Source organism: Chitinophaga sedimenti (genome assembly GCF_023156195.1).
In the GTDB taxonomy this organism is placed as follows: Bacteria; Bacteroidota; Bacteroidia; order Chitinophagales; family Chitinophagaceae; genus Chitinophaga; species Chitinophaga sedimenti.
Map to the genome: position 1 here is coordinate 1521100 of NZ_JAKUKA010000001.1, position 907801 is coordinate 2428900.

Annotated in this window: 1024 protein-coding genes, 6 tRNA genes, 1 other RNA gene, 54 pseudogenes and 2 riboswitches (1 of these 1087 cut by a window edge); of the genes and pseudogenes, 501 read left to right on the forward strand and 584 right to left on the reverse strand. The window is 50.7% G+C overall.

The window, feature by feature from the left end:
* Positions 1 to 1176, forward strand: partial view of an L-glutamate gamma-semialdehyde dehydrogenase gene (gene pruA / locus MKQ70_RS08635; RefSeq protein ID WP_248081177.1) — the 3' portion only. The gene continues 330 nt to the left of window position 1, outside the view; only the last 1176 of its 1506 coding nucleotides appear in the window; its start codon lies off the left edge, out of view; its stop codon occupies positions 1174 to 1176.
* 109 nt (positions 1177 to 1285) lie between these two features.
* Here the strand turns inward: pruA and MKQ70_RS08640 are convergent, their stop codons facing one another.
* Together MKQ70_RS08640 and MKQ70_RS08645 are read right to left on the reverse strand one after the other, a co-directional pair.
* Positions 1286 to 1858, reverse strand: a complete 573-nt coding sequence (locus MKQ70_RS08640; protein WP_248069955.1) for a peroxiredoxin — start codon at positions 1856 to 1858, stop codon at positions 1286 to 1288.
* 120 nt (positions 1859 to 1978) lie between these two features.
* The gene (locus tag MKQ70_RS08645) at positions 1979 to 2611 is read right to left on the reverse strand and encodes an outer membrane beta-barrel protein (protein WP_248069956.1); all 633 of its coding nucleotides are present in this window, start codon (positions 2609 to 2611) and stop codon (positions 1979 to 1981) included.
* A 180-nt stretch (positions 2612 to 2791) separates the two neighbouring features.
* Between MKQ70_RS08645 and pyrR the strand changes: the two genes are divergently transcribed.
* From pyrR to MKQ70_RS37975, 3 genes and pseudogenes are all read left to right on the forward strand, one after another.
* Entirely contained in the window at positions 2792 to 3334 is a 543-nt protein-coding gene (gene pyrR / locus MKQ70_RS08650) for a bifunctional pyr operon transcriptional regulator/uracil phosphoribosyltransferase PyrR (RefSeq protein WP_248069957.1), read from the forward strand.
* Between the two features lie 42 nt (positions 3335 to 3376).
* Positions 3377 to 3757 carry an aspartate carbamoyltransferase gene (locus tag MKQ70_RS37970; protein WP_282456272.1) on the forward strand — a complete coding sequence of 127 codons (381 nt, stop codon included), beginning with the start codon at positions 3377 to 3379 and terminating at the stop codon, positions 3755 to 3757.
* Positions 3754 to 4316, forward strand: a pseudogene (locus tag MKQ70_RS37975) (aspartate/ornithine carbamoyltransferase family protein). Before MKQ70_RS37970 ends, MKQ70_RS37975 begins: the two are co-directional and overlap by 4 nt.
* Before the next feature lie 90 nt (positions 4317 to 4406).
* Here the strand turns inward: MKQ70_RS37975 and MKQ70_RS08660 are convergent.
* Positions 4407 to 4664 (reverse strand): hypothetical protein, encoded by a 258-nt coding sequence (locus tag MKQ70_RS08660; protein ID WP_248069958.1) that lies wholly within the window; start codon positions 4662 to 4664, stop codon positions 4407 to 4409.
* Between the two features lie 191 nt (positions 4665 to 4855).
* Between MKQ70_RS08660 and MKQ70_RS08665 the strand changes: the two genes are divergently transcribed.
* The 6 genes from MKQ70_RS08665 (at position 4856) to MKQ70_RS08690 (ending at position 8625) form a co-directional block, all read left to right on the forward strand.
* Entirely contained in the window at positions 4856 to 6055 is a 1200-nt protein-coding gene (locus MKQ70_RS08665) for a DPP IV N-terminal domain-containing protein (RefSeq protein ID WP_248069959.1), read from the forward strand.
* Between the two features lie 47 nt (positions 6056 to 6102).
* Positions 6103 to 6393, forward strand: coding sequence for a hypothetical protein (locus MKQ70_RS08670; RefSeq protein WP_248069960.1), 291 nt, complete (start codon positions 6103 to 6105; stop codon positions 6391 to 6393).
* A gap of 44 nt (positions 6394 to 6437) precedes the next feature.
* Complete coding sequence (locus MKQ70_RS08675) at positions 6438 to 7040, forward strand: alpha/beta hydrolase family protein (RefSeq protein ID WP_248069961.1); 603 nt, start codon at positions 6438 to 6440, stop codon at positions 7038 to 7040.
* Between the two features lie 198 nt (positions 7041 to 7238).
* The gene (locus MKQ70_RS08680) at positions 7239 to 7490 is read left to right on the forward strand and encodes a hypothetical protein (protein ID WP_248069962.1); all 252 of its coding nucleotides are present in this window, start codon (positions 7239 to 7241) and stop codon (positions 7488 to 7490) included.
* A gap of 203 nt (positions 7491 to 7693) precedes the next feature.
* Positions 7694 to 8179: a hypothetical protein gene (locus MKQ70_RS08685; protein WP_248069963.1), complete on the forward strand. Its 486-nt coding sequence runs from the start codon at positions 7694 to 7696 to the stop codon at positions 8177 to 8179.
* Positions 8180 to 8220: 41 nt separating this feature from the next.
* Positions 8221 to 8625 (forward strand): hypothetical protein, encoded by a 405-nt coding sequence (locus tag MKQ70_RS08690; RefSeq protein WP_248069964.1) that lies wholly within the window; start codon positions 8221 to 8223, stop codon positions 8623 to 8625.
* On the opposite strand, the gene MKQ70_RS08695 is transcribed toward MKQ70_RS08690, so the two are convergent.
* Genes MKQ70_RS08695 through MKQ70_RS08705 form a run of 4 tightly spaced genes read right to left on the reverse strand, consistent with a single transcriptional unit; the run spans position 8597 to position 10779 of the window.
* A complete protein-coding gene (locus tag MKQ70_RS08695; protein ID WP_248069965.1) occupies positions 8597 to 9244 on the reverse strand; it encodes a VIT1/CCC1 transporter family protein in 648 nt (215 codons plus the stop codon). The genes MKQ70_RS08690 and MKQ70_RS08695 overlap by 29 nt on opposite strands.
* Before the next feature lie 4 nt (positions 9245 to 9248).
* Complete coding sequence (locus MKQ70_RS37985) at positions 9249 to 9431, reverse strand: hypothetical protein (RefSeq protein WP_308198970.1); 183 nt, start codon at positions 9429 to 9431, stop codon at positions 9249 to 9251.
* On the reverse strand, positions 9428 to 10483 hold the full coding sequence (gene rocD, locus MKQ70_RS08700) for an ornithine--oxo-acid transaminase (RefSeq protein WP_282456276.1): 1056 nt from the start codon (positions 10481 to 10483) through the stop codon (positions 9428 to 9430). The genes MKQ70_RS37985 and rocD overlap by 4 nt, the downstream gene beginning before the upstream one ends.
* A 32-nt stretch (positions 10484 to 10515) precedes the next feature.
* Positions 10516 to 10779, reverse strand: a complete 264-nt coding sequence (locus MKQ70_RS08705; RefSeq protein WP_248069966.1) for an acyl-CoA-binding protein — start codon at positions 10777 to 10779, stop codon at positions 10516 to 10518.
* A 153-nt stretch (positions 10780 to 10932) separates the two neighbouring features.
* Between MKQ70_RS08705 and MKQ70_RS43230 the strand changes: the two genes are divergently transcribed.
* The 4 genes from MKQ70_RS43230 (at position 10933) to MKQ70_RS08720 (ending at position 14120) form a co-directional block, all read left to right on the forward strand.
* Positions 10933 to 11448: a GTP-binding protein gene (locus MKQ70_RS43230; protein ID WP_282456278.1), complete on the forward strand. Its 516-nt coding sequence runs from the start codon at positions 10933 to 10935 to the stop codon at positions 11446 to 11448.
* Positions 11449 to 11453: 5 nt separating this feature from the next.
* A complete protein-coding gene (gene lepA, locus MKQ70_RS08710) occupies positions 11454 to 12719 on the forward strand; it encodes a translation elongation factor 4 (protein ID WP_308199436.1) in 1266 nt (421 codons plus the stop codon).
* Positions 12720 to 12742: 23 nt separating this feature from the next.
* A complete protein-coding gene (locus MKQ70_RS08715; protein WP_248069967.1) occupies positions 12743 to 13390 on the forward strand; it encodes a Dph6-related ATP pyrophosphatase in 648 nt (215 codons plus the stop codon).
* A 67-nt stretch (positions 13391 to 13457) separates the two neighbouring features.
* On the forward strand, positions 13458 to 14120 hold the full coding sequence (locus MKQ70_RS08720) for a hypothetical protein (protein WP_248069968.1): 663 nt from the start codon (positions 13458 to 13460) through the stop codon (positions 14118 to 14120).
* Positions 14121 to 14769: 649 nt separating this feature from the next.
* On the opposite strand, the gene MKQ70_RS41090 is transcribed toward MKQ70_RS08720, so the two are convergent.
* The 5 genes from MKQ70_RS41090 to manA are packed head-to-tail and all read right to left on the reverse strand — an operon-like array spanning position 14770 to position 16614.
* The gene (locus MKQ70_RS41090) at positions 14770 to 14970 is read right to left on the reverse strand and encodes a DUF6580 family putative transport protein (RefSeq protein WP_308199437.1); all 201 of its coding nucleotides are present in this window, start codon (positions 14968 to 14970) and stop codon (positions 14770 to 14772) included.
* Entirely contained in the window at positions 14877 to 15365 is a 489-nt protein-coding gene (locus MKQ70_RS08725) for a DUF6580 family putative transport protein (protein ID WP_248069969.1), read from the reverse strand. Before MKQ70_RS08725 ends, MKQ70_RS41090 begins: the two co-directional genes overlap by 94 nt.
* A 39-nt stretch (positions 15366 to 15404) precedes the next feature.
* The gene (locus MKQ70_RS08730) at positions 15405 to 15788 is read right to left on the reverse strand and encodes a cupin domain-containing protein (RefSeq protein WP_248069970.1); all 384 of its coding nucleotides are present in this window, start codon (positions 15786 to 15788) and stop codon (positions 15405 to 15407) included.
* Positions 15788 to 16057: a cupin domain-containing protein gene (locus MKQ70_RS08735; protein WP_248069971.1), complete on the reverse strand. Its 270-nt coding sequence runs from the start codon at positions 16055 to 16057 to the stop codon at positions 15788 to 15790. Before MKQ70_RS08735 ends, MKQ70_RS08730 begins: the two co-directional genes overlap by 1 nt.
* The gene (manA, locus tag MKQ70_RS08740) at positions 16057 to 16614 is read right to left on the reverse strand and encodes a mannose-6-phosphate isomerase, class I (RefSeq protein WP_248069972.1); all 558 of its coding nucleotides are present in this window, start codon (positions 16612 to 16614) and stop codon (positions 16057 to 16059) included. Before manA ends, MKQ70_RS08735 begins: the two co-directional genes overlap by 1 nt.
* A 53-nt stretch (positions 16615 to 16667) precedes the next feature.
* On the opposite strand from manA, the gene MKQ70_RS08745 reads away from it, so the two are divergent.
* From MKQ70_RS08745 to MKQ70_RS08755, 4 genes are all read left to right on the forward strand, one after another.
* The gene (locus MKQ70_RS08745; protein WP_248069973.1) at positions 16668 to 17027 is read left to right on the forward strand and encodes a YraN family protein; all 360 of its coding nucleotides are present in this window, start codon (positions 16668 to 16670) and stop codon (positions 17025 to 17027) included.
* 165 nt (positions 17028 to 17192) lie between these two features.
* Positions 17193 to 17534 (forward strand): hypothetical protein, encoded by a 342-nt coding sequence (locus tag MKQ70_RS08750; protein WP_248069974.1) that lies wholly within the window; start codon positions 17193 to 17195, stop codon positions 17532 to 17534.
* Positions 17535 to 17751: 217 nt separating this feature from the next.
* Positions 17752 to 17877, forward strand: a complete 126-nt coding sequence (locus MKQ70_RS38000; protein ID WP_282456283.1) for a hypothetical protein — start codon at positions 17752 to 17754, stop codon at positions 17875 to 17877.
* A 309-nt stretch (positions 17878 to 18186) separates the two neighbouring features.
* A complete protein-coding gene (locus MKQ70_RS08755) occupies positions 18187 to 18324 on the forward strand; it encodes a hypothetical protein (RefSeq protein WP_248069975.1) in 138 nt (45 codons plus the stop codon).
* A 53-nt stretch (positions 18325 to 18377) separates the two neighbouring features.
* Here the strand turns inward: MKQ70_RS08755 and purB are convergent, their stop codons facing one another.
* A complete protein-coding gene (gene purB / locus MKQ70_RS08760; RefSeq protein ID WP_248069976.1) occupies positions 18378 to 19715 on the reverse strand; it encodes an adenylosuccinate lyase in 1338 nt (445 codons plus the stop codon).
* A 108-nt stretch (positions 19716 to 19823) separates the two neighbouring features.
* Here purB and MKQ70_RS08765 point away from each other — a divergent pair, with 108 nt between their 5' ends.
* Entirely contained in the window at positions 19824 to 20561 is a 738-nt protein-coding gene (locus MKQ70_RS08765) for a menaquinone biosynthetic enzyme MqnA/MqnD family protein (protein WP_248069977.1), read from the forward strand.
* A gap of 64 nt (positions 20562 to 20625) precedes the next feature.
* Positions 20626 to 21282: an NADPH-dependent F420 reductase gene (locus MKQ70_RS08770; protein WP_248069978.1), complete on the forward strand. Its 657-nt coding sequence runs from the start codon at positions 20626 to 20628 to the stop codon at positions 21280 to 21282.
* A gap of 3 nt (positions 21283 to 21285) precedes the next feature.
* Here MKQ70_RS08770 and MKQ70_RS08775 read toward each other — a convergent pair whose 3' ends face one another.
* The 3 genes from MKQ70_RS08775 to MKQ70_RS08785 are packed head-to-tail and all read right to left on the reverse strand — an operon-like array spanning position 21286 to position 22915.
* Entirely contained in the window at positions 21286 to 22218 is a 933-nt protein-coding gene (locus tag MKQ70_RS08775; RefSeq protein WP_248069979.1) for a M1 family aminopeptidase, read from the reverse strand.
* Positions 22219 to 22253: 35 nt separating this feature from the next.
* Positions 22254 to 22583, reverse strand: coding sequence for a hypothetical protein (locus tag MKQ70_RS08780; protein WP_248069981.1), 330 nt, complete (start codon positions 22581 to 22583; stop codon positions 22254 to 22256).
* A gap of 50 nt (positions 22584 to 22633) precedes the next feature.
* Positions 22634 to 22915, reverse strand: a complete 282-nt coding sequence (locus tag MKQ70_RS08785; RefSeq protein ID WP_248069983.1) for a hypothetical protein — start codon at positions 22913 to 22915, stop codon at positions 22634 to 22636.
* A gap of 44 nt (positions 22916 to 22959) precedes the next feature.
* On the opposite strand from MKQ70_RS08785, the gene MKQ70_RS08790 reads away from it, so the two are divergent.
* The 10 genes from MKQ70_RS08790 (at position 22960) to MKQ70_RS08835 (ending at position 34733) form a co-directional block, all read left to right on the forward strand.
* The gene (locus MKQ70_RS08790) at positions 22960 to 24588 is read left to right on the forward strand and encodes an ABC transporter substrate-binding protein (protein ID WP_248069985.1); all 1629 of its coding nucleotides are present in this window, start codon (positions 22960 to 22962) and stop codon (positions 24586 to 24588) included.
* Positions 24589 to 24719: 131 nt separating this feature from the next.
* A complete protein-coding gene (locus MKQ70_RS08795; protein WP_248069987.1) occupies positions 24720 to 25469 on the forward strand; it encodes an acyl-CoA desaturase in 750 nt (249 codons plus the stop codon).
* A 109-nt stretch (positions 25470 to 25578) separates the two neighbouring features.
* Positions 25579 to 26610 carry a polysaccharide deacetylase family protein gene (locus tag MKQ70_RS08800; protein ID WP_248069989.1) on the forward strand — a complete coding sequence of 344 codons (1032 nt, stop codon included), beginning with the start codon at positions 25579 to 25581 and terminating at the stop codon, positions 26608 to 26610.
* Between the two features lie 302 nt (positions 26611 to 26912).
* Positions 26913 to 31499 carry a PKD domain-containing protein gene (locus MKQ70_RS08805; protein ID WP_248069991.1) on the forward strand — a complete coding sequence of 1529 codons (4587 nt, stop codon included), beginning with the start codon at positions 26913 to 26915 and terminating at the stop codon, positions 31497 to 31499.
* Entirely contained in the window at positions 31433 to 32425 is a 993-nt protein-coding gene (locus tag MKQ70_RS08810; RefSeq protein ID WP_248069993.1) for a PKD domain-containing protein, read from the forward strand. Before MKQ70_RS08805 ends, MKQ70_RS08810 begins: the two co-directional genes overlap by 67 nt.
* Entirely contained in the window at positions 32425 to 32721 is a 297-nt protein-coding gene (locus tag MKQ70_RS08815; protein ID WP_248069995.1) for a T9SS type A sorting domain-containing protein, read from the forward strand. The genes MKQ70_RS08810 and MKQ70_RS08815 overlap by 1 nt, the downstream gene beginning before the upstream one ends.
* A 253-nt stretch (positions 32722 to 32974) precedes the next feature.
* Positions 32975 to 33136 (forward strand): DUF1328 domain-containing protein, encoded by a 162-nt coding sequence (locus MKQ70_RS08820; RefSeq protein ID WP_244837831.1) that lies wholly within the window; start codon positions 32975 to 32977, stop codon positions 33134 to 33136.
* A gap of 103 nt (positions 33137 to 33239) precedes the next feature.
* The gene (locus tag MKQ70_RS08825; RefSeq protein WP_282456288.1) at positions 33240 to 33527 is read left to right on the forward strand and encodes an Rdx family protein; all 288 of its coding nucleotides are present in this window, start codon (positions 33240 to 33242) and stop codon (positions 33525 to 33527) included.
* Between the two features lie 47 nt (positions 33528 to 33574).
* Positions 33575 to 34351, forward strand: a complete 777-nt coding sequence (locus MKQ70_RS08830; protein ID WP_282456289.1) for a M90 family metallopeptidase — start codon at positions 33575 to 33577, stop codon at positions 34349 to 34351.
* 1 nt (position 34352) lies between these two features.
* A complete protein-coding gene (locus MKQ70_RS08835) occupies positions 34353 to 34733 on the forward strand; it encodes a VOC family protein (RefSeq protein WP_248070001.1) in 381 nt (126 codons plus the stop codon).
* Positions 34734 to 34907: 174 nt separating this feature from the next.
* On the opposite strand, the gene ygiD is transcribed toward MKQ70_RS08835, so the two are convergent.
* The 4 genes from ygiD to MKQ70_RS08850 form a co-directional block, all read right to left on the reverse strand.
* Positions 34908 to 35741, reverse strand: a complete 834-nt coding sequence (ygiD, locus tag MKQ70_RS08840; RefSeq protein WP_248070003.1) for a 4,5-DOPA-extradiol-dioxygenase — start codon at positions 35739 to 35741, stop codon at positions 34908 to 34910.
* A gap of 15 nt (positions 35742 to 35756) precedes the next feature.
* A complete protein-coding gene (locus tag MKQ70_RS38005; RefSeq protein ID WP_282456290.1) occupies positions 35757 to 36101 on the reverse strand; it encodes an NAD(P)-dependent oxidoreductase in 345 nt (114 codons plus the stop codon).
* Entirely contained in the window at positions 36098 to 36403 is a 306-nt protein-coding gene (locus tag MKQ70_RS38010) for an NAD(P)-dependent oxidoreductase (RefSeq protein ID WP_282456291.1), read from the reverse strand. Before MKQ70_RS38010 ends, MKQ70_RS38005 begins: the two co-directional genes overlap by 4 nt.
* A 68-nt stretch (positions 36404 to 36471) precedes the next feature.
* Positions 36472 to 36882, reverse strand: a complete 411-nt coding sequence (locus MKQ70_RS08850; RefSeq protein WP_248070006.1) for an Rrf2 family transcriptional regulator — start codon at positions 36880 to 36882, stop codon at positions 36472 to 36474.
* Positions 36883 to 37007: 125 nt separating this feature from the next.
* Here MKQ70_RS08850 and MKQ70_RS38015 point away from each other — a divergent pair, with 125 nt between their 5' ends.
* Positions 37008 to 37442, forward strand: a complete 435-nt coding sequence (locus tag MKQ70_RS38015) for an aldo/keto reductase (RefSeq protein WP_282456292.1) — start codon at positions 37008 to 37010, stop codon at positions 37440 to 37442.
* A complete protein-coding gene (locus MKQ70_RS38020; protein ID WP_308198972.1) occupies positions 37439 to 37987 on the forward strand; it encodes an aldo/keto reductase in 549 nt (182 codons plus the stop codon). Before MKQ70_RS38015 ends, MKQ70_RS38020 begins: the two co-directional genes overlap by 4 nt.
* A gap of 38 nt (positions 37988 to 38025) precedes the next feature.
* Here the strand turns inward: MKQ70_RS38020 and MKQ70_RS08860 are convergent, their stop codons facing one another.
* The 9 genes and pseudogenes from MKQ70_RS08860 to MKQ70_RS38025 form a co-directional block, all read right to left on the reverse strand.
* Positions 38026 to 38976 (reverse strand): NADP-dependent oxidoreductase, encoded by a 951-nt coding sequence (locus MKQ70_RS08860; protein ID WP_248070008.1) that lies wholly within the window; start codon positions 38974 to 38976, stop codon positions 38026 to 38028.
* 122 nt (positions 38977 to 39098) lie between these two features.
* Positions 39099 to 39437: a hypothetical protein gene (locus MKQ70_RS08865; RefSeq protein WP_248070010.1), complete on the reverse strand. Its 339-nt coding sequence runs from the start codon at positions 39435 to 39437 to the stop codon at positions 39099 to 39101.
* A gap of 290 nt (positions 39438 to 39727) precedes the next feature.
* Positions 39728 to 40435 (reverse strand): tetratricopeptide repeat protein, encoded by a 708-nt coding sequence (locus tag MKQ70_RS08870; protein ID WP_248070012.1) that lies wholly within the window; start codon positions 40433 to 40435, stop codon positions 39728 to 39730.
* An 8-nt stretch (positions 40436 to 40443) separates the two neighbouring features.
* Positions 40444 to 40983: a tetratricopeptide repeat protein gene (locus MKQ70_RS08875; RefSeq protein ID WP_248070015.1), complete on the reverse strand. Its 540-nt coding sequence runs from the start codon at positions 40981 to 40983 to the stop codon at positions 40444 to 40446.
* Between the two features lie 42 nt (positions 40984 to 41025).
* Entirely contained in the window at positions 41026 to 41307 is a 282-nt protein-coding gene (locus MKQ70_RS08880) for a DNA gyrase C-terminal beta-propeller domain-containing protein (RefSeq protein ID WP_248070017.1), read from the reverse strand.
* A 17-nt stretch (positions 41308 to 41324) separates the two neighbouring features.
* Positions 41325 to 41765 carry a DNA gyrase C-terminal beta-propeller domain-containing protein gene (locus MKQ70_RS08885; RefSeq protein ID WP_248070019.1) on the reverse strand — a complete coding sequence of 147 codons (441 nt, stop codon included), beginning with the start codon at positions 41763 to 41765 and terminating at the stop codon, positions 41325 to 41327.
* A gap of 85 nt (positions 41766 to 41850) precedes the next feature.
* The gene (locus tag MKQ70_RS08890) at positions 41851 to 42135 is read right to left on the reverse strand and encodes a DNA gyrase C-terminal beta-propeller domain-containing protein (RefSeq protein ID WP_248070021.1); all 285 of its coding nucleotides are present in this window, start codon (positions 42133 to 42135) and stop codon (positions 41851 to 41853) included.
* Positions 42096 to 43309, reverse strand: a pseudogene (locus MKQ70_RS08900) (DNA gyrase subunit A). The gene MKQ70_RS08890 and the pseudogene MKQ70_RS08900 overlap by 40 nt, the downstream one beginning before the upstream one ends.
* An 11-nt stretch (positions 43310 to 43320) precedes the next feature.
* Entirely contained in the window at positions 43321 to 43623 is a 303-nt protein-coding gene (locus MKQ70_RS38025; protein ID WP_282456296.1) for a DNA gyrase subunit A, read from the reverse strand.
* 382 nt (positions 43624 to 44005) lie between these two features.
* On the opposite strand from MKQ70_RS38025, the gene MKQ70_RS08905 reads away from it, so the two are divergent.
* The 3 genes from MKQ70_RS08905 (at position 44006) to MKQ70_RS08915 (ending at position 46734) form a co-directional block, all read left to right on the forward strand.
* Positions 44006 to 45331: a saccharopine dehydrogenase C-terminal domain-containing protein gene (locus MKQ70_RS08905; protein WP_248070025.1), complete on the forward strand. Its 1326-nt coding sequence runs from the start codon at positions 44006 to 44008 to the stop codon at positions 45329 to 45331.
* Between the two features lie 129 nt (positions 45332 to 45460).
* Complete coding sequence (locus MKQ70_RS08910; RefSeq protein WP_248070026.1) at positions 45461 to 45841, forward strand: hypothetical protein; 381 nt, start codon at positions 45461 to 45463, stop codon at positions 45839 to 45841.
* Positions 45842 to 45864: 23 nt separating this feature from the next.
* Complete coding sequence (locus MKQ70_RS08915) at positions 45865 to 46734, forward strand: IS3 family transposase (RefSeq protein WP_248081180.1); 870 nt, start codon at positions 45865 to 45867, stop codon at positions 46732 to 46734.
* Here the strand turns inward: MKQ70_RS08915 and MKQ70_RS08920 are convergent.
* The 6 genes and pseudogenes from MKQ70_RS08920 to pdhA form a co-directional block, all read right to left on the reverse strand.
* On the reverse strand, positions 46720 to 47403 hold the full coding sequence (locus MKQ70_RS08920; RefSeq protein WP_248070028.1) for a Sir2 family NAD-dependent protein deacetylase: 684 nt from the start codon (positions 47401 to 47403) through the stop codon (positions 46720 to 46722). The two genes, MKQ70_RS08915 and MKQ70_RS08920, sit on opposite strands and share 15 nt — an antisense overlap.
* Before the next feature lie 365 nt (positions 47404 to 47768).
* Complete coding sequence (locus MKQ70_RS08925) at positions 47769 to 48197, reverse strand: EVE domain-containing protein (protein ID WP_248070029.1); 429 nt, start codon at positions 48195 to 48197, stop codon at positions 47769 to 47771.
* Between the two features lie 17 nt (positions 48198 to 48214).
* A complete protein-coding gene (locus MKQ70_RS08930; RefSeq protein WP_248070031.1) occupies positions 48215 to 48934 on the reverse strand; it encodes a (Fe-S)-binding protein in 720 nt (239 codons plus the stop codon).
* 40 nt (positions 48935 to 48974) lie between these two features.
* Positions 48975 to 49478 (reverse strand): 6,7-dimethyl-8-ribityllumazine synthase, encoded by a 504-nt coding sequence (ribH, locus tag MKQ70_RS08935; protein WP_248070033.1) that lies wholly within the window; start codon positions 49476 to 49478, stop codon positions 48975 to 48977.
* A 56-nt stretch (positions 49479 to 49534) separates the two neighbouring features.
* On the reverse strand, positions 49535 to 50251 hold the full coding sequence (locus tag MKQ70_RS08940; protein WP_248070034.1) for a tetratricopeptide repeat protein: 717 nt from the start codon (positions 50249 to 50251) through the stop codon (positions 49535 to 49537).
* Between the two features lie 95 nt (positions 50252 to 50346).
* A pseudogene (pdhA, locus tag MKQ70_RS08945) lies at positions 50347 to 51290 on the reverse strand (pyruvate dehydrogenase (acetyl-transferring) E1 component subunit alpha).
* A 281-nt stretch (positions 51291 to 51571) separates the two neighbouring features.
* Between pdhA and recF the strand changes: the two are divergent.
* Positions 51572 to 52573, forward strand: a complete 1002-nt coding sequence (gene recF / locus MKQ70_RS08950; protein WP_248070036.1) for a DNA replication/repair protein RecF — start codon at positions 51572 to 51574, stop codon at positions 52571 to 52573.
* Positions 52574 to 52613: 40 nt separating this feature from the next.
* Positions 52614 to 52880: a DciA family protein gene (locus MKQ70_RS08955; protein WP_248070038.1), complete on the forward strand. Its 267-nt coding sequence runs from the start codon at positions 52614 to 52616 to the stop codon at positions 52878 to 52880.
* Between the two features lie 44 nt (positions 52881 to 52924).
* On the opposite strand, the gene MKQ70_RS08960 is transcribed toward MKQ70_RS08955, so the two are convergent.
* From MKQ70_RS08960 to MKQ70_RS08980, 6 genes are all read right to left on the reverse strand, one after another.
* Positions 52925 to 53233 carry a hypothetical protein gene (locus MKQ70_RS08960; protein WP_248070039.1) on the reverse strand — a complete coding sequence of 103 codons (309 nt, stop codon included), beginning with the start codon at positions 53231 to 53233 and terminating at the stop codon, positions 52925 to 52927.
* A 286-nt stretch (positions 53234 to 53519) separates the two neighbouring features.
* Positions 53520 to 53990, reverse strand: a complete 471-nt coding sequence (locus MKQ70_RS08965) for a DUF4252 domain-containing protein (RefSeq protein WP_248070041.1) — start codon at positions 53988 to 53990, stop codon at positions 53520 to 53522.
* Positions 53991 to 54112: 122 nt separating this feature from the next.
* Entirely contained in the window at positions 54113 to 54334 is a 222-nt protein-coding gene (locus tag MKQ70_RS38030) for a DUF4252 domain-containing protein (protein WP_282456299.1), read from the reverse strand.
* 7 nt (positions 54335 to 54341) lie between these two features.
* The gene (locus MKQ70_RS38035) at positions 54342 to 54635 is read right to left on the reverse strand and encodes a DUF4252 domain-containing protein (protein ID WP_282456300.1); all 294 of its coding nucleotides are present in this window, start codon (positions 54633 to 54635) and stop codon (positions 54342 to 54344) included.
* A gap of 52 nt (positions 54636 to 54687) precedes the next feature.
* Positions 54688 to 55191, reverse strand: a complete 504-nt coding sequence (locus MKQ70_RS08975) for a PG0215 family putative anti-sigma factor (protein WP_248070043.1) — start codon at positions 55189 to 55191, stop codon at positions 54688 to 54690.
* A 60-nt stretch (positions 55192 to 55251) separates the two neighbouring features.
* Complete coding sequence (locus MKQ70_RS08980; RefSeq protein ID WP_248070045.1) at positions 55252 to 55692, reverse strand: GFO_1088 family ECF-type sigma factor; 441 nt, start codon at positions 55690 to 55692, stop codon at positions 55252 to 55254.
* Positions 55693 to 55874: 182 nt separating this feature from the next.
* Between MKQ70_RS08980 and MKQ70_RS38040 the strand changes: the two genes are divergently transcribed.
* The 4 genes from MKQ70_RS38040 to MKQ70_RS08995 all read left to right on the forward strand — a co-directional run bounded on the left by MKQ70_RS38040 (position 55875) and on the right by MKQ70_RS08995 (position 59924).
* Entirely contained in the window at positions 55875 to 57041 is a 1167-nt protein-coding gene (locus MKQ70_RS38040) for a beta-L-arabinofuranosidase domain-containing protein (RefSeq protein ID WP_282456301.1), read from the forward strand.
* Positions 57041 to 57907 (forward strand): glycoside hydrolase family protein, encoded by an 867-nt coding sequence (locus MKQ70_RS38045; protein WP_282456302.1) that lies wholly within the window; start codon positions 57041 to 57043, stop codon positions 57905 to 57907. The genes MKQ70_RS38040 and MKQ70_RS38045 overlap by 1 nt, the downstream gene beginning before the upstream one ends.
* A gap of 209 nt (positions 57908 to 58116) precedes the next feature.
* Positions 58117 to 59064, forward strand: coding sequence for a hypothetical protein (locus MKQ70_RS08990; RefSeq protein WP_248070046.1), 948 nt, complete (start codon positions 58117 to 58119; stop codon positions 59062 to 59064).
* Positions 59058 to 59924: a T9SS type A sorting domain-containing protein gene (locus MKQ70_RS08995; protein WP_248070049.1), complete on the forward strand. Its 867-nt coding sequence runs from the start codon at positions 59058 to 59060 to the stop codon at positions 59922 to 59924. Before MKQ70_RS08990 ends, MKQ70_RS08995 begins: the two co-directional genes overlap by 7 nt.
* 151 nt (positions 59925 to 60075) lie before the next feature.
* Here the strand turns inward: MKQ70_RS08995 and MKQ70_RS09000 are convergent, their stop codons facing one another.
* The 5 genes and pseudogenes from MKQ70_RS09000 to MKQ70_RS09025 form a co-directional block, all read right to left on the reverse strand.
* Positions 60076 to 60744, reverse strand: a complete 669-nt coding sequence (locus tag MKQ70_RS09000) for an FAD-binding oxidoreductase (protein ID WP_248070051.1) — start codon at positions 60742 to 60744, stop codon at positions 60076 to 60078.
* Between the two features lie 10 nt (positions 60745 to 60754).
* Positions 60755 to 61334: pseudogene (locus MKQ70_RS09010) on the reverse strand (ABC transporter permease).
* Positions 61335 to 61441: 107 nt separating this feature from the next.
* Complete coding sequence (locus tag MKQ70_RS09015; RefSeq protein ID WP_248070054.1) at positions 61442 to 61807, reverse strand: ABC transporter permease family protein; 366 nt, start codon at positions 61805 to 61807, stop codon at positions 61442 to 61444.
* 6 nt (positions 61808 to 61813) lie between these two features.
* Positions 61814 to 62917, reverse strand: a complete 1104-nt coding sequence (locus MKQ70_RS09020) for a BT_3928 family protein (RefSeq protein ID WP_248070056.1) — start codon at positions 62915 to 62917, stop codon at positions 61814 to 61816.
* Positions 62918 to 62927: 10 nt separating this feature from the next.
* Positions 62928 to 63524, reverse strand: coding sequence for a DUF1599 domain-containing protein (locus tag MKQ70_RS09025; protein WP_248070058.1), 597 nt, complete (start codon positions 63522 to 63524; stop codon positions 62928 to 62930).
* A 109-nt stretch (positions 63525 to 63633) separates the two neighbouring features.
* Here MKQ70_RS09025 and folP point away from each other — a divergent pair, with 109 nt between their 5' ends.
* Entirely contained in the window at positions 63634 to 64479 is an 846-nt protein-coding gene (folP, locus tag MKQ70_RS09030; protein ID WP_248070060.1) for a dihydropteroate synthase, read from the forward strand.
* Between the two features lie 19 nt (positions 64480 to 64498).
* Positions 64499 to 65305 carry a diadenylate cyclase gene (locus MKQ70_RS09035; protein ID WP_248070062.1) on the forward strand — a complete coding sequence of 269 codons (807 nt, stop codon included), beginning with the start codon at positions 64499 to 64501 and terminating at the stop codon, positions 65303 to 65305.
* A 1-nt stretch (position 65306) separates the two neighbouring features.
* Here MKQ70_RS09035 and MKQ70_RS09040 read toward each other — a convergent pair whose 3' ends face one another.
* The 16 genes and pseudogenes from MKQ70_RS09040 to MKQ70_RS09110 form a co-directional block, all read right to left on the reverse strand.
* Positions 65307 to 66380 carry an acyltransferase family protein gene (locus MKQ70_RS09040; RefSeq protein WP_248070065.1) on the reverse strand — a complete coding sequence of 358 codons (1074 nt, stop codon included), beginning with the start codon at positions 66378 to 66380 and terminating at the stop codon, positions 65307 to 65309.
* A gap of 125 nt (positions 66381 to 66505) precedes the next feature.
* A pseudogene (locus MKQ70_RS09045) lies at positions 66506 to 67179 on the reverse strand (carbohydrate-binding family 9-like protein).
* Positions 67139 to 67897: a glucosamine-6-phosphate deaminase gene (locus MKQ70_RS09050; protein ID WP_248070066.1), complete on the reverse strand. Its 759-nt coding sequence runs from the start codon at positions 67895 to 67897 to the stop codon at positions 67139 to 67141. The pseudogene MKQ70_RS09045 and the gene MKQ70_RS09050 overlap by 41 nt, the downstream one beginning before the upstream one ends.
* A gap of 15 nt (positions 67898 to 67912) precedes the next feature.
* Positions 67913 to 69115 carry an N-acetylglucosamine-6-phosphate deacetylase gene (nagA, locus tag MKQ70_RS09055; RefSeq protein WP_248070068.1) on the reverse strand — a complete coding sequence of 401 codons (1203 nt, stop codon included), beginning with the start codon at positions 69113 to 69115 and terminating at the stop codon, positions 67913 to 67915.
* Entirely contained in the window at positions 69112 to 70407 is a 1296-nt protein-coding gene (locus MKQ70_RS09060) for a sugar MFS transporter (protein WP_248070070.1), read from the reverse strand. Before MKQ70_RS09060 ends, nagA begins: the two co-directional genes overlap by 4 nt.
* Positions 70391 to 71371 carry a glycoside hydrolase family 20 protein gene (locus MKQ70_RS09065; protein WP_248070072.1) on the reverse strand — a complete coding sequence of 327 codons (981 nt, stop codon included), beginning with the start codon at positions 71369 to 71371 and terminating at the stop codon, positions 70391 to 70393. The genes MKQ70_RS09060 and MKQ70_RS09065 overlap by 17 nt, the downstream gene beginning before the upstream one ends.
* Complete coding sequence (locus MKQ70_RS09070; protein ID WP_248070074.1) at positions 71308 to 72873, reverse strand: glycosyl hydrolase family 18 protein; 1566 nt, start codon at positions 72871 to 72873, stop codon at positions 71308 to 71310. The genes MKQ70_RS09065 and MKQ70_RS09070 overlap by 64 nt, the downstream gene beginning before the upstream one ends.
* A gap of 3 nt (positions 72874 to 72876) precedes the next feature.
* Positions 72877 to 74217, reverse strand: coding sequence for a glycosyl hydrolase family 18 protein (locus tag MKQ70_RS09075; RefSeq protein ID WP_248070076.1), 1341 nt, complete (start codon positions 74215 to 74217; stop codon positions 72877 to 72879).
* Between the two features lie 26 nt (positions 74218 to 74243).
* Positions 74244 to 74984: a SusD/RagB family nutrient-binding outer membrane lipoprotein gene (locus tag MKQ70_RS38050; protein WP_282456304.1), complete on the reverse strand. Its 741-nt coding sequence runs from the start codon at positions 74982 to 74984 to the stop codon at positions 74244 to 74246.
* Positions 74981 to 75826, reverse strand: a complete 846-nt coding sequence (locus MKQ70_RS38055; RefSeq protein ID WP_282456305.1) for a SusD/RagB family nutrient-binding outer membrane lipoprotein — start codon at positions 75824 to 75826, stop codon at positions 74981 to 74983. Before MKQ70_RS38055 ends, MKQ70_RS38050 begins: the two co-directional genes overlap by 4 nt.
* An 18-nt stretch (positions 75827 to 75844) precedes the next feature.
* Positions 75845 to 77770: a TonB-dependent receptor domain-containing protein gene (locus tag MKQ70_RS09085; RefSeq protein WP_248070078.1), complete on the reverse strand. Its 1926-nt coding sequence runs from the start codon at positions 77768 to 77770 to the stop codon at positions 75845 to 75847.
* On the reverse strand, positions 77748 to 79088 hold the full coding sequence (locus MKQ70_RS09090; RefSeq protein WP_248070080.1) for a TonB-dependent receptor plug domain-containing protein: 1341 nt from the start codon (positions 79086 to 79088) through the stop codon (positions 77748 to 77750). The genes MKQ70_RS09085 and MKQ70_RS09090 overlap by 23 nt, the downstream gene beginning before the upstream one ends.
* A gap of 359 nt (positions 79089 to 79447) precedes the next feature.
* Positions 79448 to 80512 (reverse strand): LacI family DNA-binding transcriptional regulator, encoded by a 1065-nt coding sequence (locus MKQ70_RS09095; RefSeq protein WP_248070082.1) that lies wholly within the window; start codon positions 80510 to 80512, stop codon positions 79448 to 79450.
* 112 nt (positions 80513 to 80624) lie between these two features.
* Positions 80625 to 81509 (reverse strand): FKBP-type peptidyl-prolyl cis-trans isomerase, encoded by an 885-nt coding sequence (locus MKQ70_RS09100; protein WP_248070084.1) that lies wholly within the window; start codon positions 81507 to 81509, stop codon positions 80625 to 80627.
* A gap of 29 nt (positions 81510 to 81538) precedes the next feature.
* Complete coding sequence (locus tag MKQ70_RS09105) at positions 81539 to 82069, reverse strand: DHH family phosphoesterase (protein ID WP_248070086.1); 531 nt, start codon at positions 82067 to 82069, stop codon at positions 81539 to 81541.
* Positions 81973 to 82494 carry a DHH family phosphoesterase gene (locus MKQ70_RS09110; protein WP_248070088.1) on the reverse strand — a complete coding sequence of 174 codons (522 nt, stop codon included), beginning with the start codon at positions 82492 to 82494 and terminating at the stop codon, positions 81973 to 81975. Before MKQ70_RS09110 ends, MKQ70_RS09105 begins: the two co-directional genes overlap by 97 nt.
* 246 nt (positions 82495 to 82740) lie before the next feature.
* On the opposite strand from MKQ70_RS09110, the gene MKQ70_RS09115 reads away from it, so the two are divergent.
* Positions 82741 to 83157 carry a nucleoside-diphosphate kinase gene (locus MKQ70_RS09115; RefSeq protein WP_248070090.1) on the forward strand — a complete coding sequence of 139 codons (417 nt, stop codon included), beginning with the start codon at positions 82741 to 82743 and terminating at the stop codon, positions 83155 to 83157.
* 65 nt (positions 83158 to 83222) lie between these two features.
* Here the strand turns inward: MKQ70_RS09115 and MKQ70_RS09120 are convergent, their stop codons facing one another.
* Genes MKQ70_RS09120 through MKQ70_RS09135 form a run of 4 tightly spaced genes read right to left on the reverse strand, consistent with a single transcriptional unit; the run spans position 83223 to position 86674 of the window.
* Positions 83223 to 83429: a biotin/lipoyl-containing protein gene (locus tag MKQ70_RS09120; RefSeq protein ID WP_248070091.1), complete on the reverse strand. Its 207-nt coding sequence runs from the start codon at positions 83427 to 83429 to the stop codon at positions 83223 to 83225.
* 17 nt (positions 83430 to 83446) lie between these two features.
* Entirely contained in the window at positions 83447 to 84895 is a 1449-nt protein-coding gene (locus MKQ70_RS09125) for a hydroxymethylglutaryl-CoA lyase-like TIM-barrel protein (protein WP_248070093.1), read from the reverse strand.
* Positions 84888 to 85472, reverse strand: coding sequence for a hypothetical protein (locus tag MKQ70_RS09130; protein ID WP_248070094.1), 585 nt, complete (start codon positions 85470 to 85472; stop codon positions 84888 to 84890). Before MKQ70_RS09130 ends, MKQ70_RS09125 begins: the two co-directional genes overlap by 8 nt.
* Positions 85469 to 86674 carry an ATP-binding protein gene (locus tag MKQ70_RS09135; protein ID WP_248070096.1) on the reverse strand — a complete coding sequence of 402 codons (1206 nt, stop codon included), beginning with the start codon at positions 86672 to 86674 and terminating at the stop codon, positions 85469 to 85471. The genes MKQ70_RS09130 and MKQ70_RS09135 overlap by 4 nt, the downstream gene beginning before the upstream one ends.
* A 254-nt stretch (positions 86675 to 86928) precedes the next feature.
* Between MKQ70_RS09135 and MKQ70_RS09140 the strand changes: the two genes are divergently transcribed.
* On the forward strand, positions 86929 to 87639 hold the full coding sequence (locus MKQ70_RS09140) for a tyrosine-type recombinase/integrase (RefSeq protein ID WP_282456308.1): 711 nt from the start codon (positions 86929 to 86931) through the stop codon (positions 87637 to 87639).
* A complete protein-coding gene (locus tag MKQ70_RS38060) occupies positions 87636 to 87824 on the forward strand; it encodes a tyrosine-type recombinase/integrase (RefSeq protein WP_308199438.1) in 189 nt (62 codons plus the stop codon). Before MKQ70_RS09140 ends, MKQ70_RS38060 begins: the two co-directional genes overlap by 4 nt.
* Positions 87825 to 87992: 168 nt before the next feature.
* Here MKQ70_RS38060 and MKQ70_RS09145 read toward each other — a convergent pair whose 3' ends face one another.
* The 14 genes and pseudogenes from MKQ70_RS09145 to MKQ70_RS09210 all read right to left on the reverse strand — a co-directional run bounded on the left by MKQ70_RS09145 (position 87993) and on the right by MKQ70_RS09210 (position 102607).
* A complete protein-coding gene (locus MKQ70_RS09145; protein ID WP_248070098.1) occupies positions 87993 to 88247 on the reverse strand; it encodes a DUF3858 domain-containing protein in 255 nt (84 codons plus the stop codon).
* A gap of 53 nt (positions 88248 to 88300) precedes the next feature.
* A complete protein-coding gene (locus MKQ70_RS09150; RefSeq protein ID WP_248070099.1) occupies positions 88301 to 89773 on the reverse strand; it encodes a DUF3857 domain-containing transglutaminase family protein in 1473 nt (490 codons plus the stop codon).
* Positions 89770 to 91629 carry a tetratricopeptide repeat protein gene (locus tag MKQ70_RS09155; RefSeq protein ID WP_248070100.1) on the reverse strand — a complete coding sequence of 620 codons (1860 nt, stop codon included), beginning with the start codon at positions 91627 to 91629 and terminating at the stop codon, positions 89770 to 89772. The genes MKQ70_RS09150 and MKQ70_RS09155 overlap by 4 nt, the downstream gene beginning before the upstream one ends.
* 154 nt (positions 91630 to 91783) lie before the next feature.
* On the reverse strand, positions 91784 to 92629 hold the full coding sequence (locus tag MKQ70_RS09160) for a DUF2911 domain-containing protein (protein ID WP_248070102.1): 846 nt from the start codon (positions 92627 to 92629) through the stop codon (positions 91784 to 91786).
* A 60-nt stretch (positions 92630 to 92689) separates the two neighbouring features.
* Positions 92690 to 93349 carry a response regulator transcription factor gene (locus tag MKQ70_RS09165; RefSeq protein ID WP_248070104.1) on the reverse strand — a complete coding sequence of 220 codons (660 nt, stop codon included), beginning with the start codon at positions 93347 to 93349 and terminating at the stop codon, positions 92690 to 92692.
* Between the two features lie 74 nt (positions 93350 to 93423).
* The gene (locus tag MKQ70_RS09170) at positions 93424 to 94155 is read right to left on the reverse strand and encodes a sensor histidine kinase (protein ID WP_248070106.1); all 732 of its coding nucleotides are present in this window, start codon (positions 94153 to 94155) and stop codon (positions 93424 to 93426) included.
* A complete protein-coding gene (locus MKQ70_RS09175) occupies positions 94152 to 94796 on the reverse strand; it encodes a hypothetical protein (protein ID WP_248070107.1) in 645 nt (214 codons plus the stop codon). Before MKQ70_RS09175 ends, MKQ70_RS09170 begins: the two co-directional genes overlap by 4 nt.
* 29 nt (positions 94797 to 94825) lie before the next feature.
* On the reverse strand, positions 94826 to 95122 hold the full coding sequence (locus MKQ70_RS09180) for a hypothetical protein (RefSeq protein ID WP_248070109.1): 297 nt from the start codon (positions 95120 to 95122) through the stop codon (positions 94826 to 94828).
* A gap of 1195 nt (positions 95123 to 96317) precedes the next feature.
* On the reverse strand, positions 96318 to 97919 hold the full coding sequence (locus MKQ70_RS09190; RefSeq protein WP_308198973.1) for a sodium:solute symporter family transporter: 1602 nt from the start codon (positions 97917 to 97919) through the stop codon (positions 96318 to 96320).
* A 20-nt stretch (positions 97920 to 97939) separates the two neighbouring features.
* On the reverse strand, positions 97940 to 98278 hold the full coding sequence (locus MKQ70_RS38065) for a sodium:solute symporter family transporter (RefSeq protein ID WP_282456309.1): 339 nt from the start codon (positions 98276 to 98278) through the stop codon (positions 97940 to 97942).
* 335 nt (positions 98279 to 98613) lie between these two features.
* Complete coding sequence (locus tag MKQ70_RS09195) at positions 98614 to 100386, reverse strand: hypothetical protein (RefSeq protein WP_248070112.1); 1773 nt, start codon at positions 100384 to 100386, stop codon at positions 98614 to 98616.
* Between the two features lie 225 nt (positions 100387 to 100611).
* A complete protein-coding gene (locus tag MKQ70_RS09200) occupies positions 100612 to 100995 on the reverse strand; it encodes a PIG-L family deacetylase (RefSeq protein ID WP_248070113.1) in 384 nt (127 codons plus the stop codon).
* Between the two features lie 137 nt (positions 100996 to 101132).
* A pseudogene (locus tag MKQ70_RS09205) lies at positions 101133 to 102235 on the reverse strand (serine hydrolase).
* Positions 102236 to 102244: 9 nt separating this feature from the next.
* Entirely contained in the window at positions 102245 to 102607 is a 363-nt protein-coding gene (locus tag MKQ70_RS09210; protein ID WP_443656938.1) for a DMT family protein, read from the reverse strand.
* Between the two features lie 117 nt (positions 102608 to 102724).
* On the opposite strand from MKQ70_RS09210, the gene MKQ70_RS09220 reads away from it, so the two are divergent.
* From MKQ70_RS09220 to MKQ70_RS09255, 8 genes are all read left to right on the forward strand, one after another.
* Entirely contained in the window at positions 102725 to 102943 is a 219-nt protein-coding gene (locus MKQ70_RS09220; protein WP_248070117.1) for a hypothetical protein, read from the forward strand.
* Positions 102943 to 103509, forward strand: coding sequence for a hypothetical protein (locus MKQ70_RS09225; RefSeq protein WP_248070119.1), 567 nt, complete (start codon positions 102943 to 102945; stop codon positions 103507 to 103509). Before MKQ70_RS09220 ends, MKQ70_RS09225 begins: the two co-directional genes overlap by 1 nt.
* 347 nt (positions 103510 to 103856) lie before the next feature.
* Positions 103857 to 105782, forward strand: a complete 1926-nt coding sequence (locus MKQ70_RS09230) for a SusC/RagA family TonB-linked outer membrane protein (protein ID WP_248070121.1) — start codon at positions 103857 to 103859, stop codon at positions 105780 to 105782.
* Complete coding sequence (locus tag MKQ70_RS09235) at positions 105779 to 106996, forward strand: SusC/RagA family TonB-linked outer membrane protein (RefSeq protein WP_372489948.1); 1218 nt, start codon at positions 105779 to 105781, stop codon at positions 106994 to 106996. The genes MKQ70_RS09230 and MKQ70_RS09235 overlap by 4 nt, the downstream gene beginning before the upstream one ends.
* 17 nt (positions 106997 to 107013) lie before the next feature.
* The gene (locus MKQ70_RS09240) at positions 107014 to 108456 is read left to right on the forward strand and encodes a RagB/SusD family nutrient uptake outer membrane protein (protein ID WP_248070122.1); all 1443 of its coding nucleotides are present in this window, start codon (positions 107014 to 107016) and stop codon (positions 108454 to 108456) included.
* A gap of 1 nt (position 108457) precedes the next feature.
* Positions 108458 to 108811 carry a DUF4369 domain-containing protein gene (locus MKQ70_RS09245; protein WP_248070124.1) on the forward strand — a complete coding sequence of 118 codons (354 nt, stop codon included), beginning with the start codon at positions 108458 to 108460 and terminating at the stop codon, positions 108809 to 108811.
* Complete coding sequence (locus MKQ70_RS09250; protein WP_248070126.1) at positions 108783 to 109553, forward strand: TlpA disulfide reductase family protein; 771 nt, start codon at positions 108783 to 108785, stop codon at positions 109551 to 109553. The genes MKQ70_RS09245 and MKQ70_RS09250 overlap by 29 nt, the downstream gene beginning before the upstream one ends.
* 209 nt (positions 109554 to 109762) lie before the next feature.
* Positions 109763 to 110509, forward strand: a complete 747-nt coding sequence (locus MKQ70_RS09255; RefSeq protein ID WP_248070128.1) for a hypothetical protein — start codon at positions 109763 to 109765, stop codon at positions 110507 to 110509.
* Positions 110510 to 111133: 624 nt separating this feature from the next.
* On the opposite strand, the gene MKQ70_RS09260 is transcribed toward MKQ70_RS09255, so the two are convergent.
* A complete protein-coding gene (locus MKQ70_RS09260) occupies positions 111134 to 112582 on the reverse strand; it encodes a DUF6600 domain-containing protein (protein WP_248070130.1) in 1449 nt (482 codons plus the stop codon).
* Positions 112583 to 112870: 288 nt separating this feature from the next.
* Here MKQ70_RS09260 and MKQ70_RS09265 point away from each other — a divergent pair, with 288 nt between their 5' ends.
* From MKQ70_RS09265 to MKQ70_RS38075, 5 genes are all read left to right on the forward strand, one after another.
* Positions 112871 to 113965, forward strand: a complete 1095-nt coding sequence (locus tag MKQ70_RS09265) for a hypothetical protein (protein WP_248070132.1) — start codon at positions 112871 to 112873, stop codon at positions 113963 to 113965.
* 168 nt (positions 113966 to 114133) lie between these two features.
* Positions 114134 to 115171, forward strand: a complete 1038-nt coding sequence (locus MKQ70_RS09270) for a sensor histidine kinase (protein ID WP_248070134.1) — start codon at positions 114134 to 114136, stop codon at positions 115169 to 115171.
* Between the two features lie 85 nt (positions 115172 to 115256).
* Entirely contained in the window at positions 115257 to 115868 is a 612-nt protein-coding gene (locus MKQ70_RS09275) for a LytR/AlgR family response regulator transcription factor (protein WP_248070136.1), read from the forward strand.
* 150 nt (positions 115869 to 116018) lie between these two features.
* Positions 116019 to 117521, forward strand: a complete 1503-nt coding sequence (locus MKQ70_RS38070; protein ID WP_308198977.1) for an outer membrane beta-barrel protein — start codon at positions 116019 to 116021, stop codon at positions 117519 to 117521.
* Positions 117464 to 118576, forward strand: a complete 1113-nt coding sequence (locus MKQ70_RS38075; protein ID WP_308199439.1) for an outer membrane beta-barrel family protein — start codon at positions 117464 to 117466, stop codon at positions 118574 to 118576. The genes MKQ70_RS38070 and MKQ70_RS38075 overlap by 58 nt, the downstream gene beginning before the upstream one ends.
* Here the strand turns inward: MKQ70_RS38075 and MKQ70_RS09285 are convergent.
* From MKQ70_RS09285 to MKQ70_RS42095, 3 genes and pseudogenes are all read right to left on the reverse strand, one after another.
* On the reverse strand, positions 118465 to 119160 hold the full coding sequence (locus MKQ70_RS09285) for a hypothetical protein (RefSeq protein ID WP_248070138.1): 696 nt from the start codon (positions 119158 to 119160) through the stop codon (positions 118465 to 118467). The two genes, MKQ70_RS38075 and MKQ70_RS09285, sit on opposite strands and share 112 nt — an antisense overlap.
* A gap of 156 nt (positions 119161 to 119316) precedes the next feature.
* The gene (locus tag MKQ70_RS09290) at positions 119317 to 120162 is read right to left on the reverse strand and encodes a dienelactone hydrolase family protein (RefSeq protein ID WP_248070140.1); all 846 of its coding nucleotides are present in this window, start codon (positions 120160 to 120162) and stop codon (positions 119317 to 119319) included.
* 60 nt (positions 120163 to 120222) lie between these two features.
* Positions 120223 to 121097 (reverse strand): annotated as a pseudogene (locus tag MKQ70_RS42095) (mechanosensitive ion channel family protein).
* Positions 121098 to 121246: 149 nt separating this feature from the next.
* Between MKQ70_RS42095 and MKQ70_RS09305 the strand changes: the two are divergent.
* Entirely contained in the window at positions 121247 to 121825 is a 579-nt protein-coding gene (locus tag MKQ70_RS09305; RefSeq protein ID WP_248070147.1) for a hypothetical protein, read from the forward strand.
* Complete coding sequence (locus MKQ70_RS09310; RefSeq protein ID WP_248070148.1) at positions 121822 to 122346, forward strand: FUSC family protein; 525 nt, start codon at positions 121822 to 121824, stop codon at positions 122344 to 122346. The genes MKQ70_RS09305 and MKQ70_RS09310 overlap by 4 nt, the downstream gene beginning before the upstream one ends.
* A 50-nt stretch (positions 122347 to 122396) precedes the next feature.
* Here the strand turns inward: MKQ70_RS09310 and MKQ70_RS09315 are convergent.
* From MKQ70_RS09315 to MKQ70_RS09330, 4 genes are all read right to left on the reverse strand, one after another.
* A tRNA-Arg gene (locus tag MKQ70_RS09315) sits at positions 122397 to 122470 on the reverse strand.
* A gap of 122 nt (positions 122471 to 122592) precedes the next feature.
* A tRNA-Arg gene (locus tag MKQ70_RS09320) sits at positions 122593 to 122666 on the reverse strand.
* A gap of 197 nt (positions 122667 to 122863) precedes the next feature.
* Entirely contained in the window at positions 122864 to 123616 is a 753-nt protein-coding gene (locus MKQ70_RS09325) for a Bax inhibitor-1/YccA family protein (protein WP_248070150.1), read from the reverse strand.
* Positions 123617 to 123897: 281 nt separating this feature from the next.
* Positions 123898 to 123971, reverse strand: a tRNA-Arg gene (locus tag MKQ70_RS09330).
* Between the two features lie 125 nt (positions 123972 to 124096).
* Here MKQ70_RS09330 and MKQ70_RS09335 point away from each other — a divergent pair.
* The 3 genes from MKQ70_RS09335 to MKQ70_RS09340 are packed head-to-tail and all read left to right on the forward strand — an operon-like array spanning position 124097 to position 125027.
* Positions 124097 to 124570, forward strand: a complete 474-nt coding sequence (locus MKQ70_RS09335) for a 23S rRNA (pseudouridine(1915)-N(3))-methyltransferase RlmH (protein WP_248070152.1) — start codon at positions 124097 to 124099, stop codon at positions 124568 to 124570.
* A gap of 41 nt (positions 124571 to 124611) precedes the next feature.
* Positions 124612 to 124821: a rhomboid family intramembrane serine protease gene (locus tag MKQ70_RS38080; protein ID WP_282456318.1), complete on the forward strand. Its 210-nt coding sequence runs from the start codon at positions 124612 to 124614 to the stop codon at positions 124819 to 124821.
* A gap of 14 nt (positions 124822 to 124835) precedes the next feature.
* Positions 124836 to 125027, forward strand: coding sequence for a hypothetical protein (locus MKQ70_RS09340; RefSeq protein ID WP_282456319.1), 192 nt, complete (start codon positions 124836 to 124838; stop codon positions 125025 to 125027).
* 213 nt (positions 125028 to 125240) lie between these two features.
* Here MKQ70_RS09340 and tilS (MKQ70_RS09345) read toward each other — a convergent pair whose 3' ends face one another.
* Genes tilS (MKQ70_RS09345) through MKQ70_RS09355 form a run of 3 tightly spaced genes read right to left on the reverse strand, consistent with a single transcriptional unit; the run spans position 125241 to position 126895 of the window.
* A complete protein-coding gene (tilS, locus tag MKQ70_RS09345; protein WP_248070154.1) occupies positions 125241 to 125858 on the reverse strand; it encodes a tRNA lysidine(34) synthetase TilS in 618 nt (205 codons plus the stop codon).
* Positions 125816 to 126568, reverse strand: coding sequence for a tRNA lysidine(34) synthetase TilS (tilS, locus tag MKQ70_RS09350; RefSeq protein WP_248070156.1), 753 nt, complete (start codon positions 126566 to 126568; stop codon positions 125816 to 125818). Before tilS (MKQ70_RS09350) ends, tilS (MKQ70_RS09345) begins: the two co-directional genes overlap by 43 nt.
* Before the next feature lie 15 nt (positions 126569 to 126583).
* A complete protein-coding gene (locus MKQ70_RS09355) occupies positions 126584 to 126895 on the reverse strand; it encodes a hypothetical protein (protein WP_248070158.1) in 312 nt (103 codons plus the stop codon).
* Positions 126896 to 126970: 75 nt separating this feature from the next.
* On the opposite strand from MKQ70_RS09355, the gene MKQ70_RS09360 reads away from it, so the two are divergent.
* The 6 genes from MKQ70_RS09360 (at position 126971) to MKQ70_RS09385 (ending at position 130163) form a co-directional block, all read left to right on the forward strand.
* A complete protein-coding gene (locus MKQ70_RS09360; protein WP_248070160.1) occupies positions 126971 to 127120 on the forward strand; it encodes a hypothetical protein in 150 nt (49 codons plus the stop codon).
* On the forward strand, positions 127090 to 127641 hold the full coding sequence (locus MKQ70_RS09365; RefSeq protein ID WP_248070162.1) for an electron transfer flavoprotein subunit beta/FixA family protein: 552 nt from the start codon (positions 127090 to 127092) through the stop codon (positions 127639 to 127641). Before MKQ70_RS09360 ends, MKQ70_RS09365 begins: the two co-directional genes overlap by 31 nt.
* A gap of 104 nt (positions 127642 to 127745) precedes the next feature.
* Positions 127746 to 128714: an electron transfer flavoprotein subunit alpha/FixB family protein gene (locus MKQ70_RS09370; protein WP_248070164.1), complete on the forward strand. Its 969-nt coding sequence runs from the start codon at positions 127746 to 127748 to the stop codon at positions 128712 to 128714.
* A gap of 201 nt (positions 128715 to 128915) precedes the next feature.
* Positions 128916 to 129449, forward strand: a complete 534-nt coding sequence (locus MKQ70_RS09375; protein WP_248070166.1) for a bifunctional nuclease family protein — start codon at positions 128916 to 128918, stop codon at positions 129447 to 129449.
* Between the two features lies 1 nt (position 129450).
* Positions 129451 to 129780, forward strand: a complete 330-nt coding sequence (locus MKQ70_RS09380) for a 4-(cytidine 5'-diphospho)-2-C-methyl-D-erythritol kinase (RefSeq protein ID WP_248070168.1) — start codon at positions 129451 to 129453, stop codon at positions 129778 to 129780.
* A complete protein-coding gene (locus MKQ70_RS09385; RefSeq protein ID WP_372490100.1) occupies positions 129723 to 130163 on the forward strand; it encodes a 4-(cytidine 5'-diphospho)-2-C-methyl-D-erythritol kinase in 441 nt (146 codons plus the stop codon). Before MKQ70_RS09380 ends, MKQ70_RS09385 begins: the two co-directional genes overlap by 58 nt.
* A 154-nt stretch (positions 130164 to 130317) precedes the next feature.
* Here the strand turns inward: MKQ70_RS09385 and rplT are convergent, their stop codons facing one another.
* Together rplT and rpmI are read right to left on the reverse strand one after the other, a co-directional pair.
* Positions 130318 to 130665 carry a 50S ribosomal protein L20 gene (gene rplT, locus MKQ70_RS09390; protein WP_248070172.1) on the reverse strand — a complete coding sequence of 116 codons (348 nt, stop codon included), beginning with the start codon at positions 130663 to 130665 and terminating at the stop codon, positions 130318 to 130320.
* Between the two features lie 38 nt (positions 130666 to 130703).
* The gene (gene rpmI / locus MKQ70_RS09395; protein ID WP_248070173.1) at positions 130704 to 130901 is read right to left on the reverse strand and encodes a 50S ribosomal protein L35; all 198 of its coding nucleotides are present in this window, start codon (positions 130899 to 130901) and stop codon (positions 130704 to 130706) included.
* Positions 130902 to 131469: 568 nt separating this feature from the next.
* Between rpmI and MKQ70_RS09400 the strand changes: the two genes are divergently transcribed.
* From MKQ70_RS09400 to MKQ70_RS09435, 8 genes are all read left to right on the forward strand, one after another.
* Positions 131470 to 133839: a hypothetical protein gene (locus MKQ70_RS09400; protein ID WP_248070175.1), complete on the forward strand. Its 2370-nt coding sequence runs from the start codon at positions 131470 to 131472 to the stop codon at positions 133837 to 133839.
* Entirely contained in the window at positions 133812 to 135674 is a 1863-nt protein-coding gene (locus MKQ70_RS09405) for a DUF8696 domain-containing protein (RefSeq protein WP_248070176.1), read from the forward strand. The genes MKQ70_RS09400 and MKQ70_RS09405 overlap by 28 nt, the downstream gene beginning before the upstream one ends.
* A gap of 5 nt (positions 135675 to 135679) precedes the next feature.
* Positions 135680 to 140899 carry an HYR-like domain-containing protein gene (locus tag MKQ70_RS09410; protein WP_248070178.1) on the forward strand — a complete coding sequence of 1740 codons (5220 nt, stop codon included), beginning with the start codon at positions 135680 to 135682 and terminating at the stop codon, positions 140897 to 140899.
* A gap of 130 nt (positions 140900 to 141029) precedes the next feature.
* On the forward strand, positions 141030 to 142307 hold the full coding sequence (locus MKQ70_RS09415; RefSeq protein WP_248070180.1) for an HYR-like domain-containing protein: 1278 nt from the start codon (positions 141030 to 141032) through the stop codon (positions 142305 to 142307).
* Positions 142304 to 144418, forward strand: a complete 2115-nt coding sequence (locus MKQ70_RS09420; protein ID WP_248070182.1) for an HYR-like domain-containing protein — start codon at positions 142304 to 142306, stop codon at positions 144416 to 144418. The genes MKQ70_RS09415 and MKQ70_RS09420 overlap by 4 nt, the downstream gene beginning before the upstream one ends.
* Before the next feature lie 28 nt (positions 144419 to 144446).
* Positions 144447 to 144824 carry a hypothetical protein gene (locus tag MKQ70_RS09425; RefSeq protein WP_248070183.1) on the forward strand — a complete coding sequence of 126 codons (378 nt, stop codon included), beginning with the start codon at positions 144447 to 144449 and terminating at the stop codon, positions 144822 to 144824.
* A 37-nt stretch (positions 144825 to 144861) separates the two neighbouring features.
* Positions 144862 to 145803 carry an HYR-like domain-containing protein gene (locus tag MKQ70_RS09430; protein WP_248070185.1) on the forward strand — a complete coding sequence of 314 codons (942 nt, stop codon included), beginning with the start codon at positions 144862 to 144864 and terminating at the stop codon, positions 145801 to 145803.
* A gap of 35 nt (positions 145804 to 145838) precedes the next feature.
* A complete protein-coding gene (locus tag MKQ70_RS09435; protein WP_248070186.1) occupies positions 145839 to 148217 on the forward strand; it encodes a T9SS type B sorting domain-containing protein in 2379 nt (792 codons plus the stop codon).
* A 92-nt stretch (positions 148218 to 148309) separates the two neighbouring features.
* On the opposite strand, the gene MKQ70_RS09440 is transcribed toward MKQ70_RS09435, so the two are convergent.
* From MKQ70_RS09440 to serA, 3 genes and pseudogenes are all read right to left on the reverse strand, one after another.
* Positions 148310 to 148822 carry a transposase gene (locus MKQ70_RS09440; protein ID WP_248070188.1) on the reverse strand — a complete coding sequence of 171 codons (513 nt, stop codon included), beginning with the start codon at positions 148820 to 148822 and terminating at the stop codon, positions 148310 to 148312.
* A gap of 161 nt (positions 148823 to 148983) precedes the next feature.
* Positions 148984 to 149280, reverse strand: coding sequence for a Rossmann-fold NAD(P)-binding domain-containing protein (locus MKQ70_RS43235; protein ID WP_443657917.1), 297 nt, complete (start codon positions 149278 to 149280; stop codon positions 148984 to 148986).
* 111 nt (positions 149281 to 149391) lie between these two features.
* A pseudogene (serA, locus tag MKQ70_RS42100) lies at positions 149392 to 150221 on the reverse strand (phosphoglycerate dehydrogenase); the annotation flags it as partial.
* A 341-nt stretch (positions 150222 to 150562) separates the two neighbouring features.
* On the opposite strand from serA, the gene MKQ70_RS09455 reads away from it, so the two are divergent.
* Entirely contained in the window at positions 150563 to 151699 is a 1137-nt protein-coding gene (locus MKQ70_RS09455) for a serine hydrolase domain-containing protein (RefSeq protein ID WP_248070193.1), read from the forward strand.
* Here MKQ70_RS09455 and MKQ70_RS09460 read toward each other — a convergent pair whose 3' ends face one another.
* Positions 151700 to 152680, reverse strand: a complete 981-nt coding sequence (locus MKQ70_RS09460) for a cation diffusion facilitator family transporter (RefSeq protein ID WP_248070195.1) — start codon at positions 152678 to 152680, stop codon at positions 151700 to 151702. It lies immediately after the preceding gene.
* Positions 152681 to 152761: 81 nt separating this feature from the next.
* Between MKQ70_RS09460 and MKQ70_RS09465 the strand changes: the two are divergent.
* Positions 152762 to 153282 (forward strand): annotated as a pseudogene (locus MKQ70_RS09465) (HEAT-like fold family protein).
* A gap of 54 nt (positions 153283 to 153336) precedes the next feature.
* Here MKQ70_RS09465 and infC read toward each other — a convergent pair.
* From infC to MKQ70_RS41100, 8 genes are all read right to left on the reverse strand, one after another.
* Positions 153337 to 154023, reverse strand: coding sequence for a translation initiation factor IF-3 (gene infC, locus MKQ70_RS09475; protein WP_308198978.1), 687 nt, complete (start codon positions 154021 to 154023; stop codon positions 153337 to 153339).
* A complete protein-coding gene (locus MKQ70_RS41095) occupies positions 153947 to 154156 on the reverse strand; it encodes a translation initiation factor (protein WP_308198979.1) in 210 nt (69 codons plus the stop codon). The genes infC and MKQ70_RS41095 overlap by 77 nt, the downstream gene beginning before the upstream one ends.
* A 61-nt stretch (positions 154157 to 154217) precedes the next feature.
* Positions 154218 to 155894 (reverse strand): threonine--tRNA ligase, encoded by a 1677-nt coding sequence (gene thrS, locus MKQ70_RS09485; RefSeq protein ID WP_248070200.1) that lies wholly within the window; start codon positions 155892 to 155894, stop codon positions 154218 to 154220.
* Positions 155891 to 156160, reverse strand: coding sequence for a TGS domain-containing protein (locus tag MKQ70_RS09490; protein WP_248070202.1), 270 nt, complete (start codon positions 156158 to 156160; stop codon positions 155891 to 155893). Before MKQ70_RS09490 ends, thrS begins: the two co-directional genes overlap by 4 nt.
* Positions 156161 to 156230: 70 nt before the next feature.
* Positions 156231 to 156620 carry a hypothetical protein gene (locus tag MKQ70_RS09495; protein ID WP_248070204.1) on the reverse strand — a complete coding sequence of 130 codons (390 nt, stop codon included), beginning with the start codon at positions 156618 to 156620 and terminating at the stop codon, positions 156231 to 156233.
* Positions 156595 to 157230, reverse strand: a complete 636-nt coding sequence (locus MKQ70_RS09500) for a TonB-dependent receptor (RefSeq protein ID WP_248070206.1) — start codon at positions 157228 to 157230, stop codon at positions 156595 to 156597. Before MKQ70_RS09500 ends, MKQ70_RS09495 begins: the two co-directional genes overlap by 26 nt.
* A gap of 2 nt (positions 157231 to 157232) precedes the next feature.
* Positions 157233 to 158615, reverse strand: coding sequence for a TonB-dependent receptor (locus MKQ70_RS09505; protein WP_248070208.1), 1383 nt, complete (start codon positions 158613 to 158615; stop codon positions 157233 to 157235).
* Positions 158616 to 158668: 53 nt separating this feature from the next.
* Entirely contained in the window at positions 158669 to 159355 is a 687-nt protein-coding gene (locus MKQ70_RS41100) for a DUF3347 domain-containing protein (protein WP_248070210.1), read from the reverse strand.
* A 588-nt stretch (positions 159356 to 159943) separates the two neighbouring features.
* Here MKQ70_RS41100 and MKQ70_RS09515 point away from each other — a divergent pair.
* The 9 genes from MKQ70_RS09515 to MKQ70_RS09555 all read left to right on the forward strand — a co-directional run bounded on the left by MKQ70_RS09515 (position 159944) and on the right by MKQ70_RS09555 (position 164606).
* Entirely contained in the window at positions 159944 to 160207 is a 264-nt protein-coding gene (locus MKQ70_RS09515) for a hypothetical protein (RefSeq protein ID WP_248081205.1), read from the forward strand.
* Positions 160101 to 160508: an ATP-binding cassette domain-containing protein gene (locus tag MKQ70_RS09520; protein WP_248070212.1), complete on the forward strand. Its 408-nt coding sequence runs from the start codon at positions 160101 to 160103 to the stop codon at positions 160506 to 160508. The genes MKQ70_RS09515 and MKQ70_RS09520 overlap by 107 nt, the downstream gene beginning before the upstream one ends.
* On the forward strand, positions 160502 to 160900 hold the full coding sequence (locus tag MKQ70_RS09525) for an ATP-binding cassette domain-containing protein (protein WP_248070214.1): 399 nt from the start codon (positions 160502 to 160504) through the stop codon (positions 160898 to 160900). Before MKQ70_RS09520 ends, MKQ70_RS09525 begins: the two co-directional genes overlap by 7 nt.
* Positions 160900 to 161724, forward strand: coding sequence for an ATP-binding cassette domain-containing protein (locus MKQ70_RS09530; RefSeq protein WP_248081208.1), 825 nt, complete (start codon positions 160900 to 160902; stop codon positions 161722 to 161724). Before MKQ70_RS09525 ends, MKQ70_RS09530 begins: the two co-directional genes overlap by 1 nt.
* Before the next feature lie 95 nt (positions 161725 to 161819).
* The gene (locus tag MKQ70_RS09535) at positions 161820 to 162506 is read left to right on the forward strand and encodes a response regulator transcription factor (protein WP_248070216.1); all 687 of its coding nucleotides are present in this window, start codon (positions 161820 to 161822) and stop codon (positions 162504 to 162506) included.
* Complete coding sequence (locus tag MKQ70_RS09540) at positions 162503 to 162877, forward strand: hypothetical protein (RefSeq protein ID WP_248070218.1); 375 nt, start codon at positions 162503 to 162505, stop codon at positions 162875 to 162877. Before MKQ70_RS09535 ends, MKQ70_RS09540 begins: the two co-directional genes overlap by 4 nt.
* 32 nt (positions 162878 to 162909) lie before the next feature.
* Positions 162910 to 163875 carry a HAMP domain-containing sensor histidine kinase gene (locus MKQ70_RS09545; protein ID WP_248070220.1) on the forward strand — a complete coding sequence of 322 codons (966 nt, stop codon included), beginning with the start codon at positions 162910 to 162912 and terminating at the stop codon, positions 163873 to 163875.
* A gap of 102 nt (positions 163876 to 163977) precedes the next feature.
* Entirely contained in the window at positions 163978 to 164364 is a 387-nt protein-coding gene (locus MKQ70_RS09550; protein WP_248070222.1) for a permuted SH3 domain-containing protein, read from the forward strand.
* 50 nt (positions 164365 to 164414) lie between these two features.
* Positions 164415 to 164606, forward strand: a complete 192-nt coding sequence (locus MKQ70_RS09555) for a hypothetical protein (protein WP_248070224.1) — start codon at positions 164415 to 164417, stop codon at positions 164604 to 164606.
* 139 nt (positions 164607 to 164745) lie between these two features.
* Here the strand turns inward: MKQ70_RS09555 and MKQ70_RS09560 are convergent, their stop codons facing one another.
* From MKQ70_RS09560 to MKQ70_RS09625, 14 genes and pseudogenes are all read right to left on the reverse strand, one after another.
* Positions 164746 to 165861, reverse strand: coding sequence for a hypothetical protein (locus MKQ70_RS09560; protein ID WP_248070226.1), 1116 nt, complete (start codon positions 165859 to 165861; stop codon positions 164746 to 164748).
* Between the two features lie 84 nt (positions 165862 to 165945).
* Positions 165946 to 166344, reverse strand: coding sequence for a hypothetical protein (locus MKQ70_RS09565; protein ID WP_248070228.1), 399 nt, complete (start codon positions 166342 to 166344; stop codon positions 165946 to 165948).
* 268 nt (positions 166345 to 166612) lie between these two features.
* Entirely contained in the window at positions 166613 to 166762 is a 150-nt protein-coding gene (locus tag MKQ70_RS09570; protein ID WP_248070229.1) for a hypothetical protein, read from the reverse strand.
* 163 nt (positions 166763 to 166925) lie between these two features.
* Positions 166926 to 167336 (reverse strand): TolC family protein, encoded by a 411-nt coding sequence (locus MKQ70_RS09575; RefSeq protein ID WP_504908231.1) that lies wholly within the window; start codon positions 167334 to 167336, stop codon positions 166926 to 166928.
* A 41-nt stretch (positions 167337 to 167377) separates the two neighbouring features.
* On the reverse strand, positions 167378 to 168265 hold the full coding sequence (locus tag MKQ70_RS09580) for a TolC family protein (protein WP_248070234.1): 888 nt from the start codon (positions 168263 to 168265) through the stop codon (positions 167378 to 167380).
* Positions 168266 to 168325: 60 nt separating this feature from the next.
* Entirely contained in the window at positions 168326 to 171466 is a 3141-nt protein-coding gene (locus MKQ70_RS09585; RefSeq protein WP_248070235.1) for an efflux RND transporter permease subunit, read from the reverse strand.
* A 25-nt stretch (positions 171467 to 171491) separates the two neighbouring features.
* Complete coding sequence (locus MKQ70_RS09590) at positions 171492 to 172598, reverse strand: efflux RND transporter periplasmic adaptor subunit (protein ID WP_248070237.1); 1107 nt, start codon at positions 172596 to 172598, stop codon at positions 171492 to 171494.
* Between the two features lie 92 nt (positions 172599 to 172690).
* The gene (locus MKQ70_RS09595; protein WP_248070239.1) at positions 172691 to 173074 is read right to left on the reverse strand and encodes a hypothetical protein; all 384 of its coding nucleotides are present in this window, start codon (positions 173072 to 173074) and stop codon (positions 172691 to 172693) included.
* Positions 173075 to 173262: 188 nt separating this feature from the next.
* Entirely contained in the window at positions 173263 to 174285 is a 1023-nt protein-coding gene (gene trhO, locus MKQ70_RS09600) for an oxygen-dependent tRNA uridine(34) hydroxylase TrhO (RefSeq protein ID WP_248070241.1), read from the reverse strand.
* 453 nt (positions 174286 to 174738) lie between these two features.
* A pseudogene (locus MKQ70_RS43725) lies at positions 174739 to 176156 on the reverse strand (DUF5686 family C-terminal domain-containing protein).
* Positions 176153 to 177247, reverse strand: a complete 1095-nt coding sequence (locus tag MKQ70_RS43730; protein ID WP_282456322.1) for a DUF5686 and carboxypeptidase regulatory-like domain-containing protein — start codon at positions 177245 to 177247, stop codon at positions 176153 to 176155. The pseudogene MKQ70_RS43725 and the gene MKQ70_RS43730 overlap by 4 nt, the downstream one beginning before the upstream one ends.
* A 31-nt stretch (positions 177248 to 177278) precedes the next feature.
* Entirely contained in the window at positions 177279 to 177647 is a 369-nt protein-coding gene (locus MKQ70_RS09615; protein ID WP_248070245.1) for a hypothetical protein, read from the reverse strand.
* A 95-nt stretch (positions 177648 to 177742) separates the two neighbouring features.
* Entirely contained in the window at positions 177743 to 178927 is a 1185-nt protein-coding gene (locus tag MKQ70_RS09620) for an O-succinylhomoserine sulfhydrylase (protein ID WP_248070247.1), read from the reverse strand.
* 1 nt (position 178928) lies between these two features.
* Positions 178929 to 179354: an OsmC family protein gene (locus MKQ70_RS09625; protein WP_248070249.1), complete on the reverse strand. Its 426-nt coding sequence runs from the start codon at positions 179352 to 179354 to the stop codon at positions 178929 to 178931.
* Positions 179355 to 179472: 118 nt separating this feature from the next.
* Between MKQ70_RS09625 and MKQ70_RS38105 the strand changes: the two genes are divergently transcribed.
* From MKQ70_RS38105 to MKQ70_RS09640, 4 genes are all read left to right on the forward strand, one after another.
* A complete protein-coding gene (locus tag MKQ70_RS38105) occupies positions 179473 to 179847 on the forward strand; it encodes a homoserine O-acetyltransferase family protein (RefSeq protein WP_282456323.1) in 375 nt (124 codons plus the stop codon).
* A 28-nt stretch (positions 179848 to 179875) separates the two neighbouring features.
* A complete protein-coding gene (locus MKQ70_RS09630; protein WP_282456325.1) occupies positions 179876 to 180490 on the forward strand; it encodes an alpha/beta fold hydrolase in 615 nt (204 codons plus the stop codon).
* A 130-nt stretch (positions 180491 to 180620) separates the two neighbouring features.
* Positions 180621 to 182903, forward strand: a complete 2283-nt coding sequence (locus MKQ70_RS09635) for a TonB-dependent receptor domain-containing protein (RefSeq protein ID WP_248070250.1) — start codon at positions 180621 to 180623, stop codon at positions 182901 to 182903.
* 119 nt (positions 182904 to 183022) lie between these two features.
* Positions 183023 to 183463: a TonB-dependent receptor domain-containing protein gene (locus MKQ70_RS09640; protein WP_248070252.1), complete on the forward strand. Its 441-nt coding sequence runs from the start codon at positions 183023 to 183025 to the stop codon at positions 183461 to 183463.
* 143 nt (positions 183464 to 183606) lie between these two features.
* On the opposite strand, the gene ychF is transcribed toward MKQ70_RS09640, so the two are convergent.
* On the reverse strand, positions 183607 to 184710 hold the full coding sequence (ychF, locus tag MKQ70_RS09645) for a redox-regulated ATPase YchF (protein WP_248070254.1): 1104 nt from the start codon (positions 184708 to 184710) through the stop codon (positions 183607 to 183609).
* Between the two features lie 114 nt (positions 184711 to 184824).
* Here ychF and MKQ70_RS09650 point away from each other — a divergent pair, with 114 nt between their 5' ends.
* Both MKQ70_RS09650 and MKQ70_RS09655 read left to right on the forward strand, forming a co-directional pair.
* Complete coding sequence (locus MKQ70_RS09650; RefSeq protein WP_248070256.1) at positions 184825 to 186054, forward strand: spore maturation protein; 1230 nt, start codon at positions 184825 to 184827, stop codon at positions 186052 to 186054.
* A gap of 21 nt (positions 186055 to 186075) precedes the next feature.
* Positions 186076 to 187353 carry a YeiH family protein gene (locus MKQ70_RS09655; protein ID WP_248070257.1) on the forward strand — a complete coding sequence of 426 codons (1278 nt, stop codon included), beginning with the start codon at positions 186076 to 186078 and terminating at the stop codon, positions 187351 to 187353.
* Positions 187354 to 187465: 112 nt separating this feature from the next.
* Here MKQ70_RS09655 and MKQ70_RS09660 read toward each other — a convergent pair whose 3' ends face one another.
* Both MKQ70_RS09660 and MKQ70_RS09665 read right to left on the reverse strand, forming a co-directional pair.
* Positions 187466 to 187774, reverse strand: a complete 309-nt coding sequence (locus MKQ70_RS09660) for a thiamine-binding protein (protein WP_248070259.1) — start codon at positions 187772 to 187774, stop codon at positions 187466 to 187468.
* Positions 187775 to 188020: 246 nt separating this feature from the next.
* Positions 188021 to 189394 (reverse strand): bifunctional GNAT family N-acetyltransferase/carbon-nitrogen hydrolase family protein, encoded by a 1374-nt coding sequence (locus MKQ70_RS09665; RefSeq protein ID WP_248070261.1) that lies wholly within the window; start codon positions 189392 to 189394, stop codon positions 188021 to 188023.
* A gap of 202 nt (positions 189395 to 189596) precedes the next feature.
* On the opposite strand from MKQ70_RS09665, the gene MKQ70_RS09670 reads away from it, so the two are divergent.
* Complete coding sequence (locus MKQ70_RS09670; RefSeq protein ID WP_248070262.1) at positions 189597 to 190052, forward strand: hypothetical protein; 456 nt, start codon at positions 189597 to 189599, stop codon at positions 190050 to 190052.
* 89 nt (positions 190053 to 190141) lie between these two features.
* On the opposite strand, the gene MKQ70_RS09675 is transcribed toward MKQ70_RS09670, so the two are convergent.
* From MKQ70_RS09675 to MKQ70_RS09705, 6 genes and pseudogenes are all read right to left on the reverse strand, one after another.
* Positions 190142 to 191392 (reverse strand): glycosyltransferase family 2 protein, encoded by a 1251-nt coding sequence (locus tag MKQ70_RS09675; RefSeq protein ID WP_248070264.1) that lies wholly within the window; start codon positions 191390 to 191392, stop codon positions 190142 to 190144.
* A complete protein-coding gene (locus MKQ70_RS09680) occupies positions 191350 to 192534 on the reverse strand; it encodes a glycosyltransferase family 4 protein (RefSeq protein WP_248070277.1) in 1185 nt (394 codons plus the stop codon). Before MKQ70_RS09680 ends, MKQ70_RS09675 begins: the two co-directional genes overlap by 43 nt.
* Positions 192534 to 193556: an NAD-dependent epimerase/dehydratase family protein gene (locus MKQ70_RS09685; protein WP_282456326.1), complete on the reverse strand. Its 1023-nt coding sequence runs from the start codon at positions 193554 to 193556 to the stop codon at positions 192534 to 192536. The genes MKQ70_RS09680 and MKQ70_RS09685 overlap by 1 nt, the downstream gene beginning before the upstream one ends.
* Before the next feature lie 13 nt (positions 193557 to 193569).
* On the reverse strand, positions 193570 to 194481 hold the full coding sequence (locus MKQ70_RS09690; RefSeq protein ID WP_248070283.1) for a glycosyltransferase family 2 protein: 912 nt from the start codon (positions 194479 to 194481) through the stop codon (positions 193570 to 193572).
* A gap of 63 nt (positions 194482 to 194544) precedes the next feature.
* A pseudogene (locus MKQ70_RS43735) lies at positions 194545 to 195536 on the reverse strand (sugar transferase).
* A gap of 205 nt (positions 195537 to 195741) precedes the next feature.
* Complete coding sequence (locus MKQ70_RS09705; protein WP_248070288.1) at positions 195742 to 196131, reverse strand: response regulator; 390 nt, start codon at positions 196129 to 196131, stop codon at positions 195742 to 195744.
* Positions 196132 to 196857: 726 nt separating this feature from the next.
* On the opposite strand from MKQ70_RS09705, the gene MKQ70_RS41115 reads away from it, so the two are divergent.
* From MKQ70_RS41115 to MKQ70_RS09795, 19 genes are all read left to right on the forward strand, one after another.
* Complete coding sequence (locus MKQ70_RS41115; RefSeq protein WP_248070290.1) at positions 196858 to 197118, forward strand: glycosyltransferase; 261 nt, start codon at positions 196858 to 196860, stop codon at positions 197116 to 197118.
* A 73-nt stretch (positions 197119 to 197191) separates the two neighbouring features.
* The gene (locus MKQ70_RS09715) at positions 197192 to 197881 is read left to right on the forward strand and encodes a glycosyltransferase family 2 protein (RefSeq protein ID WP_248070292.1); all 690 of its coding nucleotides are present in this window, start codon (positions 197192 to 197194) and stop codon (positions 197879 to 197881) included.
* Positions 197882 to 198185: 304 nt separating this feature from the next.
* Positions 198186 to 198704, forward strand: coding sequence for a class I SAM-dependent methyltransferase (locus tag MKQ70_RS09720; protein WP_248070294.1), 519 nt, complete (start codon positions 198186 to 198188; stop codon positions 198702 to 198704).
* A gap of 27 nt (positions 198705 to 198731) precedes the next feature.
* The gene (locus MKQ70_RS09725) at positions 198732 to 199937 is read left to right on the forward strand and encodes an acyltransferase family protein (RefSeq protein ID WP_248070296.1); all 1206 of its coding nucleotides are present in this window, start codon (positions 198732 to 198734) and stop codon (positions 199935 to 199937) included.
* A 435-nt stretch (positions 199938 to 200372) separates the two neighbouring features.
* Complete coding sequence (locus tag MKQ70_RS09730; RefSeq protein ID WP_248070298.1) at positions 200373 to 201125, forward strand: carboxylesterase family protein; 753 nt, start codon at positions 200373 to 200375, stop codon at positions 201123 to 201125.
* Complete coding sequence (locus MKQ70_RS09735; protein ID WP_248070300.1) at positions 201053 to 202225, forward strand: fibronectin type III domain-containing protein; 1173 nt, start codon at positions 201053 to 201055, stop codon at positions 202223 to 202225. Before MKQ70_RS09730 ends, MKQ70_RS09735 begins: the two co-directional genes overlap by 73 nt.
* On the forward strand, positions 202219 to 203514 hold the full coding sequence (locus MKQ70_RS09740) for a PA14 domain-containing protein (protein WP_248070301.1): 1296 nt from the start codon (positions 202219 to 202221) through the stop codon (positions 203512 to 203514). The genes MKQ70_RS09735 and MKQ70_RS09740 overlap by 7 nt, the downstream gene beginning before the upstream one ends.
* Positions 203406 to 207131, forward strand: a complete 3726-nt coding sequence (locus MKQ70_RS09745) for a fibronectin type III domain-containing protein (RefSeq protein WP_248070303.1) — start codon at positions 203406 to 203408, stop codon at positions 207129 to 207131. The genes MKQ70_RS09740 and MKQ70_RS09745 overlap by 109 nt, the downstream gene beginning before the upstream one ends.
* Before the next feature lie 93 nt (positions 207132 to 207224).
* Entirely contained in the window at positions 207225 to 208142 is a 918-nt protein-coding gene (locus tag MKQ70_RS09750) for a Wzz/FepE/Etk N-terminal domain-containing protein (protein WP_248070305.1), read from the forward strand.
* Positions 208082 to 209233: a hypothetical protein gene (locus tag MKQ70_RS09755; protein WP_248070306.1), complete on the forward strand. Its 1152-nt coding sequence runs from the start codon at positions 208082 to 208084 to the stop codon at positions 209231 to 209233. Before MKQ70_RS09750 ends, MKQ70_RS09755 begins: the two co-directional genes overlap by 61 nt.
* A 44-nt stretch (positions 209234 to 209277) precedes the next feature.
* Entirely contained in the window at positions 209278 to 209412 is a 135-nt protein-coding gene (locus MKQ70_RS38120; protein WP_282456329.1) for a hypothetical protein, read from the forward strand.
* Between the two features lie 23 nt (positions 209413 to 209435).
* Entirely contained in the window at positions 209436 to 210554 is a 1119-nt protein-coding gene (locus MKQ70_RS09760) for an acyltransferase family protein (protein WP_248070308.1), read from the forward strand.
* A gap of 3 nt (positions 210555 to 210557) precedes the next feature.
* Entirely contained in the window at positions 210558 to 211049 is a 492-nt protein-coding gene (locus MKQ70_RS09765) for a lipopolysaccharide biosynthesis protein (RefSeq protein WP_248070309.1), read from the forward strand.
* Positions 211049 to 211888 (forward strand): lipopolysaccharide biosynthesis protein, encoded by an 840-nt coding sequence (locus MKQ70_RS09770; RefSeq protein ID WP_248070310.1) that lies wholly within the window; start codon positions 211049 to 211051, stop codon positions 211886 to 211888. Before MKQ70_RS09765 ends, MKQ70_RS09770 begins: the two co-directional genes overlap by 1 nt.
* 13 nt (positions 211889 to 211901) lie before the next feature.
* Positions 211902 to 213131, forward strand: coding sequence for a glycosyltransferase (locus MKQ70_RS09775; protein WP_248070312.1), 1230 nt, complete (start codon positions 211902 to 211904; stop codon positions 213129 to 213131).
* 128 nt (positions 213132 to 213259) lie between these two features.
* Positions 213260 to 214789 (forward strand): O-antigen ligase family protein, encoded by a 1530-nt coding sequence (locus MKQ70_RS41120; protein WP_248070314.1) that lies wholly within the window; start codon positions 213260 to 213262, stop codon positions 214787 to 214789.
* A gap of 12 nt (positions 214790 to 214801) precedes the next feature.
* Positions 214802 to 215509, forward strand: a complete 708-nt coding sequence (locus MKQ70_RS09785) for a TolC family protein (protein ID WP_248070316.1) — start codon at positions 214802 to 214804, stop codon at positions 215507 to 215509.
* Between the two features lie 3 nt (positions 215510 to 215512).
* On the forward strand, positions 215513 to 216025 hold the full coding sequence (locus MKQ70_RS09790) for a hypothetical protein (protein WP_248070317.1): 513 nt from the start codon (positions 215513 to 215515) through the stop codon (positions 216023 to 216025).
* Positions 216007 to 216279 (forward strand): hypothetical protein, encoded by a 273-nt coding sequence (locus tag MKQ70_RS09795; protein WP_248070319.1) that lies wholly within the window; start codon positions 216007 to 216009, stop codon positions 216277 to 216279. Before MKQ70_RS09790 ends, MKQ70_RS09795 begins: the two co-directional genes overlap by 19 nt.
* 124 nt (positions 216280 to 216403) lie before the next feature.
* Here the strand turns inward: MKQ70_RS09795 and metK are convergent, their stop codons facing one another.
* Genes metK through MKQ70_RS09820 form a run of 5 tightly spaced genes read right to left on the reverse strand, consistent with a single transcriptional unit; the run spans position 216404 to position 219907 of the window.
* Positions 216404 to 217396, reverse strand: coding sequence for a methionine adenosyltransferase (gene metK, locus MKQ70_RS09800; protein WP_282457208.1), 993 nt, complete (start codon positions 217394 to 217396; stop codon positions 216404 to 216406).
* A complete protein-coding gene (locus tag MKQ70_RS43240; RefSeq protein WP_248070321.1) occupies positions 217342 to 217659 on the reverse strand; it encodes an S-adenosylmethionine synthetase N-terminal domain-containing protein in 318 nt (105 codons plus the stop codon). Before MKQ70_RS43240 ends, metK begins: the two co-directional genes overlap by 55 nt.
* Positions 217660 to 217680: 21 nt before the next feature.
* Positions 217681 to 218769 (reverse strand): DUF4270 family protein, encoded by a 1089-nt coding sequence (locus MKQ70_RS09810; RefSeq protein ID WP_248081217.1) that lies wholly within the window; start codon positions 218767 to 218769, stop codon positions 217681 to 217683.
* Positions 218703 to 219053, reverse strand: coding sequence for a hypothetical protein (locus MKQ70_RS09815; protein WP_248070323.1), 351 nt, complete (start codon positions 219051 to 219053; stop codon positions 218703 to 218705). Before MKQ70_RS09815 ends, MKQ70_RS09810 begins: the two co-directional genes overlap by 67 nt.
* 32 nt (positions 219054 to 219085) lie before the next feature.
* Positions 219086 to 219907 (reverse strand): glycogen/starch synthase, encoded by an 822-nt coding sequence (locus MKQ70_RS09820; protein WP_282456331.1) that lies wholly within the window; start codon positions 219905 to 219907, stop codon positions 219086 to 219088.
* Positions 219908 to 220016: 109 nt separating this feature from the next.
* Here MKQ70_RS09820 and panC point away from each other — a divergent pair.
* From panC to MKQ70_RS09870, 13 genes and pseudogenes are all read left to right on the forward strand, one after another.
* Positions 220017 to 220858 (forward strand): annotated as a pseudogene (gene panC, locus MKQ70_RS09825) (pantoate--beta-alanine ligase).
* 93 nt (positions 220859 to 220951) lie between these two features.
* Complete coding sequence (panD, locus tag MKQ70_RS09830) at positions 220952 to 221296, forward strand: aspartate 1-decarboxylase (protein ID WP_248070326.1); 345 nt, start codon at positions 220952 to 220954, stop codon at positions 221294 to 221296.
* A gap of 30 nt (positions 221297 to 221326) precedes the next feature.
* A complete protein-coding gene (locus tag MKQ70_RS09835; RefSeq protein ID WP_248070328.1) occupies positions 221327 to 222337 on the forward strand; it encodes a lysylphosphatidylglycerol synthase transmembrane domain-containing protein in 1011 nt (336 codons plus the stop codon).
* Between the two features lie 268 nt (positions 222338 to 222605).
* Positions 222606 to 224218, forward strand: a pseudogene (gene ppk1, locus MKQ70_RS09840) (polyphosphate kinase 1).
* A gap of 2 nt (positions 224219 to 224220) precedes the next feature.
* Positions 224221 to 224690 (forward strand): annotated as a pseudogene (locus MKQ70_RS09845) (phospholipase D-like domain-containing protein).
* Positions 224691 to 224715: 25 nt separating this feature from the next.
* On the forward strand, positions 224716 to 225603 hold the full coding sequence (locus MKQ70_RS09850; RefSeq protein ID WP_248070329.1) for a Ppx/GppA phosphatase family protein: 888 nt from the start codon (positions 224716 to 224718) through the stop codon (positions 225601 to 225603).
* A gap of 139 nt (positions 225604 to 225742) precedes the next feature.
* Positions 225743 to 226558 (forward strand): 3-methyl-2-oxobutanoate hydroxymethyltransferase, encoded by an 816-nt coding sequence (gene panB / locus MKQ70_RS09855; RefSeq protein WP_248070331.1) that lies wholly within the window; start codon positions 225743 to 225745, stop codon positions 226556 to 226558.
* Between the two features lie 98 nt (positions 226559 to 226656).
* Positions 226657 to 226959 carry a 2-oxoadipate dioxygenase/decarboxylase family protein gene (locus MKQ70_RS42105; RefSeq protein WP_372489950.1) on the forward strand — a complete coding sequence of 101 codons (303 nt, stop codon included), beginning with the start codon at positions 226657 to 226659 and terminating at the stop codon, positions 226957 to 226959.
* On the forward strand, positions 226952 to 227161 hold the full coding sequence (locus tag MKQ70_RS42110; RefSeq protein WP_372490176.1) for a hypothetical protein: 210 nt from the start codon (positions 226952 to 226954) through the stop codon (positions 227159 to 227161). Before MKQ70_RS42105 ends, MKQ70_RS42110 begins: the two co-directional genes overlap by 8 nt.
* Positions 227068 to 227346: a 2-oxoadipate dioxygenase/decarboxylase family protein gene (locus tag MKQ70_RS38135; RefSeq protein ID WP_308198981.1), complete on the forward strand. Its 279-nt coding sequence runs from the start codon at positions 227068 to 227070 to the stop codon at positions 227344 to 227346. The genes MKQ70_RS42110 and MKQ70_RS38135 overlap by 94 nt, the downstream gene beginning before the upstream one ends.
* On the forward strand, positions 227343 to 227543 hold the full coding sequence (locus tag MKQ70_RS38140) for a 2-oxoadipate dioxygenase/decarboxylase family protein (RefSeq protein ID WP_282456334.1): 201 nt from the start codon (positions 227343 to 227345) through the stop codon (positions 227541 to 227543). Before MKQ70_RS38135 ends, MKQ70_RS38140 begins: the two co-directional genes overlap by 4 nt.
* A 458-nt stretch (positions 227544 to 228001) precedes the next feature.
* On the forward strand, positions 228002 to 228406 hold the full coding sequence (locus tag MKQ70_RS09865) for an MBL fold metallo-hydrolase (RefSeq protein ID WP_248081220.1): 405 nt from the start codon (positions 228002 to 228004) through the stop codon (positions 228404 to 228406).
* A 23-nt stretch (positions 228407 to 228429) separates the two neighbouring features.
* Entirely contained in the window at positions 228430 to 228606 is a 177-nt protein-coding gene (locus tag MKQ70_RS09870; protein WP_248070332.1) for an MBL fold metallo-hydrolase, read from the forward strand.
* Here MKQ70_RS09870 and MKQ70_RS09875 read toward each other — a convergent pair.
* Both MKQ70_RS09875 and MKQ70_RS41125 read right to left on the reverse strand, forming a co-directional pair.
* On the reverse strand, positions 228603 to 229013 hold the full coding sequence (locus MKQ70_RS09875) for a DUF6691 family protein (RefSeq protein ID WP_248070334.1): 411 nt from the start codon (positions 229011 to 229013) through the stop codon (positions 228603 to 228605). The two genes, MKQ70_RS09870 and MKQ70_RS09875, sit on opposite strands and share 4 nt — an antisense overlap.
* A 1-nt stretch (position 229014) precedes the next feature.
* The gene (locus MKQ70_RS41125) at positions 229015 to 229290 is read right to left on the reverse strand and encodes a YeeE/YedE family protein (RefSeq protein WP_308198982.1); all 276 of its coding nucleotides are present in this window, start codon (positions 229288 to 229290) and stop codon (positions 229015 to 229017) included.
* Between the two features lie 356 nt (positions 229291 to 229646).
* On the opposite strand from MKQ70_RS41125, the gene amaB reads away from it, so the two are divergent.
* The 4 genes from amaB (at position 229647) to MKQ70_RS09900 (ending at position 233476) form a co-directional block, all read left to right on the forward strand.
* Positions 229647 to 231173 (forward strand): L-piperidine-6-carboxylate dehydrogenase, encoded by a 1527-nt coding sequence (amaB, locus tag MKQ70_RS09885; RefSeq protein WP_248070336.1) that lies wholly within the window; start codon positions 229647 to 229649, stop codon positions 231171 to 231173.
* Between the two features lie 619 nt (positions 231174 to 231792).
* Positions 231793 to 232158, forward strand: coding sequence for a S8/S53 family peptidase (locus MKQ70_RS09890; RefSeq protein ID WP_248070337.1), 366 nt, complete (start codon positions 231793 to 231795; stop codon positions 232156 to 232158).
* On the forward strand, positions 232155 to 232343 hold the full coding sequence (locus MKQ70_RS09895; RefSeq protein WP_248070339.1) for a hypothetical protein: 189 nt from the start codon (positions 232155 to 232157) through the stop codon (positions 232341 to 232343). Before MKQ70_RS09890 ends, MKQ70_RS09895 begins: the two co-directional genes overlap by 4 nt.
* A 95-nt stretch (positions 232344 to 232438) precedes the next feature.
* Positions 232439 to 233476 (forward strand): S8 family serine peptidase, encoded by a 1038-nt coding sequence (locus MKQ70_RS09900; RefSeq protein WP_248081223.1) that lies wholly within the window; start codon positions 232439 to 232441, stop codon positions 233474 to 233476.
* 94 nt (positions 233477 to 233570) lie between these two features.
* Here MKQ70_RS09900 and rnpB read toward each other — a convergent pair.
* The 12 genes and pseudogenes from rnpB to bioD form a co-directional block, all read right to left on the reverse strand.
* Positions 233571 to 233938: RNase P RNA component class A (gene rnpB / locus MKQ70_RS09905), an RNA gene on the reverse strand.
* Between the two features lie 18 nt (positions 233939 to 233956).
* Complete coding sequence (locus tag MKQ70_RS09910) at positions 233957 to 234184, reverse strand: Smr/MutS family protein (RefSeq protein WP_248070341.1); 228 nt, start codon at positions 234182 to 234184, stop codon at positions 233957 to 233959.
* A 71-nt stretch (positions 234185 to 234255) separates the two neighbouring features.
* Positions 234256 to 234966 carry a hypothetical protein gene (locus tag MKQ70_RS09915; RefSeq protein WP_248070343.1) on the reverse strand — a complete coding sequence of 237 codons (711 nt, stop codon included), beginning with the start codon at positions 234964 to 234966 and terminating at the stop codon, positions 234256 to 234258.
* A 110-nt stretch (positions 234967 to 235076) separates the two neighbouring features.
* Positions 235077 to 235526, reverse strand: coding sequence for a DoxX family protein (locus MKQ70_RS09920; RefSeq protein WP_248070344.1), 450 nt, complete (start codon positions 235524 to 235526; stop codon positions 235077 to 235079).
* Positions 235527 to 235604: 78 nt separating this feature from the next.
* Positions 235605 to 235790: an amino acid permease C-terminal domain-containing protein gene (locus tag MKQ70_RS09925; RefSeq protein ID WP_308199441.1), complete on the reverse strand. Its 186-nt coding sequence runs from the start codon at positions 235788 to 235790 to the stop codon at positions 235605 to 235607.
* Positions 235791 to 235946: 156 nt separating this feature from the next.
* A pseudogene (locus tag MKQ70_RS09930) lies at positions 235947 to 237121 on the reverse strand (amino acid permease); the annotation flags it as partial.
* Between the two features lie 261 nt (positions 237122 to 237382).
* Entirely contained in the window at positions 237383 to 237571 is a 189-nt protein-coding gene (locus tag MKQ70_RS09935) for a hypothetical protein (protein ID WP_308198984.1), read from the reverse strand.
* Entirely contained in the window at positions 237571 to 238344 is a 774-nt protein-coding gene (locus MKQ70_RS09940) for a polyprenyl synthetase family protein (RefSeq protein ID WP_248070346.1), read from the reverse strand. The genes MKQ70_RS09935 and MKQ70_RS09940 overlap by 1 nt, the downstream gene beginning before the upstream one ends.
* 76 nt (positions 238345 to 238420) lie before the next feature.
* On the reverse strand, positions 238421 to 240655 hold the full coding sequence (gene rnr, locus MKQ70_RS09945) for a ribonuclease R (RefSeq protein WP_308199442.1): 2235 nt from the start codon (positions 240653 to 240655) through the stop codon (positions 238421 to 238423).
* Positions 240656 to 240884: 229 nt separating this feature from the next.
* Positions 240885 to 241970 (reverse strand): tetraacyldisaccharide 4'-kinase, encoded by a 1086-nt coding sequence (gene lpxK / locus MKQ70_RS09950; RefSeq protein WP_248070347.1) that lies wholly within the window; start codon positions 241968 to 241970, stop codon positions 240885 to 240887.
* An 8-nt stretch (positions 241971 to 241978) separates the two neighbouring features.
* Entirely contained in the window at positions 241979 to 242563 is a 585-nt protein-coding gene (locus MKQ70_RS09955) for a 5-formyltetrahydrofolate cyclo-ligase (RefSeq protein WP_248070349.1), read from the reverse strand.
* Entirely contained in the window at positions 242560 to 243201 is a 642-nt protein-coding gene (bioD, locus tag MKQ70_RS09960) for a dethiobiotin synthase (protein ID WP_248070351.1), read from the reverse strand. Before bioD ends, MKQ70_RS09955 begins: the two co-directional genes overlap by 4 nt.
* A gap of 217 nt (positions 243202 to 243418) precedes the next feature.
* On the opposite strand from bioD, the pseudogene MKQ70_RS09965 reads away from it, so the two are divergent.
* From MKQ70_RS09965 to MKQ70_RS09980, 4 genes and pseudogenes are all read left to right on the forward strand, one after another.
* Positions 243419 to 244113, forward strand: a pseudogene (locus tag MKQ70_RS09965) (PLP-dependent cysteine synthase family protein); the annotation flags it as partial.
* A gap of 111 nt (positions 244114 to 244224) precedes the next feature.
* Positions 244225 to 244626 (forward strand): CBS domain-containing protein, encoded by a 402-nt coding sequence (locus tag MKQ70_RS09970; RefSeq protein ID WP_248081235.1) that lies wholly within the window; start codon positions 244225 to 244227, stop codon positions 244624 to 244626.
* A complete protein-coding gene (locus tag MKQ70_RS09975) occupies positions 244616 to 245401 on the forward strand; it encodes an ABC transporter substrate-binding protein (protein WP_248070354.1) in 786 nt (261 codons plus the stop codon). The genes MKQ70_RS09970 and MKQ70_RS09975 overlap by 11 nt, the downstream gene beginning before the upstream one ends.
* Positions 245402 to 245435: 34 nt before the next feature.
* Positions 245436 to 245882 carry a QcrA and Rieske domain-containing protein gene (locus MKQ70_RS09980; protein WP_248070356.1) on the forward strand — a complete coding sequence of 149 codons (447 nt, stop codon included), beginning with the start codon at positions 245436 to 245438 and terminating at the stop codon, positions 245880 to 245882.
* A gap of 71 nt (positions 245883 to 245953) precedes the next feature.
* Here MKQ70_RS09980 and MKQ70_RS09985 read toward each other — a convergent pair whose 3' ends face one another.
* The 5 genes from MKQ70_RS09985 to MKQ70_RS10005 form a co-directional block, all read right to left on the reverse strand.
* Positions 245954 to 246268 (reverse strand): ABC transporter permease, encoded by a 315-nt coding sequence (locus MKQ70_RS09985; RefSeq protein WP_248070358.1) that lies wholly within the window; start codon positions 246266 to 246268, stop codon positions 245954 to 245956.
* A complete protein-coding gene (locus MKQ70_RS09990; RefSeq protein WP_308199443.1) occupies positions 246265 to 247509 on the reverse strand; it encodes an FtsX-like permease family protein in 1245 nt (414 codons plus the stop codon). Before MKQ70_RS09990 ends, MKQ70_RS09985 begins: the two co-directional genes overlap by 4 nt.
* A complete protein-coding gene (locus tag MKQ70_RS09995) occupies positions 247449 to 248297 on the reverse strand; it encodes an ABC transporter permease (protein ID WP_248070360.1) in 849 nt (282 codons plus the stop codon). The genes MKQ70_RS09990 and MKQ70_RS09995 overlap by 61 nt, the downstream gene beginning before the upstream one ends.
* 152 nt (positions 248298 to 248449) lie before the next feature.
* Positions 248450 to 248953, reverse strand: a complete 504-nt coding sequence (locus tag MKQ70_RS10000) for a hypothetical protein (RefSeq protein ID WP_248070362.1) — start codon at positions 248951 to 248953, stop codon at positions 248450 to 248452.
* Between the two features lie 98 nt (positions 248954 to 249051).
* The gene (locus tag MKQ70_RS10005; RefSeq protein WP_248070364.1) at positions 249052 to 249525 is read right to left on the reverse strand and encodes a hypothetical protein; all 474 of its coding nucleotides are present in this window, start codon (positions 249523 to 249525) and stop codon (positions 249052 to 249054) included.
* A 137-nt stretch (positions 249526 to 249662) separates the two neighbouring features.
* Between MKQ70_RS10005 and fbaA the strand changes: the two genes are divergently transcribed.
* The 5 genes from fbaA (at position 249663) to MKQ70_RS10030 (ending at position 253959) form a co-directional block, all read left to right on the forward strand.
* Complete coding sequence (gene fbaA, locus MKQ70_RS10010) at positions 249663 to 250733, forward strand: class II fructose-bisphosphate aldolase (protein WP_248070365.1); 1071 nt, start codon at positions 249663 to 249665, stop codon at positions 250731 to 250733.
* Positions 250734 to 250939: 206 nt separating this feature from the next.
* The gene (accD, locus tag MKQ70_RS10015) at positions 250940 to 251743 is read left to right on the forward strand and encodes an acetyl-CoA carboxylase, carboxyltransferase subunit beta (protein ID WP_248070367.1); all 804 of its coding nucleotides are present in this window, start codon (positions 250940 to 250942) and stop codon (positions 251741 to 251743) included.
* A 48-nt stretch (positions 251744 to 251791) separates the two neighbouring features.
* Positions 251792 to 252283, forward strand: a complete 492-nt coding sequence (gene smpB, locus MKQ70_RS10020; RefSeq protein ID WP_248070369.1) for an SsrA-binding protein SmpB — start codon at positions 251792 to 251794, stop codon at positions 252281 to 252283.
* A gap of 173 nt (positions 252284 to 252456) precedes the next feature.
* Complete coding sequence (locus MKQ70_RS10025; protein WP_248070370.1) at positions 252457 to 253536, forward strand: tetratricopeptide repeat protein; 1080 nt, start codon at positions 252457 to 252459, stop codon at positions 253534 to 253536.
* An 18-nt stretch (positions 253537 to 253554) separates the two neighbouring features.
* Entirely contained in the window at positions 253555 to 253959 is a 405-nt protein-coding gene (locus MKQ70_RS10030; RefSeq protein WP_248070372.1) for an META domain-containing protein, read from the forward strand.
* Between the two features lie 56 nt (positions 253960 to 254015).
* On the opposite strand, the gene MKQ70_RS10035 is transcribed toward MKQ70_RS10030, so the two are convergent.
* The 5 genes and pseudogenes from MKQ70_RS10035 to MKQ70_RS10055 form a co-directional block, all read right to left on the reverse strand.
* The gene (locus MKQ70_RS10035; protein ID WP_248070373.1) at positions 254016 to 254945 is read right to left on the reverse strand and encodes a peptidase domain-containing ABC transporter; all 930 of its coding nucleotides are present in this window, start codon (positions 254943 to 254945) and stop codon (positions 254016 to 254018) included.
* A pseudogene (locus MKQ70_RS42115) lies at positions 254897 to 256221 on the reverse strand (peptidase domain-containing ABC transporter). Before MKQ70_RS42115 ends, MKQ70_RS10035 begins: the two are co-directional and overlap by 49 nt.
* A gap of 3 nt (positions 256222 to 256224) precedes the next feature.
* Positions 256225 to 256563, reverse strand: a complete 339-nt coding sequence (locus MKQ70_RS10045; RefSeq protein ID WP_248070375.1) for a beta-barrel domain-containing protein — start codon at positions 256561 to 256563, stop codon at positions 256225 to 256227.
* A 106-nt stretch (positions 256564 to 256669) separates the two neighbouring features.
* Positions 256670 to 257098: a hypothetical protein gene (locus MKQ70_RS10050; protein ID WP_248070377.1), complete on the reverse strand. Its 429-nt coding sequence runs from the start codon at positions 257096 to 257098 to the stop codon at positions 256670 to 256672.
* Positions 257056 to 257367 carry an HlyD family secretion protein gene (locus tag MKQ70_RS10055; protein ID WP_248070378.1) on the reverse strand — a complete coding sequence of 104 codons (312 nt, stop codon included), beginning with the start codon at positions 257365 to 257367 and terminating at the stop codon, positions 257056 to 257058. Before MKQ70_RS10055 ends, MKQ70_RS10050 begins: the two co-directional genes overlap by 43 nt.
* 143 nt (positions 257368 to 257510) lie before the next feature.
* Here MKQ70_RS10055 and MKQ70_RS10060 point away from each other — a divergent pair, with 143 nt between their 5' ends.
* The gene (locus MKQ70_RS10060) at positions 257511 to 258995 is read left to right on the forward strand and encodes a hypothetical protein (protein WP_248070380.1); all 1485 of its coding nucleotides are present in this window, start codon (positions 257511 to 257513) and stop codon (positions 258993 to 258995) included.
* A 537-nt stretch (positions 258996 to 259532) separates the two neighbouring features.
* Positions 259533 to 259736 (forward strand): cold-shock protein, encoded by a 204-nt coding sequence (locus MKQ70_RS10065; RefSeq protein WP_248070381.1) that lies wholly within the window; start codon positions 259533 to 259535, stop codon positions 259734 to 259736.
* A gap of 58 nt (positions 259737 to 259794) precedes the next feature.
* Here the strand turns inward: MKQ70_RS10065 and MKQ70_RS10070 are convergent, their stop codons facing one another.
* Positions 259795 to 260436, reverse strand: a complete 642-nt coding sequence (locus tag MKQ70_RS10070) for a response regulator (protein WP_248070384.1) — start codon at positions 260434 to 260436, stop codon at positions 259795 to 259797.
* Between the two features lie 251 nt (positions 260437 to 260687).
* Here MKQ70_RS10070 and MKQ70_RS10075 point away from each other — a divergent pair, with 251 nt between their 5' ends.
* Both MKQ70_RS10075 and MKQ70_RS10080 read left to right on the forward strand, forming a co-directional pair.
* Complete coding sequence (locus MKQ70_RS10075; protein WP_282456347.1) at positions 260688 to 263603, forward strand: SusC/RagA family TonB-linked outer membrane protein; 2916 nt, start codon at positions 260688 to 260690, stop codon at positions 263601 to 263603.
* A gap of 11 nt (positions 263604 to 263614) precedes the next feature.
* Positions 263615 to 264922 carry a RagB/SusD family nutrient uptake outer membrane protein gene (locus MKQ70_RS10080; protein ID WP_248070387.1) on the forward strand — a complete coding sequence of 436 codons (1308 nt, stop codon included), beginning with the start codon at positions 263615 to 263617 and terminating at the stop codon, positions 264920 to 264922.
* Positions 264923 to 264987: 65 nt separating this feature from the next.
* On the opposite strand, the gene MKQ70_RS10085 is transcribed toward MKQ70_RS10080, so the two are convergent.
* The 12 genes from MKQ70_RS10085 to MKQ70_RS10140 form a co-directional block, all read right to left on the reverse strand.
* On the reverse strand, positions 264988 to 265353 hold the full coding sequence (locus MKQ70_RS10085; RefSeq protein WP_248070388.1) for a hypothetical protein: 366 nt from the start codon (positions 265351 to 265353) through the stop codon (positions 264988 to 264990).
* A 515-nt stretch (positions 265354 to 265868) separates the two neighbouring features.
* Positions 265869 to 266078, reverse strand: coding sequence for a heavy-metal-associated domain-containing protein (locus MKQ70_RS10090; RefSeq protein ID WP_248070390.1), 210 nt, complete (start codon positions 266076 to 266078; stop codon positions 265869 to 265871).
* A complete protein-coding gene (locus MKQ70_RS10095; RefSeq protein WP_248070391.1) occupies positions 266075 to 266365 on the reverse strand; it encodes a hypothetical protein in 291 nt (96 codons plus the stop codon). Before MKQ70_RS10095 ends, MKQ70_RS10090 begins: the two co-directional genes overlap by 4 nt.
* Before the next feature lie 8 nt (positions 266366 to 266373).
* Positions 266374 to 267978, reverse strand: coding sequence for a copper-translocating P-type ATPase (locus MKQ70_RS10100; RefSeq protein ID WP_248070393.1), 1605 nt, complete (start codon positions 267976 to 267978; stop codon positions 266374 to 266376).
* 23 nt (positions 267979 to 268001) lie between these two features.
* Positions 268002 to 268280 (reverse strand): cation transporter, encoded by a 279-nt coding sequence (locus MKQ70_RS10105; RefSeq protein ID WP_248070394.1) that lies wholly within the window; start codon positions 268278 to 268280, stop codon positions 268002 to 268004.
* Positions 268281 to 268357: 77 nt separating this feature from the next.
* Positions 268358 to 268876, reverse strand: coding sequence for a helix-turn-helix domain-containing protein (locus tag MKQ70_RS10110; protein WP_248070396.1), 519 nt, complete (start codon positions 268874 to 268876; stop codon positions 268358 to 268360).
* Positions 268877 to 269006: 130 nt separating this feature from the next.
* The gene (locus MKQ70_RS10115; RefSeq protein WP_248070398.1) at positions 269007 to 270254 is read right to left on the reverse strand and encodes a thioredoxin family protein; all 1248 of its coding nucleotides are present in this window, start codon (positions 270252 to 270254) and stop codon (positions 269007 to 269009) included.
* Between the two features lie 217 nt (positions 270255 to 270471).
* Positions 270472 to 271062, reverse strand: coding sequence for a hypothetical protein (locus tag MKQ70_RS10120; RefSeq protein WP_248070399.1), 591 nt, complete (start codon positions 271060 to 271062; stop codon positions 270472 to 270474).
* Positions 271063 to 271118: 56 nt separating this feature from the next.
* Complete coding sequence (locus tag MKQ70_RS10125) at positions 271119 to 271691, reverse strand: tetratricopeptide repeat protein (RefSeq protein WP_248070401.1); 573 nt, start codon at positions 271689 to 271691, stop codon at positions 271119 to 271121.
* Positions 271692 to 271694: 3 nt separating this feature from the next.
* Positions 271695 to 272036, reverse strand: coding sequence for an ATP-binding protein (locus MKQ70_RS10130; protein WP_248070405.1), 342 nt, complete (start codon positions 272034 to 272036; stop codon positions 271695 to 271697).
* Positions 271970 to 272869: an AAA family ATPase gene (locus MKQ70_RS10135; protein ID WP_248070408.1), complete on the reverse strand. Its 900-nt coding sequence runs from the start codon at positions 272867 to 272869 to the stop codon at positions 271970 to 271972. The genes MKQ70_RS10130 and MKQ70_RS10135 overlap by 67 nt, the downstream gene beginning before the upstream one ends.
* 272 nt (positions 272870 to 273141) lie before the next feature.
* Positions 273142 to 273684: a hypothetical protein gene (locus MKQ70_RS10140; protein WP_248070412.1), complete on the reverse strand. Its 543-nt coding sequence runs from the start codon at positions 273682 to 273684 to the stop codon at positions 273142 to 273144.
* A gap of 284 nt (positions 273685 to 273968) precedes the next feature.
* Here MKQ70_RS10140 and MKQ70_RS10145 point away from each other — a divergent pair, with 284 nt between their 5' ends.
* The 7 genes from MKQ70_RS10145 to MKQ70_RS10175 are packed head-to-tail and all read left to right on the forward strand — an operon-like array spanning position 273969 to position 278634.
* Entirely contained in the window at positions 273969 to 274418 is a 450-nt protein-coding gene (locus tag MKQ70_RS10145; RefSeq protein ID WP_248070414.1) for a hypothetical protein, read from the forward strand.
* Positions 274400 to 274864, forward strand: coding sequence for a hypothetical protein (locus tag MKQ70_RS10150; RefSeq protein ID WP_248070417.1), 465 nt, complete (start codon positions 274400 to 274402; stop codon positions 274862 to 274864). Before MKQ70_RS10145 ends, MKQ70_RS10150 begins: the two co-directional genes overlap by 19 nt.
* A gap of 17 nt (positions 274865 to 274881) precedes the next feature.
* Positions 274882 to 276036 (forward strand): hypothetical protein, encoded by a 1155-nt coding sequence (locus MKQ70_RS10155; protein ID WP_248070419.1) that lies wholly within the window; start codon positions 274882 to 274884, stop codon positions 276034 to 276036.
* Entirely contained in the window at positions 275961 to 276815 is an 855-nt protein-coding gene (locus MKQ70_RS10160; protein ID WP_248070421.1) for a hypothetical protein, read from the forward strand. Before MKQ70_RS10155 ends, MKQ70_RS10160 begins: the two co-directional genes overlap by 76 nt.
* Positions 276758 to 277207 carry a hypothetical protein gene (locus MKQ70_RS10165; RefSeq protein WP_248070423.1) on the forward strand — a complete coding sequence of 150 codons (450 nt, stop codon included), beginning with the start codon at positions 276758 to 276760 and terminating at the stop codon, positions 277205 to 277207. The genes MKQ70_RS10160 and MKQ70_RS10165 overlap by 58 nt, the downstream gene beginning before the upstream one ends.
* Positions 277140 to 277700, forward strand: coding sequence for a hypothetical protein (locus MKQ70_RS10170; RefSeq protein WP_248070426.1), 561 nt, complete (start codon positions 277140 to 277142; stop codon positions 277698 to 277700). The genes MKQ70_RS10165 and MKQ70_RS10170 overlap by 68 nt, the downstream gene beginning before the upstream one ends.
* Positions 277701 to 277740: 40 nt before the next feature.
* The gene (locus MKQ70_RS10175) at positions 277741 to 278634 is read left to right on the forward strand and encodes an NAD(P)/FAD-dependent oxidoreductase (RefSeq protein WP_248070429.1); all 894 of its coding nucleotides are present in this window, start codon (positions 277741 to 277743) and stop codon (positions 278632 to 278634) included.
* Here MKQ70_RS10175 and MKQ70_RS10180 read toward each other — a convergent pair.
* The gene (locus tag MKQ70_RS10180; protein ID WP_248070431.1) at positions 278603 to 279034 is read right to left on the reverse strand and encodes an ExbD/TolR family protein; all 432 of its coding nucleotides are present in this window, start codon (positions 279032 to 279034) and stop codon (positions 278603 to 278605) included. The two genes, MKQ70_RS10175 and MKQ70_RS10180, sit on opposite strands and share 32 nt — an antisense overlap.
* A gap of 51 nt (positions 279035 to 279085) precedes the next feature.
* The gene (map, locus tag MKQ70_RS10185) at positions 279086 to 279850 is read right to left on the reverse strand and encodes a type I methionyl aminopeptidase (RefSeq protein ID WP_282456350.1); all 765 of its coding nucleotides are present in this window, start codon (positions 279848 to 279850) and stop codon (positions 279086 to 279088) included.
* 68 nt (positions 279851 to 279918) lie between these two features.
* Between map and MKQ70_RS10190 the strand changes: the two are divergent.
* The 5 genes and pseudogenes from MKQ70_RS10190 (at position 279919) to MKQ70_RS10210 (ending at position 286008) form a co-directional block, all read left to right on the forward strand.
* Positions 279919 to 280964, forward strand: a pseudogene (locus MKQ70_RS10190) (LLM class flavin-dependent oxidoreductase).
* Positions 280961 to 282196 (forward strand): voltage-gated chloride channel family protein, encoded by a 1236-nt coding sequence (locus MKQ70_RS10195; RefSeq protein WP_248070437.1) that lies wholly within the window; start codon positions 280961 to 280963, stop codon positions 282194 to 282196. The pseudogene MKQ70_RS10190 and the gene MKQ70_RS10195 overlap by 4 nt, the downstream one beginning before the upstream one ends.
* Before the next feature lie 71 nt (positions 282197 to 282267).
* Positions 282268 to 282960, forward strand: coding sequence for an HAD family hydrolase (locus MKQ70_RS10200; RefSeq protein WP_248070438.1), 693 nt, complete (start codon positions 282268 to 282270; stop codon positions 282958 to 282960).
* Between the two features lie 86 nt (positions 282961 to 283046).
* Positions 283047 to 284120 carry a DNA polymerase IV gene (gene dinB / locus MKQ70_RS10205; RefSeq protein WP_248070440.1) on the forward strand — a complete coding sequence of 358 codons (1074 nt, stop codon included), beginning with the start codon at positions 283047 to 283049 and terminating at the stop codon, positions 284118 to 284120.
* 545 nt (positions 284121 to 284665) lie between these two features.
* A pseudogene (locus MKQ70_RS10210) lies at positions 284666 to 286008 on the forward strand (O-acetylhomoserine aminocarboxypropyltransferase/cysteine synthase family protein).
* A 58-nt stretch (positions 286009 to 286066) separates the two neighbouring features.
* Here MKQ70_RS10210 and MKQ70_RS10215 read toward each other — a convergent pair.
* From MKQ70_RS10215 to MKQ70_RS10230, 4 genes are all read right to left on the reverse strand, one after another.
* The gene (locus MKQ70_RS10215; protein ID WP_248070442.1) at positions 286067 to 286873 is read right to left on the reverse strand and encodes a PAS domain-containing protein; all 807 of its coding nucleotides are present in this window, start codon (positions 286871 to 286873) and stop codon (positions 286067 to 286069) included.
* A 54-nt stretch (positions 286874 to 286927) separates the two neighbouring features.
* The gene (locus MKQ70_RS41130) at positions 286928 to 287374 is read right to left on the reverse strand and encodes an alpha/beta fold hydrolase (protein ID WP_248070444.1); all 447 of its coding nucleotides are present in this window, start codon (positions 287372 to 287374) and stop codon (positions 286928 to 286930) included.
* A 91-nt stretch (positions 287375 to 287465) separates the two neighbouring features.
* Positions 287466 to 287732 (reverse strand): alpha/beta fold hydrolase, encoded by a 267-nt coding sequence (locus MKQ70_RS10225; protein ID WP_248070445.1) that lies wholly within the window; start codon positions 287730 to 287732, stop codon positions 287466 to 287468.
* 224 nt (positions 287733 to 287956) lie between these two features.
* Complete coding sequence (locus MKQ70_RS10230) at positions 287957 to 288094, reverse strand: hypothetical protein (protein ID WP_248070447.1); 138 nt, start codon at positions 288092 to 288094, stop codon at positions 287957 to 287959.
* A gap of 224 nt (positions 288095 to 288318) precedes the next feature.
* Here MKQ70_RS10230 and MKQ70_RS10235 point away from each other — a divergent pair, with 224 nt between their 5' ends.
* On the forward strand, positions 288319 to 288795 hold the full coding sequence (locus MKQ70_RS10235; protein WP_248070449.1) for an SRPBCC family protein: 477 nt from the start codon (positions 288319 to 288321) through the stop codon (positions 288793 to 288795).
* Here the strand turns inward: MKQ70_RS10235 and MKQ70_RS10240 are convergent.
* From MKQ70_RS10240 to MKQ70_RS10270, 7 genes are all read right to left on the reverse strand, one after another.
* Positions 288784 to 289260, reverse strand: coding sequence for a hypothetical protein (locus tag MKQ70_RS10240; protein WP_248070450.1), 477 nt, complete (start codon positions 289258 to 289260; stop codon positions 288784 to 288786). The two genes, MKQ70_RS10235 and MKQ70_RS10240, sit on opposite strands and share 12 nt — an antisense overlap.
* Positions 289261 to 289366: 106 nt before the next feature.
* Positions 289367 to 289645: an SRPBCC domain-containing protein gene (locus tag MKQ70_RS10245; protein WP_248070452.1), complete on the reverse strand. Its 279-nt coding sequence runs from the start codon at positions 289643 to 289645 to the stop codon at positions 289367 to 289369.
* A gap of 9 nt (positions 289646 to 289654) precedes the next feature.
* On the reverse strand, positions 289655 to 290842 hold the full coding sequence (locus MKQ70_RS10250; protein WP_248070454.1) for an NRAMP family divalent metal transporter: 1188 nt from the start codon (positions 290840 to 290842) through the stop codon (positions 289655 to 289657).
* Entirely contained in the window at positions 290839 to 291579 is a 741-nt protein-coding gene (locus MKQ70_RS10255; RefSeq protein ID WP_248070456.1) for a 5-oxoprolinase subunit PxpA, read from the reverse strand. Before MKQ70_RS10255 ends, MKQ70_RS10250 begins: the two co-directional genes overlap by 4 nt.
* Complete coding sequence (locus MKQ70_RS10260; protein ID WP_248070458.1) at positions 291566 to 292558, reverse strand: 5-oxoprolinase subunit C family protein; 993 nt, start codon at positions 292556 to 292558, stop codon at positions 291566 to 291568. Before MKQ70_RS10260 ends, MKQ70_RS10255 begins: the two co-directional genes overlap by 14 nt.
* Entirely contained in the window at positions 292555 to 293268 is a 714-nt protein-coding gene (pxpB, locus tag MKQ70_RS10265) for a 5-oxoprolinase subunit PxpB (RefSeq protein ID WP_248070459.1), read from the reverse strand. The genes MKQ70_RS10260 and pxpB overlap by 4 nt, the downstream gene beginning before the upstream one ends.
* Positions 293269 to 293350: 82 nt before the next feature.
* The gene (locus tag MKQ70_RS10270) at positions 293351 to 294169 is read right to left on the reverse strand and encodes an N-acetylmuramoyl-L-alanine amidase (protein ID WP_248070461.1); all 819 of its coding nucleotides are present in this window, start codon (positions 294167 to 294169) and stop codon (positions 293351 to 293353) included.
* A gap of 50 nt (positions 294170 to 294219) precedes the next feature.
* On the opposite strand from MKQ70_RS10270, the gene MKQ70_RS10275 reads away from it, so the two are divergent.
* On the forward strand, positions 294220 to 294648 hold the full coding sequence (locus tag MKQ70_RS10275) for an SRPBCC family protein (RefSeq protein WP_248070462.1): 429 nt from the start codon (positions 294220 to 294222) through the stop codon (positions 294646 to 294648).
* Here the strand turns inward: MKQ70_RS10275 and MKQ70_RS10280 are convergent.
* From MKQ70_RS10280 to rhaT, 14 genes and pseudogenes are all read right to left on the reverse strand, one after another.
* Positions 294645 to 295211, reverse strand: a complete 567-nt coding sequence (locus MKQ70_RS10280; protein WP_248070464.1) for an HPP family protein — start codon at positions 295209 to 295211, stop codon at positions 294645 to 294647. The two genes, MKQ70_RS10275 and MKQ70_RS10280, sit on opposite strands and share 4 nt — an antisense overlap.
* A gap of 42 nt (positions 295212 to 295253) precedes the next feature.
* Entirely contained in the window at positions 295254 to 295709 is a 456-nt protein-coding gene (locus tag MKQ70_RS10285; protein WP_248070466.1) for a DUF4268 domain-containing protein, read from the reverse strand.
* 15 nt (positions 295710 to 295724) lie between these two features.
* The gene (locus MKQ70_RS10290) at positions 295725 to 297443 is read right to left on the reverse strand and encodes an alpha-L-rhamnosidase-related protein (RefSeq protein WP_248070468.1); all 1719 of its coding nucleotides are present in this window, start codon (positions 297441 to 297443) and stop codon (positions 295725 to 295727) included.
* Positions 297444 to 297467: 24 nt separating this feature from the next.
* The gene (locus tag MKQ70_RS38160) at positions 297468 to 297599 is read right to left on the reverse strand and encodes a hypothetical protein (RefSeq protein WP_282456355.1); all 132 of its coding nucleotides are present in this window, start codon (positions 297597 to 297599) and stop codon (positions 297468 to 297470) included.
* 5 nt (positions 297600 to 297604) lie between these two features.
* Positions 297605 to 297874 (reverse strand): glycosylhydrolase-like jelly roll fold domain-containing protein, encoded by a 270-nt coding sequence (locus MKQ70_RS10295; protein ID WP_248070470.1) that lies wholly within the window; start codon positions 297872 to 297874, stop codon positions 297605 to 297607.
* The gene (locus MKQ70_RS10300; RefSeq protein WP_248070471.1) at positions 297862 to 300714 is read right to left on the reverse strand and encodes a glycosyl hydrolase; all 2853 of its coding nucleotides are present in this window, start codon (positions 300712 to 300714) and stop codon (positions 297862 to 297864) included. Before MKQ70_RS10300 ends, MKQ70_RS10295 begins: the two co-directional genes overlap by 13 nt.
* A gap of 109 nt (positions 300715 to 300823) precedes the next feature.
* A complete protein-coding gene (locus MKQ70_RS10305; RefSeq protein WP_248070473.1) occupies positions 300824 to 301711 on the reverse strand; it encodes an FGGY-family carbohydrate kinase in 888 nt (295 codons plus the stop codon).
* Positions 301708 to 302139, reverse strand: a complete 432-nt coding sequence (locus MKQ70_RS10310; protein WP_248070475.1) for an acetate and sugar kinases/Hsc70/actin family protein — start codon at positions 302137 to 302139, stop codon at positions 301708 to 301710. The genes MKQ70_RS10305 and MKQ70_RS10310 overlap by 4 nt, the downstream gene beginning before the upstream one ends.
* An 83-nt stretch (positions 302140 to 302222) precedes the next feature.
* The gene (locus MKQ70_RS10315; RefSeq protein ID WP_248070477.1) at positions 302223 to 302864 is read right to left on the reverse strand and encodes a hypothetical protein; all 642 of its coding nucleotides are present in this window, start codon (positions 302862 to 302864) and stop codon (positions 302223 to 302225) included.
* 157 nt (positions 302865 to 303021) lie between these two features.
* Positions 303022 to 303495: a hypothetical protein gene (locus MKQ70_RS10320; protein ID WP_248070479.1), complete on the reverse strand. Its 474-nt coding sequence runs from the start codon at positions 303493 to 303495 to the stop codon at positions 303022 to 303024.
* A gap of 11 nt (positions 303496 to 303506) precedes the next feature.
* A complete protein-coding gene (rhaM, locus tag MKQ70_RS10325; protein ID WP_248070482.1) occupies positions 303507 to 303821 on the reverse strand; it encodes an L-rhamnose mutarotase in 315 nt (104 codons plus the stop codon).
* 17 nt (positions 303822 to 303838) lie between these two features.
* Positions 303839 to 305392: a bifunctional rhamnulose-1-phosphate aldolase/short-chain dehydrogenase gene (gene rhaD / locus MKQ70_RS10330; protein WP_248070484.1), complete on the reverse strand. Its 1554-nt coding sequence runs from the start codon at positions 305390 to 305392 to the stop codon at positions 303839 to 303841.
* The gene (locus MKQ70_RS10335) at positions 305302 to 305955 is read right to left on the reverse strand and encodes a class II aldolase/adducin family protein (protein WP_248070486.1); all 654 of its coding nucleotides are present in this window, start codon (positions 305953 to 305955) and stop codon (positions 305302 to 305304) included. Before MKQ70_RS10335 ends, rhaD begins: the two co-directional genes overlap by 91 nt.
* Before the next feature lie 18 nt (positions 305956 to 305973).
* Positions 305974 to 307061 (reverse strand): annotated as a pseudogene (gene rhaT, locus MKQ70_RS10340) (L-rhamnose/proton symporter RhaT).
* Positions 307062 to 307220: 159 nt separating this feature from the next.
* On the opposite strand from rhaT, the gene MKQ70_RS10350 reads away from it, so the two are divergent.
* Positions 307221 to 308255 carry a GntR family transcriptional regulator gene (locus tag MKQ70_RS10350; RefSeq protein WP_248070492.1) on the forward strand — a complete coding sequence of 345 codons (1035 nt, stop codon included), beginning with the start codon at positions 307221 to 307223 and terminating at the stop codon, positions 308253 to 308255.
* Between the two features lie 36 nt (positions 308256 to 308291).
* Here MKQ70_RS10350 and MKQ70_RS10355 read toward each other — a convergent pair whose 3' ends face one another.
* The gene (locus tag MKQ70_RS10355; protein WP_248070495.1) at positions 308292 to 310145 is read right to left on the reverse strand and encodes a glycoside hydrolase family 2 protein; all 1854 of its coding nucleotides are present in this window, start codon (positions 310143 to 310145) and stop codon (positions 308292 to 308294) included.
* 249 nt (positions 310146 to 310394) lie between these two features.
* Between MKQ70_RS10355 and MKQ70_RS10360 the strand changes: the two genes are divergently transcribed.
* A complete protein-coding gene (locus MKQ70_RS10360) occupies positions 310395 to 310775 on the forward strand; it encodes a DoxX family protein (protein ID WP_248070497.1) in 381 nt (126 codons plus the stop codon).
* Positions 310776 to 310870: 95 nt separating this feature from the next.
* Here the strand turns inward: MKQ70_RS10360 and MKQ70_RS10365 are convergent, their stop codons facing one another.
* The 5 genes and pseudogenes from MKQ70_RS10365 to MKQ70_RS42120 all read right to left on the reverse strand — a co-directional run.
* Entirely contained in the window at positions 310871 to 311698 is an 828-nt protein-coding gene (locus MKQ70_RS10365; RefSeq protein ID WP_248070499.1) for a 3-keto-disaccharide hydrolase, read from the reverse strand.
* Between the two features lie 71 nt (positions 311699 to 311769).
* Entirely contained in the window at positions 311770 to 311913 is a 144-nt protein-coding gene (locus tag MKQ70_RS10370; protein WP_248070501.1) for a hypothetical protein, read from the reverse strand.
* A complete protein-coding gene (locus tag MKQ70_RS10375; RefSeq protein WP_248070503.1) occupies positions 311910 to 312512 on the reverse strand; it encodes a metallophosphoesterase in 603 nt (200 codons plus the stop codon). Before MKQ70_RS10375 ends, MKQ70_RS10370 begins: the two co-directional genes overlap by 4 nt.
* Positions 312509 to 312682: an RNA 2'-phosphotransferase gene (locus MKQ70_RS10380; protein WP_248070505.1), complete on the reverse strand. Its 174-nt coding sequence runs from the start codon at positions 312680 to 312682 to the stop codon at positions 312509 to 312511. Before MKQ70_RS10380 ends, MKQ70_RS10375 begins: the two co-directional genes overlap by 4 nt.
* A gap of 79 nt (positions 312683 to 312761) precedes the next feature.
* Positions 312762 to 312833, reverse strand: a pseudogene (locus MKQ70_RS42120) (RNA 2'-phosphotransferase); the annotation flags it as partial.
* 223 nt (positions 312834 to 313056) lie between these two features.
* Here MKQ70_RS42120 and MKQ70_RS10385 point away from each other — a divergent pair.
* The gene (locus MKQ70_RS10385) at positions 313057 to 313230 is read left to right on the forward strand and encodes a hypothetical protein (RefSeq protein ID WP_248070507.1); all 174 of its coding nucleotides are present in this window, start codon (positions 313057 to 313059) and stop codon (positions 313228 to 313230) included.
* 105 nt (positions 313231 to 313335) lie between these two features.
* Here the strand turns inward: MKQ70_RS10385 and MKQ70_RS10390 are convergent, their stop codons facing one another.
* Positions 313336 to 313605 (reverse strand): hypothetical protein, encoded by a 270-nt coding sequence (locus MKQ70_RS10390; protein WP_248070509.1) that lies wholly within the window; start codon positions 313603 to 313605, stop codon positions 313336 to 313338.
* Between the two features lie 54 nt (positions 313606 to 313659).
* On the opposite strand from MKQ70_RS10390, the gene MKQ70_RS10395 reads away from it, so the two are divergent.
* Positions 313660 to 314427, forward strand: coding sequence for an MBL fold metallo-hydrolase (locus tag MKQ70_RS10395; protein ID WP_248070511.1), 768 nt, complete (start codon positions 313660 to 313662; stop codon positions 314425 to 314427).
* On the opposite strand, the gene MKQ70_RS10400 is transcribed toward MKQ70_RS10395, so the two are convergent.
* The 3 genes from MKQ70_RS10400 to MKQ70_RS10410 are packed head-to-tail and all read right to left on the reverse strand — an operon-like array spanning position 314420 to position 315508.
* Positions 314420 to 314596 carry a hypothetical protein gene (locus MKQ70_RS10400; protein WP_248070513.1) on the reverse strand — a complete coding sequence of 59 codons (177 nt, stop codon included), beginning with the start codon at positions 314594 to 314596 and terminating at the stop codon, positions 314420 to 314422. The two genes, MKQ70_RS10395 and MKQ70_RS10400, sit on opposite strands and share 8 nt — an antisense overlap.
* Positions 314597 to 314606: 10 nt before the next feature.
* Positions 314607 to 315008 (reverse strand): MCP four helix bundle domain-containing protein, encoded by a 402-nt coding sequence (locus tag MKQ70_RS10405; RefSeq protein ID WP_248070515.1) that lies wholly within the window; start codon positions 315006 to 315008, stop codon positions 314607 to 314609.
* Positions 315009 to 315043: 35 nt separating this feature from the next.
* Positions 315044 to 315508: a DinB family protein gene (locus tag MKQ70_RS10410; protein WP_248070517.1), complete on the reverse strand. Its 465-nt coding sequence runs from the start codon at positions 315506 to 315508 to the stop codon at positions 315044 to 315046.
* Between the two features lie 118 nt (positions 315509 to 315626).
* On the opposite strand from MKQ70_RS10410, the pseudogene MKQ70_RS38165 reads away from it, so the two are divergent.
* From MKQ70_RS38165 to MKQ70_RS10445, 8 genes and pseudogenes are all read left to right on the forward strand, one after another.
* A pseudogene (locus tag MKQ70_RS38165) lies at positions 315627 to 315845 on the forward strand (sulfatase-like hydrolase/transferase); the annotation flags it as partial.
* A gap of 131 nt (positions 315846 to 315976) precedes the next feature.
* Complete coding sequence (locus tag MKQ70_RS38170; RefSeq protein WP_308199444.1) at positions 315977 to 316588, forward strand: sulfatase-like hydrolase/transferase; 612 nt, start codon at positions 315977 to 315979, stop codon at positions 316586 to 316588.
* Positions 316589 to 316643: 55 nt separating this feature from the next.
* Positions 316644 to 316799, forward strand: a pseudogene (locus tag MKQ70_RS38175) (sulfatase/phosphatase domain-containing protein); the annotation flags it as partial.
* Positions 316800 to 316885: 86 nt separating this feature from the next.
* Positions 316886 to 317158 (forward strand): sulfatase/phosphatase domain-containing protein, encoded by a 273-nt coding sequence (locus tag MKQ70_RS10425; RefSeq protein ID WP_248070523.1) that lies wholly within the window; start codon positions 316886 to 316888, stop codon positions 317156 to 317158.
* 326 nt (positions 317159 to 317484) lie between these two features.
* Positions 317485 to 318822 carry a 7TM diverse intracellular signaling domain-containing protein gene (locus MKQ70_RS10430; RefSeq protein ID WP_282457220.1) on the forward strand — a complete coding sequence of 446 codons (1338 nt, stop codon included), beginning with the start codon at positions 317485 to 317487 and terminating at the stop codon, positions 318820 to 318822.
* A gap of 201 nt (positions 318823 to 319023) precedes the next feature.
* On the forward strand, positions 319024 to 319674 hold the full coding sequence (locus MKQ70_RS10435) for a response regulator (protein ID WP_248070527.1): 651 nt from the start codon (positions 319024 to 319026) through the stop codon (positions 319672 to 319674).
* A gap of 306 nt (positions 319675 to 319980) precedes the next feature.
* Complete coding sequence (locus tag MKQ70_RS10440; protein WP_248070529.1) at positions 319981 to 320907, forward strand: S41 family peptidase; 927 nt, start codon at positions 319981 to 319983, stop codon at positions 320905 to 320907.
* A complete protein-coding gene (locus MKQ70_RS10445; RefSeq protein ID WP_248070531.1) occupies positions 320837 to 321670 on the forward strand; it encodes a carboxypeptidase-like regulatory domain-containing protein in 834 nt (277 codons plus the stop codon). The genes MKQ70_RS10440 and MKQ70_RS10445 overlap by 71 nt, the downstream gene beginning before the upstream one ends.
* A 135-nt stretch (positions 321671 to 321805) precedes the next feature.
* Here MKQ70_RS10445 and MKQ70_RS10450 read toward each other — a convergent pair whose 3' ends face one another.
* Positions 321806 to 322672: a hypothetical protein gene (locus MKQ70_RS10450; protein WP_248070533.1), complete on the reverse strand. Its 867-nt coding sequence runs from the start codon at positions 322670 to 322672 to the stop codon at positions 321806 to 321808.
* A 261-nt stretch (positions 322673 to 322933) separates the two neighbouring features.
* Here MKQ70_RS10450 and MKQ70_RS43740 point away from each other — a divergent pair, with 261 nt between their 5' ends.
* Positions 322934 to 323755, forward strand: coding sequence for a J domain-containing protein (locus MKQ70_RS43740; protein ID WP_282457222.1), 822 nt, complete (start codon positions 322934 to 322936; stop codon positions 323753 to 323755).
* A 9-nt stretch (positions 323756 to 323764) separates the two neighbouring features.
* Entirely contained in the window at positions 323765 to 324058 is a 294-nt protein-coding gene (locus tag MKQ70_RS10465) for a chaperone modulator CbpM (protein WP_248070537.1), read from the forward strand.
* Here MKQ70_RS10465 and MKQ70_RS10470 read toward each other — a convergent pair.
* The gene (locus MKQ70_RS10470; protein WP_248070539.1) at positions 324055 to 325029 is read right to left on the reverse strand and encodes a 2-hydroxyacid dehydrogenase; all 975 of its coding nucleotides are present in this window, start codon (positions 325027 to 325029) and stop codon (positions 324055 to 324057) included. The genes MKQ70_RS10465 and MKQ70_RS10470 overlap by 4 nt on opposite strands.
* A gap of 146 nt (positions 325030 to 325175) precedes the next feature.
* On the opposite strand from MKQ70_RS10470, the gene MKQ70_RS10475 reads away from it, so the two are divergent.
* The gene (locus tag MKQ70_RS10475; RefSeq protein WP_248070541.1) at positions 325176 to 325808 is read left to right on the forward strand and encodes a hypothetical protein; all 633 of its coding nucleotides are present in this window, start codon (positions 325176 to 325178) and stop codon (positions 325806 to 325808) included.
* A 30-nt stretch (positions 325809 to 325838) separates the two neighbouring features.
* On the opposite strand, the pseudogene MKQ70_RS10480 reads toward MKQ70_RS10475, so the two are convergent.
* Positions 325839 to 326584: pseudogene (locus tag MKQ70_RS10480) on the reverse strand (YciE/YciF ferroxidase family protein).
* Between the two features lie 186 nt (positions 326585 to 326770).
* Between MKQ70_RS10480 and MKQ70_RS10490 the strand changes: the two are divergent.
* The 5 genes from MKQ70_RS10490 to MKQ70_RS10510 all read left to right on the forward strand — a co-directional run bounded on the left by MKQ70_RS10490 (position 326771) and on the right by MKQ70_RS10510 (position 330543).
* Complete coding sequence (locus MKQ70_RS10490) at positions 326771 to 326929, forward strand: hypothetical protein (RefSeq protein WP_248070545.1); 159 nt, start codon at positions 326771 to 326773, stop codon at positions 326927 to 326929.
* A gap of 295 nt (positions 326930 to 327224) precedes the next feature.
* Positions 327225 to 327560: a hypothetical protein gene (locus tag MKQ70_RS10495; RefSeq protein WP_248070547.1), complete on the forward strand. Its 336-nt coding sequence runs from the start codon at positions 327225 to 327227 to the stop codon at positions 327558 to 327560.
* 60 nt (positions 327561 to 327620) lie between these two features.
* Positions 327621 to 329024, forward strand: coding sequence for a multicopper oxidase domain-containing protein (locus MKQ70_RS10500; RefSeq protein WP_248070549.1), 1404 nt, complete (start codon positions 327621 to 327623; stop codon positions 329022 to 329024).
* The gene (locus MKQ70_RS10505) at positions 328970 to 329416 is read left to right on the forward strand and encodes a cupredoxin domain-containing protein (protein ID WP_248070551.1); all 447 of its coding nucleotides are present in this window, start codon (positions 328970 to 328972) and stop codon (positions 329414 to 329416) included. Before MKQ70_RS10500 ends, MKQ70_RS10505 begins: the two co-directional genes overlap by 55 nt.
* Positions 329365 to 330543 carry a multicopper oxidase domain-containing protein gene (locus MKQ70_RS10510; RefSeq protein WP_248070552.1) on the forward strand — a complete coding sequence of 393 codons (1179 nt, stop codon included), beginning with the start codon at positions 329365 to 329367 and terminating at the stop codon, positions 330541 to 330543. Before MKQ70_RS10505 ends, MKQ70_RS10510 begins: the two co-directional genes overlap by 52 nt.
* 378 nt (positions 330544 to 330921) lie before the next feature.
* On the opposite strand, the gene MKQ70_RS10515 is transcribed toward MKQ70_RS10510, so the two are convergent.
* From MKQ70_RS10515 to MKQ70_RS10525, 3 genes are read right to left on the reverse strand one after another with little or no spacing between them, the layout of a single operon-like run.
* The gene (locus tag MKQ70_RS10515) at positions 330922 to 331284 is read right to left on the reverse strand and encodes a hypothetical protein (protein ID WP_248070554.1); all 363 of its coding nucleotides are present in this window, start codon (positions 331282 to 331284) and stop codon (positions 330922 to 330924) included.
* Between the two features lie 41 nt (positions 331285 to 331325).
* Positions 331326 to 332003: a Gfo/Idh/MocA family protein gene (locus tag MKQ70_RS10520; RefSeq protein WP_248081244.1), complete on the reverse strand. Its 678-nt coding sequence runs from the start codon at positions 332001 to 332003 to the stop codon at positions 331326 to 331328.
* Positions 331885 to 332658, reverse strand: coding sequence for a hypothetical protein (locus MKQ70_RS10525; protein WP_248070556.1), 774 nt, complete (start codon positions 332656 to 332658; stop codon positions 331885 to 331887). The genes MKQ70_RS10520 and MKQ70_RS10525 overlap by 119 nt, the downstream gene beginning before the upstream one ends.
* A gap of 244 nt (positions 332659 to 332902) precedes the next feature.
* On the opposite strand from MKQ70_RS10525, the gene MKQ70_RS10530 reads away from it, so the two are divergent.
* The 5 genes from MKQ70_RS10530 to MKQ70_RS10550 are packed head-to-tail and all read left to right on the forward strand — an operon-like array spanning position 332903 to position 335772.
* Positions 332903 to 333436 carry a hypothetical protein gene (locus tag MKQ70_RS10530; RefSeq protein ID WP_248070558.1) on the forward strand — a complete coding sequence of 178 codons (534 nt, stop codon included), beginning with the start codon at positions 332903 to 332905 and terminating at the stop codon, positions 333434 to 333436.
* On the forward strand, positions 333402 to 334415 hold the full coding sequence (locus tag MKQ70_RS10535) for an LLM class flavin-dependent oxidoreductase (RefSeq protein WP_248070560.1): 1014 nt from the start codon (positions 333402 to 333404) through the stop codon (positions 334413 to 334415). The genes MKQ70_RS10530 and MKQ70_RS10535 overlap by 35 nt, the downstream gene beginning before the upstream one ends.
* 20 nt (positions 334416 to 334435) lie before the next feature.
* A complete protein-coding gene (locus MKQ70_RS10540; RefSeq protein WP_248070561.1) occupies positions 334436 to 334879 on the forward strand; it encodes an SRPBCC family protein in 444 nt (147 codons plus the stop codon).
* A 12-nt stretch (positions 334880 to 334891) separates the two neighbouring features.
* Complete coding sequence (locus MKQ70_RS10545) at positions 334892 to 335332, forward strand: hypothetical protein (protein ID WP_248070563.1); 441 nt, start codon at positions 334892 to 334894, stop codon at positions 335330 to 335332.
* Complete coding sequence (locus tag MKQ70_RS10550) at positions 335323 to 335772, forward strand: hypothetical protein (protein ID WP_248070565.1); 450 nt, start codon at positions 335323 to 335325, stop codon at positions 335770 to 335772. Before MKQ70_RS10545 ends, MKQ70_RS10550 begins: the two co-directional genes overlap by 10 nt.
* Before the next feature lie 94 nt (positions 335773 to 335866).
* On the opposite strand, the gene MKQ70_RS10555 is transcribed toward MKQ70_RS10550, so the two are convergent.
* Entirely contained in the window at positions 335867 to 336256 is a 390-nt protein-coding gene (locus tag MKQ70_RS10555) for a hypothetical protein (protein ID WP_248070567.1), read from the reverse strand.
* A 246-nt stretch (positions 336257 to 336502) separates the two neighbouring features.
* Between MKQ70_RS10555 and MKQ70_RS10560 the strand changes: the two are divergent.
* The 5 genes and pseudogenes from MKQ70_RS10560 to MKQ70_RS10580 all read left to right on the forward strand — a co-directional run.
* Positions 336503 to 337440 (forward strand): annotated as a pseudogene (locus MKQ70_RS10560) (SulP family inorganic anion transporter); the annotation flags it as partial.
* Positions 337441 to 337473: 33 nt separating this feature from the next.
* Complete coding sequence (locus MKQ70_RS10565) at positions 337474 to 337965, forward strand: STAS domain-containing protein (RefSeq protein WP_248081247.1); 492 nt, start codon at positions 337474 to 337476, stop codon at positions 337963 to 337965.
* A gap of 183 nt (positions 337966 to 338148) precedes the next feature.
* Positions 338149 to 338448 (forward strand): thioredoxin, encoded by a 300-nt coding sequence (trxA, locus tag MKQ70_RS10570; protein ID WP_248070569.1) that lies wholly within the window; start codon positions 338149 to 338151, stop codon positions 338446 to 338448.
* Positions 338449 to 338956: 508 nt separating this feature from the next.
* Positions 338957 to 339331 carry a hypothetical protein gene (locus MKQ70_RS10575; RefSeq protein ID WP_248070571.1) on the forward strand — a complete coding sequence of 125 codons (375 nt, stop codon included), beginning with the start codon at positions 338957 to 338959 and terminating at the stop codon, positions 339329 to 339331.
* Positions 339301 to 339693 (forward strand): helix-turn-helix transcriptional regulator, encoded by a 393-nt coding sequence (locus MKQ70_RS10580; protein WP_248070572.1) that lies wholly within the window; start codon positions 339301 to 339303, stop codon positions 339691 to 339693. Before MKQ70_RS10575 ends, MKQ70_RS10580 begins: the two co-directional genes overlap by 31 nt.
* Before the next feature lie 26 nt (positions 339694 to 339719).
* Here the strand turns inward: MKQ70_RS10580 and MKQ70_RS10585 are convergent, their stop codons facing one another.
* The 12 genes and pseudogenes from MKQ70_RS10585 to MKQ70_RS10645 form a co-directional block, all read right to left on the reverse strand.
* Complete coding sequence (locus tag MKQ70_RS10585) at positions 339720 to 340175, reverse strand: P-loop NTPase family protein (RefSeq protein WP_248070573.1); 456 nt, start codon at positions 340173 to 340175, stop codon at positions 339720 to 339722.
* On the reverse strand, positions 340165 to 340593 hold the full coding sequence (locus MKQ70_RS10590; RefSeq protein ID WP_248070574.1) for a hypothetical protein: 429 nt from the start codon (positions 340591 to 340593) through the stop codon (positions 340165 to 340167). The genes MKQ70_RS10585 and MKQ70_RS10590 overlap by 11 nt, the downstream gene beginning before the upstream one ends.
* Positions 340594 to 340988: 395 nt before the next feature.
* Positions 340989 to 341629: pseudogene (locus tag MKQ70_RS42125) on the reverse strand (acetyl-CoA hydrolase/transferase C-terminal domain-containing protein).
* Positions 341630 to 341721: 92 nt separating this feature from the next.
* On the reverse strand, positions 341722 to 342474 hold the full coding sequence (locus tag MKQ70_RS10605) for a sugar phosphate isomerase family (protein WP_248070577.1): 753 nt from the start codon (positions 342472 to 342474) through the stop codon (positions 341722 to 341724).
* 90 nt (positions 342475 to 342564) lie between these two features.
* Positions 342565 to 343536 (reverse strand): hypothetical protein, encoded by a 972-nt coding sequence (locus MKQ70_RS10610; RefSeq protein ID WP_248070578.1) that lies wholly within the window; start codon positions 343534 to 343536, stop codon positions 342565 to 342567.
* Complete coding sequence (locus MKQ70_RS10615) at positions 343514 to 343996, reverse strand: hypothetical protein (RefSeq protein WP_248070579.1); 483 nt, start codon at positions 343994 to 343996, stop codon at positions 343514 to 343516. Before MKQ70_RS10615 ends, MKQ70_RS10610 begins: the two co-directional genes overlap by 23 nt.
* A gap of 20 nt (positions 343997 to 344016) precedes the next feature.
* On the reverse strand, positions 344017 to 344304 hold the full coding sequence (locus MKQ70_RS10620; protein WP_248070580.1) for a LytR/AlgR family response regulator transcription factor: 288 nt from the start codon (positions 344302 to 344304) through the stop codon (positions 344017 to 344019).
* A gap of 70 nt (positions 344305 to 344374) precedes the next feature.
* Complete coding sequence (locus MKQ70_RS10625; RefSeq protein ID WP_248070581.1) at positions 344375 to 344725, reverse strand: LytR/AlgR family response regulator transcription factor; 351 nt, start codon at positions 344723 to 344725, stop codon at positions 344375 to 344377.
* Positions 344722 to 345705, reverse strand: coding sequence for a sensor histidine kinase (locus tag MKQ70_RS10630; RefSeq protein WP_248070582.1), 984 nt, complete (start codon positions 345703 to 345705; stop codon positions 344722 to 344724). Before MKQ70_RS10630 ends, MKQ70_RS10625 begins: the two co-directional genes overlap by 4 nt.
* Positions 345647 to 346099: a hypothetical protein gene (locus MKQ70_RS10635; protein ID WP_248070583.1), complete on the reverse strand. Its 453-nt coding sequence runs from the start codon at positions 346097 to 346099 to the stop codon at positions 345647 to 345649. Before MKQ70_RS10635 ends, MKQ70_RS10630 begins: the two co-directional genes overlap by 59 nt.
* A 104-nt stretch (positions 346100 to 346203) precedes the next feature.
* Entirely contained in the window at positions 346204 to 346416 is a 213-nt protein-coding gene (locus MKQ70_RS10640) for a hypothetical protein (protein WP_248070584.1), read from the reverse strand.
* Positions 346417 to 346423: 7 nt separating this feature from the next.
* Positions 346424 to 346777: a hypothetical protein gene (locus MKQ70_RS10645; protein WP_248070585.1), complete on the reverse strand. Its 354-nt coding sequence runs from the start codon at positions 346775 to 346777 to the stop codon at positions 346424 to 346426.
* Positions 346778 to 347235: 458 nt separating this feature from the next.
* On the opposite strand from MKQ70_RS10645, the gene MKQ70_RS10650 reads away from it, so the two are divergent.
* The 5 genes and pseudogenes from MKQ70_RS10650 to MKQ70_RS10670 all read left to right on the forward strand — a co-directional run bounded on the left by MKQ70_RS10650 (position 347236) and on the right by MKQ70_RS10670 (position 350812).
* Entirely contained in the window at positions 347236 to 347799 is a 564-nt protein-coding gene (locus MKQ70_RS10650; protein ID WP_248070586.1) for a carboxypeptidase-like regulatory domain-containing protein, read from the forward strand.
* Entirely contained in the window at positions 347793 to 348971 is a 1179-nt protein-coding gene (locus tag MKQ70_RS10655) for a TonB-dependent siderophore receptor (RefSeq protein ID WP_248070587.1), read from the forward strand. Before MKQ70_RS10650 ends, MKQ70_RS10655 begins: the two co-directional genes overlap by 7 nt.
* Positions 348938 to 349678, forward strand: a complete 741-nt coding sequence (locus tag MKQ70_RS10660) for a TonB-dependent siderophore receptor (RefSeq protein WP_248070588.1) — start codon at positions 348938 to 348940, stop codon at positions 349676 to 349678. The genes MKQ70_RS10655 and MKQ70_RS10660 overlap by 34 nt, the downstream gene beginning before the upstream one ends.
* Positions 349678 to 350609, forward strand: a pseudogene (locus MKQ70_RS10665) (PepSY-associated TM helix domain-containing protein). The gene MKQ70_RS10660 and the pseudogene MKQ70_RS10665 overlap by 1 nt, the downstream one beginning before the upstream one ends.
* On the forward strand, positions 350567 to 350812 hold the full coding sequence (locus MKQ70_RS10670; protein WP_308198989.1) for a PepSY domain-containing protein: 246 nt from the start codon (positions 350567 to 350569) through the stop codon (positions 350810 to 350812). Before MKQ70_RS10665 ends, MKQ70_RS10670 begins: the two are co-directional and overlap by 43 nt.
* 157 nt (positions 350813 to 350969) lie before the next feature.
* On the opposite strand, the gene MKQ70_RS10675 is transcribed toward MKQ70_RS10670, so the two are convergent.
* Complete coding sequence (locus tag MKQ70_RS10675) at positions 350970 to 351383, reverse strand: hypothetical protein (protein ID WP_248070590.1); 414 nt, start codon at positions 351381 to 351383, stop codon at positions 350970 to 350972.
* Between the two features lie 424 nt (positions 351384 to 351807).
* On the opposite strand from MKQ70_RS10675, the gene leuC reads away from it, so the two are divergent.
* The 8 genes from leuC to leuB are packed head-to-tail and all read left to right on the forward strand — an operon-like array spanning position 351808 to position 356355.
* Positions 351808 to 353106 (forward strand): 3-isopropylmalate dehydratase large subunit, encoded by a 1299-nt coding sequence (leuC, locus tag MKQ70_RS10680; protein ID WP_248070591.1) that lies wholly within the window; start codon positions 351808 to 351810, stop codon positions 353104 to 353106.
* A 37-nt stretch (positions 353107 to 353143) separates the two neighbouring features.
* Positions 353144 to 353740, forward strand: a complete 597-nt coding sequence (gene leuD, locus MKQ70_RS10685) for a 3-isopropylmalate dehydratase small subunit (protein ID WP_248070593.1) — start codon at positions 353144 to 353146, stop codon at positions 353738 to 353740.
* A gap of 14 nt (positions 353741 to 353754) precedes the next feature.
* The gene (locus tag MKQ70_RS38185) at positions 353755 to 354267 is read left to right on the forward strand and encodes a hydroxymethylglutaryl-CoA lyase-like TIM-barrel protein (RefSeq protein WP_282456361.1); all 513 of its coding nucleotides are present in this window, start codon (positions 353755 to 353757) and stop codon (positions 354265 to 354267) included.
* Positions 354207 to 354866, forward strand: a complete 660-nt coding sequence (locus tag MKQ70_RS38190; protein WP_282456362.1) for a LeuA family protein — start codon at positions 354207 to 354209, stop codon at positions 354864 to 354866. The genes MKQ70_RS38185 and MKQ70_RS38190 overlap by 61 nt, the downstream gene beginning before the upstream one ends.
* A 55-nt stretch (positions 354867 to 354921) precedes the next feature.
* Positions 354922 to 355170: an alpha-isopropylmalate synthase regulatory domain-containing protein gene (locus tag MKQ70_RS10695; RefSeq protein ID WP_248070595.1), complete on the forward strand. Its 249-nt coding sequence runs from the start codon at positions 354922 to 354924 to the stop codon at positions 355168 to 355170.
* The gene (locus MKQ70_RS38195) at positions 355167 to 355274 is read left to right on the forward strand and encodes a hypothetical protein (RefSeq protein ID WP_308198990.1); all 108 of its coding nucleotides are present in this window, start codon (positions 355167 to 355169) and stop codon (positions 355272 to 355274) included. Before MKQ70_RS10695 ends, MKQ70_RS38195 begins: the two co-directional genes overlap by 4 nt.
* 8 nt (positions 355275 to 355282) lie before the next feature.
* A complete protein-coding gene (locus MKQ70_RS43245; RefSeq protein ID WP_248070597.1) occupies positions 355283 to 355411 on the forward strand; it encodes an isocitrate/isopropylmalate family dehydrogenase in 129 nt (42 codons plus the stop codon).
* A 35-nt stretch (positions 355412 to 355446) separates the two neighbouring features.
* Positions 355447 to 356355 (forward strand): 3-isopropylmalate dehydrogenase, encoded by a 909-nt coding sequence (leuB, locus tag MKQ70_RS10705; RefSeq protein WP_248081250.1) that lies wholly within the window; start codon positions 355447 to 355449, stop codon positions 356353 to 356355.
* Between the two features lie 46 nt (positions 356356 to 356401).
* Here leuB and MKQ70_RS38200 read toward each other — a convergent pair whose 3' ends face one another.
* Entirely contained in the window at positions 356402 to 356707 is a 306-nt protein-coding gene (locus MKQ70_RS38200) for a ThuA domain-containing protein (protein WP_308198991.1), read from the reverse strand.
* Positions 356647 to 357144: a ThuA domain-containing protein gene (locus MKQ70_RS41145; protein WP_308198992.1), complete on the reverse strand. Its 498-nt coding sequence runs from the start codon at positions 357142 to 357144 to the stop codon at positions 356647 to 356649. The genes MKQ70_RS38200 and MKQ70_RS41145 overlap by 61 nt, the downstream gene beginning before the upstream one ends.
* Before the next feature lie 48 nt (positions 357145 to 357192).
* On the opposite strand from MKQ70_RS41145, the gene MKQ70_RS10715 reads away from it, so the two are divergent.
* Genes MKQ70_RS10715 through MKQ70_RS10720 form a run of 3 tightly spaced genes read left to right on the forward strand, consistent with a single transcriptional unit; the run spans position 357193 to position 358134 of the window.
* Positions 357193 to 357750, forward strand: coding sequence for a carboxylesterase family protein (locus tag MKQ70_RS10715; RefSeq protein ID WP_248070599.1), 558 nt, complete (start codon positions 357193 to 357195; stop codon positions 357748 to 357750).
* The gene (locus tag MKQ70_RS42130) at positions 357717 to 358004 is read left to right on the forward strand and encodes a hypothetical protein (protein WP_372489954.1); all 288 of its coding nucleotides are present in this window, start codon (positions 357717 to 357719) and stop codon (positions 358002 to 358004) included. The genes MKQ70_RS10715 and MKQ70_RS42130 overlap by 34 nt, the downstream gene beginning before the upstream one ends.
* The gene (locus tag MKQ70_RS10720; protein WP_248070601.1) at positions 357961 to 358134 is read left to right on the forward strand and encodes a hypothetical protein; all 174 of its coding nucleotides are present in this window, start codon (positions 357961 to 357963) and stop codon (positions 358132 to 358134) included. The genes MKQ70_RS42130 and MKQ70_RS10720 overlap by 44 nt, the downstream gene beginning before the upstream one ends.
* A gap of 40 nt (positions 358135 to 358174) precedes the next feature.
* Here the strand turns inward: MKQ70_RS10720 and MKQ70_RS10725 are convergent, their stop codons facing one another.
* From MKQ70_RS10725 to MKQ70_RS10740, 4 genes are read right to left on the reverse strand one after another with little or no spacing between them, the layout of a single operon-like run.
* Entirely contained in the window at positions 358175 to 358762 is a 588-nt protein-coding gene (locus MKQ70_RS10725; protein WP_248070603.1) for a hypothetical protein, read from the reverse strand.
* Entirely contained in the window at positions 358747 to 359382 is a 636-nt protein-coding gene (locus MKQ70_RS10730) for a hypothetical protein (protein ID WP_248070604.1), read from the reverse strand. Before MKQ70_RS10730 ends, MKQ70_RS10725 begins: the two co-directional genes overlap by 16 nt.
* Positions 359339 to 360778: a glycoside hydrolase family 2 protein gene (locus tag MKQ70_RS10735; protein WP_248070606.1), complete on the reverse strand. Its 1440-nt coding sequence runs from the start codon at positions 360776 to 360778 to the stop codon at positions 359339 to 359341. Before MKQ70_RS10735 ends, MKQ70_RS10730 begins: the two co-directional genes overlap by 44 nt.
* Before the next feature lie 54 nt (positions 360779 to 360832).
* Positions 360833 to 361057: a hypothetical protein gene (locus MKQ70_RS10740; RefSeq protein ID WP_248070607.1), complete on the reverse strand. Its 225-nt coding sequence runs from the start codon at positions 361055 to 361057 to the stop codon at positions 360833 to 360835.
* Positions 361058 to 361178: 121 nt separating this feature from the next.
* On the opposite strand from MKQ70_RS10740, the gene MKQ70_RS10745 reads away from it, so the two are divergent.
* The gene (locus MKQ70_RS10745; protein ID WP_248070609.1) at positions 361179 to 361568 is read left to right on the forward strand and encodes a hypothetical protein; all 390 of its coding nucleotides are present in this window, start codon (positions 361179 to 361181) and stop codon (positions 361566 to 361568) included.
* On the opposite strand, the gene MKQ70_RS10750 is transcribed toward MKQ70_RS10745, so the two are convergent.
* Genes MKQ70_RS10750 through MKQ70_RS10760 form a run of 3 tightly spaced genes read right to left on the reverse strand, consistent with a single transcriptional unit; the run spans position 361565 to position 363740 of the window.
* The gene (locus MKQ70_RS10750) at positions 361565 to 362344 is read right to left on the reverse strand and encodes a Crp/Fnr family transcriptional regulator (protein WP_248070611.1); all 780 of its coding nucleotides are present in this window, start codon (positions 362342 to 362344) and stop codon (positions 361565 to 361567) included. The genes MKQ70_RS10745 and MKQ70_RS10750 overlap by 4 nt on opposite strands.
* Entirely contained in the window at positions 362278 to 362622 is a 345-nt protein-coding gene (locus MKQ70_RS10755; protein WP_248070613.1) for a response regulator, read from the reverse strand. The genes MKQ70_RS10750 and MKQ70_RS10755 overlap by 67 nt, the downstream gene beginning before the upstream one ends.
* A 20-nt stretch (positions 362623 to 362642) precedes the next feature.
* Complete coding sequence (locus MKQ70_RS10760) at positions 362643 to 363740, reverse strand: sensor histidine kinase (RefSeq protein WP_248070614.1); 1098 nt, start codon at positions 363738 to 363740, stop codon at positions 362643 to 362645.
* Between the two features lie 596 nt (positions 363741 to 364336).
* Between MKQ70_RS10760 and MKQ70_RS10765 the strand changes: the two genes are divergently transcribed.
* Positions 364337 to 364867 (forward strand): CAP domain-containing protein, encoded by a 531-nt coding sequence (locus MKQ70_RS10765; protein WP_248070616.1) that lies wholly within the window; start codon positions 364337 to 364339, stop codon positions 364865 to 364867.
* Positions 364868 to 365789: 922 nt separating this feature from the next.
* The gene (locus MKQ70_RS10770) at positions 365790 to 367103 is read left to right on the forward strand and encodes a hemolysin family protein (protein ID WP_248070618.1); all 1314 of its coding nucleotides are present in this window, start codon (positions 365790 to 365792) and stop codon (positions 367101 to 367103) included.
* A gap of 54 nt (positions 367104 to 367157) precedes the next feature.
* Here MKQ70_RS10770 and MKQ70_RS10775 read toward each other — a convergent pair whose 3' ends face one another.
* The 6 genes from MKQ70_RS10775 to MKQ70_RS10800 all read right to left on the reverse strand — a co-directional run bounded on the left by MKQ70_RS10775 (position 367158) and on the right by MKQ70_RS10800 (position 371083).
* Positions 367158 to 368723: an alpha-L-arabinofuranosidase family protein gene (locus MKQ70_RS10775; protein WP_248070619.1), complete on the reverse strand. Its 1566-nt coding sequence runs from the start codon at positions 368721 to 368723 to the stop codon at positions 367158 to 367160.
* Entirely contained in the window at positions 368723 to 368983 is a 261-nt protein-coding gene (locus MKQ70_RS10780) for a hypothetical protein (RefSeq protein WP_248070621.1), read from the reverse strand. The genes MKQ70_RS10775 and MKQ70_RS10780 overlap by 1 nt, the downstream gene beginning before the upstream one ends.
* Positions 368947 to 369132 carry a hypothetical protein gene (locus MKQ70_RS10785; protein ID WP_248070623.1) on the reverse strand — a complete coding sequence of 62 codons (186 nt, stop codon included), beginning with the start codon at positions 369130 to 369132 and terminating at the stop codon, positions 368947 to 368949. The genes MKQ70_RS10780 and MKQ70_RS10785 overlap by 37 nt, the downstream gene beginning before the upstream one ends.
* Positions 369133 to 369548: 416 nt before the next feature.
* Positions 369549 to 370133, reverse strand: a complete 585-nt coding sequence (locus MKQ70_RS10790) for a DUF2071 domain-containing protein (protein WP_248070624.1) — start codon at positions 370131 to 370133, stop codon at positions 369549 to 369551.
* A gap of 15 nt (positions 370134 to 370148) precedes the next feature.
* On the reverse strand, positions 370149 to 370403 hold the full coding sequence (locus MKQ70_RS10795) for a zinc-binding dehydrogenase (protein WP_248070626.1): 255 nt from the start codon (positions 370401 to 370403) through the stop codon (positions 370149 to 370151).
* 11 nt (positions 370404 to 370414) lie between these two features.
* The gene (locus MKQ70_RS10800) at positions 370415 to 371083 is read right to left on the reverse strand and encodes an NADP-dependent oxidoreductase (protein WP_248070628.1); all 669 of its coding nucleotides are present in this window, start codon (positions 371081 to 371083) and stop codon (positions 370415 to 370417) included.
* A gap of 218 nt (positions 371084 to 371301) precedes the next feature.
* On the opposite strand from MKQ70_RS10800, the gene MKQ70_RS10805 reads away from it, so the two are divergent.
* A complete protein-coding gene (locus MKQ70_RS10805) occupies positions 371302 to 373416 on the forward strand; it encodes an ABC transporter permease (RefSeq protein ID WP_248070630.1) in 2115 nt (704 codons plus the stop codon).
* Complete coding sequence (locus tag MKQ70_RS10810) at positions 373416 to 373679, forward strand: ABC transporter permease (protein ID WP_248070632.1); 264 nt, start codon at positions 373416 to 373418, stop codon at positions 373677 to 373679. Before MKQ70_RS10805 ends, MKQ70_RS10810 begins: the two co-directional genes overlap by 1 nt.
* Positions 373680 to 373681: 2 nt before the next feature.
* Here the strand turns inward: MKQ70_RS10810 and MKQ70_RS10815 are convergent, their stop codons facing one another.
* The 3 genes from MKQ70_RS10815 to MKQ70_RS10825 all read right to left on the reverse strand — a co-directional run bounded on the left by MKQ70_RS10815 (position 373682) and on the right by MKQ70_RS10825 (position 375953).
* Positions 373682 to 374158 carry a DUF983 domain-containing protein gene (locus tag MKQ70_RS10815; protein ID WP_248070634.1) on the reverse strand — a complete coding sequence of 159 codons (477 nt, stop codon included), beginning with the start codon at positions 374156 to 374158 and terminating at the stop codon, positions 373682 to 373684.
* Positions 374159 to 374245: 87 nt separating this feature from the next.
* Positions 374246 to 375046, reverse strand: coding sequence for an AraC family transcriptional regulator (locus MKQ70_RS10820; RefSeq protein ID WP_248070636.1), 801 nt, complete (start codon positions 375044 to 375046; stop codon positions 374246 to 374248).
* Between the two features lie 151 nt (positions 375047 to 375197).
* Entirely contained in the window at positions 375198 to 375953 is a 756-nt protein-coding gene (locus MKQ70_RS10825; RefSeq protein WP_248070638.1) for a class I SAM-dependent methyltransferase, read from the reverse strand.
* Between the two features lie 270 nt (positions 375954 to 376223).
* Here MKQ70_RS10825 and MKQ70_RS10830 point away from each other — a divergent pair, with 270 nt between their 5' ends.
* Genes MKQ70_RS10830 through MKQ70_RS10840 form a run of 3 tightly spaced genes read left to right on the forward strand, consistent with a single transcriptional unit; the run spans position 376224 to position 379629 of the window.
* A complete protein-coding gene (locus MKQ70_RS10830) occupies positions 376224 to 377378 on the forward strand; it encodes a DUF7133 domain-containing protein (RefSeq protein ID WP_248070640.1) in 1155 nt (384 codons plus the stop codon).
* Complete coding sequence (locus MKQ70_RS10835; protein WP_248070642.1) at positions 377300 to 379183, forward strand: HEAT repeat domain-containing protein; 1884 nt, start codon at positions 377300 to 377302, stop codon at positions 379181 to 379183. The genes MKQ70_RS10830 and MKQ70_RS10835 overlap by 79 nt, the downstream gene beginning before the upstream one ends.
* Entirely contained in the window at positions 379183 to 379629 is a 447-nt protein-coding gene (locus MKQ70_RS10840; protein WP_248070643.1) for a c-type cytochrome, read from the forward strand. The genes MKQ70_RS10835 and MKQ70_RS10840 overlap by 1 nt, the downstream gene beginning before the upstream one ends.
* 52 nt (positions 379630 to 379681) lie before the next feature.
* On the opposite strand, the gene MKQ70_RS10845 is transcribed toward MKQ70_RS10840, so the two are convergent.
* From MKQ70_RS10845 to MKQ70_RS10855, 3 genes are all read right to left on the reverse strand, one after another.
* Positions 379682 to 379939: a hypothetical protein gene (locus tag MKQ70_RS10845; protein WP_248070645.1), complete on the reverse strand. Its 258-nt coding sequence runs from the start codon at positions 379937 to 379939 to the stop codon at positions 379682 to 379684.
* A gap of 119 nt (positions 379940 to 380058) precedes the next feature.
* The gene (locus tag MKQ70_RS10850) at positions 380059 to 380907 is read right to left on the reverse strand and encodes an alpha-amylase domain-containing protein (protein ID WP_248070646.1); all 849 of its coding nucleotides are present in this window, start codon (positions 380905 to 380907) and stop codon (positions 380059 to 380061) included.
* Positions 380858 to 381535 carry an alpha-amylase family glycosyl hydrolase gene (locus tag MKQ70_RS10855; protein ID WP_248070648.1) on the reverse strand — a complete coding sequence of 226 codons (678 nt, stop codon included), beginning with the start codon at positions 381533 to 381535 and terminating at the stop codon, positions 380858 to 380860. The genes MKQ70_RS10850 and MKQ70_RS10855 overlap by 50 nt, the downstream gene beginning before the upstream one ends.
* 276 nt (positions 381536 to 381811) lie before the next feature.
* Between MKQ70_RS10855 and MKQ70_RS10860 the strand changes: the two genes are divergently transcribed.
* Entirely contained in the window at positions 381812 to 382180 is a 369-nt protein-coding gene (locus tag MKQ70_RS10860; RefSeq protein WP_248070650.1) for a YccF domain-containing protein, read from the forward strand.
* Here the strand turns inward: MKQ70_RS10860 and MKQ70_RS10865 are convergent.
* Both MKQ70_RS10865 and MKQ70_RS10870 read right to left on the reverse strand, forming a co-directional pair.
* A complete protein-coding gene (locus tag MKQ70_RS10865; protein WP_248070652.1) occupies positions 382082 to 382834 on the reverse strand; it encodes a YceI family protein in 753 nt (250 codons plus the stop codon). The two genes, MKQ70_RS10860 and MKQ70_RS10865, sit on opposite strands and share 99 nt — an antisense overlap.
* A gap of 111 nt (positions 382835 to 382945) precedes the next feature.
* Positions 382946 to 383722, reverse strand: coding sequence for a glycoside hydrolase family 16 protein (locus MKQ70_RS10870; RefSeq protein ID WP_248070654.1), 777 nt, complete (start codon positions 383720 to 383722; stop codon positions 382946 to 382948).
* A 46-nt stretch (positions 383723 to 383768) separates the two neighbouring features.
* Between MKQ70_RS10870 and MKQ70_RS10875 the strand changes: the two genes are divergently transcribed.
* Complete coding sequence (locus tag MKQ70_RS10875; RefSeq protein ID WP_248070656.1) at positions 383769 to 384356, forward strand: 5'-methylthioadenosine/S-adenosylhomocysteine nucleosidase family protein; 588 nt, start codon at positions 383769 to 383771, stop codon at positions 384354 to 384356.
* A 40-nt stretch (positions 384357 to 384396) separates the two neighbouring features.
* On the opposite strand, the gene MKQ70_RS10880 is transcribed toward MKQ70_RS10875, so the two are convergent.
* Positions 384397 to 384924: a hypothetical protein gene (locus tag MKQ70_RS10880; RefSeq protein WP_248070658.1), complete on the reverse strand. Its 528-nt coding sequence runs from the start codon at positions 384922 to 384924 to the stop codon at positions 384397 to 384399.
* Positions 384925 to 384995: 71 nt separating this feature from the next.
* Between MKQ70_RS10880 and MKQ70_RS10885 the strand changes: the two genes are divergently transcribed.
* Positions 384996 to 385538, forward strand: coding sequence for an alpha/beta hydrolase (locus tag MKQ70_RS10885; RefSeq protein ID WP_248070660.1), 543 nt, complete (start codon positions 384996 to 384998; stop codon positions 385536 to 385538).
* Positions 385539 to 385555: 17 nt separating this feature from the next.
* Positions 385556 to 385798, forward strand: coding sequence for a hypothetical protein (locus tag MKQ70_RS10890; protein WP_248070661.1), 243 nt, complete (start codon positions 385556 to 385558; stop codon positions 385796 to 385798).
* A gap of 38 nt (positions 385799 to 385836) precedes the next feature.
* Here the strand turns inward: MKQ70_RS10890 and MKQ70_RS10895 are convergent, their stop codons facing one another.
* Both MKQ70_RS10895 and MKQ70_RS10900 read right to left on the reverse strand, forming a co-directional pair.
* Positions 385837 to 387186, reverse strand: coding sequence for a hypothetical protein (locus MKQ70_RS10895; protein ID WP_248070663.1), 1350 nt, complete (start codon positions 387184 to 387186; stop codon positions 385837 to 385839).
* Positions 387187 to 387266: 80 nt separating this feature from the next.
* A complete protein-coding gene (locus MKQ70_RS10900; protein WP_248070665.1) occupies positions 387267 to 388199 on the reverse strand; it encodes a hypothetical protein in 933 nt (310 codons plus the stop codon).
* Between the two features lie 81 nt (positions 388200 to 388280).
* Between MKQ70_RS10900 and MKQ70_RS10905 the strand changes: the two genes are divergently transcribed.
* The 8 genes from MKQ70_RS10905 to MKQ70_RS10940 all read left to right on the forward strand — a co-directional run bounded on the left by MKQ70_RS10905 (position 388281) and on the right by MKQ70_RS10940 (position 394831).
* Positions 388281 to 388862 (forward strand): pseudouridine synthase, encoded by a 582-nt coding sequence (locus MKQ70_RS10905; protein WP_248070667.1) that lies wholly within the window; start codon positions 388281 to 388283, stop codon positions 388860 to 388862.
* Complete coding sequence (locus MKQ70_RS10910; protein WP_248070668.1) at positions 388835 to 389020, forward strand: hypothetical protein; 186 nt, start codon at positions 388835 to 388837, stop codon at positions 389018 to 389020. The genes MKQ70_RS10905 and MKQ70_RS10910 overlap by 28 nt, the downstream gene beginning before the upstream one ends.
* A gap of 105 nt (positions 389021 to 389125) precedes the next feature.
* On the forward strand, positions 389126 to 389962 hold the full coding sequence (locus tag MKQ70_RS10915) for a universal stress protein (protein WP_248070670.1): 837 nt from the start codon (positions 389126 to 389128) through the stop codon (positions 389960 to 389962).
* A 5-nt stretch (positions 389963 to 389967) separates the two neighbouring features.
* Positions 389968 to 391920 carry a cation-translocating P-type ATPase gene (locus MKQ70_RS10920; RefSeq protein ID WP_248070672.1) on the forward strand — a complete coding sequence of 651 codons (1953 nt, stop codon included), beginning with the start codon at positions 389968 to 389970 and terminating at the stop codon, positions 391918 to 391920.
* A gap of 28 nt (positions 391921 to 391948) precedes the next feature.
* Positions 391949 to 392545, forward strand: a complete 597-nt coding sequence (locus tag MKQ70_RS10925) for a cation transporting ATPase C-terminal domain-containing protein (RefSeq protein ID WP_248070674.1) — start codon at positions 391949 to 391951, stop codon at positions 392543 to 392545.
* 34 nt (positions 392546 to 392579) lie between these two features.
* Positions 392580 to 393788 carry a GNAT family N-acetyltransferase gene (locus tag MKQ70_RS10930; RefSeq protein ID WP_248070676.1) on the forward strand — a complete coding sequence of 403 codons (1209 nt, stop codon included), beginning with the start codon at positions 392580 to 392582 and terminating at the stop codon, positions 393786 to 393788.
* Between the two features lie 66 nt (positions 393789 to 393854).
* Positions 393855 to 394295 carry a glycoside hydrolase family protein gene (locus MKQ70_RS10935; RefSeq protein ID WP_248070678.1) on the forward strand — a complete coding sequence of 147 codons (441 nt, stop codon included), beginning with the start codon at positions 393855 to 393857 and terminating at the stop codon, positions 394293 to 394295.
* Between the two features lie 74 nt (positions 394296 to 394369).
* A complete protein-coding gene (locus MKQ70_RS10940; RefSeq protein ID WP_248070680.1) occupies positions 394370 to 394831 on the forward strand; it encodes a glycoside hydrolase family protein in 462 nt (153 codons plus the stop codon).
* Here MKQ70_RS10940 and MKQ70_RS10945 read toward each other — a convergent pair.
* The 23 genes and pseudogenes from MKQ70_RS10945 to MKQ70_RS11050 all read right to left on the reverse strand — a co-directional run bounded on the left by MKQ70_RS10945 (position 394828) and on the right by MKQ70_RS11050 (position 412386).
* A complete protein-coding gene (locus MKQ70_RS10945; protein ID WP_248070682.1) occupies positions 394828 to 395136 on the reverse strand; it encodes a helix-turn-helix domain-containing protein in 309 nt (102 codons plus the stop codon). The genes MKQ70_RS10940 and MKQ70_RS10945 overlap by 4 nt on opposite strands.
* A 123-nt stretch (positions 395137 to 395259) precedes the next feature.
* On the reverse strand, positions 395260 to 396210 hold the full coding sequence (locus MKQ70_RS10950; protein ID WP_248070684.1) for a hypothetical protein: 951 nt from the start codon (positions 396208 to 396210) through the stop codon (positions 395260 to 395262).
* Positions 396211 to 396306: 96 nt separating this feature from the next.
* A complete protein-coding gene (locus MKQ70_RS10955; RefSeq protein ID WP_248070686.1) occupies positions 396307 to 397077 on the reverse strand; it encodes a carboxypeptidase-like regulatory domain-containing protein in 771 nt (256 codons plus the stop codon).
* Between the two features lie 63 nt (positions 397078 to 397140).
* Complete coding sequence (locus tag MKQ70_RS10960; RefSeq protein ID WP_282456368.1) at positions 397141 to 397872, reverse strand: iron-containing alcohol dehydrogenase; 732 nt, start codon at positions 397870 to 397872, stop codon at positions 397141 to 397143.
* Between the two features lies 1 nt (position 397873).
* Complete coding sequence (locus tag MKQ70_RS43250) at positions 397874 to 398035, reverse strand: iron-containing alcohol dehydrogenase (RefSeq protein ID WP_282456369.1); 162 nt, start codon at positions 398033 to 398035, stop codon at positions 397874 to 397876.
* Positions 398008 to 398205: a hypothetical protein gene (locus MKQ70_RS43255; RefSeq protein ID WP_504908322.1), complete on the reverse strand. Its 198-nt coding sequence runs from the start codon at positions 398203 to 398205 to the stop codon at positions 398008 to 398010. The genes MKQ70_RS43250 and MKQ70_RS43255 overlap by 28 nt, the downstream gene beginning before the upstream one ends.
* A gap of 137 nt (positions 398206 to 398342) precedes the next feature.
* Positions 398343 to 399122: an MFS transporter gene (locus MKQ70_RS10970; protein ID WP_248070688.1), complete on the reverse strand. Its 780-nt coding sequence runs from the start codon at positions 399120 to 399122 to the stop codon at positions 398343 to 398345.
* Between the two features lie 97 nt (positions 399123 to 399219).
* Positions 399220 to 399561 (reverse strand): annotated as a pseudogene (locus tag MKQ70_RS10975) (MFS transporter); the annotation flags it as partial.
* Positions 399562 to 399577: 16 nt separating this feature from the next.
* The gene (locus MKQ70_RS10980; protein WP_248070690.1) at positions 399578 to 400660 is read right to left on the reverse strand and encodes a galactose oxidase; all 1083 of its coding nucleotides are present in this window, start codon (positions 400658 to 400660) and stop codon (positions 399578 to 399580) included.
* Positions 400661 to 400662: 2 nt separating this feature from the next.
* Complete coding sequence (locus tag MKQ70_RS41150; RefSeq protein WP_248070692.1) at positions 400663 to 401736, reverse strand: LamG-like jellyroll fold domain-containing protein; 1074 nt, start codon at positions 401734 to 401736, stop codon at positions 400663 to 400665.
* Positions 401673 to 402173 (reverse strand): PKD domain-containing protein, encoded by a 501-nt coding sequence (locus MKQ70_RS10990; RefSeq protein ID WP_248070694.1) that lies wholly within the window; start codon positions 402171 to 402173, stop codon positions 401673 to 401675. The genes MKQ70_RS41150 and MKQ70_RS10990 overlap by 64 nt, the downstream gene beginning before the upstream one ends.
* A gap of 10 nt (positions 402174 to 402183) precedes the next feature.
* Positions 402184 to 403134: a dihydrodipicolinate synthase family protein gene (locus tag MKQ70_RS10995; RefSeq protein ID WP_248070696.1), complete on the reverse strand. Its 951-nt coding sequence runs from the start codon at positions 403132 to 403134 to the stop codon at positions 402184 to 402186.
* Between the two features lie 6 nt (positions 403135 to 403140).
* Positions 403141 to 404250: a sialidase family protein gene (locus MKQ70_RS11000; protein ID WP_248070698.1), complete on the reverse strand. Its 1110-nt coding sequence runs from the start codon at positions 404248 to 404250 to the stop codon at positions 403141 to 403143.
* A gap of 24 nt (positions 404251 to 404274) precedes the next feature.
* Entirely contained in the window at positions 404275 to 404835 is a 561-nt protein-coding gene (locus MKQ70_RS11005) for a sialidase family protein (protein ID WP_248070700.1), read from the reverse strand.
* Positions 404810 to 405406 (reverse strand): exo-alpha-sialidase, encoded by a 597-nt coding sequence (locus MKQ70_RS11010; protein ID WP_248070702.1) that lies wholly within the window; start codon positions 405404 to 405406, stop codon positions 404810 to 404812. Before MKQ70_RS11010 ends, MKQ70_RS11005 begins: the two co-directional genes overlap by 26 nt.
* A gap of 2 nt (positions 405407 to 405408) precedes the next feature.
* Positions 405409 to 406881 carry a RagB/SusD family nutrient uptake outer membrane protein gene (locus tag MKQ70_RS11015; protein ID WP_248070704.1) on the reverse strand — a complete coding sequence of 491 codons (1473 nt, stop codon included), beginning with the start codon at positions 406879 to 406881 and terminating at the stop codon, positions 405409 to 405411.
* A gap of 5 nt (positions 406882 to 406886) precedes the next feature.
* The gene (locus tag MKQ70_RS11020; RefSeq protein ID WP_248070706.1) at positions 406887 to 407441 is read right to left on the reverse strand and encodes a hypothetical protein; all 555 of its coding nucleotides are present in this window, start codon (positions 407439 to 407441) and stop codon (positions 406887 to 406889) included.
* Positions 407372 to 408934, reverse strand: a complete 1563-nt coding sequence (locus MKQ70_RS11025; RefSeq protein ID WP_248070707.1) for a SusC/RagA family TonB-linked outer membrane protein — start codon at positions 408932 to 408934, stop codon at positions 407372 to 407374. The genes MKQ70_RS11020 and MKQ70_RS11025 overlap by 70 nt, the downstream gene beginning before the upstream one ends.
* Complete coding sequence (locus MKQ70_RS11030; RefSeq protein WP_248070710.1) at positions 408928 to 410265, reverse strand: TonB-dependent receptor plug domain-containing protein; 1338 nt, start codon at positions 410263 to 410265, stop codon at positions 408928 to 408930. The genes MKQ70_RS11025 and MKQ70_RS11030 overlap by 7 nt, the downstream gene beginning before the upstream one ends.
* A 16-nt stretch (positions 410266 to 410281) precedes the next feature.
* Entirely contained in the window at positions 410282 to 410977 is a 696-nt protein-coding gene (locus tag MKQ70_RS11035; RefSeq protein WP_248070711.1) for a sialidase family protein, read from the reverse strand.
* Positions 410914 to 411375, reverse strand: a complete 462-nt coding sequence (locus tag MKQ70_RS11040) for a sialidase family protein (protein ID WP_248070713.1) — start codon at positions 411373 to 411375, stop codon at positions 410914 to 410916. Before MKQ70_RS11040 ends, MKQ70_RS11035 begins: the two co-directional genes overlap by 64 nt.
* A 325-nt stretch (positions 411376 to 411700) precedes the next feature.
* Positions 411701 to 412168, reverse strand: a complete 468-nt coding sequence (locus MKQ70_RS11045; RefSeq protein WP_248070715.1) for a FadR/GntR family transcriptional regulator — start codon at positions 412166 to 412168, stop codon at positions 411701 to 411703.
* Complete coding sequence (locus tag MKQ70_RS11050; RefSeq protein WP_248070717.1) at positions 412162 to 412386, reverse strand: FadR/GntR family transcriptional regulator; 225 nt, start codon at positions 412384 to 412386, stop codon at positions 412162 to 412164. The genes MKQ70_RS11045 and MKQ70_RS11050 overlap by 7 nt, the downstream gene beginning before the upstream one ends.
* A gap of 87 nt (positions 412387 to 412473) precedes the next feature.
* On the opposite strand from MKQ70_RS11050, the gene MKQ70_RS11055 reads away from it, so the two are divergent.
* The 6 genes from MKQ70_RS11055 to MKQ70_RS41155 all read left to right on the forward strand — a co-directional run bounded on the left by MKQ70_RS11055 (position 412474) and on the right by MKQ70_RS41155 (position 415477).
* Positions 412474 to 413046, forward strand: a complete 573-nt coding sequence (locus MKQ70_RS11055; protein WP_248070719.1) for a multiheme c-type cytochrome — start codon at positions 412474 to 412476, stop codon at positions 413044 to 413046.
* Positions 413043 to 413654: a hypothetical protein gene (locus MKQ70_RS11060; protein WP_248070721.1), complete on the forward strand. Its 612-nt coding sequence runs from the start codon at positions 413043 to 413045 to the stop codon at positions 413652 to 413654. Before MKQ70_RS11055 ends, MKQ70_RS11060 begins: the two co-directional genes overlap by 4 nt.
* 81 nt (positions 413655 to 413735) lie before the next feature.
* The gene (locus tag MKQ70_RS11065; RefSeq protein WP_248070723.1) at positions 413736 to 413972 is read left to right on the forward strand and encodes a YgaP family membrane protein; all 237 of its coding nucleotides are present in this window, start codon (positions 413736 to 413738) and stop codon (positions 413970 to 413972) included.
* Positions 413973 to 414108: 136 nt separating this feature from the next.
* Positions 414109 to 414393 carry a hypothetical protein gene (locus MKQ70_RS11070; protein WP_248070725.1) on the forward strand — a complete coding sequence of 95 codons (285 nt, stop codon included), beginning with the start codon at positions 414109 to 414111 and terminating at the stop codon, positions 414391 to 414393.
* A 14-nt stretch (positions 414394 to 414407) separates the two neighbouring features.
* Positions 414408 to 414548 (forward strand): hypothetical protein, encoded by a 141-nt coding sequence (locus MKQ70_RS11075; protein WP_248070727.1) that lies wholly within the window; start codon positions 414408 to 414410, stop codon positions 414546 to 414548.
* A complete protein-coding gene (locus MKQ70_RS41155; RefSeq protein ID WP_248070729.1) occupies positions 414545 to 415477 on the forward strand; it encodes a redoxin domain-containing protein in 933 nt (310 codons plus the stop codon). Before MKQ70_RS11075 ends, MKQ70_RS41155 begins: the two co-directional genes overlap by 4 nt.
* Before the next feature lie 50 nt (positions 415478 to 415527).
* Here the strand turns inward: MKQ70_RS41155 and MKQ70_RS11085 are convergent, their stop codons facing one another.
* Complete coding sequence (locus tag MKQ70_RS11085) at positions 415528 to 416370, reverse strand: VOC family protein (protein WP_248070730.1); 843 nt, start codon at positions 416368 to 416370, stop codon at positions 415528 to 415530.
* 142 nt (positions 416371 to 416512) lie between these two features.
* Here MKQ70_RS11085 and MKQ70_RS11090 point away from each other — a divergent pair, with 142 nt between their 5' ends.
* Both MKQ70_RS11090 and MKQ70_RS11095 read left to right on the forward strand, forming a co-directional pair.
* Positions 416513 to 416725 carry an FAD-dependent oxidoreductase gene (locus MKQ70_RS11090; protein WP_248070732.1) on the forward strand — a complete coding sequence of 71 codons (213 nt, stop codon included), beginning with the start codon at positions 416513 to 416515 and terminating at the stop codon, positions 416723 to 416725.
* Positions 416698 to 418299 carry an FAD-binding dehydrogenase gene (locus MKQ70_RS11095; RefSeq protein ID WP_248070734.1) on the forward strand — a complete coding sequence of 534 codons (1602 nt, stop codon included), beginning with the start codon at positions 416698 to 416700 and terminating at the stop codon, positions 418297 to 418299. Before MKQ70_RS11090 ends, MKQ70_RS11095 begins: the two co-directional genes overlap by 28 nt.
* Positions 418300 to 418457: 158 nt before the next feature.
* Here the strand turns inward: MKQ70_RS11095 and MKQ70_RS11100 are convergent, their stop codons facing one another.
* Positions 418458 to 419165 (reverse strand): alpha/beta fold hydrolase, encoded by a 708-nt coding sequence (locus MKQ70_RS11100; RefSeq protein WP_248070736.1) that lies wholly within the window; start codon positions 419163 to 419165, stop codon positions 418458 to 418460.
* A 104-nt stretch (positions 419166 to 419269) separates the two neighbouring features.
* Here MKQ70_RS11100 and MKQ70_RS11105 point away from each other — a divergent pair, with 104 nt between their 5' ends.
* The 5 genes from MKQ70_RS11105 to MKQ70_RS11125 all read left to right on the forward strand — a co-directional run bounded on the left by MKQ70_RS11105 (position 419270) and on the right by MKQ70_RS11125 (position 425282).
* A complete protein-coding gene (locus MKQ70_RS11105) occupies positions 419270 to 419653 on the forward strand; it encodes a hypothetical protein (protein ID WP_248070737.1) in 384 nt (127 codons plus the stop codon).
* 180 nt (positions 419654 to 419833) lie between these two features.
* Positions 419834 to 421891, forward strand: a complete 2058-nt coding sequence (locus MKQ70_RS38225; protein ID WP_282456372.1) for an efflux RND transporter permease subunit — start codon at positions 419834 to 419836, stop codon at positions 421889 to 421891.
* 17 nt (positions 421892 to 421908) lie between these two features.
* The gene (locus tag MKQ70_RS38230; protein WP_308198995.1) at positions 421909 to 424134 is read left to right on the forward strand and encodes an efflux RND transporter permease subunit; all 2226 of its coding nucleotides are present in this window, start codon (positions 421909 to 421911) and stop codon (positions 424132 to 424134) included.
* 18 nt (positions 424135 to 424152) lie between these two features.
* Positions 424153 to 424575 carry an efflux RND transporter periplasmic adaptor subunit gene (locus tag MKQ70_RS11120; protein ID WP_248070739.1) on the forward strand — a complete coding sequence of 141 codons (423 nt, stop codon included), beginning with the start codon at positions 424153 to 424155 and terminating at the stop codon, positions 424573 to 424575.
* Positions 424572 to 425282 (forward strand): efflux RND transporter periplasmic adaptor subunit, encoded by a 711-nt coding sequence (locus MKQ70_RS11125; protein WP_248081259.1) that lies wholly within the window; start codon positions 424572 to 424574, stop codon positions 425280 to 425282. The genes MKQ70_RS11120 and MKQ70_RS11125 overlap by 4 nt, the downstream gene beginning before the upstream one ends.
* Before the next feature lie 44 nt (positions 425283 to 425326).
* Here the strand turns inward: MKQ70_RS11125 and MKQ70_RS11130 are convergent, their stop codons facing one another.
* On the reverse strand, positions 425327 to 425977 hold the full coding sequence (locus MKQ70_RS11130) for a hypothetical protein (protein WP_248070741.1): 651 nt from the start codon (positions 425975 to 425977) through the stop codon (positions 425327 to 425329).
* A gap of 305 nt (positions 425978 to 426282) precedes the next feature.
* Between MKQ70_RS11130 and MKQ70_RS11135 the strand changes: the two genes are divergently transcribed.
* Positions 426283 to 426642: an alpha/beta fold hydrolase gene (locus MKQ70_RS11135; RefSeq protein WP_248070743.1), complete on the forward strand. Its 360-nt coding sequence runs from the start codon at positions 426283 to 426285 to the stop codon at positions 426640 to 426642.
* Positions 426603 to 427055, forward strand: a complete 453-nt coding sequence (locus MKQ70_RS11140; RefSeq protein WP_248070745.1) for an alpha/beta fold hydrolase — start codon at positions 426603 to 426605, stop codon at positions 427053 to 427055. The genes MKQ70_RS11135 and MKQ70_RS11140 overlap by 40 nt, the downstream gene beginning before the upstream one ends.
* A gap of 42 nt (positions 427056 to 427097) precedes the next feature.
* Here MKQ70_RS11140 and MKQ70_RS38235 read toward each other — a convergent pair whose 3' ends face one another.
* On the reverse strand, positions 427098 to 427391 hold the full coding sequence (locus MKQ70_RS38235; protein WP_282456373.1) for a DUF72 domain-containing protein: 294 nt from the start codon (positions 427389 to 427391) through the stop codon (positions 427098 to 427100).
* Between the two features lie 91 nt (positions 427392 to 427482).
* The gene (locus MKQ70_RS38240; protein ID WP_282456374.1) at positions 427483 to 427830 is read right to left on the reverse strand and encodes a DUF72 domain-containing protein; all 348 of its coding nucleotides are present in this window, start codon (positions 427828 to 427830) and stop codon (positions 427483 to 427485) included.
* Positions 427831 to 427990: 160 nt separating this feature from the next.
* Here MKQ70_RS38240 and MKQ70_RS11150 point away from each other — a divergent pair, with 160 nt between their 5' ends.
* The 6 genes from MKQ70_RS11150 to MKQ70_RS11175 all read left to right on the forward strand — a co-directional run bounded on the left by MKQ70_RS11150 (position 427991) and on the right by MKQ70_RS11175 (position 432238).
* Positions 427991 to 428692, forward strand: a complete 702-nt coding sequence (locus tag MKQ70_RS11150) for a M16 family metallopeptidase (RefSeq protein ID WP_248070747.1) — start codon at positions 427991 to 427993, stop codon at positions 428690 to 428692.
* Positions 428692 to 429315 carry an insulinase family protein gene (locus tag MKQ70_RS11155; RefSeq protein WP_248081263.1) on the forward strand — a complete coding sequence of 208 codons (624 nt, stop codon included), beginning with the start codon at positions 428692 to 428694 and terminating at the stop codon, positions 429313 to 429315. Before MKQ70_RS11150 ends, MKQ70_RS11155 begins: the two co-directional genes overlap by 1 nt.
* Before the next feature lie 56 nt (positions 429316 to 429371).
* The gene (locus MKQ70_RS11160; RefSeq protein ID WP_248070749.1) at positions 429372 to 429977 is read left to right on the forward strand and encodes a hypothetical protein; all 606 of its coding nucleotides are present in this window, start codon (positions 429372 to 429374) and stop codon (positions 429975 to 429977) included.
* Positions 429937 to 430815: a M16 family metallopeptidase gene (locus MKQ70_RS11165; protein ID WP_248070751.1), complete on the forward strand. Its 879-nt coding sequence runs from the start codon at positions 429937 to 429939 to the stop codon at positions 430813 to 430815. Before MKQ70_RS11160 ends, MKQ70_RS11165 begins: the two co-directional genes overlap by 41 nt.
* Before the next feature lie 104 nt (positions 430816 to 430919).
* The gene (locus MKQ70_RS11170) at positions 430920 to 431300 is read left to right on the forward strand and encodes a hypothetical protein (RefSeq protein ID WP_248070026.1); all 381 of its coding nucleotides are present in this window, start codon (positions 430920 to 430922) and stop codon (positions 431298 to 431300) included.
* Between the two features lie 23 nt (positions 431301 to 431323).
* Positions 431324 to 432238 (forward strand): IS3 family transposase, encoded by a 915-nt coding sequence (locus tag MKQ70_RS11175; protein ID WP_248081266.1) that lies wholly within the window; start codon positions 431324 to 431326, stop codon positions 432236 to 432238.
* Positions 432239 to 432244: 6 nt separating this feature from the next.
* On the opposite strand, the gene MKQ70_RS11180 is transcribed toward MKQ70_RS11175, so the two are convergent.
* The 5 genes from MKQ70_RS11180 to MKQ70_RS11200 form a co-directional block, all read right to left on the reverse strand.
* On the reverse strand, positions 432245 to 434374 hold the full coding sequence (locus tag MKQ70_RS11180) for a GH92 family glycosyl hydrolase (protein WP_248070753.1): 2130 nt from the start codon (positions 434372 to 434374) through the stop codon (positions 432245 to 432247).
* A 100-nt stretch (positions 434375 to 434474) separates the two neighbouring features.
* Positions 434475 to 435206 carry a DUF481 domain-containing protein gene (locus tag MKQ70_RS11185; RefSeq protein ID WP_248070755.1) on the reverse strand — a complete coding sequence of 244 codons (732 nt, stop codon included), beginning with the start codon at positions 435204 to 435206 and terminating at the stop codon, positions 434475 to 434477.
* 41 nt (positions 435207 to 435247) lie between these two features.
* Entirely contained in the window at positions 435248 to 436651 is a 1404-nt protein-coding gene (locus MKQ70_RS11190; RefSeq protein ID WP_308198997.1) for a prolyl oligopeptidase family serine peptidase, read from the reverse strand.
* Positions 436652 to 437508: 857 nt separating this feature from the next.
* Positions 437509 to 438918 carry an ROK family protein gene (locus tag MKQ70_RS11195; RefSeq protein ID WP_248070757.1) on the reverse strand — a complete coding sequence of 470 codons (1410 nt, stop codon included), beginning with the start codon at positions 438916 to 438918 and terminating at the stop codon, positions 437509 to 437511.
* A 551-nt stretch (positions 438919 to 439469) separates the two neighbouring features.
* Entirely contained in the window at positions 439470 to 439655 is a 186-nt protein-coding gene (locus MKQ70_RS11200) for a hypothetical protein (RefSeq protein WP_248070759.1), read from the reverse strand.
* Positions 439656 to 439687: 32 nt separating this feature from the next.
* Here MKQ70_RS11200 and MKQ70_RS11205 point away from each other — a divergent pair, with 32 nt between their 5' ends.
* The 12 genes from MKQ70_RS11205 (at position 439688) to MKQ70_RS11260 (ending at position 448498) form a co-directional block, all read left to right on the forward strand.
* Positions 439688 to 440089: an acyltransferase family protein gene (locus tag MKQ70_RS11205; RefSeq protein WP_248070761.1), complete on the forward strand. Its 402-nt coding sequence runs from the start codon at positions 439688 to 439690 to the stop codon at positions 440087 to 440089.
* Between the two features lie 8 nt (positions 440090 to 440097).
* Positions 440098 to 440436 (forward strand): hypothetical protein, encoded by a 339-nt coding sequence (locus tag MKQ70_RS11210; RefSeq protein ID WP_248070763.1) that lies wholly within the window; start codon positions 440098 to 440100, stop codon positions 440434 to 440436.
* A complete protein-coding gene (locus MKQ70_RS11215) occupies positions 440430 to 440858 on the forward strand; it encodes an acyltransferase family protein (protein WP_248081271.1) in 429 nt (142 codons plus the stop codon). The genes MKQ70_RS11210 and MKQ70_RS11215 overlap by 7 nt, the downstream gene beginning before the upstream one ends.
* Positions 440859 to 440920: 62 nt before the next feature.
* A complete protein-coding gene (locus MKQ70_RS11220) occupies positions 440921 to 441364 on the forward strand; it encodes a lipocalin-like domain-containing protein (RefSeq protein WP_248070765.1) in 444 nt (147 codons plus the stop codon).
* Between the two features lie 518 nt (positions 441365 to 441882).
* Positions 441883 to 442743, forward strand: coding sequence for a hypothetical protein (locus tag MKQ70_RS11225; RefSeq protein WP_248070766.1), 861 nt, complete (start codon positions 441883 to 441885; stop codon positions 442741 to 442743).
* Positions 442744 to 442832: 89 nt separating this feature from the next.
* Positions 442833 to 443102, forward strand: coding sequence for a hypothetical protein (locus MKQ70_RS11230; protein ID WP_248070768.1), 270 nt, complete (start codon positions 442833 to 442835; stop codon positions 443100 to 443102).
* A complete protein-coding gene (locus MKQ70_RS11235; RefSeq protein ID WP_248070770.1) occupies positions 443099 to 444007 on the forward strand; it encodes a hypothetical protein in 909 nt (302 codons plus the stop codon). The genes MKQ70_RS11230 and MKQ70_RS11235 overlap by 4 nt, the downstream gene beginning before the upstream one ends.
* Positions 443965 to 445215, forward strand: coding sequence for an Ig-like domain-containing protein (locus MKQ70_RS11240; RefSeq protein WP_248070772.1), 1251 nt, complete (start codon positions 443965 to 443967; stop codon positions 445213 to 445215). The genes MKQ70_RS11235 and MKQ70_RS11240 overlap by 43 nt, the downstream gene beginning before the upstream one ends.
* On the forward strand, positions 445212 to 445466 hold the full coding sequence (locus tag MKQ70_RS11245; protein ID WP_248070774.1) for an Ig-like domain-containing protein: 255 nt from the start codon (positions 445212 to 445214) through the stop codon (positions 445464 to 445466). Before MKQ70_RS11240 ends, MKQ70_RS11245 begins: the two co-directional genes overlap by 4 nt.
* The gene (locus MKQ70_RS11250; RefSeq protein WP_248070776.1) at positions 445424 to 446395 is read left to right on the forward strand and encodes a T9SS type B sorting domain-containing protein; all 972 of its coding nucleotides are present in this window, start codon (positions 445424 to 445426) and stop codon (positions 446393 to 446395) included. Before MKQ70_RS11245 ends, MKQ70_RS11250 begins: the two co-directional genes overlap by 43 nt.
* Positions 446396 to 446414: 19 nt before the next feature.
* Complete coding sequence (locus tag MKQ70_RS11255; protein ID WP_248070777.1) at positions 446415 to 447395, forward strand: PorP/SprF family type IX secretion system membrane protein; 981 nt, start codon at positions 446415 to 446417, stop codon at positions 447393 to 447395.
* A 122-nt stretch (positions 447396 to 447517) separates the two neighbouring features.
* A complete protein-coding gene (locus MKQ70_RS11260; RefSeq protein ID WP_248070778.1) occupies positions 447518 to 448498 on the forward strand; it encodes an aldo/keto reductase in 981 nt (326 codons plus the stop codon).
* 149 nt (positions 448499 to 448647) lie between these two features.
* On the opposite strand, the gene MKQ70_RS42140 is transcribed toward MKQ70_RS11260, so the two are convergent.
* Both MKQ70_RS42140 and MKQ70_RS11270 read right to left on the reverse strand, forming a co-directional pair.
* Positions 448648 to 448878, reverse strand: a complete 231-nt coding sequence (locus MKQ70_RS42140; protein ID WP_372490102.1) for an amidohydrolase family protein — start codon at positions 448876 to 448878, stop codon at positions 448648 to 448650.
* Between the two features lie 523 nt (positions 448879 to 449401).
* Complete coding sequence (locus MKQ70_RS11270; protein WP_248070780.1) at positions 449402 to 449980, reverse strand: amidohydrolase family protein; 579 nt, start codon at positions 449978 to 449980, stop codon at positions 449402 to 449404.
* A gap of 216 nt (positions 449981 to 450196) precedes the next feature.
* Between MKQ70_RS11270 and MKQ70_RS11275 the strand changes: the two genes are divergently transcribed.
* From MKQ70_RS11275 to MKQ70_RS11285, 3 genes are all read left to right on the forward strand, one after another.
* Positions 450197 to 451642: a Na+/H+ antiporter gene (locus MKQ70_RS11275; protein ID WP_248081273.1), complete on the forward strand. Its 1446-nt coding sequence runs from the start codon at positions 450197 to 450199 to the stop codon at positions 451640 to 451642.
* Between the two features lie 263 nt (positions 451643 to 451905).
* Positions 451906 to 453150 carry a Gfo/Idh/MocA family protein gene (locus MKQ70_RS11280; RefSeq protein WP_248070781.1) on the forward strand — a complete coding sequence of 415 codons (1245 nt, stop codon included), beginning with the start codon at positions 451906 to 451908 and terminating at the stop codon, positions 453148 to 453150.
* Positions 453102 to 453302, forward strand: a complete 201-nt coding sequence (locus tag MKQ70_RS11285; protein ID WP_248070782.1) for a hypothetical protein — start codon at positions 453102 to 453104, stop codon at positions 453300 to 453302. The genes MKQ70_RS11280 and MKQ70_RS11285 overlap by 49 nt, the downstream gene beginning before the upstream one ends.
* 123 nt (positions 453303 to 453425) lie before the next feature.
* On the opposite strand, the gene MKQ70_RS11290 is transcribed toward MKQ70_RS11285, so the two are convergent.
* The 9 genes from MKQ70_RS11290 to MKQ70_RS11330 all read right to left on the reverse strand — a co-directional run bounded on the left by MKQ70_RS11290 (position 453426) and on the right by MKQ70_RS11330 (position 458726).
* Positions 453426 to 454397 (reverse strand): SPFH domain-containing protein, encoded by a 972-nt coding sequence (locus MKQ70_RS11290; RefSeq protein WP_248070783.1) that lies wholly within the window; start codon positions 454395 to 454397, stop codon positions 453426 to 453428.
* A 1-nt stretch (position 454398) separates the two neighbouring features.
* The gene (locus MKQ70_RS11295; RefSeq protein ID WP_248070785.1) at positions 454399 to 454800 is read right to left on the reverse strand and encodes a hypothetical protein; all 402 of its coding nucleotides are present in this window, start codon (positions 454798 to 454800) and stop codon (positions 454399 to 454401) included.
* 163 nt (positions 454801 to 454963) lie between these two features.
* The gene (locus tag MKQ70_RS11300; RefSeq protein ID WP_248070787.1) at positions 454964 to 455455 is read right to left on the reverse strand and encodes a hypothetical protein; all 492 of its coding nucleotides are present in this window, start codon (positions 455453 to 455455) and stop codon (positions 454964 to 454966) included.
* A complete protein-coding gene (locus tag MKQ70_RS11305) occupies positions 455452 to 455679 on the reverse strand; it encodes a hypothetical protein (protein WP_248070789.1) in 228 nt (75 codons plus the stop codon). Before MKQ70_RS11305 ends, MKQ70_RS11300 begins: the two co-directional genes overlap by 4 nt.
* A gap of 12 nt (positions 455680 to 455691) precedes the next feature.
* A complete protein-coding gene (locus MKQ70_RS11310; protein WP_248070791.1) occupies positions 455692 to 455898 on the reverse strand; it encodes a hypothetical protein in 207 nt (68 codons plus the stop codon).
* A gap of 122 nt (positions 455899 to 456020) precedes the next feature.
* Complete coding sequence (locus tag MKQ70_RS11315) at positions 456021 to 456872, reverse strand: methylated-DNA--[protein]-cysteine S-methyltransferase (RefSeq protein WP_248070793.1); 852 nt, start codon at positions 456870 to 456872, stop codon at positions 456021 to 456023.
* A 64-nt stretch (positions 456873 to 456936) separates the two neighbouring features.
* Entirely contained in the window at positions 456937 to 457566 is a 630-nt protein-coding gene (locus tag MKQ70_RS11320) for a type III PLP-dependent enzyme domain-containing protein (RefSeq protein ID WP_248070795.1), read from the reverse strand.
* Positions 457530 to 458057: an alanine racemase gene (locus tag MKQ70_RS11325; protein ID WP_248070797.1), complete on the reverse strand. Its 528-nt coding sequence runs from the start codon at positions 458055 to 458057 to the stop codon at positions 457530 to 457532. Before MKQ70_RS11325 ends, MKQ70_RS11320 begins: the two co-directional genes overlap by 37 nt.
* Positions 458058 to 458099: 42 nt before the next feature.
* On the reverse strand, positions 458100 to 458726 hold the full coding sequence (locus MKQ70_RS11330; RefSeq protein ID WP_248070799.1) for an alpha-ketoglutarate-dependent dioxygenase AlkB family protein: 627 nt from the start codon (positions 458724 to 458726) through the stop codon (positions 458100 to 458102).
* A 209-nt stretch (positions 458727 to 458935) separates the two neighbouring features.
* Between MKQ70_RS11330 and MKQ70_RS11335 the strand changes: the two genes are divergently transcribed.
* On the forward strand, positions 458936 to 459172 hold the full coding sequence (locus MKQ70_RS11335; RefSeq protein WP_248070801.1) for a cupin domain-containing protein: 237 nt from the start codon (positions 458936 to 458938) through the stop codon (positions 459170 to 459172).
* Positions 459173 to 459206: 34 nt separating this feature from the next.
* Here MKQ70_RS11335 and MKQ70_RS11340 read toward each other — a convergent pair whose 3' ends face one another.
* From MKQ70_RS11340 to MKQ70_RS11355, 4 genes and pseudogenes are all read right to left on the reverse strand, one after another.
* Positions 459207 to 459554 (reverse strand): T9SS type A sorting domain-containing protein, encoded by a 348-nt coding sequence (locus MKQ70_RS11340; protein ID WP_248070803.1) that lies wholly within the window; start codon positions 459552 to 459554, stop codon positions 459207 to 459209.
* 24 nt (positions 459555 to 459578) lie between these two features.
* Positions 459579 to 461605, reverse strand: a pseudogene (locus MKQ70_RS41160) (cellulose binding domain-containing protein); the annotation flags it as partial.
* Complete coding sequence (locus tag MKQ70_RS11350) at positions 461596 to 463440, reverse strand: DUF6055 domain-containing protein (RefSeq protein WP_248070805.1); 1845 nt, start codon at positions 463438 to 463440, stop codon at positions 461596 to 461598. The gene MKQ70_RS11350 and the pseudogene MKQ70_RS41160, both read right to left, overlap by 10 nt.
* Before the next feature lie 89 nt (positions 463441 to 463529).
* Positions 463530 to 463940 (reverse strand): HAD family hydrolase, encoded by a 411-nt coding sequence (locus tag MKQ70_RS11355; RefSeq protein WP_248070807.1) that lies wholly within the window; start codon positions 463938 to 463940, stop codon positions 463530 to 463532.
* 244 nt (positions 463941 to 464184) lie between these two features.
* Here MKQ70_RS11355 and MKQ70_RS11360 point away from each other — a divergent pair, with 244 nt between their 5' ends.
* From MKQ70_RS11360 to MKQ70_RS11380, 5 genes are all read left to right on the forward strand, one after another.
* Entirely contained in the window at positions 464185 to 464502 is a 318-nt protein-coding gene (locus tag MKQ70_RS11360) for a response regulator (RefSeq protein WP_248070809.1), read from the forward strand.
* A 101-nt stretch (positions 464503 to 464603) separates the two neighbouring features.
* Entirely contained in the window at positions 464604 to 464891 is a 288-nt protein-coding gene (locus MKQ70_RS11365) for a winged helix-turn-helix domain-containing protein (protein WP_248070810.1), read from the forward strand.
* 62 nt (positions 464892 to 464953) lie between these two features.
* Entirely contained in the window at positions 464954 to 466360 is a 1407-nt protein-coding gene (locus MKQ70_RS11370; protein WP_248070812.1) for a sensor histidine kinase, read from the forward strand.
* A 1-nt stretch (position 466361) separates the two neighbouring features.
* On the forward strand, positions 466362 to 466796 hold the full coding sequence (locus MKQ70_RS11375) for an FAD-dependent oxidoreductase (protein WP_248070814.1): 435 nt from the start codon (positions 466362 to 466364) through the stop codon (positions 466794 to 466796).
* Positions 466793 to 467554: an FAD-dependent oxidoreductase gene (locus MKQ70_RS11380; RefSeq protein WP_248070816.1), complete on the forward strand. Its 762-nt coding sequence runs from the start codon at positions 466793 to 466795 to the stop codon at positions 467552 to 467554. The genes MKQ70_RS11375 and MKQ70_RS11380 overlap by 4 nt, the downstream gene beginning before the upstream one ends.
* 38 nt (positions 467555 to 467592) lie before the next feature.
* Here MKQ70_RS11380 and trhA read toward each other — a convergent pair whose 3' ends face one another.
* The 7 genes and pseudogenes from trhA to MKQ70_RS11420 all read right to left on the reverse strand — a co-directional run bounded on the left by trhA (position 467593) and on the right by MKQ70_RS11420 (position 479657).
* A complete protein-coding gene (gene trhA / locus MKQ70_RS11385; protein ID WP_248070818.1) occupies positions 467593 to 468234 on the reverse strand; it encodes a PAQR family membrane homeostasis protein TrhA in 642 nt (213 codons plus the stop codon).
* A 75-nt stretch (positions 468235 to 468309) separates the two neighbouring features.
* On the reverse strand, positions 468310 to 468960 hold the full coding sequence (locus MKQ70_RS11390; RefSeq protein ID WP_372489957.1) for a pectinesterase family protein: 651 nt from the start codon (positions 468958 to 468960) through the stop codon (positions 468310 to 468312).
* Positions 468957 to 469343, reverse strand: coding sequence for a pectinesterase family protein (locus MKQ70_RS11395; RefSeq protein ID WP_248070820.1), 387 nt, complete (start codon positions 469341 to 469343; stop codon positions 468957 to 468959). Before MKQ70_RS11395 ends, MKQ70_RS11390 begins: the two co-directional genes overlap by 4 nt.
* A gap of 68 nt (positions 469344 to 469411) precedes the next feature.
* Positions 469412 to 470484, reverse strand: a pseudogene (locus tag MKQ70_RS11400) (PorP/SprF family type IX secretion system membrane protein).
* Positions 470468 to 476179 carry an Ig-like domain-containing protein gene (locus tag MKQ70_RS11410; RefSeq protein ID WP_248070824.1) on the reverse strand — a complete coding sequence of 1904 codons (5712 nt, stop codon included), beginning with the start codon at positions 476177 to 476179 and terminating at the stop codon, positions 470468 to 470470. The pseudogene MKQ70_RS11400 and the gene MKQ70_RS11410 overlap by 17 nt, the downstream one beginning before the upstream one ends.
* A gap of 244 nt (positions 476180 to 476423) precedes the next feature.
* On the reverse strand, positions 476424 to 478802 hold the full coding sequence (locus MKQ70_RS11415) for an ABC transporter permease (RefSeq protein WP_248070826.1): 2379 nt from the start codon (positions 478800 to 478802) through the stop codon (positions 476424 to 476426).
* Between the two features lie 147 nt (positions 478803 to 478949).
* Positions 478950 to 479657 (reverse strand): Crp/Fnr family transcriptional regulator, encoded by a 708-nt coding sequence (locus MKQ70_RS11420; protein WP_248070828.1) that lies wholly within the window; start codon positions 479655 to 479657, stop codon positions 478950 to 478952.
* 248 nt (positions 479658 to 479905) lie between these two features.
* Here MKQ70_RS11420 and MKQ70_RS42145 point away from each other — a divergent pair, with 248 nt between their 5' ends.
* From MKQ70_RS42145 to MKQ70_RS11445, 5 genes are all read left to right on the forward strand, one after another.
* The gene (locus tag MKQ70_RS42145; RefSeq protein ID WP_372489959.1) at positions 479906 to 480406 is read left to right on the forward strand and encodes a methyltransferase domain-containing protein; all 501 of its coding nucleotides are present in this window, start codon (positions 479906 to 479908) and stop codon (positions 480404 to 480406) included.
* A gap of 73 nt (positions 480407 to 480479) precedes the next feature.
* Positions 480480 to 480947, forward strand: coding sequence for a methyltransferase domain-containing protein (locus MKQ70_RS11430; RefSeq protein ID WP_248070832.1), 468 nt, complete (start codon positions 480480 to 480482; stop codon positions 480945 to 480947).
* Positions 480948 to 480997: 50 nt separating this feature from the next.
* A complete protein-coding gene (locus tag MKQ70_RS11435) occupies positions 480998 to 481552 on the forward strand; it encodes a YoaK family protein (protein WP_248070834.1) in 555 nt (184 codons plus the stop codon).
* Between the two features lie 263 nt (positions 481553 to 481815).
* Positions 481816 to 482202, forward strand: coding sequence for a hypothetical protein (locus MKQ70_RS11440; protein ID WP_248070836.1), 387 nt, complete (start codon positions 481816 to 481818; stop codon positions 482200 to 482202).
* Positions 482129 to 482788, forward strand: coding sequence for a hypothetical protein (locus MKQ70_RS11445; protein ID WP_248070838.1), 660 nt, complete (start codon positions 482129 to 482131; stop codon positions 482786 to 482788). The genes MKQ70_RS11440 and MKQ70_RS11445 overlap by 74 nt, the downstream gene beginning before the upstream one ends.
* Before the next feature lie 170 nt (positions 482789 to 482958).
* On the opposite strand, the gene MKQ70_RS11450 is transcribed toward MKQ70_RS11445, so the two are convergent.
* On the reverse strand, positions 482959 to 483885 hold the full coding sequence (locus tag MKQ70_RS11450) for a helix-turn-helix domain-containing protein (protein ID WP_248070840.1): 927 nt from the start codon (positions 483883 to 483885) through the stop codon (positions 482959 to 482961).
* 112 nt (positions 483886 to 483997) lie between these two features.
* On the opposite strand from MKQ70_RS11450, the gene MKQ70_RS11455 reads away from it, so the two are divergent.
* Entirely contained in the window at positions 483998 to 485170 is a 1173-nt protein-coding gene (locus MKQ70_RS11455; RefSeq protein WP_248070842.1) for an FAD-dependent monooxygenase, read from the forward strand.
* Positions 485171 to 485197: 27 nt separating this feature from the next.
* Here the strand turns inward: MKQ70_RS11455 and MKQ70_RS41165 are convergent, their stop codons facing one another.
* The 3 genes from MKQ70_RS41165 to MKQ70_RS11470 all read right to left on the reverse strand — a co-directional run bounded on the left by MKQ70_RS41165 (position 485198) and on the right by MKQ70_RS11470 (position 486476).
* Positions 485198 to 485611, reverse strand: coding sequence for an SDR family NAD(P)-dependent oxidoreductase (locus MKQ70_RS41165; RefSeq protein WP_308199448.1), 414 nt, complete (start codon positions 485609 to 485611; stop codon positions 485198 to 485200).
* Positions 485526 to 485822 (reverse strand): SDR family NAD(P)-dependent oxidoreductase, encoded by a 297-nt coding sequence (locus tag MKQ70_RS11465; protein WP_248070846.1) that lies wholly within the window; start codon positions 485820 to 485822, stop codon positions 485526 to 485528. Before MKQ70_RS11465 ends, MKQ70_RS41165 begins: the two co-directional genes overlap by 86 nt.
* 177 nt (positions 485823 to 485999) lie before the next feature.
* The gene (locus MKQ70_RS11470; RefSeq protein ID WP_308199449.1) at positions 486000 to 486476 is read right to left on the reverse strand and encodes a Crp/Fnr family transcriptional regulator; all 477 of its coding nucleotides are present in this window, start codon (positions 486474 to 486476) and stop codon (positions 486000 to 486002) included.
* A gap of 281 nt (positions 486477 to 486757) precedes the next feature.
* Here MKQ70_RS11470 and MKQ70_RS11475 point away from each other — a divergent pair, with 281 nt between their 5' ends.
* The 13 genes from MKQ70_RS11475 (at position 486758) to MKQ70_RS11530 (ending at position 497994) form a co-directional block, all read left to right on the forward strand.
* Positions 486758 to 487348: a (2Fe-2S)-binding protein gene (locus MKQ70_RS11475; protein WP_248070848.1), complete on the forward strand. Its 591-nt coding sequence runs from the start codon at positions 486758 to 486760 to the stop codon at positions 487346 to 487348.
* Positions 487345 to 488175 (forward strand): FAD binding domain-containing protein, encoded by an 831-nt coding sequence (locus MKQ70_RS11480; RefSeq protein WP_248070851.1) that lies wholly within the window; start codon positions 487345 to 487347, stop codon positions 488173 to 488175. Before MKQ70_RS11475 ends, MKQ70_RS11480 begins: the two co-directional genes overlap by 4 nt.
* Positions 488176 to 488305: 130 nt before the next feature.
* On the forward strand, positions 488306 to 489556 hold the full coding sequence (locus tag MKQ70_RS38245) for a xanthine dehydrogenase family protein molybdopterin-binding subunit (RefSeq protein ID WP_282456382.1): 1251 nt from the start codon (positions 488306 to 488308) through the stop codon (positions 489554 to 489556).
* Positions 489553 to 490521, forward strand: a complete 969-nt coding sequence (locus tag MKQ70_RS38250) for a xanthine dehydrogenase family protein molybdopterin-binding subunit (protein WP_282456384.1) — start codon at positions 489553 to 489555, stop codon at positions 490519 to 490521. Before MKQ70_RS38245 ends, MKQ70_RS38250 begins: the two co-directional genes overlap by 4 nt.
* Before the next feature lie 114 nt (positions 490522 to 490635).
* Entirely contained in the window at positions 490636 to 491775 is a 1140-nt protein-coding gene (locus MKQ70_RS11490) for a cysteine desulfurase family protein (RefSeq protein ID WP_248070853.1), read from the forward strand.
* A 9-nt stretch (positions 491776 to 491784) separates the two neighbouring features.
* A complete protein-coding gene (locus MKQ70_RS11495; protein WP_248070855.1) occupies positions 491785 to 493452 on the forward strand; it encodes an XdhC family protein in 1668 nt (555 codons plus the stop codon).
* On the forward strand, positions 493445 to 493831 hold the full coding sequence (locus MKQ70_RS11500; protein WP_248070857.1) for a radical SAM protein: 387 nt from the start codon (positions 493445 to 493447) through the stop codon (positions 493829 to 493831). The genes MKQ70_RS11495 and MKQ70_RS11500 overlap by 8 nt, the downstream gene beginning before the upstream one ends.
* A gap of 59 nt (positions 493832 to 493890) precedes the next feature.
* A complete protein-coding gene (locus tag MKQ70_RS11505; RefSeq protein ID WP_248070860.1) occupies positions 493891 to 494136 on the forward strand; it encodes a GTP 3',8-cyclase MoaA family protein in 246 nt (81 codons plus the stop codon).
* Positions 494076 to 494426 carry a GTP 3',8-cyclase MoaA family protein gene (locus MKQ70_RS11510; RefSeq protein ID WP_248081288.1) on the forward strand — a complete coding sequence of 117 codons (351 nt, stop codon included), beginning with the start codon at positions 494076 to 494078 and terminating at the stop codon, positions 494424 to 494426. Before MKQ70_RS11505 ends, MKQ70_RS11510 begins: the two co-directional genes overlap by 61 nt.
* Positions 494427 to 494429: 3 nt before the next feature.
* On the forward strand, positions 494430 to 495617 hold the full coding sequence (locus MKQ70_RS11515) for a molybdopterin molybdotransferase MoeA (RefSeq protein WP_248070862.1): 1188 nt from the start codon (positions 494430 to 494432) through the stop codon (positions 495615 to 495617).
* Positions 495610 to 496350 (forward strand): sulfite exporter TauE/SafE family protein, encoded by a 741-nt coding sequence (locus tag MKQ70_RS11520; protein ID WP_248070864.1) that lies wholly within the window; start codon positions 495610 to 495612, stop codon positions 496348 to 496350. Before MKQ70_RS11515 ends, MKQ70_RS11520 begins: the two co-directional genes overlap by 8 nt.
* A gap of 77 nt (positions 496351 to 496427) precedes the next feature.
* Complete coding sequence (locus tag MKQ70_RS11525) at positions 496428 to 496919, forward strand: CinA family protein (RefSeq protein WP_248070866.1); 492 nt, start codon at positions 496428 to 496430, stop codon at positions 496917 to 496919.
* 178 nt (positions 496920 to 497097) lie between these two features.
* Positions 497098 to 497994: a LysR family transcriptional regulator gene (locus tag MKQ70_RS11530; RefSeq protein ID WP_248070868.1), complete on the forward strand. Its 897-nt coding sequence runs from the start codon at positions 497098 to 497100 to the stop codon at positions 497992 to 497994.
* 137 nt (positions 497995 to 498131) lie between these two features.
* Here the strand turns inward: MKQ70_RS11530 and MKQ70_RS11535 are convergent.
* A tRNA-Lys gene (locus tag MKQ70_RS11535) sits at positions 498132 to 498204 on the reverse strand.
* A 226-nt stretch (positions 498205 to 498430) separates the two neighbouring features.
* Between MKQ70_RS11535 and MKQ70_RS11540 the strand changes: the two genes are divergently transcribed.
* From MKQ70_RS11540 to MKQ70_RS11565, 6 genes and pseudogenes are all read left to right on the forward strand, one after another.
* The gene (locus tag MKQ70_RS11540) at positions 498431 to 499264 is read left to right on the forward strand and encodes an SAM hydrolase/SAM-dependent halogenase family protein (RefSeq protein ID WP_248070869.1); all 834 of its coding nucleotides are present in this window, start codon (positions 498431 to 498433) and stop codon (positions 499262 to 499264) included.
* A gap of 138 nt (positions 499265 to 499402) precedes the next feature.
* The gene (locus MKQ70_RS42150) at positions 499403 to 499600 is read left to right on the forward strand and encodes a putative quinol monooxygenase (protein ID WP_372490103.1); all 198 of its coding nucleotides are present in this window, start codon (positions 499403 to 499405) and stop codon (positions 499598 to 499600) included.
* A gap of 183 nt (positions 499601 to 499783) precedes the next feature.
* Positions 499784 to 500275 (forward strand): annotated as a pseudogene (locus MKQ70_RS43745) (glycosyltransferase family 117 protein); the annotation flags it as partial.
* 656 nt (positions 500276 to 500931) lie between these two features.
* Positions 500932 to 501492: a hypothetical protein gene (locus MKQ70_RS11550; protein ID WP_504908359.1), complete on the forward strand. Its 561-nt coding sequence runs from the start codon at positions 500932 to 500934 to the stop codon at positions 501490 to 501492.
* A 157-nt stretch (positions 501493 to 501649) separates the two neighbouring features.
* Positions 501650 to 502941, forward strand: a pseudogene (locus MKQ70_RS11560) (hypothetical protein).
* 267 nt (positions 502942 to 503208) lie between these two features.
* Positions 503209 to 504117, forward strand: a complete 909-nt coding sequence (locus MKQ70_RS11565; protein WP_248070879.1) for a hypothetical protein — start codon at positions 503209 to 503211, stop codon at positions 504115 to 504117.
* A gap of 52 nt (positions 504118 to 504169) precedes the next feature.
* On the opposite strand, the gene MKQ70_RS11570 is transcribed toward MKQ70_RS11565, so the two are convergent.
* From MKQ70_RS11570 to MKQ70_RS11635, 14 genes are all read right to left on the reverse strand, one after another.
* On the reverse strand, positions 504170 to 505012 hold the full coding sequence (locus tag MKQ70_RS11570; protein ID WP_248070881.1) for a sugar phosphate isomerase/epimerase family protein: 843 nt from the start codon (positions 505010 to 505012) through the stop codon (positions 504170 to 504172).
* A gap of 111 nt (positions 505013 to 505123) precedes the next feature.
* On the reverse strand, positions 505124 to 506317 hold the full coding sequence (locus MKQ70_RS11575) for a TlpA disulfide reductase family protein (protein ID WP_248070883.1): 1194 nt from the start codon (positions 506315 to 506317) through the stop codon (positions 505124 to 505126).
* Positions 506318 to 506349: 32 nt separating this feature from the next.
* Positions 506350 to 506508: a TlpA family protein disulfide reductase gene (locus MKQ70_RS11580; RefSeq protein ID WP_248070885.1), complete on the reverse strand. Its 159-nt coding sequence runs from the start codon at positions 506506 to 506508 to the stop codon at positions 506350 to 506352.
* A 5-nt stretch (positions 506509 to 506513) separates the two neighbouring features.
* Entirely contained in the window at positions 506514 to 506729 is a 216-nt protein-coding gene (locus MKQ70_RS11585) for a TlpA family protein disulfide reductase (RefSeq protein ID WP_248070887.1), read from the reverse strand.
* A 4-nt stretch (positions 506730 to 506733) separates the two neighbouring features.
* A complete protein-coding gene (locus tag MKQ70_RS11590; RefSeq protein ID WP_248070889.1) occupies positions 506734 to 507414 on the reverse strand; it encodes a DUF4369 domain-containing protein in 681 nt (226 codons plus the stop codon).
* 8 nt (positions 507415 to 507422) lie between these two features.
* Complete coding sequence (locus tag MKQ70_RS11595; protein WP_248070891.1) at positions 507423 to 508832, reverse strand: PKD-like family lipoprotein; 1410 nt, start codon at positions 508830 to 508832, stop codon at positions 507423 to 507425.
* A gap of 18 nt (positions 508833 to 508850) precedes the next feature.
* Complete coding sequence (locus tag MKQ70_RS11600) at positions 508851 to 509555, reverse strand: DUF4843 domain-containing protein (protein ID WP_248070893.1); 705 nt, start codon at positions 509553 to 509555, stop codon at positions 508851 to 508853.
* Between the two features lie 13 nt (positions 509556 to 509568).
* The gene (locus tag MKQ70_RS41170) at positions 509569 to 510897 is read right to left on the reverse strand and encodes a RagB/SusD family nutrient uptake outer membrane protein (protein WP_248070895.1); all 1329 of its coding nucleotides are present in this window, start codon (positions 510895 to 510897) and stop codon (positions 509569 to 509571) included.
* A 99-nt stretch (positions 510898 to 510996) separates the two neighbouring features.
* Positions 510997 to 512166 (reverse strand): SusC/RagA family TonB-linked outer membrane protein, encoded by a 1170-nt coding sequence (locus tag MKQ70_RS11610; protein ID WP_372489962.1) that lies wholly within the window; start codon positions 512164 to 512166, stop codon positions 510997 to 510999.
* Positions 512167 to 512393: 227 nt separating this feature from the next.
* Entirely contained in the window at positions 512394 to 512990 is a 597-nt protein-coding gene (locus tag MKQ70_RS11615; RefSeq protein ID WP_248070897.1) for a hypothetical protein, read from the reverse strand.
* Positions 512990 to 514405, reverse strand: coding sequence for a SusC/RagA family TonB-linked outer membrane protein (locus MKQ70_RS11620; protein WP_248070899.1), 1416 nt, complete (start codon positions 514403 to 514405; stop codon positions 512990 to 512992). The genes MKQ70_RS11615 and MKQ70_RS11620 overlap by 1 nt, the downstream gene beginning before the upstream one ends.
* 206 nt (positions 514406 to 514611) lie before the next feature.
* Entirely contained in the window at positions 514612 to 514983 is a 372-nt protein-coding gene (locus MKQ70_RS11625; protein ID WP_248070901.1) for a FecR domain-containing protein, read from the reverse strand.
* The gene (locus MKQ70_RS11630; protein ID WP_248070903.1) at positions 514980 to 515759 is read right to left on the reverse strand and encodes a FecR family protein; all 780 of its coding nucleotides are present in this window, start codon (positions 515757 to 515759) and stop codon (positions 514980 to 514982) included. The genes MKQ70_RS11625 and MKQ70_RS11630 overlap by 4 nt, the downstream gene beginning before the upstream one ends.
* A gap of 80 nt (positions 515760 to 515839) precedes the next feature.
* Positions 515840 to 516439 (reverse strand): RNA polymerase sigma factor, encoded by a 600-nt coding sequence (locus tag MKQ70_RS11635; RefSeq protein WP_248081294.1) that lies wholly within the window; start codon positions 516437 to 516439, stop codon positions 515840 to 515842.
* Positions 516440 to 516993: 554 nt separating this feature from the next.
* Here MKQ70_RS11635 and MKQ70_RS11640 point away from each other — a divergent pair.
* The 6 genes from MKQ70_RS11640 (at position 516994) to MKQ70_RS11665 (ending at position 520487) form a co-directional block, all read left to right on the forward strand.
* Positions 516994 to 517668: a vWA domain-containing protein gene (locus MKQ70_RS11640; protein WP_248070905.1), complete on the forward strand. Its 675-nt coding sequence runs from the start codon at positions 516994 to 516996 to the stop codon at positions 517666 to 517668.
* A gap of 23 nt (positions 517669 to 517691) precedes the next feature.
* Positions 517692 to 518396, forward strand: coding sequence for a magnesium chelatase ATPase subunit I (locus MKQ70_RS11645; RefSeq protein WP_248070907.1), 705 nt, complete (start codon positions 517692 to 517694; stop codon positions 518394 to 518396).
* The gene (locus tag MKQ70_RS11650) at positions 518327 to 518614 is read left to right on the forward strand and encodes a hypothetical protein (protein ID WP_248070909.1); all 288 of its coding nucleotides are present in this window, start codon (positions 518327 to 518329) and stop codon (positions 518612 to 518614) included. The genes MKQ70_RS11645 and MKQ70_RS11650 overlap by 70 nt, the downstream gene beginning before the upstream one ends.
* Entirely contained in the window at positions 518599 to 518970 is a 372-nt protein-coding gene (locus MKQ70_RS11655; RefSeq protein WP_248070911.1) for a hypothetical protein, read from the forward strand. The genes MKQ70_RS11650 and MKQ70_RS11655 overlap by 16 nt, the downstream gene beginning before the upstream one ends.
* The gene (locus tag MKQ70_RS11660) at positions 518931 to 519209 is read left to right on the forward strand and encodes a hypothetical protein (protein ID WP_248070913.1); all 279 of its coding nucleotides are present in this window, start codon (positions 518931 to 518933) and stop codon (positions 519207 to 519209) included. Before MKQ70_RS11655 ends, MKQ70_RS11660 begins: the two co-directional genes overlap by 40 nt.
* 180 nt (positions 519210 to 519389) lie before the next feature.
* Entirely contained in the window at positions 519390 to 520487 is a 1098-nt protein-coding gene (locus MKQ70_RS11665) for an AhpC/TSA family protein (protein WP_248070915.1), read from the forward strand.
* Positions 520488 to 520570: 83 nt separating this feature from the next.
* On the opposite strand, the gene MKQ70_RS11670 is transcribed toward MKQ70_RS11665, so the two are convergent.
* Positions 520571 to 521320: a carboxypeptidase-like regulatory domain-containing protein gene (locus MKQ70_RS11670; RefSeq protein WP_248070917.1), complete on the reverse strand. Its 750-nt coding sequence runs from the start codon at positions 521318 to 521320 to the stop codon at positions 520571 to 520573.
* A gap of 173 nt (positions 521321 to 521493) precedes the next feature.
* On the opposite strand from MKQ70_RS11670, the gene MKQ70_RS11675 reads away from it, so the two are divergent.
* The 3 genes from MKQ70_RS11675 (at position 521494) to MKQ70_RS11685 (ending at position 523329) form a co-directional block, all read left to right on the forward strand.
* A complete protein-coding gene (locus MKQ70_RS11675; protein ID WP_248070919.1) occupies positions 521494 to 522789 on the forward strand; it encodes a Gfo/Idh/MocA family protein in 1296 nt (431 codons plus the stop codon).
* 100 nt (positions 522790 to 522889) lie between these two features.
* Positions 522890 to 523060, forward strand: coding sequence for a hypothetical protein (locus tag MKQ70_RS11680; protein WP_248070921.1), 171 nt, complete (start codon positions 522890 to 522892; stop codon positions 523058 to 523060).
* Positions 523057 to 523329: a 3-keto-disaccharide hydrolase gene (locus MKQ70_RS11685; protein WP_248070923.1), complete on the forward strand. Its 273-nt coding sequence runs from the start codon at positions 523057 to 523059 to the stop codon at positions 523327 to 523329. The genes MKQ70_RS11680 and MKQ70_RS11685 overlap by 4 nt, the downstream gene beginning before the upstream one ends.
* Before the next feature lie 265 nt (positions 523330 to 523594).
* Here the strand turns inward: MKQ70_RS11685 and MKQ70_RS11690 are convergent, their stop codons facing one another.
* From MKQ70_RS11690 to MKQ70_RS41175, 35 genes and pseudogenes are all read right to left on the reverse strand, one after another.
* Positions 523595 to 524185 (reverse strand): S41 family peptidase, encoded by a 591-nt coding sequence (locus tag MKQ70_RS11690; protein WP_248070925.1) that lies wholly within the window; start codon positions 524183 to 524185, stop codon positions 523595 to 523597.
* 74 nt (positions 524186 to 524259) lie between these two features.
* On the reverse strand, positions 524260 to 525192 hold the full coding sequence (locus MKQ70_RS11695) for a TPR end-of-group domain-containing protein (RefSeq protein ID WP_248070927.1): 933 nt from the start codon (positions 525190 to 525192) through the stop codon (positions 524260 to 524262).
* Between the two features lie 72 nt (positions 525193 to 525264).
* Complete coding sequence (locus tag MKQ70_RS11700) at positions 525265 to 526437, reverse strand: MFS transporter (RefSeq protein ID WP_248070929.1); 1173 nt, start codon at positions 526435 to 526437, stop codon at positions 525265 to 525267.
* A gap of 110 nt (positions 526438 to 526547) precedes the next feature.
* Entirely contained in the window at positions 526548 to 527132 is a 585-nt protein-coding gene (locus MKQ70_RS11705; RefSeq protein ID WP_248070931.1) for a Crp/Fnr family transcriptional regulator, read from the reverse strand.
* Positions 527133 to 527147: 15 nt separating this feature from the next.
* Positions 527148 to 527552 carry an OmpA family protein gene (locus MKQ70_RS11710; protein ID WP_248070933.1) on the reverse strand — a complete coding sequence of 135 codons (405 nt, stop codon included), beginning with the start codon at positions 527550 to 527552 and terminating at the stop codon, positions 527148 to 527150.
* Positions 527553 to 527557: 5 nt separating this feature from the next.
* Positions 527558 to 528880 (reverse strand): hypothetical protein, encoded by a 1323-nt coding sequence (locus tag MKQ70_RS11715; RefSeq protein ID WP_248070935.1) that lies wholly within the window; start codon positions 528878 to 528880, stop codon positions 527558 to 527560.
* Positions 528786 to 529847, reverse strand: coding sequence for a PorP/SprF family type IX secretion system membrane protein (locus MKQ70_RS11720; RefSeq protein ID WP_248070937.1), 1062 nt, complete (start codon positions 529845 to 529847; stop codon positions 528786 to 528788). Before MKQ70_RS11720 ends, MKQ70_RS11715 begins: the two co-directional genes overlap by 95 nt.
* Position 529848: 1 nt before the next feature.
* The gene (locus MKQ70_RS11725; protein WP_248070940.1) at positions 529849 to 536373 is read right to left on the reverse strand and encodes an Ig-like domain-containing protein; all 6525 of its coding nucleotides are present in this window, start codon (positions 536371 to 536373) and stop codon (positions 529849 to 529851) included.
* Between the two features lie 182 nt (positions 536374 to 536555).
* Positions 536556 to 538028, reverse strand: coding sequence for an MBL fold metallo-hydrolase (locus MKQ70_RS11730; protein ID WP_248070941.1), 1473 nt, complete (start codon positions 538026 to 538028; stop codon positions 536556 to 536558).
* A gap of 536 nt (positions 538029 to 538564) precedes the next feature.
* Complete coding sequence (locus MKQ70_RS11735) at positions 538565 to 538834, reverse strand: DUF7710 domain-containing protein (protein ID WP_248081296.1); 270 nt, start codon at positions 538832 to 538834, stop codon at positions 538565 to 538567.
* 579 nt (positions 538835 to 539413) lie between these two features.
* The gene (locus tag MKQ70_RS11740; RefSeq protein ID WP_248070944.1) at positions 539414 to 540523 is read right to left on the reverse strand and encodes a redoxin domain-containing protein; all 1110 of its coding nucleotides are present in this window, start codon (positions 540521 to 540523) and stop codon (positions 539414 to 539416) included.
* Between the two features lie 17 nt (positions 540524 to 540540).
* Positions 540541 to 541959 carry a RagB/SusD family nutrient uptake outer membrane protein gene (locus MKQ70_RS11745; RefSeq protein ID WP_248070945.1) on the reverse strand — a complete coding sequence of 473 codons (1419 nt, stop codon included), beginning with the start codon at positions 541957 to 541959 and terminating at the stop codon, positions 540541 to 540543.
* Between the two features lie 24 nt (positions 541960 to 541983).
* Positions 541984 to 542895 carry a SusC/RagA family TonB-linked outer membrane protein gene (locus tag MKQ70_RS11750; RefSeq protein ID WP_248070947.1) on the reverse strand — a complete coding sequence of 304 codons (912 nt, stop codon included), beginning with the start codon at positions 542893 to 542895 and terminating at the stop codon, positions 541984 to 541986.
* Between the two features lie 11 nt (positions 542896 to 542906).
* Positions 542907 to 543350 (reverse strand): TonB-dependent receptor domain-containing protein, encoded by a 444-nt coding sequence (locus tag MKQ70_RS11755; protein WP_248070948.1) that lies wholly within the window; start codon positions 543348 to 543350, stop codon positions 542907 to 542909.
* Positions 543351 to 543376: 26 nt separating this feature from the next.
* Entirely contained in the window at positions 543377 to 544375 is a 999-nt protein-coding gene (locus tag MKQ70_RS11760; protein WP_248070949.1) for a hypothetical protein, read from the reverse strand.
* Positions 544345 to 545451, reverse strand: coding sequence for a SusC/RagA family TonB-linked outer membrane protein (locus MKQ70_RS11765; RefSeq protein WP_248070950.1), 1107 nt, complete (start codon positions 545449 to 545451; stop codon positions 544345 to 544347). Before MKQ70_RS11765 ends, MKQ70_RS11760 begins: the two co-directional genes overlap by 31 nt.
* A 231-nt stretch (positions 545452 to 545682) precedes the next feature.
* Positions 545683 to 545859 (reverse strand): DUF4974 domain-containing protein, encoded by a 177-nt coding sequence (locus MKQ70_RS11770; RefSeq protein ID WP_248070951.1) that lies wholly within the window; start codon positions 545857 to 545859, stop codon positions 545683 to 545685.
* Complete coding sequence (locus MKQ70_RS11775) at positions 545829 to 546356, reverse strand: FecR family protein (protein WP_248070952.1); 528 nt, start codon at positions 546354 to 546356, stop codon at positions 545829 to 545831. Before MKQ70_RS11775 ends, MKQ70_RS11770 begins: the two co-directional genes overlap by 31 nt.
* Positions 546347 to 546784: a hypothetical protein gene (locus MKQ70_RS11780; RefSeq protein WP_248070953.1), complete on the reverse strand. Its 438-nt coding sequence runs from the start codon at positions 546782 to 546784 to the stop codon at positions 546347 to 546349. Before MKQ70_RS11780 ends, MKQ70_RS11775 begins: the two co-directional genes overlap by 10 nt.
* A 107-nt stretch (positions 546785 to 546891) precedes the next feature.
* The gene (locus tag MKQ70_RS11785) at positions 546892 to 547455 is read right to left on the reverse strand and encodes an RNA polymerase sigma factor (RefSeq protein WP_248070954.1); all 564 of its coding nucleotides are present in this window, start codon (positions 547453 to 547455) and stop codon (positions 546892 to 546894) included.
* A 144-nt stretch (positions 547456 to 547599) separates the two neighbouring features.
* Positions 547600 to 547824: a TlpA family protein disulfide reductase gene (locus tag MKQ70_RS11790; protein ID WP_248070955.1), complete on the reverse strand. Its 225-nt coding sequence runs from the start codon at positions 547822 to 547824 to the stop codon at positions 547600 to 547602.
* The gene (locus MKQ70_RS11795; RefSeq protein WP_248070956.1) at positions 547776 to 548417 is read right to left on the reverse strand and encodes a TlpA disulfide reductase family protein; all 642 of its coding nucleotides are present in this window, start codon (positions 548415 to 548417) and stop codon (positions 547776 to 547778) included. Before MKQ70_RS11795 ends, MKQ70_RS11790 begins: the two co-directional genes overlap by 49 nt.
* Positions 548390 to 548800 carry a DUF4369 domain-containing protein gene (locus tag MKQ70_RS11800; protein ID WP_248070957.1) on the reverse strand — a complete coding sequence of 137 codons (411 nt, stop codon included), beginning with the start codon at positions 548798 to 548800 and terminating at the stop codon, positions 548390 to 548392. The genes MKQ70_RS11795 and MKQ70_RS11800 overlap by 28 nt, the downstream gene beginning before the upstream one ends.
* Positions 548801 to 549018: 218 nt before the next feature.
* Positions 549019 to 549747 carry a lycopene cyclase domain-containing protein gene (locus MKQ70_RS11805; RefSeq protein ID WP_248070958.1) on the reverse strand — a complete coding sequence of 243 codons (729 nt, stop codon included), beginning with the start codon at positions 549745 to 549747 and terminating at the stop codon, positions 549019 to 549021.
* Positions 549747 to 550202: a sterol desaturase family protein gene (locus MKQ70_RS11810; RefSeq protein WP_248070959.1), complete on the reverse strand. Its 456-nt coding sequence runs from the start codon at positions 550200 to 550202 to the stop codon at positions 549747 to 549749. The genes MKQ70_RS11805 and MKQ70_RS11810 overlap by 1 nt, the downstream gene beginning before the upstream one ends.
* Positions 550202 to 550474 (reverse strand): isoprenoid biosynthesis enzyme family protein, encoded by a 273-nt coding sequence (locus MKQ70_RS11815; protein ID WP_248070960.1) that lies wholly within the window; start codon positions 550472 to 550474, stop codon positions 550202 to 550204. The genes MKQ70_RS11810 and MKQ70_RS11815 overlap by 1 nt, the downstream gene beginning before the upstream one ends.
* The gene (locus tag MKQ70_RS11820; RefSeq protein WP_248070961.1) at positions 550432 to 551037 is read right to left on the reverse strand and encodes a phytoene/squalene synthase family protein; all 606 of its coding nucleotides are present in this window, start codon (positions 551035 to 551037) and stop codon (positions 550432 to 550434) included. The genes MKQ70_RS11815 and MKQ70_RS11820 overlap by 43 nt, the downstream gene beginning before the upstream one ends.
* A complete protein-coding gene (locus tag MKQ70_RS11825; protein WP_248070962.1) occupies positions 551021 to 551248 on the reverse strand; it encodes a hypothetical protein in 228 nt (75 codons plus the stop codon). Before MKQ70_RS11825 ends, MKQ70_RS11820 begins: the two co-directional genes overlap by 17 nt.
* A gap of 8 nt (positions 551249 to 551256) precedes the next feature.
* Positions 551257 to 551877, reverse strand: coding sequence for a phytoene desaturase family protein (locus MKQ70_RS11830; RefSeq protein ID WP_248070963.1), 621 nt, complete (start codon positions 551875 to 551877; stop codon positions 551257 to 551259).
* Between the two features lie 14 nt (positions 551878 to 551891).
* Positions 551892 to 552353, reverse strand: a complete 462-nt coding sequence (locus MKQ70_RS11835) for a phytoene desaturase family protein (RefSeq protein ID WP_248070964.1) — start codon at positions 552351 to 552353, stop codon at positions 551892 to 551894.
* On the reverse strand, positions 552257 to 552511 hold the full coding sequence (locus MKQ70_RS42160; RefSeq protein WP_372489965.1) for an FAD-dependent oxidoreductase: 255 nt from the start codon (positions 552509 to 552511) through the stop codon (positions 552257 to 552259). The genes MKQ70_RS11835 and MKQ70_RS42160 overlap by 97 nt, the downstream gene beginning before the upstream one ends.
* A 3-nt stretch (positions 552512 to 552514) precedes the next feature.
* Complete coding sequence (locus tag MKQ70_RS11840; RefSeq protein WP_372490105.1) at positions 552515 to 552817, reverse strand: MarR family winged helix-turn-helix transcriptional regulator; 303 nt, start codon at positions 552815 to 552817, stop codon at positions 552515 to 552517.
* The gene (locus MKQ70_RS11845) at positions 552730 to 553176 is read right to left on the reverse strand and encodes a DUF3922 domain-containing protein (protein WP_248070967.1); all 447 of its coding nucleotides are present in this window, start codon (positions 553174 to 553176) and stop codon (positions 552730 to 552732) included. The genes MKQ70_RS11840 and MKQ70_RS11845 overlap by 88 nt, the downstream gene beginning before the upstream one ends.
* 468 nt (positions 553177 to 553644) lie before the next feature.
* Positions 553645 to 554712, reverse strand: a pseudogene (locus MKQ70_RS11850) (transposase); the annotation flags it as partial.
* 270 nt (positions 554713 to 554982) lie between these two features.
* A complete protein-coding gene (locus MKQ70_RS41175; RefSeq protein ID WP_248070969.1) occupies positions 554983 to 555405 on the reverse strand; it encodes an RNA recognition motif domain-containing protein in 423 nt (140 codons plus the stop codon).
* A gap of 255 nt (positions 555406 to 555660) precedes the next feature.
* On the opposite strand from MKQ70_RS41175, the gene MKQ70_RS11860 reads away from it, so the two are divergent.
* On the forward strand, positions 555661 to 555981 hold the full coding sequence (locus MKQ70_RS11860; RefSeq protein WP_248070971.1) for a hypothetical protein: 321 nt from the start codon (positions 555661 to 555663) through the stop codon (positions 555979 to 555981).
* 93 nt (positions 555982 to 556074) lie between these two features.
* On the opposite strand, the gene MKQ70_RS11865 is transcribed toward MKQ70_RS11860, so the two are convergent.
* The 4 genes from MKQ70_RS11865 to MKQ70_RS11880 all read right to left on the reverse strand — a co-directional run bounded on the left by MKQ70_RS11865 (position 556075) and on the right by MKQ70_RS11880 (position 558506).
* A complete protein-coding gene (locus MKQ70_RS11865; RefSeq protein WP_248070974.1) occupies positions 556075 to 556377 on the reverse strand; it encodes a hypothetical protein in 303 nt (100 codons plus the stop codon).
* 16 nt (positions 556378 to 556393) lie between these two features.
* The gene (locus MKQ70_RS11870) at positions 556394 to 556669 is read right to left on the reverse strand and encodes a hypothetical protein (RefSeq protein WP_248070976.1); all 276 of its coding nucleotides are present in this window, start codon (positions 556667 to 556669) and stop codon (positions 556394 to 556396) included.
* A gap of 214 nt (positions 556670 to 556883) precedes the next feature.
* Positions 556884 to 557876, reverse strand: a complete 993-nt coding sequence (locus MKQ70_RS11875; protein ID WP_248070978.1) for an SDR family oxidoreductase — start codon at positions 557874 to 557876, stop codon at positions 556884 to 556886.
* A gap of 201 nt (positions 557877 to 558077) precedes the next feature.
* Positions 558078 to 558506, reverse strand: a complete 429-nt coding sequence (locus tag MKQ70_RS11880) for an SMI1/KNR4 family protein (protein ID WP_248070980.1) — start codon at positions 558504 to 558506, stop codon at positions 558078 to 558080.
* A gap of 414 nt (positions 558507 to 558920) precedes the next feature.
* Between MKQ70_RS11880 and MKQ70_RS11885 the strand changes: the two genes are divergently transcribed.
* The 10 genes and pseudogenes from MKQ70_RS11885 (at position 558921) to MKQ70_RS11925 (ending at position 571501) form a co-directional block, all read left to right on the forward strand.
* Positions 558921 to 559724, forward strand: coding sequence for a CHRD domain-containing protein (locus MKQ70_RS11885; RefSeq protein ID WP_248070982.1), 804 nt, complete (start codon positions 558921 to 558923; stop codon positions 559722 to 559724).
* A gap of 17 nt (positions 559725 to 559741) precedes the next feature.
* Complete coding sequence (locus tag MKQ70_RS11890; protein ID WP_248070984.1) at positions 559742 to 560206, forward strand: TonB-dependent receptor plug domain-containing protein; 465 nt, start codon at positions 559742 to 559744, stop codon at positions 560204 to 560206.
* Positions 560124 to 562445 carry a SusC/RagA family TonB-linked outer membrane protein gene (locus MKQ70_RS11895; RefSeq protein ID WP_248070987.1) on the forward strand — a complete coding sequence of 774 codons (2322 nt, stop codon included), beginning with the start codon at positions 560124 to 560126 and terminating at the stop codon, positions 562443 to 562445. The genes MKQ70_RS11890 and MKQ70_RS11895 overlap by 83 nt, the downstream gene beginning before the upstream one ends.
* Positions 562446 to 562602: 157 nt before the next feature.
* Positions 562603 to 564143: pseudogene (locus MKQ70_RS11900) on the forward strand (RagB/SusD family nutrient uptake outer membrane protein).
* Positions 564144 to 564155: 12 nt separating this feature from the next.
* Positions 564156 to 567257: a SusC/RagA family TonB-linked outer membrane protein gene (locus MKQ70_RS11905; protein ID WP_248070989.1), complete on the forward strand. Its 3102-nt coding sequence runs from the start codon at positions 564156 to 564158 to the stop codon at positions 567255 to 567257.
* A 141-nt stretch (positions 567258 to 567398) separates the two neighbouring features.
* Positions 567399 to 568766: a RagB/SusD family nutrient uptake outer membrane protein gene (locus MKQ70_RS11910; protein ID WP_504908385.1), complete on the forward strand. Its 1368-nt coding sequence runs from the start codon at positions 567399 to 567401 to the stop codon at positions 568764 to 568766.
* Positions 568763 to 569044 carry a RagB/SusD family nutrient uptake outer membrane protein gene (locus tag MKQ70_RS42165; protein ID WP_372489966.1) on the forward strand — a complete coding sequence of 94 codons (282 nt, stop codon included), beginning with the start codon at positions 568763 to 568765 and terminating at the stop codon, positions 569042 to 569044. Before MKQ70_RS11910 ends, MKQ70_RS42165 begins: the two co-directional genes overlap by 4 nt.
* Positions 569045 to 569142: 98 nt before the next feature.
* The gene (locus tag MKQ70_RS11915) at positions 569143 to 570744 is read left to right on the forward strand and encodes a hypothetical protein (RefSeq protein ID WP_248070991.1); all 1602 of its coding nucleotides are present in this window, start codon (positions 569143 to 569145) and stop codon (positions 570742 to 570744) included.
* An 11-nt stretch (positions 570745 to 570755) separates the two neighbouring features.
* Positions 570756 to 571295, forward strand: a complete 540-nt coding sequence (locus MKQ70_RS11920; protein WP_248070993.1) for a hypothetical protein — start codon at positions 570756 to 570758, stop codon at positions 571293 to 571295.
* Positions 571259 to 571501, forward strand: coding sequence for a hypothetical protein (locus MKQ70_RS11925; RefSeq protein WP_248070995.1), 243 nt, complete (start codon positions 571259 to 571261; stop codon positions 571499 to 571501). The genes MKQ70_RS11920 and MKQ70_RS11925 overlap by 37 nt, the downstream gene beginning before the upstream one ends.
* A gap of 484 nt (positions 571502 to 571985) precedes the next feature.
* Here the strand turns inward: MKQ70_RS11925 and MKQ70_RS11930 are convergent, their stop codons facing one another.
* The 4 genes from MKQ70_RS11930 to MKQ70_RS11945 all read right to left on the reverse strand — a co-directional run bounded on the left by MKQ70_RS11930 (position 571986) and on the right by MKQ70_RS11945 (position 575608).
* A complete protein-coding gene (locus MKQ70_RS11930; protein ID WP_248070997.1) occupies positions 571986 to 572669 on the reverse strand; it encodes a LytR/AlgR family response regulator transcription factor in 684 nt (227 codons plus the stop codon).
* Positions 572670 to 572838: 169 nt separating this feature from the next.
* A complete protein-coding gene (locus MKQ70_RS11935) occupies positions 572839 to 573330 on the reverse strand; it encodes a sensor histidine kinase (RefSeq protein ID WP_248070999.1) in 492 nt (163 codons plus the stop codon).
* Complete coding sequence (locus MKQ70_RS11940) at positions 573327 to 574415, reverse strand: two-component regulator propeller domain-containing protein (protein ID WP_248071001.1); 1089 nt, start codon at positions 574413 to 574415, stop codon at positions 573327 to 573329. Before MKQ70_RS11940 ends, MKQ70_RS11935 begins: the two co-directional genes overlap by 4 nt.
* Complete coding sequence (locus MKQ70_RS11945; RefSeq protein ID WP_248071003.1) at positions 574379 to 575608, reverse strand: ligand-binding sensor domain-containing protein; 1230 nt, start codon at positions 575606 to 575608, stop codon at positions 574379 to 574381. Before MKQ70_RS11945 ends, MKQ70_RS11940 begins: the two co-directional genes overlap by 37 nt.
* A 139-nt stretch (positions 575609 to 575747) precedes the next feature.
* On the opposite strand from MKQ70_RS11945, the gene MKQ70_RS11950 reads away from it, so the two are divergent.
* The 5 genes from MKQ70_RS11950 to MKQ70_RS11970 all read left to right on the forward strand — a co-directional run bounded on the left by MKQ70_RS11950 (position 575748) and on the right by MKQ70_RS11970 (position 579955).
* Positions 575748 to 576680 carry a DUF92 domain-containing protein gene (locus MKQ70_RS11950; RefSeq protein WP_248071005.1) on the forward strand — a complete coding sequence of 311 codons (933 nt, stop codon included), beginning with the start codon at positions 575748 to 575750 and terminating at the stop codon, positions 576678 to 576680.
* The gene (locus tag MKQ70_RS11955) at positions 576562 to 577323 is read left to right on the forward strand and encodes an SGNH/GDSL hydrolase family protein (protein WP_248071007.1); all 762 of its coding nucleotides are present in this window, start codon (positions 576562 to 576564) and stop codon (positions 577321 to 577323) included. The genes MKQ70_RS11950 and MKQ70_RS11955 overlap by 119 nt, the downstream gene beginning before the upstream one ends.
* Before the next feature lie 87 nt (positions 577324 to 577410).
* Positions 577411 to 578829 (forward strand): tetratricopeptide repeat protein, encoded by a 1419-nt coding sequence (locus tag MKQ70_RS11960; protein WP_248071009.1) that lies wholly within the window; start codon positions 577411 to 577413, stop codon positions 578827 to 578829.
* Positions 578826 to 579071, forward strand: coding sequence for a hypothetical protein (locus tag MKQ70_RS11965; protein WP_248071011.1), 246 nt, complete (start codon positions 578826 to 578828; stop codon positions 579069 to 579071). The genes MKQ70_RS11960 and MKQ70_RS11965 overlap by 4 nt, the downstream gene beginning before the upstream one ends.
* Positions 579056 to 579955, forward strand: coding sequence for a sensor histidine kinase (locus MKQ70_RS11970; RefSeq protein ID WP_248071013.1), 900 nt, complete (start codon positions 579056 to 579058; stop codon positions 579953 to 579955). The genes MKQ70_RS11965 and MKQ70_RS11970 overlap by 16 nt, the downstream gene beginning before the upstream one ends.
* Before the next feature lies 1 nt (position 579956).
* Here the strand turns inward: MKQ70_RS11970 and MKQ70_RS11975 are convergent, their stop codons facing one another.
* From MKQ70_RS11975 to MKQ70_RS12000, 7 genes are all read right to left on the reverse strand, one after another.
* Positions 579957 to 580421, reverse strand: a complete 465-nt coding sequence (locus MKQ70_RS11975) for a Gfo/Idh/MocA family protein (protein ID WP_248071016.1) — start codon at positions 580419 to 580421, stop codon at positions 579957 to 579959.
* Positions 580318 to 581052 carry a Gfo/Idh/MocA family protein gene (locus MKQ70_RS11980; protein ID WP_248071018.1) on the reverse strand — a complete coding sequence of 245 codons (735 nt, stop codon included), beginning with the start codon at positions 581050 to 581052 and terminating at the stop codon, positions 580318 to 580320. Before MKQ70_RS11980 ends, MKQ70_RS11975 begins: the two co-directional genes overlap by 104 nt.
* A 76-nt stretch (positions 581053 to 581128) precedes the next feature.
* Entirely contained in the window at positions 581129 to 581461 is a 333-nt protein-coding gene (locus MKQ70_RS11985; protein ID WP_248071020.1) for a hypothetical protein, read from the reverse strand.
* A 2-nt stretch (positions 581462 to 581463) separates the two neighbouring features.
* On the reverse strand, positions 581464 to 582861 hold the full coding sequence (locus tag MKQ70_RS11990; RefSeq protein WP_248071022.1) for a hypothetical protein: 1398 nt from the start codon (positions 582859 to 582861) through the stop codon (positions 581464 to 581466).
* A gap of 34 nt (positions 582862 to 582895) precedes the next feature.
* Positions 582896 to 583219 (reverse strand): hypothetical protein, encoded by a 324-nt coding sequence (locus MKQ70_RS11995; RefSeq protein ID WP_248071024.1) that lies wholly within the window; start codon positions 583217 to 583219, stop codon positions 582896 to 582898.
* Entirely contained in the window at positions 583207 to 583341 is a 135-nt protein-coding gene (locus MKQ70_RS38270; RefSeq protein ID WP_282456393.1) for a hypothetical protein, read from the reverse strand. Before MKQ70_RS38270 ends, MKQ70_RS11995 begins: the two co-directional genes overlap by 13 nt.
* A 50-nt stretch (positions 583342 to 583391) precedes the next feature.
* Entirely contained in the window at positions 583392 to 584894 is a 1503-nt protein-coding gene (locus tag MKQ70_RS12000) for a hypothetical protein (RefSeq protein ID WP_248071040.1), read from the reverse strand.
* 333 nt (positions 584895 to 585227) lie between these two features.
* Between MKQ70_RS12000 and MKQ70_RS12005 the strand changes: the two genes are divergently transcribed.
* The 6 genes from MKQ70_RS12005 to MKQ70_RS12030 all read left to right on the forward strand — a co-directional run bounded on the left by MKQ70_RS12005 (position 585228) and on the right by MKQ70_RS12030 (position 590866).
* Positions 585228 to 585824 carry a glycoside hydrolase family protein gene (locus MKQ70_RS12005; RefSeq protein WP_248071042.1) on the forward strand — a complete coding sequence of 199 codons (597 nt, stop codon included), beginning with the start codon at positions 585228 to 585230 and terminating at the stop codon, positions 585822 to 585824.
* Positions 585806 to 587350, forward strand: coding sequence for a family 43 glycosylhydrolase (locus MKQ70_RS41180; protein WP_248071044.1), 1545 nt, complete (start codon positions 585806 to 585808; stop codon positions 587348 to 587350). Before MKQ70_RS12005 ends, MKQ70_RS41180 begins: the two co-directional genes overlap by 19 nt.
* Positions 587351 to 587685: 335 nt before the next feature.
* Complete coding sequence (locus tag MKQ70_RS12015; protein WP_248071046.1) at positions 587686 to 588588, forward strand: hypothetical protein; 903 nt, start codon at positions 587686 to 587688, stop codon at positions 588586 to 588588.
* On the forward strand, positions 588567 to 589505 hold the full coding sequence (locus tag MKQ70_RS12020) for an alpha-L-arabinofuranosidase family protein (protein WP_248071048.1): 939 nt from the start codon (positions 588567 to 588569) through the stop codon (positions 589503 to 589505). Before MKQ70_RS12015 ends, MKQ70_RS12020 begins: the two co-directional genes overlap by 22 nt.
* Positions 589481 to 590020, forward strand: a complete 540-nt coding sequence (locus MKQ70_RS12025; RefSeq protein ID WP_248071050.1) for an alpha-L-arabinofuranosidase C-terminal domain-containing protein — start codon at positions 589481 to 589483, stop codon at positions 590018 to 590020. Before MKQ70_RS12020 ends, MKQ70_RS12025 begins: the two co-directional genes overlap by 25 nt.
* A gap of 570 nt (positions 590021 to 590590) precedes the next feature.
* Entirely contained in the window at positions 590591 to 590866 is a 276-nt protein-coding gene (locus MKQ70_RS12030; protein ID WP_248071052.1) for a hypothetical protein, read from the forward strand.
* Between the two features lie 36 nt (positions 590867 to 590902).
* Here MKQ70_RS12030 and MKQ70_RS12035 read toward each other — a convergent pair whose 3' ends face one another.
* From MKQ70_RS12035 to MKQ70_RS12100, 13 genes and pseudogenes are all read right to left on the reverse strand, one after another.
* A complete protein-coding gene (locus MKQ70_RS12035; protein WP_308199002.1) occupies positions 590903 to 591289 on the reverse strand; it encodes an MFS transporter in 387 nt (128 codons plus the stop codon).
* 29 nt (positions 591290 to 591318) lie between these two features.
* Positions 591319 to 592182, reverse strand: a complete 864-nt coding sequence (locus MKQ70_RS12040) for a TCR/Tet family MFS transporter (protein ID WP_248071062.1) — start codon at positions 592180 to 592182, stop codon at positions 591319 to 591321.
* A gap of 167 nt (positions 592183 to 592349) precedes the next feature.
* Positions 592350 to 594158 carry a glycoside hydrolase family 35 protein gene (locus MKQ70_RS12045; RefSeq protein WP_248071069.1) on the reverse strand — a complete coding sequence of 603 codons (1809 nt, stop codon included), beginning with the start codon at positions 594156 to 594158 and terminating at the stop codon, positions 592350 to 592352.
* Positions 594155 to 595647, reverse strand: a pseudogene (locus MKQ70_RS12050) (glycoside hydrolase). Before MKQ70_RS12050 ends, MKQ70_RS12045 begins: the two are co-directional and overlap by 4 nt.
* Before the next feature lie 63 nt (positions 595648 to 595710).
* Positions 595711 to 597414: a RagB/SusD family nutrient uptake outer membrane protein gene (locus MKQ70_RS12060; RefSeq protein ID WP_248071082.1), complete on the reverse strand. Its 1704-nt coding sequence runs from the start codon at positions 597412 to 597414 to the stop codon at positions 595711 to 595713.
* 17 nt (positions 597415 to 597431) lie between these two features.
* Positions 597432 to 598283, reverse strand: coding sequence for a SusC/RagA family TonB-linked outer membrane protein (locus MKQ70_RS12065; RefSeq protein WP_248071084.1), 852 nt, complete (start codon positions 598281 to 598283; stop codon positions 597432 to 597434).
* Positions 598284 to 598375: 92 nt separating this feature from the next.
* A complete protein-coding gene (locus MKQ70_RS12070) occupies positions 598376 to 600460 on the reverse strand; it encodes a SusC/RagA family TonB-linked outer membrane protein (RefSeq protein ID WP_248071086.1) in 2085 nt (694 codons plus the stop codon).
* Between the two features lie 264 nt (positions 600461 to 600724).
* Positions 600725 to 601084 carry a helix-turn-helix domain-containing protein gene (locus MKQ70_RS12075; RefSeq protein ID WP_248071088.1) on the reverse strand — a complete coding sequence of 120 codons (360 nt, stop codon included), beginning with the start codon at positions 601082 to 601084 and terminating at the stop codon, positions 600725 to 600727.
* Entirely contained in the window at positions 601000 to 601350 is a 351-nt protein-coding gene (locus tag MKQ70_RS12080; RefSeq protein ID WP_248071090.1) for a response regulator transcription factor, read from the reverse strand. Before MKQ70_RS12080 ends, MKQ70_RS12075 begins: the two co-directional genes overlap by 85 nt.
* The gene (locus tag MKQ70_RS41185; RefSeq protein WP_248071098.1) at positions 601232 to 602575 is read right to left on the reverse strand and encodes a hybrid sensor histidine kinase/response regulator; all 1344 of its coding nucleotides are present in this window, start codon (positions 602573 to 602575) and stop codon (positions 601232 to 601234) included. Before MKQ70_RS41185 ends, MKQ70_RS12080 begins: the two co-directional genes overlap by 119 nt.
* Complete coding sequence (locus MKQ70_RS12090) at positions 602545 to 604752, reverse strand: ligand-binding sensor domain-containing protein (RefSeq protein WP_248071101.1); 2208 nt, start codon at positions 604750 to 604752, stop codon at positions 602545 to 602547. The genes MKQ70_RS41185 and MKQ70_RS12090 overlap by 31 nt, the downstream gene beginning before the upstream one ends.
* 115 nt (positions 604753 to 604867) lie before the next feature.
* Complete coding sequence (locus MKQ70_RS12095; protein ID WP_248071103.1) at positions 604868 to 605923, reverse strand: sialidase family protein; 1056 nt, start codon at positions 605921 to 605923, stop codon at positions 604868 to 604870.
* Between the two features lie 58 nt (positions 605924 to 605981).
* Complete coding sequence (locus tag MKQ70_RS12100; RefSeq protein WP_248071106.1) at positions 605982 to 606719, reverse strand: SDR family oxidoreductase; 738 nt, start codon at positions 606717 to 606719, stop codon at positions 605982 to 605984.
* An 82-nt stretch (positions 606720 to 606801) separates the two neighbouring features.
* Here MKQ70_RS12100 and MKQ70_RS12105 point away from each other — a divergent pair, with 82 nt between their 5' ends.
* From MKQ70_RS12105 to MKQ70_RS12130, 7 genes are all read left to right on the forward strand, one after another.
* Complete coding sequence (locus MKQ70_RS12105) at positions 606802 to 607170, forward strand: winged helix-turn-helix transcriptional regulator (protein ID WP_248071108.1); 369 nt, start codon at positions 606802 to 606804, stop codon at positions 607168 to 607170.
* Between the two features lie 88 nt (positions 607171 to 607258).
* A complete protein-coding gene (locus tag MKQ70_RS12110) occupies positions 607259 to 607777 on the forward strand; it encodes a hypothetical protein (protein ID WP_248071110.1) in 519 nt (172 codons plus the stop codon).
* Positions 607764 to 608393 (forward strand): M64 family metallopeptidase, encoded by a 630-nt coding sequence (locus MKQ70_RS38285; protein ID WP_282456399.1) that lies wholly within the window; start codon positions 607764 to 607766, stop codon positions 608391 to 608393. Before MKQ70_RS12110 ends, MKQ70_RS38285 begins: the two co-directional genes overlap by 14 nt.
* Positions 608303 to 609115 carry a M64 family metallopeptidase gene (locus MKQ70_RS38290; protein WP_308199452.1) on the forward strand — a complete coding sequence of 271 codons (813 nt, stop codon included), beginning with the start codon at positions 608303 to 608305 and terminating at the stop codon, positions 609113 to 609115. Before MKQ70_RS38285 ends, MKQ70_RS38290 begins: the two co-directional genes overlap by 91 nt.
* On the forward strand, positions 609046 to 609411 hold the full coding sequence (locus MKQ70_RS12120; protein ID WP_248071113.1) for a hypothetical protein: 366 nt from the start codon (positions 609046 to 609048) through the stop codon (positions 609409 to 609411). The genes MKQ70_RS38290 and MKQ70_RS12120 overlap by 70 nt, the downstream gene beginning before the upstream one ends.
* A 39-nt stretch (positions 609412 to 609450) precedes the next feature.
* Positions 609451 to 609987: a GNAT family N-acetyltransferase gene (locus MKQ70_RS12125; protein WP_248071115.1), complete on the forward strand. Its 537-nt coding sequence runs from the start codon at positions 609451 to 609453 to the stop codon at positions 609985 to 609987.
* Positions 609988 to 609990: 3 nt separating this feature from the next.
* Positions 609991 to 610695, forward strand: coding sequence for an AAA family ATPase (locus tag MKQ70_RS12130; RefSeq protein WP_248071118.1), 705 nt, complete (start codon positions 609991 to 609993; stop codon positions 610693 to 610695).
* Positions 610696 to 610723: 28 nt separating this feature from the next.
* On the opposite strand, the gene MKQ70_RS12135 is transcribed toward MKQ70_RS12130, so the two are convergent.
* From MKQ70_RS12135 to MKQ70_RS12200, 14 genes are all read right to left on the reverse strand, one after another.
* Positions 610724 to 611044 (reverse strand): alpha/beta hydrolase family protein, encoded by a 321-nt coding sequence (locus tag MKQ70_RS12135; RefSeq protein ID WP_248071120.1) that lies wholly within the window; start codon positions 611042 to 611044, stop codon positions 610724 to 610726.
* Positions 611041 to 611733 carry an alpha/beta hydrolase family protein gene (locus MKQ70_RS12140; RefSeq protein WP_282457254.1) on the reverse strand — a complete coding sequence of 231 codons (693 nt, stop codon included), beginning with the start codon at positions 611731 to 611733 and terminating at the stop codon, positions 611041 to 611043. Before MKQ70_RS12140 ends, MKQ70_RS12135 begins: the two co-directional genes overlap by 4 nt.
* 277 nt (positions 611734 to 612010) lie before the next feature.
* Positions 612011 to 613360, reverse strand: a complete 1350-nt coding sequence (locus MKQ70_RS12145) for a TlpA disulfide reductase family protein (RefSeq protein WP_248071124.1) — start codon at positions 613358 to 613360, stop codon at positions 612011 to 612013.
* On the reverse strand, positions 613347 to 613754 hold the full coding sequence (locus tag MKQ70_RS12150; RefSeq protein ID WP_248071126.1) for a hypothetical protein: 408 nt from the start codon (positions 613752 to 613754) through the stop codon (positions 613347 to 613349). Before MKQ70_RS12150 ends, MKQ70_RS12145 begins: the two co-directional genes overlap by 14 nt.
* A gap of 29 nt (positions 613755 to 613783) precedes the next feature.
* Positions 613784 to 614221 (reverse strand): hypothetical protein, encoded by a 438-nt coding sequence (locus MKQ70_RS12155; RefSeq protein ID WP_248071128.1) that lies wholly within the window; start codon positions 614219 to 614221, stop codon positions 613784 to 613786.
* Positions 614218 to 614370 (reverse strand): hypothetical protein, encoded by a 153-nt coding sequence (locus MKQ70_RS12160; protein ID WP_248071130.1) that lies wholly within the window; start codon positions 614368 to 614370, stop codon positions 614218 to 614220. Before MKQ70_RS12160 ends, MKQ70_RS12155 begins: the two co-directional genes overlap by 4 nt.
* Positions 614336 to 615313, reverse strand: coding sequence for a PKD-like family lipoprotein (locus tag MKQ70_RS12165; RefSeq protein WP_248071132.1), 978 nt, complete (start codon positions 615311 to 615313; stop codon positions 614336 to 614338). The genes MKQ70_RS12160 and MKQ70_RS12165 overlap by 35 nt, the downstream gene beginning before the upstream one ends.
* Positions 615314 to 615341: 28 nt before the next feature.
* Positions 615342 to 616094, reverse strand: a complete 753-nt coding sequence (locus tag MKQ70_RS12170; protein WP_248071134.1) for a DUF4843 domain-containing protein — start codon at positions 616092 to 616094, stop codon at positions 615342 to 615344.
* A gap of 25 nt (positions 616095 to 616119) precedes the next feature.
* Complete coding sequence (locus MKQ70_RS12175) at positions 616120 to 617529, reverse strand: RagB/SusD family nutrient uptake outer membrane protein (protein ID WP_248071136.1); 1410 nt, start codon at positions 617527 to 617529, stop codon at positions 616120 to 616122.
* An 11-nt stretch (positions 617530 to 617540) separates the two neighbouring features.
* Positions 617541 to 620618 (reverse strand): SusC/RagA family TonB-linked outer membrane protein, encoded by a 3078-nt coding sequence (locus tag MKQ70_RS12180; protein ID WP_248071139.1) that lies wholly within the window; start codon positions 620616 to 620618, stop codon positions 617541 to 617543.
* Positions 620619 to 620679: 61 nt separating this feature from the next.
* Entirely contained in the window at positions 620680 to 620844 is a 165-nt protein-coding gene (locus tag MKQ70_RS12185) for a hypothetical protein (protein ID WP_248071148.1), read from the reverse strand.
* A gap of 243 nt (positions 620845 to 621087) precedes the next feature.
* The gene (locus MKQ70_RS12190; RefSeq protein ID WP_248071151.1) at positions 621088 to 622248 is read right to left on the reverse strand and encodes a FecR family protein; all 1161 of its coding nucleotides are present in this window, start codon (positions 622246 to 622248) and stop codon (positions 621088 to 621090) included.
* Between the two features lie 75 nt (positions 622249 to 622323).
* Entirely contained in the window at positions 622324 to 622680 is a 357-nt protein-coding gene (locus tag MKQ70_RS12195; protein WP_248071153.1) for an RNA polymerase sigma factor, read from the reverse strand.
* 5 nt (positions 622681 to 622685) lie between these two features.
* Positions 622686 to 623012: an RNA polymerase sigma factor gene (locus MKQ70_RS12200; protein WP_248071155.1), complete on the reverse strand. Its 327-nt coding sequence runs from the start codon at positions 623010 to 623012 to the stop codon at positions 622686 to 622688.
* Between the two features lie 70 nt (positions 623013 to 623082).
* Here MKQ70_RS12200 and MKQ70_RS12205 point away from each other — a divergent pair, with 70 nt between their 5' ends.
* The 19 genes and pseudogenes from MKQ70_RS12205 (at position 623083) to MKQ70_RS12290 (ending at position 638076) form a co-directional block, all read left to right on the forward strand.
* Entirely contained in the window at positions 623083 to 623433 is a 351-nt protein-coding gene (locus MKQ70_RS12205; RefSeq protein WP_248071157.1) for a hypothetical protein, read from the forward strand.
* A 115-nt stretch (positions 623434 to 623548) separates the two neighbouring features.
* The gene (locus MKQ70_RS12210; protein WP_248071159.1) at positions 623549 to 624265 is read left to right on the forward strand and encodes a CE1 family esterase; all 717 of its coding nucleotides are present in this window, start codon (positions 623549 to 623551) and stop codon (positions 624263 to 624265) included.
* Between the two features lie 224 nt (positions 624266 to 624489).
* On the forward strand, positions 624490 to 625152 hold the full coding sequence (locus MKQ70_RS12215; protein WP_248071161.1) for a helix-turn-helix domain-containing protein: 663 nt from the start codon (positions 624490 to 624492) through the stop codon (positions 625150 to 625152).
* 210 nt (positions 625153 to 625362) lie between these two features.
* Positions 625363 to 625629, forward strand: a complete 267-nt coding sequence (locus MKQ70_RS12220) for a hypothetical protein (RefSeq protein ID WP_248071162.1) — start codon at positions 625363 to 625365, stop codon at positions 625627 to 625629.
* A complete protein-coding gene (locus MKQ70_RS38295) occupies positions 625626 to 625760 on the forward strand; it encodes a hypothetical protein (RefSeq protein WP_282456407.1) in 135 nt (44 codons plus the stop codon). Before MKQ70_RS12220 ends, MKQ70_RS38295 begins: the two co-directional genes overlap by 4 nt.
* A 20-nt stretch (positions 625761 to 625780) precedes the next feature.
* Positions 625781 to 625999: a hypothetical protein gene (locus tag MKQ70_RS12225; RefSeq protein WP_248071164.1), complete on the forward strand. Its 219-nt coding sequence runs from the start codon at positions 625781 to 625783 to the stop codon at positions 625997 to 625999.
* A gap of 210 nt (positions 626000 to 626209) precedes the next feature.
* Positions 626210 to 627826 (forward strand): hypothetical protein, encoded by a 1617-nt coding sequence (locus MKQ70_RS12230; RefSeq protein ID WP_248071166.1) that lies wholly within the window; start codon positions 626210 to 626212, stop codon positions 627824 to 627826.
* A 16-nt stretch (positions 627827 to 627842) separates the two neighbouring features.
* Positions 627843 to 628502, forward strand: coding sequence for a mechanosensitive ion channel family protein (locus MKQ70_RS12235; RefSeq protein ID WP_248071168.1), 660 nt, complete (start codon positions 627843 to 627845; stop codon positions 628500 to 628502).
* Between the two features lie 51 nt (positions 628503 to 628553).
* A complete protein-coding gene (locus MKQ70_RS12240; RefSeq protein ID WP_248071170.1) occupies positions 628554 to 629066 on the forward strand; it encodes a hypothetical protein in 513 nt (170 codons plus the stop codon).
* Positions 629067 to 629297: 231 nt separating this feature from the next.
* Entirely contained in the window at positions 629298 to 629843 is a 546-nt protein-coding gene (locus MKQ70_RS12245; protein WP_248071188.1) for an RNA polymerase sigma factor, read from the forward strand.
* Positions 629844 to 629912: 69 nt separating this feature from the next.
* Positions 629913 to 631061 carry a FecR family protein gene (locus MKQ70_RS12250; RefSeq protein ID WP_248071190.1) on the forward strand — a complete coding sequence of 383 codons (1149 nt, stop codon included), beginning with the start codon at positions 629913 to 629915 and terminating at the stop codon, positions 631059 to 631061.
* 204 nt (positions 631062 to 631265) lie between these two features.
* Positions 631266 to 633056: a SusC/RagA family TonB-linked outer membrane protein gene (locus MKQ70_RS12255; RefSeq protein WP_248071191.1), complete on the forward strand. Its 1791-nt coding sequence runs from the start codon at positions 631266 to 631268 to the stop codon at positions 633054 to 633056.
* Between the two features lie 29 nt (positions 633057 to 633085).
* Positions 633086 to 633607: a hypothetical protein gene (locus MKQ70_RS12260; protein WP_248071193.1), complete on the forward strand. Its 522-nt coding sequence runs from the start codon at positions 633086 to 633088 to the stop codon at positions 633605 to 633607.
* Complete coding sequence (locus tag MKQ70_RS12265; protein ID WP_372489967.1) at positions 633598 to 633750, forward strand: hypothetical protein; 153 nt, start codon at positions 633598 to 633600, stop codon at positions 633748 to 633750. The genes MKQ70_RS12260 and MKQ70_RS12265 overlap by 10 nt, the downstream gene beginning before the upstream one ends.
* Positions 633750 to 634172, forward strand: a complete 423-nt coding sequence (locus tag MKQ70_RS12270) for a hypothetical protein (RefSeq protein ID WP_248071194.1) — start codon at positions 633750 to 633752, stop codon at positions 634170 to 634172. The genes MKQ70_RS12265 and MKQ70_RS12270 overlap by 1 nt, the downstream gene beginning before the upstream one ends.
* Positions 634084 to 634593: a hypothetical protein gene (locus MKQ70_RS12275; protein WP_248071196.1), complete on the forward strand. Its 510-nt coding sequence runs from the start codon at positions 634084 to 634086 to the stop codon at positions 634591 to 634593. Before MKQ70_RS12270 ends, MKQ70_RS12275 begins: the two co-directional genes overlap by 89 nt.
* 24 nt (positions 634594 to 634617) lie before the next feature.
* Positions 634618 to 636494: pseudogene (locus MKQ70_RS12280) on the forward strand (RagB/SusD family nutrient uptake outer membrane protein).
* Positions 636484 to 637305, forward strand: coding sequence for a hypothetical protein (locus MKQ70_RS12285; protein WP_248071199.1), 822 nt, complete (start codon positions 636484 to 636486; stop codon positions 637303 to 637305). Before MKQ70_RS12280 ends, MKQ70_RS12285 begins: the two are co-directional and overlap by 11 nt.
* Positions 637306 to 637422: 117 nt before the next feature.
* Positions 637423 to 638076 (forward strand): DUF1349 domain-containing protein, encoded by a 654-nt coding sequence (locus tag MKQ70_RS12290; RefSeq protein ID WP_248071201.1) that lies wholly within the window; start codon positions 637423 to 637425, stop codon positions 638074 to 638076.
* Between the two features lie 88 nt (positions 638077 to 638164).
* On the opposite strand, the gene MKQ70_RS12295 is transcribed toward MKQ70_RS12290, so the two are convergent.
* The 3 genes from MKQ70_RS12295 to MKQ70_RS12305 all read right to left on the reverse strand — a co-directional run bounded on the left by MKQ70_RS12295 (position 638165) and on the right by MKQ70_RS12305 (position 640472).
* Positions 638165 to 638668 carry a thioredoxin family protein gene (locus MKQ70_RS12295; RefSeq protein WP_248071202.1) on the reverse strand — a complete coding sequence of 168 codons (504 nt, stop codon included), beginning with the start codon at positions 638666 to 638668 and terminating at the stop codon, positions 638165 to 638167.
* 80 nt (positions 638669 to 638748) lie between these two features.
* The gene (locus tag MKQ70_RS12300) at positions 638749 to 639873 is read right to left on the reverse strand and encodes a cation:proton antiporter (protein WP_248071204.1); all 1125 of its coding nucleotides are present in this window, start codon (positions 639871 to 639873) and stop codon (positions 638749 to 638751) included.
* Between the two features lie 251 nt (positions 639874 to 640124).
* Positions 640125 to 640472, reverse strand: a complete 348-nt coding sequence (locus MKQ70_RS12305; RefSeq protein ID WP_282457255.1) for a response regulator — start codon at positions 640470 to 640472, stop codon at positions 640125 to 640127.
* 168 nt (positions 640473 to 640640) lie between these two features.
* On the opposite strand from MKQ70_RS12305, the gene MKQ70_RS12310 reads away from it, so the two are divergent.
* From MKQ70_RS12310 to MKQ70_RS12410, 23 genes are all read left to right on the forward strand, one after another.
* Positions 640641 to 640799, forward strand: a complete 159-nt coding sequence (locus tag MKQ70_RS12310; RefSeq protein WP_248071206.1) for a hypothetical protein — start codon at positions 640641 to 640643, stop codon at positions 640797 to 640799.
* A 74-nt stretch (positions 640800 to 640873) separates the two neighbouring features.
* Complete coding sequence (locus MKQ70_RS12315; RefSeq protein WP_248071208.1) at positions 640874 to 641203, forward strand: Crp/Fnr family transcriptional regulator; 330 nt, start codon at positions 640874 to 640876, stop codon at positions 641201 to 641203.
* Positions 641204 to 641274: 71 nt separating this feature from the next.
* Entirely contained in the window at positions 641275 to 641601 is a 327-nt protein-coding gene (locus MKQ70_RS12320) for a DMT family transporter (protein WP_248071210.1), read from the forward strand.
* 106 nt (positions 641602 to 641707) lie between these two features.
* Positions 641708 to 643951, forward strand: coding sequence for a CocE/NonD family hydrolase (locus tag MKQ70_RS12325; protein WP_248071212.1), 2244 nt, complete (start codon positions 641708 to 641710; stop codon positions 643949 to 643951).
* A 253-nt stretch (positions 643952 to 644204) separates the two neighbouring features.
* The gene (locus tag MKQ70_RS12330) at positions 644205 to 644486 is read left to right on the forward strand and encodes a hypothetical protein (protein ID WP_248071214.1); all 282 of its coding nucleotides are present in this window, start codon (positions 644205 to 644207) and stop codon (positions 644484 to 644486) included.
* Complete coding sequence (locus tag MKQ70_RS12335) at positions 644435 to 645001, forward strand: hypothetical protein (RefSeq protein WP_248071216.1); 567 nt, start codon at positions 644435 to 644437, stop codon at positions 644999 to 645001. The genes MKQ70_RS12330 and MKQ70_RS12335 overlap by 52 nt, the downstream gene beginning before the upstream one ends.
* Before the next feature lie 20 nt (positions 645002 to 645021).
* Positions 645022 to 645366, forward strand: coding sequence for a hypothetical protein (locus MKQ70_RS12340; protein WP_248071218.1), 345 nt, complete (start codon positions 645022 to 645024; stop codon positions 645364 to 645366).
* On the forward strand, positions 645314 to 646435 hold the full coding sequence (locus MKQ70_RS12345; RefSeq protein WP_248071221.1) for an autotransporter-associated beta strand repeat-containing protein: 1122 nt from the start codon (positions 645314 to 645316) through the stop codon (positions 646433 to 646435). The genes MKQ70_RS12340 and MKQ70_RS12345 overlap by 53 nt, the downstream gene beginning before the upstream one ends.
* Positions 646432 to 647766, forward strand: coding sequence for an autotransporter-associated beta strand repeat-containing protein (locus MKQ70_RS12350; RefSeq protein WP_248071224.1), 1335 nt, complete (start codon positions 646432 to 646434; stop codon positions 647764 to 647766). Before MKQ70_RS12345 ends, MKQ70_RS12350 begins: the two co-directional genes overlap by 4 nt.
* 65 nt (positions 647767 to 647831) lie before the next feature.
* On the forward strand, positions 647832 to 651137 hold the full coding sequence (locus tag MKQ70_RS41195; RefSeq protein ID WP_248071225.1) for a beta strand repeat-containing protein: 3306 nt from the start codon (positions 647832 to 647834) through the stop codon (positions 651135 to 651137).
* A gap of 116 nt (positions 651138 to 651253) precedes the next feature.
* Positions 651254 to 651832 carry a TetR/AcrR family transcriptional regulator gene (locus MKQ70_RS12360; protein ID WP_248071226.1) on the forward strand — a complete coding sequence of 193 codons (579 nt, stop codon included), beginning with the start codon at positions 651254 to 651256 and terminating at the stop codon, positions 651830 to 651832.
* A gap of 63 nt (positions 651833 to 651895) precedes the next feature.
* Entirely contained in the window at positions 651896 to 652426 is a 531-nt protein-coding gene (msrB, locus tag MKQ70_RS12365) for a peptide-methionine (R)-S-oxide reductase MsrB (RefSeq protein WP_248071229.1), read from the forward strand.
* Positions 652341 to 653366, forward strand: a complete 1026-nt coding sequence (locus tag MKQ70_RS12370; protein WP_248071230.1) for an LLM class flavin-dependent oxidoreductase — start codon at positions 652341 to 652343, stop codon at positions 653364 to 653366. Before msrB ends, MKQ70_RS12370 begins: the two co-directional genes overlap by 86 nt.
* A gap of 80 nt (positions 653367 to 653446) precedes the next feature.
* Positions 653447 to 653655: riboswitch (cobalamin riboswitch) on the forward strand.
* Positions 653656 to 653766: 111 nt separating this feature from the next.
* The gene (locus MKQ70_RS12375) at positions 653767 to 655041 is read left to right on the forward strand and encodes a TonB-dependent receptor (protein ID WP_248071232.1); all 1275 of its coding nucleotides are present in this window, start codon (positions 653767 to 653769) and stop codon (positions 655039 to 655041) included.
* Positions 655038 to 655283 (forward strand): TonB-dependent receptor domain-containing protein, encoded by a 246-nt coding sequence (locus tag MKQ70_RS38305; RefSeq protein ID WP_282457258.1) that lies wholly within the window; start codon positions 655038 to 655040, stop codon positions 655281 to 655283. The genes MKQ70_RS12375 and MKQ70_RS38305 overlap by 4 nt, the downstream gene beginning before the upstream one ends.
* Positions 655280 to 655810, forward strand: coding sequence for a TonB-dependent receptor domain-containing protein (locus MKQ70_RS12380; protein WP_308199003.1), 531 nt, complete (start codon positions 655280 to 655282; stop codon positions 655808 to 655810). The genes MKQ70_RS38305 and MKQ70_RS12380 overlap by 4 nt, the downstream gene beginning before the upstream one ends.
* Entirely contained in the window at positions 655807 to 656595 is a 789-nt protein-coding gene (locus MKQ70_RS12385; protein WP_248071233.1) for a YncE family protein, read from the forward strand. Before MKQ70_RS12380 ends, MKQ70_RS12385 begins: the two co-directional genes overlap by 4 nt.
* Entirely contained in the window at positions 656520 to 656948 is a 429-nt protein-coding gene (locus tag MKQ70_RS12390) for a YncE family protein (RefSeq protein WP_248071235.1), read from the forward strand. The genes MKQ70_RS12385 and MKQ70_RS12390 overlap by 76 nt, the downstream gene beginning before the upstream one ends.
* Before the next feature lie 21 nt (positions 656949 to 656969).
* The gene (locus MKQ70_RS12395; RefSeq protein WP_248071237.1) at positions 656970 to 658439 is read left to right on the forward strand and encodes a PKD-like domain-containing protein; all 1470 of its coding nucleotides are present in this window, start codon (positions 656970 to 656972) and stop codon (positions 658437 to 658439) included.
* 44 nt (positions 658440 to 658483) lie between these two features.
* Positions 658484 to 659302, forward strand: a complete 819-nt coding sequence (locus MKQ70_RS12400; RefSeq protein ID WP_248071239.1) for a DUF4465 domain-containing protein — start codon at positions 658484 to 658486, stop codon at positions 659300 to 659302.
* 26 nt (positions 659303 to 659328) lie between these two features.
* Positions 659329 to 659409 (forward strand): DUF4465 domain-containing protein, encoded by an 81-nt coding sequence (locus MKQ70_RS42170; RefSeq protein ID WP_372490109.1) that lies wholly within the window; start codon positions 659329 to 659331, stop codon positions 659407 to 659409.
* A 77-nt stretch (positions 659410 to 659486) separates the two neighbouring features.
* The gene (locus MKQ70_RS12405) at positions 659487 to 660458 is read left to right on the forward strand and encodes a hypothetical protein (RefSeq protein ID WP_248071241.1); all 972 of its coding nucleotides are present in this window, start codon (positions 659487 to 659489) and stop codon (positions 660456 to 660458) included.
* On the forward strand, positions 660391 to 660969 hold the full coding sequence (locus tag MKQ70_RS12410; RefSeq protein WP_248071243.1) for a hypothetical protein: 579 nt from the start codon (positions 660391 to 660393) through the stop codon (positions 660967 to 660969). Before MKQ70_RS12405 ends, MKQ70_RS12410 begins: the two co-directional genes overlap by 68 nt.
* A gap of 60 nt (positions 660970 to 661029) precedes the next feature.
* Here MKQ70_RS12410 and MKQ70_RS12415 read toward each other — a convergent pair whose 3' ends face one another.
* Positions 661030 to 661494 (reverse strand): Lrp/AsnC family transcriptional regulator, encoded by a 465-nt coding sequence (locus MKQ70_RS12415; RefSeq protein WP_248071245.1) that lies wholly within the window; start codon positions 661492 to 661494, stop codon positions 661030 to 661032.
* A gap of 145 nt (positions 661495 to 661639) precedes the next feature.
* Positions 661640 to 661842: riboswitch (cobalamin riboswitch) on the forward strand.
* A 25-nt stretch (positions 661843 to 661867) separates the two neighbouring features.
* Here MKQ70_RS12415 and metE point away from each other — a divergent pair.
* From metE to MKQ70_RS12430, 3 genes and pseudogenes are all read left to right on the forward strand, one after another.
* Positions 661868 to 664170: pseudogene (metE, locus tag MKQ70_RS12420) on the forward strand (5-methyltetrahydropteroyltriglutamate--homocysteine S-methyltransferase).
* A gap of 48 nt (positions 664171 to 664218) precedes the next feature.
* On the forward strand, positions 664219 to 665262 hold the full coding sequence (locus tag MKQ70_RS12425) for a methylenetetrahydrofolate reductase (protein WP_248071247.1): 1044 nt from the start codon (positions 664219 to 664221) through the stop codon (positions 665260 to 665262).
* A complete protein-coding gene (locus MKQ70_RS12430) occupies positions 665228 to 665644 on the forward strand; it encodes a 6-pyruvoyl trahydropterin synthase family protein (RefSeq protein ID WP_248071249.1) in 417 nt (138 codons plus the stop codon). The genes MKQ70_RS12425 and MKQ70_RS12430 overlap by 35 nt, the downstream gene beginning before the upstream one ends.
* 55 nt (positions 665645 to 665699) lie before the next feature.
* Here the strand turns inward: MKQ70_RS12430 and MKQ70_RS12435 are convergent, their stop codons facing one another.
* From MKQ70_RS12435 to MKQ70_RS38325, 4 genes and pseudogenes are all read right to left on the reverse strand, one after another.
* On the reverse strand, positions 665700 to 666080 hold the full coding sequence (locus MKQ70_RS12435) for a DUF779 domain-containing protein (RefSeq protein ID WP_248071251.1): 381 nt from the start codon (positions 666078 to 666080) through the stop codon (positions 665700 to 665702).
* 80 nt (positions 666081 to 666160) lie between these two features.
* A pseudogene (locus tag MKQ70_RS42175) lies at positions 666161 to 666708 on the reverse strand (aldehyde dehydrogenase family protein).
* A 46-nt stretch (positions 666709 to 666754) separates the two neighbouring features.
* Positions 666755 to 667171 carry an aldehyde dehydrogenase family protein gene (locus MKQ70_RS38320; RefSeq protein WP_282456413.1) on the reverse strand — a complete coding sequence of 139 codons (417 nt, stop codon included), beginning with the start codon at positions 667169 to 667171 and terminating at the stop codon, positions 666755 to 666757.
* Positions 667171 to 667710 carry an aldehyde dehydrogenase family protein gene (locus MKQ70_RS38325; RefSeq protein WP_282456415.1) on the reverse strand — a complete coding sequence of 180 codons (540 nt, stop codon included), beginning with the start codon at positions 667708 to 667710 and terminating at the stop codon, positions 667171 to 667173. The genes MKQ70_RS38320 and MKQ70_RS38325 overlap by 1 nt, the downstream gene beginning before the upstream one ends.
* Before the next feature lie 142 nt (positions 667711 to 667852).
* On the opposite strand from MKQ70_RS38325, the gene MKQ70_RS12445 reads away from it, so the two are divergent.
* Positions 667853 to 668338 (forward strand): AraC family transcriptional regulator N-terminal domain-containing protein, encoded by a 486-nt coding sequence (locus tag MKQ70_RS12445; RefSeq protein ID WP_248071253.1) that lies wholly within the window; start codon positions 667853 to 667855, stop codon positions 668336 to 668338.
* Positions 668272 to 668781 (forward strand): helix-turn-helix transcriptional regulator, encoded by a 510-nt coding sequence (locus MKQ70_RS12450; RefSeq protein WP_248071255.1) that lies wholly within the window; start codon positions 668272 to 668274, stop codon positions 668779 to 668781. The genes MKQ70_RS12445 and MKQ70_RS12450 overlap by 67 nt, the downstream gene beginning before the upstream one ends.
* 42 nt (positions 668782 to 668823) lie before the next feature.
* On the opposite strand, the gene MKQ70_RS12455 is transcribed toward MKQ70_RS12450, so the two are convergent.
* The 5 genes from MKQ70_RS12455 to MKQ70_RS12470 form a co-directional block, all read right to left on the reverse strand.
* Complete coding sequence (locus MKQ70_RS12455) at positions 668824 to 669750, reverse strand: transporter family protein (protein WP_248071258.1); 927 nt, start codon at positions 669748 to 669750, stop codon at positions 668824 to 668826.
* 10 nt (positions 669751 to 669760) lie between these two features.
* Entirely contained in the window at positions 669761 to 669901 is a 141-nt protein-coding gene (locus MKQ70_RS12460; protein ID WP_248071260.1) for a hypothetical protein, read from the reverse strand.
* The gene (locus MKQ70_RS38330) at positions 669877 to 670398 is read right to left on the reverse strand and encodes a cytochrome-c peroxidase (protein ID WP_308199007.1); all 522 of its coding nucleotides are present in this window, start codon (positions 670396 to 670398) and stop codon (positions 669877 to 669879) included. The genes MKQ70_RS12460 and MKQ70_RS38330 overlap by 25 nt, the downstream gene beginning before the upstream one ends.
* 64 nt (positions 670399 to 670462) lie before the next feature.
* Positions 670463 to 670786, reverse strand: a complete 324-nt coding sequence (locus tag MKQ70_RS38335) for a cytochrome-c peroxidase (protein ID WP_282456417.1) — start codon at positions 670784 to 670786, stop codon at positions 670463 to 670465.
* 5 nt (positions 670787 to 670791) lie between these two features.
* Positions 670792 to 671595, reverse strand: coding sequence for an MbnP family protein (locus MKQ70_RS12470; RefSeq protein WP_248071262.1), 804 nt, complete (start codon positions 671593 to 671595; stop codon positions 670792 to 670794).
* A 744-nt stretch (positions 671596 to 672339) separates the two neighbouring features.
* Between MKQ70_RS12470 and MKQ70_RS12475 the strand changes: the two genes are divergently transcribed.
* The 6 genes from MKQ70_RS12475 to MKQ70_RS12495 all read left to right on the forward strand — a co-directional run bounded on the left by MKQ70_RS12475 (position 672340) and on the right by MKQ70_RS12495 (position 679006).
* Positions 672340 to 674703, forward strand: a complete 2364-nt coding sequence (locus MKQ70_RS12475) for a TonB-dependent receptor (RefSeq protein WP_248071264.1) — start codon at positions 672340 to 672342, stop codon at positions 674701 to 674703.
* Positions 674704 to 674708: 5 nt separating this feature from the next.
* A complete protein-coding gene (locus MKQ70_RS12480) occupies positions 674709 to 675350 on the forward strand; it encodes a DUF4198 domain-containing protein (RefSeq protein ID WP_248071266.1) in 642 nt (213 codons plus the stop codon).
* 277 nt (positions 675351 to 675627) lie between these two features.
* Positions 675628 to 676527, forward strand: a complete 900-nt coding sequence (locus MKQ70_RS12485) for a GAF domain-containing protein (RefSeq protein WP_248071268.1) — start codon at positions 675628 to 675630, stop codon at positions 676525 to 676527.
* A 50-nt stretch (positions 676528 to 676577) separates the two neighbouring features.
* Positions 676578 to 676721 carry a hypothetical protein gene (locus MKQ70_RS42180; protein ID WP_372490111.1) on the forward strand — a complete coding sequence of 48 codons (144 nt, stop codon included), beginning with the start codon at positions 676578 to 676580 and terminating at the stop codon, positions 676719 to 676721.
* Between the two features lie 573 nt (positions 676722 to 677294).
* The gene (locus MKQ70_RS12490; protein WP_248071270.1) at positions 677295 to 677747 is read left to right on the forward strand and encodes a LexA family protein; all 453 of its coding nucleotides are present in this window, start codon (positions 677295 to 677297) and stop codon (positions 677745 to 677747) included.
* Entirely contained in the window at positions 677744 to 679006 is a 1263-nt protein-coding gene (locus MKQ70_RS12495) for a Y-family DNA polymerase (protein ID WP_248071281.1), read from the forward strand. The genes MKQ70_RS12490 and MKQ70_RS12495 overlap by 4 nt, the downstream gene beginning before the upstream one ends.
* A gap of 3 nt (positions 679007 to 679009) precedes the next feature.
* Here the strand turns inward: MKQ70_RS12495 and MKQ70_RS12500 are convergent, their stop codons facing one another.
* The 4 genes from MKQ70_RS12500 to MKQ70_RS12515 form a co-directional block, all read right to left on the reverse strand.
* On the reverse strand, positions 679010 to 679519 hold the full coding sequence (locus MKQ70_RS12500) for an exodeoxyribonuclease III (RefSeq protein WP_248071290.1): 510 nt from the start codon (positions 679517 to 679519) through the stop codon (positions 679010 to 679012).
* Positions 679520 to 679583: 64 nt separating this feature from the next.
* On the reverse strand, positions 679584 to 679823 hold the full coding sequence (locus MKQ70_RS12505) for an endonuclease/exonuclease/phosphatase family protein (protein WP_308199008.1): 240 nt from the start codon (positions 679821 to 679823) through the stop codon (positions 679584 to 679586).
* Between the two features lie 175 nt (positions 679824 to 679998).
* On the reverse strand, positions 679999 to 680976 hold the full coding sequence (locus tag MKQ70_RS12510) for a PDDEXK nuclease domain-containing protein (RefSeq protein ID WP_248071307.1): 978 nt from the start codon (positions 680974 to 680976) through the stop codon (positions 679999 to 680001).
* 59 nt (positions 680977 to 681035) lie between these two features.
* Positions 681036 to 681602, reverse strand: coding sequence for a hypothetical protein (locus MKQ70_RS12515; protein ID WP_248071309.1), 567 nt, complete (start codon positions 681600 to 681602; stop codon positions 681036 to 681038).
* A 177-nt stretch (positions 681603 to 681779) separates the two neighbouring features.
* On the opposite strand from MKQ70_RS12515, the gene MKQ70_RS12520 reads away from it, so the two are divergent.
* The 3 genes from MKQ70_RS12520 (at position 681780) to MKQ70_RS12530 (ending at position 683872) form a co-directional block, all read left to right on the forward strand.
* Entirely contained in the window at positions 681780 to 682484 is a 705-nt protein-coding gene (locus MKQ70_RS12520; RefSeq protein WP_248071311.1) for a hypothetical protein, read from the forward strand.
* Between the two features lie 705 nt (positions 682485 to 683189).
* Complete coding sequence (locus tag MKQ70_RS12525; RefSeq protein WP_248071313.1) at positions 683190 to 683567, forward strand: hypothetical protein; 378 nt, start codon at positions 683190 to 683192, stop codon at positions 683565 to 683567.
* Complete coding sequence (locus MKQ70_RS12530; RefSeq protein WP_248071322.1) at positions 683564 to 683872, forward strand: hypothetical protein; 309 nt, start codon at positions 683564 to 683566, stop codon at positions 683870 to 683872. Before MKQ70_RS12525 ends, MKQ70_RS12530 begins: the two co-directional genes overlap by 4 nt.
* Positions 683873 to 684224: 352 nt before the next feature.
* On the opposite strand, the gene MKQ70_RS12535 is transcribed toward MKQ70_RS12530, so the two are convergent.
* Genes MKQ70_RS12535 through MKQ70_RS12550 form a run of 4 tightly spaced genes read right to left on the reverse strand, consistent with a single transcriptional unit; the run spans position 684225 to position 685992 of the window.
* The gene (locus MKQ70_RS12535; protein ID WP_248071324.1) at positions 684225 to 684752 is read right to left on the reverse strand and encodes a hypothetical protein; all 528 of its coding nucleotides are present in this window, start codon (positions 684750 to 684752) and stop codon (positions 684225 to 684227) included.
* Complete coding sequence (locus MKQ70_RS12540) at positions 684749 to 684997, reverse strand: hypothetical protein (protein WP_248071326.1); 249 nt, start codon at positions 684995 to 684997, stop codon at positions 684749 to 684751. Before MKQ70_RS12540 ends, MKQ70_RS12535 begins: the two co-directional genes overlap by 4 nt.
* Positions 684994 to 685335, reverse strand: coding sequence for a hypothetical protein (locus tag MKQ70_RS12545; protein WP_248071328.1), 342 nt, complete (start codon positions 685333 to 685335; stop codon positions 684994 to 684996). The genes MKQ70_RS12540 and MKQ70_RS12545 overlap by 4 nt, the downstream gene beginning before the upstream one ends.
* 30 nt (positions 685336 to 685365) lie before the next feature.
* Positions 685366 to 685992, reverse strand: a complete 627-nt coding sequence (locus MKQ70_RS12550; RefSeq protein WP_248071330.1) for an Ig-like domain-containing protein — start codon at positions 685990 to 685992, stop codon at positions 685366 to 685368.
* A 325-nt stretch (positions 685993 to 686317) separates the two neighbouring features.
* Here MKQ70_RS12550 and MKQ70_RS12555 point away from each other — a divergent pair, with 325 nt between their 5' ends.
* A complete protein-coding gene (locus MKQ70_RS12555; protein WP_248071332.1) occupies positions 686318 to 686494 on the forward strand; it encodes a DUF3606 domain-containing protein in 177 nt (58 codons plus the stop codon).
* Between the two features lie 290 nt (positions 686495 to 686784).
* Here MKQ70_RS12555 and MKQ70_RS12560 read toward each other — a convergent pair whose 3' ends face one another.
* On the reverse strand, positions 686785 to 687009 hold the full coding sequence (locus MKQ70_RS12560; RefSeq protein WP_248071334.1) for a helix-turn-helix domain-containing protein: 225 nt from the start codon (positions 687007 to 687009) through the stop codon (positions 686785 to 686787).
* A 102-nt stretch (positions 687010 to 687111) separates the two neighbouring features.
* On the opposite strand from MKQ70_RS12560, the gene MKQ70_RS12565 reads away from it, so the two are divergent.
* Positions 687112 to 687300 (forward strand): hypothetical protein, encoded by a 189-nt coding sequence (locus MKQ70_RS12565; protein ID WP_248071336.1) that lies wholly within the window; start codon positions 687112 to 687114, stop codon positions 687298 to 687300.
* Positions 687301 to 687379: 79 nt separating this feature from the next.
* Here the strand turns inward: MKQ70_RS12565 and MKQ70_RS12570 are convergent, their stop codons facing one another.
* Entirely contained in the window at positions 687380 to 687946 is a 567-nt protein-coding gene (locus MKQ70_RS12570; RefSeq protein ID WP_308199010.1) for a Crp/Fnr family transcriptional regulator, read from the reverse strand.
* 833 nt (positions 687947 to 688779) lie between these two features.
* Here MKQ70_RS12570 and MKQ70_RS12575 point away from each other — a divergent pair.
* Both MKQ70_RS12575 and MKQ70_RS12580 read left to right on the forward strand, forming a co-directional pair.
* Positions 688780 to 689328 carry a hypothetical protein gene (locus tag MKQ70_RS12575; RefSeq protein WP_248071337.1) on the forward strand — a complete coding sequence of 183 codons (549 nt, stop codon included), beginning with the start codon at positions 688780 to 688782 and terminating at the stop codon, positions 689326 to 689328.
* A 185-nt stretch (positions 689329 to 689513) separates the two neighbouring features.
* A complete protein-coding gene (locus tag MKQ70_RS12580; protein ID WP_248071339.1) occupies positions 689514 to 690314 on the forward strand; it encodes a hypothetical protein in 801 nt (266 codons plus the stop codon).
* Positions 690315 to 691012: 698 nt separating this feature from the next.
* Here MKQ70_RS12580 and MKQ70_RS12585 read toward each other — a convergent pair.
* Positions 691013 to 693019 (reverse strand): NACHT domain-containing protein, encoded by a 2007-nt coding sequence (locus tag MKQ70_RS12585; protein ID WP_248071341.1) that lies wholly within the window; start codon positions 693017 to 693019, stop codon positions 691013 to 691015.
* Positions 693020 to 693030: 11 nt separating this feature from the next.
* Entirely contained in the window at positions 693031 to 693468 is a 438-nt protein-coding gene (locus tag MKQ70_RS12590; RefSeq protein WP_248071343.1) for a hypothetical protein, read from the reverse strand.
* A gap of 1273 nt (positions 693469 to 694741) precedes the next feature.
* Here MKQ70_RS12590 and MKQ70_RS12595 point away from each other — a divergent pair.
* From MKQ70_RS12595 to MKQ70_RS38345, 8 genes are all read left to right on the forward strand, one after another.
* Complete coding sequence (locus tag MKQ70_RS12595) at positions 694742 to 695158, forward strand: alpha/beta hydrolase (RefSeq protein ID WP_248071346.1); 417 nt, start codon at positions 694742 to 694744, stop codon at positions 695156 to 695158.
* A gap of 44 nt (positions 695159 to 695202) precedes the next feature.
* On the forward strand, positions 695203 to 695526 hold the full coding sequence (locus tag MKQ70_RS12600; protein WP_248071354.1) for an alpha/beta hydrolase: 324 nt from the start codon (positions 695203 to 695205) through the stop codon (positions 695524 to 695526).
* Entirely contained in the window at positions 695523 to 695750 is a 228-nt protein-coding gene (locus MKQ70_RS12605; RefSeq protein ID WP_248071357.1) for an alpha/beta hydrolase, read from the forward strand. The genes MKQ70_RS12600 and MKQ70_RS12605 overlap by 4 nt, the downstream gene beginning before the upstream one ends.
* Before the next feature lie 43 nt (positions 695751 to 695793).
* Positions 695794 to 696633 (forward strand): helix-turn-helix domain-containing protein, encoded by an 840-nt coding sequence (locus tag MKQ70_RS12610; RefSeq protein ID WP_248071358.1) that lies wholly within the window; start codon positions 695794 to 695796, stop codon positions 696631 to 696633.
* A gap of 42 nt (positions 696634 to 696675) precedes the next feature.
* Positions 696676 to 697086, forward strand: coding sequence for a (R)-mandelonitrile lyase (locus tag MKQ70_RS12615; protein WP_248071360.1), 411 nt, complete (start codon positions 696676 to 696678; stop codon positions 697084 to 697086).
* A 37-nt stretch (positions 697087 to 697123) separates the two neighbouring features.
* Entirely contained in the window at positions 697124 to 697693 is a 570-nt protein-coding gene (locus MKQ70_RS12620) for a Crp/Fnr family transcriptional regulator (RefSeq protein WP_248071362.1), read from the forward strand.
* Between the two features lie 73 nt (positions 697694 to 697766).
* Positions 697767 to 698360 (forward strand): adenylosuccinate synthetase, encoded by a 594-nt coding sequence (locus MKQ70_RS38340; RefSeq protein WP_282456426.1) that lies wholly within the window; start codon positions 697767 to 697769, stop codon positions 698358 to 698360.
* On the forward strand, positions 698354 to 698980 hold the full coding sequence (locus MKQ70_RS38345) for an adenylosuccinate synthetase (RefSeq protein WP_282456428.1): 627 nt from the start codon (positions 698354 to 698356) through the stop codon (positions 698978 to 698980). The genes MKQ70_RS38340 and MKQ70_RS38345 overlap by 7 nt, the downstream gene beginning before the upstream one ends.
* Positions 698981 to 699019: 39 nt before the next feature.
* Here MKQ70_RS38345 and MKQ70_RS38350 read toward each other — a convergent pair whose 3' ends face one another.
* The 10 genes and pseudogenes from MKQ70_RS38350 to MKQ70_RS12675 form a co-directional block, all read right to left on the reverse strand.
* Positions 699020 to 699220: a TolC family protein gene (locus MKQ70_RS38350; protein ID WP_308199011.1), complete on the reverse strand. Its 201-nt coding sequence runs from the start codon at positions 699218 to 699220 to the stop codon at positions 699020 to 699022.
* On the reverse strand, positions 699211 to 700401 hold the full coding sequence (locus MKQ70_RS12630) for a TolC family protein (RefSeq protein WP_282456430.1): 1191 nt from the start codon (positions 700399 to 700401) through the stop codon (positions 699211 to 699213). The genes MKQ70_RS38350 and MKQ70_RS12630 overlap by 10 nt, the downstream gene beginning before the upstream one ends.
* A gap of 48 nt (positions 700402 to 700449) precedes the next feature.
* Positions 700450 to 701733 carry an HlyD family secretion protein gene (locus tag MKQ70_RS12635; RefSeq protein ID WP_248081311.1) on the reverse strand — a complete coding sequence of 428 codons (1284 nt, stop codon included), beginning with the start codon at positions 701731 to 701733 and terminating at the stop codon, positions 700450 to 700452.
* Between the two features lie 69 nt (positions 701734 to 701802).
* Complete coding sequence (locus tag MKQ70_RS12640) at positions 701803 to 702132, reverse strand: hypothetical protein (protein ID WP_248071364.1); 330 nt, start codon at positions 702130 to 702132, stop codon at positions 701803 to 701805.
* Positions 702129 to 702809, reverse strand: a complete 681-nt coding sequence (locus tag MKQ70_RS12645) for an ATP-binding cassette domain-containing protein (RefSeq protein WP_248071367.1) — start codon at positions 702807 to 702809, stop codon at positions 702129 to 702131. The genes MKQ70_RS12640 and MKQ70_RS12645 overlap by 4 nt, the downstream gene beginning before the upstream one ends.
* A 75-nt stretch (positions 702810 to 702884) precedes the next feature.
* Positions 702885 to 703220: a hypothetical protein gene (locus tag MKQ70_RS12650; RefSeq protein ID WP_248071368.1), complete on the reverse strand. Its 336-nt coding sequence runs from the start codon at positions 703218 to 703220 to the stop codon at positions 702885 to 702887.
* A 70-nt stretch (positions 703221 to 703290) separates the two neighbouring features.
* Positions 703291 to 705141 carry a chloride channel protein gene (locus tag MKQ70_RS12655; RefSeq protein ID WP_248071370.1) on the reverse strand — a complete coding sequence of 617 codons (1851 nt, stop codon included), beginning with the start codon at positions 705139 to 705141 and terminating at the stop codon, positions 703291 to 703293.
* A 76-nt stretch (positions 705142 to 705217) separates the two neighbouring features.
* Positions 705218 to 706008 (reverse strand): annotated as a pseudogene (locus MKQ70_RS42185) (aldo/keto reductase).
* The gene (locus MKQ70_RS12670; RefSeq protein ID WP_248071378.1) at positions 705969 to 706190 is read right to left on the reverse strand and encodes a hypothetical protein; all 222 of its coding nucleotides are present in this window, start codon (positions 706188 to 706190) and stop codon (positions 705969 to 705971) included. The pseudogene MKQ70_RS42185 and the gene MKQ70_RS12670 overlap by 40 nt, the downstream one beginning before the upstream one ends.
* Positions 706191 to 706271: 81 nt before the next feature.
* Positions 706272 to 706841: a Crp/Fnr family transcriptional regulator gene (locus MKQ70_RS12675; protein WP_248071379.1), complete on the reverse strand. Its 570-nt coding sequence runs from the start codon at positions 706839 to 706841 to the stop codon at positions 706272 to 706274.
* 136 nt (positions 706842 to 706977) lie between these two features.
* Between MKQ70_RS12675 and MKQ70_RS12680 the strand changes: the two genes are divergently transcribed.
* Positions 706978 to 707790, forward strand: a complete 813-nt coding sequence (locus tag MKQ70_RS12680; RefSeq protein ID WP_248071381.1) for a hypothetical protein — start codon at positions 706978 to 706980, stop codon at positions 707788 to 707790.
* Positions 707791 to 707824: 34 nt separating this feature from the next.
* Here the strand turns inward: MKQ70_RS12680 and MKQ70_RS12685 are convergent, their stop codons facing one another.
* The 4 genes from MKQ70_RS12685 to MKQ70_RS12695 all read right to left on the reverse strand — a co-directional run bounded on the left by MKQ70_RS12685 (position 707825) and on the right by MKQ70_RS12695 (position 709129).
* Positions 707825 to 708250 carry a hypothetical protein gene (locus MKQ70_RS12685; protein ID WP_248071383.1) on the reverse strand — a complete coding sequence of 142 codons (426 nt, stop codon included), beginning with the start codon at positions 708248 to 708250 and terminating at the stop codon, positions 707825 to 707827.
* Between the two features lie 85 nt (positions 708251 to 708335).
* The gene (locus MKQ70_RS12690; RefSeq protein WP_248071385.1) at positions 708336 to 708833 is read right to left on the reverse strand and encodes an anthrone oxygenase family protein; all 498 of its coding nucleotides are present in this window, start codon (positions 708831 to 708833) and stop codon (positions 708336 to 708338) included.
* Between the two features lie 9 nt (positions 708834 to 708842).
* The gene (locus MKQ70_RS42190) at positions 708843 to 709034 is read right to left on the reverse strand and encodes a c-type cytochrome (protein ID WP_372489969.1); all 192 of its coding nucleotides are present in this window, start codon (positions 709032 to 709034) and stop codon (positions 708843 to 708845) included.
* Positions 708968 to 709129: a hypothetical protein gene (locus tag MKQ70_RS12695; RefSeq protein ID WP_248071388.1), complete on the reverse strand. Its 162-nt coding sequence runs from the start codon at positions 709127 to 709129 to the stop codon at positions 708968 to 708970. Before MKQ70_RS12695 ends, MKQ70_RS42190 begins: the two co-directional genes overlap by 67 nt.
* A 278-nt stretch (positions 709130 to 709407) precedes the next feature.
* Here MKQ70_RS12695 and MKQ70_RS38355 point away from each other — a divergent pair, with 278 nt between their 5' ends.
* Genes MKQ70_RS38355 through MKQ70_RS12705 form a run of 3 tightly spaced genes read left to right on the forward strand, consistent with a single transcriptional unit; the run spans position 709408 to position 710809 of the window.
* The gene (locus MKQ70_RS38355) at positions 709408 to 710178 is read left to right on the forward strand and encodes an alkaline phosphatase (protein WP_282456433.1); all 771 of its coding nucleotides are present in this window, start codon (positions 709408 to 709410) and stop codon (positions 710176 to 710178) included.
* Positions 710175 to 710483 (forward strand): alkaline phosphatase, encoded by a 309-nt coding sequence (locus tag MKQ70_RS38360; RefSeq protein WP_282456434.1) that lies wholly within the window; start codon positions 710175 to 710177, stop codon positions 710481 to 710483. The genes MKQ70_RS38355 and MKQ70_RS38360 overlap by 4 nt, the downstream gene beginning before the upstream one ends.
* Positions 710480 to 710809 carry a hypothetical protein gene (locus MKQ70_RS12705; protein ID WP_248071389.1) on the forward strand — a complete coding sequence of 110 codons (330 nt, stop codon included), beginning with the start codon at positions 710480 to 710482 and terminating at the stop codon, positions 710807 to 710809. Before MKQ70_RS38360 ends, MKQ70_RS12705 begins: the two co-directional genes overlap by 4 nt.
* On the opposite strand, the gene MKQ70_RS12710 is transcribed toward MKQ70_RS12705, so the two are convergent.
* The 8 genes from MKQ70_RS12710 to MKQ70_RS12745 all read right to left on the reverse strand — a co-directional run bounded on the left by MKQ70_RS12710 (position 710698) and on the right by MKQ70_RS12745 (position 718990).
* Entirely contained in the window at positions 710698 to 712236 is a 1539-nt protein-coding gene (locus MKQ70_RS12710) for a c-type cytochrome domain-containing protein (protein ID WP_248071391.1), read from the reverse strand. The genes MKQ70_RS12705 and MKQ70_RS12710 overlap by 112 nt on opposite strands.
* A 143-nt stretch (positions 712237 to 712379) precedes the next feature.
* Complete coding sequence (locus tag MKQ70_RS12715) at positions 712380 to 713186, reverse strand: sugar phosphate isomerase/epimerase family protein (protein WP_248071393.1); 807 nt, start codon at positions 713184 to 713186, stop codon at positions 712380 to 712382.
* Between the two features lie 15 nt (positions 713187 to 713201).
* On the reverse strand, positions 713202 to 714707 hold the full coding sequence (locus MKQ70_RS12720; protein WP_248071395.1) for a DUF1501 domain-containing protein: 1506 nt from the start codon (positions 714705 to 714707) through the stop codon (positions 713202 to 713204).
* Between the two features lie 7 nt (positions 714708 to 714714).
* Positions 714715 to 716256, reverse strand: a complete 1542-nt coding sequence (locus MKQ70_RS12725) for a DUF1553 domain-containing protein (protein WP_248071397.1) — start codon at positions 716254 to 716256, stop codon at positions 714715 to 714717.
* A gap of 59 nt (positions 716257 to 716315) precedes the next feature.
* Entirely contained in the window at positions 716316 to 717482 is a 1167-nt protein-coding gene (locus tag MKQ70_RS12730; protein WP_248071399.1) for a DUF1549 domain-containing protein, read from the reverse strand.
* Positions 717483 to 717596: 114 nt separating this feature from the next.
* Positions 717597 to 718235 carry a ligand-binding sensor domain-containing protein gene (locus MKQ70_RS12735; protein ID WP_248071400.1) on the reverse strand — a complete coding sequence of 213 codons (639 nt, stop codon included), beginning with the start codon at positions 718233 to 718235 and terminating at the stop codon, positions 717597 to 717599.
* Entirely contained in the window at positions 718166 to 718651 is a 486-nt protein-coding gene (locus MKQ70_RS12740; protein ID WP_248071409.1) for a hypothetical protein, read from the reverse strand. The genes MKQ70_RS12735 and MKQ70_RS12740 overlap by 70 nt, the downstream gene beginning before the upstream one ends.
* A gap of 265 nt (positions 718652 to 718916) precedes the next feature.
* Positions 718917 to 718990: transfer RNA gene (locus MKQ70_RS12745), tRNA-Cys, on the reverse strand.
* A 79-nt stretch (positions 718991 to 719069) separates the two neighbouring features.
* On the opposite strand from MKQ70_RS12745, the gene MKQ70_RS12750 reads away from it, so the two are divergent.
* From MKQ70_RS12750 to MKQ70_RS38370, 7 genes and pseudogenes are all read left to right on the forward strand, one after another.
* The gene (locus MKQ70_RS12750) at positions 719070 to 719948 is read left to right on the forward strand and encodes a nucleoside phosphorylase (RefSeq protein ID WP_248071410.1); all 879 of its coding nucleotides are present in this window, start codon (positions 719070 to 719072) and stop codon (positions 719946 to 719948) included.
* Positions 719949 to 720040: 92 nt separating this feature from the next.
* A pseudogene (locus MKQ70_RS12755) lies at positions 720041 to 721545 on the forward strand (family 78 glycoside hydrolase catalytic domain).
* A pseudogene (locus tag MKQ70_RS12760) lies at positions 721428 to 722299 on the forward strand (alpha-L-rhamnosidase-related protein); the annotation flags it as partial. The pseudogenes MKQ70_RS12755 and MKQ70_RS12760, both read left to right, overlap by 118 nt.
* A gap of 15 nt (positions 722300 to 722314) precedes the next feature.
* The gene (locus MKQ70_RS12765; RefSeq protein WP_248081314.1) at positions 722315 to 722704 is read left to right on the forward strand and encodes an alpha-L-rhamnosidase C-terminal domain-containing protein; all 390 of its coding nucleotides are present in this window, start codon (positions 722315 to 722317) and stop codon (positions 722702 to 722704) included.
* 46 nt (positions 722705 to 722750) lie between these two features.
* A complete protein-coding gene (gene dapF / locus MKQ70_RS12770; RefSeq protein ID WP_248071417.1) occupies positions 722751 to 723533 on the forward strand; it encodes a diaminopimelate epimerase in 783 nt (260 codons plus the stop codon).
* A gap of 156 nt (positions 723534 to 723689) precedes the next feature.
* Positions 723690 to 724079: a CorA family divalent cation transporter gene (locus MKQ70_RS38365; protein WP_282456436.1), complete on the forward strand. Its 390-nt coding sequence runs from the start codon at positions 723690 to 723692 to the stop codon at positions 724077 to 724079.
* Positions 724076 to 724627 carry a magnesium transporter CorA family protein gene (locus MKQ70_RS38370; RefSeq protein WP_282456437.1) on the forward strand — a complete coding sequence of 184 codons (552 nt, stop codon included), beginning with the start codon at positions 724076 to 724078 and terminating at the stop codon, positions 724625 to 724627. Before MKQ70_RS38365 ends, MKQ70_RS38370 begins: the two co-directional genes overlap by 4 nt.
* Here the strand turns inward: MKQ70_RS38370 and MKQ70_RS12780 are convergent.
* Genes MKQ70_RS12780 through MKQ70_RS12790 form a run of 3 tightly spaced genes read right to left on the reverse strand, consistent with a single transcriptional unit; the run spans position 724624 to position 726087 of the window.
* Positions 724624 to 725079, reverse strand: coding sequence for an NUDIX hydrolase (locus MKQ70_RS12780; protein ID WP_248071419.1), 456 nt, complete (start codon positions 725077 to 725079; stop codon positions 724624 to 724626). The two genes, MKQ70_RS38370 and MKQ70_RS12780, sit on opposite strands and share 4 nt — an antisense overlap.
* A 6-nt stretch (positions 725080 to 725085) precedes the next feature.
* The gene (locus tag MKQ70_RS12785) at positions 725086 to 725859 is read right to left on the reverse strand and encodes a queuosine precursor transporter (protein ID WP_248071420.1); all 774 of its coding nucleotides are present in this window, start codon (positions 725857 to 725859) and stop codon (positions 725086 to 725088) included.
* A gap of 9 nt (positions 725860 to 725868) precedes the next feature.
* A complete protein-coding gene (locus tag MKQ70_RS12790; RefSeq protein ID WP_248071423.1) occupies positions 725869 to 726087 on the reverse strand; it encodes a hypothetical protein in 219 nt (72 codons plus the stop codon).
* Between the two features lie 118 nt (positions 726088 to 726205).
* Here MKQ70_RS12790 and MKQ70_RS12795 point away from each other — a divergent pair, with 118 nt between their 5' ends.
* The 4 genes from MKQ70_RS12795 to MKQ70_RS12810 all read left to right on the forward strand — a co-directional run bounded on the left by MKQ70_RS12795 (position 726206) and on the right by MKQ70_RS12810 (position 729364).
* A complete protein-coding gene (locus tag MKQ70_RS12795) occupies positions 726206 to 726757 on the forward strand; it encodes a hypothetical protein (protein ID WP_248071427.1) in 552 nt (183 codons plus the stop codon).
* On the forward strand, positions 726715 to 727968 hold the full coding sequence (locus tag MKQ70_RS12800) for a hypothetical protein (protein WP_248071428.1): 1254 nt from the start codon (positions 726715 to 726717) through the stop codon (positions 727966 to 727968). The genes MKQ70_RS12795 and MKQ70_RS12800 overlap by 43 nt, the downstream gene beginning before the upstream one ends.
* Positions 727898 to 728701 carry a YfhO family protein gene (locus tag MKQ70_RS12805; RefSeq protein ID WP_248071430.1) on the forward strand — a complete coding sequence of 268 codons (804 nt, stop codon included), beginning with the start codon at positions 727898 to 727900 and terminating at the stop codon, positions 728699 to 728701. The genes MKQ70_RS12800 and MKQ70_RS12805 overlap by 71 nt, the downstream gene beginning before the upstream one ends.
* A 63-nt stretch (positions 728702 to 728764) precedes the next feature.
* A complete protein-coding gene (locus tag MKQ70_RS12810; RefSeq protein ID WP_248071432.1) occupies positions 728765 to 729364 on the forward strand; it encodes a hypothetical protein in 600 nt (199 codons plus the stop codon).
* A 100-nt stretch (positions 729365 to 729464) separates the two neighbouring features.
* Here the strand turns inward: MKQ70_RS12810 and MKQ70_RS12815 are convergent, their stop codons facing one another.
* Together MKQ70_RS12815 and MKQ70_RS12820 are read right to left on the reverse strand one after the other, a co-directional pair.
* Entirely contained in the window at positions 729465 to 730550 is a 1086-nt protein-coding gene (locus tag MKQ70_RS12815) for a hypothetical protein (protein WP_248071435.1), read from the reverse strand.
* Positions 730472 to 731008, reverse strand: a complete 537-nt coding sequence (locus MKQ70_RS12820; RefSeq protein ID WP_248071437.1) for a hypothetical protein — start codon at positions 731006 to 731008, stop codon at positions 730472 to 730474. Before MKQ70_RS12820 ends, MKQ70_RS12815 begins: the two co-directional genes overlap by 79 nt.
* A 40-nt stretch (positions 731009 to 731048) precedes the next feature.
* Between MKQ70_RS12820 and MKQ70_RS12825 the strand changes: the two genes are divergently transcribed.
* From MKQ70_RS12825 to MKQ70_RS12840, 4 genes are read left to right on the forward strand one after another with little or no spacing between them, the layout of a single operon-like run.
* Entirely contained in the window at positions 731049 to 731306 is a 258-nt protein-coding gene (locus tag MKQ70_RS12825; RefSeq protein ID WP_248071440.1) for a hypothetical protein, read from the forward strand.
* Entirely contained in the window at positions 731288 to 731605 is a 318-nt protein-coding gene (locus tag MKQ70_RS12830; protein WP_248071449.1) for a family 43 glycosylhydrolase, read from the forward strand. The genes MKQ70_RS12825 and MKQ70_RS12830 overlap by 19 nt, the downstream gene beginning before the upstream one ends.
* Positions 731602 to 731763, forward strand: a complete 162-nt coding sequence (locus tag MKQ70_RS12835; RefSeq protein ID WP_248071451.1) for a hypothetical protein — start codon at positions 731602 to 731604, stop codon at positions 731761 to 731763. The genes MKQ70_RS12830 and MKQ70_RS12835 overlap by 4 nt, the downstream gene beginning before the upstream one ends.
* Positions 731760 to 732032: a glycoside hydrolase family protein gene (locus tag MKQ70_RS12840; protein ID WP_248071454.1), complete on the forward strand. Its 273-nt coding sequence runs from the start codon at positions 731760 to 731762 to the stop codon at positions 732030 to 732032. The genes MKQ70_RS12835 and MKQ70_RS12840 overlap by 4 nt, the downstream gene beginning before the upstream one ends.
* Before the next feature lie 2 nt (positions 732033 to 732034).
* On the opposite strand, the gene MKQ70_RS12845 is transcribed toward MKQ70_RS12840, so the two are convergent.
* Positions 732035 to 732442: a tetratricopeptide repeat protein gene (locus tag MKQ70_RS12845; RefSeq protein ID WP_248071456.1), complete on the reverse strand. Its 408-nt coding sequence runs from the start codon at positions 732440 to 732442 to the stop codon at positions 732035 to 732037.
* A gap of 117 nt (positions 732443 to 732559) precedes the next feature.
* Here MKQ70_RS12845 and MKQ70_RS12850 point away from each other — a divergent pair, with 117 nt between their 5' ends.
* The 3 genes from MKQ70_RS12850 to MKQ70_RS12860 are packed head-to-tail and all read left to right on the forward strand — an operon-like array spanning position 732560 to position 734930.
* Complete coding sequence (locus tag MKQ70_RS12850; RefSeq protein ID WP_248071472.1) at positions 732560 to 733021, forward strand: PAS domain-containing protein; 462 nt, start codon at positions 732560 to 732562, stop codon at positions 733019 to 733021.
* Between the two features lie 41 nt (positions 733022 to 733062).
* A complete protein-coding gene (locus MKQ70_RS12855) occupies positions 733063 to 733869 on the forward strand; it encodes a PAS domain-containing protein (RefSeq protein ID WP_248071475.1) in 807 nt (268 codons plus the stop codon).
* Positions 733818 to 734930 (forward strand): sensor histidine kinase, encoded by a 1113-nt coding sequence (locus tag MKQ70_RS12860; RefSeq protein ID WP_248071477.1) that lies wholly within the window; start codon positions 733818 to 733820, stop codon positions 734928 to 734930. The genes MKQ70_RS12855 and MKQ70_RS12860 overlap by 52 nt, the downstream gene beginning before the upstream one ends.
* Here MKQ70_RS12860 and MKQ70_RS12865 read toward each other — a convergent pair whose 3' ends face one another.
* The 6 genes from MKQ70_RS12865 to MKQ70_RS12890 all read right to left on the reverse strand — a co-directional run bounded on the left by MKQ70_RS12865 (position 734931) and on the right by MKQ70_RS12890 (position 738856).
* Positions 734931 to 735848, reverse strand: a complete 918-nt coding sequence (locus MKQ70_RS12865; RefSeq protein WP_248071479.1) for a glycosyltransferase family 2 protein — start codon at positions 735846 to 735848, stop codon at positions 734931 to 734933. It lies immediately after the preceding gene.
* A gap of 13 nt (positions 735849 to 735861) precedes the next feature.
* Positions 735862 to 736464, reverse strand: coding sequence for a glycosyltransferase family 4 protein (locus tag MKQ70_RS12870; RefSeq protein WP_308199455.1), 603 nt, complete (start codon positions 736462 to 736464; stop codon positions 735862 to 735864).
* Positions 736425 to 736799, reverse strand: coding sequence for a hypothetical protein (locus tag MKQ70_RS12875; RefSeq protein ID WP_248071492.1), 375 nt, complete (start codon positions 736797 to 736799; stop codon positions 736425 to 736427). The genes MKQ70_RS12870 and MKQ70_RS12875 overlap by 40 nt, the downstream gene beginning before the upstream one ends.
* Before the next feature lie 73 nt (positions 736800 to 736872).
* A complete protein-coding gene (locus MKQ70_RS12880) occupies positions 736873 to 737031 on the reverse strand; it encodes a hypothetical protein (RefSeq protein WP_248071502.1) in 159 nt (52 codons plus the stop codon).
* A gap of 6 nt (positions 737032 to 737037) precedes the next feature.
* Positions 737038 to 737979 (reverse strand): glycosyltransferase family 2 protein, encoded by a 942-nt coding sequence (locus MKQ70_RS12885; protein ID WP_248071504.1) that lies wholly within the window; start codon positions 737977 to 737979, stop codon positions 737038 to 737040.
* A 73-nt stretch (positions 737980 to 738052) separates the two neighbouring features.
* On the reverse strand, positions 738053 to 738856 hold the full coding sequence (locus MKQ70_RS12890) for a glycosyltransferase (protein WP_248071506.1): 804 nt from the start codon (positions 738854 to 738856) through the stop codon (positions 738053 to 738055).
* A gap of 131 nt (positions 738857 to 738987) precedes the next feature.
* On the opposite strand from MKQ70_RS12890, the gene MKQ70_RS12895 reads away from it, so the two are divergent.
* The 3 genes from MKQ70_RS12895 to MKQ70_RS12905 are packed head-to-tail and all read left to right on the forward strand — an operon-like array spanning position 738988 to position 740459.
* Positions 738988 to 739731: a polysaccharide biosynthesis protein gene (locus MKQ70_RS12895; protein WP_248071509.1), complete on the forward strand. Its 744-nt coding sequence runs from the start codon at positions 738988 to 738990 to the stop codon at positions 739729 to 739731.
* A 31-nt stretch (positions 739732 to 739762) separates the two neighbouring features.
* Positions 739763 to 740224 carry a polysaccharide biosynthesis protein gene (locus MKQ70_RS12900; protein WP_248071511.1) on the forward strand — a complete coding sequence of 154 codons (462 nt, stop codon included), beginning with the start codon at positions 739763 to 739765 and terminating at the stop codon, positions 740222 to 740224.
* A gap of 37 nt (positions 740225 to 740261) precedes the next feature.
* Positions 740262 to 740459, forward strand: coding sequence for a hypothetical protein (locus tag MKQ70_RS12905; protein WP_248071513.1), 198 nt, complete (start codon positions 740262 to 740264; stop codon positions 740457 to 740459).
* 31 nt (positions 740460 to 740490) lie between these two features.
* Here the strand turns inward: MKQ70_RS12905 and MKQ70_RS12910 are convergent, their stop codons facing one another.
* From MKQ70_RS12910 to MKQ70_RS12970, 14 genes are all read right to left on the reverse strand, one after another.
* On the reverse strand, positions 740491 to 741726 hold the full coding sequence (locus tag MKQ70_RS12910) for a glycosyltransferase (RefSeq protein ID WP_248071525.1): 1236 nt from the start codon (positions 741724 to 741726) through the stop codon (positions 740491 to 740493).
* A gap of 1 nt (position 741727) precedes the next feature.
* The gene (locus MKQ70_RS12915; protein ID WP_248071534.1) at positions 741728 to 742321 is read right to left on the reverse strand and encodes a cephalosporin hydroxylase family protein; all 594 of its coding nucleotides are present in this window, start codon (positions 742319 to 742321) and stop codon (positions 741728 to 741730) included.
* Between the two features lie 132 nt (positions 742322 to 742453).
* Positions 742454 to 743311 carry an NAD-dependent epimerase/dehydratase family protein gene (locus MKQ70_RS12920; RefSeq protein ID WP_248071537.1) on the reverse strand — a complete coding sequence of 286 codons (858 nt, stop codon included), beginning with the start codon at positions 743309 to 743311 and terminating at the stop codon, positions 742454 to 742456.
* A complete protein-coding gene (locus MKQ70_RS12925; protein ID WP_248071540.1) occupies positions 743311 to 743952 on the reverse strand; it encodes a methyltransferase C-terminal domain-containing protein in 642 nt (213 codons plus the stop codon). The genes MKQ70_RS12920 and MKQ70_RS12925 overlap by 1 nt, the downstream gene beginning before the upstream one ends.
* Positions 743915 to 744382: a class I SAM-dependent methyltransferase gene (locus tag MKQ70_RS12930; protein WP_248071551.1), complete on the reverse strand. Its 468-nt coding sequence runs from the start codon at positions 744380 to 744382 to the stop codon at positions 743915 to 743917. Before MKQ70_RS12930 ends, MKQ70_RS12925 begins: the two co-directional genes overlap by 38 nt.
* A complete protein-coding gene (locus tag MKQ70_RS38375; protein WP_282456442.1) occupies positions 744382 to 744534 on the reverse strand; it encodes a class I SAM-dependent methyltransferase in 153 nt (50 codons plus the stop codon). Before MKQ70_RS38375 ends, MKQ70_RS12930 begins: the two co-directional genes overlap by 1 nt.
* 1 nt (position 744535) lies before the next feature.
* The gene (rfbC, locus tag MKQ70_RS12935) at positions 744536 to 745084 is read right to left on the reverse strand and encodes a dTDP-4-dehydrorhamnose 3,5-epimerase (protein WP_248071554.1); all 549 of its coding nucleotides are present in this window, start codon (positions 745082 to 745084) and stop codon (positions 744536 to 744538) included.
* Positions 745081 to 745464 (reverse strand): CDP-glucose 4,6-dehydratase, encoded by a 384-nt coding sequence (locus tag MKQ70_RS12940; protein WP_248071557.1) that lies wholly within the window; start codon positions 745462 to 745464, stop codon positions 745081 to 745083. The genes rfbC and MKQ70_RS12940 overlap by 4 nt, the downstream gene beginning before the upstream one ends.
* Before the next feature lie 109 nt (positions 745465 to 745573).
* The gene (locus MKQ70_RS12945; protein WP_248071560.1) at positions 745574 to 746104 is read right to left on the reverse strand and encodes a GDP-mannose 4,6-dehydratase; all 531 of its coding nucleotides are present in this window, start codon (positions 746102 to 746104) and stop codon (positions 745574 to 745576) included.
* 37 nt (positions 746105 to 746141) lie between these two features.
* Positions 746142 to 746918, reverse strand: a complete 777-nt coding sequence (gene rfbF / locus MKQ70_RS12950; protein WP_248071563.1) for a glucose-1-phosphate cytidylyltransferase — start codon at positions 746916 to 746918, stop codon at positions 746142 to 746144.
* Between the two features lie 55 nt (positions 746919 to 746973).
* Positions 746974 to 747360, reverse strand: a complete 387-nt coding sequence (locus MKQ70_RS12955; protein ID WP_248071566.1) for a C40 family peptidase — start codon at positions 747358 to 747360, stop codon at positions 746974 to 746976.
* Positions 747361 to 747534: 174 nt separating this feature from the next.
* On the reverse strand, positions 747535 to 747723 hold the full coding sequence (locus MKQ70_RS12960) for a hypothetical protein (RefSeq protein WP_248071570.1): 189 nt from the start codon (positions 747721 to 747723) through the stop codon (positions 747535 to 747537).
* A gap of 399 nt (positions 747724 to 748122) precedes the next feature.
* Positions 748123 to 748359: a hypothetical protein gene (locus tag MKQ70_RS12965; protein WP_248071573.1), complete on the reverse strand. Its 237-nt coding sequence runs from the start codon at positions 748357 to 748359 to the stop codon at positions 748123 to 748125.
* A 91-nt stretch (positions 748360 to 748450) separates the two neighbouring features.
* Positions 748451 to 749413 (reverse strand): aminotransferase class V-fold PLP-dependent enzyme, encoded by a 963-nt coding sequence (locus tag MKQ70_RS12970; RefSeq protein WP_248071587.1) that lies wholly within the window; start codon positions 749411 to 749413, stop codon positions 748451 to 748453.
* A 99-nt stretch (positions 749414 to 749512) separates the two neighbouring features.
* On the opposite strand from MKQ70_RS12970, the gene MKQ70_RS12975 reads away from it, so the two are divergent.
* From MKQ70_RS12975 to MKQ70_RS13010, 9 genes and pseudogenes are all read left to right on the forward strand, one after another.
* The gene (locus MKQ70_RS12975; protein ID WP_248071590.1) at positions 749513 to 749689 is read left to right on the forward strand and encodes a hypothetical protein; all 177 of its coding nucleotides are present in this window, start codon (positions 749513 to 749515) and stop codon (positions 749687 to 749689) included.
* Positions 749686 to 750153: a (4Fe-4S)-binding protein gene (locus MKQ70_RS12980; RefSeq protein ID WP_248071593.1), complete on the forward strand. Its 468-nt coding sequence runs from the start codon at positions 749686 to 749688 to the stop codon at positions 750151 to 750153. The genes MKQ70_RS12975 and MKQ70_RS12980 overlap by 4 nt, the downstream gene beginning before the upstream one ends.
* Before the next feature lie 209 nt (positions 750154 to 750362).
* Positions 750363 to 750959 carry an alpha-L-fucosidase gene (locus MKQ70_RS42195; protein ID WP_372489970.1) on the forward strand — a complete coding sequence of 199 codons (597 nt, stop codon included), beginning with the start codon at positions 750363 to 750365 and terminating at the stop codon, positions 750957 to 750959.
* Positions 750859 to 751524: an alpha-L-fucosidase gene (locus MKQ70_RS12985; protein ID WP_372489971.1), complete on the forward strand. Its 666-nt coding sequence runs from the start codon at positions 750859 to 750861 to the stop codon at positions 751522 to 751524. The genes MKQ70_RS42195 and MKQ70_RS12985 overlap by 101 nt, the downstream gene beginning before the upstream one ends.
* A complete protein-coding gene (locus MKQ70_RS12990) occupies positions 751451 to 751774 on the forward strand; it encodes a discoidin domain-containing protein (RefSeq protein WP_248071596.1) in 324 nt (107 codons plus the stop codon). The genes MKQ70_RS12985 and MKQ70_RS12990 overlap by 74 nt, the downstream gene beginning before the upstream one ends.
* Positions 751775 to 752042: 268 nt before the next feature.
* Entirely contained in the window at positions 752043 to 752531 is a 489-nt protein-coding gene (locus MKQ70_RS12995) for a PAS domain S-box protein (RefSeq protein ID WP_248071599.1), read from the forward strand.
* Positions 752522 to 752860, forward strand: a complete 339-nt coding sequence (locus MKQ70_RS13000; protein WP_248071603.1) for a PAS domain-containing protein — start codon at positions 752522 to 752524, stop codon at positions 752858 to 752860. Before MKQ70_RS12995 ends, MKQ70_RS13000 begins: the two co-directional genes overlap by 10 nt.
* Before the next feature lie 2 nt (positions 752861 to 752862).
* Positions 752863 to 753411 carry a PAS domain-containing protein gene (locus MKQ70_RS13005; protein ID WP_248071605.1) on the forward strand — a complete coding sequence of 183 codons (549 nt, stop codon included), beginning with the start codon at positions 752863 to 752865 and terminating at the stop codon, positions 753409 to 753411.
* 34 nt (positions 753412 to 753445) lie between these two features.
* A pseudogene (locus MKQ70_RS13010) lies at positions 753446 to 754003 on the forward strand (PAS domain-containing protein); the annotation flags it as partial.
* Here the strand turns inward: MKQ70_RS13010 and MKQ70_RS13015 are convergent.
* Positions 754000 to 754461, reverse strand: coding sequence for a hypothetical protein (locus tag MKQ70_RS13015; protein ID WP_248071607.1), 462 nt, complete (start codon positions 754459 to 754461; stop codon positions 754000 to 754002). The pseudogene MKQ70_RS13010 and the gene MKQ70_RS13015 overlap by 4 nt on opposite strands.
* 72 nt (positions 754462 to 754533) lie before the next feature.
* Between MKQ70_RS13015 and MKQ70_RS13020 the strand changes: the two genes are divergently transcribed.
* Positions 754534 to 755934, forward strand: coding sequence for an aminopeptidase P family protein (locus tag MKQ70_RS13020; RefSeq protein WP_248071609.1), 1401 nt, complete (start codon positions 754534 to 754536; stop codon positions 755932 to 755934).
* Between the two features lie 42 nt (positions 755935 to 755976).
* Here the strand turns inward: MKQ70_RS13020 and MKQ70_RS13025 are convergent, their stop codons facing one another.
* On the reverse strand, positions 755977 to 756336 hold the full coding sequence (locus MKQ70_RS13025) for a hypothetical protein (protein ID WP_248071612.1): 360 nt from the start codon (positions 756334 to 756336) through the stop codon (positions 755977 to 755979).
* A gap of 168 nt (positions 756337 to 756504) precedes the next feature.
* Positions 756505 to 756867 (reverse strand): hypothetical protein, encoded by a 363-nt coding sequence (locus MKQ70_RS13030; RefSeq protein WP_248071615.1) that lies wholly within the window; start codon positions 756865 to 756867, stop codon positions 756505 to 756507.
* 370 nt (positions 756868 to 757237) lie between these two features.
* Here MKQ70_RS13030 and MKQ70_RS13035 point away from each other — a divergent pair, with 370 nt between their 5' ends.
* Positions 757238 to 757402 (forward strand): hypothetical protein, encoded by a 165-nt coding sequence (locus MKQ70_RS13035; RefSeq protein WP_248071617.1) that lies wholly within the window; start codon positions 757238 to 757240, stop codon positions 757400 to 757402.
* A gap of 38 nt (positions 757403 to 757440) precedes the next feature.
* Entirely contained in the window at positions 757441 to 758178 is a 738-nt protein-coding gene (locus tag MKQ70_RS13040; RefSeq protein ID WP_282457271.1) for an MBL fold metallo-hydrolase, read from the forward strand.
* On the opposite strand, the gene MKQ70_RS13045 is transcribed toward MKQ70_RS13040, so the two are convergent.
* The 9 genes from MKQ70_RS13045 to MKQ70_RS13085 form a co-directional block, all read right to left on the reverse strand.
* Positions 758175 to 759335 (reverse strand): sensor histidine kinase, encoded by a 1161-nt coding sequence (locus tag MKQ70_RS13045; RefSeq protein ID WP_248071620.1) that lies wholly within the window; start codon positions 759333 to 759335, stop codon positions 758175 to 758177. The genes MKQ70_RS13040 and MKQ70_RS13045 overlap by 4 nt on opposite strands.
* A gap of 99 nt (positions 759336 to 759434) precedes the next feature.
* Positions 759435 to 760808 (reverse strand): sigma-54-dependent transcriptional regulator, encoded by a 1374-nt coding sequence (locus MKQ70_RS13050; RefSeq protein ID WP_248071622.1) that lies wholly within the window; start codon positions 760806 to 760808, stop codon positions 759435 to 759437.
* A 22-nt stretch (positions 760809 to 760830) separates the two neighbouring features.
* Positions 760831 to 761853 (reverse strand): FtsX-like permease family protein, encoded by a 1023-nt coding sequence (locus MKQ70_RS13055; RefSeq protein ID WP_248071625.1) that lies wholly within the window; start codon positions 761851 to 761853, stop codon positions 760831 to 760833.
* 188 nt (positions 761854 to 762041) lie between these two features.
* Positions 762042 to 762935 (reverse strand): ABC transporter permease, encoded by an 894-nt coding sequence (locus tag MKQ70_RS13060; protein WP_248071629.1) that lies wholly within the window; start codon positions 762933 to 762935, stop codon positions 762042 to 762044.
* A gap of 2 nt (positions 762936 to 762937) precedes the next feature.
* Positions 762938 to 763279 carry a hypothetical protein gene (locus tag MKQ70_RS13065; protein WP_248071630.1) on the reverse strand — a complete coding sequence of 114 codons (342 nt, stop codon included), beginning with the start codon at positions 763277 to 763279 and terminating at the stop codon, positions 762938 to 762940.
* Between the two features lie 23 nt (positions 763280 to 763302).
* Positions 763303 to 763968 (reverse strand): ABC transporter ATP-binding protein, encoded by a 666-nt coding sequence (locus MKQ70_RS13070; protein WP_248071633.1) that lies wholly within the window; start codon positions 763966 to 763968, stop codon positions 763303 to 763305.
* Between the two features lie 19 nt (positions 763969 to 763987).
* Positions 763988 to 765196, reverse strand: a complete 1209-nt coding sequence (locus tag MKQ70_RS13075; protein ID WP_248071645.1) for a TolC family protein — start codon at positions 765194 to 765196, stop codon at positions 763988 to 763990.
* On the reverse strand, positions 765136 to 765432 hold the full coding sequence (locus MKQ70_RS13080; RefSeq protein WP_248071647.1) for a hypothetical protein: 297 nt from the start codon (positions 765430 to 765432) through the stop codon (positions 765136 to 765138). The genes MKQ70_RS13075 and MKQ70_RS13080 overlap by 61 nt, the downstream gene beginning before the upstream one ends.
* Positions 765433 to 765436: 4 nt before the next feature.
* Positions 765437 to 766684: an efflux RND transporter periplasmic adaptor subunit gene (locus tag MKQ70_RS13085; RefSeq protein WP_248071649.1), complete on the reverse strand. Its 1248-nt coding sequence runs from the start codon at positions 766682 to 766684 to the stop codon at positions 765437 to 765439.
* A gap of 222 nt (positions 766685 to 766906) precedes the next feature.
* Between MKQ70_RS13085 and MKQ70_RS13090 the strand changes: the two genes are divergently transcribed.
* The 6 genes from MKQ70_RS13090 to MKQ70_RS13115 all read left to right on the forward strand — a co-directional run bounded on the left by MKQ70_RS13090 (position 766907) and on the right by MKQ70_RS13115 (position 769268).
* The gene (locus tag MKQ70_RS13090) at positions 766907 to 767437 is read left to right on the forward strand and encodes an SRPBCC family protein (protein WP_248071652.1); all 531 of its coding nucleotides are present in this window, start codon (positions 766907 to 766909) and stop codon (positions 767435 to 767437) included.
* 36 nt (positions 767438 to 767473) lie between these two features.
* Complete coding sequence (locus tag MKQ70_RS13095) at positions 767474 to 768163, forward strand: RHS repeat domain-containing protein (RefSeq protein ID WP_248071654.1); 690 nt, start codon at positions 767474 to 767476, stop codon at positions 768161 to 768163.
* The gene (locus MKQ70_RS13100) at positions 768160 to 768339 is read left to right on the forward strand and encodes a hypothetical protein (protein ID WP_248071657.1); all 180 of its coding nucleotides are present in this window, start codon (positions 768160 to 768162) and stop codon (positions 768337 to 768339) included. The genes MKQ70_RS13095 and MKQ70_RS13100 overlap by 4 nt, the downstream gene beginning before the upstream one ends.
* Before the next feature lie 175 nt (positions 768340 to 768514).
* Positions 768515 to 768952, forward strand: coding sequence for a hypothetical protein (locus tag MKQ70_RS13105; protein ID WP_248071659.1), 438 nt, complete (start codon positions 768515 to 768517; stop codon positions 768950 to 768952).
* A gap of 14 nt (positions 768953 to 768966) precedes the next feature.
* Positions 768967 to 769122: a hypothetical protein gene (locus MKQ70_RS13110; protein ID WP_248071667.1), complete on the forward strand. Its 156-nt coding sequence runs from the start codon at positions 768967 to 768969 to the stop codon at positions 769120 to 769122.
* A complete protein-coding gene (locus MKQ70_RS13115) occupies positions 769119 to 769268 on the forward strand; it encodes a hypothetical protein (RefSeq protein WP_248071670.1) in 150 nt (49 codons plus the stop codon). Before MKQ70_RS13110 ends, MKQ70_RS13115 begins: the two co-directional genes overlap by 4 nt.
* 312 nt (positions 769269 to 769580) lie before the next feature.
* Here the strand turns inward: MKQ70_RS13115 and MKQ70_RS13120 are convergent, their stop codons facing one another.
* A complete protein-coding gene (locus tag MKQ70_RS13120) occupies positions 769581 to 769721 on the reverse strand; it encodes a hypothetical protein (protein WP_248071672.1) in 141 nt (46 codons plus the stop codon).
* 49 nt (positions 769722 to 769770) lie between these two features.
* Here MKQ70_RS13120 and MKQ70_RS13125 point away from each other — a divergent pair, with 49 nt between their 5' ends.
* Together MKQ70_RS13125 and MKQ70_RS13130 are read left to right on the forward strand one after the other, a co-directional pair.
* Complete coding sequence (locus MKQ70_RS13125) at positions 769771 to 770574, forward strand: alpha/beta hydrolase (RefSeq protein ID WP_248071675.1); 804 nt, start codon at positions 769771 to 769773, stop codon at positions 770572 to 770574.
* 53 nt (positions 770575 to 770627) lie between these two features.
* Positions 770628 to 771149 (forward strand): GNAT family N-acetyltransferase, encoded by a 522-nt coding sequence (locus tag MKQ70_RS13130; protein ID WP_248071678.1) that lies wholly within the window; start codon positions 770628 to 770630, stop codon positions 771147 to 771149.
* A gap of 242 nt (positions 771150 to 771391) precedes the next feature.
* Here the strand turns inward: MKQ70_RS13130 and MKQ70_RS13135 are convergent, their stop codons facing one another.
* Both MKQ70_RS13135 and MKQ70_RS13140 read right to left on the reverse strand, forming a co-directional pair.
* Positions 771392 to 771589, reverse strand: coding sequence for a hypothetical protein (locus MKQ70_RS13135; RefSeq protein ID WP_248071689.1), 198 nt, complete (start codon positions 771587 to 771589; stop codon positions 771392 to 771394).
* A gap of 11 nt (positions 771590 to 771600) precedes the next feature.
* Positions 771601 to 772248, reverse strand: a complete 648-nt coding sequence (locus MKQ70_RS13140) for a nitroreductase family protein (RefSeq protein ID WP_248071692.1) — start codon at positions 772246 to 772248, stop codon at positions 771601 to 771603.
* 214 nt (positions 772249 to 772462) lie between these two features.
* On the opposite strand from MKQ70_RS13140, the gene MKQ70_RS13145 reads away from it, so the two are divergent.
* A complete protein-coding gene (locus tag MKQ70_RS13145) occupies positions 772463 to 772717 on the forward strand; it encodes a winged helix-turn-helix transcriptional regulator (protein ID WP_248071695.1) in 255 nt (84 codons plus the stop codon).
* Positions 772718 to 772761: 44 nt separating this feature from the next.
* Here the strand turns inward: MKQ70_RS13145 and MKQ70_RS13150 are convergent, their stop codons facing one another.
* The 4 genes and pseudogenes from MKQ70_RS13150 to MKQ70_RS13170 all read right to left on the reverse strand — a co-directional run bounded on the left by MKQ70_RS13150 (position 772762) and on the right by MKQ70_RS13170 (position 781456).
* Positions 772762 to 773748: a c-type cytochrome gene (locus MKQ70_RS13150; protein ID WP_248071698.1), complete on the reverse strand. Its 987-nt coding sequence runs from the start codon at positions 773746 to 773748 to the stop codon at positions 772762 to 772764.
* A gap of 162 nt (positions 773749 to 773910) precedes the next feature.
* Complete coding sequence (locus MKQ70_RS13155; RefSeq protein WP_248071700.1) at positions 773911 to 776724, reverse strand: DUF8487 domain-containing protein; 2814 nt, start codon at positions 776722 to 776724, stop codon at positions 773911 to 773913.
* 31 nt (positions 776725 to 776755) lie between these two features.
* Positions 776756 to 777996 (reverse strand): annotated as a pseudogene (locus MKQ70_RS13165) (sugar porter family MFS transporter).
* 121 nt (positions 777997 to 778117) lie between these two features.
* Complete coding sequence (locus tag MKQ70_RS13170; protein ID WP_248071707.1) at positions 778118 to 781456, reverse strand: DUF5107 domain-containing protein; 3339 nt, start codon at positions 781454 to 781456, stop codon at positions 778118 to 778120.
* 163 nt (positions 781457 to 781619) lie between these two features.
* Here MKQ70_RS13170 and MKQ70_RS41200 point away from each other — a divergent pair, with 163 nt between their 5' ends.
* Positions 781620 to 781946, forward strand: a complete 327-nt coding sequence (locus MKQ70_RS41200; RefSeq protein ID WP_248071710.1) for an AraC family ligand binding domain-containing protein — start codon at positions 781620 to 781622, stop codon at positions 781944 to 781946.
* The gene (locus tag MKQ70_RS41205; RefSeq protein WP_248071713.1) at positions 781934 to 782350 is read left to right on the forward strand and encodes an AraC family transcriptional regulator; all 417 of its coding nucleotides are present in this window, start codon (positions 781934 to 781936) and stop codon (positions 782348 to 782350) included. Before MKQ70_RS41200 ends, MKQ70_RS41205 begins: the two co-directional genes overlap by 13 nt.
* A 119-nt stretch (positions 782351 to 782469) precedes the next feature.
* Here MKQ70_RS41205 and MKQ70_RS13185 read toward each other — a convergent pair whose 3' ends face one another.
* Both MKQ70_RS13185 and MKQ70_RS13190 read right to left on the reverse strand, forming a co-directional pair.
* On the reverse strand, positions 782470 to 783189 hold the full coding sequence (locus MKQ70_RS13185) for a hypothetical protein (RefSeq protein ID WP_248071716.1): 720 nt from the start codon (positions 783187 to 783189) through the stop codon (positions 782470 to 782472).
* A gap of 57 nt (positions 783190 to 783246) precedes the next feature.
* Positions 783247 to 784140: an SDR family oxidoreductase gene (locus MKQ70_RS13190; RefSeq protein ID WP_248071733.1), complete on the reverse strand. Its 894-nt coding sequence runs from the start codon at positions 784138 to 784140 to the stop codon at positions 783247 to 783249.
* Between the two features lie 108 nt (positions 784141 to 784248).
* Here MKQ70_RS13190 and MKQ70_RS13195 point away from each other — a divergent pair, with 108 nt between their 5' ends.
* From MKQ70_RS13195 to MKQ70_RS13255, 13 genes and pseudogenes are all read left to right on the forward strand, one after another.
* Positions 784249 to 784827, forward strand: coding sequence for a Crp/Fnr family transcriptional regulator (locus MKQ70_RS13195; protein WP_248071736.1), 579 nt, complete (start codon positions 784249 to 784251; stop codon positions 784825 to 784827).
* Positions 784828 to 784883: 56 nt separating this feature from the next.
* On the forward strand, positions 784884 to 785840 hold the full coding sequence (locus tag MKQ70_RS13200; protein WP_248071746.1) for a glycoside hydrolase family 43 protein: 957 nt from the start codon (positions 784884 to 784886) through the stop codon (positions 785838 to 785840).
* Positions 785841 to 786010: 170 nt separating this feature from the next.
* Positions 786011 to 786421: a DUF1398 domain-containing protein gene (locus MKQ70_RS13205; protein WP_248071749.1), complete on the forward strand. Its 411-nt coding sequence runs from the start codon at positions 786011 to 786013 to the stop codon at positions 786419 to 786421.
* Entirely contained in the window at positions 786411 to 787163 is a 753-nt protein-coding gene (locus MKQ70_RS13210; protein WP_248071751.1) for a helix-turn-helix domain-containing protein, read from the forward strand. Before MKQ70_RS13205 ends, MKQ70_RS13210 begins: the two co-directional genes overlap by 11 nt.
* Before the next feature lie 433 nt (positions 787164 to 787596).
* Positions 787597 to 787890: a TetR/AcrR family transcriptional regulator gene (locus MKQ70_RS13215; RefSeq protein WP_248071754.1), complete on the forward strand. Its 294-nt coding sequence runs from the start codon at positions 787597 to 787599 to the stop codon at positions 787888 to 787890.
* Positions 787887 to 788333 carry a hypothetical protein gene (locus MKQ70_RS13220; RefSeq protein ID WP_248071757.1) on the forward strand — a complete coding sequence of 149 codons (447 nt, stop codon included), beginning with the start codon at positions 787887 to 787889 and terminating at the stop codon, positions 788331 to 788333. The genes MKQ70_RS13215 and MKQ70_RS13220 overlap by 4 nt, the downstream gene beginning before the upstream one ends.
* Before the next feature lie 190 nt (positions 788334 to 788523).
* Positions 788524 to 788844, forward strand: coding sequence for a DUF6660 family protein (locus MKQ70_RS13225; protein WP_248071760.1), 321 nt, complete (start codon positions 788524 to 788526; stop codon positions 788842 to 788844).
* Positions 788845 to 788994: 150 nt separating this feature from the next.
* Positions 788995 to 792041: pseudogene (locus MKQ70_RS13230) on the forward strand (efflux RND transporter permease subunit).
* Between the two features lie 23 nt (positions 792042 to 792064).
* Complete coding sequence (locus tag MKQ70_RS13235; RefSeq protein WP_248071762.1) at positions 792065 to 793324, forward strand: TolC family protein; 1260 nt, start codon at positions 792065 to 792067, stop codon at positions 793322 to 793324.
* A gap of 11 nt (positions 793325 to 793335) precedes the next feature.
* Positions 793336 to 794547 (forward strand): efflux RND transporter periplasmic adaptor subunit, encoded by a 1212-nt coding sequence (locus MKQ70_RS13240; RefSeq protein ID WP_248071765.1) that lies wholly within the window; start codon positions 793336 to 793338, stop codon positions 794545 to 794547.
* Between the two features lie 9 nt (positions 794548 to 794556).
* Positions 794557 to 794754, forward strand: a complete 198-nt coding sequence (locus MKQ70_RS13245; RefSeq protein ID WP_248071768.1) for a hypothetical protein — start codon at positions 794557 to 794559, stop codon at positions 794752 to 794754.
* Entirely contained in the window at positions 794751 to 795641 is an 891-nt protein-coding gene (locus MKQ70_RS13250) for an HAD-IC family P-type ATPase (RefSeq protein WP_248071771.1), read from the forward strand. Before MKQ70_RS13245 ends, MKQ70_RS13250 begins: the two co-directional genes overlap by 4 nt.
* Positions 795575 to 796522: a heavy metal translocating P-type ATPase gene (locus tag MKQ70_RS13255; protein ID WP_248071774.1), complete on the forward strand. Its 948-nt coding sequence runs from the start codon at positions 795575 to 795577 to the stop codon at positions 796520 to 796522. Before MKQ70_RS13250 ends, MKQ70_RS13255 begins: the two co-directional genes overlap by 67 nt.
* Before the next feature lie 164 nt (positions 796523 to 796686).
* Here the strand turns inward: MKQ70_RS13255 and MKQ70_RS13260 are convergent, their stop codons facing one another.
* Positions 796687 to 797025 (reverse strand): winged helix-turn-helix transcriptional regulator, encoded by a 339-nt coding sequence (locus MKQ70_RS13260; protein WP_248071777.1) that lies wholly within the window; start codon positions 797023 to 797025, stop codon positions 796687 to 796689.
* 78 nt (positions 797026 to 797103) lie between these two features.
* Between MKQ70_RS13260 and MKQ70_RS13265 the strand changes: the two genes are divergently transcribed.
* The 3 genes and pseudogenes from MKQ70_RS13265 (at position 797104) to MKQ70_RS43755 (ending at position 800775) form a co-directional block, all read left to right on the forward strand.
* Positions 797104 to 797280: a DoxX family protein gene (locus MKQ70_RS13265; protein WP_248071780.1), complete on the forward strand. Its 177-nt coding sequence runs from the start codon at positions 797104 to 797106 to the stop codon at positions 797278 to 797280.
* A gap of 274 nt (positions 797281 to 797554) precedes the next feature.
* A pseudogene (locus MKQ70_RS43750) lies at positions 797555 to 799731 on the forward strand (S41 family peptidase); the annotation flags it as partial.
* A gap of 75 nt (positions 799732 to 799806) precedes the next feature.
* Complete coding sequence (locus MKQ70_RS43755) at positions 799807 to 800775, forward strand: S41 family peptidase (RefSeq protein ID WP_504909735.1); 969 nt, start codon at positions 799807 to 799809, stop codon at positions 800773 to 800775.
* A gap of 42 nt (positions 800776 to 800817) precedes the next feature.
* Here the strand turns inward: MKQ70_RS43755 and MKQ70_RS13280 are convergent, their stop codons facing one another.
* Positions 800818 to 801183, reverse strand: coding sequence for a hypothetical protein (locus MKQ70_RS13280; RefSeq protein WP_248071796.1), 366 nt, complete (start codon positions 801181 to 801183; stop codon positions 800818 to 800820).
* A 441-nt stretch (positions 801184 to 801624) separates the two neighbouring features.
* Between MKQ70_RS13280 and MKQ70_RS13285 the strand changes: the two genes are divergently transcribed.
* Both MKQ70_RS13285 and MKQ70_RS13290 read left to right on the forward strand, forming a co-directional pair.
* Entirely contained in the window at positions 801625 to 802248 is a 624-nt protein-coding gene (locus MKQ70_RS13285) for an LLM class flavin-dependent oxidoreductase (RefSeq protein ID WP_248071799.1), read from the forward strand.
* 67 nt (positions 802249 to 802315) lie between these two features.
* Entirely contained in the window at positions 802316 to 802645 is a 330-nt protein-coding gene (locus MKQ70_RS13290; RefSeq protein ID WP_248071800.1) for a hypothetical protein, read from the forward strand.
* Between the two features lie 36 nt (positions 802646 to 802681).
* Here MKQ70_RS13290 and MKQ70_RS42200 read toward each other — a convergent pair.
* A pseudogene (locus tag MKQ70_RS42200) lies at positions 802682 to 804528 on the reverse strand (serine hydrolase domain-containing protein).
* On the opposite strand from MKQ70_RS42200, the gene MKQ70_RS13305 reads away from it, so the two are divergent.
* Positions 804415 to 805341: a helix-turn-helix domain-containing protein gene (locus MKQ70_RS13305; RefSeq protein WP_248071808.1), complete on the forward strand. Its 927-nt coding sequence runs from the start codon at positions 804415 to 804417 to the stop codon at positions 805339 to 805341. The pseudogene MKQ70_RS42200 and the gene MKQ70_RS13305 sit on opposite strands and share 114 nt — an antisense overlap.
* 14 nt (positions 805342 to 805355) lie before the next feature.
* The gene (locus MKQ70_RS13310) at positions 805356 to 805781 is read left to right on the forward strand and encodes a hypothetical protein (RefSeq protein WP_248071819.1); all 426 of its coding nucleotides are present in this window, start codon (positions 805356 to 805358) and stop codon (positions 805779 to 805781) included.
* 34 nt (positions 805782 to 805815) lie between these two features.
* On the opposite strand, the pseudogene MKQ70_RS13315 reads toward MKQ70_RS13310, so the two are convergent.
* From MKQ70_RS13315 to MKQ70_RS38400, 41 genes and pseudogenes are all read right to left on the reverse strand, one after another.
* A pseudogene (locus MKQ70_RS13315) lies at positions 805816 to 806406 on the reverse strand (DUF5005 domain-containing protein); the annotation flags it as partial.
* Between the two features lie 40 nt (positions 806407 to 806446).
* Entirely contained in the window at positions 806447 to 806998 is a 552-nt protein-coding gene (locus tag MKQ70_RS13320; protein WP_248071835.1) for a DUF5005 domain-containing protein, read from the reverse strand.
* Positions 806955 to 807215 (reverse strand): hypothetical protein, encoded by a 261-nt coding sequence (locus tag MKQ70_RS13325; RefSeq protein ID WP_248071841.1) that lies wholly within the window; start codon positions 807213 to 807215, stop codon positions 806955 to 806957. The genes MKQ70_RS13320 and MKQ70_RS13325 overlap by 44 nt, the downstream gene beginning before the upstream one ends.
* 6 nt (positions 807216 to 807221) lie before the next feature.
* Complete coding sequence (locus MKQ70_RS13330; protein ID WP_248071842.1) at positions 807222 to 809777, reverse strand: SusC/RagA family TonB-linked outer membrane protein; 2556 nt, start codon at positions 809775 to 809777, stop codon at positions 807222 to 807224.
* Positions 809774 to 810280, reverse strand: coding sequence for a carboxypeptidase-like regulatory domain-containing protein (locus MKQ70_RS13335; RefSeq protein ID WP_248071845.1), 507 nt, complete (start codon positions 810278 to 810280; stop codon positions 809774 to 809776). The genes MKQ70_RS13330 and MKQ70_RS13335 overlap by 4 nt, the downstream gene beginning before the upstream one ends.
* 33 nt (positions 810281 to 810313) lie before the next feature.
* Complete coding sequence (locus tag MKQ70_RS13340; RefSeq protein ID WP_248071847.1) at positions 810314 to 812014, reverse strand: RagB/SusD family nutrient uptake outer membrane protein; 1701 nt, start codon at positions 812012 to 812014, stop codon at positions 810314 to 810316.
* Positions 812015 to 812035: 21 nt separating this feature from the next.
* A complete protein-coding gene (locus tag MKQ70_RS13345; RefSeq protein ID WP_248071848.1) occupies positions 812036 to 812413 on the reverse strand; it encodes a TonB-dependent receptor in 378 nt (125 codons plus the stop codon).
* Positions 812361 to 814625, reverse strand: a complete 2265-nt coding sequence (locus MKQ70_RS13350; protein ID WP_248071850.1) for a SusC/RagA family TonB-linked outer membrane protein — start codon at positions 814623 to 814625, stop codon at positions 812361 to 812363. The genes MKQ70_RS13345 and MKQ70_RS13350 overlap by 53 nt, the downstream gene beginning before the upstream one ends.
* Positions 814595 to 815074 carry a carboxypeptidase regulatory-like domain-containing protein gene (locus MKQ70_RS13355; protein WP_248071852.1) on the reverse strand — a complete coding sequence of 160 codons (480 nt, stop codon included), beginning with the start codon at positions 815072 to 815074 and terminating at the stop codon, positions 814595 to 814597. Before MKQ70_RS13355 ends, MKQ70_RS13350 begins: the two co-directional genes overlap by 31 nt.
* Positions 815075 to 815136: 62 nt before the next feature.
* Entirely contained in the window at positions 815137 to 816096 is a 960-nt protein-coding gene (locus MKQ70_RS13360; protein WP_248071854.1) for a DUF4961 domain-containing protein, read from the reverse strand.
* A 20-nt stretch (positions 816097 to 816116) separates the two neighbouring features.
* Positions 816117 to 816557: a DUF5004 domain-containing protein gene (locus MKQ70_RS13365; protein ID WP_248071856.1), complete on the reverse strand. Its 441-nt coding sequence runs from the start codon at positions 816555 to 816557 to the stop codon at positions 816117 to 816119.
* An 11-nt stretch (positions 816558 to 816568) separates the two neighbouring features.
* Positions 816569 to 817819 (reverse strand): RagB/SusD family nutrient uptake outer membrane protein, encoded by a 1251-nt coding sequence (locus MKQ70_RS13370; protein ID WP_248071858.1) that lies wholly within the window; start codon positions 817817 to 817819, stop codon positions 816569 to 816571.
* Positions 817820 to 817836: 17 nt separating this feature from the next.
* Positions 817837 to 818238: a hypothetical protein gene (locus MKQ70_RS13375; protein WP_248071860.1), complete on the reverse strand. Its 402-nt coding sequence runs from the start codon at positions 818236 to 818238 to the stop codon at positions 817837 to 817839.
* Between the two features lie 198 nt (positions 818239 to 818436).
* Positions 818437 to 819404 (reverse strand): annotated as a pseudogene (locus MKQ70_RS42205) (glycoside hydrolase family 92 protein).
* A gap of 17 nt (positions 819405 to 819421) precedes the next feature.
* A complete protein-coding gene (locus MKQ70_RS13385) occupies positions 819422 to 820738 on the reverse strand; it encodes a GH92 family glycosyl hydrolase (protein WP_308199013.1) in 1317 nt (438 codons plus the stop codon).
* Positions 820739 to 820741: 3 nt separating this feature from the next.
* The gene (locus MKQ70_RS13390) at positions 820742 to 821446 is read right to left on the reverse strand and encodes a hypothetical protein (RefSeq protein ID WP_504909737.1); all 705 of its coding nucleotides are present in this window, start codon (positions 821444 to 821446) and stop codon (positions 820742 to 820744) included.
* Positions 821447 to 821537: 91 nt separating this feature from the next.
* Complete coding sequence (locus MKQ70_RS13395) at positions 821538 to 822110, reverse strand: GDSL-type esterase/lipase family protein (RefSeq protein ID WP_248071864.1); 573 nt, start codon at positions 822108 to 822110, stop codon at positions 821538 to 821540.
* A 10-nt stretch (positions 822111 to 822120) separates the two neighbouring features.
* On the reverse strand, positions 822121 to 823689 hold the full coding sequence (locus MKQ70_RS13400; RefSeq protein WP_248071866.1) for a glycoside hydrolase family 38 C-terminal domain-containing protein: 1569 nt from the start codon (positions 823687 to 823689) through the stop codon (positions 822121 to 822123).
* Between the two features lie 23 nt (positions 823690 to 823712).
* Positions 823713 to 824261, reverse strand: coding sequence for a hypothetical protein (locus MKQ70_RS13405; protein WP_248071868.1), 549 nt, complete (start codon positions 824259 to 824261; stop codon positions 823713 to 823715).
* On the reverse strand, positions 824258 to 824623 hold the full coding sequence (locus tag MKQ70_RS13410) for a hypothetical protein (protein WP_248071875.1): 366 nt from the start codon (positions 824621 to 824623) through the stop codon (positions 824258 to 824260). Before MKQ70_RS13410 ends, MKQ70_RS13405 begins: the two co-directional genes overlap by 4 nt.
* A 7-nt stretch (positions 824624 to 824630) precedes the next feature.
* Positions 824631 to 825083: a RagB/SusD family nutrient uptake outer membrane protein gene (locus MKQ70_RS13415; protein WP_308199458.1), complete on the reverse strand. Its 453-nt coding sequence runs from the start codon at positions 825081 to 825083 to the stop codon at positions 824631 to 824633.
* Positions 824975 to 825778 carry a RagB/SusD family nutrient uptake outer membrane protein gene (locus MKQ70_RS13420; RefSeq protein ID WP_248071882.1) on the reverse strand — a complete coding sequence of 268 codons (804 nt, stop codon included), beginning with the start codon at positions 825776 to 825778 and terminating at the stop codon, positions 824975 to 824977. The genes MKQ70_RS13415 and MKQ70_RS13420 overlap by 109 nt, the downstream gene beginning before the upstream one ends.
* Positions 825757 to 826131 (reverse strand): hypothetical protein, encoded by a 375-nt coding sequence (locus MKQ70_RS13425; protein ID WP_248071884.1) that lies wholly within the window; start codon positions 826129 to 826131, stop codon positions 825757 to 825759. Before MKQ70_RS13425 ends, MKQ70_RS13420 begins: the two co-directional genes overlap by 22 nt.
* Positions 826128 to 827702, reverse strand: a complete 1575-nt coding sequence (locus MKQ70_RS13430) for a SusC/RagA family TonB-linked outer membrane protein (RefSeq protein WP_248071886.1) — start codon at positions 827700 to 827702, stop codon at positions 826128 to 826130. Before MKQ70_RS13430 ends, MKQ70_RS13425 begins: the two co-directional genes overlap by 4 nt.
* Entirely contained in the window at positions 827686 to 827868 is a 183-nt protein-coding gene (locus tag MKQ70_RS13435; RefSeq protein ID WP_248071888.1) for a hypothetical protein, read from the reverse strand. Before MKQ70_RS13435 ends, MKQ70_RS13430 begins: the two co-directional genes overlap by 17 nt.
* Positions 827869 to 827870: 2 nt before the next feature.
* Positions 827871 to 828656, reverse strand: a complete 786-nt coding sequence (locus tag MKQ70_RS13440; protein WP_248071890.1) for a TonB-dependent receptor plug domain-containing protein — start codon at positions 828654 to 828656, stop codon at positions 827871 to 827873.
* Positions 828653 to 829441 carry a carboxypeptidase-like regulatory domain-containing protein gene (locus tag MKQ70_RS13445; protein WP_248071892.1) on the reverse strand — a complete coding sequence of 263 codons (789 nt, stop codon included), beginning with the start codon at positions 829439 to 829441 and terminating at the stop codon, positions 828653 to 828655. Before MKQ70_RS13445 ends, MKQ70_RS13440 begins: the two co-directional genes overlap by 4 nt.
* Before the next feature lie 119 nt (positions 829442 to 829560).
* Entirely contained in the window at positions 829561 to 829923 is a 363-nt protein-coding gene (locus MKQ70_RS13450; protein WP_248071899.1) for a FecR family protein, read from the reverse strand.
* The gene (locus tag MKQ70_RS13455) at positions 829898 to 830284 is read right to left on the reverse strand and encodes a FecR family protein (RefSeq protein ID WP_248071901.1); all 387 of its coding nucleotides are present in this window, start codon (positions 830282 to 830284) and stop codon (positions 829898 to 829900) included. The genes MKQ70_RS13450 and MKQ70_RS13455 overlap by 26 nt, the downstream gene beginning before the upstream one ends.
* A 174-nt stretch (positions 830285 to 830458) precedes the next feature.
* Complete coding sequence (locus MKQ70_RS13460) at positions 830459 to 831118, reverse strand: RNA polymerase sigma-70 factor (protein WP_248071903.1); 660 nt, start codon at positions 831116 to 831118, stop codon at positions 830459 to 830461.
* Positions 831119 to 831232: 114 nt separating this feature from the next.
* A complete protein-coding gene (locus MKQ70_RS13465) occupies positions 831233 to 833494 on the reverse strand; it encodes a GH92 family glycosyl hydrolase (RefSeq protein WP_248071910.1) in 2262 nt (753 codons plus the stop codon).
* A gap of 116 nt (positions 833495 to 833610) precedes the next feature.
* Positions 833611 to 834534, reverse strand: coding sequence for a c-type cytochrome (locus MKQ70_RS13470; RefSeq protein WP_248071918.1), 924 nt, complete (start codon positions 834532 to 834534; stop codon positions 833611 to 833613).
* On the reverse strand, positions 834531 to 835409 hold the full coding sequence (locus tag MKQ70_RS41210) for a PQQ-dependent sugar dehydrogenase (protein ID WP_308199014.1): 879 nt from the start codon (positions 835407 to 835409) through the stop codon (positions 834531 to 834533). Before MKQ70_RS41210 ends, MKQ70_RS13470 begins: the two co-directional genes overlap by 4 nt.
* Positions 835410 to 835510: 101 nt before the next feature.
* A pseudogene (locus MKQ70_RS13480) lies at positions 835511 to 835987 on the reverse strand (PQQ-dependent sugar dehydrogenase); the annotation flags it as partial.
* Positions 835988 to 836087: 100 nt separating this feature from the next.
* Positions 836088 to 836279, reverse strand: coding sequence for a hypothetical protein (locus tag MKQ70_RS13485; RefSeq protein ID WP_248071920.1), 192 nt, complete (start codon positions 836277 to 836279; stop codon positions 836088 to 836090).
* A 247-nt stretch (positions 836280 to 836526) separates the two neighbouring features.
* Positions 836527 to 837153 (reverse strand): hypothetical protein, encoded by a 627-nt coding sequence (locus MKQ70_RS13490; RefSeq protein ID WP_248071922.1) that lies wholly within the window; start codon positions 837151 to 837153, stop codon positions 836527 to 836529.
* Between the two features lie 268 nt (positions 837154 to 837421).
* Positions 837422 to 838561 (reverse strand): hypothetical protein, encoded by a 1140-nt coding sequence (locus MKQ70_RS13495; RefSeq protein ID WP_248071924.1) that lies wholly within the window; start codon positions 838559 to 838561, stop codon positions 837422 to 837424.
* Positions 838545 to 839609, reverse strand: coding sequence for a hypothetical protein (locus tag MKQ70_RS13500; protein WP_248071926.1), 1065 nt, complete (start codon positions 839607 to 839609; stop codon positions 838545 to 838547). The genes MKQ70_RS13495 and MKQ70_RS13500 overlap by 17 nt, the downstream gene beginning before the upstream one ends.
* A gap of 84 nt (positions 839610 to 839693) precedes the next feature.
* Entirely contained in the window at positions 839694 to 841151 is a 1458-nt protein-coding gene (locus tag MKQ70_RS13505) for a S8 family peptidase (protein ID WP_248071928.1), read from the reverse strand.
* Between the two features lie 273 nt (positions 841152 to 841424).
* Entirely contained in the window at positions 841425 to 841880 is a 456-nt protein-coding gene (locus MKQ70_RS13510) for a hypothetical protein (RefSeq protein ID WP_248071935.1), read from the reverse strand.
* 191 nt (positions 841881 to 842071) lie between these two features.
* Positions 842072 to 842194: a hypothetical protein gene (locus tag MKQ70_RS38400; RefSeq protein WP_282456462.1), complete on the reverse strand. Its 123-nt coding sequence runs from the start codon at positions 842192 to 842194 to the stop codon at positions 842072 to 842074.
* Positions 842195 to 842485: 291 nt separating this feature from the next.
* Between MKQ70_RS38400 and MKQ70_RS13515 the strand changes: the two genes are divergently transcribed.
* Positions 842486 to 842737 (forward strand): hypothetical protein, encoded by a 252-nt coding sequence (locus tag MKQ70_RS13515; protein WP_248071937.1) that lies wholly within the window; start codon positions 842486 to 842488, stop codon positions 842735 to 842737.
* A 501-nt stretch (positions 842738 to 843238) separates the two neighbouring features.
* Here MKQ70_RS13515 and MKQ70_RS13520 read toward each other — a convergent pair.
* The 16 genes and pseudogenes from MKQ70_RS13520 to MKQ70_RS13595 form a co-directional block, all read right to left on the reverse strand.
* Positions 843239 to 844453 (reverse strand): OmpA family protein, encoded by a 1215-nt coding sequence (locus MKQ70_RS13520; protein ID WP_248071939.1) that lies wholly within the window; start codon positions 844451 to 844453, stop codon positions 843239 to 843241.
* Complete coding sequence (locus MKQ70_RS13525; protein WP_248071942.1) at positions 844450 to 844737, reverse strand: hypothetical protein; 288 nt, start codon at positions 844735 to 844737, stop codon at positions 844450 to 844452. The genes MKQ70_RS13520 and MKQ70_RS13525 overlap by 4 nt, the downstream gene beginning before the upstream one ends.
* Positions 844710 to 845147 (reverse strand): tetratricopeptide repeat protein, encoded by a 438-nt coding sequence (locus tag MKQ70_RS13530; protein WP_248071944.1) that lies wholly within the window; start codon positions 845145 to 845147, stop codon positions 844710 to 844712. The genes MKQ70_RS13525 and MKQ70_RS13530 overlap by 28 nt, the downstream gene beginning before the upstream one ends.
* A gap of 10 nt (positions 845148 to 845157) precedes the next feature.
* Positions 845158 to 846119: pseudogene (locus MKQ70_RS42210) on the reverse strand (PorP/SprF family type IX secretion system membrane protein).
* Positions 846120 to 846156: 37 nt separating this feature from the next.
* Positions 846157 to 847299 (reverse strand): CLIPPER-2 domain-containing protein, encoded by a 1143-nt coding sequence (locus MKQ70_RS13545; RefSeq protein WP_248081336.1) that lies wholly within the window; start codon positions 847297 to 847299, stop codon positions 846157 to 846159.
* On the reverse strand, positions 847229 to 851806 hold the full coding sequence (locus tag MKQ70_RS13550) for a beta strand repeat-containing protein (protein WP_248071949.1): 4578 nt from the start codon (positions 851804 to 851806) through the stop codon (positions 847229 to 847231). Before MKQ70_RS13550 ends, MKQ70_RS13545 begins: the two co-directional genes overlap by 71 nt.
* Position 851807: 1 nt before the next feature.
* Positions 851808 to 853856, reverse strand: a complete 2049-nt coding sequence (locus MKQ70_RS13555; protein ID WP_248071951.1) for a beta strand repeat-containing protein — start codon at positions 853854 to 853856, stop codon at positions 851808 to 851810.
* On the reverse strand, positions 853762 to 856782 hold the full coding sequence (locus MKQ70_RS13560; protein ID WP_504909740.1) for a beta strand repeat-containing protein: 3021 nt from the start codon (positions 856780 to 856782) through the stop codon (positions 853762 to 853764). Before MKQ70_RS13560 ends, MKQ70_RS13555 begins: the two co-directional genes overlap by 95 nt.
* On the reverse strand, positions 856779 to 857120 hold the full coding sequence (locus tag MKQ70_RS43760; protein WP_504909742.1) for a DUF8696 domain-containing protein: 342 nt from the start codon (positions 857118 to 857120) through the stop codon (positions 856779 to 856781). The genes MKQ70_RS13560 and MKQ70_RS43760 overlap by 4 nt, the downstream gene beginning before the upstream one ends.
* Positions 857033 to 858733, reverse strand: coding sequence for a DUF8696 domain-containing protein (locus MKQ70_RS13565; RefSeq protein ID WP_248071955.1), 1701 nt, complete (start codon positions 858731 to 858733; stop codon positions 857033 to 857035). The genes MKQ70_RS43760 and MKQ70_RS13565 overlap by 88 nt, the downstream gene beginning before the upstream one ends.
* Before the next feature lie 29 nt (positions 858734 to 858762).
* Complete coding sequence (locus MKQ70_RS13570; protein ID WP_248071957.1) at positions 858763 to 859410, reverse strand: L-type lectin family protein; 648 nt, start codon at positions 859408 to 859410, stop codon at positions 858763 to 858765.
* A 954-nt stretch (positions 859411 to 860364) separates the two neighbouring features.
* Entirely contained in the window at positions 860365 to 860931 is a 567-nt protein-coding gene (locus tag MKQ70_RS13575; RefSeq protein WP_282456464.1) for a dihydrofolate reductase family protein, read from the reverse strand.
* Positions 860932 to 860954: 23 nt separating this feature from the next.
* The gene (locus MKQ70_RS13580; RefSeq protein WP_308199015.1) at positions 860955 to 861299 is read right to left on the reverse strand and encodes an SRPBCC domain-containing protein; all 345 of its coding nucleotides are present in this window, start codon (positions 861297 to 861299) and stop codon (positions 860955 to 860957) included.
* On the reverse strand, positions 861227 to 861400 hold the full coding sequence (locus MKQ70_RS13585; protein ID WP_308199016.1) for an SRPBCC domain-containing protein: 174 nt from the start codon (positions 861398 to 861400) through the stop codon (positions 861227 to 861229). Before MKQ70_RS13585 ends, MKQ70_RS13580 begins: the two co-directional genes overlap by 73 nt.
* Before the next feature lie 10 nt (positions 861401 to 861410).
* Positions 861411 to 861893 carry an SRPBCC family protein gene (locus MKQ70_RS13590; protein WP_248071963.1) on the reverse strand — a complete coding sequence of 161 codons (483 nt, stop codon included), beginning with the start codon at positions 861891 to 861893 and terminating at the stop codon, positions 861411 to 861413.
* Positions 861883 to 862215, reverse strand: coding sequence for an ArsR/SmtB family transcription factor (locus tag MKQ70_RS13595; RefSeq protein ID WP_248071965.1), 333 nt, complete (start codon positions 862213 to 862215; stop codon positions 861883 to 861885). The genes MKQ70_RS13590 and MKQ70_RS13595 overlap by 11 nt, the downstream gene beginning before the upstream one ends.
* Positions 862216 to 862324: 109 nt before the next feature.
* Here MKQ70_RS13595 and MKQ70_RS13600 point away from each other — a divergent pair, with 109 nt between their 5' ends.
* Complete coding sequence (locus MKQ70_RS13600; RefSeq protein WP_248071967.1) at positions 862325 to 862855, forward strand: GNAT family N-acetyltransferase; 531 nt, start codon at positions 862325 to 862327, stop codon at positions 862853 to 862855.
* 29 nt (positions 862856 to 862884) lie between these two features.
* Here MKQ70_RS13600 and MKQ70_RS13605 read toward each other — a convergent pair whose 3' ends face one another.
* Positions 862885 to 864267 (reverse strand): HAMP domain-containing sensor histidine kinase, encoded by a 1383-nt coding sequence (locus MKQ70_RS13605; protein WP_248071973.1) that lies wholly within the window; start codon positions 864265 to 864267, stop codon positions 862885 to 862887.
* Positions 864268 to 864284: 17 nt separating this feature from the next.
* On the reverse strand, positions 864285 to 864971 hold the full coding sequence (locus tag MKQ70_RS13610) for a response regulator transcription factor (RefSeq protein ID WP_248071975.1): 687 nt from the start codon (positions 864969 to 864971) through the stop codon (positions 864285 to 864287).
* A 127-nt stretch (positions 864972 to 865098) separates the two neighbouring features.
* On the opposite strand from MKQ70_RS13610, the gene MKQ70_RS13615 reads away from it, so the two are divergent.
* The 7 genes and pseudogenes from MKQ70_RS13615 (at position 865099) to MKQ70_RS13645 (ending at position 871274) form a co-directional block, all read left to right on the forward strand.
* Entirely contained in the window at positions 865099 to 865953 is an 855-nt protein-coding gene (locus tag MKQ70_RS13615; protein WP_248071977.1) for a universal stress protein, read from the forward strand.
* 62 nt (positions 865954 to 866015) lie between these two features.
* Positions 866016 to 866746, forward strand: a pseudogene (locus MKQ70_RS13620) (HAD family hydrolase).
* A 2-nt stretch (positions 866747 to 866748) separates the two neighbouring features.
* Positions 866749 to 866940 (forward strand): hypothetical protein, encoded by a 192-nt coding sequence (locus tag MKQ70_RS13625; RefSeq protein ID WP_248071979.1) that lies wholly within the window; start codon positions 866749 to 866751, stop codon positions 866938 to 866940.
* Positions 866941 to 866997: 57 nt separating this feature from the next.
* Positions 866998 to 868315, forward strand: a pseudogene (gene nhaA, locus MKQ70_RS13630) (Na+/H+ antiporter NhaA).
* A gap of 4 nt (positions 868316 to 868319) precedes the next feature.
* Positions 868320 to 869450: a TIGR00341 family protein gene (locus MKQ70_RS13635; RefSeq protein ID WP_248071981.1), complete on the forward strand. Its 1131-nt coding sequence runs from the start codon at positions 868320 to 868322 to the stop codon at positions 869448 to 869450.
* 17 nt (positions 869451 to 869467) lie between these two features.
* Positions 869468 to 869647 carry a DUF8492 domain-containing protein gene (locus MKQ70_RS13640; RefSeq protein ID WP_248071983.1) on the forward strand — a complete coding sequence of 60 codons (180 nt, stop codon included), beginning with the start codon at positions 869468 to 869470 and terminating at the stop codon, positions 869645 to 869647.
* A 130-nt stretch (positions 869648 to 869777) separates the two neighbouring features.
* Positions 869778 to 871274, forward strand: coding sequence for a serine hydrolase domain-containing protein (locus tag MKQ70_RS13645; RefSeq protein ID WP_248071985.1), 1497 nt, complete (start codon positions 869778 to 869780; stop codon positions 871272 to 871274).
* Positions 871275 to 871303: 29 nt separating this feature from the next.
* Here MKQ70_RS13645 and MKQ70_RS13650 read toward each other — a convergent pair whose 3' ends face one another.
* The 6 genes and pseudogenes from MKQ70_RS13650 to MKQ70_RS13670 all read right to left on the reverse strand — a co-directional run bounded on the left by MKQ70_RS13650 (position 871304) and on the right by MKQ70_RS13670 (position 874620).
* Positions 871304 to 871684: a DUF6691 family protein gene (locus MKQ70_RS13650; protein WP_308199459.1), complete on the reverse strand. Its 381-nt coding sequence runs from the start codon at positions 871682 to 871684 to the stop codon at positions 871304 to 871306.
* Between the two features lie 161 nt (positions 871685 to 871845).
* A pseudogene (locus MKQ70_RS41215) lies at positions 871846 to 872007 on the reverse strand (YeeE/YedE family protein); the annotation flags it as partial.
* 22 nt (positions 872008 to 872029) lie between these two features.
* Positions 872030 to 872440: a YeeE/YedE family protein gene (locus MKQ70_RS41220; RefSeq protein WP_308199019.1), complete on the reverse strand. Its 411-nt coding sequence runs from the start codon at positions 872438 to 872440 to the stop codon at positions 872030 to 872032.
* Positions 872441 to 872568: 128 nt separating this feature from the next.
* On the reverse strand, positions 872569 to 873912 hold the full coding sequence (locus tag MKQ70_RS13660) for an MBL fold metallo-hydrolase (RefSeq protein WP_248071989.1): 1344 nt from the start codon (positions 873910 to 873912) through the stop codon (positions 872569 to 872571).
* Positions 873913 to 873989: 77 nt separating this feature from the next.
* Complete coding sequence (locus MKQ70_RS13665; protein ID WP_248071991.1) at positions 873990 to 874292, reverse strand: Crp/Fnr family transcriptional regulator; 303 nt, start codon at positions 874290 to 874292, stop codon at positions 873990 to 873992.
* Positions 874293 to 874455: 163 nt separating this feature from the next.
* Positions 874456 to 874620: a hypothetical protein gene (locus MKQ70_RS13670; protein WP_248071993.1), complete on the reverse strand. Its 165-nt coding sequence runs from the start codon at positions 874618 to 874620 to the stop codon at positions 874456 to 874458.
* 167 nt (positions 874621 to 874787) lie between these two features.
* On the opposite strand from MKQ70_RS13670, the gene MKQ70_RS13675 reads away from it, so the two are divergent.
* The 3 genes from MKQ70_RS13675 (at position 874788) to MKQ70_RS13685 (ending at position 876556) form a co-directional block, all read left to right on the forward strand.
* On the forward strand, positions 874788 to 875120 hold the full coding sequence (locus tag MKQ70_RS13675; RefSeq protein WP_248072004.1) for a TSUP family transporter: 333 nt from the start codon (positions 874788 to 874790) through the stop codon (positions 875118 to 875120).
* Positions 875121 to 875229: 109 nt separating this feature from the next.
* A complete protein-coding gene (locus tag MKQ70_RS13680; RefSeq protein WP_248072005.1) occupies positions 875230 to 875589 on the forward strand; it encodes a sulfite exporter TauE/SafE family protein in 360 nt (119 codons plus the stop codon).
* A gap of 118 nt (positions 875590 to 875707) precedes the next feature.
* On the forward strand, positions 875708 to 876556 hold the full coding sequence (locus tag MKQ70_RS13685) for an SDR family oxidoreductase (protein WP_248072006.1): 849 nt from the start codon (positions 875708 to 875710) through the stop codon (positions 876554 to 876556).
* Here MKQ70_RS13685 and MKQ70_RS13690 read toward each other — a convergent pair.
* Both MKQ70_RS13690 and MKQ70_RS13695 read right to left on the reverse strand, forming a co-directional pair.
* Positions 876528 to 878003, reverse strand: a complete 1476-nt coding sequence (locus tag MKQ70_RS13690; RefSeq protein ID WP_248072007.1) for an aminotransferase-like domain-containing protein — start codon at positions 878001 to 878003, stop codon at positions 876528 to 876530. The genes MKQ70_RS13685 and MKQ70_RS13690 overlap by 29 nt on opposite strands.
* Positions 878004 to 878476: 473 nt before the next feature.
* Positions 878477 to 878550 (reverse strand) — tRNA-Pro (locus tag MKQ70_RS13695).
* A 198-nt stretch (positions 878551 to 878748) separates the two neighbouring features.
* Here MKQ70_RS13695 and MKQ70_RS13700 point away from each other — a divergent pair.
* From MKQ70_RS13700 to MKQ70_RS13710, 3 genes are all read left to right on the forward strand, one after another.
* Positions 878749 to 881016: a phosphocholine-specific phospholipase C gene (locus MKQ70_RS13700; RefSeq protein WP_248072008.1), complete on the forward strand. Its 2268-nt coding sequence runs from the start codon at positions 878749 to 878751 to the stop codon at positions 881014 to 881016.
* Positions 881017 to 881096: 80 nt separating this feature from the next.
* Entirely contained in the window at positions 881097 to 881261 is a 165-nt protein-coding gene (locus MKQ70_RS13705; protein WP_248081342.1) for a phospholipase domain-containing protein, read from the forward strand.
* 321 nt (positions 881262 to 881582) lie between these two features.
* Positions 881583 to 882299, forward strand: a complete 717-nt coding sequence (locus MKQ70_RS13710; RefSeq protein ID WP_248072009.1) for a lipopolysaccharide kinase InaA family protein — start codon at positions 881583 to 881585, stop codon at positions 882297 to 882299.
* A gap of 304 nt (positions 882300 to 882603) precedes the next feature.
* Here MKQ70_RS13710 and MKQ70_RS13715 read toward each other — a convergent pair whose 3' ends face one another.
* On the reverse strand, positions 882604 to 883323 hold the full coding sequence (locus MKQ70_RS13715) for a TVP38/TMEM64 family protein (protein WP_248072011.1): 720 nt from the start codon (positions 883321 to 883323) through the stop codon (positions 882604 to 882606).
* A gap of 87 nt (positions 883324 to 883410) precedes the next feature.
* Between MKQ70_RS13715 and MKQ70_RS13720 the strand changes: the two genes are divergently transcribed.
* Positions 883411 to 885174, forward strand: a complete 1764-nt coding sequence (locus MKQ70_RS13720; RefSeq protein ID WP_248072012.1) for an ABC transporter ATP-binding protein — start codon at positions 883411 to 883413, stop codon at positions 885172 to 885174.
* 181 nt (positions 885175 to 885355) lie between these two features.
* Here MKQ70_RS13720 and MKQ70_RS13725 read toward each other — a convergent pair whose 3' ends face one another.
* From MKQ70_RS13725 to MKQ70_RS13735, 3 genes are all read right to left on the reverse strand, one after another.
* Positions 885356 to 886189 (reverse strand): ROK family protein, encoded by an 834-nt coding sequence (locus tag MKQ70_RS13725; RefSeq protein WP_248072014.1) that lies wholly within the window; start codon positions 886187 to 886189, stop codon positions 885356 to 885358.
* Entirely contained in the window at positions 886114 to 886407 is a 294-nt protein-coding gene (locus tag MKQ70_RS13730) for a hypothetical protein (protein WP_248072015.1), read from the reverse strand. The genes MKQ70_RS13725 and MKQ70_RS13730 overlap by 76 nt, the downstream gene beginning before the upstream one ends.
* A 439-nt stretch (positions 886408 to 886846) precedes the next feature.
* On the reverse strand, positions 886847 to 887296 hold the full coding sequence (locus tag MKQ70_RS13735) for a hypothetical protein (protein ID WP_248072016.1): 450 nt from the start codon (positions 887294 to 887296) through the stop codon (positions 886847 to 886849).
* A gap of 84 nt (positions 887297 to 887380) precedes the next feature.
* On the opposite strand from MKQ70_RS13735, the gene MKQ70_RS13740 reads away from it, so the two are divergent.
* Positions 887381 to 887656: a hypothetical protein gene (locus MKQ70_RS13740; RefSeq protein WP_248072017.1), complete on the forward strand. Its 276-nt coding sequence runs from the start codon at positions 887381 to 887383 to the stop codon at positions 887654 to 887656.
* A 139-nt stretch (positions 887657 to 887795) separates the two neighbouring features.
* Here MKQ70_RS13740 and MKQ70_RS13745 read toward each other — a convergent pair whose 3' ends face one another.
* Positions 887796 to 888176, reverse strand: a complete 381-nt coding sequence (locus tag MKQ70_RS13745) for a winged helix-turn-helix transcriptional regulator (RefSeq protein ID WP_248072021.1) — start codon at positions 888174 to 888176, stop codon at positions 887796 to 887798.
* Between the two features lie 226 nt (positions 888177 to 888402).
* Here MKQ70_RS13745 and MKQ70_RS38405 point away from each other — a divergent pair, with 226 nt between their 5' ends.
* Positions 888403 to 888603, forward strand: a complete 201-nt coding sequence (locus MKQ70_RS38405; RefSeq protein ID WP_282456472.1) for an NAD(P)H-dependent oxidoreductase — start codon at positions 888403 to 888405, stop codon at positions 888601 to 888603.
* A 29-nt stretch (positions 888604 to 888632) separates the two neighbouring features.
* Positions 888633 to 888986: an FMN-dependent NADH-azoreductase gene (locus tag MKQ70_RS38410; RefSeq protein ID WP_308199020.1), complete on the forward strand. Its 354-nt coding sequence runs from the start codon at positions 888633 to 888635 to the stop codon at positions 888984 to 888986.
* 71 nt (positions 888987 to 889057) lie between these two features.
* Here MKQ70_RS38410 and MKQ70_RS13755 read toward each other — a convergent pair whose 3' ends face one another.
* From MKQ70_RS13755 to MKQ70_RS38415, 4 genes are all read right to left on the reverse strand, one after another.
* A complete protein-coding gene (locus tag MKQ70_RS13755) occupies positions 889058 to 889207 on the reverse strand; it encodes an alpha/beta fold hydrolase (RefSeq protein ID WP_248072022.1) in 150 nt (49 codons plus the stop codon).
* Positions 889177 to 890163 carry an epoxide hydrolase family protein gene (locus MKQ70_RS13760; RefSeq protein ID WP_248072023.1) on the reverse strand — a complete coding sequence of 329 codons (987 nt, stop codon included), beginning with the start codon at positions 890161 to 890163 and terminating at the stop codon, positions 889177 to 889179. Before MKQ70_RS13760 ends, MKQ70_RS13755 begins: the two co-directional genes overlap by 31 nt.
* 57 nt (positions 890164 to 890220) lie before the next feature.
* Positions 890221 to 891003, reverse strand: coding sequence for a YwqG family protein (locus MKQ70_RS13765; protein WP_248072027.1), 783 nt, complete (start codon positions 891001 to 891003; stop codon positions 890221 to 890223).
* A 351-nt stretch (positions 891004 to 891354) separates the two neighbouring features.
* Complete coding sequence (locus MKQ70_RS38415; protein ID WP_282456473.1) at positions 891355 to 891489, reverse strand: hypothetical protein; 135 nt, start codon at positions 891487 to 891489, stop codon at positions 891355 to 891357.
* 135 nt (positions 891490 to 891624) lie between these two features.
* Here MKQ70_RS38415 and MKQ70_RS13770 point away from each other — a divergent pair, with 135 nt between their 5' ends.
* From MKQ70_RS13770 to MKQ70_RS13805, 9 genes are all read left to right on the forward strand, one after another.
* Complete coding sequence (locus MKQ70_RS13770; RefSeq protein ID WP_248072029.1) at positions 891625 to 891972, forward strand: excinuclease ABC subunit UvrA; 348 nt, start codon at positions 891625 to 891627, stop codon at positions 891970 to 891972.
* Positions 891966 to 892154 carry a hypothetical protein gene (locus tag MKQ70_RS13775; protein WP_248072030.1) on the forward strand — a complete coding sequence of 63 codons (189 nt, stop codon included), beginning with the start codon at positions 891966 to 891968 and terminating at the stop codon, positions 892152 to 892154. Before MKQ70_RS13770 ends, MKQ70_RS13775 begins: the two co-directional genes overlap by 7 nt.
* A complete protein-coding gene (locus MKQ70_RS13780; RefSeq protein ID WP_248072032.1) occupies positions 892148 to 892537 on the forward strand; it encodes a P-loop NTPase family protein in 390 nt (129 codons plus the stop codon). The genes MKQ70_RS13775 and MKQ70_RS13780 overlap by 7 nt, the downstream gene beginning before the upstream one ends.
* Before the next feature lie 23 nt (positions 892538 to 892560).
* Complete coding sequence (locus MKQ70_RS13785; RefSeq protein ID WP_248072034.1) at positions 892561 to 892740, forward strand: hypothetical protein; 180 nt, start codon at positions 892561 to 892563, stop codon at positions 892738 to 892740.
* A complete protein-coding gene (locus tag MKQ70_RS13790) occupies positions 892734 to 893657 on the forward strand; it encodes an excinuclease ABC subunit UvrA (protein WP_248072036.1) in 924 nt (307 codons plus the stop codon). The genes MKQ70_RS13785 and MKQ70_RS13790 overlap by 7 nt, the downstream gene beginning before the upstream one ends.
* Before the next feature lie 168 nt (positions 893658 to 893825).
* The gene (locus MKQ70_RS13795; RefSeq protein WP_248072038.1) at positions 893826 to 896171 is read left to right on the forward strand and encodes a TlpA family protein disulfide reductase; all 2346 of its coding nucleotides are present in this window, start codon (positions 893826 to 893828) and stop codon (positions 896169 to 896171) included.
* A 316-nt stretch (positions 896172 to 896487) separates the two neighbouring features.
* Entirely contained in the window at positions 896488 to 896922 is a 435-nt protein-coding gene (locus MKQ70_RS13800; protein ID WP_282457297.1) for a gluconate 2-dehydrogenase subunit 3 family protein, read from the forward strand.
* The gene (locus MKQ70_RS41225) at positions 896907 to 897494 is read left to right on the forward strand and encodes an FAD-dependent oxidoreductase (RefSeq protein WP_308199022.1); all 588 of its coding nucleotides are present in this window, start codon (positions 896907 to 896909) and stop codon (positions 897492 to 897494) included. Before MKQ70_RS13800 ends, MKQ70_RS41225 begins: the two co-directional genes overlap by 16 nt.
* A 4-nt stretch (positions 897495 to 897498) precedes the next feature.
* Positions 897499 to 898611 carry a GMC oxidoreductase gene (locus MKQ70_RS13805; protein WP_308199023.1) on the forward strand — a complete coding sequence of 371 codons (1113 nt, stop codon included), beginning with the start codon at positions 897499 to 897501 and terminating at the stop codon, positions 898609 to 898611.
* Between the two features lie 64 nt (positions 898612 to 898675).
* On the opposite strand, the gene MKQ70_RS13810 is transcribed toward MKQ70_RS13805, so the two are convergent.
* The 6 genes from MKQ70_RS13810 to MKQ70_RS13835 form a co-directional block, all read right to left on the reverse strand.
* Complete coding sequence (locus tag MKQ70_RS13810; RefSeq protein WP_248072040.1) at positions 898676 to 899083, reverse strand: RNA recognition motif domain-containing protein; 408 nt, start codon at positions 899081 to 899083, stop codon at positions 898676 to 898678.
* 360 nt (positions 899084 to 899443) lie between these two features.
* Positions 899444 to 900640, reverse strand: a complete 1197-nt coding sequence (locus tag MKQ70_RS13815; protein WP_248072042.1) for a thioredoxin family protein — start codon at positions 900638 to 900640, stop codon at positions 899444 to 899446.
* Between the two features lie 92 nt (positions 900641 to 900732).
* A complete protein-coding gene (locus MKQ70_RS13820; protein WP_248072044.1) occupies positions 900733 to 900885 on the reverse strand; it encodes an ankyrin repeat domain-containing protein in 153 nt (50 codons plus the stop codon).
* On the reverse strand, positions 900885 to 901412 hold the full coding sequence (locus MKQ70_RS13825) for an ankyrin repeat domain-containing protein (RefSeq protein ID WP_248072046.1): 528 nt from the start codon (positions 901410 to 901412) through the stop codon (positions 900885 to 900887). Before MKQ70_RS13825 ends, MKQ70_RS13820 begins: the two co-directional genes overlap by 1 nt.
* A 65-nt stretch (positions 901413 to 901477) precedes the next feature.
* Positions 901478 to 902866, reverse strand: coding sequence for an outer membrane beta-barrel family protein (locus tag MKQ70_RS13830; protein WP_308199460.1), 1389 nt, complete (start codon positions 902864 to 902866; stop codon positions 901478 to 901480).
* Between the two features lie 2 nt (positions 902867 to 902868).
* Positions 902869 to 903909 (reverse strand): TonB-dependent receptor, encoded by a 1041-nt coding sequence (locus MKQ70_RS13835; RefSeq protein ID WP_248072047.1) that lies wholly within the window; start codon positions 903907 to 903909, stop codon positions 902869 to 902871.
* Positions 903910 to 904137: 228 nt separating this feature from the next.
* Between MKQ70_RS13835 and MKQ70_RS13840 the strand changes: the two genes are divergently transcribed.
* From MKQ70_RS13840 to MKQ70_RS42215, 7 genes and pseudogenes are all read left to right on the forward strand, one after another.
* Complete coding sequence (locus MKQ70_RS13840) at positions 904138 to 904644, forward strand: hypothetical protein (RefSeq protein WP_248072050.1); 507 nt, start codon at positions 904138 to 904140, stop codon at positions 904642 to 904644.
* A 44-nt stretch (positions 904645 to 904688) separates the two neighbouring features.
* Positions 904689 to 905252 (forward strand): sensor histidine kinase, encoded by a 564-nt coding sequence (locus MKQ70_RS13845; protein ID WP_372490112.1) that lies wholly within the window; start codon positions 904689 to 904691, stop codon positions 905250 to 905252.
* A gap of 40 nt (positions 905253 to 905292) precedes the next feature.
* Positions 905293 to 905960 (forward strand): annotated as a pseudogene (locus MKQ70_RS13850) (LytR/AlgR family response regulator transcription factor).
* Between the two features lie 169 nt (positions 905961 to 906129).
* On the forward strand, positions 906130 to 906351 hold the full coding sequence (locus MKQ70_RS13855; protein WP_248072052.1) for a hypothetical protein: 222 nt from the start codon (positions 906130 to 906132) through the stop codon (positions 906349 to 906351).
* Positions 906291 to 906689 (forward strand): sigma-70 family RNA polymerase sigma factor, encoded by a 399-nt coding sequence (locus tag MKQ70_RS13860; RefSeq protein WP_308199462.1) that lies wholly within the window; start codon positions 906291 to 906293, stop codon positions 906687 to 906689. Before MKQ70_RS13855 ends, MKQ70_RS13860 begins: the two co-directional genes overlap by 61 nt.
* A 60-nt stretch (positions 906690 to 906749) precedes the next feature.
* Positions 906750 to 907475 carry a FecR family protein gene (locus MKQ70_RS13865; RefSeq protein WP_248072053.1) on the forward strand — a complete coding sequence of 242 codons (726 nt, stop codon included), beginning with the start codon at positions 906750 to 906752 and terminating at the stop codon, positions 907473 to 907475.
* A gap of 38 nt (positions 907476 to 907513) precedes the next feature.
* The gene (locus MKQ70_RS42215; protein WP_372490113.1) at positions 907514 to 907666 is read left to right on the forward strand and encodes a hypothetical protein; all 153 of its coding nucleotides are present in this window, start codon (positions 907514 to 907516) and stop codon (positions 907664 to 907666) included.
* Positions 907667 to 907801 lie beyond the last annotated feature (135 nt).

The following is a 907801-nucleotide window of genomic DNA, read 5'->3' on the forward strand; positions in this document are numbered from 1 at the left end:
GTTCACTACCTCACCGAAATTTACCGCCAGCAGCCCATCAGCTCACCTGGTGTACATAACAGACTGGAGTACCGTCCCCTCGAAGGTTTCGTGCTGGCCGTTACGCCGTTCAACTTCACCGCCATTGCCGGTAACCTGCCTGCCTCTGCCGCCATGTGTGGTAACGTAGTGGTATGGAAACCTGCTAATACGCAGGTGTACTCTGCCAATATGATCATGAAGATCTTCATCGAAGCAGGCCTGCCTGCCGGTGTGATCAACCTGGTATATACAGACGGACCTACTGTAGGCGATGTTTGTTTCGCACATCCCGACTTTGCAGGTATTCACTTCACCGGCTCTACCGGCGTATTCCAGACCATGTGGAAGACGATCGGCAACAACATCCACAAGTACAAAACATATCCCCGCATCGTTGGTGAAACCGGCGGTAAGGACTTTGTACTGGCGCATAAATCCGCCGACGTAGATGTAGTAGCCACTGCACTGGCGCGCGGCGCGTTCGAGTACCGGGGACAGAAATGCTCCGCTGCATCCCGTGCATATTTGCCAAGCAACATTGCAGAAGCGGTGAAAACCAAGCTGGTAGCAGACCTGAAGAGCATGAAAAAAGGCACGACAGAAGACTTCTCCAACTTCGTGAACGCAGTAATCGATGAGCGCTCTTTCGATAAAATTGCGCAGTACATCGACAATGCGAAGAAAGATCCGAAAGCGAAGATCATCGCAGGCGGCAACTACGATAAAACAGAAGGCTTCTTCATCGAACCTACCGTAATTGAGACCACTGATCCGAAATACGTAACCATGTGCGAAGAGATCTTCGGCCCGGTGCTGACGATTTACGTGTACGATGCGGAACAATTCGATGAGATACTCAAAGTTGTAGACAGCACTTCCGAATACGCTCTCACAGGTTCTATCCTGGCGCAGGACCGTTACGCGGTAGAACTGGCCACCCGTAAACTGGTGAACGCTGCAGGTAACTTTTACATTAATGATAAACCGACAGGCGCGGTAGTAGGGCAGCAGCCATTTGGTGGCGCCCGAGCTTCCGGTACCAATGATAAAGCTGGTTCGGCCTTGAACCTGTATCGTTGGCTGAGCGCGCGCACCGTGAAGGAAACTTTGGTGCCGCCGACAGATTACCGTTATCCGTTCCTGAACGAGGCATAATATTGAATTGAAATTTTGGAAGAAAGGGTTGATGGCGTTGGCTGTCAGCCCTTTTTCTTTGCGTCTGTATAAAAAAATAAAGCCCGGATAACGTCCAGGCCTTACTCATTTATGTACTTAACATTGTTTTTCTATTCATCCGCCGTTGCACACTGCACCCACAACAACTTTCCTTAACCTTTTTAATCGCCTCCAGCGCCTCCGTCACATGCTTCGTTGCCTGTAACTGAGAGTTGAAAATGTGGATCACCTTTCCTTCTTTATTGATCACGTAAGTTACCCTGCCGGTCATGCCCAGTGACTTGGGAACACCAAACAGTTTGCGCACCTGGCCGCCTTCGTCGGCGAGCAGCGTAAACGGTAAGCGGTACTTATCGGCGAATTGTTTGTGCGAAGCCACGTCGTCGCTGCTGATGCCGATGACCTTTGCGCCCAGGTCGCTGAAGGCGGTAAAGGAATCGCGGAAAGAGCAGGCTTCTTTGGTACAGCCCGGCGTTTCATCTTTCGGATAAAAGTAAATAACGAGCGGACCTTTGCCCAGTTCTTCTTCCGGGAGAAATGTTTGTCCGTTTTGATCCTGCAATTGAAACGCAGGCACTTTGTCGCCTACCTTTAATTGTCCTTCCGTATTACCGGAACCGAAGAGTGAAAAACCAAGCATGGTGATGAAAAGCGTTTTCATGGTAAAAAATGTATGGTAAAGTTACCACAAAAAACGGGCTGGAAGCGGTAGTATAAAAGTTAAAAGCCCGGCAGATAACCGCCGGGCTTTTAAAAAAATCAGAGAAGGTGAGATGTTTACTTAGAATTTCAAGTTGATACCAAACTTGAAGTTGTCCAGGCCCATACGGTCACCAGCGATGCCGAAAGAGTTGGAAGTGGTTTTCACATCGGAGCCGTCAGCTTTACCTTGCTTGTAATCGTAACCGATCAGGTTACCGAAAGAACCTTGCAGGGAGATGTTGTCTTTGATGTGGAACAGGATACCGGGCTCATAGAAAGCGCCGAAACCAGTTGTTTTGTACTTTGATTCTACGCCACCGGCTTCAGAAGTTTCTGTACCGAAAGCGCCATAGATACCCAGGTCGCTGTAGATAGAGAACTTAGTCTGCCATAATGGAGTTTCCAGACGAACGAAAGGAGCTACGCTGAAATCGCTGGTTTTGTCGGTCGTAGTTGCGCCGGCAACAGTGGTTTCATCTTTAGAACCGGTATAGCCTAAACGAATACCGATAGCCAATTTAGGTTGGATGTAATGACCGAAGCGGAGATCGATGCCGTAGCCATTTGTTTTTTCTTCAGTTGCTTCGTTGTTTGTGGTAACGATGCCAGCAGAACCGCCCAGGAAATTAGCCTTGGATTGTGCTTTTGCGAATTGAGTCATACCGAGCAGGAACGCGCCCGCCATCATCATTTTGATCGTAACTTTTTTCATTTTCGTGTGATATGGTGATTAAATATGATGAGCAAAACTAATGTTTAGTTTGATACGAACAAGCGAAAAAATAATTTTTTGTTAATATGTAAAATGATAAATTATCGCGCGCTCGATAACTTTTATGTTTGTGGATGATTCAGCAGGAATTGTTATTTTTGACCTCTAAAACGAAAACTTTTGAAGACCATTTTGAGCGATAAACAACAGGCCATCACGATCGACAGGCTTTGTCATCAGCTTATCGAAAATCACTTTCCGTTTGATAATTCCGTTCTGATCGGGCTTCAGCCGAGAGGCATTTATTTGTCCGACAGGATTTATGATAACCTGAAAAAATTGTTACCCGGTACGGAGATCCCGTATGGTAAGCTGGATATTACTTTTTACCGCGACGACTTTAAACAGGGCAACGCGATACATGTGCCGAATGAAACCAATATTGATTTTTCTATAGAGAACAAACGCATCGTACTGATCGATGACGTGTTGTATACCGGTCGTACTACACGCTCGGCACTGGACGCCATGCTGGACTTCGGCCGGCCGTCTGCCGTAGAACTGCTGGTGCTCATCGACCGCCGTTTCAGCCGCCAGTTGCCGATACAGGCAGATTATACCGGCCGCACCATCGATGCATTTATTACGCAAAAGGTTAAGGTACTGTGGAAGGAACGTGACGGGAAGGATGAAGTGGTGTTGGAGAACGGCACTACGAATTAGATTTTCAGAATTTCATTTTCGCCTTTATATTTGCAAATTAGCATGTCATTATCAGTAAAACATCTACTCGGTATACGCGATCTGAAGCGTCAGGATATAGAAACTATTTTTCAAACTGCTGATCAATTCAAGGAAGTTTTACAACGGCCTATCAAGAAGGTTCCTACACTCCGGGACACTACCATCGTCAACGTTTTCTTCGAAAACTCTACCCGCACAAGGATTTCCTTTGAGCTGGCAGAAAAGCGCCTGGGCGCCGATGTAGTGAACTTCTCCGCATCAGGATCGTCTGTATCCAAAGGCGAAACCTTGATCGATACAGTGAATAACATCCTGTCCATGAAAGTGGATATGGTCGTTATGCGCCACTCCGCCAGCGGGGCGCCGCACTTCTGGCCAAACACATCGACGTACCGATCGTGAACGCCGGCGACGGCATCAACGAGCACCCTACGCAGGCGCTGCTCGACGCATTTTCCATCCGCGAAAGGTTAGGAGGGGTAGAAGGGAAGAAGGTCGCTATTTGCGGCGATATCATGCATTCCCGTGTAGCCTTGTCCAACATATACTGCCTGCGCAAATTGGGCGCCGAGGTAACCGTTGTTGGTCCGCCCACGCTCATTCCCAAACACTTAGCAGCTGCACTGGATGTAAACGTTACATATAACCTGCGCGAAGCCCTCAACTGGTGCGATGTGGCCAACGTACTGCGTATCCAGCTCGAAAGGCAGAACACCCCGCTGTTCAGTTCCTTACGCGAATATTCACTCGTGTATGGCGTTAACAGGGCATTGCTCGAAAGCCGGATAAAGAGATCGTGATTATGCACCCCGGTCCGATTAACAGGGGCGTAGAGTTAAGTTCCGATGCTGCAGACAGCGGACAGTCCATCATCCTGCAACAGGTGGAAAACGGCGTGGCCATTCGCATGGCAGCCCTTTACCTGCTAAGCGGCGGGACCGGTAAAAAGCTGGAAGCCTAAAACATTCCATCTCACTAAAATAGAAAACGGAGCAAGTCAACTCATTATAAGTTGTGTCTTGCTCCGTTTTCCTTATGTAGTAAATAATGTTTAGTTCACTTCGTCCTCGTCGCCACGCAAGGTGCATTCAATTTTACGTTTGATGGCTGCGCTGAATCCTTCCAGCTCGATGTTGGGACGCTCGTCGAGGCAGATGCGGATTTTACCGTCCTCGGTCATAAGCAGCTCTTCCATTGGTTCCAGTAACGCGAAAAGAAGGCGTTTGCCACTTTCGGCCAGCTGGTTCATTAATCGGTCTTCCAATTGAAAGAACTCCCGGTTCTTGTAAGAATAGGTTACCTGTACCATAGTTCCTTTTTTTTCTCAAATAGGATTTTATATTATTAATAGGATTTTAATAGATTCATAAAAATACGCAAAAAAATAAATTGACAAAATAATTGATTGGTTTTTTTATTAATGCGTATTGATGTGTTCCATCAACGGTCCGTGTAATTCGAGGAATTCCTTTATTTTTAAAGCTCATTATATAAACAGCTATGTATCTCTCCCGCTTTAACCTGACCCGTTATTTGTTGGCCATATGCTGCCTGTCGTCCGTCACTGCTGCTAAAGCGCAGTTGCCCGGAGAAGGCTTTAAATGGACCAAAGAAGGCCAGTCGTTCTACAGTCTCGAAGACAATGGCATTTACGCCATCAACTTAAAAGACCTTAGCAGTACTCCCTCCGTACCTTTTGCCGATTTGAAAGACGCCACCGGCAAACCGTTGCAGGTAAAAGACTTCAGCTTTTCGGAAGATGAAAAGCAGGTGCTGATTTTCGCCAATACCCGTAAGGTATGGCGCTATCATACCCGTGGCGACTACTGGCTGTACAACATAGCCACTAAAAAACTGCAGCAGCTGGGCAAAGGCAAACCCGAGGCCTCACTGATGTTCGCCAAGTTTTCGCCCGATGGTAAAAAGGTGGCTTACGTGAGCGACCGTAATATATACGTAGAAGATGTAACCACCGGTGCTATCCAGCCGTTAACTAAAGACGGCACCCGCCGTTTCATCAATGGTACGTTCGATTGGGTATATGAGGAAGAATTCGGTTGCCGCGACGGTTTCCGCTGGAGTCCGGATAGTAAGTCGATTGCTTTTTGGCAAATCGACGCGACCAAGATCCGCGACTTCTACATGATAAATAACACGGATTCCATTTACTCCCACATCGTACCGGTAGAGTACCCGAAAGTGGGGGAAAGTCCTTCGGCCTGCCGGGTGGGCGTGATCGACATCAACAGTAAAAAGATCACCTGGCTGCAGGTGCCCGGCGATGCGCAGCAACATTATATTCCGCGCATGGAATGGGTGCCCGGCAAAAACGAATTAATCCTGCAACAGCTGGATCGCAAGCAACAGGTGGGTAAAGTAATGCTGGCGCAGGCCGCCACCGGCAAAACCCAAACCATCTGGCAGGAACGCGACAGTGCCTGGCTCGACGTGAAAAGCCGTTGGGAAGATGATAAGATTTCCGGCTGGGACTGGCTACAGAACAATAAGTCGTTCCTATGGGTAAGCGAAAAAGACGGCTGGCGTCACCTTTACAGCATTTCTGCAGACGGCAAACAGGAAAAGCTGATCACCAAAGGAAACTACGATGTAATAAAAATTTCCCGCATCGACGAGGCGCATAATACGGTTTACTTCTGGCGTCGCCCGATAATGCCACGCAACAGTATTTATACAAGGTAAACCTGGATGGTACCGGTACGGCTCAACGCATTACCCCCGCAAACGAAGTGGGCAGCCACGATTACCAGGTAAGCCCTAACGGCGCATACGCCTATCATACTTTCCAGAACCACCAGCAACGTGAGCAGGGTGGGATTATCAGTCTGCCCGACCATAAAACGGTACGAAACCTCGGCAACAACGGCGGCAGCGCTGCCCGCAACATCACATTCTTCCAGGTGACTACCGCAGATGGCGTTACCATGGACGGCTGGATGGTAAAACCGGAGAACTTTGATTCCACCAAAAATACCCCGTCGTATTTTACGTATATGGCGAACCCGCCAGTGCAACCGTAACCGATACTTACGGTGCAGGCTATAATCGCCTGTATGCCGGTGATATGGCGAAAGATGGTTACATCTACATTTCCCTGGACAACCGTGGTACCCCCGCGCCAAAGGGCCGCGCATGGCGCAAGTCCATCTACCGCAAACTGGGTATCGTGAATGCACGCGACCAGGCGATGGGTGCTAAAGAAATCATGAAATGGTCGTTCGTAGACCCGACCCGCATCGCGGTATGGGGCTGGAGCGGCGGCGGTTCCATGACACTGAACCTGTTGTTCCAGTATCCCGAGATTTACAGCACCGGCATTGCTGTTGCCGCAGTTGGCAACCAGCTGACGTACGACAACATTTACCAGGAGCGTTACATGGGGCTTCCCCAGGAAAGCATGGAAGACTTTGTAAAAGGTTCTCCCATCACTTATGCTAAAAACCTGAAGGGCAAACTGTTGTACATCCATGGTACCGGTGATGATAACGTGCATTACCAGAATGCGGAGATGCTGATCAACGAGTTGGTTAAGAATGGTAAACAATTCCAGATGATGGCTTACCCGAACCGTACGCATAGCATTAATGAAGGGGCGGGTACGACGGGGCATTTGTCGCAGTTGTATACTAACTTTTTGAGGCAAAATTGTCCTCCGGGGGCGAAGTAATGAGCGGCAAGAATATATTACATGCATTGCTCGTGCTTTCCGTGTTACTGGCGATACCCGGCCTAATATTTTTTCGGAAACTCTTGCCAGAATGGTGGCTGTTACTGACGATGTTCGTTGTTGGGCTGGCTGCCATTCCTTTCATGCGCAAACCGTTAGCAAACCATTTGAACGTACATACAAAAGTTCTGGCAAGGCGTGTATAACGTATTTACTTTGGGAGGATTACCGGTATCGCGCTTCCTGATCATGAATTTCTTTTTCCGGGGAGAGGATATCAGGTTTGTGCGGGAGCCGATCATTTCGTACAATTCCAACATGGAGTCGGAGTTGGGGCGAAAAGGAATGCCGACTGGTTGGCAGACGGAGCGCTTTTTTGTGACGATTGAACTCGGGGGCGGACATTATGGCTGCCGCCGCGGGCTGTCGACAAGAGCGGCGACTATATAGATCTGGCCATTTCGCGGGGGCTGTTTGGTGTGGATGTTATCATTGAATTTTTATTTGGATACTGATACTAAAGGAAGACGGCATTGCTGTCTTCCTTTTTATATTGTTGACTCATGAGCAGCGAACAGCGCATAAGTAAAAGACATTTGGGGATGCGGCCGCCCGTTGCTCCGGCTCCAACGGGGCCCAAAGCAAAACGACAGATGGGCAACAGGACACTCATCATCACTTTCTTTATGGGCGCGTGGATTGCCTTAGTCACCACCGAATTGTTGGAGGCCACCATCATCCCTGTATCACTGGTGTTTGTCATATGGGCACTGGTTGGCCTTATAGGAACGTTATGCTTTCGAGGTAGAATTGACGGGAGACTTTGGGGACAGGTCGTGTATTACATTGCAGTACTTGGCAGTCCCATCGTTTATGCCGGTCTCGCGACCAATTACTACCTGGCGGACGAAAATGTTGTGACTACAATAGTACCCATTTCTGAAATACAACAACAGGGCCGGTCGAGCAGGGGACGTTGTGTGGAGCCCGCCGTCCGCATTAATTACCACGGTACTGAAAAGAGTTTTGCCTATCCCTGCGGTACCGACTTCACCGGCTACAAAAGTTTACGCATCACCGTTTCCCGCGGCTATTTTAACTATCCCATTATACGCGACTACGAATTAAGCAGCGAATAAATCGTAATGATCTATCTTTGTCCCCCAGAACAAACAGCATTATGTCGAAATTAAGTATTACCGGAGTTGCAGCAGCCATCATCGTGATAATCAGCGCCTTCTTTCCCTGGGTGACGATCGAAAGTAAGAACCTCGTATTCACAGGGCTGGATACCAAAGGCTCGTCATTCGGTGAACCTGCCGTGCTGAACATTGCTTTCTCTATCGCCTGTATGCTGTTCTTCTTCCGGAAACGTCCGGCTATCCTCGCCAATTTGTTCTGCGCCACCTTCCTCACCGCGTGGTCGTTCCGCAACATGCTACTGTTCTCCCGCTGCGAAATGGGCGAATGCCCCCACCGCGAAGCAGGATTGTTCCTGTCCGTAGGGGGAGCATTTCTTGTATTAATTTGTGTATTGTTCCAGAAAGTAAAAAGGCCTAAGCCAGGTTCCGGGCAGTGGAAATAATGTAAACGCCCAGTACTACGGCGCCGCCGATCAGCATATGACGGATCGCCATCGGGATGGGGCGTTGCTTTGTCATACGTGCTTTGATGTAGGCAAATACCAGCAGGGAGAGGAGCCCGCTCGTTAAGCCTGCCTGCGATGCATTTTCAAAATTTTCATCCGGGAAGAAAGGGAATAAGGGCAAAATGCCGCCGAGCAGGAAAAACACGCCCGTCAGTATTGCGCTGCGGAACGCGCTGGGTGGGTGATACGCTACTTCTTTTACTTCTTCCTTTACCAGCATATCTTCCCACTTTTTCTGGTCAGCCGCCATTTCTTCCCCGATATGGGTAATAACTTGCTCTGAAATGTCCAGCTTTTGCAATTTCTGTCGCTCATCGGCTGTGAGTACACCGTCTTCGTGGTCTGCCGCACCGCGGTTGGCGAAGAACGTGGTCACGATGAACAGGGCAGTGACCGCGGCAAGGATCACAAAGTGGATATAGTAGAAGTCCTGTACCGGCATCTTGTCGTACAGCAGCTGCGAGCTGAATAATATTACGAGGATGCCGTCCGGGAAACCCAGCAGGAAATCAGTTCTCCAGCCCGTGCTGCGGATAGCTTTGTCTTGTTTCGTCATTGGGTTAGTCTAATATTTCGAGGCTGCGTGCAATAATGCCCACGCATTCCTGCACTTGTGAAGCATTGATCGTTAAAGGCGGCGCAAAGCGGATCTTATCGCCATGCGTCGGTTTGGCCAGCAGGCCGTTTTCTTTTAAAGCAAGACACAAATCCCAGGCCGCATCTGCATGGTGGTGTTTTATCACGATGGCGTTGAGCAAACCTTTACCGCGCACCAGCGAAACGTGCGGGGACTGTATATCGCGGATGCCTGGCGGAGCAGTTCGCCCATGGTTACGGCGTTTTCCGCCATTTTCTCTTCCTTTAATACGCCCAGTGCGGTAATAGCTACTTTACAAGCGAGCGGATTACCACCGTAGGTAGAGCCATGTTCGCCCGGTTTAATGGTGAGCATGATCTCATCGTCTGCCAGCACAGCTGCTACCGGCAGCACACCACCGGAGAGGGCTTTACCCGGGATGAGGATATCGGGCCGGACGTTTTCATGATCGCAGGCCAGCATTTTACCGGTACGGGCAAGTCCCGTCTGGATCTCGTCGGCCATGAACAATACCTTTGCATCGCTGCAGTACTGGCGTGCTTTGCTGAGGAAACCTTCGTCGGGTACCACGACGCCTGCTTCACCCTGGATGGGCTCCACTAGGAAGCCGGCCACGTTTTTATCCTGTAAAGCCTTTTCCAGCGCCGGTAAATTATTATAAGGAATGATTTCATACCCCGGCATAAAAGGGCCGAACTGTGAGCGGGCGGCCGGATCGGTGCTGAAGGAAATTACGTTTAGCGTACGTCCGTGGAAGTTGTTGGCGCAGATGATGATCTTTGCCTGATTCTCCGGGATACCCTTTACCATGTACCCCCAGCGGCGGCAAAGTTTGAGGGCGGTTTCCACGGCTTCCACGCCGGTATTCATCGGCAGCACTTTATCGTACCCGAAGTAATCCGTTATATATCGTGCGTATTCACCCAGCATATCGCTGTGGAATGCGCGGGACGTAAGTGTGAGTTTCTGTGCCTGTAAAATAAGCGATTGTATGATCTTGGGATGGCAATGGCCCTGGTTGACGGCGGAGTAGCCGGACAGGAAATCGTAATAACGTTTGCCATCCACATCCCATAAAAAAACGCCTTCGCCCCGCTCCAACACCACCGGTAACGGGTGATAATTGTGGGCGCCATACTGTTCTTCGAGTGACAAATAATGCTGTGATCTTTCGCTGATCGTAAATCCCGGTACCATACTCCACAAAAGTAATGATTGTAAACAGAAAACTACGATTTGCCGCGGAGGCGGTCGATCAGCGCCACATATTCCTGCATGGCCGCCGTTTTATCCTTTCCTTTGAGCCCGGACCAGGCATCGTGTTTGGCGCGGGCCACGAAATCGAAGGGATTGGCGGGCGCTTCCACGTTTACATCGCCTTCTGTAGCCTGTTTATAAAGCGAGTAAATCTGTAAAAGGGTATCATTATCGGGTTTTTCCGCCAGGGTTTTACTGGCGGCTACGGCGGCTTCAAATTGTTCCTGCAGTTCCATGTTAACTTTTTATGATAAATGTAGCTAAATAGGGGAAATAGCCACTTGCCTCTTATTTAATAATAACAAAATTTAAATACCTTTGCGCTTTGAAAGAGGTTGTTTTAAGAAGATGTAAGAAAGCGTACTCTGAGCCGCCTCACTGTAACATTTATGAAGAATATCCGTAATTTTTGCATCATTGCGCATATCGACCATGGTAAAAGCACCTTGGCCGACCGTTTACTGGAGCACACCAAAACCATTTCGCAGCGCGATATGCAGGCGCAGGTATTGGACGATATGGACCTGGAGCGTGAAAAAGGCATTACTATCAAGAGCCACGCGATCCAGATGACCTATATCGTGGGCAAGGAGAAATATACCTTTAACCTGATTGACACTCCCGGTCACGTGGACTTCAGCTATGAAGTATCCCGTGCGCTGGCCGCCTGTGAAGGTGCGCTGCTGCTGGTAGACGCCGCGCAGGGTATCCAGGCGCAAACCATCTCCAACCTCTACCTGGCGCTCGATAACGACCTGGAAATCATCCCCGTTATCAACAAAATCGACATGGAAGGCGCCATGATCCCCGAAGTAAAGGACCAGATCATGGAGCTTATCGGTTGTAAGAAGAAGACATCCTGCTGGCGTCCGGCAAAACCGGTATCGGCATCGAAGAAATATTAGAGGCTATCGTAGCCCGCATTCCTGCACCTTCCGGCGATCCGGAAGCTCCGCTACAGGCGCTGCTGTTCGATAGCGTATTCAACTCTTTCCGTGGCATTATCGCTTACTTCCGCGTGTATAACGGCGTGATCAAGAAGGGCGATAAGATCAAATTTGTAAACACCGACCAGGAGTATGAAGCGGACGAGGTGGGCATCCTCAAACTGGGCCTCGAGCCGAAAGGTGAGGTATCTACCGGCGACGTGGGATACATCATTACCGGTATCAAAAACGCGAAGGAAGTGAAAGTGGGCGATACCATCACCCACGTGGCACGCCCCGGCGAAGGCATTAAAGGTTTTGAAGAGGTGAAGCCGATGGTATTCGCGGGTATCTTCCCCGTGGTGACCGATGACTTCGAGGAACTGCGCGAATGTATGGAGAAACTCCAGCTGAACGACGCCTCGCTCACCTTCGAGACAGAAACTTCCCAGGCACTGGGTTTCGGTTTCCGTTGCGGCTTCCTCGGTATGCTGCACATGGAGATCATCCGGGAACGACTCGAAAGGGAGTTTAACCAAACGGTGATCACTACCGTGCCGAACGTGAGCTTCGTAGCTTACGACTCCAAAGGCAAAAAGAGCATCGTGAACAACCCGTCAGAAATGCCGGACCCCACGAAAATGGACAAAATCGAAGAACCTTTTATCCGCGCGCAGATCATCACGCTGCCGGAATATATTGGTAACATTATGACGCTGTGCCTCGGTAAACGCGGTCTGCTCATTAACCAAAGCTACCTTACCACCACCCGTGTGGAACTCATCTTCGAAATGCCGCTGGCCGAAATCGTGTTCGACTTCTATGATAAACTGAAGTCTAACACCCGTGGTTACGCCTCGTTCGATTACCACCCGATCGACTACCGCGAGTCGGATATTGCTAAAATGGATATCCTGCTGAACGGCGAAAAAGTGGATGCCCTTAGCGCATTGATCCACCGCAGCCGTGCGAACGACTTCGGTCGTAAACTGGTGTCTAAACTGAAGGAACTGCTGCCCCGTCAACAGTTCATGATCGCGATCCAGGCTGCTATCGGCGCTAAGATCGTGGCCAGGGAAACCATCAGCGCGATGCGCAAAGACGTAACCGCAAAATGTTATGGCGGTGACATCTCCCGTAAACGTAAACTGCTGGAAAAACAGAAAGAAGGTAAGAAAAGAATGCGCCAGATCGGGTCCGTAGAGGTACCGCAGGAAGCGTTCCTCGCCGTACTGAAACTCGACGATTAACATTTAAACATATCGCCTCAAACATGAAAACACTTGTTTCGTGGAGCGGGGGCAAAGACAGTTGTTTTGCAATGATGCAAAGTATCGCAGCAGGCCATGTGCCTGCTGTGTTGCTTAATGTCATGAACGAAAATGGCCGTATCTCCCGTTCACATGCGCTTCCCGCCGCTATATTACAGCAACAGGCCGCCGCTATGGGGATTCCGATGCGCAACATCCCGTCTTCCTGGCAGGAATACGAAAAACATTTCGTGAATGCTTTGCAGGAGCTGAAAACCAACTATAACCTGGACGCCGCGGTGTTCGGCGACATTGACCTGCAGGCGCACCGCGACTGGGAAGAAATGGTATGCGCGAAAGCGGGCCTACAGGCGATATTGCCACTGTGGCAACAGGATAGAAAGGAACTGGTGATGCAAATGCTGGACGCCGGCATTAAAACGATGATCGTATCGTGCAACACCACTATGGGCCCGGACTTTCTGGGCAGGGTGATGGACAGGCAACTGGTAGCCGACCTGGAGGCGATTGGGGTGGATGTATGTGGCGAGAACGGGGAGTTTCATACGGTGGTGATGGATTGTCCCTTGTTTAGCGCGACGTTGGTGTTGCCGGGGTATGTGAAGGTGCAGCATGAGCAGTATCACTTTTTGCAGTGGGAGGATAAATAATATTAACTGCGTATATTCAATGCGTGCGGTTGCACGAAATTGTTAACCAATTAAATACCTATACATTATGATGACGAAACGAATTGTTTTGTTAACGGCTGGCTTGCTGGCGGGGGAAATTGCGTTTTCCCAATCGACGTATGTGCAAATAAATGACACACGGAATTACAGCAGCTCCCCGAATGAATATAACCAGGAAATACGGGGAGAGTTTAAGCTCCGGACAGCTATGGGAATTTCCGGCACGAGTCTGTTTGGCGGGCAATTAACCATCGCCCCCTGGGCCGACGTTTCCGGCAACAATATTCATCAGTTTGGCTTCATTGATGAGGGTTTATTTTATCGTCAGGGTACGCAAGGGGTAAACACCTTGCATCCATGGACTAAACTACTTACCAGCACGGGATTGCAGAACGTAAATGGTAAATTGTTCCTGTCACATGCTGACGACGATCTCCTGACCCTCCAGACCACTGAAACCAACAGCTGGGCCTACATGCAGTTCCTCGACCCCACAAAACGAACCGCCTATTTCGGCGTATCAACCGCGAACAACCTTGAGATTGCAAAAGAACACGGCGGCAACATTGCACTAGTGGGAGGCAACGTGGGGATTGGCACGCTCAATCCCATATATGAACTCTCTGTCGCCGGCACGGTAGGCGCCAAAAAGTCAAAGTCACCGCCACCGGCTGGCCCGATTACGTATTCAAAGACGACTACAAACTGATGGGCCTCTACGAACTTGAGCAGTTCGTTAAAAACATCATCACCTTCCGGAAATACCTGACGAACAGACTGTTGTAAAAGAAGGCGTCGACCTGGGAGACATTAACAAACAGTTACTGCAAAAGGTAGAAGAGCTATCCCTCTACCTGATTGAACACCAGAAAGAACTGGACAAACTGAAAGCGGCGAACGAGGGGTTACAGAAAGAAATTACCGAACTTAAGAGCCGTCTTTGATGGTTCAGTGATGGTTGGGTGATGGTTCAGTGTAGGTTCGGTACGCCTGTCACGTCCTTGTCACGTCCTAAGATAGGTTTACACCCTGGTAGATAATCCGAATTTAGGTTTTACACCCGCAGTTCGGTATGCCTGGCAGCATCCTGGCTGCTTCCTTCGCTGATCCTTCGCTCATCTTACGCTAAAACCTTTGCCACGGCCGATTGAACGTAGGATGAGCGAAGGATCAGCGAAAGATGTTGTTAGGATGTAGCTGCTGTATGGCCATTTATCAGCTTTCGTATGGGATAGGAAAGCCCTTGCACAGCCTTGAAAATGAACTAACATCGGCATTACAGTAGAATTACCTCGCATAAAATAGAAACAGCCCCTGCAGTTAATACCGCAGGGGCTGTTTTATATACAACAAACTTACTAGGCAAGTTGCTTGTCCGCTTCAGCGGGACGGCTAAACACCGGCTGCAGCAGCTCGTAAGCTGCGAACAGGAACGCGCTGTAAAATACATTGCTCATAATGGTGTTCAGGAAAAAGCTGCTGAACATGTTACCTTTCTGGTAGAACGGAATGGCAGCAGTGTAGCACTGTACCAGGCCGGCAGCCGTTTTCGGGTAAATATTCTCAAACGCCCGGTACCGAAGTTCGAGATCAGGAAAAACAGCAGGCCGGAACCGATGGCGGCGAGGAATACGCGCAAAGCGTTTACCTTCCTCATCTGGGTACCGATCCAGGTTACCAGCATGAAAGCGCCGTAGTTAAACGCCATGCCAATACCATAGAAGCCTTTGATGTTGGTGAACAGTTCAAGGAACAGGTCGCTCAGCAACATAGCGCCCAGGGGCACCAGGTAAGCCAGGCGTTTGTCTTTGATCACGATACCGGAAAACAGGGCGCTGGCGCCAATCGCGGTAAAGTTATAGATCGCCATGTGGTTGGTAATCAGTCGGCCGAGAGCGCTGATGAACACTAGGGCAGCAATCAATACTAAGTGGGATGCAGTTTCTTTCTTCATGTATAACAAGAATTCTATACAAATGTAGGTAAAAAACCTTTAGGCCGGAACGCCCGCCTTAAAGATAACGGTTGAGGCAGAAGCGGTTACGCTGTATTGCTCGCCAAATGCGACAAATGCGCACTGTCCTTTAACCAGCTCCAGCGTATCCGAACCTGCTACCGTAGCCGCGCCGCTCATCAGGATGAGGATCTCGGCGGCAGTGCTGGTATGCTGGTAGGTTTCGCCGGCAGCCAGTACAATACGGCTCACCTGGAAGTCGGGGGCAGGCGAGGGGTAGATAAACTCCGCCTTATCAGCGGCAGGCACTCCTTTTACAATTACAGGGTGTACGGCTTCGAAGCGGGTGTGCTTCAGCAGCTCGGGCACGTCGATGTGTTTCGGAGTAAGACCGCCACGCAGTACGTTGTCCGAGTTAGCCATCAGCTCCACGTTTTGTCCCTCGAGGTAAGCGTGCGGAATACCTGCGTCCGGAACACGGCATCGCCTTCCTGTACCTGCATAATATTAAAGAAGTAGATCGAGAAGATACCGCGATCGAGCCGGTCAAAGCCCGCCGGGTCGTTGGCTACCGCGCGGCCTGTCCAGAAGGCGGGATCGGATTTGGCGAGCGTACCAGCTTTGTAATCCGCCAGCGCCTTTTCAGCGAGCGGGCGCAGGATGGTGTTTACTTCCTCCTGCGGCATTTCCATTACCTTTTATATAAACCGAAATAACCTTCCTTTTCGAAGATGGGGGTGAGGAAATTAAATGCAGGCACATTGGCCAGCACCGCTGTTAACTTATCTTCCGGTAAAAAACCGTGCAGGAGCCAGAACTCACCAAGGGCCACCATGATTTCGGGCTTATGGTTTGCGTCCTTATAATTACGATTTGGCGCGTTTAATGGAATGCCTGCTTCATTTTCGCGGGCGAATCCTTTTTCTGCTTCCGACTTGGTGGGGTGCACCTGGATGGAGAGCATATCTTTAACGTCGAGAATTTTAAAGAGGTAAGGCAGCTCACCAAAACGCGATTGCGTAGCTGCGCCCAACACTTGTTGCGGATTGGCGGCTACGAGTTGGTCGAGCGTGGTATCACCGTTAGCAGTGGCGATTACGGAGGGTGCGCTCACGTGTGCGCCCATCCAGTATTCTGCGCTGGGCTGCCCGTTCGGCGTAATATTCAGTAATTGCGGAATGTAGTCGTATCCGCCCCAGGCATAATGTTGTACCTTTCCTTTTAATAAAAACAGCTTTTTGTTTTCCATGCCTGTCAAGTTTTTGTTCCGGGTAATTAAGGTTGTAAAAATAGAAAAAGAAGATGGCTTCTCATCATGAACTCGGTAAAAAAGGAGAGGAGATGGCAGCGGCCTTCCTGCGCGGAGCGGGCCATATCATCCTGCACACCAACTGGCGGAGTGGTAAAATGGAGATCGACATCGTATCGCGGCACGGGCAACTGATCATCTTTACAGAAGTAAAAACACGCAGTAATAGTTTATATGGCTGGCCCGAAGAAGCGGTGAGCGCACATAAACAACAAGTGCTGGAACGCGCTGCCGCACGCTACCTCGAGCAAATGAACGGCGGCGCTGACGATATCCGCTTCGATATTATTGCTATCACATTTGGTGAAAAACATCAATATGATATAACGCATTTGGTTGATGTATTCTCCTGACACAGAGATCATTATCAGACCTTAACATCCAGTTAACAATGAAAAGCATGTGAAATAATTGTAATTAAATTTTACCGCCATACATTTGTACTGTTATCGTTAATCATTCCTCTGCAAGAACCTTCAAACTGATCATTCAGTACTCATGACCCAAAAAAGGTTCTTATGATTATCTGGAATATACTCATTCTTGCATTGCACGCCACCGGCGAACCAAGCGTTTTGCATGCGCAAAAAGCAACGCCGCAAACGATGTTCGTGCAGCAGCGCGAAGCTCAGAAAGGCGCTTTAAGGCTGGAGTTGAAGTGTTTTGACCGGGAGGAAGGATTAGCGCAGGTAACCATTTTTGACGAAACGTATACACCACTGAGAATGATACCCGTGGCGCTTGAAGGAGAAATATGTTTGCACACTATACAGCTGCAAACGCTCAACCCCAAACTGGCGCGGTATTACCAGGTAAGTAAAGGAAACCAGTTGTCAGCAATTACGGAAATTAAAGATTAATACACGTCTTGTACATGCCCGCAGCGGCTTGATGTACGGAGCTTTCGAGAGTCATTTTACGTTTTTAGGGATTTAGCCGTCAAGATTGTTTTAACCGTTTTATTATTCATCAATTGGATGAATGCTGTCATACTATTTGCCAGTATTTATCACCGGCCGAACGTTTTAACATATACGCAATGACTGAAAGCCGGAGAACCCCTTTAAAATCAAATTTATGAACACATTCGTTACTTACTTCTTTTTAATCGTTGGTGCTATTTGGGTATACAGACTGTTGTCGTATTTCTACGGGAACGATGATACGAAAACATCTAAAAGCTACCGCGTAAAACGTTATTAATATTTTATACAAACGCAGCTGTTGCCGCTGAAATGCCCGGCACTGCTACGTATCACATCTTTTGAAGAGATCAGCAAGCACAACTATTCAGTCAATTTTGGTATATAGTTTGAATTATTGATTATCAGAGGTTCACCGTTCTAAGCAGTAGAGTGAATTTCCTTTTAGGTCAATTTTAATGTCATGTAACGCTGGTGTACTTACCGGCACGTTCGTACACCGGCGTTCATGAAACTCATGTGAATGTTCCCCATTTATTTTTTTGATACAAGGCTATATAGTTAGAAATGGAAAAAATCCAGGTCGCGTTTGACCTGGATTTTTTATGCAGCGATGCAGCAGTTGTTATGCTGTGATGGTAAAAGTAACGATCGCATTTTTATTTCCCGACATGGTGGTAAATCGTACAGCCGTATTGGAGGAGTAAAGAAAAAGCCGCTGAAGTGAGTGACACAACAGCGGCTGAATAGATAACTAAGTGTTAGCCCAATAAGTATTATTTAGAAGATGCCGGTGTAGTTGTGCGGCGTAATGGCTTTCAGTTCTTTTTTCAGCGAGGCACTGATCTTTAACCCATCGATGAATTTCGCGATCATTTTCTGGTCAATCGCTTCGCCGCCACGGGTCAGCTCTTTCAGCGCCTCGTAAGGGGATGGGTAGTTTTCGCGGCGCAGTACCGTCTGGATGGCTTCCGCTACCACGGCCCAGTTGGCGTCCAGGTCAGCTTTCAGTTTCGCTTCGTTCAAAATCAGTTTACCCATGCCTTTTTCGAGTGATTTCAACGCAAGCATGCTGTGGCTCAGCGGCACGCCTACGTTACGGAGTACGGTAGAATCGGTAAGGTCGCGCTGGAGGCGGGAAATCGGCAACTTCGCACTCAGGTGCTCGAACAGGGCGTTTGCCATGCCAAGGTTACCCTCTGCATTCTCGAAGTCGATCGGGTTCACCTTATGCGGCATCGCGGAGGAACCTACTTCATTCTTCTTGATTTTCTGTTTGAAGTAGTCCATCGAAATGTACGTCCACACGTCGCGGGCAAAGTCGATCAGGATATTGTTAATGCGCTTCAGCGTATCGAACTGGGCGGCGAGGTTGTCATAATGTTCGATCTGCGTGGTAAACTGCATGCGTTGCAGGCCCAGCGTAGTGTTTACGAACTTGTTGCCGAATTTCTCCCAGTTGATTTTCGGGAAAGCGATATTATGTGCGTTGAAGTTACCGGTAGCGCCGCCAAACTTAGCCGCGAACGGAATATCGCCCAACAGCTTCACTTGTCCCTCGAGGCGTTCCACGAACACCTTAATTTCCTTACCCAGCTTGGTCGGAGAGGCCGGCTGACCATGTGTACGCGCCAGCATCGGGATATTTTTCCAGTCGCTCGACATCTTTTTCAGGTGCAGCACCAGGTTGGAGAGGGCGGGGAGATAAACGTTCTCGATGGCTTCTTTCCAGAGGAGTGGGGTAGCGGTATTGTTTACGTCCTGCGAGGTAAGGCCAAAGTGTACCCATTCCAGTTTGTCTTCCAGTCCCAGGTTTTTCAGTTCATTTTTCAGGAAATACTCCACCGCCTTTACGTCGTGGTTGGTAATTTTCTCTGTATCCTTGATCAGCTGGGCGTTTTCTACCGTAAAGGACTGGTAAATATTGCGCAAAGCCGTAGCTTTTCCCTTGGGGAGCGTAAACAGTTTCTGATCGGCCAGGGCAATGAAGTACTCCACTTCCACGAGCACCCGGTAACGGATGAGCGCGAATTCAGAAAAATAGGGGGCCAGTTCTTCCAATTGTCCCCTGTAACGCCCGTCGATGGGGGAAATAGCTGTTAAGGCTTGTAATTGCATAAATATTGTTGTTCCGGTTTGTAGTGTATCCCGTTTTCGGTTCCGCAAAGGTATTTGAAAGCCGGGAACAGTAAATTAGTTATTTTTGCGGCCTCAAAATTACAGAAATTGGAACGGAAAGTAAAAGTAGCGGCAGTAAGTTATCTGAATACGAAGCCATTATTGTATGGTTTCAGGGATCATGAAGTAATGAAATCCACCGAACTGACGATGGACTACCCGGCGAAAATCGCGCGGCAGCTGATTGAGGGAGAGGTGGATATGGCGCTTGTACCGGTGGCCATTATTCCCCGTATGAAAGAGTATCATCTCATTTCTGACTATTGTATTGGCGCGGACGGGCCGGTGGCTTCGGTTTGCCTGTTTTCAGAGGTGCCTTTGCATGATATAAAACGTATTTACCTCGATTACCAGAGCCGTACATCGGTGGCACTGCTGAAGGTGCTGGTGGCAAATCACTGGAAGCTGGACATCGAATTTGTGGAAACGACCGGCGGTTATGAGCACCTGATTAAAGGTACGGACGCGGGTTTGGTGATTGGCGACAGGGCACTGGAGCAACGCTTGATCTCGCCGTTTATCTATGACCTGGCCGAGGCGTGGATGCATTTTACCAGCCTGCCTTTTGTATTTGCGACCTGGATCAGCAACAAGCCGCTGCCGGTGGAATATATCCAGCAGTTCAACAATGCGAACAGCATCGGGTTGAATAATATCCCTGCGGTGGTGGCGGAGAATAAATACCCGACTTACGATCTGACGTGGTATTATACGAAGAATATCAGTTATCCGTTTACCCCGGCGAAGCGGCAGGGGATGCAGCGGTTTTTGGGGTATTTGCGATAGAGATTTTTAAATCCCGGGCCTGCCACCCGGGATTTTTCGTAAATTCCATGTAAATCCTGTGAATATGAAAGTTGGAATTTTAGGCTCCGGCGTTGTTGGGCGTACGCTGGCAGGCGGACTTTCCCGTATAGGCAACCACGTAATGATCGGCACCCGCGACATCCAAAAGGAAGAATTACAGGCCTGGCGCGAGCAGGACAAAGAAAAACACAAGCTCGGCTCCTTCAAGGAAGCCAGTATCTTCGGCGAGCTCATTGTACTATGCACCCAGTGGACCGGCACCAAAAACGTGATCGAACAGGCCGGTATCTGGAATTTCAAAAACAAAGTGATCGTAGACGTTACTAATCCGCTGGACGGTAAAGGTCCGGACGAGAACGGGCGGGTCCATTTCGCGGCGCTTAACAGTGCTTCCGCGGGCGAGCAGGTGCAGGCCTGGCTGCCCGACTCCCACGTAGTGAAAGCCCTCAATTGCGTGGGTAACATTCATATGGTGGCGCCAAAGCTGGAAGAAGGCGCGCCTACGATGTTCATTGCCGGTAATGACGACCTCGCCAAAAAAGCCGTAACGGAAATCCTCAGCAAGCTGGGCTGGCAGGATGTTGCAGATATGGGTGGTATTGAGATTTCGCGGGATATAGAGGCGCTCTGCGTACTGTGGTACGCTTACGGCTTCCGCACCGGCAGCTGGACACACGCCTTCAAACTGCTGAAAAAATAAAGACTATTTCCCATTTTTTATGTTGATGTAAAAGTTTTTATCGACCGTAAACTTCGCGGGATCGCTGAGTTGCAGTTCCGATGTTTTCCATGTTTGCGCCGGATAAATGAACGAATATTGCCCGTCGCGCAGCGTTACTTTGAGCGGCATGTTAAACCCTTTCACATCCGATACCCAACGATACTTCAGTACTTTTCCTTCTATTTTGTATTCAAATTCCGGGATGGTGATCTTCGTTAAGTACTGCTCAAACACCCGGTCGAAATTCATGCGCGTTTGCCTGTTGATGTAATCCTGTACCTGCCTGCCGGTAACGGTTTTGTGATAAAACGTTTTGTTCAGCCCACGCAGCAGCTGGCGAAATTTTTCATCATCATTAATGATCTGGCGAATAGTGTGGATCATATTAGAGGCCTTGTAGTACATGTCGCCGCTACCTTCGTTGTTCACGCCATATTTACCGATGATGGGAATGTCGTTCGCCACGTTTTTACGGATGCCGCGTGCATATTCGTTGGCAGCTTCGAGGCCGTCTGCACACTGCGTGAAAATAACTTCCGAATAGTTGGTGAAACCTTCGTGCACCCACATATCCGCGATATCTTTCGTGGTGATATTATTGCCAAACCATTCATGGCCGGTTTCGTGGATAATGATGAAATCCCATTTTAACCCCCAGCCGGTACCAGACAAATCGCGGCCGCTGTAGCCCATCAAATATTTATTGCCATAGGCCACGGCACTCTGGTGCTCCATGCCCAGGTGCGGCGTTTCCACCAGTTTGTAACTGTCTTCATAAAAAGGATAAGGGCCGAACCAGTTTTCGAAACATTTCATCATGGGCTTTACTACTTCAAAATGTTTTTTCGCGCGGTTGAGGTTGTAGTCGATTACCCAGAAGCTCATGTCCAGCGGGCCTTTTTCGCCGTTGTACATGTCTTTGAATTCCGTATAATTTCCAATATTCAGTGCTACATCATAATTATTGATCGGATTACCGACGAACCAGTGGAACGTGCTGGTGCCGTCCGCATTGTCCTTTTGCTGCGCAGGCGGCCGTTAGATACGTCCGTAAGACCTTTCGGAACCGTTACAGTGATGCTCGTGCTGTCGGCTTCCTCGCTCTGGTGATCTTTATTGGGCCACCACACGCTCGCGCCCAGGCCCTGGCAGGCCGTGGCAATCCAGGGGCGGCCGAGAGAATCGCGGCTCCATTGTACGCCACCGTCCCAGGGGGCACGTACGGCTTTACGCGGCACACCATGAAAGTAAACGGCCAGCTGCTGAATTTTGCCGGTCAACTGCGGCTCCCGGAGTTTTACAAAAAATGCATTGCCCTCTCGGGTGAAGCTCAGTTTTTACCAAGTTGCACCACGCTATCGATCTGCATAGGTTGTTGCAGATCGATCTGCATAAGCTGATAGGGTCGCAGTACGCGGTAATGGATCACGTTTTTACCGGTAAGGGAGCTGTCGTGCGGCAACACCTTTACGTGCAGGTCGTAATGCGTAACATCCCACCAACTGCGATCCGCTGTGAGCGTGCCGCGGAGCGTATCCTGCCGGGTAAACTGCTGTGCTTCGGCGGATATTGCCGCTACTAAACCTGCCACTAACAAAACTATGCTTCGCATCTTCTATTGATTATTTTCGCCGAAAGATATTAATTTAACGGCAAATGAAACGTCAGGTATTAGCTGGTTCTATACAGATATTAGTCATGTTGCTGCTGGCCGGTTGCGGAGAAAAGCGGGGGAGCGACAAAATGGTGTTCCGCTACAATCAGCAGGAAGGTTTGCCGACCCTCGATCCCGCTTTTGCGAAAACGCAGGCCACTACCTGGGTGGCGCACCAGCTGTTTAACACGCTGGTGGAGCCGGACAGCCTTCTCAACATCGTGCCTTCGCTGGCGAAAAGCTGGGATGTTTCTCCTGATCGCCTTGTATATACCTTTCATTTACGGGATGATGTATACTTCCACGACAATGAAGTGTTCCCGAACGGGAAAGGCCGTAAAATGACGGCCGCCGATGTAGTGTACAGCTTTAAACGCGTCATGGATCCTGCCGTAGCCTCTACCGGCGCCTGGATCTTTAACGATAAAATCGACCCCGCTACAGGTTTCAAAGCTATTGATGATACTACCTTTCAGCTCACGTTGCAACATCCCTTTCACCCGATTATGGGTATCCTGAGCATGCAGTATTGCTCGATCGTTCCAAAGGAGGTGGTGGCGAAATATGGAAAAGACTTCCGCAAACATCCCTGTGGTACCGGGCCTTTCCGGTTTCATTTCTGGGATGAAGGGCAGGGGCTGGTGCTGCATCGCCATCCGAACTATTTTGAGAAAGACGAACAGGGGAACCGTTTACCGTATCTCGATGCGGTGCAGGTGAGTTTCGTGGACAGCAAAGGCACGGAGTTCCTCTTATTCCGCCAGCAGCAACTGGATTTCGTGAACGAGGTAGAGCCTTCCTTTAAAGACGAAGTGCTGACGAAAACAGGTAACCTGAAAAAAGAATGGGAGGGGAAGATCGTGCTGGAAAAACCTTCGTTCCTTAACACCGAGTATTTTGGTATTTTGATGGATACGGCGAATGCGCAGGCAAAAAGTTCGCCCTTGAAACACCGCCTGTTGCGGCAGGCCATCAACTACGGCATTGATCGCCGCAAGATGATGACCTATTTGCGTAACAGTCTCGGGAAGCCCGCTAACAGCGGATTTGTGCCCTATGGATTACCGTCGTTCGACGAAGTAAAGGTTCCGGGTTACGAGTTCAATCCGACTAAAGCGCTGGAGCTGCTGGCCCGCGCTGGTTATCCGAACGGGAAAGGGTTGCCGCCCATTAAATTGTTGTCCATCCCCAACTATTCGGATATGGCCAATTTCGTAGCTAACCAGCTGCAGGCACTGGGCATTCCGATACAGGTGGAAATAATTCAGAAGGGCACACTGATCGACCAGGTATCCAAGTCACAGGTGCCGTTTTTCCGCGGCAGCTGGATCGCCGACTACCCGGATGCGGAGAGCTATCTCGCTATGTTTTACAGTAAAAATCCCGCGCCGCCGAATTACACCCGTTATAATAACCCGGTGTTCGATAAACTATACGAACAGGCTATCCGCGAAAACAACGACAGCCTTCGTTACCAACTGTATCAGCAAATGGACCGCCTGTTAATAGCAGACGCGCCCATAGTACCGCTGTTTTACGACCAGGTGATGCACCTGCTGCAGCCAAATGTTAAAGGTTTGGTAAATAATGGATTGAATATGCTGGAGTTACGCCGCGTTAGCATACGGTAAGCCTTTCCTGTGGCGGATTCACATCAACCAATGGCAAAAAAGCGTGGCGCAACACGCAAATAGGGCCGTTTTGTTAGATCGATAAGCCGTACCTTTGCCCCTTCATTTTCTAAACATCGAATAGCGGACTAATGATTGCGATTCTGACTTTCCTGTGCGTGCACTGGTTTTTATCACTCTTCTTCCACACTTTTTTCCTCCACCGTTATGCATCTCACCAGATGTACACCACGAGTAAGGGCTGGGAGCGTTTCTTTTACTTTTGCACCTGGTTTTTCCAGGGATCATCTTACCTGATTCCGCGGGCTTATGGTACCATGCACCGCATGCACCACGAGTTCAGCGACACGGAACATGATCCGCATTCGCCGCACTTCTTCAAAGATGTTTGGTCTATGATGGTAACTACCCGTAAAATTTACAACGGCTTCGCTACCCGCACTACGGTTGTGGATGAGAAATTTACCGAAGATCCGCTGCCGGAATGGGATGCGCTGGACCGTTTCGGCGATCATAACATTACCCGCCTGGTATTTGCGCTGAGCTATGTGGCGTTTTACGTGGTGTTCGCGCCGCACTGGGCCTGGTTCCTGCTGCTGCCTATCCACTTCCTGATCGGGCCTGTACAAGGTGCGGTGGTGAACTGGTGCGGTCACAAATACGGTTACAGCAATTTTGATAATGGTGATAAATCTAAAAACACTTCTCCCTGGGGTATTTTGCTAATGGGTGAATTGTTCCAGAACAACCACCACAAATTTAAAGACAGTCCGAACTTTGCTAAAAAATGGTATGAGTTCGATCCTTCTTTTATGGTGATGAAAGTAATGCATGCCGTGGGCATCATTAAGCTAAAGCCTGTTCCGGTAAGAAGTCACTAAAATGATTTAAACAGACGTTAACGCTGCATAATGTTTTTCCGAAAATATTATGCAGCGTTTTTTTTGAGCCCCGCGGCCTTATTTTGCAACTTTAATCTGAGCAAACGCAATGAACCCCCTGAAGAAAGTCTACTACCAAGGCGTAAAAATGATGAATCTCGCGGTATTAAAAAAACTATACCGGGGACATATCATATTACCTTATCATCACCTGGTAAGCGATGGGGAAGTGCCGCATATCAAACACCTGTATCCCTGGAAAGGGACGAAAGCGTTTGAGGCGGACCTGGATTTTCTTGCGTCGAACTTCAAACCGATTTCCCTTCCCGACATATTGAGTTGTGTGCGGAACGGGCAGCCAATCCCGGACAACAGTTTCCTGCTTACCTTTGACGACGGGCTGCGGGAAGTTAAAGAAGTAATTGCCCCGATGTTGCTCAAAAAGGGTCTGCCTGCCGTATTTTTCCTGAATTCCGCTTTCGTTGATAACAAGGAAATGTATTATCATTTCAAGACCAGCTTATTGATAGATGCGCTTGAAAAGAACGCTTACAGTGATGCTGCGTTGGCCGAATTCCGCCGCATTCTGCAGGAGCCGGCTGGTAGTCCGGTAGAGGCATTGATCCGCCATCTTCACCGGATCAAATATGGTGACCGGGCAATTTGTGATAAGCTGGGGGAGACGCTGGGCATCTCTTTTACCGATTATCTGAAGAACGTACGCCCGTTTATAAATAGCGATGAAATACAATCACTTGTAAACCAGGGTTTTCATCTTGGCGGGCACAGTATAGATCATCCTTATTATCCGCCCTTGTCCCTGGAAGAGCAATTAAGACAAACCACGGGTTCGGTGGATTATGTGACCAACCGTTTTAACCTCGATTACAAAGTATTTGCGTTTCCCCATTACGATACGGGCGTTAGCAAGGCGTTTTTCGACACCTTGTTAAATGGCCCCAAACCTAAGCTGGATCTCATTTTCGGCACTTCCAACCACAAACAGGATATATCTCCGCGTATTCTTCACCGTTTTAACTGCGAACGACCTTCAGTGGGCATTGAAGAGCAGGTAAAAGGTATTTTGATGTACGGTATTTTGCACGCCTGGGCGGGCAAAAACAAGGTTGTACGAATTTAACTGCTCGCGCCCGCTTCCTCGCAGTAGAAATCCCTTTAATATTTAAAAATGCAGATGTGTGTTGTGACACACAAAAGACATTTTACAGATAAATTTAATGAGTGAAATAATTAATAGGATGATTAATATCATGTTATGAATATTAATATTCGATAAATTATATAAAAATTTATATTTGTTTTTCTACAAAAATTTGCACTTCTATGTTAACTTTGCAATAGTTCAAATTAGACCGAATAAAAGACGACAACAGTGGAAGTATAGGCTTGAACTTTTAACCATCATTAAAATTTTGACCTTTTGTGAAGAACCTACTGCAACTATTGCCAAAGGTACGTGCCGGTATCTTTTGCATGATCATGCTGCATATTCTGCAGCCGCGTGCCGCGATGGCGCAGGGAAGCCAGACTGCCATTAAAATCGGCAATACTGATGCCTGGTTACACTTGCCAGACGATTACAGCTCGACTACCGAGCGTTATCCACTTCTACTTTTCTTTCATGGTGTCGGAGAGGGGGACGGTCCGCTGACGGACGTGTTGAAAAATGGCTTGCCTAAGTTGATCGCCAATGGCGCCAAAATGCAATACACTGTCAATGGTAAGCTTTTTAAGTTCATTGTTGTATCGCCGCAGGCGAAAGGTGGATGGATGAACGCCGATAACCTTAACAGTGTATTGGAAGGCATCAAAAAGGCTTACCGTGTAGATGAAAGTCGTATCTACCTTACCGGGCTCAGTGCCGGTGGTTATGCCACCTGGAACTATCCGGCCGCCAAACCGGAGTACGCGAAAAAGATCGCTGCTATCGCGCCGGTATCTGCCGCGGGTATCGATTATGAATCTACGATCTGCAACATCGCCACATATGACGTGAAACTGCGTACCTATTGCGGTACGGGTGACCAGTTTTACTATCTGGTTGATAAGTATCTTACCCTGATCAATAATTGTAATCCGCCTGTGAAAGCCACTTCGGTAATTACACAGGGGGCAGGCCACTCCGGTTCGTACTGGGATCAGGCGTTTGCGACCGATAACAAGTATAATACGCCTAACATGTACGAATGGATGTTGCAATACGCCCGTACAGATGTAGGCACACCCACCAATACGCTGCCCACCGCCAACGCCGGCAGCGATGCAACAATCACCCTGCCTACCGCGACGGTTAGCCTGGACGGTTCGGCTTCAAAAGATGCAGATGGTACCATCGCTACATATTCCTGGACCAAAAAATCCGGTCCTGCTGTTGGCACAATCACGACTTCTAATGCTGCTAAAACAACTGTTACCGGCCTTACTACAGCCGGTACTTATGTTTTTACGCTAACCGTTAAAGATAACAGCGGCGGCACTGCCAGCGATGATGTAATCATCACGGTAAGAAGCGCCAGCAATACTGCCCCGGTAGCAAATGCGGGTGCTCCAATCACTATTACACTTCCTACGAGCTCTATAACACTTGATGGTTCGGCTTCCACAGATGCGGAAGGCGCTATCTCCAGTTATGCCTGGACAAAAATAAGCGGTGGCACGGCTGCTATCAGTACCGCCAACGCCGCTAAAACCACTGTAACCGGTCTGGCTGCAGGAACTTACACGTTCCAGCTGACCGTTACTGACGCGGGCGGATTGACTAACTCTTCCACCGTGACCGTAACGGTTAATGCTGCTGCCGCTACTGCACCGGTAGCGAAAGTGGCGAGCACCAGTATCAACATTAACCTGCCCACCACATCGGCTACATTGGATGGCAGCTCCTCTACGGGCGCTTCCAGTTATGCGTGGACAAAGGTGTCTGGTCCTACGGGCGGTACTATTACCGCTTCCGGTTCAGCTACCACGGGGGTAAGCGCCCTGCAGGCAGGTACTTACGTGTACAAACTCGTTGTCACCAATGCAGCCGGTACTTCCGAAGCAAATGTGACCGTGAATGTTGCAGCAGCACCTGCTCCCGGCGACTGTAACTGTAAACTGACCGTAACACCTAACGCGGAAGGCGGTGTTTGGATGGATCTGAGTGGTAAAGGCCTGCAACCCGGCGATACCATTTGTATTAAATCCGGTAAGTACACGTACATTGAATTCTTCAACGCAACTGGTTCTGCTCAAAAACCACTGGTGTTCATCAACTGCGGTGGTGTAGTGGAGTCCGGCGACGGTGGCGACCGCGGGTTCAGCTTCCGTAATGTGAAATACTTTAAGTTGACCGGTAGTGGTACCGGCGACAAATATGGCTTTAAAGCCAATGGCGGCAGCAAGTATATTCCGAGTGGTTTCTCTGCTGGTAAAGGTTGTACTGATTACGAAGTGGAGCGCCTCGAAATTACCAAAGCCGAAGCCGGCATGTTGTGTAAAATCAACCCGGATTGTGATCCCGAAACCTGGTACCCCAACTTCGCGATACGCAACCTGAAGTTCCACGACATCTGGATCCATGATGTATTGGGTGAGGGCATGTACATTGGTCACACTTCTCAAAGCGGCGTTACTATTACCTGTAACGGCACTACGATGAGTCAGCCGCCTCCCAGGATCTACAACTGCCAGGTATACAACGTTACTACGGACGGTACCGGTTGGGACGGTATCCAGGTTTCCGGTGTACCGGAAGGACTGGAAATCCACCATAACAAAATTTTGAATTACGGTATCGAAAATAAAGGCAGCCAACAGGCGGGCATTATCTTCGGTGGCGAAGGTGTGGGCAGCATTCACGACAACCTCGTCAGCAAAGGCACCGGTAACGGTATCCGGGTATTCGGCAGCACGCACATCGATGTATATAACAACGTAGTGAACGAAGCTGGTTACGATGGTACTACCGAAGGCCAGGACGCGATCTTCATCGACGATAAACCAACCCTGCAGCTGTACAAACCGATCCAGGTGTACGTGTTTAATAACACTGTGGTGAAGCCGAAACGTGCAGGTATCATGTTTTATAATTCTCAGGGTACTGTTGCAAAAGGCAACCTGTTTTATAATAACCTGATTGTGGCTCCCGGTAAAACTTACCTGGAAGTGGACAGGACAATCGATTATAAGGCCGCTAATAATATTAATGAGCCGGACATCAACAACGCTAAATTCGTAGCTGCAGGCGCCAACGACTTTCATCTCCTGGCTGGCTCTGTAGCCATCGATAAAGGTCAGGACGTTAGTGCCTATGGTGTAACCCGCGACTTTGACGGCACTGCCCGTCCTTACGGCGCAGCCTACGATGCAGGTGCGTTCGAGTTCACCGGCGGTACTGCCCCGGCTAATAAAGCGCCCACTTCCAATGCGGGTGCGGATATTACCGTGACCCTGCCAACTAACACCGCTTCCCTCGACGGTAGCGGTTCTACAGATAGTGATGGCAAGATTGCCACCTGGGCCTGGGTAAAGAAATCGGGGCCCGCAGCGGGCGGCGGTACAATTACCACTGCCAACGCAGCTAAAACGACGGTAACCGGCCTGGTAGAAGGTGTCTACACTTTCACCCTGACCGTAACCGACGACAAAGGCGCTACGCACAGCGATGACGTGATCGTAACCGTGAAAGCCGGCAATGTTGCTCCTGTGGCAAAAGCCGGTGCGGATGTAACCATCACCCTGCCGACTAATTCAGTGGCACTCGATGGCAGCACTTCTACCGATGCTGATGGTACTATCACCAAATATGCATGGGTGAAGAAGAGCGGTCCGACCGCCGGCACTATCGCCAGTGCGGCCACCGCTAAAACCAATGTGACCGGCCTGGTGGAAGGTACTTACACCTTTACACTGACCGTTACAGACGATAAAGGCGCCACTCATGCGGATGATGTAATCGTAACCGTGAAAGCCGCCGTAGCTAACGCAGCGCCGGTTGCCAGAGCGGGCAGCGATATGGCGATTACATTGCCAGCCAGCTCTGTATCGCTCGATGGTAGCGGCTCTACAGATAGCGATGGTACGATTGCAAAATATGCCTGGACCAAAGTAAATGGTCCGGCTGCCGGCACTATCGCCAGCGCAACAACTGCAAAAACAAGCGTAACTGGCCTGGTAGAAGGTACCTACACCTTCCGCCTGACTGTTACAGATGATAAAGGCGCTACTCATTCCGACGATGTTATTGTTACTGTAAATCCTGCCGGCGTTAATGCAGCACCGACCGCCAGAGCAGGTGATGATGTAACGATTGTACTGCCTGCCAACAGTGTATCACTGGACGGCGGTAACTCTTCCGACAGCGACGGCAGCATCGCCAGCTACGCCTGGACCAAAGTAAGCGGTCCGACCGGCGGCACAATTGCTTCACCGGCTGTGGTGAAAACCAATATCACCGGCCTCGTTGAAGGTACTTATGTTTACCGCCTGACCGTAACCGATGACAAAGGTGCTTCCCACTTCGACGAAGTAAGCATTATCGTAAAACCAGCAGTGGCTAACAATGCGCCGGTGGCAAGCGCAGGTAACGATATCACTATCACCCTGCCAGCTTCTTCCGCAGCACTGGACGCAAGCGGCTCTACCGACGCAGATGGCACCATTACCAAATATGCATGGGTGAAAGTATCAGGTCCCAGCGGCGGCGCCATTACCAATGCAGCTAATGCTAAAACGACTATCACCGGCCTGGTGGAAGGTACTTATGTATACGCAGTAACAGTGACTGACAATAGCGGGGCGACTGCTTCCGCGCAGGTAACAGTAATCGTGAAAACGGCTGCGGTTAATGTGAAGCCGATCGCGAACGCGGGCAGCGATATCACTATTACGCTGCCTTCCAATGCGGTTTCGCTGGATGGTTCTGCATCTTATGATACAGATGGTACTATCGCTTCTTACCAATGGAGAAAAACAAGCGGTCCTACAGCAGGAACTATTGCAAATACTTCATCTTCGGGACGAACGTGACTGGTTTGACGGAAGGTACCTATGTATTCACACTCACTGTAACCGACAACGGCGGTCTTACTGCCACTGCGAACGTTATCGTGATCGTGAATCCCGCGCCAAATAAACAACCGGTAGTATATGCAGGCCCGGATATCACTATCACCCTGCCTACTAATTCTGTAACACTGGACGCCAGCCTGTCTTACGATCCTGACGGCGCTATCGTGAGCTATTCCTGGAAGAAAACCAGTGGTCCGAGCGGTTATGCATTTGCCAATGGCAGCAGCGCCAAAACGCTGGTGACTAACCTGGTAGCAGGCACTTACATGTTTACTGTAACTGCTACAGATGATAAAGGCGCCACTAACTTCGACGATATCATTGTAACCGTACAGGCGATGAATAATGCAGCTCCGATCGCCAATGCTGGTCCGGATGTAAGCATTACCCTGCCCGCCGGCGAAACGCAGCTGAACGGCTCCGGTTCAATGGATACGGACGGTACCATCGTTTCTTACAAATGGACGCAGGTATATGGTGCGCCGGCTAATATCGCAAACAGCAATGCCGCTAACACTTCTGTAAGTGGCCTTACCGAAGGTGATTACATCTTTGAACTGAGTGTGGTGGACAACAACGGAGCATCTTCTTCAGATCGCGTAACCATTACGGTACAGGCAGAACCAAACGTTAAACCAGTTGCCAATGCCGGGGAAGACCGTACGATAACGCTGCCAAGGGCCAGCCTTGAGTTGAGTGGAGAAGCATCATACGACCCTGACGGTACGATTACCGCTTACAGCTGGAAGAAAATTTCCGGCCCGAATGCAGGTACGATCGTGGGCAACAATACTGCGAATCCGAACCTGGTTGGACTAGAGCCGGTACTTACCAATTCGAACTCACCGTTACAGATAACAAGTTCGCTACCGCGTCAGATGTAGTGAAAATAATCGTAAGGGCACCGGAAGATGAGCCTGTCAGGGTGCATATGTATCCGAACCCTGCGACAGATCACATCCGCGTGGAACTGAAGAATAAGAGCCAGGAATTGAAAAACGTGAGGATTTTTATTTTCAATTCGCATGGCCAGATAGTGAAAATGATTCGTGTTGGTGATACGAGCGGCGGCTGGTATCAGGATATTCAGCTGACCACCTTCGCAAGCGGAAGTTACTTCCTGAAAGTAGACGCAGATGGTCTGAGATACGTGAAAATGTTTATTAAAGCAGGGCACTAGCGAATAGTAGTCCCTAAGCAAATGCTTATAATTCCCAAGATGCATGGCCTTTGTCGCGGAAAGCGGCGAAGGCCTTCGCATTTTTTGTTGACAAAAAACATCATTCCTGTACAATGATTCCACGGTTTGAGGTGAGTGTAACTGTTTGATATTGTATGCATTAGAAGGAGGTGAGTGGTTTTGGAATGATCCTTGCAAATTCTGGTATAGACTATTAAACGTTCACATTGTTTCACCTTAAAACCTCATAATTATGTTACGTTGGGCAGTTATATTCTTTATCGTTGCGATCATTGCTGCGATATTTGGATTCGGTGGCATCGCCGCAGGCGCGGTTTCCATCGCTAAGATTTTATTCTTTGTGTTTGTAGTATTATTCCTTATCTCACTGATCTCCGGACTGGCTAGAAGATAAGTATAAAACAAATCGAGAAAGAAGGCTGTGCACGGCAACCCTGGTTGTCGTAGCGCAGCCTTCCGCTTTGCTAATACAATGGTTTAGACTTACATTTACAAGTATGAAACCAGGTATTACCATCTCATACTGTACTAAATGCCGCTGGATGCTGCGCGCTGCTTACATGGCGCAGGAACTCCTGACTACATTTGAAGAAGATATCAGTGGCGTAACCCTGAAGCCCGCTGAAATATCCGGCAGTTACCAAATATTCGTGAACGACGAAATGCTGTTCGATCGCAAGCGGGAGGGACGTTTCCCCGAAATTACAGAACTGAAACAGTTGGTACGTGATCGCGTGGCGCCGGACAAAAGTCTGGGCCATTCAGACCGTAAGAAGGATGCATAGCCAACGGGAGAGGGGCGCCTCCCCTGTTATAATTTTTATTTGAACCCATGGAGCCGAAGTATTTTTTAGCAGGTGTTGTTTTACTGATTTTATTCATTTTATGGAGAAGCCGTTCGCGTAAGGCAAAGCGAAAACAATTGGCTGTGCCTTCTAATTATGTAGCATTACTGGCGCAAACCGTTCCATACTACCAACGCCTCAGCGACCCGGAGAAGAGCCGTTTCGCGGCGAAGGTGAAAGAATTCCTGGAAACGATCAATATCGAAGGGATCCGAACTACCGTAGAACCGCTGGACAGCGTGCTGATCGCCGCCGCTGCAGTTATGCCGTCGTTCGGCTTTCCAAACTGGAAATATTTTAATCTGACAAACATCATTCTGTATCCGGGCGCTTTCGACGAAGAATATCGCCTGGATGGTGATCGCCGGCCTATCGCTGGCATGGTGGGCAGCGGCGCTTTAAACGGACAAATGTTACTGTCAAGGCCAGCCGTGCGTGCCGGTTTTTTTGACGGCCACGGCAAGCACAATACCGCTTTACACGAATTTGTTCACCTGCTGGATAAAGCAGACGGTATTGTAGACGGCGTTCCGGAGAAGTTTTTGCGACATACACAAACGGAAGAATGGGAACGGATTGTGCAGCATGAAATTCATCGCATCGAACAGGGCGACTCAGATATCAATCCTTACGGCGCCATGAATCATGGAGAATTCCTGGCCGTTTCGGCTGAATATTTTTTCCAGCAGCCGGAGCGCATGAAGGAAGAACACCCGGATTTATACCGGATGCTGTCGCTGATTTTTAATCAACAACTCGCATAATATGAGCAAAATTCCCGAAGGTCACCAGACCGTGATTCCGTACCTCATCCTGGACGGAGCCGCTAAATTCCCGGATTTCGTGAAGAACGTATTAGGTGCTGAAGAAAAACACCTGCATCGTCGTCCGGAGGACGATTCGAAGATCATGCATGGCGAAGTAAAAATCGGTACCGCGACCATCATGTTCGCGGACAGCACCGATCAATACAGCGCGCAAACCGCGGGGCTTTACATATACGTGGATGGCGTGGATGAAGTATATCGTAAGGCGCTGGCAGCCGGCGCCAGGTCTGTAATGGAAGTGAGTGACCAGTCTTACGGGCGTTCTGGTGGTGTGCTGGATCCTACAGGTGTTACCTGGTGGTTGACGGAAGTTATTTAAAGTTAATCTTTGCGCAAGTTCGATCACCTGGCGGATATTTTATGCTCCGAGTGCGTGAACATTTATTGGCAGCCATTGTTATATTCAAGCCTGCCAGCGTGCTTTTCAAGCGATAATCCCCCTTCTCCTCAAATTTACTATTTCCTCTTATAATTTATATTATGTTAAATAGTGTCATAGCCGGTCAATCTTCACCGAAGTCATGGTAAGCGAACCCATAACCGCTTTATCGTTAAAGATTTGTGCTTGTTCCCTGCTGTCCTGGAGCCCAAGCACGTACATCAGCGGGTAATAATGGTCAGGTGTCGGTATAGCGAATTTGGCAGCCTGCCCCATTTGGTCGTAATGAATCAGCGGCTGGTGATCGCCATTCGTGATCAGCTGTTTAAATTTCGTGTTCATTTCCAACGCCCAGTCAAAACCGTATTCGGGCGCATCCATCTTATCCCAGGCGATCATACGCAGGTTATGAACCATATTGCCACTGCCGATAATTAACACACCTTTTCTGCGGAGTGCCGCCAGTTCTTTCGCCAGTTGGTAATGATATTCTGCGGGTTTACTGTAGTCAATGCTCAGCTGCAAAACCGGGATATTCGCCTCCGGGTACATATGCCGCACCACCGTCCAGGTACCATGATCCAGGCCCCATTCGTGGTCAAGGTCCACATGCGTGCTTTTCACCATCAGGGATGTTTCCCTGGCCAGTTCAGGATCGCCCGGAGCAGGATATTGTACATCGAACAACGCCTGTGGAAAGCCGCCGAAGTCGTGAATCGTTTTTGGATGCGGCATGGCCGTAATCTTTGTGCCACGGGTGAGCCAGTGCGCGGAAATTACCAGCACCGCGGTGGGTTGCTCGATCTCCCCGCCCATGCGGCGCCAGCTTTGCGAAAACGTATTGTCCTCGATGCCATTCATCGGCGAGCCGTGACCAATGAACAGCAACGGCATTTGCGCCGTGCTGTCAAAGGTGTCGGTTATATTTTTAAACTCGTGTAGTTGCATGATGATAATGCAAAGTTAGTAAGCCGCGGTGAAACGTGCTTTAAGGAATTTTGGTTGTTCTATTTCGTCGGCCAGTACTACCGCTACATCTTCTGCAGAGAGAATGCTGCGGCCGTTTTCGTCGAACACTGGATTTTCGGTACCTACGCGGTATTTACCGGTACGGCCCGTTGTAACACTGTGGTTCATTTCAACAGCGGGACTAAAGAACGTCCAGTCTAATTCATTTTCTTTACGCAGTATATCCAGGTAATTGCGTGCACCGTTGGCGCCGGCATAGTATTCTTTTGGAAACTGCGGGGTATCTATTAGCTGGGTGTCGCCCACGTACAGGCTGCCTGCGCCGCCGATAACGATCAACCGTTTGACGCCGGCTTTTTTGTCGCCGCCTGGATGGCTTCGGAACCTTTAATGAACTCCTGCTCAATGTTGGGGTTCGTCCAGCCCGGGTTATACGAGCTCAGTACCACGTCGTGGCCTGCGAAGATCGCAGCAGCCGCGTCAACATCAAAAATATCAGCCTGCTGAATGGTCAGACCATCTTGTGCAGCCAGTTTGGTGGTATTACGGGCAATAGCGGTCACCAGGTGGCCCCTGTTCAGTAATTCTTTCAGCAGTTGGGTGCCTACGAAGCCGGTAGCTCCTATTAATGCAATTTTCATGATTTGTGTTTGTTACTGGTTTAACAATCTGTACTAAAAATTGTTACAGTTATGGTCAAAAAAATAGCTTAGTGAAACTGCCGTACAAAATCGGCAAGGGTCTTTTTGCCCAGGCTTTTCAGCAGCGACGCTTCCGCCTCGGCATACAGGGAATCAAGGTGTTCGTTAATCTGCCTGCCCACGGTGCACTCGGGGTTTGGCTCATTCCGGTTTTTACCCAACAGGGACCCGGGTTTCACCGCATCATAAATGTCCGACATCCTGATGCTGGTGGCCGGTTTGGCCAGGCTGCTTCCGCCGCCTTTGCCTTCCTTGCTTTCCACTAAACCATAATTACGCAGGCTGGCCAGTTCCTTCCGCACCAATACGGGATTAATGTTCATGCTGCCCGCAATGTAGTCAGACGGCACCAACTCCCCTTCCGCTTTGGCGAGCAGGGTTAAAATGTGAACTGATATGGCAAACCTGCCGTTATTCATACTGTAATATTTTTTTTTATTACAGAACAAAGGTACGGATATTTCTCATCCCGCCAAATTTTGACACAAGGATGGTACTAAATTTGTGCGATCAGCACGCATTTTCGGTCTAAATAAAAGAATCTATGGAAAAGAAAAAATTGGGAAACACGTCTCTCTCCTTTGCCCCGCTTGTGTTTGGTGGCAATGTATTTGGGTGGACGGCGGACGAAAAGAGATCTTTTGAATTGCTGGACGCCTTTGTGGCTAATGGTTTTACGTTTATCGACACGGCGGATGTTTATTCATACTGGGCAACCGGCAGCCAGGGCGGCGAATCGGAGACTATTATCGGCAAATGGCTGGCGCAACGTGGTAACCGCGATAAGGTAATTATTGCCACTAAAGTGGGCTCCAAGGCTGGCCCGGAACCGAAAGATCTATCGAAAAAGTACATCCTGCAAAAGGTAGAAGCATCTTTAAAACGGCTCCAGACGGATTATATCGATTTATACCAGTCTCATTATGATGATATGAGCACCCCGGTGGAAGAAACCCGGAAGCCTACGCCGAACTGGTGAAGGCGGGGAAGGTGCGTTTCATCGGGGCTTCCAATATGACGCCGGAACGACTGCTGCAGTCGCTGCAGGCCAGCGAACAACATGGCTATCCGCGTTACGAGAGTTTGCAGCCGCAATATAATCTTTACGAGCGCGAAGGATTCGAGAAGGCGTTTCAGCCCATCTGCCTGCAATATGGATTAGGGGTAATTCCTTATTACTCGCTGGCCAGCGGTTTCCTTACTGGTAAATATCGTACGGCGGCTGATCTTAACAAAAGTGTACGCGGACAGGGCCTCAAAAAGTACCTCGACGATCGCGGGTTACTTATTCTGGAAGCGCTGGATACGGTAGCGGCGCAATACAATGCCACACAGGCCCAGATCGCATTGGCGTGGCTGAATGCACAGCCGTCCATCGCCGCGCCGATCGCAAGCGCTACTTCCGTTCAGCAGTTGGAAGATCTGGCCGGGTTCGCATCCATTCGACTGGAAGACCGGGACCTGCGCCTGCTTAATGAAGCAAGCAGTTATGCTAAAAACGAAGATGTTGTAATAGGCTCCTGATAATAAAAAAGCGCCGCTGTATCCAGTGGCGCTTTCTATTATTGAATTAAGATAATCGTTTTTCCCTTCCCCTTTCCCATTCGGCTCTGCGCCACTGCGACCGGCGCTTCTTCCAGCGGAATGCGGCTTTCTACCGGAACGATGATCATGCCGCTGTCGATCATTGCCGTTAGTTCTTCCATGCACTGTACGGTGCCTTTCGTTTCGAAATTACCGCCGTGCAGCTTCATGTCTTTCAGGAAATAATCGTTCGTCACAAATTTGGTAGTGAGCGCTACTTTTCCTTTTTTCACCTGCCCGCTGAGCGCTTCGAACTTTGCTTTATCGTTCACCGTATCGATCAGCGCGTCAATCCCGCCAGGATGTAATTGTTTCAGCTGCTCGTCAATCGGCGCCTTCGTATAGTCGATCGTTTCTTTAGCGCCCAGCTCCTTCATGCGTGCCGCACCTTCCGCGGACGATACCGTGGCAATCACATGAATGCCTTTACTGGCGGCCACCTGCGTGGTAAATGAGCCAACACCACCCGTACCGCCAACGATCAACAACACCTGGTTTTTGCCAAGTTCAGATGCCTCCACTAATTGCAGCGCGGTCATGCCAGCAGTGGGCGCCGCAGCCGCATCGGCCAATGGGATATTTCGAGGCGCCAACGTTATTACAGACTTTTCAGGCACTGCTACATATTCCGCGTAAGCGCCCTCTCCCACTGGCTTATGTAGGAATTGCCCGTATACTTTGTCACCCTTTTTAAATCGCGTTACTTCGCCTCCTACGGCTTCCACGATACCCGAGCCATCGTTGCCCATGATCAGTGGAAACACATGCGGCATACTATCTTTCATAATGCCATCGGCCAGTTTCCAGTCGTACGGATTCACCGCTGCGGCGGTAATGCGGATCAAAACGTATCCCGGTTTCAGTTCTGGCCTGGGCAAATCCATTAATATGGGAGTATCGCCGAAATGTGCTACTGCTATGGCTTTCATCGTGCTAATGTTTTGGTTTTCAGGATATCGAATTTACAGAAAATTGAGCGATAAAAAGAATGGTTAACCATGGCATATACCACGATTAACCATTTTACACTATAACTACACACTAAAAACGTTTACTTCTTTTCTGTGTCACCTTTACGTGCTTTAGGACTGGCAGCGCCTGAACGTTGCGCATAGCCCTGTTCGCGGTTCTTTTCCCCGGTTACTGATCGCTCGCGACGATCTGTAACTTTGTTAGCACGCGATCTGCCACCCATACTTTTAACCGCTTCCCTGCGGTTGTGCATGATGTTCTCATCCAGGTCCTCATCTTCCTCATAATCTTCATCATATCCGCTTACAAAGTTATCATCAAAAGTTTCTTCGGAAGTTTTATTGCGATTACTTTCATCCTCCGGCGTCCAGCGGCTGGAGCGGGTTTGCTGTGGTATATGCCCGTGGTTCGTTGCCATAAAATAGGTTTTTTGATAGTTAATGAAATAGGTTAAACCGAAGGGGTATTTGTGAAGATAATCGTCAATTTCATGCCAAGTGCTGATGCTCAAAGCAGTAAAATATGTACTTCGTGTTGCTATTTAAAAAAGGGGGATGCACAAACAATTAGTAGCGAGCGATTTGTAGCCCGGCAGTAAGTAACGTATATAGGGTCGTTAAAATTGGAAACCTGGCATAACGGCGTGCGTAAACAAAAAGGGTGATGCATTTCTGCACCACCCTTCTGCGGAATTATTTTGACAACTGCTTACTGCAGTCCTTCCAGTTTCTTCTTTACTTCTGCAACTTTGTCGGTCTGGCTCTTAATCGCGTAGATTTTAGAGAGTGCAGTCAGACAGTTATAGTAAGTGTCTTTGTCGCCTTGCTCCAGGTTTGCAGCACCTTTAGCGGTGAAAACTGCATCAGCTTTCTCGAAGTAAGGGAGTGACTGGCCCATGAGGGCTTCCACTTTACCTTGCAGTTCTTTCGCTTTAGGACCGGTCTGTGATTTGCTGTCCAGTGCGTTCAGTTCTTTGTTGAACACAACCGCGCGGTTAAAGTACAGTGCACCCAGCTGGAAGTTAGCAGTAGCATCGTTAGCGTTCAGTTCCAGCGCTTTTTTGTAAGCTGCTTCTGCCTTATTCATCAGCTCATCGTAATTAGCTGGTTTGGGCAAATCGGAACCGTTTTCGCTGCGGGGATTCGCTACGTTATCAACACGGATGGCATAGTCGAGAGTCGCGTTGAAATCGGTAGGATTAGCGGCTACTTTCTTCTCGAGCATGTCCAGCAGTTCAGCAGTTTTACCGGTTTTGGAGTAATAGATCATCTCCATATCGTTAAAACGTTTGTCAGCAGGGAATGTCTTTTTCGCGTCTTCGATTGTTTTCAGCCAGTTCGCGTTATCACCTCTTTCTTCGTATTGCTGAGCAAGCAAAACGTACAGCGCTGGTTCTTTTTCAAACTTCAGGTCCACCGCCTTTTTCAGGAATGTGAATGCTTCGTCTTTTTACCAGCCTGCTGAGCGGCGTAACCGGTGTAAAATACCATGGAGGTATCCGTAGGGATATTGCCCGCCATGTTTTTAGAATTGTAGAAGGTAGAGATTTCCTGTGCTTTCTGGAAGTTTACAAAAGCGGAATCCCATTGCTGGCTGTTCAGGTTACCATAACCCGCATTACCTACAGTAGCATACACGTTAAACATGCGGCCGTTGATTTCCATCAACATGTCAGGCATTTTCGGATTTTTTTCGATCGCGGTTTTATATGCGTCGTAGGCAGTCAGCGCGTCGGCCAGACTTTTGTTCTGCGTAGCCAGTGCCTCGTAGATTTTGCCTTTTACATAAAAGGTTTTTGCATCATCTTTAGTTTTATCGTGCTGAAGAGCTGCTTCAATGTCTGCTTTGGCTTTGTCGTAATCCTTCTTTCCTAAATTTTCTTCTGCGCTGCTCACTTTTGCTTTTTGCGCCATTACGGTCGCTACGCTCGAGCAAAAGAGAAAAGACAACATAAGTTTTTTCATGTGGCTCAGGTTTTTAAATTATGATTAACATTGTTGAAGATGCTATTCTTCTGCAGGAGCGGCTTCTTCTTCCCCTTCTGCGCTGGCTTCGCCGCCTGCGGTGTTTTCCTCTCCGCTGGCAATTACTTCGCCTGCTGTACCTTCGGCGCCCTCGCCTTCCAACAGGTCTTCCGGTTGCTCTTCCTGCTCGTCAATCCTTGCTACCGCTGCAATTTCATCGCTTTCGTCCAGCCGGATCAAACGCACGCCCTGTGTGGCGCGGCCTGCTTCACGAATGTCTTTCACCGCCATGCGAATAGTAATACCGGATTTACAAGTGATCATCAGGTCGTCTTTCTCCGTTACGTCAGGATAGCGATCAGGCTGCCTGTTTTCTCCGTTACGCTAATGGTTTTCACCCCTTTACCGCCACGGTTCGTTACACGGTACTCTTCGATGTTAGTGCGTTTACCGAAACCTTTCTCAGAAACTACCAGTACAGTACGCGTTTCGTCCTCCTTATTAACACAAATCATACCAACAACCTCGTCGGCCTCATTGTCTACCTCGATACCACGCACGCCAATTGCGCCGCGGCCGGTTTCACGCACGGTTGTTTCAGGGAAACGGATGGCGCGGCCACTGCGGATAGCCATCATCATTTCCATATTACCATTCGTCAGCCGGGCATCCAGCAGCTGGTCGCCGTCGTTGATCGTAATGGCGTTAACACCGTTCTGGCGCGGACGGGAGAACTCTTCCACCAACGTTTTCTTAATGATACCGTTTTTAGTACACAGCAAGATGTAGTTGTTGTTGATGAAGTCCTTATCCGGAGGTCTTTGATATCGATGATCGTACGGATTTTATCATCGGAAGGCAGGGTAATCAGGTTCTGGATCGCACGACCTTTACCGGACTTCTCGCCTTCAGAATTTCGTACACTTTCAGCCAGTAACAGCGGCCTTTTTCTGTAAAGAAGAGCATGGTGTGGTGCGTAGAGGCTACGAACAGGTGTTCGATGTAATCCTCATCACGGGTTTTACCCCCGATGGCGCCACGGCCGCCGCGTTTCTGCTGGCGGTAATCATAAGCGGAAGTACGTTTGATGTAACCGAGGTGAGAAATGGTAATTACCACGTCTTCTTCCGCGATGATATCTTCAATACGCATTTCGCTGGCCGGTACTGGATCTCTGTTTTACGCTCGTCGCCGAAACGTTTCTTCACATCTTCCAGTTCGTCTTTGATGATCTGGAAACGCAGGCCTTCGTCGGCCAGGATATCTTTCAGGTGGCTGATCAGTTTCATGATCTCGTCATATTCTTCCCGGATCTTATCGCGCTCCATGCCTGTTAATCTCTGCAGACGCAGTTCCAGGATGGCTTTAGACTGGATTTCCGTTAGGCCGAAGTTGCTCATCAAACCTTCTTTCGCGATGTCCGGCGTAGCGGAGTTGCGGATCAGGGAGATCACTTCGTCCAGGTGGTCGAGGGCAATGAGGTAACCGGCTAAGATGTGTGCTTTTTCTCGGCCTCGCGCAGTTCGTAATTAGTTCTTCGCACCACTACTTCGTGACGGAATTCCACGAACTCGGAGATCATTTCTTTCAGGTTAAACACTTTCGGGCGGCCTTTCGACAGCGCTACGTTGTTAATACCGTAAGAGGTCTGTAATTCAGAGTATTTATACAGCTGGTTGATGATCACGTTCGGAATAGCCTCCCGTTTAAGATCAATTACCAGGCGCATACCTTCGCGGTCAGATTCATCGCGTACATCGGTGATGCCTTCGATGATTTTATCGTTGACCAGCTGCGCAATTTTCTGGTGCAGCACGGCCTTATTGATCTGGTACGGCAGTTCGTAAATTACCAGTCTTTCGCGACCGGCTTTCGTTGTTTCAGAAGTAATTTTACCTCTTACCACCACGCGGCCACGACCGGTTTCAAAACCTTGTTTAACACCGTCGAAACCGTAAATGATACCACCTGTCGGGAAGTCAGGCGCTTTTACATGTTTGATCAGTTCTTCGATGGTAATATCACGGTTATCGATATACGCAATACAGCCATCCACCACTTCGCTCAGGTTATGCGGCATGATGTTGGTGGCCATACCTACCGCGATACCGGAAGCACCGTTGATCAGCAGGTTAGGCACACGCGCAGGCAGCACGGTAGGCTCCTGCAGGGTATCGTCAAAGTTGAGGGAAAAGTCAACCGTTTCTTTATCGATGTCTTCCAGCATCGCTTCGGCCAACTTACGTAAACGCACCTCCGTATAACGCATGGCCGCCGGCATGTCACCATCCACCGAACCGAAGTTACCCTGGCCGTCTACCAGCATGTAACGCAAGCTCAGGGCTGCGCCATACGCACAATTGTATCGTAAATAGACGCATCGCCGTGAGGGTGGAACTTACCCATTACCTCACCCACGACACGCGCGGATTTTTTGTAGGGTTTGTTACTGTTGTTCCCCAGTTCGTTCATACCGAACAAAACGCGGCGGTGAACAGGTTTCAGCCCGTCTCGCACATCGGGTAAAGCGCGGCCAACGATCACCGACATAGAGTAGTCGATGTAGGCCGTTTTCATTTGTTCCTCGATATTGATCTGAACAATTCTACCTTCCTGTGGATTTTCCGTATTTTCTATCATTATTTTATTGGTTTACAGGTTTTTCAGCTGTAAATAAAGAAGAGCAAATATAACCTATTCATGCTGTATTAAACGTGGGTTTACCCCCAATGTTAATAAAATCTGGATACAATTTTCACCTCTTTTTTGACTTAAGATTGCAATTATCTAAAATTTTAATGATAAATTCGTATCATCTCCAGTTAATTTTCAATATGCGCATTAAGGTTAATGCGTTCGTATTCGCGGAACAGCAGCGGGAAAGTTTGTAACCATGTGAAAATCAATATTAAAATAGGCAAAAATATTTTAACATTGCAAAACGAAAACGGAGCGCCTTCCGAATGTATAGGTGTAGTAGTTGGACTTACATCGACAGTTTTTTTAACCATTTTCCTGAATTATGAAGCAAATTCTATTGTTTGGTGCCGGAAAATCAGCAACATGCCTTATTGATTACCTGCTCTCAAACGCGCCACGCCAGAAATGGCATGTGACAGTAGCGGACCATGACCTAACGTTGATCAAATCCAAGATAGGAAAATCTTACTATGCCACACCTGCGGCCCTCGACATCGAGGATGAAGCAGCCCGTCAAACGCTGGTAGCGGAATCGGACCTTGTTCTCTCGTTATTGCCGCCTGCCCTGCATATTATTGTTGCGCGCGACTGTCTCAAATTCGGCAAGCATCTTATCACCGCCTCTTACATCGACCCGGAAATCCGTAAGCTGGAAAAAGAGATCGAAGACGCGGGCCTCCTGTTCATGTATGAAATGGGCCTCGATCCCGGTATCGATCACATGTCTGCCATGAAACTCATTCATTCCATCGAGAAAAAGGGTGGGCAGATTTTCGCGTTTAAGTCTTACTGCGGCGGCCTCGTATCGCCGGAAAGCAACGATAATCCATGGAACTACAAAATTTCCTGGAACCCGCGCAACATCGTCATGGCTGGCAGCTCCGGCGCCGTGTATCGTGAAAAGGGCAAGGTAAAAGAAGTGCCTTATGAATCGCTGTTCGACCAGGTGAAAACCGTGATGATACCGGGCGTGGGCAAACTCGCCTATTACCCTAACCGCGACTCGCTCAATTATGTGGATACGTATAATCTCGAAAATATACCCACCTTCATGCGAGCCACATTGCGGTACCCGGATTTTCTCGAAGGCTGGAATGCGATCGTGAAACTCGGTCTCACCGAAGAAAACGCCCCTTTCAATACGGATAACATGACCTATTTCCGCTGGGCGGCGCAGCGCCTGCCGCTGGATAAACACCTGAGCAACGAAGAAAATATGGCCCGGTTCCTCGGTGTCAGCAGTAAATCTAAGCTCATCAGGCAGTTGAAATTCCTGGGTATTATGAACGGAGAAATGATTAACTTAGGTTTACAAACCAACGCCAGCCTGCTGCAGCATATCCTGGAGGAAAAGCTGAAAATGGAGCCTGCCGATAAGGACATGATCGTGATGCTCCATGAAATAGAGTTCGAGCGGCGGAATATGGCCACGAAATTGCACAGCTACATGATTGCACAGGGAGAAGATAGTTTGAGAACGGCCATGGCCAAAACGGTTGGTCTGCCCATGGGCATTCTTGCGAAACTGGTGTTAACGGAAAAGATAGAACTCAAAGGCCTTCACATACCAGTGATGCCCGAAATATACAACCCTGTTCTCCGTGAACTGGAAGATTACGATATCAGGTTCGAGGAGAGTTTTGAGTAGAAGATATTTTCCTATGACGAACTCTGTCCTGAGACAATGAACTATGAAATGAAAAGGCTGCCGGATAGGCAGCCTTTTTTATATAAGTGCTCCGTCCTGAAATAAGTTGACACTTAAAACGAACTTATTATGGGAAACAATGATTTCACTAGATTTAAGCGAACGCAGAAGAGTTATAGCTTAGCCTTTAAATTACAGGTAGTTGGTGAAATAGAACGAGGAGAGCTCAATTTTGACCAGGCTGATCGAAAGTATGGGATTCAGGGACATTGTACGATAGCAAATTGGTTTAAAAAACATAGTAACTTAGATTGGAAAGAACTTCCAACTATGTCTACACAAAAGACGCCTGAACAACGTATTAAAGAACTAGAAGCCCTTTTAGCCAGGGAGAAAGAAAAAGTTCATGTACTTAATACCGCTATTGATATAGCCAACGATATGCTGAAAACGGATATCCGAAAAAAGTATATGCCCGAACAGTCCAGCAAGCCCAAGCCCCGCTCTTAGGGGTAAATGGCGTATGTAAGCTGCTGGGATACAGCCGACAAGCCTACTACAAGCACAAAACTGATCGGGCTCACAGATATCAGGAGCTACGCCAGGTTAGGGAGATGGTGATGAAAACCAGGGCTGGTATGCCCAGATTGGGCACACGTAAGCTGTATAATTTAATTAAACCATGGCTGCATAAGGATTCAATTAAAATTGGGCGAGACGTTCTGTTTAAATTTTTGAAGGCAGAGCATTTATTGATCCGCCCTCGGAAGAGATATATTCAAACGACCAACTCAAAGCATTGGCTGCGAAAGTATCCAAACCTTACTAAATCAATGACTATCAATAAGCCAGAGCAGCTTTGGGTAACAGATATTACTTATTTGAAAACACTTGATGGAAATCTATACCTGAACATGATCACAGATGCTTATAGTCGTAAGATCGTTGGATACAGTATAAGTGATAATATGGAGGCGCTCACCATAGCCACGGCGTTAAAAATGGCGGTTGGAAATCGTATTTATAAGCATCCACTGGTGCATCATTCGGACAGAGGATTACAATATTGTAGTAAAGAGTACGTTAGAATTGCCCTCGCCAATAATATACAGATGAGTATGACCGAAAACGGCGATCCTTACGAGAATGCGCTCGCCGAAAGGATGAATAGAACGATAAAGGAGGAGTTTTTACTTGATGAACTAAGAGTAAACAGCTCCAATACTGTAAAAATGGTGCATGAGTCAATTGCTATATACAACAGCAAAAGACCACATCTATCTTTAAACTATCGAACGCCTGATAGTGTACATCAAAAAAATATCCCAGCCGCAAAAAGCAACTGGGATGATATTTTAACCGTCAACTTTTTCAGGACGATTCAAAGTCTACTTCGTCAATAATGTTATCAGCTCCCTCACTCCTTCCGTTGCCGGTTTTTCTATTTTATGTACGTTCACCAGGCCACTTACCGGCGGGATCTTTTTATCAATCACGAACTTGGGCGTTTCGTCCGAAACGAAATCTGTTAAGCCTGCCGCGGGATACACATTCAATGAAGTGCCGATCACCGCGAACACATCAGCCTGCGCAGCTACCTGTGCGGCCACTTCTATCATTGGCACTGCTTCTCCGAACCACACAATAAATGGCCGGTATTGCCCGCCATCCGGCGCCAGGTCGCCAAGACGAATATCATTAACGTACGGCACGGTTGTTATTTCATCATGTACGCTGCGCATTTTACAGATCTCGCCATGCAGGTGCAGCACATTGGTAGACCCTGCACGTTCGTGCAGGTCGTCGATATTTTGCGTGATAATGCGCACGTCGAAATGTTCTTCCAGTTCGGCTAAACCGACATGTGCGGCGTTGGGTTGTGCATTGCAAACGTCGTGGCGGCGCACGTTATAAAAGTCTAACACCAGTTGCGGGTTCTTGTTCCAGCCAACGGGCGACGCCACTTCATACACATCATGTCCTTCCCAGAGTCCATCACTGTCGCGGAAGGTTCGGAGGCCGCTTTCCGCGCTGATGCCGGCGCCTGTCAATACTACGAGTACGGGTTTCATAACCGTAATTTACCGTAAAAAATGACAATCACGCTGTCACCGTTTTATCTTTTTTAATCTTCTATAGATCCTCCGTCCGGCAAAGAAAACAGCCATCACGAGCAGCCATGCAGGCCATGCGGCTATTATGTCCAGCGCTACATCCAGTACGTTATTCCATCCCGTACGGAGTGATCGGCCCAGGTTCGTAAAGAAGCCCGGTGTAGGTCTGCCGGCGATGGTTTCATAAAAGTGAGGTTGATGGTGCTCATAACATCGCTATGGAAAAAGAAATCTCTTGTTCATAACGAATCGGTTTTGCCAGAGGATGTCCGTTCTGGATAAATTCCATAAAAAATGCCCGGCTGTATCACAACCGGGCATCCCTATCCAACTAAAGAAATATTATTGCATACCCCCATTTCGAGGATGGTGTTGAATTCGTCTTCCGTTACAGCACATACCGATAGTCTTCCCTGGCGGATGAGCGACAGGTTGGCGAGGCGTTTTTCGATCTTCATCTGCGCCAGTGTTACCGGCGTTTTGAATGGCTTGACCGGCTTCAGGTCTACCACCACCCAGTTGGCATCTTCGGTGGTCGGGTCCTGGTAATATTCCTTCGCTACCTTTGCGATCCCTACAATAGCCAGCCCTTCGTTGCTGTGGTAAAACAATACCTGGTCGCCTTTTTTCATGCCTTTCAGGTTGTTGCGCGCCTGGTAATTGCGAACGCCGTCCCAGAAGGTAACGCCGTCTTTCACGAATTGGTCCCAGGAGTATTTAAACGGTTCTGATTTAACAAGCCAGTAATTCATTGTACAAAGTTTTTGCATTACCACCCGCTGGCCAGCACATCGGCAATGTGCATGGTCTTGATGGCATGTCCATGTTTTTTGATATACCCTTCGAGGTGCATCAGGCAACTGAGGTCGGTGCTGATCAGGTAATCTGCCCCGGCATCAATGGCGTTCAGTACTTTCTGTTCGCCCATGCCCACCGATATCGGTTCAAATTTAACGGAGAAGGTGCCGCCGAAACCACAGCAGGTCTCACAATCGGTCATCTCCCGCAACTCCAGTCCCTTCACGCTTTCCAGCAGTTTACGCGGACCAGCCTTAATGCCGCATTCGCGTAGTGCGCCGCAGGCATCGTGGTAAGTGCCTACACCATTAAGTGTGGCGCCTATATCCGTTACGCCCAGCTTTTCGGTAAGGAACTCCGTGAATTCGAACAGGTTCTTTTTGAGCAGTTTTACATCATTGTGGGTAGCGGAGTTGTCGAACAACTTGCTGTAGTAGTTGCGCACAAAACCTGTGCACGAGCCACTGGGCGCCACGATGTAATCGTATGTACGAAAATCTTTTACAAATTTGGTGGCTACAGACCTGCATTCATCGCGGTAACCGGCATTAAATGCGGGTTGTCCGCAGCAGGTTTGTTCGGGGTTATAGTTTACGTTACAACCCAGTTTCTCCAGTACTTTCACCATGTTGAAGGCGGTTTCCGGGAAAAGCTGGTCCACGAAACATGGTATGAAGAGTTGTACGTTCATGGGCGGTTTGAGTCGGTTTTGTCCTGGTGTATAAGTAATACTAGCGATTATTCGCTAACTGGCGCTGGTAGGCGATCATTTTGAGGGCGGTAACTGCCGCTTCGTCGCCTTTGTGGCCATGTACGCCGCCGAGTCTTTCCTGCGCCTGTTCTACGTTATCAACGGTTAATACGCCAAAGATAACCGGCACGGGCAGTTCCAGGTTTAACTGAAGAATACCGTCGGTTACGGCTTTACAAACGTAGTCGAAGTGCGGGGTAGCGCCACGGATCACACATCCAAAGGCGATAATGGCGCTCGGTTGTTCGCCGGTACCACGCGTGTTTTCCCACAGTTGTTTGCAGGCAAAAGGCAGCTCAAAAGCGCCAGGCACCACGTATTTAGCCGTCTTTTTGATGTTATACCGGGCCAGGGTGCGCGTTGCGCCAGCCACCAGCTCGTTGGTCACGAAATCATTCCATTCCGTATAGATCATAACAACACTGGCACTCTCCAGTTGGAGAATGCCAGCATCATTCAGTACGCTTTGATTATGTATAGACATACCAGAAATTTCTTATCACTAAATCCTGCAACGGTTTGCACCGTTGCCTAAATCGCTTACTCCGTCACCACACCTAAACGAGCAAGGTATTTATCTACATTGCTGGCTTCGATAGACATGGGGTATTTTTCTTTGATCGTTTTATAGATCTGGATCGCTTCGTCTTTCTTATTGGATTTCTCCAGTGCAAGGCCTGCGCGCATCAGGTAAATCGGGCTGGTGAGCTCGTTGTTGTTGTAGTTACCAGCTTTTTTGTAGTATTCGATACCTTCGGCATCTTTGCCCAGTTCCATGAACGCATCACCGGTAATACCGTACGCCATAGACTGTACCAGGAGGTCGTTCGAGCTGAATTCTTTCAGCAGGTCGATGCCTTTCTGGAATTCGCCGAGCTTCACGTAAGACACGCCAGCCTGGTATTTGGCCAGGTTGCCTGCTTTAGTGCCGCCATATTTTTTGATTACGTCGAGCAGGCCATAAGCAGCACCGTCGCCGTTCAAAGCCAGACGGAAAGAATCCACGCGGAAATAGCGCTGCGCCTGGAATGCCATTTCACGGGCTTTAGATTCGTTCGGGCCTTTTACGAAACGGTTGTAGGCGAAAAATCCGCCAACTACTACTACCAGGGCCAGTACGCCGTAAGTAATTACTTTTTTGTTTTTCTGAAAGAAATCTTCCGCGTTATGCATAGACGCTTCAAGATCAAACTCCTTTGATTTCTTAGGACCCTGACCCGCACCTTGTGGCTGGATATCTGTTTTGTTCTCTACCATTGTAGATGTGTTAAATATTTCCGTGAGGATTGTTATAAATAAAAAGAAGGTTGACGAACGTCCATGCGAACACCGTCAACCTTGCTTTTATGGTATTAATCAACAATAAAAGGATAATCCTGCTGTACGTACACGTCTTTCAGTAATTCGTCGTCGGAAGGCCATGGAGATTCTTCCGCAAATGTTACGGATTCTTCCACCTCTGCTTTCACGCGCTCATTGATCGCTTCAATTTCTTCTTCTGTAGCCCATTTGTTCGCCTGGATCACTTTCAGCACCTGGGTAATCGGGTCCTGATCGCGATACTCTTCCAGTTCTTCTTTAGAACGGTATTTGGCAGGGTCGCTCATCGAGTGACCGCGGTAACGGTAAGTCTTGATCTCCGGGAGGGTCGGACCACCGTTTTCACGGGCGCGTTTCACCGCACGGTCAATGCCTTCGTGTACAGCTTCGCAGCTCATACCGTCGATAGAGTCGGCCGGCATTTCATACGCGTCTGCCAGTTTATAGATGTCCAGTACGTTAGAGGTACGTTCTACAGAAGTACCCATCGCGTAACGGTTGTTCTCACAAATAAAGATCACCGGGAGTTTCCACAGCATGGCCATGTTAAAGGTCTCATGCAGCATACCCTGACGGGCAGCACCATCGCCAAAGAAGCAAAGGGCTACGTTGTCGGTACCTTTGTATTGCTCAGCAAAAGCCAGACCTGCGCCTGTACCAATCTGTGCGCCTACGATACCGTGGCCGCCAAAAAGTTGTGCTCCAGTGAGAAGAAGTGCATACTACCACCCTTACCTTTCGAACAACCTGTTGCCTTACCATACAGTTCCGCCATACATGCCTTCGCAGAAATACCTTTAGCAATCGCCAGCGCGTGGTCGCGGTAAGCGGTGATAAATTTATCTTCCGGGCGGGTCGCTGTCATCGCGCCTGCAGCAATAGCTTCCTGGCCAATGTACAGGTGGCAGAAACCGCGTATCTTCTGCATACCGTATAACTGGCCGGATTTTTCCTCGAAACGACGCAGCAACAGCATCAATTCGTACCAGTATAAGTAAGTTTCCTTGGTGAATTTCGTCTTCACGTCCTTAACCTTTTTAGTTTGCACTAGTTTCTAAATTTGTCCGCAAATATAACAGGAAAATCCTAAAAATGTAATATGAATTACTATTCCTGTCAAATTATGCAAATTCGTCAAATTCAAGCACTTTTGCATATTGTTCATTTAAGCGCCGCTCATTTTGCTCCAGGTCAGGAAAATATCACTCGTACAGTTTAAGAACTACCCGCAACGTTTTCGGGTTCGAAAAGCGCATCGTGGGCATTACCGGGCGTAACGGCTCCGGTAAAACCAACCTGCTGGACGCCATATATTATCTCTGCTTTACCAAGAGCTATTTTTCCAGCACCGAAGCGCAGAACGTGCTGTACCACACCAACGGCTTCCGGCTCGAAGGGCAGCTGGAGCGCCCGGGAAAGGCAGATAAAGTAGTGTGCACTCTCAAAGACGGCAAAAAGGACGTGGCGCTGAACGACGACAGTTACGATAAGTTTTCCCGCCATATCGGTCAGTTTCCGGCCGTCATGATCGCGCCGGACGATGCCGAGATCATTCTCGGGGGCAGCGAAGAGCGCCGCCGGTGGCTGGATGCCCTGCTCTCGCAACTGCATCCCGGCTACCTGGAGCACCTTATCGCCTACCAGAAAGTACTGCTGCAGCGAAACGGCCTCCTCAAGGCCATTGCCGAAACCGGTCAGAACCAGGACGCCTTGCTCGAAATATTCGACGATCAGCTGGCCGAACATGGCGTACCCGTGTTCGAAGCCCGCCAGGCCTTCCTGGGGCCGTTCATTCCCCGCGTACAGGCGTTGTACGATTACCTGGCCGGCACCCACGAAGTGGTGGATATTAAATACCAGAGCCACCTGCTGGATGGCGACTTTCGCAGGCAACTCATTCATAACCAGTTAAAAGACAAGGCCCTGCAACGCACGTCGGCCGGTGTACACCGGGATGACCTGCAGTTTTTACTCAACGGCCACCCGATGAAATCCAGCGCTTCGCAAGGACAACGGAAAAGCTTCCTGTTCGCCCTCAAGCTGGCGCAATACGAGGTGATCCGGCAGTACAAGCAGTTTCCTCCCCTCCTGCTGCTCGACGATGTATTCGAGAAACTGGACCAGGACAGGGTGTCGCGCCTCATTAACCTGGTAAAGAGCGACGGATACGGACAGGTGTTTATTACCGACACGCATGCCGAGCGACTCCTCGCGGCATTTGGCGCCGATGGGGATATTATTCAGCTTATCCACATGTAAAAAAGCGTACTTTTGCTCCATGCGATATGGAGTTACTAGCATGGGCGACGCCCTCCGGGATTATCTGAACAAAAGCCGTCTTAAACCAAGACTGCTGGAGGTGAAAGTACAGGAAAACTGGGAGCAGCTCATGGGGAAAACCATCGCACGCTACACACAAAGCATCGCCCTTATCGACGGCAAACTCATTATCACTACCGCCGTAGGTCCCCTCAAACAGGAGCTGATGTATTCCAAAGACAAAATTCTCAAACTCGTCAACGAAATGCTGGAAGAACCGGCCATCAGGGAAGTAATTATTAAATAAGCCCCCTCTCCCAGGCCCCGCTGGTCGATCCCTCCTGGTTGATGCTATTTGTAATCCGCTCCCTCCTTTTTGTAGAATTCCTTCAGCATGGCCCGGTACAGTGGCCGTCCCGACGGCACCTTCAGCCTTAGCTGCGCTTCAAAACGCGTTTGGAGGTTGGCATAGCGCTCCTTTATCACCTGGTTCGCCAGCTTAAAAAAGTCTTCATTGTCCTCCTGCTTTTCGGTAGCGGGCTTTTCGCGTTTGCCTACCTTTTTGGAAACGACTGCCTTGCCATTATAGTTTCTCACTGTAAACTGATCGGCGATGGAGCCCGAAAGGGCCATTAATAATACGTTCGTGGAAATAGCCATAGAATATGAAAGGTTTAGGCATACTACGTTTATCCTTCGTTGATTGTTCGTTAACCGTTCGTTAAAGCTAGGTTTGCGAACCTAGCCCGAACCTACCTTGAACCTAGGATGAACCTAGGATGAACCTAGGATGCCTAAAGGAGGGTCTAATCCTGGAATAGGTTTACATACCATGTTAAATGATCCGGAAAGGTTGATATGAGTGATAATTGCGGCTGATGCCAATAAAAAAGCCCGACGCAGAAACGCCGGGCATACTTTATTATCATGATTGAAAAAAGTGTACTTAATCGAGATCTTTGAAGTACTTCGCGGCTTTAGCGAGGTCGTCCATGCTGATGCGGGTGTTAAGTGCTACCATGACCATTTCGGATTCCTCCTGTACAAGCATCACTACCTTGCCGAGTTTCTTTTCGCTGCCGCGGCTCATAATTTCCACGCGGGCGCCTTTGTCCCGCACTTCCATCAGGGGCTCAAAGCGTTTCTTAACGAGATCGGCTTTCAGTTGCGCCACATCTTCTGTAGCAATAGATGCACCTTCGATGGTGTGAATGCGGATCTTTTTGATTTTGCGCAGCAGGCGTTTTACCTGGCGACCCTCACCCTCGAAAGCGTTTTTACCGATGAACACGCCAGCCATACGTAAAGGCACAAAGCCGAGGCCGATGGTGAAGGTTTCGCCTTTACCCCAGTACGATTTACGGAAGTCGCGGAGCAGCGCGGATTGTGCGTTGGCAGTTTGGGTTACGAGCAGCATGCCGGCAAAAAGGGCGATACTGAAAGCAGTTAGTTTTTAAGCATACAGGAGGATTTTGGTAGAGCGCCGCAGTCCCTGTAGAATGGCGGTAATGCAGGAACCGCGGCGCTGTTGGATAAGGATTATTTCTTTTTAGGTGCTTTATCTACCTGGCTGAGTTTATCGAACCCGGAGATGTCCATGTCTTTCGCGATGTTGGAAATCTCGCTCAGGCTAATGTCGCCGGTGATGGTCAGGGCTACGAATTCGTCACCGCCTACCAGCATGATCAGTTCGGCTATATTGCCTTTTGAGTTTTCTTTCACCATGAATTTCAGGTTTGTTTCTTTATCCTTGATGGTCATGAGTTCTTCAAAATCCTTGGATAAAAGGAGTTTGCTTCCGGAATAAACGGTTCGCGTCTTTGCCTCCTTCGTTCACCAGGATTTTAAGGCCGGTAAGCTTTTTGGCAACGGTCATCACCTTTTTCGCATCGGGATCATTGGCGTCTATCTTGCTAAACATGGTAAACATTTTCGGCGTGATGTTGATCACCGTGAAGCTCTCGTCGTTGGCGTATTTCTGGTAAAATTTATCGATACTGCTCTGCGCCCACAAAGCTGTTGTGGCGAAGGTAAAGGCGAGCAGCATTACTATCTTTTTCATGTTGTTGCTGTTTAATTTTTAAAGTCTGATTTATATTGGTTCTAGAACGGCCTTAGTTGTCGCGTACTTTTTCAGTAGCCTCGTTGAAGTAAGCGAGTTTCTCCATCTGACGCGTGCCTTTGTTCATGTTTTTGGCGATGAGTTTCAGGGCGCGTTGTGTTTCCTCGAATGCTTTCTGCGGATCGTCGTACGTATCGGTGCGCAGGGCTACGGTTTCTTTTTTGGTTTCGAACTGCGAAATGGAATAACCTAAGCCGAAAGCCATGGTAATTACGGCAGCTACTTTCATCCAATCCTGCCAGAAGGGGCGGATAATTTTCGCTGTTTTAGTTTCTATGACCTGCTCTGTAAAGAGGCTTTCATCCAGTTCGGGCATGTCCAGCTCCATATTGGCGGCGGCATGGAAATACTGGAACATGGGAGCTGCCTCGCGGAGATCTTCGGGAAGTGCGTCCGTATGGGTGGCAAAGAACTGGCGCAGCTGCGCTTCTTCTTCTTCCGTTGTTTCGCAGGCCCAATATTTGGCCAGCAGGGCTCTTGTTTTATTGTAATCCATATACATGCATGTTTTGTAACTGTTCACGCACCGTCTTCCGTGCCCGGTGCAAATTCACTTTCACATCGTTGATATCAATTTCCGGATATCGGCAATTTCCTGGTAAGCATAACCGTCCATATCCCTTAGCTGGATGAGGGTACGGTATTTTTCAGGCAGCGACTGTATGACCTGATGAACTTTTTTCATCGTATCGCTTTGCTCCATCTTTGCATGCGGGTTCCGCGTGGCGGCCGGCAGTTCACGCACATGGTCCAGATCGTCCGCCGGTTGGAACTTCTTTGACTTCATGCGGTCCAGGGCCAGGTTGCGGGTGATGCGCATGCACCAGGCTTCGAGGTTTTGCAGTTCATTCATCCTTTCTTTATGGTGCCACACTTTCATCAACGCATCCTGGATGATGTCCTTAGCGTCTTCCTCATTGCCCAGCAGGCGGTAAGCAAAGCGGAGCAGCTTTGGCTTTACGGGCATTACCTGGGAAAGAAACAGTTCTAATGACATAGTACTAAGAAGACGACGGGTAAATTCGTTTGTTACAGAAATTAGTAACTTTTTTAAACTTTTTTAAAGAAGATTGATTTTTAAGGGGTTAGGTGGATTGGAAACCGCCGCTCATCCCAAAACCGTCGCCTTTTAAGCAGGCTGCCTATCTTCCTGTTACAAAAGAAAAAATTAACTAGCGCATGTTAAAGAACCTCCACGTGCTGCTGCTCCTTTGTGCATCATCTGTAAAAGCACAGCAGGTAAGCGTTGTAGACCGTCCAGCCAACAACACGGCGAACCGTTTTTACGTCACTAATAAAGCGCCGTTACAGGCGGAATATTTTACCAAACTCCCAGTGGCCAGTGTTAGCCCACGCGGATGGCTGCACCGGGCATTGGAAATGCAACGCGACGGTCTCACCGGCAACCTTGGTGAGATCAGCGTCTGGCTGTCTAAAACGGATAATGCCTGGCTGCATAAGGACGGCAAAGGCAAGTATGGCTGGGAGGAGCTTCCCTACTGGCTTAAAGGCTACGGCAACATCGGGTATGTGCTGAAAGATCCGAAGATGATCGCCGAAACGAAGTTCTGGCTCGAAGCGGTCTTAAAGAACCAGCGCGGGAACGGCGACTTTGGTCCCGATGTAGAAAAGGGCGCCGGCAAACGGGATCTGTGGACCAATATGCCAATGCTCTGGTGTTTACAGTCGTACTACGAATTCAGCAACGACAAACGCGTGCTGGACCTGATGAGCAAATACTTCAAATGGCAACTGAGCATCCCGGACGATAAGTTACTGGAAGATTACTGGGAAAACAGCCGCGGCGGGGATAATATCTATAGCATTTACTGGCTGTACAACCGCACCGGCGATAAGTTCCTGCTGGACCTGGCCACTAAAATAGACAGGAATACGGCGAACTGGCGTCAAAAGGACAACCTTCCCAACTGGCACAACGTTAACGTGGCCCAGTGTTTCAGGGAGCCGGCGCAATACGCGCAGCAGAGCGGTAAATCGGCCGACACCGACGCTACTTATAATAATTTTAAGTTGATGCGTTACATCTACGGCCAGGTACCCGGTGGGATGTTCGGCGCCGATGAAAATGCACGCAAAGGATACGACGATCCCCGCCAGGCCGTGGAAACCTGCGGACTGGTAGAGCAGATGACGTCCGACAACATGCTGCTCGCTATTACCGGTGATCCGTCCTGGGCGGACAATGCAGAGGATGTAGCGTTTAACACGTTCTCCGCCGCCTTTATGCCGGACTACCGCGCGCTCCGTTACCTCACCGCGCCGAATATGAGCATCAGTGATAGTAAGAATCATCATCCCGGCATTGATAATACCGGTCCTTTTTGATGATGAACCCTTTCAGCAGCCGTTGCTGCCAGCACAATCACGTAGCGGGCTGGGTATACTACTCCGAATATGCCTGGATGGCCACGCCGGATAACGGTCTTGCCGCACAGCTCTATTTTGATAATGAAGTAAAAGCCAAAGTGGGCAATGGCGCAGCAGTGAAGTTGTCACAAACCACGAAGTATCCTTTCGATGAAAATGTTGCGATAACACTCAGCACTGTCAAACCCGTCGCTTTCCCCTTGTACTTCCGTGTACCGGCATGGTGTGCGGCCCCTGAGCTGACGGTCAACGGTAAAAAGGTTACGCTTCCACCGGTAGCTAAAGGTTACATACGCGTACAGCAAACCTGGAAAACCGACGATAAGATCGCTCTTCGCTTCCCGATGACGCTGAGCGTACGCACCTGGGAGCGGAACAAAAACAGCATCAGCGTGAATTACGGGCCACTCACCTATTCGTTGCTCATTAAAGAAAATTATGTGCAGCAGGACAGCAAAGCCACCGCTATCGGCGACTCCCGTTGGCAAGATGGCGCGGATCCCGCGAAGTGGCCTTCGTTCGAGATCCTGCCTGCTTCCGACTGGAACTATGGTTTGATCGTAAACGCTGCGGATCCCGCCGCATCTTTTGAAGTAGTGCGTAAGTCATGGCCTGCGGATGATAATCCGTTTACGAATACGAATGCGCCGATCACCTTGAAAGCAAAAGGTAAAAAGATCCCATCGTGGGGCATTGATAAATACGGATTAACGGGCGTGTTGCCGCAGAGTCCTGTGAAAACGGAAGAAGCGGTGACCCCGCTGGTGTTGGTGCCTATGGGCGGGGCGCGGTTAAGGATATCGGCGTTCCCGGTTGTAATGTAAACTGATGGCCAAAGGGAGACGATAACCGTCTCCCTTTGGCTATAGACCATCTCACCCCACCACTGACCTCCCACCTCAGTGCATTCCCCAATTCGTGTTATTGCAATCGCCATCTGTAAAGGCTTCTTTTACACCCGGAAACCCCTCCGCCATCTTAACCCTTTTAAAATCCCCTGCATGAAAAGATCCTTACTCTTTATCTTTTTACATTGTTGTTTACCGTCACCGCGTTTGCCCAGCCTGCTGGTTATGTGCCCGGCACTCAAACGTGCTGGACCTTCAACGGCCGCGAGCATGGCTACTTTAAAGCGGCCGGCAATGGTGAAAGGCACATCCTGCTGTCGTTTACCGGCGACGGGCAATATGCCTGCTACGACTACACGGTGGAAGTGCCGCAGAAGCTGCTGGAAGACGGCGGCATTAACTGGGACGGCCGTACGGTACGCGCCCCTGGCGACACCATCATCTGGGAAGTGTTTACGATTCCCAACCCGGGCTGGAACTTCGCGAACGTACACACCGATATCAACTATTTTTTTGCCAATATTGCACCCATAGACACCTCCGAACACTGGCGGTTTCACACAGTGGGTTTCAGCGGCGGTGTGGGCCGGCAATGGGACTTTATCACCAATAACTGGAACCAGTACAGCCCGTATAGCCATATTATTTCAACAACGATCAATCAATCGACTACGTGGGTGGGTCGCCCCGATATTTACGCCGCCAGCGAAGGTAAACGCCACTGGATATGGCACGGTGCAGCCGATGTATGGCCCTGGACACCGCCCGCGGCTTCACAGGGGTTGTACGATAACCTGCGTGGCTATAAACACCTGACCTTCCAGGCCGGCACCGGGCACGATTCTCTTACGTGGGACAGCTGCATGTCGCTCGCCGGCAGGGATACTATGACCAACCGCTGGTTATGGATGGTACGCAAAGACACCGTTGTAACACCCCCTCCGGGCTGTGACTATGGCGGCGGTCCTGTGGGTTATGTGCCTGGCACCCAGGTTAACTGGCGCTTTAATGGCCGCGACCATGGCTATTTCCGGTCGGATGTATGTGGCGAACGACATGTGCTCATCGTATTCCAGGGGATGCGGCGTATGATAGCACCAATTATCAACTGGAATCACCGCAAAAGATGCTGAGAGACCTGGGGCTTAACTGGAACGGCAGTACGAATTCGCCCGATACGACCATATCATGGGAGATATTCGCGCTTCCTTATAACAGCGGCTACTGGCTGCCGGGGTATGCGGCAGACCTGGATCACTATTTCGCCAATACGGTTGGTCTTGATACCAGCGATCACAGCAAGTTTCACATTGCCGGCATCAGCGGTGGTGTGGGACGTATGTGGGGCTACATCATCAATGACCAGACGCATAATAGTCCTTACAGGAGTATATTCTCCACTACGATCAGTGTAGCGGGCAGCTGGTTTACAGACTACGCGCCCCTTACAGCGGCCAGCGCAAACGGCCGGCACTGGGTATGGCATGGGGCTTCGGATTCGAGCGGTACGAATCCGCCCATCGCCTCCCAATTCCTGTACGATGCACTCAGCGGCGACAAACGGCTCACGTTCCAGGCCGGCGCCGGGCATAACTACGTCACGGTTGATAGCTGCTTCAGCCTCGTTGGGACCGACAGCGCCACCAACCGCTGGATCTGGATGGTACAGGGCGGTACGGGCGGTAGTTTGCTCCGCGGCAGCGACCTGGCATATAAACCAGTAACACCGAAAGCGATTAAACCCATCAACCTGTACCCTAACCCGGTTAAAAACAAGTTGTATGTAGACTTGCGCGCCCTCCCGGCAGGCGCCTACTGCATTTCTATTACGGATATCAGCGGCAGAACGCACCGCACGATCAATGGCGTGAAGCCAGTGCTGTACGAAGCCGATGTATCAGGCCTTCATAAAGGCTTGTTCATCCTGCAGATCGAAGGCGGGGACGCCGCGAGCAGCGGAAATTCATCAAGGAATAATAGACGCTGTATATGAGAAAAATCGCGTCGCTCTACGGGGCGGCGCTTTTTTTTTTAATAAGCCATCATCAATAAAGTTGCCGAATTTATACGGGGCATCAATGGCGCGGGTGTTGCCCCGGAGATTGCCGCCAGTAAGGTAGGTTTTCATAGTCAGGTAGCCGCAGCTATTTTTCGAACACGAGCACTTCGGTTTTTGCGCCCAGTTCTTCGAGGTGTTTATTGATTTCAGCAATCATCGGGTCGGGACCGCATACATAAAAGTACTGGTCAAAGTCCGCCACATGCTGTTTTAAAAAGGTTTGATCGATCCGTGCATGGCCATAGCCGGTTTTCTCTTCTTTACTGAGGATGAAATGCGCCTCCGCGCCCAGCATGTCGCGCAGTTCATCTTCACAGATGACGTCTGCAGCAGTTTTATTGGCGAAGAACAAGGTGTTCCCCAGTAGTTTATCATCCTTTCGCAATTGTCTTAATATTGCTAGGAACGGCGTAATGCCTGCTCCACCGGCAATAAAATAGCCGCGGCCTTTATATGCTATCGCGCCCCATACATCATGAATAATCAGCTCGTCGCCTTCCGACAACTGGTGCAGTTGATGCGTTACGCCATCATGGTCATGGTAGCCCTTGATCGTAAATTCGAGGTAAGGATCGGTATTAAGCGAAGTAAACGTGAATGGTCGCCGCTCGTTCTCCCAGCCTGGTTTGTTGATGGCTACTTCGGTCGCCTGTCCGGGCGAAAAGGCATATCCTTCCGGCTTTTCGACCCGGAAGCGTTTAACGTCGTGTGTCACCGGGGTAACGGACTGCAGTTTTACAATGTGCTGTTCCATATGTAAGGTATTATGCCATTTTGATGCGTGGATCTACAATACTATACAATATATCTGCCAGAAGGTTGATAACCACGAAGATTCCCGCCGTAAACAGGACGGCGCCCATTACTACCGGGAAGTCAAATTTCTCCAGCGCGTCTACGGTTACTGCCAATGCCTTTCCACCCAAAGATGTACTCCACGAAAAACGCACCCGCCAGCAGTTCCGCGAACCAGCCGGTAATAGCGGTGATGACGGGGTTAAGGGCGTTGCGCAGGGCGTGTTTGTACAGGATCACGTTGCCCCGCAGGCCTTTGGCTTTGGCGGTACGGATGTAGTCCTGGCTTAATACGTCCAGCATAGCGCTGCGCGTGAGCTGTACGATAATGGCCAGCGGGCGGATGCCCAGCGTGATGGCAGGCAACACCAGGTTGCGGAGGTTGAGTATGCGGCCGGCGAAGGGATCAATGTCGTACAGGCTGCCGGTCATGTGCAGCCCCGTATAATCGGTGAGCACAAAGCCGAACACGTAGGCCAGTACAATGCCTGTAAAAAAGGAAGGGGCCGAAATACCGATCACACTGGCAAATACCGCGCTGGTATCCATCCAGGTGTTTTGTTTTACGGCTGATACAATACCGAGGAAGATACCAGCCAGTGTGGCGAACAGGATAGCGGCCAGCGCTAAGGTGAGTGTGCCGGGCAGCGCTTCGGTCAATATCTCCCACACATCTTTTTACCCTGGTAAGAGCGCCGCAGGTAGGGCGTTTTCAGCACAAAAATCCGGTCGCCGCCCATCTTAAAGAGCGTTACATAATTGAGGGCGCTTTCTGCTTCTGCCCTTTCGTGCACGGCCAGCGGGGAAAGATCGTTCAGGTACAACAGGAATTGCACCGGGAGCGGCTTGTCGAGGTGCAGCTCCCGGCGCACATTTTCCAGCGAGGCCACGTCCGCACGCTGTCCCAGGGTTAAACGGGCTGGGTCACCGGGCAATACGTTGAAAAGGAAGAAGACGACCATTACAACGCCCAGCAGCACCAGCAGTCCGTAAAAAAGTTTCCTGAGAATAAAGCGTACCATGTGTGATTAGTTCGCGCTGAAAGTTGGAATATCGTTATAGTGCCATTTCCCGGTGATCGTGCCTTTGTTCAGCTCCATCAGCGTAGGATTGGCGCGACCGGCCGTTTTGATCGTGGTGCCATCCATCTGCATAAAGGGGAAGGTAATGCCTCTTTCCTGTTTAAATTTCTCCACCGCTTCTTTGCTGGACGAAGTAACACCATAGATGTAAAAGCCTTTTGCCGCCGCGAGTTTCTCCAGGGATTTGATTTTATTTTCCCAGCCCGAACCCGCATCTTCCACATTCTTCACGAGGAACAGGTACACCGTGGTGCCTTCAGATAAAATTGCCTGTGTAAAGTCGCCGCCATCGAAATCTTTCAGGGCGAAGTCCTTGATCGGAGGAATCGCATTCCCCTTCTGTACCAGTTCGTCTTTACGATCTACATACTCCCAGGTGCTGTCCTGCCAGGGGTAATTATCCTCGGTAAACGATTGTTCTTTACCGTCTTTCTTGTAAATCAGTACGGTTTTATACACGTCCGGTTTGGCGCCGGCGGGAATTTTCATATTGTCCGGGATGTTGTTGCCCACTTTAAACGGCAGGCAGTCAACGATCGGCAGGTGTTTCAGCGTGTACCACTGGATGCCGAACGAGAAAACGGTTGCCAGGGCCAGGATGATCACAGATATCTTTGCACTGAATAACGGTTTGATCTGTTTGTTGTAAATGAAAATGACAACGATCATCACCGTGAGGATCACATCTTTCCAGAAACTTTCTTTCGCTTCCAGTTTGATACAGTCGCCAAAGCAGCCGCATTCTTTAATCAGCCCGCTGAACAGCGCAAAGCCGGTCAGGAAGGTGAAGAAGATAATCAATACCAATAACAAAGTGGAGAAGATGCGCATGCGGTAACCGACGAGTACCGCCACACCGGCGATGATTTCGAAGGCATTCATCAAAATTGAGAAGACGAGCGAGTAAGGCACCAGCCAGTACAGGTGCAGTACTTCAAAGAATTCGTCCATTTTGTAACTGAGTCCCAGTGGATCGTTGGCCTTGATGAGTCCCGAAAAAATAAACAGCACCCCAACGATAATTCTGAACAGGTTTAGGATAAGCTTCATGGTTGGATAGTTATAGTTTGCCGCCGGCCTCTCCCGCTTTGATGAGGGCGAAGATGGCGTAGTTTACAATGTCTACGAAGTTGGCGTCGATGCCTTCGGATATGATGGTTTTACCATCGTTGCGCAATATTTGTTTAATGCGCAGCAGTTTGGTCAGAATCAGGTCTACAAACGATTCCTGGCTCATATCGCGCCATGCTTCGCCGTAATCGTGATTCTTGGCTTCCATTACCCCGCGGATGAAATCGGCTTTAGCTTTGTACAACCGGGCTACTTCATCGGCAGGAATATCTGTATATGGATCATTGGGCAGCTCCATCTGGAGCAGTGCGATAATACCATAATTGACGATGGCCGCAAATTCGCCATCGATATGATCGTCTACTTTCTGTTTTCCGCCCAGCTCCCGGATGGTGCGGATGCGCTGCGCTTTGATAAAGATCTGGTCCACGATGGAAATCGGGCGTAATACACGCCAGGAAGTACCGTAGTCGCGGGCCTTTTTACGAATGTATCTTTGCAGGTGTTGACTACCTGCGCATATTGCGCTGCTGTATCCCGGGTCGTTTTTGTCAATGCTTTTTAGTTTGAAATAATTGCTAATCAATTACATTTGCGGCAATATTACGCCTGCATGATTTTCAAAAATACATCATTCAGGGACAAATCACACAGTATTCAGTATAATTGTGATAAGCGTTTAACTCGATCCGTACATGAAACACGCCATCAATTGCCGGGGCAAATTGCTCGACTTGTCCACGCCTGTGGTCATGGGCATTATGAATATAAATGAAGATTCTTTCTTTGCGGGCAGCCGCAGCCATGGTTTGCATGAGGTAAATGAGCGTGCGGGTAAACTGCTGGCGGAAGGTGCTGCTATACTGGACCTGGGCGGACAAAGCACCCGTCCCGGCGCCGTGCAGGTGAGCGAGGAGGAAGAGGCCAGCCGGGTTATACCGGCGATCCACGCCATCATTCATCACCATCCCGAAGCCATTATTTCGGTGGACACCTATTTCGCTTCCGTGGCCGAAAAGGCCGTACTGGCGGGCGCATCTATCGTAAACGATATTAGCGCCGGGGAGCTCGACAAACAGATGATCCCCACCGTGGCACGGCTGAACGTACCGTACGTGGCCATGCATATGAAAGGCCATCCCGAAACGATGCAAAAGGAAGCCCGTTATCACGATGTAGTGCAGGAAGTGCTGGATTACTTTATCCGGAAAATGGAAACGCTGCGGCAGGCCGGCATAAAAGATATGATCATCGACCCCGGTTTCGGCTTTGCCAAAAACATGGAACACAATTACCAGCTACTGAACGGCCTGCATGCCCCGGAAATGCTGGGCGCCCCCATCCTTGCGGGCGTGAGCCGCAAAGGAATGATTTATAAACTGCTGAACACGACCGCGGAAGAGGCGCTGAATGGCACTACCGTACTGCATACCCTGGCCCTGCAGCAGGGCGCGGCGATATTGCGCGCACACGACGTTAAGCCTGCCGCCGAAGTTATCAGGATCATGCAATATGCGGGCGCACATCGCTCGCGTGACTAAAATCTGTTACATTTACAATATGGACGTGATTAATTTCTGGGGATATAATTTTAGATGGCTGCATATACTGGATCTGCTGATTGTTATTTTCCTGATCGTACAACTCTACCGGCTGCTGAAAGGAAGCCTCGCTTTTAATATTTTCCTGGGACTGCTTTGCATATACGCTGCGTATTTTCTGGTTCGCGCGCTCAAAATGCCGATCCTTACCACGGTGTTGCAGAACTTTATCAACGTGGGACTGATCGCGATCATCATCATATTTCAGCCCGAAATCCGGAAGTTTTTACTGGTATTGGGTAAAAAAACGCCGCTGAGTAAAGACAGCTTCCTGACCAAACTTTTCCTGCCAGACAAGTTCAAGAGTTACAAGGAGGAGGAACATATCATCAATGAAATTATCACAGCCGTTGGCCACATGGCAGCGAGCCAGACCGGTGCGCTGATCGTGCTGGCCACTACCTATCGTGTTAAGTTCGATACCGCGTCCAGCATTCCGATCGACGGTAACGTAAGCGCTAAACTGATAGAAAGCATCTTCGAGAAAAATGCGCCGTTACACGATGGCGCCCTGATCATCGTGGGCAACAAGATACTGGCCGCCAAAGTGATCCTTCCCCTGTCTGAAAACCCCAACCTGCCTACCCGTATCGGCATGCGTCACCGTTCTGCGGTGGGCATCACCGAACATAGCGACAACCTGGCGATCTGTGTCTCTGAGGAGCGCGGAACGATTTCGTACGCGGAAGATGGTGTGTTAAGGCAGGATGTGTCGTTAGAAGAGCTGAAGGTGAAGTTGTATGAAACGTTGGTGGAGGGTTTGTAGCTTACACCTTCACGTAAAGTCCTTTTTTATCCATCCGCCACACGATCACCCACATCACTAACATATACAGCACCGCAAATGCCAGCGAAGCCATTTCCGGCGGCAACCAGCTGGTAAATACATACTTGTACAACGGCCCTTTCCAACGGAAAAGGCCAAGCAACACAACGACCACCCAGGCTACGATGTAGATAAACAGCGGATTTTTCCCGAATGCTTCAAAGAAATAGGTCCACCTTTTAAGGCCGCGGGGCCCTGTAATCCAGGCCAGTAAGGCGAGCAGCAGCAGGTCGTAGCCGGTGCAGTATACCACGTAACTACTCGTCCACAATGCTTTATTGATCGGGAAAATCGTTCCCCAGGCGGCGCCGGTCACCACCAGCAGCAAGCCACAGCCTCCCATGAGTAATAAGGCGCCCTTTTGCTGCAGGTACCGGCCCGACCAATACCCGGCAATCACGTTAACGATAGCGGGCAGCGTGCTGAGCAAACCCAAAGGATCAAACGGGAAATGATAATGCCTGTAAATATTCGCTTCGGGAAGGTACAGCCGGTCAATCCGGCCGATAACATTCCCCTCGAGCGTGTAGTCACCGAATTGCCAGAGTAGCCACCAATAGCCGAAGAGCAGCAGGGCTGTTACAGCTATCACCCCTTTTGGAGAAACATAACGGAGGAGGAGCGCCGCCACGCCATAACAAACGGCAATGCGCTGCAATACGCCCCAGAGGCGGGTAGCCAACAGATCTTTCCATACATACTGCCCATCAACATAACTGATAAAAGGAAACGCATTTAATAACAGGCCGATGAGAAATATGAGCAAACTGCGTTTACCTACTTTTATCAAAAATGCGGTATGCGATAATTGCCGGAGTTTACCCATGCCGAAGCTGAGTGCATTGCCCACCACGAACAGGAATGTGGGAAATACAAGATCTGTTGGCGTGCAGCCGTGCCAGTCCGAGTGCCTGAAAGGCGCGTAAATGGCGTTCCAGTCACCCGGCGTATTTACAACGATCATGAGCGCTACCGTCAGGCCGCGCAATACATCAAGAGCGAGATAGCGGTTCATATTTGAATTCGTGGATGATGATTGCTAAAGATAACCGGAGAACCTGGTCACGGTTCCTTTGGAGAAGTTAAACCCAGTGCCGCTGCCAGCAGTGTAAGGAACATTATTTTCATACAATATGTGGTTTAAAGAAAATTGATCTTCCCAAAATCCGCTTCCCGGTGAAAGTCCGGTATCGCCGCCCGCACAGGGCTCCAGGTAAGGAAGTGCGGCGCGGGAAGGTCATCGCCGCATTTGTAAAAATTAGCCCGGGCATGGTGGCCGCCGAGGTCTTCAATGGTGTGATAGCAAAACACGTTCACCGGGATCACCAGTGTTAATGTCCACTGGAACAGCTTCTCTCCTTCCCGGCTGCCGGTGCTGATCGTCGTGCTGCTGGTAACCAGCTCCGCTACCGCGCCCGGTAAGGGCGACCGCGCTTCCCGGTTACGGCCGTAGCCGGCTTTAAACCAGCCCAGGCAATTAAACTCCGGTTGTAGTAGTTACCGTCCTCGCCAAAGGCAATGAACAGCTCCACGCAACTGTCTTTATGAATATCCCCGTTCTGTGCCGCGGCCGCGGTAACATGGCTCTCGCTTATATAATACTTGAGCAGCAAGGCATCACCGCTATGCGCCAGTGTAAATGCGGCTTGCACCTTGTGTGCATACTGCGGCCATGGATTACAGGCGATGGGGACCGCCGGTAGTAAGTCCAGCTGCGTGCCCGCCGCCACTGGTGTGGGCTTATCCCCGAAAGGTACAAACGGAACTTCCATGTCAGGCGTTTTCGGGTTGAAGCAGGCTGGCGCTTTGCGCATCCAGGTATAAAATGGCAGCCGGGTGTTTTCTTAAGATGGTAGATGGATATTGCTCCACCACCGGTGCATGGATGGTATTACGTACCGCTTCTGCTTTCGTTGGGCCCGGTACCATGCAAAACAGGTAGTCCGCCTTCATCAGTGCCGGAATCGTTAATGTCAGCGCATGCGTGGGTACATCTGATAACTGCGCGAAACAGCCGTCGTTGACCTGTTGCTGCCGACAAACAGCGTCCAGTTCTACCGCTTTAATTAAGGCAGGATCGTTGAAGTCCGCTACCGGCGGATCATTGAAGGCGATGTGCCCGTTTTCGCCGATACCCATGCATACAATATCCGTCGGGTATTCGACCAGTAAGCGGGTGTACGCCTCCCGCGTGCTGCCATGGATATAATGTACCTTCCGGAAAGGCAATGCATCGAACAAACGCGTTTTCAAAAAATTGCCGAAAGCCTGCGGCGCATCGGCGGCCAGACCAATATACTCATCCATATGGAAAGCATTCACTCTTGTCCAGTCTATATCAGGCGCCTGTTGAAGCGCCGCCAGGAACTCGTTCTGTGATGGCGCCGCGGCAAAAATCATATTTACTTCTTCTTTCCGTGATAACAATTCCCGGAGGCGGGTAGCTGCCGCTGTAGCCGCGGCAGCGCCCATTTCACGCCGGTTGGCATAGATCATTACCTGTAAGGTCTCAGCATTAAACGTGTATGTCATTGAATAGTTTTTGTGTTAAACAGCCGCCAGGCTTTCGTCCGACAGGTAAACAATATTGCCGTTCACAATGGTGCCGTCAACTTCTATGTTGTCGTTAAAGATCACGATATCCGCATCTTTGCCTTTTACCAGCGAACCTTTATGGTCCTGCAAACGAAGGATGGATGCGGGTGTTTCGCTCATCATGCGCACGGCGTCGCGCAAGGGAATATCTGCCAGCCGGATCATATTGCGTACGAGGCGGTCTGCCGTGGCAACGCTTCCTGCAAAGGCGGTGCGGTCAGGCATCTTCGCCACACCGTCTTCCACGATTACCGGGGTGCCGTTCTTTAATCCACCTAAAATAGACGGGCCTTCCGGCATGGCTGCTGCCCGCATGGCGTCGGTGATCAATGCGGTGCGGTCGGCGCCCTTTATCTTGTAAACGAGTTTCAGCAAAGGCGCCGGCAGGTGAATGCCATCCGCGATGATCTCCACGGTCATGGCATCAATGAGGTAGGCACTTTCAATTACCCCTGCATAACGGAACGCATCGCGCCGCGACACACCGGACATACACGAGTAAAAATGCGTGGCGTGCGTGTAGCCCTTTTCGTAGGCCATCACCACTTCCTCATAAATCGCATCCGTATGCGCCAGGGCAGGTAGTATCTGGCGTTTGGTCAATGCCGCACCGAAATCCAGCGCGCCTTCCAGTTCGGGAGCGGCGCTCCAGCGTTTTATATGTTTGGAACGGGATAATATCTCGTAGTATTCTTCCGGGTCGGGATTACGGATATACCGGGGATCCTGTGCGCCGCGCTGATTTATGGAAAAATACGGGCCTTCAATGTGTAAGCCCACAAACTGTGCGCCTTCGGTATTCAGCGCGTCGGCGATTTCGTAGGTGTCCAGCGTATCCAGCAAATCCTGCCGTTCGCAGCTCAGCGTGGTGGGCATAAGTGCTGTAGTACCGTATGCGGCGTGGGTTTTCGCGATCGCGAGAAAGGCTTCCGGTGTATTGTCCATGAAGTCGTGGCCACCGCCGCCATGTACGTGCATATCGATAAAACCCGGTGCGATGTATTGTCCGCGGGCGTCAATTTCCCGGGCGCCGGGTATTTCGATGTTCCGGTCGCTCACCTCTGCTATTTTACCGTTGGTCACCACCAGGCAACCCTCGTTAATGGTGCGGTGTGGCGTGAGGATGGAGCCGTTGAATATTTTCAGGTATTTCATATTGCGGAATTTGTGCGGCGCCAGCTGCGAAGCCGGTACGCGTAAAAAGCATAAAAAATCAGGTAAGCATAACATGGCAGTAAAACCCAATAAGCTTCCCGCAAACCGTAATGATCGGCCCAATAGCCATATAGAAGCGGCATGATCGCATTACCGCAAAGTCCCATTACTAAAAGCGATGCCCCGGTTTTCAGGAACCGCCCGAGGCCGTCGAGCGCCAGCGGCCATACACCGGCCCAGATCATAGAGTTGGCGAACCCGAGCAGCACAATGCACCAAACGGATATGTCGGTACGATGCCCAAGAAATCCAACATCTCCCCTCACCGCCAATATTAACGCGCTGAGCATAGCGCCCAACACGGTACAGATGCGCAACGCATGCAGCTGCGAAAGCCATTTGGGAATGAAGGTGATGCCCAGCAGGTAGCCCACGATCGTAGCCGTCAATGTATAAGAGGGAAAGACTTTTGCCTCCAGGAATGGCATGCCCAACCCCGAAGCATAGTTTACAATGCTGTCTACCGCAATCACCTGCGAACCTACGTGAAAGAATATCGCAAATGCGCCCAGCACCAGGTGGGGAAAATCCAGCACACTTTGTTTAGTACCGTCCGTCGCCTCGTTGTCCGTATCAATTTCGGGTAAGGGTGAATTGGCCACCAGCACGCCCAGCAGGAATAACAGCACGGCTACGATTGCGTATGGTGTTACCACGCGGTGCGCCAGCTCATCGAGCGCTGTGAGCCGTTCCTGGTCGGGCATGCCGGCTAACTGCGCAAATAAACTTTTATCTGTCGGACGTGTAATGGCCGCTGCAAACAACAAGGGCGCAATAATGCCTGCTGCTTTATTACAGATGCCCATAATACTGAAGCGCTGCGCCGCCCGCTCTTTATCGCCCAAAATGGTGATATACGGATTCGCGGCCGTCTGCAAAATGGCCAGTCCCATCCCGATCGTGAATAAGCCGGCCAGGAACAAGGGATACAGGCGGTTCATGCCTGCCGGAATAAATATGAATGCGCCGAGCGACATGATCCAGAACCCCGTCATCATGCCCTTTCTGAAGCCGATGCGCTTCAGCAGTCGGGCTGCCGGCAATGACATCACCAGGTAGGCAATGTAAAAGGCAAAAGCGACCAGGTACGATTGGAAATTGTTCAACTCGCAGGCAATCTTGAAATACGGGATCAGGATGGCATTCACCCAGGTAACGAACCCGAAGATGAAGAACAATCCCGCCACGATGATGATCGAGATGGTAGCACTGCGTTTACTGAGCGCGTTCATGGCCAATCTTATTTTTAAGTTGATAATAGCGCATGTTACGCACCCGGTTTTCCTCCGCTATTTCCGCCGGATAGAGCCAACCCCTGTTCAATGCGGCAAAGCGTTTATTCAATACTTCGGGCTGCAGTGTACGCAACGCAGCCAATAATGCCGGGGCTTTGTCGCGCGTATAGTTGCTGTCGTTCAGCTGTATTTCCACCTGCATGCAACGGAGGTAAAACATACGGATATCGCTCATTAACTGGTAATGCGCATAAGCTGCTGCATTACGCAAAGGCTTTAATTGTTTTAATTCAGTATTGGAAAGTTGGGCACTGTCAATCAGCGCGTTAATGCTGCTGCCTTGCACTTGTCCCTGAACAACTTCGAGCGGGGCGCGTTTCAGCGCATTCCAGAAAACGGTAGCTTGTTGTGGTGTAAAGCCATATTGCCTGTTGGCATATTGCCGCACAAAATCGGCGATCACTATTCCCTCCTGCTGACGCAGGCTCGCAAAGTAAGCGGATACCAACATGTCGAAACCGCTGAGCGGGTACACGCGTCGTATCGCATACAGGTCTTCCGTTTCACTATGAGAATCTTTCACGCGGGAGTAGATGCCGCTGGTAGACCATGAGGTCATGATCATCCCCGTATAACCCAGCCTGCGCGCATCGGGAACAAAGCTGTGCAGGTTGTTAAAGTGCTTCTGCCAGTCGGTGAGGAAATAATTATCCTGCGCGCTTCGCAAGGCCGGAGCGCCCCATATTTCGAAGCCGCTTTCCATCAGTTTTTGATGGTCGCCGAAGCGGTCGAGCGACCAGCCATAGTTCCAGTCCACGAACACGGTTTCTTTGGGCAAACCTTCCAGCGCGTCCGGGTATTTGAGCGCGATATCCGCCCATACTACCGGTATCTTACCTAAACACACCACGGTTTCGCACAGCATTTTGATATAATCGCCATACAGCCGGCCTTTGCCCACGGCGGCCACTTTCTTTTTGATTCTTCGCCATGACCGAGCAGGTAGGTTTCATCGCCGCCAATGTGAAAGTATTTAGAGCGATGGGTGCTGATCATGTCTTTAAACAAATCGGTAAACAAGGCCTTACACTGCGCTTCGCGGATAGGATTCACCTGCGAAAAGTCTTCTTTGTCCTCGCGCAACTCCTTGTACCGCGGGTGCCGCAGGATATACTCTACATGCCCGAAGCTCTGTTGCAGGGGAATTACATCGATGCCGAGGCTATCGCAATACCGGACAAAACTGGTAATCTCCCCGCGCTGGTACGCATACCGGTTGGATATAACCGCATGTTTTTCGTATGGATAACTGGCTTCCCACTCCATCACGAGCGTATTGATGCCATTTTTGCTCAGCTCCAGTGCGAAGTTGCGCAGGGCCGGCATCGGCATCACCTGTATACGCAGATCGAGATGAAAACCTTTGATGCGGAAGTCATGTTGTGCGCGCCCCGGCAGAAATGCAAGGAGCAACACCGCCAGCAACAACAGTCGGCTATTTCTTCTTTTTGCATATGCTGTTTCATGAATTACTTTCAGTAGCGAGTTGTCGTCGCCGGTATCCGCCATTAAATGCCATATCATGATACCGCCACCGTTTTTTACGGCCAGTTCCGTCTTTTTACGGATGGTAGGTTTGCCGTTATAAAACACCGTTCCGCCGTTGCCCGGTAATGACACCTCATCGCGTTGCTCGGCACCCGGGAATTGAGCGATGATGTCTTTGTACACCATGGAGCGGAATAACCGGTTCGTGTCCGGCAAAGGGCCAAAACCATAACCATAGAACGGTACGCCGATCACGAGTTTGTCTTTCGACAGGCCGCGCTCCTTACGCCAGTACGAGAGGTGATCCTGCGCATACGACAAGGGAGAATGCTGCGTAGGGTCGGTCAGTCGCCAGGGGCCGGTTTTATCGTAAGCCATCATATTGATGAAATCGAAACTGTTCAGGGCTTTATCGGTGATACGTTTACGCGTATAATACGCCACCGCCGCTGTCAGCAGCATATTACGCTGCGTAAGTGCAAGTCTTAGTTCAGTGATAAAGCTTTCATAGTATTCGTCTATATCATCGCCTTCCAGGTCAATATCGATCCCGTCTAACTTATACTTATCGGCAAATGCGATGAAATTAGCCACCAGCTGCGGACGATAAGGCGCCGACAACAATTTATGATAATATGCCTGGCGGCTGCCGCCGCCGCAGGATAACAGTACTTTGATGTTCCGTGCGTGCGCGATGCGCACGACCGTATCCAGCGAAGCTATGTCGCGGAAATTGCCAAGGGTGTCCGGGTTGATGAACGCTACGTTCAGGTGGGTTACCTTGCCCAGGTCTATCGCCTGCATATCGCGGACCATGCTGCCCGTATTCCTGATGTAGCCCACCACTTTGAACTGGGCTTTCGCTGCCTGTACACACAGCGCTCCCGTCACCATCAATATAAAAGGAAATTTCATTGCTTATTTTAAAGAGTTAAATACCGCTGCGGTAAGAGAATTGTTGCCTTTTACGTCATAATCGCCGGCCCATATGTAGGCGCCCAGAAAGCCGTTCTGCTTGAGGAAAGCCGCTTTTTGTGTAACGAGCGGTACCCCGTTAAAGTATACGCCCTGCGAAATCGCCGCAAATTCTTTATCAAACGCCGTGGGCACCGCCGCCAGGATTGCGCTGTACGGCATGTACCCGTAGGATGTCCAGCTGAGGTTGTTCCCGGCTGCATCCAGCTGGTTGTAACGGAGCCCGAAAGCCGGAATACCGATTACCAGCTTGTTGGCGGGGAACTTCGCTTTCCACAGGTTAGCGCCTGTAACAAAATAATCATATCCGGACGGTTGTCCTAATGCTTTTCCGGGCCCTACATGGAGGCCGTCTTCAAAGGCGTGTACATTCAGCCAGTTGGCTGCGGCCAGGCTGCCATACCGGTCGTGGTACAGGTTGGTCGTAACAGTAACGGTCAGTATCGCATTGTCGCCCAGCGCCGCGCGCAGCTCGTTCAGCAACAGTGCCGTGGCCGCGCAGTTGGCGTTGATGATGGCCGCGGTGGTATTGATGTCGGTCATCATAATATCCACGCCATCCATTCTTTTAGCGGTGACGTAGGCTTTGATGGATTGTACAAGCGCCGCCCGTTTAGCCGCATCCGTGAGTACGGCGCCGAAGTTATTGCTGGAACTCACACTCCAGCCGTCGGCCGACAAAGCACCACTGATGCCGAGCAATACGGGAATGCCTTTCAGATGTGCACGACCAACGATTTCTTCTGCTTTCCGGTTCAGTTCTCCTTTTGAAATATCCATTGCGCCGGCGGCAGTGATAGTAGCCACTTTGTACGCCAGGTGCGTGGTAACGTCCCAGTTCACGTACTTATGACCGGCCGTATCGTTCAAATAGGCCATTACTACCGGACCGGCAGGTTTACGTTCGTACGTGTCGGGGATGACGAACACACGGCGGTTGCGGGTGGCTGTTTTGCCTTCCCAGCTGGCGTTTACACTAATGATATAATCGCCGCCCTGTGTGGGCGTAAATTCGTATGTTTCGCCCGTGGCCACTTCTTTATCGTTTACTTTCCAGGATAAGGAGGCCTTCCCTGCGGGCGAAAACTTCAACCCGGTAAAACTCATGGTTTGCCCGATGTTCAGGATGCGGATGCTGTCCGGATGCTCGGGGAACAGTGAGGCAAAATTGAAGATCCGTGGCGTAAATGGCCGGCCCTCCGCCTGTTCTTTGGCCTCGTCTTTCTCGCAACCCGTGCCCAAAAAAGCAAGGGCGATATATAGCAATAAGCTGATTTTTTTCATCTGATAAAAATTAAGTAGCTGGAAAATTATTCTTTGTCCCACCAAACACGTTTGGTCCAATCATCCTCGCCAATAACCGCAATGGCTTTTTGCACATTTGCCAGGTTCTGCTCTTTTTCAGACAATGGGTACTGGAACCTGCGCGGAATTGTCTTTACCGTAGATTCGTTGTTCGGCGCCGGCTGCAGCTGCGGATAACCGCTCCTGCGCCAGTTGGCGAACAACTCCGGGCCGTTCATCATCAATGCCAGCCACAGCTGCGTGTTGATCTGCTTCAGTTCCGTGCCGCCAGCCAGCGGGTTAGCTGTCAGGAAGCCGCTGATCTCACTGTCCGTTACTACGGGACCACCGGGATAAAGGCTCAGTTGTTTCATCGCAGCCTCTACGCCTTTTGCATAGTGCGAAGCAGCGTCCGGGCCTAACGTGAGGTTCAGCCGCACCGTAGCATCTGCCAGTAAAAATTCGGTTTCAGCATAAGTAAGATGGAAGAAAGGCGCGTTGTTCCGGATAAAACAGTTGTTCAACTCCGCTTTCAGGTCGCCATTGACGGCGCTGTAGTTCGTGCCGTTCGCCAGTTTGATCACCACCGGCCCTACCCAGTCTTCATACACATAACGACCCGGATTCACGCCCGTAAGTCCCACGGTAGTGGCGCGCACCTGCGCCGTAATATCTTCCCGTTCAAACATTTTCAGGGGCGAATTTTGGCGGTATACCCGTGGAATATGATTGATCCTCGGGTCGTTCGTATTCTTGAGCTCATTCAAAAAGTGCTCACCAGCTTTACACTTGCTGTTTGCTGATTAATGGCCACAGAAGCGGAATTACCACGCAGGTCGGAATAAGTGTTTTGTATGTCGAGGTGACGGGTCATGCAGATCTGGTTATTGTTGCTGATCAGGCCACCGTCCGCATTATACGCTTCTGTGATTTCTGTTTTCGCTCTTTCAGGATCGCGTTTGGCGATACGCAGGGCCAGGCGGATCCGCAGACTGTTCGCGAACCGTTTCCAGGAAGGCACATCTCCTTTATAGAAGATTTCTCCCGGTACCTTATCTTTCGCAGGATTCAACTGTGCCGACGCTGCTTTTAACTCCTTGAGGAAATCGTCATAAATGGCCTGTTGCGTATCATATTCAGGATACGTTTTCTGCGAGTAATACGCGGTGCCAGCCTGGAAGTAAGGAATATCGCCGTACAGGTCGGTGATCCTTGCAAACACATATACTTTCATGATGCGGCACATGGCATTCAGGTTGGTTTTGGTACTGTCGCCGTTTGTACGCTGCACAGCGTCCACGATGTTCACCACATCATTGGGATAGCTGTTTTCCCACATCACCCATAACCGCGTAGCGTCTTTGATATACATCGCGCCTACACGGGTGTAGTACGCCCCGCCGAGCTGCTGCATCATGGGGCAAAGTACAATGGCGTTCGTGCGCTCCTGTGTCGATAAATCTCCCGAAAACCACAGCTGCGTATAAATCAGCTGGTTGGCCGGGTTCATGGAGCTGGACTTCGTGGGATCGGTGTTCAGGTCACCGAAGTCGTTGCACGCGGTGGCTACGAAAGCCAGCAAAGCCAGTATATAATATCTTGTTTTCATCTTTTAAAATTGAAGTGATTAGAACCTGGCGTTGAGGTTAAGTCCCCAGCCTCTTCTCGATGGCAGCGAGCCATATTCCAGCCCCTGACCGTTACCGTTGTTATAGTTGGAATCCGGGTCCACGTTCGGCACATCTTTATACAAAATGAACGGGTTGCGGGCCACCAGTCCTACCGTAGCGTCTTTGATACCGATACGTTTGGTCAGCGTTTTATCCAGCCGGTAGGTCAACACGATCTCGCGCACCTTTACATAACTGGCTTTGTAGATGAAAGGCACCGCAATGCCATTACCATCCGCATAATACGTGTTCCAGTAAGCGGAAGGATCTACTGCGCGGGTGTTTTTGGTGTAAATGGGCTTACCATCCGCCTCGGTACCCGTTTGTACAACGCCCTGCGGTACGTAACCGCGCACCATGCCCATCGATTGCCATTCGCCGGGTGTTTTGCCGGCTGCTAAACGCTCTTCTTCAGACTGAATCCATTCTTCGCGGCCAGGTAACGTTTTTTTGCTGGAACCGCGGGTCACGGCGAACAGGTCGGTCATGGAGAAGAGATCGGCGCCGAACTTCATGTCGAATACCGCATTCAGGCTAAAGTTTTTGTAGGTAAAGCGATTGGTAACGCCGCCTGTCCAGTCGAATACACCTTTGCCCAATACTTTCCTGTCTGTCGTAGGAATCGCCGCCAGGTTAGTGGGATTTAAGATGATATTCCCTTCCGGATCGCGCTGATAATCGTATCCGAGTATCGCACCATAACGCTGGTTAGGCATGGCGGCCACCAGCAGGCCAAGCCAGCGTGCCTCTGACAAAGCGATGAAGGGCACGCCATCCACCAGCGATTTTACTTTATTGACGTTGCGCGCATAGTTGACGCTCAGGTTCCACTCGAAATCTTTCCGTTGGACAGGTGAACCCGCGAGTAATAATTCCACGCCCTGGTTAGTCACCATACCGGCATTAATGATTTGTTTATTATAACCGGAGGAGTACGGCGCCGGCACGATATTGATCTGGTCTCTCGACTGCGAACTATAATACGTTGCATCAAAGTTGATGCGGCCGTTAAAGAACTTCAGGTTAGCACCGGTTTCGAAAGAACGTGTGCGCGTAGGTTTGAGGTTGGTATTCGGCAGCGTTTTGGTGGAGAGCAACGCAGGCTGCACCCCGTCGAACGTCAGCGGGTACAGGCTGTAATACACGTCCAGCATATAAGGATCGGTATCGTTGCCCACTTCCGCGATCGACGCCCGGACTTTACCAAAACTCAGCCAGTTGCCCTGCATTTTAAATGCATCTGTAAACACGAAGCTGGCGGAGAGCGAAGGATAAGTATAGGTATTATTCGCTTTAGGCAAGGTGGAAGATGCGTCTGTACGCACGGTGGCATCGAGGTACAGGTAATCGCGGAAGCCGAAGGTGAACAGGCCGAATGCGGAACGTACCTCGCGGCGGATGTTGTTTTCTTCGATCGCTTTATCCTGGTAGCTGTTGATGCTCACCACATCGGTCACCGTCATATTTGTATAGGTGCCGGTGGTACCGCGGCGCGAACGTTTGTTCAGGCTGGCGCCGAGCCGGCCCGTAAACTTCAGTTGTTTGGCGAGATTATGGGTGAAGGTTGCCATGACATCTGCCTGTGTAGTCGCATAACGCTGATCCAGGGTATTCATCATGCCGGAAAGCGCCAGCGGCGTGGTACGCGGGCTGTACTTGTCATAATCCAGCAAAGTGATATCTGTGGATGCACGGGCCATAAGGCTGAGCCATTTGTTCACGGTATAGTTGGCGTTGAAGCCGCCGGTAAAGCGATCTTTATTCGTGACGTTCGACATTTCATACAGCACCCAGTAAGGGTTCAGCCGATACTGTCCACCGCCCCATTCTACGTAGTCGTTATTCGCGTTTTTGTACGTTTCACCGAAAATAGCCTGATCCACGTTGTTCGCCAGCCCATTGAAGTTTTGGCCGATGTTCGTGGGTGCATCGCCCAGACCGGCCCTGTTCTTTACCTTTTCTGTGAGATAAGTAACGCGGGCGTCGAAGTCCGGCGTTTGCCAAATTTGAACGTGAGCTTAGGGTGAAAGTATTTCTGCGGATGTCGCTGTTGGGCACAATGTCCTTGTACCGCAGATCTGCCGCCGAGAAACGGAAGCTGGAACGGTCGGTGGAGCCGGCCAATGACAGTGTGTTGTTAAATGAAGAACCGGTACGGAAGAAGTTAGCGAAGTTATCTTTTGCCGGGGCATATGGCCTTGTTTTACCGTCGAACGCGGTGTACTGGAGGTTCGGATCCAAACGCGGACCGAAGTTCGTAAACATCGTGTTCTGCGCCTGCTGCTGGTCCTGCGGCAACTGGCCGTTGGTACCCTGTCCGTATAAATATTGATAGCCGTCGCGTTTTGTCAGCTGGTTCTCAATAGTGGCGGTGGAGCTTAGTTCTACGCCCAATTCTTTGTTGCGCGAACCCTTTTTAGTGGTGATGAGGATTACCCCATTCGCAGCGCTGCTGCCGTACAATGCCGCAGCAGAAGGGCCTTTCAGCACGCTGATCTTTTCAATGTCGTCCGGGTTAATTGCAGAAATCGCATCACCCATATCCACGCCTGGATCGGCGGCGGTACCACCTGCATATTTGGTATTACCCACCTGCCCGTAATTTGAGTTGTCCATGGGAATACCATCGACCACATATAATGGTTGGTTGTTGCCGGTAATCGAAGTGTTACCGCGAATGATCACGCGCGAGGAGCCGGCCGGGCCGCCCGCCGTGGAATTGATGATCAGTCCGGGCACTTTACCGGCCAGGGAGTTGATCACGTTAGTTTCCTTCGCCTTATTAATATCGTCTCCATTCACTTCTGAAAAAGCATAACCGAGTTCTCTTTCTTCCCTTTTGATGCCGAGGGCCGTTACCACTACGTCTTTCAGGTTTTCGGTGTGCGTTTTTAAACTGATATTCACAGTTGTTTGCTGACTGCGGGCCGCGAAGCTGTGCGGTTCATAGCCCATCAGGCGTACGATGATGCTGTCGCCCTGGCTGGCGCGGATGGAATAGCCACCATCTGCATTGGTGACCGTAGCCGCCTTGCTTGTTTGATTGTAAATGGCGGCGCCGGGCACTTTGGAACCGTTTTCGTCGGTTACCAGCCCTTTTACCGTAAAGGTGGGCCGTCCCTGTGCGGTGGCGCATAACGGTACGCCGGCCAGCAGCATCATGTACAAATACAGACGCCGCAAGTGATGAATTGCGTTCATAAGTGTTAGTTTTTGGTCTGTCCCCACGCGTAAAAAATCGCAGGGCAATAGTTTAACGGCCGGGATATACCCGGATTTGATCGTGGTTTGGTTGAATTGTTATGCTATACTTGGTTGATATCAATCTTCTTTGCCGTTAACGTACACGATGGATGATCTAAAAAAGCGGTCCATATCCGCGCGATTCCCTATCACAGCGCCTGGGGAGCGCTTTACAACACTCTTCGTTAACGTACACGAAACGTGGTCTAAAAAAAAGAGAAACCTCATTTGTGCGTTTCTCGTTAACGTACACGAATATAAAAATTAAAATGAGAAGTTGTATACGTTCCTGAAAAAAAAATTATGCGGCAGGGGCATTAGTTCTTATAATTGAAACAGTTTTCTTTCGTGATGATATCGATGGGCATATACTGCTGCCGCTCAATGGTAGCGCCATGTACGAGGTAATTATACAATGCCATGATGCCTTTATGTCCCTGCTCCTGCGGTTTCTGGCAAATAAGGAAATCAATGATGCCCTGCCGTAGCGCTGTGATGTTATCTTGCAGAAAGTCGTAGCCGATCAGCCGGATGTCTGTTTTCCCGGTTTCTTCCAGGTAATGCGCCACGGTAGACACGCGTGAATTTGTTACGAAGATCACATCTGCGTGCGCATCGTCAAGGGCTTTGTGCAGCTTTGTTTTAACTGACTTATAGTCGGTTTTCCGGATGTCTGTTTTATCCAGCGTGATCGCTTTCGGATGTTCCTGGAAATATGCGCGGAAGCCTTCTTCTTTTCTCAGCAAATGGTGATGCAGGTCCAGTTCTTTCGAAATATTTACGATCAGCACCCGTTGTCCGGGGACGGTAATATAGTTGATGAGATGCGCTGCCAGGTAACCGCTCTGGTAAAGGTTCGGGCCAATATAACTGAGACTCTCCTCTCCTGCTATGTCAGAGTTGATAAATACAAAAGGCAGGTGTTGTGTTTTGCAGCGGGCGATAAAATCCAGCGATTCTTCTTCAAACATCGGCGCAAGCAAAACGCCCTGGTAGGTCGCTTTCAGGATGTCTTTGGTTTTAGCCGTAAAGCTGGACCGGTCGTTTTGGTCAAACAGGAATACATCCACTGTAACACCGTAATCCCGGATTTCCGCTGCCGCCTGTTTGATGCCATTGAGCGGCGCCTCCCAGTAGCCTGTTTCGCCGGATACGGCGGGAATAAGTACGGCTATACGAATCACTTTTTTGGAGGCCAGCCTGCGGGCCATCATATTGGGCTGGTAGTCGAGGTCTTTGATGATTTCCAGGATCCTGTTCCTGGTTTCGTCTGCAACGCCCGTCCGGTTGTTCAGTACCCTGTCTACCGTGCCTATCGACACATTTGCCCTTCGTGCGATCTCCTTTACGCCAACCAGCGTGGGTTCGTTCTTTTTTTGCATCCGACCAATTTTTCTTGTATAAATATCTTCATAATTCTATTTAAAAACAACAAAGGCTGCCTTCGTGTAAGAAGACAGCCTTCGTTGTTTATCTCAAAATTCGCTTTAATGCTTAGTGAGCAGGAGCTGGTGGCGGCGGCGGAGGCATTGCTGCTTCTGGCTTGCCAGGAATTACATCCAGCAGTTCAACAGTGAACGCGAGGATGGAGTTGCTCGGGATTGTGGGAGGGCTGCCCTGGAAACCGTATGCAATAGCAGACGGGATTACAAGTGTAGCTTTGCTGCCTTTTTTCAGGGCGGCAATACCTTCGTCCCAGCCTTTGATCACGAAACCGCGACCGATAGGGAAACGCAGGGGCTCCAGCGGCATACCGGGACGAATCGTAGAATCTACGTTAGAATCGAATTTAGTACCGTTCAGCAGGGTACCAGTGTAGTTTACTACAACGGTATCACCAGGCTGAGGCTGTGCGCCTGCACCTTCAGCTGTTACGGCCACGCTAACACCGGAAGCGGTTTTGCTGGTGGTAGTCAGGTTGTTGGATTTCAGGTAGGCATCGATTTCTTTTTGCTCTTTCGCGGTCTGACCAGCAACAGTGTATTTGCTTTCGATAACGAAGGAAACGCGGATTTTGTCACCTTTTTTGGCAAAAGGAGGCATCTGAGGCAGGGAGTCAACCGGCAGAATGAAGGTAGCGCTATCGCCCACTTTCAGTTCAGCCAGACCGTCCTGCAGGTCAAATTTATCCACTGATTTCTGGATAGGTAAGGGAACGGAGCCGCCCTGCATTTTGCGCGAATCGAAAATGATCGAGTCGTTCAGGCGGGTGTAAACGTACGCCATAGCAGTATCGCCAACTTTCAGCTGTTCGCCTTTGCCGGCAACGTCTACGGTATACTCAATGCCACCAGGAGTTTTCCTTTGCTTGGGAGCGCCACAGGCGGCCAGCAGCAGCACGCCGCATGACGCAGCAAGTACCAGGTTGTTCTTTTTCATTTGAAATTATTAGGTGAGTGTATTTAAAGTTATTGTAATGCTTCTTCGTTCTCGTTCATCGCATCAATGAAGCGCTGTACGGTTTTGTCCAGCGGATCAGGACTTCTGCCGCCGGCTGCGTTAAAGTGCCCACCGCCCTCAAAGTATTTGCGGGCAAATGTGTTCACGTCAAAGCCGCCTTTGGAGCGGAACGAAAGTTTCACTTCTACATTCCGGTCGATGATCAGCGCCGCTAATTTAATGCCTTGGATGGACAAAAGGAAATTAACGATGCCTTCGGTATCGCCGGTTTGCAGGTCAAATTTCCGCAAATCGCTGTAGGGAATGGCAATCATGGCCGTATTACACTCATAAAAAACTTCCATCCGGTTCAGCAGGCTGTTGCCCAGGAAGCGGAGGCGATTTTCAAGGAAATTATCATAAATCGCCTGGTGAATGAATTCATGCTTCAGTCCGCGGTCCATCAGATCGGCCACCATACGGTGTACACGGGCCGATGTGGAGGAGAAACGGAAAGATCCGGTGTCGGTGAGGGTGCCGGCGTAAATACATTCGGCCATGTCCGGTTAATGTATTTTTCCTCCCCCAGCTTGTACAGCATTTCATAGATCATTTGTGCGGTAGCGGCGGCGGTATTGTCGCTCACCCCGTACTCGAACTGGTCCTTCGGCTCCGGGTGATGGTCTACCAGGATGCGTATTGCCGGGCTCTTTTCAATCACCGGGGCCATATTTTTAGTACGGTCGATGTTGTTAAAGTCCAGGCAGAATATCAGTTCGGCCCCTTTCATGGCCTCCAGCGCTTTCTCGTTCGCCGATTCAAAATCGATCACCGTTTCACATCCGGGCATCCATTTCAGGAAGTCGGGATAGTTGGTGGGCGATATCACGGTCGCGTGGTGCCCTTTTTGCTGCAAATAGTGGAATAAGGCCAGGGACGAGCCCATAGCGTCTGCATCGGGTTTCTGATGCATGGTGATCACCACTTTTTGGGGCTTTCCAGCAAAGGTTTGATTTCCTCAATTGGCTTCATCAAAAACTATAATGTTATATTTTACAAGCTGTTAAAGCGCCTACCGGTTTATGGGAAAACGAAGTGCGAAGTTCATTATTTGGGGCAGAATTTCAAAATTTTTTACGGCGTCGAAAAAACTGGTTACTTTTGCGCCCTGACCGGGCGATTTTTGGCTGGGGCAGGCATTACTTAAACAAGGCAAATACGCAACAACAATATGAGTAACAGAACTTTTACAATGATTAAGCCGGATGCGGTTGCTAATGGCCACATCGGCGGCATCCTCGCCCAGATCAACGAAGCAGGTTTCCGCATCGTGGCAATGAAAATGCTCCGTCTTTCTACTGAAAAAGCGGGTGAATTCTACGCTGTACACAAAGAGCGTCCTTTCTACGGCGAACTGGTTGAGTTTATGAGCAGCGGTCACATTGTGGCGGCTATCCTGGAAAAAGACAACGCAGTAGAAGAATTCCGCAAACTGATCGGTGCTACCAACCCTGCTAACGCTGAGGAAGGCACCATCCGTAAAAAATACGCAGAATCTATCGGCCGCAACGCCGTTCACGGTTCTGACTCCGACGAAAATGCTGCGATCGAAGGCAACTTCTTCTTCAGCGGTCTGGAGAAATTCTAATCCGGAAAAGTTAAAGATGAATATTGGGGAGGCTTTTGGGCCTCCCCTTTTTGTTGCGCTGTCCGTCATTTATCCAACTCGACCACCAGGTCATCCTGGCTCACCATTGTCCCCTCCGGTAAATGGATCGCCTTCACCTTACAGGCCCGCGTCGCCGTTACGGTTGTTTCCATTTTCATCGCTTCTATAATGAACAGGGGCGTATTGTTTCCTACACTATCCCCCGTTTTTACCAGCAAACGGGAGAGTTTGCCCTGTAACGGCGCACCCACTTCATTTTCCGGGTTGTTTACTTTTTATTGCTCGCCACCAGCGACAGTACCGACCGGTCGCGTACCTGCACACTGCGGGCATAACCATTCAGTTCAAACACCACGGTGCGCATACCGTGTTCGTTGGCCGGCAGAATGTACACCAGTTTCACGTTGATGGTCTTACCCTTGCCCAGCGTTATAAGGATCTCCTCTCCCGGCTTCAGGCCATAAAAGAAGGCTGGTGTGGGAATTGCTTCCACGTTGCCGAACACCTGCGCGTGATGGTAGTATTCATCAAATACCTTGGGGAACATATGGTAGCTCAGGTAATCCACGAACTCCGCCAGCGGGTACTTCAGCTGGAAAGCCGCGAAGTCGCTGTCGAAGTCTACCGGTTGCAGGTGGTCGTTGGGTTTGCCTTTCAGCGGCGCCTCCCCTTTTAATACAATGCGTTGTAGTTTTTCCGGGAACCCGCCGAACGGTACACCGAGGTCGCCTTTAAAAAAGCCCTGCACCGAAGCCGGGAAAGCAATATGTTTCGTTTCATCCAGCACATCTTGCGCCGTCAGGTTGTTGGAGGTCATGAACAGGGCCATGTCTCCTACTACTTTGGAACTTGGTGTTACTTTCACGATATCGCCAAACAGCTGGTTCACCACCACATAATTGTGTTTAATGGTTTCGAGTTTGTCGCCCAGGCCCAGCGATTCCGCCTGCTGGCGAAGGTTGGAGTATTGTCCGCCGGGGATCTCATTCTCGTAAATCTGGGCCGTACCTGCCTTCATATCCGACTCAAAGGGATAATAGAACTCGCGCACGTCCTCCCAGTAATTGCTGTACTGGTTAAGGCTTTGCAGGTTCATTGGCTGGTAACGTTCATGGCCTTCGAGGATAGCTGCCATCGCGTTCAGGTTCGGCTGCGACGTGAGCCCGCTCAGTGAGGCAATGGCGCAATCCACCACGTTCACCCCGGCCTCAATGGCTTTCAGGTAAGTGGCCGCCTGCACCGACGCGGTATCATGCGTGTGCAATACGATCGGCAGTTGTACAGCATCTTTCAACGCAGCTACCAGCGTACTGGCCGCCTGTGGTTTCAGCAGCCCCGCCATATCTTTAATACAAAGCATATGCGCACCGGCGTCCTCCAATCGTTTGGCGAGGTCGGTGTAATACTGCAGGGTGTATTTACCGCGCCCCGGGTTACTGATATCCCCGGTATAACTGATGGCCGCCTGGGCAATCGCATTCGTCCGCTCCCTGATGAACCGGATGCTCGGCTCCATCGCCTCCACCCAGTTCAGCGAATCAAAAATCCGGAAGATATCTATCCCCGTCTCCGCTGCCTGCTCAATAAACTTCGCAACCAGGTTTTCGGGATACGCGGAATAGCCTACTGCATTAGCGCCGCGGAACAGCATCTGCAACAGCATATTGGGCATGGCTTTGCGCAGTTGCGCCAGCCGCCGCCACGGACATTCATGCAAAAAGCATCGACACATCAAACGTAGCGCCACCCCATACTTCCATGGAAAAGAGTTGCGGATTGCTTTTCGCATATCCCTCCGCCACGGCCATAATATCTTTCGTCCGCACCCTCGTAGCCAGCAGGCTCTGATGCGCGTCGCGGTAAGTAGTATCGGTAATGTATACTGGTTGCTCGTTTCTAAGCCACTGCGTAAACGCCTCCCGTCCCATTTGCTGCAATTTATTGCGGCTGCCTTCCGGCATGGGTTGCAGCGCATCGAAGTAAGGTACTTTGGGCGTGCGGAACTTTTTGTCCGGATCGGGGCTTTTAACATCCGGGTGCCCGTTCACCGTTACATCCGCCAGGTACATGAGCGTTTTGCTGGCCCGGTCGCGGATGGCGGATAGATTAAACAGCTCCGGGTGTTTTTCGATGAATGCCACGGTGCAGTTGCCTTTCCGGAAAGTATCATGGGTGATAACATTTTCCAGGAAACCGATATTGGTCTTCACGCCACGAATACGAAACTCTCGCAACGTGCGGTGGAGGCGGCTCGCAGCACCGGATAACGTTCTACCCCGCGCCGTCACTTTCACCAGCATCGAATCAAAAAAGGAGAGATTTTTACCCCGCTGTACGTACTGCCCTCGTCCAGCCGGATGCCGAAGCCGCCTGCGTTGCGGTAGGCGATCACAGTGCCGTAATCCGGTTTAAAGTTATTCTCCGGGTCTTCCGTCGTAATGCGGCATTGAATCGCAAAGCCCGTAAGGCTAACATCTTCCTGGCTCTTTAAGAATATCTCGGGATCGCTTAGCCGGTGGCCTGCGGCGATCAGCAATTGCGAACGTACAATGTCAATCCCGGTTACTTCTTCTGTAACCGTATGTTCCACCTGGATACGTGGGTTTACTTCTATGAAATACACCTTGTTTTCACGGTCTACCAGGAATTCCACGGTACCCACGTTGTTATATTTCACCTTGCGCGCCAGTTGCAGTGCATATTCATAAATCTCATTACGCGTTTGCTGCGGCAGGTTGGGCGATGGTGCAATCTCTACCACCTTCTGGAAGCGGCGTTGCACGGAGCAGTCGCGTTCGTAGAGATGAAGAATGTTGCCGTGGTTGTCGCCCATCAGCTGCACTTCAATGTGTTTGGGTTCCTGAATAAATTTTTCAATGAAGATGGTATCGTCTCCGAAGGCTTTACCCGCTTCGCTCCTGGCCTCCGTAAAGGATTTTTCCAGGTCGTTGACATTGCGCACCACGCGCATACCTCTTCCGCCGCCGCCGGCAGCGGCCTTCAGAATAACGGGTAACCCGATGCGCAAGGCTTCCTGTTTTACGGTTTCAATGTCCGATAACTTCACCTGGCTGTCTTCGATTAACGGCACACCTACAGCGCGCGCCAGTGTTTTAGCTGCGACCTTGTCGCCCAGCTGCGCCATCACTTCCGGGTCGGGACCAACGAATATGATCCCCTCTTCCCGGCAACGGCGCGCAAATTGTACGTTTTCGCTCAGGAACCCGTATCCCGGGTGAATCGCATCTACCTCCTGCATTTTGGCAAGATGGATGATGCCTTCAATATCCAGGTAAGGCTTTAGCGGATCGTCGTCCTTTCCGACCTGGTATGCTTCATCGGCCTTGTAGCGGTGCAGCGAATAACGATCTTCATACGTAAAAATGGCCACGGTACCGATTCTTAGTTCGGCTGCGGCGCGTAGTATGCGCACCGCGATTTCGCCCCGGTTGGCAACGAGTAGTTTCTTGATCTTTTTTGGCGTTACGTCTTGCATGACAAGTAGAAATTGGTGGGTGGTTGGTGTTCAATAAAAGTGGAATTCAGAAAAAATAACCGCGATGAAAATAGGGAAAGCTGTAATTATTTCCGCCGGCGGGCTGCAATAATTCGTGGTCATCTATCTAAAATAGCCGCATGGGATACGTTTTTGCAAGAATTTTAGCAAATCTTGCCGTTTAGCAAATTCATTAGCAACGTTGATTTTATTTTTCATTCGGTTGCATCGCTGCGATGCGTTATTTTGCATACATGTGGGAATCACACCTGAATGGATTTAAAGCCTACCTCCGCCTCGAACGCTCGCTGGCGGCCAATTCAATTGAAGCATACCTGCGGGATGTAGAGAAACTGACGCAATACCTGCTGTCCATCAACGAGCCACTGGCGCCGTCGCAGGTGGAGTTATCGCATTTGCAGGGCTGTGTGCAATGGGTCGCTTCGCTCGGCATGAGTGCCACATCGCAGGCCCGTATCATCTCCGGCATTAAAGGTTTCTATAAGTACTTGCTGTTGGAGGATATGATCCCGGCAGATCCCACGCAGCTGCTGGACGCGCCGAAAACCAGCCGCAAATTGCCGGATGTGCTCAGCTTCGAGGAAATTGAACAGCTCATCGCCCAGCTGGACCTGAGCAAACCCGAGGGTACCCGCAACAAAGCGATCATTGAAACTATGTACAGCTGCGGACTTCGTGTAAGTGAAGTCATCGGCCTGCGCATTTCGCACCTCTACGCCGAAGAGGGTTTTATCCGCGTAATCGGCAAGGGGGACAAAGAACGCCTCATTCCCATCGGCAGCGATGCGCTCCGCTATATCGATATCTATCTCAACAATGTTCGTATACACGTTCCTGTAAAAAAGGGACAGGAAGACATACTGTTCCTTAACCGTCGTGGCAGCGCCCTCACCCGCGTAATGATCTTTCTTGTGATCAAAGACCGGTACTCAAAGCCGGCATAAAAAAGGAGGTTTCACCGCACACTTTCCGTCATTCGTTCGCCACGCACCTGGTAGAAGGCGGGGCAGACCTGCGGGCCGTGCAGGAAATGCTGGGGCATGAAAGTATTACCACAACAGAAATTTATACGCACCTGGACAGGGAGTACCTGAGAGATACGCTGCACCGTTTCCATCCAAGGTTCTAAAAACAAAAAAGCCGCCCCGAATGGGACGGCTCCTGTTATTAAAGTAGTAAGATCATTTAAAGGAGATATACTTCTGTTCCGCAGTAATGATGTCATTGAAGAAACCTTCCATCATCGTGAACTCTTCGGCCGACAACTGCCTGGTACGGTCGGTATCAAACACCCGGGTCACACGCAGTTTATTTGCACCTTTTTTTTAAAGGTAAGGCTATAACGCATGTGCAGGAAGTTTTTCTCCACATTCGCCGGGATCTGCTCAAAGGTTTTTCCCGTTGGTAATGCTATTTCCAGTTCCGTGTTGTAACGGTCGGCTGTCTCGTAGTTCATATACTCAAACGGGAACTGGCGTTTTTCCTGTGTGAAGATATTTGCCGTTGCTACCTGTTCCAGTAATACCGGCTTCAGCATGCTGAAATCGCCCACGTTGATTACATCGTTCTTTACTGTGAAGTCAGCCGCCAGTTCTACAGTATCGTTCAGGTCTTCCGGTATTTAAAGCCGTAGTTGTTCACCACGATCTGATTCTTGAAATAAGAAGCTAAAGTTTGCTGGAGATTGTCTTTGGTTTCCTCTTTTGTTTTATTAAGGTAGCTGTAACGAAGATCAGCAGCCAGATCGCCATTACATTTAAGCGTCGTGCTCACCTGCAGGTCATTATTATTCAATGCTACTTTTATCACGCGGTTTTGCACGATCATGCGACGGCCGGTTGTAGGCAGTAACGTTACTTTTTCACCTTCTTTATATACATATGGAATATTCAGTACCTGTGCGTTTGACAGGCTGCGGGTCTGTGTATTGAATGGCAGTGTGTTGTCTGTCAGTTCCAGGAAGTGGTAATCATTGCCTGCTTTAAACCGAACAATACAATGGTTGAAGTCGATGGATGGCAGCATCATACTGTAAATTCCGTTATCGCGGGTGCTTACCAGCATCAGGTTGGCGTCCAGACCGGCCTTACGGGCGAAGGTCAGGAATAATGTAGATACGTCCTTGCAATCGCCCAGGCGTGTTTGCAGTGTTTTGCCGGCCCGTTGCGGCACGTATTCACTCTGGCGGAACGAAACAGAACTGTATTCGATGTTTGCTTCAATGAATGCATAAATTTTCTCCGCCTTCTGCATATCGCTCAGGCCCTGCACGCCGTCGGGGAAAATCTCTTTGTAAGCCTCATTAAGTTCAAAGTCTTCGCGGCTTTGTACGCGGGTAAGATCGCTGTACCATTCCGCGATAACGTCCCATGATTTCACGGTACTGAGGTGCAGTACCTTACTTACGTCCTGTATTGCCGGCATATAAGGCTCATCACGTATCGCAGGCTGGTTTTTCGCCACCCAGGAGTAGGTACGGAAGTCTTCCTTTTTACCTGTTGCCGGTTTAAAAGACTGGTCGTTCAATACCTCGTAGTACAGCGGTAATTTATCAGCGATCATGATATTGAAACGAGATTCCTGGGTGGGTACGGAAGAATTAAAATAGAATTTGTCCCAGTATTCCTGTCCCAGGCGGCCGGTCGAATAATTATCGATTTTGTAACTGTAGTACAGTACGTCGCCGGCCTCCAATTTTGTGTACACGATTTCGCTGCCTTCTGTGTCGGCCGGCACGCGGGAACCGTTTGGCTTGATCACTTCTGCTTTCAGGATTTTTACGTGCTGGTAATAGCTGTTGTACGGGATCGACATTTCCTTCCAAGCGTCGATACCATTTTTATTATTGATTTTCACAGCCGTACTACGAATCTGTTCGCTTGCGCCTTCGGCGTATACGATCACATTCCGCTCGTTCAATATATAATAGAAGCTATGGGCTGTGTCATAAGGTTTCTTTAGCGCCTCTTTTATCATAGCGTAGTAGTCAGTTTCCGGAAAATATTTAAACATATCCGGCTTTTGTTCCAACTCGCGGATGCGGCGGCGGTATTCGAAGCCACCTGAATAATAATTCAATGCGTTGCGATAATATGCCAGCGCATTCTCTTTATCGTTCTTCTGTACGTAACAGCTGGCAATGTCCGCGAGAGGTCCATCGTCGTAAGGACTGATACCCGCAGTAATATTGAGGTAGTGGATAGCGGAATCGTATTGTTGTTTGGAGAAAAATGTTGCACCAGGGCGGTATATGACTTTGGATCGTAGGGCGCCATGTTGATGATTTTCAGCATCTCGGCCTTGGCGGATTCATTATCGTTACGCTCCAGGTACTCTTCTACCACCATTTTATTAAGATCATGATAGTAGTTGTCTTTTAAAAAAGTGGTCAATATCCTTATGGTGGCTTCGGGATCTTTTGTTACGTATTTGCTGAAATTCGTCATCAGGCTAACGATGGCAGCATTGTCCGGCTCCTTTGTATATACATCCTTTACCATGAGGATGGTACTGTCTATTTTCCCTGTATGGGCCATCAGATTGATCCTGCGCAGGTCCAATAACAACGATCGGCCATTACGCGCTTCTAGGGTCTCGATAATGGAAAGCGCCTCGTCGTATTTCTTTTCCTCCTCCAACTTGGTGGCCTCAATGGTCATTACCCAATAGTTTTCGGGATCCGGGAGTTTTACGGCTTCTACCATTTCCGCGATGCGCGTTTGTTCGTAGTCCGGCGAAAGGCAATCTGCGTAAGAATTTATAATGAACGGATTTTCCGGGTACTTTCTGACCCATGTGTTCATCTGTGCCTTGGCTTTATCATATTGCTGGTTGCGCAGGTATACCTTGCTCAATAGCAGGTAGTTGGCCGGGTCTTTCGGAGTGGCAGCTATGCGGTCCAGGAAATATTTCTCCGCAAAGTGTGTCAGCTCAACCGGAGGGGTTGCGCTCAGGTCGGGCTTGTAAGGTTGTGGTTTCGGGTTGACCGTAATATTCGGGAGCGCCGTGAAATTGTCGTTTGTCAAACGGAGAATAAAATTGGGATAGCTCATTTCACTAGTGTACCCGATCTGCACCAGGATGCGGTTATAGCCTTGCCGCAGGTGGCATTTCACCGGGTAGGCATCCAGTTCTGTACGGCGTGCGTCCTGCTCGGCGATCACCAGTTTGTCGTTCACCCAGGCTTTAAAAGAGCCTGCGCCGCCCAGTGCCAACACGGCATCCTGCTCCACCGGGGAGTTCACAAAGGTTTGTGCGTAGCCAATTGCTGAACGCTGGGAGAACAGCGGCTGCAACACCACCCAGCCCTGGTTCGTTGAACGAAGTGGGGTAAACCAGTTCACCATGTTTTTGTTGCTCGATTTAAAACCCTCTGCAGATACCGGCGTACTAACTGGTGGGTAGTCTTTATCGAAGCCGCTGCCGGCAATATTGTCAAAGGGGCCTACAAATTGCCAGTTCTCAATGGCGCCGATATTCCTAAAATGATATTCAGCAGTATCGGGACGGTAAGCGCAAAGGTGGTGCATGGCTTTTGCGTAATTGGCGGCGGCCCGGATAGAACCGTGGTATTTTTCGCCGTTTGCCATAGCGGCCAGGTTTTCCAGTTGCTTGCCTTTCTTTTTACCATAATCGCCCATAATTGCATCCGAGAACCAAAATGCGTACAGGTAGGCATCGGCTTTGGTAAACTGGGTCAGGGGCGAAGCGTTTTTCCTCGCGTAATCGCCACCCCGGTACGCTTCCAGCGCCATGAGCATGGCGATTGCATTGTCTTTATTGTCGTTTGATTTAACCGCACTCCGGAACAGGTCGGCGGCTTTCTGCTGTTCATTTTTGAGCAGGGCAGCCCATGCTTTATCGTAATCACCGGCTAAAGTAAGCACGGGTAAACACAGCATGGCCAGCATCACAATGGTACTAATACGTTTCATAGCTACAGGGAAAGTTATTGAAAGTTAAACGGATGCAAGTTAGTATCGATTATTTAAAATTCAATCACATAAAATCGGGATATTTACATCAACAGCCGGAAACAAAGATGCCGCCCCGAACGGGACGGCATCTTATCTTCCTGGGAAAAACGTCTTATAAAGTCTTGATCAGCTTCTCGTTCAGCGCTACGTAATCAGCGTTGTTCGCAGCTTTAGCCAGTTCGATAGAGCGCTGTGCAGTTGCTTTCGCAGCGGCTTTGTCGCCCATTTTTGCCTGGATTTTCGCTTTCAGGTGTACCATGTAGAAAGGCTCTTTTGCCTCTTTGATGGCCTCATCAACCCAGGCCAACGCCTGTTTCAGGTCGCGGTTGTTGTCGAAGTAGTAGCTGGCGGCGGTCCAGTAGGGCTTTTTGTCGCCTTTCATCGCTTCAGCTATCTGCGCCATGATGGTAGCGTCCATAGTCGGTGCGGTAAAACGAACCGGCACGGCCACTTTGTCCCACATGATCACCATTTCCATGCTGGAAGCAGCTATTTTGTCGAAAGCGATCATGAATGACTCCACTTTAAAAGGCAAAGCCTGTGGTTTTACTTTTACGCGCACCACGTCGTCTTCCTGTTTATAGCCATTGTCGCCCCAGTTTTTAACGCCTTTGTTCAGCACAATTTCCCACTCATTTTTGTTGGGAATGGTGTACAGGGCATACTCACCGGCAGGCACTTTCACGCCTTCGATAGCCAATTCTTCGCCCAGCGTTACTTTCGTCGCGTTATTCGCACCGGTACGCCATACTTTACCATAAGGCACCAGATCGCCAAAAATAACGCGGTCTTTCGTCGCGGGACGGGAATACGCTACTTCTACAGAAGACAGCGCAAAATTTTGTTTAATCACTTGCGTAGGGCTGGCAGCCGGTGTTTTCACACCCTGAGCCAGGGCTGTAGCAGAGATGGCAACGCCAAATGCGGTTGCGCATACATAGGTGGACAGTTTGTTCATATAAGCAGGATTGATGTACGTATTCAGTGAAATACGCCGCAAATATACACGGATCCGGCGTTATTCGATCAACCCGTTGCGGAAGGCGTATAAAACCAGTCCCACGGTGTTCTTGACATTGATCTTTTCCAGGAGTTTCTGGCGGATGCCTTCCACCGTACGCGGGCTCAGGAAGATCTTTTCAGAGATTTCCTGCGTGGTCAGCTCACTGCAGATCATTTTTAGGACCTCCAGCTCGCGGTCGCCCAGCTGTATTTCGTTCTTAAAAGTAGGTTTGAACTGTTGTTTGTTCTTGTGCAATACCTTTTTGAGCAGGGCGAGGTTTACATTCTCATTAAAGTAAAACCCTTTCTCAAACGTGGTGCAGATGGCCTCGTATATTTCTTCTGGTTCGCTGTTCTTCAACAGGTAAGCATTAGCGCCGTTTTCCACGAGGTGTACAATGAAGTTATCGTCTTCATACATGGTGAGGATGATGACCTTTACTTCCGGGTATTTTTCTTTCACCTGTACCGTGGCCTGGATACCATCCAGCTTCGGCATTTTCAGGTCCATAAGTATTACATCTGGCAATTGCGTGGTCATAATATCGAGGAGGTGCTCCCCGTCTTCCGCTTCAAATACGACGTTTATGTTTTCGTATGGGGTGAGTGTGTTGATCACGCCACTACGGAAAATCTTATGATCATCGGCAATAGCTACTTTGATGGGTGGTAGCATATTGTGCGCTGTTTTTATAGAACCGGTTGAAAATTTTCCACCCTCACTTCCGCAACAGTGCCGGAGGGGCTTTTTTACAAAGTTGATATTTCCCCGATAATATTCAAGCGGCTTTCTATATTTTTTAATCCCAGACTGCCGGTTTTTTTACGCGATTCCTGTAAACTGTCTGTCAGCCTGCCGTTACCGTCATCCTCCACGGTTACCGTCAGCATACTGTTGGTGCTCTGGTAACTGATCAGGATGTTTTTGGCTTCGGCGTGTTTGATGATGTTGTTGATCAGCTCCTGTACGACGCGGTATATATTCAGCGCCTTTTCCCGGTCTACCGGAAACTCGCTGTTATCCCGCTGGAACCTTACGCTGATCGTTTTATTTTTGTTCATCAGGCTGGAAAAAGAGTCCAGTGCGTGGGCAAGTCCGAGGTTGTCGAGCGTTTGGGGGTGCAGGCTCTGGGAGATGAAACGCAACTGTTGAATAATGCCGTCTGTAAACTCTTTGGATTCCTTAATCAGCTCTACCTGGCCGTTCTGCGACTGTTGCTGCAGGTGGTTCAGGTTCAGTTTCAGGACAGATAATTGGGCGCCTACCTCATCGTGGAGGTCTTCCGCAATGCGTTTGCGCTCTGTTTCCTGGCCCTGGATCACGGCCACCAGGCGCTCTTTCTGCAACAGGAGGTCCTTATCCTTCAGGCTCAGCTTATACTGGATTACCTGTTTTTGCTGCATCACCACCATCACTACCACTACAATGCCGAGCGTAAGCATCACAACGGTGCCAATTAATATCAGTTCCGGGACGTTCATTTATTAGGGCGTTTAATCTTTAGAAAGCCAATATAAAAGAAAATAATCTCAATTACGCCGCCGGCATAGTTCAGGCTCATAGTCAGCGTTTTGGCCATGGTGCGCACTGCGGGGTCATCGGTGCGCTGGAGCAGGTTGTAGCTGAGCGTGAGAATGAACGAACAGCATAAATACACAAACAGGCCGGCGTTAAACCAGAAATTTGGGACGGTGTTAATAAACACGGCATTCTCTATCAGTTCTTCATCTTTCTGCAACTGCAGGAAAAAGATAACGCCATACACCAGGAGTACCAGGGTGCGGATAGAAGTGAAAATGGAGTTAAATGCTTTATGTCCCTCAACAAACATGATATCCGCCACAAATACGATACTGATGATGAGGGTCAGCATACGAACTACCTTCCGGATATTTAGCCCCTTGATCACGGTTGCGTAAAACATCGAAAGGATGTAGAACTGCAACAGGGTCATGGTATTCACAAAAATCATGTTATTGCCCCACACCTTACTCCATATTAATGATCCGCCGGCGAAGATGAAGCTGACCAGCAGGTAGTAGTAAATCCATTTTTCGTTACGGGCAAGGGATTTGAAGCGAAGAGTGAAGGGGATCAGAACCAGAAATTCGATCCCCAGCATAATGTAAAAAATAATAAAAGGAATGCTCACTAGTTGTCTGAGTTTAACGCGTTGTTAATTGCACAGTCGAGTGGGCAATACATACCTCCGTCAAGAATTTCGTCGGGCGCATCGCCTTTTTCGAAGCCCGCCTGGCTGGATGGAATAAGATCATTTCCGTGCTCGTCTACTGCTACAATAACGAATTTGTTGTCTGCTTTACCGTCACCGTCTACATCCAGGCCATAATAAATGCGCAGGCCAATTGCCTTTGGGTTGGACAGTAGTTTTTCCAGTTTGTTGGTACCAAAGAAAGCCGCGATGGAACTGCCTTCTTGTTTCTTCATGGCACGCTGCTCGTAGCGGAATGCCGCAGTGAATTTAGCACCTTTCTCAGGCTGATAAACTCGCCTGCATCTTTTGTGTACTTACTTTTACTCATGATAGTGTTGTTTAGAGTGGTTAGTTATAATGTCCGGTAAAATTATTATAAAATGTCATTTGTCAAAGCCCCGTTGGCCTTTCAGTATATATCTCCAACCTGCGGTTTATCGCAGTTATATAGTACTGTATTGGTTTTCATTGTATTAGAAGAATAATCAGATTGCGTATAAATACGCATATATCGTTCTAAAATGCGTATAACTACGTATTATGAAATATCGGTGGCTTAACGCTTGTTTCCGCTTCCGGAGTTTGCCACCTTTGTGTTACTGACGAAGATAGTAGGTTAATCAACCGGACTGGTATCGATCAATTGAAAGAAGGAATTTCCTTGCCTTTCTACCATGTTTGTTTCGCTGGTATCCTTATGCAGAGAAACGCTGTCCTACAGCGGGCAGCAATAGAAGTAAACGTTAATAAGGTCTGAAGTTGACCCCCATTTGTTGTTTCAAAATTTTTTTGACTATGAGTTACCTGTTAATCGGAAACGTCTCTGCCCTGATTTGCGATGAGTGCATCGAGCCATTGGCCTATGCCCGCCTCAGGATGTATCTACCCGTTACCCCAAGCCCCGCACACGAGTTGCAGGCGGCTCAGTTCCGTGGCCCCCGCGAGGTGTCCGAGGCTGAATTTATCCAGAAAGAAGAGCGCCTGCTCGCCACTACGGTGCTCGACGAGCGCGGTAATTTCTCCCTCAGCTGGGACGAAGTTCATCTAATTACCGAATCGCTGGAATTGGATATTGAGTTAGGCCGGGTGCCCGGACAACGCAATCCTGCCGGCTCGGTGAGGCGTTATCAGTTAAGCATACAAACGCACGCCTGGAAACGAGGTATCGACAAGCATGTTGCTGCCTTTGCATACGTGGTGCCCTCGCGCAGCTGGGCAGAAATGCGGGCGGATTTTGGCGCAGGTGTTATCACCGGCGCTGTAAGGCATCATGAAACATATGCTGCTATGGGCGGATTACGGGTGGAGGCTTACAATGCCCTTACCGACCGCATCGTAGGTTGGGGTAATACCAACGATCATGGCCGCTACAAGTTGTTCTTCCATATCGGCGGCCAACAGGCGCAAGCACCCGAAATTTATTTTAAGTTATATAGCAATGACCAACTCGTTTGGAGCGAAGATAAGGATGCGGCTTTCCAGCCCGAAAGGCAATGCATGGCTCCGTGTTCCCGCATGAATCTTTTTGTTAAACCCGCCAGCGAAAGCCGCAAGGCTCCCCGCTATATCAGTGGCTGGTTCAATGACCTGATGCATACTACGAAAACAAAGAAGCTTTACCAGGACCTGCACCTTATTGGTTGAGGTCCCGCCCATCGTTGGAAAGCCCCTGAATATCCAGAAAACAGCTACTCCCTCAGGTAGCTGTTTTTTATGTTGAAATAGTTGGAAGATAAATGCGAGTATGATGACGAGCAAACAGCCGATTACGTTCAGCCAGAGAAACGATACCACGTCCCACCTGTATACGGCAATAACAATTACTTCGGCCATCAGTGCGGCAAAGAAGGTCGCATCACCCTTCACATGTTTGAGCCAGAAGGCTACGAGGAAGATACCGAGGATGGTGCCGTAAAACAGCGACCCGAGGATATTCACCGCTTCGATCAGACTGCCCAGCCCCGTGGCAAACTGTGCCACCAGGATGCTGAACACGCCCCATATGAGCGTCCACATGCGCGATACTTTCAAATATTGAGCTTCGGTGCCGTTCGGGTTGATCATGCGCTGGTATACATCGATTACCGTAGTAGATGCCAGTGAGTTCAGCGCCGCCGCAATACTGCCCCAGGATGCGAGGAAGATGATCGCGATCAGCAGGCCCACCAGGCCTTTCGGCAAACTGTTCACCACAAAGTGAAGGAATACATAGTTTGTATCGTTGGTATCGGCCGCTGGATCTGCCTCCTTCACCAGTTCAAGCGTTTGTTTCCGCACTTTTTCGGCCTGGGTTTCCGTTTGCTGCAAGGCCTGTTGTGCCGTAGTAATAGCCGTCTCCTCTCCTGTTTTTAAAGCCTCCGACAATACCCGCACCTGTTTTGTTTTAACGTCGCCTAAAACGGCGTATTGCTGCTCGAGCTGTTGAATTGCCGGTCCCTGTTCCGTCTTGCGGACTTTGGCCAATTGTGCTTCGTTAAAGAACACCGGTGCTTTGAAGTATAAGTAAAACACGAATACCAGTGCGCCTATCAGCAGGATCAAAAACTGCATCGGCACTTTTACAAGGCCGTTCATCAGCAGTCCCAGCTTGCTTTCTGATTCGGTGCGCGCCGTCAGGTAGCGGCCTACCTGCGACTGGTCCGTACCGAAATACGATAGCGCCAGGAAGAAGCCCCCAATCAGGCCGCTCCATATGTTGTAACGGTCCTTAAAGTTAAATTCGGTGACGATCACGTTCAGCTTACCCATTTTACCGGAAACCTTCAGTGCATCGGTAAAGGCAATGCCGGCCGGCAGCAGGTGTATCACCATGGCGCCTGCCAGGAACATGCCGCCGAAGATGATTGCCAGTTGCAATGTTTGTGTATAGGAAACTGCCTTCGTGCCGCCAAACATCGTATAGATGATCAGCAGGCCGCCCATAAACAGGTTGGTCCAATAGATATTCCATCCCAACAAAGATGAAAGAATGATGGACGGTGCACAGATGCTGATGCCGGTCGATAAGCCGCGCTGGATCAGGAATAACACCGAGGTAATGGTACGGGTTTTCAGGTCGAAGCGCTGTTCCGGTATTCATATGCCGTGTATACGTTCAGTTTACGGAATATCGGCACAAACACCACACAAATCACGACCATGGCCAGTGGCAGTCCAAAGTAGTACTGCACAAAGCGCATCCCGTCCATATAGGCCTGTCCGGGTGCGGAAATAAACGTGACCGCGCTGGCCTGGGTACCCATGATCGATAGCAACACAATGTACCAGGGCATGCTGCGGCTGCCCATAAAATAATCGTCCATGTTCTGCTGGCCGCGGCTTTTCCATACGCCATACAGAATAATGATCACTAACGTGGCGGATAATACGATCCAGTCCGTAATGCTCATGCAAATGTTTTGGTGAAGAAATAAAATAGGATAACCTGGGTAATCAGCCAGGCGATTACCAATATATACCAATAACGCCACCGTTTAAAAAGCGGCGGCTTTTCGTTTTGCGTATTCATCGTGGTGTAAAAAGTTAGCTGCGTCGCTTAGAAATCAATCCCCCGCTGAGCAGGCCCAATGCCAGTCCGATCATTAAACCGATATGCACCCGTTTAATGCCAAACCCGATAACAAGACCGAGAATGATACAGACACCGGCCATAATGGAGAGCCTGGACCGTGGAACCTCTTGCTTCTGCGCCATTACTTAGTTTTATGTTGATTTGATATCAGGTTTACGAACAGCCTGTACGCGCCCGGTACGCCTGCCGGCAGTTCCCGGAAGAAAGCCAGGCTGGTATACACATACCGTCCTTTTCCGTATTCGGCCACGATCGTGGAGCCATCCAAAGGTTGCTCGCGCGGATCGGCCATGCGGAACAGTTTTTGTAACGATCATCTGCGTTGCTCGTGAAGTACAAACCGCGCTCCTGTACCCAGCCTTCAAAATCGGCCTTGCCGATCTTGTTCGGGAACTGCAGCAAAGGACTCGCCGGGTCTACAAAGCTCACCTCCGCATGTTCGTCCGTTACGCGGTCGCGCGACAGGCTGAAGGGATACGGGCCGAGGTTCGGCGTTACCAGTTGTCCGTTAGTGTTATACTGTACCAGCAGCGTACCGCCGTTCTTCACGTAGTTCATCAGGTTGTCCTGCCAGTAACGCAGGCGCTCCTGTGTATTGTAAGCGCGCACGCCGGTAATGATCGCGTCGTATTGCGATAACTGACCGCTCATGATTTCTTTTTCACCAAGGATGGTTACATCATAGCCCACCTGGCGTAACGATTCCGCCACCTTATCACCCCGCCCCGGGATGTATCCCAGTTTGCGGCCGTTGTACTTAAGGTTTACCGAAACCAGTCTTGCCTGCGCCTGTGGGAACAGGGTGATGGCTGGTATGTGGTCATACTGTATTTCGAGCATGCTTTGCGTGTATACTTTGCCATTGTAGTCCACCGCTACTTCCAGCGTGTCTGCCACATCGTGCCCGTTCATCTTTACCGGCGATACGCTGAACATCACTTCTGTTTCATCTCCCGCATTCTTCAGGCTGAAAGGCCTTGTTGCCGGTTCTGCGCGGAAACCAGCAGGCAGCGTAAGGCGTACGTTTCCGCTTACACCCGCTTTCATGCTTTTTACTTTCACCGGTATTTGCTGTGCTTCCGCTTTAGTATAGATATATACCTGGCTGGCCAGGGTAGCGATGATCGGCGGTGCGATCACCAGCGGCTGAAACACTTCGCCCTTAACAGGATCGGTATATTTGTAGATAAACGGCCTGTTCACCGTAATTTCCTGTCCGCCAACATTCAGTTTTACCACGGCGCTCAGCGGGTTAGGGTTGCCCGGATTGCCCACCAGCTGCTGCGTGGCAATGTTGTACATCCCGATCGGATGCGGCTTTTCCAGCCAGTATGGCTGTGTGATTGCGGTGGTATCCGCTAACGTGACTTCTTTGGTACGGGTCACCAGGTCGTTGTATTTTAATGCCTGGTTAATGTTGTCAGTTTCACCATTGTAGCCAATGCTCACCAGGTTTACCGGTGTATTGCTGCGTACAATTACCTGCACGTTGCTTTTGAAGGGTTGTCCCGGTGTAGTGATCGGGTTGGCGCTGTAAGCCTCCAGCCAGATGCCTGCGCACGCGAGGATCACCTGGTCGGTTTCTTTGAGCTTCTGCGTTTTCCAATACCCGTCCGGCAGGGCGAGTATCGCTTTTCTTACGCCAAGTAATCCGTTCACAGAGGCTGCCGGATTGGTGAGGTCATATGCTTTGATCACCGCGTTCAGCTGTGTGCCTACTGTTTCGCCGCCTTGAACACGCGACCAGGTGGTGTTGATGCCATCGAGCATGCTTTCTTTCGGTGTGTCGCCCTTGATGGTGGTAAAACTCTCGTTGGAACTGCCACGGGTAGCGGCTACACCAAAGCCCCTGGCTTTTATGCTGCGAGCGGCTTTCAGCGGCAATTTCGCCGTAACCCCGGCCCAGCAGGTAGCTGTAGTTGCCAATATCCAGGCGGTAATTATCGTCGCCCATGCCCATGAAACCGTTCCAGAGAACGCGTTTCACCTGCCAGGGTTTTACGTATTTAAGCTGTTCGGGAAATTGTTTGGGATCTGCCGCGGCTTCGTACGCTTCTGCGGCAATCATGGCGGAAGCGGTGTGGTGGCCATGTCCGGCGCGACTATCTGCCGGAAAACGGCATACGATCACATCGGGCTGAAAGTTGCGGATCACCCAAACGGCGTCGCCGAGGATCTTTTGCGGTCCCAGATGGTGAAGGTTTCCTCGGGGTTCTTGGAGAAGCCGAAGTCGTTGGCGCGGGTAAAGAATTGTTCGCCCCCGTCTATGCGGCGTGCCGCCAGCAGTTCCTGGGTGCGGATGAGGCCCAGCAATTCGGCCTGTTCGTTCCCTATAAGGTTTTGGCCACCATCGCCGCGGGTGAGCGACAGGTAACCGGTACGGTATAATTTCTCTTTGGCCAGCCAGGCGATCAGGCGGGTATTTTCATCGTCCGGGTGGGCTGCAAAATACAGCACGCTGCCCAGTGTATTGAGTTTAGCCAGCTGGAGGCGAATATCCGCCGCGTTCACCGGTACGGAAGATTGCGCTTTCACGGATAGGCGTCCTGCACATAGGAACAGGAGCAGTAATGGTAAGTATCTTTTTGAAACCATGTAATGAAGCTCTGCGTTTTACAAGGTTTCAAAAATAGGCATTATATCGACTTGCCTGCTACCATTTATCGAAAAAGCTACAGGCCGTACATAAAGCGCATCATTTCCGCCCCGATATTGGCTTGCTGGGAGCGGTTACACAGCACCGTTACGCCAAAACGTTCTACGGGATCAAACGCTACATAAGTAGCAAAGCCTCCTGTAGCCCCGGTATGCGTGTAATACTCGTGCCCAACGGGCCGGGCAATCAGCCAGCCCATGCCCACCGTCATGGTGCCATCGGTAAAGGTCTGCTCCCGGCAAAGCGCCATCGCTTTTGCCAGTTTAGCCGGCGCCGCCCCGATGTTCGCATCCACATACTTTACCATATCCGTGGCGGTAGAACGGATGCCGCCCATGCCCGCTATTTCTGGAAGTCCCAGGGCTGCGTGGGATAGCCCTCCACATTGTATCCCGCCGCAAAGCGCGATAACATGCCGGGTTTTAGTTCCACCGAAGTGCTGGTCATCTTCAATGGTTTGCAGATCTGTTTCCAGAGCAGTTGCTCGTACGTCTGGTCCTGGTGCAATCCAAGAATGGTACTCATCAGTCCCACCGCCAGGTTCGAATATTCATACTTCGCGCCCACCGCCCTCTCCGGCTTAAAGTGCTTCAGGAAAGTAAACAGCATATCGGTGGTATACAGCTCGTACGGATTGGCTGGATCGGCCATGATCAGCAGGTTACCCGGCAGCCGTGGCAGGCCCGAGCTGTGGTTGGTCAGGCTCAGCATCGTAATCGCCGTATCCCTGTACTTCAGCGGCGGAATGCTGTCCGGCAGGTACAGGTTCACCGGGTCTTCCCGGCGCATTTTCCTGGCGTTTACCTGTAAAGCAAATAAGGTGGCCGTAAAGGTTTTAGAGAGGGAGCCTATTTCGTACACGGTGTTACTGTCAGGCAGCTGGCCATTCTTTAACCTCGTTTCCCCATAATTGTAAAAATAGTGCCTGCCATGCCGCACTACACCGATCGATACACCGCCTACTACGTTCTTCTGGGCAAAGTAAGCGCGGGCCAGACTGTCCACCTTCAGGTCCTGCGGGGACTGCATGGGATTATCGGTCTTCAGTGTACTCTCCTGCGCCATAGCTGGCAAAGTTGCCAGCAGGAATAAGCCGGCGCAGTATCGAAAAAGGTGCATGGTGTCGTACTATTTTTTAAACATAAAGTAAACGGCGCCGAGCAACAGCCCAAAAGCGATCAGGTAATTCCAGCGCAGTGATTCTTTGAGGTAAAGTACGGCAAAAAAACAGAAAACAGTGAGCGTGATCACTTCCTGGATCATTTTCAGCTGGAAGCCGTTAATGCCCTCCTGGTAACCCAAACGGTTGGCTGGTACCGGAAACAGTATTCGAAAAAGGCAATGGCCCAACTCACGATGATAGCCTTCCATAAAGGGCTGTTGGCGTGTTTCAGGTGGCCGTACCAGGCAAAGGTCATAAAGATGTTGGATACGACTAAAAGCAAGATGGTGCGCATAAAAATAGCTGGTATTAGATGTAATGTCTGTCATCAAATGCAGTGCCGGACACCCCGGCTAAGTAGTACTACCTACTCATTAATATACGGATTCTACTAAAATATATGTTGATGACTGCCGCTACTTTTGTATCCAGGAAACCTCATCATCATGCATAAGAATATATTGTTTGGCAGCCTTACATTGCTGTTCCTCATCGCTATGGCCTGCACCAGGGTCGTTTGTCCGGAGCCGGATGAGCGCCCCTCCTGCCAGCTGGAATCTTCCCGCTTTTACTTTTTGACGGTACTTACTACACCGAAACTTATGCGTACAACGCGGCGGGCTACATTACCGGCATTACGGATACCCGGCAGGACGGCGGGTTGATGAGTCGCCAGGAATTTATTTATGAAGGCAACCGCCTGCTCGAACAACGCCTGTATGATAACGCTAACAAACACGTGGCCGGGTTTCATTTCTTCTACAATGCCGGTAAACTGCTGACGGAGTCTTATTATGAATTGAAGCCCGATACGGTACGGGTGATCGAAAGGACGTACGAGTACCATAACGGCAAGGTGTTACGCATCAATGAAAAGAACCTGAATGTGAACACTGCGAGTTATAACGTGTTCCAGCATTACGGCGACAATATCTCCCGGATAAAAACTTACAATGCCGCCAATGACGTGCTGACCGACGACGTAGAAATGCTGTACGATAATAAACCCAATCCTTTTTATAACGCTTACCCCGACCTGCCGGGACTGGTAAAGTCATCTTCCCCCAATAACGTGACAAAACTGATCGAGCACGTGCGGAACGGCCAGCCTGCCGGTACTGCGTTTATATCTACTTATAAATATAACGGCAACGGTTACCCTACAGAGCAACATACCGAATACGGAAGTAAGACGATTCATGAACAGTCTTTCACTTATAAATGCCGTTGATAGTCAGCCGAAAGTTAAATTTTCTTGATAACTTGATTAGCTGGCGTTTTTTGGAGATAATTATTATTTTTGTCCGCGTGCGGATTAATGGTAAGGTTGCCCCGCATGGCAGCCTTCTTTTTGTTTAACGTATTACGAGTAAATCCTATAGCGGCTAAGGCCCGTTCAACCATTAGATCACACTATTCATCCCGTTTGTGCCTGCTACTTTTTATTCACTGTATGCAAAGCTTACTCCGGAGATTTTTAATTCCACCGCAAATGGTTTGTGACCGATAAGTCCGTGTGCTGTTGTAGCCCGTTGCCATTGTTATCAATACCGGAAAAAAGACACTTATTTTAACTATATGGACAGGACTTCTACACAATGGGTCAAAACATTTATTTCATGTACTATCCCGTTAAGTCTGCTGGCGCCCTGCGCGTTGGTAAAGGCGGCTACGGTGGTGCCGGTACATATTGTGTTTTATGAAGACCTGGTAAAGGGAAAGGTAACCGACGAAAAGGGGCAGCCGCTGCCCGGTGTAACGGTAAGGCTGAAGTACAGCACCAAAGCCGTTCAGACCGACGCGGATGGTTACTTTGCGATCGCTGCCGAACCCGGGAAAAACACCCTGGTATTTTCTTTTATTGGTTTAAAGACACGGGAATTAACCATCACAGACGAACAGCTGAACAATGTAGTCTTAACCGCCGATCCTGCTAACCTGAGCGATGCGGTGGTGTTTGCCTATTATTCTCAGGAAAAAAGGAATGTTACCCAGGCCGTGGCTAAAATGACTGCGGACCAGCTGCGTACGCCCGCCAACAACTTCGACCAGCTCATGAGCGGCCGTATGGCGGGGTTGAATGTAACGAACAGCTCCGGGCTCGTGGGCGAAGCGCCTGTGGTGCGGGTAAGGGGCGCATCCTCTATTTCAGCCACTTCTTCCAGTTATCCTTTGGTGGTGATTGATGGGGTGCCTGTTATTACCGGCAACAGCGCGGGTTTGTTCACCTACAATCCGCTGAACGCGCTTTCTGCCATCAATCCGGCCGACATCGAAAGCATCCAGTTGTTGAAAGATGCGGCATCGGCAGCTATTTACGGTTCCCGCGCGGCAGCCGGTGTATTGCTGGTGACCACGAAAAGAGGTGTAAAGGGAGGCCAAATCAACTACGGCGCCGATCTCGGCATGGTGCAGCCCGGTAATGAGCTGACCGTACTCAATGCAGAACAATACAATACCACTATCAATAAGATGCGCGCCAATGCCGGTCAGGCTCCCCTGGCGGCTTACGGTACTAACGGCGACGGTAGTACACGCATCGTTGATACCGACTGGCAGGACGAATTGTACCACAAGGGTGTGGTTCAACAACACCAGCTGAGTTTCAGCGGGGGCTCCGATACCTACAATTATTACGGATCGGGCTCGGTATATCATTACGACAACTATCTCCGCAACAATGGCATGGACCGCGCCAGCGGACGCCTCAACGCATCTTCTAAAGTGAAAGAATGGCTTACGGCCGGCATCAATATGCAATTCTCCCGCAGCATGGTCAACGGCATCAGCCGTGTGGGTGGTACGCAGGTGAACTCGATTCCGCGTTCGTTTTTCACTTATTTCCCGAACGTGTGGACGCATAATGACGACGGTTCCTATTACCATGGCCGTGGTGGCAACAGTGCGCCTATAACGGCCGGCAACTTTCCCAACCCGCTGTCGGCGCTGGAAATGAACTATGAAAAGCTGGAAGTGCGAAAGTTCCTCGGCAGCATGTTCCTGGAAGCCAACCCTATGGCGGGCTTAACGCTTCGGACGCAATTCAATACCGATCTCACGAATAATACCGAGAACCACTATTGGCACCCGAAAACGAATGATGGCGTGCCTTTCAATGGTATCAGCAGTAATGCCTTCGGCAATTCGAATATCTGGTCGTGGTACAGTACCGCGCGTTACGAAACGTATATTGGCGAACATCACCTGAACGCGCTTGCCGGTGTGGAGTACACCCGCCGCAAGAACCGTTCGCTCCGGCCGTTTGCCTATGGTCAAAAAGAAGGTGCGTTTGACTATTTCTCGCCGGAGAACTTCACCACTTTCGGTGCCGGCGTGGCCTTGTTTGATTATAACGACGGACTGGCCTCTTACTTTGCCGGGCTGCAATACGACTTCCGGGGAAATACTTTGCAACGGCGAACTTCCGTGCAGATTATAACTCGGCGTTCATTGGCCGAAACAAACGCGGCCTCTTCCCCGCCCTTTCCGGCGGCTGGCGTTTGAGCCAGGAAGATTTCCTGAAAAGCAGCAAAGTGCTGAACGACCTGAAACTGCGCGCCAGTTATGGTTTAACGGGTAATGCCAACGTGGGTTACTTCCCTGCTTCGGCCACTTATCAATATTTATCTTATGCCGACTCCTCCGCCCTCAACATCAGCACGCCCGGTAATGCGGACCTGCGTTGGGAAAAGAGCCGTCAACTGAATATAGGCGCGGACGCGAGCTTGTGGAACGGTCTGCTGAACGTTACCACGGACTGGTTCGTAAAAAACAGTAAAGACCTGATTCTAACCAACCCGATCCTCAGCACTGTGGGCCTGCCGGGCAATAACATCCTGCAAAACATGGGACAGCTGCGTACGCAGGGCGTGGAGCTTACCGTACAGGCAACACCGGTAAAAAGTGGTAAATGGCGCTGGCAGTCGGACTGGAACATCAGTTATGTGAAAAACAAAGTGATCGCCACCAACGGAAAAGGTGATCAGATCAACGAGGGATATGGCCTGGCCAAACCCGGTGAAGAACTGGGCACTTATTACCTCCTGCGTTTTGCGGGTGTGGATGATGCCACCGGCCGCGCCATCTACCTGAATAAAGATGGCCAGCAGCGCATGTATAATCCCGCTGCAGGGGGCTCCTGGACCGATCCCGCGACTGGTCAGGCTGCAACGGGGGTGAGTGGTGCGGATAAAGTAGCCCTGTCCGGTAAAACACCTTATCCCAAACTGTATGGCGGCTTTTACAATACCGTTAGCTATGGCGGAATAGACCTGACGCTCGGTCTTCAATACGCATTCGATTTTTACGTGTACAACCAGACACTGGCGACATTGATGGATAATACGAACGCTTACAACAAATCGGCCGAAGTGCTGAAAAGCTGGAAGCAGGCAGGCCAACAGGCGGTGTATCCCGCTATGTACTGGGGCGATGCGGCCTCCTGGCAGGAATCGACGCAGTGGCTGGAGAAAGGCAACTTCGTACGCGTGCGCGAAATTACGCTCGGCTACAAACTGCCGGCACATGTATTACAACACGTAAAACTGGATCGGGTGAGGATTTACGCACAGGCGCAGAACCCTTTCCTGTTCACGAAGTACAAAGGCATGGACCCGGAAGCCAACGCCAACGGTAATGTGAATATCGGTATGGGCATCGACAGCTTCCGTCCGTTTATTGCAAAAACATTCATGGCAGGTATCCAAATCAGTTTATAAGAAAAGAGAAAAGACACATGAGAAAGATATGTTACTGGTTACCGGTGTTGTGTGTGCTGATGGCATCGTGCCATGATATGGTCACCGACATCGACCCGGAAAACCGCATTAATACCAACCAGGTGTTTTCGACCGCCGCCAACATGAACACCGCTGTGGTGGGCTGTTATAACTCCCTCCAGGCCGGCGATATGTTGCAGGCCCGCGCATTGGTGCTGGCCGATGTAATGGGAGAAGACCTGGTGAACCGAACCAACAACTTCGGCGATATTGCGCGCTACAATGCATTGTCTTCTAACACCATGGCCGCAAGAACCTGGCAGGCCGGTTACAAAGCGATCGCAGATGCCAACCGCGTGATAGACGGCATCAGTAAAAATGTGGACAAAACTACGCCCGAACAGGCGCAACGCTGGATGGCAGAGTGTAAGTTCGTACGCGCTATAGCCCACTTTTACCTCGTAAACCTATATGCGCAGTCGTATGGTTTTACTGCAGATGCCTCCCACCCTGGCATCCCGGTGATGACACAGGCATTTTACAGCAATGATCCCGCTGCCAATAAACCACGCAGCAGCGTGAAGCAGGTATACGACCAGATCATCACCGACCTGAAAGATGCGCTGGACACACTGCCATTGAGCAATAACACTCCTTACCAGAGTAAAACCCGCGCCACCAAAGCCGCAGCGGCCGCGATGTTATCGAGGGTGTATCTTTATAAAGATGATGTGGAGAACGCGAAGAACTATGCATGGGCAGTGATCAACAAACAGTATGGTGATTTTGGCCTGAATACCGAGCCTTCGCAATGCTACGGCGCGGGTAATTATCTTACTAAAGAATCGATCTTTTCAATACCCAGTAAAGCAGGCGACTTCGAGGTCGGTTACACGCTGACGGCTAACTACACCACGAATGTAGACCTGGGTGTGAGCCCCGATTTCCTGAATGTACTCACTAATCCCTGGCTGGCCGCTGATGATAAACGCCGCACACAGCTGATTGCGCTGCACCCGGTACAGCAGGTAATGGTATCCCTGAAATACCGCGACGTGGCGGACTGGGCGCCGGTCATCCGCTATGCGGAGGTGTTGCTTAACTACGCCGAAGCCGCTGCCAAAGCGCCGGGGACTGCCCCGCAGGAAGTACTTATCCGCCTGAACGAAGTCCGTAACCGCTCCCGCGTAAGCGCCCTGCCGTACACCAATATGCTGCTGGCCGATAAAACACAGTTGCTGAACGCCATTCTCGCCGAAAGGCGTATTGAACTCGCGTTCGAAGGGCACCGCATCTTCGACCTGAATCGTAATAAGCTGCGCATCACCGGTAAACGTGACTTCGATTATAATACCTTCCTGCCCGCACAGGATTATGGCGCAGATAAACGTATATTGCCTATACCGCTCGTCGAAATGGAAAGAAGCGGCGGTGTGCTTGAAAAAAATCCCGGTTATTAATATGAACAAATATTGGCTTTTACTGCTGATCCTCGGTGCACTGGGCTGCCAGCCCTTTAACCAGCGTGGCGCTAACCAGATGGTGAGCATCCGGGGAACCCTGGACGGTTTTGACACCGGCACTATGGTGCTGCTCAATCCCATGGACCGCAACGATGCCGGCGATGTGATCATTGTGGAAGGCGGCAAATTCAGCTGGACCGGTTACGCAGATAAAGCCAAACCCGTGTACCTCGTGATCCGCGATACGCCTTACGACAATGGTGTATACGTAATCCACGGAGCCCGGCGACATCCGCATCAAAGGTGCGCGTTCGGCAGACGGCATGGTAGAAATATCCGGTACGCGCAGTAATGACGAACTGAATGAACTGAATCATTATTTGCAGTCATACGCTAAACCGCTGGCCGGTTATGCCAACAAATACGCCCGTGCGCTGCAGGATAACAATCTCGATGAAATAGAACGCCTCACCAGTCTGCACCGGCAGGTGACGGCCACGCAGCAGGCCGCGCTGAACGAGTATATCGACAAGCACGGTAGCTCCCAGGCCACGCTGCTCGCCATGTTTAATCTCTATCGCCATAATCCTGACGGCGCCCTGCTCGAAAAGGTCTTCGCGAAACTATCGCCGGGGCTGCTGAAAGAACCGATGGGTGTAATGCTCCAGGGTGCGTTGAACGCTGCACAGCGTACTGCCGTTGGCTGCCACCTGCCCGACTTTCAGTTGAAAGATATAGCTGGAAAACCAGTAGCGATTTCGTCCCTCCGGGGCAAATACGTGCTGCTCGATTTCTGGGCCAGCTGGAGCCAACCTTGTCGAGCCGACCACAAGCGCCTCGCGCAAACATACGCGGCGTATAAAAACAAGGGACTCGAAATCCTGAGCGTTTCTGCAGATAAAGATCAAGACGCCTGGCAGCAGGCGATTTATAGCGAAGGTGCTGACTGGCTGCATGCTAACAACCGTGAAATCTATCGTTCGTATGCGATTTCCTCGCTTCCCATGAACTTCCTGATCGACAGGGAGGGCAAGATCGTTGCCCGTGGCATTCATGGAAAGGAGTTAGATCAATTCCTGGCGCAAACACTTTAATACTTCAGTAGTTTTCAGCGGCTGGCCGGGTATTCCGGTCAGCCGCTTTCGTTTTTGCGGCCGGCTTTTGTTCCGCTCCTCAGCCGCGGCGCACCGTCTATATGTTGACACTTATCTATTCGGTATTTATATGCATGTCGCAACACTTATTAACATCTGTCCGACCCATTTTTACGTATATTATAGGTTCATTAAAACATATAAAACACATGGCTATATTGACCTCTATCATAAAGTTTACCGGTGCTTTAGACAACCTCATCGGATACCAGGTTAACGGCAAAACAAGGGTACGTAGTCGTCCCCAGCAGGTGCGCCAAACCCTGAATACAAAGCGCGCCGCCAAAGATTTCGGCTCCGCCAGTCGCACAGCCGCCGTGCTGCGCCATGGCATCATCAAAGACATTACCGTTCGCGAGGACAATGAATTCGTGAATCGCCTTAATAAGGCCATGGTAGGCGTCATAAAAACCGACCTTGCCCGCCCGGCTGGCCGTCGCCGTGTTACCACCGGCAGCCTGCGTGCCCCGGAGGGCTTCCGCGTTAACAAGTATATGGATATCAATTGCGGGTATGCCGTACAACGTGTACACGATGGCAGTCTGCAGGTAACTATTACCCAGCCGCTCGCACAGTTCCGGGACAAAGTACAGCACATGCAATTCCGCGCCATCGCCGTTTACCCCGATTTCGAGCGCGGCAAAACCCTTCAAACCACCAGTGAAATCGTTGTCCTCAGCAAAGTACAGGCAAGCGACATCCGGGCTTTCTGTCTCACCATCCCTGCACCGCACCCGGGCGAAGCCATTGTACTGCTGGAAGCCATTGCCTGCACTATGGAAAAAGGACAGCCTGTCCATATGGGGTACCGTAATTACAACGCTGCCAATATCATTGCTATCGTGCCTGCCGCTAAAAAGAACGTCCCCGGCGTTTCGGCCTCCGGCTTCTTCTGAATCCCTGCGTTCCGTTGCGGCGCTTACGTCCGTTAAAGGCGCCAATCCCGGCTAAATTACGCGCTTAGTTCATAGGCTGTCTGAACCCTTCAGGCCGCCCGCCCCCGCATGCCTATACGGCCCCAAATGCCCGTTTCTCTTCTATTGGCCATCAAAATTGATGTTGGCGCGCACCTTTTACGGAGGTTGTCGCGCTTTTTTATGGATTTTGAGTGCGTCCGGGTTATATAGGGATTAAGTCCGCCTTAAGTCCGGGTCAACTCTGGTTACGGAGGCTTTATAGTGGCGCTATGGAGGCACCCCGTCCGTCATCATATGTTTGTAAGCGTTTGTTGACGAGACTCCCGAAGGCCGTCATCGTATGTTTGCAAACGTAGGCAGACGATATGCCCGAAGGTCGTCATTGCGACGCGCCAGCGAAGCAAACTTCCGCACCAGTCTTCGCTTTAGTGATTTGAGGCAACCAGAAATTACTGGTGCGAAGACTATACACCAGGGTTGCTTCGCTGGCGCGTCGCAATGACGGCTTTTTTATTGCTCGCATTATACATGAACTCCCCAACGCCAACAAAAAAGGCGACCAGGTTTCCCCGGCCGCCTTTCTATATTCAAGATCAAACAAAATTAGCTTTCACGTGTACCTCTCCGGCCACCACGATCACCAGAAGGTTGCGAGCGTTGCTGCGGTGCAGACCGTTCGAAGCTACGCTGTGGCGTAGACTGCCTGGGCGCCTCCATGGAGCGGGAACGTTCCTGCATCTGGCGCTGCTGTGGAGCCGGACGGCTTTCGCCACGGTCCATGCTGCGGCCATTCGGACGAGGGCTTTCGGTATTACCACGGTTCACGTTGCGGTCGGGAATGTTGCTGTTCCTTTCCGGGCGGGGACTTTCCGTACGGTTCCAGTTGCGTTCAGGACGGTTATTTTCCGTACGTGGCGTTTCTACGTTGCTGCGATCAGGCGTACGGTTCCAATTGCGTTCAGGACGGCTATTTTCCGTACGTGGCATTTCTGTACGATCCCAGTTGCGCTCCGGGCGACCGGGAAGGTTATTGCCATTCTCCGTACGTGGCGTTTCTGTGCGATTCCAGTTGCGATCCGGTCGAACGGGCAGGTTATTACCATTTCCAGTATTATTGCGATCGGGTGTACGGTCAAAACTCCTGTCGGGCACATTGCTATTCCTTTCGGGGAGATTGTTGCCATTACGTCCGGGCGTCCGCTCCGCTACACCATTCTCCCGCCCGTTGTTATTCCACTGGTTCTCAAAACTGCGCTGCGGCTGGCCATTCCTATTATCCGGCCGCGCACCATCCGCCCTGCTGAACACCCTCGTAGGTGCAGGCGCCGGTCTGGTGTTATTACCGCCAGCGTTGGAGTACTGCCTTACTTCCGGGCGGTACATCCTCACTTCGTTGCGGGCAATGCGGTCCTGGCCGGGACGCGCCTCGCTGCGGATAGGCGCAGGGGAAAGACTGCGGCCCGTGCTCCGGCGATACCAGCCCGCATCGGGACCATTAATATAGGTGCGGTTATTATAAACATAAGTATTGCGCACGATCACGGTATTGTTGTAATACACGTTGTTCTGGCGGAAAGGCATGCAATGGGAATAGTAAGATCGGTGTCCCAGCCACCTGGTCTCCGGGAACACCCAGTGACTCACTGGTATCACGGCATTAAACGATACGTTAATGCTTACACCAGGGGCCATCGGCGCCCATCCGGCCATACCGGCGTTGTTACGCCAGCTCACCCAGGCTGGTCCCCATTCGTAACCGGGTACCCATACCCAGCCATAAAACGGGTCCATGCGCCAGCGTCCATAGTGGAACGGCGCCCAACCCCAACGGTAATTAGATACCCAGGTCCAGCCATACGTGGTGTACGACCAGTTACCATTTGAGTAGTAGGGCCGGAAATCATCTCCGGCATTCGGTTGCCATACGTATCCATATTCCGGATCATCGATCCAGCGACCGTAAGGACTTAATTCATCATAAAATGTCTGGTAAGAGACCGGGCCGTCATCATAATAATCCTGCAATGGACTAGCGGTGGCTAAAGTGGGCATGGCAGCTATGAATATTCCCGCGAACAATGCGACTGCGAATACTTTTTCATAACTTTTGATTTAATCTCCCATAACCAGGAGTGCTGTTGTTTCCGTCTGTAATGCAAAACTGTTGCCAGATTTTAAAATGCAAGAACTTTGACCTTTTTAAACGCGGAATCCGTACTTTTATTGGGTGATTTAGCTGAATTACAGGTCGTTGTATTTTTTTAGCGAACGCAGCGCAAAATATCGCTGGTATGTTATAAATTTATTCTACCGAGTACGTGCTGACTTAAAAACTCAATTATGAACGTTGTTTGGTTTACCGCTATAGTGTTGATGCTGGCCATCCCTTCGTTGATCATGCTCTCTGCCTATGCCGGTTCATATATTGCGCCTTACTACCGTTTAAGGAACAAAGGATACACGCCGCCTGAAAGTTTCACCATTAACGTGGCGGGCTTTATGATTGGTTTGTTTTTCTCCGGTGTTTGCTTTGCTTTTGGCAAACATCATCTCTTTATCGGCGAAGATTTGCTTTTTCATATTTGTTTATGGCTGGTCGTTTTGCCCGTCATCAACTTCCTGTTTAGCTCGCTGTTTCCCGCGGGACGGAAAGGTTTTTCCATCCGCTGGCTGGCAGGGTTGCTGGTGGCTGTTATTGTCGCCATCGTCATGTTATATGTATACGTGTTCACGGAGCACGGGCTCAGCCGCGAAGCCATCGTTAAAGGCGCTATTGATATCAGCATCGGTGTGGCGGCGGTAGTGTATGCCTATTTTTCTGTACGCGCCCGCTTCCGCGAACGGCAGCGCCTCGAAAACGAGGTAAAGGTGCAGCCCGGTAATAAATATATCTTACTGATCCGTCCTTTTGCGATAGACCGGGACCCCTTTTTCCTGGGAAATATTTATAAGAATAAGGTATACAAACAGCTCGCCGGCGACGCCACTTATTTTATGCAGGATGGCGCTATCCGCGTGGTCGACTTCAAACAATTCTTTTCTAAAGCATTCAATAATTACATCTGCGCGGTAATGCCCGAACATACGCTTACACAGGCGGAAGTCGTGATCTGCTCCCCCGCCAAAACACCGCAGCAGATAGAAGACTTTAAAATACTGGCCGGCGGCGCCGCCTGTATTATCGCCATTCCAGGTAATATCGGCAAGTTGTCGCTCGAGTTGCAGATGATCCGTGAAAACGGCTGGCAGGAGAAGTTCTTCATCTTCACGAAACCCATCTACCAGAAACTGTACGCGCAGATCCTGCTGCCTTTGTTCCAATGGGTACTGGATGTAAAACCCGTACAGTGGGACCAGTTTGCCGCCAGGATGAAGCAATCCGGATACATGGTGCAGGAAATGGCGCCGGAACCCGGTACCATCCACGGGCTTTGACCGGCATATGCAGCAGCAGGTACTGGTATCTGGCGCCCGTAATCCCATGGGGTATGTAATGCCCGTGCTCGGTCGGCTCGGCCGCCACTGATCTGATTTCGTCGCATAAATACCGGATAACGCAGCTTTCCCCGTACAAACTGGGTGGTTCTTTATTAATTTTGGCGGATGAAACAACCCTGGTATTCGAAGCGATGGGCTAATATTTTATTGCACTGCCTGGCATGGGTGGTGCTCTTTTCCCTTCCTTACTTTCTGAAACCTTCCATGGACAAGCACCCGGAGCGGGAGCCCAACCGTGTGATCTGGGAAGTCTATTACATTCTCAATAACGTGGTGCTGATCGGCATTTTCTACTTTCACGCTTATGTATTGATCCCTTTTTTTATCTACAAAAAGAAATTCCCTCTATATGGCTTGATCATCGCCAGCACTCTTACCGGCCTGGTCGCCTTCCGCTGGCTGTTTCAAACCCAGGTGATCCGTAACGAGGACTTTGAACTGAACCCGACAGTGCTATTCAGCATTTTTATGTTGCTGTTCATCCTCGCTGCCAGCACGGCTTATATCATGATTAAAGAGAAGATGCGCGACGACCGGATCAAAAGCCAGACAGAAAATGAGACACTCAAAACAGAGCTGTCGTTTTTACGCTCGCAGGCCAGTCCGCACTTCATGTTCAATGTACTGAATAACATGGTGGCGCTGGCCCGTAAAAAGTCCGACCAGCTGGAACCTTCGTTGATCAAACTGTCGTCGCTCATGCGCTACATGTTATATGAAACGGACGAGGACCAGGTGCCGTTGGAGAAAGAAGCGGAGTACCTGCAAAGCTATATAGACCTGCAACGACAACGCTTCGGCCCGAATGTGAAGATCGATGTGAATCTGGATATTGAAGACGGCGCGTACGAAATAGAGCCGATGCTGCTGATCCCGTTTGTGGAGAATGCCTTCAAACATGGTACCGGCATGATCACGGAGGCGCATATCGAAATAAAGATGACATTGAAAAAGAATGTGCTGCATTTCCTGGTGGTGAACCGCTATGATCCCCGTTCGGTGGAGCTCAAAGATAAAACGTCGGGGATCGGGCTGACCAACGTAAAACGACGCCTGAACCTGCTGTACGCCAAAGATCACACCTTAACTATCGACCGGCAGAATGAACGTTTTGCTGTATCTTTAAATATAAACCTGCACTGATGTTACGTTGTATAGCTGTAGATGATGAACCGCTGGCCCTGGATCTCCGGAAGATAATATCAGCAAAGTACCTTACCTGAAACTGGTGGCGCGCTGCAATAACGCTTTTGAGGCGATGGAAGTAATTAAAAAGGAAACGGTGGACCTCGTATTGCTGGATATACAGATGCCCGGCTTAACCGGCCTGCAGTTTATCCAGAGCATGCCGGAGAAGCCGATGATCGTACTCATCACCGCTTATGAAAAGTATGCCCTGGAAGGTTTTAACCTGGATGTAACGGATTATCTCGTAAAACCCGTATCCCTGGAGCGCTTCGTAAAAGCCTGCAACAAGGCGTATGAATTGCATCTACTTAAAAAGAAAGATAAACACCCCGCCTCTCCCGATTTTTTCTTCGTGAATGCGGATTACAGCCTGTTAAAGGTAAACGTGGCAGATATCGTTTGGATCGAGGGCATGAGGGACTATATCAAAATACACTTGAAAAGCAGCAACAAGCCCATTGTAACACGCATGGGCATGAAGCATATCGAAGATCAGCTGTCGCCTGATAAGTTTATCCGGATTCACAAGTCGTATATCGTGTCCGTGTCGAGCATTACCGCCGTACGCAAAAACAGCGTGTTCATCGATACCCTGGAACTGCCTGTAAGCGATGCCTACAAGAGTGCCATTGACGACCTCACAGGGAAATAAAACCTTATTTCCCTTTCGTCGCATCATTTTTCCAGCCTGCCTCAATTCCCCCTTCACGCGCGAAACCCCGGCGTACTTTTGAGGTCTGAAATACAGACCAATGAAAAAATTACCGCCTTCTTAGCACTCCTTATTGCCCCTTACGCGCTTATGGCGCAGATGCCAGGCGGCGCAGGAAAGCAGGCCATGGCCAATATGGGCCATATTTACGGCAAACTCGTTGATAAAGATAATAAACCCGTTCCCTACGCTTCTGTCATGGTGATGCAAAGTCGTTTCGACACCGCTACTAAAAAGCAAAAGGACGTGCTTGTAAAAGGAATGGTAACCGAAATGAACGGCGACTTCAATTTTGAAGAACTGCCCATCATGGGCATTAAGGTGAAAGTATCGGCCTCCGGCTATAAAGCGTATGAGCAGGCTGTGACTTTCATCAACAGGCAGGCTGGCGCCCCTAAACCAGGCAGCATGCCTTCGTTCGACAAAGACCTCGGCAACATTAAACTGGAAGGCAGCGTAAGCCAGCTGAAAGGCGTGGAGGTAACCGCCAGCAAACCGATAATGACCCTGGATATAGATAAGAAGGTATTTAACGTGGAAAAGAACATCGTAAGTGCCGGTGGTACCGCGGTAGATGTAATGAAGAACGTGCCTTCCGTAAACGTGGATATCGACGGGAATGTATCGCTCCGCAACAGCGCTCCGCAGCTTTATGTGGATGGGCGTCCCACCACGCTTACGCTGGACCAGATCCCGGCCGATGCGATCGAAAGCGTGGAGGTAATCACGAATCCTTCTGCTAAATACGATGCTTCCGGTGGCGGTGCAGGCATTTTAAACATTGTACTGAAGAAGAATAAAAAGACCGGCTATAATGGTAACCTGCGTGCGGGTATCGATAAGCGTGGTGCGGTGAACGGCGGTGCAGACGTGAATCTCCGCCAGGATAAATTCAACTTCTCCGCCAGCTTTAATGCAAACCAGAATAAGAGCCGCACCACGGGATATACCGACCGTAATAACTTCAGCACCGAACCGGCTATCAACCTGCTGCAGAACAACTATAACCGCCAGAACGGCGCCTTCATGTTCGGCCGCGTAGGTGTCGATTACTTCCTTTCCAACCGCAGTACGATTTCGCTTTCCGGTGTAAAGGTGCATGGCGAGTTTAAACCCGACGACGAGAATGAAATTACGACCGACAGCCTGTTCGGCACCGGCACCCTGTCATCTTTCAGCCGCCGCTCCACAGAAGGCAAACGCGAATTCAACGCAAACGGCCTGGTGTTGGGCTTCAAGCAACTGTTTCCCCGCGAAGGTGAAGAGCTGACGGCCGATTTCAACTACTTCGGCGGTAAAAACGAAAACCGTTCTTTCTATAATACGGATTACTTCAACGGCGGTGCGAAAAGTGCCTACGAACTGCAACGCATCTTAGGCGACGGCAAAATGAGTAACATTACGATCCAGACTGACTACGTTCGCCCGATCGCCAAAACAGGTAAGCTGGAAACCGGTCTCCGGCGCAGCTACGTACAACCGAAAACAATAACTACAACTACATTTTTGACCAGAATGCCGATGAATACACGCTCATCCCCAGCACGAGCAGCAACTATAAGAACAACGACAATGTATATGCGGCTTACGTGAGCTTTTCTAATTCTATTGGCAAGTTCGGTTATAAAGTAGGACTGCGCGGCGAAAGTTCTGAATATAAAGGTGAACTGACGCAAACCGGTGAAAAGTTCAGCAACAGCTACCCGGTAAGCCTCTTCCCTTCCCTGTTCCTGAGCCAGAAACTAAATAAGGACCGGGAGCTGCAGTTGAGCTATACCCGCCGTGTAAACCGTCCGAACTTCTTCCAGCTGATCCCGTTTGCGGATTCTACCGACAGGTTGAATATCACCCGCGGTAATCCGAACCTGGTGCCGGAGTTTACTCAGTCGCTCGAAGCGTCTTACGCCAAAACATTTAACGCGAATCACAGCCTGTTGGGTTCTGTCTACTTTAAACACACGGACGATCTCATCACCAGTTACCTGGAAAAAGTAACCGATGATGCCACCGGTTCAGAAGCGCTGATCAACACCTTTACCAACGCGAATTCTTCTTATTCCTACGGTACGGAGTTAACGCTGATCAACAAGCTGACCAAGTGGTGGGATATCAGCACCAGCGTGAATCTCTACAACTCGAAAATCAATACAGATAATGTAAGCGGCTCTTCGCAGGATGCGATGTGGAGCATGTTCGGCAAGTTTAACAGCAACTTTAAACTGCCCGCTTCCTTCGATGTGCAGCTGTCGGCCACCTTCCAGTCGAAAACCAACCTGCCGATCAACAACAACCCGCGCGGGTTTGGCGGTCCCGGTATGAGCCAGGCGCAGACTGCTGCCCAGGGGTACATTAAAGCCTTTGGTGGCGTAGACCTGGCCGTGAAAAAGAGCTTCCTGAAAAACAATGCGCTATCCGCCACCTTAGCGGTAAGCGATATTTTCAGAACGATGAAAACGATCCAGTATTCCGAAAGTGAGTACTTCACACAGTACTACTCGCGCCTGCGCGATCCGCAGATGCTGCGCCTGACATTGGCTTACCGTTTTGGCAAAGTAGATATGTCGCTCTTTAAACGTAAGAGCCCAGGGCACCGGAAACAGTGGTATGGAAGGGATGCAGTAAACCGATTCAACATGACCAGTTTATAGATTGATATAAAGCGCCGCCCCGGATTGCCGGGGTGGCTTCCTTCAACAATGCTAAAGGATGATTGAAAAAGCCACCCCGGAAGGTGGCTTTTCTCGTTCGTTATGGCATCGGGAAAGAGCCGGAGTTGATGGTCGGCTGGTAAGCGCTGTTGATCGTAGTGGAACCGACGATTGCGCCGGAACTGGTTACTCTTTTTACAATCACCCGTGGTGCCGCTGTAATTCATGTAGATAGCGCCGCCGGTACCGGTTGAATAACTGGTCGTTGTGGGCGTGTAAGTGTAAGTAGTGGTATACGGACCATCTACCCAGGCGTACGTGCCGGCAAAGTGTGTTTGTGTTGCGCCCGTTACCACGTTGGTAGTGCCATAGTTTTCGTACGTAAACGTAGCGCTGACGCCGAGCGGGTAAAAGCCCCAAATGCCGTTACCGATCATTACGGTATTGGACCAGTAATAGCTCAGCGCAAACAGTTTTGCCTGCGGAGCGGCTACGGTGGATGGGATCGTCATGCTTTTTGCTTCATTCTTCAGGGATGTCATCATCAGGAGCGCTGCCGTCAGCAGCATCGGGATTCGTTTCATTGAGGGAAATTTCGGGTTAAAAGAAAATAACTATCCTTATAAAGATGGCGATAATACCGCAGTGACGCTTCGCCGATTTTGCCCGATTGTACCCGGTAATTGGCGAAATAAAAGGGCTGCACACCGGCAGCCCTTTTTATAAATGATGTTCCATGTTTAGAAAATACGACCGAAGAAGGTCTTCATATCTTTCCAGGAAGCCGTATCCGCCGCTGCATTGTAAGCAATGGGGATATTGAACTGCTGGCCTTTTTCGGTGGAGCCGGGATTGGTAAAGGCGTGCACAGCACCAGGGTACGCGATGAACTGGTAGTCGGCGCCGATAGAATCCAGGCCTTTCCTGAAGGCGGCAATCTCTTCCGGCGATACGAATTTATCGTCTGCGCCATGGCATACGAGGATTTTCGCTTTCAGTAGGTCTTTGTTGGCGGGAGCGCCGGCCAGGTTGCCGTGGAAGCTGACCACACCTTTAAGCGGAGCACCCAGTTTGGCTACGTTCAGTACTACCGCGCCACCGAAGCAATAGCCGATAGCTGCAATGCGGCTGGTGTCTGTTTGTTTGAATGACTTGATCACGGTCAGCGCCGCCTCAATGCGCGACTTCATCAGCGCTGGATTGGTGTAGAACTTACCGGCTTCGGCGCCAGCTTCTTTCGGCGTCGGCGCAATCAGTCCATTCCCGTACATGTCTACCGCGATAGCGATATACCCCAGTTCCGCCAGCTGACGCGCGCGGGTTTTGGGGTACTCGTTGAGCCCCCACCACTCGGGCACCACCAGTACGGCAGGGCGCGGAGTGGTAACGTTTTCGTTGTACACGACGTAGCCGACCAGTGTCGTTGTGTCGTCTTTGTAAGTCACCGTTTCTTCCTTCAATTTCACTTCTACGGGCGCTGTGGTGGCCGTAGTATCCTCACCGGTTTTGGCAGGCTGGTTGTTGCAGGCGGAGGCGCCCAACACCACGGCCGCCAGAGCAGTAAAAAGCAGGCGTTGTTTCTTCATGAATTTATAGGTTTATCGTTTTTACGTAAAATTCGGTGTTAGGGTTGGCACATCAGTGTTCTACTTCCTTTTTGTGATGGATAAAATCTCGGTCGTGATTGCGCGCTTCATCCGCCGCTCCATTTCTTTATCGTGCCGCGGAATCAGGAACTGCACTTTAAACCGGCACAGGTCTTTTTTGATCTCCAGCGTTTTTAAGGAAAAGCTGTTCGCCGTAATGTTGCTCGTAAACGGTTGCAGCGCATCTTTCAGTTGACTTTCCAGCTCTGAGGGAGTGGCGAAAAATTTCAGGTCCATCTCAAACTCGATCGTCATCTTCTTGATATTCTGTTTGCTCTGGTTAACGATCAGGGTATTAAAGATCATCGTATTGGGTACGATCACGATATCGTCATCATCGTTTTGCAAGACGACATTCACCAGCGTGATGTCCAGTATCTTTCCTGGAACTCCCCTACCTTGATCTGATCGCCCAGCGACAACTGATCGGAGAACATGATGATCAAACCATTGATGATATTGGTTATATACTCTTTAGATAATAAGGCGATGGCCGCCGCAACGATGGTAATGTTGGTGACGGTTACTCCAACACCTACCGCTACCCCTGCCAGTACAAATCCCCCGTTTAACACCGACGATACACGCTTTACGCCCAGCAGGAAGTTGTCGCGCTGTATGTTGGTGATATTATGCCTGCGGATGTACCAGGATCGGATAATGATTTGCATGAGGGAAATCACAATGTTACCGCCGAGAAAAACATACAGGCCGTGCATGAATCTTTCCACCACACGCAGTCTGTCCGCGAAATACTCCGGATAGTTTATGTTCGTATAAATCAGCGCGGCAAACATTAATACCTTTGCGATAAAAATAAGGCGCGCCCGCCGCTCCCGGAAAGCGTTTTCATTGGAGGATGGTCCGTTTACCATAATCTTTGGTCAACTACATTTAGTTAGATATACAGCAAAAATAGCCATTATAGCGACCATAGCCGCAATTTTCGTGCAGGAAAAAACAATACGCTAAGAAATGCTGCTTTTTTTTCTTTTAGGAAGATGGAATAACTTTGCCTGTTGATATGAAAACGAGTGTCCGCCAGATTTTGCTGCATGAAATGAAGTCCCTCTTTGAACTGAAGAAAACGGAACGCCTGTGGCATATTCCGGTGCTGGCTTCGCTGTGTGTGGGTATTCCTTTACTCGCGGGGTGGTACTTCGACCGGTTAGATTACGGCCTGCTGGCCTGTATGGGCGGACTCGTCATCCTTTATCTCAATAACGGCACGCTGGCGGAGCGTATGATTACACTGGTGGCCTGTTCTTTCGGTTTTATGGCATCTTACGCCATTGGCGTCAGTTTCAGCTTTAACTCCCTGCTGTCGGCTTTATTTATTGGTGTATTCGCTATGGGGGTACACTGGGTAACCAGTTATTTCCGGCTGCCGCCGCCCAATAGCTTTTTCTTTATCATGCTGGCGGCCATCGGCAGTTGTGCGCCGTTTCACCTGCATACCATCCCTACCCGGGTCGGGCTGATCGGCATGGGCACCATGTTCGCCTGTACGCTCGCGCTGTTTTACAGCATGTATATCACAAAGAAACTTCCCCCAAAAAGCCCGCACCACAATTACGGAAAGCACCTTACTCCGATACCGTGAAATCGCTCATCGTCGGGGCCTTCGCCGGCATATCGATACTGGTGCCGCACCTCATGGGGCTCGATAATCCTTATTGGGTGCCTATCTCGAGCATGGCAGTAATGCAGGGTGTGGACGTCCGCCATGTATGGCAGCGTACTTTTCAGCGGATATTAGGCACTTTCGCGGGCATGGGGCTCACCTGGCTGTTGCTGTTGCTACACCTGAACTCATTGGGGATCTGCCTGGCCATTCTCGTGCTGCAGTTCCTCGTGGAAATGCTGATCGTTCGCCACTACGCGCTCACCGTCTTCTTTATAACACCTATGACGGTATTTCTCGCCGAGGCCGGCAGCGCCATGACGCAGGATCCGCAAATGCTGATAGAGCTGCGTGTACTTGACATCGTTATCGGGAGCCTTATCGGCGCTGTGGGTGGCTGGTTTTTGCATCACCGGGAAATTCAGGAGCAAACGAGAAGAAGAATACGGATTACACGGTATGTGCTGTTGAATTTACGCGGGAAGATGCGATTGCATTAAGACCCTATCGAAATAAAAAAGGATGGTAGCGATACCATCCTTCTCTTTTGTGACTCTGTCAGGATTCAAACCTGAAACCTTCTGATCCGTAGTCAGATGCTCTATTCAATTGAGCTACAAAGCCATTCGTTATTTGTTTAACGGGATGCAAATGTACGTTTCTTTACACGTGAATTCCAAATATTTTTATCGATCTCTTCCAAATGAAAAAGGATGGCATTACTACCATCCTTTTTCTTTTTTCCGTGACTCTGTCAGGATTCAAACCTGAAACCTTCTGATCCGTAGTCAGATGCTCTATTCAATTGAGCTACAAAGCCATTCGTTAATTATTTAACGGAATGCAAATGTACGCTTCTTTCGCTATGACTTCCAAGTATTTTAAGCAATCATTTATTCAGACTGCTCCATCTTTTTAATAATCAATCACTTAGAATGGATCATGTGGATAAGTCTGTTCGGCTTAACCATAAAAAAGGGCGCCCAAAAGCGCCCTTTCCTGTATGAAATAATCTTACTAATCTCTTCTGCCTCCAAACAAACGGAGCAGGTGAATGAAGATGTTGATGAAATCAAGATACAAGCTTAAAGCGCCCATTACTGCCAGTTTACGCGTTTCATTAGCAGGTGTGCCTTCGTATTCCACACCTTCGCCGATGCGTTTGAGTTTCTGTACGTCGTACGCGGTCAGACCGGTAAATACCAGTACAGCGATCACGCTGATTACATAACCCATAGTATCGCTTTTCATGAACAGGTTGATGAGCATCGCCACCAGGATGCCGATCAGCGCCATCATCAGCAAACGGCCGAAGCTGGTGAGGTCTTTAGTGGTCGTGTATCCCATTACGGCCATTACACCAAACATAGCGGCGGCAGACAGGAAACAACCTATTACAGAGTTGGCGGTATAAGCGAGTAAGATAAAGCTGAAACTGATACCATTAATAGCGGCATACACTAGGAACAGGGTCGTAATGGCGGAAGCAGATAAGCGCTGGAAGCCAAAAGACATTAACATCACGAAACCGAGAGGTGCGAACATTACGATCCAGCCAAGCGGATTCATTTTGCCGGTGATGGTGTTAAACAGGTAAGCCAGTAAGTGCGTGTTGTTTGCGAACAGGATGGCGAATAATGACGAAACACCCAGGGCGACAAACATCCATGTAAATACATTAGCCATAAAGTTCTTTGCCAGGGAACCTGATCCGGCCGTGGCACTGTTCTGAATGGGATAAGTACGGGATTGCTGATTGTAGTTTTCCATAGTTTTTAAGACTTTGCTATAATGTAAATGTAAGTAAAGATGTGATTGCCAGCAAACGCCGCCGCTAATTCAGGTCGTTAAAAAAGATATAAAAAAGCCGGGCAGACGACACTGTCCGGCGTATACATGTGATCTGATGTAATTTTACACCATTTCCAATTTCGGTATTTGTGGTGATTTTTTGCATGCGGACGTGATTGAAATACAATCATTAACGGCCGCTTAACGGATTCTGCCGGAAAGAAAAAGGGACTGATTCATGAAGAACCAGTCCCTTTTTGTGACCCTGTCAGGATTCAAACCTGAAACCTTCTGATCCGTAGTCAGATGCTCTATTCAATTGAGCTACAAGGCCATTTTTGTGTCGAACGGGATGCAAATGTATGTAGATTTTTATTTCTGCAAATCTTTCGGGCAAAATTATTTCGGCTTCTTTTTAAGCGCTACTTTTGATGCTTCATTAAAAAAACGGGTAAACGCTTGAAAATACAGCTCTGGAGCATCGGGAAAGACAACGATGCCTATATCGCGGATGGCATCAAAATTTTTCAGAAAAGGTTGCAACATTACGTGGACTTCGAGATAAAACTCATTCCCACTGTGAAACAGGCAGCCAGTCTTGCTATTCCTGAACTGAAAAAGCAGGAAGGTAAAATGTTGCTCGATATGTTGCAACCCTCCGACTACCTGGTGGCCCTGTACGAGCGTGGCAAAACCATGACCACCCTGCAACTGTCCGACTTTTTACAGCAGCGCGCCAATGCCGGTACCCGTCAGGTGATCATCCTCATCGGCGGTGCTTTTGGTCTCGACGAACCGGTGCTCAAACGCGCGCAATTACAATTGTCGCTCTCTGCCCTCACCTTCCCGCACCAACTGGTACGGCTCATCGTCACAGAACAACTTTATCGTGCTTACTCCGTATTAAGCAACGAAAAATACCACCACGAATAATTCTATTTGCGTTACTTTAGCACTAACATCAGCGATTGTTTATGTCCGTTACTATTTCGATCATCGTTCTGACCTGTCTTGTTTCCATTACCGCTTTCCAGCGCCAGGACCAGCTTTACAAACTGGCAATGGTGCCGTACGACGTGAAGCATCACAAACAATATTACCGCCTGTTTACGAATGGTCTCGTACACGCAGATTACATGCACCTGCTGTTTAATATGCTGTCGCTTTATTTTTTTCGTCGGTAGAGGAAGTGTATGAAATGCGTTTCGGCAGCAAATATTATTTCCTGCTGATGTATGTTGGTGCACTGGTGGTATCCAGTTTACCCGCGCTTTTGAAGCACGGCGACAACCAGCATTACACCTCGCTGGGTGCGTCTGGTGGTGTAGCGGCGGTGATTTTTTCGGGGATCGTGTTTTTTCCTGGAGCGGCATTTCTTTCTTTTTATTGATGTTATCCGCTTTCCCGCGGTCATCTTCGGCTGCTTCTATGTTTGGCTTTCTATATACCTCGATCGCCGCGGTGGCAGCAACATTGCGCACGATGCGCATTATTGGGGCGCTATCTTCGGACTCCTCTTCCCTATTGCGGTAGAGCCGGTGATCGGCCTGGAATTTCTCAATACAATTCGTTACGACTTCCCGGGTATCAATAAATATATTGGTTAGGCGGGTTGCCATTCCAGCCGCAACAGGCGCTGCGTTTGCGGCGTCAGTTTAAAGCGGTCGTCGATACGCATGCCCACTATCCAGACAATCTTTTTGCCGCATTCCAGCACCCATGCATTTTCCTTTTGCGGGATAGAAAGTTTCTGGTCAATGAAAAAGCGCGATACCTTTTTCTTTTTCTGCATGCCCAGCGGGTAAAAATAATCACCTTTCTTCCAGCGGCGCAGCAGCAGCGGGAACTTAATGTGTTTTGCATCCAGGCAGGCGATGGTGGCATCCGTTGGCGGTTTAACGCCCGCCGCATCGAGGTGTTGCAGGGTAATGCGGGCACCTGGCATCAATACGGTTTCCTGTTCTTCAGCAATGATAAAGTGGGTAGATAAATCCGTTTGCTGCGGCGTAATGATCAGCCATTTCCGGTCGCGGTAAATGCGGTGTGTGGCGGTGGACAGGTATTTTCCCGGGGCACTGTTCAGCAGCTGCACCACCTGTTCTGCCTGCGCGGCGCTGCAGCCGAATGGTTTCAACAGTTCGTACGTGATGGTCTGCAATGGGCTTGACTTCTGCAGTTTTAATACCGGGATAAAATATTCTTCTCCCCTTTTCTCCAGCAATTTCTTCCGGTAGATGTCCGGGCTTCCTGGTACAATGTTTCGGCCTCGCGAAAGCGTTCAATGCTGCCGCCGATATTACGAATAGCTTCCGGATAGGCCTCTTCCAACTTCGGAATCACCTGGTGACGAAAGAAATTACGTGTGTACTTGTCTGTTAGGTTAGAACTATCTTCCACAAATCCTGTTTTTTTCTCTTGTTCATATTGGTTGATCTGCTCCCGCGTAGCGAAGAGTAACGGCCTGATAATATGACCATTTTTAGGCAAAATACCATGAAGCCCGGCGATACCCGTTCCCTTGGAAAGGTTCATCAGCACCGTTTCCACATTGTCGCCCAGGTGATGCGCGGTGGCAATGTAATCGAGGCCGAGCTGCATCCTCAGTTCTTCCAGCCAGCGGTAACGCAATTCGCGGGCAGCCACCTGGATCGATCGCTTATACGTTTGCGCGTACGCCTCCGTATCGAAATGCTGCACATGAAACGGCGCCTGTAAACGTTCAGCCAGCGTCCGTACAAAACCTTCGTCACGTATGGACTCTGCACCACGCAGCCCGAAGTTACAATGCGCTACACGGAACCGGAAACCGGCATCATAAAATAATTGCGCCATCACCGCGGAGTCACGGCCACCGCTAACAGCCAGTAATACCTGCTGGCCGTTGCTGAATAAATTTTCCCGGAGGATATAATCACGGAATGCTTCTTGCATAGCTGAGCGTTAAGATTAGTAGGCCAGGTCTTCGTAGGCCGACTGCAGTTCATTATAAGCGTGACGTTCGCCCGCGGCTTTGGCAATGGCCATCCCTTTTTCATAAATGGCCAGCGCCTGATCAGGTACGCCGGCACGTTCGAGCAACTTGCCGAGGTGGTAATAAGAACCGGTGTAGCCGGGCTCCTTATCCAGCAGTTCTTCAAATTCGCGGCGGGCCTGCCCATCGTCGGCGATTTTGATGTATTCCAGCGCCAGCGCGTGTTTCAGGAAGCTGTCGCCTGGCTCCTGCCGCAGCAAATCGGTTAATTGTTCTATTCTGCTCATATGCCTGTGATGAATGCTGAAAATCGATATATTTGTAAATACCGCATTTACCAAAACAAAACTAAGTTAAAGGTTATGAAGATTTTAGTATGTATTAGTAAAACCCCGGACACTACCGCAAAAATAGCTTTCACCGACAACAACACGAAATTCAGTGAAGCTGGCGTACAGTTCATCATCAATCCCTACGATGAATGGTATGCGCTGGTGCGTGCCCGGAACTGAAAGAAGCAACGGGCGGTACAGTTCACCTGATCACAGTTGGCGGCGCAGACACCGAGCCTATTATCCGTAAGGCGCTGGCGCTTGGCGGCGATGAGGCCTTCAGGGTAAACGCGGATAGCCATGACAGTTATTTTATTGCTGCGCAGATCGCAGACCACGCTAAGAAAGAAAATTATGACCTGATCCTTACCGGTAAAGAAACCATTGACTACAATGGCTCCAGCATCGGCGGTATGGTAGCCGAACTGCTCGATCTTCCCTATGTATCGATTGCGGCAAAACTGGATGTAAACGGCGGTACCGCTACCCTGAACCGCGAGATCGAAGGCGGCGAGGAAGTAGTGGAAGTAACATTGCCTGTGGTGGTAAGCGCACAAAAAGGTATGGCCGAAGCCCGTATTCCTAATATGAAAGGTATTATGGCGGCCCGCACCAAGCCGCTGAAAGTACTGGAACCCGCTGCGGCCGACACCCTCACCGCGGTAGTAGGCTTTGAGCTCCCCCTGCAAAAGCCGGTGTAAAACTGATCAGCCCCGACAACCCGGAGGAGCTGGTAAAACTGCTGCATGAGCAGGCCAAAGTACTCTAGGTTCCACGTTATCTCTCATCAGAAAAAGAAATTAGCATGTCTGTATTAATATTTGCGGATCAATTCGAAGGAAAAATAAAGAAGGCGGCCCTGGAGGCCGTGCAATACGGTTCAAAAGTTGCCGAACAACAGGGCACATCTGCCACCGCCGTTGTGCTGGGCGATGTGGATGCTGCCGAACTGGCAACACTGGGTAACTACGGCGCTGCAAAGGTATTACATGTGGCCGGTGCGAAATTTAATGACGCAGACGCAGGTGTAAGCGCCAAAATCGTAGCCGAGGCGGCCGCGAAAGAAGGATCCAAAGTAGTCGTATTTTCCCATAACTTCTCAGGTCGCGCCATTGCACCCCGTGTAGCGGCAAGGCTTAAAGCAGGTTTCGTTGCGGGCGCCATTGAGCTGCCCGACACCGCCTCCGGCTTTGTGGTGAAAAAGAATGTATTCTCCGGCAAGGCATTTGCGAAAGTGAATATCACCTCCGATGTAAAAGTTATTTCGGTGTTGCCGAACAGCTTTGCAGTGGAAGCCGGCAGTAACAGCGCCACAGTAGAGGCCTTCTCTCCTGCTGTAAGCGATGGGGACTTCAAAGTGAAAGTATTGAAGACCGAAACCATCAGCGGCGAGGTGCCGTTAACGGAGGCTGAGATCGTGGTAAGCGGCGGCCGTGGCCTTAAAGGTCCCGAAAACTGGGGACTGGTAGAGGATCTGGCTAAAGCGCTCGGTGCAGCTACCGCCTGTTCCCGCCCGGTGTCCGACTCCGATTGGCGTCCGCACCACGAGCACGTAGGACAAACCGGCCTCACTATCCGCCCGAACCTGTATATCGCGATCGGTATTTCCGGCGCTATCCAGCACCTGGCGGGTGTAAACGGCAGTAAAGTGATCGTGGTGATCAATAAAGATCCGGAAGCGCCGTTCTTTAAAGCGGCAGACTACGGTATCGTGGGTGATGCATTTGAAGTAGTGCCCAAGATCACCGAAGCGATCAGGAAGATAAAGGCTTGATAATTGAATATAAATATTGATAGTTACAGGCTACAAGTCTGTAACTATCAATTTGTCAAATGTTTTTTTAGAATATTTTTCTAACTTCACGTCTTGCGCTGATACTAACCGCAGCGCGCACGTATCTGACAGTATGAGAAAGATAGAATTGGAAATAGTTGCATTATCGCAAGCATTACCCAAACGCATTCGTACGCTGTAGTGTTGGGCGAAGTGAACGGATTGAGGCGCTTACCGATCGTGATTGGTGGTTTTGAAGCGCAGGCCATCGCTGTTGCCCTTGAAAAGATGCAGCCCAGCCGCCCTTTAACTCATGATCTCATGAAGAACTTCATGAATGCATTCTCCGTTGATTTGCATGAGGTTATTATCAGCAACCTGCAGGAAGGTATTTTCTATTCTAAATTAGTTTGCTCGAACAACGACGACACCATCGAAATTGACTCCCGCACATCCGACGCCCCGGCCCTGGCCGTACGTTTCGGTTGTCCGATTTATACTTACGAGAACATTCTTAACAGCGCCGGCATCCTGCTGGACGACCCCGCTGGTAAAAAGGCTACGAAAACTACCACCGGCCCCACTATCTCCGAACATGAAAAAGGCGTGGAAGACGATCTGAAGGCCATGAGCCTGGAAGATCTGAACCAGTTGCTGCAGGACGTACTGGAGCAGGAAGATTACATCCGCGCCATTGCCATCCGCGACGAGATCAATACGCGCAGAAGTAAATAATATGGTCGTTTTTCCGAATTGTAAGATCAACCTGGGATTGCATATCCTGCGTAAGCGGGCGGATGGATTCCACGACACGGAGACTATCTTCTACCCCCTTTCCCTGAGCGACGCACTGGAAATTGTGCAGGCTGACACCCTGCAATTTACCTGTAGCGGTATTTCGGTGCCCGGCAATACAGCGGATAACCTTTGTTTAAAAGCCTATCATCTCCTTAAAAGGAGTTTCCGCAGCTCCCGCCTGTTCACATTCACCTGCACAAGCATATCCCTATTGGCGCCGGTCTTGGCGGCGGTTCGTCTGATGCTGCATTCACCTTATTATTATTGAATCAGAAATTCCAATTAGGGATGGATGAGACGAAGCTGATTGGCTACGCGGCGGAACTGGGAAGCGATTGTGCATTTTTCATAAAGAATAAGGCTTGCCTGGCTACCGGCCGTGGCGAAATCCTTGAAGAAATTGACCTGGACCTGGGCGGCTATAGCTTCCTGTTGGTGCATCCGGGGATTCACGTACACACAGGCAGGGCTTTTGGGAAGATAACACCTTGTGAGCCAACCCATCCGCTGCGTAACCTTGACCTGCATGCTGTGGACGGCTGGAAGAATGTGCTGATAAATGATTTTGAGGCGGTTGTGTTTCCCGAGCACCCGGAAATTGCGGACATCAAAACGAAAATGTACGAGGGGGCGCGGTTTATGCTGCGATGAGTGGAAGCGGTTCCGCGGTGGTAGGGATCTTTCCGAAGCAAAAGCTGCCGGAAACAGTGTGGCCGGCTAACTATAAAATATTTGAACAACAATAGATAAAAAAATAACCGGCTCCTGTTAGAAGCCGGTTACAAGTATTCAGAAAGTTAAGGTATTATCCTTTTACGGAAGCTACCAAAGCTTTAAAGGTTTCTGGTTCGTTCATTGCCAAGTCAGCGAGCACTTTCCTGTTCAGGTCAATATGCTTTTCTGATAATTTATGGATAAACTGAGAGTAAGTGAGACCTTCTGCACGGGAAGCGGCGTTGATACGCGCGATCCACAGCTGGCGGTATTCTCTTTTCTTCAGTTTGCGGCCTACATAGCTATATGTCAGACCTTTCTCCAGAACGTTCTTGGCGACGGTGTATACGTTCTTTCTTTTACCGTAGAAGCCTTTAGCTTGCTTTAAAATTTTCTTTCTTCTTGCTCTTGACGCTACTGCGTTAACTGAACGAGGCATGATTACGACTTTTTAAAAAAGTGATGAATTTGAAAAGATTAGCGGAGAACGAGCATGCGTTTCACCAGGTTCAGGTTAGCATCATGAACCATGCTACCTCCCCTCAGGGAACGTTTTCTCTTGTTGCTTTTTTTAGTGAGCAAATGGCTTTTATAAGCATTTGCACGCTTGATTTTTCCGCTTCCCGTAACCTTGAAGGTTTTTTTCGCACGGGAGTGAGTTTTTACTTTCGGCATCTTACGTCAAATTTGGTCTGCAAAGGTAGGGAAATAATTAAGACTTTCATGACACAAAACAAAATATTTATTAACGTGCTCAACTGTGAATAATTTTTTTGTATCTTTTTAGCAGAATTAAGGAATTGGAAATCAGAGAATAGATGGTTTATAAACCTAATATTTGTAGTTTTTTGTCAGTTTGAGAGAAAAAATGCATTTTTGTATATCATATATTGTTATTAATTTTAATTTCAGATACACTGAATACCGATTCTTGATAAACCGATTACCGAACTTTGTAGGGAAAATAATTTATTAGCACCGAATACCGAACATTCTTAGATAAACCGAACAGAAAAAACCGAAGACCGAATCTGTGAGATAGATATTAAATACCGAACATCGAATATTTATATATATCCTAGATTACCGAACCGAATAAGACCGAAGACCTATGAAAACATTCTACACGACTGAAGTGTCAGCTGACAGGGCTGAATTTTCTCACGCATACAGCGGCTATGGCCAATGGGCGCTTTGCGGTTAACCGCAGAGGGTATCATTCTATTCACCTAACTGTTAGCACATGAGAAAATTTTTACTCCTATTGACCCTGCTTGCGTGCACCTTTTTGGGAGCGTCGGCGCAAAACAACGCGAGACTTACCGCGCCGCGAGATGTGTGTAAGAAGAATTTCGTGACGATGCATGCTTATCATAGCAACAACGCCTCGATCAATCGCGTTGAATGGTATATTACGCCTGTTGGCATGCCTACATTTACTATTACCACCAGCTCTACAGTTGGTGTAAATGGTTTACGGGCAATCCTCACCAGCGGGCGGTCCATTACCATAGATATGTTGCAGGACGTGGCTTACTATACCATTACAGCAAGAATCTTCAGGGACGCCACTACCACAAACTATACAAATACGGACCCCGTTCGTATTAATCTGTATGATTGTGAAATCACAGAATGTAAAGGCAGTTTCCAGTCTTCGTCGAACTTCAAAGAAACGTTCGGAACATTTACGGCTGGTGAAGGGCGACGTTGTATTGTGAACCCTCCTGCCCCGGCGCCCCAGATCATCAACTACAACTGTAACACAACATCGCCGCTCACGGATAACGACTACAACATCTACTGGAATACTAATGATGGCGGACGAACCGAATGGGCTTCCTCTACTGACCACACCGGCGATACCCGGGGTGGCATGTTGATTTGTAACTCGTCTTATGATGCCCGGCGTTTTTACCGCAAAGAAATAACAGGCTTGTGTCCCGGTGCAGTATATAACTTTACCGCCTGGTTCCAGAACCTTGATGGAAAGGGTGTATTGGAAAGCACTTGTCGTAATGATTATATTTATACTGGTGTAACATTTAATGTATACACCACTACCAACCTTACCACACCGATCGCCACGTTTAACACGTACGCAGTATCCGCGAACCTGGAGAACGACGCCTCCAAAAAATGGGTGAAATTCGGTGGCAGTATCCGCCTGGCTCCTGGCCAGGAAAGCCTGGTACTTACCATCGATAATAACTTCCCCGGTGGTTGTGGTAACGATATCGCGATTGACGATATCTCTTTTGAGTATTGTGCACCTAAAATTTTCTCATATATTGATGGTCTGAAGAGCGACAGAGATGCAATTTGTCAGGGCGCTCCTATCCGACTCACTTCCGAGATCGATCCGATTAACTACTTCCAGGACCCGCTGTACCAATGGCAACGCCAGAATGTGGCGACCAGTGTTTGGTCTCCGGTATCCGGCCCGGGATATACCGGCGAAAACACACCTACATTAAATATTGCCGCCGGCGTGCTCACCACGGTGGGCATTGAACGTTACAGGCTGATGATATATGAACGCGGTAACGAAAACGCCGCGAACTGTTATACGCCAGGTAACCAGGTAGAGCTAACGATCCTGGAAAAGCCCGTCATATCGTTTACGGCCCCCTTTATATGTTTGGGGCAAAAAACAACGCTACAGGTAAATCCGGGTACATACGATATCTATAATTTTACAGGACCCAACCTTATTGCGTTGGGCGGCCCCAATTATAACAGGATCGACGCCCAGCCCACCACTACTTCAGATTATATAGTGGAAGCGGTGGCTAACTATGGCAATGGTAAAACCTGTTCGTCGTACGATACGGCCACCCTGCGAGTCGATACGATGCCAAGGTTGAACCTTGGACCGGATACGGCCATTTGTGTGGGCAATACGATTACGCTGGACATGGGCTCCAGTAATGCGGCGTTTGATATGCGCTGGACCGGGGGCTCCATCGGCACCGTATTAGGACAATACCTGACGCTTACACCCACCGTGGCAGGTAATACAACGTACACGGCGGCGGTAAAAAACAACGCTTGTAACATCACTGACAACATTGTAGTAACAGCCATGAATCCGCCTACGGCGAAAATCTCGACTGCTTCACAATCGTTATGTGGCGCTACAGAATTAGCGATCGCTGCCAATAACCCGCCGACTAACCAACGTGGCACATGGTCATTTGTAGGTGATCCTCACGGCGCTACGTTCCTCAACGCCAATTCGTACAGCACAAGAGTGCAGAATCTGCCGGTGGGCGAAACCATCACAGTGCGCTGGACGGTAGGTTATACTGCTATTAGTGGTTGTGTGTCTTACGACCAGATCACTATCCGCAATGTAGCGCCTCCGAAAGCTGCCAACGCCGGACCTTCACAAACGGTATGCGGCATTAATACTATTACCCTGGCTGGCAATGCGCCTTCACCGAATGAATATGGTACCTGGTCCTCTTCGACAGCCGGCGTGACGTTCAGCAACGTAAATGATCCGAACGCAACGATGACCTACAGCGGTTCGTTGCCAGGACGGGCATTTCTGTTACCCGGAGATTGCGCGATACAGCCAACGTGTGTACCGCTACAACGGCAAGCGTAACGCATAATCTGCTGGCGGCTCCCAGCCTTACAGTAATTGCGGCGCGGGACACTTGTTCCACTACAGGTTTATTCCGCCTGCAGGTATCAGTAAGCGGCGCACCCGACCGTTACTCGATCACGGCCACGGGTGCTAACCCGATGCCCGGATTCGCGGACATCGTGGACCAGGTATTGGCTAACGGCACTACGCAGCTGCTCGTACCTTTTCCAAATACAGTTGATTCCGGTACCTACACCTTCCAGATGTCTGTAAGACATTCTGCAGGTTCAAATACTTCACCTTCTGTATGTACCTCTACCCAGAACTTTACCGTTCGGATCCTGAAACCTTCGCAGCTCGATTCTATCAGCCCATCGATGACTACGATCTGTAACGGCTCCAGTGCTACACTGATTGCCTACGGTTATAAATCACCGGGCGCAGTATGGAGATGGTACCGTTCTTCCTGTGGTGGTACGCTGGTAGCGACGGGTGACACAATTACAGTGGCGCCAACTGCTACGACTACCTATTATGTAAGAGCGGAAGCGGGTACCGCTTGTCCGGCCACTACATGTTTGACTGTTACAGTAAACGTGGATCCCATGCCGCTCAAGCCGTATGCTGGCGCGGACCAGGCGTTGTGTAACGCAACTGTGTTCACCACTGCAGCTACTTATACCAGCAGTGCGACTGCAGGTATCTGGTCACAGCCGGCTGGTGGTACTGCGGTGTTCACAAATCCGAATATTAATATTACTACAGTCACAGGCATTGCGCCGGGCACCTCTGCTACACTCATCTGGAGCGTAGTACGCGGCGCTTGTACCTCCCCTGCCGATACGGTTATCTTTACCAACCTTGCTCCAATCGCCAACAATACGATCGGCCCGAACCAGGTAATTTGTCTTGGCTCCCCTGCTGCCGCCATTGGCATGCCTGCCGGTTCGCCAACAGGTGGCAATGGTACCTATACCTACCAATGGTATTCTTCTCCAAATGGAGTGACCAGCTTTACCTTGATTTCGTCTGCGACCGGTGCGACCTACAATCCGGGTTCGATTACTACGACAACCTACTACCGTCGTGTGGTAACTTCTGGTTGTACAAGCACGAGCAACGTGGTACAGATCAAAGTAGCGAGAAACGCCCCGGTTGTGGCCAGCACGCCACCTGCGGTAACCGTTAACTGTGTGACTGGTACTGACTATACGACCAATTTTGGCACGCCAACCTTTACACATGCAGATAATATTCCGGTAACTGTCACCTATAGCGATGCTACTACCACCGCTGGTTGTAACAGCGTGATCACCCGTACCTGGAGAGCGACCGATTCCTGCGGAAGATATGTTGAAACTTCCCAGGCGGTAAATATCCAGGATACCACCAAACCTGTATTTAATGGCAGCAGACCTGCTGATGCGACCGTAGATTGTGACGCTATTCCTTTGCAGCCGGACATGACCGCTACTGATAACTGTAGTGTGGCTACCGTTACGAAGCACGAACGGACGCAGGCAATTGCCGGATCTGCCTGCGCATCTAACTACCAGATCATCCGTACCTGGATTGCAGCAGACGCCTGCGGCAACAGGGATTCTGTAGTACAGACCATCACTGTACAGGATACTACCAGGCCGACCTTTACGACTCCTGCTCCGGCAGATACGACCGTACAATGCAGCGCCATTCCTGCACAGCCTGACCTGACGGCAAGCGACAATTGTACACCTGCGGCCGGCATTGTGATTACTAAGAGAGAGCGGATTGAGCCTGCAACCGGCTCAACCTGCGCTAATAATTACACACTGGTGCGTACTGGATCGCACGTGACCTTTGCGGTAACGTAGATTCAGTGGTGCAGCGTCTCCATGTAATCGATACTACCCGACCTGTGTTTACCACTGCTGCTCCGGCCAACGTCATTGTAAACTGTGACGCCATTCCAACGCAGCCTGTTCTGACCGCAACCGACAACTGTAGCGCGCCGGCTAATATAACCGTGGTGGCTACCCAGCGCCGCGAAGAAGTAGCCGGTGGTTGTGCAAACACCTACCGCTTAGTGCGTGTGTGGACTGCAACCGACGAATGTGGTAATATTGATTCCGTTCGCCAGATCATCACTGTTCAGGATACTACCCTTCCTGTATTTACCACTGCTGCCCCAGCCGACGTTACCCTGAACTGTGACGTTCCCCTGCCAGCACAGCCTACACTGACCGCTACCGATAACTGTAGCGCGCCTGCGAATATCACTGTTGTAGCAACACAGCGCCGCGAAGACATCGCCGGTGCCTGCGCGAACAACTACCGCATCATCCGCGTATGGACTGCGACAGACGAATGTGGCAACACCGACTCTGTACGCCAGATCATCACCGTACAGGATACTACCCGTCCTGTGTTTACCACTGCTGCTCCTGCCGACGTTACTATGAACTGTGACGTTCCGCTGCCAGCTCAACCGACGCTGACCGCTACGGATAACTGTAGCACACCTGCCAACGTAACAGTTGTAGCAACGCAGCGTCGCGAAGACATCGCCGGTGCATGCGCTAACAACTACCGCATCATCCGTGTATGGACTGCGACCGACGAATGTGGCAACACCGACTCCGTACGCCAGATCATCACCGTACAGGATACTACCCGTCCGGTGTTCACTACCGCTGCTCCGGCTAACATCACTGTTGATTGTGATGCTGTTCTGCCCACTCAGCCGACGCTGACCGCTACTGACAATTGTAGCGTGCCTGCAAACGTGACTGTTGTTGCAACACAGCGTCGTGAAGATATCGTCGGTGCATGCGCTAATAACTATCGCATCATCCGCACCTGGATCGCGACCGACGAATGTGGCAACACTGACTCCGTACGCCAGATCATCACCGTGCAGGATACTACCCGTCCGGTGTTTACGACAGCCGCTCCGGCTAACGTTACCATGAACTGTGACGTTCCGCTGCCAGCTCAACCAACACTGACCGCTACCGATAACTGTAGCGCACCAGCCAACTTAACCGTGGTAGCAACACAGCGTCGTGAAGACATCGCTGGTGCTTGCGTAAACAACTACCGTATCATCCGCACCTGGATCGCGACCGACGAATGTGGCAACACCGACTCTGTACGCCAGATCATCACCGTGCAGGATACTACCCGTCCTACCTTTACCACCGCTGCTCCCGCAAACATCACTGTCAATTGTGATGCCGTGCTGCCTGCTCAGCCGACGTTGACCGCTACAGATAACTGTAGTGCACCTGCCAACGTAACGGTTGTAGCCACACAGCGTCGCGAGGACATTGCTGGTGCATGTGCCAATAACTACCTGATCATCCGCACCTGGATCGCCACCGACGAATGTGGTAATATGGACTCCGTGAGCCAGATCATCACCGTGCAGGATACTACCCGCCCTGTGTTTACCACTGCTGCTCCGGCTGACGTTACTATGAATTGTGACGTTCCCCTGCCAGCTCAACCAACGTTGACCGCTACCGACAATTGTAGCGCGCCTGCTAACGTAACAGTTGTAGCAACACAGCGCCGCGAAGACATCGCCGGTGCCTGCGCGAACAACTACCGTATCATCCGCGTATGGACTGCGACCGACGAATGTGGCAACATTGACTCTGTGCGGCAGATCATCACCGTACAGGACACTACCCGTCCGGTATTCACTACCGCTGCTCCGGCCAACGTTACTATGAACTGTGACGTTCCGCTGCCAGCGCAACCGACGCTGACCGCTACCGACAACTGCAGTGCACCTGCCAACGTAACAGTTGTAGCAACGCAGCGTCGCGAAGACATCGCCGGTGCCTGCGCTAACAACTACCGCATCATTCGTGTATGGACTGCGACCGACGAATGTGGCAACACCGACTCAGTACGCCAGATCATCACCGTGCAGGATACTACCCGTCCGGTGTTCACGACTGCTGCTCCGGTTAACATCACTGTCGATTGTGATGCTGTTCTGCCCACTCAGCCGACGCTGACCGCTACTGACAATTGTAGCGTGCCTGCAAACGTGACTGTTGTAGCCACACAGCGTCGTGAAGATATCGCCGGTGCATGCGCTAATAACTATCGCATCATCCGCACTTGGATCGCCACTGACGAATGTGGCAACACTGACTCCGTACGCCAGATCATCACTGTGCAGGATACTACCCGTCCGGTGTTTACGATAGCTGCTCCAGCTAACGTTACCATGAACTGTGACGTTCCGCTGCCAGCGCAACCAACATTGACCGCAACGGATAACTGTAGCGCACCTGCCAACGTAACCGTGGTAGCAACACAGCGTCGTGAGGATATACACGGTGCTTGTGTAAACAATTACCTGATCATCCGTACCTGGATCGCGACCGACGAATGTGGTAACACAGATTCTGTTCGCCAGATCATCACAGTGCAGGATACTACCCGTCCGGTGTTCACCACTACAGCCCCGGCCAACGTTACTATGAACTGTGACGTTCCGTTGCCAACACAGCCAACGCTCACCGCTACCGATAACTGTAGCGCGCCTGCCAACGTAACGGTTGTAGCTACACAACGTCGTGAGGACATTGCTGGTGCTTGTGTAAACAACTACCTGATCATCCGCACCTGGATCGCCACCGACGAATGTGGTAATATGGACTCAGTGAGCCAGGTCATCACCGTGCAGGATACTACCCGCCCTGTGTTTACCACTGCTGCTCCGGCTGACGTTACTATGAACTGTGACGTTCCGCTGCCTGCACAACCGACGCTGACCGCTACCGACAACTGTAGCGCGCCTGCTAACGTAACAGTTTTAGCAACACAGCGCCGCGAAGACATTGCCGGTGCATGCGCGAACAACTACCGTATCATCCGCGTATGGACTGCGACAGACGAATGTGGCAACACAGACTCTGTACGCCAGATCATCACCGTACAGGACACTACCCGTCCGGTATTCACTACCGCTGCTCCGGCCGACGTTACTATGAACTGTGACGTTCCGCTGCCAGCGCAACCGACGCTGACCGCTACCGACAACTGCAGTGCACCTGCCAACGTAACAGTTGTAGCAACGCAGCGTCGCGAAGACATCGCCGGTGCATGCGCTAATAACTACCGCATCATCCGTGTATGGACTGCGACCGACGAATGTGGCAACACCGACTCTGTGCGCCAGATCATCACGGTGCAGGATACTACCCGTCCGGTGTTCACGACTGCTGCTCCGGCTAACATCACTGTCGATTGTGATGCTGTTCTGCCCACTCAGCCGACGCTGACCGCTACTGACAATTGTAGCGTGCCTGCAAACGTGACTGTTGTTGCAACACAACGTCGCGAAGATATCGCCGGTGCATGCGCTAATAACTATCGCATCATCCGCACCTGGATCGCGACCGACGAATGTGGCAACACAGACTCTGTTCGCCAGATCATCACCGTTCAGGATACTACCCGTCCGGTGTTTACGACAGCTGCTCCGGCTAACGTTACCATGAACTGTGACGTTCCGCTGCCAGCTCAACCAACACTGACCGCTACCGATAACTGTAGCGCACCTGCCAACGTAACCGTGGTAGCAACTCAGCGTCGTGAGGATATACCTGGTGCTTGCGTAAACAACTACCGTATCATCCGCACCTGGATAGCGGCCGACGAATGTGGCAACACCGACTCTGTACGCCAGATCATCACCGTGCAGGATACTACCCGTCCGACCTTTACCACTTCTGCGCCTGCAAACATCACCGTGAATTGTGACGCTGTGCTGCCAACACAGCCAACGCTCACCGCTACAGATAACTGTAGTGCACCTGCCAACGTAACGGTTGTAGCCACACAACGTCGTGAGGACATTGCTGGTGCTTGTGTAAACAACTACCTGATCATCCGCACCTGGATCGCCACCGACGAATGTGGTAATATGGACTCTGTGAGCCAGGTCATCACCGTGCAGGATACTACCCGCCCTGTGTTTACCACTGCTGCTCCGGCTGACGTTACTATGAACTGTGACGTTCCGCTGCCAGCTCAACCAACACTGACCGCAACCGACAACTGTAGCGCGCCTGCCAACGTAACCGTAGTAGCAACACAGCGCCGCGAAGACATCGCCGGTGCCTGCGCAAACAACTACCGCATCATCCGCGTATGGACTGCGACAGACGAATGTGGCAACACAGACTCTGTGCGCCAGATCATCACCGTGCAGGATACTACCGGTCCGGTGTTCACGACCGCTGCTCCGGCCGACGTTACTATGAACTGTGACGTTCCACTGCCAGCACAACCAACATTGACCGCTACCGACAACTGCAGTGCGCCTGCCAACGTTACCGTTGTAGCAACACAACGCCGTGAAGACATCGCCGGTGCATGCGCAAACAACTACCGCATCATCCGCGTATGGACTGCGACAGACGAATGTGGCAATACCGACTCTGTACGCCAGATTATCACGGTACAGGACACTACCCGTCCGGTGTTCACTACCGCTGCTCCAGCTAACGTTACCATGAACTGTGACGTTCCGCTGCCAGCACAGCCGACGCTGACCGCTACCGACAACTGTAGCGCACCTGCTAACGTATCGGTTGTAGCAACACAACGTCGCGAAGACATCTCCGGTGCATGCGCTAATAACTACCGCATCATCCGCACCTGGATCGCCACAGATGAATGTGGTAATATGGACTCAGTGTACCAGATCATTACGGTACAGGATACTACCCGTCCGGTGTTCACTACCACCGCTCCGGCTGATATCACAGTAGATTGTGACGCAGTACTGCCGACTCAACCGACGCTGACCGCTACCGATAACTGTAGCGCACCAGCCAACGTAACCGTGGTAGCAACACAGCGTCGTGAAGACATCGCTGGTGCTTGCGTAAACAACTACCGTATCATCCGCACCTGGATCGCGACCGACGAATGTGGTAACACAGATTCTGTACGCCAGATTATCACCGTTCAGGATACTACCCGTCCGGTGTTCACTACCACCGCTCCGGCTGATATCACTGTAGACTGTGACGCAGTACTGCCGACTCAACCGACGCTGAGCTACCGATAACTGTAGCGCGCCTGCCAACGTAACGGTTGTAGCCACACAGCGTCGCGAGGATATTGCTGGTGCATGTGCCAATAACTACCTGATCATCCGCACCTGGATCGCCACCGACGAATGTGGTAATATGGACTCTGTGAGCCAGGTCATCACCGTGCAGGATACTACCCGCCCTGTGTTTACCACTGCTGCTCCGGCTGACGTTACTATGAATTGTGACGTTCCGCTGCCAGCTCAACCAACGCTGACCGCAACCGACAACTGTAGCGCGCCTGCTAACGTAACAGTTGTAGCAACACAGCGCCGCGAAGACATCGCCGGTGCATGCGCAAACAACTACCGCATCATCCGTGTATGGACTGCGACAGACGAATGTGGCAACACAGACTCTGTACGCCAGATCATCACCGTACAGGACACTACCCGTCCGGTGTTCACTACCACTGCTCCGGCCGACGTTACTATGAACTGTGACGTTCCGCTGCCAGCACAACCGACGCTGACCGCTACCGACAACTGTAGCGCACCTTCCAACGTAACAGTTGTATCAACACAACGCCGCGAAGACATCGCCGGTGCATGCGCTAATAACTACCGCATCATCCGTGTATGGACTGCGACAGACGAATGTGGCAATACCGACTCTGTACGCCAGATTATCACGGTACAGGACACTACCCGTCCGGTGTTCACTACCGCTGCTCCAGCTAACGTTACCATGAACTGTGACGTTCCGCTGCCAACACAGCCGACGCTGACCGCTACCGACAACTGTAGCGCACCTGCTAACGTATCGGTTGTAGCAACACAACGTCGCGAAGACATCTCCGGTGCATGCGCTAATAACTACCGCATCATCCGCACCTGGATCGCCACAGATGAATGTGGTAATATGGACTCAGTGTACCAGATCATTACGGTACAGGATACTACCCGTCCGGTGTTCACTACCACCGCTCCGGCTGATATCACAGTAGACTGTGACGCAGTACTGCCAACTCAACCAACGCTGACCGCTACCGATAACTGTAGCGTACCTGTCAACGTAACCGTGGTAGCAACACAGCGTCGTGAAGACATCGCTGGTGCTTGCGTAAACAACTACCTGATCATCCGTACCTGGATCGCGACCGACGAATGTGGCAACACCGACTCTGTACGCCAGATCATCACCGTGCAGGATACTACCCGTCCGACCTTTACCACCGCTGCTCCCGCAAACATCACTGTCAATTGTGATGCCGTGCTGCCTGCTCAGCCGACGTTGACCGCTACAGATAACTGTAGTGCACCTGCCAACGTAACGGTTGTAGCCACACAGCGTCGCGAGGACATTGCTGGTGCATGTGCCAATAACTACCTGATCATCCGCACTGGATCGCCACCGACGAATGTGGTAATATGGACTCCGTGAGCCAGATCATCACCGTGCAGGATACTACCCGCCCTGTGTTTACCACTGCTGCTCCGGCTGACGTTACTATGAATTGTGACGTTCCCCTGCCAGCTCAACCAACGTTGACCGCTACCGACAATTGTAGCGCGCCTGCTAACGTAACAGTTGTAGCAACACAGCGCCGCGAAGACATCGCCGGTGCCTGCGCGAACAACTACCGCATCATCCGCGTATGGACTGCGACAGACGAATGTGGCAACACCGACTCTGTGCGGCAGATCATCACCGTACAGGACACTACCCGTCCGGTATTCACTACCGCTGCTCCGGCCAACGTTACTATGAACTGTGACGTTCCGCTGCCAGCGCAACCGACGCTGACCGCTACCGACAACTGCAGTGCACCTGCCAACGTAACAGTTGTAGCAACGCAGCGTCGCGAAGACATCGCCGGTGCATGCGCTAACAACTACCGCATCATCCGTGTATGGACTGCGACCGACGAATGTGGCAACACCGACTCAGTACGCCAGATCATCACCGTACAGGATACTACCCGTCCGGTGTTCACTACCGCTGCTCCGGCTAACATCACTGTCGATTGTGATGCTGTTCTGCCCACTCAGCCGACGCTGACCGCTACTGACAATTGTAGCGTGCCTGCAAACGTGACTGTTGTTGCAACACAGCGTCGTGAAGACATCGCCGGTGCATGCGCTAATAACTACCGCATCATCCGTACCTGGATCGCCACCGACGAATGTGGTAATACGGACTCAGTGAGCCAGATCATCACCGTACAAGACACTACCCGCCCGGTGTTCACAACCGCCGCTCCGGCTGATATCACCGTAGACTGTGACGCAGTACTGCCGACTCAACCGACGCTGACCGCAACGGATAACTGTAGCGCACCTGCCAACGTAACCGTGGTAGCAACACAGCGTCGTGAAGACATCGCTGGTGCTTGCGTAAACAACTACCGTATCATCCGCACCTGGATCGCGACCGACGAATGTGGTAACACAGATTCTGTACGCCAGATCATCACCGTTCAGGATACTACCCGTCCGGTGTTCACCACTACAGCCCCGGCCAACGTTACTATGAACTGTGACGTTCCGTTGCCAACACAGCCAACGCTCACCGCTACCGATAACTGTAGCGCGCCTGCCAACGTAACGGTTGTAGCCACACAGCGTCGCGAGGACATTGCTGGCGCTTGTGTAAACAACTACCTGATCATCCGCACCTGGATCGCCACCGACCAATGTGGTAATATGGACTCAGTGAGCCAGATCATCACCGTGCAGGATACTACCCGCCCTGTGTTTACCACTGCTGCTCCGGCTGACGTTACTATGAACTGTGACGTTCCGCTGCCAGCACAACCAACGCTGACCGCTACCGATAACTGTAGCGCGCCCGCCAACGTAACCGTAGTAGCAACACAGCGCCGTGAAGACATCGCCGGTGCCTGCGCAAACAACTACCGCATCATCCGTGTATGGACTGCGACAGACGAATGTGGCAACACAGACTCTGTACGCCAGATCATCACCGTACAGGACACTACCCGTCCGGTGTTCACTACCGCTGCTCCGGCCGACGTTACTATGAACTGTGACGTTCCGCTGCCAGCACAACCGACGCTGACCGCTACGGATAACTGTAGCACACCTGCCAACGTTACCGTAGTAGCGACCCAACGCCGTGAGGATATTGCCGGTGCCTGCGCGAACAACTACCGCATCATCCGTGTATGGACTGCGACCGACGAATGTGGCAACACAGACTCTGTACGCCAGATCATCACGGTACAGGATACTACCCGTCCGGTGTTCACGACTGCTGCTCCGGCTAACATCACTGTCGATTGTGATGCTGTTCTGCCCACTCAGCCGACGCTGACCGCTACTGACAATTGTAGCGTGCCTGCAAACGTGACTGTTGTAGCCACACAGCGTCGTGAAGATATCGCCGGGGCATGCGCTAATAACTATCGCATCATCCGCACCTGGATCGCCACTGACGAATGTGGCAACACTGACTCCGTACGCCAGATCATCACTGTGCAGGATACTACCCGTCCAGTGTTCCACTGCCGCTCCGGCCGACATCACAGTTAATTGTGACGCAACGCTGCCTGTACAACCAATGCTGACTGCTACCGACAATTGTAGCGCACCGGCCAACCTGGTTGTAACAACCAGCGAACGCCGCGAAAACATAGCTGGCGCCTGCGCGAACAACTACCGTATCATCCGTATATGGACCGTAACAGACGAATGCGGCAACATGGATTCTGTACGCCAGATCATCACCGTACAGGATACCACCAGGCCAACATTCAATATGCCGGCACCGGCGAACATGACCGTGGATTGCGATAAGGTGCCTGTACAGGAAGATCTGACCGCTACCGACAACTGCGCCGGAAACGTAGTTGTTGTGAAAGACCAGCGTATCACACCGATCCCCTGGCCGTTGCGAAAACAACTACCTGATCGTACGCACCTGGACCGCGATCGATGAATGTAATAATACCACGACGATCACCCAGACAATTACAGTGATCGACACAACAAGACCGGTGTTTAATGTGGCCATTCCTGCCAACGTTACAGTGGATTGTAATGCAGTGCCTGCTCAGCCGACACTGACCGCAACCGACAACTGCAGCCCGGATAAGGTAACAGTTACCATGAACGAGCAGCGTGTTAATCAGCCTGGCGCTTGTGCCAACAACTACCAGCTGATCCGCACCTGGACTGCCACCGACATCTGTGGTAATGTAACAGTGGCAACGCAAACCATTACCGTACAGGACACAACAAGGCCGGTATTTACAAGCGTCACTCCTGCCAATGTAACCGTGGAATGCGATGCTGTTCCTGCTCAGCCCGACCTGTCTGCGACAGACATCTGCAGCCCCGGTGGTGTAACGGTAACGAAAGCTGAACAACGCATCGACCAGCCTGGCGCTTGTGCGAACAACTACCAGTTGATCCGCACCTGGACCGCCACCGATGAATGTGGCAACAGCACCACCGTAACACAAACCATTACTGTTCAGGATATGACGAAACCAAGATTCACGATGGCTATTCCAAGGGATACTACTGTGAACTGTGACGCCATCCCTGTACAGCCGACGCTGACCGCTACCGACAACTGTAGCGCGCCTGCGAACTTAATAGTTACCATGAACCAGCAGCGCGTAGACATCGCCGGTGCATGTGACAACAACTACCGTTTGTTACGTACCTGGACGGCTACTGACGAATGTGGTAACTTTACTACTGCCCTGCAGATCGTAACCGTACAGGATACCACCAAACCGGTATTCACCACGCCGATACCTGCAGACGTGACAGTGAATTGCGGTGCAGTACCAACACAGCCTGACCTGGCAGCTTCCGACAACTGTTCGCCGCTCAACCGCGTAACGGTAGTGAAAACGAACAGCGCGAAGAAATCAGCAACGCTGTATGCGCTGGCACTTACCGCCTGATCCGTACATGGACCGCCCTCGACCAGTGTGGTAACATGACCGTCGCGAAACAGATCGTAACCGTACAGGATACAACAAGGCCGGTGTTTACTTCTCCGATTATGAGGGATACTACGGTGAACTGTAACGAAGTGCCAACATGGCCTGTAGTTACCGCCACCGATAACTGTAACCCGAATGGCGTAACGATCACCACCAGCCAGACCAAACAGTTCCTCAGTGCTACCTGCAGCAACAACTACAGGTTGATCCGCAGGTGGACCGCAAAAGACGAATGTGGTAACACCGCTATCATGCAACAGATTATTACTGTTCAGGATACGACAAGGCCAACATTCTCGATCGCTGCACCAAGAGATACCATGGTGAACTGTGAGGCAGTTCCTGCCCTCCCGGTTGTAACTGCTACCGACAACTGCAGCGTAAACAGTAAAGTGAAACTGACGCAGACACAGGTAAGGGAAAATATTCCGAACTCGTGCAACTACCGGTTGATCCGCACCTGGACCGCTACGGACGAATGCGGCAACTACAGTACCATGCGCCAGGTAATCACAATACAGGATACAACAAGGCCAGTAATCGCAGCAGCTCCGGCTAATGTCACCGTGACCTGCCAGCAACCGATACCGGCAGCACAGGTACTGCGCGCCACCGACAACTGTGACGCCAGCTTCCCGAAAAACGCGATCATGACAACCGATCCGTTCGTAGCGGATATCTGTAACGGTTACACCATCACCAGAAGGTGGAATGTGACAGACGCCTGCGGTAACAGAGCCGAAGAGCGCGTACAGGTAATCACGATCATGCCGTGTCCGAAACCACAGCTGAAACCGAGCCTGCCACGCAACTGTTCGAACGATCCGTTCTTCAACATTGAAACAGTAAGTCCTGTGACCAACCCGACTTACATCCTGGTAGGTGTTACTCCTTCCAACGCCGTAAGAACACCGTTGTCGCAGACCAGCAACCGCTTCAACCTGAACGGCGCAACATCTGCATCCTTCATAGTAAGAGACGGTGTGACAGGTTGTGCTTCCGACACCATGACTTACCAGCTGAATTACATCCAGACACCGGTTGTAAACCTCGGCAAAGACACCAGCATCTGCGGTGGCAACGGTATAGTCCTCGATGCGGGCGCCAACAACTATAACAACATGATCCTCTGGAGCACAGGCGCGACCACTCAGCGTATCAGTGTTCAACAGGCAGGTACTTACTGGGTGCAGGTGACCAACGGCAGCTGCGTAGCCAGGGATACGATCAAAGTGGCCCTGATTCCGATGCCGCTCATTAATCTGCCGGATACGACTATCTGTCGCGGCCAGTCTGTAAGACTGAATGCCACTGTAACCGGAGCCACTTATCTCTGGAGCACAGGCGCTACCACACCATCCATCAATGTAAGTACACAGGAGCGCTTCTGGGTACGTGTGATGAAAAACGGTTGCATCACCATTGATACGGTGAACGTAACGGTCAATCCTCCGCCAGACATCACCCTCCGATCAGATACCACTATCTGCCCGGGTCAGTCAGTGGTACTGTCTGTAAGCTCTAATGCAAGCCGCATCCAATGGGTTACCGGTGAAACAGGCAACTCCATTGTAGTGAGCAAAGCCGGTAACTACTGGGTAGCTGTAACCAGGGACCAATGCGTGGTAAGAGATACCGTGATGGTGAAAATGAGGCAGCCGGTTAAATTCGAACTTGGACCAGACAGGATCATCTGCCCTGACGGTCGCTTCACGATCGACGCCCGTACAGCCGATGCCGCCACTTATCTCTGGAACGATGGTGACCGCAGCCCGATCAAGTCGATCGACAGAGCCGGAACCTACATCCTGAGCATTATGGACAAGTACTGTTACGATGTGAAATCAGACAGCATCAAGGTAAGAGTAGCCGGTGCACCGAAAGTAAGCCTGGGTAACGACACCATGATCTGCCGTGGCCTGACTTACACCATCAAGCCGAAATTGCTCGAAGATGCCACACACATACGCTGGAGCAATGGCCAGACAGGTCCAAGCATCAATGTAACCGAACCAGGTACCTACACGGTAACGGCTTACAACGATTGCGGCAGCACCACTGATGAAATCGTGGTTGACTTCATGGAATGTGAAAGCAAACCTGATATTCCAAATGCCTTCTCTCCGAACGGCGACGGACGAAATGACATCTTCCGCCCGGTAGTGAGAGGCCCGATGTACGACTACGAATTGCGCATCTTCAACCGTTGGGGTCAGATCGTGTTCATGTCGAAAGACCTCCACAAGGGATGGGATGGCACCTTTAAAGGCAAACCAGTAGACAACTCCACTTTTGTTTGGTGGATGAGTTATAAAAAGGTTCAGAACGGACCAGTATTTATACTGAAAGGCGAAGTAACCGTGATTCGCTAACCTGGTAAACAAAAACAAAATCTTCAACGGTTCTTTCACGGAGAGGTCGCCAACAAGGCGGCCTCTCTTTTTATCCGCTCCGCTCCTATGTATTACTTCACCCAATCGCGGTAGTGGCTGAGCATCGTGAATTGATCTCTGCCGCTTTGGTAATAAAAGCTGGAGGAATAGGCATAATCCGCGGCCGTTCTGCAAAGCCGCCAGCGTGCCGCCAAGGGATTGTTGTGCATCAGCTGCAGGTATTGTAACATTTCGGGCATGCTGTTTACTTGCGTGGTCCTTGCCGGTAATTCCCATATGCATCCATCCTCATTTTCTAATGGCACCACCTCATCCAGCAATAGCGGTTGCTCGCATCGCAACAAGGCATACAGGGCCCGCCCCGCGGATGCCAGTAAGCTATCCAATGCCGGACCGGGCTTCAGTTGTTCTATTAAAAGATGGAAGTGATCGGGCATTATGACATACCCGTAAATACGCAGCTGCTTGCGATCGTATAAAGATTGCATGTACCGGATTAACACGTGCTTGTTCTGATCGGCTGCAAAGATGGGCTGCCCGTTACGGACAGCTACCGTACAATAGTAGATTTTTCTCGTTTTCATGTGGTTAACAAACGTTTCTCAAATTTATTCATTCTACTCCGGACTTCCTCCCATGAAATAGTCAGTTTCGCTATAACTCTCTTCCAGTTTCGCTACAAGTATAACGACAAAAGGAGCGCCCATGGCACTCCTCCCGTCATCTTATTATTTTAAAAAAAAGTCTAGTACAGCAACCGCGTTTTAATGGTATGCGGCACTTCCTTCAGCAGTGCAAACGCTTCCTGCGACAGTTCCGAATCTACGTCCAAAACAACGTAACCAATAGCTTCGTTCGTTTTCAGGTACTGGCCAAGGATATTGATTTTGTTCTGGGACAAAGCAGTGTTTATGGCGGACAGTACACCCGGTACGTTCGCATGCACATGAAGGATACGATGCGTATTTTCTACTGCCGGAATGCTGATGGCCGGGATGGTATGTGAACCAAAGCTTGCGCCTTTTTCCAGGTAGTTCAGCATTTTTGCGCTCACGTCCAACCCGATATTAAACTGCGCCTCTTCTGTGCTGCCACCAATGTGCGGGGTGAGGATAACGTTAGGCAGTTTCTGCAGCGGCGTGCTGAATGCTGCACCGTTTTTCTCAGGCTCAACCGGGAATACGTCGATCGCGGCGCCGGATAGTTGTCCGCTCACCAGTGCATCTTTCAGGTCTTCCAGGTTCACCACTTCGCCGCGGGCGTAGTTGATGAAGATCGCGCCCTTTTGGCATATTGCAGGATCTCTTTATCGATCATGTTTTCGGTGCGCTGTGTAGACGGCACGTGCAGGGTAATAATATCTGACTTACCGAAGAGTTCCTTCAGCTGACGTTCCTGTACAGCGTTACCCAGCGGTAGCTTGGTCTCTACATCATAATAGATCACGTTCATGCCCATCCCTTCGGCGAGCACGCTTACCTGGCTGCCGATGTTGCCATAGCCCACGATTCCCAGGGTTTTACCACGCAGCTCGAAGCTTCCGGTGGCTTCTTTCTTCCAGATACCTTCGTGAGCGGCAGCATTTTTGTCCGGGATGCGGCGGATCAACATAATAGAAAGGCCGATCACCAGTTCGGCAACGGATCTTGTATTGGAGTAAGGTGCGTTGAATACCGCGACCCCCGACTTGGTGGCAGTTTTCAGGTCTACCTGGTTGGTACCGATGCAGAAACAACCAATGCCCTGTAATTTGTTAGCCGCTGCAAGTACAGCCGGCGTTACCTGCGTTTTCGAGCGGATGCCCAGCAGGTGTACGTCCTTGATCTCGCGCACCAGTTCTTCCTCACTCAGCGCGCCTGTCAATCTTTTTACGTTTGCATAGCCGGCATCCTTAAACTCGTTGGCTGCTGCCTCGCTAATGTTCTCCAGGAGTAAAATGTTAATCTTTTCCTTCGGATAACTGGTTATTTTACGTTCACTCATATTGAAAGGGTATCTTAATTTCAAAACGTCCAAAGCGCAAACCTACCAGAGTTTGCCGACAAATCAAATACCGGCCGCCGCAAATTCGATTTTCTCAAAAAAACGGGGCGACTTGGCTCATTTTTTGAATAAAATTTAGGATTCATATCTTAAAAATCCCTTAAAAAGCGGCTTACGATAGAATTTTATTTGGCAAAAGCAACGTCAGCTACTATTTTTAAGGATTTTATAACTAAACTGACCTACAGTATTTTATTCTGATGAAGCGCAAGCATGCAGCAATTGTAGTTTTAGCCATGTCTTTACCTGCATTCGTCCTGTTCACAGGATGCAGTAACAGTGTGGCACACAGGAAAGAGGCAAACAGTGCAAGTAATACACACGAAAATATTTATACACTTGGACTTTCTGAAGCAGCGAAGGATTCCATCCGCAACCTGCCCGCCAACAAGCGGATCAGTCGCGACATGGCAGTTGTGTATGCCGATAAGTTGAAGCGAAGCGGGTTTAATGGCGCTATTCTCCTTGCCCGCAAAGGTGTGGTGCTGTATGAACAATATAACGGCTTTGAAGATCTCAAATCCCGTTCGCCACTGACCGACAGCTCCACTTTCCAGCTGGCGTCCGTGTCCAAAACGTTTACGGGCATGGCGGTGATGCACCTGGTAGAAAAGGGGCAACTTTCGCTGGAAGACAGCCTCCAACATTTCTTTCCCGACTTACCATATAAAGGTATTACGGTACGCATGCTGCTCAACCACCGCAGCGGCCTGCCCAACTATCTCTATTTCTGTGACAGCCTCTGGCCCGATCGCAATAAACTCATGACAAATGGCGATGTGATCGGCCTGATGGTAAAGCATCGTCCGCGTATTCAGCATTTGCCAAATACACATTTCCAGTACTGTAACACGAATTACCTGCTACTCGCCTCTATCGTAGAAAAGGTGACCAGCGAGCGTTTCCCGGAGTTCATGCAGAAAACGTTTTTCCAGCCGCTGGAGATGTATGATACTTATGTGAATGACGGTACCGGTCCCAAACGCATGCACCAGACGGTTAGCCACGACTTCCGCGGTCGTCCCGAGCCCGATGTGAACTTCGACGGTGTGGTGGGTGATAAAGGTGTATACAGCACCGTACGTGATATGCTGAAATGGGACCAGGGTTTGTATTCCGGTAAACTGTTCAGTGATGCCACTTTGCAGGAGGCCTTCCGTCCCTACAGCAATGAAAAGCCCGGCATACGCAATTATGGCTTAGGCTGGCGCCTGATGGTATATCCGGATAGCACGCATAAAATTATTTACCATAATGGCTGGTGGCATGGCAACAACACGGTATTCTATCGTTTTGTGCAGGATTCGACGACGCTGGTGATTCTTGGAAATCGTTACAACCGTAATATCTATCACGCCGTAAAACCGATCCGCGACTTGCTCGGGCATGGCGATGGAGAAGAAGCCGGCGCTGAATAATTACTCACCGTGCTTTCTATTGGGAAGGACATTACTGCGGCTCCATTCTATTTTTTCTATAAAAGGATGACTGCGTACCGGGCATTGCAATAACTGGCAACAGGGGCAGCTGGCCGGTACGCAGGGATCTGTATGAATAAAGAACTCCGTTTCCCCGTTCTTCAATTCCGCGTTAATTACCTCATCTACCACTTTCATTTCGGCGTGCGCCTGGCTGAGTTCCAGGTAATAAGGCATGGTTATATGACAATCGATATGATAGTTGCTGCCGTACTGTTGTACCCGCATGTTGTGTACGTCGATCCACATCGGGCGGCGGTGTTCGGATAATACACCGATTACTTTATCTACCACCTTCATATCTGTTTCATCCATTAAACCAGATATCGATTTGCGTAATAACCTGTAACCATTATAAAGGATGAAGCTGCCCATCACGGTCGATGTAGCCGGATCTATCCAGGTCCAGCCGGTGAAGTGTATCAGCAACAACGCCACGATTAACGCAACGGAACTGTATACATCTGTCATGATGTGTTGCCCGTTACCCGTAAGCGTAATCGAGCCGGCACGTTTGCCCGCGAACAACAAATATCTGCCTAAAATAAGATTGGCAATGGTAGTGCCGCCGGTGATCCAAACACCGTGGTCCACATCTTCTATAGGCACTGCTGTAAAGAAATACTGGATGGCTTTAAACAGGATAAGACAACCTGCAATAAAGATCATGGCGCCTTCGAAACCGATGGAGAAAAACTCTACCTTGCCGTGGCCATAGGGATGGTTTTCGTCGCGGGGTTTACTCGTAAGGTAAATACTGTAACTTGCAAAAGCACCCGCCACTACATTGATGATCGACTCCAGCGCGTCGGAAAGGATCGCTACGGAATGTGTCATAAAATAAGCGGTGAACTTCGCGATAGTCAATACGAAACTGACTACCAGCGATAACAGGATCACACGGAATTCTCTTTTAAGCAAAAGCTAACAGGTTTAGTTTGACAAATATCCAGCAAATACGCCGATTATCGTGCCGGATTTGTGAAAATTTAATCCACAGTTATGGAGTTACGCAGTGCCATACTCGAAGAACATTCTAAAGAACAAACCCTGAAGATCGCGGCCTGGATTGGCGGCGACAAAAAGCGTTTTGCATCATTGGTAGCACTTTTTCTACAGGATGAATACCGGGTGGTACAACGCGCCGCATGGTCACTCCGCCATGTAGCAGAAAAACATCCAGCGCTGCTCCTGCCGCATCTTGATGCCATTGTAGAACGGCTCGGTGACAAGGATATACCGGTGGCGGTTAAACGAAACGTTATGGCCGTACTGCAAGGGATTCCCATCCCCGAAAACCTGCACGGCCCGGTTATGAATTATTGCTTCGATTTTCTCAGGACCCGGCAGAAACGATTGCTGTGAAATCGTTCTGCATGGCTATTCTCGGGCAGCTTGCCCAATCTTACCCTGAAATCAAGAATGAAATCATACTGGTGATAGAAGACCTGCTGGAACAAGGGGCCAGTCCGGGTATCCGCTCCCGCGCCGGCAAAACGCTGAAGGCTTTGGGAAAATTATAAAAACAGAAAGCCCGGAACTGAACGCTCCGGGCTTTACTAACATTATTTGACCGCTTAGTTGCTGCCTTCTGTGTTCGATTCTGCAGAGGGCGTTTCTGTAGCGGGTTTGTTTTTGTACTGAATGTTGATCGGCGGACGGCCGGCAGGCGTGATCTGCGTAGTACCGGGCTGCTGGGCAGACGGGGCAACTGCAGGACGCTCAGGTCTCTCGATTCTTTCCGGGCGGTCCGTTCTTTCAGGACGCTCGGGCCTTGGAGGTCTTTCGGTTTTTTCAGGCTTTTCAGCTTTTTCGCCGGATTTCTTCTTCGCGCTTTTCGGAGCGAAGATGGCGATCATCCTTTTACCTTCCATGAGCGGCATACCTTCAAGGGCACCTACTTCTGCGAGGCGCTCCGCGAATTTCAGCAGGATCAGCTCACCACGTTCTTTAAACATGATGGCACGACCTTTAAACTGAACGTATGTCTTTACTTTATTACCTTCCTTGAGGAATTTCTCAGCATGTTTAGCTTTGAAGTCGAAGTCATGATCGTCCGTATTTGGCGTAAAGCGAATTTCTTTCACTTCGCTTTTATGCGCGTTGGCTTTCATTTCCTTTTCCTTCTTCTTCTTCTCGTAAAGGAATTTATTGTAATCGATGATTCTGCATACGGGTGGGGCCGCATTAGGGGAGATTTCCACGAGGTCTAAACCCCTGGTCATCTGCCATGCGCTGCGCATCTTCTGTACGATATACGCCAACCTCCACGTTGTCACCTACCAATCGAACTTCAGGAACGCGGATCATCCTGTTGGTGCGATGTTCTTGTTGTTGTTCTCTTCTGAAGTTAGGGCCTTTACCCCGGTTAAAATTTGGCTTTGGTCTTTGTTGCATTAAGAATAATAAAAATTACTAAAATTAAATTTTACTGATCGATACGTAAATTACAACTTTCTTATTCAAAAGGTTTACGATTTATCACCTCATCGCCGATCAAATCGATGAAATTTTTAATCTCCATGGTTCCCAGGTCACCTTTCGCCTGACGACGAACTGCCACCACATTATCGGCAGCTTCCTTCTCGCCCAGCACCAGCATGTATGGAATCTTGGCCAGCTCGGCTTCCCGGATTTTCTTACCGATTTTTTCAGCACGGTCGTCAATCTCAGCGCGAATTTCGGATTTTTTCAGCAATTCTGCCACTTTTTCCGCATAAGCCTGACTCTTGTCACTGATTGGCAGGATCTTCACCTGCGTTGGAGCCAGCCACAGCGGGAACTTACCGGCTACGTGCTCAATCAGTACCGCGATGAAACGCTCCAGCGAACCAAATGGCGCCCTGTGAATCATTACCGGGCGGTGTTTGGCGTTATCGGCGCCAATATATTCCAGTTCAAAACGCTCCGGCAGGTTGTAATCTACCTGGATGGTACCCAGCTGCCATTTACGGCCAAGGGCATCCTTTACCATGAAATCAAGTTTCGGGCCATAGAATGCAGCTTCGCCATATTCTACCACCGTTGGCAGTCCTTTTTCCTGTGCACTTTCTATAATTGCCTGCTCAGCCAGGTTCCAGTTCTCATCGCTGCCGATGTACTTGGAACGGTCGTCCTTATCCCTGAGTGAGATCTGCGCAGTGTAGTCGGTAAAGCTCAGGCTTTTGAAAACGTACAGAACGAGATCAATTACTTTGATAAATTCTTCCTTTACCTGGTCGGGACGGCAGAACAGGTGCGCATCGTCCTGGGTAAATCCGCGTACGCGGGTCAGGCCATGCAACTCACCGTGCTGCTCGTAACGGTAAACCGTACCGAACTCGGCGAAGCGAACCGGCAAATCTTTATAGGACTTCGGAGACGCTTTGTAAATTTCGCAGTGGTGCGGACAGTTCATCGGTTTCAGCAGAAACTCCTCACCTTCTTCGGGTGTAGAGATCGGCTGGAAGCTGTCTTTACCATATTTCTCGTAGTGGCCGGAAGTTACGTAGAGCTGCTTGCTGCCAATGTGCGGCGTTACTACAGGCAGGTAGCCGCTTTCCAATTGCGCCTTTTGCAGAAACTGCTGTAAACGCTCGCGGAGCATAGCGCCTTTCGGCAACCACAGCGGCAGGCCCAAACCAACTTTCTCGGAGAAAGTAAACAGCTCCAGTTCTTTGCCCAGTTTGCGGTGGTCACGTTTCTTCGCTTCCTCCAGCAACAACATGTGCTCATCCAGTTCTTTCTGACTTGGGAACGTAATACCGTAGATGCGGGTAAGCATCTTGTTGTTCTCATTCCCCTGCCAGTAAGCACCGGCAATATTTGTCAGCTTGATAGCCTTGATAAAGCTCGTATTCGGGATGTGCGGGCCTTTACACAGATCGGTGAAACCGCCCTGGGTATAGAAGGTGATAGAACCATCCTGCAGTTTGTTGATCAGCTCCAGTTTATAGGGATCGCCTTTTTCGGTAAAATACTGGATAGCGTCTGCTTTAGACACATCTTTGCGAACGTATACGCTGCTGGTTTTCGCCAGTTCGTTCATCTTTACTTCCAGCTTTTTCAGGTCTTCCTCTCCTATCTGGCGGTCGCCCAGGTCCACATCGTAATAAAAACCTCCGTTCTCACTCGCGGGACCGGCACCAAATTTCACTCCAGGAAACAGTGCTTCGGGGCCTCGGCCAATAAGTGGGCCGAAGAGTGCCACAACGTGGACTTGCCATCTTTATCGTTCCACGTGAGGAGCTGCAACGTACTATCCGTCGTAATCGGGCGCGTGGCGTCGATCACCTCGCCGTTTACATTGGCTGATAATACTTTGCGCGCAAGTCCTTCACTGATCGACTTGGCAACGTCCAGCGCGGTAACGCCTGGTTCATACTGTCTGACTGCTCCATCCGGGAGTGTAATGTTGATCATATTAGTCTAAGATCTTCTTTATAAAATGCTTGCGAAGTTAAGCATTTGGGTGGAAATTAACCAGCAGTCACTAAAACTTAAAGTTCCAGGTAGCTGAAGGTAGTACCGGAAACAGCGAAACCTTGCGGCCCTTCACTTCCAGGTTGCCGCCGGACACACTCCCCTTCTGGTAAAAATACATGAAATACGGGTTCATCCTGCTGTAGACATTATAGATGGAAAAAGCCCAGCTGCTGCCCTGCACACGGTCGTTGAAACGCTTTCTTTTCGGGGTATAAATCGCGGAAAGGTCTAACCGGTGATACGGCTCCATCCGGTAAGAGTTTAACTTACCCATCTCCTGCCGCAGCACCCCTTCCACGAAATAAAACTTCTCCGGCAATGTAGTCGTATTTCCGGAGCCAAAGATGAATACCCCCGAAAAGCTCCAGCGCTTACTGAGGTCGTACGTACCTATCACAGCCCAGGTCGTGCCGGCGGTCGTACTTCGCCGGGAACTTATCGCCGTCGTTCAGGTCAGGAAACTTACGCCAGGTCCAGGCCAGGGTATATCCCAGCCAGCCGGTGAACTTGCCGTTGTTTTTCTTGAGGAATAATTCTGCTCCGTAAGCCCAGCCCTTGCCGAATACGAAATCTTCCTCCGGGTCGGATATCGACGGTGTATAACCCTCGCGGTATTCAACCTGGTTTTGCATCCGCTTGTAATATGCCTCTACCGACGCTTCGTAGTCGTTATCGGCAAAGTTCCTGAAATAGCCGGCGGAGTATTGCCAGGCGATCTGCGGTTTTACGAGGTAGGTGCTGGGTACCCATATGTCCGTGGGCAATGATGATCCGGAATTGGTCACCGGGTGAATGAACTGGTTGTTCCTCGTCACCGATGCTTTTATGCTGTTATTGTCGTTCAGGGCATAACGTACGATCAGGCGCGGCTCCGGCCATCCGTATGCCCGCACGGGCACGCCTTTCCCCCAATACGTACTGTCCAGCTTGTTGCCATCCTCATCGCGCTCGAAAGCCGTGTACGGTCCAATCTGCTGAAAACCACTGTAACGTAACCCTATATTCACTTTTAATTGCGGACTGATGTCCCAGTCATCTGGATGTACAATGCTGCTTCATGGGCAAATTTCTTATACGTATTGTCCGGGTTAAAAGTCGTGCTGTCCTGCGCGCCGGAAATTGATGAGGGGCGAAAAACGTGGTAAATATAATTACCGCCAAATTTCAAGTGATGCTTTGCAGTTACATAGTAATCAAGATCCAGCTTGGCATTCAGGTCGCGTATGCCCGACTTCATGCGAATGTCGAAATCGCTCTGCCTGCCGGAGAACTCGAACTTGTAATCGTTATAAATCAGCGAAGTATTGGCGAACAGTTTTTGCGAAAACACGTGGTTCCAGCGCAGCGTGGCAGTAGCATTGCCCCATGGGATGTGGGCATTAAACGCGCGCTCTTTATTGTTGAAGGTGAAAACATCCTGCCCCATATATGCGCTGAGGTACAGGCGGTCTTTATCCGAGAATTTATAATTCGCTTTAGCATTCAGGTCATAGAAGTAATATCCGGATCCATAAAAATCGCTTTTGGGAGATATAAAGGGTTTTGTGAGCAGATCAACATAAGTTCTTCTACCAGAGAACATAAAAGAGGACTTATCCTTTTGTATAGGTCCCTGGATAGACAGCCGGGATGCAATGGCGCCTAAACCGCCTTCCACCTCGAAGCCCTGATTGTTACCCTCTTTCATGTTCACGTCTACCACCGATGATAAACGCCCACCGTAACTGGCCGGCATCCCGCCTTTGATGAGGGTTACATCCTTAATCGCGTCAGCATTGAAGATAGAAAAGAAGCCGAACAGGTGACCGGTATTGTATACAGGCGCCTCGTCCAGCAAAATCAAATTCTGGTCGGGGCCACCACCGCGCACATAGAAACCGGCATTCCCCTCACCCGCCGCCTGTACGCCGGGCATCATTTGCATCACCTTTAAAATGTCTACTTCACCCATTAATGCGGGCAACTTCTTCATGTCGGCAGTGGACATGGAAATACGTCCCATGTCGGTACTGCGGATGTTCTCATCTTTCCGTTTACTAGTCACCACCACCTCCTTCGCCTGTATGGCGCCGGTGCTTAATGCCAGGTTTTTTGTGAGGTTTTTGTCCGGGGTGAGCGCCGTTTCCTGTGGCGTATATCCAAGGAAGGAATATACCAGTGTGTAGTCACCGGCAGGTAACGTAAGGGAGTAAAAGCCGTACGCGTTGGTTTGCACGCCGGTAAGCGTGCCTTTCACCATTACGTTGGCGCCGGGTATAGATTCTCCATTGCGGGCATCGGTGATATAACCGCTGATAGTGAAGCGGGCAACGGCTTGTCCTACGGCCTGCAAAGCGGTCGCGGTCAGCAGCAACAGGGTGAGGAATAAAATGGGTGCCCTCCGGTTAAACATATTTCGGGATTAAAGCATGTGCCTCCGTACAATTAAATCGTGGGCGGCCAGCACTACTGGTACCGCAGCGTATCGGTAACAGACACGCAGCTGCCATTCATGCTTTCGCCATAGTACGGGTTATGAATCTCGGTGTTAGGGCTCAGCCAGTAAGCGCCTTCACCCAGGGCCATAGAGCAGTAAATGCGGTAAATGGTATCGCTTTTAAGGCCGGTGGCTTTCACCATGTCAAACAGCATATCGGTAACCATGTGATAAGCCGCACGCTTCTTTTCTATGTCGGTTTCGCCCAGCAGACCGGTCAGTTCGGCGCTGATGCCGCCGGAAGCGGAGGTGACGATCGAGTAAATATTGGAATCGGAACGCAATACGTCGGCTGGCAGACTGTCAATATGCCGTTTGAAATCGAGGGCCGCATCGTTCACCTTCATATCATCCGCCGCCACGAGGTGTTGCGTAAGCGTATAATAGCTGTTCATGGCAATTTTCAGTGAATCATAGAATACGGCCGGGTAAGGCGCCTGGTAAGCGGCCTGCCGGGACGTATCGCCCGCTTCTGCAGGCTTTGCCTGCTGCTGACAGGCTGCCAAAGTCGTCATCCCCGCTAACGCCATCATTCCGAATAATTTCAATCGCATTTCCTTACGTTTCGGACAAAGATATATAATAAATTTATTGATGAGACGCACGTTTTCCCGCTTCCCATCCCCTTCGTGTTGCCCTACCTGTACTTTTTCCACACCGTTAAACGGTTCCGGCGGTAGCACAACCCCAAAACTGTAGCAAGCGACCGTCATGTAGCCCCAATCGGGATTATTATTTAGCAGGGTAAACCCTATTTCAGGACTAGATCCTGTAAACCTTTATACGGATTAACAACAACAGGTGTAACCTTAATCCGGATTATTAACCTGGGTGTAAACCGATTTCAGGATAAGACCGGACAAGACCATCTTGTCTTTAATGCATCCTAGGTTCATCCTAGGTTCATCCTAGGTTCAAACTAGGTTCAACCTAGGTTCGTAAACCTACTTTGAACCTAATATTAACGAAGTATAAACGAAAGATCAACGAAGTATCTTCAAAAGATGGCTCAAGAGTGCACAAGGGGTGAAGGGAGCGTCGCAACGGCGGCTAAATAGGAAAGTTACTGCCTGCTCCCCCTTGCGATGCCATTTCTAAATAGTAACTTTGGGCGTTTTTTTAACTATACGACGATATTATGCTGTTAGCATTACAGGATGTAACCTTTGATTTTGGAGCCAGGACCATCGTTCGGGACGCCTCCTCGGCACATTGTGCCCGGCGACCGTGTTGGGCTCATTGGTATGAACGGTACCGGTAAATCCACTCTTCTCAGAATTATCAATGGCGAATACTCTATTTCCGGCGGTAGCCTGAATAAAGCAAAGGGGCTGTCCCTCGGCTTCTTTAACCAGGACCTGCTCAGTTTCGAGTCCGACGACTCCATCCACGGAAGTAGGGATGACCGCGTTTGGCGAAGCCCTGCAGGTAGAAAAAGACCTGGAACGCCTGGTAGCCGAAATGGAACACAACGAAAGCGAAGCAATTCTCAACGAATACAGCGATAAACTTCACCTGTTCGAAACCCTCGACGGGTATAATATGCGCAACAAGTCAGCCCAGGTGCTTGAAGGCCTCGGTTTCAGCACAGCCGACCTGGAGCGTCCGTACAACCAGTTCTCGGGTGGATGGCGCATGCGTGTACTGCTGGCCCGGCTCATCCTGCAGCACCCCGACGTGCTCATGCTCGATGAACCGACGAACCACCTTGACCTCCCTTCCATCGAATGGCTGGAAAGATACCTTTCCACTTACGACGGCGCTGTCATCATCGTATCGCACGACCGTTACTTCTGGACAAGATGGTGAACAAGATCGTGGAGCTGTACCAGCAGGAACTGCATCACTATGCCGGCAATTACTCGGATTACGAAGTGGAGAAAGACATGCGCCGCGAGTTGCAGCAGCGGGCCTACGAAAACCAGCAGGACTATATTCGCCAGCAGGAACGGTTCGTAGAGCGCTTTAAGGCAAAAGCCTCCAAGGCAGCACAGGCACAGAGTATTATGAAGCGCCTCGATAAAATCGAGCGCATCGAGCAGGTAGATGGTGGCCCGTCCAAAATTCGCATCAACTTTTCTGTAGATAAACAACCTGGTAAAATCCTGCTCACGCTGAGCGATGTATCCAAGAACTTCGGTCAGCTCGAGGTACTAAAAATACCAGTGCGGAAATTAACCGTGGTGACAAGATTGCACTGATCGGTGCCAACGGCAAAGGTAAATCGACCTTGCTGCGCATTATCGCAGGCTCTGAACCCATCAGCGGCGAACGTATTCCCGGCCACAACGTGGTAACAAGCTTCTACGCCCAACACCAGCTGGAATCACTTAACCTGGATTACGAGATCCTGGACGAGTTGAAAACAAGCGGTAGCGGCCGTAGTGAGGTAGAACTCCGCTCCCTCCTGGGCTGCTTCCTGTTTAACGGCGACGACGTGTTTAAGAAAATCCGCATCCTCTCCGGTGGCGAAAAAGCCCGTGTAGCGCTGGCGAAAACGATCATCAGCCAGGCCAACTTCATGCTGCTGGATGAGCCCACGAACCACCTGGACATGCTGTCCGTTCAAATGCTCATCGATGCATTGAACAAATACGAGGGTAGCTTTGTACTTGTATCGCACGACCGTTACTTTGTAAGCCAGACGGCTAACAAGATATGGGAGATCGTGAACGGCGAAATCAAAGAGTTTAAAGGCACTTACGCCGAGTGGGAAGAATTTAAACGCCGCCAGGCACAGCGCGAACAACAGGCGCAGCAGCAGGCGGCAGCGGAGAAAAAGGCGGCAGCAGCGGTGGAAACCAAAAAGAAGGAAGCAGCACCTGCCCCCGTTAAGGGCGCCGGCGCAATAGATAAAGATGCGCAGAAGGAACTGCAGAAGCAGCAGAAACAATTCTCGCAGATAGAGTCCCAGCTGGCTAGCCTCAACACCCGTAAGGCGAAGCTGGAAGGCGAAATGGGGGATCCCGGTACTTATGCGGACCCTAAAAGTTCAAATCCTGTGAGGAAGAGTATGCGCAGGTGACGAAGGAACTCGACCGGGTGAACCAGCAATATGAGAAGGTGTTTGACGCCATCATGGAGCTGGAAGCCAAACTTGGAAACTAGAATTTACGTTCTATGCAGAAAATACTGGTAGTCGAAGATGAAGTGAAGGTGGCCAACGCGGTAAAAAAAGGACTGGAGGAAAACGGGTTTGAAGTGGAAGTGGCATATGATGGGCGGATGGGTAAAAGCCTGGCCGCCAGCCACAACTACGACCTCGTAATCCTCGATCTGAATTTACCGCATGCCAACGGATACGAATTATGTGAAGTCATCCGCAGCCGCAACGCCAAGGTGCCTATCATTATGCTGACCGCCCTGGGCGGCCTGGATGATAAAATGCAGGCCTTTGACACGGGCGCAGACGACTACCTGGTAAAACCGTTCGACTTCCGCGAATTGCTGGCCCGTATCCGCGTGTTCCTGAAACGGGTGGGTACGGAAGTAACCACCGGCGCAGGCACCCGCCTGGTGATCGCCGACCTGGAAATAGACCGCGAGAAAAAAGATGTGGTACGCGCCGGTAAAAAGATCATGCTCACCGCCAAGGAATACCAGTTGCTGGAATTCCCGGCGCTCAATAAAGGCAAGGTGATCTCCAAACTCACCATCGCCGAAAAAGTGTGGGATATTGACTTTGATACGGGCACCAACGTGATTGAGGTATATGTTAACTTCCTCCGTAAAAAAATAGACAAAGACTTCGACACGAAACTGCTGCACACCAAAACCGGTATGGGGTATTACCTCGCGGAAGAATGAAGATAAAGTTTAAAATAGCGCTTTACTATACGGTTTCCGCGACCGTATTGCTCATTACATTCGCGACCCTCGCCTATTACTTTTCTGTAAAAGAACGCCGCCAGGAGTTCCAGGACCGGTTGGAATACCGTGCGCGGTCTATAGCCAGCGTGCTGGACGAAGGAGCCCGGCTGGAAACCAACCTGCTCAAACGATTAGAGAAAAACTCCTTCCAGGACCTTCACCAGGAAAGCATTCTGGTATACAACCACAACGACGATATCGTATACTCCAGCGAATCCGACACGGCGATTAAAATCCAGATCGGCTTACTGAGTTACATCCGCCGCACCGGTATTTATCACTTTGAAAAAATGATACAGAAACGGTAGGTATCTACCACAACAAAGGGAAAGAGCCCATCGTGGTCATTGTTTCCGCGCTGGATAAATATGGGCATAGTTACCTGGGTAGTCTCCGCCAGATATTATTGGTCGAGCTCGGAGTAGCCCTGGTATTGCTGGTGGGTATCGGTTACTTCTTCGCGCGTAACATGATGCAGCCGGTAAACAGGCTGGTGAAAGAAGTGAATACCATCAACGCGAACAACCTGCAGGATAATCGTGTAACCGTTACCGGTAAAGATGAAATAGCCTCCCTGGGTGCGAACTTCAACACTATGCTGCAGCGTCTCAGCAACTCGTTTGACCTGCAGAAAAGCTTTGTCAGCAACGCCTCACACGAGCTACGTACGCCGCTGGCTTCCATCATCAGCCAGTTACAAGTATCCTTATCGCGCGTGCGCAGCACCGATGACTATGTTCAAACCCTCAATTCTGTATTAGAAGATGCAGAAAACCTCTCCGACCTTACTAACGGCTTGTTGCAACTGGCGCAATCGGACATGAACCAGCAGGCATCACTGTTCCGGGAAGTGCGCATCGACGAGCTGCTGCTGGAACTACCTAACCTGATCAACCTTAAACAAAAAGGCGCCGGACGGGTAGATATCCAGTTCCCGGAAATACCCGACAACGAGGATATGGTGACCTGCAGCGGGAATGAAAGTCTGCTGAAAGTACTGTTTCTCAACCTCGTAGATAACGCCTGCAAATTCGCCACAGACAATACGGCCCGGGTAACGATCCACACCGAGCGGCAGCAGATCGTGATCAGGGTGAGCGATAACGGCATCGGTATCCCATCTGCCGAAATAGGAAAGATATTTGAACCCTTTTACCGGGCGCAGAACGCCGCTGCAGTGCGCGGACATGGCCTGGGCCTCTCTATCTGCAAAAGAATAATAGCCATCCACCACGGCCAGATCTTCGTGGAATCGACCACGGGACACGGCACTGTGTTTGAAGTACGCCTTCCCTCCCTGGCTTAAAAGCGTCCGCTCCCATTTTAATTTCTTTTTAATGCGGCTTAAAGGCTCCTTTAATCTGCATGTCGCAACTTTGTATCAGCAACGAAGCAAAGCACTCGGGACATGAATAAAACGTTTACATACGCACTGGCCGGATTGATGGGATTGACCCTGTGGAGCGGTTGTAAACAACGGGTAACGGACGAAACAGTAAAAACAACATTTGTGCTGAGCGATACGATGCTAAGAACGGTGACGATTGACACGGCGAAGATGGCGTTGGCTCCGGACCTGGCGGGTGCACTTCCCGCCATCCCGGCCTGCGCGGTGATTACAGACGGCGACCGCAGTTTTGTAATGGTGTTCCGCGATAAGTTTAACGTAGCACGGCGCGAGGTAAAAGTGGCCACAACGCAGGACGGAACGGCTTACATCCACGCAGGACTGCAGGCAGGCGAAAAAGTAGTGTCGCGTAACCAGGCGCAGATCTATGAAGCTTTGCGGCCGTAAAACAACCAACCTTTATTTTCTATTTTCTAATAACAATAAAATTTTGAGTCATGAAAAACAGGATGATGTATGCCCTGGGCGTACTCGCAATTGCTGCGCTGAGTGTAGGAACTGTAAACGCTCAAACAGCTAAACCGGCTAAAAAAGCGCCGACAGAAAACACACAGAAAAAAGAAGCAAAAACAGTAAAACACCATCATAAAAAAGCGATGGCTGAAAAGAAAGGGCCCGCTAAGAAATAGCAAAAGTTTTAGTTCGCATATAGGTTGATAGAATGACATGCAGACCGGTATAATGCGAACAGTGTAACTGCATTTACCGGTTTCATGCGCAATCACTCCGCCCCGCTAGTACAAGAATGAACGCGGGGCGGATTCTTTTTTACTTACGCTGTTCGAGCAGCTTTACTTTCTCCTCCAAAGCAACTCTTGCTTTGTGCTCCTCGATTAGATACAGTGTCAGCTCTTCTACCTTTTCAAGTAGTTTCTTATTCATCTCTCCCACGTCGTGCCCCTGGGCCGTTATTTCCGCGGCAGTCGGGATGCCCGGTAAATGTTTTTCCTTGGTAAGAAACTGCGACAACTCCGGCAAAGATGGGCGTACATGTGCGGGCTCGAATACATAATCAGGCCAGCCGGTGGATGTTACTCTTACCTTTTGTGCGGTGATGGTACCGGCTACGGCCAGTTTAGATTGTGGAGATCCGGTGCCTATGCCCACATTACTTGTCCCTTGCATAGACATTATAACATTGCCGGGTGAAGTGGTATTGAGATATAACGTAGTATTTGAGCCGCTTGAGCTTGATTCGATATCCAGGTAACCTTCGTTGCTGCCACGGATCCTGCCGCCATTGGCGCCACCGAAGACCGTCCAGTGGTTGTAGGCGTTGCCTAATATCGCGGATACGTTTTGATTACCCACTGTTGTTGTCGACACCACATGCAGGGGTGCTGAAGGCGAGCCCACACCAATGCCTACCATGCCGGCAAAGGTATTTTGATAGTTCACTTGTTTGGTGGGCGCAGCAAAGGTAGCAGGCAATTCATCCACCGCAGTCCAGTTGTCGAATGCCGTCGAAGCCAGATTAAAACCTGCTTCATATGCTTTTACATGGAAACGTTGAAAATATACTTTCGAATCAATATAAATCACAACTTTCCCATTTTCCGATGCCAGGTACAACGGGGGTGTAAAGCCCCCGGCACTGGACACCCTGCTATTGATGAAGCCATTATCATAAACATAGTAGGTAAGCATCAGGTTGATGGTTACGCCTTCTGTCTGACCCGCTCCGAGGGCGTTATAGGCATAGCCTTCGATAATTATCGTGGGCATATGCGAACTATTCTCAAAAGGGAAGTTCGTTTTAATTTTTACGCCATGTGTGGGTGCGAAGTTGGCATAATAGTCCAGAACATCCCTATAACTCTGGGCAGATGCGGACGACAAACAAAAGGCACTAACGCCCACCAGGAATAGCAATTTCTTTAGCATAGAGGGATAATTTAAGAATCGGGTTAAACATTAATACGCTGTGCCAAAGAAAAGGAAGAAAACCGATAAGCGGAAATCTTTTTTCTATTCCAACTCGCCCAGAAACACCTTCACCACCTTCCGGTCATCATCCACCCACAATTGCAAGCCTGCAGGTTCAAAGCAGTACACCTCCTGCTCCGACCCGTCTGCAAATACAACATGTTCGAGTTCGTAATCAAAGCCTTTCATCAGCACCAAAGCTGTACTGATTTCCAGTCCAATGAGGCACATGCCGTGTAGTGAGCAATTATGCCGGCAGGCAATGCCTTTAATGATGCCGTCTTTTGTGTACAAAGAAGTAAATTCCTGGTCTATCGTGTAAATACCGTTATCGTCCGCGCACGGCGTGTACGTAATAACGCCGTACTTCTCCAGGTGCGGATAAAAGGAAGTGTTCAGGGAAAACGGGCCAATGCTGCCCGGCAGATTTAACTGATGCATGGGGTTTATTTTTTAGTTTGAACAATGAGCGGACCTATATTCGTGGTGGCAGCGCGGCCGGACTGGTACGCCAGTTTTAGTTGGATGTTGCCGCCCGGGAATAAAACGTACCGGCTGGCTGCAGGCGGGTTGTTCCGGCAGGCGCAAAGCAATAGCAGCAGCGCTGCCGGAAAGATCTTTCGGGGTGTCATAACGTTTTTTGATGCAAATAAATTTATCTGCACAAAGCGGGAAAGTGGAAATGGAGTGAATTGAGGAAACGGGTGGATCAGGCGGTGTAATAGCGTTTGAAGATGATCTTGAATACGATGTTCAGCATTACGGAAAAGCACGCCAGGGTGACAACGCGAAAGTAACCCGGCCAGGCGGGTTCGGCAAAATAGTTATCTGCCCTGGAAAGCAATACCACTACGGGCACCGTTAGCCTGATAATCTTGTATTGACTAAGTTTAGGATGCGCGGAACGGATTCCAACCCTACCCCATTTTTTAAAAGACAAATACCCGCGTCGATAAAAAGCAAGAGGAGCATTGAAAAATGCTCCCCGTTTTGTATATAGGTAAACAACTACGAACTAATTGTCAGCTGCCGCCCAGCGCGCGGTACAACGACACCAGTCCGCGGTATACGCCACGGCGGGTGTTTACCAGCGCCAGTTCGGCCTCCAGTACGCTTTTCTGCGCGGTAATTACTTCCAGGTATGAAGCATACCCCGTGCTATACAGGATGTTGGCCGTAGACACTGCCTGTTTCAGCATGTCTACTTCCCTCCTTTTTAATTGATATGTTTTTTGTTGATTATCCACTGCATTCATAGCTGTGGCTACCTCCTGGTAACTGTTCACTACCGTTTGCTGGTAATGGTAGAACGCCGTATACGCGCCGGCCTTGCTGATATTATAACCCGCTTTCAGTTGCCGCTGGTTAAATACCGGCGCGGTTAAACCGCCAACGATGCCCCAGGCCAGCGATGCCGGTGATTGGAACAACAAAGGCGCTTTAAACGAGTTGAAACCGACGAACGGCGAAATCGTCAGCGATGGAAAAAAGCTTTCCGCGCGGCCGCCACATCCAGTTTAGCGGCGCTCATTTCGCGCTCGGCCATCTGGACGTCCGGCCGGGCAAGGAGTTGCTGGGCAGAAATGCCTTGCATCACCGGCAGCGCCAGCGAATCTTTTCGGAAGCCGTTACGCGCCAGCTGCTGCGGCAGGCGCCCCAGTATAGCATTCAACTGAAATTCAATAGATGCTATATCCTGCTTTATGGCGAATTCCAGTGCCTGCGTGCTTAACAACTGTGCAGAGAATTGCTGCACGGCAAGTTCCGTTGCCCTGCCACCGGCTTTCTGAATGTTAACGGTAGCCACCGCAGACTCCTGCAACCGGACGTTACTGCGGATGATTTCCAGCTCGTAATCCAATGCGGTTAATTCATAGTACATGCCCGTTACCGCAGCTACCAGTTGCGTTTTCAGCAAACGGCGACCTTCTTCCGCGGCAAGCAGCCGCTGATACGCGGCTTTCTTGCGGGTTTTCAACTTACCCCATATGTCGGCTTCCCACGAACTCCGTAGCCCGGCGAAGTAATCGGGCGTCGGACCTGGAATCCGCTGGTCTTTGTTGATATTGGGCGACAAGTTCGTATCGAAATTGCCTACGCCATTAAGGGTGTATTCGCCATACTTCTCCACGCCGCCGCGCAGTTGCAAGTCCAGCGAAGGAAGGTTGGCATTGCGGGCCAGCATGAGCTGTGCCCTGGCAGCCTCGATCCGCTGGTTTGCCGCCAGCAGGTCGAAGTTATGGGCCATCACGGTATCGATCAGCGCCTGCAGGTGTTGATCATTGAACACGGTGCGCAGGTTATCGGGCCGGATGGTGTCTGATTTGCCATATACAGCTGGTGTGTGCACGGCCGCTGGCATGGTCAGGTGTTTTCTGTGCCGCAGGCGGCTATAAGTAAGGCGGCTGGTATCAGCCCATATTTATATAGTTTCATGTGTTTCGGTTTTGGTGGGAACAGATTTCATTTTCGTCATGGAAGCAAACAGCACATACAGTCCCGGGATCACTACCACGCCGAAAAGCGTACCTATCAGCATGCCGCCCGCAGCCGCCGTACCGATGGAACGGTTACCCATGGCGCCGGCGCCCGAAGCGATACACAGCGGAATCAAGCCCGCCACAAATGCGAACGACGTCATCAGGATCGGCCGTAAACGCGATGTAGCGCCTTCCTTCGCAGCCTGCAATACCGTTAAGCCCTGCTTGTTACGCAGTATCGCAAACTCAACGATGAGAATTGCATTTTTACCAAGCAGCCCCACCAGCATTACCAGCGATACCTGCGCGTAAATATTATTTTCCAGTCCGAGCAGTTTGAGGGAGAGGAAAGCACCGAATATACCAGCCGGCAACGACAACAGCACCGGCAGCGGCAGTAACAGGCTTTCATACTGCGCCGCAAGCAACAGGTACACGAACACGAGTACAATGATGAAAATATATATTGCCTGGTTGCCCGATAAAATCTGCTCGCGCGTCATGCCGCTCCACTCGTAACTGTAGCCCTGTGGCAGTGTTTGCGCGGCAGTTTCTTCCACCGCTTTAATGGCCTGGCTGCTGCTGTAACCCATGGCGGCGTCACCGTTGATCATGGCCGCCGTGTACATGTTGTAGCGTGTGAGTTGCTCGGGTCCAAACACCCGCTCCAATTTAATGAAGTCGTTGTACGGCACCATTTCACCATGATCGTTCTTTACGTGCAGCTGCAGCAGGTCTTCCGGCTTCTTACGGAAATGCGGATGCGCCTGTACCATCACTTTGTACATCTGCCCGAAACGAATAAAGTTAGAGGCATAAAAACTGCCCATCAATGTTTGCAGGTTGCTCATCGCATTATCGATGCTCACCCCTTTTTTGGCCGCCATGGCCTGGTCCACATGCACCATGTACTGCGGGAAGCTGGCATCGAAGCTGGTGAAGGCGCTGCCGATTTCAGGACGCTTCTTTAATGCTTCAATAAAGCGTTCTGTTTCATCGGCGGTACGTTTGGCATCACCCTCACCGGATTTGTCCAGCAAACGCAGTTCAAAGCCGCTGGAGTTACCGAAGCCCGGCACCGTTGGCGGCGGGAAGTACTCGATACTGGCGTCTGCGATGTGTTTGGTCTTTTCCTGCAATTGTGCAATGATATCGTTAACGGATGCTTTGCGATCGTCCCACGGCTTTAAGTTCACCATGCCCATGCCGTACGAGGCGCCCGCTACTTCGTTCAACAGGCTGTAACCTGCGAGTGTAGACACGGATTCCACTTCGGTAAGACTGTCTGCCACTTGTTGTATTTCCTTTAACACCTCTTCTGTGCGTTCTACGGTGGCGCCGGGCGGTGTGGTTACGTTCACGTAAATCATTCCTTGGTCCTCCGTGGGAATGAAGCCCGATGGCAAAATAGCGCTTACGCCCCAGGTGGCGGCGAAAAAGAAGATGAGTAAAGCCACTGTCAGCAAACGTCTGCCAGCCATCCAGCCAATCATCTTACCATATTTGCTTTCTGTTTTATTATACACCCGGTTAAAGCCATTAAAGAAACTTTGCAGGCCGCCTTTTTTCTTTTCAGGTTGATGTTTCAACATGATGGCGCACAGCGCAGGCGTCAGTGTTACGGCATTGATGCCCGAAATCACGATAGAGATGGCCAGTGTTAACGAGAACTGCCGGTAAAAGACGCCGACCGGTCCCGATAGAAACGCCACCGGTATAAATACGGCCGACATTACCAGCGTAATGGCTACCAATGCGCCGCTGATCTCCTTCATGGCCGCCAGCGTAGCCTCCATCGGCGGTAAATGTTCTTCGTGCATTTTTACATGCACGGCTTCGACGACGACAATCGCATTATCCACCACGATCCCGATGGCCAGTACTAATGCAAACAAAGTGAGCAGGTTAATGGAGAAGCCCATCATCTGCATAAAACACAGCGTACCGATCAGTGCCACCGGCACGGCCAGGGCGGGGATCAACGTGGAGCGGAAGTCCTGCAGGAATATAAATACCACGAGGAACACCAGCAGGAAAGCCTCGAACAGCGTTTTGATCACCTCGTGAATAGATGCATCCAGGAAGCGCGATACGTCGTAGTTAAAGTTGTACGTCATGCCCGGCGGGAAGCTGGTGGCTTTCATCTCCGCCATCTTTTCTTTTACGGCATTAATTACGTCCTGCGCATTGGAACCCGGTCTTTGCTTCAGCATGATAGATGCCGATGGCTTCCCGTCTGTTTTAGACACCATGCTATAGGTGAGCGAGCCGAATTCCACTTCCGCCAGGTCCTTCAGCAACAGAATGGATCCATCGCTGTTTGCACGCACCACGATATTTTCATACTGCTTCGGTTCAAAGAACTTACCGGTGTAACGCAACACGTACTGTTGCATATTCGGCTCCTTGTCGGAGCTCTCACCGGTCTTACCCGGCGCAGCTTCAATATTCTGCCTGCGGATGGCCTGTGTAATTTCATCGGCAGAAACATTGTAAGCGACCATGCGATCAGGTTTCAGCCAGATGCGCATTGCGTACTCCTTGGCACCCATGATCTCCGCACGACCAACACCGTTAATACGTTTGAGCTCCTGCAGCACATTTATGTCTGCGAAGTTGTAAATAAACTGCTCGTCCAGCGACGTATCATCGCTCATGACGTTTAGGTATAACAACATGCTGTTCACCTCTTTCTCGGTGGTTACCCCACTTTTAATTACTTCTTCCGGCAGCTCGTCAATGATCGTGGCTACGCGGTTCTGCACGTTTACCGCGGCCTGGTCGGGATCGGTGCCTACCTCAAAAAACACACTGATCACGGTAATACCGTCATTGCTGGAAACCGACGACATGTACGTCATGCCGGGCACACCATTGATGGCACGTTCCAGTGGCGTGGCTACGGCCTTTACACACACTTCGGCGTTGGCGCCGGTATATTTAGCGGTAACGGTAACAGAGGGCGGCACAATGTCCGGGAACTGGGTTACAGGCAACCGGAACAGCGCCAGCAGGCCCAAAAGGGTAATAATAAGGGAGATGACCAGTGATAACACCGGTCTTCTGATAAAAGTATCAAACATGTATTTGTGTTTAAGATGAAGGAAATTACAGGCGCAGCAAACTGTCCATCGGCACCATGCGTGGCTCTATGGACATGCCATCGCGGATATTACGCACGCCTTCGGAAACAACGCGGTCCCCGGGTTTTAAACCCGATTGCACGATGTAGAAATGTGCGATGCGCGTTTGCGGAATAAAGTTCCGCATCTGTACGCGATTGGCGCTGTCTACCACGAACACGTAATTTTTATCCTGCATCTCAAACACTGCTTTTTGCGGTACGATCAGGGCCCCGTCTATATCGCTGGAGAGCCGTATTTTCCCGCTGGAGCCATGCTTCAGCAGCTTCTTTGGGTTGTCGAATTTAGCCCGGAATGCGATGGAACCGGTACTTTCTTCAAATTCACCTTCTATGGTTTCGATGCGGCCTGGCATAGGATAGTCGCTGCCATCGGCCAATATCAGGTGTACCTGGTCGTATTGATGATTACTTTTGGTGTATTGGAGGTATTCACTTTCTGATACATTGAAATAGGCGTATACATTACGGATATCGGATATCGTGGTGAAGAGGGTTCCCTCGTCTACCAGGCTGCCTTTCTTCAACGGAATACGATCAATAATACCATTGAAAGGCGCGCGGACTTCTGTGTATTTCAATCGTGCTTCGGCGTTGGACAAAGTGGAGCGGGCTTCTTCTGTTTTCGCTTCTGCCGCGGCCAGCCGTGCTTTAGCGACTTCCAGTTCGGAGGGTGCTACGACTTTTTTATCGGCGAGCAATTTTACCCGCTCGGCTTCCAGTTCGGCAGCTTTAGCTTCCGCGATCACATTACTCAGCGCAGCTTTGGCGCGCGATAGTTCCGCCCTGTATTCGCCATCGCTGATGCTGAACAGCAATTGGCCTTTCTTCACTTCCCGGCCTTCATCTATGTGTATCTGGTCCAGGAAACCATTTACGCGGGCGCGGATTTCCACGTTCTGAACAGCCTGTATGTCCGCTACGTAATTACGGTATAATAAAGTGTCTTTAGCGACGAGTTGGGTTACAGGCAGGATTTTCGTTTCTTCCTTGGTTCGGCCGGCTTCCGCGTTACCGCAAGCGGCAAGGGACAGCACGCCGAGCGTGCTATATATCATTGAGTTCAAGCGCATAATCAATAAGTTTTCTCATTCCGTGTGCGAACGGAATGGTAAATAATCAGCCTGCTGCGTAGTTGTTTAGCCATCAGCATACTAGTATCATCCTAAAAAAACAAAAAAGAAATGCGTGGCTCAGAAAGGGGTTTGCCGGAAAAGAAACTGGTAGTAACCAGGTAAAAAGACCGTACGCGTGAGTATTCGCCGGTTTTATTTTCGGGTTGTAATTCGTTGCTGATATTGCTATACGGCAGTACATAAGCCAAACGCGGCGTCAGGTTGTACTGCTGGCAGAAAGGTGAAACATAGTAACGCGGCTTGATGCGCGGTGAACGTTTCAACTGCACCTTTTCCAGTACGATATCTATTTCTTCCTGGTGGTCCAGGTGAGCCGGTAAACTGAAATCTACCTCCAGAATAGGCTCGCCGGGTATATGAAATGAGGCCCACGCCGCCACCGAACCCGCTGTTAGCTGTACTAACAGCAGCATGGCGCAGAGTGCCCACTTATACCATATTTGCCGACGGAAATGCATGCGCCGCTAAATTACATCATCGATGCAAAAAAGCCAAGGGTTTAAGTATGAACGGTTCCGATTTTAACATCATTATAATAAAAATGCCGCCATGATCAGTAGCGGCATTTTTCTTTTTTATGTTGACGCGGATCACCGCTCATTCAGGCGTGGCCGCAGTCTTTGCTTCGATTTATTAAATGCAAGATGCCCCTTGTCAATGCCTTTACGCAGTTCCTGCTGTTCTTCTTCAGGAAGATTATACACATGCTGACATTCATCGCTGCAGGTGCCCCGTATTTCTCCGCGCACTTTTTGCATTGGATAAATAAAAGGTGACAACCATCGTTCGCGCAGTTGGTATGGTCATCGCAAGGTTCGCCACATTGGTGGCATTTACTGATGATCTCTTCGCCAATCCGCTCGCCCATGCGATCATCGAAGACAAAGTTTTTGCCTTTGAATTTATTCGGGAGGCCCTGCTCTTTCGCCTTGTTGCTATATTCTATAATACCACCTTCGAGGTGAAACACATTCTTAAAACCATTGTGCAGAAAGTACGCCGACGCTTTTTCGCAACGGATACCGCCGGTGCAATACATAATGATGTTCTGGTCCTTCTGGTCCTTCAGCATGTCCACCGCCATGGGTAACTGCTCGCGGAAAGTATCGGAAGGCACTTCCAGCGCATTGTCGAAATGGCCTACTTCAAATTCATAATGGTTACGCATGTCTACGATCACCGTGCCCGGTTGGGCCGACAAGTTGTTGAATGCTGCCGCGTCAAGGTACTGGCCGCGGTGCGTGATATCAAAAGTGGGATCCTCAATCCCGTCGGCCACAATTTTATCCCTTACTTTGATCTTGAGTACATAAAAAGACTTCCCATTGTCATCCACCGCAATATTCAGCCGGATACCGTTCAGGAAGTCGAAACCGTAAAGGAAAGTGCGGAATGCCTCCACATTATGCTCAGGTACGCTGATTTGGGCGTTGATGCCTTCGTGTGCCACGTAAATACGGCCAAATACGGCCAGGTTAAACAATCCCTCGTAAAGTTGGTCGCGAAACTGTTGCGGGTCGGTGATTTTCGCGTACTGGTAAAAAGAAATCGTAACGCGATTGAAAGTTTCGGCTGCCAGCCGTTGCTTCAGCAGGTCGGAAGATACTCTGTTGTGTAATGCCATAGTTGGAAATTTTAAGGACGTACGCCGGACGAACAAAATTTCTTTTTGCGTGTTATATAAAATGTTGGCCGCAAAGATACGAAAATCTCAGGATGGGGAAGTTTTCTACAACACGTTGTTTCAGATTAAAATTTTACTATATCTATTAAACCGTCACGACAAGCATACTTTACCGTTGGCATACTTTTGGACTTTTCAACAAGCAAGTAACCAAGTAACAATTAACCCTTAAAGTTGACGACTATGAACACATATGTAATTTACTTTTTCCTGGTAGTGACCGCTATTTGGTGTTATCGCCTCCTTGCCTATTTCTACGACCGTGACGAAAACAAGGGTAAAAGCTATCGCACCGCATACAGAAGAAGACTGAATCGATTTTAACCATATAATTGGCAAGCAAAGTAACAAGCCACCAGCGTTTCAGAAGAAGGTGGCTTTTTACTTTCCGCATCAATTATTGAACACGGCGCTCCCGAGGATGCCGCCGAATCCTACTCTCACCCCTACTCTCGTCGGCGCCTGCGTCTGGTAGCCGGCCACCACATCGACTCTTATAATCTTAAAGATATTTTCTAGTCCCGCGAACGCTTCCACATAATTGTTGTCGCTGTTCACGTAAAAGGCGTTTGCCCCACCCACCAGGTGCCACTTGAGCCGGTTAAACAGTGGAATTTTATTCGTGAGGAAGCCATTGAAGTGATGCTCCACGTTAACGGTGCCGTATAATCGCGCGTCGGTGCTGTACTGGTAATATGGCGCCAGCTGGAAGCTGTTGAGGTAATTGAAATTGTAGAAGGTTTGGTTGCCATTGAAGTGCTGCAAATCGGGTATACTCACCCTGTTCCGGTTCAGGAAGCCGCCGCCCGACAGGCGATAGCGCAGTTCACCGAATATCTTAAAGTTCATCTCGTCCGACATCGCGACTTTCCAGCGGTCATAATCTACGTGGCTGCCAAAGAGTGCAATTCCTTTATTATAGTTGATCTCGAACACAGGCGCCTTGGAGCCAATGGCCGAACGCCCGGTCGGGTATTCGATGAACCGTTGTCCCGGCTGGAAACGGAAGCTGCCCCCCACAACAACGCCTGATGTTTTACGAACGGCCTGCTGGCCAGTTCCTGCGGATGGTTGGGCAGGAATTGTTTGTCCTTATTCTCGAAAATCACGAAATCCGTGGTATTCTCGACCGGAAGGCGGTTTTCGTAACGCAGGTAGCTGCTCACCCGCATGGTATTGTCGAACCGCCGCGAGTAACGGAACTGCACGAACTGGCGCTCGTAAATCTTCATGTAGTTTTCCTTTAGCAGCAAGGTATACAGGCTGTTCGGCAGCGGCGTAATCGGGTTCTCGGGGTTAAATTGAGATACGCGTTGTCCGCCCGATAGTTGCCAGGTATTCCGCGAGTCGCTGTACTTCTTATGTTTTCCCTGCAACGTAAGTTCTGTCGCTACATTCAGGTGCGTGTTACTAAGGCCGTACCGGAACAGCGTGCTCCACGATAAGGAACGATCGTTCCGCAGACTAAAGTCCACACCAGGTTGCGCCTGTAATACCGGGCCTTCCACAGTGTTATATTCCAGTCCTTTAATCAACCCATTCATATAGATCGTGTGTGAGCCTACGCCACTGTCGCGGCGAAAATACACAGGTTGTGAAACACCTTCCCACAGCACACCCCAGATCTTCACCGGCCTACGGTGCTTGCGCAGTGAATCGATCCGCCAGTTACTTCTGGCAGAATCGCGTTCGGCCTTGGCGGTACTGTCTTTCACGACGAAGTCGCGTGCTTCCTCCTTTTCAAGCGGTACCGGACGAATGCTGTCCCAATAATTGATGCTGCGCTTTTCTGCGGCAGTATCATATTTCATGAACGTCTTATCAAAATACTTTTAGGGAACTTCGGGTTGAGATTGTAGTCAGAATACACGTTCACGAAATTACCCACCACATTAAACCCAAACTGCTTGATCGCCACATAAATAAACTGGTCTTTCGTCCGCCACACCTTTGGTGTTACAGGTACGTGCATCTGGCGGATGCGTAAGGTGTCCACGAGTTCCAGCTGGTAATCTTTGGTCAGTTCCAGGTCAGTACTGTGGATGCGCCAGTCGTCATCCGTAATAAATATATAGCCTGAGAATACCGGTTCCCGGAGGCGTTTGGGTATTACTTTAATTTTGTTGACAGTGATCCCATCTTCAATGAAACTACCTTCAAGCCTGTATTTGTAGTGCATCAACGCGGTTTCCGCAATCGGGGAAATAAAGCCCCGCGGGTTTACCTGCGAAATAATTGCCTCTACATTGTTATCATAAAAGTTGATGAATGCCGGAAAACTGACACCGAGGCCTCCCCCGCTTTGTCGCGCCGACACTACGTCCAGCTTCAACTTGTCTGGTTGTTTATAAGATATCTTAGTTACAGATTCGGATAAAAACACCACACCGCTGCCGGTGGAATCTACCCCGAGATCCCCCTTATCGATCTTTTGTCCAAGTATTCTTGTAGGTACGCCGCGCAGCTTGAAAAAGCCTTTAATATAAGCCTCGCAGGTATATTCCGTTACCTGCCGGCGATAGTAAGCACGTTTCTTAATCGCCTGCCGGATGATGGCATATGCGGGGTCTTCGCCGCCGGAGCGCACGACCACTTCTTTTACCTGCAAACTAACCGGCTGCATCACAAAATCAAGTTGCACATCGCTGCTGCCAACGGTCACGGGCTGTTCCTGCTTCTTAAAACCGAGGTACTGACACACCACGACCTGCGCGCCGGGATCGAGTTCAAACTGATATTGGCCTTGTGCGTTTGCGGTAGTGCCATTGGTCGTACCTTTTACCAAGACGGTGGCATAAGGAAGCGGGTTGCCCTTATCATCGGTCACCTTTCCGCGGATAACAGCCGCACGGGCAGTGAACATGGCAAGCAACAACAGTTGGGTCAGAAGAAATTTTGGCATGGATTGTAAATAATAAATGAAACGGCTGCACTTAAGCAGTGGCCGCGGTTTGCGCAGGTTTACGTTTGCGTAGCAGCGAAGCACTCAACGCCGCAAATCCTCCTACAAGCGCACCCGGAATACCTGTAACCAGGATCATCAGGTATGGATTTTTCACCTTCAGGATGAGATCGGCCATGCGCGTGGCAAGGATGTGATCATTTTGCATGTCGGTAATTAGCGCCATGGCAAAGTACAGGCAATACACCGCAAGAAACGCGCTGAGAAAGGCTTTCGCCGGCCGCAGACGGATCCAGATGCCTACCACGAATGCCACAATGGCTACCACCCACCAGTCGAGCACCAGGCCGAGTAAAGAGCTTAATATCACATTGAGTACGAAGGCGATCCAGAAACGCATTAGCTAATTGTTTAAACCAAGATAAAGAATTCCGGGAAACTAAAACGCCCCTTGCGCTTATTTTTGCAGGGGGCGTTTTTAATATCCATATCAACTTATGCTTTTTCCAAAGCCTGCTGAATATCGTTTTTGATGTCTTCCACGTGCTCCAGCCCGCAGGAAATGCGGATCATGCCCGGTGTGATGCCTACTTTCAGTCTTTCTTCTTCCGAAAGCTTGGCATGGGTGGTAGAAGATGGATGCGACACAATAGTGCGGCTGTCGCCCAGGTTGGCCGTCAACGAGCACATCTGGATCGCGTCCGGGAAGTTCCGGCCTTTTTGCAGGCCACCTTTGATCTCGAAGCAGAGCAACCCGCCACCGGCCGACATTTGTTTATTAGCGATGGCTTGCTGTGCATGGCTTTCGAGCATCGGGTACTTCACCCATTCCAGGTGTGGGTTACCTTGCAGGGTAGTCGCCAGGTCCAGCGCTGTCTGTGAATGGCGGGCCATACGAACGTGTAGGGTTTCCAGGCTTTTGCTCAGCACCCAGGCATTAAAAGGCGACATGGCAGGACCAGTGCTGCGGCAGAAAGTATGCACTTCCTTTACCAGTTCCCGGCGGCCGACTACGGCGCCACCCAATACGCGTCCCTGTCCGTCGATCCACTTGGTAGCGGAATGCGTAACAATGTCGGCGCCATGGAGGATGGGCTTTTGGAGGGCTGGTGTAGCAAAACAGTTGTCCACGTTCAGGATCACATTTTTGCTTTTGCAGATCTCCGCCACATAAGCGAGGTCAATGATATCGAGTCCCGGGTTGGAAGGCGTTTCCAGGAATACCATTTTAGTATTGGGCTGGATAGCAGCTTCCAGTGTATCGGGCTGATTGATATCGAAATAAGTATGCTGAATGCCCCATTTCGGGAGAAACTTTGTGATAACGGTGTGCGTAGAGCCGAAAATAGAGCTCGAAGACACGATATGGTCGCCCGCTTTCAGGAAAGCCATGAAGCTGGCGAATACCGCGCTCATACCCGAAGCAGTGCCGAACCCGGCCTCTGCGCCTTCCAGCGAAGCCAGTCTGGCCGCGAATTCATCAACGGTCGGATTGCTGAAACGGCTGTAGATATTGGCATCTGTTTCATCCGCAAACGCAGCACGCATATCTTCGGCGCTTTCGAAGGTAAAGCTGGAAGTCAGGAACATAGGCGTAGAATGCTCCATGTGCTGTGTTTGTGCGGCTCTTGTTCTGATGGCGTTGGTTTCCGGATGGTACTGTTGCTTTTCTATGTTCATCTTATTTAGCGGGAGAAACATTCACTTCCCATGTGAGTTTGGTTTTGGCGGTGCGCAAGGTTTCGGCTACGGAGCAGTATTTGTTCATAGACAGCTCCACCGCGCGTTGCGCTTTATCTGCATCGATATTACCTTCAAGGAAAAATTTGACATGGGCGTTTTCCCAAAGAGAAGGTTCTTTTCCCTTCTCGCGTTCTGCATCGATCTCTATTCTGAAGTCGGTAATTTCCTGGCGTTGCTTCTTGAGGATCATCACCACATCGATCGCGGAACAGCCGCCCAATCCCATGATGAGCATCTGCATCGGACGAATGCCATTGTTCTTTCCGCCGTTTTCAACAGAGGAATCCATTAAAACTTTGTGGCCGGTTTCGTCCACAGCTTCCATATTAAATCCGTCGTCAATTCTTTGTAATGAGATCTTCATAAACTGATAAGCTATATTTAATAATAACCCTCCAAAGATAACGAAGATTGCACAAAAGCAGAAACGCTGCTTGCCATAGTCATTATTCTTACTTAGGTTTGCGCAAAAATCACGGCCCTTGGCGCTTCAGACTTATCAATACGCACAACCCTTCGAACTGGAATCCGGACAGGTACTGCCGGAACTGGACATTGCTTACCATACTTATGGTACTTTAAATGCCGCCGGCGACAACGTGGTGTGGGTATGTCATGCGCTGACGGCGAATGCGGATGTGGCAGACTGGTGGGCAGGACTTATTGGCGAGTTCCGGGTGATCGATCCGGCAAAGTACTTTATCGTTTGCGCCAATATTATCGGTTCGTGTTACGGCAGTTCCGGCCCGCTTTCCATTAATCCGGCTACGGGAACGCCTTACTATTTTGACTTTCCGCAGGTTACCATCCGCGATATGGTGAAGGCGCACCGCTTGCTGCGGCAGCACGGGCATTGAAGAGATTCACCTGCTGATTGGCGGCTCTATGGGCGGTTACCAGGCCCTGGAATGGACGCTGGCCGAACCGGACCGCATCAAGCGCCTGATGCTGCTGGCTACCGGCTCGGCCGAAAGTGCCTGGGGCATTGCGGTACATACGGCACAGCGACTGTCTGTAGAAGCAGATCCCACCTGGAAAGATGCCACGCCCAACGCCGGTGCGGCGGGATTGAAGGCCGCCCGTGCCATCGGCATGCTGACCTACCGCAACTACCAAACCTTTGTGCGCACGCAAACCGAGCCGGACAAGGAAAAGACGGACAACTTCAAAGCCTCCTCCTATATCAACTACCAGGGCGATAAACTGGTAAAAAGATTCAACGCGCAAAGTTACTGGCTGCTGACTAAAGCAATGGATAGTCACAATATTGCGCGTGGCCGCGCAACGGACGCCGTTACCACCCTCGAAATCATTACCCAGCCTACACTTGTGATAGGCATTACCAGCGATATCCTTTGTCCGCCCGAGGAGCAGCGTTTCATGGGACAACACATTCCCAACGCAGCTTATCATGAAATCGATTCGCCTTATGGGCACGACGGTTTCCTGATCGAATTTGAGAAGATCGGTGCGATCCTGCAGCGTTGGTTAACACGCTAACATATATACATTTACGTTACAAAAAATCACACTAAAATTGCTCATCAGTTTCTTGGGCGAATGACTTTTTTGCTATATTTAGATAGACAATTTTCCACGTGTACAACCAATCACCAAAACCTACCTGTTTATGAAGAACATCCTGCATAAGGGCCCCTTGTTTACCCTTTTATTCCTGTTACTATGCGTCGTTGGCGCACAGGCGCAAAGCCAGTCCGTTCTTAAAGGTACGGTGACCGATAAAACATCTGGCGAGCCGATGCCGGGTGTAAGCGTATCTGTGAAAGGTGCGGCTGCCGGGGCGGTAACGAATGCCAGTGGCGCGTTTAGCATTACCACCAGTCGCAGTTTACCGCTAACGCTGGTTTTCAGCTCGGTGGGCTACAAAACGGAGGAACTGGTGGTAAGCAGCACGGGCGATATCAATATTTCCCTTACCTCCACCGAAATCCTGGGACAGGAAGTGGTGGTTTCGGCCAGCCGCGTATCGCAGAACATTCTTGAATCGCCGGTTTCTATTGAGCGCTTAAGTACGAAAGCGATCCGCGAAAGTCCTTCCATGAGTTTTTACGACGGACTGACTAAAATCAAGGGCGTGGAATCGAGCCAGCAAAGTTTCACCTTTAACTCGCTCACGACCCGTGGTTTTAATGCTAATGGCAACACCCGCTTTAACCAGTTTATTGATGGTATGGATAACCAGGCGCCCGGCCTGAACTTCGCGGTGGGCAACGTGGTAGGTATCAACGAGCTGGATGTGGAAAGTGTAGAGCTGTTACCAGGGGCATCTTCTGCGTTGTATGGCGCAGGCGGTACGAATGGTACTTTGCTGATGACGAGCAAAAACCCGTTTGACTACCGGGGACTGAGCCTGCAACTGAAAGGTGGTATTAACCATGTAAACGATAAAGGCGTGGGTGTTGGATTTATCCCGGACGTGGCAGCGCGGTATGCCAAAGCCTTTGGGAAGTTTGCATTTAAAGTGAACGTGTCGTACCTGCAGGCAGACGACTGGCGCGCCCGCGATTCCAGCAATATCGACCGCCTGAACCTGGTTAAAAAGCCGGGTAACTCGCATAGTGACGATCCTAATTACGATGGCATCAACAGTTATGGGGATGAGATTAATGCCAACATGCGCAGCGTGGCGAACAGTGTGATCACGCAGGGGACCGCGCAATATGTGGCACAATACACGCAGGCTACGGGAACGGCCCCTACCCAAACGCAGATCAATAACTTCCTGGCGACAAACGCTACGACCCAGCCATTTTACCTTGGCTTACAGAACGGGTTAATTCCTAATCAGAGCGTATCGCGGACAGGGTACCGGGAAAGCGATGTGGTAGATTATAGCGTGAAAAGCCTGCGCCTTAATGCGGCTGCGCATTACCGCTTTACGCCAAACCTGGAGTTGATCCTCCGGGGTAACTGGGGTAAGGGCACCAGCGTATACACCGGCTCCGACCGTTATTCTCTACGTAATTTCACCCTGGGTCAGTATAAGGCAGAACTAAAAGGGAAGAACTTCTTTGTACGCGGTTACACCACGCAGGAAAACTCGGGGGATGCATACAACGCAACGGCCCTGGCAACCTTCCTCAACGAAAGCTGGAAAGCCAGTACAAGCTGGTTCCCGCAGTATGTAGGCAACTTCGTCGGCGGTCGCTCGCAAGGCATGAGTGAGGCACAGGCACATGCGTTTGCCCGTTCACAAGCCAACGCCGGCCGCTTTGAGCCCGGGTCTGCCGCGTTCAACAACGCAAAAGATTCCCTTACAAAACGATACATAGGCTTTGGCACGGACCGCGGAGGTGCGAAGTTTAATGACCAGACAAACCTTTGGCACTACGAAGGCATGTACAACTTCTCCGACCTCGTGAAAGTAGTGGATGTACAGGTAGGCGCCAACTACCGCAAATATGCGCTTTCCTCGGACGGCACCATCTTCGACGATAAAGATCGCGACATCAACATTAACGAATATGGCGGCTTTGTACAGGTAGGTAAAAAGTTGGCGAAAGACCGTATTAAACTGTTAGGCTCTGTGCGTTATGATAAAAACGAAAACTTTGAAGGGCGCTTCACCCCACGCATCTCCGGCGTATTCACCGTGGCGCCGGAAAACAATATCCGCCTTTCGTTCCAGACGGGTTTCCGCAACCCGACTACGCAGAATCAGTACATTGACCTGCTGGTACGCGCAAACACTTACCTGATCGGTGGTTTGCCGGAACTGCTCACCAAGTACGACCTGTATCAAAACAAGGGGTATACCCAAACAAGCGTGCAGAAATTCAGCCAGACCGGCAACCCGGCCGACCTGCAACGTTATACCTTCAGCGACTTTAAACCAGAAAGTGTAAAGGCCTACGAAATCGGTTATCGCGGCCTGATCAGCAAAAACTGCTGATAGATGCCTATTATTATTACAACTCGTATGAAAACTTTGTTTCTACGCTCGTACTGCTGCAAACGCCGGACGGCGCACCAACAGGCTTAGCGACGGGTAACTATAAAGCCATTTCGACCGTGGTGAATAATCCGGGTGAAGTAACCACACAGGGCGCTGCGTTGGGGCTCGACTACGTGGAGAAAACCTGGACGTTCAGCACTAATGCTTCCTATAACACGATTTCCAAGGAACCTGAAGGACTGTACAGCGATTTCAACACCCCTAAGTGGCGCTTTAACGCCAGTGTGGCAAACAGCAATGTGTATAAGAACGTTGGCTTTAATGTGAGCTACCGCTGGCAGGATGCGTACTACTGGACATCTACCTTCGCATATGGTGATGTACCGGCATTCGGCACCATTGATGCGCAGATCAACTACAAAATACCGGCAGCCAAAGCGATCGTGAAAATCGGCGCGTCTAACCTGCTGAACCATTATTATATTACCTCATTCGGCAATCCGCAGATTGGTGGGGTATATTACGCGTCTATCACTTTTGACGGGCTTTTCCGCTAATCATACCTGACTATAAATAACGACGGCTTCCGGGATCACCGGCAGCCGTTTTATTTTGGATCTTCCTGAAATAGCCGACGGCCCCGGATTACCCGGGAGCCGTCTGTTTTTGTTGTAACCTCCATGATTGCTCACGAAGTTTCTTACACGTTGAACCGGAAGTGCATTACATCACCGTCGGCCACGATATATTCTTTACCCTCGATGCGCAGGCGGCCATTGTCGCGGGCGCTCGATTCGGAACCATATTTTACATAATCATCGTAGGCGATTACTTCCGCTTTGATGAAACCTTTTTCAAAATCAGTGTGGATCACGCTTGCCGCCTGTGGCGCTTTCCAGCCACGGTGAATAGTCCACGCGCGTACTTCTTGTACGCCTGCAGTAAAGTAAGTGATCAGCTGGAGCAGGTTGTAGGCAGAGTGGATCAGGCGATCAAGACCAGGTTCGGTCAGGTTGTACTCGGAAAGGAACAGTTCCTTGTCAGCCGGATCTTCCATTTCAGATATCTGTGCCTCGATGGTGTTGTTCATCACGATTACCACTGCATTCTCCGCTTTTACAGATGCCTGCAATGCCTCGGAGTATTTATTGCCGGTGAGCATAGAACCTTCGTCCACGTTCGCGACATACAGTACAGGTTTCTCCGTCAGCAGGAAAAGGTCGGCGATGGCGGTGCGCTCTTCTTTGCTGAGGCCCAATTCGCGGATATTTTTACCTTTTTCGAGATGGTCCTTACAGGTTTTAAGGATTTCGAATTCCACTTTTGCCTTGGGATCACCGCCGGTACGCGCCATTTTCTCTGTACGCGCGATTTTCTTTTCCACGCTTTCCAGGTCTTTCAGCTGCAGTTCTGTATCGATGATCTCCTTATCGCCAACGGGGTTGATGGCCCCCTCTTCGCGGAGAATGTTCTCGTCTTCGAAGCAACGGATTACGTGCACGATGGCATCTACCTCACGAATGTTCGCCAGGAATTTATTACCCAGCCCCTCGCCTTTGCTGGCGCCTTTTACAAGACCGGCGATGTCTACGAACTCAATGGTAGTAGGTACAACGCGCTCAGGGTTCACCAGTTCTGCCAGTTTTTTCAGACGGGGATCCGGAACGTCCACCAGGCCAACGTTGGGCTCGATGGTACAGAAACGGTAATTGCTTGCCTGTGCTTTTGCACTATTACTCACTGCATTGAACAACGTCGATTTGCCTACGTTCGGCAAACCAACTATACCTGCTTGTAACGCCATTTTTCGAAAAAATTTGCGCAAAGATAGGGTATACAATTGAGTAATGGTTGTTAAAATATTGATTATTTTGAGCGCTGGTAAGCAAATGCGTTACCTATTCGTAATTATTAGCATATGGTATTGAACTATGTATGGATCGCGTTTTTTGTTATTGCGTTCGTGGTCGCGGTTATCAAAGTAGCTATAACAGGAGATGTCGGGCTCTTCAGCCAGGTGACTTCCGGAATGTTCGACAGCGCTAAAACGAGCGTGGACATTGCGATCGGGCTCATCGGCATGATGACTATGTGGCTGGGTATTATGCGCGTGGGAGAGAAAGCAGGCATGATTGAAAGGTTTGCGCGTGCGGTTAGCCCGTTCTTTTCCGTGTTGTTCCCGGGCATTCCAAAGAAAGATCCGGCAATCGGGTCTGTGATGCTCAACTTCTCCGCCAATATGCTGGGCCTTGACAATGCTGCCACTCCCCTCGGTCTTAAAGCGATGCAGGAGCTGCAGGATCTCAATAAAGAAAAAGAAGTGGCCAGCGATGCGCAGATCATGTTCCCGGTACTGAATACTGCAGGCATTACCCTTATCCCAACTTCAGTGATGGCGATGCGTTTGGCCCAGGGCGCTGCGAATCCGGCTGACATTTTCATTCCAACGCTTATAGGTACCCTGATTTCTTTCATCTCCGGTATGATCGCCGTGGCGCTTTATCAACGCATCAACCTGTTCCGCCTGCCGGTACTGGTGTTTCTGTTGGTCGTAGGCGCCGTAATCTTCTTACTCGTGTATTGGGTTTCCATACTACCACGTGATAAGGTGGGACTGTACGTCGGCGGCGTAGGCGCATTTATCATTCTGGGTATTATCGTATGGTTCATTGTACAGGGCATGATCAAAAAGATCAATGTGTACGAAACATTTATCGATGGCGCGAAAGAAGGCTTCAAAGTGTCGGTGATGATCATTCCGTACCTCGTAGCTTTCCTCATTGGCATTAGTGCATTGCGTACCACCGGCTGCATGGATTACCTGACACAAGGTATCGGCTATGTGGTAGGCGCTATGGGGCTTAACATTGATTTCGTTCCTGCGTTACCGGTAGGTATCATGAAAACGTTCAGCGGCGGTGGCGCAAGAGCGGCCATGGTAGAAACGATGGAGCACTTCGGCGCCGACTCGTTCCAGGGGCGTCTGGGCATTATGCAAGGATCTACCGAGACAACTTTTTACGTATTGGCCGTTTATTTCGGCTCCGTAAATATCAAAAAGACACGTTATGCTGTAACCTGCGGACTGATCGCCGATGTTGTCGGGGTCGTTGGCGCGATTATTATCGGATACCTTTTCTTCCACTGATTTTAAAAACTGATCAACCAAATGTCGACTACGTCCATGAAACGTACACTGCATGAAGATTGGATAGCAGTAGTACTAGCAGCCCTTTCGCTGATTGTGATTTCAGCAGGCGTTAAACCAACCCTGCCCAAATTTGAATGGAGCGATGCTTCCAGCCTGATGGCCCAGCTTACCAACATCCAGAACTGGACGCACCTCGGCGTACTCTACATCTGGTTATGCGCGGCCCTGGCCATTACCCGGCTCCTCTCCTCGCAGCCTGCAGGCTATCATATGTACAGCGGCGCCCTGTTCCCGGTCATCGTCATGTTCGTCTCGCAGGTAATTACCGGCAACAAAGGCGTATCGGGCTTCGGCATCGAAATAGTGTTATTCAGCCTCCTGCTTGGTTTGTTTATCAGTAACGTATTAAAAGTGCCGGGATGGCTGAAACCCGCTATCCAAACGGAGTTGTATATTAAAACGGGGCTCGTGATCCTGGGCAGCACCATTATTTTCGGCGACATCATGAAAGCCGGCGCACTGGGCATCATTCAGTCCGTGGTGGTGGTATTCACCGTTTGGTACTTCTCTTTCTGGCTCTGTAAAAAATTAGGGTTGGATGATGAATTTCGTATGATGATTTCGAGTGCGGTATCGATCTGCGGTGTATCCGCCGCCATCGCCACTTCCGGTGCTATTGAAGGTGATAATAAAAAGCTCTCGCAGGTGATTTCGCTAGTACTCATCGTAGCGATTCCCATGATGCTGCTGATGCCGCCCATCGCACACTGGATGGGGATGTCGCCCGCAGTAACCGGCGCCTGGCTGGGTGGTACCATCGATACCTCAGGCGCGGTGGTAGCCGCAGGCACGCTCGCGGGAGAAGAAGCATTCAAGATCGCCACCATCGTGAAGTTCTCGCAGAACGTACTCCTCGGTCTCGCAGCGTTTGGCATCTCCGTATACTGGGCCTACACGAAGAAACAGGACAATGCACAGAAACCTGGCATACACACGATCTGGGAGCGCTTTCCCAAATTCGTACTCGGCTTCATCGTTGCTTCACTGATCTTCTCCTTCCTGGTGCCTGCTGCCACTTTTAAAGATCTGAAAGCACCGATAAAGGATCTGCAAACGTTCTTCTTCGCACTGGCTTTTGTCTGCATTGGTCTCGAAACGAAGTTCAAAGATATATTCGGCGCCGGTAACAGCCGTCCCGCACTGGCCTTCATCATTGCGCAGGTGTTCAATATCTTCTTTACCCTGATCATCGCCTACCTCGTGTTTGGCGGCTGGCTCGGTCTGGATATTAAATAAACTTAGCGAAGCTTAGCCAGCTTTTTTATCAACCGATATTGATAAAACATAAACGGCCTGTTTTACCATTTACAAATGATAAACAGGCCGTTATTATATCTAAAGTAAAATTTTAGGCAGAAGCTGCAGCGTCGTACTTCCCGGTCTTCTCTTCCATGGTCACATCGGCATCTTTCCGAACCTGCATTTTAATATATACCAACAGCTGGGAAGCGCCCGCTTTGAAGCACACTTCCTGCGTTTTTTTCACCACTTCCATCAGTTCCTCATAGGTTCCTTCCATTACGGTCTCAAATGGACACACCCGATACTTCACACCGGAGTCTTTAATTACTGCAATGGCTTCATCCACAACTGCATACACCTGCTCCGATGGTACGGAAGGAATGATCTGCAGCGCCAGGTTAATCGTCTTTGACATATTTGTGTTGTATTTACAATATTGAATTAAAATCGAGATTTGTTGATTTTGCACTTTTGTGTACTACGGACAGTATTTCACAAATCACACAGAAACGGGCCTTATTTCTTCTTGATGACAATTTCGTACAAATCGTTCCGTATATCTTTTAACGTTTGTACACTGCCATAGGTGTGTAGCTCTTTCAGCAGTACCAGGTCTACATCGGCGATCACGATCATCTCTGTATTGGGGTTGCATCGGCCTTCACCCCGTAACGGGGAAGGCAAAATCGGAGGGTGTGAAGATGGCAGATTGCGCATATTGCACGTCCATATTATTTACCCGCGGCAGGTTACCAACGCTGCCTGCAATCGCTACATAACACTCATTTTCGATGGCCCTGGCCTGTGCACAAAAACGTACACGGTTATAACCATTCTGCGTATCCGTCAAAAACGGTACGAAGAGTATTTGCATGCCTTGCTGCGCCAGCAATCTTGGCAGTTCCGGGAACTCCACATCGTAACAAATGACGATGCCTATCTTGCCGCAATCGGTATCGAATACCCGCACCTCGTTGCCGCCTTTCATCCCCCAGGCGTTTACCTCGTTGGGGGTAATATGCACTTTTGTATAGGACTCGTACGTACCGTCTCGGCGGCAGAGGTAAGATATGTTGTACAGTTGCTCGTCCACCACCACGGGCATGCTGCCGGTAATGATATTTACGTTGTAGGATACCGCGAAGCGGATAAACTCATTTTTCAACCGCTCTGTATACTTTGCCAGTCCGCGGATCGCGGCGGCCTGGTCCAGTTGGTTGAATTCAATCATCAGCGGCGCGTTGAACAACTCCGGGAATACTACGAAATCGGAGCCATAATCGCTCACGGCGTCCACGAAATACTCCACCTGTTGTATCAGCTCGTCTGCTCCCTCATAAGCGCGCATCTGCCATTGCACGAGGCCTATGCGTACGGTAGATTTGTTATACCGGATGGTATCCGCATCTTTCTCATAATAGATATTGTACCACTGCAGCAGTGTCGCAAAGCCTTTGGAGGCTTCGTCGGAAGGCAGATAATTGCGGAGGATCTTTTTAACGGTAAAATCGTTCGAGAACTGGAAGGTCAGCGTAGGATCATAGATTTCTTTATCCCGCACCTTTTCAATGTACTCACGGGGAGTAAGCCGTTCGGCGTACTTTTCGTAATTGGGAATACGTCCGCCGGAAACAATGCCCCGCAGGTTCAGCTGTTCGCACAACGACTTGCGGGTATCGTACAGCCGGCGCGCCAGGCGTTTACCGCGGTAGTCCGGGTGCACAAACACCTCGATTCCATACAGTACATCGCCCTTGGGATCGTGTGTATTAAACGTATAATACCCGGTAATTTGCTCGTAGGTATGTTCATCTCCGAACTTGCCGTAGTCCACGATGATACTGAGCGCGCAGCCCACGACCTTTTCGTTTACCGTTACTGCTATCTGCCCTTCCGGGAACAGCTTTATCAGGCGTTTAAGCGTTTCTTCACGCCAGTAGCTGCCCTGCATGTCCGGGTACGCCAGTTTCATTGATTCTTTGAGATCGAAGTAGTCTTCTGCGGTCAATTGACGGATTGCAACGGTTTCTGACATGGTTTATTATGTTTTGGCCCCTGAAAGTTACTGATATTTTCGTGTGATACGTTGGTATCGGGGAAATGCTTAAATTTATTATACCAATCGAAAAATCAAACCTGTTGTTGCTCATGAATTGTTCGTAATCAGACACACACGCCGACACAAATAATCGAGACAGAGAAGAGTCATTTTCTATTTGCTAAAGAATTTACATACGATGCTAGTAGCTACGAAAGCCTCTGCAGAACGCACGATGTTCTCTATGCCCAATACCAACGCAGAAAAAGCTTTGGACAAAAAACGGGCCGCCGTTATCAGGTCGCTCGTACAAGATCTTTTTATTCACCTTGCTCCCCCTGCAGAAATTGGCCGTTATATGGCTTACGAGTGTAAACCGGATTGCAGCGCATGTTTCTGCAAACGGGTAGAATTTGTGCGGGAAGAAACCGGCGCCTTCCTCAGGGCGTACCATTCGGGCCGCGTAAGTGTACAGCCCTATGCCGCCATCAGTGCGCTCCAGGACTGTGCGGCTTTTGCCCTGCCTTCGCAGGAGGAAATATACGGGATCGTTAGTGGAAACGCGGTGATGATGTATTTCCTGTTCGAGGTAAATTCTGAAAAGCTGGTGTCCTTCTGCACCGAGCAACAGGGGAAATATCTTTTCGCATTATAAATCGAGCGGAAGAAACCTACTTAAAATAGTAAAGGGAAAGATGCGAGCACCTCTCCCCTTACGTTGTTTCTATTTTCATCAAGGCAAGCCTATTTATTGAGGATTTCCTCGATGTACACCACTTTGGTATTGTTGGTGCGCAGGAAATCTTTGTTGGCATCCGTCACTTTCAGGAATGCCTTTACCTGGCGCAGCACAAAGAACGGCAGGTGGAACATCGCTTTAAATATCTGGCTGTCGCCGCTCATCACCATTACGATTGCAAAGAAAGTAATCACAAAGGTGACAATCGAAGCGAACCAGAATATGGCCCAGGGCAGACTGATAAACAGGTTGATCAACATAAACAAACCTGCTGTCCCCATCATCATAAATAACGGCGGACGGAAAAGGTTAATGCCGAAAAACGTGTTATTAAAATTAAAGCGCGATAAGCCATTCCACAGTACTTTTACGGCATACTCCATAGAGGTGAAATATGCATTGATCCACCGGGTACGTTGCTTTTGCAGCGCCGCGCCATCCTCGATTTTCTCATCGTATACAATGGCTTCTGTAGCATAAGCCAGCACGGGAACATTGTTCACGATGTCGGCCTGCATCTTTTTATCGAAGCCGCCCAGTTTGCTGAAGGTGCCGGGAAAATTCTGGTACAGGATAGTTCTGTATAACTCCACGTCCATCACGATACCAAGTCCCCAGATGTGCGACGACAGTCCCAGCTCCATGCGCATGAGGCGGTCAATAAAGTTGCAATACAGATTACCGGAAGCGTCCATGCGGGCATATAACGTATCGGTATTTTTGGGCAGCATGTTGGTTTGCACCACTTTGTACCCCTTATTGAAATATTTATTCACCACGCTCAGGTAATCCGGGTGTACCAGGTTATCGGAGTCAAAAATGATGAAAGCGTCGTGTTTGCGCGTAAAGTGTTCAATGCCCATGTCGATCGACTTGGTCTTGTTATTGAAAGGCTGCTCCGGCGCCAGCACGGTTACGCGCGGGTCGGGAAACATGGCTCTCAATTGCTCAACGGCTTCGGGTCTGCAGGCGTCTGCCACCGCATACACGCGGTAATTGCTATAATTCTGTTTGAGTAAAGAATCAATTAATGGCGGCACCAGCGTAAGGTCGGTGTGTGCACAAATAATTGCACCAAAATCGTAGGAGTGCTGTGCATTATTTTCACCACCCTTCTTCAGCGGAGAGTTGCTCCAGCCGAAGAGCTTTTTGATGCCGTAGATAATCAGCAGCACGGTAGGCAGCAGCACGAAGAATGCCAGTGCTACCTGCACTACGATAAAAATGTCATCCAGTATGTATAAAAGTGTATCCATGGTAGCCGGTTATTTCGGGGTGTTGAGCACCTCTGGTATAGGTCCTCAATTTTACGGGTCATGCTGTGGATGCTGTATCTTTCCAGGATAGTTTTGACAGCATTCTTCTGCAACATGGCGCGGAAAAACTTTTCTGTGTGCAGTTTTACGATGGCGTTGGCCAACATTTCTGCGCTGCGGGGCTCTATGAGCCATCCGTTCTCGAGATGTTTCACAATTTCCCTCGATCCATCCACGTTGGTGGCCACAACCGCCGTGCCCATGGCCATGGCTTCCAGCAACCCGATCGGCAAACCTTCCCATAAAGACGGCAGACAATAAATGTCGGTCGCCCGCAGGATGGCCGGCACATCGGCGCGGAATGGCTGGTACACGATCTTGTCGCTTACACCCAGTTGTTTCGCCAGTTCCATCATTTCCTCTTTCAGTTCACCGTCGCCTACTACGAGTAAGGTCAGATCCTGCGTTTCCTTCAGCGCTTCGGCAAAGCCCCGCACCATGGTCAAAGGATCTTTCTGTACGGTAATACGCGCAATATAGCTGATCAGCGTATGATGCTCCGGAATGCCAAGCTCCTCGCGGATATTGGGATATACGCCATCGGGATTAAACTTTACAGGATCAATACCATTATTGATCACCGTGGAGCTGAACCTGCCGAAATGTGTTACACCCGTGGCCTGGTTGGAGGCGGATACCGAAATATTATGATTTACCCGGTTAGTGATAAACCTTTCCGAATATACCCGCACCTTTTTCTGAACGAAAGGCTGGTCATCGTGAAACGACCAGCCATGAATAGTATAAACGATGGGCAGACCTAAAGCCTTTGTAGGGATCAGCAGATTACTGGCTGCACGTGAGCCGTGGGCATGCACTAAATCGATCTGCTCTTTGCGGAGCAGCGCCTTTACCTTTTGCCACTGGCGGATGTCGAACGCTTTTAACGAAGGGATCACGTAATTTTTGATGCCCATTTCGTTCAGCCGGGTAATCATGGGACCATCCGTGAAGGAAAGTACAACCGGTTCGAAGCGCGATTTGTCAAGTTGCTCTGTAAGCCCCAGTACATGCGTTTCGCCCCCGCCTACCAAACCCTGACGGATGGTCTGTAAAACTTTTATTTTCTTATGCGTAGCCATTATGCAGGCACTGCTTCGGTCTGTGGTGCTTTACGCTCCCATCCCTGCGGCAGTTTTTCATAAATCTCAATGTTTTCAAATTCCTTGCTCTTGCGGGCGCCCACCACTTTAGCCCAGGCAGCCATTTTAGCAATACCGTCAGCCAGTGTTACACCGCTGCCTTCGCCAAATACGCCGTGCGCTTTAGCATGGTCAGAGTAAGCGTGTACTACCTCGTTACGGGCAGCCAGGTATTTGATGTTAGGTTCAACACCAAAGTAACCGCTCACCACTTTCGCGAGTTCGTTTACGGTGTAAGGTTTATCCGCGCCAATGTTGAACACCTGGTTGTAAGCAGCAGGAATATCCACAGATTTCGCGATCGGAATAGCCACATCATCAATGTAAGAGAAAGCGCGTGTTTGTTCGCCGTCGCCGAAGATGGTGAGCTGCTGGCCCTGCATGATCTGGTTCATGAAGATACCGATTACGTTACGGTATTTGTCACCGATGTTCTGGTTTTCACCATACACGTTGTGGGGACGGAATACCACGTAATTCAGACCAAACATTTCGTGCGCCGCTTTCAGGTCCAGTTCTACCGCGTATTTAGAAACACCGTACGGATCTTCAGGCTGCGGCACCATGTCTTCGCGCATCGGCAGCTGGCCTGCGCCATATACTGCGATTGAGGAAGTAAACACGAAGCATTTTACTTTATGCTTGATTGACTCGTTGATCAGGTTAATGCTGCCAATGAGGTTATTATTATAGTTGAAACGGCGGATGAAGTGAGAGAGCCCCTCAGCTGCATAAGCCGCCAGGTGATATACGTAAGTGAATTTGTATTCAGCAAACAGGCTGGTCACCAGCTGATCGTCCACAACAGAACCCTGAACGAAGATAGCGCCTTCGGGGATGTGATCTTCAAAACCACCGCTCAGGTCGTCCAGTACAACTACTTTATGACCAGCAGCCAAACAATGTTTTACCACGTGAGATCCAATAAATCCGGCACCTCCGGTAACTAAAGATGTTATCATATCAATTCAATTTTTACGATACAGGTGAATAACTTGAGTTTGTCAGGTTCCAGAAAGTGCCTTTCAGGAACGACTTCAGGTGTTTAAATTGTCCTCTTACAGTATACTTCAGCACCGATTTCGGGAAAGTAAATGCTGTGAAGAACAGGGTGAAGGATGCCAGCTGCACCGGATTCGTGTTCCTGCGCATGTACAGTATCCTGTTGCGGGTGTGGTAGTACGCTTTGATGGCGCTTTCCTTACCCATGGTAATGGATTCTTTATGATAAATCAATCCATCGGCCACGTATTGTATTTTATAACCGGCGCGGATAATTCTCGCACTCCAGTCAGATTCTTCGTAGTAAATGAAGAACTTATCGGCGAACATGCCAACTTTCTCCAGCACTTCCCGCTTTACCAGCATCGCTGCGCCGTGTGCGCAGTTGGTAGGACCGGAAACGTTGTACTGTCCCTGGTCATCTTCATTGCTGCCTACTGCCGATTGCCTGCCTGTAAACAGGTTCATCGGGTTAAAGCCGGCATATTGAATGGTGTTGGGATGAGAAAAGTAGCGGATCTTTGGACAAGTAACGCCAATGGTAGGATCGTTTTCGAACGGCGCCAGCAAACGCTCCAGCAAATCGGGCGTTACCTCTGTGTCATTATTCACGATGAAAACGAAATCTCCTTTTGCATGACGCATGCCAAGGTTGTTGCCCCCTGTAAAGCCGAGGTTCTTTTCGCTGAGCAGGATTTTTACATTGGGGTAATTACCTGCTTCGATCTGCGCCGTAGGGTTCACTGTGGAGGCATTATCTACAACGATGGTCTCAAAGTTCTTGTAAGTCAGGTTTTTAGTTGACTCCGGGAACTCGCATGTGATACCAGTCTGGTTGTAGTTTAATGTGATCAGCGACACCAGCGGTTCTGAACGTAGTTTCATGATAGTATTCCTTGTGTTGTATTCGGTGTATTGGTGATTAATAGCGTCTTCTATTCGGTCAGGTTAAACGTTGTCTTTCTGAATCAATGCTTTCGGCGTTTGCGCCATAATCCACATATCGTACATGAAAGAGTATTTTTCAGCGTAGTCGATGTCCAGTCCAATACGCTCATCCACACTCATTTCCTTTTGTCCTCTTTTTTTGATCTGCCACAAACCGGTAAGCCCCGCAGGTGCATTAAAGCGACCAGCATAGGTATCGGTAGTCAAAGTTGCGGCTTCGTACAAAGGCAGTGGCCTGTTACCTACCAGCGACATATCCCCTTTGATAACATTCAGCAACTGTGGCAGTTCGTCCAGGCTGCTATTGCGCAAAAAGGCGCCCAGTTTGGTTACACGCGGGTCGTTGCTCAATTTAAAGAACACCGGACCGGCTGCATCTGTATTTTTAGTATCGTACTGGTTCAGGTGACTCAGTTCTTTTACCATTTTGTCCGCATCTGCACGCATGGTGCGGAATTTATAGAACTTAAATACCTTGTAGCGACTGCCGGCCCTTTTGAAATATAAAAGATGGGGCCCTTTGAATCTAATTTGATGGCAACGGCTATGACAGCAAGTACCGGGCTCAGCGCAACCAGCGCCGTACCGGCGGCAGTGATGTCTACAAGGCGTTTTAATAAGTAATTTACATCTTTCCCTTCGAACCAGTTACGGTTACCGTTTTTCGCATTTTCCGCCTTTGCGCTGAGTTGCCTGAACTTACGGGCGAACTGCAGTTTTAAGTTGAAGTCGGCCGCCGTAATACCCGGCGTAACGATATCATCGATACCGCCCAGGCGGGCATATTTCTGTTTTTCTTCTTTAGTCAGATTTTCTGCGTAAAGAAAGAACGGAATTTTACGGAAATGCTTGTTCTGTTGCAGGAATTGCAACAGGGACTCCAGTTCTGGGGCGGCCTGCTGCAGGTGACAAATGATATACGCGGGGGTAATGTTATTTTGCAACCTGTCCTTCAATACCTTCCTCGCATTCACCGCCGTAGTCGCAATCACTGTCTCTTCCTCCTGACGGGGAAGAAATGTTTTTGAAATGCACTGTCTCCAATGAAAAGTGCAAATCTCATCAAGCTGTCAGACGGAAGAGAAATCATTGTCGCCAGCGGTTTCCTCTTCTGGTCTTGTAGGTGTAATGGTACGTTATAAAGCATAAACAAACAGGGGTTTTACAATTAAACAATTACATGTTTCCGTTCCGAACTTAGGCAGTTACCACATCCGCGGCAGCATGTATATGTTTGTTAACAGATTCCAGCAACTTCATCGGATCAAAAGGCTTGCGCAGGAAGTCAGAAATTTTGTATTCCAGTTCATGGCCTCTCATCTCTTTCGTGTCCGAACCTGTGAGGACAATAACAGGAATATCATCATACAGCACATTTCCATTCAGGTATTTTACCAACTCCCATCCGTCTATGTTTGGCATTTGAATGTCTGTGATAATCAAGTCAGGTCTGTTACCTTTTGAAAGCCACATCATCGCCGTTAATCCATCCGGCGCCGAATATACTCTGTACTGTTTGCCAAGGATTGACTCCAGCAAAAAGCGAATTGGCGCGCTATCATCGATAATCAATATTGTCTTTTTCATCTTCTTCTTTTTTCCTAATTAAAAACTACTTGTTTCGAAAGGGGATAAACGTTTGTTGCGGCGCGGTAATACACAAAGCAACTACAACGGATCATCCAAATCCGATTTTTCCAGGATAAGGCCAGGATCGTTCCTGGCGCCTTTACCGTAAAACTTAGTAAAAGCCAGTTTTTTTATTAGGTTCCTCCAGGGGGCTAAATTATTATGGAACATTGCGTTCCAGGAAATTCAAAGGAAGATGGTCAGAAAGGATATATTATATTTAATTGACTGCGTAAAAATATTAACAAAACTTGAACTTTGCAAATGTTGTTAATCGAATTAACAAAAAGAACTTGCTTCTCTTCAAAATTACGTAGTTATACGCGGCCTCATGTCTTTTTCACTGACGCAAAATTATAATAAGTGTAATTTTCTAATATAATGGAATTCGTAAAGGGTTAAAAATTCCTCGTAAGTGGCCGGATTCGTCCGGTGAAAGATTAAAATTGGCGTGTAGACGTACCTTTTTCGTTGTATTTTATTCGAATTCTTGTTTATTTTGCCGTCCAATTAACCCCCTGTACGCTATTTATGACATTGGTTATTTTATTTACAATCAGTTTTTGCATCCTGTTTTATAATTATGTCGGATACGCCATCTTATTATATATACTGGTTAAACTGAAACGGCTTTTTAAGGGCAATCCCGCCCCACTCCCTCCGTTTGAGCCCGCCGTAACCCTTGTGGTGGCTGCTTACAACGAGGAAGACTTCATCCGTGAAAAAGTCGCTAATACCCTTGCCCTCGATTATCCCGCCGAAAAGCTGGACATTATATTTATTACCGATGGCAGCTCAGACCGCACGCCTGAAATTCTGGCCGGGTACCCGCGCATCCGCACCATGCACGAAAGTGAGCGACGCGGCAAAACCGCGGCGATCAACCGGGCGGTTTCCCAGGTGCGCACCCCTACGTCATTTTCTGCGATGCTAATACTTTGTTAAACGCTGAAGCGGTTAAAAATATCGTCAGGCACTATGCAGATCCCGGTACGGGTGGCGTGGCCGGCGAAAAAAGGTGGTAGCCGACGGTAACGCCAACGCAGCCTCTACCGAAGGAGTGTACTGGAAATACGAATCGCTGCTCAAGAAATGGGACGCAGACCTGTATTCTGTTGTAGGCGCGGCCGGCGAGCTGTTCTCTGTAAGAACGGATCTCTACGAAACCGTGGAGCCCGATGTAATACTGGATGACTTTATCATCTCGCTGCGCATCAACATGAAAGGTTACCGCATCGCCTATGCTCCCGACGCATTCGCCATGGAAGCACCTTCGGCCTCTATCACGGAAGAGCATAAACGCAAAGTCCGCATCAGCGCCGGTGGCTTCCAGTCTATCGTACGACTCAAAGCGCTGCTGAACTTTGTTAAATACCCTGTACTCTCGTTCCAATATGTATCGCACCGGGTGCTGCGCTGGACGTTGAGCCCTTTAAGTTTGCCCGTACTGCTCATCACTAATATTTTATTAGTATTTTACAGCGGAGGATGGTTCTGGCTGGCCTTCCTGATTGCGCAACTGGCTTTTTACGGCGCGGCGCTCACCGGGTACTTCCTCGCCGGACGCAATATTAAAAGCAAGCCTTTTTACATTCCTTTCTATTTCTTGTTTATGAACATCGCGGTGTTCCAAGGTTTCTTCCGATATCTCCGGAAAAACCAGTCCGCCGCCTGGGAAAGATCCAAACGATTGTCGACTGTCTCGTAAGCCAAGCCTACGTTTACCGCTTCCTTTATTTGTACCCCGTTAAAACAAGTGATTGCATGCACCCGAAACTGAAACAATTTCTGAAAAAAACTGCGCTGCCGGTATACCTGGAGCTGCGAGGCCTTTATTATAAAGGCGACAAATATTATTGTCCCTGTTGCAAGGGTAGCTTTAGGACCCTGTTGCCGGCAGGGTCCGACCAGCGGAAAATCCAGTGTCCCCGCTGCCGGTCCAATGAACGCGACCGCATGCTGTGGATGTACCTGGACAGGCACCCAGACTTCATTACCCCGGGGAAAAAAAAATGCTGCATATTGCACCTGAAGCCATGTTCTACGCCCGTTATAAAAAAATTAAGGGGCTCGATTACACGCCAGGCGATAAATTTGCGGATACTTTTGAAAGTACCTATCCCTCGGATACCCAGTGCATCGACATCACCAGCATGCCACAGATCGCGGACAATACTTATGACGTGATCCTTTGCTCGCACGTGCTGGAATATGTAGAGGAAGATTCAAAAGCGATGCGTGAAATGTTACGGGTGCTGAAACCCGGTGGCCGCGCGCTATTGCAGGTGCCGTTAAAGCCGGGAATGCCGGTCACGCATGAAGATCCCAGTATCACTTCGCCGGAAGAGCGGGCGGAAGTATTTGGCGATCCGGGCCACATTCGCTTTTACGGCGAAGATTACGCGGCTAAGCTGGAGGCGGCAGGTTGGAAAACCGACTTCCTGCCCATCACCGAATTATTTACCGACGAGGAGATCGAGCGGTGTGTATTAATAAAAACGGACGACTTCCATTTTGCTCATAAGGAGTAGGCGGTCGTACAAACCTATTTAAACTTCGTGCAAACTAACAACAGGATCTACGGCCTCGATTCGTTGAGAGCCATTGCCATGCTGCTCGGCATTGTGCTGCATGCCATTATCGCGTACAAAGTATACCCTAACGAAGGCTGGCCTTCAGACGATCAGCTGCATGCCTATGGCTTTGATGCGCTGTATCTCTTTATTCACTCGTTCCGGATGCAGCTGTTTTTCCTGGTAGCCGGCTTCTTTGCACGGATGTTGTACCTGAAAATCGGGGAACGTGCATTTTTTAAACACCGCTACAAGCGTATAGTCGTGCCATTTATAGCAAGCATGATCTTCATTTTACCGCTGTCCATCGCGCCATTCGTGTATTTCCAGCATTGCATTGCTGCTGGTGTGCCGCCGGCGGAGCGTTCGCAAGTATTCTGGCAGCATTTCCTGCGTTGGAACGGCATGGCGCACCTTTGGTTCCTGTATTACCTTATATTATATTATGTGGTAATGCTGGTGGTCTACCGTTTTAAAATGAGCGGAGGAGCTAAAACGTTCACGAATACACTAACGAGGAACTATGGCTCTCCCCTTCATGTTATTGTATACATATTGATCTTGGCGGCTATTCAGATCGCACTGTTCCGCACAGCCGAAGTAGAAGTATCAACCAGCATCTTCCCTAAACCGGGCCATTTCACTTACTATGGCTTCTTTTTCCTGCTGGGCGTAGTGTTGCACAGGCAAAGTGGCCGTTTATTTGAGCTGGCGCGTTACACGTGGCTGTATCTCGCTGCAGGTCTGGCTTTAACCGTAGTCGCGTTTAAATTACTTGTACTGGGACACGAAAACGTGGCGGCATTGTCGGGTTTGGCACTCATAGGTGTAAAGCTGGTAGTGGCGGCGCAAACTGTCTTCCTTACCTATGGCTTTATCGGTTTCTTCCTGAAGTACATGAACGTGCAGAACGGAACGATCAAGTATATATCGGATGCTTCGTTTTGGTTGTACCTCGTGCACCTGAGCATCGTGGGCGCTATGCAGATCGTATTCCTGGACACATCGGTGCCGGGCTGGCTCCGCCCCCTGGGGGTGCTGACCGTAACCACGCTGATCGCGATGGGCACTTATCAATGGTTTGTACGTTACAGCTTTATTGGCACCGCGTTGCATGGCCCGCGTGACCGCGCTGTAAAAAAGCGAGAATGCCGCGTAGATAGTTTACAATCAAGTAATCTTTGTAAATGATTTGTTAAGGAATGTAAAAGTTAAGAATTAACAAAAAATTGAATAACTTTGTGCACGATATATCAAAATGTGTAATCCGTAGACAGGCAAAAGGCCACCGTTCACCCGGCAAAAACGGGATTTCACGAAATATATCGAACAAATGTTCAATTATTGTAATTTGCGTCGTAATTTAGCGTAGTTAATTTAGAAGCATAGGTAAACGAATACACCGACGAGAACGCATTATTTCTAAAAATAACAGCATCGACCGCACTTATTTTTTCCATTCCTACCACAAGAACCACATAGAATTTTAGCTGCCAGCTGGCAGGTTAAAATCATTTCTTTTTGGCCATTCCCTTGAAAAGCTGCAATTGCAGTCTACTTCGCTATGCGTTGAACTGCAGGTGCGCGAATGAAAATGCTATTTATTCAAGGAGCCAATTAATAATTATGAAACAACTTTACCGCCTACTGCTTTCATTTGCACTGATCATTAGTGCATTCGTGGTTAAAGCGCAAACAGGAGTTCTCAACCCCAATGATCCCATCGTGGTCTACAATGCGGCCAGTCCCCCAACTCAACCTGCATGGGGAACGCTGGGCAAATGGGTTAAAACTAACCGTTTGAACTGGACCAGCACTTCCTTCAAAGCCTATATCTACAAGGGTATGGCCTTCAGGGTAAAATTCCCTAAATCCTACCAATATGGTGTGGTTGACGGAAAGAAATATCCTGTAATCATTTTCTTCCACGGTGTGGGTGAAAAAGGCACCATCTACGACAATGAATTCCAGTTGTACCATGGTGGCCAGGTTCACATGAACAAAGTGGATAATGGTGATTTTGACGGCTTCCTCATTTACCCCCAAAACACCGACGGTTTCTTCGGAGCCGGTCACTACTCCAACCTTGTAGAACTGATTAACAATTACTTCGTTCCCCAGGCGAAAGTTGATATCAACAGGATTTATGTTGAAGGTCTGTCTGGTGGCGGTAGTGCAACCTGGGAGATGATTATCGGTTACCCGAAAATTGTTGCCGGCGCGAGTCCTATCTCCGCGGCGTCTTTGTCTTTCAAAACTCCATCAACTCTTTTAAATGGACACCGATCTGGCAGTTCCAGGGTGGTTTGGATACCAATCCTGATCCCGGAACCGCTACGGAAGTATATAATGCTGCTGCCGCTGCCGGCGCAAACATGAAACTGACGATCTACCCTCAGAATGGTCACGATTCATGGAACAAAGCCTGGGCTGAAGCAGACTTCTTCCCCAATGTAAACAGGGCCAACAAAACAAATCCTTGGCCGCTGACAGGCAGAACTGAGTTCTGTCCTGGCGACGCTATTAACGTTACCCTCGGTCTGACCGCGGGCTTTGACGGTTATGAATGGCGTAAGAATGGCGTAGTAATTCCCGGTGCTACCGGCAATACATATGTTGCGACCAGCATTGGTACTTATGATGCGCGAATCAAACGTGGAACAGAGTGGTCTTACTACTCCCCTATTCCCGTTGTGATCAAAATCAAGACGCCTACTGTTCCTCCTGCTATCAAACTGGACGGTTTACAGAGCCGCGCAATCCCTTCTCCCGATGGCAAAACCAGTGTTACACTGTCTGTGCCTGCTACCTACGCTACTTACTCCTGGAAAAATGTTGCTAACAGCACTGTTTTAGGTACTACCAATAAACTGACTGTAAGCAATCCGGGTGCATATACCGTTAAAGTAACCGAACAATACGGTTGCTCCAGCGATTTCTCCGCTCCTTACACGGTGATCAACGCCGCCGGTGCTAATCCTCCGGCTGCTCCATCTAACGTGGCGGTACTGCCACTGTCTAAAACACAGCTGGAAGTAAACTGGGTGAAAAATCCCAATGCTCCGAATCCTGAAACTGGTTTCGAAGTTTACCGTGCGGCTACCGCTGGTGGTCCGTACACCCTCATCGACACCGTTGTGGCAAATACCACTTCCTACGTTGATGACAACCTGAACGCCAATACCAAATATTTCTATCTCGTAAGGGCGGTAAACGCTACTGCGGCTTCTGCAAACAGCAATGAAGGCAGCGGCACTACCCTGAACGATGAGGCTGCGCCAAGCGCTCCGTCCAACCTGACTATCTCCGGCAACGCTGGTAGTTTTATGGTGCTGACATGGGGTGCTTCCACAGATGATGTAGGCGTAACCAACTACGATATCTATGTAAATGGTACTAAATCTTATAGCGTAGCCGGCACGGCCACTACCGCCACGGTTTACAACCTGGTAAAGGTCAGCTTTACAACTTCGTGGTAAAAGCGCGCGACCTGACCGGTAATACTTCTCCGGCAAGTAACCAGGTATCTGCCCTGGCTTACCAGACAGGTGTTAAATGGAAGTACTACCCTGGTTCTACCACTTACAGCGCGGTTCCTGACTTTACTACACTGACACCTGCCGCTACCGGTATTTCCCCTCGTCCGGATGTTGCCATCGCAACCCAGGCCGACTACTTCGGAATTATGTGGGAAGGTTTCCTGAAAATACCAGTGGCTGGTAATTATACATTTGAAGTGGTGGCTGACGATGGCGTTAAGTTCGAACTGAACGGTGCAGTACTTGCTACCAGAACTACTAACGGTACGGCTGTTGTAACGGCTAATCTGCCTGCTGGTAACCTGCCACTGCGTATTTCCTACTTCGAGAACACCGGTAGCGCAAGCTTCAGGCTGTACTGGAGAAATACTGCCAGCGGTATCGGCAGCACCCGTCAGGAGATTCCTGTCACGCAATATGTAGAGAACGAAGCATCTGCCGGCACTGTTCCTGCTGCTCCTTCGCTGCTGAAAGCAACTGCTGTTGCCTACAACCAGATCGATCTGAACTGGGCGGATAACAGCAATAACGAAACCGGCTTCGAGATCTACCGCTCCAACTCTTACACTGGTACTTATACTACCATTGCAACCGTAGGTGCAGGCGTTACTACTTACGCTGATAAAGGGCTGACTGCTTCTACCGACTACTACTACAAAGTAAAAGCGATCAACGCTGCCGGTAGCTCTGCATTCAACACTACGGTTACTGGCCTGGATTACGAATACTATGAAGTGAGCACTGCTCCGACTGTAATGCCGGACTTTACGACCATGACGCCAAAAGCGACTGGTGTTGTGACGACTATCAATATGAACAACCGTCAGCGTACCACGAACTACCTGTTCCGTTACACTGGCCACATCAACATTGCTACCGCAAGCAGCAACTATATCTTCTACGTACAGGCAGATGACGGCGCACAGCTGTACATCGATGGTGTACGCTGGGTAGATAACCCGGTAGCTTACCGTGGTACGGAGCGTCAGGCGAATGTTCCGCTGACAGCGGGCCTGCACACAATTGAGCTGCGTTACTTCCGGGCGTCCAGCACGGCTACCCTGAACGTACGTTACTCTTCACCGAGCGGTCCTTCTATCTCTAAACAAACCCTGCCGCTATGTTCCAGGACGGTAAAGGGTATGCTAAAACCAAGGCGCTGCCTGCTGTTCCTGCAGCACCGGCTAACCTGGTTGCTACTGCAGCCTCTTCCACTTCCATTGGTTTAACATGGACTAACGGCGGTACAGACATCACCAGTTTTGAGCTGTACAGGTCTGTAAACAACAACGGCAACTTCAAACTGCATAAAACCATTACAGTGGATGGCGCATTGCCGACCAGCTACACCGATACGGCGCTGTTCTCCAATGTGACATACTTCTACAAGCTGCGTGCTAAAAACGCCGGCGGTGCTTCTGTTTATTCTGCTGAAGCCAGTGCAACCGCGCTGAACAATCCTCCGATAATTACCCAGCTGACCAATAAGCAAATCCACTATACTACGCCGCTGACACTGAATGTAACAGCTAGCAGCCCTGACAACCAGGTGCTGACCCTGTCTACAACCAACCTGCCGGCTTTCGCCACCTTCCAGAACAATGGCAACGGTACTGCTGTCATCAGCATCAACCCGACCCTGGGAAGCATTGGTACGTACAATAACATCAGCGTATCTGCAACCGACGAACACGGTGGTATTGCTACTACATCCTTCAGCCTGGTAGTTACCGACAACTACATTCCTGCCCTGGGTGCTATTGCCAACACGACGGTGAAAGGTGGTAATTCTGTTACTATTCCGTTGACAGTAACAGATGCAAACGCAAATGACGATATCGACTGGAGCGTGACCGGTCTGCCTTCCTTCGCAACTTTCAGCTACGACGGAAGATCAGCGACTATCACTGCTGCTACCTCTTACGCTAACGCCGGTACTTATACCATCACCGTAAATGTGAACGATGGTAAAGGCGGTACAGACAGCAAAACCTTCAACCTGACCGTAGGTCTGGCCAGCCCGAACAGTTCTATCTACGTGAACTTCAGTGATGGTGCAGCAAACGGCGTAGGTACAGGTTTCTGGAACAACGTAAGCAAAGTGCCTGCACAGAACGATGTGTGGAGCAACTTTAAAGACTCTACCGGTACTACTACCACTGTTGGTTTACAGATCATGACCGCATGGCAGAACCAGGGTAACGGTACTAACCTGTTAGGTGCTGTAACCGGCAACAACTCCGGTGTGTTCCCCGACAACGTAATGAGGTCTGCTTACTGGACCGGTACTGACCAGCAGACAATCAAGATCACTGGCCTGAACACAAGTGCTAACTACACTTACAAGTTCACCTTCTTTGGTAGCCGCGGCAGCGTTTCTGACAACAGGACCTCTACTTACACCATCGGCTCAACGACTGTAAGCCTGCAGGCCGCAAGCAACACGCAGAACACCGTAAACATCGCTGGTGTTGTTCCGAATGCCTCCGCCGAAGTGAGCATCAACCTGAAAAATGCTGCAGGTTCGAGCTACGCTTACCTGAACGCACTGGTAATTGAAGCGGTTTACGACGACCAGAGCGCACCTGCCAAACCCAATAACCTGGTAGCTGCTGAAGTAGCGACCGGTGTTAAACTGACCTGGCTGCCTGTTGCTTACAACGACAACGGTTATGAAGTGTACAAAGCTACCAGCCAGGCTGGTCCTTATACCCTGCTGAACCCGGGTGCAAACAATGCACACGCCAGCACTTATACAGATAATGCAGCCACCGGCGGCGCCCAGTACTATTACTTCGTAAAAGCGTACAACACTTATGGTGCAACCAATTCTGATACTGTAGGCATCTTAACTGCAAGCAAACCTCCAGTAATCACTGATCTGGAAAACATTAACATCAAAACCGGCCAGACCCAGAACATCGCTGTGAATGTGAAAGTGGATCCGGGTACCGTGGTTACACTGAGCGGCATCAACCTGCCTGCCTTTGCTACCCTTACCGATAACGGCAACGCTACCGGTAACCTGGCCCTGGCGCCTACTGCTACGCAGATCGGTACTTATAACAACGTGAAAATTGTTGCTGCTGACAACCAGGGCAACACTGATACCACTACCTTCAGCATCGCTGTAAAAGACAACTCTACGACTTCCATCTTCGTGAACTTCAACGAAGTATCACCTGCAGGAACGCCGTGGAACAACTACAACAGGGTGCCTGCTGTTAATGGTACGATCACGAACATGCTGGACGAAAACGGCACTGCTTCTGGTATCACCATCACCCAGCTGGATGCAATCGAAGGTGTTAATACCCTCGGTGCTACTACCGGCAGCAACAGCGGTGTATATCCTGACGGCGTAATGCAGTCTGCTTACTATGACGGATCCGGCGCTGCTAAACGCTTCAGACTGACCGGTCTGGCAACGGACAAAAAATACAACCTGGTATTCTTCGGCAGCCGCAGCGCGGTAACCGATAACAGGAACACCGATTACACCGTTGGTGCGCAAACAGTAACCCTGAATGCAGCCAGCAACACTGCCAACACGGTACAGCTGAACGGCCTGTCTCCGAACGCAGCGGGTGAAATTGAGTTCAGCTTCAAGAAAAACAGCGCAGCTGTATACGGCTACCTGAATGCCCTGGTTATCCAGTCTTATGTAGACAATGGCGTACCTCTGGCTCCGGGTAACCTGACCGGCACCAGCAAGTCTAAGACATCCATCGCCCTGCAGTGGCAGAACAAGGCCAGCGGCATTACCGCCACTGAAGTTTACCGTGCGGCAACTGTAGATGGTGCTTACAGCCTGATCACCACCATCAATGGCACCGGTACTACATATACCGATAATGGCCTGGCGGTTAACACGAAATACTACTATAAAGTAAGAAGCAAAGTAGGTTCTGTTTACTCAGATTACAGCAACCTGGCTAACGCCGCTACTTACGCTTACTCTATCTACATGAACTTCAACCGTGATAATCCGGCTGGTGCCCCCTGGAACAATACTAATAACGTTCCGCAGCTGAATGACAAATACCTGTTATTCAATGACGAAGGCAACAACTCAGGTATCACTGTAGCAGTAACACAGGACTTCAGCGGTGAGAATCCGTTCGGTATGATTACCGGCAACAATTCCGGTGTGTTCCCTGACAACGTTATCAGAAGCACCTGGTGGTTGGATATCGGTGTAACCGGTAAACTGAAAGTAAGCGGCCTGAATCTGTCACAATCTTATACCTTTGTATTCTTCGGCAGCCGCGATGGCGATGGCGACAGAACTACAGTGTACAAAGTGGGTGATAAGAGCGTATCTCTGAACTGTGCTAAGAACGTAAACAACACCGTTCAGATCGCAGACATCAGACCAGATGCAAACGGTGAAGCTGAAATCGCAATTTCCCTGGGTGCACAATCATCCTACGGTTACATCGGCGCCCTGGTAATCCACGGTTACGAAGCGAAAGACGAAGCAACTGCTCAAACTGTAAACGCCCGCACGGTTGCCGTGGCTAACACAGGTACTAACATCGTTGATTATGCGTTTAATAAGCGCGCTAAAGATGATCAACTGGAAGTTACCCAGGTATTCCCGAATCCGTTCCGAGATGCGGTTAACCTGAACCTCGACAACAGAGGCACCAGCAAGAAAGTTGCGGTAAGACTGTTCGATATGTCCGGCAGAGCGGTGTTTGGTAAAGCATTTGGTGAACTTGGCGTAGGCCGTCACAACCTGAGAGTAGAAGTTGGGAACAGCGCAGCTGCAACCGGCATGTACTTCCCGGAAGTAATCGCTGACGATAAATCAGTAAAAACTATTAAGCTCATCAAAAAATAAGTAAACATACCCGACTGAAAAAATCCGGTGACAAGCCGGATTTTTTCAGTTTTTATAAATTACAGTATTTCATACTTTGTCATTATTAGTAATATGGATCTGATTTATCTTATTAAATCGTTGTTGCGTAAGAAATGGGTGATTATCATCAGTACCGTTCTTGCTGTTTTGTTAGCCTTCGTTCTGACCATGAACGAAAAACGTTTATACCGCTCCGTAGCCCAGCTGGCTACCGGTTTTACCACAACCGATAAAGTAAAGCTGACCGACGAAGGGTTTAATATTTATGAGATTGATGTTAAGTTCAACAACGTAACGGAAGCCTTCAAGTCATCCAAGGTGTTAAGCATGTTGTCGTACAGTGTAATGCTGCACGACCTCGAAAATCCCACAAAAGCATTTCGCAAACTCAGCGCAGAAGAAAAGGAAAAAGAAGCGAAACTTGGTGTAAATATCGCCAGCGTAATCGCGATGTTGAAGGACAAATATACTTCCGAGAAACTCCTCAGCTCCTATAACCCGGACGAAAGGAAAGTACTGGAACTGATTAAACTGTACAAATACGACCTGGAAAGCATCCGCAAAATGCTGTATGTAGGCCGCGTACAACGTACCGATTACCTGGACGTGGAATATAATTCCAGCCACCCCGAACTGTCTGCCTACATGGTAAACCAGGGTTGCGCCGAGTTTTTACGTAACAACGAATCGTCCCGCACCCAACAGAACTCGCAGTCTATTGAAACATTGGCGAAGCTGGTAGATCAGAAAAGAGAAGTACTGGATGCGAAAATCGGTATGCTGCGCGCTAAGGGTGGTGTAGACGTATCGGTGGAAAGCACCAGCAAACTGACCCAGGTGAGCACATTCGAGGTGAAACTGGCCGACGAAAAAACCTGCTCAACTCTTCACAGCTTGGTCTGCAGGATGTTAACCGTGCCCTTGCTGAAATGGACCGCACCAACGCTACTACCGCAACTGCCCCAAGCACCGCCAGCGCTGACCTGGTGAGGATCAAGAATGAGCGTGACGCGGCGTATGCAGAGTACCAGAATAAAGGCTCCAACGATAAGGAACTATATAACAAATACGATCGCTTAAGAAAGGAATACCTGCAGAAAGCGAATTCACTTGGCAACCTAAGCTCCTCTCCCAGCTCCGGCGGTTTAACCAAAGCGCAATTGCAACAGAAGAAGGCGGAGCTGGAAATCCAGATTCGCACCTCTGAAAATAGCATTCGCGATCTCCAGAATAAAATCAACAGCCTGAACGCCGGCGTGTCGATCGCCGCTTCCCGCAGCGCGGATAATATGGCTATGCAGAAGGAGCTCGATCTCGCACAGACTGAGTACGAGAACGTAAAAAGCCGTTACGATGCCGCCATGAACAACAAAGTGGCGCCGATGGACGACTTCCGCCAGATCTTGTTCGGTCAGCCCGCGGTAGAGCCGGAGCCTTCCAAAAGGATCATCATCCTTGGTCTGGCTGGCATGACCATGTTCGTGTTCTGCTGTATCGCGATCATCTTCCTGGAGTATATTGACGTGTCGATTAAAACACCTTCGCAGTACCTGAAAGTAATCGAACTGAAGCTGCTGAGCGTAATTAATAAACTGAACCCGAAAAAAGGAGCTAACCTGGACGAAGTATTTGCCAGTGAAGATGCAAAGGATAAGAGCGGCAATACTTTCCGTGAGCATATCCGCAAGCTCCGCTACGAGATCGAGAAAAGCGGTCATAAGATATTTTTGATCACCAGCGCCCGGCCCGGCGAAGGTAAATCAACGATCATCAAGGCATTAGCGCACAGCTTCAGCCTGAGCAAAAAGAAAATACTGATCCCGGACACCAACTTCCCGAACAACACGCTGACAAAGGAATTTGAAGCAGCCGAAACACTGGAAGAGTATGCAGATGGCAATGCTGGCATTGAAAAACTGCGCAGGATTATCAGTAAAACCAACATCGAGCACGTGGACATCATCGGCTCCAAAGGCGGTAACTATACACCTGCGGAAGTGCTGGCGGATCAGAATGTGTTGCAGCAACTGCCTGTACTGGCAAGCGTGTACGACTACATCTTCTGGAAGGTCCGGCGTTAAATAACCGTGCCGATAGTAAGGAACTGCTCCGCTACGCGGATACGGTGATTTCCGTTGTATCTGCCCGTTCGACCATCAAACAAACAGATAAAGAAACAATTGCCTTTTTACAAGGTCTTAATGGTAAATATACCGGTGCTATACTGAACTACGTGGAGCTGGAGAACATTGATCTCTAGTCCGTACAACTTGCCGAAACCTGATGAAGCTCAAATTATTCAATACAGACATTGTTAACAGCTCCCGGCTCCCCTGGATCGACTATGCCCGTGGCATTGCGATCATGCTGGTATTATACCGTCACATTTACGAAGGTATATCCCGCGCCGGCCTGTCCGAGCAGAAGTTTGCTTACCTTGAACACGCGAACATTATTTTCTACAGCTTCCGTATGCCGCTGTTTTTCATCCTTTCCGGTATTTTTATCGGCAAGAGTCTAAAGAAAAGAAGTGTGCAACAGCTGGTGCAGAATAAATTCAGCACCCTGTTCTGGCCCTACATGGTGTGGTCGCTGATACAGGTTACCCTGCAATTGGTGCTGGCAAACTATGTGAACGCCGACCGTACGATCAACGACTATTGGTACATTTTTGTGTTCCCGCGCAGGATCGACCAGTTCTGGTACCTGTACGCACTGTTTAACGTATCGGTATTATACCTGATCACCCGCGAAAAGGTGAAGCTGAAAATATGGCACCAGTTAGCGTTGGGTACCGTGGCTTTCCTCTTTTCGAGCTGGTTATCGGTGCATAAAATAGATCTGGGTTTCGGATATGATCTGTTGCATTATTATGTGTTCTTCGCCATCGGTGATCTGATCTCGGATAAAATGCTGGATAAGAATATGTACGCCAAGTACGCATCACGGAAAACGTTCGCGGTCCTGTTGCCGGTATTTGTTATCGGGCAGTACTATTTCCTGGAAAAAAACCTGGAGAAGGGCGACTACGAATTCGTGGAGGCGTATCAACCTTTATTGTTTACGCTGATTGCAGTTTCCGGCTGCGCATTTATGGCGAACCTGGCGTTTATCCTGCAGAAATATAACGTGCTGAAAATCCTGCGTGTTATCGGTTATCATTCGCTGTACATTTATGTTTCGCACGTGTTGGTGGCCTCTGCCACCCGTGTAGCGCTGGTGAAGGCCGGTGTAACGTATGTGCCAGTGATGCTCGCCATCTGCCTGTTTTTCGCATTGGTAGTTCCGATCATTGTATATAATATCGCGATGCAGATCGGTGCCTGGTGGCTGTACAGCCTCGAGCGCCCCGCTCCCGCCAAAACATTATCATCCAACCCCCAAACCCAACAACCAGCTTAGGTCATGAGTGACAAGAAATACGCATATTGGCTACAGTCGGGCACCTACAGTGGCTTGCAAAAGCTGGCCGTAGTGGCGTTCGGCCTTGGCACCACTATGATGTTGACCCGGCATATGAGTAAACCCGAAATGGGCGTTTGGGCGCTCTTTCTCATATTCGTGGGGTATATCGAAACCATTCGTACGGCGCTTATTAAAAATGCGGTGATCAAGTTCCTGAACAGTTCCGAGAAAACGGACCATGTGTATGTGAACTCCGCCGCGCTTTGCCTTAATATTTTCATCACCGTGGCCATGGCAATTGCACTGGCCGCAGGTATTGCTCCCGTAGCCATCTTCCTGAAGGCCCCCGCCCTCGCGAACGTGATCTACTACTTTATTCCCGGTTTGCTCCTGCTTATTCCGTTCTCTCATTTCGAATGGGTACAGAATGCGAACGGCGACTTTAAAGGTGTATTCTGGGCTTACCTGGTTCGCCAGGGTTCTTCTTTTTAATGATCGCTATTGATTATTGGGTAGATGGGAAGGTTGAGTTGATGAACCTCATCTTCTATTACAACGCGGGAATTGTACTGGGTACCGGTATTTCCTACGTTTTCGCCCGCCGCTTCCTCACCCGCAAGTTTATGTACAATGCGGCATGGTTAGGCAAGATGTGGCACTTCGGTAAATATGTGTTCGCGACCAACGTGAGTTCCTCCGTATTCCGTAACACCGATCAGTTTGTGGTATCATCTGTTTATGGTTCCGGCGTAGTAGCGCTGTACAGCGTGTGTGTGCGTATCGCGAACCTGGTCGACGTGCCCTCCCAGGTATTGGGTGACATCCTGTTCCCGAAAAGTGCGGAAGTAATGCGCGAAGGCAATCTCGAAAGGGTGAAGTTCTTTTACGAAAAAGCCGTGGGCGTGGTGCTCGCGATCTGTATACCGGGCAGCTTGTTCATTATGTTCGTGCCGAAGTTCATACTCAGCATCATCAGTGGTGGCGAATATGTTGAAGCTGCATACCTGTTGCAGCTGACCATGGGTTATGGCCTGTTCCTGCCATTCATTAAACAATTCGGTACTATCATGGACTCTACCGGTTCACCGAAATTAAACTTCCCGGTAATGACGATTATTGCTGTGCTTAACATCGGCATCTGTACCGTGGCTGCATTACACTTCGGCCCGGCAGGCGCGGCTTACGGCACTATGACGTCCTACCTGATTTGTTTTATTATTACTTCCAGCATTTTGTATAAAAATTCAATGCCAGTATTGGCAATTGCTTCAAATACATGTTCCAGTTCTACCCGGAAGCATACCAGTTATTTCAACAGAAGTTTTTATTAAAATTGAAAGCAAGATGATAACAGGGAAAGACATAGTGGTAGTAGGAATGCAATCGTGGGATATTACGATCGGCAGCAACTGTAAAAACATTGCCTGGGAGCTGGCTAAACATAACCGCGTGTTGTATGTGAACCGCGCGCTGGACAGGATTTCCGCTATCCGCCTGAAGCATGAGCCGGATATCCAGAACCGTCTTAAAAGTTTGCGCGGCGAAACCGACGATATACAGCAGATCGCTCCCCAGTTATGGACACTGAATCCACGCACGCTGCTGGAGTCTGCCAACTGGATGCCTACGCCGTTCCTGTTCGACTTCGTTAATAAGCTGAATAATAAACGGATCGCGAAACAGGTCACAAAAGCTATGCAGCGTCTGGGTTTCGGAGACATCATCCTTTTTAATGATAATGACTTCTTCCGTAATTTCTACATGCAGGAACTGCTGCCCGGTGTAAAAAGTACGATTTACTATATTCGCGATAACCTGGTGAGCCAGCCGTATTTTTCCAAACAGGGTAAACGACTTGAGCCCATGCTGATGGCAAAGTCGGACCTCGTGGTGGCGAACTCTGCTTACCTGGCCGATTATGGACGGCAGCACAATCCCCGCTCCTACGATATTGGTCAGGGTTGCGAATTTGAATTATTCACCCAGGCCGGTACGCCTGTACGGCCAACTGAGCTTGAGGGTATCAAAGGCCCGATTATTGGTTATGTGGGAGCATTGCTCACCGCGCGCCTGGATATCGGTATCCTGGAACATATTGCTACTGCGCGGCCCGACTGGAGTATTGTGCTGGTGGGTCCGGAAGACGGGAACTTCCAGTCGAGCAGACTGCACCAGTTGCCGAATGTACATTTTACCGGAAGCAGACCAGGCAGCATGTTGCCCGCGTTTATACATTATTTCGATGTGTGTATTAATCCACAGGCACTAAACGACATGACCATCGGCAACTATCCACGTAAGGTGGACGAGTACCTGGCCATGGGCAAACCGGTGGTGGCTACCGAAACGGTGGCCATGCGCATGTTTGCCGGTCATACGTATCTTTGCAAAAATGCTGCGGAATATGTACAACAGATCGACAACATCCTTAATAATCCCGTTGCGGAAAGCGTGGTACGCGACAGGATTACCTTTGCACTGTCCCACACGTGGGAAAACAGCGTTGAGGCCATGAGTAAACATTATTTTGAACTGCCGGGCGTTGCAAAGCCAGCTACTGCCACGGCGCTGTAAAAACAATGGAATGAAAGCCGATAATCGATTCAGTGACGATACCATTCTTGAAATCATCGTAACACTATTCATCTTGTTCGTGATCGTGTTTATGGGTATCAAAATTTTATTCTTATAAACCGGATACTGTGCCACAATTAATCGGAAATAAGTCGCTCAGCGTCAAAGACCGGGTAAAAGAGTTGTTACGGCTGCAGGTCGTGATCAACAAACTGAACTCACCGCTGGGTTATATCATACTTGCTTTTGCCGCACTGGTGTTCACTTATGGCATTGCGAAAATAAACATACTTGTAGGGGTAGGCGTAATGGGACTGCTGATCGGCGGCGGCGCTGTGCTCATCTGCCTGTTCGATACCCGCATTGGCTTCTACATTGCTACCGCGGCCTCCTACTTCGTTTTCTACATGAACCGCATGATCGATGACGTGCTGCCTGTCGGCATTCTTATCGACATACTGATCGCCACTACTTTCGTTGGCATCTATTTCAGGAAGACGATTCTGAAGGGTAAATACTTTGCCGAATCAAAGAACCCGATCACTTACGCGTACGCGTTATACGCGTTGTTTCTTATCATCGAGGCGTTTAACCCGTCGATGTACTCCCTGGCCGGCTGGATCTTTACGTTCCGGAAGTTTCTCAACTTCCTGATGATCTATTTCATCTGCCTGCACATTTTCAACTCTTTCGACGATATTAAACTGTTCTTTAAAGTAATTCTCGCATTTTCCATATTGTCCGGTATATATGGCTGCTTCCAGGAATGGTATGGTTTGCTGCCATTTGAAGAGCATTGGGTAACGAGCGATCCGCATAAATACGCGCTGTATTTCCAGGGAGGTACCATGCGTAAGTTCTCCTTCCTGTCCGATCCTACCTCCTATGGTATCTTAATGGCGAATATGGTTATATTTGCGCTGATTATGGCTATGGGTCCGGTATCCAAAAGATACCGAAGAGTGTTGCTGATCGGGAGTTTGTTTATGGCCCTGGGAATGGCGTATTCCGGTACCCGTACCGCTTACGCCATGATGCCGGCGGGGATTGTGCTATATATTCTGATGACGATCACCAGTAAAAAGACACTGCTTTTTACCGTGATCTCGCTGATGCTGTTCGTGGTAATTATTTTCGGGCCTTTCCATAGTAACGGTACTATTAATCGTATACGTTCAACTTTTGAGTTCTCCGAAGACGAGTCATTTAACATCAGGGACGTAAACCGTCATTATATACAGCCTTATATCTACGCGCATCCGCTTGGTGGTGGACTCGCTACCTGCGGCGTGCAGGGCGAAGTGTACAACCCGGGGCATCCGCTGGCCGGTTTTCCGCCGGATAGTGGTTACCTGAAAAGCGCACTGGAAGTGGGTTGGATTGGTCTCGGCCTTACCTGTCTGTTGTATTTTATTATCATGCAGGTAGGTGTACGGAACTACTATCGGTGCCGCGACCCGGAAATAAGATATTACTATGTGGCGACCATTGCCACCACCTTTGCGATTATCGTGGCGCACTATGCGCAGGTAGCGATTGGCCAGATCCCGGGAGCCTTTTTATTTTATGGCTCGCTGGCGGTGATGGTAAAACTGCACACCTTCGATAAAACGAAGCAGAAAGAAGAACAAGAAGCAAGTATTTCAAACACCCAATAAACACTCGTTATTATGAAGAAGGTATCTGTTCTATTGTGCCTCGCAGTATGCTCATCCATGTACGTGCAGGCCCAGGTTCCGGCGCAGCCTAATACCTCGGCTAACACCGCCCCGGCTGCTGGTATCCGCGAACGCCTGGTAGAACTTGCTTTAAAGAATCCCGCTTTTAAAGAGATTGATGCTGCGAAAAGAAAAGCGCAGTACAGCGTGAAGAAAATAAAGGCAACCTGGCTGGACATGATTGTAGGTAGCGTGAACTTTAACGAAATTACCATCGGTAAAATCGACCGCACCCAATATGGTAACCTTTACTTCCCGCTTTGGAACGTTGGTATCAACGTGCCTTTGGGCGCCTTCTTCGGCAAACCCGCTGAAGCTAAAATGGCGAGAATGGATATCCTCGTAGCCGAAGCTAAAAGAGAACAGGTAGAGCTGAGCACCCGTGCGATGGTACTTACCCGCTACGAAGACTACCTGCTGAAGAAAGAATTGCTCCGCTTACAGAGCGAACTGACCGAAGACGACCTGGCGGCATTTACACAGGCAGAGCAGAAATTTACTACCGGTAGCATCGATTATGACGCATATAGTGCAGCCTCTAAGCGTTATAATACCGAGTTGGTTAAAAAAATCACCCTCGAAAGAGACGTTGCCGTTGCGGTAATTGACCTGGAAGAAATCATCGGCGTAAAGCTGGAGGAGGTGCTGGCGCAAAAATAAAGCATGAAGAGAAGGATAGCAGCTTTGCTGCTTTTGCTCCCCGTATTTGCGGCAGCGCAAAAGCACCAGCAAAAAGTGGATGTTCAACTAACGCCCTGGCACCATAACGGCGCCCTGGTGCAGTTGCCCGACGACTACGGTACCGGCAGCGCTACCTACCCGCTTATCCTTTTTATGCACGGTAAAAGCAAGTCTGGTACCGATATCAGTAAACTGGCCCTGGAAGGTATTCCCTACTGGCTGGATAAAGGCGCCCGCCTCGATGCCGTTAACCCGGCGGATGGTAAACTCTACAAGTTCATTGTCGTTTGCCCGCAGGCGTTGGAGTGGGGCCTCTCACCTACCCAGGTGAACGTTGTGCTGGACCAGGTAATTAAGCGTTACCGGGTAGATACTCCCGCATATATATTACCGGTTATAGCGCCGGCGGATGGGCTACCATTATGGCCCTCACCGAATCTGCCGCTATCAGCAAGCGTTTCGCTGCTGCGGTGCCCATGTCGCCATCCGCGATAGATGCCCCGAACGAGCGGCGGTTTGGCCTGCTGGCCGATGCCGGGATACATTGCTGGTACTTCGCTGGCGAGCAGGAAGAAAGCTTCCTGGAAAACGCCCAACGGTATACCGACAGCACCAACAAGTACGGGCCGGGTTTGGCTAAAATCACCGTTACGCCGAATAAACATTGTTGCTGGAAAGAGTTCTACGATCCCGCATTCCGGCAGGAAGGCATGAGTATATACGAATGGCTGTTACAATACCATAAATAAACGTGAAGCGCTCCGGCAATGGGGCGCTTTTTCTTTCAGCTAATCCATTCCATTCCCGTCAACCCAACTAACAAAAAAAGGCGCCCCATAAGGAACGCCTTTTCAATATTCAAAAAGCTATCAATTAGTTGATGTTAAAAGCAGCTTTTACTTTCTCTACATAGTCCAGTTTCTCCCAGGTAAACAGCTCCACGTCAACTTTCTTCTCGTTTCTTTTACCGGCGTTGAAAGTTTTGGTGATGGTTTTGCTTTCGCGGCCCATGTGACCGTAAGCAGCTGTTTCGCTATAAATCGGGTTGCGCAGTTTCAGGCGTTGTTCGATCGCGTAAGGACGCAGGTCGAAGATTTCTTCGATCTTGCGCGCAATTTCACCGTCTGACAGTTGCACTTTAGCAGTACCGTGTGTATTTACGAAAACACCGCAGGGTTTAGCTACACCGATAGCGTAAGATACCTGTACCAGTACTTCGTCTGCAACACCTGCAGCCACCAGGTTTTTAGCAATGTGGCGGGTAGCATAGGCAGCAGAACGGTCTACTTTGGAAGGATCTTTACCGGAGAATGCGCCACCGCCGTGTGCACCTTTACCACCATAAGTGTCTACGATGATTTTACGGCCGGTAAGACCGGTATCACCGTGAGGACCACCGATCACGAACTTGCCGGTCGGGTTGATGTGGTAAGTAATGTTGTCGTTAAACAGTGCCTGCAGCTCGGGCTTCAGGGTTGCTTTAACGCGCGGTACCAGTATGTTGATCATATCCTCTTTAATCTTCGCCAGCATAGAGTCGTCCTGACCGAAGTCGTCGTGCTGGGTAGAGATAACGATGGTGTCGATCCTTACAGGTACATTATCGTCAGAATACTCGATCGTTACCTGAGATTTAGCATCAGGACGCAGGTATTTGATTTCGTTATTTTCACGACGGAGAACAGCCAGTTCCAGCAGCAGTTTATGTGCCAGGTCCAGTGCCAGCGGCATGTAGTTTTCAGTTTCTTTGGTAGCATAGCCAAACATCATACCCTGGTCGCCTGCGCCCTGCTCTTCGGGGCTTTTGCGCTCTACACCCTGGTTGATATCGGGAGACTGTTCATGAATGGCAGAAAAATACCGCAGGAGTTAGCTTCGAACATATACTCACTTTTGGTATAGCCGATTTTGCGGATTACGTCGCGGGCGATATCCTGAACGTCCAGGTAGGCGTCGGATTTCACCTCGCCAGCCAATACCACCTGTCCGGTTGTTACCAGCGTTTCACAAGCAACTTTGGAAGTAGCGTCGTAAGCAAGGAAGTTATCGATCAGCGCATCAGAAATCTGGTCGGCTATTTTGTCCGGATGACCTTCTGATACAGACTCAGATGTAAATAAATACGGCATAAAAATCTCGAATTTGGCTTTTTAAAGTTGGGTGTAAATAATCCTTAATTTCATCTTTTGTGTGGAATGGTTACCGCCGCCCACCTTCACCCGGCGGGAATCGATATTAAGCGATGAAAGCGCTTCCAACCGCAATCCGTGGTTGGTGTCTTTGCTATCGAGCAATAACTGTAAATGCCGTGCAATATTAAATTTATATTGAACAACCTTCATGATGCCGAGGTCAGAAATGACCGTTCTTTGACCGCCAAAATACGAAAGATTGGGATTAGTTGGGTTGCCATAATCTACGAGTGCCTGCACACTATCGCCCGTTGCCGCCTGGTATTGGGCGAGCATCAGCCGGTCCGGCTCCACATAAATCGCGTCTTTAGACGGATCGCTGTTAAATACTACCTCCGTAATCGCCAGTTCCGCCTTATTGATCACGACTTTGGGGAAGTTCTCCAGTCCGGGGATCTTAATTTTTGCATAGATGCCGGGAGCTTCCTGCAAAAACAGCAGGCTGTCGCCCGCGGGATTATTGGTATTCAGGTATTGAGCGGCTTCGGAGCCGGTATGGTTGCGGGAAAAGTAGTTAGCATGCGCAGAGGCGTAACTGTCAAACGCAAAGCTGCTCACCAGTGAATCTTCCTCTGCCGACTTGTAATAAACTGAGAGTTTCGTGTTGGTGCTTGCCAGGTTCAGGTACAGCAGGCTGCGGCAAAGGGTATTGGTATCCGGCACCAGCGCAAGCCCTTTCAGGAACGCGCGGAACGTAGAATCGTTCTGGAACGCGCCCGAAGTTGTTTGTTGCAGCAGTTGGTTACCAAAGGCCGGGGTCAGCGCAATACGTAACGCCGGCGCCTGTTTCTGGCCATATACAATAACAGAGTCTTTCAGATTTCTTGGCACGATCGACGCACTACCGATAATCTGGCCATTATCAACGCCCAGTTTCTGGTAATAGCGATAGTTGGAGTCGATGCGGAACTGCGGTTCGTTCATACGGTATACATTGATGTTCAACGGCGCCATTGAGTCGCCGTAGTAACCATTGTAACCTACATACAGAATAACGGAATCCAGCGTTTGGCTGGTTCCGGAAAATGAGAAGTCGGAAGAAGGCAGGCTAACCTGCGTATATACCGTACCCGGGTACGGCCGAAGGTAGGATCGTCCGTGATGGCGCCAAGTACTGCTGTATAGTTGCCTGCACCGGTAAATACAGACGAATCTGTTTGCCAGATGTTGTTGGCAATGATATTCGTTATTGTGGTATCCTTTACATTCACATCGTCTGACCCGGGTATCAGGTCTGCCCCCAGAATGGTGGCTTTGTTACAGGCGGTGTAAGCGAAAAGTGCCGCCATAATGGCCACGGCTCCGCTAATATTCCTGAAATTGATCTTCACGCAATAATGTTTGAATAGGCTGTCCAGAAAAGTTATTTACCAAGCAATTGATTATAAAGTTGCAGATAATCTGCCAGATCTTCGTTGTCTTTCCTATATGGAACGATGATTTTACCTTTCTCAGCTTTCACCTCGTCTACAATCTTCTTATCGGACTTCTCACTGCCCAGTACCACCGCGTCGGCATATTTGGCAGCGCCTTTGCTCAGGGCGGAGTTGGTACCTTCTTTAAAAGGTTCCAGGTCCTTCTCTTTCACCAGGTTGTTGCTGATGGCCGCTTTCTTCAGGAAAGTAGCGCCCAGTTTCTCTTTAAATGTATTGGCTGTCAGCGAAAACACAGTTTTTGTGTTCGCAAATACGGGTTCCTTTTTATAAGCCGTTTTCAGGTACAAAGGCACTAAAGATGTCATCCAGCCACTGCAGTGAATAATGTCAGGAGGCCAGCCGAATTTCTTCACCGTTTCCAGTGCGCCCTTGCAGAAAAAGACCATGCGTGCGGCGTTGTCGTCGTAAAACTTCTCGTCTTCGTCCGCAAATACCGTCTTACGTTTAAAATAATCCTCGTTGTCCAGGAAATATACCTGCAAACGCGCATTAGGTAACGAAGCAACCTTAATGATCAGCGGGTAATCGTCCCCATCTATCACTATATTAATGCCAGACAGTCTCACCACCTCGTGCAAGCGGTGTCTCCTCTCATTGATGATCCCGAAACGGGGCATGATAACCCTTACTTCGAGGCCCGACTCATTGGATTTGATCGCCATCTTGTTTACTATAGCCGCATAATCAGTCAGATCCAGATAAGGCGACATCTCTTGGGCAATAAAAAGAATTCTTTTCTTTGTGGACATTTAATGCTGATTATTAATGCTGATGTTTTTAATTTGGCTTGCAAAACTACGAATTTTTTAGGTAAAAACGTCGTTTTGTCACTTTTAACATCCTTTTAAGTATAGGAATATGTACATTTTCAAGGAAATACGCAGGTTACAACAGTTTATCGAAGCAGAAAAAAAGGCAGGAAAACGAATTGGCTTCGTGCCCACCATGGGCGCCCTGCACGACGGACACATCTCCTCATCACCGCCGCCAGGGAGCAGTCCGACATCGTCGTTTGCAGCATTTTCGTAAATCCCACTCAGTTTAACGACCCAAAAGATTACGAAAAATATCCAATTACAATTAATGAAGATGTATCTAAGCTCACTGCGGCAGGAACCGACGTATTGTTTCTACCCAGTGCGGAGGAAATGTATCCCGAAGGTATTCATGGCGAACATCTTCACTATGACTTTGGCTACCTCGAAACCATTCTCGAAGGCGCCCACCGTCCCAATCACTTCCGTGGTGTAGGTATCATCGTCCATAAATTGCTCGACGCGGTACAGCCGCACGGATTGTTTATGGGGCAAAAAGACTTCCAGCAGTGCATGATCGTCAAAAAGCTCCCGGAACTCATACATAGTCCGGCCGAAATGGCCATTTGCCCTACCCGCCGCGAAAGCGACGGCCTGGCCATGAGCAGCCGTAACATGCGCCTGAATGCCAACGAGCGGCAGTTAGCCACCGCCATCTATAATCAACTTATCTATATAAAAGAAAATATACACAGCCTGCCGCTGGACGAACTCAAGCAAACAGCGATCGCCAACCTGGAGCAACAGGGGTTCGCGGTAGATTATGTCGAAGTGGCCGACGCCAATAACCTGCGCGTGGTCTCCGCCCCTGTTCCGGGCAGCATGGTCGCCGTTGCCGCCGCCAAACTCAACGAAGTGCGGCTGATTGACAACATGTTATTGTAACTTGCACAGAAAGGGAGCAGGCAGCGCAATCTGTGCTGCCCCTTGACTGGTATCTCAAATTTGTCCTACCTTTGCAAACATTCACGCGGAATTATGCAGATTGAAGTATTAAAATGTAAGATCCACAGGGCTGTTGTTACCGAAGCTAACTTGCAATACGTAGGCAGCATTACGATAGATGAAGACCTGATGGATGCCTCCACCCTCATCGAGTATGAAAAGGTGCAGGTGCTGAACGTTAATAACGGCGAACGCCTGGAAACCTATGTTATTAAAGGTAAAAGAGGTTCCGGCGTTATTTGTATGAACGGTCCTGCCGCAAGGCTGGTAGCTCCCGGCGATGTAGTGATCATTATTTCCTATGCCACCATGGACTTCGAGGAAGCCAAGAAATACACACCTATAGCCATTTTCCCGAAAGAAGGCAACAAGCTCTAGGCACCTTATTGAACATCTAAACCCGCATCCATGCCCAAATTGCTAAAGAACATCCTGCAATCGGCCTTTTTTTTGGGCATAGGCGTTTTACTGATATGGTGGGCATTGCGCCCGCTAACGCCAGAACAGCGGACAGACATCCGGAACGCTATTTTACAGGCCAACTACTGGCCTATTATTCCTGCTTTTATCATCGGCGTGTTCAGTCACCTGAGCCGAGCCATCCGCTGGAAGCTGCTGATGCAGCCCCTGGGCTACAAACCTAAAACCAGCACCACCTTTTACGCGGTCATGATCGGTTACATCGCCAACCTGGCGGTGCCTCGCCTGGGTGAAATCGCCCGTTGCGGCATACTGGCCCGTTACGAAAAAATCCCGGCCGATAAACTCATTGGCACCATGATCGCGGAACGTGCGGTAGACCTTATCTGCCTCATTCTGGTGATGGTAGCGACCGTGCTGGTACAGATAGATGTGGTGGGTAATTTCTTCTCTGAAAAGATATGGACCCCGCTGGCCAGCAGCTTTGCGAATGCGAATGGGTCTCAGCTGGCGTTTAAACTGGGCGTGGCAGCGATAGTGATTATCCTGATCGTCTTCCTGCTGAAACGGTTTGCGCGTTCAAAGGCCGCCATAAAAATGAAAGCGCTGCTCCGCGGCGTGATGGAAGGCATATTTTCCATTGCACGTATGGAGAACAAATGGAAATTCCTGTTCCACACGCTGCTCATATGGGTGTTGTACTTCAGCATGTTGTACTGCGCTTTTTATACGATGGAGTCGGCCAACAACCTGGGCGTAAAAGCCTGCCTGGCGCTCCTCTCCTTCGGCAGCATTGCGATGATCGTTACACCCGGCGGTATCGGCGCTTATCCCATCCTGACCCAGCAAACCCTGTTGCTGTACGGCATCAGCGAAACCGATGGTTATGCCTTCGGATGGATCGTTTGGGGTGCGCAAACGTTGTTAACCTGCGTGCTCGGCGTGTATTCACTGGTAGCGCTCACCATCCGCAAAAAACAGGGTACCGCAACAGCATAGAAAAATATTTTCACACTGTAAAGCCGCCACAGTGCGGCTTTTTCTTTAGATAGCGAGCTGTTAGTGGTTGTTAACCAATAACATCGTAACTTAATGTTCAGTTAACATTAGCTGCCTATCTTGTTTGATCGAACGTGTGTATTAACCGCTGGCAGCTCCTGTAAACGGACTGCTGGCCTAATTGAAAAAGGATATGACAGCACACAGCAAAGCTGTAGCTACCTGGCCAACAAAAGAGAAAAAGCATCTAACTAAAGGAAAAGAAAGCATGGCCGCGCAAAAGAAGAAAACCATCGTAAGAGATATCAGCTGGCTCTCGTTCAATGCCCGCGTACTGCAGGAAGCCGCCGACCCCACGGTGCCGCTTTATGAAAGAATCCGTTTTCTTGGTATCCACTCCAGCAACCTCGATGAATTTTTCAGGGTGCGCGTAGCGACCCTCAAACGTATGACCGCTATCGGTAAAACGCAGAAGATGCACCTCGAAGAGAACGCAGATGAGATCCTGGATGAGATACAGCGGACGGTTATTCACCAGCAACAGGAGTTTGCACGTGTGTGGAATGAAATAGAAGATCAACTGGAGAAAGAGAAGATACATCTCCGTACCGATAAACAATTGAATAAGGAGCAGCAACGCTTCGTACTGAATTATTTTAATGAGGAAGTACGTACCAATATCATCCCGCTGATGATAGAAAGTATCCCGCAGCTGCCTTATCTCCGTGATAAATCGATCTACCTCGCCTGCGTGCTGGCCCGTGAAGATGGCTCTGTGCGGCAAAAATTTGCGCTGATCGAGATACCCACGAACGTACTGCCGCGCTTTATCATCCTTCCTTCCAAAGAAGATGAGCACAATATTATCCTGTTGGAAGACGTGATCCGCTTTGCGCTCCCGAACATCTTCCATTATTTCGGCTTCGATAAGTTTGATTCCCATATCATTAAGGTAACGCGAGATGCAGAGCTGGATATCGATAACGACTTCTCCAACAACCTCATTCACCAGATAGAGAAAGGTATTAAGGCACGCCGCAAAGGTAAACCTGTGCGGTTCGTATACGACAAAGCCATTGATCCCCTGCTGCTCGAATACCTGATGCGCCGCCCGGGCTTGTCTAAAAAAGACAACCTGATTCCCGGCGCCCGTATTCATAACTTCAAGGATTTTATGGACTTCCCGGTATCTGTGTTCCCGAAGGCGCATACGCGCCGTAAGGGCTCCATGCACCCGCTGTTCGTAAACGCGCCGAGTGTAATGCACGTGATCCAGAAGCAGGATGTGATGATCCATACGCCCTACCAGAGCTTTGATACCATCATTGACCTGTTGCGCGAAGCGGCTATTGATCCGAACGTTACCACGATCAAAATCACCTCCTATCGCCTGGCGAGGAACTCCAAGATCGTGAACGCACTGGTAAATGCCGCACGCAACGGCAAGCAGGTGGTAGTAGTGATGGAACTCCGCGCCCGTTTCGATGAAGAGGCCAACCTCCGCTGGAAAACTAGGTTGGAAGAGGAAAACATTAAGGTACTGATCGGCGTGCCGGGCATGAAAGTGCACGCCAAGATATGTGTAATCAAAAACGTATTGGCAACAAAACGTTACAGGTGGGCTTTATCAGTACCGGGAACCTGAACGAGAATACCGCGCGTATTTACGGTGACCACTACCTGCTCACCGCCGACCGCGCCATATTGGCCGATGTAAACCGCATCTTCTCGTTCCTCGAAAGTCCCAAGCACGACATCAAATTCCTCACTGCCTGTAAGGTAATGCCGGTAAGCCCGGTGTCGATGCGCAAGAACTACATCCGGCTGATCGACAAGGAAATCAAAAATGCAAAAAAAAAAAGAAGGCGGAAATCATCCTGAAAATGAACTCATTATCTGATGATATCCTGATTAATAAATTATATGAGGCAGCTGCTGCCGGCGTTAACATCCGCATGGTGATACGCGGTATCTGTTGCGCCTACACGGAGAACAAGAAGTGGAAGAAGAACATTGAGGCCGTGAGCATTATTGATGAATACCGGAACATGCGCGCGTGTTCATTTTTCATAACGGGGGCGAACCGAAGGTCTACCTCTCCTCCTCCGACTGGATGGTGCGCAACCTCGACCACCGCGTGGAAGCAGCGGTGCCGGTAGAAGATCCGGAACTGAAGAAGGAACTGATCGATATCGTGAACATCCAGTTGCAGGGAAATGTGAAGGCGCGCATCCCGGATAACGAGCAAAAGAACGAGTATAAAAGGACGACCGGCAAGAAAGTACATGCCCAGGTAGAAATTTTCCGCTACCTGCACGAAAAAACGTATAATTTTGACGGGTTAAATAATTAATAGCTAAAGACGTGTTTTCTTATAAATGAAGCTGGCAGCAATTGATATAGGCTCCAACGCAGCAAGGCTCCTCATCTCGGAGGCCTCGCCCAAGGCGAACGGAGAAATGGACTTTACAAAGGTGAACCTCGTGCGCGTGCCGCTGCGACTGGGTATTGATGTATTTGCGCAGGGTGTTATTACCGACAAACGCGCCGATCACCTGGTGGACACCATTAAAGCCTATAAGCTGCTGCTCGGCGTGTACGAAGTAAAGTACCTGAAAGCCTGCGCCACCTCCGCTATGCGCGACGCCGCCAACGGCCAGGCCATCCTGACCCGGGTCCGCGAAGAAACTGGGATCGATATTCATATCATTACCGGCCAGGAAGAAGCCTCCTACATTTATGAGAACCACATCGCCGAGCATATGGATCCTACCAAGTCTTATTTATATGTGGATGTAGGCGGCGGCAGTACCGAACTGACTTACTTCTCCGGCAATACCATGGTATTCAAGGAATCATTTAACATCGGCACCATCCGGTTGCTGCAAAAGCAGGTGGCCGATAAGCAGTGGCAGGAGCTGAAAGACTTTATACGCGCCAAAGTACGTGGCAACGTAAAGGCGATCGGTTCCGGCGGCAACATCAATAAGATATTTTCCCTCTCTAAACGAAAAGAAGGCAAGCCATTGCCCCTCGAACTCCTGAAAGATTACTACAAGGAGTTTTCCAGTTTTACCGTTGAAGAACGCATACATGCCTACAATCTCCGCGAAGACCGCGCCGACGTGATTGTTCCTGCTTTGCAGATTTACGTGAACGTGATGCGTTGGGCTAATATCGATGAGATTTACGTACCGAAAATCGGGTTGGCCGATGGCCTCATACACGCGCTGTACAACGAGATTGTTGGCATTGTAAGTCGTTGAGCCGGCCTTTTTGCCGTTCCCAAAAAAATAAGGGCGTTTCTGGATTTATATTCCCACCTTTGTGCATTGCCCGCGAAGGCGGCATGGCCGTTTGTTCCACGTTGCCAGGCCAGGGCACATCACTAAAAACATTTGAATAATGTCTGTGAACAGAGAGATTAAGCGTGTTACCACGCACATCCTGCAAAAGATGAAGTTAGACGGAGAGAAGATATCCATGCTCACGGCCTATGATTTTTCCATGGCCCGCATTTTTGACGACGCAGGAATGGACATCTTACTGGTTGGCGACTCCGCCTCCAATGTAATGGCAGGTCACGAAACCACGCTGCCTATTACCCTCGACCAGATGATTTATCACGCCGCCTCGGTGGTACGCGCCATAAAACGCAGTTTCGTAGTGGTAGATCTCCCCTTCGGCTCTTACCAGGGCAACTCCAAAGAAGCCCTCAGCTCGGCGATCCGCATCATGAAGGAAACCGGCGCTCATGGCATTAAAATTGAAGGCGGTGAGGAGATCATCGAATCGGTAAAACGCATCATTTCCGCAGGCGTGCCGGTCATGGGACACCTCGGGTTAACACCACAGTCGATTTATAAGTTTGGCACCTATGCTGTAAGGGCCACCGAAGAAGCCGAAGCGCAGAAACTGATCGAAGATGCAAAACTGCTCCGGGAAGCAGGCTGTTTTGCCATCGTGCTGGAAAAGATCCCCGCCCTGCTGGCGAAGAAGGTAGCGGAAGAGTTACGTATCCCGATCATTGGCATCGGAGCCGGTAAATATGTAGATGGACAAGTGCTGGTGATGCACGATATGCTCGGCATCAATAAGGAATTTAAGCCCCGCTTCCTGCGCCAGTATTTAAACCTGTACGATACCATCCTCGGCGCCACAAAAAATTATATTAAAGATGTGAAAGCCAAAGACTTTCCCAACGACAAAGAACAATATTAAGCTCGTAAAGCCCGCTAAAAGCCGCGATGAACATGATTTCATCGCGGCTTTTGCTTTGAAGGAAATACTGTAAATTCGCCTAAACAGCAACACGTTATATGTCGACACTTGATATTGTTTTAGAAGGACTGATGTCGCGCTACAAAACCCGCGTGCCCGATGTGGCCGGCGTAATAGACGCGATGGTAAAAGACCATGTTATCAGCAACGGCGAAGAAATTGAAAACGACCATATTGCATTCCGGACGATGGGCGTGCCGCAGCTGGGTATACAGTCCCTGGAAAAGATATTTCTCCATTACGGCTACACGAAAAGGGATTATTATTTATTCTCCGAAAAGAAACTGGACGCCTACTGGTATGCCCCCGGAAGAAAGGTATCCACGCATCTTTGTGAGTGAACTCAGGGTAAAAGACCTGAGCCCCCGCGCCCAGGAAATCATCCGCAGCTACACCGACGAGGTGCCCTCCGACCCGGTTAACAACTGGACCTGGACAATGGCGCCGCCGTGGACCAGTTTCTCCATAGCGCCCTGTGGCGCACACCTACTCTTGCCGACTACAAAGAGCTGGCCGCAGAAAGTGAATATGCCGCCTGGGTGATCTATAACCGCTACTATTTAAACCATTTTACGGTCAGCGTACATAACCTGAAGCCTGGCTATAACACGGTGGCAGATTTCAATATTTTTCTCGAAAAGCACGGCTTTAAACTGAACGATTCGGGGGTAAGATCAAGACGAGCCCTGACGGCGGACTTTCCCAAAGCTCCACCGTTGCACGCATGATCGAGGCCGAATTTGCAGGTGGCGAAAAAGCAGCGATCGCGGGCTCTTATGTAGAGTTTGCGGAGCGGAGAATATTGCCGCAGTTTAAAGACCTGCCCGCTCATGAGGTGAAAAGGGCACACCGCCGCGAGGGTTTTGAGGCGAACAATGCCGATAAGATATTTGAGAGTACTTATGCGGCGCAAACGAGTAAGTAGCGTAGTCTAACATGTTGAATATTAATAAGGTCCTGCCGGTTGGCGGGACTTTTTGTTTATTGGCTGATTTAAATTCCGAAGTATTACTGTAAACCCATTTCAGGACGATTATCACTCGGGGATCTTTTATACATCCTAGGTTCATCCTAGGTTCAACCTAGGTTCAACCTAGGTTCGAGCTAGGTTCACGAACCTAGTTCCAACCTTGTATGTACGAAGGATAAACCTATTATAAACGAAGGATGCTTAAAAGCTCGTCGAAGGGTATACAAAAGAGTGCAGTGCGATCGGGTAAAATTCCTGTGCCAGGTCAACTATTGCGATAGAAATAACAAAGGGCGAAAGGGTTTATTACGTAACTTAACCGCACAAAATCATGAACTTATGAAGGTTACCTATTACGGGCACTCCTGTTTTTCTGTAAATGTGGGGGCAAAAACATCCTGTTCGATCCGTTTATTACACCTAACGAGCTTGCGAAACACATTAATGTGAACGAGGTGCCGGCCGATTACATCTTTGTGTCGCATGCACACTTTGACCACATCAACGATGCGGTAAATATTGCCCTGCGCACTAACGCCAAGGTGGTAGGTAACTGGGAGATCCATTCCTGGTTTAATAAAGGCGGCATCAGCAATACGCAGCCGATGAACCCGGGCGGTAAGTGGGGGTTTGAATTTGGTACGGTGCGTTGTGTGCCGGCGCATCACTCGAGCAGCTTCCCGGACGGGAGCTATGGTGGCGTGGCCAGCGGATTTGTATTCCAGACACCTGAAGGCAGCTTTTACTACACCGGCGATGCCGCGTTAAGCCTGGAAATGCAGCTGATCAAACGGTTCGGTAAACTGGACTTCTGGTAGCCCCCATCGGCGACCTGCTGACGATGGGCGCCGACGACGTGATAGAGCTGGCTAAATGGTTGGATGTGAAAGAAGTGTTGGGTGTACATTACGACACGTTTGGTCTCATTAAGATCGACCACGGGAAGGTAACGCAACAGTTCGAAGCCGCTGGTCTGCGCCTTCGCCTGCTCCCTGTCGGCGCTACGGAGAACTTCTAGTGCGGCAATTTGTTTTTCAGCAACCCGTACGTCCACGTGCCCAAGATGGCGCTGGCCAGGGTAACTAATACTACGGTGAAGCCGGCGCCTACCTGGGCAAACAAAGGTCCGGGGCAGGCGCCGGTAATAGCCCATCCGCATCCGAACAGGAGTCCGCCGAAGATGTTGCCTTTCGTGAACACTTTTACCGGGATAACCACTTCCTCGCCCGCGATGGTTTTAATGTTGTAGCGACGGATCAGCCAAACGGCGATCATACCGGTAACTACCGCGCAACCGATTACCCCGAACATATGAAACGACTGTAACCGGAACATTTCCTGAATCCGGAACCACGACATTACCTCTGCTTTAATCAGGATCAGGCCGAACAAAGCGCCGAGGACCAGGTATTTAATGTTTTTCATGCTATAACAGCTTTAAGAGGTAAGGAAGTGCCAGGTGCGTTACCGCGAAACCACCCGCCATAAAACAACAGGTAGCCACGAGCGACGGCCACTGCAACGTACTGAGTCCCATGATGGCATGTCCGGACGTGCAACCGCCGGCATACCTGGTGCCGAACCCAACCAGGAACCCGCCGAGTACAAAGAAGACCAGTCCAACCGGTGTAGTAACGTTACGCCAGTTGAAAATATCTTCCGGCAGCAGTTCGTCGAAGCGCGTAACGCCGAGCGCCTGCAACTGTTTAATGGTTGCGGGATTGAGCGCAACAGGTTCGTTATTGCTGAGAAACGTGACCGTAAGGAAGGCGCCGATGGTGATGCCCCCGACGAAAAAAGGTTCCAGCTTTCCTTGCGCCAGTCATATTTAAAGAATTCGATGTTCGCGGGAATACAGGCGGCACAGATGTGGCGCAGCGCAGACGAAATGCCGAAGGCCTTGTTACCGATCAGCAGCAGAGCCGGCACAATAAGCCCGATGAGTGGTCCTGCTATGTACCAGGGCCAGGGTTGTTTGATCCATTCCATGGCTTCCAAGTTAGTCATTTTCCCGATCCGCAGATTAATCTTAAGTTTGGGCCTTTAATTCCAGCGCATATGATCGACGTACTGAAGACATTTCACATTGACAAGCAACATAGTGGCGTTTCTACGGGTAAAGACTGGCTTCCGGGCGGCGGTGCAGCCATCACGGCAACCTCGCCGGTAGACGGCGCCACCCTTACGACCGTCACTTCCGCCTCCCGCGCGGATTACGACGCGGTAATCACCATAGCGCAGGAAGCATTCCTGTATTGGCGCAGCCTCCCCGCTCCCGCCCGTGGCGAAATCGTTCGGCAGATCGGCATGGCGTTACGCGAAAAGAAGGATGCTCTTGGCCGCCTGGTGAGTTATGAAATGGGTAAAAGCCTGCAGGAAGGCTGGGGTGAAGTACAGGAGATGATCGACATCTGTGACTTTGCGGTGGGACTGAGCCGCCAGTTACATGGATTGACCATGCATTCCGAACGCCCGGGTCACCGGATGTACGAGCAGTGGCATCCACTGGGCATTACCGGCATTATCAGCGCCTTCAACTTCCCGGTAGCGGTATGGAGCTGGAATTCCATGCTGGCATGGGTTTGTGGCGATGTATGCATATGGAAACCGTCTGAGAAAACACCTTTGACGGCGATAGCCTGCCAGCAGATTATCAGCGAAGTATTTGTGGCCAACAATGTGCCGGAAGGTGTGAGCTGCCCGGTAGTGGGCGGCCGCGATACCGGTGAGTGGCTGGCAAACGACACCCGCGTACCACTGGTATCGGCTACGGGCTCTACCCGCATGGGCAAGAGTGTAGGCGCAGCCGTAGGCGCCCGTTTGGGCAGGGCTTTGCTGGAACTTGGCGGTAACAATGCCATTATCATATCGGAACATGCAGACCTCGACATGTCGCTTATCGGCTGCGTATTTGGTGCGGTAGGTACGGCGGGACAACGGTGCACCAGCACGCGGAGGCTCATCATCCATGAGAAGGTGTATGACGCTTTTAAAGCCAAACTGGTAAAGGCTTACGGGCAACTGCGCATCGGCAATCCGCTGGACCAGCACAACCACGTGGGCCCGCTGATCGATACTGATGCCGTGAAAGCATATCTCGATGCTATTGAAAAAGTGACAGCAGAAGGTGGCCGGTTTATCGTGGAAGGCGGCGTGCTGAGCGGCGCGGGCTACGAAAGCGGCTGTTATGTGAAGCCCTGTATCGCAGAGGTAGAAAACCACTACGCCATTGTGCAGCATGAAACTTTCGCACCGATATTATATATCATGAAATATAGTAGCACCGAAGAGGCGATCGCTTTACAGAACGGCGTTCCGCAGGGGCTGTCGTCGGCTATCATGACACTGAACCTGCGGGAAGCGGAACAGTTTTTATCGGCAGCCGGGTCAGATTGCGGTATAGCAAATGTAAACATTGGCACCTCGGGTGCGGAGATCGGTGGCGCCTTCGGCGGCGAGAAGGAAACCGGCGGTGGCCGCGAAAGCGGATCGGATGCCTGGAAAGCGTACATGCGCAGGCAAACAAACACGATCAACTATTCGTCGAAATTGCCGCTGGCACAGGGGATTAAGTTTGATTTGTAATGCGTTAGAGAAGATATCTGCATAAAGTAGCGGGGTTGAAACCCCGCTATTTCGTTAAACGGAAACCATGCTTATGAGAAAGAATGCTAGGTCGCATCCTCTCTGGGTATAAATATTAAACTTTTTTCCGACAATTCATATTCAACTTTCGTGCTACTCCCAACCCATCATCCCCCATATTTGCCATTTATACCGCTATATGCACCCACTGCAATGATTTAACACCAGATTGAAAAGTTCAGTATAATCCGCTATCAGCGCGGCTTTCCGCTAAAGAAATGTTAAACTGCAAAGCGGTTGTTGAGAAATTCAGGAAATTTGCTTGTTGACGTTTTGAGCATCATAATGGCGGAAAAAAGCCAAAATAATTGTCTGCCCGACACGGTTTATCCATTTTAACTTACTCTTAGCAACGCATTTAGCGGCTGTTTACGTAAATGTAGAATGACGATACCGGTCCTGTTTGCGCATAATGATAAATGGCCGTACATCATTTTAAGTTATGACAACAGGATAAGAAAGTTTACCTTTCACCCTTTGTGCGTGGAGATAATGAATTGGCGTTTTTTTAACCAATTACGGTACTCAAATTGTAATCTTATAGGACAAATTGTTACACATGAATTTTTTTAGAGAGTTGACATTAGTGACGGGAACCGTGGTACTCGCAGCATTTACGACCGAAACAAAAGCACAGGGCACATCAGTGCCGCGCAACTGGCAGCTGCTGGATTACAGCAAAGACAGTGTTTATGGCGTAGGCGCGCAGAAAGCGTATGCCGAACTATTGAAAGGCAAAAAGAGCAAACCTGTACTGGTAGCAGTAATCGATTCCGGCGTAGACACTACGCACGAAGACCTCAAGGCCATTTTGTGGCGTAACCCCAAAGAAATTCCCGGTAATGGCATCGATGATGATGGTAATGGTTACGTAGACGATGTTTACGGCTGGAACTTTTGGGCGCTAAAGATGGCAGCAGTGTGAAAGAGGATAGCGACGAAGCATCCCGCGAGTACTACCGCCTGAAAAGCAAGTACATTAACCCGGATTCCGCCCTGGACCATAGCTCCAAGGAGTACGCGTACTGGGAAAAGCTGAAAGCGAAAACGCAGAAGCCGCCGGTAGACAAAGCACAATACAAAACCATGCTCAAGATCCGGAGAACCTGAAGAAGAGCGAGGACATCCTGAAAGAATACACGAAAACAGAAGATATCAGCCTGGCGCAGCTGGACACCATCCGCAGCAACAGCGATGATGTGCAGATGGCGAAGAGCTTCATGACCCGGCTGTTTAAAAGCATGGTTGGCGAGGAAAACGTATCGCTGAACGACTTCAAAGGTGAGCTGGAGCAATACATCGGTGAGCTGAAGAAGAACTCTGAAGCTGCCGTGAAACGCCCGGTAGATAAAAGGACACTGATCGTTGGCGACAACCTGAACGACATCAATGACCGCTTCTACGGCAACAACGACGTAATGGGCCAGTTTTCTTTCCACGGCACGCACGTATCCGGCATTATTGGCGCGGTGCGCGACAATGGCGTGGGAATGGACGGTGTTGCAGACAACGTACGCATCATGGCTGTAAAGGTGGTACCTGACGGCGATGAACGTGATAAGGATGTGGCATTGGGTATCCGTTATGCGGTAGACAATGGCGCACGTATCATCAACATGAGCTTTGGTAAAGGTTTTTCTCCAAACAAGGAGTGGGTAGATGACGCGATCAAATATGCGGAATCTAAAGGCGTACTGCTGGTACACGCAGCAGGTAACGACGGCGCTAATAATGATGAAGTAGACAACTTCCCGAACGATACATTTAAAGACGGCACTACGGCTAACAACGTCATCACTGTTGGCGCAATGGGCAATGGTAAAGGCGCACAGAAAGTTGCGGTATTCTCCAACTATGGTAAAAAGGAAGTAGACCTGTTCGCACCGGGTGTAAACATCTACTCTACCGTTCCTGGTGGTAATAAATACGGCAATGCGAGTGGTACAAGCATGGCTTCCCCTGTAGTTGCAGGTGTGGCAGCGTTGGTACTCTCCTACTATCCCGAACTGAGCGCACGTCAGCTGAAACAGATCCTGCAGAAATCTGCCACGCCAATTCCCGGTACGTCGCAGATGGTAAACAAACCTGGCACCAGCGGCGAAGAAGTGAGCTTTGCGGACCTGAGCGTAACAGGTGGCATGGTGAATGTGTATGATGCACTGAAACTGGCTGCTAAAACGAAAGGCGAGAACAAAGAGCCGAAAGCAAAGAAGTCGAAAGTGGCGCCTGTAAAGAAAGGTTAATCAGTTAGCATTTATAGTAAAGCCGCGCTGCTGTAGAAGTAGCGCGGCTTTTTAATGTCCAATAAAAAAGACCGCGAACGGTCTTTTAATGAAATAAAACTACAAACCTATAAGCCGGATTCTGTACTCCACTTGCGTAAAGCCGCTATCATTTATCTGCGACGCCAGTCACCTGGCGCCTGTATCTGCCTACCCTCGGTCATTGGACGAGCCGCCCTTAATAGACCGTATACATGGCATTTCAGCATGCAAGGTTTACCCCCGGTGACGGTTGCCCGCCACCGCCGTGGGCTCTTACCCCACTTTTTCACCCTTACCTCCGATTGCTCCGAGGCGGTCATTTTCTGTGGCACTATCTGTGAACGCCTTGCAGCGCCCCCACCCGTTAGGTGGTGCATTGCCCTTTGCTGTCCGGACTTTCCTTGCAACCCTTGCGGGATACACGATAGCGCGGTTTGTAGTTAAGGGTGCAAAAATAAGCTATTTAAAATAAATCTCTGTAGCGCCGTAACCATACAGCGGGTGGTACTGGTTAACGAAACTCTTCACCTCCGGCGTTACCTTAAGAATATCGTGCAGCTCTTCGCGCAGCTTGCCTTTACCAACGCCATGGATCGCCACCATGGAATGCTGGTGATGGGCAATGGCAATATCAAGCCAGTACTGGAATTCATTCAGCTGTATGGCCAGTATTTCCAGGTTGCTCATGCTTTTATAATCGGCGGTGAGCTTTTCGATGTGCAGGTCTACTTCGTACTTAGGTTCCTCCTTTTTGCCGGTTACCGCCTGGTAATTAACGGCGGAAATTCCCGTGGCCGGTGTTTAGCGCTTACCATCGGCTCATTGTCTTGACGCAGCGGATATTGCTCGAACAAGGGATAACTGATGGTAGCCTGTTCTTTCACCTTCAGCTCATTGAGTTGCAGGAATAACTGTTTCGCCTTTACCTTCCAGCCCTTACTGAAGCTGGCGGCCATTTTGGGATCGGCAGGTTTCAGGGAAAAGGTAAACTCGAAACGCGGCTGATCGTTCAGTTGTTCGAACAGCAGGTCTGCCAGGTAAAAGTGCTGGAAAGGATGCACCTCGTTTTTGATTTCCAGGTGCAGCTGGTTGCCCAGGAATATCTGGAAATGCACGTTGTAAGTACGTGCGGTTTCGTTGAGCAGGTGGTATTTAAGGATGCTAACCCGTTCATCGTAGCCGTCTGTGATCCATACGGGTAAAATAGACAGGAATACGCCGGTTTCTTCCCTGGTAACGGGAAAAGGTTTCTCTTTTTTGATTTCCTCCCCGCGCAGCGGTTTGGGCACATAAATATCTTTTTGTGCAGTAAAGCGATGGAAATAAGGGAAGTCGATCTGGTCGTAATATACGGGGAAGGTCACGCCTTTCACCTCCACCATCAGCATATCATTGCTCATGATGTCTACAACCTTTCCTTCCTCCTTGGAATGCAATATCAGGATGGTATCGCCTACAGAATACTTCATAAGTTAATTATCAATTTGAATAAGTACGGCGCAATATAGCCCTGTGCGTCAGGACACTTCGCATCCGGACGCGCAAATTAACAATTAACCGGCAGTCTGCCATCATTCCATCAAACCGTATCGGCCTTCTTTTCCGGATGGGTGGCCATGTAATGGTCCACGGAGATGGGGCCACTGCCTTCTACCATAAAGAAAAGAAGGGCGGCCAGCACCACCAGGGTGAGCCACAGGTCGGTGTGTACATTAAATAATGGAGTAGCGGACTGTATGAAGATAAGAGCGCCCAGCAATACCGGGATGTTAGCCAGTACAGCTACGCGGGTGAGTAATCCCATCGTAATGAGAATACCGCCGCAAAGGTGGGCAAAAACGATGTAATGCGCCAGCCACATCGACATTACCGAGAAGAACGGATTTTGCCGGATGGTGGCGTTCAGCTGATCTATATTACCGATGAACTGGATTCCTTTTGCGATGAGCAACAGGCCCAGCAGCATGCGAAAAGCATCTATCCAACGTGGATGATGGGACTGACCCCAACGGTCAATTCGTTGCAGCATGTTCATAATATATAGTTTAAGTTCAAAGAGCGCTTAACCTAATTTACGAAATTATCCGCAATAAACGCCGCTGCAGGATTACGCCTGTGCCTGCTGACGCGCCAGACGGCTGTTTCTGAAGCCATACAGGAAGTAAATCACCAGGCCGAAGCCCATCCATCCAAAAAACACGAACCAGCTTTTTACCGGTATCTCTATCATAAGGTACAGGCAGCAAAGCATGCCCATGATCGGGATCACGGACAGGTTGCGGACAATGGTCATAATGGTAATGATATACGCCAGGACCGGGAAGATGATGAAAAGGATCTCCTGGTGCGAATCCTGGGTAAGGTGAGCGAAGTTGTTGACGATTTTATCCCGAAAGAAATAGGTGAAAGCCGCCAGCAATACCGGCACAATAAAACGACCGTTTACATAAGGCAGATTAAAGCGTTTCCCTTCTTTGGATTCGAGTTTCGGTAAAAGCAATACACCGCCGCACACCAATACAAAGGCGAACAGGGTGCCGATACTGGTCAGATCGGTTACAATGCCGCTTTCGATGAACAGCGAAGGCACGGCCACGATAAAGCCGGTAACGATGGTGCTGAACGATGGTGTTTGGTATTTAGGATGCACTTTAGCAAAACGTTTGGGCAACAGGCCATCGCGGCTCATGCTCATCCAGATGCGCGGCTGCCCGATCTGGAACACCAGGATAACACTGGTAGCGGCAATTACGGCACTGATGGAAATTATATAGCCAATCCTGTTCATGTTGATTTTATCGAACACGAAGGCCAAAGGATCTTTTACGTTCGCAAACTCGGAGTAATGCACCATGCCGGTGATCACCAGCGTAACAATAATATAAATGATGGTGCAGATAACCAGGGAATAGATCATGCCGCGCGGCATATCGCGTTGTGGGTTACCACATTCCTCGGCCGTTGTAGAAATAGCGTCGAAACCAATGTAGGCAAAGAATACAGCAGACACGCCCTTCATGATGCCGGAAAAGCCATTCGGGGTGAACGGCGTCCAGTTACCGGTATCGATATAAAAACACCGATCGCGATAACGGCCAGGAGGATCACTATTTTCAGTCCAACCATGAAGTTGGCACTGCGTTTACTTTCTTTAATACCGATGTAAGCCAGGATCGTAATCAGTATGACGATAATGAATGCGGGCACATTTACCACCACATGCCAGTTGCCCAACATTGGGGCGGTGGTCCAGGCCAGGCCCTCGGTAGTTTGTCCCGCCGCTACTGCCGCATCGTACGCGTGTTGCGCCGTTTTAAAATCGGTGATCATCCAGGCGGGCAGGTGAATATTCATGCCCTGCAATACATTGTTGAAATAACTGCTCCAGGAAATGGCCACTACGATATTGCCGATCGAATATTCGAGAATCAGTGCCCAGCCGATAATCCAGGCAGTCAGTTCACCGAACGTTACGTAAGAATAAGTATAAGCGCTGCCAGCCACCGGCACGCGGGAGGCGAATTCGGCATAACAGAGCGCGGTAAAGCCGCATGTTACCGCTGTAATCAGGAAAAGGAATATTACGCCGGGACCGCCATCGTAGGCAGCCTGTCCAATCGTAGAAAAGATACCCGCGCCAATTACGGCGGCGATACCCATGAGCGTAAGGTCACGCACGCCGAGCACCTTGCTCAGCCCTTGTGAACCGTGGCTGTCGGACACACCTTCGTTGGCATCTTGTAAAATATTGGTCAGCGACTTTTTCCTGAAAAGCGAATTAGACATTAGGACTCAGTTACAGGTTGATGATGTTGATATTGTTGATAGGGCACTCGGGCCTGGCGTCAAATATAATAATAAAGTAAATACACTAGTATTGGCGGGTCAGCAGGAATTCTGCGAGCTCCTGTAACGGTTTTTACGTCCGCTCATTACGGCGATGTCTTCAAGATGGCGGAAAGCCTCCTCCATGAAGTGTTGTTTTTCCTTTTCAGCCCATTCGTCCACTTTACAATCGTGGAACAGTTCCAGCGTCTGCGGCACCTTGGTATTGTCATCCGCATTCAGGTCCATCAGTTTATCCAGCTGCTGGCGTTGGGCCGGTGTACATAGTTCGAGGGCCTTAAGCAGTAAAAATGTTTTTTTATTGATAAGGATGTCTCCCCCTGTTGTTTACCCACCTTATCCGGATTGCCGAACGCGTCGAGCAGGTCGTCCTGTATCTGGAAAGCGATGCCCACATTCTTCCCAAAACCGTAAATATGCCCCTGGTTGCCTTCGCTACCTCCGCCGATGATAGCGCCCATTTGCAGGCTGGCGGCCAGGAGTACGGAGGTTTTGAGCGCAATCATGTTTACATAATGCGCATAATTTACCTGGTCGGGGGCAGTAGTTTCCATGTCCATATCCAACTGCTGGCCTTCACAAACTTCGGTCGCGGCTTTGTTGAACACGGCGATTATTTTCTGCTTCTGTTTAGATTGAATCTTGTTAAGATAATCGTAGGCGTGAATGAGCATCACGTCGCCGGCCAGGATAGCGGTGGGTTCGTTATATTTGATATGCACGGTAGGCATGCCGCGGCGAAGCGGCGCCTTGTCCATGATATCGTCATGCACCAGCGTAAAGTTGTGGAATACTTCGATGGCATTGCCTGCCAGGAAGGCATCCGGGTGAATTTCCCCGAACAGTTCGTTGCCCATCAATGCCAGAACAGGGCGAACGCGTTTGCCGCCGAGACTCAGGATATACTGGGCCGGATCGTATAAAGAAGATGGCGTTTCCGGGAACTGACGTTTGCCGAACTGTTGCTCAAACTGCGCTGCTAACTCTTTAAATGAATGCATGTGGTCTTTAAAATTAAGTTACGGACCTGTGGTATACAGGTCCGTAAACTATGCAATTGCGTAATATCGTTTTCAATTATTTATCCGATTGCTTCTTCCGGGTCGCTGCTCTTTTCTCTGCCGCTTCTTTACTACTGCGACCAGGTTTAGGTTTCGGCTCTTTCGATGCTTTCTTTTTAGCCGGTTTCTTCGGCGCCGCCTGCTCATTCGGAATCACCCACTCACCCCAGGTATCCACTGCTTTGCCTTCAGGCGCACCCGGCTTTTCAGGTACTTCCCAATTGCTCCAGTCTTCAGTTGGCTTTTCTTTCTTCGGCCTGCGCTCCTGTGGTTGTTTTTCCACCCGTTTTTCCGGGCGACGACCGCCGCCGCCACGCTTATCGCCTGCATGTTGCCGCTGTTGCCCACCGCGCTTATCAGGCCGGCCTTTACGGCTATCTTCGGAACGCTGTTTCAGGCTGCTGCTGCCCCTTGCTACACCTTCTTCCACGAGGTCATAGTCCAGCTGGCGTTTGTCAAGATGTGCAGCCACTACCTGTATCTTCACTTTATCGCCAATGCGGTAACGCTTGCCGGTGTGCATGCCGATGAGCGCGTACTCACTTTCGGAATGACGGAACTCTTCGGACAGATTATGAATGCTCACGAGCCCTTCACACTTCGTATCCACAGTTTCGACCCAGAACCCGAAATGCGCCACACCGCTGATCACACCTTCGAACTCTTCGCCAATAAATTGCTGCATGTATTCCACCTGCTTGTATTTATTGGACGCGCGCTCTGCCTCCATGGCCTTACGCTCCATTTCAGAACTATGTTTACAACGTTTCTCGAGTGCCTTGTCGATCGTTACCTGGTCGGCCAGTACTTCCGCGAGGATGCGATGTACCAGCACATCGGGGTAACGGCGGATCGGTGAGGTGAAGTGGCAATAGAACTCGAAGCCCAGGCCGTAGTGGCCTATGTTATCGGTCGTGTAGGCCGCTTTCGCCATGGTACGGATGCCCAGTGTTTCCAGCACGTGTTGTTCGGGTTGACCGTGCGCTGCCTGCAGCATCTTGTTAAAAGATTCGGCAATACTTTCCGGCTCATGCAGGTTCAGCTTGTGGCCGAACTTGGACGCAAACATCGCAAACAGTTGCAGCTTTTCCTCGTCCGGTGTATCGTGCACACGGTACGGGAAAGGCACGGGCTGTTTGTTCACGGTTACTTTAGACACATGCTCGGCGACCGTACGGTTGGCCAGCAACATGAACTCTTCGATAAGCTGGTGCGCTTCTTTGCTTTCCTTTACCACAATACCAATCGGGTGCCCTTTTTCATCCAGTTTGAAGCGTACTTCCTGTGAACTGAAGTTGATCGCGCCATTTGCGAACCTTTTCGCACGCAGGCTTTGCGCCATTTTGTTCAGCGTCAGAATTTCCGCTTCATATTTACCGGCGCCGGTTTGATTTTCAATGATCTCCTGCACATCTTCATAAGTGAAGCGGTGATCGGAGTGAATGAGCGTACGGCCCAGCCAGTATTGCTTTACGGTTCCTTTTTCGTCAACCTGGAAAATAGCCGAAAAGGTAAATTTATCTTCATACGGCCGAAGCGAACACAGTTCGTTGGATATCTTTTCCGGCAACATGGGGAGCACCCTGTCCGGCAGGTACACGGAAGTAGCCCGTTTTTCGGCCTCCAGGTCCAGTTGCGTGCCCGTCTTCACATAATGGCTCACATCCGCAATATGCACGCCCACTTCAAAGCGGCCATTCTTCAACTTACGGAAAGAGATGGCATCATCGAAGTCTTTCGCATCCACCGGGTCGATCGTAAAGGTGAGGATATCGCGGAAGTCTTTACGTTTTGCCATTTCTTCCGGCTCCATTTCTTCTTTGATGTCCGCCAGTTCCTTCAGCACTTCAGCCGGGAAGCTGAGCGGGAAGCCCGCATCGATGAGAATTTCCTTCATCGCGAGGTCGTTGGCGTCACTGGCATCCAGTATTTCCAGGATTTCTCCTACCGGTTTGCGTGTTTTCTCGCCCCAGGCGACGATGCGCACTACGGCCTTATCACCGCTTTTGGCTTCGCCGAGCGAGTTGGCCGGGATATAAATATCCGGCACCATCGCGCCCTTGTCGGGAACGAGGAAGGCAAAGCCTTTGCTCACATCGAGCGTGCCGGTAAATTCAGACTTTTTACGTGTAAGGATTTCCGTGATAACACCTTCGGTACGGCCGCCATGGCCTTTACCCTGCTTAACTGCGGCTACGAGTACTTCGTCGCCATCCAGCGCGGTGTTCAGGTTCTTTTGCTTAACGAGTATATCTTTCTCCGGCCTTCAACGATCACGAAAGCCATGCCGGAGCGGGTGATTTCGATGGTTCCTTTGTAGGTTTTCCTTTGGCTGCCTTGCTTTTGGCCTTGCTGCTGTATCGGCTGTTCACTTTTCTGGCCTTTGCTGCCTTTTTTTTTTTTTTTTTAGTCATTTTAAGTCATTTTGTCCGCTGCAAATGCGGCGAACGTGTTGTTTGGGAGTCTTGCCCGCTGCGGTGCTAAGGGTACTCCTGGACCAGGGGAGCATCCGGGCCGCCGCCGGCTACATAATCAAAAATATAATTATTAAATGAATCTGCTTCATCGAACAGGAAGGAAATCTCTACGGGAAGTACAGCGATAGGGAGTTGCAACTCCCTGATATAATCGCGCAGCAGGTGGAGGCGTACTGCGTCTTTTTCAGTAGTGATAATGATCTTCGGGTTTCCTTCCGTTCTTTCCAGTTCCAGTTTCATTTTTTCAAGATCTTTCCTCGAATAATAATAATGATCTGGGAACGGAAGCAGGTACACTTTGCTGAAACGTTCCCGCAAATGTTGTACCAAAGGCTTGGGACGGGCAATTCCGCAGGCGACGAGCACATTTTCGCCGGCCGGGATATTTACCGGTTCGCCATCGAGCATATTGTATAATGCGCCGTAACGCAGCGTGGTAAAGAAAACCCGCTGGTGTTCCTGTGGATTGATCTCCCGCAGGAAACGCTCCTTTTCGGCCACTGCCAGATTAGCAGGGCATTTAGAAACGATGATCACATCTGCCCGCTGATACCCGCTTCTGCCCTCGCGCAAACGGCCGAACGGCACTACGTGATCGTGGGTAAAAGGCCGGCTGTACTCGGTGATCATGATATTTTTACCCGGTTTCACGGAACGATGCTGAAAGGCATCGTCCAATAAGATGGCCTGGACGTACGGCCGCTCCATCAGTAATTGCGGAATCGCCAGCATGCGCTCCTCTCCCACACATACACTGATGCCGGGAAACTTCTGGTGGAACTGCATGGGCTCATCGCCAATCTGCTCGGCAGTACTCTGACCATCCGCCAGGAAAAAACCTTTTGTTTTGCGGTTATATCCCCGGCTAAGCGTGGCAATGCGGAAATAATCTTTTAACAGGCGGATGAGATATTCTACATGTGGTGTTTTACCGGTACCACCTACGGAAAGATTACCTACAGCGATTACCGGTACGTCGAACTCAACGGCGGTCAGCATGCCTTTGTCGTACAGGCGGTTGCGCACCCACATGATGAGGCCGTAAAGGAGAGAAAAAGGATACAATAAAACGCTTAAATATCGCCACACAGGTGCAGTTATTTTGTTGTAAAGTGATAAATATGGTCCGGCGTCAGCACTATGTCCAGCGCCACGTCGCCATCGTACGTGTCTTCTATAACGGGCACCGGCTCAAAGAAACTGAGTCCCACCTTTTGCGCCGAGGGCCTGCATTGACTGAGAAAAAGGTCGTACATGCCCTTGCCGTATCCCACGCGGTGACCACGTTCATCAAACGCCAGCAACGGTACAAAGATAAGGTCTAACTGGTCGGGGGTAATCAGCCGTCCGTTTACCGGCTCCGGTATCCCAAAATGATTGGACGCGATCTCGGTACTTTCTTCCCAGAGATAGTGCAGCATTTCCCCGCTGCTCAGATCCGAACGGGAAATTACGAGGTGCAGCTGCGGCAGCGTTTCCCTTAACCACTGCACGATGCCGTAAGTATCGGCTTCGAGTTTACCGGAAATGGGCAGAAAAATATGAATGTATTGTACGTTGGTATAGTCCAGTTGTTTACACTGTTCCAGCAGCCGGGCGTTGAGCATGGTAGCCTTTTCGAGCGACATGGCAATACGCTGCTGCAGGTACTCCCTGCGGATGTCTTTCTTTAATGGGCTCATGCGGTTTCTTCCTTTTTATGTGGAAGGGCGGCACGTAACAATGCGGCCTGTTCCTTCACAAATTCCTTGTTTATGTTACCCGCCTGTGGAATACGGCCTAGCCGCGGAATACGGCTCCAGCGGATGATATCATCTTCGTTCGTATGCGCATCGCCGTTAAAGATCCAACCCAGCACGGGTATCCTGGCCTGCTGCAGCGCCATGGCGGTCAGTAAGCTGTGATTGATGCTGCCGAGATAGTTCTGCGATACGATGATCACGGAGGCATTCAGCTTTTGGATAAAGTCGATCGTAAACAGCTGGTCGTTCAGCGGTACCATCAATCCGCCCGCGCCTTCGATTACGAGCGGCCCTGTTTGCGACAAAGCCGCATGCCCCAGTAACACATCCTCCGAAATAGCAACTGACTCCGCTTTGGCGGCCAGGTGCGGAGAGGCGGGCAGCTGTAGGCGGTAGGCTTCGCTAAGGCAGGCGCCCGGACGCGAAATCAGCGATGCCACAGTTTGCGTGTCGGTTGTTTCCTCCAGGCCGGACTGTACCGGTTTCCAGTAGGCGGCGTCCAGCGCTTCTGTTACGCAGGCGGCCACCACGGTTTTACCGATACCGGTGCCAATGCCTGTTATAAAAATTCGCTGCATGTTCATTCGGGGCAAATATAATCTATAAAAGAACTTTCCCGTAAATTCGTTGGATAAGCGAAAAGGTTATGAAATACTGTGAAAACATACTCGAAACAATCGGACACACCCCACTGGTAAAATTGAATAGTGTAACGAAAACCCTCCCTTGCACCGTGCTGGCCAAGGTGGAGTTTTTAATCCAGGCAACTCTATCAAAGACCGCATGGCGGTACGTATGGTGGAGGAAGCGGAAAAGCAGGGGCTCCTGAAACCCGGCGGCACGCTGATTGAAGGCACCAGCGGCAATACAGGCATGGGACTCGCGCTGGCGGCGATCATTAAAGGATATCGCTGCATTTTTACCACTACGGATAAGCAATCCAAGGAGAAAGTAGACATCCTGAAAGCCGTAGGCGCGGAAGTGATCGTGTGCCCTACGAACGTAGAACCCGAAGATCCCCGTTCCTACTATTCTGTAGCAGCACGCCTGGCGAAAGAAGTACCGAACTCTTTTATGTGAACCAGTATGATAACCTGGCCAACCGCGATGCGCACTATGAGCAAACCGGGCCGGAGATCTGGGAGCAGACCGACGGCAAGGTGACGCATCTTGTTGTAGCTACGGGTACAGGCGGCACTGTAACTGGCGCCGGCAAATATTTAAAGGAAAAGAATCCCTCCATCCAGGTGTGGGCGATCGACAGTTATGGTTCTTTGTTAAAGAAATACCATGAAACGGGCGTATTAGACATGAGTGAGGTGTATCCTTACATCACCGAAGGTATTGGTGAGGACTTCGTTCCGCAGAACTACGACATGAGCGTGATCGATAAGTTCGAAAAGGTGACGGATAAAGATGGCGCAGTAATGGCCAGGCGCATCACCAAAGAAGAGGGCATTTTCGTGGGCTACTCCGCCGGATCAGCCGTCAGTGGATTGCTGCAGTTGAAAGATGAGCTGAAACCGGATGATGTGGTAGTGGTGATTTTCCACGACCATGGCAGCCGCTATGTAGGCAAAGTATATAACGACCAGTGGATGATGGAGCGGGGATTCCCGGACGTAAAAACCGTGAAGGACGTGGTGAATAGCCGCCGTAATGTGCCGCTCGTATCACTGAACCCCGATGAAAAAGTAAGCGAAGCGATCGGGAAAATGCGCAAATTCGATATTGAACACATTCCGGTATTGCAGCACAACGAAGTGGTGGGCGCCATCTCCGAGAGTGGTTTGTTCTCCCGCCTCATTGACCAGCCGGAACTGAAAGATGCAGCGGTGAAAGCCGTGATGCAAACAGCGTTCCCGGTGGTTGGCCTCGAAACGCCGATCGAAAAGCTGACCATCTATATCAATAAAGAAAACGGCGCCGTGCTTACGAAAGACGAAAGCGGCAACCATCATATTGTGACCAAATACGACATCATCCAGGCACTTGGAAAATAAATTATTTACAGACCAGCTGGGGCGGGAAGTCGCCATACCCTTTCCGCCCCGGCGTATTGTTTCGGTAGTGCCCTCGCAAACGGAACTGCTTTACCATCTTGGCTTAGCAGACGAAGTAACAGGCATCACGAAATTCTGCGTGCACCCGGACCATTGGTTCCGCAGCAAAACTCGTATTGGCGGCACCAAACAGCTGCATGTCGACCAGATCATCGCCTTGCAGCCGGACCTTATAATCGCTAATAAAGAGGAAAACGAAAAGTCGCAGATCGATGTGCTGATGGAGCATTGTCCCGTTTGGGTCAGCGACATACACACGCTGGAAAATGCGTGTGAGATGATAGTAAAGGTGGGAGAAATAACCGGCCGCGCAACACCGGCCCAGGAACTGGCCATGGAAATACAACAACGTTTCGCCTCCCTGCCCACACGACTCCTCCCCGTCCCAACGGCTTATTTCATTTGGCGCAATCCCTGGATGGTAGCGGCAAACGGCACGTTCATAGACCAGATGTTACAGTATTGCGGCTTCGAAAATATATTTAAAGATCGCCGTCGTTACCCCGAAGTGCAACTGCACGAGCTGCGGCACGCCCAATTAATATTACTTTCCTCCGAACCCTATCCGTTTAAAGCGCAACATATCGCGGAAATCCAGGAACAGGCGCCACAGGCGAGGATTGAGCTCGTTGATGGCGAAATGTTTTCCTGGTACGGCAGCCGGCTGCTTCAGTCGGTGGACTACTTCCTTTCGTTACAGGCAACCCTTCGGTAAAAGCCGCCGTAACCATTTCAAAACAAGGCAAATTATGGAAAGAAGGAAGTTTCTGACAGAAGTCAGTTTAACGTTCGCATTGGCATGTGCCGGCGGATTGGCGGCGTGCAGCAAGGGTGGTGATTCGGATAACAATCCGGGTGGTGGCGGAGGTGGCGGCACAACGAACCCAAAGCTCACCGTTAACCTGGCGAGCTCCCTGGCAAATCCAGGCGATTTTATGATCAGTGGCGGCGTAATTTTGATCCGCTTGGCTGCGGGCAATACACCGGCTTCATTTTCGGCGCTGACCAGTACCTGCACGCACCAGGGCTGCACCTTATCGACCTATAACAATGCTTCTTCCCAAATTGAATGTAATGCACCATGTGGCCATGGCAGCCGCTACAGCAACACCGGCGCGGTAGTAACAGGTCCGGCGACGGCTGCCCTGTCTAAGTACACGATCGAAATCAACGGTACTACCCTGACCGTGAAATAGCGTATTCCGGAAATCTGCTTATTAGTATTTATCCCTGAGCCGGCCGCGGGTTACGGCCGGCTTTGTTTTTATCAATCAGCTTTCAGACTTTTTACGGGATTCATTAATGCCGCTTTCAGCGCCTGGTGTGCAATAGTCAGCCCGGCAATCACAAATGTTACTACCAGCGTGGCAATGAATACGTCCGAGCTGATATTTACCCGGTAAGCAAAACTTCCCAGCCATCGGTTCATCAGCCAAAACGCCAGTGGCGCAGCAATGCAAAAAGCAATCACGATCAGCCAGATAAATTCCTTCCCAAGCAGCCCTAATATACTCGTCACAGACGCGCCCAACACCTTGCGCACCCCAATTTCCTTCGTGCGCTGCGCTGCGGAGAAAGTCACCAGACCATATAGACCCAGGCAGCCAATAAAGATCGCCAGCAGGGAAAAGATGCGGAAAGCGGTATATGTTTTTGCTCCTGCCGGTACAGGCTGGCAATATGATCGTCCAGGAATTCATAGGTGAACGCCGCTTGCGGGAATAACGTCGTCCAGGCCTTTTCGATACCGGCAATCTGCTGCTGCATATTTCTGCCGGACAACTTTACGCTTACCGACCGGAAAGCATCCGGGTTGTAAAACAACACGGCCGAACGGATTAACTTATGCCGGCTGCCCTGCTGAAAGTCTTTTACCACACCGTTGATCATCACGCTCATGCCACCAAGTTCGAACTGTTGCCCCAGGGCGGCCTCCGGCGTTTTGTGACCGAGTATCCGGGCCATGGTGGCATTGATGACCACCGGGCGCGTGGTATCTGTCCGCGGCGTTTGGCGCACCGGTTCGCCGGCTAACATTTTTAGCTGAAACATGTTGAAATAACGCTCGTCTACCATTTTCATGTCCACCACGTCATGCGCAGACATGAATTTATTCTGGAAAGAGGTGGCGGGACCACCGTACACCGGCGCTGCTACAGCGAAGCTGTAATCTTTAATGCCCGGCATGGCTGCCAGCTGCGCCGCGAACACGTCGCGCTTCCCGGCATCCGGTACTGGCAATGAAATCACGGCTTCTTTATCAAACCCCAAATTACCATTGCGAAAGAAATCCATCTGGTGCGTAACGACCAATGTACCGGCGATCATTACCTGCGAAATAACAAACTGCGTAACCACCAGGCTCTTTCGCAGCGACAGTCCGCCTGTACGCACAGCGCCTTTTAAACTGGTAGCAGCCTGGAAATTCGATTGCACGAATGCCGGATAAATACCTGCTAACAGTACCACCACTACCGTTAACAGTGCCAGTAATCCGATGACGTCGCTGCGGAACAATACATTGTCCGCGAGGCGCACATCGAGCCAGGCGGTGGCGGCGGGGAGGAATGCGGCCGTAAGGCCGATAGCCAGTACGACCGCTATCACCGTCACGATGCCGGTCTCCATTAGGAATTGTAATATCAGTTGCCAGCGACTGGAGCCCAGCGTTTTACGCACGCCCACCTCACGAGCGCGCTTTAAAGCCCGTGCCGTTGCCAGATTGATAAAGTTGATGCAGGCGGTCAGCAAAACGAAAATCGCTACGCCACCGAGCGCCAGGTAAGTAGTGCGCGAAACAGTCGGACTGAAATGATCGAACAAATAACGTTGATCGAAATGAATAGCGCGTAACGGTTGTAAAGGCAGGTTGGTGCGGGCGGCAATGTCTGCCCCCAATGTTCCGTTATAAAGCCTTTCATGCGGCTTTGCATCCTGGCAATATCATAGCCGGCAGGCGTTACAAAATATGAACGCGCACCCCGGATACTGAAAAACTGATCGTTTCTAAACTCTTTCGAGAGGCTCGCCATCGACAATAAAAACCGGAAAGGCATGTGTGTATTGGCCGGCGGATCGGCTACTACCCCGGTGATTTTAATGCCTTCATGGCCATCCATTACTATGGCTTTACCTATAGGGTCTGCGTCGCCGAAGTACTTCCGCGCCATGGAAGCAGTTAACACGATCGTCCCGGGGTCTTTCAGCGCAGTGCGTTTATCGCCGCGCAACCATTCGTAATCAAACACCTCGGTAAAATTAGAATCTACCGCCAGCATCAGTTTCTCCGCGTATGGGTGCTCGTTCACGCCCAGCGTAACGTTCGCTAAATAAATCACCATCGTGCCTTTTTCGATTTCCGGGAAATCCTTCATCAGCGCGGGCAACACTACGGTGGATACACTGGGATTAAAATCCAGTTCGTTGAGGGTGATGCGGTAAGTGCGGTCAGACTTTGTATGCCATGCATCGTAGGTCATTTCGTTTTTCACCACGAGGAAAATGGCGAGGCACGCGGCAATGCCGAGGCTCAATCCCGCGATATTAATCGCCGTATTCGATTTTTGCTTTACGACGGAGCGCCAGGCGGCTTTTAGATAGTTACGGAACATGCTGCTGGGTTTTGCAGGGCAGCCGCGAATACTATACCGCAAGCTATCTGCCTGAAAACCAATTCAACATATCGAGTTATTTGTCCATTATCGTAAAGGCGAACGTCCGTATGCGGACAGTTACATCCCGAAGGTCTTGTTCAGTGCCTTCACTACTTTTCCGGGGTCCTTTTGCCGGCAACCACCTGGTACGGGTATTCATCCACAAACTCAAGGCGTTTGCGTTCCGGGAGGCGGAACACGTTCATCTTATCGACGAACGCTTTTTCCTCCCGGCCATAAAACCGGATGTACTTGGTGTGCGTTACCGTTAATTCGAACATGGATTTCTTATGATTATGCACCAACCCAAAGCTCAGGGCGGCATCTTCGGTGAGTTCATTTTTATGTGGATAGAGTCCGGCCAGTGCCTCCATTTTTCCCATGGGCAGCGTGTGCACGGCTTCTTCTGTTCCATAATGACAACTGACACTGTCTGGCAGAAATTCTGTTAAAGAAATAAACAGCTGCCAGAGGCGGTCATTGTTGATGTTAATGCAGGCTTCGAACCGAAAGGGCAGCAATGGCGTGGCATTCGTTCTGATCAGAAATCCCTCTTCAATCTTTGCATGAGCCCTTCGCTCCATCAGCTCCTGACTGTCTGCACGGTGCGGCATATCGTCCGGGTGAGGTATTCTTATGGTAGGTGCAAGTATTAACATTGGCTAAAGATAGCCGTATTTAACCGCAGCACGAAAAAATACTGAGGTTAAATCTATCTCGGGTAACGCTCTACATGCCAGATTCTCAGGAGGCTATCACCATCAGACTTGCTTAGCTGCACGGCGGAATCGCCCGAGCGGCTGTACATGACACGGTGTGGCAGCAGGCTGTCGTAGTCGTACGAAAACACCAGGTATTCGTTAAAGCTGGAGTCTTTCAAATAATGTTCTACCCAATCTTCTTCATATACGATATTACCGGCCTGCACACGGATGCTTTTCAATTTACGGTACCCGGTATCGATCGAAAAAGTCGTGTCGGGCGTCATCCAGGTTTGGCCTGTAGCGGTACTGTCGGTGGTTTTCCAGCTCACGGGCAAGAGCATAATGCGGCGTTTGCCACGTTGCTTATTGAATTCGAGACCATAGTCAGGAGCAGGCGGGAACATGCGCTTCCACCAGGGTTTGCCATTGAAATACAGGAGTACGGCCAGTCCGGCGGCCAGTATCAATAAAACCGTTTTCATGTCTTAAGCAGCGATAAAGGAACATAAATATAACAGGAGCCGCTGTAAGCATATTTCAGCCGAAAATTTTATATACTAGAAATCTTCATCCGGATGCTTATATTTGCCATCCAGATTTTTAACCTAATCGGATTATTATGGGAAAATACACTTCCGGCGTATTATTCGGCGATGAGCTCGAAGCGCTTTACAATGATGCAAAAGACAAGGGATTTGCCATGCCCGCAGTGAACGTAGTGGGTACCAACTCTGTGAACGCAGTATTGGAAACCGCTGCAAAAGTGAATTCTCCGGTGATTATCCAGTTTTCTAACGGTGGTGCACAGTTCTTTGCCGGTAAAGGCATGCCGAACGACAAACTGCAGGCTAACATTGCCGGCGGCGTTTCGGGCGCTAAGCACGTACACGAGGTGGCTAAATATTATGGCGTTCCTGTAGTACTGCACACCGACCACGCGGCAAAAAAATGGCTGCCATGGATCGACGGTCTGCTGGACGCGGGCGAAGCTTTCAAAAAACAGACCGGCCAGCCGCTTTACAGCTCGCACATGCTGGACCTGTCTGAAGAGCCTATCCACGAGAATATCGAAATTTCCAAAGCTTACTTCGAAAGAATGAACAAGCTGGGAATGAGCATAGAAATTGAGCTGGGCGTTACCGGCGGTGAGGAAGACGGTGTGGACAACTCCGGCGTGGAGAACTCCCTGCTGTATACACAGCCCGAAGACGTAGCTTATGCATACGAAACACTGAGCCAGGTGGGCTCCCGCTTTACTGTGGCGGCGGCTTTCGGTAACGTGCATGGTGTATACAGCCCCGGCAACGTGGAGCTGCGTCCCGAAATCCTGAAAAACAGCCAGGACTACGTAAAAGAGAAATTCAAAACGGCTTCTGATAAACCGGTTTATTATGTGTTCCACGGTGGTTCCGGCTCTGCCAAACACCAGATCACAGAAAGCCTGGGTTACGGCGTAATCAAGATGAACCTCGATACCGATATGCAATGGGCATTCTGGGAAGGCGTACTGGGTTACTACAAAGCCAAAGAAGCATACCTGCAGGCCCAGCTCGGCAACCCGGAAGGCGCCGACAAGCCTAACAAAAAGTACTATGATCCGCGCGTTTGGCTGCGTAAAGGGGAAGAAACCTTTGTTGCCCGCCTGGAAGAAGCGTTCAAAGACCTGAACTGCATCAACCGCAACGCGTAATCAAAATATCTCTACCGGCCCCATGCAACCCGCTTGCATGGGGCTTTTTGATGACCCTTACCATCTGAAATAGTTGAAACCATACATATATAATTGCCTTTTAAGTAAATGTTTGGATTTTATTTCTGTAAGTTAGAAGTACGGGAAATGAATTTAATTGTATCTTGCACCACTATTCTTTAACCTAATAGCACACAAACTCAAGTATGAGCTGGTTTAAGCGGATCAAACAGGGCATTTCGACGTCAACGAGCGAGAAGAAAGAAGCACCGGACGGACTTTGGCACAAATGCCCGAACTGTAAAAAAACCGTTACTGTAAAGGACCTGAAGGAAAACCTGTACGTATGTGACAAGTGTAACTTTCACAACCGTATCAATTCAAAGGAATATTTCGAGATCATTTTTGATAACAATGAGTTCGAGGAGCTGTTCACCAATATCTATCCAAGAGATATGATGGGGTTCACCGACCTAAAACCATATGACGCCCGCCTCCGGGAAGCGCAGAAAAAAACCGGTTTGTCAGACGCTATGCGTGTGGGCGCCGGTAAGGTAAATGGTTACGGACTGGTGGTTTCCTGTATGGACTTCCAGTTTATCGGTGGTTCCATGGGCTCCGTGGTAGGTGAAAAAATCGCCCGTTCCATCGACTATGCCATTGCCAACAAAATGGGCCTGCTCATCATTTCAAAGTCAGGCGGCGCACGTATGATGGAAAGCGCGTTCTCGCTGATGCAAATGGCGAAAACCTCGGCTAAACTCACACAGCTGGCAGATGCCAAACTTCCTTACATTTCCCTGATGACCGATCCCACTACCGGCGGCGTTACCGCGTCGTACGCCATGCTGGGCGACATCAACACGGCCGAACCCGGCGCGCTGATCGGGTTTGCGGGTCCGAGGGTAATTAAGGAAACCATTAAAAAGACCTGCCGGCAGGCTTCCAGAGCGCGGAGTTCCTGCTTGACCATGGCTTTTTGGACTTTATTACAGACAGGAAAGAACTGAAGCAGCGTTTAGCTACCCTGCTGGAGCTCTTCTCAAAATAAAAAACTGATGAAAAGGTCCATGTATTACACATGGGCCTTTTCTTTTTCTTTCAAAATGGCAGAATTAAGGAACAGATCGGCATTTTTTGAATTCGCGATAGAAGATAAATTTATCGCCGGGATGGTATTGACCGGAACGGAGATTAAATCGATCAGGGGCAACAGGGTCAGTTTTAACGACAGCTTCTGCTACTTTTCCAAGGGCGAGTTGTACGTGAAGAGCCTGCACATTGCCGAATACGCATTCGGCACCCATGCCAACCATGATCCCTTACGCGAGCGCAAACTGCTGCTCACCAAAAGAGAGCTGCGAAAACTGGAAAACAAGATCAAGGAAAGAGGCTATTCGATCATTCCCCTCCGCATCTTTATGACCGATAAGGGCTATGCCAAAATGGAAATTGGTTTAGGTAAAGGTAAAAAGCTGCACGACAAGCGCGACTCTATCAAACAACGCGAAGCGGACCGCGAACTGCGCCGCAATTACAAAGATTTATAACCGCCCCGTAAATGCCGGGCTTCGAAGATAGATGCTAAACCAAGGGTAATATGCTGTTCATCGTCCCCAAGGCTAAAGAACTTACAAACCTACAACCTATGAAACGTAACGCCATTCACTATTTGTGCGTCCTGTTCCTCCTTTTTTGCTGCGCGTGCAAATCAGGCGAAAAAATGTTCAATCGTGGCCAATATGACGAAGCCGTGCGACTGTTCGTAAAGAAGCTGCAAAAACGTCCTAACGACGCCACTTCCCTACAGATGTTGCCCCAGGCTTACCAACACGCACAGGACGTAAGGGAAGGCCGGGTAAAAGGCTACATGGTATCCAGCGATGCGCTCAAATGGGAACGTATCCGCAACGAATACCGCGCTATGCAAAACCTGTATTATATTATACAGTCCTCCCCCGCCGCCATGCAGGTGGTAAAACCAAAAGATTATTCGGCTGCCATTACCGGTGCACAGGAAAATGCGGCCGAAGAAAGATATAATCGTGGCGTACAGCTTTTGTCGCAGGGCACAAAACCCGCCGCCAGGCAGGCATTCGCCGAGTTCGATGCTACGCTGGCGCTGGTACCCGGCTTCCGCGATGCACAAAAGCTCCGCGATGAAGCCTTCGCCGCCGGAACGATCTACGTGGCCATCAGCCAGCTGCAGATGCGCAATCCCTCGTTCCAGTTTACCGCCGACCAATTCCGCAATGTTTTGCTCAGCGACCTGCAACGACGCAACCTTGATCGATTTGTTTTGTTTATAGATGAAGCGACCGCCAGAAAAGAGAACCTCCGTCCAGACCACTACACGGAACTGATGTTCTACGATTTCGCGGTGGGACAGGTATACGTTGACCGCCTGCAACGCGAGGTGTCCAAAGAGGTAGTTGTGGGACAGACCAAAGAACGCGACACCACCGGTAAAATAATTAACAAAGACGTGTGGGGCATCGTTAAAGCAACGGTGTTTATTACGAAGAAAACCGTTACCTCCACCGGTATGATGGACTACCGGATTACTGAAGTGGACAACGGCCGCCTGTTACGCAGCAACCGCGTGCCCGGCCAGTATGTATGGCTGAACCAGTTCGGAACGTTTAAAGGCGACGAAAGGGCGCTGAGCGACGAAGATAAAAAGGCAATGACCGGCCGGGACATCCTGCCACCGCCGCCACAGATGCTGTTTACAGAGATGACGCGACCTATTTACGACCAGCTGGCAAGGGAATTGCAGTCGTACTACAGGAACATCTACTAAACCAAAACTGTAAAACATATGAGAACGATGCTTGTTGCGCTCGCAGCGCTGGCTTTCAGCAGTTGTGCTTCTTCCAAAAACGGAGCAGCGGCCGAGGCCGAACTGTATGGTAAGGAATGGAAACTGACCGAACTGAATGGCAAGCCGGTGAACGCCACCGCTGAAAGAATACCCACGATCAAGTTTGAAAAAGAAGGCGGCCGGGTATCCGGTTATGCAGGTTGCAACCGTATGATGGGAACTTTTACGGTCAATGGCGCGACGCTCAAGTTTTCGCCGTTAGCCGCTACCAAGATGGCCTGTATGGGTGATAATGTAGAAACGGAATACCTGTCCGCGCTCGCCAAAGTGAACGCCTTTGGCGTGGATGCCGGAATGTTGCAATTACAGGAAGGCGAGGCCATCATCGCTAAGTTTAAGTAACACATCAGATCCTATACACGAACCCCGGACGGTAAACCAGTCCGGGGTTTTTCGTGCTATATAAACAAGACTGGCTTATTTATCCTAATACGCCCCTGGTGGTGCTCCCACAGCCGCGAGTAAATAGCCTTCCGCGCCATCAGCTGGCTATGTGTACCTTCTTCCGCCATCATTCCTTCCTGCAACACCACAATTTTATCGGCATTCATCACTGTGCTTAACCGGTGTGCGATCACGATGATCGTTTTACCGCCGTCGCGGAGCGCCTGCATTGTGCGCTGCACATATTGGTCGCTTACAGGATCGAGCGACGATGTAGCTTCGTCGAGGATGAGGATATCGGGATTGCGGTAAATCGCCCGGGCAATAGCAAGGCGCTGACGTTGGCCACCGGACAGATTGGCGCCATGTTCGCCAAGCCGGGTATTAAATCCGTCGGGCAGTTTTTCGATGAACTCCAGTAAGCCAAGGTGCTGCGACACGAGTAAAGCGCGTTGCATATCCGGCTCATATTCGCCCACGGCAATATTTTCGAGAATGGTACCTGCAAAAAGGTCGATCTGCTGCGGCACGACGCTTACTCTCCTGCGCAAACTTTCATTTTCTATATACTTGATATCGAGATTACCAATGGAAATGTGCCCATCGCGTAGCGGATAAATGTTCTGCAATAAGGCCATCAGCGTCGATTTCCCGGAGCCGCTCTCTCCTACTACCGCTGTGATCTTCCCTTTTTCCATATGAAGATTAAAATTTTTAAACACTTCAGTACGACTCCCGTACCGGAACGACACATTGTGAAACATGATATTACCCACCATCTCCGGCGTCAGTACCACTTTGTTCGCCGTATCCTCCTGCTCCAGGTCCATGATCTCGAACAACCGGTCTGCCGCGATCAACGCGTCCTGCATGCTTTTGTTAGCGCTGATCAGGCTCATGGCAGGCCCCGTAAAGTAACCCAGGATCGCATAAAATGACAACAACTCCCCGGACTTAACTGCCGCTCAATGACAAATATTGATCCCGCCCATAATAACACCACTACGAATACACTGGTCGCAAAGCTGGCAGCATTGCCGATGTACAGGTTATTCAGCGTAGCGTAATAAATAGTTTTCAGCAGTTGTATAAATTTAGATTCCGTTTTCACGTTCGCATATTCCTCCAACCCGAAACGTTTGATGGTACCGGCAGAATTCAGCGATTCTACCAGTTGTCCGCCCAGTTCCGCACTATCTTCCATGAGTTTCCGCTGCATCTTTTTGTTCACCTGGTTGCTGATGCGATACACCACGTAATATACAGGCACGATGCCGAGCATGATCAACGCAAGTTTCCAGTAATACGTAAACATCAGGCAGAAGGAAAAGAACACTATAAATATATTGACGACAAGGCTTACCGCTACATCGTTCACGAATACACGAATCTTGCCGCATCATTGATACGCGAGGTAATTTCACCCACGCGCATGGTGTCAAAGAATTGTTGTGGCAGTTTGAGGAGATGTTTGTAGTACCCAAGAATCAGTTGCGCATCAATCTGCTGGCCGGTTTTAAGCGCAAACACACTTTTGAGGCTGCCGATATATAATTGTAATGCAAGGATGCCTAACATAACCACACCTAACAGGTTCAGCAGGTTGCGGTTCTCTTCTACCAGTACATTATCGACTATTTTCTGTACATAAATAGAGGTCGATAATCCGAGTATGGTATACAACATGGCGCCGAACACGGTTTGCGCCGTTACCGCGCGGTGCGGCTTCAGCAGGTACCAGAAGCGTTGCAGGTTGGAAGCCTTTTCATTACCGGGCTTGAAAGTTTCGCCGGGCAGCAGCAATACCAGTACGCCGGTCCACATCTGCTTAAAATCTTCCTGCTTTACTTTGTGCAATTCACCGTCCGATGGGTCCATTACCAGCACGTATTCTTTCGTTACCCGGTAAATGACCACGTAGTGATGCAGTACTCCTTTCAGCACCAGGTGCGCGATAGCAGGTTTAGGAATATTGGCCAGCGCCTCCCAGGGACCTTTAACGCCTTTCGCCTGGAAACCAAGCTTACCGGCAGCTTCAATCATGCCCATTACGTTGGTGCCCTTACCATCGGTATAGGCATACTGACGAATACGCGCAACAGGCATCTCCAGGTTATAATAGGAAGCCACCGAAGCCAGGCAGGCTGCTGCACAGTCGCTGATGTCGCGCTGCTTTACGAGCGCACTTTTCTTTACTTTTCTGATGGGTTGACGGTCCATGCGTTATCCTTTTCGGTTGTTGGGGTTAATCCAGTCGTCGGCTTTGTCATATAACAGCTGAAAAAGACTGCGTTTGGTGAGTATGAAACGGGCCTGCAATGTCATGCCCTTTTTGAGCTGGCCTTTTACGCCATGTGCTGTTTCCACAGCGGGACTGGCAAAAGCACAACGTACTTTAAATACGGGCTGATTGTCCATCATGGTGAAGTCATTGTCTACCGACAAGACCTTCCCCTGCACAAGTCCCCATTCATTATAATTAAACGCCTCTACCTGGAAACGCGCGGGCATACCGGCTTTCAGGTAGGCGATATCGCGCGGGGATACATAACATTCAGCCACTAAATTGGAGTCAGGGAAATAACGCCAAGCACCTCACCATTTTGTACGGTGCCGCCGGCATAGCGGCCGCTGAACTGCTGTAGGGTGCCGCTCACCGGGGCTTTGATCAAATTCCACTCCTGTTCTTTTTCCAACGCTTTCGTATCGGCCTGCAGGCGTCCGCTCTCCATGCGGAACTGCCCGAGTTCTTCCTGCCAGGCGCTGCGTTGTTGCTGAACCGTGGAATTATAGACGGCCTGTACCCTTTCGTACTCAAACTTTTTATCGTGCAGTTCTTTTGCGCCACTACCTTATCGGCATACAGCGTGTTGTAAATATCGAGGTCGTTCCGCAGTTTTTTTAACGTGGCCGCCTGCTCTGCCAGCGTTGCCTGGAACTTCTGGTACTGCTGCCGGTATAGCGCCGATTGCAGTCCGGCGCCACCGCCGGCGGCCAGGATGGTGAGGTCATGAATATATGCCTCGCGCTGACTGAGTTCATAACTTGCCTGTATTAAACGTCCTTTACTAACGTCTTCCTGAAGGCGCATGAGCACCTGTCCTTTTTTACGGCCTCGCCGTCGCGCACCAGCACTTCTTCAATAGTGCCCGCCACCATGGCGCGCAATTCGTTCTTTTCTGTAACAGGACGCACGAGTCCAGGCGCTTTTACAGAAACATCAACTTTAATAAAAGGAAGGGCCAGAATGGTGAGCAGTATGGCGAGCAATACAGTAACATAAATGACCTGCGTTCGTACCTGCACTTTTGGAAGCCAGGTATGCACGGAATTCTGCACTACTTCCACAGGAAAAAGCTGCGGCATTGGGAAGATGGTTTAAGCAAATGAATACATGCCGGTGGTTGGCCGGCTGGTTAAATACGATAACAATTCATTGCTTAAACGGTGTGATAGGCTTCGGCAATTTACAATTTAAATTGAAATTTTCAAGCAGTACCTTTAGGGAGATGATGAAACATGTTTTGCCCCTGCTGTTCCTGCTATCGGGCCTTAGCGCCGGTGCGCAGCTCCGGGAAATACCGCTTTCTCCCGACCGCTTTTACCAGGTGGTGAGCTCCACCAAAAGCACGGACGCCCTGATCGACGGCGACATCCGGACGCAACCGGAGCCGCAATACCACCTGCTGGCCTACCCCGCTGAAATACGGTACGAGTTTCCTGCGGAGATGGACGTCAGCATTGCGCAAATAAGGTTTTACGACGGCATGGGCACCGCAGAAGGCAAGCCCTTTAAGGTATACGTGATTTCGCCCGGCAACTGGAAGAAAACACTGATCGCCACGTTTACCGGCGATGCCTATAACGAATGGACGACCATCAACCTGAAAACACCGTTAAAAGCCCGGTACCTCGTGATCGAAAAAGGGATATTATTCCCGAATGAGATGCAATTACTGGGCGATTTTAAGCCCTACAGGGAGCAAAAATCGCCCGAACGCCCCAGGCGACCCTTCAGGAACTACACGGGCGTAAATGGCTTTGAATGGAACATTCTGAAAGATCCCGCGAATGAAAGTACGTTTGGTGAGATTGACGAGGCGAAATTTTCCCTGTTAAAGCCTTTTACGGCTTTCCGCCATTACATGGACTGGGAAAAACTGGAGCATACGCCGGGGAAGTATACATTCAGTCCCACCCGCTCGGGCGCATGGGATTACGACCGCATGTATGAAACCCTGCAACGCCACCACATCGAAGTACTGGCCTGTTTTAAAACGATCCCCAACTTCATCATCAATACCTATCCTGAAAAGGACCGCGATTACGGCAATGTGCCCGCACGTTTCGGTGCGGACCTGACCAAACCGGCAACATATATAGAACAAGGGCGCGCGGTGTTTCAATATGCCGCTCGTTATGGCAGCAACAAAAACGTAAATCCTGCATTGGTAAAAGTTGACTTTGCGCCGCAGTTCGGGCCCGGCACCCGGGCCAATGAGCGTAAAATTGGCTTAGGCTTGATCCGCTATATCGAATGCGACAACGAGCGCGACAAGTGGTGGGCGGGCCGCAAGGCTTACCAGACGGGGCGGGAATATGCCGCTAATCTCTCGGCCTTTTACGATGGCGATCAGGGACGGCTTGGACCCGGTGTCGGCGTTAAAGCAGCGGATTCCACTATCCGGTGGCCATCGGTGGTATCGCCGCAGCGGAACCCGATTACATCCGCGCTATTATCGACTGGTGTAAGGAGTTCCGCGGCGGACAGCTTTGCTTTGATATCATCAACTATCACCAATATGCCAATGACGCTGGCTCGGTGCAATATGGCGAATCCACCCGCGGGATGGCGCCGGAAACTGCCCGGCTGGGTAACATTGCCGACAAGTTCATTGACCTGTCATGGCGTTATGGAGGCAACCGGGAAATATGGGTCACCGAAACCGGGTACGACCTGCATCAGTCGTCCCCGCACCATGTTCCTGCGGTAGGTTCGCGCAGCATCCTGCAAACCCAGGCCGACTGGATATTGCGCACGGCGTTGCTGTATGCGCGTAAAGGTATTGACCGCATCTTCTACTACCAGCTATTTGATGACAACCCGGGACAGGATTGCCAGTTCTGCACCACGGGACTGGCCGACGAAGCGGCCCGGAAACGGCGCCCTGCACTGGACTTCCTGATGCAGGCCAACCACCTGATCGGCGATTATGTATATACAAAATCCGTAAGTGCCAATCCCGTTGCGGACCTGTACACCAAAGGCGAGCAACAGACTTATGTGCTGTATTCACCCACCGAATCAGGTAAGGAAACCCGCTTCGTGCTGGAAGTTCCCGAAAGTGTTAAAACGGTGACAATGTACCGGTTGGCTGAGGGGGAAGACCGGGCGCGGGAGGAGCATCTTGCGGTAACGAATGGTAAATTATCGTTAATCCTGACCGAAATTCCGGTATTTATTGCATTATAATTTGGTTCGACCACAGATAAAGCCTACATTCGCAAGCATAATTTTATAAATTTTAGAAATGAACACAAAAATCATCGGAACTGTAAAGTTCTTCAACGAGACAAAAGGCTTTGGCTTCATCAAACATGAAGATTCTAACAAAGAAACTTTTGTACATGTAACAGGCCTCGTTCACGAAATCCAGCAAGACGACCGCGTAGAGTTCGAAGTGCAGGAAGGTAGGAAAGGCGAGAACGCTGTTAACGTAAGGCGCATTGATTAAGGTTTAACTTTATCATACCTTTTTGAAGGCTGGTCTATATAGACCGGCCTTCTTTCTTTTACTTGATGAGTCCGCGCTTTAAAGCCTCCTTTACCAACCCCGCTGTATTCTTCACCCCCAGTTTCTGTACAATATTAAAACGGTGCGCCTCCACGGTTCGCAAACTGATGTACAATTCCTCCGCTATTTCGTGATTATTATATTCGGCCGCTATCAGCCTTAAAACATCCTTCTCCCGGTTCGTCAGCGGTATTTCATAACGACTGGTACGTTGCCCTGTAATTGCTTCATGTAATAATTTCTGCTGAATCTGTTCATCGAGAAATTGCTTACCGTCCATTACTTTATAAATCGCTTCGAGGATGGTTTTATGATCTGTGTTTTTAAGCAGGTAACCTGATGCACCGTTCCGGATCAGTTGCCGCACATAATGTGCATCATCGAGACTTGTCAGCACCATTACTTTTACCTGCGGAAATTGTTTTACGATGTTTCGGCATAACTCTACGCCCGATACATCTTGCAATTGAATATCCATCAATACAAGATCCGGTTGCGTATGTTGCAACGTTTCCATCAATGCAAGACCACTCGTTCCCGCAAACACGATCTCTAGTCCTGGAACCTCTCCCAGTCGCAGTCTTAAGCCATCTATTACTATGGGGTGATCATCTGCTAAAAATATTCTAACCGGCATCATATGGTGCAATTGTGGTTTCCTCTAAGTGTGGGGCAGTGCAATAATAGCTGATGCAGTAGTGATTCTAATACGTGTAAATACTTAGGTGTAAAAATAGGTGATCCATACAATATACCGCAAGCAGCGCTGCATAGTTTTGCATATGGAACTATGTATGAATATTGAACAATTCCGCCTGCTCATGAGACAAGTTAGACCCTTTATCTGAAGTGTAGCATTAGCTGTTTAAATCACCTTAAATCACAACCAAAATGAAAAAACTACTGCCTGGAGTGCTTGTCCTGCTATGCCTGACATTGTCCATTGCCCTGCACGCCCAGCAAAAAAAAAAAATCTCAGGTACAGTGACCGACAAGAACGGTGCTGTACTGCCCGGAGCAACTGTCACTGTCAATAAAGGCAAACAGGGCGCGGTCACCAATAGCGAAGGCAAATTTGAAATTGTTGCCCCCGACGACGGACTTGTTACGATTAACTTTACAGGCTACAAATCACAGACCGTGAAAGTAGGTGCTTCCGGCGAAGTGCAGGTTTCACTGGCTGAAGACGTAGCTAAATTAGATGAAGTGATTGTAACGGGACTTGCTACTTCTGTAAAGCGACGTAATGCCGCAAACGCAGTAGCTACTGTATCTTCCAAAGAACTTTCCGGCACCGCCCCCGCACAAACTTTTGATGCCGCATTAAGTGGTAAAATCACAGGCGCCAACATCAACGCCAACTCCGGCGCACCCGGTGGCGGCTTGTCGATCAAACTGCGTGGTGTAACTACTTTTTACGGCAATACAGATCCGCTGTTCGTGATCGACGGTGTAATTGTAAACAACCGCGCGGTATCCGGCGGCCTGAATGCAGTTACCGCGGCAGGCAGTAGCGGCGCGACCTCCGACCAGGACAATGCCGCGGGCAGGATTGCCGACATCAACCCGTCAGATATTGAAAATATTGAAATCCTGAAAGGCGCTTCCGCTTCAGCGATCTATGGCTCACAGGCAGCCGCGGGGGTGGTAGTTATCACTACTAAAAAGGGACGTGCGGGTAAAACGAAGTTTACCGTGAACCAGGACGCAGGTGTTGTGTCTGTCCGCAAATTGCTCGGCCAAAGAAAACTGACGGAAGAGCGTGTAGTCGCATCCCGTTGGCGGCTGGCAGACTACCAGGCAGCAGTTGCAGCGGGTAAAATATATGATTACGAGAAAGAAATGTACGGCAACGACGGTTTTACGCGTAACACCAACCTGAGCATGAGCGGTGGCAATGATAAAACGACTTTCATGCTTAGCGCCGGCATAAAAGACGAAGACGGTATTATTAAAAGGACCGGTTACGAAAATAACAGTGTCCGCACAAATATAGACCATCGCATCAGTGATAAAATAAAAGTTGGACTTACCTCCACCTATCTCCGCTCCTCTTCGGACCGTGGCTTAACCAATAACGATAACCGCGGCGCTACTTTCGGCGTGGCCTTATCATCAACACCATCGTTTGCACAATTGCACCCCGATGAAGGCGGCAATTATCCCGCTAACCCGTTCAGCGCTTCCAACCCGCTGGAAACGCGCGACAGGATGCAAAACAACGAACTGGTGAATCGCTTCATCGGCGGCATTAACCTGGAAGCTACGCTGCAACAGTCGCAGCGCTCTACCACCCGGTTTATCGCCCGTGGCGGTATCGACTACTACAACCTGAAAAGCTTTGTACTGTTCCCCTCCTCCCTGCAATTCCAGGCTATTACACGCGGCCAGAACATCCGTGGTAACGCCAATAACCTGTTCACCAACTGGTCCGGCTTCCTGGTAAATACGCTTTCAACAAAAAACAATCTCTCGTTTACCAGTACCGTTGGTCTGACGCACGAAACTGGTCAGTTTGACCAGATACTGAACGTGGCATCGCAACTGATCGGCGAGCAAACAAGTCTCGACCAGGCCGGCGCGGTGGATGTAACCCAGACCCGCACAAGCTTCCGGAACGATGGGGTGTTTTTACAGGAAGAGGTAGCGATTAAAGAATTTCTGAACCTTACCGCCGGCGTACGCTTCGACAAATCGACGAACAATGGTGATCACGATCAATACTACCTGTTCCCGAAAGCCAACATTGCCTGGAACATCACGAAAACAGGCAACTGGAGCAGTACTGTCATCAACGACCTGAAACTGCGTATCGCTTACGGCGAGGGTAACGGCTTACCTACTTTCAGCAGCCGTTTCACCAGCCTTATCGGCGCCAACATCGGCGGCAAGCCGGGCTCCGCGATCAATTATGTGCTGGGCGACAATGCGATTGAACCGGAACGGCAGACAGAGTTGGAAGGCGGTGTGGACGTAAGTTTCCTCGACGGTCGTATTTCGCTGGAAGCCACGTATTACAATAAGGTGATCCGTAACATGCTGCTGCAGGCAGAACCACTGGGCTCTACCGGCTTTTCTATAGAATGGATAAATGGCGGCAAATTGCAAAACCGCGGCCTGGAACTGGGTTTACGTACTATTCCTTTGAACAGGAAAAACATCCGCTGGGGATCCAACGTAAACTTCTGGTTTAACCGTTCCAAAGTGCTGGAGTTGAATGCCCCTCCCTTTGACCCTGGTGGATCTTTTGGTTCATCCTATGGCACCTTCTTTATAGAGGAAGGCAAAAGAGCTACGCAGATCATTGCTATTGTGGATGACGAAGGCACGGAAGCGAAAGTAGGCGATTCCGAACCCGACTTCCAGGCAAACTGGTCCAACGAACTGACACTGTTCAAAAACCTGAGCCTGCGTTTCCTGTTCCATTGGAAAAAAGGCGGCGACAACGTAAACCTGACGCAGACGCTGTATGACGGCGGCCGTGTGAGCCCGGATTATGACGACAAATCACCGGAAGCTGGCGTACCGTTAGGGCGTTACCGCCTGATTACACCGGCTTCTTACATACAGGACGCGAGCTACCTGCGTCTCCGTGAAATTGGCCTGTTTTACAAACTACCGGTTAAAATGAGGTATGTAGATGGAATTACAGTAGGTGCATCCGCCAACAACTATTTCACCTGGACTAAATACAAGGGCTACGATCCGGAAGTGTCCAACTTCGGTACAGGCTTTTCTACAGGCATTGATGTTACGCCCTACCCTGCCACCAAACGCCTGCAGTTCCACCTTGCCTTTAACTTCTAAACTGAACTGACATGAAAAAACTACTTACAATATCAATGTTTTGCGCGGCGGGTTTCCTGTCGGCCTGCAATAAAAATGAGATCACTAACCCTAACGCTCCTACGATGGACGAGATCGTGAAAAATCCCACGGTTTCTGAGCTGAACAACCTCGTAACGGGAACAGAAGCGGCGATGCGTCCGGACCTGGAGCTTTATATTGAATCGGTGGCGGTATTCGGCCGGGAAATCTATCGCTTTTCGGGTTCCGATGGCCGTTGGACCGCAGAAATGCTGGGACAGGGCGACCTTCCGCTGGACAACAAGTCGTTTTACGTAAACCGTCCGTGGATTTATCGTTACAGCGCCGTAAGAAATGCAATATTGCTCCAGGAGGGCACTAAGAATTCAAAATTTCTTGATACAGATGAGGCTAAGAATGGCTACTATGGCTTCGCGAAGACCATCATGGCGTATCAGCTCCTGCTCAACCTCAATCTGACGTACGACAACGGCATCCGCACCGATGTAAAGGACTACCGCAAGCTCGGCCCGATCGAAAAGCGCGCCGATGCGCTGGAAGACATTGCATTACTGCTGGACGAAGCCGACACGCACCTGGCGAATGCGGAGTTCCTTTTCGAATTATCCTCCGGTTTCGCCGGGCTGGATGATCCGGAAGGTTTCCGCAAGTTCAATCGTGCGCTGGCAGCACGCGTAGCCGCCTACCGTGAGAAATGGGGAGATGTGCAAACTTACCTGGCTGCGTCTTTCCTGGACCTGAACAATGAGCCGAACAAAGGCGCATACCACGTCTACTCCGCAGCATCCGGCGATGTGTTAAACCCGCTTTATGCGCCCAAAAACACCACCGGCGAAATTCGCCTGGTGCATCCATCTTACATTGCGGATATCGAAGCGAACGACGACCGTATCAACAAGGCGTCTAAACGCAATGCACCGGCCACCAGCGCTGACCTTACCAGCGAATACGACTACTGGCTGTATCCAACCGAATCGTCGCCCGTAGGCATCATTCGTAACGAGGAACTGGTATTACTGTACGCCGAAAGTAAAATTCAGCTCAACGAGCTGAACGAAGGCCGCGATGCCCTCAACCGCATCCGTACCTGGCATAACTTACCTGTTTACAGCGAAGCGATGACACAGCCCGCGCTGATCAACGAAATGCTGAAACAACGCCGCTTCTCGCTGTTTGGCGAAGGCCATCGCTGGATTGATATGCGGAGGTACGGACGCCTGAACACGTTGCCTATCGATCGCCCGAAAGACGATGTATGGACACAGTTACCACTGCCTTTTTCTGAAAGCAATAAATAGCGTTTTTGATCTATACCATAATAAAGGGCGGGCGTATCATGCGTCTGCCCTTTATTATGCTATCATCAGAGATAAATTTTGCCATCATCCTTCGAGCCGCGCACAAGTTGTTTTCCCTGCATATCCACGGCCGCCCCTAATTCGAGCAAAGGCCCGGAACCCAGGTACGGTGCAGTATCACCGGGGAGGATCAGTACAGTACAATGAATCTGCCGATCAAGCCAACGTAGTGATACAGGGCCGGCTACATCGCACATTTGTACATCGCCATTAGGAAAAGTGATCATGGTCTGGGAAACGACCGGCAGTTGAAGGGCTTCCTGCCAGGTCTCGTTCAGCGCCAGGGATTGCGCGCTGCGGTTCACGGCGATGGAAAGCTGCATTTCCTTATCTCCGTAAAACAGCCGTATATCGGCATAAATGCTGGTCATGAAAGTATGGATTACAGCAAAGATATTCAATTAATCGCTAATTGATGTTAAATCTGGCTAACCATAAATGTGATGTGGGAAGAGAAACAGCCGTTTTCATAACGTGGAAAATATATGAATAGGCTAAACGGCTTGTAATTAGATTAGCAAGATACGTGTTTATTATTTCTTAACCATCCTGTACTGTCTGTTTTTTTCAAAAAAATAATACCCGCTGCTTCCGCACCGCGTATTTATCTCATAAGTATTTGTAAATGAATAGATAACTTATCTTCGGATCGATGGGAAGGACTTGTAAAACGGGTTGCCCGGGGGCGATGGGATCCCTTACCACCAGGCTGCGGCAGGTAAGATTACTGAACACCGACGCCTCGCCGGGAACCAAACCAGGAGTGATGCGGTATGCCAGCATCCCGTTTCAGGCTGACCTGTCACCGTCAGTACCTGTACCCCTTGTTTAGTTCCGTTTTACTTGGCGGCAGTCCGGACCGGCGATAAAAATCGCCGGCTTCCTTTTACTGCTTTTCTGCTTTGTAACCCGCCTGTTCCACCGCAGCTATCACTGCATCCGGGTTTACCTGGTCTGCTTCCACGGTGAGTAATTTTGGTGTGGCGGTCAGATCTACTTTCCAGTGTTCCTCTCCCACTACTTTATCCAGGTGAGGTTTAATGGCCGCCACACAGCCGGAGCATTTAATATTCGTTTTGAATTTAACCGTTGTCATATTTGTTTCATTTTAAGTAAAAGACTATTGCTGACTACCGATACAGAGCTAAGCGCCATGGCGGCTCCCGCGATCATCGGGTCTAAAAGAAAACCGTTTACCGGGTACAATACGCCGGCCGCCAAAGGAATGCCAACCAGGTTGTAAATAAAGGCCCAAAAAAGGTTCTGGCGGATTGTGCGCACGGTTGCGCGCGACAACGCCAATGCCTTGGGAATACTGTTTAAGTCCGCCGTGATGAGCGTCATCTTCGCCACGTCCATAGCAATGTCGGAGCCCTTACCCATGGCGATACTTACATCGGCCTGCGCCAGCGCCGGCTGTCGTTGATGCCATCGCCCGCCATGGCCACTATTTTACCCTTTGCCTGTAAAGCCTTTATAAATGCGGCTTTACCGTCGGGTAATACTTCCGCTTCATACTGTATAATCCCGGTTTGTTTTGCCACAGCAGCAGCTGTAGCCGGATTATCCCCGGTAAGCATGTATACCTCGATACCCTGCGACTGCAACGCGGCAATGGCTTGCGGGGAACTCTCCTTCACTTTGTCGGCAATGGCAACAAGCGCCACTACGTTCCCGCTTTCCGCAAAATAGATTACCGTTTTGGCCTGCTCCTGCAGTTGGGCGGCCTGTCCCTTCACCGTTCCCGAAACGTTCACAAGCGCGCTGTTACCAGCGCTGTACGATGCCTGTCCGTACCGCGCCTCCACGCCCTGCCCTGTAATGCTCTTAAACCCAGACAGCTCCACTTTTTCCACGCCTTCGGCTTCCGGGTGTTTCACGATCGCGCCCGCCAAAGGATGCTCCGATGCTGCCTCAAGCGATAACAAAATGCTTTTATAGATTCGTTGATTCGTATCCGTCAAGAACACCATATCTGTCACTACCGGCCGGCCTTCTGTGATAGTGCCTGTTTTGTCCAGCACCACCGCATTTACCTTGCGGGCAGTCTCCAGACTTTCCGCATCCCGCACTAAAATATTATGCGAAGCGCCTTTGCCAACACCCACCATCACCGCGGTTGGCGTGGCCAGTCCCAATGCACAGGGACAAGCGATCACCAATACCGTAATAGCGGCCAGCAGCGCATGCGTAAGGGCATGTTCCCCGCCGAATATCATCCATGTAATAAAAGTTAACACCGCGATGCCGATCACGACCGGTACAAAGATGCCCGCGATCTTATCCGTGAGTTGCTGCACGGGAGCCTTACTTCCCTGCGCCTCCCGTACCATACGGATGATCTGCGACAATACCGTATCGGCGCCCACCTTTTCGGCGGCCATCCGGAAGCTGCCTTTCTGGTTAATCGTCCCTGCAAACACATGATCCCCGGTAGCTTTACCAGCCGGCACCGGTTCGCCGGTAATAGTACTCTCATCCACATAAGAATCACCAGAAACGAGCTGCCCGTCTACCGGTATCTGCTCACCCGGACGTACCAGCAGCACATCATTCACTTTTACCTGTGCAATAGGCATCTCCTTTGTTTGCCCATCGCTTTGCACAACCGTCACCGTTTTTGGCTGCAGGCCCATCAGCTTTTTGAGGGCGGACGAAGTATTCGATTTCGCGCGCTCTTCCATCAACTTACCTAAAGAAATAAAAGCAATAATCACCGCAGCCGCCTCGAAATACACGTGGGCATGTAAGCCGCGGCTATGCCAGTATTGAGGATATATCGTATTAAAAAGACTGAAGGCAAAAGCGATGCCTGTACTCAAAGCTACCAGCGTGTCCATATTCGCCTTTCCATGACGCGCCTGCTTCCATGCATTCACGAAAAAGCTCCGGCCCAGCCAAAGCACCACCGGGGCGCTCAGGGAAAGCATGATCCAGTTGGCGTAGGGCATATTCATGAAAAACATCCCGATCACCACTACAGGCGCGGCTAGCAAAATAGCCCATAACGTACGCTGCCTTAATGCCGGTATTGGCTTTGCTGCGCAGCTTCCTGCTTCTCTTCCCGCCCTTCTGTATCAATCAGTAAATCGTACCCGATGCTGCGCACCGCGCCCTGTAAAGCTTCGGGATTTGTTTGTGTTGTATCATAAGTAACCCACGCGCTTTGATTGGCGAAGTTCACACCCGCATCCTGCACGCCGGCCGAGGCTTTCAGCATGGACTCTACGCTAACCGCACAGGCGGCGCAGCTCATTTCCAGCACGGGAAACGTTTCTTTTATAAGGTGTTGGGCCATTGTTTCCTTGTTTTACACAAAGTTACAACCGGCTTTTGCGGGGCTTGTTATACTTATCGGCGTAAGTTGTATAAAATTCAGACTTTATCGAGGGGAATACGGGCCGGTTCGGCGCTCGCTTTGTACTGTGAAGGAGTTAGGCCGGTTACTTTCTTAAATTGCTGCGACAGGTGCTGCACGCTGCTGTAACCCAACTGGTCGGCGATCTCACTGAGCGATAACTGGCCGTAAGTCAGCAGTTCTTTTGCTCTTTCGATCCTTTGCTGGATCACGTATTTCTCTATTGTAATTCCCTCTGCCCCGGAAAACTGGCTGCTGAGGTAGTGATAATCCATATTGAGTTCATCGGCGAGAATCACCGACAGTTTTGTATTCATCACCTCTCCTTCGCTGCGATGTACCAGCCGGATAATGATGTTTTTGATCCGCTCGATCAGCGCACTGCGCCGGTCGTTCAGCAGCTCAAATCCCAGCGCGTCCATCCGCTTGCGGAACTCTGCCAGCTTTGCCGGGGCGGGCCGTCCGTTCAGCGATACATCACCCAGCTGCACGTCTTTGTATGCAATGCCCGTTTCGTCCAGCTGCTGCCTTACCACCAGGATGCAACGATCACAAACATATTTTTGATATGAAGATGTATCATTCCACAAATTTACGCATAATTCGCATACACGAAAAAGGGCGTTGCAAATGCAACACCCTGTATCACTAAAACATCGAAAATACTTACTCTTCGTTCATCACCATCGGGAATAACGGCATTTTGACTTTATAGTCTGTTTTGCCCGCCGCGATGGCTGCCGACAGATTATCTACCAGCTGTTTGTTCGCCGGCTTTTCGCCGCCCAGGACCAATGCCTTATCCAGCGATTGCTTCGCCAGGTCGTTTGCGCCAAGATAGTATTCCATGGACGCTCTCACGTATAACAGGCCCTGTTTCACCAGGCCGGATTTTTCTTTGTTGATTTCGGCATCCGTTAGCCACGCTCCCATACGCGCCAGCGCATCCCGCTGACTTTTAGCTGCCGGCAACGATTTCACGGCCAACTGCGCTTTCTCCATCACAGCATAATAACCGGCATCATTCACATAATCCACAAAGGCGTTTTCATCGCCGGCCGCACGATAGTAAGGCTCCTGGATGATCTTGCCAAAAATCCTCCATTCGTTTTCCGTATACACAGGCTTCACGTTCCTGATCAATGCGTCAAAACCAGCCTTATCTTTTTTAGCGCCCAGCTCTCCTGCACGCTGGCTTACTTTCTTATACACGGAAGTCGCTACCTGCCGCTGGCCATAATCATTCGCCAGCTGCTGCACATGATCAATAAAGTAATGCACGTATTTATCTTCCAGTAGTCCCATACCGCGTATCATCATTAAATAGCTTACTTCGGAAGAAAGATCCTGCTGCTGCGCCATCCAGTCGTTAATAAGCTTTTTGCGGTCTGGCGATTGGGCGGCCGGAGCTTTATCATACAGGTCGTTATACACTTGCGGATAGGTTAAGTTCATCGCCGTACTGAATTTCTTCACCTTCCCTGCTTTTCCATTGGCATCGATCTGCTTCAATGCTTCCGGGAACCGGCGGGCGCCGCTAAAACCAAGCCCCGATTCGATCAAACGGCCATCGGGCATAATGTACAGGTAGTGCGGAAAGCCGCTGGCGCCGTACTTGCGGCTCAGTTCTTTGCCGTCCTTTTCTTTATTGATATCCGATTTATAACAGATGAAATTTTTGTTCAGGTATTCCGCAACCTCTTTGTCCTTAAACGTTTCATCCTCCATACGTTTGCAGGGAATACAGCCTACGAAGTAGAGATCAACGAAGATGGGCTTATTTTCGGCCCTGGCCCTGGCCTGAACGGTTTTAAATTCACCCTGAATAAAATGTGCGCTATCCTTTTGCGCAGCCACGGTTAAGGGCATGAGGAGGCATAATGAGGCACGGAAGATCTTCTTGAATGCGGTCATAAAGTGTGTTGGTTTTGAAATTAAAATCAGCCCCGCCGGAGCGGTGCGCTGCATAGATCACGTTAATAGTAAAATAGATGGAAGCCTTTGGCTTACATAGATCACGTTGCAAAAATAAGGTTTGCCAGTATACGGCGTGTATTGTTTATCACCTGGAATATCCGCCGGTCATATAAAAGAAGCGGCATGCCCCGTCCGGGCATACCGCTTTTGAGAATTATCGTTCTTTTACCGCGATAAAATTTGCTACCCATTGATACCCGAAAGTAAGCAACATTGCGCCTACCAGGGGAATGGTGAATTCAGCGCCAGATGCCACTGTGAACAGCACGCCCACCAGTCCGCACAAAGCAATACCAATCGTCATGCCGCGTAATACCCAGCGGTTCTTCGACTTGTCCGGCGACTCCATAGTGGCCACGGGCAATGTCAGCATGGCGCAGGTAAGGCACAACGGCAGCAACCATGCGGCATCCAGGAAAGCGTACAACAACCCCGTCAGCACTGCGCCGCCGAGCAATATGCCCACGCCCTCTGCGATCTTCATTTCCTTTGGCGATAACAGGTAACGGCCATAAGCATTAAAGCGCAGGAAGAGGTTGCTCACCGGGCCTATCAGCCAGGTAGAGAGCACCAGGATGGTGATTGCCACGTATAATGGCGCACTGAACTGGCTGGCCAGGCGGCTTAAAAAGTATACACCGGCAATGATCCCGATCTGCATACGACCGCTTTGACGCGCCATAAAGAAATTATATTTCAGGAACATGCGGTAAATCCAGTACTTGGATTTGATGGCCTGCACCATGCCATTCCGCGCCCAATCGAGGTTAGGATCGAGTCGCAGGGCTTCGCGGAAATGGGTCAGCGCTTCATTGTGCTGCCCGGATTCCGGTATTTCCAGCCCATGTTTGCATGGGTGTAGGCATTCTCAGGATTCTTTTCCAGTGCGGTACGCAAACCGGAAAACGCATCTTCCCGCTGGTTCAGGTTGTACAGGGCATGCGAGCGCATGTTCAGGCACAGCTGATCTTCCGGGTCCAGCGACAAACCTTCTTCCGACTTGCGCAATGCCTCTGTAAAATTGCGCTGCAACAGCAGTATCTGGCTCCATACACCATAGTAATGCGGCATATGTGGATTCAGGGATACGGCTTCGGCGATCATCTCCCCCGCTTTTCGGTAATCCTTTTTATCGGCCAGGATTCGGGCCTTCAGGTAGAAAAAACGGTCGTCATTCGGTGAAATGGACTGCGCATTTTCGATCACCTCTTCGGCTTCCTTGTAGTCGTCTATCTGCAGATAGCATAACGCCAGCAGGTAGAGCGCTTCGGTATCGGTAGAATGCTCGTAGAGGTGTTGATGTAAAGTTTTGATCGCATCGGCATAACGACTTTGTTGTACAAGTATGCCGGCACGCTCTAATAAAGCTGACATGTCCTATTTCTTGATGTTGAGATACTTTAATACGTCGTCGTACAGTCCCGCTTCGTTGGAATACAGGGCGTAGTTGCGGGCGGCGTTGAACCATTCGCGCGTAGTGGCTTTGTGGTTTTTTACGGCCTTTGCCAGTTCTTTCTGGGTGATGGGCTGCGCGGTACCGGTTTCCAGTGCTTCCATGAGCTTTTCTTCTACCGCGACGTCGATCACACATTTAAGGTCTGCGCCCGAGAAGCCCTGCGATGCCTTGGCCAATGCGCCAAAGTCAACGTCCTTCACCGGCTTATCGCGCAGGTGGATGCGTAAAATATCTTCGCGGCCCTGCTGTTCGGGCGGCTCCACGAAAATAATACGATCGAAACGGCCCGGACGGCGAAACGCCGGGTCCAGTGCCAGGGCGCATTGGTAGCGCCGATGATCAATACGTTCTCATTGTCCGCCGCTATCCCGTCCATCTCCGATAAAAACTGGTTGATCAGGTGGCTGGCCCCGCTGTTGCGCATCGAGGTACGATTAGCGCCCAGCGCGTCCACTTCGTCGAAAAACAACACGCAGGGTTTATTCTGCCGCGCCATCTCGAACAGGGAATGCAGGTTCTTTTCACTGTTGCCCACCCACATATCCAATACGTCGTGAATGCCAACGTTAATGAATTCCGCGTTGATTTGTCCCGCCGTAGCTTTCGCCAGGTAGGTTTTGCCACAGCCCGGAGGACCGTACAACAAAATACCGCCACCGGCTTTCTTACCGTATGCCTTGAACATATCCGGGAACTGCAGTGGCTTTATAATTTTCAGGTCGATTTCCTTCTTTTCCCGTTCCATGCCGCCCACATCGGAGAAATTGATTTCGGGCTTTTCCAGCATAAATAAACGCTCGCCGGGTTCATCCTCGTCCGACTCGTCAGACATACCGCCCTGTGCGGAGCGGAACAGGCTGTCCAGGTTATCGTCGCGGAAACCGGGGTTGATCTGGAGCAGGTGTTGGTAAATATCCCGGGCTTCCGCCAGGTGATTTTCCTTTACAAGCGTGCGGCAGTGCAATAACAGGGCATCGAAATTGCCGGGATCCTGGTTTTCGAGTTGCTCCAGCACCACAACGGCGGCGGAGTATTTCTGCTGCTGGTAAAATGTGCGCGCCAGTCCCATCTGGGCGTCGCTATGATTGGGTTGCAATTCCAGTACTTTGCGGTATTGTTCCTCTGCCTGTACATATTCTCCCCCTGGAACAGGACCTGCGCCACGTGTAAACGCAACGGCACATTCTCCGGCGAAAACTGCAGGGCCTCCAAAAGCTGTTTGATCATTTCTGTTGACATCACTAATACTGTTCGGTTAAACTTATCAAATGTAATAATAGGGATTTCGCGGTAAATGTACGAAATAGCCGCTATCAAAAAAGAAGCCCCACCGTAGGGCAGGGCTTTGGTTAACAAGGGATGAAAGGCCTATTCGCCGGGCTGGAGGTATTCCGTAACAATACGGCCTACGCGGATATCACAACCGGCGGGCGCCGAATATTTCAGGGAAAACGTCCAGATGTTGTACCCGCAGGTAGTCAGGGGTTGAATTTCGGGTAGCCAGTAGCCGTTGATCTGCTTCTCGCAGCCCGACAGCTGGTATTCCACGTAGATGTTGTTGATGTTGGCATGACTCCAGGTTCCCATGCCCATCACCACTTTAAAACTGAAACAATGCCTGCCGCAGGCAGGGGCGGATAATTGCTGAAAAACGGGGATTTCTGCCGACAGTTGCCGGAACTTTTCCATGTGGATGCCCAGGCCTGTCTGAGCCTCCAAATTATCAATATATACATCGCCATATCCTTCGATCACGATCATTCCGCCCGCCTTTTTCGCGACGAGTTGTTGCGCGAATGTGGCAAAAGACCGCTCCCGGAGCGCGTTGCCAGACAATTCACCTACCTCGCAACTGAGGAATTCAGGGTTGCCGTCCATGGCGAAAACATTGTTGTTTATTCCCAATACCATGCTGTTACATCATTTTAAGCATCAAATTTGTAGAGATGCTACCCGCAATATGCTCCGGATACAGTTGCGGGGAACGCATGCTCAATCCCGGCGCCGGGCTATGGGCTTACGTTTGCATCTTCAATAGTTAACAATACAAAGATAAATGCGCACCACGCATTGAACATGTGTAGTAAAAATGTTGCCGCGCTAAACTATTGCAGTGGATTACCGTTAATAAGAAGTACATTTATAGCATCCTAAATACCAGCATCTTACATGACGTTATCACCCCGCCAGAAAAAGTGGATCAAAGGTTTTTAATCCTGCTGGGCATCCGCCTGGTGGTAGGACTGCTGCTTTATTACATCATAGAATATCGCTTCCGCGAAATCATCCGGGTGATCGTACATCGCGAGTCGAACGGGAAATATGATTTCGACGCCGACGATATCGATTTTTCCATCTGGAAGAAAAACATCCGGCTAAAAAACGCTGCTGTGATGGCTACCGACACCTCAAACGCCGTAACCCGCTACCAGGTTAAGATCCCGGAGGTATACCTGGCCATCAGCTCCTGGAAAGCGTTAATTTTTCACCGGCAGATATACGTTGACAGTCTTAGTATCCAGCTCCCCGACGTACAAACCATTGCCGCATCGCGGGCGGCACGAAAAAGTTCGGTGTCCTTACAAGCTTCGGAGATATTTAAGGTGATGCGCAATACGTTGGGCGATTGCACGTACGGCGGCTGAACCTGCACAACGGCGCGTTCAGTTACACCAGCTCACCCGGCCCGGCCTTCAACAGTAACAAGATCAACCTGAGCGCCAGCAACTTCGGCACACAGGATTCTACCGACCAACGATTCCTTTTTGCGGACGACATCGATCTCAGCATCACCGACCAGCGCTGGTTAATGTCAGGCGGATTGAAGGAAATACGGTTCAAAAAATTGCATTTTTCCAGCAGTAACCAATATTTCGAAGCCGATTCCTGCGCCATTATCACGGCGCCGGTGAACGGTAAGCCGGGCGTATCGCTCACGGTGGATAAGCTGTTGTTTAAGGGACACGACCTGGCTGCGATTTATGAAAGGGACGAACTGCTGCTGGATACGATCATCTGTCACCACCCGGTGGTAACCCTCTCCCCCGCGGCAAACGCGAACGGAACCGGCCCGATACCACGTCGTTCGTAAAACAGTCGATACAGCGGATGTTTAAAGGTATCAACTTAAAATATGTAGATGTGAGAGAAGGTCAGGTGCGGCTGGATTATGACTCTACCCGCGCTGCCAGCTACGCTACGGAACGCACGAGCCTGAAAATATACAATCTTAATATCCAACACGAAACACGCCCGCACATCACCACCGACAGTATTGACCTGCAGCTGAAAGGCGTTAGTTTTTATACGCCCGACAGCATGTATAAACTGACGATCGATGAATTTGCCTTAAACCGTAAAGACATCGTATTCAGTCATGCCGTGTTCGCCCCTACCGACAAGAACCACCAGGCTAAAGCACTTTCTTTTACCGCGCCACATCTGCGTTTGAATAACTTCAGCCTGGAAGACCTCATCATGAGCCGCCTGCGTGCCGACGAAGCGATATTGGAATCACCACAGATCAAATTCTATACGAATAATCGCTCACGAAAGTCCGTCGACAGCACACTGGATGTTTCCAGTCTTTACGAAACGCTGAATGGCGTAAGTGAGCTGATACAGGTGCACCGTTTCGATATCACGAAAGGCCGGGTTGAGTACCTGCCACTGGCCCGTGTGAGGGAAAAAGCGGTGATCGCCAACATCAATGCTAAAATACTCCTCAACCAGTTGCTGCGCAGCGACTCTCTTGTTAATATCAAGCAATCCATATTGCAACTGGACATTGACCGTATTGGCGTCGTGCTCCCCAAACTGGCTTTGCAGATCGGGGACCTCCGCATCAACGGGTTAACTGGTGTTACATTTATCAATTCGCTGGATGCGGACCTTGGTGAAAACATTCACCTGCGCGGTCAGCAACTGGCCTGGCGCAATCTTGACTGGGACGCTTTTCAGCAGGAAAACAATATTGTCGCGGATTCTATTTACATCAAACAACTCGCAATAGACCTCGGTCGTACCGCTACACGCAATAAGAAAAAGGCAATGCCGGTAATTCGGCTACGTAAAGCCCGGCTGGAACAGCTTTCGTTTGACGGAGTGATTGCCGCCAACACACAATTACAATTTGATGTGCGTCATTTGTATGTAGATGCACTTTCCTCCCAGAACCAATACCTGTTGTGGGACCGCGCCCGTGGCAACATCAGCAACATCCGCTTCAGGGAGAAAATGCAGGCATCACCGCCAGGCAGTTGATACTGGACACGCGTGCCGAAAACATATTGAGCGATATGCGTTTCAGGTCCGACAACATGACCATGTTGCTCCCGAGGCTGAGTTTTCATGGTGACCTCCGTTCTACCGGCGCACGCAGATTGCAGATCGTGGACATGCATGCACAATCGCCGGTGATTGACCTGAACAGCGGCCCATCAAATGGCAAACACAAAGACAAACCACTTCATATCCCTGTGGACCTGCTGCTTGACCGTGCGCGCATCAGTGCCGGACAACTACACTTCCACGGTCGCGACAGCCTTGAGTTACAGTCCCTGGTTAATATTGAACTACGGAAGCTGTCGGCCGACAGGAACGCCAAACACGCTTTACAATATGGATCGCTGACCATTGACCTTGGCACTTTACAACTTCAGGGGCACGAGATGACTGCAGATGCCGGCAATACCATGATCCGCCTGTCGAACGGCGTGATGCAACGCGACAAATCCCTACAAACAGACATCAGTGCCACCTGGCAACAGGCGCAGTTCCGGCTTGACAAAGCAGACAGCACGGCGCTGAATGTGGCGAACCTCTCCGGCGAAATCAATTACCCCGGCTTTCAACATTTGCCGGGGAAACCGATCAACTGGGCCGCTTTCTGGATAAAACCAACTTTAGCACGGGACCGGTCAACTGGCATAACCGTGAGCGGCATGCACGTGTTGAAGATGTGCGCTGGACAAAGCATGGCGAAGTGCTGGAGATTGACAGCCTCACGATGGCGCCGCATATGGAGAAGGCAGCCTACGTAGCTGCGCAGGCCTACCAGGTTCCCTACCTTGCTTTACAGACGCACCACCTTCAACTCGCGGGGCTGCGCGAACGCGACAGCATCTGGCAGGTGCGCAGAGTGACGGCGGACGGCGTTTTGCTGACCACGGCAAAGGATAAACGGAAACCCATGCCGGCTGGTGCTCACAAACCGATGTTAAGCGGGCTGTTTGGCAATATGAAGTTCCCGTTCCATGCAGATTCAATGCTGGTGCGTGATGCGTTGGTATTGACCGAAGAAACTTCTCCCAAAACGAAGATGACCAGCCACATCCCGGTGGAGCATATTAACGTGCTGGCGCGGAATGTGGGTAGCAGGCGGCCTGCGGGACAGGACAGCCTCATCCTGGGAGGCGCAGCTGCAATTATTTAACAACGAAGTGCGTAAACTCTATTATAACGAGTCGTACAGCGATTCGCTGGCCGGCTTTACCATGCAGGTAGCGGTGGCGCCGATGCACCTGCCGCACCTGACGAAGATGACAACGCCGCTGGCGGGCATCGGTGTGAGCAGAGGCGAAGCGGATACACTGTACTACCAGGTCCATGGCAACAAATACGCGGCAGTGGGCACGATGAATTTTGTGTATGATAAGTTGCGCATACGGATGCTGGCGCTACCCGACACGAGCAAAAACAACCTGGTACTGCGCCTTAAAAATTGGGCGGCCAACAGCCTGGTATTACGCAAGCATAACGAAAAGCCCGTGTTTATCTTTATCGATCGCGATCCGGACAAGATGTTCCTGAACTACTGGATCAAAAGCACCCTGCGTGGATTAATGGCCAGCGCTGGCCTTAAAAACAACAAAAAAGCATTCTTCCGCTGGGCCCGGAAAAATGAAGAATACAAATTACCTCAATAACATTTGCAACATTATTGCATTTTGTCTTATCTTTGGCATTATGCAACAATACGACGTGATTATCGTAGGCGGCAGTTATGCCGGCCTTTCCGGCGCCATGGCCCTTGGCCGCTCTCTGCGGACTACATTGGTCATAGATGGTGGCGATCCCTGTAATAAACAAACGCCCCATTCTCATAATTTCATTACCCATGATGGCGATACGCCCGCCGAAATTGCGCAACTGGCGCGGAAGCAGGTAGCGGCTTACCCTACCGTGAGCTTTCTGCAGGGCAATGTAACGGATGTAAAGCCCGGCTTTATTGTTACAACGGCCGACGGTCAGCAATTTCAGGCAAAGAAGCTATTATTCGCCACAGGCATCAGGGATATGATGCCCGATAACATTAAAGGCATTGCCGAGTGCTGGGGAATTACGGTGATCCATTGCCCCTACTGCCACGGTTACGAAGTGCGCGGGCAGGCAACCGGCATCATGGCCAACGGCGATATGGCTTTTGAATTCGCCAAACTGATCAACAACCTGACAAAAAAGCTGACCCTATTTACGAACGGCCCGAGCACCATCGATCCGGAAAAGGAAGCGAAGCTGAAAGCCCGTGGCATCCACATCAACCCGAAGGCAATAGCGGAAGTGGTACACGAGCAGGGAAAGATAAGCAGCATTGTGTTCAAAGACGGCAGCAGCGAGCCTTTGCAGGCACTGTATGCGAAACTGCCTTTTGAGCAGAAAACGAAGCTCCCGGAGCAGCTTGGCTGTTCTTTGGATGAGCACGGGTTTATTATAGTGGACGGATTTTCCAAGACGAATGTGCCGGGGATTTATGCGGCAGGGGATAATACCACGATGTTCCGCAGCGTGGCGAATGCTATAGCTATGGGCAACAAGGCCGGGGCGATGATTAATAAGGAGTTGGTGGATGATACATTTTAGCACTTACTATTAAGTCGACTTTATGCACGCCTGCGGCCTTTAGCGTTTGCATGACCTTGTGGATGTGCTTGAACGAAGTGCGTGCATCCGCCCTTATACAAAAACGGCTATTTTTCGACGCGTTCGCCAGCCAGGGATACAAATCCTGCGGGAGCGGCTTAAATGCCCGTTCATCGAGCGCGGGCTGCAACCAGCAGCGGCCATAGCGGTCAATGGAGATGTACATTTCATGAGCGCTTCCACCACCATGGCTTTGCGCCACCGCGTATTGAATATCGATGGTGCTAAGCGGCTTCCATTTGCTGCCCATCATCATAAACATTACTACAAGAAAGGCCATATCGGCCATAGGCGCCAGATCAATCTGTACTTGCCGTCTTATTAGAAGCGAGCGGGGCATCTTAAGAAACATTTTCCTTAAGATGCCCCGCTTCGTTATTTCCATATAAGTTTAGTTCCAGATGCCGTTACTTTCCGTCAGGATGATCGGCCTGCCGTCGGTTACCACGATCGTATGCTCATGTTGCGCCACGAAGCTGTTGTCGCGGGCCTTGAGCGTCCAGCCATCGGATTGCGTGTAGGCATAGCTGGCGTTGGTGGAAATGAAGGTTTCGATAGCCACCACACTGTTCTTCTTAAAACGTTCGCGGTTAAAGCGATCGTAGAAGCAGGCAATTTCATGCGGTTCTTCGTGCAGGGCGCGCCCTACACCATGTCCCGTCAGGTTTTTGATTACCCGGTAACCGGCTTTACGGGCCTCATTTTCGATGAGCCTGCCAATTTCGGCAATACGCACGCCACCGCGTATATGATGGATCGCTTTGTGCAAAATCAGCTTGGAAGTATCTACCAGTTTGCTGTGTTGATGAATATCCTCTCCCAGTATAAAAGAGCCGCCATTATCGGCCCAGAAACCGCCCAGCTCCGCAGAAACATCTACATTTATAAGGTCGCCTTCCTGCAAAATTGTTTTGTCGGAGGGCATGCCATGCGCAATTTCATTATTAACACTGATACACGTCCAGCCCGGAAAACCGTATGTTAACCTGGGCGCGGAGCGGGCGCCGTATTGTTGAAGCAGCGTGCCGCCGTATTCGTCGAGTTCTTTGGTAGTCATACCCGGACGGGCGTACGCGCGCATCTGGCTAAGGGTTTTTCCGACCGCATCGCTAATCTTCTGCATTCCCAGTAATTCTTCCTGCGTTGATATGGACATAAGCTAATGGATTAGGCTCCGAAGATAGTAAATATCCTCCTTTCCAGCTAAAGACCAGCGTAAGCGGAATGTTATTAAATTTACAACTGAAAACAGATACAGTGGGAAAGCATCAACTTAAACTCAGTGTTCTTGACCAGTCTATCGTCCGGAAAGGCGGCACGGCAAAACAGGCACTGGAAGAAACGATCATCACGGCGAAACGTGCGGAAGAATTAGGCTATCATCGCTTCTGGGTGTCGGAGCATCATGGCAGCAGCTCCATTGCGGGTTCTGCGCCGGAACTGTTAATGGTGAAGCTGGCCGACGAAACAACGTCTATCCGCATCGGGTCGGGCGGCATCATGTTACCGAATCACAGCGCGTTGAAGGTAGCGGAGAATTTCCGCATGCTCGAAACGCTTTTTCCCGGCCGCATTGACCTGGGAATGGGCCGTGCGCCGGGGGCGATCGTATTCATGCGGCGCTTCTCAATCCCTCTAACGACTTTGCGGAAAATAGTTACCTGGAACAGCTGGAGCACCTGCAACACTATTTCCGCGATTCCGCTAAAACACAATATGGACCCGTATTGGCCGTGCCACAGGCAGCAACTGTTCCCGCACAATGGATATTGAGCTCCAGCGGCGACAGTGCCCGCATTGCCGCCAGGTTTGGGATGGGATTGGCCATCGCAAAATTTATTAATGGTCAGGCCCCGCCAGAGATCGTTGATATATACCGCAACAAATTCAAAGGTTCTGAGCGCTTTCCGGAGCCGCATGCAATTTTGTCGATTACGGTGCTGTGTGGCGAAACGGAGCAGATAGCCCATGAGATGCGCGCGCAGACGGACTATCGTCTTTTACAATTTGAAAAAGGCAATTTTGAGCAGCCCGGTGGTTACGATTCGATTAAAGACGTGGTGTACTCGCCGGAAGAACAGGCACGTATCCGACATAACCGCCACCGCATGATCGCCGGCACGAAAGACCAGGTGAAAGAGCAGCTGCAGGCGCTTGCCGATGCGTTTGATGTAGACGAAATTGTAGTGGCCACGATGACATATTCTTTTGAACAACGCCTTCGCTCCTTTGAGTTGCTGGCAGAAGCATTTGACTTACCTACTTCATGAAAAAAGCCACTTCGTTACTTTTCCATCTTATAAAATGGACTTTACTATCCATTCCCATTGCAATGCTGGCCGGTTCGCTGGTCGCGCTTTTTCTCTGGCTGCTCGACGAAGCAACTACCCTTCGCCTGCAACAACCGTGGCTACTGTATCTGCTGCCATTAGCAGGCATTGGCATCCACTTCCTGTATAAGAAATCAGGTAAGAATGCGGAAGCCGGTAACAACCTGGTGCTTGAAGAAATACACCAGCCCGGCGCCGGTGTGCCCGCCCGTATGGCGCCTTTAGTATTGGCCACGACCGTCATCACCCACCTGTTCGGCGGCTCGGCGGGGCGTGAAGGTACTGCGGTACAAATTGGCGGCAGCATGGCCGACTGGCTCTCCCGCCTCATCAAACTGACCGCGGAAGACCGCCGTATTTTACTGATGTGCGGTATTGCCGCCGGCTTTGGTGCGGTATTCGGAACTCCACTGACCGGCGCGGTGTTCGCCATGGAAGTACTGGCCATTGGCGCCATGCGCTACGATGCACTGGTGCCATGTTTAGCGGCCAGCGTATTCGCCGATCTCGTTTGCTCCGAGTGGGGCATCCATCATACCCAATACCAGATTGCCACACCTTTTATCAAAGACCTCAGCCTGGCGGGCTTCCTGCTGCTCGGCAAAGTGATCATCGCAGGGGTAAGCTCAGGTCTCGCGGCGCGATTGTTTTCCATATCCATGCACACGGTGAAAAAACTGGCGGTCCAGTATATTCGTCCGGCCTGGCTAGCGCCGGGAGTTGGCGGCGTGATCGTAATTGCTTTATGCTGGGTTCTCGGCACGCGGGACTATATTGGCCTTGGCGTAACCGGCAACATCAGTATCACCGCGGCTTTCCATGAGGGCGGCGCGGAAACTTTCAGCTGGCTCTGGAAACTCATTTTCACCGTAATTACCCTCGCCATGGGTTTTAAAGGCGGTGAAGTAACACCCTTGTTTTTCATTGGCGCCACTTTAGGCAATACGATCGCTTTGCTGATGGGCGCCCCGGTAGATCTTTTTGCCGGCCTGTGTTTCATCGCCGTATTTGCCGGGGCGACCAACACCCCGATCGCCTGTACGTTGATGGGCGCGGAATTGTTCGGCACCCAGCACATCCTGTTCTTTGCAGTAGCCTGTTTTACCGCGTACTACTTTAGCGGACAGTCGGGCATTTACACCGCACAACGGACAGCACTGCCCAAACTGTAGCTTTCGTACTGCGGTGCGCAAACGAAAATGTTTACTATTTTTGTGAACCCCAATTTTAGAAAAGAACGATTATGATTAAAGTAATAGCATTCGACGCAGACGATACATTATGGGTAAATGAGCCCTACTTCCAGGAAACCGAATACAAATTATGCGCCCTGTTGGAGGACTATCTTCCGCATCACTCCATAGAACGCGAACTGTTGCAGACGGAGATCGCCAACCTGAAGCTGTATGGCTATGGGATCAAAGCATTTATCCTGTCAATGATCGAAACAGCGATCCGTGTGAGCGATGGCCGTGCACCCATTACCGTTGTGCAACAAATCATGGATTTTGGGAAGGAAATGCTGCAAAAGCCTGTAGAATTACTGGACGGCATTGAGGACACGCTTAAAGCACTGAAGGGCAATTACCGCCTGGTAGTAGCTACAAAGGGCGATCTGCTGGACCAGGAACGCAAATTGAAAAAGTCGGGCCTGGAGCATTATTTCCATCACATCGAAATCATGTCGGATAAACAGGAAGCCGATTACTTAAAACTGATCCGTCACCTCGATATTAAACCCGAAGAATTTCTCATGATCGGCAACTCGCTGAAGTCCGACGTACTGCCCGTACTGGGTATTGGCGGCCATGGGATCCATATCCCCTATCACATTACCTGGGAAATCGAACGGGTGGATGTGGTGGTAGAACACGAGAACTTCCGCTCCTGCGCAACGATTATGGAAGTTTTACCTTTACTCTCCGGCGTTTCGTAAAACGCCTGTCGATACGGCAAACTAAAGACCGGCGTTGAAATACACCGGTCTTTTTTATGCATCAAATGATTAGCTAACTTCGCGCTATGCATCGCAAGATCATCCATATTGACATGGACGCATTCTACGCCTCCGTAGAGCAGCGCGACAACCCGGAATACCGCGGCAAACCCATCGTGGTCGGTGGTTCGCCGGATGGCCGGGGCGGCGTGGTGGCGACGGCCAGTTATGAGGCGCGGAAGTTTGGTATCCGGTCGGCGATGCCTTCGAAAAGAGCGGTGCAGTTATGTCCACATGTTATTTTTGTGCGCCCGCGTTTTGCAGCCTACAAAGAAGTGTCGCAACAGGTACGCGAGATTTTCCGGCGTTACACCGATTTAATTGAGCCACTGTCGCTCGATGAAGCATATCTCGACGTGACAAAAAACAAGCGCAATATGACGTCCGCCATTGCGATCGCGCAGGAAATACGGGCGGCGATCAGGGAAGAGTTGCAGCTCACCGCTTCCGCCGGCGTTTCGATTAATAAATTCGTGGCGAAGATAGCGTCAGACATGAATAAGCCCGATGGGCTTACATTCATTGATCCTGCACAGATCGAAACCTTCATGGAGCAACTGCCGGTAGAAAAGTTCTTTGGCGTAGGCAAGGTGACGGCGGACAAAATGAACCGGATGCAGCTCTTCACCGGCGCGGATCTGAAGAAGCTGACCGAAGATGAATTATCGCGCTACTTCGGTAAAACAGGCCGCTTCTTTTTCCGCATCGTGCGGGGCATCGACGACCGCGAAGTACAGCCGCACCGCGAAACAAAGTCGCTCGGCGCCGAGGACACGTTCGCGTACGACTTAACGGACCAGGACGACATGAACGCCGAGCTGGACAAAATTGCCCGCACGGTGTTCGACCGCCTGCAACGTTATGGGCTAAAGGGCCGTACAGTCACCCTTAAAGTGAAGTACGCCGACTTCCGGCAGATCACGCGCAATCACTCCTTCTTCTCCCCCATTGGTGACCTGGACACGATCGCCGCAACCGCCAAAGACCTGTTGGCAAAAACGGGCCTGGAGGACGTCAAAATCCGCTTACTGGGCATTACCCTGTCCAACTTCGGAGAAGGCCCGTCTAAGCCGGAAACAGGCCAGTTATCGCTTTTTTAGGGGCGATCAGCACTCCTTCCCTGACCGGCTATCCGCTTTTCCTCATTAACAATCCACCGCTGTAAAGCCCGTAAATTGCCGGGATCGCCTGAGGCTGTAAAAACGCCCCGTTATGCCATTACACAAGTAATTGATCCTTATACGATTGTAAGAGGAAGGTAACTAACTGTAACTAAAATATAGCTAAATAGCGCTAAAACACTGGGGTTTCAGTTAGGTTTTAGTTACGATCCTGTTAGGATCGTCTTAGGATCCATGCACCGTCCTCCGGCGTTGTTCAGTCGGCACGCGGTGACCGGAGGTTTACCGGCTTTACCCCGATTCCATCCCCGCTTTTTAGCGCATTCACCACAATTTTCGACAGCATTTGGCACCACTTCCCTCACCGGGACATCCTGCGCCGGAATTTTCGGATAATGATCCTGTTGCCGGGTGCGGCTGAAAAAGATCCGTCTGCCGGCTAAAATAAAGGGATAAAAATTTGGTGGGGAAGTATTAGTCTACTAATTTGGTAGAATTACACAACTTTTATAAATTCCGTTAACATGTCTACACACCAGCTTCATTTTGACACCCTGCAGGTGCATGCGGGACAAAGCCCCGACCCAGCTACGAATTCACGTGCAGTGCCTATTTACCAGACCTCTTCTTACGTTTTCAACAGTTCGGAACATGCGGCCAACCTGTTCGGGCTGCGGGAATTCGGTAACATTTACACCCGTATCATGAACCCGACTACAGATGCCTTTGAAAAACGTATCGCGGCGCTGGAAGGCGGTGTGGGTGCGGTGGCTGTGGGATCTGGTCAGGCTTCGCAGTTCCCGGCGCTGCACAACCTGCTGCTGCCCGGCGACAATTTCGTGACCTCGTCACACCTGTATGGCGGATCGTACAACCAGTTTAAGGTGTCGTTTAAACGCATTGGCATAGAAGCGCGGTTCGTGGACGTTGATCAGCCGGAGAATTTTGAGAAGGCGATCGACGAAAACACCAGGGCCCTGTACCTGGAAGCCATTGGCAACCCCGGGTTCAGCATACCGGACTTCGAGAAAATAGCCGCTATTGCTAAAAAGCATGATATTCCACTGGTTGTGGATAATACCTTTGGCGCGGCGGGGTACTTGTTCCGCCCTTTCGATCACGGTGCGAACATCGTGGTAGAATCAGCCACCAAGTGGATCGGCGGACATGGCAACAGTATCGGCGGCGTGATTGTCGATGGTGGTAATTTCAATTGGGGCAACGGCAAGTTCCCGCAATTCACCTCGCCTGACGAAGCGTATCACGGCATGAAATTCTGGGAGATATTCGGCAGCCACAGTCCGTTTGGCAATATCGCATACATCATTCGTCTTCGTGTAACAGGTTTACGTACCTGGGGGCCGTCACTGAGCCCTTTCAACTCTTTCCTGTTCCTGCAGGGGTGGAAACACTTTCCCTGCGTGTGCAGCGTACCGTAGACAATGCACTGCTGTTGGCCAAATGGCTGGAGCAACACCCGGAAGTATCTTATGTGAATTACCCGGGATTGGAAAGCAGCAAGTATCATGATCTTGCGAAACGCTATCTGCGTAATGGTTTCGGCGGTGTATTATCATTTAAGGTGAAGGGTGGAAAAGCAGTAGCGGATGCCCTGGTAAATAACCTTACGCTGATCAGCCACCTTGCGAACGTGGGCGATGCGAAAACGCTGATCATTCATCCGGCAACGACAACGCACGAGCAGCTTACCGAGCAGGAGCAGGTATCTGCAGGTGTTGAGCCGGGACTGTTGCGTATTTCCTTGGGTATTGAGCATATTGACGACATTAAACATGACCTGTCGCAGGCATTTGACAAAGCGTTGTTAGGCGCGGTGAAAGAGAATGGAGTCGGGGCGGGCGTGTAAGCTTGTATAATATAGTCTTATTTTCAGTTCGCAATCGTGAGATTGCGAACTTTTTATTTCATTTCCTCAAACAACCACACATTCCCCTGCCCCCTCTCACCTCCAGCGGCAACAAGCACACCCTATATTTCGCGGGCTCCGGTCCGCCGACATTCCAGATCCAGTTTTCGGGCACCAGTTCCGGGTTGTTAAATATCTCGGCGGCCCGTTCGTTTACTTCGTCGCGGTTTACGAGGCGTGACCGTAATGCTCCCATGGCGTCAGATAATTCCGATGGGGCGTATTCGCCTGTGTGATGCAGGCCCAGCAGGCGTGCCGCTTTATGATTCACCCAGCCCGGCATGCCATTGCCGTCGATAAATATCACGGCCTGTGGAATAACTTCCAGGATGGCAGCGAAACGATCACCGGTACGCTGCAGTGTGTTATGCGAATAGCCCTGGTTCAGGATGTCGTTGATGCGCGATTGCGCCAGGGTCACGAAATCACGGAAGCTCTCGCTGAACTCCTGAGGTCCGCTCCACCCGAATATCATCAGCCGGTGTTTGCCATTACACTCAATAGGCATGATTACCGCGGATGACAACGCCAATAGCAGGTGATCGAATACATTATTTTGCGGGATATCGCGCCAGAACACCAGTTCATTGCGGTGCTTCTCCATGAAGCCATCGAGGCGGCTTGGATTAAAAGCTAAATCCTCCAGGAATGATGGTGTAGCATTTTTGATACGGGCAGTATAGCTGTCCTCCATCACGATCTGCAATGTAAGATAAGCCGAAGTATTACCCCGCAGTAAATCCAGCACAAAAGGTATAAACAAATCACAGTCGTTCGAAATATCCCACTTGCTGGTATGGTCCATAAATAAAACTGCCTTACGCTCCCAATTGCTCACAGTACGGTTTTAGGATGAAATCTAGATAAAGTCGATGATGCCTTTGGCTACCGCATCCGGTGCGCACATATGCGGGAAGTGACCATTGGCATCTACCACCACCAACCGGCTGTCCGGGATGTGTTGATGCAGGTAGTCTCCCACCTGTAGCGGTACCGCTACATCTTCCCGCGTTTGCATCACGAGCGTGGGTACTTTGGTTTTCCCCAATTCCGTGCGGTAGTCGGATTCAAATATCACTTTCGCCACAAACAGGGCAATATCCGGCCGAATATCTGCTAAACTTGCGCCAAACTCCTGCACCAGGTCCGGCCGGTCGGGTGCAGCCATTACCATCGCGGAAAAACCCGCAGTCCATGCTTTATAATTTGCGCGCATCGTTTCGTAGAGGCCATCCAGTGCTTCCTGGTTAAAGCCGCCGATATAATTCGCCGCTTCATCATTCAGGTAACGTGGACTCGCGCCCACCAATATCATTTTTTGAAAAATTCAGGATAACGAATAGCAGTCAGCAGCCCTACCATACCGTTCATCGAATGCCCTACGTAGATCACATTTCTCAACCCCAGTTCGCGGAAAATATCCACCAGGTCGAGTACATATCCCTGCAAAGAACTATATTTCGCAACATTGAATGCCGACAAATCAGACTTGCCACCCCCATATTATCATACAACACAATGCGGTAATCTTTCTCAAAGTGAGGAAGCATGTAGTTAAACGCCTCCTGGCTGGAACCAAATCCATGGCCGAATACAATCGTTTCGGCCGCATCGGGATTACCCACGATATTGATATTGTTTTTCTTGATCACATTAATGGACATACAGTAGGTTTGGGTGAACATTGGTACGCTAAAGTAAAACATCTTTCTAAAAGATGAAAAACAAAGAAGGCCTGCCCGCATAACGGGTAGACCTTCTTTCTTTATACACTACTGCCGCCTGAGGCGCAGTACTTGCATGTTTTCGCTATCGCGTATCCATAATCAGCTCATGGCGTGTTGCATGGAATGCTGCGCGTTCTTTTCTGCGCGACGGTAATGTTTGTTCATTTTTTGAATGCATTGCGGGCGTTATCTTTTACTTCGCCGATTGCTGTGTCTACACGATCGCGGTTACGCATGTACAAAATTACGCCTGCCGCGGCGGCACCTAATACTGAAGCAGTGATTAATATGTTTTTCATGGCTAATAAGTTTGTTTGATGAGTAAAAAACAAGCGGCATGCCAAACTGTGTGAAATACTTTTCGTCATACTACGGATGAGCCACATCAAACGCGCGCCTATCTGACTGATTTTCTTCTATTTACACCGATTTTCCCGTAAACAAAATAATCAATCCATTTTAACACTTCTTTAGAATGCGCCGCGAAAACTATTGAAAGCAGTAGTATATTGCGGATAAAATTATGCTCATTGTCACGTACATATCGTCTACACGCCCGTCAACACCTGCCCATTTCGCTTACCGAAGCGTGGGCGTTTTCAGTAATCCCGGCAACCTGGCTAAAATCACCCCGCCATCGATGCGTTTTGTGGTGACGAGTGGCACGTCTGCCGCACCTATTTACCCGGGACAGATCATTGAATACACGATCCGGCCGTTGCTGGGCATAAAGATGTACTGGATGACGGAGATCACGCACGTGAAAGACGGGGTGTACTTTGTGGACGAGCAACGGTTTGGCCCTTATAGCCTGTGGCATCATCAACACCATTTCAGGGAAGTAGCGGGCGGTGTGGAAATGACGGACATCGTCCATTACCGCATCCCCTATGGCTGGATCGGCGACCTGGCGAATGCCTTGTTTGTAGGCAGGCAATTGCGCGAAGTTTTTGCCTTCCGGAAAACAGCCGTAGAACAGCTTTTTCCTTTAAACAGATAACTTTTCCAGCTCGCGGCGATAATCATATTGGAGGTCTTCGTGCTGTCCGTCGATTAGTTTCCCGATCTTTTTCAGCTGCGACGCATACAAGCTCATAATAGCAACGCTGTCGCGCATACGAATACCGGACGTTTTCACCTTCCGGCAGAAATACAGCAACAGCTCTATTTCCGCTGGTTTGGAAGCCGCGTAGCGAATATGCTTATTGGTGATGCGCAATATCTTCCGGAGATTCTTTTTCACAAAATATAATCCGGCGGTGGAGAGTTGGGAGAATTCCTCATCCATCATCGCTTTCACGGATTCCACGTATTGTTGTTCATCGTGGGCTTCAAACAGCAGGTAGGTGAGTAACTCCTTGTTTTCCTGCTTGTGCTTGGACAGCCGCACGCACAACTCTACAAGCCGGGCGTGCGGTACTTCCTGCAATTCTTTCTTCAGTTCGTTGACCGTAGCGGTTTTCATTACTCCTATTCGGTATAAAAGTCGATAAGTGAGCCGAAATAGGCATCGTTCCAGCCTTCCACGATGTCGTCGTAAGCTTCATCGGGAATGTTGGTATGTTTCAGTTCTACAGAAGTTCCTTTTTATGTGGATGCAGGATGATGGTAACGATCGAAGGCACTTCCTGTTCGCCGAAATACCACTCCTGCACTACTTTACGATCGTCTTCAAACTCGATATTACGTCCCGCGATGCTATCATCCCAGAGCGAAAACTCGGAGCCTGGTTCGGTGCTCATGATCGCAGGCTCCCCGCTCCAGAGGCGGATCGTCGCCGGGTTTGTCAGCGCTTTGTACACGTCTTCCGGCGGTGCGGCCAGTATGAAGTAATTTTTGTAATCTTTCATAACGCAAAACTAATGAATCCAGCCCGATAACCAGCCCTTAATTGTAACACCGCATAGCCAGCCCATGACCAACACTACAGCCCAGCCGGACACCTGCATCCACACCGGGTGTTTGTATACGCTCCGGACAACCGGCCGCGAAGCTGCAATCAGCATAACCGCCAGGGCCACTGGCAGGATCAATCCGTTTAATGCCCCCGCCATTACCAGCAGTTTCACGGGATTACCGACGGCTGTAAATACCAGGGTAGAGAACACGATAAAGGCCGAGATCAGCCATTTCTCGTACCGGGCTATTATAGGATGGAACGTCTTCATAAAAGAAACCGATGTATAAGCGGCGCCTACTACAGATGTGATGGCCGCACTCCAAAGCACCACGCCGAAAAATCGGTACCCTACCTCTCCTGCCGCGTGACGGAAAACGTCTGCCGCGGGATTACCGGCATTCAACACCGCTCCGGCCGTCACAACGCCCAAAGCTGCCAGGAATAAAAGGGTGCGCATCAAACCGGTAATTAAAATACCGCTAACGGCCGCGCGACTCACTACCGGTAACGATTCCTTTCCGCTGATACCGGCATCCAGCAGACGGTGTGCGCCGGCGAAACTAATGTATCCACCTACCGTACCGCCTACCAGGGTAATAATAGAATTGGCATCGATTTTCGAGGGCCAAACACTTTGTTGCAATGCCTCGGTGACCGGCGGATGTGAACTGACTGCGACGTACAGGGTGAGTACGATCATCAGGATACCCAGCCAGCGGGCAAAATGGTCCATCATTTTACCGGCTTCCTTCATCCAGAAAATCACCAGCGCCAATATGCCGCTAAGGATGGCGCCGTAATTAACGGGCATGCCAGACAACACGTTCATCCCTAAACCGCAGCCGCCGATATTGGCGATGTTGAAGGCAAGGCCGCCTATCACTACCAAGCCAGCCAATACATACCCTAAACCCGGGAGTAAATTATTAGATAAATCCTGCGCCCGTGTACCCGTCACCGTTAACACGCGCCAGATATTCAGCTGCGCGCCAATATCCAGTAATATCGATACAAGTATCACGAAACCGAAAGCGGCGGCGAGTTGTTGTGTGAACACGGTGGTTTGCGTAATGAAACCCGGGCCGATGGCCGAGGTAGCCATCAGGAATATTGCGCCGCCAATGGCGGATGCAGGCTGCTTTTTCAAGGGTAGCGGATAATTAGTTGGTGTTGAATAAATGATTGGTTGATTCGTTTTGCAAATGCAGCGGCATGCTCGCCATCGCCATGCAAGCATACCGTTTCTGCCAAAATGGGCACCAGTTCTCCTGTAATGGCATATACCTTACCCGTGGTCACCATCTGTAATGCCTGTTCCAGTGCCAGTTCTTCGCTTTTGATCACGGCGCCGGGCATACTGCGCGGCGTAAGTGAACCATCTTCGAGGTACGTACGGTCGGCAAATACTTCGGAAGCCGTGCCTAGACCAGCGGCCCGGGCTTCACTTATGAGGAAACTGCCGCTCAAGCCAAAGAGCCGCAGTTCGGCGTCTACCTCTTTGATAGCGGCAGCAATGATTACGGACATGTCGCGGGAGGCGGCGGCCATATTATACAACGCGCCATGCGGTTTCACGTGTCGAAGTTTAGCGCCCTGTTCTCGGCAGATGTGCTGTAAGGCATACACCTGCTGCGTTACCAGGTCGAACAGCTCGTTGCCTTCCAGTTGCTGGTTAGTGCGGCCGAAATTAGCCTTATCATTAAACCCGGGATGTGCGCCTACCGCCACGTCGTATTGCATGGCCAGGTCTACTGTGCGGCGCATGGTATCTTCATCGCCGGCATGAAATCCGCAAGCGATATTCGCGCTGCTGATGAAAGGTATGATGGCGGCATCATTACCGATGCCTTCTCCCAGATCGCAATTCAGATCAATATAAGTCATATGCTTGCCTCCACTTTTCCAGTTGTAATTTACAGGCATTTTCGAGCAAATGCAAACGTTGCGTTTGTTCGTGGTGAGCTGCTATGGCATCATTCACGCTTACTAATGTAAAGCGTAACGGCTGCGCAGGGCGGTGTTGCGCCAGCGATGGAAGATCCGCCGCGATCACATGCCCGATACGCGGATAACCGCCCGTGGTTTGATGGTCTGCCGTCAGGATGATCATTTGTCCGTCGGGCATCAGCTGTATCGCGCCGCGTGTAACACCCGACGACAGCAACTCCCCTTCTTTATAATGCTTTAACGCCACGCCTTCGAGCCGGTAGCCCATGCGGTCGCAGTGCCTTGTACAATCGAAGCTGTGATTAAACAATTGCTCCTGTTCACTTAGCAGCGTGAATTCACTTCCCGCAGTGATGCGCAGTTCCGTTGTGACATACATGTTCTGCGTATAGATCATCCGGGGCAATACCTTGAAGTCTTTACGGTCGAGCAACTTTGCGTAGTTGGCTTTCTGCTTCAGCGGCAACATGTCGTTCTTTTGTAATGCACGTCCGTGAAACCCGCCGGCTCCTGCTTTTAAATGGGTGGAGTAGCTGCCCATCCAGGGTTCGAGATCAAAGCCGCCGCGTACGGCCATGTAACAACGCGCGCCGGACACCGGCCCCTTGAAATACAGCAACGCCTGCGCAGCTACCAGCACCGGTTTGTTTAGCGGCAATACCCGTCCGTCTATCATCGCGGTGAAATCACCGCCGGATAAGGCGATGATAGCGCCGGATTCGAACAGGAAAGAGGATGTGGGGAAGTGCATTTCCAGCACCCCTTCGCCCGCCGGGTTGCCAACGAGGGCATTGGCTGCACGTACCGCAATGCGGTCCATGGCGCCGCCGGGATTGATGCCCAGGTGCTGGTATCCGTACCGGCCGAGATCCTGGATAGTATCCATCAGGCCGGGTTGTAGTACACGTATGCTCACGATTGCTTTTTAAGTTGATCAAATTCCCTGGCTGAAATGGGCACAAAGGTCACTTCGTCACCGGGCTGGCAAAAACTTGCCGGTTCCCGCGCCGCGTCAAACATACGGAGGGGTGTTTGACCGATGATGTTCCAGCCGCCGGGTGATGCCAGCGGGTAAATACCGGTTTGTGCGCCTGCAATGCCGACGCTGCCTGCCGGTACGAGGGGCCGTGGTTTCGATAACCTTGGCGCCACCAGCTGTTCGGCTACCGTTCCCATATACGGAAAACCTGGCAAAAAGCCCAACATGTACACGGTATATGACCGGCCGGTGTGCAGCGCGATCAGTTCCTCCACGCTCATCTCCTTTTGCCCGGCCAGCGCGGTAATATCAAGCCCGTATGCAGGATCGTAACACACTGGTATGTCGATCTGCCGGGCCGGGGTGGCGGTAATATTTTCAGTGCCGGATAATAATGCCGGCACCTGCAGGCTTACCCAGCCGGCCACGTCTTTGTCCAATTCCGCGTAAATGTAAAGCGCATCGTAGACGATGGTTAGCGAGGCGTAGGCGGGAATCAGGTCCCTTACCCAGCGGGGCGAGAGCTGTTGCAGGCGACGGAAAGCAGCCATTACGGCCGCGTTCACAGCGGGATCTATCCGTTGGGGCCAGTTCAGCAATAATGCGTTTTCGCCTTGTTGTATAATGTCGTATCCTAATGGTTGCACAAATTAAAAATACGAAATTCCTTGCCCGCTTCCTTCGCATTACCATTTTTAATAGATCGACCGCGAATTGGCCGTAGAATAGTTATTGTGATTGCTTCATGATGCTGTACAATACTTTCCTTTCCGCCTCACTCATTTGCGCCCCCTTCGTGGAATCGCCGGGCATAAACTTGCGACGGAACGCCTCCACGGCGCCGGTGCTGTCCTGTACATTATACCCCACGATACGTAACGCGGTCAGCGTTTCGAAGCTGGCTGGCAATGAAACGGCCGTTGTATCGTACCAAAGTCCAAAACCTTTTTCTGCTAAAGATTGCCAGGGGAAATAGACACTGGGATCTACTTTACGGCGGGGCGCGATATCGCCATGGCCGATGAAGTTGGCAGTGGGAATGTTATAGCGATGCTTCAACGTATCGAGCAGCACGAGTAAACTACGCACCTGCATAGGCGCAAAGGGTTCATTACCATTATTATCGAGTTCTATCCCAATGGAAGCAGAATTAATGTCGGTCATATTGCCCCATTTCGACAGGCCGCCGTGCCAGGCGCGGAGATAATCATTCAACATATGATGAATGACGCCATCGCGGCAGATCACGTAATGCGCGCTTACCTGCGTACGCGTTACCGTAAAAGTTTTCAACGTTTGATCGCAGGAGTTTTGCGCGGTGTGATGAATGATCACGAAGTTTGGTTTCCGCAAATTAAAATTTACCGTACCCGCCCACCAATTGGGCTGGTTGAGTGAATCTACGGGCACGGGCGAAGGCTGATTGCGTAAGTCGGCCGCGAGTGTTTTGGCCTGCTGCCGGTAAGCTTTATTCGTCGCTTTATACGGCTGCGGGGCGCAACCGGCCATCAACAAAAGGACAAAAAAGAGGAGGTTTATTTTTCTCATAAGCTTAAATATAGCATGTTATTTGTGTTGTTGACAGCAAATCCATGTTTATGTCAAACAAATTCACTGCCAAAGCTGCTATTGCGATCAATGCCACGCCGGATAAAGTATGGGAGGCCCTCACCGACCCCGATATGATCCGAGAATACCTGTTTGGCACCAATACGATCACCGACTGGCAGAAAGGAAGTCCTATTACTTACAAAGGAGAATGGAAGGGACAACCGTATGAGGACAAAGGCACCATCGTCGATATCGTACCCGAAAAACGATTGCATACGACGTACTTCAGTGGCATGTCGGGCAAAGAAGACATCCCCGAAAACTATGCAAATGTGATTTACGAAATTTCCGAACAGCAGGGAAAAACGGTGCTTACCATCACGCAGGATAACAATGCGGACGAAGCGTCCCGCAAACACTCCGAAGAAAACTGGAACACGGTGCTGGAAGGCCTGAAACAATTAGTAGAGGCCTAACGACGCCGGAACATCGGTTTAGTGGGATAACTACGGTGTTTGGTCGCGTTGTTAGCGACAAGCGCTACGGCTAACAGGATCAGTACACCCGTAAGCACCGGGCTTAATACATATAAAAATCCCAGCGATTCAATTCTTGGCGTACCCATATTGGCGATCAGCGCAGTTGCACCGCCGGGTGGATGGAGCGTTTTTGTGATCTGCATTGCCACGATGGATAAGGCAACGGCCAAAGCCCCGCCCAACCACAATTCCGTAGGAAATATCTTATGACAGATGACGCCGATGAGCGCGCTGATCACATGTCCGCCGATTAAGTTACGCGGCTGCGCGAGCGGGCTGTTGATCACGCCATAGATCAATACAGACGAAGCGCCGAAGGAACCTATCAGGAACAGGTTTTCGTTGGCGATCAAATATTTACTGTTAATTAAACCGATGAGCGCAATGCCGACGAAGGCGCCAATGAACGTAATGATGTGCTCTCTGGTGTCTACTAATGTTTCCCGGTATAAAATATATTTTACTTTACGGTAACTCCGCTTCAGCTGTTTAACAGGCATGTTTTGGTGGCAAATTTGTATCCGGGCGCAAAGTTAAATAATCTACCGCTCAAATCCACCCTTTACCATGCTCCAGAACTCATCCAGCGCTATGATCCGCTGTTTAAGGAACGAAATTACCGCTCCCCACTGCGTTTGATCAAAGATGTTTGCGGGTTTCAACTCCTTTTGGATAAGGCTGACAGCCTGCCCGTATTCATTATTTGCCGCCTCGTTCCACGCCCACGTTTCGCCAAGCGTTTCATGCAAAAAAGACTGCAATTGCAGTAATTGCTGAAAATACCGGCTGCGTGTCGCCTCGTCCGGATGGTCGATGGCAATTGCGATTACAGCGGTTTTGGTATCTGCCTCCATGGTAAAACGGATATGTTTGATACCGGTTTTGTAATTGATCCAGTTGATCTTTTCGCCATCTGCGGAAAGTATGGGCGACATGTATTTTCCAAAGCTGGTCCAGAATGCCTGTCGCAGCTGCGATGCTTCTTGCCGGGTGTACATAGCCGGCAAATGTAGTTATTCTGTTACAATCTTCACCTGCGCAGGCCCCTTCACTTCCGTTTTCACTTTGCCATTCGCCTGTTTTACGTGCTTAATACGCACGATCCCGTACGGCGTGGGGTAAGTTCCCTCCGCGAAGCTGAGGCTGCCCAGATGGGGTTTTATTTTGATGATTTTGCATCCTGGCGCCGCCACCTGCACGCCCAGCACATGTTCCGTGAGCCAGGGCGCCGGGCCGGAAGCCCATCCGTGACATAAGCTGTGACGGAATCCTTTGTAACAATAAGCGCCATAGTCGCCATGGATATCTTTTTTACCGGCGGGCACCAGCTCATCGATACGTGCTGCGTTGGGCAGCCACTCCATGTTGAAGTCTTCCCAGAAGGTAGTGGCGCCCATATCGAGCATAGCGCCCCAATAGGTGCGGATGTCGTTCATAGCGCCTTCGTAATCGCCGGCCATGGCTTTGGCCTGCAGCATATAGTAGCCGTAGAACGTAGAGTAATTTTTAACCCCGCCTTTCGCAATGATATCACTGTTCATTTTGGCGGCAGGCGCTAACCCGGACAATGCCAGCAGTGCAGCGGCCTGTTTGGACTGGCCCGGATCGGGCCGATACTGGCGCAAACGGGCAGCGGCGGATTTACAGGCGGCGGCAGTAGCTTTATCGCCCAGTGTTTCACTGAGCGATGCACCGGCGTCCATGCTCATGAGCAAAAGCGCCTGCAAGCCGGCATGCACTGCCTGCGGATCGTTGCTGGATGGCCAATCGAGGAAACGGGTACCGTCCAGGTTCTCTTTGTTATCGCTTCCTATTTTTGTGATAAGGTGCGCCAAAAGACCCTTCAGGTAAGGAGCTTGTGCGCGCAGGTAATCCAGGTCGCCGCTGTATTGGTACCAGTCGCGCTGAATAATTACCCACCAGATAGAGTAAGAGCCAATCCCGTTCATGTAGTTCGGTAACGGGGTAATATCACGCGTCAGGTCAAGGCTGGCCGGCACGAGATCGGGCGCACCGAAAACCGCGTTGATGGTAGCTACTTCAGGGTGCATGTCGCCGAGCCATACCAGCCGGTCGCGTTTAATACCATCCCACAAAAACTCCTGCATATTCAGGTGCACGGTGTAAGCGGCCGTTTGCCATATTTGGTTGAGCCTTTCATCGCTGCAACGGAAGGAGCCCTGGTAAGGCAAATTCCTGTAAACGCTGATGGCGCGTGCCTCTTTGAGCGGCAGTACATCCACTTCATCGATCACATCTATCCGCACAAAACGAAAACCGGTATTGCCTACTTCTATCTTGCCATACGAAGGCACTTCCACGATCATATCGCGCATCGCATGATCATTGGTGGCGTTTTGTACCGGTTCTATTTCCGACATCGTTTCGCTCACGGATTCGCCGAAACGCACCCGCAATTTTACGGGCCTGTTTTGGGGCGAAGCACCGGCGACAAGTTGCAGGCCGCCGTGCAGCTCTTTCCCGTAATCCAATACGACAAAAGACCCCGGTGACATGCGGCAAAGCGGCAGGCCCGACAGATCGGCCTGGCCATTACCTGCCTGTTGCAGTTTGGCGATATTGGAAATTTTGCCCTGTTGGGTAATCACTTTTACGGGAGACAAATAACTGCGCGTGAGCGGCGACACCTCGCCCTTAGGCGGCTGTGCGGCCACCGCTAACAGAAAAAGAAAAAAGTAAGGAACAATAACGGGATGCGCTTCATAGTACAAGATACCCTTTAATTTGATAAACAGTTAGTAGGCGATGCTCTCCAGTTTTACAGGGCCGAGTAGTCCGGCCGGCTGATATTTACTATCGGGTTTATACGGGTTCGCGTTCAACCATGTTTTACGGTCCTTTTCCGGCAGGCGGCTATCGCCGATCAACCTGTTTACCCGGTGTTCACCACTTCCACTTCGAGGCGGTTCTGCCCTTTCTTCAATGCGGCCGTCACCTCTGTGCGATAGGGTGCGGTCCACACGGAGCCGACCGCTACCCCATTCAATTTTACTTTCGCCATGACCATTACCTTTCCCAGGTTGATGTAAGCCCTGCCCCGCGGCAGTTCACCAACCGAAAACGTTGTTGTGTATACCGCGTTGCCGGAATAGTTTCTCACAAGCGAATCGGCATGCTGGCTCCAGTCGGTCAGCGATACCATTTCAATTGTTTTCGCCGGCCTCGTTTTTCGCGTTCGAACTTCACATCCCACGGCTCGCGCAATTCCACCACCGTATTTGGTGTAGGGAAATTGCTGCCGCTTCTGCCGTTGCCGGTAGCGGGTTTACGGAAAACAATAAATGCGCTTTCGTATCCCTCCAGCTTCAGCGGTACCATGGTACTTTTGCCTACTGCCGTGAATTCGGGCAACGTGCGCATCGTTCCACTTACCGCATCCCACAACTCGGGCTGCAGTCCGCTTACACGAAATTCCGGGTAGATAAAAACAGTTTCATTTGTTTGGTTCGTGAGGAAATACACATCGCCTTCCACCGTACTGCGGTGAGCGTACAATACATCTTTATTTTTAAGCGACACATCCGGCTTCAGTTGAATTTCCGCCAACGCTTCTTCCATGCTCATATTATTGAGCAGCCAGCCATTGCCGTATTTGCGTTTCTTCAACGAACGGTCGCTGCCCCATAGCTGGTATGCCAGTTTGCCGATCTGCTGGTCCGCCTGCGGATAGTGTTGCAAACTTGGAGAACTTTTGGGCGCAGGGCCGTATACTACTGCTCCCTGTTCCACCAGCTTCGCTATTTTCTGCAACAGCTCGGGCCGCATGGTCGTTAACTCCGGCAATACGAGCATACGATAGCTCACGCCTTCGGGCAGTACCAGCCGGCCATTTTTTACATTAAGCCGATGCAGGATCACGTCTGCGTTAATATAGTCGTAGCCGTAACCTGTGGGTAATTCCGGCACGCGAACACCCGTCATCTTCGGCGCATCTTCCCCGATGAAATAGGCGATATCGTTTACCGGGCGTCCCTGTTGCAATAAGTAATTGCATCGGCGGATATAATCGATGAACGCTTTGCCCTGCGTAAACCAGGTATTATGCCGGTTAAATTCCGTTCCAAACCATGCGTTGATGCCGGGCTGCCGAACATCATCGGGTTGAGAAATAAATACGTGTAATAAGGTATTGTTGATGCCTTCTGTAAATGACCAGTCGCCGCGTTTCTTCAACAGCGCGGGATAGCGGGCGAACGTTTCGCCGCCGGCAGTGAAAGACTCCGCGGCCACGATGTTTTTGCCATAGGTGTGTGCGGAGGACGATGCGGCTTTACATTCAATATTACCCAACTCCCCTTCATTCCAGAATTCGCCGCCAATTTCATCGGCCTGTCCGCCATACTTTAAAAATTCCGACGGGAAGCCCCAGTGGCCGTAGTTTTCAAGCCACAACTTTAAGCCATCTTTATGCGCTTGTTGCCTTAATCCGCCTACGTACTCGTACGCCACACGATCGGCCACCAGCCGTCGCAGGTCCCAGAGGAAACGGTTGCTTTCGTCGGCGGAATGGACGATGCGGCCGGTGAGGACGGGCAGCCAGGGTTGCGGATCATAGCCGTATTGTTGTTTAAAGGCCTTCGCCATATCGTCGGTCCAGTTTTGCGAGCCGGTTTCGTAGCTGTCTGCCACCACCCACTTCCAGGCTTTACGTTCGGCGGCGGGAATGCTTTTCCGAATTTGCCCGATGAAAGCTTCATAGTGCTGTTGTACGGGAACGCGGTTTATCTTATCGACTTCGAGCCCGGTACCTTCGGGCACTGCCGGTGCGTTGGTCACCTGGGTCGGCAACATGCCATAACGGAGCACGAGCCATTGGCCGGACGGAGCATCCCAGTTTAAACGGCCATCCTTATCAACATAAGCAGAAATATTCTTTACCTGGTTTGGGTTGATGACCAGTACACTGTCTTCCGGCTCTGCCTGTTGCGGCCATTGGTACTCCTTCCACAATGGCAAAGGCGTCTGGAACATCTTGGCCAGCTGCTTATCCTCGAACCATTCTATACGCGGCGCGGACAGCAGCTTAAACTCCGCGAAGGCTGTATTTCCCGAATTCTTCATCACCAGCCGAAACCGTTTAGCCTTTACAGCGGGAAACGCAATGCTTACCGGGGCATAGGGTTTGAAGCCTACATTACGTGCGGGATTGGTGCGATCGAACGTAAACGAAGTAACACTATCATAACCTTTACCGTTCTGCACCTGCAGCACAAAGTCGGCCCTTGCTGGGCGTTGCGCGGGGTATATCAGGAGGCTGCGTGCCGTATAGGCCTTCTCCACATCGATATCGATGATAACAGGACTGTTGTTGTACACCACTTCAATGTCCACGCCTTCCGTGGTATTGCCATCCATTAAACCATTGATATTTTTGATGGTGGCGTTGGAGCTGAGTTTCACGTTGTGTGACGCAATTTCGCCACGGTCACCAACGGGTACGGGCACCGCCAGGGTCACTACATCCCGGAAATGTTCACCGGGCGCGGGGATCACGGTATCCACATGTGTGCCGCCCTTCACCTGCAGTTCACTGTACCCGAGGTATCGCATGGATTGCCCCGGTTGCACCCAGGGGCCGCCGCTCTGGCTCCAGCCAGGACTGTTAAAAAGGCCGATATCAATGCCCAGGCGGCCGGCATGCCGTATCGCCGTTTTCGTTATATCGTACCACTCTTTCGAGAAGATTTTTACTTTACCATACGCGATCTCGTTGGCGCCCAAACCGATGTTGCCAATAAAAGCCCGGCCGATACCCACTTCCGCCATGGCATCCAGGTCTTTCTTTACGCCTTCGGCTGAAATATTGTCGTTCATCCAGTACCAATAAACACTTGGCTTAACACTATCCGGCGGCGTTACGAAGGATTGCTGCAATACCGTAGTAGTGGCAAATTTTGCCGGAGAAGATCGCTGTGCGGAAATGGCCATGGGAAACACGAGGGTGCTGATGCAGCTTAGGGCGACAATATTACGGGCTCTCATCGGTACAGTTAAAATTTAAAATAATTCATAATATTACGATCTTTCACTGGTAATACAAAGAAAGCCGGTAAACACAGCGGCTTACCGGCTTTTTCATCTTCAACAGATACTAGATAGCCGCGTTATGGGCCATCGCGTAGTATTTTAATTCAATCAAGTCGTTCGGCAAGGCCTTTCGGTTCCAGTGATGGTGAATCGCCAGTGCGGCGCCCATGGCTGTCGCCTGCGCCATCGACGCGGCAAAGATCTCCATCTCGGGAAACATCAGGGCCAACATGTTCATATAAATGCTGTTTTTCGAAAACCCGCCATCCACAAAAATGCGTTTCACTTTTGTGCCCTGCAATACCAGCTGCGTAGAGGCAAACTGGGCATCGGCAATATCAAGCATCAACTGGTGATAGGCCTCTATATCAGAACTAAAAGCACTTAAATCACGGTCGCCAAATGCGGTGATACCTTTGCCTTTGCGCAATTGCTGCTTTTGTCCGCGCAGTTTTGCCATGATCGCCGGGTCGTAATCCACCGACCGGTAGCGAATGCTGGGCTGGTTAAAATATTCGCCGATCCGTTTTACCTGTTGTTCATGCTCGTACCCTGCGAACAGCCGCGAAGCCTTTACCGGGTTTCGCTGGAAGGTCATATAACACAGGCAGTCCTGCGCCAGTTCGGCTTCCGTGAGCGGCGAGTGGTTAAAAGGGTTCATGCTGATGCACCAGGTACCGGTAGAAATCAGTATAAACGGCTCATGGAAGTTTACCAGGTAAGGGATGAGCGCCGCCGAACTATCGTGGAGTCCCGCGCCGATCGAGTAATTGTTACCGGGAAATACCGCCGGCATCACTTCATTCGACGCCACGAGCGGCGCCATTTTGTCGAGCAGCCCTTCTTTACCGAGCCATTCATGATAATCGTTCCGCTGAAAATCCCAGAGGTTCGTATGGCAGCCAATGCTGGTAATATCCGCCACGGGTACGCCCGCCAGCAGGTAACTCATATACTGGGGCAGGTGCAGTGCATACTTGACGGATTCGCACAATGCGGGCCGTTCGTACTTAAGGCGGTACAACTGCATGCCGGAATTAAGGCTGTCCAGCACCGGCGAAGCCGTTTGGGCAGAAAAGCGGGCTTCTCCCCATAGGTATTATAAAACTGTTCTTTAAGCGCTGCCGGGTAAGCTTTCAGGTAGTTGTAAAGCGGCGTAAGCGGCCGGCCATCTTCATCAATATACACCAGGCTGGCGCCGTAGGTAGAAAAGTTGATAGCCTTTACCTCTATATCCTTTCTTTTAAAGACTTCCCTTAAAGAGTCGAATACCGACAACCGGAGGCTCTCGAGGTTTTCGCAGGGATCGCCGTCCTCGTCGGTGGTCTCCGTGAAACGGGCCGTACGTTCAAACACGATCTTATACTGCTCATCAAACAAGAACAGCTTTTTGTTGGTTTTGCCAACGTCGAATATTGCTATTACCGGGTTCCCTGGTCATTCCATCCAATCGCTTTGCGCGACTACAACCCTGTAGCCACCGTTTTCAAGCCTCTCTCTTTGATGAGGTGTTCCCTTACTTTTTCGCCCCTGAATACGCCCAGCGGGTTCAATGCACCGCCGGCACGCAAACGCGCTTCGGCCACCAGTGCCCGCACATCTGTACGGAACGCCTGTTGCAGCACTTCCTGCGCGGCCGCTACATCGTTGTTTTCCTGCGCGTCCTGCAGTTTTTTACGGTCTACCAGCAGCGCCTGCGCATAAGAGATCATAATGGCTTCTACTGATTGCAGCAGGTCTTCCAGCGGATCTTTCACGTTGTGCGATGCGTCGATCATCCAGCCAAGATCAGTAGCGTGGTTCATGCCGCGCGCGTCCATACCTTCCACCAGTTCGTTGAAGATCAGGAACAGCTGGTAAGGCTTGATAGCGCCTACTGTCAGGTCATCGTCGCCGTACTTGGAGTCGTTAAAATGGAAACCGCCCAGCTTCTCTTCCATCAGCAATAACGAAACGATCTGTTCGATGTTCACGTTCGGATGATGGTGGCCAAGATCTACAAGGGTGTAGGCTTTCGGGCCGAGTTTGCTGGCGTAGAGGAATGACTGTCCCCAGTCGCCCACGGTGGTGGAGTAAAAGTTAGGTTCAAAGGCTTTATACTCCACGAACATTTTCCAATCGTTGGGCAGCGCTTATAAATTTCCTGCAAACCGCTCAACGTATTTTGAAATGCCTGGCGGAAGTTCAGCTGTCCAGGAAAGCAGGAGCCGTCGGAAAGCCATACGGTCAGGGATTCGGAGCCCAGTTCCCGGCCATAATTGATCACTTCAATATTATGATCGATCGCCTGCTGGCGCACTTCTTTTTCACGTGCTGGAGCGAACCGAATTTATAACTATGTTTTTGATCCGTCTGGTCCTGGAACGTGTTGGAGTTCATGGCATCGAAACGAATGCCATGCTGCGCCGCCAGGGCTTTAATGTGTGATGCATTTTTAGGAATATCCCAGGGAATGTGCAGGGAAATGGCCCCACTGCTCTGGTTCAACTTATGCAGCAGGCCAATGTCTTCTATCTTTTCCTCCAGGCTGCGCGGCTCGCCTCCACCGGGAAACCTGCCGAAACGCGTGCCGCCGGTACCCAAAGCCCAGCTGGGAATGGCTACCTGGAACGCTGCCAGCTTATCGAGTATCGCTTCGATGTTTTTCACTTCTCCGGCGATGTAATCGAAAGCACGTTTGTGCGCGGCGGATTGTGCCTGGTTGTGCTCGTCTATCTTATACTTTTCTATTTCCATAACGCAAGAATTTACGGCATATAAAATACTTCTTTTAACGGAATTGATACAGGAGAATTATCCGGATTAGTGTCCATGATATCTGCCATGTATTTCCACCAGCGCTTCATAACAGCTTCCGCGGGAAGTTTGTCAAGCGCAGCCCTGTCTTCCACTTTTAACGTGGCAAACAGGATGTTCGTTTCTTCATCCAGGAAGATGGCGTAGTCGCAGATGCCTGCGGCCTTGAGCAGTCCATGCAACTCAGGCCACAGTTCATCGTGACGTTTTTTATATTCCTCCGCCATCCCGGCTTTGAGTTTCATTTTGTTGGATACGCGCTCCATAACGGGAATAAGTTGGTTTAGCGCACGAAGGCCATCGCCACGCCGCCGTCAACGTTCAACACGTTGCCGGTGGCCTTGTTCAGCAATCCGCCTACAAAAGCGAAACATGCATTGGCAATATCTTCGGGCAGGATGATTTCGTTCAGTAAAGTACGTTTAGCGTAGAATGCAGGTAACTCTTCCACCTTCACGCCATAAGCCTTGGCACGACCTTCGGCCCAGGCGCCGGCCCAGATCTTACTGTCGGAAATTACCGCGTCGGGGTTCACGGTGTTCACACGGATGTGGTCTTTGCCCAGCTCTGCTGCGTTCAGCCTGCTCAGGTGCAGTTGCGCCGCCTTTGCAGAGCCATAGCCCGCGTTATTCGGACCGGATACCAGTGCATTTTTGCTCACGATGTTCAGCACATCGCCGCCGATGCCCTGTTTGCGCATCACTTCCACGCCGCCTTGTGTCACGAGGAACTGACCTTTCACCAGCACATCATACAAAATATCCCAATCCTGTTCGGTATGTTCTTCAATCGGCTTGGAGATCGACAGCCCCGCACAGTTCACCACGATGTCGATACCGCCGAAGCTCAGCGCCGCAACATCATAGGCCTTTTTAATTGTTTGGGCAGACGTTACATCCAGCAGTGATGTGGCGTATACATCTTTGCCATACAATTTTTCGAATTCCGCTTTCGCGGTTTCCAGGCGTTGCTCATCGTTGTCATTAATGACTACCACGGCGCCTTCTTCCGCAAACTTTTTAGCAATCGCTTTACCGATACCGCCTGCGCTGCCTGTTACCAGTGCAATGCGGCCAGATAGGGCTTTCGGCTTGGGCATACGTTGGAGCTTGGCTTCTTCGAGCAGCCAGTATTCAATATTAAACGCTTCCTGGCGGGGCAGCGAAGTATACTCGGATACTGCTTCCGCACCTTTCATTACATTGATAGCATTGATATAAAACTCGCCGGCTACCCGCGCGGTCTGTTTATCCTTTGCGAAGGTGAACATGCCCACGCCCGGGTAAAGGATCACTACCGGGTTTGCATCGCGGACAGCAGGACTGTTCGGGTGCTTGCAGGCGTTGTAGTACGCCGTATACATATCGCGGTACGCATCGAACAGCGGTGCAATTTTTTCTTTAATTGCGGTTACGTTGCCCAGGTCTTCGCCGGGCGCCAGGTTAAGTACCAGCGGGCTGATTTTGGTGCGCAGGAAATGGTCCGGACAGCTGGTGCCCAAAGGCGCCAGGCGATCGAGATCTTTAGAATTGATGAATTCCAGGACCCGTTCGTCATCTGTAAAGTGGCCTACCATTTTCACCTGTGAAGAACAGTAACCGCGCAGTACCGGGGCAAGCGCCGCGGCCTGCGACAGGCGTTGTTCTTTTGGCAGCGACTGTATTTTAGCGCCGCCGAATACGGGGGCTTTTTTACCGATATTTTCCTGCAGGTACTCCGCACAACGCTCGATCACCTCCAGCGTGTTCATATAACTTTCGTACGCCGTGTCGCCCCAGGTAAAAAGTCCGTGAGAGCCGAGCATGATGCCGCGGATACCGGGGTTTTCGTCCGGCATTGCTTCAGCTTCAAACCAAGATCAAAGCCCGGTCTTTGCCATTCTACCCAGCCAATAGTGCCGCTGAACAGCTCCTGTGTTATCTTTTTGCCATCTTTCGCCGCTGCAATGGCAATGGCTGCATCCGGGTGCAGGTGGTCAATATGCTTAAAGGGGAGAAAACCATGAAGCGGCGTATCGATCGACGGTGCTTTGGAACTGAGGTCATAAATGCAATGGTTAAACAGCTCCACCATTTCATCTTCGTGCTCCACGCCACGATATACATTCTTTAAACTACGCAGGCGGTCTACATACAGCGCTGCCAGGCCGCTGCGCTTCAGCGTGCCCAGGTCGCCGCCTGAACCTTTTACCCACATCACTTCCGTGCTTTCGCCGGTAAGCGGATCTTTCGCCATCGCTTTGCAGGAAGTGTTGCCTCCACCATAGTTGGTGAGGCGCAGATCCGCGCCCAGCAGATTAGAGCGATAAATAAGCAACGCCACCTCGTCGCCCGCCATAGTAGCGGCCGTGGCTTCATCCCACAAATAACTTACGTGCTTGAATGTTGATGTAACGGACATTTTCTATTATTTAATTCGTTAATGACTTGTTGGTGAAGGTTTCAGGTAATTACCATAGCCTACGATCAATACAGAGGCGAGGATAACCAGGATACCGATAATGATGGTGGACTTCGTTCTTTTGCTGACGCCTTTCCATTCGTTCAGCGCCAGGCCCCAGGCATTGGCAATGAGAATGATGAAGGCCATGTGTAATATCCGGGAACTCGCGCCATTTCCCAGGCGGCTTTCGCCCATGCCGTAGAAGAAGAATTGCAGGAACCAGGTAGTGCCGGCCAGCGCGGAGAACAGGTAGTTTTTCGCCAGCGGCGTTTTACTGTTCGTATAATCGCCGAAGGTTTTATTGCGGGCGTTCAGGATCATGCACCAGATAAGGTTGGTGGTCAGTCCGCCCCATAACAATACAATATAGATGACGTTATTACGGTACAGGAACTCGCCCTCACCCGGATGCTGTGCTTTCCACAAATCATTGGCAACGGCTCCCATAGAGGAACCAGCTTCAATACCGAAACTGAAGCAGGCGCTCAATACACCGGAAATGATCGCTACGGCCAGCCCCAATCCTATTTTAAACTCCTGGCTGGCAGCCGATTCCTTCGCCAGGTCTTTGTCCTTCATAGCGCCGGCCTTACCGCAGATGACAATGCCGATTACACATACCAGCAGACCAAGCAGCACTAATTGTCCCCAGGTATTGGTAAACAGGTGCGAAATGGTGTCTTTACCGTCGGTTGGGAAAATATCATAGTACACGGAGGGAATGATAGACCCAAACACCGAACATAAACCAAGTATGATGGAACTGCCTAGCGACACCCCCAGGTAGCGTACGCCCAGCCCGTAGGTGAGCCCCCGATGCCCCATAACACACCCATGATGTAAGTCCACTTCAGTACAGAAAAATCTGTTGCGCTAATGATGTCGGCGAAATTCGGAATGGTTAAATACGCTGCGATCGGAGGAACAATCAACCAGGAGAACAGGCCCCCGATAATCCAGTAACTCTCCCAGCTCCAGCCTTTTACTTTCTTATAGGGAATGTAGAAACTTCCCGAGGCAAATCCCCCGATGAAGTGAAAAAAAATACCTAAAATGGCTTGCATCAGTCGTGGAAATTTAGTGGCTAGTGATTTTAATTTTTCTAAAAGTATAAAAACAGTGTTTTTCAACCGTCATGGACTGTCATGCCCCACGATTCCCCGGACTGGAAAAGATTTCACAATTATTTTAGTATCATTGTGCCAACGGCTAAGCGACTGAAAATGATGAAGCAACATCCCATATTCAAATATTTATCGATCGACGACTTTTCGGCCACGCCTAAGTATTACCAGCTGGCCAACTCAATCATCAAGGCGATTGCTGATAATAAGGTGCAGCAGGACGACGTGCTTCCTTCTATCAACGAGGTGAGTTATGTGTTCGAGATTTCGCGCGATACGGCCGAAAAGGCCTATAAATACCTGAAAGGGCTCGGCATCCTGGGATCGGTGCCGGGAAAGGGCTATTATGTGCAGAACGTCAGCCATGGACAACAGTACAAAATCCTCCTGCTTTTTAATAAACTGAGCGAGCACAAAAAGATCATTTACGATTCATTTGCCAGTACATTGGGCGAACATGCGGGGATCGACTTCTACATTTACAACAGTGACCTGGCGCTTTTTAAGAAGCTGTTGTCCAACAAACTGTCCGAGTATACCCACGTGGTGATTCTCCCCCACTTCCGTGAACGCTGGGATAACGTGGACGAGATCATCAACAGCGTGCCGAAAGACAAACTGATCCTGCTGGACAAACGCCTGAAAGGCGTGACCGGTGAATACGGCGGCGTGTACGAAAACTTCCAGGAAGATATTTATAACGCCTTGGAACAGGCGAAAGATAAACTGCAGAAATACCAGACCATCAAGATCATCTTCCCGGAAAACACCTATTACCCGGATGAGATCCGGCAGGGGTTCATACAGTTCTGCCAGAATTATGCCTTTAACTTTAAACTGGTGAGCGAAATAGAACATGAAGCGATTACTAAAGGCGATGTATATATCAACCTGAGAGAAAATGACTTAGTAGTGCTGATTGAGAAAGTGATTTCGCTGAACCTGGAGATCGGTAAAGACGTGGGCATTATTTCCTACAACGAAACCCCGTTAAAGAAGCTGATCCTGAATGGACTGAGCACTATTTCCACTGATTTTAAAATGATGGGGGAACTGGCGGCTAAGATGGTGCTGGATGGGAAAAAGGAACAGATAGAAGTGCCGTTTTATCTGACGATGCGGCCATCACTATAAAGCAAAAAGGCTGGTCACCGCGACCAGCCTTTTAGCTTATTTAATCACCACCAAAGATGGCGCATATAACTTACTATGCAACTTGAACAACGACGACTCGGGGTTCTTCATCACTTTCCTGTCGTACGTCATTAAACCATTAATCTCCACTTCCACGTCGGTTGTTTGCGTATATACCGCTGCAGAAAGCCCCTGTTTGATCAATGTTTCCAGCCTGTCTGTAAACGCGGAGTAACGCTTCAGCAAATCTTCCGGCGTTTTGAAGCTCTGGTAGCCCCAGTTGTTCTTCTGCTGCCAAACATGACCATCCACTGGCAGCCCGAGACCACCGAACTCACCCAGTACGATCGCACGGGTGTCGCCATATATGGCTGGATCCGGCATTGCTGGTTCCGGATAGTTATGCAGGTCGATAATGTGACCGGTGTTGTAGAAGTTACCACCGCTTGCGCTGTTGATCAGGCGGGAAGGGTCTTTCTTCATCGTCCATTCGGTAATTTCTACCGTTTTAAACTGGCCCCAGGCCTCGTTGAACGGCACCCATACCACGATAGACGGGAAGTTGTGCAGGGTATTCATGATGATCTCCCACTCTTTGCGGTAGTACCCTTCAGAAGCGGCATCGCGTTTCTGATCAGTGCCGCGGCCAACAATACCCGGACGAGGCTCCCAGCCATTACCAAGATCCCCGCTCGGCATGTCCTGCCAAACCAGCATGCCCATTTTATCGCAGTAGTAGTACCAACGTGCAGGCTCCACTTTAATGTGTTTACGGATCATGTTGAAGCCCATTTCTTTGGTCTTCTCGATGTCGTATTTCAGTGCAGCATCTGTGGGCGCGGTAAACAAACCGTCGGGCCACCATCCCTGGTCGAGCGGGCCGTATTGGAACACGAATTTATTATTCAGCAGCATCCGCTGGATGCCATTATTGTCTTTACCCATAGAGGATTTACGCATTGCGAAGTAGCTGGTGGCCTCATCGGTCACTTTGCCATTGCGCACCAGCGCGAATTTCAGGTCGTACAGGAATGGTGCGTCGGGCGACCATAACTTCGGGTTGGTGATTTTCAGGGTGGTGGTGCCATTGGCGTCCACTTCCTGTTCGGCTACCTTTTCGTTACCGTTAAACGCAGTAATGCGCACCTTATCGCCCGCTTTGGCGCCTTGCACGGTAGGCGTTACCGTCAGGCTCTGGGCGTCGATATCGGGCGTTTGTTTGCTGCCTGCGAGGTAAGCCTCGGGTACCGCTTCGATCCAAACCGTTTGCCAGATGCCGGTTACCGGTGTGTACCAGATGCCGTTAGGCTTTACTACCTGTTTGCCGCGAGGTTGCGTACCTTCGTCGGTGGGGTCCCATACTTTCAGGCTGATTTCCTGCGCGCCACTTTTCTTCAGCAGGGCCGTCACATCAAAACTGAACGGATCGAAGCCGCCTTCGTGGGTGCCGGCAGACTTACCATTTACGAATACCTCTGTTTGCCAGTCAACCGCGCCGAAGTGGAGTATGATGCGCTTACCTTTCATGTTGGAAGGCACCGTCAGCGAAGTCCGGTACCAAAGCAGGCTGTCTTTGCCTACATTGCGGCCCACGCCGGATAATGCGGATTCCACCGCGAAAGGCACCAGGATTTTACCCTGGTAGGCCGCCGGAGCATTATTAGTGCGGCCGGTAATGGCATAATCCCATAACCCGTTCAGATTTTTCCAGTTGGCGCGTACAAATTGCGGGCGCGGATATTCGGGTAACGGGGCAGATGGGTTTACCTGTTCGGCGAAAGTAGTCGCGATTTTTCCCGGCACCATCTTCCAGGGCGCCTGCTGCGCGAGGGCTATGCCACCCTGCATCATCAAAAGGGACAGCGATAACGTGAAAACTCTTTTCATCATTTACTAGTTTGTTAAATATTTAAGCTGCTAAAAATATCTAATAAATTGGCTTAAAGTACATTTTTTTACCAGTGGGAAATCTCCCATAAAAACTGCCGCCAGATTACCAAACGAAACCTTATCTTAGCAATAACAGAGATTTTAACCGCGCAATAAACACATCGGCTTTAACCCAATTTAGCTGCATACAATATTGTTTCTTATCTGAACCGGAAAACACAATTCCACAAAAAAACACCTGCAAGTTTCATGAACACAGCATTATGGATCGTACAAGCGTTTCTGGGCCTCTCCTTTACATTATCCGGGCTTCGCAAAATGGCGGAGAAAAAAATCAAATTAGCAGCGCAAATCCCCTGGACTGGCCGTTTTCCCGCCACCGCCGTAAAAGGCATCGGACTACTGGAGTTATTGGCCGGGATCGGGTTCATTCTCCCTCACCTGCTGGGCATTCAACCCCAACTTACGCCTATAACGGCGTTAACGGTTGCAGTAGCCATGTTATTGGCCACCATTTATCATCTTCGTTTTAAAGAGGGAAAATCAGCAGTGGTTAATGTTGTAATTCTACTGCTGGCGGGCTTTGTGGCCCTGGGGCGTAACGAGGAACAATATTTTAGTCAGCTTTAAATAAGCAATTAAGCCGCCGTTGTGTATTCACTTCGGCGGCTTTCTTTACTCGCCGCTTCCAGAAGGTGGTCCTCCCGGTGCGTATGAAACGCAGTTTATTTCTTCATTTTCCGCAACTTCTTTAACTTCCTGCCTAATTTCTTCTCATTGCCCATGTAGGACGAAAGATCATACACATCCACTTTGCGGTATTCCACGGGATGACTTTCGCTCTGCAGCGCAATATAACCTTCCGTCAGCGCCTTGCCATCCTGCTTTTGCGCGGGATCAAAATTGCTTACATTACCATCGCCGATCTGGGGATGCGTATATTGCAGTACGGTGTCGCCTTCCACGATATGCTGGATCAGCGAATCGCCAAGTACGAGCACTTCGCAGCGCACCCACTGGTCGCCGTTATAAGTTTTGGATGTAGAATTCACGCAATGCGAACGTTCCCGGGCGCCCTTGAGCACAATGTTCGTACCCGGTGTACACACGTTGGCGGTAGAACGTTCCTTGCCATCGCCGCCCAGCAGCTGCACTTCTATCGAAATCGGAAAATCCTGGTCTTTACCCATGGTATTGGCCGGCTGCGAATGGATCATCGCGCCGCTGTTCCGCCAGGCCCACCCCGGACCGCCAGCCACCTGTTCGCCGGTGAAACGGTATTCCATCACCAGCAGATAAGCGGAAAACTTCCGTTTGTGGAAAATATGGCCGTATTGTTCGTCGAATTTGGTGTAACCGTCGTACGACACTTTCATCACCCCGTTCTCTACGCGGAAAGTATTGCCAAAATTATCATTCAGCGCGTGGTTAGTGATTTTCACATCCCAGTCGTTCAGGTCTTTGCCGTTAAACAGGTGAACCGGCTTTTGCGCCATGGCCACAGTGCCAGTCAGTAATGTGCCGCATAACAGCAGCGAGGAAATATGCTTCATAAGAATTTTTCTATCCGGGTGAAGTTAATCGTTATAACGGGAAAATACAACCGGGCAGGACAAGCGGTGAGCTAAGCATTCCTTCCCTTCTCCCCGGGATACAGCTTCCACGCATAATCACTCTGGATCACCTTCTTCGTATGAATTTCCAACGCAGAAATCTTACCCATAAACGCCGCTCCCGTATCTACGTTCCATACGTTGCAACCTCTCATGGGTTTCTCTTTGCCGTAATTCGTCGTAGGCGTGTGACCAATGTAGATTTCGCGGTACATGGCCGGGCGTTTCGGGTAAAACATTGAGGTGGGGCGAAGGCGGGGGCTCGTCGCCGGGCTAACTCCCAAAGTGTACGGTCCCAGCTGAAGTTCGACGCCGCGCGTTCGGCATGGGGCCCGCGAAGGGAAGTGAAGCCCGCATGTACGAAAAGGCGGCCTTCCCCATCTTCATAAAAATTACGCATACGCCCGAAAAACGCGCTATGCAACGCTTTGTAGTCACTAGAAGTGCCAATATAACTGTCCAGCGTAACATGGCCACCCTGGAATACCCAGATATCGTCCGGTTTGCCGCCATTGAGCCATTCTTCACACCAGGCGTCATGGTTGCCTTTCATGAAGATGCAATTGCAATGCTGGTCCAGCTCCATAAGATAATCGATTACCTGGGCGGATTGCGACCAGCCATCTACGTAGTCACCCAGGAAAATGAGGCGGTCCTGTGGTAACGGTGCTATTCTTTCGATTAACTGCCGCAGCGCGATGAGTGCGCCATGTATATCACCAATCGCAAATATCCTTGCCTGTTGTTGCTTCATATCATTTTTTCGAGGAACATGGGCGGAACATTGCCGGTGAGCCACACGCCGTTTGCTGAAAGGTAAAACAAGTGTCCGTTCCGGGACATTTCTCCCGCTTTTACCTTCAGTACCGCGGCGGCGCCTCTCCTGCTCCCTACCTTTACGGCAGTTTCCAGATCCTGGCTCAAATGTACATGTTGCCGGGATTTTTTTCACAAGCCCTTCTTCCAAAATCGGATCAAGGAATTTATCAACCGTTCCATGGTAAAGGATTGCTGGCGGATTTGCGGGTTCAAAATTAAGGTCTACCGACAGCGAATGCCCCTGGTTGGCCCTGATTTTCGTTCAATCATAATGCCTTCCCGGACGCCGTAAATGTCTTCTTGGGCCTACAAACACCCAAACAGGCGGTGTAGGTCCTATTTTTTGTACTGCAAACGACCACGCAGACACTGTCTGCGACTTTGGGATCTTCGCCAATCTACAGCAAAGCCCCATAGCAACCAACCTCTACCTACGACATGGCACGGTTTCCGCACCATCACTATAAAAACTTACTATCATGAAAACGAATAATCAACAAAACACCCCCAACACCAAAGGCACCGGCAAACAACACCGTCCCGAAATCCGCGATAACCTCGACAGCCGTAAAAACGAGGAGCAGGATTTTAAAGGCGATGACCTTACCCACAACAAAAAAGAACACCGGAGCGAAAAACCGGGGAAGAAATAGCACTGTTGTAGAACGATTGCCTCGCGTAGAAGCAGGCGTGGCAATTAAAAAGGGCTGGTATTGGTTACCAGCCCTTTTTCGATTTAAACACTATCAAACTACCAACTATCTTTTTACGGGTTTCTTTTTAGAAATAACATCCTTCTTTTTCTTGTTGGGAACCACGATTTTAGCGGTGGTAGTGTCCGCCCTCTCTCTGCTGATGTCGCGGCTATAATCGTTTCCCAAATTCGGCCCGCCTTGTTCCAGCGCGCCCTGTCCGCCGATAGATCTGTCTCTGATTGCCATAACGGTCATTTTTAATGATGAAATAAGGTTTCCTCCTGTAAATAATCTAAAAACATGCCACGCAAAACCTTTAATTTGCAGCATCATATGGCTTTATTTGTAACATCATTAAATTCGGGGAGTAACGGAAACTGTTACTATGTGGGGAATAGCAGGGAGGCCATTCTCGTGGATGCGGGCATTTCCTGCCGCGAAACGGAGAAACGGATGACGCGGCTCGGGTTACAGATGAGCAAAGTAAAAGCCTTATTTATCTCCCACGAACATAGCGACCATATCCGTGGCGTGGCCGTGTTGGCGAGAAAGTTCCGGCTGCCGGTTTATATTACGCCGGAAACGTTGCGGCACGGACAACTGGACATATCACCCTCGCAGGTCCATACGTTTACTGCCGGCATTCCCATCCAAGTGGGCGACTTGCGGGTACACGCGTTCCCGAAACTGCACGACGCTATTGACCCCTACAGTTTTATGGTGACATTTAAAGACGTGCGGGTAGGTGTATTTACGGATTTGGGGGCTCCCTGCGAGCACTTGGTACATCATTTTAAACAATGCCATGCCGCCTTCCTGGAGGCAAACTACGACGAGGAAATGCTCGACAAGGGGCGCTATCCTTATTTCCTTAAAAACAGGATCCGTGGCGGCAAGGGGCACCTTTCCAACCGGCAGGCGCTGGACCTTTTCCTTACGCACCGGCCCGAATACATGAGTCACCTGTTCCTTTCCCATCTGTCCAAAGACAATAACAACCCCGAATTGGTACAGGCGCTGTTTAACGAGCATGCCGGCACTACCCGCATAGTGGTAGCTTCGCGGTATGAAGAAACGGCGGTTTACCACATACAACTCCCCTCCGCCGCACCTCTGGCACGCCCCGGCGTAACGGTACTCGAATTATTTAGTTAAGGATCGTTGGCGGCTGCTCTTTGAAGATGAGCGGCTGGTCGGAAATCAGCAACAGTATAATGGCCAGCATGCCCAGTACAATGAGCAGGGTAATTTCCAGCTGCGACGTAAGGGTAGATTCACTGGCGATACTCGCCGAATGGCGCTGTAATATTTTCCCTTCCGCCACCGGATATCATTCAGACTGTTAAGCGTTTGCAGTGTGGTGAGGAACGAGGCGTCGGTGTCGGCCACGCGATATGCCTGCCACTGTTGTTTAAAAGCGGCCCATTGCTTTTTTCTTCAGGAGTAAGATGCGTTAATTCGTACTCTTTAATCAGGTTGGTGATCGCTACATCATGCGCAGCGCGCGAATACGTAGCGTCTGCTGCCAGCAGGCGCTGCTGGTGCAGGTGGTTTGAAATGCCGTACAGGTACGTCGCCGGGAGTAACCGGTCTTTATAAATGGCCGCCACGGAGTGGTCCAGGTTGGAAATATGCCGCCGCTCCAGCACATTTTGCAACAGCACCAGCGCTATAATCATCACAAAAATGGCGCAAATCTTATAGCGCTTTCCCTTAACCCGCAGGAGCCAGTTCATATCATGGAATTTTAGTCTTCCATCAAGATACGAAATTATTTGTTGCGGAGCGTCCGCTTCAGTGCCATAATGTAACCCAGGTGCAGGCCCTCGTGCATATCCAGCATGGTCAGCACATCTTCCACTTTCTCTACGCCAATACCATATCGGTTCTGAAAAGTGTTATAGGTTTTGAACAAACCGGCGTTGTAATCCGACTCGCTCCTGTCTACGTGTTCGATCAACATCCGGCGAACATCGTTCATCAAAGCCTCATCCATAAAAGCTTCAGGCTTGGTGCCAGGTTTATAGCTGTCGATAAAGGCATCGTTTACCAGCGGGGTCTGATTACCATTGCGATACACGAGTAACTGCTGTGTAGCTACCAGGTGCGCCAGGTTCCAGGCGATGTTGTTGTTAAAGCCTTTCGGTACTTCATTCAGTTCGTCGATAGTCAGGTCGCTCACAAAATCGATAAGCCATACCCGAATTTTCTTCATTACTTCAAATTGTTTCTGCATCTGTTTTTTATTTTTGGGACGGGAAGATACAATTAGTGGAACGATTGATCACCGCCACCGGTGGAAATTAGCAGAAAACCTGTCTGAAAAGTAAAAGAAATTATCTTAATTGCCTTTTATGAAGATCATCACCCGCATCCTGAGCTTACTGCTTATACTGCCGGCTACCGTTTTCGCGCAGCAAAAGCCCAATGTGATATTTATTTTCTCGGACGATCACGCTTTCCAGGCCATCAGTGCATATGGCGGCAAACTCGCGAAAACACCGAACATCGACCGCATTGCACGTGAGGGCGCCATTTTTACCAATGCCTGCGTTACCAATTCTATCTGCGGTCCCAGTCGCGCTACGCTGCTGACGGGCAAATACAGCCATAAAAACGGCTATAAAGCCAACGAAGGCAAGTTCGATGTAAGTCAGCTGCTGTTCCCCGGCTACTGCAGCAAAACAATTACCAGACGGCCTGGATCGGCAAATGGCACCTGGGCAGCCTGCCCGATGGTTTCGACTATTGGCGGATACTTCCGGGACAGGGGGCCTACTTCAATCCCGATTTCATCGAAAAAGGCAACGACACCGCCCGCATCCCGGGGTATACAACCGATATCATCACCGATCAATCTGTAAACTGGCTGCAGCATCGCGATACCAGCAAGCCTTTTTTTTTCCTGGTAGTGGGCCACAAAGCCACCCACCGCGAATGGTTTCCGGACATACAGGATCTTGGCGCATACGACAACGTCAAATTCCCCCTCCCTCCTACTTTTTATGATGATTATAAAGGCCGTGTAGCCGCCGCCAACCAGGATATGACGGTAGACAAAACCATGCGCCTGGCGGAGGACCTGAAAGTGCATATCGACTGGCAACGCAAAACCGGCCTGTTCGGCCGGCTGTCCCCAGAACAACGCAGCGCCTACCAAATGTATTACGAAGGGAAGGTAAGCCGTGAGTTCGACTCCCTGAAGTTAAGTGGTAAAGCGCTCGTAGAATGGAAGTTCCAGCGTTATCTGAAAGACTATTTAGCCACGGCCAACTCGCTCGACCGCAACATCGGCCGGCTACTTGAATACGGATAAATCCGGCCTTGCCAAAAACACCGTAGTAGTATACGCTTCCGACCAGGGCTTCTATATGGGCGAACATGGCTGGTTCGATAAACGGTTTATGTATGAAGAATCATTCCGCACGCCGTTTATGATCCGCTATCCCGGCGTAATCAAGCCTGGTACGAAGGTAAACCAGCTGATGGCGAACATTGACTGGGCGCCGACGGTACTGGACATAGCCGGCGTAAAAGCACCCGCGGACATCCGGGGCCGCTCGTTCCTGCCACTGGTAAAAAACGGCTCAAAAATCCGGCCTGGCGTAATGCCGTGTATTATCACTACTACGAATACCCGCAACCACACCGCGTGTACCCACATTTCGGCGTGCGCACCGGCCAGTATACACTTATCCACTTTTATGGTGAAACGGACGCCTGGGAACTCTACGACCTTAAGAAAGATCCCACGCAGGTGAAGAACCTTTATGGTGATAAACAATATGCAGCCGTCATCGCAAGTCTGAAAAAGCAGCTGCGCGGGTTGATACAGGAGTACCAGGATGAGGAAGCGCTGCAACTGCTGAACGATTCTAAATCTTAAAAAAATAAGAAGTACTACCTATATCAATAATGCAGTCGGTCGCTATCTTTGGCGCATAATGAGAGCATTATTGATATCTTTATGGCTTGTAACGACCTGTTTGCGGGTAGCTGCACAGCAAATCACATTATCGGACACAGCTCAGCGCTATGCCGTCTCCTACCCTTTTTTCCTCGAAGATCGCGATGCTGCTTTACGTTTTGAAGAAGTGGCCGCGCAAAACAGCCCTTTATACAATCGAAGGATAAAACCCCGGATTTTCTCGGTAACTTTTCCAAAGCAATATGGTATCGCTTCGATGTTGACAATAACAGCACTTCCAAAGACTGGTACCGGAAGTGAAGGGCGGATTTATGAACCAGCTCACCGTTTACCAGGTGAGCGAAAGCGCCCGGGTGCGGTCACTTACCTTAACCGGCGATCAGCATTTCAGTACCAAACCAATACAATCCAGCAATCTCATTTTCCCCCTTGCACTTCCAAAGGGCACAAGGACTGTAATATATGTACGCGCCACTACCAAAACGCTGATCCGTACCTCGATGACCATCAGCACAATGCAAAAGCTGTATGAAGATAATGCGCGCATCTCTTATGGGGATGGCTTCTTTACAGCGGTTGCCGTGGCTTTGCTTTTATATAACCTCTTTGTCTATTTTTCCCTGCGCGAAAAAGTATATCTCTATTACATCGGCTATATTTCCACCGCTATCCTCCACACCAACCTGGCGGCGGGCCATGCCCAATTATTTTTGCCATGGCTGGATTGGCTGAATACAACGACCATACTGCCCGTCGTGTCCTTTTTCAGCATATTGTTCACGAATTCTTTTCTGCAGACACGGGAAAATGCGCCGCTGATCTATAAGATACGTTGGGGAGTTATTGCCCTGTGCGCCGTGCCACTGGCATTTTATGTTGCAGGCTGGTATGCCGCAGGCATCACTTTATCAGCTACCCTTATTTTCGCGCTTTTCTTTTACTGGATACTGGCGGCCGTTATCGCCCATAAAAAAGGATTTGCCCCCGCTATTTATTACCTTATTGGGTTTGGCGCCCTGGTGTTAATGAGTATCATATTTGAGTTTAAAATGAAAGGATGGCTGCCGGAAAGCTACTGGACAGAATCTTCGCTTTTCATAGGAGCGGCTATAGAAGCAGTCGTATTATCCTTTGCATTGGCCAGTAAATTCAATTTCTATAAAAAAGAGAAAGAGCGGCTGCAGGAACAGGCGTATCAGCAGGCGATCCATTTCTCCAGCGAGTTGATCAACATGCAGGAGGCGGAACGAAAAAGGATCGCATCTGAACTGCATGACAGCCTGGGTCAAAAGATGGTGCTGATAAAAAACAGGATATTGAGCATCTCTATGGCCGGCACTCCACCCGACGATTCGCTGGCCCAGCATGTAGCCGAGGCTATCCAGGAAATCAGGAATATTTCATACGCCCTAAGGCCTTACCAGCTGGATTTATTGGGACTTACCAGTTCCGTTAAAAGCCTGGTAGAAGAATGTTGCAACGCAGCCCAAATCGACTACAGTCTTCAGACCGATAATATTGATGCGTTCTTCAATAATGACGCAAGCATCAATGTTTACCGGATCATCCAGGAATGCCTGAATAATATTGTTAAACACGCTGCCGCAAAAACATCAGCGTAATACTAAAACACGAAAGCGGCTACATCAGCATAGCAATAAAAGATGATGGGATAGGTTTTGACCCCGGGAAACCATATGCCGGATTTGGGTTAAGAGGCATCAAGGAACGCCTGCTCATACTAAAGGGTACGATGTCTGTCGGTACTGGCGCCGCAGGTACAAAATTTGACTTCCTGATCCCCATCACAAAAGACCTAATTAATGAAAAGTGATAAGACACGAATACTGATCGCAGACGACCATCCCATATTCCTGAAAGGATTACAGGAGGTGATAGAAGATGCCGGCAACCTCCGGGTTATGTACAAAACTTATAACGGCACAGATGCCATCAACGTTGCGCTGGCGGGCGAGTTCGACATTGCCATCCTCGACATTGACATGCCCGGCGCAAATGGCTTGCAGGTAGCAGAAAGGATACTGGCGCAAAAGCCGGAGGTAGCTATTATCCTGCTAACAATGCATAAAGCAAAAGATGCTTTCTTAAAAGCGCTTGAAATTGGCGTTTCAGGGTATGTACTAAAGGAAAATGCGGTAGTAGATATCATTAACGCCATTGCCGCTGTTAGCCGGCATCAATCGTATATCAGCCCGGAAATGTCTTCTTTTCTGCTGAAAAACAAAAACCGCAACCGCCTGGACGCTGCCTCGCAACTGGAACAGCTAACCCAGTCTGAGAAAACGATACTGGAGAAAGTGGCGCTTTATAAGTCTACGAAGGAAATAGCGGACGAGTTGTATATCAGCGAGAAAACCGTTTCCAATCATCGTATGAATATTGCTAAGAAGTTGAACCTAAGCGGTAAAAACAGCTTGTTGCGCTTTGCGATTGAGAATATGGAGCACCTGTAAGTAAGCAATACTACCTATAAAATTAAGCTCCAACACCTATAGCAGTACCTGCCGGTCGCGCATAATTTTGTTGCATAAAATAAAGATATGCAACACCCCTTCCCAGACGCTGCCTCCCGACGCCTCCGGCAACTTCTTCCGCTTCATCTCACCGGATTGCTGCTTACAGCTTTTTTATACCTCCCGCAAACCGGATCCTGTCAGACAGCTGACTCCATACGCACGTATATCAAAGGTTGCCTGTCGGTACTAAAGAAACGGTCTTTATATGCTAATACTGTTAACTGGCCCGCCACGGAAAGAAAAGTGCTTGAAAACGCAAAAGGAGCCAAAACAAAAGCGGAGACTTTCGACGCGCTCAAAATCGCTTTTAATGCATTGGGCGACAAGCATGCCGCTTACCATCAATATAACGATTCGTACAAGCCTGGAAATACGGCATTAATGACCAGGTATTCGGATTCGATAAAGGCAGCCCGGACACGCGGCCCACGTATTGACCCGCAGCTGCTTGGCGACATCGCTTATTTTTCCGTACCATTTATGGGCGTTAATAAACAGGAACAGGTAGATGCATATGCCAACTGGCTGTATAGCGAAATCGTGAAACTGTCACAACATCGGCCCAGGGGATGGATCATTGATCTCCGGCTCAATGGCGGCGGAAACATAAAGCCTATGCTGGCCGGACTTGCGATGTTTTTCCGGGACGGCATTGTCAGTTATTATATTGATAAAGATGGAAAAGCCAGCGATGAATCATCTTTTCATCAGGGTAACTTCCTGGTCAACGGTAAAACGCCGGTCATCATCAAAAACAAAACTACTTCGATACCCGATGCGAAAGTGGCGGTATTGATCGGGCCGGGCACTGCCAGTTCCGGCGAAATCACCGCTGCTGTTTTCAGTCGCCGCCCCAATACATTGTTGCTCGGCGACAGCACGGCAGGCCTGGCTAATGCGACCAACGGATTTGTATTCAACGGTGGTAATACTTACTTCCTGATTTCCACGGCCCGCATTGCCGATCAGCACAAAAAAACATTTCCCGAAACAATACAACCTCATTCTTTCATCAAAGGCAATGATGCCTTTAACGATGTAACCAACGACGCCGCTGTAAAAAGGCAGTCGACTGGCTGCATCAATAATCAAATCAACAATGAAACAATTTTCAATTTGCATCTCCCTGCTATGGAGCACTTTAATGATGGCCTGCACAAAAGAAGGTAATCCAACGGACGCCGGCCAGCCCGCATCAAAGGCATATACAATCAGTGGTAGCGTAAAAGACGCGGCAGGAAACCCCATTAAGAATGCCGGGATAAGGATCGAAAATCCAAATGGCAACAATATTCACTATACCGCCAGCAGCGACGAGGCAGGTAAGTATAGTGCCGTGGTAAGTGCCATTGGCGGTTATAAAATTTATGCCTGGAAAGAAACCGAATTTGAGAATGAAACTTACCAGATAAGGCTGGGCATGGAAAAGGACAGCGACTACGATGCATTCAGCGTACCGCCAAGTGGCGTGACGAGGAACTTTGTGTGGAAATTAAGCAGCCGTATTCCCGACAGGGCGGTGAGCAAGGAAAATGGAACTGGTTATTTTGGCGGTACGATAAAATTTATCAATTACAGCTCCCTGACCGACCAGGTGCCCGCAGGCACAGCCATTACGATTAAGCTCGCACCAGTTGCCAATGCAAAATTCATTGACGGAACACCCGCCGCGGGTAAAGTAGTGGAGAAGTCTTTCACTATTAGAGATGGAGTTGGACAGGCCTACTACATAAACGATATTCCCGCAACCAAGTACAAAATCACAGCTTCGGCGGTGTTAAACGGCACTAACAAGGTGATAAAAATCGGACGCGGCAACCCGGATGTATTTTTTGCAGACGCGGAATATTATTTTAAGTCGGAAGGCGGTTCCGGATCATTCGAAAGCGGACTGGGTTCTCCCAACGAATATGCTTTTTATATATCTTTCTGAATGATAAGCGGTCAGGATCGCCCTATCGCTTTTAAAAGGCGCCTCCCGAAAAGAAGGCACGATGCCATCCGGTAAAATGCGGGCCGTTGAAGCCCGCATTTTCTATTTATAACTGTCCCCTGCCGATGCGCCAGATCACCACTTCCGGGAAACAGGCGCCGACTTTGGCATTCTTGTCTTTTTATCGTAAGTACAGTCGCACCAGAACGTTTTCATCGCATGCAACGTGTACGCATCCAGCCCGCGGGGCGTGGTTTTGACAGATCCTTTTTCGTTCATCAGCTCCCAGCCATATTGTGTAGTGGCCTTGCCACCCGAAATCACCGGGTGATTGTGGGTTTGATCGGACCAGTACACCAGCATTTTATCCGGCTCCCGGTGATCGACCGTAAGAATAGCAGCATGCGTGCCCGTACAAAGACTGATCGTAAATACGCTCCAGCCGCTCACGTTGCCGATCATGCCACGCAGTGTGAACCACAAACTGCCGTCGAGCTCGTAAGGATCTAAATAGCTTTTCATCGAATCTATCGGTACTATTTTCCGGCGATTGAGGCCGGAGAGACCCAATACCCGCGATTTGGATACAAGCCCCGAATCTTGTAGCTGTTGCATCAGCACATCGATACGGTTGGCGCGGCCAAACGCGTTAAACGCAGCATTGCGGCTGAACAGGCTGTCCGGGATCGCAGAGTCGTGATACAGCAGGTATTCTACCCCGGCACGCACAGTATTGATACACACCAGGCTGTAGGCTGGTGACCAGCGTTTAGTCTTCGGCTGCGCGGGTTTGGAAGCGTTATTGATCAGGAACGTTTTCATCCGCTCAATTTCTCCCGTGGTAAACACATCGTCGCGATACGGTGGCGGTGGTACGGAGTCGGCTTTTACGAGCGGTTTGCCAGCGTAAACCGCTTTCGGTGGTTCCTTCTTTTTGTTGACAGGTGGCTTTTTTTGCGCAAAGGCGGGCAAGGTAACGCACATCATTGCAAAAAGGGCCATGATCCTTCGAATTGGTAGCTGCATAGGTGTCATCTGGTGTATTAGCATCCGGTTTTCCGGCGGCAAATCTAATAAAATCTAACTGCAAGTGTGTCAGTTTTTGACCGACAAAAGAACGGTTTTTCGTAAATTCAGGATACGGCACTTTATTTGGACACGAAACTTTGTTAAACAACGAATTATGGCTTTTATAGATTACTACACCGTGTTGGGAGTCGATAAAAAAGCGAGTACAGACGATATCAAAAAGCATACCGCAAACTGGCGAGAAAGTATCACCCCGACCTCAATCCAAACGACAAAGAGGCAAAACTTAAATTTCAACAGATCAACGAGGCGAACGAAGTACTGAGTGATCCGGACAAGCGCAAAAAATACGACGAGTATGGCGAGCACTGGAAAAATGCGGAACAGTTTGAGCAGCAGCGCCAACAGCAGGGCAACCCGTACCAGCAATATACCTATAGCGGCGGTGGCGCCGAAAATTTCGATTTTGGAGACGGTGGTGGATTCTCCGACTTTTTTGAATCGCTGTTCGGCGGTGCCGCCCGTGGTGGCAGGCGCAGCCACACGCGGTTCCGGGGACAGGATGCCCAGGGCGAAGTGCACCTCAGTTTACGCGAGGCCGCGCAAACGCATCAACGCACCTTTACCATCAATAACCAGCAGGTGCGTATCACCATTCATGCCGGCGTGGCTAACGGGCAAAAAATCAAGCTGAAAGGTCACGGTACGCCCGGTGTAAACGGCGGTCCGGCCGGTGACCTGCTAATCACCTTTATTATTGAAGATGATCCGGTGTTTAAACGGGTGGGCGACGATTTGTACGCCACCGCCAACCTGGATCTTTATACGGCCGTCCTCGGCGGAGAAACGACTATTGATACGCTTGACGGGAAAATAAAACTGAAAGTTGCGCCCGAAACGCAAAACGGTGCTAAAATACGGCTGAAGGGAAAAGGCTTCCCGGTATACCGGCAAGAGGGCCAACATGGCGACCTCTATCTGACCTGGAACATTCAACTCCCGAAAAACCTGACGGAACAACAGAAGGAGCTGTTCAGGCAATTATCTCAATCTTAATTCCATCTTATGCAAGCAGATATGATATCCGTAACAGCGTACTGTGAAAAATACCATACCGCGCCCGATTTCATCGAAGCGCTGCGGCAAAACGGCCTGCTCACCATTACCATTATCGAAGCAGAACCCTGTATTCATTTCGATGACCTGCACGACCTGGAAATGTTCAGCAACTGGTATTACGACATGAATATCAATGTAGAAGGCATTGATGCGCTGATGAATATGCTGGAAAGAATGCGTAATCTGCAGCAGCAAGTGTCTACGTTGCAGGCACGTTTAAGTGTATACGAAAGACATTAGCTGTAGACTTCCGGGTTGACCGCATGCGGCAATGGCTCGGAATGTAGTCCCGCCACAACGTTTCGGGCAGCAATAAGTGCCATGGCCGTGCGGGTTTCTACCGTGGCGGAGCCGATATGCGGCAGCACCGCTACGGTGGGCATGGTGAGCAGCGGATTATCCGGCAACATGGGTTCCGGGTTGGTGACGTCAAGGCCGGCTCCCCAGATTATGCCGCTGTTGAGCGCGGATATGAGGTGTTGTTCGTTGTGTATTCCGCCACGGGCGGCGTTAATAAAAATGGCGGTAGACTTCATCTGCCGGAAGGCGTCCATGTTAAAACGCTCTTTTGTTTCCGGGGTAAGGGCGGCGTGTACGGAGAGTACATCACTGCGTTGCAGCAGTTCTTCAAAAGAAACATATTCCGCATCGTATTTCGCTTCCGCCTCTTCATTGTGATGGCGATTGTGGTAAATCACTTTCATATCATATACGGCGATACTTTTCCTGGCGAGCTCCATTCCTATCTTACCCAAGCCGAAAATGCCCAACGTTTTTCCCTGCAAAGAAATACCAAGATTGTCCATCGGCGCATTAAACCCCCATTCCCCGTTAATGATGCGGCGATGCATATAAAACGCCTTACGCGATACGGCCATCATCAATAAAAAGGCTGTTTCTGCCGTAGCGGCGCTCAGCACACCGGGCGTGTTACCGATGGGAATACCGTATTCCGATGCGGCATCCACATCTACATTGTCATATCCAACTGAATGTAAAGCAATTACTTTCAAATGATGGCAAACCTGCAGGAATTGCCGGTCTATTTTACTTTTTCCGGCAACGAGCAACGCATCGTAATGCATACAATGCCCTATCAGTTCTTCAGGTTCCAACTCTCTCCGCTCCTGCCATTGCGTTACGGCAACACCCGCTTCCTCCATTAATTGCACCGCCTCCGGGGCGATGTTCCTGGTAACAAATACTTTCATGCAACCGTATTTTCCGTGTGAATAGTCTTCTTTCAAGTTAGCACTTAATTGACTAGCATGGAGCAAAAATTATTCCCTGTAACCTTAATTTAATTTTAAATTAGCGCCATGCAAAAAGAAAAAAGATTCCTGGTTATATTACCTTGTTGCTGGCGTTGCTGACCGTCTGGCTGGTTGTTTATTTCGGTGCGGGGGCGTATCAGAAATATGCCGGGCGCAATCTGAACGCAGTAATTACCGGTGAGCCTTACAATTGCGGTACAAGGCCGCGATTGCCGGTGACAATAAAGGATACACCGCGACAAATGCGCATCAGCCGCCGTGCGTGTGCAGATGGTCGCTATACTGTGGGAAAAATTATACAGGTAAAATTACATCCCATCACCGGGGGCATCATGGACGATACAAGCATACCCGAAGTTTATTTGCTGGCAACTATTGTACTGATGGTACTGGCAGGCGTAAAAGAAAAAACTCCATCAATTTTTAACGGTTTGATGGGGTTACATGGCACAATGATTGTTTTCTATTCCAAAACGGAAATATATATGTCCCAGTTCACGATCACTCAGCAAAACGCTACCATTCCAGTTACTCAGGAAGATAAGGATTCCTTTATCGTTGAAATGCCTGATAAAACGCTGTACCTGATTGTGAAACAGGACAACGAAGGCGCTAATCACTGGTTTGAGGAAGGCAGCGATAATGAAACAGATGAAACGAAATCCATCGGTATAGCGATAGAGACAGCGCTCGCAGAAAGCGGCGCTACCTATTAGTTTTCAATCATTTAGATGAAAAAGAGCGATTTACTGCGGTGAATCGCTCTTTTTTATGTCCATTGGATAAAAAAGCGCCGGGGATGTCCCGGCGCTAATATCTGGTGTCTTATTTTTCTTCATCCTCGTCGTCTTCGTCATCGTCATCATCATCGAAGTCCTCGTCAGCGTCTTCCGGTCTTCATCCTCGTCCGCTGCTGCTACGTCGTCTTCGTCTTCCTCGTCGAGATCGTCTTCATCTTCCTCGTCATCTTCGTCTTCTTCCTCATCTTCATCCTGCTCATCACCGGAACCGGATTCCTGTTTAGCCTGCCAGTTAATGCTTCCTTCAGCGATTTCCGTCAGCAATACATCGGCGCTTTTCTCTTCTTCGAGAATTTCTGCGAGAATGCCGGCAGCATCTTCAAGGCCCATGACCTTAGCGAGTTGTACCAGGCTGCCGTAGGTAGCGATTTCGTAGTGCTCTACTTTCTGAGCGGCCACGATGATACCTGCATCGCGGGTGTTGGAACCTTTCTGGGTTTCCTCTACGATGGTTTGTGCTTCTTTAATCAAGCCTTCCATCGCTTCACATTTCTGTGCCTGAGGTTTTTACCGATGATAGCGAACACCTCTTCCAGGCGGTCGGCCTGACTTTGCGTTTCGCGGGTATGATCGGCGATAGCTGTTTTCAGTTCCTGGCTGGTTGCTTCCTTCTGTAATTTCGGGAGCGCTTTGGCCAGGTTCTTTTCCGCCCAATAGATATCCTTCAGCGAGTCGTGGAAGAATTTATCCAGTTGTTCGCTTTCTGTTCCATGTTTTACGGCCGCTTTTTTAGGAGCTGCTGCCTTTTTGGGCGCTACCGCCTTTTTAGCAGCGGCTTTTTTAGGCGCTACTGCCTTTTTAGCAGCGGCCTTTTTGGGTGCTGACGCTTTCTTAGCGGCCGCTTTTTTGGGGGCTACCGCCTTTTAGCGGCTGCTTTCTTGGGTACTGCTTTTTTGGCCGCGGCTTTTTTAGGTGCTGCAGCTTTCTTTGGCGCCGCTTTTTTAGCAGCCGCTTTTTTAGGTGCTACTGCCTTCTTTGCAGCGGCTTTTTTGGGTGCGGCCTTTTTGCTGCGGCCTTTTTTCCAGCTTGTTTTTTAGCTTTTGCCATAACTATTAGAATTTAGGGTAGTTGCAGATTGAGTTATGCAAGGATGACACAAAGCATATGCCATTACCACAAGCTGCCACAGGAAAGGGTTCAACATCTGCGCAAGTCCAAATATTGTAGAAATACTTTCCGCCCCCGGTCACAATGTGACGGCGGGAATTATATAACTGCATCCGTAAATTATATAACCTTTACCTCACCAAAAATCCGGAATTTCGGGCTTGATTACAATCTTTAAACCTTATCATCAGGTTAATATATTTTGATGCGACACCGCTGCTACATATGGTTACTGGGCTGCCTGGCGATACTGCTTTACGCAGCCGGGCCAGCTGCTGCCTGCGGGCACGGTCAACCCGCCACCATGGTAGCGCATCACCAACAAGAAGCAAAAAAGACTGCTGTAAAAAAGAGGTGCAACACCACAAACATGTGTGCAATGACGACTGCAAACATCAGGGCTGTCCCTGCATGAACGCCTGTCGCGCCAGCGCACCCGCAATGGCGGCGCACTGTTTTTACCAACCCCTGCTGTCGCCTGCGAAGGTGAACTGGCATTTCCCGCAGCCGGATCTTCCCAATGTGCACCTTGCCTACCGCGTTCCGCCTAAAATAGGTTGATGCCGGCTTGTATAGCCCATCGTGTGTCTATTTTATTCAACAATTCATCTTACTACAATCATGAAAAACATTACTATATGGATGGCAGCTGTGATGCTCGTCCTTTCTCAGCCCGTTTCCGCACAAAACCAGGAAACCACCACCGTAAAAATCAGCGGTAATTGCGACATGTGTAAGCAAACCATTGAGAACGCCGCCGGGAAAGGCGCCACTATCAACTGGAATGAGCATACCGGCACGGCCACTGTCCGTTACAATCCGAAAAAGACCAACCTGGATAATATCCTGAAACAAGTAGCCTATGCAGGATATGACAATGAGCTGTATCTCGCTCCCGCCGAAGCGTACAACAAGTTGCACGCCTGCTGCAAATATGAGCGCAGTAACGCGGTTACTGCTGCCCCTGCGGTGGAAAACACGGCCATCACCGCCACGGCTCCCCTTCAGGCCGTTTTAAATGCGTATTTCGCAGTCAAAGATGCGCTGGTTAAATCTGACGGTGTTGCAGCACAGGCCGCAGGCAAACAGCTGGCAGCTGCGCTGAACGGCATCGATGCACGGAAGCTCGAAGCCGGGGCCCAAACAGCCTGGAGCCAGGCCGAAAAAGGATTAAAAATGGCCGCGGCAACGGTTGGCGCTACCACCGACCTGGCGGCACAGCGCAAAACGCTCGCTGGCATAGCAGCACCAATGCGATTACTGGCACAGGCCGCCAAACCCGGCCAGCCCGTGTACCTTCAGCACTGTCCTATGTACGCCGATGGTAAAGGCGGCGACTGGCTGAGCCGGAGAAAGACATCAAAACCCTTTTTACGGCGCGCAGATGTTGAGCTGCGGCAGCACAAAAGCCACCATCGAATGAAAAAACTGATAACAGCCTTGCTGTTGCTGCTCGCCGCATTGCCCGCGGCGGCGCAACGCACGGTCACCTACCATCTATATGTAAAGGATACCATGGTGAATTACACCGGCAAATCGCGCATGGCTTATGCGGTAAACGGACAAATTCCCATGCCCGAACTGCATTTCACCGAGGGCGATACCGCAGAAGTATTCATTCACAACGAGCTGCATACCGAAACGTCTATCCATTGGCATGGCCTCATCCTGCCCAATGAACAGGACGGTGTGCCATACCTGACAACTGCGCCCATTAAGGCGCATACTGTACACCGGTACAAGTTTCCGCTGGTACAAAACGGTACGTACTGGTACCATTCCCACACCGCATTGCAGGAGCAGTCGGGTATGTATGGCGCATTTATCATCCATAAAAGGGAAAAGCCGGCTATGCCTGAATACACGCTGCTGCTCAGCGACTGGACCGATATGCACCCGCACCAGGTGGAACGCCGCCTGAAGGCGGCAACCGACTGGTTTTCCATCAAAAAAGGGCAATTGAAAAAGGTGTGGTGCAGAGCTACGCGGAAGCCATTGGCGCAGGGCACTTCGGCACGAAAGTGACCAATGAATGGAAGCGCATGGAAGCGATGGACGTAAGCGACGTGTACTACGACCGGTTTCATGCCAATGGCCGGGATGAAGTAAGTTTCGCTGACCTGAAAGCATTACAGAAAGTACGGCTCCGGGTGATTAACGGCAGTTCATCCACCTACTTCTGGCTGCACTATGCGGGCGGCAAAATCAAGGTTGTGGCCAATGACGGCATGGACGTGGAACCGGTACCTGTTGACCGCCTTATCATCGCTACTGCTGAAACCTACGACCTCGAAGTAACCGTGCCGGCAGACAGTACCGCGTTTGAGTTCTGGCTACGGCCGAAGACCGTACCCGCAGCACTTCCTTGTGGCTGGGCAACGGCATCCGGCAACTGGCACAGCCTTTACCACCCCTGAAGTATTTCGAAGGCATGAAGATGATGAATGGGATGATGAAAATGAACGGCAACCTGGACGACATGGGGATGCAGATGAGTTTACAGAAGATGGATATGAACACCGTCATGTACCAGGAACCGCTGACCGATCTCGTTACCCTGAATTACAGCATGCTGCGTTCTCCGGTAAAAACCACCCTGCCCGAAGCGACGGTGAAGGAATTGAAGTTTACGCTTACCGGCAACATGAACCGGTATGTATGGAGCATCAACAACCGCACGGTGTCGGAATCGGAAAAAATCGTCATCAAAAAGGGAGAAAATGTCAGGTTGATCCTTTACAACAACTCCATGATGCGCCACCCGATGCACCTGCATGGTCATTTCTTCCGTGTGCTGAACGGTCAGGGGGAATATGCGCCGCTAAAAAACACGCTGGATATCATGCCCATGGAGACCGATACGCTGGAGTTTGCCGGCACGGAGAGCGGCGATTGGTTTTTCCATTGCCATATCCTGTATCATATGATGTCGGGCATGGGAAGAATTTTTCAATATGAAGATTCGCCGCCCAATCCCGCCCAGCAAATGAAAAAGGTGTATGCAGACGACCGCATGTTCCATTTTATGGCGCAAAACGACTTTGCCAGCAACGGTAACGACGGCGAGGCTATGTTGCAAAATACCCGCTGGAACCTGCAGGCCGAATGGCGCCTGGGATACAATGATATGCACGGCTACGAGGTGGAAACGCATTTCGGCCGGTATATCGGGCCTATGCAACGCCTGCTGCCGTATGTGGGCATCGACTGGCGGTACCGCAAACTGGAACACGGCGATGTGGAGAAAAACCTTTTCGGGCAGATCAGTACAAAGAATGAACGCCGCGCACTATGCGCCGGTGTGCAGTATACGCTGCCGATGCTGGCCGTGCTGGATGCACGCATTGACACGGACGGGAAAGCACGTATTTCTTTGATGCGCGACGATGTGAGGATTACACCACGATTGCGCTTCGGATTTATGGTGAATACGGATAAGGAATATATGGGCGGCCTGCGATATGTGCTCACGTCGTTTATGGGCGTTTCGGCGCATTATGACAGCGATATGGGCTTTGGCGCGGGCATCACCCTTAATTATTAAACGGATAACCGCCTGTAACTCATGTTGCAGGCGGTTATTTATGAGGAATAAATGCATCACTTTTAAGAAAGATCACCCTTCAGCTGCCACCCGATGTATTAATTGGCAGGACTGTTGCGAGATCATTTATGTAACCGACATCCATTTATGAACCGTGCAAAATGATTTATTATGACAGATCCAAACACAAAGCCTGAAATAACACCACCGAACGAACCAGGTACACATCCGGGCGGTAGACCCGAAAATCCGGGTACTACCGGGAACCACCGATCAAGGAACCGCCACCGGCGCATATTCCGCAACCGGTACCACCGCAAATCCCCGATTTGCCGCCGAAGCCGGAGATCACACCGCCGCAACCCGGCTCCCCCTTCGTTAACGCAGGGTAACCGATTTACCGGTACGGGCCGCGGTTTTCGCGGCCTCTAATATTTCCACAACGATAAGATTTACGGCAAGTCCATACTGATCGTACTTTTCCAACTGCAACGATCCGTTTACCACCTGGGCAAGCACCGAAAACGGGTCCGTAAATGGTGCAGGACGGGCATCCAGGCGCAAAGGCATTTCTGTTTCGCCCTTGAGGCGGCGGCGAACCTGTACTTCGTTAACAGCGACCGCATAACCGGTAGCGCCGTATACTTCCATGTCTTTCCGCGAAAAGGGCCAGTTCCACGACGCCTGTATCACGCATTGCGACTGCGCATATTGTAATACGATCGTGGCTTCATCATCCACCTTAGGATAAATGTTTGGTTTATTCTGATGGGTCACCGCCGTTACGGACAGCGGCCGCTCCCCTTTAGCAGCCAGGTCATCAGGTTAGCGCCGTAACAACCGAAATCGAATAAGGCACCGGCCCCGTTTTTAGCAGGATCGGTGAGGATGTCCGGGAACTCCTGGCTACAACCGATCTCCTTCGGCCCCTGGTGACCGTCGTTCACCATTACCTTACGGATCGTACCTAATTTGCCGCTGTCTGCCAGCTGTTTTACATATTGATTACTGGCATACCACGATGTTTCGAAATTCGTGAGTACATGAATGCCGTGTTCCCGCGCAAGCGCTGCGATCTGTTGCGCATCTTGCACGGTAGTAGCCAAGGGTTTTTCTACCATCACATGTACCTTCCGGGATGCGCAGGCCTTTACCACGGCGAGGTGTTCACTGATCGCGCCGAACGCCGATACCGCCTGTGGCTTTGTAGCCTCCAGCATTTCCGCGAGGTTGGTATAAAATAACTTCTTATCAAGCTGGTATTGCCTCGCCACTTTATCGGCCAGTTGCTGGTTAGGTTCGTATATGCCTACCAGTTGCACATCTTTCTTGTCTTTGCGGTTAAAAACCCAGCCTACGTGACCGTGACTGAGGCCGGCGATGGCCAGGCGAAGCGGTGGCTGCGCCTGGGTGGCGATGCTCGTAAAAGCGAGCAGCAGGAGGAGGCGAAATTGCAGTATCATCCTTAAATATAGTGCAAATAAAAAGAAAGGGCGACCATTTGCCGGCAGCCCTTTCCCCATAAATTTCATCTATAAAATAAGACTGGCCCGATAACGATTGTTCGAACAGGTGGTTTGCAGGCGGAGTTGCCTGCGTTTGCACGTACCCGTTAATCCACGAACAACCCGAGGTCCTGGATAGTTTTCCAGAGGGCAGGCGACTGGTTTTCGCTGCATAAATACATGTAATAATCGTAACCGAAATGCACCCCCAGGTAGGCCGCCTCTCGCACAGCAGTTCGCACCAGATGCTTTCGCGCAGGATCAGCCGCACGATGGGCGCTACTTCTGCCGCCGGTACCAGCATGCCTTCCTGTAAAGCGGAAAAACGCGCGAGCTCCTCTTCGTTGAGATGATGTGCAGCCTCATGTTTCTCCAGGTTGTTGATACGGACGCGTTTGCAGCCAATGGCATCCGGGAACAACAATACGGCCAGTACATATTTATCTTCTGTTTCCTTATACTCTTCCAGCGTGAGTATGTGCCCGTTAAAGCTATATCCAATGTCGTAAAAGGAAGTCCACTCCGCCCGGCGATACCGCCCGGTATGTTCCCTGAAACGCGGATCATATTTGGTCACGCGTTGCGCGATGAGTTCCCAGGCCGCCGTCATATCAGAGCATTTGAGCGGTGTATATTGAATTGTGCTGCCTGCTCCGCAACCCATCCAGGTTGGAAATAAATGCTGTATACAGGAAGGCCATGTTCGTAAAAGCGTTCGCAGGTAGTCTGTTCCATTAGTCAGGTCGATATCAACAGGAGCCACGAAGATAACAGTAAACTATCATCCTGCCAACTGACTTAACTCATATCCTGGCCGCCGGACGCGCGTTAAATTGCCTTTAAATCGAACGACCATGACCATCTACATCGCCGAAGACGAAAAAATCTGCAATATCCAGCGCGCTTTCAATGACCAGTTTCCGCACCTGAAACTGGAATTCTACACACAGTTTTATGCCCATGGCGATAACTGCCAGGGCGCCTGCTGCCTGTCGCCCGAAACGCCGATCGAAGATATCCGGATGATGCACACCTTTGGCTGGGTAGACATTGGCAGTTTACGTACCGCCGCCGAAGTGGAGTACGATTTCCGGAAATGGCTGGGACTGAGCGTACAGGTATTCCAGTGTAAAGATGGCAGCTGGCTGGAAACTTCCCTGAACGACGACTGTACACTTGCACAACTGAATGCCGAGTGCCCTGGATGCGGCAAGGAAAGCGTACAGGCATTGATATACACCTACCAAATGTGGCGGACAGCTTCCTGCAGCCCGCCACTTTCCTTGAGTATACCACTCCACCGCATCCAAATCCCCCAAACTTCCCGACCTTTGCATCCTAAACCAACAGATTATGGAATTAGGCATCAGCACATTCGGGGAAATTAAAGCCGACAATAAAGCGGGTAATGCTCAAAACGCCAATCGCCGTGTACAGGAACTCATCGCGGAAGCGAAACTCGCCGACCAGGTGGGGCTCGACGTGTATGCATTGGGCGAGCATCACCGGCCCGATTATGTCATTTCCTCCCCGGAAGTCGTGCTGTCTGCCATCGCAGCCGTAACACAGCGTATCCGTCTCTCCAGCTCGGTGACCGTACTCAGCTCCGCCGATCCTGTGCGTACGTTCCAGAACTTTGCCTCCCTCGACCTGGTATCCAATGGCCGCGCAGAAATCATGGCCGGCAGAGGTTCGTTCATTGAATCGTTCCCGCTGTTTGGGTACGATTTGAAAGATTACGATACACTGTTTTCCGAAAAGCTGGAATTGCTCATGAAGATCAACGAGCAGGAAATCGTTTCCTGGAAAGGCAAACACCGCGCACCGATCGATAACCTGGGCGTATATCCCAGACCGTTACAACCGAAAATACCGATCTGGCTCGCTATCGGCGGCACACCTTCTTCCGCCGCAAGGGCCGGTTTCCTGAATCTTCCGCTCACGCTGGCGATACTGGGCGGCGATCCTGCCCAATACACGCCACTCATCAACATGTATAGAGATACCGCCCGTAAAGCGGGACATGATGTGGAAAAACTGCAACTGGCAGTCAATATGCACATGTACATCGCCGATACCTCCGAACAGGCGGCCAATGAATTTTGGCCCACCTATGAGCAGATGATGAACAAGATTGGCCGCGAAAGAGGCTGGTCACCCATCACCCGCCCGCAGTTTGAAATGATGCGCTCGCCCAATGGGCCCCTGCTGGTAGGCAGCCCCGAAGAGGTGATCGCTAAGATCGTTCGCTCGCACGGCATTTTCAAGAATACAAGGTACCTCGCCCAGATCATCGCCGGGGATATCCCGCACGAAAAATCCTGCATTCCATCGGGCTTTTCGGAACGAAAGTTGCACCCGCTATAAGGCAACAACTACCTTAAGCTATGGCAAACGATGTAACACATGTAACTATTGGTATTCAACGAAGTGCAAACGACGTTTACGATTTCCTTTCCGTTCCGCAGAACTTTCCAAAATGGGCGCCTGGCTTCTGCTTGTCGATAGAAGAAACCAACACCGACAACACCTGGAAAATACAAACCAGCAACGGTGAAGCGCATGTCGCTTTCGTGGAAAAAAACAAACTCGGTGTAGTGGACCACTACGTAACCATGAACAATGTAACGGTGTATGTGCCCCTGCGCGTGATAGCCCGTGGTTCCGGCAGCATCGTGGTATTTACGCTGTTCCGGCAGCCGGGTATGACCGACAGCGATTTCGAAGCCGATCGTACCGCTGTTGAAAAGACCTGCAGCAACTCAAATCACTGCTGGAAAAATAACGGCCGTTTACTATCTTTCCGCCCCGAAAGCAGTAAGGCCTCATGAAAAAAATTTTATATGCTCCCCCTGCTGGCCGTAATGGCCGGCGCGGGGTGTCAGCAACCGACCCACACCACTACCACCAGCGATACTGTCGTTAATGCCGCCTCAGATACTTCCTACCGGGAAGTTCCTCCTGAAGTAGCCACGCAACGACCACCCTCCACTAACATTGTAATGGAATTACGCCAGCGCGCGGATTCTATAAGACACGCACTATCATCTGCCACACCCGAACAAGCCGCCAAGATGTATCATATCTTTGCAGATGCCGCGATCCTGGCCATCAGGACCTTTCGGCCAATGAAAGCAAATGGCTTGACACGTATGTCAATTCCTGGTCGGAAGAAGCACAGGATTACCGTCCGGACGAAGCCACCCAGGCGCGTGTACGGTTACTGGCGCAAGCGGGTATCGAACCTTATTCTGTCGGGGAAGGTTATACAGAGTTGCAATTAAAGCCCAACTTCTATCAAAACTTATTCGGTCAGCAGCACCTGCCGGCTGACTATCAGCTTTACGTGAACATCAACGCCCATGAAGACTCTTCCCTCTTCCAGGCCGATGCCGGTATTATTGTTCCCTGGAGCGAAGCGGCACGTCGTGTTCAGGATTGGGATAACTTCTGCACTAAATATCCGGATTCAAAACTGGCCAAACAGGCACAGGAAAATTACACTTATTATATGGATTGCTTCCTGTTGGGCGAGGATAATACCCGCACGGTAGAAGACGGTCAACTTGTGCCGGAAGTGAAAGAGGCGTTCGAACAATATGTGGCCGAATATCCAGGCACGCGTGGAGGCAGGTTGGTTGCAGCGTTCCTGCAGTTGCTGGCCGAAACGAAAGATCGCGACCGGCTGAATGCGTGGGTACGTGAGCGGCTGGGTACTGAATAGTTTGCCGCAGCAATACCAGTGCGTAAGCATGCAGATATTTAAGTCTACAGGGGTTAACAAAAAACCGCGGCGCAGTGGCCGCGGTTTCGTCATATTACCGGCAGGATTTTTCTACTGTAACACTCTGGAACTCCTTTTCAGATCCATATTTTGCTAATGTCAGAAAGCTCGCGGTAGCGCCTGCGGAAAGTGATGTCACCGTGATGGGTGCAATCGTTTCATACTTAGAACCATCGGTGGTCGTAACGATCATTTTCAGGTTCACCACCGCATGTCCGTTCTCGATAGCGTAGTCCCTCGAAGAGGTATTCTTCACATCAAAAGTCAGGAATACCTGGTCGGTCTCATCACTCGGGTCGCGGTTGGTTTCGGTCAGCTGGAAACTATCCGCAAAACAAGCGGAACCGGGTTTGTCTTTGTCTTTGCTGCATGCGGAAAAGGATACGGCTAACGCTGCTAACGGCACAAATAACATTCTTTTCATAATCTGTATTGTTGGTTAAATAATCACGAATGGGCACAAACGCGCAAAGAATAATTGGTTAACGTATTCGGCTGCACGGTTTCTCGTTCTCCGCGATTTAACAATAACTATGCCATTTTGAAGTACCTTTGTGCCTTCATATTGTAAATACCGGCACCATTGAAAGCATATCTCAACCTGTTCGACTTCCGTCAACCAGTTAATTATAAGAACGAAACATTTGCAGGTCTCACAGTAGCCATGACCATGATCCCCGAATCACTGTCATTCGCTATCCTCGCAGGTTTTCCACCATTAACCGGGTTATATGCGGCCTTTATCATGGGACTGATCACCGCCATCTTTGGTGGACGGCCCGGACTTATTTCCGGCGGTGCGGGCGCTACGGTTATTGTGATTATGGCGCTTATGCGTTCGCACGGACTCGATTATGTATTTGCTGCCGTGGCACTGGCAGGCGTGTTCCAGATTGCGGTCGGATTATTCAAACTCGGGAAGTTCATTCGCCTCGTACCACAACCCGTGATGTACGGGTTTGTAAACGGCCTGGCGGTAATTATCTTCACCTCGCAGCTGGAGCAATTTAAATTTGCCGGCAGCTGGCTTACCGGCACACCACTGCTGATCATGGGCGGCCTCACTGTTCTTACCGTACTCATTGTATTATTCTTCCCGCGTGTGACCAAAGCCGTTCCGCCCTCACTCGCCGCTATCGTCATCGTATTCCTGCTCGTGTACTTTTTTCATATTGATACGAAAACCGTGAAGGACATTGCTTCTGTTAGTGGCGGCTTCCCTCCTTTTCATATTCCCTCCGTTCCCTTTAACCTGGCAACGTTAAAAGTAATTTTCCCGTACGGGCTGGTCATGGCCGCTGTCGGTCTCACCGAAGGCCTGCTTACGCTCAACCTGGTAGACGAGATCACCGGCACGCGCGGCAACGGTAACCGCGAGTCAATCGCCCAGGGCACGGCCAATATCCTCAACGGTTTTTCACCGGCATGGGCGGTTGCCCTATGATCGCACAAACGCTGGTAAACCTGTCTGCGGGCGCACGGGCCCGATTGTCGGGTATCATTGCTTCCCTGACCATCCTGCTCATTATCCTGGTGGGTGCACCTGTCATTGAGCGCGTACCAATGGCGGCGCTGACCGGTGTGATGTTCATGGTGGCGATTGGCACCTTTGAGTGGAGCAGTTTCCGCATCATCAAAAAGATGCCGAGGCATGATATTTTTGTGGGCATTCTCGTGGCGCTGATCACGATCGTGCTGCACAACCTCGCGCTGGCGGTACTGATCGGCGTTATCATATCCGCCCTGGTATTTGCCTGGGAAAGTGCACGCAACATCAGGGTGCATCAACACTGGACGGAGACCGGCAGTAAATACTACGAGATCAGCGGCCCCCTCTTTTTCGGCGCTGTCACCACCTTCCTGGAGCAGTTTGATGTTACGGGCGATCCCGACGAAGTGGTGATAGACTTTAAAGACAGCCGGGTGGCAGACATGTCGGCCATTGATGCACTGAATAAACTGACGGAGCGTTATGCTAAGGCGGGTAAAAAGCTGCACCTGAAACACCTGAGCAGCGATTGTATTGCCCTGTTACAGAATGCGGGCAGCGAAATCGATGTGAACATCGTAGACGATCCCACCTACCGGGTAGCCGTGGAAGGTGTTTCGTACAAAAAAAACGCGGGTAACTGAACAGAAACCCGCAATCCTTACCAAAATCTAAATGCCTGATGATCTTTAATAATGTTATATGGCGCGGCAACACCTGTAATGAGTGTGTTTCAGTGCTGCCGTCATAATAAAGACTAACAAAGAGGCTTTTAGGGTGAAAGGATTTCAGGCATTATTATTGGCGGATTTTAAAAAAATACTATCATGGCAGCCACATTTTCAGAAATCATACACAGCGACACCCCGGTACTGGTCGATTTTTTCGCTACCTGGTGCGGCCCCTGTAAGATGATGACGCCGATCCTCGAATCGCTGAAACAACAGATCGGCGACGAGGCTAAAATCATTAAAATAGACGTGGACAAAAACCCCGGTGTAGCGCAGGCTTACAACGTACAGGGCGTGCCCACGCTTATCCTCTTTAAACAGGGCCGCGTGTTATGGAGGCAGTCCGGCGTATTGCAGGCCAAACAGCTGGAGCAGGTCATCCGCCAGTTTGCCTGAGGCATTCACTCAGGCCCCAACAGCTACACCGCCGAAAAGGCGAAAAGTTGCTCAAAGGCAGGAAATAAATGAAGAGGGACAATCCGGATGGACTGTCCCTTTGTTACACTTTTTGGGGCTAAAAGGGCAATAGGCAAACCCTTCGTGTCATGACATTGGAGAAAGGCCGTATACGTTTCTGCCAACTTCTATCAAAAATCCGGGAATACTTACCAGGCAATCGTTCGGAGCGCTGCAGGCGAAAGGAAAACACGCCCGCAACACCCGCAAACGGAAGTTTTAACACAAAAACAGCGGAGACTAAACGCTGCCGGTAATTACTAAAGAACTTTTGGGGTTACGAGGCTCAAGCAATTGGATGTTTCGTCTTAATTGGTTTCAGTTACGATGTATGCTGTTAACTATCTGATTGCGAGAGCAAAAATAACTAATGAAAACACGTCGGTCAACTGCGTTATTACGCAGGTAGCCGATTTTTTTATAGTTTTATAGCCAAAACGTACCCGGAATGACCCCTGATCCAACTTTTGGCAAATATTCACAATCATTGATCACCGATATCCCGGCTGACCTCAACAGTCCCCAGGCGCAGCATTACCGCGCCACCATCCGTCGTTTCCCGGAAGAAGCGGTGTACATTTATTCGTTCAAGGAAAACCGGATGGTGTATGCCGACGGCTGGGAGGAGATTTTAGGCTATAAAGACGCCGAGGTGACCATGATGACCATAGTAACCATTACTTCGCCGGAATACGCCCCGTTTTCGCATGAACTGAACGACAAGGCGCTTATGTTTATCCAGTCCCGTACAAAAAACCTGGAAGAGTATAGCTTTACCATCGAGCTAAAAAAATGCATAAGAACGGCTTTCACGTGCCGCTGATCGTGAAGGTGGGCGTATTCAGTTCGGAAAATGGCAAGATGACTGCCATCATCGGGCGTTCGCAGGTTAATCACAGCCTTAAGTTCGGCAGCGTAATGCGGTATGCGGCGTATGGGCCGGATAAATCGAAGTTTGAAGAGGAATTGAACAAACAGTTATTCCGCTACCATGCTATTTCGGGTAAAGAAAAAGAAGCCCCGGCCATGGTGGCCAAGGGCTACTCGTTGAAAGAGGTCGCGGGGCTGTTTAAAGTGTCCCAATCGGCGATCGAAAAGCGTATCTTCCCCATGTATAAACGTTTCGACGTCAAGAACCTGACCCATCTGATCAGCTTTGCGTACGACAATCATATTTTACCCTGATAAAGTGGCGGTCGTCACCGCCATTTTTATGCCGATAAGTTTACAGAAAGAATGTTATCCTTCCCTACCCCGATCTTCTCCAGCATCTGCTCCCAGCGTTCTTCATCCTTTTCCTTCGGCACATTATTACCCAGCACCCATATCACGTTTTTAGATTTCAGGGCCAGCCGGTTATCCGGATTGTGGGCAAAGGTGTCCAGCATGTTCAGGAACACTTTCGGACTAATGAGGTCGGGTTCTATGGGGCTGCCGGGATTGATATCGTCGATTACCAGTACAGAGGCATTGCGCCAGTTCCAGAGCGCTTCGCCGCCGGTACTGCCTTTATCGAAAAACATACAGTATAATTTCATGGCAGTCAGGTAGGTCGCCGCATGCCGGCGGATCGACATTTCGGTGGCAATGCCCACGCTGAGCGTGGTTTTGCCGGAGCCCTTATCGCCGAATACCAGCAGGTGTTTGCCTTCCCCGTCATTCGCCATGAACTGCTGTACCGCGGTGCGGTTCGGATCGGAAATTCCCTGCTGCCACTGACTGAGGCGGAACTGGAAAGGATACTGCGGCGCCTGCAGGTACATCTTGGTCATATACCAATATGCGCAGGGATAAATGAGCAAAACCAGCAATACCAGCATAATAACCAGCGCACTGGTGGTGTAAGCGCAGCAAAGGCTGGCCATAAAGGCCCCAAAAGAAAAAAATGATGTCGGTCGCGGTATCGAAGGCGATGTTGCCCCATTGCGGCGCAAAGGTGTAACGGCTGCCCTGCGGCATGAACATACGTTTGCTGCTGGAGGGCTTTTTCAGCAGTAAAGGGCCGAGAAAGTTATAGGCTTCGAAAATAATCCATACGCAGGAAATGATGGCCGCTGACCATAAGGCAGCTTCTTCCTTCTCCATTTTTTTGGACAGAAAGATGAACAACAGGATCGTGGGTATAAAACCGAGCGAAAGATGCCCCAGTTGGTTAGCCAGCCAGGAATAAGTGAGCGTTACGCCACGATACGAATCCTTCCCGATAAGGTCGGCTTTGAGCTGCTTTATCACGGCTTTTCGCGGGATGGCGACACGGGCTACGTAATTAGCTTCCATGGATCAAATACGTGTTTTTGAGGTTGCGAATACAGTTGACAATAGTTGGGTAAATATAGCCATATTTCCCTACTTTCTATGCCGATCCTATATGGATCCTATATGCTTCCTATATGCCCCTCTACGCCTGGCGCGGGTTTCAGCGGACAAGCATATAGGAAGCATATAGGATCTATAGAGGATGTACCCGCCATCTCCAATCGCTATCCCTTCATCGTTCCCGACTTCCTTAGCCTGATATGCCAGCTAAATGCCTCCTCCAGCAGATGGGGTGTTTGCCCGCCACGTTCCGCACAGGCACGGTCGTAGTAATCCTGCAGCGCTTCGCGGTAGTCGGGGTGGGCGCAGTTCGCAATTACGGTGCGGGCACGCTCGCGGGGCGCCAGGCCGCGCAGGTCGGCAAGGCCATAGTCGGTCACAGGATGTCTACATCGTGTTCGTTGTGGTCTACGTGCGATACCATGGGCAATACATGGGAAATAGCATCGTTTTTAGACGCGGCCTGCGACACAAAGATGCTCAGGTAAGCGTTACGGGCAAAGTCGCCGGAGCCGCCAATACCGTTCATTAAGTGCGTACCGCCGATGTGGGTGGAATTCACATTTCCATATATGTCAAACTCTATCGCGGTATTGATCGAAATTACGCCTAAACGACGGATAACGCCGGGGGCGTTACTGATGTTCTGCGGGCGTAGTACGATCTTGTCGCGGTAGCGGTCGAGGTGCTTGAATACGCGGTCGTAACATTCGGCGGACACCGTAATCGACGAGCCGGACGCAAAGCGCAGTTTACCCGCGTCGATGAGGTCAAAGGTGCTGTCCTGCAACACTTCGGAGTACATGGTCAGGTCGTGGAACGGGCCGTGTTGGAAGCCGTTTAGTACAGCGTTGGCCACCTTGCCGATACCGGCCTGCAAGGGCAGTAAAGAGGCGCTTAAACGGCCGGCCGCCACTTCTTCTTCAAAAAACTTAAGGAGGTGACCGGCAATAGCAATGGTTTTCTCATCGGGGGCACAATGTCAGCAGGACTATCCTGCACGTTCGTGTATACGATCGCCGCCACCCTGGCTGGGTCAATAGGGATCGTGGTGCGGCCGATGCGGGCTTCCGGCACGTTTACCGGGATGCTCGTCCGGCGTGGATAATCTTCCGGTAAAAATATATCGTGAATACCCTGCACATCTTCCGACACCACGGTGTTTATTTCAATAATAAGCTGTTTCGCCATCGCCGCAAACGATACGGTATTGCCGACCGAAGTGGTCGGGACAATACTGCCGTCTTCTGTAATCAGCGCCGCTTCAATTACGGCAATGTCCAGCCGCGGAATATAGTGGTTATGCAGCAGTTCCACGGATTCGCTGAGGTGCTGATCGATAAACAATACGTCGCCGCTGTTGATGTGGCGCCGTAGCACAGGATCTGCCTGGAACGGCATACGTTTTTGTAAAGCATGGGCAGATGCCAGTTTCGCATCGGTATCCTGTCCCAGGGAAGCGCCGGTAATAAGCGTGATCTTAATATCTTCCGAAGCTGCGCGTTCCGCCAATGCCGCCAATACCGCCTTGCTGTCGCCGGATTTGGTGAAGCCGCTTGCTCCAACTACCATCCCATCTTTAAATAACCCCGCCGCCTGTGCTGCATCCATTACTTTATCCGCTAATCCCGTTGCTTTGATCCTGTTCATGCTTAAATCGTTTAAATAGTACGACAAAGTTACATCCGCGTTGTTTCAACCGCCATGACAATTGTCAATCCGCCACTGACTAAAATCAGTTTACAAATGATAGGTATAACACATCATCAGCCCCGTTGTGATATGCCGTGCCCGCACAATTTCTTCCCGGTCGCCCTGCAGGATATTGGACTCTTTGGGGTTCAGGAAGTTCACCGACTGCAGGTAGTTGTTCTGCATACCATAGGTAAACACCAGCCCGGCGCGTATGCTCGACTTCTTACCACCACGGTTGGCGCCTACCTGGAAGTGGAAGTTGTTCCAGGTAGCCGTGTAAGGTGTGCCGCCGGTTTCATCTTTAAAAAGGGATTTGTCGAAATAAGAAAAATCGGTGCGGCCGCTCAGGTATCCCGTATAACCCTTCACGACCGTAAAAGATGCCCCGACCGCCACGTTGGTCACGCTTTTACGGGCATCTTTTAAAAACAATAAACTGCTGGTATATTCATTATTGCTGCCTGTATCGGGCCGAATAAAATAATCGTTCCGGGGCGTAATGATGTTATATTCTTTGACCTTCGCAAAATGCTCCACGGCTACATATAACTGTGCGCGGGGCATCTGGTACAGGTATCCAAGGCCGATACTGAGCGGCGCTTTCCATTTTACCGGCAGCTTCTCCTGGCGGGTATTGGCGAGGAAACTTAAACGATCCTGTACGGTACTTAACACCAAATTACCGACAAGGTTATCGCTTACCAGCGTACCGGTACCACCAAGGTGAATCAGCGGCAGCGTGACAGCCAGTCCCAGGTGATGCCTGTCCCGGTCGTACGCCAGTCCAGGCCGCAGGTGCAGGCCAAAGTGGCGGTAATTGACCAGGTAACTGGCATCGGTACTCGCCAGGTTAAACGCCGTTGTCCCGGGATTGACGAATGCCCGGGCCACGTAGTCCTGGTTATACCGCTGTGCGTAAATATTCGTCTCTACTAACAAACCGGCCGACAAATGCGGGGATAGTTTGCGTGCGGACGCCAGTTGTATACGCGTTTCACTGGCGCGGTTTTCTTCCACCCACTGACCAACAAAAACTCCGTACCCGGACTATAGCTATCATCCAGTACCGGAACTTATCGTCCCGGCGCTGCGACACTTCGTACCGGATACCGGGCGTGTGCACCAATGCCCAGGCCACGGATAGTTTCAGCGGCTTAATATAGCGGCCGCCGGCCAGCATGTTCGGAACAGAGGCATTACTCCGCGATTTGAGATCGTACCCGCTACCTGCGCCATCTTTCAGATTAATTAACTGAGACTGGTATAACACGGCGTTCACAGAGATGCTGCTAATGCGTTCGCCCGCCAGTAGTGCCGGATTGTAGTAAAATACGCCGCTATCGCCGGTGGCGGCCAGCGTTGCGCCCGGAACGAAGAACCCGCCGGGACCGTATTGGCTGTTCCAATAGTGTGTGTCCTGGGCGGCCACCTTGGAACAGCAGGCCATTATTAACAACAATGAATAGATTCTCGACATGCACTAAAAGTAGGCATTAATTATGGTTTACGTTTAGGCGCGATCAAATCCTGCACCGATTCCCGGTAAGATGCGCCGACCGGGATATCTTTCTCCCCGATGCGGATGTAATTTCCTTCAATAAAAACGATCTGCTGCTTCGCAATCATGTAACTCTTATGCACCCGCAAAAAGTGGGAAGCCGGCAACTGTTCCTGCAAACTCTTTAAGGTATCGTTCACGAGGTAAGACGCCTGCCTGCACACCACCCTGGCATAATCGTCCAGCGCCTCGATGTACAGCACATCTTCCAGGTTTACGCGGTACACCTTTTTATCCGCCTTAATAAATATCGCCGGCAACGCCCCGGGCGGACGGGCTACCCGCGCGTCCAGCCGGTCAATGGCTTTGTTCGGCCTTCAGGAATCGTTCGAAAGAGAATGGCTTGAGGAGATAGTCTGCGGCATTCAGCTCAAAGCCCTCTACCGCATATTCGGGGTAAGCCGTGGTAAAGATGATACAGGGCGGCTGCACCAGCCCCTTCAGGAAACTGATGCCGGATAACCGCGGCAGGTTGATATCCAGGAACACGAGCGTCACCGGGTCCAGCGTCAGCTGCCGCTGCGCCTCCAGGGCATCGTTGCAAACAGCCGCCAGTTCAAGACTTGGATGCTCTTTAATATATTGCTCCAGCACCTGCCGCGCCAGGGGCTCGTCTTCTACGATCATACATTTGTATACCAGGCTCATAGTTCAATCTCAAGGATGATTACAAAATTATCTTCTTTGGATGCCACCGTCAACAGGTGCCGTTGCGGATACAGCAATTCCAGGCGGCGGCGCACATTTTGCAGCCCCAGGCCGCGATAGTCTTCGGGCTCTATATCATCCACGCTGCCTTGCGTGTTAGACAGCTCAAAGTGCAGGCGGCCGGGCTTCAGGGTAAGCACGCCTTTGATCTTTACCTGCCCCGTGTTGCCTTTGGCCCCGTGTTTGAAAGCATTTTCAAGGAACGTGATAAGCAGCATCGGCGGCACCAACTGCTCGTCCAGGTCGCCCTCCACCATCATCTTAACATCGAGTTCCTCGCCGGAACGGAGCTGCTGCAACGCCACATAACCGCGGATCATTTCCCACTCCTTCGCCAGCGGCACCAGTTCTTCACGGGTATCGTACAAGAAGTACCGCATCAGGTTGGAGAGGCGCAATACAGTATCGGGCAAACGGGTATCGCTGTTTAACGACATGGCGTAAATCCCGTTCAGGGTATTAAACAGGAAATGCGGGTTCAACTGCGATTTTAAGGCCTTCAGCTCCACCTGTACCAGCTGGTGTTGCAGCTCATTGGCCTTCGACCAGGACTTCGACAATTTCAGCAATGTACTCAGCCCGGTATATACCACGAAGAAAAGACTGATCTCCCACATCGAAAAATAAGAGATAAAGAAGTAATCCGGAAACAACCGGGCCGACCAGTCCTGGAAGAAGCGGTCGTTTATCCATACCGAGAGCGCGATCAACATGGCCAGCAGCAGTACATACAACAACCAGCGGCGTTTTTCGGCAAAAACGGGCAGCAGCCAGCGAAGGTGTATATATACCGCGGGCGCCAGCGTTAAATGGAAAAGGGCGGCATAAACATAGTCTACCTTCACGGCATGGCTCCCGGTTTTAAAGACCTGTACGAACGCGAAGTACGTACAGGTCCAGAATACCAGTGTTGCAACCATCTGAATACAGGATGAGCAAAGACTTTGTGCATCTGTTAGTTTTCTTTTGTAAGATGACGGGATCTGCCGCGAACAGGCGGTCGCTTTTCCCATATTTAACGATGAACTGCTGCATTTCTTCTGACGAAGCGGTAATAACAAAGCTGCCAAACAGTTCATCGTATTCATATCGCAGGTTCATGTTACCCGCCAGTAACTGCGACTTCACATAGTCGCCAGCCACCGGGCGCAGGCTAATGGTCGCATCGTCATTTATCGCCACCTTTGCCAGGGTATGGGTACTAAGGTGGTTCAGGGTAAAGCCGTAGTTGTCATCCCCTTTCGCATTCTTCACCCCGATGGGGAACAGGTCGCCATACAAATCGCCGCCGAGGCGAACCAGACGGAACATCATCAGATGGCGGACGCCGTTTTGCCAGAAAGAAAGCAAGTAAGATTTCGCCTCCATCAGGGAGTCATACTTTTCTTCGCTGCTGTGCGATTTATCAGGCAGGCCAGTCAGTTCCCGGCGAAAAATGGATTGCGACAATTCGGCGTACAGCGCACTTTTTTAAGCGGCTCTACCAGAAAATTGCCCTTTGGGCCATTCCACTCGCCGGCCACCCGGTCATCCGTCACCATTTTATCGAGCGTGGCGATGGGTTGCAGGCTTGTGGTATTGCAGGAAGCGGCGGACAATATGATAAAAGCGATTCCCAGTAAAATTTTCATCGCAGGATCAGTTTAAACGTTTATAATGAGAGACCGCTTCGAAAGCAGCATCCGTATCGCCATATTTCAGCACATACTGCTGCAGCTCGTCGGTGGAAGCGGTTAGCAAGAGGGAGCCACCGGTTTCTTGTTGCTCATGGCGGATGCGCAGCTTGTTCTTAGTGATCAGTTCCTCCACGAATTCACCATTGAGCGCGCGCATATCGAGCCCGCGGCGGTCCAGCTTTACTTTATACACGGTATGCGTGCGCAGGTAGTGGGCCATAAACAGCGAATTGAGGGGTTTCTGCTTCGGATGGACCATCGGGTAGAGGTCCAGGTAAGTATTTTTCCCGATTTTGAACAGGAATGCCAGGAACAACTGTTCCTCTTCCCATCCCCCATCTGCAATTCATAGGCTTTGGAAGACAGCTTTTTCAGCTCCTCCGGCAGCCCTTCAAAATTAGCTGCCGTAGCGCGGCTAAAGGTGAGCGTATCGTTTTCTTTGTCTACCCGCCAGCTGCCGAGCAGGTTTTCGTCAAAGCATACATCGCCCGGCTTAAAAGCGGGTGTAACGTGGTGAGGCAGCTGCTGATCGTCATGATCAACATTGCGAAACAGGTTAGAATGAGCGTTCTTTTCATGGTAAATGTTTATGCCTCAAAACTACCCGTAGCAGCAGGCCTCTTGAAATTTATTCGGTAAACATAGTGTTTTGTCCGGTGAAGCGCTCCCATGTTTTTCCGTATTGCGTAAATATAATTCCGGGTTCGAATACCATAAGCGGGCAGGCTGCTGTTCCTTTGCATCCTCAATCAATCTATAAACATCACCATCATTATGAGAATGCTCCTGCTGGCCATATTTGCCTTCTGCGCGCATGCCTTACAGGCACAAACCACCCTTAAAGGAACAGTGAAAGACCCGGATAACAACCTGGTGCCCGGCGCCAGCGTGATGATCAGCAAAACAAAAGTCACCGTCACCAATGAAAAAGGCGAATTCATATTTACCGGCCTCGCAGCCGGTAAGCAGGTAATTACCATCTCCTTCATGGGATTTGAAACCAGCACCCGCACCATCAGCCTGAAGGATGGTGAAACACGCGTGGTAAACGTAGCACTGGTATCGTCTGCCGAAACCCTGCAGCATGTAGAAATTACGGGCAGAAAGGAATCCGGTTATAAAAACACCAACTCCTTTATCGGCACCAAAACCGCGACACCGCTGAAGGATGTACCGCAGTCGGTGAGCTACGTAACAAAAGAGATGATCCAGGACCAGCAGGCTATGCGTATCGGCGACCTGGTTAAAAACATGAGCGGGATAAACCAGCATACCACTTACGATGACCTTGACATTCGCGGCTTCCGTACACAAAACAACAGCCGGTACAGATGGTAAACGGCCTGCGCACCATCACCGGCTTCTGGAAACAACCGCTTACCAACTACCTCGAGCGACTGGAAGTCATTAAAGGTCCGGCCTCTGCCCTGTTCGGCAACACCTCGCCCGGTGGCGTGATTAACAGGGTAACCAAAAAACCTCTTGCCGAAAGAAGGCAGAGCCTGAGCTTCAGCACCGGCAGCTTTAACGCTTTCCGAGGCTTGGCAGACTTCACCGGCCCGATGAACGAATCCAAAACACTGCTCTACCGCCTGAACCTGGGTTATGAAAATACCCAGAGCTTCCGCGACCTGCAGTTTGATAAGAACTTCGTGGTAGCCCCTTCTATCTCTTTTCTTCCGACAGAAAAGACGAAGATAAACCTGGACGTGGTATACAACCGCAGTAATAGCCGACTGGACCGCGGGCAGGCGGTATACGGCAACAATGACATCTACTCCGTACCCATTTCCAAAAGCCTGAATGCGGCGAACGACTACCTGAATGAAGACAACCTGATGATTACCACTTCATTTAACCACCAGTTTTCAAAGAAGCTGCAGTTCAACGTAGCCTATCTTAAAACCATCTGGGAAGAAGATTTATTAGAGCACCGCACGGCGAACGGCTATGCTAAAGACAGTGCCGGTGGCGAAATTCCTACCCTCGTAGAAATGCAGGTATTGATCCGCAAGCGTAAAGTGTTTGCAGACAACGTATCGGCTTACTTTACCTATGATGCGAATACCGGCCCCATTGCCCATAAAATATTAGTGGGATATGATTATGCGCAGAACAAAATGCCCTGGGGCGCTGCGCAGTCACAGGCCACTGGCTACAAGAACGCGGCTGGCACCGGCGCTTCGGCTTATAATGCTGCCCGTCCCGGCAACTACCAGTACACGACTGTAAATGGCATCAAAATGCCAGTACCCAACGTACCGCACTTCGACTTAACATCTGTAAGCCCGTACCAGCTTTTCGACATGAGCAAGTATACCTATGTAAAGAGCAGCTACGATCCTACTTACTATAACGCACAGGGGTATTACGTGCAGGACCAGCTTACCTTCGGCAAACTGCAGGCCTTGTTCGGGCTGCGTTACGACCGGTTCGATGAGCGTGTGAACTATTCAAAAAGACAGAGAAAAAGATCGTGCAGGATGCGATCATTCCAAGAGTGGGCTTAGTATATACCGTTGACAAACATGTTAACGTGTACGCTACCTATACCGAAGGATACAACCCGCAGACCACCGCTTCGATGAATAACCCGAATGCAGGCGGTCCCTTTGATCCGTTGCTGAGCAACCTGGTAGAAGCGGGCGCCAAAAGCGACTGGTTCAACGAACGCCTGTCTGTAACCCTGGCCGCTTACCGCATTGAGCTGAAGAATGTACTGTATAACGCTGGCGACGCTACCAACCCTGAACTGCTGCGCCCTATCGGCAAAGTGGAATCAAAAGGTATTGAACTGGACGTGAAAGGCCAGCTGTCTCCTAACTGGTACCTGACGGCGGCTTACGCCTACAACGACGCGCAGATCAAAGAGAGCAGCGACAAAACAGACCTGGGCCGCCAGAGCCCGGGCGCTCCCAAACACCAGGGCAGCCTTTGGAGCAAATACACGATTCCGGCCGGCGTATTAAAAGGACTGGGTATTGGCGCAGGCGCTAACTTCGTGACCGAAAGAAATGTGGATGGCAACAAAGTACAAACGTTACCTGGCTATGAAGTGGTAAACGGCGCGCTGTACTATAAAATCGACAAATTCCAGTTGCAGCTGAACATGAACAACCTGCTCAACAAAACCTACTGGATCGGCGGGTATGACTACCTCCGCCTGTTCCCGGGCGCACCGCGCAACTGGATGACCACTGTATCATACGTTTTTTAATGCTGAAGAAGATATTTGGACAACTACATTTATGGCTGGGGCTTTGCTCCGGCCTTGTAGTTTTAGTAGTGACGGTAACCGGCGCCATCATGGTATTTGAAGACGAACTGGAGCCATTGCTTTACTACAAGTTTTATCATGCGGAACAGGTACAGGCCGCACGATTGCCGCTCGACCGCCTGAAACAACAGGCCGAAACCGTGGCCCCGGTGGTAAATATCACCATGGAAACCGATGCGCCTGACCGCAATGTGGTGTTCTCCTGCCTGGAAAACAAAGTATTCACCCTGGTGGCCGTAGATCCTTACACTGGCAGGATCGCCGGACAAATGAAAGAGAAAGGCCGCTTCTTTGATGTGACGGAAGACCTGCACCGCAGGCTGTTAGCCGGCGATGTAGGCAAAGCCATTACCGGTGTAAGCTGCCTGATCTTTCTCTTTTAGTGCTCTCAGGCATTGTGCTTTGGTGGCCCAAAAAGTGGAAAGGATTAAAACAGCGCCTGCAGGTTAAAACCGGCGGCAGCACCAAACGAATGATCTGGGACCTGCATGCCGTAGGCGGCTTCTATGTACACCTGCTCGTATTTGCGATGGCCTTCACCGGCCTGACCTGGAGTTACCGCTGGTTTAACAATGGTATCTTTTTAGTGTTTGATGGCAAGCCGCAGCAGCGTAAGAATACCCCGGACAATGGCGTAATACAACTCCCCGGCGCCCATTTTTACGAAAACCTGTATAACGACGTCAACCGCGAACTCCCCTACCGCGGTGAGGTACGCCTCAATATCCCACTGGCCGACAGCCTTTCCATCACGGTCTCCAAACGCAACGACGAGGCATCGGTCGACAACGTTGTCGACTTCCTCTTTACGAGAAGGGCACCGGCAGGTTGCTGGAAAAACGTTTGTATAAGCACGAAACAACCGGCATGAAGGTGCGCAGGCTGGTACTGCCTGTCCACTCCGGCAGCATCTACGGCTGGCCTACCAAAATCGTGGCATTCGCCGGCTGCCTGTTCGCGGTGTCGCTGCCGGTAACGGGGTTCCTGGTTTGGTGGAACAGGAAAAAGAAGAAGCCGAAGGGGGCTGTACAGGAGGTGAAGGCCAGCGCCGATGGTTCAGTGGTGGTTGGGTGATGGTTCGGTGACGGTTCCGCACTGGTGACACGTCCTAAAATGGGTTTACAAGGCGGTGAAATTGCACGCTAATTCTACTGTAATTCTACTATAATGCTACCATCAGTGCTATGCAAGTCCATCCCTAAGGCATTCCCAGTGCACGGCGAAAGGCAGGTTATAGCTTCCGGCCGCGACGGTACAACACCGCCTCATGCATCACTTTATGCGCATCCACCAACCGCAACTGTATCCGCTCCGGTGCATGGTAACGGCTGGCCCAGGTATGGATGTCCATATACCGCCAATCCTTTCGTTTATAGATCCCCGAGGGGTAATACACGCGTTTATAGGAACCGAACACCCGCAGCGTGTCGGTATTGTCTATGATGAGCCGTCCTTTGTAATGGATATTTTCCTCAAGGGTATCTATCTGGAAGTAATAGGTATGCGAACTATCCTTACCCTCGAAGGCAGCCTGGCGGTAGCCGATGTATAATTGAGCATAGCCGCGGTCCAGCATGCTGCTGCCCCGAAAGCAGGCCGGCGAGATCAACACCAGGAAAACCACAACTAACGGATGCCGTTTCATACCATACTAATATAAGAAGTGTTTTCCACGGATGACATTCCCCTACATAAAAGGAGGCTATTTGTCATTATAATGTCACAATTAAAATCTAACCCTTGCAAGTTTAGCCCGCCTCGTGAAACACACCATCAACCTAATCTAATGCGTTGATTATAAAGTTTTTGCTAAGGCAACACCAGGCTTAAAACCATGCCGAAAGACTTGGTTTTCGCCTGAACGAACGCTACTTCGCATTAGAAAATTTTTGAAAAATGTGTGATCTTGTGGACAATATCTAAGGATTTAAGGGCAATATTATAAATTTATCAAAAATGAGCAGCAACGCACCCAGTACGTTATTTGACAAAGTATGGGATTCACACGTGGTGAGAAAGATTGAAGATGGGCCGGATGTGTTTTTATTGACCGGCATTTTATTCACGAAGTGACCAGCCCGGTGGCGTTCCTCGGACTGGAAAACCGCGGGCTTAAAGTGATGTTCCCGGAAAAAACCTTTGCCACGGCGGACCACAACACACCAACGATCAACCAGCACCTGCCGGTGCAGGACCCGCTTTCTGCCAACCAATTGAAAGCACTCGAAACCAACTCCGCGAAATACGGTATCTCCCATTGGGGGCTCGGTAATCCTAAGAACGGTATTGTGCACGTGGTAGGACCCGAAAACGGCATTACCCTCCCCGGTATGACGATCGTGTGCGGCGACTCCCACACCTCTACCCATGGCGCGTTTGGCGCGATCGCTTTTGGCATCGGCACCTCCGAAGTAGAGATGGTACTGTCGTCGCAGTGCATCATGCAACCCAAGCCTAAAAAGATGCGCCTGAATGTAAACGGCAAACTGGGCAAGGGCGTAACACCGAAAGACGTTGTACTCTATATTATTTCCCAACTCACCGCAGCAGGCGCCACCGGCTACTTCACGGAATTTGCCGGCGACGTGTTCCGCAACATGAGCATGGAAGGTCGCATGACCGTGTGCAACATGAGCATTGAGATGGGCGCCCGCGGTGGTATCATCGCCCCGGACGAAACTACCTTTGCGTATATAAAAGGCCGCGAAAAAGCACCGCAGGGTGAAGCATGGGACAAAGCGCTGGCCTACTGGAAAACACTGCAAACCGACGAGGGGGCTGTGTTTGACCAGGAGCATACTTATAATGCAGCCGACATTGAACCGATGATTACTTACGGTACCAACCCGGGCATGGGCATGGGTATTACCCAACACATTCCCATGGCGGCAGCAGCCGGCGGCAGCAAAGCCAGCTACGATAAATCGCTCGAGTACATGGGCTTCCATGAAGAAGAAGCGATGCTGGGCAAAAAGGTGGATTATGTTTTCATCGGCAGTTGTACGAACGGCCGCATCGAGGATTTCCGCGCATTCGCCTCTATTGTAAAAGGAAGGAAGAAAGCAGATCATATCACGGCATGGATCGTTCCCGGTTCGCACATCGTGGAACAGCAGATCAAGGACGAAGGCATCCTGGACATACTGACCAACGCTGGCTTCCAGTTACGCCAGCCCGGTTGCTCCGCGTGCCTGGCTATGAACGACGATAAGATTCCTGCCGGTAAGTACGCGGTGAGCACGAGCAACCGCAACTTCGAAGGCAGGCAGGGCCCCGGCGCCCGCACCCTGCTGGCAAGTCCCCTTGTAGCAGCAGCAGCAGCGGTAACCGGCGTTGTAACCGATCCGCGCGAACTCCTGGCCGACTAATTCCATCTACCTAAAACGACTAACGAGATTACAGATAATGGCTTACGATAAATTTACCGTACTTACCAGCTCGGCAGTGCCGATGCCCATCGAAAACGTGGACACCGACCAGATCATTCCCGCCCGCTTCCTGAAAGCAACAGAGCGTAAGGGCTTCGGCGACAACCTGTTCCGCGACTGGCGCTATAACGGCGACGATACGCCGAAACAGGACTTCGTTTTAAACAACCCGATATATACCGGCAAAATCCTTGTTGCCGGCAAAAATTTCGGCAGCGGCTCCAGCCGCGAACACGCCGCGTGGGCCATTTACGACTATGGCTTCCGCTGTGTGGTGTCGAGCTTTTTCGCAGACATCTTTAAGAATAACTCGTTGAACATCGGCATCCTGCCGGTAACGGTATCTCCCGCTTTCCTCGACCGCATTTTTACGGCGATTGAAGCTGATCCTAATGCACAACTGGAGGTGAACCTGCCCGGGCAGAAAATCACTATCCTGGCAACCGGCGAAAGCGAAAGCTTCGACATCAACAGTTATAAAAAACATAACCTGACCAATGGTTTCGACGATATCGATTACCTGCAGGCGATGAAAGACGAGATACAAACATTTGCTGCGAAAAGCATGTACTAACAACCAGAGAGATTATGCCAACGGCGCCACGTTATATAGAAATAATGGACACTACCCTGCGCGACGGCGAGCAGACGAGTGGTGTGAGCTTCTCCCCTTCCGAAAAGCTCACCATTGCTCAATTACTGCTCACCGAAGTAAAGGTAGACCGCATCGAGATTGCTTCGGCGCGCGTGTCCGACGGTGAGTTTGCTGCCGTAAAGGCCATTACCAAATGGGCCAAAGCCAATGGCTACCTGGACCGGGTAGAGGTGCTCACCTTTGTAGACGGCGATGTATCGGTACAATGGATGCAGAAAGCCGGCGCCAAAGTGATGAACCTGCTCACCAAAGGCTCACTTAATCATCTTACGCATCAACTTAAAAAGAAACCGGAGCAGCACTTTGCAGAAGTAGCCGCGGTCATTGCACTGGCCCGTAAAAAGGCCTGGAGTGTAATGTATACCTCGAAGACTGGAGCAATGGCATGCGGCACTCACGGGAATATGTATACGAATTTCTCGACTTCCTGCGGGACCAGCCCGTAAAGCGCATTATGCTGCCCGATACCCTCGGTGTGCTGATCCCTTCCGAAGTACAGGAATTCATTTCGGACATAGTGGCCCGCTATCCCAAACTGCACTTCGACTTTCACGCACACAACGACTACGACCTGGGTACCGCTAATGTACTGGAGGGTGTAAAAGCCGGCGCACACGGCCTGCACCTCACCATTAACGGGATGGGCGAAAGGGCCGGTAACGCACCACTGGCCAGCGCTATCGCCGTACTGAACGATTTTATGCCCGATGTAAAAACAGCGGTGGCAGAAAAATCATTGTACAGCGTAAGTAAACTCGTGGAAACCTTCTCCGGCTTCCGCATCCCCGCGAATAAACCAGTAGTGGGCGAAAATGTGTTTACGCAAACGGCCGGCATCCATGCCGACGGTGATAAAAAGAACAAGCTCTATTTCTCCGACCTGATGCCCGAACGCTTCGGTCGCCAGCGCAAATATGCACTGGGCAAAACCAGTGGCAAGGCCAACATCGAGAATAACCTGCACGCCCCGGGCATACAGCTTTCCGAAGCCGACCTGAAAAAGGTAACACAGAAAATCATAGAACTGGGCGACAAAAAGAAGTAGTAACGCAGGCCGATCTGCCCTACGTGATTTCCGATATCCGGATTCCAATACCATCGTGGAAAAGGTGAAGATCGAGGACTATGTGTTATCGCATTCCAAGAACCTGAAACCTTCTGCCACCGTGCGTATCGTGGTAGATGGCGAAGTGTTTGAAGAGCATGCGCAGGGCGATGGTCAGTACGATGCGTTCATGAATGCATTAAAACGCATCTACAAAAAGAAGAAGCAGGAATTACCCGGACTCAGCGACTACTCCGTACGGATTCCCCCGGTGGTAAAACTGATGCGCTTTGCGAAACGGTGATTACCTGGAACCATAAGGAGCGTGAGTTTAAGACCCGCGGCCTGGATAGCGACCAAACGGTATCCGCGATTAAGGCAACACAAAAAATGCTCAACCTGATTTAAACATAAGCATGGCAAGCAAACACATTTTAATTGTTCCAGGCGATGGCATTGGACAAGAAGTAACCGCAGTCGGTAAAAAAGTACTCGATAAAATAGCCGCTAAATTCGGCCACACTTTTACGACGACGAAGCCCTGATCGGGCACGTAGCCATAGAAGCAACCGGTACTCCCCTGCCGGATGAGTCGTTGGAAAAGATGCGCAAATCAGACGCCGTACTGTTCGGCGCTGTAGGCCATCCCAAATATGACAATGATCCTTCTGCCAAAGTACGCCCTGAACAAGGACTGCTGAAAATGCGCAAGGAACTCGGCTTGTACGCCAACCTGCGCCCCATCAAGCTGTTCGATGAACTGCTCGGCGCCTCCAGCATTAAGCCAGAGATCCTGAAAGGCGCGGACATCCTGTTTTTCCGCGAGCTGACGGGTGATATTTATTTTGGGGAGAAAGGCCGCAGGAATGACGGCGACACCGCTTACGACATTGCGGAGTATAGCCGCTACGAGGTAGAACGTATTGCACGCAAAGCCTTTGAAGCCGCCCGTACCCGCCGTAAAAAACTGTGTTCGGTAGATAAGGCCAATGTGATTGAAACCTCCCGCCTCTGGCGCGAAGTTGTGCAGAAAGTGGCGCTGGAATACCCGGACGTGGAAGTGGAACACCAGTTCGTAGACGCCACCGCTATGTTGCTGATTAAAGATCCGCGCCGTTTCGACGTGGTGGTAACCGCGAACCTGTTCGGCGACATCCTCACCGACGAAGCATCGCAGATCGCAGGCTCTATGGGCATGCTGGCCTCCGCTTCCATCGGTGACGGAACGGGCGTGTACGAACCTATTCACGGTTCCGCACATGACATTACCGGCAAGGGTGTGGCCAATCCGCTGGCTTCTATCCTGAGCGCCGCCCTCCTGCTCGATATCAGCTTCGGCATGAAGCCCGAATCAGCAGCAGTGATCAATGCCGTGGACAAGGTACTGAAAGCCGGCTTCCGCACCCGCGACATCGCGGACGCGACAACGCCCGCCGCCAATATCCCGGGCACGGACGCCATCGGAGAAGAAGTGTTGAAGTATATCTGATATGTTTTGTTTTTGGTCTGCGCGCATCCTTATGGGTGCGCGCTTTTTATTGTGCCGCCCAGAAGATAGCATTGCGAAAAAGGGTCTTGTAGGCAGCATTATCGAAAAGATCGGGCGAATGCCCCATGAAGATATACACGTTGCGGGCCTTGTATTTCGGGTTGGTCCAGATCACGGGATGATCCCCCATCTTCTTGTCTGATGCCGGCCGGTAGCTGTCTTCCTCTACGTTGGCCAACACGGTAACCTGCGGCCTTGGGCTTTTATCATAGGTATACCACTCCTCTGTTTTTATGTTGAAGGCTTTACTGATGTCTTTGAATAATGGATGCTCCGGCACTTCCACCCGCACCGTGCCCGATGCAAACGTAGCAATGTAATCCCTGAACCGGATCTCCCCATGAACCGGTAAAACCAGTCCCACAGCCCATAGCCGTCAAACTCGCCCAGCAAAGTAGCGTGATGAAATCCAATCCAGCCGCCACGCCCTTCATTGATATACTGTTCAAACGCCCGCGCCGCCTTATCCTTCCAGCCGTAAGGCGGATAATCCAGTTGAATGAAGAGGCGATACTTAGAGAGGTAAGCACTGTCGATGTTGGCTGTGTTGTGGATGTAGTCGATCACGAAGTTACTGTCGGCCGCCAGCTGATCGAGCCACATCTTTGCCGCGCCTGAGTAAGCAATGTGATGGCCGCTGCTTTCGGCCAGGGCAAGCACACGAAAGCGCGGTCCAGGTTTTACCGCGAACAGGCAACAACTGAGCAGGATGGATTTGAAAAGCATCATTTCAAGATAGAAAAATAGTTTTGTATATTCGATACAGAACCCTTCAACATGAAAAAGCTATTCCTTTCTATTGCCCCGCTGCTACTGCTGCAACTCGCCGTAAAGGCACAACAGACAGCCGAGAAATTCGTTATTGAAACCAAATATTTATTGGCCCTGCCGGAAGGCTATAGTGCCGACACCGCACAACGCTGGCCCCTGCTAATTTTCCTGCATGGCGCAGGCGAAACGGGCACCGATATCAATAAAGTAAAAGCACACGGTCCCGCCAAACTGATAGAAGCCGGTAAAAAATACCCGTTTATCGTGGTATCGCCGCAAACAAGTACCTATGGCTGGCAGCCCGACCAGGTGTACCAGCTGTTACTGAACCTCAAGAAGCAATACAGGGTAGACAACGACCGCATTTACCTTACCGGCCTTAGCATGGGCGGTTTTGGCACCTGGGCGCTTGCCATCAAACACCCCGAAGAATTTGCCGCCATCGCTCCTATCTGCGGCGGCGGAGACACGACGGATATCTGGAAGTTGCGCTACACCCCACCTGGTGTTTTCACGGGGCAAAAGATGATGTGGTCGCCATCGGTAACAGCGAAAAAATGGTAAACGCGCTCAAACGCTACAACAGCGCCGTAAAATTCACCGTTTATCCCGAAGCTAAACACGACAGCTGGACCGTAACGTACGACAACCCGGAGTTCTATTCTGGCTGCTGGCCCAACGTAAACATCGCTATCAGACCGTATCCGTGGACGCTAAAACATTATCCGGTTACAATGGCCGCTACACCAACGATAAAAAGACACCGTACAGGTAGTGGCAGAGGGCGCCAACCTGATCATCAAAGCGCCCGGTCATAATGTTCAACTGAAACCGGCGTCGAATACTTTGTTCTATTGGGACGAGAAAGTGCCGATGGATGTGGAGTTTACGAAGGCGGGCTTTGTGCTGCGGGCAGACCAGGTACAAAAGTTTCGGAGGGTGAAATAATATATTAAGACGGACGGGCCGTACCCGTCCGTCTTAACCACTACCGCACCTCCACAAACTTCTGCCCCACATTCCATCCCTCCACTTCCACCAGCGCTCCATCCTTCAAAGCCCCGCTGATTAACACCGTACGGCGTTCACCCGGCAGTACGGACACATAGTTATCACTGTAAAATACCGGCAACACCCGTTTCTTCGTTTGTGCATCGACGATAGACAGGCGATTGAAGAATGCGACGGGCCCATTTGCAGGCGCACTGATCGTAACGGCAATATCACTGCCCACTTTAACCGCCGTAACAGCTGGAGTGGCGGCGGGTATTTGCTGCAACCCACTGTGTGAGCCGTCCGCTGCAGGCAGCCAATATAGGTTTTCGTCCACCACTTCTTTGTTGGTGTTGATGAGTTTTAGCGAGAGGAACACACCCTCTTTCTCCCGGAGTTTATCCAGCCTTCTTTTTTCAGACAGATACTTTTGTACCGTTGTTGGCGGGGCTTCTACGAACACCTGCGTGAGCAGGCTATCCCGGCCGCTCATGGTATAGGTTTTCACTTCGAGCATCAGGTTGCGGGCGTAGGTAAAGCCGTTGTTGACGGACATGATCATACCATCTACCGGGTTGTACATGATGTGCAGCGGTTGACCGCCTTTACGCAGGCCGTACAGGCAGGCGTTGGGATCCGGTAGTAGTCATACATCTGGCCGCGCATGGCCGTCCACGGATTTTGTGTTTTCCATATGATCACGCCGGTGTACCAATCCCACATATGGGCACTGAAGCCCTCCATGAGCGCGCGATACTGATCGTAGTTTACCAGCTGCGCTTTGGTGGCCCAGTCTTCCAGGTCTTTTACTTTTCCATAAGGCTGAAGGTGCTCGTCGTAACCGATGTACTTATGATATTGCCACACCGAATCCAGCGGTTTACCCGGCGGCACCAGGCTTGCGGCGGGCAGGAAGCGTTCCAGGGAGCTATAATCCCCCACACCAACAGACCCCACTTCAGAATTAAAAGGAAAGGTACGGTGCTCCCAGAAGATTTCGGGACGTTGTATACCATATGGGCCATCGCCATTACCACCAATGGTGTTGTACGACATGCTGTCCGAGTTGGAATAGTCGAAGAAGTAGCGGGTACCGTCGAGCGCGGGGAGCAAACTGTCTTTCATCGCCGCCATGATATCGTCCGGCGGGGTTATTTCATTACCACCACACCAGTAGGCCAGCGATGCGTGGTTGCGCAGCATCTTTACCTGGGTCGGCCACCGAGGCCGGGAACAGGTTGTGGTCGTCCGGGTAGGCGCGGCGTGTCCACTGGTCTTCTTTTTTAGCAGGATCGAGCCAGCGGCCGTTACAGTCGCCGGACATCCAGAAGTCCTGGAATACGAGCAGGCCGTATTTGTCACAGGCGGCGTAAAACTCCGGCCGCTCCGTCAGACTGCCGCCCCAGATGCGTATCAGGTTCAGGTGCATGTCGCGGTGAAAACGAACTTCCGCATCATAACGCGCAGCGCTGAAACGGAACATGGCATCAGAAGCGATCCAGTTCCCTCCTTTGATGAAGATGCGCTGCCCGTTTACGCTGGTTTCCCGGCTATTGGTATGTGCATTCCAGTACGTTTGTATTTCGCGGACGCCAACCTGACTGTCGTCAGTGTCCAATACCTTACCGCCGGCAACAAATTGCAGTTGCAGCGGGTACAAATGCTGTGTGCCATAACCGGCAGGCCACCATAACTTTGGGTTTGCCAGTTGCAGGTCCGGCAATTGCACGGTAGTAACCGATTGGGGCGACAGGGTCACCTGCTTTACTACCTGCTTTCCACCTAAAGTATACCGCAGCTGCCCGGCAATGGCTTTATTACCGGCATTTTCCAGCTCCGCACTTACCTGCACCTGCGCCGGTTGCGTTTGCACACCGGGGAATCGTTTGCCCGGCACGCGGGTAATGATGTGCGGGTGCCGGATGCGCACCGCCCCCGTCCGTTCAATGAATACCTTGTCCCAGATGCCGGTGTTACGGTCGCGCATCGGCTGAATCCAATCCCAGCCAGCGGTATACTGCGGGCCTACATTTTTGGCGATGGTACCGTCTCCGCCCTGACCGCCGTTAGGATTACCCGGAACAGCCGGCGGATATACGATCACGGCCAGCCGGTTTTTACCGGTAGCAGAAAGCCAGGGCGTAATATTATAGGAATGCCGCAGGTAAGCGCCGTAGTGCCCGGAGCTGGTCAGCTTATGCCCGTTCAGGAAAACGTCGCAGCCATCGTTTACGCCACGGAAGTGCAGCCATACCTGTCCGTCGCCCCCGGGGCGCGCTTCCGTAAAGTCGTGTGCGAACCAATATGTGTAATGGGCATTGCCGGTGTGGTAGATGTCCGGGATACGCTCGTTGTTCATCCCATAAAACGGGTCGGGTACGCGGCCGTTATTCAGCAGCGAGGTTAGTACCGTTCCGGGCACGGTGGCCGGCATCCATTGTTGTAAAGGGTAGTCTGTACGCGACAAGGTTTCGCCGGGCACGTTCACGTCTTTGCTGGCGGCGCATTGCCAGCCGGTATTCAGTTCATATTGCGTTTGGGCGAAAGCGCCGCAGGCGGCCAGGAGCAACAGGCTGGCAGCGCCGATGATTTTCAGCATGACTTAGCGGATTTGGTTCACTGTCTTACCAAAATAGGAAACCCGCTACATAAATCATAAATATTTCATGACCTGCTCGCGGTAGCGTTCAAAATCCCGCTCGTTGGTGATCGTTTCGAATAAACTTTCGTTGCCCTGCCTGTCCTGCCGCACGAGCAATACGTTATCGCCGCCAATAATGGTACGGCGTGCCCTGTCCAGGATCATTTCCAGCTCCTGTACATCCTTAATGGTCTGTAATTCTTCTATCTTATTGACAATGATCGTATAATCCTGCATAATCGGGCGTTTCAACTGCTAAAATACACCTTCTACTAACCACATTCATCAAAAAGACTGACGACGGTCAGTATCCGGGCTCATGAATCCGGGTATTTTGCATTGGATAAAAAATAAGCTGGTGATAAAAGAACGGAACATACTAGACCTGATCGTGGAAACGACTGCCTGGAAGCAGATGATCCAGCAATTCGAGAACGACAATATTTACTTTAAAACGCGCCTTGCATCGGTACTTAGCGTAGGAAGGCACGATTTGCCGCTGGAGCAGTTCGAGCACTTCCAGAACCGTTTCCTGAAAATGGACGGACAGATTACGCTGCTCAAACACGAAGTACGCCAGCAACTGGAACAATTACAGCTTACAGCCAACGTCCAGGATAATGTCGAAGACCTCTCGCTCCTGCTGCAATCACAGCTGGGCAAGCGCATCGATCTGCTGGAGCAGCAGTTCGAGCTGCTGCTGCACGATTTCAGTTCCTATATTGATACGCATTTCCCCGAGCTTTAGTACAACAACCCCTCCAGCTTCTTCTGATTCAAAATCACAATTGCACCTTCCTGTATATCGATCAGCTTCTCTTCCCGGAAGTCGCCCAGTGTGCGGATCAGGGATTCGGTAGCCGTACCGGCGATGGTCGCCAGGTTATCGCGGCTGATATCGATGGAAAAGGCGCCTTCCCGCCCTGCGCCGTATTTGCGTGAGAGGTTCATCAGCGCTTCCGCTACCTTCTTTCTTAGTGAATTATAGGCTAATCCCAGCAACTGTTGCTCTTTAGTGGTTACATTGCCGGCCAGCATGCGCAGGAACTGCACCGCCACTTCATTATTACTGTTCAGGAGGTTTTCAAAGTCTTCGAGGGGAATAACCGCCAGTTCGGTTTCCTCGATGGCTTCGGCGGTATCCTTATACAGGCCGCCTTCCAGGAGGGCGATGTGCCCGAGGAAATCGCCCGTATTATACAACTCTACGACCAGCTCTTTGCCGTCGTCATTCCGTTTATAGGTCTTTACTTTTCCTTTTTGTACATAGTACAGGCGTTGCGGGCGATTTCCCTCGCTATAGATCACCTGTTTCTTCTTATACTTTTCTGTATTACGCCCTTCACGCAGGCTTTCCAGGGCATTTTTGCCACTCACTACATCAATCAGCTTGTTGAGCCCCTGTAAATCCGGGCTAAACTGCTCCTTTTTCAAGTCTGACTTCCGCAGCCTGCTTTCTACGGCATTAAGGAGGTCGGTGCCGGTGAACGGTTTGGTGATGTAATCGTCTGCACCGAGGTCCATACCCTTACGAAAATCCCCCTTTCGGACTTTGCGCTGAGGAAAATGAAGGGCGTGCCTTTCAGCTCTTCATTGCGCTGCATCATGTGTAATACGCCGTAACCATCGAGCACGGGCATCATTATATCACATACCACCAGGTCCGGGTGGTTTTTCATGGCCAGTTCCATGCCCTTTTTACCGTCGGGCGCGGTTAATACCTTATAACCGGCTAGTTCCAGTATTTCTTCCGTATTCTCTCTGATTTCCGCATTGTCTTCAATCAACAGGATCGTTTTCATCTTATGGTTCAGTTTATATTTTAAAACTCGCTTATAGGTGGAAATATGATGGTAAAGGTGGTGCCCACGTCGAGGGTGCTATCGCAGCTGATAACGCCTTTCATGAGCTCCGTGTACTTGGCCACGATGTGCAGTCCCAGCCCGGTGCCCTGTATATTACTTACGTTGGCCCCGCGGAAAAAGCGTTCGAACAGGTGTGCCTGGTCTTCCGCCGACATCCCGATACCGTTGTCCCGCACCTTCAGCGTAAGCCCGTAGGAGTCTGTGTGGGTAATTACCTCTATGACGGAGTGCTCTTTGGTGCTGAACTTAATGGCGTTACCGATCAGGTTTAATACGATGTGCCGGAGCAGTGTGGGGTCGAGCATTACATCGGGCCAGCCTTCGTGCTTGTACACCAGCTCCTGGTGTGGCTTTACAATGCCCTGCGCTTCCTGGATCATGGTTTTCACGTGCTCGCGCACATCGAACAGCACTGGCCGCACTACGATCTTTCCTTCTTCTATCTTCCCAAGAGAAAGGAAGTCATTTAAAATATCTGTCAGAAAACTAACCGAGGCTACTATCCGGTCCAGGTGCTTATGCCGCTTTTCCTGCTGATGTTCGGCGTCGTATTGCTTGGCCAGGAAGGCTGACGACAGGATGGTGCTGAGCGGCGTCCGGAACTCATGGGAGGCCATGGATACGAAACGCGACTTCAGTTCGCCCAGGTCCTTTTCCTTGTCCAGTGCCAGGGTGAGGGCATCGCGGGTAGTTTCCATGGCTTCCAGGGCGGCCTGGAGCTTCTGCGTGCGTTGTATGACCATCTGCTCAACATCCTTATTACCGGCATCTGCGATGGGAGTAGACAAGCGGATGAGTTCGTAGTCCTTACCTTCATACTGCATGCTGGCGCATTCGTAATGACTGTAAAAACTTTCCCCGGAAGCACTTTCCCATTTACGAAGACCGGTAGGCAGGGCCATGCTCACATCTCCCCTGAAGCCATTCTTATTGAGCAATGCCTCGGCATCTTCAATTGTATCCACCCCTAACATAGCAGCGCCTTTATCATTGAGATAAATCAGTTTTCCGCCCGGTACTTCCCGGATAGCCCCAAGGGCCGGCAGTTTCTGCATGGCGGTTCTAAAAACAGACAGTAAAAAATCATTATCGGGCGCAGTGTTCAAATAATACATACCAGCTTCGTGGGTAAGGTCTTTACAGGTTTAATCAGGGCCGTCAGGTACGGGAGCCGATACTCACTCCCTTGTCGCGAAAGCGCCTGTGGCAACCGCTTATTTCCGGCCGTGTGCCTTTGGCGGATTTGGGAAGCCTCACACAACGGGGTCGGTCAGAACGTTCTTCTTCGGGAAACAAGCTGCAAAATCAACGGTTGCCGTCTTTACTGTTGTCAAGTTAAGTAATAAAACTGCCTCTGCCAACACCATTTTTCAAACGGCCATTCGGAATACTGACTAACATACGTCAATGACTGACGGCGGTCAGCCATCCAAACCCTTTACCATGGCCGATTTTCAAAAACATACATCTTTTGTGGGAGGATGACACTCATCATTTTCGGTGATAGCCATCATTATTCACGGTACTGTGGCAATGTACCTTTGTTTCAGATTGATGATGCAGCGGGGTGATAAGAAAAACGAGATAACTGATACGGTGCCCGCCCTTCATCTTCCCAAAAAATCAAAATAGCTTAACCAGTAAAAACCTTATGAAAGCGAGCCTTAGTATAATAATCCCGGTGTTTTGCCTGCTGGCAGCCTGCACAAAGGAGCCACTGACAACAGTTAGCAAGCCGAACACCACTTCCGCACTGGGGCCCGATTCTATTTTTTCTTATACCAACACAATTAACAAGGACGTGCTCCTGGCGCTGGTCAACGATGCAAGAAACAAAGGCTGTAACTGCGGTGACAACGTAATGCCCGCCGTAGCGCCGGTGAAGTGGAGCCAACGGCTCGAAAAAGCAGCCTGGTTGCACAGTAAAGAGATGAGCGACAGCAACTATCTGAGTCATACCGGCAAAAACGGCAGCACGGCAGGGGACCGCATCAAAAGGATGGGCTATAACTGGAAAACTTACTGCGAAAACATTGCCCTTGGCTATCTAAGCGAAAAAGAAACAGTAGACGGATGGCTGAAGAGCCCCACCCACTGCAGAGCGCTGATGAACGCCAGCGTTACCGAAACCGGCATCGGCCGCTATGGTACGATCTGGACGCAGGAACTGGCAACACGATAAAGATTATTATATGCATAAATCTGAATGGAAAACAGTGAAACAGTCCCTATCCTATGAACCGTTGAACCTACAACTGTTTACGAGAGAAAAAAACGCCAACAGCGTAAGACGAAGTGAAGCTTGAGCTAATCAAACGCGAGTAAGAGAGGGCTATTCCCCTCACCTGTGAATGTACGAGAAACATGGTGGTGTATAATAAACGGGCCGGGTTAAGTGAAACTGGAGAATAAAAAAGATATGACATCCCGCCCGTTTATTTTAAAATGACTATTGCACATTAAAATAAGGGCCGTTGCGCAAACAAATCGATACAGTTTAATCATATCCGTGAGAATCCTATTTGCTTATATCTACTGAAAAAATTATTTAACAACAAAAACATTAAGAAATGAACCGCTACTTTTTTCACGCATATGACAGTGTTTTCAGGATTAAACCGACTTACGTTTTCTGTAAGTTCCGTCCGATGGTTTATCCCGTACCGGTGAACTATAACTAATTATTTATCCCTTTCCATAATCTGTGCCGAGATTACCTGTTTATTCCTTACCTGTGAGATGATATTATTGGGGTTAATGTTTAATGGTTAATGTTTGATGTGTCAACCAAAATCTAAATGCTTATTGAAACGTGTCATACATTTAAAATGGAGTTTACAACCATATCTTTTGAAAAACCTTTCCTATACCTAAAGTTATTACTTTTTCATAATCTATGCTTTTTTGGTTAATTAGGGGTAGAGCCGCCTGTTTCCAGGCGGCTTTTTTATTTGTACCGGGCCGCATACAGTGCCCCCATCCGGATCAATCAGTGCTTTGTCCAATACCTCGAAAGCATGGTCAACCAGCGCCCGCCATAACTTTTACCGCTGATGTGATAATATATTATTATTTTTGCCGTCATCTAAAGAACTAATTCTGAAATGACCTGGGACATATTACTCACCCTATTTCTCGTACTCCTGAATGGATTTTTTGTAGCCGCGGAATTTGCCATTGTGAAAGTGCGTACTTCACAAATTGAAGTAAACACAGGCCGTAACAAAACAGTATCCACTGTCGCTAAAAGCATTGTAAATAACCTCGATGGTTACCTGGCCGCCACACAGCTGGGTATTACGCTCGCTTCCCTCGGCTTAGGCTGGGTAGGCGAAGATGTGATGACCACCCTCATCATCAACCTGTTCGAGGTATTGGGCATGAACCTGGAACCTGCTGTTGCACACAAAGCTGCGTTACCGGTAGCGTTCCTCATGATTACCATCCTGCACATCGTATTCGGTGAACTGGCGCCTAAATCGCTGGCCATCCGTAAACCCGTGCCCACCACATTTGCAGTGGCGGTGCCGCTGAAAATATTCTTCATCGTGTTCCGTCCCTTTATCTGGGTGTTGAACGGTTTCGCTAATATTATTCTAAAAGCGATCGGCATTAAACCTGCCGGAGAGCATGGCGATATTCACTCAGAGGAAGAATTACGTGTAATCATTACCGAAAGTCACCAGGGCGGTGTGATCGAAGAAACAGAAAAAGCGCTGATCCAGAACGTGTTTAACCTGGCCGACCGCCACGTTTCGTCGCTGATGACGCCGCGTAACGAAATTATCTGGCTGGATGTCAACGACACGCCGGAGGAGAACATGAAAAAGGTACTCGAACGGAAACATACGATATACCCGCTGGCGAAAGGCGATATCGACAACGCGTTCGCGTTCGTCTATTCCAAAGATCTGCTTAGCGAGAACCTGGCAGAAAAGATTCAAAATCTGGAAGCCATCAGTAAAAAGCTGCTCGTGGTGACGCAATACAACCGCACCTACCAGATACTAGAGTTGTTTAAAAAGGAAAAGGTATACCAGGCAATGGTAGTCGACGAATTCGGCTCTATCAAAGGACTGGTAACCATCAACGACATCGTGGACGCACTTGTAGGCAATATTTCGTCAGAGACCAACGAATTTGAGTACGATGTGGTGCACAATGAAGATGGCAGCATGCTCGTTGACGCACAGATGCCGTTTATCGAATTCCTGGAATTACTGAATGTGGAACTGGACGCACAAAAAGCAAAGCTGACTCAAAGTTATGTAACGCTCGGCGGCTTCATCCTCGAAAAGCTGGGTAAAATACCGGACATCGGCGACAGTGTAAAACTCGGCGGCCTGCAGCTGAAAGTGATGCAGATGGACCAACTGCGCATCGCGAAGGTGCTGGTAACCGGTAAAATAAAACAGTAAATCATTCATATAAAAGGCCGACCTGAAGAGGCCGGCCTGTCGTGTTTTCTCTCCTTACTTTATACTTACACGATATAAATTAAACGAATTTGGCTCCATCGTTACATCGAGTTGCTTTCCCTTTATAGCGACGGAGGTAGTTTTAGGCGCCACCCGCCCGGGCATGTCAAAACTGTTCATATCCTGCAGCGAGTTGGCGGTCAATGTAGTGATCTCCACCCGGCCGGGGCTGATCCGTGCCCCTTCTATGTTCAATTTCCGCTGCACCTTTGTGCCGGATGCATTTACCACTTTCACAATAAGTGCGTGTTCTTTCTTATCCAACACTGCCGAGGCATAGAGGCTGTCCTGCCCTTTCAGCACGCTCCCCGCCTGCAATACCGGCACCACGTGTGTGCCTTTGTTTAAGGAGAACAACTGTTGTACGTAGTAATCCGGCGTACCGTAAGCCTGCAGGTTATTCACCCAGATGAGGTCGGGCGTCCACTGCCAGCCGTCGATGTGCGCGAACAACGGGGCATAAGAGGCCATCACTACTACACCCGCATTACGTTCCAGCCCAGTCATGAAGGCTGCTTCAGCGATGGCGGTTTTTAAGATATTACGGTTATGAATGCTTACCACCCTGTCGCTCTGCGCAGCATATTCCCCGGCAAATATTTTAGCACTGTTGCGGTCGTAATTATCGTATCTGCCGGCATTTTCCAGGAACCAGGCCGGTTGACGGTAATAGTGTTCGTCAATGATGTCCGCCTTCAAGCTGCGCAGCGATTGATCGAGAAAATCAAACCGTTCGCCGGCCGGATCGGTCCCTGCACTGCATACGAGTTTAAAATCCGGGTACTTTGCCTTGATCGCGTCGCGGAATAATTGCAAACGCTCGATGTATTGCGGCGCCCAGTTCTCATTACCTACGCCCATCATCTCCGGGTTAAACGGCTGCGGATGTCCCATTTTCGCCCTTACTGCACCCCATTCCGTAGCTGTGTCTCCGTTGGCAAATTCGATCAGATCGAGGGCATCCCGGATGTAAGGATCTAATTGATCCAGCGGCACCACCTCGCCCGTATTAAACTGGCAGGCCATGCCGCAGTTCAGGATCGGCAAAGGTGCTGCGCCGATATCTTCCGCCAACTGGAAATATTCAAAAAAACCAAGGCCGAACGTCTGGTAGTAGTCTGGCGTTAAGCGGTGTGCGAATTCCGTGTTCCAGCGGTTCACGATCAGCTGCCTGTCTTCAATCGCCCCAATTGTTTTCTTCCATTGATAACGCACGGAAAGGTCATGCCCTTCCACGATACAACCACCGGGAAACCGCAGAAAACCAGGTTTCATATCAGCCAGCAATTGCACCATATCGGCGCGCATGCCACCCGGGCGGCCCTTCCAGGTATCCGAGGGGAACAGCGAAATCATATCCAGGTCCACTGTACCCACGCCATCGAACCAGATGCCGAGTTTACCGCGCATCGTGCTGTCGTTGGCCGTGAAACTTACCGTCGCCTTCTTCCAGCTGTCGCCGGTTTCGGGCAGTTCCACCACGCCGTTGCCAATGATGCTGCTTCCGCCGCTGATCAGCTCAAGCCGAAGCTTAAGACCGGGTTCTGATTGCCGGTACATCACCGAAAAGTCGTACCGCAGGCCTTTTTGATACCCATCCCCCTGAAACCTTCATTCACCAGCCCCAGGGTTTCGGAGGCGCTTTGCTTAGTCACCCGCAGAAAACGGGGATTGGTCACGTTTTTATCCTGCCGGTTCAGCACGACGACCGCCCCCTCTTTCAGAGGCGCATGGTGTACGGTCCAGCCCATTAGCGGCTGGTAAAATTCGAAAGAACGGTTCTTCACCAGCTCTGCATATATACCGCCATCGGCGCCCATATTAATATCTTCGAAAAAACACCCCACATGGTAGGCGATACCGTGGAAATAATATTTCCTGCCTGTACCGTCAGTGTTTCAGGGGATTGAGCCGAGGCTACAGTCGTGGCAAACAACAGGCTCGCAATCGTTAGCTTTGTTTTCATCATCCTACTTCAGTTGATTCAAATCCGATGGTGTATCCGACTGCTTCCCGATCGCGCTATAGTGGCGCGAGCATACAGGAAGCAACTGCCGGCCAGTGTGGCCGGGATCGCCAGGGTAAGCACCTGCGACTGGACCTTCGGGATCGCGATTTTCGAGAAATAGAGTAATAAATTCATTCGGTTGGGTGAGAAATGAAGGAAATAGCGACGGCCATGAATATGTGCGCATTCAGTAGAACGCCGTGAAACAATCTGGCGTATCACCATCCGTTTATTTGCAGCCCAGGCAGGAGATTAGCGCAACCTGCCCATATCGTGCCACTCGTGCGGAACTTGCTTCATGAGCAGCGCATTATCAAACGACACGCTTCCTTTCGGAAACATGCTTTCATCTTCAAAGAAAGAAGACCGTACGGAGTTTACCGCCAGTGGCTGCACTTTCCAGAACGAGGTGCGCAACTGCATTCCTCAAACCTTTGCCCGTTGGGCGAATATCCAATGGAGCCCCGTTCAAAAAAGCAGGATACATCATCCAGCGAACCGAAAACGGAATCTGCATTTAACGTTGTCGCTTCTTCGGCATCCACAGCGATACGCGTATGGTCCGAACTCTGAAACGCTACCTGATACTTGCCACGCCCTTCCTTCACCTCAAATTTCGCCAGGTAATGCGTGCCGGGAAACACGCGCCCGCCCGCCCAGGTATTGAGTCGCAGCGAGGTATCGCGGCGGGGAATATATACCCCTTCTTTTATCACGCCATTTTCCTCCCACTCCACAGCAAAGCGGTGCGCGCCATTTTCGGATGAAATACCCATAAAGCCGGGAAAACCTTTCGGACGGATTTGTTTCAGGCGAATAAGGCAAACACCTACAATAGCCTTTCCTCTGTGTAACTTGGGCTGAAAAGGCGCAGGAATCAAGCGCGCTACGACTTCCGGGTCGGCGGCGAAGTTAACAAGCAGGCGGCGGTCGATGACACCGTGCAGTACAGGGAGCTTCATATCCCCAAGATACGGCTAAATTTCTATTGCGATCTTACCGGTCACGCTCCCATGCTCCAACATTTCATGCGCCAGCGCCATATTACTGAGTGGAAATATTTTCATCACGACAGGCCGCAAGTCACCAGCCTCTACAAACTGGCGGATCGTTTCCAGGTCATCCGCGCGCGGCTCTACCATGAACATGCGCATGCGGGCGCGCAACAGGTCTACCGCGGATGATAATACCTCTCCAAGATCTTCCGACGGCGGTTTCGTAGTCACAAGCACGCCATCCGGTGTTAGGCTTTTGTAACGTCCGATAAGGTCAGGCGTGCTGCAGTGTCGAATATTACGTCAAAACGGCCATCTTCGGGCAGTTGCTCTTTTTCGTAATCGATCACTTCATCGCATCCCAACTCGCCTGCCAACAACTTGTGGTGCGTACTACAGGTGCCGGTGACAATGGCGCCCATGTGTTTCGCCAGTTGTACGGCCATACACCCCACGCCGCCGGTGCAGCCATTGATCAGCACCCGTTGTCCAGCCTGCAGCTTACCCTCGCGGGTGAGGCCCTGCCACGCAGTTAGCGCCACTAACGGCATTGATGCCGCTTCCGTAAAGTTTATATTATTGGGTTTTAAAGCCGCATTGTTTTCGTCCACCACCACGTATTCCGCGTACGCATGTCCGGCCACGGCATTTTTAAATCCGAACACCTCATCGCCTGGCTTAAAACGGCTGCTTTTGGAGGCATTCACCACACCGGCAAAATCACTGCCGATAATATGCTCGCCAAATAAACCGCTGACCAGCTTCAGCGTACCACGCCGCACCATCGTATCTACCGGGTTTACCGACGAGGCATAGTTGTGTACCAGGATTTGTCCCTCCTGGATTTCGGGTACTTGCACTTCTTTTACTTCAAAATTTTCCGGGGCTCCATAATGCGCCAGCACTGCTGCTTTCATAATGCAGAATTTAGTTAAAACTCGGGTTACACGAAATGGATCACCAATAACGTGCCAGCACATCAAGATAAGATCTAAGTCGGCGGCTGCACTAATCCGGACAGCCGCCTGTACCGAAACCGAACATATTAATCATATCCCCATACATAAATAATTAAGATATTGCACCTGAATATCGTGGCACTGCTTTGGCAAACGACTCTTCAATACCTATCATTATGCTAAAGAACTACTTCAAGATCGCATGGCGCAACCTTACTAAAAACAAGGTGTATTCCGTTATTAATATTGCCGGATTTGCCGCTGGTATGGCGGTGGCGCTGCTGATCGCATTGTGGATCTGGGACGAGTTATCATTTAACAAGCACTTTAAAAACCATGATCGTATCGCGCAGGTGTTGCTTAGGGGTACAGCGGAGGGACAGGTATTCGTGAACACCTCGATGCCGGTACCACTAGGAGAAGAGCTGGCGCGCGACTATCCCGGCGAGTTCAAAACGGTAACGATGGTATGCGAAGGCAATCACACGCTTATTGCAGGTGACGAAAGACTGTCTACTTTCGGATCTTTTGTGAGCCCGGGTACTACTGACATGTTAAGCCTGGAAATGGTGGCAGGTTCACGGGAAGGACTGAAGGAAACATCTTCCATCCTGTTGAATGAAACCACTGCCCGCGCCTTATTTGGCAATAAAAGCGCGGTAGGTGAAATCATAAAGATAGATAACCGCATACCGGTAAAAGTAACGGGGGTCTTCAGGGACTTCCCTGCCAATACGGAGATGGCAGACAACCGGTATTTACTGCCCTGGGACCTCGCGCTTACGGAATGGAAGTGGATCAAAGACATAAAGGATTCCTGGGACTTCCATTCTTTTAATGCTTATGTGCAGCTGGCCGATAACGCAAGTTTTGAAACGGCACAAAAGCGGATCAAAGATGTTTACTTTAACCATCATCCTGAATTATCTGCCAATAAGCCCGAGCTGTTCCTCTTCCCGATGGACCGCTGGCATTTGTACAATAAGTTTGATAATGGCATCAGTGTGGCCGGACAAATGGTTTTCGTAAAACTTTTTGGGTTGATAGGCGGTTTTGTATTGCTGCTGGCCTGTATCAACTTTATGAACCTAAGCACTGCCCGTTCCGAAAAGCGTGCGCGGGAAGTGGGTATTCGTAAGGCAGTAGGTTCGCTCAGGGCCCAACTCGTGGGACAATTCTTCTCAGAATCTATTCTGGTGGCTTTATTAGCGCTCGTACTGGCATTGCTGCTCGCGCAATTATTCCTGCCGTGGTTCAATAAAGTGGCGTTAAAAGATATCAGCATCCAATGGAGCAGCCCGATGTTCTGGGCATTCTCCGTAGGTTTCAGCGTATTTGCTGGCATCATAGCAGGCAGCTACCCTGCCGCTTATTTATCTTCTTTCCAGCCTGTAAGGGTGTTAAAAGGCAGCTTCCGCGCAGGCCGCGCTGCTTCCACACCGCGTAAAATACTGGTGATATTGCAGTTCGTTGTATCGGTATTGCTCATCACCGGCACCATTACGGTTAACAGGCAAATCCAGTATGCGAAAGACCGGCCGGTTGGATATGAGCGGGCTGGCATCATTTCTACGCAAATGACCACACCGCAGATCTATGAGCACTATGAAGCGTTGCGAAATGACCTGATCGCCTCCGGCGCCGTAGTAGCCGTAAGCCAGTCTCAGGGCCCACTGACCGATATATGGTCTGGCACTTCCGACTTCACCTGGCCGGGAAAACCCGAAGGCGACATAAATTCACTTGCCGTCGTAAGCGCACGGAATGACCACGGCAAAGTGCTGAACTGGCAAATACTGGATGGCAGAACGTTTGATGGTGAAACTAACGCAGACTCCAACCGGGTAATTTTAAATGAAAGCGCAGTGAAAATCATGGGACTTAAAAATCCTGTCGGCACAACGATACGATGGGGTACAAAGCCGCTCGAAGTAATAGGCGTAGCGAAAGATATGATCATGCGTTCCCCGTATGATGCCGTGCCTCCGACGGTGTTTTATGTATTGATGGAACCCGGCAACTTCGTCAACCTCCGCATCAACCCCGCTATGGGCACCGCCGAAGCCTTGAAACGCATCTCGCCGATTTTTAAAACACATAACCCGGCCGCGCCATTTGAGTATTCATTTACCAGCGACGATTACGCCAAGAAGTTCATCATGGAAGAACGGATCAGTCAGTTAACAGGTTTCGTCACCTTGCTGGCAATCCTGATCAGTTGTCTTGGTTTGTTCGGCCTCGCGTCATATATGGCGGAACAACGCACTAAGAAATCGGCATCCGCAAGGTAATGGGTGCATCCGTACTCAATTTGTGGGGATTACTCTCCCGCGAATTCATGATCCTGGTGGTCATCTCCTGCCTGCTCGCCAGCCCCCTGGCCTGGTACGTGCTCCACAACTGGTTGCAGCGATTTGAGTACAGGATCAACATGTCATGGTGGATTTTCGTGTCGGCAGGACTTGGGGCCATGTTCCTTACGCTGATCACAGTGAGCACGCAAACGGTAAAGGCTGCGCTGTCGAACCCGGTGCGCAGCCTGCGGTCAGAATAAGTTTACCAGGCGTTACTCATGGCTTCGTTCGTGCGGTCGGTTTGTACGGGCGCACTGTTTTTCCAATCGGGATCATAGCCCACGAAAAACGCGATCCAGATAGCGCGTGCTAGCCGCATCAGTAAAGGTTGGAGGGAAATGAGCAGCACCGCGTTGGTAATGATCCAGTACAGGAAACGATTATCGTCCAGTCCCAACCCGATGGTAAACCACCAGAGGGCCAGCGTGCCCACGCTGATGGCAACAGACAATGCATAACTCACATAACCGGAGCCGTAAAAGAAACCTACCTCCAGTTCGAAGGGCTGATCGCAGACCGGGCAACGTTTGTGCATTTTCATCGTGCTTTTCAGGTGGTAGGGATTCTTATCTTCGAACATGTCGCCCTGGCGGCAGCGCGGACACTTGCAGGCAAAAATCTTAACAAAGCTTTCCCGTTTGGGGGCTTCAGCAGCCGCCATCTGTTTAATCTTTTCCATATTGATGAGATTTATCCGAGTAATTGTTTCCTGAACTCGTCAGGCGTTTGCCCGGTATATTTTTTAAAGAAGCGATTGAAATAAGAGTTATCCACGGAAGTTGAGATCGTACGCCACCTCCGTAACGGTCATCTGTGCATTTGCCAGCAGGCGTTTACTTTCCAGCAGTATGCGGTCGCGGATCAGCTCTCCTGCCGTTTTTCCAACTAAGTCCTGGCTAAGTGCGTTCAGGTGATTGGGTGTTACGTATAACAGGTCGGCGTATTCCTTTGGCAGCCGTAATGCCCGGTAATGCGTGTCGATCAGTTTGCGGAAACCTTTCAGCAATACCAGCTTCTGTTGCGGAACGGCATTGCTTTCTTTACCGGCCACCGCATCATCCACCACTAAAAACAATTGCAGCAGTAACACCCGCAACAAATCGCCGTAGTGGCGTTGGTCGTTCCCGCGTTGCAAAATCTGCTCAAACAGTCCACACACCTGCTCATATACCACCGGCGGCAATTGGTGTACACACTCCTCACTGGCACCGCTGAAAAATGCGAACCGGTCGAGGTACGCTGGGTTCTGCAGGAAAGGCTTTAAAAAGGCTTCCGTGAAATTTACGATGTACCCCTCCATCCGGCCCTCAAACGCCCATCCATGTACCTGGCCCGGCGCCATGAAGTACAGCTGGCCCGGTTGTACGGTAAACCTGGAGAAATCGATCGTATGCTCCCCTCCACCTCCGGTAAACAGCACCAGGTGATAAAAGGCATGTTTATGTGGAAAATGCAGGTGATCGAAGTGTTTGTGCAGGTAAGATGAAAACCGGTCGGCGAGGAACTCATCCCGGCCTTCGTCGCCAAGATTACAGATGTCGTATACCGGTATTTTTTCCTTTGCCATGATGATACAAAGGTACACGTAAACGACACCAAACGGGTGACATTATTTGGGGGTTTTATGGTACTATTTACTGATCTATAAAAAAAAGGGGCTCTAAAAGCAGACATCGATGTCACCGCATGGTGGTACCGCCACAGAAACGAACAGGTATTTACACTACGCCCAAATACAATTTAGTCGTATAGTTAAATTTCACAATCCGCTGCTCATTATATTTCTCGAAAATTTCCTCCAGCCTGTTCAGCATCGGCAGGTACAAGGGATGTTCTTCTGTTGGGGTATAGGAAGAAGATAACAGCCGCCCTTTTAAGCCTGCGTAGTCGAAGAACTGCGCGTTCCGGAAGGTCTGCTCCTCGAATTGACCGTTCTTAAAAAAGGAGGCCAGCTGCGCCGGACCGATATTGCGATGGTCCACTTCCACGTAATCCACGCCGTAACGCTTCAGCAGGTCTTCAAAAGCATTTTCAAATGCGCTGTCGGTAAGGCGTTCGTTCCAGATGAGCACCACCTTCGCTCCTTCGCGCCCGATGCGGCGGAATTCCGCCCTGGCAGCATCCCGGTTAAACCAGTGAAACGCCTGGCCCGCCAGAATCAAATCCACCGAAGCATCCGGCAGCGTCGTGTGCTCGGCCGAGCCGTTCACCACCGTAAACTGCGGATGATGATGCAGCTGCCGTTCCGCCGCGAGACGCATTTCCTTATTCGGCTCCACCCCGATCACCTGGTTGCCATGTTCCGGGAACAACAGCGATGAGATGCCGGTCCCCACGCCAATATCCGCCACGACCGTTTCTGACGTGAGCCCGGCATGTTCCGCCAGGTACGATATGATGGCCTCCGGGTAATGCGGACGGTACTTCACGTAATTGTCTACACGATTGGAAAAGCGTTCAGTGTTTTTCATCATCTTAAAATTACCGATAAAAAACGGATGCACGCCGTTAAATTAGCGCAAATAACAAGGCACGATCAACCTGCCCTTTCACATAAGCCCATATCCGAAACTCACCGGTGGGTGCCGCGCTTCCTGCAGACTGATCCTCCTTTTTTGCGAAACTTTATCTTAGGGATAAGGAAAAAAATGCTTGCCACCCATCAATAACCCTTCTTTTCCGGATTTTTTTATTATATCTTGATTGGCTGACAAATTGCTTGTTGCAGCAACTCCTTAATGAACATGAAAAAACTGATGGCAACGCCCGCTACAATGAAAAAACTACTTCCCGCCACCCTCCTGTTAGGTGCTATTGCCTGCCAGGACTCCGGACCGGCCGACAAACGCATCAAAGAGTACGACTCCTCCTTTACCGCTAAACTGGCCGATTCTATCCAGAACGCCGTTAAACCGGTATTGGCAGAGGGGCTTGAGATGAAACTCTGGGGCATCGATTCCCTTGTCATTTCGCCGATCGCAATCGATATCGACGACAAGGGGCGCCTGTACTACACCACTACCACCAGGCAAAACAACTCCGAATTCGATATCCGCGGGCACCGCGACTGGGAGATCCCGTCTATCAGCCTGCAAACCGTGGAAGACCGCCGCGCCTTCCTCCGGAAAGAGTTAAGTCCCGAAAACAGCGAGAAGAACCGCAGCTGGCTGAAGGACCTCAACGGCGACAGCTCCCATGACTGGCGCGATCTTACGATTGAAACGGAGCATGTATACCGTCTTGAAGACAAGAACAACGATGGCGTAGCCGATATGGCGCAGTTGGTGGTCGACGACTTCCACGATGAGGTAACCGACGTAGCAGGCGGCGTACTCGCCGATGGCGGTGACTTGTACGTAGCCGTAGCGCCCGACCTGTGGCGGATGAAAGATAAAAATGGCGATGGTATCGCTGATGATAAGAAATCTATTTCTACCGGTTACGCCGTACACGTTGGCTTCAGCGGCCATGGTATGTCTGGCGTGGAAATGGGTCCCGATGGCCGTATTTACTGGCAGATCGGGGATATTGGTTTTAATGGCAAAGGCCCTAATGGCGAAAAGTACGAACACCCGAACAGTGGTGTGGTAGTACGTTCTAACCCCGACGGCAGCGACTTTGAGGTATTCGCCTATGGTGTGCGCAATACCCACGAATTTGTGTTCGATGAGTATGCTAACCTGATCAGTGAAGACAATGACGGCGACCATCCCGGTGAAAAAGAGCGCCTCGTGTACATCGTAAATGGTTCCGACGCCGGCTGGCGCAGCAACTGGCAGTATGGTAAATACCGCGACGAAGACAACAATACTTATAAGGTATGGATGGACGAGAAAATGTACCTCCCCGCTGGGATGGTCAGGCGGCCTACATCACGCCCTGTATCGCGAACTATGTGAGCGGTCCCTGTGGCATGGTGTACAACCCCGGCACCGCACTCGGTCCCGAGTATAAAAACAATTTCTTTATTGCTGAATTCGTGGGTAACCCTTCCGGCTCCGGCGTGCATGCGTTTAAGTTAAATCCCAAAGGCGCTTCGTTCGACCTGGGCGAAAGCAAAAGGATCGTAAGCGGGATTTTGCCTACCGGTATGGACTTTGGTCCTGATGGCGCCCTCTACATCGCCGACTGGATCGATGGCTGGGATACGCACAACTACGGCCGCATCTGGAAAATGGATGTAAAAGGAGCCGCCGGTTCAGCTGCCCGCAAGGAAGTACAAAGCTTGCTGGCTGCCGACTTCGGCGATAAAAAAGTAGCCGATCTCGCCAACCTGCTGAAGCACGAAGACATGCGCATCCGCATGAAAGCACAGTTTGAGCTGGTGAAAAGAAAAGACAGCGACGTATTCAAAGCCGCACTGGCGCAGAAAACACACCAGCTGTCACGCGTGCACGGCATCTGGGGACTGGCGCAATTAGCCCGCCAGGACAAGAAACACGCCGAAGCACTGGTACCCGTACTGAGAGATGCCGATCCTGAAATCCGCGCGCAGGCTGCTAAATGGCTGGGGGACATTCGTTACGCAGAAGCAGGAGCTGCATTAATCCCTTTGTTGAAAGATACCGCTTCCCGTGCGCGCTTCTTTGCTGCTGAAGCATTGGGCCGAATGAAATACAAAGCAGGCGTACAACCGATCATCGCTATGCTGGAAGCCAACAATGATACCGATGCTTACCTGCGTCACGCGGGTGCGGCTGCACTGGCCAATATCCACGACGTAGCGCCGGTAGCGGCATTGTCTACACATCCTTCCCGCGCGCTGAGAATCGCAGCAGTAGTAGCATTAAGAAGAATGAGCGATCCCGCGGTAGCGAGGTTCCTGTCCGACACCTCGGAATTTATCGTAACCGAAGCCGCCCGTGCAATCAACGACGACCTGTCGATCCCCGAAGCATTACCTGCTTTGGCGGGCTTGCTGAATACCACCACCTTTAAGAACGAGCCGCTGGTTCGCCGTATCATCAGCGCTAACCTTCGCGTGGCCAAAGATGAGAACCTGCAAAACCTCGTGACATACGCACAACAAACCGCCAACCCCGCCCCTATGCGCGCCGAAGCTGTAGATGTGTTAAGCGTTTGGAGCAAACCATCTGTGCTCGACCGTGTAGACGGAAGGCTGCGTGGACCCGTTACCCGCGATGCCGCGCCGGTGGTTAACAAGGCCGCAACAGCGTTAACAGGTTTATTAAACGACAAGGAGATAGCCGTTAGACTGAGCGCTGCGAAAGCGATTCAGAAGATCAACATAAAAACTTCGGCAGATCAACTGCTGGCTACCTTAAAAGCAGACAAGGAACCTAAAGTGCGCATCGCTTCCCTGAAAGCGATCGTATCGTTACAGGCGCCTCAGGCGGAACAGGCCATCAGTACTGCTTTGGCGGATAAAGAGAAAGACGTGCGCGTGGCAGGCCTCGACCTGATGGAGAAAATGAGCATGTCGAAAGAAGTAATGGTGAAACTGCTGAACGATGTGATCGCGAACCGTACGATGGAAGAAAAACAAGCCGCCGTACTGGCTTTGGGCAAACTGCCTGTCGCCAATACCCAACAAAGCTTCGACGCCCTGCTGGCTAAAATGGCCGCCGGCACGCTGAGCCCTGACATCTACCGGAACTGGGCGAAGCCATCGACAGCTCCAAATCAGCACCGCTGGCCGCGAAATACAAAGAGATCAGCAGCAAGTTTTCTGAAGATGACCTGATGGCCTCTTACGCCAGCAGCCTCAATGGCGGCGATCCTAACCGCGGAAGGCGCATCTTCTTCCAGAACCAAAATGCACAATGTATGCGCTGCCACTCTTACGATGACAAAGGCGGTAACGCCGGCCCGCGCCTGAACGGCGTAGCAGGCCGCATTTCACGTGAGCAAATTCTGCAAGCGCTGATTAACCCGAGCGCACGGCTGGCCCCAGGTTTCGGCATGGTGAGCCTCGAACTGAAAGATGGGAAGAAGATCTTTGGTACCATTCAGAATGAAAGCAAAACAAGCATTACGGTGAAAGAAGGCAGTGATCCCGATAAGACGATTGCCGCAGCGGATATTAAATCCAAAAAATATGCGCTGTCGAGTATGCCGGATATGAAGACGTTATTGTCGAAGAAGGAGATTCGCGATGTAGTGAGTTTCCTGGCGACGTTGAAAGAGTAAAACAAAAGAAGCCAGCCCTTAAAGGCTGGCTTCTTCATATAATGGAGATATATCAGTTCCGGTTTGCGTGCATATAAGCTTCGTACGCTTCTTTGGTCCAGTGCTGATAGTCCTGCAGACTGATGCCCAACTTCTCATCGCGTTCTACTTCTTTATATGCGCGGCAATCCCAATACCCGTTCGCGAGTGAGCGAACATTATCCGATACGACTGCCGGCACACTTTCATAATCTGCCGGGTAGCTTTTATAATTACCAATTGCTAATTGCTGTACTTCTTTTCTAACGGCATCTTTGGTTATTCTAGACATGGTTCAAATATTTGGTTCATGACTAGTAGAACAAAAATGATTCCTGTAATGCCGGATGGCGGCTATTTTAAGATTTCTTTAAGAGAAACGATAAGGCAATGTTAAAGGCCCGGCAACACTTATTTTTTAACTGTCCACACACTCACGCCGCCTGCCGGGCACAAGAACGTACCCAAGCCGTTTTCATCTATCGTTACTTCCTCTTCCCGCTCCTGCAGCGCATCTGTGAACGTCATTCCTGCGTAACGCTGGCCTATCTCCATTGATTTGTGACCTTCCTCTCCGTTAGACAGAACCACTGCACATCCTTCGTGTTCCTCATTTCCTTCGCGCGTCCAGCCAATGCAGTTGGCATGATCGAAGTAATCTCGTTGCTGGCCGTATGCATTACCGCGGCGTAACTGCAACAGTTCCTGTATGTGTTTGCACTGTTCCGGGAAGATTTCATGATCGTTACCGTCCCGGCCCTTGTCTACATAATGCGCGCCATACACATCGGGGTAAAACAGGCAGGGATAACCGCCTTCGCGCAGCAGGATGATCGCATAGGCCAGCGGCTTGAACCATGCCTCTACCGGGGCCTCCAGCGCCTGCAACGGCTGCGTGTCGTGATTATCTACCACGGTTACCGCCAGTTCAGGTTTTGCCTGTACGAGGCTGTTATCGAGTATCGTACTCAGGTCGAAATCCTTGCCCTGTTGGGAGGCATGATGAAAATTGTGATGCAATGCGGCGTCAAATAGCGACATGCGGCCTTCCGTAGCTTCTATATAGCGGATGAGCAGGTGCAAATCGCCGGGCGCCCAGTATTCACCGATAGCAACGAGGTCGGGTTTTGTTTGCCGCTGGTAATCCAGCCATTCGTTATAAAATTTCGGGGAGATGTGTTTCACCGCGTCGAGGCGTACGCCGTCAACTTTAAACGTATCGAAATACCAGCGGCCCCATTTGTTGAGTTCTTCCAGCACAGCACTGTTGGAACTCGATATCGTCGAACATCAGGAAATCGTAATTACCCAGTTCATCGTCCACCATTTCTTCCCAGTCGTCGCCATACTCATTCATAATGCTGAAGATGCCGTCTTCCTGCAGGTCGGCCGCGTAATCCACGCCACTGAAACACATATGATCCCAGATGAAGTCGGAATACTTGCCCTTCCTGCCAGGGAAGGTGAATTTGGTGTAGGCATCTATCTCGAAAGGTTCGCTGGTAAACTCGTTGCGGTTATCGGGATTCACGCGGCGTACGGTCACCCTTTCTGTTTCGTCTGCCCCCGCCTTGTGGTTCAGTACAATGTCTGCGTACACCTGTATACCTTGCTGGTGACAGGCTTCTATGGCTTTTTCATATTGTTCGCGGGTGCCGTATTTAGTGCGCACCGTGCCTTTTTGGTCAAATTCCCCGAGGTCGTAGATATCGTAGGCGTCGTATCCCGCGCTGTTAGTACCTTCTTTGGCCTTATACGCCGGCGGGAACCATAGGGCGTTAATACCGGCTTCCGCGAGCTGTGGCGCATTGCGGGCGATGAGTTCCCATAGGTTATCTTCCGCCGTAATATACCAGTGGAAGTATTGCATCATTGTTCCGTTAATCATTGGGGATGTTTTTCCATCTACTTAACAAATTAAGGCCCAACCTGTTTTAACACGGCAATAAAAGCAGGCACAGCGGAAAAAACGCCACACTCCGTATATTGCCGCCGGAAATAGCGGAACATTCTGGTTTTTTTCGGCTGCGATCGGATTTTTTAATCCAAATTGTTTACTGCACAGCTTATCCTATATAAGTCCGGGATTTATCCATTTCCCTCTATTATTTACGCCGTTTCTGCCCTTGATACAGTCATTACCCGATATGTTGTATATTGTCGTATGAATCTCATCGGCAACCTTATCTGGCTTATTTTCGGCGGCTTTATTACCTGCATCGAGTATCTCGTATCAGGACTGCTGTTATGCCTCACCATCATTGGCATCCCATTCGGGCTGCAGTGTTTTAAAATCGCATTTTTTACCCTGCTGCCATTTGGCCGCCAGGTACGCGACGTACCGGGGCCAACGGGTTGTATTGCCACGGTGTTTAATATCATCTGGATTTTCTGCGGTGGTATCTGGATCGCGCTCACACACCTGTTCTTTGGGTTACTGCTGTGTGTGACGATTGTGGGGATTCCGTTCGGGTTGCAGCATTTTAAGTTGATGTCTTTGACGTTTGCGCCTTTTGGGAAGGAAATTTATTAAAAACGGGGCTGATGTACAAACCAGCCCCATTTTCATTTTACTTTTTGTTCCCTTCAATTGCAGTTCAATATCTATATCGTTCATAATCCGTTTATCGTCTGCCAGCGTATCAGCGGTAGCATACATCATTCCCCACTTCGTGCGATCTACTTTCAGCAGGGCCGCTAACGTCAGTTCGCCGTTCGCTACATTGATCTTTGCCGGGAAGCTGATCGGAAGTGTTTTTCCTACCATGGTAAGGTTACCGTTCACCGTGAAGTTGGCGCCATCTACCGCACCGGTAGCACCACCAGTATACGCTGCAATTTTGGTAATCTTAAAACGCAGGTCTGCATACTTCGCGATATCAAAAAAATCAGCGGTTTTCAGGTGATTAACCAATTCCGCTTTTAATTCCTCCGTAGGAAGGTTTAAGTTCTTGATCGTATTCAAGGGTAAAGAAAAAGTGCCGCCCATTACCTGGTCGTCTTTCACTTTCAGGGCAACGCTTTTTACGGCGATTTCTCCTTCATTAAAATAACCGGTTTTCAGATAGCCTTTCCATTCGGCGACAGACTGTTCGGCAACCAGTTCATAATCATCGCCTTCATCTTCTTTTTTGCAGCCCACGATCATCGCCAGGCCCAGTAACAACGCGCAATAGGTGTGTTTCATTTTTACTTGAGGTTTTATTGTGGCGCAAAGATAGAAGGGGATCATTTCGTACAGGCGTGCGAGGCATCGAAATGAGGGAATCGGTAGTTAAAGTGCCGGTAAGTTTTTATTCTATTGATAAACCCTCACATAATCCACCTCATACACAAACGGCAGATCATTATCATCCACCGGCCCCGGCCATCCGCCTTCGCGGCCCAGCGCAAGGTTTAGCAGCAAATAATACCGTTGCTGAAATATCTTCTTCACCTTTTCACTCTCCTGGCTGTAATCAAATGAGAAATACAGGTTATCGTCGTAATAGCAATCGATCTTCGCATCGCTCCACTCGATCGCATACACGTGAAATCCGTCCGCCGGCGCCACGTTCTTCTGCGTACCACCTTTCTGCTTGTGTTTGCCATCGTCGCCCTCCCAATGCATCGTACCATACACCGTTGTGGGCTCCTTACCTAAAAATTCCATGATATCGATCTCACCACATTCAGGCCAGCGCACAGCGCCATGATTGCTGCCGAGCATCCAGATAGCAGGCCACGAGCCTTTACCGGCGGGCAGTTTAGCGCGCACTTCCACGCGGCCGTACTGAAAATCGGCTTTGTCCTTTGTGATAATGCTGGCAGACGTGTACTTCGCGCCTTTATAATCTTCTTTTTTTGCTTCGATGCGCAGGTGACCGTTTTCCACGCGGGCATTTTCGGGACGATGACTGGTGTAATATTGCGGCTCTTTATTGCGTATAAAGCCTTGTTCATAGCTCCATTTCGTGGAATCGGGCAGACCGGTGTAATTGAACTCATCGCTCCACAACAGTTTGCGGCCGGCGTGTTTGCTGGCGGTACAGGCGGCCAGGCTGCAGCATGACAGTAATAGTATCAAGTATTTCATAGTTGCTTAAAATAGTAAAAATCCCGCGGTTTCTTATTTTTGCGGGATGATGAATGATATTATACGGGCAGCAGCTATTCCATCCCTCGATCCTTTATACGTGTTTGCACTGGAATCGGAAGCTGCCGGCGAGTTTGACGATTATCCCAAGTTGATTACCGGTATCGGCAAAGTGAGCGCCGCCTATCAGCTGACCAAAAGTATTCATACCCGGCGACCCGGACTCATCATAAACCTCGGTTCAGCAGGCAGTACGCGGTTCAAACGTGGCGAGGTGGTTTGCTGTAATACGTTTATCCAGCGCGATATGGATGTAACAGGACTCGGCTTCCCAAAATACGAAACGCCGCTATCCGGCTTTGGCCCCGTGCTGCAGTATGGTCTTCAGCTGGAAGGCGTGCAACAGGGTATCTGCGGCACAGGCGACAGCTTCGAAATGGCGCACAGCGTGGTCGAATATGATGTGCTGGACATGGAAGCCTATCCCCTGGCCCTGATTGCCAAACAGGAAAACATTCCCTTTCTCTGCTTAAAATATATTTCTGATGGTGCCGATGGTGGTGCGGCGGAAGAATGGACCATACAGGTGCACCTTGCGGCGGCAGCTCTCCGGAAAACATTGTCTGCGCTATAAACAAAACGCTCCGGCCATATTGACCGGAGCGTTCCTGTTATTATCGGATCTTTAAGATAGATTCAAATATCGGGGAAGGCACGTTGCCTTCATCCCATCCCTGCTGCAACCGGTACTGACCGCCGACGCGGCTCTCCAGGTACCAGGTAATGCCTTCCAACCCACGGCTTTGTGGCGGAATAGCCTGCGAAAGCTGGTCTGCCACTTCCTTCCATCGTGTATCTCTCAGTACGATCAATGTGTCGGCGACGATTACACCGTCCGGCCGCATTTCTTTGCGGTTCGCGTACACCACATCGTTGAACTTGTTGAGCCTTATCACCGTCAGGTTGGCCACGGCGGGCAACCAGGTGAGGCGAACGAAATCACCGTTTCCATTGTAACCGGCCAGGGACGGCTCCTTCATGGCGAACAATACACCGGAAGCCAGGTTCTTCCGGACGGAAGAGTCGTTTGGAAAATATACAGCTGCGCTGGTGGCGGGTTGCATCCTTTCTGTCACACGCACGCGGCTTTCTGAGCAGGCTGCGAGCAATAATACCAATCCTAATACTGGAAGTCGCTTCATTCCCCAAACTTATAAATATTTCTTCTCTAAATTGATATATTTGTTTCTCCACGTTCACACTTATTCGACCCATGAAACATTTCCCGATCGCAGCCGCCCTCGTCCTTCTTTTAGCTACGGACGCACATAGCCAGGAATTTAAGACCTACGCTTATAAAGACACCTTAAAGCTGGATGTTTTCACGCCTCCCGGCTTGCAACCTGGCGAACTAAGACCCGTGATGGTACTGTTTCACGGCGGCGGCTGGGTGCGCGGCACCCGTGACGTAATGTACCCGGAGTGCCGCTACTTCGTACAAAGGGGTTTCGTGACCATCACGGCCAGTTACAGTTTATTAAAACAGGGGGAAAGAGATAAGTCGATTTGCCTGCGGGATGTGAAGTCCGCCGTACGATGGGTATTGCAGCACGCGCAAGAGCTACATGCAGACAGCACCCAACTCGTTATGGGCGGAAGTTCCGCCGGTGGCCACCTTTCCAGTATGGCGGCGTTGGATACGAGCATTAACGCGATCGGTGAAACAACCATTCCCATTCGTCCCAAAGCATTGATCCTGCTTAATCCCGCATATGCCGCGACCGACCCGGTGGCGGTGGCGCCTTTGATAAGGTAAACAAACAGTCGCCTGCGGTGATCCAGTTCTTTGGCAGCGCCGATGAATGGAAATCCGGCGGCGATAAGTTCCGTGCTGTGCTGGACTCCGTTGGTGTACATAATGAATATTGGATTGCAGACGGTGGGCCACATACGTTCTACCGTCAAAAGGAATGGGCCGGCGAAACCATGTATAAAATGGATGCCTTTCTTGTATCGTTGGGGATATTAAAAAGCCCGGCGCCAAAGGCAGCCGGGCCGGAAAAGTATCATCATTGATTTCTGCCGCCACGCTGGGGCGCCGACCTCGCCGGCGCTCACTGCCTTTGTGGAGGAGGCGCGCTTCGCTGCGGCGTAGACTGCCGTTGCGCAGGTTGCGTACTCCTTTGCGGCATCGTTTGTCTGAAATTATCGTTGCGATTAGCCCCTCTTTCCCGGGAAGATTGCTGCCTGTCCAGGTCAGCGTTCCTGTTTTGTCCCGATGACTGCCACCGGCTATTGTTACGTTGATCCCAGCCGCCGTTGTTATTTCTTTGGTAGACGTTGCCGTCCGGGTCGGTAAGGACGTTATTGCTGTTGTTGTTAGGACGGGTAGCCGGACGTTGCGGGTTGGTACCCGGACGTGGTGTAGGATTCACCGGACGTGTAGGCGTAGTGCCCGGGACGCCGGGGCGTACGGGACGCGTATCATTACCAGGAGTGCCCGGACGAACAGGCGCAGTCCCCGGATTCGTTGGCCGCGTGTCATTACCCGGAGTACCCGGACGAACCGGCCGCGTGTCATTACCCGGAACACCCGGACGAACCGGCGAAGTCCCCGGCCGCACAATCCCCGGCCTAACATCCCGCGTATCCCTGATCCCCGCGGCACGATTGTAAATATTATTGCTATGCCCCCTGTTCACCGCCGCATAATTCGCACGCGCCGGCGCCGCATACATATTACGCGGACGATTCACCCGCACATTCGGACGCGTAGTACGAATAGGCGCACCCCGCCGGCCATAATAACCGCCATTCCAACCCCATGGCCGGTAAGGGGGCCGCCAGTAGGCAGGACCGCCAAACCATCCACCGTAATAAGGGTAACTGCCGCCCATATGGTACCAGCCAAAGTTGAACACCATGCCAAAGCTCATATTCCAGCCCGTCCATGGATTATAGCAAAAGCCAAATCCCCAGGTAACCGGTCGCGGGTAATAGTAACGGCGATACCACGGCCGGTAATACCACCCCGTGCCATATACGACCGTCGGCCCACTGATGTACGAACCCAGGTAACCAGGCGTATACCCCATATAAACATAATCCGGCGTGTAGTCATACACGTAAACATATTTCGTATTATAAGCGGGACTTTGCGGCGGAATGCGCTCCACATCGGTGGGGCGTTCGTTCGCTACCTCCCAGGGGCCGGTCGGCGTATTACTTACGAACCAGATCCCGTTATCTACCGCGAAATAGCGGCCGTCCGATGTTTGCAGTACTGTTACGTTCGCGTTCTCCGCAACCTGCAGGTTAGTATTGGCAATGGGCGAAAATTGCGGCGTACCATCGTAATGCACATCACACTGCGCGGTACGGCGGTCTACTTTCGCGGTTTGCGGCAATTGTGCATCCATCCGCGCCTCCTGCGCTTCCGTGGTACCTGCTACGCTAGCCAGCACCCCATCCTTTTCTGAACCCTGCGGTATCTTAGCAAAATCAGCCGGCAATTTATCGGCCGCAACGTACTGCCACGGCCCGCTCAGGTTAGGCGCACTGAACCAGCGGCCCGAAATAAGCGTGTACGTTCGCTGCGTCGTAATATCTTTAAAAATCTCATCAAGGGTATTATCAGCATATAAAGACCCGTACCGGCAACACTCTGGTAAGTAGCCGGTCCATCGGTCTGCAGCAGTTCCGCAGGTTTTGTACTGACCACGATTTCCGTTGGCTGCGTAGGCAGGTCGGAAGCCTGCAAATTCGCGTCCTCTTTCTCCCCCGCGCGCACCTCCCTGTCTAATTGGGAAAGAAAGGAAGGAAGCTTTTTCACATGCGCATACGGCCCCGTCGGGCTGCCGGCCGTATACCAGAAATTACTGGCGTACAGGTAATACTGTCGCGCCTTTGGATCCTTCACCACCAGGAAAGGCGTATTCACTACGCGGTCCAGCTTCAGGTTCTCGTCCTGCGATACCTGTGGCTCGCCGTCAAATAACACCAGTGTAGCAGCCTTGTCGCGGTAAAGAATATCCGGCGGTTCGTTATTAAGTCCGGCATCGTCGCGCTGTTCCTGTTGCAGCGTGGTAAGGAGCTGATCCAGTGATATTTCCATCTGCCATTTCGGTATTTCCTTTTCGATGAGCGCTGCAATGGCATTCACATCGGTTTGCCCGGTACTGTCCGCGAACCGCGCGTTGGTGATGTCCGGGCTTTCCAGCGTAGCCATCCGCGTATCCTTGTCCGTGTTCAACACCGCGTTAAACCAGATCGCACCGAACAAAGGCTCGGCCGTACCTGTTTTCTTCACAGACACTGCCGACCGGCCCGTTAATTGGTTGCCCTTCAGCGATTCCGGTTGTGGCTGGTAAATAGTAAGGCGGCCGCCATCAGACAACTTGATATCTTTAGGCCAGGTATTTTGCCCGCGCGCCAGCAGGGCGGGTAACAACAGCAGAAGGAGTAGGGTCTTTTTCATGATGTTCATTCCTTATTTGAACAATATTCCGGCCTAATAGTTCAGCCGGCTGTAATTTTAGTACATTTGCGCGGATTTCACATGGATAAAAGCATCAATAAATACATCGCCGAGACCGGCTTCTGCAGCAGACGGGAAGCGGATAAATACATTGAACAGGGCCGCGTGACCATCAATGATAACATCGCGTCCAAAGGCAACCGCGTGGAAGACGGCGATGTAGTGGAAGTTGACGGCGAGCCGCTGAAGAAGAAGTCGGCCCCGGTATATATCGCTCTTAACAAACCCAAGGGCATTACCTGTACCACTGATCTCAAAGACAAAACGAACATCATTGATTTCGTGAATTATAAGACCCGCGTATTCCCGATCGGGCGGCTGGATAAGCTGTCGGAAGGGCTCATCTTCCTGACCAATGATGGCGACATCGTGAATAAAGTGCTGCGGGCGGGCAATAAACACGAGAAAGAATACATCGTAACGGTAGATAAGCCCATCACGGTGGAATTCCTGAAGAATATGCGCGGCGGTGTACGCATTCTTAACACTGGACCAAACCCTGTTTCGTACAACAGGAAGGGACAGAAAGATTTCGTATTATCCTTACCCAGGGACTTAACCGCCAGATACGCCGCATGTGTGAGGCGCTGGATTATAAGGTGACCTCGCTGAAACGTACGCGCATCATGAACTTTACTTTAAAGGGACTGCAACCCGGCCACTGGCGGCACTTTACAAAAGACGAAGTAGCACAGATCAACGAGCTGGTAGCAAAGAGCAGCAAAACTGCCGACGGCGACCTGGGCGGGATGGACGAATAACAGCATACAGGCACAATTTATGAGCAGGATCATACCCCATATTAACGGCGCTCCTACCGTTATCTAACCCTCTTTTATTAAATTTGATAAAAATCAATCCATATTATGAAGAAAATCGCCGCCATATTTGATGGACTTAAGTTCTCCGAAAGTACCCTGCAGTATGCGATTGACATTGCGAAGGAACAGGCTTCTCACCTGACAGGCATCTTCCCTGACGATTTTATTTACAACAGTTTCAACATCAATAAACTGATTTCCGCCGGCGCCACTGCCGGTAAGATTGCGGAAATGGAGCAGCTGGACAAGCAGAAGCGCGACGAGGCCGCTGTTGCTTTCGGTAACGCAGCTACGAACGCGGGCCTGCCCTACAGCGTACACCGCGATAACAGCATTGCGATACAGGAAGTATTGCATGAAAGCATTTATGCTGACCTCATGGTCATCAATACTACCGAAACCTTTCAGCTGAAGGAACAGGCGCCACCGACGGACTTCATCCGCAGCCTTCTTAGCGAAGTGCAATGCCCGGTACTACTGGTACCCGCTGTCCACGTGCCTTTCAACAAAATTGTATTGTTATATGATGGCGAACCTTCTTCTGTTTTCGCGATCAAAATGTGTTGCTATTTACTGCCCTCGCTGCATCAGCTGCCCGTGCAGGTAATTTCCGTTAACGATCCCGGTGCGGGACTGCACCTCGATGATAATAAATTGATGCGTGAATTCCTCACGCTGCACTTCCCGCATGCTACCTACAAAGTGCTGGAAGGCCGGGTAGAGTCTACCATCCTCGAAGAACTGAAAGCACAGGGGCCTGGTGCACTGACGGTCCTTGGCGCGTACCGTCGCGGCATGGTATCCCGCTGGCTACGCGAAAGCATGGCCGATTTTTTGATGCGTGAACTAACGACACCCTTGTTTATTGCGCACAATAAATAGTATGTATGATGAACTGGCACCATTCGGATGTTGCCGCCGTAACCAGGGAACTGGGCACAGGCGACAAAGGACTTAGTACAGCTGAAGCCTTAAAACGACTGGAGCAATACGGCCCTAACGTACTGGAGAGTAAGGGGCGGAAAACTGCATGGTCCATCCTCCTGGCCCAGTTCAAAGACCTGATGATCATCATACTCGCCGCGGCCGCCGTTATCTCCGGCGTGGCCGGCGATCTCACCGACGCGATTATAATCATCGTTATCGTTATACTCAATGCCTTCGTGGGTTTCATACAGGAATACCGCGCCGAAAAAGCCATGGAAGCCTTGCAAAAGATGGCTGCTCCCAAGGCGCTGGTATTACGGGATGGAAAGGAAACACAGGTAGATGCGGACCAACTGGTGCCGGGCGATCTCGTGCTGCTCGAAGCCGGTGTAATCGTACCCGCCGACCTCCGGCTAACGGAAACGCATGCACTCCGCATAGAGGAAGCGGCCCTTACCGGCGAATCCGCCCCGGTTGATAAAACGGCGGAGGCATTAAAAGAAGAAGACCCGCCGTTTGGCGACCGGTTGAATATGGCCTACAAAAGCGCCATGGTCACAAAAGGCCGTGGAAGCGGTTTCGTAGTGGCCACAGGCATGAAAACAGAAGTTGGACGCATTGCCGAAATGTTACAGGGGAAAGAGGGCGAAACCCCATTACAGAAGCGCATGGCCGATTTCGGCCGCAAACTCTCCTACATCGTGATGGGTATTTGCGTGCTGCTCTTTGGTATCGGCATGTTACGCGGCGAAAATGCGATCACCATGCTTTTAACAGCTACTTCGCTGGCTGTTGCCGCCATTCCCGAAGCCCTGCCTGCACTGATCACCATCGCCCTCGCCAGGGGCGCTAAAAGGCTGGTCAAAAAGAATGCCCTCGTGCGTAAACTACCTGCCGTGGAAACACTCGGGTCAGTTAATTTCATTTGTACGGATAAAACAGGCACCCTCACGCAGAACCGCATGGAAGTCACGGCCGCAGAACCGGCCAGGCAAACGCCCGGGATAAATGATAACATCCCCCTCCTCTATCTCGCCATGGCCCTGAACCAGGATGCACGCAAAGATGATAAAGGCGAATGGACAGGCGATCCCACCGAAATAGCATTGATAAAATATGTCATCGATCAGTATGATGATGCGAAAGTGCAACAGCTACTCAGTAATTACAAACGCGTGGATGAATTGCCATTCGACTCCGACAGGAAGTTGATGAGTACTATTCATCGTTATGATGATAAATTTCTATTGATCACGAAAGGTGCTGCCGAAGCTGTAGCGCCCATCCTGAAAGACAAACAGGCGGCCGGAAAGATGAATAAAGACAGCAGTGATATGGCCGCGGAAGGCATGCGTGTGCTGGCCTATGGATATCGCATACTGGACAAACAACCGGCCGACGTGGCGGAAGACGAGCTGGAACGGGACCTTGAATATGCCGGCATCACCGGCATGATCGATCCGCCGAGAGAGGAAGTGAAAGCCGCCATTGCTGAATGTAAAACCGCCGGCATACAACCGGTCATGATTACCGGCGATCACCTGCAAACAGCGGCCGCTATTGGCCGCGATATCGGTTTATTATCAGAAAACGATGAAGTGATTGCAGGCGTAGACCTCGCTAAACTTAGTGATGAAGAACTGGACCAGCGGGTAGAAAAGATCAAGGTATATGCACGGGTTTCGCCGGAACAGAAGCTGAACATCGTTAAATCGCTGCAACGCACCGGGCACTATGCCGCCATGACAGGCGATGGCGTGAACGATGCGCCAAGCCTGCGTACAGCCAATATCGGCATCGCGATGGGCATCACGGGAACGGACGTAAGTAAAGAGGCCGCCCACATGATCCTGCTGGACGATAACTTCGCCACGATTGTACGCGCGGGTGAAAGAGGGCCGGCGCATCTATGACAACATCCGCAAATTTGTCAAGTACATTATGACCTGCAACGGCGCCGAGATCTGGACCTTCGTCCTGGCGCCAATTCTCGGGCTCCCCATTCCACTATTGCCCGTACATATCCTCTGGATCAACCTTGTAACCGACGGTCTTCCGGGATTGGCCCTCGCTGCGGAAAGTGCAGAACCCGACGTCATGAAAAGGCCTCCGGCCGATCCTGAAGAAAGCCTGTTTACCCGCGCCACCGGCATACACATTGTTTGGGTCGGATTACTGATGACGGCCGTTACTCTTGGCACCCAGGCATGGGCTATTCACATCGGCGACGCGCACTGGCAAACCATGGTATTCACCGTATTGTCTTTATCGCAGCTGGCGCACGTGATGGCCATTCGCAGCGATGTACTGATATTCAGACGCGGCCTGTTCTCCAACCTCCCGCTGGTAGGCGCAGTGTTGCTGACTTTCGGACTGCAGCTCCTCGTGATTTACCTTCCGGCCGCGCAGCACATTTTCAGAACGCAACCCTTAACCCTGGCCGAACTCGCTATCTGCATCGGTTTAGCCGGAGTGGTATTTCATGCGGTTGAATTTGAAAAACTACTCAAAAAAGGACGTATGCGAAAAGCGTATTAAGTCTTAACTTTAAGACAGCAAAATCTACCCCATTATGCCTGCGCAAACAGAACAACGCATCGCGGAAAACCATTACGAACTATATGCGCTGCACGCCCTCCTCAACGGCGGTGAAGTGCATGAGAAAGGCGGCTTGCGCTGGATTAACGCGGGCCCTGCGCACCACGGACAAATCATGTTTCCCACGATGGAAGACGACGCTGCCTCCGCCCTGCTGGACGAAATGATGGAGAGTTACCGCCGGCAGCCTGCGGATGGAATCGGTTGCTGGTCGTTATTGCCCGCACCGGAACACCTTGGCGCACGTTTGCTGGCCCGGGGCTTCCAACCCGGCTGGCAACCCTGCTGGATGTCAATGGCACTGGACAAAGCCCTCCCAGGGTTCAGTTTTCCCGAGGGGCTTTCTATTGAAGCAGATAACACTACTGATATTGAACCGCTGACCGACCTTCCTTATTCCGGCGGCAGTACCAAGATTACACCTGCTCTGATAAAGGCGTATCCGCAAAAAGCGCAACGTTTTCTTGCGAGGATGCATGGGGAGATCGTAGGTCAAAGTGCCCTGTTCTTCTCCGATGTGGCAGGCATTTATAATGTGGGCGTATTGCAGGCGTTCCGTGGCCGCGGACTTGGTAAAGCGCTAACCGCAGCGGCATGCCAGTACGCCCGCGAACAGGGTTACACACTCGCCACGCTCAATGCCTCCGATATGGGACAACCGATTTACGAGCAGATGGGCTTTAAGAAACTAGGTAATGGGATGACGTGGTGGATGAACGGAATGCGCGAAGTATCGCCACAGGAATCAGCATTTGCAGAAGCGGTGGCCTGCGGACATCTGGAGCGGCTGGGACATTTACCGCATGGCAACCTTGACCAGCCTATCGCCAACGGCATGAGCCTTATCGCGCTGGCGGCCTACTGCCACCAACCCGATGCAGCAGAATGGCTGGTGCATCACGGCGCCGCCTATACGGCGCTGGACGCCTGGGACCTGGGCTGGATCGAGCGCGCGGCAGATATGCTTACGCACAACCCGCAGGAAGTAAATCGCCTTTACGGCGAGTTCCGATATACCTTACTCCACATCGCCGCCCAGCGTAACGACGTAGGGCTCGCGCGGCTGGCCATCCAATTCCACCCCGATCTCACGATCCGTGACCGCTTCCACGACAGTACCGCGGCTGGCTGGGCAAACTTCTTCAAAAGAAGGGAAATAGCCGGGATTATTACGCAAAGCTGAAGTGTGCGACGCAACGAATGTTGATGAGCGGAAAGAAAGCTAATAAAATAAGCCGTAAATTCCGCTATGAAACAGTTCCTATTTGCCGCCGGCCTGCTGTTCTGCGCAGTGGCGGCCTTTGCACAACGCACGTCAATAGAACCCGGCGGCGAATGGCCCGACCAAAACGGCAATCACATACAGGCCCACGGTGGCGGCATTATCAAAATCGGCAAGAAGTATTACTGGTATGGCGAACAACGGCGCCAGGGACTGGATCGCGCCATGCGTTATGTTAGCTGCTACGAAAGTTCCGACCTCATGAACTGGAAATTCCTCGGCGATGCATTGCAACAAACTGATCCCGAAAATCTCGGTCCAAATTGGGTATTGGAGCGACCTAAGGTCTTTTATAATAAGAAGTCGAAACAATATGTGATGTATTTTCACCTCGACGATTCAAAATATAAGTTTGCGCGTGTAGGGGTAGCTGTTAGTAAAAACCGCAGGGCCCATTTAAATACGTAAAGAGCTTTCGCCCGCTGGAAAAGGAAAGCCGCGATATCGGCCAGTTTATCGATGACGATGGCACCCCATACCTGGTGTTTGAAAGTCGCCCTACGCGCGGCTTTTACATTGCCGGCTTATCTGCTGATTACATGGACGTAGTAAAAGAAGTGAGCTTTATCCAGTCACCATTGGAAGGTGGCGCCATCGTGCACTACAAAGGCCTGTATTACGCGATCGGTTCCGCGCTCACCGGCTGGAACCCCAATCCCAACAAATACGCCACTGCCCCGTCCCTCTCCGGCCCCTGGACAGAATTTAAGGATATTGCGCCACCAGCGACCAATACATATTCCTCTCAATCCACGATGCTGATAAAAGTGGAAGGCAGCAAAAGCACTACCGTTATCTATATGGGAGATCAGTGGAAACCACGTACGCAGTGGGATTCGCGTTACCTGTGGATGCCCGTGGAAATAGGCGATGGTAAACTCTGGCTCCCCGAACCTAAGCCCCGGAAGCTGAACATCAAAACCGGCGAGTGGCAAACGCTTTAGCCCAGCGACTTCCGGAATACTGATGGCGTTACGCCCGCATGCGCCTTAAAGAATTTTGTGAAGTTAGAGGTGTCAAAAGTAAGCTGCCGCGCAATGTCCGCAATCGTGCGCGTTTGATCGGCCAGCATACGGCGGGCCTCGGCTATTACTTTCGTTTCAAAATAGTAGCAGGGGCTGTTGCCGGTGAAGAGACGAATGGTATTACTCAGGTGCACCGGGTGAATGAACAGCTTTTGGGCCAGGTCCTTCACATGCATCATCTCATCCGCGCGGCCGGCCACGATATCGTCTACATGCTCATTCACGGCAGCAATGTAGGCCTCCGTGATTTCCTGCTGGCGGCTCAGATATTTTTAGGCAGTTTCATCGGGATTAAAATTAAGGAAAACGGCGGTATATACAGTTGGTATGTACCGCCGTTTGTGCTATTACTTAAACTTTAACCGCTTATTCTCCTCCTCCAGTTGCTGAACGCGCTTATTCATGTCGATCATATGCAGCGTGAGCTCCTCTATCTTCTGCAGCAGTTTTTTATTCATTTCTCCAAGGTCGATACCATCTACTTTAACTTCAGCAGCAGCAGGAATATCCGGCAGGTGTCGGTTATGTTTGATGTACTGCTCTACATCCTGAAGATTAGTCAAAACATAAGCAGTGTCAAACACATGATCAGCCCATGTTTCCTGCGACACTTTTATCTTGCGGGCGCCTATACTGCCATCTACGGCCAATTTATGAGTACCTGTGGTGAGCGTGCCAATGCCCACATTACCTTTCAGATAATTGGTACCAAGGCCGAGAAAATAGGCATTACCGGCATTCGTCATCCCGTCCTTATTGACGTCTGCAGGCGGCTGCGTCCTGTAAGTCAATGGCCCGATCGCACTATTGTTAGGGACCACTACCGGCAAAGCATTCTGTACGCCGTCGTAAACCAACGGTTCCGGATCGGCATTCGCCTGAAAGTAATATGTAGTGTTTCCTCTAAGCCATATAGCTATCCGGTAAGAGCCGTTATCCAATGAAATATCCTCCCAGCCTGCAATCATCAGACGTGTACCAGTATAAGGCACATGTTGCCTGGCGAAGCCGTCTATGAAAGCCGCGCCATTCCCCCAGTTACTTACATGAAATTTGAACTCGGAAATGAGACTACCGTGCCAGTCTCCGTTGAGATGTACATTAGAACGACCTATTTTAAGTTCGGTGGCTACGTTGTAGAACCAAGCCGCATCACGGAATGTGACTGGATAGAATTTATCTTCATCTCCCTGGACTGTAAACGAGCCGACGATCTGTGCAGAGACGCTCAAGCGGGTAAACAGGCATAACATAAATGCAAAAGCAATACGCAGTGTTCGCGCATAAATTAATTTCATCGGTATGATATTTAGTTATTGGGTATAATGATCTCGGGTCAACCTTTTATATGGTATAGGGATCAATTATTATCAAACTAAAAGTAGGAAATTTTTCTACTGATCAAACGGCGTATTTTTCCACATCGTCCGTACCGGCTGATCCTTCCGCCACACGCGCTGGAAATAAACCGACTGGTCTTTGATATACTTGTAATACTCGTATTCAGAAGGGAAAGAAAGCAACATCGTATAGGTGGGCCTGAAATGCACCATGAAAGAATCCAGCTCCGGCGACTTCATCCCGGTAAGCCGTTCTACCAGCCCTTTATTAAAGCGGTAGTCCACGTACTTATCGCGCTCTTCCCGTTCCAGGAAACGGCGGAAGGCTTCCATACGTTTCATCTTTTTAATGCTGAAGAGCAGGTCGAGGTTCACCCCCACACCATTGGGGCCGGAGGCGCTGGTCAGCCATTCCGGATCGTATTCAAAAACTTTACGGTATTCATTGCGGAAGGCAAGTGAATCCCGGCGATAGCTTTTCTTTTGCACCTCGAACGTCGGCAGCACGTGCATATCAATATGCAGGCTTACGTCAAAATTGCGCCGGTAGTTGATATCCTTCACGGCAAATTTGGGAGTGGCCTTTCCCTGGTAGGTGAAACTAAGGGAGTCTTCTGTAGACAGGCGGATATTATAACGTCCGGCCGAATCGGTCACAACACCACCGCCCGAAGCGTTTCGTACGCTTACGCCAGCTATGCCCGCGCGACCTGTCCGCTCGTACACCGTACCTTGTATCTGCACCTGCTGAGCCACTACGGCCAATCTGCACAGTAAAAACACGGTTAACAATACCGCTACCTGAAGAATTCTGGAAACACCCATTTCGTCACAATCTAACACAGGGCGCAAACATAAGCAAGCCACCCCCAAATATTAACAAATTCTTTAGTAGCTCATTTCCACGATTTTCGCCACATCTGCCGGCGCTAAATTGCGATGCTCGCCTAATCCCATCCAGCCCCTTTCAGTGAAACGCGCCGCAATTGTTTCGGCCGTACCTGCATAGTCACCAGTGTATTCAGACAACCGTGTCGCGATGTGCAACGAATGGAAGAACGCCTCTGTTTTGTCGATCGCGGCCAATGCTACAGTTTCATCATCGTCGCCGGTAATGTTCCATATTCTCCTGCCATATTGTGCGAGTTTCTCTTTTTTAGCAGCAAGGTTATAACGGTAATGGCTGGGCGCAATTACGGCCAATGTACGCGCATGGTCAATGCCATACAGGGCCGTCAGCTCATGCCCCATCATGTGTACGGCCCAGTCGCCCGGAACACCTTTCTGGATAAGACCATTAAGCGCCATGGTACAGCACCACATAAAGTTGCCGGCCGCTTCATAATCCGCCGGATCGGCCATTACGCGCGGTGCAATTTCTACAAGTGTCTGCATGATGCTTTCTGCGAAACGGTCCTGCAGGTAAAAGCCCACGGGATAAGTCATGTACTGCTCCAGCACGTGGGTGTACGCGTCGGTGATACCGTTTGCGATCTGGCGCTGCGGCACAGAGGCCACCACCTGCGGGTCCAGTATGGAGAACACTGGGAACAGGCCAGGGCCGCCCATAGACAACTTCTCTTTTGTTTCACGACGGGAAATCACGGAACCGGAATTCATTTCAGAACCGGTGGCCGGTAAGGTAAGCCGTACCGAACGGCAGCCCTTTTTCGCTGCGGAGGCGCTTGGACAGGATGTCCCATGGCTCACCGCCTTCGTATAGTGCGGCTGCGGCGAGAAATTTCACGCCGTCGATCACAGAGCCGCCACCAACGGCCAGCATATAAGTAATTTTTCCTTTTTGATGACCTGCAATGCCTCCAGCAATACTTCATATTCCGGGTTAGCCGGAATACCGTTGAATTCGAGCACATCAAAGTCTTTAAGCGCCGCCTTCACCTGCTCGTACACCCCATTCTTCTTGATGCTGCCACCGCCGTAGAGCATCAACACCCGGCATCTGCCGGTATTTCACCGGATAAAGCCGCAATCTGTCCCTTTCCGAAAAGAATCTTTGTCGGATTCCATAAATTAAAATTCTGCATGGCTATTACGTTTTAATTCGTAACAGCAAATGTAGGGCATTTGACTTATGTAAGGCAATCTGTCGTTTTCGGTCGCAGGAACACCAATAACATGCACACTGCGGCCAGTATCACTACAGACATCAGCGCAAAATCGCGCCCCAGGTGACCTGCGTCGGTCGATTTTCCCAGCAGGTCCGTAATAATCGCCCCGCTGAACACGCCGCCCATATTCATCAGCCCATAGGCCGTAGCGCGGTGACGGGGCGCTACAAACTGGCATAGGATCGGCATATTGTTCGCATCAAACATCCCGAAGCCAAACCCAAAACAGAAGGCCGACGCCACGAGGTAGGCCGTTGAATGGCCGATCCCCAACAGGAATAAAGCAGGCACCGTCAGCGAAAGTCCGATGGCACTGGTATACACGCGTCCTTTTACATTACGCTGCACCCACCGGTCCGACATAATTCCACCGGTGATAACGCCTATAAATGAGGATACTGCAATCGTGATTGTCGCAATCGGGCCGGCCTCGCTCATGGGCACGTCCGGGCTGCCTGAAAACAGCGTGGGCAGCCAGTTCTTGATGGCCCATCCCGGTATGCTCGGGATAGAGAAGTATAGCCAGATAATCCAGAACGGCAACAACGTCACCAGTGCGCGAAAGCCTTTGAACATTGGCTGTTTATCTTCCAGCGCCGGCGATGCCGAACGTTGTTCCTTTAAAAACACCATCAGCAGCGCGGCATATGCTACGCCAATAATGCCAAACCAGTGAAAGGTTGACTGCCACGAGTAGGCCGCCGCAATGGTAGCGCCAAAGCCGCCCAGCGCCTGGCCCATGTAAAGGCCCGTCATATGTATGCCCACGGCCAGGGGAGCGGGTACGTGGCGAATGATAATCCGCAATGAGTGATAATGCCGCCGGAATGTACAAAGCCTCGCTCACACCCATGATGGCGCGCAGCCAGTACAATTCATTAAAGCCGTTTGCATAGCCCATCAGCAGCGTTACCGCCGACCAAACGAACAAACTCCCTACGATCAGCCATTTACGGTTTACCCGGTCGGCAACCATGCCGGATACGGGCGACATCAACCCGTAAATCCACAGGAAAATCGCCATCAGGCGCCCGAAATTCGTAGCGCTCTCCAACTCCTGTATATCTGCCTGGATGGAAGGCCGCATCGTCGAAAGCATCTGCCTGTCAAGGTAATTGAGCAGTGCAACGCCCCATAACATGGCCACTACCAGCCAGGGATAATATTTCGAATTTTTCATCTTATCCAATATACCATTAATGTTGATAGGTTGCCGTCAGCACATTCGGCGTACGGGTACCAGGGCGTACTTCACCACCCGGGAAGACAAGCACACCGTTCCACAGCGCAAAAGCGGTGGTTACCGGCGACCAGATGCTATTATTAGGATGCTTAACAGCATCGATTTCTTTTCGGGTAAAGATGGTAGCAGCTTTCGACCACGCTCCTGTTGCTGTATCAAACGCCAGTACAGCAGCTGAAAAACCCGGATGCTTTTCTTTCAGCACCGCGGCGCTGTCCGCATCTTCTCCATCGTCGCCGCCAAATACGTGCAGTGTTTCACCGTTGCTCCAGGCCGGAGATGGGGCCGCTACAGTAGCTGCAGGTAACGGGGCTATAGCATGCCAGCCCGTTGTGGGATTGTACCGGTAAGCATCTTTCAGATAACTCCTTTTACCCTCCTGCAATTGTGCACCGCTGAAGAGATAAAAATCCCTGCCCAGGGCGCCGGCCACACTTAACATCCGTGAAGGCCCCGGCCATGCAGGCAGTTGCTCCCACGCATCCGGTTTACGCAGATCAAGCTTATAAAAATCATGACTGCTTTCCTGATCATCTGCGCGATGTAATCCACCGGCTACATAAATACAGCTGTCCACCATCGCACCGCAAGTGTTAGCCAACGTTGCAGGCAACGACGGCAAGGTGTCAACAGACAATACCCCCTCTGCCCACTTCAGGCGGAATACATCGCTGTAATGCCCATCCGCATTGCTCCCACCGATGCAGATCAATCCCGCTGCGGTAGATACGGACACTCCGTAGCCTAATGGCCGCGGTAATTGACCCGCTTCTTTCCACTGCCCGTCCGGCCGATCCAGTACAAATACTTTATCGTACCAGGTTTTCTTTCCGCCGTTCCAGGGCGTACCACCATTCGGAAAATTAGCGCCCCCAGCTACCAGCAGGGCATTGCCCGCCACCCCGGCAAAGGAACCGGCAAAACCGGTACTATCGGGGATGGCAGGCAATGTATTCCACTCAAACCTGGTACGGGCGCCAGGTACGCAACTTTGTATCATACCACTCATCAGTAATATATAAAGCAGTCGCTTCATGTCTATAAGTTAAACAAAGCCAGGATTTCCGCTTCCGTCAATGCTTTTCGATATACCAGCACATCATCGATGTTACCGGAGAAGAAATTCGAATTGGACGTAGCGCCTTCCTGGAAGCCTATTTTAAAATCCTGGTCATTGGATACAACCTTCAACCCCGTGGCCGTGGTGGATCCGCGCTTCGTACCATCGATATACACCGAGGTTACCAGCCCCTCACGCACACACACCACATGGTGCCAGCCGCCATCAGACAGTTTGCCGGTAGCGCTGCCCAGGTTTACAAACGCGGAACCGGTGCCGTCTTCCACATCAAAACGAGTGACCCGGTCGGTCGCGTTATCACCAATCCTGATCCAGGTCTGGTTATCATTCGTGCCGTTTTTACCAGACTCCTGCCAGATCATCATCCTGGAGGCAACGGCGGTTTTCACCCAGCAGGCCACCGTATAGTTACCCGCGCCGAAATTCATCGCAGCGTTATTCGCTGCAATCAAACCGGATGCACCGTTAAAGGAAGATGTGTTTCCAGTAAAGCCCAGGCGATCAGCCTCTCCGAAAGTTATGCCGCCGCCTACCGTGCTCGTCGCAATCGCATTCGGCCCAACATCAGTGATGCCGCCGTTAAAAGGGAAGAACGCGGCCAGTTCCGCCGCAGGCACGACCAACAGGTATCCATCTTTTACTTTTACAGATGAATTAAATGGATTCAACACCTTCAACGTCACTTTGTAACGGCCAACCGTATTGAGCTTCACGGTCGGGTTTCGTTCCGTAGAGGCATGAGTTTCCGGACCGGTGATGCTCCATTCCCATCCCGTTACATTGCCTACAGACAAATCTTTCAGGCTGATGCTGCCGCCCGCGTACGTAGCTCCCTGCACTGCCCCAAAATCCGCACTGATGGCGGCCGCATCGAGGATACGCACGAAATTGGTTTTGGTCACTTTGTCGGAATACTGCGGGTTGGAAGCAGTCAGCGTAACATTGTAATACCCGGTGTCCGTGAACTTCAGCGAAGGATGCTGTAACGTAGACTTAATCGTAGCCCCCCACTCACCGGCACAAATTCCCACTCCCAGCTTTTCGGTTTACCCGTACTGGTATCGCGGAACGCGACAGTTTCATTCGTAAAGTAAACGTCCGCCTTCTTCGAAAAATTCGCTTTTACGCGATTGTAATCGACTTTGATGTATTCGGTTTTAGTCAGCGTTTCGCTGTTAAATTTATTGGAGATTTCTAACGTTACGGAATACACGCCAGGCGTGTCATAACGAACGGTGGGACTGGATAACGCAGACGTGGCCAGCGACCCGCCGTTGAATGTCCACTTCCATTTGGTGACGTACCCGGCAGAAAAGTCTTTAAACCGGATACTGTCGCCGGCACTGATTTCCGTTCTGTCTCCTTCGAACACCACTTCTTTGATAGCAGCATCTGCGGAAGGCGCGTCCTCTTTATTGCACGCGAGAAAAGCCAGCAGGGATAAACCGAGGTAAAAGCATTTTTTCATGGTATTGAATTTATAAAGGCTGCCTGCTCGCGACCGCCCCGTTTCCGGGCGTAGCCGCCGCGCGCAGCACGGACGTGAAATTTATTTCATCGAGGTAAGCCCGGATCTCCTCCGCCTCTTTGTCGCCTAAGGTAGTCAGCGGTAACCGGCAGGGGCCCAGATCGGTGCCAAGAATTTTCATGATCGCTTTCTGGGCGGGAATGGGTGAATATTTCGGCAGACATTGAATCATTTTCACCGCTTGATACTGCATCTGTCGCGCTTCTTTGATTTTGCCTTCGCGGAAATATTCCATCACTTTGAGATACATCGGGGCAGCAAATGTATAAGTGCTGCCGATCGCACCTTCAGCCCCTACTGCCAGGGCAGGCAACAGCAACTCATCGTATCCGAAAAGGATATCGTATTTGCCGTCTTTATAGTTCAGGCAGGCCTGGTATTCATGGATCGTTGCAGCGGTATACTTAATACCCGCGAGGTTCGGAATTTTGTCCTCCGCCATGCGCAGGAAGTCCAGCGGGTCCACCGCTACACCGGTAATAACTGGAATGTGGTAGTAGTAAAACGGCGTAGCCGGCGCTGCTGCGGCGATCTGCACCATACAATCCACCAGGTTGCGGGCAGACGAAGGTTTAAAATAAAATGCCGCTACCGCCGAAATGGCGTCTGCACCGATCTTCTCCGCGTGCGCCGCCAGTTTGCGGGCTTCTGCGATCGATGGGTGGCCAACGTGCACCATCACAAGACAACGTTTGTTCACCGCTTTGACGTATGCCTCGGCAATCGTCATCCGCTCTTCTATTGTAAGATTGGGGCCTTCTCCGTTGGTGCCGCAAATAAATACGCCGCGCACACCATCTTTGATCAGTTTTTCTACCAATGCGGGTATTAATGAAAGGTTCAGTGAACCGTCTGCGTTGAATGTGCTGAATGTTGCAGCAATCAATCCTGTTATTCTCATGTTCTGTTATTTACTTAAGCTGGATATGTTAATCTTTTTCAGCACCAGGGTATAATTGAAGCCCTTATTGCCATTTGTATTCGTTTCGTACAGGCAGTACACACTCCCATCTTTTCCAACGGCGATATCGCTGTAACCGGCGGCACTCGTGTCTATCACGTGATTCACCGGCCAGGTGGCGCCATTGTCGAATGACAGTTTTGCACTGAGGTTTTTGCGGGGTGTTTTTTCGATGTTCCGGCTGTCGGGGTTGATAAAAAGCAATGCGGGCCTTCCTTTTACGGTAACGCTGGCAATCGGCGCCATGCAGGTGGGATCAAATAGTTCTTCTGCGAATCTTACTTCGCTCCAGCCGGAAATCCCATCCGCACTCGTGCTGAAAGCCCTTCTTTTAACGGCCGACGGGTTACGGATGCTCATGAGTACACGACCATCGGGCAATTCCACGGGCATACTTTCGTTAGGATTTGAAATGATAGCAGAACTATCCGCCACGATCTCGCCACGTTTCCAGGTTTTGCCGAGATCGTCGCTGTAAATAGTCGTAACGCAGGAAGGTGCATGGCTGCGGCGCGGCGTTAATTTACGGGAATCCGCCAACCATACAGGTGCGAGCAAACGGCCACTCTTCAATTGAATGCCATGGCCGGGGCCGGGCGCCAGCACTTTCCAATTATATTCGGGCTTGAACTGGTTGTATACGTCAGTAATTTCTACTACAGGCGACCAGCTTTTCCCCTCATCTTTGGAGAAAGTATAGAAGCCTCTCGCATAGTCTTTCTGGTAAAGCAGATGAATAGTACCTTCCGCGTCAACGATCGGCACGGGATTACCTACCGGCGCCTGTTTCATGCTATCGAGAATCTGCGTTTCGCTCCAGGTGCGGCCACCGTCGGTACTGCGCCGCAACGACAGGTGCATGTCCGCCCAATCGCTTGCGTTACCGATACGGGCTTCGCAAAAGGCCAGCAATGTATGCTTTGACGTTATGGCCAGGGCAGGAATGCGCATCGACGCATATATGCCGCCTGGCTCGAATACAACGCTGTAAGGACGGTCGTCGCCGCCACCGGACTGGCGGGCCGTATGGCAGCCCACACAGCCAATCATCAACATAAAAAGTAATTTCCTCATGCCCTGCTATTTGATATTTGCAATCGCCACTGCTTTAAACGCAATGCCGTTCGTATACTTTGCCACACCAGCCTCGTACAACAGTCCCACATGTGTGTCCGACAGCTGCACCAGGTCCGAATACCCCGCAGGGCCTTCGAATACGACATTCTTTTTATCCCATTTCACGCCATTATCAGTACTCATTTTCACGGTCATATTAGTACGGGTAACTGCGGCAGGATTGGAAAAGAACAGCCTGAAAGTACCGCCGATCGTGGTCGACAGCAAACTTCCCTGGCAAACGGGGTCTACCAGTTGCGTTTCGTTATAGGGCACGCCCCAGGTCAATCCACCATCGTTGCTCACGCTCGACATGCGCAGGTTTTCGTTGGCGCCCACACGCATGTTCAGCAGCAACTTACCGCCAGGCAATTCCGCTACCGTACTTTCGTTCGGGTTTACGCCCGCTACCGTTGGCACAACGCCGCCCAGTTTCCAGGTAGCGCCGGCATCATCGGAATAAATTACATGCGAATTACCACGCCTGCCGGATCCCACCTCAATGTAATCGCAGGGTGCGATCAAACGGCCGGATGCTGTTTGTATGCCGTGGCAGGGGCCTGTTGCATACCAGCCCCAACCCGCCTTTTAACACATCTGTTGTAATTTCTTTTACCGCATCCCAGTTCACGCCGTCGTTGACAGAAGCCGTCAGGTACACACGGCGGGTATCCTTACTGGTACCGGCATTGATCGTTCCAATCGCATCGTCGCCCTTATTCCAGGTCATCAACAAACTGATCTTGCCGGTATTGCGATCTACGATAGGAACGGGATTGCCGCAGGTATTCTCAGCATCACTCCATACCACGCTCAGTTTACTCCAGGTTTTGCCGGTATCCAGCGAGCGTTTCAGCACAAGGTCGATATCGCCTTCGTCTCCACAACCCGTTTTGCGGCCCTCCGCAAACGCGAGCAGCGTGCCGGATTTCGTCATCACGATAGCAGGTATGCGGAAGCAACTGTATCCGTCGCCTCCCTGTTGAAATACGTAGGATAATACCGAGCCAGGCGGCTCCAGTTTTGGATAAATACGCTCCGAATTTTGCGCGCTACAGGCGGCCAGTGAAAATAGTAAGGGAAGGAATCGTTTCATGATTAATAACCGTCGGTCTGGTCAATTTTTGGATTATTGGCAATTACAGTACTGTTTACGGGCCAGAACAGCGGGGTGGTTTTGCCCGCCAGGTTCGGCACATACTTGTACACATCGATCGTTCCGCCTTTATGGAACCGCACCAGGTCGAACCAGCGTTTGTTCTCGAAGTACAACTCACGCCCGCGCTCGTCCAGTATCTCCCGCTCAATGGCAGCTTTGGTATTTGCGCCGGCATAACGGCCCGTACCGGCGCGCAGGCGCACCGTATCCGGGTATTTCACGCTGTTGGGCAGGTCATTCAACGCGGCATACGCCTCCGCCTTCATCAGGAATACATCCGCGAGGCGGTATAAAATGAGATCATTATCCGGAATGCGGTCGTCGGAATACTTGGTACCCGGATACTTGGTAATCCGGGATATCTTCTGTACACCGGCCTGCAGTTCCACCACCCAGGTGTATGGAATGCGTTTGTCGGCGTTGTTGGTGAACAACGATTTCGATAAAGGGCTGATCTGGTAAGCACCCTGGCCATTTCCGGAAGACACGGCATAGGGAATCTTGTCAATATTTGAAGCGCCCTGCACGATCGACAGGAACGGCAGTGCATTCTTTGCATAGTTGCCGCCGGGCGTTTCATCTCTTTGGTAGTAAGCGGCCATCAGCACTTCTTTATTGGCTGAAGCGCGTGTGCCGGTTACGTTCGCGAAATCTTCATTCAGGCTTAGTCCTGTCATTTCGATCTCCCCGATGGTTGTAATCGCCTGTTGCAGGCTGGCGTCGCCACCCCCGGTAACTTTCGCGTTCCAGAGTAATGCGTCTGCCTTCAGCGCCTGCACCGACCCATATGCAAACCGATATTTGGACGGGTAGCTGTTACGGGCGAAATTATCCATGCTGGAATATTGTTCCAGCGCGGCATCCAGGTCGGCCAGCACCTGTTTCATTACATCAGCCGCCGGCGAGCGCGGCAAGAGCGGCACGTTTTCATCCACCACCGCCTGCAACATCAGTGGCGCATCGCCGATCACACGCGTCAGGTGAAAATAGAAGAACGCCCTCAGGGCCAGCGTTTCCGCGACAATTTTCTTCTTCAGGTCCGGGTTGGAGCTGAAGGGGAAGTCTTTTATTTTGTCCAGCAGCAGGTTACAGTGACCAATACCACGGTACCATTCCGCATAGTTCAATGCGCCGGAAGAGGGCGATAATGTGTGCGACCAGGCTACGGTAAAACGCGAGTTGGAGCCGGATACCAGTTCCTCACTGCGTTCCATGCCGTAGGTGTTGTTATTCACGAGGCTGCGCAACACAGAATATATACCCACTACGTTCGGTTCAAAGTCCCCTTCGTTTTTAAAGAACACTTGTTCGGTGATGCTGGATTGCGGGTCTACATCAAGGATCGCCTTACATCCGGCAACACCGAATGCAGCCATCGCCACAAATCCTATTTTTATCATCCATTGTTTCATAATCATCAGAATTTCAGGTTAGCGCCAAGTGAAAACTGCCGGGGCCTCGGATAGCCTCCGGGATCAAAACCACTGTAAATTTCCGGGTTCAGCCCTTTATAAGCGGTGAGGTAGCCCACGTTGTACACGCTGGCAAACAGGTTGAGGCCGGACGAACGGAACTTCTTCGTGATCTCCCGCGGTACATCATACGACAAAGTGATCTCGCGCAGCGCGAGGAAGTCGCCTTTTTCGTACATCACCGATACGTCCGAATTATAGCTGCTGTTATTGCCGAGTGTTGCCTGGCGCAGATAGTTCCGCTGTCCGAAGTCAGCATCCGCAAAAGAAAAACGCGCATACTTCTTACCCACGTCGCCCTGGTTTTTCCATACATTGGCACCTAATGCCTGCGACGGCGCACCTTCGTTAAACGCCCTTCCCTGCCCCATCGAACGGGCCAAAGCGCCATTACTGATAATATGCCCGATCGCGTAGTCGGCGTTAATTCTCAGGTTGAAGCCCTTATAATTAAAGCTGTTTTGCAAACCACCGATCTTATCGGGGTTGCGATAGCCCATAAACACTGGTCTTTCGCATCGATCACACCATCATTGTTCACATCTTCAAAAATGAAATCACCACCGCGTTTGCCTACGATAATCCCCTGTGGCGACGCGAGGTTGTCTTTGATACGGCTGTTCCATTCCGCAGCTTCGGCATCGGTAGAAAACACCCCGAGCACGTTGTAAGCCCAGATGCCGTAAGGACGTTCGCCTTCGGCCAAACCACCTGCCCGCACTTCTTTACCGGTTGTCTTATCATAGATGATGTCGCCACCCTGGCGGTTCTTTTCCCGTCCGTTATCGGGCAGCTGTGTAATCGTGGTGCGGTTAAATGCAAAGGAGAAGTTCACCGCCCAGTTGAAATCTTTAGTTTTCACCACATCGCCGCCCAAAGCGATTTCCACGCCACGGTTGCGCAACGCGCCGTTGTTGTAGGTAATGGAAGTAAAAGGCGACTCAGATGGCAACGGCTTCGACGTCAGCCTGTCTTTCGTTAGTTTATTATAAAAATCCACCGACAGGTTCAGCCTGTTTTTCAGGAAGGAAGCGTCCAAAGCAATATCCGTAGTGTAGGTAGATTCCCAGCGCAGTTGCTGGTTAGATAAACCGGAACGCAGGATGCCTGAATACAGCGCATAACTCACCGCGGAGTACTCGCCGTAGGTATCGGACAAACTCAGGCCACTCAGGCCCGCAGCACCCCAGCTACCGCGGATCTTCAGACCGCTGACAATGTTGTTCTGCGTCCAGAAGTCCTCCCGGTCGATGTTCCAGCCCGCTGATAAGGAGGGGAACAATGCGTATTTATTGTCCGGCGCAAAGTTCGAAAAACCGTCGTAACGCAGTGTACCGCCCAGCAGGTACCTGGTTTTATAGTCATAACTGAACTGACCAAACATACTGGCGGAGCGGGTTTCGCCCAGACTGGTAGCAAAATCGGCGACGTTGCTGAAAACCGAACCGTTAATGACCGTAGTTGTTGGCTCATTGATCGTGTAGATATAATCATTGGTCGCGCGCTGTGACCCCATATCTTTTATATGATTTTTATTCTGTGTAAAGTTCACACCACCTAACACCGTAAAACGATGATCCCTCGCTACGCTGAAGTCATATTGCAACACCGCATCCAGCATCAGCTGACGCGAGCTGTTGGTATAGTCATCTTTCCAGCGCTGCATGGACGGTTGCACCTCTTCTGCCGGCGTGGCTTTGCGCATAAACAGCTCGGTGTAGTCATCCACTACGTACGACAGCGACGGTTTAAAATGCAGCCCGTTGATGATGGTCCAATCCGCACCGGCGCGCGACACCAGGCGTTCTGTTTTGGTACGCATGTCGTCGTATTTCAACGTATGGAAACGGTTGCGCACTGTGTACAGCTCGCCGGGGGCCGGATTTCCATCATCTTTGTAAATGCGGATCAGCGGCGTAATGCGGATCGCCCTTACCAGGTCGTTCTGGTATGCATCTACATAGTTGGGCTGTACGTTCTGGAAGTTCAACATAAAATCCAGCCGCAGCTTGTCGGACGCCGGAAGCCAAAGTTGCCCAAAGCGTTTACACGTTTATATTTCGTACCTACCAGTACCCCTTTCTGATTGGTATATCCCATCGAAAAGTTGTAATCGGCTTTGTCTGTACCACCATTAATCGTGAAGTTATCCGTGTTGCTGACACCCGTATTCCAGAGTTGGTCCTGGTAGTGGTTATCAGCGTACAATAATTTGGTACCCGGATTAATAGGATCGTCCATCACGCGCCAGCCTTTTGCCAGCAGGTTGTCTACGTAACCCTGTCCTTCAACCGCCAGGATGTTATCGTACAATGCCGTGAGGTAGGTGCTTTTGCCGTACTCGCCGGGTTTAGTGAATACGCGCGTACCCGCAGAGAAACCACCATTATACAACAGGTTGTTTTTATCGATATTATCGGCGGTATTGGCAACGGTTATGCGCGCAAGCCGCAGGTATTCTTCTGCCGATAAATAATCATAATCCCGCGCCTGCGTTTCCCAGGTAGTGCGGTGGCTCAGTGTGATCGTTGACTTAGTATTGAGCGTTCCCTTTTTTGTTCTGATAACAATAACGCCATTCGCGCCACGTGCCCCGTAAATGGCGGTGGAAGCCGCATCTTTCATTACCTGCATCGATTCGATGTCTTCCGGATTGATATCGTTGATGGAGCGAAACACGCCATCTACCACGACCAGCGGGTTGCTGCCGTCGGAAGCACCGATCGCCGCGCCATTATTATTACCTAACCCCGATCCATACACGTTGGGCTTGGTACCGCCACGAATAATAATATTGTTGGCGCCGATACCGGGTTGTCCCTGTGAAATGGGAATGGACACACCAGCTACCTTTCCCTGCAAAGCCTGCACCGGGTTGGGGTTCGGGTTGTTCTTCAATTCCGCTACGTCCAGTTTGGAAATGGCGGCGGTGTTTTTCTTCGTTGTTTGTTCCGTGTAACCCACGATCAGCACTTCCCCCAACTGGGAAGAAGAAGCAGATAATTGCACGTTGAGCGTGGCCTGGTTGTTCACGGGGATTTCCCGGACGTTGTAATTCATCATCCTGAATACAAGCGTTTCATTGCCGGAAGCGAGTTTCAGCGTATAACGGCCGTCGGGCCCGGAGATCGTACCCACTGTGGGCTTCCCTTTCACGGAAACCGTTACGCCGATGAGCGCTTCCCGGCTGGAGGAGTCGCGCAGGCTGCCGGACACCGTAAAACCGGCATCCTGGCCATATCCTTCCTGTATGCCTAACAGGAGGAAGAGGCAGCAGCAAATTCTGAAAAAGGTCATTTGTGTCAGTTGATAAAGTTTACGCATGATGTTTCTGCATTAGTTAAGGTTCAGTACTCCCATTCAGCATCCATGGCAGGTTGAACTTGTGGAACTCTATTGATCTATGGCTGGTTTCATTATTACCGGTGTCTTCATTCGTTTCTATCAGCGCCCCTACATGATAGTCGGCGGTTTTAATCATACTCGTGTAACCGCCTTTACCCTGTGCCTGCGCCTGCTCCTCTGTAAGCCAGTCGAAAATACGGCGGCTGATGGGCCAGGATTGTCCGTCGTCGTAACTGATACGTACACGCATTTTACCACGGGTAGTGGTACTGGCAGAATTGAGGAACACAATACGATGCGGGGCATCGGTATTATAGCGGAGAATAGAAGCCTCGCATTTCGGGTCCAGCAACGTTTCGTCGGAACTGAACGCCGGGAAGCCACCTTCTATCGTACCGATCGAAACTCTCCTGCGCTTAGATAGTTCCCACTGGCTGCTTACCGGGCGATCGTTACGCATCAGGCGACCGTCCATTAATTCTACGATCGTGCCTTCGTCTGATCCCGTGGCGGAAGGAGCATACATCCAGGTGGCACCGTGGTCATCGCTGTAAATATTACGGCCTTTGGCGGGAATGATGATCCTCCCTGCATGTGCTCTTGCTGTCACAATGCCGATGCCCGGCCCTACGGCATCCCAGGTGTACCCCGGGGAAGTAAGGCGCTGGTACGGTCTTGCGGGGTGGACCAACTGGCCCCGTTATCGTCGCTATAACTTGAGTACACTTTCCGTTGTCCCCAGGCGGTTATCTGGCTGATGGCCGTTAATGCACCATCGTTCCAGTTCATAAATACCCAGATGCGGCCATTGGTACCCACCGAGGGATCATATACCGATGTGGGATTACCCCAGGTATCGTCGCCCGAAGCGGCGATCTCGCCCATCGCTGACCAGGTGGCGCCATTGTCGGTAGAGCGCTTGAATACGACATTGATATCGCCCCAGTCGCTGTTGTTCCAGCGGCGGCACTCGCAGATCGCGATGAGCGTGCCATTTTTGGTTTTTACGATCGAAGGGATACGGAAAGAGTGTTGCCCGGAAGCATTGCCTCCGTCAAATATTTTCTGGTAACTATGGGATTGCGCCACGGCCGTGGCTGCAGCTATTTCAATCGGGCAGCAATGTTTTCGATGCTGCCGGTTTTGTACAGTTTGAGAACAGGAATAGCGCTACCGCGAGCAGGGCGTAATTCCCTAACGATGGAACAGTGGAATTCATAAAGCGTTCTATTTAGTAGTTATGTTCTACATAATAAATGTAGACATGTTTCTTTAGAATACAAAACAATGATCGCTATTTTTTACCGTTTCGTTGATTATGAAATAGTTAAGTCCGCCATAGTAAAGGATTTCATGGGTATAAAATAAAAAAGTCCCGAAGCCGGGACTTTCTCAGCGGTCTCTTTATAAGATATTACTTCTTTTTCAAAGCGTTGATCCGGTCAAAATGCGGCTGCAAATGCGCGCGCATCCCCTCTCTAAAAGCCTCCGGCGTGCCTTTGCGTAATATTTTTACCAGGCCCTGGTGCGATACTTTACCTGCTACATACTTTTTGTTTTCCAGTTTCATTACGTAACCGAATATCGGCAGCAGCAGGTTCTGGAAGCGCTTCATCGTATCGTTCCCGGTCATTTCATATAACTTGCCGTGAAATGCAATTTCTGTATTAATACGGAAGTTGTTCCCCTTTACTTCCTGCGAAGCTATTTCCTCCAGCTCATCAAGATCTTCGGGTGTTTTATGGATATACAGTAAATCAGAAAGGCCCATTTCCAACGCCAGCCGCAATTCAAAGAGGTCCTGCAGGGTAGACTCATCCAGTATTTCGGGGTTCAGTACTTTCTCGAAAGTGCCGACGATATCGGGATTGGAAATCACCATGCCCATCTTCTTTTGCTCTCGATGATGCCAAGCATTTTGAAACGGCTCAAAGCCTCGCGCACTACGTTGCGGCTCACACCCAGCGCAGCAGCCAGTTCCAGTTCGGTAGGAAGGGGATCTCCGGGCTTAAAGGCTTCTCTTGCGAAATACTCTCTCAGGCTTTGTTCCACCTGTTCGGCCATAGATTTGGATGAAATGGGCTTTATACTGCTTACCATTGATTAAATCGTTTTGTACTACAATTAAACAAATGTAAGGATTAAATAGATATCTATTTTAAGTATATTTAGTGATATTCCACCTTCATGAACAAACGCCAACTCAGCGTCACCGCCAGTATCATTGCATCACTCATCCTGCTGTCGCAGTGTATCAGCCGGCCCGAAAAGCCTGCCGATCCGCGCGGCACCACCTTCGCAGCCGCTAATTCCTGTGTTGGTTGTCATGCCGCCATATATAATAGTTACGCGAATACTGCCCATGCGCACACTTCTGCCCTTGCCACTTCCGCTACGGTAAAAGGCCCGTTCACAGCGCCCGGCAACGAGTTCCATTTCGGCTCCGGCGCCACCGTACGCATGGAAGAAAAAGGCGGGAAGCTGGTGCAGGCCGCTTTTGCGAACGGCCAGCCACTCCAGGAACAGGCCTTCGATATCGTGATCGGTTCAGGCAGAAAGGCGCAGACTTCTTTATATTGGAAAGACGGGCAATACTTCCAATTACCCATATCCTGGTTCGTACCAGCCAATAGCTGGGCCAATAGTCCGGGCTTCCCGGCAGACCACCCGAAGTTCGATCGCATCATACCCAGCACCTGCTTCGGCTGCCATAGTTCCATGGTAGGTATTAAAGACGTAAAAGCCCGGGGCTCGAATTGAAAGAAACATTTGAACAAAACAAATTGATAGCGGGGATCGACTGCCAGCGTTGCCATGGTCCGGCAGCTGAGCATGTAGACTATCACACCAAACATCCAACAGAAAAAGAAGCACATGCCATACAAAAGGTGCGCGGGTTAAGCAGACAGCAGCAACTGGACATGTGCGCGCTTTGCCACTCCGGCCTTAAACCCATGCTGCAACCGGCTTTCAGGTTTAAACCCGGAGATGCCCTGGCCGACTTCCTCATGCCTACCGCCCCCTTCCCCGCCAAAAGCATGGACGTACACGGCAACCAATACCAGCTACTCAGTGCCAGCAAGTGTTTCAGCGGCAGCCAGCAGATGACCTGCGGTTCCTGTCACAATACACACACCAACGAAAGGGATAATATGCAGGTATTCTCGCAACGCTGCATGTCGTGCCACGCAGCCGGCAGCCCGGATTTCTGTACGCTCAAAAACGTTCCGGCTGCTACGCTCCAGCAAAACTGCATCGATTGCCATATGCCCGCGATGCCGTCCAGTGCGATTACTTTGCTCACCAATGGCCAACAAAGTCCAACGCCGGACTCGATCCGTACACACCTGATTGCCATCTATAAGTAAACACAATCAGTTTTTCCGCTGACGGCCATCATTTAAAGCGCCCAACCAGCCCGCTACCTTCGTATCATTAAATCCACCCACATGAAAAACAATCTCAGCAACATCGACCGGGGTATCCGGATTACTGCAGCACTTGGACTGATCGCGGTATATCTTTTTCACCCCAGCTTTCACTTATCGGACTTTGCCCTGCTCCTGCTGGGCCCGTCTTTATTGCTGAGCGGCCTCCGTGGTATTTGCCCGCTTTATGACATCACCGGCATCCGCAGTGTAAAGCCCGTCGCACAGCATGCTTTTTGCCGCCGAAACAAAAAGTAAGCTACTCCATCGGTCTGAAAGACTGCTCCGGATATCCATGATTGTGACCGGGCATCCCTGCTAAGGTGTTGTTTTTTAAAAGCAGCTTTCACATCTACCTGAAAAAATTTAATATAGCAGTACCAAAAAATCAACCATGAAAAGATTACTGGTACTGCCCATGATGGGAATTGCCTTCGCCTCCTTTGCACAGCAAAACCCCATGGCTGCACAGCTGGAAGCACTACAAAAAGAAAAAGACCCGGCGGCGCTGCAGCAAAAATTCAGGCACTGGGCAAAGGGTCGGAAGACGATTTACGCCTGCTCTACCTCTACTACTACTCGACAAAATCCAATGCACAACGCGACTCCATCGCACAGGTATCTGCGGAAAGATTCCCGGCCGGCAGCTTCGCTTTCCAGAAAGCGCAGGAAGCTGTAACAAAAGAAACCGACGTGGCGAAACAGCTGTCGATGTACAACGAGTTGCGCGCTAAATTCCCAAAATCGAATGTGGATATGGTAGCCGCCATGTTGGCCGACGGACAGATTCAGAAAAAAACCTGGAAGCAGCGACACCTTACCTCGAATATGTGAAGACGATCAACTACGTGAGCATCCTCGGGCGCTCCATGATGAATGTTGATAATGCCGCCGCCGATAAGTTCGTGAAAAAGCACATCGACGCGCTGAAAGATACTGCAACTACCCAGTCATACTATAGCCTGCTGAGCCTGTACAGCGAAATCCTTGTGAAAGGAAAGAAAAATGACCAGGCGTTAACATATGCCGAGCAGGCCTATACGAAATTGAACCGTAAAGATCCGGAACTGGAGAAAAACTATGCGGTATTACTCGCGCAAAAAGGCCGTTATGCAGACGCGGTTCCCGTGCTGGAGAAGCTCGTGGAAACCGGTCGTGCCAACGACGTGGTAAGGACCCAGCTGCGCACATCTTATAAGAAAACCAAAGTAAGCGACGGTGACGCGAAAATAGCGGCGCTGGACGCAAAATTCCTCGATAATATGAAGGAGGAAGTGGCTAAAAAGTTAATCAGCAAAACGGCGCCTGCATTCGAAGTAAAGGATATCACCGGCAAAACTGTATCGCTGGCCGACTTCAAAGGTAAAACCATCGTTATCGATTTCTGGGCAACCTGGTGCGGACCTTGTAAAAAATCATTCCCGGCCATGCAGCTGGCAGTGAATAAGTACAAGAACGACCCGAACGTAAAGTTCCTGTTCGTACACACCTGGGAGCGTGGCACCGAAACGCCGCAGAAAGACGCTGCCGACTACCCGGCACAAAACAAATATTCTTTCGACCTGTATATGGATACCAAAGACGAGAAAAGCCAGAAGAACCCTGCTGTATCAGCGTTTGAGGTGACAGGCATCCCGACTAAGTTCATCATCGACGGAAAGGGTAATATCCGCTTTAATGTAGTGGGCTTCTCCGGTGCGGGAGGCGATGAATCCGCTGCTACCGAGCTGGCCACCATGATCGAGATGGTTAAAGGCGCTTAATTTTTTTATGTTGATAGAAAGGCGGCCCGTCTGTGGCCGCCTTTCTTACTTTATGCGCTTGCTAATTCCGCAATGATCAGTTTTTTCATTTTAAAGAGCCGCTGCATCATGCGCTGCGCTCTTTCCGGATCGCGTAACCACTCGTGCAACGCCCGCGGAATAATTTGCCAGCTCACACCAAACCGGTCTACCAGCCAGCCGCAAGCCACTTCAAAACCACCGTTAGCTGTTAATTCGCTCCAGTAGCGGTCGATCTCCGCCTGGTCTTCACACTCCATTACGATGGATACCGCATCCACAAAATTGAAATTATGCGGACCAGTGCTGTCCATCGCCATCATCAAATATTGCTTGATGCTGAACTGCGCATGCTTTATGTATTCCGTTTTGTCTCCTTCCCCTTCCGCGTAATGAAGAATACCATTTATCCCGGACTGTGGGAACAGTTGGGTGTAAAAATCTATCGCGGCTTTCGCCTGCCCCACATGCGGACCGGTAAACATAAAGGTGGGACAAAACTTCTGTGGTACCTCACTTTCCCTGGCCGTCATCAATTGCCAGCTCACCCCGTATTTATCCTGCAACCAGCCGTATTTCGCACTCCATGGATAAGCGTCGAGCGCCATCATCACCGAGCCGCCCTCCGACAGCTTTGACCAGTAACGGTCTGTTTCTTCAGGTGTGCGGCTCGTTACCATAAAAGATATAGCTGGATTGGGGACCGTAGCTGGACCATCGTTCAGCAACATGAATGCCTGGCCGCTCAGGTGTAGTAATTTCACGATCGGTGAAGAAGATGCAACGACACCATCGCCGAATGCATCGAGATAAAAATCGGCAGCTTCATCAATTTTGCCTTTAATGGTGAGGCATGGATATACAACGTTATTCATATCGGTGGTGTTTTGTGTTACAAACTTACGACGCCCGTTAATGGCAAACAGGGGGTGAATGTGACAATCATGCGGTGCAATCCGACACATTGCGTTTTTCTCTTTATATTTAGAAAGACTGATTCCCAATAATCTTTCCACGATGTCGCAACCCTCCACCACCATCATTATCGGCGCAGGCCTGTCGGGACTGGTAGCCGCCTGTGAATTGATTGCCGCGGGCAAACGTGTAACGATATTAGACCAGGAAGGACCGCAAAACCTGGGCGGACAGGCCTTCTGGTCGTTCGGCGGACTTTTCCTCGTCAATTCCCCCTGCAACGCCGTATGGGTATCAAAGACAGTCTGGACTTAGCCATGCTCGACTGGATGGGCACTGCGTCGTTCGACCGGCCGGAAGATCACTGGCCCCGCAAGTGGGCCGAGGCGTACGTCACTTTTGCAGCGACCGAAAAGTACGAATGGTTGCGGGCGCGCGGGCTGCGTTTTTTTCCCGTGGTGGGGTGGGCAGAACGCGGTGGATATGGTGCAATCGGTCATGGCAACTCGGTACCGAGGTTTCACGTTACCTGGGGAACGGGGCCCGGCGTGGTGGAGCCTTTTGCCGCTATGGTAAAAGACGCCGTAAATAAAGGTTTGGCAGACCTCCGGTTCCGGCATCGCGTGGAAGACCTGGTCGTAGTAGATGGCGCAGTAACGCATGTAAAAGGCGTGATACTTGGGGATACACACGCAGAACGGGGCGCACATGAAGCAGCTGCGGTAACGGGGGATTTCAGTTTTGAAGCCAGGCAGGTAATTGTTACTTCAGGCGGCATCGGTGGTAATCACGACCTGGTAAGAAAAAACTGGCCATCGAGGCTCGGCGTGCCACCACGGCAAATGCTCAGCGGCGTACCGCAACACGTGGATGGCCGTATGTTGGGCATCACACAAAACGCCGGCGCCCGTATCATCAATCCAGATCGCATGTGGCATTACACGGAAGGCATTCGCAACTGGGCGCCCGTCTGGCAACGGCACGGCATCCGCATACTCCCCGGCCCCTCCTCCTTCTGGCTCGACGCCACCGGTCAACGCCTGCCTGCCCCGCTGTTCCCGGGCTTCGACACCTTAGGGACACTCGAATACCTGATGAAAACAGGCTATGATCATTCGTGGTTCATCCTCAACCAGAAAATAATCAAGAAAGAATTTGCCCTTTCGGGATCGGAACAAAACCCGGACCTGACCAATAAAGACTGGCGGCAGGTGGTAAAACGCGCCTTCGGCAAAGAAGCTACTGGTCCCGTAGAAGCTTTCAAAGCTAAAGGAGCGGACTTTATCGTCGCCAACAGCCTGTCCGAAATCGTGGACGGCATGAACCGCATTGCTGATGCCCCCTCACTAAGCCTGGCGCATATCTCCCAGCAACTGCAAGCCCGCGATGCGCAATTACAAAACAAATTCTGCAAAGACCCTCAACTGATGGCGATCCGCAATGCCCGGCAATACCTGGGCGACCGTCTAATCCGCACCGCGCCCATACATCCTATCCTGGAAGAAAGTCCGTTGATCGCGGTAAAGCTGCACATTCTTACCCGCAAATCACTGGGCGGACTGTCTACAGACCTCAACAGCCGGTGCTTAATACCTCCGGACAACCCATTGGTGGTCTTTATGCGGCCGGAGAAGCTGCCGGCTTCGGTGGCGGCGGCATGCACGGTTACCGGGCGCTGGAGGGCACTTTCCTCGGCGGTTGCATCTTCTCTGGCAGAGCCGCCGGGCGGGCAGCGGTGGCTACGGCACAAAAATAAGGCAACACTGCTGCCCAAAAATCTACCAATTGGTGGCGACGGGTTCAGCCGTTGGTGGCGACGGGTCATCCGGGTGGTGAACTGCCTTTACGCATCCTTCAACGACAGTAAGACGATCCTAACAGGATCGTAACTAACTGTAACTAACTTTGGCTGATTTACTGGTGATTCAGTTAGGTTTTAGTTACCATCCTGTTAGGATCGTCTTAGGATCTGGTAACTCGTTAGTTTAGACACAAAAGATAACCAACTCATAAACAATCAGATACAAATTTTTATTTGAATTCAGCATCATTCACGGCCTTCCATAGCAGTACAAAAGCGGACGATCAGGGTGCTGATTAAATCATAAGGCGCCTGCTCTATCGGATGCGGTGTACCGGGCAACACTGCGAACTGGGCAACCGGGAGGTGTTTATAAACGTTCACCGTTTCTTCCATCCCTGCCATTTTATCGCGGTCGCCTAACATCAGTAGCGACGGTGACTTCACATCCGCATAATCCCCCGGCTGCAACGGATTGTGCCGCCCCATTTCTTCCAGCATAAAGCGGGTGCGTTTCAGCACTTCTTTCCAATCGTTCGGTGCGTGTAATTGTGCCAGGGATGCAGCAAAGGCAGGAACCTTCGTTTCAATCACAACAGGGTCCAGCATTTTAAGCTCACGTGCGGCCACATCGGGGTCCCAGTGAAACTTAGCGCCGAGGGTAATAACGTTTCCCACCATGGCCGGGAAGTGCCGGGCGAGGTACATGGCTACATAGCCGCCCATACTGTAACCGAAAATGGCCGGGTGTCCGAGTCCTTTAGTGCGGATGTAATCACGTACTGCATCCGCGAAAAGTGCGATAGAGAAAGGTATTTCGGGGAATGGTGTGCCGCCGTGGCCGGGAAAATCAAGCGTATGCACATCAAACTTAACATTCAGTTGTTGCGCCAGGGGCTTCAGCTGCGCAGATGCGCCAACAGCGCCGTGCAGCAGTAGCAGCGGTGGTTTCATATACATGGAATTTAAGCAGTTGTACAAACATAACTAAAATTACGACCGCCACCTCTCATCAATAAATGCCCGCTTTAATGCCCGTTTTGGCTATCTTTGCACCGGTGGCAAAATTGTTCGCACATATATTGATGTTTACATTGCTGTTCAGCAGTGAGCCGTTCGTCGAGTTATTCCGCATACCGGCGCTGATCCGGCACTTCCGGGATCACCAGCAACGCGACGCAGGGATCAGCTTTACGGACTTCCTTGCCATGCATTATTGGGGTGATGACCTGAACGATAACGATGATGAACAAGACCGCACCCTTCCCTTCAAACACGATTCCATTTTAAGCGTACACCAGGCGCAGCTTACCCCGGCAGATATTCAACTGCCCGGGCCGGCCATTCCACCTGTAGTCAGGCTGTACGGCGTATACAAAGTATTTCACCCGGACGCTCAGCTCGAATCACTCTTCCACCCTCCCAAAAAAGCTTTGGCCTAATTACACCTGTTCAAACACAGGCTGCACCGGCACTTCCGCCGCTGTTATTTTTTTATTTTATGTTGATAGGGATGCACCGGCGTAATGCCGCCTGCTCACCGTTAAATTTTTAATTGCGTATGCTGAATAAGATTATCAGCTTCTCCGTCCGCAATAAACTCATTGTAGGCTTATTTGTGATTGCCCCTGGCCATCTGGGGCGCTTTTGAAGTTACCCGGCTCCCGATCGACGCGGTGCCGGACATTACCGACAACCAGGTGCAGGTACTCACCGTGTCGCCCTCCCTGGGCGCGCCGGACGTTGAACGACTCATCACCTTTCCTGTAGAACAAAGCTGCAGCAACATTCCCGGCCTCAAACAGATCCGCAGTTTCTCCCGCTTCGGATTGTCGCTGGTAACGATCGTTTTTGAAGACGAAACGGACCTGTACTGGGCGCGGCAACAAGTAGCCGAACGCCTGCAACAGGTAACGCGCGATATTCCCGAAGGCATCGGGGCGCCCGAAATGGCGCCGGTGTCCACGGGCCTCGGTGAAATTTATCAATACGTTGTACGCCCCGAAAAGGGCTACGAGGGGAAATACGATGCCATGGAACTGCGTACTATCCAGGACTGGATCGTACGTCGCCAGTTAATGGGCACACCCGGCGTGGCGGAAGTATCCAGCTTCGGCGGCAAACTGAAGCAATATGAAATCGCTGTGAAGCCCGAACAGCTGAAGGCTTACGGCATCACCATCGGCGAAATATTTAACGCGCTGGAGAAAAACAACCAGAACACCGGTGGCGCCTACATTGAAAAAGGGCCTACGGTTTTGTATATACGAAGTGAAGGGTTGACCACCAGCCTGGAAGACATTGGCAAAATCGTTGTCAAAAACACTTCGAACGGGCTGCCATTACTGGTCCGCGACGTAGCCGATGTACGTTACGGCGCTGCCATCCGTTACGGCGCCATGACCTATAACGCAGATGGTGAAGTAGCCGGTGCGGTGGTACTCATGCTGAAAGGCGAAAACTCCTCCGTCGTGGTAAAACGCGTGAAGGACAAGGTTGCCGAAATTCAAAAATCCCTACCGAAAGGCGTCGTCATAGAACCTTTCCTCGACCGTACCAAGATGGTAAACAATGCCATCGAAACCGTGAAGAACAATCTCATTGAAGGCGCGCTGATCGTGGTGTTCGTACTGGTATTTTTCCTTGGGAACGTTCGCGCCGGCCTGATCGTATCGTCGGTGATCCCGCTCTCCATGCTGTTTGCCATCATCCTGATGAATATGTTTGGTGTAGGCGGTAACTTGATGAGCCTTGGTGCGATCGACTTCGGACTGATCGTAGACGGCTCCGTCATCGTCGTGGAAGCGGTACTGCATCGTTTCTCCCATGCTAAAAAGTTCCGGTCGGCAGACAGGATCAGCGGTGCACAAATGGACGAAGAGGTAATGCAGGCAACGGGACACACGATTAACTCGGCCGTGTTCAGCCAGATCATCATCCTCATCGTGTACCTGCCGATCCTTTCGCTGCAGGGCATTGAAGGCAAAATGTTCAAACCGATGGCCTATACCATTGCGTTTGCAATACTCGGGGCGTTCATACTTTCCATCACGTACGTGCCGATGATGAATGCCCTGTTCCTCAACAAAAAACTGAATCACAAACCTACACTGGCCGATAAGATGACCATCTGGCTCGAACGCCGCTACCAGCCACTATTGCGCCGCGTAATGTTTTACCCGCTTAGTGTCATTAGCGCTACCATAGGCCTCTTTGTGGTAGCCGTATTACTGCTGATGGGCATGGGCGGTGAGTTCATCCCGCAGATCGAAGAGGGTGACTTTGCCGTGGAAACGAGGCTGCTCACGGGGAGCAACCTGAATAACACGATTAAGTATACCCAACAGGCCTCTAAAATCCTGCTGGAGAAATTTCCGGAGGTAGAAAAGGTGGTCACGAAAATAGGCAGCGCCGAAATCCCCACCGATCCTATGCCTTTCGAGGCGGGTGATATGATGGTAATCCTGAAGCCCAAGAAAGAATGGACTTCCGCAAAATCATTCCCCGAACTATCGGAGAAAATGACGGAGGAATTGCAAGCCGTTCCAGGCATCACCGTGGGCTTCCAGTTCCCGGTGCAGATGCGTTTCAATGAACTGATGACCGGCGCCCGCCAGGACGTGGTGTGTAAGATCTTTGGTGACGACCGGACTCACTGGCAGTTTACGCGCACCGGCTGACAGACGTCATCAAAACTGTGCCGGGCGCCATCAACATATATGAAGAAACCGTAACCGGCATGCCGCAGGTGGTGATACGTTACAACCGCGATGCCATGGCGCGTTACGGTATGAACGTGGAGGAAGTGAACCGCGTGATCAACACGGCTTTCGCCGGCCAAAGCGCGGGACAAGTGTTTGAAGGCGAGCGGCGCTTCGATCTCGTGGTGCGTGTGGCTAACGACAGCCGCAAAAGCGTAGACGATGTGCGTAATATGCTGATACCAACCCCCAACGGCGAACAGGTGCCGGTGTCTTTATTCGCCGATATCCGGGAGGAAGAAGGCGTAAACCAGGTACAACGCGAGAATACCCGTCGCCGTATCGTGATCGGGTTTAACGTCAGCGGACGCGATGTGCAAACAATCGTAACGGAGCTGCAGGCAAAAGTAGCGCAGCAACTGAAACTGCCTCCCGGCTACAACCTTGTTTACGGCGGCTCTTTCGAGAACATGAATGCTGCGAAAGAACGGCTGAGCATTGTAGTACCGGTGGCCCTGCTGATGATTTTCCTCTTATTATACTTTGCCTTCAACTCGGTAAAACAAGGATTGCTCATCTACACCGCCATTCCACTTTCGGCTATCGGCGGCATCGTGGCCCTGTGGGTACGCGACATGCCATTTAGTATATCCGCCGGCGTAGGATTTATCGCGTTATTCGGTGTGGCCGTATTGAACGGCATCCTGCTGGTATCGGAGTTTAACCGCTTACGCAAGCTGGGCTGGACCGACGAAAAGCGCATCGTTATACATGCCACCAAATCCAAGCTTCGCGCGGTATTGATGACAGCCCTCGTACCCTCGCTCGGCTTCATTCCCATGGCGATCAGCACCGGTGCGGGTGGCGCAGTACAAAAACCGCTGGCCACCGTGGTGATTGGCGGACTTATCGTTTCAACCATGCTTACTTTATTTGTGTTACCAATTCTTTATATCCTTTTTGAAAGAGGATTAAAATATTTCCGCCCGGTCAAAAAACTGGCAGCCCTGGCGTTCCTTTTATCCGTGGCCGGGCTCGCGAAAGCCCAAACACCTGTTACGATCACGGAGGCGCTGAAGATGGGCAATGCGCAGAACCAGCAACTCAAGGCAGCTGCGTTGAACGAACATTACTATAAGGCACTGGTGCGCTCTTCTTTTGAGCTGGATAACACAACCGCCACGTACGAACATGGCAAATTGAACAGCGCGTTCATCGACAATCGTTTCACGATCGGCCAGAGCATCCAGTTTCCAACGGTTTATAAACGCCAGCGGAAAGTGAATGAGCTGTCGCTCGATATCAGCCGGGGACAAACCAAACAGGCTACAGTGGAAGTACAGGCAGAAATTAAACGCGTGTTTTATGCACTGGTAGTACTGCAACAACGTGAAATCGCGTTAAAGCAGGCCGACAGCCTGTACGAAATATTTGTACAAAAAGCGGAGAATCGTTTACGCCTCGGCGAAAGCGACCTGCTGGAAAAAAGCACGGCACAAAATCAGCGCCTGCAAATACAGGCCCAGCTGAAAATGCTGCAACGCGATGCGGCCATTTTCCAGCGCCGCCTGCAATACCTGACCAATGCACCGGAAATACTGCGGCCTGTAGCAGACAGCCTCCTCTACCCTGCTGCTATGGCGACCGACAGTCTCCCGGCCGAAACACCGGCATTACAGGTGCAATCGGCCCTGCTATCGCAAAGCGAGGCCCATGTACAACTGGAAAGGAGCCGGCTGATGCCGTCTTTTTCGCTCGGTTACGCCAATGCATCCTTCTCCGGTTATCAAACCCTGCCGAATGGGACCGACAAACTGTTTTCGCGCAGCGACCGTTTCCAGTCGGGCATGATCGGTGTGGGCATCCCTGTTTTCCAGCATGCACAGCGGGCACGGATCAAAGCATCCGGTGTGCAGGTGCAACAGCGCCAGGTAGAGCTGGATGCCTTGCAGTCCCGTTTACGGGCGGACCTGTTGGCGGCGCAACAACGGTACAACTACAACCGTCAGCTGCTGGCCGATTATAACAATACTATGCTGCCAAACGCAGCGGCCATCATTGTAACGGCGAACAACCGCCTGCAAAGCGGCGATATCAGCTACCTGAACTGGGTACTGCTGGTGAACCAGGCCATCGACATCAAAAGTCAGTTCTATGATGTGGTGGAACAATACAACGAATCAATTTTTGACATAGAAAGCATTAATGGCGTTATCCGCTAATTAAAACAACTCAAGATCATGTACACAAGAATTATAAAAGCGGCTTTAACTTTAATCGTGTTCAGCGCCTGCGGCAGCAAAACCTCGCCCGGGGCGGCAGACAGTACACAGGCCGTGGTAGCAGCTGATATTATCAGCCTGAACGATGCGCAATTTAAAAACGCGGAAATCACTACCGGACCGGTGGATGCCAAGTCCGTAAACCGCGTATTAAAAGTAAACGGTACTATTGAAGCCCATACCGAAAACCGCCAAACGATCAGCTTCCCCCTGGGCGGTTATATTAAAACCAACAACCTGGTGCCGGGCATGCAGGTGAGCAAGGGCGCACTGCTGGCCACCATGGAGGATGCCTCTTTTATACAGTTGCAACAGGATTACCTGCTGAACAAAAGCAAACTCACTTACCGGAGGCCGATTACAATCGTCAACAGGAACTGAGCAAAACACAATCGAACAGCCAACGTACGTTTCAACAAGCGAAAGCCGATTTCGAAAGTGCGCGCGTAACCGACCGCGCACTGGCCGAAAAACTGCGCCTGCTGGGACTTCAACCGGAGAAATTAAACGAGAACAACATTACCCGCACGGTGAATATCTACGCGCCGATGTCGGGGTATATCAGTAAGGTAAACGTGAATCCGGGCAAATACGTAGCGCCTACCGACGAACTGTTCGAGATGGTAGATCCTTCGAAAGTGCACGTGAGCCTCACGGTGTTTGAGAATGACGCGGCGGCACTGAAGAAGGGCCAGCAGGTGCTTTGTACCGTAACGGGTCATAGCGACCCGCTCCCCGCTACTATCGAACTGGTGACGCCGGACCTGAATGAAAGTCGCGCCGTGGAAGTCCATTGCCATTTCGACAAACCCGTAAAAGGGCTGCTGCCAGGGGCTTTTGTAGCAGCACAGATCGTGCTGGCCAACCAGCAGGGTTACAGTCTGCCGGACGATGCCGTAGTAAAAGCGCAGGACCATTATTACATCTTCCTGGAGCAAAAGCCGCGCACCTACAAGATCATGGAGGTGCAAACCGGCAACTCACTGAACGGGGCAACGGAAATACTGACCCCGCTGCCGGCGAATACGAACGTGGTAACAGCGAATGCTTACACGTTGTATACGATGATGAAAAATACCGGAGAATAAGAAAAGGAAAAGGGCTTCGCGTTGGTGAAGCCCTTTTTATACCGTTATCCCGGGAAGGTCATTAGCCGCATAAACTTAATCACCAGTACCCGTGTAACACTTTTATCCGGATGCAATGCTTTGTACTTTTCTGTCAGGTCTTGTATAAAAGCCATGGACCCGGTTTTATCATTGATCGGCCTTTCCAGCTGGAAAACGTCTTCGTGACCGTCGGTGTCATACTTCATGGTCAATTTCAGGTTATCGTACGTGTACCTACCTGTACGGAAAGACAAATTATCGTGCACTTCCCTGAAAAAGCCCATTCCCGCCGAAAACTCTATAAGCTGCACTTTGCCAACGGGCTCCGGGGCAGCGGTCATCAGTTCTGCTTTCAGGCTGGTGGAGAAATCAGCATCGGCAGACTCCACGTACACTTCGGGCGGTATCGCGCTCATGCCGGGAGTACGGCGCCAAACACCTTCGAACATCCGTGCATTCACCTTTATAGTTGCCTTGCTGCGGCCAGGTGCGTATACATGAATGTTGGTGTGCCCCATCTGCTGGGTGGTAAATACGACCTTTTTGTTTTGGACTGTAAGCGATGGTACGATGCCGATGTTTTCCACTTCGGCAGAAAACGGCCCGTCACCGGCCTCCGTAATGTCGATCGCAAATTGTTCGCCTGCAAAGGATGAGGCCGAATACGTACTCAATTGTACCTTTTAGGTTCCTCTTTTTTACAGGAGGCCATCGTGGCCGTTGCAATAAGCAAGGTTAATCCGTAGTTGATGCGCATAGTAATGTGGGTTAAATGGTTTCCGTTCGCAAAATATGCCCCCGCCGGTAACTGTGCAAGCCAAATATCCTTATACTTATCCAGCGGCGCAAATCACCCGCAAAATGCCGGAATCGGCCCCCATAACGCTACCCGGCGATTATTATCTTTATGCGGACAAAAATAGAAAACATGCGCCGCGGATTCTTTATCTTGATAAAACTACTACTAATACCCTTTCTTATGCAAGCACAGCAGGGACAATACGCCCAGGTAAACGGGCTGAAACTTTACTACGAAACCTACGGCGACGGCTATCCGCTGGTGCTCGTACATGGTGGCGGATCTACGATCGGCACCAGCTTCGGCCATATTATTCCGGAACTGGCCCGGCAATACAAGGTCATTGCCCTTGAGATGCAGGCTCATGGGCATACCGCGGATATAGACCGCCCCCTGAGTTTTGAGCAGGATGCGGATGATGTGGCAGCCCTGCTGCAACAACTGCATATTTCCAAAGCGAATTTCCGGGCTTCAGTAACGGCGGCACTACCTGCCTGCAGGTGGGCATCCGGCACCCGCAACTGGTCAACAAACTGGTGATCGCCTCTGCCAATTACCGCCGCGACGGCATGCCTCCCGGCTTTTTCGACGGCATGGTACACGCCACGCTCGATATGATGCCCAAACCGTTACAGGGCGCTTTCCTGGCCATCAATCCGGATAAGAAGGCCCTGCAAACCATGTTTGAGCGTGATAAAGCCAGGATGATCGGGTTCAAAGACATACCGGACGAGGCGATTAAAGGCATTGCAGCCCCAACGCTGGTAATGACGGGCGACCAGGACGTAGTATCGCCGGAACATGCGGTACGGCTGTTTCGCACACTGCCGAAGGCGCAAATGGCGATTTTACCGGCTGGTCACGGAGACTATCTGGGTGAAATCATGGCGGAGCGGAAGGATAGTCCGGTGCCGTCGTTGGTGGCTGCGTTGATAAAGGATTTTCTGCGATAATGGATGTGAGGTAATGGCCCGTGCCCTGTAATGTGCGGGCCACTACTTAGCACGCACCAACGCGTTCAACGTCTGAAGATCCTTCACCGCATCCCCCATCGTATTGTTAAAATAGGCATACACCTCCCGCCCCTCCGCCATCCACCCGCGAATCCGTACCGCCTGTTCAGCCAAATGCTCCTTCGTATAGCCGCCCCGGTAATCCCCTACCGGCCCATGGAAGCGCAGGTATACGAACTTCGCCCCCTTGTTCACGGTGCTGTTGCGGGATTTCGGGATATCATGCAATACGACACTGCATCCATATTCATCCGCCAACTCGTATGTTTCCGCCATGTACCAGGATGGGTGCCTGAACTCCAGCGCTACCTTATACCCCCGCCTATCTCCTGCAACAGCGCCTCCAGCTGCCCGTATGCATCTACCGTTACCGACGGGGGAACTGCACCAGCATGCAACCGAGCTTATGCCCTGCCGGATCCACCACCGACAGAAACTTTTCGAGATCCGTTGGCTGGTAAGCCAGCTCCTTTACATGGGTAATTTCCTTCCACAGCTTGAAGGTAAAGCGGAAATCATCGGGCACAGATGCTGCCCAGCGCTTCACCGTGGCGGGCTGCGGCAATTTATAAAACGAGGCGTTCACCTCCGGGCTGTTAAACAGCGACGCATAATAGGTGAGCCGCGACTTATCGCGGTATTCGGGCGGAAATGCCTGCTTATTGGGTACGGGCAGAACTATGTTGCTCGTCCCTGACCAAAATCGTTCTTCCATGCCACTTCCCCGGTCAAAAATCCTTCCAGATCGCGGAATACGGCCGTTTATCCGCCTGCCCCTTTTCTGCTAATGTGATTAATGTTATATTTAGCGGCCGTTTCGTGCGCGAGGCGGGAAAACATCGGTTACAAAATCAAAAACAAACCATTCTACTCTTATGAGTAAAAAAATTCTCGTACTGGCCCTCATCGCAGGCGCCAGCTTCCAGCCAATTGCCGGGGCACAGCAGAAGAAGGCCCCCATTGCCGGCAGTGAGGTAATCCCCGTAGACCCTTCTGTTAAAATTGGTAAACTGTCTAACGGTCTCACTTACTACATCCGCAAAAACGCCGAGCCTAAAGACCGCGCTGTCCTGTACATGGTGGTTAAAGCGGGTTCTCTCATGGAAACCGACGCACAACAAGGTCTGGCGCACTTTGCAGAGCACATGTCCTTCAACGGCACCAAAGACTTCCCGAAAAATGAACTGATCAACTACCTGCAGAAAGCCGGTGTAAAGTTCGGCGCCGACCTGAACGCGTACACCAGCTTCGACCAGACCGTTTACCAGCTCCCGATCCCTACCGACAGCGCGGCCCTGTTCCACAATGGGTTTAAGATCCTTGCCAACTGGGCCGGTTATGTAAGCATGGAAGACGCTGAAATTGACGCGGAAAGAGGTGTGATCGTAGAAGAAGAACGCGCCCGTGGTAAAAATGCGCAATCCCGCATGCAGAAAGAGGTACTGCCCGTGTTGCTGAAAGGCTCCCGCCATGCCGACCGTTTGCCCATCGGCCAGCTGGACGTGATCCAGCACTTCAAAAAAGAAGAAATGCGCAATTTCTACAGGGACTGGTATCGCCCGAACCTCAGGCCGTGATGGCGGTAGGCGATTTCGATCCGGCAGCAGTAGAAAAGATGATCAAAGAGAACTTCGGTCCACTGAAGAACCCGGCCAATCCTAAACCGGCCCTGACTTACAGCCTGCCCGAAAATAAAACGCCGCTGTTCAAGCTGGTAACCGACGTGGAATTTCCTTACCATGTAGCCAACGTAATGATGCGCCATAAAGGCCACATCACCAAAACAGTGACGGATGCCCGCGAAAGCATGATAAACAACATGGTAAACAATATGCTGGCGGTTCGCATCAACGAACTGAAACAAAAAGGCACCGCACCGTTCCTGGAAGGTCAGTTCAGCTACGGCCCTTACCAGGGTGGTATGTTCCCGGACGTAGATGCCACCAGCATTCTCGCTGTTTCTAAGGGCCCCGAAGACCTCCTTACTGCACTGAAAGGCATGATGGTAGAAGTGGAAAGAATGGCGCAATTCGGCTTCACCGCTTCCGAACTGGACGTGATGAAAAAGAACATGGAGGCAGGTAATGAAAAGTCTTACCGCGAAAAGGACAAAGCACCTTCCAGCTCTTATGTTCAGGCTTACGTAAAAACTTCATCTACGGTTCCCCCATCGCTTCGGCCGACTACCGTTATGAGCTGAATAAAAAGCTACTGTCTTCCATCACTTTGGCAGACGTAAATGCAGCGGCTAAAAAAATGCTGAAACAGGAAAACATCGCGATCCTGCTACAGGCGCCGGAAAAAGACAAGGATAAAATGCCTACAGAAGCGCAGGTACTGGACGTGATCAAAAACTCCGGTAAAGGCGTAACAGCTTATGTAGACAATACCGTAAACAAACCACTGCTGGAAAAACAACCCGTAGCCGGTAAAGTAGTGAGCGAAGAAAAAATCGCCGGCATCGGTGTAACGAAATTGAAATTATCCAATGGCGTAACCGTATTGCTGAAACCTACTACCTTCAAAAATGACCAGATACTCATCAACTCCTTCGCTGCCGGCGGTACCTCCCTGGCAAACGACCAGGATGTAGAGGCGATCGGCTATGCAGGCAGCATCGGTGACGACGGTATCGGCGAATTCGACAATACCCAGCTGGGCAAACTGCTGGCGGGTTCTACGGCGAATATTTCTCCTTACATCGGCGAACTGCACCAGGGCTTTAGCGGCAGCACGTCGCCGAAAGACCCGAAACAGCCCTGCAACTGGTGTACGCATACTCGACCAACCCGCGTAAAGACGCCGCTTCTTTCAAAAGAACATGGACGACTACCGCGTAATGCTGCAAAGCAAAGGCGTTAGTCCCGAAGCAGCTTATAAAGACACGATGAATGCAGTATTCACTTCGTACGCTGCGCGTGAAAAAGCACCGACTGCGGCTGATATCGATAAAGTATCGCTGGACAAATCCCTGGCCTTCTACAAAGACCGTTTTGCGGATGCAAGCGGCGAAACCTTTGTACTGGTTGGCAACTTCGATATCGAACAAATTAAACCGCTGCTGGCCACTTACCTTGGTGGATTACCGGCCACCGGCAGGAACGAGCAGTACGTAGACCGTGGCGTTCGTCCTCTGTCCGGCAAAGTGGAAAAGATAGTAAAGAAAGGTATTGAAGACAAAGCCTCTGTGCAACTGGTGTTCCACGGTACCTTCGATTACTCTGTAGAAAACAACCTGCAGCTCACCGCCTTGAGCGACATCCTGGAATTCAAAGTACTAGAGCGTTTGCGCGAAAAAGAAAGCGGTGTGTATACGCCAAACGTAGGCGTTTCTTCTTCCAAACTGCCTACTCCTTACTACTCGCTCACCATCTCCTTTAACTGTGCTACCGCTAACGTAGACAAGCTGGTGGCGGCTGCGCTGGACGAAGTAGCGCTGTTGAAAAAGAACGGCGCAACGGCTACAGATGTAGAGAAATTTAAAGCGGAAAGCAAACGTAGCATGGAAGTAAGCCTGCGCGAAAACAACTACTGGCTGGGTTATATCGCCGGTAAATATCGCAATGGCGACGATCCGCTGAGCGTGTTAACGTTCAACGACCGCCTTGAACAAGTAACCCCTGCTTCTGTAAAAGAAGCCGCAGCAAAATACCTGAGCGGAACTAACTTCGTAAAAGGTGTCCCGGTGCCTGAAAAATAAACGATCGCATTGCACGATACGCAAAGGGCTGGCCACGTGATGGCCGGCCCTTTCTTTGCCTCTGCTCCGTCCTGAAATAAGTTGACACTTAAAACGAACTTATTATGGGAAACAATGATTTCACTAGATTTAAGCGAACGCAGAAGAGTTATAGCTTAGCCTTTAAATTACAGGTAGTTGGTGAAATAGAACGAGGAGAGCTCAATTTTGACCAGGCTGATCGAAAGTATGGGATTCAGGGACATTGTACGATAGCAAATTGGTTTAAAAAACATAGTAACTTAGATTGGAAAGAACTTCCAACTATGTCTACACAAAAGACGCCTGAACAACGTATTAAAGAACTAGAAGCCCTTTTAGCCAGGGAGAAAGAAAAAGTTCATGTACTTAATACCGCTATTGATATAGCCAACGATATGCTGAAAACGGATATCCGAAAAAAGTATATGCCCGAACAGTCCAGCAAGCCCAAGCCCCGCTCTTAGGGGTAAATGGCGTATGTAAGCTGCTGGGATACAGCCGACAAGCCTACTACAAGCACAAAACTGATCGGGCTCACAGATATCAGGAGCTACGCCAGGTTAGGGAGATGGTGATGAAAACCAGGGCTGGTATGCCCAGATTGGGCACACGTAAGCTGTATAATTTAATTAAACCATGGCTGCATAAGGATTCAATTAAAATTGGGCGAGACGTTCTGTTTAAATTTTTGAAGGCAGAGCATTTATTGATCCGCCCTCGGAAGAGATATATTCAAACGACCAACTCAAAGCATTGGCTGCGAAAGTATCCAAACCTTACTAAATCAATGACTATCAATAAGCCAGAGCAGCTTTGGGTAACAGATATTACTTATTTGAAAACACTTGATGGAAATCTATACCTGAACATGATCACAGATGCTTATAGTCGTAAGATCGTTGGATACAGTATAAGTGATAATATGGAGGCGCTCACCATAGCCACGGCGTTAAAAATGGCGGTTGGAAATCGTATTTATAAGCATCCACTGGTGCATCATTCGGACAGAGGATTACAATATTGTAGTAAAGAGTACGTTAGAATTGCCCTCGCCAATAATATACAGATGAGTATGACCGAAAACGGCGATCCTTACGAGAATGCGCTCGCCGAAAGGATGAATAGAACGATAAAGGAGGAGTTTTTACTTGATGAACTAAGAGTAAACAGCTCCAATACTGTAAAAATGGTGCATGAGTCAATTGCTATATACAACAGCAAAAGACCACATCTATCTTTAAACTATCGAACGCCTGATAGTGTACATCAAAAAAATATCCCAGCCGCAAAAAGCAACTGGGATGATATTTTAACCGTCAACTTTTTCAGGACGATTCACTCTACTACCCTCCCAAAAAAGAAAGAGGACCTGCATACTACAGACCCTCTTTCTTTTATATAACTAAATTTACTTCGTCGAAATATCGATCGTACCGCCGTTTTTAAATAAATCGTGCGATACGAAATATCCTTTCAACGGCGCGCCGTTCACTTTGATACCGGTCAGATTACGGCCCTTACCGGGTTTACGGATGGTGATCAGCTTGCCGCTGTTGGTTTTCCATTTCACTTCATCGAACAAGGGTACGGTTACCAGGTACTCCGGGTCGGTAGCAGAATAGGTATACAAACCCGCTGCACACAAGACGTACCAGGCAGACATCTCCCCTGCATCATCCATACCGCACAGCGCGATACCAGGATCACCGATGCCGTAAAGCGTGTTCAGGATCGTATCGATGATTTGCTGCGACTTCTCCGGTTTATCGATGAAGTAATAAGAGAACGGCGCCTCGTGATCGGGCTGGTTACCGTGGCAATATTGACCGATCATCGTTTCTACGTTACGGGCAATATGTTTCGGGTTCCAGGGTACTGTGAACAGGGAGTCGAGCTTGGACTCAAAACCTTTAGCGCCACCGTACAACGCCACCAGTCCCTTAGGATCGTGCGGGGCGTAGAACGATACCTGCCAGGCGTTCGCCTCCCGGTACATGTACTCGTAATAAGGGTACTGCGGATTAAATGGCGTGATCCAGTCGCCGTTTTCCAGGCGTCCGCGCATAAAGCGGGTGGAAGGATCAAACATGTTTTTATAATGCTGCGAACGCGCCATCAGGATACGGTAGTTCGCGGTATCACCTAATTTTTTAGCCAGCTGCGCCAGTGAATAATCATCATACGCATACTCCAGCGTTTTCGAAACACCTGCAGCCGCCTTGGTTTCCACATGCGGGTTCTTTACATCCGGATCGGATATAAATCCTTTTTCGATATATTCTTTGATATGCGGTCTTGCACCCGGGATGTTTGCATTACGCAGTAACAACTGGTAAGTTGCTTTCACATCAAACTGATCGATGCCGCGCAGGTATGCGCCCACGATGGACGACGCGCCGTGATCACCATGGAAGAAGGTAGGAATAAAACCTGTTTTATCCCCCACATCTTTCATGGATTTAATGACGTCCAGCGCCACCTGCGGCGATACCAGGCCAAGCAGCACGTCTTTGTTACGGTAAGTATCCCATAACGAAGGCTCTGTATAATAATTGAAATCTGCTTTCTGTACCTGCCGTTTGGCATCGGTATATTCCCCGTTTACATCACTGCGCAAAGCCGGCCACAGGAAAGAGCGATAGAGGCAGGAATAAAACATGCCTTTCTGTTTCTCTGTTCCGCCCGTTACCTGGATGCGCGACAACAGCTTCTCCCATTCCTGGTTAGCTGCCGAACGCACCGCTGCGAAGGATTTTTTACCGATCTCTTTGCCAAGGTTTTCCTTTGCGTTCGCAACGCTGACGAAAGACAAACCGATCTTTACTTCCACGGTACCAGTGCCTTCCGGCAGCACCGCCAGTGCATAACCGCTACGCTGGCCCGCTTCGTGGATGTCCAGTTTATTCACGGGCGTATTCAGCTCCGCATAAAAGTAGATTCGCTCTCCTGTCTGCTGAAACCCTTGCAGCACATTCGTTCCCACCTGTTCAATCTGCCAGTTGGATACACGGTTGTTGGCGCGGGCCAGGTCGAACAGGATCTGGCGGTCGTTTTTGTTTTTGTAAGTATATTGATGGTACCCGCAACGCAAGGTAGACGTGAGTTTAACGTCTACCTGGTAATCATCCAGGAACACCTGGTAATACCCGGGCGATGCACTTTCGCGCTCATGTGAAAAGTGGGAACCAAACTTTTCTCCCTTATTGGAAACCGGCAGCAACGGGATGTTACAGAGGTTCCAATGTCCTTTATTCGTATGGGTAAAACCGTAAATGATGTCATCTTCATATTCATACCCGGCGCCGGAACCGTATTCGGTCATCGGGCTCAATTGCACCATGGCATTGGGCAACGAACTGCCGGGAAAGGTCAGTCCCGCCCAGGAGCGCCATCCGTCGGGTAATTCATAACCAAGGATCTTGGGATCGGTCAGTGGTGCAGTGCCTACAAACGTGTTGACATATTTTGTGTACTGGGCCTTTACCGACGTGGTGGCGAGTAAAGACAATAATGCAAGACGTGAAAGTTGTTTCTTCATTAGCGACGTGTGATTTCCTTACCTGCCAAATGTAAACCGTTCTGCTCCCGAAGGTTAAAAAAATTACACCAACGGCTAAAATAATACCAGCTAATGGTTGCTAAAAGTATTTCTCCAGGGTGATCCCATAGTTGACCAACAGGTTTTCTCTACCTGTGCGGTTAATACGGTTATAATTCAACGCCGTTGTAATGGCCAGCCAGGAGCGAAGTTTCACTGACACCGAGTTCACGCTCTTCAGAATATAGTCGTCCCCTTTCAGCAACGACTGCTGCCAGAACTGCGAACCTTCGAGCACTACGATGTTGTGGATCGTGAATTTATACATTACCCGCAACGAATTACGCACGGTCTGGTATTTTTCAGGAATGGTATCGTCGCGGATCAGGTCACTGTATTCGAAGAGCGGCCCATCACTCACGTTTAACATCGCTGTAGGCGTACGCAATATATCGTACGCAACGCCTAACCCGGCCTGCGCGCGGTTGTTGACCTTCAGCGAATAGCTGCGGTCGTAAGTGGCCAGTCCCCAGTAGTAAAAGCGGCGATTAGTACGGTAGATATTAAAGTTGAGCCCTGCGCTCACGTCGTTGTTCGTCTGCGCACCATTTTGCGCGCCATATACGTAAGCCGCATCAGCATTCAGGGAGATTTTCTTTTTGCTCACTTTAAACGCCGCCACGTTATTTAACAGGTAAGCGCGGCCATCGTTCGTTTGGTTGATCGAGCCGGTGGAAGCATACTTCGCGTAATAATGCACAGAATCGGAGAACTGTGCAGCCGTAGTAAGACTGCACAGCACTCCGATCGCCAGTAAAAATATACGGATCATGTCCGCCAAAGGCACAATTAGCGTGCCTGAATTGTTGAATGTCAGTCGTTTGCCACCATTTCCGATGGGCTCAGCTGCCAGGCATGATCATAAAAACCAGCCAGCTTTACACCGGCAGCGCCTGTTTCCAGCATCTTCGCCGAATACACCATAAAATCAGCGAAACCACTGGCGCCTGCGAAGTATTGGTTTGCATAAGCGGCCTTCATGCCTTCTATGCCGCTGCCGGTAATCACACCTACAGATGCTACATCAGAGCCTTTCAGCGGCCATACGAAACTTGCACACAGGTCACCGCCGGTCCAGGTTTTACTGCCCGCCGTTACCTTGTTGCGCGACACCTGTATCGGGCAACCTGACAGAAACCGGCTCCATGCCTTGTTGGTACTGCTGTTGCCATAAATAATCACACCGCGGTCTTTATATTGCGCTGCGTTATATTCTTTATCCGCAATGATATCCACCGCACCATTGCCGCGATAGTACCAGGTTTCCGCATCATGACGAGCTTTGTTATAGCTCCATTCGTTCTCTGCCGCCGAACCGCCGGTGCTGTATACAAACACCATGCGGTGATTGAACGCATCTTTTAAAGTACCGTAACGGTGCGGCCCTTTCTCCGTCAACGCCGGAGCAGTGACTGTTTTGCCACCGAGCAGGTAAACCGGGCTTTTGCCTGCCGTATGCTGGCTTTCCACGCCATCGATCGTAACTTTCACGGTAGTGCCGGGTGTAAAGTCGCCAAGATCAAAGCGCAGCAGGCGTACGTTTTCGGTGGTACCTGTAATGGTGCCCGCTGCCAGGTTGCGCTGCAGGCGGATACGGCTATACTGCAAGGGGTGCAGTTGCTGTTGCACAGACGCCCAACGGTAAGCATCCGAAATACCCGGGCTCGCCGTCATAAAATCGATTTGATTCACAGCAGTATCTACTTTGCGCAAATGCCATTTAAAGAAGTCGAAGATCGGGTTCCAGTCGACGCTGATATCACCGAACCAGTGTTCACCGCCGGGATATTCGTAATAGCTGAAATCCGGGTGGAATTTACCGAGCGAATCGCGCATCTGGCGGGCGTAATTCACGGATACCGTTCTGTCGGCATCACCATGAAATACATACACGCCGAGTGGCTTATAGTTGGATACGAGCTTAGGCACATCACTCTGGTTGCCTGCACGCAGCAACATCTGCTCCATGGGCACTTCGCTGCTGTCCGGGATCAATCCATCCGCGGAACCATATCCTTTCAACGTGGGATAACCCGCGCTGGGAGCAATGGCCGCCCACTTATCCGGATAGGTGGCGCCGAGGAACCAGGTGCCATGTCCACCCATCGAGTGCCCTGTTAGGTACACGTGTTGCGGATCGGGCTGGAATTTTTCGCGGGCAATACCGAGTACTTCCAGGGGCGTCCAGACGGCCCCAGTCTTCCCAGTTAAAACCACGCGGGCGGCGGTTCGTAGCTGCTACGAGCGTACCCCATTCTTTGGGGCGATAAGCCCTGGCCTGTCCGATCGCTTCCACACCGGCGCCATGCACCGATAAAAATAGCGACTGACCGGGCTTGGGTCCACCGGCCTGCGGCGTTACCGCGTAATATTGTAAACTGCCATCTATCTGACTAATAAAAGTAGCGGCATACTGCGCGCCTTTGCCCACCGCTTCTACAGGGGCTGCTGCTTCGTCCAGCACACGGCCCTTCTCCAGCAGCGCCACCGTGCAGGATAACTTCCCCTCGCTCGTCACCGCACCGGCATCAAAATTAAACGGCACTTTACGTGTAGTCATCGGCGGTATTACAGGCACTTCCGACATCACGGTTTTGCCTTGTAAAACAGCCCGCAGCTGCAATCCTTTTAAAGACTTATTGGAACTGTTGATCACCACGATGGCGCCCTGCAACATACCCGCGCCGGGAACAACAGAAGGCATCGTTGGATCTTCCGTATTCAGCAGCACCGGTTTATTCGGGAAACTGAGGCTGGCGGTAATGAACACGCCCCTCACGTAAAACTCGTTCACGCCTTTTTTGAGCTGCACGGGAATATACAGCCAGCCGGAGCTATACGGATCACCAGCATGCGGTTCTCCATTCACATACACACCACTGTTGCCTTTAATGTTCAACAATGCCGTGCGGGCTTCGGATGATTCATACGTAAGATAAAAATATCCGCCCCTGCCGAAGTTGCCGCCACGCATCATACCGCGGCGGAATAAACGATTGGCACTGTCGGCCGTGACGGCCTGCCAGGATTGCCCTTCTGCAAACACAGCACCATCGGCGGGCCTGGCCAGTTTATTATTGTAAAGTTGTGCGGCCAGCAGGTCTGAATAAATTGCTTCTCTCCCATATCGTTGCGGACTGGATACCGCAAGGCCCTTCGTAAACTGGTAGGTTGACTGAGAAAAAGCCGGCAGCGTTGGTGCGGCCAGCAGCAATAACGCCCATCTGATAGTTTTCATAGATTGTAATGTTCCTCGTTTCATGTAAATGCGCGTACCTTTTTTGATTCAGCTTATATTCTTTTACCCTGTTTTCCATCACGAGTGCGACAGCGCCTATTAATTCCGCCTGGTATCCCAGCGTGGAGATAGCCAGCTGCGTATTGGCGGCGAGGCGCGGAATAGTATGTTCATTCAGCGCCTGTTGTACGGGAGCTTCCCATACCTTGCCTGCTGTAGTACCGCGGCCACTCAGCACAACCGATTGCGGATTCATTAAATGAATAAGAATAGCTACGGCTTTTCCAATATCATAAGCCGTTTGCGACAGCAATTCTACCACAAAACGATCGCCCCGGTGCGCGGCTTTCACGATCGCTTCCCAGTCTGCCTGCGAATGACCGGTAGAAAAATCGGCGCCCAGCGTGGATAAACGACCGGAGCGCAAACCATTGATCGCTTTTTCTATCACGACTAACAGCGACGCTTCCGTTTCGAGGCAACCACTTTTACCGCAACTGCACAATTTATTATTGTTGAATACCGGGATATGACTGAACTCTCCCGCAAACCCATCGTGACCGCGGAACAGTTCTCCGTTCAGGATCATGCCGAGACCGATGCCCCACCCGATATTGATCACCGTTACATTTTTCTTGTCGCGCGCAGCGCCGAAATGCAGTTCTGCCAGGGCAATCAGGCTGGAGTCGTTATCGATGTACACGGGCATGCCCAATTCATCGGTGAGGTATTCGGTAATCGTTTTAGACCCGGAGAAAGTAAAGGAGTAGTTGATACCGTTCTCAAAATCGACAAAGCCGGGCATCCCAATACCCGCGCCCACAATGCGTTCGCGTGGGATGCCAGCTTCAGCGACTACTTCTTTGATAGTATCTTTCAGTTGTATGATAGCTTCCGGGTTGTTGCTCAGGGGCAATTCCAGCTCGCGTACCGGCGCCACGGGACGATTGCCCATATCCAGCAACGCGATGCGGGTAAATACCTGGTCCATGGCAACAGACAGCACGTACATCGCATCCTGGCGGATAGCGTAGGTTACGGGTCTTCTGCCGCCGCTCGACGGGGCATAGCCCGATTCCACGATGGAGCCGTCGGATAGCAGATCGTCTATCACCTTCATTACGTGTGGGATGCTTTTGCCCATGCGGTCACTGAGGTCAGTAGTGGATAACTTCCCCGAAAAATAAAACTCCCGCAGGGCCAGTGCCCGGTAAAAATACTTATTGACCATATGCGCCCGATCCAATTCGATTTACAAATACAGTGGTTGGTGCGGACAAGTCTCCGGTGTACGGTAAAACCGCACGGAAACCGCCTTCCCGCGAAGGGGCATCAGATCAAGATGGAGGATGATGCAGCTATTCAATACACGACGATTACACATTGCAGTGCAATTTGCTCACTGTTAAAACTTACTTACCGGTTGAATAAAAGACTACCTGGCAACTTGCTGTTGCTTAATTTGTTTAAGGCGTACATTTTCCGCTGGTTGAGACGTTCAGCTTCAACTCAGCGTCTTTCACTGTTGAAGTTGCATAGCGTTCACTGTTAAACAAAGCTAAAACTTAAAATCCTTACGGTACGTTCACTGTTAAGACGAATGTAGGAAAATCTTTTAACAAAACTAAAAGAATTGCCGGCAGATTTACCCATTTTCCCGGGTTCAGCGGGGTTGTTGCGGAGGGAATTGGCGGGGGCTGCAAGAGAAGCGATAACGGGTTTTTCAGGCTGATGTGCGTCACCTTAAGCGACAATCAGCCTGAAAAATAAATATTTGAAGAACAATCCCGTCGTTTATTACTTTTCGTCCTCTTCCTCTTCAAGGTCGTCTTTATCCTCCTCATCTCCCGCTTCCGCGATGTTTTTCACGATAGAGGAAATGGGGCCTTCCATGTGTTCTTCTGGGTGTGCGCCCGTGGTGCCCGGATCGGGTTTTAAGGCGGAATCTTCTTCTTTCTTTTTAATTGGATCTTTGTCTGACATGGCTTTACGTTTCTAACTATACCCGGAAAACCGTGCCATATGGCGCCTTCGGGTATTACGCCCTGTACGGCGTGGAACCGGCGCAACAACCTGGCCCATGCATTTATTCCGCAGCACTTGCAGATCCGTTTTGGAGCGCTTATATTGCGGCTTTTAATTGTGATCACGTCATGGAACAGGCAGCGACCAACAGCATTACATCATCCGACCTTTTACGAACCAGACCGCATTACGAAATCCTTGACGGACTGCGTGGCGTAGCCGCCATCGTAGTAGTGATTTTCCATTTTATGGAAATCGTGTATACTGATCCCGCGACCAACTTTGCCGGGCATGGCTTCCTGGCGGTAGACTTTTTCTTTTGCCTCTCGGGTTTCGTGATTGCCTATGCGTATGATAGCCGCATGGAAAAAGTTGGATTTCTTCCTTTTTAAAATTAAGGTTGATACGCCTGCATCCGCTGGTGGTATTTGGCTCCGTATTGGGACTGCTGGCCTTTTTGTTCGATCCGTTTACACCGGTGCCTGCGGGTTATGACTTTTGGCAGATTACGTTGCTCTTCACCATGTCTGTATTACTGGCGCCCTGGCCAAGTATGGCGGAACGCTATTTCAACCTGTTCAGCTTTAATGCACCGGCCTGGAGCCTTTTCTGGGAATATGTGGCCAACCTGTTTTACGGCTGGTTCCTCTGGAAAACAGACCGGCGCGTATTGCTGGTCATCGCCGTTATAGCTGCCGGGGACTGGGTTACATCGCCGGAACGGCCGGCAACCTGGTAGGCGGCTGGAGTGGCGGCACCTTCTGGCATGGCGGTGCGCGCGTCGCGTATTCCTTTACAGCGGGCATGATTGTATACCGCTTTCAATGGATCATTCGCAACCGGCTTGGATTTGCAGGTGTAACGCTGTTACTGCTGGCGGGATTGATGATGCCTTACTTCCCAAACAACAACTGGGTGGAATGGGCCATCGTAGTATTATACTTCCCCCTGCTGGTAGGCCTGGGTGCCGGTGCGCGGCTGCATGAAAAGCTGCACAACATCTGTGTGTTTTCCGGTAAAATATCTTACCCGCTGTACATGACGCATTATTCGGTGATGTGGATATTCGGCGGTTATTACGCTGCGCACAAGCCCGGCACACCACAACTGGCACTCATCATCGGGATAGGATTGCTTATATTACTGGCAGTGGCCGGATAACGATGAAATTTTATGACGAACCTTTAAGAGCGTTCCTGAGAAAAAAGCAAAATAAATTCCACATGCATACAAAGCCCCTTTTCGCCGCCCTGCTGTTACTGGCAGCCTGCGCACCGCAACAACAAAAGCCTGCTATCGAAGGCACCTGGAAACTGATTTCCGGCACCGTGATCGAAAAGAACGATACAACGTTTACCGACTACACGGCCGGCAAATCGTTTATCAAGGTCATTAACGGCTCCCACTTTTCTTTTACAGGCCACGATCTGAATGGCGGTAAAGACAGCGCCACAGCGTTCTACGGGTCGGGCGCGGGCACTTACACGCTGCAAGACAGCAACTACACCGAACACCTCGAGTACTGCAATGACCGGCGTTGGGAAGGCAACAGCTTCCACTTCACCCTAACGATTAAAGGTGACACACTGATCCAGCAAGGCACTGAAAAAGTGGCGGGTACAGCCATTGACCGCTTGAATATTGAAAAATACATCAGGCTGAAATAAGGAAACACACCTGCCGGCATATGACAATCTCTATGGATCCTATATGCATCCTATATCCCCTACCACCACCAGCGCGGGGCGTAGCGAATGAGCATATAGGATCCATACCCCACAACAAAAGAAAAATCTCGTCACTCAAAACACTGACCACCGTCATTCTTTTTTAGTTAAGCACTCCTCACGATCCGCTGAAACTACTGTAACGACGCTACTTTCCGGTAACACAAAAGTTATCTTTTGCGCTGATGATGTGATATAGATTCGTCGTAACTTTGCATCGTCATTGAAACAATTAAGCATAAAACATATCCTGCGTTAAGCGAACCATGTAAAGGAAACCCAGGAATACACCGAGTTTACTGAGAAAGCACATTTCAATCGTACACATCCGTTCACCTGCCAAAAAATTCAGCAGCAATGCTGGAAAGGGAACGTTTTGCCTGGCCGAATTACCATAGACTATGAACCTTACTTCCATAAAACACCTACTTCTCACCTGCTTTGCGATACTGCCCGTAATGGCGCTCGCGCAAATGCCTGTAAGCCCTTGCGGCCCCTCCGGCGGTAAGCGCGCGGATGTGACCGGCATGGAAGTGAAATACAGTGCTTCGGGTACGCCCGCACCAGTATTCAGGATTCCTGACGGTGTGAAATCCGTATCAGTCTATATTTCCTCTGAAACGGGCCTTACTACGAACATAAGCGACTATGCACAGGGCGATGAGGATTTCATTACCGTGAACGCGATCATCGACGTGGAAACGGGTATGTCGTCCGGTTATGTGAATTATGCGAAGAACACCAATACCGATGGCTCCGGCACGAACGTGTACGGCTGGCGGAATGTGGCCGTGGGCAATTATATACCGGCGGCCGCCAAAATCGGCGATGCCACGCCGGACCTTAATAACGTGAAGTTTACGATCAGCGGCGGGGAACTGACCATACAGCAGAGCGCTACAGGCATTCATTCTTCTTATTACGTCCAATATTTATCTCCCTACACCAACTCTCTGAATCTCCCGGAACCGCAGGTAAAAGGGCTGCTGCATGGCGCCGCCACCGCTAACACCGACCTCGTGATGCCGATCCCGGCCGGCGCCAACATCATCTTTATTTCGGGCAAAGGCACTAATTCCAGCGCGGCCGATCTCAACACGCCTAACGGTACCGAAGAAGGTTATGCGAACCTGCGTTTCACCCTGGACCTCGACAAAGCGCAGACACATGGCTTTATTACCCTGGCTAACGGCGGCTCCGCGAACAGGCGTTCCACTTACGTAATCAACGGGCTCGACATTCACTATACTGGCGACCTCCGGGTTCCGGGGCGGTTACGGGTGATATCAGTGCTAAACTGGCTAATCCCGGCGCTGTAGGAATCTACAATCCGAAAATTTACGTTTCCGGCAATAACCTCATCATTAAACGCGACGCAGCATATGCACGCGATTTCGATGATGCTTATGTGGTTGAATTTTACAAACGCACCGGCCAGGGTATGACGGCCGAGTTCATCAACTCCGATATTAAGAGCGTGCCGAAAGGGCAAAGTTCCACAAACGGCGCCAGCCGTACGTTTTCGATCCCTCCCGGCACCAGCGCCATCTACCTTACAGAAACAGGAAACGCCGTTAACACCGACCGCGAGAGTAACGAAAACTCCCGGAAGCCTATGCGTACATCGATCTCACCAACGAAACCGCCACCGGCTACTTCTACCAGCAGGTTGGTTTGATGAATACCGAACGCCGCGACGATAACTTCGCGTTTACCGGCCTGCCGCTGAACAACAGCAGCGCCCGCAGTCACCGGAACACAGTGGGTTTTAAAGGCCTTTACAATTACGATATCACCTTCTCTCTGTCGGCTGATAAAAGCCAGCTGACAGTTACGACAAAGACCGCGCTGGCCAACCCGGACTACCAGCTCTTGCTTTCTACCGAATACTACGGTTCCAAACCCGATATCGCTTTTAACCCGGCCGGCGTTAAGTTCACCCGCATAGACAGCAGTCGCGTCGTAAAAGCGCTGGTAACGGTATGCAACCCCGGTTCCGGCAACAGTAATGCCGGTATGCCGGTTTCCCTTTACGCGGGTGATCCTACTCGAACAGATACTGCGAAACTGATGTATAGCGGCATTTTCCCGGCGGGCATCCGGGCGGGTGAGTGTAAGGAGTTTACGTTTGATATTGACCTCAGCCGTTTTGCGAGTATTAATAAAGAGATTACTATTATCGCGAATGACAATGGCGCCACAGCCGGCAGTCAGCCTTTTTCGCTGAACACCACGGGTACGCAGCACCCGCTGCACCAGGAGTGCTTTTATGACAATAATTTGCTGACGGTTACCACTGGTATTAACACCGCTCCCAGCCTTGGTGAACGTGGCGCATTCGAGTACCGCAACCTGTTTCATGCGGGTGACACCGCCGGTGTTGGCATTGTAGACAACGATCTGCAACTGATCGATCCGGACGGTGACAACATGGTCAGCGCGACCATTACGTTAACGAATACACCGGACGTGCAGCAGAAGGGTTATGCATTGCGGGTGATTTACCGGCCGGCATCAGCATTTCAGGCAATAACACAAACGTGGTACTACTGTCGGGCACGGCGCCGCAGGACGCATATGTAGCCGCCTTCAAACTGCTGAGGTACCGGAACGGTAATTTGTCGCCCGACACCTCGAAAAGACTGATCACCGTCATTGTTCACGATGGAACAGACGCCAGTAAGCCATCTGCAACGATTATAGACGTAGTGACCGCGCCGCAGGCAATGGCTGCAGGCAATACCCTTCATATCGCGGATAACAGCACTACCACCCGCGTAAGTGACGGTACAAGTTTCGGAAAAACGGCGGATAGCAGCATTACCCATACTTTCTCTTTTCACAACACCGGTACCGGTTTTCTCAGGTTGACGGGTGCACCTGTTATCGGTGTTACCGGCCAGGGGTTCAGCGTTACCGCACAACCCGCAGCTACAGAGTTGCGCAGCGGTGACAGTACTTCATTTAAGGTTACATTCGATCCCGCGGGACTGGCGGGTGGCGAATACTCCGCACAGATACAGGTATCGAATAATGATGCAGATACAGACCGCGCCGATTACACCTTCGCACTTTCCGCCAGCATCAATCACCTTCCGGTACTGGTAGATACGGCGGTAACGGGACTGGAAGACCAACTTCTACAATTTAAGACGGCTGACTTTACGAATGCCTACCATGATGCAGATGGCAATACCATGCATCATATCAAGATAAACAGTTTGCCGGAAAACGGCGTGCTGCAACTGAATAACGTACCGGTGGCGATTGGCGACAGCATCACCGCTACGCACCAACTGCAATTTATGCCTGCTGCCGATTGGAACGGTACAACTCAATTTTCATGGACGGCGACAGATGGTATTGATGAAGCAGCGCTGTCAGCTTACATGCATATTCGCATCCTGCCGGTGAATGACACGCCCGTTATCCGGGTACCTGCCCGCATAACGGCTATTGAAGCAGCTCCCGCCGCTATCAATAATATTACTTTTGCTGACATAGATGCGGCGGCTGGCAACATGACTGCCACCTTTACGATTGACCACGGTGCATTAGCTGCAACCGCTGATGAAAGCGTAATGATTAGCGGCACGACTACACGTGTGATCCTGAATGGCAGTTTACCTGCTATTAACCAGTATGTTTCAGCGGGCCACCTGACCTTTACATCTCCTAAACGCCAGCGGGCGGCCATTACCCTGCATGTGGCCATTAACGACAATGGCAACACAGGATTGGGCGGTGCTTTGCAGGATTGGGACTCCTGCGCATTGAAGTTACCCCGGTGAATGAAGCGCCTGTTGGACAAGGCGACATGCGCGTCACGAAAGAAAATGAACCGGTTAGCGGCTTTGTAACCGGCGCTGATGCCGATGGCGACACCCTCACGTTTACTAAAAACAGCGAACCGGCACATGGTTCCGTGATCGTTAAAACCGACGGCACTTATACTTACACTCCTGAAAAGATTATACCGGTGAAGATCGATTTACCATTGTGCTTAACGATGGCTATGGTGGCAGCGCGGTGGTTACCGTAAACATCACCGTAACACCAGCACCGGTAGCGCCTTTGGGCAGTATTAACCTGGTAAAGACCGGCAGCCTGCACGACGGCAACGGCATCATCACTTACTCTTTTACGATCACTAATACCGGCAACACGCCGCTGAACAATATTACCCTGACCGACGAACTGCTCGGTCTGCGTCAAACCCTCACTGCAAACCTGGAACCGGGTGGCACTGCAGTGGCTAACGCAACTTATCGCCTTACACAGCGCGACCGCGAGCGTGGGCAAGTGACCAATACCGCACTGGTAGCAGGCACCACACCGGGCGGCATCACTGTAACCGATACATCGGGCACGATCGCCGGCAACAACGAGCCTACCGTTACTACGATCATCGGCGTACCGCTGGCCGTGAACGACGAAGCACATACACGAGCGGCCACGCCGGTAAAAGTACCCGTACTCAACAACGACGATGCCCGGCAGTCACGTTTCAACACTGCAACGGTGCGCATCATCGCCGGCGCTGCACACGGCCGCATCACCACTAACGGCGACGGCACCGTGATATACACACCCGATAACGAGTACAGCGGCGAAGATCAATTCACTTACCGCGTGCAGGATGCCAATGGTATATTGACCAACGTGGCCACCGTACGCGTAACCGTAGTAGCCGGCGATCTTACTATTCCGAAACTATTTACGCCAAATGGCGACGGCACCAACGAGAAATTTGAAATACGGGGCCTGCATCAATATGCGGAAAATGAACTGATCCTGTTTAACCGCTGGGGCAACGAAGTATACCGCCAAAAAAACTACCAGAACACCTGGCGCGGCGATGGACTCAGCGAAGGCACCTATTACTACATTTTACGTATCAGAAAAGCCGGCGCATCCACCTGGGAAAGCCTGCAAGGTTACACTACCCTGCTCAGAAATCTTCAACAATAATCCTACGATAACGTTATATATGAAAAAGATTCTCGCACTCACCGTACTGTTTCTTCTCGCTGCCCGCGCCACCTTCGCGCAGCAGGACGCGCAATACAGCCAGTATATGTTTAACGGTATCTACATTAACCCGGCATACGCAGGTTATAAGGAAGTGCTGAACATCCATAGCTACTACCGCGCACAATGGACCGGTATGGAAGGCGCTCCGCGCAGCTTTTCTGTTGCGGTGGACGGTGTCACCAACGATGGTAATGTAGGTATGGGCGTGCAGGTATCCGGCGACAAACTGGGTGCACAAAGTACACAATCTGTGTATGCGAGCTACGCTTACCGCATCCGCCTGAATGAAGAAGGCACTTCGCGCCTGTCGTTAGGATTGAGCGGAGGACTGGTGCAGGCTGGCATTGACGGGAACCTGCTGAACACACTGGAACCGGAAACGCACGCACCTGTCGGTAAACAAACCTCCGTTGTACCGGATGCGCGCGCAGGTATTCATTATGCTAGCGAACGTTTTTTCGCGGGCCTCTCTGCAAGCAATATCCTGGCCTCCCGCATGAGCAAAGCGAAATTCGTAAACATTCCCCAGCCGAGAATGCACTTCTACCTGACGGGCGGGATGGTATTGCCCGTGAATGAAAATATCTACTTCCGTCCTTCTTTCCTGGTGAAGGATGATCCCGGAGGGCCGAGTAGCCTGGATATCAACGCCTTCCTTATTTTCCAGGATAAGATTTGGGTGGGTGGCTCCTATCGCTCCGGGGTTAAGTTATACGAAAAGCCCAACCTGCAGTTAAACATCAAATCCCAGAACGCAGCCGTAGCGGCCGTTGAAATATTCCCCCTGCCCGAACTCCGCATTGGTTATGCCTATGATTTTGCCGTAGGCGCCCTGCAAAGCTATAACAACGGCTCGCACGAGATATCCGTGGCTTTTTCGCTGTCGCAGGTAGCGGCAAAGGCAAAAGGGCTGGTAGCCTGTCCTAAATTCTTCTGATATACCGGTCGACCACCCAGTATGGCCGGCCTCCTGAAAAATGGAGGGATCTTTGCAGCCTACAACCGTCGCGCGAACTAAATTCCGTCGCGGCTGTTATTTTAACCGCAAAAAGGACGCAAATGATTTACAGGAAACTAGGAAATTCGCTCGAAGTATCTGCTATTGGACTGGGTTGTATGGGCATGAGTTACGCCTATGGCCCCGCAGGCGACAAAAAAGACATGATCGCCCTTCTTCACGCGGCCATTGACCGCGGTATTACCTTCTTCGACACCGCAGAGGTGTATGGCCCCTACCTCAACGAAGAACTGCTGGGCGAAGCCCTCGCCCCACACCGCGACAAAGTGGTGATCGCAACTAAATTCGGCATTGGCAATAAAGACGGTAAACAAACGACGGACAGTCGCCCCGAAACCATCCGCGCATCCGTGGAAGGATCGCTGCGCCGCTTGCGCACCGATTACATCGACCTTTATTACCAGCACCGGGTAGACACCATGGTACCTATCGAAGACGTGGCCGGCACGATCGGCGAGCTGGTACAGGAAGGTAAGATCAAATACTGGGGATTGTCCGAAGCAGGCGCCCACACCATTCGCCGCGCCCACGCCACCTGGCCCGTAACGGCCGTGCAAAGTGAATACTCCATCTGGTGGCGCCGCCCGGAAGAAGCGTTGTTGCCTGCACTGGAAGAACTGGGCATCGGGCTGGTGCCTTTCAGTCCCTTAGGAAGAGGATTTCTCACCGGCAGCCTTGGTAAAGACACGCAGTTTGCGGACAACGATTTCCGCAAGGCCCTGCCCCGCTTTACACCGGAAGCCATGGAAGCCAACCAGGCGCTCGTAGCGCTGATCCGCCAGGTAGCCTCGGAAAAACATGCTACCCCGGCGCAGATAGCGCTGGCATGGCTCCTGGCACAAAAATCCTGGATCGCACCGATTCCCGGCACCACTAAACTGTCGAGGCTCGAAGAGAACATCGGCGCGGTGAATATTGAATTATCATCCGATGAGATCATTAATATCAATGCCGCAGCAGAACGAATCGCTGTAGAAGGCGACCGTTACCCGGAGGAGCTGGAGCGGAACACGAACCTCTGATGTTTGATGAACGTGCATGCGAAAAACTTTCACTTTATCCACGGATGCCGTTTCCGCATTACACGACATCAACGCTTACCTGCAGTTGCTGAAGCTGGACGCACTGAAAAATAAAATAAAAAGCTGGGTATGACGCCCGGCTTTTTTGTTTACTGCAGCGGACCTTTACTTACCTCCACCCCTGCTTTATATACCGCGTAAATATTGCGTGTTTGCTTCACGTCTTTCGATGGATCGCCGTTTAAGATCAGCAGGTCGGCCGTTTTACCGGGAGCCAGGCTGCCAAAGCGATCGGATATCTGCAAAGCTTTTGCGGCATGTTGTGTACCGGCGGTGAGCGCCTGTAAGGGAGTGAGACCGGCACGGACGAGCAGTTCCAGCTCCGGTGTTCACTAAAACCCTGTGCCCGTATGGGCTGAGCACCGGAATCGGTGCCGAGTACTATGATCACGCCGGCATCAGCCAGGCGCTTTACGTTCTGTAACGCAATTTCAAATCCTTTGATATTCTTCGCGTAAGCCGGCGTCTGCCGCAGTTTTTCACGATATTCAGGACTGGTGATCATTTCATATACCCCCGGCTCCAGCGATGCTTTAAAAAACGGATCGTTAATCCATGCAGGTTCTTCGGCGTAGATAAATGCAAATTCATCGAGCGACAGCGTGGGGATGTACATGACGCCTGCTGCTTTGATCTGCTGCACCAATGCATCACTGATCACGGTATCGCGGATGCTGTGGGCGATTACATCGAGACCATTTGCGACAAGGCGGCCGGCATCGGCGGCGTAGTAGAGATGGGCAAATACCCGCAACTTGCGTTGGTGCGCTTCCGTGATGATCGCTTTATATACGGCACTGTCCATTTTGTTGACAGATCCACCGAAATCATCTACCCATATTTTTACCGCATCCGGCCGCATGCCGGCAAGAGTATCCATCTGTGCCGGCACCTGTGCGGCATCATTAGGCGGAATAACAGGTCCGCAAAACTGGCGGGCGGCGCTCCGCCGGTAACACCAAAGCCCAATGCGGCAGTGTGAATGCGCGGGCCGGGCAGCCACCCTTTGGCGGAAGAGTCACGCAGCCCCGTTTGGAACAGCAGCGGGCGATCGGTGCCAAGTACGAGTACATTGCCGATACCGTAGTCGCCATACTTCTTCAGCTGGGAGATAATATTATCGCGGGTGTAGTACGCTGGTTTGGCCGCTGTGCCTTTCACGAGGCCCAGGTGTACGTGGGCGCTGATCAGGGAGGGCATCACCGTTTTACCGCTCAGCGGCACCACTTTCAGGCCCGTGGTATCGAGCCCCTGCCCTATGGCTGCAATCGTATCGCCTTTGATGAGCACATCCATATGCCCGCGGGCGGGTCCACCCGTACCGTCGATCAGCGTTACGTCACGTAACAACAGTCCGTCGCCGGCCGTTGGTTGCTTGCAGGCTATGCACAGCACGACCGGCAGTATAATCCATATTCTCATGCGGATGATTTTGTCGCTTTTATAGCAAAAACCATGCATTTTCTTAAGCAATTCTTAAGGTTTATATCACCAAGATGCTTACTCATGGCCCGTCTCCACTTCCTTCTTTGCCCTGAATGCGCTATCTTTGCGGTTCACCAAAAAAACGACGGGTATTGATACAACAGCAACTCCTCCTGATTTTATCGCTTTTTTTTTGCCATGGCCATGCTATTTATGCTGAGCCAAAGATTGAAAATTTCTTACCCCATTTTCTTAGTAATAGGTGGATTGGGGATCAGTTTTATTCCTGGTATGCCACGGCTCAACGTAGACCCTAACCTCGTGTTCCTGATCTTTCTGCCGCCGCTGCTGTTTGAGGCTGCATGGCACTCCTCCTGGCACCAGTTATGGAAATGGCGCAGATCAGTACTGAGTTTGGGGTTCGGACTGGTATTGGTGACTTCACTGGCTATTGCTTATTTCTCTGTTAAAATCATCCCCGATTTCACGCTGGCGCTGGGCTTTCTGCTGGGCGGCATCATATCGCCCCCTGACGCGGTAGCGGCTACTTCTGTATTGAAGGGCATGGATGTACCCAAACGTGGCCTGACGATCCTGGAAGGTGAAAGTCTCGTGAACGACGCAGCTTCATTGACGGTATTCCGTTTTGCGATTGCTGCTATCCTCACCGGTAATTTTGTTTTCCAGAAAGCGGCGGTAGATTTCCTTGAACTGGCCGTAATGGGTGTTTTTGTAGGACTGCTCATTGCACACTTATTATATTGGGTATTACGCTACTGGGTACGCGCATCCAGCATTACTACACCGATTACGCTGATCGCGCCTTACCTGATGTATATCGTGGCGGAGCATTTTCACTGGTCGGGTGTACTGGCGGTGGTGAGCGGCGGTTTGTTCCTCTCCTTCCGATCCAGCGACTTCCTGAATTACCATACCCGCCTGCAAACGCAGGAAGTATGGACAACGGTGGGCTTCCTGCTGAACGGGTTCGTATTCATCCTCATCGGTCTGGAACTGCCGGTGATCGTGGAAGGACTGGAAGACTACTCCATGCAGGACGCGATCAAATACGCGCTGATCATCAGTGCGCTGGTCATCGTGATCCGTATAATACTCGTGTACATGTCGGCATTCATTCCACGCTGGCTGAGCCCCGCCATCCGTGCATCGGAAAAGAGTCCCGGCGCAAAACTGCCGTTCATTATCGGTTGGGCGGGCATGCGTGGCGTAGTATCACTGGCTTCCGCACTGGCCATCCCGTTAACGCTCGACGACCAGATGACTGCCTTCCCGCACCGTAACCTCATCCTGTTTATCACGTTCGTGGTGATATTGATTACGCTCGTATTCCAGGGCCTTACGCTGCCGTTCTTTATCAAATGGCTGAAAGTGGAGGAGGTAGACGAATACATCCCCGAAGAAGAGCAAATAGAGGCCATTCGCGTGGAGCTGGGTAAAACCGCGATCCAGTACCTGAACGCTAACTATGCGGTGGAAATGCAGCAATACGAAACGATCGGCCGCATCAAAGAACAGATAGAGCGCAGTGTGAATGCTTCCGAATCTTCTTTCCAGGAAGAAGACAAAAAGCAGGCGCTTAATAGCGTGCGCGGCCTGAACCGTAAAATCCTCCACGGAACTCGTTTCCCTGCGCCGTGACGAACTGGCGCGACTGCGACGGGAAGCTAACTACGACGAAGAGGTGCTGCGGCTCATCGAAAACAGCCTCGACCTCGACGAAGCACGGTTGAACAAAGCATAAACTTATCTACCCTGAAATAATACCGCTGGCAAAGAAGCACTTCTTTACCAGCGGTATTTTAGTTTAAAAGGAAGTTCTGTATCTTGTTCCGGGCCAGACCCGGGAAACCCTCGCCCTGCCTACTCTTAAACAGTATTAAATACCACGTCAAAAAATCAACATGATGTCTAACCAGGACAACCGTAGAAAATTCCTCAAACAAGTTGGTGCAACAGGCCTGCTGTCCGCCTTTGCTCCCCTGGCAACTTTAGCCGCACGCGAAAAAGCCGAACAACGGACTTTATTTTACGAACGCAAAATATCCAACGCAGATAAAATCCGTGTTGGAGTGATCGGCTTCGGAGTACAGGGCCACTTTGACCTGGCCACCGCGCTGAAAGTACCCGGCGTAGAACTGGCCGGCATTTGCGACCTGTATACCGGCCGTCTTGAAAATGCCCGCGAGCTGTATGGCAATGATCTTTATACCACCCGCGATTACCGCGAACTGCTGGCCCGTAAAGACATTGACGCGGTAATTATCGCTACCATGGACTGCTGGCATGCAAGAATGACCATCGATGCATTGAATGCGGGTAAGGCCGTGTATATCGAGAAGCCGATGGTGTACAAAATCAGCGAGGGACAATCCGTAATCGACGCTCAACGCAAAACAGGCAAGATATTACAGGTGGGCAGTCAGCGTGTGAGCAGCATCGGCCTGGCAAAAGCGAAGGAACTGCTGGCCGCCGGCGAAATCGGTAAACTTAACATGGTAAATGCGGCGTACGACCGCCAGAGCTCCATCGGCGCCTGGGAGTACACGATCCCGAAAGACGCCAGTGCGGACACAGTGGACTGGGACCGCTTTATCGCGGCTACCGGCAAAATGCCGTACGATCCAAAGAAATTCTTCTGGTGGCGGGCATATAAAGAAATTGGTACCGGTGTAGCGGGCGACCTGTTCGTACACCTGTTGAGCGGTACGCATTTCATAACCAACTCCAAAGGACCTAACACGATTTACAGCACCGGCCAGTTCAGTTACTGGAAAGACGGGCGTAACATGCCGGACGTGATGGCCGGCGTACTGCAATATGGCGACACACCCGAGCACCCGGCGTTCCAAATGACACTGCAGGTAAATTTTATCAGCGGTACCGGCGGACAGGAAGTGATCCGTCTCGTAGGTTCAGAGGGCGTGATCGAAGTGAAAGGCAGCAGCCTGCACATCACGCACAGCATTATGCCGGAAGCACCGGGCTTCGGTGGATATGATTCTGTATTTACCTTCCCGAAGAAAATGCAGGAAGAAATGAAGCGCGAACACGAAGCCAAGTGGACGGAAGCGCAGCGTAAGTCAAAGAAAAACCCGATGTGGACTTCAAAGCACCGGCGGGTTATAGCGATCACCTGGACCACTTAACGAATTTCTTTGATTCGGTGCGGACGGGCAAACTGGTAGTAGAAGATGCCACGTTTGGTTTCCGTGCGGCGGCGCCGGCGTTGGCTTGTAACGACAGTTATTTTTCCAAGAAAATTATTCGCTGGGATCCGGAGAAGATGAAATTGGTATAAAAAGATGAAGTGTGCGACGCAACGGACGCTTCATAGTAAAGAGAAAGCCGGGAACACATCGTCCCGGCTTTTTTTTGCCAAGATCTGTAATGAGCAGCGGATTTATTTGCCGAAGTTCCTGGCTTAAAGTTCTTTCATGATATCGGCTTTCTTCTGCTTGTATTCATCTTCATCGAGCAGGCCATCGTCGAACAGTTCCTTCAACGCTTTCAGGCGGTCTTTTACAGATGGCGCGGATGGCTGTTGTGCCAGCGGCGACACATTGAGCGCCGTGATCAGTTGCGCTGCCTGTCCGCCCTTGTTACGGGCAGCATCGCGCAAAGCCATCATTTGTTGCAGCTTTTCGAATGAAACGTCTGCCAGCTTTGCGGCCTTCGCATCTGCCTGCACATCCGAAATACCCGCGATACGTTTGTTCGTGTCCTCATCGAACGATGCGCCTTCGATTCGAAAATCAAGCAACTGGAAACCGAAAGATGCAAATTCTTTTTCCGTTTGCTCTTTGGCGTCCGCGGCAATCTTTTCCAGGTTGCTGTCTACTTCCGCATAAGAAAACCGGGCATTTGCCAGGTAATGGCTGATGGGTTGCCCGATGCGGGAGCATAACAGTTCCTGCAGTTCATACGCGTAATACGCCTCCTTTGCAGCTACAATACGCGTGAAGAAGGCTTCCGGCTGCGTGATCTTAATGGAAAAATTCCCGAAGGCCCGCAGGTTCACCGGGAAACCATACACCGGATCATTGTATGTGATCGGGATCCGTGTGCCCCAGCGAACATTTACAATGTCCGCCGCACGGTAAAACCACAGGCCTGTTTTATGATCACTCTCGAAAAAGTTCAATACCTTTTTGAGGTTCGTGAAAAACGGGTGGTTGTCCGTATCGAGGCTATATAACCCCGGCTCCGAAAACACACCCTTTATTTTACCTTCATACGCAAACATGCATCCCTGTCCCGGCTGCAACACCAGGCTGGACGCATTTTTCACTTCATCTCCGCTGCCCGTATATTTCCTGAACACCTCCCATTCTTCGGGGTTCTGCCAGGTAACAACCGCGCGGAACTGGTTTTTCGCCGCATCGAGTAGTCCCATACTAGAATTTTATATCGTCAGCAAGATTGGCTTTATGATCCGCGTAATAGGCTTCAAAATGATTTCTCCATTTGTCCTGCAACGCTGAGAAATATTGAAACTTCTCCGCGTAATCGGGTTTGGTGTGGTCGAGCAGGTCATTCTGGTAATTCATGTAGTGCATGTTCAACGCGCCCCACTGGCCGATTTTGATGCCATACGCTTCGAGAACGGAGATGGGATCAACGCCATGTCCGGCGGCTACCGACTGGTGCCAGAAGATTTGCTGGTAGGTTTCATAATCGGGGGCCAGGTGAAGCAGCTCTTCACCGCTGGCAGCAGTGGCTTTACCGGCAAAGCGGCCGGCTTTCGGGTTAGCGAACAATTCGCCATACTTGGTGGCGTAGTTCATGTCCTCGGTCATCAGTTCGCCGAGACGGGTGCCCCACTTTTCGTTGGTTTCATCCCATACTGGTTTTTCAAGTTCCGGATTTCCAGTATAGTGGTTTCAGGCATTCCCTGGGCCAGGTTTCCGCATGCAGCTGCATACTCTTCAAAAGATACTCCGTTAATTTTTTCCATGGTTTTTAAATTGACTGCTTTAGTTTTCGTTCAATATCCTGCTCGCGGGTAACGGCAGTATGGGGCAGTAATTTGATGCGCTCATCAAAGTACCGTTCGTAATATCTGCGTACAGCATGGTCGTAGCCGGTTTTTCCATCGCGATTGGCCCGCCGCATGGCGTCATGTTCCTCCAGTGCGTAGAGTGCCGCCATACTGTCGACCACATTCCAGCCGATCATGGCATATTTTGTATCCGGCTCAAAAGTATTCACTGCATTGCAAAAGCGGCAGCTGACATATTGAGCGCGGAAGAAATCCTTTTGTATTTCCAGCGGTGCGTTGCACTGGGTACAGGTGAAGTTGCGGTTAATGAGTGCAATCGCGTGGCGGTAGTACTTTTCGGACAGGCGGCCTTCTGCAATATAGTACCAGCGATCCATCCGGTCGTTCAACCCGTCGGCCAGGCGGTAACCTTTACCGGCTTCATCGGCCCACCAGGAGCCATGCGCCATCATTTGCGGGTATACCTGCTGTTGCCGGTGTCGTCGATCTTCCGGATCAACGATTCATACAGCTGGGTGCGTACGGCGGAGAGCATGCGCAGCGATGCAAAATAATCGTAGTCATTATCGTCGAGGCTTTCGAGCACGGCCTGTTCGCCCTGTTGCAGTGATTCGTCGAACCGGGCTTCTATTTTCCGGAGAAAACTGTCCCAGCGGGTTATCAATTCGGCTTTCATTATTGGTTTAAATTATGGGCGACGGTGTTTTATTTCCACTTTTACTTCCATGAATTTATGGCCGCAGTAGGCACAAATGGCAATATTGGTGCCAACCGGCCTGGGCGAGCCGCATTTTGGACAGGTAATGGTGGTTACCGCGGGCTCCTCTTTTGTACTTTCCCATTTCTTTTGGGTTTCCTTTGCTGTATCTGCTATCTTTTTAAATGGATTACTCATAAATGGTTTCCGATAATAGCAATGTACAAAAAATATGCGGATGGGTCGTGAATTGTGTGTTATGTTATTGCATGGTAGAATATAGTACCGGGCGAATGCCGCTGCGGTGAACAGTGTATTCATTAGGGTTGTAGCTGCATGCGGGCGGCCTCCCAGCCGATCAGCGCATTTTTACGGTCGGCGCCCCAGTGGTATTGTCCCACCTCCCCATTAGACTTAATCACACGGTGACAGGGTATCAGGAAGGCGACAGGGTTATTTCCCACGGCGGTCCCCACGGCCCTCGATGCGCCCTGGAAACCGGCATTACGGGCAAGATCGCCGTAGGTGGTAAGTCCACCTGCCGGCACCCGCAACAGCGTTTCCCATACTTTTATCTGGAAGGGCGTGCCTTTGAGATGTAATTTGATTTCGTCCAGGGCCGACCAGTCTTCCCCGAAGATAAACAGGGCATGTTGTTGTAATCGATCTACTACCTGCGTGAACGTTGCATTGGGAAAGGCCGCCCGTAAATCCACGAACGCCTGTTCCCGCCCGGCATCCGCGAACGCCATGTGGCAAACACCCTTATGCGTGGAAGCCACGATCAACAGGCCGAACGGACTCTCTGCAAAACTGTAATTGATGTTCAGCAGCTCGCCGCCGTTTTTAAATTCGCCTGGTGTCATGCCCTCTACTTTAATGAAGAGGTCGTGCAGGCGCCCCGTGCCGGAGAGGCCTGTCTCAAACGCCGTATCCGACAGCCTGGCGCCGGTATCCCTGAGCATGCGTTTCGCATGTTCTACCGTGAGGTATTGAAGAAACTGTTTCGGCGTTACCCCGGCCCAGTCATGGAACATTCGCTGGAAGTGAAAAGGACTCAGGTGTACGTGCGCCGCCGCATCTTCCAGCGTGGGCTGATCGGTATAATGCTTCCTGAAAAACGCGATAGCCTGTGCAATCCTGTCATAATCCAGCTGCTGTTGCGGTTTCATTGTTACTTGTTTTGATCTGCCACAAAATTAAAATGGGTACGGTTGCCCCAAAACCCGGTTATTGCTAAATATGGATCTTCCGGTCGCGCGCCACGACCTTCCATTCGTCTATCAGCTTACCTCCATCGGCGACCAGCGCCCGTTCGTAGAGCGCTACGGTCGGGCAGATGTGCACCGGCGCCCCGTACAACACATCTCCTACCTTAAAAGTCGAAGCATCTGCCACTTTTAATACCAGGTGCTCCTCGCTCTGCCGTACCGGCGTTGCTTCCGGCGCATTCAGGAAATAGACGCGCGGGAACGGATTTTCCGCCGCCACGGACTTATGCCCAAGATCAACACAAATCGTTGTTTCGTCGATAACCGACACCACCCGGGTGATCACCAACGCCGCGTAGTCGAACCCCAGGTCGGGCAAGGTTGTTTTGTAGCTGTGATCCCAAAACACGAAGGTGCCCGGACTACACTGCACGCCTTCCCTATGCAGGTGTGTGGGAAATGTGGGCGAGCCTCCCATAACCATCATCGGGCGGCGCCCTGTACGTTCGCGGATCGCTTCCGCCATCCGGTCTACCTTCACAAAACCTTCGTCACTCCGATGCTGACGCACCTGTGTATCGGTATCGCCGATCTGCCCGTCATACCCATGCAGGCCGATCATTTTAAGACTGGTAACGACGCTGCGTAATCCCACAACGACAGCGCTTCCTCACCAGGACGAATCCCCGTCCGGTCCATCCCGGTATTGAGATCGATCCAAAGGCGTATCTCCACCCGATGCGCTACCGCCAGGGCCGATAACTCCGCCGCCGTGGTTTTATTATCCACCAGGCAGGAGAATACCGTTCCCGTATACACTTTCATCAACCTAACAAAACGCTCCGCTTTAGGCCCTACCGGCTGATAAGCGAGCAACACATCCACGGCGCCCGACAGTCCCAGCATTTCTGCCTCGGCAATCGTGGCACATTTAAATTGCGTGATGCCTTCATCCATCATCATGCGGCAAACCTCGGCGATCTTATTGGTTTTCACATGTGGACGCAGGTTCGCGACATTACCCGCAAGTTGCTTTGCCAGGCGGATGTTTGCATGAATACGATCGTAATACAATACGAGCGCAGGGCTATCGATGGTGGCTATGTTGCGGAGCTGATACCAGGCAGCTTGGTGTTGGGCATTCATGCCCTAATGTTCGGGCTTTCGCGGGAGAAAAACAAACAATGCTTATACAGCCGTACTGTACACGGGTTTCGCCAGGTCCGAAACCCGGAAAGTCAGGTTGATGCGCGCGCCTATTTTACGGGCGGTTTTAGGCACATGATGCTCGTAATGATCCTGCATGGTTGCCCCCATCAGCAACAGGCTTCCGTGCGTGAGCGGAATATCGAGCTGCGGAAATTCCCTGCGGTCTTTATGCCGCACTTTAAACAACCGCGTTTCACCAAACGTTACCGAAGCAATGGCATGATGTTTACCATCCGCCGGCATCGTGTCGCTATGCCAGGATACGGAGTCATTACCATCGCGGTAATAGTTAAGCAATACGCGGTTAAATCCAATGCCGGTAGTGGCCTCTACCTTCGCTTTGATATCGAGCAGCGAAGCTGTCCACGGCAAGCCGTTTGCACCGCCGTAGTAAGCAGTTAAACGGGGATCCGGAATAATCTTATCATACATCTTGCGGGACCTTTGTTGCCGGGGTGTGCCGGTTAACAGTTCTTTAAAGTAGCGGTCGGACGCATCTCTTTTGTAAAACTGCTCCCACAACCGTAAATCGGCATCCGGCAGCGCATAGTCGGTATAGCGCTGTTTCCCCTCATCGAACAAGGCCGTTTCATCAAACAACAACATGCAGTAAAAATAGGAATAATTATCAAAATACTAAAAATATTAGCAAGCTATTTTAGACAAAAAACAGTTGTTATCTTCGTACGGACCATGAAAGCATACAGACTATTTACCACCGCAGATGGCGGCAGCGCGTTCGAAGAAGGCACGATTAACAGATTGCAGCATTTATCTTCCGAGTACTTTTTATCGCCGAAGACGCGCCGGAGCGCATGGCGTTCGACTGGCACCCCGCGCCGAAAAGGCAATACGTACTCACCCTTCGCGGCGTACTGGAATTTACGGTAACAGATGGCAGTACTTTTACACTCCGCCCCGGCGATGTGCTGATCGCAACAGATACTACGGGAACCGGGCATAAATGGCGCAGGACCAGCGAGGAAAGCTGGATGCGGGCTTACATTATACTGGAAGAAGGTACGGACGATGGATTTAAACCTTTATCATAAAAAATGGCCGCGTTTGTCACGCGGCCATTTTCATTTATCGCAAACGTAAGATTTTGATCGTCTGCACCTCTCCTCCCACATTCACTTTCAGATAACTCACTCCCGGCGCGCCCGGCAGCACAAACCGCTGCCGCTCGGCCGTGGAAGCCTTATCCACCTTCCTGATACTCCACACTTTGCCATTCGCGTCCGATAGCGTCAGCTCGATCGGTTTGCCCGATGCCCCACTGATCAGCACCTCTGCTTCATTACTGCTCACCGGGTTCTGCAACAGGCTCGCCTTCCAGCTACCGGTTTCCCGGGCAACCGCCGCCTGCCCAGCGGGTGTAACTGCCGATGGTGCTGCACCATATACCAGTTGATCTTTCAGGTACACGGTCACATGTGTATTTTCGGCCCATGCAATGCCCGGAAGTGCCGACCAGTCATCGGCCTGGTTAAAGTTAGACCAGTCCGTTTTAGCGATGCGCTGCTGCAGGTTCCCTGTGCTGCTAGCCGGGTAAATGCTGTCGCCACGCGTAAATGATAATTCAGGTAGTTATCGGCGCCGTTCAGCAGCACGTTTGGCTGACGGAACACGCCTTTCACCCAACTACTACCCATCGCCGCATAGTCAAGATAGTAGCGTAACGGACTAAGACCATCCGCTGTAAACCAGTACCGGATACGAAGATCCGCGTAGTTAAGCGGGGTGTTGCCTTCATTGTCGAGCTTCAGGTAGTGGGCAATCGTATTGGCATTGCTGCCCGATACTTTTGTCCAGACTTTCAACTGTTGCGTAACCGGTGCCGGTGCAGGCTCCTGTCCGCCGACCAGAACATTATTCTGATACACCGTGACGCGTTCATTTTTCGTGTATACATTTGTGTTAAGATAGGAATAGTCATTCGTCTTCGTGAAATCCGACCAGTCGCTTTTCGCCACGCGGGTTTGAATGGGGCCGGAATTGGAAGACAGGTAACCGGCTGTGCTGTCAAATGAATACTCTACATATCCCCATGCCTGTTCGTGCGGCACCGGCAATGCAACATAACGCATCTTCACTTTCGACGCACCCAATTGTGCATAATCCGTATACAGGTTCGTCATCGCCGCATAAGCCTCGGCAGTCAGCCAGTAACGGAAGCTGATGTCTTTATAAGGAATGGCCTCGGTTGTTTCGTTTTGCAACTGGAACTGGTTACGCAGCGTATTGTCCTGTACTTTCGCTGTATTACCGTCTTTAAAATGTACGCTAATGCGCGCCGCGGCAGGCACCGCGTAATAACCCCATGCCCTGAATTCCGGGATGCCCGTAGATTCCAGGTTATTCTTCATCAATACACGAATCTTACTTGTATTGATATTGTTCAGCAATACCACGTTAAACGTATCCTTCCGTAACGGCACATCCTGCAGGAACTGCCATGATTGTCCGTCCCAATATTGCAGGTAAGCGGTGGTAGGTGTGCGCACGCCGCCGCCGTCGTCGAACCAGTACAATTCGGCTTTATTCAATACACAGTTACCGGTCCATTCATACTGCACCCATTGCAGCGAATCCGGGCTGTACCAGTTGCCGTAAGCCCCATGGCTCTTATCACCGGAATTAACAGGTGTAAAGCCATCGTTCACCGCCGAAAGGCTTTCCCATGGCGACACGTAAGAAGTAGCTACCGCGGCCTGCATCGCGAGGTTCTCTACCGCCGTTGTGATCTTCAACACTTTGCTGTAAGGTACAGCCGCCACTACCTGCTTCAACCTGTAAAAACTATTGGCGCTGTTACTGGCGTGTGTAACCCGGTAGCTGTGCGCCATATTTTTGTTGACAGTAGCCACTTTGATGAAATGGATACTGTCCGTGCCATATTCCAGCTCGTACCGCTGCACCGAATCTTCCGAAAGCGTTTCCCATTGCAGCTGATTGACACCATCTGCCCTGCTGCCCGCAAACGACAACAACTGGTAACCCGGCGCCGGCAATGGTCCCGCTGCGCCGAATACACGCCATTCGATGATGCCGGTAGACTGCACACCATGCTTCATCGACAGGCGCACTTTATTGGTACGGATGCTGTTAAGCAACACTGTATTAAAAGCGTCTTTCTGTACCGGGATATTACCGATCGGCGCCCACGCGCTATCGTGCCAGTATTCGGCGTAAGCGGTATCCGGCGTGCGTACGCCACCGTTATCATCGAACCAATATACTTCCGTTTTATTCAGCAGATAGGCTTGTGGCCATTCATATTGTACCCATTGAAACGAATTGGGATTGTTCCAGTTACCGTAGACGCCATGTCCGCGGTCTCCAGAGCCGGACGGTGTATAACCGTCATTGATAGCTGCCAGCGACTCCCAGGGAGACACATAGGAGGTGGTCGCGGTAGCCGTGAGCGCCAGGTTCTGCACAAAGGAAGACGGCACGCACAACGGCGCTTCGCTCATCGCCATGGCGGCATTGGTAAACAGGCTATAATCCGGGTTGATATCAATATTGGATGGATCGCTGACGCCTTTGCCATCACATTCGCTCCGGCCATTGTTGTAATGCGGCGTTTGGAGATAAACACCTGCCGTACTGCAATTGCCGATTTCCGCATCGCCCCCACCACTACGTTGCCGCGGAGGGTTACTGCCCATTCCAGCGCGTTCTCCTTCGCGATCACATTACCGGATACAGCACACCAGCTAAGTATAGCATTATCTGTTACCTGCGCGCTGCCGCTGATCGTACCGCCAAACACCTGTGCATTTCCGCTCACCACCACATTGTCGGATAACGTGGCGTTTTCCACCCAGGCGTTACCTTCTACCCGCACGTTCCCGGAAAGATTTGCATTACCGCGCACTAGCGCTTTAGGCCCGACAAACACTGACGCCGCCACCGTTGCACTGCTGCTTACCCAGCCACCACCATTGGCGTGCACATGGCCCGCACCCCGGAACTCATCGCGAAATCCGGGCTGATATCCCTCGGGCACCGCATTCTGCACGTTGATTTCGTAGGGAAACCGCTTTATTTTATGAAAACCCGGCTCCCATACATACGTCGTATGCGAAACGGGAGCACCCGTAACCACCAGGTACAAATCGGTTTCGTCGGCATTCATTGCGAACGTCACCTCGGCTTCCGGGGCGGAATAAGAAGCGCTGTAGCGCGCGGTTGCGCCATCTGCCTTTACTGCCACAAAACCGTAACGCCAGCCGGCGCCAGCAGCTTCGGCATGGCCTTTAAACTTCACCTTCACGATGCGGTTGGCACAGGTGGGATGTAAGGGAATAATATTATAGCCATAATCCTGCGGTGCCTGGAAATCCGGCGACACATAGCGGTTCGATGAATCGTTGACGCGTTGCAGTAACGTATACTGCCGCCAGAGATAATGAGGCTCCGCACTTTTCAGTCGTTTACGTTCGGCACGGATAATATCGCCCGCGCCCAGCACCGTATAATCACCGATCACATCACGTTTGGCGTAATCATAAATAAAATCATTGAACTGGTTTTGCGTCCAGCCTTTCAGGCGGCGATAGGTCATCAGCGCATGTTCATTGGCCAGCGATTCGTGCCAGAGGCGGTTCACCATGCCCAGGCTATCTTGTTGCTGGATCGTGAGCAGCAGGTTAAAAGCGCAGTAGTGGTGGCGGGTAGACGCAAAATGATAACTGCGCGTGGCCATCCAGCGGGGCATGTCTTCCTTCACAAATTGCGGGTACATCTGCAAACGCATGAAGTTAGCATGCGTTTCCCAGAACGAGCCCGTGGGCTCTATGCGGAAACCGCCGGTGCGGTTACGGTCAATGTTGTTTTGTCCCTGTAGGGAGTGCGTGAGTTCATGACTTAATACTGCGCCGTCACGTACCGAATTCGGATGTACCCACATGGCGCCGATCACATCGTCGTACGAGCCGCCAAACGCCCATCCGGTGGGGCCGCCAGCCGGCCAGGTTTCGTTCATCACGATGATGATCTTGTACTTGCCAAGGTTCGTACTTGTATCATCCTTACAAAAATGAATATCATGAATAAACTTGTCGTAGATCTTCTCCAGCGTATCCAGTACATGCGCCGGTGTGAAACGCAGGTTCGGATCGCTGTAATTTTCGGGATGTTCGCCGACCACCGGTCCCCAGAAACAAACGAAGTTTTCCGACTGTACCGAGCGGCTGTTAGACCAGGTACTAAGCGCGGGATCGGTGGAAAATATCTTTGGAATGTATACTTGTTTTTGGGCAGACGCCTGTACAGACAAGCATAGCAATAGCATTGCGTAGAAATATCGCATCAGATAAAGGTTGATAAGGGTGATGCTAACGAAGATAACCGGTTAGCTCATCATTTACCTTACTGATATTAGCGCGTTGTTCCAGAAAGTTAACATGTTTGCATCAATGGCCAAGCTGCCGCAACGCCTCCAGGATTCCCCCGCGCCCGCAGCAGCGGCGCAAAAACAGGAGCACCGGCAAGCGCCTTCAGTAGTGCGGGCTCTCCGCCAGCCACCACAACACCGCGGTAGCCATACTGGTATAACGTAAGATCGGTGAGGCCATGCCCGGCCACCACTACCTTGTTAGCATCCGCACCCAGGTAACACAACAAACGCCGCAATGCGAGCCCTTTGCAGGCGCCGGTCGCCAGCCGGGGCAGCGTCCGCAGGAAAGGAATGGATGCCAGGTTTACGCCGTCGACGGTTGTAGCACCACCGTCGCAAATGATATAATCGGGCGAAGGCACCCGGTGCTCCCACATTACATGCTCTACCGTATGTAGATTACGGTCGCTCACATACACGAGCGCATATGCGGTGATTTGCCCAACATGTCGTACAATTCGGCTTTATCGCCGGTCTGGCCATCGACGAATGTATTTTCAAGATTTACTATTAAAAAGTATGCTTCATAGGCTGATATACAAACCTAATGACTGTATACAATAGCCTGGATTAGAATGCCATTAGAGTCTGACGAATGGAGGATACCTCGGATCGCCGGTAATCCGCTACTCTGCCGTATTAGAATTAGATTAGAAAATGTTAAAACACTACTGTCGCGCTATCACCAAGGATGCATATGTCGTAACTTTGCGCCGGCTTAAGGAACAGCACTACATCGATTTGAAAGAGAAGCACATTTTACTGGTAGAAGATGAATCCCGGATTGCGGAAATGCTCGCTACAGGCCTGCGTGAAAACGGTTATACCGTTACCGTGGCCGCCAATGCGGAGCAGGGTTACGAGCTGTACGGCGCCGGTAGTTTCGACCTGCTTTTGCTGGACGTGCACCTGCCCGGCATGAATGGTTACGAGTTCTGCAAACGAGTACGCACCGGAAATGAAAAATTCCGGTAATCCTGCTCACCGCGCTCGGCACGCTTCCCGATAAAATAGCTGGTTACGATGCCGGCGCCGACGACTACATTGTGAAGCCCTATGAGTTTTATGAATTGCTCATGAAAATTAAAGCTTTGCTCCGCCGCAGCGCTGCCGCCGGCAACGTACTGCGGGCGGGCGATCTGTTGCTGGACCTCGATACGCTCGAGGTGACACGGAACGGGCGCCGCATCAACCTGACGGCGAAAGAACTGCAACTGCTGGAATACCTGATGCGCAATAAAAACCGGGTAGTATCCAGGGCTGAGATTGCGATTAACGTATGGAATATAGATTTCGACACTAATACAAATGTCATCGATGTGTACATTAACTATGTGCGCAACAAGATTGATAAACCCTTTTAGAAAAGATGATCCACACCCAGGTGGGTGTTGGATACGTGTTAAAAGAGATATGAGGAAAAAAGATGAGCGCGATACCTGTGCGTCTGAAAATCACTATTGGCTTTACATTGTTGTTTACACTGATCCTGGGAAGCATTTGTTTGAGTATTGCCGGCGTGGCGTCGTTACTCAGGCGGGAAAATGTGCAAACCCGGCTACGCCACCGCGCCATTACCACGGTTAACCTGCTCAGCTATGACGGTCGCTTCGACCGCACCCTTATGCAGCACGTCGACTCGCTCACCACCTCGGTGCTGAAGCGGAAAACCATACAGGCATACAACCGGGACAATGAGCTGGTGTACTTTTACAGCGAGTTGCCGCAAGACAGCTTTCCCATTACGCCTGCGCTGCTCGCAGCTGCCCGTTCCAGGGAAAACGACTATTTCACCAGCGGCGAACGCGAAGCATTGGCATTTTGCAATACCAACGATGGGCTGCTCGTCCTCTGTGTTTGTAAGGACGAGTACGGACTGCAAAACCTTCGCAAACTGAATTACATCCTGTTTTTGGGCGTTATTGGCGGCGGGCTATTATCCTTTGCCGGCGGCTATCTATTTTCCGCCCGTCTGCTGAAACCGGTACGGGAAATAGCAAAGGAAGTAAAAGACATATCAGCCCGCAACCTGGACCGCCGCATCCCGGAGGGCCGGGCAAAAGACGAATGGCAATTATTATCTACTACCCTCAACGAGCTGCTCGACCGCCTGAAAGACAGTTTCGAACTGCAAAGAAGATTTGTCTCGAACGCTTCGCACGAATTGTCCACACCGCTCACCATAATATCCAGCCAGTTAGAAATCACGCTGCAACGCACGCGTACGGAAGAGGCTTACAAGGCGGCCATGACACAGGTATTGAAAGATGTGCGCTACATGAGAGGCCTGGTACAGACCTTACTGCAGTTCGCTACCGCTTCCGGCGATCCCGGCGGTTTGCACATCGATTTAATAAGAATAGATGAGATACTGATGCGGCTGCCCGGCGATTTACGCGCCAGGGATCCGAAGAACAAAGTCACCTTTCATTTTGATGAATTACCGGAAGACGATGAGCAGTTGTTGGTGCTGGGTAACGAAGAGCTCCTGTTTACCGCTATCGTAAACATCGTATCCAACGCCTGCCGCTACTCCGACGATCATCATGCCGAGGTTTCGCTGGGGCTGAAGGATGGGCGCTTCCTGGTCAGGGTGAAAGACAACGGTATCGGGATCGAGGACAAGGAGCTGCAACACATTTTCCGGCCATTTTACCGGATTCACCCCGAAAGCGACCGGAAGGGCTTTGGTCTGGGGCTCGCGCTCGCCAGCCGGATTATTTATTTACATAAGGGGGATATTACCGTTACATCCGCTCCTGGCGCGGGAACCACGTTTACGGTTACGCTGCCGGCGGGCAACCCCAACCAAGACTGCTTTAAAAAAGTGTAGCTTGGCGACTCATAAATTGCATGCACCAATGCTCACTATTCCTGCACACACAGCTATTATCGGCGGCGGCCCCGGTGGGCTAACGCTCGCCCGCCTGCTCCAGCAAAGGGGCTTCAACGTTACCGTATACGAGCGCGATGAAACACCCGATGCCCGGCAACAGGGCGCTACGCTTGATCTTCATGAAGATTCCGGTCTTAAAGCCTTGAAGGCAGCCGGTTTGATCGATGAATTCCTGAAACATTACCGCCCCGGTGCGGATAAGATCAAGGTGACGGATGAAACAGCCGCCGTACTGTTCAGCGACCACGACGAACCGGGCGAGGAAGATATCAGCAGCCCTTATTTCCGCCCGGAAATAGACCGGGGACCACTCCGCAACATCCTGGTTAATTCGCTGAAGCCGGTACCGTTCAATGGGACAGCCAGTTTATGACGATGGGAAAATCTGACGGTAAATGGCGCCTGCGTTTCAGGAACGGCAACATCGTGGATGCCGACCTGGTGATTGCCGCGGATGGTGCTAATTCTAAAATACGGCCACTGCTCTGCGATATCAAACCAATCTACTCCGGCATCACCATCGTGGAAGGCAATATTTATCATGCCGGTAAAAATGCGCCGATCCTGAACGAGATGGTGCAGGGTGGCAAAATCTTCGCGATGGGCGGGGAAAAATCAATTATCCTCAGCGCCAAAGGTGAAGGCAGCCTGTCATTCTATACGGGCACAAAGGAAGCGGCAGACTGGCTGACGACCTGCAGTATCAACTTTAATGACAAGAACAGTGTTTTGAACTGGTTCCGCGAGCGCTTCAGCGACTGGCCGGCACTGTGGGAGGAATTGTTTGCCAGCGATGAGATGTATATTATTCCCCGCCCGATGTTCCACTATCCTGCCGACCAAAGCTGGCCGGCGCAACCCGACCTCACCATGCTCGGCGACGCCGCCCACCGCATGCCGCCATATGCAGGCGAAGGCGTAAACATGGCCATGCTCGATGCGCTGGAACTGGCCGACAGTCTTGGTAATCCGGCTATGAACACCGTACATGAGGCCATTGCCGCTTATGAAGTGCAGATGCGCCAGCGCGCAGGGGAAGTAACTACGTTTACGTTGGAACAAACCGAATGGATACACGCATCAGGCGCTGCGCAAAAGATGGCGGCGATGTTTGCTGAACCGGGAGAATAAATTATATGGATAAGGGTGATAGCAGTGCTATCGCCCTTTTACATCGCCAGTAATACTGCTACGTAATGACACATCGCGCCGGCCAGCACGAACGAATGCCATACCGCATGCGCATATTTGCGGCGGTCGCGGAGGTAATAGTACACGCCGATGGAATACAACAGCCCACCAACCGCGATCATGATCATCACCGATAAGGGCACCGATTCAATGAAACGACGGCCACCCACCACCATGATCCAGCCCATGATCAAATACACGATCGTCGACAAGATGTTGAACCGCCCGGTGAACCACGATTTGACGACGGTGCCCACCAGTGCTAATCCCCATAAAATGGACAACAGCGTAATACCAAAAGCATTATTAAAATAAACCAGCAGGAACGGCGTATACGTGCCCGCGATGAGAAAGTATATACTGATATGATCAAGTATTTCGAACGTGCGCTTCACGACCGGGTCGCGGAGCAGGTGAAACACGGTAGAACAGGTGAAAAGCATCAGGAAACAAAAGCCATAGATGCCGGCGCCAATGATACCTGGCGTATTATGATGCGCGGTCGCAATGCCCGTTAATACCGGTAAACCGCTCAAACCAAACAAGATGCCGAGGCCATGAATCAAGCCGTTTACCGACTCCTGCTGATGCGTATAAGTGTATTCATTAAGTTTTTGCAAGGCAGACGATTTTGCTGCATCGAAGGTATCAATAAATACGCCTCGCGTCCGGCCATCATTCAATTTTAACAAATCTTAAGGAGCCGGTTCCCACCCGCTAAAAACCTGCTTCAGATGATAACGCCGCTGCTCCTTTTCCGACAAAACTTTTGACCACTTTGCCCGTGCCGCATTGGCGGCGCCGGCGCCCGTACTCCCTCCTTCGGCGTACAACACCGTCTTTTCATTTTCCGCATTGCCCCAGTTATGCCATCCTACGGGCAAAATATGTTTGCCCATCTCTGTGCGGATAAACACCGTTTTGGCATACGGCCGCCAGGGACGACCAAGATAAACGCTGGTTGCGCTGTCGGACACCAGTTTGCAATCCAGGAACACGTAACCATAGGCCTGCGCGGGATTGGTAGCGGCAGCAGTGATATAAGAGTTGGCAAGGCTTTTAATGATGCAGCGGTTAAACACGCAGGTAGCTTCCCCAAAAATAAAGTCTGTAGTACCCGCGATGAAGCAATCCACATAGTACTGCCGGCTGCCACCGGTTGCCGTATATACCGTATCCTGGTTGCCAAGCAGCCTGCAGTTGCGGATAATCGCCCGGTCGCCTTCCACATGCAGCGCTACCGCCTGCCCTACCCTGCCCGCCGTGTTCTCGATCGTCAGGTTCTCCGCTACGAAATCATCTCCCTGTACCAATACCGTGTAGGAAGTGTAGGTACTGAACTTCATGCGTCCCAGCGCATCACGCCCGCCCGGGTTTTCCTTCCCCGAATAGTCCGCGTTGGTGATGATGGTCTGTGCATCCTTCTCCCCAACAATTTCACTTTTTTCTTCCAGGTTGGAATGATGAGTTTTTCCTTGTAAACGCCCGGCCTGATATGGATCACCACCTGTACCTGCGACAAGTCCCGCACGGCATTCACCGCTTCCTGTATAGTTACATAATCACCGCTGCCATCCTGCGCCACCGTTAGCGATGCGGGATAGGGCGGAATATTCGTTTGTCCGCTGAGCCGCAGCTTTTGCTTCCAGGCCGTATCGGTGCTGGTTTGCTGCGCCTGTGCGGCCAACATCAACATAAAAGAGAAAAGGAATAATATGGACTTGCGCATAGTCTGCATATTTAACAATAAAACGGGTGGATTTTATGTAAAAGTGCGCAAACGTTCCCGGACACCCGTTACTTCCTGAACCGTGGACAAAACACTTGCCTCCTGTCACTCTGCCGCAAATTCAGGAACCCGCGATAAGACAACGTAAACTCCAGCCCGCCGCGGTATTGCGAGGCTACAGACAGTTTGTTAATGTTGATGTCGTAGCTCACTCCCATGGTAAACTGCCCCAGCTCGAACTGGATAACGGGCATAATGGCGTCGTTCATCCGGTACAATAGTCCGCCCGTTAGCACCTGCGATCCGTCTGCGAAAAAGTCGCGGCTGAACATCGCGCCGGCTTGAATGGCATGTATGCCGATCGGGTTAAACTTCTCACCTAACTGCTGAAAGTAATCACCGTAAAAAACAAAACGGTCGTATTCACTTAAAGGAGTAGATAAACCTGCGTTGAACGCAAACTTCCGGTTTAACGTGATTACCTGTCCATCGAAAAACCCCACCTGCGGCCTGCGGATATGAAAGAGCGCTGCTCCTACGAAGTAGTCGGTACCTTCTTTGATCGCACCGTTGTAACTAAGCCCTGTAGACAGGTCAAAGTAATTCACGCTGGTATTATTGAACACCTGTTGCGACGACGGGGCGATGCTGAAACTGCCGTTGCTGCCGGCGACGAACTGGTCGTTGAACTGCAGCTTCGTGGGATCGAAACGTTGTTGCATCAGGCCCCCATAAAGGCGAGCGACAAATAAGAATTCTTCTCCGAACTTAACGGTAAACTGTAGTTCAGCGCGGGCATGATCTGCGTGGTGCTGAATTCGGAAGTCCCGGCCATATCGCGCATCACCTGCAGCCCGATCGTGAAGTTATCGTCGGCCTTGATATTGGCGGGCAGCTTTACCTCCGAACTGAGGGCGAAGGTACGGTACGGCACAGTCACACTTTGCCACTGGTTGCGGTAAGAGGCGGTGAAGCGCAGGTCGCCCTCGAACACACCGGCCAATGCGGGATTACGCAATAGCGGCTGGTCGTAGAACTGTGAGAAGCCGACATCCTGCGCTATGGCGAGTTGCGCGGACAGGCAGCAGGTGCATAATACGAGTAAGTATCGCATATAATATTTTTTAGAACAACGTAACATTCCCCTTGTACGAATAAGGCACCCCGTTTTCGCAGACCACTTCTACCGTATACACATACACGCCAACATCGGCTTTGCGCCCTTTCACCATGCCATCCCAACCAAATTGCGGGCTATTCGGCGCAAAGTTGTTGCGTTCGTACATGAGTTGTCCCCAGCGGTTAAATACGCGGAACGACTTGATCGCACTGATCCCGGAGGCGCGTACCATTAAAATGCGATTTTCCGGCACATTACCGTTCGGCGCGAAAGCGTTAGGGATAAATACCTGCGAGTTTTTACAGAATACCCGTACACAAATATCATCGCTCGCACTGCAGCCGAAAACATTCGTCACGAGTACATTGTAACAGATATCATTTTTGATATGCGCCACTGGTGCGGAGCATACTGCGTCATTACAAGTAAGGTCCTGTGCAGGCGTCCATTTATAACTGGCGATAGGCAACACGCCGGGCGCACTGCTGTTCATGATCTGCGGCTCCAGCGGCAACAACGTTCCGGTTGGCAGTATCAGGGTATCCTGCGCGAATTTCACCACGGGATAATCACCGATGCGTATCGTGGTATCTGTCGAGACGGAACAACCCGTTTGCGGAGAAGTAACAGTAATCGTATAAATACCGGCATCCTGCAAGGTCACACGGTTGATTACGGCGTTGGCCGACTGCACCGGGAATCCGGCTGCAGGTCCTCTCCATTCATAAGTCAGGCCGGCATTTCCGGGAATGGCGCTGAATGCCTGTAAGGATAGTGCATCGCCCACACACAGCGGCGAGCGCGTAACAATCTGCGGCCTCGACGGCGCCTGGTTCACCTCCACGCGGAAGCTCGCCGGCAGCGATATACAATTATTCTGGATCGCATACACGACATACGTACCGGCATGCGACACCGCCGCTTGCGGGATCGTTACAACCGAATTACGCACCGTATCCGCTACGGGTCCGAAAGCCGGTCCGGCCCATACGTACGTAACATCGCCCGCTGTCTGACTGGCAGCAGAAAGTGCGGTTAAACGCAATGGCGTACCACTGCACACCGGCGGATTATAACCCGCTACCGGCGCGGCCGGCGGCGTCGGATCCCGCAATGTAAAAACATCAGGCAGCACCTGGGATATACAACCGCCGCTGGTCTCTACCCTGAAGTTGGAGTAAGTACCGGCGGTTAAAGGAATGATGATCCGTCCGCTGGCATTTGTAGTACCCGTAAACACTACCGGCACCGCGAACCTGTTGTAATGCACGGTTACCGGGAAGTTTGGCACAACGTTGTTGCCCAGGTCAACCACTTCCAGTGTTATATTTCCGGAAGGCACGCCACAAGCCGAAGGATGCGCGAACGTGGACCCTACGATACGCATGGTAGGATGCACGATGGCCTGTATCGGCGTTCTGGCGCTTTCGCAGCCATCCGCCGTATAATGACTTATATAATATGCGTACGTACCGGAAACCGCGGTATTCACCGTCGGTGCGCCGGGTAGCAGTACCATGGCCTGGCTGTACCAGCGTATAGTCGTGCCAGGTATAGGCGTAACGCTCAGCGTTTGCGGCGGCACGTCCATACAGAAATTGGCGGTGGTGGTGACCGGCGCCGGCACTACAGGCCTTACCAGTAAAGTAATATCAACGGGTGCACCGCCACAGGCAACCGGCGACGGGTTCACAGGCGTTACCCGCACGGTGATCGTCTGGTTCGTGGTACCTGTATTCGTAAACGATAAAGTAATCGAAGGCAAAGCGCCGCCGGTGTTGCCGGACAGCGAACCGTTCACGCCCGGCGGCAAGGCAGACACCAGTGTCCAGCTGTACGTCGTACCTGCAACGGTGGATGTAGGTACATACACCGCACTGCCGCCGGAACAGATAGCCTGGTTCGGCAGCGGGAAACTGATCACCGGGCTTTCCACGATCTGTAAAGTTGCCGTGGCTGTAAAGCCGGGACAGGGTGCATTGGGCGCGATCGCATAAGTAACGGTATAAGTGCCCGGCGTACTGGCCGCCGCATTAATGGCGCCCGTAGCAGCGTTGATCGACAAGCCTGCAGGTGCCGTATAAACGCCCCCGCTGTTACCCGTGCGGGTTACAGGCTGCAGCGCTGTCAGAGACTGGCAATATGGCGAACCCGGGTAAGCGATCGTTGCCACCGGTGCACTGGTAATGGTGACCGTGGTGGTAGCAATATAATTGGCGCAGGCGCCTGTACCCGGAGCGGTGTAACTAATGGTATACACGCCCGGCACGGCTCCTGCGGGTGTTATTTCTCCAGTTGTTGGGTTGATGGGTAATCCTGCCGGTGTTACGGTATACGTACCGCCAGGTGTGCCTGTTTGCGCAACCGCTACCGGCAGATTCGGCGTTGCCGGGGTATTGGCCACGTTACAAAGTATCGCTGGCGTGTAACTGATCGCAGCCGTTGGCGCAGCCGTGATCGTTACGGGGGCTGTTGTTGTGAAACCGGGACAGGGTGCGGAAACCGGGATATCGTATGTCACCGTGTAAGTACCGGGGGCACTGGTTGTGGCAGTAATCGCTCCGGTCGTTGCGTTAATAGACAAACCCGGCGCAGCGCTGAAAGTACCGCCCGTTGTACCAGTCAGGGTAACCTGCGTTACCGGGCTGTTGGAACAAAGTGCCGGGTAGTTGATCGTTGCTGCTGGCGCGGCCGTTACCGTAACCGTTGTGGTAGCGATGTAGTCCGCACAGGCGCCGGTTCCCGGAGCAGTGTAACGGATGGTATATACGCCTGGCGTAGCGCCAGCGGGTGTTATTTCTCCGGTTGTTGGGTTGATGGGCAATCCCGCCGGTGTTGCGGTATACGTGCCGCCAGCTGTGCCTGTTTGCACAACCGCTACCGGCGGATTGGCAGTGGCCACATTACAAAGTATAGCGGGCGTGTAACTGATCGTCGCCGTTGGCGCAGCCGTGATCGTCACGGATGCGGTGGTGGTAAAACCGGGGCAGGGCGCCGATACCGGGATATCATAGGTCACCGTGTAAGTGCCGGGCGTGCTGGTGGCGGCGGTAATAGCACCGGTTGTTGCATTGATAGACAAACCGGGTGTGGAACTGAACGTACCACCGGTGGTGCCGGACAGGGAAACCGCTGTCACCGGACTGTTGGAGCAAAGTCCCGGATAACTGATCGTTGCCGCGGGCGTACTGTTCACCGTAACCGTAGTCGTTGCCACGTAGTTCGCGCAGGCGCCTGTGCCGGGCGCAGTATAACTGATGGTATAGGTACCCGCTGTGGCGCCGGCAGGATTAAGCTCCCCGGTAACCGCGTCGATACTTAAACCGGTAGCGGGCGAAATGGCATAACTACCGCCAGGGGTACCCGTTCTTGTTACCGGCACCGGCGGATTGGAAGTGGCCACATTACATAGTGACGCCGGCGTATACACGATCGTGGCGGCAGGTGCGGCGGTAACCGTTACCTGCGCCGTGGTCACAAAACCCGGACAAGGCGCGGCTGCCGCAATCGTATACGTCACAGTATAAGTGCCGGGCGTACTGCCCGCCGGGGTAATCGTACCCGTTGCCGCATCGATCACCAGCCCGGTTGTTGAGGTATAAACGCCACCGGCGGAGCCTGTGCGCGTTACTGCCGCCGGTCCGCCCGCTGTACATAATCCGGGATAACTGATCGTCGCCGTGGGCCTGCTGCTCACCGTTACATTCGCGGTAGCCGTGTATACCGGGCAACCGCCGGCGGCAGGTATGCGATAGGTGATCGTATACGTCCCCGCGGTAGCGCCCACCGGATCAAGCGTGCCCGTGGCATCCATCGATAACCCGGATGGCGCGATACTGAACGTTCCTCCCGTGGTACCAGTGAAGGTGACCGGTACGGGCGGATTCGGATCTGTTGGTGTGGAAGGCATATTACACAGCAGGTTCGGCGTGTAACTCACGTTGGCGGATGGTGCAGCCGTCACGATCACATCAATCGCCGCACGCGGACTTTCGCCGCAACCGGTCGCCTGGCTCACATAGTAAGTTGTTGTTCCCGGCATTGCCGTAGCGGGTGTTGGCGCCGTTGGCGAGCCTGCACCGCCGGATGATCCGGTGTACCATAACAACCCGGAGCCCGGCGCAGTTAATGGCGGCGCCGCTGCGAACTGGCAATATTGTAAAGGCGTGGTCACTACCGGCGCCACGGGCAAAGGACTCACCGTTACCGTGATCGCTGCCCGCGGGCCTTCACAACCATTCACGGTCTGGCTCACGTAATAGATCGTACTGCCGACGGCCGCTGTAGAGGGCGTAGGCGCGGTATTGGAACCTCCGCCGACTGTCGGCCCGGAGTACCATGTTAAAACTGCACCTGTTGCTGTTAACGGCGTAGCGGTTTGGTTCAGGCAGAGCATCACGGGGGTGGTAACGCCGGGTGCTCCAGGTGGTGGGTTTACTGTTACCACCAGCGGTACGCGCACGCTTTCACATTGGTTGGGCAAGGTTTGCGTAACATAATAGGTAACCGTACCAGCCGTAGCCGTACCCGGTGTGGGTGCGGTGGTGCTGCCTGTACCGCCGGTCTGCGTTGTGTACCATCGCAGGTTGGTGCCATTAGCGGTAAGCGGTACTGCCAACGCGCCCCGGCAATAGTCCACTGGTGCGGTTGTAGGCGGTGGTGTTTGCGGTTGCACGACGACCTGTCTTGTAATCTGGTCATCGCCGCAACCTGTGTTACCTGCTACTAATGTAACGTTGTAAGTACCGGCAGTGGCGTAAGTATGACAGGGAGGGGTTTGACCGGTATAGGTAGTGCCATCGCCCAGGTCCCACGCATAATTCGTAGTCGTATTACAGTTGTTACCGGTATAACCCGCAATCGTTGTGTTAGAAAAACAAACCGGTGTGGTGATACAGGCGGGGGCCGGCGTAAAAGTGAAGTTCGCCTGCGGCTTGCGGCGGATGATAATCTGGTTAAGGGTATAAGTCGTTGTAAAACAGCCATTGATTGCCCGCAACGTGGCGGTAAAATCTGCTGTCGGACAGCTTGATATTGCGTAAGTATGCGAAAGCAGGTAGTCTGTATTCGTCGCATTCAATGGGTGCGGCAACGAGACACGCGGTGTGCCATCACCAAAATCAATTTCATAACGGGTGCCGGGAGAATTCGTAAACCAGTTGCCAATCCGGAACTGCACCGGAGCCGGCGCACAAAGTCCGGTTGTGGAAGACGTTGTCGTGAAGCTGGCCAGCGGGTTGGAACCGTTGTAGAATTGAATGTTACGAGTAACTGTACAGCCGTTCGCCGGCGTAATCGTCACGGCTATATTGAAGTATCCCTGTGTACTATAATTATGTGACAGCGTGGCGCCTGATGCCCAGTCGTTCGCCGTAAACGCCGCAGAGCCATCTCCCCAATCAATAGTATACTGGTTGCCTGTACCGGTTACCACAGAGGTATTTCGCACCTGCAGTACGTAAGTAGCCGTACCCGTACAACTGGAGAAGCCCTGTCCGCTGGCATCGTCGAGGTCCGGTCTCGGGCTCGGGTTCACCGTCAGGTTACCGGTACTGGTAGCGGTGCCTAAAGGCGTAGTCACCACGATCGGGCCACTGGTCGCGTTATTAGGTATGGTAACAATAATTTCATTCGGATTGCTGACCGAGTAGAGAGCTGTTAGCCCGTTAATTGTTACGCTGCTCGCGTTAGTAAAATCTGCACCTGAAATAGTCACAGCCCCCCTGGCAGGCGGTTGCCGGGGTAAAGGAGTTGATAACGGGGGCCTGGCCAAAGCTGAGTGCCGGTAAAACGAACAGCAACATCAGTAATATGAAAACTGCTCCCGGCGGCTGCAAACAAGCGCTCTTCTGCAAAGACGGCATATAATATTCGGTTAGGGATCCAAATCTGGAGTTACGACGAGTTACAATGATACAACATTTCCCCGAATGCCGTGTTATTGAGCCGTAAGATACTCCCTACTCCCCTAACGACTTTATAGGATTAACCAGCGCGGCTTTTACTGATTGCAGTCCTACCGTAATCAATGCCACCAGCACAATACTGCTTCCTGCTAAAGAATAAATCCACCACGGCATCGTAGCCCGCAGCGCGAAGTCCTGCAGCCATTGATGTTGCAACCAGATGGCCAGCGGAATGCCGATGAACATAGCGACGGTGGCTAGTTTCACATAGTCCTTTGCAAAAAGCCCTACGATACCGCCGGCACTGGCGCCCAGCACTTTCCGGATGCCGATCTCGCGGGTACGGCGGGCAATGCTGTGCGCAGTAAGGCCAAGTAAACCAAGACAAGTAATAACAACAGAGAAGATGGTGAACACAGATACGATCGTACCGAACTGCTGGTCCGCTTTATACTGACGATCATATTGCTGGTCAAGAAAGAAGTAATTAAACGCCCGGCCGGGTTGATGTTCATGCCAGATCTTTTCTACTGCGGCAATTGTCTCAGAGGCCTTATCTGTCTGAAGTTTAACAGCAATATACCTTGCATATCGGGATTGATTAACGAGGATCATCGGCAGCGCGGCATCCTTTACAGAACGTTGCGCAAAGTTCTTCATGATCCCTACTACGTTGCCCACACCGGGGTAAGAGATCTTCTGCCCAATTGCTTTCTCCGCAGACTCGAAACCCAATATCCGTAAGGCTTCTTCGTTGAGCATCACATCATGATCGCTGCCACCCGTTTCGTAAAAGTTATGGCCTGCAATAAGCCGGATGCCCATCAGCGGCACAAAATGAGCGTCTACCGCATAGGCATAAAAGTTATAACCATTTTCCGGCGCGCCCTGCCGGTGTACATTGCTGGTGGTGTTCATATCATCCATCTGCGCACCCGGCAGCGACAACGAACGCGCTACATCCTTCACCGCAGGCAGCGCCAACAGCGACTCGCGCATCGCAAGGTGGCGATTATACCGTGCAGAATCATTATCACCATTGTCAAGGTCTTTGACGACGAGCACCTGTTCCAGGTTCACCCCTTTATCCTGCGCCCGCATAAAATGCAGCTGCCGGTAAATCACCATGATAAAGGAAATCACAACCACGGCTACCGTAAACTGCCCTACTACCAATACTCTCCGCAATGCGCCACCTTTTACGCCCCCACGGCTGGTGCTCCTGGTAAGTACGGCCACCGGTTGCACCGTAGCCATCATAAAAGCGGGTTGCAGTCCGGAGAGGAGGCAATTGACTGTAAAGAGGATGCTACAGAGCCACCAGAAACCCGGCGCACCCAGCACCTGCATATTCATCGGTTTATTTACCAGTTGCAGGTAAACCGGGGTCAGTAACGCGACCAATAGCAATGCCGTTAAAAATGCCGCCAGGTTTACGATCACCGATTCTAATAAAAACTGCCGGATAAGCGTGGCGCGCGTAGCGCCCATCACCTTCCGTATACCCGCTTCCTTCCAGCGTTCCGAAGCACGGGCGGTAGTGAGATTAATATAGTTGATCGCGCCGATCAGCAGGATCAGCACCGCAATCACGAAAAGGAAGTTTACCGTATTAATATTGCCCGGCGGCTCGGGTTCGTAACTGCGTGTAGAATGAAGATGAATATCACTGATCGGCCCGGCGGTCATGATCTCGTTGCGCAGTTTTTCTTTCGACAAGTCACGCAATTTATTGTTGAAACCTGCGAGCGAGGCGCCATCCGCCAGTTCAACATAAGTATAGTTATTGTTGCTATTCCACTTATCGAGCCCCGGATCCGTTTGGGTGATAAATTGAAAGGGCAGCAGCATGTCGAATTTCAGGTGCGTATTCTCCGGGATGTCTTTAAAAACGCCCGTAATCGTCATCGGCGCACGTGCGATGGTGATCACCTGTCCCAGCGGGTCCTTTTGTCCGAACAGCCTTTCCGCCGTGGAAGCACTGATCACTGCTTCGTTCGGCCCACGCAGCACACTGCTTTTCTCCCCACGTACAAAATCAACATTAAACAGGGAAAAGTACTGCGAATCCGCCGCAAACACCCGGTCCACAATATACCCGGTTTCCCCTACTTTCACTTCCGTATTGCCCACGTGCTGCACGCGCGCATAGTTCTTCACCTCCGGGAAATCACGCAGGATACGCGGCCCCAGCACCGGGTATGTTTCGCAATCGGTCACCACGAACTCAGCGCCGTTGTACAGGTCTACGGTAATGCGATACAGGTGGTCTTTTTTCGTATGGATATCTTCATAACTATGCTCGAGGCGGACATAATGAATAATGAAGAGAAATACGGTCACGGCGAGTGCCAGTCCCCCGATATTCAGGAAGCTGTACGACTTGTCTTTCCAGAGATTTCTACAAGCGATCTTGATCTGGTTATAGAACATATGCGGAGTGTTACAGCAGGGCTTTCCGCAGGAATTAAGCCAGACACTAAGTAACTCACTATCAATATCCTTAGTTTAATAACCTGTCCGAATACGGACAGCCGATGTTCGGTGTTGAGCGCCTATACCTGGTCTGGTAGATCACATTTACTTATAGTTGGCCATTTTCACAAGTGCCACAACATCATGTATAATTATTTTGCGTCCCTGTGTTGACAAAATGCCCATTTCCTTAAACTCGCTTAACACCCTGACAATATTTTCGCGCGACGAACCCACGATATTGGCGAGATCCTCTCTGGACATGTTAATAGCACCCGCTCTCCCATCTACCGAGCTCTCTTTGTACTTTTCCCTCAACACCACCAGTTGAAGCGCCAATCGTTCCCTGACAGATCGCTGGGTCAATAGGGCCAGGTTGTTGACCATTACGGAGAACTCATGGCTCAATGTCTTAAGCAGCCGCCTCGTCAATACCGAAGATGTTGCCAGTACATCCAGAAAATCTTCTTTAGGAATAAAAGCGACAACGCTTGATTCGAGTGCAGCAGCAGAATCCTGGTACCTGCCCTCCTCCAGAAGTGCAGCTATACCAATTAGCTCGCCTGAATTGGCTACATAGATGATATGTTCTCCTGCATTTTCCGACGCTTTATATTTTTTTACGCGGCCTTTCTTGATATAAAAAATCCCTGAAGGATATCCTCCTTCCCGGAAAATCACTTCACCTTTGTCATAAACCTGTTCGCTTTGGTGCGCTGTGAGTAACGCGAGCTCCTCCTCCGGCAATCCCGCTAATATGGATTCACTTTTGAAATCCCATTTATCGATTGAAAAAATTCCGGTTATGCTCATACGGCCAAATATAGCCAATTATAAAGTGATAATTATCACGTTTCCCATTGATCTTACGATACGGCACCCCATGAAATTAGCTTCTACCTTTGCATCAAATCAGTCACATTAACAATGGAAAGTATCGAAGCGATAACACGTAAATCCCCTATCTCTGCCCAGAAACTGCTTCATCACCACTATCTTAAATCAGACGCAAACTTTGACACTATATACCCGCAACATATACAACTACTGGCTAAAAGACATTGGACCTCACTGGTAACTGCCAAATCCGCAGCGCGTTTTCTATCACCATCTGCCGGTTTGAAAATCCGGACATTGGCAGTGGCGTCGGCAAGTTTTGCCTTGCCGGCGCCTACCATCAACCGCAGGCAGCGTTTTATGGTATTGAGCAAAGGCAAGACTTAGTCGGGCATGCCCGCGATGCCGCAAATGCTTTGCAGCTTTCCAATGCTACATTTATCCATGGCAATTTTCAATCGGTCGACTTTCACCAGTACGATCACTTTTACTTCTACAATTCTTTCTATGAACATCTTGTTGAAGACGGGAAAATAGACCAGCATATACATTACTGTGGGTCCCTGTATTATCAATATCACCGTAACCTTTACCAAAAACTGGCGGACATGCCAATCGGGACAAGGTTAGCAACTTTGCATACGGACGATGAACACATTCCATCCTGCTACTGCGTTGTAGATACTAACCTGGGCGGACTTTTAAAATATTTAGTAAAGATCTGATCAAATGACATTAAACGCCATTTTTCAGCGGAATATCAGTATTAACCGGCTTTTTCCGCCAGGCCTGCAAAAATTGGATGAACTACATTGGTCACCAATCGACGTAATACGCCAGGCAAGCGATTTTCTCGTGCAGGGAGAAGCTGTAAATGTTCTCGACATTGGCAGCGGCTGTGGTAAGTTTTGCCTGGCGGCTGGCTACTACCAGCCCGGCGCTCACTTTTACGGTGTGGAACAGCGCGAGTGGCTCGTAAATGAAGCGGTAAAACTATCCGACAGGCTCGGTCTTAACAATGTGCATTTCATGCACAAGAACTTTACGCAACTGGACTTAAGGCAATACGATCATTTCTACTTCTTCAACTCCTTTTTCGAAAATTTATCGCAGGAAGACAAGATTGACGATACAATTGACTATTGTGACAACCTATACACCTATTACACTTACTATTTGTTTAAAGAATTAGAGCAGCTGCCCGCAGGCACGCGCATCGTCACCTACTGCAGCTGGGGGAAGAAATTCCTCCGGGCTACCGCCTAAAAGCCAGGCTTAACGAGGGAGTACTTAAATATTGGGAAAAAGAATAGCAGATGTTCAGACACGTGGGAGAAAAACGGCGCCCTTTACATAATATTAAACTGGCGATCTTACTGTCGTTCGTTGCAGGTATTGTAAACGTGACAGGGTTTTATGCTGTCGGTATTTTAACCACGAATGTCACCGGGCACTTTGCTTTTATTGCAGACGGTGCTATGGAGCGCGATTTTAGCAAATCACTTAACTTTTTATCCTACACGCTTTCATTTCTTTCCGGGGCATTTCTATCAAGTTTGCTTGCCGAATATTTTAACAGGAAACGGACTCAATCTGCGCATGCCCCGGTTATATGGATAGAAATATCGATCATTTCGTTCGTGGCTGTTTTCGGCACTTTGTTCAAGGACCATACCGCTTTACTCGCGAACCTGTTGCTGTTCGCCATGGGACTACAAAATGCGATCGTCTCCAGGATTTCCAACGCGGTGGTTCGCACAACGCACCTTACCGGCTTGTTTACCGACCTGGGAATTGAACTCGCGCAACTCGCTATCGGACAAACACCCGCCGACACACAAAAATCACTACTTCCATCCGTCTCCGCTTAACAATCATCACTTCCTTTTTTACCGGTTGTATTACCGGTGGGCTGGGTTACCGCATATTTAACTTTCACATTCTATTTTTAGCAGCAGCGGGTCTCATTATGGCGTTAACATTCAGGCCCATCCGGTACCGTATGGTACTACTCAAAAAAGCGGCGCTGATGGAAAGGCAATAAGACAATGACAGTGTATATGTGACAACACTTATTAACATCTTCGAACCCCTCAAATACCTATATTGAATACTCACTAAAACGAGTATACTGATGGCTAAAATGATCTCTCTTATTAAATTCAGCGGCGGCTTGGACGATATGATCGGCTACCGCGTAAAAGGCCAGATAAGGCTGCGCCGGAAGCCCGATAAAGTAAAGCAAACGTTGGCTACGAAACGGGCGGCAAAAGACTTTGGTTCAGCCAGTCGCACCTCCGCTATCCTGCGACATGGCATTGCAAAGGAAATCACACATTATCACGACGACTCTTTCCTGAACCGGCTGAACACGGCCATGATCGGCGTGGTGAAATCGGATATCGTGCGCCCGGCCGGCCGCCGCCAGGTAACAACCGGCAACCTGCATGCCCCTGGAAGGATTTCAGATCAACCAGTACCGCGGTATCCAGTGTGGCTACAGCGTACAACGACTGCATGACGGCAGTCTCCGGGTAACCGTTCACCAGCCCCTCGACCAATTCCACCACCAGGTGCATGACCTGCAGTTTCGCGCCATCGCTGTATTCCCTGATTTCCAGGGTGGTAACACCGCAGTTGCCAGCAGCGAAACGGTGCTCCTTAACGATGTACAGGCCAAAGGCATAACCGCCTTCTGCCTCACCATCCCGGCTACACAAGCCGGCGCCGCCGTCGTGATACTGGAAACTACTTCCTGTATTATCGAACACGGCAAACCGCTGCCAATGCGGAACCGTAAGCATAATGCGGCCGACATTATCGCGGTGGTACCTCCCGTTAAAGAGCAAGGCATCGCAACATCCGGCCTCCTGCCAAGGATACCGCGCTTCACACTGCCATCCCCGCCACACCGGCCAAAGGCGCTAATCCCGGCTAGTTTACCTGATGAATTTTATCGGCGGCCAGTAACGACGGCGGCCCGCTTTCCTATGCCCCGACCCCAAAAATACCCCGCCACCTCTCCAACCAAGCCGTTTCCCTGGCTTAAAATCCATCTGAATCTTCAAAATTCCTACCTGGCAACCGCCTACGTAAGACCCCGGTAATGCATTTTGTTCATTTTTTATCCCATCCGCATCACCTCCGGATCAAGTCCACCTTAAGTCCACGTCATGAACAGATACACCTGTTGTATACATGCCGTATATCCGTTTGATATCCCTTGGTTATACCGGTGTTTATCCAATAATACAGGTAGTGCAGGTGGGTAAGGTTTTTATAAACCTGAGCGCCACTTTTTGGGCTTTACGCCAAAATGCCGCTCAAATAACCTTCCGAAGTAGCTCAAATTGGTAAATCCTAATTGGTACCCGGCTTCCGATACCGACAAATGCTCCTGTTGCATCAGTCTTGCCGCTTCCTGTACGCGTAGAAACTGGTGATACTCATTAATGCCCTTCCCAAAAATCTGCTTAAAAAGCTTACGGAGTTTGAGCATATTCATGCCACTTATTTTCACGAGCTCACTTTGTGCAAATGCTTCGTCCAGCGAAGACGCAATCCTGTCCCGCACCCGATACACGGCTTCTATTTCATCACTGCGGAGGTGTTGCTGGGGAATTCCCTGCCTGTTTAATAAATTTTTAAACAAATAATAAAGCAGTTCCGGGGCCTTTAACTTGTAATAAGCTTCGGGAAGCGCCGTTGTCGATGCGGCATTGGCCACCTCGTTGACAACAGCCGACATTTCAGGCGATATAAACTCTTCGATGAACAGCGTTTTTTCTTCATTAAAGAGGTATTCAAATTTTTGCCGGCTCTTACCAATGAATCCTTTCAGATATGCAAGGTCTATGAGAATGGTAATCTGGCGGATGGTTATTCCCTTTGGAAAGATGATCTCACTTTCCAAATGTAAAGGACTTATCCGCACATGGGGTTGCTCCTGTAACAACCTGGCTCCTGGCAACGACTTACCCGGCGAATGGGCGACGATATTTTGAAAAGAAATCAGCAGCCCCCTCTCAATTAAATCAATCGATTTTCTCCTGTATGTAATTGTTTCCCTTGCCATTACAGCGCGAACCATTATCAACATTTCAGGAAGCAAATCAATCATCCGCACCTCATTTAATTGGAGCACATCCATGCTATCCTCGAAATCTGCAGCGGGGATGCCCATCTTGGCAGCCCAGTAAAGCATCTCTTTTTTCCATCATCAGGCATGTTTTCGGACTATTTTTACTTCTTTTCGGGCTATTTTACCCCTAAAAGTAACTATAGATTTGCAATGTAAACATTAGAAATTTATAGGCATGAAAAGAAATATTCTCATATCTGGTGGAGGCATTGCAGGGTTAACTGCCGCAAAGCTATTGTCGTCGCAAGGACATGATGTAACGGTGATCGACAAAGCTCCTTCCTTTACAAAGGCTGGTTTCCTGATTTCCCTGAAAAGCTTTGGCGTTAAAATTATGGACGAGCTTGGGATGACAGAGAACCTCCTGCACGAGTCGTCGCCATCAGAATATGCTGCTTTCATGGAAGCAAATGAACGGGTTATTCAAAAGATCAGCTATGAAGAGATGAATAAGAACACGGAACGTTCTGTCCTGATCAGCCGCGGCGGCCTTCATCATGTTTTATTCGAAAATATTAAAGATGAGGTAAAGGTACTGCTGAATACAACCATCAGCCAGGCGGTGCAACAAGGAGATACCACACGTGTTACATTGTCCGATGGCACAGCTGTCACGGCAGACCTGGTGATCATAGCGGAGGGTTTACGGTCTCCCACGAGGGAACAGTATTTTAAAAATTGTAAGCTGGAAGACTTCAATACTATTTACATGGGTGGCAAATTGAAATTTCTTCATGGATATACTGTTGGGTCGTTCAAAATTTACATCGATGTCAATAAGATGCTTTCTATTTACCCCATTGCACCGGATGAAATTGCCCTGCAATGCTATATCCAGGAAGCAGGAACATCATCAACAGGCAGGCCGAATGCTAATGAGCTGCTGGCAAATTCTTTCAAGGGATACAGCGAAGGAGTACAGGACTTGCTGAAACGCTTTATAGCAGAGGGATTGATGTTCGTGGACAAAATGGGGATGATAAATGCGCCTGACCTGGTAAATGGCCATCTTGTCTTACTGGGTGATGCTGGCTATTGCCCAACGGCGTTGTCCGGTATGGGGGCCTCACTTTCGATCTACGGTGCTAAAGCCCCGGCACACTTTATTAGTAAAACCCCTGAGAATTTAACATTAGCCTGCAAAAACTACAATACACTGATGCAGCCATTAATTCAGAAGTTCCAGGGAAATGCCAGAAAAAACGCCGCCTCTTTTATTCCCAAGAGTGAAGAGCGGCTGCACCAGTTCGTGCATGCTTTCAGATCTGCCTCCGATGACGATTTGCAAAAGATAATGACCGATCCGATTATATTGACTGAAGAACAACTAAGTTTCAAAATAGGCTAAAAGAGGTTGGCAAGCCAACCTCTTTTCTTACCAGGGAATTTCTCCTGTTTCAGGATTAGTTTCTTCACTAAAAAATTTGCCGGTCGGTCCATCATTATCCATCAGCGCGTATTTGAGTACCCTATTGGCCGCAACACTGACCTCGCCGCCATGAAAGAATGTAAAATCGGTTTTGGTAAGTCCCGGGCAAACGGCATTCACTTTAAAATTTGTACCGCGCAATTCATACGCTAATTGTATTGTGTACATGTTCAGGGCCGCTTTTGATATGGCGTATACGCCATACTTAGCATAGTTGTAAGCAGGCCATTCCGGATTACTTTGTAGTGAAAGCGAGCCAACGCTGGTGCTTACGTTAACGATTCTTGGCGCCGGGGATTTTGGAGCATATCCATGAAGGCTTGTGTAACATTCGCTGTGCCTGCCAGATTGGTTTTGAATGCATCCGGTATTCGTCGGTGGTGGCTGCCAGTACGGTGTAGGGATTACTTCCGCCGTTTATACCGGCATTGTTGATGAGTACATCCAACACCGAAACCTTGTTGCCTATTTCTTCCCGTGCTGTATGCACTGATCCGGGATCAGTAACATCCAGTTCTACCGCGGCGACATTTGAAAATCCGCTTTCATTCAGTTTCCTGACTGCCGCCAAACCATTATCTATATTACGGCTGCCAATGAATACAAAAATTCCTGCTCCAAAAGTTGCCTGGCAGTCTCAAAACCAATGCCTTTGTTTGCCCCCGTAATTAATGCTGTTTTCATATTTTTTTGATACAAAAATCAGTCATTAAAACCCGGCATCCTTTACCAAATGGTAAAAACAGCATCAGCGGATGTTTTTCCGGATTCTGCTGAGGGATTGTTGGGTTACGCCTAAATAGGAGGCGATGTATGACAATGGAATACGGTTGATCAGGGAGGGATAATTTTCCATGAATTCAAAGTACCTTGTGGTAGCGTCCTGCGAAATCACGGGGCCTTTCCTTGATTTCTGGTACATGCATAACTGCACCATTTTATTTTTAATATTGTCCCAACCTACGATAATATGAGAAAGTTCTTCCCAATCCTGCTTTGAAAATACAATAAGGCTGCAATCTGTAATGGCCTGCAGGTACTCGGAAGAGGCAGCATTCGCCTCGAAGTTGACATAGTCACACACCAGGCTGTTTTCGCTGATGAAACAACGGGTGATTTCTTCGCCTTTGTTGTTGTAATAGCAACCGCGGATAACGCCTGATACGACAAACCCAACCTGCCTTGGAATTTTCCCCGCCTCGGAAAAATAGTCCTCTTTTTTAATTGCAGGATTTGGCCCTTGCTGATTACAAGTTCGATTTGCTGCTTGTTAAGATTTCCGAATTGCAGTATATATGCTATCAGCTCGTCCATTTGTGCAAGTTAAAAATAATCCCCTTGGCTTATTTACCATTTGGTAAAAACAATGGCCTTCCAATACCCCCAAGACACAACTTTTTCAAAATGTTTGATTTACTTACCTATTAAATTGATTATCTTAATATCCAGGAAGCGGCATCTTTTAAATTTGTTGAACAACCACCAACTCCGATAAACATCGCGTCTATGAATGGCAAACAATCCTATAGCAGGCGTTTTTTCTTAAAAACGTCCGGCGCCCTGGCTGCATTGGCAGCTATTCCGGCTTCGGTCAAATCGCTGTATACAGAAGTCAGGAACTTCATCGTATCACCGCGGCAAACCATACCGTTATCGGTCACCATCAATAAAAAGGCCCTTAAGTTAACGGTAGACACCCGTACCACCCTGCTGGACCTGCTGCGCGAAAACCTGCAGCTTACCGGCACTAAAAAGGGCTGCGACCACGGACAATGCGGCGCCTGTACCGTACACCTCAATGGCGAACGGGTACTCAGCTGCCTGACGCTCGCCGCTACCCTGCCCGGAAAGGAAGTTACCACCATCGAAGGACTGGCCAACGGCGATCAGCTGCACCCGATGCAACAGGCTTTTATCGAGTGCGACGGTTTCCAGTGCGGGTATTGTACACCGGGACAAATCATGTCCGCGGTAGCTTGTGTGAACGAAGGTCATACGGGATCTGTGGCGGAAATCAAGGAATTCATGAGCGGCAACCTGTGCCGCTGCGGCGCATATAACGGTATTGTAGCATCTATTCAAAAAGTAGCGGGATGAAACCATTTAGCTTTTCCAAACCCGGCAGCCTGGCCAAACTAATGCAGGCCAGGAAAGATGCCGCACAATTCCTGGCAGGTGGCACCAACCTGGTGGACCTCATGAAGAAAAACATCGCGGCGCCCGGTGCACTGATAGACATCAGCACAGCACTGTCCGACAAGGTGGAACTGACCGGCGGCAAACTGCGCATTGGCGCCATGGTGCGTAATAGCGCTATTGCTACCAATGCGCAGGTGATATCGAAAGCACCGCTTGTCGCTAAAGCGGTACTCGCGGGCGCCTCACCACAGATACGGAACATGGCTTCTACAGGCGGCAATTTATTACAACGCACTCGCTGTCCGTACTTCTACGACGTAAGCACACCTTGCAATAAACGCCAGCCCGGCACGGGTTGCAGTGCCCTGCATGGCGAAAACCGCATGAGCGCGATCGTCGGGTATAACGATCAGTGCGTGGCCGTACATCCCTCCGACCTCTGCGTTGCCCTCGCCGCGCTGGACGCTACGGTAAACGTGACGAATGCACAGCAAAAGCAAATCGTCATTCCTTTTAAGGACTTTCATAAACTGCCCGATAATTCGCCCGACCGCGACAATCAACTGCCCGCGAATGCGATCATCACCTCGATCGACATACCGGACAACCCGTTTGCGCAGCATCACGCTTACGTGAAAATACGCGACCGTGATTCTTACGCCTTCGCATTGATCTCTGTGGCCGCGGCATTACATATACAAGGAGGCCGTATTGCAGATGTAAGGCTGGCTTCCGGCGGCGTGGCGCATAAGCCCGGCGCTGGCACGAAGCAGAGCAGTTCCTGAAGGGCAAAACGGCTACGGCAGAGAACTTCACCGCTGCAGCCGAACTGGCGTTGAAGGATACGCGGCCGCTCTCGAACAACGCCTTCAAACAACCGATGTTGAAGGGCGCGATAGCAACAGCACTGCAAAATTGTTTAACTGCTTAACATCCGATCATGCTTTTTTCAATACAAAAAAGAAGAAAGCCGCACCGCCGGAAGGCCGTGTGGAAGCTATAGACAAGGTTACCGGCGCAGGCAAGTACGCAGCGGAGTATAGCGTAGACAATGTTTGCTACGGAGTACTTGTCGGCAGCACCATTGCTGCAGGAAAGATCAACAAAATCAACCTGGAAAATGCCCGGCAGGTAGCCGGCGTCATCGATATTATCACCCACGAACACAAGCCACTGGTGCCAGGTATGGCCGATGAAGCCAAGATCCGCGAGTCTCGTTTCGGGTTACCGGTTTTTCATACAGACACCATCTATTTCCGCGAACAGCCGATCGCACTCGTCATCGCGCAAACGCTGGAAGATGCACAGTATGCGGCCTCGCTCGTTTCGGCAACATACACCGAAACACCCGCTAATGTGAGCTTTCCGGACGCACACCGGGAAAAGACGTTAAGCAGCGCCGGCCGCGAACGCGGCAGCCTCGATGCCTGGAGTAATGCACCACATGTGATTGAACAGGAATACAACATTGCCGCGGAAGTGCACAACCCGATGGAAATGCACGCCACCATTGCCCACTGGACCGCCGCAGACAGGTTAATGCTGTATGATAAGAACCAGGGCGTTATGAACGTGCAACGTACTTTTGCAAAACTCTTTAATATTCCTGAAAAGAATATAGAAGTGATGAGCGAATTTGTAGGCGGCGGCTTCGGCTCCGGCCTGCGTGTATGGCCGCATGCACTCGCGACCATCATGGCCGCCAAACAGGTGAACCGTCCGGTGAAAGTAGTATTAACCCGGCCGCAGATGTTTACCCTCGTGGGATATCGCCCTGCCGCCTGGCAAAAGATTAAGCTGGGCGCGGATAACAGCGGTAAGTTCCTCGGCCTGGTACACCAGGCAAAGAACGGCAGTTCCGTGTATGAAACATTCTCTGAAGGCATTACCCGCATTTCGCGGCTCGTGTATAATTTCGATAACCTCCGTACCGAAATGGCAGTTGTGCCCCTGAATCTCAGTACGCCCACCTGGATGCGCGGCCCCGGCGAATGTACCGGCGCGTTTGCACTGGAGAGCGCCATCGATGAACTGAGTTATAAAATGCAGCAGGACCCGGTAGCGCTGCGGTTGAAAAACTTCGCAATAGAAAAGGATCCCGAAAGCGGCAAGCCCCTGGTCGACCAACTTCATCAACGAAGCCCACGGAAAAAGGCGCGGCCATGATCAACTGGAAAGAACGGCCGCAACAACCGGGGCAGTTAACGGAAGGTGACTGGAAAATTGGTTACGGTGTGGGCGTAGGCATGTGGAACGCCGGCCGAGGCAATGCCAGCGCAGGCATCAGCATGCAGCCCGATGGTACGATCACCATCAAAACCGCGATGACCGACATTGGCACCGGTACCGGCACCGCCATGCAAAACATGACACATACGCATACCGGCATCGATAAAAGTAAGATCAGGGTGGAGCTTGGTCACTCGGACCTGCCATCCGCCGGCAGCCAGGGCGGCAGTACGGGCCTATCGTCCATCAGCGGCGCTGTAGCGGCTGTTTGTGATGCCCTGAAAGAGAAACTGGCAGCGTATGCCGGGTTTAAAGATGCCAGGGCTGCAGACGTACAGTTATCTGACAAAGGCGTTTCATTTAAAACACAGTTTGTCTCTTACGCTGATATCTTCTCCAAAAACAACCTCACCACCTTGGATGTACAGGCGAGTTCCTCACCCGGGCCGGAAAGGCAGCAATACGCGTTCTGCTCCTCTGCGGTTCATTTCATGCGGGTGAAGGTGCATAGCAAAACCGGCAAGGTAAAGATCGACAAAGCTATTTGTGTTGCGGACGGCGGGCTGATCGTAAACCAGCAACCCGCGGCCAACCAGATTTCCGGTGCGATCGTGGGCGGTATTGGCATGGCATTAATGGAGGAAGCGATTGCCGACAAAAAGCTGGGCAACATCGTGGGCGCCGACCTGGCAGGCTATCACTTTGCGGTGAACGCAGATGCGCCGGTGATCGAGGTGGTCTTTATCAACAAGCCCGACCCACATATTAATCCCAGTGCGGCAAAAGGTTTGGGCGAGGTAGGCATCATCGGGTCTGCTGCGGCCATTGCCAACGCGATTTATAACGCTACCGGCAAACGGCTGAGAGACTTGCCCATTACACCCGATAAAATATTACTGTAATACAACGGGCGACCGCCCCAACGGAAGATGCCGGCACCTTACATGCCGGCATTTTTTTGTAGCTTTAGACGGGAGGCTACGAGACCCGCGCTACTCATCAACAAGGAAAAAAGAATGAAAGCCACACCCATATATTTAGATTACAATGCCACCACACCCTGCGATCCAAGGGTGGTGGAAGCGATGCTGCCGTACTTCACCCAACATTTCGGGAATGCCGCCAGCGCCGATCATGTGTACGGATGGCAGTCGCGCGAGGCCGTAACGGACGCACGTTTGCAGGTGGCGGAACTTATCGGCGCCTCACCAAAACAAATCATCTTCACCTCCGGTGCAACAGAATCCATCAACCTGGCCCTTAAAGGCCTGGCGGAAAATTCGCCGGGCGGACATATCATCAGCTGTCAAACCGAGCACAAAGCGGTGCTGGACACGCTCACTTACCTTGAAATGCGCGGCTGCGACGTTACATTACTGGAAGTTGATACGGATGGCGCATTATCGCCCGCTGCCCTGGAAGCGGCCATCCGGCCCAATACTATTGCCATCGCATTGATGTACGCCAACAATGAAACCGGCGTTATTCATCCTGTACCGGAGTTTGCCGCTATTGCGCGCAGGCACGACATTCCGTTCCTGTGCGACGCTACACAGGCGGTGGGCAAGATCCCTGTAAATGTAACGTCGGACGGACCAGACCTGATGGCCTTTTCGGCACATAAAATCTATGGTCCGAAAGGGATCGGTGCGTTATACATCCGCAGTAAACGCCAGCTGTTGCAACCGCTGTTACACGGCGGTGCGCATGAAGGCGGTTTGCGCAGCGGTACGTTGAACACGCCGGGCATCATTGGTTTCGGGAAAGCTGCGGAGCTTTGCCAGGCAGAGCTCTCAGACGAACAGCAGCGCCTTGGCATGTTACGCGATCAACTGGAAGCAGCCCTGTTAGGACAACTACCCGGTGTAGTGATAAATGGCAAAGGCAGCCGCCTGCCGCAGGTGAGCAATGTACTGTTGCCACATCCGGACGTAGAGCATTTACTCTTATCATTGTCGGCACACCTGGCCGTAAGCCGAGGCAGCGCTTGCGCCAACCTGGTACAGCAGCCTTCACACGTGCTGAAGGCGATGGGATTGAGTGTGGAACAGGCGGCGCAGGCTGTACGCATCAGCCTGGGCCGGTTTACGACAGCAACGGAAGTGCAACAGGCGGCGCAACGGCTCGTTCAGGCGATCGCAACGCCAGTGGTTTAAACATATGCAATGAAAGAGATCAGGCAGATTATACAGGCATACGAAATGGCCACCGCACAGCAAAAACGCGCGGTACTGGCCACCGTGGTGCACATCGAAGGATCGGCCTACCGCGCCCCCGGCGCGCGCATGCTGATCACAGAAGACGGGATGCTCACCGGCGCAGTCAGCGGCGGCTGCCTCGAAGGTGATGTACTTCGCAAAGCGCTATTGGTGATGACCGGGGAACAACCGCTCCTCGTTACCTACGACACTTCAGACGAAGAAGATCATGTCATTGGCGTAAGCCTGGGCTGCAATGGCATCATCCGCATCCTGCTGGAGCCTTTGCCCGATGCGGACGATAACGCCATCGTATTATTGAAAGAAGCCGTGGCGGAGCGGTCGCCGGCAGTAGTGGTTACGTTTTTTGCAGAGAAGGATAAACTACATAGGCTGCAAGGCACCCGGCTTTGCTGGACGCAGCGCGGCTTACACGCCATAACGCCGCCAGTATCCGCGGTGGCAGCAGATATACAACTGGCTGTAACCCGCGGCACCTCCACCTTCGTGCAATATGCGGAAGGCTTTACTGCCTTTATCGAATACCTCGCTCCCGCTCCCGCCCTGGTGATCGCCGGTGCGGGCAACGATGTGATGCCGCTCGCCGGCATGGCCGAAATACTTGGCTGGAGCGTAACCCTCATCGACGGGCGGCCCGCCTATGCAAAACAACAACGGTTCCCGGGCTGCCAGGTATTGATAGCACAACCGGAGCAGGCATTGTCGAACCTAGCAATCGATGAAGATACGGCCATTGTACTGATGTCGCACAATTATCATTACGACAAAGCAGTACTGGAAGCAGCCGTAAAAACGGACGCACGGTACATTGGCATATTGGGGCCGCATAAGAAACGCGCACGTTTACTGGAAGAGCTGCCCCCGCTCTCCGCAGCACAGCTGGGCAAAATCTACGGTCCAACCGGCCTGGATATCGGCGCGGAAACGGCAGAGGAAATCGCCCTTTCCATCATCGCGGAAATCAAATCCGTATTCGCTGGCCGCCAGGGACAAGCATTACGTGATAAGCAGGGGCACATTCACATGCGGCATACGCAGTTTACACCATCGTTGCAGGAATATGCAGTGTTGGTGCTGGCCGCAGGCGCCTCGCGGCGACTGGGACAGGCAAAGCAACAACTGGCCTTTGAAGGTGAAACTTTACTGCAACGGGCTACCCGCACCGCGCTAAGCATTGGCGCGGCTACGACCGCCGTGATTACTTCCGAGGCTGCAACGCTGCCGGCAACGGTGATCGTAAACCATCAGCATGCAGAAGGGATGGCAAGTGCTATCCGCCTGGGTGTGGAACACACGGATAAATACCAATTCATCCTCGTGATGTTGTGTGACCAACCTTATGTAAACACGGCGCACCTGCTGCAACTCATAGCAGCACAGCAGGTTTCAGGCGCGCCCGTCGCGGCCAGTTTATACGCCGGGCGAAAGGGCGTACCCGCCCTGTTCCACCGGAGCCAGTTCGCCGCATTGCAGTCACTGCAAGGCGATACAGGCGCCAAACACTTAATTGAACAACTGGGCGATATGGTTACCAGCGTACCTTTCCCGGAAGGCGCTTTTGATATCGATACCCGGGAAGCTTATCAACAACTGATTAAGACGGAGCATGATTGAAGACGGCTACCATAGAGCACATAACTATCTCCGCATCTCGCTGACGGACCGGTGCAACCTGCGCTGCAGCTACTGCATGCCGGAGGAAGACTACGATTTCATGCCTGCCGGAAAGCTGATGCAGCCTGCGGAAATAGAAAGTATCAGCACAACATTCGTCTCACTCGGAGTAGATAAAATTAGATTAACGGGCGGCGAACCGCTGGCCCGCAACGACTTTCCCGAAATCCTGGAACGACTGGCCGCATTGCCGGTGGAGTTATCGCTCACCACTAATGCCACCCTCCTCCACCGTTACCTCGATGTGATGAAAACAGCCGGCCTACGCAAGCTGAATATCAGCCTGGACACACTTTCAGCGCCAACGTTTTTAAATTAACGCGCCGCGATAAGTTTACGCAAACATTGCAAAACATTCACGCCGCAATATCAGCGGGTATGCAGGTGAAGCTGAATGTCGTGGTGATGAAATCCGTCAACGACCACGAGTTGCCCGACTTTGTAGCGATGACGGCCGATGCGGATATCGAAGTACGGTTCATCGAATTCATGCCATTTACAGATAACCGGTGGTCGGCCGACAAAGTACTCCCTAAACAAGCGATCCTCGACCACATCGCGCAATATTACAATTTCAGTCCGCTGGAAGCCGCCCCCATTCAACAAGTCAGCCTTACCAGGTAGCAGGCCACCAGGGACGCTTCGCGATCATCAGTACGATGAGCGCCCCTTTCTGCGGCGACTGTAATCGCATGCGGCTCACCGCGGACGGTAAAATGAAAAACTGTCTCTTTTCGAAAGATGAAACGGATCTCTTAGCCGCATTACGTGCCGGCGAAGCGCTGGAACCGCTGATCCGCCGCAACATTCTCGGCAAGGCCGAAAAACTTGGCGGGCAGTTTGGCGACCAACCATTCGAAGCGCTGCACAGCGAAGCACTCATTAACAGAAGCATGATCAGTATTGGTGGATAAATTATGATAACAGTCAATGCCGCCAAAGCGATTTTGGCAGAACAGGATTTCCCACGTACGACCGTTCGGTTACCGTTACCGCTGGCTGTTGGCCGCGTATTAGCCGAAAACGTTTACGCCAGCTGCGACATCCCGGCCTTTAACCAGTCGTCGATGGACGGGTACGCGTTTAAATTCGCGGACTGGCAGGGCCAGGCGCTGCAACTTAATGGCGTATTGCCCGCTGGTCATGCTGAGCCAGCAAGCATCGGCGCAGGGCAGGCAGCGCGTATCTTCACCGGCGCGCCCTTACCGGAAGGCGCGGACACCGTGGTGATGCAGGAACAAACGAACGTTAGCGGCCAGCAATTACAGATACTGCAAAACGGTCTGAAAGCCGGCGACAATACACGCCCGCCCGGCAGCGAAATCCGAAAAGGTGAGCTGGCGATGGGGAAAGACCTGCCATTAACGCCTGCCGCTGCGGGGTTCCTGGCGGGGACAGGCTGCGCGGAAGTAAGCGTGTACAAGTCACCGTCTGTGGCGATCATTATCACCGGCGATGAATTGCAGCAGCCCGGGGTGCCGCTGCTGCCCGGACAAGTATACGAGGCTTCGTCGACTACGCTGCGCATGGCACTCGCGGAGATGGGCATTACCGACATCGCGCTTCACTTTACAAAAGATGACCCGGAAGCAACGCAGCATACATTGCACAACGCTTTAACAATGGCAGATGTTGTATTACTGACCGGTGGGGTGAGTGTGGGGGATTATGACTTTGTGGTGCAGGCGGCCGCGCGTTGCGGTGTACAACAACTGTTTCACCGCGTGCAGCAGCGCCCCGGCAAACCCTTATATGCTGGGCGGAAAGGCAACCAGCCGGTTTTTGGACTACCGGGCAATCCCTCTTCGGTGCTCACCTGCTTTTACCAGTATGTATGGCCTGTATTAAGGCGGCTTACCGGGCATAGTGACGAGCTGCGCACAACGCAGGCCGCTTTACGATCGTCTCACCAAAAGAACCATCCGCTTACCCATTTCTTAAAAGCATATTATAAAGATGGGAAAGTACAAATACTCAATGCCCAGGAATCTTACCGGATGCGGAGTTTCGCCGTAGCGAACTGCTTCGTGGCATTGGATGAAACGGCGAAGACCTACGAGGAAAATGACATTGTTAATATCTACCTGTTGCCAACTTATGAATGAACTGCTGATCCTTTGCCCTTTGTTGTTTGCAGTGGCTTTCCTTTATTCTTCTGTAGGACATGGGGGAGCAAGCGGCTACCTGGCGCTGATGGCGCTTTTCAGCGTAGCGCCGGAAGTGATGAAACCCACGGCATTATTACTGAACCTGTTCGTATCGCTCACCTCCTTTACCTTTTATTACCGGGAACAATACTTCAACAAGCGGCTGTTTATCCCGCTATCAATAGCCTCTGTCCCGATGGCCTTTGTGGGGGGCATGATGGCGATCCATTCGGAAGTATACCGGAAAATGCTGGGCGTATTTTTGCTCGTTCCTATCGCGCGTTTCCTGTTTTTCCGCGATATTGAGGTGGACCGGATGGCCAGGCCGCAAACAATATGGTTGCTGCTGATTGGCGGCGCTATCGGGCTATTATCGGGCATGCTGGGCATTGGCGGCGGCGTTATCCTCTCGCCGGTATTGCTGCTATTACGCTGGACGGATCAGAAACAGGCAGCGGCGATCAGTGCGCTGTTCATCTTCGTAAACTCATTATCCGGCCTGATTGGGCAGGTTACCAGGGGCATACACTTTAGTCCCGATATGGCGATATACGTAGTGGTGGCCTTCTTCGGCGGACTGCTCGGCTCCTATGCAGGTGCGATCCGTTTCCGGCAAACGACGATTAAAATACTGCTCGCCGGCGTGTTGGCAGTGGCGGCATTTAAACTGTTCCTCCCGAACTTAAACTAAAATAACCCTTATGGCTGTGTAGAACAACGTCTACAATGATACGGCATAATTATCGCGGGATATCTATTAAAAAATTAATGGCAGATTTTAATACGACACAATTAACAGCAATTGGCGAGCGGCTACAGCAGACGGAAGCGACCATCGCCGTAGCGGAAAGCGTGACGTCCGGCCTTATGCAGTATGCGTTTTCAAACATTCCAAAGGCGCTAAACTTCTACCATGGCGGCATTACCGCTTACAACCTGGCGCAGAAATTCAAACACACGGACGTAGAACCTGTACACGCTTCGGCGGTAGATTGCGTGTCGGCCAAGGTGGCGGCACAGATGGCACTCAACGTTTGCAAACACTTTTCCAGTCACTGGGGGATTGGTATTACCGGCTATAGCACGCCCACGCCTGCTTCAGGAGGTCGCATATTCGCTTACTACGCTATAGCATACGAGGGGGCCATTCGTGCTGAAAGCCTTATTGAGCCTACATTGACGGAAGCTACCGAAGTGCAGCAGGAGTACGTGAACACGGTAGTTGACAAACTATACCAACTACTCCATCCGCATGCTTAAATAACCCATCAACAGGAAGCCCGGGCGATCATTCGTCCGGGCTTTTTTGCATCCTAAATAGCTACCAGCAAGACTTCCAGGCAAAACAACCGCGCTTGTATGAAAGTACCTTATATACTTCTATTAATTTTTTTATGGTTTTTGATTTTTGTTATTAATATTTTAATAACTTTGCAGCATGGTAAACTTCGAGTGGTACAGAACATTTAAAGCAATCTATCAACAGGGTAATCTCACCAGGGCGGCGCAGGAGTTGATGATCTCACAACCGAATGTGAGCGTTCACCTGGCAGCACTGGAGAACTACACTGGCGGGCTTTTGTTTGAAAGATTACCAAGAAAGATGGTACCCACCGAATTGGGGAAACAATTGTACGCGCAGATCATTGGATCGGTAGAAAGTCTGGAGAAAACGGAATATGCGTTTACGAAGAATTTATTACAGAAAAAGACCGTTATAAGAATCGGTGTTCCGAAGGAATTTTTCCATGCCGTACTGGCCCCGAAACTGGCTAAAGCCACCTCAAAAATTGACGTGCAATTCGGCTCTAACAAAGAATTGATGCAGGAAATGGAAAAAGGAAACCTCGACTTCGTTATTGCCACCCAAAGGACGAACGAAGACAAACAGACGATTTATGAAAGTATACTGGAGGAGAATTTCGTGATCGTAGGCAGCGCGAATATCAAGACGGCAACCTTTAAAAGGTATTTAAAGGCCGGAGACCTGGAGCGCGCCGAGAAGTGGCTACTGGAGCAGGACTGGTATGCATATAGCAACAACCTGACATTCATCAGGAAGTTCTGGCTTACTAACTTCCGTAAAAGGCCGCTGGTAAATCCGAAGTATGTAATACCCGACCTGAACACCATCACACACGCGATCAGCAACGGAAACGGCATCAGCATTATTTCCGACTGTCTTTTAAAAGACTATATCGCGAACAAAACGGTCAAAGTGGTGTGGGAAGGAGATGAACCGGCAACGAACACACTCTACCTGGCGTACAACAAGAGCCAGACGGTCGCCAGGAAAATAGACGAAATAAAAGGACTGCTGAAGAATATTGCGTAATGCAACAATAAACGAAAGATGGAGTCTACGAATCACCAGATAAGCAACAGTAACCGACACCGATACAACGAAGTAGAAACAAAAGAGCCGGAAATGAGAAAAGGCTTCAGGAAAACCCCAAAGCCTTTTAGTTTCTGTGATCCCGCTGGGACTCGAACCCAGGGCCCATACATTAAAAGTGTATTGCTCTACCAACTGAGCTACGGAATCCTACACTTTCGCACCGCTTTTTCTCAATTGCGGAGTGCAAAAGTAGGAATTAATTTATTCCGTCCAATTTTTTTTTTGAAAAAATCAAGCTCGTTTAATCCACATTCGTTCTATCTGAATAAATAAACTAACGCTCAAATGCACGCTGTCCAAAGATTTGCACGTTCTTTGCACTCGAATCCCGAAATAATTTTTAAAGCAGAAAAAAGGAAAGCAACGCTCGAAAATGTCTGTAATAACACTCACATCTGATATCGGTTTACAGGATTACCTGGTAGCTGCCACAAAAGGCCAGCTGCTACAAACCTGTCCGGATGCGCGTGTGATGGATATTTCGCACCGTATCTCACCCTTTAACTTACCACAGGCAGTCTATATTTTTAAGAGTGCTTTTGAATATTATCCCGCAGGAACATTTCACATTGTGTTGATTAACCTGTTCGATAAGAAGCACGACCACATGCTGATTGCCAGGTACAAAGATCAATATATCTGTACGGCCGACAATGGTTTTATTACCATGATCGCAGGCAACCAGGCACAGGAGATTATCCGCATGCCGCTAGACCCCGCATTATCTAAAACCACGCTGAACGTCACTGCAGCATTTGCGGAAACCATCAGCAAAATGTGTAATGGCGCGCACTTGAGCGAGTTAGGCGAAAAGGCGGATGACATCATCGTAAAAAATAATCTGCAGCCGTTAACCGGCGATGATTATATCGAAGGACAAATTATTCATATCGACAATTTCGAAAACGTGATCGTCAATATTACCCGCGAACAATTTGAAGCACAGCGTAAAAACCGTCGCTTCGGCATCATGTTCCGCCGTAACGAAACGATCAACGCTATCAGCGAAACATACAGCGATGTACCGGAAGGCCAGAAGGTGGCAATGTTCAACTCGGCCGGATATCTCGAAATAGCTATCAACAAAGGCAACGCGGCCGGCTTATTTGGTCTGCAGGGCTTCAGTCGCGAGCAGCTGGTACAAAATGCTACCGCTTATCAGCAACTGGCGTACTACCAGACGGTGAGGATCGCGTTCGAGGAATAGACCATGCGCAGATACGCCGACACCAAAACTTATCTTCATGATCCTCCGTATTGTAAAAATGACCTTTCAGCCGGATAAAACTGCACAGTTTACCCGGCTGTTCAATTTGTAGCAATCGCAGATCCGGAACTTTCCGGGCTGCTCGCACTGGAACTCTGGAACCAGACCGACCTCCCCCACGTATATTTCACCTACAGTCATTGGGAAAGCCCCGAAGCCCTTGAGGCCTATCGCAAATCTGCACTTTTCCGGGAAACGTGGGCTGCCACCAAAATTTTATTTGCCGCCCCGCCGGAAGCCTGGTCGGTCCGCAAAGCCACCGCAGCAGAAGGCTAGGGAGCAGCTTGTTTACAAAAAAATATATTTATAAAAAGTTAAAACTGTAGTTAAGAGTTTCTTAATTGCTTAGTTTTTCTATTTTTGTCCGAATCTTAAATTAACCTTATGAATTTTAACAAGACCAATAACATAGTAGGTTGGGTCGTTTGTATCATTGCCTGCTCGGTCTATCTTATGACAATGGAAGCCACCGGCAGCTTGTGGGACTGCGGTGAGTTTATCTCTGCTGCCTACAAAGTTCAAGTTCCCCACCCTCCCGGCGCACCTTTATTTGTGTTGATTGGCCGCTTGTTCACTATTCCCTTCAAACCTTCTGAGGCCGCCCTGGGTGTAAACATTATGTCTGCCCTGTCCAGCGGCTTTACAATATTGTTCCTGTTCTGGACCATCACCCACTTTGCCCGCCGCCTCATGATCAAACCGGGAGAAACCATCTCCGGCGAGAAAATGGCCATAGTAATGGGCGCCGGTGTGGTAGGCGCGCTGGCTTACACGTTCTCTGATTCCTTCTGGTTTTCCGCCGTGGAAGGTGAGGTGTACGCCATGTCATCGCTCTTTACCGCCGTGGTTTTCTGGGCTATCCTGAAATGGGAGCACGAAGCCGATCAGAAATACGCCGACCGCTGGATCGTATTCATCGCTTACCTGATGGGCCTTTCCATCGGTGTACACTTATTAAACCTCCTCACCATTCCCGCGATGGTGATGGTATATTACTTTAAACGCGGTAAGGTAACCGGCTGGGGCACCTTCTGGGCCTTCGTGATCGGTTGTGTTATCACCGGCGCCGTGCAAAAGTTCGTGATCCAGGATACCATTAAAGTATCCGGCCTGATGGACGTATTCTTCGTGAATACGCTCGGCCTGCCGTTCTTCTCCGGTTTCACCTTCTACTTCGTGGCTATTGCCGCCATCATGATCTACGGCTACAAAAACCCGAAATTCGGCCTGTACGCCCCGCTGATCCTCGTGGCTTCCGTAGTGCTCATCCCTGCTTTCGCGGCGGGCGACAAAGGTATCATCCGCATTTTCCGCGTGCTCATAGCCGGTATCGTGATCATGATCCCTTACCTGTTGCGCGTATTCGACGTTAAAATAAATGCAGAAGGCCTGAAACACGCGGTAAGACTGACAACCTCGTCTATCATCTTCCTGCTGCTGGGTTATTCCACTTATGTTACCACCATGATCCGCTCTACGGCTAACCCGTCGGTAGACATGTATAACGTAGACAACCCGATTTCCCTCGTAGGTTACCTGGGTCGCGAGCAATATGGCGACTTCCCGCTGGTATACGGCCGGTATTCACCGCCACACCGACCGACTGGGTGGAAAAAGGCAACGTTTACGCCCGCGGCAACAACGGTAAATATGAAATTGCCGGTAAGAAAATGGAGCCCGTATACGCTTCCAGCGACAAAATGCTGTTCCCCCGCGTTTGGGACGCCAGCAATGACCAGGGTCACGCGGACTACTACCGCGCCTTCACGGGCCTGAAAGAGGGCGAAAAGCCTTCTTTCGTGGATAATATCGACTTCTTCCTCCGTTACCAGGTCAACTTTATGTACCTGCGTTACTTCGCCCGGAACTTCGTGGGTAAACAGAATGACACCCGGGGCTTCGGCAACGTTCGCGACGGTAACTGGATCAGCGGCATTGCGCCGATCGATAACTTCCTGTATGGCGACCAAAGCACCATGCCGGACAGCCTGAAAAATAACAAAGCACGTAATACCTTCTACTTCCTGCCGCTGATTCTTGGTCTGGTCGGCTTCTTCTACCATTACGCCCGCCACCGCAGGGATACCCCTGGTGGTGTCGCTCCTGTTCTTCTTTACGGGGCTGGCGATCGTAGTATACCTGAACCAGGCGGGCAACCAGCCGCGTGAACGTGACTACGCCTTCGTGGGCTCCTTCTACGCCTTTGCGATATGGATAGGCCTCGGGGTAATGGGCCTGTACGACTGGCTGATACGCAAAGCGAAGGCAGCCAAGCTGGCCGCTCCCGTTGCGATCATCGTGAGCCTGCTGGCGGCGCCGGTACTGATGGGTGCCCAGGGATGGGACGACCACGACCGCTCGCAGAAACTGCTGGCGCGCGACGTTGCGAAAGATTACCTCGAGTCCTGCGATAAAAACGCTATCCTCTTCACCGTGGGTGATAACGATACCTACCCGCTGTGGTACGCCCGGAAGTGGAAGGCATCCGGCCGGATATCCGCGTAATCAACCTCAGCCTGCTGGGTGTTGACTGGTATATCGAGCAGCAACGTAAAGCCGTAAACGAAAGCCCGGCCATCCCGATGAGCTGGACACCTGACAAATATCGTGGTGAAAACCGCAACTACATTCGTTTCTATGATGCAGGCATCTTCCCGCAGGATAAATTCTACAACCTGAAGGAAGTAATGAACTTCATGGGCTCCGACGACGACCGCTTCCGTGCAGGTACGCAGAATGGCGACAGGGTGAACTTCCTCCCTACCGACAAACTGTTTATCCCGGTTGATAAAGAAACCGTGCTGAAAAATGGTACCGTAGCGCCGGAAGACAGTGCGAAGATCGAAACTCAGCTGGGCTTTGTACTGAGCAAAAAGATCCTGTACAAAAACGACCTGGCCGTATATGACATCATCGCCACTAACGACTGGAAACGTCCGATCTACTTTACCTCTCCGACCGACCTCGGCCTGGGCGAATACCTCCGCGTAGACGGTCTGACTTACCGCCTGGTGCCGATCCGCAAACCTGCGAGCCAGGAATACCTGCCAGGCTTAACCGACCACGTAAACGTGCCGGTAGCTTACGACAACCTGATGAACAAGTTCGTATTTGGTAACGCCGATAAACCTGGCGTATACTTCGACGAACCGAACCGCCGTATGCTGCAGGGCATCCGCAACGCCTACACGAAAGTGGGTGTGGCGCTGGCTAAGGAAAGCGAAAAAGAAAAAGCGCTGAAGGTACTGAACCGCGCAGATTCTATGCTCGCTAACCCGAACTTCCCGTACGCGATGACTTCCCCGGGCAACGTACACAACATGTACTCCATGGAAGTAGCTTATGCTTACTACCTGGCAGGCGACCTGAAGAAAGGTAACGCTGTTAGTGCGGAAATAGAGAAAGACCTGAAACAGCAGATCGCCTACTACAGGGACTTGCCAGCTAACCGCATGACGAACGACCTGCAGGACGATGCCAATCGCGCACAGCAGTTCCTGGGCTACCTCGATGAGCTGAAAAGACAGTTCAACGGTCCGGCGCAGCAACCGCTCGAAGGCCAGGGTCAGTTTAACACTGGCGCAGGCGCACCGGCCGCTGATACAGGAAAAAAGTAATCGTTAATTTAAGATAAAGGAGAAGCGAAGGTCGAAAGGCCTTCGCTTTTTTTTGTATCTTCATCAGCATAAACAAAACCCTTTACCAAATGAAACTGTATGTTAACCTGCGGGCGCTGAAGCGCGCTGCATTCGTTACTTTATGCTGCTCCCCTTTTATCACGAAAGCCCAAAACACCTTTCCCACCACGACCGGGGAAATGCGGGAGTTGGCACGACAGCACCGATCACCGAATTCCGGTATCGGGTAACAGTAAACCGTTTTTAATGATTGCGCCGTTCAGCTATACCAGCTCCCCCACCGTACTCACTTCGCTTGGCGGCATCATCTTTAACCAGGAGAACATGGACAAATCTGCTGCTATACAGGGTGCGGTACCGGCAGGCTGGCATGTGCCCGGTATCCTGTTCAGTACTAAAACGTCCTGGGATATGCCCGGACCCGGTATGAAGGACTGGTACGACCGGATGTTCATCCATCCCGGTGGCGACGTGGGCATTGGCACCATAACACCCGGCGAAACTTTCAACTCAAACCAGGCGGGCTTTCCCAGTTATACGGCGGCAGACAGGGTATTGTCCGTAGCTTCTCCGAACTTACCGGTACTGGAGTTAAATCGCAGCAACACGACCGCTAACGGGGCAAAAATAGGCGCCATTTACTTTACCAACACCGCCAACCAGGGCGACGCACACCTGCAGGTGGCGGGCGTTTGGGCCGAGAATGTGAGCAACCCTGCCTATACCGGCGGCTCGGGAAGCAAACTGGTATTTATGACCAAGCAGTTAGGTGTTGGCACACAACATAAAATGACCTTCGATGAAACGGGCAACCTGAGCATTGGCACGTCTAACAGCAAAGGTTATAAACTGGCGGTAGATGGCACTGTGGGCGCACGTAAAGTAAAAGTATCGCAGGAAAGCTGGGCAGATTTCGTATTTGAACCGGGCTACCGCCTGCCTTCGTTGCCGGAGCTGGAACGCTATCTGCGTGAACACAAACACCTGCCAGACATTCCCTCCGCACAGGAAGTCAGCGAAAACGGCATCGATATTGGCGAGATGAACAAAGTACTCTTGCAAAAAGTGGAGGAACAGGCGTTATATATCATCGACCTGAATAAAAAACTGGAAGCCCTGACCGAACAAGTAAAGCAATTGCAGACAAGTCGTTAAAAGAAAGCGCCCCGGCGAAACCGGGGCGCTTTCCATGTATAAGAAGATAAAACTAGAGGGCTTTCACCATTTCCCGCCAGTTTTTCACGCTTTCCCGTACTTCGGGTACGCTATTTTCCCAGTGGTACTCATATTCGGCGGAGAATACACCTTTGAAACCTTGCTTTTTCAGCTCTTCCAGTACACCGCGTACATTGCTTACGCCGGTACCCCAGATAACGTCGTGCGCTTTAGGCGCCTTTTCGTTCAGGTCTTTGAAGTGCAGGCTGTGGATGTGACCGTTCAGTTTCTGGATACACTCAACAGGATCGAGGCCCGAGCGAACCCAGTGACCAATATCAGCGCAGGCGCCCATCAGCGGGCTGCGGCCTTTAATAGCAGCGAGCACGGTATCAGGATGCCAATACTGGCTTGGTTTCGGGTGGTCATGGATCGCGATTTTGATCTGGTATTTGTCGCAGAGGCCGGAAACAACGTCCAGATGCTCCTTGCGCGGCTCAGCGGTAATGATGCCAATGCCCATGCCTTTAGCAAATTTGAAGGTCTGCTCCCACTCTTCTGCGTTGCGGGGGCCAACCACACCAAACGCCACCGCCTGTATTTTATGCTTTTTCAGGAGGGCGAGCACTTGTTTCTGCGTCGCTTCGTCCATATTAACATTCACTTTGCCTTCGATACCACCGCCGATGTTCTGGCCAGGGTACATTTCCACGTAGCTCAATCCACAGGAATCCAGCTTGTTAAGTGCTTCCGCCAGGGTAAAGCGGTTGAAGGTGTAAGATTGTGCGCCGAGTTTCCAACCCAGCTTTTTGGATGCCTTATCCTGGGCCTGTAACGTGGATGGACTGGCCCACAGTGCGCCGGCCAGCGCCAGGGCCAATGTCAATTTTTTCATACCGATCATGATGTTTAGAACTACAAAATAGCAGCTTTGAAGGATTAATGCAACAAAAAAGCCCGCGCCGTGATGAACGGCAACGGGCTATAGGGGAACAAAGGTTGGTTTTTACAATCCTGTTTTACCATTAACCATGTCTACCATCGCCTTAATTTCAGGGACGGCCTCGTGTTCCGACACAAACCCGGTATTCTTGAAACGAATTATCCCGTTTTTATCGATAACGAATTTTGTAGGCAGTAATTCGACGTTAAAGGCTTCGGTAACTTCGTTTTTACCACTGGTTTCATTTGTGAGATCCATGTAAAGATCGAAACGGTAGTGTTTATTGCTGAGCAGGCGTTTGGCTTCATCGGTGGCGGTTTTACTGCGCTCGGAGGTGTGGATGAACATGAATACCACATTTGTATCCTTCGCGTAATAATCTACCGCGCGCTGCATGCCCGGAAACGATCCCACGCAGGGGATGCACCAGGTAGCCCAGAAGTCGAGGATCACGGTTTTGCCCCTAAGACTGGCCAGAGACACGGATTTCCCGTTTACGTTGGTCAGGTGAAAATCGGGCGCCGGCTGGTCCACTTTCATTTTGGACATCTTTTCTACTATGCGCTTTTGTTTTACAGCCACAGCGGAATCCAGTACCTGCTGAAAGCGGGCGTCATTGCCATACAGCTTTTTAACGCCGGCGAGGAAGTCTTTGCTCCGTTCTCCCGGCAGGAGCAGCAATTTGTTCGTTTCGGTCATCGCCTGTTCTTTATCGCCGGTAGCCATCAACGCGAGCGCATACATTTCACGTTGTTCCGTTTTCCTGGCGCCTGCAAGTTTTGCGGCCGCTTCTTTATAAGCGCCTTTTTTATAAAGGATCACGCCATATTGCGTAACGAAGTAAGGCGTATAATCCGTCGCGAACTGACCGCTTCCGTTACTGGCGGCCACTTTACCTTCTGCATAAGGTTTGACGAGTTTTTCAGCTTCGGCCAGCTTGTTCTGTTCCGTCAGCGCTGCCGCGATCTGTAGCAAGGCGTCGTCTTTCCAACGGCCTGCCGCCATTTTATCGCGCCAGCTATTGGCTTTGGCAAAATTACCCGCATGCGCGAACGTCTCCACCAGATGGGCCTGCGAATAAGTCAATAATTCAGCGGTATTAGGTGCGTGTTCACGCGTAGCCACACGTTCCATGGTGATGACAAGTGCCTCCATGCGCGCAGGTTCTGTTTCAGCTTTCACCGCGTTAAACAGGCCGGAGAAACTGGTATCCTGCTGCGCGAAGGTGCTGCCGGAGACGAGCAGGCCTGTTAACATTAATAGACATTTATTGCTTTTCATGTTGATATTTATATTTTGATGAGTTCCGCTAATTTATTGTGAAGCTGCTCGCCACGCAGGTTCCTGGCGAGGATGGTGCCATCCGGGCCGATCAGCAGGCAGCTGGGGATCGCGTGGATGCCGTAATAATCCAGCAATTCACTCTTCCGGTTATCCCGGTCGCGCAACTGCGTCAGGGCAGGCCGTCTTCTTTAACGGCCAGTTTCCATTTCTCCGCATCATCATCGATTGTGATGCTGAGCACAGTGAAGTTGTGATCCTTATATTTATTGTAGGCTTCCAATACGTTCGGGTTCTCCATCCGGCACGGCTTACACCAGCTGGCCCAGAAGTCGATCAGCACATACTTTCCACGATAGGATTCAATGGAAACCGGGACGCCATTCAAATCATTACGTGTAAAGGCGATAATTTTTTTCCCCGTTGGCCGAGCGTTTTGAGATAGCTATATTTTCGCTGAATTCTTTTCCCATTGCTGATGCTTTTATTCTTGGCGTGAGCATAGCATATAAATCCATTTGTTGCTGATGATCTTCCTGCATTTCCGTTAGCAGGAAAAGGCTGTAGTAACTGTCCGGATGCTTACGGATAAAGTCAACAGTGATCTTATGCCTCATCGCGGACGCTTCGCTCATAGCCATCTTCTGCACGGCTTTCGTATCATGCGTGGTATCTTCCGCCATTTCCGCATACCATTTCCTCATTCGCAACATCGAGGTGTCCCACTGGCGATCGAACTTCTCCCGGTCGTCCTGTGTGGGGGTACCCGCCAGCGAAAAGCTCTTCATATCCGATGCGTCGCCGGTGATCCTGAGTTCCCCGGGTTCCACCCAGGTGCCAAACCCGTAGCGGCCTATCATAATCGAGCGGCGGCCGGGTTCCTTATTTACTTTGATAACAGCAGCAAACTTCCCGTTTATTACCGGGATCGTGTCTGTGGTTGAATTCGTAGCCTTGTTACCCATTACGTACACCGGGCCGGTGAGTCCCTTCACTTCACCCGATATTTTTAATGTCTGGGCATGCAAACTGCCCGCGAGCAACATTGCACCCGCTATAAAAAATGGTTTCATGCTTTTAGTTATTTTGTCCGATAAACGAGTTGTACAATCTCACCGAAACCGGTGAACTTTTTCACATAGGTATTATTGACGAAATTGCCTGTATTGTCCAGGTCAAAGTAATATACTTCGCCCGCTGCGCCGTTATTAGTACCCACCACCAGGCGTTTGCTGCTGGATCGCAGCATTTCAAGGTCTTTCACCTCGTAGCCTGCCGGCAGTGTGTATATCAGTCTTGAGCTGTTAGCCAGCATATCGTACAGATAAATTTTATTGGCCGCCGCATAGTACATATGCTTCAACATACTCGACGTTGCGAACGCCGTAGCGGCAGCGATATCCGGGCTGCTCCCAATTTGCTGGTTCATGGCAGGCACACCCGCTGCCAGCGAGTATAAAAACCGGTTAACACCATCGGTCATCACCAAATAAAACTCGGCGGAACTGGAATTAAATGGCCCCAGGTCTGCCGCTATCATCGTTTTACCGGTATTTGACATGTCGAATGTAGCGCCCGTGGCGGTACCAGCAACCAGCAGTTCTCTTTCCAGGTAAGCGATCTGCATAAACCTTTTATATTTATTGTCATAAAAGTAGGTTGTATAATACGCGCTCGAGATTGGGTAAGGGAATAGTGTGTAGTCGCCGCTGAGCCTCGGTGAATAAGGACTTGTTACATCCATTGCGTAGAAGAGGGGGCCAAAACCAGCATACAACCCGTCGCTGTCCACGATGTACTGGTCGGCGAGCAGTTTGGTCAACCCATACCCTACTTTGGAATTAAACGACTTACCTTTCGGGAACATCGATGTGGTTGTACCGTTCTCAAACATATCGTTCGCCGTAAAACGATACGCGCCCTGGTCGGTAAAGAAGTAAATCAACGAAATGTCCCGTGCCAGGCCCGCTCCGACGCCAAGCACCCTGCCCGGATAATCTTTTTTATTGGCCGTGCCAATGGCATTCAGCATCAGCGTATCATCCGCACGGATAAACGACAGGCGAGCGTTTCCGTCTTTATTATTGGCCACTATCCAGCCCTCATAAAACGCGCCGTTCACGGTAAGTCCGTATTGTATTTGTGATACCACGCCTGTACTACCGTCTGTTACATCCAGTTGTACATAGTAAGTGCCTGGCGATAAGTTCACGACCGTTTTTAAATCTTTTTCGGTAGATAACTCAACGGCCTTTCCGGCGAGATAAGTACGCGGATATACGGTCCATTTGTAGTTCAACGTCGCGCCGGGCTTCGTCTGACGGATCTCCGTCACGATTCGCAAGGTATCGAACTGTGTAAGTGTAAATGAAGAATCTTTTGTTACTACCGATATTTTATTGATGTCGGTATGTTTGAAATCCTGCTCTTTCTGGCAAGCGAACAGCATTACCAGGGCGGATGCGAGGGCGATATATAATCTATTGCGCATAGTCAGCTTCATTTAATGTTAAAAAGTAACCCGGTTTCCTCTTTCATCAATCAGCGGCCCGTTTACGGCCTCATATGCCGCCAGTTCCGCGGCCAGTGTTACGGGCAAATTGTAATAACCGTCGTTACCGATCGCTTCGTAGGAAAAATCGGTCAATCCAGTTACCTGCATCATAAACCTGAACCTGGTCACGCTGAACGAGCCGAATGCGCCGGAAACATCGGACCAATACGAAGGCTCTACGAATTGATTGCTCACGTTCAGGATATATTGTTTAATGCTGACGGTACTGCCAATCTCAATACCCGTTGCACCCTGTACAAAATCCTGGTTGGGCGACATTTCCAGCACGATGCGGAAATTCTGCGTAGTCATTTCCGGCGAGTTAAGTAATACCACCGGGTATTGAACGGTGATGGCCCCGGCCGGCACGGTAAATTCAGGCAATATGTAATCTTTACCTTCGCGCGCATTAGTACCCGCCACTGCATGCACTTTCAGCTTCCGGTCGTACGTAGCCGCCGGGCCAAGGATGCGCATTCTCAGCATCACCGTGTCCTTTTGCTTCTGTGTTAACGAAAAAGCAAATGAATAAGTGAGCGAATCTTCTTCATATTCACCGCGGTAAAAAGCGATGCCATTGTCGCCGGAATAAGTTTCCACTTTATCCTTTTTGCAGGCTATGGCGAGCACGATCATGCTGAGTAATATCCAATATTTCATGGTCTACAGTTTTTTAGTTATAAGTGGGATTGTACTCCAGTTCTGCGTCCGGAATGGGCAATACATATTTCGACAGGGCTATATCCGCCGTCATGAACTGCATGCGTACAACTTTTTTCCGCTTATAGTAAAAGAATAATTGTCCCTCCGCATAAAATTCCTTCTGGTACTCCTTCGTCAGCTCGTTATTGAAAACAGTCTGGGTGATGGTCGTTACCGGCAGTTCTGCCAGTCCGCGATTTTTACGTACAACGTTCAGGAAAGCTGCACCTTCTGCAGGTGTTGCCGCGGCTTCTGCGAGGATATAATACATTTCAGACAATCTTATCACCGGCACCAGCTGGTCCAGCCTGACAGAATCCGGGGCGCCGGAAATAGGCGTAAAAGTTTGCCAGAACTTAGAAGGAAATGGCGCACCTCCGTCCTGTTCTATGCGATAAGCAAACCGGAAATCAGAGCTTCCGCCGGCGGATGTTTCGTACAAAGTCGCGAAGTTAGCTGCCGTACGGGTTAAGCGCATCGAAGTATTACCAAAAAACCGGAAATACTGGTTTTCAGCCCAATCTTTTACCGTACGTACACGAGCCCCAAACAACAATTCCGACTTGTATATTCTATCGCGCGAGCCAGCGGTGGCGCTGGCCATTGCGGGTATTACAAATGGAAATTTACCGGCATCCACCACTTCCTTTGCTGCTGCCGCAGCACCCGTTTTGTCACCGATGGTGATACGTACACGGGCTTCCAACCCTTTCACCGCGTAGTAGTTCATTTTGATGTTGCGGTTCGTGGAGCCTGTGATTACAGGATCAACGCCCTTCAGCAGTGCCGCCGCCTGATTTAAATCATTCAGCACCGAGTCTACCAGTTCTTTCGAAGTAGATGGCACTTTGGAATATTGGTCCGCCAGTGTTTTATAAGGAATAGCTTTGCTGTTCATGCCGGCGGAATACTCGGGACCAAACACGCGATACAGGTCGAAATGCAGCAGGGCGCGGATCGCCAGCGCCTCGCCGCGGATCATGGCGTACGACTTATCAGTAAGCACTGCTCGTTTGCGTGCCGTATTGATAATTACTTTATTGGCGCCGGCAATAGCGGTATAGGCCGTGCTCCACGTATTGTTCGTGTGGCCGATCACCTCCGAAGATGCATAATCCAGCAACCGCGTGCGAACGAGTGGTGCGCCGGTGGCGGATACCGCATAGTTCTGCGCCAGCGCGGACACGAAGCCCATGCTGAGGTTATCGCCGTAAAGGCCGCGCTGTGCCAGTTGCGAATACACGCCCGTTAAAGCCTGCTGAAAACCGATCTCCGATTCAAATATCTGGTCTTCAGACAAGCTGGATTTCGGCGATACGTCCGGTATTTTTACAGCCGGAAAAGGCCAGGGACGTCATGAATACGATAGATATAACGAGTTGCTTCATAATCATCATGTTTAAAAACCAGCCCTGATGGACAATGAATAAGTACGGGCGAAAGGATTGTCTGTACCGCGTTCGATTTCTATGGAACTCAGGCGGAACAGATCGTTGGTGATCGCCGTTAATTGCAGGCTCCGGAAGCCTAAGCGCTTCAGGACGCGGCTACGGTAAAAGTTGTAGCCGAACGAGGCGGATGTGAGCACCAGGTTATTATCATCCTGCACAAACCGCGAAGTCAGCTTCGTGGCCGGCGCTCCGGGACGGATACGCGTATATGGACTCACATCCCCGGGGCCCGACCAGCCCAGGTCATAAGCACGCCTGTCCACATTAAACCGTGGGTCTACAGACTCCACCCTGTTTATCAGGGTTTGATTGTACAATTGTCCGCCCGCCTGATAGTTGAAAATGAGGTTCATCTCAAATCCCTTCAGCAGCAACAAGTTGGTGCCGAAGTTGCCGTTCCACTTAGGCTGACTGATGCCCGTTGCCACCTTATCGGCCGCATTCCATGCATAGGTTTTGATACCATCTTTTGTCAGAAAAACTTCCGAGCCGGTGGCAGGGTCCACACCGAGCGACCTCACCGCATAAATGGTATTGATCGCCTCTCCTTCTTTCAACAACATATTGGGTACGACCTGATCTTCGTTATCGCCGTCCAGTTTATCATTAGACGCTTTCAGCTTATTGGAGATCTTTTTCAGGATATTTTTGTTCGAAAAACCGTTCACGTTCACTGACCACAGCAGGCCCTGCTGACGGTTTTCCAGAATCTTGAACCGCGCGGAAAATTCTACACCGGTGTTTTGAATCTCACCCAGGTTTTCAGAAAAACTGCTGAAACCAGCAGAGGGCGCAAGCGTGAGCTGCGTCAGCGCGTTTTTGGTATTCTCGCGGTATACATCAAAGCGGAGATCGAGGCGCTCTTTCCAGAGTACCGCGTCAATGCCTGCGTTAGCCTTGTATACGTTTTGCCAGCTGAGGAATTCGTTACCAAGACTGATCAGCGCGGCGCCTAACTCGCTATAGTAAGATGTGCCCACGCCAAAATTGTAACGCGATTGCGCACTGTACGCCGGAATATTCAATGATCCGGTAGATCCGTAGCTGCCGCGGAGCTTCAGCCTGTTAACGAAATTACTGCGGCGGAAAAATGCTTCATTATGGATATTCCAGCCCAAACCGGCAGACCAGAAATTACCAAAACGCTTATCCGTACCATATTGCGAAGAGCCGTCACGGCGGGCGGATACATCTGCCAGTAAACGATTATCGTAACTGTAACTGCCGCTGTAAACGAGCCCAACCCGGCGTACCGTGCTTTCATCGCCCGAAGGACGGCCATTCGTCTCGTATTGCGCGGCAAATAACAGGTTATCCAGCCGGTCGAACGGAAAACCCTGTGTAACTACCGGTAGTAGTTGCTGCTATTGCTCGAGAAGTTGAAACCGAGATTCGAAAAAAACTGGTGTTTCCCGCTGATCAGGTTCAGGTTTGCCGTAGTGAGACTTTCGTAGTTAAAGGAATTCTCGTTCCGCACCGTGTAACTACCCCGCTGCGCTACATCGGTCACATTTGTAAAACGGCTGTCCTGCGCAGAATAGAACTGGTCCCTGGAAGCGTTTTGTTTGTTGAGGCTGAAATTCGTTTCCATATAAAAGGCCGGCACGATCGTGTAGCGCATCTGGAAGTTATTAGATACACCGAAGTACTGGCTGCGATTAACGGAGTGCAGCGACACGTCGTACACCGGGTTGGTCTGCAGATAGCGGTAGCGCGAATTTTCATTCGTAATGTAAAAGTCTTCCAGCATTTGTTTGACCTGACCGTTCTGGTCGTACGGCGTCCAGTAGGGATTCATGGATACATATTCCGAAAAACTGCCCCAGGGCGATTCATTGGATTTATTCTGGAAAACACGCAGGGAGTTTTTAAACTGGAACTTCTTCAGCAGGTAATTCAGGTCGAATTGACCCGAATAATTATTGCGGTCCTGTTCCTTCATTACCCCCTTTTGCAAATCGGTGGACATTTGCAGGCCGTAACGCACTGACTGGTCGCCCCCTGCAGGTATACGGAAGTACGGTTGCTATAGCCGTTTTGAGTAGGCAGCGAGAGCCAATCAGTATTTGCGCCACTTTTCATGTCTGCATAACGCTTGTTATACAAAACATCCAGCCGGAATTTCGTGCCCGGATCTTCGGAGCTGTATAACCCTACACGCTGTTCAAATGCCAGCTTGTCCTGCGCATTCAGCAAGTTGTATACGGACAGGTCCGGTGTGGTAAAACGAAAATCGTTATTCACGGTCACCTGCATTTTACCGGCTTTCGGCGTTATCGTGGTGACTACCATTACGCCATTTGCACCACGCGAACCGTAGATAGCCGTGGCAGAAGCGTCTTTCAGCAGGGTGATACTGTTAATCAGGTTCATGTCCAGGTCTACGATACGTTGCAGCGTTACCTCGAAGCCGTCGAGGATAAACAGCGGTGCATTGGGATTGGCCGATAACTCCCCGCTCAGGTTCGGAAAAGAGTTGGCGCCACGCATCTGGATCTCCGGCAGCTGGTTGATATTGCCACCTGCTATATTATTCGGTACAATGCGGAACGATGGGTCGAGTGCGGATATAGCGGCAAATACATTATTGGCGCTGATCTTCTTCGCTTCCGCACCGGAAATCGTCTTGGAAGCGCCCGTAAAGTTATTGGCAGAACGCTGGAAAAGCCCTGTCACTACCACGGTTTCGATACTTTTAACCAGTCGTGCGAGTTTTACGGTAACACCACCGTCCTCGATACGGAACGTACTTTGGCCATTTCCTTCCGTTGCTTCAGGCTGGCCACTACCGTTGCGTACTTCAAGCGGCTCAGACGATACGGCATTTCCGCCTGCGAGGCGCAGCATAACAGGTGCATATCCAACAGCTGTGATCACAACGCGGGCATTCTCGTCGATATTATCCAGTTTAAACCGCCCTTTTGCATCGGCCATGACGCCACCGCTGGTACCAAATACGGCAACAGAAGCCCCGGGTATCGGCGCTCCTTCCAGGTCCGTTACGCGCCCTGAAATAGAGGCTTCCGGCGCCGCTGCAGGCGCGATCGGCTCTGCGCTCTTCATCTTCAGCGCGATGGTATTGTCATCTATCTCATAAGTAAAAGGAGAATCCTTTAACAGCTCATCGAGGAACTGTTTCAGCGGCATATTGCTCGCGGCAATAGATACACTGCGGCTTTCCACGGCCTTCTGGATCTCGCGGCTTTTAAAGAAAGTGTAGTAGCCGGTTTGTTGTTCAAGGGCATTCAGCGCCTTGCTGAGCGGCGCTTTCTTCGCCGAGTAAGTGACCGATTGCGCAAGTCCGGATGCGCTGACCTGCAATAGCGTAACGGTAAGCAGGAGAATCGTTAATCTCATTACCAGTAGAATTTGGTTGATAATTCGGCGCTCCGGCGGCCTATTGGCATAGCATACCCGGAAAACACCTGATCGATAAGGAGTTTTTGCATAATTTGCAATTGTTTGGTTGATAATAATTGAGCTCCGCGCTCTGTTGTTTGCCGAACTTTCAGCCGGGAGTGGGTCCAAGCACTTCCGGTTTTTTGTTACGTGTCTTTATTCATTTATTTCCTCGGGGAAAAAACCAGCTTCCTGCCTCCTTCCAGGCGGACGGTCAGTTCCGTATCGTCCATCATTTTTAATACCGTTTGCAAACTTGCCCTGCGGCTGATCTTACCCGCAAAAGGCGCCTGTTCCAGCATTTTATCGTATACCACTTCTATATCGTACCAGCGCTCCAGCTGTCGCGCTACTTCCTCCATGGTGGCGTTGTTAAAGTCGAATGCGCCGTTTTTCCAGGCAACCGCCTTGGTTACATCTGCCTCTTCTTTTATGTGGATAGCATCCGTTACCCTTGCCTGTTGTCCGGGCAGCAGCGTGGCCGCCAGCCTGCCTGTACGTACACTCACCTTACCCGATACCAGCGTCGCGATCACCGGGCTTCCTCTGCGTAGCCGTTAATGTTGAAGGCCGTGCCCAGCACCAGCACCTCTGTTTTCCCATTCACGGATACTTTAAATGGCTGTGCTTCATTAGCCGCCACTTCAAAATAAGCCTCGCCCGACAGCTCGACCCGGCGCTCTTTCCCGGCGAAGGTCACCGGGAAGCGCAGACTGGATCCCGCGTTCAGCCAGGTTTTGGTACCATCCGGCAGCGTCACACTGAACTGGCGTCCCCTGGGTGTAATAATACTGTTGTAAGCCACATCCACACTCCCATCGGCCTTTTCATAAGCCAGTTCGCCGTTGTTCAGCACCACGTTGGCGCCTGCCTGTGCGGCTACGGTGCCATTACCGGCGCTGTCCAGCACTACGCGCTGTCCGTTGGACAGTACCAGTACCGCGCCCTGCTGTCCCGCCGGCACATCGGCCAGTACAGCGGTTTCGGCGGCCGGAGTACCCGGTTTCACCGTAAAATGATAAATACCCCAGCCTGCCCCCAACAGCAACACGGCCGCAGCGGCCCACAAACGGCGCCACCGGACCACGCGCGGAGCGGGTGTAACCTGTTGCAGGATGTCCTGCAACACGGCTTCCTGCCGCGCGGGCTCCCAGGTATGGGCCTGGGATTGAAAATGATCCAACATGGCTGCCTGCACCAGGTGATCGAAATCGCCTGTGTTTACCGCAGCCGTAAACTGCGACAACTCGTCCGGCGTCATTTCATTGGACAAAAACTTATGCAACAACGTGTGAAAGTGGAAGGTATCCATAGTTACCGGGCCCTTTTAGGGCGTTATAACTATAAAGACAGCGGCCGGACAAAAAGTGGGTAATCAACCTGGAAAAAAAATTACACGGCCTTGTAAATAAGGAACATCAGGAGTAAGAGGTCGGTTTGTTCTATATGGTCGCCCACATACTGCCGCACCGAGCGGGTGGCAAGTTTCAGGTGAGTGCGTACGGTTTGGATGGAGAGGCCGAGCATTTCTGCAATTTCGGCATGAGCGATCCCTTCCTCCTTTGCCAGTTGGTAAATTTTACGCTGCTGGTCCGGCAGGGCGGCTACGGCGCTTTTAAAGATGCCCGCGTACTCTTTGGCAGCCAGGATGTTAATAGGCGTATGCGGATCGCCGGACGGCAATTGCTGCAACTGCAGCTGCCGCTCCAGTTGCCGGGCGCGGTCTTTAAAGATGTCGAAAATGATATTGCGGGAAAGGGTAAAAAGATAATCTGCCGGCTTTTCCATCGCGGGTAGTTTGGCCCGGTGTTCCCAGATGCGGATGAACACGACCTGTACGATTTCCTCGCACAGCGCCTGATCCCCTTTTGTAAATGCCAACGCGGTTTGATAAACGGCCGGGCTGTAGCTGGTATAAAAACTGGAAAACGCTTTTAAATCCCCGTCCGCAATCCGCCCTAAAAGCGCTGCCGCTATATTATCATCTTGCATGCTCAAACCACCTGCATTTGAGTCAAATGTATAAAAAAGACCTTGTTTTCACAAAAAGGGTCGAAATCAGCACAATAAATGCTTTGTATGCTTCCGGAAAATTAGTTGTAATTTAGTTAAGATATATAGGAGAGATTATGAGAGGTACAGCATTTTTAAATTCGATCCGACAGATGGGGCTAAACCGCCCTTTGAACGGCTACTAGAGACTTTTACCCAGCTTCTGACTTACACCAGTGGCGACGCCGCCGAAGCACTGCAATGGCTTACAGCTCTCGACAAAGAATACCAGCTTACCGATAAGGATTATGGCATCGGGGACTTTATCCAGGACCTGAAAGATAAGGGCTATCTGAAAGAAAGCGAGGAAACGGGGAATTCAAGATTACGTCCAAAGCCGAACAAACCATCCGCAAAAAGCCCTGGAAGAGATCTTCGGTCGCCTGAAACGCAGTAATACCGGCGATCACAACACCCGCAAATCGGGGCTGGGCGACGAGCAGAATGCAGAGACAAGACCCTTTGAATTTGGCGATGGCCTGGAGCAGATCGACGTGACCGCGTCTATCCGCAATGCGCAGATCAACCATGGCGTGGAAAGCTTTCACATCCGGCAGGACGACACGGAAGTACGGGAAACCGACTTCAAAACACAAACCTCCACCGCGCTGATGATCGACATTTCCCATTCCATGATCCTGTACGGCGAAGACCGCATCACACCGGCGAAAATGGTGGCCATGGCGCTGAGCGAACTGATTACCACCCGTTATCCGAAAGATACGCTGGATATCATCGTGTTCGGCAATGATGCCTGGCAGATAGAGATCAAAGACCTGCCGTATTTGCAGGTAGGCCCCTATCACACTAATACCGTAGCCGGACTGGAAATGGCTATGGACATCTTAAGGAGAAGGCGCAACCCGAATAAGCAGATCTTTATGATCACCGACGGGAAGCCTACTTGTTTAAAAGTGGGACGGCAGTATTACAAAAACAGCTTCGGGCTGGACAGGAAAATCCTGAACCGTACATTAAACCTGGCCGCACAATGCAAAAAGCTGAAGATCCCGATCACGACCTTTATGGTGGCAACGGATCCCTGGCTGCAACAGTTCGTAAAAGAATTCACGGAAACCAATAACGGCAAAGCCTTCTTTTCCGGCACCGATAAATTGGGACAATTCCTCTTCTACGACTTTGAAAACAACAAACGAAAGCTATTCTAATTAAACACAGGAGAAAAATCGAGATGGAGCATATCAAAACACTTGGCGAGTTAAAGAAGTCTGGCTACCAGCCCAAGAGCGTTAAAGAAGAGATCAGGCAGAACCTGATGTTAAAATTGAAGAAAAAGGAAAACTCGTTTCCCGGCATCGTAGGCTATGAAGATACGGTGATCCCCGATACGGAAAGGGCCCTCCTCTCCCGCCATAACATCCTGTTCCCGGGCCTCCGCGGCCAGGCGAAAACACGTATGGCGCGGCAAATGATCGAATTACTCGATGAATATATCCCCATAGTGGCCGGGTCTGAGGTGAACGATAGTCCCTTTGAACCGCTGTCGCGTTACGCCCGTGACCTCGTGGCCGAGATGGGCGATAAAACGCCCATCGAGTGGCTCAGCCGCGAAGCGCGTTATGGAGAGAAACTGGCTACGCCCGATGTATCGGTAGCCGATCTCATTGGCGACATCGACCCGATCAAAGCAGCAAACCTTAAACTAAGTTATGCGGATGAAAGGGTCATCCACTTCGGTATCATTCCCCGCTCTAACCGCGGCATCTTCGTGATCAACGAACTGCCCGATCTGCAGGCGCGCATCCGGTATCGCTGTTTAACATTTTACAGGAAGGTGATATCCAGATCCGTGGTTTTAAAGTGCGTATGCCACTTGATATCCTGTTCGTGTTTACCGCTAACCCGGAAGACTACACGAATCGCGGTGCGATCGTAACGCCGCTGAAAGACAGGATCGAAAGCCAGATCATCACCCACTACCCGAAGAATATCGAAAACTCTTTGCTGATTACCGAACAGGAAGCCCGCGTACACGACGAACAGAAAGACAAGGTAATTATGCCCGCACTCGTGAAGCGCCTGGTAGAACAGGTTGCTTTCGAAGCACGCAACAGCGAATTGGTTGATAAAAAAGTGGGGTGTCTGCACGTTTAACGATTGCCGCCTTTGAAAATGCCGTGAGCGCGGCGGAACGCAGGGCCCTCATCAACAATGAAAAAACTACGCATGTTCGTGTAACGGACCTGCTGGGCATTGTGCCGGCCATTACCGGTAAAATAGAACTGGTATATGAAGGCGAACAGGAAGGACCGCTGCAGGTAGCGGTGAATCTCGTGGATAAATCGATCCGCAGCGTGTTCGCACACTACTTCCCCAACCCGGATTCTTTTAAAAGAGAAAAGGCCAGGCCGATAACAATCCATACCGCACCATCGTACAATGGTTTGATGCCGGTAACGCAGTACACCTCATGCAGGACGCCACGGACAAGCAATACGAAGCCTCGCTGAAAAAAGTGACCGGCTTATCTGACCTCGTTACTTCCGTATTTCCGAAAGCGAATGCGAAAGAACAGTTTTTGTGGATGGAACTGGTGTTGCACGGATTAGCGGCGCACAGCCTGCTCAGCAAAAAAACAGTGGAAACCGAAACGCGTTTCTCCGACCTGCTGGGTACCATGATGAACTTTAACACCAGCAATGACCGCGACGTAGAAGAAGACGAAGATTCTTTTAATCTGAAGAGATAAGTAAACGGGCTGTCTCAACAGTAATTTTTACCCGGGATATCCGGGTATGTGGCGGAACCTTTTCCATGACCACAAATTACTGCTGATACGGCCCATTTTATTTGTTTTTATCAAACCTGCGCTACGATTACGAAATATTCGTAGATTTACGACTTATTCGTAAACAATCAATCGTTCCATATGCACAAAACAACCGTCAGCCTGTTCCTTGTCCTGCTCACGATATTTGCGGGGATAACGGATCTTGGTGCTCAATATAAGATAAAGCTCTCTGGCAGGCTGTTTAATGGTGCCGGAAGAACGTTATACTTATCTTCTACCCCCACTTTACCTAACCACGAAAAAGAAATACTGGACAGCGTGAAAGTGGATGGCCGGGACAGCTTTTTCCTGGCACGGGAAATTCCGTTCGCTGGTTACTACGCACTTTTTCTGCCGACACAGCGGGCATACATCGGATTTTACCCGGATACTACACCAGTTTATATCAAAGCAGATACGACCAGGATTTACCAGGCCACCATAAAAGGTAGCCGTGAGCAAGAATTAATGACGTTATTTGATGGTGCAAAACAGCATACGCAATCTGCGTTGGAAGCAGCCTTCAACAACTTAATGCAACTGGCCCGGCAAATACCGATGGATACGCCGCAGGTACGGTATTACCGACACCGCACGGATTCGCTGAATGAAAGGGTGCGCGCCATCACGGATAGTTTTATGAGGGCGCATCCGCAGTCGTACGTCACCCTGCAAATGCTCATCCCCAACGATCGCGACACTGCGGCTTTTGCGCTAGCCGATCAGTATATCCGCAATATGCCGGATAAGTATGTCCATAACCCGCTTTACCAGCGCGTGGTGAAGTTGCTCGCGGCATACAAATCTATTCGTACAGGCGTCATTGTGCCAGTAGTGGTACAGGCGGACACTACGCGGAAACAGATGATCAGTTCGAGCCAAATACTGAAGCAACACGACTACCTGCTGCTCGACTTCTGGGCGAGCTGGTGTGGCCCCTGCAGGGCCAATAACCCGGAGCTGAAGCTGCTATACGAGAAATATAAAGGCCCACGTTTTGAAATTGCCGGGGTATCGCTGGATAACAACCTGAAATTATGGAAAAAGGCCATCTTGGAGGAAGGCACGGTATGGCCGAATATGTCTGACCTCCGGGCTTTTCGAATAAGTACGCGCTGGAGTTCAATATTCAGGCGATTCCTGCCTACCTGCTGCTCGATAAGCAGGGAAGACTCGTCTTTAGAACGAATAAGATGAGCGAGTTAAAAGCGAAGCTGGAAGAATTGTTATAGCATTTAAAGAGGCTGCTTCACTGGTTAAGGAGCAGCCTCTTTCCTATTTTATTGTTCGAGGCACATAATGGCCGCAACATTATCACCGTACAAGGTTTCAGGTTCAAAATCGAGAATAAGATTAGCCGCAAATGGTTTTTGCTCGCCATACATATTTTTGAGTTTTACCGGGCGGTTGCCGTTAGGGCCTTTGTAGATGGCGGTGATCTCGTACCGGCCTAAAGGAATATCGCGCAGGTATCCGTAATCGATCGTATTGGGCGCGGTACATTTCTTCGTGAGCATGCTCCCTTCCGAACCATCGATCAACGCACCTTTTGGCGTAAGCGTAAACTCCAGCAAAGAAAAATCTTCGATCATGCTGGTAATATCTGTGTTGATACCAATGCTCGATCCGTAATAGCCCTCCATATCGCTGCCGCGTTTACCGGTGAGTGCCCATGTGAAGTTGCGGACAGCCCCTTCATTGCTGTACTCGTCATATGAATCCGGGCGAAGATCGAGCGTATAGGTTTTGCCATTATATGTTTTAGTGATCGTAGCGGAGGTGTGGTAAGTTCCCACGGTGGGGAGCTGTATTTTATAAGTACCATTGGCTGCGGTAACACCAGACGGATTGGTATTGCCGATCAGGGAGTTATTGGCGACCACTTTGGCCCCGGCGATGGCCTCTCCTTTGGCGGTTACAACTTTCCCGGTGGCGTAACCTTTCTGGCTGCCGCCATTGCCCGGCTCCTCTTCACTTTTACCGCAGGCGACCGACAAACAAATAAGGGATGATAGAATGATGCTTCTCATGGCGTTTTTGCAGCAAAGCTACAGCCGTGGAGCGGGCGCGAAAACCGGTATCGGCATACGACGGGGAGCGGTCGACAAACGACCGGCGGCACCTACGAACGCCGCTTATCAAATTATTAATCGTGTCAGAAAAACACTATATTGGTTTATTATTCCACAATAACTGATAAACCATGACACACTCCAGAAGACAATTCCTGTCTACAGCCTCGGTGCTGATGGCGGGAGCTGCTCTCCCCTCCGGCCTTCGCGGCATGCATCGCCTCGGGGCCGCAGATCAGCTGAATATAGGCGCTATCGGTATAAACGGTATGGGCTGGTCCGATCTTAGTTCCATTTTAAAAGTGCCAGGAGTAAACTGCTTAGGCATCTGTGACGTGGATAAGTCTGTCATCGACAAACGCCTTGGCGAACTCGATAAAAAAGGCCAGAAACCAACTGTGTACAATGACTACCGCAAGCTGCTGGAAAACAAAGATATTGACGCGGTGATCATCGGTACGCCGGACCATTGGCATTGCCTGCAGATGACCGATGCCGTAGCCGCCGGCAAACATGTATACGTAGAGAAGCCTATCGGCAACTCCATCGCGGAATGTAACGTGATGGTAGCGGCGCAGGAACGCAGCGGGAAGGCCGTACAGGTGGGCCAGTGGCAACGCAGCCAGAAACACTTTAACGACGCCATCGCTTTCGTTCACAGCGGCAAACTGGGACAGGTAAGGTTGGTGAAAGTTTGGGCATACATGGGCTGGATGAAACCGGTACCCGTACAACCGGACGGCACGCCGCCCGCTGGCGTGGACTACGCGCAGTGGCTGGGGCCGGCAGAGAAAAGGCCGTTTAACCCGAACCGCTTTCATTTTAACTTCCGCTGGTTCTGGGATTACGCGGGCGGACTGATGACCGACTGGGGCGTACACCTTATCGACTATGCGCTGTATGGCATGAAAGCGAAGTATCCGAAGTCTATCATGGCTTCCGGCGGTAAGTTCGCTTACAAGGACGATGCGGCCGAAACACCCGATACGCTGACCACTGTATACGAATTCGACGGTTTTAACATGCTGTGGGAGCACGCAACGGGAATTGATAATGGCCCGTATGGCAGAACGCATGGTATTGCCTTTATCGGCAACAACGGCACACTGGTGCTGGATCGTGGTGGTTGGGAGGTAATTCCCGAAAAGGGAAAAATGGAGGCCGTACCGTATAACAAATCCGTGGATAATGGGCTGGACCTGCATACCGCCAACTTTGTAGACGTGATCAAATCCGGTCGCCTGGCGGATCTGAAAACACCGATACAGACTGGCAGGTTAGTTGCGGTAAATGCGCAAATGGGCAATATTGCGTACAAAACAGGAAAAAAGTATATTGGGACGCTCAAAAGGAGCAATTTACCGATAAGGACGCCAATAAGTACGGCGGCCGGTTATCATAACGGTTATAAACTTCCAAAAATTTAACTTTTAAATAGATTACCACATCATGCAGAAAAAATTTTTGCTGGGCGCCGCACTTGCCTTGTTTTGTACAGCGGCCTTCGCACAAGAAAACAAAGCGAAAATGAAACCAGAGGACACTGAAGTATGGTCTCCCGTGCCGAGAAAGGTTACGCCGGGCACAAATAACAGCGCGCCTTCCGACGCGATCGTGTTGTTCGACGGTAAAAACCGGATGCCTGGACCAACGATAAAGGCGACAAAGCTCACTGGACTGTTGCCGATGGCGCGATGACCGTAACAAAAGGCGGCGGCATTAAAACCAAACAGCAATTCGGCAACTTCCAGCTGCATATCGAATGGCGCACGCCCTCTAAAGTAGTGGGTGAAGGCCAGGGCCGGGGCAACTCCGGCATCTTTATGCAGGAAACCTACGAACTGCAGGTACTGGACAGCTATGAGAGCAAAACCTACTCTAACGGCCAGGCCGGTTCATTTTATAAACAACGCATTCCGCTGGTAAACCCAACAAAAGGTCTGGTGAATGGCAGACCTACGATGTGATCTGGACAGCGCCTGTGTTTAACGCAGACGGCATCTGGTCAGCAAAGCGCGTGCGACAGTATTACTGAACGGCGTGCTGGTACAGAACAACGTAGAGCTGGACGGCCCTACCGAGTACATTGGTATTCCTAAGTACGTGGCACATGGCAAAAAGGCATTGCGTTGCAGGACCACGGCAACCCCGTGAGCTTCAGGAACATCTGGATCAGGGAACTGTAAGGATATTTTTTTCAGGAAGAGCGCCATTACCGGCGCTCTCTTTTTATTACTTCAGCGCTGCTATCGCCGCCTGTAACTCCGTATCCACCCCGTTTCGCAGGTCCTTCACTGTGGGCGCCACTACCTTATCCGGCAGAATACCCACACCGACAAACTCCGAACCATCCCCCAGCATATCACGTTTGGTACAAATGCGCGCCGAACCGTTTCCCGGCAGCTTAATGAACAATGGTTGCCCGGAGCTGCCACCGGTGGCTTCTCCTATCACCAATCCCCGCTTCATCGTTTTAAACGCAGCCGCGAAATCTTCCGCCGCGGAAAAAGTACGGGCACTGGTGAGTACGATCACCTGTCCCCCATAAGGCTTATCCGTATCGGGGCCCAGCGTACTGCGATTTATGCTCACCGGCTGCGGGCGGCCCCAGGCACGGTAAGTGGGTTTATAATCGCGGGTGTACGAAGTGTGGACGAGCATCGGCTCCTTCATTAAATACCGAAGAATAGCCCAGCCCACACCGGAATTGCCACCGCCATTATTACGCACGTCAAAAATGATCGCCTTCGCTTTAGATATTTCCGCATAGCCCGCTGCGAATGCTTTGGCGCAGGAATCGTTGCCAAATGTGTTCAGTGCCACGTACGCAATATTACCCGGCAGCAGGCGATATTCAAACGGCGGCACCTGCAACCTGGCACTGCGTATCGCGGGCTTTACACGATGAATGGTATGGGCTTTAACACCCCCTTTGCATCGCGCAGTTCCAGTTGAATGGGTGTATCTATATCACCTCCCAGCAGCGCATAATCATAACCCCGCGTGATCCTGTCCTGCTGCGTAGACGCGCTCTGGTACGGAATGACATCACGCATAGCATACTCCTTTACCGCCATGCCATTTACCTTCAGCACCTCCTGCCCTACGGCAATTCCCTGTCGTCTCAGCAACGAATCATACACGCCTACAACGACTACTTTATCTTCTACCAATCTTGTACGCACTAACGGCCTCGCATAACGGGCTTCCGTTAGCTCCGCGGGAAAATAAACATTGGTGTGCCCATCTTTCAGCTTTGCGCCAAATTCTTCCAGCAGCAGGTAATAGGCGTAGGTAGACGGGGCGGCCTTCACTTTCGGCAGCCAGGTAAGGTACAGCGAGTCCAGGTTCAGCGAAGGTACCAGGTCAAAATTGACGAAATTATACTTCACCTCCGACCATAGTTTGGACAGGCCGGCTACCTTCTCCTCTTCGCTGAGTGCGGGGCGGTAAGGCGTTTCCAGCTGGCCTGTTTCCCAGAATGTTTTCCTGTCAAAAAAGCGTGCTGACGATTTACCGCCACTGGCATTGTTCTTCGCCATCTTCATCATCTCCTGCCAGCGGGGATCGCTGTGCAGCGACAGCAAATCTTCATCCTTCTCCATGCTCTGCCAGTTATCATAACCATCTTCCAGCTCACGTTGCAGGAAATTAAACGCCAGCTGCGGTTTGCCGGCTAATGCGAAATAACAGGCAGTATTGTAAAGCGAGACTTCAAGCTGTCCGCCCTCCATTTTCGAGAGCAGGGATTGCGCGGGATCGGCTTGTTGGGCAGTCGCGCCGGCGGTGAACAGTACAATGACGAGGATTAAAACGGGTGCTAACTTCATGATAAAACGATTTCAATATAAAGACGCCGTTAGCACAAAAAAGTTGCAGGCGCTGCAAAATCTACCCCCGGGTTATATCGCGGCGGGTTTGGTCCCCGGGTAGATGGTGAACACATTAATGATCGCGGCAGCAGACAACAACACCATCAGCGAGGTAGCCCAGGGCCAGCCGCCAAACTGGTAGGCCTGAATCGCCAGGAAGGAACCCAGCGCGCCGCCGATGAAATAACTGGTCATATATACCGTATTAATGCGGCTGTTAGCCGTATGGTCCAGCGAATAGATGATCGCGATATTGGTTACCTGTGTGGCCTGCGCGCCCACATCCAGCAGTATCACGGTTACCCATACCGCAGCGGCCATGCCCGGCGATACTTTCAGTATGATCATGCTGACTAACGTTAAACCGGTAGAAAAAAGCAACGAACGATGTGGCGTGCCTTTATCCGCCAGCTTACCAAACACCGGTGCGATCAGCGCCCCCGCTGCGGCCAGCAAACCAAACAGCCCTATCTGCGATGTAGAATAGTGAAATGGTGCGGCGCTTAAATAAAACGTCAGCGTTACCCAGAAAGCGCTGAGCGTCCCAAAAGCCAGCATACCGGTAAACGCCGTCCTCCGCAGCATTGGAAACCGGCGGAATTGCGCCACGGTGGATTTCAATAAGCCGATGTACGTGCCGTTAAAACGTTCCGTCGATGACGGGAAATCCGCCTGCATCAGTAACGTCGTTACGAGCACCATAGCCGCCGAAAGCAGATACACGTACTGCCAGCCAAGCCAGTTGGTTATAAAGCCGCTGAATACCCGCGCCACAAGTATCCCTACCAGCAAACCGGTAAATATCTGCCCCACTATCTTTCCCCGGTTCTCTTTCACCAGGCTGGCCGCCATTGGCAATATCACCTGGGCCACTACCGAGAACACCCCGATGAGCAAACTGCCCGCGAAAATCGTGTATAAATTGGGCGCAAATGCCATGAGGAGCAGGGAAGCAATGAGTCCGGCCTGCAGATACAACACCAGCCGTTTGCGCTCTATCATATCTCCTACCGGTGTAAGAAAGAAAAGGCCGATGCCGTAACCAATCTGCGAGAGCACGGCGATACTGCCCGCTTTTTCGGCCGTAATGCCAAAGTGACCGCCGATGGCGCCCAGGATAGGCTGACTGTAATACACGTTGGCCACCGCGATACCGGAGGTTGCCGCCATAATGAGTACCTGTGTGCGTGTGAGTGTTTTCATTGTGCTGATATTTTCATTTTTACAACACAAAGTTGGCGCATAAAGCCCCTTCCTTCCAATGAACTGGTTTAGGAAATCTTCTTGAACTGGATTAACTTGTCGGGGGCCTGTTAAGATTTCAGGCGTTTATGGCGGAGTTTAGACAAGTACTCGGTAGTCATGCCCAGGTACGAAGCCAGTGCATATTGCGGTACTTTAGCCGCCACGTCGGGATAACGCTCCAGGAACATCTCATAACGCTGTTCCGCGGTTTTGGTGAGGTTGGTAATAACACGGCGCGCCATATGGGCCGCCGTCGTTTCCGCCAGGATGCGGAAATAGGTTTCATAAGCGTGACATTGCTGTTTTAAACGTTGCTCTGTCTCGTAGTCAATTTGCAGTACGATACTGTCTTCCAGCGCCATAATAAACATGGAAGCCGGTTGCTGGTAGATGTAACTATTGTAATCCGTAATCCACCAGTCATCAATTGCGAACTGGATGGTATGCTCCTGCCCTTCATCCCCGATCACGTAAGCGCGCAGGCAGCCCTGTACCACATAAAAGCGGTGCTTAGGCACAAATTCGGGCTGAACGATGAACTGGCGCTTCTTCACCCGTACCTGTCTGAAGGCCGTGAAAAATTCCGCCAGTTCAACTTCTGAAAAATGCGTCCGCCTGAGTATATGTTGCTGCAATTGACCGGTGGTGCTCATCGTACCGCCAATATATTACATTTTTACGATTTTAAATTCCGTGCGGCGGTTCTGCTGATGCTCCTTATCGGTACACACCACCCCGTTTGTACAACGGTTCAGCAACTGCGTTTCGCCATACCCCTTCGCCGTCATACGTTCCGCGGCAATGCCTTTCTTCACAAGATAAGCGACTACCGATTCGGCACGCTGCTGCGAGAGCTTCAGGTTATACGCGTCATTGCCGCGACTGTCGGTATGTGTTCCCAACTCGATGTAAATCTCCGGATGTGTTTCCATGAACGACACCAATTTATCCAATTCCGGCCGTGCGTCGTTTCTCACACTGGCTTTTGCATAATCGAAATAAATGTGCTGCAGCGGTATCGAAGCCCCGACAGCGAGCGTATGTTTTTCAAAGCCGGTCAGTTTTGCTGTCACCTTTTTTAAGGGCGGTGGCGGTGTTGGCGGAACCGGGCAGATAGGTGGTGGCGGTGGCGGCAGCTCCGGATACTCCACGGCGTATACATCGTCTTTGCCCGCCCCGCCTGGGCGGTTGGAGGACAAATAGGCGATCTCCCCCAGGGCCACAGTGCGCAGGCAAAATCATCGCGGGAAGAATTAACAGGTACGCCCATATTTTGCGGCACCGCCGCGCCGGGCGACAACCTCATGATATCCAGTCCACCCAAACCTATATACCCATCACTTGAAAAATAAAAGACACCGGAGGCCATGGCGGGCGTACGCTCATTACCCGGTGTATTCACGGCATTTACCGCTTCCGGTGCAGACCATGATCCATCTTCCTTGCGGACGCATTTGTAAATATCCATGCCCCCTTTTCCGCCCGGCATGTCTGAGGAAAAATAAAGCGTTTTACCATCGAAGGTGATAAAAGGATCACCCACTGAATAAAGATCCGGCTTGTTGTAAGCAAACGCCTGCGGCTTCCCCCAGCGGCCGGCCGCATCTTTCTTGCTGCTGAAAATCTCCAGCCGTATTGTGGTCATCCGTCCCGTCAACCGCGTGGATACATACGTACGCGCAAAAAACATTTCATCATCAAGCGAGAAACTGGCGGGACCAACATGATACCGCGTATCTGCCTCCAAAGGAAATTCTTTTACTTTTTCCGCTGTATTCTGATATAGCAGGTGCATATAGTTGTTGCCTGTCCAGCCATCCTCCCGCGTATCGGGCCGCCTATCGCGACCAAAACGCAGCAAGCCTTTGCGGGCCGCCAATTCATCCCCTACACCGCGATCGGATGCCAGTACTACCTGCCCGTCATATATCACCGGCGCCCAGTCGGATGCGGACGTATTCAGTTCTTTCACATTGCTCACCCGGTGTGCAGAAGGCTGCGTTACCCAAGCTTGCGCCGTATCACAACTGAGTATCCGGCTTTTTACATCCGCATTTCCCGCATACCTTTCGTATTGCTGCTTTGCTTCGGGGTACTTTGCATTGCGCCTTAATACATCGGCGTATTGCAACACCATGTCCGGCTTTGCCGCTTCTCCTTTGCTGGCAATGGCGTACCAGGCTTCGGCCTCCACATCATCAAGGTTCAGGCGGTAACAGTCGCCCAGCCTGCCTGCGGCATACCGTGTTGCCTTCTTCTTGTAGGCGCGTTCATATAAAACCGCTGCTTTCTTGTAATGGAAGCGGTTAAACTCCGTATCCGCTTCTCTTAATACATATTGTGCCTTTAAACCGGTAGCAAGTCCGATGAGGAGCACGCCGGTGACGATCAATTTCTTCATACCTTAAAATAAACGTGGCGTTACCATCCGCACATCGCGGCTGTAACGTAAAACCGATGGATATCTCGTGTGTGCCGCCGGCATAGCCGTTCAGCGGGCCTACGGTAAAATCATAGGCGTATCCTACGCGTAGTCCGGGCACCGGGAATATTTGCAGCGCGGCAACCGCGGCATTGCGGTAGTTCAGGTTCTTCTGCAAATAATCTTTCTGGTAGATTTTAACGCCGCTGCGATACGAGCCGCCGATCCAGATCAATTCTTTATACATCAGGAAAGAAGTCAGATCGAGGCTGGTGGGGCCGCCCAGGTCATCTTTCAGTAAGAACGATGGCTTGAGTTGCAAATCTTCGTTCAGGGGAAGTAACCCGCCCGCGGTTAAATAATAGTGCAACTTATGCTGCGGAAGAAAACCATCCTTATCCATGTTGATATATTGCACCACGAGGTTATCGAACGACAAACCCGCATAAAAGCGATTACTGGAAAAGTACACACCTGCCCGTGCATCGGGTACGATCCGGTTCTCCCGCCCCATGGGCATCTGCTGTTCCGGATCGTTGGTCGTAAACTGCGAGCCGTCAATGCCAACCTGCATCAGGCCTGCGCTCAGGCCGAGGGCCAGACGCGAAGAACCATCTTCATTTAACCGTAAGCGATAAGCATAACTGCCATAAGCGGCCAGCGTACTTTGCGCACCGAGTTTGTCGGCCGACACCTGCAGCCCCAGTCCAACATTGCCCTCATTGGCCGCAGCATCGGCCGCCAGTGAAAAACTGCGGGGAGCGCCGGGAATGTCGGTCCACTGGCTGCGGTAAAAAGCATGCACGTGCAATTGCTCCTTGTAACCGGCGTAGGCCGGATTAATATACAGCCCGTTAAACATGTACTGGCTGTACTGTACATCCTGCTGTGCGCGGGCGGCGAAGCCCATTACCAGCAACAATCCGGAGAAAAAAATCTTCTTCATATTAATGTTTGAAAGCCCTGATCAATGTAATGTATCCTTTCACCACTTCCCATTCGCTGCCCGCAGTTTTGCGGATGCGCAGCACGTAATAGTAGGTCCCTTCATTGAGCCCGTCGCCGCGCCATGCGTTGTTGTAGCGGCGCTGGCGGAACACCTCGTTGCCCCAGCGGTTCACGATCACGAGCTCATTATCTGCATACTGTTCGATGCCTTTGATCACCAGCATATCGTTTGCCCCATCGCCGTTCGGTGTAAACAGGTTGGGTACCGTTACATTGGTTGTACTTACCGATACCTTTACCGTGGCGGCATTTGTGTACACACCATAAGCATCTCTCACACGGTAGGAGAATACCTCTTCTCCATTAAAACCAGCATTCGGTGTATAAACAATGGTACCGTCGGCATTCACTTTCACATTACCATGCTGCGGCGCGTCCACGATTTCGACCGACTGGATATCAAAAGAAACCCCTCTGTCGTCATCATTATGCAGCAGGTTAACGATCACCGGCATGCCAGTACGGGTGCCTGTGCTATCGCTTACTGCAACCGGTGGCGGCGGTAAAATGGTGATCGTTGGCTCATCATTGGTTTCTGTCGTGCCGGAAATATCGGAGGAGCTGATGCCGCCTGGCCCGGTACCGAGTACCGTCGCTGTATTCGTTACCGATCCGGCGATGCGGTCGGCCAGTGTTACTGCGTAGATCGCAGTAGCCGTTACCGATGCGCCAGGTGCGAGACCTGTACCAACGGGGATCACGCGGTCGGTGATGCCGAGTTTTGCGTCCGTGTACGATACGTTCGTCAGTGCGATTGCCCCGGTATTTTTAACTGTGAAGATGTAGGTTACCTGGCTGCCTTCCAGCGAAGCTGTTTTCACCATGGAGATGCCTGGCGCACCGGCAGTTACCGTTATAACAACGGTTGCTGTGGCGGTGCCGCCGTTGCCATCGCTTACCGTTACCGTAAACTGGTCCGTGCCATGATAATCGGCATTCGGCGTATAAGTATACGTCCCATCTGTGTTCACTGTCACCGTACCATTAGTGGGATCGCTGGATTTGGTAAAGGTCAGCGGGTCGCCATCGGCATCGGTAGCGGTAACCGTACCTGTTGCTGGTGCGTTCTGCCCTATATTGATATTACTGTTTGTCACTACCGGCGCGTCGTTCACGGAATTAACCGTAACCGTTACCGTAATCGTGGTGGAGCCTCCGTTACCGTCTGTGATCGTTACATTAAACTGGTCCGTTCCGTGATAGTTCGGATCCGGCGTATAAGTGTAAGTTCCATCGTTGTTCACGACTACAGTGCCATGCGCAGGATCGGTCGCTTTCGTGAATGTCAGCGGGTCGTTATCCGCGTCTGTTGCAGTGAGCGTTCCGTTTACGGGCGCATCTTCATTAGTAGTATTGGTTTGATTGGAAGCTACAGGTACATCGTTTACCGAACTAACAGTAACCGTTACCGTAATCGTGGTGGTTCCACCGTTGCCGTCGCTCACTGTCACATTGAACTGATCTGTGCCATGATAGTCCGGATTGGGCGTATACGTGTAAGTACCATCACTATTCACGACTACAGTACCATGCGCTGGATCGGTCGCTTTTGTGAACGTCAGTAGATCGTTATCCGCGTCTGTTGCAGTAAGCGTACCATTTACAGGCGCATCCTCATTAGTAGTATTGGTTTGATTGGATGCTACCGGCACATCGTTTACGGAATTAACCGTAATCGTTATTGTAATTGTGATCGTTCCTCCGTTACCGTCGGTAATAGTTACATTAAATTGATCCGTTCCGTGATAGTTCGGATCCGGTGTATAGGTATAAGTACCATCGCTGTTCACAACTACCGAACCATGGGCAGGATCAGTAGCTTTCGTAAACGTCAGCGGATCGCTATCCGCATCTGTTGCTGTAATGGTACCATTTACAGGCGCATCCTCATTAGTAGTATTGATTTGATTGGAAGCTACCGGCACATCGTTTACTGAATTAACCGTAATTGTTATGGTAATAGTAACTGATCCTCCGTTACCATCAGTAATAGTTACATTAAACTGATCCGTTCCGTGATAGTTCGGATTGGGCGTGTAGGTGTAAGTGCCATCGCTGTTAACTACTACGGAGCCATTCGCGGGATCAGTAGCTTTTGTGAAAGTCAATGGATCGTTATCGGCGTCTGTTGCAGTGATCGTGCCGTTTACAGGCGCATCCTCGTTGGTCGTATTCGTTTGATCAGATGCCAACGGCGCGTCGTTTACGGAGCTAACCGTAATTGTTACCGTGATGGTGGTTGATCCGCCGTTACCGTCAGTAATCGTTACATCAAACTGATCCGTTCCGTGGTAGTCCGGATTCGGCGTATAGATGTAAGTGCCGTCGCTGTTAACTACCACCGAACCATTAGTGGGATCAGTCGCTTTCGTAAATGTGAGCGGATCGTTATCAACGTCTGTTGCTGTTATGGCACCGTTTACAGGCGTATCTTCACTAGTGGTATTGGTTTGATCAGATGCAACCGGCAAGTCGTTTACCGAATTTACCGTAATCGTCACTGTCAACGTAGTGCTACCGCCATTCCCATCGCTCACTGTCACGGTAAATTGGTCCGTACCATGATAATTGAGGTTCGGCGTATAGGTATAATCACCATTGGCGTCCACTGTCACAGTGCCATTAGTTGGATCGGTGGCCTTCGTGAACGTCAGCGGATCGTTTTCCACGTCTGTCGCCGTCAGTGTGCCGCTTACAGGCGTATCCTCATTAGTAGTGTTTGTTTGATTCGATCCCGTAGGCACATCGTTTACCGACAGGATGGTAACGTTCACTGTTGCAGTAGCAGTACCACCGTGGCCGTCGCTCACCGTTATGGTAAATTGGTCTGTGCCATGATAGTTTGATGCAGGTGTATAGGTATAAGTACCATCGCTGGCAACAGTCACGGAACCATGTGCGGGATCGGTGGCTTTTGCGTAAGCCAGCACATCGCCATCCGGATCAGTAGCCGTTACCGCACCGCTTACGGGGGTATCTTCATTGGTTGATTGGGTATCACCAGTCGCTACCGGCGCATCGTTCTCGGCAGTAATATTCAGGCTGATATTACGGTTCGCCTGCAATGCCCCACCGCTGCCGGTGTTGCCATTGTCATTGATATTAACCGTTACTGTTACCGTAGCCGCAGGAATATCTGCCGCCAGGTAAGTCAGTTTGTTCGCTGCGAGGAACGCGTTAAGGTCCGCCAGCGATCCGGTTAAGGTGCGGGACAAAGCAGTACCACCTACAGTAACCCCATCACCGGAAACCGCGCTGAAAGCGCCTTCCGTGGCAGTAAATGTGGCGGTCATGTTTCCTGTTCCGGCATCCTGGTCGGCGAAAGAAACACCGCTCATCGATACCGCTGTATTTTCATTTACGGCAATACTGGTCGGACCGGCTGCCGTCGGTGCATCATTCACCGCACTAACGGTGATGTTCATAGTAGCATCCGAGGCGGCGTAAGACGTACCATCGGAGGCCGTCCACCCGAAACTCGTGCTGCCGTTCCAGTTAGCCGTTGGTACAAAAGTAATATTTGCCAGATCTGCCGCTGCGACCACCTGTCCGGATGTAATCGCGACACTGCTCAGGTATAAAGTACCATTGGAAGGCAAACTGGTGATGCGAATCCTGTCCAGCGGCGTATTATCCACATCTGTATAATGACCGGTAAAATCAGTGGCGGCAAAGTTGAATGTCACATCTTCATCCGTTGACACCGTATGATTGCTCACGGCCGGTATATTGTTCGCCACGGCCGAAACCGCAAAGGTGTAGGTAGATAAGCCCGCATCCGGATCGTCGCTCACGATCGTTACGGTAGCGTTGTAGGTACCAAATACCGCAGGTGAGGTGAACCGCACCTGGAACGTGGTACTGGCGCCAGTGGCCAGCGAAGTGGCGGCAGGCTGGCTTGCAATCGAGAAGCCGGGGTCGCCGCTGATGGTCACTGCGCCGGTTAACGTCAGTGTGCCTTCGCCGATATTCGTGATGCTAAAGGTGTTAGTAGCCGAGGAGCTGCCGGTGATGATGCCGAATTGTGTACCATCCTGTGCGGCTACCGAGGTGCGGCCATCAGCAATGTTGTGCGTGTTGCCACTTACCGCGGTTTTTGGCGGAATCACAATAGCGATGGTCGCGGTAGCCGAGGGACCGTTCTCCGTTCCATCATTCATGGCGGCAGTAATGATCCTGCTGGTTTTATCGGGACTGGTACTGACGTTGTGATAACGGATCAATTTTAAAGCGTCTGCGTAGGCAGTCTGGCTTGCGATCCCGCTCAGCGTGATGGTACCGGTGTTATTACCTGCTGCAGATATGCCCGCCGGAAGTACACCCCTAATTTCAAGGTATTCGTAGCCTGCATTCAGGATATTGGTTAACGTGATCGTGGCCGAATGCATATTGGACCCGTCGGGATCTACCACGGTCAGGTCGGTATCCGCGATGCGCGTACCGGTGGGCGTAAGTCCCATCGTGTAAGTATCGCGGTAGTTGAGCGTGCCGCTGGCGCCTGAACTTTGGTCCGGGTCAAGGTTCACGACCGGACAGTTATTTAAACTGATCGTGCGCGTAAGCAGGTTATTATCATAATAACATTCGCGGTACAGGGAACCCTGGTTCACCAGCGATGCCAGCGTAAAAGGCGTTCCGACCGTGTGCCCCACGCCACCTGTCACGAAGCTGCCATTATCATTGATGATCATGGTCAGGTCCACATTCAGGTTGCTCAGCGCACTCATATCAATATCAAAATTGAATGCTTTACAATCACCAATGCTCAATGCATCATTGAAAGCGTCCACGTACAGCAATCGCGCCGTTGCGTCCACAGTAGGATTACCGGCATAAAAAGACACCGGCATGCCCCCGCTGCTGTTACCCGCGCCCGGGTTACAGATGCTCACATTGGCGCGCACCACGTTACACGATGTTTTGGTGAATGTTACGTTGCTGGCGCTAAAGGCGATATCCGGCCGCGCACCGTAATAGTCCGCCGATAGCAGGAACTGGTAATCGGTGCCCGCCAGGCCGGTTTTATTGGTAACCGTCAGCTGGCTTTTATCTGCCGATAACTGAAAGGATATATCGTAGGTATTGGGCCCTTTAAAACCCACGGTGTTCGTATGGTTCCGGGTGCTGGTATTATTCAACGGCACGCCTTTAAATGCGTAGTTATCGTCGCGCCGCGTGGCATCCGACAACCCTACCTGCTGATAAAAATACCCCGTGGCCGTACCTGCCGTTAAGTCGATATAGGCAAAACCCGCAAGACCATTTTCATTCTCCTCGCGATCTGTATTTACGGCATTACCCGTCTGATTGAAATAAATAAAATTAGTGCCGGAAGGGATCTTAAAAGTACGCGACACGCCGGCCGATCCGCTAAATCCCTTGGGAATGGCTGCCACTTCTGCATCAATGAACTCGGCGCTCATGCCCAGTCCTACCCGGCCATAAAACTCTACTACATAGGCATCGTCGAAATCGCGCGCATAATCCGCATCGCGCTTAATAATGAGATTGGAGCCGGACACATAGATTTCCGGATCGTAAATACCTACGGCGCCGGCAGCTACCCGTTTGGAGGCATAGTCGCCTGTAATATAGGGTAAGGTAGTGAGCCTGCCCGCCAGTGCTACCGGTTTATCATTGATCACATAAGTACTCCTGCGATCGACAGAACCACCGTTTGCCACCGTCACAAAACCATCGGTCACGCCGAGGTCCAGGTCGAATACAAAACGAAGGTTGGAATACCCTTCTTCCGTACCACTGTTGGTAAACAGGTCGGCCGCACTGGAGTTCGTGCCTTTCCCGGAAATAGAGATCACTTTCGTACCTGCGGGAATGGGGATGGACAAATCCGTAGCAGTGGCCCCGGTGCCGTGCAACAGTGCACGTACCTGTGGGTCCAGCGGGTTTAAAGAATTATTATAAGGCGATAAATACTCCACATAAAAAGAAGAGTGTGTGCCATTGGCCGCCTCTGTAATTGTGAGCGTATTACCGGTAATAGTGAAATTCACATTATTCAGATCGGGCGTGGCATCGCCGGTTTTCATGGCCACCGGAACATAAGCCCCCAGGGGCGCGTTCTTCCAGCCATACACGTTGGTGCCGGAGCCATTGGTATGCGTGCTTTTGGCCACGTTCACATAGCCGGAAGACGTACTGTTCGCGATATCAATAATGGCATTAATGGTGAGGAAGTCCTCATCGCCGGCCAGGTACTCATGGCTGGGACCGGGAATACCCGTTTCGGAACTCACGTACACCGCAATCGTTTTGGTGCCCGATGGAATAGTAAAACTAGGTGCGGCGCCCGATGGTGCACGATACTTCGTTTCGGCGCTGATAATGTCTGCGCGTTTACCACCTGCAGGACTACACGGACTGAATGGCAATTGGGCGATGGCTGCATAGGGAAACAGCGCCAGGATCATGCCCAGCAATGCCCGACTGAAAAACACTTTCATACGACAAATAGGATTTGGCGGCGATAACGACCGCATTTACACAGGATGCCTCTACATCAATAAACCAAGGAATAGGAATTTTCTCTAAACGCTTAAGAGTGTCTATTAATAGCTACATATCTCCATTTAAAATATTAATTACGTCCTAAAAACCAATGCAAAATAATAAAAAACAATTCATATTACATATTTTCTAATAAGAATTTATAAAAATATATCTCAGGGGTGTTATTGGGGCTTGTAATACATTCTGCCATCTGTGCCTCGCCGGAGCGACCAATAAATGAAGCCGGCCCCCTCCTGTTTTTTTTTTGCGCGATGAGCACCTTTTCACCATCTGTCCGAACGGTAATCATGCCATATACTGAAATTACCCTTTCGATTTTATAACGCAACTGGCTGATCTTAGCTTCAATTGCCGGCTTATCGGCCGGCGCGGTAGTTTTCAGTTCCTGGGTTAACAAATAAAGACTGGCAAGATCGGCATCTGTGATATCGCGCTTTTCTTTGGCAGACCGCGCCAGCTCTGTACTAAAGATCAGCGGACGAGCACCGCGGCTGTGTCGTCCGATAGCGCCCAGCGTATCGGGGCGCGGATGTACATACGTTTCATTATCGCCACTGGAAATAATCGTAGCCACGGGGTTAAAGAAGCTCAGGAAATCATCGATAAACTTGTGGCTGCCGTGGTGACAGGATTTTAAAATATCTACCTCAAAAACTTCTCTGCCTTTTGCAATCATATCTTCCCTATCTGCATCACTGACGTGCAGCGGATCGTAACCAGTATAATGCTGCGCGAGATATTCTTCCGACGCGTCGTTCAAATCGCCACCAAGCAGGATGCGCACGTCGCCGATACGTAGCTTTACAATGACGGAGTGACCGTTTTTCGTTTCGCCTTCACTGCCGAGGGACTTCAATACTTTTTCGCCGTTTCTTTCTTCCGTCACCGGGCCAAGTATTTGCAGAAATACTTCGTCCTGTTCGGTGTAGCCAGGTATTTCAGCACCAGCTTCCAACATATTGATGTCCTGCAGTCCCGCTTTATTAAGCGCATCAAAAATAAGATTAGGGTATATCTTCCGCCCTCTGTTCGCCGCGTTATTCAACAACCCCGCGACCTGTTCTTTCGTTTCGCACAAGCCCGTTACGTAACCATCTACCACCGGACCAATAGGATCGTCACCGGTGCGCTCCACGATACCGTTATGGTGGATATTACGGATGATAAAACGATTCGACTGCACAATGGGCAGGAAGCCCTGGTAATGGTCCGTATCGGAATGTGAGATGATCAGGTGTTCGATCGGGATCACTGCGTCATTATTGCGCAGATTGAAGCGCCAGTTCAGGAAGTGAAACATGTTTTGTCCCTTGCCGGCATCCACGAGGATGAATTTATCCTGCGGCGTAACGATGAAACAACCATCGCCCTGACCTACGTCCACGAAGTTGAGTTCGAGCAGCTGGTTAGCCTGGAGCTTGTCTTCGTGCACCCAGCCTTCGGCGCCACGGCAGCGGATCTTTCGGTATTCGCCCTGCTCTTCGAGGACGGTGCACCAGTCGCCCCACAGGGCTTTTTTGGTGATATCGCCGGTTCCGGGTGTGGTGCGGAGGGTGGCGTCGGGATAGGCGATGAACATTTTGGTCATTTGGATGGGGTTTTAATCAATTTAAGAAATTTAGTAACGCATTCAAAAGCTGATTGAAAAAATGATATTTAGTTAACGCTGACGTAAAAGTAGGGCAAACCAATGTCCCGGAAATTCACTGATTGGTGGCGACGGGTTTACCAGGTGGTGGGGACGGGTCTTGCGGGTGGTAAACTGTATATCGCCCTTTTTCGATCTTTATAAGATCCTAAGACGATCCTAACTGAATTGTAACTAACTGTAACTAACTTTTGCTGTTTTATAAGGGTTTCAGTATGGTTTTAGTTAGGATCCTGTTAGGATCCTCTTAGGATGTGGCCGTCTTCACAATATTTATCAATGCAAAACCAGATGGAACAATCGCGACCGTGCACCAGGCGTTTTCCAGTCCATTTAGCGGCGAGGGCGGCATAACAGCAGCTGGCAAATCAACGGGATCAACCTGCGATGCATAGGTACCGCCCCGAAAGTTCATAACAAATGTGTACTTGTTTATATTAGTCATTGACATAGAAAAATCAATTTAGGCCGTTCTTTTATTCTCTGGCTCCATTTTCATAATGAAAATGCTCCTGGCTTGCTGAAGTAAATTTGCCGATGAAAGACGACTGTAAATGTTCTTCCTTCTTTACAGAGAACAAATCATGCGCTATCGCCCATTCATAAACACCCATGTCGACCGGATACCTTGTCAAAACTCCTGTTAGTTTATTTTTGCTAATCCACTCCTCAGCTTTAGTTAAGGTAGAAAAAGCGCCACTTCCAAAACGGCTATTCTCTCCGTTGAAAATCCATATATAATCCATCTTCAAATCTAATAAAATGTCACGTTAAAATATGGGTAAGAAGGATGGTAAATCCCTCCTACCCGTTATATAGAAAACGCGTATTCAGATGCTTCATTTAAACCCAATATGTCAAAGAACTTCAGCCATCGCAGCGGCTTTTCCGCAACCTCCCAAAGCGTCATTCCGACGGTAAAACGGACTTCCCGACAGCAAAACGCAAAGATACGGCCGGCAAAAGCCGATCCGGGGAGAATGTAACGAAGGGTGCAAAACGTTGTAACGAAGGGTGCAAAACGATGGTACGAAGCGTGCATGTCACCCCTGAAACCCTTTACCAGTAAGGGGAAAAACTTGTATAAATTAATAAAATGTATCTATCTGAATGAAAAACAAATGATTATACACCTTGCATAGTGACAAAAGTTACTTCATGTAGGAAAGGTATATACATCCTATATGTATCCTATAACGGCCATCACCATGGTCGTGGATCACAGCGAATGAGCTTATAGGATCTATAGAAGATCCTTATAGGGTCTCCAAAAGGAAAAGCCGGCCACTAACGGCCGGCTCCCAAAAAATGAGGACAACAAACGACTATAATTTCTTCTTATACCCCGCCAGTTCCTTCTCGTAATCCGTCACGGTGTAATCGAGTATGGTACCTAACCACTTTCCTTCCTTCAAAGCCACTTTCGCATCGGCCAGTGCTTTTTCCTGCGCTTCTACGGCGGCTTTATAATCGCCGGCTTTGGCGTAGGTGCCTGCAAGGCTATGGTATACCAGCGGCGTTACAATACCGGGACTGGCCGCGGCATCTTTCAGCAAACCGGCAGCAAACAGGTAGGCTTCTTTAGACAAACCATCTTTCTGAGAAATAGACATTCCTACAGAAGAAGCGGCCCAGGACGCCTGTTTGATCCACACTTTGGCGAAAGCAATAGCGCTGTCTGCGCTTACGTGATCGAGCAGGGTGGTGAATTTCATATTGTTCAGTGCAGGTGCGTAAGTAGGCGCCTTGATGATACCAGAATCGATCATCCGCACCGCCAGCGCGTAGTCCTTCGCTTTAATAGCCTCGTTCACGGGATCAAAAGCCTTGCGAATTTCAGCAGTCTGCGCCTCGCTGGCTTTCTGCTTCCTGTCGAAATCGGCGCGTACACCGGCCATGTCGTATTTACCGGATAACACCAGCTGCATGGTAGAATCAAGTTTCATCGGATGACCGATCCACAGGATCTGGTCGTTTTTCACCACGAAAGTGCAGGGAATCCCATACTGACCGGCAGCCTTCATCCACTTTTCGCCCATGTGCTGATCGTTGTTGTCGGCGATCACGTTATATGACATCTTATCGCCGATGCTCGTCACAAAACGGCTTACTTCCGGCAGCGAAGATTCGTAGGGCTTCTCCCCTGTTTTCTCCCACACGTTTACGCCAATCACCGTGGCTTCTTTCTCATATTTTTTAGCAAGTTCTGACAAATGCGGCATCGCTGCTTTACAGGGGCCGCACCAGGTGGCCCAGAACTCCAGCACGTACAGTCGGTCTTTCTGGTATTCTTTTACCGGCGTACCTTTCAGCCATTTGGAATATTTCATCTCCGGCGCTTTATCGCCAATGTGCAGGGTTACCGGACCCTGGGCGCGCGAGATCGACGCGAAGCCGAATAACGCCAGGGCTAGTGTTTTAAGACGGGTATTCATTATGTTGATTTTTGATGTTATAAGCCATATCCTGTATTCTGTTTGCCGAACAGCGGGTTCAGGTCAAACTCCGTTTGCGGCACGGGGAAATAGTATTGTTGCGCCAGTGTGATTGTTGGGCGGATCACTTTCACCTGCTCGAACGGTAAACGCATCAGCGCCATCCATTCAATGCAGTCCTCGCCCGTCAGGTTGCGCAGTACTTCGTAATAGTTCTGCAACAACAGGTCGGCTGGTGTGTTCGCATTATCTACCGCGGAAAAGTCTGTCGCGCCGGCTTTGCCCATCACGGTTTTAATAAGCGTCTTCGCATCGGCCAGACTGCCACCGGAACGGATCAGCGCTTCGGCCTTCAGCAGGTATACTTCGGAAAGGCGCATCGCATAAGAGGTTTCGGTCAGTTGGGTGGTGGCCGTTCCGTACGCGATGTACTTCGTAAAATAGTAAGTATTCGGGCTGTAAGCCTGGTAAGGCGTTGTAGGCCCTACCATCCAGGTAGCGCGCGGATCGGCGCCTAACAGGTCTTTGAATGCCTTCGTTGCCACGAACAGGCTGGATTGCGCGGGATAGTAAGCCCGGCTCTGGATGTAATAGTACGCGGCCTGGTTCGGCTGCGGCTGCACGCCTAAAATCACTTCACTACTGGTCAGACCTTTGGCATAAAAGATGTCCTTCAGGTTGTTCTCCAGCACATACGGACTTCTCAACAGCACCATATCGGCGAGTTTTACGACTTCGGGATAATCAGCCGGCTGCGCCCTGTTTAACAGTAAACGCATCTTCAATACCATCGCCGCCCAACGGGTCGCGTAGTATTTCTGGTTGGTGGCCGGTGCATTGGCGATAGCGTAATCCAGGTCGCTGAGAATAAAGTCATACGTTTCTTTCACAGTGCTCCGTCTTTTCTGGATACCGCTCAGTGTTACAAACTTATCGCGCAGCAATACCCCGTTTTCGCTCGCGGCGTTATTCCATTCTGAAAAGAACATCAGCAGTTTAAAATGCCCGTAAGCCCGCAGGAACCGACTTTCGCCAAGGATCTCATTTTTACGCGCGCCGGTAAATGCCTGGTCAGGAACGGTGTTTACCGCATCAATGAGACCGTTCGCAGCGTTCAGCAGCAGGTACGATTCGCCCCATGCCTGCGCCGGATAGCCGGCATTTACGTTATCGTTCCGCTCATCGGCCACAGAACCTAAGCCATACCCCAGCATGCCGGTGAGCATACCGCCGGGTAAATGGTGCGCCGACCATAAAGTGATGTTATTCACGGTTACATTCGCAAAGCGGTAATACACGCCGTTTAAAGCCGTATTAGCGGTTTTCTGATCGGTGATGGCAGTTCCTTCTACCCTCGCGTTCGCGGGTGGTTCGCTGAGTTGTTTGTCGCAGGCGCACAGCATCACCAAAGTCGTATATAGCAAAATTCGTTTCATGGTCATTGGTTTAAGCGGTAATCATTAAAAGCCGATCCTGGCGCCGAAAGTGAACTGGCGCATCGACGGATAGGTAGCTGCGTCGGTGTAGCCACTGATAAGGCTATACGGATCGTTGCTCACTTCCGGATCCGGACCCGGGTACTTCGTGATCGCGAACAGGTTGGCGCCCGATACGTACAACATCGCCGTCCGCATGCGCATTTTCCGCAACAGCGCATCCGGCAGCTGGTAGTTGATCGAAATAGATTTCAGCTTGATATAAGACGCGTCGAATACAGCAGCGGAGGAAGTACCGGTACCATAAGTATTGGTTTCTCTCAGCAGCAACGCCGGACGATCGGCATTCGGATTTTCGGCACTGTAGCTATGCAACAGGATGCGGGTATTGCGGTTGGTACGGTCGCCCAGACCAAACGATTTCGTTTCGGGCAGGTACAGCAGGTCGCCGCCGGACGAGAACGTAAACAGGGCAATAAGGCTGAAGTTTTTATAGCTCACGGTATTCGTAATACCACCGTAAAACTTCGGCTGCGCGCTGCCTATCACATCTCTTTTGAAATAGCCCTTGTAATCACCGGTATCGATGAGGCCGTACATGGGATATCCCAGTGCGAGGTTTTCCAGCAGACCGAACTTCGCATATGCAGCATTCGTCTTATAGTCCGCCAGTTCCTTTTCCGTTTTGATGACACCTTTGTATTCGTAGCCGTAAATGAGGCCGATAGGCTCTCCCTCGCGCAGCACGGTATTACCGATATTGAGCGAACGCCAGAAAGGATTGGCATCGCCCACCTGGTTAGGGTTCTGGAGGTCTTCATTGATCTTCGCCACGTTGGAACGATTGCCGGAAATATTCACCGCCACATTCCAGGTAAAGTCTTTATTCCGGATCACATCCCCGCGCAGGTCTATTTCCAGGCCACGGTTGTGCATATCCGCCACATTTACCAGTGCAGAGTGTAACCGGAGCTGGTCGCCACGCTGTACGCCATCAGCAGGTCGGATGTATATTTATCGTAGTACCCGATGGCGCCGCGTAAACGCGATTTGAACAAGGCGAAATCGATACCTGCATCTTTCTGCAAGGTCGTTTCCCATTTAATCTGATCGTTACCCAGCTGCGTCGGTATCAACGCGTTCGTTCCGCCATAGGAACCTGGCGTGTACAACGTGTAAAACAGGTTGTTGCCCAGGTTCTGCGTACCGGTATACCCCGCGCTCACCCTGAATTTCAGCTCGTCCAGCCACTTCACTTTGTTCAGGAACGCTTCTTCATTCGCTCTCCAGGCTAAACCGAAAGACGGGAAATAGCTGGTACGGTTGCTCTTCGGAAATTTGGAAGATTCATCGGAACGCGCCGTTACGGTAAAGAGATATCTTTCTTTCAACGCATAATTCGCACGCAGGTAAAAGCTCAGTAAAGAACTCTGCGCCTCGCTGTTCTTCGGGGTAACGCCAAAGCTGCAGAGGATAAGCCATTCAGGAAATAATCATCCGGAAAACCCTGTCCGGACGCGGAAAACATCTCAGTATTGGATTGCTGCCAGGATGTACCCACCAATAAGTTCAGACGGTTATTATCATTGAACTGTTTATCCCAGGTAAGCGTGTTTTCGTAGAACATGTCGGTCTGCCGCGTATTCGCCTGCGTAGCAATACCGCCGGCAGAACTGGCGCCACCGCTGGTGACAGAGATCATCGCGGTAGAGGGCACATAGTTCAGCTGATGATAGTTGGAATAGTTCACAGACGCGGTGCTGCGGAACTTCAAGGATTTCAGCACATCGTATTCAAGCGATAATGAACCTAACATCAAAGAAGTCTTTGACCTGTTTCTACCTTGCAGCAACGCCATAGGATTCTGTATACCGCTGCTGGGCGTTACGCTGAAGGTCGCCTGATCGAACGATGTAGGCGATCCATCAGCATTGTAAGGCTTCAATGTAGGCGGCGCAAACAGCGCGGAGGCATAAATGCCGTTGGTCACGTTGTTCGTCGTTAACCCGAAATCCAGGTTGGTAATTACGCGCAGCTTTTGTGTAATCTCATTATCGAGGCTCACTTTACCGGAAATGCGGCTGAAGTCCGTCCCCAGCAACGTACCCGTTTGTTTATTGTAGGCCAGCGACGTGTAATAGCGCGATCCGGTACCGCCACCACGGATGCTCAGGTCCGCATTGTGCGTAACGCCGTTGCGGGTCACGAGGTCTACCCAGTCAGTATTAGCCGTGCCCAGGTAATCGGGGTTATTGATGATGGTAGTAGCGATGGCGTCGGCCGGTTTGCCCTGCTGTGCGCGTAAGGCATTCAGACTTTGCGCGCCTTTCAGCATCACCGCTTTATACTGGTCTGCGTTCAGCAATTGCTCTGTAATGGCATTGCTCACGCCGGCATAGTAGTTGGCTTCCAGCACCGGTTTTTCATTCTTCTTCCCTTTTTTGTGGTGATGATCACCACGCCGTTGGCCGCGCGCGATCCGTAAATCGCGGTGGCGGAAGCATCTTTTAAAATGTCGATGCTTTCAATATCGTTGATGTTTAAGCCGGCCAGTGTATTCAAACCGCGGGCATACGAAGAGCCCACCGACGTACTCATATAATTCGCATCGTTGCCCAGTCGTTCTACGGGGTTTACAAGATCCGCCGCCGCCTGTACGTAACGGTTCTGGATCGGCACCTGCACGCCGTCGATGATGTACAGCGGATCATTGCCACCGATGAGCGACGCACCGCCACGGATACGGATCCTGGCCATACCGCCCGGAGAACCGTCAGCCTGCATTACCTGCACACCAGCAGCTTTACCGGCTAGCGCCTGGTCAATGCTTACGAAAGGCGTGTTCTTTACTTCGTTTACATCTACGGAAGCCACGGAGCCTGTCAGGTCTTTCCTGCGGGAAGAGCCATAGCCCACCATCACCATTTCGGTCAAACTTTGTACCTGCCTTACCATTTTGATGACAATCGCGTTGTTGATGGACGATACCTTATGCGTTTGGGTCACATATCCCACGAAAGAAAAACTAAGCACCGCCCCAGTATTGACGTTGCCCAGTTCAAAGGCGCCATTATCCCCTGTTTGCGTGCCGTAAGTGCCATTCTGCACCGTCACCCCCTTCATGGGTTTACCTTCCTCATCGGTTACCACGCCGCGTACCGTTACTGCTGGCGCGGCCACCGCCGATACCGGATCCGCCGCTTTGCGCGACAACACGATCGTATTTCCCTTAATCAGATAATTCAATGGCTGGTCCTTCAATACCAGCGTTACAAATTCGCCGAGCGGCATATTCGCCACATCGACCGATACCGTATTTGCATTGGCAAGATCATCGCGGTTGGCGAAAAACTGGTAACCTGTTTGCTTTTTAACGACGGAGAACAATTGTTTCAGCGGGATGTTTTTTCCCGAGAGCGTGACCACCTGGGAAAATCCCGTGGCGTTCACCTGCAGAAAGGCCGCTGTTAATAAGATAGTGGTGAACTTCATGACCAGTAACGATTTAGAAATGGATGGCTGGTTTTGATGGCGAAGTAAGCCCGAAGATATTCGGCATAGCGCAGCCCGTAGGCCATGGCCCCAATACGCATTTTTTGCATAACTTGCAATTGATTTTGGTTGTTAAAATTGCCTGAACAGCGTTTCTGATGATCGAAATCCTACCGGGAGTGGGCTCAATCACTTCCGGTTTTTTTATTTATGCTGGTTGATTTATTTTCTTTAGTTCAATACGGTTAAAGTACGCCCCTGCAGGCGGAAACGCACGCCGGTCGTTTGGAGAAAGCTCAGCACATCCGTCAGGGGCACATCCCGGCTGATTTCCCCGATAAAATAGATTTCCGGCACTTCATCCTGGTACACTACTTCTATATCGTACCAGCGTTCCAGCTGGCGCATAACCTGTTGCAGACTTGCGTCCTCGAAGTTGAACAGCCCGTTTTCCAGGCCATGGCTTTGTCCAGGTCCGCTTTTTCCACGATGCTAACTTTGCCTTCCCGGTTGTTTAGCAAAGCCTGTTGTCCCGGTTGCAGCGTGACGTCCGCCACGCGCACTTTACCGTCGAGCAGCGTAGTCGCCATATTCAACTCGTCGGCATAGGCATTCACATTAAAGCGGGTGCCCAACACCTGTACAGTTGTCTTATTATCTACATTCACCAGGAACGGCTGTTGCGCCGATGCCGCTACTTCGAGGTAGGCTTCCCCGGTAATTTCCACTGTTCTTTCATTCCCCTTAAACGCTGTCGGGTAACGGATAGAGCTGGCAGCGTTCAGCCACACTTCGGTACCATCGGGCAGAGTTACATGAAACTGCCTGCCGCGGGGAGTAGACATGGTGTGGTACACCACTTCGTCGCCGTTGTTTTCGTACACCAGGCTGCCATTCACAACCATTGCACGCGCGCCGCCCTGTAAGGTGACCAGGCCGTTTTTATAGTATCCAGCAACACCTGCGTATTATCCGCGAGTGTAAGAATGGCGCCCTGTTTCCCCGGCAATACTTCCACTACCTGCTTTTCTTTAGCAGGATGGGCCACCTGTTGCCGCCAGCCGTATGCACCGGCAAACAATATGGCCACCACTGCTGCCGCCGCTGCTATACGAGGCCAGATGCGGCGAACCTTTGTTACCGGTTCGGCAGGATATTGCGCCAGGATACGCTGGCTCAGCTGCCGGCGTTGCCCGGGCGAAAATTCATCACCCGGCTCCAGTTGTTCCCATTGCTGTTGCAGCATATCGGGCAGCAGCGCGTCAAGATCGGGCGCAGCCGCGAGGGTGCGCAGTTCCTGTCGCTCTTCTTCCGTAAGCGTTCCATTAAACATGCGTTGGAATAATTCCCGTAAACGAGCAGCAGCTGCATCCATAATAAGCGTCTCTATCTATTCAGATCCTGGTTTCTTTAAAAGGGGTAGTTGGATGAGGAAGTTTTTTAAAAATATTTTTCCATAAGCAGGATATACAGCAATACCATGTGTGATTCTACATAACGGATAATAAATTGCCGCGCTGCCTGCAGGTGTTTTTTTACCGTTTCGCTGCTGATGCCCAGTTCCGTTGCGATCTCCATGTATGACAAGCCTTTCCGGCGGCTGAGCGTCCATACTTTTGCCTGTTGTGGCGGCAAACGGGTAATGGCCTCGTCGATCAGCGCAAGCGCAGGCTCGCGGTCCGGTTGTTCATCGCGCGTTTGTTCGTAAAACGCCTGCCAGGCGCCTTGCCGCGCATCTTCCTTTAACGCCTTTTGAAGCGCCTTGAGGGCAAAATTTTTAGATACAACAAAGAGGTATGCTTTAAAATGCTGTACGTTGCGCAGACTTTCACGATTCAGCCAGATGCGTACAAACGCATCCTGCACGGCTTCTTCGGCCAGCCAGCGATCGCCTGTAATGCGGAGCAGAAATGTATGGAGTAAGGGAGAATATTGATCAACAAGCAGCGTAAATGCGTTTTCGTCGCCTTTTGCTACCCGTTCCAGTAGCCCACTCTCTTCCATTATTAGGTTGGTTGACAATATTAATGCAGTTATCTCACTGAAGCATTAAATTAATCAAAATATAGGAAGGTGCAAGAGTGGTGCTTGATATTTTTTATTACTAATGGAAAAAGGCCCCACCGTTGGTGAAGCCTTTTATGCTATTTAAGATCCGAAGATCTCCGCCAGTTTCTTATCCATCGCCTCATCATTTTCTCCCCCACCGCCATAACGGCCAATGATTTTACCATTACCGTCGATCAGTATTTTGGTGGGCAGGGTATGAATGCCGAAGCTGTCGGAAATATCGTTGGTACGATCGAACTGTCCGTTTACCTGCTTCAGTCCGCGCAACACATGTTTCCATACCCCGATGCCATCCTGCTCCACTGCTTTTTCCAGTTTTCCGGTTTGCTGTCGTCATCAGAAACACCGATGATTTCAAATCCTTTGTCTTTATATTTTGCATAGAGCGACAACAGATGCTGGTTGCCTTTGCGGCAGGGCACGCACCAGGACGCCCAGAAATCTACCAGCACGTATTTACCTTTGTAATCAGACAGGCTGAGGGTGCCGCCTTTCAGCTCTTCCGAACTAAAATTGGTCGCGATGGCGCCGGGAGAACCTTTCTTCAGTTTATCGATTTCGTTTTTAATGGTTTTACCCGTGGAAGCAGACCTGATACTTTCCGGCAGCTTATCGTACCGCGCCTGCGCCTCTGCGGGTTTCATGCTGCTGATCATATACCGTAACATTTCGGCGGTGGCGAAGGAGGCCGGGTATTTGTCCATGAATTGTTTGTGTACGGCGCTCAACTCTTCGCGGATTGGATCGCCGGCATCTTTGGCGGCATTGGCGGCCTCTTTCATCTTTGCCAGCGTCGCTTCGTCCTTCCCTTCCTGGCGGGCTTTGATATAGGCCATATTGGCCTTATCGTAGGCTTCGTTATAAGGTTTCAGCCGTGCGATGACCGGGGCTTCCATCTTTTGCGCTTATTGATCTCGTCCTGTGCGGAAGAGCCGGTAAGCACGCCATCGCTGAAGTTATCATATTTAATGGCTACCCGCATTTTACCGGGCACCAGGTATGCCGACAAGTATTTCCGGTCCTGCATGGGCGCGTATTTGTCCATCAGCAGATAGGCGCTGGTAATGCCGTTCACTTCACCTGAAAAGCTGAATTTCCTGTCACGGATCAGGGCGCTGTCTATAACAGGCTTAGCGTCTTCCGTAGCAGCATAGTTCAAATAAATCCACGCGTCGGTTTTACCTTCTACTTTACCATCAAGGGTAAACGGGCCCTGTTGCGCTGCCAGCGGTGTAGCGGCGGCCAGCAATACGGGCAGTATAAACTGTTTATACGTCATTTTCTTCTTTTTTTCCGGTTGATATAAAAAACACCCCTACTAAGATAGATCCATCTTTTTTGTAAAAGGGGTAGTCGGTTAACACGATATTTCAAGAATATTTTCCGGCAGGACTATGGCCAATATACAAAGAAGCCGCACTCAGCGTACGGCTTCTTATTTTGACACGTAAGTAGTAAAAGCCACTGAAACCCATAAAGTACAGGGATGCGTTATGGCTATTCAGGATAGGTTATCGGTATTGCGGCAACACGCTTGTCGCGCAGCCGCTGAAAAAGTTTAAAGCAATAAATGTTCAGCAGAAATTGTGAATAGCCATACACCGCATCCTCGATGGGAATAGTAAGCATACGGATACCCAGAAATTCCTGCGGATTGTAGTTCACCACAGCGCCGTTCAGGCCTGTACCGGTTAATACCCCGTTTACCGCAAAGAAGCCCGGCATGAGCAGCAGGTAAACAAAGGAGGCTGCCCCGATCCAGGGCGCCTTCGTTATAAAGTGCAGGCTGCAAACGGTGCCAATTGTTACCAATGCCGTTACGAGCGTATACATCTGCTGATGATGCAACAGGGCGACTACGGCACATACTACACAGGTCATAAACACCAGCAGGTTGTTAAACGCGCTGGCCCACGACAGGTCAAAGAATTTATCCAGGCAGTGATAAGTGAATACGCAGGAAAAAGGAATGCAGATGAAAAACAACCACTCTTCTATTGGTAGTCCGGCCAGGCGCAGGCCGATCGTGTAGTCGTTATTAAACCACCACACGCCGTTGGCCGTAAACCAGACATCCCATAAAATAAAAGGGATACCTACCAGCACTGCTGCCTTCAGGAACGGGCCAAACTGGCGGTTAAACTGTATTCTTTCATCAAAAGAAAAAATAAAGCAGATTAACACCGCGGCCAGGTTGACGAACAGATATGTGTAGGAAGCCAGCATTATCTCTTTGAAAAATACATTTTAAAATACTTTACCGGTACCCATAAGAAGCCGAAGCACTCACCATGCTCCCTGCCCGTATGCCGGTGATGTTGTTTATGGGCCCTGCGGATGGCCAGCAGGTAAGGATTCTTTGTATCACGCAGCAATTTGATACGCTGGTGAATAAAGATGTCGTGTACGAAAAAGTAGGCCATGCCATAGAGAAAAATTCCCAGACCAATATAGAACAGGTAGTTAACACCCTGCTCCACACCAAAGTAGAGCAAAGCAATGGTAGGCAGGGCGAAGATCACGAAGAACAGGTCGTTCCGCTCGAAGTCGCCTTCATGGCTGTGATCGTGATGATCGCGGTGCAACACCCACAAAAAGCCGTGCATCACATAGCGGTGGATCAGCCAGGTAAGGCCTTCCATCAGAAAAAAGGTAACTATGACTGTTATCAGGTTCATCATTACAGCACCGCTATTTTATATTGAATATAACTGCTCATCATCAAAGATAACTTGTGTCCGTTTGGAATACGCACCCGTTCCTCCAGTATTCTCTTAGCAGATATTTTCCTGATTTTATGAAAGAGGGACAAATAGTAACGGTAAGCAAGGTACACCCCAAACCTGGACGATACCGGCAAACGATGAATACCGATCAGCGCTTCGCGGAACTCGCCCGCAATGTCCTCTTCTATGGCCGCCTTGATACCATTATCGAAGCGCCCCATGTCCACACCGGGAAAATACACCCTTCCCAGTACCGGTAATCATCTTTCAGATCGCGCAGGAAGTTGATCTTCTGAAAAGCGGAGCCCAGTTTCATGGCGTAGGGTTTCAATTCTTCATAAGCTACGTGATCCGCTTCAACAAATACCTTCAGGCACATCAGTCCCACTACTTCCGCCGAACCCAGGATATATTGTTTGTACCGGTCCGTATCGTAATCGGCCGGCGCCAGGTCCATGCGCATACTGTCCAGGAACTGACCGATCAGCGTGCGGTCTATCTGGTACCGGTTCACCGTTTCCTGGAACGATTGCAGGATGGGATTGAGGGAAATACCTTCGTCCAACGCCTGCCAGGTTTGCTGTTCCAGCCGGTCGAGCAGCACCTGTTTGTTGTAGGCATGAAAAGTATCCACGATCTCATCTGCCAGCCGAACGTACCCGTAAATGGCGTATATAGCGGGACGGATAGCCGAACTCAAGGCAAGAATGCCAAGTGAAAAACTGGTACTGTATTTTTTGGTAACGGCCCTGCTTACCTGCCGCGATAAATCATCAAATAGTGCTTTCATAAAGAACCGTTTTATGGGTACCTGCTTCCTTCGCGGCGATCTTACCGGAGATAATCGACGGCGGAACGCCGGGACCGGGAACGGTAAGCTGCCCTGTGTAATACAGGTTAGATAGTTTCTTGTTTCTGATTGCGGGTTTACCCACGGCTGTTTGCGATAAAGTATTCGCCAGTCCGTAAGCGTTGCCTTCGTAGGCATTATAATCGTTCATGAAATCGCTTACGCAGTAACTTCTTTATAGTCGACCTGCTGCATCAACCCGGTGCTGCCGGTATATTTCTCCAACCGCTCCATCATCTCCAGCAGATACCTTTCGCGCATTGCTTCGCTGTCGGCAATGCCGGTGGCCAGGGGCATCAGGAGGAAAAGATTCTCATGACCTTCCGGCGCAACACCCGGATCCGTTTTAGACGGGCAACAGGCATAGAACAGGGGTTTCCGCGGCCATTGCTTATGTTCGTAAATATCATCGATGTGGGCATCGAGCGGATTTTCGAAAAACAGCGTATGGTGCTTCAGGCCCGGGATGCGTGTTTTAAAACCCAGGTAGTAGATGAGGCACGATGGCGCAAACGTTCTCTTTTCCCAATATGTTTCAGCATAATTACGCAAGGACTGCGGCAACAGATTTTCCGTATGGTGATAATCGGAGGAGGCGATGACGGAATCGAAGTGTAGCTCCTCCCCGTTAATCAACAGCGAAGTCACCTTACCTCCGTTCGTATTGATCTGCTCCACCGGACTGTTAAAATGAAACCTGGCACCCTCCTTTTCCGCCACTGTTTTCATCGCCAACACCAACTGGTAAAAGCCTCCCATCGGGTACCAGGTTCCTAACACGTAACCTCCATAATTCATAAGGCTGTATAGGGCAGGAATTTTTTAGGCGATGCGCCGAGGAATATCACCGGAAATTCCATTAAGGTCGATAACTGCGGATGCTTGAAGTACCGGGCCACATAACTGCGGAAATTAGACAGGAGGTCCAGCCGCCACGCACTTGCTGCAATCTTCGGCGATACAAACTCCCACCAGGAATGACAGGGCTTTTGGACAAACTGCAGCATACCTACCTCGTACTTGTAGCGGGCAGCTTTCATGAATGCATCGAGCTGCTTTCCGGCGCCGGTTTCCAGCGTTTCGAACATCGTCCGCAAGGCCTTGTAGCCGCTGGGCACGGAGAGCGGGCCTTCTTCAAATACCATATCAAATTGCGGATCTAATGACACCAACTCGTAGAAGTCGCTGGCTTCGTATCCAAAGTCGCGGAAAAAACCGTTAATGATGTCGGGCATCCAATACCAGCTGGGCCCCATATCGAACGTATAACCATTATCCGTCGTAAACTGCCGGGCGCGGCCTCCGGGACTGTCGTTTTCTCAAACACATGCACTTCGTGCCCTGCCCTCGCCGCGTATGCCGCGGCAGACAGTCCCGATATGCCGGCTCCTATGATGGCTAATTTTTGCTTCAATGCCTAACTTTTTGCGGGTAAATATTCATTTACGACCATCTCCAGCAGGCTCCCGGGCTCCGCATTCCGCTGGAATATCGGACGGTGGAAATGGTCGAGCTTATTCAATAAAGTAATAAGCTCCATTTTCTCCTGGTGTGTAAGATCGCCGGTTACCACCTGTGTGGCAAGACGGATCTTTTCCATTTGCTGCTCCAGGTGCTGCATACCTTTTGCTGTTATGCTGATAATCTTGCTACGCTTGTCGGTTGCTGAATCGACCTGCTGCGCCCAGCCCTGTTGTATGAGGCGGTTAATAATCTGTATGCCCGCGGGTTTATCTGGACGTTCTTTTTGATCAACTCCATTTTGGTCATATCGCCGAAGGCCCGCAGATTGATGAGGTAGATAAATTCTTCCTGGGTGGAAAACTCAGAATCGTGGATCGCTGCTTTTGAATAGGTGCGGGCGTAACGGTTCATGTGCACAATAAGAGTATTGATAACGCTTTCGGGGCTTCTGCCCTTTTCCTTGCCCTCCCAATAGGGCTCCTTCTTCTCCTCCGCACCGCCATCACTCATCCACCGGCGAAAACCGGAAATATCGTTCGTATACGCCCTGTTCGCGCCTAGCAATTCAAATTCAGCGGCGAGGTCGATGAGGTCTTTAAGTAAGCTCGTGTTCATGATAGACAATCAATATTAGGATAAATATATACCAAATAAGCGAGAATAACAAAACATATTGTACAAAATATCTCTTTTTGTGTAAAATAATACTAATAAACCTGCATGTACTGTGCAGTATTTACATCCCTGAAACTTTTCTTTTAGAATGTCTATTAAAACCGGTAAAATATGTTTCCGTCGAATAAAAAATATAAATGTGAGGCTGATCTGGAACCATCGAATTCAGGCGGGTGAATCAGGCAATAAAAAGACCCGCGGTTTACGGAGGGCACTGAAAAAGTCTCTCTTTTATGAGCGGCCTTCAAGAAACGATCAGGTAAAAGCATGTTTTTACTTGATCGCTTCTTTTTTATAGAGAATCGACTTTGCGCTGAGTTTCCTGATAAATATCAAAGGGGCGGTATCTAGCGCTTAATTCCTGTTATTAAATCAGTTTTAGGATTCTTTTGAGGTTTACAGTGAATTATGTAGTGCTGACCTAATAGATACTGAGTAGGTCTTGGTCTTTGACCCGGGACTATAGCAATTTTCTTTCAACGGACAGACTTTACACTTTTCAACATCAAAATAATAAGTAGTCACCTGGTTGGTACCAACACCTTTTTCCCTTGTTGTGCTTTTCTGATTGCCGGTGTCCAGCCGGGCATGCGAACCTGTCAGCATCCTTATTGTAGTCGAACTTATCCTCATCTTTTCTAAAACCATGAGTGATGACAGGGTTTAGTTTGGCCACGATCTGAATATCCTGCTTGTTGGCCAATTCAAGATTATCCTTGCCCGAATAGGCTGCATCTCCAATAATAGCATCTACCTGGATTCCGTTTTGCTGGCTAAGTTCCAAGAGTTTGGGCAGCTCCGGACCATCTCCTTTTTCGCCCGAAGTAACTACCGCAGCTGTAATGATTCGTTCTTCAGTCATGGCCAGATGAGTTTTGTAACCAAAGAAGGTGTTGTCCACTGATTTGTGTCCGGTTCTAGCGTCCGCGTCTTTAGAGAGGATATAGTGTTGGCGTAAACGGCTTTTCTAAGTTGTTTAGACCGCTCCCGCAATACCTCAATTGCTGAATGGGGATTGGAGCGGGATAGAGAATGGGTGGAATCGACAATGATGGACCTGGAGCGAACAATCCCCTTTTCTATAGCAACAGACACCGTTTTGTTTATCAAAAGATTTAATAAATCGGTATCCTTTAAACGCAACTTCCGGAATTTGGTCAATGAGCTAGGGTTGATGACCTCCTCTTCAGGAGTCATATCCAGAAAATATTTGAAAGACATATCATAACGGGAGCGCTCAACCACATCTACATCAGAAACTGTATAAATTGTCTTAAGCAACAGATATTTGAACATTCTTATGGGACTCTCGGCGGTTCGTCCGTTATTAGGACAATATTTGTCCACCAGTTCATTATAGACAAAACTAAAATCTATCAGATCATTGATCCTGCGAAGGAGATTGTCCTGGGGGACTATTAAATTATACAGTCCCGAAAACTCACTCATTGGAATCTTTTGTTGTTGATCTAACATCGAAATAGATTTTAAAATCTATAAAGAAAAGGAGCAGATAACCGCGGTTATCTGCTCCTTTGGGCTACTTTGATAAAGGGACTTTTTCAGTACCCTCGGTTAAGCATCGTCGTTTTTTATAAATGGGCAATCAATAAAGATCGCACCAATCCAGTATTTAAGAGAATTCGCTGATGTAAGACTTAATAACGAAAGATAACACGCCGTTACTATACATAGCCATATCCAACATGTTATATTATATCATATCAGTTGAATGAAGCAACAGAGCTACCAACGCTCGCGGTACTCGGTACGTTCGCGACGCGGCTTTGCTTCGCTTACAACAATATTTCGATCACCGAGAACAGTGCCATTCAATTCGCTGATGGCTTTACGGCCACCTTCATTATTTTCCATTTCAACAAACGCATAGCCCTTACTTTCGTTTGTGAATTTGTCGGTCACTATATGTACGGAGGAAATGTTTCCGTATGGAGCAAAGTGTTTGGAAAGATTTGATGAGTTAACAGTCCTGCTGAGATTTGAAACGTAAATGTTCATAATAAAAAAATTAAAATTAAGTGTGAGGATATTTGAGTGCAAAGCAAAAAGAGAGGAAGTAACCAGTCGGGGAAAAGTTATAGCCAAGGAAAGTGCAGAATGCTCAAATGATGTCTGGCTAAAGATAGACTTAATAAATGGAATACGCACAATTTAATTTTTGCTGCTGCACTAGTTAACAAAACATTGTGACAACTGGTCGAATAGTCGATCGATATGCCGTTTAAAAAGGGTACCTTTACTATACAAGTCATTTCTATCAATTTAATGCCCTTTGATAAAATTGCCAGCGGTTGCTTACCTTATCAGTATCTTCCCCTTGTGTTGCTCAACCGCAATTAAAGAGTGGACCCAGACCGGCAAAGTAATAACAGTCATATAAATCACGAAATAATATGCCCTGCCATGAATGATCGCACTGCTCAGCTGAGCCGCTTGTTTGAACTGCACCGTGTCGATTTGCTGGAGAATAACAATATGGCTACCCGGCACTACCTAATGGCAACAGTAGCCCGTGCAAGTTCTCTTGTTTCACAATGTTCGATTAGAACCAGTATGTCAGACTTCTTCGAATGGCGGACACAATACCTTATTTTATCGGAGATATTTCGTTCACTGCAAAAAGACTTCGCCGAAAAGGACACCGCGAAAAATTACGACGCAACACTTCGTGTTATCGACGACTGCCTGGCGGCATTAAAACAGCGAATCGACCCGGCAAAGTAATATAACCGCAACACGCTACAGCGGATGTAGCGCACATAAAAAAGCCCCGCAGTTGGCTGCGAAGCGCTTTACAAAAACGGGTAAGCAATAATATCAGATCAGTCTTGTATCCAGGAAAAATTCGTTGATGTAAGCTTTTACGTTGCGCGACAGCGTACCGTGCAACATTGAACTGTCACTACTATGGCCATATCTGTCGAGCAGGTTACCGGCAATAGACTCCAGGCCCTTTTTAAGTGTGTAAGCGTACCGTTGCTGCTGCATCTGGAAGAAAGATTCATCATGCATCTTTTTCAATGGTTCGATGGCATCATGAAACCTGGAGCAGTAACTTGAAATGAGCTCACCCGCAGCGGCGTGAAACTCCTGTAATATTTTTTCAAAGGGTTGTTTCATAGAATCTGTATTTAAATTAATCCAATACGAGCACTTCCTCGTTCGTCTCCTTCTGGTACAAATGCAAAGGACTTCCATCGGGATGATCCGTTTGTACCCGGAGCAAAGTATGCTCATCACTGTACAGCGCGGTTTCCAGGTAAACCTGGCCTTCCTGCTCTCTCAGCGAAAATGGGACGCCTGACCTTCGGTCTACAAAGATAGACGCCTCCGAAAAGCGGACACGAGAGGCATTTGCCAGGTTATAAAAAATGCGGCTGCCTAGTAACCGATAAACTTCTGATAGGTTCATATCGTAGCTTTTACGTGACGAAATAGAGTTACCATTGTGCGCTACAACACTTGAGAGTAAGCAAAGAAAACGGTAGTAACCAGTCGGGAGAAGTTATTTCCAATGAAAGTGCAATAGGCTCAAATGCTATCCAGTTAAAGGTAGACTAAATTTAACGATATCTATCATTTATTTTATTGGTGGCTAACGGGCACTACGGTGGCAGGTTAAAAAATCAGGGCTGTCCGCCGCCGCCAGCTGCACCATAAATCTGCCCCGTGCTATAGCTTGCATCATTGGCCGCCAACTGCACGTAAATAGATGCCAGTTCCGCCGGCTGTCCCGGCCTGGCCAATGGCGTATCGCCGCCGAAATTCTCCAGCTTCTCCATAGTAGCGCCCCCGCTTACTTGCAGCGGTGTCCATATAGGCCCCGGCGCCACCCCATTTACACGGATACCTTTCGGCGCCAGTTGTTTAGCCAGCGATCTCACATAATTTGTGGTGGCCGCTTTAGTTTGCGCGTAATCATATAGTTCGGCCGAAGGATCAGTAGCCTGAACTGAAGTAGTTCCAATAATAGAAGCCCCTGGCTGAAGATGCGGCAGCGCCGCTTTGATGATCCAGAAAGGGGCATAAATGTTCGTTTTCATCGTGGCATCAAAATCCTCTGTGGTGATATCCGGGATAGATGCCTTTGTTTGCTGGCGGGCCGCGTTACATACAAGTATATCTAACCCACCCAGTCCCGCTACAGCTTTCGTGACCAATTCTTTGCAGAATGCTTCCGTACGGATATCGCCGGGAATCGCCACCGCTTTCCGGCCTGCTTTGCGGATGAGTGCTACCACCTCTTTTGCATCCGGCTCTTCATCGGGAAGATAATTGATGGCCACATCCGCGCCTTCCCGGGCATATGCGATGGCCGCCGCTCTGCCCATACCGGAATCGCCGCCGGTGATCAGCGCTTTTCTTCCGGCAAGCCTGCCACTGCCCTTATAGCTTGATTCGCCATGATCCGGGCGCGGCGTCATTTTTCCCGCAAGGCCGGGCCAGGGTTGCTGCTGCCGTTGGAACGGCGGCTTCGGATATTTTGTCAACGGATTATCGGGGGCAGATACGCCGCCCGTTGCGGCAGAAGCCGGTGATACTGCGATCGCCGGGGCGGCGGCTAATGTAGCCATAGCGCCCAGCGCTTTGCGCCGGTTCATTTTACTTGTGTCGATCATGGTCTTGTTCAGGTTAAGCGCTGCGTGATGATTATCGCAGCAGGTATCCATATCCCGCTAAAACAAGACCATATTGCTACAGCGGAGGCGCATGCGGGAAGAATACCCGTGGTACTCTTTTTGACGGACAGGCACAGCCATACATGAATAAGACAAATTATACACAACATGCGGATGCCATGCAGGATGCTTCCCCTCCGATTAATCGAACCACCCCATCCCCTTCTCCAACCTTCCTAAAAAGTCGGAAAACGTATTCCCGATCCAAAGGTGATAACGCTCATCCATATCTGCAAAAGGGGAAAGTACTATCTTATATCCCTGCGTGTCCTCCATATACACGATAGCAATAAATTCTCCACCGCCATTGCTGCCGATCATCAGCGTACGCGGCAGGCGCCGCTGCACCTCGTAACCCTCATTCGTTTCCAGCACCTCCTCCACATCCTCTAACCGCAGGTACTGCCCGCCGATCGCGCCTTCGAAACCGGCGTAGTGACGCAGGAAATTCAGGTAGTCGGCCGGCATCGGGAATCCTGCGGACCTTTTAAGGGATGCAAGGGCTTGGTCCGGATCCGTAGCGCGTTTTATGGCGCCCTGTTCATCCAGGATGTGTTCGTATGGGTACATAAGGGTAAGATACTGAAAAGAAATTATTCAGTACAACGTTACACCTTGCTCCCACGCTTAGATAACAACAGCACTTGTTAAAAATCTATTAATTTATTTCCGCAGACTCCTTATTTTGCGATCAATACAACAACCAATATATCGATCTATAATAAGAAGAAGAAGAAACACAATATTAAATAAGGCAGCTGCCTCCGGTCATTTAATCAACTGAAGAAACACAATATCAACCACCGGTTGCGTAAGGCTTGCCAGTTAAATTTTTAAGTATGAATACGGTTATGAAGTTCGTGATCTAAACAGGCATCGTCGTGCCCGTATGTGAAAGAAGACCATCCCACTACTATGTTACGGCTCACACTACCTGCAATCGATTACGGCTGCTGCTGCTCCGTCTAAAATCTGATCCATCATATGACATTACATTCTCTATTCCGGGCGATGAAAGCCGGGCCGGGCAAGTATTGCCTTGTACTGTCGGCACTCCTACTGGCAACAGCCTGTAAAAAAGATCCGACTTCCGAAGAATTCATCGTCAGGTTCTGGAACCTGGACCTCAAGGCCAGCAACATGGTGCCGGCCGTTACGGGGAAAGGCGATCACGCGGTATGCCTGCTCTATCTTTCCGACAACAAGGACCTGTATTATGATTTGTATTTCGATAGTTTAGGGCCCGCCGAATTACCGGGGCAAATCGCCATCTTCGCCGGCTCCCCAACCGTGAATGGCACGCAAATTCTCGCTTTCCCCAACGTGAATTACACGGGCGTTAAATCAAAAGGTAAGTTGAGGTTGACGCAAAGCCAGGCAGACAGTTTATCGACGCTGTCTACCTACCTCACCGTGGTATCGAAAAGCAGTCCGGGCGGCCTTGTACGCGGACAACTTGACAAAAAGATCGTATTTGCTGCGGATGTGGCCTTAACCGGCACTACCGCCGCTGCCGGTACGGCAATTCTCCGTGCAACGGAAGACAACATCCTTCATTATAATCTGAAAGTAACCGGCGTAGCGGGCGATGACCAGCTACAGGCCGCGCACATTCATAAGGGTACGGAAATATCGCTGGTACTGGCTACGGTCGATACGGCATACAATCGTCCTATGTCTGCCACCATCACTGCGGCTTACCTGACCACACTGAACAACGATGCGCTGCAGGTCGACGTGCATTCTAAAAACTTCGTGAACGGCCTGCTGAAAGGCATCATCCGCTAACCAAAACCTGATTCGTCATGACTATTACAAAGCAACGCGCATTGTTAGGACTGGCTGCCTGTTTGCAGGTGCTGCCAGCCTTTGCCGCCAACACCCCGGCCGATACCACATCGAACCCGGTACGGTTGTGGAACCGGACCATCCCCGCTACAGCAAACATCGCCAGCGTAGCCACCGGGTATAATGAAGACTTCCGTACCACACCGGTAGCCGATATTACCAATATTACCGCGGGCCGCCTGGCCGGACTGTACACCGTACAAAACTCCGGCCGCGCCGGTAACGACGCGTCCTCCTTTCAACTGCGTGGCAGAACACCAATGCTGGTGATCGATGGCGTCATCAGGAGCTTTACAAGTTTTAATCCTGCGGATGTGGAAAGTATCACTGTACTCAAAGATGCCCCTGGCTACCGCGATGTACGGAATGCGCGCCTCCAATGGCGTAGTGCTGGTAACCACGCGCGACCGCGGACCACGTGAGTTTGAGATCAATGCTTCTGCTCAATACGCTGTAACGGAGCAATTGAACACCCCGAAATTCGTGAACGCTTACGATTACGCCACGTTATACAACGAGGCTCAGCACAACGGCAATCCCACCGCTACACCACGCTTCTCCGCCGCGCAACTGCAGGCCTGGAAAGACCACACCAACGACGCCTATCTTGCGCCCGATGTAAACTGGTATAACACCGTGTACAAACCGCAAAGCAGCCAGCAACGCTACAGCCTGGACATTGCCGGCAACGCGAAAAGTTATCGTTACTACGCATCACTGGAACACTTCGGGCAGGACGGGAACTTCATCACCTCCGGCAAAAATTCTTATAATACCAATAACGATTACAAGCGGTATAACATCCGCACCAATGCAGAAATCGACTTTAATGAAAGCATTCGTTTAGGGCTCAACGTATTCGGTTCTATGGAAAATGCCACGGAACCAGGTCGTACCGCCAGCACCATCCTGAACGAAATTTATGCCACCTCCCCGGTATCATTCCCCGTGTTTAACAAAAATGGTTCGTACGGCGGCAGCTCCGTTTTTACGGCCAATCCCCACGCATCTGCTGTTAACTCCGGCTATCAGCAGACCAACCAGCGTACCGTGGCGGCAGACCTCAGCCTGCACCTGAAGCTCGATAAGCTGGTAAAAGGTATGTGGGTAAAAGGAATGGTATCCATGAATAACTGGTATACCGAAAACATCAACCGTTCCAAAACCTATGCGGTGTACCAGCTGACGGATACCGCCAATACGAAATACACGAAAGTAGGTACAGAAGGGCTGGTAACGGAAGGTACCACCACCGTACCATCGCAACTCCGGCAAAGTTATTACAACGTATTACTCGGATATGATAAGCAGTGGCAAAAGCACGCACTGTCTTTACTCGGCACCTACAACCTCGATAATTCCATTGCGTCGTTTACACAACTGGCGCAGGTGTACAAACACTTCGGGCTTACGGCTACCTACGACTGGAACAAAACCTACCTCTTCGAAGCCGGCATGACCTACGGCAGCCTGAACCGCTATGCACCCAGCCAACGTTGGGGATACCTGCCTTCTTTAGGCGCCGGCTGGATAATCAGCAACGAATCGTTCTATCACCTTCCGGCAGTAAGCTACCTGAAACTGCGGGCCAGCGCGGGACAAACAGCATGGGCCGACCCTTCCAACTACTTCCTGTACATGCAGAACTATGTGATCGGCAGCACCGGCTACAATGTGGGCGAAACAGCAGCAGGCGTATCCGGCGCATTGGAATCGGGTATCGCGAATACCGATATCACCTGGGAAAAAGCCTGGAAATACAATATAGGCCTGGATGCAGGATTGCTCAACAACGAACTGACCCTGAGCGTTGACTACTATCGTAATCGTTTTTACGACGTACTGCAACAACCACAGCGCGTATCCGGTATATTCGGCCAAACCTATCCGCTGGAAAACCTGCGGGAGATCCGCTACGCCGGTGTGGAAGCGAGTGTGGCATACGACCATACCACCAGCAGCAAATTGCGTTACTTCTTAAGAGGCAATATCGCGTTTTCGGGCAGCAGGCTACTCGCTGCAGATGAACCCGATTATCCGCACCCCTGGTTATACAGGACCGGCTCAGCGACCAGCCAGCAGTTTGGTTACGTAGCCAAGGGTTTTTATACGCAGGAAGACATTGCAGCCGGCATCCCCGGCTGGCAGGGCTACGCACCGGTGCCGGGCGATATCAGGTACGAAGACCTCAACAAAGACGGGGTGATCAACGCACTTGACATCCGCGCGATCGGCACCAACAAACCACTGGTTTTCTACGGCCTGAATGGCGGGTTCAGCTACAAAGGTTTCGATGTAACCATTTTGCTGCAGGGCGCTGCAAACCGCAAGATCGTTTTATCACCTTCAACGATGGCGGCCTTCAATAACAGTTACGGCAACGTACAGGAGTTCCACAAAAACCGCTGGACGGCCGCCACCGCCGAAAGCGCGAATTACCCGCGGCTGACCATCGGTTCCAACGTCAACAACGATGTGGCTTCTTCCTTCTGGTTACGTTCGGGCAACTACCTGCGACTGAAGAACGCGGAGATCGGGTACACACTAAAGGCCGGCTTCCTGCAACGCGCCAAAATACAGCAGCTGCGATTCTTTGCGAACGGCTACAACCTGCTTACGTTTAAAGCGATGGAGGAAGACTGGACCCCGAATCGGCATTGAACGTTTTCCGCAACCAGCGGATCATCAACGCCGGCCTATCTCTTAAACTGTAACTGAAAAAATTTCCACATGATCAGACAAACCTTCATATACGGCCTGCTGGCCACTGCGCTGATAAGCTGCCAGAAAAACCTGGTAGAAAAGGAGCCGCTGGAAAATGCGAACGAAGAACTCGTTTTCGACCGGCTGGATTCACTCGGGGTATACGCAGAGCAATTTCTCTATAACACTTACACCCATCTGCCCAAAGGTTATAACCGCGTTTCCGGCAACATCCTCGGATGCAGGTACCGACGATGCGTTGCCCAATGCCGCCAACGACGTGGTACAATACTTCTCCACCAGCCAGTGGACGCCCTTCAATCTCCCGGATAACAACTGGAATGACTTGTACAGCGGCATCCGTAAAGCCAACATCTTCCTTTCCAAAATCGACCGCGTACCGCTGAAAACACCCGGTCTTATGGACCAGTGGAAGGCAGAAGCCCGCGTGATCCGCGCGATGTGTTACTTCGAGCTCACCAAACGCTGGGGCGGCGTGCCGCTCATAGGCGACAAGGTATTCGAACGCACGGAGCAGATCAACCTTGGTCAATCGCACTATGACACTTGTGTAAACTACATTGTAAAGGAACTGAATGCCGCCACACCTGCCCTGCCGCCCAGCTACGCTACTGCGTACTATGGCCGTATCACACGCGGCGCTGCGATGGCTTTAAAGGCCCGAGTATTCCTGTATGCGGCCAGCCCGCTTAATAACCCGGACAACCTTCGCGCAAAGTGGGATTCCGCCGCCAATGCCGCCAAAGCAGTCATGGATACGAAAACATATGCGCTCACCGCTAACTTTAACGATGTGTTCGTCGTGCGCAAAAACACGGAGCTTATTCTCGGGTACATGTCTGCCCCCAACAGCACGGTGGAAGCCAACAACGGCCCGGTAGGCACACCACGGGGCGATAAGGGCAAAACCAATCCCACGCAGGAACTGGTAGATGAATTTGAAATGGTGACCGGTAAAATGATCAATGAAGCCGGTTCGGGTTACGATCCGAATAATCCATATGCGAACCGCGATCCGCGTTTAGCCGCCACTGTTTTCTACAACGGCATGAGCTGGTTAAGCCGCACGATCCAAACGTATGATGGCGGCATTGACCGTCCGGCCGGTTATGGCAATACCAATACCGGCGAAACGCGCACCGGTTATTACATGCGCAAGTTCCCGGGCACCGGAGGCGGCAGCAGCAGTTATGCGAATGCCGAGCACAACTTCCCCATCATCCGGTACGCAGCAATCTTACTGGACTATGCAGAGGCGAAAAACGAGAGCGATGGCCCCGTAGCGGAGGTATATGCCGCCATAGAACTCGTAAGGCAACGCGCTAAACTCAATCCTTATAAATTACCCTTGGGTCTCACGAAAGACCAGATGCGCACGCGCATTCGTCATGAAAGACGCGTGGAGCTGGCTTTGAAGAGCACCGCCACTGGGATATCCGTCGCTGGAAGATCGCGGAGAACGTGTTAAATGGCACGCTGCACGGCATGCAGATCAAGACCAATGGTACCGGCTTCACGTATACGGTAGTGCCTGCGCAGGTCGTAACGTTTAACGCCGGCCGCATGTACCGGTATCCCTTCCCTTACGCGGAAGTGATCTCCAACAAAAGCATCATCCAAAACACTAACTGGTAAATGAATCATACCATGAGAAATATTTTATTTGGACTCTGCTGCCTGCTATTCCTGCTGGCAACACTGCCCGCCGCCGCGCAAACGGAGACCATCATCAGGGGCAGCGTTACCGACGGCAAACAGCCCCTCCCCGGCGTTACCGTGGTGGAGAAAGGCATACCAACCAACGGGGCGACTACCGACGAAAAAGGCAGCTTTACACTCAAACTGCGGGGCACTTCTCAAACACTGACGGTGAGTTTTCTCGGCTACCTGAAACAGGAGGTATCTGTAGCCGGCAAAAGCGCCGTTAATATTACCCTGAAAGAAGATTACGCGGGACTGGAAGAAGTGGTGATCATTGGCTTCGGCGAGAAACCCAAGATTACCAACACCGGCGCGGTGAGCGCTATTACCGGCGTGGAACTGCGACAAAGCCCTTCCGCCAGCCTGCAGAACTCCCTCGCAGGCCGCCTGCCCGGTTTGTTCTCACAGCAGCGCAGCGGTCAGCCGGGAAGAGACGGCGCCTCCTTCCAGATACGTGGTATCAGCTCGTATACGAACGATAACAACCCGCTGATCATCGTGGATGATATCGAATTTACGTATAGCCAGGTCGCACAACTCGACCCGAATGAAGTGGAAAGTGTATCTATTCTCAAAGATGCCTCGACCACCGCGGTATACGGTATCCGCGGCGCAAACGGTGTGCTGGTCATTAAAACCCGCCGCGGTAAATCGGGTAAACCACAGCTGACAGTGCGTAATGAAACGGGGATACAAACACCTACCCGTCGCCCTGATATGAACGACGGGTATACCACCCTGCGCCTGTTGCAGGAGTATGAAACAACGCGCGGGCTTGATCCTACCGTCACCTACCCTACCTACTTCGCCGGCAACAACCTCGAATATTACAAGAATAATTCCGACCCGTACTATCATCCCAATGTTGACTGGTGGAATACGCTCATGCGCGATTACAGTTTGCAGGAACGGGTAAACTTCGATATTGCCGGCGGTTCCGACCTTATCAAATACTTTGTTTCCCTGGGTTATATCACACAGGGCGGTATTTATAAAGATTTTTCGAAAGACCAGGGTTATAACGGCAACTACTTTTACAACCGTTACAACTTCCGTTCAAACATTGATATTGATCCTACGAAAGATCTGCACATCCGCCTCGACCTGTCCGGTCGCTTCGGGGTTACGAACGAGCCGAATGATAAGTCGTGGAACGGCGGCGGTACTACGTTTCAGTATCTGTGGAATGGAGAGCTGAGCTCCTTCGGTTACCCGGTATACAACGAAAACGGTACCCTGGCCAGCAGTTCCGGCTCAGGCACCAAACCGAACCCGGTGGCTAACCTGATGTACAGCGGTTACCAGCGCACCTTCGATAACAACTTTAATCTCGTGGCCTCCGCCAAACAAAAGCTGGACATGATCACGAAGGGCCTATCGGTGAGCGGACTCGTATCGCTGGCGAGCGATTACAACTTCTTAACTACACTGACGCGCAGCAGTTCAGAAATACTCGTGTACTTCTGGGATGCACCGAGCAACAGTTACAAACCGGTGACCAACAACCTGTACCGCATGGGTAAACTAAGCCGCGGCGGCGGTTTCCGGAACTCCGAGCGGCGTTTGAATATACAGGCGGCATTGAACTACCAGCGTAGCTTTGGACCGCACAATGTATCAGCAATGCTGATGCTGAACCAGAATACCAATACCAAAAACGGCTGGGATGGCTCCTCCAGCGTGATTTCCGGGGTACCGAACAACTTCCGTGGCTTTACAAGCCGTTTGAGTTACGACTACCGGCAAAAGTACCTGATGGACATTAACCTCGGTTATAATGGCTCCGACAGGTTTATCAGCAGTAAAAAATATGGCTTGTTCCCTGCCGTAAGCGCGGGTTGGAACATCAGTGAGGAAAAGTTCTTTAAAGAAAAGGTATTATGGGCAGATGCCTTAAAAATACGCGCTTCTTACGGCCTGGTGGGCAGCGATAATATCGGCGCCTACAAATATTTGTACGAGCAGGTATACAACAGCGGTCAAACCGGCTACAACTTCGGCGAAACGCCCACAGCAGTCACCGGCATCACGGAAGGTGCGCTGGGCAACAACACCGTAACCTGGGAGAAAGAAAGAAAAGCGGATATCGGTATCGATGCGAAGTTCTTTAAAGGTAAGCTGGGTGTAACGGTCGATTACTTCGATCACTATCGTTACGATATTCTCACCACCCGCGCCACCATTTCAGAAATATTCGGGGTGGGCCTGCCGCCCGTAAACCTTGGCCGCGTATCGAACAAAGGATACGAGCTGGAGATGAATTACAACGGGGCCTTCAAGGCCATCCGCTACTTTGTTCGCGGCAATGTCAGTTACGCGAAAAACAAAGTAATCTACCGCGATGAACCCGTGCAGAAATATTCCTGGCTGGCGTTAACGGGTAAGTCTATCGGTCAGCAGTTCGGATATAAAGCCATCGGTTTTTACAAGGACATTGAAGATATCTACAATTCCCCAACCCTTACCACCGCCGTACCGCTTAAAAACCTGTTCCCCGGCGCTATCAAGCTGGCCGACCTGAACAAAGACGGCATCGTGGACCAGAACGACATGGGCGCGATGGGCGCTAACCAGCCTACCTATACAGCGGGACTGAGTTTGGGCATCTCCTGGAAAGGAATCGATGTAAGTACTTTATTCCAGGGCGCATTTGATTATGTGATCAACATGAGCCGCGGCTCTATTGCATATGCAAGACCGGAGCGTGTATCGGTACCGTACAATCTCGGTCGCTGGACTCCCGGCGCCACCGACGTGGTTTACCCTTCGCTGGCGGGCGGTACGACCAACGGTCAAACCTCCACTTACTGGTACCGCAGCGGCGATTACATCCGCTGGAAAAACTTCGAGGTGGGTTATGCCATTCCCGCTTCCAGGTTGAAGCGCTTCGGCTTACGCGACGCCCGCGTATATGCAAACGGGTATAACATGGGCCTCGCCTACACCGCGCTGCCGGTATTCATAGATCCTGAATCTGCGGTAAGCGCCTCCGCCGGTGAATACCCGCAGCAGAAAGTATTTAACCTGGGCATCCAGGTGGGGCTGTAATTACATTTAACTCATTGCTTAAACACAGTATATGATCAAAACTGCTTTTCCGATCATCGCCTTTGCCGCGCTGCTGCTTTCGTCCTGCGCCAAAAAGATTTCCTGGATTCCAGGCAGACAGAAAGCCTGACCGAAGACATCGTGTTTTCGGACAGCGCGCAAACCATGCAGTTCCTGAATAACTCGTATGCCTTTACGGGCCAGGACCTCGTACATTACCGCTACAACTACATCACGTCCGGCGTGGGCAACGACCTCGCATGCATGGAAGATTTAACCACGCACTCCGTATCATTTTACAGCGATCCGCAGGCATCGTTCATTACCGCGGCATCCACCACTAAAAATCATCATAGTAAAAACTACTACGGCGTGTTTTATAAAAGGATCCGCGCCCTTAATCTCTTCATGAGAAAGGTAAAGGATGCCCCGCTGACGGAAGGCACCAAAATCAAAACGGCGGCCGAGGCGCGCTTCCTGCGTGCGTTCTACTATGCACAACTGGTACGTTACTGGGGCGGTGTAAAGATCGTGGGCGACACGCTGTACAACATCACCGACGATGTAAAAGTGGTCCGCAATACGTTTAAGGAATGTATCGACTATATCGCGGAAGAATGCGATAAGGCTATGTTAGACCTCCCGAATGCTTCAGAACAACTGCCTTCAGAATACGGGCATATCACCAAAGGGATGTGTGCGGCGTTAAAAGCGCGTATGCTGCTGCATGCGGCCAGTCCACTATACAATGGCAACCCGATTGTTACCAGCGGCGCGCTGGCCCCGCTGGTTGCGTACTCCACCACCTACGACGCCAACCTGTGGAAGAAGGCGGCCGATGCCTGCAAAGCGGTGATGGACATGAACCAGTACAGTCTTTATGAAGATAATGTGACCCGCCCCGGCCACGGCTTCTGGAAGGTATTTCTTATTCGCAAGAACAGCGAGTACATCTATCCCTATATGATCGCGAATAATACCTTCTTCGAAACGTATCGTTTCCCGGTATCGCGCAACGCCGCGGGTGGTTACAGCAATCCATCGCAGAACCTGGTGGAAGCCTTTGGCATGGCCAATGGTAAATCCATCGCCGATCCTGCCTCGGGGTACAATGCCGCGAAGCCTTACGAGGGACGCGATCCGCGTTTTTATTATTCCATCATTTATAATGGCTCACTGGTATATTCCAGCAGCACTAAAAAGATGGAGCCGGTAGATATCTATAAAACTGCTTCCACCGGGGTGCTGACGTACGACGGTGTACAGAGCTACCGCACCAAAACGGGCTACTATGCCCGTAAAATGGCCAATGACTCCACTGGTACATCCGCCAGTCAGCAGCGTGTACTGCCCATTATCCGCTACGCGGAAATGATATTAGGCTACGCGGAAGCACTGAACGAATTCAGCGGCCCCACATCGGACGTGTACAACCACGTGATCGCGATCCGTCGCAGGGCGGGTATTCAGCCGGGGCTGATAATTTGTACGGCCTCAAAGCCGGTATGAGCAAGGAAGAAATGCGTACGGTCATCCGTAATGAGTTCGAGGTGGAATTTGCATACGAAGGCCACTGGTACTACGACACCCGCCGGTGGCGCACCGCCGAGGTAACGGAGAATGTGCCCATCCGCGGTATGATGATCCTCAAACAGAACGACGGCAGCTTTACTTATACCAACGTAACGGCGCTGAACGCAGTGTTTAAGGAAAAGATGTATTTCTGCCCGTTTACGGAAGATGAGGTAAATAAGAGCAGTACCCTCATCCAGAACCCGGGCTGGTAATATTTTTGTTGATCTATGTTCAGAAAGGCCGTGGCATTTGCTACGGCTTTTTTATATCTTGTTTCGATGAAAACCCACGTTCTCGCGTTTTTATATTGATGTTATGCGGACAGGCGGCCTCCGGGCAACGGTCCTCGCCCGTTATCGACAGCATGGTGGTAAGTTTCGGCGAAAAGAGCCAGGTGCGCGGTTTACCTGCGGTCTACCTGCACCTCGACAAAACCATCTACGTACGCAATGAACACATCTGGTTTACGGCCTATCTCCTCAACGGCTCGCCTGAAACCGAACAAACGCTGTACGTGGCCCTCACCGATCCCATGAAAAAGGAAGTGTTGGTACAATCGCGTTTCGTGATGAGTAAATACATGGGACAGGGCTACCTGATGGTGCCCGACAGTTTGGAAAGCGGGGAATACCGGTTAGTGGCCTATACGAGCAGTTACCTTAAAAGTCAGCAACAGGAGGTATTTCAGCAGGCGATCAGCATCCGCGCGCCGGACAAAAGCCGGATCATCGTGAATGATTTAAGCGGTCCGGTACAAACAGGGCAACCGCTTTCGCTTAAATATAAAGTCACCAATTACGAACAAAAGCCTGCCGATAAAGAGCCGCTGATCTACCGGTTATACGACGGCAACCACCTGCTCGATTCCGGCCGCAAGCAAACGGACATATGGGGTGAAGTGCAGCTGAAACTGCCACCGGCACCGGATAGTACCCGGGAGCTGGTGATGGATATCAACACCAGTTACAAAAAAGAGCCACGCAACATCCGTATTCCCCTGCAGGTACGGACACCGCTACGGGTACGCTGGTTTGCAGAAGGCGGCTCCATGGTGGCTTATCGCCGCAGCCGTATGGCATTTGAAATCTCCGAGAACGGCAGGGCCCTGTCGGCCCAGGGTGAATTACTCGCTGCCGGATTGCCCGTAGCGGCCTTCCGCTCTAACACGGCCGGCCGCGGCTGGCTCTATTTTGTACCCATGCCCGGCGTTGAATACAGCCTGAAGCTGCTCGACAGGAAAGAAGCGATACCCGTAACACTGCCGGATATTCTCCCGGACGGCTACACGCTATCCGTCGAAAACGCCCTACCGGAAGATGCACTGGATGTTACGATTCACACCCCGGATAACGACAGCAGCTGCTTCGTAGCGCTGCATAATTATCACGATATCTACTTTTCCGGCGCTATCCTTCTACCGCGCCACCAGGCCCGTATTCGCCTGCCGATGCACGAGGTGCCACGGGGACTGGTTACCCTCACCTTGTTTTCGGGCAGCGGTGAACCGGTGGCGGAAAGGGCGATCCTGGCGCATAACAGCCAGCGGTTGCAGGTGAACATCACCACTGACTCGGCCCAGTATCACACCCGGTCTAAAGTAAAAGTGAAAGTAAAAGTAACCAACAGCAAAGGTGAGCCTGTACGGGGCATGCTATCGGCCGGGCTGGCACTCGACAAACGCGTAGACACCTTCCGTTTCCGCGATATTGACCGCTATTATTACTTTGAACAACACCTCCCCTCACCCGCGATATTACCCGGCTTCCGGTTTTTCGACGATGAGCGGCAGCTGGAAGAATTGCTGCTCACCAAATGCTGGACGCGTTATCGTAAAGATGCGCCCCCTTACCACCATCTGTCATTTATGAAGAAGACCTCCACGGCCAGTTGCTGCTCAATCATAAGCCAGTAAAGAAACCAGGTGTGCTGCTGCTCATTGGTACCGGAAAGGCGGGCATGATCTCCACCGACTCAAGCGGCAGGTTTACGATCCCTGTAGAACAGTTGCGCGCGCCGGCAGACAGCCGCATTGCCATCAGCGCTGTAGGCGGACAAAAACGTACCGAGTTACAGGACTATACCGTGGAGCTGAACGATCCTCCGTACGATACGCTGAACCGCGCGCTCACAGGTATCTACATACCTTATCAACCTTTGCCGGAAGACATCTTATCGGCAGATGAAAAAATAAAAATGAAAACAATGCTGAAGGAGGTGGTGGTAAAATCGCGCAACGACGATCACTTCGGGGAATTCCGCAGCCAGAACTGTAATGACTGGGTGTGCCAATACAACATTCTCAATTGCAGCAACCACCCTTACGGCAGTAAACCGCAAAGTGGCGCCACCTATAATTACCGAGGCCAGCCGGTGGTGTACCGCGCCTGTAAAGAAGACAGCATTGCGGCTACCGGCTTCATGAAAAAGTGGACGGCATCTGGTACAGCAAGGAGTTTTACGTAGCCGATTACAGCACCAACAACGCCCCCGACCCGGAAATGTTTACCACGGTGTACTGGAACCACGGAGCCATGATCCATGATAACGGGGAAGTGGAATTCAGTTTTTATACCAACGACCTTACTGGCCGCTTTTGCTTTATCATAGAAGGGTTCACCGACCAGGGGCTCATGAGTGGGCGCGCCTGGTTCAAGGTAGCGAACGAATGACAAAGGCCCCGCCAGAAGGCGCGGCCACGTTGCGTCAGTGAATTTAATTCATTTGAGAGCACTAATAAATACATTGGCCTGCCTGAAAAGCGCCGGCCTTTCGATAGTTTGTAAGCGAAGATTAAAAAACTTACTTCAAGCGAATATTTAGATATAGGAAAAAATACACAATCCTTGAAAAACTGTATTCTAAGATCATGCCCCCACCCTGAAAGTTCAAGCGGATGAATGCCGGACGCCGATCTTTCAAAGATGCCGGGCACTAAAACCATTTTAATAAAACAAGGGGGAGCCGTGATGTAACAAACAAAACGGTCTAACCTTTAAGACCGTAGGTCAACATTGGATAAAAATAATTCGTTTATATGTGAGCATAGGTAACCTGATTGACTACCGTAAAAATATAGCAGTGGAATTGGTTTTCCAGCGCAAATTGGCAGCTGTTACCGTTTACTTTATAAACGCGTCGAAATGGAAATAGCTGTTACTTTAAACGGGCGAGAAATTCTGCTTTCTTACGAACAGACACCTCCAGCACTTTACCATCCGTCATTTCCACGTAGCCGCCTTTACCGTTGTGGTATTTGCGGATGTGATTAAGATTTACGAGATGCGAGTCGTGGATGCGGCAGAAGATATCGGCGGGCAACTGCGATTCAAATTCCTTTAAACTGCCCGAAACGAGGAGGCTGCCTCCCTTCTGAAAACCAAAGCGTGTATATGCCCCTTCTGCGCTGCAATACAGGATTTCTTCGAATGCATACAGGGTAAGACCATCCTTTTCGCGCAGGGCGATTTTGCCCAGTGTTTTCTCTGCACGCAGCTGCGGCAGCAAATCATTCAGGCGTTGACCAATATCCTGTTCGCGGATACGCTTAGCCGCCTTGCTCACTGCCTGGCGCAGATCGTCAATTTCCACGGGCTTCAGGATGTAATCGAGGGCATTGTATTTGAAACCTTTGATGGCATAGTGATCGTGCGCGGTAACAAATATCACTTCGAAGTCCACGGGTTTCAGGCTATCGAGCAGATCGAAAGCACTATCCGGTGCAATTTCTATGTCCAGAAACACGAGTTGCGGGCGCAGGGTCCTGATAACACCGGCCGCCTCTTCCAGTGTTTCCGCTTTACCTGCCACGGTTACTTCCGGGCAGTATTGAATCAGCATTTTTTTAGCAGCGATAAGTTTCTTGGTTCATCATCCACTAATACGCATTTAATCATCATAACGTCTTTTAATAGTTCAACCCGTGATCAAAGGGTAACGCACCTCTACGGCCGTTCCGCTTTCTCCCGGCAAATCATTCACTATAATTCCGATACTGGAAGATATCGATTTATTCATCATATTGATACGCTCTCTCGTAATCCTGGTGCCCCAGGACACGTGTCCGCCCGGCCGGCTGCCGGTAACGTTTCTGTACCCCATTATCAGTAACGGTACAAACGATCATGCGCTGCTCCAACCGGAATGCCACCGTAATCATTCCTTCCCTGTCGCGCAAATGGCGGATACCATGCTGTACGGCGTTCTCCACCAGGGGCTGCAGTACCATCCCCGGCCACAGCGCCTCCTCGGTATTAATTTGCGGATCTACAGTAATGGCAAAGTTGAACCGTTGGTCGAAGCGCATCTGTTCCAGCTCTAGGTAGGTGCGCAAATAACGCACCTCGTCCTGCACCGTAATATTGGGCTGCATGCTCATATCCAGCGTTTGCCGGATGAGGCGGGCAAAACGGCTGAGGTAGCGGTTCGCGCTCTCCATATCCTGGTCGATGATGAACTCCTGTACCGCGTTGAGGCTGTTAAAAATAAAGTGCGGGTTCATCTGCGCGCGCAGGGCCTTTGCTCTAACTCCTGCAGCTGCCGGGCAACCATTCTTTCCGCATTTTCCTTTTTGCGGCGGATGCCCAGCCGCCAGTAAATTAGTGCCCAAGTAAGCGCAATGAGCACCGCAGCGGCCAGCGGCACAAACCAGATACTTTGCCAGAAAGGCGTCTTCACGGTCAGCGGTATGGTCAGCACCGCGCTCTTCAGGCCGAAACGGTTTACGGCGTACAATTCCAGGTGATATGCGCCGGGCGGCAGCGAGATCAGGTCCAGCGACGTTTGCCGGCTCTGCCGCCACGCGCTGTCCTGTTCGCGCAAACGATAATAATAGGTAATATCCCCATCACTTTTATAAGATAACGCGGCATATTCTAGATGAATGCTGTTATTGGCATAATTAAGCAGCGGCAGGTTGGCGGGATCGGCTTTGCGGCCGTTGATGCTAACTTCGAGCAAGCGCAGGTCGCAGCGGGAATAGGGATCACTGAGGTTCCGGTTAAAGTAGGTGATGCCTTCTTGCGTGCCTGCATAGATCGTATCACCATCTACCAGGATACTATTAACGATGTCGGAGGCCAGCCCGTCGGCCTGTGTATACCGCGTTACATGGAGCTGCGAGCCGCCGAGCACCACCCGGTTCATACCTTTGTCCGTACCTACCCACAATAACGAATCCGACACTTCAATACAGCGCACATTACTGCTCGTTAGTCCGTCGGCCTGCGCAATATGGCGGACGATACGGTTGCCCCGCATACCAATCAGCCCGTTATCGGTGGCCACCCACATGGTGCCTGCATTATCTTCCTTGATATCGCGCACACTGCCCTGGAGCAGCCGGCTGGTATCGGCGAAACTGAATACCTTATTACCTGGCTGTACGAGTACCGACAAACCGTTCAATGCGCCATAGTAAACACTGTCGTTCCGGCAGAATACCGCAGAGGCCCGCACGTGCCCGATACGTTCGCTGATGCCGGTCATGTTATGCACGTCCATGATCCGGATCCCGTTGGAGCCGGCTACCACAGCCTCTCGTTCATTCTTCATCGATACAAACTTGGTGGCATTATCGCCCACCATGTACCGCATCGGCGCATTTCCTTTTTCACGAATACACGCAACCCCGCGCACATCAGCAGCACATCGCGCCAGCTGTCGACAAAGGTGACCGGCATATTGATCGAAATATCGTCCGTGATCTCGAACCCGCCATCGATCGGCCGCAGGCGGAAGTACCCGACGTCCGTACCAACGTGAATTGCGCCGCCTTGTTTCGCAAGTCCATATACAGAGATCTTTTGGTTATTCGGCGTGGTTTTAAGCACATTCTGGAAACGATCGGAGCTGATGCGGTAAACGCCGTCGTTCAACGTGGAGATCCAAATATTCCCTTCGCGGTCGCGGAGTATATTGCTTACATTTTTATCGGGCAGATAGGTGGTGACGTTCCTGCGGGTGAGAATATTAAACAACACGCTGCCGCGACTGGTATTCAGCAGGATCAGCGAATCGTTGAACCGCTCGGCCGTATTGATGGCCGGTGACGTTACCAGGTAATCCAGGTTATATTTTTTAGCATGTATCCGGTACTGACCGGAACTTTCCACGTAACAGAACAAATCATCGTCCATGATCACTTGTCCGCCCGACACCACCGACCCATAGGGCAGTTTGTACACTTCGCGGAACCGGCCCTTCGAGTATTCCAGGATGCTCCAGCGGTACATCAACCAGGTTTTATCGGCCGTTGTCACCGCCAGTTTCGTCATCGCACCGCCCGTTGTGGTCATGTTAGTGAGGTACTGTACTTTATCATCCGGCGTAATAAGGAACACGTTGGACATGTCCATCAACATTACTTCCCCTTTCTTATTTTCCTCGATGCAGAAAACAAAACCTTCGAGGTACAACTTCTTCAGCAGACTATCGTTTCGCTGGGTATGGATGTAGCCATCCTGGTAGTAACAAATGGCATGTTTGTAAGGCATCAGCCAAACGCGTCCTTTGGAATCGCAGTAGATGCGGATGACCTCATTGTTGGGCAGCCCGTCTTTAGTAGTAAAATTCCTGAAACGTGTACCATCGAACCGGCTGACACCGGTTTCCGTGGCAAACCAGATAAAGCCCTCTTTGTCCTGTACCATGCTGTACACAACCGGCCCAACCAGGCCATCGCGCTCATTGTAGTGCCGGTAGTTAAACTCCTGCCCGGCGGTGGGTTGCAGCATCACAATAAGCAAACAGAAACAGGATAACAATGCTTTCAGTGGCATCCGGAGGGATATATGATAAGTTAGTTTTAGTCGTGAAGATATTAACTGGGTTGTTAAAATTAACGAAAAATTTAGTGGAAGATGTTGGAAGGGGTTGATTAGCTTTACGCGGCATATGGAATTATTGACATTAATGTTCATGCTGATCGGCCTGTTTGTGCTTTCCATCATAATGGTGGAAAAGGTATGCAATAAAGTATTCCGCGTGCTTACCAAAACCGCTGTAGTGGCGGCATTGCTGGTGGGTTTCGCGGTACTGGCCGGTATCACGCCGGGCTTTGTTTTACTGCTGGCGTTTTTTGTTATGGGCGTTTGGGCTACCGGCCACGGGAAAACGAAGAAGAAACAAGGCCCCTCGCAGCCGCGTACGGCGGGACAAGTATTTGCCAATGGGGGTGTAGCAGGGCTGATGGGCGTGCTGTCTTTCTACTTTGCAGTATTGAGCGGGGGCGATGCATTTCCCTTTTTGATAGCCGCCGCGGGCAGCCTTTCCGCAGCCACTGCCGATACCCTTTCGTCGGAGCTGGGTATGGTATACGGGCGGCGATTTTACAACATTCTCAACTTCAAATCCTCTCCGCCAGGACCGGATGGCGTGATCAGCCTGGAAGGCACGCTGCTGGGCGCCGCCGGTGCGCTGGTCATAGCGGTGCTTACCTATGCCTGCACGATGGGCTGGTGGGGCATGGCAGATGCCCGCATTATATGGGTAGTAACAGTGGCTGGCATCGCCGGTACCCTGATCGATTCCCTGCTCGGCGCCACCCTGGAACGTCGCGGCCTGCTTGGCAACGACGCGGTTAACTTCCTGAACCGCCGGCGGCGCATTAATAGCCTGGTACCTGTACTAACCTTTTATTATCTTAGGCACAAATCTGTTCCCGATGAAAAAACTGTTCTGGCTCCTTTTGCTGCCCCTCATGGCTTTTCTACCTCGAAAAGAAAAAACCTGGGTGGCTATCGGCGACAGCATTACCTACCTGAACGACCATCCCGACGAAACCGGCAACCGCATCACCAAAGGATACCTGAGCCTTATTACCGAGCGCCTGCCCGGCCTGCGTTACATTAACCAGGGTCATAACGGGTGGACGGCCGTACGCATTGCAAAGGAGTTTGACCAGCTGAAAGTACCGGCCGCCGATGTATATACGATCTTCCTCGGCACGAACGACTGGTGGTCCGGCCAGCCTATCGGCACGTTTCAGGACTATAAAGACAGTACCGGGACTACAACGGTATACGGCGCTTTCCGCACGATCGTGGGCAAATTGCGCGCCCTGCAGCCCCATGCGCCTATTATTCTCATTACGCCCATGCAGCGCGTGGATTTCGTGTATATCAACAATCCAAAAAACAACGCACGGGGTTCGTACCGCGATAAAAAGGGACAAACCCTGGCCCATGTGGTGGCTGCCATCGACAGTATCGGCAGATATGAACACTGTAAAGTGGTGGACCTGTACCACCAGCGCGGCCTGCAATTGCCGCAGCTGGTGCATTTCAAACGCCTGAAAGACAGTGCCACCGGGCAATACCGCAATTACCCCTACCCCGCCTTTATCGGCTTGCCTTACAACCCGGATACCGACGAGTACCCCTACCCCGAAGCGGCCATCGCGGCTACCTACGACGGCCTACACCCGTCCGACAAGGGTTATAAAATAATTGCAGACGCCCTGTACAGGCAGATCCGGCATATATACAAGCATTAAGGGGATTTTGTCAACCGTAAATCCGTCGTTACCGTATCTTTGGGGCGAAATCAACACACGCCATCCTGCGGCCCCAAGTGAACAATTATGAGGAAAACGACACTTATTATCATCGCCATACTTTGGGGAATCGGTCCTGCTATTGCGCAGGACAAGCTCCTTCAGGACCTTACTAACAGCAAAACCGCCAAAGACAGGGCTACGGCCCTTATCAACCTTGGTGAATATTACCGCGCCAAACCCGGTGAGGACAAAGCGGACCTCGACAAAGCGATGCAGTATGCGCGGCAGGCGCTCGAGGTGTCCAATGATCCAACCGTCACTACGGACGCCTGGCTCACCATCGTTCGCACCATGTCGGAAATGGGGCGGTTACCGGAGATGTATGCATCGCTCGCGGGGTTGAATGACCGGCCAGCGTTACAGGCAAAGGTGATGGCTGAAATGGCCTGGCAATATACCCACCTGCCCGGGGAAGAAAAAGAAGACCTCGACCATGCAGAAAAACTTTGCGAGGCATCGCTCCAGGCGGCGCGGCGCTTACAACGGAAGGACCTGGTGGAAGAAGCCTCCACCCTCAAAGCGATGATTGCCACCGAGCGGTATGACTTTCCGAAGGCCAACCAGCTGGCAGAAGCACTGACGCCCAAGAACAAAATATGGGTGTACCGCGTAAACGCACAGGGATACGCCAATAACATGGACGCTCCGGGACATATAGATTCCTCCCTGTTCTATCTTGAAAAAGCTATTTGTACTGCTGCCGACGCGGGCTTGCCCGACTATGAACGCAGCGCCGTGGATTATGCCAATAAATTCGCCTACTGGCGTCCCAACGACCTGCACTTCGACCGCATGTTCGAGCACCTGCTCACTGTTTACAGCACGCAAAATTATCCGCACAAACACTTCATATACGACGCCCTCCGCCAGCTGCATACCATCCGCGGCAACAAGGATAAAGAAATGTACTATGCCCAGGAGGCGCTCCGGGAAATGCACAAGCACAAAGATTACTTTATGGGCGTGCATTATTACATGAATTTAGGCAATATTTACAAAGCCCTCAGCGAGCACCAGCTGGCCTACGACAACTATCAGCAGGCGCTGAAATATTCCATGAACAACCGGGTAAATGTATACCCAGCAACGGAAGCCATTACGCAGGCCCTTCGCAAAATGCACAAGTACCGCGAAGCCCTGGACATCGTACAACACCTTGAAAAAGAATTACCACCACAGCAGCCGCATTTCAAAAATTCGCTGAACAGGATGCTCCTGAATATTTACCGCGACATGCGTGACTACGACAAGGCCGAACCCTATGGTCGCGCTGTGGTAGCAGCTACGCCCAAAGGCACACCGGAATACTATACCGCACTTTCGCAGCTGGGACAGTTGTACGTAGAATCGCAGCAGTATGAAAAAGCAAAACCGTTGCTGGACCAGGTGGCCGCTTATCCCCTGCCCCCGCGATCACTGTACGCGGTCATTTCCATTTCATGATGTTTAAGGTGGATTCTGCCATGGGTAATTACCTCTCGGCCATCGACCACCTCATGATGAACAAACAACTGGATGATTCGATGCTTACCGCGCAAAAGATGCGGCAGGTGGAAGAGTATAAAGTAAAATACGAAACCGAAAAAAGGACCGCGAACTGCTGCAACAGCAACAGGCCATTCTTCAATGGCAGCAATTATCGCTGCTGCATCAGAAAGATATGGACAGCGTGCGCTGGAAATTGATCGTGGAAGAAAACATGCAGCAACGAACGCGCAACCAGGCAGCAACTTCCGCCGCCAACCTGCGGCTGGCGCAGCAGGACATGGAACTGTTACGGAAGGACAAAGAACTGGCCACCACCTTTACGAACGGCACTATTTCCGTCATCGTGCTACTCTTGCTGGTACTGGCCTTAATCGTGAATTCCTACTTTTCGAAGCAGCGGAAGAACAAAGAGATCAGCCAGAAAAATGCGAAACTGGAACACCTCGTTAAAGAAAAAGAATGGCTGCTGCAGGAAGTACATCACCGCGTAAAAAACAACCTGCAAACCGTTGTAAGCCTGCTGGAATCGCAGTCTGGCTATTTAAACGAAGCCACGGAAGCCATTACAGAGAGCCGCAACCGCGTATATGCCATGTCGCTCATCCACCAGAAATTATACCGCACCACGAATGTGTCTACGATCAATATGGCGGCGTATTTACCGGAACTGGTAGAACACCTGCGCAGCAGTTTTGCCTCAACGCATATCTATTTTGATGTGCAGGTTTCACCGGTGGAGGTAGACGTTTCACAGGCTATTCCTTTAGGATTGATCCTGAATGAAACGATTACCAACTGCCTCAAATACGCATTTCCTCATCCGCGCCCCGACAGCCGCATACGGGTGTGGCTGCAACCGCTGGCCTCCAGAGAAGTGGAACTGCTGATCGCCGACAATGGCGTCGGCATTCCGGCTACCGGCGCGGGCAAAGGATTAGGATTAAAATTGATTCACGGGCTGGCCGATGAAATTGATGGCAACTTATCGATTACCAACGATCAGGGTGCTTGTGTAAGATTGGTGTTTACGCCGACGCTGCAGCTGCAACTGGAACGCGTGGCGGCGGGACAGCTGGTTTAGCTCACTTCAACATCACCTTCTTGCCCGTTCTCACCGCGTCATAAATCGCATCAATAATCTTCAGGTCGCGCAGTCCCTCCTCGCCATCTACCGGCACTATCGGCTGCCTGCCTTCCAATATGATGCCGGCCATCTCGTCCATCTGCACGGTTTGATGCGTGGTATGTGGCTGAGTTAACTCGCCCTTGTTGGTGCGGCCTTTGATCGGACCATAACCTGTAGACGGCTGCATTTCGGCAAATCCTTTATCTCCATTGAGGAAGAAACGATCGAGGTTGTTCATCGCGTAAGTAGACAAACACGAAGCGACCGCGCCTGACGGGAAGCCCATCTGGAACTGGATCGTTTCGTCTACCCCCTCCTTAAATTTCACCGGATCGGTTTTGGTTTCCTGCGCGGTGATCCAGGTGGGCTCCTCGCCTACCATGTAACGCGCGCCGTTGATGGCATAGATGCCAATATCCATCAGCGAACCGCCGCCGGCCAGTTGTTTGTTCAGCCGCCATTGTGTGGGATCGCCGATACGGAAGCCGCATAGGCCCCTGGAAGAACTGGATTTTACCTAACTCACCGCTTTTACGCATGCGGATCACTTCCAGCGTTTTAGGCTCAAAGTGCATGCGGTAGCCTACCAACAACTTTACGCCCGCCTTTTTACAGGCGGCCACCATTTCGGCGCCTTCTTTGGCGTTAAGGGCCATCGGCTTTTCACAGATCACGTGTTTGCCGGCAGCGGCGGCCTGCAATACTTGTTTGTGGTGCAGGGCATTAGGCGTAGTGATGTACACCGCATCGATGTCCGGGTTATTTTTAATGTTGTAGAAGCTCTCGTAATTGTAGCAATTCTTCTCCGGTATGCCGTATTTACTCCGCCAATCGATCAGCTTGGCCGGTGTACCGCTGATCGCACCTACCAGCTTTGCTTTCGTGCAGCTTTTCATGGCCTCGGCCACCCGGGTGGCATAACCGCCCAGCCCCATAAGGGCTACGCGCAACACTGGCCCATCGTAGGGTTGCTGGTGTACAGCCCAGGCAGGTAGGGGCAACAAGATAGCGGAGGCAGCCATTTTCTGAAGGAAGTCGCGGCGGGTGTTCATGACGTGTAGTTTATGTTTAATACTACAAAAATTCCTCCATAAAAAGAAGGCTGCCCGTTCGGACAGCTTTCCCTTTTTAGTTTCTTCTTATTCTGAATGTCGCGCTCACCGGGGTTGTATTGGTTGAATCGCTCACCGTTCCGGCGAACCGACCTTCTATGAAGCCGCCTGTGGCTGCGTCGTAACGGGTTACGGTAACGGGCATATTATTAGTGCTCCAGCTTTTACGGTCTTCCTGGTAATAGAAGGCACCGGAGAAGTCGCCCGTTTTACCGGGCTGCCCGTTGATAAACAGCTGCATGGAAGAAGTTGTATTAAACGCATACACATAACTGGCGTTCGCGTCGGTCGACAATGAAATACTGTCGCCAGGCGGCATCAGCATAATACGATCGGCGCCGAAGGTCATATCTATATACTGTTCCGCACTTTCGGCGCACACGGAAATTTCACCGGCATCCGGTCATTGCCGTTTACTTCAAATTCCAGTGCTTCAGAGATCATCTTTTTATCAGCATCGTCCGCAACGATCGTGGCCATCGCTGGACCGCTGGTACAACGGGCCACCATGATGGAGAACCGGCCGTTGCTCACATTCGCGCGATAAACGAAGGCATCTACCTTAAGGGTGACGCTGCCGCGCTGTACGGCCTGCCGTTCGCAGTTTAACACGGTGCCCGATACCCTGATCATGGAATAACCCGCGTGCATCGAAATTTCGCCCAGGTCGGTATCGAAAAACAGCGGGTTGATTTCCTGCGCATAAACAAGATCGCCGCACTTATTATATACGTTGAGTGCCAGTTTCTGATTGGCGGGTACCAACCCTTCGATAATACCGTCGCCGGAAGTGTAACCGCTGCCGGAAATATTGTTATTACCCAATGCCGTGGTGATGGTTACGCGGGCATTAGCCAGCGGGGCATCTTCCGCGAACAGTCGGGCTTTCAATTTTACTACTTTGAAAGGCGCATCACAGTTCCAGAAAGAAAAGTGGGTAAGCACCCCAACATACTCGTCCTCCATTTTCACCGCCCTGCCTTCTTCTTTCCAAAGGCCGGTCGTTTCATTAAAACTCCACAGCGCAATGTCTGCCGGCGCATGCACCTTCAGTGTTTGCGGAACAGGCATCCGCCAGGTGGCGGTGATACCGGGCGCCAGTTGCAGCTTTTCGCCGCTAACGCTGTACAGTTCCGCACCTACCATCCCGAAGGACTGCAGGCCCATCTCCTTATTATGTTTATCAATACCCCGCAACGTGCCCGGCATGATGTCGTAAAAGTTGTCCATATCCGGGTGGATGGCTGCGGCATATACAACAACAGTACCTTTATAGGGCTGTTTGGTAATTTCATTGATGATCGCATTTGGGGCAAACTGGATGGAGCCACCATCGTTCGGCATGTTCACAATGCCGCCGGCCGCTACATCGAACGTACCGGTAACGGTCTTTTTGACCAGCTCTAAAGCCGTATTGTTATTATCGCCGGTTTGCAGCATCAGGGTTTTGTAACCTGTAAAGAATCCTTCCTTTTCTACCTTGATAAGACCCGCTGTGCGGTCGAGGGTAACATCGCTGAAATAGAAGTTGCCATCCACATCAGTAGTGGTGGTTGCGCCACCAGCCGTAACCGTAGCACCGCCGACGGGCACCTTTTCGCCGTCGGTAACCCGGCCGCTTACGGATGCACGAATATTATCGACAATATGTTCCCCGGTGGGCTCCAGCGAGGTTTCTGCCTTACGGCAGCTATAGTATACTACAACTGTCAATACGAACAGGAGGGGCAGCAGTCTTGAAAGTTTCATGGTATAAGGTGGCTTGCTGTACAAAAGTACATTTTTATTTTGCTTTTAGTTGGTCCAGTAAGGCCTTCAGTTCTCTTACTTTTTGCGGGTATTGGGCACTCACGTCTTTTCGTTCCCCTATATCCGTTTTTAGCTGATATGATAACCCGTTCTCCGAGTTGCCCGTTTCCGTACCCGTCAGCTTTTGCACGGCGGGGCCTTTAGTCGGCTCAATATATTTCCAGTCGGCGCTAACGATGGCCAAAGCTCCACCCTGCTGCACCAGCGTGCTCCTGCCATTCTTCCAGCGCCCCAGCAAAGCGTCCAGCTGGTCTTCACTATCCAGCGTTTCTCCGGCCGGCAGTTTCACGCCCAGCATGCATGCAAACGAAAGTCGCCGCAGCCGAGATCATCGGTGAAAATAAAGATCACATTCGGGCGCTGCGCCTGTGCACGGACTACCGATGGCGTAAGGAACAGGGCCCATATCAGTTTTTTCATGACGTTGGGATTGATACAACAAAAATACGCATTGCCGCTTCATCCCGTCCCTAAAATGATGGACGGCAGGCTACTGGTTTTCCAACGCCAGCCAGCTGCCGCTTCACCCCTTCCACGTCGCTCAGCGGCGCGGCAATCCACGAGGTGATGCGGCCATGATCGATCACGATGTATTGGGGAACGGGAAGTTTGATGGAACCGGTGCCGCTTTTTTCAGGCGTATATTGTTTGGAGAACTCGCTCATCAGGTTATAAGTCGCGTCGAAGTGCTGCCCGTCGAGTTTAAAGAATCCGATCATCTTTTCGAGGTTGCCAGGTACGCCATGCCCGTTTACATTCAGGTACGCCAGCTCCACCCCTTTCTCTTTCAGCAGTGTACGCGATTCGTCGATATAGGCCAATGCCTGGTGACAGGTGGCGTCGTCCAGGTTCCACACCACGATGTAGGCAGCAGTATCGTTAAATTGCTTTTCCAGCTGTGTTATCCCGTCCAAAAAGCTGTAGCGTTTAGATGCAGGCGCTTTTTCCGCTACGTTGATATTTGTTTCCGGGTGCCGGAGTGCTTTTACAGCGTTGGCCACATAGGGCTTCAGCGCACTTCGGGGATACGTTTTTTCGAAGTAATCCCAGGCCGATAAAATTACCGGTGCCTGGTCCGTGGCTGTCGACTGCGAGATTTCCCAGGCCAACATGTATTCCTTCATCGAAGGTTCCGCAAAATACTTCTCGATATTCACCAAACGCCGCTTCAACAGCGCTACTCCGGAGGTATCCACATCCGGGTTCAACCCCTCTTTATATTGAAAAAAATCTTCGTAATAATAATGCAGCACGTTGGCGCAATACGTCCGGTAGTATGGAGATACACGATTCTTCGGGAAGTTCACGTTGCATTGGTACAACATATCCTTCCACTGGTTCTCCATACGAAAGACCGCCACTTCATTATATTTTCCATTACGGATGTCCGTCGTCAGCGCCCGGCTTTCGCGCGATACGATCAGCGACATGACCGCCGCCCTGAAAACGACAGCGAGCCGGTCAGCACAATCATAAAAGCCGGCGTCTATCTTACCTTTCTTAAGTAATTTCTTAAAAATATCTATTTGTTCTTCCTGTTCCCGCTCCAGTTTGCGCACGATGTAAGTCCACCCCCGGCCCGTGCGTTGCAGGATATCCGCCTTGCCGGCCACTGTATTGCGATAAATCGACTGCAACGCCATCTGGCCTTCTGCGTCTTCCGCTGCTATGGCCAGCGGCCTTCCACGCATGTAAGTGATGCGGTAACTTTGCCCCGGCCGCACGTACAATTTCACGACGTCACGGTAGGTTTCGAATTGCATGATACCCGGCGTGGCAACGTCATTCGGGATCATAAACTGGTGATTGGCGTCCAGTGGCATGCGGATGCGGGCAGCCCAAAAAGAAATACCGTCCACAGGAGGAATGACGGTAACAGGCGTACTTTGTATATCACTAACGAAAACAATGGTGGCATGCTGGCCCAGCATGGACACCGGAAACAACAGCAGCAACAGGCAAAACAATTTCATATAGCGGGCGGATGATTTTGAAGCGGGCAAAATTACATGGCGGATGGAATTTTACGTGGGCTTAATAATAAATAATACAGCTGTCTACACGGATTCCAAAGCCAATAATGTAAAGATAGCGAATTGAGCTGCTGTTTCAGCGGTGGAGTACTTGAATAGTGCCTGCCGTTAAATACCCGGATTACGGCTACGGACCACCGACATGTGTCCAAAACGCGCACGTCCTAAAATATTGCAATCCCCTCGCCGAACAGCCGTTCTTCATTTTAATTGTCAATTAAACACTTTTTTATGTATTTTGTCCACTCCTTAAAACCGTTGAACAATTCCGTTATGAAGAAAAGATGGATTCTCCTGTCGTGTTGCATGGGCATCAGCCTTCTTTCACAGGCGCAGAAAAACCGGCAGGCTCCCTACACGGCCTATTTATTTACCTATTTTACAGGCAATGACGAATCTGTACGCTTTGCCCTGAGCAACGACGGCTACCACTACAAGGCGCTCAACAACAACCGCCCCGTATTGGGCTCGGACACCATCAGCGCTACCGGCGGCGTACGTGACCCGCACATCCTGCGGAGGGCCGACGGCAAAGGGTTTTACATGGTGGCTACAGACATGCACACCGCGAAAAACGGCTGGGGACCTAATAAGGCCATTGTACTGATGCAATCGGGCAATCTCACCGACTGGAAAACGCACTCCATCAACATCGCTGAATCGTACCCGCAATATGCCGCGGCAGACCGTGTATGGGCGCCGCAAACGATCTTTGATCCCGCCACCGGTAAATACATGGTGTACTGGTCTATGCGGCTGGGTGCGCAGGACAGCGACAAGATCTACTACGCTTACGCCAATAAAGACTTTTCGGCCCTGGCATCCACGCCACAGGTGCTTTTGCACCGCCAGTGGGTACAGTCTGCATAGATGCGGATATCATCCCGAAAGGTGGAAAATATCACTTGTTTTTTAAACACGCCGGTGGTGATAAAAACGGTATCAAAAAAGCAGTGTCAAATAAGCTGACAAGTGGTTATGTGTTCCAGGACAAAACATTGGAGCAAACGGCCGATGAGGTGGAAGGTTCCGGTATTTTTCCCTTGAATAATTCCGCTGATTATATCCTGATGTATGATGTATATCGCAACGGCCGCTACGAATTTGCGCGCAGCAGCGACCTGGAACATTTTACGGCCATCAATGCGGATATTTCAATGGACTTTAAGCCGCGCCATGGTACCGTAATGCCGGTAACCGCAGCGGAAGCAGCGGCGCTTACCCGCAAGTGGCTCAGCCCGGAACAAGTAATGCTGTCCGCCGATGCGCCGGGTGTTAAGCAGATCAATAAAAACATTGATACGGCCAACAACACATTGGTACTGCAACTAAAGCCGGGCTACGATCCTGCGCAGCTGAAACCGGTGTTTGGAAAGTTCCCGAATACGACCGTGAAACCGGCAGGGAAGAATAAATACACCATCAACATGGCAGGCGCCAGGCCCTTTACGTTTACGGTAAAAGCCATGGAAACACACAACCCGGTACTGGACGGCTACTATGCCGACCCGGACGTGATGTATTCCGAAAAGACCGGTAAGTACTACATCTACCCTACCAGCGATGGATTCGACAACTGGTCGGGCACGTACTTCAAAGTATTTTCTTCGCCCGATCTCGTACACTGGACCGACGAAGGCAAAATCATCCAGCTGGGCACCGACGTAACCTGGGCCAACCGCAATGCCTGGGCGCCCTGCATCGAAGAGAAGAAAGTAAATGGTCAGTATAAATACTACTACTATTTTACGGCGGCGCAAAAGATCGGCGTAGCGGTAGCGGACAGTCCCACCGGACCTTTCAAGGACTCGGGCAGGCCCCTGATCGATAAACGTCCGGAGGGCATCAAAGGAGGCCAGGAAATTGATCCCGATGTATTCACCGATCCGAAAAGCGGCAAGAGCTACCTCTACTGGGGCAACGGCTACCTCGCAGCGGCGGAGCTGGCGGAGGATATGATCTCACTGGTACCCGGCACCACTAAAATCATTACGCCCGACCGGACTTTCCGCGAAGGCACCAATGTATTTTTCCGCAATGGCAAATACTATTTCACCTGGTCGGAAAACGATACCCGCGATGCGGATTACCGGGTGCGATATGGCTTTGCAGATGCGCCTGATGGTAAAATTACCGTTCCGGAAAACAACCTCGTAATCGCCAAGGACCCCGCGGCGGGTATTTATGGAACCGGGCACCACGCAGTGTTACAGGTGCCGGGGAAAGACGAATGGTATATCGTATACCATCGCTTCAACTACCCGAACGGCATCAACATGGGCAGTGCCGCGGGTTACAACCGCGAAGTGTGCATAGACCGGATGACGTTCGACGCACAGGGCAACATCATCACCGTAACGCCCACACACGCAGGTATTGCACCTGTAACCCGCTAAACGACGAGACGAATTTGTCTGCCGGCGCCAGGCCGTGTTTTTAAGGTGATGCACACGGGCCTTACAGCGAAACGCAGGGTTTACACATGAACTGTTAAGCGCATCAACATGAAAAAAAAATTTCTACTGATAGGTATAGCCGGCTTACACGCGCTGCCAACGCAGGCGCATAACGAGCCCGACTCCGTTTACCTTTTTCCTACGCTACTACGAAAAACAACAACCATAACGGTCTTCACTTCGCCTGGAGCCGCGATGGCAAAGCCTGGCAGCCCATCGGCAACGAGTATGCCTTTGTAAAAAGTGATTATGGCCGATGGGGCGCGGAAAAGCGCATGCTGGACCCGTACGTATTGCAAACACCCGATGGACAATGGCATGCCGTATGGGCTTTAAATGAGCGGGAAAAGCTATTTGCCGCCGCTTCTTCGCCCGACCTGGTATACTGGGGCAGGCAGACGTATCATGCCGTAGAACAGGGCGATAATGTGCAACAACCTGTTTTACGTTACGACGGGGGATTTAAGGTATTGTATAAAAGCAGGAACGGGCAATACTACCAGGCCGGCAGCAACGACCTGAAAACATATGCCGCCGCAATGGCGCTGCCTGCCGATGATTACAACAACCAAAGCATCCAGGTGGAACTGCCGGGCGGCAAAGCCACCGGCCAGCAACACAAAGTAGCCTGGGAGGTAGTGGACAAGCTGCTCAAAAGTGTAGACCTGGGCCAGTACAAAGCTGCCAAATACGGCGAGCATACCGGCCAGGACGCGCAACGCTTCGCAGGCCTGCAACCTTTGAAGGCGACCATCCGCCTGCAACCGGGAAAAACAGTGCCTATCAGCAGGTTATTGACGGGGGTTTTCTTTGAAGACCTGAACTACGCAGCCGATGGCGGCCTGTACGCAGAACTCGTACAGAACCGCGATTTCGAATATGCTTTAAGTGATAAGGAATACCGCGACCCCAAATGGAACAGCCGCCATTCGTGGTCGCTGAGCGGCGAGGGCGCTACATTTGAAATCGACAGTTTACAACCGATACATGCCAACAACCCGCATTACGCCGTGCTGCAGTCTGCGCAAACCGGCGCCAGGCTGGTAAATACGGGCTTCGATGGCATCGTGGTGAGAAAGGGGGCGAAATATAATTTTTCAGTATTTACCAAAGGAAACGGCAAACTGGCTGTGAAACTGGTGAACAGCAGGGACAGGTGCTGGCGCGCGGTACGGTAAATGCCGGCGCGAACTGGAAGAAAAGCCAGCTCGTATTAACAGCCTCCGCGGCTGCCACGGATGCGCGGCTGGAACTGCAACCCTTGCAGGCCGGTCGTTTACAGCTGGACATGGTTTCTTTGTTCCCACAGCAAACGTTTAAGAACCAGCCTAACGGCCTTCGCGCCGATCTGGCACAAACGATTGCCGATATTCACCCCCGTTTCGTACGCTTCCCGGGCGGTTGCGTGGCGCACGGCGACGGACTGCACAACATCTATCAATGGAAAAATACCGTGGGTCCGCTCGAAAGCCGCGTGCCACAACGTAACCTCTGGGGTTACCATCAATCGGCCGGACTGGGTTATTTCGAATACTTCCGTTACTGTGAAGACATTGGCGCGGAACCTTTACCAGTACTCGCTGCCGGCGTACCCTGCCAGAACTCCGGCAACCACCCGGCGCTTTTTGGCGGCCAGCAGGGCGGCATCCCGATGAAAGATATGGACGCTTACATCCAGGATATGCTGGACCTCGTGGAGTATGCGAACGGCCCGGTAACGAGCAAATGGGGTAAAGTACGCGCGGCAGCGGGGCATCCGAAACCGTTTAACCTAAAGTATATTGGTATTGGTAACGAAGACCTGATCTCTGATGTTTTCGCGCAACGTTATACCATGATGATCAATGCCATGCGCAAACATCACCCGGAGATTACGATCATCGGCACGGTGGGTCCCTTCTCCGAAGGAACAGATTATGTTGAAGGCTGGAAACTCGCAGACAGCCTGAAGGTGGCGATGGTGGATGAACACTACTACCAGCCACCGGGCTGGTTCATCCACAACCAGATTATTACGACCGCTATGACCGTTCGAAATCAAAAGTGTACCTGGGTGAATATGCAGCGCACTTGCCGGGAAGGCCCAGTAACATAGAAACGGCACTGGCAGAAGCCCTGTATCTCACCACCCTGGAGCGTAACGGCGATGTAGTGCACATGGCCTCCTACGCGCCACTGCTGGCTAAAGAAGGGCATACACAGTGGCACCCTGACCTTATCTATTTTGACAACAGTACTGTAAAGCCCACTGTGGGCTACTATGTACAGCAGTTGTACGGTCAGCATGCCGGCACTACTTACCTCGGCGGCGATATCGACATCAGCAGCAACCAGGATGCGGTGAAGAAGCGTGTAGCGTTTTCTATCGTGCGGGACGATCCATCGAAAGACGTGATAGTGAAACTGGTAAACCTGCTACCGGTAGCGGTGAATACCAACGTTGACCTGGGGGACATCAGCGTATCGGGTAAAGCTGTGAAGACGGTACTGCAGGGCAAACCGGACGATAAAAATGCGAAACCGGAGCAGTCGGAAATCACTGCAAACAAGCAATTTGACACGGCGTTACCACCCTATTCTTTTACCGTGATACGCCTTCAAACATTATAAAAATAAATGGTCGCGGCAATTTCCCCGCGACCATTCATTTTTAACATTTGCCTGCGTAGCAAAGGGCTGCAACCGACGTTTGCGACGGCCGGACCTGGTGGGGCGCCATCGCAGGCCGCAAAACATACGATAAACCCCGCTAAAAAGATTCCTTTTAAAAAAAAAAAACCTCGCCCCGATATGGTCCCTATGTGCCCAACCAGTCGTTTTTAATACGAATCCGCCCCTAACCATACCACCCATGTATAACCTGACCAAATTAACCTGTTTGCTCTTCCTGCTGCTATCGGCCCTGGCCTGTAGTAAGGAGACAAGGCGCGAAACTCCCGGAGCAGGCGAACCAATCTACATCTACCCGGTAAAAAACCCGGAAGATTACCTCTATAACGTGGACCAGCTCGGTCAGCGTCGCAACGCCGATGGTTTTGAGCCCATCCAAATGCCTAACCTCGCACCTATTCCGAAGCTCGACAGTCTCATTTTTGAAGCACTGGTGGCAGATACAACGTCGTTTGAATCGATACGCCCCCTTACTACCTGCAGGCTATTACCAGTACCAATGCGAAAGTGGTGGGCGCTACCTGTTACCTCGAAGTGGGCATCGTGGCCGATACCTCCCGCAAGTTTCCCAATGGTGCGCTTGTTAAATTGAAGAACGCGCCGGTGAATGCGATATCGTTTAATGAAGACACGCTACCCAATACAAGTGGCGCCTATAAATTCTATTTGCAGGAGAAGTGGGATTACGAGCAGCGGTCCTTCGGGGATAACGTCGTCGTATTCGGGCATGTGCGCAATAACGTCGTTACCTGTTACGCCATGGTGTATACGGATTATTTCTTTTAGATAAAGAAAGCCGGAGCAAACGCCCCGGCTTTCTTGTTAATGCATGGGCATCTCACCTACCGTGCCTGCACCTTCAATTACTTCTTTTAATTCCGGATGCTCCTTCTTTTCTCTATTGAATACTTTCCAGACGATCACGATGCTGAGCAGCATGCAAACGGCGCCGATCATAAAGTGGATGCCGGGGAAATGGAACGGGGCTTTTGCAGAAGTAAAGTACGTAAAGCTGCCATTCATCATTGGCGGGCCAATGGCCGCAGTAATACTCATCAGGCTGGTGAGTGAACCTTGCAATTCGCCCTGCTGGTTTGGCTTTACATGTCCTGCGATCACTGACTGCAAAGCCGGGCCACATATACCTCCCAGGCAATAAGGGATGAGGAAAGCGAACATCATCCAGCTTTGAGAGGCGATGCCAAACAACGCCAGTCCTACGGTGTAGAGTCCCAGGCCTATATAAATGCTTTTTCATTACCGATTCTTGGATTCACCACGCGGGTAAGGCCAGCCTGCACGGCGCCCACCAGCACGCCCACTACGGTAAGCGAGTAACCTATTATTTCAGGGCTCCATTTAAAGCGGTATTCCGTGTAAAAGTTCCAGTTCCCCTGTACAGACTGTCCGCCGAGATAGATCAGAAAGAACGCGAATGCAAGTCCGCCGATTTCGGGGTGCTGTCTTAGGAAGGCCAGCGTTCCCAGCGGGTTAGCACGTTTCCATTCAAAGGCGCGGCGCTTGTCCTTATCCAGCGATTCGGGCAGGACAAAATAACCATACAAACAGTTTAACACGCATAAAACAGCCGCAGCATAAAATGGCGCACGGATACCCAGTTTCGAGATCAATCCGCCCAAAGCCGGGCCTAATACGAAGCCAAGACCGAAAGCCGCGCCGATCATACCGAAGTTTTTCGCACGGGAAATTTCATCTGTGCTGATATCCGCGATATACGCGGAGGCCGCCGTAAAACTGGCGCCGGTAAAACCTGCAATAATGCGACCTACGAACAACCAGGCGTAACTAGGCGCCAGGGCCAGGATGACGTAGTCGATGCCGAAGCCCAACAGCGACAACAACAGTACCGGCCGGCGTCCATAGCGGTCGCTCAGGTTACCGATGATGGGTGCGCACAGGAATTGCATGCCTGCAAATGCCATCAACAACCATCCGCCATAAGTGCTGGCCTCGTTCACGGGCACACCGGTCAGTTCGGAAATGAGGTTGGCCATTACCGGAATGATCAGTCCCCACCCCATCACATCGATGAGCAGTGTAACAAAGATGAACCCCAGGGCAGCGCTCCTGTTTTTTATCATAAAAGTGAGTTTTGAAGCAACAAACTTATAACGAATAAACAGGAAAAGGAAGGGGTAATTATGACAATATGGGGGCGGATTCCGCCGTTAAAATGCAAAAGGGAGAAGTAAATACCTCTCCCGTCTTTTTTCTACTAGAATTGTATTTAAAGTGAATGGATCTCAGTTTATTGCAGTACGTCCAATATTGGTGTGGTGCGACTGCGCAGCAGTTCCTGTTCCGGCTTCAGCAATTCGAGCACCACAATTTCATTCGTTCCCTTCTTCAGCCATTCCGCCGGCACGTACAGGCTTTGCTGCGGCCCGATGGACCAGTATCTTCCCAGATGATGACCGTTCACCCACACGCAACCTTTGCCCCAGTCGGTCATATCAAGGTAAGTATCGGCAGTAGTATTGATATTAAAAGTCGCGCGCTTCAGCGCGGGAGCGTTCTTTCCGCCGGCCTTCGCGGACGCTTTGCCAGGATCCGTGTAAGGCAGCGGGTACATCTGCCAGCCTTTCAGCTCCTGTCCCGCGAACGTTACTTTTTGTGTAATGCCCTTTTCATTTTTAAGCAGATTAGGGCCAAAGTTGATGCGGCCCATGTTCTCTACCAGCACGTCGATCCTTACTTCTCCCGTGGGCAGTTTCACTGCCGGGCTGTCTTCTTTCTTTCTTCTGTCGAGCACCCCCACACGTTCGCCATTTACGAATACGATGCCGAAATCGCGCAGCTCCTTTATCGATAATACCCCTTCGCGGCCGCCCTTCGTTTTGGTGCGGTAGAGCACAAACCCGTAAGGCTGTTTCAATGCTTCGAACGTCATCGGGCGTTCGGCGTTGCGCGGCGCGGGTAATAAAGAAAACATCGATCCGGTGTTCTTAAATTGAATATCCGGCAATGTCATGGTGGGCTTGGCGGCCGGTACTTCCGGGAGCCTTTGTCCCGCAGGCAGGTGCTTCGCAATTACCTGGCGGAAGGCCATGAATTTCGGCGTGGCGTTGCCTGCCTCGTCAAGCGGCGCGTCGTAATCGTAACTACTGATCTGCGGCTCGTAAAAGCTGGTGTCATAACAGTTGGCGCCGTTCATATAACCACGCGTGGTACCGCCATGAAACATATACATGTTTATCGACAAACCGGCGCCCAGCAATGTATCGAGCCTGGCAGTGTAATTCTCCGCCGGCACGCGGTGATGCTTTTCGCCCCACCAGTCGAACCACGCAGGATACCACTCCGCCACGAAAAACGGACCTTTTCCATGATGATATTCGCGCACGAGCGTTTTCACCCGCTCCGGACTATCCAATCCGTTTACCGCGGGCAGAAAACCGGGCAGGTAACCCTTCGCTACGTCCTTCGCGGGATCGCAGGTGTAGAGCAGTCCGTCGAAACCTGCGTCGCGGAACATCTTTTCGTTGATGCGCAGGTATTCCTTATCGGAACCATAGGAACCATATTCATTTTCGATCTGCACCATCACCACATTACCGCCATGTGTTACCAGGTATGGCGCCAGTTGTTTGCCTACTTCCTGTATGTATTTCCGGTACGCGGCGAGGTATTGCGCCTCGGTACTGCGCACTTTTAATCCCTTCTGATTTTGCAGCCAGTAAGGGTATCCGCCAAATTCCCACTCCGCACATACATATGGACTTGGCCGCAGCGTTACCCACAACCCTTCTTCCTGCGCCATTTTTACGAAAGCGGCGATATCATGATTGCCCTTAAAATCGTACACGCCCTGTTGCGGTTCATGTACGTTCCAGAACACGTAGGTACCTATGGTGTTCAATCCCATGGCCTTGGCCATCTGCATGCGCTGCCGCCAGGCTTCCCGGGGCACGCGGGGGTAGTGGATCTCTCCGGAAATCATCTGAAAGGGTTTTCCATCCAGCAAAAAATGCTCATCGCCATAGGCGAACGTATGCTTTTGCTGCGCCTGGCCAGAAAGGTAGCACAGCAGCGCAAAAGCGATCAACCATCTTTTCATCTTGCTATTTTAGAATTGTCCAGTAAGAGGGTTACAATACTTTCGGGCTGTATTTGCACCGGCCCGTTCACTACCGCTTTCGCGAGGCGCTGGCCGGCACTGGTCGTGTAGGTGGTTACCCGTGTACCGGCATCAATCGTAGCGGCCGACTTTTCCAGATTCACGATCACCGCTACGGTTTGTTTCGTTTTTTTATCTTTCCAGGCCGATACTAACAACTTATCGCCCGCACCTGTGATAGTGGCCTCCACGCGCTGCATGCCGGGGCGAACGAAACGGCTGTAGTTGCCAAAGGCCCATAACATTTTACTGTCCTGCAACCAGCCGCCGGTTTTGCTTTTCTCGATGTAAATCAAGCCATCTTTATAGTCATAGGGAGAGATGGCCAGCCACCATTGCCAGGCAGTAGCGTTGCCCGCCACCAAATCCGTGTGGACCGTGCGTGCCAGGTACAATGCGGACGTGATACCCGTATCGCGCCGGCTGCCATTGATCTCACCTTCGTTATCACCAAGGATGCAATATTCCGATTGCCAGAATGCCAGTCCCTTTATAGCCGACACACGCTCGGCCACCTGCTCGCGCAGCGCTACGCCTTTATCATAAGGCGCCGTGCTGAAGTAACTGTGTGCCGCCGCCACCTTTGCCACCTGCGGTAAATTGGCGATGTAGTTGGCTCCCGGTGTGAATAAATCGTTGATCTGGTTACCACGGCCGGGTTTGTCGCTATCCTCCAGTAAATACTTAATATGACCGGCTTCCGGTACAATTATTTTTGTGCTGACGCGTCTTGCCTTTAACTGCGCTGCAAATGCTTTTACCAGGCCGCTTATCTCCCGGTTCAGGAATGGAGAGCCTTCCTGTCCGCCATCACTCCAGTCCCACTGCGGCTCATTGACCGGCGCCACAAAATCAAAACTGACCCCGGTTGTTTTATGTAATCCCTCCAGGGCATCTACTGCATAAACCGCCATCGCGTTGTACTGCGCGCTATCGATATTACACAGCCTTTTGTCTGCAAAAGCCTTATGATTTTTAGTCAGGTGTACGGGCGGGCTGTTAAAGAAAGCCGGGAAGTACGGCACGCCGCGCCGTTTCGCCGCCTGCAGGAACCATTGCTGTCCTGCCTGTCGACGCCAGTTGTACGTACCGTTTGAATCGAGTAATGATTCCGCACGCCGCCATTCATCTCGGATACCGCTTTCGCGGCCCTGCTGGGTGCTACCGGCGCCAAGATTAAAACGCCACATCGTCAGGCCATGCCTTTGGGCTGGCCACTTGCAGTCGTATCGGTGCTGAAAAGCCAATCGGCCAGCTGGTTGCGTTGCTCGTCCGGCCAAAGCCCGGCAAACTGGCACGCCCACGCATCCGATGCCCCAAAATCATGCAACACCTGGTAAGTTTTCTTTTCGTTCACCAACAACTTAAGCGGGGCCTGCGCCCGCAGAAAACCGGGTAACAGGCAGGCAGCCAGTAAGATCCGAATCATATCCGCATAAAGGATTTAGAAAAAACATCCTGCCGCGACCACAACGGCAGGATGCAAAAACGATTAATAGTCTTCGTTCTGTTTCAATTTATTGGAAGATGCCAGTATTTCCGCACGAGGAATAGGCAGCCAGTAATGTTTTTTCAGGAAGCTGCGGCCGTCCAGCGCCACTTTGGTGGTATACGTGAAGGTATTACCAACTTTGTTGATCGTGATACCGTTGGCAGGCTTGTTCTCCGTTACGTCCGCGATCATCCAACGTCTTACATCATAAAAGCGGAATTCTTCAAATGCCAGTTCTACCCTTCTTTCATAACGCACGGCATCGCGCAGCTGCGACTGGCTGGTACCAGCGGCAATGGCCGGCATATTTACACCAGTACGGGCGCGTACCAGGTTCAATGCCGCGCGGGCCGATAAGGTGGCACCTGCAGGCACTACGTCCGGGCCATATGCCTCGTTCGCCGCTTCTGCATAGTTGAGCAGCACCTCTGCATAACGCATGTAAATCCAGGGCTGGAAACCCGCATTGCCCCAAGGGTTTTGCAGCGGATATGCATCGTTCATGAACTTTTTCAAATAGTAACCGGTTTTGGAAGTATTCCAGTTATCGGTACCATCCTTACTGTCTTTACCACCGGGCGTAAAGGTTTCCACGGTAGAACCGCGATAGCTTGCACCGTTGTACAAAATAGTATAATAAAAACGCGGATCACGGCCCACATATGGATTGGCAGCGCTATAACCGGAGGTGGGATCAGTAATGGGTTTGCCGGTAGCAGCCATGGCGTAATCGTCCACCAGGTTCTGCAAGGGCAGGTTACCGCCCCAGCCGCCGTAACCATTCGGCCCGTTCGCAATTTCAAGGTGCGTATGGTTCGCGTTCCTGGTATACAGGCGGGCAAAAATGATTTCCGGGTTGCCTTCAGTGGCCGGGAACATTTTATCATAACCACCCTGGAAAATGCTGTACTGGTTCAGGCCAATCACCGCCTGTGCGGCGTCTGCGGCAGCTGCCCAGGTGTTGGTGTTGTAAAGCGGACTTGCGCCGTACAAGAGCAACCGTGCCTTCAGGGCCAGTGCCGCACCTTTCGTAGCGCGACCTAGCGCCCAGTTGGAGCCGTTGGTGGCGGGCAGCAAAGCTGCGGCCTGGTCCAGTTGTGCTACGGTGTAATCAATGCTTTCTTTTAAGGTGGCGCGGGTGAACAGCGAGTCATTCTGCAGGTTATCGCTCAGCTCCAGCACGCGGTCGCCCATCAATACCACACCGCCGTAGTTCCGGATCAGGTCGTGATAACGGAACGCGCGGATGAATTGCAGCTCGCCTTTCAGCCACTGGCGGTGCGGTTCGCTGATCGTCAGCTGCGCCAGTCCATTCAGTGCAAAGTTCACCTCGCGGATGCTGCGGTAACTGCGTGGCCAGATCGTGCCTGCCATGCCCACGTTTTCAGGGGCCAGCTGTCCTTTCTGGATCAGCCAGGTATTATCATCATTATTATAGATAGATTCATCTGTTATGGAACTCCACATGCTGTACTCAAACCCGCGACCAAAGCCAGGGTCGGTACCGTCACCTTCTTTGTCCTGCAAACGCGCGCCGATATAACGGTTCACTACATACGCCTCAAACACGAGGGAATCGGACAGTAATATGTTCTGTTCAAATTTATCCGTCGGCTTTACCTCCGGGAAGTCCCGGTTACACGACATATAGAGCGTGGATGTTGCCAGCAGGCAGGCGGAATATATTAAGGTTCTGATTTTCATTTTTTTTCTTTTTTCGGTTAGAAACTCACGTTAACGCCTACGTTAATAATCTTCTGCTGCGGATAAAACTGACCGCTGCCGCTGTTGCCTTCCGGATCGTAATCCTTCACTTTCGTGATGGTGAACAGGTTAAAGGCGTTTACATACAGGCGGGCGGATTGCATATGCAGCAAAGACAGCTTAGATGCCGGCAGCGTATAGCCAAGCTCAATGTTTTTCAAACGCAGGAACGATGCATTGTCCAGCCAGAAAGTATTGTTGTACAAACCACCATTAATGGAAGAAGAAGCGCGTGTATCTACCCTTGGATAAGAGCCATTGGTATTGGTCGGGCTCCAGCGGTTGTCGGCCCACGAGCTGTAGAAGTTGCCCACCGTTCCGGATTCCGGCAGCACATACTGGCTTACTTTCGCCTGTCCCGCAAATACTGCCGACAGGTCAAAATCGCCATAGCCGAAGTTCAACATAGCGCCGTAAGTGATTAACGGGATGTTGCCATACTGGCTGCGCACCTGGTCATCGGCGGTAATCTGTCCGTCTTTGTTGTAGTCCTCGTAAATGAGGTCACCGGGTTGCGCGCCGTTCAGGTGCGGTGTTTTATCGATCTCCTCCTGCGTACGATAAATACCGATGGCTCGGTACAGCAGGTAAGTATTCAGCGGATTACCGGTCTGGCGCTGATAAGGCAATACACCGGGCGCTTCGTCTATAAATTCGATATTGCTTTTTGCGTAAGTAAAGTTACCGCTTGCGCCGTAGCTGAATTTGCCCATACGTTTGTTATAACCCAATGTGGCCTCCACACCCTTGCTGCTTACTTTACCAATATTCTCGCTCGGTACCAGCGGATCGGCCCCAAAAGGATTCACGATACCGGATACGAATGGAATAGAAGCATTACGGGTGGCAAGAATGTCGGAACGTTGTTGTTTGAACCAGATGAATTCGAAATTAAGGCCATTCAGCAGCGCGCCCTCAATAGCGATATCTGTTTTACGCGCTTTTCCCAGGTAATCTGACTATTCGCGAGTTTGGTAAGGTCCAGGCCCGGAACGATCACCGGACCGTTGCTGGAATTCACCACGAACTGGTTCTTTAAAGAATAGTTGGTGAAATACTGGAACAGGCCCACATTATCGTTACCCAACGTACCGAAAGACGCACGCAGTTTCAGGTCGTTGATGAACGAAACATCCTTCATGAAGTTCTCCTTGGATATGCGCCAGCCTACAGATGCAGACGGGAAGTAGCCATACCGGTTGCCGTCGGGGAAGGTAGACGAGCCATCGATACGCATCTGCACTTCCGCGAGGTATTTCTCATCATAGTCGTAGGCCAGTTTGCCGAAGTAACTCTTGCGGGTAAAGTTGTAGCTGCTGCCGCTGTTATCACGGTCTGTAGCAGCTGTACCGCCCTGCGACAGTTCCGGCGTAAGGATGCTCAGGTAATTGATGCGGGACGCCGCAAAGTTCTCGCGCGCAATCTTGCTTTGCTCGTAACCAATGAACGTATTCAGGTGGTGTACGCCAAAATCGCGCTGGTAGTTGATTTTAATATTGTAAGTGGCCTGCGCCAGGTTCTGCTGGTTTTCGTTGAGGGTGGCCGCATTGTTGTTGCCGCCCACGATGCGGGAATCGTAGTTGGTGGTCGTTTTGTTGTAAGCGTACAGCAAGTACGGTGTAGAAAATGCCTTACCAAATGACCAGGATTTATCGAATGCTGCAAATCCGTCTACCGAAAGCCCTTTTACAGCTGCAATGTTATAGCTGCCTTTTAAGATGCCATTGAATACCTGCGTCGGGTTGTTATTAATGCCACCCGCGTCGGTCGCCATCATTACCGGGTTGCTGCCCTCGATACCGTTGGAAGGCAGGCCATTCGGGTAACGCGCCGGGATCGTGGGGTATGCCCTGTAAATAGAGCGGAAGATATCGCCTGCACCCGAAATCGGGTACTTGCGGTCTTCCTGGCGACCCGAGAGGTAAAGGCTCACTTTAAAATCCTTGGTGATATTCGCGTCGATGTTCGAGCGGAAATTGTATTGCTTGTATTTGGTTGCACCTTCTTTGTACAGGCCGTCCTGGTACAACATGCCGGCCGACAGGTAATACCGCACATTATCAGTACCACCCGCTACCGAAACATTTGCCTGGTTCTGCAAGGCCGTTTTCTTCAGCGTTTCTTTGGTCCAGTCGGTATTCGGATAGTTGATCGGATCGCTGCCATCACCAAATTTCGCGATTTCCTCTGCCGTATACTGCTGGTTCATGCCGCCGGCCTTATTATTATAATAGGCAATTTCGTTGGCAATTGTTGCGTAGGTGGCGGCATCCGCCATCTTAGGCAGCCGGGTCGGGGAAGAAAAGCCCCGGTTAAAGCTGGCGTTGATAACGGGCTTACCGGTCTTGCCTCTTTTGGTTGTAACGAGGATAACACCGTTTGCCGCACGGCTACCGTAAATAGCGGCCGAAGCGTCTTTCAGTACAGATACGCTTTCGATATCGTTCGGGTTCAGCCTTTCGAGGCCGCCCACTTGTCCCGGCACACCGTCTACCACGATGAGCACGTCGTTGTTGCCGGTCGTAGCCAAACCGCGGATCGTAAACGAGGAACCATCATACCCGGGCTCACCGCCACGGTTGTTGATCACGATACCGGAAAAGCGGCCCGCGAGGGAGTTGGACACGTTCGCAGCCGGGCTCTTCACGAGATCGGCTCCCTTCACCTGGGAAATGGAGCCAGTGAGGGTGGCTTTACGCTGCGCGTTATAACCTACCACCACCACTTCGCTCAGTTTGGCATCTTCCGTTTCCATGGTCACGGTCATGTTGGCCGTGGCAGGCAGTTCCTGCGTAACGAAACCGATATAAGTGAAAACGAGGGTGGCATTAGCCGGTGCATTCAGGGTAAATTTACCGTTTGCGTCCGTCAGTGCCCCGGTAGATGTGCCCTTTACACCCACAGAAACGCCGGGTAATGGTCCTTCTGTGGAACGTACAGTACCGGAAACGGACTGCTGGGCCCATACAGGGGAACACATCAGCATAAATAAAGGAAGAAACAGGAGCCGTTGATAATTCGTGCACGCACGAAAGGCTTGTAGTAATTTTTTCATAATTACACGCGGAATTTGATTTGTTAGACTATTGCAGTTGACGCCGGTTCACTATCGGCTTTTTTCTCATGTTCTACGGCTAAGGTAAGACTGGTATGGGGGTAAAATGGTGGACAAGCTATTAAAAAATGGGGGTAAATTGCTTACCGCTCACTTTTAATTTTCTTCTTTCATATTGACAAACAGCAGTTTAGATCATTTATCCCCTTCCGGCCGCAACAGGTTCAGGTCAAGATTAAAGGAAGGGCGATACTTTTTAATGTAGGCCGATGGTGTTAAACCAAACAGTTTCACGAACTGCTCCCGGAAATACCGCACGTCGGCGATACCTACCTGGAAAGCGGCCTGGTTCACATTCATATTTTCGCGCAGCATTAACACGGCCGCACGGCGGATGCGGATCGACCGGATAAAGGCATTCGGCGATTGTCCCGATACATGTTTAATGCGGGAGTAGACGGTAGACCGGCTCATGCCCATCGATTTACAGAACTTCTGGATGGTGAAGTCCTCCGTATCGAGGTTGGCCTCCACCGCCTGGATGGCCTGTTGCAAAAACTCCGGTACGCTGCCGGCACCTTCACACTGGATTGCTGTAGCGTAATACTATCGAAAAAGAATTGCTGGACGAGGTTCCGGTTTTTCAGGATGGTCTCTACCCGCGCCTGGAGCAATTGGCTGTCGAACGGTTTGGTCATGTAATCATCTGCGCCCCCTGCTACCCCTTCGAGCCGGCTGTCGGCCGAGGAGGCCGCGGTAAGCAAAATCACGGGAATGTGACCTAATACCGGCGAGGCCTTTACCTGCCGGCAAAGCTGCACGCCATCCATGCCCTCCATATTTACATCGCTGATGATCAGATCGGGCAGCTGGCTGCCTGCCACGGGCAAACCCTTCCGAACCATCGGCTGCCGTCAGCACGTAATATTTATCCCCGAAAAGCCGCAGCAGGTATTCGCGTATTTCGCGGTCGTCGTCAATAATCAATATCGATTTCCGGTCGGTCACGATTTCGGAGGCCGTGCGACCGTCTTCGGGCAACCCGCGTTCCGGTGCTGGTGCAGGAATATCTTCCGCCAGTTCCAGCAGCAAACTGGCGGCCGGCGGTGTATGTAGGTTGGCCATCGTTTCGCCCGTTGTGCGCGGCAGCAACATCGAAAAGCGGGAGCCGGCGCCGGGTTTGCTATCCACCGAAATAATTCCCTTATGCCCCTCAACGAAATGCTTCACGAGGTAAAGGCCGATACCAAAGCCGCTTTTCCGGCTCGATCCGCCGCCTGCGCGACTGAACTTATCGAATATGCTATCGCGGTCTGCCTCCGCAATACCACAACCCGAATCGCTGACGGCGATGGAAACATATCCAGTCCCCGCTTCCTGCAACTCGAGGCCAATGGCTCCTCCGTCCGGCGTAAACTTGAAGGCGTTCGATAACAAATTAAACAATGCGATCTCTATCTTTTCATAATCTGCCTCCACCGGCACTTCCCCGGCCGGCGAACGGAACTGGTAGTCGATCTGCCGCGCCGCCGCCTGCTGAATAAAACACTGGTATACCTCATCACACAAACCGATAATATTGAACCGCGATACCTTCAGCGCGTCCGCGCCCGAATCGGCCTGCCGGAACAATAGCAACTGATCCACCAGGCTAAGTAGGCGCCGCGCATTGCGATAGGCCACTTTGAGGTCCAGGTCGGGATTTTGGTCCAGCCGGTGCTTCAGCGGATTAATAATTAACGATAACGGCGTCCGGAATTCATGCGACACGTTCGTGAAGAAACTCATTTTACGTTCGGCATGCTCCTTTTCCTGCTGGTTTTGCAGGTGCGCCAGCTGAATTTCGTATTTCAGGCGCTCCTGCCTGCGGGTGTATTTCACATAAGAAAAGATACTGCCGAACACCAACGCCGCGTATAGTATGTAGGCCCACCAGCTGCGGTACCAGGGTGGCAATACCGTTACGCGCAACAGCGTCGTTTCCGGTCCCCAGCCAATACCCGGCCGCGACACTTTTACCTTAAACAGGTAGTCGCCCTCCTGCAAACGGGTGTACCCCGCACTACGATTGTTCTCTGGAAGTTCCAGCTCTTATCCCAACCTTCCAGCATACTTGCATACTTGATTTTATCGGCCCCGGAATAATCCAGCGCTACAAAATCGAGCGACAACACTGCCTGGTCAAAAGGCAGGGTGATATGCGTAATCATTTCCTGGTCACGGTCAGCAATGTACTCCGGCAGCGATTCTATCGGACGATTGTTTACTTTCAGGCTGTTGAGGAAAACCGGCGGGGTTAGCTTCTCGGTCGCCACGCTATCGGGATTAAACAAGTTGAAGCCGTTAATGCCGCCAAATACAAATTCCCCGGACCGTAAGGCCAGCGCACCATTAAAGCTGAACTGGTTACTCTGTAATCCATCTTGCTGCGAATACAGATCTATCGCTTTGGTAGCAGGATTAAAACGTGCGAGACCGGAATAAGTACTGAGCCAGAGGTTGCCGGCGCGATCTTCCAGCACCCGTAATATCGTATTACTGGGCAGCCCGTCTACCGTCGTAAACTGTTTGAACTTGCCCGTAGCGCGATCGAAGAGCAGCAAACCGCCGCCCTGTGTGCCCAGCCAGAAAGCTCCTTCGCGGGTTTCGCGGATGCAGCGTACCGGGTAGTGAATAGCGTATACTTTGTGTTGCTTATGTTTGGTGTCGATGCGTACCAGCGAATTGTAGGTGCCGCCCCAGAGCACGCCCTGGTTATCTTCCGCGATGCTTTGCAGGTTAACGATGTCGGGGCCGAATAACTCGAACCGTTGCGCTGCGGGGTTGAAGCGGTACAGGCAGCCATCGTTGGAAGCGCTCGCCCAGAGCGTTTTTTCACGGTCCTCGTAAACGATCCAGGCGTTATTTTCTTCGCGCTGCGTATTGGGATTGAATAACGTAAACCGCTCGAACTGCTGCCGGCCATGTTTTAACCTGCTTACACCGCCCAACCAGGTAGAGATCCAGATATCGCCCTGCGCATCTTTTGCCAGGTTAGTAATAAAGTTGCTGCTGACAGATGCGGTATTCTTCGGGTCATACCGATACTCCGTATAAGTATTATCCTGGCGGTTCCATTTGCGCAAACCCGCACCATCAGTACCGATAAACAGATTATCTCCATCTTCACAAAAAGAAAGAATAAAATTTTCCGCGATGCGCGTGTCTTTACCGGTATAACGCACCAATTGAAAAGCGCCGCTACCGGGATCGATCACATTCAGTCCACCGCGCAAGGTACCGATCCATTTACGGTTTTCGCGGTCGACATACATTGCATACACCGCGTTACTGCTGATCTGCGCCGAATTGGGATCGGCGCGGAAAGGCCGGGCCATCGCATCGCCGGGCGCTATCTGATAAACGCCGGCGCCATCACAACCGATCCACAGCACCTGTTGCTGATCATAGGCAATGCTGATCACCGGGCTTTTCACGGGCATAAAACTTTCGGTCAGCAGTTTAGTTGCCGGATCATATAATACGAGGTCCGTGTCTGTGCCCATCCAGATGCGGCCTTTATTATCCGGGCGCAGGCAGTTTACCTGCCGGATGCTGCCCATCTCCATGATCAGCTCCTGTTTTCGCACATCATACCTAAAGAGGCCCGCATCTTCCACGAACACCCAAATCGTATGGCGCTGCCGATCATATTCTACCGCATGTACATGATAGTTGCCCCCGCGGCCCGGCAGCGATATCTGTTTACCACCTTCATGGCGATCAAACACGATCAATCCGCTTCGTTGCGAGCCTACCATCACTGTATTGTCATCAATGGCCCGGATCGCGGAAATCTCGCCTAACAGCGGACCTTTCTGTCCTTTCACATTCACGTAAGCAGGCAGCGAAAAATGCCCGGTGCGCGGATCAAATACATTTAACCCGTTTTGTGTGCCCACCCAAACGCGACGCAGGCTGTCGCCTTCGATGCTGTATACGTTGTTGGTCGACAATGAAGTACTGTCGCCAATGATATTGCGGTAATTCCGGAAGGTGTAACCATCGTAGCGGTTAAGGCCGTCGTAGGTACCTATCCACATGAACCCATGTGTATCCTGGAAAATCGTGGTCACTGCATTATTAGAAAGCCCCTGCTGTATGCCCAGGTAGCGTACGGGCAGGCCAGCCACGCTGATCAGCGCGATGCTCATAAACGTGGCAAATAAAATAACTTTTCGCATTACAGATGTTTGGCTGTACAAAATCGCTCTCCCACCATGAAAATTAGGACTTTTTAGGCGAACAAAAAAGGCCGTACGTAATGTGCGGCCATGGAACATGTTACAATACAACCAGTTATTGCGCGGTTAGTATAACATGTTTAATGTTCTTACGATCATACGTGTACGTGATATGTACTTTTCCATCTTTGGCAAGGATAATGGCGGGGTAACTGAATTCAGCGCCCGGTTTGTTTTCGAGGTTGGCCACATCCGTCCAGGTTTGTCCGTCGCGCGAAACGGCGACGTTGAGGACGGAGCGACCTTCACTCCATTCTTTGCTGGGTTTGTCGGGATTGTACACGATCATCTGCCAGCCATTGCGCAACGTAATGGCATCGGTGCCGGAGTTGGGGTTGATCAGCGATGTAGGTGACACAGCGCCCCAGGTAAGCCCTTTATCGTTCGACCACGACTGCATGACGGATCCCTGTTTACTGCGGCAAAGCAGTTGCAGGCGGCCATCGGCATATTGCAGTACACTGGGCTGAATAATATCGTATTTACCTGCCGTATCCACAGGAACCAGCTGCCAGCTGGCGCCGCCGTCGGTAGAGCGTTCAATGAAAGCTCGCCAGGCCTTGTCTGTTTCTTTACTGGACGGACTGATAATAACACCATCCGCCAGTTGCAACGGTTTATTTTTGACAGGCCCTAAAATTCCATCCGGCAGCCGTTTGGCGGGCGACCACGACTTCCCGTTATCGGTGGATACCTGTTCCATTCCCCACCAGTCGCGCGGGTTGGGGCCTACTTTATAGTACAGGTGTAATACTTTCTTTTGATCGAGAAACAACACCGGGTTCCAGCAGGGATGCCGCATGCTGTCGGATGCAATTGCTATGGGTGCAGACCATACGCCTTTTATGGACGTACTGGCCCATATCTGCACGTCTTTATTGCCTTCGTGGGCGCCACCGAACCAGGCAGCCATGAATTTACCGGGAGCATATTCTACGATGGTGGAAGCATGGCACTGCGCAAAAGGCGCTTTATCGAAAATGAGCTCGGCCTGCGATTGTTTCCAGGACGCCTGGCTGAATGCGAAGAACGACTGCATCAACAGCAGCAGAAAAAAAGTGGCTTCATCTTGTAAGATAAGGAAAAAAGTTGCGACTAATAATAGCAGCAACTCTTTACTTTATGACAACACGTTTGCTCCTGTTATTGCTATTGATATGGTTGGCGTTTTACAGCGACAGTCCTCCATCGGCGAGAAACTCAGCACCGGTAATAAAGCCCGCGGCGTCCGAGCAGAGATAAGCGACAAGGCTCGCAATTTCCTGCGGCGGCGCAATACGGTGCAACGGAATACGCTCAATGAGTGCGTCGTACAATTGTGTCATCTGCGCATCGTCAAGCCCGGTCTTTTTCATAATCGGGGTTGCTGTAGGGCCCGGGCTTACCGCATTTACACGGATGTTGCGGGGTGCGAGTTCCTGTGCGGCAATCTTCATCACCTTATTTAACGCCGCCTTACTCGCGGAATACACGGAGGATTGTGCACCATTCATCGTGGCCGTGTTCGACGACAGGAATACTACCGATGCGCCATCCGCCAGTAACGGGATAAATTTCGACAGAGTGAAATAGGCACCCTTAAAATTGATATTCATCATCTCATCGAAAAACTGTTCCGTCACCTCCGCTATCGGTCCCATACCGGCCACCCCGGCATTAACGAACAGTATATCTACTTTCCCGTGACGTTGGCCAACTTCCGCCACAAGGTTGTCTGTATCTTTGAGCTTTGACTGATCGGCCAGTATACCGTGCACCCCCAGTTCCGCGGCAGCTTTCTCCAGGTTGGCAGGTGTTCTGCCGGTAATGATCACCTGCGCGCCGCGGGCTTTAAGCTCGAGAGCTGTTGCATAGCCGATTCCGCTCGTGCCGCCGGTTACAACGGCGGTCTTTCCACTTAATTCCATATGATGATATTTAACGTTTACCCGACAAAAGTACCGGCAAAGTGGTATAACTTTGTAACCAGTATAACGCATGATACCAGGTATGGCAAAAACAAAAAACACGCTTTCCTCTCCGAGAAACCCCGCTGAAGAAGTGCAGGCATTACAGGACACGATCTACGTGATCGGCGGCAAGTGGAAGTTGCCGATCATCAACTCCATCTGCAACGGCAACCGGCGTTTCAGGGAAATAGAACGCAGCATTCCGGGCATTACCCGGCGCATGCTATCGCGCGAGCTGAAAGAAATGGAACTGAACGGCCTGATCAGGCGGCTGGATGACCCTGACTTCCCGGCGAAAGTGGAATATGAAGCCACCACCTACTGTAAATCTTTCGCGGACATAATTCTCGCGATGATCGACTGGGGAAAAAAACATCGTGCCCGGGTAAAGCAGCAACTGAGGGCATAACACAATGCACAATCGCCGTATACAACCGGCCAATTGCGGTGAATCAGAAACATCGTAAAAAAGACTAATTTTGACCAACGCCCCACGTATGTTTAAACACGTCGCCCCCATATTATTATTCCTCGCATTACTGGCGATTAGCTGCCAGGCTGTCCGCAACGGCGCCGGCAGACGCCTGACCGCGGACCAGCTGCATATCGCGGAAGATCCGGCCGCTGCGGGGAAAATCATCTTTCTTACTTACCAGGTACGCTACGACAGCATGGCTAAAACTTACCATTTCCGCCTGCAGCAGAAGCAATTTGCAAATGGCCTGTTAAGCCCCGACATGCTGGCTGAAAAGCCGGCGCCGCAACAACATTACTTTAATTGTGAAATAACCGGCGACGCAGGAAAACAATATGTGCAGGTGCAGGACCCATTGAACCAGGAAGTGGAATACCCCGGCGAACCTAATAACGACGCGGCCCTTACCCGCACCGTCATCCGCGCTGCCGAAGGCGAAATGACGATCCGCTTTCAACATCAACCTGGTCTGAAAACACTAATTATTCAGTCCCCAAACAGCCAACAACAGCTAAAAACAATCTACCATGCTAAGTTTTAAACCGTTACGCTTACTGTTCCTCCTGCTGCTGCCAGCGTACGGATTCTCGCAAACCTTCCCGGTGTCTACGATCCAGCAGACCGGCGATAAAAGTAAACGCATCAATTTCGTATTTGTGGGTGATGGTTATACCTCCGCACAACTCAGCACCTATATTAACAATGCCACCTCGGTAAAAAACGCGCTGATGGCGGCCGTACCATTTTCTACGTACAGCGCGTTTTTCAACGTGTTCGCCATAGAAGTCCCATCGGCACAATCGGGCGCTAAACACCCGGGTACCGCGGCAGATGAATCGTCTTCCGGCGGACAGCCCGTCGCTAATCCCAGCACGTATTTCAATTCCACCTTTGATTTTAACAGTATACACCGGCTCATTTACCAGGCGAACGTTACACCTATCACCAACGTACTGGCCACCAATGTACCGGAGTACACGCAAGGCATTGTGCTCTCGAACTCCCCTACTATGGCGGCGCGGGTGGCACGTATGCTACGTCTACCATCCACACTTCAGCTGCGGAAATCGCGATCCATGAAATTGGTCATTCTTTCGGCGGACTGGCCGACGAATATTGGGCCGGCGCAGGATACGCGGGCGAAAAAGCAAATATGACGGCTACAAGCAATCCCGCTACGGTAAAATGGAAAAACTGGGTAGGCATTAACAATATCGGGGTGTACGCTTATGGCGGCTCGGCGCCGGCGTCCGACTGGTACAGACCGCACCAGAGCTGCCGGATGCAGTATCTCGGCAATGCCTTTTGCTCCGTTTGCGTCGAAGCGCTGATCAGCAAAATCCATTCGAAAGTAAACATGATCGATAGTTACACCCCGCTATCCACCGCATTTACGATCATGGGAACCAGCCCGCGACCGTTTACCATCAGGAAACTGCAAACGACCAATAACAGCGTGAGCGTACAATGGTTTCTGAACAATACACCATTGGCTGTTACCGACAGCATTACTATTCCTTACACGTCTTTTGTATCGGGTACCAATACGGTGAAAGCGGTGGTGACCGATGCTACCGGCTTGTCTAAATCGTACCTGCCCGCCGCCGGCTACACCCGTACCATTAGCTGGACGGTGGAGAAAATGGCGGGACTGCTGCCGTTTGAGGGCTTTACTTCGCTGGGTGTAAATAAACTGAAGTGGGAGAAAGATTCTATTAACCAGGCGGCGGTGAACTACATCCGGAATACAGCCTCGACGGCCGGTTATACCATCGGCTGGCGCTGCTGCCGGCCGGACAGCGGAGTTTTATGGACAAACACCTTCACGCACCGCAGACGTGGTACCGGCTGCATGCTACCGATGCAGACGGCAAAGTGATACAGTCGGCGAACATCCAACTAAAAAACCCTTTAACGAAATTTAACTACAAAGTATACCAGGACGCTGCCAGTCACCACTACCGCTTCGTATACGAAGGTGATGCAGCCGCGGGCGCCCGGGGCAAAATAGTAGTATATAACGCCGCGGGCGCGCAGATATTGCGCCGCGACCTCGGTCGTATCAGCAGATCGCAGCAATACGAATTCGATTTGAGCGGGCAACCTGCCGGCATTTATTATCTCGGCATCGATATCGACGGCATGGTGTACACGGCGGAGTTGCTGGCCAACTAGCTTTCTTCTTTATCGTATATTCGACCCAAACACTTGTCTATGCCCACATTCTCGATACAAACACCCCTCGAAAACGAAAAAGCCCTCCTCCTCCCCTTGCAGGAATCAGATTTCGATTTGTTGTACGCAGTCGCCGCCGATCCCGCCGTATGGGCCCAGCATCCTAACAAAGACCGCTGGCAACGGGAGGTGTTCCGCACATTTTTCGATGGCGCCATGCATAGCCGTGGAGCGTTTAAGATCATCGATAAAGCGACGGGCGAGGTGGCCGGCAGTACCCGTTTTTACGACTACGACGAAAAGAACAACAGCATCCTGATCGGCTATACCTTTTACGGTACAAGGTTCTGGGGTAAGGGCATGAATCCTTCCGTAAAAAAACTGATGCTGGATTACATTTTTCAATATGTAGATATCGTGTATTTCCACATCGGCGAGCACAACCTGCGTTCACAGATCGCGATCTCCCGCCTGGGAGCCCAAAAGGTAAATGAAGTGAACGTGGCCTATTACGGAGAACCCGAAAAGCTCAATTTCGTGTACGAAATTCGTAGATTTGCCGCGCACAAGGACTAAGCAATGAACGTAACCAACCTTACCATCCGGGACCAGGAAAAGATTTCGCTGGACGATATCCAGTTCAGCCGTGAGAACAGAGCCATACTGGACCAGGTATTGCGGGAGCACCGCCACGTAGCGGAACTGAAGAAATACAACCTACCGGTTGATAACAAAATACTGCTGCACGGCCACTCCGGCTGCGGCAAAACTACCACCGCGAAAGCAATCGCCACTGTTTTAGGCAAGAATATCGTGATCGTAAACCTCAGCACGCTGGTATCGTCCCGTTTGGGTGAAACCGCGCAAAACCTGCAGCTGTTGTTCGAAAAAGCCATCCGCGAAAAGGCGGTCCTGTTCCTCGACGAATTCGATCATATCGGCAAAATGCGTGTTACAGACGATAAAGACTCCGGCGAAATCCGCCGTTTAGTAAATACGTTGATCCAGCAGATCGACTATCTCCCCTCAGATACCCTGCTGATCTGCGCCACCAATTACCCCGAACTGATCGATGGCGCACTGCTGCGCCGTTTCCAACTGAAATTGAAATACGACATGCCCGGCGTCGTGGAGCTGGACGCTTATTACGATAAACGCCTCGCGCAATTTCCGGCCCACCTGACGGGAATTGAACGGCAGTATGGCATTTCTTACGCCGAAGCCCGGGATTACGTCAATACGGCTATGAAAACGCGGATTCTCGACGAACTGGACGCCGAATAGAAAAGGCCGCTATGACAGCGGCCCTCTCCTACAAAAAGCGTTTCATCCAATCCCGCATGGCCTGCCAGGCCTCCGGGGCAAAGACCTCCGGAAGACTTGCACTCTCCTCGCGGGTGCAGGTAATACAATGCTGGAACAGGTGATTGAGTCCCGGCAAAACTTTCACTGTTACCTGTTTTCCGCCATAGCGGCGGATATTCTCCAGGTTCTCTTTATAAGGCACCATCACATCCTTGTCGCCATTCAGCGCCAGGAAAGGTACCCTGATCTTTTTCAGCAACGGCACAGGATCGTAGCGCAGGTGATACTGATACCATGCGCCCATTGCCTGGCTCACATAAGATGTCACAAAAATCGCATGTGGTCGTGTTCTCCGGGTTTATCTTTCGCGAAAGCACTGTCGTCCGCATGTTTCCATGCCGCGTACGTGGCGTTCAGCTTGTCCGCCAGTTGGGGCGTATAAGCGTAACGATAAGCTGTATCAAACATCCGGAGATTAATTGTTTTGTGGCGGTTCTTATCGTAGTCGGGAATTTTCGCCGATTCAATAATGCCGATGTTCTGCAATTTCAACGCCTGCAAGCCATCCGTAGCCAATCCGGCGAGCGTGACTACAAAATCAACTTCTTTAGATTTGGCAGCCGCAATGATCGCGGCGGCGCCGCCCTCGCTGTGGCCGACCAGTCCGGCTTTGGTAACGCCGGGCTGTTGTTTCAGGTACGCCAGCGCCGCCAGTGCATCATCCGCAAAATCGCCGGTAGTAGCCGTTTCATATACACCGTTCGTTTGACCGGTACCCCGATCGTCAACACGGAGTACGGCATAACCCAGTTGCGACAGGGAGTCTGCCAGCGCTTTAAACATAGGTTTGCCGGCCATGGTGCCGTCTCGATCCTGTTTCCCGGTGCCAGACACCAATACTACGCCGGGGTAATGTTGCTTACCTGCCGGCACCGTAAGTGTAGCGCCGAAACGGATGGTGTCGCGGGTAAAGAAAACCGAGTCGCTGCGGGAGGAAAGTACGGCTAAAAGCGCCAGGTACGAGGGTTCTCATTAACAAAAACACGAAAAAATGCGTTTGATCATCCTTCCTTCTTTAACAATTCAATGATGTAGCTGATCTCATCGGCCAGTGCGCTCGGGCTGCCGAAGTAACCGTTGGACGTCCAGCGGATCTGGCCTTTGCCGTCAATGATGATTTTAGCGGGAATGCCGGAGAAATGCAGCTCCTTCGCATACTGGCTGTACGTTTTATCAAGGCGGCCGTTAGTGTTCTTAGCGTCGTACAGTACGTTCAGGTTGTAGTTATTTTCTTTCAGGAATGATTTGATTTCCTCCTTGTAATTGGGCTTGGTTTCCTGCGTGGCGATAAAAAGAAGTTAACGTTTTTATCGTTCGCATATTTGTTTACTGCCATCTGCATGCCTGGCAGCGCCGCTTTACACGGACCGCACCAGGTAGCCCAGAAATCGAGCACCACGATATTTCCTTTCAATTTTGCGAGATCGGCCGAACCGCCTTTCAGCTGCTCCAGTTTGAACATCGGCGCATCCTGGCGGATCATCTGTTCGCGGATATGCGCCTGTTGCGCCGATAACGTTTCGGCACTTTTCAGACTATCGAAATAGGCATCAAAACCTTTATCGCTTTTGTTCTTTTTGATGTATTCTTTCTTCAGCAGGGCAATCGTTTCCGGTGTAGCCTTGTTCATAGCTACTGCATTCTCCACGATCTGCATCGCATCATTATGACGGCCGTTGTTTTCCAGCAACGTAGCATAAAGTCCCATGAAATCGGCGCTATTGCTCCCTTTGTGGCTTTTTACCTTCTCCATCCATACCAGCGCGGTTTTATCGTCGCCTTTGCGGTGCAGCAGGGAGGCGTGACCCATGAAAGCAGGCAGCGCGTAATCCAGCAGGTGATCTTTCCACTGCGACTCGCTGTAGATCCTGCTTTCATTGCCATCTTTACGATTGGTGCGCTTTTCAATCTCCTCTACCAGCAATTTGGAATAAGGAAAAATGAAGTCCAGCGTCACTTCGCCGTGGCTTTCCGCACCCAGTACCAGCAGGCGATGAAATTCGGTAAGCCCAACGAACGGGGATACCGGCGCCATTTCATAAAGAATATCATAGTTCTTTTTACCTACCTGCTCGTATACCACGCCACGGAAGGCTTTATCGTACCACATGCGATCTTCTTCGCTGTTTACATTCTTAAACTTCTCGTAAGGGAATTTGGCGATAAACGCTTTCCACTGTACGATGGTTTTCTGCGCGGGAGCCGCCGTGTAAAAAGCTTTCAATGCTTTATCGCGGGCCGTAACGCCATCCGGGAACTTAGCGATGATGATATTGTTTATAGAATCGGCCTTCGCATAATTACCCGCGAGCTCACGGTAAGCAGCACTTACGGCGCGTAATTCGGCTTCCGTAACGTCGGGTAAACTGGTGATGAATTTAATTTCGCGTGGCAGGATCGTGTCCATTTTAGCGGGATCTTCGGCTTTCAGGATGCGCATAGCCGGGAGGAAAATCGTGCGGCGGCTTTGCGGAAAGTTTTTCAATTCCTGGTTCATCCAGAATACACCTACATTATTGGCGATGATGGCCGATTCGTCAACAATATCCGGCATTTCGCGGCGGAGCGCTTTAGTGCGCAGCATACCCCATGCAGCATAAGACGTCGGCAACTGTCGGCCCTGGCGGTCGGATGTCAGGGGCATAGGTAACACGTCCGCCCTTATCGGTTTTGCCGTTCGCGCTAAAGTTGTTCACCATCAGTACTGCGTCTGCCGGAATGAGCAATTTACCTACCCAACCGCTGTCATTCATCTTCATTGGCACGTCGTAAGCATTCCAGGCATTGTCCTGGTAAAAGTATGCTACGCCCGTTACCGGCGCCAATCCGCGCAGCACGGTACTGTCCGGGTTATAAAAGATCGTCACGGAATCGCCCGCCACCGGGTGATCCGGTGTTACAATGTATGGCCTCTGGGCAACCGCCAGCCCCGTTGTAAGGGCCAGCAGCGCCGATAAGGCAAAGCCTTTCTTGTTCATCTGGTGTGGTTATTTTATGGTTTCCCTGATTAATAGGTACCCGAGCCGCGGTTCTTTGCGCTCACGTCATATATTTTGCCGAAGCCGGTGAATATGTTTTTAGGGGTGGCGGTAATATCACCGCTCACGCCATTGAAAGCCATTTCATATAAACGCCCTTGTGTACCGTCCCAGGTGGCAATGTAGAGCAGGCGGCCTTCTACTGCGCTCAGGTTGAAGTTGGGCCTTGGTTTGTAAAGCTTCATCGCGGTGATGGTTTCGTTCGCCGGTAACGCATCGAATACCACTTTCGCGGTGTTGGTACCTTGGTAGTCGTATGCATAGATCTTACGGTCCGTGGCGTAAATATCAACATACCCCAGTTCGCTGGCCTGGAAAAACTTTGCAGCGGCGATGTCGGGGAGATTGGTCATGTTATAGGCGCCAATCACCATATTGCCATCGTCGGCTTTGTTGAAGTTGCTCACATATAACCAGTACCCATTACCCGTACGATCTTTGAAAAAGAGTGCGTATTCAGCAGGTAACCGCGGTCCATGTACAGCATGTCCTTACCCACATTGCGGTGATCGAATGACATATTAGCGCCTACGATCGGTGCTTTGAAATCGATCATACTGCCAGCTACCGAAGCAGGGTGAATGAAGCGGCCGTTCTTTATCGTATACCACGGCTACCATACCGGAAGCACTGGCGTTAGCAAGGTAAGGCGCCAGTTCATAATCGCCGGGTACCGGCGCGCTGAACAAGGCGTCCACTTCGTAGGTTGTCGTGTATACGTGCAGTTTACCCGCGTTGATCAGGGCGCTGTACGAGTTATTGAGGAACATGAACGTTTCCGGTGCAACCACGGCATCGGAGCGGCGATAGAAGGACTTATCCTCTCTCAGTAAAGAGAAATCCGAGCCGCTTACCCGCGAAATGTGTTTATCGCTGCCCAGCATAATCCAGTTCTGCGTACTGCCTGTACGTCTTTCCTGTGCTACAAAGCGGGGTACACCCGGCAGCTTAGCCCCTGTAGACGCGGCATACAGACCACGCAACCTGCGCGGACTAATACCACTGAGCGGCACCGCATCTGCCGTAATTAAAAAGTCTACATCGGAAGAATCGGCCGTGCCGTGCAGTACCATTACCCCATACTCGATACCCACAGATACCACCACGGTGAATATCATATTAGATTTGAGCTGATTCACCGTATCTGTAACGATCAGTTCCAGGCGGTACTCTCCCACGGTTTCGGTTACCGGCGCGGTTAAATGCAGCTGCTCCGACAAAGTGCGCGCAGGTTTGGTCGGCGCTGTGCTGCCGGTGGTCAGCGGGTACATGATCCATTTATATTTCAGGGCGGTCATGTTTCCACCCTCATAAGTAATTTTCGGGTTGATGTCGAGCATGCCGTAACGCTCTACATACCTGGCCCCACCGATGCCCGCCGTATCAATAGCAGCGATGTTCACCGTTGAATAATCGTAATTGCCGAGATCCTTCTTGCAGGCGTTAAAAACAAACGCTGCACCCAGAGTGGCTATGATATAAGCTATTTTCAATTTCATTTTTTACACTTGAAGTTTGAAACATACCCTAAAGCGGGAAAGTAACCAGCTGGCCACGTTCGTCCGTTAATGCCGGTTGATGCGTGGCGTTGTAAGCATTGAGCGCGGTCTTTAGCAGCGCGTTGATATCCAGCATACCGGCGTTGGTATATTCGCCCGGCGCAGGCGGAATACGACCGCTCTGTTGCAGCGGGAAATTATCAACACCCGTCACAGAGATGATGAAACGCCATTTCACCGTGCTGTACGTACCGAAGTAGTAAGACAAGCCGATCAGCGCGTCCCAGTTGGAGGGCTTCACCACGTTATCGCTCCAGCTGATAGTGATAACGCTATCCTCACCCACACCGCGTTTAAAATCTTTCGTATCCGCAATGCCCAGGTTCAGGTTTACAGCGCTGTCTTTGATATCGTCCGTACGGAACAACACCACCGGGATATAACCAAAAAGCGAATCCGCTTTTACCGAGCCATCTATCAATTCAAAGTGTTTGCCTTCAATGGCAGTGGAACCTTTCGCGATCACGCGGCCACGCACCACGCGGTCCATGGCCGATTTTTCACCCATGATCTTCACTTTTACAAGAAAAGTATCTTTCGTTACCGCCAGCGGCTGTGTAACGAACGTAAAAGATTTATAAGTGATGCGGGTTTGTGCGAGGTCGGCGGCGCGTTCAAAAAAGTACACGCGCGGCTCATCGCTGTAAGCGCCTATTTCCTTTTGGCAGGCGCCCAACAGCAGTACCGTCAGGAACAATAAAGCCAGTTGTATATGTTTCATTTTTTCCTTTTTTAAGTTGACAGAATTATTTGCCATTGCCATATTCTACTTCATTATCGGGCAGCGGCAGCACATATACCGAATTATCGGCCGTTACACCACCGATCTGCGGCAGGTTCAGGCGTTTGTAATAGTAGAACAGCTGGCCTTCGCAGTACAGGTCTTTACGGTACTCCTTAAAGATCTCGTTCTGAAATTGCGTTTCCGTCATGGTCGGCTGCAGATCCGCGCTGACGTTGCGGGCCCGGCGCACCGTATTCAGGTAACCAACTGCCGCGGACATATCCGTTGCTTTCAGACACTCGGCCGCGATGTAATACATCTCTGATATCCTGATAACAGGCATCTTGTTCATAGAACTGGCCAGGCCCGTTGCCTGCATCAGCTTCGTGCTGTAGCGGATATTGGTGGAGGCATTGTCCAGCAAAGTAATTTTCGCATAGCGATAATCGGCCGTGCTTTCGTACACCTGCTGGAACTCTGCGTCGTTGTTTTTGGTGAGCAGGTTGGTCGCCAGCGGTGTAAAGTAATTGGTGGAAATATTAAGCATATCCGCCTTGAACAGCGCAAAAACCAGTTCTTCTGTAAATACTTTATTCCCATTATCCATTTCAAAGTCCGGCGTGAACGTAAACACCGCCGATTCAATCACCTCTTTCGCCGCCGCCAGGGCCTTCTCATTGTCGCCGGCATACAGGTAAACACGCGCCTGCAAAGCCTTCACCGCGAAGTAATTGAACTTGTAATAACGATCACGCAGGTAAGTGGTAACGGTCGTGGTGCTGCCGGGCACGATCGGATCAACGGGTTTCAGGGCGGCAGCCGCCACATCCAGGTCCGCCTGTATCTTTGTCAGCATCTCCGCTACGGTTAAACGAGGCAATGCATCCACGGTCAGCGCATCCATATAAGGAATAGCCTTCGTCGTATTGCCGCCTGCAGCGGCCGGTGAGGCGCCGAACAAACGCAGCAGGTCAAAGTGCATAAAAGCGCGCAGGGCATGCGCTTCGCCATTGATGATGCTGTAATTGACGCCGCGGAACAGCTTTCTATCGGCACGGCCAAGGTTGGCGATCAGGTTGTTATCGTTGGCCAGGGCCTTGTACATACCCTTGTAAATACCGTCGGTTTTGGCGCGTACGGCCACGTTCGTATACTGGTACAGCGATGCGTAGTAGTACTCGTGAAAAGTACTGGTAAAGCGGGTATGCTGTTTGCCGAGCACGTCTACAAGGCCATAGCTCAGTTCTTTACCGTACAGGGCATCGGCGTTCAGGCCCAGGTACACGCCGGTGAGCGCATCCATAAAACCCTGTTCATCTTTGAAAGCCACTTCGGCATCTATCTGTGTTTTAGGCTTCACGTCCGGGAAGTCTTTGCAGGAACTCAGCAACACCACCGGCAGGGCCCATAATAATATGCGATTCATTCTCATGACTAATACGCTTAAAAGGTTACTTGTAAAGAACCGGAAATCGTCCTGGCATAGGGATAATCCAGACCCCGTTCTGTTTTAACAGTGCTGATACGCGCCAGGTCGTTCAGGTTCAGCATGAAGTTCACGCGGCTGGCGTGCATTTTCTGCACCCAACGCATGTTGCTGAAGTCATACCCGAGACTAACAGAAGAGAACAGCAGCTCGTTCATATCCTGCACAAAGCGGGATGTAGGCCGGGTATCGGTCCTGTCGGCCATATCTTTATACAGCGCCTTGTCGCCCGGCTGTTTCCAGCGATCGGTAAGGGCGCGTATATCCACATTGTAGTTATAATCCGCATTCTCCACACGGTTTACCAAAGTTGAATTGTATTGCTGTCCGCCTGCTTTAAAGCTAAATGCGAAGTTGGCCGAGAAACCTTTATGCAGCAGGTTAGCACCAAATGTACCATTGTACAGCGGGTTACTGTCGCCGCCTACGATGTAGTCCGAGGCAGACCATACATAACTGAGCGTACCATCTTTCTTCACATAAATTTCTTTACCATTCGCCGGGTCGATGCCCCTGCTCGGCACCACCCAGATCGCAGACATGGACTGTCCTGGCTCAAAGCGGGTGGAGGGTTTGCGATTTTGCGTATTACCGGTAGTGGTACCGCTCTTATCATTATCCGCGTCCTGGTTCAGCTGTTGCAGGGAATTGGACACTTTGCGGATGCGGTTCGTATTGTGCGCCACGTTCGCGAACAGGTTCAGCGTAGTGCGGGTGCGGCTGTCTGACAGTACACGTACATTCACGCCAGCCTGGAAACCTTTGTTACGCGATTCTCCCACGTTCGATTTGTACGTATCGAAACCGTTGGAAGGTGCGATGATCATATCGCTCAGCAGGTTCTTCGTATCCCTGACATAGTAGTCGAAACGAATGCTCAGGATATTAAAGAGCATCACATCAGCCCCGATATTATTATCCTTCACCTGTTGCCACTGGAGGTACGGATTGGGCAGCGCCAGCAGGTCCAGTCCCATATCACCGTTGTATGTACGGTCGGTCAGGTATTGATAAGTAGCGAGTGACTGGTAAGAGTTGAAATTCTGCGTACCGGTGGTACCAATGCTACCACGAAGTTTCAGCATGTTCACAAAACCCAGGTCTTTTATAAACTGCTCCCTATGCAGGTTCCAGCCCGCACCTATTGACCAGAACAGGCCCCAGCGCTTATCTGCGCCGAACTGCGAACTGGCGTTGCCGCGGTAGGAGAAGTCTGCCAGGTATTTTTCATCATAAGAATAGCTGATAGCGGAAGTAAGCGCGATAGAGCGGCTGGTGTTTTCCGTACCACTTGCCTTCGTACCATCTTTATACCGGCGGCCGAAAGAGATATCGTCCATCTTATCGTTCGGGAAGCCGACCATGGTCATACCATTAGTATTACTTACCTGCTGATTCACTGTATACGCACCATTCACGTATATGTTGTGCTTACCCACATTGAAGAAGTAGTTGGCTAGCAGGTCGCCGTTAACGGTATTCTGCTGCCCGTTCGAAATAGTGTATTCGCCGCGGTCCAGGTAGGCATCGGTGTTCGGCAGCACATTCGCATACATGGAATGATTGGCCGGGGTGAACTTCTGCAGCTGGTTATCCTGTTTCGTAATACCCACACGGGCCGTTACGCGCAGGTTGCGGGCAATATCCCAATCGGTATAAAAGTTCTCGATAATCTGGAAGTACGTTGTATAATCTTTGGAGTTCAGCGAACCATCGTACAACGGGTTGCCTACGGCGCCATTGTTGTACGTCATGATATAATTGCCGTTCTCGTCCTTCATTCTCCAGTAAGGATTCAGGCGCGCTACGTTGCCGAAGCTACCGTACGGCGAGTTATCCGACCGGTTTTTATCCACTGTTAAACTGTTGCGGAACTGGAAGTTCTTCTTCCGGTAGATCAGGTTGATGCCGCCGGACACGGTATTCCTGTCCGACCCCTTCATCACGCCGGCTACGTTATTATAGTTCATGTTGGCAGAATAACGGAAACCGTCGCTGCCACCTTCGAGGTTGAGGCCGTGGCGCTGACCGATGCCATTGCGCAACGGCTGCGACAACCAATAGGTATTTACGCCTTCGAGCGCCGCCTGCAGATTTGCGCTGTATTCTCTCAACAACTGCGCTTCCGTGGCCGGGAAAACCGAGGAATACTTGCCGGACAGCACTTCCGCCTGGATTTTCTGCATGCTGTTCGTCAGCTTGTAGCTTGTTAAATCCGGTGCTTCCACGTCCAGGCTACCGGTGTACGACAGGCGCAATTGCCCGGCTGCCGGCGGTTTGGTTTCGATCACCACCACCCCGTTACCGGCTTTGGATCCGTAGATCGCCTTTGCAGACGCGTCTTTCAGGATGGTGATGCTCTGCACCAGGTTCATGTTCATGTCGTTAACTTTCTCCAGCGTGGTTTCAAAACCATCGAGGATAAACAGCGGCATATTAGGATTGGTCGTATAATCACCTTTCAGGTCCGGGAAGCCGGTTTGGCCGCGGAGCTGTATCTCCGGCAAACGGTTCGGGTTGGAGCCTGCATCAATATTGTCTACAATTTGAAAGGACGGATCCAGGATGGCCAAAGCTTTCAGCACATTCTGGTTGGTTACCGCGCGTAATTCTTCTTTAGAAAAAGTCGACACCGCACCCGTAAAGCTCTCCCGTTTGCGGTTAAACATACCGGTACTGATCACCACCTCACCGATTTCCGCCATAGCGGTTTCCATGACGATGGTAATGTTGTCGCTGTTCTTCACCTTCACCGCTTTCAGTTTGAATCCGATGCCCGTAATACTAAGCTCTACCGGACCTTCTTTATCGGCGCGGATGGAGAACATACCCGATGCGTTGGTGATCACCCCGATTTTGGTACCAATGATCATCACCGTCATGCCGGGCAGCGGCTCACCTTTGTCGTTGGTCACCTTACCGGTAATTTCCAACGGCGGAGCGGCCGGTTGCGGCTGCGGAGCGGGTAATTCCTTCTTCTTAATGATCACTACCTTATCAACAATCGAAAAGGTGAGTGACTTCTCTTTTAACAAAGTTTCCAGGGCAGCCGCCAGTGGCGTTGCACGGATATTGACGTCCAGTTTCCCGGCTGTTTCAGGTCTTCGTCGGTAAAAAGAAATTAAACCCGGTCTGTTTTTTCATCTCTGAAAACACATCTCTCAGCGGCATTTTCTTTCCCCGTACGCTCACATTCTGCGCTGAAGTGCTGGCGCTAACGTGCAACGCGGTCGTCAGTAATAACACAAAGGATAATTTCATGATCCTCCAGATTTTGGCTGGCATGGCGTTCCCATGCTCTTTGTTTTTGCACAAAGCAGTGAAATACATAAATTTGTTCTGGTTGAAGAATTGTGAAAACAACGATAACGTTCATCATCCAAACAAACCGGGGTGTTCGCAGCACTTCCGGTTTATTTTTTTATGGGATGAAACTAACCGGCATTAACTCGTAAACATTGCATAATAGCCGTTTTAAATGGTGAAGAATAGTACTTTGGTTGATTATCGATCTACTGTTATTTGATTTCCTTCTATAGTAAAGCGTACGTTCCCGGTAGCTTCCAGGATTTTAAACACCTGTGATACGTTAACATTTCTCGGAATGGTGCCGCTGAACTTCTTGACCGGTACATTGGTATATTCCACTTCCACATCGTACCAGCGGGCTAATTGCCGCATGATCGTGCGGATGTCTGCCCCGGCGAAATAGAAATTGCCGTTTTTCCAGGCCATTACGGCTTCCGCATCCGCCTCTTTCACCTCTATCCGACCGCTCTGCCGATGCAAACGGGCTTCCTGTCCCGGCCGCAGCACGGCATCTGCTACCTGCACTTTACCGCTCAGCAACGTTGTATGGATAACGGATTCGTCGGCATAGGCATTCACGTTAAAGTTCGTGCCGAGTACACGGATTTCCGGTCCGGATACGACCTGTACGAAAAAAGGATGTTCCGCCTGGTCCTGTATTTCGAAATACACTTCGCCTGTAACCTCTACCCTGCGCTCGTTACCATGAAAGGTAACCGGGTAACGCAGTGAAGACGCGGCATTCAACCAGGCCTTTGACCCGTCGGGCAATACCACGCGGTACTGGCGGCCCTTCGGCGTAGTGATGGTATTAAACTGTATTTCGCCGCCACCTGTTGCCCCTGCATTGTATTCCAGCTGGCCATTTTTCACTACCAGCTGTGTACCGTTCTGCACTGCTACTACAGCATTACCGAGACTGTCGAGCACCACCTGTCGGCCATTGGCGAGGGTGAGGATAGCGCCTTCCCTGCCCGGCTCAGCATCGCTGATCGTATCATTTTGAACAATGCCTATGGTATTATGCTGCACTGGTTGGCGAAGCAGGTAAAAGCCTGCGCCTACGCCAAGTACCACGGCTGCGGCAGCCCACCAGCGGCGGTTATTCCGCATCGGGCGAATGATGGCTTCTTCACGAGGCAAGGCGGTAATATCACTGAACATAGCATCCGCGGCAGCCTCGCTTTGCAGTGTATGCGGTGCGATATGGCCGAAACGCTCGTCCATCAACGCTTTCACCTGGGGCTCCAGGGCAGGATCGGTCAAAAGCGACCACAATTCCTGCTTTTCGGCAGCACTCAGCTTATCATTATTCATGTAAGCCGCATACAAATATTCCAGTCGGTTCCCGGTCATACAATTACATTTTCGGCAGGGTAGTTATAAGATAGACGCACGAAAAAGACAGGCAAGTAGTCTGATTTCAAAAAATCAGAAAAAAATAGCCCAGACGCCCAACAGCAGCATATATAAATTATTTCCTAATGTTTCGCGGAGGTGTGCGAGAACCTTCTTCAGGTGGTAGTTCACGGTGTATTCAGTGATGCCGAGCGCGGCTGCAATGTCTTTATATTGCATGTTTTCTTCGCGGCTCATGCGAAAAATAGTGCGTTGCTGGTCGGTAAGCGCGGAAAGGGCCTGGTGGAGCAGGCGGCGGACTTCTCCATAATCCACGACCTGGCTGGTAGTATCCTGGCCTTCTTCGGGCAGTGCGGAGGCGTAATCGTCCAGCAGCTCCCGCTGGTGTTTTACTTTACGGAAGTAAGAATATGTGAGATTACGCGTCACCGTTCTCAACCACGGCTCAAAAGCCGGATCTCAGCGAGTTTGTCGCCGGCCATCCATATTTTAATGAAAACCTCCTGTGTGATCTCGTCGGCGAGCGCCTCGGTACGGAGATGAGCGTAGGCAAAGCCAAATACCGTTTGCCGATATTGGTCAAAAAGATGCCGGAACGCCGCACCATCCCCTGCAGCCACTTGTAGCAACAGTTCCCGTTCACTTATCATAGCATCTTTCAAGAATGAAAATTCGTATTGTTCCGCCATAAAAATAACGAAAACTTTAAACACGTGGCGGCACAAGGTCAATTTACGGTTATAGCTGCTTAATTCCGGCAAATCCCATCGGTATATGAATACCTATCTTTCCGTAGTAACCCGATTTTTCCACATTAAACCCTCAAATCGCATGAAAAACAAATTGCTAAGATTGCTCATGCCCCTCACCATCCTCGCTGTTGTAACAGTTTGCTGTATCAGAACTAGCCAGGCCCGGCTGGTAAATACACAGTATTGCGCCACCATGTATGCAGGTCCCCACGGTTATGTAAAGGTGAAGTTTATTCATACCTCGGCCGGCCAGAACTACATTGTGAGCGCCACCGACATGCAGGACAACCCACTTATGTATGTATCGGGCACCTTGCCTTCGGTAGACCCGATGGTCACCTCGGTGTTCTGGGGCTCCATTTCCTACACGGAAAACGGTGTCAGCAAAACCGGCGAGGGAAGTTTGTACACTTTCCCCTGCACACATTAATGTATTTACGACAGCCCGGTCCGCACCGGGCTTTTTTTGCCTCGTTAAACCTATGTACGTTCCGCCCGTCTATCAACGCATGCTACACTCATTCCGCCTCTTACCTTTACTTCTTATGTTGATGGCCTGCTCCGCCGAAGGCCAGATCATTCCGAAGAACACGCAGGTGCTGCAATTCACCGTAAACGGGCAAACCCGCGAAGCGTTGGTATACATCCCGGCCAACGCCCAAAACGAACCCACACCGGTAATATTCGCGTTTCATGGCCACGGCGGAACGATGCGCAACATGTATTATACCCGCCGGTTCGATACCTTATGGAGGAAAGCGATTTTTGTTTGTCCGCAGGGACTGAACACACCCGGACTGCTCACCGACCCGGAGGGTAAACGCAGCGGCTGGCATATGGAAACGGACAGCAGCAATATTGACTTACAATTTTTCGATGTGATGTTGCGGCAGCTCAAAACGAATTACCATATCGACCCGACAAGAATTTATGCTACCGGCCACTCCAATGGCGGCGGCTTCACCTATTTGTTATGGGCTACGAGGGGCGACAACTTTGCCGCCATGGCGCCTACCGCCAGCGCGGCCGGACGGTTAAACACACTGCTCCGCCCCAAACCCGCCCTGCACGCACTGGGTACGAAAGACCCGCTGGTGCTGCCCGCCATGCAACGGCGCACCTGCGATTACGTGCGCGAAATGAACCAGTGTGCGGCGACCGGGCAAGCCGTTGCGGAATACACCACGCTGTACCCTTCCGATACGGGCAATCCCTTTATCCTGTACGAACATCCCGGGGGCACAATTATCCCGCGGCGGTAAACAACATCATTATCCATTTCTTTCAACAGCAACAGCGGCAATAATTAAAAAAGATGGTTATTTTCGGGCGGACATTCAACCATGCGATATACCACCTACCCCGTTTGCCGCGAACTGGCGCCGTACGTCCGCTACTGCTGGAGTTATGATGCAGCACGCAGGCACGATTTCACCGTGCATGTGCGGTCTTTGCGGATAAGTACCCGCGCCTGATTTACCAGGACATGGATCATTTTGCGCCGATCCGTAACGAGCAGGCGTACATCATGCCGATGTGTTTCCTGAGCGGTATCGACACCCGTCCCACCGACGCCTACTGGACCAGCTCCTGGTCGCACTTCGGGGTCAGTTTTTACTCGCATGCCATGCCATTGTTCTTTGGCATTTCTGCCGAAGCTATTACTAACTTAATGCCCGACCTTACCTGGATCGATAAAACCACGCTGCCCGAACAATTACGCAGCGCGGCCAGTCACCGCCAACGTGTGAAACTGGTATCGGGCTACCTGCTGGAAAAACTCAGCAAACGCCGTCCGGACACGGTTATACAGGAAATATTTTCGCGCCGGCATGATTTCGATGCCTGGCTGTTATCGAAACAACATCGCTTGTCGGAGCGCCAGCTGCAACGCCGTTTTAAACACAACACGGGCATTTCCTTCGCAAAGTTTAACAGGATACTGCGTTTCGAAAAGGCCTTATCGCGCCTCAGCGCCGCGCGTTACGGCGATCTTACCCAACTGGCCTACGAATTGGGATATGCGGACCAGGCTCATTTCATCAAAGACTTCTCCGAATTCGCAGGCATCACTCCCTATACTTTTGTGCAGCAGGAAAACCTGGGTGGCGAAAGTTCTTCCTTTATTTATGCTGCCGATGAGGCGTAATCGTTGTCGTTTTTTTACAATTCTGCCCCTTGCGTTTATGCTAGTTTTGGGGCAGTATTAAATCATTTGTATGACGAGAAAACTGTTTCTGACGGCGGCCATTGCAGCATTACCTTTATTGTTTGGCGCCTGTAAAAAGACAAAGACAACAAACCTGGCGGATCCCGCGAAGTAAAGTACGAACTAACCGGTAACTACAGCGGCAAACTAATGGTTAGTTACACTAACGCCGGCGGCGCCCAGCAGATCGAAACCGATGTCACCCTGCCCTGGAGCAAAAGTGTAACCGTAGCCGGCAGCGGCATTACGCCTGTTGGTCTGCTGGCAACCAGCATGACTACAGGCTTCGGCGCACCCGGACAGGCCGTTAGCGGAAAAATTATTGTCGGCAGCTCGACCAAAGCCAATGCCACGGTAAATACCACTGCGCAGGGCTATATGTCGTTCGGGCCGTTGCATCACAACCTTGGCCAATGAGTAAACAAACACTGATCATCAGGTGGACAACCGCCATCATTCTGCTGGCACATAGTATTCCAGGTATGCTGAACGGCGGCGTTAACGCCTTCGGCAACGAGTACTGGCAAAAGTCGGGTTTGGATCGATAGGGTTATTTGTTGCATGGACAGTGAAATTATCGCACATCGTTTGTGCGGCTGCGTTAGCCGCCAACCGATGGATATTGTACCCGGCTGCTGTCACTATTCTTATTTTGATAGTGGGTATTGTGATGGTGCATGCGGCAGCCGGCTGGTTTGTTGTAGGCGGAGGGAGTAACGGGATCGAGTTTAACCTGTTGCTGATCGCCGTACTTGCACAGATCATCCGAAATTCCTGGAAACAGTGATCAATAAAGGCCGCCCGGTGCGGTCTTTTTGATGCCCGGGAAAATTCCATAAAAAGGGGTAACTTAACTTGCATTAACTGTAGTCGTTTTCCCCTTATGATGGTCCGCTTTCTTACTATATGCTTTCTATTTTGCACGATCTGCACACGGGCATTGGGCCAGTCAAACGACTCCGCGCAGCTTGCGGCCGACACGACGCCATTAAATTTCGTGCAGCGTCTACAACGTTTCGGCAAAGAAGAAACGGTAAAAAGCAGGGAAACAGTAGCCGCTAACAAGGCAGCCAGCACCCAGCGCTTCCTGCTGAACGAAATCCGCAAAACTGTACTGGAGGCTAAACTTTATCTTCAGAAAGGACTAGATACCACCGCTATTGCCCGTGAAGTAGAAGAAGCCCGTCGCGATATGCAAACCGCCCGCGAAGGCATCCTCACCGATCCCGGGCCCTTTCAAACCCTGCGCGACCTTAAAGTGTCGGCTATCATCCTCTCGCAATTGCTGCTGCATATGGAGCAGCAGCGCCGGCAGCTGGACAACTACACGAACCAGCTGATGAAATACCGCGAAACTATCGACTCCCTCACCGGGCACGATGAGCTCCTCGCCTTCCCGAACGATTCCGTAGCGCTCGTCAAATACCTTACAAAAATAGTGGTGATCGGGAAAGACGCCAGTCCCGTAGACAGTGGCATTAAACAATCTTTGTTTAGTGTCCAGGATCTGCAAACCAAAGTAGACCTGATCGAATATGAACTGAACGCAAATATTGAACAGGTGAATAACCTGCGCAGGTCGCTGGCCTCCACGACTTTTGACAGGGAGTTGCCGGCCCAGCGGACATCCTTTTCCCGGGTCTTTGCTTTCTCCTGGAAAAAAGATAAACTGGCCCTGCGCCACTACCTGGCGTATAATTACATGTGGATACTCCTGCTACTGCTCGGTATTTTCACATCCTGGCGGTTCCTGACCACACTGAGGGCGAGGGTGTCGGATAAAGAGGCGAACGAACTGGTAGTGCGCCGCCCTTTGCTGTCGGCCATCATCATCATCACCAGCCTGTTCCAGTTCTTTCTCCCCGACCCGCCGTTCCTGGTGAACCTGCTGTTCTGGGCCGTTCCGGCCATTTGCCTCATATTTGTTTTTGCAGGACATATCTCAGCGTTCTGGCTGCGGTTCTGGATCATTATTGTAGTACTGTTCCTGTTGGCTTCCGCAGACAACCTGCTGCTGCAGGCTTCGGACACCGAACGGAAGATCATTGCCATATTGGCCGCCCTGGGAACGATCTGCGGCGCATTTCACCTGGTGCCCCGCTGGCGGCCGGTGCTGCGCGAGCCGCGCATCGTTTACTTTATCCTCTTCCTGACACTGATGGAAGCCGCTTCCCTTGTGTTTAACATTGGCGGGCGCTATAACCTGGCGAAGATTTTTATGACCTGCGGGTACTTCGGCATGGTGCTGGCCATTTTATTTTTGTGGACGGCGAGATTGATCAACGAAGGTCTGGCAGTAGCATCAGCGGTATATAAGCAACCTGACAAACACCTGTTCTTTATCAACTTCGAACGCGTAGGCGGCCGCGCACCGTCGATCCTGTACGCAGCGCTGATAGCCGGCTGGTTTGTGCTGGTCGCGCGTAACTTCTATATTTACACCCGCATATCGTCGCCCATTGTATCGTTTATCCGCGAGCAGCGAACTATTGGAGAATATACCTTTTCCATACAGGGCATGCTGATCTTTCTAACCATCCTGGCCTGCTCTATGTTCCTTTCCAGGTTGATATCTTTTTGCCTCCGACGAGCACCGTGCTTCCAATACGGATAACAACAACCGTTTATCGTTGGGCAGCTGGCTATTATTAGTACGCATCATCGTTATCAGCTCCGGCCTGTTCCTCGCCGTAGCGGCGGCCGGCATTCCACTGGACCGCATCACCATCATAGTCGGCGCATTGGGTGTGGGTATTGGCCTGGGTTTACAGGGGTTGGTGAGCAACCTGGTCAGCGGGCTGATCCCGGCCTTCGAAAAACCCGTGAATGTAGGCGATGTAATCGAAATAAACGGTGCAGTGGGCACCATGAAATCCATCGGGTTCCGCAGCAGTACGATCGTACTGACCAACGGCAGTGTAAATGTGGTGCCGAACAGCGATATACTGAACCACTCGCTGCTCAACTGGAGTATGGGTAAGCGCCAGGTAAGGTCGAGCATCGTCGTGGGCGTAGCCTATGGCACCGACCTGGAAAAAGTACATCGCTTACTTACCGGCGTCCTGGCCGCGGACGATCATATCTTAAAAGACCCGGCCCCGCTGGTGGTAGCCAAAGCATTCGGGGAAAGCTCCATCGATTTTGAACTGTACTTCTGGGTAACCTCCCTGCGGGAAACGTTCGCCACCAAAAGCAGGGTACTGATCGCTGTAGACAAGGCTTTACGCGAGGCGGGGATCACTATTCCGTTTCCGCAGCGGGATGTACATTTCTTTAAAGAAGAAGAATAATGTAACTTTTCGGGGAGGCAGTGCGTTTCACAGGCATAAAAACCCATACTAATGCGTTCCACTCTCCCACTTTTGGCCTTTCTATTACTATTTACCGCCTGTAACAAGGAAGACTTTGCCCACGAAAATGCATATGAAAAAAGCTACAAAGCATGGCTTTCGTTTAAAGCTGAAAGCAACAACGCTTATACCTATACGGTAACCAGCGCTTCTATATTTGGCTTTTCGTCGGCCACCGCCATCACCGTTAAAAACGGGGTTGTCACGGCACGCACATACGTTGCTAAGGGTCGCGACACGAATGGCCAGTTGCAAACCACCTTCGAATATACCGAGGATGCCGCCACACTCAACACCAATGAGAGAGGCGGCGCTTGCATTACACTGGACGAAGTATATGCGGAAGCCAAAAAGGTGTACCTGGTTAAAAAGAAGGACCGCGTCAACTACTTTGAGACAACCAACAACGGGATGATTTCTTTTGTCGGCCAGTCTGTTGGCAGCGCGTGCGTGGACGATTGCGTAAACGGCATCAGAATTTCAACCATCACCAAACTAAATTAATGTGATTGAACTGCTGCATAAAATAGTAAAGCTGGGAATTAAGCCCGGCCTTTACTAAAATCAACCCATCTTGATAAGCTAAATAACCCATCTGCGCAAAATCCTGTCATAACCGGCTAAATTTTGTAAACCAGCATATCCGTTTGTCTCCTAAATTAGTAGCGGCAATTTATCAACCAACCCAACCCGGATCAACTGGCAGCTATTCCACTATACAACGAACGCGACCTGTTGCAGGCCGTAGCAAATGGAGATGAAATCGCTTTTCGCATGTTGTACGATCAGCATCGCGACCGCATATATTCCATTGCCCGGAAACTGCTCGATGCTCCTACAGAGGCTAAAGACGCCCTGCAGGAGATCTTTGTCCGCATTTGGCTGCACCGCGAAAAATTGCGCGATGTGCAGCAATTCTCCTCGTATATTAACACGATCACCCGCAATCACCTGCTCAATCTTTTACGCAAACAGGTAAATGGCAAAGCGATGGTAGCAGAAATGACCATTCGCAGTGAAGCGCCGGAAAATGTAAATCCCATGGAAACCCGGGAACTACGGGAAGCCATATACGGCGCGGTTAACCAGCTGCCGCCGCAACAAAAAAAGGTATTTGAGCTCAGCCGCATGGAAGGATTACGCCTCGAAGAAATTGCCGAGCACATGCAAATCTCCCGCGAAACCGTTAAAAAGCACCTGGCCCAGGCAAACTTCAACTTGCGCACCAGCCTGAAAGCCAATGCCAGCGTACTGTTCATCATTATATTCCCGCATCTTTAAAAAGTTTTGGCTTAACTACCCCTATTTTCCTTTTCGCGTGTCTGATATAGCAGGAGGCCTTATACCGGCATGAATAAACGCATCGATTTTCTCTTTTCCAGATACCTTGCCCGGACCTGTACGCCGGAAGAGTTGCAGGAGTTATCACAGTTGCTCGCCGATCCGGCGAACGAAGTCCGTTTCCGTGCACTGATAGACGCGGAAATAGAAGCGGGTATGCCGCTGGAACAGCTGCCTGCCGGCGAAGCCGAACAGGTGTTCCGGGAAGTATTGCAGTCACGCCAGCCACGCCAATACAAGCGCTGGTGGCTAGCTGCCGCCTGTCTCCTGCTGCTGGCCGTACCGGCTACCCTGTTGTTGCAACGTTCTCCTTCCGCCACCATTACACCACAAGCCGCCGCAAAGCCTATCACACCGGGCAGCGAGGGCGCCATTTTAACGTTGGGCAACGGGCAGTCTGTACTGCTGGACAGCACCCGGCATGGGTTAATATCCGTTCAGGGCGGCAGTAACGTTACCCTGCAAAAGGGTACACTTGCCTACACGAACAATACCGGCAAGGCCAGTGTGCAGTATAATAAACTGGAAACACCGCGGGGCAGGCAGTTCCGGATCACGCTGTCCGACGGCACTATCGCCTGGCTGAACGCCGCCTCGTCGCTCCGCTACCCTACCGGGTTTAACGGCAACAGCCGCGAGGTGGAAATCACTGGCGAAGCCTATTTCGAAGTAGCGGCAGCATACGATGCCCAGCATCGGAAAATACCCTTCATCGTAAAAATCAATGAACAGACAAGTGTGGAGGTGCTCGGTACACATTTTAACATCAATGCCTACGATGATGAGGAGAGCATCCGCACAACCCTGCTCGAAGGGTCTGTAAACATTCATAATAACGGGAAAGAAGCCTTATTGAAACCGGGGCAACAGGCGCGCATACACGATCATATCAAAATCGTGGAAAACGCAGACGTGGCGCAGGCGGTAGCCTGGAAAAACGGCATGTTCCACTTCTCCGGGCGTACCGGCATTGCGGAAGTCATGCGGCAGATAGCCCGCTGGTACGATGTGGAAGTGAAATATGAAAAGGGTGTGCCAGACCTGGTATTCAGCGGCAAAATGCAGCGCAACTTGAATCTGGACCAGGTATTAAAAGGCCTGTCCTCTATGGACGTACATTTTAAAACAGAAGGGCGAACACTGACCGTAAGTCCCTAGCAAACGTAAACTGAATACGGGAGCCGGCATAAAAAACCGCCACGGATCGCACCCGTAGCGGCAAGTATCTGGCTGCTCCTTAATATATCAGCGTGTAAACTGCTATTTATTTGATCAACCAAAAATTGCTACGAAAGTATGAAAATTAATGCTTTTTGTAAAGGCCACCCTATGCCCGGCCGATTTACGCTAATCCTACGTTGTATGAAGCTTACCGCCATCGCGCTCCTTGCCTTTTGTTTGCAGGTGAGCGCCGTTGTAAAATCGCAGACCATCACCATTAAACTGGTGAAACAACCCGTAGAATCCGCGTTTGCTGCCATTGAAAAGCAAACCGGCTACGTCATGCTCTACAATCCGGACCTCCTGAAACAAACAGCGCCGGTCACTATTTCAGCCGCCAACATGCCGCTGGAACAGTTCCTGCGCAAATTACTCGACGACAGCGCACTCAACTACAGTATAGAAGATAAAACGATTTTCATCCGCCGCGGTAAAGTACAGGCTGCGGAGAAAGCCGCTGCAGCTGCCGATGCACCCGCGTTTGCGACCGTTACCGGTCATGTAACCGACTCCGCGGGCGGACCGTTACCCGGTATTACCGTAGCCGTAAAAGGCACAAAAGTGGGCACTGTTACCGATCCTGCCGGTAAATTCACCATTGAGGCCAATGCCGGTGATATCCTCCTGGTATCGGCTATCGGCTTTCTGCCGCGCGAGGTGGAAGCCACGCCGGGCAAAGCGATGTCCATCATGTTGCTCGTTGACAAAACCAACCTGAACGAGGTGGTGATCGTGGCTTATGGTAAACAGAAAAAGATCAGCGTGACAGGCGCTATTGCTACGGTAGGCACTAAAGAACTCACACAAAGTCCGGTAGCGAACCTGAGTAACGCACTGGCAGGCCGCCTGCCCGGCCTTATCACCCTGCAAAACAGCGGTGAGCCGGGCTACGATGGTACCGCCCTCTGGATCCGCGGTATGGCTACGTTTACCGGTAGCCAGTCGCCACTGGTGCTGGTAGATGGCGTGGAGCGCTCCTTCGGCAGCATCGACGCCAACGAAGTGGAAAATATTTCCATCCTGAAAGATGCGTCTTCCACGGCTGTATTTGGAGTAAGGGGCGCAAACGGCGTGGTGCTCGTTACTACCCGTCGCGGCGCATCCGGTAAACCACATATTAACTTCACCGCGCAAACCGGCTCCCAGTCGCCCACCAGGCTGCCCGAGTACCTCGACAGCTACGACGCTCTGAGCCTGTATAAAGTTGGGCTGATTAACGACAACCAGAACTCCGCCATGTACACCGATGAGTACCTGAACAAGTTCCGCGACCGCAGCATGCCGGCCTACGAATATCTGTACCCTAATGTAAACTGGCTCGAAGAAATGTTGAAGAAACATTCGCAGATGTCGCAGGCTAACCTGAACGTAAGTGGCGGCAACCAGACCGTGAAATACTTCGTGTCAATGTCGTACCTGAAACAGGACGGTTTGTATAAGTTCGAAGACCAGATCAAGGACTATAATATCCAGGCGCGTTCCAACCGGTATAACTTCCGTTCGAACATCGATATCAACATTACCAAAGATCTTTCGATGGAACTGAACCTCGGTGAAATCGTGCGCGACAACAACTACCCGCCCGTGGGTGCCGGTGCATTGTTCGCAGGCATGCAGTCTATTTCACCCTGGTTGTACCCGCTGAAAAACCCCGACGGTTCAATCTCCGCCCTGCCCGCGAAGGCTTACAATCCATACGGACAGCTGACCGCAGGCGGTTACCAGCGTAACTTCGAAAATACTTTACAGGCTACTGCAGGTTTTAAACTCAACCTGCCCTGGATCGTAGAAGGCCTGAGCGCCCGCGCCAGGCTGTCGTTCGACTCCTACGGCTTCCGCAACGTTCGCCGCACCAAAGCATATTACACCTACCAATACGCCCTGGGCAACGACCAGAAACAGATCTTACGAAAGGCACCTACATCAAGGTAGGTGATGGTGTAAACACCCTTAGCTACGATGTGAGCGCGAACAGCAACCGTCGCATGCAGTTGGAATCGTACTTAAACTATAACCGCGTATTCGGCGGCAAACACGATGTGAGCGCGATGTTGCTGTACCAGCAGCAAAGTTACTTCGATGCAGTAGGCAGCGGTAACGCAATTGGTGGTTTGCCCTATAAATACAACGGTTACATCGGCCGTGTGGCATACGCATACAAATCGAAATACTTTACAGAGTTCAACTTCGGTTACAATGGTTCCGAGAACTTCCCAGAGGGCAGGCGTTACGACTTCTTCCCCTCCTTTTCACTTGCATGGGTGCTCAGCGAAGAAGACTTCCTGAGAGACCGGGTATCGGCCTTAAACCTGCTGAAACTGCGCGCTTCGGGCGGTTTAGTGGGTAACGATAAAATCGGTGGCCGCCGCTTCCTGTACCAGAGCACTGGACGCTGGGCGCAGCTGGTTATACGTTTGGCCGCAACCGCGATGGCGTTTGGTTTGGCGGTGCTACCGAAGATCAGAACGGCAATATGGACGTAACCTGGGAACGTGCACAGAAATACAACGTAGGCTTAGACCTCGGTCTGTGGCAGGATGCAATCACCTTTACCGGCGACGTGTTTTACGAGCGCAGGACCAACATCTGGCCAATCCCGGCACCATACCGGCTGCACTGGGGGTAGTGAACCTGCCGCTGGTAAACCTTGGAGAAGTGGAAAACAAAGGGTTTGAAGTGGAAATGCAACATAAAAAGAACTTCAAAAACTTTAACTACTTCGTAAAAGGCAACTTCTCCTTCGCCCGCAACAAGATCATTGCGATGGACGAACCCTACCTGAAAGGCCGCGAATACTTTATGCGCACCGGCCGCAGCGTGAACGACCAGTACGCGCTGATCGCCACGGGCTTGTTCGCCAGTCAGGCCGATATTGATAAAAGCCCTGACCAGAGCGCATTTGGCGTAATGCAGCCAGGTGATATCAAATACAAGGATATGAATGGCGACGGCAAAATCGATGAGCTGGACAGGGCTTACCTCGGCAAACCTTCTGTTCCTGAAAAGATCCCTGGGCTTCTCCTTTGGACTGGGCTACAAGGGCTTTGACCTCGGTGTGTTGTTACAGGGGGCATTCGGTGGCAACGTATGGATTACCGGCCCGGCTATATGGCCCTTCTCCGGCGATGGGGGCATCCTTGCCGACATTAAAGGCAATTACTGGACGCCGGATAACCTGAACGCCAAGTACCCGAGGATTTCCTATGCCAACAACGCAAACAACTACCAAACATCTTCCTTCTGGCTACTGAACACCAACTACCTGCGTTTAAAGAACGTGGAAATTGGTTACACCCTGCCGCAAAGCCTGGTGAAGAGAGCCAAGCTGGGTAATGTACGCGCGTTCGTGAACGGCATCAACCTCGTTACCTGGGACCACCTGAAAATCTTTGATCCCGAAATGCCGAATGATTCCCGTAACTATCCGCAACAACGTGTGATCAACGCGGGTATTACTATAGGACTGTAATGTGTAACAATTAAAAGGTAAACAATGAAATTCAACATAAAGAAACTGGCCAGCTGTGCGTTATTTCTCGCCACCCTTTCGTCCTGCACCAAGTACCTGGACGTAGTGCCGAACGAGCTGGTAACCGATGAACAGATCTGGAGCAACATCAACAACTCCAACGCCGCGCTGGCCCACCTGTATTCGCTGCTGCCCAACAACCTGGGCGACGGCACCACGTTGAACGAAATTACTGCTGCCTCCGACGAATGCTTTCACCATTGGGGCGCGGGCTACTGGTCGCTAAAATATAATACCGGTGCATGGAACGCCGCAGACAACCCGTTCGGCGAATGGTCTTACCAGTACCAGAACATCCGTAAAGCGAATCTCTTTTTAGAGAATATTGATAAAGTACCGATCCCGGGCGACCAGGTATCTTACTACGCGGCGCGTATTCCGCATTACAAGGCAGAATCCCGTTTCCTGAGAGCGCTGTATTATTTCCAGCTCTTTAAAGAATTCGGCGCGGTGCCCCTATTCACCAAATCACTGTCTATCACCGACCGCGAAAGCACTACGGCGCCGCGTAATTCGGTGGATGAGGTGGTAAACTTCATCGTATCGGAGTGTGAAGAGATTGCCCCGCAACTGCTGGAGCACCATCCGGATGCCGACCTCGGGCGCGCCAACCGCGGCGCGGCTTATGCCCTGGCAGCCCGTACACTGCTGTACGCGGCCAGCCCTTTATTTAATGGCAACCCGCTGTACAAAGACATCGCGAACAAAGACGGCAAAAAGCTGTTCAGCCAGGCATATGACCGGGAGAAATGGAAAAAGGCGGCCGATGCGGCTAAACGCGTAATGGAACTCGACGGCTACACCATTTACCGCGGTATTGCAAATGATCCTATTAACAGTTATGCGCAGCAATTCTATACCCGCGACTGGCGAGAAACGATCCTGCCTAAACTGAACGCCAACACGAAAATGATCGACCTAGAGCTGTTTCCATTTGGCGGCCCATGGGGCGGATGGGGCAAATACAGTCCTACGCAGGAACTGGTAGACGCATACGAAACTAAAACCGGCTACCCGATCAACGAACCCGGCTCCGGTTACACGACCGAAGGCTTTTACAGCGCCTGGGTATGGGGCGCCGGCGGTACCAACGAGTGGGTGTGGCTGGACAATGTATCCAACCGCTTTAAAGACCGCGATCCTCGTTTTTATGCCACGATCACTTACCAGAACAGCAAATTTGCACCGGTAAGAACGAACAATACGCCGGTAAGGCTGGCCTGGTGGGGTGGCAACAACGGCTATTCGCAGGCATGGCCTAAAAGCTCCGGCACATTTACTGTGAGCGGCTACAACGTGCGCAAATGGTGCGATCCCAAAGTTGATCCGACCAACTGGTGGGCTTCTCCCGATGCACAGCGCAGCGATCCCCTGTTCCGCGTAACAGAGTTTTACCTCGCTTATGCAGAAGCCCTCAACGAATACAATGGCGGCCCGAACGCCGACGCTTTTGCCGCTATCAATGCCGTGCGTACCCGTGTAGATATGCCGGGGCTTCCGGTAATCCCTTCGGATAATACTGTAGAAGGTTTCCGCAAAGAGTGCAGAACGAAAAGCGCGTAGAGTTTGCGTTTGAAGGACATCGCTTCTGGGATGTAAGAAGATGGATGATTGCGAAGCAAACCGACAACGGCATCGTACATGGCCTGAACTCCCGCCCGACTGTAGCGGAACTGCAGGCGACAGGACTGGATGTAAACAGTGAGGCCGCAGGCCTGGCTGTGTTCTACAAAGTAGTGCCGATGCAAACGCGCGTATTTACAGACAGGCATTACCTGATGCCTATCCCTCAGCGGGAAATGGACGTAAACCCAAATATGGTACAGAATTATGGCTGGTAAACAGATCAGAATAAAAACCTTCCTGCTGCTGTCGGCCCTCGCGGCCCTCAGCTGCGGCAAGGATTCGCCCGCACAAATGAAGCCGCCAGTGCGCCGCTCCGTTGTACCCACCACCGAAGCCCGTATGTTTGGCATCGACACGAACTACTACGAAAAGTATGTCAGCCTTTCCGATGGCGCCGACAGCATTCCCGTTGTGGCAGCAGCGAAAGTAAGCGACGAAGCAATAGAGAAAGCGCGCATCGTTTGCAGGGTATTGACGACCACCCTGCCTAAAGGCGCCCTGTCTGAGTTACGCCGCCAACGCGTGTACCTGGCGATTTTTGGCAATACGGAATACCCGGACGCGCTCCCAGGCTGGCCTGCAGGCATCGATGCCAAAAGATATGGCGGCGGATTTGGCCCTGCGCCCAACTACCGCGCCTGCGGCGTACATGAGGGCGACATTCTGCGCAACCAGTACGATCGCTATAAAACCGAAAACATCGTGGTGCACGAGTTCGGGCATGCGATAAAAAACTATGCGCTGGAGTTGCTGATACCCGGCTTTAAGAAAAGGGTGCAAACCCTGTACGAAACGGCCACCGCATCGGGCAAGTGGGCAAATACCTACGCCGGCTCCAACGCCGATGAATACTGGGCGGAGTGCGTACAGAGCTACTTCGACCTGAATGCCCCCGGTCCAGTTAATGGCGACGGCATCCATAACAATATATATACCCGCAGTGCGCTGCAGTCGTACGATCCGGAGATGTACGCGCTGCTGGAAGAAGTTTATAACGGTATCACGCTGCCTAAAGGCGATTGGTAGCGGATTTACTCGATGTTGTAGTGCATATAAGGCTGGCCTTTACAGGCCGGCCTTTTCTTTACGCCCGCCATGCCTTAACTTGCGCGCCATTGGAAATCATTAACACCCATCATCAACATGAAAAGAATAATAACGGCCTTCCTCTGCCTGGCCATGGCCAAAGGCGCAGGTGCGCAGACTTTAGACAAAATGCAATGGTTTAATGAACCGGCGAAGTGGGATATCAACAGCAATGTGCTCAACATGTTCGTGACCCCGCAAAGCGACTACTGGCGTATATCGCACTATGGCTTTACGGTGGACGACGCTCCGTTTTTATACACTACCTACGGCGGCGAGTTTGAAGCAAAAGTGAAGATTACCGGCGAGTACAAGGCCCGCTTCGACCAGATGGGACTAATGTTAAGAATCGATAAAGAAAATTATATCAAGGCAGGCATCGAGTTCGTGGACGGCAAATACAACCTGAGCACCGTGGTAACCCATCACACGTCGGACTGGAGCGTGATCACGCTGGATAAAGCCATACCGTTTGTATGGATCAAAGCCGTACGCAGACTGGACGCGGTAGAAATCTTTTATTCTTTTGATGACAAGACTTACACCATGATGCGCAACGCGCACCTGCAGGATAACACCCCGGTAATGGTAGGACTGATGGCCGCCTGTCCCGATGGCGCCGGTTTTAACGCAAAATTCGAACAGTTCAGTGTAAAACACCTTCCCGACCAGCGCAGGCTGGAATGGCTGAAGAACAACGCGAACAAATAATAGAAAGCCCTGCGGGGCTTTTTTTTATTGCATAATGTTACGCAGCAATGCCGACAGTTCCTGTTGAATGGCATGTGCCTTATCATTGTTATACCAGGTCTGGATCTGCACATTCACGATATCGAAAGGAACTTTCTCCTCCGCGAGTTTTTGATACAATACGGCACTGCGCGGGGCGTGGTCCCCAGGTGGCCAGGTCGTGGCCCTGAGCATCGCGGATAATCAGTTTGGGAATCGATTTGCCGCCATTGGTCAGGTATTGATTGATGCGGAAAGGCTCGCTGTCGCGCAGTTCATACGTTACATTGATCAGCGGATTAAGCGCCGCGGCCTTTTGCAGAAAAGGCACATTGTGGGCTGCATCGCCACACCAGGGTTCCGTGATAATGATCCATTGCTGCGCCGTGGTAATATTGGCCACTGCGGCTTTGAGCTCGTTGGTAAGATTGTCGGGCTTTAACCAGCGCTGCATGCGGGTCCAGTTTAACCTGGTGTATTCAATGTAGGCCGGCTTGTCGTAAGGCGCTACCTGTTCGTCGTCGCGCCGGCTGATAATGGTGCTGAAATAGCTGCTATACTCCTCAAAAGTCATCTTAAAATGGTTTCCTTTTAAACATTCACCATACCAAATGTACGACAAAAGGAATTGGCGCTATGGTTACCTGGAGGATACTACGCTGCTTCTTCCCGCACGCTCCTGCGCACAATTCCCGGCAGCAGCAGTCCCTGCCCGATAATGGTGATCAATACCACCACGATCGTAATGTAAATGATTACATTTTTCATCGGCACGCCGCCTTTTCCGGTTACATGCGGCAAACCAATAGCGATGGCAAGCGAAATAATGCCCCGCATACCGGACCAGCTGATGATGAGGCTGTCCTGTAAACTTAACAATATACTTTCCGGGATAGCCCTCGGGGTATTTTTCAACTTAGGATGATGGAACGCGCGGTGTAAGCGATTCCTGTTCAGAAACACGTTCCAGGTGCGGATTACCAGTGCCGCAAAAGTGAGTACAAAAGCGTAGGCGGCGTATATGAGCAACTGACTTCCGCTGAGTTCCTCCACGATTACCGGCACTTCCAGCCCGATCAAAATAAAAATGAGCCCGTTCAGCATGAAGGTGATCATTTCCCAAACCGCGTCCGATTGTGCCTTCAGCGCCTCCGGGAACTTAAATGCACTTAACCGCGACATGCTGAAACCCAGTGTTACCACTGCGATAACACCCGAGGTATGAAACCGTTCCGCCACGAGGTAGGTCACGAAAGGCGCGAGTACCAAAAGGCTGAGTACCGCTACCGCATTGTCGCGGAACGTCCGCAGCAGTATACCTAACATCTTCGCGATCATAAACCCGATAGCAAATCCGCCGGCCAGCAGGATGACGAACGTAAGCGGCGCATTCCACCACACGAACGCCGTACCCGTTACCGACAGGATAGCGAAACGGTAGGCTACCAGCGCCGAAGCGTCATTGATCAGGCTTTCTCCCTCCAGAATCGTGGTCGTAAGTGACGACAGTTTTAAGCCCTTGGTAATGCCCAGCGCCGCCACGGCGTCAGTAGGAGCGAGTATCGCACCCAGTACAAAAGCCAGCGGCCATGTCATCGCGGGAATGAGATAGTAGGCAATGGTCGCCAATCCGGCCGTAGTCACAAACACCAGTGTAATTGCCAGCGACGAAATGGTGCCCAGGTTCGCTCTAAACTCCTGCAGGGGTATCTTAAACGATGCATCATAGAGCAGCGGCGGCAGGAACAGCAGGAAAATGATTTCCGAATCGATTTCCATGGCGGGCATCCCGGAACAAAACCGATACCGATACCGGCCAGGATCAGCACGATCGGCACGGAAATCTTCATATTTTCGGCGATAGCGCTGATCACGATCATCAGTCCCAGCAGCACAAGGATAATAGTATAGTTCTCCATAAGATTCTTAGTAAAGGCGTTCTCCGCATCACGACGATCCCTGCACTCCTTCCACGGGCGAAGGGATAAAACTCGTCATTTTTTTGCATATGAAGAAACCTTTTACCGCTATCATGTGTGCGCGGGCAGCAGCTTATCGATCGTGTAATATAACTGTTGCAGGGGAAAAGGCTTCTGAAGCACGGCATCGGCGTAACATTCATCTATGGAGCGCAACGAATAACATTGCGCCGTAAACAGGATCACCGGAATTCTGCATCGGTCAATGTTAACCTTTATCTGCCTGCAGAGGTCGCGGCCGTCGTAGCACCCCAGCGCGATATCCATCAATAAAAGGTCGGGGTTGTGTTTGAGGAGGTATTGATTTAACATATACGGCTCCGCCAGCATGATAACTTCCAGCCCCCTGCGCAGCAGCGCGATGGACAGCGATTCAAGGATGTCATGATTATCATCCAGATTAAAATTTTACGCATCGGGATGTGCAGAATTGGAGTGTTCGGAAAACGGTTGACAGCTACACAAATGTAAGGTAGGTCTTATTGCGCGTATCTTAAGCGGGCCGGACTTACAAAAAACATTTTACTTGATAAAAATGTACCTTCATGTAATATAGTGACACTTTTAATGGAAATTGACCAGATTCTTGATAACATCTTTTGCATGCCCGATCCCTCCAGGCTTGCGCTCAAAAACTGCATTACAGAAGTCAGTTTTCCAAAGGGCCAGGTACTGATCAAAGCGAACCGGATAGAAAAGCACATCTATTTCCTGAAAAAGGAATAGCCCGTGCTTACGCAAACAGCGCGGGTAACGAGATTACCTTCTGGTTCGGCGACGAGGGCCAGGGGGTTATTTCCATGAGGAGTTACGTTGATAATAAAAAAGGGTATGAAGACGTACAGCTGCTCGAAGACAGTGACCTCTACAAATTAGACCTTGCCGACCTGAGGGCACTCTTCGAAGTAAACATCGATATCGCCAACTGGGGCCGGAAGTTCGTAGAACAGGAACTCATCAAAGTAGAAGAACGCCTCATCTCGCGACAGTTCAAAACCGCCCGCGAACGTTACCTCGACCTTCTCAAAGATCACCCCAACCTGCTCCAGCGCGTTCAACTGGGCCACATTGCTTCCTACCTGGGCATTACGCAGGTAAGCCTCAGCCGTATCCGCGCCGACATCCGCTAACTGCTTTTTTATCAATTGTTAAATTCTATCCGCGTCCGAAAGCCGACCTTTGTGTAAAATTAAGGTTAGCTATGAATTGGATTATTTTAATGGTGGCGGGCTTATTCGAAGTAGCATTCGCTTTCTGTTTGGGTAAAGCGAAAGTTACCACAGGCACAGCAATGTACGGCTGGTATGGCGGCTTTTTAATCGCCCTTACCGTTAGCATGCTGCTGCTCATGAAAGCCACGCAAACGCTCCCAATAGGCACTGCTTACGCGGTATGGACAGGCATTGGCGCGGTTGGCACGGCGCTGCTGGGCATACTGGTTTTTAAGGAGCCGGCAACGTTTCTGAGGTTATTGTTCCTGTTTACGTTGATCGGATCTATTGTTGGGTTAAAGGCGGTTTCGCATTAGGATATAGCAATCGGCGGGCGTCATTATGTGCTGACGCCCACAACCCCACTTGCACCAACCAACCTTTTTACGGATATTGCCCCCGAAACAATTCCACGGATAACCCATGATACGCTTCCTCCTGCTATGCCTCCTCTCTTTCACCACGATCCCGACCATCGCCCAACGCGTATACCTGCCCTGTAAAAACACCAACGACTCCGCGGCGATAAAAGCCCCGGCAAAACAACTGCTCGGACAAATCGGCGACCATCCCGCACGCACCAGCCTGCGCGCACTGGCCGGACAGTATAACGAAAGTCTCGAAAGTCTCGAGCAGCTGCGTGCAAACTTCGCAAAGGAAAAAGGACTGCGTACAGACGATGCCGCCGGTTACCTGAACATCTTCGAGATCTACAACCATATCAAAATCATGCAGGCAGATGGCGATAGCCGGTCAGACCTTGCCTTGTTTAACTGGTCGTTTCCGATTGTGATGGCTAACTTTACAGGCGAGGCACTGCAACTGGCCACAGCCCCTTACCAGCAAACGGTGGCCGACCTGGAAAAAGAATGGAAAAATGAACAGGAAAAGATTTGTGCGCTGAAGAGCGATTCCGTACCCCTGGCCATGGCCATCAGCTTTTGCGAGGCTTATACTAAACAAGTCGTGTACAAACCCTTCCTGGCTGCCGGCAAAAACCTGCTGCGCATGCTGGATAACAATAACTTCATTATCCTGGACAGTGTGATGATCACCATGCGCGATGGGGAAAAACTGGCGGCGGTGATTGTCCGGAGTAAAGAGGATACTGCGCCCCGTCCGGTGATCCTGAAAGCCAATATTTATGCCTCCACGGACCAGGTGCAACAACTAAAGGAGATCGTGGCGAACGGTTATGCTGCCATGATGTTGAACACCCGCGGCAAGTACGTAAGCTCGGCCGATATAGAGCCCTGGGAACACGACGCAAAGGACATTTACGATGCGCTCGACTGGCTCAGCAAACAATCCTGGTGCAACGGCAAAGTGGGCATGTACGGCGGCAGCTACGTAGGCTTCACGCAATGGGCTGCGGCGAAATATATGCACCCGGTACTTAAAACAATCGTACCGCAGGTTGCCGCCGCTCCGGGGATCGACTTCCCCCTGTACAACGGTGTTTACTCCACCTACATGCTGCGCTGGCTGCGCAACGTCACCAACAACCGTTTAACCGACTGGCCCGACTTTTTTAACACTGCTTACTGGAACAGTGTATTCGGCAAATGGTACAGCTCCGGCACAGCCTTCGAAAAACTCGACAGCATCGATGGCCGGCCCGGCAAGGTATTCCAGCGGTGGGTGCAACATCCCTCCTACGACGCCTACTGGCAAAGTATGATCCCCTACGGGCAGGAATTCGCAAAAATCAATATCCCTGTATTAACGATTGCAGGCTATTTTGATGGCGAACAACCGTGCAGTTTGTACTATGTAAAAGAACATTACAAATGGCTCCCGGATGCCAATCATTATTTACTGATCGGCCCCTACGACCATACCGGCGCGCAGGGCACGCCTTCGCCGCAGATTGCTGGGTACAAAATAGACGAAGCAGCTAAAATCGATATCAACCAGCTCGTGTTCGATTGGTTCGATTATACCCTGAAAGACAAGGCCCGCCCCACTATACTAAAAGATAAGATCAATTACCAGCTGATGGGCAAAAATACCTGGCAACATCGTCCTAGTTTATCGACTACCAGTAATGACACGCTTACATTCTTCCTTTCGGGCAAAAAGAAAGGCCGCTTCCGGGAACTGGCAACGACCCCACAAAACAATGCCGCTTCGCAGCAAGTCTCTTTCTCGCGGCGGGAACAACCGAAAGCCGATACGTCATCGGCTTATAGCATGATCTCCGACTCCCTTACCTGGACCACCGGCATATACTATTTATCCGCGCCCACCACGGAAGACTTTAACATCACCGGCGCTTTTACAGCACAACTGTCCGTCATCATCAATAAAAAAGATGTGGATGTAGCCATATCACTGTACCAGCAACAACCCGACGGCAAATTCTTCCCGCTCGCCGGCGCCATGCAGCGGGGCAGTTACGCGAAGGACCGTAGCCAGCGCATGTTACTGCAACCTGGTGTGCCGCAGACGATACCGGTAACAGGCTTCTTTACCAGCAAATACATCCAAAAGGGCAGCCGGCTGGTCATAGCGGTAGACGTTGTAAAAGGTCAACACGCAGAGATTAATTACGGCACAGGTAAACCCGTCGCTACGGAGACCATGGCGGATGCAAAAGAACCGCTATTGATACAATGGCTTGGCGCCAGTAAGATCCGGATACCGGTGGAAAAACCGGGACGTTAAGCTACCGGCCGGATGGTTCGACAGCGATCGCCTCCGGAAACCGCTTCCGCTTAATCGATAATGCTCCAAAACCCAATACTGTACTGCATATCAGCAGGATGGTACATGACAGTATTCCGCCCGCATCTTCCTAAATTAAGCTACCAAATCTATAACACGTTATAAAAACGCCCCGTCCCGGACACACCCGGAACGGGACCAGGAAGAGCATTGCCCTGCACGATTAAAAATCATCACGTTATTATTTAATTCCATGGAAAAATTGTACAAATTCAGGCAGCGATACCTGCCGCTATTAACACTCGTCTTTGCTACGCTATCCGCCATACCGCTCAAAGCCCAAACACTGGCTTTCCCCGGTGCCGAAGGTTTTGGCAGGTTTGCCACCGGCGGACGAACCGGTACGGTGTACCACGTGACCAACCTGAACGACGCCGGTGCCGGCTCGCTGCGCGACGCGGTGAGAGCGCGCCGAACAGGATCGTGGTATTCGATGTGGCCGGGGTCATCCGGATCACCTCCCGTATCGTGGTAGCGCGTAATATTTATATTGCGGGACAAACAGCACCCGGTGAAGGCATTACGGTATACGGCAATGGCTGGAGCTTCTCCGGGGCCGATAACACCATTTGCCGGTACATGCGCATCCGCATGGGTATCGTCGGCGACGCCGGCAAAGACGCCAATGGTCTGGCCGATGGGCAAAACATCATCTTCGACCATTGTTCCATATCCTGGGGCAGGGACGAAACATTTTCCATCAACGCGGCCACAGCTAAAAACATTACGATACAGAACAGTATTATGTCGCAGGGACTGCTCACCCACTCTGCCGGCGGTTTAATGCAGGTAGATAGTGTGACGCTGTACCGGAACCTGTATGCAGACAACAGCACCCGCAATAACAAGATCAAAGGCATCAACCAGTATGTGAACAATATCGTTTACAACTGGAAAGACGGGGCATACATCATGGGGGTGAATCGGAAGGCCACTCTTACGCCAATGCGGTCAACAATGTTTTTATACAGGGGCCGGCGAAAGGTGTAGCGCCTTTCAATCTCGGTAACATGAATTATCATATTTATGCATCCGGAAACATCCATGACAACAACCGCGATGGTGTGTTTAATCCGTATGTTATTCCACCCAACGAATATGTAGGGCCACCTGACTTTCAGAGCAGTCCTTATCCCTATCCCGTCCTGCCTACGGCGCCCGCAAACGAATTAGTAAACATCCTGCTGCCGGTGGTAGGCGCCAGTTTGCCTTACCGCGATTACGCCGATTACTATGTGGTAAATGAAGTAAAGTCTTTTGGCAAAAAAGGAGAATTCATTGCCAATGAAAACATCCTTCCCTTTGGCGCACCCAACACGGAGTCTCTGGACCGGCAACACCCGCATCGACACTGACAACGATGGTATGCCGGATGCATGGGAAAGAGCCAACGGCACTAATCCTGCAGTGGACGATGCCATGGTGATCAGTAGCTCCGGTTATACAAATATTGAACGTTACGTCAACAGCATTACGATTGATAACTCGCAGCCTTACCTGCGCGCGCCAATGAAACTGAAACAGGACTCCGCCACGCAAAACACCGTGTACATTTCCTGGCTCGATTATACGGAGCAGGAGCAGGGATACGTGGTAGAACGTATGGTGAATGGTGTATGGCAGCAAACCGGCACTACGGGCATCAACGAAAACTACTTCGCCGTTACCGGCCTGCAACCGGAAGAAACCGATACCTTCCGCGTGAAAGCATTTAATGCGGCCGGCGCATCGGGTTACTCCAATGAATTTATCGCCAAAGCGAAACCGGTGGAAGTACCGGTATTAAACCCGGCTACATTTGCGGCTGCCTTAACCTGGACGGGCGCCGTCAGCCAGGAATGGGACCTTACGACGAAGAACTGGCGCGATAGTGCCAATACCCCGCTGTCGTTTACAGACAGCAGCAGTGTGGCCTTTAACGGCGCAGGCAGCACCATTCACGTGGCGGCACCCGTGGCTGCGGGTGATGTGTTGGTGAACAGCGATGCCGATTACAGTTTCTCCGGCGAGGGTTACATCACCGGCACAAAGTCGGTGAACAAGTCGGGCAGCGGCGTACTGTCACTGCTGACGAAGAACACCTACACCGGTGCTACCGTACTACATAGCGGCGCCATCGAACTTAATACCCTCGCAAACGGTGGCGCCGCAAGCGCTATCGGCGCATCGGCGAATTACGGCTTTAACTGGGTGTGGAAAGGCGGCAGCTGGTTGTATACCGGCCCAAGCGTAGCTACCGACAGGCACGCCGTAATCGACAACAGCACCGGGTTCAATGTCAGCAATCCAGCCAGTACCGTAACGTTTAACGGCATCCTGTCAGGCGATGGCGGCCTTATTAAAGCGGGACCGGGAAAACTGATTCTGAAGATGGCCAACCCTTATGCCGGCGAAACCGTGGTGACGGGCGGTATCCGGAAGTGAATCCACTCAGCAGCGCTACGCTTGAAGGCAATATCATCGACAATAACCGGGGCATTGGCACTTCCAATATCCTTCGTTTGCATAACGGCATCTACCGCACCGCGAACGGCAGCAACAGCGTGTATGAAAACTACCCGCTGCAATTGTATGTGGACGACAGCACCGTCAACGGTTTTGAACCTTACCGGCTGGCCAACCTGTCGATGACGGTACACGGCGGTGGTACACTGAACTACACCATTCCTTACCTGCGTGAAATTATCCAGGGCGACTGGAGCGATTTTACCGGTACGCTAGTGGCCTATGGCATCAATACAGAAGAAGCTTACAGCCTACTGGCCCTCGATAACAATACCGGCTTCCCGAACAACCGGGTCGTTACCACCGGCAATACTAAAATTGCGGCTTACAGTAATGAACAGGTGTTTGCGATCGGCGGCTTATCCGGTAATGCAGGCACTTTCCTCTCCTGCGGCGGCACAAAAACGCCGAGCTTCGGCAATGGTATTACCACTTATATTGTAGGCGGCGCCGGCACCGATGAAACCTTTAATGGCATCATCAACAACCACCTTTATGGCTATGCTTCCGAAGGCAGCGGCACCACAACGATCATCAAAACAGGCGCGGGATTATGGCGGCTGAATGCCAACAACTCCTACGCAGGTCCTACGACCATTGAAGAGGGAAAAATGATCTTCAACGGCAACAACACCGGCATCGGTAAAATCACTGTACAGGAAGGCGCGATACTCGCAGGTAAAGGATCCGTGGCCGCCGCGGTGGCGGTAGCCGGCATACTGGAACCGGGCGACAGCTCCATCGGTACTTTCACCCTGAAAGATAACCTTACGCTGGAGGCGACGGCGATCACAAGCATCGATATCGACAAAACAAATAACACCTCGGATGTGGTGAACATTGCGAAAGACGCGACCTATGGCGGCACGCTGAAACTCAATGTCACAGGCACACCCGCTTCGGGCGACAAATTCAAAATATTCAATGTTACCGGTGCGGTACAGGGCACGATCACACAGTTTGATCCTGCCGTACCCGGCCCCGGATTATTGTGGGTGTTTAAACCTGCCCTCGGCGAGCTGGCGGTGCAAAGCCCCAACTTTGTAGAAGCGCCTTCGAACCTCAGCTTACATGCACCGGTAGCGCCTGCGGGCACACCCAGCATGATTAGTTGCAGTTGGGCAGATAACTCCGGTAACGAAGATTATTTCATCCTTGAAAGAAGTATTGATAATGTCACTTTTACTGACATTGCCCACCCGGCCGCCAATGCCACTTCGTTTAACGATGGGGGCTGCAGGCCGGCGTAAAATACTACTACCGAATTAAAGCCTGTAGCGCCCTCAGCGAATCGGCGTACAGTGCGGTGGCCTCTGTGACCACACCCGCCGCAGGCACCCTCCCTTCGGCAACAAACACCCCATCGCCGTTAAATGGTGCAGGCAATGTTATGCTGAATAGCACACTCGCCTTCAGCTGGAATGGCAACTATGCCGATACCTATGAAGTATACCTCGGCACCGATAGCAACAACCTGGTAAAACTCGCCGATGTCCCCGCGGCTAACGCCACTTTTACACCGGCTGACCTGGAGCCCAATACAACCTACTACTGGCGCATCGATGCGAAGAACAGCAATGGCGCCACCACCGGCACCGCCTGGAGTTTCCGTACCGCCAACATTCCTAAAACAGTAGCGGGCGACTATCGTTCGGCTGCCAGTGGCAACTGGGGCACCTCCTCCGTGGCCACCGCCATTTGGGAAACCTACGATGGCACTAACTGGAACAGCACGGCGACACCACCATCCGGCGCCGCACCAACGGTGACGATCAGAACAGGCCATACCGTATCGCTGAACGCAACGACTGCGGTAAACAACCTGGTGATAGAAAGCAGCGGCGCCTTGATTTCCGGTACGAGCGATGGCGGCAGCGGCACACCCGCCGCCGGGAACCTCCGCGTGATCAGCAGCATCAACAACTTCGGTACCGTGGGCTCCAGCGCTACTTCGGCCAACCGCGTCAACTTCGAAGGATACCGCGCGAATGGCAACATTTACCTGACCGGCACCAACACCTTCTACCTGAATACCTTTACCGTTAACGGGCAGGCGAAAACAGTAGAAGTAGTAATAGATGCCAACCTGAACCTCGCCAGTTACCTGCGCGCCAATTATTCCACCGCCACTACCCTGCCCTGGACCGCCGATTCGCAGAATGATGATAACATCACGATCACGATCAATGAAGGCAAAACCGTGACGATGGGCAGCTCCGGCTACTTGCAGGCAGGCAGCAGTCCAACCACCAACACGATCGGTGAATACGGCAATTATACCTTTAACATCAACGGTACGCTGGACATGCGTGCTACCGGCACTTCCTGTGTAGTAGGCCATGCCACGCTGGCGAATACCACTACCATTAATGTAAATGGCAGGTGGTTGATGGGCAATGCCATTCGTTTTATCACGTCAGCCGCTACCCCCACCGTGGGTAAAGTAGTGCTCAACATCGGCGACCAGGGTATTGCGGATGCGGGGATGAGAACGATCGGCTCCAGCAATACCGCGACCAATATCGTGGCGACCAACAGCAACTTTGCACAACCCGTTTTCTTCAATATTGAAGGAAGTGGCCAATTGAAAACAAGGGTCGCCAACAGTACGGTAACGTACCAGGTGGGCGCGGGGAACGTGTATAGCCCGGTTAGATTAACCAATGCGGGCACCGCCGATGTGATTGGCGTAGGGGTAAAAGCAGCCGTTGACTTACCGGTGACAGACAGCAGCAGGATCGTGAACAGACAATACAGCATTACGCCGGCAACAGCAGGCGTCACCAATCTTACCGCCGCATTCGGCTGGTTGCCTGTTAGTCAGGCCACTAACTTCAGTATGGCGGGTACACTGGTACAGGGGCGCTACGACAATAACAGCTGGACAGAATCCTCCGCTACCATTTCGGGAGCAGGTACGCTGGCCAGTCCATACTACGCCACCGCGGCAGGGCATACCGCCTTCGGCAGCTTTGTAGTAGGCCAATCCGGCGCGGTGAAAGATATAGAACCACCTGTGGCTAAAGCAAAAGACGTAACGGTTACGCTGGGGCTGGACGGCACCGCGTCCATTACCGCAGAACAAGTAAACGATGGTTCATCCGACAACAGCGGACAATTTACACTGGCCGTTACTCCGTCGCAGTTCACAATGGCTAATGTAGATACCGTTACCCTAACGGTGACAGATGCCACGGGCAATACCGCGATCGCGAAAGCCCCGGTTACCGTGAATAAACGGACCGCAACGATCAGGTACAGCGGCGACAGCACCGGACAATATTCCCATCAGCAGGCGCTGGCTGCAATACTTACCGATAAAGAAACCGGCACCGTACTACCCGGCAAAACCATTCATTTCGACCTGGGCAACCAGGCCGTTCCTGCGATGACGGATGCCAGCGGCAAAGCGGCGGCAAGCCTTGCGATTAACCAGGCGCCGGGTGCTTATATCCTGAAGCCGGTATTCGACGGCGATGCATTGTTCCTTACCGCTGCCGACAGTACCGCGTTCACTATTCTGCCTGAAGATGCAAGAATACACTATACGGGCAGCACGTTCGCCAGCACAGGTACCGTTACCTTAAGCGCAACCGTCCGCGACTTTACACCGGGCGGTGATATAGCAAATGCCACCGTTACCTTTATTGACCGTACGACCAACACTGCGATCGCTACCGTGCCGGTTACACCAGCGGGTACCGCGACCTACAACTGGCCGGTGAACCTGGGCGCAGCAAGTGCGAAAGAATTCACGATTGGAATGATAGCAGGCGGTTACTACCAGCGTAACGCATCGGAAGAAAACACGATCGTTACCGTAGCGCAGTCCGTGAATGGCCTCGTGAGCGGCGGCGGTTACCTTGTTCTGAACCGTGCTGCGGGCACCAAAGCCGGCGATGCAGGCAGCACCAACAACTTTGGCTTCCATGTGAAATACAACACCCGCAGCAGAAGCCTCGAAGGCAGCTTTAATACGATTATCCGCAAAACGGAAGCGAACGGATTACGCGTGTACCAGGTGAAAGGCAACACGCCTACCCTGTTAACGGCCACCCCGGCCTTTGGCCCGATACCGGCGAAATCGCTCTTTACCGGCAAGGCGAGCATCCATGACATCACCAACCCGGCGGCCCCGGTATTGGTAGAGGATAACGCCATTATGTTCGTGGAAATGAGCGATCGCGGTACAAGCGGCGACGCCATTGCGCTATCGGTACGGAACAGGTACGGGAGCTTATGGTTTGCGAGCAACTGGTACGCCATCCTGAATGTAGAACAGGCACTCGCCGGCGGCAATGTAAGTGTGAACAGCAAACTTCCGTTACTGCTGGCAACATTGTCCGTAATTCCAGAGCAAACTGCTGTCAGCGGACAACTGAGCGTAACACTGGCGCCCAATCCAACGGTTAATCATACCAACGCCATCGTGAAGGCCGATCCTGCGAAGGGCGCCATCTACATTAACGTGTATGACATCACCGGCAACCTCGTGGAAACCAGGAGAGCGGAACCGACCAGTTCGAATATCGAGATCGGCAGGGCTTACAAAGCCGGGCTGTATATCGTGGTCGTAACCCAGGGCGGGGCACAGCAAACCGTGAAGTTGATCAAACAGTAAAACCAGCAAACAGAAAACCAGCAGCCGCCTCCCACCAGGGGCGGCTGCACTCATTTAAGCACATTCTGAATCATTTGTTTCAAAATGCGTATATTTGCATTTTAACGCAGATCACTATGCCGCGGAACGTCGCATTTAACGAAGAGCAGGCTATTCAATATGCCATGGAAGTATTCTGGGAGAAGGGTTACAACGGCACCTCGTTGCGCGACCTCACCGATGCCATGAAAATCAATAGCAGCAGCCTGTACAACACGATCGGCGACAAACAGGAGCTATTTGTACGGTGCATCCGGCATTATACGGAACTCCGGAATAAAGACCTCCAGCGGCGTATTAAAAGCAATGCTTCTCCCCTCCAGATATTAATTCAGTATATAAACGATGCCGTAACACTCATCACCAGTAAGGCCAACAGCTGCATGGCGGTAAAAACGGCGTTCGAGGTTGCTAATAAAGATGTAAGGATCAAAGAAATACTCAAGCTGGATGGCGAAAATACCTACCGCTTTTTGTGCTTATTGATCAACAGCGCCATCCGCCAGAAAGAAATATCGGATACCGAAAACCCGGAGTTGCTGGCCGACTACCTCATGAGCATGCTCACCGGATGGTACGAATCTTATATCGTTCATAAGGATGCGGATAAGATCCGGAATATGGCACAGTATTTTATCCATCAACTATCGAAGTAAAAAAATTTGACTCGTTTTGAAACAATCATTTCAGTATATAGTGATCACACAAAATAGTTTATCATGTTAAAATGGACGGATGTTGTAGGGTTTGCCAGCAAAGGCAATCCGAAACCTGATAAAAAGGTGGTAAAAACAGCGGACGAGTGGCAGCAAGTGCTGACGCCCGACCAATTCAAAATAACACGTTTGCATGGCACGGAAAGGGCGCACAGCTCCGATATGTGCTCCCGTTTCGAACCGGGAAAATATGCCTGCGTTTGTTGCGGCACCTTGCTGTTCGACGGCAGCGAGAAATATGAAAGCGGCACCGGCTGGCCTTCCTTCACGCAGCCTATCACCGAAAATGCAGTGGCTTATCATAAAGACGAAAGCTACGGCATGGTGCGGATAGAAGCCCTCTGTAACACCTGCGATGCCCACCTGGGGCACGTGTTCCCGGACGGACCGGCGCCCAGTGGATTAAGATATTGTATGAACGCACTGGCGTTAAAAAAGAAGAGCACTAATGGAAACAACGAAAAAGAACGTCGCCTGGTCACTCCTCGAACTGGCGACGATACCACAAGGCGTTACCATCGAGGAAACGCTTAAACATAGCGTAGACCTCGCGCAAAAAGCGGAGCAACTGGGCTACCGCCGCTTCTGGCTGGCGGAGCACCATAACTTCGTGCACATCGCCAGCGTGGCTACGCCGGTACTCATCGGCCACATCGCCGGCAATACGAAAAGCATCCGGGTAGGCTCCGGCGGCGTGATGCTGCCCAATCACTCCCCGCTGATCGTGTCGGAGCAATTCGGCACACTCGGCCGGCTGTTCCCCAACCGGATAGACCTGGGACTAGGCAGGGCGCCCGGCACCGACCAGGTAACCGCGCACGCCATCCGCAGCGACCGGATGAAAGCCGTACACAATTTCCCCGGGGAGATTGAACAGATACAACAATACTTTTCAAAGGATAACAGCGCGTCGCAGGTACGGTCCGTGCTGTCCGAAGGCACCAACGTACCGCTGTACATTTTAGGCTCCAGCCTGGACAGTGCACACCTGGCGGCAAAGATGGGCCTCCCCTATGCCTTTGCCAGCCACTTCGCCACCGGCATGTTCCTGCAGGCCATCGATACCTACCGCAGAGAGTTCCGTCCGTCGGCCGCACTGGACAAACCATACATCATCGCCGGCGTGAACGTGATCGCCGCCGATACGGAGGAAGAGGCGCAGCACAACTTCACCTCACTGGTAAAGATGATGCTGGGCGTATTCACTGGCAAAAGCGAGCCATTGCAGCCCCCCGCCGAATTAACACCAGAGCTGCGCCGCGTGCTGCAGGACCCGATGTTCCGGGACCTGTTAAGGTATTGTTTCGTGGGCACTAAGGAGCAGGTAGCGGACAGTCTTGACAAGTTCCTCGAAGATACGGGTGTGGATGAATTGATGGTGGTGACAAACGCGTACGATCATCAGTTCAGGCTACGGTCTTTTGAGATATTGGCGGAAGTGATGAAGGAAAGACATGAACTGACGAAAGCCTGATCATAATATATTTATAAAGAGCAGCTGCACCGCTATATGGTGCAGCTGCTTTTTTATGCACGGACCTTAAATATTTATTGTACTTTCGCCCCGCAATTGGTTCCTAACACCATGTTCAATCGTGTTAGGAATAATAGGGAATCAGGTGCAAATCCTGAGCAGACCCGCTACTGTAAGTTCTATACAACGCTTTAGCAATCTAATTGCCACTGTCCCGACGAAACAAGGGATGGGAAGGCAGCTAAAAGCGAGAACAAGCCAGGAGACCTGCCAATGCAGATAGTTTTAAAGCTTTCGGGAATAAGGCTTTGAATAGACTTACACTGATTCATTTCAGGATTTATTTGTTTTTGGTAAAGACTTCCCGTCAGCTATCCGAGGAATTCAACTATTGATGTTTATGTCCAACCCATTAAAGGCGTTACTGGTAACGTTTTTAACTTTTATTGCCCATCACCTGCACGCACAGGATACGGTCAGTAACGTGAAGACGCTTCGCGGTGTAACTATTTTTAAATCCGTTTATAAAGAAGTGATCCCTTCGCAGAAGCTGTCCGGCGACAACCTGAAAAGTTTGAACAGCTTTTCAGTAGCCGATGCTATCCGTTATTTCGCGGGCGTACAGGTAAAGGATTACGGCGGCATCGGCGGCCTTAAAACCGTGGACATGCGCAGTATGGGTACCAACCACATGGGCGTATTCTACGACGGCATCCAGCTCGGCAACGCACAAAACGGACAAATAGACCTTGGTAAGTTTTCGATGGATAATATCGAATCTATCTCCGTCTATAACGGGCAGAAGAGTGAGATCTTCCAGCCCGCCAGGGATTACGGCTCCTCCGGCACGATTTATCTGCGCAGCCGCAAACCGGTATTCGACTCTTTAAAAACCACCCACTTCAAAGGCGTCTTTAAAACCGGTTCGTTCGATCTGATCAACCCTTCTCTCCTGTTCGAGCAAAAGCTCACCAAGAATATCAACGCTTCCTTCAGCAGTGAATATGTAAAGTCTTCGGGCCGTTACCCGTTCCGTTACAAGCGCGTATTTCATGAATCCGGCAACACTGCCTGGGACACAACCGCCATCCGCAAGAACGGCGACATCAGCGGACTGCGACTTGAGGGCGGCCTATACGGCAACATCGATCGTGGTGTATGGAACGCGAAAGCATACTTCTATGATTCAGAAAGAGGCATCCCCGGCGCCATCGTGAACAACGTATGGAAACGCTCGCAACGCCAGTGGGACCGCAACTTCTTTGTGCAGGGATCTTTCCAGAAAAATATCCTGACAGGCTACGATCTGCAGGTAAACGCCAAGTACGCCAACGATTACATGCGTTACCTGAACCCGGACACCACGCTGATGTACATCGATAATAACTTCCATCAGCAGGAATGGTACGGATCTGTAGCGAACAAATACAGCATTACTAAAAAGATCGACATTAACCTGTCTACCGACTTCCAATACAATACGCTTAGTTCCAACCTCGACGGCTTTGTGTTTCCTGAGCGCTTCACGTCACTGGTGGCATTGGCGGGCGCGGCAGACTTTGGCGCCATAAAAATGCAGGCCAGTGTGCTGGGCACTTTTATCAAAGAACGGGTGGCCAGGGGCAACACCGCTGCCGGAGATTCAGCGGTGGCGGCGCCAGCAAAAATGAACTGACGCCGGCATTCTTTTTCTCTTACAAACCGTTGCCTAAAGCGGACTTCAACCTGCGGGCTTTTTATAAGAACATCTTCCGGATGCCCACCTTTAACGACCTGTATTACACGGATATCGGGAACATCAGCCTGCAACCGGAATACACGCACCAATACAACGTAGGTTTCCAGTATAAAAAGCACATCCCAAAGGCATCTGGCGCGAGTGGCAACTGCAATCTGATTTTTACTTCAACCAGGTGACGAATAAAATCGTCGCCGTACCCAAAGGCAGCGGCATGTACCGCTGGATGATGATGAACATCGGCACCGTGGAGATCAAAGGTATGGATGTAGTGACCGATCATTCCTTTGTGCTGCCCGCCGATGTGATCGTGAATCTCCGCGCCGCTTACACTTACCAGCTCGCGCAGGACTTTACAACACGTAAAAACCCGGAGCTGCAAAAGATTACCTACGGCGGACAGATACCGTATATCCCCTGGCATAGCGGTTCTATCATCTCGGGCATCCTGTATAAATCCTGGCGGCTGAACTACAGCTTCATATATGTCGGCGAGCGGTATCATAACTCCGCTAACATCCCCGAAAACTATGAGCAGCCATGGTATACCACCGACTTGTCGGCCTCCAAAGAAATTCAACTTAAAAAATGCCGCTTTAAAATATCGGGAGAAGTGAATAATGTACTGGACCAGGATTACGAAGTGGTGCTAAACTACCCGATGCCCAAGCGAAATTATAAACTCATTTTATCCATTGAATTATGAGAAAGTACCTGACAGGCTTTTTAGTGCTGCTATTGTTCTCCTGCCGGAAAGATGTGGCGGTATTCATCAATGAAGATACTTCGCTGGACTCAGCCGCACAAAACGGTTACGCCGGCTTTTACCTGCTGAACGAAGGCAATATGGGCAGCAATAAAAGCACCCTTGACTATTTCGACTATACCAAAGGCGAATACAAACGGAACATCTACGCGGCCTACAACCCCACCGTCCCCAAAGAGCTGGGCGACGTGGGCAACGATATCGCCATCTACGGCAGCAGGCTTTATGCCGTGATTAATGCATCGAATAAGGTAGAAGTAATGGATGCAAGAACGGCGAAAAGAATCGGCCAGGTCGAAATTCCCAACTGCCGGTATATTAAGTTCGATAAAGGATTTGCGTACATCACGTCTTACGCGGGGCCTATTGAAATCAACCCAAATTATGCGCAGAAAGGATATGTCGCGAAAGTGGACACCGCCACGCTGGCCATTACAGATAAATGCATAGTAGGCTATCAACCCGACAATCTTGACATATCGAACGGCAACATCTATGTAGCCAACTCCGGCGGCTACATGGGCGCCGGCAACACCGAAAAATACGAGCGTACCGTTTCGGTCATCAGCCTCGCCACTTTTAAAGAGAACAAACGGATCGACGTGGCCTATAACCTGCACCATGTAAAGGCAGATAAACGCGGTGATCTTTGGGTAACCTCCAGGGGGATTATAAACAACTTCCCTCCCGGCTTTACTTCATCGATAAAGACCTGCAGGCGGTAACGGACACCCTGCCCATCGCCGTCAGCAATTATTACCTCGATGGCGACTCGCTTTACGTATACAGCACCGAATGGAGTTACATCACCTACTCCAATGTAATCAGCTATGGCATTGTGAACACCCGCACACGTGAGATCGTGACCCGCGCCTTTATTACCGACGGAACCGACAAAGAGATCGAGATCCCATATGGAATTATGGTACACCCCGTGACGAAGGATATTTATGTGACCGACGCAGGCAACTACGTGTCACCCGGCATGTTGTACTGCTTTTCCAAAGAAGGAAAAAAGAAATGGAGCGTCCGTACCGGCGACATACCCGCACATTTTGCATTATTACCCAAACTATAGGACGATTCGAAAACAAACCACATGAAAAAATTCATCTTTCTGGCCCTGCTCGCCGGCGTTATTTTCGCTGCTTCCTCCTGCCGTAAAGAGCTGTACAATGCGCCCGACATTTCCGGTGTTGGAGAAGACACCGTTACCCTGAACATCGGTGATAAACTGGTACTGGCGCCCAATGTGACCAACACGAAAGGCAACAGCTACTCCTGGTGGATCAATGGCAAAAAAGCCGCGGCAGGCCAGCTTAACTATACATTTGAAGCTACCGAAGCCGGTAATTTCGATGTGGCGTTTAAAGTCAATAACAAAGGCGGCGCAGCCGAACAAACGTTCAAAATATTCGTGGAATCACCGATCACCCTGGCCCTTGCCGATCAGCTGGCAGTGTCTATGTCGAACGTGCTGGATATTAAACCCACCATTACCGGCCCCGATCGTGACGACTACACCTATGTATGGTCGCTCGGCGATTCGGTCATCGGCAAACAACGCGACCTCGCTTTCATTTACCCCGAAGCCGGCACTTTCCAGCTGACACTGCGTGCTGCCGCAGGCAAACAAACCACCACGATCACCCGGCCCATCACGGTAAATGCGGCCACCTATGTGAAGAACGCCTACACCCTGCTGGAATACCTGCCGGCGCCCTGTAAAGGCCATAACTGGTCCGTAATCGGCTATGCAGATTCCTGGAAATATGGTGTGGAGTTCCCGCTTTCTTACAATGATTACCTGGCTAAATCGACCCAATTACGTAAAGAGAACGCCGCTAACGGCCTCGTACTCGGTTCCTGGGGCGGATCAGCCACCTTTAAGTTTGATCATACGGTCGTAAATGCCGCCGGTAAACCCGACCTGGAAATGACCGCTATTTATTCCCGCCTCGATATTCCGGCCGTATATGTAGCCTATGACCGTAACAAAAACGGCAAACCGGATGCGGATGAATGGTACGAAATCAAAAACGAGGATTATGGCATCGAAGACTTACCGGATTACCAGGTCACTTACAGCGCCGGCAGACTGGAAACGGATGGCAGAAGGATCTACAACTATTTCAACTGGGCAGATAACCAGGAAACCCCGGGGCAGGGCGAGGTACAATATGTTAAAGTGCTTACCAGCTCCATGACCATCGCCAATGTCATGTCTACCAAAGGCTTCTTTCCCGGTTACTACATGCCCGATACGGCCTCCAAAAAAATGGTGCTGATGGACGGATGGGCAAGCACTTTCACGCGTAAAGGAAAACGCATCAGCAGGAACGTTTCCGGCGCGGTGCAGTTCCAGCAGAAATTGAATATTGATATCGATATGGCCGTAAATACCAAAGGTGAGTTCGTGCACTTACCGGGCATCGATTTTATTAAAGTCCAGAAAGTAGTATATCCGTTCCAGCTGGATACCGGTGTAGGTATCGTAAAAGACTGGAACATGGAAGAAGGCAGGATCACGCAGGTATTCGGCATCCTGGACAGGCACTTAAAAAACTAAAAGCCGGGCAACCCCAATATTTGTTTAACTCAAAACATGAACGCATGAAAAACACATTTTTCCGTAAACCCCTGGTAGTAGCGATCACCTTTCTTGTTGCAGCAACAGCCTGTACCAAGCAGGGCGACGTACTGCCAGCAAAACTGAACAGCGAAGATGGAAAGAGTTCCGTCAACAAACTGTTATCGTCGTATACCATCGACTTTGAAGGAATCAGCAGCACGTACATGGCCGGCAACACCTCCTATGGCGACAACTGTTATTCTACCTGGGGCGGCACCCAGATTGCGCCCTATGTACATACCCCAACCAACCTCCGGTTCGCCATCAAAGGCGCCGGTGGCAGTTCCCCGGTTGAATTCTGGGACGGTGGTTTTGTAGTGTCTGACTGGAACTATAAGGCCAATATTCCGGGCACCAGCGGTGACTGGTGGTACTCCTACTTGAACCAATGCAGCGTTTATTCCGGCACCAGCGGCGCTAAAAACGGCGGTGCAGATGGCAGCAGCAACTTTGCCGTCATGTTTGGTTACGTAGATGACTACAACTACACCTATGCCACCCGCCCAACACTTGATTTTACGTCGGGCAGCGGGGAGATCTCCGGTATGAAAGTATGCCTCTCTTCGTACACCTACGGGGTGATCATGAATGGTAACTCCTTCGGCAGTATCGGCAGCGGTACCCCATTGTCCGCCGTGCAGGGAGGAAACGGCTTCTTAACCTTACAGGCATATGGTTTCAACGGCAGCACGCCTACGAATGGCGGTCTCCCCGTAGAAATCGACCTGGCCAGGTACCTTGGCGGCTCCGCAGTTGCGGGTCCTTTAACCTCTGGACTTATTTCGATTTATCTGCTTTAGGAACGGTTACCCGTGTTGAGTTCAACATCTCCGGTAACGACGCCGGCGACTACGGCCTTAATACACCCGCTTACGTGTGTATCGACGACGTGGAAGTAGCGTTATAGTCAACATGCCCGGCTTTTTTAAAACATCATCAATCCGATAAAATGAATATTTCATACAAACGCCTCGCTTACCTCACTTGTATAGCTCTATTGGTCACCGCCTGCGGAAAAAGGACGCCGAACTGCCGGAACCCGCACCTGTTATTGCCGGTGTTGAAGCCGAATATTATGTAGTGGTAAAAGAGGTCCTGCAACTGAAACCTGCTGTTGAAAATCGCGTAGACTCCATCGTATGGACACTGGACGGCAAAAGAGTAGCCAACGCCCCGGAATACGCCTTTGCCGCACCTGCCACGCCAGGCAGCTACCACCTCGTGATCTTGGCCTATAACAAAGGCAATATTGCTCAAAAAGTAATACAGATCACCACCGGTCAATACATCAACTGGTCGGCCACCACCAATACGGTCCTGAAGATTAACGCTTCATCGAAATTTGCGAATACCACCGGCATCAGTTGGGAAATGGTGTCGGCGCCATCTACGCTGTACCGGTTAGCGGATTCCAGTTCTTTCGCCCTGTTCACCACCGTAGAAAAAGGCACCTACAAACTGAAAGTCTACGCCGGCAACCTGGTAGATACGCTGCTGGTGACCGTGCGCCAGCCCGAAAAGGCCGCATCTCCTTACATCTCCCAGGTATTTGATTACCTGCCCGCCCCCGGCCAGTTTGTAAACGAACTGCCTAAGTATGTGGCGGGAGATACCCGCGAAACCATGATCGCTAAAGTGACGAAAGACCTGGTAGGCGAAGACGCTAATACCATTACTTTAGGTGGATGGGGCGGCTACGTCGTGATCGGGTTCGATCACACCATCGCCAACATTGCCGGCCGCCGCGACTTCCGCATTCACGGCAACGCCTTTGGCGCAACCGCCAACCCACGCCCTAATGCACCCTTTGGTGGCAGCTGTGAGCCTGGCATCGTGATGGTAGCGTACGATAAAAACAAAAACGGACAACCGGACGAAGATGAGTGGTATGAAATTAAAGGCAGCGCCAATTTCCGCAGAAGGCGAAGCCTGGTACGCGGCCGCTGTTGCCGTTAAAAACGATGTGCGCACGTTCCGTAATTACGAAATGACGTATCACCGTCCCACAACGGAAACGCCAGACGGTACTCCTGAAAACAGTGTAAGCATTAAAGATTATATCAGGTGGAGCGACAACCAGGGGCAGGAAGGCTTTAAAATGAAAAACACTTTCCACACGCAAACCTACTACCCTGCCTGGATCACCGATTCAAAAATCACCTATAAAGGCATCCGCCTCGCCAGGAATGGCATTGAAGAAAGCGGATCGGGTAGCTACTATGTACTGTACGGATTTAAATACGGGTATGTAGACAACTATCCTAACGCACACGACAACGCGGGCATCGACATCGACTGGGCGATCGATAAAAACGGTAATAAAGTTAACCTGCCCGGTATCGATTTTGTGAAAGTGTATAATGGCGTAGACCAGGAAAATGGCTGGCTGGGCGAAGCCTCCACAGAAATGAGTCGCGGCGAAGACCTGCACCTGCTTGGACTTAATATTCCGACGATCATTCCATAAATTCTTTTATAACCATCTCCCTGACCTGTTGGTTGCCCGGCATACGGGCAACCTTTTTTATTAAAAGTTGATGTTGTAAGTGTTCTTGTTCTCACACATCACGAATGTACTGTGCGTACTGCCAATACTCGTTACTGACCCCAGTTTATTGAATACAAAGTCCTGGTAATGCTTCATGTCTTTCGCATATACTTTCAGCAGAAAATCATAGTCCCCGGAAATATTGTAACACTCCACTACCTCCGGCAGCTTCATAATATCCGTTACGAACTTATGCCCGATGCTTTTATCATGATGCTTCAATTTGATATTACAAAACACGATCAGCCCGTAATTCAGCTTCTCCGCATCGATGAGCGCAATGTACCCTTTGATGTAACCACCGGCCTCTAACCGTTTTATCCTTTCAAAAACCGGTGAGGGCGACAGGTTCACTTTGGCTGCGAGGTCTTTGGTGGTAATTTTTGCATCGGCCTTCAACAGCCTTAATAATTGTAGGTCCGTTTGGTCCAGTACGTCGTCCATAGAATAATTTCCTTTTAAGCGGTCTTAATTCAACATAAAACCGCTGATTTATCTGCCAAATGTATTAAAAACATGTTTTCCAACCGAACTTTTGTTCTTTTTTAGCTAATTATATCCTATTTAATAGCTTTGTGCAGAATTTATACTTCGTTTAACCGGAAGCGGTTTTCCTGCCCTCAACAGGCGGGAGATTAAAAGGGAACCATGTGTGAATCGTGGACTGTCGCGCAACTGTAAGTAACATACCTGGGTTTTAGCTGGCGAATGCCCACTGCCCCGAGCAATCGGGATGGGAAGGGCGGCTGAAACGTTACAAGTCAGGAGACCTGCCCCTCCCCGGAAAATCCCATTATTCATCAAATCAGTATCGAAGATGCTTACACAAAACCTTGGCTACCCGCGAATTGGTGGTCAACGACAATTAAAGAAAGCCTGCGAATCCTATTGGGCAGGCACCATCAGCCTGGAAGACCTGCACCAGGCAGCCCGCAACATCCGGGAAGAAAACTGGCAAACCCAACTGGATGCCGGCATTGACCTCATCCCCTGTAACGACTTCAGTTATTACGACCGGTACTGGATACCAGCCTGCTGCTGGGTGTTATCCCGCAACGGTATGCGCCGGTAGCCGGTGTAGAAGGCAATAGCGAAATAGACCTGTATTTTGCCATGGCAAGGGGTTATCAGCGGGATGGACTGGATATTACCGCCATGGAAATGACCAAGTGGATGGATACCAACTACCACTACATTGTACCGGAATTTACCGCCAGGCAATCTTTTAAGATACAGTCAGAGAAAGTATTTAACGAATACACCGCCGCACGGAAAATCCTCGGCGAAAAAGCCAAACCGGTGCTGACAGGCCCGGTGAGCTACCTGCTGATCGGTAAAGAAAAGGAAGCCGGCTTCGACCGCATTGACCTCATCACTTCATTGGTGCCCGTATACGCAGACATCATTAAACGCCTGCAACAACAGGGCGCACAGTGGATACAGCTGGACGAACCCTGCCTCGCGCTGGATTTGTCTGCCAAAGAAAAAGCAGCATTTGAATACGCCTACCGCGCTATCGCCGAACAGGTGAACGGGGTGAAACTGCTGGTGGCTACTTACTTCGAAGGCCTGCTGGACAATACGCAATTAGCGGTAAACCTGCCGGTAACTGCCCTGCATATCGACCTGGTGCGTGCGCCGGAACAGCTGGACGAAGTACTCGCGCTCATGCCTGCTACCCTGCAGCTTTCACTGGGTGTCATCGACGGTCGTAATGTATGGAAAAACGATTATGAAAAATCGCTCGCCCATATCCATAAAGCAGCAGCCAAGCTGGGCAGCGACCGCGTGATCATTGCCCCTTCCTGTTCGCTGTTGCACAGTCCTATCGACCTGGACGGCGAAACCGCCATCGATCCCGAAATCAAAAACTGGATGGCCTTCGCCAAACAGAAACTACAGGAAGTAGCGGAACTGAAACAGATCGTTGCCGGCAACCAGGCATTACTGGACGCCAACAAACAGGCGATCAACAGCAGGCGGACCTCGCAGAAAGTACACAAACAGGCGGTAAAAGACCGTGTAGCCGCTACCACCGATGCTGACGCGACCCGTAAGAGCGCTTTCCCGGTACGCCAGCAACTGCACCGCGAGCGTTTTAACCTCCCTGCGTTCCCGACAACGACCATCGGTTCCTTCCCGCAGACAGATGATATCCGCCAGCTGCGTGCAAAGTTCAAAAAAGGTGACCTCACACTTGCGCAATACGAAAAAGCCATCGAAGATGCTACCATTGAAGTAATCCGCTGGCAGGAGGAACTGGGTCTTGATGTACTGGTGCATGGCGAGTTTGAACGTAACGACATGGTGGAATACTTCGGCGAACAACTCGATGGTTTCCTGTTTACGAAAAACGGATGGGTACAGAGCTATGGCAGCCGCTGCGTGAAACCGCCGGTGATTTTTGGCGATGTAAGCCGTCCGCAGGACATGACCGTACGCTGGATCACTTTTGCTGCGCAGCAAACCAGGAAACAAATGAAAGGCATGCTCACCGGCCCGGTAACGATCCTGCAATGGTCGTTCGTGCGCGATGACCAGCCGCGTGATGTGACCACTAACCAGATTGCCCTCGCCATCCGTGATGAAGTGGTAGCCCTGGAAAAAGCCGGCATTGGCATCATACAGATTGATGAAGCGGCGATCCGGGAAGGGCTGCCCCTCCGTAAAGCCAAACGCGCGCACTACCCGGATTGGGCCGTAAAAGCCTTTCGTGTAACCGCCAGCGGGGTGCAGGACAACACACAGATCCACACACACATGTGTTACAGCGAGTTTAACGACATCATTGAACACATTGCCGCCATGGATGCCGATGTGATCACCATCGAAACCTCGCGTTCACAAATGGAGCTGCTGCATGCCTTTGCGCATTTCGACTACCCGAACGAGATCGGGCCCGGCGTGTATGACATTCACTCGCCACGCGTGCCCGGCAAGGACGAAATGGTATCGCTGCTCACCAAAGCAGCCGACCTGTTACCCGCGCAAAACCTTTGGGTAAACCCGGATTGCGGCCTTAAAACCCGCAAATGGCCCGAAACCAAAGCTGCCCTGGAAAACATGGTGCAGGCCGCGAAAGCTGCACGTGAACTGATCAGCGTAGCCGGAATTGCATAAAAATCATACCCGATACTGGCTGCGGTCATATTAAAGTCCGCAGCCTTTTTGTATACTTGCGCCGCCAATGATGGCGCCAACACTTTAAAACAGCTTATGTTCCCGGAGAAAATCAGGTCCGGACAATCCGGGATTTTAACATACGGCATTACCCCTCCCAAGGCTACCACCATGCCTGAACGGGTAGCTGAAATTGCCGGAAGAACACTGCAACGGCTTGTGCCGCTCGATATAGATGCGCTGATCGTGTACGATGTGCAGGACGAATCTGCCCGCACCTCCGCCGAAAGGCCGTTCCCTTTTTTAAATGCCCCGGATCCTTACGAGTTCGCGAGCCAACACCTGCAGGCATTAGACATACCGAAAATCATTTACCGCCCTGCGGGAAAGTTTACCCAGGAAGAATTAGCGGCATGGTTACAAGGCGTGGCAGCGGCCAACTTTCACCCGGTGTTCGTTGGTATTCCCGCTCCCGATTACCCGGTAAAAACAAGTTTACCCGAGGCTTACCAACTCTGGAAAAAACATGAGGCAACTTCCGTAATGGGGGCTGTCACCATTCCTGAAAGACATGCGGTACTGCACGACGAAGACAAACGCATCCTGGACAAAGCGGCCAGCGGCGTTTCCTATTTCGTATCGCAATGCGTGTTCAACCTGGATTACGCGAAGAAAGTGGTGGAAGACCTGTGCAATACCTGCCGGGAACAACAAATAACACCGCCTACTATCATATTCACCCTCACCGCCTGCGGTTCGGAGAAGACATTACACTTCATGGAATGGCTGGGCATTCATATACCCGAAGCCATCAAAGCAGACCTGAAGAACGCAGACAACATGCTGGACAGCTCCGTAAAACTGTGCCTCGACATCGCGGAGGAACTGGCCACCTTCTGTGCCGCGCAATGCATGCCGTTTGGTTTCAACATCGAAAGTGTGGCCATCCGGAAAGATGAAATAGAAGCATCGATCTATATGGTAAATGAAATAAGCGATATGCTCGCAGCAAAAGGCATCAGGCAGGCAATAGCTCTTAACGAAGATAAAACGAATCATGCTGACCTTTCTTACCCGCAAAGAACGATTTAACGCCGCACACCGGATGTACCGGCAGGACCTAACCGAAGCCGAAAACTTTGAACTGTTCGGCAAATGCGCCAATCCCAATTACCACGGCCACAACTACGAACTGTTTGTGACGGTAAAGGGCGAGGTGAACGACGACCGCCCATACATCATCGACCTCAAGCTGTTAAAGGTGATCATCAATGAGCTGATTATTGATAAACTGGACCACATGAATCTCAACCTGGACGTGGATTTCATGGCCGGTAAAATGGCTTCTACGGAACTGCTTTGCATCGAGATCTTCAAACAACTGAAAGGGCCGCTCGAGGCTTACGAGGGGGTAATTTTACATTCGGTACGGCTGGCGGAAACGGAGAACAACAGTGCGGAGTGCTTTGGATAAATGACAAAACCTGCGACGGGCGCAGGTTTTATATTGATCCTCCGGATCCCTCCGTTCACTCGTTCCTTTTTACAGGTTCCAGTTTCTCCAATTCCGCGTCCGTAAAAAGCCGGTAGTGCACTTTGAAGGTTTTGCCCAGCGGTGTTTCCAGCGAAAAACCACCGGGGCCGAAGCCATCTACTACGTCGAGTGTAAAGTGCGCATACTTCCAGTACTCGAACAGGTCCCTGTCTATCCAGAACTCGAAGCCCCTGATGGTACCAATACAGGCATCATTCATCCGCGGAAAAAATCCGCCCTTTTCAAAACACTGCGGCTGCGTACCTTCACAACACCCGCCTGCCTGGTAAAACATCAGCTCACCATGTTGTTCTGAAAGCGTATCGATCACGGCCAGCGCTTCTTTCGTTGCATCCAATCTTTTTACGGCTGTCATTACTGCTATCATTAAGTGTCTATAGTAAAAACCGCAAAGACCGGCGACGCCGGGTCTTTGCGGCTCACCTGTGCTACCTGTTAGAAAAATCCGAGCTTTTGCTTACTATAGGATATGAGCATGTTTTTCGTTTGACGATAATGCCCCAGCATCATCTTGTGATTTTCCCTGCCGATACCGGACTGTTTGTAGCCGCCAAATGGCGCGCCCGCCGGGTAAGCGTGGTAATTATTCACCCACACCCTGCCAGCCTGTATAGCACGCGGAACGCGGTACAGCTCATGCGCATCACGGGTCCATACGCCGGCGCCGAGGCCATACATCGTATCGTTCGCCAGCTCAATGGCTTCTTCCACGGTTTTGAAAGTAGTCACGGCCAGTACGGGGCCAAAGATCTCCTCTGGAAGATGCGCATTTTGTTGTGTCCCTTAAACAAAGTGGGTTGAATATAGTAGCCGGTTTCCAGGTCGCCTCCCAGGTGGTTCTCATCACCGCCTACAAGCACTTCCGCACCTTCTTCTTTACCCAGTTTCAGGTAAGACATGATCTTATCCTTCTGAATTTTAGAAGCCTGCGCGCCCATCATCACCGTTGGATCCAGCGGGTTGCCGGTTTTAATCTTCTTCACCCGGTCAATTACCTTCGCAATGAACTTTTCGTAAATATCTTCTGGATCAGCAAACGCGAAGGACAGGTGCAGATCTCACCCTGGTTAAGGGCAAATAATACCGCGCCTTCGATTGCTTTGTCCGGTATTCATCATCCGCATCCATGACCGAATTAAAGAAGATATTGGGCGACTTGCCGCCCAGCTCTAACGTAACCGGGATGATGTTTTCCGTAGCGTACTGCATCACCAGGCGGCCCGTAGCCGTAGACCCCGTAAACGCCGCTTTCGCTACTTTCGGATTGGTGACCAGTGCTCGCCCCACTTCTGCCCCAAAACCATTCACGATATTGATCACACCGGCAGGGATAAGATCTTCGATGAGTTCCATCAACACCATAATAGAAACCGGCGTGCTTTCTGCGGGTTTCAAGACTACCGTATTTCCGGCAGCCAGTGCCGGTGCGAGTTTCCATACCGCCATCAGGATCGGGAAGTTCCAGGGAATGATTTGCCCAATGACACCCGGGGTTCCTGGATGACCAGCGAAACCGTGTCTTTATCCAGTTCCGTGGCGCCGCCTTCTTCAGCTCTTATCACCCCTGCAAAATAGCGGAAGTGGTCGATGGCAAGTGGCAGGTCCGCGTTCAATGTTTCACGGATAGCCTTACCGTTATCAATCGTTTCCACCGTCGCCAGCTTTTGCAGGTTTTCCTCCAGCCGGTCCGCCACCTTATTTAATATGATACTGCGCTCTGTAGCAGAAGTGTGCTTCCATGTTTTGAAGGCTTCTGCCGCGGCGTCTACAGCCAGGGCAATATCCTCCTTACCGGAATGCGCCACTTTTGTAAAAACTTTTCCATCAATGGGAGAAACGACGTCGAAATATTTCCCTCCCGCAGGCCCTGTCCATTTACCACCGATGAAGTTGTCATACCTGTCTTTAAAAGACGGGCGGGCAAATCCATCATTTTTGGGTACTATTTTGTCACTTTTCTTAGCACTTGCTGATATTTCTGCCATAATTTTATGTTTTATTTCACATAAAGCTATCGTAATTTAGAAGAGAGGAATAGCAGGATAGTGCAGAAAAATAGCAGAATAATCGCATAGAAAAACTACTGATCGTTCCACGCATTCACCAAAACTTTTAAACCGGTGCGTTATGAGAAAGAAGTCACTGTTGGCACCTTTGAAATTAAGGTCTATTAAAGATTTGAATTCCCTGGTAGAAAATAAGAAGAGCTATACCTACAATAACTGCGAACTGGATATTTACGAAACACATACGGCCACCCAAAATGTTTCGCTGAAGTTTTCCAACTTCGCTTTTACCGGCATGATCCGCGGGAAGAAAGAATTGAGGATTGCCAACAAAACCGACAAATTCGAATACCTGCCTGGCGAAAGCCTGGTCATGTTGCCCGGCGAAGAAATGATCATCGATTTCCCGGAGGCCGACACCCATCCATCGCAGTGCATAGCCTTGTCGATCGATAACAGTTTTATCAAAAGCACGGTGGACTACCTCAATGGTAATTTCCCTAAAATAGATACCGATTCCGAGTGGAAATTCTCGGACGAGTGTTTTTCCTGTTCAACAGCCCTTCGCTGTCCGCGGCCACGAACAACATCCTGCGCATTGCCATAGAGAACAACAGCGCAAAAGACTACATGACCGATCTTGCCTTAAAAGAGTTGCTGATCCGGATCATGCAAACACAGGCGCGGAAATACTTTGAAACGAATTTTTTGAAAGACAAAAGCGTTAACCGTTTTGCGGCGATCGTGGACTATATCAGGAACAACCTCCGGGAAAAAATATCCATGGAAGGTCTCGCCAAACAGGCGTACATGAGTAAATCCAATTTCTTCCGGGCGTTTAAACAGGAGTTTGGCATCTCGCCCAACAACTTTATCCTGCAGGAAAGGATCGGGCAAGCCAAATCGCTGCTGCGCCACCAGTTACCCGTGACAGAAGCGGCCTACCAGACCGGCTTTTCAGACGCCAATTACTTTATTAAGGCGTTTAAAGACGTGGAAGGCGTTACGCCGAAACACTACCAGCGGGAGTTGTTGCTGAAAAAGAATTAGGCGCCGCCCCCTTATGACCGGATAATGAAACCATATATGGCTCTAAAACAAATAGGTTACATGCACCATTGCCCGGTTCCCGGCCTTCACCCGAAGGCCGGCCAGCTCCTGCGATAACACCGGCTGAAAGTTGGCGCCCGCCGAGAAGGTAGCGAACGTAGCTTCCAGTCCCACGGTGCCCATCAGCGAATAACCACCCGACACATCTACCTTAAACCGCTCGTCTTCCCGGTCTTTCTCCGCCGCCTCGTATAACACACCGGCATTCGGCGCAAGACTTACCTGCGGGGCTACGCGGAACTTATAATAGCCGAGCAGGTTAGCGGTAAACTTATTGCCGTAACGATAATCATACTGATTTGCCGTATTGAGCTTGTAACTCACATTGGTGTTGATGCCGGCGTCCATCAGCCGCACGTCGTACATGGCGTTTAGTGTAAAGTCGAGACTGGCAGTACCCAGCTGGAAGTTGTTCGGCGTCTCCTCGTTCACTTTACGCTCGGCAGGTTCATATTTACCCGTAGGCAACTTAACGCCACCACCGATCCAGAGCGATTGTACCAGCAGTTTGCTATTGCGCGTGGTCAGTGAATTGTCCAGCAGCCGGTAATAACCAACTACTGCCACGTCGCCGATACCGGCCTTCCGCATCGTTTCGCCCTGGTTTTCGCGGGCATTAAAATTGAAGGGAACAAAGCCCAGCACCCGGAAGCGCTTACCGATGTTCCAGCCGCCCCATGCTTCGGCAGTCTGGTAGGTTTCATCGGTGGTGAGGTACGAAGTAGTACCACCGGGACCCAGGTGTGAGCGCAGGGTTTTATATTGATAACGAATACCGCCGAAGCGCTTTTTAAAGTCCGGCAGCAGGCCGATATAGTAGCTGCCCACACCGCAACCGCAAATATCGCAGGCACGCACTTCATAAAGGCCTGTCAGCAGGCAGATCAGCAGGATTACAATTTTCTTCATCACGTCACTTTTACTGCGCCTGTTCGGAAAAGCGCTTATCGGTTATAAAATCTTTATCGTTCAGGGTGTTCAGGAAACGGAGCAGCTGGCCGCGTTCTATTGTACTTAACGCAATGCCATTGGGTCTTAGCAGCGGATCGAGCGTAGGCATATCCTGCACTCGCCGGTATAATGGTCCAGCACGGCATCCAGGTTCAGCAGGCGGCCATCGTGCATATAAGGAGCAGTGTACGCCAGGTTGCGCAGGCTTGGTACCTTAAACCGGTACTTGTCGGCCGGGTTCAGCGTAGCGGTGTAGCGGCCCTCGTCGCCATTGTAACCTATTCCGATGCCGTTGTTGCGGAACGAATGATCGGTAAACAATGGCTCTGTATGGCAACTGCTGCATTTATTTTTGAAGATGACATAACCCGCCTGCTCATCGGCCGTAAACACCGGCCCTTGTTTCCGCATCACGGAGTCGTATTTCGCATTCGCGCTTACCAACATTACCATGAACTGCGACAGGGCCTTCATCATACGCGGACCGGTGACTTCCGGCGTACCAAAGGCTTTCTTAAAAAGCCCGGGATACTGCGGATGGGCGCGCAGTTTAGCCAGCACGCCCTCCATCGTTTCGTCCATTTCTACCGGGTTGGTAATGGGCACAATGGGTTGCAGTCGAGGTCGAACACCCCACCATCCCACATGAAAGTAGGGCTCCAGGCCAGGTTCATGATGGGGGCGAATTGCGGCTGCCCAGCCGGTCGTCGATGCCGTGGCTCACATCATGGCCATGGTGGGTGAATGCGGATGTTTGTATGTGGCAATCGCCGCAGGAAATCGTGTTGTTCCGCGACAAACGCGCTTCATAAAACAACTTCCTTCCCAGCTCAAACCCGGCCTTTGTGATATCATTATTCTCCAGTTTGTATACCGGCGCAGGGAAGTTGTCCGTCTGCCGGAAGCCGAGAAAACCGATGATATCGTCCGCCTTACTGCAGCCATAAATGGCCACAGTAAGTATTGCGGTAACGAATAGGGTACGATGTTTCATAAGCCTTAATTCTCGGTGTGATCGTGTGAAAACATTGCCATGTAATTTTTGCTGACCAGCGTACTGTAGTCGCTGAACATCACGGTAGGATTAGCGGCTATGCTCACCGTGGTGGCGCCGTTAAAGAGCTTCATCACATCGGTCATAATATGAATGTTCGCTTCCCTGCCGGTACGCACCCTGGCAATACCGCCGGCATTCAGGTCGATGCTGATGGTTTTGATATTATTCAAGGTGGGTGCACTGTACCCGCCGAAGCCGCCAATGTGATAACGGTACTTATTTTGTCCGCTCGGGTCCGGTGGCGCGGCGGCAGACAAACCTTCCATCTTAAAGAAGATGTAACCGCTGTTCCAGCCCCAGTACATGCCATCGTCCATACCGGAAGAAGGATCCAGTACACCGGCACGTTTGCTGATGTCCATCGTGCTGCGCAAACTATCTACCCCCAGCACAAAAGTGAGGGTGGCATAATCACCTTCCGGCACGCGCATTTTAAGGAACTGCGAAGCAGGATCGGCTTCGTTTACCAGGAAGTAACTACTATCCTGCGGCACGACAAACTCCACACCGGCAGTCGTTTTCACGCGGATGTTAGAAATGTAATATTGCAACTTTGAAATACTGAATTGCTCGCCGGCTGCATTAGTGTAGGTGCCGGTATTCAGCTGGAGATTTTTATTCCCCACGATATTATCGAACTGGATAGATAAGGTGGCCTTTTCGCCGGATGGCGCGGGGTCTTCGTTCTTTGAACAAGCCATCAGCGTGGAGGTGATGGCGAACAACACAATAACTGCGTACTTCATATCTTTTGTCGTTAATAATGAAATGAGTGATAAGGGCAATAGCATGCCCGCCGCGTGCAGGGCACGCGAATAATGCAATGAATAAATGAAAGGTAAACGACTCCTCTTCGGGCCTAACAGCACCGTTCAGCGCAAAGCACGGCCTGTTCGTCCGGAAACGAAATCAAAAAAGAAAGAAATCAGTAGAGCAATACTTACGCAGCGGGCGGGTGAAACACGGATTGTGCCTGGTCTACAGGCATGCCGATGGAAATGGGGAGGATATAATTTTTGTCTACTACCTTAAAGGCGGCAGCGATATGATTGGCAGCCGCGTGAGCGGGATAAAAGATCTCACTTTTGCTCTCCGCTTTACGTTCAGGATTTTCCTGTTCTTTACGCTGCTCGTCCTTCAGCTTTTAGAGAGCTGACAGTGGCCATTACACTGCAATTGCGGCTTATCCCTGTTTTCACAAAGATTTTGGGCGATGTAAGACTGATTGATGTAAAACGCCGCAGTGACCACATAACGGCTGAACATCTGGGTGCACCAGATGAGCAGGAGAAATACCGTTATACATTGTCTGATCATATGTGATAGCGTTTCGGCAGCGAAATTACTGTAAAATGTCAGTTTTAAACGGATGCAAGCAACAAATATTTACGGGGAAGTAAAATGATATAAGTCAGGTTCCTGCTTTTATTATCGTTTCCCGGTTGTTATATTTGCCGCCAGCGCAGAAACAACACTTCTATCAACAACTTATGCGAATTTCATTTTTATTGCTCCTCCTGCTGAGCATCATGGCGCCATCGTTTGCCCAACAACCAAACGGCGCGCTTACAGGAACTATCGTATCTTACCAGGAAGAGGCCCTTGCCGGCGTCACTGTACGACTGCAAAACACCAACCATGCTGCTGCCACTAATACGGCAGGACACTTCATCATCCGTAACATCCCGGCCGGCACGTACACCGTCATCGTATCCAGCGTGGGTTACTCCGCCCAACGACAAAATATCCGCATCGAGGCCGGCAAAACCGCTTCGCTGAACGTACAGTTATCGGAGGACCAGCAACGCCTGGTAGACGTGGTGATTACCGGCAAACAAAATAACTACCGCCAGCCATTATCTTCCATTGGCACCCGTACCGATGCCCCGTTAATCGAAACGCCACAATCGGCGCAGGTGCTCGGTCAGCAGGTGATCAAAGACCGGCAGGCGGTTACGCTAAATGAGATGACGCCACTCATGACGGGTGTAAAGCCCAACAACGGCATGGGCGCTTACACCCTGCGCGGCTTTACCGGTTATAACCATTTCGACGGCAGCTTTATCAGCTTTAACGGCATCCGCGGCAACCTGTACCAGTGGAGCCAGGCGCCGCTATTATACAATATCGAAAAGATAGAAGTATTGCGCGGTCCCGCATCTGTATTGTACAGCGAGGGTATCCCGGGTGGCATGATCAACTTTGTGACGCTGAAGCCGCTGGTCGAAAATCACTTCTCTTTTGACGCCAGTTACGGCAGCTGGAACTTCATGCGCTTTGCAGCAGATGCCACGGGCGCTATTACGAAAGATAAAAAGCTGTTATACCGCCTTATTGCCGGCTACGACCGCAGCAACAGCTTCCGTGACCAGCAGAAAACAGAAAACTTCTTCATCGCCCCTTCCCTCACCTACCGCTTTTCGCCTAAAACAGCACTGGCTTTGGAAGTGAATTATGCGAAACAAAATACAGTGCACCAATACGACCGCGGCGCGTTTGTAAAAGCGCTGCCCGACGGCACGTACGATTTCGATTACTACCCCGATAACCTGACGGTGCAAAGTCCGACCGACTTTGGCCACACCAACAATACTTCGGCCAGCCTGGTATTTAACCATCGCATAAATAATAACCTATCGTTCACGATCGCCCAACGCGCGATCGATAGCCGCATGCACTTCGCCGACCATGGCGTAAGCGGCGCGATCCGCAATGACTCTATCAGTCGCAGTTACCAAATATGGGACTATGCCCAATTCAGCTGGCAAACAACGGCATACGCGAATTACAAAATAAACACCGGCGGCATCAAACATAACATCCTTGCAGGTATCGACTATAACAATTACGGCTGGTCCAAAAACGACTACCGTAACTCACCGAGCACCCGTATCTATATACTGAAACCAGATTACAGTAATGATGTACCTGCTGCCGATCCGGCCGTTGATTATTACGATGACAACAAGCAAAACAACCAGTTACTGGGCGGTTACCTCCAGGACCAGGTAAGCATCGGCGAAAAGCTGAAAGTGTTATTATCGATCCGTTACGACGATTTCCGCATGAAGCAAACCCCTTTATCCGACCGCGACGACCTGCAGGGCGACACCTCCGATGCACATGCATGGATGCCGCGCGTAGGCGCCGTGTATATGATACAGCCGAACATCTCCGTGTATGGCACTTACAACAAATCGTTCAACCCGCAGCGCTCGAACTCCGCCGGTTCCGGTGGCCCTTTCCCGCCGCGGGCTTCCACGCAGTTTGAAGTGGGTTATAAAGGCGATTTCTTCCGGGAGGCGCTATCGACCACGGTAGCATTGTATACCATCAAATACAGTAACATCCTTGCGGCCGATCCTACGCCGGAAAACCCGAACAGGCAATCCGTGGTGGACGGCACCCGCAGCCGTGGCGTGGAACTTACCGTACAGGGTAACATTAAAGACCTGAGCATTATTGCCGGTTATGCCTACAATGAACACCGGCTGACGTCCGACAATACGATCGGCAAAAAGAACTTCCGCTATGCCAATGCCCCCGATCACATCGCGAATGCATGGTTGAAGTATAATTTCTCCCGCACGCGTTTAAAAGGGCTGGGTATCGGTTTTGGCGGCCGTTATGTAAGCGACCAGGTGGGCAATCTCGCCACACAAAATTTTGTGATCCCGGCATCCTTTGTACTGGACGCCGCCATCAATTACAAAATTGGCCGTTTTAACCTGCAGGCCAACATTAACAACATCACTAACACCCGTTACTTTAACGGTGGCCTTTCGCGCGTAACCATCGCGTCACTGGGCAATCCGTTCAACTTCCGGACAGGCATCACTTACAGCATCAACTAACCAATATGAGAAAGATTACCTTACTGGCCGCCATCATCTGTATCAGCGCTGCGGCATTCGCGCACGAATTCTGGCTGCAGCCGCTGAAGTTCTGGCTGAAAACCAATGAAGCGACCAACATCAGCATCCTGGTGGGCGAAGATTACCAGGGCGAAAAGTCGGATTGGTCTAAATACAAGATCCAGCAACTGAAACACTATTCCAAAACCGGTGTGGAAGACTATACCAGCCACCTTTCGGCTGCCGACAAATCCATTATTGAAGCGCGCTTTCCGAAAGCCGGCAATCACCTGATCGCCTTTAACAACTCGAACAAGTTTATTGAGCTGGAAGCGGCAAAATTCAACGAATACCTGGAAACCGAAGGACTGGGTTACATTGCAGCCCTTCGCAAAGAAAAAGGCATCAGCGACAAACCGGGTCGCGAAGTATATCAACGTTGCGTGAAAACATTGTTTAAAGTAGGCGGTAAAACGGACAGCACGTTTAAGATCAACACCGGCATGCGCCTCGAACTGATTCCCCGGCAGAACCCCTATACCATTAAGGATGGCGAAACCATTACCATGCAGGTACTGTTCGACAACCAACCGGTCAAAGGCGCGCTGGTACTGGCCTGGAATGTGGTGAACGAAAAACAGCGGTAACGAAATATACCAGTAATGAGGCCGGCGAGGTCACATTCCCCGTTACATTAACCGGCCGCTGGATGATCAGCAGCGTGCACATGGTACCCCATACTAACGCGGAAGAGGCTGACTGGCAGAGCTATTGGGGCAGTTATACCTTTGGATACTATTAAACGATTTGAAAGTTGCTACCAAAGCGGCGGTTGAAAAGACCCGCCGCTTTTTTATGCCGGCAAATTCGCCTACCTTAGCGGCTGCTGGTCCGGGCGTATCCCGGACTTTTATAACCCCGCGTATGAACGAAGAGATAGAAACAAACCTGGCCGCCGAGGTGGCCAGTGTGCAGGAAATTGACATTATACCGGCAATACTTGAAATAGTGTGCAAGGCCACGGGCCTGCGCTTTTCAGCAGTGGCCCGTGTTACGGAAGACCGCTGGATAGCCTGCGCCGTACGTGATGAAATAGCATTTGGCCTGCTACCCGGCGGCGAACTGGAAATTCGCTCCACGATCTGTAACGAGATCCGCGACCACGGACAACCGGTTGTGATCGATAATGTTTCGGAGGACGCCGATTTCTGCAACCACCATACGCCTAAACAATACGGCTTTCAAAGCTACATCTCCATTCCCATTTTCCGGAAGAACGGGGCTTTCTTTGGCACCCTTTGCGCGCTCGACCCGCTTCCCATGCCGTTGAAGTCCACGAAAATGGAAACGTTGTTCACACTGTTTGCCGACCTGATATCGTACCACACGGATACGCAGGATCGTGTACGACAGAAAAATGCCATGCTGCAAATCGTACAGCACAAACTGGACGATTCCCTGGATGATATCCGGCAACTGAACAAGATTAGCAACCACGCTTTGCAGGAGCCGTTGCGCAAGTTGATGTTTTATTCGGATATGTTACTCACCGATCAGTCGGCCTCCGAAGAAACCAGGCAGTTCGCCCGCAAAATCAACTCGCTGGCTAACAACTTCGCCACCATGATCCGGGAGTTAGCACACTATTCAATGCTTGGCGGCACAATAACCGACTTTAACAGCGTAGACCTGAATACGGTACTTGCCGCCGCCTTACATCGTTTACAACCGAACATACAGGCGAAAAAAGCCATCATTTATACAGATGTGCTGCCTACCGTTCCCGGTATTGCGCCGCAGCTGAACCAGCTTTTTACTACCTGATCGATAACGCCATCCGTTTCTCCACCGCTGATCAGCCGCCGATCCTACATATCTCCGTTGAGGCGGTGACCGAAGCCGACAAGCTCCGCCCCGAGGCTCTACCCAACAGCTATTGTAAGATTAGTATACAGGATAACGGCATTGGCATGAATGCCAAATATCTTCACCAGATATTCGACCTTTTTCTACCTTAAACCCGCGTGAACAGTTTCCCGGCATAGGCATGGGGCTGTCGCAGGCGGCGAAAAAAAGATCATGCGTAATCACAATGGTATGATTACAGTAGTTTCTACGGAGGGTAAGGGATCCACCTTTTCTCTTATTTTCCCGGTAGATAGTTTACAGAACTAAAATGTAGGTGGAGGGGCGTTGAGAGCTGCGTGCAGGGGTCGGTCAGCATGCATATAAGCCAGTTGTAGCCTCCATCAAATGCCGCTACCCACTATTTCCACCAGATCCTTCGAGGTATCTATTTTGACAAACAAAGCCCAGGCATACTTTTTATCAACGATACAATACTCGCGCAACGATTCTATTGATGACAGATACATTGCTTTCCTCAATGCGGGGAATTTACAATCATATACACGAAGGTTTCCGGTCGCCGGAACTTATTAAGTCGATTTTTTCCTTCCAATACATAGATGTAATTATCCAGGTTTGAAATCCTTAACCACCGATTTGACTATTTTCCCCCTTACTCCCGGTTGAAAACTTTTTTCAAAAAACTAACATCTTTAGCTAATATTGCTAAATAAATTAGTTTTATGAGTGAGAATGAAAAAGTGCGTACTGTACATCTGTACAGCATAAAAGACACGCCCTGCACTGTAACCGCCCTTAACACAAAGGTAAAAGCCGGCTTCCCTTCACCGGCTGCTGACTACCTCGAAGAAGACATCAACCTTGCGGAGCATCTGCGCCTTACGTCACCCAATATGTACCTTATGCAGGTCGATGGGGACTCCATGGCGGACGCCTACCTGCCGCACGGTTCCTACATCGTGGTAGAAAGAGGACGAAAGGCGCATTCACAGGAAATAGTTGTTGCCGTGTACAATGGCGGCTTTACCGTAAAACGATTTGTGAAATCGGCCTCCGGTTACCTGCTGTACTCCGCAAATGCGATGTATGAACCCATTGTAGTGAAAGGAGATGACGAACTGGAAATATGGGGCGTTGTAACACGCGTCATCATTGACCCGAACCGTGGTGTATGATTGCCCTTGTAGACTGCAATAACTTCTACGCCAGTTGCGAACGACTGTTCGATCCACGCTTAAAAGGGAAACCAGTAGTGGTGCTCAGCAATAACGACGGATGTGTGATCGCACGGTCTGACGAAGCCAAAGCGCTCGGTATAGAAATGGGGACACCAGCATTCCAGGTGGAAACCTTACTCGTTACCCATGGCGTGGAGGTATTTTCCAGCAATTATACACTATACGGCAGCCTTTCTAACAGGGTGATGCGGGTGCTCGGGGAATTTACGCCATCTGTGGAACTCTACAGTATCGACGAAGCCTTCCTGGATTTCTCAGGATTTAGGCATTTCGATCTCTACCAGGTCGGGCAACAGATCAGGCATCGTGCAAAAGCCGTGGGTATCCCTGTATCCGTAGGCATGGCTCCTACCAAGACCCTTGCAAAGATGGCCAACCGTTATGCGAAAAAACATCAACGGGAAATGGGCGTCCATGTACTGGACAGCCAGCTATTAGTGGATGAGGCATTACGGGCCACCGAGATTGGCGATGTGTGGGGCATTGGAAAACAATACCGTCACCTCTTGTTTAAACAGGGAATTGCCACGGCATACGACTTCACCCGATTACCGGAGGCCTGGGTACTTAAGAATATGACCGTCGTCGGTCAGCGCATGTGGCGCGAGTTGCACGGGATTCCCTGCATCGACTTGGAAGAACTGCCAGCGGATAAGAAGAATATCAGCGTGTCCCGCTCGTTCCCAGAGCTACTGACTGAAAAGTCAATCATCCGGGAAGCATTATCTAACTACACAGTAATGGCCGCTAAAAAACTGCGGGCGCAGGAAAGTTGCACACGCACCATGTCCGTCTTCCTTCAAACCAACAACTTCCGTACAAAGGATCCGCAGTATTTTAAGTCTGTGAACGTCCAACTACCAGTGCCTACCAGCAATACGGCGGAGCTGCTCCACTACGCCGCTTATGGGTTGGACAGGATATGGCGGGATGGATATCGCTTCAAAAAAGTGGGGGTTATTTTACACGACCTGCAACCGGGCAACCAGGTGCAGGCAGGATTGTTCGATAACGCGGACCGGCCTAAATCCGATACGTTGATGAAGGCCTTGGACCTGATCAATAGTAGATTTGGCGGAAAGCAGGTGGTAAAGTTTGCGGCCCAAGGCACCAGCAGAAAGTGGAAATTAAAGCAGGAACGCCTTTCGCCGTTTTATACTACGCGTATCAGCGACGTATTAAAAATTACGATATAGTGGCTACTTCAGCGTGATCCATGCCGGTGCATGATCACTGGCCCCCTCCCATCCACGAACGTGCGCATCCACGCCCCCTTTCTTCAACCGCTCCACCAAATGCGGACTCAATAAAAAATGATCGAGGCGAAGACCGGCATTGCGCTCATAAGCGTGCCGTAAATAGTCCCAAAAGGTATAAATGCGCTTATCCGGATACAAATAGCGGAGCGCGTCTGTCCAGCCCTGTTTCAGCAGCCGTGCATACGCGCTCCGCGATTCCTTTCGAAAAAGCGCATTGTCAATATACTTTTCCGGTTTGTACACATCAAGCTCGGTAGGCATCACATTGAAGTCTCCCACCAGCATAACAGGCACATCGTAAGCCTGTAGCTTCTTTGCGTGCGCCGCCAACCTTTTAAACCATTTTAGTTTATACTGGAACTTATCACCGGGATAGGGATTTCCATTCGGCAGATATAAGCAGGCAACCACCATTTGCCCAACGATCGCTTCAATATAACGACTGTGCATATCACTAGGATCACCGGGTAAAGCGCGCCTCACTTCCGGATAGCTAAGCCACGGGAGAGGATAGCTACGCCATTCCAACTTTTCTGGCCATGCCAGATGGCGGAATAACCCGCCTCAGCAAGCGCCGACTCGGGAAAACGGGTGCCGGTGTTTTGATCTCTTGCAAACATACAATATCCGGCTTCGTGTCCTTCAGCCACTGCAACAATAACGGCAACCGGCCATTAATCCCATTTATGTTATACGTTGCTACTTTCAACATCAAGTATTGCTCTTTCTTGATTAAGATCAAAATCTGCACCATTATCCTGCCGATTCGACGGCTGATAAAAGATGAAGGGCAGCCGCCGTCCTCCCTCCACACTCCGGAGTATGAAGAACAGGACTAGCGGCTCCCTTCTATATATTGAATAGAAAGACAACGCCCACTTTTTTAACCAATATGTCAAAGAACTAACTACAGTACGTTCAGGGATCTTTTATCCCATCACATTAGCGCGTGAACGAACGTCCTGCTCCAACACAGCCTTTAAATCATCTTCCGACGGTAATACCAGACTGTAACTGGATGCGAATAAATGCTTACTTTCTTCCAGCACACTGTACTTTACAATGGTCTGGTCTTTTTCTTTACACAGGATGATGCCGATGGTCGGCTGATCATCCGGGCGTCGCTTTAAATCCTCGAACATCCGCACATACATGTCCATCTGCCCGATATCCTGGTGCGTGAGTTCCGTTACTTTCAGATCGATGAGTACGAAACACTTCAGGATATAGTGATAAAAAACGAGATCGATATAAAACTGTTTCGTTTCTGTTTTGATACGGTACTGGCGGGCCACGAAACAAAAGCCGGTACCGAGTTCGAGCAAAAAAGACTGGATATTCGCAATGATAGCTGACTCGATATCGCTTTCTGAATAAATGGCGGGGTCGTCCAGCCCGAGAAATTCCAGTATATACGGATCTCTCACTATGTCTTCCGGCGCTCCTGGTTCGGCTGGCAAACTTCCAGCTACTAATAACCGCTCAAAATGCTTTGTGGAAATGTTTCTTTCCAGCTGCCTCGAGCTCCGGGAGTTATCTACGGCGGCACGCGCGTAATACGCACGTGCGGTACCATCGTCCACGCGAAGCAGTATACGGTAATGCGTCCAACTTAATTCGGGACGCAGTGCGTCCCGAAATGGAAACGCCTGATAAAACTGGCGGATACGGCGAAGCTCTCGTTCATCGAATCCTTTACCGAATGCTTTTGTCAGCTGTTCGGCGAGCTGCTGCAACAAGGCGGCTCCATAATCGGCCCGGTCTGCACCCTTCTGCTCCTCCTCCACTATCCGCTTGCCAATTCCCCAGTAGGCGTGCACCATGGCCACATTTACCGCGCGACACGCAGCGTTACGGGCAGTATGGAGCAGTTGCTTTATATCTGAAACAAATGTTTTACTGAGCATAAACAAAGAGGTTGATAAAAAATACCGGGGCGCATAAACGCCCCGGCTGATGATTCCGATTATTGCAGTACTACTTCCTGCGAAGTCTCATTGCCCGGCATATCGGTAGCCGTTGCTACGAGGCGACAGCCTGCGGGAGTCGCGTTTGCCACGGTAGACACGTAGCGCCAGTTGCCAGCTTCGGCATCTTCCACAGCAGCGCCGCTTTCGATCACATCTCCGGCAGCACTGAAGATTTCTACCTGCACACTGGTTACACGGCCGTTGTCACGGGCATCCACAATAATGGGAGTTCCTACTTCGCCAGAGTAACCTGTCGTATCGATTACGTCAATTTCCGGCGCCTTCATGTAATCGGCGTGCGCCATGTTATAGGCAGTATTGCCGCCAATCCTAATAGATTCATAAAATGGAAGAAGTGCCGCGTTTCTGATGGCCTTGTATCCATAGGCAGCTGCCGCTTTAAAACGGTTAATTGCTGCAAGCTGCTTCTCTGATGGCGGGCCACTCCTTTTAGGTGCGTTTTTACAGATTACTTCTTTACCATTAATGTTACGTACAGTCACCTGGTCGCTAAACTTACCACTGGTGCCTGAACTGATTGCATTGAAACCTTTTCTGATCATAGAATTTTACTTTTTGGGTGAATAATTATAATGCAAATATGGGGGTCAAAAATGCCGTTTGCCATATCATTTTGTCGCAAAAAGAGTCATTTTCTCGCAAAGTGATTTTGTTAATTTTTTGGTTAGACGCGGCCGCTTCGTTAATTTTAAAAGGCTAGGCCAATCAAATCATCGTCTATGAACTATAAGAATGTTATCAGCCTAACTCAGTTATACTCAGAAAGTTTCGAAGAAATAAAAACTATCATCCAACAGGACAAAGACCAATTAATTGTGGGATCGAATGTGACTGAACTACTAGAGTATTATTCAGATCGAATTCCGTTTGAACCTGTTGAACTAGATCCTGTTAAAAGTCCCGAGATAGAATTTGACACGGAGACACGACTAATTCGCGCGGATCAAAGAGAATGGGGCTATCAAAATGAAGGAGATATCAATTATGAATATGAATTTGCCAAAGTGACTATTCCAATTAAGCGTTATGAAAAAATACATCAACTAATTAAATACCGTGGCTCGTCATTTTCCCTGAGTTGGTCGCCAAGTGAAGCCAATTGGACACCAACGAAGATCACTGTTAAAGTATATATCAAAGGTTATAATCTTCATAAAAGCGACGACCAGATTAAAAACGATATAGACTTCCAAATTCGCCAAGTCAAATTATGGATTGAGAATATAAATAATAGCATCTCGATTGAAAATGAGAGAATACTTGCACAAATACACGAATTCATTGTCCACCGGCAGCAAAAACTTCAGAATGACAAATCGAAACACGCATCTCTTGCACGTCAAATAGATATCCCATTAAAAGTCCGAGAAGATGAAGCCACGAAGAGAATTCAACTAGATACGAAGCCGTTAGTAAAAAAATAAAGCCAACTCCCTCGGTTCGGGAGGACTATCAACTGGACAGAAAGAAAGTGCTGGATATTATACAACTATTGGATAACCAAGGACGGCAATTTGAGAAAACGCCAAAAACTTATCGTAGTTTTGGAGAGGAAGATCTAAGAAATGTGCTATTAGTATCTCTTAACGCAGTTTTTGAGGGAAAGGCTACGGGCGAGACATTTATACAAAAAGGAAAATCTGACATCTACTTGAACATAGACAAAGGCAATATACTTGTATGTGAATGTAAAATATGGGGTGGCGGAAAGAAATACGGAGAAACAATAGATCAACTTATAAGATATTTGACATGGAGACAAAACTATGGCATTATCATAACATTCATACAAAACAAAAGTTCAACCGCAATACTGAAAGCTACGGCAGATGCTATTAAGTCCCACCATAGTTACACGGGGAATTACACGTCGCTTAACCAAACTCACTTTAAATCGGATCACGTTTTACCAAATGACGACCAAAAATCAGTCGAATTCCACCACCTTTTTATAATCTCTACTACGAATAGGGAGAAACATCAAGTTTTCTTCCATCTGGCGTCACTCAAAAACTGCGTATCGATTTTTGTTAATTTTTTGGTGAAGTGAATATGCTTATCTAATTTTAGACTGCTTGCTTACACCGTTTATCGTCTCGGGATTTTTCCTAACCCGAAACGAATACACCATGATTTTCGAATTTTCCACGTCCCCGGAGACACCGACGGTTACCATTAATTATCCCGCTCGGCATGACTTTTCCCAGATGATTCATCTCAATCCTGTAAATGAAAGCCGGCAAGGGAACAATCGTCTTTTGCAGCAACAGGAATACGCCATTTACAGCACTATCACCAAACATCATTTTCTGATACAGCAGGACGCGAAACTCTGTATGCGTAGCGATGTTCCGCTCATCAACCTTTTTACACGCTTAAAGGGCGGGCCAGCGTTTACCATGAACAACTCGGCATTATCCACCTGGACGAAGGCTATTACTTTCTGTATTACTTACCGGCTGGTGAACACCCCGTTCAAATCACAACCAGCGACTGCGTTACGATGAAGGTGGAAATAGATATGAAGATGCTTGCTACCTTAAAAGACCAGCATCCTTACCTGGCTCAATTTCACAAACATTCGCAGCATACACCTACCGTTGGCTGGCGCCTGCCGCGGATGCCTACATGTGGCGAAGGAAAGAGATTGCTAAAGAACATCACGAATAGCAAACTAGAACATGTAAAACGCGCGATGTTCATGCACCGAAGCGTAGCCATGCTGCTGGCGCTTTACATCGACGACCTGTCGCGAACCAACCAGGATGCTACCCCCGTTATATTTTCAATGAAGACGAAATGGCCCGGCTGAGGGCAATGGTCGAAGTGTTGGGCACTGCCAAATACCGTAAGTTCAGTGCCAGGAAGGTGGCCCGCATATTCGGTTTCTCTTATTGCAAGGCTGTAGAAGGAATAAGGTGGATATGCAATGGAAAGGATATCCGAACCATCACAAATGAAAGAATTGCAGACGAAATAGCCCAAAGGTTGATAGAAACGAATGACACGCTGGAGCAAATTGCTGTTGATCTGGACCTGGGGGAAACATCTAACGTCCGGCGGTCTTTCCTTCGCGTAAAGGGTATTAGTCCAGCTGAATACAGAAAAAAAAATCGCCGGGACCAAAACTAGTCCCGGCTTGTTATTATTATACCAAAACAACGTTATGAAACAAAAACCTTACGCGTTACATTACCCGGCAGGTCGGCAGCCGTCACCACTGCCGTACACATTTTAAAACCCGTATCGCGATTACTGAAGCGGTAGCGCCACCAGGGAAGATGATCGGCTATCACTGCCGGGCCGCCCTCCAACAAGCGCCCCTCTTTATCATATACCTGCACGTTCACGGCTACTACCATCACATCATCTTCTGCCCACACATGCAGGCTTGCGGGGCCTCCCTGTATTTTCCTAATAACCGGCGCGTGATAGAAATCTGATACTGCCTTTTTGTACGCAGACACCTTATTATTGCAAAGCCGCTGGTAGATGGCACGGATATCAAGATCCTGCAAGATTGTCTTAGCGAAGACAGCTGCTTTCGCGACAGTGCGAATCAGCAGAGGCTGGTCATCCACAAGGGGTAACACCGCATGCAGCGGTAGCTCGCATACCTCCAGTCTACCATTGGGTGTACGACTTACACCTTTAATACTTTCATGTCGTGGGTCAGGAGCGGAAAACATCATACAGTAGTCTTTTGAGGGTCAGCAATAAGATGCATTTCAGCCCCCACCATGTTACAGGCCATGTCTGCGGCATACACTTCTATACGCCCGCCCATCCACTTTACATTGCGGCGCTGAGTCGTATAAGTAAAAAACAAATCGTCCCCTATTATTGATGCCTCACCTTTCTCTACCAGCCTGCCGCTTCCATTGTAGATGTGGACTAACACATGCTTTACAATAAAATCGTCCTCTACGTCTATCATAATCTTCTCCTCCATCTGACCGCTATAATCAGCGACGATATTATTAAATCTCGGGGTTGATTATAGTCTGCCACGATCCGGTCATATAGCGTACCTCCTGCGGGGACCGTAGCAAAATACAAACGGCTTAGTTCGCGGAAATCCGGTCGCAGCACCATGCGTGCATACAACGATGCCTTCTGGTAGCGGAAGTGAAGACGGGGTTTGCGTTCCCGCTTCAACAAATCTTCGCCGTGTGGCCGGAAATCCAATACTTGTAGCTGGCCGTCGGCTTTCTTAAAAAGTACCTTTTTGGAAACAATGTTCCTGGTAATAAAACTTGTAACAACAGTTCTCATAAACGAAAATTTAGGATATGGAAAAAGAAACTATCCGTTGGGGAGGAAAGAACTTTCGCCAGCGATCATATCGCTAACCGAATTAAAACTAACAGCAGGCGGGTACAATACACTTTCACCTTCCAGCACCACTTCTCTTACCGCTTCATTGCCCGGCTGATCTTTTGCAGACACTACTATCCGGCAGCCATCCAGCTGCTGCTTACCGGGTACGTATGACCAGGTTGAATCATCCTGCTGCGTAGCCTGTCCGCCTTCCACCAGCTCACCATTGCGTTTGTAGATTTGCACCTTTACACCTGCTACCTTAAAGTTGTCCGTAGCCGTTACCGTGATACCACTGTCCCCTATTTCCACATTGTGGATCACGGGCGCCTGCAGGTAGTCGGCTATCGCGAGGTTATGTACGTTCAATGAGCCATGCAGCCCCGCCTTATAAATAGCATGCAAAGCAGGCGATTTACGCACCTTCGCTGACCATAGCGCAGCATCCCGGAAGTTCGCTTTCGTACGCTCCTGGGCCTCCGTGCCCTTGCCAGGGCGTTTGCGTGGGGCCTTCGCGATAATCTGCTTACCGTAGCGGAAATACACCACTACCTGTTTACCGAATTTGCCGCGGGCGCCGGTGGATATTGCGTTGAACGACTGCTGGATCATTTGCTTTTTTACAAAGATGAGGGGGCAATAGGCGTTTTGCCATATCATTTTGTCGCAAAAAAGAGTCAATTTGTCGCAAACTGCGGTCTGGATGGTTCAGTGATGGTTCAGCGTGGGTTCGGTGATGGTAGGATACCGATAGCAGGCCCATAATTTATTGACATAAGTCAATGTTATTGTATTGAAAAAGTCTTTGATTTGCAAACAGAAAATATGATCCCCGATTGCTTAAGACATACCGCAGACAGTAAACGAATTACAAGCAAGCCCTGAATTTAGCCTTTCGATCAAGCAATGTTTATTACTAACACCAAAAATCCATCTTATGGCAGACGATCTTAAAAACACCGGGAAACAAGACGATATCCGCATCAACGTAAACCAGTCGTGGGAATTGAAAGACTGGTGTCAGAAGCTAGGTGTAACGCCCGATCAATTGAGAGAGGCCGTGAAGGCCGTTGGGCCGTTGGCAAAGAATGTGAAGGCGTACTTTGCGCGTTGATCTGGCACGTAAAGCTATCGGAATGAAGTCTTATCGGTATCGATGTACAGCATGTTAGAGCGGGGCCGTAGTACACCTGAAACTATCTTCCCGGCGGCCAGTACCGCGAATATTGTATAGGGGGTTGAAACGCCGGGGCGAATAAAAAAGGTGACAAATATCTATACTCAAGAGCCGGGTAGTCTTACCTGGCTAATCATTCACTTACATCCGATAGTGCCGACTAAAAATAATTGGTTATTGGAGAAAAGATAAAAAGCCGGGTATTCCTGCCCGGTTATATACTTCGTTTAATAATCTACCAGTACCTTCAGTTTAACCCCTAATGCAAAGGCTAACTTATTTAGCGTTGTATAAGACAGATTTATCTGCCCTTTTTCAATTTTACTGATATCGCTTTGATCAATGCCGGAAAGCCTCGCCAAATGCCCCTGTGTCAAACCACTCTTCTTTCTGTGCGTTCGAATATTTTCACCCAATGGCGCTAAGATCTCTATGTCCGTTTTATCAACCATTTAAGACGAATTTTATAACAAAATAAATAGGGCTTAAAGCCCTTATTTTAGAAAATATCAGTAAATTTGAGTGTAATGTTTTTCTGACCAAAACGCTCTACTATGGCCAATTTCGTTAACCCGAAAACTGCTTCCAAAAACACTGCAGCATACATTGCAGATTTCTTTGAATGCTATCCTGCTCCACAACATGCCAAGCATAAACTTTGGGAACTGCTGATCGCAGCAATGGGTAGTCAACATGCGGACATGTGGGATGGTGATCAACGAGCAGATATGCTTTTTTCATAGAACAATGCAATAATATCTTCGATGCCGTCTATGAGGCTAATGGACGGCAATGAGGGTTAAAAGTACAGAAATATTTGTATTAAATATTGGATCGAATTCTGCTCAGCGTCTCCTCACTGATACCCAGGTACGAGGCAATGTGCTTCGCAGCAGCTCTATTAATGATTTCGGGCTGGCTATTTAACAAGAACAAATACCTGTCGCGCGCCTTTTCTTTTCGGAGGTTAAAAAGCCGTTCTTCGCTTAGTATGTAATACTTAGTGGTCAGGACACGCCCGATTATATTGAATTCCATGAAGTTACGGTAGATAAACTGAAGTTCGTCATAGCTGATCCCATGAACAATGGTGTCTTCCAGCGCCACGATAGTATCCTGGCTAGGCACCTGTAGATAAAAGCTTTCCGCTGAAATTATCACATCATCCTCCTTCATAAACCAGGAAGTTACACTGCGTTCGTTTTTTTCATAATAGCAATGAAGCAGGCCCTTTTCTATGAAATAAACATACCTGCATACCCGACCGCGTTGCAGCAACACGGATCTTTTTGGAAGCTGTTTAGTAACAAGTATTGATCGCAGGTGTTCCTCGAGCTCAGGGGACATTGGGTGAATACTGTTCAACATACTGAATAGTCGGTCGCACATAATAAGGGGTTTAATTGATTGGGACTTTTAAATGATTTAAAATTGGACATGTGTTAACTGACTCAGAGGGCTATTGAAAAGAACTCGGCTCGCCACACATAAACGGACAATATATCTTCAGCCTTTCTACTGCGTCGGGTAGGTACATAGCGTATGGTTTCGTGGAATTGCTGCAAGCCTATACTAGAGACTGTGCAAAAATTAAAGGCCGCAATATAAAGACAGAAAACATTTGAGGTGAGGGCGAATAACGTCATTCACAATCAGTTAACAAATTTGCGCACTATGAGACGAGTGTTAATTTATAGACGTTAGAGGACAAGCATTACTATAAAGGCCGCAGTATACCACTGCGGCCTCGTCCTTTATTGTGCCGACATAGACCGGCGCAATAAACCACATTAGCTCCGTTGGCCTGGACATTCAAGAATAGAAGCTGCCACTACCATCCTTCCTGTAGATAAGGCAAACGGTTCAATTTCTACATGCAGAGATAAAAGAAAAAACAGTAATGACAAAGGCAAACTGATTCCTCATAAGCAAAAAAAAGAATGTAAAAATTGCAAATTTGAATGTTTGCTCTCATCCCAAGAAACGACTAAACGTATTAAATACATCTATAAATGTACCTACCACACGTTTTAGACAATATCACTAAGCATTTTTAAAATTTCTTGATTTTTGTCAAAAAATGCTATTCATAAAAACAGTTGATTTGCATTCAGAACGAGCATAAAATTCATTTCCCCCAATTTCATAAGACATCCCTTCCGAAACGGTGAGAGCTCCATAAAAGAGGGAATTACCCTATAACTGATACCAAAAAGAACGAAATGAAGACAACTAAACACCGGGTGATAGTCAAACTGCTTGTTAGTATGCTTATACTCCTGACGGCGTGCTGGTCTTCCTGCCAAAAACAATCTAATGACAGCCCCGCCGAGTTACCAGGAACGCTTTCCTTTGTTGATACCACCCAAATAACAGACGGCACTGTAAGGCAATTTGCACGAGCAATTCTAAAACAAAACCGTCAACTTAAATTCCTGGAATACTTTGTTCAGGAAAATGGCGTACCGATATGGGAGCAGTCCATAAGAACTCAGAATAAGGACAAAGCAATGCTTTTCGTTCCTTTCGTTAAAAAGGGCAGTAGGTATATAACAGGTTTTATAAAAGGAGTAAAAGTACCGGACGGAAATTTTCACTTTGAAATTTACCGTGTGGACCTTATGACTGCTTACGTTAATTCACCGAAGAAGCGGGAATTGGAACCGGCGATGATCCGCGCACTATTCAACCATTTCAATAATGCAGTTTTCGAGCAGCCCATGCCCTTTTTAAAAAGATATCTGCACAGCAGGCATTTGCATACGACATAAAGCTCAACAACCCGATCCAACCTAACGCGAAGACAAATGGCAAGTTATACTTACAGTATAAAAAACCGCCAATTATAAATGCGAGCATAGAATGCGTTGAAATTTACGAAGAATACGAGGTCTGGAACGATCCGGACGGCGATGAAGATCCGTGTGACTGCAGTGGAAATGAAGAATTTTGGTATATGGCCGTTGACATCAGGGTTCACTGCTACCAGACTGGCGGTGGCGGCGGTGGTGGAACTGGCGGCAATGATCCTTACGAATATTGGTATGATTGGGAGTGCGAATGTAACAGGAGGTTCGGCGGAACCTGGTGGATTGGCGACGACCCGTCATATGAGGCCTATGATGTTTGGGTTGCCCCACCAGAGGACGGCCGAACATCTATCAACCTCAATAACTACCTGCAAAACTTCGACCATACCGCCGGCAGTACTTACAAAATCACCTTAGCCGTGGATCAGCCCACACCGGGCAGCAGGACGGTGTACACCATTGAAACAAACCCTCTTGTACCTAGAGAAAGAAGCTCAAATTCAAGAGTAGATATAGGGCATGCATTTCTTACGATAGAACAAACCAAGCCTAACGGGACAATTGTAAAGCGATCTTTAGGTTTTTACCCCGACGCCATTGTTTTTCCCAAAAAGCCGCAAGGTGACGGGGTATTCTATAATGACGAGCAGCAGTATTTTGACGTGAGTTTAACTACAACACTCAGCGAAAGCAATTTCTTCGCCGTCATCAACTATCTGAAATCGCATGCTACAGAGAAGTATAATCTTAATACTAAAAACTGTGTCTCGAAATGCGTGGAGGCGCTGAACTCGGTGGGGCTTAACATTCCGGAGACCGAAGGTGAATGGCCGTTCGGCGCTGGCATGAATCCTGGTGACCTGGGAGAAGATATAAGGGGAATGATATTAGGCCCCAGCCAAACCAGAAACCTTTCTGGCGGAACGGCACCGCCAAATCAAAACTAGCACGACATTGATAAATTCCTTAAATTGAATAAATAACTGTTATGAGAAATCTTCTATTTTCAATGAGCGCAGCCGCTATTGTAATATTTACATTTATTTCCTGCGCTCAGCCAGCTAAAAAGCTGAAGTCTATAATGCTGTACAATACTACCCCGTTAAACAAGCATGCCAGAGACGTTAAAAAAGTGAATTAGCGGTATATCCGAAAAAGGAGATAACTGATACAGCTATACTTAACGTAGTGGGTAACGCGGAGGCGGCGAAGGAAATGGTGATTTGGAAAGGGTATTTGATTGCCGAGTTCTTTTATAGCGACGGGAGTTCTAAGCTGGTGGAAGTTAGTAGGTTTGGGGGATTTTATTATATGGATGGGGAGACATATGTTCCTGTCGATGGGGATGCAAACAGTAGTTGGAAGCTAGAAGTAGGTGACCTTATTAATAACCATCCGTATAAATAGTACAAACTAATTTTTGTATCCATACTTTTATGCAAGGATCCGATGTAAATAATTAAGGCCATTCAGATCGGCAAGATCCGAATGGCCTTTGGTAATATCGAAACTGACTATTTGCTAGGCAGCAGATCGTGCAAGATCACAGTAGCAAGATTTTAATCCTCACGCCGAAATCTCATCATCCCTAGTATATACTTATGGTGTTAGAACCACTCAACATTTAATCAATACTGCCTCTGTGCTAGCTCGTCTTCTTTACCAGAGAGGTGGAACCGATAGCTCTTTGCTCTTGGATTTTTATATTGAGAAGCGCGCAAATTTGTTGCTTCCTCTCGATCGCGACATCGTACATATGTAGATAATCAACCACGAGATTTTGTATTGTTGCAAAAGCTAGAGGATTTTTCTCGTTTTGAATCTTTAACTGTTCTAGCTGTTGATATGGAAAGCCGTCAAAATGAGCCAATTCAATCCCTAACTTAGCCAACTTATAAGAATTATTTGGATATCGTTCTATCAATTCTTGGAAAGTTTTAGACAACTTCTCACTGCCAATTGAATTAATTATATTCTTTAAAACTCCGAAAGTTGATGTAGCGCAAAGCGTGAAAATAAAATTTTTAGTAATGTTTTGTATATCTAATTTATTCAGTTTCTCGCGTATGAAACGTTTATGAATGAGTGACTTAACATGATCAACAATATCCAGTTCACTGTTCTTCACCATTTTGAAATGATGGCCCAAGGTTCTTAAGCCGAGACCAAAGGTTTCTTCAGCAAGGCGTAATTTATCCTTCCCGACGATTTCTCCCCAATTTTTCTTGGTTATCAGACCGATTATAGATATCGTCCTCATCGCTTTGGTTAGCAAAGCAAGAGTATTTATTGAGTTAACATCCTCATTTAAATCATAATCCACATCTTCTTTACGATTTGTCTCAAACTCACGCTCAATTTTATCCAATGCCTCCTGTTCCAGGAGATCCTCATCACGTGCTTCATCAACATCAATGTTCTGATAAACCAATTCCGGCAGGGTCGATTGTAAATCATTTATAAAGTTTACATCATCTTCCAGTAGTGCCATATCATCCTCGGAAAAAATCAACTTAGCTTTCTCAAGTAGCTTCTCAATTATGTAAGGATTCTTTGACTGGTGTGTTAAAAAAAGGATTATGTTTGAATATTCATCTCTATACATTCGCTCAGCCATTCGATCTATCAACTCTTTAACGTGTGCATCGTCAATATTATCTGAAAAATACTTCGCTACAAAAAAATAGTAAATGTACTTATACGTTACCGATATGCTCCGCTCCTTTGATGGCTTGAAGATACGCCCCTTCACAAGTACATCAAAAACTGTAACAGGATTTAATTTACCAAGTGAATATTTTTCTTCGTGGTGAGCAAGAAATTTCTTAAACCCTTCAAATTCGACTGGTTGAAATCTTATCTTTTCCGAGAACAGAAAATAGCAATATTCCTTACACAAGCCCAAATAGAATCCCAAATCCTCCGGATCAGATAAGGACTTTTTCAGATAGCTCTTTATCAGCATTTCGTAATAATACGCGTGCAGATTATTTTGCGTCGATTCCTGCTGTCCTGTTTCCATAGCCTGCAGTATCGAAAGAATATAAATCGGATAGGCAGGAATCAAGTTCTTTCCAATAATAGAAGATATGTTTTCAGAAGCGATATCAACTGCACGCAAGAACTCATTCTTCTCCCCATTATCTAAATACTCTTTGCCCAACCGGTACCATTTTATAATCATATCATTACGAAGCTTCGGGCCAAATTCAGTTAGCAAATATCTATCAAACAATTCAAATGGATCCACTATCCGATTATGCGAGTCCGTAAAAGAATCAAACTGCATAAGCTCATCGCCACATATGATAATATATTCAAACAACTTCGCGAGATTATGGATTAATGCTGGCTTTCCAGTGGTGTATTTAAACTTATGTAAGTCGTCAACCAAAAGAACAATCTTAGTGAAATCGATTTGATCAAAGCGACCGTCAAGCTCGTCATATTGAGCTGAGAATTGCTTTATTATAAGATGCTTCAGTTTTTCCAAAGTAACGTCTGATATTTGCGCCCCTGATATATATACAGGAAAATATCCATTATTATAGAACTTCTTATAGGCTGATTTTATAAGGGCTGTTTTGCCTGAACTATCTGCTCCATAAATAACCTTTTTTAATGATTGGACTCCATCATCTATATGCAGCACTTCAGCCGAGTTTACATACTTGTGAAATTTTTGCTTTTTTTTTCGTTACGTATCGTAATGTCGTTTAATGTAGGCGGTATATATATGTCGGAAAGAAGAATTTCATCGATACTACTGTGTATGAAAGTTGCTCCAGGATTCTCCAAGTCATTCCAAAAGTCTCTTTTAACCTGAAAAAGCTTTGTTTTCAACTTCTTATTCTTTTCGATTAATTTATCCATTTGGGATTTCCTGACGTAAACACCATCATGATTGTAGCCATAATTTTGAATCGACAACTCTAAAGAATTGAGATTAACATTTATGACATTAAAGTTGCTGGCATGCATCAAATTTGAATCTTGCAGTACTCCGGCTTCAATATGAACAGTTTCATAATCCTTTCCAAGATCGGAGAATACAGAAACTCGCTCTTGGTGTTCATGGCCCGTTATTACGACATCGGACATCTTGGTAAGCGCTTCCCGGAAGACTTTAGAGTTTTCGGGGTTTGCCAATTAAAAGGGTGATGTACGATCGAAAAACTCAAAACATTATCAACATTTGGCACTGAGTCCTCAAGGTAATCAATAGGAAAACCCATAGTACCTATGTTTTCGTGAAGCGCTGAATGCCATGCGGAATTGAAACAATTAAATTTTATGACTTTTTCACCAACCTTGAACGTTTCAATCTTGAGTAGTTTATTGTCAAAAACAATATCGCTACGATTTTTCTTAGGCTTGATAAAATCAAAAAGTTCGTCAGGGGTTCACAACATATTTCGATTGAATTTTCATCTAAATCACCGAACCCGTTCTGGGAGAAGTTACGAAGAAGAACAGACCTTATTTTCTCCTTCGACTGATCGAAATAGCAGTCATGATTTCCAGGAACGAACACAAAAAGGGTTGCTGTTTGCAGTAATCCTCGATTAGCTTGTACAATTCGTTAAAAATTTTCTTAGCTACACTGTACTCCTCAACTTTTCCTGAAAAGGCGATATCGCCGCTGACCAGTATGAAAATCGCCTCCTTCCCTATCAACTCATTTTTTACAGCTTCAAAAAGTTTGGGAATCCTACTTGAAATTACATTTTTGCGACTTTGAGGTGTATGTCGCTGAGGTGCAGAATTGAAATTTCCATTACGTGTTTAACAAAAGGTTTATTAACAATAGTTGTCATTAAAGTTACTTCGATGGCAGGCAGACCTGATCCAAATAACTATAGGGATAGTGGTTTACTTAAGATGGTTAAAACTAATTGGAGAGACGCCATTCTAACATTAGGCAGCTTAATCGAACAAACGTAATTAAGCAAAATAAGATTTTTTATCGACATTTCATTACAGAATTTGCATTCCAGCCGCTTTTCCGCCAGCGCCATCATTTTTGCTCATTTACGCTATAAATAGTTTTTGATTGCGTTTTTCGATGAAAGCAATTGATAAACAACAACCATATAAAGTAAACAAATACAAATGCAACTATTAGTCAGCGTTTTATATTATAGCTAACGCCATTGTAACTTATACATTTCCCTGTGGCAATCAATAACCTGAACCTGAATTTTCGCCGCTACCGCAATAAGAAAAATGCAAATGGCGGTTCGCGAAAAGTCCCTTCTCTTATTTTTTTCAGATCATCCAGGTTTGAAAACCTTAACCATCCGTTTGATTATCGTTAACACCCCCCTCCTCCCCCACCCGACCTTTGTACCAGCCAAAAAACAATACTTCAGTCATGAAAAGACTAATCACTTACATCGCCGCGTCCCTGCTACTCCTCGGACACGCCAATGCACAAAAACCAACAGATATGGAATATTACACCTTCCAGCTAAGCGATAAAGTCACCCGCCAGAAAGTAACCTTCACCAACCGTTACGGCATTACGCTATCCGGCGACCTGTACCTCCCCAAAAACAAAGGCACACAACTCCTAGAAGCCACGGCGATCAGCGGCCCATTCGGCGCCGTAAAAGAGCAATCCTCCGGCCTGTACGCACAGCAAATGGCGGAACGCGGCTTTGCCACCCTCGCCTTCGACCCCTCCTTCACCGGCGAAAGTGGTGGAACGCCCCGTAATGTAGCCTCCCCGATATCAACACGGAAGATTTCAGTGCGGCGGTTGACTTCACGGGCTTACAGGCAGCGGTAGACAGAAACCACATCGGCATTATCGGCATCTGCGGTTACGGCGGCATGGGCTTAAACGCCGCAGCCGTAGACAAACGCGTGAAAGCCGTGGCCACAACCAGCATGTACGATATGTCCCGCGTAATGGCGAAAGGACTGAACGACAGCCAAACGCCGGAACAACGGCAGGCAGCACTGCAACAGATGAGCGAGCAGCGTTGGAAAGATGCCGCGGCTCCCGGCCCCCGCATTCTGCCCCAAACGCTCGAGGGCAATACCAACCCAGTTACAGCGGAGTTTTTCGACTATTACCGTACGCCGCGTGGCTTTCATAAAAACTCACCTAATTCAACCGGTTCTGGACAGCCACCATGCCCTTGTCTTTTATGAACATGCCCTTGCTGAGCTACATTAAGGAGATTGCCCCGAGGCCAATATTGCTGATTGCCGGGGAAGACGCGCACTCCCGCTACTTCAGCGAAGACATCTATAAAGCAGCGGCCGAACCAAAGGAGCTCATGATCATTCCAAACGCGAATCACGTGGATTTATACGACAGGATGAACATCATTGCTTTCGATAAGCTGGAAGCGTTCTTCAGGAAGAATTTATAAAAAAGAGGCGCATCCTCCGCATTGATTTCCTTAACTTTAGTATATGAACCGCAACAACACCTCCCGGTCAGTTTCCGAATACAACAACAACCTTAAGCTAAAGGGTTTCAACGCCTTTCAGATCGAGGGCGACGGCCAGGCGACGAGGATATATAGCCGGAAAGATTTTTATAAGATCTGCCTCACAACCGGGAAAAGCAGGATCCATTATGCCGACCGGAGTTATGAAATGGACGGCACCATCCTGTTCTTCGGCAACCCGCATATTCCCTACTCCTGGGAAACGATATCTTCCAGTTATGTAGGGTACACCTGCCTGTTTTCGGAGGAATTTTTTAAACAGTCGGAGCGGTCAGAAAGCCTGCAGCAATCGCCGTTCTTCAAGATCGGCGGCACACCTATTCTGCATATCGATGAAACACAACGGGCATTCCTCAACTCGTTGTTCATTAAAATGATAGAGGAACAGCAAACAGATTATACGTATAAGGACGAATTGATCCACAACTATATTAACCTGATCATTCACGAATCGCTGAAACTGCAGCCCTCCGAGCACTACGACAAACACACCAACGCATCGTCGCGCATCACCGCCGTATTCCTGGAATTGCTGGAACGCCAGTTCCCCATCGAAACGGCAGATCATCCGCTGACGCTGAGAAGTGCACAGGACTATGCGCGGGAGTTGTCCGTACACGTAAACTACTTAAACCGCGCGGTAAAGGATACCACCGGCAAATCCACCACCGCACACATTTCGGAGCGCATCATTGCGGAGGCTAAAGCATTGCTGCACCATACGGAATGGAACATTGCGGACATAGCCTATGCGCTCGGTTATGAGTATCCGACCTATTTCAACAACTTCTTCAAAAGATAACGGGTACCAATCCCAAATCGCTGCGGGCTTAAATCATCACATATGGAAATTACAAGAACAGGCACCAAACCCTCCGTAAAAGGACCAGCCGACTGGTTCACCGGCAACGTACGCATCGACACTTTATTCGATCCCAATGGCACCCGACGTGCCGCGGCCGCCAGCGTCACGTTTGAACCGGGAGCACGCACCGCCTGGCATACGCATCCGCTCGGACAAACGATCATCATCACCGCGGGTTGTGGATTGGTACAACGCGAAGGCGGCCCGGTAGAAAAGGTGTATCCCGGCGATATCGTCTGGTTCGAGGCCAATGAAAAACACTGGCACGGCGCCACGCCCACGAACGGCATGACGCATATTGCCACACAGGAAAACCTCAACGGCAAAGTGGTAGACTGGCTGGAACAGGTGAGTGAGGAGGAATACGGGGCCGTTCTTCTTGCCAAATGACAAGCCCACTTCCGCCAGATCTCCCTACCTTCGCCCCATGAATGACCTGATCCAATACCTCCGGCAGTACGGTCGCCTCACGCAGGAACAATGCGGCTTGATCATTGCAAAGGCCCAACCCGCCAATGTAAAGAAAGGCGCCTACTTCTCCGAAGCCGGCAGGGTATCCCGCCGTATCGGGTTCGTAACGGACGGGGTATTCAGGGTCTGTTATTATGACCGGCACGGCGCCGACTTCACCCGCTACTTTATTTACGAACACCGCTTCGTCGCCGATATGAGCAGCTTTATGGACGAGCTGCCCTCTGCGGAGTACATAGAAGCCGTAACAGACGCCACCGTGCTGGAATTTTCCCGGGAAGACTTTACGGCACTGGCCAACGACATTCCCGAGTGGACAGACATCTTCGCTAAAATCACTTCCTCCGTACTCGAAAACAAAATGAAAGCCGCCGGAAATATGCTGGTACAGGATGCGCAAAGCCGTTACCTGCATTTCCTCGAGCATTACCCCGGCCTGGCGAACCGCATTCCGCAAACCATGCTGGCCTCCTACCTGGGCATTACCGCCACTTCCCTCAGCCGCATCCGCAAATCCATCCGTTAAATCGTTTCTTGCCATTTGGCAACTGGTATTCCATCCACCTGGAAGAAATTTGCAGTACAGAACAAAAACAAACATGGCTGCAGATATTTTATTGGGCCTCCAGTGGGGCGACGAAGGAAAAGGAAAAATAGTAGATGTACTCAGCGCCAACTACGACCTCATTGCGCGTTTCCAGGGCGGCCCTAACGCCGGGCACACACTCGTGTTCGAAGGACAAAAATTCGTACTCAATACCTTACCATCGGGTATTTTTTTAGAGGGGGTGATGAACCTTATCGGCAACGGCGTAGTGATTGATCCTATCGCGCTAAAGGGAGAAATTATCCGGCTGCGCGATGCCGGTTACGACCTGTTGGCAAAAGGTAACCTGCTGATCGCGAAACGCGCACACCTTATTCTACCCACGCATAAACTGCTGGATGCGGCGATGGAAAACGCTATGGGCGACGATAAGATAGGCACCACCGGTAAGGGCATTGGCCCGGCTTATACCGATAAGGTAGGCAGAAAAGGGCTGCGGATGGGCGACAAAGACCTGTCCGACAAATACCGCAAGCTGACAGATGAACACATCGACCAGTTGCAAAAGCAATACGGCATCACAGCAACGCCGGATGATGATGCTTTTTCGAAGCCATTGCCTTCCTGCATCAATTCCCTTTGGTAGATGCGGAACTTGTAGTGAACGACTACCTGCAAAAAGGTAAAAAGGTATTGGCAGAAGGCGCCCAGGGCTCACTGCTCGACGTTGATTTCGGCTCCTATCCTTTTGTAACATCGTCCAATACGACTTCCGCAGGCGCCTGTAGCGGCTTAGGCATCGCCCCGCAACAGATCGGCGAGGTAATTGGCATCATGAAGGCCTATTGCACCCGCGTGGGCGGTGGCCCTTTCCCGACGGAACAGGAGAACGAGATGGGCGAATTGCTGCGCCGGAAAGGACAAGAATTTGGCGCGGTAAGCGGCCGGCCGCGACGTACCGGCTGGCTGGATTTACCCGCCTTAAAATATGCGATGATGCTGAACGGCGTTACGCAACTGGTCATCACCAAGGCGGACGTGCTGGCCGGGATCGATAAGTTACTGGTCTGCACCCATTATGAAGAAGGAGATTACCTGCCCTACGATCACACCGGCACACCGGTGTATAAAGAGTTTGAGGGATGGCAGGATGAGCAGGAAGAAAACCTGTGGGCATATGTCCGCTTCATAGAAGCCGCCTTGGGCGTACCGGTGAAGTACTTGTCGGTAGGGCCGGACAGGAAACAAACGATTTTTCTTAATTAAGCAAGAAAGGCCGGATCGTGATCCGGCCTCCCATTCGTCTTACATTCTTGTTCCTGCCTTATAATAGAGCTCAGCTAACGCTTTTTGATATCCCGAAATCATCTCTTCCCGTTTAATCTTCATATCGATCAACTTCGATTCGCGGGTGTTGATGAGAAACAACGTACTCTCTCCCAGGTCGAATTTTGCGGCTTCACCGTTTAACAACAACTCCTGGTTAGCGATACTTTTCACCTGCACCGACAGCTGCCGGGCATAAGCATCCGGTGGTTGTAACTCGCCATTACGGCCGTTCTGATCTCCCGGTTCGATTGCTGCAGATCGTATTGTTGTTCCAGCTGTTTGATCTTTACTTCTTTTAATTTCCCCCGTTCTGCCCGCAGGAAAATCGGGAGGGCGAATTCAATCCCCACTTTATAATTATCCATCCCTAAATCGTAGTAGGGCGGTACGTAGCCGCTGAAATCGCGGCGGGTCGTGAGTAAGGATCCACCTACGTTTAACTTGGGCTTCAGCATCTCCGCCCGGTAAGCACGCTCTATCGCCAGCTGCTCCCCTTTCGTACGCAGCTTCAGGATTTCCGGATGATGCTCGTTCGCGAAAATCAGCAGTGTGTCCAGCACCTGCTGCGAAGGCTTTTCCTGCAACTGTGCGGTGGGCTGCGGACGCGCCGTTTCCGGCAGTTCCAGCGGTTGCTGCTTATCGTTCCACAAATGGTTGGATAAGGTTAACCGCGCATTCTGCAAATCCATTTTCATTTTATCGTACTGGATCAACCTGTCCTGCACCGTGATGGCCGCTTCTACCGAATCGATCGTAGCCTTATCGCCCAGGAGGGTTTGCCGGCTGATGGCCTTGAAGCGGGTTTGCGCCAGCTCCACCCCTTCGCTGATCAGCTGAAACTGGTGGTACGCGAAATACCAGTTCCAGTAATCTTTTGCAATACCATACCAGATGGCGTTGATTTCCTTCACCCGTTCCGCTTCGGCATAGTTCACCATTACTTTCGCCTGCATTAATGTATTACGGCGCGAATCGATGAAGAAGCCCTGCCCGAGCGGAATGCTGATGCCGATACCAGATACGCCTACACTTGGTGTATATTTTTCCGGGTTGAGGTAATCCCCCGCGCCCCGGTCGTGCGTTACTTTAAGGTCGGCGCCGGCCACCCATATGGGCACCTTCAGTTCGCTGGTCCACCGGTTATAGTAATCCGTACCGCCGAATACCTTCTGATCAAAGCCCGCTTTCAGCGAGGGATCAAAATAGCCGAGCGATTGCATCACGTTGGCCCTGGCCGATTCGCTGAGTAAGGCAGCCTGTTTCACCACCGGGTGATTGCGGAAAACGATTTCCTGCAAATCGCGTAAGAAAAAGTAATCGGCCGTATCTTCCCCCGGTTGCGCATAGCTATATTGCAAACCGGTGAGACATATAATTAATGATGATGAGTCGTTTCATGGTCCTCCTTATTTAGCCTTGCCTGCATCCCCTTTAGGTTCCCTTTCCAGGCTAGGCGGGAACCCGTTCAATTGTCGCCATATTTCGTACCATACCGGCACGGAGTTCAGGATCACGCGGCCGTGTACACCCGACCCCTGCCGGAGCTGTATCGGCCATGGTTCGTCGTTGGCGGGCACTGGCGTCATTTGCTTCACCAGTACGCGGTAAGTGCCGTTGGCGCTCGCCATGCGGTCGATCGAAAACACTTTACCGGCAAAGGTGCCTACCGCTACCGATGGCCAGCCGGAGAACTGCACCGATGGCCAGCCCTCGAACTGCAGGCGCACCTCGCTCTGGTCAAGGATCAGCGGCACATCCATCGCGTCTACATAAATTTCGGCGGCTACCAATGGGTCTTTCGGTTGCAGGGTGGCTACGGACTCCCCATCTTTAATATTTTCACCGATACCGGCTTTCAGTGTTTTCACCACGTACCCGTCCTGCGGTGCGCGCACGATATATAATCCACGGCGCACATCAATGTTCGCGATCTCGTTACGCAGCTTGGCGATATCGCCCTGCGCAGATGCCTGTCCCGATAAGGCAGAGCCCATCTCCGACTGTGCTTTCGCCAGTGACTCACGGTATTTGGCGCGGATGTTATCCAGCTCGATCTGCGCATTCAGCAAGGCCTGTCTTGCGTTGTTCAGTTTATTCTCCTGCGCGATCAGCTTCGCATGATCGTTCTGCACGTTCAGGCGGCGGGTCTCGATATCTGTCAGTGAAAACAGCCCATCTTTGAAACCCTGCTCGTAACGCTCCAGGCGCGCCTGGCTAACGCGGTAGAACTGTTGCACCGCCACCAGGTCGGCGCTGTCGCTTTGCACGTAGTTAACGCTCTGTTTTACCTTATTCTCTGCTGCGATCAGCTGGAAGTTCAGTCCGCGGTTCATCGCTTCGATCTGGGCCTGGGTAGCGCGCATCTTCTGGCGGGCGGCCGCTTCACTCCCCTGTTTGGCCGATAACTGCTCCTGCAAACGCATCGGCAGTTCCGGATCAAAATACGACTGGCTGATTTCAGAAATGACAAGGATGGTATCCCCCTTTTTCACTTCCTGTCCCTCGCTCACATACCAGCGCTCTATGCGCCCGCCGATCTGGTTCTGCACCGTTTGCGGGCGGTCTTGCGGACGAAGCGCCGTTACCGTACCTCTGCCGGGAATGGTTTGCCGCCAGGGCATAAACAGCACGCCGAGCGAAAACACGAACACCATTAGCATGATGCGTTCGAACAGCAACACTTTCCGCACCCGCAACAGGGAGGTGCTGGTTTTTCGCCAAGATGCTCCCAGTTTGCCTGGTGATTGATCTCATGATGATTAGCCATGGTGTACCTCCTCTTCTTCCTGTAAATCCATATCGGTTACTACCGCCAGCTTTTCGGCACTGGTCACCATATCGAAAATGGTACCCATACCCGTCATCAGTTTCTCCACCGCGTAGCTGATCTGCACCACGATTACTTCCGCCGCCACGAACTGACCGAAGGTCATCTGGCGATCGATTACGAAGAAAGCGCCCATTACCAGCAGTGCCCCCATCAGGATGGCGCGGATCACGATGGCGCTGGCGAAAAGTTTTCTCAGCACGCGGAAGTGATTTGTTCTTGCCTGTACGTATTTAGCGGCAATTTCGTCGGTCATGCTCATGGCTTCCGCCATTTTCTCTTTATTCCCCGGTACTCGTCCAGGTTCGCCGCCACATTCTCCAGGTACGCTACCACACGGTATTTTTGCCCGGACTCCGCGATGCTCGTTTTAACGCCTTCCTTATAATACAACGCTACGATCAGCGTGAGTACGATCACGATGAAAATCCCGAAAGCGATATACACCGGGTGGTAAAAGGACAATAAGATCGCACTGAAAAAGATCAATACCGCGGCCGAAACGATTTCCACCACCAGTTTGGTCAGTCCTTTCTGGATGGTCAGAATATCGAAGAAACGGTTCACCAGTTCCGGCGGATACTCGCCGGTGAGCGCCGACTTCTTGATACGTGGCAAGCGGTAGGCAAACTCCAGCGAGGTACGGGCGAAGATCTTCTGCTCCACCAGCTCTACCAGCGTTAACTGCCCGATGAGCAGGAGTCCGCCGATAACGATAGCGAACAACACTACGGCAATAAGAATATAAGTGGAGCTATACATGGAACCATTGCTCAACAGGTTGAAAATGGCCGTTGTACCTAAAGGCAGTGTAAGCCCCAGTAAACCGATCAAAAAAGCGTAAAGAAAAATATAATTAATAGTGGCCCGTTCGTAATGAAGAATGCCCACCAATCGCTGCCAGGGACGCAATGCCGGCGTACCATGTGTTACTCCCATGATTTCACATTAAATGAATACTGCAATAAATTTTTAAACGAAACGCGCACCGGGACAATTTACCGGGCATAAGGCTCAGGCGAATTCAGGCGGTTCTATAGGAACAGGAATCAGCGGCGCGGTAATAATGGCTAAAAGATACACCCTGTTGTGGGCTTCTGTGGCCGTTCGCAGATGAGAGAATGGATGTGCGCCGGGCACATCGTAATACATCATTTTTTTATCTGGTCTTCCGGATTTGTCTTCTTTAGCGCTCTTATCCTTTTCAGCAGCAAACTTATCTTCCATTTCGATGGACGCCATACACCATTTGCCCGCAACGCATAACCCTGCCCTTAAGCCGAAGCCCGCGCACAGTGCGATACTGAACAAATAAACAATAATGCTATGTCTGAAAAATGCTGTTTTCACGTTACAAAGATGTAACGCTCAGGTTAGAAAGGTGTAAGAATGCAGTAAGAATGCGGATAAAATTGCAAATTTACTCGGTCGCCGAATATTCCTGCATCAGCAAACGGTATTCCGTCAGGATGTCCGACTTGGACAGGAAGCCCATCATACGCCCTTCTTTGACCACGGGCAAATGCCAGGACTGGGTTTCATCGAACTTGCGCACCACATCTGTGATGCTATCGCTCATATTGATTTCCCCTATGGGCGCTTTCATAATTTGCTGCGCAGTGATCGTATCATACATTTCGGTATCGAACATTACGGGGCGCAGCTCGTCGAGCGAAATCAGTCCTTTTAATTCCTTTTCGGTGGACATAACCGCCAACCGGTCGAACGGCGCTGTCCTTACCAGGTGTACCAGCTTGCGCAGCGACGTATCCGGCGTAACATGCGCAAATTCCAGGTCTATCAGCTTTTCGAACTGCACGGCCGACAGGATGTTCTTATCCGTTTCGCGGGTAAAGATCTTCCCCTCATCTGCCATGTGCTTGATTTCCGGCCAGATCGGCGAAAACCACTTGGCCATCAGGAACGAAGCGCTTGACACGATCATCAGCGGGATGAAGAGGTCGTACCCGGAGCTGGATTCTGCGATCAGGAAAATAGCGGTCAGCGGCGCATACATTACACCGCTCATCACGCCCGCCATACCCACAATTACCAGGTTGGTCACCGGCACATGCAGACCTATCAAGTTACAAATGGCCGCGAAAAAATACCCGAGGAACGCACCCGCGAACAGTGAAGGAGCAAAGTTACCGCCGTTACCGCCACTCTGTATGGTAATAGAGGTCGCCAGCGCTTTAAGCAGCAACACGCAACCGACAAAGATCATGACCATCCACTCCTCCAGCCTGAAGTAAGCGAGGAAGCTCCCCTGGATCATACGCTCCACATGCCCTTCAGCCAATTGTTTAATATTAGTATACCCTTCTCCATACAACGGTGGCATCAGCACACACAGTACCGAAACGATGGCGCCGCCCAATATCGCTTTACGCAACAGCGACCATTTTCGCTTTTTAAAGAAATGCTCGATACGGCCGGAAATTACCACGAAGTACCGGGCGTACAGGCCGCTGAGGATACCCAGCGCCAGGTAGTAAGGCACATTCCTGTAATTAAATGGCGTTTGTGACTGGAAATGAAATAATACTTCTTCCTGTAAGATGATTTTAGAAATAAGACTCCCGCACACCGCCGCGATGATCAGGGGCAGAAAATCGGAGAAAATGACACCGGTAAGCAGTATTTCGAAGGCGAACATCATACCCGCGATCGGGGCGTTGAAGGCAGACGCAATGCCCGCGGTAGCACCGGCGGCCAGCAGTAATGTGCGCTCTTTATAGTGCAGCTCATACACTTGCGCGTAATTAGAGCCGATAGCGGCGCCGGTAACGGCGATGGGGCTCTCCAACCCGGCAGAACCACCAAGCCCCACCGTAATGGCGCTCTGGATGATCTGCGAATACATTTTCACCTTGGGCACCAGGCTGCTGTTCTGGGCGATCTCGTATAAAATAGCCGGAATGCCTTTGCGTGATTGCCCCTGGAAGAAGGTGACCACCACGACAGTGGTCAGCACGATGCCCAGGAACGGGAACAGTGCGAGGAAAATCAGCTGGGTGCTGATATGCACCTTATGCGTAATAAAAAAGTGGATATAATGGACCAGCATTTTGAGCAACACGCCAGCCAGGCCGGCGCCACAGCCGACCAGGATACCGGACAGCATCAAGAACTGGGTACGGGTTAATTTACTGTGTAACCAGTGGATCACCAGTTCATAACTCCGCACCTTTCTGAAACTGAAATCGCGGAAAGCACGGCTGAATTTGTAAAAAGCCCGGCGTTTCCTGATTTTGTTAAAATCGCCCATCCGGTAAAAATAAGGGATAATGCGGCCACGAACAAACTTTACAATGGATGAGCGGTAGCAGTTGCCGTTCTATATCCTACTTCCTTTCCGCCGCATCCCGCAGCTGCGCCGGGTAACGTTCGCCCGATATTTTAATCGTTGCCAAGGCGGCATGGATCTCAGTTAAATCATCTTTGGACAGGACAATATTTACTGCGCCGATGTTTTCCTGCAAACGGTGCAGTTTTGATGTACCGGGTATAGGTACGATGAATGGCTGCTGCGCCAGTAACCAGGCCAAAGCCACCTGTGCCGGTGTTGCATTTTTCTCTTTGGCGATGGATACCACCAAATCGACCAGTGCCTGATTCGCTTCCCTGTTTTCTTTGCTGAAACGCGGCAACATATTCCTGGTATCGGCTTTGTCTAATTCGACATCCGCATTGATGGTGCCTGTCAAAAACCCCTTTCCCAGCGGACTAAAGGGAACTAAACCGATGCCCAGCGCTTCCAATGTAGGAATAATGTCCCGTTCAGGTTCACGATAGAACATGGAGTATTCGCTTTGCAAAGCAGCAACCGGTAAAACCGCATGCGCTTTTTAATGGTGTCGGCATTGGCTTCCGACAGCCCAAAGTACCGGACTTTCCCCTCCCGGACCAAATCTTTTACGGCGCCGGCAACATCTTCAATAGGAACGTTGGGGTCGGGCCTGTGCTGGTAAAACAAATCGATCACATCGGTTCTCAGCCTTTTTAGAGATGCTTCCGCTACGGCTTTGATATTCTCCGGACGGCTGTCTAACCCCTGTCTTATATCCCCGTTTTTTAACCCGAACTTTGTGGCCACTACAACATTTTTACGAAAGGGTTCCAACGCTTCACCCACCAATAATTCATTTTCGCCGTAACCTTGTGCAGTATCAAAAAGGTAATACCATATGCAACTGCCGAACGGATCAATTGTATACTTTCCTCTTTTGTTGGTGCATTGGGAAAACTCAGTCCCATTGCCCCGAAGCCCAATGCAGAAACCTCCAGGCCACTATTCCCTAATTTTCGTTTATTCATTTTTATTGATTTTAAATCTTATTGGAACAAAGTTGGCCCAATAAAAAATGAAATCATTTGCCAAATGGCAAAAAAGCTATGTTAGCGTATATTTTTCCTGATCCTGCTTAATGAAGATTGGGTAATTCCCAGGTAGGAAGCGATATATGACAGGGGAACACGGTTGACCAAAGTGGGAAATTTCCGGATAAAATCGAGGTAACGTTCGGTGCCGTCTTGCGAAACTAATTCGCTTCTCCTCGAAACTTTTTCACTGTGGTGTGTAGCCACCACCTTTTGAACGAGATGATCCCATCCAGTAATGGTGTCCGAAATTTCTTTCCAATCCTGTTTCGTAAAAGTCACCAATTTACAATCCGTTACTGCACACAAATATTCGGAAGGCGTATACGCTTCATCAACTGTACTTCCCGATAAAACCAGGTGATTTTCGTCGATGAAATACCTTGTAATTTCTTCACCTTTGTTGTTGTGGTAAAACACACGAATCACGCCCGCTATAAGAAAACCGATCTGCTTCACCGGCTTTCCCGCTTCCCAGTAAAAGTCATCTTTGCAAAGTTCCAGTTCTTCGCCCTTGCTGCTGATGAGCGCAATTTGAGGTTCGTTTAAATTGCCAAACTGTAAGAGGTATTTAATAAATTGGTCCATTTTGCAAAGTTAAAAATTATCGTTGGGTTCGAAGGACCCCGGATTTCTCAACCGGAAATAACATTGGGTTAATACGGCATGCAAGCACGGCATTTCTACCGTATATTTGGTAACCATTCACTTAAAAATGCATTGTATGAAACGTTTGATGACGACCCTGATCTTTATGATTTGCGCCCTTCCCCTCTTTTCCCAGGACAAGTCCGATGTTATCCTCAAACTCAATGGCGACCAGCTAAAGGGTAAAGTATTGGAAATGAATGAAGACGCGGTTAAATTCACCTACACCGGCGAAACGCTGGTCTATAACATTAAAAAGTCGGAAATCCTGAAAATTACCTTTGCCTCCGGTCGGGAGGAAGTGATTACCAAACCGGGGCGCACCGATGCTGCCGTTCCGGCTGCGGCCCCCGGCGCTGTTGCTATTGCCCCGGAAGATCACCGCAATAAGATCGGCATCCTGCCATTCTCGTTCATCCGCGACGGACAAGCAACCGCTGATCCGCTGGCAGACCGGGCACAGGCGGAGTGTTACGCGCAACTGAGCAAACATGCGGGACTAAACACCATTCTCGATCCCCGCACCACCAATGCCCTGTTATTAAAGGCCGGTGTGAACAAAGACAATATCAAGAGCTTTAGCATGGATGACATCTGTAACATCATGGGCGTGGAATACGTGGTAGATGCACTGGTAACGGTAGATAAAACCACGCAGACCTACCAGTCAAACACTTATGGCAACAATACTACTAAGACAGATCCGAAAAACCCGAATAAAACCACCGACCGCGGAAGCAGTTCTACCTATTCGACCAACACACAGGCTTATAAAAGCGTGGTATTGCTGAATGTGTACAACGATAAAGGCGCCAGTGTTTTTCACAGGAACGGCAATCGTTCTTTAATACAGATGATGCCTATAAGAATGCATTGGAGTATTTACTGAAGCGAACCCCATCTATCATAAATAGGCGGCATGCCTACACCAATTGTGCTTTTCGGGTAGACACAAAATCTACGAACTGCTGCAGACTTTCGGCGGAAAAACCATCCTTGCTGCCGATAGCGAAATCCTTTTTCCCCGGGGCGCTGATCCTGATCATGGACAAGGACGAGGCGCCATGATCAAGCGCCTTCACGTGCTGCAGTACCAGGTCGTTCAGGGGATAATCAGATTCGGATTTGAACAACCAGCGATAGCGGGTAACCACCAGCAGGTCGCCGTGTACATCAATACGTTCCGTGTAGGGCTGCGCGATGATGATACACCAGATTGCCGGGACAATCGCCGTGGTGTAAACAACACCTTCTTGCAGGGTTATGAGCGATAACGCCGCACAGGCAGCGAGCAACAGGGTGTACCGGGTGATGTGGCCGGTATAACTTCTTTCGTTCTTCAGATACATACTTTGGGTCTGCTAATAATCAACGCCTGTGTTGGGGCAAACGTCGCTGCGGTTCCAAAATAGTAATTGTTTGGCGATATTCCAATCATACCTCCCGCCACCAGCAGGCGGCTACCATCAGCAATAACACCACGAACGCGGCCACCGTGCGTACCTGGTTAAAACGGTTCCAGCTGGCTTCGAAGTGGCGGCGAAAAGTGGCAAGGTCTTCCGAAGCAGCGCCGGCTAACTGAAACTTATCAAGCGACTCATTTAAGGGCACATTCCCCGCGGCGGTTACGCCGAACACGCCGACCAGGTAAACCGCTGCAGCCGCGAGCACCAGCATGAACCGCAGCGATACCGGACGGTTGAAAGAGAGCCACGCGGAGGCAGGCAGCAGGAACACGCAGCCAATGAACGCGATGAAGAACACCGGGTTCAGGATAGCCCTGTTCATACCCTGCATGGCTTCTATAAAAGCCCGGTCGGATATGCGGGCCAGCCCCGGCATCACGGAAATGGACCATGCATAAAACAGGCCGGCCATGAGGGCACTTAAGATAGTAGTGATGAATAGTACAATGTTGGAGAAGGTAGGCATAACATAAATTTAACTGTTCCGTAAAGTTTTAATGTAGTTCATAAGGGTATTGATATCGCCGGCGCTGAGCCGCCTGGCAAATGCAGGCATGACACCTTTTCCGCGGGTGATTTGCCGGATAATTAAGGTATCGGCTAACCCGCTGCGTTGCAGGTCGCTCGCGCCAAAACGTCTGCGTGCGCCGTTGTCGCCATGACACACGGCGCAATGTTTGCTGTAGAGGAGCCTGCCCGGTTCTGGCTGCGGGCAATGGCCGGCAGCAGTACGATGAACAGGCTGTATAGATACTTTTTCATTGTTCAGCATTTAACACAAAGTAACAGCTGCCGCAGCGGGACAAATAGAACGAAACCGACAATTTGTGCTACCTTAGACCGATTGTATAACCCGGTAAACCATATGTAACGGAAATGGATGCACTATTGAATGCCTTAAAGACCAATAAGATAAATTATTTTCCATTTAATGCGATCCCGGTCATCATCATGGCCGGGATTCTTTTGCTTAACAATATCATAATACACTGCTTCATGATCCGCGTATAATTTTGCAGCAACATTTCAACATCAGACACATGAGAAGAAAAGTTTTCCGTAACGGTGGGCTGGGCCTCTTTGCAGCTCCTTTCCTGGGACCGCTGGGCGCCATGGCTGCCGCTACCGGCGAAAAAAAAAAAGCTAAAGGCGGTTCCGCTAAGAATATCATTTTTATGGTGAGCGACGGCATGAGCACCGGTACATTAAACATGGCCGACATGCTGCTGCAACGCAAAGAAGGCCGCCGTACCAACTGGTTATCATTATACGAAACCGGCCAGGGCACCCGCGCGCTGATGGACACTGCATCAGCCAGTTCACTGGTAACCGATTCTGCCGCGGCCAGCTCCTCCTGGGGCGGTGGTGTAAGGGTGCCGAACGGCAGCATTAACGTGGGCGCCAATGGACAAGCCTACCAGCCTATTCTTCAGAAGTTTAAAGCCGCGGGCAAATCCGTCGGCTGCGTAACAACAGTGCCCATCACGCACGCCACTCCCGCAGGCTTTTGTGTAAACAGCCGATCCCGCGGCGACCAGGAAGAAATTGCCGTGCAATACACGGAGCTGAAGTTCGATGTGATGATGGGTGGCGGTAACGAGTTTTTCGACGCCGCCAAAAGAAAGGACAAACGCGACGTATACGCCGATTTCGTGTCGGCCGGGTACGAAGTAGTTAAGACAGGCACCGCGATGGAGCAGGTATCCGCATCTTCCCAAAAACCTTTACTGGCCGTATTCAGCGACAATGGTCTGCCCTACACCCCGGACGCTAACAATGATAAAAAGACATTCCTTCCCTGGCGCAGATGACCAGCAAGGCCATTGCACAACTGAACCGCAATAAAAGAGGGTTCGTGATGCAGGTAGAAGGTGGTAAGGTCGACTGGGCCGCACATTCCAACGATGCGGGCGCCCTGTTGTACGACCAGCTGGCGTTCGATGAAGCAGTAGGGGTAGCGCTGGAATTCGCGAAGAAAGACGGCAGCACCCTGGTGATCATCACCACGGACCACGGCAACGCCAATCCGGGCCTTTTTACAGCAATAAAGCCAATGCAGGTTTTGATAAAATACAGGCGTTTAAACACACGAACGAGTGGATCCTGTCTGGCATGAAAGGCAATATGAGCGCCGCGCAGGTGATCGAGCGCATGGAAGCGGCGCATGGCTACGCAATTAAAAGCGAGGAAGCCACATCGTTGCTGGAGCATTTCCGCAAAACGGACGAAGGTGGATTGTACAATACGACGAACCTCCCGTACCGGCAGCTGGCTATGATCCAGCAAAATTATGTACCTATTGGCTGGGGGAGCATGGACCACTCCGGGGACTACGTAGAGCTGGCCATGTTTGGACCGGGATCGGGGCTTTTAAAGCCGTTCGTGAAGAACTTTGAGTTACACAACCTGATGCTGAAAGCAGCGGGCGTAACGGTGAAATAAATATGAACACGGAACCGGTTGCGGGAGCAGCCGGTTCTACTTTTCCGGGGTCTTGTATACTCCGTCGTATCACCAGTTAGTGTCGGCACGTTGTATCCCCCTGTGTCAATGGTCGCTTTCGGAAAGGCCGCTTTTAACGTGGCATAGGAATTTTTATCAACGGCAGATTGATAAATATAAACGTCCTGTAACGTCTTAATATCCTTCAATTGCAGCAACCCTTTGGCCGTAACCGGTGTGCCAACCAGGTGAAGTGTTTGCAGGTTGGGCAGTTGCTTCAGCTGGGCCAACCCTTCATCGGTGATCTTCGTGTTGCTCAGGTCGAGCCGGGTAATCGTTTTGCATTGGGCAATAGTGGCCAACATAGCATCATTCACCGGTTGGTTCCTGAGTTTTAACCACACCAGCTGTTTTTTAACGGGCAGCAGCAATTCCATATCTGCTGCTTTCAAATCCTGTACGGTCACAAAATTCGCCATCAGGTAATGGCTGTTTTGTGCCACGGGCAATACCACCACTCCTCTATCGCTTAACTTTTCTACTGCGCCTGCATCTGCCTTTGTAACAGCATCTTCAGGGAGCTGTGGTTTTGCTTTTGGTGCACCGGGCGCTGCTGACTGCAGGCTCAATAATACCGGCTTTATTTTCTCTGTTGGGCTCAGGTCTTTTACCTTTTTATCGTACGACAAACCTGCATTGATCCACCAATGCAGCAGGGCCACTTCTTTCTCCGTCAGCTGCGGCTTTTCCTTTGGCGGCATGTGGTCTTCATGCTGTTTGGGCAGTAGTACCCTTTTGATCAACTCACTTTCCTCCGCATTACCCGTGACTACCACGGCCCCCTGCTTTCCCCCTTTGCCGATCCATTCGGCCCCGTCGAGCCGCAGCCCGCCTTTTTGTTTGGCCGCATTGTGGCAACTGTAGCATTTCTCCTCCAGGATCGGCTGAACAACATCGGTATACAACACAGCTTCCTGCACATTGGCGATGGGCTTGCGCTCCTTTTTTTCTACAGTAGCCGAAACAGACTTAGTAAGATAATCAGCACCGTGCGTCAGTGAACCGCCGGAGTGCCCGGTGATGAAAAGTAACATTGTCATTAACCCCATCACCCACTTCACGGCGTTGCTTTTTCTCGTATGAAGAAAGTAAGCCACGATGGCCACGGCAGCTACTGCAAAGCCCATCCACTTATGCGTGCTCACCATATCGGTGTCATAGTCTCCGCTGATCGATAACAAATAACCCGTAACGCAGGAAGCGACCGCGCTCAACATGCCGAGTAACAAGGCGATAGAGACAGCCTGCTGTGTTGCTTTGTATTTTTCACGCAGCGATAGTACGTAGAACACTGCTGCAATTAACAGGATACCGATGGGCAGGTGCACCAGCACGGGATGGAAACGACCCAAAAACGTCAATAACATAACTATTTAACTATCTGTTTATTCATATCGTTTCCTCAGCATGTTCATCATGTGCACATTAATGGCCCACTGGTCGGCCAGCGGCTGGCGGGTATAGGGCAACGTGGGCATGTAATTCGGCGGACCAAACTCCGTTAAGATGGTCAGTTGTTCCCCGTTTTTCTTTTTCGTTCCACCACCTTATCCCACCACGCCAGGTGTTGCTTCACGGCATTATCCCATTCCGGTGCACGCGGGTCATTTACCTGCGGCCCCTGCTCATGGCCTACGCGGGAGTGTATGTGCCCTACTCTTGCCAGGGCCAGATCCACCGTTTCCTTTTGATCGCCCAGCAGACTCTCATGCACATTACACCAATGCGATATATCGAGTGTTAAACGCAGTTCCGGGTTCTTTTCCATAAACTGCCGGGCGATATGGGCGGCGAACAACATTCTGCCGCGATGTGTTTCATGATACACCGGGATGCCGGTTTCCCGGCGCTTCTGCGTGGTATAGGCGATGAACTGCTGGTTCTGCTCAAACGTAAAATAATCCTTTCCGGAATGACAATTGATGTACAGGGGCTTCTGAATCGTATTGCCGGCGGCCGCATCCAGGTTCTTTTTAAACGTGGCAAGATGCTCCTGCCAGTTACTTTGTGATCCACCACATAAAAACCCTACCTGGAGGTTGTGTTTACGTAATGCGGCGAACAATTCCTCCTGTGCTTTTTTGTCTTCCGTCCACCATACTTCAATACCGTCATACCCTTCTTTTTTTGCCGCGGCACAGAATTCGTCCTGGCTGCCACGGAATCCCCAATTGGTTTGCATGAACAGCAACCTGAATTTATCGTTAGCGGGGAAAAGTGGCTTTTCCGCTTCCGCGATGGACGCGTAAGGCGTAAGCAAAGCAGCAGCGGTGGCTGAGGTAGCAGATTTAATAAAATTGCGGCGATTTTGGTTCATTGCGATGATCGGTTGTTATACAAGAATATCTGTCATTACTTTTCCGCCAACGTCGGTCAGGCGGAAGGGTCGTCCCTGGAATTCATACGTAAATTTCTCATGGTCGAAACCCAGCTGATTCAGGATGGTGGCCTGTATATCAAAGGCATCTGTTTTGCCGCTGGTGATGCTGTACCCGATTTCATCCGTTTCGCCGTAGGTAGTGCCGCCCTTTACGCCACCACCTGCCATCCACATGCTGAAGGCTTCTGCATGGTGATCCCGGCCCTTAAACGGCATCTCTTTTCCGTCACGATTTTCCTGCATGGGTGTACGGCCAAACTCGCCGCCCCATATCACCAGTGTTTCGTCTAACAATCCTCGTTGTTTCAGATCAAGGATCAATGCCGTCATCGCCTTATCAACCTGCCTGCATTTGTTGACCAGGCCAATATCAACCGCGGTATCGGCCCCGGTACCATGAGAATCCCAGCCCCAGTCGAACAGCTGTACAAACCGCACTCCTTTCTCTACCAGCTTACGCGCAAGCAATACATTGTTGGCGAAACTTCCTTTGCCCGGCTGTGCGCCATACATCTCCCGGATATATTCAGGTTCGTCATTAATATTCATCACTTCCGGAACAGAGATCTGCATCTTATAAGCCATCTCATACTGTGAAATACGCGACAGAATTTCCGGATCATTAAACTCCTTATACTGTTCCTGGTTTACCTTATTAATCGCATCGATAGAAGCTTTCCGCAAATCCCGGTCAATGCCTTTCGGATCATTGATGAACAGAACAGGATCGCCTTCGCTGCGGCATTGCACGCCCTGGTACACACTTGGTAAAAATCCACTTCCCCACACGCTTTTACCGGCATCGGGATTATTACCGCCGGACGTCAGCACCACGAAGCCAGGCAGGTTCTGGTTCTCCGTACCCAAACCATACGTCACCCACGAGCCAATACTTGGCCGGCCTAACCTCGCGCTGCCGGTATGCATCAGCAACTGTGCAGGCGCATGGTTGAACTGATCGGTCGTAACCGATTTTATGATCGAAACATCATCGACGATAGAAGAAAAATGCGGCAGGTAATCGCTCACCCACAACCCACTGTTGCCATGCTGTTTGAAGTTCGCCTGTGGCCCCAACATTTTAGGCACACCCCGGATGAACGCAAACTTCTTTCCCTCGAGTAACGACGGCGGACAATCCTGCCCGTTCAGCTTTGCCAGCTCGGGGTAGTCGAACAACTCCAGTTGCGACGGCGCGCCTGCCATGTGCAGGTAAATAACAGACCTTGCTTTGGCGGGAAAAAACGGCATGCGCGGCGCCAGGGGATGCGCGGCATCGAACGCCGGGGGCGAAGTCATACCCATATTATTACCGCAACTGCCAAGCAACGAACCCAGCGCCAGTGCGCCAAACCCCATGGCGCTTTCTTTCAGAAAATGCCTGCGGGTACAGAACTGCAACTCCTTTTGCCTGGCTTCCGCAGCTAAACGTTCGTTGTGTAATTCTTTCTGCGTCATAGTGAAACTAATTCTTTGTTATCCATTCGTCCAGGTTCAGCATGGCATTCATCACAACGACCATGGCTGCTGTTTCCGGATTATTATGTTGATCGTCCTCGCCGATCACTTCCGTGGCTTTCTGCTTATCTGCAGTAAATACCTGCAGGGATTGCCTGTAAAGACCGTTCAGCGCCTTTAATTTCTCCTCACTAATAGGCTTATACATCATTTGCTGATAGCCTTTTTTTATCTGCTGCCCTGCATCCGTGATGCCTCCTTTCTTTAACTCATAGGCAAAGTTCCTGGCCATTACCAGGTAAGAAGAATCGTTTAATGTCACCAGCGCCTGCAACGGGGTGTTGGTATTAATACGACGCGCCACACACACGTTCCGCGCCGCGCCATCAAACATCATCATCGCCGGATAAGGCGCGCTGCGTTTCCAGTACGTGTATAAAGCACGGCGATACTTATCCTCTCCTTCGCTTATCCGCCATGACTCCCCGTTATAAGGCGTAAGCCAGATACCGGCAGGCTGATAAGGCATGACGCTTCTGCCAAACATTTTGGGACTTAACAATCCACTCACGGCCAATGCCTGGTCGCGCAACTGCTCGGCAGACAACCGCACCCGTGGCCCCCTGGCATACCATTTATTTGATGGATCTTTTTCAATCACCTCCGGTGAAGCAATGGAGGACTGCCGGTAAGTGGATGACAGCACTATCTCCCGGATCAATGTTTTTAAGCTCCAGTTATACCGATGCATCAGCTGCCGGGATAAATAGTCGAGCAATTGCCGGTGGGTGGGCGGAATACCCTGCGTGCCAAGATCTTCCAGGGTTTCAGCCAAACCATGGCCAAACAACTGTTCCCAGATGCGGTTAACAATAGTGCGGGATACCAGCGGGTTCTTTTTATCCGTCAGCCACATCGCCAATCCTAACCGGTTCGACGGCGCCCCCGACGGCATGGGATTTAATGTTGCCGGCACCCCGGGTTTCACTTCGGCGCCTTTCACCATCCAGTTGCCACGTTCAAACACATTAGACGTGCGCAACAGGTCACTCGGCCCATCGACCATGATCGGGGTGGAAGTATATTGAGAAGAACTCACGAGGTCGAAATACTGCTGCCTGGCGGAATCGTAACCGGGTTCACCGCTACCAGGGAACGCCTGCGTGAAATGGAACCAGCTGAAATCAGCCCCATTCTCCTCCGCTGTTTTAAGATTTGGATTTTTATACTTAAACCATAGATCATGTACACCTGCTTCGACAGGAATCGTTACCGTGGCAACATTCCAGCCCTTCGTCACTTTCAGCGGAATGCTTGTGAACAGTGGTCCGTTCAGACTATCGAGATGAATGCTCCACATCCCTCCTTCCTGCCGGGTTGCATACCGGAACATAAGTTGGTCTTTTGTGCGCAGGTCTACCTTCTTAATACGGGCGCTTCCATTATTTCTCAGGGAAAGCCACTTCGTATCGGCCAATGCACTGTTTACAAATTCATCGCATACCACAGAATTGATGGCCGGTTGCCCGGTTTTAACAAAACGGATCAACTCTGCCTTCTTTTCTTTTGATACATGTAATTGCAGCCATTCACTGAGCTTTTGAAACTTTACACTATCTGCGCTTTTGTACTCCCGCAGGACGGGATATTCCTCGTAAGTATCTTCATCCCGTGTATTGTTAAAAAAGCCATGAACTGGTAATATTCCTCATGCCTGAAAGGATCATAGGGATGACTGTGACATTGTACGCAGGCAAACGTAGTACCCATCAATGTTTCCCAGGTGGTATTTACCCTATCCATGACGGCTGCGGTGCGGTATTCCTCGTTATCGGTACCACCTTCATCATTCGTCATGGTATTGCGATGAAAAGCAGTCGCGATATATTGCGCGTCGGTAGGATCTGCCAGCAGATCGCCCGCCACCTGCTCCAATAAAAAGGTGTTGTAGGGCTTATCTTCATTAAATGATTGGATCAGCCAGTCACGGTACCGCCAGATGGAGCGGTAGCCATCGCGCTCGTATCCCTTTGTATCGGCATAACGCGCGAGGTCCAGCCACATCGACGTCCATCGTTCGCCATATTGCGGTGAGGCCAGCAAACTATCCACCAATCGCTCGTATGCCCCGGCATCCTGGTCGTTCAAAAACTGCTGCGCCAACTTTTCTGAAGGAGGCAGCCCGGTAATATCCAGGCTGGCGCGGCGCAACAAAGTGGCTTTATCAGCCTCAGGAGCAGTTGTCAGCTTTTGCTCCCTCAGTTTATCATAAACAAAATAATCAATATCACTCCGCACCCAGTCATTGGACTTTGCCGGCAATAAACCTAACAAACGCCGCTCCCCTTTGGGTATTTCCTGTTCTTCAACGGCCGCATACGCCCAGTGCGTCCCCCACTTTGCCCCCTGTTTTATCCACGCCCGTAACACCGCTATTTCCTCTTCCGCAAGCGGATGTTCTTTATAAGGCATGCGCTCCTCCTCATCTTTCAATGTTAAACGCCGGATCATTTCACTTCCATCGGGATCGCCGGGAATAATGGCGGGCTTGCCGCTTTTCGTTTCGGCCAACGCCTCCTCCCTGAATAACAGGCTGAAACCACCCTGCTTCTTTACCCCACCATGGCAGGAAATACATTTCTTATTGATAATGGGTTTAACATCCGTATTATAATCGATATGCCTGTCGCCGTGGAGGAAAAACGGGACAATACCGAGCAGTACCAGCAACGAGGCCGTAATCAGAAAATTTCTTTTGCGCAAAAAGTTCGGCATGATAACGATGGCTGACGTTAGTTGTGGAATTTATGTGTCGATAAATATAATATGGGGTTGGACGTTATTGTGGATTTTTTGAGGAAAAAGGTGGACAATCTTACTTTTTGGGCGCTATGGTTTAAACTTTTCAAATGTCTTTCCATTGAATTTATATGCCCCATTTTCGTGTGTTCCAAGCCAAAGACCGCCATTATTGTCTTTGTAAATGCTGAATAAAGTAATGTCTTTTGAGTTGTCCTTAACGGTATAGTGCGTAATTTTTGCGCCGTCATATTTCCAAACTCCATCACGATACGTTACAAACCACAAATTATCCCCGTTGTCTTTTACCGTTGAAAGAAATTCATTTAGACCGCCTGTATTTTTCCCATCTAAACTGCCTATGCTTTCGTGTCTTGTATAAAATTTGTTGCTTCTTAAAGTTGTGCTGTCGTAAATACTATACCGTTTTTCCGTATTGAACCAAAAGTCACCGTTCTTGTCCTCCGTCATTGAACGCACTCCATTCGCCCCTTCATTGCGAAATTCTGTCACATCCTCTTCTGTAATCCAATCGAATTTTTTCCCATCATAACGACACACCCCAACCGGATTTGTGCCAAACCAGATGTTGCCTTTTCTGTCTTTATAAATGCTATAAACATCAAAAGGATTGTCAAGTCCTGGCGGCTTGGGGAGTGTCAATTCATAAAAGGTATTTCCATCAAAGCGGTAAACTTTCTGTTTCGCTTGATAGGCATTTTTAGCCACAATTCATTCGCTTCAAGTTTCCATTCATTACTTGGGGTGGCTATCATATTGGTGAATGATTTTCCGTCAAACTTTGTTATTGTCGAATTTAGGGTCATACCTGCGAAATATATATTGCCCGAGTTATCCTCTTTTATATCATCAACTCTGTCGCTATATAAACCGTGTTTTGTTGTATAATTAATCAACGTTTTACCGTCATATTTGTACACTCCTGTTTTCCAACTACCAAACCAATATATATTTTTCTTATCCTGGTAAACCACCATAATACTGCTTCCAAGTTCTTTTACAGTGTCACCTTTTGCATTTATTTCTTTTAAATGGACAGCATGATTCTTCGAATTAGAAGCCTGCCCATTGCACGAAGCCAAAATGGGTATGATACTAAAAATGAGGAGTATTGTTAATTTCATTGCCGTTTGTTTATGCTTAGGACTGTATTCTACAGAATAACCGATAACTCCGGGCCTCTCCCTGCTATTTATCCTATCTTTAGGAAAACCTCTTTATGCAGGCAATGGCCGTAGTTAATCTTTTTTAAATGCTTCCGTAAAACTATGGTAAAACAAAATAGTCCAAAAAGTGTCGCAAATGTCAACTAATGACAAAACTGGAATCGCCCGAAACTCGCTACAGAAAAGAAAAAGCCGCTACTGGAGCGGCTTTCGAAAAACATATTGGAGGTCCGAAGCGGATTCGAACCGCTGTACGAGCTTTTGCAGAGCTCTGCCTAGCCACTCGGCCATCGAACCATCTTTGTGTTTTGTGGGATTGCAAAAGTAGTAAATTCTAGATATTTGCCAAATCTAATTGCAAATAAATCAAAAAAATATGGAACAAATAGCCGAATCCGAACTGATACTAAATAGCAGGGGCGCCCTCTACCATCTCGATCTCCTGCCCGAAGAACTCGCCACCACCATTATCACGGTAGGCGACCCGGACAGGGTGCGCGCCGTGAGCAAACATTTCGATAAGGTGGAGTTACTGCGGCAACATCGTGAATTTGTCACGCATACCGGCTATATCGGCAATAAACGCATTTCCGTGGTATCTACGGGCATTGGCACCGACAATATCGACATTGTGTTCAACGAACTCGATGCACTGGCAAATATCGACTTAAAAACGCGTACCGTGAAAGAGCACCCGGTAAGCCTGGATATTATCCGGCTGGGCACCTCCGGTTCGCTGCAGGCGGATATTCCGGTAGACAGCTTCGTGGTGTCCACCCACGGGCTGGGACTGGACAACCTCCTCCCCTTTTATGTATACGAAAATACCCGGGAAGAGCGTGATATGCTGGAATCGTTCGCCACCGACGTGACATTGGTGGAAGGCTCCGTGAACCCTTACCTGGTAGCGGCGTCCGAACGGTTATCGGCCGAATTCACCAACGGGTTCCACAAAGGTATCACCGTTACCTGTCCCGGCTTTTATGCACCGCAGGGCCGCGTGCTGCGTGGCGCGCTCGCCAATCCGCAGCTGATCGACGACCTTACCTCCTTTGGCTACGACGCGCACCGCATCACCAACTTTGAAATGGAAACTTCCGGTATTTACGGCATGGGGCGCGTATTCGGGCATCATTGCCTGTCCATCAGCGCCATCGTGGCCAACCGTATTGCGAAGGAATTCAGTAAGGACGGCGGTGCGGCGGTAGAGCGACTGATCGCGGAAGCTCTGCAGATCATTGCAGTCATCCCATAAATCATTGGGCACTTTTTACTGATTTTTTCATTGACTATGATTGGACTATCTCGGGAAAGCTATTATATTAAAGCTCCCATTAATCCAATGTTATGAAAAAGACAGTCCTTTTGTTGATCTCCACCGTCCTTTCGGTGGCGGCCCTGGCCCAGTTGAAAGTAACGGCGCTCCGTACAGAAAACCTCGTGAACCCCGTGGGGCTGGACGAGCAGCAACCTGCATTCAGCTGGCAGCTGGTATCCGGCAAACGCAATACGCTGCAAACCGCGTATGAGCTGAAGATCAATAATCAGAGTACCGGTAAAGTAACTTCCGATCAGTCGGTCCACGTACGTTACAGCGGCGCTCCCCTGCAACCAGGCACGCGTTACAGCTGGCAGGTGCGGGTGTGGGACAACAAAGGGCAGGCATCGGCCTGGAGCGCTCCTGCCTATTGGCAAACAGGCCTGATGAAGGCGGCTAATTGGAAAGCGGACTGGATTACGCCCGGGTTCGCGGAAGACAGTCTGCGCGCCTCTCCTATCTTCCGTAAAAGTTTTAAGGCAGATAAAAAGATAAAATCCGCCACCGCGTATATTACCGCACACGGCATTTACGAAGCGCACATTAATGGCAAACGAGTAGGCGATGCATACTTCACGCCGGGCTGGACCAAATACCAGAAACGGCTGCAGTACCAGGCGTACGATGTAACACCGCTCGTACAACAGGGCGCCAATGCTGTTGGCGTGGCGCTGGGCAGCGGCTGGTACCGAGGCAATATTGGCTGGCATACGAATGTGTGGGGCAAGGACATTGCTTTATTATTCCAGTTAGATATTACCTATACAGATGGCAGTACTGCCAGTATTTTATCGGACGACAGCTGGAAATCAGCCACCGGGGCCATTCGCTATGCGGAGTTATATCATGGCGAAACCTACGACGCGCGACTGGACAAAAAAGGCTGGACGCAGGCAGCGTACGATGATGCCGGTTGGTCAGGCGTGCGCAAAGAGAACTTTTTGAAAGATATATTACTGGCCACTTACAACGAGCCGGTAAAAAAACATGAAACGATCAAACCTGTCGGGGTGATTCACACGCCCAAAGGCGAGCTGGTACTCGACTTCGGTCAGAACCTCGCCGGCTGGGTCGTGATCAAAGCGAAAGGCATGAGCGGGGATAAAATTGAAGTATCGCATGCGGAAGTGCTGGACAAGGCCGGCAACTTCTACACAGAAAACCTGCGGGAAGCGAAAGCCCGCGACACCTACATCTGGGCGGCGACAACGAAGAAATACTGGAGCCGCACTTTACCTGGCACGGGTTCCGTTACATTAAACTGGAAGGCTACCCCGGCGATATTAAACCGGAAAATTTTACAGCGGTGGCACTTTACTCCGCGATGCCGGAAACGGGCAGCTTTACGAGTTCACATCCCCTGCTGAACCAATTGCAGCGAAACATCGAATGGGGGCTTCGCGGCAACTTCTGGACGTGCCGACAGATTGCCCGCAGCGCGACGAGCGCCTGGGCTGGACGGGCGACGCACAGGTATTCTTCCGCACCGCTTCATTCCTGCGCGGCGTCGATAACTTCTTTTCCAAATGGATGAAAGACGTGGCTGCCGAGCAGGAGCCCAACGGCAGCGTACCGAAAGTGATTCCCAATATGATCGGTTCAGAACAGGGCGGATCCGGCTGGAGCGACGCCGCTACGATCATTCCCTGGAACATGTACATTGCTTATGGCGACAAACAAATCCTCGAAGATCAATACCCTTCCATGAAAGCGTGGGTGGATTATATAACCGCCCAAAGTCCCGATCATTTATGGAAGACAGGCCACCATTACGGCGACTGGCTGTTCTACAGCCTGAACAACGACGTATTCGGCAGATCTGCCATCACCGACAGGTACCTGATCGCGCAATGTTTCTACGCCAATTCTGTACAAATGATGATCAATACCGCGAAGGTATTGGGCAAAACTGCCGATGCCACTGCTTACACCGAGCTGCTGGCAAAAATCAAAATAGCTTTCGTGAACGAATACACGACGCCCAACGGCGCTACCGTGAGTAATACCCAAACATCCTATACACTGGCTTTACAGTTCGACCTGTTGCCCGAACGCCTGCGCACGCAGGCGGCAGACAGGCTTGTGGCGAACATCAAACAATACGGCAATCATATTACCACCGGCTTTTTAGGCACACCTTACCTTTGCCATGTGCTGAGCCGTTTTGGTCACACCGATATGGCTTATACCCTGCTGCTGCAGGAAACTTATCCCTCCTGGCTGTATCCCGTAAAAAAGGCGCCACCACGATCTGGGAGCGCTGGGATGGCATTAAGCCCGATGGCAGTTTTGAAGAGGCTTCCATGAACTCATTTAACCACTATGCCTACGGCGCCATCGGCGACTGGATGTACCGGGTAATGGTAGGCATCGATACGGAAGATGATGCGCCGGGTTACCGGAAAATCACGATCAAACCACATATTGGCGGCGGATTAACACAGGCCGCGGCCAGCTACCAGACCAATTACGGGAAACTGACTTCCGGCTGGAAGATCTTGGACGGGCAATTATTGATGGATGTGGAGATACCGGCGAATACGACGGCAACGGTGTATGTACCCGGTAACGCGACGGTAACCGAAGGCGGCAAGGCGCTTTCGTCCGATGTGCAGATGATCGGGGTAAAGGATGGGTATACCGTATTAAAGGTGGGATCAGGGGATTATCATTTCGCCACCGCCGCAAAATAGTCCACCTATTGCTTTTCCGCTTCCACATCGTAATTTTACCCTTGATATGAACATTCACTTTTATAAATACCGGGGAACCGGCAACGACTTCGTGATCATGGACAACCGTACCGGCGCCTACAACGAACTAACCACCGAACAGGTACACTTCCTCTGCGACCGCCGCTTTGGCGTGGGCGGAGATGGCCTCATGCTGCTGAACAACCATCCCGGCTATGACTTCGAAATGAAGTATTACAACGCCGATGGCAAACCTGGCAGCATGTGCGGTAACGGCGGCCGCTGTCTTACTGCATTTGCCAAACAAATGGGCATTCCTGGTGAAAAAGTGAGTTTCATTGCTTCCGATGGCCCCCACGAAGCTATTTTCCGTGAAAACGGCTGGGTAGAACTGAAAATGCAGGACGTGAGCTGGGTAGAAGCCGGCCCCATGTATTTTTACCTGAACACGGGGTCGCCCCACTTCGTAAAGCCAGTAGCCGATGTACAGGCAGTGGACGTTTTCGGGGAAGGTCGCGGCATCCGCTATAATGAGCGCTTCGCAGCGGTGGGCACCAACGTAAACTTCGTACAGCAGCTGGATAAAGGCATTTTCGTTCGTACTTACGAACGGGGTGTGGAGGACGAAACCTTCTCCTGCGGTACCGGCGTAACTGCCGCCGCCCTCACCGCCGCCGGCCCTGAGCTGAAGGAATATGTGATCCCGGTACAAACGCTGGGCGGACCGCTGGAAGTACGCTTCACCAAATCGGACGAACGCGCATTCCACGACATCTGGCTCTGCGGGCCCGCTACGCTGGTGTTCGAGGGTGATATCAAAATACAATAGAAATTATTTCTATATAACGAAGCCAGTCGCCGATATACGGGGCTGGCTTTTATCATTTTTGCTGAAAACCAGCCAGTTACCATATCAATATTAAAATCTGATGAATTTACGCCCCGAAGGGCATTGCTAAAGGTAATTCCCTACCTTTGCGCCCGAATGATCCAGTATTTCAAAAATGTTGACGCAAAAACGATAGAAATCCGGGAGGCCGAAAACGGCGCCTGGGTGAATATTACCCCGCCCCTTAAACAGGCGGAGTTTGAACAGCTGTCCGAGGAACTGGACATTCCCCTCGACTTCCTTACCGACTCCCTCGACATCGACGAACGGAGCCGCTTTGAACTGGAGGACAATGTAAAACTGATCGTTATCAAAACCCCTACGGAAAACAATTCCATCAACGAAAGCGACAGTTATTACATCACGATCCCGATCGTGATCATCCTCACCCACAACCAGATTTTAACGGTTAATTCATTCGATAACGCGGCGATCAAAAAATTCCTGACCACCTTTCACAACCGTCATCCTGAAAGAAAAATATGATGGTGCTGAAGATCTGCGAAAAGGTGATCATGAACTTCCAGGACTACCTGAAGGAAATTAACCAGCGCCGCAACCTGTTGGAACAACGTCTTTACGACTCTAACCGGAACGAGGAACTGCTCGCCCTCATGCGCATCCAGAAAAGCCTGGTGTACTTCGTTACCGCCCTGCGCAGCAACGAACTGCTGCTCATGAAGCTGGAACGTACCAACTTCACGGGACTGAATGAAGATGAAAAAGAGTTCCTGAGCGACCTGGTGGTAGAAACTTCACAGGCGTTGGAGATGGCGAACATCTACACCAACATCCTCAGCAGCACCATGGATGCTTTTGCGAGCATCATTTCCAATAACCTCAACCTCGTGATGAAGCGCCTCACGTCCATCACGATCGTACTTACTTTCCCGGTACTCGTAGCCAGTGTTTATGGCATGAACGTGGAAATTCCCTACCAGCACTCTCCGCATGCCTTCTACATCCCGGTCATTCTTTCGGTCATTATTTCCGTGGTAATGAGCTGGTATTTTATGAAGAAGAAGTGGTTCTAGTCGTATTTCTTTTTAACAATTTCCGCTACTACTTTATCGATGGGCAACGTCACCGTATCCGAGGAGAAATCGTGCCAGTCCACCCAGCGCACCCCTTCCAGCTGGATGGTTTTATCGTCGGGAATCTCGTAATCGAACGGCTTGGCGCCGAAGCGGCAGGTAAAGGGAGAAGTGGGTTTTACAAGATAGTAGATCGATAATATCTGGGAGGAATTATCAAAAGCATTTTTCTGGTAGAAGTCTGTCGTATAAATGTGTTCCACTACTTCAATGTCCTGGTCCAGCTCCTCTTTCCATTCGCGTATCATGCAGTCGATCGTGCCTTCGCCTATTTCAAGCCCGCCGCCGGGAAACTTGGTATAATAGCCGCCACGGATGTACTCATCGCTTACCAGCACCTGCTTTTGCTCGTTGAGCATCAGTCCGTAAACTCTTACATTGATATACGTCATACTAAACTATTTATCCATTGCAGCCGCTTTCATTTGCGCTGCCGTTTCTTTACCAAGGTATTTTTCGATGGGCTTCTCGATCCAGTACAACACCGGTGTTAACAGCACCGCCACGGTAAACTTATAGGCGTAGTTCACGCACATCACCGTGATCAGTTGCGGCCAGGTCCAGTTGCCAAACAGTTTAAACGCTACATACAACACAATGAAACTATCCACCAGCTGCGATATTACCGTGGATCCGGTTGCCCGCAGCCACAGGTGCTTTTCGCCCGTTTTCTGTTTGATCTTATGAAATACCGTTACATCCACGATCTGCGCCACAAGGAACGCGGTAATGCTACCAATGATGATACCCATTCCCTGTCCGAACACCGCGGAAAATGCGTGTTGAAAGTTGGGTACACCTTCCGCCGTTTTGCTAACCACCCACCAGTCCGCCGGCGGCGTACCGATCGATATGTAAAACATAAGGAAGGCGTAGGATATGAGCGCCACGGCCACCCAGGAAATCATCTTCACGGCCTTTTTACCGTAATACTCGTTCACGATGTCCGTCATCACAAACTCGAGCGGCCATAACAGCACGCCGCAGGTAAGACTGAACGACAGGCCGCTTTGTCCCATCAATGTAAACGTGTGTACGGGTAATCCCAGCCAGGCTTCCAGCACAAATATCTTTCCGCCGATAGATTCGGCAATGAGGGCGTTAGCCACGAAAAAGCAGGCGAAGAAAACGAACAGCCGCGTTGGTTTATGCTTAATGATATCGGCGATCATGTGACTTATCTAGTAAAATTGAAGGAGCAAAATAAGAAGATTCAATACAAATATAACAGGATGTACCTCGTGCCAGCGGAACTTTTTGGCCAGCAAGCCGATGATAACGATCAGCAACGTTGCAATATTGATATAAGGAGCGACGAGGAATCCCAGTACAGCGGCGCTTTTCGTAAGGCTGCCGAGTGATTCGGCGTAGTTGGTGCGTTGTACGATAAAGCAAAACAAGAAGCAGAGATTGCAAATAAATGTAAACTTTAACAGGAATCGTACCCAGCGCATATTGAAATTTCGGATAAATTACAGTTATTTTGGTTCTTTAAAAAACTAAACCTAAAAAACAGCGATGAAGCAGAACTGGCTGAAATCAATTTTACCGCATCTATATGCGATCCTGATCTTCCTTGTTATTTCTCTCGCCTTCAGCAGTCCTGTACTGGACGGCCGGGAGTTGCGCCAGAGCGATAACATCAGCTGGAAGGCCAGCAGCGAAGAAGCCAGGGCTTACCACGACAGCACCGGCATTCGTCCCCTTTGGACGAACAGCGTGTTCGGTGGCATGCCCACGTACCAGACCTACCTGATGTCCGACAACTACACCGCGTACATTCAGCCACTGGCCACGTTGTTCCTGCCCAAACCCATGAACTTCCTCATGCTTGCCATGTTGGGCTTTTACTTCCTCTTAAACGTGATGGGCTTCAGGCATTGGGTGAACGTGATTGGCGCGGTCGCCTTCGGGTTATCGTCCAACAGCCTCATATTCATTGCGACCGGGCACGATACGAAAACCTTATCCATCGCCTATTTCGCTTTCGTATTGGGGGTATCCTGCTCGCTTATAAAGGCCGGCTGTTGCTGGGCGCCATCATCACCTGTATCAGCTTGTGCTTGTTGATTATCAACGGTCACTATCAAATTGTATATTATCTTCTGCTGACGGTAGTCGTACTGGGTATCGGTTACCTCGTACATGCCATTAAAACCAAAACTGTCGGCAACTATATAAAGACGACCGCGGTACTGATGGTGGCGGCGGGGTTATCGATACTGCCTTCTACCGTAAGTTTGTGGACCACCTACGAATACACGAAGTTCTCTATCCGCGGTGAGGCAACCGGTCTTACGAAAGAAGGTCAGGCCGGACAGGCAGCGCCGAAAGACAAAGGCCTCGACAAAGAATATGCCTTTGCACGGAGCCAGGGTCCTTTTGAAACACTCACGATTATTGTACCTAACCTGTACGGCGGTTCTTCCAGCGAAAACGCGGGTGGCGACAAATCGAAAACGTATGATGCGTTACGCCAGGTAGGCGCTAATCCCGAAATGGCGCAGCAGGTAGCCGAAAACGCACCGCTGTACTGGGGTCCGCAGCCATTTACGGAAGGCCCCGTTTACTTCGGCGCAGGACTGCTGCTGCTGTTCGTGCTTTCGCTGCTCATCATCAAAGACTGGCAAAAATGGTGGATACTGGCCGCCATCCTGCTCGGCATATTCATGGCATGGGGTAAACACTTCTCTATGCTCAACTACTTCCTGTTCGATTACCTGCCGTTCTACAACAAGTTCCGCGCTCCCTCCACCTCGCTGGTGATACCGCAGGTACTGGTGCCATTGCTGGCTTGCTGGGCATTGAACGAAGTGGTAACAGGCAGCCTCAGTAAAGATGTGCTGATGAAACAGCTGAAAAAGGCGGTATACATTACCGGTGGTGTGGTAGTGGGCATTCTCCTCCTCTCCTACGCGGGCATGTCGTATGGCAAAGGGGAAGCTGACCGCGCAACATCAACCTACATGCAGATGACCGGCGGCAACCAACAGGTGGTGGATGTACTGATGAAGGCTACCATTGAAGACAGGGCTTCCGTATTAAGGGCGGATGCTTTGCGCTCGCTGGTGTTTATCCTCCTTGTAGCTGTGTTTATCTGGCTGCTGCTGAAAGACCGCATTAAACTGGGTGTTTTCTTTTTGCTGACGGGCGCTGCCATTGGTCTTGACATGTTCCTTATCGGGCACCGCTACCTGAACAAATCGAACTTTGAAACTGCTGAATTACGCGAATATATTTGCGCCCAGTGCGATAGACCAGGAAATCAAAAGAGATCCTGATCCGTATTACCGCGTGCTTAACATGACCAGCCAGGAAGGCCCTTTCAATGATGGTCTCACCTCTTATCATCATAAGTCCGTAGGTGGTTACTCCGCAGCGAAACTGATGATTTACCAGGACCTGATCGAACGGCAGATTTCCCGGCAAAACATGCATGTGCTGGACATGCTGAACACCAAGTACATCATCTTCCGGGATCAGCAAACCGGCAAACCAACCTACCAGCGTAATCCGACTGCGCTCGGTAACGCCTGGTTTGTGAGCAGCGTGGCCTGGGCAGCGAACCCGGATGCAGAAATGGCGATCATCGACCATTTTAACCCGGCCGATACCGCAGTGATCAACCGTAAATTCGAAGGCAGCCTGAAAGGTTACAACTTTGGTAAAGATTCCGCCAGCTACATCAAACTGACGAAATACGGCCTGAATACACTGGAATATCAAAGCTCGAACAGCAAAGACGGCCTGGCCGTTTTCTCCGAGATCTACTACCCTAAAGGCTGGAACATTTATATCGACGGCAAACCCGGCGAGATCGTTACAGCAGATTACGTGCTGCGCGCGGCGAAAGTGCCTGCCGGTACCCATAAAATTGAAATGAAGTTTGAACCGACCGCCTATTACACCGGTAACGCCATTTCCAAATGGTCGTCTATCGTAATGATCCTCGTGTTCGTCCTGGCCATCGTGCTGGAAGTACGCAGGAACAAAGGAACCGCGGCTACGGCTTAATATGGCTGAATAAAATAGTAAAGGCGGGACAACTGTTCCGCCTTTTTCATCTAAACCTTGTTCATGGCACTACAAGACTGGCTGCAACAGCTATGCGAAACAGAAACGCCGGACGACAGTATTATCGCCTTCTACTTTGGCATCTCGGAATACGCGGGCGGCGGATATGGTATTTGTTTAACGGGCTCCGAACGTTTTGTTGCGGACGATGAAGATTGGGCGAAGGACGACGACTATCATCCTGAAGAAAGATGGTTTGATCTTACAGACGAAGAGTACAACGACCTTGGCTGGGAAGCCGTGTTGGAAAAGATCATCGCGGAGCTGCGGGATTTCTCGGAATCGGAGGCATTCAAAGCATCCTTTTTCGCCCGCGCGGAGGCGGTGGCGACCGGGTTTGCCGGGGGATTTGATCATCATCAACCGATAACTGCTTTAACGCTGCTCCCGCAAAGAGCAGCGTTTTACTTTACAAAGAACTCAAACCGCCCCACGCCCAAATCCCCGCTCCCATCCAGTCCTTCCGCCACACCTACGAACTTTCCGCGGATATCGGAGCTGAAGAACCTGATCTCCGCCTCGCCGTTTTCATTCGTAATGATAGCGGGATGCCAGTACAGTGTATTACGTGTATCCATCAGCGTTTTATCTTCCCTGTCATAATCGGGCGCGTAAAACTGCCGGCCCGTATAAAAACCCGGTGTTACGGCCATCTTAAACTTCTTCATCAGTTCTTCCTCCGTATACCTGGGATATTTGTACGTCACCTGCCGCATATCGTTAGCACCATAAGAAAACGGGTGACTGAACACTGGCTTCTCCGTGGCTCTGTGAGTTCCCAATACGAAACACCTTCTTCCGGCTTGGTACCACTGCCGCAGGCCGGACAATTGAGTCCCCCGCATACGCCCACGAAATCTGTATTGCCCTCGAAACGCGCGATGCTGTCCAGGTAACCCAGGTATTTATCACTAAAACCGCGGCCTTTGGACTGTATCTGCACACCCTGCAGCGTTCTGCCGTATTGCATAAGGTTCGTATCCGCCCGCGAATCCGCCGCTATAAGTGCCTTTTCTCCTAACTGGTAGATGGGCTTGCCCGCCGCCGCAATTGCCTTAAACGGCTGGGCGATCTGCACTTTATATTCCTTGTCCGAGAAATACCGCACGAAGAAGCGCCGCCCCATGGCAAGGTGCTCGGGTGTCAGATAAAATACACCTTCATTATTGGTGGCGGCAAACTGCGATATGCTTTTGTTATAGTTAAAAACGAGCAGCGACAAGGATTTCGGATCTTTACGCGATAGTGGCGTCACCGTCCCTCTCAGGCTGTCACTCAGTACGGGCATCGTTTTATTAAGATCGACCTCGCCCGTAAGTTGCGTTTCCTCGTAGTAATAGCCGGCAATATCCCGCGCGTTCGCTGCATTTAGGAACAAGTGATCTGTTACCCGCAGGGTCAGTGCAGCAGGCACCGGCTTCCCATCGGCGTCCGTGGTTTTTATGCGGACAGATATGGCTGCTTTAACACCATATTCCTTTTTTACTTCAGTGAACGAAATATGTAACCGGCGCTCCGGGTGCGCATTGAACCAGGTGCTGGTAAGCGGGCGCAATTGTGCGTCGTACAACGTGGCTTCGGCCATGCCTGCCGGCATTTCTTTAATGGGGACGGTTACCCGCAGGCTGTCTTTGAGCATACCGGACGCGATGGACTGCAACAGGCCACGTGTTTGTACCCGAAGGTATATTTGTTGTGGCTGCGCGGTTTTCAACTCGAAGGTGACACTGTCTTCAGTAAGACTGCATACCTGTAAATCGGCACTCCCCTTTGCCGGTACAGCGGACATTGCCTTGCCCCCGCCAGGGGCTTTGTGGCAATGGTGATGGGCGCAGCGGCGTAAAAGTACTTACGGCCAAAAAATGAGTGCGCGGAATATCCTTTCAGCAGGTAATCGCCATTAGAAAGCGTGTCTGGCAGGTAAATGTGCCCGGACGATAAACCTCCTTCGATCGGGTACATTTCCTGCCATATCGTACTATCATTATCACGGCGGCTGAGTTGGACGTATAAGATCTTATCCAGTCCGGATAATGTAAACGCCTGCGCGTGCAATACGAATGCGCTGAACCACAGATCCTCGCCGGGCATATACACATCTTTATTACACCTGAGGTAGATAGCCGTTTCGCCGGCTTTCGGCGCGTACATGCGCATGCGGGCGGCCAGGCTGTCGGTTAACGGCTGTTGCGCGAAACAGGTGGTGCTGATGAGCAGGCAACCAATTACGTAGAAGAGATGTTTCATGGACGAAAGTAAAATACAAAATAATCACTAACTTAAACCCATGCGAAAACATTGGAATATCCTTACCGGCTGCCTGTTGCTCACCACGTTTTTATCCGCGCAGCAGCCTGTTAAAACCGTTCCGTTAGATTCCATCCGTCTTAGCGATCCGTACATCCTGGCCGACAAAAAAACACGCCGATATTACATGACCGGCACCGGCGGCATGTTGTGGACCAGCCCCGACCTGAAACTGTGGACAGGCCCGCATAAAGTGGCGCAAACCGACAGCACTTCTGGATGGGCCCGCGGCCGATGATCTGGGCAGCCGAAATTCATCCCTACAAAAACAAATACTACTACTTCGCCACGTTCACGAACCGCGGTGTAAAAATAGACACCGTAAAAGGAAATGTGATCGAACGCCGCGCCTCGCACGTACTGGTCAGTAATAATCCCGGCGGACCTTATGTCCCCATGAAAGACCCGGTTTACCTGCCTGCAGACAAACCCACGCTGGACGGCACATTTTGGATAGATAAAGATGGCAAACCTTATATGGTGTACTGCTACGAATGGCTGCAAAACCTCGACGGCACCATCGAAAAATACAATTGAAACCCGACCTCAGCGGAACTGTCGGCGAAGGCAAACTCCTGTTCCGCGCCAGCGAAGCGCCCCGGAGCCGGGAGAAAGATGAAAACGGGAAAGACGTACCCAACAAGGTTACTGACGGCCCTTTCCTGTTTGTAACCGGTACCGGCCGCCGGGCATGATATGGACCAGCTGGATTTACGACGTATACACGCAGGGCGTGGTATATTCGAAAAGCGGCACGCTGGACGGCCCTCGGATCCAGGAACCGGCGCCTATAACCCCGCCAAACTTTGGCCATGGTATGTTATTCCACACGTTCGAAGGAAAGCTGCTGATGTCTGTACACAGCCACAGGGAAGCGAATGGCAGGACCATCAGGATCCCGAAATTGTTTGAAGCCAACCTGGACGGCGACAAACTGGAAATAGGAAAACCGTATCAACCTTAAACTTATTTCTTACTGGATTTAATACGCGAAGTCACCACTTCGCGCCGCTTTTTCCAGGTGGTGACCTGGCTGCTCTCCAGTGTTTCTTTTCCTTTCTGGTCCAGCAAACCCAAACTCGTCATCAGCTGTTTTGCGAGCCGGGCTTGTTTTTTATTTTGATTCAGCCATTCGCGCCGGCTGCGCTGGCTGTCATCAAGGTGCGCCTTGATCGCTGCATCTATTACCGTTAATTCTTTCCGGTATTCCTTTTCGCGGCGGTACAGGACCATCAGGCGGTGATAGGCCACATCGTCCATCGGATCCAGTTTCAGGGATCGCTGGTAATAGTCGATAGCCTGTTTCACATCGCTGTCCTGTTCGGCCTGTTTCGCGAGGCGATGAAGTTCCAGTAAAGAATAACGCGCTGCCATGGTAAATTTTCAGGTATACGTACAACTGTCATGCCGTACTGGGCCTCACTTTGTGGCCATATTTCCACACCTGTCGGAAGTGATTATTTCTCTTTTCTTAGTACATTTCCATTACATATGAAATTTCAGTTTCCACAAGGGCACGAAAGCGCGTTTTATTTTCCGGGAGAAGCAGTAATGGCTGAAATCATCAGCACCTATGACTGGTCGGCGACCCTACTTGGCGCTGCTGCAACCTGGCCGCAAGGCCTGCGCAACGCCGTTTCCCTCTGCTTACACAGTCCCTCCCCCATGATGGTATTATGGGGAGCAGCGCTCGTTCAAATTTACAACCGTGCCTTTACGCCCCTGTTGGCCGATAAGCATCCCGTTGCCATGGGTAAACCCTGCAGGCACACCTGGCCGGAACTCTGTGACGACGGTGCACCGATGGTGAAAAAGGTCATGTCCGAAGGACAGTCCGTTTACATACAGGAACAGCTTGTAGTGATCAATAACGAGCAGCAATATTATACCTTCTCCTGCATCCCCCTTTTTGATGAAACTAATCCAGGCACGCCCCCATTGGCGCGATGGTGATGGCCAACAATGTAACTGCCGAAGTCGCCTCCAAAAAACGGATGAACGATAGCGAAACAAGGTTGAAAGCGTTGGTTTCAGCGGCTGCCGGTGTAGTATATCATTTGAGCGCCGACTGGAAAGTAATGCAGCACCTGGAAGGCCGCGGCTTTCTGCCGGATGCCCGGGAGCCCATGATAGACTGGCTTTCGAAATATGTACCGTCATTTGAACAGCCCCGCGTTCAGGCCGCGATAGACGCCGCAATGCACAATAAATCGGTGTTTGAACTGGAACACCAGGTTCTGCTGATCGATGGTACGATCGGCTGGACTTTCTCCCGCGCCATTCCTATTTTTGATGATAAGGGGGCAGTAACCTCCTGGCTCGGCGCGGCCAGCGACATCACGGCACGCAAACATGCGGAGGAGGACGCAGCCAGCCGCAAGAGCATGCTGGAGGCGATTACCGGCGCCACGCCCGACCTTGTGTACGTATTCGATCTCGACTATACGTTTTCCTACGCTAATAAAGCCCTGCTCACCATGTGGGGGCTTAGTTGGGAGGAGTCTATGGGAAAACGCCTGCTGGAAGTAGGTTACGAGCCCTGGCACGCCGAAATGCACGAGCGGGAGATCGATGAGGTCGTACGCACGAAGAAAATGATCCGCGGCGAAGTATCGTTCCCGCACGCGGAACTCGGCCGGCGTATTTATGACTACATCTTCGCGCCAGTGTTCGATGCGGAAGGCAACGTTACCATGATTGCCGGCACCACCCGCGATATCTCCGACCTGAAAAAGCGGAGGAAGCACTCATGCACAGCGAAGAACAATTTAGGAGCCTTACCCAGTCGCTGCCCCAGCTGATATGGACGACGCGGATGGATGGCTATTGCGATTTCTTCAACAAAAAATGGTATGACTACACCGGCGCCACGCCCGAATCTTCGTTCGGCGACGGATGGGCCCAATATATTCATGAGGATCAGCGGAACGGCCTGTACGCCTCCTGGCGCAACAGCCTCGAAACCGGTGCGCCCGTCGCCAACGAATTCCAGCTGAAAGGTAAAGACGGCGCCTACAGGTGGTTTAACGTACTTGGCAACCCCATCAGGGATGAAGAAAGAAAAATACTAAGATGGGTAGGCGCGCTCACCAATATCGATGAGCACAGGGAGAGCAAAGAACGGCTGGAGAAAGTAGTGCAGGACCGTACCCGCGAATTAATGCGTTCCAACGAAGACCTGCAGCAATTCGCACACGTAGCCTCCCACGACCTCAAAGAGCCGTTACGTAAAATAAAGTTTTATGTAGACCGCCTGCAACACGATGCCGACACCCATTTATCCACGCAGGGCCAGGCGTCCCTCGGCAAAATCGTCGCTTCCGCGGAAAGAATGTCTTCCATGATCGAGGGCGTGCTCTCCTACTCCTCCACCTCCGCAATACAGGCGCCGATGGGTATTGTAGACCTTAACAACGTGCTGCATGATATTACGACAGAGCTGGAGATCATCATGCAGCAAAAAGGGGCAACTGTGAGTTACCACGAGTTACCGGTAGTGGAAGGCGCCGAAGTGTTACTCTATCAACTGTTCTATAACCTGGTCTTCAACTCCCTCAAATTCGCCCGCAAAGGCACGCCGCCTGTTATACAGGTAGATAGCAGCATCGAAGTAATTAATGGGCAGCAGATGGCGAAAACCGTGGTGCGTGATAATGGGATCGGGTTTGCCGAACAGTATGCGGGCAGCATCTTCCATACCTTTACCCGCCTGAATTCCAAGGACCGGTACGAAGGCACGGGACTTGGGTTATCGCTTTGTAAAAAGATCGTGGAAAGGCATCACGGGCAAATTGAAGCCAGCGGCGAAGAAAATGTGGGGGCGACCTTTACAATATGGTTGCCATTGAAGCAGCAGGCGTAGTTAAAACCACAACCGCGCCTTCGTTTCCTTCAAATACGCCCTCGTATCCGCGGGCAGGGTGGTGCCTTTTTCACTCGACGGAATCTGTAATACCAGCTTCCATCCCTGCCACCAGCCTTTGAAATCCCATTTCGTCTTCTTGAGATATTCTAAAGACCACATCAGGGAGGTAGTGCCGAAGTACAACAGGGGCAGGTAACGATACACTACTTTCGCTTTATTTACCCACAACATCCGCATTTTATCCGCATGCGGCGTACGCCCTTTCGGTGATTCGTTGTGCATCACGACCACAGCGGAATTGTACGCAATGGCATACCCTTCGTTCAGTGCGCGATAACAAAGGTCATATTCTTCCATACCATAGAAAAAGTCGGCCGGATAAGGGCCGGTACGGTCGTACACTTCCTTTTTGATAGCGTGGCCACAACCGATAAAGTAGGAAGCGAGGAATTTATCTTTGTGCTTATATTCTTCGAAACGTTTGTGGGGAAACGCGTTCTGCTGCAGTTGTCCCGTGCTCGCATACAACACTTTAAAGCTAAGGATACCCACGGGACGTGTTTGTCCATAGTTATCTTCAAAAGCTTTTTGTATTTGTAACAGCGCATCATGATCGCGGAAATACGCGTCATCGTCCAGTGTAATGATGATGGGCGATTTAACCAGTGCGATAGCGTAATTGCGGCCACGGGCGACGCCCAGGTTTTCGGGCGCGTTCTCATATTGGAACGGCACTCCCGGCGTAGCGGCAATGAAGTCCGTTACCGGCTTGTAATCCTCCGTGGAGGCGTTATTTACAATGATCACACTTTCCAGCAATGTAGAAGCGCCTTGCTGTCCGGCGATGTTCTTCAGGAGGAACAGCGTATCGTCCGGGCGGTTATAAGTAATGATGATGATCGATAACGGTTTCACGATGGCATGTTGTTTAGGTCAGTAATGCACGGTAAGCGCCGGCAAAGGCGTTCATTCCGAAATGTGCGCGGGCATAGGTGATGTTATTATCGCGGAAACGTTGTTGCAGCGCAGGATCTGTGGCAAGGCGTTGCAGCGCTTCATAAGTATGTTCCAAAATATCGGCCTCCCCGATCAGCAGCCCGTTTTCTTCATGCTTCACATGAAAGGGAATATCCCCCACCCCGGTGGACACGATGGAGAGCCCACGCGCCATAGCCTCCATCACTACCATAGGAAAGCCTTCATAGGCCGATAACAGCACCAGCGCATGATGCTCCCGGTAAATACGGTCCATCTCCGCAGGATCACTTTTCTCGCCCAAAAATACGCCATATCCCTGCAAGGCTTCCGGTATAGCGGGTTTCACATTACCCATGTAGGTCATTTGCCCCGTACCGCTTTCCTGTAGCCACCTGGCGACTTCCGCGACCAGGTGCACGCGCTTCTGTTCAATATCCCCGCGGCCTACGTACAGGCATTTCAGCCCCGGGCTCTGTACGAGCGAGGTAGTATCTTCCGGCAGCTGTATGCCGTTTATAATAAGTTGTATCTTATCGATATAAGAAGAAGGAATACTATATTTTTATACAGCCGGATATGCGCATCGATCGCGTCCTGGCTGATCATCACGGTAGTATCGTAAAATGGCAGGAACGGGATGCGGATGTACGAAAAGCTGCACAACAGGTGAATCAATTCTACCTGTTTAATGTTTTTGTTGAGGTGGGGCGACAGCTTATATCCAAAGTTACATTGTCCGTTAAACACCTTCGGTACCTTGCGCTGGCTATTGACGTAGTGCGCTACGATGCCCCGGCACACAAAGTTCTGCCAGTATTTGAACTTATTATCCGTATAAGTGGAAATCTCTCTCAGGGTGATATTGGAGCCCTTGAAGAAAGGCAACATCGCTTCGCTCTTCGATTTCCTGGTAAAAAGATGATGATCTTCTTATCGGGAAACTGCTGCACCACGTCGCTGTTTACCTTCTCCGCCCCACCCACATGGTAAAAGGGGAAGAAAAGAACAGGTCATATTCCTCCGCCAGCGGGTGTTTTTTCGCATACTGCTTTCCCCACCAGGCGAACGGGAAAATAAAGATCGCCTCTATCCATCTTTTTAAAATCAACAATCGATACATATCCGCTTATTTGCGTGGCCGGCCTATAAAGCTCAGCCCGACGAGTATTTTGTTCAGCGCGCCTATTTTAAGCATTTTAAAAGAAAATGGCCGCTGGCTTTTTAAGATATACTTTACCACAGCGGGTGTATTACCCTGCATACCGGCTTCCACCAGTTCCCTTTCCTCCCGCACTTCCAGGTTGCGCATCAGTCGCCAGAAGAAGTCGTACACATAAGGACTTTGCAGCGCTTCCTCCCCTACTTTGTGCAACAGGTAAAAGTATTCGGGAATTTCTACGGTACGCACGCCGTGGCACGATTTGGTGAGTTGCAGATCACTGATGCCAATGTTCACCAGCACCTCGTCGATGTACACGAACCCAGGTTTATGGCGTAACAGGTTGATATAAAAATCAACATCCACCAACCATTGCAGGCGTACATCGTAGCGGTACAACTTATTATTACGGTGCATCACCGCGCTGGGCGGACCAATAAAATTCTTTTGGAAAAGATGCACGGGGTCCTGTTTCAGCAACTGCCGGTAAAAGGAACTGCAATGCACTTCATTCACCTTGCCTTCGTGATCGATGAAACATTCGCGGAAAGCGGAGAACACGAAATCCGCATCCGGATTCTCATCCAGCGCATCGGCCATTTTGCGCACGGCATTGGGGCGGGTGAACCAGTCATCGTCGTGCATGATTTTAATGTACCGGCCATTTGCCTTATCGTAACACACGTTCCAGTTGGCGGGCATCCCGGCAGCGGGCTGGTTGCGGTAGTATTGCAATGGCAGGCTGTCTGCATACGCCTTTACGAGTTGCTCCACGGCGTCGTCCGGACTATCATCCGTCACAATCACTTCCCAGTCCGTGTAGTCCTGCGCCACGAGCGAATCGAGTACCCTTTGCAGGTACTGCACGTTTTTATAGGCGGGTATGCAAATCGATACTTTTACTGTCATGCTTTTTTCCTGAATCGCGCGAAAGAAATATTAGTCAGCAACAGGGCGATGTACGGCCAGTTCCCCGGGTTGTTCAGGCTTTCGTATAATTAAGCCAGGCCATTTTTGCGGACAGCGATACCTTTTCCCGGCGCAAACGCAGCATCCAGCTGCGGGCGATGAGTTGTTCGGGATCAGGCTCTGCCGGAGCTTCCACGGCTGTGGGCAAGGGTACTTTATTTACATTTTTATGGAAGTGGATCGCTTCCAATACCCACTCGTCCGCAAACCGGCCGTAGGAATGATGCACCATATCAATATCATACACCACGGCTATTTTATATTTTTGAGCGATGCGCAGACTGATGTCCACATCGTAAAAATGGAATCCATTCAATCCCCCTTCATCAAAATTAAATTCCTGCCATACCTTTTTACGCATGCCCATAAACACCCCTTCCAATACTTTTACCGGGATGATATTTTCATTGGCAAGATGCGCCGGACGTATCGCTACCTGCTCCGTGCCACCACCGGGCAGCAGCTGGCGTATATAACAGCAGTCGGCCGACTTCAAATTGCTGGCCCAGCCAGAAAGCGTGCGGCTCTTATAGCGGCTGCCGGCGATACCTGTCATACCAAGCGACTGATCTTCGAAATGTTGCAATACCTTTTTACCCCATTCCGGCGTAAGCAGGTCGAGGTCGTCGTGCATGAAGCAGAGAATATCGTATTGAGCGGCGCTGGCGCTGCGGTTGTAAGCGCGGCGGATACCTATCTTTTCGTCGGCGTTATTGGTAGCGATGATTTCAAAGGGCACACCGATGGAGGCTGCAACTTTCTGCTTGATTACTTCCAGTTTATCCGGGTAACCGGAGCAAATGATGACGGATATCATGATCGTGCCGTTCTTTTCGAAGGTTAGCCGGCAAAATACAACTTTTCCGCCACATGGCGGTTTCCGTGTATTTAAGGAAACAACGGTTATATTTGTCCAATTTTAGTACAAACACGGCAGTAAAATCAGTAATGGGAACGATTGGCAAACAAAGTATTACGGCATCTATCATCACTTACATCGGTTTCGCGATCGGTGGTCTTACCACCATCCTGTTCCTGAACAGTAAGTTCTTTTCCGCCGAGCAGTATGGCCTTACCCGCGTGCTGTTCGACATTGCCTATACGCTGTTTGGCCTGGCCAACCTGGGCACTGTTTCTATCTTATATCGATTTTACCCCTATTACCGCGACCGCCTGCCCAATGAACGCCGCGACCTGTTCGGCCGCATGCTGATCGTAGCGATCATCGGCTTTGTGGTGGTGGCCATTGCCCTATTCCTGTTTAAAGGATTATTCATCCAGAAGTTCCAGGGCAAATCTCCGCTGCTGGTGGATTATTACTACTTAATATTTCCTTTTACCTTTTTCTTCCTGATTTTCTCCCTGCTGGAAGCACAGGCCTGGAACGAGCGCGCCGCCGTAGCCACCACTTTCTTCAAAGAGCTGGCGTTACGTTTCTTCACACTGCTGGGCATGGTGCTTTTCCTCGTAGGCTGGATCTCCTTCGACCAGTTCATGCTGTTTTTCAGCTGCCTGTTCGGCCTGCTGGCACTGGGACTGTACCTCTACCTGAAACGCAAACGGGGTATGGTGATCACCATTGAAAAGAGCATCGTTACGCGCCGGATGTGGAAGAAGATGATCCCCTACGGCGTATTCGTGCTGCTGATCACTTTTTGCAGCATCTGGGCAAAACCTTCGATACGATTTTGATCAGTAGTAAAAAGATACCGCCGCCGCGGGCGTGTTCACGTTTATCACCTACCTCACCTCGCTGATGGAAGCCCCGCAACGCGGGCTCATCGCCGCTTCCATACCGGTAATTGCACAGGCGTGGAAAGATAAGGACATGGGCCGCATCAGCCGCATTTACCAGAAGTCGGCCATCAACATGCTGCTCTTCTCCGGTTTCCTGTACGCGCTGGTAGCATTAAACTTCCGCAACGCCTTCGCTATTTTTCCTTTCCTGAACAAAGAATTCCTGGCCGGCGAAAGCGTGTTCCTTATCCTCGGCTTATCTAAAGTAGTGGAACTGGGCACCGGCGTTAACTCGCAGATCATCGTGACCTCACGCTACTGGCGTTTCGACTTCATTTCGAACGTCTTGCTGGTGATGTTACTGCTCCCCCTGAACTATCTCCTCATCAGCAAATACGACCTGGACGGCGTGGCCCCTGGCTACGCTCATCGCCTATCTCGTATTTAACCTGGTACGGTTCGTCTTTATCTATGTCAAGTTCCGTATGCAACCCTTCAGCTGGAGAACGTTGGCGGGTACCGGTGTAATGGTAACGGCATTTTGCGTGGCGCACTTCCTCGTGCATCATTCCTCACCGCTGGTGGAAATGATCCTGCAGAGCGGGGTGTTCGTTGTGGGCGCTGCGGTGTTCCTGGTGTGGTTCAGGGTGTCGGAGGATGTGAACGGGGGATTGATAAAATGATGAGAAAGTGGATGGGGAAAGTGTAGTCACTTTACCCCTTCAACTTCGGAAATACATTCGCCTTCAAATACAAATACCTCAACCCCTGCTGCACCTTGCTCACATACTGCTGCAAAGCACCTTTTAGCTCAAAACGGGTACCCAGCTGCATCGAAGCCGCCACATTACAGGCATCAAACACATTATTGATCTTCAGTCCTGTCGTATCGAGATAAATGGTTTCGCTGACCGGCGAGTATTTATGCTTCACCGGGATGTTCAGCAAAGGCTGATGCGGGTTCGCGGCCACGGTGGATTCAGCGAAAGGCAGCAGGTTATTCCGGCGGCCGATCTCCAGCAAGGTGTCCATCGTTTCGCGATATTTTAAATCGCTTTCGGTGGAAGCTACTTCCTGTGCTGTTTCGGTAATAATCTTTTCGATAGATAGTTTAGGGAAGCCCGGCACTTTCTCGTGCACCTGCAGCATCGCTTCCGCAATGGCCATATTGATGGTTTTAGAGAACACCAGCTGCGGATGGAACGGGATGTTATCACTATTGCTTTGCAGGTCGTTGATCGCCTTTTGGTCAATAGCGGAGTTGATCGTCGCGTAACCGGTGCTGTGCTTCGAGGTGGCATTCAGGCTCAGCGGGTAGTGCAGGCGCAGGTATTGATCTACCGTTGCGGCCACGGCGCCGCCGGAAAAGAAGTCCGGGATGCGGGAGTGGTAAAACTGTCCGCCGAACTTTTCTTTTAAGCCATTGATTACATCGATGCTGATAAAGCCGCCATAGAGGCTTGGAAACTGGATGGTGCTGACGATGTTCTGGGTATTGAACACGCGGGCCACTTCTTCCCTGGCATTTACCAGCCGGTAGTAGTTGCCCATCGGCACCATGAAGTGCGGCGACAGGCCCGGCCAGTTGTAATTGCCAAAGCGCCAGCCGATGGCGGGCACCTTGTACTTGTTCAGCAGCATCGCGGCATGCGATAACGCGCCGGGTAACAGGCCGTCATCGTCGCCCAGGATGCTCACATATCCTTCTTTTACATGAGCCAGCGCAAACTCCCAGTGGCGGGCCATAGACAGGCGCTTACCCGGATTGATGTACGTGATGCGCGGATCGTTAAAAGCGGCCACCACTTCGGCGGTGTTGTCCGTGCTGGCATTATCACTTACGATAATCGAGAAATTACCGTAATCCTGGCTGGTAACCGTTTTTAACGTCCAGTATAAAGTATCGGGCCGTTCTATGGTGGGAACGATCACCGTCAGTTTAGGCTGCATCTTATTTCACTCTTTTCAGGTAACCCTGTGGGGCCACGCTGATCAATAATTTATTGTCGATCTGCTTGTCAATCTCAAACTGGTCGTTTCCTTTCAGGAACTCGTGTACAGCGGTGAGCGGGTTGTCGCCGGGACCCCACGGACGGTTAGCCACGTAGTTATCGGGCAGGAACTCCACGATGGTATCGAAACAAACCATGTAGCTGCCTTTCGTTACAAATGGCGCATACATATTCAGTTCGTGCAGTACGTGTTCATGCGTATGGTTGCTGTCGAGGGCCACCAGTACGGTTTGTTTGCCTTTGGCATATTCACCGGCCTGCGCCACGATCTCCGGATCGATAGCAGAACCCTGTATCATCTTGATTCTTTTAGCCATCGGGTGTTTCTCTATCTCGGCACGGTTGTGCGCGCGGATGTCGATATCGATGCCCAGTACCTCGCCTTTGCCGATCAGCTCCATGATGGAAGCGTAATAGATCAGTGAACCACCGTGCGCAATGCCGGTTTCGATGATCAGATCGGGTTGCAGGTTCCAGATCAGTTCCTGCATGGCGATCATATCCTGCGGATACTGGATGATGGGCCGGCCCATCCAGGAAAAGTTGTAAGAATACTGTGACTTGTTGGACGCGGTGTTAAACGCTTCCGCTGCACTTTTCAGTTCTTCATTATGTTCGAACGAAGCGATGCGGTCTGCTCTTTCTGGACAAAGGCTTTTATTGGATCATTCATTGTTTAGAATGGTTTTTAGTTTTGTTGATTCGCCCCAGAACTCCATGGGTTCATAATCGGGGTATGGGTAATGACCCAATACCAGTTCTATATGTTTATTGGCGCTAGCCAGATAATCCAGCACCAGTTGTTTTACGGTAACCGGTTCGCCGCTGCAACAGTTAATAATGCCTGTCACCGCCCACTGCCCCGCGATTTTCACGATGTATTCCGCCACGGTAGTCACCGGCAGGTAATCGCGCACCTGCATGCCGCCACTCATCTCGAAACTGGCCTTCCCCTCTTCCAACGCCCGCTCCAGTTGCGACAATAACGATTTAGGATGTTGTCCTTTGCCATACATGTAAAACAACCGCACCCAGCGGAAGGTAAACGGCTGCTGCTTTTGCAACTCCGTCATAAACTTGCGCAATGTGTCCTTCGCAAGCGCGTAGGGATTATCCGGGCGGGCATCGTCGCTTTCTTTCAAAGCGCCGGTTTGCATGCCGTATTCGAAACAGGTACCGGTAATGGTAATATCTTTCAGCCCGTTGGTGACCAGGTTTTTCAACAACTGGTAATGGCGGGGCAAATTATCTTCGAAATGAAAAAGCGACTTGTAATTTGGTAAACCTTCCCAGGCCAGGTGCACCAGCAGATCGGGCTGACCAAAATACCGGAAGTAATCTACGGCCGGATCAAATTCCTCCAAGCGGAAAGGCACATACTGTACGCGGTTAAACCAGGCCATGGACGCAGCCTTTTCCGCACCGGCAGAAGTGGCGATCACTTCATATCCGTTTGCGAGCAGCTGCTCCACTACATACTGACCAATGAAGCCGGTGGCTCCTGTTACCAGTGCCTTTTTCATCAGGATACGCGCACGTTCGGAATAGGCACCACGAACTGGCCGCCCCATTCCCGGATGTACGACAATTGATTTTTAATCTCCGCTTCCAGGTTCCATGGCAGGATGATCACAAAATCCGGGCGCTCCGCTTTCAGGTGCGCTTCGTTCATGATCGGAATATGGCTCGCCGGCATAAACTTGTTCTGCTTAGCAGGATTTGCATCCACCACGAAGTCGATCAGGTCGGCCTTCACACCACAATAGTTCAGGAGCGTATTGCCTTTGGCAGCAGCGCCGTAAGCAGCTACTTTCTTGCCTGCTTTCTTTTGCTCCACCAGGAACTGCAACAGGTCTAATTTCACCTGTAATGCTTTTTGCTGAAAGTTATGATAGTATTCCAAACGCGTGATGCCGCGTTCTTCTTCTTTCTTCAATAAGGCCGCTACATTCGGGGTAATTTCTTTAGATGCATCCCCTTTATGTTTTGCATAAATGCGCAAAGAGCCGCCATGCGTAGGCAGTTCCTCTACATCGAACATCTCTAAACCGGCGGCTTCAAATATCTGTTTCACGGTGTAGAACGACAGATAAGAGAAGTGTTCGTGGTAGATGGTATCGAACTGGTTATTGTCTACCAGCTGCATCAGGTGCGGGAATTCCATGGTAATTACCCCCTTGTTTCAGCGCGATCTGCATGCCCTGTACAAAGTCATTAATGTCCGGAACGTGCGCCAGTACGTTGTTGCCAAGCAACAGGTCCGCCTGGATACATTTCGCTGCCAGGTCTTTTGCAAACGCTACCCCGAAGAACTGCTGTACGGTTTCGATCCCTTTTTCGATCGCCACTTTAGCAGTGCTGGCCGTAGGTTCCACGCCCAGTACAGGTACGTTTTTCTCTTTAAAATATTGCAGCAGGTAGCCGTCGTTCGACGCAATTTCAATCACTTTCGACGATTCGTTAAACCCGAAGCGGCCGATCATGGTTTCCGTATACTTCTTTGCATGCGCCAGCCAGGTGGTGCTGAACGAAGAGAAATACGCGTAGTCATTGTTAAACAGCGCATCCGATTTCTGGTATTCATCTACCTGCACTAAAAAGCAGTGATGGCACAGGAATACTTTAACGGATAATAAGCCTCGGGCTCGTTGAGCTCCTCCGCTTTCAAATATGAATTCGACGCCGGTGAATTCACCAGGTCTATAAACACATGCTTCAGTTCATTTTTGCAAAACCTGCATTGCATATCAGATGCCTTTGAAATTGTTAGTCAGATATTCATGTTTCTCGTCCCGCTCCGAAATATCGGCCACTGCCAGCGGCCATTGAATGTTCAGCATCGGATCGTTGTACCGGAGGCCACCTTCATGACCCGGTGTATAAAATTCGCTGTGATGATACAGTAATTCGCAATCGTCTGTCAGCGTCTGAAACCCATGGGCAAAGCCTTCCGGGATGTACAGCATGCGACGGTTGGCTGCAGATAATTCCGTCCCAAAAGCCTGCAGAAAGGTGGCTGAACCTTCGCGCAGGTCTACGATCACGTCAAATACTGCGCCGCTGATGCAGCGTACCATTTTTATCTCTTTAAAAGGAGGATATTGAAAGTGTAAACCGCGCAGGCTCCCCTTTTTGCGGGTGAACGAATGATTGAGCTGCAACCACTCTTTCGTATGACCAATCGCTGCAAATTCGTTTTTGCAATACGTGCGGGCAAACCAACCACGGTGATCTTCGAATGCATTCAGCGAAACGACGTACGCGCCTTTTAAGGGAGTGGGTTCAAACTGCATCATCCGCCGTATGCTTTGATCTGTTGTAAAGTATATTCCAGGCGGCTGTCGGCGGGTTGCTTGTACCATTCCACCGTCCACTCAATGGCCTCGGCAGCCGTTAAGCGCGGCGCCCATTCGAGTTCGTCCATGGCGCGGGAAATATCCAGCTTCAGCAAAGTGGCTTCATGCAGCTGCCCCGGCTGCGAAGCATCCAGCCACGAGCCTTCGCCCCATACGCTGATCGCCTGTTCTACCAGCTCCTGCACCGTTAAGTGATCCGATGGCACAGGGCCAATGTTATATGGCCTGCTGAACGTTTCCGGTGCTTTGCTTAACAAAGCGCCCAGCAACAGGTACGCACCCAACGGCTCCAGTACGTGCTGCCAGGGCCTTACCGCCACCGGGTTACGGACCGATATGGGTTCGCCTTTCGCCGGGCACGGATGATATCCGGAACAATGCGGTCGACACTCCAGTCGCCCCCGATTACATTACCGGCGCGGGCGCTGGCTAATGCTTTACCGTGTTCGGCGATCTTACCGGGATGAAAAAAGAATTGCGGAAAGAACTAACGACCAGCTCTGCACAGGCCTTGCTGGCGCTATACGGATCATAACCGCCCAGGGTATCTGTTTCGTGGTAAAGGATGTCTTTCTCCTTATTATCGTACACCTTATCGGTGGTAATCACCACGATCACACACTTTCCCGGCAGTTTAGACGCGGCTTCCAGCACATTGGCCGTACCGGTTACGTTCACATCGAACGTTTCGGCGGGCATCGCGTAGGAGCGGCGCACCAGCGGCTGCGCAGCAAGATGAAAGATATAATCGGGCTGAAAAGATCCGATGGTATCGAACAAAGTAGCACGATCGCGGATATCCGCAATCACGTCCGGGGTTTTCAGCCGGGGCTGTATGGCCTGGTACACGCCATCGCCATACTCCGGCGCCAGTGCATAACCTTTTACCACCGCGCCCAACGAATCGAGCCAGGCGGTCAGCCAGCTGCCTTTAAAACCGGTGTGCCCGGTTACCAGCACTTTTTATCCTTATAAAAGGAAGGAAAGTCCCTGTAACTTACCATACTTTCCACTTTGCTTTGTTGCTCTGCCACATGGACTCCAGCTCGATTTTATCGCGCAGTGCGTCCATGCATTTCCAGAAACCATTGTGTTTAAAGGCCATCAGCTGTTTGTCGTTCGACAAACGCTCCATCGGCGTATCTTCCCACATCATGTCGTCCTGGTTGCCTTCGAGGTAATTGAAGATTTCCGGGCGCAGCACAAAGAAACCGCCATTGATATAATGACCGTCGCCTTTGGGTTTTTCTTTAAACGTATGTACAGTGCCATCACTGCCCAGCTCCATACCGCCAAAGCGGGCTTCGGGCTGAATAGCAGTAACCGTCGCTATTTTATTATGTGATTCGTGGAAGGCAAGCAGCTGGCTCAGATTAATGTCCGATACGCCGTCGCCATAAGTAAGCATGAAGTCCTCGTTGCCAACATACTGCTGCACCCTTTTGAGTCTGCCCGCGGTTTTGGTATTTAAACCGGTATCCACGAGGGTTACCTTAAAAGACTCGGTATTGGTGAAATGCACATCTACTTTATTGCTGGTTAAGTCGATGGTCACATCGCTGTTATGCAAAAAGTAGTGCATGAAGTATTCTTTGATCACGTATCCTTTATAACCCAGGCAAATAATAAAGTCATTAAAACCGTAGTGGGAATAGAGCTTCATGATATGCCACAGGATAGGCTTACCGCCGATTTCGACCATGGGTTTGGGGCGGGCGTCTGTTTCCTCGGCAATCCTGGTTCCAAGGCCACCGGCGAATATTACAACTTTCATTTTTTGCTTATCTGTTATAAATTAGGTGCGTAAAGATATAGTATTTCGTTACAATTTAATTGATCCTTCCCCCGCCGATAAAGTACTTTTTCCAGTAATCCTCGTTCAGGTCGCTGATCATGACCCCTGAGCTCACGGAAGCGTGTACAAAGCGGTCATTTTCAAGATATACCCCTACGTGCGATACACTTTTACGGTTTATTTTGAAGAAGACAAGATCACCGTACTGCAGTTCTCTCCTGGACAGGCGGCGTGACTGCGCATACAAATCGGCCGAATTGCCGTAGTTGATGGCCGACTTGAATACCTCGAGGAGCATATTGGTGGCAAAGTGCGAGCAGTCGATCCCGCTACGGGTATTACCGCCAAGACGATAGGGCGTACCCCACCACTCTTCTATGAAACCGAACAGTTTTGCATTGGTCACGTCTTCCACGGCCACATCGAGCAGCTGGGCGTATTTGAACTGCCAGCTGGCAGCCCTTTCGATCTCGGTGCCCGTATTACGGTCGTTCCACTCCTGGAGCGCGCATTACGGCCGTTATAACGATGCTCGGAGGTTTTAGCATCCCGCGAGATAGCGATGTCATCTATAAATGTAACCTTGTTCTGATGATCAGCCGTTTTTTCCGCCCGCGGCTTCGTGGAAGACGCGGTTTTCTTCGCCGTATTGCAGGAAGCCAGCGCCAGCAGGCAAAACGGCAACTGTATTAAAATATTCCCCTTTCTCTTCTTCATTTTCAGGCGACATGGTTTTTCTAAAAGTGTGCAAAATAAAAAAATTACCGATAATGAGAGGGATCAACAGTATACAAATGATATTTTTTTTGAAGCCGTGGCGGTAGAGAAGTAACTTTCCGGGGTGGACCGTAGTATGGCGGAGCCGGTTAAAGGCCAGAACGGATGGTTCAGTGATGGTTGGGTGATGGTTCAGTGGTGGTTCGGTAAGCCTGTCACGTCCTAAAACAGGTTGACACCCAGGTTAGCTAATCCGTATTAACAGGATCCTTACTGGATCCTTCGCTGATCCTTCGCTCATCCTAGGCTAAAACCGCTTCCACGGCCGATTGAACGTAGGATGAGCGAAGGATCAGCGAAGGATGGTCTTAAGATGGTGTTAGGAGCCTCATGCGTAGACCATCAGATGAGCTTGTCACCGGGAATTAAACACCTTCTTCCGTGCAGGCCCTGACCAAACGCCGCCTTACCCCTTCCCCGCCATATCCCGCAGCACACTAACCAGCTTATCCAGGTCGGCGAGCCGCGTGTATACATGCGGCGTTACCCGCACACAATGCATATTCTCCCGGCTCACGCTCACCGTATGAATGCGCGCCGCCTCAAACAGCCGTTTATCTACCTCGGCCGGCGTAAACCCGTTTACCGACACCCCGGCAATAGCACAGCTAAAAGCAGGCTTCAGGGAGGTATGCAGTTTCACCCCGGAATGGCCCGGGCTTTTTCGGCCCAGTAGTTTTTCAGGTACCGGATGCGGTCTTCTTTCCGCTTCGGACCGATGGCGTTGTGAAAGTTTACCGCCTCGCCAATGGCCTGCTCAATGGCAAAGCTGCGGGTACCCAGTGTTTCAAATTTGCGGATATTGCCACTGCGTGGCTCGTCGTTACACAAAAGCGGCCAAATGTTGGCGATCTTATCTTTTTTATCCACAACAAACCACTGCCTACGGGGGCCGATAGAAATTTATGTAGACTTGTACCGAAGTAATCGCAGTGGAGATCGGGGATCTTGAAGTCCAGCAAACCGAAGCTGTGCGCACCGTCAACCAGCACCTCAATGCCCCGGCTGTGCGCCATATCGGCCAGTTTGCGAACGGGCATGATTTGTCCCACCCAGTTAATCAGGTGGGTAATATGCAGCAGTTTCGTTTGCGGCGTAATAGCATCCGAAAAGGCCTTTACAATGGCATCCTCGTCTTCCGAAGGAAAATCAAAGGAAAGCTGTTTATAATGAATGCCTTCCCGCAACTGGCGCTGCTTCCAGGCATTGATCATATTGGGATAATCCTGTACCGTACCGATCACCTCGTCGCCACGCTGTAAGGGCAGGCCGAATATCACGGTATTTAATGCCTCTGTGGCATTGCGGTTAATGGCAATTTCTTCCGGATCCGCACCCGCCAGTGCCGCCAGTTGCTGCCGGAGCGGTTCACGGCCCTTGTCCATAATGCGCCACATGTAAAAACTGGGGCCCTGGCTGGCCTGGGCGTTATATACATCCAGCGCCTTTTGTACCGATAGCGGCTGCGGGCTTACCCCGCCGTTATTGAGGATGATGACGTCGCCTTTGTTCGCCGTGTAACTGTCCTGCACCGTTGCCCAATAAGCCTCGTTCTCCGCATCGGGCACCCTACTGTTTAACAAACGTTGCGCATCAGCAAAGCTTTGTGCATGCAACAGGTTAAACAGGCTATTGGCGGAAAAGGCGCTGGCGGCCATCAGGGCTGACTTACTGAGAAAGGAGCGGCGGGACGACATAGGTATTCTTTTAGGTAAGCACAATATAACAAAAAAGGCAGCAACTAAGCTGCGCCCTTATACGTTAATTAAGAAGATAAAGCAGCTAAACCACAGACTATGCAGTACAAATTAGACAAACCCGTTCATGGTGAAAACGGTGTAGAGAAATATCAATGTACAATTGAATGGCGCAATGGCAGCTTTATTGCCGACGAGCCGGTAAAAAGTGGCGGTAAAGACCGGGGCCCGATCCCTACACCCTGCTTCTCTCCTCCCTGGCCTCGTGTACAATGATCACACTGCGCATGTACGTGGAGCGCAAAGGTTGGAACGTTCCGCATATCATCGTTAATACCAACCTATGGCAGGAAAAGAAAGAGGAGGTCATGAAAACGATCATCGACAGGGACCTCCAATTCCCCGGCGCGGAGCTGGATGCCGTGCAGAAAGACCGGCTGCTGGAAATCGCGAAGGCCTGCCCGATCTCCAAAATACTGGAAGGACAAATTAACGTGCGCTCCTTTGTATTGCATGAAGAAGATATCGAAGAAAAAATTAAATACAGCAACAACGACATTACCGTTCTCTGGAAACCCTCATTCTGCAAGCATTCCGCCCGTTGCGTAAGCCAGCTGCCCGAAGTTTTCGATGTAAAGGCGCGGCCATGGATCAACATAGAAGGCGCCGCGACCGAACGGATTATTGAACAAGTAAACCGCTGTCCGACCGGTGCACTTACCTACCTTAAAAAAGCCTAAAAAAACCGCGTTTTCTTCAACCTGAAATGGATGAACGGTATTGGAATTTACAATCTTAAATGAATTGTAAATGGCATAAAAAAATATCTTTATATTTTGATGGAAGTATGCCTTCAAATGCCCTAAATTCGGCCTTTCAAGCCGATTCGTACAATTGTGCGAAGTTATAAAAACGGCCATTCATCAACTGAAAAAGCGAACGTTTTTCAATGAAAAGAAAAGTCAACTTTAGCGTATGGGCGGCAATCTTTGCAGGCATATTTTCTATGTCCGGCAACACCGCCTCAGCACAAAGCATCAGCGCGGAACAACTGCGCAAAGACCAGCAGGATTTTGTGAATCTCGGGTTTGGTATGTTCATTCACTATGGTATTGCCACTTATGTAGATGACGACTGGGCAGATCCCGATGCACCGGCATCGCTCTTCAACCCTAAGAAACTGGATGCGGACCAGTGGGCAAAAGCGGCTAAAACGGCCAATATGACCTATGGCTGCTTAACCACCAAACACCACAGCGGTTTCCCGATATGGGATACCAAAACCACTTCGTACAATGTGATGAACAGTCCGCTGAAACGCGATGTGGTAAAGGAATACGCGGATGCCTTCCGTAAAAACGGGCTGAAGGTAATGCTCTATTATTCTATCCACGGACACGCACCACAAACTGCGCCCGGGCCAGATCACGAAAGCGCATATCGAAATGGTAAAAGAACAGCTGCGCGAGCTGCTGACCAACTACGGAGAAATTTCCGCCATGATCATCGACGGCTGGGACGCCCCATGGTCAAGGATCTCTTATGATGATGTGCCTTTCGAGGAAATCTACCAGCTGATCAAGTCCATCCAGCCACGTTGCCTGGTAATGGACCTGAATGCGGCGAAATACCCTGCGGAAGCACTGTACTACACCGATATTAAATCGTACGAGCAGGGCGCGGGTCAACACATCTCTAAAGAAACCAATAAACTGCCTGCCCTTTCCTGCCTGCCGTTGCAGAGCAACTGGTTCTGGAAAACCAGCATGCCGCGCCAGCGCCTGAAAAGCGTAGACGAACTGGTAAATAAAAACCTGATCCCTTTCAACCAGGCGTATTGCAACTTCATCCTGAACGTAGCGCCTAACCGCGACGGACAGTTCGATGAAAACGCGCTGAACGCACTGAAAGAAATTGGCAAACTGTATAAGAAACCTGCTACCCTGCCGGCTTTCCCGGAAGCAGCCGCGCCGATCATTTCACACAACAAAGCGATTCGCCCCTGCCAACTCCAGCTGGAGCAACGACTACGCGATCATGGACTTTGCGAACGACGACCGTTTCCATACGGCCTGGAACAGCAATCCGAACGTAAAACAGCCCTGGTTTGAAGTAGAGCTGAGCGGTGATAAAGGCGTGAATATGATCACCATTTATGAAGAAAACCAGCGCATCACCAAATACCGTCTCGAATACAGCGTAAACGGCGTTTGGAAAACACTGCTCAACAGCACCGATACCGGCCGCGTAAAGATCCACCGCTTTAACCGCGTGTGGGCCGATAAAGTACGGATCGTGATCGAGTCATATAAAGACACGCCATCCATCAACGAATTTGCGGTATACGACGAACGTCGATAATAGCAATCACATCTGCATAAAAAAGGGGAAGCTTCAGACACAGCTTCCCCTTTTTCTATTATTAATTGCTGGAACGCTTTTTGCATTGTTTATTCAGACTCAGCCCCTCACCGCCGAAGCATTAAGAATCGTTTAACAAAAATCGGTACAGATGCTATTGTACAGATTAGGATTTTATGCTAAAATTGAACGTTCCTATCGATAAAGCAGCAAACAGTAACTCGCATCTGACTTTAACACGGATACACATTGTTTTTAAAACCACGCTATGATTGACTTAGTTTCGCCTACGAGAATTGTGATCGTGTACGTTATTCTTGGATTGTTATGGATATACTTTTCTGACACCATCCTGTTGTACATTTTCAGCGACCCCAGCGTCGATTACCTGACGCATGCGCAGCATTACAAGGGAGCGGCTTTTGTGCTGCTTACGGGTGTTGTGCTCCGCTGGGTACTCAAGCAGTACTGGTACCGCCTGCGGGCCACCGAAACCGCCTACAGCCGCATGTTCGAGACCAGCCCCCAACCAATGTGGATCTTCGACCGACGCAACTACCAGTTCCCGGAAGTGAACGATGCCGCCCTGTACGCTTACGGCTATTCCCGCGAAGAATTTCTGAACCTGACGATTTTCGACATTCGTCCCACCGAAGACATACAACGCGTCATGACCAGCCATGTAACCACGAAAGAGGGCTATCATAAAAGCGGCACCTGGCGGCATGTAAAAAGGACCGTTCCATCATGTACGTGAATGTGCAGGCATATGGCACGCAGTTTCGCGGTAAGGATGCGGAAGTGGTGTGCGTGTGGGACGTAACCGACAAGCACCGGGCCGACCAGGCATTGCGCCAGCAGACAGGTGTATTATCTACAATTATAAACAGTACCCAGGACCTCATATGGTCGGTGAATAAACAAAAGCGCTTCCTCGCATTTAATGAATCGTTTTCGAAAGCACTGGCCGACATTACCGATAAAATCATTGAAGTAGGCGACGATCAACCGGTAATAGAGGGCGAGGCGCAATACAATAAATGGCAGCAATTGTACGACCGTGCCCCGGAGGGCGAAAAATTGTGATCATGGAGGAGCGTGACATCGCCGGGCAGGGACAGGTATTTACAGAAACAACTTTTAACCCGATCTTCGAGGACAAAGAAGTAATCGGCGTAGCCTGCTTCGCCCGCGACGTAACAGCCGCCAAGCGACAGCAGGACCAGCTTAAAAAAGCCCCGGAACGCTACGACCTCGTTACCCTGGCCACCAGCGATGCTATCTGGGACTGGGATCTGCCGGCCGATACAATAACCTGGAATGACAACGTACAGCTCATTTTCGGTTACAAGTACCTGATCGACGATGCGGCGCATTGGAAAGAACACCTGCACCCGGATGACGCCCAAAATGTTATTGATTCCGTAGAAGCAGCCATTCGCGAAGGCCGCAATAACTGGTCGGGCGAATTCCGCTTTAAGACCGGCCCGAACGAATACCGATACGTGGTAGCCCGCAGCTACATCATGAAAAATGAGCAGGGGCGACCGATTCGTATGATCGGCTCCATGCGCGATATCCAGCAACGCAAAATACAGGAAGAAGAAATCCGCAAACTCTCCCTCGTAGCCAGTTAACAGCCAGCCCCGTAATTATCCGGACGCCAGGGGACAAATAGAATGGGTCAATAAAAGCTTTGAGCTCCTCTCCGGGTATACGCTGGAGGAAGTGTTGGGACAAAAGCCACAAGCATTTCTGCATGGCCCGGATACCGACCCCAATACGGAGCAATACATCTCAAAAAGTATTGAAGTAGGGCAGCATTGTAAAACGGAGGTGTTAAACTACAGCCAGTCGGGCGATCCTTACTGGGTACTTGCGGATATTACGCCGGTGGTCAATGACGAGGGAAAAGTGGAGAAAGTGATATCGATACAAACCAATATCACCGAACAGAAAAAATTTGAGCAGCAACTGGCCGACACAAACCGCCATCTCATGGAGGTGGCCTATATCAGCTCGCACCGCCTGCGCCGGCCGGTGGCGTCATTATTGGGCGTGGTCGCACTTATAGACCGGGTAAACATGGCCAATCCCGAAAACAAGCAACTGATCGAGTTTATCGAAAAACTCACCAATGAAATGGACGTCATGCTGCACGAGCTGGCAGATAAATGTAACCAGATTTACCTGTACAGCCAGCCCGCTGATGTAGAAAATGAAAATTAGTTAGGGGTAAAGTCGCGCGGTTTCTCGAGCAGGGCGGGCAGGTCAAAGAAGCGGACCTTTGAGATATCGTCGCCCTCGGCGTTGATGAACATGACATCTACCTGGTAAATATCTTCAGGCGTTTGTCCCTTCTGCTGGTATTTGCAATTGCAGATGAACTGCGTAAACTCCTCGTTCGGCGTTATGGCAATAAACAGGGTGGCGCCGGCTTTCATGGCCTTCTTCATTTCCCTGGAAGCATTCCGCAGTGTGGTTTTCAGCTCCGGATGGGCCTTTACACTATCTGCCTGGATCATATCCATCGCCTTTTTGATTTTGCCCTTTTCCAGCAACACGATGAAGTTGGTGGAGATGTCCACCTTTTGCTGCATCGCCTCTATCTGGCCGAATGACTGTCCTGCGAAAAACAAGGCGGCCAATACCGCCAGCAGATGCTTCATATACCTGTTCATGCTCATGAAGGTAGCGAATATTGTTAATTGCCACGTATTTTCTAAATTTGGCCGGGTTTCACTATTAAAAAGAGACAAATGCATTTTAAACTGTTCGACAAAGCAATTTATAAACAGCGAAGGGAGATTTTGAGGAGCAACATCGGCAGCGGCCTGGTGTTATTGATGGGCAACGAATACAGCAGCATGAACTATAAGGATAATGTGTTCCCGTTCCGGCAAGACAGCACGTTCCTTTATTACTTCGGACTGGATAAAGACGGCCTGGCTGGCATGATCGACGCGGATTCCGGCGAGGAGATCATCTTCGGCAACGAATTGAGCATCGACGATATCATCTGGACCGGCCCCCTGCCTACCGTTCGCGAAATGGCGGCAGAAGTGGCGGTGCAGAAAACCGAACCCTATACACAGGTAGCCAATTACGTACAACAGGCACTGAAAGCCGGTCGTACTGTACATATTTTAAAACCTTACCGTCCAGAGAATAAAATTAAACTGGCCGGCTGGTTTGGCATAAACGTAACGGAGGTAGACAGCAAAGTGTCTGTTAAACTGATTAAAGCCGTTGTGGCGCAACGTTCGCACAAAGCAGCGGAGGAAGTAGCGGAGATAGAGAAAGCTGTTTCTATCAGCGTGGATATGCACCTGGCGGCGATCCGGCAAACGCGCCCCGGTATGAAGGAGTTTGAAGTAGCGGCGAAAGTGGAGGAAGTGGCGCTGGCCGCCAACGGCCGCCTCGCCTACCCTACCATCCTGAGCATCGATGGCGAAGTACTACATAATCACTACCACGGCAACACGATTGCCGACGGAGACATGGTACTGGTAGATGCCGGCGCGGAAAATGACATGCACTACGCAGGCGATCTTACCCGTACCTTTCCCGGTGGCAAACAATTCACCAGCCGCCAGGCCGACGTATACAACGCCGTACTGGGCTCCATGGACCATGCCATCAGCCTGTTGAAACCCGGCACTACCTACCTGGAAATACACCGCCAGGCCTGTATAAAACTGCTGGAGGGACTCAAAGACATTGGCCTGGTAAAGGGCAACCCGGAAGAAGCGGTAGCAGCGGGCGCGCACACCCTGTTTTTCCAATGCGGCCTGGGACACATGATGGGGCTGGACGTGCACGATATGGAAGACCTGGGCGAACAATACCTCGGTTACACCGATACGCTCATCAAACGCACCGACTTTGGCTGGAAATCACTGCGACTGGGACGTGAACTGCAGGAAGGTTTTGTATTGACGGTGGAGCCGGGTGTATACATCATCCCCGAACTCATTGACCGCTGGAAGGCGGAAAACAAACTGGAACAGTTCATCAACTATACTACATTAGAACAATACCGCGACTTTGGCGGCATCCGCATCGAGGACAACTTCCTTATAACGGCCGATGGCCATCGTTTGCTGGGTAAATACCTGCCTAAAACATTGAAAGAAATCGAGGCATTACGTAACTACTAAGCATAGAAAAAAGCTGCGGACGAACATCCGCAGCTTTTTTATTTAATAGATCGTGAGTAAAGAAGTATTGGTGATCTCCACGTTAAACGTAGCGTACCCCTGGCTGGTGGTGATCGATTGTCCCGCCAGTGTAAACGTACGCGAGCCCGGTGCGGAAGTGTACACATTAAACGTGTAGTAACCCGCCGTGAGGGGACCATAAGAAGACCCTGCGCTCGGCGACAGCGTGGCGCTGAAGGAAGTGGGGCCATAGGCATACAGGGAGCCGCTGTAAGGAACCGTATTTGCCACGTTGAGACCAATGCTGAACACCTTAAAAGATGCGTTCTGACTGGCTTCTGAGCGGTGCAGCGGCACTGCGGCCAGCAGGACGATGATTGCTGCTACTAATAACTTCTTCATAACAATGCATGTTTAATGTAAAATAAGTGCTTTACCTGCGGCCGGTGTGCGGCCACGTTGTGCAAAAAAGCTGCGGGTTATATAGCCCGCAGCTTTTTATGTTGATGGCGGGAGCATAACTTCCACGGCTATTCTTCCGGTGAAAATACCCCGGCGCCCCCGACATCATTAATAAATAGTGAGGAAAGACGTGTAAGAGATATTCACGTTAAACGTGGCATATCCCTGGTCTGTCGTTACAGATTGCCCGTTGAGTGTAAACGTATGCGTACCCGGGGCAGAGGTGTACACATTAAACGTATAATAACCTGCGGTAAGTGGCCCGTACGACGTAGCGGAACCGGGGCCCAGCGAAGCGCTGAATGATGTTGGACCGTATGCGTAAAGCGCACCGTTGTAAGTGGTACTGTTCAGCACATTAAGACCGATACTGTCGAACACTTTCACAACCGGGGCCTGGCTGGCTTCCGTGTACTGCAGGGGTAACGCGGCCAGCAGGGCGATGATCAAGGATAATAATAATTTTCTCATAACGATGTACATTTTTGGTTAACTAAGAATAAAGCCGGTGGAAAGGGGGTGAATACACTGTAAGATAACTTGTATGACTGCGGCCAGGTTGCACCATCCCTGGACAATCTTTCGGTCATCCTTCGACGTTGTTCGGTCGGGACGCGGTTTTCACCCACTTTCACCGAAGGATGACCGAAGGATCACCGAGGGATCATCGAAGGATTATAGCCCTTTCCCCGGTTTCACCCCCACTTTTAAGCGCATTCACCACAATTTCCGACTGCATTCACCACCACTTCCTTTTTTAGCAGCCTGCTGCCGGTTACTTTTGTTTATATTGCCGATAATGAAGCATAGCAATCTCCTTTATAATCAAACACTTTCGTTCATGCCGCTGCCCTTTGCGTGGAAAGGCAATACACTCGATGCCCGCGGCCGCTTCGTCAACCGCGAACATCCTTTCAACGACTCGTTCTGGCAGGTGTTGAAGTGGCAAACCATGCGTAACCCGCAAAAACAGGAAAAGCTGAGCGACACCGGCGGTTGCCCGTAACAACGCACGAAAACCTGTTGGGAGATAGGGATTGCATCATGTGGCTGGGGCATGCATCGTTTTACATACGGCTCGCAGGGTTTGCCATGTTGATTGATCCGGTGTTGTTCAATGTTTCCTTTATGAAGCGCCGGGCTCCCGTGCCCGTTCCGGTTGCTTCGCTACGGCAGGTTGATTATATTCTGATCTCGCACGACCACCGCGACCACTGCGATGCCGCCAGCCTGAAAGTATTATCGCAGCAAAACCCGGACGCCACTTACCTGACAGGACTGCGGATGAAAACGCTGCTGCACGGGCTAACGGGCAGCAACCGCATCCAGGAGGCAGGCTGGTACCAGCAATACCGGACCCCGGAAGCCATCAATATCTATTACCTGCCTACCCGTCATTGGTCGCGCCGCGGCCTGGGCGATACGAATAAACGCCTCTGGGGCGGATTTGTCATACAGGGAGCGGGTAAAACGATCTACTTTGGCGGAGATTCAGGGATGGGCAGCCACTTTGCCGAGGTGGGGCAACTGTTTCCGCAGATCGATTACGCGTTGATCGGCATTGGCGCCTATAAGCCGGAGTTTTTCATGTCGCAGGCCCACCTCTCTCCTACCGATGCCGTAACGGCCTTTAACGACACCCACGCCAAACACATGATCCCCATGCATTACGGCACCTTCGACCTGTCGGACGAGCCATTGGGCGACCCCTTACGCGTATTGCAGCAAACAGGCGCGGAAGGCGTAATACCCGTGGGCCCTGGTGAAATGGTGTGGCTTTAATGATGTAGTTTGATAGCAAAGCGGGTATCGCCGGGGCGGACCGTTCTTAACGTAAACGTATATCCGTGGTTTAAGAGAATTTCACGCACCAGCGTAAGACCGATACCCTGTCCGTCTTTTTTGGTGCTGTAAAAGGGCGTAAACAGCTGTTCCGCGGCCTCGGGGGTAATGCCAGCACCATTGTCAGCAATAACCAGGTCACCCTGCGCGGGATCAGTAGTGATCGTAATGAGACCGTCGCCATTTACCGCTTCTATACTGTTTTTAAAGATATTGATCAGCGCCTGTTCCAGCTGCTGCTCATCGGCGCGCACTATCCATTCGCGCGGCGGCAGTGCCAGTTGTATAACCGCCTGCTTTTCACCTGCCTTCGTTTCCATCAACCGCGAAACATTCCGTAGTACCTGGTGCATATCGACCGGGCGTTTATCGGGAACGGGCAGTTTCACGAGGTCGGCAAAGTTGCGCATAAAAATATTCAGGTTTTGATTGCGGCCCATGGCCACTTCCATTGCTTCGCGCAGTTGCGGATACAGGCTATCGGCCTTCAGCGCGGAGCCTATGATAGAGTTTACCGGCCCCACCGTATTATTCACTTCATGCGCCATCATACGGATCACCTTTTCATACACCTTCTTTTCCGCAGCCAGAATTTCAGCCGTCAGCTCTTCTATCATCACAAAGTGGCGTGGAAAACCACGATCCATGAAATGAGATTTCTGCAGTTTATAGGTACTGACGCCATTGAGCGAAATAGTGCGCGCGCTGCCCGACTGTAGTTGTGTAATGTACTGAAACACCGGGTGCGTCGCCGCTTTACCCTCGTCGAACTCTTTAAGTTCCAGCAGTTGCAGGGCTTTGGGATTAATCTGCTGCACCGCCCCGTTATAATCCAGGATAATAATGCCGGTAGGCGATGTATTCACGAGCTTTTCCAGGAAAAAGTGTTGCTCCTGCTGCTGCACGCGCTCTGACCGCAACTGGTCGATCATCTGGTTGTACACGTCGATCAGCTGGTCCATTTCATGTTTACCGGTATGTACGAACTTCACATTAAAGTCGCGGTCGCGGATCGCGTCCACGCCCTGCATCAATGTTTTAAGCGGCTGTAACAGCGCGCGGTACAACCGCCAGGCAATAAACAAAGAGAACAGCACCAGTATTTCAGAAGCGATAAAAAAAACGGGCTTATCATGAAACACGGTGTAACTGAGCCAGAGGCCCAGTCCGTGAATATGGCCACAAACAGGATATACTTAGTCCGAAGTTTCATCGTACGGAATATTATATTTCTCCAACCGCCTGTACAGCGCGCTGCGCGTTAATCCCAGCGAAGCAGCTGCCCTGGCCACCCGGTGCTGGTGAAAAAGCATCGCTCTTTTAATCATTTCTATTTCCAGCTCTTCCAACGTTACCGCCCCTACGCCGGGTAACTGCAAATGCCCCGTTTTCACCGGTGACAATTCCAGCTGTGATTGAAAATCGCTCACATCCAGCTGGTCCCCGCGACTAACAAGGATGGTGCGTTCCACCAAGTTCTTTAACTGGCGGATATTACCGGGCAGCGACAACTGCTGCAACCACTTCGTGGCCGATGGTGTTACGCGTATGCCTGGGCGCTGGTAAATCTCCTTTAGATTATTGATAAAACTGTTCACCAGCAGCGGTATGTCTTTCGGGCGCTCGCGAAGCGCAGGCAATTTTATAGTGATCAGGTTGATGCGGTAAAGCAGGTCTTCCCGGAAAGTACCGGCAGCTACCATATCGTGCAGATTCTTGTTGGTAGCGCACACCACGCGTACATCCGTCGTTTTCGTGCGACTGCTGCCCAGCACTTCGTAGGTGCGGTCTTGCAACACACGCAGCAATTTCACCTGGCTGCCGGCATCGAGGTCGCCTATCTCATCAAGAAAAATGGTGCCTTTATTAGCTAACTCGAAGCGGCCTATCCTGTCGTAACGCGCGTCGGTAAAGGCGCCGCGGAGGTGACCAAACATTTCACTTTCGAACAGGCTGGTGGAAATACCGCCCAGGTTCACTTTCACGAAGGATTTGTGACGGCGCTGGCTATTCTGGTGAATGGCTTCCGCGATCAGTTCTTTACCGGTACCGCTTTCGCCCATGATCAGTACGGAGGCATCTGTTTGCGCCACGCGGCCGATCGTTTCCAGGATCTGCAGCATGGAAGGATCTTCGCCGATGATCTGTTGAAAATTATACTGCTCGTCCAGTTGACGGCGCGTCCCCTTTACGGGCTTGCTGGTGCGCAGATCGAGCAGGGTGCGGATACTTTGCAGCAGGCTGTCGTTGCTCCAGGGCTTGGTCACGAAATCACTAGCGCCCAGTTTCATGCCCTGCACGGCCAGCGCAATACTGCCCCAGCCGGTGATGAGGATGATGGGCACCTCTGTATTCAGGCGTCGCAGCTTTTCGAGCAACTGCATGCCTTCGCGGCCCGATGTATCCAGCGAAAAATTAAGGTCGAGTAAAATAAGCGACGGCGGTGTTTCCGCCACCAACCGCAACGCCTCCTCAGGCGTATCAGCGGCGGCAGCGGCAAATCCCTCCTGCTGCAATAACAACAGCAGGGACGTGCGCACCGCAATATCATCATCAATAATTAATATCATGCTATCGTAAAAGTAAGATTATTTAGTCTTCATGTAAAGCCACTGCCGGGTAAATGGCCGCCGCCTCGCGGCCGGGGTAGAGGGCGCAAAGGAATACCAGTACATAAATAAACAATACAGCCAACAGCATACCAGTCACGTAGATTCCCGGCAACATTCCGAATACGTGTAGTAAAGGGAATTGCACGGCAAAAAACAGCGCCAGCAATACGGCAATCGTGGTGAGCACCAGCGTTTCGCCGAGTATCTGTTTCGACACATCACCGGCAGTTGCCCCAATAGCGCGTCGCAGGCCTATTTCCTGCCGGCGGCGGTTAATGTTATACCACAACACGCCAAATAGTCCAAGCGCCACGTTAATAACCAAAAAAGCAGCAACCACTCCGGCGGTCACGAGTGGAATCGCCATTTCCCGGTTCTTGCGGGCCAGCTGATCGGGCAGGCGCCCGATTTCGATGGTAGCGCCCTTCATAAGGGAGGTGAGACGGTCGTGTACCCGGGACTCGAAACCTGCGTCTACCGAAGGATCTACACGAACGAGCATCATACCCGTCCAACCATAAAACCCTGTATCCGCCCGTTGATAAATGCCTGGTTTCGGCGTACTGTAATCACCTTCATGTTTAATATCCTTTACTACGCCTACTATCACCCGGCTGTCCTGTTCACCACCCCATTTTAATTCCTTGCCTAACGCATCGCCGAGGGGAAATATTTGTTCTTCCAGACTTTCGTTGATCACTACCGCGCGCCGCTTGCCGGCAGCATCCTGTTCGGAATACCAGCGTCCTTTCACCATCTCCAATTGCAACACCTGCCGCAAATCGTCGTCCGTCTGATAGTCCATCGACGTATATTTCTTGCCATCATACTCAAAACCGGTACCATTCATGCTGTTGGAGTAAGGCGTATTATAGCCCATATATGCAACACCGCGCACGCCCGGCATGGCTGTCAACTGGCTTTTAACCCCTTTCAGGATCAGCATCAATGAATCGGCGCGCGACGTACCGGCCTGGTGATTCGAAAAGTTGATGCTCCACACATTTTTATGTTCGAAGTTGCGGGGATGTGCATAGTTCCGGTAGTAAAATACACCCGCCGAAAAATACCGAACACCACCAGGTAGGCTACCATTATTTCAAGTATCAGCAAAAAATGCTGTCCTTTTTTATTCCAAATCAGTTTAAAAAAATGACTGACCATTGTGTAAATTTTTAAGTTGAACAGATTTTAAACCGCCTTCAATGCCCGCACCACCTGCATCCCGGACATACGCCAGGCCGGGTATACGCCGGACAGGAGACCAAACACCAGGCAAATGATCAGGCTGATGAACAATACTTTCAGGTTGAGTGTAAGGTGGGCGTGCGGAATAAAACCATTTGTATTGAATATCCGGATAGCGGCCCATGATAGCAGCAGGCCGATGAAGCCGCCGATAAAAGTGAGAATCAGGTTTTCAATGACGAATTGTAAGGCGAGTACATTTGATGAGGCGCCAAAGGCTTTACGGACGCCTATTTCAGACGAGCGTTCCATGATGCGGCTGGCGTTTACGTTCACCAGGTTGAGCGTTGGCAGCAGCATGAAGAGGAACAGGCAGCTGTAAAGAATGAGCATCATTCTCGCATAACCGTCCCCGCCCGATTTGGAGCGAAATATGTTACGGCTTACACCTGCCAGATAAGTATCTGCGTTCACTGTCACCTTGCTCATATCTCCCTCGCCGGGAATCTTAGCGGCCATCGCATCAAACTCCCGTCTCATTTCCGGCACTTCCGCCTTAGACCGGGCCACCAGCGCCAATATAAAGCCACCATGAAGACGCGTGGATTTCAGGTCGTTTTTACCTACGGTAAAAGGCAGGTACAAATCGCCCAATGTAAACCGGTCGGATCCCGGGGCATCCTTTACAACACCGATTACGCGGTATTGCTCGTTATCGGCCACCAGGTATTTACCCACCACATTGCCAACGTCGCCAAAGTATCGTTCTTTCAGGTTTTGCGAAATAACGGCCACCTTTTCACTGTTATCAATTTCCTTTTGCCCAAAAGCTTTTCCTTCCAAGAACTGGAAATCGAAGGCCCTCCAGAAATCTGCATTGGTGTGTTTGACGCCCATGCCTACCTTTTACCCTCCAGGTAGGTGTTGAAATTACCACCTTCGGTCGTCATTACCTTGAACTCAGGCCTGGTCAGTTTGTCGATGTAAGTTTTTACGAAGTGGTAACTTACCGGACTACTGTTCATCCAGCCTTTGTCCGGATTTTCAAGTTGTATCCGGTCTACATACAGCGTACGGGCACGTTTGGTGTCCGGGTATCCCGGATCGGTGGTAAAATCGTACAGCGACGTGAGTGCCATCAGGATGGTCAGCGTAAGACTGATACCGAACAGGCTGATGAACGTGAAGAACTTCCGCCGCTTCAGCACTGCAATGGCTATTTTGAAATAATTTTTCAGCATGATAATAATTTAAACAGATGAGATCATTGAACCTGTGCACCGTCGAACAGCCTTACCAGCCGGTGAGTACGACGGGCCATTTGCTCGTCGTGCGTAACCATCACGATGGTGGTTCCTTCGTTTTTGTTCAGGTGCAGCAGGATGTCCATCACTTCATTACCCATGGCGCTGTCCAGGTTACCGGTGGGTTCATCGGCCAGGATAATGCTGGGTTTACCAACAATGGCGCGGGCAATCGCTACACGCTGTTTTTGCCCGCCCGAAAGCTGGGTGGGAAAGTGTTTGAGGCGGTTGCTGAGTCCCACTTTAGTAAGCGCCTCGGTCGACAGCCGTTTACGATCGCCGGCGGAGCCTTTACGATACAAGAGCGGCAGCTCCACATTATCGAGCACCCGCAGGTCGTTGATCAGGTGATAACTCTGGAAAATGAACCCGATATGCCGATTGCGGAAATGCGCAAGATCCTTGTCGTTCAACTTTTTCGTGGTCTCGTTGCCGATGCGCACTTCGCCCCGGGACGGCGCATCGAGCAGTCCCATAATATTAAGCAGGGTGCTTTTACCGCAACCTGAAGGACCCATGATGGACAGAAACTCGCCGGGGGCCACGTCGAGGTTAATCTGGCTCAGGGCCTGTGTTTCTACCGTATCGGTACGGTATACTTTTTCGATGTTTTGAAGCTGGATCATATCAAGGTGTTAAAATGGTTTACTGATAGGTGATTTTCTCATTTTTCTCAAAATCGTATAGCGATAAATAACGCAATTCGTAATAAGCGCCCCAGAAATCACCCAGGGCTGTAATATAATCTCTTTTTGCCTGGTCCTTTTCCTGGAAGGCAATACTGAGATCGGTAATGCTCAGGTCCCCCAGTGAATAGCGGCTGTTGGCGATCTGGTATTTTTCAGATGCAATAGCATCCGCTGCAGCGCTCAATTTCACCTGTTGCTTCATCATATCGAACAGCGTAACCTGCGTGGTCACAAGATGCGAGAAGGTTTGCTTGTCCTGCTCCACCTCGTAGCGCGCAAGTTTTAAATTCGCTTCCGCTGTTCTTGTGCGGGAGCGTGAGCGGCCCCAGTCGAGCACGGGAATCGTAAACTGCAACTGTACCAGCTGCTGGTTCTGCGGCGACTTATATACATTTTTGATATCGGTGGCGCTGTTGGAGAAACCCAGGTTGGCGGTGAGCAGCGCGTTGAGCCCGTTATTACCGCGGGCCTGCGCCACGTCGCGCTCCGCCTCTACTACCTTGCGGATGAAGGCGATGGCGTCTGCATTGTTCTTATACGCCTGTTCCAGTACCTGTTGGGCCGTTACCTCCATAACAATATCGGCTGGCGGCAGTTCAAGCGATACTTTGCCAGGCTGCTGCAAACCGGTGTAAGAGCGCAGGTTCAGCGTAGCGATTTCCATTTCGCGGGCGGCGGCGCCAAGCGATTTTTCCGCTTTCAGGTGCTCGAGTTGCAGTTGAAGCATTTCATTACGGGAAACCTTTCCCAGCGCGAACTTCTCGTCCGCAATGGCCTGTAGCCGTTTGGTATTGGCCAGGTTCGTTTCCGCAATCTGGTAATTCACCTGCGATTTGAGCAGTGCGAAGAAATACATGCTCGCCTTTACCGCTACCTCCTCCATATCGGAAATAAACTGCTGGCGGCTCTCCTGGTATTTGAGCGGCTCTATCTTTTTATCCCACTTCAATTTATTAAACTGGAATAAGGGCTGCTGGTAACCCAGCGTGTATGGAACAGCATTATACAGCGTGTTATTTCGATCAAAATCGTCGAAGCGCTGTAGTTCGGTAGCGCCATAAATGGTACCGCCCGTAGCCGTAATCCCCTGGCGGAAGGAGAGGTTCAGCGAAGAATTATTATTGTGAATGGGCTGAAAGAGTACGGTACCATTGGGCTGCAGCACTGGCTGTACGTTTTCTGAAAGCCGGGCAATGATCCTTCGAGCTGTAGCTGGGGCGCGTAGTTGGAACGGTACGTGCGCCACTCCCAGTACTTGGTTTCCTTGACAGTAGCGGCCTGTTTGGAGGCGATAGACCCTTCTTTGGCCATGTGCACCACGGTCGCCAGGCTTAACCGCAGGGTGTCCTGGGCAACGGCGGGCGTGGCGGATAATATCAATATAAAGTATAAATAGCGCATAAACTCAGGGGATCAGGGTGATTTCTCGGGTGTTTTTAAAATCGCTCATATCGGATACGATCACCGTTTCGCCGGCGCGCACATTGTCTTTCAGCTCCACGTAATCGAAGTTGCTGAGTCCAAGCGACACCTGCCGGCGCACGGCTTTATCGCCCTGCACCACGAATAACTGCGCTGATTTACCCGGCCCGAAAGCCGCGCCGTTGGTTACGCGTAAAACCTGGCGGTGCGCATCAGTTACGACGAACACGTCTACCTTTAAATTAGGGCGGAGTAAACCCGTGTCTCTGTCGGCCAGGCGCACATCGAAGTTGACGAGGCCATTACGAACGGCGGGATAGATGCTCGCTATATCGCCCCTCAGCTGTTTATCGTTGATGCGCACGATCACGGGCATGCCACTACGCAGCTTATCCAGATAACTGTCTGCAATACTGCCACTGATCTTAAAACTGCTCAGGTCTGCAATGCGCACCAGCTCCACCCCTTCTCCCACCGAGGCGCCCACGTTGCGGTTCACCCAGGTAACCACGCCATTGCGGGTGGCGCTTACATTGGCCATGTCGCGCTTGCGGCCCAGCTCCTGCAGTTCATGCTGCTGCATGGCCACTTCCAGTTCAGATTCGCGGATCTCTACCTGCATGCTCTGCTGCTTGCTGCGTATCTCGTTCTCGAGTTGCGTTTTCTCCAGTTGGGCCACCCTCAGGTTCATTTCGGCCTGCTCCACACTTTCGCGGGTGCCGCCGCCTGCCTTAAAGAGACGTTTGGTGTTTTCTACTTCGGCGGTCAGGCTGTTGATACGAAGCTGTTTAATATCATTGCTGGATTTCAGGTCGAAATAACTTTTATCGAGTTCCAGCTTTAATTTGCGCAGGTTGTTCTGTTTTGATTCGAGCATGAAGCGCCCTTTGTCGTACGCGGCCTGCACCAGGGCTTTATCGAGTTGCAGCACGGGCTGTCCGGCCTGCACCGTAGCGCCGGCGTCGATCAATACAGAACGGATAGCGGAACTAACGGGACTGGTGATCACTTCTTCGAACTCGGGTAACACTTCGCCGGAGGCGGTGATGGTATTTTCCACGTCGCCGGTTTCTACGATGGCGGTAATGATGTTGCTTTTACGGAGACTCGATTTAAAAAAATATCGGGTGGTAAAGATGCCGGCCGCTATCACGACAACGATCGCGGTAGTGACGAGGATCCACTTCCTCTTGTTGCTGGCATTTACTTCGGCGGAAATTTCCCTGTCCATTTTTTGATTTTGACAGTAGGCGTTGCAATACGGATACCAGACTTAAAAAACACAAAATCAACACCTTATCAAAAAACGAAAAGAAAAAAGCGTCCGATTCCGGACAAAAGTTCCGCTATCGGGAAGATTGTCGCAAACGCCCCCTGATAATGTCGTAACTGATGACCTGAAAAGCCGCCCGGCCGAAATATATTTGCAGTATCAAACCTAAAACCTACAAACATGAAAATCTTAAAATGGATCCTGATCATTATCGCCGTACTGATTATCGTTCCCTGCCTGCTGGCGCTGTTTATGAAAAAAGATTACAGCATTACCAAAGAAGTGGTGATCAACAAGCCCAAACAACAGGTGTTTGACTATGTAAAGTACTTGAAGAACCAGAACAAATTCAACAAATGGGTACTGAGCGACCCGGCAGTGGTAATTACCGACCGCGGTGCAGACGGTACGGTGGGTTACGTGCAGACCTGGGACAGCAAGGCGATGTCCAGCAAAGGCGAGCAGGAAATCAAAAACATCGTGGAAGGTGAAACGATCGACTGCGACCTGCGCTTCGAAAAACCATTTGCGGGACTATCACCTACCACCATGCGCACCGACGCAGTGTCTGATAATCAGACGAAAGTGACCTGGACCTTCAATGGCCGCATGCCTTACCCGATGAACGTGATCCGTCCGTTAGCGGAAAGTAAGATGTCGGATGACCTGGGAGAAAGCCTGGACTTGCTGAAGAAGCAGTTGGAACAATAGGAAAAATTTCCTATATTCAACTACCTTTATAGTCCTATGAAAAGAAAAGCCTACTTACTGATCCTCCTTTTCGTGCCTTTATATTTCAGTTGCAAAAAGGCATATCACAAAGATTGGAAATTCCAGGTATGCAGCAGCATTGCCAGGAGCGATCAACAACCCGCGCTGGACCGTTTGCACGATTTTAAGGGCGAGCCCAAACGGGCTACCGACAGCATTTTCGGCACTTACCTGAGCGAAACAACGGTGAATGATACCGTGGTAAACGAGTATCTTTTTTCCAAAGGCCAGATCAAACGCGTAAATACCCTGATAGAGGGTTCGAAAATGAGTATGCGGATGGAATATGATGGCAACGGTAATATTAAAGCGCTGGAGTCGAACCCGGATGGCAGCAAAAGCGAATTTACATACGACGATGCAGGCAGACCGGCGAGCCATTCCTACTCCCTTGCTCAGGGCAAAACGGAAAAACACGGTATCAATACTTTGAGGGCAACGACAGCCTTTACATTTTTCATGAAGGCCGCGGTACCGAAAAAATCTATCTCACCGAAACCGATACCGTTATGGCGGTGGTACGTGATTTTGAAAGCGAAGGGCTCCTGCTTTCCCGCAAGATGGAATTTTACGACAAGAAGAGCCGCCTGGTGCAAACCCATTACTTCCGCCAGGATAAACTCTACCTGCGTACAAAATACGTTTTTGACAACCAGGGCAACGTGATCTTCCGTTTGAGCGAGCGCGAGGCGGCGGCCGAAAGCGAAAGGCTGCTGGCAGAGCGGGGCAGCTCGTACCGGTATGAATACAATTACGACCCACAGGGCAACTGGATACAGAAAATAAGTCGCCAGCTGGACGGCAACTGGACCAGCACAGAAACACGGAAAATTGAATATTGAGGATTCCCGGAAAAACGATATATTCGCAGACGTTTTTTCACAAAACACCCAAAAGCTCCAATTGCTTACGTCTGAAAATATAAAGTAGACCCAAAAACCTCAATATTCATCTGTTACCGTGATACCTGATTTATTAAATTCCAGCGAGCGGGATAGGCGCTACTATAGCACAGCTTTGCGTAGCATATCCCGGAAAACGATTACCGCCAGGCGGGCGGCGAAAGATCTTGGTACAGCCGGCCATGCTGCGCGTACAATTTACTCGGCCATTTCGGAGGTGATCGAAACCTCTTATGACCCGGATTTCCAGCACCGTTTACTGGCTGCGCTGCAAGGCGTGATAGCTGCTGATAGAACCCGTAAGTCTGGCGAAAAAGTCATACTGCCGCAACACCTGAAGCAACTCAAAAAGCTCCGCGTATTCAATCCTGCCGGTATTACCGTAAAAACAAAAGTAAAACGCAACCGTGGCGGCTCCATACAGGTGCAGATCGCGCAGCCTGCACGGCAGGCACCGGCAGCGATTAACTATATTGAGTTCCGCGCCGTGGCGGTGATGCCTAACTTACGACATGGCTATTGCCGTACAATGATCTCCTCCCCTTTATATTGAGCAAGAGCGAAGCAATGCCCGAGCTCACCCTCGACCTGCCCTCACAGGCGGTACGGGCATGCCTGGTGATCCTGGAAGCCAAGGCATACAAGCTCCGCGACGGCAACCTGGTACCCGTAGCCTACCAGGCGCATAATGCGGCCGATGTGATCGCAGTGCTGCCCCCATGAAGAAAATAGCGCGCAGAAAGGCGAAGAAGGTGAAGGTGTCGGAGAAGACTGCGGCGTACTGGACGTATGTAATGCAGCGGAAAGATTTTGGGGGATGCAGGAGAACTGATTCAACCTGGAAGAAAATGGAAAGGCTGGCTGCGTAGGCTGGCCATTTTTATTTGGAGTGATGCGGTTGCAGAAGCTGGCTTTGTTTCGCTGTTCCGACAGCCATCATAAAAAAGGGCTGCAGAAGCAGCCCTTATAGGTTTTTCATTAAGACATGGTTAAAAGAATGTAAATATCGCTAGTCTAATTTCTGTCGCAGAATTAGCAAGAACCTTGCCATATTTTTATCTTGATGGCCTGTTCACTATCAACAAATCCTTCGGGTCTTTCCCGGTTTATTACCAGGTTGGTCCAGACCCGGTATCCGCACCTTCCAGGTTTGCCATGCTGGCATTGGATTGCGCCGTCAGCTAGCTGACAAACGTGGCATGGCGGCCATAAAAGCTGAGCAACGCACCGGCCGTATGCCGGTAAGACAGCTTGCCGGCCACACAATGCTCCGCCTGCAATTTATTCCGCAGGTAATCATTTAGTTGCAATGTGATATCCATAGCCGTAAATTAAGGGAATTTTATTTTCTTTGTTACAAACAGCATCCACATGAAAATCCGCATACTGATCGTATTACTCTGTTGCTATATTACTTCGCAGGCCCAGGATACGCTTCGTTATCAACAAAAAAACGACCTGCCCTACCGTACCGGCAACCAAACGGCGTACATGAAAGAGCGCTGTAAACTGGATATCTACTATCCACAGAACGCGCGTAATGTGCCGGTGATCGTATGGTTTCACGGCGGCGGCATCACCGGTGGCAGCAAGTCTATCCCGAAAGAACTGAAACAGCAGAACATGATCATCATTGCGGCCAACTACCGGCTGCACCCGCAGGCTAAATGCCCGGAGTACATCGACGACGCGGCTGCAGCAGTGGCCTGGGCGTTTAACCATGCCCGTGAGTATGGTGGAGACACCGCCCGCATTTACGTTTCCGGTCATTCCGCCGGCGGTTATCTCGCCGAAATGATTGGCCTGGATAAATCGTACCTAAAGCCTTATAAAATAGATGCCGACCGCATCGCAGCCCTGTTCCCGTTCAGCGGGCAGGCGATCACGCACTTCACCGTGCGTAAAGAACAAAACATTGCCGAACTGCAACCCACGATAGACCGTTATGCTCCACTATTCCATGTGCGTGCCGACGCGCCCCCGCTGTACCTTTACACCGGCGACCGCGAACTGGAATTACTGGGACGTTACGAAGAAAACGCTTACCTGGCGCGGATGATGAAGCTGGCCGGTCATAAAAACACGTTCCTGTACGAGTTGGACGGGTACGGGCACGGGGATATGCCGATCGGGGCGTTTCATTTGATGTTGCAGGCGATTAAAGGGAAGAAGTAAAATGGGATCGCCCATTTTTGCCTATCTTCCTTCCCGTTAAATGCTCGTGCCCCATGATCGAATTCAGAACCGCCCGGCCGCAAGATGCCGCATCTATTGCGAAAATACATGCTCATAACTGGCAAACCACTTACCGTGGTATTTACAGCGATACTTTTCTTGATAACGATGTGACTACTGAACGCGCCACCGCCTGGCGACAACGCCTCGAATCACCCGCGCCTAACCAGGTGATCACCGTTGCGCTGCTGGATGGTGAGGTGTCCGGTTTCGCCTGCCTGTTCCCGGAACACGACCCGGTGTACGGTGCGCTGCTCGACAACCTGCATGTTGCCGCCGAAGCACGCGGAACAGGGATCGGCAAACAGCTCATGGGTAAATGCGCCGGGGCCATTGTTGCCCGATCGGCGCGGCATAATATGTATTTGTGGGTGTATGTAAAAAATGTCAACGCCATTGCCGTATACGACCGGTTGGGAGGCATGAACGCGGGCACTGAGCCGCAGCATCATGTAGACGGATCTGTTGCGGATGCTTACCGCTACGTCTGGCAGGACGCATCCATCCTATTATAAAGATAAAGCGCCACATCTTCCGATGTGGCGCTTTATCTATCTTATCCTTGCGCGAAGCGAGGCTTCGGGCTGTATCCTGCGTAAAGGTTTGCCGCGTGAAAACAACCAGGTGACCCAGCCGTGTTCGTAACCGCCTTCCAGCGTACAATGATAATACTTGTTGCCGGAGCGCTTCAGGCAAAATACCGGATCAGGCGCCAGGAACTGGTAGAAGTGGCCACTCCGGCGGTAATGACCACGCGTTACCGTCGTATCCGCCGTTCTTCCCGGAAATCGGTGCGAACAAAACCGCTGTCTCCGTAAAAGCGGATGTAGGTTGTATATTCCTGCATCCTGCCGTCCTTCACTACATTGTTCCTTTGCGTATAAATCTTCTCCTGCGCCTTTCCGGTTTGTATGCCGGCCGATAAGAGCAGCAGGAAACATAACATTCGCTGCATAGACGGCAATATTACGGAAAAACGGGCTTACACATATTGTACGAACGCTTCTTTCGGCGTGCGCACTTTTTCTTGTCGACAAGCCAGTCGTTCGCGGTATCACGGTAACCGAGGGCGAGGATCAGCACGCTGGTGAGTCCCTGCGCTTTCAGGCCCAGCAGTTCATCGAGCTGCGGCGGCAGAAAACCTTCCATAGGCGTGGCATCTACCTGCTGTTCCGCGGCGGCCGCGATGGCCAGTCCGAACGATATATAAGCCTGGCGGGCAGCGTGCTGCGCGTGCCACTGCTGACCAAGCGGCTCATAAAGTGACCACAGGCGCTCCTTGTAAGCATTCACCATTTCCTGGTCCGAATTGGGGCGTTGCGAAATCATTTCATTAAAAACAGTATCGATACGCTCCCGGGTATACCCATCCCAAGATGCGAATACCAGCAGGTGAGACGCTTCTACGATCTGCGGTTGATCGTAAGCGATCGGTTTTATCTTTTCCTGTAATGCTTTATCGTTTACGACAAAAATCCGGTAGGGCTGCATGCCGGAAGACGACGGCGCCAGGCGGGCGGCCTCAAGGATGTAATCTAATTTATCCTGCGGCACTACGTCGCCATTCATTTTCTTGGTGGCGTAACGCCAGCCAAGATGCTGCAATAGACTCATGTTCAACTCATTTATTTCCACAAAAATATCCTACCTTTACTATACAAAAGATATTACTATCCTGCCAGATAGTACTATCCTAGAAGATAGTATATGAACAGTAAGCCACTTGCAGCCGCAAAAACTGCGGCATATCGGGCGATTGCTCCCAGGCACTACTTGCTATCCAGGACGCGATTAACATCCGGAAGGCAGATGGAAAGTGCAGATCATCGTGTCCTTATTCTACGGACCCAAACGTTTTAAAGAGATATCCCGCGATTTACCGGGTATTACGGATAAGATGTTATCCAAGGAGCTGAAGGATTTAGAAGCCAACCTGCTGCTGAAACGTACCGTACAGGAGAGTTTTCCGCCACGGGTGGATTATGCGCTGACCGATCACGGGCAGACGCTGAAACAACTGATCGCGGAATTAGGGTTGTGGGGATCCAAACATCGTAAGCATGTGATGAAGAAAGCGGTTTAACAATAACAATCGTAAAAAAGCCGCCCGATGGGCGGCTTCTCCTTTTATTTTGACGGCGTATTCAGCGCAAATCGTTCCACCTTATTATCCAAAGGCTTCACCGACTGCAAGTACGCGTAAATCGCTTCAAGATCGGATGTTTTCATGCCCGCGTACATCGACCAGGGCATCGGTGTATTCAACTCGCCGGGTTTCAGCTGCCGTGGTGCGTAACCGCTGTCTGTATACATTTTGAACCGCTGCACGAACATATCTTTCGACCAGCTGCCGATACCGTTTGCTTTATCGAACGTGATATTGGGTGAGCGCACAATACCTGCCGGCTGTGCGAATTCCATTCCGCCACCAAATTCCGTACCCGGGATCACCTTTCCTTTATCGGTCTGGCTGTGACAGTCTACACATCCGCTGGCATTGATCAGGTATTTGCCATAGGCTACCTGGTCGCTTTCGGCAGGACGTTTGGTGAATGCTGCTTTCGCGGGCATCGTGTTAATCAGGACATTCACCGGGAAATCTGCTTTAGAGCGTGGAATCTCGTTCACCACGGGCTCCAGCGTACGCAGGTAAGCAATAACGTCCATAATGTCTTCCTGGTCCATCTGACCAAAGCGATGATAGCCCATCACCGGGAACAACGCATGACCATCCTTGCTCACACCTGTGGTAACCGCACGGAAGATCTCTCCGTCTGTCCAGCCGGATAAGGCATGCGGCGTGATGTTCGGCGCATAAAAGTCGCCCGGAAAACCCATCTGCTTGTTAAATACTTCACCACCGCCGCCTATGCCCTTTTCCACCATGGGGCCGGCGTAACGCGACCAGTCGCGCGTACTATGACAATCCATACACACCGCCACGTGATGTGCGAGGTAACGTCCGTTCGCAATACGTTCCGGGGTGTTTTTCAGGGTAATTTCCGGTGCGGGACCAACGTTTGGAAGCGCCGTTTTCACATAAACGCCAACGCCTGCAACACCGAGAATGAGCACTAATACGATAATACCAATGACCTTAAATACTTTTTTCATGTTGTGTTTTTTGGGGAAGGCGGGGTAGCCGTTCCGGGATATAGGGAGCAAAATTAGCCGGCCGTGCAGCATAAATATTGAAAAAAGCGACAACTTTCATAACGCAATAAAAAAGCCGCACCACTACAGTGCAGCCCTTTTCTTTCGTTTGATGTATATAACTTATTGATACAAAGCCCTTACCGGCGCAGCGTCCAGGGTTACCGCCGGGTTAAAACCCGCGCCATTCATGTACGTCAGCAGGCTGTGGTACAATTGCCTTGCCCCCGGTCGGTTCTCCAGGTCGTGTGTAAAATCTATCGAGGTCACCACCAGCTTACCTTTCCCCACCTTACCCTCAAACAACAAACCGAGTTTACGGGCTTCAAACCAGGTATCGATCAGTTGTACCGTAGGTTTCAGTGTAGCCGGGAAATCGCGGAGGCGCATGGGTTGTGCAGTATGCAAAATATCCCACCACTGCCAGTTGCTATGGTATTCGGTAGGAAACCTGGCGAAGGCCGCATGTTTCGGATCGCAGAGAATGCCAAGCGTATGCGGCGCCTGGTAGGTTGTCCATTCCGTATTCCAGAAAACCGTAGACATGGCGGTCGGTATTTCGGCGCCCATGCCTTTCGCTACTTTGCCATTAATATTGAGCAGTACTTTAGCGCCCGCCTGCAATTGCTGTAACACGGCATCACTCAATTCATTCACTACAATGATATCTTTTGCCGGTGCAGTCGTTACTTCCGCAGGATACACCCAAAGATCCCAGTCATTCACGCCCAATCCTTTTACCGTTACTTCGAGGTTCAGCTTTTGGGCGGTGTTGATACCGGCAAGATTAAACGAAATACTAGCTGCCGGGTTATCGTTGCGCAGTTCCAGGTCTGCTCTGCTGTTACCGCTGGCCAGTACCTTTTTATGTTGATCGCGGATGCGCCAGCTGATAGCCGCCTGCTTAACCGGTTCGCGGCCGTAGTGCGAAATCTGCAAACCGGCCGTCAGCGCTTCATTGTTCTTAAATACGAACTTCGGCAGCAACGCCAAAGGCACTGTAGCGGAGGCGAAGCGGTGATACTCCGCCGGCGTGCAATATGGTTTGCTGTTCCAGAACGGGTCCAGTACCCCCACGAGTGCGGAACCCTGTCCCGGGAAATCATGCAGATCGAGCAGCTGGTAACCCGCGTACCCCGTGCGCATACCGGCCTCTATGTCCGCCTTATAACACAGCACCTGCAACTTACCGGACGCCATGAGAAAATCCCGCTCCTGCCCCTGCAAATGCTCTTTCTTCATAAAATCGCGGAAGATCTCAAAGTTGCGCGCCTGCAATAAGCCCGTGTATTTCTTTATCTCAGAAAAATCGGGATACACGCACCATTGGCCTATTTCATGCGCAACTACGGGCAGGCGTTTACCGGTATTCCTGTGGATCTGCTCCATTTTATCGCTGAAATTGTACCTGCTGTTCGGCGCCTTGGCATTGATCACACTATTTACCCCCTCGCCCCATGCCTGTATGCGCGGGTCAGGCGATACATGATAGTCATTCACCGGCAACGCAGGCCAGCCGGAACCAGCGGTGTACAGGAAACGATTATCGCGTTCCTGCCAGTACTTCACCCAATGCGCCAGGTAAGGATCGCGCGCTTTGCCGCCTGCCGGTTCATTTCCGTGAATCAACATGCAAAAGGAAGGGTGATTACCGTAAGCGTCCACGATGCGTTGCGCCTCCCGGTATAGGTAGCCGTCGATCGAAGCGCCATCTCCTACCCTCGCCCAGGCATCAACTTCGATAGAGAAGTACACGCCATAACGGTCGCCTGCCACGAACGCGGCTTCCGGCGGACACCAGGAATGAAAACGCAGGTGATTGAGGCCATGCGCTTTAATGATGCGGCAAATGCGGCCCCAGGCAGCCGTATCGGTGGGCGGATATCCCGTGAGCGGGAAAATCGCACACTCCAATGTGCCACGCAGGAAAATTGGATGACCGTTGATCGTTAGTTTATCTGCTGTTGTACCAATGCTGCGCATACCGTATTGCACCTTCTTCACGTTCTTTCCCATCGCGGATTGCAGGGTTACTGCCATCTCGTATAAAGCGGGATTGAATTCATCCCAGCTATTGAAAGATGCTCCCATGGGGTAATTCAGTTCCAACAGACTATCACCTGCCTGCAACGCCTGTTTTACCGGCGCTATTGCAGTGCCCTTACCCAGTGGCTTCGCGGCCAGCAATAATTGCTGTCCTGCCACCGCCGGACGCGCCAGCTTAACGCTCACCCGAACCTGTTTACCCGCAAGGTCGGGATACAACTGCACCTGTTTGATGAAATCTTTCTCCTTTACTTCCAGCAGCATATCGCCCGCAATACCGTTCCAGGTACCCTGGGTCTGATCGCTGGCGCTGTGCGCGTTAATGCCTACTTCTGTGAGATAACGGTTATCTACACGCACCGTTAACCGGTGTTTGCCCGGCGTCAGGCGACTGAGATCGTATACATGCGCCGTAGCCAAGCTGCTATCTGCGCCCACATACTGTCCGTCTGCATACACCGTAGTGCCCCAATGGCAGCGCTCAAGTTTTAGCTCGATGTGTTTATTGCGCCAACCTTCCGGGATGTTGATATCCTTTTGAAACCACACCGGGCCTACGTAATACTTCTTTGGCGTAAGCCAGAAAGGAAATTTGAAGTTATCATCAGGGTAATAAGGCTTGTATTTATCCTGCTGCAGGAAACGTTCGGTACCTCTTTCGCCGATCCAGGGTGTTCTTATGGAGGGATCATCACCGAAACCCTGTGACTGAACAGCACCGGGCAATTTCACCGGTTCAGTAAATGTTTGCAGCGACCAGCGTTGCCGCATCCCCTCATCATTACGATCCAACCGGATCTGCCATTCGCCAGCCAGTGAAATTTTATCCTGTGCGGAAATCCGCATCGCCATTGCCAATGCGATGAGCGCCAGGCTGAAGTGTTTGTTCATATTGAATGCCATTAGTTATATAACATGGAAATTAATGCCTGATGACCTCGCCCAGTTGTTCGAGCGTTTGGCCTTTTGTTTCTTTTACCCGGCGCTTTACAAAAAAGAACCCAAGCAAACAGATGGCCCCGTACATGTAAAACGGCCCGTATGCACCGAGCACCGTGGACAAAATCGGGAACGTAAACACCAGCACGAAATTGGCGAGCCATAAGGAAACAATCGCTACGGAAGATGCCTGCCCGCGGATATGGTTCGGGAATATTTCAGAGATGATGACCCAGGTAACCGGCGCCAGCGACGTGGCATACAGCGCGATGGCAATCAATACAACGATTGACACGGCCCCTGCGGGCGCTTTTGTTTGCAGTAGAAAAGAGAGGACGAAATAGGTGATGGTCAATCCCAATGAGCCGGCCAGCATCAATGGCCTGCGACCGAGTTTATCTACCTGCCACATGGCTACCAGTGTAAAAGAAGATTCACAACACCGATGGCCACTGTTTCGAACAGCTGCCTGTCGAGGTTAGCCCCCACCGCTTCAAAAATAGTAGAGGTATAATTGAATACTACATTGATTCCGCATAACTGCTGAAACACTGCGAGCGTAATACCGATCATCACCGCAGGCCTTACACTGCGCTCGAACACTTCCGCAAAAGCAGTTCTCTCCCGAACAGGCGACTGGCGGAGGATCACGGCAGACGTTTCCTCCGCAAAGCTGTCGCCGCCGATCTTACGCAGGATCTTTTCGCCCTGCTCCTTTTTACCGGCTGCCAATAACCAGCGCGGACTTTCAGGCAGCCAGCAAACACCGGCGAAGAACAGCAGCGAAGGCAGTGCGCCCATGCCGAACATCCAGCGCCATGCCTCATCACCATTACCTGCAAGGCGGTAGTTCACAAGATTCGTAACGAGTATACCCAATACGATGGTCAGTTGATTGATCGCCACATTACGGCCCCGCGCATGCGCCGGCGATACCTCCGCAATGTACATGGGACTAAGAATAGACGCCATGCCCACACCAATGCCCGCGGCAAAACGCATGCAGATAAAGATCGTTAAATTCCCCGCGAACGCCATACCCAACGACGACACCGCGAATATCAGCGCCGCCAGGAGCAGTCCGGGCTTGCGACCACGTTTGTCTGCCAGCCGGCCTGCCAGCAGGCATCCAGCTACACAACCCAGGGCAAGCGAGCCGGTAAGAAAACCTTCCCACCATGGCGTAAGGCCGAAGGCCGTCCGTAAAAAGGCAGGGCGCCGGATATCACCGCGAAATCGAAACCAAACAAATACCCGCCGAGGGCAGAGATGAAAGAGATCCCGATGATATAGGCATGATTATAAGAATGCTTCGCAGCCTGATTCATAACGAAAAATTAGTGGATTAATTTACGGATTCAATATCGATTTTTCGCAGCAGCTGCCGATGCAACAAAGCGCCGGAATGATGCGCGTCTATGCTCAGCACCCTATCAAACAATGTCGCCGCCTGTGCGTTATGCTGCGACTGCCCTGTAAGCGCCAGCCCCAGGTACCCGAGCGCCGCCATGTACAGGCAATGCAAACGGTTCTTCAGGTCAAGATCTGCATCGAACACCAGCAAATCCGGCAACGACACGGCGAAATAATCAATTTCAATATGATCATGCTGATGCTGCTCACTGAAATCGATAAGCCTGAACACTTTTTCTGCCCGGCTTTGCTCACCTAACCGCGCCCAGGCCAGTCCGCGGTACAGTATTTTATCCGGCTGCGGATCATTATAAAATATAGCCTGTACCGGCGCTGTACTACCTTCGGCCGCCTTTGCCCACCACTGGCGGGCTTCTTTGTCATTACCGGCGAGGGATAATGCTTCGGCGCGTAAAAAGAACAGGTCATTTTCCGGCGCGCCGTATAACTTACCTTCTCCAAGGTTATGCGGAAATCGCTCGGCTAACGCCAGTTCACCAAGCGCTGCTTCCGCATCTCCCGTAGCGATGTGTTGCCGCGCCAGTTCAAGATGGGCAACCAGGTACTGGCCCGTTACCTTACCTTCCCCACCTTCCCATGGATGAAAGACGTGGGAAGCCAGTGCGGACGCAGCTTCCTGGTAACGGCCCAGTTGATTCAGCAAGGTTACGTACTCAAGGTACAATTCATCGCGGTGCACCACCAAGTCCATGTATTCGTCGAGGTGATCGAGGCGTTTCTGTGCGGATCTATTTACCTTCTTATACAACTGGTCAAGCTCCATCAGTACGCGCGCATCCGTATCGTCCAGCTGGAAAGCTTTCTCCATCAAGGCCAGCGCATTTGACGGATGATGCCGTTTGTTATACATGGCCAGCGACAAATTACGATAAACGGTTGCAAAGTCGGCCCCGAGCGCAATGGACTCCTCCCAACAATGTACTGCGTCGTCAGACAGGCGTTTATCGTACCAAAGGTTGCCGAGATAGTACCAGGTCTTGGGATGCGGCAATACGCTCAGCACGTATTGCAGCGCCAACGCATCTTCCACCCGATGCGGGAAGCAATATTCATGGGAGCATTTGTGCCCCGCCTCCGCGAACTCCTTTGCCTGTGCAATCTCGCCCTGTTTACCCGCTATCCAGGCCAGGTAATAGTAACACAGTGGCGATACCTTCGCCGTGTGTTGCATGTGCAGTTGCAGTAAGCCGGAAGCCTCATCCAGCATACCTGCATACACGTAATCCAATGCATATTCGAGCATGGTATGCATCCAGTTGCGCGAACGTTGCAGCAGCAAATCCAGGCTGGAAGTGTTATTATCGATCAGGTGCTGCTCGTACAGGCAACCGTAATTGAACGGGTCCAGCTCCAGTGAAACGCGTCCCCATTCAGCTGCAGCTGCCGCACGACCCGCTTTACGCAGTATTGCCGCTTTCAGATGGCGGGCGGTATGACTGTGCCAGTTACGCACGAGTGATTGTTCTGCCAGCTGCAACGCCTCGTCCCACTGCAGCCTGCCGGCCGCAATACGCGCCAGGTTCAGGAACCCGGCATGCTGCCAGGCCTGGCTCCAGGTAGCTTTATAAAATGCATCATATGCTTCGTTCGTTTTATCTTGTAACAGCAGCGCCCATCCGAGGTTATAGTAACATTCGCTGTCGTAAGGATTCGGATTGCGGTAAGTGGCGGTGGCAATGGCTTTATGCAGGTAGGGCGTAGCCAGGTCTGGCCGGGCTTTACGCAGGAACAGCAGACCCATAGCGTTACTACAGCGGATATCCCCCGGATCGCGGCGAAGCGCTTCCTCGTAATAATCGGCAGCATTGTATGTTGCATGGCGGTACTGTTCGATATGCTGGCCCGTTAAAAATAACTGTTCGTTCAGCTCCACCTCCGCCGGCTTCCTGGCGGCTACTGCTGCCGGGGGCAATTCCTTTTCCCCCGGCGGTTGCGCGTTATAAGCTACCAGCAGGCGGCCGCTTTGCAGGTCGCGTACTTCTACCAGCAATGCATTTACATCTACCGCGTGTGGCCAGGGAAATTCCTTTACGAAAGGCATATCCGGTGCGCCCTGGACGGTGGTGCAGTACAGCACTTCCGCACCGGAACGCAGTTGCACTTCCACTTCTCCATAAAAAGAGGTAAAATGTATGCGAATGATGCCGCCCGTCTCATTGGCCTCCAGCCCTACCGCGGCTTCTTTCGTAGCATTCTTCACTACGCCCACCTCCCGGTACGGCATAAAATATTGCACAAATTCCTTTTGCTCGAAAGGTTGAATCCAGGAGAAATCGGGCTGATTATCAGTAAATACGCCGGTCATCAGCTCAATATATGGCCCGTCTTCGTCTGTAAGATTACGGTCCCATGCCTGGCCAAATTCACCATGGCCCCAGGTCCATTGCTTTTTACCGGGAGATACATGATGGTCCGCCACGTGCAGCAAACCGCCGCCGCTATCATGCTCATAACCACCGATGAAGTCGTAATCCGACGAGCCTGCCATGTAGGAAGTGGGCACCGGGATATTGCAGTAACGCGAGATATCGGTACCCGGTGCATAATCCACTTTATAATACGTGCCTTTTGCAATGGGAAACGACGATACATCGCGGCGTCCATGATCAAACACGGCATATACATCCGGTGGAAATATAGATTGATAGTAGTCGTTCACCTTCACGGCCGGATTGGCCCACCAGAGGAAAGTTTGAGGGAATGGCGTACGGTTATACAATTTGGCCGTTATTTCCAGGTACGCTTTTCCGGGATACAACGTAAAACCAGCCATCCCCTTTGTTCTGAAAATCAGTTCCACCTCATTCACCCAACAGGTAACACTGCCATTTTCATTTTCAATAATCGTAAAATCCACAGGATCGAATGTACTGGGGCGATGGTGTTGGGGCCAGTTAAATTCAATACCGCCTGATATCCACGGGCCGGTAAGACCTACCAGCGCCGGCTTTATCACCTGGTTGTAGTAAACGAAATGGCGTTCCTTCACCTTATCGTAAGCCATCTGGATACGGCCGCCGAGTTGCGGCAGGACCATGATCTTCAGGTATTCATTTTCGAGAAAAACGGCGGTGTAGGACTGGTCCGTTTTTTCATCCATGATTTTATCGATCACGGGGTGGGGATATACTACACCGCTGCTGCCCTGGTATACGCGCTTCTCGAGGAACATCGGGTTCCTGTCAGGCTGGCCGACAGGATACGTAGGAATGACCACCTCTTCCGTCCATATTTTAACGTGCGAATTCATGATTCGTAGATTATTATTGATCGTACAAAAAAACTTTTTTAACTTTAAAAGGCAGCGACTATATGACTAATCTTGTGGACTTTCTTATTATTACGCTTTAAAAAACACACGTTATCTTGAAAGCACAGCGAAAAAAGACGGCTTCCAGGGCCAGAAGGCAATCGTGATCCCGCGTGCGGTGTTGCAGACCAAGTGTGCCAATCATCCCCTGATCAATCAATTACACATCACGGACATCGGCTATTACCCGAAGGCGCGCTACCATTACCGCGAAAGAAGCACCGGTGCGGAACAGCATATATTGATCTATTGCCAGGAAGGCGCGGGCAGTTTTACTTTGCAGCAACGGGCATACGAAATATCGGCGGGTGACTTCTTCATCATTCCCGCTAAGTCGCGCCACACCTACAAAGCGGATGCAGATAATCCCTGGACTATTTACTGGACGCACTTAAAGGCGCTGCGGCAGACGACTGGGTGCAGCAATTAATGCAATACCTCGACGGTCCCAAAGGCTTTGTGCCCGATCGTGAAAAAACAGTGATGCTGTTTGCCGAAATTTACGCCCAACTGGAAATGGGCTATAGTGTGGATCATCTCATGCACAGTAACATGTGCCTTTGGCATTATCTGTCCTGTTTCATCTACCAGGATAAAAGTAACAGTCGCGGCAACGCAGTCCTGGCAGACACTACGGATGCCGCTATCGACTTCATGAAAAAGAACGTGGACCAGAACCTTACCCTGGAGCAGATTTCGCAGGCGGTTAACTTCTCCCCTTCGCACTTTTCCTTACTATTCCGCAAGAAAACAGGCTTTTCGCCGATAGAATACTTTAATCATTTAAAGATGCAGCACGCCTGCCAGTACCTCCTTTTACCGGCCAACGCGTAAAAGAGATCGCACTGGCCGTGGGCATCTCCGACCAACATTACTTCTCCCGGATATTCAAAAACGATGGGCGTATCGCCGCAGGATTACCGGCTGAAACGCACGGCGGAAGCGGGTAAAAACTAATGACGGGAAGAAACATATAAATAAATGCCGCCGGCGATCAGCGCGAGCAGTATCCAGACGAAGATCTCTACCTGCAGCTCCTTTTTTCTTTCATACTGATAAGAAGCGGCATTGATAAAAAACGTGGTAAACAGCTGCGGATCGATGCGCAGGTCAGGACGATAGCTGCGGATACCTTGCAGGAACGCTGCAATCAGCTCACCACGATTGGCATAAAAAATAGCGGCGACATGCGTGCCACGAAAATTACTGGTGTGCGCTTTCTTTACCCCCTTTTCCCACCACACGACCAGGTCGGCGCTGATGCGCGCGCCATTCACTATCCCTGACGTTGTACGTTTACCGATATCATATACCAGTTCGTAGCGGCTGACGCCGGCAACCGGATTAGCGGCAAACTGCTTCCAGGGCAGTTCTTTAATGATCTTTTTAGAAAAACGATTGTAATAGTGCAGTCCTTGTGCATCAATAATCAGGTCCGTATAGCGGGCCCCTTTCAGGAAGAGCAGGTAAAAACAAACAAATATTACTGCGGCAATAACGGGAAGGAACAAACGTAATAACATAGGCTCATCTTCTTCCATTACCAGCAACCATATAGCACCTGCGAACAACCCGGCAGCAGCCAGCAGCAACAATATGACCACCAGTGCCATAGCAATGCTGAATAATGGCGCCGGACGGGAAGATACAGGCGTGAACGTGGGTGTATTCATGCCGCGAATATACACAACGAAAACAGGAGGACGAAGCCTTTCGTCCTCCTGCCTACATTAACCGAAATAAGCATCGCTGTCGAGGTCCGCGATGAGCCCGGGTCCCGAAGGACTCCAACCCAGCCATTCGCGGGTAAGTTTGCCTGAAGAAGGCACATCCAGCGAAAAGAAATGGCCGAGGAAGCCGAAATGGTCTGCCGCTTCAGCCGCTGCTTTAGAAACGACCGGCAGGTTTAAACGACGCCCGATCACTTCCACAATCTCGCGGGTCGGCACTCCTTCTTCACCTACCGCGTGGTACGTGGTACCGGCCAGCCCTTTTTCCAATGCGAGCCTGTATAAGCGCGCCGCATCGGAACGGTGCACCGCGGGCCATACATTACGCCCGTCTTCCACGTAAGCCGCTTCGCCTTTTTCACGGGCAATGTTGATGAGCCAGGGAACAAAACCATGATCTCCGGCGCCGTGTACCGAAGGCGGGAGGCGTATCAACATGGCGCGTACCCCCTTTTCGGTAAAGGTGCGGGTAAGCACTTCGGAGAACGAACGCACTGAGCCTGCGCCTTCCGTTTTACCAGCATCCAGTTCAGTACCGGTTTTGCCGGGAGCTACGGCCGCGGTGGCCGAAGTAACGATCAATGGCCGGCCGGAACCCGCCATTGCTTCTCCCATTGCGGTTATCGCCTGCCTGTCTACCTCCCCGGCTGCGGCATGCCGCGAAAAATCATGGATGAAGGCCGTGTGAATCACCCCATCGGTGACAGCGACGGCCCTTTGCAGGCTGTCGGTGTCTTCGAGGGAGCCTTCATGCACGCTGGCCCCGGCAGCGGCAAGCGCTTTTGCGGCATCTTCCGACCGGGCCAGTCCCAACACGGAATGCCCGTTTTGCAATAATTCCTGTACGATGGCGGACCCGACGAAGCCGGACGCCCCTGTTACAAATACACGCATAGTATTCATTTTCTACAAAATTCGGTCGAACCCGCCCCGTCAACAAGGTCATTTGACACAATTTTCCTGTACGGGGACTGTTTGTATAAAAGCCCTACCTTTACGGATATGTTGGAGCATTTCATTGCATACATGCGGGAATCGGGCGGTTTTAACGAGCAGGACCTGAAGAACATAGCGGAACAATCCACACCCCGGAAAATGCGCCGCCGGCAGTTGCTGCTGCAGGAGGGCGAGGTGTGCCGGTATAAAATCTTTGTCGTAAAAGGCCTGCTTCGCACTTATCGCCTCAAGGACGATGGATCGGAATACATCATGAAGTTCGCCCCCGAAAACAGCTGGCTGACCGATCCGGACAGCTTTCACCGGCAAACGCCGTCGCTGTTTTATATTGATGCGCTGGAAGAGGCCGAGGTGGTACTATGGACAAAAGACAACTTCGTGCACCTCTGCACCACGATCCCGGCCCTGAAAGCCTATTCAGATAAGGTGATCAACCGCAGTACAAGTGAAAGCCAGCAACGTATCCTCATGAATATCAGCTATACATCGGAAGAAAAATACGAAGCCTTCATGGCCGCCTACCCGGACATTTTACGAAGGGTGCCGCTGCACATGGTTGCCTCGTACCTGGGCGTATCCCGGGAAACACTGAGCAGGATCAGGCATGCGCGGATGCGGCAATAACCCGCTCTTACAATTTTGTTATGGCTCCAGCGGTAATTTCCCTATCTTCCGCACCTATGAAATTGCATCAGTACATTTTCCACGCCATGCTGCTGGCCGTGAGCCTCAAAAGCACTGCGCAGCAAGCCTCCGTTTTCCTTGCGGATCCCACTATTTTCCAGGACAAAGGAAAGTACTACCTCTATGGCACCAGCAGCGAGCGGGGCTTCCATGTATACGAATCCTCCGATCTTAAAACATGGACACAACCCCAGGATACAGCGCGCCGTTTTGCCTTGAAGCGTGGCGAATCCTTTGGTAAAGGCGGCTTCTGGGCGCCGCAGGTATTCAGGAACAAAGGCGATTACTATATGGCCTATACCGCCGATGAGCAGATCGCCATTGCAAAAGGACCCGGCCCGCTTGGCCCCTTCAAACAGACTACCCTGAAAGCCCTCAGCGGCACCGGCCGGCAGATAGACCCCTTCATCTTTTTCGATAAAAGCGGCAAGGTGTACCTCTATCATGTGAAACTGCAGAACGGCAACCGCATCTTCGTTACAGAAATGAAGCCCGACCTGTCTGATATTATCCCGGGAACAGAAAAAGAATGCATATCGGCATCTGACAAATGGGAAGACACTGAGAACGCGAAATGGCCGGTAACGGAAGGTCCGACCGTGATTTTACATAAAAAGACGTACTACCTGATTTACTCCGCTAACGACTTCCGCAGCAAAGACTACGCGGTAGGCTATGCTACTTCTACCTCCCCTGTGGGCCCCTGGAAAAAATACGAGGGCAACCCGATCATCAGCCGCCAAACCGTTGGCCATAACGGCTCCGGCCACGGCGACGTGTTTATGGACCAGATGCGCCAGATGCATTACGTGGTGCACACCCATAACTCCGACACCCGCGTATCGCCCAGGGCTACCGCTACTGTGAAGCTGGATTTCAAACCAGGCAAGGATGGTGTGGATGTACTGGAAGCCGATGGCAAATCATTCGAGTGGCTGCAGCGCGCCAAATGATGGAATTTATCGGGCAGTCTTGTTCACAGCATCCCATATGTAATATCAATACCAGTGAGAGATTCAGCGAACGGCATATAAGGTCCACAAAAACGGCCGTACCTGTATAAATCAACGATTTTTTACAATCCGGGCAACTGATATTCATCGACCTTTGTGAAAAAAAAGAGATGTTTACCGTAGCACAAATTCATGCAGCGCACGACAAAGTAAAAAGCGGCGCGGACTTCCCGGCCTATATCGGTGAGATCAAAACGCTCGGCGTTACCGGCTTTGCCACCTGGGTAAAGGATAGCCATACCGAATACTTTGGCGCCAACGACTACCGGACGCAGTCCGCTCCCATGTATGCAACGCTCACAATTGCGGACAACCCGGACGCTACCGGCTTCGAAGCACGCCTGAAAGCGCATCAGCAGGGAACTACCGACTACCTTACTTTTTGCCGTGACTGCGCGGAAACAGGCATAGAAAAATGGATCGTGGACCTGTCGGCCATGACCTGCATTTACTACGATAAAAAAGGAAATGAAGTGCTCGTGGAAACCATACCTTTGGTATCCGATCAACATGAAATTTGATGCTTACATACCATGCGAGCGGCTGCGCCCCTACATTAAACAATTTGTAGTGTCGGAGAACGATGCGGCGGCAGCATACAAAGTATTTCCGTCTACCGGTATGGTCATCGGCTTTCAATACCGCGGACAGCTCGCCACAGAACATGGCCAACTGGCTTCCGCAGGCATCACCGGCATGTCGGACAGCTATAAAGTCTTTCGCAACTCCGCGCACACCGGTACCGTACTCATTTACTTCACCGAAACAGGATTTACCCATTTCGCGGCGCACCCGGCACATACGTTATTTGGATTAAGTCTTTCCCTGGACCATATCTTTGACCGCCACGCCGTACAGGAAGTAGAAGAAAAACTGGCGGAAGCTGGCACAGACCGGCTGCGGATCAAAGTAACAGAACAATTTCTGCTATCCAGGCTGAAAGATATTGCAACAGATAAACTGGTGATGCAGGCTGTGCAGCTTATTTATCAATCCAACGGAAATATCAGGATCAAAGAAATCAGCGAACGGTTGTTTATCAGCCAAAGCCCGCTGGAAATGCGCTTCCGGAAAGTGGTGGGCGCCACGCCTAAAAAATTTGCATCGATCGTAAGATTTAATGCCGTGCTAAAAGACTTGAACCACGCGAAAACACTCACGGAGATCTGCTATGCGCACCAGTTTTTTGACCAGGCACACTTTATCAAGGATTTCAGGCAGTTTACGGGAGATACGCCAGAGAATTTTAAGCGGTTCCTGTAGCTCCCACAGGCCAGGAGCCCGGTGATCTTCCTTACAAAATCATCCGGCCGCCCTGTTCCCCGGGACTTCCAGTTAGTAGGCTGCGGCAAACAGGGTGATCGTATAAGGATCTGAGTGGCGGAAGGAGGGTAACAGCCCAATGCCGTTACCTTTTCGCCGCACGCCTGCAACTGAAAAACGTTCAGAAAAGGGTTAACATGAATGGAACAACGATGATGTTTGCCTGATTTATAAATGGAAGTTCAATGGAGGAAGAGCAATCAGTAGATAATTTACATGGTTGGTATTCAGTTCTGATGCAAAGGTAACGGGCTTCTTCCGGACCACCAAAAATAATCCACACAGATGAGGGATAATATGAAGCAGCTTGCTAAAACCGCCATGGTTTGCGGATCTACTTAAAAAATCGCAACTTGCAGCAAAGTGAACAAAGATGCCAAGAAAAGTAACAGACGGCCCCATCAGAAATAAAGAGCGGACCCGGCAAAGAGTTATAGATGCCCTGGGCAACATCGTGATAAAAGATGGTTTCTCCAACCTCAACATCAGTAAAATTGCGGAACAGGCGCAGGTAGACCGCAAAGTGATATACGACTACTTTGGCGGACTCGATGGTGTAATCAAAGAATACCTCGATACCAAAGACTACTGGAAAGTGGTGGCGGACAATATGCCGTCTATCCGGAGCATAGCAAAGCCGATCACGGCAAATCCGCAGCCAATATGATCCTGGAGCAGCAGTTCGACAGTCTTATGTCCAACGAAGAAATGCGCCGTATCGTCACCTGGGACCTCACCGATAATGTTGAATCGCTGCAGGTGATGGGGCAAAAACGCGAAGACATCGGCGAACAGCTGTTTACGCAGCTTACCGACGAGCATTTCAAAAACAAGACCACCGATATCCGCGCCGTTACCGCCATTCTCGTGAGCAGCGTTTACTACCTCACCCTGCACGCCAAAATGAACGGCAGCACGTTCTGCGGCATCGACATCAGAGAACAGGAAGGAGAAATGAAAATAAAAAAGCACTCCGGCAGATTATCGACTGGGCTTATGCGCAGCCATAACGCTATTTGGAAGAAAGCCACACACCACAAACCTATCCAACGGCGCATATGCATCTCTGCATCGCGGACTTTTCACCGTGCCCGAATAAACGCGCTGTGAAAGGAAGAGTAAGTAGCCTGAAAGCAGGACGACCAGCCTCATAATGCTAAATACAGGTCAAATTGCAACCGTTATGCAAAGATTCTTAACACTGTTAAAAGCTGCTATTGTCGCGGATTTAACCTTGACAAGCGCCCGTTAACGCCTCCTTATCATGTTCCCCGTTATTAAAAAGGGTTATATTTGCGTCATGCGATTCAGTGCTGTCATATTCATGCTCGTTATCCTGATGCAGGTATTAATACCCTGCTCGGACAGCTTTGCGCTGGCGGCTGATCAATTGCAGACGGAACAGCAAATATCTTCTTCCCACGACGACACCCATAACGACATCGATCAATGTGGCCCGTTCTGCGAATGCGCCTGCTGCGCCTGTCCAACCGTAGTACAACATGCGGTTGACTATACTTTCGTAGAAACTACCTACAAACAACGATACACCGTTTACACCCAATCCGAGAAGTTAGGCGTATCCGCCGCTATCTGGCAGCCTCCCCGGCATGTTGCTTAATCTCCCTTTATTTTCTTTTTTATTCATTTGATGCGATGGCTATGACGGCTTACTGTCATATCCCGCAACGCATATAAACTGTACATCAAACTTTTGTCTGATGTGCGGCCTCGTATGCAGCGTTGCCATGCTCTATCCCTGTAAAGCAACATGTTAAATAAGATCATTCAGTTTTCCATAAAAAATAAGCTGATCATCGGGCTATTCACGCTCGGACTGATCATCTGGGGAATCTACTCCCTAAAGAAACTGCCCATCGACGCAGTTCCCGACATCACCAACAACCAGGTGCAGATCATCACCCTGTCGCCCTCGCTGGCCGCACAGGAAGTCGAGCGACTGATCTCCTTCCCGGTGGAACAGGTGATGTCTACCATCCCCGAAATTCAGCAGGTGCGCTCTATTTCCCGCTTCGGCCTGTCGGTAGTCACCATTGTTTTTCATGACGATGTGGATATTTACTGGGCGCGCCAGCAGGTAAATGAAAAACTGGCCGAAGCAAAGAATAATATTCCCGCGGACCTTGGCAACCCGGAAATATCTCCTATCTCTACAGGTCTGGGCGAAATATACCAATACGTCATTCACCCTAAACCGGGATATGAACAACAATATGGTGCCCGGGAGTTGCGCTCCATACAGGACTGGATCGTACGCCGGCAGCTGCTGGGTACACCCGGTGTAGCGGAAGTGAACAGCTTCGGCGGACTGTTAAAGCAATATGAGATCGGGCTCGACCCCGACAAACTGCGCAGTTACGACCTGAGTATTACGGATGTATTTACCGCGCTGGAAAACAACAACCGTAATGCGGGCGGCGCTTACATCGATAAAAAGCCCAATGCCTACTTTATCCGCACAGAGGGCCTGGTAGGCAACATCGACGATATTAATAAAATTGTAGTCAAGAACAGCCAGACCGGTACGCCGGTACTGATCCGCGATGTAGCCACCGTCGAAATCGGCCACTCGATCCGTTACGGCGCGTTGACCCGCACCACGAGGGAAAGCAGCGGCGAAGCAGTGGGCGGTATTGTCATGATGCTGAAAGGCGCCAATGCCAACCAGGTAGTAAAAGAGGTTAAATCCAGGATCGACCGCATCAGCAAAACCCTGCCCGAAGGTGTGGTCGTAGAGGCCTTCCTGGACCGCAGCGCGTTGGTAGACCGCGCCATTGGCACAGTCGCCAAAAACCTGGTAGAAGGTGCATTGATCGTGATCTTCGTATTGGTATTGTTCCTCGGTAACCTGCGCGCAGGACTGATCGTGGCTTCGGTGATTCCCCTGGCCATGTTGTTCGCTATTGCGATGATGAACCTCTTTGGTGTGTCGGGTAACCTCATGAGCCTTGGTGCCATTGACTTTGGCCTTATCGTCGACGGTGCGGTGATTATCGTCGAAGCTACCATGCACCATCTTGGCATGCGCAATGCAGGCAAACTCACACAGGCGGAAATGGATGACGAAGTATACGACTCCGCGGTAAAGATCCGTTCTGCCGCCGCCTTCGGCGAAATCATCATCCTTATCGTATACCTGCCCATCCTCGCGCTGACAGGCATCGAAGGCAAGATGTTCCGTCCCATGGCGCAAACCGTATCGTTCGCGATCCTCGGCGCATTTATACTGTCTATGACCTACGTGCCCATGGTATCGGCACTGTTCCTTAGCAAAAACACCACCCACCAACGGAATTTTTCCGACCGGATGATGGACTTCTTTCACAAACATTATTTGCCCGTCATTAAAGGCGCTTTAAAAAGGCGTATGCTCGTTACGTTTACAGCGGTGGGACTGCTGGCGGTGAGCATCTTTGCCTTTTCACGCATGGGCGGTGAGTTCATCCCCAACCTGGAAGAAGGCGACTTCGCGGTGGAAACGAGGCTGTTGACCGGGAGTTCGTTGATGCAAACGGTAGATAAGGTGAACCAGGCATCCGATATCCTCGTTAAGAAATTCCCGGAGGTAAAAGAAGTAGTAGGTAAGATAGGCGCCGCCGAAATTCCAACCGACCCCATGCCGATGGAAGCCTGTGATCTTACTATTATACTGAAAGATAAAGATGAATGGGTATCGGCCAGCACCCGCGAAGCACTCACAGAGAAGATGAGTGAAGCACTGAAACAGGTGCCGGGTGTCAGCTTCGGCTTCTCACAACCCATACAACTGCGCTCCAACGAATTGATCTCCGGGGTCAGGCAGGATATCGGTATAAAAATCTTTGGAGATGACCTGGAAGTGCTGACCGACTTATCTAAAAAAATCGGCGGCATCGTGTCGCAGGTAGATGGCGCCAGAGACCTGTACCTGGAACAGGCGGAAGGTTTGCCGCAGATCGTGGTGCACATCAACCGCGACCGCATAGCGCAATATGGCTTAAGCGTGGAAACCGTGAACCAGGCAGTAAACGCGGCTTTCGCCGGTCAGTCGGCCGGACTGGTATACGAAGGCGAACAACGGTACGACATGGTGGTGCGCCTTTCACAACAAAACCGGCAGGGAATTGATGACGTAAAGAATATTTACATCACCTCTCCTACAGGCATCCGGTACCGCTGGAACAGCTGGCCGATGTATCGTTCAAACTCGGCCCCAACCAGATACAACGCGAGGATACCAAACGCAGGATCATCGTGGGACTGAACGTGCGCGGGCGTGACATCCAGAGCGTGGTAACGCAGATACAGGACAAAATCGAAAAGCAGGTCAAACTACCTGCAGGCTATTACATTACTTACGGCGGACAGTTCGAAAACCTGAAAGCAGCGACTGCACGCCTGTCGATCGCCGTACCGGTAGCGCTCGCGCTGATACTGCTATTATTGTATTTCACATTCGGATCTATGAAACAATCTTTCCTGATATTCACCGCTATCCCCATGGCAGCCATCGGTGGCATCTTTGCCCTTATACTGCGCGGTATGCCCTTTAGCATTTCCGCCGGCGTAGGTTTCATTGCGCTATTCGGCGTAGCGGTATTGAACGGCATCGTACTCATCACCGAGTTCAACCGGTTGAAAAAACAAAACAAATATTCGCTGGATGAAATTGTATTAAAAGGAACGGCGTTACGGTTACGTCCCGTACTAATGACGGCCACCGTAGCCTCACTCGGCTTTTTGCCGATGGCGCTTTCTACCGCGGCCGGTGCAGAAGTACAGAAGCCGCTGGCCACCGTAGTCATTGGGGGCTGCTGACCTCTACCATTCTTACCCTGATCGTGTTGCCAGTATTGTATACCTACTTCGAAAAATGGAAACCTAAAGTACCAGCGCTGGTAGTGCTGCCGATAGCATTACTATTATCCACCGGCGCCAAAGCACAACAGATAAGCATGGAAACAGCGGTGGAAACGGCACTGCGTAACAATCCCGGCATCAAATCGTCCAACCTGCAAATTAGCCGTGAGCAAACACTCAAGGGCACTGCGGCTGATATAGGTAAAACGAATGTGGGGGTGCAATACGGTCAATTTAACAGCATCAGGAACGATAACAATATCAATATCTCACAAAGCATTCCTTACCCGGGTGTGTTCCGTAACCGCAGCCAATTATCGGACGCCCGTATCGAAGGCGCGAAAAAGAACCTGGCGGCGGATAAAAATGAACTCACTTACCAGGTAAGAAGCGCTTACGGACAACTGTCATATTTCTTCGCGTTGCAGACCCTTTACCAGCAGCAGGACTCTATTTTCGGCAGCTTCCAAAAAGCAGCGGGTCTGCGCTATCAAACGGGCGAAAGCAACCTGCTGGAAGCTACTACCGCGGAAACGCAGTACAACGAGGTGCGTAACCAGATGGAGAAAAACCGGGCAGACATTCGCGCCTACACCGCCGAATTACAACGGCTGCTTAATACCAGCGAAGCACTATCACCCGACCCCGATTTTGTCGCGGAAGTCTACCTGCCGGATAGCGCAACATTGACCAACCCGCTGATCGCCTTGCAAAAGCAACAGGTGGCCATTGCCGACAAAACGGTCCGGCTGGAACGGTCCCTGTCCGGCCCCGACTTTACACTGGGCTATTTTAACCAGTCGCTCATCGGCACGCAGAATGTAAACGGTACCGATGTATACTATGGTGGTGGAAAACGCTTCCAGGGCGTGCAGGCGGGTATTGCCCTGCCGATTTTCTTCAAACCCTTTTCCTCCAGGATAAAAGCGGCGACTATCGACAAACAAGTAGCGGAAACCCAGCTCAATCTATCTGAAGTAAACCTTAAAGGGGCATTTAGTACGGCTTACCAGGAATTACTGAAGAACATGCGCAGCATGCAGTACTACGAAAAAAACGCGCTCCCAAATGCTGCACTGCTGCTGAAACAGGCGCAGGTAGCATTTCAGAATGGGGAAATTGGCTATGTAGAATACCTGCAAAGCCTGCGTACTTCGTCTGATCTGCGCTTTGGCTACCTACAGTCCATCAATCAATATAACCAATCTGTTTACCGCCTTAAATACCTTGCTGGCTTATAAACTGTAACAACATGAAGAAGTTCACTATTTACATACTGATGGCCGCTGCGAGCCTGCTGGCGGCCTGCAACAATAAGCAACCCGCCGGGGAAGCAACAGCGGAAGCACATGCCGAAAATGAGAACATCGTTGAAGTAACGGCCGCCCAATACCAGGCCATCGGCATAAAAATGGGCTCTCCCGAAATGAAAGCCATCAGCGGTTTGCTGAAGGTGAACGGTTACATCGATGTGCCCCCGCAAAACCTCGTGAGTGTAACCACCCAGATGGGCGGCATCGTAAAATCGACCCCGCTGCTCCAAGGCAGCACGGTGAAGAAAGGGCAGGTCATTGCGGTGTTGGAAAACCAGGACTACGTACAATTACAGCAGGACTACCTCGAAAGCAAAAGTCAGCTGGAACTGACCGATGCCGAATACCAGCGGCAGCAAACGCTGGCGGCACAAAATGTGAATTCACAAAAAATATTACAGCAGGCTAAAGCACAATACCAGGTAGCGCAGGCCCGCGAAAGCGCACTGCGCCAGCGCCTGCAGCTGATCAACATCAATGCGGCGCAATTAACGCCGGCCAATATCCGCAGCCAGGTAAACGTATATTCACCGGTTGCCGGCTATGTAACCAAAGTGAACGTGAATGGCGGGAAATTTGTTAACCCCAACGATGTGATGTTCGAAATCGTGGACGGCACCGACCTGCACGTGGAACTGAACGTGTTCGAGAAAGATGCCGCCACCGTGAAACCGGGACAGCGCGTACGCTACACCCTCGCAGGCGAAACCACGGAGCGGATCGCCAAAGTAGACCTGGTAGGCCGGGAAATAAGACCCGATAAAACGGTGACGGTGCACGCTATTGCCGTGAGCAGCGAAGCCTTTTTACCTGGCACTTACCTCAAAGCCCTCGTTGAAACCGGCGAAACCATGGCCCTTACCTTACCGGAAAGCGCGATCGTGGACTTCGGCGGCAGGAAATACATCTTTGTAGCTGCGGACGCCCCGGCACATGCGCACAAAGACGGTGAAACACATATCGAAAGCGAAGCGGACAAAACGCAGTCGTATTATTATGAAATGATCCCCGTTACCACTGGTAATGCTGATGGCGGATATGTACAGGTGACGCTGCCCGGGAACAAAAACTATAACGAAAAAGTAGTCCTTACCGGCACTTACGATCTTTTGTCTACATTAAAGAACAGCGAAGAGCACGCAGGACATTAAAAAATAACTATGGAAACAACACATCACAAAGAGGATGGCCATAACCATGCACATGGCGGCATTTTCGGAACGAATACGGAATTGATTTTCTCGCTGATCTGCGGCGGTTTGCTCGGCATTGGATACTTTATGCCGGCACCAACCAGCCTTATGCTTTTCATAGCGGCCTATTTTTTGGTGGTTTCTTTACGGCCAAAGAGGCCGTGACCACGGTGGTGAAGGGCGGTTTTGAAATAGACTTCCTGATGCTGGTCGCCGCTATTGGCGCTGCCATACTCGGTTCCTGGGCCGAAGGCGCCCTGCTGCTGTTCCTGTTCAGCCTGGGCCATGCACTGGAACACTACGCCATGGGTAAGGCCCGCAAATCGATAGCAGCCCTGGCGAATCTCGCCCCTCCTACCGCGCTGGTGTTACGCAACGGGCAAACCAGCGAAGTGGGCATAGCGGAGCTGGTAATAGGCGATATCATCCTGGTAAAGCCCAACACCAAAATCCCCGCAGACGGCGTAGTGGTAAAAGGTACAGGCAGCGTAAACCAGGCGCCGATTACCGGCGAGAGTGTGCCGGTGGAGAAAACGGCTGTGCCGCATGCCAACATCGACTATAGCAAAGAGGCGAAGATAGATGCCAGATACCGGGTGTTTGCAGGTACGATCAATGGCGCATCTGCCCTCGAAATAAAAGTAATAAGGGAAGCACAGGACTCTACCATTTCGCGGCTGATAAAAATGGTGAATGAGGCGGAACAACAAAAATCACCTACACAGCTATTCACCGATAAGTTCGAGAAAATATTCGTCCCGGCAGTACTGATATTGGTAGGATTACTTTGCCTCGCGTTCTTAGTCATCGATGAACCGTTCAGCAAGAGCTTTTACAGGGCCATGGCGGTATTAGTAGCGGCCAGTCCCTGCGCACTGGCTATTTCCACCCCCAGCGCTGTACTGAGCGGCGTGGCACGTGCAGCACGTGCCGGTGTACTCATCAAAGGAGGCGGCCCGCTGGAAGACTGGGCTCACTCGGCGCTATGGCCTTCGATAAAACAGGCACGCTTACCGAAGGCAAGCCCCAACTCACCAACGTTATTCCTTTAAACAGTATGGACGAAACCGGCCTGCTTACAATAGCCGTAGCCGTGGAACAACAGAGCGATCATCCATTGGCGCAAGCCATTGTAAATGGTGCGAAGGAAAGGATCAAAGACGCACCGATACCGGCTGCCACCGACGTAAAAGGTATCGTTGGCCGCGGTGTTTCCGCAACGATCGCCGGCAAACAAATACGCATTGGCAACAAAGCGCTATTCGACCACATCCCGGACACCTTATCGCAGCAGGTCAGCGAGCTTGAAAAGCACGGCAACACGTCAATGCTGGTTCAATCCAACAACGACTTTATCGGCATTCTCGCTTTGATGGATGTGCCGCGCGCCGAAGCGGCGCCTACCCTTAAAGCCTTATCTGAACTGGGCATCCGCCGCATGATCATGCTTACCGGCGACAATCAGCAGGTAGCGGAAGCAGTCGCTAAACAGATCGGCATCACCGATCCGATGGGCGGCCTCATGCCCGAGGAAAAGGTAAAGGCCATGGAAGAATTGCAACGGACCGAAAAAGCCGTAGCCATGGTGGGCGACGGTGTAAACGATGCACCCGCCATGGCCAAAAGCACCGTAGGCATTGCCATGGGTGCAGCCGGCTCCGACGTGGCACTGGAAACCGCCGACATTGCACTCATGGGCGACAAGCTGGAGGGCCTGCCCTTCGCGATCGGACTAAGCCGCAAAGCAAAACGGATCATTCGCCAGAACCTCTGGATCAGCCTCGGCATGGTGGCTGTACTAATACCGCTGACAATATTGGGCATCGCGTCTATGGGCCCGGCAGTGATGGCGCATGAAGGATCTACGCTGGTGGTGGTGTTTAATGCGTTGCGGTTGCTGGTGTATAAAAAGGAGGGCGGTCAACGATTGTGATCGCAATAACTCGACCTTAGCGCTATCGTTTCCTGCTGCGGCACCGGCCGGGGATTATACCGAAAATTTCACTAACGAACATTGCGCGATACCTGTTTACCAGCAGGGAGGCGTTGAGCAGGGCGCGGGTGATGTTTACGAAGAAATTTGGGTCTTCGATGTGATTACTTCCCTATCACCTCCTTGCGATGTGCCGCTCCCCACAGCTGCAACGTTTCCAGTACCTTTTCCAGCGATCTCCCATGTTCGGTAAGCGCATACTCCACTGTTGGCGGAAAGCTGTCGATCACTTCCCTGGTCACCAGTTTGTTAGCCTCCAACAACTTCAGCTCGCGCGACAATGTTTTATCCGTAATCCCCTTCACGTCACGGGCAATTTGGGTGAAACGCTTAGGCCCCGCTGAAAGCGAAAACAATATCAACAATTTCCATCTTCCTTCCATCGTTTCCAGCGCATCTTTGATGAAAAGGGCGCTTGCGGGACATGTGCCGTCTGTCAACATAATCAAAATATTTAGCCCGTTACTATCCGAGCAGGAAGTGAGGTCCGGGTGCGCAGCAAATATAACTAGGTTTGCCGTATGAGAAACGTACTACTTTGGATCGCGCAGGCCATACTGGCGGCACTGTTAACCTGGGCAGCCGTGATGAAATTATTTCAATCGCCTGCGCAGCTGGCAGCAATGTGGCCCTGGGCCGCAGAAGTACCGGTGGCATTGGTGAAGTTCACCGGCATCGTAGACCTGACCGGGGACTAGGCCTGGTACTGCCCGGAATACTGCGGCTGAAAAACGGGTGGACGGCGGCAGCGGCTTTTGGCATTGTGCTATTGATGATATGTGCCGGGGTGTTTCATGCGATGCGTGGGGAAGCCATCGGGTTCAACGCGTTTATGGCGTTAGTCGCCGCGGGTATTGGCTGGGGGCGGCTACGCAGATGATGCAACCGGGCTTTTATCAAAATTGCAAAAAATCCTGTATTTTCATCGAAACCCTCCCATCTATGCCCCGGAGGTGTTAAAAGCACATGCTCATGAAGAAAATACTAACCTGCGTCCTCTTATTCGGAGGCACCCTCTCCTTAAAAGCACAACAGGAGGCCCGGCTACTACGCTTCCCTACCGTTCACGGCAACCAGGTGGCCTTTACGTACGCCGGCGACCTTTACGTGGTGGCATCAACAGGCGGCGTGGCCCGGCGCATTACCAGCCATCCCGGTTACGAAATGTTTGCCCGCTTCAGCCATGACGGGAAGTCGATTGCCTTTACCGGGCAATATGACGGGAATACGGAAGTATTTGTTATACCGGCTACCGGCGGTGAACCGAAACGGATCACGTACACGCCTACACTCGGCCGCGATGATGTGGCAGACCGCATGGGACCCAACAACATCGTTATGGGCTGGACGCCGGATGATAAAAGCGTGATCTACCGCGGTCGCGGTACCTCTTTCAATCCATTTAAAGGAAAAGTGTACCTGGCGCCATTAAACGGCGACCTTAGCCAGAATTGCCCTTCTCCGTTGCCTCCTGGCTTTCTTATAATGCCGATGGCTCCAAAATAGCGATGAACCGCGTATTCCGCGAGTTCCGTACCTGGAAGAACTACCGCGGCGGTATGGCAGATGATATCTGGCTGGTAGATGCAAAATCCGGCAACACCGAAAACATCACCAATAACCCGGCACAGGATATTTATCCCATGTATCACGGCGACAAGATTTACTTCGTAAGTGAGCGCGATAAAACCGCGAACATTTTTGTATATGACACTAAATCCAAACAAACGCAGAAGGTAACCGACTTTAAAGAGTTCGATGTAAAGTTCCCTTCTTTGGGCGATCATGCGATCGTGTTCGAGAATGGTGGCTATATCTACCTGCTCGATCTTGCCAGTGGACAGAGCAAAAAGTTAAGCATCACCCTGGCGGAAGACCCGGCCTCCGGCCGTTCCAAACAGGTAGATGCGGCGGAATACGTGTACAGTTCTGATCTTTCTCCCGATGGCAAACGCGCGGTATTCAGCGCCCGCGGCGATGTATTTACTGTGCCGGCTAAATCCGGCGTAACGCGCAACCTTACACAATCCAGCGCGGCACACGACCGCAACGTGGGCTGGAGCCCTGATGGAAAGTGGATCAGTTATGTTTCCGACCGCTCCGGCGAAGATGAGCTGTACATCCGGGAACAGGGCGGCACGCAACAAGCGAAGCAGCTGACCAAAGGCGGCGGCGCTTATAAGTTCAATCCCATATGGAGCCCGGACAGCAAATACCTGCTGTTCGGCGATCGCGCACAGAATCTTTATATCGTGGAGGTAGCCTCCGGCAACCGCACATTGGTAACACACTCCGACGATGGCGGCATTGGCGCTTACTCGTTCGGGCCGGACAGTAAATGGATCGCCTTTACCGCACCGGGTAAAGCACGCGAGTTCAGCGTGATCAAGTTATATAACATCGATACTAAAAAAATAATAACGGTGACCGACACCTGGTACGACAGCGACGGCGCGAAGTTCAGTCCCGACGGTAAACTGCTGTACTTTGTATCGCAGCGCGACTTCAATCCTACGTATAGTCAAACCGAATGGAACCATGCCTACACGGACATGGCCCGCCCGTACTTCGTGCGCCTGAGCGCAGCTTATAAATCACCACTCGCCGATAAGGATGACGAAGTGAACGAAAAGGCCGACACCACCTCGAAAAAAGGCGGAAAAACAGTAGTGGTAGATGAAGCCGGCCTGGCCGACCGTATCGAAAGCCTGCCTGTATCGCCCGGCTCCTACGGCGGACTTGTGCCCATTGAAGATGGTGTGTATTACTTTACCGCCGGCCGCGGTGCAAGAGGACTCAAGTTCTTTAGTCTGACCGATCTGAAAGAAACAGAAATAGGCACCTTTGGCGGATATAGTATCACACCGGATGCGAAGAAAATCCTCTTCCGCACCGGCAACGATTTCTTTATTGAAAGCCTCGGCAAATCAAAGATCACACCCACCAATAAAGTAGACCTCTCCGGCTTAAAACTCCGCGTAGACCTGAAAGCCGAATGGAAACAGATTTACGATGAAAGCTGGCGCCAGATGCGCGATTACTTCTATGATCCAAACATGCATGGCGTAAACTGGAAAGCGATGCACGACAAATACGCGCCGCTCCTCCCCTACGTGAATCACCGCGACGACCTTACTTACCTGATCGGTGAACTCATCGGGGAACTTAGAGTGGGCCATGCGTATGTCAACAGTGGCGACAGACCTCCAGTCGACCGTATTCAAATGGGACTGCTTGGCGCCAGGTTCAGCCGCGACAAGAGTGGGTTCTATCGTATCGATAGCATCCTCTCCGGCGAAAGCTGGAACAAAACCATGGTATCGCCTTTACGTGCGCAGGGACTCAACGTGAGAGCAGGCAATTACATCATCTCGATCAACGGCACGTCTATGAAGTCAGTGGCCAACCTGTACGAGCCCTTAGCCGGCAAAGCAGGCCAGCTGATCGAGATCGAGGTAAACAGCACACCGTCGGCCAGCGGCGCCAGGAAAATACTTGTAAAGCCGGTTGCCGACGAGGCACAGCTTTACTATCATGAGTGGGTACAGCAGAACGTTGCGAAAGTAACCGCGGCCAGTGGCGGCAGGATCGGTTATGTACATATTCCCGACATGGGTGTGGAAGGGCTGAACCAGTTCGCACGCTACTTCTATCCGCAGCTGGACAAAGAAGCGCTCATCATCGACGACCGCGGTAATGGCGGTGGCAATGTATCGCCGATGATCATCGAGCGGTTGTTACGCCAACCTGGCCTCGGTACGATGTGGCGCAACAGCAAAACAGCATCGATCAAACCGGATGCGCATGTAGGTCCCAAAGTCTGCCTGATCGACCAGTATTCTGCTTCGGACGGCGACCTGTTCCCATGGCAGTTCAAATACCATAAAATAGGCCCGCTGATCGGCCAGCGCACCTGGGGTGGCGTAGTAGGCATCAGCGGTTCATTGCCCTTTATCGATGGTGGTGACATGCGGAAACCGGAGTTCGCGCATTTCGCGGCAGATGGCTCTTCGTTCATCATTGAAGGCGAAGGTGTGCATCCCGACATTGAAGTGATTAATGATCCCTACAATGAGTACAAGGGCATTGATACGCAGTTGGCAGAAGGCATCAAAGTATTGCTGGAAAAATTGAAAGCAGGTGGCCCTACGGGCGTGCCGAAAATTCCGGCTTTCCCGGATAAGTCTAAATAAAGAAAAAGGCCCGGTTAACGGGCCTTTTTTCTTTATATCATCTTAATTCCGGTAGTAATTCAACAACAACACGCCATGCCCATAACTATCCAGTGTAAAATCCCCCGTCTTCAATACATTCCCGTCTTTATTCAGGATCGAGATCGTATACGTTGCGCCCGGCACACCGTCGCTCACGCTGGCGGAAAAACCGGCGCCTGAGATGTTTTTATGCAGCGTCACCGTCTTCTCCCATGGTGGTGTCACGTCCTCTTCATACTCAATATCATCCGGCACCTCCGTCATGTTCGGGTCGGTCATCGTTGGCGTATACTGCACCTGTACAATGGACGTGGCGGGTCCTGTGAGTTTATAGGTGTACGTATAACCGGGTGCATTACCGCCGCCTTTGGAGCAACTAATCAGCACGGTCGTGGCTAATAAAAAAATTGATGTGAGGATTTTTACTTTCATAGCGATGCAGGGCGGCAAATACCATACCACGCTGCATGATAAGAAAGGGGAGCGCGCGGGAACGCTCCCCTTTCGATATATATTAAACCAATAATGTCAAAGAACGTAAGCGCCGGCAATTATCTTACGACAGTACACCGGAACTAATGCAAATATCAGGTTGAAACCTCCCTTTCAGCATATCACTTTATCGCAAAAAAGAGTCAATTTGTCGCAAAGATGGTGGTGAAAAATGCGTTTTGCCATATCCTTTTCGGTTAAAAGAGAGTCAGGTTCTGTCAGCTTGAAAATCGACGGTTCTGTACCGGTATCTTGCTATCCTGCAGGTAACCACAGCAGGCCGTTCCGCCAGCCATATAATGGTTATCTTTGCAAATAGAAAAGGAGACGAGACGTATGAAGAAAATAGGATTCTTATCATTCGGACATTGGTCGAACCACCCGGCATACAGGGCCCGAACGGCGGCCGATACGCTGCTTCAGTCTATTGACCTGGCAGTGGCGGCGGAAGAAATCGGTGTAGATGGCGCTTATTTCCGTGTGCATCACTTTGCTGCACAGTTGGCATCCCCTTTCCCGTTGCTTTCCGCTATCGGCGCAAAAACAAAAAGCATTGAGATAGGTACCGGTGTGATCGACATGCGCTACGAAAATCCGCTGTACATGGTGGAAGACGCCGGCGCAGCCGACCTCATTTCGGGCGGACGATTACAATTAGGCATCAGCAGGGGATCGCCCGAGCAGGTGATTGATGGCTGGCGTTATTTCGGATATGAGCCGGAAGCAGGGGAAACGGACGCGGACATGGGCCGCAAAAAGGCCTTAACATTCCTCCAGCACTGGAAGGAAAAGGCTTTGCAGAACCCAATCCTTACCCGATGTTCCCGAACCCTCCGGGACTATTACGACTGGAACCGCACTCCAAAGGATTACGCGATCGTATCTGGTGGGGCGCTGCATCCAATGCAACCGCGGTATGGGCCGCCGAAAACGGCATGCTGCTGCAAAGTTCTACCCTGAAGTTCGATGAGAATGGCAAACCATTCCACATTCAACAGGCAGAACAGATCCGGGCATACAAAGAAGCGTGGAAAAAGCAGGTCACCAGCGCGAGCCGCGGGTATCGGTGAGCCGTTCCATCTTTGCGCTGACCACCCAGCAGGACAGGCAGTACTTTGGGCAAGACAGGAGTAAATCTGATAAGTTCGGCATGATCGAACCGGAAAAACGTGCTGTTTTCGGAAGAAGTTATGTAGGCGAACCCGATGAACTGATCAAGGAACTCGCGAAGGACGAAGCGATCCAGGAAGCGGACACCGTGTTATTAACGATACCGAATACACTGGGCGTTGATTACAATGTGCACATCCTTGAAGATATCGTAAAGCATGTGGCGCCGGGATTAGGCTGGCGTTAAGCATAAAAAAACCGCGCGTGCTGCGCGGTTTTTTTATTATATCTTTTCAAACTGTAGTTCCCAAACCCGCGAATGCACCAGTTTAAACCCTCCCTTGTTAAACTCAAGCACCAGCCCATTATCCAGTCCAAACACCCCATCTTTGAAGCGCGACATCACAAACCGCTCCTTCCCGATCACCACTATTAGCTTACCTTCGCCGACCAGCACCTGGTAACGCGCATCTATCTCCGAATTATAATACGTACCCGCATAAGAAGCGGCAAGACGGCTATCCAGTGCGGCCACCTTCGCTGTACGCTTAAATGCAATACGCTGCCCATCCTGCAAAATATCGAACGCAGCGGCTTTTTCTGTAGCCGCAGACGTGAAGGCGAACTTCACCTCCGGGGCGCCATCGATCTCAAATATGGAATCGCTGACAGCCACGATCCGGTATTTCTCACTATTCCACAACTGTTCTGCCATTAGATTACCATCCTCTACGCTTAACTCAATATTCAGTAAACTGTCCGACGCCGCAGCATAAATACCGGTATAATGCAACGTATCTATGGCTACTACCGGGGCAGCTACAGCAGCATCGGCTATTGGTTGCTTAGGATACAATAGCCCGTAGATAGCTCTAAAAACCATACGTCCGCTAACATGATCATTATTGCTCAACACAACGATATCCAACCCTTTAGCGGGGAAATGATACATACCGCTGTGATACCCGGCGACATCACCGCCGTGGGTAATCACGTCCTCCGTAATATGCAGACCACCGCCGTAATTCGTCATCTCGCCATTGTTAAGTACTCCCGGGGTAAGCATCTTCTTCCACACCGCGGCGCCGAGCACTTGTTGCTTGTCCATTTCCCTGAACCAGGGACGAAAATCGGTCACCATACTGTACACGTTGCCCTGCCCCACCACGCTGTTTTTCGTGTTGGCCACCACAAAACCGTTACCCGATGACACATACCCCTGCGCCTTGCCCGCAACTTTGTGTGTACGCGAGACCTGTGTATGGTTCATCTTTAAAGGTTTAAAAATATTGGCGGCAGCAAATGCCGGCAGGTCCTGGCCGCTCACCTTTTGTACGATGCGGGCCAGCAGGAAATAACCGGAATTAGAATAGTTCTCTGGCTGCCCGGCGTAAAGTTCAATGATTGCTGGCGGACGAGCATTTTATATACTGTGCTATCATCATAAGCACTATTGTCAATCATATCCCGCAACCAGATCAGCGCGATATAATCTTTGATGCCGCTCTGGTGATGTATTAAGTGATCGATCGTAATGCTGTCTGCATAAGCAGGAAAATCGGGGAAGTACTTAGACAGCTTATCGCTGGTGCTCAACTTACCACGTTGTTCCAATAAGTAGATGCTGGCGGCGGTAAACTGTTTGCCCATAGAGGCAATATTAAAGGGTGTTGCAATGGTGTTTTTTCTTTTGGAAGACAGATCGGCTAAACCGTAACCGCGGGCAAACATCAATTTATCATGCTGCCAGATGCCGGCGGCAAAACCCGGTTCTCCCGGCTTCACTATTTTCCCCAATACACTGTCGAGCTGGGTCGGCCGAATGACCTGTGCCCTGGCCATGTTGCTAATGAAGAATGCTGTAAACAGCAGTAGATTGCTAAGCTGGCGGTTCATCAAATTAAGCGCTTTAAAGCCGTGAATGTACGGATTTTCGCGCTCCGGTATCGCAGGGAAATGTACCTTAGCAGTAAATGATCGTCGACTATAAGAAAATTGACCTGTTCGGAAAAATCCGTGCTGCAAAAGATAGTACTGGAGCCGCCATTTGAATTTACGTTCCCGGTGGCGCCACAAGCCTGCTTTTTGTATATGTTGGGCGGGCAGGTAAACTATCAGTCCGGCGATCATCACATCAACCTGTCCAACAACCATTCCCTGTTGCTCAACTGCGTTAATTCAGGCAACCAGCTGCAACATTCGGACAGTAACAAGGGAGAAATCGTTATCGTCACCTTCCACCCCGATACCCTGAAGAAGATTTATGGAAAAGAACTTCCTTTACTCCTTCAGTCCGACAATATTACCCCGCAGCGATCAGGCGAAAAAATAAACAACGACTTCCTGATCCATAAATACATCGAAGGACTGCTCTTCTATTTCGAAAACCCTGCATTGATCAACGATGAAATATTGGTATTAAAACTGAAAGAAATCATCCTGCTGCTGGCGCAAACGCAAAACGCCGCCACCATACGGGCAATACTATCGCAACTGTTTTCGGCCACTACTTATACTTTTCAACAGATTATCGAAGCTAACCTGTTCTACCAGCTGAATGTAGACGAGCTCGCGGCAAAAACGAACCTGAGCGCTTCTTCCTTTAAACGGCAATTTAAGAAGCTGTATAATGACTCACCCGCCAACTATATCAAAACAAAGCGGCTGGAAAGGGCGGCAGACATGTTGCGGCTGTCGGACGAGCGCATTACCGATATTGCCTTTACCTGCGGCTTTAACGACTGGCTAATTTTACCAAAAGCTTTCACGATAAATACGGAATTACCCCCACGCAATACCGCACGCGCTGACCCAAATTGCCAAATAATCGACCCAACGGACAAAACGATCCTGCCATTAGTACGGCAATTTTGTGGTACTAAAAACATGCAAACATGGCATTATCGAACCTGGGAATTTTCCATACAGCTATTGGGGTTGTAGCAATTGTCGCGGCAGTGACCTCCTACGTCAAAAACGGCAAAATCGACCTTCGCCAGCTTAGTGGCAAAATCTACTTTTACCTCACGGTCGTCACCTCGCTAACGGCTTTGGGATTATCTAAACTCGGCGGATTTAACGCGGGACACGTGTTCGCGCTGTTCATTGTAGTACTGGTGGCAGTGGCCTTTTATCTCCATAACAGGAAGCAGGGAAACAACCGGGCACGGTTGATAGAGAACTTCCTGCTATCCTTCAGCTTTTTCCTGTCGCTTGTACCAACGGTGAATGAAACGTTCACCCGCGTGCCGGTGGGTCATCCATTAGCCCAGGCACCCACGGACGCCATCATTGCACAAACGCTGCTCGCGCTTTTCGTGGTATTTGTCATAGGCTCCGTTTATCAGTTCCGGATGCAGCGGAAGGTGAACCGGTCGGTGTGATGCAAAAAGGCCCGGGATTTACCCGGGCCTGCAGTTATTTCCAATTGAATACTCTCACAAAATACGGCCGGTAACGATCCGCGCTGCCCGGTTTGTTGAAGTTGCTCGCAAAATCAACCGGGTTGATGTTGTAGGAGATCACCAGCTCCCCTTCCCTGCTCAACGCATGATGCACAAATGCATTGTACGTAATGATATCGCCGGAATACTGCTCCGGGATCTTATACAACGTGCGCTTATTCGACCACGGCCCCACCGGCGAACTGCTTTCCATGATGTAAATATCTCGGCCGAAAATCTGCTCCTGCCATACCAGGTAATATTTCCCATCTTTAAAAAACACGTTCGGCTGGGTAATTTCTTCGGCAACCGTGTGTTTCGCAGGCGTGTTAGTCCAACCCGACGGGCCATAGTATTCCCAGGCAGCTTTCATGTCGTGGCCCTGTACGCGGGCCACATACATGTAAGAAGTCAGGAAGCCGCCTTCCGTCGCGTACAGGTAGGTATAGCCGTCGTTGCCTTTCATAAGTCCCGCACTATAGTTAGCCAGCAGGTCTTTATCCTTGATCAGGGTTTTCAGCTGTAACGAAGGCAATTCATAAATGGCCAGATCGGTGCTCACGTGTACAAAGTCCCGGTACCGGCGCCCGTTTTACGAACGTGACTTAACAACACCCGAGTTCACCGTTGTGTACCTGCGCAGCGCCCGGCCAGTACCAGTCCTCGTCCTCCGCCGCATTGCCGTATTTGATCCAGGTCTGGCTTTGATTGCCACTACCCGGGTTCAGTTGTACAAAACTTTGCAGCGATTTATTCAGCTGCACGTTCGCCGCGTTCCGCAACATCACATTATTCGTGCGATTACGATCGGCACTAACCTGTCCGAAAAAGCTGTCCTGAAACGACCAGAAAAGCCGGCCGTCTGGCAATTCTACGGAGTAACAACCGTCGCCGCCGTTCCAGTGCTGGTAACGGGTGAGGTATTGGTTATAATCCAGGTCGCTGTACACGGTAACGCGCGGATCCCACTGGCCGTTATTGGCGAGCATTTGCAGCCGTGGCCCCTCCTGTTGGGGACCTTTCTGTAAAATCCGTACGTACCAGTTTTTAGCGAGGCCCGACTCGGACGTAACGGTGTAAGTATACCGCCCGCCATTAGCTGCAAAGTCCACCTTAACACCCGGCGCCGGCAATACCTTCGCGCCTTTTGAGACCATTACTTTTGGACTGATGGCGCTGAGGTCCGGTCATTGTCGGCCCAGATGGTAACGGTGCCGGAATCTGCGTTGGCCGTAAGGGTATCTTCCCCAGTTGTCCTTCCGGCAGGCGGAACGATAAGATGGCCCGCTCCCGGCTCTGGTGGCCTTCCAGCGGATCATCGCTACAGGCGCTCAGCAGCAGTGCCGCAAATATTACAGTAATCATGCTGTTCATAAGCCATTATTTAAATCCAATCTGGATACCGAGGTTAAGCACCCGCTGGTTGATGTATGCATCACCGGCGCTGTTGCTCGACACTTCAGGGTCCTGCTGGTACTTATCGTAGTTCGTCCAGGTAAATAAGTTATAGGCGCTCAGGTATAAGCGTGCATTGTTGATGCGTTGCGGCAGCCAGTTGCTCGGCAGCTGGTAACCCAGGTCTACGGTTTTTAAGCGCACGTACCGCGCATCTATCAACCAGAAATCAGACATATAGGTGCGGGCGCTGTTAACCGTCGTGGGATTGCTCGTAAGCCTCGGAAACTGTGCATTAGCCGCGTTCTCCGGCGTCCAGCGTTCCTGGTGTATCGGCTGGAACTGGCTCTGGAAGGTTTCAATCCCCGTTCCGATTACGCTGAAGCTGTAGCCAAACGATCCCTGGAAAAGCAGGTTGGCGCTGAAGCCTTTATAGTTGGCGCCGAGCGTAAGGCCCAATACCGTATTGGCAAGATTCGGCTTACCAATGGGACCGCGGTCACTATTATCAATAATACCATCGCCATTGATGTCGCGGTACTTAAGGTCACCCGCCTGGATAGGATATTCGCTCAGCGGCGTGGCCGGTTTATCATGCGCATTTGCCTGTATCTTCGCTACATCTTCAGGCGTGTAGTAGCCTATGAAAGTATATCCAAAAGGTTGGTCGATAGGCCGGCCGGTTTCACGCAACCAGGGATAGGCCGGCTGTGCTTCATCACGGAACAGTACTTTATTCTTGAAGTGCTGGAATACCAGTCCCGCGTTAAAGTTCAGGCGGCGCACGCTGCCGCGGTAGTTGATCTGCCCGTCAAAGCCCTTGTTGCTCGTTTTAGCCACGTTGGTAGGACTATATCCAATACCAATCATCGTAGGTACCGAACCTTTGCGCACCAGCTGATCGAAACGCACATCATGGAAGTAATCGACCGTGAACGACAGCTTATCGTTATACAGGTTTACATCCAGCCCCACATCGAACTTGCGCGCCTTTTCCCAGGTTACATTAGGCGTACCCAGGTCGCCTTCTATGATAGAACCTGTCTGCGTATGGTTTTCGCCAAAAGAATAGCCGCTGCCTTCGAAGTATTCCTGGCGGAACAGGTACCGATTCGCATCTGTTACATCGGAGCCCACCACGCCGTACGATGCTCTTAATTTTAATAGTTTGATATAAGATGATTCTTTCAGGAAAGGCTCCTGCGAAATTGCCCAACCTACCCCCACAGCAGGGAAGAAACCATTACGCTTATCGGCCTGGAACCTGTCGGAGCCGTTGTAAGCACCGTTGAAGTCGAGCAGGTATTTTTGCTGATAGTTATATCCCGCCTTAAAAGAGAACCCGCGGAAGTTAGCCGGGATGTCCGACTTAAAAGAATAACTCTGCCTGTTGAACAATAACAACCCATTCAGGTTATGATCGCCAAATGCGCGATCGTAACTGAGGAACGCCTGTATATTCACATTACGGCTATACAGGTCGGTGTTGCCGGTTACCCGGTAGGCCTGCAAACGGTAGTTACCACGTGGGTCCAGCAGGTACGAGCCATCTGCCGGGTTGTAGTAAAAGGAAGGCGGTTCCTCGGGACGGAACAGGTTACGCGAATATTGTTCGATACCCGCATAAGCCACGCGCCCGGTGAGGGTAAGGCCTTTGGTGAGGAACGACAGGTCCTGCGTACCACCGAACAACACGTTAAAATCGGCGCGGTTGCTGCGGCTGTAGCCACCATTGGCCAGTCTAGCATTGATAGTAGGCAGTGCATCCTTTGTATCCCGCGCAAAAGAGTAAGAGCCGTCCGGGTTGATAAACGGCGCCGAATACGGATGTATCTTCTCAAAGTTGTATACTTCGGACACTACGTTGGCCGACCGCGGCTGGTTAATGTTACCAAAACGCGTGGTCACATCGAGGCGCAGCGTGAGGCTTTTGGACACGCGCATATCGAGATTGGAACGGAAATTATACCGGCGGAAAAAGTAGTTCGTATTCACCTCGTTCCTGGGATCGGAAAAATCCTTCACTAACCCGTTCTGCGACAGGAAACCGCCGGACATAAAGTATTTCACGGCATCGGTACCACCCGATACATCTACGTTAGTATTCGTCTGGTAAGCATGCTTTTTGAATACTGCATCGTACCAGTTCACGTCCGGATGCCCGTACGGGTCGCTCCCGTCTTTGAAAAGCCGCAGGTCCTCGTCAGTGAACTGCGGTTGCAGACCGTCGTTGCGGTAGGCCTCGTTGACAAGCAGCGCGGTTTCGTACGCGTCGAGGAACTTCGGGGTGCGCACCGGCGATTGCTGCCCGGACTCTACGCGCACGTTCACCTGTGGCCTGCCACTTTTGCCGCGGCGGGTGGTCACCACCAGCACACCGTTGGCGCCTTTAATGCCGTAGATGGCGGTGGTGGACGCGTCTTTCAGGATAGATATGCTTTCAATTTCGTTTACGTTGATTTGCTGCAGCTGGTCGTAGGAATACTCGATATCGTCTACGATGATCAGCGGACGGTTACCGGCGGAATTCAACGAACTCACACCACGTATAAAAAGTCGGACGCATCCCTGCCCGGCTGACCGGAACGCTGCTGCGACACGAATCCGGGCAGCTTGCCCATCAGCGCATTCTGTACGTTGGCGGTAGGCACATTCCGGATTTCAGCGCCACTCACCGCACTCACGGCGCCGGTGTTGGTAATACGTTTGGTGGCGTTAAATCCTACCACCACCACTTCATCCAGTCCCTGCGAAGAAGGCTGCAATACGATATCCACGCTGGATTTTCCGGCCACGTCCAGTTCCTGCGCCGTAAAGCCGATCAGTTTGACGATGATGGTATGGCTACTGCCCTTCAGCGTTAATTTAAAACGGCCGCTGGGATCGGCAATCACCCCATTTGCAGGCTGCCCCTTTTCTACCACCGAAGCGCCGGGAAGCGCACCGTTGATGTCTTTCACGGTACCGCTGATGGTGGGCTGCTGTGCGTGCAATGCCGCGGGGATACCCGCCAGCAGTAATACAAATAATAAAAATTGTTTCATATCAAAAGGTGTTGATATTGTCATACGTTAAGGTTACCATCCGGGATTCTGGCGCATGTGATCATTTTTCACGACCTCGCCGTATGGAATGGGATACAGGTACATTTTAGGCGCCGTAAACACCGACCGCGTTAGCGGCACGCGCGTGTAGGTAAACCCGTTACCGTCCAGCAGGATGCTCATACCGGTAAGCGGCTTCGCAAATACCGACTGTGCTATTTTCCAGCGGCGGATATCCCAGTAACGGTGCTCTTCGAATGCCAATTCTATGCGCCGCTCCGTACGGATCACTTCCCGCATTTCGTCGGTCGTCATATTAGCTTTGAGACCATAACTACCATCCGTACCTGCCGTAATTCCGGCACGGGCGCGCAGATCGCGGAGCACCTGGTAAACTTCCGCGGTAGCGCCACGGTATTCATTCTCCGCTTCCGCGAAGTTGAGCAGCACTTCCGCATAACGCAGGATGATCCAGTCGTGGCTCGTATTCGCATATTGCGAGGCGTTCTCAAAATTGCCCATGAACTTGCGCATGTAATACGATGTTTTACTGCCCGGTTCCACCCCGCCCGGTTTACTCGCGCCACCTTCATACGCCTGAATATCGGTATTCAGCCAGCGTGCACCATTGTAAAAAATGCTGGCCGTAAAACGCGGATCCCTGCCAGCATACGGGTTGGTAGCGCTATAACCGGAGTTAGGATCGGTAATCGGCAGCCCGTTCGCCATGGGAAATGCATCGACCAGTTCCTGTGTCGGGTTGGTACGGCCACGGGAAATTACCGGTAATCCTACCGGGCTGTTATTCGTTTCAATATCGGTATTGTTATTACCCTGCCGGAAGAAAATAACCTCGCCATTGTTCTGGGTAATGAATACATTCTTAAAATTCGGTACCAGCGCAAACCTGCCTTCACTGATCAATTCCCTGGCTGCATCGGCGGCCAGTTTCCAACGATTTTTATCATAGTTCGTGTAACCGGTCAGGTTATTGGTGGGGTCGATGTTCTGCCCGTTAAAGAGGGGACTGGCGGCATACAACAACACCCGGGCTTTGAGTGCCTGTGCGGCGCCGCGTGTCGCGCGGTGACTGTGCAGCTCCGGCGCTGTTACCGGGTTGGTGCGCAAGCTGTCTTTAATGGCCTCACATTCCGCTACAATGTAGTTCACACAGGCTTCAAAGCTGCCCCGCGGCACCTGTACGTTCTCTCCTAATGCCCGCACGGTATCGCCCATTAGTGGAATGCCCCCATAACGTTTCAATAACTCAAAATAGAAGAGGGCGCGAATGAAGCGCGCTTCCGCTTTCCAGGCATAACGAACCGATTTGCCGTTCTCCAGCTTTTCCTTTACCGGCGACACATCAATGTTAGACACGAACAGGCTGGCGGCCCGGATGGCTGCATACGCGTTATTCCAGGGTGTTTCCTCGGCAATCGTAGCGGCCGATGTATAAGCGCCGGTGGCCAGCTGTCCGGCTACGGAAGTGCCCGTAAGGCCCGATACCGCATCGTCCGATGCTGCATCGAGTAAATCGCCGCCCACACGGTTATAACCGGTGGGAAGCGTTGCATAAATGCTGTTCAGGAATTTATTGGCGTAAGTACCCAGGGAATCATCCCGGTCAAACACATATTCAATCGTCACTTCTTCCAAAGGCACTTTCTCATAATCTTTGTTGCAGGCAGTTGCCAGTCCGCCAGCCAGTAATATCCATATGCCAAGTTTCTTCATGTTATAGTATTTAAAGGCTGACTAAAATTTCAGGTTGATGCCCATGTTAACTACGCGCTGAATGGGATATGCCCCCACACCTACTTCCGGGTCCACGAAGTCGTACGCAGCATGCGTGAACAGGTTTTGCGCATTCGCAAATACTTTTACGCTGCCGAGGTGCAGGCGTTGCATCCAGGTGTAAGGAAGATTATACGCCACATGCAGGTTCTTCACCCGGAAGTAACTGCCGTCGCGCATCCAGAAAGAAGATGCCACTTTATTATAGTTATAGTTGGCGTCGGCGGTCAGGCGCGGATAGGTAGCGGTATTAGCGGTTTCAGGCGTCCAGCGGCCGGTGATCTGCTCATAGGCCTGGCCGTACGTAAAATTCGCGAACTGAAAACCGGCTTCTGGCAAAGTTGGCTACATAGTTTGTCCTGTTTTCCACACCTTGCAACAGCACGCTGGCCTCCAGTCCCTTCCAGGAAAAGCCGACCGTAACACCGTAATAGATGCGTGGTTTATGCGTGCCGATAGGCGCTTCATCAAACTGGTCGATCACGCCATCGCCATTGAGGTCTTTGTAACGGATATCACCGGGCAAAGGTTTGTAACCGGCAATCACTGCACTGCCCCTCGCTTCTTCGGCCGACTGGAAAAAACCATCGGCTACGTAACCGAACGGCATACCTACCGGCTGACCGGTACGCTTATTCCATGCATAATCGCGGCGCTGCTCATCCATGTATATCACTTTCGTTTGTTCCACGCTACCATTGGCAGTGATGAAGTAATTAAAAGCGTTGATGCGGCCCTGGTACGTCAGCGTTAGCTCACCACCCTCATAAAGATTGGTACCGATGTTTTCGGCAGGATAGCCCGCCCCAACCAGTGCGATGCTTTTGCCCCTTACCTGTAACAGGTCTTCATAACGATCGTGGTAGTAATCAGCTGTTACTTGCAGGCGGCCGTTGAAGAAAGCCGCATCTACACCTGCATCCAGTTTGCGGGCATTTTCCCAGGAGATATTAGGGTTCGCTAAGGCATTTTCCCGGAAGCCGGATGCCGGTGAACGTACCGTTCCCTGTTCATATATTCCCCCGCCTACACCGTTATTCTCGCTGAAGCCCTGTCGCCAGATATAGTACCCCGAATTATCAATACCATTACCGGTATGCCCGTAAGTACCCCGCAGCTTCAGCTGTTGCAGCCAGTTGCCGGCGCCACGCATAAACTGCTCGGCAGCGATATCCCAGCCTGCCCCAATGGCAAAGAAGGTACCCCACTGGCGATCGGGCCGGTAGCGATTAAACCCGCTCCTGTTTAAAGCACCATCGACGAAGTAACGGCCGCCATAGTTGTACGACGCCTTGCCGGAAATATTAGTCGAGCGGCCGGGCAAATCGTAGTTAAACAATGTTTGGCGCTGATCGGCCAGCAACATCGCTGTTACACCATGATCACCGAACTGGCGGTCGTAGTTCAGCGATACCTGCCCGAAGAGATATTGCGCATTGAAGACGGAAATAAAGCTATTACGCTGCGATATCGCCTTTCCAGCCCTGCCGTACAGGGTATCACCCTGTGTTACCACCATGCGGTACACCAGTTCCTGTTTGCTGCGATCAATCGCATTAGCCGACTGTATCGCAATATTACCCGCACCGCGGAGCGACAATCCTTTTATCCAGTCGCCCAGGTTGTAACGCAGGCTGATATTTGCCATTACGTCTTTCGAGTTATCCTGTATATAACCGCTGTTAATCGCCTGCGACAACAGGTTATTATCGAGATTGGAAGTGCCTGCCCAGCTGCCATTCAGGTTACGTACCGGGTAAGCATTATTGGGAAGCGCCAGCAGGGTGTTTAAGATGCCCGACATCCCCGCGCCGGGCTGCGTACCTTCCTGCAGGCGGCCGAATAACTGCAGGCCTACGCCAAAGTTTTCGGTTACGTCCACGTCCAGGTCGGCATTCACGAGGTAACGTTTCAGCCGCGCATTGGTATTATAGTTCGCGCCGGGTGAGGAACGGAACATTCCCTGTTGATCTGTATAATTCAGCGATACCGAGTAACGCGCTACATTGCCGCCACCGTTGATGTTCAGGTTATAGCGGGACAGCGGTGCATTGCTGCGCAGTATTTCATCGTACCAGTTTACATTTGGGTGCGTGTAGGGACTGCTGTTATTGCGATAAGCGTCGAAGTCGGCCTCCTTATACAGGGGTTCTTTACCGTCGTTCATCAGCGCTTCGTTCAGCAGGTAGGCATATTGCCAGGAGGGCAACGGCTTCGGCATTTTCAGCGACTCCTGCACACCTGTTTGTGCAGTCAGCGAAAGGCGCGGTTTGCCGGCACGGGCACGTTTGGTGGTGACCAGCAATACGCCGCGTGAGCTGCGCTGGCCGAGTAAAATGGTCGACATGGCATCCTTCAGTACCGAAATCGATTCAATATTCTCCGGGTCGATCGAAAACACTTCGCGCTGCACACCGTCCACGATCACGACCGGCGTTTGGCCACGCAGGCTCAGCCCGATCTCTGTATTATCGCTGCTCTCGCGGGCGCCCGGCTTGGGAATATTACCCACGAAGATGTCTACGTCAAAATTATCCGCAGTAGCCGGCATGCGAAAGCCGCTGTACTGCTGCGTATACAACCCCGCCAGGCGGCCCGGTAACGCGTAAGCGTATAAAGTGCCGGGGTAGTTGATAATTGGCCCGAATAAACGGTGCCAATGGCGCCGGTAATGCTTTTAGGCGCTGCCTGTCCATACAACACGGGAATCGTTGCCGGTGCGGGAATAAACACATCCTCCAGGCGAATGTTCAGCGGCCTTTTAGGATCAATCACCTGCTCCAAAGTCTGGTAACCAGTTGCCGCAATCATCACGGCGCCGGTAGTGGCAGGTAATTGGAAACTGCCGGTAGCGTCTGAACGGCTGGTATCGCGCTGCCCCTTTACATACACCTGCGCGCCGGCGACAGGCTGACCGTATTGGTCGCTTACCCTCCCCTGCAAACCGCCCTGTTGCTGGGCGCTTGCGGGCAGGGCGGCAGTTGCCGGCAAACCAACCACCAGGTAGAAAAATATCGTTTGATGTAGTTGTTAAACATCGTATCAGTTTTAAGAACAGGGAATTACTGGCATTTGAAAGTAAACACGAACGGACTGGCGGTATTGCCGTACCCTACACGGATGTTGCCGGTGGCGTCTGTAAAGAAGTACTCTATTTTAGTGAGCGTTTTACCATCCGGTACGTTAAAGAAAGCCCTGGGCCAGATGGTAAGCGCCGAGCGGTTGCCGGTATAAGGCCGCAACTGCGAAGCCGGCGTTTGTACGCAGGTTTCGAGCACCTGTCCGTCGGCAGTATACGCTTTGGCGCAGCAATAAATGTCCGCTACCGCATTCAGGGGTGTTTGCACCACCTGCGGATCAAAGCTGAGGGTAATCAGGTCATTATCGGTAGCCAGACCGGGCGTAACTGCACCGATCTGCGGGTTGCAGAAGTCGATTACGTCGCCTGTTCCGCCCACTTCAAAACAGCTTTTGAACTGGCACTTGTATACATTGTTGGTGCCGAATACATCACTGAGGCCTTCGCTGCTGGTGCCCAGGAAATAGCCTGTCTTAAAGCGGGTAGGATCGGCGCCTGCTTTGGTCACGATCTTCACATCTATATTTTGCTTTACGCCCTGGGCTACATTATAAGTTTGTTCGGTCCAGAACACCACCCACTCGAGTTCGTCGGGCCGGTAGTTGCCGCCCATGCCGAAACGGGCTTTCAGCGCAGCAGGCCAGGGCTGGCCTTTATCGCCGATTACCGAAGCCGGTACCGGCACCATTTTACCACTACCGAAAGAAGTGGTCGTGAATGTTACGGTAGAATTAGCCGTGGCTTCCCAGCCGCGCGGCGCGAGGAAACCGATAATGAGCCGCACATTAGAACGGCCGCCATCTGCCACATCGATGCGCGTGTGCATGGTGAAAGTAATATCTGTACCTGCCTGTGCGCCGGTGGGCTCGTCTACTCCCTCCAGGAATACACAACCGGCCAGCAGCGCCAAGAACAGGAATAAAGCGTAAGTATATTTTTTCATAACGTAATGCGGTTGTGCGGTTAGGGATTTACTTTTTCCAGCGTGTACACATAGGTGTTAGCGGTGCAACCGGGACTGAACGTGAACACCAGGTTACGTTTGCCATTCACCACCGGGTACGTAAAGCTGCTGCGTAAAGGCTGCGCCGATCCATTTTCACTGAAACGGATGTGGAACGGGTACTTTGGATCGTTCAGTTCGTAGGCGCCGTTTTTAGTCACCACGAAGGGCATGGGATGCTCTATCGTATATTGCTTATTAGCATCAAAGTGAAGCCGGAACTGTGAAAAGTCGGTATACGTAGTGATGTCGATACCATTGCGCACCGCTTTGGTTATACGCCAGGCGCCGGCAATGTCTTTCACCGGTTCCTCCACGAGCATGTCCTGCTGCGTGCAGCCGCAAAACAATAACGTAAGCAGGGCGCCCAGAATAACGGTTCTTGTTAAAGAGAAGATCATAACGTGCTGATTTACCAGGAAGGATTTTGTTTGAGTTCAGGAGATTTGGCAGTTTCGCTCTGCGGAATAGCCCATAAATACATGGCCGGGCGGAAGTTGTGTTTTCGTACAGGGAAAATCGTATACGTTACATTCGCTCCATTGCGGCGTACTTCCATACCGGTCATCTGTTTGTTTTCAGTTTCCGCTGCTATTTTCCAGCGGCGTACATCCCAGAAGCGGTGGCCTTCAAAGCCCAGTTCCACTCTTCTTTCCGCCTGGATGGCCGCCCTCATCTGCGTTTGCGTTAAGTTGGCAGGCAGCTCATACGGCATAAGACCAGCGCGCTTTCTCACCAACGCAACTGCATCATACACTTCCTTCACCGGCCCGTCGAATTCGTTGGCGGCTTCCGCATAATTGAGTAATACTTCGGCGTAGCGCATCAAAGGAAAACAACGATCGGAACCATGGATATTATTGGCAGAGATGTTATCGTCCAGCATTTTGCGGGTGTAGTAACCCGTAGGAGTACCGGCGCGAACAGCGTCCTGGCTTACACCGCGGCCATCCGGACCGAGGTAAATATTTACCGCCTGCTGCAGGCCATTATTCTGGATCAGCAACGACTGATCGCGGATTACCGAATGTGCCAGACGCGGATCGCGGTTGGTATAGGGCTGCGCAGCATTATATCCCGACGCCGGATCCGTGATGGGCAGGCCATTCGCCATGCCAAAAGCGTCTACAAATTCCTGGTAAGGAAAGGCTCCTACCGCGCCATTACGCGAAGGCGGTTGCCAGGCTTTTTCCAGTTCGATATTGCGGCCCTGCATGCGGGCTAAAATATATTCGCTGTTCACCCGCAGGGTAAACACCTTATAAAATCCATAACCGCGGGCGGTAGCGTTATCTTCATACAACGCATACGCCTGCGTGGTCATTACCGCCGCTGCTGCGTCCCTGGCCAGCTTCCAGCGGTCGGCCGAAAAATCGGTGTAGCCCGTAACCGGATTGCCGGGTTCGATATTACCACCGTTGAACTGCGGACTGGCCGCAAACAATAACACGCGGGCCTTAAGGGCCAACGCGGCGCCGCCGCTTGCCCGGCCATAATCTTCCCTCAAACGCGTAAACGGCAGCGTGGCCGCCACCGCATCACATTCGGAGGTGATATATTGTACGCACTCCGCGTACGTATTGCGGGTGCCGGGTATCTTATCTGTCAGTGAAAACACCGTATCGCCCACCAGCGGAATGCCGCCATAGTGTTTCAGCAACACCGCGTAATACCATGCCCTCAGAAACCTGGCCTCCCCGCCATTACCGTGCGTATATGATTGGGAATAGGTGACGTGGGAAGATGTTTCAGCAACAGGTTTACGCGGCGGATATTGGCATAGGAGGTATTCCATGCGTCCGCGCTGATAATGGCCGGATTGACCGTACCCGTTGCGAACTGCACGGAAGTGGTAATAAACGCCGCCTTCTGCGCCTCCGCCTCATCACAGGCTGCATCCAGGCCGCCATTCCCGAAACGGGTGGCACTTTCGGCAAAACCGATGTCATTGTAAATCTGGGTGAGGAAACCCACGGTGCGGGCACTGTCCGCAAACACCGTTTGTTCGTTCAGGTTGGTTGTTTCCGTTTCGTCCAGGAAACTTTTTTGCCGCAGGCCTGCATCAGCAGTACGCCAACGCACAGGTATACAGGTATAGCGAACGTGGTTCTGATTTTCATATCATTAACGTGGTGAATTGTTCCGCTTTGGTGATAAAATGTACTGTTCATGCAGGAAAGTAACAGCCGCCCTCATGCGGCTGGCACTTCTGCATATTTGATCTCTATGAAAAATGACACCTGTGAAAATGACTACCGCCACTCTCCTTGTAAATATTTATCACTTTCCCCATTGTTTGTTGGGAGTAGCCCCCATTTCCAGCTCCAGCGTGCCGCCGGCGGCGATGCTGGAATGGTCAATATAGCTGTGGGTATAAGGTTTGCCGTTCAGCCAGGCCCGCTGGATATACACGTTACGTGCACTGTTGTTCCGGGTCTTCACCGTGAACCGGGCGCCAGCGGCATAAGCCGTATCCAGTTGAAAGCGGATGCTGTTAAATACCGGGCTGGTAATTTCGTACCGGGTGCTGCCCGGGCACACCGGGTGCAGTCCGCTGGCCGCCAGTACATACCAGGCCGACATCTGCCCCACGTCTTCATTCCCCACTAACCCCTCCACCGCATTGCGGTAGGCGCGGGCACAAATTTCACGGGTGTAGCGCTGGGTCAGCCAGGGAGCCCCAGGCGGTTAAACAGGAAAGGCACGTGGTGCACCGGTTCATTGGCGTGGTTGTAATAATCATTCCACATCATATGCTCCGGCGTTTTATCAAAGAAAGTAGTAAGCTCCTGCAATACTTTCTGCTGCCCGCCCATCAGGGTGGTCATGCCCGGCACATCATGCGGCACAAACCAGCCCTGCTGATAAGGGCTGCTCTCAATTGTTCCGTACCCCTGCTTCATGCGGCCTTCTGCCGGCCAGGGAAGCCAGGCGCCGTCGTCGCCGCGCGGCCGGAACCAGCCTTTTTCCGCATCAAATACCTTACGGTAATTGGAACTGCGGGCCGTGTATCGTTTTGAGTCGTTTGTATGGCCGAGTGCTGTCGCCAGCTGCGCCATACACCAGTCGAAGTACGCATACTCAAGGGTTAATGACACACTGAGTCCGCCCGGTGTATACCCCTTATCGCCGTTCCCGAATTGCTCCACGGTGTTTTTAGCATAGGCATAAGCCCCGGGCACATCAAAACGGCGAATGCCTTTGGCGTAGGCGTCGGCGATCACCGACACGGCGGGATTACCGATCATGCAACCGCTGTAGGCATTCAGCAGTTCCCAGCGTTCCGGTACCGGCGGCCGCTTTCATCGGCCAGCGTCACGAGCGAATTAATCATGTCGTTCACCACACCCGGGTTAATAATCGTTTGTAAAGGCATCTGGCTGCGAAATACATCCCAGCCGCTAAAAATCGTGCGCTTATTGAAACCGGCCGCCTGGTGCACCTTTCCATCACCGCCAATATAACGGCCGTCCACGTCCGAGAACTGGCGCGGATCAATCATGGTATGATACAAGGCGGTATAGAATACCGTCTTTTCTTCTTCTAAACCGCCTTCAATGGTGGCTTTAGCCAATGCCGTGTTCCAGGAATGAAATGCCTGCGCCTTCACCCGGTCGAACGACCAGTCACTAATTTCCTTCTCCAGGTTGGCTTTCGCGCCGTCGATACTGACAAAGGAAATACCTGCTTTCAACATCACCACTTCGCCCTCCGTAGTAGCGAAGTCCGTATAAAAACCAAGATGTTTGCCTGCCTTTTCCTTTACACCGGGTGTTATGGCAGCAGCGGCTACGCGGGCCTGGTACCTTTCATGCTGCACCTCTTCGCGCTGCCGTTTCCAGTCGTCGGGAATATCGGCACTCCATACACCATGACTGGTAAACGGTTTGCTGAACTGCGCGTAGAAAAAAACCATGTAATCGGCCTTGCCATCGCCGTTGCCCCAGCCGCCACCATCGGGAGTACATTTCATATAACCGGCGATTGTATGATCGTCGATTACCTTCACTTCCTGCCAGGTGGACGTACCACCCACCCTGCGGGCGAGATCTACCTGTATGCGTGATTGCTGGTGAGCCGGGAACGTAAACCGCATGATGCCGCTATGCGGGGCGGCCGTCATTTCCGCCAGTATATTATTTTCTGTCAGCCTTACCCGGTAATAACCAGCACTGGCCTTTTCGGATGCCTTATCATAGGCGGAACGATAGCCGGTTTCCGGATGGTCTGCCTGCCCGGCACTGGTTTGCAGGCCCGCAGCCGGCATTACCAGGAAGTTGCCCAGGTCTCCATACCAACCGATACCACTCATTTGCGTAAAAGCAAAGCCTTCGATGCTGGTGTGTTCGTAACTGTAACCGGAACCGTTATCGCCGCCGGTAACGGTATTCGGGCTCAGTTGCACCATGCCGAACGGTGTGGCGGCGCCCGGAAATGTTTTACCGAGTCCGTGGTAAATACCGGCCGCACCTTCGCTGGTGCTGGCGCCGATAAACGGGTTTACATATGCCGCAGGCTCCTGCGCGGTGGCCGGTGCTTGTTGCAGGACCGCCGCCATGGTTATCAAGGGTAGATATTTCACGTGCTATATTTTTACGATCTCCAGTTTGTGTGTAACCGGTTTGTTCACTTTATAAATCAAATCAGTAATCGTATTGATTTCCTGCTGCCAGACATCCCGCAATTCCTTGTACATCGCCGTTTCATAATTTTCTTCATGATAGCGGAGCATACCATCTGTTTTGGCTGCCTGCCGTACACTGTCGAGCGCCGCTGCATTATCCTGCTGCCGCATTTGTTTCTTATCAAAGTAGTTGCCCTGTATCCAGAAGTAACGGCGTAAACGGGCTTCCACTTCCGCCCTGCGCAAATTGAGCTGCATCACCGACATGGCCTGGTTCCGCTGCGGTGTTTCCAGCAACGCCAGGTTGATCCCCTGTTGCCATGCAGCCGCCGGCCACACCCCTATCTGCCGCCCGTCGATCTTTAATGCGTAGTTGCCCTGCAAACCCGACACGCGTAATACCTCCCGATTAAACTCTTCGGTAAAAGGGATCCATTGCAATGCATCCGCCTGCCGCTGCGGGTTGCCCCAGATGCGCGCCACCGTATCTACCGGGAAGGGCAGTGATTGCGCGAGGTATTGTAAACGGATAGCGCCCGGGGTCACCTGTAATTGTTGCACGCTGCAATTTTCCTGGCTGCGCAGTTTTTTGCCCGCCGCATCAATATCTACTACAGCTACCGGTTTGCCGGAAAGCCCCTGTGCTTTCAGGAATTCCGCCGCCATCACCGGTGTCCCGCATTACCGGGATGCACACGATCGCTGCCGATCAATGTAAAGGCCGAATCCTTTTGTTGCAACCGGAGATTTAAAGCAGTCATGGGCCGGAACAGGTCCACAAACTCCCGGCATTCCGTTGGGCCGCGGCCTGTTGAAACTTCGCTACTTCTTCAATCGCCGCCTGTTTACCCTTAAACACCGCTCCACCGATCTTCGCCGTTTCATCATATGGCGGCGACGACATCAGTATTTTCCGCAGGGAGGGTAATTGCAGCAGCCGCGATTCTATCTGTTTATAACTCTTTTCGGAAGCGGCGATGCGCTGCCTGGCCTTTTCGGCGGCATTGTCTTCGTTAAACTCAAAATACCCCGTATCGTTCATGCCAAAAGTGAGCACCATGACGCTGGGCTTTTTAGCAAGAATATCATATTCAAGACGGCGGTAAATATCCGCGGACCTGTCGCCGCCAACACCGCCGTTCATGATCACGAGCCGGCGGCCGGGAAAATGGGTCATGTAATAGAGATATACATAAGACACATAAGCGCCGGCCTCTGTAATACTGTTACCAACGAAAACAACGCGGTCATTTTGCTGGAAAGGCTTTACCTGCGCCTGCGTATGCAGGGCGGCAGCGCAAAGTCCCAAGGAATAGATCCATTTTTTCATGTCGTGGTATTTAAGAGTTTACCTGTACGTTTTTAAGCCGCAACGTGCGTACGCCAAATGGCGGCGCGGAGAAGCGGATATTTGTCATTCCTTTTCGCCGAATACATTTCAGTGCCTGCTGCCGTTGCCCGTCGAGCTCCTCGATCATAGCGGCCTGCACCGCGCCATTCCATTGCAAGGTTTGCTCACGATGCCCACCCGCGGCGTTGTATAACCGGATCAGTACATCCGTACCATCCATCATCATGGCGGTTACCTGCCAGCCCTGGCGCTGTAATAAGAAGAAACTATGCGCAGCCGGCGCACTGGCCCTCACTACTTTCAACGGTTCACTCCAGCGCGCTTCTTCCCTGCTGATACCTGCCTGCTGCCAGTTGCCGGCATGCGGCAGGATGGCGTACTGCATCACAGTAGGCCCATCTACCCCGTATTGCATGCCCCACAAAGCGCGGCCTGCATACTGCAGCGTAAGCCCCGGCGGATAATTTTCGCCATGCACGTAACTGCTTGTATGGTCGCTGAAGATGGTCATGCCGGCGTTATTACCGGCATCGGTTATATCTATCCAATGCAGGATGATGTTATTCCTGATGCTGTCCCAGCGGGAGAAAAATGTGTTCGACAGGCGGCTTTCCGTTACATCGAACGGCGCATCTTTCGTGATACGCTGTCCCTTGAGCTGCACCGGGAACAACAGTTGCAGTTTACAGCTATCGTTGTAAAAAGCCTTTCGCGGATCTTCCACTACATATCCTGTTTGCTGTGAGTAAGCGCCAAGCGAGGGTTGCCCCTGCCAGTCGATCCGCACCTGCATATCTATACGCCGTTCACCGTTGGCTAAGGTGATTTGTTGTGTAAATGGATGGCCTGCGAACGTTCCTTTAATCTCCACACAGCTGCGGTTACTACCCTGCGACGTAATTGTTACCACAGCCGCGGTATCCATGCTGGAACGCCAGGCGGCGGCATCGTAATCGTATCCGCGCAACTCATTAAAGCCGCGTGTATCCGCTGTGTCTACCAATTGCCGCCCGCCCTGTTGCAGCAGCTTCAGGCTGGTGATCACACCACCGCGTGCAGGATCTATTTCCAGTTCGTATAAGTCTGTACGAAACTGGTGGCGGCCATTCACCAATACCCGGTGCTGATGATCCGCCGATGCAGGGGCATTACCCACTTGGAGCCGGTAAGTACTGAAGCCCATGGCGGGTGTTTGCGCAAGCCACCAGAGGGTACTATCGCCCTGCCGCGAAAGCAGTGCAGGGGTGCCATCAGCATCCGTGATACGCAACTGCGGGCTGACCGGGAACGGCACACGCACCCATTCTCTACGAGGCGCCGCGGTAGTATTCACCACCCGCAAATAAGGCTGCGCGGAGCGTGTATCATCGAACAAACTGTCCGACACCTCATTCGCAACGCCCGTCCACGCCCGCACCTGGTCTGCCCAGGTAGCGCGCTTCCGCACGCGGTTGTACGGCACGATCCAGCTGTCGTGATGCTGGGCGAGCAACAGGTTGCTCCAGGCCACCTCCAACGCCTGTTGCGGCCATGGGGTTCCATCTAACAGGTATCGCATGGTGGCGTATTTCTCAGCAGCTACTAAATTATTTTCCGCCTGCCGTACCTGTTGTGCAATGCGCTGCAATACCGGGCACCCCACACCAGGCTCACCTGGATATCTTCCTGCGAAAGCGGCCATACCGTAGCTTTCGCGGGATCGGCGATGCGGCCGATGTAATCGCGCCAGGTAACGTACCGGGCCTTGTCCTGCAACCAGGGACCATTACGCCAGCCGGCATCCTGCAGGCACATGCCCACCGGGTTGGTAATACCAGCCGCCAATGCGGAATTGATGTAAGCCGCATTGTTACTCCAGCCCGTTGTTTGCCAGGTAGAACGTGGTTCCAGTGCTTCAGAGGCGTAACGCGGCACGGTGAGTATACGGGTACCGTCGGGGCCCTGCCATTGCACGAGTTCACCGCCAAAGGGACGCGTATATCCGCCCCAGCAGGTATTAGGATTTTTAAGCGAAGCATATTTGAACCCGAAGGAGCGCAGCAGTTGCGGCAGCGCGCTGGTAAAGCAGGGCTCTTCCGAAGCATAAGTATCGAACACGATCTCCGGGAAATGCGTCCGCAATTTCTTCATCCCATAATGCAGCTGCCGGATGATGCTCTCCCCGGATATATTAAAAGATAAGCCTGCCCGTATGCCGGGTTTACATATTCGATGCGGCCGCTGGCCGACTGGTCGGCAAACAGGCGTTTAAACGTTTCGTAGGCCGCCGGTTCGCGCAGGCGCACCGTGTCCCAGGTCTCGGGCTCAATCTCCAACCCTATTTTCCACGCGGGATGACGCTGCAGCTGATCCACGATGAACTGCGTGTAACCGGCAGGGTAATGACCGTAAATACCACCATGGTACCCATCCACAAAGTAATGTTGCTGGGCAAACGATGCCCTTACCGGCAGTATGAGTATTACTGCCAGCCATACAAATCGAAATCTCATATCGTTGTTATAATGCCAGGTCCGGGTTCTTCAGAACTTCTGCTAATGGCAATGGAAACTGAAAATCTGCTTCTTCAAATGCACGGAGGTGATTGGGCGCTTTATAACCCGGCAAACTGACCAGTGTGCCGGTAGTTACATCCAATGCCTGCCGGGTGCGCAACATATCGTACCAGGTCTGGAACTCGAAACAAAGTTCCCAGAAACGCTCTTTCAATACCTGTTCCGCAGTAATGGCCACTGGTTGCGTTGCTGTTGCGAATGCGCGCTTACGCACACGATAGTACGCATCAACCGCTGCCGCATCTGTGGTACTGCCACCGTCGGCCCGCGCCCGGGCTTCCGCACAAATCAACAGCACATCGGCATACCGCAACAGCGGGAAGTTAGCGCCTGAACGGCCCGATACTTCCGCCGCATCATCCCAGAACTTGTAGATGTAAGGCGCAGGAAAAACGATCGTATCGTTGGGCTGCCCGTACCGGGCGTAACGCGTATAAAAAAGGCACGTTCCTGTTTACGCGCATCGGCGCGATCATAACTGTCGTAAAATGCCTGCATTGGCGCCATCGCCCCACCATAGCCGGGCTGAATGGATACCGGCAACACCGGGTACGGCAGATACGCGCCGTGAATATTACTCGGTGCGGCCGTTGTATGCCGCTGCAACATCAGGATATGCTCTCCGCTGTTACGATTCGCGGGATTACGTAACCCTGCATAATCTTCAAACAGTGTAAAAGAGCCGTTGCCGATTACTTCCAGCGACTTTTCGTAAGCCAGCTGGTAATAGGGTGTCCCCTTCTGCAAAGGATAACCTGCCATGGTGATATAGACTTTTGCCAGTAGGGCTTTCACCGCACCCATATTCACCCGCCCCGAAATATCAGTCCATGGCAATCCGCTCTGCTCCGCCAGCAGCAGGTCTTTCACGATCTGCTCATACACGGCTGCTTTGGGCGAGCGTTTTATCCTTACATTATTAAAATCCTTTGTCGGCAACAGTTTCAACGGCACATCACCAAACAAACGCACCGCCTGAAAGTAATACCAGGCACGCAGAAAATGTACTTCACCGAGGTAGCGCTTTTTAGTCACTTCATCCACCACCATCGTAGCACCTACATTTTCGATCACACTGTTGCAATTCTCCACCGGGTAATACGTGGCATTCCACCAGTTTTGCAACCGTGAATTAGCAGGATCCGGTGTTGCAGTTTCAGGAACTGGTCGTCTTCCGCACCCGAGGGCCTTGGCCGCCTGCTATAGCCGGTCATATACTCCAGCGCGTACACCGGACTAACGGCCACGCCTATATTCACTTCAAACGGTCTCGCCAGCCCGTCATAAGTGCCGTTCACCGCCGCCTGCACCTGTTCCGGCGTTTTATAGAAGTTACCCGGGTCCAGTGCCCCGGCAGGGGCTTCCTCCAGGAACTTGCTGCACGACATGGTCGTGAGCAGCAGCAACAGGCTTATCCAATACCGTATCTCTTTCACGTTGATCAAAAGGCGATGTTTAAGGTCAGCGATAAGGTTTTTGCTTTTGGATATTGATAGAGGTCCACGCCCTGGTTAAAGTCGCCGTCGAACGACGAGGCCTCCGGGTCGTATCCCCTGTATTTTGTCAACAATAAAAAGTTTTCAGCGCTCAGCGTAATAGTAGCCAGCTGGAAGCGGTTGCGCTTCAGGAACGTTTCCGGCAGCCGGTAGCCCAATGCCACATTCCGCAGCCGCAGGAACGTGCCTTTCTCTACGTTATAACTATCTATCTCACTGTCGAACCCGTCGGCCGGCAGTCGCAGCGCCGGCTGCATGGTTTGCTGATGCGCGGGCGTCCAGGCATTGCTCACCGGGCGATAAGTGTTGGTCACCGGTGCGGCCGATTCCATGATCAGGCGGGTGAGGTTGGCAAGACTATGCCCATAAATCACCTGCACATCTACCCCGAGTGAAAAACCTTTATAAGTAAAACGCTGCGCCAGTGCCGCTTCAAACTTCGGCATGCCGTTGCCCAACACGGTACGGTCGTTGGCATCTTTTGCATTGTTCTTATTCAGATCGGCATACTTTACATCGCCGGGCTGTTTGCCATACACCGCCGCCTGCGCGGCTTCATGCGTGCCCCAGGTACCCAGCCGCAGGTAACCGTAAAACTCATTCAGTGGCCTGCCGGCCATAATCCGTCCGCCCCATGGGTACATAATATCGCCGTTAAGCGACAGCACCTGCGAACGGTTCATCGAATAAATCAAGGACGCGTTCCAGGAAAAATCGCGGTGGCGGACTACCCCGCCGGTGAGCGATAACTCCACGCCCCTGTTGCGGATAGCGCCAATGTTATCATAGGCGCCTTCATAACCGGTGGTCGCGGGTAGCAACTTATAATACAGCAGGTCTTTGGTCACCCGGTTATATACATCGCCCGTGAACTGTATGCGCCCTTCGAGTAATGAAGCATCAATGCCCACATTCAGCTGGTGCGCCTTTTCCCATTTCAGGTTTTTATTCCCGATAGCGGCCAGTGTTACCGATGGCGCGAGCTGACCGTTAAACACCACCTGGCTGCTGTTCAGGCGGTCGCGCGTTACATAATCCGCGATATCCGCATTACCCACGATGCCATAACTGCCGCGCAACTTAAGATCGTTGATCAGTTGCACGTCTGGGAAAAACGGCTCGCCGGAAATACGCCATGCACCGGAAAAACTTGGAAAATATCCATACACGTTCCGCGCACCAAAACGCGATGCCCCATCCATCCGGAACGAAAACCCGGCGAGGTAGCGATTGTCATAATTATAGTGGAAGCGCGTATAATAAGCGTTCATCGTACTGCGCCCGGAACCCGACACGGGCCGTTGCGGCACCAGTCCGGATTGCAGGCTGTTATACGCGAAGAAGTCATCAAAGAACCCTTCTGCGCCTGCCGTAGTTTGCTGGCTGGCAAAGTAATACCAGCTGGCGCCTGCGACGGCGGTCAACTTGTGCCGGCCGAAGTCACCGTTCCAGGTGAGATAATCTTCGGACGTCCACGAAGCGGAATTACCGTGCCCCTGGTGGCTACCCCTGTTGCACATCCGAGTACCCGCGGATGTCGCGCCCGGCATAATACAGGCTGTAACTGGCGCCCGTTTGTCCGCTGACAGCAGCGGTGAGCTGCAAGCGCGGGCTCAGCCGCATCGTTGCCTGCAGGTTGCCCATGGTGTAAGTACGGCCTGCGATCGACTGTACCTCGTTCATCAACCTCACCGGGTTTTCGGACTCTTCCGCACCCGGATAATCTCTTTACGGGAATACGTACCATCCGCATAACGCACGGGCAGGAAGGGCAAAAATTCGTATACCTGCCGCACGGCGTTGAGGCCGAATGTATTGATATCAACGTTATTCTGTTTAAAGGCCCCACTGTTCAATATCGCCTGCACATGCAGCCAGTTGTTCACGTCCCAGCCCACGTTCACGAAGCCATTGACCTGCCGTGAATAACTGTTCAGCAGGATTCCCTGCTGTTCATTATAAGACAGGTTCACCAGGGACGTAATCCCCTCTTTTGCGGCGGCAAACGACAAGGCATGCTCGTGCGATATCGCGGGACGGCTGGCCTCGTCCTGCCAATCCGTATGATACTTAGGCGATCCGTCTGCATTAAACAGTTCCTGCTTGCGCGGGAAGTTGTTCGCCGCATCGAGATGCGGCGCGGTACGGCCGGGCAGGTATGTATACTGGCGGCGGAACATATCAAGCGATTCTTCTGCGCTCATCAGGTCTATTTTCCTGGCGAGCGTACCCACACTGAGCGTATTGCGGAACGTGAGTCCCGGGCTGTTTTTCTTTCCTTTTTTAGTGGTGACAACGATCACCCCGTTCGCGCCGCGTGCGCCGTAAATGGCGGACGCCGCGGCATCTTTCAGCACATCGACCGAGGCCACGATGTTCGGGTCAATGATCATCGGATCGGCGCCCACAATGCCGTCGATCACGTACAACGGGGCGTTGTAGGCGTTGATAGACCCGGTACCGCGAATCTTCACGATCGGGTTGCCCCGGGTTTACCGGAGTTCATCATCACACTTACACCCGCTACGCGGCCGGCAAGTCCCTGCATCACATTCATATTCGACGGCCTGTTTTTCAGGTCTTCTCCTTTTACGTTACCGATAGCGGTGGTCAGGTTTTCCTTGCTGGAAGTGCCATAACCGATGACCACCACTTCACGGAGGGCAGCCTGTTTGGGCTGCATCCGCACATATAACAAACCAGTAGTGCCTACCGGCGTTTCCTGTTCATAATAACCGATCAGCGAAAACCGCAACGTATCGCCGGCACCGCCTTCGAGGCTGAACCGGCCTGCTTCATCCGTTACCACGGCAAGCTGCGCCGCTTTCATTCCCACCGTTACGCCGGGTAATGGCTTATTCTGCAAATCCGTCACACGGCCGGCCAGCAATTGTTTGCCGGTACCCATATCTTCTTTCCGGGTGATGAGAATATTGCGGCCCCGCAATTCATATTGCAGGCTGGCGGGCAATAACGCTAACACCGCTTCTACTGATAGTTTCTTTTTTATCGTGATGCGACCGCCGCTGCTCACTTCATTCGGATTATACACAAACCGGAAGGGCGTGGCGGCTTCCACCTGTTCAAACACTTTATCGAAAGTTTCATTCGCTACCCGGATGTCGACCATGGACGCACGGAGTACAGCGGTGGATGGTTGCTGGGCGCTGGCCGGCAGGTACAGGCAACAGCAAGCCAGTACCAGGCAGATCATCCACCCGGCCCTCACCTGCAGCCACTCTGCGAGTTGTCCATTCATATCCTGCAATTTCACGCCATCCGGCCGTATCATTTACTTTTTGCGGGCCTTCCATACCAGGTATTCATTTTTGCCCGGTCCCCGTTGATATTTAAAACCATATATATCGCACAGCATGTCTATCGCACCTGCCAGCGTTGTTTTTCATCGAAACTGGCGGTGAGCAGCGCATTCGCTACCTCATTGTCCTGGAAGCGTATTTGTGCATCATACCGGCGCTCCAGCTTTTTAGCGATATCGCGGAACAGCATGCGCTTAAATACCAGTTGTCCCTGCCGCCAGGCCATTACATCGCCGGCTTCGGTCATTAATGTCGTGACCATGTTTTCTGCCGGCACAAATATGGCCTGCTGTCCGGCCACGAGCGCCTGTTGTGTCAGCTGGCTGTTGCCTACTGCCACCTTTCCGCCTGCAACCGTCACCGTTACCTTTTCCGCGGGCGTGTAGGCATCGATGTTAAAACTGGTGCCCAGTACCTTCACGTCGAGCGCACCCGCATGTACTACGAATGCCCCCGGCGCCGGCGGTAGTTACATCAAAAGCACCTTCGCCCTGCAACCACACCTCGCGGCCATCCGCGGCGTAAGTTAACTTACTATTGAAGTTGAGCCATACGGTGGAACTATCCGGCAACATCACTTTCTTTATACTGCCTTTGCCGGCTGCCACGCTGGCCAGTGTTTCACTTTGCTGCATCACCGGCGCCTGCTGCCTTGTAGCCAGCAAGGCGGCGCCTGCGAGCAATACCACGGCGGCTGCCGCGGCCCACCAGTAACGTGCGGGCCGTTTGCTTACCCTTAAAGACGGTTGTGCCTCAATATCCCGGCTGATGCGCAGGAACATTAACTGTTCCAGTACTGCACGCTCCTCCGCGCTTAACCCGCTGGTAAGCGCGGGCTGGCCCTCGAACGATGCGTACCATTCGTCTACCTCGCGCGTTTCCGCCTCGGAGGCTGTGCCCTCGAGTATTTGCTCAATAATTCTTTTAACCGGGTATTATTCATTGTTTGATTCGCTCTAACATATTGACACCTGAAAAGGATTACACCGCCACTGCCGTTTAAAAAAGTCGCGGTGATGAAACCACCTGCTGATCGAGATCAGTCCCCACAAAATCATCAAATGATACTCCTTCAGGTGTGACCGGAGGATCTTTAACGCTTTCACCATATGCTTTTCCACCGTGTTTACAGAAATCCCCATGCGTTCGGCAATGTGCTGGTACGACAGGTGTTCTTTCCGGCTGAGAAAAAATACCTCGCGGCATTTTTCGGGCATGCTGGCGCACGACGCTTCAATTTGCCGTTGCAGTTCTTTCAGTTGCAGGGTACTGGCCGCATCGGGTTGAAAAGCGTTGGCCTCCCGGGAAAGATGTTGCTGGTAAGTATCGCGTACAAGCTGCGAGCGGATGGTATTCAGCACCCGGTTCTTCAGCGCGGTGTGCAGGTAAGCACGCAGACTGGTCGTAAGGGTAATTGTTTCGCGCTTCATATACAGGTGTACCAGCAGCCCCTGCACCAGCTCCATCGCCGCCTCCTGCGCTTTCACGCGTTTATAGGCGGCATCCAGCAACTCCTGCCAGTACCGCTTGTAAATTTCTTCAAACGCTGCCTTATGCCCCTGTTTTACCAGCAGGAACAACTCTTCGTCTACATACGTGGATAATGCTTTTTGCATCGCGAAAACCTCAAAACTTCCGCTAAAATTAATCGTTTGTGCAAAATTTCCTAAAAACTGGTGCAATTTTATCGTCGGGTTGTTTACGTGCGTGTGTCGGGCGGCAACCGGTAATTATGGACGGCTGAGCGAAAACGGCTGGTCCGCAACTGCCAGTCCGCGACCGGTAGCTGGTTTATTGCCCATTTCCAGCACCAGCTTTCCACCTGCCGTGATATCGCTGTGTTTGATAAAATGATGCGTATACGTTTTACCGTTAAGCGTGGCCGCCTGGATGTATACATTTTCCGGGCTGTTGTTACGTGCCTCTACCACGAAGCTGTTACCATTTTCTAACTGCAGCGTGGCTTTCTGAAACAACGGGCTGCCGATCACGTATTCGTCGGTACCGGGACATACACTATAAAAGCCCAACGCGCTGATCACGTACCAGGAAGACATCTGCCCCTGGTCTTCATCGCCCGGAAATCCATGTTCACCGGCGTTGTACAACTTGGCCATCACCTCCCGCACCCGCTGCTGCGTTTTCCAGGGCTGCCCTGCATAGTTGTACAGGTATGCCGCATGTTGTACCGGCTGGTTGCCGTGTGCATACTGGCCCATCCCGGCCTTCACCATTTCTGTCATCTCATGGATCATCTGCTTATAATACCCCACGTTCACCGTAGGCGGCGTGGTGAAAAGCGAATCCAGTTTCTCCGTAAAACGCTGCTCCCCGCCCATGAGGCGAATCAATCCTTTTACATCATGAAACACTGACCATTGCCAGTGCCGGGCATTACCTTCTGTATAAGGCCCGCCCCATTCAAACGGGTCGAAAGGTTCCAGCCATTTACCATCAATGCCGCGGCCGCGCATAAAGCCGGTAACACTATCGTATTGATTGAGGTAGTTCCGCATGCTGCGGGCAAATGTTTGTTCGTAAAAAGTATGCCCGGTGAGCTTCGCCAGCTGGTAACCGCAAAAATCATCGTACGCATATTCCAGCGTTTGCGAGGTACTGCCGTGCGATTCGGGGAAACTTACGTAGCCGAGCTGGTAGTATTCTTTCCATCCTGCCCTGCCGTTAGCACCACCCCAGGGGCCTTTGTTCATCGCCTCGTGAAAGTAAGCTGCCAGCGCCTTTCCGGGATCGAAACTTCGGATGCCTTTTACCCAGGCATCGGTAAGCAGCGATATAGCATGATTACCGAGCATGCCCCCGGTTTCTCCGGGGAACGACCAGGCAGGCAACCAACCGCATTGCTGCTGCGCATCCGGGAGGGCCTGCATGTAGCGGCCCGTCATCGTGGGATGTAAGATAGTATTCAGCGGAAACTGCGCCCGGAAAGTATCCCAGAAGCCATTATCCGTGTACATGTAACCGCTATGTACCTTGCCGTCGTACGGACTGAAGTAGTACGGCTTCCCCTCTGTATTATATTCGAAAAACTGGTGGGAGAAAAGATTGGCGCGGAACAGGCAGGAATAAAACGTTTCGAGGTCCTGCTGCGAACCACCTTCCACGCGCACGCGGTTGAATAAGGTATTCCACACTTTATTGGCTGCCGCGCGCGTTTGCGCAAAACTTTTGTAGCCGCCCAGCTCCCGTTGCAGCGTATGTTCGGCCTGTTCCGCACTGATGTAGGAAGAAGCCACCCGCGCCTCTACCTTCGCACCGGGACGGAACGACACAAAAGCGCCCGCGCCAGGTGCCTGCATGGTATCGTTGCCATTGAGGCGGCGGTTGTGCACATTTTCCCAGGTACCGAGCGACTCAAAAGGCTGATCGAACACGATCACAAAATAATTCCTGAAGTTGGCGGGAATAAAACGGCCATTGGTTACATAACCGGTGATCTTCCGCTCCGCGGGATAAATCTGCACACCGCTTAGCGCATTATAACCATCGAGCACAATATGCGCGGGCAGTCTTGCAGGAAACGTAAACCGCAGGTGCGCGCCTCTTTCGGTGGGCGTCATTTCAGTAGTCATGTGGTTATCGAACGTGACCTTGTAATAATCCGGCCGGGCAATTTCACGGCTATGACTAAAGCTGGCCGCGCGTTCGTCTTCCTGCGTTTTTAACTCGCCTGCCACCGGCATGAGACTGAACACGGCGTAATCGCCCACCCAGGGGCTGCACTGGTGCACCTGCTGAAATCCGCGGATCGTGGTCGCCTTATACTGGTATTTCCATCCGTCGCCGTTTTTACCGGTTTGCGGTGACCAGGCATGCATACCAAAAGGCAGTGAAGTAGTGGGATAAGTATTCCCATAACTGAGGGCGTATTCGGAGTTGGTACCCTGTAAAGTGTTGGCATAGGCTACGAGGTCCTTTTGCTGTGCAGATGCGGGTAATGTGGCCACCAGCAGGGCGATGATCAGTTCCTTCATGACGTGTACGACTGCACCTTTATGGCACGGCCCGAATGATGACACGCAAATGAAGCGTTACCGCCATCAACCCGAAAAAAAAATTGCCGGCGTAACTGGTGCGCCGGCAATTTTAATTACTTATTATTTACAGTGATAGAGGCCACCCGCCCTCGTGCTGATGCAAACACCACGTACACATCCTGCGGACCACTGACCGGTTGCAGGTTCACCGTTACCGTTTCTTCGCCAGCGGCGGTTTTCGCCTGCCCTATCACCTGTCCGTCCGGGGCGCCTAACCTTAACTCAACTGCATCTGGACCAGCCCCGCCACTACCGCTCACGGTAATACTTTTAATGTCGGTCAGGTCCGTTTGTTTAAACATCGCCCATGCTTTCGCCGCTTTAATGGCCGCCGCAGATTTGTTACGATTAAACTCGAGCCCGTTAGTGCTGTCGGCTTCCGCGATCGGGCGATTGGGATGACGCAATACCAGGATGCTTTCCGCCCATTGTGCAGGCACCGCGTTCGCGCCTTTATCCTTGTACGCGGCACGGAAAATATAGGAACCTTTGTTCGTTTGTCCGGGCTTTTCCGTAGTGGTATAAGTACCTGTTACCGGCAGGTTCTTTTGCGCAGGCTTTTTCTCATTCACACTCAGGATGTATTTCACAAGTGCATCCACCTGCGTGGTGCTCATCGTTGTATGTGCGGGCATCATCGCATCGCCCCAAACGCCTGATCCGCCGTTGATCACCTTTTTAGTGAGGCGTGCACCTGCCGATTTATCGTTCTTATACTTCTCTGCAATCTTCATGAAAGAGGGTCCGAGCGATACCGCATTCATGGCGTGACAGGCATTACAGTCGGTCTTCTTCAGCAATGCCTTAGCAGCAGCATGTTCGGCCGAGGCATCGAACCGCTGCTGGTTTTGCGCGATCACGGTCATATCATATCCTTCAGAAAGATAATTGATAGATACCGATACCATGGCGGGCAGGATGCGCTTGTTGGCAAGGCTTCCATCTTCTTTATCCGATACACTTACCGCATACTTCACCGTATTGCCGGGAAAAAGAAGCTCGTATTGCCCTGTGTAAAATTCATCTTCACTTCGGGCACGGCGTTACCCGCTGCTATTTCTACCGACTTGCTGTTTTTAGCACCTGCTGCGTCGGTCACGGTCAGGCTGGCTTTATATACGCCGGGCGTGGTGAGCGACAGCTCCGGATTGGCCTCCTTAAACGTTTTTACCAGCGCTCCATTGCGCGTAATTTTCCAATCGTAGCGCAAACTATCACCATCAGCATCCGTAGTGCCGGCGGCAGACAGCTTTGTTTTCAGGGGCAATGGTCCGGCCGTTTTATCGGCCGCCACCTGCACTACCGGTTTGCGGTTGCCGCCATTGTATTCTATTTTGATGAGTTCTGCTTCAGGATTGTCTTTGAAGTAACCGTTACCATATTCGAGGATGTACAATGCACCGTCAGGGCCAAACTTCATATCGATAGGGCCGCGCAGCACCATGTCGGGCAGGAAGCGCTCCATCGATACCAGTTTGCCGTTATCATCGAGCGTAACAGAAAGCATCCAACCCCTTACCCAATCCGTAATGAGCCACTTGCCTTCGTAGTAAGCGGGGAACAGACTTTTCGCATCCTTCTTAAAATCGCTGCGGTGAAAAATAGGGCCACCTACCGCACTACGGCCACCACTGCCCATTTCCGGGAACTCTTCGCTGGCCGCGTAAGGGTACCAGATAAGCGGGTGCTCCGTAGGCGGCAGTTCAATAAGTCCTGTATTATTAGGCGAGTGGTTCACGGGTTTTACCGAATCCCACCAGGCGCCCGATTCTTTTGTGGCGAAGTTATAATAGCGGTAAGCATCCCTGCCGTTGAAATAGGGCCAGCCATAGTTGCCAGCGCGTTTGGCCATGTTAAACTCATCGTACGAGCGTGGCCCGCGTAAGTCCGAGGAGTTAGAGCCATCGGGCCCCACCTCGCCCCAGAACAGCCAGCCGGTTTTACTGTCGATCGTTAATCGCCGGGATTACGGTTACCCATGGTATAAATCTCGGGACGTGTTTTCGCAGTGCCTTCCGGGAACAGGTTACCCGCGGGAATGGTATAACTGCCATTGGCTTCGGGGTGGATGCGGAGGATCTTACCCCGAAGATCGTTCGTGTTACTGGACGACTTCTGCGCATCGCGCGGACTTTCACCAGGCCGTTCATCGATCGGCGTAAAGCCGTCGGAGGAACGGGAGAAAGTATTGTCGCCTGTACTGAGATATAAATTAGCGGCCTTATCGAATACCATACCACCGCCTACATGGCAGCACTCTTCGCGCTGCACGGGCACTTCCAGTATGATTTTTTCTGTAGCCATGTTCAATTTGCCGCCCAGCCAGGTGAAGCGGGACAGGCGGTTTACCGACACGGCTTTCGGCGAATAATACACATACATCCAGTGATTGGTGGCATAATTTGGATCCAGGATCACGCCCTGCATGCCGTCTTCTCCTTCGGAGCGCTCGCCCTTTTACTGACATATTCGCGGCTCACGTTAAATTCCGCGATCACCTGCATTTTCCCCGTGGCGGGATGGTACAGTTTCAATTTTCCTTTTCTTTCGGCGTACAACACGCGGCCGTCGTCCAGCACTGGAACTGCATGGGCTCTTCGAGTTTTTGTTGCAGCACTACTTTTGTAAAGCGGTTCTCATCCGGTTTAACCGCATCCCGGGCACGCACGACGTGGACTGCTGCGAGGAGCATGAACGTGGCCAGATACTTCGATGTTCTCATGTAAAGACGTTTATATATTTCCCTGCTTTCATCCGGTACAGGTAACAAAATAGTGATTCATCCGCGAATATCAGCGGATTGTTACCAATGGTAGACACGCAAGCGGGGCGGCACCGCCATTCAGCGGCACGGAATTCCTGCGTTATGAAGTAAAAGGGAGCCACCGGGACATACGGGTGGCTCCCCACTATCGATCTTTACCAATATGTCAAATAACCAGCTGCCCCTTTTTACCGGGCAATGCGTATCATAATCTCAGCCGTACCGTGGTGGCTGCGACCACCACATCCCCATCAGCAGCCACATCAACCGCCGGAGGATACACTACACTTTCCCCCGCGATGACCATCTCCTTCACCGCTTCATTCCCCGGCAGGTCTTTAGCAGATACCACGATCCGGCAGCCATCCAGGTGCTGCTTACCGGGCACATACCGCCAGGCATCACGGTCCTCCGGCGCGGCTTTGCCACTTTCAACAAGCTGCCCGTTGCGGTTATAAACCCGCACGGTAACACTGGCCACTTTAAAGTTGTCCGTAGCCGTTACCACGATGCCGCTGTCTCCTATCTCCACCCCGTGAATGACAGGCGCCTGCAGGAAATCGGCGATCGCCAGGTTATGTACATTCAGGCCGCCGTACAAACCCTGCTTGTATACCGCGTGCAGTTGTGCGCTTTTACGCACCTTCGCCGACCAGTGCGCCCCTTCCCGGAAACACGCTTTGGTGCGCTCCTGACCGTGCGTACCCCTCCCGGGCCGCTTACGTGGTGCCTTGGCGATAATCTGCTTACCATAACGATAGTACACGACCACCTGCTTGCCGAACTGCCCGCGGGCGCCACTGGAGATGGCGTTAAAACCTTGCTGGATCATATGAAAAGTTTATACAAAGATGTGGTCCAAAACTGCGTTTAGCCATATCATTTTGTCGCAAAAAAGAGTCAATTTGTTGCAAAAATGGGGATCAAAAATGCGGTTTGCCATATCACTTTTGGTTAAAAAAGCGTCACTTTGTGTCAAAGTGTTAAGTGATATAGAGCAGCCGGATGGTTCCGTGATGGTTGGCTGAGGGTTCAGTGAAGGTTCAGTAATATTGTAATAGTGTGACCGGTTTTAAGTGCCCTATTGGTAAAGCCATAAGTTACCGGTCCGATTTATATAAATGCATAACAATAGGATACAGCTTTCCGTGCATTTCCTGGGGGCAATTTAGCGTCAACGAACTGCCGTCCGCGGGATGGCGGACCGTGACTGCATTTGCTTCCACAAGGAGCGCCGACGCCGGCACACGCGCTTTCACCAGTTTCACCAGTTGCTGATAGGCAGCTGTGCGATCAGACGGATCACTAAAGTCGCGGTAATATAGATAAACAAAAGTCAGCTTGTCGTTTTTGAAGGTGATTAGTCCTACAGGCGAAGTAATATCCTTCTCCTGCTTTTTGCTGAGCGAATAACTGATCTCGGTACCATTGTAGGCAACACTTCTATATTTCTTCTTAAAAAACCATGCGGTCAGTTCGGGATTTTGCTTTGCGAAGCTGGCCTCGGACATGCCCATCCGGAAATGGTACGCATTAGCAACGCTGTCTATAAACGCGCTTATCCGGTTGGCCGCCGCCATCTTCTCCTGTTCATTTCTTTTGATATGCTGCGCTGCCGCCATACTATAAATAGAAGCAGGATATTTTTGAATGAACGCCGCCGGGGTCAGCCTCATGTCGCTTCGCTGTGCGGCAATTTCCGCTGCGGAAATCAATCCTTTTGCTTTTTGCATATCCGGGCATATCTCGTACAACTTATTGGAAAAATGGCCTAGCTGGCCATCCTTGCAGAATAAATCAACACTCTCCCGAACTACTACACTCTTCTCTCTCCCATTTTCTATTAACCGGGTATTAACCTTAAAACCTTTGACGAAGTGCAGCCTGACCAATATTACCCCTTCGCTGAATTCTTCCCATGTAATGCCTCTTACTTTAGAAAGATCGATTCCCTCGGTGAGTGTAAGTACATCCCTTCCCTCAAAGCTCTTATAATATGCCTCCGTAGCCAGCTGGTTATAAAAAGTTATCCGGAAACTGCTTTCAGTAAAGCCAAACTCATATTGCGTACCCCGCTCCGTGTAAGACAGCTTATCTGCGCCCATCTGGAAACTGCTGATGGCTTTGGAATAGGCATCCAGCGATTCGTAGCTTAAATTTTGCGACTGTAGCGGGCAAACAATTGCCAACAGTATAATTAGAAGAGAAAGATGTTTCATTTGATTATCTGTGAATGTCATCAGATTCCAGTTTACCCTCGTTGGTGATATAATAAATCGTCGTATTTTCGCGATCGTTCAGTATTTCAACGAACGCCCTGTAGGTAGATTTATCTCTCAGCTTTTTCTTATCTAAATAAGTACCACCTACCGTCCAGCCAATCTCGACATATTTTCTTCCGCCGCGTGTCTGCAAAGGCACCTGGTAAAACTGCTTCGTTTTATAATTATAAAACCGACAATTTTTAAACTGGTAGGAGGCTGGCGGATAACTTCCGGGGATAAAAACCGCCCCGTCCAGTAAAATAAAATAGTCGTCTGAAAAGTGCAGGATCGTAGAAATATTGTCGTCATTCAGCAATCTTTTCCCGTTAGCATCCACCAGGTCGGAAATCACGTGATCGTCAGCTGTTTTATTCAACACAACGATGCCGACGCCGGGCGGAAATTTATTGGGATTTCCCTGCGGAAAATAAGACGCGCTCTTCACGCCTACACATACCCTGAACTCATCATTATCCAGTATCCGCTGATTGTTCAGGACGAAGTAATTAATATCGCTGTACAATTTATAAATACGGTTATTCCGCTCGGGGAAGTCAACCGGAAAGGTCATCGAGCCCACACTCTGATTATCGGAATCTCCTTCATCATAGAAATAACCCGGCAGCCTGTTTCCGGCAGTACTACCGGCAGCGGCGGCAGTGGTATTTCCTTTGCTGGCAGACATCGTTACCGCCACTTCTGTAACGCCCTTGTCGGCGTCCCGCTTCCTTTTCAGTTCGGCTTCCAATGCCCGCTGTTTGGCGAGATTTTCAGCGGCAATGGCAGCGTTCTTTACATCCTCCCGCCGCTTGTTCTCCGCTTTCCTGGCAATGTCTTCTTTCTCATCTTCCAGATCGCAGGCAGGGCACTGGGTATGGCCCTCCCGGTTGATGTTTTTACCGCGAGGGCTATTCTTCGCATACCTGCAAAATGAACCGGGAGTGGTAACATGTGATTGTGCGGAAACACCACTAATCATGAAAACTAGCAGCAAAACGGTGAGCAAGAACCCAATTCTATTCATAGGTGATGGTTGAGGGAACCGAAATATAGCGATTTATTTTTAAAAGCAAGCGGGCTGACGATTACCGCCAGCCCGCTCATTTTTTTACAAAGCTTGAATAGCCGTTCCCACATTTGGCAATGGCCCGATGTGCCCGCCGGTGCCCTGGGCTGTTCCCGTATTGATCAATAGCGTTCTCATGGCAGCCGGTGTAAGTACGGTGCCATATTGCGCCTTATGCCAGCTTTGTATGGCCACTACTGCAGAAGCCACAATCGGCGTAGCGGAGGAAGTACCGGAAAAGTCGCTCGTATAACCGGCATTGACGCCGCCGTTATAAAGGCTCGTATAGCCCGTGCTGGCTACCGTCCAGTCGCCCCAGCCCTGCACATGTACCTTACTGCCGTAGGTAGAGAAACTGGCCTTATTACGGCCCACCCTTGTACCGGCGCCCACGATGATGGCGCCATTATCGCCGCGGTTGCGATACGCCGTATAAAATGACGCATCGAGGTCCTGGTTACCATTACCGGCGGCAGCTACAATGATAATGCCTGCCTGCGTAGCCGTTTTCGTGATATCCCACACGGCCTGGTTATAATCGGCAGGTACGTAGTTGCCACCCTGTCCGCCGGTTTGCATTTCATACAAAAACACATCACCAGCCCGCAGGCGCAGCAGTCCCGTGGCGATGCCGCTTGCACGGCCATTTACGCGTTCCGAAATAACATAGGTGGAATCGGCGCCATGCACCATGCCCGTCATCCCAAAAGTGTTAGGTTTGGCAACGAGAATACCTACCACGGCCGTACCATGGTCTTTGTACTGATCGTCCGGCGGCGGCAGTATCTCCAATGTTCTCGCACCCGCAAAATCTTCATGGTTCTTATTGTAACCCCATTCAATATCTGCAATGCGAACACCGGCGCCTGTAACCCCCAGCGACCAGGCATATTCAATGTTTACCCCGCGCGCATTCGTTACGCCAGGTACAACATCGTACCGATAAGTCTGGTAACTGGTGAAATCCGGCGTGGCTGGCGGCGGCGGCGGCATCAGCGGCTCCAGTGCCGCGTATTCCACGATGTCCAGCGCTTCATAAGCACGCGCCAGGTTCAGTACCTCGCTGCCAGGCAAATCGGGCGCTTCTTTTACATATGCCATGCCGCGAAAACGCTGGCGGTCGAATTCGTTTTTAGCAACCGGTGCTACCCTGCCTTGCTGCATGGCCTGCCGTTCATTGGACGAAAAAGGGAACACCTGCTGATAAGTGAAGTCATGTATCCCCTTTCCGGCTACACGCAAATTACCGGCCACAGACGAACTACGGGCATTGGCAAACAACGGTTGGCCGGACTTAATATCCAGGACTTCTTCCGGTTTGAACTTCACGACCAGCCGGTAACGGTCTACACCGGGCAACAAATGATTCTGGCCTTTAAGGCCCTGCGCCTGGGTTAAAGCTGTTTCCTGGTCAGGGATTTCCTTTTCTTCCTTACCAGATTTAGAGCAGGCAAAAAGTGTCATAGATAGTGCTACGACCAGATAAATCTTTGTACGCATGATTGTTGATTTTGGTAATATAGATTGTTTCAGAAATGGTTAACGATCTGTGGTAATACAAACAATTCCTCCGGTTAACACAACATTAAAAAAGATTCGGTTCTTCACGTTGGAATGATAGCATGAAGTTATAACATGGCGGCGTTTTTTACCTACCCTGCGATTGTCCTTTCATTTACGGAAATTATCATGCACCGCGGTATTTGCGCGGAGATGAAAAAGCTGTGTTCACTTGACGTGAACTGTTGGGAGATAACAAAAACGCGTCTATCTTCAGGAGTTGCTAAACTGCGTATCCGCATTCGACACATTGAACACGGCCATCGAAATCACAGTGGCGAGCTGCTGGCGAAGACGCTCGGTTTCATAAAGGCTCCTGCGGCGGCCGCCCGGTCCGTCTGTTGACAAAAAGCAGGCGATCTGCGTACATACATCTCTTTCGCTGGTATACCCCTCCAGCGCATCAACGGCACTATCCACAACGCGTTTTGGCGACATGAAATCGTATTGCCCGCAATCGCGCCGGTTAAACCGGCCAATAAAAATGCGGGCGTAGCTTTCATTAAACCAAACAAAGGTGGGATACTCCCGCGTAGCCTCCTCCTGCGAAGGGCCGCAATATTTAACAAGCACGCCGATCTCCAGCAAAACCTGGTTAACGTAGTAGTATTCGTTCTGGCCTTTTTCTCCCAAAACCGTAATACAAGAAGTGTGTGTCCTGGTTCTCATATATTCAAAACTGACAAATGACTAATTAGCTGCCGCCACGGACAAACCGTAATAGTGTTGCAAAAACACTTCCGCATCCTTTAATGCGTCGGCTAAATCGGCCCTGGCGGGAACCGGACCATAATGCTCTATTATCTCAAACTGGAAAACGCCCCCGTCGAACCGGAAGTAAGCAAACCATGCGGGCGCTGTTACTTTTTGATAAATCCGGATGGGAGATCATTATCCTGTTGCTGCGGACGAATGGGTGCATCGTAACAAACCATAAATGCGGGAACCTTCCCCTTAAACGTGGTAAAAATTGGTTGGTGCATAAAAACCTGTTTTGGTGTAATAACGTGAAAAACATAACCGGGTAAAACAATAAATGAAAACGTATCGGCTGGTTAGGCAAATTTAGAGACCGCGAAGTTAATGAAAGCCCTTTCATCAAAAAAAAAAATAATTGTATAAAAGCCGGGAAACTATTAAGCGTATTTTAAACGCCATCCTACTTTATTATTAAATGACCCTATATTAGCTGCATGATGCATCAGATTCAATATGTCGCCAATTTCGGGGAGCTTGTTACCACACCATTTGCAGGTGTAGTAAACGCCATGTGCTTGAAGCGTGCGCTAACGGGTGATTTTTCGGAGATCGTAAACAAAGTAGCGCTCGACGGCAACATTACGACCATTGAACCGGCGGAACTTCACGCACTTCAGTTGACTGAACAGGGCCAGCTTGCGCGTGATATGCTGTTACAGGACTTCAAGTTATTGGAAGACCACGGCGCATCACCCGTTCTCAATGTGATCAAACACTATGAACAGGATGATTCTTTTTCCCGACTGATGTATACTCCTTTCATGTAGACCGCTCCCCGGTCCCTACCGACACATTTTTGTGCACTTACTTCGGGGATGCGAGCGATATACTGCCGAATGCGCAGGGCACGCAGAAAATACTGATCCCGGAAATACGGGAAGCGCTTAGAAAGCTGTATGATGGGCCACCAGCAGGCTTCGACACCTTTTTAAGTGAAAACTTTTTGACCTGCATTACCAGGCAGCACCGGATGCGCGCCCGATCAATTTAGGAACGGGGAATCTTTGGCGGCTGGCGGTCGATCACCCGGAAAGTAAAGTACCGCCTTGCCTGCATCGGGCGCCAAGGGAAAGTTCTGGCTACCGGTTGTTGATGATCTGTTAAACCTCATCTCTCCGTACCTGTTGCGCAGCGGTTGCAGCGCACCGCAAAACGTAGCCGGATAAAAATAATAACCCCGGTGTAAACCGGGGCTCCCATAGGCACCGTCGCTGCACTTTGCTATCAACGACGGCTGAAAGGGATTAGGATGATGGTCGAAAAAAGCGCTACTGTTTCGTTACCCAAAACTCCGCACGGCGGTTCTGTTGATGTTCTTCTTCGGTACAAGTCACGCCATTGGCACATTTATTTAGGAGCCGCGTTTCCCCGTAACCGACGGGGTTCAGGCGGGCGCGGTCGATTCCTTTAGATACGAGGTAGGTGACGATCGATTCCGCCCGTTGCTGCGACAGGCGCAGGTTGTAGGCATCATCACCCCGGCTGTCCGTATGTGAAGCCACCGCGATGCTGACGGATGGAAAAGTGTTTAAAAATGCCACCAGTTCGTCGAGCGAAGCACGGTCCTCATCGCGGAACGTGGAGTCCTTATAATCGTAATGAATATTGATGCGGAAACGCCGGTTAGGCTCTACTTTCACGAGTTTGGCCGGCGTACTGCTGCCATCTTCGTTCACCTGCTGCAAGCCCGCCACGCGCCCCTGTTCCAGTAGTTGCACTTCATACTTTTGCTGCTTCTTCAGTGGCAGGAGGAAGTCGCCGTTAGCATCCGATGTGGTTTGCAGCGGGGCCTCCTTCACGACCACCCGGGCATTGGCAATCGAATTCCCCTGCGCATCCACTACCTGGCTGCGATACACATAATTATCGTCTGGCGGCGGAGGCGGCGTATATGCCCGGTAAATGTCATCGGCACCCAAACCGTTATAGCGGTTGGAACTGAACCAGGCCACCCCCGCGCTGTCCGATGGCGTGTAATTCAAATCGTCCTGCGGTGAGTTGATGGGATAACCGAGGTTCACGATACTGTCGTGCCGCAGGCGGAAAATATCCAGCCCTCCAATACCGGGATGCCCGTCACTGGCGAAGTATAACGTTTGGCCGGACAGGGCCACCGGCGTTCGTTCGTTGCCGGCGGTATTGGCTGCCCGCAGGTTTTGCGGGGTGTCCCATCCGCCGTCTGTACGCCGGTTTACGGCATACAAATCCATACCACCTGCACCGCCCGGGTAATTGGCACTAAAATACAAGGTGCGCCCGTCGTCGCTTATAAATGGATCTGTAGCGGCATACATTGGTTTGTTAAAGGGCAGTGCTGCCGGCTTGGACCAACGGCCAGCCGAGTCCAGTTCACTGAAGTAAAGCCCGGTGTATACCACGGTTTTTTTCGGCTTTTTGGGCGCATTTTCCGGCACGGGTGTAAAAGCAAAATATACCTGCCGGCCGTCCGCTGAAAAAGAGCAGGGACCAATATGATAAGTCACCGCGTCAATATCCTGTGCAGTGAAGGGCGCAAAAAATGCGCGCTGTCACCTGGCGACGAGGTATACAATCGCTGATAACCCAGGCCCGTCCACGGAAAACGCGACCTGTCGGGAAGGTCTGCCACATCAAATTTCAAGAAGTGACGTTTGCCTTTGTCCACCAGGTCGTTTGGCCTGTCGGACACCCAGATGGGCCCACCACCGCGGGAACTCAGCCCCCAGTCGGCCGCGGAAGAATTCCATGCAACCATATTGGTCACCTGCGTATTAGTGGAATCCGCCATCCGGTGCGCGCTGAATCACAGGAAGTAATCCATGCGCGGACCAACGCAGCATTTGCGGTGGTATCTGATGCGGCAAACGCTTCGTATTGCTGTCGCGCCTCGTTAAATTTGCCGTTACTTTGCAGCGCTTTGGCGTAATATAAACGGTGTTGCGGCCTGTTGCCCGGCAGGGTTACTGTAATGCCATACCAGTGCTCCGCCTGCTGGTAATTGTTGTTCAGCCGGTAGCTATCCCCCAGCCGCTCCGCTGCGTGCAAGCTGATTTTCTGCCGGTATGCCCGTTCGTATAGCGGAATCGCATCTGCAAACTTGTATTGGTTGTAGAGCAAATCTGCCTTTTTCAAAATGTATTGCCCGTATCCTTGCAGGCCGGCCAGCAATAATACCAGGATGCTGTAAATTCTTCTCATACCAGATGTTTTAAAATACCCTGGGGGAAGTCACCGCAACCGCCCTCTTTTTAAATGTATATCCAATGGAGATTTCGTGCGTACCACCGCTGTAGCCTTCCAGCGGTCCCACTGCAATGTCGTAGGCATAACCAACGCGCAGTCCTTTTACAGGAAACAGCTGTATGGCCGCCACCGCGGCGTTGCGATAGGTGAGCGACGGCTGCAGATAATCTTTTTCGTAAAGTTTTACGCCGGTGCGGTAGGCGCCGCCAAGCCATATCAGGTCTTTGAATATAAAGAACAGGTTCAGGTCGAGCGACGTAGGCCCGGCCATATCATCCTTCAGTAAAAATGAAGGTTTCATTTGCACCTGTTCACTTAGCGGTACGAGCGCGCCAGCTGTCAGGTAAGCATGCAGTTTAGCCTGCGGCAGGAAAAACCGCTCCATATCAACATATTGCGCAACCAGATTATCTACAGAAGCGCCTACATAAAAATGATCATCGGAATAAAACACGCCGGCGCGCGCATCGGGTACAACTTTGGTTTGCAGGCCGGTAGGCATGCCCGGCTCCATTTCGCCGGCTTCCAACTTGGACCCGTCGAGGCCAAGTTGTACTACCCCACACTTAACCCAATGGCAAGTCGTCCGCTGCCATCGGGTTTTGTCTTGATGCGATAGGCGTAACTCGCATAACCGCCTAAACTTTTCTGCGCCCCCATTTCGTCGCCGCTCAGCTGAAATGCCAGGCCCACATTGCCATTGTTCGCAATGGCATCCACCGCTACCGAAAAACTTTGCGGCGCGCCGGGAAAGCCTGTCCATTGCGAGCGGTAAAACGCATGCAGGTTCAGTTCTTCCTTGTACCCGGCGTAGGCGGGATTGATGTAAATGCCATTAAACATATATTGGCTGTATTGGGAGCTTTGCTGCGCACTCGCAGCAAAGCCCAACCATATTAAACATCCTGTCAGAATTATCTTTTTCATGGTGTTTACAATTATTGGTTTAATGTTCTGATCACTGTTACGTATCCTTTGATAACTTCCCACTGGCTATTGCTGCTTTTTTCACCCGCAGCAAATAGTAATAGGTACCCTCGTGCAGCTTCAGCGCCTCCCAGTTCTGCTGGTAGTTCCGTTGCCGGTACACTTCATTACCCCACCGGTTTACAATGATCAATTCATTTTCTACATATTGATTTAATCCCGCAATCACGAAGCGGTCGTTACGTCCGTCACCGTTAGGGGTAAATACAGTCGGCGCTTTAATGCCTGTAAATGTTACCGCGATATTCACCTTCGCTTCATTTGTATAGAAGCCGAATGCATCTTTCACGCGATAAGTAAGACTGTCTGCACCCACATAACCCACTGCCGGCGTGTACGTAATCGTGCCGTCCTGATTAAGGATCACCGTACCATGTTGCGGTTGCGTTACTACTTGCACGCTTTGCAGGTCAAAAGTGGAACTGATCGGATCATCGTTCAGCAACACGTTGATGGTGACCGGATTGTTAGCGTTGGTAGTAACCGCGTCATTGACGGCCACAGGTGCGTTGGGTACCTGGGTCACAGTGGCATCATCGTTGTCGTTGCTGCTGCCCGACACATCAGATACGCCGCCGCCATTAGGATTTTGAGCATTTACGGTGGCCGTGTTGGTAACGCTACCCAGCGTGCGGTCGTCTGCCGTAACAGTGTAAATTTCGGTGGCTGTGGCCGTTGCGCCAGGCGCCAGGCCGCCTGTTACTTCCAACGCTTTGTCTGTAATACCAAGTTTCGCGTCGCTGTACGTAAGTTGACTCAGCGTTACGTTACCGGTATTGGTAATGGTGAAGGTGTAAGTAATGGTGTTGCCACTAAATACGCCGGTTTTCACCATTGCCACCGCAGCTGTCGATGTAATGACCGTCACCGTAGGCTCATCATTATCCGCCGCCGTGCCCGATACGTCTGTCACCGTAGCGCCTGCCGGGGCAGCCGCAGACACGTTCGCAGAATTCGTCACCATGCCTTTGTCGCGGTCTGCCTGCGTTATCGTATAGTCATAAATGTCGGTCACCGAAGCCCCAGGCGCTATATTGCCGCTAAGGGTTTTATTCAGACCGATGACCGGATCCGCCAGTACCACGTTGCTCAGGGTCACATTGCCGCTGTTGGTTACCACAAACGTATAGGTGATGGAGTTGCCGCCATTCGACAATGTGCCTGTTTTCACCAGGTTGATGAGCGCCGTGGGCGTTATCACGCTGGTCGTGGAGTCGTTGGGCGTTGGTAGCCGGATCATCCGACCCTGCGAGGCTTACCGCGTTGCCCTGTGGATCCACCGCGCTTACACTGGCCTGGTTGCGGTAAATACCGCGGTCTACATCTGCCTGCGTAAGTGTATGCGTAGCTGTTATATTGGCGCTTGCGCCCGGCGCAAGATTCGCTATGGTGGCCGGCGTAATAGATCCTGCGTCTGCACCGGCGTCGGCGACAACGAAGTTGCTCAGCGTTACGTTGCCCACATTTTTAAGCACCAGCTCGTAATTAATGACATCGCCCGCTTTAGCGCCGGTGTTGGTCGCCGCTTTGGTGAGTGTGATTGCTCCCGCGGATTGCAACACCAGGATGGTGGAGTCATTGTTGCCTGCAGTGGTGCCGGAAATATCCCGGGTAGCCTCGCCAATGGCCGGGCTTGCGTTCACCGATGCGCTATTCGCTACGCGGCCGGCGTCCACATCGGCCTGTGTTAATATGTGCTCTCCTGTTAGCGTAGCGCTGTCGCCCGGCGCCAGTGTTGTAACCGGGCTGCCTGTAACCACTGCGTTCGCATCGCTGACGATCACATTGTTCAAGGTTACATTACCGGTGTTAGCCACCACAAAGGCATACTTCACAATTTCTCCCACTGCCGCCCGCGCCGGCGCCACTGTTTTTACCAGCGTTACCGATGGCGTTGGTGTAATGAGGGTCACCGTCGGCTCATCGTCATCTGCCGTATTACCCGACACATCGCTTACTCCTGAGCGATCAGGCGCACGGGCATCAACGTTCGCGCTGTTCGTTACGCGACCAGCATCTACATCCGCCTGGGTAACAGTATGTGCAGCAGTTACGGTCACCGATGCACCAGGTGCAATACCAGATATTGTAGCAGGTGTAATGCTGCCTGCGTCGGCCCCATCGTCTGCTACGACGATGTCGGTTAACGGTGCGGTACCGGTGTTGGTCAACAGCAGGTTGTAAGTGATCACATCTCCTGCTTTCGTTACGGTATTAGTGGCCGTTTTCACCATTGTGATCAGCGACCGGTAAATGGCCGTGGTAGCGGTAGAGGAATCTGCCACAGCACTGCTTTCCGATGGACTGGCCACCGCCGTATTCACCAGGTCTCCGCTGAAGGTTTCAGGAACATTGCCCGTTACGCGGATGGTAACGGTATTGCCATCGCCTGCCGGAATATCCGCCGTAAGGTTAATGTTACCGCTTCCACTTGGTGTGGACACCGTGGCCGCGCCATTGCTGCCGGCTTCCCAGGTAACATCTGTCAGTACCGCGGGCACCACATCGCTGATGGCCATATTTTGTGCATCGCCGGTGCCGGTATTGCCTACAGTGATCAAATAACTGATGGCATTGCCCGAACGCAGCGTGGCCGGCGCCGACTTGCTGATGCTTACGATGGGCACCCTGCTTACAATAGTTTGTACGGGGGCAGACGGAACAACAACGTTATCTTCGGCTGCGGTTACGTCGGCCATGTTCGACAACGTTCCTTCATAAGCCGGTGATACCACACCGGAAATATTAATCAGTATGTAGCTGGTATCATCTGCCGGTATATTCGCCGTTACGGCTACACTACTGCCTGATCCGCTGCTGCCGGAACCAACCACCGCATTACCCTGTGCCACTGCCGTCCATTGCGGGTTCACCACCTGTGCCGGTATAACGTCGGTGATGACTGCGTCGAGCGCCGTACTCGGCCCCTGGTTGCTCACCATAATCTGGTAATTGATGATATCGCCTGCATTGATCCGCGCCGGACCACTCTTATTGATCACCAGGTTAACCGATGGTGATACCAGTGTAGATACTGTATCCTGTGCTTCAGGAATACCGTCTTCCGAAGGCGTAGCCAACGCGGTATTGCTGATCACTCCGCGGAACAGTGGATCGATGGTGCCGGTGATGGTGACATCAATGGCGCCGCCGGCAGGTACATTACCGGTAAGCTGCATATTATTGCCGGTACCGGTCTGCCCCGTTACGATCGTTGCGCCGCCGGCAACTGTTGCGTTCCATTCCACGTTCCTGATCTCGGCCGGTACCACGTCCGATAATTGCGTATTGAGTGCGTCTGAAGGTCCTACGTTGCTGAGCTGCAGCGTGTAGGTTATCTGTTCGCCGCTGGCAGCGGTCGAAGGCGCCGATTTTAATAAACGCAATTGTGGTGTTTTCTTGATGACAGTAATTACTTCCGCACTGGAATCCGCTTCCTGGCCAGGCTCTATCGGTGTTACCACCGCTATGTTCCGCAGGTCGTCGAGTGTGTTCGACGCCACGATGCCGGTCACGGTGATCAGTAAGCGTCCGCCATTAGGAATATTGGCAGTTACCGATAAGTTATTGCCGCTGCCGGTACCGCCAGCCGTTACCACCGCGCCATTGCCTTCTGTAGTGATCCAGGCCACGTTTTCGATACTGCCAGGTATGTCATCTGTAATGACGCTACCCGTTGTATTGCTCGGTCCCGAATTGGTAACCTCCAGTGTATAAGTAATAGGTAAGCCCGCGCTTAATGTATCGATCGCCGATTTGGTCATCTCAAGGCTAACGCGTTTGGTGACCACCGTGGTTACCAGCGGCGAAAGAGCAGGTAACGCAGCGCCAACGGCGGCCCCGGCCTGGTTGTCGATGTTACCGGCAAAGTCCGGATTGATAATACCTGTTATCACAAAGGTTACATTCGCGCCGGCGGGGATGTCGGCCACCGCCGCCAGGTTGTTCACGCTGCCTGTACCGCCCGAACTTATCGTAGCGCCATTGGCCGCTGTGCCCGTCCAGTTTACATTGGTTATTGCCGCATTGACAGCGTCCGTAATATTAACACTGTAAGCATCACTCGGACCATTATTGGTTACGTTGACCGTGAACGATATAGGCTCGCCGGCATTTGCCACAGCAGGCGCTGTTTTCGTAATCACGATATCAGGGCGTAACACCACACCTGTTGTAATTTCCGATACGTTGTTCGACGGGTTGTAGTCGGTGATGCCGGATGGCAGTGTGACGCTGGCCGAGTTCAAAATATTCGTGTTCGGCAGGCTCGACGGAAGCGTACCGCGTATCGTCAGCGTAATGTAGTTATCCTGCCCTGCCGGTATATCACCGGTTATGTTGATGTTGTTACCCGTGCCACTGGTGGCGCCGGTTACCGCGGCTGTGCCGCTGGCTGTGGCTTCCCAGGTCACATTCGAGGTAAAGCTGTACACGTTATCCAGTATCTGCAGGCCCTGCACATCCACATTACCATTGTTGAATACATTCACCGTGTAGGTAATGTCTTCTCCGGCAGCGAGGGTTTGGGGCCCCGCTTTCAATATGGCGATGTCGGTGGAGCGGTTCACGCTCGTAGTCACCGAGCTTTGTTTCACTTCGCCCGCAGTTACCACTGCCCTGTTGGTAAAGTTGCTCGCCGCTCCTGGCAATATCACGCCCTGGATCGTCAACAGGATGGAGTTACCCGTACCTGCCGGTATATCCGCATTCGTAGCTATCAGGTTGCCTGAACCAGACGTTGGTGCACTGGAAAGAATTCCCGCCGCCCCATTCGCCACGGCCTGCCACGAGGTGACCTGCACATCAGGCGGCACGGTATCCTGGATCAGCGCATCTGTTATATTTCCCAAACCGGTATTTTTAACCAGGATGGTGTATGTCACATGGTCTCCCACGTTCGCATTCGCCGGTCCGGATTTGGATACCAGGAAGGTGGCCGAGTTATCGATACGGGTCGTTATTTGTGAAGTATTGTTAGCCGCTTCCGGATCGGTGATACCTGAAGCCACTGCCACGCTGGCGCTGTTAGTAACTGTATTACCGGTTTGCAGCGCAGGGTCCACCTCTCCCACAATGGTAATTTCCACGCTGCCTGCCTGCGCCGGCAAATCAGCCGTAAGCGATACATTGCCTGTACCGGATGGCGCCGATACGGTAGCACCGCCGGACGCTACAGCTGTCCAGCTTTGCGCAGTTATGCCCGCAGGCATGTTGTCGGTAATCGAGGTTGCAGGCGCACTGCTCGGGCCATCATTCGTCACGCGAAGCACATACACGACCTGGTCACCCGCGCGGCCGTCGGCCGGACCCGATTTCACTACGCGCACATTTGCCGTACGGCCAATAGCGCTGCGAATTGTATCGGAAGCAGGGCTCGGATCGGTAACGCCCACCGGCGGTGTAGCCTGCGCGGTGTTTACCAGCGTGCCGGCCGCCAGGTCCGGATCAACTTTAGCGTTTAACGTGATGATTACTTTATCTGCGCCACCTGCCTTCATACTGGTAGTGAGGCTTACATTGCCGGTGCCGCTGGTCGTGCTTGCAGTGGCGCCGCCAGCAGTTACTACCGTCCAGGTGGCGTCGCTGATACCCGCCGGCAGGTTGTCTGTAATCACGGCATCTACCACATCACTGGGGCCCCTGGTTGTCCACGGTCAGTACATAAGTGGCGACTTGGCCGGCAGACAGGCTGCCGGGGCCGGTTTTAGAGATGCGCAGGTTGGACTGGCGCGTTACCGTCGTCACAGCATCGTTCGAATTCACTACCGGGTTGCCGGTTTCAGCCGGGGTTACTGTCGCGGTATTTAACACCGAAGAATTGGTGTAAGACGCGATGAGTGTGCCGGTAATATGCACCACCACGGTGCTGCTGTTGCCGGCCGGTATGTCGGCTGTTACCGACACCTGGTTGCCTGTACCACTTGTTCCCGTCGTGATAGCCGCGTCACCGGACGCTTCGGCCGTCCAGCTCACATTTGCGATATCGGCTGCCACGTTGTCCTGGATCAATGCACCCACGGCATTGCTTGGGCCGTTATTGGTTACTGTCAGCGTATAGTGAATGATCTCGCCCGCATTCATCGTTGGTGGCGCAGATTTGGACATTACCAGGCCGCTCCGGTTACTGATGATCGTTTCAACCATGTTAGAACTCACAGCGACACCGGTTTCCGCAGGTGTAGCGGTAGCGGTATTGCTGATCGTTGTATTCAGCTGCGATGCAGGCACCGTGCCGGTAACCGTTATGCGGATGCTGTTGCCGATGCCAGCCAGCAGGTTGCCGGTCACATTTACATCGCCCGTGCCACTGGCTGTGGTCACCGATGAGGTGCCATTCGCTACGGCTGTCCAGCTTACATTGGTAAGTACCGGCGAAATCACATCGCTGATCGCAATACCGTCGGCATTAGATGGCCCGCTGTTCACCGCTTCGATCACATAAGTAATTGTTTGCCCGGCATTAATCGTAGCCGGACCGGTTTTGATCAGGCTGACGTTCGGCGTTTTGCTGATATTGGTCACTACCGCACCGGAACGTTTAACCACCGCACCTGCTTCTGCAGGTGTGACGGTGGCAATGTTAGACACCGTACCGGTTGCCGATGCGTCCAGTGTACCCGTTACTGTTATAACAGCCTCGGCCATCGCAGCACCGGGTATATCGGCAGTAACGCTGATATTATTGCCGGCGCCGGTAGCCCCCGCGCTGATCAACGCACCGTTGCTGGCGGTGGCGGTCCAGGTAACGTTTTGAATATTCGCCGCCACCGTATCTGTAATAACGGCGGCATTCGCGTTGGCGGTGGAAGTATTATTCACCCTGATGGTATAAGTAACCACCTGGCCGGCGCTGATCGTCGCCGGACCGGTTTTCTGAATAGCCAGTACCGGTATTTTACTGATCGCGGTGGATACGGAAGAAGAAGTGGCCGTAGTGCCGCTTTCTGCCGGTGTAACGGTGGCCTGGTTGGTCAGCGTGCCGTTGAACGCGCCGCTTACTTTGCCGCTGATGGTCACCGTAACTTTATTGCCGCTGCCCGCCGGAATACTGGCGTTAAGCGCTACATTACTGCCCGAGCCGCTGGCTCCGCTGTTAATTACTGCCGTACCGGTAGCTACCGCGCTCCAGGTTACGTTGCTCACCTGCCCTGGTACTGCGTCGCTGATGGCGGCGTTGACTGCGTCGGACAGGCTGCCGTTCGTTATTTCCACTACATAGGTAATGTTAGCACCCGCCAGCAGCGCGGCCGGACCATTCTTCGTAATGGTCAGCGCCGGCGTGCGATTGGCGGTAGTCGTCACCTGCGATTGAGGTGCAGGACTGTTGCTCTCTGTAGGTGTAGCGGTGGCGGTATTTGTGATGCTGCCATTCAGCGCAGGATTCACTTTCCCGGTTATCGTAAGAATGACTTTGTTGCCAGCACCGGCAGGTATGTTTGCCGTGGTCTGTACACTGGAACCCGTGCCGCTGCCACCGGATAAGATGGTGGCGCTGCCCTGTACAGTACTGGTCCAGCTCGGGTTCTGTATAGACGCTGGAATCACGTCTGCAATTACCGCGCTCACCGCGTTGCTGGGACCGTCATTGCCCACGGTAATCGTGTAGGTGATATTGTTGCCGGACACGATTGTAGCCGGGCCACTCTTCGCAATCGTCAGGCCGGATTTTGCACTCACGATGGTGGTAGCCGCGGCGGACGTTACAGGCGTTACGCCTGCTTCCGCCGGTAACCGTCGCAGTATTACTGATCGACCCTAATACTTCAGGATTAATGCTGCCGGTTATATTGATTTGAATAGTACTGTTGGCGTTAAAGCTTCCGGTCACGCTTACATTGTTGCCGCTGCCTGTAGCGCCGGCCGTAATAGTGGCCGTACCGTCAGTTACCTGGGTCGTCCAGGTAACGTTGCTAAGGGTTGCAGGTACCACGTCCGTAATAACCGAATTGGTACTATTGGATGGGCCGGTATTGCGTACCGTCACCACGTAATTGATGTTATTGCCCGCAGTAGCGGTGGCCGGTGCGGTTTTACTGATCGTGAATACCGGACGGCTGCTGATCGTAGTGACCGCGTTTGCACTCACCGGCGTACTGCCGGTTTCTGCGGGAGTAGCGGTGGCGGTATTATTGAGGCTGCCGGTGAACCCTGGCGCAACCGTACCGGTAATATTCACAATCGCTTTGTGTGCAGCACCTGCAGGCACATTGGCTGTTACGGCAACATTGTTGCCCGAGCCGGTACCGCCGGCCGTAATGGTGGCGGCGCCCTGCGTTTGGGTGGTCCAGGTAACATTGGTAAGCGTAGCCGCTACCACATCTGCGATCTGCACACCAGTGGCGTTGCTCGGCCCATTATTTCCAACTTCCACCCGGTAACTGATTTGTTCGCCGGCCGATGCGCCCGATGGCGCCGATTTAGCAATCACTACCCCGGAGGTGCTGGTCACGCTCGACGTGATCGATGAATTGCTGCCCGTACCCTGTGGTTCAGCCGGGGCAACGGCAGCAGTATTCGATATATTACCGGTGGCGCCGGGATTAACCGTTCCAGTAACAGTAACAGTGATACTATTGCCTGCGCCTGCTGCGATACTTCCATTCACGGCAACATTATTTCCGCTGCCTGATGCACCTGTCAATACAGAAGCTGTTCCAGCCGCTGTGGCTGTCCAGGTAACGTTGGTAATGGCCGCATCTACCACGTCGCTAATGGCGGCATTTACGGCGTCACTGCTGCCGGTGTTCACTATATTCAGCGTGTAAGTTACCGTCGACCCTGCGGTGAGTGTCGAGGCGCCGGTTTTAGTAATCTGAAGCGCCGGTTTTGCTATGATAGGTGTAGTAATGGTGTTACTGTTATTGGTGCTCACGGGGTCTGTAAAGCCAGATGCCCCCGAGATTGTTGCTGTATTGGCCAGCGTGCCGGTGGCGGATGCACGTACGGTCCCGGCAATCGCAATCGTCATGCTCTGCCCGGGCGACAGTGTGATCCCCGTTAAATTGCCGTTCGTGCTGTTATAGGTGCCGCTGCTCGCGGTATAAGTCGATGGAATAAAGTTCGCAGGCAACACATCCGTAACAGTGAATGCATTCGCGGGCAGTATCGCAGAAGGTCCGCTGTTAGATACGGTCAGTGTATAGGTAAGCGGCTCGCCTGCCACAGCGTTCGACAGCGAAGCTGATTTCACGATGCCGAGGTCTGCCTGCCTGCTAATAGTGGTATTGTCGGACGCCGTATTGTTGGTCGTTACATTGTCGGTCGTGCCCGCTGGTGCAGTCACCGTAACGGAGTTGGTAAGACTGCCACTGGCGGTGGCGGCTACGGTACCTGTAATGGTTAAGGTGGCCGACTGTCCTGTCGCGAGCGTCAACCCGGTCCAGTTGCCGGTACCAGCGGTGTAAGTGCCGGCAGAAGGCGTATAGGTTGTTGCGGTAAAACCAGATGGAAGCGTGGCCACCAGGTTCACTACATCTGCCGCCAATAAACTGCCCGGCCCGGCATTGGTGAGTGTAGCCGTATATGTTAGTGTATTACCAGCAATAACCGGTTTCGGCGAGGCGGTCAGGGTTACACCCAGGTTCATCACGCGCGAAATAGTCGTATTGTCGGTTGCACTATTATTGGTAAGATCGGGATCGTTGACGGTCGCAGGCACCGCTACAGTAGCCGTGTTTAACAATGACCCCGTGGCGTTGGCCGCAAGCGCGCCTGCGATAGTGAGTGTCGCACTTTGTCCCGACGCAAGCGTTAATCCTGTCCAGCGGTGGGTAGCGCTGCTAAAAACACCCGCCGAAGGCGTATAGGTAGATGCAGTAAATCCGTTGGGAAGATTCTCCGTCACATCAAAAGTATCCGTAGCGATTAAGTCGCTGGGCCCATTATTCCGCAACGTCAGTGTGTATGTCAGCGCCTGGCCGGCTACAGCTGGTTTAGGAGAGGCAGCTTTACCAAGCTGTATGTCGATGGACCGTACCGGTGTGACACTGCTCAACGTGGAGGTGTTATTAGCAGGCGTTTCATCAGTTTCCGCGCCGGTTACCGTTGCTGTATTACCGTAGTTCGATTGATTCGGCAGTACGCGGGCGGTAATCGTTAATGTTTGCGTGGTGCCATTTGACACGTTACCCACCGTCCATTGGTTGGTACTGCTGTTATAACTTCCGGAAGATGCGCTCACAAAACTGTAGCCCGCCTGTAGCGCGTTGGTAACGGAAACACCGGTTGCATCTGTTGGACCGTTATTCTTCACACTCAGTGTGAAGGTCACATTTTCGCCCACTACCGGGTTTGTTTTACTAACTGTTTGCGTTATCTGAACGTCCGACTTCCCGGAATAAGTTACGGTCACATCACTGGTCGATGCCGCACAGGGCGCATTGGAGATGGTCCAGCGCAGGGTGGAGGAAGTATTGGCCGCAATGGTCACTGTAGATGTTGGCGAGTTTGGCGCGCCAATGGTACCTGTGCCGCTAACGAGCGACCAGGTGCCTGTACCCGCCGTTGGCACGTTACCTGCCAGCGTAAAGGTCCCCGAATTATATTGTGTGATGTTGGAACCTGCCACCGACGCAGTAGGAGGTTGATTCACCGTTACAGTCACCGTATCTGCCAGGGTAGATGTACAAACAGAAGTACCGGATGTAGAGACGGCGAACCGGCGGTAGGCGGTAGTGACAGCAGGCGTGCCTCCCGGTGCATAGGTAGCACCTGTTTGTCCGCTGATAGCTGTCCGGTGGTGCCATTCGTCGAACTTTCCCAGCGATAAGTGATCGTGCCGGAGCCGCTGCCGGCAGTGGTGGATGTAAACCCTACAGGTGAAGAGCCAACACAAATTGTTTGATCGCCGGTAATTATACCCGGCGTGGGATCACTCTGAACGGTAACGAGTATGGGGGCGTGTTCGCGGAACAGGCCTTTCCACTCAAAGTGGAGGTATATACCCTCCGGAAATACGTGCTTTGTGTCAGCGCAGGAGGGCTATACGTAACCGCTGTGGCGCCGGAAATGTTCGTCCAGTTGGAACCATCGGTCGACGACTGCCGGGAATAAGAGGCTGTACCGGAACCACCGGCACCCGCCGTGATGGAGGTAAGTGCTGCAGGGGTGCCGGCGCGGCAGATAGTCTGTGCTGTCCCGATCGTACCTGGCGATACCGCCGATTGTGTGGTAACGGCAATAGTGGTCAACGGACTCTCGCAGGAGCCGTTCGTTTGCGATACGTAGTAATTGATTGTACCCGCTACTGATGTTGCCGGCGTTGGCGCATTTACAGATGATACGCTGGTGGGGGTGCTGTACCATAGTAACGTGTTTCCGGCCGACGGCGTAGCAGTAAGTGCTGTTGCCGCCTCCCCAAGACAATAGGCCCGGCTCGTGACAGCTGTTGGCGCGGCCGATCGTACCTGTATAAAATCAGCATCACTATTGTTGTTGCGATTCGCCGTCAACTCAATATTTTGATCAGAAACATTCACATAAAATACCCAGGCACGGTCGGTATAGCTGGGAGTGCCCGCAGGTGCAGTCAACGTATACCTGAAGGGCGGAGTACTGGCGGAGGAATTCAATGGCTGCGTGTAAGTAACCGCAAAGGCCCTGGTACCATTAGGTAAGTTGGTCAAATTGGGCGAGTTCCAGCCCGCATTGGCCGCAAAAGCGATATTATAAGTTGAGGGGAACGTATCGCGTAGCAGTATCCGGTTGTTGTTCGTAGTAACCGTCGGTAAAGTACCCACGTTTTGCACGATAATTTCAAAAGTATTACCGGAAGTATTTAGACAAGGATCCGTAACCGTTTTAGTAAGGGTAACATCTATGTCTTCCGCCAATACCGGGGTGCTGGCAGTAGTAACGTTGTTGTCCAGGTCGGGATCCGAAATATCGGTAGGCGTTATACTGGCATTATTGTTTAACTGGTTACCGTCCGGCACCGAATTAAGTGTGCCCGTGATAGTTATTTTTGCAGTTGTATTGGCCGCGATGTTCAGGCTGCCCGTTATCTTATTTTCTGTGGAAGAAGATCCTGCCGTGGTGCCTGCATTGAAGCCGTTGGTGGTCACATTCGTAATAGTAAATGCGCTTAGCGGAACCATGTTTCCATTTGCATCGGTTAAGCTATCGCGAAACAGCACATTGGTAAGCGGAACAGGGTTATCGTTCACCACATCTAACGTATAGGAGATCGTATTAGAGCCGGCCACCGTACGTAATACATCCACATTTGCGCGGGAAGAAATACGAATATTGCCCGGCGTGGTTACCAGCACATTGCGGATCTCGTGATTGTTCCGGGCGTTACCGGTGGAAGCTGCAAAACCAACTTTCATTTGTGCAGGTGGCGGAGAAGCAGGATCCGTATTAAAAGTCATCAGATCGATAAAATTGCCCGTGGGAGTTTTCTTCCAACGCACTGTCACCGAATATTGGTTAGGCGTGGCAGTAGGTTTTATGTCTATTTGCACACGACGGTAAAATGTAGCATCCGTTGGGCGGGTGGAGGTAATAGTATTATAGTCCACCTCGTTTTCATTAAGATTACCCACGGTGGTCATGATATTACCTACCGTATTTCCAGCCAGCGTTACCCCTGTGATGTAAGGATTAGACGCGGCGCGATCGGATTTTGTAGCCCCCTTACAGAAATGGAGTTGGGGCGTATGTAGGGATAACTACCGGGATAAGGCCCCTGGTTGATACTGGGGTCAAGGGCGTTAATACCGGTACCCCTTCCCTCCTGCGCAGTGGCGAAATTTCCAAATTCATCAATCGCAATACCCAGGTAACCGCCAGACAAACCATTGGTACCCGTATTGGACGCATACCCCAGCGAGCCACCGTATGCACCCAGTGAGAAAGAGGATACATTAGCATCAAACAGGAAGACGGTGAAACCATCAGCACCTCCCAGTCCATCCGACGTGCTGCGCCACGACTTATAGTCAAATTCTATAAGCGTACCCAGTGAAGAGGGAAACGATTTGTTCACATATGCGTATCCTTTAGACGAGCCACTTGAACCGGTAAGTCGCAACCATCCCTGGTTTACCGGATCTGTTCCATTGGAAGAAGTGAGGAAGGCCGCGTCGCCAAATACGATGGCACTTTGCGGAGCACTGCCCTTAAAACTTTCCGTAATGGTAAATTGGGCTTTCAGTTTGCTGCTCCATATAGAAAGCAGCGCGATGAGGAAGACAAAAAGTCTCCGGTTGGTAAATTTAACGATCATCATCACAGGACAAGATTGGATTAATAAAAAAATATATGGTCACCACCGCTTTCTTGATGAAATGCAGCGTCATTGTTTCTTCAGAAAACAAGCTGGAATGCTGTACATACTAACGTTACCGGGCAAACGATTCCACTACCGCGTTTTCACGCGGATTCTAAAACACCATTGTAAGGCGTACGTTAGAAAGTAAACAGCACAACATCCCCTGAAGCCGTTGCCAGCTTCTTATCACACATTATAAGGAGGGTAAAAAAGTCAGACACCGATGATCAGTACCATCTGGTGCACGTCTTGAATTAACAGCGGATCATTGCTAAGATCCTTGTTGCTTGAGGGTTTAGGCTGAAATGCATTTACGAACGGCACTGATCATGGATCACATTACAAACACAATAAAAAATAAAAAGTGGACGGTTTTTCACTTTCGATTTTCAACGATGATCAATGCAAAAAAACTGATGAGCTTTTATTAAGAAAGTACAAACTTTGGTTTCCTATGTGTCTTCAACTTTAACAAACCTTTCGACAGTAACGTGGTGGGTTACACTAATACCATTCATTAATTAATATAAAAATACAAAAAGTAATTATCAAAAACAAAAGATAGACGATTTTTTTTTTCTGATTTTATAAATTGAATGTCTAAACGACATCATTTATTGTTGTGCTTGCAAAGCTAATACAGTCCTTAATTTGCGGGGACAGCTATAAATAATTTTATTACGTACCGAATAGAATGTTATGATACTATTTCCAGAAAATTATCGCGCCGGGTGCTGTAAATCGATAATAAAGATGGGGAGGCTTCACGCATAAAGTCGAGTTGCAGGTCGAAAACAGACAGCGTCAAAGATGTGTTTGAACAACTGGTGACTGATCCGCGGTTCGATGCCCTATTTGATTGCGTAGCGTGGTATATGAGCGATGACATTCTGTATCGTGAAGTGTAAGTAGTTATACCACGATATAATTCAATTCTGTTACGCCCGAAGTAAATGGTCGTGTAGTCAACAATTTAAGCTTAACCTTATCTGCAACATGCTTAAACAGCGGAATACCTTGTCCCAGTAAGATCGGATTAACAAATAGCCAGTATCCGTCAATCAAGTTCCGTTGCATCAGGGAGTGTGTTGCTCCCGGGCTGCCGAAAACCAGGATATCTTCCCCTTCTTGTTGCCTGATTTCATTTATGCGGTCTGTAATGTTGTCGCTGATCACTTCTGTGTTGATTAAACCGGCTTTAGGCAATGTGTTAGACAGCACGATCTTTCGAACGTTTTTATACCATGCCGAATGTTCAATATCGTGCCTGCTCGCATTGGGCTTGTCCGCTGCCGTTGGCCAGTAACTTTCCATCATCTGATACGTTACACGTCCGTACAAAGCAGTATCGCCTTTCCCTATCCGTTTTCCAACGTGGTCAAATATTTCCTGATCCACTTTTATCCAGTCCATTTCTCCGTTCAGGCCCGCCATAAACCCATCGAGGGATACATGCGCAAATGAAATAACTTTCCTCATTTTAGTGATTATTATTACTATTATTAATTTTTCATACCATTGACATAAGACACCAGGCGATCCATGTTTTGTTGTTGCCCGATATCTGCTTTGTGTTCTCTGATCAGAAAATCTTTTAGCTCCGCCGTCTCAATCATCATACTCCAGTCGATGACAGTCTTATTGCCAAGTGATTCGAAAAGAATAGTTGCGATGAATCCCGGAACAAAATGCTCGTAGACAATCTTCCTGCAAAAAATAATCTCTCTGAACACACTTTTATAAGCGTATTCGGTTCCATCGGGGTCATGCATCGTCATTTCCCAAAGCCCCCTTCCCGAAAATCCATCTGGTGCACCGTGTTCCTGTAGCCCACAGGCCCCCACCACTTCGCCAGGTGTTCAGGCTTCGTGCAAGCCTCCCACACTAATTCAACGGGCGCATTTAACGTTCTTGTTATGCGCATTTCCCGGCTTTTTTCACTTTGCATACTTAACGATCTATTTAAGAAGTTTTTCAAGTTTTTTAAATGAAGCCGTCCATCCGCTACGCATAACTGCTTTCATTTCCAGGAAGGTGCTCCTTTCAGTTTCAGACGCCTCTCCAAAAATTTCCCACTTCACCGTTACTCCGGTCCGGCCTTCCGCTTCTTTCCCGAAGTGTACGGTTGTTAAAAGATAGTCGGGGTAAGTGGCCGAGAAAGGAGCTTTGACAAAACGACCTTTTTTATCGCAGAAATGCTGAATATATATTAAGTGTGATGCAGGGTTGATGATTTTGTAACTAAGCTGCCCGTACTTTTTTAATCCGTCGTTCGTGCTCATCTCCCATCGTGCACTCCCTCCTTCTCTTACATCGGCTGATACAAAGGTCATGCGTGCACCATCCGGTCCCAACCACTTTGAAAGCCTGTCAGGACGGACCCACATGTTGAATACCGTTGGCAGATCAGCTTTGAAAACATGTTTAATTTCAAATGACACCTCCCCTTCTTGGCATTTCCCTTAAATAGTTCTCCAGGTTATCGAAGTTGCTTTCCATAGACCGTTTGAACTGCTCCAACCAATGCTCTATCTCGTCCAGCTTATCCGGGTTCAGGTGATAGTATATTTCCCGCCTACCGGGCTCCTGCGTCACTAATTCACATTCCGTCAGAATTTGAATGTGCTTTGAAATCGTTTGCCGCGAAGAGTTGAAATGATTGGCGATGGCTCCGGGTGTTAATGCCCCGGCAGCCAACAGACTTAGGATCGCCCGCCTGGTAGGATCCGCTATTGCCTGGTAAATATCACGCCTGGTCTTCATAATGCAGCCATTTGACTGCAAATATATGCAGTTATTTGACTGCGCAAATATTTTTTTTTCCTAAAGGTGTCCGGGCATCAGGTATATTTAGCACTACAAATCTCTTAACATGCCAGGCAGAAATTTTACCCCCTTCCCCATTTTACAAACAGGAAGACTTACCCTGCGACAACTGCAGTGCAATGATGCTCATGAAGTACTGGCATTACGCTCCAACCCGGACGTAAATCAATACCTTGATAGAAATAGCAGCAAATCGATTGAAGATGCACAATCTTTCATTCAGCTTGTTACAGAGAATATCCAAAGAAAAAATTCTATTTATTGGGCAATAACGCTGACCAATGTGAACACACTCATCGGCACGATTTGTTTATTCAACTTCTCTGGCGACAATGCAAAAGGAGAAATCGGATATGAATTATTGCCTGACTTTCACCGGCAAGGGATAATGCAGGAAGCGGCTTCGAAAGTAATTGACTTCGGGGCGCAACACATCGGCTTACGTGAAATAGCAGCGTATACTCATCCTGAAAACCACGCTTCAACAAGATTGCTGAAGAAGCTTCATTTCAAGACAAAAAGCACTGATGAGGCAGATGTTATACTGTTCTATCTCGCTATTGAAGATAGACATTAAGCAATTAGAAGAAGTTGACAGAAGACCCTTTACAGGATATCGTTTGCCGGCAGCGTAACCGTGAACGTAGTGCCGGCGCCCGGGATGGAATCGACAGTAATATCACCTTTGTGTAATTTAATGATACGCGTAGCCAGCGCTAACCCCAGGCCGAAACCTTTGGCGCCGGTTTCCTGCTCGATCCGGTAAAAGGGTTGAAAAATGCGTTCAATTTCTGCGGCGTCGATACCAATACCGCGATCCTTTACCTGGATAACAAACTGCGCGCCTGTAACGTGCAGTGATACCACGGCATGGTGATCGGGAGAATACTTGCAGGCATTAGATACCAGATTGATGATCGCTGTTAATAATAATGTTTCATTTCCGAGTACCAGCAGCTGCGCTTCATCTTCCGGCAAGGTGCCAAAATCCAGCGATACGCTGTGCTGTGGATCCCTTGCCGGCACTTCGCCAGGTAGCTGCATCAGCACTTCATCAATCCGTACCGGACCAATTTGCAATCCACCCGGATTACCCGAAGCGGTAGCAAACTGCAACAACGTTTGCACCAGCGAATTCATATGCTGTACATCTTTGAGAATTTGTGCCATAGCTTCGCGATAGGCCGCCTCTGTACGGTCGCGCTGCAAATATATTTCCAGCTGGCTCGAAATAAGTGTAAGTGGCGTAGACAATTCATGTGAGGCGTTGGCGATAAACCGCCGTTGCAGTTCGAAGCTGTCCTTCAGGCGGTCCAGTAACTCGTTGAGCGTTGTTGCCAACAGGCGCCACTCGTCTTTCGCCTCCCCTGCAGGGATACGACGATCCAGATTATGAGCGGATATTTCTTTTACTTCATTGGCGATACGCTTCACGGGCTTCAACAATCCGGCTGAAAAGTAGTATCCGCCGGCAAAAGCCAGCATTACGCCGCCGATATAGCTGAAAACAAGTATCGACATCAACTTTTCCAGTTGCTGGCGCCCATCTTCATCCCCTCCTACCGATACCAGTACAATGCCATTGGACTGCGAGAGATCCGAGTAGGCGATGGCTTCTCTTTCCCCATCTGTAAAATAATGACGGCCATATCGCCGGGCGGCATCCAGCACGGCTGGTGTAACGACAATGCTGTCGCCGATGGCATCTGCATAAGCGTAGTCCAGCACATTGGCCTTATTATATACCTGCACAGCTTTCCGTTTCAACGCCATCGTGGTAAGCGAGTCGATCCGGTGCATTAAAACTTTGTCAATGGTGGCGTCGTGGGTCAGCATCCGGTCGGTAGTGATGGAACGATTGACCAGCCGCGTTTTTACAGCCTCCAGCCGGGCCAGGGAGGAGAAATAATAAATCGAAAGACAAACGATGCCCAACAGCAGGGCAAATAACCCGGTAATAAAGGCGGTGATACGTAAACGAATAGGCATGACGATACAAGTAGTGGTTAGTCCTTCAACACATATCCCAGGCCTACCTGGGTATGAATCATTTTCTCCTGGAAAGGCTTATCTACTTTATTACGCAGATAATTGATATAAACATCAATAATATTGGTGCTTGTATCAAAGTTGATACTCCATACATTGACTGCAATGTCGGCTCTTGATACCACACGATTTTTATTACGCAGCAGATATTCGAGCAATTGCAGTTCTTTCGCCGTGAGGTAAATATCCCGGCCGTCGCGCTTCACCTCCCGGGTATCCAGGTTCATCACCAGGTCGCCCGCGCGCAACAGATTACCCGAAGCGTTACTGGTGCCGCCGCTACGCCGAAGCAATGCCCGTATCTTCATCAACAGCTCGCGAAACTCAAACGGCTTAGGCAGATAGTCGTCCGCCCCCGCATCGTATCCTTCTATTTTATCGTCCAGGCTATTGAGCGCCGTTAGCATGATAATGGGCGTTTTTTCGTCCGCGCTGCGTACGCGTTTGCAGAAATCATAGCCATTCATGCCAGGAAGGTTAATATCCAGTATCAGCAGGTCGAACCCACCGCCATCGTACAACCTGTAGCCCAGCTTACCGTCGTATGCCACGCCCACCTCGTAACCGTTTTCCCGCAGCCCGAAACTCAACATGTCCGCAATGCGCGCCTCATCTTCTACCAAAAGAATGCGATTTGTGTCCATAGTATCAATATTAACGTAACGCCGCTGCAATGTACGATTAATGCCGGCTTTTGCGGACAAATGAGATTCTAATGTTATTCTAATGTGGCCTTAATGCCGCTCTAAGACGGTTCACGGACATTTGCGGATGGCTGTATCATTTCGCAACATACTGGTACCCGTGGACTTTTCGGTCAACACCGAAACTGCGGTAGCCCGCGCGTTAGCGCTGGCGCCTCCGGAAGGCTGTACGATCCACCTGCTGCATATTCACCGTATTGGTGCGGGGCACTTTTTAGGGAGAATCAGGCAGTTTTTCAAAGGCATATCATGGAAACAAATAAACACTTCCATCCGTCGTGCCGAGCTGAAACTGATTGAACTTAAACATCTTATTGAAAAGCAGGCGGAGAACGTGCAGGTGCAGGTGGAGGTTCTCCACGGGCGACCGGTAGAAGATGTTATCATTCGAAAAGCAATAGACCTGAAGGCCGACCTGGTTGTGTTGGGAAAACAGTCCCAGCACACCGCATTGCCGCAATTGAACACGGTGGTCCCCAGCCACATCGCACAGGCGGCGGGTGTGCCGGTATTAACAGCGAAGCCTGGTGCGCGCAACAATACCTTACAAACGGTGGTAATGCCGGTAAGCAACCGCTTTCCGACGAATAAACTGGCATTGATAGGGGCCCTCCGGCAGGCATGCCAGCTGCAGATTCAACTTGTCATCTTTGCGGACCACGATACAGACAGGCCTTTTCCACGGCAGTCACTGCTGGCTATTTTCAAAATCCTGAAGGGGCAAGCCGGCGGTAAAGTTAATTATGTAGTGCTCCACGGCCCTAATAAGGCGAAGGCCCTGCTTGATTACAGCCGCAGTGTGGAAGCGGATATGGTATTGGTAGACCCCGGGACCGAAACAAGTATTATGGGATGGTCGAACCGCCACTTATCCGATATGTTACCGCCACATTCCAAAACGATGGTGCTGGCCGTTAGATAAGACAACTTCCTGCACCCGATTATTTTAAACTCAGCCCTTATGGGCCTCAACAGTAACTCATGATGCTATTAGCAACCGATTTGGATGGTACTTTTCTGGCAGGAGCCGGAGAACAACGGCAGCGGCTGTATGCAATGCTTCGCAAGCGAGCCGACATTCAGCTGGTGTTCGTTACCGGACGCAGCCTGGCCTCTGTAAAAGCACTGTTGCAAGACCTTGCCATCCCTACACCCTCTTATGTAATTTGTGACGTAGGCGCCACCATTGTGAATGGCTGGAGCCTGCAACCCGTACTGCCGCTACAGGCATTAATCTCCGCAGTATGGCCCGGCGCGGATGTGGTGCGAAATCAATTGCGCGGCGTACCCGGACTGGTTTACCAGGATGTGCCCCAGGAACGCCGTTGCTCCTTTTTCCTTAAAGATGAAAACCTGGTCCCTGTGATTGAAGAACAGCTGGCGGGGCTCTCCTGCGACGTATTATATTCGGCAGGAAAATACCGGATGTATTGCCCGCCGGCGTGAATAAGGGTACCTCCCTATCCCGCCTCGTAGACCTGCTGGGCGCGGATCCGGCCAGTGTACTCGTTGCCGGCGATACGCTGAACGATCTTGCCATGTATGCCTGCGGATTTAAGGGCGTGGTCGTGGGGAACAGCGAAACCGGACTGGTGGCCGCTACCTCACAAACGTCGCAGGTCTATCATGCAGAAAAAGAAGGGGCGGAAGGCATCTTAGAGGCGATGGCATTTTTCGCCCTGCCCGAACGCAAAAGTGAACTCGTTAATTGTTAGTTGTGGAGGATTTAAAAAAGTTACCATTTGTGACATTGGTCGACATGTTGGCTAATCATACCGAACGAGTAATGCACTTACTCAAAGAAGGAATTACAGGCAAAGATTATGACGCCGGAAAAGCGATGATCAAGTTATTAACGGCGGAAATCGAGCGCCGGAACAAAAAAAGAGAAAGGCGGACTAAGCGATAATTGACGCGCGTACTCATTATTTGTCTATATTCCCGTGCAATCACGTAAGCACTACCCATGGCTTTAACACCAATAGAGAAATTATTACGGCCGGTTAATAAATTTATTCACCGGGAGTTTACCGGCGGCATCGTATTGTTCGTGAGTGTGATCGTAGCGATAATTATCGCAAATTCGCCCTGGGCAATTTATTCCCATCATTTCTGGGAAACGACCGTTAGCGTCGACTTTGGAGGCAACGGCCTGCACGAACCGCTGCATGTTTGGATCAACGACGGACTCATGGCGCTGTTCTTCTTTGTAATCGGCCTGGAATTAAAACGCGAATTCATGGCCGGTGAGCTATCCAGCCCAAGGAAAGCGATGCTGCCAATGGTAGCTGCGCTTGGGGGATGCTGGTGCCGGCAGGAATTTACTTGCTGTTTAATGCCGGCAGGATGTCTGCCACGGGCTGGGGCATACCTATGGCGACAGACATTGCTTTTGCGCTCGCGTTGCTTTCCCTGGCAGGGCGTCATATTCCCGCATCCATCAAGGTTTTTTGGCCGCACTGGCGGTTGCCGACGACCTGGGTGCTGTACTCGTAATTGCCTTCTTTTACACCTCGCATATTGCAGTAGCTCCATTGATGATCGGCGCGTTGCTACTACTGGTATTACTTGCAGGAAACCTCTCAGGTATCCGGCATGTATTATTCTACCTGTTACTGGGCATCGCCGTATGGGTGTGCTTCCTGTTCTCAGGGGTGCATGCTACCATCGCCGGAGTGCTGGTTGCTTTCACAATACCTGCCCGGACAAAGATCAATGAAGAAGAATACGCTACTTCGGTAAAATCCAACATCGGCCATTTTGAGCAGGCCATACCACACTTTGGTGCGCTGATTAGCCCGGAGCAACTGCATCATATAGAGCGTATCAAACAATTGAGTCTGGACGCTGAGACACCACTGCAAAAAATCGAGCACTCGCTACACCCCTGGGTAGCGTTTCTGATCATGCCGCTATTTGCACTTGCCAATGCCGGCATGCAAATAGATGCAGGCTTTTTCTCCGAAATATTGAACCCTGTCAGCGCTGGCATATTCGTAGGCCTGGTGGCAGGAAAATTCATAGGGGTACTTTTATTCACCTGGTTGATGATCAGGAGCGGAATAGCCACCATGCCCCTTGGGGGCAACTGGCGACACATCGTTGGCGTGGCATTGCTGGCGGGTGTGGGCTTTACGATGTCGTTATTCGTAACCGGCCTTGCCTTCCACTCACCGGCGCTGATAGACGAAGCCAAATATGGCATCCTGCTTGCTTCTATCGTAGCCGGCACTGCAGGCATCCCGGTACTACGAACCGGACGTACCGCCACGGTGTTATCTTAATGTTATGAAAGAAAAGCAACAAAACCGCGTGTGGCGCATGCTTCGCTTTATTGTGAGCCGCCGTTTCAACCTGCACCTAGACAAAGCAGATGAACAATCAATCATAAAGGACATCACATGGAACACCGAATTTAAGGGCGCCAACCTGTGGACGCTGATATTCGCGATTTTTATCGCTTCCATCGGACTAAATGTGAATTCAACCGCCGTTATTATCGGCGCGATGCTTATTTCTCCCCTTATGGGCCCTATCATGGGCGTTGGGCTCGGGATTGGCATCAATGATTTCGCACTGGTTAAAAAGGGCTTTCGGAACTTATTCTTCGCCACGATTACCAGCGTAGCTACTTCTACCCTGTACTTCATGGTCACGCCCCTCCATGAGGCGCAAAGCGAATTGCTTGCACGCACAACGCCGACCGTATGGGACGTATTCATTGCTTTTCTTGGTGGACTTGCCGGCATTGTAGCGGCTACAAGGAAGGAGAAAAATAACGTCATCCCCGGTGTGGCCATTGCGACCGCTCTTATGCCGCCATTATGCACAGCGGGTTATGGAATCGCTTCCGGCAATATCTATTACCTGTTAGGCGCCTTCTACCTGTATTTTATTAACAGCGTGTTTATCTGTTTCAGCACCATCCTGATGGTCAGGTTTCTGCGCTTCAGGAAAAAATACTTTGAAGATAAAGGCTATGAAAAGAAAGTATCACGATACATATTCATAATCATTACGATTACACTGTTACCCAGCATCTACATGGCATACAGGATCGTCAACAAAAGCATTTTTGTTAACAACGCGCAGCGGTTCGTGAAAGAACAATTCCAGTTCCGCAATACGCAGGTGGTAAGTAAAAACTTCCTGTTTAACGGCCGTGAGGGCAATATTGAATTGCTTTTAATCGGGCACGAAATCCCCAACCATGTAATCGACTCTATCCGGAACGAAATGCCAAATTATAACCTGGGCCATTCGCAACTCATCGTCCGGCAGGGATTAAATGCCAAACAGGAAGTGGACCTGATGCAAATTAAGGCCAGCATCCGGAAGATGTGTTCAGCAGGGATTCCCTTGCTAACATGGCTGACAGTGATACGGTACGCCAGTTACCGGATTTGCGTCTTGAATTAAAGGCATTATTCCCCGAAATGGCCTCCTATTCGATCGCCCCGGTTCAGGTACGTACAATCGACAGCATTCGCATCGACAGTATTACAATGGTCGTGGCCGATTTCAGAAGGCGACCATCTGTGGCAGACAGGCGCCGGCTGCAGGATTGGTTGAAGCAGCGGCTGAAAGTCGATACGGTAAGCCTCGTCGTTCCTTAATATCTCACGTAGTGTCGTTATGCCGCCGCTGCCCTATTCGAGTTAATGGCAATGCACGGTCAACTTATCAAAACATAAATCTAGGAATTTTTTCGTACCTTTGTTTCATCACGTCAAAACGCCACGTCAGATGAAACTATTTGCATCCATTTTAACCGCTTGTGTATTCAGCACTCCGCTTCTTGCACAGCTTCCAGAAACCCGCATAGACAGCACCCTGCAAGCCCTTTACAAGCAACATGAAATAGCCGGTAACGTGCTGATCGCCGAAAAGGGAAAGACAGTGTATACCCGTTCGTTAGGCTACGCCGACCGCGCCAGGGGCATTGTTCCAGATGCGCAAACATCCTTCCAGCTGGCTTCCCTGTCCAAAACATTTACCGCTATCGCCATTCTTCAACTTAAAGAGAAAGGCAAATTACAGTTGGATGAACCTGCAAAAAAATACCTTCCCGCATTTAAATATGAAGGCATCACCATCCGGCAACTGTTAAGTCATACCTCGGGGCTAAACGACCTGCAGATGTTCGAAGCACCCTACATGGCCGATACCTCCGGGGTGTTTACGATTGCTGACCTGGTGCCGGTTATCAACACGGCGGAAAACAGCATTGTGTTTGCTCCCGGGGAAAAATGGAAGTATTCTAATAGCGGTTTCGGGCTTCTGGCGTTAATCGTAGAAAAAGTAAGCGGGATGCCGTTTCAAAACTATCTGGCCAAAAACATTTTTAGACCTGCCGGAATGATGCACAGTTATGTAAACACGCCGCTGATCGCCGTGAACGATGCACACCGCGCTAAAGTGTATGATTACCTGAATTATGCACCATGGATATGGCAAAAAGCAGACTCCCTGCCACAAAACCGTGTAGAATACCATAACTTGATGGGACTGATGGGACATAGCAACATCATCAGCACGACCGGCGACCTATTGTTGTACGACCGTGCTCTTTACAGTCATAAACTGCTGAAACAAGCCACCCTGCAGGAAGCCTTCCAACCCGCACGCCTCAATAATGGTCAGCTGGCACAAACCGGCTGGGCAAATAATGAATGCTATTACGGCCTGGGCTGGTGCATATTAAAAGATAGCAGTCAGGGTAAAGTGGTGTTTCATGCTGGCGGGATGGCCGGCGCCGTGACCATCATGCTGCGCAATATCACTAAAGACCAAACGGTGATCATGCTTAATAATGTGACCCACCGTGGCACACACGAAGTTGGCGTTAACCTGTTGCGACTATTAAATGGCAGGGAGCCTGCTCAAAGTAAAAAGTCGCTGGCTACACTGTTTGCACGTACAATGATCACTAAAAATCCTGATGCGGCACTGGCGCAATTCAACACACACAAGACCGATACTGCGCACTATTATTTGAATGAAAGAGAGATGAACATACTCGGGCTCCAAATGTTCTACAACGGGTATGCCGTGGAGGGTATGGAAGTACTGCGCCTGAATACCCTGTTGTTTCCCGGCAGTGCTAACGTGTATGACAGTTATGCGGGGGCGTTAAAAAGTAGTGGAAAGGTGGAAGAGGCCCGGATGACGTGCCTTAAGACGTTAGCGTTAGCCCCGGGGCATGCCGGGGCGAAAAAGATGCTGATGGAACTGGATCAGTAGCGGAAAACGGTCGAAGTCATAGCGTCCCATCAATGAGGCAGCTTTTCCCTGAAATACCCATACGTCCAAGTGCCTGCGATGGCGCTCAGTAATACAACTGCTACTACCAGCGCGCCAGTACCGATTTGTGCAAACAGCGGGCCTGGACAAGCACCCGTGAGCGCCCAGCCAAGACCGAAGATCAGTCCGCCATAGATCTGCCCTTTATTAAACTTCTTGGGATGAAACGCGATCTTTTCGCCATGAATGGTCCTGATGTTGAATTTCTTGATCAGCCATACCGAGATGATGCCTACCACCACGGCCGTACCGATCACGCCATACATGTGAAAACTTTGCAGCCGGAACATTTCCTGTATGCGGTACCAGCTGATGATCTCCGCTTTTATGAATACGACGCCAAAAAGCAGCCCGACAGCCGGTACTTGAAATTATACCACCATGGATGTTGCCTTTGCGATTCGTTGATGCAGATCGTATCAAGAGAACGGACTTCAAAATCAGTATTTGCCGGTTGCGTTTTTACAAATGGTGTGGCTGTTTCCATAATTATCTACGAGTTAAAGGAAAATTACAAATGAAGAATAAAAGGCAGTAACAGGTTGGCCATGATGAATCCGCCCACCATAAACATGACGGTAGCCACCAGGGAAGGCCATTGCAAATCGCTCAATCCCATGATGGCATGGCCCGAAGTACAGCCTCCGGCATAGCGGGTGCCGAAACCAACGAGGAAACCGCCCCCACCAACATGATCAGCCCGCGCAAGGTAAACAGGCTATCCCGGAGAAAAGCTCTTTAGGGAGTAAACTGCTGCGATCTGTAATGCCGTATCGTGCCAGCTCCTGCGCCAGCGCGGGGTTTACCGCCACCGGGTTTGGGTTGGGGATCAATAGCACGGTTAATAAGGCGCCGGCCAAAATGCCCCCCACAAAAAAGAAGTTCCATATCTCTTTTTTCCAGTCATACTGGAAAAACTTTATTCCCGCCGGGAAACAGGCTGCGCAGGCATGCCGCAGATTGGCAGAAATGCCAAAGTGCTTGTTGCCAAGGATCAGCAAAGCTGGCACAATTAGTCCGATCAGCCCCCTGCGACATACCAGGGCCAGGGTTGTTGTAATACCTGAAGCATTCAATACATTTTTAGTTTGCAAACTTATTATCACTGGCAGCGTTTAACAGTGACTTTGGTCACTTAGTTTCAGTGATATGGGAGATCTTCCCGCTGCTACCTATTGCGAGTTCACTACCGGATTTCCTTCCTGTATCCATTTATTCATGCCTGCTGAGAAATTTAATACGTTTTTATATCCTTTTGAGCAAGCAACGAATAACCTATTGCGGCCCTATCGCCTCCCTGGCAGTGAATAACCACCTTTTTATCCCTGCTGATCCTGTCGATATTTTGAGGAAGGTAGCCTACAAATACATGGTCTGCTCCCTTTATATGGCCGGCCTGGTATTCCGTAGCGCCACGCAGGTCTACCACCTGTATGCCATTGTTGTAATAAAGATCCTTAAACTCCTCCAGGGAGATCACCGGCTCCTGGTCCAGCTGACCGCCGGCTGCCGTCCAGGCTTCCACGGACGGGATATATCCGTAGATGTTATCCAGTCCTATGCGCATGAGTTTCCGCGTGAGGTCATCCAGGTGAGCGGGATCTGCTACCAGGATAAAAGGCGTGTCGTAGTCAAGGAACCAACCGGCCCAGGTATTGAAGGAATTGTTACCCTGTATATTAATGCTGCCGGGAATGTACCCTTTCGCAAAAGCCGCCTTATCACGGGTATCGATGAGCTTGTATCCTTTTGCCTGCGCGGCCTTCAACTCCTCTATGGTCAACTTTTTAACAGCAGGCACTTCGGTAAGCAGCGGCCTGTTCACCTTATTCAGCCTTTTCATCATCGCAAAATACTTTGGCGGTTCCGGCTGATCAGCCAACAAGTATTGTACAAAACCGGCTTCATCCTGCTGGAAGCGGAATGCCCAGTTCCTCAACATTTCATAACCGGTAGTGGTAGATGGTACCGCACCGAGAGCTTTTCCGCAAGCAGATCCTGCGCCATGTCCCGGCCATACCTGTACATGCGGTGGCAAGGCACTGAATTTTTTAAGCGAAGTATACATATGATGGGCGCCTGCTTCCTGTGTACCTTTCAGACCGGCAGCCTTTTCCAAAAGGTCCGGCCGGCCGATATCTCCAACGAACACAAAGTCGCCGGTAAACAGCATCACAGGCTCATCACTGGCTGGCTTGTCCCTTAATAAAAAGCTGATGCTTTCCGGGGTATGACCAGGAGTGTGCAACACTTCAAATTCCAGGTTGCCCAGTTTGATGATACTGCCATCTTTCAGTCCCACATGGTTAAATTCATATTGCCAGTCCGGGCCGCCTTCATCGGAGAGATACATAGCGGCGCCGGTAAGGGCTGCCAGTTCGCGAGAACCTGCCAGGAAGTCGGCATGGATATGGGTTTCCAGAATATGGGTAATTTTCATTTTCTGCTCCTGTGCGATTTGCAGGTAAGTATCCACATCTCTTTTAGCATCGATAACGGCAGCGACGCCTGCCTTTTGACAACCAATAAAATAACTGCCCTGTGCCAGGCTCTTATCATAAATGTGCTGAAAATACATAGTGCTTTGTTTTTCTGTTTCCACAAAGTTGAAAGCTATCTCGTTCCCTATCGGTGACGCATGTCACACAGCCGATCTTATGACTTGATCCATTCGAAGGAGTTGCGGTGTATGATCACCCATCCGTTCTTCTCCATCTTTTTCATCAACCGGCTGATCACTTCGCGGGATGAGTTGAGGTCGGAGGCGATCTCCTGGTGGGTTAGCCTGATATGCCGCCCCATTCTTTTTACCTGTCCTTCGATATACGATTCCAGGCGTTGATCCATATTCCTGAAGGCTATATCATTGATCGTATAAAGCAGTTCTTCATACCGCGCTCTCCAGCCTTTGATGATGAAGTGCTGCCAGCCTTTGTATTTCCCGAGCCATTCATCCATGTATTGAAAGGGAATGGCGAGTGCAGTGACGTTTGTAAGCGTCTTCGCCAGTACTGGCTATTTTCCTGGCGGTATGCACATAACATGGAAACCGAACATGCTTCCCCGGGTTCAATGTCGTACATAAAGAACTCATTGCCCTCTTCATCTTCCTGGTAAATCTTTACGACCCCTCCAGTATCAACATGGCAGACCGGATGGATTGGCCTTTACGTAACATGACGGTTCCGGCAGGCAACTGGCGTATTTCTCCATGCTGCTCCATTTCTTCGTACAATTCCTCCTCAAGTCCCGGAAATAAATGGCGGATTGAATATTGTTCTCCCATATCATTAAATTACAAATTAAAAACGGTCAACAGAAAGATACCGCTCCCCTGGCATTTTTAGGTGACAACGGTCACATATAAATTTTTATGAAGGAATAAAGCGTTTGCGTGACTAAAATCACCGTCCGTGGAAACCGGGTATAGCACCTTTACCCGAAATAACCATCATGCATTTACTCGGGTACATTGCTTCATTATTGATCGGCATATCGCTGGGACTGATCGGCGGAGGAGGTTCGATATTGACCATGCCGGTCATGGTTTACCTGTTCGGCGTATCTCCTGTAACGGCCACTTCCTATTCCTTGTTTGTGGTCGGCTCTACCAGCCTGGTAGGCGCAGCCCAGCAATATAAACAGGGAACGGTCAACATCCGTATGGCGCTGCTATTCGCCGCAACCTCCGTGGCTGCCGTTTTCTCACCCGCAAGTGGCTGGTACCAGCCATCCCCGAGCATATCGGCAGCATATATGGGTTTTCCATTACAGAAAGCTGGCTGACAATGGTGTTGTTTGCCAGCCTGATGTTGGTGTCCGCTATTTTTATGATGCGCAACAACAATGCTCCGGGCGCCACTGTAACGGCGGAAAAAAGATAAATATCGGTAAGTTGATCTTCTACGGCACAGGTATCGGGCTGGTAACAGGCTTGCTGGGCGCCGGCGGAGGTTTCCTGCTCATTCCCGCATTGGTACTACTGCTTCACCTGCCTATGAAAGAGGCGGTAGGCACCTCCCTGCTTATCATCGCCCTGAACTCATTGATAGGGTTTACAGGCAACCTGCACGACAAGGGAATGGATTGGCAGTTACTGCTGACTGTAACAGCATTGGCCGTTGCAGGAATCCTGTTGGGCAGCTACCTGAATAAGAAAATACCTGCCGGCAAACTGAAAAAGGCCTTTGGATGGTTTGTGCTGGTTATGGGCATTTATATCCTGGTGAGGGAAATCGCGGGCATGCCCGACTAGGTGTCTGGACTGCCATGAAAATGATTGCTGGATGGTCATGCGATTTTAATTAATCCATTACTTTGTCGAGAATTAAATCCTGTTAGGACTATCTCAGTATTTTAAAAGTATTTCAATCATGAAAGTTTTAGTAATCGGAGGAACCGGCCTCATTGGAAAAGATGTATGTGTAAAATTGCAAAATGCTGGTCACGAGGTAATTGTAGGATCACCAAGCCGGGGTGTTGATATCCTGACCGGCGAAGGCCTGGAAGAAGCGCTGGCGGGAACAGCCGTTGTGATAGATCTGTCCAATTCCCAATCTCCGGATGGAGAAACCGCTTTACACTTTTTCGGTACTGCGGGCAAAAACCTGGTAGCAGCGGAGAAAATTGCAAACGTTAAACATCATCTTATACTTTCTATTGTTGGCGTTCCCCTTGCTCAGCATATAGGTTATTTACAGGCTAAGAAGCTGCAGGAAGACACTATCGCAACATCCGGCATTCCTTATACCATCATTCGTTCGACGCAATTCCATGAACATATTTCGACGATAATCGACGTTCAGAGTGAAGGCAAAGCGGTACACGTTTCGACAGTCGATTACCAACCGATCGCCGTTGCAGATGTTGTAAGCTATGTTGTTAAATTTGCCCTGGAAGAACCGAAAAATGGGATTGTTGAGATAGCCGGTCCCGATCGTGGCCGGATGAACGAATTTGTAAAAAGTTACCTCGACGAAAAGCCTGAAGAAAAAGTAGTAGTAGCCAACGATGACAATAAATATATGTTCTTCGAGATACCAAGAGGTTTGCTGGTGCCTGCAGGAGATTTTCACCCGGGGAAATCAGGTTTGATGACTGGAAAAAGTCCTCATAAACCCGATGACTGTGGCCAGTATAGGGCAACGGGATCAATTTCGCCCTGCTGCCCTATACCTTGCCCCGCGGCCAGACTCACCTGCACTCCTTCAGCGCCCCGATAAATTTTTGCATTTCTGCTGTATTCAGGGAAGCGAATCCGAGCCTTATCCCATTGACGTTTTCGTTGTATCGGTATAGGCTGCCTTCGTTCATGAAAATACCCTTTTCTGCTAACCGACTGGCAAGATCAGGAATTGAATACGCCGGGGGAAACGTGGCCCAAACAGCCATGCCGCCAGCCGGCGTGTTAAAATGAATGAGGTCCCCCACGGAGGAATTAAGCATGTCGCAGAAAATATCCCGCCGTTCTTTATACAACTTCACCGATCTCCGTAAATGTCTCTGCATTTCACCGGTGTTAAAAAAATGCGCGACAGCTTCCTCAAACAACACGTCACCGCGGATTTCCACCATCTGTTTGAACATGGAAGCCTGCCGTATGAAATCATCCCCTGCAACCAGGTACCCCAACCTGACCGTAGGTGCTAATGTCTTCGAGATAGAACCAATATAAATTACATAACCGCCATGGTCTGCGCTGGCTAAAGGTAGTATTGGAGCATTTTCATAATGAAAATCATAATCATAATCGTCCTCAATAACCGGAAGACGGTACGTTCGAATAATATCCAAAAGTTTAATTCTTCTTTCTTTACTGAGGGTGACGGTTGTGGGGTGATGATGGTGAGGAATAATGTATAACAGATCAGGGGGCGACTTTTTGCAGAGGCGCTCAATTTCGTCGACATCAATTCCATTCTCATCCACTTTTACCTTGATCAGTTTCGCACCCATCTGTTCAAAAAGCCTATCGGCAAGAATGTAATTTAAATCACCGACGACGACCGTACTCCCGGGACGCAGGATCAAGCTTGCCGCTATAAAGATCGCCAGCTGGGCCCCATGGGTAACGAGCACATGACTGGGGTCGAGATGGAGTGCCCTCGTTTTAGCAAGAAAATGAGATAATTCGGTTCTCAAAGCCATACTTCCGGCGGCACTATCGTTCAAAAGCCTGCCATGGAGGTAAACTCTTTTAGACAAGAACCGGTAACGGTCATAAATCGAGTCCAATGGCGCCAGCCTCACATCGGGATAGCCGTCATTCATCATCAATTGGTGAGCACTCAATGTTCTTTTGGAAACCCGCCAGGAAGCGACTTTCTTATAGAAACTATTATATTCCTCGCCACCGGGCCTTTTGACTGCCGGGGCCTCGAAGGGCTTTGGACGTACCACCGGGAGCTGTTGGGCAACAAAATTCCCCTTTCGTTCTATAACTTCTATCCATCCTTCAACCTGGAGCTCTTCATAGGCAGACACCACCGTTGTGCGGTTAATTTTCAACAGTGATGCCATGTCGCGGCTGGCAGGCAATTGATATCCCGGTTTTAATTTCTCATTTACTATTAGCAGGACAATGCCTTCCGCTACCTGCTTAAAAACGGGAACAGCGGATTGCCTGTTAATTTCAATCAAATTACTGTATGGTAATAACTGTACTCCCATGGTGAATAAGGATATAATCGACACTAGGTTTAAAGGTATAATTTTACGACTTTTTGCTACGCGGAGGTGAACTTGAGAGGGGGAACATATCAATACGGGCAATAGTTTTGAAACGATAAAGGGACAACAGTATACCATTAAGGAATTTTCGGGAGATGATAAGCTGAAAACCATCACTGTCCAAATCATCCGTGGCCAGGACGACAACGGGAACGATATCATCGACGTTTATCATGGCGATTTTGTGGATGCGGGGAGTCCGAACAGGCAGCGAATTATTTATACGGATAAATACGGGCGTCAAATGGTCGTATCTGTGGCGACGCAGTAGTTTTATTTGACAACCAAAATGCTACCGGTTTTATACCCAAAAAAGTGTTTAGAGCATTCTTGCGTGCTGCGGCGTGTCGGATTCTTGGATAACAGCAAAGAAAAAGCCTTAAAACCTTTTACTGTAAAGGTTTTAAGGCTTGTCGGGATGACTGGATTCGAACCAGCGGCCTCTTCGTCCCGAACGAAGCGCGCTACCGGGCTGCGCTACATCCCGTACGGGGTTGCAAATGTAGCAAACCAACCGATAATTCAAAAATATTTCTGCACCATATTATGTAATTGTCAACTCCACCCCTACGCAACCGTTGACCACCGTCTGAAAACCGTCCATCAAATCGCTCCCAAACCACCGTAACTACTAATTACGCAAAGCCGTACATTGCCTCCCTATAATCCAAGAAAAACACGTCATATGAGTGATTCCAGAAGGGAATTCCTGAAAAAATCCATGCTCCTATCCGGCGCAGCCGGGCTTTCTTCCGTGCTGCCTGCATCCATCCAACGGGCCTTTGCCATTGATCCGGCACCCGGCAGTACATTTCTCGATGCAGAACATGTGGTGATCCTCATGCAGGAAAACCGCTCGTTTGACCACTGCTTCGGCACACTGCAAGGGGTTCGCGGTTTTAATGATCCGCGCGCGATCAGCCTGCCCGACAAAAAGCCGGTATGGCTCCAAACTAACGAAAAGGGCGAAACCTACGCACCTTTCCGGCTGGATATGATGGACACTAAAATCACCTGGATGGGCTCCCTGCCCCACTCCCGCGCCAGCCAGGTAGATGCTTACAACGAGGGCAAGTACGACAATTGGCTCATCGCAAAGCGGCCGGGCAATAAAATGTACGCGTCCATGCCGTTGACGCTGGGCTATTACACGCGCGAAGACCTGCCCTTCAACTACGCGATGGCAGACGCTTTCACCGTGTGCGACCAGAACTTCTGCTCGGCTATGACCAGCACCACGCCCAACCGCTCGTTCTTCTGGACAGGCAAAATCACGCATCAGTGGGACGGTATCGAAAAAGCGCATATCCGTAACGACGACTTCAGTTATGCCAAACTCGACTGGGGCACCTTCCCGGAGCAGCTGGAGAAAAACGGGATCGACTGGAAATTTTATCAGAACGAGATCAGCTGCGGTGGCGGATGGAAAGGCGAAGAGCGGGCATGGCTGGCCAACTTTGGTTGTAACCTGCTGGAGTTCTTCGCGCCCTACCATGTAAAATTCAGCGAACGATATATTGCGAGCCTGCAGGCGCAGGTGGATACGCTGCCCGACGAGATCAATAAACTGCAGGAAGAAAGCCCTTCTTCGGAAGATGCCGCCGCCAAAAATAAAACAGCCGTAGCGAAGAAACAGGCGGCGCTGGACAATGCCCGCGCCGAACTGGCCAAGTGGAACAAGGATGCCTACGGCAAACTTACCGAGGCACAGAAAAAACTGAATGAACGAGCGTTTGTGGTGAACTCCGGCGACGCTGGTTACCGCTCGGTAACTACCATGAAATACAAAGACGGCGGCAAGGCGCGCGAAGTAACCGTACCTTCCGGCGACATCCTGCACCAGTTCCGCAAAGACGTAAACGAAGGCAAACTGCCCACCGTATCCTGGCTGGCAGGCCCGCAAAACTTCTCCGATCACCCGAGCGCCCCCTGGTACGGCGCATACTACGTATCGGAAGTACTCGATATCCTCACTAAAAATCCGGAGGTATGGAAAAAAACGATCTTCATTGTTACCTATGATGAAAATGACGGCTACTACGACCACGTACCGCCGTTCTCTATCCCGGATAACAACAAACCCGGTACCGGTAAAGTATCCGCAGGTATCGATACCGAAGTGGAACACGTGCGCCTGGCGAATGAACTGAAACAAGGCGTACCAGAGAAGCAGGCCCGCGAGGCCCCTATTGGCCTGGGCTTCCGGGTGCCAATGTTGATCGCTTCCCCCTGGAGCCGCGGTGGCAAAGTGTGCTCGCAGGTGTTTGAGCATACCTCTACCCTCCAGTTCCTGGAAACATTTGTCAATAAGAAATACGATAAGAACATCCATTGCGATAATATCAGCGCGTGGAGAAGGGCTATCAGCGGCGACCTGACCGCGGCCTTCAGTCCGTTCGACGGTAGCAGCCCCAAACCACTGCCGTTCCTGGACCGTGATAAATTTGTGCAGGACATTTACAACGCGAAGTTCAAGGCCGAGCCGGCCGGCTTCAGCGCGTTGGGAGATGACGAGATCCAGGCGGCGATTAAAGATCCCTCTGCGATCAAAGCGCGGCAGGAAAAAGGCACGCGCCCATCTGCCGCCCTGCCCTACGAACTGTATGCCAATGGTCAGTGGAATAAAGAGCAGCAGGCGTTTACCATCAACATGGCTGCCGGCATGCAACTGTTCGGCGAAAAGGCTGTAGGGGCGCCGCTCACTGTGTATGCGCCGCAAAGTTTTACTGATGAAGATGGCCGCACCGATGTTTGCCGCAACTGGTCGTTTGCCGTTAAAAAGGGCGACACACTCGACTACAGCTGGCCGGTGAAAGGATTCGAGCATGGTAAATATCATCTGCGCCTGCATGGCCCCAATGGCTTTTTCCGCGAGTTTAAGGGTACCGCCAAAGATCCTGTGCTCGACCTGCGCTGCGAGTATCCGCCGGATGTAAAAAGGTCGCAGGCGTAAGCCTGAAGCTGCATGCTGGCGAGGCGCTAACGATTACTGTTAACGATAATGCATACGGACAAAAAGAGTTATCCCGCAACCTGGCGAAAGGAGTAACAGAAACGGTGAACCTGCCTTTGTCTAAAAGTTCCGGCTGGTACGACTTCACCGTTCGTATCAAAGGCGCCCAAACTTTCGAGCAACGTTTTGCCGGGCACGTGGAAAATGGGCTGGAATCCCGGACCGATCCGCAAATGAGCGCATAACATATGATCGACATAAAAAAGAAGCGGCCTGCAGGAAACGGTCGCTTCTTTTTTTTTTTTGCCTAATTCAGATTTTCTACAGATTTTTGTACGATAATACCTGCGAACACACATTTAGCTAGCCTGCAATTGATCTACACTCCTGTATTTTAACCTACTTCTGTTGTCATAATGTTTAACAAATTGCTCTTCCGCAAGGAGAAGCGATGGATATTTTTTAACGGAGGTAATAGCAAGGCAATGAGTATACATATAGAAATAGCGCCTAAGTATGAGTTTTTGAGAAGTTATGTTGAGGACATACCGGTTAAGTTTAATTCGATGGGAGCTGTTGTGCATAAAGCGCGTAACGTGATTCGTGTAGACATTGCACGGAACACGAAACTCGTGATTAAGTCGTACCGACAGATTTACCTGTTTAACCAGTTTGTGTACGCCAATGTGTTGCCCTCCAAAGCAAAACGAGCCTTTCATTACGCGGGAAAGTTGATCAGCAAAGGGTTTCGCACACCCGAACCCGTGGCCTACATTGAGTGTGTAGACAATGGACGGATGACGGACAGTTATTTTATTTGCACATACACCGATTATCAGCCTTTAAAAACAATACTGGAACTGCCACAGGATGAGGCCCGAAGGGTAATCGACCAATTTGCGACCTATACCGCATCATTACATCAGCAGCATATTTATCATAAAGATTTTTCTATCGGCAATATTCTTTTCAAGTATAACGGGCATGAATATACTTTTTCACTGGTGGATAATAACCGGATGAACTTCCGGCAGGGCTCCTTTGCCGACCGTATGAAAAACCTCCGGCGCCTGGACCTCCCGCTGCCTATGCTCGCCTACTACGGCCAGCAGTATGCAAAAGCGACGGGCGAAAATGAACTGTTCACGCTCACCGCCATGCTGAATTACCGCAAAAAACGCATGTTGTTCCGTTACTGGAAAGGCCAGCTGAAACACTTCTTGCTTCGGTTTCTAACCATCCATCGACCTGTTTTGAGATTAGAACAAAAAAAAGCAGGATGAATATCCTGCTAATGAACGCGTCAATTAAATAAGGGACCGTATCCCTGAATTACACCTAGTAAAAAGAGGTAAGGTAAAGGATATACGAAACATGATAGTCCGCACAAAGCGTACGGATATTACGTTTGGGTCATAGTAAAGGGAAAATAAAAAGTAAGATTATGTTCCTATAAAGAGGGTCTACATTACTATATACAGTTCGGGTTCGGTTTATCTTTATTGAGGAAATACTCTTAAGTCATTCAGATAACGACAAAGATATGGTGAGGAGACCATATCATCCCGAAAAAAAATATTCACATTCTTACTGTCCGCTTTGCTTCTGCTTTATGTGCTTGTTTCTGATAATAATGTAAATGATGAGCGCCACTACCGAAAATCCTGCGATCCACAACAGCGCCCGCTCAATACGACCACCATTCCCGAAGATGGCCAGCAACACGACCAGTGGCGTAATACCGGCCATAGTGGCCAGGATAAATCTTTTGTAACGCATCCGCAGAAAACCGGCGACGATACCGAGGGCATCATTGGAGATAGACGCCAGACGGGTGATGATAATAGCGGGTACCCCATAAAGCTTTAAATACTTCGCAATGGTATCCTGCGCCTTGGGACTGATTAACTTCCGCACCACGCCCGGCCCGAGATAGCGGCCAATGGCATAACCGAAAGACGAAGAGGCAAATACACCGGTCAGTGAAATGACCGACCCCCAGATTGGTCCGTACGCGGTGATAGCGATAATCATGACCAGGATGTTAGGGATCACGATCAGGAACATTTGCACCACCATCACCAGTACCAGCACTATAGGTCCGGCCATGCCAAATTCGGCCACCCAGTCGCGGATAAGGTCTTTATCTTTACTGGTGAGAATTTCCACCGCTTCGTTTACCCATTCCTTAAAGGAAGGAATGAGAAAATAAATGCCGGCCAGTGTCGCCAGTACGCCCACCGCAATAAAAAAGGGCAGTTTACTTTCCCGGGCCTCTACGTGGGTAACAACAGGTTGCTTGGTCATACCGTCACCTTCACAATTTACATACCATGAGCCCGGTGTTTGTTATTTTTATAGTACCGGCCCCAAACTTGCCGGACCTGCCTCCATATGAAGACGCTCTGGAAATATTTTAAAGAACAGCAATGGCGCGTAGTGCTGGCACTTGTACTGGCGGGCGTCGCGCAGCTGTTAAGCCTGGTGGATCCGATCATTTTCGGGAAGATCATCGACGATTATGCCACTAAACCTGTAAGCAGCAACGAACAGGACCTGGTGCGCGGGGTTATGTACTGGCTGGGTATTGCCATTGGCATTGCCATACTGGCGCGGATAGCGCGGGCGTTCCAGGATTTTGTGACGCGGCAGGCAGTACAGACCTTCGGTATGCAGATTTTCAACGACGGCCTGAAACAAACGCTGCGCCTGTCGTTCCAGGAATTTGAAGAACAGCGCAGCGGCGAAACGTTATCTGTGCTGCAAAAAGTAAAGATAGATACGGAGCGGTTCATCAACGCCTTTATCAACGTACTCTTTTCTTCGGTAGTGGGGATCGGATTCCTCATCTGGTACTCGATTACCAAAAACTGGATGCTGGTCCCCGTGTTTGTAATCGGCATCCCGGTACTTGGCTCCCTCACCGGCCTGCTAAGTAAAAAAATAAAAACAGTGCAGCGGAGCATTAACAAAGAGACGAATAAGATGTCGGGGGTAATTACGGAATCGCTGCGAAACATAGAACTGGTAAAGAGCCTGGGACTTACATTCCCGGAGATTCGTCGCCTGAAAGAGCAAACCCGAAAGATTTACGACCTGGAAATGTTGAAGACCCGGCGCGTACGCACACTTTCGTTTTTGCAAGGCACCACGCTCAACCTGTTACGGCAATCTATTTTATTCATTTTATTATGGCTGATATTCCGTCATGTGCTCAGCACCGGGGAACTGATCGCCATGCAATTTATTTCTACTTCTATCTTCGGCCCGCTGCAGGACCTGGGCAATATTATCCTTAGCTACCGCGAGGTGGAAGCGTCGGTACATAACTTTGACCAGCTGATGCAAAAGCCAGTGGAACGGCGGCCTGATGAACCGGTAGCAACCGGACCCTTAAAGGAAATCGAGTTCGACGGAGTAGTATTCCGCCATAAAACTGCGCACATAAATGCGATAGATGGGGTGAGTTTTGACGTAACCGCCGGACAAACCATCGCTTTCGTTGGTCCGTCGGGTTCCGGGAAATCAACCCTGGTCAAACTCCTCGTAGGGCTGTACCGCCCCGTATCAGGCAACATCCGCTTCAACGGCGTAGCCGCGAGTGATATCCGTTATAATGAGCTGCGCCGGCAGATCGGCTTTGTAACGCAGGACACGCAACTGTTTGCGGGCACGATCAAAGAAAACCTGCTCTTCGTAAAAGCCGATGCCACGGATGCGGAAATCCTTCACGCGCTGGACAAAGCCTCCTGTACCGGCCTGCTCGCCCGTTCCGCCAACGGCATCGACACGATATTAGGCGAAGGCGGCATGAAGCTGTCGGGCGGCGAGAAACAGCGCATCTCGATTGCCCGGGCCCTGCTTCGTAATCCGCGCCTGCTCATTTTCGACGAGGCCACTTCCGCCCTGGATTCGCTGACAGAAGATGATATTACCAACACGATCCGCGAAGTATCGGCCAGCCGCGAAAGGATTACGATATTAATCGCACACCGCCTCTCGACCATCATGCATGCCGATGTAATTTATGTACTGGAGAAAGGAAAGATTTCGGAAACGGGGCACCACAGCGCATTATTGGAGCAGAAGGGATTGTACTACGCCATGTGGCGGCAGCAGGTCGGCGAACGCCGGAGCGATGGGGTGAGATTGAAATAAATAGGGCTGCCGTTGACAGGCAGCCCTCACTGTTTTTCAAGCCGAAAATTCAAAGCAGAAGAAAAAAGCACCCCGTTCGGCCACTATATCCTGGTGCGAAGTTTTACTAACAAAGATTAGATTGACAATGAGTCCCCCATGCCGGTTCACCGGCGTATTACATTCGTGAAATTGTTTCTTATTAACGATTTTGACCTTTCCGCAGAAATTTTTTCTCATCAAAGTGTTCCATCACCAGCGCAGCGGCGCCGAGACGCTCTGCATCGTAACCTAAAGGTGAAATCATGATCTCGATATTCTCTGCTATTTTCGGGATACAATGCTCGTTCAGCGCCTGTTGAATCGGCGCCATCCACAGTCTGCCTGCGAGTGCTCCTCTTCCGCTGAGAACGATCAGTCCCGGGTTTAGAATATGTATCAGTATTGCCACGCCGCGACCAATGTGGTAAGCGGCCTGCGACACCAGTTCTACCGCGTATTTGTCGCCTTTTACAGCAGCATCCATTATCTTCTTAAACGTTTCTTCAAGGTTGTCGAGCGACAGGCCCTTCATTTGCGTAGTGCGCCCCTCACGAATGCCGGCAATCGCTTTTTCGGCGATGACGGACAGGGAGGTTTCTGTTTCCAGGCAGCCCATCTTCCCACAATTACAAATTTTGTTATTGGTGAAAAGCGGAATGTGACTGAACTCTCCGGCAAATCCACTTTCTCCGCGGAACAGGCTGCCATTCAGCACCATGCCCAAACCTATACCCCAGCCAATATTCACGACCATGGCATTCTGCCGGTTGCGCACACCGCCAAGCCGAAGTTCTGCGAGGGCAATGAGGCTCGAGTCATTATCAATCAACACGGGAAGCCCCGTCAGCAATTCGAGATATTCCGTAATATTACCCTGGCCAGCGTCGAGGAAGGAATAGTTCACCCCTTTCGTTACATCTACGAAACCCGGCATACCAATACCGATACCGGCAATGCGGTCTTTTTCGATACCCGATCCGCGGATAAAATCCACCGGTGTTTACCCAACTCCTGCAATGCGTCCGGCGTAGCGGACAAGTCCAGCGCAATCTGTTGCTGCTCGCCCACAAACTGGTTGTGCATATCCGGGATACCCATGCGGGTGACGAATTGATCCATCGCCACGGAAATAATATGCATGATATCCGGCTTCAGCGAATAGATCTGCGGACGGCGCCCACCGGTAGAAGTAGCATATCCGGACTCTACCACCTTCCCGTTTTCTACCAGCTCATAGAGGGCTTTAGAGGTATGCGGGAGGCTTTTTTCAGTAAGAACACTTAAATCTGCGCAAGACAGTTCCTTACTGAAGTATAGGTGCTTGATAAGCGATTTCTTATATAGAATCTGCCGGTCGGACAATTAAAAACTGGATTTAAAGATGTGATGAGATTGCATGCGCCAGGCTCTCAGTATCGTGGTATTTTCTTCTCACAAACAAGCGTTGTTATCATTCATCTCTTGAATAAAAGTAGGCAAACTTCTTTAAATTATGCAAGAAGTTTTGAGAAAAATTTAATTAGTTAGATATAATTATCAAAAAAGAGCATAAGAAATGGGATCAACGTTAATATTTCATCAGCATATGGAAAATAATACGACAGGAGCGCGGCCACCCACGCTCCTGCTCAATTGCTAGTGTTAATAACGATTATTTACGGTCAGAAACACGCTCCAACAGCCGGATAGCTGCCGCGGCGGCAAGACTGCCCGCCATATATAAGCCTACGGTAAGCGCTTTTGTGGTAAGCGTGCGACTGGTATGTTTGCTGTTGAGGGCAGTATGTTGCGGCACACAGACAGCAGCAACACCCGCGGCCGCGCCCAGCAGACCCGCTCGCAGGAACAGGTTCTTTTTACTCCCCGCAGCCGCGAGGCTGAAGTACATACCGTTACTGATGATATCGCCGGCCAGTGTAACATCGTGTAAATTATCGTCGCCGACGGATTTAAGTGGTGTTTTCGACAGACCCTTTGCCAACGCCTGCATACCGAGAAGATCAAGTCGCGGAGCTTTATGCGCGACATTGCGTGTTAATTCATGTAGTGCTGTAAGCACGCAGGCGCCTATCACTCCGCCTGCCATAGCGGCTCCTTTCATAAGAATGATTTTCTTTCATAGAAACAAATACCATTCCATGGGCGCTGGCTTATTTATTGATATGGTATACATAAACCACATCTTATGATGACCCGGCAGATTACCGTCAACTTACATGGCAACCTGGTAATGGCGGACTTACAAGTAGAAAAAGCAGCGAATGGCGTTGTGTACTATATAGTAGCTAACAAAAATTTTTCAGGTCAGATACCCGACCAGTTCCCGATTGTTGTTAACGAAGCGCATGAACCGGAGTACGATAAACAGGCGTTATCGGAAGAAGGACTTTATATTGTATTACAGATCTGGAATGAGATAAGGGCCTTGCCGGCGCAATTTAAGGGCGGAGAGATTTCATAAAGAAAGGTATAATGGCCGAACGGGCTATACGCATGTTGGTGCCTGATCGCAGAGATCTTATCCGCTGCTTACCGGCAGTGATGATTTGATAGGCATCACGTTCACCCGATCGTCTGCATTCATGTTATTACCCCTTCATTCACGAAGGAGTAAATTGGTATTGCCTGATCCGCTTACGATGCATCGTACCCCATGCATTCAACGCGAGGAAAACGTCGGATAAGGTATCACTGTACGGCGTTAACTCATATTCAACTACCGCTGGTTTCGTCTGCAATGTACGGCGCTTCACAAAGCCATTCAGCTCCAGCTCCTTCAATTCGTTCGACAACACCCTTGCTGAAATCCCGCGCACCCTGCGCTGCAACTCGTTAAACCGTAACGGCGCATCGCTCAGCGAGGCAATGATGCGCAACTTCCACTTGCCACCGATCACGTACAACGCATCATCGATAGCAGAAAGGCTGTTAACGCACTCCTGGCTGTCTACTCTTATTTTTCTTGCTAATTCACTTTGCATGCTGCATATTTTAACTTACCGGAAGGTTAGCACTAACCTTTGGTTTAGTTTGATGTTTTGACCGACTGTTGTCGATAGTTTTGTTGTGTTATTTACAACCGGCGTATCTCCACCGCAAATTTACTACTTAACGGCCAATGCGGCCGCTAACCTAAAGGTAAGCACTTTGGGAAGGGATGCCGTTTGCATCAAACTAAAAACAAAAAAATGAAACGGATATTACAGATTGTTTTCAGCCCCGCGCGGCGCGGCATCGTACAGCAACCAGCTCGGACAAGCCATCGTTGACCAGTTACTGGCCGCCCATCCGGGCAGTACTGTGCAAACCATTGACTTGTCGGAACAGCATTATCCGCACCTGAGCGCGGCACAGTTAAATTCTTTTTCACGCCGGAAGAAGCCCGCACCAGTGAGCATCACGACCTGAGCCGCCACTCCGACGAAGCAGCGGCAGCGGTGCTGGCGGCCGACATCCTCGTTATCTGCACCCCTGTCTGGAATTTCAATATCCCTTCTGCGTTAAAGGCCTGGCTGGACCATATTATTCGCTCGGGTATTACATTCCGGTACGGAACAGATGGGCCTGTCGGACTGGTGCAAAATAAAAAGGCCTACATCGCACTGGCTTCCGGCGGCGTGCTATCCGAAGAGCCTTATACAGCGTTCGATTTTGCCGTTCCTTATCTTAAAGCGGTACTTGCCTTTATCGGGCTTACGGATGTGAGTGTCGTACGGGTAGAAGGAACCGCTATTCCGGGCTTGCAGGAAACTGCATTGGAGAACGCAATTAGCAGCATCTACATAGGTTGATAAGAGAACAGCCGCCGAAGTGAGTTGCACAACGGCGGCTGAATATTATCCATGGGCTGATGGAAGCCCGCTTAAAGCCTGAATTGCTCGTAATCGTCGAAAAACGCACATACCTCCCGCGCCCATAAATCCGGTTCTTCCAGCGCCGCAAAATGGCCGCCTTTCGGCATCACGGTATAGCGCTGCACATTCACCATCCGCTGCGCGAATTCGCGCGGCACCGGGCTTCGCCGGGGAATACCGCCACTGCTGTGGGGGTGGACACCCGCCGCATTGACTGCGACATGCCCGCCTGCGCCCGCACCATGTAAGAGCGGATCGACGAGTTGATCGTTTGCGTCACCCAGTAAATCATGATATTGGTAAGCAGCTCGTCTTTCGAAAAACAGTTTTCGATATTGCCACGGCAATCACTCCACGTATAAAACTTCTCGATGATCCACGATGCAAGTCCCACGGGCGAATCATTGAGCGCATACCCCAGCGTCTGAGGTTTGGTGGAATGCTCCATCATGTAAGCACCCTCCTTCTGTATCCACTCCTGGATAAACTTCATAAACTGTTGTTCGGAAGGCGAGTATTCACCCGGATCCTCCTGTCCGCTGGGATAACCCACATCCGTCAGGAAAATAGCGCGTACAGCATTTGGGTACATATTTGCCAACGCTTTGGTGACGCCCGTCCCCATATCGCCCCCTGCTGCGAAAAACGATTGGTAACCAAGTGCGCTCATCAGTTTTATCCAGATATCAGCAGTCTCTTCATCATTCAGCGCTATTTTATCCGAAAAACCGAATCCTGGCAGCGATGGCACGATCACATCGAAACCAGCCTCGGCCAGCAGGGGAATCACTTTATAAAAACGATAGAAGCTGTCGGGCCAGCCGTGGCTCAGCAACAGCGGCTTATCGCCGGTAGTTACGTGTACGAAATGAATCTTTACGCCTTCTATATCTGCATGATACTGCGGAAATGTGTTAAGGATAGCCTCATGAGCACGCCAGTCGTAGCTTTCGAGCCAGTATTGCGATAATTCGCGGAGGTATTGCGGATTGGTGCCATAGTTCCACCCGGCGGCGCGGGGTTCATCCGTCCAGCGTGTATTTTTTAATCGATGTGTAAGATCATCTATGTCGCTTTGAGGGACATCTATCCTGAAAGGCGTTACCTGGTACATGGTTCCGTTTTAAAGGTTAAACAAATTGGGTACGGAAACCTTTACAAACTTTATGCCTCACCAGGTATCAGGATAGTATACCACTTTTGAGAAATCGCGGGCCGCCAGTTGCTGTGGATGGATGAAGAAACGATGCATACCCTCGTCGCCATCCTCTTTATCCACGCGTATTTGCAGCAGCGGCACATAACCTTCGAGCAACGGTTCGTGACAACGTGGGTCTTCACTCATGAAAGACGCGTAGCCACCCAGTTTATGGCCGCTCCGTACCAGGTTTTCGTGGATAAATTCCAACAACTGCGCTTTTTCAGCAGGATGATGTGCAGCAAAAGCCTCCGCGTCAAAGTGATGGGGGTTAGTCAGCGAATCGCCGATGCCCATATAATCGGTTTGTAGCGTGAACGACAATAGCTGTGGCGTTTTTATAGGGCGCGATGCATCTGTAAACAAATGCTCCGGTGACCACACCGATGTGGCCATTTCTTTCGGTTCGAAATACAGTACTTTAATAGATGGCGCGGTCGGTTCTTCATCAAAATGGTCCAGGTCGTTATCCATAGAAATGTAAAACTGTAACAGTCCTTCGCCCGGAAAGCCCGGCAATGCAGGCATTTGCGCGAAATTAAACTGTGCCAGCGGGAACAAATATTCGCCGGCATCATCTCTGGGATAGTCGTAACCTTGAGGCAGGACGGGAACATGCCCGAACTTGTTTCCATCCAGGGCTGCCACCCCGGGTTGCGTACTGATAACGAGCGAGGGAAGGCCAGCAGCTTTTACGTGCGACCAATAAGCGGCCAACTGTGCCGGCACTACCAGTCCATCATCCAACGTAGTCATTTCTAAAGGGGTTGCTTTTTCAAGCGGTTAAACAATACCATGGATCATTAATTTGACATTCAATTTACTAAAAATACCCGCAGCAGTCTGCCATTTCTTCTTCCCTCCCGCCGGGGCATAATCTTTGTGGGCGCTCCGCATGCAACAACCACAAAAGCCCGGGTATGTGCAGGTGAAAGGCGCCCGGGAACACAATCTTAAGAATGTAGACCTGTCGATTCCCCGCGATGCGCTGGTAGTGTTTACGGGCGTGTCGGGTTCCGGCAAATCTTCACTGGCCTTCGGCACCCTTTACGCCGAAGCTCAGCGCAGGTACCTGGAATCTGTTTCACCCTACGCCCGCCGCCTGTTTCACCAGATGGCCGTGCCCGAAGTGGATGAAATAGACGGACTTCCACCGGCCGTAGCCCTGCAACAACAAAGGGGCGCACCGACCACCCGCTCGTCTGTCGGCAGTGTGACCACGCTCTCCAACCTGTTGCGCATGTTATATTCAAGAGCAGGCGACTACCCGAAAGGACAATCCATCATCTATGCGGAAGCTTTTTCGCCCAATACGCCCGAAGGCGCCTGTCCCCGCTGCCATGGACTCGGCCGCATCTACGATGTGACCGAAAAAGCATGGTGCCGGATGATAGTCTTACGATACGCGAACGCGCCGTTGCCGCATGGCCCACCGCATGGCACGGACAAAACCTCCGCGACATCCTCATCACCATGGGCTATGATGTGGACCGTCCCTGGAAACAGTTGCCGAAAAAGGAACGCGAATGGATTCTGTTTACGGAAGATCAGCCTTCGGTGCCCGTATATCCGGGCTACACGCATGAAGAAGTGCAACGTGCTATTAAACGCAAGGAAGCACCCAGTTACATGGGTACCTTTACCAGCGCGCGCCGGCACATCATGCACACTTTCGCCAATACGCAAAGTCCGTTGATGAAAAAAGGGCGCAGCAATATATGTTGAGCAGCGATTGCCCGGTATGTAACGGCAAACGCCTGAAGCGCGAATCGCTGTCCGTGAAGTTTGCAGGATACGATATCGCTGAAATATCCGCCCTGCCGCTCGCGCAGATATACGAGTTGATTCTTCCTTTTGCAAAGGGAGACATCAAAAAGATCCTACGCACCCCGAAAAGGCCATGGTAGCGCAACGCATCGGGGAAGACGTGGCCGCCCGCATCAACGTATTATTAAAACTCGGTCTCGGTTATTTATCACCCGAACGCAGTACGCCTACGCTTTCGCCGGGTGAACTGCAGCGCCTTCGACTCGCCACACAGGTGCGCTCCAATTTGTTTGGCGTGGTATATGTGCTGGACGAACCCTCTGCCGGCCTGCATCCCGCCGACACGCAGGCGCTGCTTGAAGCACTGGATGGGCTTAAAGCAGCCGGCAACTCTTTGTTCGTCGTGGAACACGACCTCGATGTGGTACGTCATGCCGACTGGATCGTTGACGTAGGGCCGAATGCCGGCGAAAAGGGCGGTGAGATCCTGTATAGCGGTCCTCCCGGGGTCTCACAAAAGTAAAAGATTCGATTACCCGCAAATACTTGTTTCGCGAACAGTTGCTTCCAGCTTCCGCACAACGCGAGCCTTCGGGCTGGCTGAAGTTGGAAGGCGTGAGCCGGAACAACCTGCATCAGCTGGACGTGCAGTTTCCGCTCGGCGTATTTACAGCGGTAACGGGCGTGTCCGGTTCCGGTAAATCAAGCCTGGTAAGCCGGTGTTGATAGAACTGGTATCTGCACAACTGGGACAAACCATAGCAACAGACGATGAACAGGCCGACCTGATGGAAAAACGTCCCACCACGACAGGCGGACGTATAGCCTCCGGCATGAATACGATTAAAAGGCTGGTGCAGGTAGATCAGAAACCGATTGGCAGAACGCCGCGTTCGAATCTCGCTACTTATACGGGGCTATTCGATCATGTCCGTAAGTTATTTGCGGAAACGCCGGTCGCCAGGCAACGTAAATACGACGCCGGCCGCTTTTCGTTTAACGTGGCGAAGGGCCGCTGCCCGCATTGCGAAGGCGAAGGCTTCGTGATGGTAGAACTGTTGTTCCTGCCGAGCGTATACAGCCCCTGTCCTACTTGTGGCGGAAAACGGTATAATGATAAAACGCTTGAAGTCACTTATAAAGGCAAAAACATCGCGGAAGTATTGGGCATGAATGTGGATACCGCTATGGCGTTTTTCGCGGACGACACGGCCGTACACCGCTCGCTGACCGTATTGCACGAGGTGGGCCTCGGTTACCTGCGCCTGGGACAGCCCGCCACAGAGCTTTCCGGCGGCGAAGCGCAACGTATTAAACTGGCGACAGAACTGCAGCGTGTAGGCCGGGGCAACACGTTATATGTGCTGGATGAACCCACAACGGGTCTGCATCCTTCTGATACGGATAAATTGATCGCACAGCTCAATGGCCTCGTGGAAGCCGGCAATACGGTGATCGTGGTGGAACATAATATGCGCGTGGTAGCCGGCGCCGACTGGGTCATGGATATTGGTCCCGGCGCAGGTGAAAAGGGCGGAAAGGTAATTGCACAGGGGCGGCCGGAAGAAATAGCAAAACATAAGGAGAGCAAAACCGCGCCATATTTACATCAATTTCTCCATCATAAAAAATCCGGCCGTTAAGCCGGATTTTTCTTTATTTCTGCGCCAGTCGCCACTTCTGTGGGAACCACAGGGCTTTTTCCTTATTTGTCACCAACGGCATACAAGATATATTTTCAGCAAGATAACCGAAACCCTCGCTTTTCCTGGAAAATAACTTTAGCTTTCGCCAAAGTTAATCCGACGCCAATGTCTAAAAATGCCCTTCTTCTATTCTTCTCTTTAGCAGGATGTACGACTGTCCGTGCGCAGCAATTCGTTGCGAAGGCAGGTAACGATCTGTACTACAAAATGACCGAAACGCTGGACTTCCAGGAAAAAATCACTCATTCCGGCATCTGGCGCATACAGGTGAAAGCCGCTACGGATACGAGCCTGCTGCTGAACCTTACCTTACTTGAATACCAGCGCGAAAACTGGAGTAAAATTAATACTTCGGTAAACGAGTGGCTGCCCATCAACTCGACCAAAGACGTACAGCAGCTGGCCATCCTTCAAAAACCGTTCGACTTCCGGTTGAGCATCAGCCATGCTCCGGAGCAGGCAGAGATCGACAAGATCATGCGGGAGGCAATGGCCAGGTGGCAGATCATTCCGAACCATGCAGAAAGTCTGATAAAATCGGCCCAGTCTATCCTCGGGCAATATATCTTCATCACGTTTCCGCGGCTACCACGACCATTGCAGGAAATGAGCGGCACCATGACCACCGCCGACAGCACCACGGTGGAGGTTGTAGCCAAAGATGAACATACTATCCAATTAAAAACCAGGGCGAAAAACACGCCTAATGCAACGGCCCTTTTAAAACTGCAACTCAGCACCGGCATGCCGGTTTCGGGAGAGTTCAGGATGGATGCTTCCAATACCAGTGTTGGAACGTTTGCCCAAACCGCCACGATCGCGCTGATACCCGCACCCAAAGGCGCTATCGCCCGTGTGGATGAAATGCTTGTGGATGCATCCGTGAAGGGCGGATCTTTTAGTACGGCACTGCGCACCGGCCCCGAAGTAGATGCGGCGTTGCTGGAGAAGTACATAGGGGAATATGACCCGGCGATCGGCAAAAATACTGGATACCAGGTGGCCAAAATCACTCTGCTGCAGTCGTCGAACATGAAAGACAAATACGCGCGTTACAATGCCGCTTTGCGCCTGATCCCGAACGACGCGCTCACCAACACCCACCTGTTCAATAAAGCGCAGGAGCTAAAAGACACTGATCCGGAAGGCACGTACGACGTGATTAAATATATGAGCAAGGACAAACGCAGTTACCGCGAATGGATACAGCAATCTTTTGCACAAAACTTTACGCCGATGTTAGATACCCTGGGCGCTATCGCTTCCTGGAAAGAACACGGCGTATCTGAACCGGAAATCGCTAAATTTTTGTACCAGGCGCGCAACAGCCGCGCTTCGGCACAAAAACTCATCGCCCTGCTCGAAAAGGATAAGAACGATGTGATCCGCGACGAAATATACCCGTTGTACTTGTGGAATGAAGCGAAACAGCATCCGAACGACAAAGCCCTGCTGGCCAAAAACGCTTCACAACTGGAAAAATTCGGCAGCAAAAAAACAACCGGCAACCCGCATCGCTACGCACTGCTTCTGTACAAACAAATGCAGGAAACCGGCATGCGGCAGGAAGCCTCGCAACTGCTCGATCGTGAAATCACCCGCATGGAAAAACGCGCGCTCGACACGGCCGACAAGCAACGCTTCGCGGATCAAAACATGTTGGCCTATGCTTATAAACTGAAAAGTGAATCGGTTACGGGCGACCAGGAAAAGATGAAATACCTGGCCAAAGCGGCGCTTTATTCACCCAAAACCAACACAGAAAAAGCATACGACTCCTTCTACGATCGTGTGTTATTAAATTCAAAAGAAAGCTACCGTAGCGAGTTTGCCGATGCATTGCTGAAAAACGGCAATACGGTGGAAGCAATGAAAATACTCTCCGACCAATTGTATACCGATCCTACGATGCTTGGTGAGGTACAGCAATCGTTTAATAAACATCTTCCTGAAAAAGACTTCTACGACTTCTTACACCAGGTAGTCATGAAAAGCTGGAAAAGCGTACCCGCGTTTACGTTAAAGACACCTAATGGCGACGCCACTTACGCGCTGGGCGATTATAAAGGCAAATGGTTGCTGCTGGACTTCTGGGGCACCTGGTGTGCTCCCTGCCGACAGGAACTGCCGGAGCTTAACAAATTCTCCCAGGAGATTAAGCACCGCAGCGATGTCGCATTCTTATCCATTGCCTGCCACGACCAGCCCGACGCTGTAATCAGTTTCATGAAGGAAAAGCAATATCAGTTTACAGCCGTGATGTCCGACAACGTGGTGGAAAAGAATTACGAGGTAAGAGGCTATCCTTCCAAATACTTGATCAGTCCGGAGGGCGTGATGCTGGAGCTGTCATATGGCACCGACTGGCAGCGGGTGGTAAAAGACTTCCTGAACGTGAAGCCCAAAGAGGCAGGCGATAAAACGAAACTGCAGAACAAGAAAGAAATATAAACGAGCCCTTGCATACAAGCCGCTTCCAACCATGGAGCGGCTTTCTTTTTTTTTTAATAAGTACAAATTCCCCGAATAGTGTTAAATTTACAATAACTCGCTTGCTCAACACATTCTATTTACGCTACACCCTTGAAACCCTGATTAAATCGTAAGCAATCATTAAACCCCGCCACATGACCAGAAGGAATGTAATTGCGCGGATGACATTTTCCGGCGCCGGCCTGCTAGCCCTTTTGGCGGTTATAAGTGGTCGGAACGTTACATACAGCCAGACATCGCTTACCTGCACGTCAACAAACCCCTCATCTCCGCGCTGGCAGAAACGATTATTCCCCGCACCGATCTCCCGGGAGCTACCGATGCCGGCGTAGCAGATTACATCCTGCTCATCATGGAAGATTGTTGTAATGAGAAGAATCAACAACGCTTCATCAACGGCCTGAAAGACGTGCAGAAAGACAGCTGGTCACAGTTTGGGAAAGCGTACGAACATTGCACTGCCCACCAGCAGGAGCAACTATTGAGAGATTATGCGCAGGACGCCAGTCACGCTAAAGGCTTGCTGGCCCGTATCAGGGACCGCCTGGCGGGTAAACCGTTCTTTTATTTGTTGAAGGAATATACCGTGGAGGGGTACTGCACTTCTGAAGCCGGCGCTACACAGGCGCTTGCCTATTTGTATATTCCCGGACATTATGACCCATGCACCATACTGGCGCCCGACCAACATTCATGGGCGATCAATTAACGATCATGAACACATTCAATACTTACGATGCTATTGTTGTCGGCTCAGGCATCAGCGGCGGTTGGGCCGCGCGGGAACTGTGCGAACAGGGTTTAAAAACCCTCGTGCTCGAACGCGGGAAAAATGTAGAGCATGTGAAAGATTACACCACCGCGGGCATGCACACATGGGACTTTAAACACCGGTTGCAGCTCACCCGTGCAAACAAAGCCATTAACCATGCCCACCGCTTTATTTCCGACGAATCCACGATGCAATTCTTTGTAAACGAAAAAGATCATCCATACGAAAGCCAGCACCCCTTTAACTGGATACGCGGTTACCAGGTAGGCGGTCGGTCGCTCACCTGGGGCCGGCAGTGTTACCGCATGAGTGATCTTGATTTTGAAGCAAATATCCGCGAGGGCATTGGGGTAGACTGGCCCATCAGGTACAGAGACCTTGCACCATGGTACGATTACGTGGAAACGTATATTGGGATCAGCGGCGCACCCGAACAACTGCCTCATTTGCCGGATAGTATATTTCTGCCACCGATGGAAATGAATTGCCACGGAACAACACTTCAGTGAACAGTTGCGCAGGCACTACACCGACCGAATTGCCACCATTGCGAGGGTAGCAAACCTTACAAAAGGCTGGAACGGCCGCGGACCATGTCAATATCGGAACCTGTGTAGCCGCGGCTGCCCGTATGGCGGGTATTTCAGCAGCAATGCCGCCACATTGCCGGCGGCCCGGGCCACCGGTAACCTGACCCTGCTCACAGATACCATTGTGCAGGAAGTATTATACGACGATGCTGCGCAACGGGCCGCCGGCGTACGTGTAATTGATGCACACACGAAAAAACGTACCGATTACCACGCAAAAGTGATATTCCTGAACGCTTCGACGATTAACACTGCGGCTATTCTCCTGCAATCCGTCAGCAAACGCTTTCCCGACGGCATGGGAAACGATAGCGGTCAGCTGGGCCGTAACTTGATGGATCATTTTACAGGCACAGGCGCATCAGCTACTTTCGGCGGTTTTAAAGACAAATATTATTATGGGCGCCGGCCAGCCGGTATTTATATACCGCGTTTCCGCAACCTCCCGGGACAACCGGCCCATCCGAAATATGTGCGGGGCTATGGGCTACAGGGCCATGGTGAACGTGCAGGATGGCGGGAACAGATGGCAAACATACCGGGATTTGGCGCCCGCTTCAAAACGCAGTTATTAAAGCCCGGCCCCTGGCAGATATGGCTGGGCGGCTGGGGCGAAACATTACCCTATGCACACAACCGCATCACCTTACAGCACGAAAAAACCGACCAGTGGGGACTGCCCCTGGTGAATATCAATTTTGAGTATGGGTTAAACGAAATGCAGATGCGGAAAGACATACTCCATAGTGTGCAGGAAATACTGGAGGTAACCGGCTTCAAAAACATACGCACTTACGACCATTTAGATCCCGGCGGATCAGCAGTGCACGAAATGGGCACGGCACGTATGGGCCATGATCCGCAAACCTCCGTACTAAATGGTCACAATCAGTTGCACGCGGTTAAAAATGTATTTGTAACTGATGGTAGCTGCATGACTTCTTCGGGCTCAGTGAATCCCTCGCTCACCTATATGGCCTTAACAGCCGGGGCCTGCAGTTATGCCATGGAATTACTGAAGAAGGGGGAATTGTAATTGATAAAAAAACGGAGCGCTGCATGGCAACGCTCCGTTTTCAATTATATCTATTTGGTATCTTTTAGTTATTACCAGCGATTGTAGCCACCGCCACCACCGTCACCGCCACGGTTGTAACCACCACCGCCGCCACCGCCGCGATTGAAGCCACCGCCGCCGCCGCCACGGTTAAATCCGCCGCCACCACCGCGGTTAAATCCGCCGCCGCCGCGATTATCACGTCTTGGAGCCGGGGTTTGGCCTCGCTTACCACCATGGCCTTACCATTCATATCGAAACCCTGAGACGCATTGATGGCTTCCACCGCTTCTTCGTCATTCGGCATTTCAATAAAAGCAAAACCTTTGCTGCGGCCGGAGAATTTATCAGTAACCAGTTTTACCTCGGTCACCAATCCGTACTGCGCAAAGTGCATGGTGAGATCTACAGTATCTACGCTAAAATCAAGGTTTTCAACATAAATATTCATTCGTCAAATTTTTTAAGTGTTATAAACAGCTGAACGGTTGGCCTTGGAAATATCCGGTCCGGATTACGTAACGATGTATTTCTTTGACTTATTATTCAAAAACGGGATAAAAATACTGAGATTAAGCGATAACGGAAGGTGGGATTAACTAGCTAGTAAACCGGCCCTTATGACGAATTGCTATGAACTCAACTACTTTTTGTAACCAAAGGTAGCTTTTTCCCGGTTTTTCAGGCATTTTTTCCTATCCGGGATTATTTTAACAAGAAATGCCCGGCGGCGGGCGGCAACGGGGCCGCCTGACTGCCAGGCATTTAGTATGTTTTGTCCCCGGTACCTACCAGGTCTTCTCCCCTTTCTTCATCTTTTCAAGCGTAACCGGTACTCGGGCCCGCCATCGGCTTTCGCCGCCTCCTCCTGTATTTTAATTGCCTCCGCCTTTTTACCCATCTTATACAGCAGGTTGGCGTAAGTGTCCGGGAACTGCGGCTGCCGCACCGGCTTCAACGACTCTTTAGACCAGGCCAACGCCGCTTCCAGGCAGGCTTTATCGTCGCAGTGCTGGAATACACTCCAGGCAAATTCGTTCAGGTCGAACTCCCTGACGCTCGAGCGGTACTTCGCCAGATGCTGATTCGTAGCATCACGAAAGGCCGGCCAGTCCTTCTGTTGCAGGGCATAAAACATCCGGGACGACGACAACAGCTCCCCGGCAATATCAGCATAGTCGGTCTTCAGCGCCGCGGCGGCCTTGTCCCATTGCGGCTCTTTGACGCCTTCGGGATACAGCGCCGGTTGCAACACCTTAGAGGTCACGATTTGTTTTACCAGCGCCGCGCTCTGTGGACGGCCCAGGATGCTGTCTACCACCGCGCCCTGCTCCCGTAATATCTTAAAACCGGGGTCGGCCGGACTGGAAGTAGCACTGATCAGCAACTGCAAAGTCGGCTTGTTCAACAGATCGGGCTGCGTTTTCAGGTAGGCGCCAACTACTTCAGAGGCATTTTTACTATCATAGCTGCCCAATGCAGATTTGGCAAGTCTTAACAGGAAGGCCGTATCCCTATCCCCCGCGTGAAAACGCTTCAGCTGCGTATAGTAATGCTGGGCAGGGTCGATAGCAGCTTTTCCTTTTTCTATAAACACTTCTGCGGGAGACGAACCCACCGCGCGGTGCACAATTTCCCCATCAGGACTAAAGAAAAGATAGGTAGGATAAGCGCGAACGTTGTAGTCGGCGCCCAGTTTCTTTGCATCCTCGTACCAGCCCTTTACCAGGTCGTTGTCGTCCTTGGTCTGGTCCATCTGCACCTTTACATTTATGTAATTGGCGTTGTAAAACCCGCCCACCGTTTCCAGGGGAAAAATATCTTTACTCATGATTTTGCAGGGGCCGCACCAGGTGGTAAAGGCATCTACAAAAATGAATTTGTTTTCGGCTTTGGCCTTTGCCTTTACTTCCTCCCAGCTGGCGGCATGCGTAAACTGCATCCCCTTTTCTTGGGCGAAAACGGCGCCATTGATCAGCAATAGCATGGCTAACAGACGTGTCTTCATCGTAGTGGTGGTTTAAAGTAAAAGATGTTGGGTTAAGGTGTACTGGCTAACGACATACTGAATATACGAAATTCCCCGGCGGTACGGAGTTTTTATTGAAGAATGGCCAGCAGGCTTTTACGTCCGTTAGCGCGGGCCCAGGTGAGGGGTGTTTCTTTTGCTTCATTTTGATGATGAATATCAGCGCCGTGTCGTAGTAACAACTGCACCTGTTCGGGTGCATACCGTCGTTTGATGGCCGTCATTAATACCGTATCGCCGATACATCGGCCCTGTTCACGTTGGCGCCATGTTGCAGGAACCATTCCGCTACTGCAAAACGTTTCCAGCGATAGGCGGAGGTAAAAGGCGTTTCAAACCCATGCGGATCTTCGAGCGGTGCGCCATGTTTATGAAACAGGGCAGCGGCTTCCATATCATCGTTCCAGGCGATGGCGAACATGCAGTGATCAGGTGTGGCGCCATGTTCGAGGAGCCAGGTATACAGAGTTTTGTTGCGGCCACGGGTATAAGCATACCACAACGGCGTAGCCGGAAAATTACAACGCTCGTCCGGGATGTTATGAATACTGTTAATGTCCATTCCTTTTTGCAGTAACAACTGTAATAATTGCAGGCCCGCATCTGAAGCCGTGGTTTTGGCGCCGCACAGGAAATGCAAAGCATTGCGACCGTCTTTTCCGGTACTGTGCAGCAATGCAGGCGACTTGTCCAGTAAAGCGGCAACCGTAACAACATCATGCGCTTTAACGGCTTTCAGGAATGTATTCATCAACCTAAGTTACTGCTTCTTTTCATACTACGTGGCGAACTATGTACGGCCGGCCCCTGAGCACATCACTGTTGCCGCACCCGGCCACGCTCATCCCCGGCAGCCTCTCTCGGCTTCTTTTGTGCGCCCCCGAAGCTGCGGGTGTAGGTCAGTTTCGCAAGCGTCGCCTGCGTATGTTCCGGGTAAATGAAAATATCATTATCCAGCCCGTACGCCTCGCGTGTTAGTTTACCGAACAGGCTGTTATTGCGGTTCTGGCGAAAAACATCCGTTACAATGAGGTTAAAACTCCCGTGGTTGCTGCCCAGATCCTTCCTGAGACCGGCGTTCATAAGTCCCCGGCCACGAACTTCAATGGTACCGTAGTAATGGCGGGACGTATACCAGCCGGAAAGCTCCGCACTAAAGCCGGCCGGCAATATAAATACCTCTGAAAAATTGAGCGTCAACATTGGGTAAGTTTTGGTGACAGGCATTTCTGTAAACGTGATCCGTAATTGCTTCACGCCACCCCAAAGGGTGTAATTCATGTTCCACCATGACCGGGGCTTAAACGGCAGCACCGCCTGCAAAGCTGCATAACCTTCATAGGCCAGGTTCTGCGGCGTAAAATATGCCAGCGTTTTATCCGGCCCATACACCGCCTGCGAATACACAATGGGCCTGCGCGTATAATTCGTCAATGCACTAAACGCGTAGCCATTATAGTTATACCCGAATTTCAACAGGTGGCTGATCGTGTTACGCAGTCGCGGATTACCGGAAAATACGGATACCGGGTCGTTGTAACTGAGGTAAGATGACAGGTCGTTATAAGAAGGACGGCTGATGCGCTGCGTATAACTCAGCAACCAGTCGGTTTTATCATTCACCTGCCGGGTAAAAGCAATATTGGGAAAAAAGTTGCCCTGGTTACGCGCCACCGGCGGCTCCTTTCCATCGGCGCTGCGTATGCGGCCACCTACATATTCGTACCGGCCACCAAAAGTCAAACTTGTTTTCGGGTTGATGGTCGCCGCCATGGAAATCCATACTGCCCCGATCCCTTCGCGCATACTGTACCGGGAAGATACCGCCCGATTGGCCCACTCACCATCCACAAGGCTGTACAGCGCCGAACGACTGTCGCTGCTGCTATAGGTACCTTTTATCCCGGCTTCCAGCTTTAATTGCCCAGGTAATGGGCGCGTGTATTTCAGCGTCAGCACCCCGAGCTGGATAATCGTAGCGCCCTCACCGCGATGCTCCGGCGCCTGCAGACTATCGTCCCGGATGACTGCCGGCTGATCGTTGCGGCCGAAGTAAGCATTACTCATGCGCGACGGATTGTATTGACGGTAACGCAGGTAGTCGGCGCTGAGCCCCAACTGGCCACCACCGGCGAAGGTGCGGTCGAGGTAAGTAGAAAGTACCCCGTTGCGCCAGCGGTTAAGGTTATTCGCAGCCGTAGTCACTATTAACAGCGAGTCCGGCGGAAGGATGTATTCACCACGACTGCGAATGCGGGTGTTCGACTGGTTCTGACTGAGTTGCAGGCTGCCGCCGGCCGACCACTTATCGTTCGGCCGGATATCAGCGCCCAGCGTGAGGGTATGGTCTTGATACAAGGGCTGGCCGTTGCTCCGGAAATCGTTGTAAGTATCCGCCGCCAGCATCGGGGAGCATGGTATCCGTTAACAGTCATGCGATAGTAATCGTGATTGCGGTTGTAAGTATAATTTGCGTACAGGTCATATTTATCTTTGCTGTACGATATGCCCGCATTGGCCGAGGCCTTCTCTCCTTTTCCGTAACCGGCTGTCAGTCCCAGGTTACCACTGAGACCGGGCGTTTTATTCTTCTTAAGTACGATGTTGATCAACCCGCCCGTTCCCTCTGCGTCGTAACCTGCGGGCGGCGCGTCCAGCAATTCTATCTGCGCCACATCATCGGCCCGCAGACTGTTTAGATAAGCGAGCAGCTGTGCCGGCGCCATGCGCTGCAGTTTACCGTTAATCATCACCATTACGCCCTGGCTGTTTAGCGTAACGGCGTTGGTGCGCCAGTCGACCAGTATGCCAGGCATCCGCTCCAGGACTTCCAGCAAGGTGCTGCCCTTTGTAAGTACGCTGCTTTGCACATTCACCACCAATCCGCCAGGCTCCTGGCGAAAAAGGGGTTTGGCGGCGCTTACCTGTACTTCGTCCAGCAAGGTGGCGGACTGTAGTATCACATCGCCCATATCCAGCGTATCGCGCAGCTCAAACATCGGCGAATGCCAGGTTTGAAAGCCGGTAAAACTGCACTGCAGCAGGTAGCGGCCTGCGAAAGCCGGGAGGTGAAAACGGCCGGCAGTATCGGTAACAGCGGCTTTGATAAGGCCCGAATCCGTAGCGCGGTATAATAATACATTGGCGGCAGGCAGCGCTTCTCCCGAAAGAGAAATTACACGGCCACGTACCTGCGGGAAAGCCGGAGAAAACGAGCAGCATAAACAAACGAGGAAAAGCAGTTTCATGGCGAGGTATTTACGGGCAAAGGAAACGGCCTGCCACTACAATTCGCAGGTTGTGTGACCAATGCCCGAAAATAATTGCTCAACGACAAACAAACGGCTTTTACGCCTGCCGCACAGCCTTTTCATGTTAAAAATGCGGGTTGTCAATTTATAGCGTCCTTTCATATACCAGCACTACCGGTTAGTCCCGATTTTGCGTACCTTCAGGATGCACGAAAGCCCCGCTACATGAAAGCATCCGGTAATTGGCTGATCCGGTACAAACTGTACCACATTCCCTTCTGGTTCCTGTACAATTACACCTGGTGGGTAATTGCATGGGGACATCCTTACGAAGCCGCCAAAGCAATATTTACCACGCCTTTTGCGCTGAAGTTCTTGTTTTATATGGTGTTGCAGGGACTGGCCGCCAGCTTTAACCTGTACTATCTTATTCCCCGTTTCCTGGAAAAAGGAAAAATCACACTGTACTTCACTTTGCTGGCGATTACCATTGCCATAACAGCGCTTTGTATTACACCCGGATATTACCTCAGCGCTTACTTAAACGGGCAAACCATTGCCGACGCCTATGGTAAGGAAAATGAAAACTTCCTGCACCTGGTCAGCGGTGGCCCACTTTCCTCCACGATCGCTATTATGACATTGGCCATGAGCATCAAACTGGGAAAAAATGGCTGCAAACCCAACGCAGGCAACAGCTGCTGGAAAAGGAAAAACTGGAAACGGAACTAAAATTTCTCCGTTATCAGTCGAACCCGCATTTCTTATTTAACACCATCAATTCTATTTTCTTTTTGATCCATAAAAACCCGCACATGGCCTCCGCCTCGCTGGCAAAGTTTTCGGAGATGCTGCGCTACCAGTTGTATGAGTGCAATGACAAACAGATCCTGCTGGAGAAAGAGATCGGCTACCTTCACAATTTTATCGAACTGGAAAAACTGAGGCAGGATGAAGATGTAACGGTACACTGTGACATGCAACCACCCGCGCATCCTTGGCTGATAGCGCCTTTCATCCTGATGACCTTCGTGGAAAATGCTTTCAAACATGTATCCAGGCATGCGAACCATCCGAACCATATTGATATACGGCTGCATACAGCAGATGACCAGTTGCATTTCGCGGTGAGTAATAGTAGCGGCGGCGGCCTGTCCGGCCAGGTGCTCCATTACGGCGGCATCGGACTGCGGAATGTAAAGCGCCGCCTCGACCTGCTCTACCCCGATCAATACGAATTAAACATCACACAAACGCCCGACCGCTTCGATGTATCGCTGACGATGCAGTTGGAAGCTGCGGTCACCACATCCACCGTAAATTACCTGCACCATGCTTAGTTGCATTATTGTGGACGATGAGCCACTGGCCCGCGAAGGTATGGCCAACTATGTACGCGAGACCGGCTTCCTGCAACTGGCCGGCGCCTGTGGCGATCCGCTGGCGCTTATGCAGCTGCTGGATACGCAACCCGTCGACTTACTATTTCTCGATATACAAATGCCGAAAATGAGCGGCATCGACTTCCTGAAAATCACCCCCAATCCACCGATGGTGATTATCACTACCGCTTACCCGAGCTTTGCGCTGGAAGGGTTTCAACTGAATGTGCTGGATTATTTACTGAAGCCCATTACGTTCGACAGGTTCCTGAAATCGGCCGCCAAAGCCAAAGATTATCATCAGCTACGGAACAAACCGGCAGGCGCTTCGGACCACTTCTTCATTAAATGCGGCAGTAAATACGAGAAGATTTATTTTGATGACATTCTTTATGTGGAGGGCATGCAGAATTACGTGACGATCCACACGACGAAGGGCAAATACATCACCCTGTTATATTTAAAAACCTGGAGCAAAACCTCGATAGACAGGCATTTATCCGGGTTCATAAGTCGTTTATCGCCGCCATTGGCAAGATTGACAGCATCGAGGGGAGCGATATTCATATTGGCGGGCATCGCGTGCCAATGAGCCGCAATTACCGCGAGCAGGTCATCGAAAAAGTGGTGGCTAATAAATTATGGGACAAGATCAGGTTTTCCTAGCTTTCAATTCCGCGGCTTACCCAACGTTGCCATCCTTGAATATGCTAATCGTGCCCCGTTTTGCATAACGATAAATTAATCCTAATTTAACCACCTGAAACAGGCCGTTCGAATACTTTTACACGGTTAATTCAGCGAGGCCTGTCAACCACGCCCGGACAGTAAGTTTATGAATACCAAGGTAATTGCACGTTATACAGAGGAAGAGCTGGTGACCTTGCTGCGGCAGGGTGACACCACGGCCTTTTCCTACGTGTACCAACAATACGCCGCCCCCTCTTTCACGCTGCCTTTGCCGTACTCAAACACCGCGAGGCCTGCGAAGACATTATCCGGGAACTGTTTACCAACCTTTGGATCAAACGCGCGCAACTGGACATCCGCCAGTTAAAGCCATATTTGTACGCCGCGGTGCGTAACAATGTACTGATGGTGATCCGCAGCGGGAAAGTAAACGTGGATATGGAAGAGCTGGCGCAACTCGTGGAAACCAGCGGCGCGGCAGATGAGGTCATGCAAAAGGACCTTCGCCGGCAGATCGACCACGAAGTGAGCCAGCTTCCGCCCAAATGCCGCACTATTTTTATGATGAGCCGGGAAGAAGAGCTATCCCATAAAGAAATAGCCAGCCAGCTGAAAATCTCCACTAAAACTGTTGAAAACCAGGTCACAATTGCACTTAAACGCCTTAAGTCCTCCCTTGGCGACGTACTCTTTTTCCTCCTCTAATTTTTTTTTCGCTCCTTTTGGGGGATTCCCTTATTCCCTGCATCTTAATGTATATCACCGATGAAACGCAAACAACGCACAGCAAAAGAAGAGCAACGGCTGGAAGAACTATTAGGCCGCTATTTCGACCAGGCCGCCCGTAAAGGCGCGCCGGACAGCGGGGCGTTTGACAGCGACAAGGTGTACGACACCGTGCAGCGCAACATTGCTTGGCACAGACAGCGCCGCAACCTGATATGGGCAGCAGCGGGTTTAACAGCAGTGCTTTGCACCATGGCTTCGCTTTTCTGGCACCCGGCCCCGAAACCGGTACTGGCCATGCGTGAATTAAAAACCGGCGCCGGGCAGGTAAAGCAGGTAAAACTGGAAGACGGATCGATCGTGTGGCTCAATGCTGGCAGCCGCCTCCAATACCCAGAACATTTCGGACAAGACAACAGGCAAATACAGATAGCGGGCGAAGCGTATGTAGAAGTAACGGCGGACAGTAAACGCCCCTTTGAAGTGATTACTGGTAACGTGTGTACAAAAGTATTGGGTACCGCCTTTAATATTACGGCCTACCCCGAACAACGGCTAACAGAAGTAACCGTGATCAGCGGAAAGGTAAGCCTGCAGGCCGTTAACGACAACAAACAACCCGGTACCGTAGTAGGACCGGACCAGCAGGCGGTGTATGCTGCAGACGGACAGCGGATCGCTTTTCATGAGCATGTAGCAGCGGCGGCAAGCCTCCGGTGGAAAGAACGAAGGCTTGTATTTACCGGTAAAAACTATCGCAGGTAGTAGCGGCCGTAGAGCGCTGGTATGGCATAAAAATACAACTGGGCAGCGCCCTGTCGGACTGCACGATTTCTGCCGACTTCACCGGCGAACCTGCCGAACAGGTACTGCAGGTACTCGCACAACTTGCGAATGGCGCAGTGCAGCGGCAGGACAGCGTATACCAGCTCACGGGTAAAGGATGTGGTTATTAATCAACTAAGCAACATAAAAATGGGAAGGCCCCAAATGGCCATTTAACTAGAACACTTTTTCCACAAAAAAACTTAACTGTTTCAAAACATGCATCGAACTCTGACTGTAAAAAGTGGAGCGAAACCTCTATTGCC

What these genes read in the sequence shown, in the direction of transcription:
- MKQ70_RS08640 (WP_248069955.1), bottom strand. Translation starts at nt 1,858, where the DNA reads ATGAAAACGCTTTTCATCACCATGCTTGGTTTTTCACTCTTCGGTTCC.
- MKQ70_RS08645 (WP_248069956.1), bottom strand. Translation starts at nt 2,611, where the DNA reads ATGAAAAAAGTTACGATCAAAATGATGATGGCGGGCGCGTTCCTGCTC.
- MKQ70_RS37970 (WP_282456272.1), top strand. Translation starts at nt 3,377, where the DNA reads ATGTCATTATCAGTAAAACATCTACTCGGTATACGCGATCTGAAGCGT.
- MKQ70_RS08660 (WP_248069958.1), bottom strand. Translation starts at nt 4,664, where the DNA reads ATGGTACAGGTAACCTATTCTTACAAGAACCGGGAGTTCTTTCAATTG.
- MKQ70_RS08665 (WP_248069959.1), top strand. Translation starts at nt 4,856, where the DNA reads ATGTATCTCTCCCGCTTTAACCTGACCCGTTATTTGTTGGCCATATGC.
- MKQ70_RS08675 (WP_248069961.1), top strand. Translation starts at nt 6,438, where the DNA reads ATGGCGAAAGATGGTTACATCTACATTTCCCTGGACAACCGTGGTACC.
- MKQ70_RS08685 (WP_248069963.1), top strand. Translation starts at nt 7,694, where the DNA reads ATGGGCAACAGGACACTCATCATCACTTTCTTTATGGGCGCGTGGATT.
- MKQ70_RS08690 (WP_248069964.1), top strand. Translation starts at nt 8,221, where the DNA reads ATGTCGAAATTAAGTATTACCGGAGTTGCAGCAGCCATCATCGTGATA.
- MKQ70_RS08695 (WP_248069965.1), bottom strand. Translation starts at nt 9,244, where the DNA reads ATGACGAAACAAGACAAAGCTATCCGCAGCACGGGCTGGAGAACTGAT.
- rocD (WP_282456276.1), bottom strand. Translation starts at nt 10,483, where the DNA reads ATGGTACCGGGATTTACGATCAGCGAAAGATCACAGCATTATTTGTCA.
- MKQ70_RS08705 (WP_248069966.1), bottom strand. Translation starts at nt 10,779, where the DNA reads ATGGAACTGCAGGAACAATTTGAAGCCGCCGTAGCCGCCAGTAAAACC.
- MKQ70_RS43230 (WP_282456278.1), top strand. Translation starts at nt 10,933, where the DNA reads ATGAAGAATATCCGTAATTTTTGCATCATTGCGCATATCGACCATGGT.
- MKQ70_RS08715 (WP_248069967.1), top strand. Translation starts at nt 12,743, where the DNA reads ATGAAAACACTTGTTTCGTGGAGCGGGGGCAAAGACAGTTGTTTTGCA.
- MKQ70_RS08720 (WP_248069968.1), top strand. Translation starts at nt 13,458, where the DNA reads ATGATGACGAAACGAATTGTTTTGTTAACGGCTGGCTTGCTGGCGGGG.
- MKQ70_RS08725 (WP_248069969.1), bottom strand. Translation starts at nt 15,365, where the DNA reads ATGAAGAAAGAAACTGCATCCCACTTAGTATTGATTGCTGCCCTAGTG.
- MKQ70_RS08730 (WP_248069970.1), bottom strand. Translation starts at nt 15,788, where the DNA reads ATGGCTAACTCGGACAACGTACTGCGTGGCGGTCTTACTCCGAAACAC.
- MKQ70_RS08735 (WP_248069971.1), bottom strand. Translation starts at nt 16,057, where the DNA reads ATGGAAATGCCGCAGGAGGAAGTAAACACCATCCTGCGCCCGCTCGCT.
- manA (WP_248069972.1), bottom strand. Translation starts at nt 16,614, where the DNA reads ATGGAAAACAAAAAGCTGTTTTTATTAAAAGGAAAGGTACAACATTAT.
- MKQ70_RS08745 (WP_248069973.1), top strand. Translation starts at nt 16,668, where the DNA reads ATGGCTTCTCATCATGAACTCGGTAAAAAAGGAGAGGAGATGGCAGCG.
- MKQ70_RS08750 (WP_248069974.1), top strand. Translation starts at nt 17,193, where the DNA reads ATGATTATCTGGAATATACTCATTCTTGCATTGCACGCCACCGGCGAA.
- MKQ70_RS38000 (WP_282456283.1), top strand. Translation starts at nt 17,752, where the DNA reads ATGAACACATTCGTTACTTACTTCTTTTTAATCGTTGGTGCTATTTGG.
- purB (WP_248069976.1), bottom strand. Translation starts at nt 19,715, where the DNA reads ATGCAATTACAAGCCTTAACAGCTATTTCCCCCATCGACGGGCGTTAC.
- MKQ70_RS08770 (WP_248069978.1), top strand. Translation starts at nt 20,626, where the DNA reads ATGAAAGTTGGAATTTTAGGCTCCGGCGTTGTTGGGCGTACGCTGGCA.
- MKQ70_RS08775 (WP_248069979.1), bottom strand. Translation starts at nt 22,218, where the DNA reads ATGTACAACGGCGAAAAAGGCCCGCTGGACATGAGCTTCTGGGTAATC.
- MKQ70_RS08785 (WP_248069983.1), bottom strand. Translation starts at nt 22,915, where the DNA reads ATGCGAAGCATAGTTTTGTTAGTGGCAGGTTTAGTAGCGGCAATATCC.
- MKQ70_RS08790 (WP_248069985.1), top strand. Translation starts at nt 22,960, where the DNA reads ATGAAACGTCAGGTATTAGCTGGTTCTATACAGATATTAGTCATGTTG.
- MKQ70_RS08795 (WP_248069987.1), top strand. Translation starts at nt 24,720, where the DNA reads ATGATTGCGATTCTGACTTTCCTGTGCGTGCACTGGTTTTTATCACTC.
- MKQ70_RS08800 (WP_248069989.1), top strand. Translation starts at nt 25,579, where the DNA reads ATGAACCCCCTGAAGAAAGTCTACTACCAAGGCGTAAAAATGATGAAT.
- MKQ70_RS08810 (WP_248069993.1), top strand. Translation starts at nt 31,433, where the DNA reads ATGGAGAAAAACAAGCGGTCCTACAGCAGGAACTATTGCAAATACTTC.
- MKQ70_RS08820 (WP_244837831.1), top strand. Translation starts at nt 32,975, where the DNA reads ATGTTACGTTGGGCAGTTATATTCTTTATCGTTGCGATCATTGCTGCG.
- MKQ70_RS08825 (WP_282456288.1), top strand. Translation starts at nt 33,240, where the DNA reads ATGAAACCAGGTATTACCATCTCATACTGTACTAAATGCCGCTGGATG.
- MKQ70_RS08830 (WP_282456289.1), top strand. Translation starts at nt 33,575, where the DNA reads ATGGAGCCGAAGTATTTTTTAGCAGGTGTTGTTTTACTGATTTTATTC.
- MKQ70_RS08835 (WP_248070001.1), top strand. Translation starts at nt 34,353, where the DNA reads ATGAGCAAAATTCCCGAAGGTCACCAGACCGTGATTCCGTACCTCATC.
- ygiD (WP_248070003.1), bottom strand. Translation starts at nt 35,741, where the DNA reads ATGCAACTACACGAGTTTAAAAATATAACCGACACCTTTGACAGCACG.
- MKQ70_RS38010 (WP_282456291.1), bottom strand. Translation starts at nt 36,403, where the DNA reads ATGAAAATTGCATTAATAGGAGCTACCGGCTTCGTAGGCACCCAACTG.
- MKQ70_RS08850 (WP_248070006.1), bottom strand. Translation starts at nt 36,882, where the DNA reads ATGAATAACGGCAGGTTTGCCATATCAGTTCACATTTTAACCCTGCTC.
- MKQ70_RS38015 (WP_282456292.1), top strand. Translation starts at nt 37,008, where the DNA reads ATGGAAAAGAAAAAATTGGGAAACACGTCTCTCTCCTTTGCCCCGCTT.
- MKQ70_RS08860 (WP_248070008.1), bottom strand. Translation starts at nt 38,976, where the DNA reads ATGAAAGCCATAGCAGTAGCACATTTCGGCGATACTCCCATATTAATG.
- MKQ70_RS08865 (WP_248070010.1), bottom strand. Translation starts at nt 39,437, where the DNA reads ATGGCAACGAACCACGGGCATATACCACAGCAAACCCGCTCCAGCCGC.
- MKQ70_RS08875 (WP_248070015.1), bottom strand. Translation starts at nt 40,983, where the DNA reads ATGAAAAAACTTATGTTGTCTTTTCTCTTTTGCTCGAGCGTAGCGACC.
- MKQ70_RS08880 (WP_248070017.1), bottom strand. Translation starts at nt 41,307, where the DNA reads ATGATCACTTGTAAATCCGGTATTACTATTCGCATGGCGGTGAAAGAC.
- MKQ70_RS08890 (WP_248070021.1), bottom strand. Translation starts at nt 42,135, where the DNA reads ATGCGTATTGAAGATATCATCGCGGAAGAAGACGTGGTAATTACCATT.
- MKQ70_RS38025 (WP_282456296.1), bottom strand. Translation starts at nt 43,623, where the DNA reads ATGATAGAAAATACGGAAAATCCACAGGAAGGTAGAATTGTTCAGATC.
- MKQ70_RS08905 (WP_248070025.1), top strand. Translation starts at nt 44,006, where the DNA reads ATGAAGCAAATTCTATTGTTTGGTGCCGGAAAATCAGCAACATGCCTT.
- MKQ70_RS08910 (WP_248070026.1), top strand. Translation starts at nt 45,461, where the DNA reads ATGGGAAACAATGATTTCACTAGATTTAAGCGAACGCAGAAGAGTTAT.
- MKQ70_RS08920 (WP_248070028.1), bottom strand. Translation starts at nt 47,403, where the DNA reads ATGAAACCCGTACTCGTAGTATTGACAGGCGCCGGCATCAGCGCGGAA.
- MKQ70_RS08925 (WP_248070029.1), bottom strand. Translation starts at nt 48,197, where the DNA reads ATGAATTACTGGCTTGTTAAATCAGAACCGTTTAAATACTCCTGGGAC.
- MKQ70_RS08930 (WP_248070031.1), bottom strand. Translation starts at nt 48,934, where the DNA reads ATGAACGTACAACTCTTCATACCATGTTTCGTGGACCAGCTTTTCCCG.
- ribH (WP_248070033.1), bottom strand. Translation starts at nt 49,478, where the DNA reads ATGTCTATACATAATCAAAGCGTACTGAATGATGCTGGCATTCTCCAA.
- MKQ70_RS08940 (WP_248070034.1), bottom strand. Translation starts at nt 50,251, where the DNA reads ATGGTAGAGAACAAAACAGATATCCAGCCACAAGGTGCGGGTCAGGGT.
- MKQ70_RS08955 (WP_248070038.1), top strand. Translation starts at nt 52,614, where the DNA reads ATGGGCGACGCCCTCCGGGATTATCTGAACAAAAGCCGTCTTAAACCA.
- MKQ70_RS08960 (WP_248070039.1), bottom strand. Translation starts at nt 53,233, where the DNA reads ATGGCTATTTCCACGAACGTATTATTAATGGCCCTTTCGGGCTCCATC.
- MKQ70_RS08965 (WP_248070041.1), bottom strand. Translation starts at nt 53,990, where the DNA reads ATGCTGCTCGTAACCCAAACTGCCAACGCACAATCCGCGCTGCTCCGC.
- MKQ70_RS38030 (WP_282456299.1), bottom strand. Translation starts at nt 54,334, where the DNA reads ATGACCATCAAGGATAAAGAAACAAACCTGAAATTCATGGTGAAAGAA.
- MKQ70_RS38035 (WP_282456300.1), bottom strand. Translation starts at nt 54,635, where the DNA reads ATGAAAAAGATAGTAATGCTGCTCGCCTTTACCTTCGCCACAACAGCT.
- MKQ70_RS08975 (WP_248070043.1), bottom strand. Translation starts at nt 55,191, where the DNA reads ATGGATTACAATAAAACAAGAGCCCTGCTGGCCAAATATTGGGCCTGC.
- MKQ70_RS08980 (WP_248070045.1), bottom strand. Translation starts at nt 55,692, where the DNA reads ATGTCATTAGAACTGTTTCTTTCCCAGGTAATGCCCGTAAAGCCAAAG.
- MKQ70_RS38040 (WP_282456301.1), top strand. Translation starts at nt 55,875, where the DNA reads ATGTTAAAGAACCTCCACGTGCTGCTGCTCCTTTGTGCATCATCTGTA.
- MKQ70_RS38045 (WP_282456302.1), top strand. Translation starts at nt 57,041, where the DNA reads ATGATGAACCCTTTCAGCAGCCGTTGCTGCCAGCACAATCACGTAGCG.
- MKQ70_RS08995 (WP_248070049.1), top strand. Translation starts at nt 59,058, where the DNA reads ATGCTGAGAGACCTGGGGCTTAACTGGAACGGCAGTACGAATTCGCCC.
- MKQ70_RS09000 (WP_248070051.1), bottom strand. Translation starts at nt 60,744, where the DNA reads ATGGAACAGCACATTGTAAAACTGCAGTCCGTTACCCCGGTGACACAC.
- MKQ70_RS09015 (WP_248070054.1), bottom strand. Translation starts at nt 61,807, where the DNA reads ATGGTACGCTTTATTCTCAGGAAACTTTTTTACGGACTGCTGGTGCTG.
- MKQ70_RS09020 (WP_248070056.1), bottom strand. Translation starts at nt 62,917, where the DNA reads ATGAAGCTTATCCTAAACCTGTTCAGAATTATCGTTGGGGTGCTGTTT.
- folP (WP_248070060.1), top strand. Translation starts at nt 63,634, where the DNA reads ATGAAACACGCCATCAATTGCCGGGGCAAATTGCTCGACTTGTCCACG.
- MKQ70_RS09035 (WP_248070062.1), top strand. Translation starts at nt 64,499, where the DNA reads ATGGACGTGATTAATTTCTGGGGATATAATTTTAGATGGCTGCATATA.
- MKQ70_RS09040 (WP_248070065.1), bottom strand. Translation starts at nt 66,380, where the DNA reads ATGAACCGCTATCTCGCTCTTGATGTATTGCGCGGCCTGACGGTAGCG.
- MKQ70_RS09050 (WP_248070066.1), bottom strand. Translation starts at nt 67,897, where the DNA reads ATGACATACACGTTTAATGCTGAGACCTTACAGGTAATGATCTATGCC.
- nagA (WP_248070068.1), bottom strand. Translation starts at nt 69,115, where the DNA reads ATGAAATACCTGAAAATATTCAACGGCTCCATCCTCACGCCACACCGC.
- MKQ70_RS09060 (WP_248070070.1), bottom strand. Translation starts at nt 70,407, where the DNA reads ATGAACGCGCTCAGTAAACGCAGTGCTACCATCTCGATCATCATCGTG.
- MKQ70_RS09070 (WP_248070074.1), bottom strand. Translation starts at nt 72,873, where the DNA reads ATGAAATTTCCTTTTATATTGATGGTGACGGGAGCGCTGTGTGTACAG.
- MKQ70_RS09075 (WP_248070076.1), bottom strand. Translation starts at nt 74,217, where the DNA reads ATGAAAAAAATCAGCTTATTGCTATATATCGCCCTTGCTTTTTTGGGC.
- MKQ70_RS38055 (WP_282456305.1), bottom strand. Translation starts at nt 75,826, where the DNA reads ATGAAAACAAGATATTATATACTGGCTTTGCTGGCTTTCGTAGCCACC.
- MKQ70_RS09090 (WP_248070080.1), bottom strand. Translation starts at nt 79,088, where the DNA reads ATGAACGCAATTCATCACTTGCGGCGTCTGTATTTGTACATGATGCTG.
- MKQ70_RS09095 (WP_248070082.1), bottom strand. Translation starts at nt 80,512, where the DNA reads ATGCAAAAAAAGAACGAACCCACGCTGGTTGGCGTAAAGGAGATCGCA.
- MKQ70_RS09100 (WP_248070084.1), bottom strand. Translation starts at nt 81,509, where the DNA reads ATGAAAAAGAACAACCTGGTACTTGCTGCGTCATGCGGCGTGCTGCTG.
- MKQ70_RS09105 (WP_248070086.1), bottom strand. Translation starts at nt 82,069, where the DNA reads ATGGCCGAATGTATTTACGCCGGCACCCTCACCGACACCGGATCTTTC.
- MKQ70_RS09115 (WP_248070090.1), top strand. Translation starts at nt 82,741, where the DNA reads ATGAGTAACAGAACTTTTACAATGATTAAGCCGGATGCGGTTGCTAAT.
- MKQ70_RS09135 (WP_248070096.1), bottom strand. Translation starts at nt 86,674, where the DNA reads ATGCAAGACGTAACGCCAAAAAAGATCAAGAAACTACTCGTTGCCAAC.
- MKQ70_RS09140 (WP_282456308.1), top strand. Translation starts at nt 86,929, where the DNA reads ATGTGGGAATCACACCTGAATGGATTTAAAGCCTACCTCCGCCTCGAA.
- MKQ70_RS09155 (WP_248070100.1), bottom strand. Translation starts at nt 91,629, where the DNA reads ATGAAACGTATTAGTACCATTGTGATGCTGGCCATGCTGTGTTTACCC.
- MKQ70_RS09160 (WP_248070102.1), bottom strand. Translation starts at nt 92,629, where the DNA reads ATGAACAAACTGTCCACCTATGTATGCGCAACCGCATTTGGCGTTGCC.
- MKQ70_RS09165 (WP_248070104.1), bottom strand. Translation starts at nt 93,349, where the DNA reads ATGCTACCACCCATCAAAGTAGCTATTGCCGATGATCATAAGATTTTC.
- MKQ70_RS09170 (WP_248070106.1), bottom strand. Translation starts at nt 94,155, where the DNA reads ATGAACGTCCCGGAACTGATATTAATTGGCACCGTTGTGATGCTTACG.
- MKQ70_RS09175 (WP_248070107.1), bottom strand. Translation starts at nt 94,796, where the DNA reads ATGCTGGGGATCGAATTTCTGGTTCTGATCCCCTTCACTCTTCGCTTC.
- MKQ70_RS09180 (WP_248070109.1), bottom strand. Translation starts at nt 95,122, where the DNA reads ATGAAGAAACAAGAAGGCAGTTCCATCGCGGCTTTCTTTGGTACCAAC.
- MKQ70_RS38065 (WP_282456309.1), bottom strand. Translation starts at nt 98,278, where the DNA reads ATGAGCATTACGGACTGGATCGTATTATCCGCCACGTTAGTGATCATT.
- MKQ70_RS09210 (WP_443656938.1), bottom strand. Translation starts at nt 102,607, where the DNA reads ATGACAGACATTACATCTAATACCAGCTATTTTTATGCGCACCATCTT.
- MKQ70_RS09220 (WP_248070117.1), top strand. Translation starts at nt 102,725, where the DNA reads ATGCATAAGAATATATTGTTTGGCAGCCTTACATTGCTGTTCCTCATC.
- MKQ70_RS09225 (WP_248070119.1), top strand. Translation starts at nt 102,943, where the DNA reads ATGAGTCGCCAGGAATTTATTTATGAAGGCAACCGCCTGCTCGAACAA.
- MKQ70_RS09230 (WP_248070121.1), top strand. Translation starts at nt 103,857, where the DNA reads ATGGACAGGACTTCTACACAATGGGTCAAAACATTTATTTCATGTACT.
- MKQ70_RS09240 (WP_248070122.1), top strand. Translation starts at nt 107,014, where the DNA reads ATGAGAAAGATATGTTACTGGTTACCGGTGTTGTGTGTGCTGATGGCA.
- MKQ70_RS09245 (WP_248070124.1), top strand. Translation starts at nt 108,458, where the DNA reads ATGAACAAATATTGGCTTTTACTGCTGATCCTCGGTGCACTGGGCTGC.
- MKQ70_RS09250 (WP_248070126.1), top strand. Translation starts at nt 108,783, where the DNA reads ATGGTAGAAATATCCGGTACGCGCAGTAATGACGAACTGAATGAACTG.
- MKQ70_RS09255 (WP_248070128.1), top strand. Translation starts at nt 109,763, where the DNA reads ATGGCTATATTGACCTCTATCATAAAGTTTACCGGTGCTTTAGACAAC.
- MKQ70_RS09260 (WP_248070130.1), bottom strand. Translation starts at nt 112,582, where the DNA reads ATGCCCACTTTAGCCACCGCTAGTCCATTGCAGGATTATTATGATGAC.
- MKQ70_RS09265 (WP_248070132.1), top strand. Translation starts at nt 112,871, where the DNA reads ATGAACGTTGTTTGGTTTACCGCTATAGTGTTGATGCTGGCCATCCCT.
- MKQ70_RS09270 (WP_248070134.1), top strand. Translation starts at nt 114,134, where the DNA reads ATGAAACAACCCTGGTATTCGAAGCGATGGGCTAATATTTTATTGCAC.
- MKQ70_RS38070 (WP_308198977.1), top strand. Translation starts at nt 116,019, where the DNA reads ATGGCGCAGATGCCAGGCGGCGCAGGAAAGCAGGCCATGGCCAATATG.
- MKQ70_RS09285 (WP_248070138.1), bottom strand. Translation starts at nt 119,160, where the DNA reads ATGAAACGAATCCCGATGCTGCTGACGGCAGCGCTCCTGATGATGACA.
- MKQ70_RS09290 (WP_248070140.1), bottom strand. Translation starts at nt 120,162, where the DNA reads ATGAAGAAACAACGCCTGCTTTTTACTGCTCTGGCGGCCGTGGTGTTG.
- MKQ70_RS09305 (WP_248070147.1), top strand. Translation starts at nt 121,247, where the DNA reads ATGAAAACGAGTGTCCGCCAGATTTTGCTGCATGAAATGAAGTCCCTC.
- MKQ70_RS09325 (WP_248070150.1), bottom strand. Translation starts at nt 123,616, where the DNA reads ATGGAAAACTACAATCAGCAATCCCGTACTTATCCCATTCAGAACAGT.
- MKQ70_RS38080 (WP_282456318.1), top strand. Translation starts at nt 124,612, where the DNA reads ATGTCCGTTACTATTTCGATCATCGTTCTGACCTGTCTTGTTTCCATT.
- MKQ70_RS09340 (WP_282456319.1), top strand. Translation starts at nt 124,836, where the DNA reads ATGCGTTTCGGCAGCAAATATTATTTCCTGCTGATGTATGTTGGTGCA.
- tilS (WP_248070156.1), bottom strand. Translation starts at nt 126,568, where the DNA reads ATGCAAGAAGCATTCCGTGATTATATCCTCCGGGAAAATTTATTCAGC.
- MKQ70_RS09355 (WP_248070158.1), bottom strand. Translation starts at nt 126,895, where the DNA reads ATGAGCAGAATAGAACAATTAACCGATTTGCTGCGGCAGGAGCCAGGC.
- MKQ70_RS09360 (WP_248070160.1), top strand. Translation starts at nt 126,971, where the DNA reads ATGAAGATTTTAGTATGTATTAGTAAAACCCCGGACACTACCGCAAAA.
- MKQ70_RS09365 (WP_248070162.1), top strand. Translation starts at nt 127,090, where the DNA reads ATGGTATGCGCTGGTGCGTGCCCGGAACTGAAAGAAGCAACGGGCGGT.
- MKQ70_RS09370 (WP_248070164.1), top strand. Translation starts at nt 127,746, where the DNA reads ATGTCTGTATTAATATTTGCGGATCAATTCGAAGGAAAAATAAAGAAG.
- MKQ70_RS09380 (WP_248070168.1), top strand. Translation starts at nt 129,451, where the DNA reads ATGGTCGTTTTTCCGAATTGTAAGATCAACCTGGGATTGCATATCCTG.
- rplT (WP_248070172.1), bottom strand. Translation starts at nt 130,665, where the DNA reads ATGCCTCGTTCAGTTAACGCAGTAGCGTCAAGAGCAAGAAGAAAGAAA.
- rpmI (WP_248070173.1), bottom strand. Translation starts at nt 130,901, where the DNA reads ATGCCGAAAGTAAAAACTCACTCCCGTGCGAAAAAAACCTTCAAGGTT.
- MKQ70_RS09400 (WP_248070175.1), top strand. Translation starts at nt 131,470, where the DNA reads ATGAGAAAATTTTTACTCCTATTGACCCTGCTTGCGTGCACCTTTTTG.
- MKQ70_RS09425 (WP_248070183.1), top strand. Translation starts at nt 144,447, where the DNA reads ATGCTGACTGCTACCGACAATTGTAGCGCACCGGCCAACCTGGTTGTA.
- MKQ70_RS09435 (WP_248070186.1), top strand. Translation starts at nt 145,839, where the DNA reads ATGACCGTCGCGAAACAGATCGTAACCGTACAGGATACAACAAGGCCG.
- MKQ70_RS09440 (WP_248070188.1), bottom strand. Translation starts at nt 148,822, where the DNA reads ATGAAAACGAGAAAAATCTACTATTGTACGGTAGCTGTCCGTAACGGG.
- MKQ70_RS43235 (WP_443657917.1), bottom strand. Translation starts at nt 149,280, where the DNA reads ATGCTGAACTACCTGGAAAAAGGCGCAAGCTTTGGTTCACATACCATC.
- MKQ70_RS41095 (WP_308198979.1), bottom strand. Translation starts at nt 154,156, where the DNA reads ATGCAACAAAGACCAAAGCCAAATTTTAACCGGGGTAAAGGCCCTAAC.
- MKQ70_RS09490 (WP_248070202.1), bottom strand. Translation starts at nt 156,160, where the DNA reads ATGATCAACATTACACTCCCGGATGGAGCAGTCAGACAGTATGAACCA.
- MKQ70_RS09505 (WP_248070208.1), bottom strand. Translation starts at nt 158,615, where the DNA reads ATGTTTAACCGGAGGGCACCCATTTTATTCCTCACCCTGTTGCTGCTG.
- MKQ70_RS09515 (WP_248081205.1), top strand. Translation starts at nt 159,944, where the DNA reads ATGAACGGTACCGGTAAATCCACTCTTCTCAGAATTATCAATGGCGAA.
- MKQ70_RS09520 (WP_248070212.1), top strand. Translation starts at nt 160,101, where the DNA reads ATGACCGCGTTTGGCGAAGCCCTGCAGGTAGAAAAAGACCTGGAACGC.
- MKQ70_RS09525 (WP_248070214.1), top strand. Translation starts at nt 160,502, where the DNA reads ATGGTGAACAAGATCGTGGAGCTGTACCAGCAGGAACTGCATCACTAT.
- MKQ70_RS09535 (WP_248070216.1), top strand. Translation starts at nt 161,820, where the DNA reads ATGCAGAAAATACTGGTAGTCGAAGATGAAGTGAAGGTGGCCAACGCG.
- MKQ70_RS09540 (WP_248070218.1), top strand. Translation starts at nt 162,503, where the DNA reads ATGAAGATAAAGTTTAAAATAGCGCTTTACTATACGGTTTCCGCGACC.
- MKQ70_RS09550 (WP_248070222.1), top strand. Translation starts at nt 163,978, where the DNA reads ATGAATAAAACGTTTACATACGCACTGGCCGGATTGATGGGATTGACC.
- MKQ70_RS09555 (WP_248070224.1), top strand. Translation starts at nt 164,415, where the DNA reads ATGAAAAACAGGATGATGTATGCCCTGGGCGTACTCGCAATTGCTGCG.
- MKQ70_RS09560 (WP_248070226.1), bottom strand. Translation starts at nt 165,861, where the DNA reads ATGCTAAAGAAATTGCTATTCCTGGTGGGCGTTAGTGCCTTTTGTTTG.
- MKQ70_RS09565 (WP_248070228.1), bottom strand. Translation starts at nt 166,344, where the DNA reads ATGCATCAGTTAAATCTGCCGGGCAGCATTGGCCCGTTTTCCCTGAAC.
- MKQ70_RS09580 (WP_248070234.1), bottom strand. Translation starts at nt 168,265, where the DNA reads ATGCCAGCGGCCGTGCACACACCAGCTGTATATGGCAAATCAGACACC.
- MKQ70_RS09585 (WP_248070235.1), bottom strand. Translation starts at nt 171,466, where the DNA reads ATGTTTGATACTTTTATCAGAAGACCGGTGTTATCACTGGTCATCTCC.
- MKQ70_RS09590 (WP_248070237.1), bottom strand. Translation starts at nt 172,598, where the DNA reads ATGCGCTTGAACTCAATGATATATAGCACGCTCGGCGTGCTGTCCCTT.
- MKQ70_RS09595 (WP_248070239.1), bottom strand. Translation starts at nt 173,074, where the DNA reads ATGCTGCTGTTAGTACAGCTAACAGCGGGTTCGGTGGCGGCGTGGGCC.
- trhO (WP_248070241.1), bottom strand. Translation starts at nt 174,285, where the DNA reads ATGGCATTACACAACAGAGTATCTTCCGACCTGCTGAAGCAACGGCTG.
- MKQ70_RS43730 (WP_282456322.1), bottom strand. Translation starts at nt 177,247, where the DNA reads ATGCCAAAATTTCTTCTGACCCAACTGTTGTTGCTTGCCATGTTCACT.
- MKQ70_RS09615 (WP_248070245.1), bottom strand. Translation starts at nt 177,647, where the DNA reads ATGCGTTTCTGGATCGCCTTCGTACTCAATGTGATATTAAGCTCTTTA.
- MKQ70_RS09620 (WP_248070247.1), bottom strand. Translation starts at nt 178,927, where the DNA reads ATGAACATAGAAAAGCAACAGTACCATCCGGAAACCAACGCCATCAGA.
- MKQ70_RS09625 (WP_248070249.1), bottom strand. Translation starts at nt 179,354, where the DNA reads ATGAAGATCTCATTACAAAGAATTGACGACGGATTTAATATGGAAGCT.
- MKQ70_RS09630 (WP_282456325.1), top strand. Translation starts at nt 179,876, where the DNA reads ATGGGCGGTTACCAGGCCCTGGAATGGACGCTGGCCGAACCGGACCGC.
- MKQ70_RS09635 (WP_248070250.1), top strand. Translation starts at nt 180,621, where the DNA reads ATGAAGAACATCCTGCATAAGGGCCCCTTGTTTACCCTTTTATTCCTG.
- ychF (WP_248070254.1), bottom strand. Translation starts at nt 184,710, where the DNA reads ATGGCGTTACAAGCAGGTATAGTTGGTTTGCCGAACGTAGGCAAATCG.
- MKQ70_RS09650 (WP_248070256.1), top strand. Translation starts at nt 184,825, where the DNA reads ATGGTATTGAACTATGTATGGATCGCGTTTTTTGTTATTGCGTTCGTG.
- MKQ70_RS09655 (WP_248070257.1), top strand. Translation starts at nt 186,076, where the DNA reads ATGTCGACTACGTCCATGAAACGTACACTGCATGAAGATTGGATAGCA.
- MKQ70_RS09660 (WP_248070259.1), bottom strand. Translation starts at nt 187,774, where the DNA reads ATGTCAAAGACGATTAACCTGGCGCTGCAGATCATTCCTTCCGTACCA.
- MKQ70_RS09665 (WP_248070261.1), bottom strand. Translation starts at nt 189,394, where the DNA reads ATGTCAGAAACCGTTGCAATCCGTCAATTGACCGCAGAAGACTACTTC.
- MKQ70_RS09670 (WP_248070262.1), top strand. Translation starts at nt 189,597, where the DNA reads ATGCTAGTAGCTACGAAAGCCTCTGCAGAACGCACGATGTTCTCTATG.
- MKQ70_RS09675 (WP_248070264.1), bottom strand. Translation starts at nt 191,392, where the DNA reads ATGGATACACTTTTATACATACTGGATGACATTTTTATCGTAGTGCAG.
- MKQ70_RS09680 (WP_248070277.1), bottom strand. Translation starts at nt 192,534, where the DNA reads ATGGCTACGCATAAGAAAATAAAAGTTTTACAGACCATCCGTCAGGGT.
- MKQ70_RS09685 (WP_282456326.1), bottom strand. Translation starts at nt 193,556, where the DNA reads ATGATAACATCTTTAGTTACCGGAGGTGCCGGATTTATTGGATCTCAC.
- MKQ70_RS09690 (WP_248070283.1), bottom strand. Translation starts at nt 194,481, where the DNA reads ATGAAACTACGTTCAGAACCGCTGGTGTCGCTGATCACATTAAACTAC.
- MKQ70_RS09705 (WP_248070288.1), bottom strand. Translation starts at nt 196,131, where the DNA reads ATGAAAAAGACAATATTGATTATCGATGATAGCGCGCCAATTCGCTTT.
- MKQ70_RS09720 (WP_248070294.1), top strand. Translation starts at nt 198,186, where the DNA reads ATGCTGCATATTGCACCTGAAGCCATGTTCTACGCCCGTTATAAAAAA.
- MKQ70_RS09730 (WP_248070298.1), top strand. Translation starts at nt 200,373, where the DNA reads ATGAAACAACTTTACCGCCTACTGCTTTCATTTGCACTGATCATTAGT.
- MKQ70_RS09745 (WP_248070303.1), top strand. Translation starts at nt 203,406, where the DNA reads ATGTTCCAGGACGGTAAAGGGTATGCTAAAACCAAGGCGCTGCCTGCT.
- MKQ70_RS09750 (WP_248070305.1), top strand. Translation starts at nt 207,225, where the DNA reads ATGGATCTGATTTATCTTATTAAATCGTTGTTGCGTAAGAAATGGGTG.
- MKQ70_RS09755 (WP_248070306.1), top strand. Translation starts at nt 208,082, where the DNA reads ATGGACCGCACCAACGCTACTACCGCAACTGCCCCAAGCACCGCCAGC.
- MKQ70_RS09760 (WP_248070308.1), top strand. Translation starts at nt 209,436, where the DNA reads ATGAAGCTCAAATTATTCAATACAGACATTGTTAACAGCTCCCGGCTC.
- MKQ70_RS09765 (WP_248070309.1), top strand. Translation starts at nt 210,558, where the DNA reads ATGAGTGACAAGAAATACGCATATTGGCTACAGTCGGGCACCTACAGT.
- MKQ70_RS09770 (WP_248070310.1), top strand. Translation starts at nt 211,049, where the DNA reads ATGATCGCTATTGATTATTGGGTAGATGGGAAGGTTGAGTTGATGAAC.
- MKQ70_RS09775 (WP_248070312.1), top strand. Translation starts at nt 211,902, where the DNA reads ATGATAACAGGGAAAGACATAGTGGTAGTAGGAATGCAATCGTGGGAT.
- MKQ70_RS09785 (WP_248070316.1), top strand. Translation starts at nt 214,802, where the DNA reads ATGAAGAAGGTATCTGTTCTATTGTGCCTCGCAGTATGCTCATCCATG.
- MKQ70_RS09790 (WP_248070317.1), top strand. Translation starts at nt 215,513, where the DNA reads ATGAAGAGAAGGATAGCAGCTTTGCTGCTTTTGCTCCCCGTATTTGCG.
- MKQ70_RS09795 (WP_248070319.1), top strand. Translation starts at nt 216,007, where the DNA reads ATGTCGCCATCCGCGATAGATGCCCCGAACGAGCGGCGGTTTGGCCTG.
- MKQ70_RS43240 (WP_248070321.1), bottom strand. Translation starts at nt 217,659, where the DNA reads ATGCCGTATTTATTTACATCTGAGTCTGTATCAGAAGGTCATCCGGAC.
- MKQ70_RS09820 (WP_282456331.1), bottom strand. Translation starts at nt 219,907, where the DNA reads ATGTCCACAAAGAAAAGAATTCTTTTTATTGCCCAAGAGATGTCGCCT.
- panD (WP_248070326.1), top strand. Translation starts at nt 220,952, where the DNA reads ATGCAGATTGAAGTATTAAAATGTAAGATCCACAGGGCTGTTGTTACC.
- MKQ70_RS09835 (WP_248070328.1), top strand. Translation starts at nt 221,327, where the DNA reads ATGCCCAAATTGCTAAAGAACATCCTGCAATCGGCCTTTTTTTTGGGC.
- MKQ70_RS09850 (WP_248070329.1), top strand. Translation starts at nt 224,716, where the DNA reads ATGAAGCTGGCAGCAATTGATATAGGCTCCAACGCAGCAAGGCTCCTC.
- panB (WP_248070331.1), top strand. Translation starts at nt 225,743, where the DNA reads ATGTCTGTGAACAGAGAGATTAAGCGTGTTACCACGCACATCCTGCAA.
- MKQ70_RS42105 (WP_372489950.1), top strand. Translation starts at nt 226,657, where the DNA reads ATGTCGACACTTGATATTGTTTTAGAAGGACTGATGTCGCGCTACAAA.
- MKQ70_RS38140 (WP_282456334.1), top strand. Translation starts at nt 227,343, where the DNA reads ATGATCGAGGCCGAATTTGCAGGTGGCGAAAAAGCAGCGATCGCGGGC.
- MKQ70_RS09870 (WP_248070332.1), top strand. Translation starts at nt 228,430, where the DNA reads ATGGGCGCCGACGACGTGATAGAGCTGGCTAAATGGTTGGATGTGAAA.
- MKQ70_RS09875 (WP_248070334.1), bottom strand. Translation starts at nt 229,013, where the DNA reads ATGAAAAACATTAAATACCTGGTCCTCGGCGCTTTGTTCGGCCTGATC.
- amaB (WP_248070336.1), top strand. Translation starts at nt 229,647, where the DNA reads ATGATCGACGTACTGAAGACATTTCACATTGACAAGCAACATAGTGGC.
- MKQ70_RS09890 (WP_248070337.1), top strand. Translation starts at nt 231,793, where the DNA reads ATGAATTTTTTTAGAGAGTTGACATTAGTGACGGGAACCGTGGTACTC.
- MKQ70_RS09900 (WP_248081223.1), top strand. Translation starts at nt 232,439, where the DNA reads ATGGCGAAGAGCTTCATGACCCGGCTGTTTAAAAGCATGGTTGGCGAG.
- MKQ70_RS09910 (WP_248070341.1), bottom strand. Translation starts at nt 234,184, where the DNA reads ATGAGCAACCTGGAAATACTGGCCATACAGCTGAATGAATTCCAGTAC.
- MKQ70_RS09915 (WP_248070343.1), bottom strand. Translation starts at nt 234,966, where the DNA reads ATGAAGTATTCTGTAGGCGATACCATCCTGATATTGCATTCCAAGGAG.
- MKQ70_RS09920 (WP_248070344.1), bottom strand. Translation starts at nt 235,526, where the DNA reads ATGCTGCAACGAATTGACCGTTGGGGTCAGTCCCATCATCCACGTTGG.
- MKQ70_RS09925 (WP_308199441.1), bottom strand. Translation starts at nt 235,790, where the DNA reads ATGACCATTGTCCGCAACCTGTCCGTGATCCCGATCATGGGCATGCTT.
- MKQ70_RS09935 (WP_308198984.1), bottom strand. Translation starts at nt 237,571, where the DNA reads ATGGACCTGAATGCGGATGACAATACCAAGGTGCCGCAGACGCTGGAA.
- MKQ70_RS09940 (WP_248070346.1), bottom strand. Translation starts at nt 238,344, where the DNA reads ATGCATTCATTTAAAGAGTTAGCAGCGCAGTTTGAGCAACAGTTCGGC.
- MKQ70_RS09955 (WP_248070349.1), bottom strand. Translation starts at nt 242,563, where the DNA reads ATGAGCCCATTAAAGAAAGACATCCGCAGGGAGTACCTGCAGCAGCGT.
- bioD (WP_248070351.1), bottom strand. Translation starts at nt 243,201, where the DNA reads ATGCAGCGAATTTTTATAACAGGCATTGGCACCGGTATCGGTAAAACC.
- MKQ70_RS09970 (WP_248081235.1), top strand. Translation starts at nt 244,225, where the DNA reads ATGGAGCGGGGATTCCCGGACGTAAAAACCGTGAAGGACGTGGTGAAT.
- MKQ70_RS09980 (WP_248070356.1), top strand. Translation starts at nt 245,436, where the DNA reads ATGGAAAGAAGGAAGTTTCTGACAGAAGTCAGTTTAACGTTCGCATTG.
- MKQ70_RS09995 (WP_248070360.1), bottom strand. Translation starts at nt 248,297, where the DNA reads ATGTTCCGTAACTATCTAAAAGCCGCCTGGCGCTCCGTCGTAAAGCAA.
- MKQ70_RS10000 (WP_248070362.1), bottom strand. Translation starts at nt 248,953, where the DNA reads ATGCCGCACCGTGCAGACAGTCAGGAGCTGATGGAGCGAAGGGCTCAT.
- MKQ70_RS10005 (WP_248070364.1), bottom strand. Translation starts at nt 249,525, where the DNA reads ATGAAAACGGTTTTATTGATACTGGCCGCCGGACTGGCCGTACTCCTG.
- fbaA (WP_248070365.1), top strand. Translation starts at nt 249,663, where the DNA reads ATGGGAAAATACACTTCCGGCGTATTATTCGGCGATGAGCTCGAAGCG.
- accD (WP_248070367.1), top strand. Translation starts at nt 250,940, where the DNA reads ATGAGCTGGTTTAAGCGGATCAAACAGGGCATTTCGACGTCAACGAGC.
- smpB (WP_248070369.1), top strand. Translation starts at nt 251,792, where the DNA reads ATGAAAAGGTCCATGTATTACACATGGGCCTTTTCTTTTTCTTTCAAA.
- MKQ70_RS10025 (WP_248070370.1), top strand. Translation starts at nt 252,457, where the DNA reads ATGTTCAATCGTGGCCAATATGACGAAGCCGTGCGACTGTTCGTAAAG.
- MKQ70_RS10030 (WP_248070372.1), top strand. Translation starts at nt 253,555, where the DNA reads ATGAGAACGATGCTTGTTGCGCTCGCAGCGCTGGCTTTCAGCAGTTGT.
- MKQ70_RS10055 (WP_248070378.1), bottom strand. Translation starts at nt 257,367, where the DNA reads ATGCCGCAGCTTTTTCCTGTGGAAGTAGTGCAGAATTCCGTGCATACC.
- MKQ70_RS10060 (WP_248070380.1), top strand. Translation starts at nt 257,511, where the DNA reads ATGATGAAACATGTTTTGCCCCTGCTGTTCCTGCTATCGGGCCTTAGC.
- MKQ70_RS10065 (WP_248070381.1), top strand. Translation starts at nt 259,533, where the DNA reads ATGAACACAAAAATCATCGGAACTGTAAAGTTCTTCAACGAGACAAAA.
- MKQ70_RS10070 (WP_248070384.1), bottom strand. Translation starts at nt 260,436, where the DNA reads ATGATGCCGGTTAGAATATTTTTAGCAGATGATCACCCCATAGTAATA.
- MKQ70_RS10075 (WP_282456347.1), top strand. Translation starts at nt 260,688, where the DNA reads ATGAAAAAACTACTGCCTGGAGTGCTTGTCCTGCTATGCCTGACATTG.
- MKQ70_RS10080 (WP_248070387.1), top strand. Translation starts at nt 263,615, where the DNA reads ATGAAAAAACTACTTACAATATCAATGTTTTGCGCGGCGGGTTTCCTG.
- MKQ70_RS10085 (WP_248070388.1), bottom strand. Translation starts at nt 265,353, where the DNA reads ATGACCAGCATTTATGCCGATATACGGCTGTTTTACGGAGATAAGGAA.
- MKQ70_RS10090 (WP_248070390.1), bottom strand. Translation starts at nt 266,078, where the DNA reads ATGACAACGGTTAAATTCAAAACGAATATTAAATGCTCCGGCTGTGTG.
- MKQ70_RS10095 (WP_248070391.1), bottom strand. Translation starts at nt 266,365, where the DNA reads ATGGGTAAGGGCTCCGACATTGCTATGGACGTGGCGAAGATGACGCTC.
- MKQ70_RS10105 (WP_248070394.1), bottom strand. Translation starts at nt 268,280, where the DNA reads ATGGCCCAACACCTTATAAAAGAAACGTTTCCCGTGCTGGAAATGAGC.
- MKQ70_RS10115 (WP_248070398.1), bottom strand. Translation starts at nt 270,254, where the DNA reads ATGACCGCATTCAAGAAGATCTTCCGTGCCTCATTATGCCTCCTCATG.
- MKQ70_RS10120 (WP_248070399.1), bottom strand. Translation starts at nt 271,062, where the DNA reads ATGGTGCAGGCCATCAAATCCAAGTACTGGATTTACCGCATGTTCCTG.
- MKQ70_RS10125 (WP_248070401.1), bottom strand. Translation starts at nt 271,691, where the DNA reads ATGTCAGCTTTATTAGAGCGTGCCGGCATACTTGTACAACAAAGTCGT.
- MKQ70_RS10140 (WP_248070412.1), bottom strand. Translation starts at nt 273,684, where the DNA reads ATGGTATTGGGAATAAACAACAATGTTTTCGCCATGGACGGCAACCCT.
- MKQ70_RS10155 (WP_248070419.1), top strand. Translation starts at nt 274,882, where the DNA reads ATGTTTAAAGGTATCAACTTAAAATATGTAGATGTGAGAGAAGGTCAG.
- MKQ70_RS10170 (WP_248070426.1), top strand. Translation starts at nt 277,140, where the DNA reads ATGTGGGTAGCAGGCGGCCTGCGGGACAGGACAGCCTCATCCTGGGAG.
- MKQ70_RS10175 (WP_248070429.1), top strand. Translation starts at nt 277,741, where the DNA reads ATGCAACAATACGACGTGATTATCGTAGGCGGCAGTTATGCCGGCCTT.
- MKQ70_RS10180 (WP_248070431.1), bottom strand. Translation starts at nt 279,034, where the DNA reads ATGCCCCGCTCGCTTCTAATAAGACGGCAAGTACAGATTGATCTGGCG.
- map (WP_282456350.1), bottom strand. Translation starts at nt 279,850, where the DNA reads ATGTCCATATCAACGCAGGAAGAATTACTGGGAATGCAGAAGATTAGC.
- MKQ70_RS10195 (WP_248070437.1), top strand. Translation starts at nt 280,961, where the DNA reads ATGAAAAAAGCCACTTCGTTACTTTTCCATCTTATAAAATGGACTTTA.
- MKQ70_RS10200 (WP_248070438.1), top strand. Translation starts at nt 282,268, where the DNA reads ATGATTAAAGTAATAGCATTCGACGCAGACGATACATTATGGGTAAAT.
- dinB (WP_248070440.1), top strand. Translation starts at nt 283,047, where the DNA reads ATGCATCGCAAGATCATCCATATTGACATGGACGCATTCTACGCCTCC.
- MKQ70_RS10215 (WP_248070442.1), bottom strand. Translation starts at nt 286,873, where the DNA reads ATGGACCATACCAGCAAGTGGGATATTTCGAACGACTGTGATTTGTTT.
- MKQ70_RS10225 (WP_248070445.1), bottom strand. Translation starts at nt 287,732, where the DNA reads ATGTCCATTAATGTGATCAAGAAAAACAATATCAATATCGTGGGTAAT.
- MKQ70_RS10230 (WP_248070447.1), bottom strand. Translation starts at nt 288,094, where the DNA reads ATGAAAAACATATTAATCACTGCTTCAGTATTAGGTGCCGCCGCGGCA.
- MKQ70_RS10235 (WP_248070449.1), top strand. Translation starts at nt 288,319, where the DNA reads ATGCTCATTGTCACGTACATATCGTCTACACGCCCGTCAACACCTGCC.
- MKQ70_RS10240 (WP_248070450.1), bottom strand. Translation starts at nt 289,260, where the DNA reads ATGAAAACCGCTACGGTCAACGAACTGAAGAAAGAATTGCAGGAAGTA.
- MKQ70_RS10245 (WP_248070452.1), bottom strand. Translation starts at nt 289,645, where the DNA reads ATGAAAGATTACAAAAATTACTTCATACTGGCCGCACCGCCGGAAGAC.
- MKQ70_RS10255 (WP_248070456.1), bottom strand. Translation starts at nt 291,579, where the DNA reads ATGACTTATATTGATCTGAATTGCGATCTGGGAGAAGGCATCGGTAAT.
- MKQ70_RS10270 (WP_248070461.1), bottom strand. Translation starts at nt 294,169, where the DNA reads ATGAGAAAAATAAACCTCCTCTTTTTTGTCCTTTTGTTGATGGCCGGT.
- MKQ70_RS10275 (WP_248070462.1), top strand. Translation starts at nt 294,220, where the DNA reads ATGTCAAACAAATTCACTGCCAAAGCTGCTATTGCGATCAATGCCACG.
- MKQ70_RS10280 (WP_248070464.1), bottom strand. Translation starts at nt 295,211, where the DNA reads ATGCCTGTTAAACAGCTGAAGCGGAGTTACCGTAAAGTAAAATATATT.
- MKQ70_RS10285 (WP_248070466.1), bottom strand. Translation starts at nt 295,709, where the DNA reads ATGTACACCCGGCAAGAAGCATCGCAGCTGCGACAGGCATTCTGGACC.
- MKQ70_RS10295 (WP_248070470.1), bottom strand. Translation starts at nt 297,874, where the DNA reads ATGGTATCGCTGACCGACTGGAGCCAGCATGCCGATTCGCTTGTGAGA.
- MKQ70_RS10300 (WP_248070471.1), bottom strand. Translation starts at nt 300,714, where the DNA reads ATGAGAGCCCGTAATATTGTCGCCCTAAGCTGCATCAGCACCCTCGTG.
- MKQ70_RS10305 (WP_248070473.1), bottom strand. Translation starts at nt 301,711, where the DNA reads ATGAGTTACCTGCTGGCGGGCGTACCCGTGGCGGATATTACCAGCATT.
- MKQ70_RS10320 (WP_248070479.1), bottom strand. Translation starts at nt 303,495, where the DNA reads ATGGAAATAGAAAAGTATAAGATAGACGAGCACAACCAGGCACAATCC.
- rhaM (WP_248070482.1), bottom strand. Translation starts at nt 303,821, where the DNA reads ATGGAGCGCGTATCCAACAAAATGAAACTCAAAGCCGGGATGGCGGAG.
- rhaD (WP_248070484.1), bottom strand. Translation starts at nt 305,392, where the DNA reads ATGCCGGACGAAAACCCCGGTATCCGCGGCATCATGCTCGGCTCTCAC.
- MKQ70_RS10335 (WP_248070486.1), bottom strand. Translation starts at nt 305,955, where the DNA reads ATGTCCGTTACATCAACATTCAAGCACGTAAGTTATTTGTGGGATGAA.
- MKQ70_RS10350 (WP_248070492.1), top strand. Translation starts at nt 307,221, where the DNA reads ATGATGAAGCAACATCCCATATTCAAATATTTATCGATCGACGACTTT.
- MKQ70_RS10355 (WP_248070495.1), bottom strand. Translation starts at nt 310,145, where the DNA reads ATGATGAAAAGAGTTTTCACGTTATCGCTGTCCCTTTTGATGATGCAG.
- MKQ70_RS10360 (WP_248070497.1), top strand. Translation starts at nt 310,395, where the DNA reads ATGAACACAGCATTATGGATCGTACAAGCGTTTCTGGGCCTCTCCTTT.
- MKQ70_RS10365 (WP_248070499.1), bottom strand. Translation starts at nt 311,698, where the DNA reads ATGAAGCATATTTCCTCGCTGCTGTTATGCGGCACATTACTGACTGGC.
- MKQ70_RS10370 (WP_248070501.1), bottom strand. Translation starts at nt 311,913, where the DNA reads ATGAGAGGTTGCAACGTATGGAACGTAGATACGGGAGCGGCGTTTATG.
- MKQ70_RS10375 (WP_248070503.1), bottom strand. Translation starts at nt 312,512, where the DNA reads ATGAAGCAACAACAGGCAAGGATATTTGCGATTGGTGATATACATGGC.
- MKQ70_RS10385 (WP_248070507.1), top strand. Translation starts at nt 313,057, where the DNA reads ATGAAAACGAATAATCAACAAAACACCCCCAACACCAAAGGCACCGGC.
- MKQ70_RS10390 (WP_248070509.1), bottom strand. Translation starts at nt 313,605, where the DNA reads ATGATGCTGCAAATTAAAGGTTTTGCGTGGCATGTTTTTAGATTATTT.
- MKQ70_RS10405 (WP_248070515.1), bottom strand. Translation starts at nt 315,008, where the DNA reads ATGAACTGGCTCCTGCGGGTTAAGGGAAAGCGCTATAAGATTTGCGCC.
- MKQ70_RS10410 (WP_248070517.1), bottom strand. Translation starts at nt 315,508, where the DNA reads ATGCAGAAACAATTTGAAGTAATGAAGAAAATTCGGGTATGGCTTATC.
- MKQ70_RS10435 (WP_248070527.1), top strand. Translation starts at nt 319,024, where the DNA reads ATGAAAAGTGATAAGACACGAATACTGATCGCAGACGACCATCCCATA.
- MKQ70_RS10445 (WP_248070531.1), top strand. Translation starts at nt 320,837, where the DNA reads ATGAAACAATTTTCAATTTGCATCTCCCTGCTATGGAGCACTTTAATG.
- MKQ70_RS10450 (WP_248070533.1), bottom strand. Translation starts at nt 322,672, where the DNA reads ATGGCCCTTTTTGCAATGATGTGCGTTACCTTGCCCGCCTTTGCGCAA.
- MKQ70_RS10465 (WP_248070537.1), top strand. Translation starts at nt 323,765, where the DNA reads ATGCAAGCAGATATGATATCCGTAACAGCGTACTGTGAAAAATACCAT.
- MKQ70_RS10470 (WP_248070539.1), bottom strand. Translation starts at nt 325,029, where the DNA reads ATGAAAGTATTTGTTACCAGGAACATCGCCCCGGAGGCGGTGCAATTA.
- MKQ70_RS10495 (WP_248070547.1), top strand. Translation starts at nt 327,225, where the DNA reads ATGGTTACTGGGCTGCCTGGCGATACTGCTTTACGCAGCCGGGCCAGC.
- MKQ70_RS10500 (WP_248070549.1), top strand. Translation starts at nt 327,621, where the DNA reads ATGAAAAACATTACTATATGGATGGCAGCTGTGATGCTCGTCCTTTCT.
- MKQ70_RS10525 (WP_248070556.1), bottom strand. Translation starts at nt 332,658, where the DNA reads ATGACGGCGGCCTGGGAACTCATCGCGCAACGCGTGACCAAATATGAT.
- MKQ70_RS10530 (WP_248070558.1), top strand. Translation starts at nt 332,903, where the DNA reads ATGACCATCTACATCGCCGAAGACGAAAAAATCTGCAATATCCAGCGC.
- MKQ70_RS10535 (WP_248070560.1), top strand. Translation starts at nt 333,402, where the DNA reads ATGGAATTAGGCATCAGCACATTCGGGGAAATTAAAGCCGACAATAAA.
- MKQ70_RS10540 (WP_248070561.1), top strand. Translation starts at nt 334,436, where the DNA reads ATGGCAAACGATGTAACACATGTAACTATTGGTATTCAACGAAGTGCA.
- MKQ70_RS10545 (WP_248070563.1), top strand. Translation starts at nt 334,892, where the DNA reads ATGCTCCCCCTGCTGGCCGTAATGGCCGGCGCGGGGTGTCAGCAACCG.
- MKQ70_RS10555 (WP_248070567.1), bottom strand. Translation starts at nt 336,256, where the DNA reads ATGAAAAGAATGTTATTTGTGCCGTTAGCAGCGTTAGCCGTATCCTTT.
- MKQ70_RS10565 (WP_248081247.1), top strand. Translation starts at nt 337,474, where the DNA reads ATGCCGAGGCATGATATTTTTGTGGGCATTCTCGTGGCGCTGATCACG.
- trxA (WP_248070569.1), top strand. Translation starts at nt 338,149, where the DNA reads ATGGCAGCCACATTTTCAGAAATCATACACAGCGACACCCCGGTACTG.
- MKQ70_RS10575 (WP_248070571.1), top strand. Translation starts at nt 338,957, where the DNA reads ATGACCCCTGATCCAACTTTTGGCAAATATTCACAATCATTGATCACC.
- MKQ70_RS10580 (WP_248070572.1), top strand. Translation starts at nt 339,301, where the DNA reads ATGCATAAGAACGGCTTTCACGTGCCGCTGATCGTGAAGGTGGGCGTA.
- MKQ70_RS10585 (WP_248070573.1), bottom strand. Translation starts at nt 340,175, where the DNA reads ATGGCGAATGACGGGGAAGGCAAACACCTGCTGGTATTCGGCGATAAG.
- MKQ70_RS10590 (WP_248070574.1), bottom strand. Translation starts at nt 340,593, where the DNA reads ATGGAGAAGGAAGAAGCTGCCTTATGGTCAGCGGCCATCATTTCCTGC.
- MKQ70_RS10605 (WP_248070577.1), bottom strand. Translation starts at nt 342,474, where the DNA reads ATGAACAGGATCAAAGCAACGGGATTAGCGGATAAAGTAATGGATGCA.
- MKQ70_RS10615 (WP_248070579.1), bottom strand. Translation starts at nt 343,996, where the DNA reads ATGTCGAGAATCTATTCATTGTTGTTAATAATGGCCTGCTGTTCCAAG.
- MKQ70_RS10625 (WP_248070581.1), bottom strand. Translation starts at nt 344,725, where the DNA reads ATGAGCCTGGTATACAAATGTATGATCGTAGAAGACGAGCCCCTGGCG.
- MKQ70_RS10630 (WP_248070582.1), bottom strand. Translation starts at nt 345,705, where the DNA reads ATGGTTGCAACACTGGTATTCTGGACCTGTACGTACTTCGCGTTCGTA.
- MKQ70_RS10635 (WP_248070583.1), bottom strand. Translation starts at nt 346,099, where the DNA reads ATGATGTTCCGTCTGGTTCGCCTCGGCGGCGATTTGTATGGCGACCTG.
- MKQ70_RS10640 (WP_248070584.1), bottom strand. Translation starts at nt 346,416, where the DNA reads ATGAAAATTTTACTGGGAATCGCTTTTATCATATTGTCCGCCGCTTCC.
- MKQ70_RS10650 (WP_248070586.1), top strand. Translation starts at nt 347,236, where the DNA reads ATGAGAATGCTCCTGCTGGCCATATTTGCCTTCTGCGCGCATGCCTTA.
- MKQ70_RS10655 (WP_248070587.1), top strand. Translation starts at nt 347,793, where the DNA reads ATGGTAAACGGCCTGCGCACCATCACCGGCTTCTGGAAACAACCGCTT.
- MKQ70_RS10675 (WP_248070590.1), bottom strand. Translation starts at nt 351,383, where the DNA reads ATGAAACGGCATCCGTTAGTTGTGGTTTTCCTGGTGTTGATCTCGCCG.
- leuD (WP_248070593.1), top strand. Translation starts at nt 353,144, where the DNA reads ATGGCTTACGATAAATTTACCGTACTTACCAGCTCGGCAGTGCCGATG.
- MKQ70_RS38185 (WP_282456361.1), top strand. Translation starts at nt 353,755, where the DNA reads ATGCCAACGGCGCCACGTTATATAGAAATAATGGACACTACCCTGCGC.
- MKQ70_RS38190 (WP_282456362.1), top strand. Translation starts at nt 354,207, where the DNA reads ATGCGGCACTCACGGGAATATGTATACGAATTTCTCGACTTCCTGCGG.
- MKQ70_RS43245 (WP_248070597.1), top strand. Translation starts at nt 355,283, where the DNA reads ATGGCAAGCAAACACATTTTAATTGTTCCAGGCGATGGCATTGGACAA.
- MKQ70_RS41145 (WP_308198992.1), bottom strand. Translation starts at nt 357,144, where the DNA reads ATGATGCTTTTCAAATCCATCCTGCTCAGTTGTTGCCTGTTCGCGGTA.
- MKQ70_RS10715 (WP_248070599.1), top strand. Translation starts at nt 357,193, where the DNA reads ATGAAAAAGCTATTCCTTTCTATTGCCCCGCTGCTACTGCTGCAACTC.
- MKQ70_RS10725 (WP_248070603.1), bottom strand. Translation starts at nt 358,762, where the DNA reads ATGTACAACCCGGTAGATGGTATGATCATGTCCGTCAACAACGGCTTT.
- MKQ70_RS10730 (WP_248070604.1), bottom strand. Translation starts at nt 359,382, where the DNA reads ATGCTGCGCAACCACGCATCGCTGGCCTACTGGTGTGGTGGTAATGAA.
- MKQ70_RS10735 (WP_248070606.1), bottom strand. Translation starts at nt 360,778, where the DNA reads ATGCTGAAAATCATCGGCGCTGCCAGCCTGTTGCTCCTGGCCGCCTGC.
- MKQ70_RS10740 (WP_248070607.1), bottom strand. Translation starts at nt 361,057, where the DNA reads ATGCAGGATTATACGATCATTGTCAATAAGATAGAAGAATTACAGACC.
- MKQ70_RS10750 (WP_248070611.1), bottom strand. Translation starts at nt 362,344, where the DNA reads ATGGACCTCGGTGCAGACGATTACATCACCAAACCGTTCACCGGCACC.
- MKQ70_RS10755 (WP_248070613.1), bottom strand. Translation starts at nt 362,622, where the DNA reads ATGAAAACGATCCTGTTGATTGAAGACAATGCGGAAATCAGAGAGAAT.
- MKQ70_RS10760 (WP_248070614.1), bottom strand. Translation starts at nt 363,740, where the DNA reads ATGCAGAAACTGCCGGCCCTTGGGGCTATCCGGGAAGTACCGGGCGGA.
- MKQ70_RS10765 (WP_248070616.1), top strand. Translation starts at nt 364,337, where the DNA reads ATGAAAGCGAGCCTTAGTATAATAATCCCGGTGTTTTGCCTGCTGGCA.
- MKQ70_RS10770 (WP_248070618.1), top strand. Translation starts at nt 365,790, where the DNA reads ATGACCTGGGACATATTACTCACCCTATTTCTCGTACTCCTGAATGGA.
- MKQ70_RS10775 (WP_248070619.1), bottom strand. Translation starts at nt 368,723, where the DNA reads ATGTACCGGCAATCAGAACCCGGTCTTAAGCTTCGGCTTGAGCTGATC.
- MKQ70_RS10780 (WP_248070621.1), bottom strand. Translation starts at nt 368,983, where the DNA reads ATGGGCGCCGATGGCGGTATATATGCAGAGCTGGTGAAGAACCGTTCT.
- MKQ70_RS10785 (WP_248070623.1), bottom strand. Translation starts at nt 369,132, where the DNA reads ATGATGAAAACAAAGCTAACGATTGCGAGCCTGTTGTTTGCCACGACT.
- MKQ70_RS10790 (WP_248070624.1), bottom strand. Translation starts at nt 370,133, where the DNA reads ATGAAGCTCCCTGTACTGCACGGTGTCATCGACCGCCGCCTGCTTGTT.
- MKQ70_RS10800 (WP_248070628.1), bottom strand. Translation starts at nt 371,083, where the DNA reads ATGAAAGCAGCAGTGCTGGCGCATTATGGAGCCCCGGAAAATTTTGAA.
- MKQ70_RS10805 (WP_248070630.1), top strand. Translation starts at nt 371,302, where the DNA reads ATGCTAAAGAACTACTTCAAGATCGCATGGCGCAACCTTACTAAAAAC.
- MKQ70_RS10810 (WP_248070632.1), top strand. Translation starts at nt 373,416, where the DNA reads ATGGGTGCATCCGTACTCAATTTGTGGGGATTACTCTCCCGCGAATTC.
- MKQ70_RS10815 (WP_248070634.1), bottom strand. Translation starts at nt 374,158, where the DNA reads ATGGAAAAGATTAAACAGATGGCGGCTGCTGAAGCCCCCAAACGGGAA.
- MKQ70_RS10820 (WP_248070636.1), bottom strand. Translation starts at nt 375,046, where the DNA reads ATGGCAAAGGAAAAAATACCGGTATACGACATCTGTAATCTTGGCGAC.
- MKQ70_RS10825 (WP_248070638.1), bottom strand. Translation starts at nt 375,953, where the DNA reads ATGATGAAAAACACTGAACGCTTTTCCAATCGTGTAGACAATTACGTG.
- MKQ70_RS10830 (WP_248070640.1), top strand. Translation starts at nt 376,224, where the DNA reads ATGAAAAAACTGATGGCAACGCCCGCTACAATGAAAAAACTACTTCCC.
- MKQ70_RS10835 (WP_248070642.1), top strand. Translation starts at nt 377,300, where the DNA reads ATGGATGGACGAGAAAATGTACCTCCCCGCTGGGATGGTCAGGCGGCC.
- MKQ70_RS10840 (WP_248070643.1), top strand. Translation starts at nt 379,183, where the DNA reads ATGGCCTCTTACGCCAGCAGCCTCAATGGCGGCGATCCTAACCGCGGA.
- MKQ70_RS10845 (WP_248070645.1), bottom strand. Translation starts at nt 379,939, where the DNA reads ATGTCTAGAATAACCAAAGATGCCGTTAGAAAAGAAGTACAGCAATTA.
- MKQ70_RS10855 (WP_248070648.1), bottom strand. Translation starts at nt 381,535, where the DNA reads ATGATTAACGGAACAATGATGCAATACTTCCACTGGTATATTACGGCG.
- MKQ70_RS10860 (WP_248070650.1), top strand. Translation starts at nt 381,812, where the DNA reads ATGAATCTCATCGGCAACCTTATCTGGCTTATTTTCGGCGGCTTTATT.
- MKQ70_RS10865 (WP_248070652.1), bottom strand. Translation starts at nt 382,834, where the DNA reads ATGAAACACACCTATTGCGCGTTGTTACTGGGCCTGGCGATGATCGTG.
- MKQ70_RS10870 (WP_248070654.1), bottom strand. Translation starts at nt 383,722, where the DNA reads ATGAAATACTTGATACTATTACTGTCATGCTGCAGCCTGGCCGCCTGT.
- MKQ70_RS10875 (WP_248070656.1), top strand. Translation starts at nt 383,769, where the DNA reads ATGATGAATGATATTATACGGGCAGCAGCTATTCCATCCCTCGATCCT.
- MKQ70_RS10880 (WP_248070658.1), bottom strand. Translation starts at nt 384,924, where the DNA reads ATGAAGCGACTTCCAGTATTAGGATTGGTATTATTGCTCGCAGCCTGC.
- MKQ70_RS10885 (WP_248070660.1), top strand. Translation starts at nt 384,996, where the DNA reads ATGAAACATTTCCCGATCGCAGCCGCCCTCGTCCTTCTTTTAGCTACG.
- MKQ70_RS10900 (WP_248070665.1), bottom strand. Translation starts at nt 388,199, where the DNA reads ATGAAAAAGACCCTACTCCTTCTGCTGTTGTTACCCGCCCTGCTGGCG.
- MKQ70_RS10905 (WP_248070667.1), top strand. Translation starts at nt 388,281, where the DNA reads ATGGATAAAAGCATCAATAAATACATCGCCGAGACCGGCTTCTGCAGC.
- MKQ70_RS10910 (WP_248070668.1), top strand. Translation starts at nt 388,835, where the DNA reads ATGTGTGAGGCGCTGGATTATAAGGTGACCTCGCTGAAACGTACGCGC.
- MKQ70_RS10915 (WP_248070670.1), top strand. Translation starts at nt 389,126, where the DNA reads ATGAAGAAAATCGCCGCCATATTTGATGGACTTAAGTTCTCCGAAAGT.
- MKQ70_RS10920 (WP_248070672.1), top strand. Translation starts at nt 389,968, where the DNA reads ATGATGAACTGGCACCATTCGGATGTTGCCGCCGTAACCAGGGAACTG.
- MKQ70_RS10925 (WP_248070674.1), top strand. Translation starts at nt 391,949, where the DNA reads ATGACCTGCAACGGCGCCGAGATCTGGACCTTCGTCCTGGCGCCAATT.
- MKQ70_RS10930 (WP_248070676.1), top strand. Translation starts at nt 392,580, where the DNA reads ATGCCTGCGCAAACAGAACAACGCATCGCGGAAAACCATTACGAACTA.
- MKQ70_RS10935 (WP_248070678.1), top strand. Translation starts at nt 393,855, where the DNA reads ATGAAACAGTTCCTATTTGCCGCCGGCCTGCTGTTCTGCGCAGTGGCG.
- MKQ70_RS10950 (WP_248070684.1), bottom strand. Translation starts at nt 396,210, where the DNA reads ATGAAATTAATTTATGCGCGAACACTGCGTATTGCTTTTGCATTTATG.
- MKQ70_RS10955 (WP_248070686.1), bottom strand. Translation starts at nt 397,077, where the DNA reads ATGGGTGTTTCCAGAATTCTTCAGGTAGCGGTATTGTTAACCGTGTTT.
- MKQ70_RS10960 (WP_282456368.1), bottom strand. Translation starts at nt 397,872, where the DNA reads ATGAATTCCGGTTCCGTGATTTCCCGTCGTGAAACAAAAGAGAAGTTG.
- MKQ70_RS43250 (WP_282456369.1), bottom strand. Translation starts at nt 398,035, where the DNA reads ATGCTGGCCGTTGGTGGCGGCTCTGTGATCGACGGCGTGAAATTTCTC.
- MKQ70_RS10970 (WP_248070688.1), bottom strand. Translation starts at nt 399,122, where the DNA reads ATGGGCCAGGCGCTGGGCGGCTTTGGCGCTACCATTGCGGCGGCCTAC.
- MKQ70_RS10980 (WP_248070690.1), bottom strand. Translation starts at nt 400,660, where the DNA reads ATGAAGCGACTGCTTTATATATTACTGATGAGTGGTATGATACAAAGT.
- MKQ70_RS10990 (WP_248070694.1), bottom strand. Translation starts at nt 402,173, where the DNA reads ATGAAAAAATGCTTTTACCTCGGTTTATCCCTGCTGGCTTTTCTCGCG.
- MKQ70_RS10995 (WP_248070696.1), bottom strand. Translation starts at nt 403,134, where the DNA reads ATGAGAATAACAGGATTGATTGCTGCAACATTCAGCACATTCAACGCA.
- MKQ70_RS11000 (WP_248070698.1), bottom strand. Translation starts at nt 404,250, where the DNA reads ATGTTGATGATTGGCTGTGTGGGCTGCCATACGGCCCGCCAGTCCGGT.
- MKQ70_RS11010 (WP_248070702.1), bottom strand. Translation starts at nt 405,406, where the DNA reads ATGAAACGATTCCTTCCCTTACTATTTTCACTGGCCGCCTGTAGCGCG.
- MKQ70_RS11015 (WP_248070704.1), bottom strand. Translation starts at nt 406,881, where the DNA reads ATGAAACAATGGATGATAAAAATAGGATTTGTGGCGATGGCTGCATTC.
- MKQ70_RS11020 (WP_248070706.1), bottom strand. Translation starts at nt 407,441, where the DNA reads ATGGGCTATCGCAACCCCGATAAGATCGGTGGTTTGCAAAACAGCTTT.
- MKQ70_RS11025 (WP_248070707.1), bottom strand. Translation starts at nt 408,934, where the DNA reads ATGTTGAACTTCCAGAACGTACAGCCCAACTATGTAGATGCATACCAG.
- MKQ70_RS11030 (WP_248070710.1), bottom strand. Translation starts at nt 410,265, where the DNA reads ATGCGTAAACTTTATCAACTGACACAAATGACCTTTTTCAGAATTTGC.
- MKQ70_RS11045 (WP_248070715.1), bottom strand. Translation starts at nt 412,168, where the DNA reads ATGGTGATTTCCAATCCCGATATCGTCGGCACTTTCGAGAAAGTACTG.
- MKQ70_RS11050 (WP_248070717.1), bottom strand. Translation starts at nt 412,386, where the DNA reads ATGGTAAGCAGTATAAAGCCCATTTCATCCAAATCTATGGCCGAACAG.
- MKQ70_RS11055 (WP_248070719.1), top strand. Translation starts at nt 412,474, where the DNA reads ATGAACAAACGCCAACTCAGCGTCACCGCCAGTATCATTGCATCACTC.
- MKQ70_RS11065 (WP_248070723.1), top strand. Translation starts at nt 413,736, where the DNA reads ATGAAAAACAATCTCAGCAACATCGACCGGGGTATCCGGATTACTGCA.
- MKQ70_RS11070 (WP_248070725.1), top strand. Translation starts at nt 414,109, where the DNA reads ATGAAAAGATTACTGGTACTGCCCATGATGGGAATTGCCTTCGCCTCC.
- MKQ70_RS11085 (WP_248070730.1), bottom strand. Translation starts at nt 416,370, where the DNA reads ATGAATAACGTTGTATATCCATGCCTCACCATTAAAGGCAAAATTGAT.
- MKQ70_RS11090 (WP_248070732.1), top strand. Translation starts at nt 416,513, where the DNA reads ATGTCGCAACCCTCCACCACCATCATTATCGGCGCAGGCCTGTCGGGA.
- MKQ70_RS11095 (WP_248070734.1), top strand. Translation starts at nt 416,698, where the DNA reads ATGGGTATCAAAGACAGTCTGGACTTAGCCATGCTCGACTGGATGGGC.
- MKQ70_RS11100 (WP_248070736.1), bottom strand. Translation starts at nt 419,165, where the DNA reads ATGAAACCACCGCTGCTACTGCTGCACGGCGCTGTTGGCGCATCTGCG.
- MKQ70_RS11120 (WP_248070739.1), top strand. Translation starts at nt 424,153, where the DNA reads ATGTACACAAGAATTATAAAAGCGGCTTTAACTTTAATCGTGTTCAGC.
- MKQ70_RS11135 (WP_248070743.1), top strand. Translation starts at nt 426,283, where the DNA reads ATGCAAGCACAGCAGGGACAATACGCCCAGGTAAACGGGCTGAAACTT.
- MKQ70_RS38235 (WP_282456373.1), bottom strand. Translation starts at nt 427,391, where the DNA reads ATGGCGGAAACATACGAGTTGGCGGATGAATATGGATGCAGTGTCGTA.
- MKQ70_RS38240 (WP_282456374.1), bottom strand. Translation starts at nt 427,830, where the DNA reads ATGGAAGAACGATTTTGGTCAGGGACGAGCAACATAGTTCTGCCCGTA.
- MKQ70_RS11150 (WP_248070747.1), top strand. Translation starts at nt 427,991, where the DNA reads ATGAGTAAAAAAATTCTCGTACTGGCCCTCATCGCAGGCGCCAGCTTC.
- MKQ70_RS11155 (WP_248081263.1), top strand. Translation starts at nt 428,692, where the DNA reads ATGGCGGTAGGCGATTTCGATCCGGCAGCAGTAGAAAAGATGATCAAA.
- MKQ70_RS11160 (WP_248070749.1), top strand. Translation starts at nt 429,372, where the DNA reads ATGCTGAAACAGGAAAACATCGCGATCCTGCTACAGGCGCCGGAAAAA.
- MKQ70_RS11165 (WP_248070751.1), top strand. Translation starts at nt 429,937, where the DNA reads ATGGACGACTACCGCGTAATGCTGCAAAGCAAAGGCGTTAGTCCCGAA.
- MKQ70_RS11170 (WP_248070026.1), top strand. Translation starts at nt 430,920, where the DNA reads ATGGGAAACAATGATTTCACTAGATTTAAGCGAACGCAGAAGAGTTAT.
- MKQ70_RS11180 (WP_248070753.1), bottom strand. Translation starts at nt 434,374, where the DNA reads ATGAAGAAACAACTTTCACGTCTTGCATTATTGTCTTTACTCGCCACC.
- MKQ70_RS11185 (WP_248070755.1), bottom strand. Translation starts at nt 435,206, where the DNA reads ATGATCCGTATATTTTTACTGGCGATCGGAGTGCTGTGCAGTCTTACT.
- MKQ70_RS11200 (WP_248070759.1), bottom strand. Translation starts at nt 439,655, where the DNA reads ATGTCAGACAAAGATCCAATTAAAAAGAAAGAAGAAGATTCCGCCTTA.
- MKQ70_RS11220 (WP_248070765.1), top strand. Translation starts at nt 440,921, where the DNA reads ATGCATACAAAGCCCCTTTTCGCCGCCCTGCTGTTACTGGCAGCCTGC.
- MKQ70_RS11225 (WP_248070766.1), top strand. Translation starts at nt 441,883, where the DNA reads ATGGCGCTCGCGCAAATGCCTGTAAGCCCTTGCGGCCCCTCCGGCGGT.
- MKQ70_RS11255 (WP_248070777.1), top strand. Translation starts at nt 446,415, where the DNA reads ATGAAAAAGATTCTCGCACTCACCGTACTGTTTCTTCTCGCTGCCCGC.
- MKQ70_RS11260 (WP_248070778.1), top strand. Translation starts at nt 447,518, where the DNA reads ATGATTTACAGGAAACTAGGAAATTCGCTCGAAGTATCTGCTATTGGA.
- MKQ70_RS11270 (WP_248070780.1), bottom strand. Translation starts at nt 449,980, where the DNA reads ATGAGAATATGGATTATACTGCCGGTCGTGCTGTGCATAGCCTGCAAG.
- MKQ70_RS11275 (WP_248081273.1), top strand. Translation starts at nt 450,197, where the DNA reads ATGCTGAGCCAAAGATTGAAAATTTCTTACCCCATTTTCTTAGTAATA.
- MKQ70_RS11280 (WP_248070781.1), top strand. Translation starts at nt 451,906, where the DNA reads ATGATGTCTAACCAGGACAACCGTAGAAAATTCCTCAAACAAGTTGGT.
- MKQ70_RS11290 (WP_248070783.1), bottom strand. Translation starts at nt 454,397, where the DNA reads ATGGGACTACTCGATGCGGCGAAAAACCAGTTCCGCGCGGTTGTTACC.
- MKQ70_RS11295 (WP_248070785.1), bottom strand. Translation starts at nt 454,800, where the DNA reads ATGACCGAGGACATGAACTACGCCACCAAGTATGGCGAATTGTTCGCT.
- MKQ70_RS11300 (WP_248070787.1), bottom strand. Translation starts at nt 455,455, where the DNA reads ATGATGGCGCATGGCTCCTGGTGGGCCGATGAAGCCGGTAAAGGTTAC.
- MKQ70_RS11305 (WP_248070789.1), bottom strand. Translation starts at nt 455,679, where the DNA reads ATGAAAGCCGAATTGATAACCCGCTGGGACAGTTTTCTCCGGAAAATA.
- MKQ70_RS11310 (WP_248070791.1), bottom strand. Translation starts at nt 455,898, where the DNA reads ATGAGTAATCCATTTAAAAAGATAGCAGATACAGCAAAGGAAACCCAA.
- MKQ70_RS11315 (WP_248070793.1), bottom strand. Translation starts at nt 456,872, where the DNA reads ATGAAACCGCAACAGCAGCTGGATTATGACAGGATTGCACAGGCTATC.
- MKQ70_RS11325 (WP_248070797.1), bottom strand. Translation starts at nt 458,057, where the DNA reads ATGAATGCCCAACACCAAGCTGCCTGGTATCAGCTCCGCAACATAGCC.
- MKQ70_RS11330 (WP_248070799.1), bottom strand. Translation starts at nt 458,726, where the DNA reads ATGTTGTTGTTTGATGAAACGGCCTTGTTCGATGAGGGGAAACAGCGC.
- MKQ70_RS11335 (WP_248070801.1), top strand. Translation starts at nt 458,936, where the DNA reads ATGGCGTTCGACTGGCACCCCGCGCCGAAAAGGCAATACGTACTCACC.
- MKQ70_RS11350 (WP_248070805.1), bottom strand. Translation starts at nt 463,440, where the DNA reads ATGCGATATTTCTACGCAATGCTATTGCTATGCTTGTCTGTACAGGCG.
- MKQ70_RS11360 (WP_248070809.1), top strand. Translation starts at nt 464,185, where the DNA reads ATGTTAAAACACTACTGTCGCGCTATCACCAAGGATGCATATGTCGTA.
- MKQ70_RS11365 (WP_248070810.1), top strand. Translation starts at nt 464,604, where the DNA reads ATGAAAATTAAAGCTTTGCTCCGCCGCAGCGCTGCCGCCGGCAACGTA.
- MKQ70_RS11370 (WP_248070812.1), top strand. Translation starts at nt 464,954, where the DNA reads ATGAGCGCGATACCTGTGCGTCTGAAAATCACTATTGGCTTTACATTG.
- MKQ70_RS11380 (WP_248070816.1), top strand. Translation starts at nt 466,793, where the DNA reads ATGACGATGGGAAAATCTGACGGTAAATGGCGCCTGCGTTTCAGGAAC.
- MKQ70_RS11390 (WP_372489957.1), bottom strand. Translation starts at nt 468,960, where the DNA reads ATGAAGTTCAGTACCTACACTTCCTACACGGTATTGGTACAGGGAGAT.
- MKQ70_RS11395 (WP_248070820.1), bottom strand. Translation starts at nt 469,343, where the DNA reads ATGCGCAAGTCCATATTATTCCTTTTCTCTTTTATGTTGATGTTGGCC.
- MKQ70_RS11415 (WP_248070826.1), bottom strand. Translation starts at nt 478,802, where the DNA reads ATGTTCTATAACCAGATCAAGATCGCTTGTAGAAATCTCTGGAAAGAC.
- MKQ70_RS11420 (WP_248070828.1), bottom strand. Translation starts at nt 479,657, where the DNA reads ATGAGCATAACCGGAATTTTTTCAATCGATAAATGGGATTTCAAAAGT.
- MKQ70_RS11435 (WP_248070834.1), top strand. Translation starts at nt 480,998, where the DNA reads ATGTTCAGACACGTGGGAGAAAAACGGCGCCCTTTACATAATATTAAA.
- MKQ70_RS11440 (WP_248070836.1), top strand. Translation starts at nt 481,816, where the DNA reads ATGGCTAAAATGATCTCTCTTATTAAATTCAGCGGCGGCTTGGACGAT.
- MKQ70_RS11445 (WP_248070838.1), top strand. Translation starts at nt 482,129, where the DNA reads ATGCCCCTGGAAGGATTTCAGATCAACCAGTACCGCGGTATCCAGTGT.
- MKQ70_RS11450 (WP_248070840.1), bottom strand. Translation starts at nt 483,885, where the DNA reads ATGCTTTACTGGGCTGCCAAGATGGGCATCCCCGCTGCAGATTTCGAG.
- MKQ70_RS11455 (WP_248070842.1), top strand. Translation starts at nt 483,998, where the DNA reads ATGAAAAGAAATATTCTCATATCTGGTGGAGGCATTGCAGGGTTAACT.
- MKQ70_RS11475 (WP_248070848.1), top strand. Translation starts at nt 486,758, where the DNA reads ATGAATGGCAAACAATCCTATAGCAGGCGTTTTTTCTTAAAAACGTCC.
- MKQ70_RS11480 (WP_248070851.1), top strand. Translation starts at nt 487,345, where the DNA reads ATGAAACCATTTAGCTTTTCCAAACCCGGCAGCCTGGCCAAACTAATG.
- MKQ70_RS38250 (WP_282456384.1), top strand. Translation starts at nt 489,553, where the DNA reads ATGATCAACTGGAAAGAACGGCCGCAACAACCGGGGCAGTTAACGGAA.
- MKQ70_RS11490 (WP_248070853.1), top strand. Translation starts at nt 490,636, where the DNA reads ATGAAAGCCACACCCATATATTTAGATTACAATGCCACCACACCCTGC.
- MKQ70_RS11495 (WP_248070855.1), top strand. Translation starts at nt 491,785, where the DNA reads ATGAAAGAGATCAGGCAGATTATACAGGCATACGAAATGGCCACCGCA.
- MKQ70_RS11500 (WP_248070857.1), top strand. Translation starts at nt 493,445, where the DNA reads ATGATTGAAGACGGCTACCATAGAGCACATAACTATCTCCGCATCTCG.
- MKQ70_RS11505 (WP_248070860.1), top strand. Translation starts at nt 493,891, where the DNA reads ATGCAGGTGAAGCTGAATGTCGTGGTGATGAAATCCGTCAACGACCAC.
- MKQ70_RS11515 (WP_248070862.1), top strand. Translation starts at nt 494,430, where the DNA reads ATGATAACAGTCAATGCCGCCAAAGCGATTTTGGCAGAACAGGATTTC.
- MKQ70_RS11520 (WP_248070864.1), top strand. Translation starts at nt 495,610, where the DNA reads ATGAATGAACTGCTGATCCTTTGCCCTTTGTTGTTTGCAGTGGCTTTC.
- MKQ70_RS11525 (WP_248070866.1), top strand. Translation starts at nt 496,428, where the DNA reads ATGGCAGATTTTAATACGACACAATTAACAGCAATTGGCGAGCGGCTA.
- MKQ70_RS11530 (WP_248070868.1), top strand. Translation starts at nt 497,098, where the DNA reads ATGGTAAACTTCGAGTGGTACAGAACATTTAAAGCAATCTATCAACAG.
- MKQ70_RS11540 (WP_248070869.1), top strand. Translation starts at nt 498,431, where the DNA reads ATGTCTGTAATAACACTCACATCTGATATCGGTTTACAGGATTACCTG.
- MKQ70_RS11565 (WP_248070879.1), top strand. Translation starts at nt 503,209, where the DNA reads ATGATTGCGCCGTTCAGCTATACCAGCTCCCCCACCGTACTCACTTCG.
- MKQ70_RS11570 (WP_248070881.1), bottom strand. Translation starts at nt 505,012, where the DNA reads ATGAAAAAATTGACATTGGCCCTGGCGCTGGCCGGCGCACTGTGGGCC.
- MKQ70_RS11575 (WP_248070883.1), bottom strand. Translation starts at nt 506,317, where the DNA reads ATGTTAACAGGCCTGCTCGTCTCCGGCAGCACCTTCGCGCAGCAGGAT.
- MKQ70_RS11590 (WP_248070889.1), bottom strand. Translation starts at nt 507,414, where the DNA reads ATGAAACCATTTTTTATAGCGGGTGCAATGTTGCTCGCGGGCAGTTTG.
- MKQ70_RS11595 (WP_248070891.1), bottom strand. Translation starts at nt 508,832, where the DNA reads ATGCGCAATAGATTATATATCGCCCTCGCATCCGCCCTGGTAATGCTG.
- MKQ70_RS11600 (WP_248070893.1), bottom strand. Translation starts at nt 509,555, where the DNA reads ATGAAATATTGGATATTACTCAGCATGATCGTGCTCGCCATAGCCTGC.
- MKQ70_RS11615 (WP_248070897.1), bottom strand. Translation starts at nt 512,990, where the DNA reads ATGAAGGAACAGGACCGCAATAATTATTCGGGTCAATTCGACCTGAAT.
- MKQ70_RS11620 (WP_248070899.1), bottom strand. Translation starts at nt 514,405, where the DNA reads ATGAGATTAACGATTCTCCTGCTTACCGTTACGCTATTGCAGGTCAGC.
- MKQ70_RS11630 (WP_248070903.1), bottom strand. Translation starts at nt 515,759, where the DNA reads ATGGATACCTTCCACTTTCACACGTTGTTGCATAAGTTTTTGTCCAAT.
- MKQ70_RS11635 (WP_248081294.1), bottom strand. Translation starts at nt 516,439, where the DNA reads ATGCAAGATGATAATATAGCGGCAGCGCTTTTAGGGCGGATTGCGGAC.
- MKQ70_RS11645 (WP_248070907.1), top strand. Translation starts at nt 517,692, where the DNA reads ATGGAGCATATCAAAACACTTGGCGAGTTAAAGAAGTCTGGCTACCAG.
- MKQ70_RS11650 (WP_248070909.1), top strand. Translation starts at nt 518,327, where the DNA reads ATGCCACTTGATATCCTGTTCGTGTTTACCGCTAACCCGGAAGACTAC.
- MKQ70_RS11660 (WP_248070913.1), top strand. Translation starts at nt 518,931, where the DNA reads ATGCAGGACGCCACGGACAAGCAATACGAAGCCTCGCTGAAAAAAGTG.
- MKQ70_RS11665 (WP_248070915.1), top strand. Translation starts at nt 519,390, where the DNA reads ATGCACAAAACAACCGTCAGCCTGTTCCTTGTCCTGCTCACGATATTT.
- MKQ70_RS11670 (WP_248070917.1), bottom strand. Translation starts at nt 521,320, where the DNA reads ATGAGAAGCATCATTCTATCATCCCTTATTTGTTTGTCGGTCGCCTGC.
- MKQ70_RS11675 (WP_248070919.1), top strand. Translation starts at nt 521,494, where the DNA reads ATGACACACTCCAGAAGACAATTCCTGTCTACAGCCTCGGTGCTGATG.
- MKQ70_RS11680 (WP_248070921.1), top strand. Translation starts at nt 522,890, where the DNA reads ATGAAACCAGAGGACACTGAAGTATGGTCTCCCGTGCCGAGAAAGGTT.
- MKQ70_RS11685 (WP_248070923.1), top strand. Translation starts at nt 523,057, where the DNA reads ATGACCGTAACAAAAGGCGGCGGCATTAAAACCAAACAGCAATTCGGC.
- MKQ70_RS11695 (WP_248070927.1), bottom strand. Translation starts at nt 525,192, where the DNA reads ATGAAGTTAGCACCCGTTTTAATCCTCGTCATTGTACTGTTCACCGCC.
- MKQ70_RS11700 (WP_248070929.1), bottom strand. Translation starts at nt 526,437, where the DNA reads ATGAAAACACTCACACGCACACAGGTACTCATTATGGCGGCAACCTCC.
- MKQ70_RS11705 (WP_248070931.1), bottom strand. Translation starts at nt 527,132, where the DNA reads ATGAGCACCACCGGTCAATTGCAGCAACATATACTCAGGCGGACGCAT.
- MKQ70_RS11715 (WP_248070935.1), bottom strand. Translation starts at nt 528,880, where the DNA reads ATGAAGAAATTGATCGTCACCGGCGTGCTCCTCATCGGACTTGCTACC.
- MKQ70_RS11720 (WP_248070937.1), bottom strand. Translation starts at nt 529,847, where the DNA reads ATGAAGAAGATTTTTTTCTCCGGATTGTTGCTGGTAATGGGCTTCGCC.
- MKQ70_RS11725 (WP_248070940.1), bottom strand. Translation starts at nt 536,373, where the DNA reads ATGAAAGTGTTTTTCAGTCGGGCATTGCTGGGCATGATCCTGGCGCTG.
- MKQ70_RS11730 (WP_248070941.1), bottom strand. Translation starts at nt 538,028, where the DNA reads ATGACCAAAATGTTCATCGCCTATCCCGACGCCACCCTCCGCACCACA.
- MKQ70_RS11735 (WP_248081296.1), bottom strand. Translation starts at nt 538,834, where the DNA reads ATGGATTATATATGGATTTTCAACGGAGAGAATAGCCGTTTTGGAAGT.
- MKQ70_RS11740 (WP_248070944.1), bottom strand. Translation starts at nt 540,523, where the DNA reads ATGAATACCCGTCTTAAAACACTAGCCCTGGCGTTATTCGGCTTCGCG.
- MKQ70_RS11745 (WP_248070945.1), bottom strand. Translation starts at nt 541,959, where the DNA reads ATGAAACGAATTTTGCTATATACGACTTTGGTGATGCTGTGCGCCTGC.
- MKQ70_RS11750 (WP_248070947.1), bottom strand. Translation starts at nt 542,895, where the DNA reads ATGCACAACCGTGGCCTGGAAATAGACCTGCGCGGGGATGTGATCCGG.
- MKQ70_RS11765 (WP_248070950.1), bottom strand. Translation starts at nt 545,451, where the DNA reads ATGAAGTTCACCACTATCTTATTAACAGCGGCCTTTCTGCAGGTGAAC.
- MKQ70_RS11770 (WP_248070951.1), bottom strand. Translation starts at nt 545,859, where the DNA reads ATGCGCCAGCTGGAACGCTGGTACGATATAGAAGTAGTGTACCAGGAT.
- MKQ70_RS11775 (WP_248070952.1), bottom strand. Translation starts at nt 546,356, where the DNA reads ATGGTTGTGAATGGCAGCCTGGTGTACGAAAACAACGGCGACGAAGTG.
- MKQ70_RS11780 (WP_248070953.1), bottom strand. Translation starts at nt 546,784, where the DNA reads ATGTTTAATGGAACGCTTACGGAAGAAGAGCGACAGGAACTGCGCACC.
- MKQ70_RS11785 (WP_248070954.1), bottom strand. Translation starts at nt 547,455, where the DNA reads ATGGAAGAGAGTGGGCTACTGGAACGGGTAGCAAAAGGCGACGAAAAC.
- MKQ70_RS11795 (WP_248070956.1), bottom strand. Translation starts at nt 548,417, where the DNA reads ATGGAAGCCCCGGTCATCGCACGGCTGAAACCTTATAACGAAGCCTAC.
- MKQ70_RS11800 (WP_248070957.1), bottom strand. Translation starts at nt 548,800, where the DNA reads ATGACGTATAAACAGTTTATACTGCCCGTATTGCTGGCCGCCGCTACA.
- MKQ70_RS11805 (WP_248070958.1), bottom strand. Translation starts at nt 549,747, where the DNA reads ATGCTGGCTTCCTACACATATCTGTTCGTCAACCTGGCCGCGGTGTTA.
- MKQ70_RS11810 (WP_248070959.1), bottom strand. Translation starts at nt 550,202, where the DNA reads ATGATGAACCTGATAACAGTCATAGTTACCTTTTTTCTGATGGAAGGC.
- MKQ70_RS11820 (WP_248070961.1), bottom strand. Translation starts at nt 551,037, where the DNA reads ATGAAAGCACTATTTGATGATTTATCGCGGCAGGTAAGCAGGGCCGTT.
- MKQ70_RS11825 (WP_248070962.1), bottom strand. Translation starts at nt 551,248, where the DNA reads ATGAACGATTATAATGCCTACGAAGGCAACGCTTACGGACTGGCGAAT.
- MKQ70_RS11835 (WP_248070964.1), bottom strand. Translation starts at nt 552,353, where the DNA reads ATGGGGCCCAGCTGGTATTGGATGCCCGACATCATTAACGGTTTTTTC.
- MKQ70_RS11845 (WP_248070967.1), bottom strand. Translation starts at nt 553,176, where the DNA reads ATGAACACGAGCTTACTTAAAGACCTCATCGACCTCGCCGCTGAATTT.
- MKQ70_RS11860 (WP_248070971.1), top strand. Translation starts at nt 555,661, where the DNA reads ATGAATGATCGCACTGCTCAGCTGAGCCGCTTGTTTGAACTGCACCGT.
- MKQ70_RS11865 (WP_248070974.1), bottom strand. Translation starts at nt 556,377, where the DNA reads ATGAAACAACCCTTTGAAAAAATATTACAGGAGTTTCACGCCGCTGCG.
- MKQ70_RS11870 (WP_248070976.1), bottom strand. Translation starts at nt 556,669, where the DNA reads ATGAACCTATCAGAAGTTTATCGGTTACTAGGCAGCCGCATTTTTTAT.
- MKQ70_RS11875 (WP_248070978.1), bottom strand. Translation starts at nt 557,876, where the DNA reads ATGATCGACACAAGTAAAATGAACCGGCGCAAAGCGCTGGGCGCTATG.
- MKQ70_RS11880 (WP_248070980.1), bottom strand. Translation starts at nt 558,506, where the DNA reads ATGTACCCATACGAACACATCCTGGATGAACAGGGCGCCATAAAACGC.
- MKQ70_RS11885 (WP_248070982.1), top strand. Translation starts at nt 558,921, where the DNA reads ATGACATTACATTCTCTATTCCGGGCGATGAAAGCCGGGCCGGGCAAG.
- MKQ70_RS11890 (WP_248070984.1), top strand. Translation starts at nt 559,742, where the DNA reads ATGACTATTACAAAGCAACGCGCATTGTTAGGACTGGCTGCCTGTTTG.
- MKQ70_RS11895 (WP_248070987.1), top strand. Translation starts at nt 560,124, where the DNA reads ATGCCCCTGGCTACCGCGATGTACGGAATGCGCGCCTCCAATGGCGTA.
- MKQ70_RS11905 (WP_248070989.1), top strand. Translation starts at nt 564,156, where the DNA reads ATGAGAAATATTTTATTTGGACTCTGCTGCCTGCTATTCCTGCTGGCA.
- MKQ70_RS42165 (WP_372489966.1), top strand. Translation starts at nt 568,763, where the DNA reads ATGAGCAAGGAAGAAATGCGTACGGTCATCCGTAATGAGTTCGAGGTG.
- MKQ70_RS11915 (WP_248070991.1), top strand. Translation starts at nt 569,143, where the DNA reads ATGTTATGCGGACAGGCGGCCTCCGGGCAACGGTCCTCGCCCGTTATC.
- MKQ70_RS11930 (WP_248070997.1), bottom strand. Translation starts at nt 572,669, where the DNA reads ATGCTGATTCAATACTGCCCGGAAGTAACCGTGGCAGGTAAAGCGGAA.
- MKQ70_RS11935 (WP_248070999.1), bottom strand. Translation starts at nt 573,330, where the DNA reads ATGAACCCGCACTTTATTTTTAACAGCCTCAACGCGGTACAGGAGTTC.
- MKQ70_RS11940 (WP_248071001.1), bottom strand. Translation starts at nt 574,415, where the DNA reads ATGGTGGGCGATAATGCCACCAAGTTTGTATCGATGAAGAATGAACGA.
- MKQ70_RS11945 (WP_248071003.1), bottom strand. Translation starts at nt 575,608, where the DNA reads ATGCCACTGAAAGCATTGTTATCCTGTTTCTGTTTGCTTATTGTGATG.
- MKQ70_RS11950 (WP_248071005.1), top strand. Translation starts at nt 575,748, where the DNA reads ATGCTGATCGGCCTGTTTGTGCTTTCCATCATAATGGTGGAAAAGGTA.
- MKQ70_RS11960 (WP_248071009.1), top strand. Translation starts at nt 577,411, where the DNA reads ATGAGGAAAACGACACTTATTATCATCGCCATACTTTGGGGAATCGGT.
- MKQ70_RS11965 (WP_248071011.1), top strand. Translation starts at nt 578,826, where the DNA reads ATGATGTTTAAGGTGGATTCTGCCATGGGTAATTACCTCTCGGCCATC.
- MKQ70_RS11975 (WP_248071016.1), bottom strand. Translation starts at nt 580,421, where the DNA reads ATGGATATTGGCATCTATGCCATCAACGGCGCGCGTTACATGGTAGGC.
- MKQ70_RS11980 (WP_248071018.1), bottom strand. Translation starts at nt 581,052, where the DNA reads ATGAACACCCGCCGCGACTTCCTTCAGAAAATGGCTGCCTCCGCTATC.
- MKQ70_RS11985 (WP_248071020.1), bottom strand. Translation starts at nt 581,461, where the DNA reads ATGACCTTCGGCGCCGATCGTATTATGCTGATGCCGCCTGGCGACAGT.
- MKQ70_RS11990 (WP_248071022.1), bottom strand. Translation starts at nt 582,861, where the DNA reads ATGAAACTTTCAAGACTGCTGCCCCTCCTGTTCGTATTGACAGTTGTA.
- MKQ70_RS11995 (WP_248071024.1), bottom strand. Translation starts at nt 583,219, where the DNA reads ATGCTGGGCGTGAAACTGCCGGCCGGAGAAACGCTGGATAGTGAAGAC.
- MKQ70_RS38270 (WP_282456393.1), bottom strand. Translation starts at nt 583,341, where the DNA reads ATGAAAAAACTGATATGGGCCCTGTTCCTTACGCCATCGGTAGTCCGT.
- MKQ70_RS12000 (WP_248071040.1), bottom strand. Translation starts at nt 584,894, where the DNA reads ATGAAATTGTTTTGCCTGTTGCTGCTGTTGTTTCCGGTGTCCATGCTG.
- MKQ70_RS12005 (WP_248071042.1), top strand. Translation starts at nt 585,228, where the DNA reads ATGAAGAAAAGATGGATTCTCCTGTCGTGTTGCATGGGCATCAGCCTT.
- MKQ70_RS12015 (WP_248071046.1), top strand. Translation starts at nt 587,686, where the DNA reads ATGCTGGACCCGTACGTATTGCAAACACCCGATGGACAATGGCATGCC.
- MKQ70_RS12040 (WP_248071062.1), bottom strand. Translation starts at nt 592,182, where the DNA reads ATGATAAAAAACAGGAGCGCTGCCCTGGGGTTCATCTTTGTTACACTG.
- MKQ70_RS12045 (WP_248071069.1), bottom strand. Translation starts at nt 594,158, where the DNA reads ATGAAAAGATGGTTGATCGCTTTTGCGCTGCTGTGCTACCTTTCTGGC.
- MKQ70_RS12060 (WP_248071082.1), bottom strand. Translation starts at nt 597,414, where the DNA reads ATGAAAATCAGAACCTTAATATATTCCGCCTGCCTGCTGGCAACATCC.
- MKQ70_RS12070 (WP_248071086.1), bottom strand. Translation starts at nt 600,460, where the DNA reads ATGCTGATGTGTTCCCCTGTATGGGCCCAGCAGTCCGTTTCCGGTACT.
- MKQ70_RS12090 (WP_248071101.1), bottom strand. Translation starts at nt 604,752, where the DNA reads ATGCGAAAAGTTATTTTATTTGCCACGTTTATGAGCATCGCGCTGATC.
- MKQ70_RS12100 (WP_248071106.1), bottom strand. Translation starts at nt 606,719, where the DNA reads ATGGAATTAAGTGGAAAGACCGCCGTTGTAACCGGCGGCACGAGCGGA.
- MKQ70_RS12105 (WP_248071108.1), top strand. Translation starts at nt 606,802, where the DNA reads ATGGCAAAAACAAAAAACACGCTTTCCTCTCCGAGAAACCCCGCTGAA.
- MKQ70_RS12110 (WP_248071110.1), top strand. Translation starts at nt 607,259, where the DNA reads ATGTTTAAACACGTCGCCCCCATATTATTATTCCTCGCATTACTGGCG.
- MKQ70_RS38285 (WP_282456399.1), top strand. Translation starts at nt 607,764, where the DNA reads ATGCTAAGTTTTAAACCGTTACGCTTACTGTTCCTCCTGCTGCTGCCA.
- MKQ70_RS12120 (WP_248071113.1), top strand. Translation starts at nt 609,046, where the DNA reads ATGGACAAACACCTTCACGCACCGCAGACGTGGTACCGGCTGCATGCT.
- MKQ70_RS12125 (WP_248071115.1), top strand. Translation starts at nt 609,451, where the DNA reads ATGCCCACATTCTCGATACAAACACCCCTCGAAAACGAAAAAGCCCTC.
- MKQ70_RS12130 (WP_248071118.1), top strand. Translation starts at nt 609,991, where the DNA reads ATGAACGTAACCAACCTTACCATCCGGGACCAGGAAAAGATTTCGCTG.
- MKQ70_RS12145 (WP_248071124.1), bottom strand. Translation starts at nt 613,360, where the DNA reads ATGCTGCGCACTAAAGCGCTCCGCCGCGAAATGCCGGATATTGTTGAC.
- MKQ70_RS12150 (WP_248071126.1), bottom strand. Translation starts at nt 613,754, where the DNA reads ATGAACAAGAAAGGCTTTGCCTTATCGGCGCTGCTGGCCCTTACAACG.
- MKQ70_RS12160 (WP_248071130.1), bottom strand. Translation starts at nt 614,370, where the DNA reads ATGATCGATTTCAAAGCACCGATCGTAGGCGCTAATATGTCATTCGAT.
- MKQ70_RS12165 (WP_248071132.1), bottom strand. Translation starts at nt 615,313, where the DNA reads ATGAAATTGAAAATAGCTTATATCATAGCCACTCTGGGTGCAGCGTTT.
- MKQ70_RS12170 (WP_248071134.1), bottom strand. Translation starts at nt 616,094, where the DNA reads ATGAAACATATACAACTGGCTTTATTGTTCCTGACGGTACTGCTGTTG.
- MKQ70_RS12175 (WP_248071136.1), bottom strand. Translation starts at nt 617,529, where the DNA reads ATGAGAATGAATCGCATATTATTATGGGCCCTGCCGGTGGTGTTGCTG.
- MKQ70_RS12185 (WP_248071148.1), bottom strand. Translation starts at nt 620,844, where the DNA reads ATGAAATTATCCTTTGTGTTATTACTGACGACCGCGTTGCACGTTAGC.
- MKQ70_RS12190 (WP_248071151.1), bottom strand. Translation starts at nt 622,248, where the DNA reads ATGACCGGGAACCGACTGGAATATTTGTATGCGGCTTACATGAATAAT.
- MKQ70_RS12205 (WP_248071157.1), top strand. Translation starts at nt 623,083, where the DNA reads ATGAAAAACAAATTGCTAAGATTGCTCATGCCCCTCACCATCCTCGCT.
- MKQ70_RS12210 (WP_248071159.1), top strand. Translation starts at nt 623,549, where the DNA reads ATGTTGATGGCCTGCTCCGCCGAAGGCCAGATCATTCCGAAGAACACG.
- MKQ70_RS12215 (WP_248071161.1), top strand. Translation starts at nt 624,490, where the DNA reads ATGGATCATTTTGCGCCGATCCGTAACGAGCAGGCGTACATCATGCCG.
- MKQ70_RS12220 (WP_248071162.1), top strand. Translation starts at nt 625,363, where the DNA reads ATGGTTAGTTACACTAACGCCGGCGGCGCCCAGCAGATCGAAACCGAT.
- MKQ70_RS38295 (WP_282456407.1), top strand. Translation starts at nt 625,626, where the DNA reads ATGAGTAAACAAACACTGATCATCAGGTGGACAACCGCCATCATTCTG.
- MKQ70_RS12240 (WP_248071170.1), top strand. Translation starts at nt 628,554, where the DNA reads ATGCGTTCCACTCTCCCACTTTTGGCCTTTCTATTACTATTTACCGCC.
- MKQ70_RS12250 (WP_248071190.1), top strand. Translation starts at nt 629,913, where the DNA reads ATGAATAAACGCATCGATTTTCTCTTTTCCAGATACCTTGCCCGGACC.
- MKQ70_RS12255 (WP_248071191.1), top strand. Translation starts at nt 631,266, where the DNA reads ATGAAGCTTACCGCCATCGCGCTCCTTGCCTTTTGTTTGCAGGTGAGC.
- MKQ70_RS12265 (WP_372489967.1), top strand. Translation starts at nt 633,598, where the DNA reads ATGGACGTAACCTGGGAACGTGCACAGAAATACAACGTAGGCTTAGAC.
- MKQ70_RS12275 (WP_248071196.1), top strand. Translation starts at nt 634,084, where the DNA reads ATGAGCTGGACAGGGCTTACCTCGGCAAACCTTCTGTTCCTGAAAAGA.
- MKQ70_RS12285 (WP_248071199.1), top strand. Translation starts at nt 636,484, where the DNA reads ATGGCTGGTAAACAGATCAGAATAAAAACCTTCCTGCTGCTGTCGGCC.
- MKQ70_RS12290 (WP_248071201.1), top strand. Translation starts at nt 637,423, where the DNA reads ATGAAAAGAATAATAACGGCCTTCCTCTGCCTGGCCATGGCCAAAGGC.
- MKQ70_RS12295 (WP_248071202.1), bottom strand. Translation starts at nt 638,668, where the DNA reads ATGACTTTTGAGGAGTATAGCAGCTATTTCAGCACCATTATCAGCCGG.
- MKQ70_RS12300 (WP_248071204.1), bottom strand. Translation starts at nt 639,873, where the DNA reads ATGGAAATCGATTCGGAAATCATTTTCCTGCTGTTCCTGCCGCCGCTG.
- MKQ70_RS12310 (WP_248071206.1), top strand. Translation starts at nt 640,641, where the DNA reads ATGGAAATTGACCAGATTCTTGATAACATCTTTTGCATGCCCGATCCC.
- MKQ70_RS12315 (WP_248071208.1), top strand. Translation starts at nt 640,874, where the DNA reads ATGAGGAGTTACGTTGATAATAAAAAAGGGTATGAAGACGTACAGCTG.
- MKQ70_RS12320 (WP_248071210.1), top strand. Translation starts at nt 641,275, where the DNA reads ATGAATTGGATTATTTTAATGGTGGCGGGCTTATTCGAAGTAGCATTC.
- MKQ70_RS12325 (WP_248071212.1), top strand. Translation starts at nt 641,708, where the DNA reads ATGATACGCTTCCTCCTGCTATGCCTCCTCTCTTTCACCACGATCCCG.
- MKQ70_RS12330 (WP_248071214.1), top strand. Translation starts at nt 644,205, where the DNA reads ATGGAAAAATTGTACAAATTCAGGCAGCGATACCTGCCGCTATTAACA.
- MKQ70_RS12340 (WP_248071218.1), top strand. Translation starts at nt 645,022, where the DNA reads ATGAATTATCATATTTATGCATCCGGAAACATCCATGACAACAACCGC.
- MKQ70_RS12360 (WP_248071226.1), top strand. Translation starts at nt 651,254, where the DNA reads ATGCCGCGGAACGTCGCATTTAACGAAGAGCAGGCTATTCAATATGCC.
- msrB (WP_248071229.1), top strand. Translation starts at nt 651,896, where the DNA reads ATGTTAAAATGGACGGATGTTGTAGGGTTTGCCAGCAAAGGCAATCCG.
- MKQ70_RS12370 (WP_248071230.1), top strand. Translation starts at nt 652,341, where the DNA reads ATGGAAACAACGAAAAAGAACGTCGCCTGGTCACTCCTCGAACTGGCG.
- MKQ70_RS12375 (WP_248071232.1), top strand. Translation starts at nt 653,767, where the DNA reads ATGTCCAACCCATTAAAGGCGTTACTGGTAACGTTTTTAACTTTTATT.
- MKQ70_RS12385 (WP_248071233.1), top strand. Translation starts at nt 655,807, where the DNA reads ATGAGAAAGTACCTGACAGGCTTTTTAGTGCTGCTATTGTTCTCCTGC.
- MKQ70_RS12395 (WP_248071237.1), top strand. Translation starts at nt 656,970, where the DNA reads ATGAAAAAATTCATCTTTCTGGCCCTGCTCGCCGGCGTTATTTTCGCT.
- MKQ70_RS12400 (WP_248071239.1), top strand. Translation starts at nt 658,484, where the DNA reads ATGAAAAACACATTTTTCCGTAAACCCCTGGTAGTAGCGATCACCTTT.
- MKQ70_RS12410 (WP_248071243.1), top strand. Translation starts at nt 660,391, where the DNA reads ATGAAATTAAAGGCAGCGCCAATTTCCGCAGAAGGCGAAGCCTGGTAC.
- MKQ70_RS12415 (WP_248071245.1), bottom strand. Translation starts at nt 661,494, where the DNA reads ATGGACGACGTACTGGACCAAACGGACCTACAATTATTAAGGCTGTTG.
- MKQ70_RS12430 (WP_248071249.1), top strand. Translation starts at nt 665,228, where the DNA reads ATGCTGACCTTTCTTACCCGCAAAGAACGATTTAACGCCGCACACCGG.
- MKQ70_RS12435 (WP_248071251.1), bottom strand. Translation starts at nt 666,080, where the DNA reads ATGACAGCCGTAAAAAGATTGGATGCAACGAAAGAAGCGCTGGCCGTG.
- MKQ70_RS38320 (WP_282456413.1), bottom strand. Translation starts at nt 667,171, where the DNA reads ATGGCGGTATGGAAACTCGCACCGGCACTGGCTGCCGGAAATACGGTA.
- MKQ70_RS38325 (WP_282456415.1), bottom strand. Translation starts at nt 667,710, where the DNA reads ATGGCAGAAATATCAGCAAGTGCTAAGAAAAGTGACAAAATAGTACCC.
- MKQ70_RS12445 (WP_248071253.1), top strand. Translation starts at nt 667,853, where the DNA reads ATGAGAAAGAAGTCACTGTTGGCACCTTTGAAATTAAGGTCTATTAAA.
- MKQ70_RS12455 (WP_248071258.1), bottom strand. Translation starts at nt 669,750, where the DNA reads ATGAAGAAAATTGTAATCCTGCTGATCTGCCTGCTGACAGGCCTTTAT.
- MKQ70_RS12460 (WP_248071260.1), bottom strand. Translation starts at nt 669,901, where the DNA reads ATGCCTACGCTCGATCCGCTGCTAAGACCCAATGGCATTGCGTTAAGT.
- MKQ70_RS38335 (WP_282456417.1), bottom strand. Translation starts at nt 670,786, where the DNA reads ATGAAACATCGTACCCTATTCGTTACCGCAATACTTACTGTGGCCATT.
- MKQ70_RS12470 (WP_248071262.1), bottom strand. Translation starts at nt 671,595, where the DNA reads ATGAAGTACGCAGTTATTGTGTTGTTCGCCATCACCTCCACGCTGATG.
- MKQ70_RS12475 (WP_248071264.1), top strand. Translation starts at nt 672,340, where the DNA reads ATGCGAATTTCATTTTTATTGCTCCTCCTGCTGAGCATCATGGCGCCA.
- MKQ70_RS12480 (WP_248071266.1), top strand. Translation starts at nt 674,709, where the DNA reads ATGAGAAAGATTACCTTACTGGCCGCCATCATCTGTATCAGCGCTGCG.
- MKQ70_RS12485 (WP_248071268.1), top strand. Translation starts at nt 675,628, where the DNA reads ATGAACGAAGAGATAGAAACAAACCTGGCCGCCGAGGTGGCCAGTGTG.
- MKQ70_RS12490 (WP_248071270.1), top strand. Translation starts at nt 677,295, where the DNA reads ATGAGTGAGAATGAAAAAGTGCGTACTGTACATCTGTACAGCATAAAA.
- MKQ70_RS12495 (WP_248071281.1), top strand. Translation starts at nt 677,744, where the DNA reads ATGATTGCCCTTGTAGACTGCAATAACTTCTACGCCAGTTGCGAACGA.
- MKQ70_RS12500 (WP_248071290.1), bottom strand. Translation starts at nt 679,519, where the DNA reads ATGCACAGTCGTTATATTGAAGCGATCGTTGGGCAAATGGTGGTTGCC.
- MKQ70_RS12505 (WP_308199008.1), bottom strand. Translation starts at nt 679,823, where the DNA reads ATGGTGCAGATTTTGATCTTAATCAAGAAAGAGCAATACTTGATGTTG.
- MKQ70_RS12510 (WP_248071307.1), bottom strand. Translation starts at nt 680,976, where the DNA reads ATGCTCAGTAAAACATTTGTTTCAGATATAAAGCAACTGCTCCATACT.
- MKQ70_RS12515 (WP_248071309.1), bottom strand. Translation starts at nt 681,602, where the DNA reads ATGATCAGAAAAGGTTTCAATGCAATCAGTTCAGGCACCAGTGGTAAG.
- MKQ70_RS12520 (WP_248071311.1), top strand. Translation starts at nt 681,780, where the DNA reads ATGAACTATAAGAATGTTATCAGCCTAACTCAGTTATACTCAGAAAGT.
- MKQ70_RS12525 (WP_248071313.1), top strand. Translation starts at nt 683,190, where the DNA reads ATGATTTTCGAATTTTCCACGTCCCCGGAGACACCGACGGTTACCATT.
- MKQ70_RS12530 (WP_248071322.1), top strand. Translation starts at nt 683,564, where the DNA reads ATGAAGGTGGAAATAGATATGAAGATGCTTGCTACCTTAAAAGACCAG.
- MKQ70_RS12535 (WP_248071324.1), bottom strand. Translation starts at nt 684,752, where the DNA reads ATGATGTTTTCCGCTCCTGACCCACGACATGAAAGTATTAAAGGTGTA.
- MKQ70_RS12540 (WP_248071326.1), bottom strand. Translation starts at nt 684,997, where the DNA reads ATGATAGACGTAGAGGACGATTTTATTGTAAAGCATGTGTTAGTCCAC.
- MKQ70_RS12545 (WP_248071328.1), bottom strand. Translation starts at nt 685,335, where the DNA reads ATGAGAACTGTTGTTACAAGTTTTATTACCAGGAACATTGTTTCCAAA.
- MKQ70_RS12550 (WP_248071330.1), bottom strand. Translation starts at nt 685,992, where the DNA reads ATGATCCAGCAGTCGTTCAACGCAATATCCACCGGCGCCCGCGGCAAA.
- MKQ70_RS12555 (WP_248071332.1), top strand. Translation starts at nt 686,318, where the DNA reads ATGGCAGACGATCTTAAAAACACCGGGAAACAAGACGATATCCGCATC.
- MKQ70_RS12560 (WP_248071334.1), bottom strand. Translation starts at nt 687,009, where the DNA reads ATGGTTGATAAAACGGACATAGAGATCTTAGCGCCATTGGGTGAAAAT.
- MKQ70_RS12565 (WP_248071336.1), top strand. Translation starts at nt 687,112, where the DNA reads ATGGCCAATTTCGTTAACCCGAAAACTGCTTCCAAAAACACTGCAGCA.
- MKQ70_RS12570 (WP_308199010.1), bottom strand. Translation starts at nt 687,946, where the DNA reads ATGTGCGACCGACTATTCAGTATGTTGAACAGTATTCACCCAATGTCC.
- MKQ70_RS12575 (WP_248071337.1), top strand. Translation starts at nt 688,780, where the DNA reads ATGAAGACAACTAAACACCGGGTGATAGTCAAACTGCTTGTTAGTATG.
- MKQ70_RS12580 (WP_248071339.1), top strand. Translation starts at nt 689,514, where the DNA reads ATGGCCGTTGACATCAGGGTTCACTGCTACCAGACTGGCGGTGGCGGC.
- MKQ70_RS12590 (WP_248071343.1), bottom strand. Translation starts at nt 693,468, where the DNA reads ATGTCCGATGTCGTAATAACGGGCCATGAACACCAAGAGCGAGTTTCT.
- MKQ70_RS12595 (WP_248071346.1), top strand. Translation starts at nt 694,742, where the DNA reads ATGAAAAGACTAATCACTTACATCGCCGCGTCCCTGCTACTCCTCGGA.
- MKQ70_RS12600 (WP_248071354.1), top strand. Translation starts at nt 695,203, where the DNA reads ATGGGCTTAAACGCCGCAGCCGTAGACAAACGCGTGAAAGCCGTGGCC.
- MKQ70_RS12605 (WP_248071357.1), top strand. Translation starts at nt 695,523, where the DNA reads ATGAACATGCCCTTGCTGAGCTACATTAAGGAGATTGCCCCGAGGCCA.
- MKQ70_RS12610 (WP_248071358.1), top strand. Translation starts at nt 695,794, where the DNA reads ATGAACCGCAACAACACCTCCCGGTCAGTTTCCGAATACAACAACAAC.
- MKQ70_RS12615 (WP_248071360.1), top strand. Translation starts at nt 696,676, where the DNA reads ATGGAAATTACAAGAACAGGCACCAAACCCTCCGTAAAAGGACCAGCC.
- MKQ70_RS12620 (WP_248071362.1), top strand. Translation starts at nt 697,124, where the DNA reads ATGAATGACCTGATCCAATACCTCCGGCAGTACGGTCGCCTCACGCAG.
- MKQ70_RS38340 (WP_282456426.1), top strand. Translation starts at nt 697,767, where the DNA reads ATGGCTGCAGATATTTTATTGGGCCTCCAGTGGGGCGACGAAGGAAAA.
- MKQ70_RS12640 (WP_248071364.1), bottom strand. Translation starts at nt 702,132, where the DNA reads ATGAGCATGACCGACGAAATTGCCGCTAAATACGTACAGGCAAGAACA.
- MKQ70_RS12645 (WP_248071367.1), bottom strand. Translation starts at nt 702,809, where the DNA reads ATGGGAGTAACACATGGTACGCCGGCATTGCGTCCCTGGCAGCGATTG.
- MKQ70_RS12655 (WP_248071370.1), bottom strand. Translation starts at nt 705,141, where the DNA reads ATGGGCGATTTTAACAAAATCAGGAAACGCCGGGCTTTTTACAAATTC.
- MKQ70_RS12670 (WP_248071378.1), bottom strand. Translation starts at nt 706,190, where the DNA reads ATGAATAAACGAAAATTAGGGAATAGTGGCCTGGAGGTTTCTGCATTG.
- MKQ70_RS12675 (WP_248071379.1), bottom strand. Translation starts at nt 706,841, where the DNA reads ATGGACCAATTTATTAAATACCTCTTACAGTTTGGCAATTTAAACGAA.
- MKQ70_RS12680 (WP_248071381.1), top strand. Translation starts at nt 706,978, where the DNA reads ATGAAACGTTTGATGACGACCCTGATCTTTATGATTTGCGCCCTTCCC.
- MKQ70_RS12685 (WP_248071383.1), bottom strand. Translation starts at nt 708,250, where the DNA reads ATGTATCTGAAGAACGAAAGAAGTTATACCGGCCACATCACCCGGTAC.
- MKQ70_RS12690 (WP_248071385.1), bottom strand. Translation starts at nt 708,833, where the DNA reads ATGCCTACCTTCTCCAACATTGTACTATTCATCACTACTATCTTAAGT.
- MKQ70_RS12695 (WP_248071388.1), bottom strand. Translation starts at nt 709,129, where the DNA reads ATGAAAAAGTATCTATACAGCCTGTTCATCGTACTGCTGCCGGCCATT.
- MKQ70_RS38355 (WP_282456433.1), top strand. Translation starts at nt 709,408, where the DNA reads ATGAGAAGAAAAGTTTTCCGTAACGGTGGGCTGGGCCTCTTTGCAGCT.
- MKQ70_RS38360 (WP_282456434.1), top strand. Translation starts at nt 710,175, where the DNA reads ATGACCAGCAAGGCCATTGCACAACTGAACCGCAATAAAAGAGGGTTC.
- MKQ70_RS12705 (WP_248071389.1), top strand. Translation starts at nt 710,480, where the DNA reads ATGAAAGGCAATATGAGCGCCGCGCAGGTGATCGAGCGCATGGAAGCG.
- MKQ70_RS12710 (WP_248071391.1), bottom strand. Translation starts at nt 712,236, where the DNA reads ATGTTATTGACGTTTTTGGGTCGTTTCCATCCCGTGCTGGTGCACCTG.
- MKQ70_RS12715 (WP_248071393.1), bottom strand. Translation starts at nt 713,186, where the DNA reads ATGAACCAAAATCGCCGCAATTTTATTAAATCTGCTACCTCAGCCACC.
- MKQ70_RS12720 (WP_248071395.1), bottom strand. Translation starts at nt 714,707, where the DNA reads ATGACGCAGAAAGAATTACACAACGAACGTTTAGCTGCGGAAGCCAGG.
- MKQ70_RS12730 (WP_248071399.1), bottom strand. Translation starts at nt 717,482, where the DNA reads ATGCCGAACTTTTTGCGCAAAAGAAATTTTCTGATTACGGCCTCGTTG.
- MKQ70_RS12740 (WP_248071409.1), bottom strand. Translation starts at nt 718,651, where the DNA reads ATGAAATTAACAATACTCCTCATTTTTAGTATCATACCCATTTTGGCT.
- MKQ70_RS12750 (WP_248071410.1), top strand. Translation starts at nt 719,070, where the DNA reads ATGGAACAAATAGCCGAATCCGAACTGATACTAAATAGCAGGGGCGCC.
- MKQ70_RS12765 (WP_248081314.1), top strand. Translation starts at nt 722,315, where the DNA reads ATGAACTCATTTAACCACTATGCCTACGGCGCCATCGGCGACTGGATG.
- dapF (WP_248071417.1), top strand. Translation starts at nt 722,751, where the DNA reads ATGAACATTCACTTTTATAAATACCGGGGAACCGGCAACGACTTCGTG.
- MKQ70_RS38365 (WP_282456436.1), top strand. Translation starts at nt 723,690, where the DNA reads ATGATCCAGTATTTCAAAAATGTTGACGCAAAAACGATAGAAATCCGG.
- MKQ70_RS38370 (WP_282456437.1), top strand. Translation starts at nt 724,076, where the DNA reads ATGATGGTGCTGAAGATCTGCGAAAAGGTGATCATGAACTTCCAGGAC.
- MKQ70_RS12780 (WP_248071419.1), bottom strand. Translation starts at nt 725,079, where the DNA reads ATGACGTATATCAATGTAAGAGTTTACGGACTGATGCTCAACGAGCAA.
- MKQ70_RS12785 (WP_248071420.1), bottom strand. Translation starts at nt 725,859, where the DNA reads ATGATCGCCGATATCATTAAGCATAAACCAACGCGGCTGTTCGTTTTC.
- MKQ70_RS12795 (WP_248071427.1), top strand. Translation starts at nt 726,206, where the DNA reads ATGAAGCAGAACTGGCTGAAATCAATTTTACCGCATCTATATGCGATC.
- MKQ70_RS12810 (WP_248071432.1), top strand. Translation starts at nt 728,765, where the DNA reads ATGGCACTACAAGACTGGCTGCAACAGCTATGCGAAACAGAAACGCCG.
- MKQ70_RS12815 (WP_248071435.1), bottom strand. Translation starts at nt 730,550, where the DNA reads ATGTCCGCTGTACCGGCAAAGGGGAGTGCCGATTTACAGGTATGCAGT.
- MKQ70_RS12820 (WP_248071437.1), bottom strand. Translation starts at nt 731,008, where the DNA reads ATGAAACATCTCTTCTACGTAATTGGTTGCCTGCTCATCAGCACCACC.
- MKQ70_RS12825 (WP_248071440.1), top strand. Translation starts at nt 731,049, where the DNA reads ATGCGAAAACATTGGAATATCCTTACCGGCTGCCTGTTGCTCACCACG.
- MKQ70_RS12830 (WP_248071449.1), top strand. Translation starts at nt 731,288, where the DNA reads ATGGGCCCGCGGCCGATGATCTGGGCAGCCGAAATTCATCCCTACAAA.
- MKQ70_RS12840 (WP_248071454.1), top strand. Translation starts at nt 731,760, where the DNA reads ATGATATGGACCAGCTGGATTTACGACGTATACACGCAGGGCGTGGTA.
- MKQ70_RS12845 (WP_248071456.1), bottom strand. Translation starts at nt 732,442, where the DNA reads ATGGCAGCGCGTTATTCTTTACTGGAACTTCATCGCCTCGCGAAACAG.
- MKQ70_RS12850 (WP_248071472.1), top strand. Translation starts at nt 732,560, where the DNA reads ATGAAATTTCAGTTTCCACAAGGGCACGAAAGCGCGTTTTATTTTCCG.
- MKQ70_RS12855 (WP_248071475.1), top strand. Translation starts at nt 733,063, where the DNA reads ATGAACGATAGCGAAACAAGGTTGAAAGCGTTGGTTTCAGCGGCTGCC.
- MKQ70_RS12860 (WP_248071477.1), top strand. Translation starts at nt 733,818, where the DNA reads ATGCACAGCGAAGAACAATTTAGGAGCCTTACCCAGTCGCTGCCCCAG.
- MKQ70_RS12875 (WP_248071492.1), bottom strand. Translation starts at nt 736,799, where the DNA reads ATGTTGCCTTTCTTCAAGGGCTCCAATATCACCCTGAGAGAGATTTCC.
- MKQ70_RS12880 (WP_248071502.1), bottom strand. Translation starts at nt 737,031, where the DNA reads ATGTATCGATTGTTGATTTTAAAAAGATGGATAGAGGCGATCTTTATT.
- MKQ70_RS12885 (WP_248071504.1), bottom strand. Translation starts at nt 737,979, where the DNA reads ATGACAGTAAAAGTATCGATTTGCATACCCGCCTATAAAAACGTGCAG.
- MKQ70_RS12890 (WP_248071506.1), bottom strand. Translation starts at nt 738,856, where the DNA reads ATGATATCCGTCATCATTTGCTCCGGTTACCCGGATAAACTGGAAGTA.
- MKQ70_RS12895 (WP_248071509.1), top strand. Translation starts at nt 738,988, where the DNA reads ATGGGAACGATTGGCAAACAAAGTATTACGGCATCTATCATCACTTAC.
- MKQ70_RS12905 (WP_248071513.1), top strand. Translation starts at nt 740,262, where the DNA reads ATGCAACCCTTCAGCTGGAGAACGTTGGCGGGTACCGGTGTAATGGTA.
- MKQ70_RS12910 (WP_248071525.1), bottom strand. Translation starts at nt 741,726, where the DNA reads ATGCAGCCTAAACTGACGGTGATCGTTCCCACCATAGAACGGCCCGAT.
- MKQ70_RS12915 (WP_248071534.1), bottom strand. Translation starts at nt 742,321, where the DNA reads ATGGGCCGGCCCATCATCCAGTATCCGCAGGATATGATCGCCATGCAG.
- MKQ70_RS12920 (WP_248071537.1), bottom strand. Translation starts at nt 743,311, where the DNA reads ATGAAAAAGGCACTGGTAACAGGAGCCACCGGCTTCATTGGTCAGTAT.
- MKQ70_RS12925 (WP_248071540.1), bottom strand. Translation starts at nt 743,952, where the DNA reads ATGGAATTCCCGCACCTGATGCAGCTGGTAGACAATAACCAGTTCGAT.
- MKQ70_RS38375 (WP_282456442.1), bottom strand. Translation starts at nt 744,534, where the DNA reads ATGCAATGCAGGTTTTGCAAAAATGAACTGAAGCATGTGTTTATAGAC.
- rfbC (WP_248071554.1), bottom strand. Translation starts at nt 745,084, where the DNA reads ATGATGCAGTTTGAACCCACTCCCTTAAAAGGCGCGTACGTCGTTTCG.
- rfbF (WP_248071563.1), bottom strand. Translation starts at nt 746,918, where the DNA reads ATGAAAGTTGTAATATTCGCCGGTGGCCTTGGAACCAGGATTGCCGAG.
- MKQ70_RS12970 (WP_248071587.1), bottom strand. Translation starts at nt 749,413, where the DNA reads ATGTCGTCCCGCCGCTCCTTTCTCAGTAAGTCAGCCCTGATGGCCGCC.
- MKQ70_RS12975 (WP_248071590.1), top strand. Translation starts at nt 749,513, where the DNA reads ATGCAGTACAAATTAGACAAACCCGTTCATGGTGAAAACGGTGTAGAG.
- MKQ70_RS12980 (WP_248071593.1), top strand. Translation starts at nt 749,686, where the DNA reads ATGATCACACTGCGCATGTACGTGGAGCGCAAAGGTTGGAACGTTCCG.
- MKQ70_RS42195 (WP_372489970.1), top strand. Translation starts at nt 750,363, where the DNA reads ATGAAAAGAAAAGTCAACTTTAGCGTATGGGCGGCAATCTTTGCAGGC.
- MKQ70_RS12985 (WP_372489971.1), top strand. Translation starts at nt 750,859, where the DNA reads ATGGTAAAAGAACAGCTGCGCGAGCTGCTGACCAACTACGGAGAAATT.
- MKQ70_RS12990 (WP_248071596.1), top strand. Translation starts at nt 751,451, where the DNA reads ATGGACTTTGCGAACGACGACCGTTTCCATACGGCCTGGAACAGCAAT.
- MKQ70_RS12995 (WP_248071599.1), top strand. Translation starts at nt 752,043, where the DNA reads ATGATTGACTTAGTTTCGCCTACGAGAATTGTGATCGTGTACGTTATT.
- MKQ70_RS13000 (WP_248071603.1), top strand. Translation starts at nt 752,522, where the DNA reads ATGTACGTGAATGTGCAGGCATATGGCACGCAGTTTCGCGGTAAGGAT.
- MKQ70_RS13005 (WP_248071605.1), top strand. Translation starts at nt 752,863, where the DNA reads ATGGAGGAGCGTGACATCGCCGGGCAGGGACAGGTATTTACAGAAACA.
- MKQ70_RS13015 (WP_248071607.1), bottom strand. Translation starts at nt 754,461, where the DNA reads ATGAGCATGAACAGGTATATGAAGCATCTGCTGGCGGTATTGGCCGCC.
- MKQ70_RS13020 (WP_248071609.1), top strand. Translation starts at nt 754,534, where the DNA reads ATGCATTTTAAACTGTTCGACAAAGCAATTTATAAACAGCGAAGGGAG.
- MKQ70_RS13025 (WP_248071612.1), bottom strand. Translation starts at nt 756,336, where the DNA reads ATGAAGAAGTTATTAGTAGCAGCAATCATCGTCCTGCTGGCCGCAGTG.
- MKQ70_RS13030 (WP_248071615.1), bottom strand. Translation starts at nt 756,867, where the DNA reads ATGAGAAAATTATTATTATCCTTGATCATCGCCCTGCTGGCCGCGTTA.
- MKQ70_RS13035 (WP_248071617.1), top strand. Translation starts at nt 757,238, where the DNA reads ATGCCGCTGCCCTTTGCGTGGAAAGGCAATACACTCGATGCCCGCGGC.
- MKQ70_RS13040 (WP_282457271.1), top strand. Translation starts at nt 757,441, where the DNA reads ATGTGGCTGGGGCATGCATCGTTTTACATACGGCTCGCAGGGTTTGCC.
- MKQ70_RS13050 (WP_248071622.1), bottom strand. Translation starts at nt 760,808, where the DNA reads ATGATATTAATTATTGATGATGATATTGCGGTGCGCACGTCCCTGCTG.
- MKQ70_RS13060 (WP_248071629.1), bottom strand. Translation starts at nt 762,935, where the DNA reads ATGGGCGTCAAACACACCAATGCAGATTTCTGGAGGGCCTTCGATTTC.
- MKQ70_RS13065 (WP_248071630.1), bottom strand. Translation starts at nt 763,279, where the DNA reads ATGCTGAAAAATTATTTCAAAATAGCCATTGCAGTGCTGAAGCGGCGG.
- MKQ70_RS13070 (WP_248071633.1), bottom strand. Translation starts at nt 763,968, where the DNA reads ATGATCCAGCTTCAAAACATCGAAAAAGTATACCGTACCGATACGGTA.
- MKQ70_RS13080 (WP_248071647.1), bottom strand. Translation starts at nt 765,432, where the DNA reads ATGCGCTATTTATACTTTATATTGATATTATCCGCCACGCCCGCCGTT.
- MKQ70_RS13085 (WP_248071649.1), bottom strand. Translation starts at nt 766,684, where the DNA reads ATGGACAGGGAAATTTCCGCCGAAGTAAATGCCAGCAACAAGAGGAAG.
- MKQ70_RS13090 (WP_248071652.1), top strand. Translation starts at nt 766,907, where the DNA reads ATGAAAATCTTAAAATGGATCCTGATCATTATCGCCGTACTGATTATC.
- MKQ70_RS13095 (WP_248071654.1), top strand. Translation starts at nt 767,474, where the DNA reads ATGAAAAGAAAAGCCTACTTACTGATCCTCCTTTTCGTGCCTTTATAT.
- MKQ70_RS13110 (WP_248071667.1), top strand. Translation starts at nt 768,967, where the DNA reads ATGCCCGAGCTCACCCTCGACCTGCCCTCACAGGCGGTACGGGCATGC.
- MKQ70_RS13115 (WP_248071670.1), top strand. Translation starts at nt 769,119, where the DNA reads ATGAAGAAAATAGCGCGCAGAAAGGCGAAGAAGGTGAAGGTGTCGGAG.
- MKQ70_RS13120 (WP_248071672.1), bottom strand. Translation starts at nt 769,721, where the DNA reads ATGGATATCACATTGCAACTAAATGATTACCTGCGGAATAAATTGCAG.
- MKQ70_RS13125 (WP_248071675.1), top strand. Translation starts at nt 769,771, where the DNA reads ATGAAAATCCGCATACTGATCGTATTACTCTGTTGCTATATTACTTCG.
- MKQ70_RS13130 (WP_248071678.1), top strand. Translation starts at nt 770,628, where the DNA reads ATGATCGAATTCAGAACCGCCCGGCCGCAAGATGCCGCATCTATTGCG.
- MKQ70_RS13135 (WP_248071689.1), bottom strand. Translation starts at nt 771,589, where the DNA reads ATGCAGCGAATGTTATGTTTCCTGCTGCTCTTATCGGCCGGCATACAA.
- MKQ70_RS13140 (WP_248071692.1), bottom strand. Translation starts at nt 772,248, where the DNA reads ATGAGTCTATTGCAGCATCTTGGCTGGCGTTACGCCACCAAGAAAATG.
- MKQ70_RS13150 (WP_248071698.1), bottom strand. Translation starts at nt 773,748, where the DNA reads ATGAAAAAAGTATTTAAGGTCATTGGTATTATCGTATTAGTGCTCATT.
- MKQ70_RS13155 (WP_248071700.1), bottom strand. Translation starts at nt 776,724, where the DNA reads ATGAACAAACACTTCAGCCTGGCGCTCATCGCATTGGCAATGGCGATG.
- MKQ70_RS13170 (WP_248071707.1), bottom strand. Translation starts at nt 781,456, where the DNA reads ATGAATTCGCACGTTAAAATATGGACGGAAGAGGTGGTCATTCCTACG.
- MKQ70_RS13185 (WP_248071716.1), bottom strand. Translation starts at nt 783,189, where the DNA reads ATGAATACACCCACGTTCACGCCTGTATCTTCCCGTCCGGCGCCATTA.
- MKQ70_RS13190 (WP_248071733.1), bottom strand. Translation starts at nt 784,140, where the DNA reads ATGCGTGTATTTGTAACAGGGGCGTCCGGCTTCGTCGGGTCCGCCATC.
- MKQ70_RS13195 (WP_248071736.1), top strand. Translation starts at nt 784,249, where the DNA reads ATGTTGGAGCATTTCATTGCATACATGCGGGAATCGGGCGGTTTTAAC.
- MKQ70_RS13200 (WP_248071746.1), top strand. Translation starts at nt 784,884, where the DNA reads ATGAAATTGCATCAGTACATTTTCCACGCCATGCTGCTGGCCGTGAGC.
- MKQ70_RS13205 (WP_248071749.1), top strand. Translation starts at nt 786,011, where the DNA reads ATGTTTACCGTAGCACAAATTCATGCAGCGCACGACAAAGTAAAAAGC.
- MKQ70_RS13210 (WP_248071751.1), top strand. Translation starts at nt 786,411, where the DNA reads ATGAAATTTGATGCTTACATACCATGCGAGCGGCTGCGCCCCTACATT.
- MKQ70_RS13215 (WP_248071754.1), top strand. Translation starts at nt 787,597, where the DNA reads ATGCCAAGAAAAGTAACAGACGGCCCCATCAGAAATAAAGAGCGGACC.
- MKQ70_RS13220 (WP_248071757.1), top strand. Translation starts at nt 787,887, where the DNA reads ATGATCCTGGAGCAGCAGTTCGACAGTCTTATGTCCAACGAAGAAATG.
- MKQ70_RS13225 (WP_248071760.1), top strand. Translation starts at nt 788,524, where the DNA reads ATGCGATTCAGTGCTGTCATATTCATGCTCGTTATCCTGATGCAGGTA.
- MKQ70_RS13240 (WP_248071765.1), top strand. Translation starts at nt 793,336, where the DNA reads ATGAAGAAGTTCACTATTTACATACTGATGGCCGCTGCGAGCCTGCTG.
- MKQ70_RS13245 (WP_248071768.1), top strand. Translation starts at nt 794,557, where the DNA reads ATGGAAACAACACATCACAAAGAGGATGGCCATAACCATGCACATGGC.
- MKQ70_RS13255 (WP_248071774.1), top strand. Translation starts at nt 795,575, where the DNA reads ATGGCCTTCGATAAAACAGGCACGCTTACCGAAGGCAAGCCCCAACTC.
- MKQ70_RS13260 (WP_248071777.1), bottom strand. Translation starts at nt 797,025, where the DNA reads ATGTTGACAGACGGCACATGTCCCGCAAGCGCCCTTTTCATCAAAGAT.
- MKQ70_RS13265 (WP_248071780.1), top strand. Translation starts at nt 797,104, where the DNA reads ATGAGAAACGTACTACTTTGGATCGCGCAGGCCATACTGGCGGCACTG.
- MKQ70_RS43755 (WP_504909735.1), top strand. Translation starts at nt 799,807, where the DNA reads ATGGGACTGCTTGGCGCCAGGTTCAGCCGCGACAAGAGTGGGTTCTAT.
- MKQ70_RS13285 (WP_248071799.1), top strand. Translation starts at nt 801,625, where the DNA reads ATGAAGAAAATAGGATTCTTATCATTCGGACATTGGTCGAACCACCCG.
- MKQ70_RS13320 (WP_248071835.1), bottom strand. Translation starts at nt 806,998, where the DNA reads ATGGTCTCAAAAGGCGCGAAGGTATTGCCGGCGCCGGGTGTTAAGGTG.
- MKQ70_RS13325 (WP_248071841.1), bottom strand. Translation starts at nt 807,215, where the DNA reads ATGAACAGCATGATTACTGTAATATTTGCGGCACTGCTGCTGAGCGCC.
- MKQ70_RS13335 (WP_248071845.1), bottom strand. Translation starts at nt 810,280, where the DNA reads ATGAAACAATTTTTATTATTTGTATTACTGCTGGCGGGTATCCCCGCG.
- MKQ70_RS13340 (WP_248071847.1), bottom strand. Translation starts at nt 812,014, where the DNA reads ATGAAGAAACTTGGCATATGGATATTACTGGCTGGCGGACTGGCAACT.
- MKQ70_RS13350 (WP_248071850.1), bottom strand. Translation starts at nt 814,625, where the DNA reads ATGCCGGCTACTGCGGATAATTTTGACGTAGACATCTTCGTGGGTAAT.
- MKQ70_RS13360 (WP_248071854.1), bottom strand. Translation starts at nt 816,096, where the DNA reads ATGAAAAAATATACTTACGCTTTATTCCTGTTCTTGGCGCTGCTGGCC.
- MKQ70_RS13365 (WP_248071856.1), bottom strand. Translation starts at nt 816,557, where the DNA reads ATGATCTTCTCTTTAACAAGAACCGTTATTCTGGGCGCCCTGCTTACG.
- MKQ70_RS13390 (WP_504909737.1), bottom strand. Translation starts at nt 821,446, where the DNA reads ATGGCGGCGGAATTCCTGAAAGCACAGGGGCTTTCCGGCAAACCGGTA.
- MKQ70_RS13395 (WP_248071864.1), bottom strand. Translation starts at nt 822,110, where the DNA reads ATGAAAAAATGGATCTATTCCTTGGGACTTTGCGCTGCCGCCCTGCAT.
- MKQ70_RS13400 (WP_248071866.1), bottom strand. Translation starts at nt 823,689, where the DNA reads ATGCGATACCTGTTAGATGGAACCCCATGGCCGCAACAGGCGTTGGAG.
- MKQ70_RS13405 (WP_248071868.1), bottom strand. Translation starts at nt 824,261, where the DNA reads ATGAAGAAATTGCGGACGCATTTCCCGGAGATCGTGTTCGATACTTAT.
- MKQ70_RS13410 (WP_248071875.1), bottom strand. Translation starts at nt 824,623, where the DNA reads ATGAGATTTCGATTTGTATGGCTGGCAGTAATACTCATACTGCCGGTA.
- MKQ70_RS13430 (WP_248071886.1), bottom strand. Translation starts at nt 827,702, where the DNA reads ATGTGCAACAGGGGTAGCCACCAGGGGCACGGTAATTCCGCTTCGTGG.
- MKQ70_RS13445 (WP_248071892.1), bottom strand. Translation starts at nt 829,441, where the DNA reads ATGAATGGACAACTCGCAGAGTGGCTGCAGGTGAGGGCCGGGTGGATG.
- MKQ70_RS13455 (WP_248071901.1), bottom strand. Translation starts at nt 830,284, where the DNA reads ATGTTCCTGCGCATCAGCCGGGATATTGAGGCACAACCGTCTTTAAGG.
- MKQ70_RS13460 (WP_248071903.1), bottom strand. Translation starts at nt 831,118, where the DNA reads ATGCAAAAAGCATTATCCACGTATGTAGACGAAGAGTTGTTCCTGCTG.
- MKQ70_RS13465 (WP_248071910.1), bottom strand. Translation starts at nt 833,494, where the DNA reads ATGAAGGAACTGATCATCGCCCTGCTGGTGGCCACATTACCCGCATCT.
- MKQ70_RS41210 (WP_308199014.1), bottom strand. Translation starts at nt 835,409, where the DNA reads ATGGCCAAACGCGCTGGCAACTATGGCTGGCCCTATTTCAACGGCAGG.
- MKQ70_RS13485 (WP_248071920.1), bottom strand. Translation starts at nt 836,279, where the DNA reads ATGAGAACATCGAAGTATCTGGCCACGTTCATGCTCCTCGCAGCAGTC.
- MKQ70_RS13490 (WP_248071922.1), bottom strand. Translation starts at nt 837,153, where the DNA reads ATGATCCAGCAAGGTTTTAACGCCATCTCCAGTGGCGCCCGCGGGCAG.
- MKQ70_RS13495 (WP_248071924.1), bottom strand. Translation starts at nt 838,561, where the DNA reads ATGACATTCACAGATAATCAAATGAAACATCTTTCTCTTCTAATTATA.
- MKQ70_RS13500 (WP_248071926.1), bottom strand. Translation starts at nt 839,609, where the DNA reads ATGAATAGAATTGGGTTCTTGCTCACCGTTTTGCTGCTAGTTTTCATG.
- MKQ70_RS13505 (WP_248071928.1), bottom strand. Translation starts at nt 841,151, where the DNA reads ATGCGTACAAAGATTTATCTGGTCGTAGCACTATCTATGACACTTTTT.
- MKQ70_RS13510 (WP_248071935.1), bottom strand. Translation starts at nt 841,880, where the DNA reads ATGAGAACCAGGACACACACTTCTTGTATTACGGTTTTGGGAGAAAAA.
- MKQ70_RS38400 (WP_282456462.1), bottom strand. Translation starts at nt 842,194, where the DNA reads ATGCACCAACCAATTTTTACCACGTTTAAGGGGAAGGTTCCCGCATTT.
- MKQ70_RS13525 (WP_248071942.1), bottom strand. Translation starts at nt 844,737, where the DNA reads ATGGCGGATTCCACTAATACGCAGGTGACCAATATGGTTGCATGGAAT.
- MKQ70_RS13530 (WP_248071944.1), bottom strand. Translation starts at nt 845,147, where the DNA reads ATGAGAAGAATTTACAGCATCCTGGTATTATTGCTGGCCGGCCTGCAA.
- MKQ70_RS13565 (WP_248071955.1), bottom strand. Translation starts at nt 858,733, where the DNA reads ATGACCACCGTGGGTAATCTTAATGAAAACGAGGTGGACTATAATACT.
- MKQ70_RS13570 (WP_248071957.1), bottom strand. Translation starts at nt 859,410, where the DNA reads ATGATGATCGTTAAATTTACCAACCGGAGACTTTTTGTCTTCCTCATC.
- MKQ70_RS13575 (WP_282456464.1), bottom strand. Translation starts at nt 860,931, where the DNA reads ATGAGGAAAGTTATTTCATTTGCGCATGTATCCCTCGATGGGTTTATG.
- MKQ70_RS13585 (WP_308199016.1), bottom strand. Translation starts at nt 861,400, where the DNA reads ATGCAAAGTGAAAAAAGCCGGGAAATGCGCATAACAAGAACGTTAAAT.
- MKQ70_RS13595 (WP_248071965.1), bottom strand. Translation starts at nt 862,215, where the DNA reads ATGAAGACCAGGCGTGATATTTACCAGGCAATAGCGGATCCTACCAGG.
- MKQ70_RS13600 (WP_248071967.1), top strand. Translation starts at nt 862,325, where the DNA reads ATGCCAGGCAGAAATTTTACCCCCTTCCCCATTTTACAAACAGGAAGA.
- MKQ70_RS13605 (WP_248071973.1), bottom strand. Translation starts at nt 864,267, where the DNA reads ATGCCTATTCGTTTACGTATCACCGCCTTTATTACCGGGTTATTTGCC.
- MKQ70_RS13610 (WP_248071975.1), bottom strand. Translation starts at nt 864,971, where the DNA reads ATGGACACAAATCGCATTCTTTTGGTAGAAGATGAGGCGCGCATTGCG.
- MKQ70_RS13615 (WP_248071977.1), top strand. Translation starts at nt 865,099, where the DNA reads ATGGCTGTATCATTTCGCAACATACTGGTACCCGTGGACTTTTCGGTC.
- MKQ70_RS13635 (WP_248071981.1), top strand. Translation starts at nt 868,320, where the DNA reads ATGAAAGAAAAGCAACAAAACCGCGTGTGGCGCATGCTTCGCTTTATT.
- MKQ70_RS13640 (WP_248071983.1), top strand. Translation starts at nt 869,468, where the DNA reads ATGGCCTCCTATTCGATCGCCCCGGTTCAGGTACGTACAATCGACAGC.
- MKQ70_RS13645 (WP_248071985.1), top strand. Translation starts at nt 869,778, where the DNA reads ATGAAACTATTTGCATCCATTTTAACCGCTTGTGTATTCAGCACTCCG.
- MKQ70_RS13660 (WP_248071989.1), bottom strand. Translation starts at nt 873,912, where the DNA reads ATGTATTTTCAGCACATTTATGATAAGAGCCTGGCACAGGGCAGTTAT.
- MKQ70_RS13665 (WP_248071991.1), bottom strand. Translation starts at nt 874,292, where the DNA reads ATGGATGAATGGCTCGGGAAATACAAAGGCTGGCAGCACTTCATCATC.
- MKQ70_RS13670 (WP_248071993.1), bottom strand. Translation starts at nt 874,620, where the DNA reads ATGGGAGAACAATATTCAATCCGCCATTTATTTCCGGGACTTGAGGAG.
- MKQ70_RS13675 (WP_248072004.1), top strand. Translation starts at nt 874,788, where the DNA reads ATGCATTTACTCGGGTACATTGCTTCATTATTGATCGGCATATCGCTG.
- MKQ70_RS13685 (WP_248072006.1), top strand. Translation starts at nt 875,708, where the DNA reads ATGAAAGTTTTAGTAATCGGAGGAACCGGCCTCATTGGAAAAGATGTA.
- MKQ70_RS13690 (WP_248072007.1), bottom strand. Translation starts at nt 878,003, where the DNA reads ATGGGAGTACAGTTATTACCATACAGTAATTTGATTGAAATTAACAGG.
- MKQ70_RS13700 (WP_248072008.1), top strand. Translation starts at nt 878,749, where the DNA reads ATGAGTGATTCCAGAAGGGAATTCCTGAAAAAATCCATGCTCCTATCC.
- MKQ70_RS13710 (WP_248072009.1), top strand. Translation starts at nt 881,583, where the DNA reads ATGGGAGCTGTTGTGCATAAAGCGCGTAACGTGATTCGTGTAGACATT.
- MKQ70_RS13715 (WP_248072011.1), bottom strand. Translation starts at nt 883,323, where the DNA reads ATGACCAAGCAACCTGTTGTTACCCACGTAGAGGCCCGGGAAAGTAAA.
- MKQ70_RS13720 (WP_248072012.1), top strand. Translation starts at nt 883,411, where the DNA reads ATGAAGACGCTCTGGAAATATTTTAAAGAACAGCAATGGCGCGTAGTG.
- MKQ70_RS13735 (WP_248072016.1), bottom strand. Translation starts at nt 887,296, where the DNA reads ATGAAAGGAGCCGCTATGGCAGGCGGAGTGATAGGCGCCTGCGTGCTT.
- MKQ70_RS13740 (WP_248072017.1), top strand. Translation starts at nt 887,381, where the DNA reads ATGATGACCCGGCAGATTACCGTCAACTTACATGGCAACCTGGTAATG.
- MKQ70_RS13745 (WP_248072021.1), bottom strand. Translation starts at nt 888,176, where the DNA reads ATGCAAAGTGAATTAGCAAGAAAAATAAGAGTAGACAGCCAGGAGTGC.
- MKQ70_RS13760 (WP_248072023.1), bottom strand. Translation starts at nt 890,163, where the DNA reads ATGTACCAGGTAACGCCTTTCAGGATAGATGTCCCTCAAAGCGACATA.
- MKQ70_RS13765 (WP_248072027.1), bottom strand. Translation starts at nt 891,003, where the DNA reads ATGACTACGTTGGATGATGGACTGGTAGTGCCGGCACAGTTGGCCGCT.
- MKQ70_RS38415 (WP_282456473.1), bottom strand. Translation starts at nt 891,489, where the DNA reads ATGCGCAACAGGTTGGAGAGCGTGGTCACACTGCCGACAGACGAGCGG.
- MKQ70_RS13770 (WP_248072029.1), top strand. Translation starts at nt 891,625, where the DNA reads ATGGTGCCGGATGATAGTCTTACGATACGCGAACGCGCCGTTGCCGCA.
- MKQ70_RS13775 (WP_248072030.1), top strand. Translation starts at nt 891,966, where the DNA reads ATGTTGAGCAGCGATTGCCCGGTATGTAACGGCAAACGCCTGAAGCGC.
- MKQ70_RS13780 (WP_248072032.1), top strand. Translation starts at nt 892,148, where the DNA reads ATGGTAGCGCAACGCATCGGGGAAGACGTGGCCGCCCGCATCAACGTA.
- MKQ70_RS13795 (WP_248072038.1), top strand. Translation starts at nt 893,826, where the DNA reads ATGTCTAAAAATGCCCTTCTTCTATTCTTCTCTTTAGCAGGATGTACG.
- MKQ70_RS41225 (WP_308199022.1), top strand. Translation starts at nt 896,907, where the DNA reads ATGGGCGATCAATTAACGATCATGAACACATTCAATACTTACGATGCT.
- MKQ70_RS13810 (WP_248072040.1), bottom strand. Translation starts at nt 899,083, where the DNA reads ATGAATATTTATGTTGAAAACCTTGATTTTAGCGTAGATACTGTAGAT.
- MKQ70_RS13815 (WP_248072042.1), bottom strand. Translation starts at nt 900,640, where the DNA reads ATGAAGACACGTCTGTTAGCCATGCTATTGCTGATCAATGGCGCCGTT.
- MKQ70_RS13820 (WP_248072044.1), bottom strand. Translation starts at nt 900,885, where the DNA reads ATGACGGCCATCAAACGACGGTATGCACCCGAACAGGTGCAGTTGTTA.
- MKQ70_RS13825 (WP_248072046.1), bottom strand. Translation starts at nt 901,412, where the DNA reads ATGAATACATTCCTGAAAGCCGTTAAAGCGCATGATGTTGTTACGGTT.
- MKQ70_RS13835 (WP_248072047.1), bottom strand. Translation starts at nt 903,909, where the DNA reads ATGAAACTGCTTTTCCTCGTTTGTTTATGCTGCTCGTTTTCTCCGGCT.
- MKQ70_RS13840 (WP_248072050.1), top strand. Translation starts at nt 904,138, where the DNA reads ATGAAAGCATCCGGTAATTGGCTGATCCGGTACAAACTGTACCACATT.
- MKQ70_RS13855 (WP_248072052.1), top strand. Translation starts at nt 906,130, where the DNA reads ATGAATACCAAGGTAATTGCACGTTATACAGAGGAAGAGCTGGTGACC.
- MKQ70_RS13865 (WP_248072053.1), top strand. Translation starts at nt 906,750, where the DNA reads ATGAAACGCAAACAACGCACAGCAAAAGAAGAGCAACGGCTGGAAGAA.